Raw genomic sequence first — 922,746 nt, 5'->3', positions numbered from 1 at the left:
TTCTGGCTGCCACTAATCCCATATCTAAGAGAAAGAAGGTGAGAGCGCCGTAAAATAGCCCTTGTGTAAAGGGTTCTAAGACTTGCCAACCATGTTCTCCTGTTAAGAAGCCAATGAAGAGGCTACCAACTAACAAAAAGACGGAACTATTCAAAAATGCTTCTTGTAAAACCTCTGACCAGGCAAATTCTCGCTTTTCATCAACGGTGAAGAGATTGACCAAGATCAGACCAACAATAATGGCTGGAGATTCCATCAGGGCGAGGGCTGCGACCATGTAACCATCAAAAGCAATCCCCAACTCACTTAAAAAGGTGCTGGCGGTGATGAAGGTAACAGCACTTATAGATCCGTAAGTGGCAGCGATCGCCGCCGCATCGTAAGTATCCAGTTTCAGTTTTAAAATAAAGAACGTGTAAATGGGAACAAAGCAGGCCATTAACATCGCCGCCAGAAGCGTGAAGACCACTTCCTGAGTCACCCCACTTTTAATTAGTTCTACTCCTCCTTTAAAACCTATGGCGAATAGCAAATAAAGCGATAAGGCTTTAGGTATAGGCGCAGGAATTTCCAGATCCGACTTGACAAAAACAGCAAGCATTCCCAGAAAGAAAAAGAGTACTGGCGGATTCAGGATGTTTGACATGATCAAGCTGACATCCATTTCCCCCCCTCCACATACTGATGAAGTCGGTAATTCAAGAAATTTTTCATCTTTGAAATTTTCATGTTTGACTCATGATGTAGCGTGTATCGTTACCTGATGTCAATTAGGTGTCACATATCTCAGGAGTTGAGTCCCTTCTTCCTGCCTTCTTTTATAATTTTTTATGGTTAACCTCAGGATCTCTTCAACTAAAAGGCCTCTTGGCGCGAGAGAATCAGAAAGAGAAGATATTAAAAAATACAACAACAATGGATACAAAAACTTTTAAGCGTACACTACAACATTCTGAAAATTACAACCGTAAGGGTTTCGGTCATCAGGCGGAAGTAGCTACCCAATTGCAGTCTGAGTATCAGAGTAGCTTAATTCAGGAAATACGCGATCGCAATTACACTCTGCAAAGAGGCGATGTCACTATCCGACTAGCCCAAGCTTTTGGTTTTTGCTGGGGTGTGGAACGTGCTGTAGCTATGGCTTACGAAACTCGCAAGCATTTCCCCACAGAACGTATTTGGATTACCAATGAAATTATTCACAATCCCTCTGTAAATCAACGAATGCAGGAGATGCAGGTAGGATTTATCCCTGTTGAGGCTGGTAACAAAGACTTTTCTGTTGTAGGCAATAATGATGTGGTCATCCTCCCTGCTTTTGGCGCTAGTGTTCAAGAGATGCAGCTACTCAGCGAGAAAGGTTGCAAAATTGTTGACACTACTTGCCCTTGGGTGTCAAAAGTTTGGAATACGGTAGAAAAGCACAAAAAAGGCGATCACACCTCAATCATTCATGGCAAATACAAGCACGAAGAGACTATTGCTACTAGTTCTTTTGCTGGCAAATATTTAATCGTCTTAAATTTAAAAGAAGCTCAATATGTCGCTGACTACATTCTTCATGGTGGCAATCGAGAGGAATTCTTACAAAAATTTGCCAAAGCTTGTTCCGCAGGATTTGACCCTGATAGAGATTTAGAACGAGTCGGTATTGCTAACCAAACAACCATGCTTAAAGGCGAAACTGAGCAAATTGGTAAGCTGTTTGAGCATACCATGTTACAAAAGTATGGGCCTGTAGAATTAAATCAACATTTTCAAAGTTTTAATACCATCTGTGACGCTACCCAAGAACGTCAAGATGCAATGCTGGAATTAGTACAAGAAAATTTAGATTTAATGATTGTCATTGGCGGTTTTAATTCATCTAACACCACCCAATTGCAACAAATATCTCAAGAACGTGGACTGCCTTCTTATCACATCGATGTGGTGGAGCGAATTAAATCGATAAATTCCATCGAACATCGGCAATTAAATGGAGAATTAGTAACAACAGAAAACTGGTTACCCGCAGGAAAAATTGTTGTGGGTGTTACTTCGGGAGCTTCTACACCAGATAAAGTAGTGGAAGATGTGATTGAGAAAATTTTTGCGTTGAAAGCAACAGCAGCAGTATTTTAGACCTTAATAAGGTAGGACTTACGTACCCAGATTGTCTGTTGAGACTGGTTATAAGGGTATAGGGGTATAGGGGTGTAAGGATTTTAAACATTTACACCCTTCTTTGAACCCTTCAATTTTGCCTGGCTACAAAAAATATCGCTCAGACAAAATATTCAGATAACAACTGACACGCACTGCACAATAAAGTTGAGAGTTGCACTTTAACGCATATCTATACTTGCTCATTCTACTGTTATTTCTGATATAGCCGTGTCCAGATAGATTAGGACATCAAGCTAAGACAAAATCCTGACAATAAAAGGACTTTAATTCTGTCAACAGACAACCGTCATACAGCTATATATACAATTTATTCTAAAAATATTAACTCGATGAATTATTGGTTAATGAAATCAGAGCCAGAAGTTTATGGCATTACTCATCTACAAAAAGATAATCAGACTATTTGGGATGGTGTCCGTAATTATCAAGCTCGCAATTTTATGCGACAAATGCAACCAGGAGACTTAGTTTTTTTCTACCATTCTAATACCAATCCTCCGGGTATTGTTGGGTTAATGCGTGTGGTCAAAACAGATGTTGCCGATCCTACTCAGTTTGACTCCAGCAGTGAATACTACGACCCAAAATCAACTCCAGAAACCCCACGTTGGCAAACAGTATTAGTAGAATTTGTAGAAAATTTTTCTGATTCCATCTCATTAACAATTCTCAAAGAGAAGTTTAGTTCAGAGGAGTTGATGGTTGTAAAACAAGGAAACAGATTATCGGTGATGCCTGTTTCCGACTCCGTAGCACAGAAGATTTTGGCAATGAAAAATACCTAAATTATTAGAGGTTTTTGGAGAAGTCCCTAATTGGCATTAATGAAGTATATATACTTAGTTTTTACTAAATCTGTCAACGGTCAACGGTCAACAGCCATATCATTATTGCGTGGTAAATCATGCCTTATTTCTATAGTGGATGAACTCTAAGCTTTGCCATGCCTAAAAAATATCTGGTGTGAATACATAATATGCTTTATTTCTGAGTTTATTAACTATTAAGAAACTCAAAATATATGTATTTCCACATAATATTGTATCTGCGATCGCTCTTTAGAGGTACTGTTTACTTTTTATCAAGATATTGGAAAATAAAGATTAGAAACGGTTCATCAAACTATTAACCAGGGAATTGCCATCTACCTTATTTCCTCTCCTTTTTTAATGCTGAATTCTTTCAGGAGAATAGATTAGATGGCTAGAAATAAGAATAAATCATCTAGATTGAAATGTGATCATACACTCAATACTAGATGTCCTATTTGCTGTGTCATTCCACCACATATATTAGAAAATGTTGCCCTGAATGGTACACCACTGCAAAGAAATTGGGCTTTTCAAACATTAAATGTTTCAGCCCAATTGCGTGGACGAAGAAACATCATTGGCAACCTCTTTTTATCTCCTTCTCCTGGTGAGAAAAGTCGTACTATTTACGATGCTCAAAACAGTGAACAATTGCCAGGAAAAATAGTACGTGTTGAAGGTGATCCCCCTAGCAGCGATGTGGCAGTAAATGAAGCTTATGATGGGGCTGGAGCTACTTATGACCTGTTCTACGAAATATTTGAACGCAATTCCATCGATGACAAAGGACTACGTTTAGATTCTACAATCCATTTTGGTATTAAATACGAAAACGCCTTTTGGAATGGCGATCAGATGGTTTATGGTGATGGTGATGGTGAATTATTTGATCGCTTTACCAAGTCAATTGATGTTATTGCCCATGAACTAACTCATGGTATAACTCAATACGAGGCAGGATTGATATATTACGGCGAACCAGGGGCTTTGAATGAATCTTTTTCTGATGTGTTTGGTGCTTTGGTAAAACAAAGGGTAAACAATCAGAAGGCTGAAGAAGCTGATTGGCTGATTGGTGATGCTTTATTAATGCCCAAAGTCAAAGGTGTTGGTGTCCGTTCCATGAAAGAACCGGGGACAGCCTATGATGACCCCATTCTAGGAAAAGATCCCCAACCAGGTCATGTAAAAGACCAATATACAGGCTGGGCAGATAATGGTGGAGTACATATCAATTCAGGGATTCCCAATCGTGCTTTTTATCTAGCAGCAGTAGAGATTGGTGGTTATGCTTGGGAGAAAGCTGGTAAAATCTGGTATATTGCTTTGCGCGATCGCTTACGTGCTAAAGCTGATTTTATCAAGGCTGCTGATGTCACTATCCAAGTTGCTAGCGAACTCTATGGCGACGGTAGCCTAGAACATCAAGCCGTACAGAATGCTTGGAAACAGGTGGGAGTTTTGAGTTAATTCGTATGACATTAGTGAAGAGTTCTATGCAAAGTTTAATACCGACATTGCCACCCACACACCCTAATCATTTCACATCCTCATAAATTGTTAACCCCATTGCCCCCAGTCATAAACAAGGTGGTAAACTACATCCATGCTAGGGGTGCTTGCACTAACAGGCTGAGATTACACCCTTAACACCTGAGACTGGGTAATACCAGCGAAGGGAAGCTGTTTATTGAGGGAATTTCATATGCGGACAGAATGGGTTGCTAAACGACGTGGGCAAGGTAATGTAACTCAAATGCACTATGCACGTCAGGGGGTCATTACCGAAGAAATGCAGTATGTCGCCCGACGGGAAAATCTGCCGGCTGACCTCATTCGTGAGGAAGTAGCGCGGGGAAGAATGATTATCCCAGCTAATATTAATCACACTAATTTAGAGCCAATGGCAATTGGCATCGCCTCTAAATGTAAGGTAAATGCTAATATCGGTGCTTCCCCCAACTCTTCCAATCTTCAAGAGGAAGTTGATAAGCTGAACTTGGCAGTTAAGTACGGTGCGGATACCGTTATGGACTTATCCACAGGTGGGGGTAACTTAGATGAAATTCGTACCGCCATCATTAACGCTTCCCCCGTTCCCATCGGTACAGTACCAGTCTACCAAGCATTGGAGAGCGTCCACGGCACAATTGAAAACCTGACCCCAGACGATTTTCTGCACATCATCGAAAAACACGCCCAGCAAGGGGTAGACTATCAAACCATCCACGCGGGAATTTTGATAGAACATTTACCCTTAGTTAGAAGCCGTATCACTGGGATTGTTTCCCGTGGGGGTGGGATTTTGGCGCGGTGGATGCTCCATCACCACAAACAAAACCCACTTTACACCCACTTTGGCGACATCATTGAAATTTTCAAGAGATACGATGTTTCCTTCAGTTTAGGAGATTCCCTCCGCCCTGGCTGTACTCATGATGCTTCTGATGATGCCCAGTTAGCCGAACTCAAAACCCTGGGACAACTCACCCGCAAAGCTTGGGAACACGATGTACAGGTGATGGTAGAAGGGCCTGGACACGTCCCAATGGATCAAATTGAGTTCAACGTCAAAAAGCAGATGGAAGAGTGTTCTGAAGCACCATTCTATGTGTTAGGGCCATTGGTAACAGACATCGCCCCTGGTTACGACCACATCACTTCTGCCATTGGTGCGGCGATGGCTGGTTGGTACGGTACAGCTATGCTGTGCTACGTTACACCAAAAGAACACTTGGGACTACCCAACGCTGAAGATGTCCGCAATGGCTTGATTGCTTACAAGATAGCAGCCCATGCAGCCGACATTGCCAGACATCGCCCAGGTGCAAGAGACAGAGACGATGAACTCTCCAAAGCCCGTTATAACTTCGACTGGAACCGTCAGTTTGAATTATCACTCGACCCAGAAAGAGCGAAGGAATACCACGATGAAACTTTACCAGCAGATATTTACAAAACTGCTGAGTTCTGTTCTATGTGTGGGCCTAAGTTCTGTCCTATGCAAACCAAGGTTGATGCTGATGCGTTGACAGAACTTGAGAAGTTTTTGGCGAAGGAACCAGTAACTCAAGGGTAAACGCAGAGGGGCGCTGAGGTAAACGCAGCGAAAAGTTCTGTTCGCGTAGCGTCTCCGTCAGGAGAAGGAGGGTTTCCCTCTGTAGGAAACTTTTCAAGAGAGAGGAGCGGGGAGAAAACTTTGTGTTCTTCTGCGATGTCCTCCGCGTTCCTTTGCTTTAATGCAATTGCTTAAGTAATCATCCCCGACTTTATTGCTTTTGGCTGAATAATACTAGCTCGTCTAACTCTTGCTGCATCTTACTCACAACCAAGTTGTAGCATTCATCGACATATTGGCGATCGCTTGCGGCTTCTCTTCCATAACGTTCAAATACAATCGGCGGGCAAACCCGCGTGTGTATGGATACAGGAAAAGGAATATTAGGTAGTGGGCCAATAGATAATCCCCAAGGCCAGCCGAGATAAATGGGAAATACGACCGGGTCAACACCAAATAACCAAGGCATTCCCCTATCATGTAGCTGCTTGACAAGGTTATATATATCAGCCAGCACAATCAATGTATCGTGAGCGCCACAGGAAATTGCTGGAATAATGGGGACGTTTTCTCTAAGTGCTAACTTGATAAATCCTTGTCTTCCCGCAAAATAGATTTTATTACGTAAAGAATGGGGTCGGAAAACATCTTCTGCTCCTCCTGGATACACTAATAAACTAGCTCCAGAGCGCAAAGCTGTGTAAGCCATTTTGGGATGAGCAATAACAGCTCCCGTTTTCGCTACTACCTGCGCTAATGCTGGGGTAACTTGCCAAACGCTGGGGTGCATCAGACCATAGCTTGGTCGCTCTGCTCCAAATCGGCGAAACCAGTCATACATCATCATCAACATATCAGGGGCTGCCAGTCCACCATTGTGGGAACCGACAATTAAGACTTTTCCCTGTGGTGGGATGTGATGCCAGCCACTAGTTTGCACGCGAAAATAATAATGGTAGAAAAAGCCCAAGAGGGGCATAACAGATTTAATAAACTCTGGATCTCGCTCTTCTAGAGACCATCCAAGTTTTGTGTTTTGGGGATGTTGCTTTTGTGACATTCAGGCATATTAACAAACTGAGAATTAAAAAGGTACTAGTACCGCAAGGCGGAATTCAAAATTCAAAATTCAAAATGAATACAGCGTAAGCGTTTCGCTAGTTTAGAACGGTCTGCTTATTTACGCCGAGGTGTACTAGTAGTCAACAGTCAACATTCATCAGTCATCAGCGTCGTCCCTTAGTTTCAAAGCTTTGTTGTGAACGATCCTAAAACATTTTTTGCCACTGACCACGAACCACTAACAACTGACAAAATTACAGCAACTTGAACAGGTTGTGATACGCTATCAGCGTCGGGAGTGTAAAGGTACAGAAGATGAGTAAATTGAGGGTGGGATTGTTATTTGGCGGTCGTTCTGGAGAACATGAAGTTTCTATAAGTTCCGCACGGGCGATCGCTTCAGCCCTAAGTGCAGGAGAAAATGCTAGTAAGTATGAAATATTGCCGTTTTATATCCACAAGGATGGGCGTTGGCTAGCAGGAGAAGCCCCACAACAGGTTTTGAAATCGGGTGCGCCTCTATTAGAATCATCAAACTCCTCACCAGCAGAAAATAATCTCGTAAACTCCCAACAACAAACCCTCGAACGTTGGCAATCACCTTCCCAAGTTGCGGAAGTAGATGTGTGGTTTCCCATTCTCCACGGGCCTAATGGTGAAGATGGGACAATTCAGGGGTTACTCACCTTAATGCAAACTCCTTTCGTCGGTTCTGGCGTTTTGGGTTCAGCACTGGGGATGGATAAGATAGCCATGAAGATGGCTTTTGAGCAAGCTGGACTACCCCAAGTAAAATATAAGGCTGTCACCAGAGCGCAAATTTGGTCAAATCCTTGCGTATTTCCCAAATTATGCGATGAAATTGAGGCGAGTTTAGGTTATCCCTGTTTTGTCAAACCAGCTAACCTTGGTTCTTCTGTAGGAATTTCTAAAGTGCGATCGCGCCAAGAATTAGAAGATGCTTTAGATAATGCCGCTAATTATGACCGCCGAATTATTATCGAAGCTGGAGTAGCAGCCAGGGAAGTAGAATGTGCTGTTTTAGGTAACGACCAACCCCAAGCTTCCACAGTCGGCGAAATTACCTTTAATAGTGACTTTTATGATTACGAAACCAAATATACGGCAGGTAAAGCAGATTTACTGATTCCTGCCATTATTCCCGATGACATCAGCCGTCAAATTCAAAACATGGCTTTACAAGCCTTCGCAGCTGTTGACGCTGCCGGGTTAGCCAGAGTAGACTTTTTCTACGTGGAAGCTACAGGAGAAGTGTTGATTAATGAGATCAACACCCTACCAGGTTTCACCGCTACCAGTATGTATCCCCAACTCTGGGCCCATAGTGGCATCCCCTTTCCAGAATTGGTGGATAAGTTAGTTCAACTGGCTATAGAAAGACATAATCCTAGTCATTAGTCATTGGTCAACCGTCAACCGTCAACAGAAAAATAAATTTTGTAGCCTAAATGGCACAAAAAGACTACTAAAATAGCTAAATCGGCTACGGATACCTGATGGCTCTCCCTTTTAGTACAATCGTGAACTAGAGGGGAAACAATCTGAAAGTGATCATGGAAAACAATCAGAGCATAAAGCATGAGCTAAATCAGGAAACAAGACATACAGCAGTGCTAAAAAGTAGTAAGTCCGTAGCAATTAGTAGCTACAAAATTTTTATCTATCTGCTGACACGTCATCCCTTACTTTTATTGGCTGGGATCTTCACAACACTGATGGGAAGTGCTGGCATGGCCTTGTATAGCCTAGTCCATGTGGGTGATGTGGAACATTTAGAAGCAGAACCAGTGGCTGTGATTGAGCAGCCAATCATTGCTGACACAGAAAATGGCAATCCTCTACCTTTGTGGATGGTAGCAGCGATCGCCCTCAGTTGTGCTAGTGGCTGCTTAATTATTTTCCGTTTACTCAACCAGCCAATACAGCGTCCTAAAATTCAGAAACGAGAGGCTATTTCTCATCAAGCTTTATCGACATCATCCCGTACCCAACAGCAGCAACAGCCAATTCTCAAAACTCAACCAATGTTTGTCCCCAGACCAACATTGCAACCAATAAATTCCATGCAGGCTACCAAAAAACCTCTGTTGACAGTTTTACCAGCAGAACAGAGAAGTCCGTTTGATGACAGCAAAGAGTCTTTAGTTGAGTTGTTAGATTGGCGTAAACATAATTCTTTGACGGCAATTCTACAACAATATTCCTCATAAGTTGGTATGAGGCTGGAATACCGAAGATATATGGTTGCTCTTGTCAGTAATGGGTAATGGTGAAAACCCTTTATCCATTACTGATTACCAATTACCACGATTGCTTGTTGGCAAGTTCTGTTATGGTTCGTGATATTCTTGGTCATTGGGTGCGCCGCCAGCAGAAATATTACTAAGGCTTACGCATGAAAACGAAAAATCAAGGGTTTGGAGAAGGGTATAGGGGTGTCAATGTTTAAAACCCTTACACCTCTACACCCAGCCTTAATAGGAAACCTGGGTGCGTAAGTCCTAAGATACTTATCTTTGTGAATTAGAACAGTAAAGTTGCATTTGTTGGTTTCTTGTCAACATTAAGCAATTACTATGATTAATATTCATAATATCGCCTGTTTGATTCCTATTATTTCCCGTAAAAAAAGCTGCAAATATTAACGTTATAGATATACTAGCAATACATAATATATAAGGACTTGTCCTTGCTTTACTCTCAGAAGTATTTACTTGACTTGGTTTTTGCAGACAAACTGTTTTTGATGACCAGAAATGCTCGTTGAAGTTGTAATAACTCATTTATTATCCTCGTTGAAAATAGAAAATATTAAACAGTAAGGGTTATAACTAACAAAATTTGTAAAAGTATGAAAAGTTCACAAATCTATTTATTTGTAACCACAGAATGAGTAGCTATATTCGGCGATTCAGATAAAAATGTAGATTTTAATTCCATGTAGGAATTCAGTGTGATTTTTATTGGCTTAGTCTGTGATTGTTCAGAAAAATCCAAGTATGTTTAGGGTGGGCATTGCCGAGCAGTCATGATACAGTGCGATTAAGGATCAATAGCTTTTACTTCAATTAACGTAAATTCTACGGAACCTAGCCCTAACCCCTTGCTGACAAGGGAAGGGACTTAAGATATACAACTTACTACTAAGCAATAAGGCTTTTAATCCTCTCCCCCCGTCGGGGTTCGCGGTAGCGTCTCGTAAGAGAAGCAAGCTATGGGAAAGGGTTGTTCCGAATACATCAAACTCAAGTTCAATTACTCGCTTACTGAAGTCATTAAACCTGTTATTCCAGAAAAATACTTCTGACAAAAGTCATGGATTTAATTATGACAAAAGTCATATTTCTAAATGGAAATACCAAAAAGAAATCTATAGAAATCTACTTTAATTTATAAACTTATTGACGTATGCAGAAATCAGCAAAGAGGGTATATTTGACAAAATATCTAGAGGCAAGATTTACCCTTAGGTACAAAATGCCAGTCCATGACTAGCATAGCTGTGTGTTCGCAAAATGTAGAAGGAATAGACTTATTTTTACCTTACAGTTCTCAGTGTTTCTTAAAAATTCTATTCTGTAGAATCAGTTTTTCTGAAACACCAAAGTAGTCCATATAGTTGAAACTTTTTGGTAGCCAAAACCTCAGTCTTAAGGAAGATCCTGATTAGGGAGTAAGTCAGGTTGAATATAAGAAACCGTGTATGTATACGGGTGAATCTGCATGAAACGGGACACCACAGGTAAGTTTGTTAGTAATTGGGATTCGGAACCGAAACACAGATATAGTGTGTCTCTTACCAGTACAGCATGGCGATCGCTTGATGAGGAAGCACACAAGCAGGGAATTTCTCGTTCGGAACTGATTGAACATTTTGCCCGTAACTTGGGAAGTGAGCAGAGTCTCGCGGATGAAGCAATTAGCACAAATGCTGGAAATCCTGAACAGCAACTAATATTAGCTACAGTCTTTCATCAAGACATCACTAACAATCAACAACTCCAACTCATCACATCTCCAGAAACTGAGCGCCAAATAACAACGATTCTGGAAAGCATTACCGATGCTTTTGTTGCCTTTGATGAAAATTGGCACTACACCTATGTGAATCAGGCGGCGGTGAAAATTCTGCATAAAACGCCAGCAGAACTCATTGGTAAACACGTTTGGGATGAAGTTTTTCCAGAACTTGTAGGTGGTTTGGCTTACCAAGAACTACACCGGGCGGTAGTAGAACAAGTTGCTGTGTCTTGGGAAGAATTTGGGGAGCCTGTGCAATGTTACTTAGAGGCTAATGCTTATCCTTTTTCTCAGGGTGTGGCGGTTTATTTCCGCGATATCACAGAACGCAAACAAGCTGAAGCGGAGAGAGAAAGGTTACTCCATGAACTGGAAACTGAACGCGCTCGGTTTGAAGCGGTTTTGCGACAAATGCCTGCTGGGGTGATGATTGCTGATGCGGCTTCTGGTAAGTTAGTTCTTACTAATGAACAAGCCAAACAGATTCTGAGGTACCAATTTGAAGATTCATTAGAGCTAAAAGAATATGCACCAGTGACTCCCTTTGCAGCCTTTCGCTGTGATGGACAGCCATACGATCCTTATGAGTATCCACTGCCGCGATCGCTTTTGACTGGTGAAGTGATTTCTCAGGAGGAAATGCTGTTACGCTGGGAAGATAACAGCCATATTTTCATCAGCGTTAACTCCGCGCCTATTTTAGATAGTCAGGGACAAATTGCTGCAGCTGCGATCGTTTTTCAGGATGTTACTGAACGTAAACACTTAGAATCAGAACTGCAACAGCGTGAGCAAGAATTCAAGATGGTGGCGGAAAATGCCCCCGATATTATTAGCCGCATTGATAGAGAATTTCGTCATCTTTATGTCAGCCCTGCTGTAGAAGCAGCTACAGGTATTCCACCAGAGGAATTTATTGGGAAAACTAATACAGAATTGGGAATGCCGGAGGAAATCTGCAATTTTTGGTGTGAAAATCTACAGCGAGCCTTTGACACAGGTGAAAAACAAGTTGTGGAATTTAGTTTTCCCACCCCAACAGGTCTTCGCTGGTATCAATCCCTTATCGTCCCAGAATTTGCTAGTGATGGTTATGCGACAACTTTAATAAATGTTGCTCGTGATGTTACCGATTACAAACAAATCGAGCAGGCGCTACGAGACAATGAAGAACGCTTACGACTAGCGTTGACGGTAGCACAAGCCGCACAACGACAACTAGCAACAATTTTTGAAACCTCGCCGGTAGGAATTGCCCTGTTAGATAGCCAGCAGCGATATGTTGCCATTAATCAAGCCTTAGCTCAAATCAACGGACTGACCCGTGAACAACACTTGGGGCGTTCAATTGCCGAACTCTTTGGTCAATCAGATCCCCAATTAGTCCAAGTCTTTCATGACATTTACACTACAGGTGAGCCTTTCATCTCACCTAGTTTCGCTGTCAACGTACCCGGACGCAGCGATCGCCAACCTGGTTACTATAATGTCTACTATCTGCCCACAACCAACTCAAATCATCAAGTAGAGGATGTTTTAGTTTACGTGTTGGATGTGACAGAGCAAATAAGATTAGAGCGTGGTCAACGCTTTCTTTCAGAAACAAGTAAAGTTCTGGCTTCTTCTCTCGATTATCAAACCACCCTAGAACGCTTGGCACAACTGGCAGTGCCAGAGTTAGCTGATTGGTGTACAGTCCACATGATGGCAGAAGATGGTTTGATTGAGCAGATTGCGGTGGCTCATGTTGACCCGGCTAAACTGGAGTGGGCAGAGGAAATCCGACGCAAATATCCTTTGAACTTGAATGATCCCAGAGGCGCTGCATTAACATTACGAACTGGTCAATCAGATTTATTAATAGATATTTCTGATGAATTACTTGTGCAATCAGCCCGTGACCCAGAACACTTAGAAATTTTGCGGCGAGTTGGGTTTAAATCTGCAATGACAGTACCACTGAGAACCCAAACACGGACTCTCGGCGTGATTTCCTTTATCTCCGCCGAATCTGGTCATAAATATGACCAAGGCAGTATGCAGCTAGCAGAAGAATTGGCTTACCGTGCTTCCTTAGCAATTGATAATGCCCACTTGTATCGGTTAGCTCAAAGCGATCGCACCAAGGCAGAAGCAGCCAACCGCATCAAAGACGAATTTCTTGCTGTACTGTCCCACGAATTGCGATCGCCTCTCAATCCCATTCTGGGTTGGTCAAGAATCCTCAGAAGTAAGCAGCTATCCCCCACAAAAGTCGAACAAGCCCTAGAAACTATCGAACGCAACGCCAAGCTACAAGCCCAACTAATTGAGGATTTATTAGATGTTTCCCGCATCCTCCAAGGAAAAATGACCTTGAATGTTGCCTCAGTTAATCTAGCCGCCACCATTGCAGCCGCCTTGGAAACGGTACAATTGGCAGCAGAAGCCAAGAACATTCACATTCAGACCACACTTAAACCCATTTCTGCCACCGTTGTGGGCGATCAAAACCGCTTACAACAGGTCGTCTGGAACCTCCTTTCTAATGCTGTCAAATTCACGCCCTCTGGTGGACAAATTGAGGTGCAACTGGAACAGGTGAATCTTTATGCCCAAATTCAAGTCAAAGATAGCGGTAAAGGGATTGCACGGGAGTTTCTGCCTTATGTATTTGAATATTTCCGTCAAGAAGATGGGGCGACAACCAGACAATTTGGTGGGCTGGGGTTAGGGCTGGCCATTGTCCGCCATTTCACCGAACTGCATGGGGGAACAGTCCAGGTAAGCAGTCTGGGACAGGATTTAGGGGCAACATTTACCGTCCGACTACCCTTAAATCTGGTCGAGCAAGAGTTACCTGCTGATGACGAGCAGTTAAAAAATGTGACAGACCTCACAGGTACCCATATATTAGTTGTGGACGATGATGCAGATATGCGGGAATTAGCCGAATTTATCCTCATACAATTTGGCGCACAAGTAACAACAGCCGCCTCAGCAGTAGAAGCGTTAAATATTTTCAGCCAGTTCATCCCCGATTTGCTGTTATGCGATATCGGTATGCCAGAAATGGACGGCTATTCTCTAATGCGGCAAATTAGACAATGGCTGCCACAAGAAGGAGGTACAATACCAGCGATCGCACTAACTGCTTATGCAGGGGAAATCAACCAACAACAAGCCTTAGCCGCCGGATTTCACCAACATATTTCCAAACCCGTGGAACCAGAGGAGTTAGTGCAGGCAATTTTCCAACTACTCCACCCCTGCTTTTTTTCATGAGTAACAGCAATGCTTATCTACTCTTGCTCCTACCTTGCAAAACTCGACTGCAACAAAATTCCTATCTTCCTTCGGCTACTTGGATTATGCAAGGGCTTGGTGGTTGGTCTGGTTACAAGTCTCCAAAACCTCCCGGCATTACTACTTGGGTTCGCGGTCTTGAGCAGTTTGAATCTACTTTTTTTGGGTGGAAACTCGCTCTGGGCAAACTTGTGTGTACACCGTAGCCCAAAGAGAGAAGACCGCACTGGCTCACAACTAACAACTGACTAATGACTAATGACTAATACCGATTTAAAATCTGAGTCAAATCATTGGTAGATGTCGCTAGTCGTGTCAACTTCTGCAAAACACTTTCCGGCTTGGGCTTTTTTCTCACTGGTATCCAACGGCATACTGATGCTGGCTGTCATCTTGCTAATTTGGCAACAGCAGAAATTGTCTATCCTTTCCAGTAATGCGCCCCTCTCGGTTCCAGTTAGTCAACCCCAAGCTGTTGCACCAGAGTTAGGTCCCCGTCACCAACTCAATTACCAACAATGGGTAGATATTCTTAAACAAGAAGCCAACGTCGCTGCCGAAAAACGTCCCCAGCGCTTAAGCATAATGGCTGGGGATTCTCTAAGTCTGTGGTTTCCCGTCGAATTATTACCAGAAGATAGGAACTGGCTCAATCAAGGAATTTCTGGCGAAACCAGTCGTGGACTATTACAAAGATTGAATCTTTTTGACAAGACTCAACCAGAGACGATTTTTGTCATGATTGGCATTAATGACCTAATTCGTGGGGTAAATGATGAAGTCATTTTAGATAATCAGCGACAAATTCTCCGTTACCTACGAAAAACTCACCCCAAAACTAAAATCTTTGTCCAGTCAATTTTGCCTCATGGGGCAGAGGAGGCAACCTGGGAAGGAAGAGAAAAACTTTTAGCTATTCCCAACAGCCGTATTCAGAAGTTAAATCAGCAATTACAAAGTATAGCTACTAAACAAAGTGTTAAATATCTGGATTTGTATCCCTTGTTTACTAACCAAAAAGGAAATATACGCTCAGAGTTTACCACTGATGGCTTACACTTAAGCCCCGCAGGTTATGTGGTTTGGCGTACTGCGTTGCAAGTTTATCAACAGGGAGTAGACAGATAAATTTAAAATTTAAAATCTCTCTATTTTATTTAGGAATCAGAGTTGAATCTGGAAAAAGTCTAAGTATCTGTAGCATTGCCCACTGTGTTGTAGTTTTGGTGGGTGATGCTTATCCTTGAGCCTATTTCAAAAATCAAATACTAATCTTGTGTTTTACTTACGAATACAAAACCACGAGTTTTTTGAGAAACTGAATCAACTGTATTCATCGCTTTCCATAAATCTGTTGTTTTTACCCAAACTGGTGGGTATTTATAACGGGAAACATCCATAATTAAAAATCTATCGGTCTGCTCATTGTATGCAGCTAAAGGTGATATATGTCCTCCCCTTTCTTGCCCAATTTCCTTACGTAAATAATTAACTATGACAAAGTTTCCGTCCTGCTTTAAATTTTCTGCTACCTGTTTTCTAAAATCTTCTATATTTGTATCGCTAGCATGATTCACTTTGACTTTTACACCATAACTAGCTATTAATCTTCCCAATTCGTCGAGAGTCATACCTTGACGAGCTACTACTTCGGGCGCGATTACTGCTTTAGTTTTTTCGTTGCTGAAAAAGTTGTCTTGAGTAAATACACGATAGGGAGAATATTGGGCTGTTTCTGGTGCATTAATTCCCAAGCTATTCAGCACCATAATTATACTAGCTACACCACAGTAAGCTTGATTAACTTGTGTAACAAACTGCATACTCAGAGGAAAAAAGTCTTCTCTTGAGCGACTTGTAAGTAATAATTTTTCTCCTTCATTGGAATTGAAGCCAATTAAGTTAGGTGAAAGTGTCAAAGTTTGAGCCAGAACTTGGCTACTAGAAAGGCACAATCCGATAACTGTTACTGGGATAAAGAGTTTCATAACTATCACACAAAGATGCTGAAATTTCGCTTAGAGATTTTTGATGAGTCCTTTAGATTTACGGAACTCCCTTGCTACTTCTTTTACGTCCTGTAATTCGCCTTCAACTAAATAATTGAGTTGTCGCATTTCATCAGCAGAAATTCTACCAGTTAATTGAGCGATCGCTGTTTTTAATTGGGGATATTTTCTTAAAGTTTCTTGTCTGACAATTGGTGTTGCTTCGTAAGGGGGAAAGTATTGTTGATCATCTTTGAGAACTACTAAACCCAAACGAGCAATTTGTCCATCTGTTGAGTTACCTGCTACCATATCCACTTGTTTTTGCATTAAGGCACGATATATTAAACCCAAGTCCATAATTTGCGGTGGTTTAGTAAACTTTAAAGCATAAGTTTTTGCTAACCCAGGAAAACCATCCTCTCGTTCTAAAAATTCATAGCCAAAGCCACCGCGCCATTGGGGTGTATATTGAGCCGCATCTGTGAGAGTTTGGATTTTATAGCGCCTAGCATCTTCACCACGGACAATGATGGCAAATGTGTTTTCAAAACCTAAGCTAGGCATTACCTCCAGTTGAAACTGTTGATTATAAGCTTGTTTTAGCTTCTCGTAAACTACTTGAGGATTATTAATTACTGGTTGTTTTAATATACCAGTAAAAGCTGTGCCGGTATATTCAATATAAGCATCTATCTTGCCAGCAAGAATCGCATTATGACAAACAAAAGAGCCACCTAGTCGGGGACGACGAGCTACTTTTAAGTTAGTAGTTTCTTCAATTTGTTGAGATAAAATTTCACCTAGTATATCTTGTTCTGTAAAGTCTTTAGAGGCTACAATAATATCACCATTATTTGTATTCGTGCTGGGACTACAACTAGCGATCGCCAGCACCAAAGTCAAAGATAATAAGAAAAATATTAAAAATTTTTTCATAATAAATTAACTTAAACAAAGATAATACTTTTTCTAAAACTTAATTATGAATTAACTTTTAATTTTTGCTCTAGAAATCCAATTAATAAGTCAGCCAATAGAGCAATTGCAGCCGCAGGAACTGCCCCAGCTAAAATTAATTGATCATTGACCACAGCAATTCCTCGAAAAATAAACACGCCCAAACCACCAGCACCAATGGCAGCTGCAATAGTTGCAATTCCAATAGAGATAACTGTCGCTACTCGCACCCCAGCCAAAATAACTGACATTGCTAAGGGAATTTCTACCTGTAATAACAATTGTCTATCAGTCATGCCCATTCCCCGTCCAGCTTCTCTAATCGCCGGATCTACTCCAGAAATCCCTGTATAAGTATTACGAATTAGTGGCAGTAGAGAATATAAAGCCAGGGCAACAATTGCTGGGGTCGCGCCAATACCACCAATTACAGGGACGGGGATGAGTAAGCCAAATAATGCCAAACTGGGAATAGTTTGGAGAATATTAGCTATACCTAAAATCGGTTGCCGCAGTTGTTTTTGGCGCGTGATTAAAATTCCTAAAGGAATACCAATAATAATGGAAATACTAATAGCAATACCTACTAAAAATAAATGTTCTAGTGTGTGTTGTATGATTTCTGGAGCATACTTAATTAAGAATAAATCTTTCATGAATTGGGGTTTGGGGAGCTATTATCAATTTTGAGTTTTGAATTTTTTTTGAGTTTTGAATTTTGAATTGTTCAATTAGCTAGTTTGTAGAGAATGTAGACATTGTAGAAAAGCAAGACTTTCTGGATGCTGGGAAGCCATAAATTCATCTTTTGTTCCTAAGACTACCAACTCTCCTCCATACATTAACCCAATTCTTGACGCTAAAACGAAGGCTTCTTGGATATCGTGAGTAACGAAAACTACTGTCTTACCTAATTCCTGTTGTAATCGCCGAAACTCTCGTTGCAGTTCTAGGCGTGTAATGGGATCAAGTGCGCCAAAGGGTTCATCCATTAATAAAACTGGGGGGTCTGCGGCTAAAGCTCTAGCCACACCGACTCTTTGCCTCTGTCCTCCAGATAATTCATGAGGGTAACGTTGAGCGAAGTGTGCTGGATCTAAGCCTACCAAGTGTAGCAATTCATAAACTCGCGTTTTAATTTGTTTGGGTAGCCAGCCTTCTAAAGTTGGTACTAAACCCACGTTGCGTTCTACGGTGAAATGAGGAAATAAGCCAGTTTCTTGAATTACATAACCAATCTTGCGCCGCAGTTTAATTTCATCCCACTGATTTGTAGGTATTCCTTGAAATAAAACTTCGCCTTGGGTGGGCGTGAACAAGCGATTGATTAATTTCATGGTGGTAGTTTTGCCACTACCACTACGTCCAAGTAATATTAGTGCTTCTCCTTCGTAGATAGAAAAGTTGAGATGGGATACGAGAGGACGATGATTACGGCTAAATGTAACATCGCGGAATTCAATCGTTGCTGATTTGGTTTGCGGCATGAGATTGATTTGTAATTCGTAGTTCGTGATTCAACGAGAAATTATGAATTACTTAAGGTAAACATAGGCATCAAATTTGATTATTTTAAAAGATAACTATTTTTTACACTACTGTAATTCAAAAACTAAACAGTAGAAGTATATAGATTTTTATGTAGTCAGTATAGAAGAAATGAATCTAAAATTTACAAAATTATATATAGAACGATGGATTACGCTTCGTCAGAGATAATTGCTCTAATTATTCTACAAATAATTTTGTCTCTTTACTTAAAATCATTCCGGCAAACTAAAAACCCTGGTTTCCCTTATAAACCAGGGTTTTACTTGTCACACTAAATCATTTGGTTAATTCCCGGCTAACAGTGCTTTTGTTGCTGATTCTCCAGACTTTTTCAACTGACGCGTGATTTGAAACATTAATAAACCCAAAATTCCACCATGTCCCAACAGTGCTAAAAAAGCAGTCATTGGTGTTATATAGCCAGTTGATGGGTACAAAATAATTATTGGTGCAGCCACAGACAATAACCACAGAAAAGTTTGATAGTTAGGGTTAGAAAACAACATTGCTAAAACGATTGGTGGCAAAATAATAACAGTGCCTACCATCCCATTAGCCCAAAAGAGCCTCTGTTCATTTTTCATCAAGAGGAGTAGTTGAGCCAAGGCTGCATAAATGATGGCTAAACTACCTGCAAAAACTACAGATAGAAGGACAATAAGCTTATCAGATGTAGATCCTGGTACGACTAAAGTAAAGAAAATTAAACAGCTAATAGCAATTATGGCATTGATGGCGATCGCTAAGATGCCCGGACTTTTTTCACCCCAAATTAAATCGCTGATTAATTTGCTTTTGCCTAGCTGCTGGGACATATACATATGTCGATAACGTGACCAATCTTGTAGGGTTTGGCGGTTGGGAGTAAGTGCTGCAATCAGATACAAAAATAGCCACAAATCTAAAAACATTAAGGTAGCTAAATTTTCCTTTAATCCTAAATAAGAGTGAGATTTATCTAGGAATTGTGTTTGCCAATTGGCGAGTCCCAAAGTAAAAATAACAAAGCATGAGGTTAATAAATAACTTTGCTTTTTACTCAACATAGTGGCATTTTTATCTCTATAGCAACGGTTTAGAGATTGCCAAAAAAAGTAAATTCCAATTAAATAAACCAAGATATTGAAGCATACCATAATAGGAAAACTTCTTCCCAAGGGTATAGCGAACCAATGAAGCCTAGTAAATTCAAATTCACCAGTATAATCGGTTAGAAAATAATTAGGGCTAAATAACTGAAAGATGGTAAATGGATAATTACCTGTTCTGCCATCTCGCAAGGCTGCTTTAGCAAGTAAGAGAAACCCTAAAATTAACCCACTACCTAACCAAGATTGAAAGCCGCTTAACCAAGTACCTACTAAACCAAATAATAAGGCTCCACTATAATAGAAAATGCTAGATACTATCAAAATTCCATAGAAGAAAAAAATCTGAATTAAGGGAATTTGCGCGTTTATCCCTAAGGATAAATGAAACGGAACTGCTAGTAATAACCCAAAATACAAGAGAATGGGAACTCCTAACATCTTGCCATAGAGAATGCTTTCAGGCGATTGGGGGCTTAGTCGAATAAAATTGAGTGTAGCTCGCCGTTCTTCTGTTGCTAAATCGCTGATAAGTAAGTAAGCTCCTCCTACCAAGAGAGCCAAGATAGCAGTGAAACTTAGCAACATAAAGACATCTTGACTCCATAGTTGCCAGTTAATAATGACACGATCATATTTATCTAACAAACATGGTGGTAAATTAAAGTTCTGAGTAGCTCCTGTACAATATTTATGGGTATATTCATAGGAGGAATTGATATAGTTTGGTGGTAGTTGAGTTTGGCAATAGATAAAGAGTATGAATTGGCCTAGCAAAGATACGGCAACGGCCAATAAAATATTACGAAGTTGCCAACGTCCTTTAACTTCTCGTAACAGTTGAGGATTCCATTCGCTTAGTTTGTACATAAAATTTTGCATCATTGGAAGAACTCCAAAAATAGGCATTGGTAATATTGACTAATTAAGATGCTTGTTTGTGTCCTAATTTTAAGAAGATACTTTCTAAATCTTCTTGTGTACAATGAAAGTTAGTTATGGGAATACCAGAAATAATGAGCGATCGCAGTAATTCTGCACAATCATCTTGTGTACCAGCAAAATTCACCCTTATGCTGTTTTTTCCCGGTATTGTCTCACATTGCTCGACCAATGGATAATTTTTTAACTCACTCATAAGAGAATCTAAACTACCCAATGTAGATAACATAATCTGTTGCTGAGAAAGTCGTTGGTAAAGTGCTTGCAGTGAAGCGCTTTCTACTAAAAAACCTAACTCCATAATCCCTACAGATGTACAAAGTTCGGCTAAGTCACTCAAAACATGGGAAGAAATTACTATTGTCATCCCCGCTTCTTGCAACGCTTTAATGATTTGCCGGAACTGCATTCTCGCAATAGGATCAAGCCCAGAAACAGGCTCATCTAATAGTAGTAAAATGGGTTCGTGAATAATCGTCCGCGCTAAACTCAAACGCTGTTTCATCCCCCGCGATAGGGTAGAAATTTGGCTTTTACGTTTATTTTCCAGTTGTATTAGTTCTAAAACTTCATGTAGGCGTTGAGTGCGGCGTGGTTCTCGTAAGCGATACAGCCGCGCAAAATAATCTAAGTAATCCCAGACTGTTAAATCTTCGTACAGAGGATAGTCGTCAGGTAGGTAGCCAAGGTGACGCTTGAGAGTAGGGTTACTTTTATCAAGTCGGAGATGTTCCCCATTAATATAAATCTCCCCCGTAGTTGGTTCCTCAGCTGCTGCTAACATTCGGATGAGAGTTGTTTTTCCCGCACCATTCGGCCCAATTAACCCATATACTTCACCCATTTGGATTTCTAAATCAACGTCATTGACAGCAATGTGTCGTTCAAATTGCTTAGTTAATCCACGGGTACGAATTGCTAATTCTTTTACCATAGCTGCTAGAGTGCGGCTGTTGTTTAAACACTAACCTACCTTGTGTATACAGATTGTGCCAGTTCTGTTTCGGAAATTGAAACTGATTGTGGGTTTTCAGTGGTCTAGAGTTTCCGCTTATTTTTCCCTGTTACTTCACTTGTTCTCCCAAAATAAGCTTCCCTGGGATAGATGTAATTAAGAGACGTAATGATTAATGTGACTATTTAGCATGGTTGATAATGCAAATGAGAGAATAAGAAAGAAAGCACTTGCTTTATGGTGAAAATAGCATATTCGTGATGTATCACCCATTGGCAATTTCTATCCACTGTTGGGTTAGGGGTGAGTGGTTTTAATATTATTTAAGACCGCCGCGCCACTTGCTAAAAGTCTGGGAACCCTAATTAAGCCTTGGTTCGGAGGAAAGGCACATTAAACTAGATCAAGAACGACTGCAACTAACGACTGACACACACAGTTTGTTTGGACGAGGTAGGCAAGCGGATTATTTTCATGAAAAGGTTTTTGAAGTATCTGAGTTTAGGTTTATTGTCTACTTGTTTTGCTGCTAAACCAGGTTTAAGCGCTGAACGTATCAGTCTTTTTTACCCTCCTTTTGGTGAATTTTCTTTACCTGTTAGTTCGCTAGAAACCTTTGCTAAGGAAGGGAAGATTGATAGTGATTTACAGTTTTATGCTCAACGTGCAACTCCCGCACAGTTGGCGCAACTACGAGAATTTCTACAACAACGTTTTGATGTAACTCCTACCTTCATATCTCAAATTACTTACTCACCCATCGGTGAACAGGTTTTGCAACGCCTGGGAGACATAGTACAAACTGATTCCCGCCGCAATGGCTTTTATGCTTTGCGTTCTGCATTGATTCTATCCGCAGCTAAACCACAGGGTTTCTCAGTTATTAATGTTTTACGTAATTTTCCTAGTGATAATTTGCGGCTGAATTTCTCAGAGGGTGTGAGAATAGTTGATGACTTGTCACAATTGACTAAAAATAGGGATAGAGTCGTTGCTTCTCTGCAACAAAGCGCGGTAGCTCAAGCTATTGTTTCTAATCAAAATTTATCTCAATTGCCAGATTTACGATCGCCTGGAAAGTTTCGTTGGCAAATAGTCAATTTCACTTTAAATGATCCTCAACGCAATCGCCGTCTACCAGTAGATTTATATTTACCACAAGCAAATACAGATACTCAAGGACAACCACCTTTCCCCCTGGTTGTGATTTCTCACGGTATTGCCTCAGACCGCTATAGTTTTATTTACCTCGCTGAACATCTAGCATCTTACGGTTTTGCTGTTGCTGTATTGGAACATCCTGGTAGTAACGCTAAACGCTTCGAGCAATATTTTGCAGGTTTGGCCAGTCCGCCAGAACCTAGAGAATTTATTGACAGACCTTTAGATATTAAGGTGCTTCTAGATGAACTCCAGCGTTTGGAAAAGTCTGATCCCAGGCTCCAGGGTAAACTTAATTTTCAACAAATTGGGGCGATCGGTCAATCTTTTGGTGGTTATACGGTTTTGTCCTTGGGTGGGGCAAAAATAAATTTTAACCAACTCAACCAGGACTGTAACCCCGACAATTCTAGTTTGAATATATCGTTGTTGTTACAGTGTGAAGCTAATCAATTATTGCCACAAGATTATCAGTTGCAAGACAGCCGTATTAAAGCAGTCATTGCCATTAATCCCATTAGTAGCTCTATTTTTGGCGAAAGCGGTATCAGTAAGATTAAACTTCCTGTGATGGTGGTAGCAGGTAGCCAAGATATTTTCGCCCCACCAGTACCCGAACAAATTCGCCCTTTTACTTGGCTTCCTAACCCCTATAAATATTTAGTCTTAATTGATAACGCTACCCACTTCACTCTCATCGGCGATTCACCCCAAGGGAATAATGTCCTACCTGTACCAAGTGGACTGCTTGGCCCTGACAGAACTGCGGCTTATTCCTATCTCAGGGCTTTAAGTGTGGCTTTTTTAAAAGCCAATCTACTCAATAGTCCTGAATATCGCTCTTATTTGCAGCCGCCTTACGCTCAATCCATTAGCCAAGCTCCTCTAAATCTCAGTATTTTGCAGTCATTAACTGCTGAACAATTGATGGAAACTAGGGAGTAGGGATTGGGGATTGGGGGAAATAATTAATGTACAGATGTTGTATACAACTTATTTTCTAATGACAACTAACAACTGACAACTGACTAATAACAATTTCAGTAATATTGCTGACGACAAACTAGTTGAAATCATCCCTAAAAAATATCTCTTTTTTGTGTCTTCTTTGTGTCTTTCATATAACAAGTTTCTATTAATTCAAAACCTTTTATTTGATTGTCAGGGGATCACCACATTTATCACAAAGCATTCATAAAAACTTATATAAAAATATAGGAATCTGATTTGATTATTGAAAATATCTAAGTATCTGTAGAGTGGGCATTGCCTGCCGCATCATAGTTGTGGTGGGCGATGCCCACCCCACATAATATTCCAGAAATCAAAGACTAGTCCTATAGATTGTTTGTATATCTGATTGTTAACAAGTATTAAGAAATACTTATTAAAGAATATTGCAAGTCCTTGATTTAATTGCTAACGTGTGTAGAGGCAACGATGCTGATAAACGCTCTGATATTAGAAGAGGTAGAACCTATGAGCCATATCCATTCAGCCAAATATGTAAGAACTTGATTGCAATCTGCGAACTACAACCAATGCAGATTAGCCCATATATATCGTTGCTGGAGGCTAATTGCTGTTGTGACATTGAATGCAGCTAAAAATTTGTTTTACCTCATGGTGATTAGTTAACGATGAACTGAGGTAAAACGCAGACTCTGGAGGATAAAATCCATGAATATTCGAGGTAAAGTAGCCCTAGTTACTGGGGCTTCCCGTGGAATTGGGCGAGCGATCGCTTTAGAATTAGCACAACAAGGAATACACAGATTAATTTTAGTGGCACGCGATCGCCAAAAGTTAAGAGAAGTCGCCCAGGAAGTTGAGGCGATGGGAGTCGAAGCCACAACATTGGCAATTGATTTAACGCAAGCGACAGAAGTAAACATTGCCATAGCGCAACTATGGCGGAATTACGGCCCCATTCACTTACTTGTTAACTGTGCCGGCGTTGCATACCAAAGTTCATTCTTGCAATCAAAACTTCCCCAAGTACAAGAGGAACTTTCTGTGAACTTACTGGGAATGTATACCCTCACCAGCCTCATCGCCAAACGTATGGCGAGTCAAAGACAAGGAACTATTATCAATGTTTCCAGCTTAATGGGGAAAGTGGCTGCACCGACAATGGCGACTTATTCAGCCACAAAGTTTGCTATCTTAGGCTTTACTCAAGCCTTACGCCGTGAACTCGCTGAGTACAACATCCAGGTGAAGGCGTTATTACCATCCCTCACCGACACAGATATGGTGCGTGACTTAAAACTATTTCGCTGGGTGATTCCCATGACACCCCAGGAAGTAGCCAAAGCGCTAATTGCTGGACTAGAAAAAGATGCACCAGAAATTTTAGTAGGATGGCAAAGTCATTTAGCCGTGTGGTGTCAACGTTTAGCCCCTTGGTTACTGGAATTGGTTTTAACAATTGCCACACCACCAGCTATTAGACCACAAAAATCTGATGAAAACTTGAGCTTTTGGGCGAAAATACAGCGTTTCGGTGATTTCTTCTTTTCGGGAAACAAGTTTCCCTTTGTATTCGCCCGCAAAACTTGACGTTAATCTCTAATTAGTTCCCAAATTCCCTCAGTTACAAGCTGATGGAATTTTTTGGTGACATCACACCAACGCAAAATTAATTACGAATTACCAATTACCCATTACCAATTACCCATTACCAATTACCATAATCAATACTCATTGTTGCGGAGCAACTAAAATGCTGTCCTTACAAAATACTCCCTTGCCAGAAATGATTGATGGTTTACCAAATATATCTGGTTGGGAAGCTGAAGTTCTCTCTGTTGTCAACAATGATGCGCCAGTCTTTTTACCCACAACGAATATTAAGTTAGAAGATGTGAATGCAGTATTTGCGATCGCTCTACATATGCACCAACCAACTATACCAGCAGGTGATGGTGGTGAACTGATCAGCAATCTGCAATATATGTTTGCACACCCCCACCAAGGCGACAACCACAACGCCGGGGCTTTTGCCTATTGTTACAGCCGCATGGGAGAATTTATCCCCGAACTTGTCAGCCAAGGTTGCAATCCCCGCGTGATGTTGGATTACTCTGGTAATCTCCTGTGGGGACTCCGGCAAATGGGGCGCAATGATGTCTTAGATGGTCTCAAGCGGATCACTTGCGATTGCACATATCAACCTTATGTAGAATGGTTGGGTACAATGTGGGGTCATGCTGTCATTCCTTCTACACCAATTCAAGATATTAAATTACATATCTTGGCATGGCAACAACACTTTGCGGCAATTTTTGGACTGGAAGCATTAGCCAGAGTTAAAGGTTTTTCTCCGCCAGAAATGCACCTCCCAAATCACCCTGATACATTATTTCAATTTGTCAAAGCCCTTAAAGAATGCGGCTATCGCTGGTTACTTGTCCAAGAACATACTGTAGAAACAATTGATGGACAATCTTTAACTGATAGACATTTACCCCATCGTTTGATTGCCAGAAATTCCCAAGGTGAAACTATTAGTATCATTGCTTTAATTAAAACTCAAGGTTCTGATACTAAATTAGTTGCTCAAATGCAGCCATACTACGAAGCTAAAACTTTATCAAAGCGTCGATTAGGTAATGTAGAAATTCCCCCCATAGTTAGTCAAATTGGTGATGGTGAGAATGGCGGCGTAATGATGAATGAATTTCCCAGCGCCTTCAAACAAGCTTGGTGGGATATGGTAAATCATGGTGGTGGAAAATCCGGTATTGTGGGGGTGTGTGGCACCGAATATTTAGAATTAATTGCGGCGGCTGGTGTGAAAACTGAAGACTTTCCTCCTTGCCAGCCAGTGGGGCAACACCAAATCTGGCAGCGAGTTCCACCAGATAATAAACAACCGGAAGCTGTGGAGAATGCCATTCAAGAAATCAAGCAAGTTAATCCTAACTTTCACTTAGAAGGAGCTTCTTGGACAAATCATATCAGTTGGGTACAAGGATACGAAAATGTTTTATCTCCTATGTATGAATTGAGTAGTTTATTTCATCAAAAATTTGATCACCTATTACTCAATGATTCATCTTCATCTATTACTAAACAAGCTGATTATCGCCAAGCACTGTTATACAATCTTTTGTTACAAACAAGCTGTTTCCGCTATTGGGGGCAAGGTGCTTGGACTGATTACGCCCGTGAAATTTATCAACGTGGTAAGAGTTTGTTGACATCGTGATTTTATATTTAATGAGGTTGACTTACTTAGTAGGGTGGGCATTGCCCACCGTATCATGGTTTTGCTGGGCAATGCCCACCCTACTGATTGCTTGTCAACTAGAAAAAATTACACCAAGTTTAAGAAATCAGCCTTAAGAGAGTTGAAGTGATAGCGTATATGATTAGTTGCCCAGAAGGGCGCAAATTATGAAAAGCTTTTCATTTCTCTTTGGTAAGACTAAAAAAAATAAATTAGCTCGCTTTACAACTCCATTAATAGCTGCACTGGCGTTAGCTGGCGGGATTAATTCTGCTTATGCCAATAACATAAAAACATCCACGGCTACAGAAATTACTTCAGCGTCAGTTCCAGTAGAGCCGACAAAACCTTCTGTTGTTCAGTATCAGGCTGCGGGGGTTGATCCTTTTGTACTCATTCCCGTTGTGCTAGTTGGCGGTCTGGTGATATTTGTCCCTCTGTTTTTTGGTGGTTTAGTTGTTATTGGCGAGCGTGAAGTTGGTGTCGTCGTCAGAAAATTTACGTTTTCTGGAAAGGGTTTGCCGGCTGGGCAGTTGATTGCTCTCAATGGTGAAGCAGGTTTACAAGCAGATACCCTCGCGCCTGGTTGGCATTGGGGTTACTGGCCTTGGCAGTATTCTGTACGCAAAGAATCTGTAGTTGTTGTGCCTCAAGGTGAAATCGCCGTTATTGTGGCGGCTGATGGTGCATCAAACCCGCCAGAGAGGATTTTAGGTAAAATCGTAGATTGTGATAACTTCCAAGATGCCCGAAAATTCCTCATCAATGGTGGTGAAAAGGGACGGCAAATGGGATTTCTCACGGCAGGTACTTACCGTATAAATACTGCCTTGTTTAAAGTCATCATGGCAGCAAATGCTAGTAGCCATGGGATGAGTCCCGAACAGTTACAAGTGTATACTGTTGCCTCTGACAAGGTAGGTATTGTTACTACCTTGGATGGGATACCCATTACTGTGGGTGAAATTGCTGGGGCAGTGATTACTGGACATGATAATTTCCAAAATGGTCAGAAGTTTCTAGATGGGGGCGGGCGACGGGGTCTACAAGAGCAAATTCTGCTTTCGGGTTCTTGGAATCTCAATCCCTGGCTTGTCAATGTTGAGCAAGTGCCAATGACGGAAATTCCCATCGGTTATGTGGGTGTGGTGATTTCTTTTGTCGGTAAAGCTCAAGAAGATGTGAGCGGTGCTGCTTTCACCCACGGTAACTTGGTAAATCCTGGTCATAAGGGCGTATGGGTCGAGCCGTTGTATCCGGGTAAGCACCCACTCAACACGCGCATCATGAAAGTGGAGTTAGTGCCGACTACTAACATCGTTTTGAACTGGTCAGGACGGACTGAACGCCATAAATATGATGCAAATTTAGAAGCTTTGACAGTGCGTTCTAAAGATGGGTTTGCCTTTGATTTGGAAGTATCCCAAATCATCCACGTCGGGGCTTTGGATGCGCCTAAGGTAATTTCTCGTGTTGGTTCTATGCAAAATTTGGTTGATAATGTCTTAGAACCAAGTATTGGCAACTATTTCCGCAACTCGGCGCAAGATTACACAGTGCTGGACTTCTTGAATGCCCGGAGTGAACGGCAAGTAGAAGCATCGGAATATATCAAAGCAGCGTTGCGGACTTATGATGTGCAAGCGATTGATACCTTAATTGGGGATATTCAACCGCCAGCGTCGTTGATGCAGACACAAACAGACCGGAAAATTGCTGAGGAAGAACGCAAAACCTACGAAGTTCAGCAGATGGCGCAAACGCAACGTCAACAGCTTGTGCGGGAAACAGCCCTGGCTGATATCCAACGAGAAATGGTGACATCAGAACAGAGTGTGCAAATCGCTGAACTAAAAGCCCAAGCCCAAATTAAGCAAGCGAACGGTGAAGCAGAGGGAACAAAACTTCGAGCAATGGCTGAAGCTGAAGGTATCCGGGCAACAGGTAACGCGAAAGCGGAAACTTACAGTCATGGTGTGCAAGCATTGGGTATACAAGGCTATACCGCAATGCAGATGATGCAGATTATCGGCGATCGCAATGTCCGTTTAATTCCTGATATCCTGGTTGGTGGTACTAATGGCAGCACTAATGGCTTAGTTGATGGGTTGCTGTCGATGATTTTGTGGAATCAGACTAATAAAACAGGTGAAGTTGCACCACTACCAACTACAACCCCACCACTATCGCCAAATGGTAATTCTCAGTTGGTTGTAGAGTTGCCTCAAGATAAATAAGTCGGTATGAATATTTATTAGGTTTTTGTTAAAACAGTCTGAAAAACCCCTCTCCATAGCTTGCTACTCTACGAGTTCTCCGCCGGAGTACCCGTAGGGTACCTGACTTTTCCCGTTAAGTCTCTTTTCTGGACTTTAGACTGATTTACCCCACTATAGTTTAGGTTTAGTTTGCCAAGGTTTGAAGTGTCTGCCATCAGCTGCAAGTTTGGAAATGTTATTACGACAAGTACAACAGAGCCAAAATAGGGGATAGGGGAGAAAGGGTGTAAATGACTAGTTTCGCCATTTCGTTATTAACCAGCTTATGAACCAGCCTACGCCGCTAAAGAGTAAGACTGCGAGAAAACTGAGAATTAACGAGGCGAAAAAGGGATGGGGTTGGTTATCAGGAGATAATGCGGCTAAGGGTTGGTTGATTTTGTCGATGTGGGAAACGATGACACCGGAAGCTATTGCACCACCACCAAAGCCGATACCTATTATTTGGATTGTGGTTTCTAGAGTGCGATCGCGTTTTGCTTGTTCTACATCGCGCTCTGCTTGTTCTATTTCCACAATACCGCGAATTGTGTCTATGGCTTTACCTAACAATTCTGAGCCGTGACGAAAATAACCCAAGTCGCCATTAATTTGTTGTTGGAAATAAGCGCAGTTTTTTTGGCTAAATATTTCTAGAAAGCTGATATCTTCATTGGCGAAGATGCTTTTAATTTGTTGTAGTCTCTCGTTGTAATTATAAGTATTGATAGCGATTGTATTTTGATATTCTTCTAAGTTTCGTAGTAGGCGGGTGTATGTTAATGATATTTGGGGTAAAGCTTTTAACTGGTTTTTTAAGTTACTTAAGTTGATTTTATTATCATATTGGGTCTCATCTAATTTGGGAACTTTATCAATTGTATCTTCGACTTTTCTATAGGCTGAATCTAGTTCTTGATATATTTTACGACTATCTTTATAAGCTTTAACTGCTTTGGTACGGAAGAAAAATAAATCTAGTAATTCTTGATAGCATTGATTAAATTTACTGTCTGCTTGTTTGTCAGTAAATAACCATATTAGAACGTGTTGATAATTATTTAATTGGCTAAATAAACCGTATTCAAAAATTGGGCTACCAAATAACTCGCCTTGGCGGTTGAATGGTGGTAGGAGATAGTTATCAGGAAAGAAAGACTTTAAACACTCATTGGCTATTTGCTGGATAATTTGTCTGTCTTTTGCGCCTGTTAACCAGCCAGTAATTAGCAGAGTTTGACCGAGAAATAAAGGATTTGCGGGAACTGTGAAACAATTATTTTGATTTAATTGCCGTAAAAAAGTAATGTCTACATCATCTGTCTGATTGTTATTTTCCTTTTCTGGACGACGGAGATTTAGCCATAAACTGTAACTATCATATATTCTTAAGGGATGAGCAAAGCCTTTAATTAATAAGTCTTGGGTTTGGTTGAGAGAAATGTTACCCTGCAAATCGACAGCATAGTTATCATCGATTACTTCTGAGTCTTTTAGTAAATCGACACGGGGGTTATCTGGGTTTTTATTGACATCAAGACGCTGATGGAGTTGTAGATTTTGGTGTAAAGTTGCGCTAGCTATGGCGTTAGCCTGATACCAAAGGAAGTCTTTATCTGTCGATGAATTGTTTATGTCATTACTAGCACTTTTGTACAATTGAAAAGCGAATAAATGAATGTTTGGTGCATAAATTTTCATGGTTGCTTGGTTTGGTTGTTGCTTGTTTTTGTTTCTTGTAGTCTTTTGAGTTCATCTTGTACTACTCGATAGCGATTTTCTTGAGTATTTTCTTGGATTTCTGGCTTACTTTTGCTGACTTTCTCAATTTCTCTTTCTTCAATTAATACAGCGTCTCTCACATCTTCATAGTCGAGATACCATTGGCGAATGGCTTCTGCAAATAAATCTGGTGGTTGGGTTTCTAATTGAGCAAGTTCGTTTAGTAATTCGGGGATGGCTACAATAGCTTCTGGCGAGAAAACATAATCTTGGTTTCTCACAACTTGGGTAAATGCTTGAATGAGTTTATCTGGTTCCATAGCTTTTGTTTTTGAGTTGGTTAATTGTTGAATATACTTGACAATTCATTTCAATTTTATCTGAAATTACACATAATTATAAAATCCATTAATTTATCTGCGTCCATCTGCGTTCATCTGCGTTTAATTTGGTACTAATTTAATCTTTATTCTATTGAGAAGATAAAAACTAAACTGGAGAAATAGCAGAAAAAGCAGCCCAAAATTCTGGTCTTTTAAATGGTTGTTGTTCAGGTTTATATTGTTGTAAAAAGCCAATGATTTTTTGCTGTTGTGTGTTTTGCATATTGGTTTTACTTTGCACCCAGTCTATAATTTGTGATTGCGTTGCTCGGCGTAACCATGTTTGGGTATGGTTCAAGGCTAAGGACACATTATATTGATAAAGTGGTAAGTTTTCATAAAATTTAATCATTAGTAAAGCTGTGTGAAAGTCGCTAACTGCCCATAAACTACTAATAATGTTAGTTCCACCAGCACGCATAAAACCACTTGCCAAACCTATATATTCATCGCTGTTATTTGTATAGTCAATAAAACCAGTTTCGCAAGCGGAGAGACAGACGAGACGACAGTTATTTAAATTTAATTGAAAGATATCTTCCAGGGTGAGACATTTATCTAAATCAATAGCTTTTTCGTTGTCAATTCTCAGGTAGCGTGATGAGTTGATGGTGCTGGGAATGGTAGAGGTTACTGCATCGGCTAACTGTAAACCAGATTTTAAGGGGAAACGGAAGTTAAAGTAACCGTGACAAGAGAAATGCAGCCATTGGGAATTGCTGAGGGTTTCATCTGTTGGTGTTGCTGTTAAGGCGGCTTTGGTGGCTTGGTGATGTTTCAGGACTTGTTGGGGTTGAAAATCTGCGGCTATGGTTTCGACTTCGATATCGGTGAAGGCTAAATCGTTAGTGGGGTTTTGAATGGCAAATAAGTTACTGAAGGGATTTAATTCTAAGTTGGCTAATCTTCGCACTCGCCGTTGAGTAAATCGTAAAAGTTGATTACTTGGTGCATAACTTACGCCATGAGGAAATCTATCAAATAAATATTCTGGTTGTGATGAGTTGTTATTAGCTAGGGGTACAGCATGGAGTGGGAATAAATGTAAATAACGATGGGGAATGACAATCAGTTTTTTGTATTGGGAGGGAATGAGAGAAATTATCTGATTGAGGTGGAGGGTTTGAGTTAGTTGGGTTAGTTGCTCGTTTAGCTGATATCGCCACTTTTGTTTATCTTCACCGTAGATTTGCAGATAATTATCAGTCCAGTTTTTTAAATTGTCTAAATCTTCTGAGGCTGATTGCCAAATGATTGGTTGATGGTTTTTGCTGATGATGAAGGCACGAAAACAATCAGTAAATATATACCATTGAATAATAACTGTTTCATCGTCTAAAAGATTTTTAATTTCTGCAAAACGGATATTGCTGTCTATCTCAGGTAGATTCTCTAGATTGATTGAGTCTGCTTTGCTTAATAGTTCTACTAAATAGCGGGTTTTGCTGCGTTCAATATATTCTATCGCTTCAGTGTCTTTGCCCAATGCTAGGCAAACTTCTATCATGCGTCTATAAAGTTTATTCCATTCTTCTGCTTGTTTGCGCTTGCCTTCTTCACCTAAATTATCACCTGCATTAATTTCACCCCGTAAAGCTTCGACGGTTGGTATTGCTTGGGCAAAGGTATCGTAAGCTAAATTAAATTGTTTCTCTTCTTGGTATAAGATACCGAGATTTAACAAAGTTTCTGCATGATTTTGAGGAAAATCAGTGCGGGTATAAACTTCCAGAGCCGCAGAATAAGCAGCGATCGCCGCCTCCAGATTCTCCCCTCTGTTTCCTAATATTCTGTTACCGTAAGCATTCCCCAGATTATTTTGCGTCATTGCCCAATCTACAGGAAAATCAGTGCGGGTATAAACTTCCAGAGCCGCAGAATAAGCAGCGATCGCCGCCTCCAGATTCTCCCCTCTGTTTCCTAATATTCTTTCAGAGTAAGCAGTCCCCAGATTATTTTGCGTCGTTGCCCATTGTTCAGGAAAATCAGTGCGGGTTCTGACTTCCAGAGCCGCAGAATAAGCAGCGATCGCCGCCTCCAGATTCTCCCCTCTGTTTCCTAATATTCTTTCAGAGTAAGCATTTCCCAGATTATTTTGCGTTCCAGCCCATTGTTCAGGAAAATCAGTGCGGGTATAAACTTCCAGAGCCGCAGAATAAGCCGCGATCGCCTTCTCCAGATTCTCCCCTTTGTTTCCTAATATTCTGTTACGGTAAGCCTCTCCCAGATTATTTTGCGTTCCAGCCCATTGTTTAGGAAAATCAGTGCGGGTATAAACTTCCAGAGCCGCAGAAAAAGCAGCGATAGCATTTTCCAGATTCTCCCCTCTGTTTCCTAATATTCTGTATAAGTAAGCAGTCGCCAGATTATTTTGCGTCATTGCCCAATCTACAGGAAAATCAGTGCGGGTTCTGACTTCCAGAGCCGCAGAATAAGCAGCGATCGCCGCCTCCAGATTCTCCCCTTTGTTTCCTAATATTCTGTATAAGTGAGCATTCCCCAGATTATTTTGCGTCATTGCCCAATCTACAGGAAAATCAGTGCGGGTTCTGACTTCCAGAGCCGCAGAATAAGCAGCGATCGCCGCCTCCAGATTCTCCCCTCTGTTTCCTAATATTCTGTATAAGTAAGCATTCCCCAGATTATTTTGCGTCGTTGCCCATTGTTCAGGAAAATCAGTGCGGGTATATATAGTGAGGGCGATTTCATAACCAGCGATACCAATTTCCATGTTGTTGGCTTTGCTACCCAAAGGAAAATCGTTAATCAGATTGCTAAAATTACCAATAGTTGCGGCGATGAATGTTGCTCTATCTGGTTTTGCTTTCTCTAGGGTATTTGTTGCCCATCGGCGCAATAATTCTGCAAAGATACGATCCAGTTTATCGGTATTAGCTCTCAGCAACGGGTAAATTACTTGAGCATCGCCGTTGCTGTCTGCGGTTGTTCGCAATACCTCTAAAATAAATGGCAAGTAAGTCTCTATATCTGCTTCACTAATGGCGGGAGTTTCTGGGGTGGTGAGATATGCGGCTAAGTTTCTCAACCACTCGGCTCTATTTTCCTCTCCCTGCTGGGCAAAATGCTCTGCTGCTAATCCTACCACCTGCACAAAGTCAGCATCTAGCAATTCTGTATTCGCTGCTAATATCTCCGGTTCTTCCCCACTAGGGCAATCTAGCAGGGTTTGAATTAGCTGATAATAAGCTTGTAAACGCTGTTCGTTCATGAGCAGGTGCAAGTATCACATAACACAATCCCATTATGACGGAAAGATGAGGATTCTTGCTGAGTGTCAAGTCGCTTCGCTCCAATTCAAAATTAAAAATTCAAAATTCAAAATTAATGGTCACGAAACTAATTCGTGTGGTGGCAAATGCAATTGATTTGGTCACGAAACTAATTCGTGTGGTGGCAAATGCAATTGATTTGGTCACGAAACTGAATCGTGTGGTGGCAAATACAATTGATTTGGTCACGAAACTGAATCGTGTGGTGACGAATGCAATTGATTTGGTCACGAAACTAATTCGTGTGGTGACGAATGCAATTGATTTGGTCACGAAACTGAATCGTGTGGTGGCAAATGCAATTGATTTGGTCACGAAACTGAATCGTGTGGTGGCAAATGCAATTGATTTGGTCACGAAACTGAGTGTTTGATAATTAAAAAAATGAGTTTCGTCACTAATTTTATTTTTTTGATAACTAATACTAATATTTTATGATTGTGGTGGGCATTGCCCACCCTACAGTCAACAGTCAACAGTCAACAGTCAACAGTCAACAGTCAACGCCTATAGCGCGCATTAACCTGACTAACAAACGACTCAATTCATGAATAACTTAACTGCTATCGTCCTTGCAGGTGGTCAAAGTTCCCGCATGGGACAGGATAAAGCTTTGATAACTGTTCAAGGTGTGCCGTTGTTGCAATTTGTCTGTAACATTGCCGCCAGTTGTGCTGATACTGTTTATATTGTCACCCCTTGGCCGGAACGCTATGAGCATTTATTTTTACCAGGGTGCAAATTTCTTCCAGAAGCGGCGACTCAGGGGCCTTTGATTGGCTTTGCTCAAGGGTTAGCAGAGGTAAAATCTGAGTGGGTGTTACTTTTAGCTTGCGATTTACCTAAATTACGGGTTGAGGTTTTGCAAGAATGGGCTGCTAATCTTGATAGTGTACCAGAGGAAGCTATTGCTGCTTTACCCCATCACGCCAAAGGCTGGGAACCTTTATGTGGTTTCTATCGCCGTCGCTGTTTACCGCAATTATTAGAGTTTATCCATCAAGGTGGGCGATCTTTTCAGCAATGGCTACAACATCATTCTGTACAAGTTTTATCTCTACCAACCCCAGAGATATTATTCAATTGCAACACACCAGAAGATTTAGCTGTAATTCAAGGTGAGTTTGATGACCTCTCCCCAAACCCCTCTCCGACACGGAGAGGGGCTTAAATATCTTGAAAGCTCAAAGAAAAATGAAGGTTTTGAAGCCTCTCTCCTTGCAGGGGAGAGGTACCCTGCGGGAAGCAAGCTATGGAGAGGGGTTTTAAGAATAAGTCGCACATCGCGTTAACTACTTCGTTCGTTCACTATCACGTTTAAAATTTTTGTCAAAAGATACGCTACCAATACCTTGAATAATTCCGCGACCAATTAAGCCTAAACCTCTACCAATGATTTGGGTTAGCACAAAGACAATGCCACTACCTAAGACAGATAATAGCGATTGTAAACGAGGAGCGATCGCATCTCGAAATTCTAAACCTAATGTAACTACTAAAGGTACTCCAGACAATTGTGCTAGTTCGTCATTGCGGGGAGCATAAATTGAAATTTGGGCAATACCACGGGGCGCAAACACAAGTAGTTCGTAGCGGCTTTCAAAAATTGCTTTGGCTTCGTTCACATAGTTATTTAATCGATATTTCCATGATAAATCATTTCTAAAACGTTCCAGTTCTCGTGTAGACATTAAAGATTTAACATAGAAATCTTGTTTAATTTCTTCTATGTCTGCCAAATAATTTAATAGTGGTTGGACTACGCTGTTAGCTACCTGAATTATCAAGTTTTCTAGTAACATTTCTGCGTGGAAGTTGGCTTCAGAGCTACCTGCTTGGTAAGTATGATGCTCTACTCTTAAATCTGTTTGCAATAACAGATAAGAAAATAATTCTAATCCTAAAGGAATCTTATTCAGAATCGCTGTTTGTACAACTTCTGGATTCTGCAATAATACGGTGACAATTTCTAGATTACGCTTGCCTACTTGCACTCTAGAAAACTTACCGAAAAAGTCTGTAATTACTGCTTGCCATAAGTCATGTAAGATTACAGGCTGTAATTCTACTAACTGATTAGCTGTAATTTGGGCATTACGCAAAGCATCTAATTGTTGAGCCAGTTTTTGCAAAATTAGATATAGGAGTTCTCGTTTTTTATCTTCACGAAATATATCAATCTCTAAAACCGAATCTGAAACATTATTTAAAGGAAATTGTAGTTTATTAATACAAGCTGCAAATAAATTGGCTTGTAAAGCTCTGGGACTGAGTAGCGGGGGCGATGTGGATGTTGGTTGTGAGTCTGAGGTGTTAATTGTGGGTATTGGTGGGGGTACTATAGGCAGAGATTTGGCAACTGAGGAAGTTAATGTTGGCTGTTGTTTTTCTTGGGGTAGAATTAGTACCTGATTGAGCAACCAGCGACTTGCTAAAAGTTCTCTTCGCTTCCCGGCTAGAACTGCTCGATCTAATATTGGTAAACCAGGAGTTTGTAATTGTGCTGTGACTTCTTGCAGCGCATGATCAATATAATTCACACTTGATAAATGTAAATTTTGCCGCCACTTAGCCAAAGGTAAACGAGGCGCAACCGCAGCAACAGAGGGAGTAATTTCTGGGTTTACTGTTTCAGCCAACCAGTAAGAATTACCAGCCGCAACGGCTTCTATAACGGTAACTAATTGGGAAATGGGAGTGCCTTTAGGACAGTAACCCCGCACACCAGCAGCCCTCGCTGCCATGATTAGTCCTGCATCGGGAACCGCACTTAAGAGCAAAGTTGGGAGTGTGGGGTATGTAGCTTTGAGTTGCTGGCAGAGTTGTAATCCTTGCTGTTGACTATCAATTGAGCGACTATTCCCTAATTCTAAAATTACCAAGTCCACTTGATTGGGGTTAATCTGGGCAAGTTCCGCAAGTATTTGTAAAGCTGCTGTATCTGTTGGTGCTTCCGATACCACCTCTATGTTAGGCATGGCTTCCAACGCTACCCGTAGTCCCAGGCGGAAAATGGGGTCTTGATCAACTAATAATAATTTTAAAGGGCGATCGCTCATAGTCTGCTCAAATACACCAGCACTGTCTTGGCTGCAACTCGTAAAAAGTAAAATCCCTCCTCATTGTCACCTGTTTTCGTCCACTCATAAATGAAAGATAATTACCATAAGCATCAATTATTCATGTGATTAAATGAACCTCAGTCTCAGGCAGTGGTTGGCAGAACGCCAAATAGAAATCAGCCATATAAAAACATTTGCTGCTGGGCAACTGGCAGGTATTGCCTATCGTATTGTTCAGGATATGGAACTTAAAAGCCTGATGCCGTTGGATATTTGTACGTTAGCAGAAGTACTGCAATTACCATTAGGCACGGCTGAACAAGAAATTTCTGTGCTTGCTTCCTTAAGCGAACATCTTCTGCGTAACCTCAGTCAAAAAAAAGCCCTCAAACGCAATGAAGGTACTTGGTTAGCATTCCAAATTGCTTACCTATTAGCGTTAGAACAGATTTTACTCCAAGAAGAACAGTTAAAAAGACCTTGGTTAAATCGTGCCAAAATACCTTTACAAGCCACAATAATTATCTCAGATCCCCAACTCCAAGGATTATTAAAAACTCTCTCTCCTGGTAAATTAACTGATACTCAAGCCGAACAAGCACTTTCTTCTGTAGCCGATTCCTTACTAGTACAACAGATGAATCATGCTACTGTAGCTTGGTTAATGGCTAATGGTGCAGAAGAATTAGAAGCTAAATTATTAACTCAGCGTTTAGATAATTCCCTCCCTGGATACCTGCTAAAAATCATTGCTCAAAATTCCGCACCTTTAGCCCAACTACAAAAATTTTTCTGTATAGGAACTCCAGAAGATGTCTTAAATATTGACTTATATAAAGAGAATTATCGCGCTAGTTTGCTACAAACTCTCAGTACACCATTATTAATGGAACATTTTGCCCTGAAAAATATTTATGTTCCTTTATCTGGTATACCTCAAGAACCTAATAGTGAACAGTCAATTGATTTAAAAACATGGGTAGAGAAACAACTAAATGATTTAGAAACTATTGCTGTAATTGAGTCAGAACCTGGTTATGGGAAATCCAGTTTTTGTCAGATTTGGGCGGCGGAAGTAGCATTAAAACTTTATCCTCATTGGATGCCAATACTGATTCGATTGCAGGATATTAAATATGGCAAAAGTTTGCTAGAAACTCTCAACTCTGGTTTTACATTGAATGCTCATGTCAACTTGTCTACTTGGTTAGAGCAAACAAATAATCGGTGTGTTTTATTACTAGATGGGCTAGATGAACTTCCTGCTTCTCATCAGGGAAATAGGGCTAAGAAAATTTTTATCCAACAGTTACTACAATTACAGTCCCAAGAACAACATAAAATTGTGTTGACTAGTCGCTCTCAAACGGTGGAGGAAATTACTTCAGAAATCCCCCTACAATGGCGACGCATTAAAATTCAACCTTTAGAAATAAACCAGCTAAAACAATGGTTTCAACAATGGGCATTTGTCCAGTCTTTACCCACTTCCCAAAACTTTTTTTACATTCCTAAAACAAGCAGGATTATTTGCCAGTAACTCTCACTTATCAGCAATCTCTCATTTAGTACGGCAACCATTAATGCTATATGTATTAGGGGTTTTCCACCGCGACGGACTATTAGATGATGAGATATTGCAAAAAAATACTAGGGTTGCCCTAAATTGGGAAATTTACTCTCGCTTAAAACGATGGTTGCTGGGGTATCCGTTGACTGCGGGGATGAAGACAATGCTATTACGTCCGGGAACTGCTCATATTCACCGTACACCAGAAGCAATCACCAATCTACTAGGAGAATACCATCCTCAAGACCTGATTGAACAAATGCAGGCGATCGCTCTCAAAATTTTACATGGCGATCGTCATCAAGTTACCCTGACTGAAGAATTAAATACAAACATTCTCCCGGCCTTATATTTCCGTTATTGTCTTACCAGTAAGTCATCACAAGCTACTGACAAAGCACAATTAACAATTAAAGTAGAGTTTTCCCACTCACAAATAGGCGAATATCTTTGTGCTGAAGCTGTAGCAAACCAACTGCAAATGCTCACCCAGTGCCAAGAAGATGTTTACGGAACAGAAACATTTATTTTGAATGCTCCTAGCAGTGTTGCCCAGCATCTCTACCATTTACTAGGCTACGGCATGATCACGCCAGAAATTGAGGGATTAGTCATAACTGCTTTACAAACCCAACAAAAGCCCATTTTGTTACAACGACTAGAATCGTTTTGGCGCGGTTGGTGTCAAGGACGTTGGTTAGATGAAGGCATTGCCCATCAAGAACTACCTTATTTTCACAGCTTACAAAATTTTGTGAATGTTGAGCAAGTCAATACGAATGTGGGAATAAATGTATTTTTATTACTAGCCGCTATTAGTCGGGACATTCACGTTTCTTTTTATCCTTGTGGTAATCCAGCCAATGTCAGTGAGTTTTACCCGGAAACGATGATTATGTTGTTGGCTAAAGCCGCTTTTTCTGGAAGTAACGCTCTAATCAAGCGCATTTACTCCCAATCTTTAGCTAAAATCAACCTCTCAGGAGCATTTTTATCGCAAGTCGTCCTAACTGGCGCAAATCTTGAACAAGCAAATTTATGCGATGCTGTATTGGTGAATGCAAATTTAGCTGATGCTAACTTAAATAACGCAAATTTAGCTGGTGCTAACTTATCTGGCGCAAATCTCACTGGTGTCAGCTTGGAAACTGTCAATCTCACTAATGCTTGTTTATGTGATGTTATCCTCACCGAGGCTGAAAGAGAAATTGCCCAACTCCACGGTGCATTATTCTCTCTAGAACAATTTCAAGTAGTGAAAAGTTTGTTATCCAAGCAATCTTACTTTAGTGTTTCCAGCACTAGAGAGAAAACTAAGTTTTGGAATCAAAATAGTCTCGATATCGGCTTGATTGAAAGCTTGGAAGGTGAAGTAATTATGCCTACAATTCTAGACCACGAAACCTATGATGAAACGGTTTTTGGTAAAAGTGAGTTATGAGTAGTGCTGGATTTTTAGTCAGTTGTCAGAGACGCGATTAATCGCGTCTGTACAGTTTTCTTCTTCCCCTACTCCCAGCCTTTCTACTCTTCATCTTGAGGATGCCGATATCCATAGAAGTTGATACTATAATCTGTAATCTTCACTCCTGTTCTTTGTTCAACTTCTTGGATAAATGCCTCTGGAAGTTGAATATGCACATCCAAAATTTGGTTAGTGTCTAAGCAGTTAACATGACTGTGAGAGTCACTAATGTTGCCGTATAAACGCCCATCACAACGTTCGATACTCTCAATAATGCCTTGAGTTGATAATGCTTCTAAGTTTTGATATACAGATGTATGACCAATGTCTTTGCCTTGTTGGTTGAGGCGATCATAAATTTCTCTAGCAGAAAGATGCTCATTTGCTTGCCACAGCAGTTCTAAAATAAAGCGGCGCTGGCGACTGACGCGCATACCTAACAGCTGACAACGCTCAAGAGCATCTTCTAGAGAACGAATTGGTTTTGTCGATATTGCCTGTTGCTGCATATTTATGTCTATTTACTATTGGGGATCTTTCCCAGTTTGATGGTTATTGCTGTTGTATATATGTGAGGATATTAAATAACACTGCCTTACCTCTAACTGTGTTGTTGCTTGTGCGTGCTGCGGTAATCACAGTTTGAGATAATAATTTTTTTGCTTCTTGATAGGTTGTTCCGTCACACCTTAATCTAAAACAAACTCATTACAACTTTAGCTTAAAATTGCTATAAATGTCCATCTTGTAAAGGATGAAAGTACTGTAAAGCAGGGATAGGACTCAAAGGAGAACTTACTAACGCTAGAAGATGGGAACAGGTTGTAGGGTTTAGGTTAAGAGAGGGAGCAGAACTAATAACTATGGACAGAAGTTGCAGTGCAACGCCTCTAATGACCGATGACCAATGACAACTGACAATTGATCACTGTCATCATTGTGCAGTAAATCTTCCCAAAAAAGCGATCGCTACGGTTATGAAAGTTTAACTTAGCTATCCAAATATCTCACCCCAGGAAGAAGCCAGTGTAATTAGAAATGATTCAGGCGATCGCTCACATTGATGAACAAATATTAATTTTTTCTTTATAATTCAGCCAATATTGGCGTATATATCCTATCCAGTACATCAGAGGACGCATCTTGACTGTTGTCTATGCTACACCCATTTGTAAAGGTGAGTGCCGTTTATTTGCTCGGTTTCCTTTTAAGTTTCTTGCTAAACTACCAGGGTTTTTTATTAAATTAAGACCAGGTTGGTACTATCACCTGGGACAAAATGGTGTTTTAGAAGACGACCAAATTTTTCTCCATTATCAAGAAAGATAACTCCAAGCCAAAGGGGGTAATCCTAACTTTACAAAAGCGTTTTACCTACCGATGAAAGCTGACAGTTTTGTGTTTGAACTGCGCCAGTGGGTGAACAATTACAACGCTGAACCATTTACTGGAGAATGTTTTTCGCCAGCCATTCCTAAAGAACAACTCTTAGAAAGATACTATTCACACACAATAAAATGTGCAAGTTGTGGAAATGCGTTGGCTAAAATTCAAAAACTCCGATTATGGAGTGGAGTAATCACAGTTATCTCATACGTTATGGGAAGTTATGCAGAAATCCAGATTTTATTATTCCCTGGTGTAAAAGCTAATGAGAGCAAACATAACACGGAGCTAAAACAGTGCAAATCACTAAGCGCAATGTGGAATTGAGAGTAGATGACAGCTTAATGCGTGTTTATGTCGCATCTCCAAAACCAGTCGGAGTTTACCCAGGTATTGTATTTTATAGTGATATTTATCAGTTAGGTAGCCCGATAATTCGTCTTGCTAACTACTTAGCTGGATTTGGTTATGTAGTAGCAGCACCAGAAATTTTTCATCGCCTTGAGCCAATTGGACTAGTAATTGAGCCGGATGATCTTGGGAGAATGCGAGGTAACGACAATGCGCGACGAACAGCGATCGCTGAATATGATGCAGATTCTCGTGCTGTAATTGATTTTCTCAAAGCGGAAACCACTGTTAATGCCAATAAAATTGGTACTGTTGGTTTTTGTATAGGTGGACACTTAGCCTTTCGCGCAGCTTTTGAAAACGAAGTTAAAGCCTCTGCCTGCTGCTACCCTACAGGGATTCCCAGTGGTAAGTTGGGTAAAGGGGTAGCAGATACTATCCACAGAGTCAAGGAAATCAAAGGCGAAATGCTGCTAGTACTGGGTACACTTGATCCTCACATACCAGAAAGCGATCGCCAAATTTTAATTAAAGCCATTGAAGATGCTAAAGTACCTCACAAAGTAGTTTTATATGAAGCAGAACATACCTTCATGCGTGACGACGGTTATCGCTACGATTCTGCTGCTACTACCTTTGCTTGGGCAGAAATAGTAGAATTTTTAGGACGTGTATTTGCTGACTAAAATTTTAATAGTGGGAATTGGTAATGGGTAATGGGTAATAGGTAATCATTACAATCACTTAGCTATTACCTATCAACTATAGGACTCATACTTGATTTTTGAAATACACGTAGGGGAGCCACTGCGTTGGACGGGTTTCCCGGCTTGGAGCAAGTGGCGTTGGGCAATGCCCACCCTACAGATACTGAGAATTTTATGCGCTAGCGCAGGCTACGCCAACAGAAATCAAATCGGATTCCTATATTTCCAACCATATCTTAAATATTTGACCAGACTGGAAAAAAATCCAGCATGACTATTAGCGGTAATTTAGTAATAATACTAATATTTGCCGTTCTTGTGGCTACTTCCGATGAAATTTCAACTGAAGAGACTTGCAAAGAAACGACCAGATAGAGTCCAAATTAAAATTCAGGATGGACAATTTGAGATTATTGGCATGGGTGTATGGCATTCTTACTGGCGAGATCCTTATCATTTACTGCTAACTATTCCTTGGACTGGCTTTTTATTACTAATTTGTCTTTCTTATCTAGCAATTAATCTCATATTTGCCCTAGCTTATTGGCTGGGAGGAGATTGTATAGCCAATGCTAAACCTGGTAATTTTTTGGATCTATTCTTCTTTAGTGTACAGACACTTGCATCTATTGGCTATGGTGCGATGTATCCTAAAACACTATATGCCAATACTGTTGTTACCATCGAAGCAATGATTGGTTTGGTAGGAATTGCTGTGATGACAGGACTGGCATTTGCTCGCTTTTCCCGCCCTTCTGCCCGTGTTATATTTAGCCGTGTTGCAGTCATCACACCGTACAATGATGTACCAACGCTGATGTTTCGCACTGCTAACCAGCGACGCAATTTAATTCTAGAAGCCCAGATGCGCGTCTATTTAATGCGTGACGAAATCACAGCAGAAGGAGGATTTATTCGGCGTTTCCACGATTTAAAACTATTAAGAAATCAGACACCTAGTTTTACATTAAGCTGGCTAGCACTGCATCCTATAGATGAATTCAGCCCTTTATATGGAATGTCAGCAGAGTCGCTAATACAAACAAACACAAATATAATTATCTCGGTCAGTGGCATTGATGAAACAGTAGCCCAAGTAGTTCATGCCCGTTATACTTATACGGCTAGTAATATTTTATGGAACAGTCGCTTTGTTGATATTTTTCACCATACATCTGATGGACATCGCTACATCGACTATAAATATTTTCATGATGTCTTGCCTTTAGATAAAATAGGCTAAGAAATTCAAGATTTAAAACCCGATTACCTATTTTACCCCTTGATCAAAAACTGTCGCAATATCTCTCCTGGCTTGCGATCCCAAGTATCTATATGTTGATAAATTAAATTATTTTGCCTCAATTTATAAGTTGAGTAACCATTAAAAAGCATCTGCGATCGCCAGGGAACACGCAAAGTTCCTCGCACTGTCCACTTGGCTAAAATAGTATCTTTATCTAACTGCAATACTTCATGTAAATCAAAGTATATTTCTGGAAAAAATAACCGAGCGTGAAACCGTAAAGTCCAGAAGATAATCCTGTAGTTAAATTTGCCTTTAAATTTGTTTACTGGGTCTTGAAAGTAAATATCTTTCGTATAAATATCATAAGATATATCTTGCTCAAACAGTGTCGGTAAATCTTGTTGCAGAGTTTTAATGACCTGTTCTATTTGTATTTGAGATTCCATTTATCTAAATAATTAACAGCAAACCCTAAGAAAATATTACTCGTAGGCTCCAACGTTAGCAATAAAATCTCTGCATACCTCCGCGCTAACCACCCTGCGGGTTCGCCCTTAGCGTTCTCGTAGAGTAACCCAACACCAAAACCTCGATTTTGTTGGGTTTCACTGCGTTCTACCCAACCTTGTATATTGAGGGAAGTAGTATAAGTCTTGAAAAGATCACTGCACCAATAAAAAAACCCCCAGAGGGGGGCTAAAATCTATGTTGTCCGCGTGGAGTGAACAACTAAATAATTAATACTTACAGTAAGTACAGTAATCCGAACAGAATAATCCAGATTACGTCTACAAAGTGCCAGTATATTTCCGCAGCTTCAATACCAAAGTGTTTTTCACTACTATAGTGACCTTGAGTGCGCGATCGCCACAACACAGCTACAATTGCCAAAACGCCTATAGTTACGTGCAGTCCGTGAAAACCAGTCAACACGTAAAACGCACTAGCGAATAAATTAGTAGTCAGCCCAAATTCTAAATGGGTGTATTCGTAAACCTGCCCGACCAAGAAAATCGCACCCATTGCGGCAGTAATTGCCAACCACAGACGCATACCCTTGGTATCATTTTTCTTGATAGCAGTATCAGCATTGTGCATGACAAAGCTGCTGGCAATTAGATTGACAGTATTTACACCAGGAAGTAAAAGTTCTAACTCTGGTGTACCTGCCGGCGGCCATACAGGTAATGTTGAACGGAAGGCCAGATATGCTCCGAACAAACCTAAAAATATCATTCCCTCGGCAACTAGGAAGACAAATAACCCAAACAGCCGATGATCAGGATGTTCTTCGTGATGACCAACCGCCTCGGCTGCGTGGTGATGATTTAGTTCCGTTTGCGCTGGGTCAATAGTTTGACTTTGCATGAATCTTAAAAATTGGGGATTGGGGATTGGGGATTGGGGACTGGGGATTGGGGACTGGGGGTTGGGGAATGGGGATTGGGGAGTAGAAGCAATGTAAAACGAATAACTCAACTATAGTTTCATCAACCCCTACACCCTTACACCCTTACACCCTTACACCCCTATCCTCTACGACTCAATTGTTGGATATGGCTCATCAGGTTCAGCCCTGAGAACTGAGTTGGGGCCAGCCGATAAGACTGGGTTGGGGTCGGATAAAGGTACACCTTCGTTAGCCTTTTCCAAACCGTAGTCATAAGGCCCTGTAGCTAGGACTGGGAGTTTGTCAAAATTCTCAATGGCTGGTGGAGATGTTGTCATCCACTCTAAGGTGAGAGCGCGCCAGGGATTGTTACCAGCTTTCTCGCCGTATAACCAACTCCAAATCGCATTAAAGATGAAGGGGAAGGTGGAAACTGCGAGGATGTAAGAACCGTAAGTGCAGATTTCGTTTAATAAGGTGAATTTGGGGTCATATTGTGCAATCCGGCGGTTCATTCCCATCAAACCCAGCTTGTGCATGGGTAAGAAGGTCATATTTAAACCGACAATAGTTAAGGCAAAGTGAACCTTACCCCAAAATTCGTTGATCATTCGTCCCGTCATTTTCGGGAACCAATGATAAATGGCGGCGAAAATGCCCAGCACACTACCACCAAACAAAACGTAGTGGAGGTGAGCCACCACAAAATAAGTATCGTGGACGTGAATATCAAAAGGCACTGCTGCCAACATGACACCACTAATACCACCAATTACGAAGGTTCCGACAAAGCCGGCGGCAAACAACATGGCACTATTGAACTGGATTTTGCCGCCCCACATCGTAGCCAACCAGCTGAAAATTTTGATCCCTGTAGGTACGGCAATGATCATGGTGGTGATCATGAAGAACATCCGTAACCAACCGGGAATACCACTGGTAAACATATGGTGCGCCCAGACAATTAGCCCTAAAAAACTGATGGCTAAGGATGAATAGGCGATCGCTTTATAACCGAAAATTGGTTTACGCGAATGTACGGGGATAATCTCAGAAATTGCCCCAAAGAAGGGCAAAATCATGATGTATACCGCCGGGTGGGAGTAAAACCAGAACATATGCTGGTATACCACCGGATCACCACCACCTGTAGGGTTAAAAAATGTGGTACCTGGCGATGAGGTCAAAAGCCAGCAGAATCAACCCGGCTGCTAACACCGGCGTTGACAGTAAAACTAATGCTGAAGTGGCAAACATTGCCCAACAGAACAAAGGCATTTGATGGAAGCCCATACTAGGGATACGCATCTTCAGAAGGGTGACGAGGAAATTAATCGCCCCCAAAATCGAAGACGTACCCAACAGCAGGACACTGATAATCCAAATACCTTCTCCTACTTGTCCTGTTACTAAGCTCAAGGGAGGGTAGGAAGTCCAACCGGCATCAGGTGCATCACCCACGACCAAACTGGCAATGAGCAACAATCCAGCCGGGGGAATCATCCAAAAAGCCACAGCATTCAATCTGGGGAACGCCATATCTCTGGCCCCAATCATCAGGGGAATCAGATAGTTAGCAAATCCTGCACCTGCCGGCACAATCCACAAGAAAATCATGATTGTGGCGTGCAGTGTAAATAGACTGTTGTAGACTTCTGGACTGACAAAATCTACTTCAGGGGTGCGTAGTTCTGTCCGCACCAAGTCAGCCATCACGCCGCCAATGCAGTAAAAAATGAAGGAAGTGACTAAGTATTGCAGACCAATCACCTTATGGTCGGTATTAAAACTGAAGTAATCTCGCCAATGTCTTTCCCCTGGTTCTTCAATCAGCGCCGGGATATTGGCAGTTTCTTGCAACTGAGCTTGTGTCATGGTTAAGAGTCAATAGTCAATGGTCAATAGTCAATGGTCAATAGTCAATGTTCATGAGCTATAGCTTTGGAGTATGGACTAGTAGTCAATAGTCGTTTGTTATAACTATGGACTGTGGACTGTGGACTGTGGACTTTTGACTACTTGTGAATGTGATGTAACATCTCTGGTTGAATTCCCATTTCCTTAGTATAAGGAGCGAGAAATTCATCTGGGGTTAAGTCTGTAGGGTTGACAGCAACGGCTTGATTGAGCGTATCATTGTTGGCCGCTAGCTGTTCCTGTGTCCATTTTTTAAATGCTTCTTCCGGTTCAACTACTACCTGTGTACGCATTGCGCCGTGGTAGGGGCCGCAAAGTTCAGCACAGATGAGAGTATAGTCACCAGCTACTTTCGGTGTGAAGCGCATTTCGGTTTGTCTACCGGGGATCGCATCTTGTTTCAAGCGAAATTCGGGAACCCAAAAGGCATGAATGACATCGTTGGCTGTCATATTGATTTGCACTTCGCGCCCAATGGGAACGTGTAACTCACCAGTGGTGATACCTGACTCAGGATAGGTGAATATCCAAGCGTATTGTAGACCGGTGACATTAACTACTAATTCTGGTGGTTTTCCAGCTTTCTCTGGACTGGAGCCAATGCCTGGAGACACAATACCTAAACCTGGAGCATCCTTTTTTTGGGGAATTTGGTCGGCGTTGCGGACTGCGGCTGTAGCTGGGTCTTGCATCGCCTCATCAGATTTTTCTTGATTGAGGTTAGGAGTATCATTGAGCGTTGCGGCGATCGCCGCCCCAGGCATTGTCATGGAACTCTGAGTTATTGGCGCTTGATGACCCGCGTGGGGATCAAAACCACCGATGTCATTATAAACTTCAAAGCTATAGACAGAAATACCGATAACTATAATTGCGGGGATCGCTGTCCAAAGTATTTCTAATGGTACATTACCTTCAACTGGCGGGCCGTCTTCATGATCACCAGCACGCCGACGATATTTAACTACACAGTAAACTAATACACCTTCAACAATTAAAAATATACCTGCGGAAACGGTCATCATTGTATTGAAAAGACCATCCACTAAATCCGCTTCATCGGCGGCGGCAACTGGCATTAGTCCATGATTTTGACCGTACCAAAGGCTTGCCAGGGTTAGCCCGATGCCTATTAGTAATGTCCAGATTGAACTTGGAATTTTCACGGCTCACTTAATTGAATTGATTACGTTATTTTGAGGCAGCACACTTACTAAGGTAATCTAGCCTATTAAATATTGAGCCTAATGGTCTGAAATCTTTATTAATTTTTTCGACTACATTAATAATCTTGAGTAAAAGAGATTTATTAGATACGACTAAAAGTAGATGCCAAAAATTAGAAAAATTTAAGGAAAATTTAGCAATTGAAAATTCATGAACATTAATCAATTTCCCAGAACTTAAAAAATACCTAAAGCTTCGGGCTAGTAAGCCCTGGAGTAGTTCAAAGTAATAAGTAAAAGCTCATCAATAAACCCGGTTATATACGCTAGGGTGGAGATGGGTCGGTAATGAAAATAGAAAAATTTAAACAGCTCACCAAGGGCAGGCAGAAGGTATCGTTAATGAACGAATTTGTCCTAGAACAACAAAATGAAACGGCAACAGAGCAACAAAAGCCCAAGGACATGATTCGTCGCTTGGTGTGGAAAATGTCTATAGCCACCTTGATTTTGATGGCTATAGGCTCTGCTACCCGTGTGATGAATGCTGGCCTAGCTTGCCCAGACTGGCCTCTCTGCTATGGGGAATTAGTCCCAGCCAAGCAAATGAATCTCCAAGTGTTCTTGGAGTGGTTTCACCGATTAGATGCGAGTTTGATTGGCATGAGCGCGATCGCTCTGTTTGGTTTATCCTGGTGGCATCGCCGTGCTTTACCCTCCTGGCTACCTTGGGCATCAACTTTTGCCCTCTTGTTAATTGTCTTTCAGGGCATATTAGGAGGACTAACAGTCACCGAATTATTGCGGTTTGATATCGTCACCGCCCACATGGGAACCGCGCTGTTGTTTTTCACCAGCCTACTAATCATCGGCATAGCCCTCATCCCCTACCAGGGTACAGGCAACGTTGGTAAGCTGCCTTGGTTGGGCTTAATAGCCACGATTTTAGTTTACGCACAAAGTCTCTTAGGCGCTTTAGTCGGCTCTCGTTGGGCTTTACACCAATGCTTTGGTGGTTCTCAACTTTGCAATGTGATGTACAGCCATATTTTTGGTTTAGTTCCGCCAACAGTAGCAACCCTAGCCGTGGTTTTGATTTCCTGGCGGACACCAGCGTTACATCCTGCTTTGCGACGATTAGCTAATATGGCAGGAGGATTGTTAATTTTACAAATCCTCTTAGGATTTGCCACTTTCCGCCTACACCTCCAAGTCGAACCTCTAACAGTCTCTCACCAAGCGATAGGAGCTACTCTGCTCGGTACTTTAGTAGCTTTTACCGTCCTAGCATTACGCGACTGGGCTACGGTTGGTTTAACAGCAACTGCCACAAATACCCAAATGAGATGAGGGATTGGGGATTGGGGGCTGGGGACTGGGGATAAGAAAGTAAGAAATTCTTACTCATCCTCCTCATGGCCTAATGATGAATTAGCCCTAGCCCAATCTCCTCACGCAACACCATATCAACTGGGGCTGCAATTAAGTTGTTGAAAATAAGGAATTAAACTCAAAATGATTGAGACTAATGTCTCTCGTCGCCACCACGAAACTTTTATCCAGGTAATTCAAAGCTATTACCAACTAACTAAACCCCGCATTATTCCCTTGTTGTTAATTACTACAGCCGGGAGTATGTGGATTGCTGCACAGGGACAAGTAGACCCTGTGTTATTGTTAGTCACTATGGCTGGTGGTACTTTGGCAGCTGCTAGCGCCCAGACAATTAACTGCATTTATGACCGGGATATTGACTATGAAATGGAACGGACACGCCATCGTCCCATGCCATCGGGTAAGGTGCAAGTGCGTGATGCCCTGATTTTTGCGATCGCTCTCGCCGTACTTTCTTTTACCCTACTAACAGTATTCGCTAATCTCCTCGCCGCTTCATTAGCATTATCTGGTATTATTTTTTACGTTTTAATCTATACCCATTGGTTAAAACGTCATAGCACCCAAAATATTGTGATCGGTGGCGCGGCTGGGGCAATTCCTGCCTTGGTTGGTTGGGCAGCTGTTACAGGCACATTAAGCTGGAGTGCATGGTTAATCTTCGCTATCGTCTTTTTGTGGACACCCCCCCACTTCTGGGCGCTGGCTTTGATGATTCGTGACGACTATGCCAAAGTTGGCATCCCCATGCTACCCGTAGTTGAAGGCAATGCCGCAACAGTCAAGCAAATTTGGTATTACACCCTGATTACAGTCGCCGCTACCCTATTGCTGGTTTATCCTCTGCACGCTAGTGGTATTGTTTATGCAGCGATCGCTATATCTCTAGGAGCAGTATTCATCCGCAAATCCTGGCGCTTGCTGCATAATCCAGAGGATCGCCCTACAGCTAGAGAATTGTTCCTCTACTCCATTTCCTACATGATGCTGTTGTGTCTGGGAATGGTAGTTGATAGTCTTCCCCTCACTCATCATCTAGTCAACGCTGCTATCAATCAGTTGCATCTCATTAGTTAAAACATGGATCATTAAGCGATCGCGCTGGTACTATATTGTGGCGCGATCGCATTTTTACAAACTACACAAAATTCTATAAATTTTTTAAACGCAAAGAGGCGCGGGGTTATACAGAGTGTCCTCTTTTTTTAGTTAAAAAGGATACCCAGGAAAAGATATTTTGTCAGTTGCAAACCAAAGTATCAGGCTAGTTCCTAAAACACAGATAATCCCTGCTACCCCAGCTAGGGGTTTTTTGTTTTTCCCAGTCCAAAAATCAGAGACTTTACCTGTGTAAGTAACTAATTGGGCTGTATCTATAGTAGCGATCGCCCAGACTAAAGCCGAATGTAATCCCCAAGCTATACCCAAGTTACCGCGATCGCTTATCCTTGCCAACACCAACATCATTCCCAGTAACCATAACCCCGGTAGTTGGGGTAAAGTTTCCCGTTGCTCCCAAACTAAGTGTAAAAAGGCAAAAATCAGGCTAGAAATTATCCCTGCCGCCCATACTGAATAGTCTCTTTCTAATTCTGTTAACAGGAAACCACGAAAAACTAATTCTTCTATTCCTCCCACCAATAACGCTATCAATAAAATAGGTAATGAGATAGATGCTATTTGCTTGATATTTGATTCTTTAAAATAGCACCAACCCAACCACAATTGACAGGTAAACAAAATAACTATACTTAAAACTCCTAAGCTAAAGCCTAGTGCTAAGGAACTCAATAAGGCGAAATTACCAACAATCCCATAATTTGCAAAAGAACTATTAGTTAACCAAGTAGCTCCCCAAAGCACCAGAGGCGCTAATAAATAGAGCGATATCATTAATGGTAATTTTTGCTCTGGTTGCAACGGTTTTATCGGTTGCCAATTAAGTAATTTCAATGACACTGCTGCAATTGGTAACCAGCACACCAACCAAGCGATAAAAAACGCCATCACAACAGTGATTGCTGAGGCATCTTGCATAAATGCCAGCAGATTGTTGATGGATGGCGTAAGGGTGATTGTCAAATTAAACACAAAAATCACGGTAGACTATTTGCAGAATAAATTTTTGGCTTATAAATCAAGCCTCTACTAAGAGTAGTCACTTCTGCAAGGAATAAATCGTAGTTTTTGCGTTAGATAAAATTATTTAATCTCTGATACCAGATTGATATGGTAGTAGGGACACGTTAAAAGTAATCACTTTAACTTATCCCTTCCTCAGAGAATTTATTCTTCATCTTCCAAATCTTCATCAGATTCGTCGATATCTAAATCTGGGGAGAGCTTTTTATCGCTTTCACCGAGTTGAATCAAGTGAATATGCTTGTATCCCAATCTAATTTCAAATTCATCACCTGGTTTTAGTCCCATTGCTTTGGTGTAAGTAGCACCAATCACAATTTGACCATTTTGATGAACGCTAACTCGGTATGTCGGTTCACGACCACGACCATCTTTTGGTGCTTCTGGGCTAAGAGGAATACCTCTAGCCGATAGCAAAGCATCATAGAAATCTGTTAGATTAACCCGGACTTGGTTATTCTTAGTAACGGTATAGTAACCGCACTGTTTAGCTCTTTCTCGTCGTGGTAGAGTAGAAAGTTCTTTTACCTTAGCTAGCAGTGCTTTTCCAGTTAAAGGCGCGGTTGCAGTTTCAGTCATTACGCTCAAAATTTCCTTACTCTCTCCAAACTGATGAATTATGTTGTCTCATGCCAGTATTTGACTTTTTAGCATCTGCATAAAGTTACTGGAGACTTTAAAAATCAAGGGTGAATTCCTGCTGATATTAGCCTCAAATGCCTCTATTGCGTTTAACCACAACAGATTAGGAGGTCATGAGTTTCACAGGCACTAATTTCAGTGATTTTACGGCACTTTTAACCATGATTCGCCATTGGAAATGCAATTTTTTTCTCTTTTGGCACTACTGTAGTGGTGTAAATTTGCTCCACCTTAACAAATTGTGCAGGTTCTACTACAAACTAGTCGTAGACCAAAGAAATTGCAGGTTATCCACTTTTAGTGCTTGCCTTTATTGCTTTTGAGTTGTAAGGTTTTCCCTATGTTTCCTCTTCAGCTTCAGACAGCATGGTATTTGAATATGGTCTGGACATACACCCTTTTTTGCTGTGTCCTGCTTGTAGAGACGAGAAATTTCATGTCTCTACATTACGAAGAAACCAAGCAGTAGTAGCAGCAGTTATACAGCTGTTGATTCTGGTTTTGTGACTTCGTAATTTTATATTAAATACTAGCATGGACTAATAATAGCAAAATAGTTGTTTATTTTTAAATCTAACTTACAGATAAATTTTTAGCTAAAAGCCCAAGCTAATGAAAATAGAAAGCAGAGACGATTTTCTCTCTGCTTTATAAGCTAGAGTGATGATTGCACTATAGCTTTTATAAAAATTAATCTAAATTTAGATGAGTAGTTTTGACGAGTGAGTTATATCCTGAGATTCACTTGATTGAGATGAGACTAAAAGCTAAGAGAATGAAAGTCCTAGTTTATTCTCACCAGACAAAAATTATTGTGTTTTCTGTACGTCTGTCTATGGGAAGAATAAATCTCTTCACATCTATCTAGCATTTTCTTGCCACTACTAGATGTGTATTTTCAGCTTTAACGCTTATATACAAACAAAAAATGAACTTTTAGTGAGAATTATGAAAGTCGGTAGTAACCAGTGGGGAGTAAGCAAAAATTTTTCTGCTCTGTTGTACCAGCTAATCAAAATAGGGAGCTATGGGATTTACACTTGATTTTTGAAATTTACGCTGTGTGGGCATTGCCCACAGTAGCACGGTTTTGGTAGACATCGTCCACCCTACAGATACTTAAATCTTTTCACCAATCAAATCAGCTTCCTGTCGGTGGAAAAGAAGTTAAAGGTTAGGGTCGAGGGAAGAAGGATTTTGATCCTTAGCTATCTACTAAATTCATGGATGACTAAGTTGAAAACACTGGGTTAGGCTACTAGTGCTTAGTAAAAATCGCTAAATCGGGCAAGGAAACTTTAACTATTCTCGTGTAGGCACTTCATTATGGCTATTTTAAGTTAAAATTTTTTCATTTAACTCTCTTGCATATCTTGACATCAAGAATTATCAAGAATCATTAAAGCCTTAACCTTGGATATTTTATGGATAAAGCAGATGAAGCTGAAGCTCATTTGCAGTGAAACGGCCTTAGTGATTTCAAAGAATCAGCAAATTCAATCAGGGGTATATAATTAACTTTTTTTGCATTTAAGCCGCGACCACCTCACAAATCTCATCTATGGCGTTGCTGCAATTAAAATTTTAATGGTTATGCTGGAACTAGAATCAGTCACTCGTTGACTGACTAGCTCTTAACACTAGGCTGGCAATTAAGAGTAACAAGAGTATAGCCCAATTTTTGCAAACACCAGTCTCGACCCAAGATTTTCGAGGTTGGTGAGATAATTTTAAGACTTTGGTTGGTAGCAATGGAAGTTATATTTAAAATCATTCGTCAACAACAAAATTCTGCTCCTATTGTGCAGAATTACTTTATAGAGACAGACCCCGGTAATACTATCTTGGATTGTCTTAATCGTATTAAGTGGGAGCAAGACGGAACACTAGCATTTCGTAAAAATTGCCGCAATACTATTTGTGGTAGCTGTGCCATGCGAATTAATGGCCGTTCGGCTCTAGCTTGTAAGGAAAATGTAGGTAGTGAACTAGCTAGATTACAAAAAATATCATCTTCAGCTAATCAAGCAACTAACATTCCAGAAATTACGATCGCTCCTTTAGGCAATATGCCAGTCATTAAGGATTTAGTCGTAGATATGAATAGTTTCTGGAATAATCTAGAAGCAGTTGCGCCCTACGTAAGTACAGCAGCGCGACAAGTACCAGAACGGGAATTTTTACAAACACCAGATGAGCGATCGCGTCTCGATCAAACTGGTAATTGTATTATGTGCGGTGCTTGCTACTCAGAATGCAACGCCCGTGAAGTCAACCCCGATTTCGTTGGGCCCCACGCCTTAGCTAAAGCCTACCGCATGGTTGCAGATTCCCGCGATACTGACACAGCCCAGCGCTTAGAAAGTTACAACGAAGGAACGAAAGGTGTGTGGGGTTGTACCCGTTGTCTTTACTGCGATTCAGTCTGCCCAATGGAAGTAGCACCATTAGAGCAAATTACCAAAATCAAGCAGGAAATACTCACCCAAAAACAAGCCAGCGATAGCCGCTCAATTCGCCACCGCAAAGTATTAGTAGAGCTAGTCAAAGAAGGCGGCTGGATTGACGAAAGACAATTTGGCTTGCAAGTCGTCGGTAACTATTTAAAAGACCTCAGAGGATTACTCAGCCTTGCTCCCTTGGGTTTACGGATGATCGCCAAAGGTAAATTCCCCCTATCGTTTGAACCATCCGCAGGGACAGCACAAGTGCGATCGCTGATTGAATCAATACAAAAAGCGAATGAGGAGTAGTCAATTCAAAATTCAAAAATTTCTCCCCTAAACTCCTACACCAACTCCCTCACATCATCGCGGATCTTGCGGCACATTCACCGGTTGCCCAGAACGGTTATAGACTAAAACATCCCACTGCCCATTATTGCTAGACTCAAAAGCGATCGCATTCCCATCAGTGCTAATGGTGGGGTTGCGGACTTCTGCTTGTAGATTATTTGTCAAACTGCGTGATTGCCTTGTTTCTCTGTCATAGAGGAAAATAGCCGAGCGTCCTTGACGACTAGCAGCAAAAACCACATAACGACCATCCGCCGAAACACTAGGATGAGAAGCGATGGTATCTAAAGCATTTAGCCCAGGCAAATCCACCAAATTCCGCGTCAGAGTATCAAACATATACACATCCTGACTACCCCGGCGATCGCTTGTAAACACAATATATCTACCCGAACTCTGAGGATTAAGTTCTGAAGCAAGACTATTAATACTCCTTCCCCCTGGATCAAAAGGGTAACTTACCAACCGAGGATAGCCAAAACATCCGCTTAATCCTAAACAAGCAAATATAGGAATAAAAATACGTTTGGTCATTAGTTATTAGTCAACAGTCAACAGTTAACGGTCAACACTTCCCACCTACTGCTGCGGATTCACCGTAGCCCCATTGGGAATATCTAATTCAATATTTGGCCCCCTGTCTAGGACTTCGATATCCCATTGTCCACGGGCCGCGGTTTCAAAGACAACATAACGTCCATCTGGACTAATACCCGGATTTCGTACCCACCCGCGATAGGTGGGGGTAATGATTTGCGATTGCTGGATGGCGCGATCGTAAAGAGCCACAACAGGTCTACCTTGGTCGCTAGTCATGTAAACAATATACCGCCCGGTGTAGCTCAAACTGGGACTTTCGGTTATTGTCTCTGGTCGGTTTAATCCTGGTGTCCGAATAAAACTTTGTTGTTGTAAATCATACACAAGTAACTGATGCACACCATTCCTATTAGAAATAAACGCCAAAAAGCGACCATTACCACTTAAGGCTGGTTGCTCTTCTGCGAAGCGACTATTGAGGGAAGTTGGCCCAAGGGGGATATCACCAGAACCACAAGAGCCAAGCAAACTCGCCAAACCAAAAATTAGGCTCCAATGAATTGGTCTTTGGAGCCAGAACTGAGAAGTAAATTTTTTCACCTCAAATCTTTACTGGTTTCCGTCGCCTATAAGCTTACATCCATCCAGAGTGCTTTAGATATCATCAAAATTTGTCGAGTTCTCTGAATCATCATCTGACTGATCTATCGGTTTGTACGGTACGTAGTCAGTTGGGATAGCTTCATCATCTTGAGTTTCTCTACGGGAAGAACTTGTATCAGCAGGCGGACGACGCTTTCTTGGTCTGGGTTGCACATCCTCATCTACTTCTGGGCGAGGATTATTATTCCCCCGGCGAGGTTTTCTGACTTCACTACTAGAACTTTCCCAATCATCAACTTGCCTAGAAGCAGAACCCCAATCTTCTTGTTCATAGCTTTCTGAAGTTCTGGTTGTGGGGCGGTTGGTAGGACGGCGGCGTGGTTTATCCGTTGGTTCCTGTCTCTCAGTGGTGTTACGGCGCTCTTTGCGGGGTGGTTGTTCCTCATAATAGTTATCACGAGAGGAACGGTCTTCTCGACTTGGACGAATTCTGGCACGTACTGGACGTTCTTCCTCTTCCTCATCTTCGTAAGGTAAAGGAGCATAATCGTCTTCTACCTCAGCCTCATATTTCCGTCGGTTGTAAGAATAATTTTTGCTGACTGGTCGTTCATCATCCACAATCGGAGTGTTACGTTTCGCTTGTTGAGTAGCTATACTCCGCAGACGAATACTTTCAACCGCAAAAAATACAGTTGTACCCACTAAAAGCAGCTGACCAAATTGCAAAATCGGATCTAACCGCCATCCTTGGAAAATAAGAATGAAACCGCACAGTAAGCCCACTGCTGCAAAAAATATATCCTGATCTCTTGACAGTTCCGGACGCACAGTGCGGAGAAAATACAGCGCTGCCCCAGCCACAGCCAGGAAAATTCCTAGAATACTGGCTGAGTTCGTTCCAAAATTAACCTGAGCCAGAACACTGGCTGAGTTCAGCCCAAAATTTAGCATTGTTCTTTTCCCAATATCAAATCTATGTTAGCGAGTCACACTTAAAATCACTACTCTAAACAATCACAATATAATATTTAAGCTTCAAAGCATCTGACAAAGAAGCTCTGAAGCTATGTACCAAAAGCTAAAAAAGCTTGGGTCTGCCAGCTTAGTATACCTTGCTTCCAATAACAGGGATTTCTACCTACAGTGGAATGCAGGCTGCTGACAGACAAACAGTTGCGAGAGTCAAAACAACTCTCCAAACACTATGAACGCTGGATTTTATCTTTTTGGCTGATGAAAATCAAACCAACAGTAGCAGGGATAACGACAATTAAAGTACCCCAAGCCAAACTCCAAAGAAAATTTGATAAAGAAGGCGTCATGGATCTAAACCTTTTTTTACACTCTTCATCATAATTCTAATGGTGTATTACTTCCTTGAGAAGCCTATAGTTAATAGTCAATCGTCAATGGTCAGTTGCCAGTTGTCAGTAGCCAATAGTTCCCCTGCTTCCCCTGCCCCTCTGCCTTCCACTAACTATTATTCATATCCACCCACATAATTGCTTTCGATGCACAGCAATTATGTGGCCGCATTTAGTTAAAATTGGAGAGAGAATGCTTTACAAAGCTTAAAATTTTCAGCTTTTGCTTGCAGTTTTTTGTAAATTCACAAAATAGTAGCTTAGATCGATGACTGGTGTTAACCTGAGCGTTTGGATTCTTGGCCCTGTATTGGGAGTGATGACATTTCTGTTTATTTTCCGTATCATTCTGACCTGGTATCCGCAAGTCGATCTGAACCGTTTGCCCTTCAACTTAATTGCTTGGCCGACTGAACCATTTCTCATTCCCTTGCGAAAAATCATCCCACCAATAGGTGGTGTTGATATCACCCCCATTGTGTGTGTTGGTATTTTTAGCCTGTTGCGAGAAGTTCTTCTAGGCCAGCAAGGATTACTGACGATGTTGGCACGGATGAGTTAGGGAATTGGTAATTGGTGATTGAAACTCTATTACCCATTACCCATTACCCATTACCCTATTTATTCATCTCCTGCACAAAACTAGTAGACACATTACCTTGTAAAAATTGGGGATTTTCCATAATTCTTTGATGAAACCCAATGGTTGTAGGTAATCCAGTGATGGCGCATTCCCTGAGGGCGCGTTTCATGCGGTTAATAGCAGTAGCGCGATCAGGGCCCCAAACGATCAATTTACCAATTAAGGAATCGTAGTAGGGCGGAATTTGGTAATCCGTGTAAACGTGGGAGTCAATCCGCACGCCAGGGCCGCCAGGGGGAAGATAACCGCTAATGCGTCCGGGTGCTGGGCGGAAATCGTGGTCTGGGTCTTCGGCATTGATGCGACATTCGATCGCATGACCGCGTAAAACTACTTGGTCTTGAGTTAGTCTAAGTCTTTCCCCTTGGGCAATTCTGATTTGCTCAACCAATAAATCCACTCCAGTAACCATCTCAGTTACGGGATGTTCTACTTGAATCCGGGTGTTCATCTCCATAAAGTAAAACTGACCGGATCTATCTAGCAAAAACTCGATAGTACCTGCCCCGGTGTAATTGATAAACTGAGCCGCTTTCACCGCCGCTTGTCCCATTTTTTCCCTTAGGTCTGAGTCCAAGGCTGGGCTGGGGGCTTCTTCTAGTAACTTTTGGTTACGACGCTGAATTGAGCAATCCCTCTCACCCAAGTGAATCACATTGCCGTAATTATCAGCCAAAATTTGAAATTCAATGTGGCGCGGACGTTCAATAAATTTTTCTATATAAACGCCAGCATTACCAAAGGCTGCACCAGCTTCACCTTGGGCGGCTAAGAACAGTTTGACAAATTCATCTGGCGATCGCACCAGTCGCATACCCCGGCCGCCACCACCAGCCGTGGCTTTGATCATCACTGGGTAGCCAATATCTTTCGCCAGTTCTAATCCTTCTTGCTCTGTCTCTACCAAACCTTCACTACCCGGTACTGTCGGTACACCAGCTTTTTGCATGGTTTCCTTGGCAGTGGATTTGTCCCCCATGAGGCGGATAGCTTCTGGGGTGGGGCCAATGAATGCAATGTGATGGTCAGCACAGATTTCCGCAAATTTGGCATTTTCAGATAAAAAGCCATACCCAGGATGAATAGCACTGGCATTGCGCGTTAAAGCCGCAGCAATAATATTGGGAATATTCAAATAACTTTTAGCGCTAGCAGGTTCGCCAATACAAACCGCTTCGTCAGCAAGTTGGACATGAAGAGCATTCCGGTCAACAGTCGAATGAACTGCGATCGTCGCAATCCCCATTTCCTCACAGGCGCGGAGAATGCGCAGCGCTATTTCTCCCCGATTGGCAATTAATATTTTGTCAAACTTCATTTTCTAGTTTTCGATATCAGTATCAGTACCAGCAGATAGAAATTGTCTCCCATCCAAGTTGCTTTTAGCGCGTAGGCGTAGCCCGCCTTAGGCATCGCTTCATCTCAAATTATGACAGGAGATACCCCAGGCTCATCTTTAAATAAATTGCAGGAAACGGACTTACCAACAAGATTTTTCATGGAGGTGGGGTGTGAGGGTTTAAGGGTGTAAGGGAAGAAAACCCCCATACCCCCTTTAATATCACTTGTGGCGATACTACATTTCTGTTAGTCTCGTATCCTCCTTCGGGAAATTTGTATATTTAGCAAGATAAATTTTCCATAAAGTTTGGCAAATATAGTTTTACCTTGTTTTATGCAATTTTTTTGTGCTAGTATATCTTCTTGTACAACCCGTGCGGATGTGGCGGAATTGGTATACGCGCACGCTTGAGGTGCGTGTGGCTTTGCCTTGCGAGTTCGAGTCTCGCCATCCGCATTTTTTAGTGACTATAGTCAATTGTGAAAGGTCAGTGGTCAAAAGTGATAAGTTTTTGACTCCTGACCTTTCTAATTATTGGGCAGAGGAGGGAAGTAGGGGGCAGGGGGAGCAAAGAAGAATAACCAATGACAACTGACAACTAATTAATTTTTTATGCTTTGATATAAATAGGTGAACTTTTGTAAAGAACATTGACTGCCACTTTTACTCCAAGCAACAACTCAACACTGCCAGCCGGATGGCATCGCCTCACTCCTATTTGGCAAGGTGGGGAAGAAGTAATTAAACATAGTTTGCCTCACACTCAGCTGGCTCCAGCGTGGCAACTACTACTCTTAGGTGATGGCTCACCCACAAGGCATTTAGAATTACTTACTGGTGAGCCAACAGAAGTCGATGTCATTGATATGTCATTGATTGGTTTGGATTTAGATAGTGCGCCGGATTTAATCCAATCTGTTCCAGCGCCAAGACTGCGGCGACAGGTATGGCTACGTACAGCCTCTGGCCAACGACTCGCCTATGCAACCTCATGGTGGGAAGCCAGCCATGTAGACGAGTATTTGCAAAACCGTTCATTACCAATTTGGGCAAGTCTAGCTCGTCTTCGCACGGAGTTGTATCGGGATGTGCGGGGTATTTATTACGGAAATTCAGAGGCCTTGCAATTAGGTTTTGGCGTGGATGGGCCTTTCTGGGGTCGCCATTACCTGTTTTGGCATCACGGTCAACCTTTAACCTTGATTTATGAAGTCTTTTCGCCATATTTGACAAAATACTTGGGGCCGATGCAGCTAAGTTCTAGAAATGGCAAAATATAAAAGCTTTGACATTACTTGGGAATTTGTAGTTATTAAATTTAAAATTAATTAAAATTCAATACAATATATGATTTGTATCTGGTTATAGACATTAGATGTCAAACAAGATACTGGTAGCTTGTGGCTTTTGGTTGTTAGTTATATTCTAAGAGTGCCTAAAAAGACTAATTTCTCACTAAGAGCTTTACTAACATAAAAGAACATTTGAGAATAATTTTTGAAAAATTCTATACAAAGATGTTACAAGCGACGTGACACCGCCTATTTTGTCTGTTCCCATGAAGAAAACAAAGAAACCATCTTTAGTGCTGACACTTTCCGCAGCCGGGTTATTAGTTGGTGGTGGTGCAGCAGGATACTGGTTATTTAGCCAGAGAGAATCATTTTCGAGAAATTTGTTAGTAGGGGCAAATATTATCCCGCAAGATGCCTTATTTGCGGTTTCTCTGAGTACAGATCCTAAACAATGGCAGAAATTGCAGAAATTTGGCACGAAGGAAAGTCAAGCAATAGTCAATCAAAATTTATTACAATTACGCGATCGCTTTCTGACGAATCAAGGTTACAACTTCGAGCAAGATATTCAACCTTGGGTAGGGGATGAAGTGACCTTAGCAATTTTAGCTCCTGAGGTAAATAAATCAGCAATTAAACCAGTATCGACCAATACAGATGTAACAAGTAGCCAACAGTCGATGGTTATGGTTTTACCAGTAAGAAACCCACAAAAAGCCAAAAGTATTTTCGCTCAACCAAAAAACCCAAATCAAGCCAAGTGGAAAGATAGCACCTATCAGGGGATTACTATCAAACAAAGTGAGGGAAAAACGGGGGAAAACTTCTCCGCAGCTTTAATAGATGAGCGTTTTCTTGTCATTACCGACAATATTAAAGTCACAGAAAAAGCAATTGACGCTTATAGAAATAAGACAACCTTAGCAACAACAGGCGGTTTTGCAGAAAACTTCCCGAAGGTAGCTAGTTATCAGCCTTTGGCTCAGTTTTATGTGAATGTCCCCAACGTTGCAAGAATAGCCGCTATTGCTCCCAATCGTCGCTTACCAGCACAAGTTTTAGCGCAACTGCAAAACAACCAAGGTTTAGCCGGGACTGTAACTCTAGAGCCAGAAGGGATACGCATCAAAGGAGTTTCATGGCTCAATCCTCGTAGTCAGCGTGTATTGGCAGTAACAAACAAAGCTGGCAATATGCAAAATCGTGTACCAGCAGAAACTATTATGATGCTGTCTGGAGGAGATTTACAACGCCTATGGAGTGACTACGTTTTAACATCTCAAGGTAATCCTCTAGCGCCAGTGACACCAGAACAACTGCGGAGTGGAGTTAAATCACTCACAAATCTTGACTTAGAAAGAGATTTACTCAAGTGGATGAGAGGAGAGTTTGCTGTATCTTTAATTCAAGGTACTTCCAAGCCGGGTTCGCAGGAAGATTTTCGAGCGGCTTTGGTGTTAATGATCCAAGCAAATGATACCTCCGATGGTCAAAGCCGACGCAAACTAGCTGAAAAATCCATTAAACAGCTAGACGAGGTGATGAAAAATCAATACCAATTCCAAATTCAACCCGCAACCGTAGCAGGTAAACCCGTTATTAATTGGATTAGCCCCTATGGAACTCTCACGGCTACCCACGGTTGGTTGGATGGAGACGTTTTCTTTCTATCAATAGGCGCTCCCATTACCGATAAAATTGTTCCCAAACCCAATAACACCCTTGCCAACAGTTTGGCATTTCAACAAACAGTACCAGTAGAACCTAATCCTACAAACGGTCAGTTTTACTTGGATGTGGAACAGACAGCAAAAAACTTTCCCCTGCCAAGACTGATACCTAAGCAACAAACATTGTTAGCTGCAACCCGTTCCATCGGTGTGACAACTGCTGTTAGTGATAATCGCAGCACCCGCTACGACATTTTTCTCACACTCAAAAAAACTGATAACTCTACTGCTATACCTTTGCGGGGTTACTAGATACCAGACTTCTTAAAGAAGTCTGGTATCTGACCACTCAAGTAGGTTTGGTGAAAATTTCTAATTTTGAATGTTGAATTTTAAATTTTGAACTCCCTAGAGCAGATAGGATCAGAAAAGTCAGGATAAATGATTTTCAAAAATCCACTGCGGAGAACATTTTATGAATCTGGTTTCACTCCAGAACTGGTTAGATAACGCGTCCTTTGCCGTCTTATTCCTTACAATGCTGCTTTATTGGATAGGTGCAGCGTTTCCCGGTTTACCAGCGATTAATGCTTTAGGAACAGCTGGGATGGCGATCGCTAATTTGTCCATAGCAACCCTGCTGGGCGCACGCTGGATCGAAGCTGGTTATTTCCCTTTAAGTAATTTGTATGAGTCGCTGTTCTTCCTGTCTTGGGGAATTACAACCGTTCATCTGATTGCTGAAAATTCTAGCCGCAGTCGTTTAGTCGGTGTGTTTACTACCCCTGTGGCTATGGGAATTGTGGCTTTTGCTACCTTAACATTGCCATCAGATATGCAGGTATCAGAACCCTTAGTACCAGCATTAAAGTCAAACTGGCTGATGATGCACGTCAGCGTCATGATGTTGAGTTATTCGGCCTTGATGGTAGGTTCATTATTGGCGATCGCTTTCTTGGTGATCACTCGTGGTAACAATATACAGTTACAAGGCAGTTCTGTAGGTAATGGTGGCTATCGTACCAACGGCTATCGCTTGATGAAAGCTGGTGAACTAGTTTCTCAACCAGCAACACCACCAGTAGAAAATAATGGTTTTACTCGTTTGGAAAGCCAAAATAATGGCAACAGTAACACAGCCGTATTAAACTTAGCTACCACCCCTCAAACCCCAACCTTAACATCAACAGAAACCCTCTCACCCCAACGCCTCAGCCTAGCCGAAACCCTGGATAACATCAGCTATCGTATCATCGGTTTAGGATTTCCTCTATTGACAATTGGGATTATTGCCGGTGCAGTTTGGGCAAACGAAGCATGGGGTTCCTATTGGAGTTGGGACCCTAAAGAAACTTGGGCGCTGATTACTTGGTTAGTATTCGCCGCCTACCTCCACGCCAGAATTACCCGTGGTTGGCAAGGTCGTCGCCCAGCAATTTTAGCTGCTAGTGGCTTTGTTGTTGTCTGGATTTGTTACCTTGGTGTCAATCTTTTGGGCAAAGGTTTACATTCCTACGGGTGGTTTTTTTAAACAACTTATCCGTCGTTCTCCTCTTCGTTCTTGGAGAGGAGAATCTATCTCATTAAATAACTGAGTATAAATATTTATATTAGTTGTCACTAAATCTACAAAATCATGATTTATTGCGGATAAAGCATTATATCTGTGGAAAGAAACTATAGATTTAGCCACAGGAGTTTCTTATGGGAGATGGATTTGAAAGACTAAACCATGATGAAGTAGTATCTATAGAACCAGATACATTTAATAAGTTAGATATTGCTAAAACTTTTAAAGTTCGTGATTTAATTACAGCGATTAAAGAATATATTGGAGCAGACGGCACACCTGAAGCAAATTTATATACTTTAGGTATAAATTGTGAAGTATTAAAATTTACGGCTCAAGGATGGAAAAAAGGCAAAGTGAGACTGGCTTTAGAATTTTCTCCTGATGAACCCGAATCACCATTAGAAGAAATTAGCGAAAAATTAGCACACTTTGATATTTTATGATGGGTGGGTGGCTCACAGGTGTAAGTTTTTACTCTTTTATTCCCTGGTCATTTTTAACGGTGGCTCGTTGACATAGCCGCTTGATAAATGCTAATGGTGGTATGAAAAAAGTTTCGTTAGCGAAATGACATCTATTCCCTATTTGTCCACAAAAGAAGCAGCTTTAAAAATAGGTATTTCTGAGCAAAGAGTTCGTACTCTATTGCGTAGTGGTGATATCAAGGGACAGCAAGTAGGGAAAGTATGGGTTTTGGAGCCAGAGGCAGTTGAAAATTACCTCAACCGAACCAAAGAGAATTATCCTGTAGACAGGACAACCCAGGAAAATCATCACCAAGCAGTCAAAGCCATCTCTTTTTTCTCAGGAGCTATGGGGCTTGATCTTGGTTTCGAGAAAGCAGGTATCGAAATCCTCCTTGCGTGTGAGGTGGATAAGTATTGTCGACAGACAATAGTTGCAAACAAGCCAGATATTGCACTTTTGGGGGATATAGCGGCTTACAGCGCTCAGGACATCTTAGACCATGCCAATCTAGCCAAAGAAGATGTAGACATTATGTTAGGTGGACCTCCCTGCCAAGCTTTTTCTACAGCAGGGGCAAGGCGTGGTTTCAAAGACGAGAGGGGCAATATATTCCTGAAATACATTGAACTTATTTTACAAATACGCCCAAAATATGCTGTCATCGAGAATGTAAGAGGACTCCTTTCCGCTCCGTTGCTACACCGCCCGCACTTAGAAAGGGGTAAAGATAATGCCCCTTTATCGAGGGAAGAAATGCCAGGTGGTGCCTTGAAATATATTGTGGATGAACTTCGTAAAGGCGGATACAGTATCAGTTTCAACTTATATAACACGGCAAATTATGGCGTTCCCCAAATTAGGGAAAGAGTAGTCATGATCTGCCATCGTGGAAAGGACAAGGTTCCTTATCTATGCCCCACACATTCAGAAATGGGTGATTTTGGCCTTGATAAATGGAGAACCCTACGTGAGTCTATTACAAACCTGGATCAAAGTGACGCGGAGTATATTGAGTTCCCCGAAGGAAGGTTAAAGTATTACAGAATGTTAAAAGAAGGGCAGTATTGGAAACATCTCCCTGATGAATTGCAAAAGGAAGCATTAGGGAAATCCTATTATTCAGGGGGAGGAAAAACTGGTTTCCTTAGGCGTTTGTCTTGGGATAGGCCAAGCTGCACCCTAGTGACATCCCCTGCCATGCCAGCGACTGATATCTGTCACCCGGAATATCTTCGCCCATTAAGTATTCAGGAATATAAACGCATCCAGCAGTTTCCAGATAGTTGGGTCGTATGTGGTTCCCTCATGGATCAATATCGGCAGATAGGGAATGCTGTGCCTGTTGGTTTTGGAGAAGCAATTGGCAAAGCAATTCTTGCACACATGAGTGGCAAGATAGAACACCCGCCTTTGAACTTCCCATTTTCCCGCTACAAAGGTAACGATGATGTGTCATGGGAGGCTAAAATTACAAAATCCCTAGAAGAGGAAAAACCAGTCCAGGGTTCACCTTTTACGGTATGTGCTTTATAAGAGTTAGGCTTTGATAGCTCTTAAGGCAGAAAGGTATTTTTCCACATACAATTTGAAGCCTTTTTCTGAAAGATTCTCTTTCCCTTCCAATGAAGGGAATTTATCCCAATTATCTCCCCTTTTTTTAGAAAAAGTTCGGAACCATTTTTTAATTGGGGTGCCATGACGTATAGCGGCCGAAGAAGAATTTTCAGTATTATCCCTGTTTTTTACTTGCAGTGATTGCCAGACATTTTCGCTATCACAATATATAAAATCAACTGCTCTCACCATAGAACCTGAACACCAGATCCATCCATGCGGCTCGATGACTTCTGCAATATACCTTTCTAACAAATCCCCCACAATATTCTCAGCCCCCATCGATAGGCGGTGCCATTCTTCGGCTTTTTCCAGTTCCTCAGAGGGAACTTCAAAATACTTGTTCAGGATGACGCTTACCATTTCATCCGGGATTGTACTAGGTGGCAAAGGTGTTCTTGGGTCACGACCTTTTTTGAAATTTGTTGCACTGGCGATAATATATTCTTCCGTCCCTACGATTGACCGCTCTTTACCTTTTAGCGCCGAGGCCGCATCAGGGTTATCGGTAAGGAATCGTATAACAATTGTAAATTTCTCACTAAGTGATGGATCAACACTATCCATCGCCTTTTTTGCAATCTCTGCTGCATTTTGTATAAATTTCGACATCATTTCCTAGAAGCATTAAATGTTTCAGTTTTATAACATAAATTAATATGCTTCCAAGATTCTCATAATGAGAATTGCTGTAGTTTTACACTAAATTTCCGCTTAAACAGATGGGTCATATTTCCCCTATACACCTACACCCTAATCAGTACTCATGACTCTATGGTATGGACTCAGCTTCATGCAGAAATACATCGTACTATCCGATCGCGCCATTTATTTGAGGGCAATAAAAGGCTACTAGTCGCAGTCTCTGGTGGACAAGATTCTCTGTGTTTAATTAAATTATTGTTAGATTTACAACCGAAATGGGGATGGGAATTAGGTATTGCCCATTGTGATCATCGCTGGCGTGCTGACTCCCAAGCTAATGCTGATCATGTCAAAAATTTAGCTGAAAATTGGGGTGTGTCTTTTTACTTAGAAACAGCAACTAAACCTGTAAATAGTGAAGCTACGGCGCGTGAGTGGCGATATCAGGCTTTAAGTGCGATCGCTCAAGCACACAATTACCAATATATAGTCACAGGTCACACAGCCAGCGATCGCGCTGAAACTTTACTTTACAATTTAATGCGTGGTACTGGTGCAGATGGCTTACAAGCTTTGACTTGGCAGCGTCCACTCACTGAAAATATTTTGTTAGTACGTCCATTATTGGAAATTACTCGCAAACAAACAGAACAATTTTGTCAAGAGTTTCAGCTACCAATCTGGGAAGATTCCACCAATCAAGACTTAAAATATGCTCGTAATCGCATCCGTCAAGAATTAATTCCCTACTTACAAGCCAATTTTAATCCCCAAGCCGAATTAGCCATAGCCCAAACCGCCGAACTCCTACAAGCAGATGTTGAGTATCTAGAACGCACCGCCCAGCAGTTGAAGGAAGAGGCGATGGAATGGGAAGTAGGGGAAGAATTTTTATCTTCCTCATCTCCTTCATCCCTTCTATTACGGCTTAACCGTCAGGTATTGCAGAAAGCACCCTTAGCGCTGCAACGCCGAGTGATGCGGCAGATATTACAAGAAATACTTGCTGATGCGCCTAATTTTGAGCATATCGAGAAATTAACAGCCTTAATCACAGCACCCAACCGTTCGCAAACAGATCCTTTCCCTGGTGGTGCGATCGCTCAAGTCCAAGGCAATTGGATAATATTAAGGAACGGGGAAAGGCGCAGCAATTAATTCTGCTTCTCACCTCATTGCTGCTTTTTATCCTAAATCCAAGGGTTTAAATCCCCGACTCAAAATATCAGGACTTACTCACAGAGGTTATTTGTTCAGAAGGGGTGTAAGGGTATGAGGGTATAGGGGTATAAGGGTTTTGAACACCTATACCCTCGCCCAAACCCTTGATTCTTCCTATCACTGCGTAAGTCCTAAATATTTTGAATTTTGAATTTTGAATTGTTAAGATGCCAACAACTCAGGCTGAGATATAAAACTATTGATAGTCTGACGAATCTCGGCAATAGTTTGGAGTTGATAATCACCTGTTTCTTGGATTTGAGCCAAAGATTCTCCAATTCCTTGCAGCTTTTGCCTTAACTCATCTACACAATCCTGAATGGGTTGTAGAGCTTCTTGATAGAGATTTATTCGACCCCAGCATTCAGCAGTTGCTGTTTTTAATGACAGTAAATCTGACTCTATATTTTTCAGTTCCTGCTCCTTTTCTTGGAGGTCATGAGCTTGATTGTCAATCATCCCTTGGTCTAGCTCAATAGCAGAACGCATTTGTTCAATTTCTCGTTCCAGGTGCTGTAATTCTTGGGATTGTTTTTGCCTTTGGGTGTCGATTTGTTGCAGAATTGGGGAAAAATCGACGCTGTTATCTTCTTCTGTGGTGGTAACAGGTTGTCCTTGTCGCCGGAGTAGTACGTTTTGGTGTTGCTGAATCAACTTTTGCCTGGCTAACAAATTGCGTCTTTGTCCAACCAAAGTTTGATTAAGCATCTGATACAAGTCTCGTTCATCTGACAATTCCAGTTGCAAATTAACTAAATCTTGACCAGATGCTTGGTTAATTTTTTGTTGCAGTTCTTCTATGGTTTGTTGTTTATATGTCAGTTCTTGTTCTTGGTCGTGAACAAAACTAGAATCTATTCCCAATTTATCTATTAAATCCTGAACTATCTTTTGTAGTTCATCTAAAGGCATATTCTCCAGAGCCTGCACATCTAATTTCTGGCTGGGAACCGCATTACCAGAAGTAGCAGCCAAAAAATTAATCTGTTGATATAAAGTATCTTGAGATTGCAACTGCTCTCTCACAAAGCGAATATATTCTTCTTTGACTGCAAGTGAGGTCGTATTAACTTTTAATTGAGCAGTTTGCTGTTGTAAAGAATCCTGTGCTTGTTTGAATGAGTTTTGGCGATCGCTATATGTTTGCGCCAATTTATCAGCTTCTTCTTGCTTTTGATTAACTAACGTTTTTTGTTCTTCAAGATTTTGCCAGTGAGGATTCAGAGTAGCTTGCTGTTTTTCGATTAATTCCACAGCCACACGCAGGTGTTCCCTAACGGTTTCTGTGGGAGCAATGCGACTAGATAAGCGATCGAGTAATTCACTCATCGCCTGACTTTGAGTCGCATCCAAAACATTCCCCTCTTGCAAGCGTTCCTCTAAACGGCGCTGCTCACCCCGTAAATGCTCCCAAGCACCTTCTAATTCTTGGCGATTGCGTTCAACTTCAGATTGTAACTGCTCAATTTTTTCACGGGATGTGTCTACTTCCTGTTTATGCGCTTCCAGACGTTGGAACTCTTCTTCCATTTCGTGTAACTGTTCCAGTCGCGCTTCCATATCCATTTCTCGGCGATTTAACTCCTGCGCCTGAAATGTCAGCGACTCCTTCCACTGGTCGATTTCGTCTTCCTTCAGCTTATATTTTTCCAACTGTCGGGAAAAATTCTGCAAAATATTAACGAGCGGCCTACCAGCCTCCTGAATCCTTTGCACTTGGCGGTTTGGTGTGAGTTCTACCAAAACCAGTGCGCCATCATTTAACTTGCTGGCTTCCTCTGCTGCAATTACCTCTTCCGACACAGTACTCCAATTCTGGTCGGTTCGCTGACAAGCTAGCAGTTTTAATTCGGTTTTGGAACTACCACTTAGTAAGCCACCTTTCTGCTTTTGTACTTCTGCTAAATACAGCACACCGTTCTTCCTCTTGTGTACTTGATGCCAATGTTTTGAGATATACCTTATATAATTCTGCTAAATTGTCTTAATTTCACCTAAATTGAGGAGAATCAGACGAACAAAACTATTTATAGGAGCGAAATATAGCGTTTCGATATTGAGAACAGCGAATTGATTGTTGTCTTTAATATTTTGTACTGATGGCAGTTATGATGACTTCCGTGTTATCACTAACTTTATCTCAATTCTATTAAGAAAATTTACAGTTTATAAGTAAATGTATTACCTGATTAAGACTGGTTGTGAAAGAAATATCTGGGGAATGGAGAGTAGGAGGAAGGGAGCAGGAGAGAAAAGCGGAATACTAATGGTGAATGACAACTGACAACTGACAACTGACAACTGACTAATGACTCTGGACTAAACTAAATGCAGGGAAGTTTACATGAAATCGATATTCGCAGTATCCTGCAATTGATTGAACTGGGACAGCGAACTGGGCAACTTTTGATTGAAGCACCTAGCTTGTACAAAGGTAATCAAAATGCTAAAGAAGATGCAGAGGGAGCAGATTATTTTAGGAACTACCAGCAAAAATATTGGCTGATATTTTTTCTGAATGGGCAAATAATTTATTGCCAAGAAGGAGATAGTAATTTTTCGCGGATTGATGGCTATTTGCGTTACTATCGCGTAGAAATAGGCCTAAACGAACAATATCTGACTAGTTTAGGTAAACTTAATTCTTCAGAATATGACTATCTTTGGCTGTTATTAGAGCGGAATATTATTAATCCTCAAATAGCTGAAAATATTATCTACCGTTTGGTTGGTGAGACATTATTTGACTTGTTGAGTTTACACCAAGGGAGGTTTATTTTTTGTCAGGATACAGCGATCGCTCCCCGATTAACTACCTGGGAGATTTCGCCATTAGTCACTCAAGCCACCCAACAATTACAAGAATGGCACGAGCTATATCCCTATATTCATTCTCCAGAACAATTGCCAATATTAGCTGAAAGAGTTCACATAAACTCATCACTTCCAGAAGCCACAATGAATAAACTCGAACAATGGGCTGATGGAAAAACTACTTTACGTCAACTAGCACGTTATCTCAACCGGGACATTTTGACAGTTGCCAAGGTTATCTACCCGTATGTACAACAAGGTTGGTTAAAACTAACCTATCCAGAACCAAATAATTGTCAGATCAACATCCACATACCAGGGAACCACAAGAAAGCAAAAATCCTCTGTATTGACGATACAAAAAGTATTTGTGAAACTGTAGAGTCTATTCTGCAAGCGCGAGGATATGAAACGACGGGCTACACTATACCGGAAGTAATCGTGTTAACTAATCCCCTAGAAGCTTTAGGTCTAATTTTTCAACTCCGACCAAATTTAGTTTTCTGTGACATTTCCTCACCCGAACTAAATGGTTATGAGATTTGTGCCATGCTGCGTCAATCTCAAGTATTTCGGTATATACCGATGATTATGTTGAGTAGTAAAGATAAATTTATAGATCAAATCAGAGCTAGGATGGCCGGGGCAACAGATTACCTCATAAAACCTTTTAATGATGATGAATTACTCATGCTTGTAGAAAAATACTTAAAATCCTCGCCCACCAAGGGATGGGAATTTGGTAATGGGTAATGGGTAATAGGTAATAGGCCTATTACCCATTCGTAATTATCTATTACCAAAGTGGCGGGACACCTTTTCTCTCATCCCTAGCCCCTATTTAGACTTGTTGATTCCGTAAAATATGGGGTAAAAGATGTTATCACAGAATCAACCTACTCCGAGACAAAGTATTATCAAGACAATTAACCAAACAATAGAATTAATTTATACAGTAATTATTGTGGGGAGATCAGGGAATGTTCCAAACAGGAACGTCTACATCAGGAGGTAGATAGCCATTTATGAGTACAGTTCTGATTGTGGAAGACAGTCTTGCACAGAGGGAGATGATTACAGACCTCCTGAAAGCTAGTGGCTTAACAGTTACCCATGCAACTGACGGATTAGAAGCATTAGAGGCAATCAAAGAAGAACCTCCCGATCTCGTAGTCCTAGATATTGTCATGCCCAAAATGAATGGCTACGAAGTTTGCCGTCGATTAAAGTCAGATCCAAAAACCCAAAATGTCCCGGTAGTGATGTGTTCTTCTAAAGGAGAAGAATTTGACCGCTACTGGGGTATGAAACAAGGTGCGGATGCTTACATAGCAAAACCGTTTCAACCAACCGAATTGGTGGGAACAGTCAAACAACTACTGCGAGGATAAGGATGAAAACAATATGGTCAGCAAACCGGACTTTTTAAATGGCGGTGGTCAAGATCATTTCCGCCCAGAATTACAAGTAGAAAGTCCTGAAGGTGAGTTACATCTACGGTTTTATATTCCCTCGCATCAGGAGTTTGCACTACCCGCAACTGGTATCCGAGAGGTGATGGAACTAAGTCCTGATAGAATTACCCCGATTCCTAATGCTTCTCCTTTACTTTTGGGTACTCTAAATTTACGAGGTCGAGTAATTTGGGTGGCAGATTTGGGTCAATTTCTAGGGGAAGCAACTCCGTTAAACACAGACCGAGCAGAAATTCCGGTGATTGCAGTTCAGGAGCAAGACACAACTGTGGGTTTAGCTGTGGATGAAATCGGCGGTATGGACTGGCTGGATGTACAAAATCTCATGCCACCTACAAGCATACCGGATACTATGGCTCCATTTTTGCGGGGAGAGTGGTTATTAGAGCCTAAAAACAACCAATCTCTAAGACTACTCGACCAGATGGCAATTTTGCGGAGTGCGAGGTGGGCAGGATGAAATTGGGAGGGGAGCAAATGGCAGCAAGTATAGAAGAATACCTCGAAAAGTATCAGCAGGCTTGTACAGCCTACGCGGAACAAAAATATGAAGTTGCCGCCAGTTTAGTTGATCAGGTTGTGCAGAATGTACCAGATGACCCTAATTTTCATTTGTTGCGGGGTCACATTTACTATGTTTTGCAGCAGTACGATGTGGCAACAGCAGAATATGAACAGGTCATACAGTTAACTGATGACTTTGAACTTATTGGATTTGCTCAAAGTGGTCTGGAAAATATTAGCCATTATCAACAATCAATTGCTGAACAGTCTGCTAATCTTAACAGCAATGAATCCATAGATCTGGGTGTATTTGCCTTTAAAGAATCAGAGGAATTAGAATTAGAAGATTTGGGTTCAATTGGAGATTTTGACAGCAACAACTTCGATTTAAATGCTTTAGAAACACAAGAATCAGTAGTAAACACAGAAGATTTATCTTTAGATAATCCTTTTGAAACACCTACAGATAGTATTTCTTTTAATGAAAACCCAGAATCTATAGAGTCTATACCAGATTTTAGTGATGATCCTTTTGCGTTGAACCTTGAGCGAGAAGAAGAGCAAAAGACAGACTCAAATCAAGAACAAGCGGAATTAGAGTTACCGATGTTCTGGCAGGAAGAGAGCCTAGAAGAACCACAGACCGATAATTTATTGGATAGTGGCACAGAACCGCCAACCGATGACCTAAATTCGGTCGCCGGCTATCACCAAAGCAATATTGATTCACCTTTTGCCGAATTCGACACAACAAACAGTTTTATTGGGCAAGCTTCTGTAGCTGAATTCTTAATAGAAAACAATCAAGAAGATACCACAGACGAATTAGAGATAGATAAAAGCAAGCCAGAACCGGAAAATTTCTCACCGGGTAAAGAAGAAGTCATGAATGGCTTCATGCCCCTAGAGAATTTGCCTAATGATAGTCTAGGTGATATTGCTCATCCTGAATCAAATAATTGGTTACAGGAAATAGCTTCTCAAGAAGAGATATTAGAGTCACCAGCATCTGTTAATAGTGGTTTTACTATGAAATCACCATCTCCAGATATGCTCAAAGAGGAGATGAATAACTTTGATGCTGATGAGAGTTTTGATTTTGAAGCATTTGAATCGGCTTTCGGAACAGAAAGTATAACAAATGACGAAGATACAAGCATTATCTTCAATAAAGAAAACTCTAAAAGTAATATCGAATTTTTAGACGATTTTGATGAATTTGATGATTTAGGTAATATTCCTGGGTTTGATCTGGCAGAAGCAGATTCCAGCTTTAGTGATGTGATGCTTTCCAGTTCTACGGAAATTAATAGTATCCCAAGAGGTAAAGTTGCAGAAACTGCAAATAATGCTACAGAACGCGATGAGGAGCTATTTAGCATCACCGGTTCCCAAGAAGCTGTACCAATCTTTAGCCAAGCAGATGTCCCCAAGGTAGAAGCTAATGTCAATGTCGAGCAAGGTTGGTTAGCACCATTAGAAAACGCTTCCCTAGACACAAAACCTTGGTTGGTTGGTGGGGTTGTGGGTGTGTTCTCCGCCTTAGTTGTGGCAACAGTTAGCTTTACCGCTACTAACATTGCTCCTCCCCAACAACGGGAATCATTGCGGTACACAAGTTGGGCGATGTCTTTGGCAGCCGGGATGACAGGTTTTGCCGCAGCCGCCTTTATGGGGAGTGTCACTATCAAACAAGTCCGCCGCACCACTAAGGATTTGCAAGCGCAATTTGATGCTGTCCGTCAAGGCAGCTTAAATGTTCAAGCCACAGTATATTCCAACGATGAACTAGGACAGTTATCAGCCGGCTTCAACGAAATGGCACGGGTAATTTTTACCACTACCAATGAAGCCCAACGCAAAGCCGATGAACAAGAGGAAGCGAAAGAAAACCTCCAACGTCAAGTAATTCGCTTGCTGGATGATGTGGAAGGGGCGGCTAGAGGTGATTTGACAGTGCAAGCGGAAGTGACAGCCGACGTACTTGGAGCCGTCGCTGATGCCTTTAACCTGACAATTCAAAACTTGCGGGACATTGTGCAGCAGGTAAAAGTCGCGGCTAAGGAAGTAACCAAAGGTGCAACCAATTCGGAAACCTTTGCTAGAGCCTTATCAAGTGATGCTTTGCGCCAAGCCGAAGAGTTGGGAGTCACCTTAAATTCTGTACAGGTGATGACTGACTCGATTCAACGGGTAGCGGAAGCAGCGCGAGAAGCCGAGAAAGTGGCGCGTGATGCTAGTACGATCGCTCTCAAGGGTGGAGAAGCAGTAGAAAATACGGTGGCGGGGATTTTGGAAATTCGGGAAACTGTCGCGGAAACTACCCGGAAGGTAAAACGCTTGGCAGAATCTTCCCAAGAAATTTCTAAGATTGTCGCCTTGATTTCGCAAATTGCTTCCAGAACTAACTTACTAGCACTCAATGCCAGTATTGAGGCGGCGCGGGCGGGAGAAGCCGGGCGCGGATTTGCGATCGTAGCCGATGAAGTTCGCCAATTAGCGGATAAATCAGCCAAATCCCTCAAAGAAATTGAGCAAATTGTGATGCAAATCCAGAGCGAAACAGGCTCAGTTATGACTGCGATGGAAGAAGGCACACAACAGGTAATTAAAGGCACAAAATTGGCAGAAGAAGCCAAGCGATCGCTCGAAAATATTATTCAAGTAGCGAATCGCATCGATATTTTGGTGCGCTCAATCACCAGCGATACTGTGGAACAAACGGAAACATCCCGTGCTGTAGCTCAGGTAATGCAATCGGTGGAATTAACAGCTCAAGAAACTTCTCAAGAAGCACAAAGAGTTTCCGGCGCACTGCAAAACCTAGTGGGTGTGTCCCGCGATTTGATTTCTTCCGTGGAACGTTTCCGTGTAGAAACAATGGAAACAAGGTAATTAGTCATTAGTCCAAAGTCCAAAGTCCAAAGTTTACTTAATTGACTAATGACTAATGACTGTTGACTGTTGACTGTTGACTATTGACTATTGACTATTGACTAAAAAACTATGCTGCCGGAACAACAACAGAGGATTTTGGGTTACTTTATCGAAGAGGCGAGAGACCACCTGAATACAATCGAACAGGGGTTGCTCAATCTTGAAAGTACCTTAAACGACCCGGAAATGATCAACGAAGTTTTCCGGGCGGCTCACTCCATTAAAGGGGGAGCAGCAATGCTTGGTTTAACTAGCATTCAGCACACTTCCCATCGTTTAGAAGATTGTTTCAAAATTCTTAAAGACAATCCAATTCAGGTTGACCAAAAACTAGAGTCGTTATTTCTTGGTGTGTCTGATACCCTGAAAGCGCTATTAGAACAGCTAAGTGGGCCGTTTGGTTTATCAGAAGAAGTTGCTAATACTTTGATGTCGGAAACTGAGCCAGTTTTTCAATGGCTACATGAGCATTTGGAACAACTGGTACAAAAAGGTGGCACTGCTGAAATTGGTGACCATACAGTAAGTAAGCCAAACACAGCAGATAGTGTGGTTACATTCACAGGAATATTCTTTGGCCAAGATGTTGCAACTCCAGCAGAAGTAACCCCCAAAACCTCTCCAGTTTTACCAACCTATTCTCCCGTTGTTGCTACAGATAGCGATCAGTGGAGTGAGTTTCAATCCCAGGTTTTACAAACACTCAGGGAGATGTTGCAAATATTTAAGCAACCAGCAACATCAGCATCTCGGCAGAAGTTACAGGACTGCTGCAATCAGCTAGTCAAACTGGGAAAAACGTGGAATTTGCCTAACTGGTGTAATTTATGCAAAGCCGCAGCTAATGCGATCGCTAATCAAGAAAATACTTATCTGACTTTAGCTAAAATTGTCATTACAGAAATTAAACAGGCTCAAGAATTAGTTCTGCGAAGTAGGGAATCTGAGATCACAATTAGTCACCGACTAGAAGCACTCTGGGGTTTTCCAGAAATGCCCTTGTTAGAAGTAGCACAAAATTTACTTGGTGATGTTCCCACTGCTATTAGTCAATCATTCATAACACCAATAACCCCCACACCTGAACCTACAATTACTAATAAGGAAATTAGGGCGCCTTTAATTGAGTCACCAAAAGACAGTGTAACTAGTCTCACCGAAATCTCTGAGCAACTTGCGCCGCAAAGTGTAATAGCAGAAAATATTGCACACAAGGATATTCCATTTGATCATCACGACCAAACAACCTATACTACTAACAAAACTCACACCCACGGGCCAGAAGTAGGATTAGCTGAGTTAAATACTCTTGCTGACTTGTTTGAGGGTGAGACACCAGAATTCGATGAAACATGGCAACAAGAAGAAATTATTGATATTAACAATACTAGTAATTTAGGTGTGGATGCCAGCGAAAGTACAGGTGAAGAAGTTGATAGTGATATCGCCGATTTTCTATCACTGGAAGAAGATAAAGAAGAGACTGAGAACACTATAAATAATACAGAAGACTTAAGCTTATTGTTTGGGGAAAACTTCTTAGAAAAAAATAATTTAGAATCACTTGATTTATTTAAAGCCCCAGTTACTGCCGGTGAAATAATACAAGAAGCTAGAGATAATACTAACCAGTTACCAGATTCCAATGATGTCATAGACGATTTATTGGCATTGAAGATCAATGATAAAATACAGGCTGGCAATGAATTAGAGCAGACAAAAGTTTCAAGTAATTTTGATGATTTGTTTTTAGATACAGATATAAATGTGGTGGGTTTAGAAGACACTAAGCTACCTACTAATTCCGAGCCGCAGCTAATAACATTGTCAGAAGATTTATCATTAAATAACTTATTTAATGATTTAGAAGAAAATACGGAATTATCAACCGATAAATCAGAAATTAGTGATTTATTTGATTTACCACCAGCAACAACATTAGAATTTGCACCAACAGTAGATAACTTAGCGGATTTATGGAACTCGGAAACTGAAGTAGAACCGGAGCAAATATTAGAGTCTGCAATAGAGGAAGATATAGCTCAGGCTTTAGAAGAGAGTTTGTTTGAGGCTGCGGCTTCTGGAGATATTTTTGTTGAAAACCGACAATTTACATCACCATTGAATGAAAGTTTAGATCCAGATGATTTAAATATCACTTTCTTGCAGGACGAGCAGCAGTTAGATTTGCTATTTGCATCAGATACAGGTGATGATTTATTTGAGGAATTAACCGCAAATACGCATGATACTCATGGGATTAATATTATTAGTGATGACATCCAATTCTTAAGAGAAAGTAGTGAAGTTTCCTCACCAGAAATTCATGATTTTTCACAACAACCAGAAGTTTTAGATTTTATCCCCGAATTTACCACCCAAATTCAAGAATTATCTCCTGTTGACGAATCGGAAGTTGATTTATTTAGTGAAATAAATGAGAATAACCATTCTCTGGTTATAGAAAGTAGAGAAACTTCAGATAATAATGATTTATTCACAACTGCAAGCGTTTTAGATGTACAGCAATCAGTTGAAAAAACAAACGATTCCTCTGGTTTAGAAACAGGTATTGATTTTTCAGCACCAGCAGTTGCAGAAACTAATGAACTGGATTTAGATGATGATTTATCAGCCTTAACTAGTGATTTGACAGATATCACTTTTGATGAGACTGATGATTCCTCTCGTTTAGAAACAGTTGCAGAAACTAGTGAACTGGAGTTAGGTGATGATTTATCAGCCGCAACTAGTGATTTGACAGATATCACTTTTGATGAGACTGATGATTCCTCTCGTTTAGAAACAGTTGCAGAAACTAATGAACTGGAGTTAGGTGATGATTTATCAGCCTTAACTAGTGATTTGACAGATATCACTTTTGATGAGCCTGATGATTCCTCTCGTTTAGAAACAGTTGCAGAAACTAGTGAACTGGATTTAGATGATGATTTATCAGCCTTAACTAGTGATTTGACAGATATCACTTTTGATGAGCCTGATGATTCCTCTCGTTTAGAAACAGTTGCAGAAACTAGTGAACTGGATTTAGATGATGATTTATCAGTCTTAACTAGTGATTTGACAGATATCACTTTTGATGAGACTGATGATTCCTCTCGTTTAGAAACAGTTGCAGAAACTAGTGAACTGGATTTAGATGATGATTTATCAGCCTTAACTAGTGATTTGACAGATATCACTTTTGATGAGCCTGATGATTCCTCTCGTTTAGAAACAGTTGCAGAAACTAGTGAACTGGAGTTAGGTGATGATTTATCAGCCGCAACTAGTGATTTGACAGATATCACTTTTGATGAGACTGATGATTCCTCTCGTTTAGAAATAGTTGCAGAAACTAGTGAACTGGAGTTAGGTGATGATTTATCAGCCGCAACTAGTGATTTGACAGATATCACTTTTGATGAGACTGATGATTCCTCTCGTTTAGAAACAGTTGCAGAAACTAGTGAACTGGAGTTAGATGATGATTTATCGGAATTAACCTTAGATGAGTTAATCGCGGAAACTCACAACTTCACAGATATTCCGGTTGAGGATATTACTTTATCTACTTCAGAATCTAGCGAATTGGAGCTAGCTCTGACCAATGATGAAAATCCAGAAGACATTGCAGATTCATCAGGGCTTTTAGTAGATATAACTCCAGCCACGAAGGACGTAGCCGAGTTTGAAGTGGAAAATGTGGCTTCTACTGAAGTAGATATCCCAGAATCAGTCAAGTCAGATACTTATATTCAAGATGATTTTGCTGATTTAGAAGCATTGTTAGAAATAGAAGAAGCTACATCCAGTGCTGATAACGACTCCATAGCAGGAGATGATTTTGCAGCTTTAGAAGCACTTCTGGGTGAAGACAGTCCGGAAACAGTACTGGATGAACCACCTGCTGTAGCTAAAATCATCAAAACACCTCCTCCTGTTTCTGTAACACCAGCGCCATTAGGAGATGAATTTAGTGATCTGGAGAAACTGTTAGCAGAAGCAGACCAAACTATCTCCCACTCATCACCAGTCAAACCAACAGTAGGCAAAACTCCGCGTACTTCTAATCGACGGACGGCGAGATTTGAAGAAACGATGAAAGTGCCGGTCAAGCAGTTGGATGAAATGAGCAATTTGGTCGGTGAATTAGTAGTCAATCGCAACACCTTAGAGCAGGATCATGAACGACTGAGACAATCATTAGATAACTTGCTAGTCCAGGTGCAACAGCTCTCAGACGTAGGTGCAAGGATGCAGGAGTTGTATGAGCGATCGCTTTTAGAAGCATCTTTATTAGCTAGTCGCAAAACTAGAGAGCCTGTCTACGAAGTACCGGATGCAAATAGCGATCGCGGTTTTAGTGAATTAGAAATGGATCGCTTTACTCCCTTCCACACACTGTCTCAGGAAATGATTGAATTGATTGTCAGGGTGAGGGAGTCAGCGAGTGACATTGATTTCGTCACCGAAGAAACCGAACGAGTAGCCAGACAATTCCGCCAAGTTACAACTCAACTGCAAGAAGGGCTGACACGCGCCCGGATGGTGCCATTTTCTCAGACAATTGACCGTTTGCGGCGAGGAGTGCGCGACAATGCGATCAAGTTTGGTAAACAGGTGGAATTATTGATTGAAGGTGGCGATACCCTCATTGACAAGATGATTTTGGATCATCTCAATGACCCACTGACCCATATGCTCAACAATGCGATCGCTCATGGTATAGAAACCCCGGAAATCAGGGAAGCCGCAGGTAAACCACCCGTGGGAACTATTACCATCCGCGCCTTTCACCAAGGAAACCAAACTGTAATTTCTGTAGGGGATGACGGCGCAGGAATTGATCCAGAACGGATCAAGGCCAAAGCAGTGAAGTTGGGAATCATGACACTAGAACAGGCTAGAACTATTTCCCGCCTGGAAATTTATGACCTACTGTTCCAGTCTGGTTTTAGTACCAAAGATGAAGCTGATGAAATTGCTGGTCGTGGTGTGGGAATGGATGTGGTGCGTTCCGAAATTAGCGAAATTCGCGGGGCGGTAAATACAGATTCTACTGTTGGCAAAGGAACCACCTTCACAATTCGTCTACCATTAACCTTGAGTATTTGTAAGGCTCTGTGCTGTGTATCCGATAAAGCACGGATCGCCTTCTCGATGGATGGTGTGGAAGATACCTTAGATATACCAAGCAAAAACGTCCAACATAATCCTGATGGACAATCATTCATTTCTTGGCGGGATACAGTCTTACCCTTCCGACCGTTGAAAGACCTGTTAACTTTCAATCGCCAACTCGGTCGCGGTAACGTCTACGGAGGAACCAGGGATGATGATATGATTTCTGTCGTCGTCGTGCGATCGGGTAATACTTTAATCGCTCTCCAGATTGACCAAGTATTGAGTGAGCAAGAAATTGTTATTAAACAATTTGAAGGCCCAGCACCTAAGCCAATAGGTGTAGCAGGGGCTACAGTTTTGGGTGATGGTCGCATTATGCCCATTGCTGATGTACTGGAAATTATCGATATCTTCCAAGGAAGAATGTCTAAACACGCTGGTGGCGCACCTTGGCAACAGACACCACCAATTGCGATCGAAGTTCCGGCTGTGAAGATTGATCCGACTGTGCTGATTGTTGATGACTCCATCACCGTCCGAGAATTGCTATCCCTCACCTTTAATAAAGCGGGTTATCGCGTTGAACAAGCTCGTGATGGTCAGGAAGCCTGGGACAAGCTGCGTTCTGGTCTACCTTGTGATATCGTCTTCTGCGATATTGAAATGCCTCGTTGCGACGGTCTAGAGTTGCTCTCACGTATTCAAAAAGACTCCACCCTTAACCATTTACCCATTGCTATGCTCACCTCAAGAGGTGCAGATAAACACAGACAAATGGCAATTCAACTCGGTGCTAGTGGATACTTCACCAAACCTTACCTAGAAGAGGCTTTACTAGAAGCCGCAGTGCGGATGTTGAAAGGGGAAAAGTTAGTCAGTCACGGTAACGCTTAAATTTGGGGATGGGGTAGGGAAAAATTTCCTATACCCCATCTGTAAGTAAGAAAGCTAATTCAAAAAAAATCAAATTACTTACCTCAAAATCTTCATTTATAAGGCTTTCAGCCGCCCCAACTGTGCAATCTCCTTGCTCGACAATGGCTGTTTCTCCTAAACAGGTGTGAGTATCGGGTAGATTATTTAGAATCAAATTTACAATAATCAAAAACCTGAAATTCTTGGCTAATACCCCCACTACCTCGTCCGTCGTCTAAAAATTCTTGAACTTGTGTACGGTAAACGAGAGTACCACCTTGTTCTTTACAAGCTGTGATGAGAGCGTTATCTCGGTAACCACCGTACACAAATAAAACGATGATAAAAGCAAAAATAAGCACGAGCGTCAAGATCACCCTATTTGCTGATGATTGCAGTGGACTATGCTTCATTATCTTTCTCAACAATGAAGAAAGAGGATTTGCCATATTACCTTCCGTTTATGTATGCGAATCATAGCTAAACATACTGGTTGATACAGGTTTTGCTTTGTCAGTTCCAGAACAAACACCAGTATCATTAGTGCGGCCGAGCAATAGAAATGCACCGCATTGGCTCTTAAAATCATTCCTATGGCTTGCTTTTGGTGAATAAAGTAAGAAATTTTGTGCGCTTCTCATCTGACGTTGAGCTACAGATGTCATTTTCTACTATCTGCTGTAACAAGCATTAAGAGCATAACCTCATGTTTTCTGGTTGTGTACCCATAAGATTGATTGGTTGATAAAAGAATCAATATATTTTAAGCTTTAATCACAACAAAATTCAGCTATAACTGGTTGTAACTTAAACTCAAATTAGTAGTAAATGCCAAATTAATTAATAATTAGACAATCTTTCTCAATTAATTTCGTATATTTATTTCATCATTGCTCAACACATGAATTTATCCAATATCAAGCACGAAATTTTAGGAGAGCTAAGGTATGACACCAAATTTGATTGTTATGAAGGTCAAGTCGTTTTTTATGAAACACAACTTTCAATTAGCATTTCAATAGAAGATAACAATAAACTCGAATCAATATTGACTAGAGCTAGTAGTTTTGTAAGACATCTGAAGCATTATGCTAAAAATGCAGAAGAATATGCTGTAAAAAAATTGTTAGAACTTAAGAATGAAACATGGCTCGATGAAGACGAGATATTTTTAACACCTGAAGATTTCAAAAACCGAATGATGCTTGAAGGATTAGTCTTTTCTCCAGATGGTGAAGTGGCGTTCTACTATAACGATGGAAATCTATTTTTTGGACACTGTATTCTTATCACAATGGATAAAGATAATTGCTTTATAGATGCTGGTATTTCTGGATAACTCAGCATAAAGGTTTGCGAAGAGTGTTTTCTGGATGACGCTGTATTAAAGCTTTCCAATCCCGATTCACCCGATGATTTTTGGCTACCACTAACCAAGCACTTTCCATCTCAAATCATTCAGGAGCCGTCAGTTTGACTTCTGTCCACTCTAAATTCTCTACTATTTGCAGTAATTATTCAATTTTATGCACGTAAACGTCGCTTGCAAAAGCCAGGGGAACTAACTATTTCTTAGGTTTACATACTGCTGACTCAATCCTCAAAATCTTTATTAATCCATTCACGTCCGGCTTGTTCAGCTGCTTGGGCTGTGAAATATATTTTGCGTTCTCCAAATACAGCACCACCCAAACTGAGAAACCGGAACTGCCAGCAATCAGTTTCGGTGTAGAAAACCAATAAAGTCAACCCCCTGATACCAACAAGTAGGTGAATTTGGACTTGGTTATCTGTCATTATTCAGCTGCTATGCCTCATTAGCAATTTAGTTATTAATTATGGCAAAGTACATGAATAATGGCGACTGTATGAGTAATGATTAATATTTTACAGTTCAAACCAGCGTTTTTGCTGTTTGATGGTCTGAAACTAAAATTAACCGCTCAGTACAGCTATTTTTCGGCGTTGCATAATGGAGTATCAATTAGTAGGTACTTGAATATGAATTGTCCCAGTTGTGATTCAATCCATATCCGTAATAACGGGAGAAAAAGTGGTAAATAGAATTACATATGTGTTAGTTGTGGTCGCAAGTTTATTGATAACTGCTAACCTTCAAGAACTTACAGTAATGAGATGAAGGAAGAATGTTTAAAAATATATCTCAATTGTATGGGTTCAGGGGCATATAAAAAAACAGTGAGCTGATAACTAATTTCTTCGCTCACTGTTTCATCCGTCTTGCTATAGGTAGCTCATCATGATTATTTAACAGAATTAAGCTTGAATTGGCGACGGCGTAAGAAAGCAAGGGTTGCTACTGCGCCTAAACCCAGAACAGTTGTTGGTTCTGGTGTTGTTTTTCTGGCAATGAATTTGAAGTCAGGGCCATGATGGCCACTATGTGCTGTGAGTTTTAAACCACTCAAGCTAGTTACTCCCAATAAGTCGAGACTGATACCTACAGAACCAACAGGTTGAGCGCTAGCAATTTCTCTAGTGTTAATGTCGAAGTTAGCGTAAGTGAGATCATTTTTAGTAATAGTGATGAAATTACCGATGGTATTTCCCAAATGATCAATGGCCTGAATACCGATGGAGCTATTCTGTCCACGTTCCCAATAAAAGATATTATCCAGTCCGGTGTTATCTTTGATTATTTTATGCTCAAAGAAGATATCAATCTCAAAAGAACCTGTATCTTCAGTATCAATAATATTGTTCAGGTTATTGTTACCTAAGTATGCAGCAATCTCAGCACCTGTTGGCTCTTCGTTAGTTGCTAAGGGAGCATTGGCATTATCTCCTTTATCAGTACTAGCACCGCCCTCATTAAGTGGTGCAATGGTGACACTTCTGTCAGTATTGAACAATATATTGGCGCTGTTTACATAAGAGAAATTGCTGAAGGTTTTGCCATTTTGAGTAATAGAATTCAAGAAAACATTAGCCTTGGGATTAGTGTTCTGACTGACATTACTGGTGAAACTAGCCGCTTGAGCAGAATTAGCTGTAGCTAGTATTGTACTGAAAAGCAATCCAACAGTTATATATAAGTTTTTAGTTTTCATGGTTTTTACTTTGGTTTACTTGCTATGTCATCTATTATGTTCCATGAAAATACTGACAGTGACCCGTAAATATCCTGAAAGTGAGTTTATTTTTTGTGTGAATCTCACTAATGATTTATCCGATTGGGTTTCAATAAAATATGATGTAAATTATTCTATAGATATAGAGGTTATTTAAAGTTACTGTAAGATATAAGCTTTAATTCAGCTTCTTATTAAAAGAGTTTTATAAAGCAATTTATTGTATAAGGAAAATCTTTACGTATTCTTTGTTTTACTTGTGTTAAATAAAGAATGTGCAAATTTAAATACATCATAAATACATAAAAAACTATTAAATTTACTCGATTTATTGATAAGATTTCATGAAAATTATAGCTGTATCAATCGTTAAAGACTTAACCTTAGTTGCTCTTATCTACCCCTCATTACTATATACAGTCACAAACTTGTGAAATGATGTACTTAACAGGCTGATCGATAAGAGAGGTATCAATGAACTGGATTAAAGTTATTGGCCAGGATGAATTACCACCCAATGGGCGTAAAGTGGTCAAGGTTGAACAACGGAACATCTTGCTACTGAACCATAACAACCAAGTGTTTGCGGTGGAAAATTCCTGTCCCCACTTGAAGCTACCTTTACAAAAGGGCAAAATTACAGATGATGGAGCGATTGTTTGTCCTTTTCACCGGAGCGCCTTTGACCTGACTAGTGGTAATCCTACTGAGTGGACTCCCTTTCCTCCCGGTATTGGGAAAGTGATGGGTATGATTTCTAAAGAAAAGGGATTATCTGTCTTTCCTACCCGTGTGGAAGAAGGCAGTATTTGGGTAGGTGTGTAAGTCTAGCAAACTAGCGATCGCCATACTCCATCAAAGAATCAATCATGGGTAATTAGCCTATTACCCATTACCAAATCCCCACCCATAAAGGAGTGGGGATTTAAACGTTATAATCAGCGCCAGAACCGAATTTCCAAGCATCCATTAAACGATGCCAATAGTATTGTTGCGTAGGTGGAAAATTTTTGATCCAGGTTTCTAAGGTTGGACTTAGTGCGAACAACGCAGTATAAATGCCTAAGTTGGTGTAATGCACTAGCCAATCTAATAGATTGACTAAACCTACTTGAGGAATTATTTTGGCAACCAATGCTGGATGAGATAAGCCAGTCTTTGCTAGTGTTTGTGTCAATGCCGAAAATTGGACTATATCTTGTAAAAAAGGTTTTAATACGGGTGTTCCTAGTTGTTCCATTTCTTGAAACACCGTTGATAGCAGTTGGTTAATTTGCTCTGGAGCAATATTTTGATTGACACCAACGCTCATAGCTTTTTGAAATAACCAAGTAACACTAAGGCTTGGTTGATATGGTTGCAATAGTGCTAGTGCTGTGGCTGATAATTGCTCAGTTTGCAAGGCTTCCTGTGTACCTAATGTTAAACGCTTCAGGTGGCGTACCATTGCACCAAAACCGCCAAAACTTAGGGGTGATTGATTACCGCTACTGTCTCCTACTGGTAGGATACGGTTCCAGGGTGTTTTTAGTGGACTTTGGCGATCGCTAGGAAAAAATCCAAACAAGGCTCTTTGAAATTTTAACTGCTGTAATTCTACACCTTGGTATTCTGGTAATAGGCGCAAATATTCTCCAAACAAGTCTTCTAAGCTCAAGCGTTGGGGATGAGCATCCATGTAAGTGAATAGATATGTTGTCCTACCATCTCTAGCGGGGAAGGCTTCCCAAAAATACTGACATTGGTTCTGCAAAGATGTAAAAGATAAAATTAAATCTCCAGCAGGATTTTCACTAAAACCTTGAGCGCAACTACCCACCACTAAGCAAAGTGCATCTGGTTTTTTGCCTTGGCGTGCTTGTTTGGTGATGGGGGAAAGGTGTCCCATTGCATCTATCAATAATTTAGCGGTGAATTGCTGATTGACTATCACCCCATCAGAATGAACGACTACTTCTGTAAAAGGTGTATGTTCAAATAACTGACCACCAGCATCTAAAAATTTTTGTTTTAAGGTAGCTAGTAAATAAACTGGATCTACACCAATATTTAAGACATCCTTGACCCAAACCTCTGCACCATCCTTAAATTGGACTCTGGCTGGATTATATTCAGTGGCGATCGCTTTCTTTAACTCCTCTTGTGTCAGCAGATTCAACTCCACAAAGACTTCTAACTCTTTACGGGAGATATTCCACTCTTGTTCCCTACCCCGCAAAGTACCTCTCTCCAGTAACGCCACCCGCAACCCCCGCACCGCTAAGGCACAACCAATTAAAATGCCTAATGTACCACCACAAATAATTGCGTCCCAGTCTACAGTACCTAAGGTTGCTGGGCTTTCTTTAACTACTGAGGGTGTCAGTGCAGTATTTTCTCGAATAGATTTGAGTACATCATCAGCATGGCGTAAATTTCCTAAAACATCCCCTGGTAGTTGGGAGAGAATTTCTTCGGTTAGAGACATATAAATATTATCAAGTTTATCTTTCTTCCAGAAGTTCTTATCTATGCAATATAAACCAATACAGTGCAGTTAAGAATACATTATGAAATTAATACATTTTGGTTAAAAAAAGATTATAGATATCTTACCAATAAATCAGCAAGTTTAGCTAACACTGAATATCTACGTAATACGCTAGTAATTAATGTTCATCAAAAAAACTACATTATATGATTTTTCTACTGATATTTAAAAATCTATCTCCAGAGAGATTCTCTGTTTTTCTATTGAACAATCATAAATCATGATATATACTCATTCGTGTCGAATAAGAGCAATTAAATATTTTAAATTGGGTGCAACTTTTCAGGTTTACTTAGGTAAATTATTGCAAGCTTATGGTGATGAAGAGTTGAGATAAAAACATGAAGATTGCTGTTTTAGTTGACAAATTTCCAGTTATTTCAGAAACGTTCGTTGTCAATCAAATTGTTGGGCTGATGGTACGTGGACATAAAGTTGATATTTATAGTAGTAATAATATCAGCCCAAATGATTCCCACAAAATACATCCAGATGTAGAAAATTATCATTTACTTGATATCACACGCAATCATCCACAAATTCCTAAAAATTATTTTTTGCGTGTTTTACAAGCTATAAGATTAATAGCTATTAATTTTCATAGATCACCTTTAGTAATTCTGCGATCGCTAAATTTTTTCCAGTATGGTAGACGAGCAGTCTCCTTACGTTTACTATACCTAGCGCTCAATTTGATAAAAGCTCCAGCCTATGACATTATTCACTGTCAGTTTGGCACACTCGCAATTGATGGCATGATACTGCGTGATATTGGTGCGATCAAAGGTAAGTTGATTACGTCGTTTCGTGGCTATGATATCAGTTGGTTTGTGCAACAATATGGTAATAATGTTTACGACCAACTATTTGCTAAAGGAGATTTTTTCTTAACAAATTGTGAATATTTTAAAAGCAGGGCTATCCAATTAGGTTGCGACCCAAAAAAAATTGTCGTACATGGTTCAGGAATAGATTGCAGTCGCTTTCCTTTTAAAGATAGATATTTACATCCAGGTCAAAAAATTCGCATTGCCACCACTGGTCGTCTCATCGAAAAAAAAGGTATAGAATATGGCATTTGTGCTGTAGCTAAGGTTTTGCAATTTTATCCCAATATCGAATACCAAATTATTGGAGATGGAGAGTTAAAAGAAACTTTACAACAACTAATCCAGTCATTAGATATTACAGATAAAGTCAAATTAGTAGGCTGGAAAACACAGCCAGAAATCATTAAAATTCTGGATCAATCAGACATTTTTATAGCTCCCAGTGTGACAGCTAAAGATGGCAATCAAGATGCTCCAGTTAATACCCTAAAAGAAGCTATGATTATGGGTTTACCAGTCATAGCTACCACTCACGGTGGTATTCCCGAACTAGTTGAAGATGGGATTTCTGGTTTTCTCGTACCGGAACGAGATGCTGAGGCTATAGCTAAAAAACTCATTGATTTGATAGAGCATCCAGCAATTTGGTCATCAATGGGTCGTGCTGGTCGTGCTTATGTAGAATCACACTATGACATGAACAAGCTTAATGATGAGCTTGTAGAGATTTATCGCCAAGTAATGATGAATAATTTCCCTACTCAAGAGCCAGTTTTAGCTTCAGTCGTGGCTTTGCAATAAAGCTTACAAAACTTATCAGCCTTGATTTTCCACCCCATAATACCAAAGGATATTGATGGAGATGACAAACTCATCAGCCACTCCCGACGTAACAATCATTGTTTCTCCACGGGAACGTTTCAGTTGCACCCGTGAAGCCTTAGAAAGCATTTACGAAAATAGCGATTATCCATTCCAACTAATTTATATAGATGGTGCTTCCCCCAGACATATCCAGAAATATTTGGCAGAACAAGCACAGCAAAAGCAATTTCAGCTAATTCGCACAGATTACTATCTCTCACCAAACCATGCTCGCAACCTTGGTCTGGGTCAAGTAACTACCAAATATGTAGTCTTCATTGATAACGATGTGGTAGTAACCCCTGGCTGGCTCAAGCCTTTAGTGCATTGTGCCGAAGAAACAGGCGCAACTATAGTTAGTCCCTTGATTTGCCAAGGTTCTCCTCTACACACAGAAGTACATTGTGCAGGTGGGGAATCAAGAATTAAGGTAGAAACTAAAGGCGGCATCACCAGACGCAAGATGATTGAGAAGATTTATAAACAAGGTCGAAAGGTAGCTGATGTCCTTCCCCATCTACAACGCCAACAAACCGGACTAGCAGAGTTTCACTGCATGATGGTACGCACAGAAATATTTCAACAAATTGGTCTGTTAGATGAAGCCCTGCTAAACACCAAAGAACACGTTGATTTATGTATCTTAGTAGCTGACGCTGGTGGTACAGTCTATCTGGAACCAGAGTCTGTCATGACTTACATAACCAGCAAACCTCTAGAGCAGACAGACATCAATTACTATATGCTGCGTTGGAGTGATGCTTGGGAATTAGCCAGCCTCAAACGCTTGAGTGAAAAGTGGAACCTCACGGAAGACGAGTACTTTAAAAATAAGTACAAACGCTTGGGATGGCGGCGACAAATGGCACTTATCAGCCCTTTTGTCCGTAAATTACCTATAGGCAAATTTGGCTGGCGAGTAGTAGGTAAACTGCTGCTAACCATAGACAAGGTTGTTAACCGTTATATTACTACCCGTTACGCTCAAAAACACTTGCAAAATTTGTCATAATATTATCCTTTCGTGATTGATAAACGATAGGATACAACATCAAACTTTTATCAACTCCCATACCCCAAAACAAGTATTTTCAGAACAAAGGGTCAAAAACGATCTCTGAATTACTACTTAAATCATTACCTTACAAATCTTGAGGTTCCACAATCATGCTGCCTGAGATAGTTTATCAGCCTGAGAGTATGCTTAGGCATCCGATACAATTGTTCAAACTCATGTGGCGAGACTTGCTAGCTTCTCGTGAACTAGCTTGGCGATTGATGGTCAGGGATATCAGCGCTCAATATCGCCAATCGTTTTTAGGAATTGCTTGGGCTTTCTTACCACCAATTGTTATGGCTACTAGTTTTACCCTAGCTAATGAAGCCAAAGTAATTAATATTGGTGTCACGGATTTACCTTACCCAGCTTATGTCATGTTCAGCACTGCATTGTGGCAGACATTTGTTGAAGCTTTAAACGGGCCTGTACAAGCAGTATCAGCAGCCAGACCCATGTTAGCCAGAGTTAACTTTCCACGAGAAGCACTGATTTTAGCAAAGGTAGGCGAAGTATTTTTTAACTTTGCCATCAAGCTAATTTTAATTGTGGGATTGTTTATCTGGTTTCGCATTCCCACCAATTGGACTGTGATTTTAACTCCAGTTCCACTAATTCACTTAATTTTGTTGGGAACATTTATTGGTATTTTATTAGCCCCATTAGGAGTACTCTATCAAGATGTGTCCAAAGCACTATCCCTTGTTACGGGGTTTTGGCTGTTCCTCACTCCTGTAATTTATCCAGTTCCTAAAGCGGGAATCTTTGGGTGGTTGGTTAATTTCAACCCGGTCACTCCTTTATTAGTGACAATCAGAGAATTAGCTACAACAGGAGTAGTATCCCATCCTCATGGCTTTTGGGTGGTGAGTGCAATCACTCTTGTGGCATTATTCATAACTTGGGTTGGATTTCGTTTAGCTATGCCTTTTGTGGTTGAGAGAGTTAGTTCTTAATGATGATTAAGTTAATAGAGCCGAAAAATTACGTAAATTCTCAAGATACTGATTTATTAATTTCAGTTGATAATGTTTCTAAAAAATTCTGTAGAGACTTAAAAAAATCCTTATTATATGGTCTTCAAGATATTACCGCCGAATTATCCGGAGGTAATAGAAACAGTGATACGTTGCGTCGAAAAGAGTTTTGGGCGCTCAAAGATGTCAGCTTTCAGTTACGACGGGGAGAAGCATTAGGTTTAGTCGGCTCAAATGGTGCTGGTAAAAGTACACTCCTACGGATCATTAGTGGTCTAATTAAACCTGACACTGGTTCCGTGAAAGTGAGAGGTAGAGTCGCTCCACTAATCGCCTTGGGAGCAGGATTTAATCCTATTTTGACAGGGCGAGAAAATATTTATGCAAATATGGCAATTCTGGGTCTATCTACTAAAAAAATTGCCGAAAGATTTCAAGAGGTAATAGATTTTTCTGAGATTGGGGATGCTATTGATGCACCTGTACAAACCTATAGCTCTGGGATGGCTGCTAGATTAGGATTTGCTTGTGCAGTTCATGTAGAACCAGATATTTTATTAATTGACGAAGTTCTCGCAGTGGGAGATACCAAATTTAAAATTAAATGTCATCGTAAGTTAGCACAATTGCGGGAAAATGGCACAGCTTTTATATTAGTTTCTCATAACTCCCATAGTATCCTCAATGTTTGTGATTCATCAATTTATTTATCAAAAGGTCAATTGATTACATCTGGTGAGACGGAAGCCGTAATTCGTAAATATGAAGAAGACCTGTGTTTAAGTGGAACTGAAAGTGCGTTAGGAAAAATGATTTTACCTGAAAAGCCACAAGCAAAGAGTCTAGGTTTAAGTATTACTGCTGTCTTTTTTAGGGATGAACAGGGTAATTTATTAGAAGCGCCCTTTTCCGGTGAATCTGCTTATTTGTGTGTAGAATGCAAGTCTTACCAAAAAATCGAGCAAGCAAACTTAGGTATACTAGTAACGGCTTTGTCAGGAGAAAATGGGCTGGTTCAATACATAACCTCTCATAGCGATCGCCAAGATTTAACAATCCTCCCAGGAACATCAGAAATCCAAATGTATATGCCATACTGCTCCTTTGTTCCTGGTGTCTACAGTGCAAAAATATATATCAGACGAGGTGTAGAGTCTTTTGATATTGTTGAATCTTTTAGATTTACTGTGAAGAGTAACAAAACTATCAGTAGATGTTTATTTTACCAACCACGTACATGGCAAGTCATCAATCAATAAATTAAAACATGAAAAATGAGCAATCCCCTACTCAGCATTATCATTCCCACTCATAACCGACCTCATTTAGTGACTCATGCTGTTCAAAGTGCGCTTGAGCAAACTATGGAGGATTTGGAAGTGATTGTAGTTGATGATGCGTCTACACAGCCGATAGACTTACCTAGTCATCCCCGGTTGCGATTGATTCGTTTATTGCAGTCTCATGGTGGTGCAGGAGCGCGTAACGTCGGACTAGAAGCAGCTCTTGGTCGATGGGTAGCCTTTTTAGATGATGACGATCGCCTACTTCCCCAGATGGCAGAGGTATCATTAGAGGCATTATCGCAAACATCCTTACCCGCACCTGTAGCGGTGATATCGGGTTTAGAAGAAGTCAACGCTCAAGGAAAAGTCCTTGGTCAACGTTTACCGCCACCACTCCGACCCCGTGGTGTCCATTTCTTTCTCGAAGAAATCGAACCCGATCAATCTTACAATACTAAGCAAACCCTAGTGGTTGAGCGTGAAGTGCTGCAAAAAATCGGTGGTTGGGATGAGGAAATGCGATCGCGCGTTCACTCAGAACTCTTTTTACGACTCAACCCCGCTTGCTCAATTATCGGTCTACCCATCATTACCTACCAGTTATATAACCACGGAGGACAAAGAGTTTCACGTAATCCTATGCTTCGCCAGGAAAGCTTTTTACGGCTAGTGCATAAACATAAATCTCTTTTCCAAGCCCATCCACAAATGTTTGCTAAGTTGGTCTATGAACACGCTAACAAATGTTATGAAATTGGTCTAAAACGTGAAGCTTTTTACAATTTATTTTGGTCAATGCAACTAGATCCTCTGCAAATAGCGCCTCGCGTTGTCACTAGAGTTTATCAATCGAGACTAAAATTTGTAATTCGTAGTTATAAATTAAAACATTAATTAACTTGAGTTAGTCATTGAGAAAATATTGGCTTTAACCAAGGCATTTATGTACCGCTATTGTGTCCTATATAGGATTAGTATATATGCCCAAAAAAGTTTCGGTAATTATACCTTGTTTTAATGCTGAAAAATGGATAAGAGAAGCAATTGAAAGTTGCTTAACACAAACCTATGCTGATGTTGAAATAATTGTCATTGATGATGGTTCTACAGATAATTCTCTAGAAATCATCAAAACTTTTGGAAACGAAATTATTTGGCGGAGTTACCCCCAACAGGGAGGAAATCATGCTAGGAATCGTGGTTTTGAACTGTCTCAGGGAGAATATATTCAATACTTGGATGCAGATGATTATATTTTACCTGAAAAGATAGAAAAACAAGTTAATTTTCTCGAAACAACTGGTGCAGATGTTGTTTATGGTGATTGGAGACATCAGCGCCATTTACCTGACGATTCCAGTTTTCTAGATAAGATAGAAATTTCTGGGGTGCAAGCAGATATTTTAGCGGCTTTACTCGCTAATTGGTGGGTTGCTTTAGCTGCTTTAATGTATAAACGAAGTGTAGTAGAAAATAGTGATAGATGGGATGAAACTTTACCTGCCGCGCAAGATAGAGATTTTTTTCTGTCTGTGGTCATGAATGGAGCTAAAGTTGCTTATCAACCAGGTTGCTACGCTGTATACAGGCGATATGGTTCTGTCACAGTTTCTACCTCTTCTAAAGCTCGTTGGTTAAAAAGCCATCATCTAGTATTAAAGAAAGCTGAACAGCAATTATTACAGAAAAACCAACTTTCTATGAAGTATCGTCATGCTTTAGCAAAGTCATATTTTGATTTAGCTAGAGAAGCTTTGTTCTTTGACTATAAGCAATACTTAATGTTCTTAGAAGAGTCTTTGGTGATGTTTCCAGAGTTTAAAGCTAATAGTAAAAGAAGATTTTATCGGTTGTTACAAGATATTTTGGGCTTTCGCCAGACCGAACGAATTGCTTGTACTGTTTTGTTTGTCAAAAAGTTCATCTCTGCAAGAACCTGGGAAATGAGAAATCGTGGCTATACAGGATAAAGATGTTATAAACTCAGAGGGGCGCGGTGGTTCACGCGCAGGAAGGCTGAAAGAGGTTTAATGAAATAACGAGCTGGCAATGTGAATATAGGTATATACCCATAACTTGCATTGTAGGAACTAGTGATGAACCGCAAAAAAATTGTGGCAATTATTACAGGGGCTATTTCGATTCTGTTAGCGATCGCCTATCTAATCGTTGTCCAAATATTAGATTACCGCGATATGCAGCCAGCGCCCATCGGTCAGATCCAACCAGGAGCAGTCGTTGTTGCTGATGCTACGCCAACTATACTAAACCAGAACGTAGCGCCACAACAGCCGCTTGGACGCGATCGTCAACCGCTAATTTATTCATAATTCCCCGGACGTGAGTTTTCACAGTATTAGGACTGAGATAAAGTTTCTCGGCTATCTCTGGGTTACTCAGTCCTTCTACCATGAGTTTTAATACTTCTAACTCCCGTCCAGATAGATTGGCGGTATTTCCCTTTGCTGAGGGGGGTTTGAGATGATCAATTACTTGTCGCGCAATCTGGGGATCGAGGTAGGTTGCACCATCGACGGCGGCGGCGATCGCATTCAACAATCGCTCGATGCTTGCACCTTTGATACAATAAGCATCTGCACCGCTTGAAAGTGCGGCAATAATTTCTGTTTCTGTTTTATGGGATGTCAACATCACCACATGAGTTTCCGGTAGTGCGGCTTTGATTTGCTGTGTCGCTGCAATCCCATCAATTCGTGGTAAGCCAATATCCATGACTACCAAATCCGGTTTCAGTGCTAGTGCTGCTTGTACACCTAAATAGCCGTCTTCTGCTTGTCCTACAATCTCTAATTGGGGATGAGCCATTAACGACTGTTCCAACCCCAGTTGCATCATTGGATCATCTTCCACAATCAAAATTCGCAACCGGGGAGCATTACTTGGCAGATTAAGAAAATAGCCGGTATTGGGAGACATTTTTTATTTCGTCAGTAGTTAATAGTCCATAGTCCATAGTCTATAGTTCAGAGTCCAAAACTGTTTTGAATGTTGACTAAGCGCAAAGTCTGAGCGGAGGTTTCCTCCGAACAGAACTTTGTAAGAGATGACCAATGACTAACTTTCTATTCTTCCACGCGATAGCCTAACTCTGCTAGTCTGACGCGGGAGTGTCGCCATTTGGGTTGGACTTTGACGAATAGCTCTAGATAGACTTTACCAGCAATGAGCTTTTGAATTTGCTCGCGGGCTGCGCTACCGATGGATTTGAGCATTGAACCACCTTTCCCGATGAGAATACCTTTTTGGGAATCGCGCTCAACGTGGATGGTTGCGAGGACGCGGGTAATAGTTGGTGTTTCTTCGACTAAATCAATGGCGATCGCTACTGAATGAGGTACTTCTTCACGAGTCAACAGCAAAATCTGCTCTCGGATTAATTCCCCCATAATAAACCGTTCTGGCTGGTCTGTTACCAAGTCTGGGGGATAATAGTACGGCCCATGCTCTAAATGCTCTACTAATAATTCTTGTAGTTGGGGCAACTCTGCACCGGTCTTAGCCGAAAATTTTACCGTCGGCCATTGATAAGCACTTGCTAACTGCTGGTAGCTCTCATCAATCTTTTGGGAATCGGGGGGTTGTTGGTCTACTTTATTGATGCCCAAAATCACCGGGGTTTTGCTATGAATTAGTAAATCGGCAATAAAGCGATCGCCTGCACCACAAGCCACTGCACCATCGACAACAAACAGTACTACATCCACTGATTCAATAGCGAGTTTGGCATTTTTCACCAGTACTTCACCTAATTGATGATGGGGTTTGTGAATTCCTGGCGTATCAACAAAGATTAACTGCGCCTCTGGTGTAGTGACAATTCCTCTCAAACGATTGCGTGTTGTTTGCGCTACTGGTGAGGTAATGGCAATTTTTTGCCCTACTAATTGATTCATCAAAGTAGATTTACCGACATTAGGACGGCCGATAATGCCGATAAAGCCTGATTTAAATTCAGGTGGAGCTTGGGGGATTGATACTTCGCCTGATAAGGAGGAGATGTGATTATCAATACTAGCCACTTTTAGTTCCGCCGTCATATTTTCTAGCTGGGATAACTTAGTTTTTTCTTTAGACACATAACCCGCATAAATTCACCCTGGGATTTTCGGGGGAACTGCCTTGCTTTAGTTTAATCTACTAGTAAATATATTTAGCTTGAATCTCGAAAAATGAGATATGACTATACAAAAGTCTAAAATTATCTTTCCTTTAGGGGATTGCTCTAATTTAACTATTATGCTCTTGTCTGCTGTATATTTAGTTCTGAATTTCCTTAACTTAAAATATGATCAACATTTCTGCTTGCTGAATTTTTTACTATTTTTTTTAAATTTGAAAACTTTAAAACATGAATTTTGTTTCTACCGATAATATAGATAGTTTGTAATTATAAATTAAGTCTTTGAACTTAGATGTTAATTATCTTTAAAAAGACCCAATAAAATAAACAAACATTTTCTAAAGATTGAATTTCTAAACCATGCTTTATTTAAAAAAATTGATAAATTATTATAATTTTTACTCGATTGATTAGAAAAACCATAGGTGGTGAAGTCCTGATAAAATAGTAATATTTCCTTGTATTATTTCTTTTTTCTCCATAATTGTATATTTTAACTTTAAATTAACCATATCACTGAATTTTCTTAACCCTTAGTTATAATTAGCTCAGTTATCCTAGTTACGGATAGGCATTATTTCTCATAAATAAGCTCTACCCCGATCAAACATGGCGAGAATATACCGTGCCTTCCTGGCAGGTGGTCTGCTGCTTTAGCCCCTGCTGGGTTTATTTATTTTTGGACATCTGAATAATTAGATTCGCTCCTTTTCCGTAAGTACTGAAATTTTATGTATCATCGCTTCCATGAATTATGTCAAAAGTTTATTCAAAAACATAGAGGATAAAATTGCATAGTTTAAATATATCTTAACTTCTCGTTTACCTAGACTTAACTTGAATTAAAGGTAATAAATATAACCTTTTGATTGCTGTGATGAAAGTCGAAAGTAATCGCTACGTTACGAGGTAATATGAATTTTTCCACCACCGTTTTACAGCGTGTATTTACTACTGCTGTGGTAACATCTGCTGTTGTTGTTACTCCTATTTTTACAGCGATAGCTCAAGCTCAAACTCTCAACGGAGCAGGAGCTACTTTCCCTGCTCCACTATACGAACGGTATGCTCGTGAAGTTAGAAAGAAGCATCCAGAACTGAGAATTAACTACCAAGCAATTGGTAGTGGTGGTGGTATTCGGCAAACAATTGCTGGAACTGTTGACTTTGGTGGTAGTGATGCTGCGATGACGGATGCTGAAATTGCTAAAGTCAAAAATGGTGTCATCCTAGTGCCAACCGCAGGTGGGGCTGTTTCCGTTGTTTATAATGTTCCGGGTGTCAATAATCTCAGATTATCCCGTGCAACATTACCAGCAATTTTTTCTGGTCAAATTACGAACTGGAACGATGCCAAAATTAGAGCTGATAATCCTGGTGTAAATCTGCCAAACCAGCCTATTAGATTCGCTGTGCGTGCGGATAGTAGTGGTACAACCTTCATTTTCACAAACCACCTGAGTTCTATCAGTCCCTATTTTAAAGGCAGAGTTGGTGCTAACACAGCACCCAAATGGACTTTACCAAACGTCCTCAGAGGTAGAGGAAACCCTGGTGTAGCGGCTTTAATAGCCCGGACTCCTGGCTCTATTGGCTACGTAGAATATGCCTATGCTACCCAAAATAGACTTAGATCAGCCCAGATTCAAAACAGAAGAGGAGAATTTGTAGCGCCTTCTCTCCAATCTGCTAACGCTGCTTTATCAGCTGTCAGTTTCCCAGACAATTTCCGCGTTTTTGTAGGAGACCCAGGACAAGGATATCCCATTGTGGGACTCACCTGGATGATGGTTTATAGACAGTATGCTGATGCTGCTAAATCTCAAGCTATCAAAAAGTGGATCAACTGGGTTTTAAAAGAGGGTCAACAATTTAACGATGACCTTAATTACACCAGAATTCCTGATGCTGTGGCTAATCGTGTGTTGCAAACAGTCAATAGCAACGTCAAACCATAGTCAGAAATTTTGATGTTTTTCTAAGTTGGGTGGGCTATATGTCCACCCTCATGAGTCCCAAGATATTGATTAGTATAAATTCCGTAATTTACATGACAAATTTAGCTCCATCTAATAATGAAAATCTCGGATTAACAGCTAATGATGGCACAAATTTTTGGTTAGACAAAGGATTCACATGGTTAGTATATATCTTTGCCACGATCGCCGTTGCTGTATTATTCATGATGAGTTGGATTATCTTCCTCGAAGCTAAACCAGCCATTGATAACTTTGGGATTGGTTTTCTCTGGGGTCAAGATTGGGACACAGCTAATGAGATTTTCGGAGCATTACCTTATATTTACGGCACTTTGGTAAGTAGTGCGATCGCTATTTTTTTCGCAGTCCCTGTGAGTATAGCTGTTGCCTTAGTTACTAGTGAAAACTTCCTACCACCATCGATACAAACAACCTTAGCTTTTGTTGTAGAGTTAATTGCTGCTATCCCCAGCGTCATTATTGGTTTGTGGGGAATTTTTGTTTTTATTCCAGTTTTAGAACCTGTACAACAGTGGTTAGCCAATAATTTTAAATGGATACCATTATTTAATTCCGAATTCCCAGTTGGCACAAATATGTTAACGGCTGGGATTATTTTAGCCATTATGATTTTGCCAACAATGGCAGCAATTAGCCGCGATGTATTGCGAGCCATTCCTAAAGAATTACGCAGTGCTTCTATGGCCTTGGGTGGTACTCGTTGGGAAACAATTTTTCGAGTATTATTACCTGCCGGATTTTCGGGAATTGTCAGTGCAGCCATGCTGGCCTTAGGAAGAGCTTTAGGCGAAACAATGGCTGTAACTATGGTGATTGGCAACTCAGCGCAAATTAGTCTTTCCTTGCTCGATCCAGCTTATACAATTCCTTCAGTATTAGCTAATGAATTTGCCGAAGCTCAACCAGGACTGCACATTGGTGCTTTATGTTATTTAGGTTTAGTCTTGTTTGCTGTCACTCTAGCTGTAAATATTGGCGCTAGGTTATTGGTGCAGTGGGTTGGTAGCAAAAATAAATAGTCAAAAGTCATCAGTCATCAGTCAAAAATATGACCAATTCCCAACCATCAGAAACTGAACTTTTAGCATCAGAATTACGCAGTCCTCTACCACCAAGAAGACTTTTATTTACTTATGCCATGAATGCAATCGCTTTTGCATTCTCCGCTTTGGCATTAATTCCTTTATTTTCCATTCTTTGGGAAATTATTTCACGAGGAATCATCGGTTTAAAAACAGAAATGTTCGTCAAATCTGTCATCGATAACGGATTTGGTAACGCCATTTTAGGGACTATTACAGTTGTCGCTATTGGCTCTTTATTCAGTATTCCTGTAGGGTTATTCACAGGTATATTTTTAGCAGAATTTGGACAAACTAGTCCATTAGCTCGCTTTGTACGCTTTATCGTTAGTATCCTGACTGGTGTTCCCTCAATTGTTGTTGGGATATTCGCTTATGGTTTAATAGTTTTGGCTACTAAACAATTTAGCGCGATCGCTGGTGGATTTGCCTTAGCCACAATTATGTTACCTATTATCGCCTTGACTACCGAAGAAGCCCTCAAACTTATTCCCATAGACCAACGCCTCGCCTCAGCAGCTTTGGGAGGAACACGCTTTCAAACTACCATTCGTGTGGTTGTTACTGCTGCTATACCCGCAATTACCACAGGTATTTTACTAGCTGTAGCCCGTGCTGCTGGTGAAACAGCACCCCTAATTTTTACGGCCTTATTTAGTCTAGATTGGTCAGCCGGATTACTCGGCCCCACAGCTTCCTTACCAGTCTTAATTTACAACCTTTACAACGACCCTGACCCCCAGAAAAGTCAACTAGTCTGGACGACTTCTATCGTTTTACTCGGTTTAGTTTTAAGTGTTAGTTTGCTTTCCCGTTTAGTTACTCGTAAGAAAAAGATTAAATAAAAAAATATACCCCAAACTAAGACAAAAGCTTTTTCTTTACTTTATATAGAAATCTGAGTTGATTTTTCAAAAATCTAAGCATTTGTATGATGGGCAATGCCCATCAAAAATATAATATTTACTTTACTTATACCTAAAGTCAATTATCTACACCAAACTAATTCAATACTATGAATCAACAATTAGTCCCTGCAATTAAAGTTAAAGACCTAAGTTTTTATTACAATACATCAAAAGCCATTGAAGGGATTTCAATGGATATTTACAGAAATAAAGTCACAGCAATTATCGGCCCTAGTGGTTGTGGTAAATCAACTTTTATCAAAACCCTCAATCGTATTAGCGAATTGGAAGGCCCTGTCAAGGTAGAAGGAGTTGTTGATTTTTTTGGTCAAAATATTTATGACCCGCGTATCAACATCAATAGATTACGCCGCCAAATTGGGATGGTGTTTCAAAGACCCAACCCCTTCCCCATGAGCATTTATGAAAATGTGGCTTATGGTGTGAGAATATCTGCTAAATTACCACAAGCAGATTTAGATGAAATTGTTGAATCTGCCCTTAAAGGTGCAGCTTTATGGCAGGAAGTCAAAGATAAGCTCAACAAATCAGCTTTAGGGCTTTCTGGAGGTCAACAGCAACGGCTTTGTATTGCCCGTGCTTTAGCCATTAAGCCAAAAGTTCTGTTAATGGATGAGCCTTGTTCTGCACTTGACCCCATCGCTACGATGAAAGTGGAGGAACTGATTCATAGTTTACGCTCAGAATTGACCATTGCGATCGTCACGCATAATATGCAGCAAGCAACTCGTGTATCTGATTTCACAGCTTTTTTCAGTACAGATGAAAGTCGTATTGGTCAAATGGTGGAATTTGGTGTAACTACTCAAATCTTTAGCAACCCCCTCGATTCTCGCACCCGTGACTATGTTTCAGGTCGCTTTGGCTAAAGTAAAGTATTTAATAACATCTGATTCAGTACGCTTGAGAATGTATAAATGCAAAATATATCTACAGATAAATAAAAATATTATTCTCTAGCCGCTAACTTCTCAAAGGTTTTTCCGAATGACAGCAAAATTGTTTATGAAAATGCCCAATTAATTTCTTGGGTAAATTTCTTGCGTCTAAATAAATATTATGAAGTCTTGGTAAACTTTATCGCTTATGCGCTCACTAGTTCACCAAGATTTTTAACACATCTTATAAAATAGTAATTATTATATACTTTGTAAAATACAGAGATATAAATGATTAAACAAGTATTGTATTAGATATTTGCCTCATGAATTAATTATCACCATTTATCAGAGCGTCAAAATGAGATTTAGTCAGTGTATACACTAGTATTTCCAATCTTTAGGCAATAAAAGTAATATACTTCCTGATATTGGGGTGCAGGAATGAGATAATTTCAAACTATAAACAAAAAATTACCTCATCTTAAACTCATGAATAAGTATAAGTTTAGTTTTGGTTGCTAACTGCTTGATTTTAACTTGACCAAATCATACCACATATCTTTAGATAAGGGAAATAATTGTAATGCAAATATCTGTTTGATAAATACTGCTATCTAGCTATAAATGAATACTGGTCTTCCCAATCTGGAAGCATGACCATTCAATATTGGCTTCACAAATCGTGAAACAACAGCACTGATTTTTACTACTTTGTCGAGTCAATATTTATTGCCAGCCTTTTTATGAGTAAACTAATTCCAGTCATCAAAGTCAACAATCTCAGCTTTTATTATGACACCCAAAAAATACTTGAGGGGGTGTCTATGGAGATATACCAGAGCAAAGTAACTGCTATTATTGGACCTAGTGGTTGTGGAAAATCTACCTTTCTTAAATGTCTCAATCGGATGAATGAATTAGAGTCAGAAGTACGCGTAGAAGGCAGGGTAGAGTTTTTTAATCAAAATATTTATGAGCGTCGAGTTAACTTGAATCGGCTACGCCGACAAGTGAGTATGGTACATCCCAAACCCAATCTTTTCCCCATGAGTGTTTATGATAATGTGGCTTATGGGGTGAAAATAGTTGGATGGAGACCGAAATTAGAAATAGATGATATTGTAGAATCCGCACTAAAAGATGCTGATCTATGGGATGAAATAAAACACAAAATACACAAATCCGCGTTAGACCTTTCTGGTGGTCAACAACAGAGACTTTGTATTGCTCGTGCTTTAGCAGTTAAGCCAAAAGTTTTGTTAATGGATGAGCCTTGTTTTGGTCTTGACCCTATAGCTAGTATGAAAGTAGAAAGTTTAATTCAGAGTTTACGTCTTCGTTCTGAATTAACAATGGTGATAGTCAGCCATAATTTATCCCAGGTTAGTCGTGTATCGGATTTCACCGCATTTTTTAAAGGCAATGAAAATCGAATTGGTCAATTAGTTGAATTTGGTTTAACAAAGAAAATGTTTAACAGTCCTCATGATTCTCGCACTCGTGAATATGTTTTAAGCAGACTTGGTTAATTTGTAATAGCCAGCGACGAGTTTAAGAATAATGTAAGTAATTAGGCAGAATTAATATTATTAGTATTTCAGAATATTTGTGGCAGGTAAATTTGGCTAAACAGCGATTAGATAATTTATTAGTAGAGTTAAATTTATGTAATTCTCGCACTTTAGCACAGAGGCTAATTCAGGCGGGGGAAGTGACTGTTAATGAACAGATAATTGATAAGCCTGGGACAGAGGTTGATGTTGCGGCTCAGGTTAAAATTAAAGAGCGATCGCGCTTTGTTTCCCGTGGTGGTGAGAAACTGGCTAAGGGTTTGGAATTATTCGCCATCTCTGTAAATGGCCGTGTTTGCTTGGATGGAGGTATATCTACGGGTGGTTTTACTGATTGTTTACTCCAAGCTGGGGCAAAGCTAGTTTACGGTATTGATGTGGGTTACGGGCAAACTGATTGGGGTTTACGAAACAATCCTCAGGTGATTTTGCGCGAACGCACTAATTTACGGCAATTGCAACCTAAGGATTTATATGGTGATGGGGATGCTATTCCCGATTTGGCGGTGGTGGATGTTTCTTTTATTTCTTTAACTAAGATTTTGCCAGCCTTATGGCAATTAACTCAACCCCCACGAGAAGCAGTGCTATTGGTTAAGCCACAGTTTGAAGTGGGAAAATCTCGTGTGGGTAAAAAAGGCGTTGTTCGCGATCCCCATGACCAAGCTGATGCTATTTTTCAGGTGTGGCAAGCGGCTGAGAAATTAGGCTGGAAGTATAAGGGCTTAACTTGGTCACCTATTACTGGCCCGGCGGGAAATATCGAATATCTCTTATGGTTAAACATGGAAAGCGAAATGCCACCAACAGATTTAAATGCGATCCAACAAGTCACTAAATCAGCTATGACTGATTTGGGGAATTCGTAATTAAGAGACTGGTTACGCTTTTAAATTACATAGTCACTTATATAGCAATACAGTTCAGATAAGACTAACAACTTAGAATGGTGTAGGTTGGGTGGAGGAACGGAACCCAACATTCTCAAGACTTTGTTGGGTTACGCTATCGCTACACCCAACCTACTATTTTCTTAACTAAACCGTATTGACTTATATAGTTTGTTAGTAGTTGATGGTTAATTGTCAACCGTCAATCGTCAACAGCCAACACGAAATGTAGGGTAATTTTGAGATTGGCGATTTTGGATTGAATGACAATTTCAAATCCAAAATTTCCAATCTTTAGCATTAATTAAACATCATAAATCAGGCATTCTAAGGCTTCTGGATGCAGGTCACAGAAGCTTTCTAGAGAACTCTTACGTTTTTGTGCTTGCTGTTGATGAGACTTTTCAGCTTGTAATTCTTCCACAATATCCCAAGCTACGGCACAGTTGGGAGAACCATCACCGTTTTGTTCACAGGTAGTACGAGCTTCTGCGATCGCTGCGAGGATGGCTTTTTCTAAATTTGTAGTCCCGTTGTTGTCTGAGTTCGCGCCTGATGGGGCTACATTGAAGGTCATTGTCATGGTTTTTCGCCTTTTTATGACTACGCTGTGATTGTTAACAGTTAACAGTTAACTGATTTCAGAGCAGATATTTCCAGTTTAGATAGGCTTTCCCAAGATTGTAGTGGTGAACACCGCCATTTTGTGAGCCAATCTTATTGGGAATTGCTCTCTTTTCATCTTGAATGGAAACAGGTATAAGTGCTGTGCTAACTGGACTATTAGCAAATAACTGCCATATCTTTTATGTTGCCTCTGAAAATCGCATTTGAACACATTTATCAGAGGAATTTGATGGAAATTGACAATTTCTCAACAACAGTAATAATTAGGGCAATATTATTTATTTATTCTCAATATTTCATGCCTAATTCTTGTTGCAGCCGATACAGAATTGTATTTTGGTCAACTTGAGACAAGATTTCAGTAATCACAGTACTAGCGCCTAATTGACCCCAAGTGCAGCCTTTTTCCAGATATACTTGGGCAGCTTTGCCAACAGAATAGGCTCCATAACCGGCAATTCCAGCTTGAGCGATCGCACTCCCAGCAAAGGCAGTAACATTTGTCGGATTATCACCACTAGTTAAAGCAGCAGCACTTTTACCTAATCCTAATAAAAAGCTACTGCCTAATTCTCCCAGCAATAAGCCACCGGAACTGATGAAGATTGTTTTTAAAATTTTTCCGGCTTCGTAGCTAGTTATAGGCAGACCATATAACCGCGCCAGAGAGCGAATTAAAGCCAAATCAGCCACGGTTCCACCCAGGATATCAATAAAGGCAATGGGATTTAGTCCTACAGCTAGGGCTTTGTATTTAGTAAATTGCCAGATGATATCTTCCGCCTCTTGTTGGCGGATGTCAATAGTTTTTTGGGCGATCGCTGCTTCTGCGTCCCGTGCTTGAATCAGGGCATTTAAAGCTAGGAGCGATCGGCCTTCCCGGTTGAGAATATTTAAAATGGTCTGCTTAAGTTCGTCTACCTGGGGTGGCGGAGTTTCCCATTCATAACTCACCCGACCATCAGGCCACTCAACGCGTACCTCCATCGGTGCAGGTTCCGCCGCCACCATGACAATTTCGTCAGGTAACAAAGGCTTGGCTTGGGGGTTTCCTGCGCCTAGTTGTTGTAAATTTCGATAAATTGCCGCTTGGTCTGTATCTGGGTATAAGTCGATTTTGTTAAACACCAAAATTAGCGGTTTCTGCGCCTGCCGTAATTCCAGAAGTGCTTGATATTCAGTCCGGGTAATATCCCCAGATACCACAAATAAAATCAAATCAGCTTGACGCACCACATCCCGCGCCATCTGCGCCCGTGACTCGCCCTGAATTTCATCCAGTCCTGGGGTATCAATTAACTCCACTATCACCTTGCCCCCTGGCTGCCAGCGCACAGAACGCGGCCATTGAGTCACACCGTTGAGGGGGCCAGTTTGCAAAATCTTACTGCCCAATAAAGCATTTAACACCGCCGACTTACCGCGACTCACCAAACCAAAAGCCGCGATTCTAATCACATTTGAGTCCAGCTTGTTCAGAGTGGAGTTTAAAACTTCAATTTCTGGTTTCACCAAACCTGCCAACTCTGGGTTAGATGATAAATGCCCTGATTTGCGAAGATATCCATACCAAGACAGTGCTTGTCTCAAGCTGGCACGGGCGCGGTTTAAATGAGTTTCTTGGAGATTACGCACGGGGTTAGGATAAACAACAAGTTACATTTCTATTTTGATCTAATTCCGAGCCTGTCTGTATTGTTGGTCAACTTACAGTAAAGTGAGAGTTAGTCAGGTGACGAAAGTATTTATGGCAGATAATACACCTAAATTTTCACAAGGTAGTACATCTGATATTGTAGGTTACGAAGATTTTTTAGCTGATTTAAAGACGCGAATTTCCAACGCACAATTAAGGGCAGTAGTTGCAGTCTAAGGCTTACCTAGATTTATAGTCAACTTCTGTTATTTTGACTTCAAAGTGCAAATCAACTGGGCGCGATAATGCCCAATAGCACGATAACAGAAGTATGAAAGCGTGAATAAAAAATTCCTCATCACTCCTCAAGAACTCACGTCTTTATTAGCACTAAAGTCATTTAAAACCGTTATTATCGATACACGCGCTCCAGAAGATTATGCAGTTGCTCACATTCCTGAAGCTGTCAATATTCGAGATTTTTTCACTTATCTTTTAGAAGATTCTTCTCCTACCGGCTTAACAAACTTGCAAGAGTATTTTGCAAAAATTATGAGCAATTTAGGAATATCTGGGGGGGAGAGGATAATTGTCTATGAAGATGCTTTTAATAAAGGCTACGGACAATCTTGTCGAGCTGCTTTTTTGCTGAAGTATTTGGGTTGTCCTCAGGTATCTGTTTTACACGGAGGATATCAAGCTTGGCTGGCGGCTGGTTTACCTACCACCAATGAAGTTCCTGAAGGGGATAGCACTATCTTTAGATTACGTCCCCAAGCCGAGATGATAGTGACGACAAGCCAGATGTTAGAAGCGCTGGACAATCCAGCCATTATAAAATTAGATGTGCGCGATCGCCCCGAATGGCAAGGACTCAGTTCTTCTCCCTACGGTGCTGATTTTTGCCCCCGCAAAGGACGAATCCCCAACGCTATCTGGCTGGAATGGCATCTTTTCATGGAATCTACATCAGGAATCCCTATGTTCCGTTCCCCAGCAGAAATCTTAGACATTTGTCAATCTGTCGGTATTACTTCCGAGTCTACTGTATATGTCTACTGCTTTAAAGGCTCTAGGGCTGCTAATACAATTATGGCTCTGCATGAAGTAGGAATTGCTGCCAGAAATTATTTTGGCTCATGGAACGAATGGTCGCGCGACTTTTCTTTACCTATTGATAGTAAAGTGATTAATTTGTAATGATTTCTAACATTTTGCATTTTTGCAACAAGTCTATTATTTCGCACAATTCCAGGGAATACTAGGGACGTGTTGTTTTCTCCCAGATTTTTCTATGCGTCAATTATTTCAGTATCTACGTAATTGGGTGATATTCGGTTTATTGTGCCTAGTTTTAAGCTGGTCTTTTCCGGCACAAGCAGCCAGCCGCATCAGTCCCAAACTAGAAGAACAGGTTCTACAAATTCTCCGCGAACATCCAGACGTAATTATTGATTCTGTTCAAGTTTACCAACAGCAACAACAAGAGCAAGTCAATCAAATACGGCAGGCATTTCTTCAAGATTTAAAAACTAATCCACAAGCGGTAATTGGCGATTCTCCTACTACTAGTGCCACTCAATCAAAGGCAGTAGTCGTAGAATTTTCTGATTTTCAATGTCCTTACTGTGCGAAAGCCCATGACACATTGAAACAATTACTAGCCAAGCATCCGGGTGAAATAACCTTAGTTTATAAACATCTACCTCTGATACCCATTCATAATGAAGCTATGCCAGCAGCCAAGGCGGCTTGGGCAGCAACTCAGCAAGGTAAGTTCTGGGAATATCACGATGCTTTGTTTAGCAATCAAAAGCAACTTGGTGAAGCTTTGTATTTAGATATTGCCAAAAAACTCAATTTGGATTTAGAAAAGTTTAACAGCGATCGCCTACTTGCTGATGCCGCAATTAGTAAAGATATCCAAATAGCGCAAAAGTTAGCTATTGCTGGCACACCTTTCTTCATCATGAATAGTAAAACTTTCTCTGGTGGCATAGACTTATCAGAAATAGAAAACAAATTGGCTGGGGCTAGTTAATTAGGGGTGTAGGGGTGTGAATAAAACTCTAATCTTTGTTGAATGGCTGGGATATCGATTCCACTTGTTAGTTCTTTCACTTACACCCCTATACCCTCATCCCCTTACACCCCCAAAGTTACCAGAGATTTAGTTGATGAGGTGGATAGTCCAGATGATTCCAGGGTAGGGGTGGAACTGGTACACCGTTCTGTTCTAATAGTTTTTGGAAGTGACGGGCAGTGTTAGGCGATCGCTCTTCTATAGGACAATGTACAAAGAAATAGATTCGTGTCCCTGCTTGTAACCACTGTTGAATTTGTTGTACCCACTCTTCCATAAATACTTGATTCACCGCCAAATTAGGATGGGAAATAAACCTAATCAGGCTAAAAGGTGCAGTGACGCTGAATTGTAACGGTAATTTGGGTTTACGTCGTTCTGATTGTAACTGGGGGTCATCATCTCCCGTGTAGATAGGGCGTGAATCCAGTAGTACCCTTCCTACACCCAGCGTTTCTAAAAGCTGTGTCAAATTGCTTTTATGGGGTTCTCGAAACCAGTCAGGATGTCTGACTTCTAAGGCTAGTGGTGCTGTTGTGCGCGGCCAAGCTTCCAGAAAACTAGCCAAATCGTCAATTAATGTTGGTGCGTAACTTGGTGGTAACTGGGAAAATATAGGGCCGAGATGCTTACCCAAAGGCTGCATCCCCTCCAGAAATTTTAAAGCGGCGGGAATATAGGGTTTTAATAAACCTTGATGGGTAATATCCCGTGGTAATTTCAAACAAAACTCAAAGCCTGGTGGTGTTTCTTTTGCCCAACGGCTGACAGTTTCTTGATTTGGTGCTGCGTAGAAAGTAGTATTACCTTCTACGGTAGTGAAGCGACGACTGTAGAGATGGAGAAATTCCCCAGCACGACTTCCTTGGGGATAAAGTTCGCCTACCCAACCTTTATAAGCCCAAACAGCACAACCAATAGAGAAGTTCACAAGCTTTGACAAAACAGTCTACAGGAAAATTTTGAGTTCACATACTTAATATTAAAAGGGATTGGGGGTATTGAGTGAGAACCAACTTTGCAACACATCAAAAATCTACAGAGGTGCGATGTCTTGCATCCCCCGTGTATCTCATCCAAACGAAAAACACTATATTGAATATTTTGGGAATTGAAAGTCTCTAAGAGATTGGCAATGTTAATAAAAACTCAGTTCCTATACCTGGTTTAGAGTTAACCGCGATCGCGCCTCCATGTTTTTCTACGATAATTTGATGGGCGATGGCTAATCCTAAACCTGTGCCTTTACCTACTCCTTTGGTGGTGAACAGGTGATCGAAAATTTTGGCTTTTACTTCTTCTGGGATTCCGTGACCATTATCACTAATTGCAATCTTGATTTGTTCACCTGCGATAGTGGTGCGAATTGTAATTCGATTGGGGTTGGCTTCAATCTCCGCAAAACTATATCCTGGATTTGATTCATCTAAGGCATCAATGGCATTGGCTAAAATATTCATAAATACTTGATTTAATTGACCAGGGAAGCATTTTACCAGGGGAAGATCGCTGTATTCGGTGACAACTTCAATGGCTGGGCGATATTGGTTAGCTTTGAGGCGATGACGTAAAATCAGCAGGGTACTTTCAATACCCTCGTGCAGGTTAAAGGGCTGTTTTTGGTCGCTGTCGGCGCGGGAGAATGTACGTAAACTCTCACTGATAGCTTTAATGCGATCGCCTCCGTCTTTCATCGCCTTGATGAGTTTGGGCAAATCTTCCCGCAGATATTCTAAGTCAATCGTCTCTAGTTCATTTTCAATTGCCCTACCGGGTTGGGGAAATTGCTCACGGTAGAGGTCAATCACTCCCAACAGGTCGTTAATATATTCTTGGGCTGCACTAATATTACCGACAATGCAGCCGACGGGATTATTAATTTCGTGAGCCACCCCGGCCACTAAGTTACCCAATGCAGACATCTTTTCATTCTGCACCATTTGTACTTGTGCTTGTTGCAGATCCTCTAGGGTTTGTTGCACCTGGTGATAGAGACGAGCATTTTCCAGGGCGATGACGGCTTGGCTAGAGAGGAATCTGAGAACCAGGAGGCGATCGCTTGTAAACACATCACTGGTAACTTGATTTTCCAGGTATAAAATTCCGATTAAATTACCCTGATTAATTAACGGCAAACATAGCACGCTTTTGGGCTGATGCTGATCTAGGTAATTGCTCATCACACCCGGTATATTGGTTTTTAGATCATGGATGACAACTGTTTCTGAGGTATTTTTGACATACTGAATGAGCTTGATAGGAACGGTAGGATTGTTTTCCAGGGGAGTAGATTGTAAGGTGGTTTGTTGGGAGTTAGCTATTACTCTGACTTGGCATTCGCCCTCTTGACACAACATCAAAGCACAATAATCAGCCCCAGAATTTTCCAGCATCGTTTCAGTGATAGTTTCCAGTAACTTATCTAGTTGAATCGTGCTAGAAATTGCCTGGGATACTTGCAGTAGCGCCGCAAAATCCAGCATATAGTTAATGCTGGCGCTGGAAGAACTTTGGTGACGGGTAGAATGCACGGAATTAGTGAGGCTGGTGAAGGTTTCTAAAATGCTCAGGGGCTGAATAGCTTGTTGTAGGATGGGGCGCAACAGTTGAGGATAACGGCTTTCTAGATCATTGGTTTTGGCGGGACTACCCCAATGGGCGTAGCAGTAATAAGCCTCCTGCATATAGCCGGCGGCGACTTTTTCTTTACCCCAGTTGAGGTAGAATTTGGCCGCCAATTCGTTAGCTAGGGCAGCTTCTTGGATGTAACCGTTGGTTTTGGCTAGGGCGATCGCTTGGTCGTATAACTCTATAGCAGCTGTTTTCTCGTCTAAAACGCGATGTTTTTCGGCTGCCACTAAGTAAAATTTGTGTTGATAATTTATGGGCGCATGACCTGCCCATTTTTGCATTTTTTGTTGATTATTTGTAATCTTTTCTAAATAGCGAGATTGTTGCTCAGTATCCAATTGGGGATATAAGGAAAGTAGGCTCAGAGATTGATAAAAGTTCTTCAACGGCACAATTAATAAACCAGCCGCACCCTGCTCGTATTCTTCAAATAGACTGGCGTATTTAATAGCTTGCTCATCTGCTCCCAACAAATAAGCCAAGAATAATTTTGCCAGATAAACGTAACAAATGCCATTGGTATTGCGGCTAGCAATTAAAGCAGGGAGAGTGACGGTTTCATCAAAACATTTACCCACTAGCATTTGCGGATTATCAACTTTAGCTTGTAAATTCATGACAGTTTGTCGCCATGTATTGCCCCAAATTAAAGATATATCTTGTTTTATATCCTGCATGAGAGAACAATACTTATTAGCTTCTGCTTCGGCAAATTCTAGATTTTCTCCTGTCCAGAATAAAAACTGAGCATAACAATTGGCACAATAACCAACATATTCCAAATCACCAGTTTCTAGACCACATTTCAGACCTTCTAAAAATATATTTAAAGTGGAGCTAATGCTATCTTGCCAATGTTTAATAAACAGAGCAAATGTTAGATAAACTTTACTTTTTAGCTCTTGGGCGTTAAATTTATCCAACACTGTCATCGCTAACTGACCAAATTGATAGCCATCAGTAATGTCTTCCGATGCACATAAAAATAATCCATACAAACTGTAAGCGATCGCCGATTGGGGAGAGTTACCATATTGAGTACAGATTTTCACCATTGTGAATATCTTTAAAGGTAACAGCATCGGTTTGGCAAGATAAATCGGGGCAAATAAACTACATAAAATTCTTAAGGCTGCACCTTGTTGTAAGTCCGTCAGTTCTGGTAAATTTACTAAGTCTTGAATTGACCGTTTCCCTAGCAGCGACTTCAATTGACTATGTTCAGCCAAGATGGTTTCCATGTCGCCATCTTGGGGCAAATCAATACCCAGTAAACCTAAAACCTCTCTACCTATATTTATCGCTTCTATGAGTTTGTTTTGCGCTGTATAAGCTTGAATTTGAATTTCATAAGCTTTGATTTTATCTAAAGTATGTTTGGCGTGTACAAGTATCTCCTTAACTAGTAATTCAGAAGTAGGAAAATTCGTATTTAAATATTCCGCCTCCGCCACCAAATCATACAAACTCAGGGTAAGTTCATATTGATTTTGCCAACTATCTTCTTCCAGGAGTTTTATAGCTGTATTTAAATAATCGACAGCGACAACGTAAGCAGTAGCAACTTTTGCTTTACGTCCAGCCATTAAATTTAATTCCAGCAATCGCTGTTTCTGATGCTTATCTGTGACATAATCAACACCAACATTTAATTGATTAACAATATCAAAAATGCGATTTTCTAATTGTGTTTCTGGGGTGTGCTTTAAAAGTAGTTGACCTATTTTCAGGTGAGTTGCCGTTTTCTGCTCTTGGGGAATGAGGGAATAAGCCGCTTGTTGTACGCGGTCATGAAAAAATTTATAACTGAGTTTAATTTGGCGATCGCCTGTTGTTTGATGTGAGCTAGATTGAAAGAATTTATATGTTTCACTCAGGGGAAGAATTAACTCTTCTTGTAATGCCTTCCACAAGATTGTAGCTGTTGAGGCTGGAGATAATTCAGATACAATTGCCAGGGTATTTAAATCAAATTCATTGCCAATACAAGCTGCTAACTTTAAAATATTTTGGGTGACTGGTGGCAATTTTTGCAACTGCAACGCCATAAATTCCACCACATCATCAGTTAATGCTGCTGCCTTCACTTGGACAATATCACACTGCCAATATCCGGCAGCTAAATCAAAACAAATTAGTCCATCCTGATATAATGCCTTGAGAAATTGCGTAGCAAAAAAGGGATTACCTTTGGTTTTTTGGTTGACTAATTTAGTTAATGGTTGCGCTAAGGTTGCTGTACAATTGAGGGTATCGGCAATCAGTTGATTGAGACTAGTTAAACTCAATGGTTGTAGAGTAATTGTATTCGTCGTAGCACCTGTTTTCTGAATTGCTTCCAGAGTCAACATCAACGGATGAGCAGGGTATACTTCATGGTCACGATATGCGCCAAGCACCAGTAAATAACCTGTTTTTGACTCCCCTATTAATCCTTGCATCAAGTTGAGGGAAGCGGAATCTGCCCATTGTAAATCATCTAAAAATATAACTAAGGGATGCTCTGGTGTAGTAAAAACGTGAATAAAGTTCTGCAAGAGCAATTTAAAGCGATTTTGCGCCGCATTCCCAGATAATTCTATGGCTAGGGGTTGCTCGCCAATAATGCGTTCCAATTCGGGAATCACGTCAATAATGACTTGTCCATTCTCCCCTACAGCCTGTAAAAGCTGGGTTTTCCATGTCTGCAACTGCTCATCACTCTCACTCAACAATTGCCCCATTAAATCGCGGAATGCTTGCACAAAAGCCGAGAAGGGCGTACTGCGATTAAATTGGTCAAATTTACCTTTAATAAAATAGCCCCGCTTCTCCACAATGGGCTTATGAACTTCATGGACGACGGCAGTTTTACCAATTCCAGAGAAACCCGCCACTAGCATCAATTCAGATTTACCATGGCTGACACGAGCAAATGCTTTGAGTAGTGTGGCAACTTCCTCCTCCCGACCGTAAAGTTTTTCGGGAATCAGGAAGCGATCGCAAATATCTCGTGTAGCAATCTCAAATGTCTCAATTTTACCTGTATTTTGCAGTTGATCTAGACAATTTTGCAAATCATACTGCAAACCCAATGCACTTTGATAACGATCCTCGGCGTTCTTCGCCATTAATTTCCCGATAATTTCTCCAATTACTGCGGGAATTTCTGGTCGTAATGCACACACCGAGGGCGCAGGTTTAGCAATGTGACAATGCACCAACTCTAAAGGATCATCTGATATAAAAGGTAACTTTCCTGTTAACAGTTCAAACAACGTCACACCGAAAGCATAAAAATCGCTACGATAATCTATACCTCGGTTCATCCGTCCGGTTTGTTCTGGTGCGAGATAGGCGAGTGTCCCTTCTAAAACTTTGGGATGTTTAACGGCTTCGGTTTCCTTGGGTAATAAGGAAGCAATGCTAAAATCAATCAGCTTAATTTCTTTCGTCTCAGGATGAATCAGCAGGTTAGCGGGTTTGATATCTTTGTGGATGACACGATTTTGATAGAGATCATGTAGAATATTGGCCAGTTGAATGGCGATCGCTAATACATCTCCCAAAGACAAAGGGTGGGTTTGACTATATGATCCCAATGACACCCCGCCAAAATCTTCCATTACCAAAGCGTAGCTGTTGCCATAAGGTTCTAGAGAAGTAGGGTGGACAATACCCGGAATATTTAAATTTTTGGCGATGGTGTATTGATTGCGAAACTGTAGTAGTTCACTAAAGCTAGGATACTCGCGTTGCAGCAGCTTAATTACCACAGGTTGCGCTGCACTATCTGTCCGCCGTATTCCACGATAAACAAGCGTTTTAGAGCCGTGATAAAGCTGCTCAATCAACTGATATCCAGACAGCAAAACGGTTGTATCTACGGTTGCACTCATGGACAACGACCTCATCTGACAGGGCTAACCTGTGTAGTATATTTAGCCCTTAGTATGCCCATAATTTGGCTAACTCTAACTTTGTCTATTACCCACAGCTAAAACCCTATAATCGATTTGGGCAATATAAGCTGAGAACTCATCACTATTCTGATAATGAGATTTTTATTCAAGCTAATTGGTTTAGCACTACTACTTGCTGGTGTTTACTTTCTTGGTCAAAATATTTATTTCTCTACTAACGTGTATCCCTATTGGTGGCGAGGTATAGCGGCTGATGCTTCTATACTTTTTCTCACCTCTGGAATTCTCATGTTATTTGTCCTACCCCGTCAGGATAAAGCTTTAGGTTGGGTAGCACTGGGGTTAGGAATATTCCTGGTCTTTTTCAGCAGCCGCGCTATTCTCAACCCTACAAGTCTTTGGCAATTTTGCCTTTCAATGGCTTGTTTTGTTGGTGGGTATCAGTTATTGACCACAGGTCGCCTCAATATTTAGAATCTGTTGACACTAACCTCAGCCACCAGTGTGTATATTTTTCTTTCTTTGTCAATTCTCATCTCGGCCATGAACTTGTGCAGGCGGGCTAGTTGCTTCCACAGCAGTAAAAGGTTCTAGAATTTTGTAGGTGTGGCTTGCACCTTTGGGTACAGTCCAAGAACTTCCTGGTTCTAGTAAGATCATTTGCCCTTCAATGTGCAGTTCGGCGCGACCATTAATTACATAACCGACGGTTTCGTATTCGCGGCTAGTTGGTTGTTTATCATCTCCTGGTTGTTCGTCTTCCCAAAGACGCATAGAGATAGATTTGCCAGATGCTAAATATTTCTGACCGAGTTTACCTTTGGGGGAATGGTGAGAGTCTATTTTTTTGACGCTAGTGTCGCTCATATTTAATTACCTTAGGGTTTGAGTACAACTTTGATGCAGTTATCTTTTTTGTGTTTAAAAATTTCGTAGCCGTGGGGTGCTTGTTCTAGCGGGATGGTGTGGGTGATGACAAATGAGGGGTCAATTTCACCGTTTTGAATACGTTCTAGTAAGGGTTTTAAGTATTTATGGACATGGGTTTGTCCCATCTTGAAGGTTAAACCCTTATTCATCGCTGAACCCATCGGGATTTTGTCCAGGAAACCGCCATATACACCCGCCAGAGAAACATGACCACCTTTAGCCGCAGACACAATCACTTGTCGTAATGCTGTTGGTCTGTCTGTTTCTAGTCTTACAGCTTGCTTGACTTGGTCGTAGAAAGCCATTAAGTCTGTACCGTGGGCTTCCATGCCTACCGCATCAATACAAGCATCAGGGCCGCGTCCACCAGTCATCTCTTTGAGTGCTTCCCCGATATTTACCTCTTCGTAATTGAGGACTTCGGCATTACATTGTTCTTTAGCCATTTGTAGGCGTTCGGGGATGCGGTCAAAGGCGATAACTCTTTCCGCACCCAACATATATGCACTTTTGATAGCAAATTGTCCAACGGGGCCACAACCCCACACAGCCACAATATCGCCGGGTTTGATATTACAGTTCTCCGCCGCCATGTAGCCAGTGGGAAAAATATCAGTTAAAAATAATACCTGTTCATCTGGTAGATTATCAGGAATTTTAAGCAAGCCGACATCTGCAAAAGGTACACGGGCGTATTCTGCTTGACCCCCAGCATAGCCACCAAATAGGTGAGAGTAGCCAAATAGACCTGCTGGAGAATGACCCATTTGCAGTTCTACCAGCCAGGCGTTGGGGTTGGAGTTATCGCACAAAGACCATAAATCCCGTTGACAGAAGAAGCAAGAACCGCAGGAAATGGTAAAAGGAACAACGACGCGATCGCCTACTTTCACATTTTTTACAGCACTACCTAACTCGACAACTTCCCCCATGAATTCATGACCAAGGATATCGCCACTTTGCATTGTGGGAATATAGCCATTATATATATGTAAATCAGACCCACAAATAGCTGTAGAAGTAATTTTAATAATTGCGTCGCGCGGGTTAAGAATTTTTGGATCGGGTACAGTTTCTACCCTGACATCATTTGTCCCGTGCCAGCAAACTGCTTTCATATTTATTAGTCCTTGGGCATTAATTTTTTATCTCTAGATTCAGGTCATAGATCCCCGACTTTTTAAAAAATCGGGGATCTGAATACCCACAGTTTATTAATTATTAACTCCGGCTCCTAGCTTCTCTTACACGCTCCGGTTGTTGATAATAACCACCCTCATTCTGAGTATTTTGATTAACGGTTTCACCTATTTTCCGTTGTACAGATTTACCAAACTCTTTAGTAGCTCTGGGTGTATCTTCATCCAAGTTCAACTTTTCACGCACATTATCAGCCGTGTTTCTGAGGCGATTTTGGGCGTTTCTTACTTGATTATCGTTTCTAATACCTTCGCTATCGGGAGTACCTTTATAGTAAGTGCCTTCTGGTGTTTGCACCGTATTAGCTTGAGCCATCATCGCAGTACCGTAGGTAAAAGATTGACCTACGAAGAATGTTGCTGCTACTAAGAAAACAACCAAGATTTGACGAAGCAAAATATTTTGTATCCAAGAGATTACGCGATTCATAAAAATCCTCACTGAGATTATGTATATATTGTTGGTTTAATAAATGTAATTAAACATCTATCCGTAACTAGGTTTAGTAATCAGTAATTAGTAGTAGTTTCGATCTAAAACTGAGTACTAAGTGAAGAGTAAGAAGAAATTAGTAGGACTCACGTACCCAGGTTGTCTTTTGAGACTGGGTGTAAGGGTGTAAGAATTTTCAAAGTTGTCCAAACCCTTGATTTTTTCTTTTCATCCGTAAGTCATAATTAATCATTCTTCTTATCCCCACTTTTACGGTTTGAGTACAACTTTGATGCAGTTATCTTTTTTTTGCTGGAAAATGTGATAACCGAGAGGGGCTTGTTCTAGAGGTAATTGATGACTAACTACAAAAGACGGGTCGAGTTTGCCATCTAGGATGAGTTGTAATAACAAATTCATATATTTCTGTCCGTGCATTTGTCCCATCCTGAAGGTTAGACCCTTATTAAAAGCAGCACCAAAAGGTATTTTGTCTACAAACCCACCGTAGACACCCATGATTGAGAGAGTCCCGCCTTTACGACAAGCAACCATCATTTCCCGCAATACATGGGGGCGATCGCTTTCTAGCTTCAGCTTTTGCTTTGTTTGGTCGTAAAAGTCTTCTAAACCAACGCCATGCGCTTCTAACCCGACCGCATCAATACAAGCATCAGGGCCTCGTCCGCCGGTCATTTCTTTTAAAGCCTCACCTGCATTGACTTCTTCGTAATTGATGACTTCGGCTTTAGCATATTTTTTCGCCATCTCTAGACGTTCGGGAAAGCGATCTATAGCGATGACTTTTTCTGCACCCATCATATAGGCGCTAATCATGGCAAATTGACCAACAGCACCGCAACCCCAAACAGCGACAGTATCACCTGGTTGAATGTCACACATCTCTGCACCCATATAACCTGTGGGGATAGCATCAGAGATAAATAACAGCATTTCGTCTGGTAAATCTGGCGGGACTTTTACCACACCGACATCGGCGAAGGGGACGCGGATATATTCAGCTTGTGCGCCGGCGTAACCACCCAAGAGATGAGAATAACCGTAAATGGCTGAGGTGATATTACCGTAGAGTTTTTCTTCTAACCAACCATTGGGATTAGAGTTATCGCACAGCGACCACATATCATGCTCACAATAGTGGCATCTACCACAACCAATTGTAGAAGGAACAACAACGCGATCGCCTATTTTTAAATTATCAACTCTGCTCCCCACCTCAACGACTTCCCCCATAAACTCGTGACCAATAATGTCACCCTGCTGCACTGTCGGGATATAGCCGCCATAAATATGTAAATCAGAACCACAAATTGCGGTGGAAGTAATTTTAATAATCGCATCACGCGGATTGAGGATTTTCGGGTCTGGTACAGTCTCTACCCGTACCTCGTTAGCACCATACCAGCAGACTGCTTTCATAGTTATTTAGTTAGTTGTCTGTTGTCAGTTGACTGTTAAAAGTCGTCAGTCAACAGTTGTTGTTATCCTTCCACTCCCTATTTTCTTCCCGATGGTTGTCCCTCGGTGGTGGCGATTTCTCCGGCCTCCATGAGCATTTTGAAACGGCGTAGTTCGTCGCCAATTTGCTGTTCTGGTTCCTCGCCGAAAAGTTTGGCGACGACAGCAGCTAAAGCGCCTCCAGGGAGATTGTATTCTAATACCACTTTCACTTCAGTACCGCGTAGACGCGAAGCGGCTTGTCCTGGGACATCGCCTGGGGCTTTTTGGAAACGCACAAAACCGGAGTTTTCCACGTCTGCGCCTTCCGCAGAGGCCCAAGAAATAAACTCATTTTCTCGGTCTTCTAGAATGTCTGCATCCCATTCCACACTGTTACCTAAAGGTGCATTGGCTATCCAATGAGAACGTTTTTCGTTGTACACCTTCACAGACTTGAGATGCTTCATGAATGTGGGCAAATTCTCAAAGTTGTGCCAATAACGGTATAGCTCATCTGCTGGCTTATTGATTGTTACCGTCTTTTCAACTTTGATGGGTTTATTTATCCCTATCGCTTCTTGCGCTTGCTGAATTGTGCTTTGTTTCGTCGCACCTTGATAGATTAAACCGCCACCAGCTAAAGCCGTCAGCACTCCCCGCAACGAGGCTTGTCTTAAACCCAGCAACACTAACGCCCCACCGCCAATGAGAGAAGCCCAACGCTCTGTATCACTAGCTTGGCCTGGAGTATTTCCCTGTTTATCTCCTGATGTCAAAGTCACGCTATATATCTCCAATTCAATATGGGGAGTGATACCAATTCAAAATTCGTCTTGAAAAGTTTCCTACGGCGGGAAACCCCTCCGAGTTCACCATTTGCCTACAGAACTTTTCGCAAAATTCAAAATTAAAGAATCTCCTCCCCACTTTTTATTCCCTCTTTTACATCGATACAGCTGCCCCTGTTGTTGGCTTAGGTGGTTGGGCTGTAGCGTTTGTACGCGTCCGGTATAGTGAAACTAATCGCTGTTCGTATTTGACCAAATCTTTGTAAATCTCTTTGAAAATAGCGGTTGCTATGGGGTCAGTGTACATTGCACAAAGATTACCAATATCACCAATGCCTGTTTGTAAATCACCTAAAGCACTGCGTATTTGATGTATGTCATCGCTACCAGTTAAAGCGGTTTTCACTTTGGCGTATTGATTGGCGATATTTGCGCCCAGGGAGGGTTTCTCACCCAATCTAGTCAGATAAGTTTCTAGATATTCAATATGACGCTGTTTATTAGTGATCATTTCTTGGAACAGCGCTTTTGCTTGTGTGTCCGATTCCTTTTCTGTATACTTCTCCAATGCCTCTAGGGAATAACGTTCTCCACCTAAAGCAGTATTCAAACCTCTGACAATATCACCTTTAGTCGAACCGCCCCAAGCATCAGCCAGTTTCCACCACTCTGCGTTTCTATCTTTTTCATCTGGTAGGGCTGCATCTTTACCGCCATAACCTAGACGACTCAAAATAGCTGTGGTGAAAATCGCCAAATCTCCAGGTTCACGGGATGTAATCAAGTTACCATCAACAACTAGCGCCTCATCTACATAATCAGCACCAGCATTAATCATGTCTCGGCTGATAGCAATAAAACCTGTGGCTTGTTTACCTCGGAGTAAGTCGCTTTCAATTAAGACTTGTGGCCCATGACAAACCGCAGCTACCAATTTTCCTTGCTGCATCGCCTCTTGTACGAAGCGGACTGTATTGGGGTTGCGGCGCATTTTATCGGGAGCCATCCCACCAGGAATTACTACCGCATCAAATTCAGAGGCGATCGCTTCTGTCGTAGTACCATCAGCTTGGGTAGAAAGTCTGCCTCGTTTTCCCTTATATTTTTCGTTCGTCCGCGAACCGAGGACGACTACCTCAAATCCTGCTTGTTTTAGACCGTTGCAAGGAATAATGAATTCTGCATCTTCTACGGCTTGTTCAATCAGAATAGCTACTTTCTTCTTCCCAGAATTATTATGGTTGGTCATATTGTTTCCTATCTAACGATAAACTAAAAATTTGTCTTGGTGATTATGCTGGCACTTCGCCAGTGGGTGACGTGCCGAACATTTCTTCATAATCATGCGAGAAATGAGAATGTAGTTTGGCAAATTCTTCTGGTCTAATAGCATTTTGCAAAACGGCAAAAACAGCGCGGACATGAATTGCTGTTTTTGTGGGTTCTAGGTTCTCTTTTCGACTCACGCGCATGATGAAGTCTTGCAAATTAAAACTTTCATCTGGTTGCCCTTCTCTTCCCCGTAAACAGTCTGCCAATTCTTGTGGTAGTTGATTAGCTAAGGTTTGAGCTTCTTCACCAGAAATGCGTTCCTTAATAGTTTCCAAAGTGGCACAGGTAGCTCTTTGAGCCTCGTCAGGAGAATTGGATTGAGCAAGGCTTTGTACATGAGTAATAAATTCGTTGTATTCCACCTTCTACCTCCACTAATTAAAATCTATAGTCGAAAGTAAGATTCAAATAACAGTAAATATGTTTTGGATAAGTACAAAAAATAGTTATGAGTTAAAAATTATTGATCAGTTTTACTGGGCATGAAAAACTCCTAACTCATAACTAACGGATTCAACTACAAGTGGCTTAACCTTGATTTCATACTTTTTAGATTAGGTGTAAATAGCTAGCATTACTTCGTTCTCAGGAGATAGATCCCTTTATTTCTAAAGTTGTACATCTTTTGCAGTACAACTTAATGGAAATAAAAAGTTATTGTGAGAACATGGAAATGGCTAGAATTATGGCAGAAGAAACTAATAACCAAGAAATTAATACTGATGATTTGCCACAGGAAATTACCGAATCCTATGGTACTGGTGTCAAAGACCCACCAGGATACAACATTGGTATAGGGCATGAGTACACAGAGACTAGCCCAGAATTTGACCTGGGTGACGGCAATGACAATAATTATTGGGCAGATACCATAGGTGATGAGGCTATAGGCGGTACTGCTCCAACGCCTGAACAAGATATCACTGAGGAAATAGAGTCCGCCGTGGGGTTGGAAATGCCTGATCAAGCTTTTCTCCGCACCAATGAGATTTTAGAACAGCGTGATGATAGACGCTGGGAATTAGATCCCACTTCTTCTGAAGATTATGAAGATAGGGGATGAGGGATTGGGGGTGTTCAGATCCCCGACTTTTTAAAAAAGTCGGGGATCTATGACTTGTCACTGTTTCCTTTCCCACTTTCGCAAGACAATAACTAGATAGCACAAAAGTGCTGTTTGTGGGTGAATCCTGTTTAAAGAATTCACCCTTAAGTATTTAAAAATCGTGTGAACTATTCTCTGAACACGAATTTATAAGTATATACTTAGGTGGCTAATAGGTAGCTTGTTAGTAGCTACTTAATATAGCTCAGTTTTGATTTTGATTTTGCCAACAGCTCTACCAACTTTTTCCCAGGCTCTAGCTGTTTCTATGTCTTGCCAGTCAGAGCGGAGAATTTCTGCTTTTTCGTAACAAATTTGCGACATAATCTTGAGCATCTCTGACACATTCATGCTATCCAGCATGGCTTGGATGTCTTCTTTGCTGTACATATTGCCGTCTCCATCGCACGCGTCTAGTCCCATAGGTCGGAGAAAAGTTTTAGATTTTATATATATTTGGATGATACCCGCAATGTGGCTATCTTCATATATTGCAATAGAATGAGATAAATATTGCTTTCACAACAGCTAGATGTATATCTTATGATTAACTCAATTGTTTAATTAAGACAAATATCTTACTCTATTAGTAGTGATGTTTAAACTACTCCGACTAGTAGCTGGGGCGATTTATGCCTACATCATAGTTTTAATGGAGTGTAATAGCACGAAAAAATAGATGAATGCTGACTATTTTTTTAATCAGGGATTATCCGATAATTTATCGAGAGAATATCAAAGAACGGTCGTTGGTGGCACTAAGCCAACCAATCGCAGGATTGATGCGGAAACTTACTGTAAACGAGGGATTACTTTTAGCCGTGAACTGAAAGATTATCAGGGGGCGATCGCCTTTTTTAATCTAGCGGTAGAAATTAATCCTAATTATGCCCAGGCTTACTATCATCGGGCGAATGCGCGTTACTGTCTAGCAGACTTTACAGCAGCGATCGCTGATTATGATCAAGCATTACAAATAAATCCTACATTCGCAGAATATTATTATTGTCGAGGTAACGCTTACTTAGCTCAAGGTGACTACGATCAAGCAATTGCCAACTATATCAGCACCATTGAGTTTGATCCTCTGTTAGCCAGTAATATTAATGAAGATATTGCGAATGCCTATTATTACCGGGGCTTGAATAACAACGACCAAGGTAATTATCAGGAAGCAATTATAGATTTACAACAAGCGTTGCAATGGCATCCTTACTTTGCCGCAGCTTACAGCATTCGCGGGAACATTTACTATAAATTGGGAGAGTACCGACAAGCGATCGCCGACCATGAACGGGCGGTACAATTAGACCCCAACCTAGCCGAAGCTTACCAAAACAGAGGTAACGCTCACTACGCCTTAGGCGCCTATCAAAAAGCGATCGCCGATTACAACCGCACACTAGAAATTAATCCTCATCAAGTAGGAGCATATTATAATCGCGGTCTGATTAGTTTTTATCTACACGAATATCAACAAGCCTTCGCAGATTTCAACCAAGTCTTAAATTTCAACCCCAACGATGCACAAGCATATTACCAACGGGGATTAATTTATGAGGCTTGGCAAGACTATCAAAGTGCATTAGCAGACTACAACCAATCATTACAGCTAAATTCTGAATTAGCTGTAGTCTATGGTGTGCGCGCCAATATCTACCGCCATCTAGGAGACTACCCCAGCGCCTTAGCAGATGGTAATCGTTTACTAGAACTACAACCCAATTTCGCCGCCGGATATTGCGATCGCGCCACATCCCGCCGTTGCTTAGGCGATTATCGGGGAGCCATTGCTGATTACAATCAGGCATTACAAATTAATCCTAATATTGCTGAAGCATATTACGGTCGAGCCATTGCCCACGAAGCCTTACGGGACTTTATTGGCGCAATAGCAGACTATACACAATCCATTCGCATATCCCCAGATTTTGCCCCCGCTTACTGCAATCGAGGCAATGCCCGCCGTCAGTTGGGAGATACCAAGGGAGCCGTAACAGACTACAATCAAGCCCTAACAATCAATCCCCAACTTAGCGAAGCCTACTATAACCGAGGTTCGCTGCACTACGATCAACAAAATTATCGCAGTGCGATCGCCGATTATACCCAAGCCTTGGAACTACAGCCAGAATCTGCAAGATATTACAGCGATCGCGCCCATGCTCGTTACGCCTTACAAGATTATCAAGGGGCAGTTGCAGATTATACCCAATCAATCGCCATCAACCCCGGTTATGCCGAAGACTGGTACAATCGAGGCCGTAGCCATTTACTCTTGGGATACCTAGAAGAAGCACTAGCTGACTTAAATCAAGCCCTGAAGTTTCATCCTCATTGGGCTTCAGCTTACCTCCTCCGAGCCGACATTCTCCGCAATCGTGGCGACTATCAAGCAGCGATCGCTGACTTCCAAAAATCGGCTGACCTTTACTCCCAAGAGGGCAACACACAAAACTATCAACAAATTCTGGAAATCATAGCTGGATTGAAGTAGAGGCAGGGGGCAAGGGGCAGGAAGCAGGGGGAGCAGGGGGAGCAGAGGAGAATGACCAATGACAACTGACAACTAACAACAACCACAATTTCTTTAGCCAGATACACTTCGAGTTCCCGCGAATGTAGTATAGTCTGCTGTGATAGTGCCATCTGTTTAGTCGATAATTTCAGGAGTTTTGGGAATGACCGTTACAGCAGACCCCGTGACTTTGATGAAGCAAGAAGTAGGCAAAGCCGCCGCCGCCTTGGTAAAGTCCGGCTCAATTGTAGGCTTAGGTACAGGGTCAACTACAGCTTACACAATTCAATATTTAGGCGATCGCCTCAAGTCTGGTGAACTAACCGATATTGTTGGTATTCCGACCTCATTTCAGTCAGAAGTTTTGTCCAAGCAATATGGTGTTCCTCTCACAACCTTAGACGCTGTAGATCATATTGATATCGCTATTGATGGGGCTGATGAAGTTGACCCCCACAAAAACTTGATTAAAGGTGGTGGTGCAGCCCATACCCGTGAAAAAGTGGTTGATTACTTAGCCAATCAATTCATCGTCGTAGTAGATAGTGGTAAATTAGTAGACCGCTTAGGTTCGGTTTTTGCTGTACCAGTAGAAGTCATCCCAATGGCAATCACCCCCGTCACCAATGCCATTAAGCAACTAGGTGGCAAACCAGAACTGCGTATGGGTGTAAAAAAAGCCGGGCCAGTGATCACCGACCAAGGTAACTTTGTCTTAGATGTCCGATTTGACTCTATTGACGACCCAGTTAACCTCGAAAAAATATTGAATAATATTCCTGGGGTTCTAGAGAATGGTATCTTCGTCAACTGTGCAGACATAGTTTTAGTTGGTGAAGTCAAAGACGGTCAGCCACTAGTCAGACGACTATAGAACTCAGGGTGTAGGTGTTCAAATTCCCTACACTTTCCGGGATTCAAATTATCGCAGTTCCAATCCAATTTTGTAGGGTCTGTTATGCCGTAGGCTAATGTACCTGCCAGTACTGTTGGTGCGTTAGAATTTAACGTCAATAACCTACCCTACCCAGGTTTGTACCTTACCTGATAATTTGAAAGCAAGCATTTTCCCGCGAATGTGCAACACCAAAATATTAAGCCATAATAAGTAATTTCAGATTGCTGCGGGAATTATTCAAGATTATGGGTAATCTCAATAATAAATACCCACTTATTTGTTAATTTTCTGAGTTTATCTCATGATTGAAATCCTGGCAACACTTTCTGCTTCTGCGGCAGCCGGAATCAGAATAGGCGTACCTTTATTGATTATTGGATTGTTGCATGGAAGTAATTTTTGGTCACATATTCCAGTTTTATCTCATATTTCTTCGCCAGTTCTGTTAGGCTGTTTAATCACTTACTCATTAGTGGAATTGTTTGCCTCTAAAAAATTGTGGGGACAAAGAATTTTACAAGTTATTCAGTTATTATTATCTCCCCTTGCAGGAGCAATTATGGGTTTAGCAGTAGTTTCCGCAACAGCAACCCCAAATTGGCTAATTATTACTATAGGAAGTTCACTGGCTTTGGTCCTGCAACTAGTTCAAGTAGGTTGGTTTTATCGCTTGCGTGGTTTGCCACTGTGGGCGGTTTTTCTGCAAGATACTTTGTGTGTAGCTCTAGTGCTTTTTGCTTTTGATGCTCCTTGGCAAGGTGGAGTAATCGCTTTAATCTTGCTTTGGTTTGCTGTGCGTAGTGCTAAAGAATGGTACGAATGGTACCACAATAAGGCATAGGAGATTTGGGGCTGGAAAATTAGTAAATTCGGGCATCAAAGTACGGGGGTGTGAGGATGGAAAACAGTAAAGTTCTTACATTCTTAACTTTTATCCCCTTAGATAATTTAGTTCAATCTCAATAGTAAATTTTTGTGTATCAGTAATATACGAGTAATTACTGAAAAACATCTAATTAAATAATACGCAGGTGTTAAAGTTTTTGTTAAAGGCGAAAAATTACGTTTAAATACTCCTGCAAAAATGCAAAACTAGCCCTAGTCTCAAAAAGTATCTATATATCAAGTGACTATGCTTAGGTTAGTTGGCTATCAAAATTTGACGCAAATTTATGCTGGAACAAGAACTCTAGTTTATCGAGGTATTAGAGAAGAAGATCAAAAGCCAATAGTTATTAAAATGTTGCGGTATGAATATCCTAGCTTTAGTGAATTAGTACAATTCCGTAATCAATATACCATTACTAAGAATCTCCATATTTCTGGAATTATTAAAACTTATAGTCTAGAAAATTATGAAAATAGTTATGCTCTAGTAATGGAAGATTTTGGAGGAGTTTCTCTCAAAGATTGGTCAATTCAGAATAGTGAAATATCTTTAGATGAGTTTTTTCATATAGCTATTCAAATTGTCACCATCTTAGATGGACTGTATCGGAGTCGGGTGATTCACAAAGACATTAAACCCAGCAACATCCTCATTAATCCCATAACTAAAGAAATTAGATTAATTGACTTTGGAATTGCATCCCTTCTTCCCAGAGAAACCCAAACTCTGACTAGTCCCAATGTTTTGGAAGGAACCCTGGCTTACCTTTCACCAGAACAAACGGGACGCATGAACCGGGGAATTGACTATCGCAGCGATTTTTATTCTCTTGGGGTGACTTTCTTTGAACTCCTCACAGGACAGTTACCTTTTTACTGTGATGACCCCATGAAATTACTCCATTGTCATATTGCCAAACGTCCGCCACAAGTCCACGACATTAATTCTACTATTCCTTTAGCTGTGTCTAACATTGCCTTCAAGCTGATGGCTAAAAATGCTGAAGACAGATACCAAAGCGCTTTGGGGTTAAAACATGATTTGGAAACTTGCTGGAAACAATGGCAAACCCAAGGAGAAATTAGCGTTTTTGAATTGGGGAGTAGGGATATTTGCGATCGCTTCATTATCCCAGAAAAACTGTATGGTCGCCAAGCAGAAGTCCAACAATTACTCGCCGCCTTTGAGAGAGTATCCCAAGGAAATAGGGAAATGATATTAGTTGCGGGTTTCTCTGGTATCGGGAAAACCGCAATTGTTAACGAAATCCACAAACCAATTGTGAAACAAAGTGGGTATTTCATTAAGGGTAAATATGACCAATTCCAACGGAATATACCTTTATCTGCCATTGTCCAATCATTTCAGGATTTGATGGGACAATTATTGAGTGAAGCCAATACTCAAATTCAAGACTGGAAAACACAGATTTTAGCCGCATTGGGAGAACAAGGTCAGGTAATTATCGATGTTATCCCCGAACTCCAATCAATCATCGGTCAGCAACGTCAAGTTACAGAACTTGAACCTAGTGCAGCACAAAATCGCTTTAGTACACTCTTCTTGAAGTTTATTCAAGTTTTCACAACTAAGGAACATCCTCTAGTCATTTTTCTCGATGATTTACAATGGGCTGACTCCGCATCATTAAAGTTAATTCAGTTATTGATGAGCCAAATAGATAATCATTATCTACTACTGATAGGAGCCTATCGTGATAACGAAGTCTCTTCAGGACATCCACTAATCTTAACCCTACAAGATATCCAAAAACACGCAGAAAATATCGAGACTATTACTCTAAAACCTCTAAATACTTTAGATTTAAACTATCTTGTTGCTGACACTCTCAAATGCACTACAGAAGTGGCTTTACCATTAACACAATTAGTATATCAGAAAACACAAGGCAATCCTTTTTTTAGTAATCAGTTTCTGAAATATTTATATAATGAAAATTTAATTAGCTTTAATTTTGAAAAAGGTTTTTGGGAATGCAATATAGCCCAAGTTAAGACATTATCTCTAACAGATGATGTTGTTGATTTTATGTCATTACAACTGCAAAAGTTACCTGAAGTAACACAGAATGTTTTGAAATTAGCTGCTTGCATTAATAATCATTTTAATTTATCTGTCCTGGCAAATATTTATGAAAAGTCTCTTCCAGAAACAGCAGCAGCTTTATGGACGGCTTTAAGAGAGGGGTTAATAATTCCAACAAACAAGGTTTATAGATTCTTTCAAGAAGATTTATCCCTTGATGATTCTCAGAAATTAAATAATAATATTGAACCTATCACAGTTGAATATAAGTTTCTCCATGACCGTGTTCAACAAGCTGCATATACTTTAATTCCTGAAAATGACAAAAATTTTACCCACCTGAAAATTGGGCAGTTGATGTTAGTTAATAGCACCCCGGAAATCAGAGAAGAAAAGATTTTTGAAATAGTCAATCAATTTAATATTGGAGTAGATTTAATTACAGCAGCGCCAGCACGTCATGAATTAGCACAACTAAATTTACAGGCTGGAACTAAAGCTAAAAGTGCTACTGCTTACGGTGCAGCAGTGGAATATATAAATTCAGGCATAGAATTACTAACAGCTAGTTGCTGGGAAGATCAATATGAATTGACATTATCACTATATTTAGAAGCAGTGGAAGTAGCCTATCTCAGTACAGAATTTCATAGGATGGAAATCCTAGCTGAAACTGTGCTTGAAAACGCTAAAGCATTACTAGATAAAGTCAAGATATATAGCATTAAAATTCAAGCCTGTATTGCCCAAAATCAACTGTTACTAGGTATTGAAACTGCTTTGCCAGTCTTGCAAATGCTAGGTGTAAATTTACCTCCTAAACCTACACAAACAGACATTGTCAAGTCACTCCAAGCTGCAAATTCAGTACTAATGGGTAATAAAACTTCAGATTTAATTAATTTACCCAAAATGGATAATCCTGAAAAATTAGCAGCATTATCTATTCTTTCTAGTATGTTTGGTGCTGCTTATAATGGCTATCCAGCAATGTTTCCTCCATTGATTTGTGAGGAAATAATATTATCAGTTAAGTATGGTAATGCACCTGTTTCAGCCTTTGCTTACGCTAGTTATGGCGCAATTTTACTCACATTCATGGGAGATATTGATGCTGGCTACGAATTTGGCAACTTGGCTTTAAATTTGGTATCTAAGTTAGATGCTAAGGAAATAAAAGCAAAAACTTTTTGTGTAGTTAATTGTTTGATAAAACATTGGAAAAAACCTCTCAAGTCTACATTTCCACTATTTATTGAAGGGTATCATAGTGGTTGGGAAACTGGAGACTTGGAATGGTCGGCTTGGTGTGCTTTTTCCTATACTCTTTATTTATATTTATCTGGAACAGAACTATATAGCCTAGAACAAGAAATGTCTAGCTATGCTCAGGCGATCGCTCAATTTAAGCAAAAGACATCCCTCAATTATCTTAACATCTATTACCAGTCTGTTTACTGCTTGCTTGGTGATACAGAAAACCAGCTACAAATTAAGGGACATATATATGATGAAGAAGTGATGTTACCAATACATCAACAGGCAAGTGATCGCCCAGCTATTTATCATTTATATATCAACAAACTGATTCTTTGTTACTTGTTTTGTGACTATGAACAGGCAATTAAACACGCAGAAATTGCTGAACAGTATTTAGATGGTGTTCTGGGAATATATGTTGTTGTACTTTTACCATTTTATGATTCCCTGGCTCGTTTAGCATTATATCCCCATACAACAGTTGATATTCAACAGGAGATTCTGCATAAGGTTAGTGAGAATCAAGCTAAAATCAAACAATGGGCAGATTATGCCCCAATGAATCATCAGCATAAATTTTATTTGGTAGCAGCCGAGCAAAATCGTGTTCTTGGTAAATATTTAGAGGCGATGAATTATTATGATCTCGCTATTGCCGAGGCTAAAGAAAACAAATATTTACAAGAAGAAGCTTTAGCCAGTGAATTAGCAGCAAAATTTTACTGGGAATCAGGTAAAGAGAAAATAGCTCAAGTTTACTTTACTGATGCTTATTATGCTTATACACGCTGGGGAGCTATAGCTAAAGTCAAGGATTTAGAGCAACGCTATCCTCAGATGTTTGCTCTCTTATCTCGACGCTCAAATTTGATATTCAACCCCAATGATACAATTGTCAAAAATGATTCTACTTCCTCACATATTCATCAAACCCAACAAAATACTCATTATTACAGTACGACAATTTCTAATGTCTTAGATTTGTCTAGTGTCATTAAAGCTTCCCAAACCCTAGCTAGTGAAATTAAGCTGGAAAAATTACTTTCTACATTGATGGAATTGGTAATTGAAAATGCGGGAGCGAAAAAATGTGTATTAGTTTTACTCAAAAATGAAAGATTATTAATTGAAGCGATCGCTAAAATCAATCAAGTTCCCATATCAACTATTTTGGTATCAATCCCAATTGCAGAAAGTGACGAAATTCCCATCTCTTTAATTAACTATGTATCTCATACCTCTCAAACCTTAGTGATTGATGATGCGACAACTGAGGATTTGTTTATCTCAGATCCCTATATTCAACAAAAAGAACCTAAAAGTTTGTTATGTACTCCCATCATCAAGCAAGGTAAATTGATGGGCATACTATATCTAGAAAATCATTTAACCACAGGAGCATTTACTAGCGATCGCCTACAAGTTATTAACCTATTGATGGCGCAAGCTGCTATATCTCTAGAAAATGCCCAGCTTTACGGCCAACTAGCAGAATACTCTCAAAATCTAGAATTAAAAGTTGAGCAACGTACTCAGGAATTAAAAGAAAAAGCCAACCAATTAGAGTCTGCACTGCAAAAACTTTCCTCAACCCAATCGCAATTAGTTCAAGCCGAAAAAATGTCTAGTCTGGGTCAATTAGTTGCTGGTATTGCTCATGAAATTAACAACCCAGTTAGCTTTATTTACGGCAATTTGACCTATACATCCGAATACGTTAACTCCTTATTAGAGTTGATTAATTTATACCAAAAATTATATTCCCAACCCCTACCAGAAATTCAGCAAAAAATCTCAGATATGGAACTAGATTTCATTACTGAAGATTTGCCTAAAATGCTTAAATCTATGCGCTTTGGAGCGGAACGCATAGAAGAGATTGTTTCCTCTTTACGGATGTTTGCACGATTGGATGAAGCGGGAATTAAACGAGTAGATATTCACTCTGGTATTGATAGCACGTTGTTAATTTTGCAACATCGGCTCAAATTTAAACAAAATAGGCAATCCTTACCTATAGCCGTCAAACAAAACTACGGTAATATTCCACAAATTTACTGTTATGCTTCCGAGTTAAATCAAGTCTTTATCAGCATCCTCAGTAATGCCATAGACGCTTTGCAAGAAGATGTAAGTAATCAACCAGGGAGAGAGAAACAGCCGACAATTACCATTTCTACAGAGGTCAAAAATGCAGAATCAATACTAATTCGCATTGCGGATAATGGCCCTGGTATGAGCAATGCAGTACTCGGTAAAATATTTGACCCATTTTTTACAACTAAACCAGTGGGTAGCGGTACAGGTCTAGGACTATCGATCAGTTACGCGATCGTGGTAGAAAAGCATGGTGGTCAATTACTTTGCTCCTCTAGCCCAGGCATGGGTACAGAGTTCACCATCGAAATACCCATTCAGACTTTTGATACTGCAATAAGTCGAGAAACAACTAATACCAATGCAAAATTAAGAAAGTGTGAATCAGCATAGGTTTTAGAGTTTTCATCAGCATCATGTTTTTTGTTAATTGGTATGAGCAGAGGGTAATAATTACTAACTAATGACTGATGACCGAAGCATAAAAAAATACAAGTTGCTCTCTGAATGGCGCTAAATTTTGTAATTTTAAATTCCCCTAAGGCGTTGCCCAATCCATGTTAAGATACATCTCAATTATGAAAGCTGTGTTGGATTAGGTGGATTTAAACAAACATGGAAGCAGCACTATTATTAGCAAAACTGCCTGAAGCTTACCAAATCTTCGATCCTCTGGTCGATGTTCTCCCAATTATTCCTGTTTTCTTTTTATTGCTTGCTTTTGTATGGCAAGCAGCTGTCGGATTTAGGTAAGTTCAACTATCGTCAATTTCCAGGACAGGTAGTTTACCTGTCCTATTTTTTTGTAATTACTCTATGTTGATAATTCTTAATTTTTTGTAATAAATTGAGGTAGATTCAGTAATATAGGTGTAAAGCTTGACCCGCTTACAGTCAACGAGGAATTAGTCAGCTATGGGTAATATCAAATTTGTTAAAGAAGATAAAGAAGTAATTGCTGCGGATGGTGCAAATCTGCGGCTTAAGGCAATGGATAATGGCGTTGATATTTATAAGTTGTTTGGCAAACTCACAAATTGTGGTGGTGTCGGCCAATGCGGTACTTGTATTGTTGAGATAGTTGAAGGAATCGAAAATCTTTCTACTCCGACGGATGTAGAAAATCGGATGTTAAAGAAAAAGCCAGCTAATTACCGTTTGGCTTGTCAAACTTTAGTAAATGGCCCAGTAAGTGTAGTAACCAAACCTTGAAAGACAAGCAGTTGAGGAAGTAAAAAAAAAGAGCTAACACTGGCATCGTTGATGCTATTCTAAAATTGTTGACTGGAAATTAAAGAGAGGCGTTCTTGCCATGCAAGTTAATGACTTAGGGTTCGTAGCGAGCATTCTGTTCGTACTAGTACCCTCTGTGTTTTTAATAATTCTGTACATTCAAACAGCCAGCCGCGAAGGTAAAAAAGATAGTTGATTGATTTTTGTATAAAATAAGAAACCCCTGTACCTAATGGTGGAGGGGTTTTTCGTGTCGAAAGTTTAGGTGAGGAATGTAGGGGGGATAAGGGTATAAGGGGGTAGGGGTGTAAGGGAAAGACTTGAAAACTAAATCAGCATACGGGAAGGTAAATTACTTCACCACACCCCTACACCCCTAGTTAACCAGTTGTCCTCGCTAATAATACAGGACAGCTAGCATTAACTCGCACATAGTCTGACAGTGAAGCGCCGATGAGTCTGTCTATATCGACAAAATTCTTAGCCACGGATGGACGGCGATCGGGTGATCCGAGTAATAATAAATCTACGTTCAACTCGTCTGCTAGACGACAGATTTCTTCTCCTGGTTTGCCACTACTGGTAAAGCAACGAGTTTGAATACCATATCTTTGTGCTTCTGCTACGGCTGAAGCTAGAACAGGATTTTTGTCTGGGCTAATTTCCGAGACTTCTGAGGTTTTACCACGCAAATCGGTTGTCACATTAGCCAGAATTAATTGACTACCGACAATACCCCGCAACAAGAACAAAGCTAGATTTAAGCAATGTTTTGCTGCGTCAGAATTATCCATCGCTACCATTACGCGCTTAATTCTTTTGACATAAATGTCGTCTTTAACCAGCAACATTGGGCGAGAAGACAATTGAAAGACATACTGACTAACTGAGTTTGATAAAATCGATTGCAGACGCTTAAGTCCGCGTGAACCCATAATAATTAAGTCAGCGTCAATTTCATCGGCAACCTGACAAACAACATCTTTAGGATCTCCTTGGCGTAAAATCGAAGAAACCTGGCTAGGATCTAAGTTCAAAGCCTGAATTGCATTAGCCAGAATTTTGCCACCTTCTTCCCATTTATCTGTCATGGCAGAAGATGTTGCTTGAGAAGGAACTACGTGCAGGACTGTAACTTTTGCAGATTGGATTGATGGCACTTCTTTCAAAGTTTTGAGCATTTCTTCTGCGTGTCCCAATCCAGAAACAGCTAGCAAAATCTTTTCTATCATTGTTAGTTCTTGTTTTAAGGTTGCTTGGTGTTTAATTTTTCTTCTTGGTTCGGATGAAATGTTCACCACCTGGCTCAACAACTTAGTAGTTAAGTTAGCACAATGCCACTATATAGATATTAGCCATCAACACTCAAAAAATTAATTCCTTTGAAGAGACTAATGTTCCTTAAGTTTCATTGCACTTGAGTTACTTAACTTCTCATTGGGGTTGCAATCATTAAGCTTACTCTCAATATTGCCTGATAAAATTCACAATTTATGATGTTAGTTATTATTTTTAATCTATATTCAATATTTTTAATTAGAAGAACGTTAAATATTGCAAAGTTAATCCTCTTTTGATTGGCTGATATTATAGCTGATATAACCGATAAAATATGTAAAAAAAGCACCGGATTAATAGATTTATTTTATATTTCAGATAATGGAAAAGACTTATTATAATAATAAGTCTTTTTTTACTTTATTTTTGCTATTAATTAGCAAATATCAACAAAGAAATGCCCAAATATTTTACAAACTTTTATATATTTAAATGAGATTAATATATGTAATTTTGTAAAGTAGCGCTATGGGCAAAGATTTCTTTAGCAGTTAGTATCTTCCCGTGAATTATAATTGAGTAGGGAATGGGCAATGACAGCTAGCAATGGCGTTTCGCAGACGGTAGACCATCGCCCCTAGCCATTCGTTTGCATAGTCTACTAACCTAGAGCATTAACAAATTTTTAGGAATTTCTCGCCACATCCGGTTATTGTTGTCAATTTACAGAGGAAGTAATACTCTTTGCGTAATATTTCTTCATTAATCAATGCGTAAATCCCGAATCAACCTCTGATAACTCCCAAGTAAGCATAACGTTGGTGATTGCTGGAGGTAAAACAAACCCTTGTAATCATCAAGAGTTAATTTATTGATTCAGGAAGTAAAAACATGAAACTTTGCTATCGTGGTTTGAGTTACGAATCCGAACCCAATCAAGTGGAAAAATACCCAGTTTCCCACCTTCAACAATCTCATAAGTTCAAGTACCGGGGAATTGCTTATGATACTAACCCAGAGGTAGAAGTAGACCAAGTTAGTTTATCATTTGTCGCTCATAAATTAATTTACCGAGGAATTGCTTATTTTGTAAGTAGAACTCAGCCAGAAATTAGCCCAGTCGATGTGGCAGTAAAAATTCACGGGTTGGTATAATTTATATTTAAATAATCGGTGTGGCATATTTGCAAAATCATCTCAGGCAGAGGCGCAGAGAAGTATCAAGTTCTCCGCGTTCCTCGGTTTAACCCTTTGCGTCACTCTGCGTTTAAATTCCTTGCCTCACTTCTTAAGCAGCATTTGGCAGCAATCCATTATGCTTGAGCAAAGAAGTTGTACTCGGTTCCCGTCCTCGGAACGCTGCAAATACCTCCATCGGATGCTTGCTACCACCAAGAGCTAACACCGTATCCCGATAACGCCTACCTGTAGCTTTAATGGCGGCTTCATCTTCCAGCCCAGCATCTTCAAAAGCTGCGAAAGCATCAGCACTTAGTACCTCTGCCCACTTGTAACTGTAATAGCCAGCAGCATAACCACCTGCAAAGATATGTCCAAAAGCGCAGAGAAAAGCGTCTTCTGGTAGTGGTGGTAAGACAGTAGTCTTTTGGGCAACTCGATGACGCACATCGGCGGCGGTTTCCTGACCACCTGGGCGATAGCGGGAGTGTAATTCCAAATCAACGCTGCTAAAGTGGAGTTGGCGCAAGATACCGCTACCACTCATATAATTGCGGGCGGCTAGGAGTTTTTGATAATAATGTTCTGGTAGAGTTTCCCCAGTTTGGTAATGTTTAGCCAAGCTAAATAACGTGGTGCGTTCATAACACCAGTTTTCCATAAATTGACTTGGTAGTTCTACCGCATCCCACTCTACATTGTTGATGCCTGCGGCTCCAGTGTAGTTAACCTTGGTGAGCATATGATGTAGCCCATGACCAAATTCATGGAACAGGGTTTCTACTTCATAGAATGTCATCAAACTAGGTTTACCGTCCACTGGCGGAGTTTGGTTACATACCAAATAAGCCACAGGTAAACGCACAGTTGTTACACCATTTTCTGTGATGATGGCGCGATTGATGCAGGTATCCATCCATGCACCGCCACGCTTTTCGGCGGGACGACTGTAGGGGTCTAGGTAGAAATAGGCGATGGGGCTACCCGTTTCATCAGCTATTTGGAAATAACGGATATCTTTGTGCCAAACTGGGGCTTGGCCATCTGCCGGGGTAACAGTGATGCCAAACAACCGATGCACCAGTGCAAATAAGCCATCGAGGACTTGGGGTAGGGGAAAGTAAGGACGTAGTTCTTCGGCGGTGAAGGCAAATTTTTCTTCTCGTTGGCGTTCAGCCCAAAAACTAATATCCCAGTGTCGTAAGTCTGCGGCTTCTGGCGCTCCCTTGGAGGCTGCAAAGGCTTTCAAGGCTTCTAAGTCTTTAACGGCTGCATCGTAACTAGCGCTGCGTAATTCTTCTAATAGTGCTTCAACCGCTTCCACGTTGGGAGCCATTTTACTGGCTAGGCTCAACTCGGCATAATTTTGGAAACCCAATAAGTTTGCCAGTTCTTGGCGTAACTCTAAAGTCCGTTCAATGATGGGGTTGTTATCTAATTCATCAGATGAGGCGCGGGTAATATAAGTTTTGTAAAGCTTTTCGCGCAAATCACGTCTGGTGCTGTGCTGCATGAAGGGGCTATAACTGGGAATATCTAAAGTAATGCGCCAAGGGCCATTTTCTGGTGTGGCGTTTTCTGCACCAGCTGCCCGTGCTGCTTGTGCTGCTAAACTAAGTAAACTTTGGGGTAAACCGTCAACTTCCGCTTTAGTGGTGAGGGTGAGACTAAAGGCTGTAGTTGCATCGAGGACGTGGTTAGAGAACTTGGTAGCCAGTTCTGCTAATTCCATTTGAATGGCATTGAAACGTTCCCGCGCTTCTCCTTGCAAGCCCACACCGGATAGTTCAGCATCCCGAATAGCTGCTTCCACAATTCTTTGTTGGGCTGAGTCGAGCGTTTTCCAACTATCGCTGGCGCGGAGTTCTTTAAAAGCGTTGTAGATGGGTTGGCTTTGTCCCAACTTGTTGATAAATTGTACTACTTGTGGTTGTACAGCTTCATGGGCTACACGTAGTTTTGGGCTATTTTTCACACCCACTAGATGATTTACTATACCCCAACTCCAGGTCAGGCGATCGCTTAACTTTTCTAAAGGTTCGACCAAGCCATCCCAAGTAGGCTGTACATTTGCCTCTAAGGTAGTCAGTTCTTGTTCCAGTTCCGCCAATAGTTGTTGAAAGGCTGGTTGTACTTGTTCTGGTTGAATTTCCGTAAATGGAGGCAAGCCAGAACCTTTAAGTAAGGGATTATCAGTGATGGTAGTATTCGCACTCATGGTTTGATGTGAGCCGCAGATTATGGGTAACTATATTCTACTAATGTAGCGATCGCTGCTCCATTTCGCCCTGCCATAATGCCAAAATCGCCAATCTTGTAATACTAATTACAACTTTGCACCCTTAGTTATAGGACTAACAGGTAAGCATTTCATTACCATACAAATACCCACTCCTTACGCCCTGCTTATGCGCGCCATGATTTTAGACGCACCGCGTCAACCCTTACGCCTGACAGAGTTACCAGTACCAAAACCTAATTCTGAGCAAGTATTGATTCGTGTTCATGCTTGCGCTGTCTGTCGCACAGATTTACATATAGTTGATGGAGAATTGACACACCCAAAATTACCTTTGATATTGGGGCATCAAATTGTGGGGACGATTGAGGCGTTAGGTGAAAAAGTTGATCAATTTCATCTAGGTCAAAGGGTTGGTGTACCTTGGTTAGGTCATACTTGCGCTCATTGTCCTTACTGTCTTTCTGGGCGGGAAAACCTCTGCGATTATGCTGAGTTTACAGGTTACAATCTAGACGGAGGCTATGCAGACTATACAGTAGCTGACCACCGCTTTTGTTTTCCTTTAGACCCCAGTTATCCAGATTTACAAGCTGCACCTCTGTTATGTGGCGGCTTAATTGGCTACCGGGCTTACAACATGACTGGGAATGCTGAGAAACTAGGTTTTTACGGTTTCGGTTCCTCTGCTCATATCTTAATTCAATTAGCGCGTTATCAAGGGCGGAAAGTATTTGCTTTTACTCGTCCTGGGGATACTGTAGGTCAAGAATTTGCCCGTCAATTAGGTGCAAATTGGGCTGGTGACTCAGATGTATTACCGCCAGAACCTTTAGATGCAGCGATTATTTTTGCACCAGTCGGGAAACTAGTTCCTACCGCCTTGCGTGCGGTTGCTAAAGGTGGTGTAGTTGTTTGTGCTGGTATTCACATGAGCGATATTCCCTCCTTTCCCTACAGCATTCTGTGGGAAGAACGGGTGTTAAGGTCTGTAGCTAATTTAACACGCCAAGATGGGGAAGAGTTTCTGACTATAGCGCCGCAAATCCCCATTCGTACTGAAGTTAATTCTTTCCCCTTAACTCAAGCTAATGAGGCTTTAGATGCTCTACGTAGTGGCAAAATAGAGGGGTCTGCCGTTTTAGTGATGAAGTGAGAACGGTCAGGTAGCAGGGAGAATAACTTCATTACTCATTACCCAGCACTCACTCTGTAATAGGAGTTTTCCGGTGAACCAAATTTTAAAGGATTTATCCGCACCCAACTTAGTAACAGTCCTGGAAAACAATATGTTCGCATTTTTTACTAACTATGCACATGGTGCTGGTTGCGAACTCTACTCTGGCTCTAACTTGGTTCGTTTTGCCACTGGGGTAGTTTTTCCATTTTTTAATGGTGTTGTCCATACCCAACTGCAACCTGAACAAATAGATAACACTATTATTACCACCCTTGACTACTTTAGAACGAAGCAATTACCGATGTTGTGGTGGACGGGGACAGGAACTCAACCAGCTGATTTGGCAAAGCATTTAGCAGCTCACGGATTAAATAGCTTAGGGGTATTGCCCGTAATGGCAATTGATTTGTCGGCTTTACCAGAACAAAAGTCTTCGACGGATAATTTATCGATTATACCAGTCAGGGATCAACAAAGCTTAAGACATTGGGTAGAAATAGCGGCGATCGCTTTTCAAGTTCCCCGTACCCAATGGGATGCCTTTTTTAACCTAGAATTAAGTCTGGGCTGGGATTCTGAAAGATATATCCGGTTTATTGGTTATGCCAATAATTTACCTGTCGCCACATCAGCATTGTATCTAGATGGACAAGTAGCTGGGATTTATGTCGTCGCCACCGCCCCAGAAGCAAGGAAAAGGGGATTCGCTACAGCAATAACCCTAGCTGCACTAGAAAAAGCCCATGCCCTGGGATATCACGTAGGCACATTGCAAGCATCGCAAATGGGAGTAAACGTATATCGTCAGATGGGATTTCAAGAGTACTCTCAGGTAGATATGTACGTATTTATGCCTGTTGATAGTTGAAGAGAGTTTGTGATTAACATTTGTGCGATCGCTTCCCTAAGTCAATTACAATTAAACTTACTTCACCAACCGTTTCACTTCAAATCCCCGCAACCCTTCCGGCTCTTCATATTCAACCGCCACATCTTGAACCACAGCCGCCGGTGGGCCTGCGTGACACCACCTCACCATATCTTCTACAATGTCCCGCACCCCTTCAAATACCGCTTCTACACGACCATCAGGAAGATTCCGCACCCAACCAGTTAGACCCAATTGACTCGCTGTATCGACGGTAGAGTAACGAAAACCTACCCCCTGCACTCTACCAGTAACGAAGACATGGGCGCGAATTAGCTGCGACTGTGGTGTAGAATTTGGCATTGACCTATCTATTGTTTACGATCACCAGTCTACATTGTTTGTGAATCAGGAACGGATTTTTTAGATCGAAGTCTGCTAATTTAAAATTCTGAATTCTGCATTACTTATGTCTGAACTGCCACCATTGAATCCAGATACTATCTGGGGTATTCTCAACGATCAAATCGATGATGCCACGGTCATGCAATTAGTTTGGTATTACTTAGGCTATCGCTATAACGCAACAACAGATAAATGGGACAACAACATAGTTGCACCAGAATGGCGCGATGAGTATCCAGAACCACCAAACTTTCTAGAAAGTCGTCCAGCAACGATGAAATTAACTCGTTCTATTCCTAAACAATACAAACAAATTACCAAAGAGAAATTAGGCTTTAAAGGTTATAAAATTGGTACCTTTACACCACGGGAAACTCGCAGAGCTACTGCGGCTAACTGGTTGCTAAGTTATTTGCAGCAGCAGGTTGATCAAGGTAAATAATACATTTTGGCAAATATTCGGTTAATTAAGATCATTTTTCCCCGAATATTTGCTTTTAGGTAATAAAAAATATTATTTATGAATCTATAACCTATGGCAGTAGACAATATATTTTTGTCTAAATATCAGCATTTAAATATTTGAGTTACCAATAAATAATCCATTGATAGAGTAGACCATCCATCTGCTGATAGAGGAAGTATAAAACTAATTATTTCCTGCGACCGATTTGCAAATTGATTAATAATTTAGAAAATGCTTAATACTAGCATTTTATATTTTACTGATTTTTATGGCAAAGCCCATTGAATTTACCTTATTTGCACCCTATAACAAAGGCGCGGCATTAATCGCATCATTTTCTGATTGGCAAGAAATTCCCATGAAAAAAGGGGATGATGGTTATTTTCGCACAACTGTTGAATTAGAAGACGGTACGTATCAATATAAATTTCGTGTACAAACAAGATCATGGTTTTTTGAAGAAGACCAATGGGTAGATGTAACAGACCCTTATGCCACTGATATTGATGAATCAAGTGGTAAAGATAACAGCATCGCTAGAATCAAAGATGGCGAAAAAATTGTTGATACATACGTTTGGCAACATGATGATAAACCTTTACCTGCTGACCATGAATTAGTTATTTATGAATTACACGTAGGCGACTTTTCTGGTGGAGAAGATGACCCCTATGCGCGCGGTAAATACAAACACGTTATTGAAAAGTTAGATTATTTGTGTGAATTGGGTATCAATGCCATTGAGTTGTTACCAGTAAAAGAATATCCCGGCGATTATAGTTGGGGTTATAATCCTCGCTATTTTTTTGCTACTGAATCCAGCTATGGTTCTACGGCTGATTTGAAAAAATTGGTTGACGAGTGCCATCAACGAGGTATTCGTATCATTATGGACGGGATTTATAACCACTCAGAAGCATCTAGTCCATTGACACAAATAGACCATGACTACTGGTATCATCATGAACCCCGCGACCCTGATAATAACTGGGGGCCAGAGTTTAATTACGAACATTATGATGAAAATTTAGAGACTTACCCAGCAAGAAAATTTATTGGTGATACAGTCAGATATTGGGTCGGAGAATATCATCTAGATGGCATTCGCTACGATGCTGCAAGGCAAATAGCCAACTATGATTTCATGCACTGGATTGCTCAAGAAGCCAAGAAAACTGCGGGGGCAAAACCATTCTACAATGTTGCTGAACACATCCCAGAAACCACCAGCATTACTAATCTAGATGGGCCAATGGATGGATGTTGGCATGATAGTTTTTACCACACGATTAAAGCTCATATATGTGGTGACACCTTTGATTTAGAAAACCTCAAAGATGTCATTGACCCTAAACGCCAAGGTTTTTTGGGTGCAACTAATGTTGTCAACTATCTCACCAACCATGACCACGACCATATCATGGTGGAGCTAGGTAATCGAGAAATTTTTCACGACGAAGCTTTTAGAAGAGCTAAACTAGGAACTGCAATTTTAATGACAGCTGTTGGTGTACCTTTGATTTGGATGGGAGAAGAATTCGGCGAATATAAACCCAAACAACAAGACCAATCTAAAATTGATTGGACACTCTTAGGTAATGATCTTAATCGTAGTTTGTTTGATTACCATAAAGGTTTGATTGGTTTACGTAAGAATAATCACGCGTTGTATACAGAAAATATTGATTTCATCCACGAAAATCCCGAAGCCAAGGTATTAGCTTACAGCCGTTGGAATGATGAAGGTTCTCGTGTGGTAGTCGTGACGAATTTCTCCGAAGATTTCCTCGCTGGTTATCATGTACCTAATTTCCCCTCCGGTGGTACATGGCATGAGTGGACTGGCGACTATGATGTTGAAGCTGGTGATGATGGTATCATTACTGATATCGGGCCTTATGAAGCTAAGGTATTTGTTTGGCAGTAATAACTAGGAATCCGATTTGATTATTACTGGCGTATTCTACACTTGTGTATAAAAATCTAAGTATCTGTAGGGTGGGCAATGCCCACCAAAAGTATGATACGGTAGGCTTTGCCATACCAAGGTTTCAATAATCCAATGTTATAGCTGTTGACGGTTGACGGTTGACAGACTTGAAATTCTTGTGTTGTCAGGGTTTTATCTTGGCTTGATGTCCTAATCTATCTGGCTACAGCTGTAATCCTACACGGTGCAAGTGGGACGTTATACCAATTCCCAATTCACATGGTATAACCCCGACTTGTTTAAAAGTCGGGGTTATAAACCCTATCAGAACTGCATCACATTACTTACTTAGATTTGCTTTCTGAAGTTGTAGCAATCATTTTTGCAGCATTTTCTTCGCTTTCGAGAATACCGAACTCAATCAGCAACTCTTCTAATTCTTCCATTTCAATTGGGGTAGGAATCTTCAGATTTTCGTTGTTGATGATTTTGTTAGCTAAAATCCGGTATTCGTTACCTTGGTTGCTATCGGGTGCGTATTCGTTAACTGTCATCCGGCGCAACTCAGCGTGTTGAACAATGTTGTCGCGGGGTACGTAGTGAATCATTTGGGTGTTCAAACGTTTTGCCAGAGTTTCGATAAGTTCGATTTCTCTGTCAACGTTACGGCTGTTACAAATTAAACCGCCTAAACGTACACCACCAGTGTGGGCATATTTCAAAATACCACGAGCAATGTTGTTAGCAGCATACATTGCCATCATTTCACCTGATGTGACGATGTATATTTCTTGCGCTTTATTTTCGCGGATAGGCATTGCGAAACCGCCGCATACAACGTCGCCTAATACGTCATAAGATACGAAATCAACGTCTTGGTAAGCGCCGTTTTCTTCTAAGAAGTTGATGGCGGTGATAATACCACGACCAGCGCAACCTACACCGGGTTCTGGACCACCAGATTCCACGCACTTAACGCCACGGAAGCCGGTCAACATTACTTCTTCGAGTTCGAGGTCTTCTACTGCACCACGTTCAGCAGCCAAGTGAAGAACGGTGGTTTGAGCTTTGGAGTGCAGCATCAAACGGGTGGAGTCAGCTTTAGGGTCGCAACCTACGATAAGGATGCGTTGACCCATTTCTGCCATAGCTGCCAAGGTGTTTTGAGAAGTGGTAGACTTACCAATACCGCCTTTACCGTAGAAAGCAATTTGTCTAATTTTCTTGTCGATACTCATGATTTGTGTTTTCCTGCAATGAATGTAAATGCAATGTTCTAGAGTAAATATTGGTTAGAGGTTGCGTAGATAAGGATTTGTATTGAGGAAAGATTGCAAGTATCACCAAAAGCACAGTCAGATAGTTTCCTAAAATGAAGTCGGAGTTTTAGAGTGGCTTCTAGGACTTCCTATTCAGACAAAGTTGTATCTGCTCATGCAGAGCAAAGCTTCGTTAAGCTAGACATATATATTGCAGGTTATTGTGATAAATCACCATCGGTTGCTCAGGCCTTAAGAGTGGCTACAGTGGCAATTTAAATTTATCCAGGTTTTATTCCTGAACCCAACTAACCAAATTTGCCATCCACTCCGAATGGTTTTTACAAGTTTCCTGCACTTGTATATGTCATCAATGCTTAGTAATTCTAAGTCTGCTCTTTTTTGGGTAATTTCTAGCAAATATTCCTGCAAAATCACTCAGATGGTTTACTATCTATGCAGGTACATAAATATCTACCTACAGCAGTAAAGCCGTACATCAGCAACCCCTAAAACTACGATTTGGGCAATGTATTGGTGATTATTGTCAATATGCTGAAATTCCTAAATCTTGGAGAACGGTTATCTACTATTTATTGAAGTTTCCTTGGCAAAATAAGCAGTTGCCAGAACATAGTTGGCGGATCAAAATAGTTAGTATTTCTGGCGCTATGTTCAGTAACCGTTCTGATTTCTTTGGGATTGCCAGCTTTTACTAAGAGTCTTTCTTCCCAGGCTCCTAGAGTAATTTACACTGGCTTGTAATACTAGCAATGTGAGGCAATTTTCACTGGCTATTATTACCACAGCCAGTTATCATTGACTTCAAGTTTTTAGTGAGGCTTCTATCCTTTTTACCTGGATAATTTCTATCGCTATAAAAATCATAACGATATTGAAGTGGATTTACCAGAGCAAAAGGACTTTATTGAGTTGCCTCAATATTTATCTTGAAGTCTTTTCGCTTGCTTACTTTTTTGATTCCTATTGTCAGCTTAACACAGGTTTATTAATTTATTGAATGAATATCAAATTATTTTTTATAGCCATATATTACGGGAGGATGATTTGATTTTTGGTAAGTATAATAAACTTAAAATCCTATTGCATAAGGATTACAGCTTGATTTTTAATTAAAAACAAAGACAAAAATTTATATTTTTTTGAGAATTGAAGCTATCAATTAGTTCTAGGTTGACAGTTACCGGATTGCAGAAAATTTTGCAGAACTTTTGATATTTCTTTTTTGTGAGATTTGAACTTAATATATAAATTCCACTTCCCTGTTTTCCTACAGACGGCTTATTTATCAAGGATTATATAGTGACCACCCATATAGGAGATAATAATTTATATCTGCTTTTGTCATACTTATTAGCCTTGAGATTTACTTCTCAAGATTTACTTAATATTTGACTCTACGGATAGATAATAATAGAAATTTAAGTAAATATGATTAAAAGCGTAATTATATTCTTGGGAAAATTTAACAATGGAACTCTATCCTACCGATAAAACTGAAACCGCATATAATGGCAAAGATCGTAATGCTTTTGAGTTTGGATTTACTCCTCAGTCTGAACTTTGGAATGGTCGTTTAGCTATGCTTGGTTTTCTTGCGTATTTACTTTGGGATTTAAATGGCTATAGTGTAGTGCGGGATGTACTGCACTTGGTCGCCTACAATGCTGGCTAGGATAACACTATTCAAGTAAACCTAAAGTAGTTTTATTGCTTTAGCCTAATGCACCGTATTATGTAGCGGTGTGTTAGGTGCTTTAATTCTCTTCCTCATCAGCAATTATCTCGATATCTGCGCTTAATGCACTACAAATAGCGCATGATAAAGGGTGACTTCATTGTAGCAACTGGCGTTGTGCGATCGCCCGGAGTGAAAGTTACAAAACCACAGGGTTAACTAGGAAGCTTTAAAACCAGCTTAACTGAGTACAGTTCCACATCACATTTCTTCAATTATGCTGAAATCTACAACCATTCCCATAGTTGATAGCTATACTCGAAGTCTAAAGCTAGGCAAACACGGGTATGATATTAGATTTGTTAGCTGTTTGGGGCGTAACTCAAGCTGTCGGGTTTGCTTTTAAGTCGATTTTTGAGGACTTAGCAAAGGACGCAGCGAAGGACTGGGCTAAGGACTTATTAAAAGCGGTTCCCAATAATATTTTACAGAAACTGCAAAAGGAAGATATTGAAACTGCTGCGGGTAAAGCATTGAAGGAATTTTTACAATTAATGCAGCAGGAATTAGAAGATGCGGATTTAGAAGAAGCAGACTTGCAACGATACAATCAGCCATTAACTACATTTATTCATAATAAATCTCTGCAACATCTTCTTGGTCTTCCCTTTCAACCAGACTGTCAAGTTATAGATTATCAGAGTCTAGTAACCGCTTGGTATGCAGAAAATTTACTTCCTTTACCCCAAGCATTTGATTGGGAAAGATTAGCGAAACGCTATCTCAAGAAAGTGAAGGCGATTATTCGAGAATCAGATAAGTTACGCCCAATTTTCGATTCTCAAAATTTAGAAGAAGTGAGAGATAGCCTACAGCAAATGGCTGGTATCCCTACGGAGTTTGACTTGCTTGGTTATCAAGAAGGTCTGCGGGAACGATATAGTAACTTGAAATTAGATAGTTTAGATACAACTGGCTATGCTTATAATGAGTTGAAGCTATGGCGAATGTTTATCGCTCAAAATGTGCGAGAAGTTCATCAGGTTTTACCCCAAGTTCATGAACTACCAAAGGAACATTTAAAACGGCTGAGAGAAAGTAACCAAATAGAAGATATTTCCTTAGATGAACTGGCTTATTATAAACAAGTTTATATTGAACAACCAACATTTTCCATATTAGATGTGATTAATAACAGACAAAATTATCAATATATAGTTATCTTAGGAGACCCAGGTTCAGGGAAATCCACGTTATTACAATTTCTCGCCTTAAATTGGGCAGAAACACCTTTAGGAAATGCTATTTATCAGCCACTACCTTTATTAATTGAGCTACGCACTTATATGCGGAGGCGAGAAAATAATGAATGCAGTAATTTTATTGATTTCTTTCATAAAAGTAGCGGGATAGTACATCACCTCAATCAACATAAACTGCATGAACAGTTAAAGACTGGTAATGCTTTAGTCATGTTTGATGGCTTAGATGAAGTCTTTGAACAGGGAAAAAGAGAAGATATTATTACTGATATTCATCGTTTCACAAATCAGTATCCTGATGTGCGCGTGATTGTCACTTCTCGCGTGATTGGTTACAAGCCCCAAAGGTTGCGAGATGCAGAGTTTCGCCACTTTATGTTACAAGATTTAGAACCAGAACAAATTCAAGATTTTATCCATCGCTGGCATGAATTAACTTTTTGTGATGAGGGAGATAGAAGGCGGAAAAAAGAGCGCCTGCATAGGGCAATTGATACATCCCATGCGATCGCTGAACTGGCAGGTAATCCCTTATTATTAACGATGATGGCAATTCTCAACCGTAATCAAGAACTGCCCAGAGATAGAGCCACACTGTACGAACAAGCATCACGGGTACTACTGCATCAATGGGATGTGGAACGCGCTTTAGTGGAAGATTACCGCCTAGACCCGAAAACTATCGACTATAAGGATAAACAGGCGATGTTGCGTCAAGTCGCCTACCGTATGCAAACCAGCGAGAAAGGTTTGGCGGGAAATTTGATTAGTACGGGTGATTTAGAAAAAATTTTAATCCGCTATTTAAAAAATATTGAATTTGAACAACCTATCATAGTTGCCAGAGTCATGATTAATCAATTGCGGACTCGCAACTTTATGTTGTCTTACTTGGGTGCAGATTATTATGCTTTTGTCCACAGAACTTTTTTAGAATATTTCTGTGCTTGGGAATTTGTTTGGCAATTTAAAGAAACTCAAACGCTTTCAATTAAAGACCTGAATCATGAAGTATTTGGTAAACACTGGCAAGATGAAACATGGCATGAGGTATTACGCTTAATTACAGGCATGATTGAGCCAAGGTTTGTCTGTGAAATTCTCGATTATTTAATGGCTCAAAATGGTGAAACAGAAAAGTTTATCAATCTTTTTCTCGCTGCTAAATGTCTAGCAGAGGTGCGAAATCGTTTATTAGTAGCATCCACAGCCACTAAACTACTGCACCAAATCAAAGCATTAACTAAATATGACCTGGGCTACTATTATCAACCTTATTTAGATGAGGAAGAAACCCAGCTAGTACAAGAAATTCGTACCAAAGCAGTGACATCTGTCGCCACGACTTGGAAAGATGACCCAGAAACGCTGACTTGGTTAAAACAACTAGCCACGGCTGATGAACGGGAATATGTGCGGAGTGTGGCCTTGCAAGAACTAGCCAGGGGTTTCAAAGATGACCCTGATACCTTACCTTGGCTGAAAAAATGTGCGACTACCGATAGTGATGGGACTGTACGCCAAGCCGCAGTGCAAGAACTAGCAAAGGTTTTTAAAGATGACCCTGATACTTTACCCATTGTCAAACAACGGGGGACTATTGATGAAAATGAATATGTCCGCCAAGTAGCAGTGCAAGAATTAGCTAGGGTTTTTAAAGATAACCCAAATACTTTACCTTGGTTGAAACAACGCACCATAGAGGATAATTCGGGAGCTGTCAGACAAGTAGCAGTGCAAGAATTAGCCAGGGGTTTTAAAGATAGTCCCGATACTTTACCTTGGCTGAAACAATGCACCACGGCTCATGATTGGACTGTGCGTCAAGCTGCATTACAAGAATTAGCCAGAGTTTTTAAGGATGACTATGATACTTTATCTATTCTCAAACAGAGTGCGGCTCATGATGAAAATGAGTATGTGCGCCAAGCCGCAGTGCAGGAATTAGCGAGGGGTTTTAAAGATGACCCCGATACTATATCTATTCTCAAACAGAGTGCGATCGCTGACAAGTCTTTTGATGTCCGCCAAGTTGCAGTACAGGAATTAGCTAGGGGTTTTAAAGATGACTCGCAAACTCTCTCCTGGTTAAAACAATGCGCCACTATTGATGGTGATAAGTATGTCCGCCGGGCGGCTGTGCAAGAATTGGCTAGAGGCTTTAAAGATGACCCCGATATTCTGCCTCTGCTCAAACTGCGAGCTATTGTTGATACACACGCAGATGTCCGCCGGGCGGCTGTGCAAGAATTAGCCAGGGGTTTTAAAGATGACCCAGATACCCTCCCTATTCTCAAACAACGCGCCACCTCTGATGATAATGAATCTGTCCGCCGGGCGGCGGTGCAAGAATTAGCCAGAGGTTTTAAAGATGACTCAGATACCCTACCAATTTTGAAAAAACGTGCCACCTCTGATAAATATGCCAACGTCCGCCAAGCCGCATTACAAGAATTAGCCAGGGGTTTTCAGGATGACCCTGATACTTTACCAATTTTGAAAAAACGGGCTATGACAGACCAGCATTTAGATGTGCGCCATACCGCATTGCAAGAATTAACCCGCAGTTTCAAAGACGACCCTAGTATATTTGAGGTGTTCTATAACTGCGCCGTCAATGACCCCTTTACCCGTGAGTACAACTTTCAACTTAATCCCCGGCAATTAGCCCTAGAAACGATTATTGAACAATATCCCCACCATCCCCAGACTATAAAATTATTGCGCGATCGCGCCACCAATGACCCAGATGAGCAAGTAAGAGAATTTGCAAGTAAGAAATTGCAACAGGGTTTGTGATTGGGGATGGGAAAAGAAAATTATTAGCAATTACCAATTACTTATTAACATCAACCAAGCGTGATGTGACAAATCTATCCATCCACTTTTCAAAATAAATTTGATTGGCTTCCTGTTCTGATGGTTCCTTGGTATCCAAAGAATAAGGCATCAGTCCCAAAATGGCGGCTGTGGTGACGCAAAACATTGACTTTTGAAAAGTAATACAAATCTGCACTAGCAAATCATCCTCACCTCTGGGACTTTGGCGATAAATTTCATGCAAATACTCTGGCAAATAATGACGCATATCCTGCATGAGCAAGGTAGGCGGAATACCTGCGCCACCAATAGGTAGAGGGTCAGCGTATAATGCGCCATATTGAAATCGAGATTGGTCAGGAGGAATTTGATAAGCTTGAGCATTATAGGAAACTGTGCCTAAAAAGGGAGTCCCCCTAAAAAATACAGCCTCTACATAAGGTATTGCTGTATCTGCCAAGAAAGTCAAACCTAAACTGTTGGGGATAATCTCATAGACTTTATTTTGGATTTTCACTGCGTAGGTAATTGGCTTCATCGCGTCTGCAACCAACCCAGCTTTTATATGCTCTACGACTTCGGGAATAGTCTGAATTTTACCTTGGTCATAAAGGTCTGATAATTCCAGGAAAATATCAGCCATGACGCGCCAAAACTGACCCAAACCACTATAGTAAGCAGATACTCTTAAATTTTCTGTTAAAAAATCTGGAAACAGTTGATTGAGTCCTTTAACCAAAGGGTTTTTGGCAAATTTTGCTTGAATAACGGTTTCTGCTCGCCGTTGAAATTCCTTAGTCTCTAAATATGCGTCTAAGCCACCACCACCGTGCCACATCATGGCTTTCATACAATACTCGGCATATTCAAAATTAATTCTGTCATGCCACCAATGACGGAGTAATTTTCCCCAAGAAACCTCACCATTAAAATATTTAAAAAATGGGAAAAATACTAAAAATTGATTTTCGGCAATATAAATTAGATTTTTAGAATAAGCATCTAAAACAATTCCATAACTTTTGAGAATGCCCACCACTTCTAAAACATTTCGAGGACTATCTACAAGTAAAGCTTCTCCTGTTTGTAGGCGTTCGATATATTCAGCCAAAGGTTTATTAGCTGGTTTATTTTTAATATTTACCATGATAATTTCTCCGTCATCAATAAAAATATTTTTCTGTTTGTAGATGTATATTATTCTTGGAGGTTAGTAATAGGTAAAAGGTAAATAAACTTCAATTACCCATTACCCATTACCCACTATTAACTTTTCTCCTTTACTTTATTTAAAGAGACTGTTGCCACCGTACTTTCAACACTAAACATAGCTGTAATGGTAGGTTCAGTCCAACGGGCTAACCAAGAAGGTTGGATACCAAAAATCACAATTAGCACCGCTAAGATAAAGGCAGGAGCGCGATCGCTCCAATAAATCCGTGGTAAATTCATCACCTGGGCCGATAAGCGCCCAAAAAATGCTTTATTGACGAGAATTAAAAAGTAAACCGCCGTTAACCCAGTACCAATCATCGACAACAGGGTTTGCACCGGAAAAACCGCAAAAGAACCCCGAAATATAATAAATTCGGAGATAAATCCCACCATCCCCGGAGTCCCGGCGCTAGCCATCACGCCAACAATCATCAAAGTACCAATTACAGGCATACCCCGTTCTGGGTTCAATAAGCCTCGGATTACATCTAAATCGCGGCTACCTGCTTTTTTATACACAACCCCCACCAACAAAAACAACAGTGCCGAAATTAAACCGTGGCTAATCATCTGCATGACAGCGCCCAAGGTACTTAAAGGTGTAGCTGCCGCCGCCGCTAACAGCACATAGCCCATATGTCCTATTGAACTGTAGGCTACCATTTTTTTCATGTCTGTTTGCGCGATCGCACATGATGAACCATACAACACACTTACCACCGCCCAAGCCGCCAACCAAGGTGCTAAATAATTCCAGGCTGCTGGTAACAAGTTCATCCCAAATCGCAACAAGCCATAAGTTCCCAACTTCAACAGTACCCCAGCCAGCAACACAGAAATCGGTGTAGAGGCTTCAACGTGTGCATCTGGTAACCAAGTGTGAAAAGGAACTAAGGGCATTTTGATGCCAAAACCTACTAAAATCCCTGCTAGAAGTAATAGTTGAGTTGCTAAGGGTAGAGACTGAGCATTTAAGGTTGATAGTGCAAAACTACCAGACCCACTCAACCAAACCAAGCCCAAGAAACTGGCTAAAATCAAAATTCCCGAAAAAGCAGTGTAGATCAAAAATTTCGTAGCTGCATAGCCTCGTCTTGCACCACCCCAAATTGCAATTAAGAGATACAGAGGAATGAGTTCCAGCTCGTAAAACAGGAAGAATAGTAGTAAATCTTGTGCCAGAAAGGCTCCTGATACCCCAGCACTCAACACCAATATCAAGGAGTAATAAAACTTGGGACGTTGCAAGGATTCATCGCTGCTGTAAATGGCAATGCCAGTTAATAATCCATTCAACACCAGCAATGGCAAAGATAGACCATCCACACCAAGATTATAACTCAATCCCAAGGTATCTATCCAAGGTAGAAACTCACTAAACTGTTGGTTAACTTCTCCTGGTTGAAACTGGCTAGCCAGTATCACCGACCACAGAAAAGTCACACTGGCAAAAATCAATGCCACATTACGGGAACTTCTCCCATTAATACCAGATGGGAGTAGACCAATTAGCAGCGCACCCAACAATGGGGCAAAGATCAATACACTAAGCATAGATAATCATGGGGAAATGAGGAAGTTTAGGCAGGGGGAAGAATTAATGTACAGACGTTGTATGCACGTCTCTTCTATTGACAACTGACTAAAAAGGCAATTTATCCAGTAAGCCTAATGACCAGCTAATGAAAAAGCCTAAAGCACCAACTACGGCGAGGATAGTCAACATATATCCTTGGGATTGACCGGAAATGCTATATTTCAAACCTTGCCCGCCGAAAATTGTGGCAAAGCCCACTAAGTTCACTAAACCATCAACTAAATAGCGATCGCTCCAAGCAGAAATCCTCGACAATAAAGCTACTGCACTCACAACTGTCAAGCGATAAATGCGGTCAATGTAGAAGTCATAACCCAATAAATCCTGTATGAATCTCCAAGCCAAAACTGTGGAACGAGACCAAGCTTTGTGTAAATGAATCGTTGACCCAATCACTACACCAGCCACCGTAGAGGAAACCAAAACTAAAACAACGTACCAGTCAATACTTTCCCAAGCTGGTAATAAGTACCACTGCTGTAACATCAGGGGTAATAATAAAGTCAATATTATCAATGTCACCATCGGGAAAGCCATTGTCCAGCCAACCTCTGGCGCACGGCGGGTCTTTTGTTGCGGTTGACCCCAAAATGCCAGTCTAAATACTCGCGTCAAGTTCAAAGCCGTCAAACCATTGACTAAAATTAAAACTCCAATTACCCAAGGGCTAACTCTTACCAAACCGTCAGCCCAAGACAACATCGCCCAAAAGCTACCTAGTGGTAACAGTGTCACCATCCCGGCAGAACCAACCACAAAGGCAGTCGTAGTAGCTGGCATCCGTGACCATAAACCACCCATCTCTGTCAAGTCTTGACTATGAGTCGTGAATATGACAGAACCCGAACTCATAAATAGTAACGCTTTGGCGATCGCATGGGTCAACAACAGCATCAAAGCTACACCACCCTGTTCTAAGCCCACCGCCAGAAAAACCAAACCCATATATGCACTGGTGGAATGAGACAAAGCCCGCTTAATATCAGTCTGAGCAATGGAAACCAAACTAGCACCAATTGCTGTCACCCCACCAATGATAATCAGCACATTCAACGCCACTGGCGACAGAATTAAAATTGGTTGTAGTTTGTATAATAGATAAGCACCACCAGCAACCACCAGTGAGTTCCGCATCACAGATGCTGGGTTGGGCCCTTCCATAGCCTCATCCAACCACAGATGCAAGGGGAACTGAGCGCATTTACCAGCCGGGCCCGCAATCAACCCTAAACACAACAATGTTGCAGTTACGGGGTCTAAATTCGCAGTTTGTACCCACTCATATAAATCTGAAAAGTTCAAACTACCCGCTAAGGTGGAAAGTGTGACTACAGCCATCAACAGCAACAAGTCACCCACGCGCTTTGTCCAAAAAGCATCCCGTGCAGCTGTTACCACTAGCGGTTGAGCGTACCAAAAACCTACAAGTAAGTAAGTGGAAAGCGTCAATATTTCCAATAGTCCATAGCTGAGAAATAAAGAGTCGCTAATAGCTAAACCGCTCAGTGCTGCTTCAAAAAAGCCGAGCAGACCGAAAAAACGCGCCAATGACCAGTCTTTCTCCATGTAACCCAAGGCATAAATTTGCGCTAACAAACTTAACCCTGTGATTAATACTGTCGCTCCCATGCTGACAGGTGAGAGTTCCAACGCAAAGGATAAGTTTAAATCCGCAGCTTGAAACCAAGTAATCACTAAATTTTCTTGTTCTCTGCTCCAAATATCCTTAAATACCCATAGGCTATGAGCAAAGCCCACAATGGTAGTCAACAAGTTAAAATACGCCGCAGGCCTAGGCCCAGTGCGTCGAACTATTCCTATTCCCCAAGGTAATGTCAACAGTGCGCCTAGCAAGCTGTAAAAAGGCACACACCAACTTGTTGCAAATAGAAACTGATTCATTTAGATTTCCCTTGAAGACTCAGCCTTAACTTTTCTAAAACTCTTAAAACAATCATTTACTAAAAAAAATAAAATTTGCCAAAAAATATGCTTTTTTTAACTTTCTTTTCACTAAACTTAAACGATTATTTTGTAATTATGCTCCCTTACTAAGGTTTAATTGACTATAGGTTTCTTTCTGAAAAAATGTTCGCTTTTATTAAATCTTTCTTTCTGCTCCCAAGGCACTGTTTCTGTCTTAAGTAAATTAATTTATCTAACATATTAATAAAACTTATACATTTTTTAGGCAACATTGAACTGCCCTAAAAAATAGAGGAAAGACAGAAACAGTAAAACATACAGCCTCTGAACACTCCTCGCAAGATAGAGTTAGTCCTGATTATCAATGTCTTTTTATGAATGACATAAAAAAATTATAAAGCATAAGCGGTTGCTCTAGGAATCAATGAACTTTCATTGCTAACAACCACGCCATAAATATTTATTAAGTTTTTTTAAACTTTTTTATCATAAACTATTATACTAATTTATATTGCCAGAAACGCCAAGCTTTTCTATGCTTATTTTGGAAGTGTTTTGACAGCTCAAGATGAGCTTCCCCGTCCAAAATTTCAAATCACAGTACTGATTGGATTCATTTTTTAGGAGTTCTGCGATGCCAATTGCAGTTGGAATGATTGAGACTAAAGGCTTTCCCGCAGTAGTAGAAGCTGCTGACGCGATGGTGAAAGCTGCCCGCGTAACTTTGGTAGGATATGAAAAAATTGGGAGTGCTAGAGTCACCGTAATTGTGCGGGGGGATGTCTCTGAGGTACAAGCCTCCGTAGCTGCTGGCATAGAAGCCGCAAGAAGAGTAAATGGTGGTGAAGTAGTATCTACCCACATCATTGCTCGCCCCCATGAAAACCTGGAATATGTCTTACCGATTCGTTATACAGAAGCCGTAGAACAGTTCCGCACCTAACAACACTACAGGAGAAGATAAAAAGCTGAGTTAGTAGGCAAGCTTTTTATCAATCTTGAATGGTAGTTTTCTTTACACTGCGCTGTGCCAAAAGCCGAGTAAAAAAACACATTGATGGGGTTGCCGTCTTGAGCATGACTGGAATCCAAGGCTAGAAACTTTATTTGGGAATCAAAAAGAAATGTCTATTGCAGTGGGAATGGTAGAAACGCTAGGCTTTCCAGCAGTGGTAGAAGCAGCAGACGCGATGGTGAAAGCCGCTCGTGTCACTCTAGTAGGCTACGAGAAAATTGGTAGCGGTCGGGTAACAGTAATCGTTAGAGGCGACGTATCTGAAGTACAAGCATCTGTAGCCGCAGGTGTTGAATCAGTTAAACGCGTCAACGGCGGACAAGTATTGTCTACACACATCATTGCTCGTCCTCACGAAAACTTAGAATACGTCTTGCCAATTCGTTATACCGAAGACGTAGAGCAGTTTCGGGAAAATGTGAACGCAATTCGTCCTTTCGGCAGAAGACCATAATTAGTAATGCAAATTGCTAAAGTTCGTGGCACAGTAGTTAGCACCCAAAAAGATCCAAGTCTTAGGGGTGTGAAACTACTGTTGTTGCAATTAGTAGATGAAGAAGGAAACCTCCTCCAAAAATACGAGGTAGCCGCAGATAATAGCGTAGGTGCAGGATTTGACGAATGGGTATTGATTAGCCGTGGTAGTGCGGCGCGTCAATTACTTGGTAATGAGCAACGTCCTGTAGATGCGGCAGTAGTGGCGATAATTGATACTATTCACGTCGAAGATCGTCTGATTTACAGCAAAAAAGACCAATATAGATAGTCATGAGTCATTAGTCGTTAGTCATTGGTCAGTGGCAAAACAACTGAAGATTAGACAACCGACAACTGACAACTGACAACCGACAAAATTCAGGAGGAATCTCGCAATGGCAGTCCGCAGCACGGCGGCACCCCCAACCCCGTGGTCGAGGAGTTTAGCTGAAGCCCAAATCCATGAAAGCGCCTTTGTACATCCGTTTTCTAACATTATTGGGGATGTCCATATCGGTGCAAATGTCATCATTGCCCCAGGGACTTCAATTAGAGCCGATGAAGGCACACCCTTTCATATTGGTGAAAATACCAATATTCAAGATGGTGTAGTGATTCACGGTTTAGAGCAAGGTAGAGTCGTTGGCGATGACAACAAAGAATACTCAGTTTGGGTGGGTAGCAGCGCGTCCTTGACACATATGGCGCTGATTCATGGCCCTGCTTACGTTGGGGATAACTCGTTTATTGGTTTTCGCTCTACGGTATTTAATGCCAAGGTAGGAGCAGGTTGCATCGTTATGATGCACGCTTTAATTAAGGACGTAGAAGTTCCCCCTGGTAAGTATGTTCCGTCAGGAGCGATCATCACTAACCAAAAGCAGGCCGATCGCTTGCCAGATGTGCAACCCCAAGACAGGGATTTTGCTCATCACGTAATTGGGATTAATCAAGCATTGCGGGCTGGATATCTTTGTGCTGCGGATAGCAAGTGTATTGCCCCCCTTCGCAATGATCAAGTTAAATCTTATACAAGTACTACAGTTATTGGGTTAGAAAGGAGTAGTGAAGTGGCAAGCAACAGCTTGGGTGCAGAAACCATAGAGCAGGTACGCTATTTATTAGAGCAAGGCTATAAAATTGGTTCAGAACACGTAGATCAAAGAAGATTTCGTACAGGTTCTTGGACTAGTTGCCAGCCGATTGAAGCTAGATCCGTAGGTGATGCTTTAGCAGCTTTAGAAGCTTGTTTAGCTGACCATAGTGGCGAGTATGTGCGTTTGTTTGGCATTGATCCCAAAGGTAAACGACGAGTTTTAGAAACAATTATCCAACGTCCCGATGGTGTGGTGGCAGGTTCTACCAGCTTCAAAGCACCTGCTAGTAACACCAATGGCAATGGTAGTTACCACAGCAACGGCAATGGCAACGGTTATAGCAACGGTGCAACTAGTGGCAAAGTCAGCGCTGAAACCGTAGACCAAATTCGCCAGTTATTGGCTGGTGGTTACAAGATTGGCACAGAACACGTAGATGAGCGCCGCTTCCGTACAGGTTCTTGGAATAGCTGTAAGCCAATTGAAGCAACTTCCGCAGGCGAAGTAGTGGCGGCCTTAGAAGAATGTATCGACAGTCATCAAGGTGAGTACATCCGCCTAATCGGCATTGATCCGAAAGCTAAACGGCGTGTACTGGAAAGTATTATCCAACGTCCCAACGGTCAAGTAGCTCCATCGAGTAGTCCCAGAACCGTAGTGAGTGCCTCCTCTGCCTCATCCGGAACAGCTACCGCAACAGCTACTCGGTTAAGTACAGAAGTAGTAGATCAGGTGCGGCAAATACTGGGTGGCGGGTATAAACTCAGTATTGAACACGTAGATCAAAGAAGATTCCGTACTGGTTCTTGGAGTAGTACCGGAGCAATTTCAGCTACTTCCGAAAGAGAAGCGATCGCAGTCATAGAAGCCTCCTTATCCGAATTTGCTGGAGAATATGTGCGCTTGATTGGTATCGACCCCAAAGCCAAGCGGCGAGTGTTGGAAACAATCATTCAGCGTCCATAGTAGAAGGGACAAGGAGCGAGGAATGAGAGACTAGGGAAACAAGGATTATGGCCACCAGGGAGAAAATTCCCCCCATTTCCCCCTTCCCAGTCCCCAGTCCCCAGTCCTCAGTCCCCAAGTGATATTCGGCTTCCGAGGTTAAAATTTCCATGTCTGTGCCGCCACTACGCCTCCACAACAACTTTGATTCATACATTAGTGGCGAGGTGACAATTCATCCGAGTGCAGTAATTGCACCAGGGGTGATACTCCAAGCGGCTGCAAACAGCAAAATCATCATCGGGGCAGGGGTCTGTATTGGCATGGGGTCTATTCTCCAAGTGGATGAGGGAACCATAGAAGTAGAAGCAGGAGCCAGCTTAGGAGCAGGTTTTTTGATGGTTGGTCAAGGCAAAATTGGCATCAATGCTTGCATCGGTGCAGCCACAACATTATTTAACTCTTCTATTCCTCCAGCCTTAGTAGTGCCACCAGGTTCGATTTTAGGTGATACCACGCGGCAAGTTGCTGCTACCCAATCACCATCAACATCTAAGAATCAGGTTGGTGAGACTACCCAAAAGCCTAAAGAAAATGAAAGTAAGGTGATTACCTCAACTACCCTTTCAGCATCAGCTTTTGTGGAATTTAAACAGCATTCGGTTTCTGTAACAGAACCCCCGCCATCATCAGAGAATCAGTCTGCTACCGTAGAAGAAAATACTACTAATGGGACTGACCCTAATGTGACAGAACTTAGCCCAGAAGATTCAGCATCGGATCAACCTGCCACTGAATCCCCTAATAGTTTCGGGACTCAAATTTATGGGCAAGGGAGCATCCAAAGACTTTTGGTAACATTGTTTCCTCATAGACAAGCCCTAAATAACCCTGTCTCTGACGATAGCTCTGAGTAAGTGTTAAGTTGTGAGTATCTCGGAGAATTTACGATGTATAATCAGCGATCTACTAGCACAAACCAGACATATCGTCGTCAAGACGACCTCAGGGACACAGCCTTGGGGTTAGTCTCTACTCTTAGTTTTCCGGCGATCGTGGGGACAGCTGACATGATGTTGAAATCAGCTGGGGTTCACCTGGTTGGTTATGAAAAAATTGGCAGTGGTCACTGTACGGCGATCGTCAGAGGTGGGATTGCTGATGTTCGCCTGGCTGTAGAATCCGGTGTGCAAACTGCTGAACAGTTTGGACAACTGGTTTCTAGCCTAGTGATTCCCCGCCCTTTTCCCAATCTTGATGTCGTCTTGCCCATTACTAACCGCTTGAGCCAGTTAATGGAAGAAGGTACATACAGCCGATTGAGCAACCAAGCAATTGGTTTAGTAGAAACGCGGGGCTTTCCAGCAATGGTAGGTGCTTGTGATGCCATGCTCAAATCGGCCGATGTGCAGTTGGCATCCTATGAAAAAATTGGTGCGGGCTTGTGTACAGCCATTATTCGTGGCTCTGTTGCTAACGTCGCAGTCGCGGTAGAAGCAGGAATGTTTGAGGCGGAACGAATTGGGGAACTGAACGCAGTTATGGTAATTCCTCGACCATTAGATGAATTGGAGCAAACCCTGCCGATCGCCAGTTGCTGGATCGAGCATCAGCAACCTTTGAGATTGCCGGTAAACATCAGAGAACAAGTTGCCGAAAGGGAAGTGTTACAGTTACCAGACTTAGCCGCTTTACCTATGAAAATCACAGAAGAAGTATGGAACGATGAATGATGAATGATGAAGTACTAACTAAAATAAAAGTGAATTTGGAAATATCCTGATTCAACATTACTGTATCTAGTATTCAACATTCATCTTGCAGCTGGAAGGCATCTTACGCTTTGCTTGTTTTTTTGATAATAACTTTTCTACACTATAAGTGGAAGAAGTTTGTTCTGATAGCGAGAATAGATTTTTATCTATATAAAAGAGTTTTCAAAACTACAAACAGTCAGAAAATCTTATAGTTTTCGAGGTTTAATCATACTTATAACGAGAATGAATTTCTTTATCTATAAGCAAATTCATCTCCTTCTGATAGCAAAGATAGATTTTTATCTATGATAAACTCATGACTTTCGTATGGGTGAATTAATATCATGTGCAAGTATTCAGTGATACTAGTCTTATATCTATAAAATCGCTATTAGAGGAGAATTACCTTGAACCAAGCAACGCTACACCAGTTGAAGGTGTTCGAGGCTGCGGCACGGCACGGTAGCTTTACTCGTGCTGCTGAGGAGTTATTTCTCACCCAACCTACCGTCTCCATGCAAATCAAGCAGCTGACAAAATCTGTAGGTTTACCACTATTTGAGCAGGTGGGAAAGCGCTTATATTTGACCGAAGCGGGACGAGAATTATTCGCAACCTGTCGGCAGATCTTTGAGACAATAGCCCAGTTTGAGATGAAAGTAGCTGATTTAAAAGGGCTAAAACAAGGGCAATTAAGATTAGCAGTAATTACCACTGCTAAATATTTTATTCCCCGCTTATTGGGGCCTTTTTGCCAACTTTATCCAGGCATTGACATTTCCTTGCAAGTCACAAACCACGAACGCATCCTAGAGCGGATGATGAGTAACATGGATGACTTGTATATTATGAGTCAAGTCCCAGAGCATTTGGATGTAACTAGTCAGCCATTTTTAGATAATCCTTTAGTAGTATTTGCTCCTGCAAATCATCCACTAGCACAAGAAAAAAATATTCCCATACAACGGTTGTCCAGTGAACCCTTTATTATGCGGGAACCGGGTTCGGGAACACGCCGTGCTGTACAAAATCTACTGGAAGAACAAGGTGTTTCCGTCAAAGTGAAGCTGGAATTAGGTAGTAATGAGGCAATCAAACAAGCGATCGCCGGTGGACTAGGAATTTCTGTTTTATCTCGACATACCCTATTATCTGATGCCGCCGAATTCAGCATTCTGGACGTGCAGCACTTCCCCATTAAGCGGACTTGGTACATGGTTTACCCATCGGGTAAACAGTTATCGATTGTGGCTCGTACCTACTATGAGTATCTGCTAGATGCAGCCAAAAAGTTTGTAGAGCAAACAGAGCAACTAAATATCCCTGTTGCTGTGCCTGAGTATAGTGTGGTTGAGTAACAGTAGAAGGCCGGGGGAGAATCAGAAATATATTTTTACTCCTAACTCAGCACCGACTACACATTCCGCAGCTATGTCCACGAGGCTTTACATATCTCATGACTCTCAATACTGACAATTCATTTCAAATTACTTGACGGGTAGACCTGGAAAATTTCACAATTAACCAGCAGCGTCATTTAACATAGGGAAAAACTGGCAGTGGTTAACCCGGAAGAAACACCATCTTGGCGAACAACAGTACACAGTCAGATTGTAGCGGTGACAGTTTACAGTGACAAAGCCTTAGTTACACGAAAGGGTAAGGTTTCCTTATCAGGAACGGAACGAGAATTGGTGATTAATTCACTGCCAGTAACTCTAGAAACTGATTCTGTTCGGGTTAGTGGTGCAGGTACAGTAGGGGTGCGCTTGTTGGGAGTAAACTGCGATCGCATCTATACCACTGAACCTGTGGCCGAACGAGCCGCCCATTTAAATCGGCAAATTCAGCAATTAGAAACGGAAAAACGCCATCTGCAAGCCCAGGTAGATGCTTTATCTTTACAAGCTAAGTTTATTGAAGGTTTACGGGAAAAGACAGAAGAACCGTTTGCTCAAAGCCTATCGCGGAAAAATCTCAGCCTCAGCGAAACTCTAGATTTTCTCAACTTTTTAGGCAGCCAGTACAGCGAATATGCGATCGCCTCTGGGGAATGTAAAAGCCAACAACAAGAATTAGACAAGCAAATACAAGCACTCCGCGCCTCTTTGCAGATGATCCAAACACCCCATCCCCAAGAAAGTGTGAGTTTGATTGCACTAATTGAAGCTATGGGGGAAGGTGAATTTGATCTGGAAGTGTCTTACGTGGTGAATCATGCCAGTTGGACTCCCTTATATGACTTACGGTTAAATAGTACAAATAAGACCGTAAATTTGAGTTACCTTGCTGAAGTCAACCAAAATACAGGGGAAGATTGGCTAGATGTGGCACTTACCTTATCTACAGCCAAACCAGGATTAGGTACACTACCACCCAAACTCAAACCTTGGTATATTGACGCACCAACTCCTCAAGTATGGCGATCGCGACGACAATTAGCCGCCAGCCCTTCTTTGCCCACCATATCAACTACGACTGTTCCATCTGGGGCAGGAATTCCCGCAGAAGATGAAGCAGAAACAGCCGATGATAGTTTGATTTCAGCAGAAAATATCGCGGCGGAGGTCTCCAAAGAAGGAAGTATCGTCACATTTAAACTTCATGGTGGTGGTAATATTCCTAGTGATGGCACACCTCATAAAATCACAATTTTTCATGATGATTACCCTTGTAATTTTAATTATGTAGCAATGCCACGCTTGGTTAGTTTTGCGTATCTGGAAGCTAATGTAAAAAACAGTTCTGATGGCGTGACTTTATTACCTGGTAAAGCCAATATTTTCCGTGATGAAATGTATGTTGGAATCACTCAATTAGAAAATGTTGCCCCAGGACAAGAATTTAAACTCAACTTAGGAATTGATGAAGGTTTAAAAATTGAACGGGATCTAGTTGAGCGTCAAGTAGATAAAAAACTTATCGGTAATCAACGCCGCACCACTTATGGTTATCGTCTGATAATTACTAACTTACTCAATCAAGAAACTCAGTTGCAATTAACTGAACAATTACCCGTAAGCCGCAATGAACAAATTAAAGTCCGCCTCAACCGCAGCAACCCTCCAACTCAACTAGGTGAAATGGGTATTTTAGAATGGAAACTAACTATCCCACCCCAAGTAAAACAAGAAGTATCTTATCAGTTTACTGTTGAGCATCCACCAGAGTTAACAGTTGTTGGATTAAATATTTAATACTAAGTAATGTGCCAAGGTAAAGGGTTATTTGTCTTGAATTGTCTATTGGTTATGATTAACACAATGATAGCCAAATATGCAGCAACAAAACAAACACCAATAAGTAGAAATTTGCTGTGATCAAAATTGGCTAATTTTAGCTTTTTTATGGTAATTATTTTTGCTAGTTGAATGGGCTTTTTTTGAGAATGAAAAATTTCCTTAATTGCCCCTCAACTCAATACATAGAAATCTTTTGAGAAAACTTCACTATAAAATTTGTTTTTCAAAATCAAATTCGTTTTTTATTGAAAATTAAACAATAGTAACTAACTCAGTTTAAACAAGATATATAGCGAGATCCTATAGATAACCTATCTCGGCAGACACAGGGAATATTGTGTTAGAATTGTATCAAAATATGGCAACTATTCAAAAGAAATTTTGCATAACTTGGCGCTATGTCAAGCGCTAAGGCTAAAATCTAAGTTTTTTGGAGTTATTTAAGTTATGACAACCTCACAGGAGAGGATTATCCCGACGGATCTGCGGAACGAAATGTCCCGGTCTTATCTGGAATACGCCATGAGTGTGATAGTGGGTAGGGCGCTACCAGATGCCAGGGATGGTCTAAAACCTGTGCATCGTCGCATCCTCTACGCCATGCACGAATTGGGTTTAACCCACGATCGCCCTTTTAAGAAATGCGCCCGTGTGGTCGGGGAAGTGTTGGGTAAATATCACCCCCACGGCGACACAGCAGTATATGATGCCTTGGTGCGGATGGCGCAGGATTTTTCCATGCGATCGCCCTTAGTCAACGGACATGGTAACTTCGGTTCTGTAGATAACGATCCCCCGGCGGCAATGCGTTATACAGAATGTCGCCTACAAGCCCTAACCAGTTCCGCCCTCCTCCAAGACATCGAATCAGAAACAGTAGATTTTGCTGATAACTTCGATGGTTCCCAACAAGAACCCACAGTTTTGCCATCTCGTATTCCCCAGTTACTACTAAATGGTTCTTCGGGGATCGCAGTGGGGATGGCGACCAATATTCCTCCTCATAACTTAGGAGAATTAATTGATGGGGTGGTAGCAGTGATTCACAATCCAGAAATCACTGACCTGCAATTAATGCAATACATCCACGGGCCAGACTTTCCTACGGGGGCGCAAATTCTGGGGGTGGGAGCGATTAAAGAAGCCTACACCACAGGGCGCGGTTCCATCACCATGCGTGGTGTGGCCAATATCGAAACCATTGAACACAGGGGAAGACCAGACCGAGAAGCAATCATCATTACTGAGTTGCCATATCAAACCAACAAAGCCGCACTAATTGAGAAAATAGCGGAGTTGGTGAACGACAAACGGATTGAAGGCATTGCAGATATCCGAGATGAAAGCGATCGCGACGGAATGCGAATTGTCATCGAACTCAAGCGTGATGCCTATCCCCGCGTAGTCCTTAATAACCTTTATAAGCAAACGCCTCTACAAGCCAACTTCGGGGCCAATATGCTGGCCTTGGTGAATGGTGAACCCCAAATTCTCAACCTCAAACAATTCTTAAACGTCTTCCTCGATTTCCGCATCGAATCCATTACCAGACGCACCCGCTACGAACTGCGAAAAGCGGAAGAACGGGATCATCTTTTACAAGGGTTATTAATTGCCCTATCTCATTTAGATGCAATTATTAACTTGATTCGTGGTGCTTCCGATACACCCACAGCTAAAGGGGAGTTAATCACCACCTATATGCTTTCGGAAGTCCAAGCCGACGCAATTTTACAGATGCAGTTGCGCCGTTTGACTGCCTTAGAAGCCGACAAAATCCGCCTAGAACACGAAGATTTACAAACCCAAATTGCCGATTTACAAGATATTTTGGCACGGCGGGAACGGATACTGGAAATCATCGAAACCGAAATCACCCAAATCAAAACCAGCTTTGCCACACCTAGACGTACCGTAATTACCCACGCCGAGGGTGAAATAGATGAGCGTGACCTCATCGCCAACGAAAAAGCAATTATCCTCCTGACACAACAAGGTTACATCAAACGGATGCCAGTCAACACCTTTGAAGCACAAAGCCGTGCTACCAGAGGTAAAGCCGCCGCTAAGGTAAAAGATGATGACACCATTGAGCATTTCTTGACTTGTTGTGACCATGACAGCGTGCTATTTTTTAGCGATCGCGGTGTCGTCTATTGCCTCAAAGCCTATCAAATACCCTTGGGTTCCCGCACCAGTAGGGGTACGCCCATTGTCCAATTATTACCCATTCCCAAAGAAGAAAAAATCACCTCCATTGTCCCTGTGGATGAGTTTACCAGTGAAGAATATCTGGTCATGCTCACCAAAGGCGGCAACATCAAGAAAACCGAATTGGCAGCATTTAGTAATATCCGCGCCAATGGGTTGATTGCTATTTCCTTAGAAGAAGGCGACCAACTGCGATGGGTACGCCGCGCTAGAGTTGAGGACAGCATTATTGTTGGCTCTCGTTTAGGTATGGCAATTCACTTTAGATGTACCCACGAACAACTCCGTCCTCTAGGTAGGGCAACCCGTGGAGTGAAATCCATGAAACTGAAAAAAGGCGATGAACTGGTAGGGATGGATATTCTACCGGCAGCAATTCTCGATACGTTAAACACTGAAGAACCAGACATCGACGATATCGAAACAGAAGACATCGAAACCGCCGTAGAAACAACAGAAGTCTTAGAAACTTTAGAAAACCTAGAAGCTGTAGAAGTATCTAGCACTGCCAGTGTCGGGCCTTGGGTGTTAGTCATCACAATGGGAGGCTATGGCAAGCGCGTACCAGTCAGCCAATTCCGCCTGCAAAATCGTGCTGGACAAGGTTTAATGGCGACTAAATTCAAAAATCGCAAAACCAAAGACAAATTAGCCACCCTTGGTATTGTCAACAGCGATAACGAAATCATGATGGTGACAAATCGCGGGATCATTATACGCCAAGCTGTCAACGCAATTTCCATTCAATCGCGATCGGCAACAGGTGTTAGAGTCCAACGCCTAGATGAAGATGACGCAATTACTGGAGTAGCTATAGTTCCCCCCGACACTGGTGATGAGGAAGAAGCTGAGTAAACAGCAGGGAGAGAGACTTATTTCCCTGCTCCCTCCCCTAATTACCCTAACTAGTGGCATATTCATGGGGCTAACGGTAGCCCCTTTTGCTGCATGGTTTCTAGCTTGGATTGCCCTAGCCCCTCTATGGATATTCGTAGTTTCTAGTAAAAGAAAAAACTATCCCCCCTCATCTCTTCTCCTCCTGGGATTGACCTGGGGTATCGGCTATCACGGTGTAGCCCTCTTTTGGATTACCGGTATTCATCCTATGGATTGGTTGGGTGTTCCCTGGTGGCCGAGTTTGGCAATCACCATATTTTGCTGGTCATTTATTAGCTTCTATGGTGGTTTATTTGGCGCTATTTGGGCAGCTTGCTTAACTCATATTTCTGAACAAAAATCCTGGCTGCGTATCCTTATTGGTACAGCTATGTGGTGTGTTTTAGAAAGCCTATGGAGTGCCGGGCCTTTGTGGTGGAGTTCCCTAGCTTATACCCAATCACCCCATAACCTGGCAATTCTGCACTTGGGGCAAATCTCCGGGCCGAATCTCGTCACAGCAGCAATTGTCAGCGTCAATGGTATAGTTGCTGAGGCGTGGCTCAATCGCAAACAGGGCTTGCTAGGTAGATATTTAGCAATAGCCACCGGATTATTAATTACCCTACATCTAATTGGTTTCGGCTTATATACCGCCCCTATTGCCAAATCATCAGACACAGCATTAAAGGTAGGAATTGTTCAGGGGAATATTCCCAATAAAATTAAGTTGCTTCCCCAGGGATTGAGCCGTGCCATTACAGGCTACACCGATGGATATTTAACTCTAGTAAACCAAGGTGTAGAAGCAGTTCTCACTCCAGAAGGCGCATTACCATTTTTCCAACGAAATCTGCCCACAACACCCCTAGTTTCAGCCGTGCGGGAAAAAGGTGTAGTTGCTTGGATAGGTGCTTTTGGCGATCGCGGGCGCAGTTATACTAATAGTCTATTTACCGTCAACAGCCAAGGCGAAATTACCAGCCGCTACGATAAATCCAAGTTAGTACCTTTAGGTGAATATATTCCCTTTGAGGGCATTATTGGCGGTTTGGTACAACGTTTGTCACCCCTGGATGAACACCAAGTTCATGGTTCACCCAACCAAATTTTTGATACTCCATTCGGTCGGGCGATCGTCGGTATTTGTTATGAGTCAGCCTTCCCGGAAGTATTTCGTAGTCAAGCGGCGGCGGGTGGACAATTTATCCTCAGTTCTTCCAACGATGCCCATTACAGTGCTGCTATGCCATTCCAGCATCATGCACAAGATATCATGAGGGCGATTGAAACAGATAGATGGTCAGCACGGGCAACAAATACAGGATATTCAGCTTTTGTTGATCCCCACGGTAGAACCTTGTGGATATCTGGATACAACACCTACGAAACTCATGCAGAAACTATCTATCGTCGCCAGACACAAAATTTATACGTGCGCTGGGGTGATTGGTTCACACCTTTATTAGTAGGGTTAAGTTTTTTAGGCTGGAGTCTAAATATCTTCTGGCGGAATGATGCCAACGCTAATTCTAAACTAAGATGATGAAGACAATTTAGAGGGGTGATGCTATGGAAAGCTTCGAGCAACGCAAATTGTTATCTGCTCTGAGTCACGGAGCAATATTTTTTAGTTCTACGATAGTCTCTATTGGTATACCCATTGCAATTTTATTGCTCAATGAAGACCCTGTGGTGAAAGAAAATGCCAAGGAATCTCTGAATTTCCACATTAACCTTTACATATACGGCATTATATTTGGATTACTAATTTTTATCGGCATTGGCATTGTATTGCTTATAGGTTTATGGGCAGTCAGTATCATCATGCCCATCATTGCCATTATTAAGGTTGTCAATACGCCAAATGTACCTTATCGCTATCCATTTATGTTTCGTTTAGTGTAATAAATGCTGAGTTATTAGTGGATGTTACTCATAACTCAGAACTAACCTTTCTTATTCGCTCATCACAGAAGCACAGGCTTGAGCTGCGTGCCAGAGTTTATGTAGAAAAAATTCGGTGCGATCGCTCATGTGAGTCACAAACACGCCATCAGCATCTTCAGAACCATCTGACAACCAAGAACCCCGCAAAGTTATTTCCAGATACTCAGGATCACAAGTCACCAAGTCAATGATTTCACTGTCAGCCCTTATGGCTTCTGCTTTTAGCGCTTCAATTCCCGGTAAATCTACAGGTAACAAAAAGGAAGCGGTGCTGGGTTGGACGCACAAGTTTTGACCTAGCCGGAGTGTAAAAATTACTCGTTGCGCTACCCATTCCTCCAAAGACAATGTGAAACATTCCAAATAAAAGCTGTTCTCTGTGTAAGTTAATTTCAGCATTCCTTCTGCTCTCCTGTTACTCCAGGTTTGCCTGCATATCTATCCAAAACTGTGTGGCGCTATCACGCCAAGCGTCGCTGACTGCAAAAGCTACTGCCGGGTGGACTGGTGGTTTTGGCTTAGTACGCAACTGCATACCAACTTCTGCCGGTGTTCGGTCTCCCTTACGCGAGTTACATCTTTCACAAGCCGCAACCACGTTATCCCAAGTGTGAGAACCACCTCTAGACCGGGGAATCACATGATCTAAGGTGAGATGCTTCCTGCTACCGCAATATTGACAACTGTGATGATCTCGCCGCAAAATTTCTCGCCGATTCACAGGCGGAACTTTCCATGTCCTCTCAACAGAGGTGATTTTTAAGCGGATATGTTTTGGTACATCAATTATCAAACTAGGTGAATGGACTCGCCACCCATTTTCTGTATAACCAACTAATGGTTCAGCTTTGTTTGTTAATAACAGGACGATCGCCCGTTTGATATTGACCCGACACAGTGGCAAGTAATTTTGCGAAAATACCACCACAGATTGCTCTAACACTGGTATTGTGATAGCCACAGCTTCACTCCTTAATAAAAAACCCCCGCTTCTGGTTTGGGTGAAGCGGGGGTGAGAAATAGACCGTCAGATTTTTGGTCTTATTTTGGTACAGCATATCTCTGTCTGTACCTCCCGCTTCTGGTATCTAGTTGTGGTTTGCTATTCAGCCCATTAATGCTGACATCAATAATAAAGTCATAATTTCCCTTTGTGATTTGCGCGCCATCACGGCTACCATCGCCCATAAATGAATACTCCACTCCCACAACGCCAAATTCCCAACTAAATGGGGATTTGGTCGCAGTTAAGGAAGTGGAAATGGGGTAAATGGATTTCACAGAAAATTTCACCTATTGAACATTTCTTTAAACATACTACACTTGTATTACTATCCTGTCCATACTTTAAGGAGAAAAATCATGCACACAATCGCTCGCACCCCAACCACCGATATGGAAGTTACCAGCATCCGTTTAGAGCGAGAACTGAAAGAGAAACTCAAAGAAATAGCTGGAAATCAAGGATATCAAGCACTTATCCGCGATATCCTCTGGAACTATGTGCAGCAAAAATCGGGCGAGTGGAAACCGCGATTTTCACGAGCCGATATTCGCGCCAGTATAGCCGCCACAGCTCAACAAGAAGAACGTTGTGTACTCACAGGTCAACTCATCCAAGCCCAACAGCCCATGTTATTAGGATTAACCAGAAACGGCGATATGGTTCCGCTCAGTGTCGAGAGTTTAGTCGGCTAGTTTTACATTTGTCCGAATACAGCCTAGTTGCCCTGATAAGTAACTAGGCTGTATTCGCTATTAGGTTATGGGTTAGTATGCTTTACTCACTACTCAGCGCTGATCTTGACATACTCACACTATTAATGTAATAAGTAAAAAACTATAGAATATTATAGAGGGAAATCAAAAAACCATAAATTTTTCTCATATGATACTTGATTTAGTTCTCAAAAATTTTTCTATAACCTGAATATCAGAGCATTCCCCAATTCTTCAGAGCCATCAACAATAAAACGACACTGGTTAAAATTTTCCTAAACATCTTCATTTGTGATTTGAGTCACAACAGTACTAATGCGGTTAATCACAATGAAGTTATGGTTGCCAATCTAGAGAAATTACGGTTTATGTATAGTAATAAACAAGGTATCCTGAGTCCAAGTTATTATTTGGACTGGCAACACGAAACCAAATAGTAGCTTGATCAGGCATTTAGTCATCTTAGACGGCTGTCACAATACTGTATAAATTAGTTTATTTTACTGATAACTTGATCATCTGCAATAGAAAGGGGCTATAACAGATGAGAGAAATTTTTCATCAAACATTTCCCATCCATCAGGTGCAGCAACACAACTCAAGGTGAATAATATGCCAAACAGTTTGGTGCATAAACAATGGGGTAAAAATCTCAGAGCATATTAGGAATGAAAAAGCGTTTATTATTGCCGCCACAGTACCCCGATGGACCAGAGCGACTACAACCCTACCCAGTCAAACTGATGCAACATCAGGAAGAAACAGCCCAGGAGTTGGCACACAAGATCAATCACATCGTTGCCAGTCGTCCAGCAACAGCAGCAATGCTGCAAGAGATAGCCCACTTGGTGGGGACTGCCACAAATGTAGATTGTTGCTGCTTGGTGACAGTTACCAATGAGGAATCCACGGAAACAACAACAGCTAACTGGTGTTCTGATGAATTTCTAGGAGTACCTCTGTCTAATGAGATGTTCTCTACAGAACGTTTCTTGATGGAATTACCGGTTTTGCAATGTGCAGTAGAACCACGCAATATTGATGAGATTTCCATCATCCGCAATAGTTTGGTGGTGGGATGTCAACATTTGCCATTACCAATCAAAGCCGTGTTGGCAATTTCTACCCGCTTTGGTGGCAAAACTAATGGGGTAATTAGTCTGATTAAATTCCAATCTCATGATTGGGATGATTCAGCAAAAAACATTTTGAAGACGATAGAAGCATCTTGTGCGATCGCTTTTTCTCAATTAACCCAAGCACAGTTGATTTCCTCTCAGCAGCAACACCTACAAAAGAGTAATCAACATCAGAGCTTAATTAAACAATTAACTATACTAAGTCGTAGCAATTTGGAGTTAAATCAAATGCTCCAACTGGCCATAGCATCTACTGCCGAATGTTTACAAGCAGATCGAGGTTTGCTGATTCTACTGAAATATACAGATCCACTATTTAGAACTCCCATTAAAAAACAAATTCCTCAAGCTAAAGCTGATGTTGTTGGTGAATGGCGCAAGGAAAATGCCAATCAAACAGATTCCTTTTCTGGATCTTTCTCTTTGGCTGATTGCGGGTTATGTCAAAGGGTGTTCCAAGATGCGGGTAAGCCAGTCATCATTAATGATTACTCGGAAATACAGGATACCTATACCGTTGCTCCTTTATTTGCCATTACAGAACTGCCAGCAGTCCTATTAATGCCATTAGAGAACCAAGGCAAAATATTAGGATTTTTAGTCTTACAGCAGGGTGTGGCGCGTAACTGGCAACAGTCTGAGTTAAATTTGGTGGAAATGGTTTGCGCTCAAGTGAGCAATGCCATTATTCAATCAAAAACACTGCGGCAAGTCCAGACTTTAGTAGATGAGCGCACGGCAAAGCTCCAAAGTAGCTTGGAACTGCAAGCAAAACTTCATGAGAGAACGCGGCAATATGTGGAGCAGTTGCGGGAACTGAACCAGCTCAAAGACGAATTTATGAGCAACATCAGCGATCGCCTGCGCTACCCGTTGACGAATATGATGATGTCAATCAAAAATCTGCGTCTCCCAGGAATCCCCGCAGAGCGTCAGGTGAAATACTTAGAGATTCTAGAGAACGAATGCGCTAAGGAAATCAACTTAATTAATGACTTGCTGACTCTCCAGAAATTAGAGTCTGAGCAAGAACCACCAAGGGTGGAAAATATCAATTTAAACGCCAAAATTCAAGACTTAAGGGATTCTTTAGCCAGCAAAATGGCAGGTAAAGGATTGAGTATAGATTTAGACATACCGGATGAACCGTTAAAACTCCAAACCGAATTGGAAAGTTTTGATCGCATCCTGCATGAGCTACTAAATAATGCCTATACATACTCGGAGCGTGACACTATCGTTCACCTGCACGCCAGTCATCAAGTTGATCAGCTTGTTGATCAAGTTATGATTAAAGTGACTAACACAGGACGTGGCATCTCCGAACAAGAGGCTACCTATATATTTGATAGGTTCCGTCGCGGTAGAGGAGGTCGCTGGACTCCAGGGACTGGCTTGGGACTCGCTTTAGTTAAGTCCTTAGTACAGCATTTAAACGGGGCGATCGCAGTTGAGAGCAACCCTATTCCCGGTTCTCAACTCAGCGAAATTTGTTTTACCCTAACTTTGCCCCAGTTTTCTGATGAAAGCACACCATATTCTGAAAGTGACTAAACAATACAACCCTACAGAAGACTTGGAATTTAACCCCGATTTAGATGGCGAATTGGTTGCAGGTGCAGACAACCTACCATCTGTAGAAATCCAAGTTGAGAAAATCGCTGATCGACAACGGCAAATTACGGCTAGAGTCCAAATTCCCCAACCAGTGGAACAAGTTTGGCAGGTACTCACAAATTATGAAGCCTTAGCTGACTTCATTCCCAACCTCGCTAAAAGTTCCCTACTTGAGCATCCCAATGGTGGTATTCGACTTGAACAAGTAGGCTCTCAACGCTTACTCAATTTCAAATTTTGCGCCCGTGTGGTTCTAGATTTGGAAGAATACTTCCCCAAGGAAATAAATTTCCAAATGGTTGAGGGAGATTTTAAAGGCTTTTCAGGTAATTGGTGTTTACAGCCTTATGCTCTCGGTAATGTAATTGGTACTGATCTGTGCTACACAATCCAAGTTTGGCCTAAGTTGACTATGCCAATCACTATTATTGAGCGTCGTCTGAGTCAGGATCTTAGGTCTAACCTGCTGGCAATTTACCAAAGGGTAGAGTGTTTAGCTAACCAGAGTCTCTAGGTGCAAATCTAAATCCCTTCAAGGTTATTCCTGAAGGGATTTAAGTTAGTATAGGTCTTTAAACTTATAAAGTTTAAATTTAATTTTTTAGTACCCCCAGGGGAATTCGAATCCCCGTTACCTCCGTGAAAGGGAGGTGTCCTAGGCCTCTAGACGATGGGGGCATCAACCTCAGACCTTTTATAAATTAACGGATTTTTCAGGTGATGTCAATAGGTCGGGAAAAAAATTTTCGGGCTTGGGACAGAAGAAGGGAATTCTCACTAAGAAATATCCAATCGCCTTGGGAAGCAGGGGAAGCAGGGGAAGCATTTATGGCAAATGATTTTCTAGCCAATTTTCTATGTCAGCTAGGACTTGTTGGTAGTTGAGGTCTGCTTGTAGGTCATGATAGGCTTCCGGGTATTCGATACGAAACTTATCTGAACAACCTACGTTTTTGTAAAAAATTTCTCCGCCTTCAGGTGAGGCGATGCGATCGCTGCTACCGTGAAGAATCAGCAAGGGGATTTGCCAGTCAGGTGCATGAGCATGAATCCAGGCGACGGTGGTAAAGTATTCTGTGGCTAAACGGGCGCTACCAAGATTATGGCGTAGGGTGTCTTGAGCATAAGCGGCTACAACTTTCTCGTCTCGTGAACCTGCACTCAGGTCAAGTCCAGTAGTTAAGGAGAAGCGCGGCCATATTTGCGAAAGCAATTTACCTACAAGTAAGCGGAATTTCGACACGCCGACTTTGCCTATGGCTGGTGCTAAGGCGATCGCACCTTGCAATTTTGCGGCTTCTTTGGGACAGCGTAAAATATAGTCGCAGACAACTACTGCACCTAAACTATGCCCTAATAAGAAAATCGGGGATTGTGGCTGCTGGGTCTGAATTAGCTCTAAGAAAGCACTTAAATCTCCCCGAAAATCAGCCCAGGCGTTGATGTGACCACGCTGTCCAGGCGATCGCCCATGACCGCGTAAATCTAAGCCATAAACGGCATAATCTTTGGCTGTTAGATGGTTGACGATATTACTATATTTATCACTGTGTCCTCCCAGTCCATGCACAATCACCAAGATGGCTTTTGCTTTAACTTCTGGATACCAATTCTGATAATAAAGCTCAAGTCCATCGACACTTTTAAATACGCCTTCGTTATGGTAGACCATGAATTAATTAAAAATACCCTACGGGAAGCTAAAGCTACAAAATTCGTCTTGGAAAGTTGGGCGGGACGGAAACCGACACCGCCCACTTTCCGCAAACTTCAAAATTAAGAAATACAAGCTAAACAAACATTTTCTTTACTAGCTCTATACAATTTAAATAATTATTAGCTGTTCAAACGTTTTTTTCACAAATCTGCTCAGTCAGGCTTAAATGAAGTGAAATCCAACGACCAGCCAGAAATTAGTACGCGAACAGAAGTCTTACCATCCTTAACGACCGCAACTATTAAGCGGGTGCGGGAAGGTGTGGCGGCAGCAAGCGATCGCGCGGTGCGTGAGATAATTGCTAAAACTCTGGTTGGATTGGAAGCTAGGCATCAAGGGCAGATGGAACCGAGAGTTAATGCGGGGATACGTCGTTTTGTCTTGCGATCGCTCATTCATGCTATCTTTCGGGTACGCGTCGAAAACTCGGAAAAAATCCCCCAAACATCGGCAATTATCGCAGCTAACCATCTCCACCATCTCGACCCTCTGGTGCTGCTAGCGGAAATACCCACCCAACCCCACTATTACATTGTGGGCGATGCTCGTACCCTCTATAACAAATGGTGGAAGCGTTTTATCTTGGGTTTTGCTGGAGGGGTGATTCCCTTAGCCCGGATATGGAAAGAAGAAATCGCTGTTATTCAAGCCGCTAAGGCGGGAAGACAAGACCTCATAGAGTTAGCCCAAATCATTGAAGAAACTGTACCCACTGGGGGAGATATACCTACACTGCGACAGATAGACCGCATTGTTTTAGGGATTTTAGCCCAAGGGGACGGGATGATTCTTTTTCCCGAAGGACGACTGGGAAATGTGGAGGGTCAGTTACATTTACCTCTGAAACGAGGGACGGTGATTTACGCCTTAAGGGCTGGTGTACCCATAGTACCAATAGCTTTAATCGGCACTCATGACCTGTATTGGCGCAAACAATTAACTGTTCGCATTGGTGAACCGTTGTATTTCGTCCAAACTAACAGACCAAACCGCCAAGAAGTAGATGTAGCGTTAGAGAAGTTGCAGGAAGCAATGCAGGATGTGTTACCTACAGATTATCAGGAACCAACAGGCTTCAAACTACTGCAACATTTTCTTAACCATATGCTGTGGTGAAAGAATACATCTTGTGCGGTTAAATTTGTGGGGGTTAGTAATCGCTCATTAGTAATAGCTAATAGTAGAAATTAACGACCCATTACCAATTACCAAAAAATCATAAATTCACTAAGTAATTAAGTTTCACTTACCCCGCAACAAACCTTGCAAAAAGTAAAAAATATTTGTCAATATTTGTTCTATCCAGAGAATAGCACGGTCTAACCATTCCAGAATATATTCCAAGAGGTGCTTTTCATAGCCTAGTACGGTCGCTGTCGTTTCTATCCAATCTGGTTGGGCTTCTGCTTGGTTTTCGGTATAAGGTTGCTGTTGGGCAAGATAAGCTGGGATTTGTTTTGTAGAGGAAATTTTTCTAGATGTATGTTTTTTCTTTGGTGACACACTAGAGGTTGATTTTTGTTGTGGTGTAGGTTGTTTTTTCTGCCCAGATAAACCAGCCGATTTATGCGGAGGAAGACTGGATTTGATTCTTGATGATTGCATAATCTTTGCTGTAAGATTTTCAACATCATCATACAAATCAGCCCACTCTAGCCAAGGGTCGTTTGTGAAATATTCATGTGGTGACTGATAACTATCAGGTAATTTTTGCTCAAAAAAACTAGACTTTAGTACTTTATATTTAGGTACACCAAAGAAGTAATTCAGGGCTGCTTCAATTAAAGCCGAAACATTTTGTTTTTGGGTAACTCCACTCTCGGAATTAGCTACTATTTCTTTTCTAGAGTTTAGCTGTTCTTGGCCATAAAGAAAAATATTGACTTGAGTTTGGGCAACTCGCATTATTTCTAGACTGCGTTGTTGTGTCGGTACAATCGCAGTTTGTTCTAGTTTAGCGATCGCTGCATCTAGTAGAGCTACTATTTTACCTGTGTTGAGGACATTTTTAGTGATTCCCTCGGTGATAACAGGCGTTTTGCTCATATTTTCGCCTGTCAACTTTGCTAATATCCGATTAATTTCTGGTAGTAAATGGGCTTGCTGTTGCGCTTCAGTTAATTGCCAAGAATGCCAATATTCAGCTACTTCGCTGAGAATTCTGTCTGTTAATTTTGCTTGTTGTTGCGGTGTCAAAATATCTAGAATCTGGTTCTCAGTGCTGACTAGTACCAACTGACGATTAACTACATCTGAGGCTACTCCTCTAACCATTGGTAGATGGCGTTGGAGTGGGTTTTCTGGAAGGGAGGGGTTAACAGTTGCTAACTTTGCGTCTGAAATAGTTAAAGAGTGTGAAAGTTTAGGCTTATTTGGGCGATGGGTGAGAAATTTCCCTTGCAATAACTCCAGAATATTGGCAAATCTGGATGTGGTGGAAGCCGTGATATCGGTTTCTTCTGGTGATAAATATTGGACAGACTCTAATACGCGCTGAATAGGTCTATCGGTCGCTAGGGGAGTTGGGGAAAATAAGTCAGTATCATGAGGCTGTAACCTTTTCCGCAATTCTGGTTCTTTGGTGTATAAACTTTTCACCGATGAATCAGATGATTGCAAAAACATCAACACAGGATAAAGTAGTGCTGACACACCCGACTTAGTAGCAACTTGTAAATTCCGCAAGGTACTTCCCCAATTTTCCGTCAACCGCCGAGATTGCTGGTTGACAAAGTTAAATAATCTGCTTTGATAACGACCAGAAGAACCAGATGACATGGTAGTAACTAATTAGTGTGAGCCTTGTTGATTTTTGAGACTCCCGCCCAACAATATAAATGTATTCAAAATTTAGAATACAGGATTCAGCATAGACATAAATAAGCGCCAGAGATGGAAAAGCCAAAAATTCTCAGCTTTACTTTTCTCGTCAAGGATAAAGTAGAAAAATCTAGCCTGCCAACAGTTTTACACAACTTTATTCCCAATTCTGACTTCTGACTACTATCTCAATAATTCTTGTAAGTGCTTTGATTTTAGCGAATATATGACCCCTACCGGATCTCAATCTCAGACAAATTTAATCTCAGACACAATTGAACAATTACGCAGTTGTTGTCAAGTTAATGTTCAATCTACTTGGTTATACCAGGACTCGACCAGGGAAATTAATGGCGTTGCTACATCTAGTGTATCCAATTGGCAATCTGTAGAGTTAGACACCAAGGGTAACATTGCTTGGAGTGGTGGACAGCAAGTACTTTGGCTAGAACAGAAATTCGTAGTTCCCCAAAATTTACATGATTATCCTTTAGCGGGGTTATCTTTGCGGCTGTCCCTGCTTTGGTGGGCGGACTCTGCCAAAATCTACGTGAATGGGGAATTAGTGCTAGAGGGAGATTTATTTGATTGTTCACCCAGGGTTTTACTCAGTCGGGAAGTATCACCAGGGCAAGAATTTGTAGTGGCTTTGCGGCTAGCAAGTCCCGGACATTGTGATGGTGCTTTAGTGCGATCGCTCCTTGTCTACGAGTCCACAGATTATAATTATCCTGACCCAGGTTTTATTGCCGATGAGTTAGCGATATTACAACTGTATTTAGAAAAGTCCGCACCAGAAAAGTTAAATATCCTCACAGCAGCAATCCCAGAAATTAATCCCTCCAATCCAGAATCTCTAATTACCATCCGCCAAAATCTGATAAATCATCTCTCTATCAGCGACCCAAAATTTAAAATCTATTTATTAGGTCACGCCCACTTAGATTTAGCATGGCTATGGCCAGTCAGTGAAACTTGGAATGCAGCCCAAAACACTTTTGCATCAGTCCTCAAACTACAACAGGATTTTCCAGAGTTAATCTTTTGTCATTCCACCCCAGCCCTGTATGCTTGGATTGAAGAACATCGCCCAGATTTATTTACAGCAATTCAACAAGCTGTAGCTGCAAAAACATGGGAAATTATCGGCGGTTTTTGGGTAGAACCTGACCTCAATTTAATCGCTGGGGAGTCCATAGTCCGTCAGTTACTATACGGTCAACGCTACTTTCAAGAAAAATTCGACAAACTCACGACTGTAGTTTGGGTTCCCGACACCTTTGGTTTTTGTGCAACCCTACCGCAATTTTTGGCGAATGCAGGTATTGAGTATTTCGTCACCCAAAAATTACGATGGAACGACACTACTAAATTTGATTATGGCGCTTTTTGGTGGCGATCGCCTGACGGTAGTCAAGTATTCAGTGTTATGTCTGCACCCATAGGCGAAGGTATTGACCCCATCAAAATGGCAGCCTATTCTCTAGAATGGCAAACCCAAACCAACTTAACTGAATCCCTCTGGCTTCCTGGTGTCGGCGACCACGGCGGCGGCCCCACCCGTGATATGTTAGAAACCGCCCAACGCTGGCAAACCTCACCATTTTTCCCAGACTTAGAATTTATCACCGCCGAAAAGTATCTCCAGCAAATTCAGTCAACAGTCAACAGTCAACAATCAATAGTTCCCACATGGAACGACGAACTATACTTAGAATTCCATCGTGGCTGCTACACTACCCACGCAGACCAAAAACGCTGGAATCGGCATTCAGAAAATTTACTATACCAAGCAGAACTATTTGCTACCTTGGCAACTTTTATCTGTGGCGTGACATATCCCAAAACAGCGATAGAAACGGCTTGGAAACAAGTATTATTTAACCAATTCCACGATATTTTACCTGGTTCTTCCATTACCCAAGTATATATAGATGCCTTACACGAATGGCAGCAAGTAGAACAAACAGGAACCAGGATATTAAAGGAATCATTACAGGCGATTGCTTCTCACTTTACCTTACCAGAGCCACCAAAAGCCGATAGTTTCCCCATTTTCGTTTTCAATTCTCTCAACTGGCAACGCTCTGAGGTAGTATCAGTTACCTTACCCCCGCCACCAACTAACCAACAATGGCAAGTCTACGATACGACTGGCGAACAAATAATTTCCCAATTAACTGAACCATCAACCTTACTATTTCTCGCCAAGGATATTCCATCTGTAGGCTATCGCCTCTTTTGGCTTTCCCCTACATCGCCCCCATCGCCCACATCACCCACATCCCTAGACTATGTTCTCGAAAATGAACACCTGCGCGTTATCGTAGATCCTGATACTGGAGATTTATCAAGCATCTATGACAAAACTCATCAACGAGAAATATTGTCTGGTGCGGGTAATCAACTACAGGCTTTTAAAGACAGTGGTCAATATTGGGACGCTTGGAACATCGACCCCAGTTATAGTCAGCATCCCCTACCAGCAACCAACCTCAAATCTATCCAGTGGTTAGAACAAGGCGCTGTACAGAATCGCCTCCGCGTAGTGCGTCAATTAGGCGAGTCGGAATTTTGCCAGGATTATATCTTGCAAGTCGGTTCACCCCAATTAAAAATAGCTTCTAGAGTCAATTGGCGAGAAAAGCAGGTTTTAGTAAAAGCAGCGTTTCCTCTCAACCTGACAGCCGACTTTGCCACCTACGAAATTCCCTGCGGTGCAATTCGTCGCCCGACTCAACCCCAAAACCCACAAGATAAAGCAAAATGGGAAGTCCCAGCTTTACGTTGGGCTGATTTAACCGCAGACACAGACAAGGGTATTTACGGTGTTAGTTTACTGAATGATTGTAAATATGGTTACGATAGCCAACCCCAGCTATTAAGGCTAACCTTACTTCGTAGCCCTACCTGGCCTGACCCAGAAGCTGACACAGGCATACACGAATTTACTTATACTGTGTATCCTCACGCTGATAGCTGGGAATCAGCCCACACAGTACAAAAGGGATATGAATTAAACATCCCCCTGCAAGTAATATTAAACCCGGTTCCCAACTCCCAACTCTTAACCTCTCACTACCCGCCCAACATGAGAGACAGAGTAAGTTTTGTAAATTTACCAGCCGAAAATTTAGTCTTAATGGCTATAAAACCATCGGAAGACGACCAGCAACAATTAATTCTGCGCTTTTATGAATCTCATGGTGTGACTACAGAGTTATCTTTGCAGAGCGATTTAAACTTAACTTTGGGTACTCCAGTAGATTTACTGGAACGCCCCACTAGCCAATTCTCATTTCAGCAACAAATCTCCACAATTGAACCTTGGAAAATTGCGACTTTTAAAATTTTAGAAGTCAAAGGCTAGAGCTTGGGTACGAGAAAGGAAACGAGAGATTTGAGGAGGGAGCGTTACTATTCCCTCATTCCTCACTCCCAATTTCTCACACACTGTTTAGTCTTCATGATCTTCAAAAGGGTCGGATAATTCTCTGCTAGGAGGGCCAAAAGCAGTATAAATCCCATACCCAGTCACAGCGACGAGAGCAGCACCGACAGAAATGATAAGAACTATTGCGGGTTCCATAAGTGAGTTATAGATGATGAATGTTATTCTTATAGAATATTACAGAAGATTAAAAAAAGCTTTGGCAACTAATCTTAGGTGAACTATGGCACAACGCACTAGGTTGGGAGATATCCTGCGACCTTTAAATTCTGAGTATGGTAAAGTGGCTCCAGGCTGGGGAACTACCCCTGTAATGGGTGTTTTTATGGCCCTGTTTCTTGTGTTTCTGCTAATTATTCTGCAACTCTACAACAAATCAATCTTGATTCAAGATGTCAGAGTTGGCTGGTAGCTATCAACACACAATAACCAAGCTAACTAATTAGTTAGTCTACACCCGGCCTGTCCGGGTTTTTTTGTAGTTAGGACTTACTCACCCAGATTTTCTGTTGAGACTGGGTTTAGGGGTATAAGGGTGTAAGGGTGTGAGGGTGTAAAACATTTATTTTGAATTTTGAATTGTTAATTTTTGGTGTTCCCTTGGTCGTGAGTCCTAAAATCCATTTTTTTCTCGTACTTAAACGTTGACAATAATCACCGATTGAATTACTTCTCTTGTCTAATTTCTATTTGTGGTTGGTATACCGGAAACGTTACTCTTGAATAAGAATAATGATAACTTTTTGAATATAGTCTCTAAAAAAGGGTGGTCAGGAGTAGGGTGAAAAATTCTACCTAGTCCCCCATACCCAATCACCAGTCCCCAAGCCCAAACACTTAACAGGAGAACCCGCGTGAATATATTTGGTATTGGTTTACCGGAAATGGGTCTAATTATGGTAGTAGCGCTACTCATCTTTGGCCCAAAAAAATTACCAGAAATTGGCCGGAGTATGGGAAAAGCAATTCGCGGTTTTCAAGAAGCTTCTAATGAGTTTCAGAGCGAGTTCAAGCGCGAAGCTGAACAATTGGAACAGGCTGTAAAGACGACTGCTGAACTTGAACCCAAGCAAATCGAATCGGTGAAATCTGAGCAAGATAGTGCTGGTTCTTCCCCCGCTATTTGAGGAAGTGCAGCAAGCGGTTGATTGTAAACAAGATAGATGACAGAACCTGTAACGCAACCTGCTTTGGTGATTCCCCAGCTAATTGTTGGGTTGGGGAACCCAGAGCCTAAATATGACCAAACTCGCCACAATATCGGCTTTGCAGCTGTGGATGCTCTTGCTCGTGCTTGGAATATTTCCTTGGCTGAAAATCGCAAATTTCAGGGTCAATACGGTGAAGGTACTGCCCCTGGAGGTGTAAAAATTCGCTTGCTTAAGCCACTAACTTATATGAATCGCTCAGGACAGGCGATACAAGCAGTAACAAGCTGGTATAAATTGTCAGGTGAATCTGTGTTAGTGATTTATGATGATCTAGACTTGCCTTTGGGTAAGACTCGTCTGCGTTTGTCTGGGTCGGCTGGGGGACATAATGGCATGAAGAGTGCGATCGCTCATCTTAGCACGCAAAATTTCCCCCGCTTACGTATTGGTATAGGTAAGCCGAAAAATGCAGTGAATGGCGATAACTCAGAAACAGTTTCTCATGTGTTAGGAAAATTTTCCGCCACCGAGACTCAACTTATGTCCCTTGTCTTACAGTTCGTAGTTGAATGTGTAGAATTGAGCCTCAAACAAGGCGTAGAAAAGGCGATGAATCGCTGCAATAGTTGTACTGTCGAGGCTCCTAAATCTTAAAGCTCTCGCCAGTTTTTAGGTGTTGAACATTGGTTGGTGGTTAACGACGATGGCTTGTCCAATCCAACCAAAGTCACACCTTATATAAGACTTATTTATCAGTCAGATGATTTACTTACACCCCACATTGGGGTGCGGCACATCTCACTTTGTGATTGTCACAATAGTGGCAACTTACTGTTATTTGTTATTAGTCTATTTCCTCAAGCAACACCGCTTATCCAAACCAACAAAATAGGTTTATTTAAAAACGGCGCTTGCGTCTCGCTGCCACTGCTTTGCGTTTGCGTCTTTCTAACGGTGTTTCAAAATGCCGATGATACTTAACATCAGCTAATATACCAGCCTTAGAAACTTGACGTTTGAACCGACGTAGTGCTGAATCTATGCCTTCATGTTCTCCTAAAACCACTTGGGTCATGGGTTTTCCTCACTGATCAATAGTTTCCATTGTAATAGTAGCCTCAAACTAAGCCAAACTTATTGAGACGAAAAACAGAATAGTAATTTATTTAATTGAGTCTGGTTATGGGGAGTTGTTCAGCATAGGATAAGCTACTGTCTAAACCTCATGAATTTGATGATTGTGTTTCGGTTTCCACGTTAAGAATCAGATAACATAAAATTGTCAAAGCTCCTTGACCCGTTGCTTGTATAAAATTTAATCGGCATTACTCATAATGCTGGGTGTAGTCTCATATTACCTATTGGCCTCATAAGTTAATCCTGGGATTTTTGACTACTCCGATGTCCTATTTTCAGTCTCAAGAAAGTAGGTTCATGAGTCCCAGGATAGTGTGTACTTATCGTACAGACCCTTAAGCTGGTATGTATATATTTGGGGCAATAATCATGAATAAAGAAACTGTTCCGAGCCAAGCTGAAAAGAGCAATCCAGAAGGTGATTCCTCTCAATTAAGTCCAGAAGTGTTGGACATGATTAAACATCCGCCAAAAATGGATGACGTAATTCGACAACAATCAGCAGAGGAAAAAAGAGGAAACCAGGCTTTAGTTCCAGAAATGCTAGACGAACCCACCGATGAAATGACCGGTTTTTCAAAAGAGTAAACTAAAAGCGGCTCGTACTGTGTGGCTAGAGTCGCTGACCATTAACTAGCGCCGATACTTATTCTTCTTCTAGCAGATATTCGACAAATTTCTGTACTAAAGGCACTTGAAAAGCATTACCTTCTGGAGTCAAGATTTCCTTGCGGGCTAGTTTTTTGACTACCTTGCTGTCTTGTGGTGTGGGAGTTTCGCCATCAATGAGACGACGCAGTAAACTTTGATCTTTATTTTCTAAACTTGTCCATAATTCCCGAAAATACTGATCACCTCGTTCTAGGACGGTGGGGATGATATCTTGCACATCCGCGACTGTGGCTTTTGCCGTATTTGGTTGTCGTCTGTTTGCCCTAATATCACGATTTAGCAATTCTACCAACTCGTAACACACCAACTGCACCAAATAAGGCTGACAGCGAGTAATTTGGATAATCATATCTACTGCTTCTGGCTCATAGATGTTGGTAAAATCTTCTACTGGCTTGAGAATTAACTCACGGGCTTCGGACTCTTGCAGATAAGTCATGCGTAAGGCGCGAGTGTTAATTAAATAATCACTCCAGTAAGCATCAAGTTCAGATAATTGGTGAGAACCACTGAATAGCAAAATCCATTGTTTTTGGTGTTGCAGGAGGTGACGAATAAAGTTGAGTGGCGCACGGCTATTTGTGGCGTTAACTACTTCACTCAAGCGTTCAAACTCGTCTAAACATAAAAGAAATCGCTTACCCGAATTGCTGCGTTCTATTTCTCCTAACCAAGTTTGCAGCGCGGGAAATGGATCTTCCGCTAGTTTATAGGCATCTGGATTAGGCAAATTTATTGTTCGGGGTAAGCGTCGTGCAGTATCGATAATTTGTCGGGCTAGATTTTCAGCGAACCCCTTTAAAGTTGTGGCTGATGCGGTTCCTTGTAAATCTACCAGCAAAGGAATGATATCTGGGGCAATTCTGTAAGGTAGATATTTAAGTGCTGAAGTTTTGCCAGTTCTTCGCCCACCGTAAAGTAGCAATACTTGTGATTGGTCGGAAAGGGTCAAAGTTTCGATTTCTCGAAATATATCAATTCGCCCTTTAAAACGATACTTGGCTGTTTGCGGTTCTAGTGAATTACCGGCGATGTAAACTTGGCGGATTTCTTGTGATTGCTTTGCTGTTTCTTCTAAAATGCGCTGTGCTGTCTGTAAAATTCTTAGCCAGCGTTCGGCTATGCTGCCGAATTTAGTAGCTAATGAAGCATTTTTCCCAAAAGCCAGATTGTTTTTTAGTTCTTGTAAAGCATTTATAGGAGGATTGAGTAACTCATATCGGCGATAGGATGTAGTTGCTGCTTGGGATGCTCTTACACTTTGGCTAATGTCTAAAAATTGCGGTAGGACAAGGCCAAGTTCTTTTGGTGGTGGGGAGGGAATCCAGGTTAATTGATTAGCAATGTCTAAAATATCTTCTAACCGTTGACAGCCATTGAGAATATCGGCAGTAATACCAATAGTTGCCCGTACTGCAACTTTTTGTTGATTTGTAGAAGTCGTCAGGTAATCTATTGTCTCACGGGCAGATGAAGGATTTTCTCGATAAGCCTCGACAATCATCTGATCCAAGAAAGGTAGAGGCAAAATAATTAATTCATCAAAACGGGGGGGGTATGTATCTTAAGCAATTTACCTGCTTCCCATTTGGGGAAAAAAAGAAAAGGAAGAGTGTCCACAACAATTCCACCAACCAGAAGTAAAACCGTAACACGCCCAGAATCAACGCCAAGCCGAACGCCACGCCGAACGCCACGCCGAACACCACTCCTATCGCCACGCTTATCACTACGCCTAGCGCCACGCTTATCACCACGCCGAACACCACGCCTATCGCCACGTCTACCGCCACGCCTATCACCAAGCCGAACGCCAAGCCGAACGCCAAGCCTAGCGCTACTCCTCGCACCACGCCTAGCGCCAAGCCGAACGCCATGTCTCCCACTACGCCTACCGCCAAGCCTCCCGCCACGCCTAGCGCCACGCCTAGCGCCAAGTCGAACGCCACGCCGAACACCACGCCTACCGCCAAGCCAAACACCACGCCTACCGCCAAGCCAAACACCACGCCTACCGCCAAGCCTGATAAAAATATAGATCTTAAAATCGTGGTAAGGAAGGCAAGAAAGAAAATAGCAAGTTTATATTTATCCCTAACAGGTTCTAGACACATTCCTATTACCCAGCCCAAGAAAAAAATAAAGCTGAAGAACCATCTAGACGACTCACCACTAACCAAAGTGTAAACAGGTGCTATCAGCAATACAACAAAAAACGGAACTAACAGAGTTACCCACCAAACCTGCCCAGCATAGCGACGCAATCGGGGGTTAGCGCGAAACTCAGCTTTTTTATCAAAGGGGTTATTTCTGGGCTGTAGTTCTGGATGTATATCACGCAGCCAGCGTTCATAGGTGTAAGGCTTAAAATAAGCCCAATATAAAAGGCGAACACATTCAGCTACATAAATCCAAAAGCCTGATGTTGGAGACTTATTACTCATAGCTACTTAATCCCCAACTTGTCACGGACAAAATCCCACACATCATGCCAATGCAAGACACCAGCAAACACCAAAACCACCATCACCAAAATTCCGATTCCCATCACCCAATTAGTTACTTCCCCCACACCCGCGCCAATAAATTTAGATATCTGACCTATTCGCACGGGCAAATCCCAAACTAGCCAAAGCATCCATCGCCACCATTTACGTGAACCTAGTCGAGACTTTGGTAAACGTCGAGATGCTTGATGAAAACGAACTTTCACCCAGCTTGCATCATGCCCTTGTTGGCGCGCCTCACACACCAAACCCCCGGCAATTTGCAATAGAAAAGGATGATTCCCAGCCAATTGCTGACTCAGACGCTGTTCATCCATACTCAAGGCTGGTGCTGCCCCATTGACAGTACTAGCAGGCAAACGCAGTAAATCTGTTACCTCTTCTTCCTGGAGTTCACCCAGTGGAATCACATGACCCAAATTGAAAAAAGATGATGTCAATTGATGCTTGTTACTGTAAAAATCAAGTTTCTTCTCTGAAGCAATGACCAGCATCACAGCATTATGATTCATTAAAGAGCGCAGATTATTGTAAAAATCATTGTTAAATTCGCTCTTGTTTTCAAATAATGTTTTGAAGTCATCCAAACAAAGAACTGGCAATACACCTTGCCTTTTCCACTCTCTCACCGCATCGGCAAAAGCAGCACGGTTAAGGGGTCTAACTTTCAACGGGTCACTTAAAGCCGGGTTTGTTGCCACACTGGAGTACTTCAGCAACTCTTGCACCACAGCGACATAAAAATCTTCCTCCCGTTGACAAGACACATTTTGCAAGGAGAGGTAAACCACTACATAACGACTGGGGTCTTGGACTCGTTGCTGCCAAGTCAGGAAGAAATGATACAGCAGGGAAGATTTACCAATGCGCTTCTCACCGAAAATATTGATACTTGTCGGCTGTGCGCCACTCATGCGAGAGGCGATCGCATATAATTCATCTTTCCGACCAACAAATAATCTGGGGTCTTCTATCATCCCCGCAGCCACAAAGGGATTAGTAGGCAGTGAGCCAGAGGTCATGTAACAATTTTGTTGTTATTTCAGGGATTTTGGTGCAATTACCCAAAACAATAACATCATACTTAGAATAATTTTGTGATCTCTTGCTTTCGAGGTGGTCTAATACCAATTCGCAATTCGCAGTTCGCAATTGCGAAATCCTGGATTGACAAAGTTAGTGGGGTGCGTCAGTATGAATAATTTCTTGGTGTAGCTAGGTTTTATCGCACTGACGCACCCTACACTTGGGATATTTTTTTATCTGGAAGTCCCTCAGGAGTTCAAAAAACAGGGAGTAAGAAGTAAAGCAATCCCCAGTCCTTAACAGACGATACAATGGCTTCAGTATCCTGCTGTCCATCTCCCGCCATGTTTCCAGTCATATATTCTGATGAGTTCCTAGATCACAAAACTGGCAAATATCACCCAGAAAGCCCAGAACGTTTGACAGCGATTGTTAACGCACTAAAACAGGCTGCGTTTGCGGAAAAGATCAGATGGATTGAACCTACACCAGCCCTAGAAAACTCATCTGTAATGCCGCTTCTAGTAAAGGTTCATAGCCCAGGTTATGTGAATAAAGTCAGGGAAATTGCTACTACTGGCGGCGGTTATTTGGATGGCGATACACCAGTCTCACCCCGTAGTTATGATGTAGCTTTATTGGCGGTGAGTGCTTGGTTAAACGGCATCGATACTGTGTTAGAGACAGCCAATCCGGCTTTTGTATTGGCACGTCCACCAGGACACCATGCAGAAGGCGACGCAGGGATGGGATTTTGTCTATTTTCTAATGCAGCGATCGCAGCTCATTATGCCTTAGAACAGCCAGGAATTAAGCGTGTCGCCATTATTGATTGGGATGTACATCATGGTAATGGTACACAGGCGATCGTGGAAATTAATCCCCAAATTGCTTACTGTTCTCTCCATCAGTACCCCTGTTATCCTGGAACAGGTAGAGCCACAGAAAAGGGTTTTCATAATAATGTGTTAAATCTGCCCGTACCACCTGGTAGTGATATGGCTGTATATCAGCCATTATGGGAAAAAAAGATAATGCCGTTTTTAGAAGACTTTCAGCCAGATTTACTGATTGTTAGTGCTGGTTATGATGGTAATGCTGACGATCCTCTAGCTAGCGTCAATCTGCAACCAAAAGACTATGGTTTATTCACTAATTATTGTTTGGAAATAACCCGTAAAATGTTATTTGGTTTAGAAGGTGGCTATGATTTGCCTACGCTTTCTCAGTCTGTTTTAGCAACAATTGCTAGTTGTTTAGCTTGATATATTATCAATAATTACTCCTATTCTAGTAACCGTTCAAGGAATTTTTAGACTTAAGCCACGAGAATATTGTTGATAAACGTTAACTCAACACATCCGGTGAGAACATATCCCACAATACCTGAAAATATGGCATTAAAGTTTTACATTGTTCAGGAGTTAGGCAATGTTGTATTTCCTGTCCCAGTAAGTGCAACATTTGCCGCACTAATTCCCAATGCACTTTCAATCTGGGATACAGCATTACACATAGGGGAAATAATTCTTGTTGAATAGATGCAACACTTTCCTCTAAAGCACATACCCACAGATATACCTGGAACATTTCTACATCTCTAACACTAGATACTTTGACAATAGGGTCACTCAAAATACCGGACATAGAACTGTAACTTGGATAGATTTCAATCACCCTGTGACAAATCTTTTTGGCAATTTGGCTACTCATCGGTAATAATCGTTGCACTGCGGACATAGCTGGGGAATTATAGTCATGATTTGCAGCCGCTTCGTAAGCACGTTGTAACGGCATATAGAGATGATCATCAATGACTTTAAAGTATGCACTAACAAGCGATCGCTCCAGAGGTTCGAGCGGTTGTATCAACATTTGACTAGTATAATGAAACTGCATACTAACAAAACCAATCACTCTCGGATCAACACTGGTGTACTTATTTCTCATAGCTCCTATATCTGCACCAATGACTGTAGCTAATTTATTAGGGGCTATTTGTTCTGTATAGATATCTGGCGCTGTTCCGTCCAGTGAATTGCTTTCAACCAGTTGATTCATCACTAGAGAGAGTGGTCTGTGCGTAGTTTGTTGAGTGTATACATCTAAAGTTTTTTGATAAATTTTGAAGGAATCTCCTGCTACTTCCCAGGGATTAATCAGATTAGGATTTATATTGTGCTGTTTGATTTGTGTCGATAAGAGAGCTTCTGTTTTATTCCAGGCTTTAGCACTAACAGTCCGCAAAGATTCCATGATTTTGTTTGCAGTTCTTTGTCGCCCAGTTGATGATACAACTTCTGACAAAGACAAGACATCGTTACGCTCTTCAGATCCGTCATCAATTTGGATATTCTGTAAATACTTTTTCGCCCATTGTTGTGCTAGAGAATTAACTGAATTTTTATTTTCTCGATCCACAATTGGCATGGATTCATTGCCTAAGACTTCTACATTCAGCGACATTAATCTACTACCCACTTACTCTTAGTAATTCCCAATACCAACATAATTCTTCAGTAAATTAGTCGCAATATCGTAATTACTTAAATAGTTTAAAGTTCTTAATAATTAAGTCCAAGGTTATTCCAGTGCTTGCGTAGGCTAATCTGCGGCTTTGTCTTGTCCTGATGCTTATGCAGTGGCTATTTTAATCTTCAATGCAAGAGATGAACAGAACAATTCCTCAGTGTAAAATTTGAACTACGGTTTATCTATCAAGATTTAGTTGAATACTGAGGATGAATGTAGTATAACTCTGATAGTACCATACACTTCCAGGGATAAATGAGCCATCAAAGCACGCGCCCGTATCATACTTGGGTGCAATCTCATCATCCTGTACACTTAGAGACGAAATCGCTACATCAGTCCCATAAAGAGCCGATGTTTTATTATTTTGCTTATGGAAGTTGTATGTGTCCGGTGGATTTGAAGCGATCGCTTGGTGAGAACACACACCCTTATATTATCGGCCCCGGAGTATTGAAAGGTTATCGTCTGGGATTTTATCTCTATTTACCAAGCCGTAAATGTGGTGTTTTAGATATAGTTCAAGACCCCAAAGCCAGTGTTAAAGGCGTACTTTACCAATTACCTTTACGCTTAAGTGAATACTTAGATCAACGTGAAGGTGTATCCCAAAACCTCTATCGTCATGAATCAGTAGAAATTCACAGCCACAGTCGAGTGTATCAAGATGTCCGCACATACGTAGTGGTGAATAAATCAGAGGAAGAAGTTGCACCTAATGACTGGTACTTCAATGTTGTTCTTAGGGGTGCAGTCACCTGCGGATTACCGGAAGAATATTGCTGGCATTTATTCAATCATATGCACAAGTTACAGCAGCGCCATCAAGAGGAGAAATTTAGGCGATCGGCATGAAAAGTAACAATAAGACGAAATACTAAAATTTATCATGTTATTTATGGTGTTTATTTTTATTAGTAATATTTTAAGCAATTAGAAAGAATAAAAAGAACATTATTGAGAGTTTTATGTCTATTTCTATGACGCTTTAATGTCTAATTAAATGCCTTTCTTCACATACATAAAATTATCTAGTTCACATATATTTGTTATTAGTTCATCTTTAATTTGATTCTTGTAAAAGGAATATCCCAATATCTAACAAATCAAGCTCAAACCCTAAAAACATAGGACTTATATGAAATTATTTTCTGGCGCTACTAACTTGATCTTGAAAGCTAGTCTGGCTCTCACAGGTTTTATGGCTTGCTTAAGCTTTGCATCAACTCCAGCATCAGCCCAAGCAATAATAGAAGACCCCATCGCTGATTTCAGTTCTGGAGAGCCTGCTGTCTTTGCAGGTGCAGCAGTGTATCTTACTCCTGGTGCTTATCTATCAACTATTGCGGCTGAGGTGGTTGCACCTAAAGGAACTTATTTTGCAGGATTCAACGGTGCGTATACAGTTACTGCATTCTCGTATATAGATCCTATTACTCATGCAGCATATCCAGCCCTAACACTACATACTGGTGGACTGTCCAAACTTCCATACGACACAGGCGGGTCTATTAGGGGTGCTGTAGTGGAAAGACTCAGATATGGCAATCTCACATTAGATGAATTTACATCACTAGTTAGGGCTGCTGTTGGTAATGATGGTTTGGAATAGGGTTAGGGATTGGGGGCTGGGGACTGGGAATTGAGCGCAGAGGGTAAAAGGCAATTATTACCAATTACCAATTACCAATTACCTATTTTTGATTTCCCATAAAAAAGACGCAAAGAATTACTTTGCGTCTTTTTGGTGAGTTTGGAGAAATTAGAAACTAAATGTGGTTCTCAACGCACCAATAACAACATCATCATTATTGTCATTGTGGTCTGGTGATGTTAGCCAGATAATGCCTGGTGTGATGGTGATATTATCACTGACTTTGTATTGATAAAATGCTTCCACATGATAGGAAGTATCTCTATCTCTATTTAGTCCAGCGATGCTAGAACTTGTGACTTTTGGTTCCATCCCAGCAATGATACCGGCTAAGTTACCTTTTTTCCCAAGGTCGGGGAAACCAAGAGTAACCGCATAGTTCCAGATATCAACGTCTCCACGATCGCCTGTCAAGATGCGGCTATTAGTGTAACCAGCCCATCCACCCAAGACTAATTTTTCACTCAGACCGATAGAAGCTTGGAGACCGTAGGAATTGCTGGAAAATCTTTCGCCTAAACCTTGGAAGGTGGTTGCAGCGTTACTACCAGTGGCTAGGGGTTGCCGGTAAGAATTGATATATGTTAGGCCAACACTGACGCGATCGCTTGGTCTAACTGTCAGTTGTGCTAATGCACCGTAAGCGCCGTCAAATAAACCATTCTGGGGTGATGGGTCATTTGCTGTACCACTCAAATAACCCAAGCTTAAGGCTAATTTATCACTAAACTGGTGAGTGACACCCAAACCAGTACCACCTATCTGCCCATAAATCGGGTTACGTGTACCAAAGGTAGTTAAAGCACCAAAAGCACCATCTCCATCAAATATGTTTACGGTGCTGGTGAGGTCGTCTGCTGCACCTCCAACGGCAATTAGCTTGGCTTGTGTATTTTTGCCCACGGGGAACCCATACCACAAAGTACCAATAGCAGCGTTAGTACTGGGTTCAACGCTAGCGAAGAACAGGTTACCTTCTGGAGTATTAATGTCGGGGCTAGTAATGTTGTTAGCTTCAATTCTGGTGAACAAGGTATCTCGCCCAGTAAAGCTGGAGACAAGTTCTAATCGCGCCCGTACTCCCAGAGTAGTATTTGTATCGACGATATCTGCATTATTGACGCGATCGCCTGATAAGACATCGCTGATAACTGATACTACTTGTCCTTGCAGCTTTGTTGTGGTTGAGAATTGATTGGCTTCTAATTCCGAGGTACGTGCTTCTAAAGCATCAACTCGACCTCTTAATGTTGCTAGTTCCGCAGAAAACTCTTCTTGTAGCCTTTGTAGTGTAGCTAAGTCTTCTTTTGTGACTAACTCCGCCGTGGCAGTAGCGATCAATTCGTTGACTCGATCCAGACAAGCGTTCAAGCCTGCGGCAAATTCATATCTTGTGAGGGCGCGATTACCACGGTATGTCCCATTGGGATATCCTGCAATACAACCATAACGCTCTACCAGTGATTGCAATGCTTGGAAAGCCCAGTCTGTGGGTTGTACGTCAGAAAACTGAGAAACTGAGGTAACTTGTGACATTACCTCTTGTTGAGTAGCTAGGTCTGCATTAGCTATTTTTGAGGTTTCATTTGTTTCTGTTATGGCAGGGGTTTCTCCTGCAAAGGCAGCAGCGCCAGAAAATAGCATTGTGCTGCAAATTACTGGGTTAACCAGCCAATACTTCCATATTTTCTGCATTTTTCTCCTCACAATTTACTCACACACATCTTATTTCTTGGCAATAGATTTACCAAGTTTATTTGAAGTAATATTTACTTCAAAAGTATTCTCAAGATATTAACAGCACTTAGCAATTTTTGTCACATTAAAAGTCAAGAATTCGTAATTCATCCAGATTTATGTAAAGAGGATATCTCTCAACCAGCACATTCAGTGGAGTGAGAGATATTTAACACAACACCCGCAAAACACTCCGGTGGTTGCTGGCAATAAATTTATTGTCTTCAGTATATGAGAATGAGAATTATTATAATATAACAATGTACAATAAGTATCATTGTCAAAATCTATGTTGATTGTGGCAACAACCGCGTCGGCATCCTTATGGAGGGGAAAATACCGTGATTTGGACTCACATCAGAAGTAAGATAGGTAGACAGCAAAATGGCATCATGTCCTTAATAGCCTTGCTAATGTTGTCCATGACGGTTGGTTGTGGCCAATCGAATAGTAATCAGGGAACAACTGCCCAACAGTTGCCCACAGCACAGGAAGCTGCCTCTAGTCCGTCAGTGCAGCAGCCAAAAACGAAAGTAGTAGCAACAATTTTACCAACATATTTATTTACCAAAGCTGTAGCTGGAGAAGCCGCAGATGTATCGCTTTTAATCCCACCTAACACGGAAGTACATGATTACCAAGCAACACCGAGTAATGTGAAAGCGATCGCCACAGCTAATGTTTTAGTCAAAAATGGGTTAGGTCTGGAAGAATTTCTCGACAATACGGTAAAAAATGCCCAAAATCCTCAATTAACCCAAATAGATGCCAGTAAAAACATCAAAGTTTTAAATGAAATTTCACCTGTCGTAAAAACAGGAGCCAAAGACCACGATCATGACCATGAACATTCTGAAGGTAACCCCCACGTTTGGCTAGATCCAGTGTTAGCAAAACAGCAAGTAGCGAATATTCGGGATGGCTTAATTGCGGCTGACCCGGCAAATAAAGCTACCTATCAAGCTAATGCTGAGGCTTATATGAAAGAGTTAGATAATTTACATAATGAGTTTCAGCAAACTTTGGAGAAAACTCCTAATTGCACATTTATTACCTTCCATGATGCCTTTCCTTATTTGGCTCAACGCTATAATTTGCGGCAAGTTGCAGTGGTGCAAGTTCCCGAAGATCAACTTTCACCAACAGATGTACAAAAAACAGTTAACACCGTTAAAAAATACAACGTGAAAGCTTTGTTCAGTGAACCAGGTGTGGATAACAAATTACTTACCAGTTTATCCAAGGATTTGAATTTAACTTTGCGTTCTCTCAACTCTTTAGAAAGTGGTGATACAAATCCCCAATATTACTTCCAAGCAATGAAAGATAATTTGCAAACTCTAGAAGCGGGTTGTAAGTAAACATCATAACTTGGGTATATCAGAGTTATGTTATCGGTAGCTGGGATTTGATCTGATGCTCAGTCTTCATCACTTTTTCCCAGTCATCTACTCATGATAATCACCCACAAAAGACGATGAAATGCTCTTGAATTTTTACCTATTTTCCAGCTAGGACTAATGAACTCGCCCATTTTAAAAGTAGAAAATTTGACAGTATATCAAGGTAATTATTTAGCTATTCGGGATGTTTCTTTTAATTTATTACCAGGAACAGATACAGCGATAGTCGGGCCTAACGGTGCTGGTAAAAGCACTTTGGTAAAAGCGATTTTAGATTTGATTCCCCGCAGAGTTGGTCAAATTGAGATATTTGGTCGTCCCATAACTAAGTTAGGAAATTTACGCCATCTTTTAGGCTATATGCCACAAAATTTTATTTTTGACCGGAGCTTTCCTATCTCTGTTGAAGAATTGGTGGGACTAGGATGGGTGGCTGAAGCTCGCCATCAGAAATCTTCATTTTTATCCAAGCTAAGGATTCAAAGCAGGGAAAAATCAGCAGCGATCGCCACAGCTCTTAAAAGAACCGATACTTACCATCTGCGAAATCAAGCTATCGGGACTCTTAGTGGTGGTCAACTAAAGCGGATTTTGCTGGCTTACTGCTTGGTGATACCTCGAAAAATCTTGGTTTTAGATGAAGCCTTTGCGGGAGTTGATATGCAGGGTGCAGCCGATTTTTATGCCATGCTGAACGAATTAAAGCAGCAGGAAGGCTGGACTGTTTTGCAAGTTTCCCATGATATTGATATGGTCAGCCGCCACTGCGATCGCGTGCTTTGTCTTAACCAAACCGTTGTTTGTACTGGTCAACCCGAAATAGCGCTTTCACCCCAAAACTTATTAGCAACTTATGGGCCTGGCTTTAGTCGCTACGAACATCACCATTAGGAACAATTACAATCTTCGATTAGACAAAACTCTTTTATCTATTTGCTAATTTAGAGCTAATCTTTTTCGTCCAAATGTTCTGCTACAGCCTGGTAAAGCTCCAAAATATGGTTATCATGTAGACGATAAAATACATGACGGCCTTGCTTGCGGTAACTGACTAAACGCATGGCACGTAAGTTTCTTAATTGATGAGAAACAGCAGATTCACTCATTTCTAGTAGTGTAGCTATATCACTGACACATAGCTCTTTTGTCGCTAAAAAAGAGAGAATTCGTAATCGATTAGCATCGCCTAAAAAGCTGAAAAATTCAGCCATGCGCTGTGATTTTTCAGTACTCAAAACTTCGTTTATTAGAGGTGTAATACTACTTACATTTATTTCCTCTACAGTACAATTTGTGTGATTTTTAATCATGTGAATTTGTCAACTACAATTATTTAATTGAGGAATAGTTAAATTTGAGATCGATGTTTAAAACGATTTATTAACAAGAGTAGATTATAAATACAATTATATACTTTAATCACATTAAAAAGTTTAGAAATTCAGAGATACTTTGTAGTAATGTGTGGTAAAAGTACCCACTAGCTTGAATATGGATGCAATGAATTCTGATAATAAAAATAAACACGTGATTGTATGCTAACTACAACCTTTTACCTCCTACCTCCTAACTCTTGCTGTTTAATCGGTGTGGCTAGTGTTCAAGATTTGGCGAGTTTGCTGCAATTCCCTTTTATGCAACGGGCGATCGCAGGCGCTGTTTTAATGGGAGTACTAGGGGGTTTACTGGGCAGTTTTGTCACCTTACGCCAGCTATCGTTTTTTAGTCATGCCGTTGGTCACGCAGCATTGGTAGGTGTAGTGTTGGGTGTGCTGTTGCAAGTTAACCCTACTTCTATGCTATTGCCCTTTACTTTAGCTTTTGGTGTTGTCGTCCTTTATTTAATCGACCAGACGGATTTAGGTAGTGATAGCGTACTCAGTATAGTTCTCTCTGGTGCTTTAGCGATCGGTGTTATTCTCACTAACCTAATTCAAGGATATCGCGGTAACTTAATAGGAGTCTTGTTTGGCGATATTCTAGCGATCGATACCACAGATTTAATTTTGACCTTTCTCGTACTGGTAACCAGCAGTATATTTTTACTGTCAACCCTACGACAACAAATTTTATTGACCCTGAACTTAGATGTAGCAAAAGTTCAGGGTGTTCCTGTTCAACTGTACCGTTATGGGTTCGTAGTCTTACTCTCATTAGCAGTAGCTGTGGCCATTAAAGCTGTTGGTGTCCTGCTAGTAAACGCCTTTTTAGTGATTCCGGCTGCTACCGCTAAGTTGATGAGTCACCACTTTCAGCACTATCTGGTAATGTCAATGCTAGTTGGTGCTGCCAGTAGCATCATTGGCATGGTGCTATCAGGTGCTTTCAACCTCGCATCTGGCCCTAGCATTGTTCTTATCCAGGTGTTCCTATTTGTGGCTGTATTTATTTGGGTAAAGTTGTACTTCAAGGCAGCATAAATCTTTTTTTTACGAAAACTATTGCCAAATCGTTTTATGTTTGCTACATTGATTAATCGTGGTCAAGAAAAAAACAAGCCGGGATAGCTCAGTTGGTAGAGCAGAGGACTGAAAATCCTCGTGTCACGAGTTCAAGTCTCGTTCCTGGCATTCCTTTCAGCAAAATACAACCCCTTGCATAACCGCTAAACACATTATCGTTTGCTTTTAGAGCTATTGGTACGCACTGTAATATTCCTTGCTGGGGTAAAAAATATTTACACCAATTCTGGGATATCTCTACGCGGTTATTTTTATTCAAGTCATACAAGATTACCTTACACACCACCCAAGCAAGCACAAAAAAAGCAACCGCTAAGGACAAAACTTAGGAGTGGAGACGCTAATCAGTGATGCTCAAGCATAAATTATAACCATCACCTTTAATTTTCCTATACCACCTGGGCAAATCGTGACAATTGGTCTGCGGACTAATCGCAATCCTTTCTATGATGGGGTATATTTATTTGATGTAATAGCTTTTCATTCTGGAAAGCAAACTGCCGGGCAGTGTCTCGGCGTTGGTCGGTTACGGTTTTATACAGAAACGACCACAGAAAGTTAATGTCATCAGGAGCATCTGACGTATTTGACACACCATTTGCTATTTTTATGATTTAGGACAAGAGTTACTCTTGTCCTTTATTTTTGGCCAATTTTTGTCGTCAAAATCACCAAATATTAATATCCCCTTGTGTTTTTCCTTAATCTATGCAAATCTCATACTTATCTAATACGGCAAGTCTATAGATTTAATGTACTATACTGATATTGAATTGCTAAATAGATATCCGGCTGATCATGGGACTTGATATTGAACCCGTTATGAGACCAACGTTTTACTTATGACTGATTAACTATAGAGGAATTTGGCAACTTGGAGTTCAGGTAATTTTAGTCAATAATGGAAAACTACTTTACCTCTGGTGTCTTTGTAGGAAAATTTTTAAACACAAAGATAATAAGATATATAGTATTTTAGATGGATAAAATAAGTGGTAATCGCTTGTGATGCTAGTTTAAATTACTAAGTATTGACCTTGAAAATATGGCATACAATGAGCAATCTTACCTAAAAAAATATTTACTAATAATAACTAATATTATTGGCCAGTTAAAATAGATAAAAAGGATGTAGCATAGGGTTTATACAAAATAAGTCCCTTGTCCAAGCCTATTTTATTTTTTTATTTATGAATATATTGTTTCAGCTATTGGTATTAATTAAATATTAATTTAAAGACCATATAAATAGTAAATAATTGCAGAAATATTTAAGTTTTTTGTAGTAAAGGAGACAGCAATCATGTTTTTTGGACAAGTTGAAAGAGAACTATTATGGGTAGAAGTTAATTCAAATTGGCAAAATACAAAGTTACCAGATAATTTACAGTTAAAAATTGATCAAGGACAAGGCCAACAAGATATTTGGGAATGTTGTGGTGAAGATATACAGGAAGCATTAACAAAGCAGCAGCCGTTCTCAATGAAAAAATTCTACAGCCAAGGATGAAGGCGGGATTGGGGGAAGAAAGCAGAGGGAAGAATATCTTACTCAGGATGTTGCTCATAGCTTTGGCTATGTAACTTGCTTCCCAAAAGGTATCCCCCAAGAAAAAGCCTTCTATCTCCTCCCACCTTGAATATTTCCAAATTTCTTTCACCTAGCAAGAGAAGGAATTAATAACTAATGACTCATCTATTTGAACCACTAAGAATTCGTGAAGTTACTTTTCGTAACCGCATTGCCTTATCGCCGATGTGTCAATATTCCAGTACCAATGGCTTTGCTAATGACTGGCACTTGGTTCATTTAGGTTCTCGTGCAGTTGGTGGAGCGGGTTTGGTAATGACCGAGGCGGCGGCTGTGGAAGCTCGCGGACGAATTAGCCCCCAAGATTTGGGAATTTGGTCTGATGCACATATAGAAGCTTTGGCGAGAACCGTCGGCTTAATTCATAACTTTGGTGCAGTTGCGGCTATTCAACTAGCCCATGCAGGGAGAAAAGCCAGCACCTCTAAACCCAGCAAAGGGGGGAAATTTTTAGATGAGTCTCATGAAGGTTGGCGACCTGTAGTTTCCAGTAGTGCGATCGCTTTTAGTAAAGAAAGCCCAGTACCTGAAGCCTTAAGTATTGAAGGTATCCAGCAAGTTATTCAAGCTTTTGTTCAAGCCACCAAACGTTCTCTGCAAGCTGGATTCAAAGTTATAGAAATTCATGCAGCCCACGGCTATTTATTACACCAATTTCTTTCTCCCCTAGTTAACCAACGCCAAGATGATTACGGTGGTAGCTTTGAAAACCGTACCCGTCTATTACGAGAAGTAGTTGAGGCAGTGCGAGAGGTATGGCCGGAATCATACCCTTTATTTGTACGCCTCTCTGCTACGGATTGGGTGGATAAAGGATGGGATATTGAACAAAGTATTGCCATTAGTGACAAACTAAAATCTCTAGGCGTAGACTTAATAGATTGTTCTTCCGGTGGGGTTATACCAGGTATTAATATACCGGTGAAACCTGGATATCAATCTCAGTTTGCCGAACGTATCCGTAAAGAAGCCCATATTCCTACAGGGGCAGTAGGTTTAATTACATCCCCAGAACAAGCCGACCAAATTATTCGATCTGGTGTCGCCGATATAGTCCTATTAGGACGTGAACTCCTTCGCAATCCCTACTGGCCTCACCTAGCAGCTAAAGAACTAGGACACGAGAAACACTGGCCAGTTCAATATGACCGAGCTTGGTTGTAATTTTAATGCTGAGAGTATCTTTACTCTTACACCCTTACACCCCTAAACCCTTATTTAAAGCAGCTTAACTTTACCGTTATGCTGCCATTTTTTTTGGGAAGACTAATCTTAATAGTAAATTCATATATTTCTTTAAATGTTATGGCAATAACTCTTTTGTGGGGAGGTGCTAGGCACATTAGACAGAAGGCAAAACAGCAACTAACGGAAAGTGATGTTGTTCCGTGCTGGGGTGAAATTAATCACTGTGTTGGTTTGACAGTAGCTAATTTGCAAGGCGCTTTAGGTGAGGTGTTGTATGTCCGCGATTAACCTCAAAAAGATTTTTAGCAAAAAAGAGTTACCTTTACTTCTGCAAAACTTAGTTGAGCAAATCAAGGTAGCGATTGATGTGGAGCTAGTAGACGGTACAAAACTGTTGAGTATTGGGGAACAAACTTCACAATACCGACATTCAATTGAGGTGTCGGGAGAAATCATCGGTTGGGTTGTTGGTGAAGAACAGTCCAGCATAGTAGCTAGTTTGCTGTCCTTTTTGGCAAAACAGGAAGCAGAGAAGAAGGAACTGGCTAAAGAATTGTTGGAGCGATACCAAGAAATTGATTTGTTTGAGGATATATCCACTCAACTAACTAGAAGTTTGGATACTCGACAGATTGCTCAACTGGTTCTCGAAGAATTGAGTCAACTGATGGAATCGTCTGCGGGGATAATTCTACTCCTCAGCCCAGATAAAACTGCTTTTGAAACTATTGGAGAATTTGGTAAGTTTTTTCAGCAAAATCAACCACAACCAGGCAAGGGAATTATTGGCAGCATTGTACAATCTGGTCGAGCAGAGCTAATCAATAACTTACCAGCCGATCCGCGAATAGATGAGCAAAAGAACGTCAACGCACTGATTTGCGTACCCTTGCGGGCAAAAGATCGGATATTGGGAGCGATCGCCATTGGTACGACCAAAACCGAAGCCTATAAAGCTGAACACCTCAAGCTTGTGAGTATTTTTGCCTCACAAACTGCGATCGCCATTGAAAAAGCCTTGCTTTATGAACAAAGCACTCAAGCCACCGCCCAAGCAAAAGCTCAAACAGAAAAACTTCAGCAAGCTCTCCATGAATTGCAATTAGCACAAACGAAGTTAATCCAAAGCGAAAAAATGTCGAGTTTGGGGCAACTTATGGCCGGAGTTGCCCACGAAATCAACAATCCAGTTAACTTCATCTGTGGGAATTTGAGGTACGTTGCCGAATACGCTAAGGATCTACTACACCTGCTGCATGAGTATCAGAAATTCTTACCTGTGGCTCCGTCAGAGATGGAATTAGATTTAGACAATATTGATCTGGAATTTATCAGAGATGATTTGCCCAAATTGCTGGATTCAATGAAAGTTGGCACAGATCGCATTGTAGAAATTGTCAAATCCCTGAAAAATTTCTCCCGCCATGACGAAGCCGAAATGAAGACCGTTAACATTCAAGATGGTATCGACGGGACGCTAATGATTCTCCGTCATCGTCTGAAAGCTGGCCCTAATTATTTAGAAATTGAAGTTGTTAAAGACTATGCCCAACTTCCTGTAATTGAGTGCTACCCAGGACAGTTGAATCAGGTATTTATGAACATCTTGGCCAATGCCATTGATGCTTTAGAAGAGTCAAGAGTCAGTTGTCAGTTGCCATTGGTTAATAGCAAAACCACTCACAACGCACAAACGACCACTAACAATCCTCAAATCACCATTCGCACCGAAGCCCTAGATGATCAATGGGTGGTGATTCGCATTGCCGACAATGGCTCAGGTATCAATGAAGATATCATGGGACGCATTTATGATCCCTTCTTCACCACGAAAGAAGTTGGTAAAGGAACTGGGTTAGGCATGGCCATCAGCCACCAAATTATTGTAGAGAGACATCATGGAATTCTCAAATGTCGTTCTCAACCAGGTCAAGGTACAGAATTTTGGATTCAAATCCCAGTCAATTGTTCAGCAATGGAAATTGCTAAAGAGCAAAATCGCCTGATTGTTGACCTGAAGACTGCAACCCTACCAACCCCTACAAGCGAATTATCCCCAACTGCTGATGCAGATGGTTTCATTCCCTCCACAACTCCCACCTTCCAACCAACAGAATTGCTGCTCCGCCATACTCAACTGATCCGTCAACTTTCCGAACAGAACCCAGGCGTTGATACTGCATCCTCTGAGCAAATTTACCAAATTTTTCAACGTAATCCAATTTCGTTAAAACTTTACGCCACCTTGTTGTCCTGGTTCTGTTGTTCTAACCCTACACCAATCAATCACCAAGGAAACCACAACCATGTCTAGCCAACTTGATGAATGTAATCGCCTTCTTTGGGAAAAATGTCCCGTTGGTCTAGTATTGTGGCGAAAAAATGGCGCGCTGATAGATGCTAATTCCACTTATGCCGCCATTTTAGGGAGTACTGTCCCAGAAACCCTCAACTTCAACTACTGGCAAATTACTCCTGAAAATTATCTCGCCTCTGAGCGAACCATACTAGAGCAACTAGAACAGACTGGTTGTCACCAAGCCTATGAGAAGGAGTATCTTCACCAGGATGGACACTTAGTTCCGGTTAAAGTTTCCACGGTGATAATTGAGAAGGATGGCGAGAAGCTGATGTGGTCGAGTGTAGAAGACATTAGCAACATCAGACAAGCCCAAAAAGAACGCCAACAATCGGAAAAAATCTTGAAACAGAGCGAAGCACGATACCGCTCTCTAGTAACAACTAATACACAAATTATTTGGGTCAGTTCACCAGAAGGAATTTGCTTTGAACTCAAAGACTGGATTGCTTACACAGGACAAACTTTAGCGGAAGCTGAGAACGGAGGCTGGATTGATGCTGTTCATCCTGATGATCGGGGCTACACCGGAGAAGCCTGGGGTATTGCCGTAGCCAACCGCAGTCAATACCAAATTGAATACCGGATTCGTGGCAAGGATGGCAATTATCGCTACTTTTGGGTCTGGGGCGCTCCCGTTATCGAAGAAGATGGTGATGTCCGGGAGTGGATTGGCACCTGTACAGATATTCACGATCGCAAGTTAGCCGAAGCCGAAAATCAGCGTTTGAAGGAACGATATCGCTCTTTGGTAACTGCTAGTTCCCAAATTGTTTGGGGAACAACCCCAGAAGGATGGGGAATCAGTAGCGAAATGCTGACTTGGATAGCTTATACAGGACAGAGTGAAGCGGAGGTTGAGGGTTGGGGTTGGCTTGATCCTATTCACCCCGATGACCGTACTCGTTCCTTTGAAGCCTGGAATGCGTCTGTAGTAAAGCGGAGTATTTACCAAACCGAATATCGGCTACGTGGCAAAGATGGCACTTACCGTTACTTCTCGGTTTGTGGTGTCCCTGTCTTAAAACAAGATGGCAGTATTCAAGAATGGATTGGCACCTGTACTGACATTCACGACCGCAAGCTGGCAGAAATGGCTCTAAGACAACTCAATCACCAACTAGAAGCCAGAGTAGCAGAACGGACTGCGGCACTGCAAAATACCCTAGCTGAAGCCCAAGGATTAAATGCCATTTTAGATAACTTGGCAGATGGTTTGTTGGTAGTGGATACCACAGGACAAATTACCCATTACAATCCTGCCTTTTTAGCTATGCACGGATTAACAGCTACTACCCTAAATGGACATTATCAAGAACTACCCATATTTGGTTTAGCAGATTTGATTGAACGCACTCGCTCCCATCCTGGAGAGGTGTTTGCTGCTGATGTCGCACTGGCGAAAGACCGCATTGGGCAAGCCGTAGGGACAGCCATTTTTAAGCGGACAGACACCAAAGAAGCCGCCGCTTGCTTTGGTTCAGCGCTGTTGATTCGGGATGTCACGGCGGAAAAAGAAATCGACAAAATGAAAACTGATTTTATATCCACAGTTTCCCACGAACTCAGGACACCACTAACTTCTGTCCTTGGTTTTGCCTCCATCATTCAAGAAAAACTGCAAACCGATGTATTCCCCGTCCTGTCTACCGAAGACCGCAAACTGCAAAAAACAATCAAGCGGGTGGGTGACAATCTCAATATTATTGTGTCGGAAGCAGAAAGACTGACATCTTTGATTAACGATGTTTTAGACATTGCCAAGATGGAAGCAGGTAAGGTGGAATGGCAAATGCAGCCGATTAATCCGGGTGAGTTATTGGATTGGGCGGCTAATTCCACAGCCGCATTATTTGAAACTAATGGTCTACAGTTGCTCACAGAAATTGAATCTGGGTTGCCACAAATAATAGGCGATCGCAATCGTCTATTACAAGTGCTGATCAATTTAATTTCTAATGCCGTTAAGTTTACTGAATTCGGCTCTGTTACCTGTCGTGTTAAACAAGACAAAGATGGTGTATGTATCAGTGTCATTGATACAGGGGTTGGCATTGCCCCAGAAGACCAGCCTAAAGTATTTGAGAAATTCCGCCAAGTTGGTGACACCCTCACCGACAAACCCAAAGGTACAGGGTTAGGACTACCCATCTGTAAACAAATTGTCGAACATCATGGCGGCAGAATCTGGGTGGAAAGTGAACCAGGTCATGGTAGCGTCTTCTCTTTCCAGATTCCCATCTACGCTAGTAATCACAAAATCAATGCTAATCTCAATCTGGATGCCCTAGTCAGACAACTGAAAGAACACGTCATCACTGCCAACAAAGTATGCAGCGAAAATCGCAAAACCATTCTCGTTGTCGATGATGATGCCAACATTCGAGAACTACTCCGTCAACAATTAGAAAACGAAGGCTACAACGTTCGGGAAGCCAAAGATGGTATGGATGCGATTCATCAAATCAAAATATCCTCTCCTGATTTGATTGTTCTAGATGTGATGATGCCCCAAATTAACGGTTTTGATGTAGCGGCTGTCTTGAAAAACGATCCTCTAACCGCAGACATTCCGATCATCATTCTCTCAATTGTGGAAAATAAAGAACGCGGCCACCACATAGGGATCGATCGCTATCTTACCAAGCCCATCAACACAGAAGAACTTCTTAATGAAATTGGCTCTCTCCTTTCCCAGGGTACTTCTAGTAAAAAGGTTTTGGTTGTCGATCAAAACGCATCAACTTTAAAAACCATATCGGATGTCTTGCAAACTCAGGGATACAACGTGATTGAAGCCTCAGATCGCCAAGAATGTATCCATAAGGCTCTATCAGCTAAACCGGACATGATCATCATCGATTCTATTTTCTCTCAAGAAGCCGACTTGGTGAAAACTCTCAAGTTTGAAAAGGAGTTAGAAAATGTATTCTTCATCATGCTGTCAGATCGCTAATCAGTTCGGGACGAGGGAATACGAACAAGCTGTTTTGAATTTTGAATTTTGAATTTTGAATTGATTTATATGACCCAAAAAATTCTCATTGTTGACGATGAACCCAATATCGTGATTCTGCTGGAACAAGCCCTAGAAGCATTAGAAGACGAAGGGGTAGAACTTTTAACTGCCAGAAACGGTGAAGAAGCCCTGGAGACCATCAAAAAGGAACAACCAAACCTGGTGTTTCTCGATGTGATGATGCCGAAAATGAGTGGTTTGGAAGTTTGTCAACTTGTTAAACATGAACTACAAATGACTAATGTCTATATTGTGATGTTGACAGCCAAGGGACAGGAGTTTGATAAACAAAGAGGAATGGATGTTGGTGCTGATTTGTATTTAACCAAACCATTCCGCCCTAAAGAAGTTCTGGAAAAATCAATGCAGATTTTAGGCTTTTAAGAAAATTCTCTACCTCTAATCCTTCTTTCCTATTCCCTAATCCCCGTTGTCTGCCCCATGTAATAGCAAATGTTTCAAACTAGGGGGGGATGTAGATGTTACACTTTTTTTATACTCTGTTAAGAAGTGTTGCGTAAATTAGGAACATATTAGTTATGCGTATATTGATGCAGGCAGCAAATGCGATCGCTACGGGTGGAAATCACTTCCCCACAGCTTTTACGTTGGTGTATGTAGTTGGCTTTATTGCGGCTGTCACCATTGGCTCCATTGCTTGGTACAACTCGAAACGTCCTGTTGGTTGGGAAAGCAAAGATCGTCCAGATTTCGTCCCTAAGGTGGAAAAAGAAGAAACTCCGGGTCTGGGCGAACCGAAGTCTTAATTAGTTATTAGTCATTAGTCGTTTAGTCAATCAAGTCTGGACTATGGACTTTTGACTATAGTTAATTTTGAACTTCTACCCAACGCCGATACAGTTGTTGGATCTGCTTTAACAGTACAGTATGAGCTGATTGGTTTGATTCGTTTGATTTTGCTAGATCCTGTAGTTTTGTCAGGAGCTTTGCTTCTTCAATCGCTACTTCCCCATCACTATAAATCAGACCACTAATGGCTTCGATCAAATGTTCGCAATCTTCGAGACTAGGGCGATCGCCTAGATATTCTTTCACCCACTTGTAGCATTCATTGGGTTTGACAGCAACTAACTCATACAGCCAAGGCTTAATCTCTGGATCGCTAGCCAAACCTTTAGCTTGGGCTATCTCGCGCAGATATTGCCGTTCTTCTGGTTGAATTTTGCCATCAATCCAAGCAGCACCTATCAAGATTTTAACTAAATTTTTTACATTGGAATCTGTCACCATCGCTGCCTCCTCTGGGAGATTCAGGCTTCAATCAAATCGTACTATCCCTGATAGTAATCATTCGGAAACGTTGGTTTTTCTTAAGCGCACCATGAAAAAGCCGTCCATATCTTGATTGTGAGGCCAAACTTTCAGCCAGCCTTGTGGTGTAGTGTAGGCAGAATAAGGCGAATCGGGTCTAGGCGGCTCAATTTGCCAATCAGAATTCCCCGCCACAAATTCCGTAATTACTTCTTCATTTTCTGCTGGATGTAACGTGCAAGTGGCATAAACCAGCACACCCCCAACTTTGACAAATTTTGATGTATGTGCTAATAGTTCCTTTTGCAGCATCGAGAGTTCTTGGACAGATTCTGGTGTTTGTCGCCAGCGCGCATCAGCATGGCGGTGCAAAGTCCCCAAGCCAGAACATGGGGCATCCAGTAAAACACGGTCAGCAACATCATAAAATTGTGGTAAGTTGCGACTGTCACCGATGCAAATCTCAATCGAGTGTAAATTCAGGCGTTGGGCATTCTCTTTCAGTTTACGCAAACGTGAAGCAGTGCGATCGCCTGCCCAAACTTTTCCCTCATCTTTCATTAACTCAGCAATGTGAGTCGTCTTCCCCCCCGGTGCAGCACAAGCATCAATGATCACTTCACCAGGTTGGGGATCAAGCAAATGACCAACTAACTGAGCGCTAGCATCCTGTACAATCCACCAACCTTGGCTAAACCCTGGAAGCTTTTGGATAGAACCATTATTGCCAATGAGTCGTAAAGCTTGGGGTAAATGAGGAATAGGTCTAGCCAAAACCCCAGCCGATTTTAAAGCTGTTTCCACTTCTGCAACGGAAGCAAGTAAGGGGTTGACTCTCAAATCAAGGGTTGGTGTTTGATTCATCCATTCACAGAGTTTTTCTGTCTCCGTCAAACCCAACTGTTCCCACCATACTTTAATAATCCAGTCAGGAAAGCTATGTAAAATTCCCAACCTTTCCACCGGATTTTCTGGGAGTTCGAGAAAGTCTGGTGATGCTTCAGCCAACCGGATATATTGCCGTAATAAACCATTAACAAAACCTGTCAACCCAGCAAAACCATTATCTTTCGCTAATTCCACAGTAGTATTCACAGCCGCAGAAGCAGGGATACGCTCTTGATAACGCAGTTGATATAAACCTAAATGTAAGATACTGCGGAGTTCTGTTGGCTGTTGGTGTGATTTCTTTTTGGCGAGTTGGTCAATAATAAAATCAAGAGTCCGTTGTCTTCTCACACTGCCATAAAGTAATTCTGTCACCAACCGGCGGTCAATATCTGATAAATTTGCTTTTTGCAATGCTCTATCTAAAGCAACATCTGTATAAGCCCCTTTATGCACATCTCTCAAGGCGATAAAAGCTATTTGACGGGAATTTGTCATGGAAAATTTTCGAGTATAGAATTTGCCCTATCCCAACATTCTGGGAGATGAAAAATAAAAAACCCCTGGCAATTACAAGGGGTTACGCAATAAAATTTTAGAGCATATAAGTGTAAATAAAAATTTATCGAGATATAGAAGCATCTACACTGCCAATTTCAAATTCACACGCTCTGGAAACCAATTCTGATGGTAGTTTATCAAAACTAATTAATGACAAAAGGGAAGGATTTTTCATCAATTCCGCCGCTAATAAAAAGCCAGCTATTGTCCAGGTTTGATATTTTCTGGCTTGTTTACCAATGAGTCTTCCTTTCTTGCCGTCGTAATACTCTGGCCACTCATCTTCTAAAAGGCGTGCTTGAGCAATTTCAATAGCTTTACCTGCTATATAAGGTTTACCAGCTTTTACAGATGCTGCTGCTAGCATCCACATCAAAACTGGCCAACTTCCTGCATTATGATACGACCAAGGTATATTTTTTGGGTCGCACCCTGTGACAATTCTATATTCTTCATTTTCTAAAGCTGGGTAGCAAATTTTCATTGGCATATCTCCTACCAAATCTTCCCATCTATCTTCGATGAGAGTCATAATGGCTTGTGACTGTTCCTCTGTGGCTAAGTCAGAAATAATCGCCATCAAATTACCCAGGGCAAAAAAGCGAGTATCCAACTGGGAAGGGCCAACATTACCAGCTAAATAACCACCTTTTTTAGGCAACCATTTATCTAATTCGTAATAGGGAATTGAGTCTACATAAATGTTAAATAAGTTGACGGCTGCTTTACCGTATTCTTCACTCTTGAAGCGATAAATTGCATTTAAGCGATTAATATCTATCCAATAATGTTGGCGGATGTGGGCGCACAAAAGCGGTAGGCGGTTATCAATTGCTTCCACAACATCTTGATTTCCTTGGCAAATTAACATTTCACGGGCTGCACGTAACGCCGCATAAAATAAAACTTGTAGTTCCAAAGGATGACCATAAATACCTAAACGGCGGTCAATCATGCAGGCACCATCAGGAACCAATAATGTTGGATACATATCAAAACGATTTGCCAAGCATATTTCCATAATTAGCCGAATACCTGTTTGGAATTCTGGCTGATATGCTAAAGAAAAATCTTTGCTGGCTACTACATAGGCACGCAATAAAAGAATCCACCATAAACAAGAATCAACTGGTGTAACGCGTGCGATCGCGTGTTCACCAAAATCTGCCTCTAAATATTCTTCACCATTATCTGAGACTACTTTAAAGCTAGCTGGAATTAATCCCCGCCCTGGCTTATAAGCATCTAACTGTCTATCTTTAGGCTGTAATTTTAATGTTTCTTCTAGAAAGTTGCGGACAATATCTGTTTTACCCTTAATCAAGAAAATTAGGGCTGATGAAACAAAATCCCTCACAAAACATTGGTCATAATTTAATGCTTCTACAGAAGCATCAAAGGCTGCAACCGTCCCTACTGGACGACCTTTATAATATAAAATCGATTTTTCTAGAGCTTCCCATGCTGATTCTTCTATGATGTCATTTGTTAGCAGTCCGTTTAGCTTCTGCATCGCCAGATTAACTCCATTGGGGGTGTGAATTTTTGGTAGATGCGCTTTGGTAGTATTACCTTCGCATAAATAGCAAAGATAATTGTTTAAATAGCCTACATTAATTGAGATAACAGCCGACTATAAATTTTAAAAGCCGTTGATTTTTAGAATTCTGAATGCACAATTAATTTACTAGCAATCACTGATGTTTGTGATAAGTTACAGCTATAACTGCAATTAATTACCTCAACTTATCGAGTAATTACTAAAAACCGTACTATAAAGATATATTTTTAGATTATCTGTCGTTCCATTATTGTTTCTGGAACTATGCTTTACCAAATAAAAACATATCCCTGGGGCTATTTAAGGTTTAGATGAAGTCTTAGTGGCTCCTCATATCCTTAATGAATTAGGATTTAGTTTTAAAGACTCATTTTCCCCTACAAATTAATAATTTATAACTTTTTGTGAAAATATGCAATATGAATAATTACAATCTCCAAAAAGTCAATACTTCGCAAGGATCATATATTGTACACCACTGAAAGATTAAATGCTGTGCTTTAGAAAGCCAATTACCTATAAATTAATCACAGCAATACATTCAGCTATAAATTAATGCAAGATAAGATAGGAAAACGGAGACTAGCAAGTAATATTTGAAACGATAGCATAAACTCAACAGCTTAGTTTAAATAAGGGTGATTTTACTGAAAATAAATTGAGTATTTTTGCTAATTTCACCAATAATTAGTGATTAACAGCATTTGCTCCTGTTATCCGCCATTTAATCAGCTATGAATGCAAGTTTCCCAGCCATTATAATGGGGTTTTTATGAAAATTTCAGGCTAACTAGTATTAGAGTGAGCATTGCCCACCACAACCATGATACGGTGGACAATGCCCACCCTACTTATATTTCATAAATCAAATACTAGTCCTATAGTTATAGGGCGTAGCAAATAGTATGACGTAGCAATATCTACGGTAGGTAAGTAGGTATTGTTAGTGTGAGACGTAAAGACGAGAAAAAAGTTGCACAGAGGCTAAGACTTACCCATGAGAACGAACAATCAAGGGTTCGGACACTTACACCCTTACACCCAATCTCAACAGATAACCTGGGTGCATAAGTCCTGATTATATCCAAGGGAAGAGAATAAATAACTGGAATATATTTCTGGGGTTTCAATTAGAACAATCTACAAGTATGAGGCTTTTACTAAATTGTTCATCCAGAATCAATATAGAATGTTGAATCTATTTTTAAAAGTTGTAATACTGTTATGTTCTCCACAGGAGATTATGTACTTAACCAACAAACTGGGCATTGGGGAAAAGTTGTTGGTTACGGAAACTACCTAATTAACAATATAGATACGGTGACACTGAAAGTGCTGGTGGCGGAAACCGCTAATTCGCAAAAACGAGTGTTTGTAGTGGAAGACAAAGTTTCAGCTTGGATTAGGTGGTCAGTAGCATCATAATTCCACCTTATGAGGAGATGATAATGTTGCAAGATTGTATTTTTTGCCTACATGAAGCCGCCTTACAATTTCTATGCAAAAAGCATTTATTCCCCACAAATCCAAATGATTGTTTTGTTAATCCTCCTTGTGGATGTGCTAACCCTGGTAAAGAAATTCAGTGCGAAGACTGTCCACACCTAGAAGCTTGTCTGTCTAGTTTTAAAAGCAAGCACTAATCTTTGTCCAAACCCTTGATGTTTCGTTTTCATGGGTAAGCTCTATTGTTCAGAGTTTTTTGCTTCCCTGCCTTTTCCCAATCCCCAATTTACCGAGACTGGATACTTTTGCTGCTGTTTGGCAGCTTTTCTTGCGAAATTGAGAGGTTGTAATTATGCTGTCCTGGTAATAGATTCCCTACTTTTAGCGAGTACCTTCCTGGCTGCCAATAACCTGATAGTTCAGCTTTACTGCCTGAGTAAGTATCTGCCATAACACAGAAACGTCCACCAGGCCCATCAATCCATAATGTGGGTTTGCCTTGACCTTCAACGGTCAATCGTAGATAAGGTAGTGCTTCTGTAACTTGGAGAATTTGATTGGCTGTAGCCGCAACATTGCCACAATTGCTTTTGACTGTTCCACCAGACTGACCACTCAAGACCAATGGCTCTGAAGGCAATTTCCTATCGATCTGAATTGATGGTACTTGTGCTAAATTAGCTTGACTTGATGCTAAAATCATCGCTAAAGCTGCGGGAACAACTTTAAATAGGCTAAACTTCTTCATATGAATTAATGCTCCCGACTATTTTTAGAGCGATATATATAATAAATAGTCTGAGTTAAAAGACGTTGCTATTACGTCTATGTTCCAAAATGGATTGTATAAAATTTTATCTACTAATTTAATGACTATATGGCTAAATGTTAAAGATTAGATAAAGTGTCTAATTAATAGGATAGCTGTATTGAAAAGAGGGAATGGGGACTGGAGATTGGGAAGAATTAGGAATTGGGGCAAAGGGAAAATCTTCCAGTAAGTTCTCCCTTCTGCTACCTGTTACCCTGCTTTCTGCTCCTGGCTTCTTACATTTCTCTCATCCCAAATTCCGTTTGTTAAATATCTTAACTGAGGTAAAAAAGATTCATGAGTCCTCAACCAGAAGATGATTTAGAGCGTCGTCTCCAACAACTAGAGGCGGATATGAATGCCCAGTCTCCAGCACCAGAAAAAAATTCGCCGTTGAATTGGCTAAATCAGAACGCTAGTTTTCGGAAATTACAACTCTGGTTTAATGGCTTATCTGGGGCAAAAAAGCTAATAGTTGTGGGTGTGTCGGTAGTATTAGGCATAGCGATCGCCCAGATGGTGTTAAAAGTCGTTGTATCGGCAATATCTTTGGCGCTGTTAGCTGGGTTAGTGTATCTTGGATACAAATTTTTTGTATCTGGCAATTCTCAAAATAAGCAATAGTCTTATGTTAACGATGCCGGAATGCGGCAAAGAATAAACTTAAAGGGAATTATCTAAAAATGACGACTCCAATTGTTAAAAAAAGTAATAATGCACCAAGCAAAAATTTAGTAAAACCAAATTCTCTACCCCTAGCCACAAGACGCTTGGCCGCTTGGGCAACAGAAATTACCTTATTAGCTACCACTGGTTTGGTTCCTTTTGGTCTAGGGGTATATATCAATTCTAGAAGTGATATTAATCGAGAACCCCTCAACCCAGCACTAGTAGTTACAGAAAGAGCGATCGCTAGACCTTTGGCATTACCGGCAGACTATGGTATACGGAATGTAGCTTGGCCGACTAACTACTTATGGATGTTAGCTTTGTTAGCACCCACAGCTCTTTCCTGGTGGCAATTATACTTACTAGCAAAAACAGGTAGTACTCTGCCCAAGCGTTGGTTTGGTGTGAAGGTACTCAACGAAGAAGGCACTCCCCCAGGTTTAGCCACCGTTGTCGTCCGCGAAGGTATTGGTCGTTGGACTGTACCCATGTCCGTTGCTTACATTCTCTGGCGCTACAGTTTTGCCTTTCCCAACTTGGGCTTGTTTACATCATTGGCAGTGTTGATGGTCATAGGCGAAGCTTTGGCCTTACCCGCACGTCGGGGACGGAAAGCCTTACATGATTGGTTGGCGGGTACTTATGTAGTCGATGCCAATCGCCCTGTACCATCCCCAGATGTAGCCCTAAATGGACGAGGTTTATCTGGTGTCAGTCCTCAACCGGAGGAAGGAAATGCCACCTTAGCCACAACTGCAATGGCTATGAGCTACCCCCAAGGAGAAGTCATCACCACAGACAACAGTAGCTTGATTTCCTTGTGGCGACGGATGCAGCAAAACCCCAGTCTCACCTTATTTGGTGTTGCCCTTACCAGTATGACGGCTGTACTGGCTACTTTAATTGGGACTCAAGTTTATATCCAAACTCAGCAAGGGAATCGGGAATCGCAGAAAATTAACAGTCAGCAATTCTTGGAATTTGTGAAACAATTAAGTCCTGAGTCTGGAGCCAGTATCGAAGACCGTCAAAGGACAATTTTGGCTTTGGGTAGTCTGAAAGATTTCCAATCTATCCAGTTTTTGACGGACATGATGGTGAAGGAAACTAACCCCATCCTCATAGATACCATCCAACAGGCACTTACAAGTGTAGGCACCGCCGCCATCCCCGAATTACAAAACAAAAATCAGTTTTTGGCGACAGAATTAGACTCTGTTGGTAGCGCATCTCCAGAACGGGAGGCTCGACAAAAACGCTTACAAATTAACCAGCAGACAATTAATAAAATTCTCAATGTTTATAGTGGTAAAACCTTAGGGCTTGATCTCAGCCGGACTCAACTAGGCCAAAGTGGGACTGTGGGTGGTTCCTTTTTTAACTTGATTTTAGACAACATTGATTTATCAGGCATTAAGTTCAAATCTGCCAATCTTAACCAAGCTAGTTTTAAGGGTAGCCGTTTTCGGAGCGTTGGTGACGATGGACGCTGGGACACCTATGATGATGCGATCGCTGATTTAAGTCAAGCCCAGATGAAACAAGCCAATTTCACTGATGCTAACCTCAGCCGCGTCCTCATGACTCGTAGCGATTTAAGCCGCGCCACCCTCAATAGAGCCAATTTATCCAATGCACGCTTAATTGGTGCTAACCTCAGCAGCGCCCAATTAGTAGGAGCTGATTTGCGGGGTACAGTTTTAGAAAATGCCAGCTTGACAGGGGCTGATTTAGGTGATGCTAAATTACAAGAAGCCAATCTCTACGGCGCGCGTCTTAGTCGAGTCATCGCTATAGGCGCTCAATTATCGTTTGCCAACTTAACTAAAACCGATTGGCAAAGTTCTGACCTCTCCGGCGCTGATTTAGAACGGGCAAATCTCAGCAATGCTGACCTCAGCGCCACTCGCATGACAGGCGCAATTTTACGCTCCGCTCAACTGGAAAATGCTAACTTGCGAAATGCTGATTTAAGTCTGGTCGATTTGCGGGGAGCTAATGTCGCCGGTGCTGATTTTAAAGACACAATTCTCACCCCCAGCAGACAAGACCCAGCAGACCAATTCGTACAAACACCAGAACTAGGTTCAGTATCTGCGGTAGTTAAAGGGGTAGATTTTTCTCAAGCTAAAAATCTAGATGGCAAGCAACTAGCTTATATTTGCACTCAAGGCGGCGTTCATCCACGTTGTCCGTAGATCTGTAATATATCTGGGGATTGGGGATTGGGCGAAAATCTTGCGGTCAGTTCTTCCCCCGCTTCCCCTGCTTCTCCTACTCACCAAAACGAGTAAGTCCCTTAAGCCTCTATCAGGGGGTGATAGTCGTCTGGGTTACTAAAACCAGCCACCCAGGCTGCTGCTTGATGGCAACTCTGCATCTGGGGAGGGACGCGCAGGATGTGAATGTGTCCTGTTGAGGGACAAGTGACCTTTAAGACCATGAGAGCTTCATCATCTTCAAAGGGGATGTACACTAGTTGGCGTTCCCCGCCAGCATCTTTGTCGCGATCGCGTACTAATCCCCCCACTTGCTGCAAAAATGTTTCGTATCCCAGACGCTCAATCAATACTCGTCGCAGCTCAACGTTCTCGATTTTAAGGATATCTTGCCCGGTGATGGACTGAGATTCAAAGGCTATGTAATCGCTGACCTCTACACCTCGCCAGCGCAACACGAAACCATGTCCCACCCCTAAACTTGTAATTCCACTTCCAGCCAACTCAATCCAACGGGTGACATGAAGACCTGGGGGGAGATTGACTAAGTTCACACAGCCACTAATATCTAGACTTTCACAGGTAAGATTTTCTGGTAAATTGCAAAGCTCTGTCGCACCGCTTAAATCCAGATGTCCTAAAACGCGTATCCCCTCCCATGCACGGTGTTCAAGGATGAGTTTTCGCGCCATTTGAGGCGATACAGGCTGATGATTTTCCTTGGGGTGTTGTTGCGATCGCTTCTTCGGGACACGCCCCCCTGACATCATGTTCAGCATTAATCCTCTACCTCCACGTAAGCATCAGGACGGTATTCCCGTTGTCGCCAAACGCGGTACAGCCCTTGGGGTAATTCAATCGGTCGATGTTCTTCATGAATTAAGGTAGCACTGGCTTGTTTAACTTCTAGAAACATCTCGCTACCATGTACCCATAACTGCACACCATGAGATTCCTGTATGCGATGACTGTGACCTGTGACTTCACCATGAGCCAGAGTTGTACCTACTCGTTTTTGGGCAGCATTGGGAATACTATCAATACGCCTAAGCAAAACGTCGCCATGTCTATAAAGCATATTGGCTGTTGTATTTCAGCTTTTGATATCAGTATAGTGTAGTACGCTTTTACTAAAAAGCTCTTTTTCACCAAAAGATAAGGTTTAAAGCCGAGTGGAATTGTGGTCGTGAACTTCCCTTACCCCCCTAATTTTTTACTCAGCACAGTTAATAATTAGGTGTGTTAGGGCATCAATTAGGCGATCGCTCTCCATTGGCATAATATCTTTACCGTGCATAATCTCTTGTGTCATCACAAAATGCACTAATGAACCAATCAAAATTCTGGCTGTAGCTTCTGGATCGGGGATGTTGAGTTCAGGACGAGAAGCTATATATTTACTAATGGTTTCGATGGCTGGCTTGGCAATGCTACCGATAAAAATCTGCGCCAACCCTGGAAAACGTGCTGACTCACCAATCAACAAGCGCTCAAATGACTGATATTCTGGATCGTCTATCATCTGATGTAAGGCTGTTTTCGCTAACCTTCTCAGCACTATATAAGGGTCCCCTTGCAAGGCTTGAGTTCCCAAAATTGTCTGGAAGCGTTTTTTGGCCAGTTTCTCTATTAATGCTTTAAATAAACCTTCTTTATCTTGAAAGTGACTATATACTGTTGCTTTGGAAACCCCAGCCGCTTCCGCTACTTTATCCATACTAGTGGCAGCATAGCCGTTGGCTAAAAATTCCTGCATCGCACCTTGCAGAATCTTCTCAACTTTATCGGTAGAATTTGAACGATCTGTTTCCCCAATTTTTGGGCGTGCCATTTTTCAATAATCCTGAAACGTTATCAATAGAGTCCATAGCCTACAGTCAATAGTTTATAGCCCAAAGCAATAAATAACTATTGACTAAACTAGTCGGTTTAGTATAATCATATTATATAACTACACAGTTTAGTTTTGTATATCTCAGTTCAGATATGGAGTAGATGTACCAGTTATGAAATTGAAGAAAGACAGGGTGTAGGGGTATAGAAGAAAATAACTATGGACTATTGACCAATGACAACTGACAACTGACAACTGACAACTGACAAACTTAATAAAATTCGATTTGAGTTAGCGAAGTTGAAATTGCTACAAAGGTATGGGATTGTGCAGAATTCAAAGCTCGACCGTTCAATTTCTCCTCAATCGATTTTACGTCCAGCGATTTTTTTAGCTTGTTTTGCATCGTTTGTTGCCATAGGAATCAGTTTTTATATAGGGTTAAATTTTCGGGAAGCATCTAATCAAAAGGTACAAGCACCGGGGGCATTGTTACCAGAGCTAAAAACGGTTACAGCTTTAGGACGAATTGAACCAAAGGGGAAAGTAATTAAACTCTCGGCGACTACATCTAGTGAAGGTAGTCGGGTAGAACAACTGTTAGTTAAAGAGGGGGATAGGGTAAAACCGGGACAATTAATTGCGATTTTAGATAGCCGCGATCGCTTAAAAGCTGCTTTAAAAGAAGCCCAAGAACAAGTAAAAGTAGCCCAAGCCAACCTCAACCGTACCCAAGCTGGAGCGAAAGGAGGAGAAATTGCGGCTCAAATGGCCACAATTGCCAAGTTAGAGGCGGAAGGTAGAGGTAATATTGCGGCTCAACTAGCTACTGTAGCGCGATTACAAGCCGAAGTCAGAAACGCCACAGCCGAAAACCAACGCTATCAAACCCTATATCAACAAGGCGCTGTTTCCGCTTCCGAGGGCGATCGCCAGCGCTTAAACTTAGAAACTGCCCAAAAAACCCTCCAAGAAGCCCAAGCCGACTTGCAGCGCATCCAAACCACCAGCCAACAACAACTGCAACAAGCCAAAGCCACATTAGCACAAATCACCGAAGTTCGTGGCGTAGATGTAGAAGCTGCTAAAGCCGAAGTTAATCGCGCCATAGCCGCCATGAACCAAGCAAAAGTGCATTTACAACAAGCCTACGTGCGATGGCCGAAAGAGTTGAGAGGGTCATCACCTCAAGATGCTCAAGTGTTTGAGATTCACACCCATCCAGGGGAATTAGTCTCTACTGATGGCATTGTTGATATTGGACAAACAAACCAAATGTACGTAGTCGCCGAAGTCTACGAAAGCGATATCAGCAGAGTCAAACCAGGGCAAAAAGTAAGAATTATCGGTGATTATTTACCTGTAGAAATGCAGGGAACCGTCGAACGCAAAGGCTTACAGATACGGCGGCAAAATGTAGTCAACACCGACCCTGCAAGCAATATTGATAACCGAGTAGTAGAAGTCCACATTCGTTTAGATCCTACTTCTAGCCAAAAAGCTGCTGATTTAACAAATATGCAGGTTAAAGCAGTTATTGAACTGTGATATCAATTCAAAATTCACAATTAAGAATTAAGAATTAAGACTCACTACTCAGCACTCACTACTCATTCCTAATTTCTTATGTTTCAACAATTGCGGCGACGAACTCCTTTAGGATGGCTGCAACTGAGCCATGAAAGAAGTCGGCTTTTAGTAGCATTGTCAGGTATTGCTTTTGCTGACTTGCTAATGTTTATGCAGCTTGGGTTTCAAGCTGCGCTGTATGACAGTAACACTACATTACATCGCAGTTTGCAGGCTGATATTATCGTCATCGGTTCTCAAACGCGGAACTTACAACGCATTTCTACGTTTTCACGTCGGCGACTTTACCAAGCAATGGATGTCCCAGGAGTGAAGTCAGCAGAGGCGATGTATGTGAGTAATATGCTGTGGAAAAATCCTCAGACACGCCGTGATACGGAAATTTTGGTCATTGGGATTAATCCCGATAGACCAGCTGTGGACTTTCCTGAAGTTAATCAAAAACTATCAGAAATTAAGTTACCGGATACCGTTATATTTGACCGTGCGTCTAGAGGTGATTACCAACAAACCATCGCCCAACTAGAACAAGGACAAACAGTTAAAACCGAACTAGAACGGCGTACAGTGACTATTACTGGTTTATTTAAACTAGGGGCTTCTTTCAGCGCTGACGGTACTTTGATTACCAGTGATCAAAACTTCTTGCGCTTGTTTCCGCGACAGCCAGCTTCTAGCGTCAGTGTGGGTTTGATTCAGTTGGAATCTAAGGCGAATCGCCAACAGGTAGCAGCAGCCTTAAAATCTCGTCTCTCGCAAGATGTGAAAGTGCTGACACACGACGAATTTATCGAATTTGAAAATAACTTTTGGCGCACTAACTCCCCCATAGGATTTATTTTCAGCATCGGGGTGTCAATGGGCTTTGTAGTTGGTGTGATTATTGTGTATCAAGTCTTGTCTACTGATGTTAATACTCACTTGCGAGAGTACGCCACCTTCAAAGCCATCGGCTATCGCCATTATTATCTACTAGGTGTGATCTTTGAAGAAGCCGTAATTTTAGCATTACTGGGCTTTCTTCCCGGCTTATCAGTCTCCTTGGGACTTTACCACCTCACTCGCACTGCCACAAACTTACCCATGTACATGACAGTCATCCGGGCATTGCAAGTATTAATCCTCACAATCATTATGTGTGCAATTTCAGGAGCGATCGCCACCCGTAAACTTCAAGCCGCCGATCCAGCCGAAATGTTTTAAATTCTGGTGGTGGTAGCAGTGCGTTTAACCTACGTTGAGTGCTGAGTAGTAAGTAAGTGGCAGAAGCCCAATCCTTGTAACAATTTGAAAACAGAATGCGACAGATACATACGGATATACCCTTATGCTGTTTGACTTTCCTAATTTTGAATTTTGTTGGCGCAGCCTTGCCGTAGGCTATTTTGAATTTTGAATTGGTATTAGTACCCAATCCCCAGTACCCAATTTATGCTGAAAGTCATTTCCGTTCGGAATCTTGACCACTACTTTGGTAATGGTTCACTGCGTAAGCAAGTTTTATTTAATATCAACTTAGAAATTAATGCTGGTGAAATCGTCATTTTGACTGGGCCTTCTGGTTCCGGTAAAACTACCTTACTTAACTTAGTGGGGGGATTGAGATCACCCCAGTCAGGTAGTTTACGAGTGCTGGGACAAGAATTGTATGGTGCTAGTGCAGAAAGATTGGTGCAGGCACGACGGCGTAACGGTTATATTTTTCAAGGGCATAACCTGCATGGTAGTTTAACCGCACTGCAAAATGTCAAAATGGGGTTAGAACTACACCAATACATTGAATCAGCAGAATTAGAAATTTGTGCAATCCAAATTTTGGAACAGGTGGGATTAGGAAACCATCTGCATTACTACCCTGATCAACTGTCTGGGGGACAAAAACAAAGGGTAGCGATCGCCCGTGCTTTAGTCAGCCATCCACAACTTGTGTTAGCAGATGAACCGACAGCATCCCTAGACAGTCAATCGGGACGAGATGTAGTTAACTTAATGCAAAAACTCGCTCACGAAAAAGGCAGTACAATCCTTATGGTTACTCATGATCACCGTATTTTAAATATTGCTGATCGAATTGTCCAGATGGAAGATGGTAAACTCTTGAGTCCCACTCCTGCCGTAATTAGCTAAAATTGTTCATCACTTCGTCGTAGTTTTGTAATATAACTGCCACAACTGTGTGTAATATTTATTCTTGTATTTGGTTACAAAATGCTTTTTTTGGGTTTAAAGGTAGGGCTTCCTGCCTTTTTTTATGGCGCTGCGCGTGCCAGTACTCTATACCGAATGGCACTAAGATAAGCGCAAATCTTTAAGGTATAAGGCTTTTGGGGTGTAAGGGTGTAAGGGTGTAGGGGAAACAACTAATAATTAAGTGAAGATATCTCATCAATACTGTTCTTCTCCTAACCCCTACACAGCAAGAGTTTCACCTTTTCTTAGTGACATTCTACTCTATACCCTTGAACCCTTACACCTTGTAATAACCTTTGTGCGTAAGTCCTAAAAAACCCGGCTTGTCCAAGAAACCGGGTTTTTTATGATAGTTTTAATCCAAATTTAAAAGACTAAATTAATCCTGGGCCTCTACCACGGCTATCACCTTTTTCTGTTAACTCACCTTCCTTATCTTCGTTAACTTCTGCCAACTCTTGAACCCGTGATGCTGTATCCTCTTCCGCTTCTTTCCTAGCATCACCTGGTACTTCATAGTACATTTCTGGTTCAACCGCGTAGTTGTTTAATAAACCCTCTTTATCTACTGTGTAACCATCTGTGGTGCGAATACTTTGGGCATCTGTTTGGTCATCTGTGGGCGCGTCGGCTTCCCTTTCTTCTGTAGGAAGTGTTTTATATAATTCCCCTTCTCTTTCTTTGCGTGCGGCGGTTTCAGCAGGTACGATGCCTCTATCGTACATATCGGCCTCTGCTCGTTCGGATGAATCGGTTGCTCTTTTAACTGGTTCATTAGTCATAAAATCTGTCCTCGTTAAAAAATCTGTTAAAACTTCGAGAACTAGATTATGCTTTTTAAAGATCACAAATCGACTATCTTTAGAAGTGATTTAATAAATTGTTCAAAAAAATCCTCTTTCTTTAGATATATACAATTCCTAAAAATACCAAATACCCGACTTAATTTAATAAATCGGGTTTCTATTCGGTTACAGATGATTTCTGATAGCTATTTGGGTAAAACTTATTCCCCAAAAACTTGAGATTTCAGTGTCCTAATTTCGGCGGTTAATTCTTGGCGAGTCGAGGACTTGATGAGATAACGGAAAGTAAACCATGTTGAGTAACTAAGGCCAATCAACTCAAAGAAGGGGGCTAGCAAGGGGATACCATTGATTGCACCTAATAAAGCTAGTACCACTTTTAAGGTGACAAGTGCCGCTAAGATAAGCAAAACGGTGAGAATAGAGCGGCTGTATTGTTGATAGAAACTGCCTAAATATTCGGGAAGTTCTGCCAAAAAATCCGTTACTTGATTAGTAATTTGCTGCCACTCAGGAGTAGTTGCTGTAGCTGGTGGTAATTGAGGTAGGTTGCTTTGTCCTGCACTAGACAGTGCTATTGTTCCCTGAGATACTTCGGTATTTAAGGATTCCGGTTGCTTTTGTTCGGTTTCCATAGTTTTTATATGTTGGTAATTACAACAGCTTTTTTAGTTCACTAGACGTAAATAAACATAAACATTCCCGTCGCCAGTTGTCAACGAAAATTCTCAGTAGTTAGTACAACTAACTACTGATACAAAAACAAATTATCTACTGTTAATGGCAAAGACGATGAGAAGACTCTTTCTCCCTCTGCACCTCCGGCTTCCCCTGCTACCAAAGTAATTAGATATTTTTTAGCTGGAAGTCCCTTAACTGTTTGGGGGAGCAACAACTGCTTTGACAACTACGTTGGTGACACCTTTAATTTCTTTGGCTAAAGGTTCAATTTTAGACAACTGGTCTTGGTTGTTGACAGTTCCGCCAACAGTGACAGTACCATTATCTTCTGCTTGGACTGTTAATGCACCATTAGGTATATTCGCCTCTAATTTGGAACGAACTTCGCTAGCTAAATCACCTTCAGCTCTTTGTGCATCGCCGCCAGTAATATTGTTGCGTTGTTCGCGGGCGCGGATATCGGCATTGAGTTGATCTCTACGAACCTCGCTCTGAGCGTCTTGTTGAGCAGCTTGGGTTGCTTCCGCAGAAGGTGCTTGTACATTTTCTGCTGTAGTATCGGGTGCAGATTGACTGGTTCTTGCACCATCTTGACAAGCCGCAGCACCAAACACTAGTAAAGAACTAATTAGAAGAGGAGTTAGCTTTTTCATTTCTTTATTTCCAGGTATCAATAATTTAGTGAGGATAGATTTTGTTTAGTTTCTTGAGAGACGCGTTACATCACGTCCCTCAGTTAATCAATGGGATTAGATTCTTTCTTCGCGGTGATCAACAATCACTACGCTTGGTTCTGTGTCGTGACCTACGTTAGAGGAAACACGATCGCCTACAGTAGAGGAAACGCGATCGCCTGTGATTGTGCTATCAACATCTCGGCGGTGTGTATCATGTAAATCAGTGGCATCAAAAACAGAGTATTCTTGAATACCGCGACGTTTGAGGATAGCCTCAGCGTGTTGAATTTCGCTTTCTGTACCATCAACAATGATGAGGTAGTCACCTCTTTGGAAGCGATCGCTATAAACTCGCGCTTTGTCTTCCGGGATTCCCAAGCCCACGAGTCCGCCAACAATTCCACCTGCGGCTGCACCGAGAGCGCCACCTGCTAAAGTTGTGGCGATCGCGGTAGCGGCTGCACCACCCGCAATTACTGGCCCAACGCCGGGAATTGCCAAAGCACCCAATCCTACTAATAGGCCGCCTAAAGCGCCTAAACCTCCGCCTGTAGCGGCTCCAGCCTTGGCTCCTTCGTCGGCTTTATTGCCTTGATCAAGGTTCGCACCTGCACCTGTGGTTTTGTTACCACTGTTATCTTTAGCGATGAGGGAAACTTGATTCATGGAGAAGCCTGCATCCCGCAATTCTGTTAATGCTGCTTCGGCATCTCGACGGTGAGGAAATACGCCAATTGCTCTTCTGCTTCTTTGTCTGGTTGTTGTGGGAGCCACATCTCGATGAGTAACACCAGTGGCTGCTGCTGCGGTTCCAGGAGCATCATAAATATCGTAGTCTTCTATGCCACGACGGCGCAGGATTGCTTCTGCTTGGGCGATTTCTGCATCAGTTCCGTCTACTATGACTAAATAGTGACCACGGCGTACACGGTCTTCATAACCTCTAGCTCGTTCTTCTGGAATTCCTAAACCAATCAATCCACCCAATAGACCACCAGCCACGGCACCAATTCCAGCACCAGCAAGGGTTGTAGCCAAGGTTGTTGCCGTTGCACCTGCTAACATGATCGGCCCAATTCCTGGAATTGCTAGAGTGCCAAGACCAACTAATAAACCACCCAATCCGCCTAAAGCACCGCCAGTAATAGCCCCTGTTTTAGCACCCTCGTCAGACTTATCACCTACTTTCTCTCGCACAGGGCTACCAGCAATTTCTTCATTCCGGTCTGCATCCTGAGCAATGATGGAAATTCTATCCATCGCAAAACCAGATTGTTTCAATTCGTGGAGGGCTTGTTCAGCATCTCGACGATGAGAGAATACGCCTACAGCGCGTCTATGTACACCTACTACCATTGTTTAAATTCTCCAAACAACAAAAGACAAAATTAGGTAATTAATTTTTTAGAAAATAATTGATTTCATTACTTCCTATTTATCTCTTGGTTCTAACTTCTTTTCATCAATCTGTTGGATGAATTTATAGGTCTGCCATTAGATATAGATATTTTTTGTAAAGTCAAAATAATACATAAATAAAGAATAAATGGTTTGTAAAACTCGCCATGTCGTAGACAAAAATATTATTTAAGCTATTTTCATATAATCCTTATATATTATGCTTGTAAATCCCTAAATAATTTTTAAAAATAATTATTTTTATTAGGGCATTTCCTAATCGGCTAAAGTACTGAATACAATACTAATAAAATTGTCCAATCTCCGCACATCTCCGAGTTTAAAAACATTAGGTATGTACTTCCCTTAATTAATAATTGCTATATTTAAATAGCTCAACAAAAGATATAACTTTTGATGAATGTGGTTATTACCTGAGAAAGTGTAGAGCATTACAAACAATAACTAAGCTAAGAGATAAGCCCTTTATAAAGTAATGGGTCTTTCATCTATCGGACGTAAGGTATAAGAATCCTATGTTCTACAATTTGGATAGTTTTTTAATTTATTCCTGGTTCTCCTTGGGAATAGCAGGCACAAATAAATTGCCGGAAGTAATAGCTCCTAGCACAGTCCCTATAAGTTTTTCTGGGACAAAAATCCTAGTGGCTTTATTAGCTGGTACTTTGATGGCGATCGCCTTCCATTTACTACTAACTAATCTTTCTGTCGCCGTTGGTATCTCTACTTACGGCAAAAATCCCTATAGTGATGATGATGACGAATCAGAAAGTCTTGGTAAGCAAGTTCGAGAAGTAGAAGCAAAAGTTGGTGGTTGGGCAATAGTCACAGCAAGTATTGCTTTATTTGCTGCTACTTTCTTAGCAGTAAAATTGACCTTGATCGAAAATACAACATTAGGGGTAATTAGTGGTGTAGTCATTTGGTCTACCTATTTCTTTTTAATAATTTGGTTGGGTTCTTCTGCTGTGGGTTCTTTTCTAGGTTCAATTATCAGCACAGTTAGCTCCGGGTTACAAGCTCTAACAGGCACGGCTACTAGTGCTATTGGTGCAGCAACCACTAAAAACCAAATGGTATCCACAGCAGAAGATATCACAGCCGCAGTCCGGCGCGAATTAACCTCAGGTTTTGACCAGGATACTATTAGAAATACCCTGCAAAGTTCTTTATCAGCACTACAAGTCCCACAACTAAATTTAAACGAAATTCGCAGTCAGTTTGACAAAATATTGGGTGATGTAGATTGGCAATCCCTTGGTGATGGTGATTTACTACAAAATGTGAATCGCCAAACATTTATCGATTTAATTAGCGATCGCACCAATTTATCTCCAGCTAATATCAACCAAATTGCAGACCAACTACAAGCAGCTTGGCAGCAAGTTTCTAACCGCAAAAATCCCACCGAACAAGTAATTAATTTACTGCAATCTGCTACACCAGAAGAGTTAAAGGCGGAAGATTTGGGTGAACGTTTACAACAACTAGTTACATCTAGGAAAAACGGTAATGGTAGAAATGGAATGATGCAGCAAGCGGTGAAATTTGGCATCAGCGCCGCCGTACCAGCAGTACTAGATCGGGTAGATATTTCTGATATCGATGTAGACAGAATTACCAATCAACTGCAACAGTTACGAGACAAAGTTCAAGATATTGATGTCGAGAGAATCACCAAACAATTGCAACAGATTCGAGAGAAAACTACTGAGCAAATTAGTCACAGATTCTCACCCCCAAGTGATAACACTATCAAAACAGACGTAGAAGACTACATCCGCAATTCTTTTCCTTGGCATTTTAACCGCATCACCATTAGAAATGAATTTCAAGATGTCATCTACGACCCAGAGGCAGATCCTACAGATGTCCGCCAGCAAATTGAACAATTAAACCCAGATGATTTTACTAACTGGCTGACACAACGAGGCGACCTGACGGAAGCTAAGGTGAAAGAAATTGCTCAAGAAATGGAGAGTATTCGTCAGCAAGTTTTAGAAACAGTCCAGCAATCGGAGAAAATCGAAAAAGGTTACGAAATTCGCAACCGCATCGAAAATTACCTCCGTGCTACTGGTAAGCAAGAACTGAATCCTGAGACAATTGACCGAGATTTTGGTAATTTGTTAACGGAAGCAACGCAGGAGTTTGCAGATATCAGTACTCGCTTGCAAGGTTTTGACCGAGAAGCCTTTGTACAAGTATTGTTGCAACGTCAAGACTTCAGCGAAGAAGAGGCTAATAATATTGTTAGTCAACTCGAAAGCATCCGCGATAATTTTCTCAATCAAGCCAGAGAAACCCAAGAACAGGCGACCACCAAAGCCAATGAACTATGGCAAAGGGTAGAAGAATATCTGCGTCACACCAACAAAGAAGAGTTGAATCCTGACGCAATTAAGCGGGATTTGCGAGTGTTATTAGAAGACCCCCAAGTGGGAATTAACCTGTTACAGTCGCGCTTATCTCAATTTGACCGTGATACTTTAGTACAGTTGCTCAATCAGCGTCAAGACTTAAGCGAGGAGCAAATTAATCAAATTATTGATCAGGTAGAAGCCGTCAGAGATAGCGTTTTACAAGCACCCCAAGCCGTGGTAGACCAAGCAAAAGCACAGTATGAAAAAACTACCACAGCGATCGCCAACTATCTCCGCAATACTAACCTAGAAGAACTCAACCCTGAAGGTATCAGGCAAGATTTGGCGACTGTACTCAGCGACCCCAAAGAAGGTGCGGTGGCGTTGAGACATCGGTTATCTCAAATTGACCGAGAAACCTTAGTCAAAATCCTCAGCCAACAGCAAAACTTGAGCGAAGACCAAGTTAATCGGACGATTGATCAACTACAAGACGCTATTGGGGATATTATCAGAGCGCCCCGCCGTTTTGCTAAACGCACTACTCAAAGGGTTGTAGAGTTTGAAGCCGGTCTAGAAGATTATCTGCGTCAAACCAACAAAGAAGAACTAAACCCAGAAGGAATCAAACGCGATTTACAATTACTCTTGCGAGATCCACGCTTGGGAATTGGTAGTTTAGGCGATCGCGTTTCTCAGTTTGACCGTGGAACAATTGTGGCTTTACTATCCCAACGGGAAGACATCTCAGAGGAAGAAGCCAACCGCATCGCCGATCAAATTGAGTCAGTCCGCAGCAGCATTACCGAGCAAGTGCAGCAGATTCAGCATAAGTTACAGTCAGCAATTGACCAAGTTTTTGACAGGATTCGCAACTATCTCAACTCCCTGGATCGTCCAGAACTCAACTATGAAAGCATCCGTCAAGACTTCGCTAAATTATTTGATGACCCACAAGCCGGATTAGAGGCCTTAGGCGATCGCCTCAGTCAATTTGACCGTGATACCCTAGTTGCGGTTCTCAGTTCCCGTGAAGATATCGCCAAGGAAGATGTTAACCGCATCATCGACCAAATCGAAGCCGCACGGGATAGCGTCCTACATCGCGCCGGACGCATCCAACAAGAAGCCCAAAAGCGTATCAAAGCTGTGAGACAGCAAGCTAGAAAACAAGTAGAAGAAACCAGAAAAACCGTCGCTAGCGCTGCTTGGTGGCTATTCGGTGCAGCTTTCTCCTCTCTGGTCGCTAGTGCGATCGCTGGTGCATTAGCCGTCACAAGTTAGGGGTTTAGGGGTGTAAGGGTTTAGGGGTGTAGGGGTTTTTCACCCAATCCCCATTACCCCTTATCCCCAGAGGGGGCCCCACCTTCCCCAATCCCAAGTCTTTTGAGTTCTAAATGATGAGAGAATATTAAATTGGCATCATAAAACTTTAAATACTTACATCATGGCAAAAATCCAGTTTTCTAGAGGACTCGATGAAGAAGTAATTCCAGAAGTACGTTTGACGCGATCGCGCACAGGTGACACTGGTACAGCAACATTTATTTTTACAAACCCTAAAATTTTAGACCAAGGCACTACTGAAGATATTACCGGGATGTATTTAATTGACGAAGAAGGAGAAATCATCACCCGTGAGGTTAAGGGTAAATTTATCAATGGTAGACCTGAGGGATTAGAGGCTGTTTATGTGATGAAATCAGCCCAAGAATGGGAGCGTTTCATCAGATTTATGGAACGTTACGCCCAAGAAAACGATTTGGGATTCAGTAAATCTTAAGCGTCAACGGTCAACAGTCAACAGTCAAGAGAGTTTTGGACTACGGACTATTGGCTATTGACTTATCCCCCTATACATGATGAAAAAACCTCATCCAGATGCACCAGGAATAACGGTAAATTGTGCAGTTGTTACTGTAAGCGATACACGTACCCCAGAGACAGATAAAAGCGGTCATCTCATCCAGCAGCTATTAATTGATGCAAATTATACTGTAGATGATTACGTAATTATTCCCGATGAACCAGCGCAAATCCAATTACAGTTAGCATTATTGAGTCAGAATTCTAATTTAGATGCGGTAATTTTTAATGGTGGTACAGGTATTGCACCGAGAGATACTACTTATGATGCTATTGAAAAACTATTAGAGAAAACCCTACCCGGATTTGGGGAAATATTTAGATATTTGAGTTATCAGGAAATTGGTTCACGAGCGATCGCCTCTCGTGCAGTTGCAGGCGTATATAAAAATCAATTAATCTTCTCTCTTCCCGGTTCCAGCAACGCCGTGCGCTTAGGTATGGAAAAACTGATATTACCGGAACTCACTCACCTAGTTAGCCAAGTACGTAAATAGAACTATTCAGTGGGTAGGGTGTGTTGTCCCGCAGAGAAGGCTGCTCAAAATCTATCACTAAGTACCAAATAATCAAAGGTTTTAAGCCTCTCCCCGCGTCGGGGAGAGGTATGGAGAGGGGTTATTTCAAATTTATTGAACTCCCACTACATTTGAGCATGATTAGGGTTTTGAATCCCTTTTTCCCACAATACTAAGAAGCTAAAGCAACTTCCACTAATTGCTGTAACTCACCTTTTTGGTAAAGTTCAATCAGAATATCGGAACCACCAATAAACTCCCCATTGATATAAACTTGGGGAATTGTCGGCCAGTTGGAATATTCTTTAATACCCTGGCGAATTTCTTGGTCTTCTAAAACGTTGATAGTCTCAAAAGGAACACCCAAAGTATTGAGAATCTGCACAACATTGTTAGAGAAGCCACACTGAGGCATCAATTTGGTTCCCTTCATGAAAACCATAATTTTATTTTGTGTTATTAAATTATTAATTTTTTCGCTGGTTTCCTGTGTCATGGCTTTTGTATGTCCTAGTTTTGTGATTAGTTATTAGTCATTAGTCATTAGTTATTAGCCATTAGTCATTGATTTCTTAATGTTGACTATGAACTATTGACTGTGGACTATTTACTAGTTTCGGGAGTGTATGTTTTCAATGCTAAGGCGTGGATGGCTTCAGTTGACATAGCTTGCCGCAATGCACCATAAACTAACTGATGCTGTTGCACAAGTCTCTTACCTGCAAACTGCGATGAGACTACTGTCACCTGATAATGGTCGCCGCCACCGGTCAAGTCTTGCACCTGAACCTGCGCGTCTGGCAGTTCCGCCTTGATCATTTCCTCAACCTGCTGCGGAGTAATCATCGCAATTCCTGAAAAAACTTACTTTTCTATTATTAACAGATATACAGCAGATGCTTATGGTTTGAAAATAGGGACTGGGGATTGGGGACTGGGGATTGGGGACTGGGGATTGGGGACTGGGAATAGTTACTTCTTAATTTTACTCCTGATGACCATGCTTCCTTCGTGTTTCCCATCACCAAAATATATAGATAACATAAATGTCAAGAAACTTCTTTGCTCAATATTACGAAAAAAAGTACAAGCACAAAGATTAATTTTTACGGAAACTCTAGGTACAATACATAAGCCGCTTCCTTTTTCCTCAAGATCATGGGCAATACTTTTGGACATCTGTTTCGGATCACTACTTTTGGCGAGTCACACGGTGGAGGCGTGGGGGTTGTGATTGACGGCTGTCCTCCGCTACTCGAAATTTCTCCTGAGGAAATTCAACTGGAGTTAGACCGCAGACGACCCGGACAGAGTAAGATTACAACGCCTCGTAAGGAAGCAGACACCTGTGAGATTTTGTCTGGGGTATATGAAGGCAAAACTCTGGGAACGCCAATATCAATTTTGGTGCGAAATAAAGATACTCGTCCCCAAGATTATGATGAGATGGCGCAAAAGTATCGTCCTTCCCATGCTGATGCAACTTATGATGCTAAATATGGGATTCGTAATTGGCAAGGTGGCGGTAGATCCTCAGCGCGGGAGACAATTGGTAGAGTAGCCGCAGGTGCGATCGCTAAAAAAATTCTCCGGCAAGTTGCTAATGTAGAAGTTATAGGCTACGTCAAACGTATCAAAGACTTGGAAGGTGTTGTAGATCCCAATACCGTCACCCTAGACCAAGTGGAAAGCAATATCGTTCGCTGTCCTGATGGCGAATTGGCAGACCGCATGATTGAATTAATCGAACAAACAGGTAGACAAGGTGATTCTATCGGCGGTGTAGTGGAATGCGTAGCGCGGAATGTTCCTAAAGGCTTGGGTGAACCTGTATTCGATAAGTTGGAAGCAGATATCGCCAAAGCTGTGATGTCTTTACCTGCTAGCAAAGGTTTTGAAATCGGTTCAGGTTTTGCCGGGACTCTGCTAACAGGATTTGAGCATAACGACGAATATTATATTGATGAAAACGGTGAGATTCGCACAGTAACTAACCGTTCCGGTGGGATTCAAGGCGGTATTGCCAACGGAGAGAATATCATTTTGCGAGTTGCATTTAAACCCACAGCCACGATTAGAAAAGAGCAAAAAACAGTTACTCGTGAAGGCGAAGAAACCCTATTAGCCGCCAAAGGTAGACATGATCCCTGTGTTCTACCCCGTGCAGTCCCGATGGTAGAAGCAATGGTGGCGTTGGTACTGTGCGATCATTTGTTACGCCATCATGGACAGTGTAAGGTGCTATAAAAATTCCTTGGCAATTTTCAATAGTACTTTTTTACTGGGTGGGTGTTTGACTCGCCCTTTTTTCTGGGTAAGTTTATGGTAGCGAAAAACACATTTTACTGAGTAAGCTACCATTGACTAGCAACATGGATAAAGAGTTTCAAAATCGCTTAGAACACTTTGCTGTACTAAAGTCTAAATATAAAGTAACTAGTTTTCAAGATTTATCACCGTCCAGTTTACTTTATCTCATTTTAAGAAAATTTGACTTAGGACTTGAAGTAACTGAACTAGAGTTTAATTGGTTAAGATGTCAAGAACTTTTTGAAACTGCTGAGATTATTTTTAAACAGCAGGAGTATAAATCAGTAGAATTAAGAACCTTGCGAAATGAGTTTGACTCCCTCAAATCTCAATATCAAATACCTAAAATAAGGACAGACTTTAAAGATTCTTCTAATACTCTTTTCCCTATCCTTTGGAAACTTAATTCAGAAAAATCACTGACTAATTCAGAGATTGAATGGCTAAAAAATAATCAGCTTAATGCAACGATAGCACTTGTCCATAAAATGCAATTAGAAAAGGCTTTTTTTGCTTTGAAGACAAAGTATCAAGCCACTAAATACCAAGGTTTATCACCTAATAGCCCACTATATAAGATTCTCAAGAAACTGGATGATCGAGAAAGACTGAACTATCCAGAATTGGAGTGGCTAAAGAAAAGAGAGTTATTTGAAACAATAAAGGTTTTTGAACAACAAGAAATAGAAAAACAGGCAAATTTTATTCAACTAAAAATTAAATATCATGCCAATCAATACCCAGACATATCGATATCTAGTCCATTATACTCAATATTACAAAAGCTTGACAATCATGAAAAATTAATTGAAACAGAATTTAAATGGCTAGAGAAGCAAGAACTTACCGAGACAATTGCCATTGTTAGAGATTTGGAACAAGCACAAGAATTTGCTATCTTGAAACTTAAATATAAAGCAAATCAATATGTCGATTCATCGCTTAAAAGTCATCTGTATAAAGTCTTAAAAATAATTGAGGGAGGGAACTATCTATCTGATCAGGATATCAACTTCCTGAAAAAACGCAAGCTGACTGAGACTATACAAATTGCAGATGAAAGATATATCTCTGCTCTAAAATTCAAGATAAATTTGGGAGAGTTACTTAATGATTCAGAAATTATCTGGCTGAAGAATCACGGACATGAGGATATCATTAATTTGGCTCAACAACAACACTTTAGAGTACTAAAAAGGAAATACGGATTAGTAGATCCATTGCTGCCAATTGAGCCATTTTATACAATTATGCTAAAGTTAGAGAAAGGAGAAAGATTAGATCCTATATTAGTTATTCCTCTGATACAAGAGAAGATGTTATCTTATGATGGAAAAATAGCCCTTGCACATCATAAACTTGAAGCAGAGTTTTATGAAAAAGAATTACAACGCACCGGAAATAAATGGCATATTCCCACAGCTAGTAGTTATTGGCGCAAAGCAGATGAGCCAGAAAAGTCTTTAAAGGTGACTGATTTGAATTTAGGAAAAATCAAGGAAAGTAAACTAAAATCAGCAATTTTAGTTACTAGGGGTGGTGCGTTTAGAGATATGATCAAATTGGATGAGGCTGAAAATTGTGCCAGAAAAGCTATAGAGTATCACCCTGATAGTTATCAACCCTATACTTTAATGGGAGCGATTTTTTATGATCGTGGTAGTTATGCTGAAGGTGATTATTGGTTTGAACAAGCCATACAACGTGGCGCTAAAACTGAGGATATAGATGATGAAATAAAACGAGTATTACGCAGTACAAGAGATGAGATAAAACGGCACGAAGCCGCAGAATATTTACTACGGAAAGACGCAAAACGCTATTCTTGGGCTAAATCTCATCTCATGACAGTATCAAGGTAATTGTCAAGAATTTGGGTGGCATGGCTATACCGTCTATCTACATAGTTTACTAGATTTATTCACAGCGTTTTGAGAGTTTCCATTGTACAGAGTTTTTGGTGGGCAATGCCCACCCTACAAATGCTACAAATGCTAGACGCGCTACCACTTTAGCGGGGGTTTGTCTTGCCTTATTCCCCAGGTTATATGAGGCGATTCGCCTGCAATAATTTTAAATTTGTGGTCTACTAAGGTACTATGGTTGAGAATAAGGGCAAATTTGCCTAAAATAAAGCATTATTTTAGCGAGTTATATTACATGGATTTTGTGACAGTTCTAGGTTTCGCTGCCGCTTTATTAACTACTTTTTCATTTTTGCCACAGATGATTAAAACATGGCAAAGTAAATCAGCTAAAGATGTATCTTTTATTATGCTGATATTCTTTAATACTGGTATTTTCTTATGGCTAATCTATGGAATTATTCTGCAACAATTACCTGTTATCTTTGCTAATGCTACTACATTAGTTTTTAACATGATAATTCTATGGCTTAAAATTAAATATAGATAGATATACTTTGATAAAACTCCTGTGACATCTTCTTTCTTTAGCGCTGAACGCCTGTTATTTACTCCTACTACACCAGAAACCAACGCCATACCACTGATATTTGCTTTTCCCAATGAGTACACGGTGGGTATCACTAGTTTGGGCTATCAGGTAGTATGGGCGACTTTGGCAATGCGTAGCGATGTGCAGGTGAGTCGTTTATTTACTGATACTTACGAACCACTTCCTAGAGAACCAGAAATTGTCGGCTTTTCTATTTCTTGGGAGTTGGATTATGTCAACATTTTAAATCTATTGGAATCTTTACAAATTCCCATTCGCGCCAGTTTGCGTGATGATTCCCATCCCATAGTTTTTGGTGGTGGCCCTGTTCTCACGGCGAACCCCGAACCTTTTGCCGAATTTTTTGATGTAATTTTGCTGGGTGATGGGGAAAATCTGCTGGGTAATTTGATTGAGGCTTATAAAGAAGTCAGGAATGCTTCTAGGCAAACTCAACTGCAAGCACTTGCACAAATACCAGGAATTTATGTTCCGAGTTTGTATGTAGTCGAGTATGAAGCAGTAGATGGGGGTATAAGTTCGATTAAGCCAATTTCCTTGGAAGTTCCCCCAGTAGTGCAGAAGCAGACTTATCGAGGAAACACCCTGTCAGCTTCGACTGTAGTCACAGAAAAAGCCGCCTGGGAAAATATTTTCATGGTGGAGGTGGTGCGGAGTTGTCCAGAAATGTGCCGCTTCTGTATGGCAAGTTATCTAACTTTACCTTTTAGGACTGCTAGTTTGGAAGGCTCCTTAATTCCAGCGATTGAGAAAGGTTTACAAGTGACAAATCGGTTGGGGTTATTGGGTGCATCTGTAACTCAGCATCCAGAATTTGAGACGTTGCTAGATTATATTAGTCAGCCAAAGTATGAAGATGTCCGGCTGAGTATCGCTTCGGTGCGGACGAATACGGTAACAGAACAGTTAGCTAAAACTTTAGCCAAACGAGACACGCGATCGCTTACTATTGCAGTAGAAAGTGGTTCGGAAAAAGTCCGCCAAATCATCAACAAAAAGCTACACAACGACGAAATCATCCAAGCCGCCATCAATGCTAAAGCCGGCGGTTTGACAGCCTTGAAACTCTACGGCATGGTGGGACTACCAGGAGAAACACCAGAAGATTTAGACGCAACGGTGGCCATGATGCGTAGTATCAAAAAAGCTGCCCCAGGACTGCGTTTAACATTGGGTTGTAGTACCTTCGTGCCGAAAGCCCATACACCATTTCAATGGTATGGGGTCAATAAGCAAGCAGAAAAGCGGTTACAGTCTTTGCAGAAACAGTTAAAACCCCAAGGGATAGATTTTCGCCCAGAAAGCTATAATTGGTCTATCATACAGGCTTTGATCTCCAGAGGCGATCGCCGCATCTCTCAACTTCTGGAACTTACCCGCGACTTTGGCGACTCCTTGGGTAGTTACAAACGTGCATTTAAGCAACTCAAAGGGCAAATCCCCGACCTAGAATTTTACGTCCATAGTGATTGGTCAACTGAGCAAATATTACCTTGGAGCCACTTGCAAGGGCCTTTGCCACAGTCTACACTACTAAAGCATTTGGCTGAAGCAACTAGTCATTTTCACAAAGAACTACAGCCATTAAATTAGTGTTTGTCAGTGGTCGGTAGTTAGTAGTAAGAATATGTAACTTCACAAGCAAGGAATTAAACCAAGTCCCAAAACCACTGACAACTGACAACTGACAACTGACAAGCGACTGATAAATTAATGCAAAATACAGCTGAATTTTACTGTGCTTATTGTGGTGAACCAAACTTAACCTTTATTGACTTGAGTGCTGGTGGACAGCAATCTTATATTGAAGATTGTCAGGTTTGTTGTCGCCCCAATATCTTATATGTGCGGGTTGATGAAGATACCCTAGACATCGAAATTGATACAGAATATGAAGGTTGAATATTAGGTTTTTCTTTCCATGCTGCACTTTCAACATACCTCAATCATTAATGCGCCACCAGAAGTAGTTTGGAAATTCCATGAAAGACCGGATATTTTGCAACTGCTGACTCCACCTTGGCAACCAGTACGAGTCGTTCGCCGAGAGGGAGGATTAGAAGTAGGAGCAATCACAGAATTTAAATTATTTCTAGGCCCTGTACCGTTAACTTGGTTAGCCCGTCACACTGAGTGCGACAAATATCGCTTGTTTACCGATACCCAAATATCCGGGCCTTTTGAATCTTGGATACATCGCCATCAATTTCAGCCAGAAAATGGTAAAACCAAGCTGATTGATGATGTTTCCTACGTTATGCCTGGTGGCGAGACAATAGAATTTATCGGCGGTTGGCTAATACAAGCACAACTGGAAGCTATGTTTCGCTACCGTCACTATGTCACAAAACGCGAGTGTGAATAGAGAAATTCGCCAAAATTAGGAAGTTTGTTAACTCCTCCTTTGGTAATCAGCAACAATAGAGGATTCTGACAAACACTGACTTCATCTAACCTGAGTCTCCAAAGGAGGCGCACGTTAATTGACTCAATTACCAGACTAAAAAATCACGAAATTATTAGCAGTGAGAGTGGGAGCGCCGGAGAGTGTAGCAAAGTGAGCGCCAGAACCCAAACCATCAGCACTACCATTTTGGTTATAGAACAAGCGACCACTACCTAAACTGTAAACAATCAACCCATTGCTAATTGCCGCCAATGTATCGTTACTGACACTGGCAAACTCACCACCTACACTAAAACCATTGCCAACCACACTAGTTAGAGCGGAGAAGCTGACCTTATCTAACTTAATGTCATCCACACCAACTGCAAAATCAGCAACAGTATCTATACCAAAATCACTATTGTTGAAGGGATTACCCGGATTACCAAAACTGAAGGAATCAGCACCAGTACCACCATTCAGGATGTCATTACCAGCACCACCAAACAACTCATCGTTGCCAGCACCACCATTCAGGATGTCATTACCATCACTACCAAACAACTCATCGTTGCCAGCACCGCCATTCAGGATGTCATTACCATCACTACCAAACAACTCATCGTTACCAGCACCACCATTCAGGATGTCATTACCAGCTTCACCAAACAAGACATTATCAGCATTATTACCAGTAATGCGGTTATCCAGATCATTGCCTATGCCTAATGTGGCTTGATTACCCACCAAAGTCAAGTTTTCCAGATTCACCCCTAAAGTCCAATCTACCGATGAGATGACTGTATCTATTCCTGCATCTGCGGCTTCAATAATTACGTCGCCTACACTATCAATTTCATAAACGTCGTTACCTAAACCACCTTCTAATGTATCCTCACCAGTCTCGCCATTGAGTCGGTCATTACCATTACCGCCAATCAGGATATCGTTACCATCTTTACCGATTAACCAGTCATTGCCGTCACCGCCTTCTAAGCGATTGACGGCATTGTTACCAATAATGTGATTATCTAGTTCATTGCCTGTGCCATCAATGATAGTGTTACCCAAGAGGGTAAGATTTTCTAAGTTAGCTCCCAATGTCCAACTGATGTAAGAGTTGACTTTATCTGTGCCTTCATTGGGGTTTTCTTCGATTACATCACCTACAGTATCTACTGTGTAGATATCGTTACCTGTACCACCCCTTAAGATGTCATCACCTGTGCCGCCATCGAGGTTGTCGTTGCCTACTCCACCATTAATGATGTCGTTATCTTCGTTGCCGTAGAGGAGGTCTGAACCTTCGCCACCATCTAAGGTGTCGTTGCCTGTGCCACCAAATAGGTAATCGTTACCTTCGCCACCATCTAAGGTATCGTTACCCGCTCGTCCAAATAGGTAGTCGTTACCTTCGTTGCCGTTAATGATATCTTCGTTGGCTGTGCCGTAGAGTTTGTCTAGTCCTGTTGTACCTTGGATAGGATTGTTGATGGGGCTAACTGTGATGCTGGCAGTTAGAGTATTACTACTAAAGGCTGTGGCATTGCCATTAACCGCAGCGTTTACTCCTGTAGTGCCACCAGCTACTCCATTGGAACCATCCCAAGCACGGAAGGTCAGATTAGCTTGGCCATTGTAGTCAGCATTGGGGACAAACCTGACTCTAGTATTTGTTTGCAGTTCCACCTGTGTAAGGTTGCTAGAAGCTTGAGCAGAGGTTGTATTGTCACCGAGGAAAAGGAAATTGGGTGTTTCGTAAGGGTCAAAAGGTAAAGAAGTGATTGGGGAAGGTGCAGCAGTGGAGTGGTTGAATGCGCTGTAATCACGGAGATTCCCACTTAAAATAGGCGTAGATGAATCTGGAGCAAACAGCTTGTAAGTGTTATTTTCAACTACCAGATGATAACGGGTGACTGCTGTGGTTGTGTTTCTAAATGCTCGTTCTGTGGTGCTATGAGTAAACAATGGACTAGCTGTCTGCGCCCAAATTTCATCTGTCCAGAAGCCTAGTTCAATTGCTTTGGTTTTGTCACTAGTGACAACAATGACACTAAATCCCGCACGGTCTTGAATGCCATCACCATTATCATCACTGGTGTGAGTTTCACCGTTAATTTTCACATCAAAACTAATAGTGAAGCCTTTCACAGGATCAAGCTCAGGAAAAGCCTGGTTAAATAGAATTGGGGCGTAACTATTGTAATTACTGTAGCCAGATGACCCAATTGACGAACTGTTTAATTGAATTCCACCAGTAATTAGAGACTGAGTACCACCCACGGGGAACAACGGAAAAACAGGAGGCGAAGCGCCAAACTTGAGCCAACCTTGGGAAGTGGGTAAACTACCTAACGAGCCATCATAGAGTCTGATACTAGGAAGTAGTAATGTAGCTGAGTTATCAGAAGCATTACCAAAATTGAGCCAATTGACACCGCCATCAAGAGAATATTGCCAACTACCGTTGTTGTTATCTGCTCCGGTGACTGCAATTCCTTGGTAGTCTGGGTCACTGTCGCTAATTAAGCCTCTTACTAGGTCAGCAAGTAAGCTACCCTTGTTACTGATAAGGGGTGCATCCTCATTAATAGTTGGTAGAGTGGGACTCCCAGCGTTAAGGGTTGGTGCTGTGTCGTTAACAGGGGTAACGGTAATAGAGGCTCCTTCATAGTTTGTACTGAAGGCAGTTGTTCCACCTTTACCAGCCAAAATATTTGCTGTGCTACCCGATGTACCTGTTGTTTGATCCCAAGCGTAGAAGTTAATATCGGCAGTACCGCTAAAGTTAGCATTGGGGTGAAAGCGGATTTTAGTATTGGCATTTGACGGTAGTAACCGTGCTGCGGTTAAAGATGGTGTTCCAAAGGTAGTCCAGCTAGTTCCATTATTCAGGGTATATTCCCAAGTACCGTTACTGTTATCGACAAAGGTAACAGCGATGCCTTTTAACGCACTAGCATCTGGGTCACTGATAGCGTTGCCAATAATATCAGAAACTAGAGTGCCAACGTTGGTAGTAGGAATTAGGTCTTCGATAATAGAAAATAATGTGAGATTACCTGTATTGTTCAGTAGAGGTGCGGTGTTAGCCATAATTTTGGTGGTTAGATGCTATGAGGACAATAAAAATTTGAGCCAACACAGATATTTGTTGACTAAATGGCAACTATAGGAGTCCGACTTTATTCTTGTTGGTGTAGGCTGTAATTGTGCAGACAAATTTAAGTATTTGCCAATCTACAAATACTCATATATGTATATTTCAAGAGTCAGTTAGTAGCTTTGCCTATATTGGGAGAATGATGTCTGCTAGGATTGGGTGAAAGTATACTTCATACCAACTTAAAAAAAGAATGCAACAGATACACAACCCCAAATCCTCGTTAAATCTGGCTTTCTTAATTTTGAATTGGTATCATGTATCGGAAATTAGTTGTTAAGATAGGACAAACCTACTGATTCTATTGCCAATATCTATGGAATTGATATCATCTCCATGTATAGGTAATTCAGTATATCTAAGTTAATTTATTGCTTTGGCAAGCAAGTATTTCTACTTTAAATAATCTATTCTTTATAGTTAAGGTCAGCCACAGTATTCTTGCGTAAATGTATAGAATTGCCCGAATAACTATTCCTCAACACCCAAATTTTTATTCAATAATTGATTCACGCGAAATTGTAATCGTTGTTGAAATTCTTTAGTACGTTGATAAACTAACTTACGTTCCTGACTAGAATCACAATCAAATACCTTGTCATTTAATGTTTCCACAGGCTCAAAAAAGTAATGTAAGCGAGTTCTCATTGCCCAAACACCCATTGAAGGGAAGACAATTAAAGCAAATATTAAAGGTGATAGTGGTAAAAATGGTAATTTAAACAATTTGCGTAATTTTTTTAAATTAATAGTCCAAGGATGTAAAGATTCGCTACCGATACAGATAACCGGGAGAATGGGGATATGATAGCGATCGCTCAACTGTACAAAACTTAAATCAAATTTCTGTAGTTGGTAACGTTGTCGCCAGCCTTTACGAGGCCCCCGTATTCCTTCTGGTGCATATAACAGAATTTTATCTTGTGCTACGGCTGCCTCAAAATCACTCAAATCAGCCCGGACTGCACCCAAAACCTGCGACCATTTGGGAGGTAGCCACCACACCATCCAAGGATGTTCAAATAATGAACCCTCTGCTATTGGTTGGGCTATCCAACCTTTTGTTTGACCTAATAAATAACCCAAACTAATAAAATCCCAAGGAAAACACATTCCTGCATGATTCATCGCCACAATCATCGGGCCTGTTGATGGTAAATTCTCAACTTGATGCAATTCACTACGGAAATAATGCTGCACAATTGGGGCTAAAATCTCTTCCCGAAAAGCTTGTTGATAATTTGGGTTAAATTCCTCAGTCTCTGTTCTGGGAGAACGACAACCCAGACGCAACCATCTACTCAACAATGCTAAATAAAATCCACCAGGAATTAAAAATAGTACATATTCTAACCAATTCCATCCATCTGGGTCTTGATGATAATGTTGCCAGTGACGGTTAAATAAAATCAACCAGCCAGGGGGATACCACAAACAAAACCAATCAAACCAGCTAAATTTATACCCCTGGTTGATATTTTGCTCTAAGTGAGTATTTATCAAACTTTCAGATGGTTGATTAATCACAAATACTTAATATTCAAAGATAAAAGTTTTATTAGGAAAACATCGTAGCCTGAAAAATTTATCATTTGTATCTGACTGTAGACGTAAAATTTACTACATTTTCTAGGAAATCAGAGGTTATGGACTATAAAATACTCCAATTACCAATTACCAATCATCCATTACCCATTACCCAACTTATGCTTCCTCTTCCCAAGTACGCAATTGCAAATACACAAGAACCAAAGCCATAGCTAATAGTACCGTTGCGGCGGCGGCGGCGTAACCAAAATCAAATTGTCCGAAAGCTTCCTGATAGATGTAGTAAACCAGTAAGTTAGTTGTATTTAAAGGGCCTCCACCAGTCATTACATAAACTTGCTCAAAACTCCGCAATGTAAAAATAGCCGTGGTGACAGTGGCAAAGATTAAAGTGGGTCTTAATCCTGGTAGGGTGATATGCCAAAACTGTCGCCAACCATTGGCACCATCTAATTCTGCGGCTTCGTAGCGACTGGGGGGAATGGCTTGCAACCCTGCCAAGAACACCACCATATTAAACCCTAGTTGTTTCCAAATGCTTAAAATGATTAGTACAGGCATTGCCCAAAAGGTATCGCCTAACCAAGAAATTGCTGGGATGCCAAATATATTTAAAAATGCGTTTACCGGGCCAGAGGTTTGAAACAACCAACGAAAGCCTAACCCAGCAGCAACCAGAGAAATAATTGATGGTAGAAAATATGCACTACGTAGCACCCCCCGCAAGGCCATAGAACGGTTCAATAAAACTGCTAGCCCCAAAGGAATCACTAAGCTGGGGATTACAGAAGCTACCGTAAAATAAACGGTGTTACCAATAACTTGCCAAAAATCAGGGTTAAGTAACAATCGCCAGTAATTCTTGAAACCTACCCAATATGTACCTGTGGAAGTGAAACTGCCAGCAGTAAAACTTAGATAAAACAAATAGGCAATAGGCCACAGGACAAATAAACCCAACAAAATTACAGCCGGGGCGAGAAAAGCCCAAGCGGCGAATGTATCATTGTCTAACCATGACTTAGTGGATATTTTCGGCATTATAATTTTCCTCTCAACTGTCTTGAAAATGGGTGTAAGGGTGTAGGTAAAAGAAATTTTCTCATGAGTAATTAACTTGAAAGTGCTGAGTGTATATTCTTTCCCAGCCCCCAGTCCCCAGTCCCCAGCCCCTAATTTTGAATTGTTTATGACCCTCCGCCCTGATTCTACCTTTAGCCTTGTTTCTCCCAGCATTAATACATATCAATTTTCTCATGGCGCTCCTGTGAAACTGGGGGTGATGGCTTCTGGTAGTGGTAGCAATTTTGAGGCAGTTGCTCAAGCTATTGAAGACCAGCAACTCAATGCCCAAATCCAAGTTTTAATTTACAATAATCCCACCGCTAAGGCAGCAACTAGAGCAGCTAACAGAGGAATAAAAACGGTTTTGTTAAACCACCGCGAATACAAAAATCGGGAAATTCTTGATCAAAAAATTGTGGAAACTCTACGCCAATATGATGTGGAATGGATAATTTTAGCTGGTTGGATGCGTGTGGTGACATCGGTTTTAATTGATGCCTTTCCCCGGAGGATTATTAATATTCACCCTAGTTTGTTACCTAGCTTTAAGGGTATTCATGCTGTAGAACAAGCTTTAGAGGCTCAGGTGAAAATTACAGGCTGCACGGTGCATTTGGTTTCTTTAGAAGTGGATAGCGGGCCGATTTTGATGCAGGCGGCCGTGCCAATATTACCCGATGACACAGCAGAGACACTCCACGCCAGGATTCAGATTCAGGAACACCGTATATTACCACAGGCGATCGCTCTGGCGACTCAAACTAATAGGACTTACGCATAAAAACGAAAGATCAAGGGTTTGGAGAAGGGTATAGGGGTATGGGGGTGTAGGGGTATAAATGCTTGAAACCCTTACACCCTTACATCCTTACACCCGGTCTCAACAGACAACCTGTATGCGTAAGTCCTAGCTAATTTAACGGAAGTGTTGTGTTCTACGACTGGCGCAGTTTCCACAAACAACTAGAAACCAAATTGGTCATGATATGAGCCACAATTGGCACTAGCAAGTTACCAGTCCACAAGGCGCTATACCCCAGTATTACCCCAACAATGGTTGCCCAAATGACGTAAGGCCATTGTTGGGAACCACTCAGGTGCAGAATACCAAAGCATAAACTAGAACCAATAACGGCAAAATGGTCTAAGCCTAAAGCGGGTAACATAACACCGCGAAATAACAATTCTTCACTTAGTCCTGGTAGTAACCCCAACCAAATTAAGTCCGGCCAAGCTAAGGGTTTCAGCACTAATTCTAAGTAATAGTCGGCGCTTCTGCGGTATGCCTTCCAGAAGCTATAAGCTAGCCCACTTAAAATAGTAATAATTAACCCTACACCAAGCCCCAGCAAAAAATCTCTTGGGTACCAATGCCATTCAAATAACAAAAAGTTCCCAAAGCGCAACCATAACTTAGCAATTGTCCACAACAAGACGGCAGTTACACCCATCGCCACTAGCACTTGGGTACGTGTTAAGTATGGAATTTCTGGTTCTTGTTTTTGTTGTTCAACCACGGGAGTTTTAGGGGAGTAGGGATTGAAGATTGGGGATTGGGGAAGGTGGGGCCCCCTCTGGGGATAAGGGGTAATGGGGATTGGGGGAAGAAGATGGACTATGGACTATGGACTATTGACAACTGACTAATGACAAAGGGACTTTGGATTAATGCCTGCTTTGTGGGCTACTATTAAGCCGACTGCTTCCAAATAAGATTTTACTTGTATGGATTTAATTCCTAAGGCTTGGGCAGTGACTTGAATTTGAGTTTGATTTTCCTCTACAGTGATAATTTGGCATTGCTTTTGACTTAGGCTGAGTAAGGCGCTGCTACCGCAGGCTGTTGCTGGCATGATAATAGCATCCACTTGCTCTGCCCAAATGTCTTCTAGGTGAGATTGGCTTGACTCTTTCTCTAATATAAATTGTGGTGCGCGGCTTAAACCTACGAGTACGCTCGGTAAGAAAGTATAACCTAGTTCTTCTGCCGCAGAACGGGGTGATAAGTCTGGATATGGGGGTTCTGGTGCTAAAGCGGGGGAATGGGCGCAAGGAATCTGAAAGTTTCTAACTACTAAATGGCTAATGACTGCTTCTGCCCCGGCAATGGGGTCTACACCTTGACCGTGACGGTAATTTTGCGCTGCTACCTCATCCATATCATCAGGGAAACGGGCAACAATTGCGATCGCTTCTGCCCCACTTTTGTTAATTAATATTTCGGCAGCTCGTAATAAACTATCGGGGTTGCCAATTGTCCCCCAACTTGCGCCTGATGGTGCAGTCCGTAATTCTACGTTCAAGGGCGCATCAGTAATTACATGATCTGTGATAGTTAAACCCAAAGTCGCCCGCGCTGCATCGGCTGCTTGTAAGTGTCGTAGTCTTAAATCTGGCTCAATACCCTGGTCTAAAAGTAAACCAATTTTGTTATTGCGTACAGGCCTTAGTCCCCAACATCCGGCAGCAAATTTATCAAGCCCATAACCTTCCACATAGAAAGAGTTGGGGATGTTCCAGTATAAACTAGCACCATTAAGGACGTTGGGGTGAGTTATCAGGCGATCGCAAACCTGTGCTATTAATCTAGCAACAGGTAAAGCATCCCCCGCATATCCCCCAATCGCTGCACCAACACCAGTAGGTACAATCAAGATAGCAGTGTAAGGACGATTCATATTCAGTGCTGAGTTAATGTAGCTTCAAAATTATTGCGGATAGATGGGTTAACCCCCAGTATTGATCAATACTCAGCACTTGGAAGTCACTACTTGGCACTAACTGTAGTCACCACAGCTTCTACTGTCGCCTTTTGCCGTTCATCATCTACAGCAGTAATCGCCCAACGGAGAGGTTCACCTTGCTTTTTCAACTCTGCCTCAATGGCTGCTTGTAATTCTGTTGGTGTTTCTTGGATGTCAATTTCTGCACTAATAAAATGGGTTGTCATCGCTGTCAATCCGGTTGATTTGTAGCTTCTAGAATAACCGATTTCAGCCTTAGTGAAATACTGATTTTATGTATATTGTGGATCATGGATAGTAATTGGTAATGATAAATATCAGTAATTGGGATTGACCCACAAATTACTGACAACAAAAAATTACCAATTACCGACATCAAGCTATTTATCTTACTTACCGAATTGCATTTGATAAACAGTATCTTCTTTTTCGGTTTCAATTTTCAAATCGGAACGAGGATAGGCTACACAAAGCAATGCGTAACCTTGTTGTTGTAGTTCTGGGCTAACCCCCATACCATCACTTTGATCTACAGTTCCGGTAATAATTTGACCAGCGCAAGTTGTACAAACACCAGCATGGCAAGAACTAGGTAAATCTAACCCTTGTTCATCTGCAACTGATAAAATAGTTTTATCTTCAGGAACCTGTAAAGTGTGGGTTTTACCTTGGTGGAGAATCTCAACGGTGTAAGTCTTAGACATATTCTAAAAAACAAAAGCAATAGACAAACTTATTATTATATCTGAATTGTTTAACAATATTGCAGATATAGTCAACTACTAAAGAAAGCGCGATCGCGTTCATCTAAGTGAAGTAACTTAATTAGAATTGATCAATCTAGGGCGTGATGGTCTACGGCCGAACGCAGGTGATTGCTTAGTATAACGCTCTTCTATTACTTCCCTCAATATACAAGGTTGGGTTTCGTTCCTCAACCCAACACGAAAAATCCTTGGTTTTGTTGGGTTTCACTAAGGTTCAACCCAACCTATATTTTTTTCTTTCATCAGAGTCATAAAAGAGCGATAATCAATGTTATCAAGGCTCGTGGCTTTCAATGTCTCCTGGCGGAAATATTATATCTGCTGCTGGTTCTAATTCTTGAGCGACTGACATGACTTAATTGGGGCTAGGTATTTTGTAGGCTGGACTTCCCACTCCCTTGTTCTTTCAGGTGTAATTCGTTATACCCTTAAAAAGAACAAACATAATCACGTTATGGACGATAACCATAGCTATACTGCTTTGAATTATTTCAGTAAAGCCGCGCAAGCGGGGGAATTTTTAGTTACCGCCGAGGTAGCACCACCGAAAGGGGGAAATCCCACTCATATGATTGAAATGGCGGCGACTCTTAAGGGGAGAGTTCATGCTGTCAATATTACCGATGGTAGCCGTGCGGTGTTGCGGATGTCTTCATTGGTAGCATCGGCAATTTTGTTGCAACAGGGTATTGAACCAATTTGTCAGATGGCTTGCCGCGATCGCAACCGTATTGCATTACAAGCCGACCTCATGGGCGCTCACGCCTTGGGTATTCGTAATATTTTAGCTTTGACTGGCGACCCAGTAAAAGCAGGCGATCATCCTGAAGCCAAAGCCGTCTTTGATTTGGAAGCAGTACGACTATTGCAACTAATTCGGAAAATGAATCAAGGTGTTGATTGCAACGATAAACCCTTGACCGATGGCGCAACCGATTTATTTGTCGGTGCAGCCGTAGACCCCCAATGTGCGAGTTGGTCTGGTTTGCAAAGTCGCTTTGAACGCAAAATCGAAGCAGGGGCGCAGTTTTTTCAAAGTCAATTAATCACTGATTTTGAAAAACTAGAAAAGTTTATGGATAAGATAGCTTCAACCCATAAAAAACCAATTTTGGCTGGAATTTTTCTGTTGAAATCCGCAAAAAATGCCCAATTTATTAATAGGTGCGTTCCCGGTGTAAATATACCAGAACACATTATTGATAGATTAGCCAAAGCCAAAGACCCGCTAGAAGAAGGTGTAAAAATTGCTGCCGAACAAGTACAAACAGCGCGGCAATTGTGTCATGGTGTCCACATGATGGCAGTCAAGCGGGAAGATTTGATTCCCAAAATTCTGGACTTGGCTGGTGTTGCACCAGTTAATCAGCTAGTAGCGAAGTAAGCCAGTAACAGACTAGCTAGGTAGAGACGTAAAACTCTGCGTCTCTATCATTTGAAGAAACAGTATGATTAAAATAGTTCATTCAATAATCTTTTTGATTGATGTAATAGCACTAAGCATTACTAAACTGAGTTGATATTCCTGAACCTATAACCACCTTGGGGTTATTAGCGTTTGGCACTTCAAGTCTAATATTTTCCCGCAAATATCATAAAGTTAAGGGTGATAAATGAACTATCACCCTTAACTTTATGATTATTCTCTATCTATTCAGTCAGCCTAGACCTTCGCCAATTCTGGTGTAGGACGCTTGCTGTTGCGAATATTAGTAATCGCCTCTGCATAATCCTTAGCATTAAATACAGCAGAACCGGCCACAATTGCATTCGCGCCTGCTTCTAAAACTTGCCAAGTATTGTTAGCTTTTAGCCCGCCGTCTACTTCAATCCAAGGGTCTAAACCGCGTTCGTCACACATTTGACGCAACTGGCGGATTTTGGGTACTACCCCAGGAATAAAGCTTTGACCACCAAAGCCGGGGTTAACACTCATAATTAGTATGAGGTCGCACAGTTCTAGAACATATTCGATTAGTTCTAAAGGTGTACCAGGATTGAGTACGACACCTGCTTGTTTACCTAATTCTTTGATTTGTCCCAGGGTGCGGTGCAGATGTGGTGAAGCGTTATGTTCACAATGAACAGAAATGATGTCAGCGCCTGCTTTAGCAAAATCTTCTACATACTTTTCTGGCTCCACTATCATCAAGTGGACATCCAGAGGTTTCTTTGTAACTGGACGAATCGCCTCCACTACCAGAGGACCTATCGTAATATTAGGTACAAAACGACCGTCCATTACATCAACATGAATCCAATCGGCTCCAGCTGCATCTACAGCGCGAATTTCGTCACCTAAGCGGCTAAAGTCGGCTGATAGGATAGATGGAGAGATTACTATGGGTTTTTCAGATCGGTTTTGGGTCATGGCTGGTGGGTTTTTAAGCGTCCTCGTCTGTAAGCATTGTAACAAAATACTGTAACAAAATATTGAGAATTTTAGAAAAAGGCAGGGGTAGGAGACAGGAGGCAAGGGAGTAAAAAACTATTGGCAACTGACAACTGACAACTTACTAATAACTATGAAAAAACTAACTTGGATAATTTGCGGATTAAGTGCTTCCTGTTTAAGTGTGCCTGTGTTGGCTGCGGCTTTACAAAGTTCATTGGGAACTAACGGTATTGATGCTTTGAAGTTACACCAACCTCCTTATAATTTGCTTGGTAGAAAGATTGCTATCGGTCAGGTGGAAATCGGTCGTCCGGGGATGTTTGGTTGGGATAAGGCTGTGTCTAAAAATCGTGCTGTTTCACTGGCGGCTGTTTTTTTACGCAATGGCCCAGCTAAATCGAATAACGGTGTTGACCCCCATGCTTATAATGTGGCTGGTGTAATGGTCAGTAGGGACAAAGGTTTACCTGGGGTTGCGCCGGCAGCGAAATTATATTCGTCGGCGGTAGGTTCTACAAAAAATATGGGTCAACCAGAAGAGTGTTTATCGGCCCAGCACATAGCATCACAAAATGGTGGTGATGTCCGTGCTATTAACTTTAGCTTTGGTGAACCTCTTAACCGTGACCCTCGACCAGAGGCTGTTTTAGATGGGAATGCTTTACTGACTTTGTGTGTTGACTGGTCGAGTCGTGTTCATGATGTCGTGTATGCGATCGCAGGCAATCAGGGTAAAGGTGGTATTCCTATCCCTACAGACAATTTTAACGGAATAAACGTGGCTTTTTCATCCCGAAGAGAGGGAATTTTCAATAAAGTTGACGTTTCTAACCTAGCAGGCGTTAACCAAGGTGTTAGCGGTCGTCTGGCTGGTAAGGAATTTAATATAGATGGCCGTCGCGCCGTTAGTATAGTAGCGCCTGGTAGTAATATTAACTTGCTCAATCCTGATGGCAAGTTGAACAAGGTCACAGGGACAAGTTTTGCTGCACCTCATCTCACCGCTACGGTGGCTTTACTACAAGAATTTGGTGATAGACAGCTACGCACCAAAAAACCAAACTGGAGCATTGATAGCCGCCGTCAGCAAGTGATGAAAGCAGTACTACTCAATTCAGCCGAAAAGATTCAAGATAGTGGTGATGGTTTACGCTTGGGCATGACTCGCACACTTATTGATAAACAAAGCCAAGACTGGCTAGCTTCTGATGCCTACCAAGACCCCAAAATTCCTTTAAATGCCCAAATGGGAACGGGTCATTTAAATGCGTTTCGTGCTTATCAGCAATTTAGCGCTGGTCAATGGCAACCAACAGCACCAGTTCCAGGGATTGGTTGGGATTATCGACAAGTAGATATAGGCAAGTCTGTTGATTATGCGTTAACAAGACCACTCAAGAAAGATAGTTTTGTAGCTATTACTCTTAGTTGGAACCGTTTGGTAGAATTAAATGATACTAATAAAAATCAGCAATTTGATGTAGGTGAAAATTTCCGCGATCGCAAGCTGAATAACCTCGATCTTTATCTAGTAAAAGCTGATACCAATAATATAGATTCTGGTGTTGCTTGTTCTTCTATTAGTGAAGTTGATAGTGTAGAACATATTTTCTGCCCTGTTCCTGCTCATGGAAACTACAAAATCCGTGTCCAGTTCCAGAAGCAGCTTAATGAAGCCACTCAGCCCTATGCCTTAGCTTGGTGGACAGTCCCGAATTAATTTAAAAGTTGGGAATTTCACCCTTGAGACTTATTGGTTTGAAAATTGCCAGATTGAATTACCGACTTATTTGAGAAGTTGGCAAATTTGTTTACCATAAATGATTCTAGGGCTACTGTGGGAAAACCGAAATTTAGTAGTCTAAAATACAAATATTCAGCCTTAAGATAAACCACCGATATTAGAGACTGTAAAATCAATATACTGATTCATATTGAGGGAATTTTTGCAATAGTTATATTTACCTTTCTTGCCAAAGTTACTGTTACTAAAACTGTAACCGTCGAGTGTTTCAGGTATGTTAATGCAATAGTAAATAAGCAATACGGCATTAACGTCAAGTTTGGTAGATAGCTAAAAACTTTGGCACACGAGGTAGTAACATGAATCGGCAGAAGTTCAGTGGTGTGAAAGACAGTTTTTTACAAAGACGTTACGCTGTTAGTCTGGGAAGACGTTATGTTCTGGCAGCAGCTAGCGTAGTTCTATTCAGTGTACTAGGTTGTTCTCAAGTTAATCCTGACACAAGTGCGCTAGCCCAGACTGGGGTATCTCCAGCAGAATCTTCATTGCAAAAAAAAACAGTAGTGCCTGATACTAAAATTGTCGATGCTAATAATAAGTTTGGCTTTAAGCTGTTTTCGGAAATTGCCAAACAAGATGGTAACGCCAAAAATATTTCTGTGTCGCCCACGAGTGTAGCGATCGCCCTAGCTATGACCTACAATGGCGCTAGCGGCTCTACGCAAAAAGCAATGGCCAAAACCCTAGAGTTACAGGGTATCAGTCTACCAGAACTCAACTCTGGTTACGCTTCATTAAACAAGCTGCTACAAAATCCTGGTGAAAATGTCCAACTGACTATAGCTAACTCCCTGTGGGTTAATCAGGATGTTAGTTTGCGTCCCGATTTTGTGCAAACCACCCGCGATTTCTATCAAGCTAAGGTGACCAATTTAGACTTTCAAAATGTCACGGCTGTAAATACAATTAATTCCTGGGTACAGGAAAATACCAAAGGTAAAATTGACAAAATTGTCGATAATATTGAACCAAATCAGGCGCTATTTCTTATCAACGCCATATATTTTAATGGCAAATGGAGTAACGCCTTCGACAAATCTCAAACAACACCACAGACCTTTTACACTGCATCTGGTCAGCAGAAACAACACCCGATGATGTCACAAACGGGTGAATATAGATATTATGAAACCCCACAATTTCAGTCTGTAAGTTTACCTTATGGTCAAGATGGCAAGGTGAGTCTGTATATCTTTTTGCCCACAAAAAACTCTAACCTCAAAGCCTTTTCTCAAAACTTAAATGCAGAGAACTGGGAAAAATGGATGCCTCAGTTTAGAAACCGTGAAGGCTCTATTCGGTTACCGCGCTTTCAAACAGACTATGATATTACCCTGAATGATGCCCTGAAGTCTTTAGGCATGGCAGAAGCTTTTAGTAATAAAGCCAACTTTTCTGGTATCGGCGACAATTTAACTATTAGCCAAGTGAGACATAAAACTGTGATTGAGGTGAATGAAGAAGGTACAGAAGCTAGTGCAGCAACTTCTGTAGGCATGGTAGCGACATCTTTGAGAGAGCCACAACAGCCATTTAAAATGATTGTTGACCGTCCCTTTTTCTATGCAATTCGTGATAATCAAAGCAAAAATATCTTGTTTATGGGTGCGGTTGTAGAACCAAATTAAATCAATTCGCAATAGCCTTCGGCAAGGCTAACTGTGATTTTACCTCCAGCATGACCAACTTTTGAACCATAACGTGACCAAGAGTTAACGTAATTTCATGCTGTTAAGCCAATCAACAAACGCTATAAATTCATGCTGCAATCATTGAAAAAATGGCTCTCTATTTTCCTGAAAACAGGGGCGATTGTTACAGGTGGATTAGCGGCAATTGTGGGGGTTGGGACACTTTTCAACCTAGTATCCTACAAAAGTAAGCTACCTGGCCCGATCATATTACCATTACCTAGTGCTGAGGGTATTGGTCGAGAATATCTACAGGCGGTTATTCAGAAGAATGGCAATTATATTGATGACAATCAGGAGTGTGTCTATAGTTTGCTAATCGAACATATTACTCAGTATGGTGGTACAGAGGTGCGAAATCCCTCTATTCGTGTCCAGTGGGATTCAGGTAATGGTGATCATCAATTTGAAGTGACTGCGATTAAATTTGAATATCTTGACTCAACAACAAAAACTTGGCAAATGGGCGAAATTAGACTCTTAACGGCTACAAATTTAGAACGGAGTAATTCCTTGACTGATGCTTTGCCATTTCGGCGGATTCACTGTGTAGGAGCAGGTATTTGAGCATTTTTGACTACCTCACTTGACATTGCAATCACAATTCAAAATCAATGATTAGCGATCGCCCTGTGTGCAATTTTTTGAGCTAGATTACTTGCTGTAGCTAAATTTCAGGTTTTTTAAACTCGAATCATAGGTTTGAAGCATATCTTGGTTCTTGGCAACTTTTGGGTAAAACCACACTAACGCCAACGCAATTCGCAATAATCTACGCGTTGCAAATCAACAAAACCCTTATGCTGTATTCATTTTGAATTTTGTAGCTTTAGCTTCCCGTAGGGTATTTTGAATTCCGCCTTGCGATACTAGCCTGGGTATACTCTACCTTTCCACGCACCACCGCGCCCTTGCCAATGACGGAATGCAGAGTCAATGGTCATGAGGGTATAGAGAAAGGCGATCGCTGGTAAACTAAAGGCTAATAAGGGAGAACGTTTATAAAAGCGAATCGTGGGTAAATAAGCCAAGGACATCAGCAACCATACGCCTAAACCTGTCAGCGTAATTCTCCAATCTCCCATCAATACACCGATAATAGTAGCTACAGGTGGGAGCAAATAAATCAACGTCATCCCTACAACAGTTCCCAAAAGTAACCAGGGGGAATAATTTAACTGAGTGTATGCAGTCCGCGCTACCATAGCCCAAATTGTTTGCAAAGATTCATATGGTCGTAGACTGCGAGTTGATGAACTTAGGCCTAGCCAGATTTTTCTGGCAATAGCATTGTTTAATTTGTCTCCTAGCCTACCAGACTTGACGACTTGTGCGAGGGTGCAGTCATCAATTAAGGCCTGGCGAATGACTTGAATACCACCAATTTGTTCTAGGACTTCTCGACGAATTAAAATAGACCCACCAGCAGCAGCCGCCATTTTGTTTTTGGGGTTATTTACCCAGCGAAAGGGGTAGAGTTTTTGAAAGAAAAAGACGAAGGCGGGAATTAATAATTTTTCCCAAAAGCTTTCACACCTGAGTTTTACCATTACAGATGCCAGGTCTAAATCTTCTTGTAGGGCTTTGGCGACTAATCGCCGCAGGTTGCTGACATCATGTTCAATGTCTGCATCGGTGAGAAAAAAATAATCTGGTGCAAGGGTTTTGGCTTTTTGAATACCTTGTTCAACTGCCCAGAGTTTACCAGACCAAGCGGGGGGTAAGGATTCGCCAGAAACAATGTGTAATTGTTGGGCTTTGTCTACAGCGTGGGCTACCCCTTCAGCAAAAGCGGCTGTACCATCTGTACTTTGGTCATCAACTAAAAAGATGTGTAAGTCTCCAGGATAATCTTGAAGAAGGAGCGATCGCAAGCTAATCGGTATGAACTCAGCTTCGTTACGTGCAGGGATAACCGCACAAATTTTCGGTAAAGATTGTAACGGAATCTCTTCACCTTCTAATCTCTGGTCTAATCGCCAAAACTGTCCCCAAAAAAATAGTAATCCCAACCAAATGACCAAAGATAACAATATTAACCCTAAAAAGAACGCACCCATCTGTTTGTTACCGCTTCAATACTATGGGGACTAATTATTTTTGAATTTTGAATTGATTAGCCTCAAACACAATACAATATTTGCTGAGTGTGGTAAAAATTTTTTGTAGTATTTGATGCGAACACAAGACAGGGTACAAGTCAATTCTATTGCAGAGGCGATCGCAGCTAGTCAAAAATATCTGCTATCACTACAAAATCCGGCTGGTTACTGGTGGGCGGAGTTGGAATCGAACGTCACCATCACGGCTGAAGTTGTCTTACTCCACAAAATTTGGGGAACAGATAAAACTCGACCTCTACATAAAGTAGAAGCTTATCTGCGATCGCAACAAAAGCAGCATGGCGGTTGGGAATTATTTTATGGGGATGGGGGCGAACTCAGTACATCGGTTGAGGCGTACATGGCGCTGAAGTTGCTTGGTGTACCTGCAACCGACCCCGCCATGATTCAGGCGCGAGATTTTATTCTCCAGCGTGGTGGTATCAGCAAAACCCGCATTTTTACCAAGTTTCACCTCGCACTCATCGGCTGCTACAACTGGCGTGGTCTTCCTTCTCTCCCAGCTTGGGTGATGCTGTTACCCAATCAGTTCCCTGTGAATATTTACGAAATGTCCAGTTGGGCGCGTTCCAGCACTGTCCCACTGTTGATTGTCTTTGACCAAAAACCTGTCTACCAAGTCAACCCAACTATTACCCTGGATGAGTTATACGCGGAAGGTGTGGAGAATGTCCGCTATGAATTACCCCGCAGTGGTGACTGGACTGATTTATTCCTCACTTTAGATGAAGGCTTCAAGCTGGCAGAAAGTTTCAATTTTATTCCCTTTCGAGAAGAAGGTATCAAAGCCGCCGAGAAGTGGATTATAGAACGCCAAGAAGCCACAGGCGACTGGGGGGGAATCATTCCCGCTATGTTAAATTCCATGCTGGCTTTGCGCTCTTTGGGTTATGACACCAACGACCCAATTGTAGAACGAGGTTTACAAGCCCTTGATAACTTTGCCATCGAAACAGTAGATTGTTATCGAGTCCAGCCTTGTGTGTCACCTGTGTGGGATACAGCTTGGGTTATCCGGGCGTTGATTGACTCTGGTATAGCACCAGACCATCCGGCTATAGTCAAGGCGGGAGAATGGCTATTACAAAAGCAAATTCTTGACTATGGTGACTGGAATGTCAAAAATCGCCAAGGTAAGCCAGGGGCTTGGGCGTTTGAGTTTGAGAATCGCTTTTACCCAGATGTGGATGATACGGCTGTTGTCGTTATGGCACTCCACGCCGCTAAACTCCCTAATGAACAATTAAAGCAGAAGGCGTGCGATCGCGCCCTGCAATGGGTAGCATCAATGCAATGCAAACCCGGCGGCTGGGCAGCTTTTGATCTTGATAATGACCAGGATTGGCTCAATTCCGTACCCTATGGCGACTTAAAGGCCATGATTGACCCCAACACAGCAGATGTTACCGCCAGGGTAATCGAAATGTTGGGTGCTTGTAATTTATCTATCGATTCCCACAATCTGGAACGGGCGCTGACCTATCTGTTAAATGAACAGGAAGCAGAAGGCTGTTGGTTTGGGCGTTGGGGTGTAAATTACATTTATGGAACTAGCGGTGTTCTCTCCGCCTTAGCTTTAATCAATCCGCAAAAATATCAACGCCATATTCAACAGGGTGCTACTTGGTTAGTTGGTTGTCAAAACCCCGATGGCGGTTGGGGTGAAACTTGCTTTAGCTACAACGACCCCAGCCTGAAAGGTCAAGGTGACAGTACACCATCCCAAACAGCCTGGGCGTTAATTGGGTTGATAGCAGCTGGTGAAGCCACTGGTAATTTTGCTCATGATGCTATTGAACGGGGAATTAATCATCTGGTATCCACACAACAACCAGACGGTAGTTGGTTTGAGGCATACTTTACCGGAACAGGCTTCCCTTGTCACTTTTACTTGAAGTATCACTACTATCAACAGTACTTTCCTTTAATTGCCCTTGGACGTTATCAAGCAATTAAGTCTCTTTAACTTCCTCCCTACTTATCGGCTGCATCTGCTTGTTGCGTTTTTCGTAAATGAGTGCAGACTTTAGCTAATAATTCCTCAATATTAAAGGGTTTGACTACATAATCGGCAGTACTAGCATCTAAACCAGCAATGCGAGAGGTGACTTCATCTTTAGCCGTTAACAATATTATCGGTATATTTTTGGCACTATTCCCCAAGCGGTGGCAAATTTCCCACGCCGATAAACCAGGAATTTTCCCATCTAAAATTATCAAATCTAGCTGCAATTGCCGGGCTGCAATCATTGCAGTTAATCCATCGTAGGCGACACTAACCTGATACCCTTGATAGTTTAGTTCCAATTCCAGAAATCGTGCTAGTTTGACTTCATCTTCAACCAGTAAGATGTGCGTCATGATCGAGCAAAAGTAAAAAGGTAAGGTAACAATTGTAAGATACCGATACTGTAGGCATTTAGGCGATGGTCTTCGACCGACCGTAGGTCGTCGCATATAGTCTTGTTATGGCTAATATGCTGTAACAGCCAATAATGACACCAATAATATGGGCATCTAATTAGTTCTAGGCTAGCTTATTATACTTTTGCTTAAGTAACAACCGTAAGTTTGCACAGTAATAAATACTGTTAGCGGTAGTAGGGCGTTGAGCAGTGTCTTGTGTGAGAAGTACAACATCTTATCTCTAGCCTCTCATCTCTCAATCTTAGCTTCTTTTGCCTAGCAATAAACTGTGATATCTTCTCCACATTCATCAGCTAGGTAACACAAGGCTTTGAAACGTAAGCCCACAACTTCCTCATATAAAGGATTTAACTTACACATTGGCGGGATATGAAACAATATACGGCCAAATAGGTTCACGTCTCTTTCAAATGGACATTGAGCAGGGATAAGTTTGCATAACAGATGAGCTAGTTTAGAGTTATGAATTTCGATTCCTCCTAACCATTGGCGGATAGGATATAGTAAGTCTTTGTGAGAGTAAGTTTGTAAAAAGACTGTCATAATAATTCACCTCTGTTGTTGATTTTGAACCTCTATAAGTAAATACGGTTGGAGTATCTGTTTTTATGCAGCAATTATTCGTGTTTTAATTCCCAGCAGAGTTAACTTATATATCTGAGAATATTCTTAACTACACCTGCCAATACTAGGATTACGGAAGATTGATTACCATACCTTCCATAAATGTGTGGCTAAATGCTAGTCTAGGCATAGGATGAATATTTGATTGTTGAACTATAGATAGGGTGGGAATTTCTCACAAAAAATCTAATATGATTGGCGATACTTACACTACAGATACTAATAGTTTCAATCATTAAATTGGATTGCTATATTGTTAAATGCAGAGCAAAATTCTTTCAACCTAGCTTAAGCATCAATACTGCACAATAAAATGATGACTAATGATTTCCTCAAGAACAAAAAGTTTATTTTTGACCGTTGGGCTAATAGTTATGACTGGCTATTTCCCTCGATTTTTTACCAAGCCATTCACAAGCGGTTGCTGGAATTTGTCGATTTATCGCAGCCAGCCAACATACTTGATTTAGGTTGTGGAACCGGGCGCTTATTAGAACGCCTCGCTAATAAATTTCCTGAACTGCGAGGTACAGGTTTAGATTTATCTTCTAATATGTTACGCCAAGCAAGGCTCAGTAATCGTCATCATCCTCGGTTAATTTTTCTGGAAGGTAAAGCAGAGTCTCTTCCTTTCGGTGATGGTCAATTTGATGCTGTGTTCAACACCATCAGTTTCTTGCATTATCGTGAACCGGAAAAGGTGCTGCAAGAGGTGTCGCGGGTGCTTTCTCCTGGTGGACGTTTCTATTTGGTGGACTTTACCACCACAAGGGAAAAATTACCAGAAATATTGCCAATATCTTCTCAGGGAATTAGATTCTATAGCCCCCACCAACGTGAAGTTCTTGGCTCATCTACGGGGTTATTGTGTGTGAATCATCATTATTTATTAGGGCCGGTTTTGCTGACCATTTTTGCTAAACCAAGCTGATTTTCATTGATAAATGTTCACGCCGATCTATCTTATAACGCAACAACACCCAAACATCTACTAGTTGTTAGAATTTCCTCTCCTTGTTTATTCTATTCAGGGATATAATCACCATTTACAATTACATTTAAGTAACAGTAATAGATTACAGCGCCCCCATTTTAGGATATATGAGGAAATATCAACTTTCGTGTTGGGTGTTGTCGGTTTTAAACGAGACAGACCTTAAATTAAACAGCGTTTTTACCTCTTTATCTTGTTGTACACACTAGCTGTTACATCTGCCAGGGAAGCTTTATCTGTAGCTTCAATTACTAGATTAGCACCCACTATAAAAGTTGGGAATTACTTGCAAATAAACTTTACCTTTTCCCACTGTTCATTTTATGCTCTAGCTTGCTATTTATCTAGATAAAATTGATGGAAATATCTAGCAAGATAGTCATTGTTAATTGAGCGATCGCTTCATTAATTCTTAAGTAATATTGCTCGTTTAAGAAATGACGCTTTTAAATTACCTAGTCACTTGTATAGTTTGTTAACTATCAAAGGTCAACACGCAAAGATGTGCAAGTTATATGATTGACAGCGATCAAATACTCATCCTAATATCAGCGATCGCATTTCTTCCCATCAGGCTCATCCCTTTTGTTTCGTCTCTACACCCTCTTTCCACCCGTAATTGAGTATTATGTAATGTGTAAAGAAATGTAAATAAAATAATGCAGAATATAGTTGTCGGTGGGGTTACTGGTTTTTCTGGAATTAAAGTAGCTCTTATGCGTTTATATAATTCTTGCTTAGGCGGGAAGCGAAAATCTGGCTAAAAAGACAAAATTTACAGTTAGATAAGCTGTGGTGCTGGATTTTCAAGATTTATGAAAATTGATCATGTTCATTTCTATGTCGAAGATGCCAAGGTGTGGCGAGATTGGTTCCTCAACTATCTGGGTTTTACCGGAGTAAGTAGTAATATCGGTTCTCTACATACTTGTACGGAGGTGGTGCAAAGTGGAGATGTCTGCTTTTTGCTGTCTTCTCCATTATTATCTACTAGTCCTGTGGCTGAATTTCTGCGTCAACATCCGCCTGGAGTGTCAGATGTGGCGTTTGCGGTAGAAGATGTAGAGGTAGCGATCGCTCATGCCCAGGCTCATGGTGCTACAATCCTACAACCTATAGGAGAACGTCAAATTGGTAATATCTCTCGCCAGTGTGGCAAAATAGCCGCTTGGGGTGGCTTAACTCATACGTTAATTGAAAAATTAAATTCCGATAACCAGATAACTTCATCACCTAATTTTATTACCGCCATAGACCATATAGTCTTAAATGTCGCCGTAGGTGAGTTAGAAGCGGCTGTGGCTTGGTATGAAAAAATTCTCGATTTGCAACCCCGACAGGCTTTTAAGATTCAAACCGATCGCTCTGCCTTGCATAGCCAAGTTATGGTTTCTCGTGATGGTAGTGTACAATTGCCAATTAACGAGCCAGCATCCAGCAATTCGCAAATACAAGAATTTCTCAACTTTAATCGAGGAGCAGGCATTCAGCATATCGCCTTGCAAACACAAAATATTGTAGATGCGATCGCCCAATTTCGTAACCGTGGTTTACCACTGCTTTCAGTTCCCCAAACTTATTACACACAACTCAAACAGCGTCTAGAGATTCCTCTATCATCAGCAGAATTAGAGGCGATCGCTCAACAAGAAATTTTGGTAGACTGGCGAAAGGATAATCAAAATGGGGTACTATTGCAAATTTTCACCCAACCCATATTTGCAGAACCAACTTTTTTCTTAGAATTTATTGAACGTCGTTCCCAAGCCCAAGGTTTTGGGGAAGGTAACTTTCGCGCCTTATTTGAAGCTATCGAAAGCGAACAAATGAAGCGGGGAACGTTGCAGTAATAATGCTTGATGGTTGACGGTTGACAGTTAACTGTTAACAGTTAACAGTTAACAGCCCTCATTAGTAGTTATGTAATTTAGACACGTATTAGCTTAAAGTCTTTTCCCTATGTGCTTTCGGCTAGATTTCCCAGAAATCTTTGTTTCCTCACGACTTCCTCAAATTTTTCTCTTACGTTAAAAGCGGGACGATAGAAAAAACCTCCCAAAAGCGTCAACTGATGATATAGCTGAAATTTGCACAAGAGCCAAAAATCATGAAGAAGACCGTAATGGTGATTGGATATGGTAATGATTTGCGGAGTGATGACGGTATAGGACAACGGATAGCGAATGAAGTAGCGTCTTGGCGTTTACCATCTGTTGAATCTCTTGCAGTCCATCAACTTACACCTGATTTAGCGGACTCACTAGCGAGTGTTGACTTGGCTATTTTTATTGATGCTTGTTTACCAGTACATGGTTTTGATGTCAAAGTGCAGCCACTCTTCGCTGCTGGCGATATTGATAGTAATGTACATACAGGTGATCCACGATCGCTTTTAGCCTTAACCAAAGCCATCTACGGTAATTGTCCAACAGCTTGGTGGGTAACGATTCCAGGCGCTAACTTTGAAATAGGCGATCGCTTTTCACGCACTGCGGAAACCGGGAAGGCGATCGCTTTAGTTAAAATTATTCAAATACTTGACAAAGTAAATAATTTATGGTTTGAAGTTGGAGCAGTAGCGTAATACCAATTCAAAATTCAAAATTCAAAATTCAAAATTAAGAATAAAAATTTAAATTTTATCTAAATTTATCAGTTGGGAAATATTGTTAAACTTGAGAAAAGAAGCAAAAGATAGGTAAAAACATCAAGCAAACGTAATTCTTAATTGAGAATGCCCTACAAGATAGTTGCGTCCTCATAATTCGTAACTACCAACTTAATTACGAATTACGTAGCTTGCCTTGCTACGCAACGCTACCGCGAACCGCGTAGCGGTATTACGAACTACGAATTACGAATTACGAATTATGCAAAAATCTCTCAAGCCAAGCAGTGACCGTACCTCTGATATATTGCAGGCAGAGAAATCAAATCCCCTGGATGCCATCTTTGCTCCCCAAAGTGTCGCCATTATTGGTGCGAGTGAAAAGGTGGGTAGTGTAGGACGCACCATCCTATGGAACTTGATTAGTAACCCCTTTGGTGGGACTGTTTTCCCCGTCAATCCTAAACGTCATAGTGTTTTGGGAATTAAAGCCTACCCTTCAATTGCGGCGATTCCCGAAACCGTAGATTTGGCAATTATCGCTACCCCAGCCTCCACAGTACCGGGGATTATTTCTGAGTGTGTAGATGCGGGTGTACAAGGGGTAATTATTATTTCTGCCGGCTTTAAAGAAGCTGGTGCTGAAGGTATAGCTTTAGAAAGGCAGATTCTAGAAGAGGCGCGACGGGGTAACATTCGCATCATAGGCCCCAACTGCTTGGGTGTGATGAGTCCCCGCACTGGACTAAATGCAACCTTCGCCAGTTCAATGGCGCGTTCTGGAAACGTGGGTTTTCTTAGTCAAAGTGGCGCACTGTGTACCGCTATTCTTGATTGGAGTGTGCGGGAAAATGTGGGTTTTAGTGCCTTTGTTTCTATCGGTTCTATGCTAGATGTGGGTTGGGGCGACCTGATTTATTATCTGGGTGATGACCCCCAGACTAAAAGTATAGTCATATATATGGAATCAATTGGTGATGCGCGATCGTTTATTTCTGCGGCGCGAGAAGTAGCACTCACCAAACCGATAATTGTGATTAAAGCCGGACGTACAGAAGCAGCCGCCAAAGCCGCCGCATCTCATACAGGTGCATTGGCGGGGAGTGATGCTGTCTTAGATGCAGCTTTCCGGCGTTGTGGGGTGTTGCGGGTAAATAGTATTTCTGATTTGTTCGATATGGCGGAAGTATTAGCAAAACAACCCCGTCCCAAAGGCCCACGACTGACGATTTTGACCAATGCCGGCGGGCCTGGAGTCCTGGCTACAGATGCTTTAATTGAGACTGGCGGCGAAATTGCCCCCATTTCCCCAGAAACAATCACCTCCCTTGACCAAATCTTACCTACACACTGGAGTCACGCCAACCCAATAGATATTCTTGGTGATGCTGACCCCCAACGTTACACCCAAGCTTTAGAAATTGCAGCCAAAGACACCAATAGTGATGGTTTATTGGTGATTCTCACTCCCCAAGCCATGACAGACCCCACCCAAACGGCGGAACAGTTGAAACCCTACGCCCAAATTGCTGGTAAACCCATCCTGGCGAGTTGGATGGGGGGTGCAGATGTGGCTACTGGGGAAGTGATTCTCAATCGTCAACGTATCCCTACTTATGCTTATCCAGATACGGCGGCGCGGGTGTTTAGTTATATGTGGCAATCCAGCTACAACCTGCGCGGTATCTACGAAACGCCTGTATTACCCGTAGAGACTACATCTGGTTTACCAGACCGCAATTTAGTAGAGAAGATTATCTCTACAGCTCGTCAGGCAAAACGCACAATTTTAACTGAATATGAGTCCAAGCAAATTTTAGCAGCCTATGGCATCCCGATTGTGGCTACTTGTGTCGCTAAAACTGAGGATGAGGCTATTAAATGTGCTGAGAGTATTGGTTATCCAGTTGTTGTCAAACTCTATTCCCACACAATTACCCATAAAACTGATGTGGGTGGTGTCCAGTTAAACCTCCCAGATGCAGACGCAGTACGCCGCGCTTATCGGATGATTGCTGAATCGGTGGAACAGAAAGCGGGTAGTGAGCATTTCTTGGGTGTGACTATCCAGCCAATGGTAAAAACGGATGGCTACGAATTGATTATTGGTAGTAGCCTTGACCCGCAATTTGGGCCAGTGTTGTTGTTTGGTGCTGGCGGACAATTAGTCGAAGTGTTTCAAGATGGAGCGATCGCACTTCCTCCCCTTAATAGTACATTGGCACGGCGCATGATGGAACACACCAAGATTTACAAAGCCCTCAAAGGTGTGCGGGGACGGCAAAGTGTCGATATGGAAGGACTTGAACAACTACTAGTAGCGTTTAGTCAGTTGGTAGTCGAACAGCATTGGATTAAAGAAATTGATATTAATCCCTTGCTGGCTTCACCTATGGGTGAAAATTCTTCACTGATTGCGCTAGATGCGCGGGTGGTACTACATGAACCAAACGTGACAGAAGACCAACTACCAAAATTAGCAATTCGACCATACCCCACCCAATATGTAGACGAGTGGACAATGAAAAACGGGACTCCTGTAACAATCCGTCCCATTCGTCCCGAAGATGAGCCATTATTAGTACAATTCCACAAGACACTTTCCGAAGAAAGCGTTTATTTCCGTTACTTCCACCTGATGAAACTGAGTCATCGCATCACCCACGAACGACTGACCCGCATCTGCTTTATTGACTATGACCGAGAAATGGCTTTGGTAATAGAATCTCAAGGGGAAATTTTGGCAGTTGGTAGGTTAAGCAAACTGCATGGTACAAAGACAGCCGAGTTTGCTATGTTAGTAAGCGATCGCTATCAATCTCAAGGCTTAGGTGGAGAATTGTTGCAGCGCTTGGTGCAAATTGGACGCGATGAGCAAATCGAACGCATCACGGCTGACATCCTCGCTGATAATTATGGGATGCAGCGAGTTTGTGAAAAGTTGGGTTTTAAACTAGAACGCACCGCCGAAGCAAGTGTTATGAAAGCGGAATTGGTAATTGGGATTTTGTGAACAATTGTTGATTATTGGTAGCAGATTATATGTAGTATTTGTAGTATAAAACTGCTGTAGCTAGTTGATACTACAAATATGTTTCAATATCGATTTAAACGCTCATTCTCAAGTGATCCTAACTTAAGCGACACCATAGGCGATCGCCTTTTTGACTTGATGGAAGCCACATTCCCTGGACTTAATGATTTAGCGGAATGTGGCAGAAAATTAGGTGCGCCCTGGGAAAAGGCTTCAACTCCGTTCATTCGCTTTCATGATGATGTAGCTATTACCCATGTAGGTGTATTAGAAATTCCGATGGTAATTTTGGGACAAAGGGTAACAGTTGGTGGAATCCACGGAGTCGCTACCCGTGAGGAATTTCGGAGACGAGGCTATTATCGGGAGGTGATGGAGGAAGCACTGGAATATTGCGACCAAATTTATGAAACTTTAGTATTAACAACACCAGAACCAGAATATTATTTACCTTTTGGTTTTCGGGTTGTAGAAGAATATATTTTTCATGTGCAGTGTAGTTCCAAAGGTAATGTAGATGGCTGGAGAATCCTTGATTTTTCAGACAACCAAGATTTAACATTACTCCATAGACTTTTGGAAACACGCGCACCAGTTTCTCATGTAGTTGGGGTAGTGAATGAAAAGCCCGTGTTTTTTGTTAACGAAGGCAGTAGAAACTTATATTATGCAGAAGATTTAGACTTAATTGCCTGTATAGAAATAGAAAGTGAAAAATTACATATTTTTGATTTAGTATCACCCAAGATATGCTCATTAAAAGATATATTGCCTAGAATACCTCAATTAATTACAGAAGTAATCATTTACTTTCATCCAGAACTACTTGATGTCGAGAATGTGCAAGTATTACCGCATAAATTAGAGGACACCGTGTTAATGGTGCGTGGGAAATTCGCGGCTGAAGGTGAGAAATTTATGCTACCCCCGTTCTGCAAGGTGTTAGGAAGAGGCGATTGCGTAAGTGTCCTGAAACCAATATATTTGTTAGTGCTTTTTTACTCCAACCAGAAAGATAATATAACTAGGTATGAGAAAAACAAACAACTCATATTTAAGGAGTTTTAATGACTGAACGTTTTACCAGTGCAGTAAATTCACTAAGAGCAAAGCTATCACGACGAAATACGCTTTTGTGGCTTGGAGGTAGTGGACTAGGTACTGGTTTTCTTCTCGGAACACAAAAGGGAGTAATAGCTACATCCCAACAGAAAAAAGAGGTGCAATTGGTGAACCCACCAACTTTATATGATGCAACCCGAAATGGTTATAGTCATATAGCTGTGACACCAGCAAGGACGAGAACTGTCTATATTTCTGGTCAATTTGGTTCCGATTTGTACGGAAGGCTTGTCTCCACGGAGTTTGAACCACAGTTAGTCAGGGCTTTTCAAAACCTCCGCTTTGCTTTAGACGCAGTTGGTGCAAAACCCAGTGATGTGGTAAAAACCACTGTACTTATAGTTGATCACACTGAAGATAAATTGATTCCCTTAGGGAGAGAAATTCAAAATTTATGGCCGTTTCGACCACCAGCCAACACCCTAATTCCTGTTCCTAGACTTGCACTTAATGGGATGTTGTTTGAAATTGATGCTTATGCGGTGATTCCAGAAAATCGTTAATTAATATACAAGGGTGTAGGGGTGTGAGGGTTTTGAAAACTTAACTTCTACATTCCCATACCCCTATACCCTTAATTTTTTACTCTCGCCAAACTTGATTAACAATATTTCCATCTGCTGCGACTAATTGAATGTGCAATGGCATTTGTCCGGCTGCATGGGTGGAACAACTTAAACAGGGGTCAAAAGCCCGGATTCCTGCTTCTACACGATTGAGCATTCCTTCAAGAATTTCTGTACCTTGAATGAAATGTCGAGCAATTTGGGCTACCGTGCGATTCATTGCTAGATTGTTTTGACCAGTAGCGATAATTAAATTCACTTTTTGCAGTAAGCCATTTTCATCGACTTGATAATGATGAAATAATGTACCCCTTGGTGCTTCACTCACACCAACACCTTCTAATTGGTTAACACCGGCTTCGGAACGCAATCGAGTTGACAGAATATCTGGGTCGTTAAGTAAGATTTCAATGTGTTCTATACAAGCCAAAATTTCGATTAAACGCGCATAGTGGTAGAAAAACGATGATTTGGCTGTACCTGAAGTCAGTTCGCGGAATTCTCGCAATTCACGGTCTGCTAAAGTTGTCCCAATATGACTGCAAATATTGAGACGCGCTAGTGGCCCTACTCGATACATTCCGCTATCTATGCGACATTGGTCATGTTGGTCAGGATAACCCAAAGGTCGATAATAAGGCGATTTTAAATAAGAGTCTGGTTGGACGGCTTCGCCAATAAATTCTTGATAACGTGTGGGGTCTAGTTTATCAGCAATAATATTACCTGCACTATCCACAAAACGAATATATCCGTCGTAAGTTTCCCACAAGCCATCAGGTGTTACTAAACCCATAAACAAGCTGGGGAAGTTACCAAAAGTCTGCGCCTCCTTTTCATAATCTTTGAGCAGTTTCTTGAATCTATCCAAAGCATCCAAGGCAATAGTCCGGGCTTCAGGGATGCGTTCTTGTATGTGAGTGCGTCCTTCAGCAGAAAGGGGTTCTCGCACACCGCCAGGAACAGCCCAAGCCGGGTGAATCTTTGCTCCTCCCAACACTTCAATTATTTCTTGCCCAAATTGGCGCAGACGAATACCACCACGGGCGAGTTCTGGTTGAGCTGCAATTAATCCGAAAATATTGCGCTTTTGGGGGTCACTATCCATTCCCAGCAAAAAATCTGGGGCGCTGAGGTGAAAGAAACTGAGTGCATGGGATTGGAGGATTTGTCCCAAATTCATCAGCCGGCGGAGTTTAGTGGCTGTTGGGGGTATGGTAACAGATAAAATGCGATCGCCTGCTTTTGCAGAAGCCAACAAGTGACTCACCGGACAAATACCACAAATCCGCGCTGTAATCCCCGGCATTTCCCACAAAGGACGACCTTCGCAAAACTTTTCAAACCCACGAAATTCTGTGACATGAAAGCGCGCATCGTTTACCTGTCCAGTATCGTCCAAGTAGATACTAATCTTGGCGTGACCTTCAATGCGGGTAACGGGGTCGATGACGATTCGTTTAGACATAGGGCGCAGGGGGTGCAAGGGAAGCAGGGGAGGCAAAGAAGAATAACTAACGCCGTGTGCAACTTTCTCTCAAACCTAACCCCCAACCCCTTCCCTGCGAGGGAAGGGGAGCAAGATTCAAAGCCTCTCTCCGCTTCGGGGAGAGGTTTGGAGAGGGGTTTCAAAAATAAGTTGCACATCGCGTTAACTAATGACCAACGACAACTGACAACTGACCAATGACTTCTACAATTCATAAAGCCGAGCTTCTAACGCCTCTGGGTACTCGTCGCAGTAATCTTCAAAAGCGGTTTTGCTAACTTTTTCGGCTCGTTGGTGTGCTATTTCTGCCTGCATTTCTTCCACTGCATCCCAGGCGGCGGCGCATTCTTCGGAGTTAATCCCTGTTTGAGTACACACAGCACGAGCTTTTTTAATTTCGTCTTGTAATTGTTGTTCTAATAGAATGGTGTAGGGCTGTTCCAGAAAGTCACTCTGAGCCAAAATATCAGTCAGAGAGATAATACCTCGCAAATCGCCTTGAATCACAGGCGCTCTGTGGAGACCGTAATCAGCAAATAATCGAGCTACGTACTCTAAACCAAGGTCGGGATTGATAGCGATACAAGGCTTGCTCATGACTTCGTAAACTCGTATTTTATTAGGGTCTTTACCATAGGCAATGACTTTATAAACAATATCGCTCTCACTAATAATGCCGTAAGCATCTTGTTCGTGGCGACGGTCTACAATTAGCGCCCGCCAATCTCTAGCGCGCATTAATTTCACGGCTTCAGCTACAGTTGCGGAACTACGAATAGTAGCCACATCTTTTGTCATAACGTCTGATGCTTTTAACATAATTACCCTGTTAACCCCTTTGGGGAATTCAAAATAGCCTACGGCAAGGCTGCGCCAACAAAATTCAAAATCAATATATTAGCCAAATTTGATAAATTCCCGCCCTGCTAAATGTGGTGTTTCGCCTTGTAACAGTGGTTCTAAAGCTGCTCTAATCCGGGTTGCAGAGGGTGGACAACCTGGTAAATAAATATCTACGGGGACTATGGAGTGTACAGGTGTGACTCTATCCAATAAAGACGGTACGATTCCTGGCTCGTGAGGAATTTGAGGGTTGATATCGGCTGCTTGGATGTAACAACGTTGTAAGACTGATTCAGCACTACCCAAGGGATTACGTAAGGCGGTGACGTTACCAGTTACTGCACAGTCACCAAAGGAAATCAATATTTGAGAACGTTCCCTGACAATCTTGATTGTAGTCAGATGTTCTTCATTGGCGATCGCTCCTTCCACCAATACCACATCTACACCCTCTGGATATTCTTTAATATCTGCAAAGGGACTAAAGACTATATCTGCCTGTGCAGCTAAATCAATCAGCCATTCGTCCAAATCAAGAAAGGACATATGACAGCCAGAACATCCACCTAACCATACTGTTGCTAACTTCAGGCGAGACATAATAATTCAAAATTCAAAATTCAAAATTCAAAAAAGGTCATTAGTCCATAGTCCATAGTCATTCTTCTTTACTTCCCCTGCCTCCCCACTCAGCACTCATGACTCCCCATTGATGACTTTCTGCCAATCTTGGACTACCCGTTGGGGGACTGAAATATTGATGGTATCGCCGGGTAAAGGGATACTTAAAACTAACGGTTCTATGGATAGTTGGGGCAATATATCTTTAAAGTCATACTGACCGATAGTTGGTGCTGGTGCTTCATCTAGGAACACATCGGCAGCAGTCAAAACTTTGCCTGTGGCAGTGGTAATCTTTAAGGGTTGGGGATGAGGTAACTCGGCAGAACCGGGAAAGCCTACGAGCCGCAGATTTACAGTTTGGGCTTGACCAGGATAAACTTGCTTGAATAGTACAACCTGCCAAACGTGTCCTAATTGATCATCTAATTTTGTGAGTGAGCGATAAAGAATTTCTTTTGATGCTGCTTCTGACTGATTGACAGCAGCAATTACTGTTTGCGAGGTTAGGCTTCCTAAACCCAGGAATATATATAGTGTCATTATCCCCAACAATAGCAGCCACCAAAACAGAGCTTTTAAAGAAGTGGGAGATAAGCACATCGACAATGGGAATCGAGTCTTCTTGTAGCTTCTGGTTGTTGCTTGTCTGGTAGTTTTGCTCATCAGTTTCACCTCCTGGTTTTCTTAGGGACGAGGGAAGAGAAGGGACTTTAAGTAACGTCTCCCCTCCGCTCCCCGCCCCCTGCTCCCTTGCCTCTTCTCCTTCCCCATCTCTCTCTAAAGGTTCCATTGCTGTTTTTCCCGTGCTGTGACTAAAAAATCGAGTTTGGCGCGATCGCGTTTCATTTCTCCAACGCTGGAACCCTGGTAGAATATAGCTCCTGTGGGGCAAGCATTGACGCATTTACCGCAGGAAGTACAAGTGTCAGAGGTTCCCCAAGGTTGGCTGAGGTCGGTAATTACGTGAGAGTTTGTTCCCCTACCTGCCATATCCCAAGTGTGTGCGCCTTCGATTTCATCACAAACACGGATGCAGCGAGTACAAAGTACACAACGGTTATGGTCAACACCAAAGCGATCGTGAGAAATATCAACTTTGCGATTTGGGAAATGGTATTCTAGACGCACATGATCCATGCCCATTTCAATGGCTAGGTCTTGCAGTTCGCAATTATTATTAGCCACGCAAACAGAACAAATGTGATTGCCCTCAGCAAAAAGCATTTCGACAATTGTACGACGGTATTTTTGTAGGCGATCGCTATTTGTGCGAACTTCCATCCCTTCGGCAACTTTCGTGACACAAGCCGGTAACAATTTGTTACTACCAGTAATTTCCACCAAACACAGCCGACAAGCACCCACATCACCAACCCCTTCTAAATGGCACAGTGTCGGAATATGAATCCCCGCCTCTTGCGCCGCCTGTAGTAAGGTTTCCTCCTCTTGAGCGCTAATGAGTTGGTCGTTAATTGTTAAAGTTTTGACTGACATTGCTCTTAGCCCTGGTTGAGAATTAGCCTTTGGTTGGTGTCATAATTCATCACTCACACCTTGAGTTATAGGTGAAGAGTTTGAGGAACTTGTGAAGGTTGATCAAATTTTTAGTGATACCTTCAGTGGGGGTAGCGATCGCCAAACTTTTCCGTCTACTGAATTTTGGCTTATTGACCAAATACACCCACGCCGTAGTAACAAGTATTAGCATTACAATTAGCCATATCAACTTGGATTTGATATCTACCGCTTCGAGAGGGATTGAAGCTAATCATGGGAATGTCATCATCTTGTAAATCTGAAGCAATCAAGTTTCCTCGGTGATCATAGAGAGAAATGTCTAAATCTTGACAATCGCTGTCACAAACTCCCACAATCCCATAGGAAATACCTGCACGCAGATTTACGTTTATATAGTGGGAGCGACCTTCACGGAGGGTATCAATGGTAGGTTCGTGAGTTAAAGTGTAACCATTTAAACCAGATGCAAATGCTGCTCTGAATAACTGGTTTTTGACTTGATCAATATATGGGCCATCGTTTGCACGAACTACGGTTGATGTGAGGGAGAGAACAGCGAAGACTGCGCTTGCTGTGAGGTTTTTGATTTGTTTGTTGCTGAATGCTTGTAACATGAAATTGTCTGTTGAACTCGACAATTTCATAGAACAATGGAATGATAGGTGTTTCGCTCTGAAACTGGTCTAAATTTCTTTTGAATATAAATAGAATATTTTCACCTTCAGTTCATGCTGAATTCATAACAAACAGGGAATTAAAAATTTTGAAAATATTGTCGATATAATTCACAACTGGGTATCACACCATCATTTGTGATTTTGACTAATCCCATTGCTTGTAATTTGAATTTGATTTCGGCGCTTAACTGTACAGGATGATTTGCTTTTGCAACTTCTCGCATTGCTGCTAATAGTTCTGGTTGTTGTTCGAGGGCGGACATGAGACGATATAACTGTTTTGAGTAAATCCCTGAGTCGGTGGCTGCTGTTTGGAGAAACTTATCTAAACTGACATCTTGACGGGCGATATGATATAAAGCAAGACGAACTAAAAACGGGTGTCCACCTATCATTGAGGTGAGTTGAGTAACTTCTTTTTCACCCCAATTTAATTGATGTTTTTCGGCTAATTCGGTTATCTGTTGTGAATTAAATTCTGGTAAATCGACAGGAAAACCCGCATTAAATGGAGAACGATTGATATCTAAAGGGACATAAATTTCGGTGGAATGGGCGAGGACTAAGCGAAATTTTTGCCAAATATTCTCTCGTCTAGCTTCTTCGTGGAGATATCGCAGTAAGCCAAAAAAATCACCGTAAATATCGGGGTATGCAAACAATCTATCAACTTCATCTAAGCCGAGGGTTAATGGTTGACCTATTTCTGGTAAGATGTATTCTTCAAAATAGGTTTCGCAGCGCATATTGCAACTAATATCATCTTCCCAATATTCATCTAAGCGATTTTCTAATTTTAATTTCCGGCTAACGGTTGCACAAAACCAACGCAGAAATTTATCTAAGTTGATAAAACATTGATTGTCTGCTTCCTTTAAACTGATATAAACAGTGCGATCGCCTTTTGTTTGTGCTTGGTGCAGAATCCGAATTAGTAATGAAGTTTTTCCAGTTTGTTCGGCGGATTTGATGCGAATTAATGCGCCATGTTTGCTAATTTCTCGGTAACAATCCTGTTCTGTGGGGGGACGTTCAATATAAAAAGGGGAATCTAATGCAACTGGCCCTTCTGGATATTTGATGGACATATCAGGGGAGAGGATTGGTGATGATGTCGCGGAAGATTGGAGAACTGGAAGGGTAATTGAGTTATCTGCTCTATCTGCGATGTCTTCCCAGTTTAAATCTAAGCTTTGACAAATTTGCTGGAAAGTTCCCAGAGCGACATTTTTACCATTGAGAAAACTACTTAATGTTGATGGAGCGATTTGAATTGCATAGGCAAAAGTTTCCTGATTCTTCTTACCCATTTTCATCATAGCTGTCTTCATGGCAGCTTTAACTTTGTTGATATAGTCCTGACGCACCCTAAAACCTAATACCCTAATGGGTTCTGGATTCACAGTCATAACGACATAGATAATAACTATACAAACAGATTAGAGGATTTCTCGCTATAGATAAACCCCTAAAAATCAGACTCACAAAACTCAAATCAAACTCAAATCAAATTCAAATCAAATTCAAATCAAATTCAAAGTTTTTACAATCCCACTTCGGCTAAACTTATATAACAATACAGTTCAGTTAAGAAAATAGTAGGTTGGGTGTAGCGATAGCGTAACCCAACAAAGTCTTGATAATGTTGGGTTCCGTTCCTTCACCCAACCTACATTAGTCTAAGTTGTTAGCTTTAACTGAACTGTATTGACTTACATAACAAAAGCTTTTGAGGTTGTTTCGTAATTATTTTTTTTCAGAAGAAATAATTAGATAACCGAAATTGGAGAAATTGAAAAAGTAATGGTTGACAATTACGAATACCAAGTTGGAGCAAGTCTCCCCCCGGATGCGCCTAGTTATGTGGTGAGGAAAGCCGACTCTGATTTTTATCAAGCTTTGAAAGCGGGTAAATATTGTTACGTCTTTAACTCACGCCAAATGGGTAAATCGAGCTTGAAAGTTCGCGTGATGCAAAGACTTGTCAACGAAGGGGTGGCTTGTTCCAGTATTGATGTTTCTGGGCAGGGTAGCAAAGATAACGTCACCCAGGAACAATGGTATACAGGTATTGTTTCCAAAATTGTCAAGGATTTGCAAATTGCCAAACCCATCGAATTTCGTCGGACTTGGTGGCGCGATCGCCATGATATTTCTCCCGTGCAGAGGTTTGACGAATTTATTGAGGATGTACTTCTGTCATCTATCCAAAGACATATTATTATCTTTGTTGATGAAATTGATAGTACCCTGAGTTTAGGATTTGCGAGCGAAGATTTTTTTGCTCTGATTAGAAGTTGTTATAACAAACGTGCTGAAAATCCAGCTTATAAACGGTTGACCTTTGCTTTATTAGGAGTAGCAACCCCCGGTGATTTAATCCAAGATAAAACCCGAACCCCCTTTAATATTGGCGAAGCAATTGAGTTAGATGGATTTAAGATTCACGACATTGAACCTTTAGCCAAGGGATTAGCAGGAAAAGTAGAAAATCCCCAAGCTGTGATGCAAGAGGTTTTAGCTTGGACGGGGGGACAGCCATTTTTAACTCAGAGAGTTTGTGAATTATTGGGGAAAGCTTTAAGTATTGAAAAGCGAGATTTTAGGTCTGTTGATGAAAATCAGATTATTGAATTAGTTAAAGAAATTATTCACAATCAAATTATTGATAATTGGGAAGCAAACGATAAACAAGAGCATTTAAAAACGATTCGAGACAGGTTACTAATTAGCGAGGAAATTTCTGTTGCTTTGCTGGGGTTATATCAGCAGATTTTACAACAGGTAGAAATGACTGCTGATAGTAGCTTTGAGCAGATGCGCTTGCGTTTGACTGGTTTGGTAGTACAGCAGCAAGGTAAATTAAGGGTTTATAACCAGATTTATAGGAATGTTTTTGATTTAAGTTGGGTTGAGAATGAGTTAGGTAAGTTACGCTTTTATGCTGATAAATTAAGGGCTTGGGTAGAGAGTAATTATCAGGATAATACTTGCTTATTGTGGGGAGAAGATTTAGAAAAAGCTCGTGTTTGGGCGGATGGAAGAAAGTTAAGCGATGTTGATTATCGGTTTTTATCTGCGAGTGTGGAAGCTGAGTTAAATCAGAAGGTTGTGAAGGCGGAAACTAGACAAAATCAAGCTTTACAGGAAGAAGAAAAGGCAAAGCAGCGATTAACAGAAGTCGAGAGAAAAATAAACATTGGTGGAGGTATTTTAGCTTTATTTGTTGTTGGGGCAATAGTAGCAGCAATTGGGGCGATTAGTGCAAACATAGAACGACAACAAGCCCAAGTTGTCACAGATTTAGAGCGGTCATCGGCTGATTTATTGCGCTTGCGTGGGAATGTGGGATTGGATAATTTAGTTGAGGCGATGAGGTCTGTAAAGCAATTAAAACAGTTAGTTAAAAATGGTAATCAACTAAAAGATTACCCAACTGTTAGCCCTATATTAGCCTTGCACAATACTTTAGAATATAACCGCGAGATAAATCAATTAAAAGATGACCGTCGAGTTCAGAAGCAAGTATTTAGTCCTGATACTAAAATTGTTGCGAATATTTCAGATGACGGTACTACCAAGCTGTTGAACTTGCAAACAGGGACAATTACTACTCTCAAACATGACAAAAAGGTCAACAACGTAGCATTTAGTCCCAATGGTCAAATTGTTGCTACTGCTTCGGATGACGGTACTGCTAAGTTGTGGAATCTACAAGGTGGAAAAATAGCTACTTTCAAACATAACAAGGAGGTTAACGATGTAGCATTTAGCCCCGATGGTAAAACTGTTGGTACTGCTTCATGGGATACTGCCAAGTTGTGGAACCTCCAAGGAGGGGAGATAGCTACTCTTCAATATGACTCATTAGTACAAAATATAGTATTTAGTCCTGACGGTAAAAATGTTGCCATTGCTTCATACGACAGCGATGTCAAGCTGTGGAATCTGCAAGGAAAGGAAATTGCCACTATCATACATAACAAAATGACAAAATATCTTTCCGTTGTTAATAATCTATTTTTTAGTCCTGATGGTAAAGTTGTTGCGACTACTTCGCGGAGGGATGCAACTACTAAGCTGTGGAACTTGCAGGGAAAAGAAATTGCCACTTTCAAATATTATCCTGATATAGGAATCAAGAACTCAGTATTTAGCCCTAATGGTAAAGTTGTTGCCATTTATTCAGATGATAAAACAGTTAATTTGTACAACCTCCAAGGAAATACCATCGCAACTCTTAAACATAACGATAAGGTCGAGGATATAGTATTTAGTCCTGACGGTAACACTGTTGCAACTGTTTCATCCTATGTACATGACGGAACAGTCAATTTGTGGAACCTTAAAGGAAATATCATCGGAACTTTCAAGCATCAGGGTCTATTTCAAGATATTAGCCGTTTAGAGTTTAGTCCTGACGGTCAGACTATTGCAACTGCTTTACTTGATAATACTGCCCATTTGTGGAACCTCCAAGGGAAAAAAATAGCAATTTTCACGCATTATAGCCAAGTCTTAAACTTAGCATTTAGCCCTGATGGTAGAACTATCACCACTGCTTCATCGGACGGTACAGCCAAGTTATGGAACCTGCAAGGTGGGAACATTCGTATCCTCAAACATAACGATCAGATTAACAATATAGTATTTAGCCCTGACGGAAAAACTGTTGCTACTACTTCATACGATGGTACTGCAAAGCTGTGGAACCTTCAAAAAGGCGAAATTGTCACTCTCAAACATGATGGCGTAGTCAACGATGCAGTATTTAGCCCTGATGGTAAAACTATTGCTACTACTACTTCAAGTGATAAAACAGTTAAGTTGTGGAACCTACAAGGTCAGTTAATTGCTACTCTCAAACACAAGTATGAGCCTGACAAAGAAGTAGTATTTAGCCCTGACAGTAATATCATTGCCACATCTGATGACACAGCCAAACTGTGGAATCTTCAAGGTCAATTAATTGCTACTCTCACAAATGAGGGTGGAGTTCGTGAAGTAATATTTAACCCTGATGGCAAGTCTGTTTTAACTACTTCTTATGAGAATGCAAAGTTGTGGAATCTAGAAGGACAAGAAATTGCGACTTTCAAACACAAGCATCTAGGGGAAGTAGTATTTAGCCCTGATGGTCATACAGTTGCTACTGCTTCAGTGTATCGTGATTCAGATATTAGCGGATCTGTGAAGTTGTGGAACCTTAAAGGTGAGGAAATTATCACTCTCCAGCATGGTAGTTTTAGCGATGTATTATTTAGTCCTGATGGTAAGACTATTGCCACGGTTTCAACGTTGAGTAATACTGCCAAATTATGGAATCTGCAAGGAAGGGAAATAGCTACTCTCACACATGATGGTTGGATCAACCATATATCATTTAGTCCAGACGGCAAGACTATTGGTATTCGTTCAGGGGATAAAACAGTCAAGTTATGGAATTTACGAGGGCAGGAGATTGCCACTCTCAAGCATAACAGTTCAACTATAGTCAGCGATCCAATATTTAGCCCTGATGGTAAGACTATTGCCACTGTTTCACTAGATCGTACTGTGCGTCTGTGGACTGAGGTAAGAGATGGTTCTTGGCAGCAGTTTGCTGAATATCAAAGTAGGCGTGTAGTATTCAGCCCGGATAATAAATTAATTGCCATTGAAGGTAATTATTTTGTGCAGTTGCGTCGGGTTCAAAGTTTAGATAGCTTACTAGCGCGAGGTTGCAACGATTTAAAAGAATACCTCGCTTCCCGTCCTGATTTGCGAAAAGAAATTTGCCCTGATAATAAATAGCCACGCTACGCCTGAGTGATGTAGGAGAAGTGCGATCGCAAAGGTGATCGAATTTATGAGGCTTTGGTTTGATATGCGATCGCCTTAGTGATGTTGAGAAGTGCGATCGCATCTAGCCGCCCAAAATAATCTGTAAAAGATTATGTAACGCTTGAGTGTCAACTTCCTGGAGTTCTCCTAACTTCTTAATTACCAGCATCTTATCAATGGTAGTTAAAACTGGTTTGATAATAGAAGGTTTTAACAAACCTGCTGCTTTCCACTCAGTAATTGTCATTTCAGCAAAAGAAGTTACGGGATTAGTAGTACTTGTGACAGCTATTAATATTAAATCAGAACGCTGACGTTGATAATCGGTAGAACTGACAACAACAGATGGACGTTTTTTAGTAGTTGTTTGGTCGGTGAAGGGAAAGGGTACTAAGATAACATCCCCGAATTTATAATTTGTCATATTCTGCGTCGTCGGGGTTGTCCCAAATTCTTTGCAGAACTGGTTCAGAAAGCTTTGTTGCAGCTAAAGTCAAATTGTATTCCTCATTTTTCTGGGATAAAGAATCAATGAATCTTTCAACTAATACCACTTGTTCCGGAACTAGCTGACGGATTTTACCGATTAATCTTTGTTGTGGTATGTTATCAGTCTGCATTATTTACACCACCTTTGCTCACTTATTATGCCTTTATGATAGCTGAACGCAGTTTTTACTAGACCATGAGTTTATGCGTTAGCGTTCGCGCAGCGTTCCGCAGGAAAGCTGAACGAAGTTCTAGCTGGCGCGACGTAAGTCTTTCGTTTATTTTTAGCCTATTTTCTCCAATAGTGCTTCATTGATAACCGTTTGATAGCCTATCCCTCGCTTTTCTGCTTCTTCCTTTGCCCAGGCTATGATTTTAGGATGAAATCTGATTGAAATCGGCTCATACTTTTCCTCTTCATCCTTAGCCGGTCGTCCGCGCTTCCTGAGTGTAACCCCAAACTGATCTGCGATCGCATCTCTGAATTTTTGATTTTCTTCTGGTGTAACTCGTCTTGCTTTGTCAAAAGGAAACTCAGATTCCTGATTCATATTGTTGACACTCCCTTTTGGTCGCTTTTCTTGCGCTAATTATCCTGATTCGCTCACCTCGCATGGTAAAAACAACCACAACAATTGACCCATCTTCCGCTTCACCAATTGCCCATTCCCTTTCTTCTCCCTGAGAATGAATAGAGTCTTCCGTAAACATGAGATACGGGTCGGCAAAAACTGTTACAGCTTCCTCGAATTTGATACCGTGTTTCAAAAAATTTGATTCGGCTTTGTTGTCGTCCCACTCAAAGCCCATTTATAGTATATACCAAAAATATTGTCTTTGCCATCCTACAACGACTGGGACTTTGGGATGAAGTGCATAGATGCGATCGCATTTGGTTTTTGGAGAGTGCGATCGCGTTATGTGTCATCGGACAGATTGGAGAGTTCCGCTAAAATAAATAACACAGTCATTAGGGGCAAAGCTATGAGCAATCAAGAACTAGAGCAACAACTTCTCAGCCTCGACTTAGCAGAAAGGATTCGCATCTTTCAAATTTTAGCTCAAAGTCTTACAGTGCAATCATCACCCCCATCTCCAACCCCTGATGCAATTGATTTAAAGAGCGATAGCGAAGCGCTGCTGCTTTCAGCAGATCGCTCTCCTCAGCATCCCCTACGCAAAATCCCCTTGACAATTCCTCCAGATTTTGACGAACCCATGCCTGAATTATGGGATGCTTTGGGACAATGATTTTGCTAGACACCCACATTTGGCTGTGGTGGCTCCATTCCCCAGAACAACTTTCTGAGAGTGGACGTACCCTATTAACCATAGGCGAAAACCAAAATGCCCTTATTGTTTCTGCTATTTCTGTTTGGGAAATTGCAATCAAGCATAGTAATGGGAAACTACCACTCCCCCTTCCCATCAATGAATGGTTTGCGCTGGCAAAAACTCGACCTGGAATTACTATAGAACCACTCGATCCACTTGATGCAATTACTAGTACCCAATTACCTGGCGACTTCCACAAAGACCCAGCTGATCGTATTATTGTTGCGATCGCCTACCGCCGCAATATAGAACTCATGACCTGCGATCAAAAAGTTCTCAACTATCCACACATCAAAACAATTTGCTGAGTGCGATCGCGTGTGTGATGTTGGGAAAGCGCGATCGCTTTTTGGTTTTTGGAGAGTGCGTTAGCGCAGCTTAACGAAGTTATCGCCTGTGTAATGTTGGGAAAGCGCGATCGCTTTTTGGTAGTTTTGAGGAGTGCGATGTCTAATTAATCTGTTGAATTTAGAGAAACGGCTCCTACAGCTATCAACGCCAAATATTCATCGCGGAAATAGTGCAATGTACTAAATACCGGATTAGGCGCAGACTGACCTAGACCGCACAAGCTGGTATTTTTTACCATATCGCACAGTTCTTCTAACAGTTCTAAGTCAGCAAGTGAAGCCTTACCTTCCCGAATCTTGCTCAATAATCCATGTAGTTGTACCGTCCCCACCCGGCAAGGAATACACTTACCGCAGGATTCATCCATACAAAATTCCATAAAAAATCGGGCAACATCTACCATGTTGGTGGTGTCATCCATGACAATCATCCCACCAGAACCCATCATGGAACCCAAGTTAGTTAAAGATTCGTAGTCTACAGGAGTATCAAAAGCCGAAGCGGGAATACATCCCCCAGAAGGGCCACCTGTTTGTACAGCTTTGGCAACACCACCATCGGGAATACCACCACCCATTTCTGCCACTATTTGCCGCAAGGATGTACCCATTGGCACTTCAATTAAGCCTGTGTTGCGGATTTTGCCAGCGAGAGCAAATACTTTTGTCCCTTTACTTTTAGCCGTGCCGATACTAGCAAACCAGTCCGCACCTTTACGAATAATGGGGGCAATATTGGCGAATGTTTCGACGTTATTAATTAAAGTAGGATAACCCCATAAACCAGATTCAGCCGGGTAGGGAGGACGGGGATGAGGGACACCGCGTTTACCTTCAATGGAAGCCATCAAGGCTGTTTCTTCGCCGCATACATAAGCCCCTGCACCGATGCGGATATCGATTTTAAAATCAAAGGGAGACTCAAATATATTACTACCTAACAAACCGAGCCTTTGGGCTTGATGAATGGCAGTGTGTAGGCGTTTGATGGCAATGGGATATTCTGCCCTGACATAAATATAACCTTGACTAGCACCGACAGCATAGGCAGCGATCGCCATTCCTTCCAATACCCGATGCGGATCACTTTCCAACACACTCCTATCCATGAAAGCCCCTGGATCTCCCTCATCTGCGTTACAGATGACAAATTTGCGCTCTCCCTTCGCCTTAGCCACCGTCGCCCATTTCAAGCCCGTGGGATAACCAGCACCACCACGCCCCCGCAAACCACTACGACTAACACTGTCTACAACTGCCGCCGGTGTCATCTCCCGCAACACTTGGTAAAGCCCCTGATAACCCTGAGCCGCAATATAAGCTTGAATCCTTTCTGGGTCAATTTTGCCACTATTCTCTAAAACAATTGGTGCTTGATAAGTAAAAAATGGCTGTTCTAAGTTAACAACTGACAATTGTGCCTCTTTCCCCTTCAAAGCACCAATAATTGCTGACGCATCTTCAGGCGTAACCTTCTCATAAAGCCTTTGTTTTGTTTTTTCTTCCCCACTCCCCTCTACCTCAACCAAAGGCCCCTGACAACACAAGCGCATACAACCAACACCAGAGACTTGTACCTCTCCCTCTAAACCTTCAGCCTTGACGGCCTGCTCTAACTGTTGTTGAACCGCTTGCGAATTCGCAGACAGACAACCAGCCGCCGTACAGCAGCGAATCTGCACAGGTTTCTGTTGAGAGCGTTCTTGTCTGCCAATGTCTAGTAATTCAGTCAGTTCCATGTTTTCTCTCAACTCTCCACAACAAGGCAACAAATTTAACAATTCAAAATTCAAAATTCAAAATTAAAGACAGTTGGATTTGGGGATTTAAACCCTTGAATTTACGATCAACTTGAAAACCCCTAGAAAACCAGGCTTTCTTAATTAGAACTTACGCATGAAAACGAAAGATCAAAAGTTTGGACAAGGGTATAGGAGTGTAGGGGTATCAGGGTATAAATTCTTGAACCCCTTACACCCAGTCTCAACAGATAACCTGTTTGCGTAAGTACTATTAATTTTGAATTTTGAATTTTGAATTTTGAATTTTTTATAGCCATCCTTGCACGCGCTCATTCACTGATTCTGGGGTTTGATTACCTAAGACTTTGCCATCAAAAACCACAGCCGGAGCAATCCCACAAGCACCCAAACACCGTGCCGTTAGCAGTGATAATTGACCATCAGCAGTAGTTTCCCCAGCGTGAATACGAGTAGCTTTTTCCAAATCTGCCAAAATTGCTGATGAGCCTTTCACATAACAAGCCGTACCTGTACACACCACACAACTATGGACTCCCTGGGGCGCTAGGGAAAATAAATGATAGAAAGTTGCTACCCCATACACTCGGCTAGGCGGTAGCTTCAAGCTATGGGCAATATAAAGTAATAAGTCGTTTTCTAAGTAACCAAACAGTTCTTGGGCTTTGTGAAGAATTTCAATTAATGCGTCTTGCTGATACTGGTGACGCTTGATAGCTGCATCTAGCATCTTCAAGCGTTTGTCACCACTGGGATGGGGATGAGGTGGCGTTGTGGTAGTCATGGGAAATTGGAAGTCGTTACTGGGTGTAAGGGTGTGAGGGTGTAAGGAAAAGAAAGATTTACCCCTATACCCTTACACCCCTATTTCTAACTATGCAGGTATTACCTGCGGTTGTTGAGTTGAATCCTGCGCTGATTCTGTATCCTTAACTCTGCCCAAATCATGCACTATATGCACTGAACAAGGGGTATGGTGCAGGACGTAATTACTGACACTGCCAAGGAAAAATTCTTTGACCCCTGATAAGCCCCGATGTCCCATCACAATTAAATCAGCATCCCAATTAGTGGCTAATTTACAGATGGTGCGACCAGGGTTGCCCAGGGTTTGGGAAAATTCAGTGGAAACTCCTTGGGTATTTGCTTTGGCACACAGAGTTTGCAACATCCGCACACCTTCATCTTTAAAGCTGTCCCATTGTTTTTGGTATATCTCAAAACTTTGACCGCTTAAACCAGGGTAGTAGTCATAACCAGAAACCATCGGTATATGCGGACTACCTTCTTCTTCTGGAGATAGGACGTGCAGCAGTAATAATTTGGCTTGTGTTGCTTTTGCTAAAACCAGTGCTTGTTCAAAAACTTGCTGCCCCATATCGGAGCGATCCAATGCAACTAAAATTTTTTTTAACATATCTACCTCTGAGGCGTGGAGAGTAATTTTTTACTCAGCACTCATAACTCAAGTTTTGACCTTATATCTATTGTTTATAGGAGAATAATTTGAGGAACTTGTGAGGGGAAATCATCCCAAATGCTTGACGAACCAGAGTACCCTCAACTCCTAGCCCCTATATTTCTGCAAAACACCACACAAATTAAGGGCTGTGATATGATGGGAGACTGCTGCATACATTTAGAATGAATATAAATTGAATCAATCATGGCTCTGACGCAACAGCGCAAACAAGAAATAATTAATAACTACCAAGTTCACGGAACTGACACCGGTTCTACCGATGTCCAAATCGCTATGCTGACTGAACGGATTAACCGCCTCAGTGAGCATCTACAAGCCAATAAAAAAGACCATTCTTCTCGTCGGGGATTACTAAAACTGATTGGTCATCGCAAGCGCCTTCTAGCTTACTTGCAACAAGAAAGTCGGGAAAAATATCAGGCTTTGATTGGTCGTCTTGGTATTCGTGGATAAGGAATACTCTTTATGCCTGCTGAAGAATCTGAACGCGGTCGTTTGCCTTTTGAACCAAAAAAAAAGCGCCAAAAACCTGCAAAAGCTCCCAGTAAGCCACAAGTACAGCTAAAAGAAGCCGACAAGCAGGACAAAAAGCAGCTACCTTACACTAAAGAAGAGATGGCAATTCCCCAAGTGGTAAGCCAAAGGATGATCCGCCGTGTAGCGGCATTCTGCGGTATACCAACAGCTTTGGGTATCACTACTTTGGTTTCTAGTTACCTGCTGACCATTTATTCTGATATCCAACTAGCTCCCATCGCTGTTTTATTGGTGAATATGGGATTTTTTGGTTTGGGGGTTTTGGGGATCACCTATGGTGTTCTATCTGCCTCTTGGGATGAAGAAAGAACTGGTAGTCTCTTGGGTTTAGGTGAATTTGGCACCAACTGGGGGCGAATGGTGGAAGGTTGGCGCGAAACGCGGCAAAAAAAGGTGTGAAAAACGGCGCTCAAGTGTTCAGATAACTGTCTTGTTGGGTAAGTTTTCCAGTCGATGTTGAAGTTTACACTTGAATAACTTCAACATTACTAAGTAAACATTAATAATCATCAACTAAACCCAATAGACGGTCATAAAAGCACTGAGCGCTTGTGTTTTTTATATTTATTAAACCTATATTTAAATCGTTGAGGAAGTCACCAATTAATATATAAGAACCAAGGTGACTGAGAACTGATCACTATATAAATAGGGATTTTTATATGATAGTAGTCATGAAAGTCGGTTCCCCAGAAGTGGAAATCAACCGGATTAATGATGAATTAACCAGTTGGGGGCTGACACCAGAAAAAATTATCGGCAAACACAAAGTAGTAATTGGCTTAGTAGGTGAAACCGCCGACTTAGACCCCTTACAAATTCAAGAAGTTAGCCCTTGGATTGAGCAAGTATTACGGGTAGAACTGCCTTATAAACGCGCTAGCCGCCAATATCGTCACGGTGAAGCCTCGGAAGTAGTGGTTAATACTCCAGATGGTTCCGTGGTATTTGGTGAAAACCAAGCCTTGGTGGTGGTTGCTGGCCCCTGCTCTGTGGAAAATGAGGAAATGATTATTGAGACGGCGCAACGTGTCAAGGCAGCCGGCGCTAAGTTTTTACGCGGTGGTGCATACAAGCCCCGTACTTCACCTTACGCTTTTCAAGGTCACGGCGAAAGTGCTTTGGAATTGTTGGCAAAGGCGCGGGATGTTAGCGGTTTGGGTATCATCACTGAAGTAATGGACGCGTCAGAACTGGATATTATTGCAGAAGTGGCTGATGTCATCCAGGTAGGTGCAAGAAATATGCAGAATTTCTCCCTACTGAAAAAAGTAGGGGCGCAACCAAAACCAGTATTACTGAAGCGAGGAATGGCAGCTACTATCGAAGATTGGTTGATGGCAGCCGAGTACGTTCTAGCAGCAGGTAACCCTAATGTAATTTTGTGCGAACGAGGTATTCGTACTTTTGACCGTCAATATACACGTAATACTTTAGATTTGTCGGTAGTTCCAGTATTGAGGAAATTAACTCACCTACCAATTATGATTGATCCCAGTCATGGTACGGGTTGGGCTGAGTATGTGCCATCAATGGCAATGGCAGCGATCGCAGCTGGTACTGATTCTTTGATGATTGAAGTACACCCCAATCCTAAAAAAGCCCTATCCGACGGGCCACAATCCCTCACACCAGAACATTTCGACCGCTTAATGCAGGAATTAGCCGTTATTGGTAAAGCTGTAGGACGCTGGCCACAACCAGCAGTTGTAACTGCATAAACTGAATTAATAAGTTAATAGGACTTACGCATGAAAACGAAAGATCAAGGGTTGGGAGAAGGGTATAGGGGTGTAGGGGTATAAATGTTTGAAGCCCTTACACCCTTACACCCGGTCTCAACAGACAACCTGTCTGCGTAAGTCCTAGTTAATCAAAGTGCGAAAATCAACAGGAGTATTGAGCATAATTGATACTTCTGTGACAATTTATACTCTAGCGACTCAACAGCAGACGCTATATTCATCAATAATTATGGGTTTTCACTACACAAATGCACTAATCACTCTCGCAACACTCAATATTAATCAATTGATGACCTTTTACACTAACTTCTTAGAACAACAACCAATAACTTCCATACCCAATGTGTATGCCGAGTTTCATGTCGCTGGAATGCGATTAGGTATTTTTAAACCTAAACAGACTCACGAGTCAGAATTTCAAAATTCAACTAAAAGTAAGGTGAGTTTGTGTTTAGAAGTTAGTAATTTAGAAGCAGCGATCGCACATATCACCGATTTAGGTTATCCACCGCCAGGAGAAATTGCGATCGCTTCCCACGGTAGAGAAATTTACGCCTACGACCCAGATGGCAACCGTCTGATTTTACATCAAGGCATCACAGGTAATAATTAGAAGTGAGGTTCAAAACCGCGTCCCTTGTGCGCGGCTGTCTTTAATTTTGAATTTTGAATTGATTCATACTCCCCACTCCCTCAAATTATGGGCTTAACTGATAACTACAAATTAAATTTAATCCAATGGTATCCGGGGCATATTGCCAAGGCGGAAAAGAATCTTAAAGAACAGCTATCGCGGGTAGATGTGGTATTTGAGGTTAGAGACGCGCGGATTCCCTTGGCTACCCATCATCCACAAATAGATGAGTGGGTAGGAAATAAGGCGCGAATTTTGGTATTGAATCGATTAGATATGATACCTCCACAGGTGCGATCGCTGTGGATAGATTATTTCCAAAATCGCGGTGAAGTCCCTTATTGTACCAATGCCCAACATGGTCAAGGTGTAGTTGGTGTGGCAAAAGCAGCCCAAGCCGCAGGGGTAGAACTGAATCAAAGAAGACGCGATAGAGGAATGCTACCTCGTGCAGTGCGAGCAGTGGTAATCGGCTTTCCTAACGTTGGTAAATCAGCCTTAATCAACCGTTTATTAGGAAAACGCGTTGTAGAAAGTGCTGCTCGTCCTGGGGTAACGCGTCAACTACGCTGGGTGCGAATTTCTGACCAGTTGGAACTGTTGGATGCTCCTGGAGTCATCCCCGTTAAATTGGGTAATCAAGAAGCAGCAGTGAAACTAGCAATTTGTGACGATATTGGTCAAGCATCTTACGACAATCAGCTAGTAGCTGCGGCCTTGATTGATCTAGTCAATTCACTCCAAGAACAAGCCGGTGAGTTATTACCAAAATCACCCCTATACACACGGTACGAACTCGACCCTACACCCCACACAGGAGAAGGGTATTTACACGCGCTAGCAGAATATCGCCACAAGGGGGATGTGGAAAGAACGGCAAGGCAATTGTTAACTGACTATCGCAAAGGCTTATTAGGAACCCTACCTTTAGAGTTACCACCAATGTAAATCGCAGGAAGTGAACCACTGCTGACCTTTTTTGAATTTTGTTGGCGTAGCCTACTCTAGGAGTTCTCCGCAGGAATAGCCGTAGGGTATGAGTGAATTTTGAATTCCCGAAGGGATTGGCTGACCACTAACTGATCATTTTTAATCTAGCTGCCCGGATTCTCAAAAATATCATAGTCACTGCTGTAAAAGAGATACCAAGCAGTAAGTGTTTGATGCTGAAATCTTTGCCACTTTCACTAACTAAAATACCTTCTAACATCAAAGAAGGTATCAAGATTCCACTATAAAATAAAATTCTATAAAATATTAATTTTTTTCTAGCTAGGAAAGTGATTATTCCTAAACCTATTCCTAAAGGCATGAAAGTGAGTGCATAATAGAAAATTCGCTGCTCTTTGGGAATTAAATCCAGCAAGTTAAAAGAGTGAAAATTTTCTAGTTTGTCTATATATACTTGGATGTTTCCTCTGGAATAGGTGATAACAAGATGATGAAGATAAGTGTCTGTAAATACATTAGGTATATTTAGTTTCAATTCTGTGCCATTTTCTCCCGTAAGGGGTGTACGTAAGCGGAAATCTAGACTATTTCCCTGCTGTCCTAGCGTCCAATTGCGGCGTTGAGAACTACCAGAAACAGAAATAATTCGTGCCGGGCCTTTCTGGTCTACATTGGTAGTGGCGATCGCTGTACTAATAGTAAACTCCGATGTCTGACTCATTCTTTGGCTAAGATGGCTGACAGGAGTCGATGTTTTTAACCAATGATGAGCATCTAAAAATGCACCTTGGCTTTTTGGTGTACTGGCAGACCTTCCTTGCCATAATAGTTCTGGCTGATTACCTGTTTGGTCTTGATAGCAACATTCACCATTCAGTTTATAGTGAGCTACTAAAGAATTACCGAGCTTATGCAAGTAATTGGCATCAGCCAAAGTTTGTGATGCCTCATTTTTGGATATAGCTCTATCAACAATAGAGATTTCCGATACATATCCTGCCCATGCTTTATTACCTGTAATTTCATTACCAACACTTAAGTAATAGTTTCTATCCCAATTACTTAAATTAGTTGTACCTTGCCAGAGTAGCGAGATCAACAATGTCAAAATTAAATATCCACAGAAAAAACAAATAATTAGTTTAGATGATTTACTTACTCGACTTGAGTCTAATTTTTCTACTGTACTACTGAAACTTTTTGCATTCCAAATAGAAAAACAAATAAACCCAAATAAGCCCCCTAAACTATTATTCAATAAATCAGCAGGCGTGGGACTTCTAGAGGGTAAGAATATCTGGAGAAATTCAACTGTTAATGACAAGCCAAAGCTTACCAAAATTACAAAGAGAATTTGTAATGTAATTTTTCTGATTGACTTTTGGCATAAATTACCGAAACTCCAACCCACAGGTAGAAATAATAAAATATTATTAACCTGGTCTTGGAAAGAACTTGAGTTATTAAAGCTGGCAATAAGTTCAGTAATTGAAAATTTTACTATTTTTGAAAAATCAAATGGATAAAGAGTAGCTATTAATACAATAAAAACACTAATAAAGAAAAATAGCCAATTATGTTTTTGTGGGTTTTGTTGGCTTCTCACCATAAGGAATAACTGTTAATAATTACTGGTTAATACTCAGTATCTAAATTTAGATAATGCTCATGCTTATCTAATATTATTTGCTCAAATAAAATTTTGCTTTAGCAAATGTATTTTTTCTGTAAAGATATTATGAATTAAAGATAAAGATATTTACTGATACTTAAAATATGAATTCTATTTTGGTTATTAATAAACATTGTATAACCCAAGACAAAATGAGATTAATTTATATATATACAGGTGATATTTAGAGAAGATTAAGTAATTTCTCTGAGTCACCCCTCATAGAGCTTTAAAAAGTTTTCAATATAATAGATGCGTAATAATTACTACATATAGTTGTCGATCTTCATTAAGAATGCCATAAAGAAAAGGTAAAGACTATCCTTCTATTCTTTGCCTTAGACAACTTTGTGTTCCCATCTGCCAGGATACATATATTACACCCATGACTGAACTGACTTTACGCTTACAACAAGGAGATACGGAAACAACTGTTACCGTGAATCGAGATGTGTTCACAATTGGTCGGTTGCCGGAATGTAATTTATACTTACCGTTCGCTGGTGTTTCTCGTAAGCACGCTCAATTGGTAAAAAAAGCCGATGGTAAATGGATAATTGAGGATCTGGGTAGTAAAAACGGAACACAAGTTAATCAAAGCATTGTTAGCCATCCACGACAGTTGCAGCATGGTGATGTCATTTGGTTGGGGAATGTGAATTTAGTCGTGCTGCTTCAAACACCTCTGACAGTAGTCTCGATTAAGCCAGTACAGCCTTCTGATGTTGGCGAACAAAGAACCATTTTTCGCAGTGCCAAGCAATTACAACAGCAATGGATAGAAGCTAATAGTGATGATGGTGACATCAGCAATAAGAATAAAACAATTGCCCGGCTCAAGGACTTAGTAGACATCGCCAAAAATCTGTGTGCAGCTGCATCCATTGAGGAAATCTTTTTTCAGGTGCAACAGGTTGTATTTCGTTACCTCGGTAGTATTGACCGTTTAGCATTATTAATTGATGTCAATGGTTGCGGTCATTTAGAGCTAGTCAATGCTGGTACTAGAAGTAAAACTCAGCAGCAATACTTATTAGCTGATGCTAGTTGGATTAGTCGTAGTATTTGTCAAAAGGTATTTGAAGAAAAAATCGTCATCCAAACTGCTGACACGCACAAAGATGAGCGGTTTTCTAGTGAACACAGCATTTTACTCAAAGGCATTCGTAGCGCGATGGCTGTACCGTTATGGGATGAAAATAAAGTTGTAGGCGTGCTTTATGCTGATGCTCATTTATCTTCTTATCACTGGGAGAGAGATGGTGAAGAAGAACTCAGCTTTTTTTCCGCTTTGGCAAATCTTGTGGCTTCTAGCGTCCAGCGTTGGTTATTAGCAGAGAAACTGAAAACAGAAGAAGTCATTCGCCATCGCCTAGAACGCTATCATTCCCCGGCTGTCGTCCAACAATTGATTTCTATTGGTGGTTTACCAGATGGTCGCTTACCCCCGGCGGAAAGCGAAATCAGTATTTTGTTTGCTGATTTAGTGGGTTTTACAGCTATTTCCGAAAGGTTAACACCAACAGCGATCGCTCAATTATTAAATAATTTATTTGAAGAGATGTTGCAAGAAGTGTTTGCCTGTGGCGGCACTTTAGATAAATATATCGGTGATTGTATCATGGCATTTTTTGGCGCGCCCGAACCCCAAGCAGACCACGCCGATCGCGCCACGGCTGCGGCTAAAGCTATGCTCATTCGGATGGAACATCTCAACGCCAATGGTTTCTGGCAAGAACCCCTACAGTTGCGTATAGCCATTAACAGTGGTAAGGCTGTTGTTGGGGATGTTGGTAGTTCTCAACGGGTAGAGTACACAGCCTTAGGCGGAACAATTAATTTAGCTGCGCGTATGGAAGCAATCTGTCCACCTAGCGAATGCGTCATTAGTGAAGCCACTTATGAATTACTTTCACAACGTTATGATTTTCAAAAAATGGGAGATTATCGTTTTAAAGGAATTGATAGATTAGTCAAGGTTTATCAAACAAAACTACAACAGGTAACAACAATTATTAATCATTAGTTACGTGTCATTCCTGATTTTTCTACCTTTTTCCTCTTCTGAGCTAAATCGCCAAAAGAAAACCCTCATAAGCACTATGAGGGTTTTCTTTTGTCTCTATGTCATCCTTTAGGTGCGGAAACGTCTTTTGCTCTGCTTGTGCAAGGCAAGTTTTTTGCGCTTGCTTTTTTCAATAGGCGTTTCAAAGTGACGGTGCTTCCTCATGTCTTGAAAAATTCCCGCTTTGGAAACTTCTCGCTTGAATCGGCGTAAGGCTGACTCTATGTGTTCATTCTCACCCACTACTATTTGGGTCATTATCTCTCCTGCTAAATTAGCTTAATTAATGGCTCATAATGGTAAGCCGTCCAGTTGACTCAAGTTTAAAAAAAAGGCGTACTCTTTGTCTAATCTGAAAATCGGCCACAAAAATTTCAGCTTTAAAAGCTTAGTAGCGGTTGCGTCCACCGCCTCCACCATATCCTCCCCGATTACCACCAGAAGGACCTCGGTCTTCTCTGGGCTTGGCTTTGTTAACTTTTAGGTCACGTCCCATCCATTCAGCACCATCAAGAGCTTCGATAGCGGCTGCTTCTTCAGCTTCACTGCCCATTTCCACAAAACCAAAGCCCCGTGGTTGTCCTGTTTCGCGGTCAGTAGGTAGTTGAACACGTTTTACAGTACCGTATTCTGCAAAAACAGCGCTCAAGGTGTCTTGAGTAACTTCGTACGAGAGGTTGCCTACGTAAATTGACATTGATGGTCTCCAAAATTGTTACTGTCTAGAGATGTAAATTTCGGAGAAAAGCCTGTAAATACTAAAAGGGAAAAGCCCGTCAATACTAAAAACAAAGATACTCACCGAATTAACTCTCCTTTTCTAGGATGACATAGAAGCCAATTCTCTGCATCTATCTTAGATAATTAGTTACGTAGGATTGTAAATTATCGAAAATAGAGCTTTTAATTGGGATTAATCCGAATTAATTCCGTCAAGATGCTGTCCAAGCTGCCATTTACTTGGATTTTCTCAATTTTCTCAGCAATTCGCTCTAGCACCTCCAACTCCTTCAAACGCAAGGCTACGGGGTTATCTTCCATGACCCTGGCGGTATTCAACATACTGCGAGTGGCAGCAGTTTCTTCACGACGACGAACTACGTTAGCTTGGGCAGCTTTTTCGGCTTCCACTACTTTGCTCAAAATCGTTTTAATTTCGCCAGGGAGAATAATATCTTTGACTCCAACCGAATCTACCTCAATTCCATAGTCAGCAGTTTTCTGACGAATATATTCAAAAATACTTCTATCAATTGTGCCTTTATCCTCCAGTAAAGCATCCAAACTCCTCTCTCCCACAGCACCACGTAAGGCAAACTGCAATTCTTTATATAAATAATTAAGAATATCTGATAAGCCGTTTCTGGCTCTCAAGGGGTCAAGAAGGCGGTAGCCAGCAGTTAAGTTCAAACGTAAGGGTACTTTATCTTTAGAGAGGATATCTTGCCCGGATACTTCCAAAGTTTGTTGACGTAGGTCAAAGACTTCCGTTTGCCAAGAACGTCCAAACAACCACCAGGCGTGTTTCCCTGAGGGGAGTTGTGCTTGAAATTCTTGATTAATGTATAGCAAGCCAATGTGTTGTGGTGGAACTTCGCAAAGGTGTAAATAATTGTGGCTCAAGGCTACAACCTCTCGTGAACCAGAAACTAATTCAGCAATAAGGGAGGTTGGCAATTTAGCATCAGTACTGATGTCAATCACTTCTACTTCCACACCTTGCCAGAATAGCTTGCGGGTGGTTGGTGGTAGGATGGCGATGACTTTACCTTGATAACGAGCGATCGCTACTTGTTGACTCTGTAACTGTACCGTTTCGCAATAAGTAGCCACAAAATCAGGGTGTTGCTCAATCAAAATTTCTTCTAAGGGAAAGTCTGGATTAGGGATAAGACGACTGATAGTCCGTACCGAAACATCTCGATCAACCGACCAGAAAGCGTACTCTCCTGTGGAGAGCGATCGCACAAAGTTGTTCTGCACGTACAGCAAACCAAGCTCATACTCAGAAACGGGGAACTTCTTAATTCCACTCAAAATAATTCCCCGTAGTTGCTGTACAAACTCAGCAGGTAATTCCAAATTTGTTTCCAAATTGAAAAAATGAGCTTGTACCTCAATAAAACCGCGCCAAAACACCCGCAGTTGATTAGGTAAAACACTAAGCCAAGTTTGCCCACATCTAACTAAAGCAGCTTGATTAAATGCTGTCCTGACTATTAGTAAATGTTCCTGTAATTCTGCACTGTGATTTCGCAGCAATAATTCCAAATTCTCAATCTTAGCTTCAGGTTGATTGAGGTCATAAGTTTTAACTTGCCAATGCCTACCAAAATAAATGTAAGTCCCTGGCTGTAAAATTTTTTTGAAATCACTCCGATGATATAAAATCCCGATTTCGTTAGGTTTAATATAAAATGTTTTCCACATATAAATTTATATAGATAACTGGGAAATGACGAAACAAATACATTTATAACTTAGGAAGTTTATTTTGTGCTGTTGAATTGATAGTTTGCTCAATTCGCTTCAATCTTGTTTCTGGACGTTTAGCGCTAGCAATCCAGGAGAGAATATTTTTTTTCGATGAGTTACTTAATCCCAAAAAATATTGATTAGCCGTTTCATTTGCTGCTAAGGCTTGTTGTAAATCCTCTGGAATAATTAATGCTTCTATGTCATCTAACTTAGTCCATGAACCATCTTGTTTTGCGGCTGCAATCTTCGCTAAACCAGCCTCAATCATCAAACCTTGCTCACTCAGTTCTTGGATATATTGTTTATTTAATTTTGACCATACACTTTTCGGTTTCCGAGGAGTAAATATCTGCATATAACGTTCTTCATCTAAAGATTTAACTTTACTGTCAATCCAACCAAAACATAAGGCTTCTTTGACTGCTTCATTATATTTAATACTTGGTTTACCACTTTTGACTTTGTAATAAATTAGCCATACACCAATAGATGTTTGATAGTTTTTCTCTAACCATTCCCGCCATTCTTGGCGATCGCTGGCTTGGAACGTTTGTAATTGATTATCAAAGTTGGGCATAGCAGTAACTTATGAATAAAGAAGTTGATATCCTATCAAGCTCGTTTATACTACACATACTACACTATATTTTAAAACTCTGCAAATGTAGGTGTTTACAGTTCAGTTGCGGGCGAATATGTCTCCAAAACTGGATTAAGATTGCTGCTGCTTGCGTCTAGAATACCCAAGGGTCATCTAAAAATAGACAACAGCATCAAATATGTCGTTCAGTCTGCCTAAATAGGAAACCGAAGGAACATACTCAAGTTAGAGAGAGAAAATCCGCTCTAGCTCCTTCACTGCTACTACTGAACATCACCAAGTGATGGCCAATAGTAAACCTACATCACAGAGTTTTTCTAAAGTTAAATGGGCTACTTTTGCAGAGTAGTGTCTTTTGACCCGGACAGGGTTGGGAGAAAGTATAGGAGTTGAACCTACAACATATCGATTAACAGTCGATCGCTCTACCACTGAGCTAACTTTCGGTGTGTTTGATGTAGCATAAGCTTTATCGGCTCTGCCACTGACCTTATCAAACGGGGTAAAATAGTAACTTATTACTTTGCGGTATACGCTCAATCCAGAGGTTGGCGCACCAGTCGGGTATACAGAACCCAAACCATAGCTCGGCAAATGTATTACTATCTTGTAACCCAATGTAGCATAGGAAAATTTAAGGCGGTAGTCTAAGTATTAAACTAGACCGTCTCCCCCTGGTGGACTAATCACTAACCGCAACACTGATAAAGCCAAAATTATCAAAAATAGTACGAGTCCAATGGTGCAGGCGTAGCTGATTTCTAAATTACTGAAGGCTTGCTCATATAGATAATAAACAATGGTTTTCGAGCTATTGAGTGGCCCGCCTTGAGTCATGATATACACTTCCTCAAACACCTTAGTAGCGGAAATCGCGGAAATTACTGCTACTAGTGCTAAATAAGGTTTCATTAAAGGGATGGTAATATCCCAATGTTTACTAATCCCATCTGAGCCATCAATGGCGGCGGCTTCATACACATCTGCGGGAATTGATTGCAACCCAGCTAGATAAATCACCATGTAATAGCCTAGTCCTTTCCATATCGTCACAGCCATGACGCTGGCTAGAGAAATTGGTACAATCCCGAAAATTTTAGCGGAAGTTGTGAGCCAGGGAATTCCTTCTGGGAAAAGACCGATGGTTTTTAGCAACTGATTAAGTAAGCCATTTTCGGCGTATAGCCATTTCCAAGCGATACCAGCAACCACCATAGAAATTACTACTGGCGTGTAGTATGCGGCTCTAAACCAATTAATTCCGCGTAGTTTTTGATTAACTAAAATTGCCAACCCTAGAGGCGCAATCACCAAAATCGGCACTACAGCAACAAGATAAAGAAATGTATTTTCTAAAGTTTTCCAAAAAACGGCATCTTTCCACAACCGAAGAAAGTTTTTAAAACCTATCCACTGCGGCGGTTGGCTTAAGTCTTCGTAGCTAGTAAAACTCAGGTAAAAGGCTTGCAATGCTGGCCAAAAGACAGTTAACCCCAACAAAACCAAAGCAGGTAGCAAGAACAGATAAGGAGTCAGCTGCCGCTTGATGACTGTCCAATCTTTAACTGTCAATTGATTCATAAAAGCGTTTTATATCTGCTACATAGAAAAGCTAATTCATATTACACGAACAGTTGCCACTGATTCCGCAGGAAGATGGGCGAAAAGCCAATAGCTATCTTGAAGTGGCTCAAGCTAGTAGATGTTTTCTTGTCACTCCCCTTGCCGATCTGATATGTTATGCTATATTAAACGTAGTCGTTATGAGTTCGTTATAAATATTATGTCTAACCCAACTGTAGAAAACTTAGTCATTATTGGTTCTGGGCCAGCAGGGTATACAGCTGCTATCTATGCGGCGAGAGCTAACCTAAAACCCGTTGTATTTGAAGGTTTTCAAGCTGGGGGTTTGCCTGGTGGGCAACTCATGACAACGACGGAGGTAGAGAACTTTCCGGGGTTTCCCCAAGGGATTACGGGGCCGGAATTAATGGATAGGATGAAGGCTCAGGCAGAGCGCTGGGGGGCTGAGTTATATACTGAAGATGTTATATCAGTTGATTTGAGCCAACGTCCATTTACTGTGCGCTCAGAGGAAAGAGAAGTTAAGGCACACACTATTATTATTGCTACTGGTGCAACTGCCAAGCGTTTGGGTTTACCTAGTGAGCATGAATTTTGGAGTCGGGGAATTTCGGCTTGTGCAATCTGTGATGGTGCAACCCCGATTTTCCACGGTGCAGAGTTGGCTGTGATTGGTGCTGGCGACTCGGCGGCGGAAGAATCAATATATCTCACCAAGTACGGTTCGAAGGTTAATTTGTTGGTGCGTTCTGAAAAGATGCGGGCTTCTAAAGCGATGCAAGACCGCGTTTTGAGTAACCCCAAAATCCAAGTGCATTGGAACACAGAAGTTGTGGATGTGTTTGGTAATGGTCACATGGATGGGGTGAAAGTCCGCAATAATCAGACTGGGGAAGAAACCAACGTACACGCCAAAGGTTTATTCTACGCTATTGGTCACAAGCCCAACACTTCCTTATTTCAGGGACAACTAGAACTGGATGAAATTGGTTATGTTGTCACCAAACATGGTTCACCAGAAACCAGTGTAGAGGGTGTCTTCGCGGCGGGTGACGTACAAGACCATGAGTATCGCCAAGCAATTACGGCGGCTGGTAGTGGCTGCGCGGCAGCGCTATTAGCAGAGCGCTGGTTGTCTGCGAATGCGTTGATTCAAGAGTTCCATCAAGAAGCAACAATCAATAATGAGTTAGAAACTCAGCCAGTAGCGCAGAAAACCGAAGCGGAACAAGAAGCGGGATTTGATGTGAATGCAACTCGTCATGCTGGTGGTTATGCTTTAAGGAAATTATTCCATGAAAGCGATCGCCTACTCATTGTCAAATATGTCTCCCCTGGTTGTGGGCCTTGCCATACCCTCAAGCCAATCTTAAATAAAGTGGTTGATGAATTTGACAGCAAAATCCACTTTGTGGAAATCGATATCGACCAAGACCGCGATATTGCCGAAAATGCTGGGGTAACCGGCACACCAACTGTTCAGTTCTTTAAGGATAAAGAACTGGTGAAAGAAGTTAAAGGTGTTAAGCAAAAGAGTGAGTATCGCCTGTTGATTGAAGGTAATCTTTAGGGAATAGGAATTGGGGATTGGGTAAGATTATCTCTACTACTTAGTACCCAATACCCATCATCCTTTTACGTGGTAAATAAAGCTATGCCATATCCACTAGCACCTTGGACACTTAAAGGTTTTGCTATCGAAACTTTGCATTTGGTGAATATTGACCAAGTGCGCTCACTAATTCCCACCGGGTTAAACCTGTTCTCTGTCTGGCCGGGTAAAACCATCGCCACAGTATATCTATCATCTTACGGTTCTGGCTCGGTGCTGGAGTATAGCGAGTTAATTGTAGCTTTAGCTGTGGTGGCTGATAAGGGAAAAATCGGTGGTTGGATTTCTCATATATATGTAGATAATGCTGACTCTGTAGCTGGCGGTCGAGAAATTTGGGGATTACCAAAGGAATTTGCCGAATTTACTTGGCAGGAAAAATCCGTTACAGTCCATCAGGGAAACCAACAATTGTGTACTCTTAACTACGACCAACAAAGTTTGGCATGGCGGCAAAAGTTAGCTGTACCGGGTTTTAGTAGGCTGGCTAACGATTTACTGACATTTACTGCTAAATTTGAAGCTTTAGTTGGTTTTATAGGCTCTAGCTTGGATGTTCCTACTACCAGCCCTTTTTCTAGTATGGGCTTAGGTAATTCTTTTTTAACCGTGCGTTCTGAGCAGATGACCTTACAGGTGGACGCACCGAAAGTCCTGGGAGTAGGGAATGGTAAATGTTAGAAATTGGGGCAGAAGGAAGGGGGGGAAATATTTGAGTAAGTTCCCCTGCTTCTGCTTACCTCTACACAGGACAGATATGATTACAAACAAATTCAATTACATCGTTGAGTCCTTGTTGAGTTTTTAAATTAGTAAAAATAAAGGGTTTATCGCCGCGCATTTTTTTTGCGTCTCTTTCCATAACGCTTAAATCTGCGCCAACGTATGGGGCTAGGTCAGTTTTATTAATTACTAATAAGTCAGATTTGGTAATTCCTGGCCCACCTTTGCGGGGGATTTTGTCACCGGCAGCTACATCAATTACGTAAATTGTTAAATCTACTAATTCAGGACTAAAGGTAGCAGCTAAATTATCTCCACCGCTTTCTAAAAAGACTAAATCTAAATCGGTGAAACGCTGTTCTAGCTGTTCAATTGCTGCCAAATTCATGGAAGCATCTTCCCGAATCGCTGTGTGTGGACAACCGCCTGTCTCTACGCCTAAAATGCGATCGCTTGTCAAAGCTTGAGAACGTACCAAAAATTGGGCATCTTCTTGAGTATATATATCATTTGTCACCACTGCCAGCTTATAGCGATCGCGCAATGCTTTACACAAAGCATCAACTAAAGCCGTCTTCCCCGAACCCACTGGGCCTGCTACCCCAACACGAAAAGCATTCATAAGTCAATAGTAAACTGTTAACTGTTAACTGTTAACTGTTAACTGTTAACTGTCAACCGTCAACTCCTAAACAACCTTGTATATTGGGTTTCGTGCTGCATACTGGCTAAAGATAGACCCCAACTACAACAACTGAGTTCGTCATCTTTTAAAGACATAATTTCCACTGTTGCATGACTAATTAACGGTTGCAACTGGAGTAATAATTCTTGTCCTGCTGTTTGTCCGAGGGGGATGAGTTTGACACCAGCCGTAATTAAATTAGTTGCCCAACTATGCAGATATGCTAATAAGGCGGCTTGAATATTAATTTGCCAATGTGCAGAGGCAATTCCAAAAGCGATCGCATAATTACAAGGATTACCTACAGCATTGGCTAAAGGTAGAATTTCTGGTTGTATTTTACCAAGTAACTGCATGAGCGATCGCCCCATTTGCCAGCTAGAATTGCGTAATTCTTGGGTTTCCCTCGCCGCAGATAACCACAGATTCCAATAGCATAAGGTTTCCATATCATCCATTGTGGCAGCTTGATAGGCTCTCACCATCACCGCAGCTTCTAGACGAATCGCCCCATAACTTAGTTCAGCCTCTAACCATTGTTGCAGAGTTGATTGACTAGTAATTGTCCCATTTTCTACAAGCGTTTCTAGTCCCTCCGAATAGCTATAGGCTCCCACAGGTAAAGCAGAACTAGCTAGTTGTAAAATATGTAAAAAATGGTGATCAGTGAGGGTGGTGGTGTCCATAAGCTCCCAATTCTGGCTGAAAGGGGAGAATTTCTGCGGTAATTTCTAACCCCATGTGTTCCAACATTGTCCGCAAAACGGTATCTGGCGATAAGCGTAAATAAGTCGGGGTAATCTCTACAGGTACATGACGATTACCTAAATGATAGGCTGCTCGCATTAATAAAAGTTGAGTTTGAGCAACCGCCGTTAATACTGGTTCTGGTTTAGCCGCGATTCTGATTAAATTGCCATTGGTTTCATCTTGGAGAATATCCCCATCCTGCAAAAGTGTACCTCTAGGTAAACGCAAAAACACAACCTGACCATCTTCTGTCTCAAAGCGGTGACGACTACGACAGCGTTCTTCTGCTGTGAGAAACAAAGTTAAAGTGATTGCTACATCAGGATTGGGTGTTACAAGTTGCGTCAAAGTCAACATTATTAGTCGTTAGTTTGGTAGGGTGCGTCAGTATGAATAATTTCTGAGTATAGTTAGGTTCTATCACACTGACGCACCCTTGTATATTAAAAGAAGTGGTAGACCGTCGCACCCTAGGTCATTAAAGACCGCTTTGTAGCATGGGTCACCACAACAATCTCTTTGACAGAACTCGAACAGTCGCCGGGGTCAAAGCTTTAAACTACTGACATTTAAAGTATACAGTCCGCATCGGGCAAGGATGAGTGAAATCAAGGGGATGAATTAAAAACTTCTTGACAAAATAGTTGAGATTCAAAAATGGAAAACATCTCTGTGTGGGTAGGCATTGACGTGAGCAAAGCGACCCTCGATGTTTATATCCGTCCCATCGGTAAAGCATTGAAGTTTGCTAATACAGAACTAGAAATATTTAATTTAGTTGAACAATTAAAATTTTATGATTTGAACCTCATCGTACTAGAAGCAACCGGAGGATTAGAAACAGAACTGGTCATTCAACTACAGGCAGCAATGCTACCAGTAGCATTAATCAATCCACGTCAAGGACGAAATTTTGCCAAAGCCACTGGTAAACTCGCCAAAACAGATGCTATCGATGCACAAATATTGGCACACTTTGGGGAAGCAATGAAACCTCAAGTGTTAAACATTGAGTCACAAGCATCTCGTCAATTAGGAGAATTAATTAGTCGTCGAAGACAATTAGTTGAGATGCAAACTGCTGAAAAAAATCGACGCTCACGCGCCCGTGGTAAAGCATTGGCAGATATTGAAGCACACATTGAATATCTTGACGAACGTCTCAAACAACTCAATCAAGAAATTGAGCAATTAACTCAAAACAATCAACAATGGATTGAAAAAGTTAATTTACTCAAAACTACTCCTGGTATTGGCCAAGTTATTTCGACAACTCTGGTTTCTGATTTGCCAGAACTCGGTCAACTCACTGCCAAACAAATTTCTCGCTTAGTTGGTGTTGCACCTATCAATCATGATAGTGGTCAACACAAAGGTAAGCGCATGATTAATGGCGGTCGCGCTCATGTTCGTGCCACTCTTTATATGGGTGCTGTTGTTGCTATGCGTCATAATCCGGTTATCAAGGCCTTTTATGAGCGTCTTGTCGAACGTGGTAAATCGAAAAAATTAGCTCTCACTGCTTGCGTTCATAAAATGTTAGTCATTTTAAATGCAATGGTTCGGGATAATTTACCTTGGCGTGTTACTGACAACTTACAACCCATTCCCAACGCTTAATCACAATTGACCGTTTTTATACTTGGAAATACTCTCCCTGATGATCCTATTGCCGCATTTGGGTCAATTTTTGATGCTCTTTTTTATCTTCACGGGAAATCCAGCAACTGGGGAAGATTCTGCGGCGAAGCGGAGTGGCTGGTGCGGGCTGCTACCATCTTAGCCAAGAGCCACAAGTCTTTTTGCCCGTACCAGCCACCGCAGAATCTAGCGCAGCGTTCCCCAGTTGCGTCAATGTTCAGAGTCCCGGTTTTTGTTAACGATCGCTTGACTTTCAAGACAGTCGCTACATTAAGATCACTTAGAGCATTTGAGTTCGTCAGTTCTATATTCAACAGCCAACAGTCAACAATCAACAATCAACCATCAACTATTGTCAAGTCAATTCCAACCAACCTTGATAACCAGTAACAATGCGGTTTCCATCTTTGAGAATGTGAACTTCTATTTGATCACTAGCCCAGGTAACTTTATCTACAAAGGCGGGGTTAAAAACATGAACTTTTTGATTTTTGGAAGAAACAGGAGAATCGGGAGAATTAATCGCTAGAGACTCCACAAATGGCCCATCAATTAAAATATCGAGTTGTTCTAATAATGCTTGAGAACCAGGAGGCGCTGATTCAGATTGTAATTGTTTCAGGGTGAAGCCTGTAAAAGACATGACACTTAAACCAGCAGCTTTCAGCTTACGAGCTAATTCCGCCAATGCTATTGCTTGATGAAAAGGTTCTCCACCAGAAAATGTCACACCTTGATTTTGCGGTTTGCTGAGAATTTGCTCAACAAGAGAATCTACAGAAACTAGTTGATTGATTTCAAACGTCCACGAATCAGGATTAAAACATCCTGGACATTCACGGGGACAACCTTGTACCCAAACCACTGCTCGACAGCCAGGGCCATTTACCTCTGACTCATCGATGTAACCCATAATGTTGAGATAGCCAGGGGGAATTTCTGGAAGTGTAATTGGTGGGTTGGTTGACTGAGTTTCCATTGGTTTCTCCTTGGAAGCGTTAGTTGTTAACTAGTTGAACGACACAGAAATATTGTTGGCGGTGGGTGTAAGGGAAAGACAGATTTACCCCCACACCCCTAGTTTATCGGAGCGCAACGTACGGGAATTTTTGTGGCATAGTGGATTGTGTCAGCCAGTGGCTTGAGGATATTCGCACTGAGACATTTAAGTTGACGTATACTATCTGAGACGGATTCAATCGCATTATTTCCCCTAGCATCTAATTGTCGAACTAAAACACGGGGGCGAGTAGGAACGTTCAGTTGAATTTCCTGAGGATTTAGACGTTCTATTTTTTGGATGTAAATCTCTATCATTTCCGTTGTCCAGGGAGATAACACCATAGTTTGAATAGCGAGATTCCCTTGATATTCCTCTCGAAATTGCTCAATACCTGCCATGATGTGCGGTAGCTTAATTGTCGCTACAGGTTGATTGATGCGCTGCAATTGATTTGACGAAATAGCATCTAATTTAACAGCCACAATATCTGCTGATTGCAAAGCATGACGGACTTTAATGTCACTCAGCAAAGTACTGTTGGTTAAGACTACTGTTGGCCTTTGTGTTACCTGTTTTGCGATCGCCAAAATTTCCTCTAAATTTAGTGCTAAAGTAGGTTCGCCACTGCCACTGAGGGTGACGACATCTACCTGGTCATAAGGTGCAAGTGCTTGCAAATCCTCCCATAATTGGCTTGTGGGTACAAAAATCTGACGCTGACTGGTATGTGTTTGAATTTGCCCTAACTGACAGTAGACGCAGTTAAATGAGCAAGTAGACACAACCCCAATGGGATCGATACCAAGAGAATTTCCAAATCGCCAAGATTTGACAGGCCCATACACAGAGGAACAACTAAAATTTTTGGGGGATTGCATAGCACTCATATTTGTTCTATCACCGTAATGGCGATCGCCTAAGAGTCATTAGCAAAAATTTATAGCTATAACATGAGGAACTTGTGAGGCTGGTCATACACCGCAACAGTTAAAAGTTCTCATTCTTTCTCTGTTCTCCATACTCACTAGTCTTTTGTCATTTATGTAACAAATGTGCGTTATAGTTGTGAATAATTATGGGGACAATCATTATTAATTGAGTTGTTTTGGCGAAAATATCGCCAAATTGATGATTTTGATAAAATTTTAATTTTTTAGTTCGTTTATCTCTTTTAAAATTTGCTGCTTAATTTGATAGTATGCTCATAGATTATCAACGAACAAAAGTTTTATTAATTGATAATTCTTTGGAAAATTGGCACTGTTTGTCGGGGTTTTTAGCAGAAACAAAGTACTTATTACAAAGGGTTGGCACTGCTAAAATATCAATCAGTAGTGTTAGTGAATTAATGCCCGATATCATTTTAATAGATAGTTCCATTGATAAAATAGACGGACATTATTTTTGCCAAAATTTAAAAGCTGAAGAAACCCTCCAAAATATATCTATTCTCTTACTAACCTATATTGACCAGCTTTCCGAATATAGTAGTTATTTCCAAATAGGCGTATCTGACTTTATTAGTAAGCCATTATGCCAAGAAGAATTGTTTTTACGGATGAGAAATCAATTAAAAATTTCCAGCCAACAGAAAAACCAATTAGAAGAATATCATGAGCCGTTTCCAATTGGGAACGGTTTAATATCGTTGAATAACGCAGTGAATCATAATGTCATAAGTAATAAAAAAGAATGTTGTTTTCAACTATCAGACTTAAATAACGAAGAAAGTATTAATCAATCATTAAACTCCCAGTCGCTAGTAAGTAGTAATAACAAGATTACAAGATCAAAAAACAATACGCAGGAATACCAGATTAATGCTGTCAAGCTGTACAAACATAATTTAGTATTAACGAAACTGGCAAAAAATCAAGTCCTATATCAAGGTAATTTAAAAACAGCCCTGGCGGAAATTACAAATGTTGCTGCTCATAATTTAGGTATAGAGCGAGCAAGCATTTGGTTATATGACGAAACACTTACGAAAATTCAATGTGCTGATCTATTTGAATATAGTCGCAATCAACACAGTGCAGGACTGTCTTTATCAGCAAAAGAGTATCCCACTTATTTTCAAGCCTTACATCAAGATGAAGCGATCGCCGTAGATGATGCTTATACAGATCCTAGAACCAAAGAATTTGCTCAATCTTACCTCACTCCTTTGAATATCACAGCCATGCTAGATACACCCATTCGTCTAGCAGGTAAAACTGTGGGGGTTTTATGTTTGGAAGCAGTAAAATTACCTCATCACTGGACACCCGAAGACCAAAATTTTGCTCGTTCTTTAACTAATTTGGTGTCCTTAGCCTTAGAAGCACGGGAACGCCAGCGTGCAGAAGCAGCACATCGCATTTCAGAACAAAAACTAGCATCAGCCTTCAGAGCATCCCCTGACCCCATCGCTCTGTGTACTTATCCAGAAACACGTTATATCGAAGTTAACGACAGTTTTTGTCGCTTATTTGGTTATTCTCGTTCTCAAGTCATTGGTAACACCGATAAAGAATTAAATATTTGGGTAAATCTAGAAGAGTGCCATTTTCTGTCCCAAATTCTCGAAAAAGCCAAAGCCATCCGCAATCATGAAGTCGATTTTCGCACTAGCAATGGAGAAATTAAAACGACGCTGTTTAGTGCGGAAATGATTGAAATTGATGGACAAAAGTACATCCTGGGTACAGCAAAAGATATTACAGAACGCAAGCAAGCCGAAGCGGAAAGCCGTTTATTACTATTAACAACCCAAGCGATCGCCCGTGCAGTTGACGTGAAAAGTGCATTAACCCTAGTATTGCGGGTAATTTGCCAAACCATTGGCTGGGATTTTGGGGAAGCATGGACACCCAATCGAGAATCTCATGTTTTAGAACATAGTTTGGTTTGTTACTGCGAGGAAGCAAGTTTAGAAGAATTTTGTCATCAAAGTCAAAATCTGAGAATTGCACCAGGTGAAGGACTACCAGGACGAGTTTGGCAAACCAAACAATCCGAATGGATTGAAGATGTTTCTCTGGTCAAGCAAGGACAATTTTTGCGATCGCCACAAGCAGCCAAAGTAGGTTTAAAAGCAGGTTTTGGTATTCCAATTATTGCTGGAAAAGAAGTTTTGGCAGTTTTAATATTTTTCAAGCGCAGTTCTATCCCAGTAGATAAACGTTTACTCATGCTACTGGGTGCTGTAGCTACCCAATTAGGTAGCTTGATTGAACGCAAGTTAATAGAGTCTGCTCACCGAAACAGCGAAGAACGTTTACAACTAGCCTTAGAAGCCAGCGATTTAGGGTTATGGGATTGGAATATTACCACTGGTAAAATTTATCGGGACTGGCAGTGGCAAAAGATGTTAGGTTACACACAAGAGGATATAGAAGATGATGAACGAGTCATCGAGCAATTGTTGCATCCTGAAGATTTAGCCACAGTCAAATCAGCAATCACCGCTCATTTGCAAGGTGTTACCCCCGTTTATGAAATGGAATTTCGGATGCGTTGCGCCGCCGGGGGTTGGAAATGGGTACAGTCTCGTGGCCAGATTGTGGAACGCAACGAGCAGGGTCAGCCTTTACGGATGACAGGCACGACCAAAGATATAACAGAGCGAAAAATTTTAGAAAAAGAACTAGAATTGCGAGAAGCTCGTCTCAATGCCTTTTTCAGTGGCGCTCCTGTGGGTATGAGCATTTTAGATAATCAACTACGGTTTGTGCAAATTAATGAGTTAATAGCACATATTCACGGTAAACCTGCTCAAGAACATATTGGCAAGACTCTGGAAGAGATAGCACCCCGAATCGCGCCTCTAGTCACACCATTGTGCCAAAAAGTACTCTTAACTGGTCAACCAATTCTGAATGTAGAATTGAGTCTTCCCGCAGTCAACCAAGCAGATAGCCTACGCCACTTTTTAGTTTCTTATTTTCCCATTCCTGGGGAGGGTAATCAGCTTTCTGGTGTGGGTAAAGTGATAGTAGAAATTAGCGATGTCTACGACGAGCTGCGCTTACGCAAGCGAGCAGAAGAAGCGCTCAAAGAAAGCATCGAGAGGGAAAGAGCGATCGCCCAAGTTATTCAACGAATGCGCCAAACCCTAGATTTAGATACCATATTTGCTGCCACCACCGAAGAACTAAGACAAGTCCTCAACTGCGATCGCGCCGTGGTTTATCGTTTCGACTCCCAGGGGAGTGGTGAATTTGTCGCCGAATCTTGGGGGAAAGGTTGGATTTCCCTCATCGAAAAACAAAAAAATGTACCCCATCTGACGGAAAATACAGCGAAAGACCAAAGTTGTCTGGCCAAGTTGTTAGAATATACGCCACAAGCTACCCCAGACAAAAATTTTCTCTGCGTTGCAGACATTTATCAAGCTGGATTTGGTTCCTGCTACATTGAATTTTTAGAGCGCTTGCAAGCAAAGGCTTATATTATCGTCCCTATTCTATCTGGTGACCAAGTTTGGGGATTATTAGCAACTTACCAAAACTCTGGCCCTCGTCAATGGAAAACTGGCGAAATTAACATCGTCATTCAAATCGGCAATCAGTTAGAAGTTGCATTGCAGCAAGCACAACTGCTGACACAAACCCAAAGACAATCACAAGCCCTAGAAGCAGCTGCGATCGCCGCAGATGCAGCAAACCGAGCCAAAAGCGAATTCCTCGCCAACATGAGCCACGAATTGCGGACACCACTCAACGCAATTTTAGGCTTCACACAAATCATGAGCCATGACAAAACACTGTCGAAAGACAACCAACAGAACCTAACGATTATTAACCGTGCAGGAGAACATTTACTAGACTTGATCAACGACGTTCTAGAAATGTCCAAAATCGAAGCAGGTAGAACCACCTTAAACATTAATAGCTTTGATTTAATTCACCTGTTGGATAACTTGCAAGAAATGATGCAAGGCCGAGCCACAGCCAAAGGTTTACACCTCAAATTTGAATACGCCCCTAACATAGCCCAACATATCCAAGCTGACGAAAGTAAACTACGTCAAGTCTTACTCAATATCTTAGGTAATGCCATCAAGTTCACCGAAACGGGCAGTATCATCTTACGGGTAAAGATGGGGACTGGGGACTGGGGACTGGGGACTGAGGAAGATACCAAAACTCATCTCTCCATACCTAACACCCAATCCCCAATCACTAATCCCCAGTCCCTAATATTTGAAATACAAGATACTGGCATCGGCATCTGTGATGATGAAGTATGTGTATTGTTTGAAGCATTTGGACAAACGGAAGCCGGACGAAAATCCCAACAAGGTACAGGATTGGGTTTGGCTATTAGCCGCAAATACGTACAACTGATGGGGGGTGATATTAGCGTCAGTAGTGCTGTGGGGGTGGGGAGTACATTTAGTTTTCAGATACAAGTGGGCTTGGTTTCTGCCCATGAAATTCCCTATCAGCCCACTACACGCTCAGTCATTGGTTTAGCACCACAACAACGAGAATGTCGCATCTTGGTAGTAGATGATGTAGCAGACAGTCGATTGTTATTAGTGAAACTCCTGTCATCTGTTGGTTTTGTGGTGCAAGAAGCCGCCAATGGTCAAGAAGCTCTGGCTATATGGCAACAGTGGCATCCACAGTTAATCTTGATGGATATGCGGATGCCAATAATGGATGGTTACGAAGCCACTCACTTCATTCGTTCTGCTGAAATAGAAAATCACACCACCATACCCAACCCCCACACAATTATCATTGCTTTGACTGCTCACGCTTTTGAAGAACAACGCCAGGCAATGCTGCAAGTGGGCTGTGATGATTTAATTAACAAGCCGTTCTCCGAAAAAGAAATTCTCGAAAAGCTCAATAAATATTTAGGAATAAAATACCTTTATCAAGAAGACAGTTCTCAAACCCTAAAAGCTAGGACAAAAATATTTACACATGATAATTTGTTACCTTTGTTATCTACACTACCAAGGGATTGGCTAATAAATTTATATAATGCCGCCGCCCAATGTAGCGATGATTTGATTTTAAAGTTAGTTGGAGAAATATCTGCCGAAAATACCGCTTTGAAAGAGTATTTTGTAGATTTAGCCCATAATTTCCAGTTTGAAAAAATTATGGAGATAGTTAGTACTATAAAAGATATTTCGTAATCCTACCCTTACACCCAGTCTTAACAAACATCCTGGGTGTAAGTCCTCATTGAATTGGTATAACCATCACGTACTACGAATTAAATCTGGCTCAATTAATGAGTTTAGTAACGTCCACAAATGTAAATCTGTAAAATCAGGAATCGCCATAAATGAGCCAACCTCCAGCAAAATATCAGGGTCGTGAGTGGAGGCAATCCCAATAGTACGAATACCTGCGCCAACTGCTGCGCGAATCCCAGAGGGGGAATCTTCCAAAGCGATCGCCTTCTCTGCTGGAATCCCCAACTTACTCAAAGCAACTTGATAAGGTGCTGGATCTGGTTTACCCGCTACGCAATCATCAGCCAAGACAATTTGATGGAAACTATCTGTTATTCCCAATACCTCCAACATAAACTCTGCGTTTAATCTCGGAGCATTTGTTACTAAAGCACGTTTTAACTGATGTACTTCTGTCCAAGCTATGAGTTCAGCAAATCCGTTTAATGGTTGAAGATGGGAGGCTAGTTCCCGAAACAAGGCTTCTTTTTCATCGGCAAATTCTCTACCTGCGGCTGATGATAATTCTGGCAGAATGTCCTTAACAATTTCTGGGTTTAAACGACCACTAATTCGAGATTTATAAAATGTTTCATCAATTTCTATGTTGCATTTCCACAACATTTGTCGCCAAGCTTGGTAATGTATAGGATCAGTATTGACGATAGTACCGTCTAAATCAAAGAGAATCGCAGTTAGCATGATGTTTGGATGTAATGTAAATAATTATTAACTTAATTTACATAGTCTACATTGTTTTATGTTCCTAAGTCATCTCGGACTGCCATGAAGCTTAAAGGTTAGATTAAAGGTATTACCCAGTCCTCAGTTTTCGATATGGTAGCCGCTACAAACTTTTTTCGTGTTGATCATCTGTCAGTCCAAATTTACAAATCTGAAGCCGACATGGCCCAGGATGTGGCAGCGATTGTACGCAAGTATCTACAATCTTTACTAGAAGAAAAAAAGACTGCTGCTGTGTTGTTAGCAACAGGAAATTCTCAACTAAAATTTTTGGATGCGTTGATAGCCTTGGGTGGTGTAGATTGGTCAAGAATTACCTTATTTCATTTGGATGAATATTTGGGAATTACGGCTGATCATCCGGCAAGTTTTCGTCGTTATCTGCGGGAACGTGTAGAAAAGCGAGTTTTTCCCCAGCAATTTCACTATATTGAGGGTGATACATTAGAACCCTTAGCAGAATGCGATCGCTATACTAAATTACTACAAGCACAACCAATAGACCTGTGTTGTCTTGGCGTTGGTGAAAACGGACACTTAGCTTTTAATGATCCATCTGTAGCGAATTTCCAAGACCCTTACAGCGTCAAGCTGGTAAAGCTAGATCCGGTAAACCGTCAACAGCAGGTCAATACAGGTCAATTTCCTCATCTTGATAGTGTTCCTCAGTACGCTTTTACTGTCACCTTGCCATTAATCTGTTCAGCTAAAAAAATATTCTGTCTAGCACCAGAACAACGTAAAGCACAGATTGTCAAACAAATGCTACAAGGGTCAATTAGGACAACTTGCCCGGCTTCTGTGTTACGCCAACAACCACAAGCAACTTTATTTTTGGATATCAATTCGGCTAACTTATTAGCCTCTTAACTTTTCACGTTGTGTGTGATCTAATTTTTCCGGTGTTCATGTCCAGAGTTTTGCACCAGTTGGTGGTTAAAACCTTGGGCATTTAAATATAGATTGATTTTCATCCTGAGTACAAATATGTATATAAATGCGTATATTATTTAACATTAAAAATATAGCTGTAGTCAGATATATCAGGACATCAAGCTAAGATAAAACCCTGACGATAAAAGGCTTTTAAGTCTGTTAAAAGTCAGCAGCTATATATAAAAGTCTGATTATATATTCGCCTAAGTTTTTAAGAACTTTATTATGGCAATTGATTTATAAAGAATTGGTATAGCTTGTATCGGATATTTTTAATACAACCATTCTTTATATTACTATGACATTGATAATTTTCTGAAAAAATCAGGTTAATTCAAAAACCATGCTACAGCATATAAGTCTTAAAAAAGTGAGCTATATCATGATGTTTTTATCTTTGATATGGGGAATTTATATTTTAAGTTTTGTTGTCATAAACTTCAGTGATTATAGTGGCGATCAAATCAACGATGCCTACAGAATTATGGCAACATGGGACGGAAAGTGGCCTACATTAGGTTCAGGCCCTACCGCTTGGTCTGGTCTGGTCGGCGAATTTTATCTCCCACCTTTATATTACTATTTAGTATTTCCTTTCACCGCCTTGACTGCTGATTTATCTGCTCAGGCAATGCCGAATGCGCTCCTTACTTTTTTTTCTATTCCTTTACTTATTTTAACAACTTATAAGCTGCTGGAAAATGTTGAGTATGATAAAAGGTTATTCCTATCAGCATTAGCAGGATTTTGGTATATCTGTCTATTTCAAAATATTGTCATGAGTACAGGCAATAGTATTGCAGGAAATCCCGTATCAATTACGTTTTTCCTGCTTTGTTTTGTATTGCTATACACTTATCAAATGGAAGGTAAACTATCTCCAAATCTAGAGGTATTGTCTTGGATAGCTTATGGTTTTGTACTAGCAATAATATCAAATTTACATTTCTCTACTCTCTATGTAATGCCAGTAGTTTTTATCATTACGATTATTTTTTATATTTCTAAAAATTTCCGACAAAAGAGAAGATGGATGTTATCTGGTGTAGCTGCTTTATCTGCCATCATTGCGATGACACCGTACTGGGTCGGTGAAATTGGTAGAAACTGGATAAACACCGCCAGAATTATCGCTGTAGCGACAAAATCTAGTGGCAGTAAAGAATATGGCATTGCCATATTATCAAGATTCAAGGCTATATTCAACGGTTATTTTGGATTAGGACAAGAAGTATATTTTGCTGGTGAATCTTGGAAAAGTGGATTCATTTCTCTAATCTTCCTCTCTTTGATATTAGGATTAGGGATTATGAAATTTCGAGGCAATCGTATACTGTTAAATTTATTATTCTTAATCTGGCTGGTCTTCCTCGCTGCTTATTCGTCCACAGATATGGAAAATACTTACAATCCTACATTTTATAAATTGTTAATTTATTTGGCTCCTATATTTTTTACAATTTGTAGTTTAGCTTATCTAAAGCTATCTAAAAATTTTAATAGTTTTTTATCAGTTTTTATCATCGCCTGTATTACTATTTCTATAACAATTAATTTAAACTTACATCTTAATTATATAAACAGTAGGTCAGGAATTACCCGGATTCTTAGTACCCGTGATATAGCAGATAGCCTGAGAAATTTGCCAGAACAATCTACTCTTTGTCACCCTAATGGCAATTATCGCAATCTGAGAAATGATGAGTACATTGACCGTTATATTACTAAACGAAGTCTAAATTTTATAGCTGAGTGTCAAGCAGGCTTTTACATTATTCATGCAAAATATGAATCATTAGGAAACTATAAACTTCGCAAAACCGAGAATTTTCCTCAAGAATTGGCAAAATATCAAGAAAAATCTCAACTCATTGCTGAAACTCCTTTATATTATGTTTATCGTCTATCGGATAGTTAAATGCTCTGGATAATTATTGTTTCTTGATGGTGCCTTTATCCATTGAAAAGCCACGAAATTTAATAGTAATCCAATTAAAAATAACAGCACCATTAATGTGATTTGATACCAAATAATTTGTGGCAGTAGCAAGTCTAATACTAGATGAATGAAATTTAAAAGGCTATAAATTATGGTCAATCCAAAATGTACTAATCTATAGCGTTTATTATCCGTGAACATGGTGCTAACGATTGCTAACATCGGCAGCGCAAAAAAGCCCAGCATCAACCACATAATTCCTGATATCTCATTGATGTTTGTGGCTTTTTGCGATTCAATTACACTCAAACCGTGAAAAAGTGGCATTAAAGCCAGTTGAGTATGAAATACGGTTCCTAAAAGGAACACTATCCACAAAATGGCAATTTTCGTTGGATAATTTGTTGGCATATTATCTAGCTAGCTCCTTTCGCTAGAAACTTGCTCTATAAAGATTTACTTATTAGTATACTGAGCAGGATTAAATGAGGATTCCTACATAGTTGTGAATTATCAAAGGGTTTAGGTATAGTCATTTAGGGGGATGTCAACAATTCAAGTTGTCATCTAGCTTGGGAAAGTCCAATGATTTAGATTTAGCATGATTTATCCCACAGCTATTTCCATTCCTGAACCACAAATTCCCAACCCTGAACCAAACCCGTTACCTGGTTCTGAACCTACACCAGAGCCAAGGATTCCCCAACCGATACCGGAGCCTGTACCGGAACCTGTACCTGCTCCCATTCCCCAAACAGTTCCAGGGACTATTCCCCAAACTGTACCAGAACCTATCCCCCAAACCATACCGGGGCCTGTATAAACTCAAAATCCCACATCTAAAATGCTAAGAGCCGGAATTGTCGGACTTCCCAACGTTGGAAAATCTACTTTATTTAATGCTGTAGTCGCTAATGCCAAAGCAGAAGCGGCTAACTTCCCATTCTGCACAATTGAACCGAATGTCGGTGTAGTTGCAGTCCCAGATGAGCGGCTAAATGTGCTTTCACAAATTTCCGGTTCGGCACAAATTATTCCCGCACGAGTTGAGTTTGTGGATATTGCCGGCTTAGTGAAAGGCGCAAGCCAAGGTGAAGGATTAGGTAATCAATTTTTATCTCATATCCGAGAAGTTGATGCGATCGTTCATGTAGTACGTTGTTTTGAAAATGATGATATCATCCACGTTGCTGGTTCAGTTGACCCAGCCAGAGATATTGAAATTATTAGTATCGAATTGGGTTTATCAGATTTAGCCCAGATTGAACGCCGGATTGAACGCACACGTAAGCAAGCGCGCACCAGCAAAGATGCACAATTTGAGGTAACAGTCTTAGAAAAGTTAGCTGCTGCCTTAAATGAAGGTAAATCAGTGCGGCAAATAAGTTTAACTGAAGAAGAAGCCGAAATTATTAAGGGACTGGGACTATTGACAAATAAGCCGATTATTTACGCGGCTAATGTTTCTGAAGAAGAATTAGCAACTGGTAATGAATTTGTGGAAAGAGTCCGCCAAGTTGCAGCCCAGGAAAATGCTCAAGTTGTGGTTGTTTCTGCTCAAGTAGAAGCAGAACTGGTGGAATTACCGGAAGAAGACAAGGCTGATTTTTTGGAATCTTTAGGGGTAAAAGAAGGCGGATTAAAATCTCTGATTCGTGCTACTTATGAGCTATTGGGATTACGGACTTATTTCACCAGTGGCCCAAAAGAAACCCGTGCTTGGACAATCAATGCAGGAATGTCAGCACCTCAAGCCGCAGGTGTAATTCACTCTGATTTTGAGCGAGGATTTATTCGTGCGGAAACCGTTGCATACAATGATTTAGTCGCAAATGGTTCTCTGAGTGCTGCGAAAGAAAAAGGGTTAGTTCGTAGTGAAGGTAAAGAATATATTGTGCAGGAAGGCGATGTGATGTTATTCCGATTTAACGTCTAATTATCAAGACGCGATTCGTCGCGTCTCTACAAAACGTTATCACCCAAACTATAAACGTAAGCACCAAAGTTTTCATCGTCTGTACCCACGATTAAGCCACCATCTGCACCAGGAATAAGTTCTATCCCTTCAATTTTATGGTGATTAAAGCGGTAGAGGGGGATTAATTGGGGACTTTGCCGCCAGATAACTTGCCCAGAACTATTGTTTAAGGTTAAGTAACCAGCAGCGTAAATAGCTGATTGAAAAGGGCCATTATCTCCTGCATCACTGGCGGCAGAAATATACACAATTCCACCTGAGTCTATTTTTATATCGGAAATATGCCGCACATTTCCAGTGGGAAATGGTACTTTTATCTTGGCAAAATTTCTAGATGTAATTTGATATTTATTTAAATCTAAGACTCCCCAATACACAGTAGAAGGTTTTTCTCCTTCTCCTCTGTGGGCCCACATAGCAACTAACTTACCTTCTATATTTTGCAAGGCAAATCCTTCAAAATTACTACCCGGAGGTATTGCTGGTAATTCAAACTCTTTCAATACAGATATAGTTTTCTTATCAGAATCTAGTCTAAATTTGTAAGCTTTGCCACTGCTGCTTAAAGCAATAAAACTATCTTTTGTGTTGGGAATAGAAGTTAAAGCTTCTAAATCAATAGGTAATTCAAGATTACTTTGCCAACTCACACTCAAATATTCGGGTTGATTTTTACCCTTAATTGTGATGACTCCTAAACGTTCTTGGTCGGCTTGTTTATTGTCGTGGACGACGAGAAAGTCTAGAGACGAGTTTTGTTGGCTAATCAGCGCCATCCCACTGATACCAAAAAGAATACTACCGCGAACTGGTCGCCAACTTTGTGCCAAAACCTGTTGAGCTATGAGTAACAATGATCCCAAAATCAATATTTTGAGAATTAACTTTGATTTTATATATTTCATCGATAGTACTCTTGTGTAGAGAGAGCGCAGGTCATCTCATAATCTGTGCAAATTAAAACAGATACATTTGCTAAACCGCAACAGTACTATTTGGGGTAAGATGGTTTTGTAAAATTATTGAGAATTTTTTCTATTAGATTGTATGGTATTCTCATTTGGCATCGAACATGAAGTCGCTTTTCTCAACAGAGAAGGGAAGTTAGCAGATTTTGACTGTACAACATTTGCAGAATTCAATCAAATCGTGGAAAGACTACCCACATACCCTAATGATCATTTGCAATTACGCGTGGGTGATGCAGGTATTAGGAAGAAGCGATGGTATATTGAGGGGTTTGAAAGATTTGCTGATTCAGATGAGGTAATTGATTGTCTGTCAAAGGGGATAGAAATTAGAACAACCATTCATTCTAGTATTCAAAATGCGATCACAGAACTATCAGATAGCTTTAATTTATTATGTGGTGTTGCGGCTGAATTTGGCTTTTCACCAGTATTAACTAGCTTTCATCCTTACAAAACATCTTTTGCGCCCAATCCACCATTAAATGAATATGAACTTAAACAGTTACAAGCTGATCCCGATGATCAAACCGCTAACATTTACATGGTTACATACGGGCCAGATTTAAATATTTCCGTTGCCGATTTACCGCATGAACGTGTAATTGATATTGGCAAAAAGTTAACGTATTATAGTCCTTACATTGTGCCTTTTAGTTACAGTTCACCTTTTTACAATGGTACTTTGTGGGAAGGATTATCGGTAAGAACTTTCATCAGAACAGGCAAAAGACCAGCAACTTTAATATTTGTTCAGGAAAAAGAACAACTAATTAATAGTGTGCCATCATTAACCAAAATTGCCCGCCTACCTGCTGAAGTAGGTCGTATAGAATTTAAAGCTTTTGATAGTTGTGATGACTTCTCTATTTATGCGGCATTGCTGGCGCTATTAAAAGGTTTAGTCATAGATAAATCTTTGCCAGGTAGAGCTACTGTCCCTGATGCCGAATTACATAAACTGTCTGCAAAATTTGGCTTCGGTGATGAAAATATTTTTACGAATGCTACAAATATTTTGCAAGCTGCTGAGTTCGCATTGAAAGATGATCCAGATGTTGATCTATTAGCACCATTAAAAGTAATGTTGACAAAAAGGAGAACAAAATCTCATACATTAATAGAATTATTTAAACATTTAGGTTCAATAGAAGAAACATTAAAGTGTACTTATCAGACAGAGAGGAATCCAATTTGATACTCAGAAATCTATAAGTGTTTGTAGGGTGGGCAATGCCCACCTTATGATGATTAAGGGGCATTAATCACCCAAACTAAGGATATTTCAAATATTATGGATAAATCCCATAAATTACAAACTCGTCATTACTTGGGTTAACTCCTTAGATAAATCAACCACAGATGCTTTTTTCTGAAATAACACGCCAGCCAAAAAATAATATTCTCCAGAATAAAACGCCATATTATTTTTTCGCAGTTTTTCTATATGATTTTTAACTTTAGCTTCTGAGCTATAGTAACCAAATTTTAATGGTAGAATCACGAAGTTACTAATATTATATCCATTATTTTGTGCCTGCTTAATTGTACTGATAGGATTAGAAAAGCTAGACACTAAAAGTAAAACATTTTCATAACCTAAACACAAAAGATCATTGGTAACTGTCGCCCCATCTTCACCGCCAAATAATAAGGGCATATAAATATCATCATCTGGTGCTGGTAAATATGGTGGATTGGCGATTAGATAGTTAGCTTCAGGTTTATTAGCTTCAAATAAGCTAGAGTTGTTAACTACATATTTATCAGTAAGATTATATTCATCAATCGTTAAATTTGCGGCTTTCCACGCAGAGGTATTTAACTCAAACCCGTGTATAATACCATTGAACTGATTTCTTAGTAATGAGTTAATTACAGGGCTACCATCACCAGAACCAAATTCAATAATGGAATCAGATTGATCACTATTCCTGAGAATGAAATTTTCTAGACAATTTGAGTAGAAATTAGACTCTTCAGGACAGAAGAAAACATCTTTCATGAGATTTCGCCTCAACATTAATGTCAGTGAAATTAAACAAAAATTTAGACACAAAATTACTCCTTTAGTGATAGATTGTTCACTAAAGAAATTCTGCTATTAGCAGAAAATACCTAAGCTATTAATTAATTGATTCAGTTTGGTGAATAGACCTGACAACAGCTTCACCCGCGCGATCGCCCATTAATTTTTCCTGGTCATATCCCAGCACCAACTCCCACGCGTCATCGGGATAACGTTCCACTAAAGGCAAAGCCACATCATCCAACATCCAGCGTCCGTGGCGTTCATCTTCCTTGATGTGCAGTTCCCAATAACCCATCGCTGCATTTGATAATCCCAATCTTTGTGCTGCTGCAAGATAATTGCGATAAGCCGCAGGCCCAGCCACTTCAAAATAGGTCAATCCGCCACTGTAACGCAGGTAATAACGTCTGCGTTCAGTCAGTAAAAAATTGTGATTGGCACAAGCTAAAACTTCCCAGGGAACTAAATCAAAGTATGCCTCTGGTGTGGTGTTCATGCCAAACTCAGCTAGCATTTGGGCAAAAAAAGTCGAATGCTTGCGAGATAAACGTCCGTTGCCGTACTCTTCCAGTAGCACCCGCACGAGGGTACACTGCACCTCATTAGCCGCGCCGCCTAAAATTCGGGAAAGACGACTACCTTCAACCAAACCATCGAAAGAACCGATCGCCAACAAATGACGATAGCCAGCTTCGCTCATCTCTTCACGAATATAGCGACTAGCTGCTGATAGTGGTGGGTTTAAATCAGCATCAGCACGATCTATTAATGCCTGTTTGACATCTAATTTTTGTATTGCAGCGACATCTACTTGTGCAAGTTCCCACTTCTGCCAAGCAGCCTCAATTTGGTTACGACATGAGGATAAATAGAGCGATCGCTCATTAGTGTACTGTCGCAAATCATCAAACCAAAACAGATTCAGCCGATTAATCCGATAAAGAATCCGTTGCAAAAACCGATGTGCTAACTCATCTTGGCACTCATGTTTATAAGCCCCATTAATTGCCCTGGAAACTGCCTGTTCAAAATCACTGACAATTGCAGCTTGTCTATCTAAGTTATCGTCTAAGTCCTCAGTTACCAAAAGTAATAAAAATTGCTGCTCGGCACGTTCGTAATCAGTAGCATCTCTTTCCTTGACTTGCGTACCTGGCCTTACAACCTCAACAATTGGGAACATAACTAAATTGCTTTGCATGGAATCTTCAGTGACTTGGTACAGGTGTGAAATTAATTTCACCCTGTAATATCTAAGATTCCACACGAGTAACATTGTCTACCTCTTTCTCCGGTAATAAAGAAAAAAGTCATTGGTTGTTAGTCAGTTGTCAGTTGTTAGTTGGCACTAATTTGATTTTCCCCTTCTTCCTACTTAAGGTTTTCCTTCAATCGGCTGGCTGGGTGCAAGGCGTTCAATGGGAATTAGTGCTTCCATAACGGATTTGACAATTGGGGCTGCGACAGTTGAACCGTAGGCGTTGGCTCCTTTTGGCTCATCAACTAAGGCCAAAACTACATAACGGGGTGATTCAACGGGTAAAATAGCAACAAAGCTGGTAATCCGAGCGCCCACGATGTAACCGCCGTTAGGACTGGCTTTTTGGGCTGTACCTGTTTTGCCTGCGATGCGATAGCCAGGGATTTGAGCAGCCTTGCCAGTACCTTCTGTAACTACCGTTTCCATCATTTCCACAACTTTTTGGGTCGTTGCGGCTGAGAAAATTTGCCTTGGTGCTGGGTGATTGGGTGTGTAGTGGATTTGCCCTTTAGTATCAAGTAGTCCCCGGACAACGTGAGGTGTGACCAATTTACCACCATTAGCTAAGGCTCCTTGCATCTGCACTAATTGTAAGGGTGTCAAAGAAAAGCCTTGTCCAAAGGAAGTGGTTGCTGGTTCAATGGGGGAGCGAATAAATTTTTCCTGACTTTTGAGCGTCCCACTCACGGCAAAAGGTAAATCTGTATCTACCGGTTGACCTAGTCCTAAACGTTCTAGCCAATTGTAGTAAATCGAAGGTTTTAGGCGTTGGATCATCTGCACCATGCCAATATTGCTGGAGTTTTGGAGAATTTGAGCAATATTGATGCGTCCGTAACCGTTGCGTTGAGCGTTTCTAATAGTATGAGAACCGATGCGAATTGCACCGGAATCATTAAATACATCATCTGCTTTGATGACACCATTTTCCAGAGCGATCGCCACATTCAATGGTTTAAATGTGGAACCTGGCTCATAGAGATCAGCCACCGTCCAGTTTTTGAACAATGAAATATCCGCTTTCGAGTATTCATTCGGGTTATAAGTAGGTTGAGATGCCAAAGCGAGGATAGAGCCATCCATCGCATCCATCACAATCACTGCTCCTCGTTTCCCGCCAAACTTTTCTAGCTGTTCCTTCAATGCTGTTCGGGTAGCCCTTTGCAAACGACTGTCGATAGTCAATTGCATCCGCAAATCATCAGAATTTAAAAAACCTTCAGGAGCATAATCAGGCATCAAAGCCCCATTACCCGCCCTACTTAAGCGTACTGTTTTCACAGAACGTTCTAGCCATTTCTCTTGGCTACGTTCCACACCCGCCTGACCACGACGGTCAACGTCTACATATCCCACTACATCCGCCACTAAATCATCCTGAGGATAATAGCGGGAATATTTGGGAATCATTTCCAAGCCATCTAATCTTAATTTCCTGACGCGCTCGGCCAGTTCCTCTGGTAAAGAGGAGGTCAAAGTAATACCACTTTTTTGACCTTGAAAAATCTTGACTAAATCAGCAGGGTTTCTATCAATAATGGGAGCTAGGCGATCGCTTATTTCTTCATTTGTCTTTTTAAATAGCTTAGGGTGGGCATATAAAGTATAGACAGGGCGGTCAACAGCCAACACATTATCATTGCGATCCACCACCAAGCGGCGAGGCATATAGGGGCGCAAGCTTACCATTTGTTGGTTTCGCGCTCTTTGTGTTAGTTTTGCTCCCTGCAAAATTTGCAAGTTATACGCATTAATTGCCAATCCCAGTCCAGCCGTCATTAATATACCCCAGACAGTCAAAAGTCTGGTTTTGGCATTTGTTAATGGCTCTTGGGGATTGGGGGCAATTGTTTTCATTGCCACCTTTTGTAATACCCTTTTGCGCCTGGTGAACTCCGGCTTTTGAAACTTTCTAAACTTCAATCTACTTGGTGACTTTTGCATTACTCTGCTCAGTTAGTCAGTTGTGAGTTATTCAGTTTTCAGCTATCAGTCTCATCGCAGGTGTGAACTACAATACCACATACTCGATAGCTGTTTACATGGAAAGTCCACCCCTATGAACTTCGTTCATCGCCAAGCATAAAAGTGGTTTTTCCCACTCCCCATATTATTAATATCCCAGTCGTGGAGAATTTAATGGTTGCGCTTGTTGATTTGCTGTGGAACTAGGGGATACTACCTCTGGTTTGTGAGGTAGTGGAGATAAGAAAATAGTCCTAGCTGGAGTCGGTGATATAAATCCCGCCGATGGCGTTTCTGCTTCCTCCGCCATTTTGTGAGTTAATGTCGCGTTAGTTGTGGTGATTTGTCGCTCATCGCGTTGTAGTTTTTGTAGTCGGCTGTAACCTTGACTCCACAATTCTTGGGTATATACTGTCAACCCATAAACCGTTAAAGTTCCTGCTACTAATAAAAATGCGGCAATTGAAGAATAACGATGTATGCTGTGTAGTCTCAGTAACCATAAAGGTAATGCTTTAGCGGTAGGTACTACAGGCAGGTGCTGTGAATTTGATTGAAGACCTCTTTGTCTTCGATTGGACTTTGCTGTGAGATGAGAGTTTTTTTGTGTTGCCGGACTTTGTACCCTTGTTTTAGCAGAGGAAGATACATTGTTCGAGGAACGCTGTTGTCTTTTTGGGGGAACTAATGAGGGTTCAGTAGCAAGTGTAGAATCATTGCTCATCATTGACCCCTGACTAGTCCGCCTCTCTCTTAAAGATGAGGTTGAACCTCGCCGAAACCAACCACCAGTTACAGAAACATCCGATTTGCGAACAGCAGCCATAATTTTTACAGATATAAAATAATGTATTCTAGACCCTTTATCTGATTTTGCTAAGGTTGAACTCGCCTTCTGTGTGATAAGTATACTTAATAGTTTTTATGTAAGTATTTGAGCAAGATGAGCTATGACGCTTTTAAATTACATAGTCACTTGTATGGTTTGTTGACTGCTGGCGGTTCACTGTCAACCGTCAACTGTCGACGGCCAACACGAAAAGAATTGCAAGTTCAATGCCTGACAGCTTATAAAAAAGGCAAAGGTCAAGAAAAATGGCAATGACAAGAATTGCTTTTCTATACCTGTACTAAGTGCTTCCCAATACCTAGCCCCTAATCCCCAGCGTCTTTTTCAATCCAGAGCATACTAATCAGTCTTGTACATAATAACTAAATCAAATAAATATGTAATATGTGCGGTTTTAAAAACTTGCAATAAATAGGTTATCGTATTCAACAGGCGAAAAATTTTATTGCCACAATTGGTGAAAGAGGAGTTATATGAGAACTAAAATCTTTGGTTTTGCTCTAATGTTAAGTCTGGCTGCATTTCTCGGAGCCTGCGGTGAGACACAAACACCCCCCCCCTGCTGCTACAGGTGAGCCAACTGACACTGGAGCGGCAACCCCTGCGGCAACAACCCCTGCTGCTACTCCTACGACTACCCCTTAGATAATTGATAACGTTTCCAAGAAAGATTTCTGGCAAGTCTTTCTTTCATTGGTGGAGGTCATGAGTTTGAACAAAAGTACTAGCCTCATCAAGTAGCAAAAAGTTGTCTATTGGAAAGGCAGAAGGCAAAAGGAGAGAAAAGCAGCAACAAGGGGTGGAAGTCAAAAACCTCTTGGCAAAGGGCAAAGTTATTTTCTCAAGCCTTCTCCTCTCTGTCTTTCTTCTGTGCAAATTTACTTGGAACTTACTCAAATAAAAATTTTAAGTAGGGTTGTAATTTAAGACACTTGTAATAAAGTTTTATTCCTCAGCTAAGTATCAAATATTCTATAAAACTAAAAAACTAACACGCCGGCATAATGTGGCATTAAATATAAGAAAATTAAATATGCTACAGAAATACTACTATCGTCTGTTTTTCTGTCTTGCTGCTGAAGCTTTTGATTAATTTATTCATCTCATAAGAATTAGTAATTACTTAAACACATAATCAAAAATCACCTCTATTCCTGAAAGAATACCAGAGTCAGACTAGCGCTCTTTTATGACTCTGATGAAAAAAAATTTAGGTTGGGTTGAACTTGAGTGAAACCCAACTAAACCAAGGATTTTTCGTGTTGGGTTACTCTACGAGAAGGCTGCGCCTACGTTCCTCAACCCAACCTACTCGTAAATTTATCAAAGCCTTAACCATCAAGGATTATGAATTTTTATTTAACGAGAGTAATAGAAGAGCGCTAGATCGATATGAAGTTAACTACATTTGATCTGTAGTTCAGTGTTTTAGTTTCTTGGCGATTGACGAACAACATAAGTACAGCATAGAGGTGTTTGATGTCATTAATGCAGAATTTCACGAAACACCCAATGAAGTGGCTAAAACTATCTATTGTCGCTCTCAGCAGCAGTATTCTGGTTTGGTTGAGTGGTAATTGGGGAAACTTAGTCTTAGCTTTACCACCAGTCAAGGATATCCCAGAAGAAATATTACGAACAGAAATTATTATAGATGCGCGATCGCCTATAGATGGCCAGCCTCTGACTGCGGCTGAGTATGCACAATTACAAGCACAACTACAAATTAGCCCTCCGCCAAAACTTAGCACCAACATACGACAAACTATTTTCCTGACCCGTATGCGTAAATTTCTGCTCCAGTTTTTCCCCTTCTTAAATTTGTGAGAATTGGTCAGTTGTCAGTTGTTTTTGCAATGGTTTAATACCTGATCCCTTTTGGGTAGTTTAGGACTTACCCATAAATGCTTGAAACCCTTACACTTCCATACCCTTACACCCAGTCTCAGCAGAAAATCTGGGTGCTTAAGTCCTATGGTTTTTACGTATCTTGTCCCAAGGGAACACGCTGCGGGAATGCTACTGACTACTGACCACCGACCACTGGCAAAAACTCCATCCCAATGACGCATTGTGCGATACGATAACGGTGGCGACAAAATTGCAAATAAATGTAAAGAATATATATATACAAAACTCAATTTAGTCAACCAGTTTATTCTACGTAGGTAGCTTAATGTCCATGACCACGATCGCTCCTGAACAGGTTAACCGCATCGTCTGGAACCAGCATCATGATCCTTTTGAAATCCTTGGTTCTCATCCCATAGAGCAAAACGGCAAAACCGTTTGGGTTGTGAGAGCCTACCTACCAAATGCTAGTGCAGCATGGGTAGTTCTTCCAGAACAACGGCAAGAATACCCCATGCAGACGGTGCATGATCCACATTTTTTTGAATGTATTATTGAAACTTCTGAACTATCAAACTACCAGTTAAAAACTAAAGAAGGAGAGCATGAGCGTGTCTCCTACGATCCTTACGCTTTTCGTTCCCCTCGTTTAACAGACTTTGATTTACATTTGTTTGCTGAAGGTAATCACCATCGCATTTACGAAAAACTGGGAGCGCATTTCACAGAAGTGGGTGGCGTTAAAGGTGTTTACTTTGCAGTTTGGGCCCCCAATGCTCGCAATGTCTCTGTTTTGGGAGATTTCAACCTCTGGGACGGACGTAAACATCAGATGCGTAAAGGCGCTACTGGCGTTTGGGAATTATTCATTCCCGAAATCGGGGTAGGAGAGCATTACAAATATGAAATCAAAAATTTTGCAGGGCATATTTACGAAAAATCAGACCCCTTCGGTTTTCAACAAGAACCCCGCCCCAAAACAGCCTCAATTGTTAGCAATTTAAATTCATACAACTGGAGTGATGAAGACTGGTTAGAACAACGCCGTCATACAGATCCTTTAACCCAGCCGATTTCAGTTTATGAAGTACACTTAGGTTCTTGGTTACACGCTGCTAGTGCAGAACCAGCTCAACTACCTAATGGCGAAACGGAGCCTGTAGTTATTGCTTCAGAACTGAATCCGGGCGCACGTTTTTTAACATATCGGGAACTAGCCAGCAGACTTATTCCCTATGTAAAAGAACTGGGATACACCCACATAGAATTATTACCGATCGCCGAACATCCTTTTGATGGATCTTGGGGTTATCAGGTAACAGGATACTACGCCCCTACTTCACGTTTTGGTACTCCTGAAGACTTTATGTATTTTGTTGACCAGTGTCACCAAAACAACATTGGCGTACTTGTCGATTGGGTTCCCGGTCACTTCCCCAAGGATGGACATGGTTTAGCCTTCTTCGATGGTACTCATCTTTACGAACACGCCGACCCCCGCAAAGGTGAACATAAAGAGTGGGGGACTCTGGTTTTCAATTATAGCCGGAACGAAGTCCGCAACTTTTTGGTAGCAAATGCCCTGTTCTGGTTTGACAAATACCACATAGACGGTATTCGTGTTGATGCGGTGGCTTCCATGCTTTATCTCGACTACTGTCGCAAAGAGGGTGAATGGTTGCCTAACCAGTACGGTGGTAGAGAAAATCTAGAAGCAGCAGATTTTCTGCGTCAGGTAAATCACTTGCTTTTTAGCTATTTTCCTGGTGTGCTTTCCATTGCGGAAGAATCGACAGATTGGCCGATGGTGTCTTGGCCTACCTACACAGGCGGTTTGGGATTTAACCTCAAGTGGAACATGGGCTGGATGCACGATATGCTGGATTATTTCAGCATGGACCCTTGGTTTAGGCAATTCCACCAAAACAACATCACTTTTAGTATGTGGTATAACCACAGTGAAAACTTCATGCTGGCGCTCTCCCATGATGAAGTCGTACATGGTAAGAGCAATATCATTGGCAAAATGCCAGGCGATAAGTGGCAGAAGTTGGCAAATGTGCGTTGTTTGTTTGCCTATATGTTTGCTCACCCAGGGAAGAAAACCATGTTTATGAGCATGGAATTTGGGCAATGGAGCGAGTGGAATGTTTGGGCTGACTTGGAGTGGCCTTTGTTGCAGTTTGAACCACACCAACAGTTGAAAAAATTCTTCACGGAACTGAATAAACTTTACCGTTCTGAACCTGCTTTATACACTTTAGATTTTGCCAGGGAAGGGTTTGATTGGATTGATTGTAGCGATAATCGCCACAGCGTAGTCTCGTTTATTCGCCGTGAAAAAGATACCGAGAATTTCGTTGTGGTGATTTGTAACTTCACACCCCAGCCTCATTCTCATTACCGTATTGGCGTCCCAGAAAAAGGTTTTTACACCGAGTTATTCAATAGTGATGCTCGTCAGTATGGCGGTAGCAACATGGGTAACTTAGGTGGTAAGTGGACTGATGATTGGTCGATGCACAATCGCCCCTACTCACTGGATTTATGTTTACCACCTCTGGGAGTTTTGATTCTGAAGATGGATAAGGAAAAAACAGCTAAAGCATTAGGTTCTTAATTGCGCGTTCAATAGACGCAGAATCAAGCGCTTCGACGTTGCGGTATACATACAAGCAAGCCGAAGAAAACCTGAACGAGTCAACAGTCTAACGTAACTAAGAATAACTATGGACTGTTGACTATGTTCATACAATACATCACATTGTTTTTATCTTAGGGATGGGTTAGACGCTCATCCTTTACTTTTGTCAAGCATTCCCAATAATCACTCTAGAATAGATATACTGCACACAAGCATAAAATGATCCGGTAAAACTTTAATTTTTAAGCAGCGCAATGAAAACGATAACTTCACTTTTTAGCGAAGAAAGTAATCAACTTCAGACAGAGATTAATAACTTAAGTAATATTGAAGATGTAGTGAAACTAGTTCAAAATAAACTAGACAATATAGAAAGAATTTATATTAGCGAACTCAATATAACTCAAGTACGTTTGGCTGCATTTTTCTTAGATGTGTTACGTCAGTCAATACCCATTCTTGGGGCAGTTGAAATTGATCAGATTGAGACGGTAGAACATAAACAAATTACTAATCTAGCGCTTACGTCTTCCCCCCATAGATTAATTTTGAAGGTGCTAAAAGTACTACTTTATGTAGGTATTTTAGGTTGGTTATTTTATCTAACAAATACGACTCCAGGCGCATGGATGGGGATTTTACTCGCTTCTGTGCTGCTAGGATTGGAAGTAGTGCTGCAACTTGAGAAAAATGATGCAAACTTACCAGAGGTCAAAGAAGTAGCTCGACCTACCCCCACAGTAGAAAGCACAATTCTTTTAGCCCAATTGGCTGATGCACTCAACACTATCGATTTAGTAGTTGCTAGATTTGCTGAATCTGACAAAGCCAAAGATGAACGGAATATGGAAGAATTGCCGGAACTCTTGAATTTCTTGCAAAGACTCATGGGTGCATCGTCTTTGAATAAACCCCAGATGGTGATGGAACTCACGAAACTTTTACCACAAATTTTGATGTCTCAGGGGATTCGCGCTCAAATTTACCAAGCAAAAGCACCTTATGGCGATCGCACTTACTTCGACTTTGAGCCAAGTATCGACCCTGATAACCAAGATTATGTCACAATTACGCCAGCTTTGTTGAAAGGCGATCGCTTGCTGAGGCGCGGTAGGGTAATTGAACCAGCATACTCCCAAGCCAGAGAATCATAGACAATATATAGTATGGAAATTTTAGAAACAGTCGGTTTTGATTTGGGACACGGTGAAACAGCAGTAGCTAAGGCAATTGTGGAGAGCATCGAACCGCCCCAAATGTTGGAAATTAATCATAAAAAAAACCAAGTTACTGCACTGGGTTGGCATCCTCAACTAGGTTATCTAGTCGGGGAACAAGCCTTAATTCAAGCTGGGGTGACTCAGTTGGCAATTACTTTCAAGCAAAAACCCAATAATGATCCTAAATATCGCAAAACTATTAGTACTTTTATTGCTACCTACTACCACTTATTAAAAGAAAGTAGACAAATTGAAACTCAAGACACTACTTACTTTTATGTTGGTTGTCCTTCAGGATGGTCAGTTAAAGAACGTTCAGAATATCAACAATTACTGCAAGAAGCTGGTATTCCTTTACTAAATGTTGTCCCCGAATCAAGGGCAGCTTTTATGCAGGCCAAGGAAGCCGGTAAACTAGAATATGAAAAACTTATTTCGTCAGTACTAATTGTTGATATTGGTTCTTCAACTACAGATTTTACTTTAGTTAAAAGCTTACAAGAAATACCTTTAGATTTTGGTAATAACGCTTTAGGCGCATCTTTAATTGATAAAGCTATTTTTGCTAAAACTCTCGCCAAGCATGAACAAAAACCATTACTAGAAAAAGTATTTAAAGAATATCCCCATCATCAAGCGCGTTGTGAATTAGCCTGCCGCAAAGCTAAGGAAGATTACTTTTCTAACGAACAGCTTTATAGCGATTCTCAATCCTTCGCCCGTGGTTTTGAATCTATCAACGAACAGATTTATTTTATCCCCCAAGTCAACAAATTAATGATGGAAGAAATATTGAACCAACCTTTATCCGAACTAGGGGAAAAAAGTTGGTTGCAATCATTTCACGCAGCATTAAACGAAGCAAAACAAAAGTTAGACCAGCAAGGTATCACACCGAAACTAGTGTTAATGACTGGTGGCGCATCGCGGATGAAATTCACCCACCAACTTTGTCAGGAATTTTTCCCTGAACCACAAACCTTACTGCGTCCAGACCCAGAGCCAGAAAGATGTATTGCTTTAGGTTTAGCGCGGGTGGGACGTTGGGACTTACGAGCTAATGCTTTCAAACAAGAAGTCAATAAACTGTTGGAATCAAACCAGCTCAAAGAATTAATTGGTAAGCATATTCCAGAGTTAATAAAATCTTTGACTCAGCCATTAGCTGAGGGGTTAATTGAGAACGCAGTTAGACATGGAGTGAAAGATTGGCAAAAAAACCAAATCCGTACTTTAGCTGATTTGGAAACCTCCATGAAGCAGCGAGCAGAAGAGTGGCTGCAAAGTGATATAGCTCAAAAGATAGTTAACAACCAATGTATCAGTTGGTTTAATCAGAAAATTCAACCAGATTTAGCCGCAGAAACTGACCCGATATGTCGCCAGTTCCATATACCCAGAAGCAGTTTGAGGTTTGAAGATAGTATTGAGCCTGCTTTAGTTAACCCAGAATTGCGTATTGGAGACGCTATTTTAGGCGAAACAGTAGCATTCATCGTTAATGTATTAATTGGTGGTGGTACTCTTGCCAGTATCATTACTCTCATACTGACTGGACATTTAACCTGGCCTATTGCATTAGTTTACGGGGCTTCGGTAATAGCAGCAGGCATGGAGCTAAATCGAGAGACGGTAAAAGAGGCAATTAAAACAAATGTCAATATTCCTAGTTGGATTCGCTCTAGTTTTGTGAATGACCGAAAAATTGACGATATATGTAAACAAGTCAATCCTGAGTTAGAGAAGGTTATTCAAGAACAACTAACAGCTAATCAAGATGCTTTTGACAAACTAATTAGTAAGGTAGAGGAAGGACTACAAAAGGCTCTTTCTACAAAGGTACAAGAGGCAATAATTTTGATTCAATAAAAAACTCCACCTACAGGGGGATTAAGTTTTTGTTTGTGGTCAGTAGCAAAAATGACTAAAAACCACCCACAAGGGGATGGGGTATTAAACCAGTTCCTTTCAACCACTGACACGCGTTTGCAATGCGTCTCGTAGGGAAAGTGCAATAATGTATTATGTAACTTTCTTAGGGCTTAAGAGTCGATTCATCAAGAAAATCTCAGGAGAATGTGGATGAGTGGGAATGGATTTTAAGCTAGATCGATTTGCAGAGTTGTACTAAAAATGAATCTTCTAAATGGGAAGATAAATTGTAAACTCTGTCCCCTCGCCCAGAACAGAATTAACTGTGATTTTACCACCATGTTTTTCTGCAACAATTTGACGGGCGATCGCTAATCCTAAACCTGTACCTTTACCTACTGACTTAGTAGTAAATAAATGGTCAAAAATCTTGTTTTTAACTTCTTCACTCATCCCTTTACCATTATCAGCAATTGATATTTTTACTGATTGATGATCAATGATTGATGTTGTGATTGTGATGCGGTTAGGATGCGCTGTAATCTCTGCAAAACTTTTACCAATATTTGCTTCTTCTAGTGCATCAATAGCATTGGCAAGAATATTCATAAACACCTGATTCAATTGCCCAGGAAAACAATTGACTAAAGGTAAATCACCATAGTTAGTAATTACTTCAATTGCTGGGTGTTGTTGATTTGCTTTCAGGCGATGCTTGAGAATTAAAATTGTGCTGTCAATGCCTTCATGGAGATTAAATTTTACCTTGTAATCTTTGTCAGCGCGAGAAAATGTCCGCAAGCTAGTGCTAATGTTTTCTAACCTGTTGCAGGCCATGATCATTGCATCGATTGTTTTAGGTAAGTCCTCTAACAGAAAATCTAAGTCCATTTCTTTCGCATGGTCTTGAATCTCACGATTAGGATTTTCTAAGTTTTCTTGATAGAGTTTCAAGTGTTCTGTGATATCGGCAAAATTGGGTTTAGTTTGTTGGAGCGTAGCAGAAATAAAGCCCAACGGATTATTCATTTCATGGGCGACACCTGCAACTAAATTACCCAACGCAGACATTTTTTCACTTTGGACTATATGCAATTGAGCATTTTGTAAATCAGTGAATGCTTGCTCTAACTTTTGGGCATATTCCTGAGCAGATTCATAAAGTCGGGCATTTTCTAGAGAAATGGCAGCTTGAGCGCAAATGAGATTGAGTATTTCTATGCGATCGCTTGTGAATGCCCCTGTGGTTAAACTATTCTCTAGATATAAAATACCTATCAACTTGCCTTGATGTAAAATTGGGCTGCACAAAATACTCTGAGGCTGCTGATGGATAATATAGGGGTCATTGGCTAAGGTTGTATCTGTGGTTATATCCAAAAATACTACAGTCTGTTGACTGTGCTTGACTTTATAAATGAGCTTGTGGGGAATATCCTGACTGTCTTCAACAGGTATTCTCTGCAACACTATTGGCTGTGTTCCTTGGGACATCGATCCTTGAACTAACAGGTAATCGTCTTGTAACAGCATTAATACACATTTATCAGCCCCCGCATTTTCAATGACTATTCTCAGTAACGATGCAAGCAATTTTTCCAGTTCAATTTCACTGGAGATAGTGCAGGAAGCTTTGAGAATCGTTTTAAAATCTAGGGTATCTGAGACACTGGTGCTAGAAGTGGCTCCACTGCTGGAGGTGACAGTCCCCACGGCAACGATAGTTTCATGAGTGGAAAGTGTCGAACGAGTTTGCTGTAATATAGGAGCAAGTAATTGGGAATAGCGTTTTTCTAAATCAGCGACTTTGGCTTTTGCACTCCAACGGGTATAACTATAGTAAGCTTCAATCATGTATTCTCCGGCTATGCGCTGTTTACCCCAATCTAGGTAAAACTTTGCTGCCAGTTCGTTACTGAGGGCTTCATCCTGAAAATATTCGTTGACTTTGGCAAGAGAAATTGCCTTGTCATATAGCTCACTTGCTTCGGTTTTTTGTCCTAAAACTCGGCATTTTTCTGCCTTTATTAAGTCAACTTTATGTTGGTAATTCATGGGGGCATGGTGCGCCCATTGAGCCAGAATAGTTTGATGAGTCTCTGCCAGGGCGAGAGTGTTAGCTTGCTCGCTTTCTGAGTGCGTAGAGTAGAGTGTCAAGTAGGTTAATCCGGCATAAAAATGAAAAACCGGAATTTGAAGCATTCCTGTAGCTGCCATCAAATAGCGGTTAGCTTGGGTAATGTAGTCTAGAGCATTGGTATAGTTGCCAAAAATATAGGCAAGCATCAGTTTATAGGTATAGGCAACAGCAAGGATAGTGAATTCATTATTTTGATGGTGTTTAGGAAACATCACCATTTCATTGTAGGCGGTACCACTTAGTAAATCTGGTTGATTGACAATTTCCCTCAAGTTTTGCGCCGTCTGTTGTGTCACCCTTAGGTAAGTTAGAGGAGAATCTTGCTTCACAGTCGCCAAGATAACACAGTAGTTTTCTATTTCTAGTTCCCAATCATCCAGAGCCACTCCAGTGAATAAACGATTGTAAAAATAAATAGATAAATGGTAACCAGCAGTGAGGAAATTACCAGTTTCCATTCCAGCCAGATACCCCGCTTTTAGCGTTGGGATTATTTCTCTGAGTGCTTCTTGACGATGCTGGAGAAAAGCGCCAAACACCAGTAAAGTTTGAGACTTAAATTCTTGTGCATTCAACTGATTGAGTAAGCTCAATGCCAATCGCCCAAAATCATAACCTGTTTTAACTTCTCCTAAAAAAGAAGACAGCACCTTGCCATAACCTATATATCCAAGGGTTGATGCAGTTGTATTCCCAAATTGAAGGGATAGACTCACCATTGTGGAGCAAAGCGAAGGAAATAAGGTAGGATTTGCCAAAAAAATGGGAGCAAACAACATTGCTAACAGTTGCATTGCCGCAATTATTCGAGGATTGCTCATCACAGGGAGGTGAATCAGTTCTGAAATCTGTTTGCCCTGAAGTTGGTCTGCAAGGGTTTGGAGTGCTTTGCTTATCAGGGCTTCGTTGGGTTCAGAAACAAACTCAACTCCTAATTGTTCAAGGGCATTTCTGCCTACAGCGATCGCTTTTAACATCTGACTCTGGGCTGTCAGTGCGCTAATTTGGATTTCATAAATCTTCACTTTGTCTAGTATGTTTTGGGCTGATTGCAACACCTCGGTTGCCATTTCTATCATCCCCTCAAAATCGGCATTCAAGTAAGCAGTTTCCGCCGCAGCTACATAAAGATTCAGAGTTAATTCGTACTGATGTTGCCAACAGTCCACAGCAAGCAATTCTAGCCCTGTTTGCAAAAAACTTCTGGCGTTTGCATAAGCTGTAGAATTTCTGGCTTTCTGTCCAGCAGCTAAATTCAGTCTGGCTAAAGCTTCCAGTTCTCTTGGTTGAGTTATTAGCTCAATTGCTAGATTTAAATGCCCGACAATATCAAATAGCTTTTCCTCTTTTTCTATCTCTGGTAAGTTTTGTTGGAGTAATTGTCCGATTTTGAGATGAGTTGCCTGTTTTTGGTTGTCGGGAATTAGGGAATAGGCGGCTTGCTGGATACGATCGTGTAAAAATCGATAGGTTGGATTAACTGTATCCTCTAAGTCAGATTGTTGTGTACCCTGAAAAAACTTATAAGTCTGGCTGGTGGGCAAAATCAAGCCTGATTGCAAAGCTTTCCACAATGCTGTTGCGGCATCGGTTGCAGAAAATTCTGAAACTATAGCTAATATCTCTAAATCAAATTGTGCGCCAATACAGGCAGCAAGTTTGAGGACATTTTGGGTTGCATCGGGCAACTTTTGCAGTTCCAGTGCCATGAATTGTACTACATCATCAGTGAGCGAGAGCAATTTCACTGCTGCAATATCGCACTGCCAATGTCCTACATTAAAGTCATAAGCAATGTAGCCATCTTGATGCAAAGCTTTGAGAAATTGGGTTGCAAAGAAGGGGTTGCCTTTGGTTTTTTGATAAACTAACTCGCTCAAAGGTTGCGCTAGAACTTTTGTACAACTGAGGGTGTCAGCCACCAGATGATTGACATGAGATTGACTTAATGGAGCTAGAGTCAGGGTACTGATGATTGCCAAGTCTTTCTTCATCTCCTCAAGTATTAACATTAAGGGATGAGCCGCAAAGACTTCGTTATCCCGATAGGCTCCAATTATCAGCAGATAGCCCATCTCGCTTTGACTCATCAACACTTGCATCAAGCTTAGTGAAGCGGAATCTGCCCACTGCAAGTCATCGAGAAACATTACCAAAGGATGCTGCTGTGTCGCGAACAAGGCTATGAACTTGCCAAATAACAAGTTGAAGCGGTTTAAAGCAGCACTACCACTGAGTTCTAGGACTGCTGGCTGTTTGCCGATAATTTGCTCCAGTTCGGGAATGACTTCTATTAAAACTTGCCCATTTTCACCTAAAGCAGACAAGATTTTCTCTTTCCACTGCAACAATTTAGTATCGCTTTCACTCAGCAATTGCCCCATCAAGTCACGAAAAGCCTGGACAAAAGCACTCAAAGGAATATTGCGTTTTAATTGGTCGTATTTGCCTTTGATGAAGTAGCCGCACTGTCGCACAATCGGTTTATGCACTTCGTTGACGACGGCGGTTTTGCCAATTCCAGAAAACCCTGCAACCATCATCATTTCTGTTGCGCCATTACTGACTCTTTCAAAGGCTTGTAGTAAAGTTGCGGCTTCGGTTTCTCGTCCGTAGAGTTTGTCAGGGATGATGAAGCGATCGCACACATCCCTACTAGCAATCTCAAAACTTTGGATTTCACCAGTTTCTCTTAACTGAGTTAGACATTTTTCTAAATCAAATTTTAATCCCAACGCACTCTGATATCTGTCTTCAGCATTTTTTGCTACTAATTTCCTGATGATTTCTGAGATAACTGATGGGATATCTAGATTAATTTCATGTGCTAAAGGTACTGTTTTAGCAATATGAGAATGTACCAATTCCATCGCATCATTAGATGCAAAGGGTAATTCTCCTGTCAGTAACTCATAAAAAGTTATACCCAGGGAATAAAAATCTGTGCGATAATCAACAACCCGATTCATTCTCCCTGTTTGTTCTGGAGATATATAAGCGAGTGTACCTTCTAAAACATTGGGATTGACTAGGGTTTGGGTTTCTCTGGGTAATAATGATGCAATACTAAAGTCGATTAATTTAACTTGTTGAGTTTCAGGATTAATTAATATATTGCTGGGTTTAATATCTTTATGAATAATCCGTTCGTGGTAGAGTAAGTTGAAGATGTCGCAGAGTGCGATCGCTATCACTAAAAATTCTTCTAAAGATTGTTGAGTTTGTCTAGTTCCCCACTTTTTCAGAGAAATTCCACCAAAGTCTTCCATCACTAGTGCATAACCATTTTGGTAAGGTTCTAGACTGTAATTTTGGACTATCAGGGGGGAGTTGAGATTTTTGGCAATTGTGTATTGATTGCGAAACAGCAACAGTTCGTTAAAGCTGGGATAAGGATTTTTCAGTAATTTGATGACTACTGGTTGTTGATCAACTTCTCGATAACCTCCATAAACTTGGGTTCGGGAGCCATTATAGAGTTCTTCGCTGATGCTATATCCGGGAATATTCTCAACAAGAGTCCTAGTCATACTCTAAATCTTTAAAATGTTTAGATTTAGTATTCCCAAATGATCAACTGCACTCGATAATGACGTAAAAATTTACACTGGTAATTGAATGCTCAATTCAGTTCCTTCACCCAGAACAGAATTAACTGTGATTTTACCACCGTGTTTTTCTTCGATAATTTGTCTGGCGATCGCTAATCCTAATCCCGTACCTTTACCTACTGACTTAGTAGTAAATAAATGGTCAAAAATCTTGTTTTTAACTTCTGCACTCATACCTTTACCATTATCAGCAATTGATATTTTTACTGATTGATGATCAATGATTGATGTTGTGATTGTGATGCGGTTAGGATGTGCTGTAATCTCTGTAAAACTCTTACCAATATTTGCTTCTTCTAACGCATCAATAGCATTGGCAAGAATATTCATAAACACCTGATTCAATTGCCCAGGAAAACAATTAACTAAAGGTAAATCACCATAGTTAGTAATTACGTCAATGGCTGGGCGTTGGTCATTGGCTTTCAGGCGATGCTTGAGAATTAAAATTGTACTGTCAATGCCTTCATGGAGATTAAATGGTACTTTATAATCTCGATCAGCGCGAGAAAATGTCCGTAAGCTAGTGCTAATATTTTTCAGCCTATCCCACGCCATGACCATTGCATCGATTGTTTTAGGTAAGTCTTCTAACATAAAATCTAAGTCAATTTCCTCCGCATGGTCTTGAATTTCATCACCAGGATTTTCTAAGTTTTCTTGATAGAGTCTCAAGTGTTCTGTGATATCGGCAAAATTGGGTTTAGTTTGTTGGAGCGTAGCAGAAATAAAGCCCAACGGATTATTCATTTCATGGGCGACACCTGCAACTAAATTACCCAACGCAGACATTTTTTCACTTTGGACTATATGCAATTGAGCATTTTGTAAATCAGTGAATGCTTGCTCTAACTTTTGGGCATATTCCTGAGCAGATTCATAAAGTCGGGCATTTTCTAGAGAAATGGCAGCTTGAGCGCAAATTAAATTGAGTATTTCAATGCGATCGCTTGTGAATGCTCCCTTTGTTAAGTTATTTTCTAGATATAAAATGCCCAGTAATTTGCCTTGATGCAAAATCGGACTACACAAGATACTTTGAGGCTGTTGACGCAAAATATACGAATCATTGGCTAAAATCGGCTCTGCTGTCGCATCCACCAAGACAACAGTTTGATTACTGTGCTTGACTTTGTAAATTAGTTTGTGGGGAATATCTTGACTTTCTTCAACCCGAAGGTTCTGCAACACAACTGGCTGTGTTTCCTGGGTAATTGAGCCTTTAATTAGCAAGTGACTGTCTTGCAACAGCATTAATACACATTTATCAGCCCCAGCATTTTCAATGACGATTCTCAGTAAAGATGCAAGCAGTTTTTCGAGTTCAATTTCACCGGAGATAGTTTGAGAAGCTTTGAGAATCGCTGTTAAATCTAAGGTATCTGAAACACTGCTGTTAGAAGTGCTTCCACTCTTAGAGGTGACAGTCCCCAAGGTGATGATAGTTTCGTTAATAGAGAGAGTCGAAAGAGTTGGCTGTAATATAGGAGTCAGTAGTTGGGGATAGCGTTTTTCTAAATCGACAACTTTGGCTTTTGCACCCCATTTTTCGTAACAATAGTAGGCTTCTTGTATATAGCCTGCGGCGAATTTTTGTTTGCCCCATTCAAGGCAGAATTTACCTGCAAGTTCGTTTGCTAAGGCTTTTTCTTGAAGATAGCTATTGACTTCAGCCCCAGAAATAGCACTATCGAACAGTTCAATTGCTTCTGTTTTCTGTCCTGATAAAACGCTTAAAACTGCATTCACGAGATCATACTTATGAGCAAAGTTTTCCGGACAACTAGCAGCCCATAAACTCAGTTGCGCTTGGTTTGATTTAACTTTTTGGATGTAACTATTATCTAAACCTAGAGCATGAACCCGGCAGTATTCAGCTATAGCAATAGATTGATAGAAATTGATAGCTGCAACCTGATATTTTCCAGTAATTGTACCAACGAGGTCTTCAGCCCCTTGAGCCGATTCTAATGCCTCGTCATAGCGTCCGTACAAACATAGAATTTTAGTTTTTAGGAGCAAATAGTGACAAATTGCATAATCACTGTTGTTGATCCTACATACTTCAAGATGCTGCTGCTCAGTTGGGATATTCTCTGCACCACTAGCTGTCAGTTCAGCCAGGGCAATTTTTAATCCAGAGAGTACATCAACAGGCAGCTGATAGTTAAGTTTTTTGGCACAAAATTCTAAATATTCAGGAAGATTTTGCTGAATTTCTAATAGGCTTTCTCCGGCATAAAATGAATTGAGCAGCTTGTACATCAAAAGATTACCTGAGAAAACCATCTCCCCAGACTGTAGCCCAGCCACTAATCCTTGGTCGAAAATAGGCAGCGAGCAACGCAAGGGACGCACCCAGGAAAGCAAATTATTCCCCAGCATATAGCAAGCTTTACAAAGATTTTCTGCTTGCTTAAATCGTTTGGCTAAACTTTCTGCCAGGACTCCAAATTCATAGCCAGATTGATAATTTCTCTGATAAAATCCGAGATACATTCCGTATGCTGAAAATCCGTTTCCTGATTCAGCTACTACGCCAAAATTGAGAGATACTGAAACCATTGATAAGGCGACGACAAAGTATAGCTCTCCCTTTTGGAGAACATAAACGGGTACGATTAAATTATTTAAGATTTTGATAATCAGGCGTTTTTCCGGATCTGTGGCCTCTGGTTCATCGACTAACTGATCTATTGGGCGATCGCCTAATTTCAATTCAATCTCACGTTGATAAGATTCAAGTTTCTCTGGTAAGTCTATTTCTGATAAATCAAAATTCAAGCAAGACAATGCCTTTTGTCCATACTCAAGTGCTTGGAGGTACTGACCTTGCAATGTGAACATCAAAATCGCTAGGTTAAAGGCTTCAGCCCGATCAATTTGTTGTTTGGCAAAACTAGAAATCGTTTCCACAATGGCTAGAGAAGATTGAAAATCTCCAGACAAATACTTAACTTCTGCGAGATTAAAATAAACATCTAAGGTCTTCTCATAACATTGCTGCCAACTATCTGGAGGTAACAAGCTTTGAGCTACTGTAAAATAGTTAACAGCAACTCCATAGGCAGTAGATTCTTTAGCCCTTCTCCCGGCAATTAAGTTTAGCTGTAAAAGTTCTGAACGTTCTTCTTGGCTTTGATGCAGTATCAAGCCCTCATTTAAGTGATTAACGATCGCAAAAATTTTGCTACCTTGTTCTTCTGGTGAAACATTAGCAAGCAGAAGTTTGCCAATTTGGAAGTGCGTTGCTTGTCTCAAAGTCTCAGGAATGAGAGAGTAAGCGGCTTGCTGTACTCGGTCGTGGAGAAACAGATAACTAACACTAATGTTATCAACTGTTTCTACATCATGTCCCTTTCCCTGGAAAAACTTGTAGGTTGAGTTTTCTGGAATCACTAACCCTTCTTGAAGCGATCGCCACAAGTCTGCTGCTACACTCTCTGGAGTAGCTTCACAGACTACCGCTAATGTTTCTAAATCAAATCTATTGCCAATGCAGGCCGCTAGTTTTAATACTTGCTGTGTTGCTTCTGGTAGCCTCTGCAATCGTCGGATCGTAAATTCCACAACATCATCCGTCAGTGCCAACTGTGTCACCTGGGTTAAATCACACTGCCAATAGCCGGAGGCAGGATTAAAAATAATACATTCTTCCTCGTGCAGTCCGTACAAAAACTGAATGGTGAAAAATGGATTTCCCTGAGTTTTTTGGTAGACTAAATGCGAAAGCGGTGCAGCAATATTATTTGCACACTGCAATGTATCGGCAACTAAACAGGTAACATCTAATTCATTCAAAGCAGCCAACATGAGAGTATTGAGATTGACACCTGTTTGTCTAATCTCATTCAGGGTTAGCATCAACGGGTGGGCTGGAAAAACTTCATTATCCCGATAAGCTCCGAGTACGAGTAGATAGCCTGTTTCTGACTCGCTCATCAACAATTTTAAAAGATGCAAAGAAGCGGAATCAGCCCACTGTAAATCATCGAGAAAAATCACTAAGGGATGTTCTTTTTTCGTAAATACCCGAATAAATTTGCCAAACAACAGATTAAATCGATTCTGAGAAGCACTACCAACTAACTCAATCACCGGCGGTTGAGAGCCAATGATGTATTCTAGTTCGGGAATGACTTCAATCAGAACTTGTCCGTTTTCACCAACAGTAGCCAGGATTTGCTCTTTCCAGTGAGCTAGTTCTATATCGGATGCACTGAGGATTTGTCCCATCAAGCTGCGAAAAGCTTGCACAAAGGCTGAAAAAGGAATATTGCGATTGAATTGATCGTACTTCCCTTTGATGAAATAGCCGCACTGTCGGGTGATGGGTTTGTGGACTTCATTCACCACCGCAGTTTTGCCAATACCAGAGAAACCAGCCACCAGCATCAGTTCAGAACTACCGCCAGCAACACGCTCGAAGGCTTGGAGTAAAGACTGAACTTCATTTTCCCGTCCGTAGAGTTTATCAGGAATGATAAAGCGATCGCACACATCCCGACTAGCAATATCAAAGCTCTCAATCTTACCAGTTTCTTTTAGCTGAATTAAACATTTTTCTAAATCAAATTTCAATCCCAAGGCACTTTGATATCTATCTTCGGCATTTTTTTCCATCAATTTACTAACAATTTTTGATAGTACAGATGGAATTTCTGAATTAATTTCGTGTGCTAATGGTGCGATTTTGGCAATATGAGAATGTACCAACTCTATTGGATCGTTGGAGGCAAAAGGTAACCCACCTGTAAGTAATTCGTAGAAAGTTACGCCGAGTGAGTAGAAGTCTGTGCGATAGTCAATCCCTCGATTCATTCTGCCTGTTTGTTCGGGGGAAATGTAACCTAGTGTTCCTTCTAACACATTAGGATTAACGAGGGTTTGGGTTTCCCTTGGTAATAAAGATGCAATACTAAAGTCGATTAATTTAACTTGTTTGGTTTGAGGGTTGATTAAGATATTGCTGGGTTTGATATCTTTATGAATAATGCGCTGATGATAGAGTAAATCTAATATATTGCACAGGGCGATCGCTATCATTAAAAATTCTTCTAAAGATTGTTGAGTTTCTCTAGTTCCCCATTCCTTAAGAGAAATCCCCCCAAAGTCTTCCATAACTAGTGCATAACCATTTTTGCAAGGTTCTAGACTGTAGGTTTGGACTATCAAAGGGGAGTTGAGATTTTTGGCAATTGTATACTGGTTGCGAAACAACAAAAGTTCGTTAAAGCTGGGATAAGGGTTTTTTAATAATTTAACGACTACTGCTTGTTGATCAACTTCTCGATAACCTCGATAAACTAGTGTACGGGAGCCATGATAGAGTTCTTCGTTGATGTTATAGCCGGGAATCTTCTCAACAAGAGTGCTAGTCATATCCTAAATCTTTAAAATGCTTGGACTTAGTGTTCCCAAATGATTAACTGAATCTTCTATACAAATGTAAAAATTTATACCATTTTTGCGTATCTTATGTGACCACTTACAAGCAATGCAGGATTATACAAAATGGCTATTTCGAGAAATGCAGACTCAGTTTTAAAACCATTTAAAGACTCAAATCATTTTCGTCTTGTTGCTGCTGTTGTTGCCGTAACTGCCGCTAATAATCCAGTAGCTGCTGATTTCAATCACTAGCTGGGGTTTTTGTACAAACCCTCGAAAACGGGGATTTAAGGAATTTCATCAAGAATGGCATCACAACCATAGCCAGTGCCATTCGGTATTAGCCTAAGTTGATGTGAGTTTTGCAGATGATCAGGGAAAACTAAACTTAGTCGAATGTCAATAGCACTTAAGGAATAAATTTTGAGGCTTCGCTGACTTTCCTTTCACCAAATGCTATTGATTTAGCTTCTATGTCAATTTTCAGGAACTTCATCATGATTCAAACATCTCCGCTCGACCACCAAGTACAGTCTTTAGAATTACCAATTGAGCGTGATCAATTTCTCCGCACAATCATTCGTGAATTGGCTGGAACTTTACAAGATGTTGTTGGTATTGAAGAGGCAGCAGGATTTTTGAATGTAGTCGGCTATCGAACAGGACAGCAAGTTAATCAGATATATCATAACGGTTTGCAACTATCTAATCTTTCGCGTGAGCAGGTAACTGCTGTCCTGGTAGATTGGAAACGCCGGATTCAAGGTGACTTTTACGTAATTGAAGAAAGTGATGAAAAGATAGTTTTAGGCAATCGCAAATGTCCTTTTGCAGAACAGGTAGAAGGGCGCGAAGCTATGTGTGTCATGACATCTAATATTTTTGGTGCGATCGCAGCAGATAATCTGGGCTATGCCAGAGTTGAGTTACAAGACACCATCGCCAGAGGTGGAAAAGAATGTACAGTCGTCATTCATCTCAAACCTAGCGAATCATTAGATGGGTTTGCCGGACAAGAATACTTCAAAGCATAGTAGTAGTCTTAAATAAGATATATACAGGATAAGTAAGTGGAAAGACTTACACCCCATACCCTACCCTCAACACTATTGCCTATTCTCTGTTCCCTGCTGTATGTCTTAGCTGAAGTTGATTCCCGAAAACATGGCTGAGTCTGTTAACTATTACTCCTTTAGTGTTTTTGACAACGGTAAAAATCCTGCTGCCATACTTCAATCTCATGACACCCGATCAATTTTTAACCTTTGCTCAGGTTTTGCCAGAACCTCTGGTGCTTATAACTAGCACAGGGGAAATTTTGGCAGTCAATCAAGCTGCTACTAAACTGTTTAGCAAAACCAGTAAAGCACTGATTGGTCAGCAGTTGAGTGAGTTTGTCACTGATTCACCCCAAAAAGTGAGCGACTATCTGCGAGTTTGCGCCCAAAGTCGGCAAATGATTTTGGGTGCTTTTACTATTCACCAAGCTGTAGGAGAAGGAATTGCTTGTCGTAGTCAAGGAGCAGTTATCCAACCGCGATCGCACGATAGTCCAGCTATTAATTTACTGCGGTTAGAAAAGCGAAAAGGTAATGAATTTGTTGTGCTAAACCAGAAAATTCATGCCCTGAGTCAGGAAATTCAACAGCGTCAGCGCATTCAGCTAGAATTGGCGCAATCAAATGAAACCTTAAAACATACTTTAATTAAATTACAAAATGCTCTTGAATCTGTCCAAAAAGAAAAGATGTCCGGCTTAGGACAGTTAGTTGCCGGAATTGCCCATGAAATTAATAATCCAATTACCTTTATTCATGGGAATTTGACTTATGCCAGTGAATACTATGATGATTTGCTAAACCTAATTCATCTTTATCAGCAAGAATATCCCCATCCAAGCAAAGTTATTCAAGAGACAATTGAAACACTGGAGCTTGATTTTCTTCAAAAAGATATCGAAAATTTACTCTCTTCCATGATGATGGGTTCCCAGCGTATTGCTGAGATTGTAAAATCTTTGCGAAACTTTTCTCGATTAGACGAAGCAACCTTCAAACTAGTTGATATTCATGAGGGTTTAGAGGCTACATTGATGATTTTACAAAGCCGCTTCAACCCTAGCACTCAGTATTCTAAGATTGAAGTTATTAAAGAATATGGTGAATTGCCTTTGGTGTTTTGTTCTCCTGGGCAAATCAATCAAGTATTTATGAATATTTTGAATAATGCGATTGATGCTTTAGAAGAAGCTGAACAATTGCGATCAGGGGGTAGCCCATCGCCAGAATCAACACAAAATTATTCTAGTCGAATCTGGATTCGCACAGAAAAACTCAGCGATCGCTACATTGCCATTCGCATCAAGGATAATGGTAACGGTATTCCTGCCCAGATTCATCATCAAATATTTAATCCCTTCTTTACTACTAAGCCAATTGGTCAAGGGACAGGATTAGGGTTATCCATTAGTTACCAAATTATCGAAAGCCATCATGGGCGAATTAATATGATGTCCGATTCCGCTTGGGGAACGGAATTTAGTATTGAGTTGCCTATTGTGGAAGAATCAGACCGAAATTATGGGAATCCGTTTTGATTATTGAAAATATCTAATAATTAGCATAGCGGCGATGACTCACCACATCTTAAAAGCCACCAAATCAACCGTCCATTTAGGCGGTTTCTCTCATCTATTAGAACCAGCACTAAAAGTTGATTCTAGCGACACCATTGATGTAGAAACTTACACTGGTTATTACATTTATGACAAAGCACCACCAGAGTTTCTGACACCAGAATTTTTGGACATCTGCCAAAATCTGCCACCGGAACGCAAAATTGCCGCCGGTCCGCATTTACTCACGGGGCCAATTTATGTCAAGGATGCTGAACCAGGGGATGTTTTAGAAGTAAAATTAGAGGCGATCGCACCTAGTCTACCAGTTGGGTTTAATGCCATTCGTTCCGGTTGGGGAGCCTTACCCAATCAGTTTACTCAACCAGCTTTAAGATTTATTCCCTTAAATTTAGCCAACAACACAGCTGAATTTCCTCCAAATAGTGGTATCAAAATTCCCCTCACCCCCTTTTTTGGTATCCTTGGTGTCGCCACTCCTGAAAATGCTCGCTCATCTGTTCCCCCTGGCTATTATGGCGGTAACATTGACAACCGGGAACTCCAAGCAGGTTCTCGCATATTTTTGCCGATATTTGTCCCTGGTGGCTTATTTTCTCTTGGTGATGGACATTCAGCTCAAGGGGATGGCGAGGTTAATGTGACTGCGATTGAAACTTCGATGAATGGTCGTATCCAGCTAACACTACGCAAAGATTTGCACTTCACCGCACCCATTGCAGAAACACCGACTGATATTATCACAATGGGGTTTGCACCAACTTTAGATGCAGCATTAGAACAAGCCCTCAAAAATATGATTGATTTTCTGGAACGTTTCGTCAATTTATCTCCAGAAGATGCCTATGTTTTGTGTAGTTTAGCCGTGAATTTTCGCATAACTCAAGTTGTCAACAGTCCCAATAAAGGTGTGCATGGTTTACTACCGAAAAAATTGTTTGAGGAAGCCGTGAGCATAAAGCCTTTTATCAGGAGAAGTTAGGTTTAAAACCTCGCCCCTTGTGGGCGATAGCTCCCCTGCTCTCTTGCTCCCTTGGTTGAAGCCGAACTACGTTCCGCTTCGCTAACACCCCTTGTGGGTGGTTTTTCTCCCCTGCTCCCTGCTCCCCTGCTCCCCTGCTTTTTTACTCCGCCTCCTGCCACCCATCGATTGAAGCCAAGAGAATATTTACCAGGGGATGATCTATCATCTCTTTAAAAGCTTCTATTCCTCCCGCCTTCAATGCGCCAACTACTCGCGCTTTTAAAGTGGGATTGCTTTCAATTTCATCCACAACCTTAGCCACAACTGTCATCTTTTCCGATGTGGTTGTTGTGGGGTGTGTTTGGCTGAGTTGATTGAGTAACTGTTGAATTTCTGTAGCGGCTGCGGCCAAATTCTGCTTTTGCTGTGGGCTATTATTAGTCATGTTTCCAGTGGCAATTTGCTGCCCGGTTACAGTATCAGCATTTACCAGACCACCCCCGAATTGGGCATTTGGTAGGCTGTTATGAAAAACTTGTTTTGAGCTTTCGGACATAACGGTATCCCCCTGATTTTGATAGGTTTGGGCATAAAAACTAGGACGCTGTAATGCTGTCATCACCATAGTTTGTAAATCAGAAATTCTGCTATCTTTCTCGGCTATGAGCGCTTGTAATTCTTGCTGTGCTAAAGTGTGTAGTTGATTATATGTAGTGAAATATTCAGCACTAAGTTCGGATTTATCAGCCTGAGTTGCGGTTTTGGCTCGTAACAGAATTTTGTCTTGTCCGCGTTTCTCCATTGCGACTATTTCTAGTTCAGCCTCTGGGTGATTTTCTGCTAGTTCCTTAAAAGAAATGGCGATCGCACGAGGATCAACACCCTGATTATGGTATAAGTCAAGTGTGTCAAAAATTGGTTGAATAAAATCGCCAAACTCTCCATCGGCAAAGACTTCTTGGCGATTATCAGGTTTACGATGGGGGTCTGGATTATCTTGAGTAGGCAATCGCATATAAACATACTCACACCGCACGCCATCAAATTTGGTATCGGTAGTAATCCCCCAGTCTTCAATGTAGGCTCCGGTGAGAATTGCACCGGTGAAATCTGTACCGTCCAGTTGGGTTTGTACCAGCTTTGCTCTAGATAAATCTGCGTCTTGTAAGTTGGCTTGGCTCAAGTCTGCACCGATAAAATTAGCATCTGCTAAGTTTGCACCCTGTAAGTTAACTCCGCGTAAATCTTGACGCTCAAGCTGCTGCTCTTGTCCTTGTCCTGTGATTAATAGTTGGTGTATTTTCGTGTTTTGTAGGTAAGTGAAACCAGGAAGTACACGGTCAAGTTGATTAACTTTGTGGAAACTAGTACGTGTCAGGTTCGCTTTTCTCAAATCTGTACTTTTAAGTATAGATCCCGTAAAGTTAGCATCAGTCAAATTAGCATTACGAAAGTTTGTCCCTCCTATCGTTGCTAGAAAAATCAAAATAGTACGCATCCACCCATCTATTTCATGATTTTTTAATATCCGGTGACCAATATAAGTGGAAAATCCGATAAATATCAATGCAAATACCAACGCTAGAAATCTCGCCTCAACTACCGCACCTCTTCCCATCGTTGAATAAATCAACGCACCGAATATTGTGGACAGCAAAACACCAAGCACGGTGAAAGTCCCAAACAAATCCCAGGCTTCCGCAATAGCTATAGCTCCAAGCATGACACCTGTGAGCATACCAATCATGGAAAAGGCAAAATATCCCGCACCACTGCCAGTTCCAGACCCCGATGTTAATACACCGCCTGTAAACGCCAAAATCAATAAAAGCCCTGAAACATAAAAAGCGTCCGTTAAACTTTTGCTAACACCAACTGTAAAAAAGATGGCAAATCCCACCATCAGTAATAGACCAGTTGCTTTATTTAACCAATTCGGATTTACCAGTAAAAATCCCAGATAACCACCTGCAAATGCACAAATCACCCCTGATATTAGTGCTAGCAATAAACATATAACGGCTAAACAAGTTCTCCACGTGCTTTGCAGTCCCGTTTTGGTGCAGCTAAAATTTGCCCCTCGCAGATTGGCTCCACTAAAATCTACGCCTTGAATATCTGCGTAACTAAAATTGACTCCTACAAGATTTTGACCTTTAAAAGAGCGACCTCTAAGATTTTGGTGAGAAAAATCTTGGGGCATAGCAATGACAATAGATGTTAAAGTTGATACAGAATACATCTAGAGTATGCGCTTTTAGCCGATTTGGCACGATATTTATATTGTTGACTGTTGATGGTTGACTGTTGATGGTTGACTGTTAACAGACTTGAAAGCCTTTGATTGTTGGGGTTTTATCTTAGATGGGTGTCCGAATTTTGTAGATAAAAGGAATTGTTAGCGATCTCAGATCCAGACTACCCTAAGACGAACCTACATATTTTTTTGTCAACAGTCAACAAACCTCATCACTGAAAACAGCCTCTAAACCAATCTTGTCACCTAAAATTATTTGTAATTCACAGAGAAATTACACGTTTGTATGTCTAATTTACTTGTACAACTATTGCTAATTGGACTGGCTGCTGGTGTTGCTGGGGGAATGTTTGGCATTGGTGGCGGTGCAATTATGGTTCCTGCAATGGTTCTATTAATGGGGCTTGATCAAAAATTTGCCACGGGTACATCTATTGCAGCCCAAATCTTACCCATTGGACTTTTAGGAGCAGCAGTCTATCATCGTAGCGGCAATATTAATTTTAAATATGCTGTGATTATTGCAGTCGGCTTATTAGTTGGCAATTTGTTTGGTGCGATGTTTGCCAATCAGCCATTTATTACCAGCGAAACCATGAAAAAATTGTACGGTGTATTTTTGTTAGCCATTGGTTTCAGGTATTTGTTAGTACGTTAATTGAGGGAGTAGGGAGTGGGTAGTAATGAGTGCTGAGTAAGAATTTTTTCTTCTTCTACACCCCTACACCCCTACATCCCTACTTACACCCTTATTTCACCTGTTGTTGGGTCGGGAAAGCGCCTGCTTGTACGGCTAAGTTGAGATTTCGACCATTGCGCCATAATTCTAGCTGCAATTGTCCACCAACTTGAGCGTTCTCAACGGCTCTCTGTACATTGCTAGCATCTGTAACAGCTTGGCCATTCAGCTTTTGAATGACATCACCAGCGCGTAGCCCTGCTCTTGCGGCTGGCGAGTTTGGCAGGACTCTGACCACTAAAACACCCTTGTCTCTATCTACAGTTAAACCGCTATTGGGGTCAGAGTTAATGTTTTGCTTGATTTGCGGTGTTAACCCTACCATTTGAATACCAAGGTAAGGATGCTGTACTTTACCGGTAGCTATAAGTTGATTAGAAATACGTTGTGCTGTTTTGATAGGGATGGCAAAACCTAGACCCTGTGCGCCTTGAATAATGGCGGTATTCATCCCAATCACTTCACCACGATAATTCAGCAAGGGGCCACCAGAGTTACCTGGATTAATTGCCGCGTCAGTTTGAATATATTCTACGCGCTTATCAGGTGCGCCAATTTGATTGCTGGTACGTCCAGTCGCACTAATTATACCTGTGGTGACGGTGTTATCTAAACCTAAAGGATTACCAATAGCGATCGCCCATTGTCCTGGTTGTAATTGGTCAGAATTACCCACCGTTAAGGTTGGCAAGTTATTTGCCTGAATTTTGACAACAGCTACATCTGTTAAATTATCTGTACCTAATACTTTACCCTGAAAACTGCGCCCATCTTTGAGGATGACCCGCACTGTATCTGCACCATCAACAACGTGAGCATTGGTAAGAATACTGCCATCAGCACTAATAAGAAAGCCGGAACCAGTACCCCGTTGTACTCTTTCTTGTTGTTGAGGTAGTTGAGAACCGAAGAAGCGGCGGAAAAATGGGTCGTTAAACTCGGCTGGTAATCGAGATGTGACAGTCCGAGACGCTTCAATCCGCACCACAGCCGGCCCAACTCTTTGCACCACTTGAGTCACAAAGTTGGGGTCTGTGTTATTTCCTAATGGTGGTGCTGCATCTACTCGGCTCACCGCCAAGTCAGATGCTTTTTGTGCCAATTGCTGCTGGTTTCCTGCTAAATATCCACCAGCTAAAGTCATACCAGATCCCAGCAGTACTAGTGATAGAGATGCAGCCGCTTTTTTCCAAGGTGCATGATTATGGTTTTTAGGATTTAACGGTTGAGATTCATCGTGTACTTGGTTTTGCATGGCCGTGAGCAAGGAAACTATGTTTATTACTACTTTAGATAGCATTTATGACAGTTTTGTTGCTTTGTTATTGCTTTTTTGTGAAGAGTTGCAATATTTCTCGGTTTGGCGACGCTCAACTTACATGATAAAGGCTAGGGGCTAAGGATTCGCGTTGTATTAATTGGAACTCAATGTTGCGAGTACAACAAATCTATTGTTTCTTACGTTTCAATCCCTGATAGGGATTTTAGTTAATTGCAATGATGCAATAGCAAGGCTGAATAACCTGTGGGATGTTTCAATCCCTGATAGGGATTTTAGTTAATTGCAATGGCTCAGGCTGGGAAAGCTTGATATATTTGGTTTTCAAGGTGCGGTTGCGTGAACTTGTGACTAAGGTAGCTTTTGAGCGATCGCTTTGTCAAGAGTAGCACCTCAAAAAATGCGTGAAAACCAATCACAGCAAGAATTTGATGTAATAGCGTCAACCTCATTTTGAGGAAAAACCGTCCAAAGACATAGAGTATAAGCTTTTCAGTCAGAAATGTTCATCGTGGCTAAAAAACATCTACAGGTTGACGCAAAATTACTAGATTAAGGAAAAACTGGTACTGATGAATTAGCTACTTTATTCGTTAACCATTTATACCAAGTATCCAACCCTAAACCCGTAGTTGCAGAAACTTGAAAAATCTGGATGTTCGGGTTTACCTGCTTTGCATATTCTACACAACGCTGCACATCGAAATTCACATAGGGCAACAAATCAATTTTAGTGAGAATCATAATCTCACTGGCGCGGAAGATGTGGGGGTATTTGATTGGTTTATCCTCTCCCTCTGTCACCGAAAGAATCACGACTTTCGCTTGTTCACCCAAATCAAATAAAGCCGGACAAACTAAATTACCGACATTTTCAATCATCAAAACAGAGTTTATCGGTGGGTTTAATTGTTGTAAACCCCTTTCAATCATGGAAGCATCCAAATGACAACCTGTTCCCGTGTTAATTTGGACTACTTTACAGCCAGTTTCTTTAATTTTTTCGGCATCGTTAATTGTTTCTTGGTCGCCTTCAATCACAGTTATGGGTAATTGATGCTTCAGGTCGTTGATAGTCTGAGTCAAAAGAGTTGTTTTACCTGCGCCAGGAGAACTCATTAGATTTAAGGACAGAATATTTCGACCTTTAAACCATCCCCGATTTTGGGCAGCTAATAGGTTATTTTTCCCTAAAATTTCTTGTTCTAAAGATATCGTAGTGTTATGAATTTTGGCATGAATTTGTGATGGTTCCTGCTCATGACTATGAGAGTGAGTAATGACAGTACCATCAGCTAAGGTGTGAGTATGATGATGGTGATTATGTACCATTTCGCCTGTTTCTAAATTAGTAATTTTATCTTCAGACTCATCAGAACAACCACAGGTTACACACATACTTCTTCGACCTCTATTTCTTTGATTTTCAGTTCTTCACCAGTAATTACATCTAAATGCACACTACCACAACCACAAATACCAAATGGTTTTTCTAAAGCAATTTCTGCACCACATTGGCGACATTTAGCTAAACCCGGAATTTCTCTAATTTCTAAGACTGCACCTTCTAAAGACGTACCTTTACTACAAATATCAAAACAAAATTGCACAGCATCAGGCATAATAGCCGAAAGTTTACCGATTTCTAATAAAATTCGGTTTACTTTTGAGCCTTGAGCATATTCACTAACAATAGCTACGATATTTTGTGTAATTCCTAGTTCGTGCATGAAACGCTCTACTTATAATTAACAAATACGCGGTAATTGCTCACCGACTAGCATATCAACAATCCGTTCTGTACCAAAAGTAGTTTTTAGAAAAACTACTCCCGGAGGCGTAGCCATAACTTCACCCACAATACACGCATCTCGTCCTTTTGGATGAGATTTCATCGCAGATAAAACAGCTTGTGCTTGTTCACTATCTACCACTACTACTAATTTGCCTTCATTCGCTAAATATAAAGGGTCTAAACCTAAAATCTCACACATTCCCTTGACTTCCTCACGCACTGGTAGAGATTCTTCGTACAGGCGTATTCCGACATGAGAACTGGTAGCAAATTCATTTAAAACTGTAGCTAATCCTCCCCTTGTAGCATCTCGCATAGCATGAACTTGAGGGCAAACATTAAGGATAGTAGCCACTAAATCATGTAAGGCTTGACAGTCACTTTCTATATTAGTTTCTAAGGCTAATTCACCACGGGCAATTAAAATTGCTGCCCCATGATTACCTAATTCACCATTAATAATTATAGAATCTCCTGGTTGAATATTATGTGCAGAAATATCAATTCCCGATGGAATAATACCAATACCAGCCGTGTTAATAAAGAGTTTATCAGCACATCCGCGAGGAACAACTTTGGTGTCACCAGTCACAATTTGCACTCCGGCTTTTTGGGCAGCTACTTTCATGCTGGTAGCAACACGACGCAAAGTTTCTATCGGTAAACCTTCTTCTAAAATGACGCTACAGGTAAAATATAAGGGTTTAGCACCACTAACAGCTAAGTCATTTATTGTGCCATTAATTGCTAATTCTCCTATATCACTACCGGGAAAAAATAACGGGTCTACCACATAGGAATCTGTGGTAAAAGCCAGCCTCTCCCCCTGTTGTAAAAGAGTAGATAAATTGATAGTGGCTTGGTCTTCTAGTTGAGAGAGGATGGGATTATCAAAATTGTTGACAAAAATATCATCTATTAAGTCGCGCATGGCTTTACCACCACTACCATGTGCCAAAGTAATGTGAGTATCTCTTACTTTACCTGGGCGACGGCGGACTTGTTCAATTTTCTGAAATAAAGGATTTGGTACTGAGTTAGTTTTTGAAAAATCCATTTTTTATAATTCGTAGTTGGTAATTAAAAAAGTGTTTATCAAGTAAATTTTAAGTGGGGTGTGTTAAGTCGTTAGCCCAACATACTATATTATTTAGCGGTGTGTTAGGCACTTAATTTATCTTTTTAGTGATAAATCATATCGAAATATGCGCCTAACACACCCTACTATTTATTTAGCAATTTTATCTACCTGTTTCATCGTGTCTTCCCCGATGCCTATCACAATGCAAAATACCATTCACAGCCCAATTTTCGCGTTCAAATTCATCAATGTGAATAGTTATCCATTCCGGTTTAGTATCTAAAGCAGTTACTAAAGCGTCAGTAATAGCTTCTACTAAATGCCGTTTTTTTTCGATGGAGTGTCCTCTGGCAATTTTAACGGTGACAAATGGCATATAAATATCCTCGCAGTGTTGTTGTGTGGAGTGTGTTGCTGCTTTTTTGGAGGTTATGACGAGATAGTCACTTTTGGCTTTTCGGCTGCTTGTTTTTGCAACGTTGTCGAAAATCTGCCATATTTATAGTATGCTGCACAAGCTCCTTCTGAGGACACCATGCAAGTACCTATTGGTGTTTCTGGTGTGCAAGCTGTACCAAATACTTTACACTGCCAAGGTTTGAGGACTCCTTTAAGAATTTCGCCGCACTTACAGGCTTTATGGTCGGCTACTTTTAGGTTAGGAATAGTAAATTTTAATTCTGCATCAAATTGGGCATATTCTTCTCTAATTTTTAACCCAGAATCCGGGATTTCATCTAAGCCACGCCATGCAAATTTTTCCCGAACTGCAAATACTTTGTGCATGGCTGCTAGTGCTATTTGATTCCCACCTTTTTGAACTAATCTATTATATTGATTTTCTACTTCACAGCGATTTTCTACTAGTTGTTGTAACAACATCCAAATGGATTGGAAAATATCTAACGGTTCAAAACCGGAAACAACAATTGGCTTATGATATTGTTGGGCAATAAATTCATAAGGTTCAGTACCAATTACCATACTCACATGACCAGGGCCAATAAAGCCATCTAGCTGCAAATCAGGATTATTTAATAAAGCTTGCAAGGCGGGAATTACGAGGACGTGATTAGAAAACATACTAAAGTTAGTAATATTTTCCGAAGCAGCTTGGAGGATGGTAAGGGCGGTGCTGGGGGCTGTGGTTTCAAAGCCCAAAGCGAAGAATACAATTTCTTTATCAGGGTGATTTCTGGCAATTTGCAGACTATCTAGGGGAGAGTAAACCATGCGGATATCTGCGCCTTGGGCTTTGGCTTGCAGCAAGGTGGTTTTGGAACCAGGGACGCGCATGGTGTCGCCAAATGTTGTTAAAATGACATTGGGATTTTGGGAGATAGCGATCGCATCATCTAATCTCCCCTTAGGCATAACACAAACTGGACAACCAGGCCCGTGAATCAGTTCTATGTTGGCTGGTAAGATTTCTTCAATACCGTATTTAAAAATAGAGTGAGTATGCCCGCCGCATACTTCCATAATTTTGATATGTTTATCTAATTGCTGGCTGAGTTTTTCTATCTCACGGCGTAAGGCTTCAGCTTTTTCTGGTTCCCGAAATTCATCGACATATTTCATAGTTCTTAATTCGTAATTATTAGAAAATATTTATGCTTGTAGGGCGGCGATTTCTTGTAATAATTTTAGGGTTTCGGCTGCTTCTTGTTCGTTGATTCTATTCATAGCAAAGCCTACATGAACTAACACCCAATCTCCTAAACACGCTTCTGGGGGATGTTGTTCGTCTACTATACAAGCGATATTGACTTGGCGTTTTACTCCACCCACATCGACAATAGCTAGTTTGTGGTTAATGTCGGTGATTTCGGTAATTTGTCCGGGGATTCCTAAACACATTTTTATTGTTCCTTATTGGAGAGATAAAACCAATTCGCAATTCGCAATAAATATTTTTTCACGCAGAGGCGTAGGGAGGTGTTTTTAAGAGATACTGAAAAATATTGAATATCTATTGTTTAATTAATCTTGCGGCCGTAATTATTGCTTGACCTAGTGATAAACCACCGTCGTTTGTAGGAACTACACTATGGGCGAGTACCTTGATTCCTAAATTTTGTAACTGCTTAGTGACTAGTTGTAATAAGATACTATTTTGAAAAACTCCTCCTGTTAAGGCGACTTGATTAAATAAGTTTTGTTGACCGAGATACTTGACTGTCTCCACAATGACATTAGATAAACTTAAATGAAATTTGGCAGCGATAACTGATTGAGGAGTATGCTGCTGTAAGTCATCAAGCAATAATGGCCACATGAGGCATGAGTCTATACAATAAATATTATCGGAAAAGGTAAACTTAAAGGGATAAATTGCTGTTTCTTTAGGATTATTTAATGTGTGAATGTCGGCTATAGCTTCTAGTGCGATCGCTGCTTGTCCTTCATAGCTACATTTTTCTGAACAAATGCCGATAGCCCCAGCCACAGCATCAAATAGCCTTCCTACAGAAGAAGCTAAAGGAGTATTAATACCTTTTTCTACAAGTTGATTGAGGAGATTTATCGGCTGTTGTTGTAAAAATTTAATAATTTCCCAATTATTGTAATTTTGTTGGCAATCATCCCAAATATTGGCACTTAGTAAATGAGAGTATGTATTACGCCAAGGCTGATAAATTGCTTGTTTGCCACCAATCATTGCCACTGGTTTAAATGTAGCCAGGCGTTGAAATTGAGTATAATCAGCTAAAAGAAATTCTCCCCCCCAAAGTTTACCATCTGTACCATAACCCAATCCGTCAAAAGCAATACCTAAAACTGGTGACGAATCTAAAGGAATACCATTTTCTGCCATACAAGCAGCAATATGGGCATGATGATGTTGAATAAATTGCAGTTGAATTTGGTTAGCTGTGGCTAATTCTTTACCAAGTTTTGTTGAGAGATATTCAGGATGTAAATCAACCGCAATTACTTCTGGTTGATGTTGAAATAAATTTAGATATAAATTCAATGTATCTTGATAACAATCAAACGCCAAAGCATTTTCTAAATCACCCAAATGTTGAGATAGAATTGCCTCGCCTTCCCTCAATAAACAAAAGGTATTTTTTAACTCACTACCCATCGCTAGAATTTGGGGAATATTATCAAATCCTGGTGGTAATTTTATCGGTGCTGGCGCATAGCCCCTAGCACGACGCATGATTTGAATTTTATTATCAATCACCCGCACAACTGAATCATCAACTCTATTCACAATCTCCCGATTATGTAAAAGAAAATAATCAGCTATATGACTTAATTTTTCTTTTGCTTCATCATTAGCAACACATTGTGGTTCATCAGCAATATTGCCACTTGTCAAAACAATCGGGCGATTCATCCGCTTGAGAATCAAATGATGCAAAGGCGTATAAGGTAGCATGAAACCGAGGGTATTTTGCCCAGGTGCGACAGTGGAAGCGATAGGGAAAGAACTTATTTCCTCTGTCCTTTTTTCTAACAAAACAATTGGTGCAGCAGGACTAACTAATAACTCCCGTTCCCTATCATTAACAAAGCAATATTTTTCAATAACATTAATATCCCGTGCCATCAAAGCAAAAGGCTTATCATATCTTCGCTTACGTTGACGCAATTTCTCCACAGCCGCTTCTTGCGTTGCATCACAAGCTAAATGAAAACCACCAATTCCCTTAATAGCAACAATTTCACCCTTCTGTAACAAAGTACAAACAGCATCCACATCATCCAACATAGAAAACATAGAAGCCGTCACAGGTTTACCATCAGCCCTTTCTAGCCAAGCCTTGGGGCCGCAGGTGTGACAGGCTACAGGTTGGGCGTGAAAGCGGCGATTTTCCACATCGTGGTATGAGTCCTCACATTCGGGACACATGACAAACGCAGACATACTGGTATTACATCTGTCATAAGGAATGGCGCGAATAATACTCAACCGGGGGCCGCAATGAGTACAGTTAGTAAAGGGATAACGGTAAAAACGGCTAAAGGGGTCAAAAATTTCTCGCTGACATTCCGGACAAGTAGCCGCATCAGGAGTAATTTCCGTTCTTACCACGCCACTAACACTATGAGAAATGACAAAATCATGGAAGTTTAACTCACCTTGATATGGTGTCCTGATGAGTTCATTAATTTTCGCCAGTGGTGGACATTCCTGCTGCAATCTAGCGACAAACTCCGTCAAAGCCCCTTCATCACCACATACCCGAATTAACACCCCTTCCCCATCATTACAAACATCCCCCCGCAACCCGCAAGCTTTCGCCAGACGATACACAGTGGGACGAAACCCCACTCCCTGCACAGTTCCCCGCACTCGAATTTCCTCAGTCGCCATAAAAACTCCTCTCCGCGCCCCTCCGCGCCTACCTCAGCGCCCCTCTGTCTTGAAAAGTTTCCTACGGAGGGAAACCCTCCTTCAGAACTTTTCGCTGCGTTACAAAAAGCGCCACAACAAAACCCGATTATTCCCAGAATCAGATATTACCGCCGTACTACCGCAAACCTTCACCCCATAACACCAATTCAAACTATCCCTTGTAGGTAAACCAAAATGCCGATTTTCACTTTTGCTTTGAAAAGAATTTTGGCCGATGATGCCATCAGCGATCGCACCCTGCAATAATAATATTGACTCTCGTTTCCTCCATCCTAACAACCGAGAATTAGCAGTATCCGCCACCATTAACCAATCCTCAGTCGCCCCCACCCCATAAGGCATACTCAAACTACCAGCACTGGGAAAATAAACCCCTTGGTTCATCTCCACTAAATCAAAACTTTTCTGCCCCAACACCACCGCACAAGGCGCATTATTTTCCGTAGGTATCCCCTGCCAAATCATCACCCGATTATTACCCGCATCGGTGACAACTAAATTATCATCCCAAAAAGCAATATCATGACACCAGCGCATACTCCCAGCCGTGGGGGAACCGCCACCATTCTCATTCCGAGATATCATATCTGGCTGTCCCAAAACTATATCAGCCGGTTGTCCATTTTCTGTTGGTAACTGCTGCCAAATCAACAACCGACGATTACCAGTGTCAGCCACAAATAATTTTCCCTGATGATATGCAACCCCATAAGGCCAGTGCATAGTATTTGCATCTGGTGATTGCTTACCCCGATTTGGTTCATTCTCCGAAAAATTCCTTTGTCCCAACACCAAATCCGCCGGCACATTGCTATCTTCCGGTATCTTGTGCCAAATTAAAACCCGGTGATTCCAAGCATCAGCAATTGCCAAACCTCCACCACAGACACAAATCCCCGTCGGTACACTCACCGTAGTCCTACCCGGCGTACCCTTAGCATTCTGTCCCTCATGATAAAAATCTGGTTGTCCAATTACCCAGTCAGCCGGTTGACTATCTGTTGTAGGTAACTTACGCCAACCCAACAACCGATGATGTCCCGTATCTGACACCCATAACGCCCCTGTTTCCGCCACCAAACAAGCACCACGGGGGCCGAACATTGTGCTGGGAGTAGGCGCTAAGGGAATCGCTAATAATTCTGGATTGGGAATATCACCTAAAATTACTACCGCGCCTAGAGGTGAAAGGGGGAAATTTGCAGGAGTTTTTGTTAATTCTGGTTGCAAAGTCTTATAGTAATTTGTTAATTTTTTTACTTCACCGCAATCACCGTCACAATTTCTGGACACAGCGCCTTAATCGCCTGTTCCACCCCTTGGGATAACGTCAAAGTAGAAGCCGGACAACTACTACAAGTCCCGATAAACCTCACCTCTACCGTATCCGGTGGTTTAATCGCCACTAACTCCACATCCCCATGATGGTCTTTCAACCCTGGACGCACCTCTTCCAAAGCAGCTTGCACACGTTGTAAAAGCGGCGGTTGGGGCTGTTTCACCAACCCATGATAAAGTAGAACTCCGTAAACCACCTCATCCTGCACCGCATTTTGTAAAGCTGGCAAACATTCCTGTTTCACACTCTTAATCAACCGCTTCAAAGCTTCCTGATGTAAATCCTCAATCGCCCTTTTCAACCCAACCACCACCCCGCGCTGAGTTTCATCCCACTGTGAGATAATCGCCTCATAGCGGCTAATTTCCGTCACCAAATCTTCTAAATTTGTCATTTGTTAGCAACATATCTTTGGGTGAAGAAGACGCGATGAATCGCGTCTCTACAAATGGTTTATTTGTCGCCATTACTCATGCTTATCCTAATTTCTGCTGCTACTTCATGCAACGCCTGGGCTACCGCCTCCGCCTGTTCCATTTGCTGACATTGACTAAATATTTCCCAAGCCTCTTGATAATAAGCACGGGCTTGTAAAAGATTTTGGGAATTACCTAACTCTGGCTTTTCCGGGTCATCAGGTAAATTAAATAAAGCATTAGCCTTGTTGGCAATCGTGTTTGCATACTCCACAGGCGTACCTTGACAAGTACGTACCTTTAATGCTTCATTATAGGCTGCGATCGCCCGTAAATTATTTTCCACAGGATGAGAACTGGGTAAATATTGCAAAGCATTACCCAAGTTATTTTGCAACATGGCATATTCCCTGGGGTGGTCAATCAAGTTAATTTGCTTGAGTGCTGACTCAAAGGTCTGTACAGCCAAACCTGCATAGAGATTTTGCTGTTCTCCACCCCCCGACATAGAAAGGTAGGCGATCGCAACATTATTCGCCAAAATCGCGTATTCTTGAGGATAATCCTGACTTGTAAATACCCCCATCGCCTCCTGATAAGCAGCAATACTATCGGTTATCCTCGCCAAATTAAAAGGCACTAAAGACTGCAACACCAACCCGAAATTCATCTGGGCTTCTGCAACTTCCACCGCCGCAGCCAACTGTCGCAGAACTGGTAACGCTTCCTCATAACCAGCTTTAGCTTGTAGCAGCAATTCCGCCCCCACATCAGGAATTGACTTCAACGCCCCAGCCATTCCCGCCTGAGAACGGGCTTTCCATAAAGAATAATCCCCACCGCACATTTTAATTGCTTGCTGATATAACTCAACAGCATTCCATAAATCCCCAGGCGTTTTAGGTTTTTTCTGCAAACCTTGTGCCAATTCAATCAACATCTGAATTTTCTCTTCAGTTGTCGCTGACTCCGATGCAATGGCGGCCAATGCAGCTTTTACTGTTGAATCTGTAATGCTGGGTGTCATTTAAAGTCAATTGTGAGGTAGTAAAACTAGGATTTTCTTTCAGGAAATATCACCATTTTTCAGGTAAATATACAGCTTGTTTGCAGACAAAAAGGGATGAAAAATCAATATTTTTCAGCCCCTAATCTCTAGGCAACAGTTTCTATTTTTCAGTTTGGTGATTAATCAATACTAAGCTGACAATCAAACCTACTTTGACAAGTAAACAACAAATCACTTCATTTTGAAATCTTTGAGAAGAAATGGCATGATTATACCTGTAGTTAAACTAGAGATAGTTACTGGCAAACAAAAAGGAATTTCCGCCTGAGCAAGTAACACTAGCACTAACAAACCGATAGTACTACCTATCAGAGTTTGCCTCATAAAATATATCGGGTCACGTAGTAGCTTACCCTTCAAAAATAACCTCGCCGACAACCAACCTAATTCCAACATATTACCTCCTAATAATTACTCAAGAAACTTAGTAAACCCAGACCCAAAACAATAGCAGGAATTACCCCCGCCGGCGCAAACAATGCTCCAATTGTGGCTGAAAAACCATAGCCAATATCTTTCCCAGCCAATACCATCCCACCAATAGCGCCGCCAATCATTGATATAAGCGTGGCTACAACTAACCAAGACAATCCCGTGATGAAAGTGACATCACTTGTTACCATATTGATCAGAAATTCACGAAGATGAGAGTTACTAAAAAATTCATTCATTCGCTATTACGTTCCTCTCTTGACTGGCAGTATAGAAAAAGCCTCATTAACTTTTAAATATAAAACACCACATATATAAATTCTAGAGTGTGATTGTCAATCAAATTAGCTCATCTAATAACCCAGTATTTTTGCCTAAAAATCGAGTTATAAAAACCGCAGATTTATCAATTAAAATCTGTCTAAAAAACTACTATTAAAACAAATATAATTTTGATTTAACGATTCTCAAAAATTAAATTCATTTAATGATATTCAATCAGATAAAAAATACTGTATTCTGAAAAGTAAACCTTTATAAACAGGTGAACCTCTACAAGCGTCAACACCTGCATCACACCTGATAAAACTCCACTCACAAGAGGATAGAGTTTTGTCAGTAGTCAGTGGCAAAACAACTAACAACTGATAACTGACAACTGGCAACTAACAACTAACAACTAACAACTAACAACTGACAACTGACAACTGACAACTAACAATATACAAACTAATAGCCAATGACTAACGTACTCTGGCTGCAAGGTGGTGCTTGTTCAGGCAACACCATGTCTTTTCTCAACGCCGAAGAACCGACAGTATGCGATTTAATTGCTGATTTTGGGATCAAGGTACTTTGGCATCCTTCCTTAGGACTGGAACTAGGCGACAACTTACAAACCTTACTTTGGGATTGCATCTTAGGCAAAATCCCTCTAGACATTTTGGTCTTTGAAGGCACTGTAGTTAACGCCCCCAACGGTACAGGCGAATGGAACCGTTTTGCCGATCGCCCCATGAAAGATTGGCTAACCGACCTCGCCCAAGCCGCTAGTTTTGTCGTCGCCGTGGGAGACTGCGCCACCTGGGGAGGAATCCCCGCAATGGAACCAAACCCCAGCGAATCCCAAGGCTTGCAATTCCTCAAACGCAAAGGTGGCGGTTTCTTGGGTCAAGATTTCCGCACCAAATCAGGGCTACCAGTCATCAATATTCCCGGTTGTCCAGCCCATCCCGATTGGATTACGCAGATATTAGTGGCGATCGCTACCGGACGCATCGGCGACATCGCCCTCGATGAACTCAATCGCCCCCAAACCTTCTTTAACACCTTCACCCAAACAGGCTGTACTCGTAACGTCCACTTCGCCTACAAAGCCACCACCGCCGAATTTGGACAACGCAAAGGCTGTTTATTCTACGACTTGGGTTGTCGCGGCCCCATGACTCATTCCTCCTGCAACCGCATCCTCTGGAATCGCGTCTCCTCCAAAACCCGCGCCGGAATGCCCTGTTTAGGTTGCACAGAACCAGAGTTCCCCTTCTTCGACCTCAAACCCGGAACCGTATTTAAAACCCAAACCATCATGGGAGTACCCAAAGAACTACCGCCAGGAGTAAGCAATAAAAACTACGCTGTCCTCACAATGGTGGCTAAAGACACAGCCCCCAAATGGGCAGAAGAAGACTTTTTCACAGTTTAGTCAGTGGTCAGTAGTCAATGGTCAGTTGCTACTGACAACCGACAACCGACAACCAACAACTAACAAATATGACAATCAAAACATTAGATATATCACCCGTCGGTAGAGTCGAGGGTGATTTAGATGTCCGTGTGGAAATAGAAGACGGAAGGGTAGTTAACGCCTGGACACACGCCGAACTATTTCGCGGCTTTGAAATCATTCTTCGTGGTAAAGACCCCCAAGCTGGATTAATTGTTACGCCTCGTATCTGCGGTATCTGCGGTGCTTCTCACTTAACCTCTGCATCATGGGCATTAGATACAGCATGGAATACAACCGTTCCCCGCAACGCCATCTTAGCCAGAAACCTCGGTCAAATTGTCGAAACCATCCAAAGCATCCCCCGCTACTTTTATGGATTGTTCGCCATTGACCTAACAAATAAAAAATACCGTAGTAGCCGCTTCTACGATGAAGCCGTCCGCCGCTTTTCTGCCTACACAGGTAAATCTTATGAACTCGGCGTGACCATTTCCAGCAAACCCGTAGAAATTTACGCCCTGTTTGGCGGACAATGGCCGCACAGCAGTTATATGGAAATAAATTAGGAAATTGCTTATGTAGTCAGGATTTACCAGGATAGGTGCAATGATTCCCTGATTTTTCCTTAAATTAGGCAATAAAGCCACTCCAGAAATATCATCAATCCATTTATTTTTATCTACTAAAAGTTATTTGCTTTTCTCAGGCGTTACCTAACTTTTCCCTACATTGCCTCACTCCAACCCCAAAATCGTCTAAACTCAAAGTGTCCGCCAACTGCCAAAATCCCATGCCTCGCTGGTTCAATATTGCAGGTCCATGTGAAGACGATATCCACTATATGCTATCTCCAACAACACGATTACCAGATTTGGAGGAGCTAATCCAACAGCGTAGTTATTTTGTCCTTCATGCACCATGACAAACAGGGAAAACCACCACAATGTTAGCTTTAGCACAGCAACTTACTGATACAGGACGTTATGCAGCAGTAATGGTATCGGTCGAGGTGGGAAGTGCATTCAATCATGATCCAGGTGCGGCAGAATTGGCAATTTTGGGAACTTGGTATGATACGATTGAGGATAGATTACCTCCAGAATTACAACCATCAGCTAAACAATCGCAACAGCAAGAAGCAGGAAATAGAATTAAGGCTTTTTTAAGAGCTTGGTCAAGAGCTATAAATCTTCCAATAGTATTATTTATAGATGAAATTGATTCCTTACAAGACCAAACATTAATTTCAGTTTTACGACAATTACGAGATGGTTTTCCTAATCGTCCAGAAAATTTTCCCTCATCGGTGGGATTAATCGGTTTAAGAGATGTGCGAGATTATAAAGTAGCATCCGGTGGGAGTGACAGATTAAACACATCCAGTCCTTTTAATATTAAAGTCACTTCCATTACCCTGAGAAATTTCAATGCCGAGGAAGTGGCAGAACTATATCAACAACATACACAAGAAACAGGACAAATTTTCACACCAGAAGCCACAGCAACAGCCTTTGATTTAACCCAAGGACAACCTTGGTTAGTGAATGCTCTGGCTAAAGAAGTTGTGGAAAAAATGGTGAAAGATAGAAGTATTGCTATTACTAAAGAACATATTTTACAAGCTAAAGAAATATTAATTGCTCGTCAAGATACTCATCTTGATAGTTTAGCTGAACGCTTACGAGAACCAAGAATCAAAGCAATTATCGAGCCGATGTTAGCGGGTTTGGAATTGGGGGATATACCCAATGATGACATTCAATTTGTGATTGATTTAGGTTTATGTAAAATGCACCCCCAAGGTGGATTAACCATTGCTAATCCCATTTATCGAGAAGTTTTGCCCAGGGTGTTAACGGTGACACCAATGGCTTCTTTACCAGTGATTGCACCCACTTGGTTAACCCCAGAAGGAGAGTTAAATATAGATGGGCTACTGGCAGCATTTCTCAAGTTTTGGCGACAGCATGGAGAACCGTTATTAGGTAGCACTGGCTATCATGAAATCGCCCCTCACATCGTATTAATGGCTTTCTTACATCGTGTTGTTAATGGTGGTGGAACCCTAGAACGGGAATATGCAATTGGTAGTGACAGAATGGATTTATGTCTGCGTTACAAAGATGTCATGTTAGGTATCGAGTTAAAGGTATGGCGGGAGAAAAAGCGTGACCCCCAAGCTGAGGGAATTGAGCAGTTAGAATCCTACTTAGCTCGTTTGGGGTTGGATTTTGGTTGGTTATTTGTGTTTGACAGGCGTAAAAATGCCCTCCCAATGGAAGAACGTTTGTCAACTCAGGTTGTGCTGACGGAAAATCAGCGTCGGATTACTGTGATTCGGGCGTGAGTATTTTTTACGATTGATTTCTTTGTTTGGATATTGCGCGATGGTCGGAGACCGGGCTTTGCCCATCGCTTTTTTCAAAGATGTTTAACGCGCCTCTTCATCCGCCGCTAGTAAACTTTCGTTCTTAATCAAGCATTTCAATACAGTCAGTGTGCAAGCAGATTGTTCGACCGGTTAACGCAGCAACTGCTTTTCATGAATGGAAAATTACTTTATTCTCTTAATTGAGATAATATCTCAATAATTTGAGGCTTTACCATATTCCAAGCTAATTGACATCGACATCTCTGAATTATAAGAAATATAATTCCAAAAGTTCCAACAATTATTCCAAAAATCGCCCACTCTGAAGAGACAACTAGAGAGATAGCAATGACTGCTAGAAAAAATGCAATCCACCAATCTGATAACAATACAAATATTTCAAGCTTCCTAAAAAATGAATAAGGTGTATCTACCCAATACCATTTGTTACTATCATGGTTGATAAAGATTAGCCAGTAGCTAGTTTTACTTTCGGTATAGCCAAAAACTGCTGATACCCTCTGACCGTCTCGAACTCGAATGTCTTCTCTTCTAAATTTCATCTCAATTTCATTTCCACTCTCTTGTTGAAGAGAAAACTCTATAATCGTCTCAATTTGAGAGGATGGAGCTGAATCTCCATAGCCACCAGTCACATGAGTTTTTGTATATTTCTGTACTCCTACGGCAACTCCAGAACGCACTGCCCAGTAAATTGTCTGTTCATTCACACTAATCGACTCAAGCCCTTGATTTGTCATGGCAATTAATCAAATCAGTATCTTATCTATTGAAAACATCATCAAAACCTGAAATATATTTAGTTTATCACCTCATTATTATATAAAATTATACAAAAAATCTCTTTTTCATATCCTTCTTCGGATATTAAACAGAATTTTTCACAAAACTCTTGATAAAATAAAGTATAAAAAAATACTCAAATAGGTGCAGAATGTGATCCGGGTTAAGTACTATTCCTACCAAACAGAGAGGACTTAATAGGAAGTTTTTATTTATACTGGTTGACTCCCACAGAGTTTAAACAGAAAAAAATACCCAACTCCAAAATCGTCTAAACTCAAAGTGTCCGCCAACTGCCAAAATCCCATGTCTCGCTGGTTCAACATTGCAGGCCCTTGTAACCCTGAAAAGCACTACACCATCTCAGCCACAAGTCGTCTCCCCGACTTATCATTGCTGATTGAACAAGAAAGTTATTTTGTCCTTCATGCACCGCGACAAACAGGGAAAACCACAGCAATGTTAGCTCTAGCACAGCAACTTACCGATACAGGACTTTATGCAGCAGTAATGGTATCGGTAGAGGTAGGAAGTGCATTTAATCATGACCCCAGTGCAGCAGAATTAGCAATTTTGGGAACTTGGCAGAATACAATTGAAGATAACTTACCCCCAGAACTACAACCCCCAAATTGGGTTTATAATGCGCCTGGACAGAGAATTGGCGAAAATTTAAGAGCTTGGTCAAGAGCTATCAAGCGTCCGTTAGTATTACTTATAGATGAAATTGATTCCTTACAAGACCAAACATTAATTTCAGTTTTACGACAGTTACGTGAAGGCTATCGCAGTCGTCCAGAAAATTTCCCCTCATCAGTAGGATTAATTGGTTTACGGGATGTGCGAGATTATAAAGTAGCATCCGGTGGTAGTGACAGGTTAAACACATCCAGTCCTTTTAATATTAAAGTCACTTCCATTACTCTGAGAAATTTTAATGCCGAAGAAGTTGTAGAACTATATCAACAACATACAGCAGCAACAGGACAAATTTTCACACCAGAAGCAACTGCAACAGCCTTTGATTTAACCCAAGGACAACCTTGGTTAGTGAATGCTCTGGCTAAAGAAGTTGTGGAAAAAATGGTGAAAGATAGAAGTATTGCTATTACTAAAGAACATATTTTACAAGCTAAAGAAATATTAATTGCTCGTCAAGATACTCATCTTGATAGTTTAGCTGAACGCTTACGAGAACCAAGAATCAAAGCAATTATCGAGCCGATGTTAGCGGGTTTGGAATTGGGGGATATACCCAATGATGACATTCAATTTGTGATTGATTTAGGTTTATGTAAAATGCACCCCCAAGGTGGATTAACCATTGCTAATCCCATTTATCGAGAAGTTTTGCCCAGGGTGTTAACGGTGACACCAATGGCTTCTTTACCAGTGATTGCACCAACTTGGTTAACCCCAGAAGGAGAGTTAAATATAGATGCGTTACTTGCAGCATTTCTCAAGTTTTGGCGACAGCATGGAGAACCGTTATTAGGTAGCACTGGCTATCATGAAATTGCACCGCATATCGTATTAATGGCTTTCTTGCATCGTGTTGTTAATGGTGGTGGAACCCTAGAACGGGAATATGCAATTGGTAGCGACAGAATGGATTTATGTCTGCGTTACAAAGATGTCACGTTAGGTATTGAGTTAAAGGTATGGCGGGAGAAAAAGCGTGACCCCCAAGCTGAGGGGATTGAGCAGTTAGAATCCTATTTAGGGCGTTTGGGGTTGGATTTTGGTTGGTTATTTGTGTTTGATAGGCGGAAAAATGCTTTGCCAATGGAAGAACGTTTGTCAACTCAGGTTGTGGTGACAGAAAATCAGCGTAGGATTACTGTGATTCGGGCGTAAGTATTTTGTATGATTGATTTCTTTGTTTGAGCGATCGCACTCAAATATGTTTAACAGTAAATCTAACACTTCTAGACTGCGATCGCTTGATTAAATTCTATAATCCTGCTACATTCCCAGGAATTTATAGTCGCACTACGTCATAAAAATTCCTGAAAGAGGTTATCAAAAGGTTCTGTATTTTTCCAGCGATAGGTGTTGAAGTCTCGATAATCAACCGATAAAATTTGACCATGACCTAATTCTTCTGCCAAAATAACGAGAGAGGCATCGGCTAAATCCATCGGTAAGTCTTTATATTTTTCCATCAGTTCTTCAATACGCTGGCAATGATGTTGTTTCAGATCAAAGATTTGTAGCTTTCCTGTAGAAATTTTATGAATAAAGATTTTTGGAGCATCTACTCCTACTCTTTTTTGTAATAGATAGCACGTTTCCGTGACGACACACCAAGTCGTAATAAATTGCTGATTAGCTAAATCTTGAAATCGTTTTTTGGCGGATATATGAACTGTATCTTTTTTATTGGCAAGAGCTAACCAAAAGCCTGTATCAACTATGATCATATTTTTGGTTAAGTTCATGGTCTAAGTAGTTTTTATAGTTTTTTGAGAGGTCTGTTTCAGCTTCTATGCAACCGATAAAGTCTGACCAGTCTTGTAAGGAATTTGCTGAAGATTCGTGTTGATTCAGAAGGTAGCGTTTTTTCAGAACTTCTACGAGATCCACTATGATTTGTTGTGCATCGGGAGGAAGAGACTCAATATCTTGTTGAATTGTATCTAAGTTCATAATCTCATCTTGCTGTTTCCCTGATTATAATTTAGCGAAAAAGCGTATCGCAGAAATAATAAGCATCCAAAAGGTGCATTACATTTCATTAATGCATCCTACAAGATCGGCGATCGCACTTTGTTTGGATATTGAGCGATCGCAGTTACATAGTAGTTAAGGAAGCACAAGAAAATGAATATTGAGCGATCGCACTCAAATATGTTTAACAGTAAATCTAACACTTCTAGACTGCGATCGCTTGATTAAAGTCCACAATCTTGGTACGTTAAGAGGAATTTATCGGCGGAGTAAGCACCCCACAAGATAGGCGATGGCTACGCCCGCCGCAGGCATCGCACTAAGCATATCAAAGTTAAGAGATGGGAATTTAAACCAGAACTCTTGCCATCTGTTTAATTCGATTTGCCCAGGTTTGAGACAAAGTTGAAATTTCCAGACGACTAGAATCACTTGCCCAAGTTGACCACCAATGAATATGCCATCGAGACAATTGACGTTGCATTTGAGCCAGTTCAAAGGCACTGTCCACATCTAAATCAATCGCTGTCAGTTCTAAAAATACTTTACTTTCTCTAACAATCCCAAGTACAGCTTCCCCATTAACCCCATCCAAACTGAGAGATGCCATTTGCAGAAAGTTCTGTGCTAATCGTTCAAGACGTACAGAAAGGCGATCGCACCGAAATGCAGTTTGTTCTAAAGTCCAGTTATTCATACGCCTCCTAATAACTTGTGGATGATTTGTTTGACCTCTTCCCGAATCGCTGGATCTAAAATTTCCATCGCTCTATTTTGACGTGGTCGGAGATTTACCATTGATTCATAGAAAATTTCTTGAGAAATAGGATTCCAACTCGCGCCCCAAATATCCTGCTGTTGACTTCCATTCTCCAGTAAAATTGTTTCGCAGTCCGAGTGCATTTCACCTCCACCTGCCAAAATTTGATGACGTATATCTACGGCTGTTTTAATATAGAAACGATTAGCTTGAAGCATCTCGTTGATTTGGCTAGGTGTTGCAGGTTCTCGTAAAATATGAATTATCAAAGGTAAAATACGAGTTAATTTATTAAAACATTCTCTTCATATTACATTAAACTATATTAACGTGATCCTATTTCAATCCCTTGATAATCTAAGCTAAGATTCTCTACTTGATAGGGATCGCAGTTAATAGTAGTTACGGAAGCACAAGATAATGGAAATTGAGCGATCGCACTCAAATATGTTTAACGGCAAATCTAACACCTCTAGACTGCGATCGCTTGCTTAAAGTCTACAATCTTGGTGTGTTCCCATGAATTTATCGGCGGAGTAAGCACCCGACAAGATAGGCAATGGCTACGCCCGCCGCAGGCATCGCACTTAAAATCCAATGAACTTTTGTAAGTCAATAACTATTTCACTCACTTTATTCTGCCTGACCTCCCAATTACTCACTCTAAAAATATTCCATCCCTCTACTTGTAATTTTCGATCTTCCTCTAGGCGTTTTGAGTAGGTTTCCTCATCAGCTATCCACTGATTACCATGCTTTATCGCGTAATGGCTAATGTCGTCAATCAATATCGCATATCTATGATTATTCCAAAATGCGACAAAATCTACACGATACAGTTCTTTTGCTAGTGAACTTCCTGAAGCTTGCAAAACCTTTTTTGATGACGAATGCCATTGTATCCAGGCTTGTGGAATTAACATTGGTATATGATTATCCGCCATGCCGAAATGTTTGGCATATGACTGAAAAAATATTTTTTCAGATTCAGTTTGATTCATGGCAAGAAGAGCTTTTTTTAGTGCTAGGTTTGTTTCCGAGTTAATTCCACAAGCAGTTTGAAAAGTTGGAAAATCAAAATTTGGATATACACCCCGCCAAATAATACCTATGCCAGACTTCAATTCAAATTTCAGTGATTGCTTGCCTTCTTTGGCAGTTACAGCAAACTCAGGTTTCACCAATCCAAAAGGAAGTCCCCCAGGAAATTGATGCATAAATAAATCATCAGGTTCATTAGGAGATGTTATTTGCGGCAGTTGGATTTGTTCCCCCTCAACAATCAAGCCTTCTTTTATACATATATTTCGTATAAACTCTTTTCTCTCATCAGAAATATAGGATTGCGATAACACCAATCCTATAACTTTTAAGAATTTTTGAGTATCCGTTAAGTTAGTCCAGTCTATAGATGCATAGTATTCCTCAACACGTGAACGTCTCGCACCACTAACAACACGCTCAGGTTGGCCTGGTTGAATACCAGCCATTTGGAACATATCATCAATCTGACGCAGAACTAGCTCGACACAGAATTCACGAAATTCCAAACGCAAAGCTGATGAAATATATTCCATATTAGGAGATTAGACAGAATTTTCAGGATGTTTTTATTATGGAACACGCCCAAAAAAATTGATGGAACAGGTGCAAGATGCGAGCTACCCATTTACTGCAAAATTCTTATGACATTCGCACTTTTCAGGAATTACTCGGACACAAGGATGTCAAAATCACCATGATTTATACGCACATTCTTAACCTTGATGGTAAAGCTGTTCACAGTCCTCTGGATTTTTAGTTGTCGAAAATTTCAACTTTTCCACCTCCAACCTTAACCTTTCATTCTCCATCCGTAACGCCAATATTTCATTCTTCTGCAACTCAATTAATGACTTTTGACTAATTACCTCACCAAAGGCTTTTTTCCTATTTTCAATACCAAACCATCTTTGATAGGTTTTTGTATGTTCATCAACAGTATGACCTAAATTATCTGCTGCTGCTTTAATAGGTATTCCTTGAAGATGCGCTCGAATTGCACAAGCATGACGCAAATCGTAGGGTTGAAACTCAATTCCCACTTTTCTAAACCATCTGGATATATCTCTCCGCATCCAATTAATATTTTGTACAGATGCAATTTTTGTCACCTTTTTTTCTAAAATCTTTAATGGTTTGGGATTTTTTAAATCAAATAATTCTATCCATTCAGGAACAAAAGGAATAACTTCTCGATATCCAGTTTTTGTATTTTTATTGACTTTCCAAGTATGGTCTAGATTTTGGGGAGACATCCACCAATTAATATCTGGTTGTACAAATAGTTCCCTTGGTCTTAACCCAAATGTCGCCAACATTCCATATACCCAACGCCACATTTCCCAGGTGTCGATTTCATCACTAATATTTGTATTTTTGCGATTGAGGGCGAATTTTTCAAAGAGGTCAAAAGAATATATTATTTTGTCATCTTCAGGTATTTCTCGATGAGCAGGGGTGACATTATCACGTTTAACATCGAGTTGAAATCCTAAATTAAAGGTTTTAATAAAAACAGAAGTTACGGCAATTAGTTCATTTTTTTTATTCCCCTGAACTGAATTAATAATTTCCTCAAAATTTTCTTTTGTGGCTAAATGGGTGAGAGGAAAGTTTCTTTTAATTACAGATATATAGTTAGGAAAAGTATTTTGACTGGTTATAGTTTTCTGACGGGTTTGATAATATTTTTCCTCAAATTTATCTAATAATTCCCCAATAGTTTTTATTTCTTGCTTCTCTCTAGATTTAATTCCTAAATACTTCTCATTCCACTCGAAAGTATGACGAGCGATTAATTTACCCAACTCGTAACTTTCTTCAATTGCAGTTTTCAGTCCTTCTAAATTTGCTGGTATCCCTAGAGACAAATCATACTGTTTTTTTGTCTTACCTAAACTACCATCCCCTGGTTTTAAGGGTAGGGTAGCTCGTAATTGGAGAGAATTACCAGTCTGTTTAATGCTAACTCTTATTCTCTCCCTTTTTAAATTAGTATTGGCTTCGACTAACTTCTGTTCAAAAACTGCTTGATACTGTAATTCCGTTGCTTTTATTTTCGCCATTGTTCCCCTATAGCTGCCGTCTGTGGTGTTCTGCGGCTCAAAATCTGCAAACATATCTGCGAACCAGTCGGTTGAGTCTGCATTTGCATATTCATGTGTAGATGTGGAATATGTCTCCTCGCAATTCCCCTGATTTTGTCCGCTCATTCCCTAAATATTCCCTTATTTATAAACTGAAATGGTGAAAATAAAATGTTCTTACCGAGCAAAATTGCCTTACTAAAACGTTACTCAGTAACATTTTCAATATATCACCAGTTGCCACAGCAGTTATATGGTGCCTGGTGGTGTGATGTGCGCCCCCACCTTAACCGACATTACCCGCGCTTGGGCAATTCTCGAATACTTCCGCACCAACTGGTTAGAACCTGTGTGGTTGGGTTGTTCTTTGGAACGCTACGAAGAAATTCAAACTTACGATGACTTCATGGACTGGTTAGAAGCAGACATCAAGCATCGTGAGTCAGACTTGGGTTTCTATTGGCGTATGGGTTTAGATATCGGTTTGGATAGATACGGGGCTGGTGTGGGTAAATACGTCTCCTGGGGATACCTACCCCATGAAGATAAATACCAAAAGCCCACCATCGAAGGACGCAACGCCGCCATGATTATGAAAAGTGGTGTGTATGACAGCTTCGAGAATACACACACTTTGATGGATCACACCTTCGCCCGTGAGAATACCACCCACGCCTGGTATGATGAAGGTAACGCAGATGTTCACCCCTTTGACCGTACCACCAAACCCACCCAGAAAAATACTAAAGACTTCAAAAATGCCTACTCTTGGTCAACAGCCGTACTACACCAAGACTTCGGACGCTTGGAAGTCGGCCCCCTAGCCCGCCAGCTAGTTGCAGGTGGTCAGCATGGCGAATCTTGGCAACATTACGACGGTTTTATCTTGGATGCTTTCCAAAAAATGGGTGGTGCTAGTATTCATTTGCGTCAACTTGCACGAGTTCACGAAATTGTCAAGTTATATCGCCAAGCAGAAAGATGTCTGCGTGAGTTTGTCTTAAATGATCCTTGGTATATCAAACCCAAAGAAAAAGACGGACGTGGTTGGGGTGCAACGGAAGCCTCACGGGGTTCTTTGTGTCACTGGATAGATATAGAAGGTGGCAAGATTAAGAATTATCAGGTGATTGCTGCGACTACTTGGAACGTCGGCCCCCGTGATAGTGAAGGGGTACGCGGCCCTATTGAGGAAGCTTTAATCGGGACTCCTATTGAAGATTCTAGAGATCCTGTGGAAGTGGGACACGTTGCGCGATCGTTTGACTCTTGTCTGGTGTGTACTGTCCACGCCCATGATGCGAAGACAGGCGAGGAGTTGGCGCGTTTTCGGACTGCTTAAGTTTAAACGCAGAGGGGCGCGGAGGTCAGCGCGGAGGTACGCGGAGAGTGTGCTGTTAATTAATGAGTGGCTAATGGCTAGTTATGATTTAGTTAGTCATTAGCTCATTAATATTTCATGGTTGAGAATTGCTGAGTGCTGTTGCTACGATGTGCTTGCCCTAAACTACAATACAATAACAACTCTCCAAGTAAACAAAGAACATGAAACTTTCAAAGCTCTACGTACTGCCACTTGCAAGTGTAATTGTTCTGATTGGTATTTTATTTGTAAAAACTCCTACCGCCCAGTCTTCAGATTGTCATCAAGCAAGTTATGCACTGAATAACTCAAAAGCTGCTGATGATATTGTTCACACAGACGTTATAGAAGAAGGGCAGGTCTTTGTAGTTCAGACAAGAAGTAAAGGAGTCAAAATTATAGAAGCAGGCAAGGTAATGACTACAACGAAAAGTTTCCTTGTCACTATAAAAGATGAGAAAGGTAAAATTATTAGAGTATTTCAAGGTTTGGGTAGAGGGTCAGACCTCATCGCCACTGCTAAAATGTCCAAGGCTGAAGCTGTGCAATTATTAGAATCAGGTGGGTTGATTGTAGAAGAAATTGAAGGACAGTAGCGATTACAAAAAACCACCACAACAAGCGATTGCTGTCTCTATCATAACCATAATATTTACTAAAAGCGTAGGCGTAGCCCACCGGAGGTATCGCCTTCAAAATACCAACAAGTGCGATCGCATCCCTCACCAAAATCAAATAATTTGATAGTTTTGGGTAGGAGTAGTAAGCGTTCGTTAGCCATGCCGTTATACTTATCGCACAAAATAACCGCAAGGGGTACAACCGGGATACGGATACTGAATACTGACTTGCGCCGCGATGAGATTGTCAACTTAAATAGTAGTCTGTGGGGCGCATATCTATAAGGAGAGTGCTGATAAAAACCGAGAGAGATACCTGTGCGCGGTTGGGGATTGAGGGGGTAAGTACGCACAGGTTCAAGGGGGCTGCGTTAATCAGGATGAAAGATGCCGGGATACCTTTGCGCCACATACAAAAGATATCAGGGCATCGGATGTTGGCAGCGTTGGAGCGTTATCTGGGTGTAACTGAGAAGCAGAACGCTATCTCTGCTTTGGATTTTTGAATAGTTAAGTTCATACCTCTGCTTTTCCCAAATTGCCAGCATAATTTCTAATTAACAAAAGTAAGATTGTCTTAACATCTCACCGATGGTGTCAATAAGTTTTCCGATACAAAATCTGCCAATTTTGTGCCAGAGACATAAGCTGCATCTGCATCCCATTGATAATGCACACCGAGATAAACACGGCTGCGGCCATTTTCTAAAGCTGCTGCGGAGAAGCTATTGAATGTGCGTGTGACCCTGATGCCATTAGCTCCTCTAGCAGATGGATCTTCAGATGTGGCTGTGAAAGTCACATTGTCTGTGCCGAAGAAGTTGCGTAGGATGCCAGCATGGATCGCTCCGAAAGTTGCGTGACCAGAGATATAGGCTGGGAACGGAGGTGAAAAACGAGTGCCATCAGGATTGGGTGATAGAGGTCTCCAAGTTGGGTCGGCGACTGTTCCAGGGTTTCCATCTGTATGTGCCAATTGAATGGCACTTTCTGGTCTCCACAAGTCTAAATCGGTGTTATATTTGGCATCCCAAGCTAAGATTCCGGCATCCCCTAAACCTAAACCTACTAGGGCAAACAGTCGAGCATTCTCATAAAAGCTCAGTCCCTTCAATTTAGAGACAATCTGGGTGATGCTGAACAAGTGTCCTGGTGGCTTATAAGTCCCATCCAGATCGTTTGCCCAGAAAAGAGCAATATCAGTTTGTTCTTGGGTGCGTTCAGTGGAGTTATCAGCACCAAGGCGTTTGACTTCATTGACTTGAGCAGCGTATTCGAGGCTGGCAAGCAGAGCCTTTTTTGTCTTGAACCCAGCTGGTCGAGTCGGACGGAATTGCTTTATTGGTGCTTTTGAGAAAGTTTTCACTTTGCCCCAATTGGGGGTAACTGGCGCGCTAGAACCTGTTGGTCGCCAATCACCAGGCTGATTACCAGGAGTATAAGGGGTGTTGTCGTTATACCCGTCTGCTTGGCGATTTTGCAGGATTGCTTGAGCTGCTGCGATCCCCAGTTCCTTACCATCTCCGATGCTTTGTACCGATACACCACTGCTTACTAGTTCTTCAATGGCTTTGTCGCGTTCTGTCTCAAAAAAGCTATTATTTTTAGCTTTGGATTTGGGAAAATTCGCATTAGGATAAACGATGTCACTAGTTAAGACAGTATATGCAGCGTAAATTGCCGCAGCTTCTGGGGAAGCACCAGGATTGGCCGGGATGATTTCTAAATAAGGGTTGTATTTTTTCTCAATGGAATTAACCGCGTCATAGATTGCAGAATGTAATATTGCACCTGTACGGGAGATCCATGTAGGAGCGCCACCATTTGACCGGATTGTTTGCAAGTATACATTGTTCCAATTGATAACTTGATCTGGCATAAAAATCCTTTGTACTTTTTTTTGTTGCTTGATTGTGGGGAAAATTAAGTTCAACTGAATTGAAAGAGGGAACTTTATCTACTTAGGTGGTTAAATTTCACTTTTGTAGATATACATTGATCTACAACTTGAGATTGATCCTTTTCATAACTTTTATGATTTTTTTTGCTCCTGCAAAAACATAGGTAATAAGTGACAGGTAACAGGTGAAAGGGAAGAAGAAATGAGAGCGTTTTTTAAATTAACATTAAATAGGACACTCTCAACAATTTTGGATTGATAGTGGCGGGCTTCTTCCATTTAGTTTCAACGTCCATCGACCACTATTAAATGTGTGATTTGCGATTAAATATTTTTGGCTATATTTCATCATCGTATTTGCTTCAGATATTTGGATTTGGTCTGGGAAAGAGTATTACTTTGAGTATGAGTTTGAGAACTTGTGTCACTCTTAATAGACCAAAGTTTGATGGTTTGATCTCCACTACCACTAGCTAGGGTCTGCCCATCTGGACTGAAGGTAACTGACCAAACGGGGTTGGTATGCCCGACAAAGTTATCTATGAGTTGACCTGTAGCTATATCCCACCGTTTGATTGTTCTGTCGTTACTACCACTGGCTAAGGTTTGACCGTTGGGACTGAAGGCTACAGACCACACTGCTCCAGAATGTCCTGTGAGTGTGCGTAAGAGATTGCGATCGCGCCAACTCCAAAGTTTAATGGTTTGATCGACACTACCACTAGCTAGGGTTTGTCCATCTGGACTAATGACAACAGACCTGACGGCTTGAGAATGCCCGATGATGGTATAGAGAGGTATTGGACGGGGGGTAGTTAACTGCCAAATTTTGATTGAGCCGTTGGTACTACCGCTAACTAAGGTCTGATTATCGGGGCTAAAAGCAATAGACCTCGCCCAGTCTGCATTCTGGAGTGTCAAGAGTTGTTTGTGGGTATCCAGATTCCAAAGCTTAATCGTGTTGTCGGCACTACCACTGGCGACTAACTTGCCGTTGGGGCTGATAGCAACTGTCTGTACATCGTCCTTATGTCCATCAAGGGTACTGATTAAAGTATTTGTTTCCAGATTCCAGAGCTTAATCCGGTTATCCCAACTACCACTAACCAGGATACGACCATCAACACTCATAGCTAGGGATGACACGGCATCAGTATGACTTTTAAAAGTGTGGAGTAATTTGCCAGTATGCAGATTCCAAGTTTTAATCGTGCCATCGTAGTTGCCATTGACTAGAGTCTTACCATCGGGAGTAATGGCGATCGCATAAATCCACGCTGAATGGTCTTTGATGGTGCGATCGGGTTGAATTATGGGGACAGATGTAACGTTATGTGTAAACGTCTCAAATGGCAACTTTAATCTAGACAAACTGATTCCAAACAAGGCTACTGTGGTGCTAATTGCCAACGCTGCTGTACTTTTCTTGGAAATTAGTTTTAATGGCATCGATAGGCTCTCTCATTTCACAATATACTTGACTAATATTGACGTTATCTAGTGACATTATCTGGCAACCTTTCTGGATTTATCTTTGCATCAAATTTCTTTCTTTTCACTTGGTGTTCCATCCACATTCTCAGCATAAATAGAACAGTGATTCCGGCAATGATCACAATACTAATAGGAGTTAAATATGTCCAATGCCCAGACATCTTATCCCAGATATGCCAGGTTAGAATAAACATGGCTAAATAAGTGAGTTTATGTAATTGTTTCCAGTTAGATTTAAGCTTTTTGACACTCCAATCATTAGAAGTAACAGCGAGAATTGTAAAAATCGTGAAAATGCTAATTCCCTGGATGTAAATCACAAATGTCTTGAAGTCAAAAAAATCAAAATTTCTCTTTTGTATCATCATAAATCCGTGAGCCAAAGCCAAAAAGAAAGAGATAAGCCCAATCATGCGGCGGCGTTTTAACAACCATTTAGGAATACCAGTCTCTTTTGTTTGTGGGAAGACAATTCTCAAAATTGTGGGCAATAATGTAATGCAATAGGTAACTAATGCCATCATTCCTAGAACATTAGCTAAAGATGGATCATCTATTGTGAACATGACTCTGTTGATTATCTCAAGATAATTGACGTTTGAAGTGTATTTCGCAAAATACTCAAAATACTAGTGATATGCTCATTAGATAGGTATTGCTGACATGAAATAACCCATTTATAGTAAAAAAGCTGATTTTTACCATTAAATCTGGGAATTTTACTCGGTTACAACTTCAGGTGCTGACGTATATTAATCTTAGAGGATGTTTTAAAAGTAGTTGGCTGTATCCGAAGATGCCGACATACTTAGGGGGAGATAAAAGTATTTAATACATCATCAATTACTTTTAAAATATCCTCTTATTCACTTATCAGTTACTAATTTAGCTTTTATGCAATTTCGTTTATAATTTTCCCCTGCGGAGAGAAACTCAGAGGGGATTTCACTCTATTGTTTTATCCCCTTTTTACTAAGTAGTAACTTGGTTTTTTTAGCATAAATGGACAAAACACACTGAATTGACTTCCCCAAAAACGAGCGTTTTTTGAATTCGTCAACAGCATCAGTTGCTCATTTATCCCTTACCATGCCACGGCCAATTGGTTCTGCAAGTTAATTTCAAGCAGGGACAGTTTTGGCTAAATCATCACCAGGAATAATGGTTGACATGAAAGTATATTTGTTATTCAACTGGTAGCGACGGTCTTGTTTAATGGTCTGCATAAATTCTTTATGTTCCTGACGAGATTGTCCTACCAAACAACCAGCGCTGGCTTTATCAACGAATTTATTGTCATAACCCCAATGTTGATTAATTCCGAAACGACCAGTATCTTCAGGATCTCCAGTCCGAAATCCATCTTTATTGCGATCGCGATGTACTTTAACTACACCAGTTTGAACCAGTGCTTCATGCGGATCAGAGTTCCCATGTGTTCCTACTTGCCAAGATTGATATTGCCCAAACGCAATTCTCGCTGCACCTTGGGGATTCTTGATCTCGACGACTGTGTAATAATATCCTGGTTCTGTGGTAGCTAGCCAGTTACCTACAATTTGCGGAGTTCCCGTAGCGATTTCAATCACAATCCGGCGATCGTTCCATTCATTGAATTTATCAGCATTGGGTACACCATCAGCGTTAGCACCTTCAATATACACAATGTTGTATCTCTGTTTACCTCTGGCAACAAAGTAATCTTTACTTTGCATATACTTAATAATTCTGCTAGCTAAATTATTACTCAACTGAAAAGGAATAACTTCTTTAACTTCCATTAAAGCTTGGATAGTTGATTTACCTAGAACCGCCTCTTCTATTTTCATGAGTGATTGGAAATCCTTAAGTGCCTGAGTAGAAAAACGTCCAAATTTACCATCAGCAGGTGGATCTAATAAACCTAAGTCAATTAATTGTTTTTGCACTTCTTTTGCTAGTCCAGAGTTATTTTCTAAATTCTCTAAACTAATACTTTCTTGTGTACCTATTATTTCTGCTAATTGCATGGATGTAATCCTCTAGTTGAATTTCCTTGATATCGCCAAACAATATTTTGTAATGGCTGTTATTTTTTAATAGTTGTCTTGTTAAATGACTTATGCACTTGTAACTAGTTAATCAAAAAATACCAGGACAAAAAGTCCTGGTATCTTTAAAGATTTAAACTAAAGCTATAGGATAGTTATTTAATTTCAGGTAACAATAGTTTTAAGATAGCGGCTGCTCCCACTTGCTCAGAAATAGCATCAGAACTCCACTTATTATCGGCAACATATTTACCTTTGGTGTAGTGATGCGTACCACTCCAAAGATAAGGCGTTAGCACATCTGGATGATGCAGCCTATAACCAAAACCATTGTAAAGTTCGAGCCGCCATAACTGAGCAGGAATACTCCAATCTTGAGCTTTATGGAAATCTTTCATAATCAGTGCATCTGCTGCACTTTCTTCCCAGGAATAGCCAATATCCCAACCATTTTTAGGGGGATTTAATGGCCTATCTTTTGGAACACGATGAGTCCTAGCTTTAAGCGAATCACCATTATGAAGATGACTGTTAAAGTTTAAAGATGCTTCCATGTTATGGATACAGCCGATAAAATACCAAGGAATGTTAGTTTGTGTGCCTACGCTTTCATAGCGATCGCGTTTCGCTTGAATGTTCAAGACAACTTTTTTAGTACGTTCTAGCCACTCAGGTCTAATCTGACAGCTATTCCACAGGTTGTCATACTCTGGCTTGAGGACAGAAAGTCTTGTAATGTTAATGGATTGCATGGTATCAGTTGATTAACTTTTCACTGATTTCATAGGTGTTATCAAAATCAGCTTATGCAGTATTTTTCTGAGAGGTTGTTTTATAGCGATTCTCAGTTGTGTGCTATATACTCTGCAAGCGAAAAGAAAGTGGCAGCTAGAGTGATGAATGCTATTAAAGCTGCAAAGTTACCTTGACTCATTACTAATCTCTAACCTCTGACATCAACCAGATGTACCTGACTAAAATGAGAAACGTTATATGACACTGCATAAGCTGAAACATCTTGTTTGTATTTATGACTGAGCCAAAAATTCATATTGTCAAAAACTATGCAAGCTAATTTGATCCAAGCTTTTAGCCGCTATTGGTGGAGCGATTGGGATCGCGGTTCTCTTTTTACCTAAAGATGCTGACCCCGTGAAATGGTCGGCGGGAATGGGATTAGCAGGAATAGATATAGCTGGCGCACCCGATCTAGCTCAACCCAGCAGCAATAAATCCGCCGAATAAACCCTCCGTAACAAAAATAACTAGCCAAATAACTGCGATTTAGCTGCATATGTTCAAAATGCTGACATTTAGTTATTTAATGCAAGTATGTGACTTAACATCTCAGCTAATGTGAGGCAAAGCAGTAAATAAATATGAATGCTGCATCAATATCAAGGTACTGGACAATTTGGCGTATTAATCTTGCTAATCAACAAGTAGGATACAAACAGTCTGATCTGTCTCAAGCACGGGATTTTTTTCAGCAACAAGTTCATGATTTCCAAAATGATGACATCCAATCTACCCTGCTAGGTAATTTTTATGCCAATCATCTGGCTGAAAAGGATTTGCTCAATCGTGGCCTTGCTGGTTTGTGTCTACGGTGCTATGTTTCCTACCCGATTCTGAAAGCCTGTCAAAAAATTGATAGTCTCTTCAGTGGTGAAAAATCTTTCAGCTATCAAGATTTATTAAGTTGTGTGCTAGATGATGATGGCAACAGGTTAGTGATTTTGGATAGCGATCGCAAAAATCAATTAGTCTTAGATGAGCATGGCGTTCCTCACACAACAACTTATAAATTGTTTACGGTGGAAGTCTTACGCAAATTTAAGCATGGGTCTCAATCAAGTATGAGTCTAGATAATTGGACTTACTTGCAAACTAAGCAAAATCCAGAACTAAGAAAGTTTTTAGCAGAATTTGGTTTTCAACATCATAGTGATTGGTCATTATTAAACCGAGTTAGAGCCAAACAACTAGAACTTTTAGTCAAGCGATCGCGCCAACTAATAACGGTATTTCATGCAGTCTACCGACGAGATAGACGTGAAAGAAAACAGATGGAAGTGGGAAAATGTCCAGACCCCACGATTTCACAGTTGCAGGAAATGCTGGCTTGCTTGCAAGAACATAACATCATCATCAAAACTACAGATGAGTTGAAACGAGAACTCAAACAAGTAGCAAGTCAACTGCGACAATATGATATTTGGAGTTATCGAGAACCTCTAGAAGTTCCAGATCATGATACTGGCATATATAAACCCAGAAAAGACTTACCCACGGTTTCTTACGATGAATCACATTTAGAACAACAAGAAATTATTGAATTTCTACATCAACAATTACAATTGATTTTGTCTGAGGCGATCGCCCAAGAAATTAGTCAGACAATTGCCAAGTTACAAAACAGTAAAAGTTACGCTCCGCTAGCGCAAAAATATCTTCCTGGGTTACAACTATATTACTGTGATTGTAAGTCTTTAAAGGAAGTTCAACTTCTTTTGGATATGACAAGTTGGGATCAAACACGACGAATATTAAACCCTGGTGAACTTTTGAGTAAAGTACGTATATTAACGGTACAGAAACTACTCGATACTATGTTACAAAAAGCTCATACCAAAGGTTTAACCTCAATTCCTCCTGAACCCGAATATCTGAAAACCTTGGCTGAACAAATAGAAAATTTTGTTGATGTAGAAGTTTTTATAGAAGCAGGAGAAGAAATTAGAGCCGGCAGAAACCGTTCGTTTAATAGTGTATATGCTCAAAAACTTCAGAATTACTTGGAAAACCAACTAATTGCTATTTAGCCAAAATCACAGCAGTTTATGATTAAATGATGCACAAAATTGAGGACTTAACAAATACATTTTCTGACAAATTCTGTACTTCGATAAGGCTCAATCACGACCTCATGTATTTACTCTGATAATTTTGTATTTCATGCGTAAAGACTGCTGGATTTTACATGGATATTTGAATTTAATTGAAATCAAGGATAAAAATAATGATTAAGAACCATGAAAAAAACAATAAATTGAGATTATTGTTATCAGAATCAATTTGGTTAGAACCAGAATGTTTTGACTCAGCAAGAAAACTTAGTCAGCAGGTAGTTGGTGAATTCAAACAGTGGCAAACATATTTAAATGTACTGGCATCATTAGGATTTGCTAAATGGCTCAAAGAAAACCTACCAGAACAACTTATTAAACAAAACAATCAAATTATTGATAATTTTACTCATATCCAATTAGGTGAATTTAAATTTTGTTTAATCGTTACGGAACATCTACTAGATGAATTAGTAAATATACCTGAAGATACTATTATTAAGCCAGAAGCGATAGCTCATTTATATGTTGTAGTTGAAGTATTAGAAGAGCAAGCAGAATTAGTTCTTCGAGGTATTTTACGTTACGACCAACTAGTTAGTTATAGAGATAAGATGAATTTACAACCAAGGAATGGTTGTTATCAACTACCACTAGCAGAATTTGATCCAGAACCAAATCACATTTTATTTTACTGCCGTTTTTTAGATGCTCATACCATTCCTTTACCTGTGTTAACGACAGTCAACAACGAAGATAATTTAATACAATTGTTGCCTCAAAATAAAACTAAATTGAGCCAATGGTTACGGGGGATTTTTCTCGATGAATGGCAGTCAATTGCTGCATTGATTAATCCAGATATTAATTTAGCTTTAAATATCAGAAATAATGCTGAGAGCATCAAGCGGGGTAAAATTATTAACTTAGAAATGCAACTTGGCAACTATCCTGTTGTCATGTTGGTCAATATTAAAGAAGAGGCTGAAGAAAAATTACGTGTATTAATCCAGTTGCATCCAAGCGGAGAAACAAAGTTTTTACAGCCTAATCTCAAGCTAACTTTACTATCAAAGGCAGGAAAATCGCTGTGTGAAGTTATATCTAGAAGTCAAGATAGTTATATTCAACTGAATCCTTTTCAGGGAGAAATAGGAAAACAGTTTAGTATTGAGGTCAGCTTAGACAATATTACTATTAAAGAAAATTTTGAATTATAGGAAAAATTAATATTATCTTGCAGAATTCAAATAATTAAATTAATAATTTAATATTCATTAACGCTTGGAATTATAAAGTATTAGCACTGTCACAAGCAGCAAAAAAATAATTATTTTCTTTGTATTGAGAATGTTAATTTTCTTTTGTTTTTGTCTACGGTGTACACATAAATGATTACATCACTGTCAATCATTTTTTCTAGTAGCGTGGCAAGGCTAAAATGTTGCAAAAAATTGTAGGTTGGGTTGACATTAGGAAACCCAACTTTGATCGTGGTGTTGGGTTACCCTGCGGGAAGGCTTCGCCTACGCAAAGCTTCAACTCAACCTACCCCTATATTTTTGCACTACTTTAGCTTTGACACGCCAGTAGGTTCTTTTGCCAGAGGCTGCGCCAACAAGAAGTTACCTGAATAGAATCAAGACTTTAGCACTGACGAATAAATTACAATATTTTGTAACAAGTAAAATATTATTTCTTTAAAGATAAAAAACCTATAAATATTCATAGGAGAAAAGTATCATTTTTGCAAAGATATCTAGCAAAAATATACAAAAAGCTATAAATTCAGGTTGTATATAAAAATGGCTTTACTCAATCTATATAATCATCATGAGCAAGACAATTGTCATAAATTTGGGTAATGGTGATTTGTATACTGGATTTCCCAGCGTGACGACTCAACTTTGGTCAGCAAGTCATCATGCGCCAGAGCAGTTTCTTGGTAGCTTACCAGCTGCACCAAATTTACTAGAACTCTATAGACATTGGCGTACCAATTATCAAGCTTTATGTACTCGTCAACCAATGCGTTCTGCATTGTTAGAGGAAGATGACCAACTGGAAATAGAATTAGGCGCGATAACAAACGTGTCTCTACTCGATTTTGATGAATTATGTAAACAGCTACGAGATAATATTAATACTTGGCTTAAGTCAGTAGAGTTTCTAGAAATTGAAAGACAATTGCGATCGCAACTTAACCGCAATGAAGAAATTCGAGTCATTCTAGAAACCAACGATGACAGTTTACGGCGGCTACCCTGGCATTGCTGGGACTTTTTTCGAGATTATCCTCAAGCAGAACTAGGACTTTCCCGGACAGAGTATCAACGAAGAGATGCGACACAATCCCTATGCAACAGAAACAAAGTCAGAATTTTAGCTATTTTGGGCAATAGCCAAGGTATTGACTTGCAAAGAGAAGCCACTTTTCTGAAAGAATTAGAGAATATTGCCGAAGTTGTGCAGCTAAATCAGCCCTCGCGTCAAGAATTTAACAAACAGCTTTGGGACTCTTTAGGTTGGGACATCTTATTTTTTGCAGGTCATAGTCAAAGCAAAGGTGACACAGGCATAATTTATATCAATGACAATCCCACAAACAATAGCCTGACAATTGGAGAATTAGAGGAAGCTCTCACCGCAGCCATTGATAGAGGTTTAAAGTTAGCTATTTTCAACTCCTGTGATGGACTGGGATTGGCGAATGCTTTGGGAAAACTGCATATTCCCCAAGTGATTATCATGCGAGAACCAGTGCCAAATTGTGTCGCCCAGCAGTTTTTCCAAAATTTTCTGGAAGCTTTCGCTATCAAGCGTCAAACTTTATATTTAGCAGTACAACAGGCACGCAGACAGTTACAAGGATTAGAAGATGACTTTCCCTGTGCTTCTTGGTTGCCCGTAATTTTTCAAAACCCATCTGTAGAACCACCAACTTGGTTGCAATTGGGCGGCATACCCCCTTGTCCATATCGTGGTTTATTTGCTTTCCGAGAAGAAGATGCACACTTATTTTTTGGCAGAGAAGAATTCACGGCTGATTTAGTCAAGGCGGTGAAAAGAAAGCGGTTTGTGGCTGTAGTGGGGGCTAGTGGCAGTGGTAAGTCTAGTTTAGTGTTTGCTGGGTTGACTCCCCAGTTACGACAAGACCCGAATGTGCAATGGCAAATCATTTCTTTTCGTCCAGGGAAAAATCCCTTTGAAGCTTTGGCGACTGCATTAGTGAGTTTACGACAGTGTTGTCCCTCTTTTTCCCTAGAAAACATCCTAGAGTTGCCAGAAGATAGTACCACTACTCGCTTACTAGAATTAGATTTAGCGATCGCATTACAACAAAACCATCAATTACTACACACCATCCTAGAAAAGGTTGTGCAGCAAAAATTTGGCACTCGTTTACTACTCATAGCAGATCAGTTTGAGGAACTTTACACCCTTTGTCCAGAACCACAACGTCAGCCTTTTTTAGATTTATTACTCAATGCTTATAGTTTCACTCCCGCCTTCACCATCGTTTTAACCCTGCGGGCTGACTTTTACAGCTATGCTCTTTCTTACCGTCCCTTTAGTGATGCCTTGCAAGGAGCAGTGCAGAACCTTGGCCCCATGAATATGAAGGAATTGCGTCGGGTGATAGAAGAACCTGCTAAAAAAATGCAGATAGGACTAGAAGCAGGATTAACCAATCAATTAATCGACGAGATAGACCAACAGCCAGGACATTTACCTTTACTTGAGTTTGCCCTTACCCAATTATGGTCAAAACAGCAAAATAGGCTCTTAACTCATCAAGCTTATCAAGAAATTGGTGGTGTAGAAGAAGCCTTGGCTAACCATGCTGAGGCTGTATATGCCCAGCTAACCGAAGCAGATAGGCAAAGGGCGCAACAAATATTTATCCAATTGGTACGTTTAGGAGATGACACAGAAGCTACCCGACGGTTGACAACTCGTGAGGAAGTCAGGCTAGAAAACTGGGATTTAGTCACACGTTTAGCTTCTTCACGTCTAGTAGTGACCAACCGTAATGAGTCCACGGCAGAAGAAACAGTAGAAATCGTCCATGAAGCCTTAATTAGAAGCTGGGGACGACTGGAACAGTGGCTAATTGTGGATGGTGATTTTCTACGCTGGCGCGAACAATTACGGTTAGCAATTCGCCTATGGGAAAATAGCGGACATGATCAAGGGGTGCTATTACGAGGTAAGGCCTTGATAGATGCCCAAGAATGGCAGTTACAACGCGCACAAGAACTCAATACAAATGAAATCAGGTTCATTAATAAGAGTGGGGAACTGAGAGAACTTGAGGTCAAACAGCAGCAGCGCATACGTAAAATCGGGATTTCATCCCTAGTCACAGGCTTAATCTTAGCCCTTGGTCTGGCTGGGGTTGCTTGGTTGCAAGGACAAAAGGCACGGATGAGCGAAACTAAAGCAATCAGCTCATCAGCCGAAAGCTTCCTTAATGCAAATCTAGAGTTTGATGGGTTAATTGCCAGTATTAGAGCTGGTAGGCGCATCAAAGGCACTGATGGAATTGATGCTAACACTCGCACTCAAATTACCGAGACTCTACAACAGTCCATCAACTTCGTCAGAGAGAAAAATCGTTTAGCAGAACATGATGGAATGCTAGAGAGTGTGAGTTTTAGCCCTGATAGTAAATTTATTGCCACCGCCAGCAGAGATAAAACAGTCAAAATTTGGAGTCTTGACGGTAAAAAACAGTTAGTCGTACTGCGAGAAGAGAAAGGAGAGGGTTTTAATAGCGTTGCCTTCAGCCCCGATGGTACACTGATGGCTACCGGCAGTTGGGACAACACGGCAAAAATTTGGAGTCGAGAAGGTAAACGCCTCCACACTCTTGACGGACATAAAGAAGCAGTTTTGGAAGTCGCCTTTAGTCCTGATAGTCAGCTACTTGCTACGGCTAGTTGGGACAACACAGTTAAACTCTGGAGTCGAGAAGGTAAACTCCTGCACACCCTGGAAGGACATAAAGATAAGGTCAACAGCATCACCTTTAGCCCAGACGGTCAGCTAATTGCCACTGTCGGTTGGGACAACACCATGAAACTCTGGAATCTTGATGGCAAGGAATTGCGAACTTTTAGAGGACATCAAGATATGATTTGGAGCGTCAGCTTTAGCCCAGATGGTAAACAAATTGCTACAGCCAGTGGTGACAGAACTGTCAAACTTTGGAGTTTAGACGGAAAAGAACTGCAAACCCTCAGAGGTCATCAAAATGGGGTGAACAGTGTGACATTCAGTCCCGACGGCAAACTGATTGCTACAGCTAGTGGTGACAGAACTGTCAAACTTTGGAACAGCAAAGGTCAAGAACTAGAAACCCTCTACGGACACACTGATGCAGTTAATAGCGTCGCGTTTAGTCCTGATGGCACATCCATCGCTACAGCTGGTAATGACAAAACGGCTAAAATCTGGAAACTCAACAGTCCTAACAGCATTATTGTTCGGGGTCATGAAGATGAGGTCTTCGACCTAGTATTTAGCCCAAATGGTAAGTACATTGCTACGGCTAGTTGGGATAAAACCGCCAAACTCTGGAGTATTGTAGGGGATAAACTTCAAGAACTGCGAACCTTCAACGGGCATCAAGGCAGGGTAAATAAGCTGAGTTTTAGCCCAGATGGTAAGTACATTGCTACGACGAGTTGGGATAAAACCGCCAAACTCTGGAATCTTAGATGGTACATTACAGAAAACTCTTACAGGACACAAAGATACAGTTTGGAGTGTCAATTTCAGCCCGGATGGTCAGTTAATTGCTACGGCTAGTGAAGACAAAACTGTCAAACTCTGGAATCGAGACGGTGAATTGCTTAAAACTCTCCCACGTCAGAGTAGTGTAGTTAATAGCGCAGTGTTCAGCCCAGATGGTAAATTAATTGCTACGGCTGGTTGGGACAAAACAGTGAAAATCTGGAGTATTGATGGTCGATTACAGAAGACTTTAACGGGACATACAAGTGGTATTAACAGCGTCACCTTCAGCCCAGATGGTAAGCTGATTGCTAGTGCTAGTTGGGATAATACTGTAAAAATCTGGAATCTTGATGGCAAAGAATTGCGAACTCTGCGAGGACATAAAAATGTAGTTCATAATGTTACCTTCAGCCCAGATGGTAAACTCATTGCCACTGCCAGTGGTGATAATACTGTAAAAATCTGGAACATTAACGGTCAAGAACTGCGTACCCTGCGAGGCTATAAAGATGCAGTTTGGAGTTTGCGGTTTAGTCTTGATGGTAAGACTCTAGCCACTGGTAGCAGGTATGATATCGTGGTTTGGCATTTATATCTAGATGATTTAGATCAATTACTAGTGCGTGGTTGTGATTGGGCGCGAGATTATTTGCAAAATAATCCCAATGTGAACCCTGATGAAAAAAGTTTATGCGACGGGATACGCCCCATCGCCCAACAATGATGAAGTAACATATTTGAGACTTTCACGAATTGAGAGTCTCAAATATGTTATTCCTATTTCACTAAAATTTGTACTTCCATCGGTTGGAGAGTTACTTTCATCACTCGTACTGGCCCATAATTCTTGTGACCATTAACTTCGGTGATATTGACACCGTGATGTTCTTCAACTTTTTCCGGTTGAATACTGTTATCCCTAGATTTATTGCTAAATAAAATCTTGAAAGTAGGGTTTTCAGAATGGAGATTGTCATCAACTATTACATAAACAGACTGAGTAAATTCTGTGTTCGTATTTGCTACCACAACCACTTCTGTCTCATTCAAGATGCGAGAGAACGCCAGGACACCAGACGGGTAGGGAGAAATGGCATAATTAATGCGATCGCCAGATATAGGACGAAAATACTGCCTTCCATAACGCAGTGCCGGATGGCTATTGCGGTATTCTGATAACTTTGCAATTGTTTTATAGAACGGGTGGTCTTGCTTAAAGCCGCCGCCTGGTTTACCCCATAAAGCTTCACGAACTACAAGATCCCCAAAATCGCGATTTTCGGTAAGATAACCATTGAGTCCCTGTTCTGTGCCGTAGTATATGCAGGGTATCCCTTGTAAGGCAAACAAACAGGTAATCCCTAAAGTTAGTTGGTCATCAAACTTTTGAGGATTTGCTGGGTTACTGTAGTAAAAGCGTCTCTTCCAATCATGATTATCAAGGAATGTCACCAGAAATTTGCTAACTTCACCATGAGAACTGATAATACCGCGCAGACTTTCCTTACGCTTTTCATAGACCTCAGCTAGTTCTTTTATTGGTTGTAATCCTTTCAACACATAACGGAGTTTGAAGAATAAGGGGAAATCAAGTGCTGCATCAATACCTAATAAATCACCTGGTTCCGTCGCTTTACGACCAATAAATTGGCTAATTTTCTTCTCTGTCTTGTCTTCGTCAGCCCATACCTCACCAAAGCTAAAGAAATTTTTCTTACCAATGCTTAAAGCAAATTCATGCATGGAATTACCAAAAATTCTGGCGAACTCTGGCTCAATAAATCGCAAAGTATCAATCCGAAATCCGTCAATATCAAACTTGGCAATTAAATATTGATGAATCCGAATTAAGATATTACGTACTTCTTCTTTCTCAGTCAATAGCTCTCGCAAATCAGTAAAATCTCCGCCTTCCCCAGTATCACCTTTTCGAGTGCCTCTCCTGCGAAAATACTCATTTTTACAAAGTTCTCTAGGCCATACTGCTGCATTAGGATGAAGGTCAGGATCTTGATCATCTGGTGCATTTATCCACTGTGGCTCGCCTGTTTTATTATGCCATTTAATATCATATGGGAGTAGTGGCAGATCTCTGTCGGTCTCAGTTGATTTGACATTTTTGCCCTCAATAAAATAACTGAAAACGTTACCTGTATGGTTAAGTACAATATCAAAAATCACATAAATACCGCGTGCATGAGCCTCATCAATTAGTGCTTGTAATTCTGCTTCTGGATTATCTTTGTTACTAGCAAATCGTGGATCAATTTGTAAAAAATCTTGAATTCCATAGCCGTGGTATGTAGGTTCATACTGGCAATTTTTGAAAGGAGGAGTGATCCAAATCGCTCCTACTCCTAATTTTTCTAAGTATCCTAATTGTTGACGGATACCTTCAAAAGTACCACCTTGAAAACCCAAAGCTTTTTTACCTAAAAAATCATTACCATCAAAAGCATTCCAAGACATTGTAGGTGGCGCAGATGGATTATTAAAGCGGTCTGTCATAATAAAGTAAATCCATAGATCGCGCCAATCGGCTGGTGATGGAAAAGGCGAAGGAATTTCTTTCACCTCATCGCCAACTTGGACACTTTTCGTGGCTTTGTTCAGAGCATTACATTTAGCCTGATTGAAGATATCATAAACTTCTCTGGAGTAAATTGAGTTAAGCATTCTCTCTCCTTAGATATGTAAGATATTATTTCTGTAACTAAATAGAGACCTGTATTGTGAGCTTATGCAGTTGCTAAAAAGATACACTTAGTAAACTCACAAGTTTTAATCGTGAGCGCCTATAGTCGTGTGTATCTTTTTACTCTGCGGTAATAAATTAAGTGCATTCATAATGGGCGGAGAACAAAATCATTGGCTCTTATTTACCGTCGTAAAAGTATGTATATATTTTTACATTATTTATTTTCAGGACAGATCAATTATTCCAACTGCATAAGCTAATTTCGGCGACACTTATAAATAATCAGAAGAAAGATAAACGAAATCAACTCATTACTCAATTTAGTTAAGTTGAGAGTTTAGTTCCTAGTTATATTTTTTATATCTATAAATTTATAGCTAGATTATCTATAATCTTCTACTTACTTTATCCATGTCATGAGAGAAAACAGATGAATACAAACTTCAGTTTGGTAAACTTTTTTAGTTTTATCAAAGACAACAATAAAGACCTCAACCCAGACCATTATCAGATTGCCTTTCGCCAAAATGGATTGGGTGTAAAGATTGTGTTGAAGTATATTCAAGGAAATCCTGATAAAGAAACGGTAGTAGGTGAAATTGGACTCTAACAATAAATATGTAGAGTTAAAAATTGTTTATTGTTGAGATGAAACTAGTAAATCAGTTTAACTAGGTAGTTCAGTTAATTTGTTCAATTTAACTCATTTGCACTGAATATGACTATGGCATAGAGCCAGTTATCTCGGCTCTATGCCATTTCTTAATGATAATGTTCTTGTAAGAATGTAATTTATTAATTTATGAAAAATTTCAAAATTTGGAAATACCAAGTTTTATCCCTAAAATAAAAATTTAAAAATGCACAAAATCCCTAAATTAAAGATTTTATTTATTATAATAAGTTAAAAATTATAGCTAGAAATTGACCATTTTTTTACAGTCTTTGTATCTCAGTAATCGTGCGAACTGTGAGAAAGAGCGTTCGCTTACGTTTCTTCTTTGAAAATGCTTGTCGGCTATCGCTTTCACTGGCATCACCGTGCCGAAACGAGAAAATTGTACACTAAGGCTGTAATCTTCGTATAGCAATACTTTCGGCGAGTTACTTCTTGGGTGATATTTCATCAGATATAGATAAAGGCTGTCGAAGCGATAGCTCGTCTTGGCGGCTACCTAAAACATCGAAGCCGAACACCAATTGGTATCCAGGTACTGTGGCAAGGTTGGTTAAAATTGCACACTTTTGTGAGGGTTGGCAGCTTGCAAAACAGACTTAACGGGAAAAGTCAGGTCGTCTAGCCCTCTAAATATTTACTTTATAAATGGTCTCTTATCAAAATAGGACTTTATGCTTGGGTCTTTTGGTGGTTGTTCGGACTAACGGGGAATCATAAAAGCACAAATGCTTAATTTTTCTAGTAATTTTTAACTATGGAGAAACAGCCCTCGTCTTCAAACTCCACTCGCCATTTGACGGTTTTTTATACTGTATCGCTAAGTTTGTTGGCGTGTTTATCGATTACAGGACAAGTAATTATTCAAGGGATGCTATCGCAGCAAGAGAAAAATTTAGAAGTTGTCAGTTTAATTGAAAAAAGGCGAACCATTTGCCAAGAAGTCGTCAAATTTGTGGCATTTCTGGGATTAGAGCCAAATAGAAACAATTCTCAACCAAATTTACAGCAGCTGCGACAACTAATCGAAGATTGGCAAGAATCAGGAGAAAAACTTGCGATCGCAACTCAAGATATTCCCAGTTTTTCCCAATCTCAAAAGACTATCTTAGGCAAGAAGTTAGGAAAAATTCAACCTTCGGGCAAGGGTTTTCGTGAAGCAGCAGGCAGATTTCTCCTAGAAGGTGGAGTGCCAAATAATACGAATCCCCTACTAATAAGACGGGTTAATGTCTCTGAAAAACCGACTCTTGCTCAGTTATTAGCCGAAGAAAGAGTCTTAATGCAAGGATTGGAAGAAATTGGTGATTGGTTTACCAAAGAAACAATTGCTGGTGTAAATCGCCTCAAGCAAGTGGAATATACTTTACTGGCAATTACGCTATTCGTTTTATTTTTGGAAGGAATATTAATATTTCGACCGGCGGTGCAAAAAATACAGGACAGTGTCACAAAGTTGACAACTGCGTTACAAGAAACCCAAATGACAGCCAAAAGATTAGCCGTCGAACAAGCCCAATCAGAGAAACTTTTGTTGAATATTTTACCCCAAGCTATTGCCGAAAGACTCAAACAATCTCAACCGAGTCCCCAGACTTCCCAAATGATGATTGCGGATGGTTTTAGCGATGCAACTGTAATGTTTGCAGATATTGTCGGGTTTACCGATTTATCGGGTCGCATACCTCCCCAACGGTTAGTTGATTTACTCAATCAAATCTTTTCCCGGTTTGATTTACTGGCAGAATCTTACAACTTAGAAAAAATCAAAACCATTGGTGATGCCTATATGGTGGTTGGAGGATTACCCAATCCCCGTCCTGACCATGCAATTGCGATCGCGCATATGGGTTTGGATATACTAGATGCGATCGCTCAATTTAATCTTGATACCGGCGAACAATTTAAAATTCGCATCGGTATTAATAGTGGACCGGTGGTTGCGGGAGTCATTGGCATCAAGAAATTCATTTACGACCTGTGGGGAGATACCGTCAATATTGCCAGTCGAATGGAATCCCACGGAACCCCCAATCGCATCCATGTTAGTGCTGCATCCCACGAACTTCTCAAAGACAGCTTTTTGTTCGAGGACAGGGGGGTAACTGCAATCAAAGGTAAGGGTGATATGCAAACCTACTGGCTCAAAGGTAAAATTAATGCAATCGTTGGTTAATTTATTCGCAGCCCGGAATGATGTAAAATTTCACATGGAAAAAGATAAATTACAGGCAAGCGGTAATATAAATACCAATCAAGAAACAGAGGACGAAAAAGTTCTCTGTCCTCATTGTCAGCGCACTGCTACGAACGGTATTAAATGTAAAGGTATTTGTGTGGCTGATAGCGACTATTGATAGAATGAAAACTAATGCGGCTCGACTACTGGATAAACTAGGCATTACCTATGAAATTCTCAACTATGAGGTAGATCCTGATGATTTGGCGGCTGAAAGTACAGCCCAAAAAGTTGGACTTCCTCCAGAACAAGTTTTTAAAACCCTAGTAGTCAGGGGTGACCAAACAGGTATCTGTTTTGCTGTCTTACCTGGAAATGCTCATTTAGATTTAAAAGCCTTAGCTCGGATTTCTGGAAATCGCAAAATTGAAACGGTTCCACTGAAGGAAGTGCAGCCGCTAACAGGTTATATTCGTGGTGGTGTCACAGCTTTAGCTAGCAAAAAAAGCTATCCCACTTATGTTGACGAGACAGCAACCCTGTTTGAGAAAATAACGGTTTCTGGTGGGATGCGAGGAATGTTAATTCTGCTTAACCCATCTGATTATTTATCTGCGCTCAATGGCGTTGTGGGGGCTATTGCACAAGATTAGTCGCAAAATTAAATACCGCCTAGAAATACTAAGCGGTATTGAGAGTTATTTAATCACTCAAACTTCTTGTGCAAATAAGATACTTACCTATCTGCCAACGCCTACGTACTGGAATCCAGCCCGTACCAGAGTCTCAGGGTCAAGGAAGTTACGACCGTCAATAACGACGGGGTTATTCATTAGTTTGGCCATTTTGGCGTAGTCAAGACCGCTAAATTGCTGCCATTCTGTCACAAGTACCAACGCATCACAGCCATCAGCCAAACGTTCAGCATCGGTTTCTACTAATACGCCAGAAAGACCATGACGCATACCTGTTTGGGACACTATGGGGTCGTAGGCTTTAACTTTAGCGCCTAAGCGGTTCAGTTGCTCAATTAAGTTCAATGCTGGTGCATCACGTAAGTCGTCGGTGTCGGGCTTAAAGGTTAAACCGAGTAACCCAACAGTTTTGCCTTTGAGGATTTTCAGGACTTGTTGCAGTTTTTCTAAAGCAATCAAGCGTTGACGCTCGTTGACGCTAACAGCAGATTTTAATAGCTGGGCTTCATAACCGTAGTCGTCGGCGGTGTGAATCAGTGCAGCTACGTCTTTGGGGAAACAGGAACCACCCCAACCAATACCAGCTTGTAAGAATTTGTTACCAATACGGGAGTCTAAACCGATACCTTTGGCAACTTGGGTAACATCTGCACCGACACGATCGCAAATATTAGCTACTTCGTTAATAAAACTAATCTTAGTGGCTAAGAAAGCGTTCGCCGCATATTTAATCATTTCTGCGGAACTGAGGTCTGTAGCCAGAATGGGTACTGGTGGTAAAGATTGGTTTTCTGCAAATTTGCGCTCGACAATTGGGGCGTATAATTCTTGCATTGCCGCGATCGCTCTGGAGCTATTACCTCCCAAAACAATGCGGTCTGGGTTAAATGTGTCGTATACTGCTGAACCTTCTCGCAAGAATTCTGGGTTACTAACTACATCAAACTGAGGTAATTCGGGTAATTTATCCTCAACACTACCACCTGCGGTTACGAGGGTTTTTTGACGTTCTGCAATCCCATCCAGAACGATCATTCTTACCCAGTCGCCGGAACCGATGGGTACTGTAGATTTATTAACAATTACTTTATAACCACCGTTGAGGTTAGCACCGATACCACGGGCTACAGCTTCTACATAGCGGGTGTCGCTTTCACCGGTGGGTAATGGTGGAGTACCAACAGCAATAAATAAGATTTCTCCGTGGGCTACACCTGCTGCCAAATCGGTAGAAAATTGAATCTTGCCGGATTGGATCGCCGACTGCATAATTTCTGAAAGTCCAGGCTCAAAAATTGGTGATTGCCCGGCCTTCATGATCTTGACTTTTTCTTCGTTGTTATCTATGCAAATCACATCATGTCCGATGTGAGCCAAGCAAGCTCCTGTTACCAAGCCAACATAACCAGTACCAATTACACAAACACGCATTTTGTTGAACTCCTCACTAGGGGGTTACTTTTAAAACAAAGATTTGTCAAGATGACATTTACACTTTTTCATGCTGTACTGTTGCCGAAATACCTGCTCAAATAAAGTTAGCTAGCATTTGAGAACAGTACCCCAGGCTCCTAAGTAGCCTGTATCCTAGACGGCACTCTTGATGCGATCGCGGAAATCTTCTATCGTCAGCTTTAACCCTTCTTCTAGAGGAATGGTTGGTTCCCAATTGAGCAAGGTTCTGGCTTTTGTAATATCTGGTTGGCGACGACGTGGATCATCAGCAGGCAATGGTTCAAACTTGATCTGTGCATCTGGATTGATCAAATTTTGCACAGCTTGCGCTAATTCTAGAATGGTGTATTCACCAGGATTTCCTAAATTGACTGGCCCGACGTAATCGCTATTCATCAAGCGGATAAAGCCTTCCACCAGGTCTGAGACATAGCAAAAACTCCGAGTTTGTGAGCCATCACCGTACACCGTTAAAGGTGTGCCTCGTAAAGCTTGAACTATAAAATTACTCACCACCCGCCCGTCGTTTTCTAACATCCTGGGGCCGTAGGTGTTGAATATACGGACAACTCGAATATCAACTTTATTTTGTCTGTAATAATCAAATGCCAGGGTTTCCGCAATTCTTTTGCCTTCGTCGTAGCAAGAACGGATACCGATAGGGTTAACATTACCTCGGTACTCCTCTGTTTGGGGATGGATCTCAGGGTCACCGTATACTTCACTAGTGGACGCTAGGAAAAATCTCGCCTTGACACGTTTGGCTAACCCTAACATATTTAGTGTACCCATCACGTTAGTTTTAACGGTTTTGACTGGGTTGTACTGATAGTGTACTGGGGAAGCTGGACAAGCTAAATGATAAATCTGATCGACTTCTAACCTAATTGGTTCGGTTATATCATGGCGGATAAGTTCAAAATTGGGATGGTTCGCCCATTTATGGATATTGCGTTTGTCGCCGGTGTAGAAGTTATCTAAACAAATAACTTCATGGCCTTGAGGTATCAGCCGATCAATAAGATGAGAACCAATAAATCCTGCACCGCCAGTCACCAAAATTCTCATATTTTCCCAGTTACTTAATAGATATTGTTAGTAGCTTTTGATATTGGTTCTAAACCATCTAGCCCAAATATGACAATACAGCAGGAACAATACTCATTCCAGATTTTTGCTTGGGGTGTTTACATTTTCTTTAGATTTTTGTTAATTCACTTAGCAAAATAACAAACATCATGAAGTATTTGTGTCTTTTGATCAATAATTCATCAAATCTTCAACAAAATAAAGTCTTGTTAGAGTACGTTGTCAGGAATTAAGGGTATGGGGGTGTAAGGGTGTAGGGGTGTTTATACTGCTGTCGTAGTGTTAGGAGCTACAGAGGTGATATTACCTGTTTGCAGGCGTTGCGGTTCTCCTAACATGACGATGGAGCAGGTGAGTTGACTGGCTAACTGAGTGGTGACATCGCTGAGAGCTAATCCTCCAGGACTTGTTCGGTTACGGATAAAGGGTAAAACTACTAGGTCATATAATCGCGCTGCTTGCAAAATGGCTTGAGCAGCATTTTCATGAGCAATAATTTGCACTTCGGGTGAGTTGGGCAAAGCTAATTTAGATACTAATAAAGCAAGTTGCGATCGCCTAGAAGCAATTTTACTGGAACTTGTGCGGCGATCGCACACATTCAACACTGTCACTTGGGCTTGATTGGCTTCTGCTAACATCTGGGCAAATTGTACAGGCTGTAATGTTGGTGTGATTAAGTTTTCCACCGGTACTAGGATACGTTGAATTTTCTTGGGTGATTCTACAAGACGTGTTACCGCCACTGGACAATGGGACGACCACAAAACATTATCAATGACATTGCCAAATAACCGCGCTCTTAAACCAGTCCGTTTACCCCAACCCATAACAATTAAATTGGCTTTTTGCTCACGCGCTGCTCTACTAATTCCCGGCGCAGAAGCATCGTCAATGCGGAGTAATGGCGAGGCTGCTACACCCAAGGCTTGACTTTGGCTGGTGGCTTTGGCTAATAATCGCTCACTTCTTTGCAATGTTGATTCTAGTTGGGGTGCATCCATATGAGCCGCAGCTGTGGCGATCGTTAATGGTATGATTCGCCCTTGAGCTTGATGTGCTAGCAATGCTGCCATTTCCACCAAATATTGTTGAGTATGGGGATTATAAATCGGTACAACGATAGTAAAGTTACCATTTTGGGTTTCTATTACCTGTGGCTCAGGCAGATTTGCATCCACCGATTCTGTAATTGATACGGTAGTTAAAGCTCTGGCGGTGCGACTAGTAATCAATGGGCCTAAGGTTGCAGTGATTAACATTAAGATCACAACACTAGTTAAAACTGCCGATGAAAGTAAACCTGTGTGATACCCTACGAAGGTAGCAGCTAATGTTGTACCAACCTGGGGAATAGATAGCGACCACATAGTCAACATTTCCTGCCAACTGTAGCCATAAAACACCTTAGCTAACCAAGCGGCGATAAATTTGCTAGCAACCAAGCTGATAACAATCAAACTGGTTAACTGGAGAGTAAACAGACTATTAACTAAACCAGGCAAGTCAATCAGCAAGCCGAGGTTAATAAAAAAAATCGGAATAAATAAGACACTACCAACAAAAACTATTTTTTCTTTAACAGGCCCCTCACCAACAGCCTCATTTACTGCTAAACCTGCTAAAAAAGCTCCCAGAATTTTTTCTATCCCAATCAGTTGAGCTACTACAACTGCTAGAAATACGGTGAGTAAGACAAATAAAAATTTGTTACCTTCATCGTCTCCCGAACGCCGAAAAAATTCTCTCCCAGCCCAATCAAATCCCACTAAAATCACGATCGAGTAAATAATTAACCAACCTAAGAGGGAGAGTATCTGGTAAATATTTGACATTCCCATTTGAAAAGCTGGAATGCAAATAGCTAATACTATAAGTGCGCTAATATCTGTAAAAACTGTAGCCCCAATTGTAATTGTGACTGCTTGGTTACTGATGACACCTAATCGGTTGATAATAGGATAAGCTAACAGACTATAAGAAGTTAAAAGTGAGCCGATTAATACGGAAGTATTCCAACCAAAGTGAAAAAATCTTCCTACTAAAGTGCCAATCAACAACGGTATAGTAAAACTAACGCAGCCAAACCCTAAAGCACGTCTTTGCCGCCGCCGCCACAATTCTAAATCTACCTCTAGACCTGCGACAAACATCAAATAAACTAAGCCAATATCTGATAGCAGGCTAATCATCGGTGATTTTGTATGGAATAGGTTCCACCCCGATGGACCTAAGACTAATCCAGAGAGGACTAAACCCACTATTCCTGGTAATCTTAGCCTTTCAAAGAGGATGGGTACAACTAAGAGGACTACCAGTAAAATTGCGAAAGGAACAATTGGTTCTTTGCCAAGAACTTCAGAAGTTTGTTCTAGAGCAAGAACTAGTGATGAGGGTTCCATAAGTGGAATGTGAAAGGGCGACGGGAAGGCGGGGATTACCCTGAGGTAATCGTCCGATCAATCATACATAACTATGAAAGCTACCCTGTAAAAAATAAAAAAGCCTTAATCTAAATTACTTAGGTAAGATGTTTAAACTAACTACCTATGGGTGTATTTGGCTGAGAATGAACCGTAGGCGATCGTAGTCGTCTTTTAGCAATATACTTAAATTCCGCCCGGCTTTGATGAGCCAGTCTCGATCAGCTTTTCGTAATTGGTAGATATCCCGAATAACTGCGGCGGTTAATGATTCCACTGGTGCGCCATTGATAGATAGCAAAGTCCGCAGAAATTCTAATTCTTCGGTAAATCTAACTATAACTTCTGACTCGCACCGATGTACAGCCTGATGAATTTGCGGTGGACGTGGTGGTAGATACTGATACACTCTACCATTAGTGTTGGGTACAGGCGATGACTGAGCGAATCCCACGATCGCCGCTTTAAATTCAGTCTTCAGCATAGCAAATATCTGGGGTTGTTCCTCGCGTAAGTCTTGCAGTGACATCCCCATGGCCACGGCTCTGTGGACGGAATCTACAGGCATAGTTGTAGCATGATATACCACTGCATAGACCTGATTACCTGATTCTTCATCCACGGCACACACCCAACTACCAAACGGTGGCATTGATGGAAAGGTCAAGTCTTCTGGTTCCAGACACTGTGCCAAAAATTCAGTGGTAGCAGTTTCCACTACCTCAGCAATGTGGCTAGGTTGGCGATCGCTTTTATCAAACTGTGGTAGAGGGAGGCGCATAATATTTAAGAGTCAACAGTCAACAGCCAACAGTCAACAGTCCAGAGTTTTTGACTATTGACTATTGACTTTGTCCTAAATTATTTTCCTTTTTTCTTACCGGCGGTGATTTCTACTAATTCCAGTTCCGATAGACGAAAGGTAATTATCTTGTCCCAGTTACCACCTTCAAATATAACGGCTACTTTGCCATCAGTGACTCGTTGTACCAGACCTTCGTAGCGATAATAAGTATCGTTGGGATTTTTGACTCTAACAGTTGCTCCAGGTAGGATCATGGTTTCTTTTCTCGCTTACTTCCTGTTCTTAGCTTAATACTTGTGAGATGACAGTTGTTAGTGGTTGGTGGTCAGTTGTTTTCCACTAACTACTAACCCTTAACTCAAAAATAATATTTCTGTCGTTGTCGAAAGTTTGCCACCGATTCTACTATTCCTAAAGCAATAAAATTGGTCAGCATGGCAGAACGTCCATAACTCATCCACGGTAAGGGAATACCCGCTACAGGTGCTAAACCTACGTTCATGCCCACATTCACCACTAACTGAAATATAATCATCGATAAAACGCCGATCGCTAACAAAGAACCAAAATTATCTTTGGCTGTTTGCGCTACGTGCAGCAGTCGCCAGCAAATCAAGCAGAAAACAAACAAAACAATTAAACAGCCGAAAAGACCAAACTCTTCACCGATGGCGGAGAAAATAAAATCAGTGTGTTGTTCAGGCACAAAATTTAGTTGAGTCATTGGCCCCTTAAACAGACCCCAACCCCACATTTCCCCAGCACCAATGGCAATGCGTGATTGAATGAGGTGATATCCAGAACCAAGGGGGTCTTGTTCGGGATTGATAAATGCGGTCAATCTATTCTTTTGATACTCTTTTAGTACATGATTCCAAGCAAAAATACCTAATTCACCACCGAGCAAATTCAGGCTAAATGCGCCGATAGTACCCATATTGAAGCGTCGCCAGGGAAGAGTCAGCCAACCTAAAATAGCCATGCCTATTGCCCAAGCAACACCAAAAGGAGTAATAAAAATTTCTTTAAATAAAATTATTGGTGTCGATAAAGGCCAAGACATCGTAAACAGTATGGCAGCGATGATTGGTGAAATCATTAATAACAACCAACCAGGGTTAGCGTTTGCCCAGTAAAGCATTCCTAAAACGATCGCCCCAAACACTAAAGATGTGGCTAAATCTGGCTGGACAAATACTAATAGCCAAGGTATAGCCGTAATCGCCAGAGCGCGAAAAACATCTTCAATTCTGGTGGCTGTGTGTTTATGCAGCAAAGCTGCTAGGGTGATGATTACACCAATTTTGGCGAACTCTGAAGGTTGTACGTTAAAACCACCAATCGTCAGCCAACGTTGTGCGCCTTTGGCACTTGTACCCGCAGCCATCACAGTAATCAGACTGATATTAGTCAATACGTAGGTGATCCAATGCCATTGCAACAGGTTGTCGTAACGGCAACGAGCCAGAAATAAGGCAATAAAAACACCAATACCAGCAATTAGCCAGTGCCACCACCAATCTGTTACTGGCTGCTTGAGTTCTGTGCTGAGGATCATCAGACCGCCAAAGATGCTGACCCCTACAGGCAAGCAAAATAATGGCCAGTCTAATTGTTGCCACGGCTTAACCCAAGATTTCCAACGCATTTTGGGAAGCGATCGTTTTAATAACATCGTATGAGTTGAGGGTTTAGCTATGAGATTTATTGACTATTAATAACTTTGTCTGACTGGGTTTTGGTCTAGAAATTAGACAAAAATTTAAAATTAGGACTTACTCACCCAGATTTTCTGTTTAGACCGGGTGTAAGGGTTCAGGGGTGTAAGGTTTTCAAACATTTATACCCCTATACCCCTATACCCTTCTCCAAACCCTTGATCTTTCGTTTTCATCCGTAAGTCCTAAAAATAATAGCCTGGAGTGTTGAGTAAAACTATTGACTCAACACTCACCACCTAAGACTTACTAACGTGCTACACAGCCTTCATAACTTTTAATTATGTGAGGGCTGCGACTGATACTTTACCAGCAATTGTTAAAGCGATCGCTTTTAATGCCTTGGCAGAGGCTGAATCTGGGTCAGCAACAACAATGGGTACACCATTATCACCGCCAATTCTAGTGGAAATTTCCAAGGGTATGCAGCCTAGTAAGGGTACACCTAATTCTGCTGCTGTTTTGGAACCGCCACCGGAACCAAAAATATCGTAATGCTTATCTGGCATATCAGGGGGAATGAAGTAGCTCATGTTTTCTACTATTCCCAAAACAGCCACGTTCATTTGCTGGAACATACGTAAACCTTTACGAGAATCTAACAAGGCTACGTTTTGGGGTGTAGTCACAATTACTGCTCCAGACATTGGTACAGCCTGAGTTAAAGTTAACTGGGCATCTCCTGTTCCTGGGGGCATATCCACAATTAAATAGTCCAACTCGCCCCACTCTACTTGATAGAGAAACTGGCGAATTACCCCATTCAGCATCGGCCCCCGCCAAATTACAGGCTGATCCCGGTCAATCAGAAAACCCATCGAGACCAATTTGACACCATGATTAAAAGCGGGTTCCAATACTTCGCCTTTTTCTGTGGAACGCACGACAATTTGGGCATCACCCAGCCCTAACATCGTAGGATCATTGGGACCGTAGATATCCGCATCTAGTAAGCCAACTTTTGCCCCCGTCTGCGCTAAAGCTACGGCGACATTTACCGCCACAGTACTTTTACCGACACCACCTTTACCACTAGAGATGGCGATAATATTTTTCACACCGGGAACACCATTGCGGTCTGGCAAGCTTTTTTGTTGGGGTGTTTCTGCTGTAACTTCTACACTGACATCTGTTACCCCAGGTAGCTTTTTCACAGCCCTTTGGCAATCTTCAACAATAAATTCCCGCAATGGACAAGCAGGCGTAGTCAAAACTAAGGTGAAGCTTACTTGACCCCCATCAATTTTGACGTTGCGAATCATATTCAGTTCTACCAGACTCTTACGCAGTTCTGGGTCTTGCACTGGTCGCAACACTTCTAAGACAGATTGTGAATCGAGGACATCGTACATATACAATTCAAAACTCAAAATTAAAAATTCAAAATGCAAGCTAGAGATAGATGCGACCTGGTTTTTGACCAGCTGCAAAATCAATCAGCAGAAACTGCTGAGTATTTCCTCATGGATCGGCGTAATAAAATTTAAAATTTTTTTATTATCGCCTAATAAAATCTTAACTTTCTTTAGGTGTTAAAAATTAGGGACTGAGAACCGGGGACGCTGTGAGCTATTTTGCTTTTAAGTTGCGCTATCCATCGTCAGGGATGTCAACAGTCAACAGCAGTCCCTATTCCCCCATCCCCGACCTAAAAATCAAAACAATTATTGTTCAGACTTTTTGCCTTCCCTGATACTGCCTGTAATGTGGCTTTTTCTACAGATTCAACTAAGGAACGTGCCACACGATCTACATAAGGGCGAGAAAATGACCAAATTAGCGGTGATAGCCATCCGCGTAGTGTTACTGAATAAGATAAACAAGTGCCACAAACTGTGGACTCTACTTGGTAAGTAACTCTTTCCTCGACACCAGGGATGGCCATGATCCGGATACATAGTAGTTCCCTGGGATTAACACGCTCTACAAAAATCTGGATGGGAATTGGAGAAAAGCGTGTCACAGCTTGGTAAATCAAGCCCGGTTTGGGTACTAATCCGTATGGCACATTGGTGCTTTTAAGTAATGGATGCCAAGAAACATCTGTTAAATCAACTACTTTCTGCCACAGTTCGTCTACGGAAGCAGAACTAATTTCTCGATATGTTTGTGCCAGAGAAACGCGAAACCGACGGCGTTTGCGGTGGACGAATTTGGATAACCACGTTCCCATTTGCCTAATCCTCCTACCTAGACACTTGCTGGTAACTCTGGAATAGTTGGCTACTGTGATTCAACCCTAAAACATATTTGCTCACAATTGCCCTCAGCATGATAAACCTCGATTAGGCATAAAGAACAAGAAGATTGCTCTTGGGTTGAAACTCAAACTCGTGGGGTATCACCATCATCCGTACACTAGAGAATTTGTACACAGTTCGTTGAGAACTTGAAAACGTGACCTCACGGCCAAGGTATTTGTAGACTAGTTCACCAGAGTCTGGTGTTAACACCAGAATGTTTCCATCAAGAAGTACAACAAAAACTTAGTCAATATACAAGCCTATACGCATTTGAGGGAAAATAACTCTAGTCATGTCCATTAATCGTGTAAACGTTTAACAAGCAAAAAAGTTGCTTGGGCAAAATTGAGCCTAATTTTTGGCTCGTTTGACCCACAAGTTTTTAAACTAGAGATTTGTGGCTTTTTTAGAAAATTGTAATTTAGGTTCGGGAATCTATGGTGACCAACTCGCAAACCCCAACGGTAAAGGCAAAACTATCCCCGTCTCTACCAGCAACTGACGCTAAAGCTAGAGTCAGTAATTTTATGAAACAGTTGCAAGATGAAATTACACAAGCCTTAACAAAACTTGATGGTGGGAGTGAGTTTCACGAAGATAGTTGGGAACGTCCTGAAGGGGGTGGCGGGCGATCGCGTGTGCTACGTGATGGTGCAATATTTGAACAAGCTGGGGTAAATTTTTCTGAAGTTTGGGGTTCTCATCTCCCTCCTTCCATTTTAGCCCAGCGTCCAGAAGCGGAAGGACATGGCTTTTATGCCACAGGTACATCCTTGGTGTTACATCCACGCAATCCCTATGTCCCCACAGTTCACCTAAATTACCGTTATTTTGAAGCCGGCCCAGTTTGGTGGTTTGGTGGCGGTGCTGACCTCACACCTTATTACCCCTTTGCAGAAGATGCGGCTCATTTCCATCAGACCCTGAAACTCGCTTGCGATGAACATCACCCAGAGTATTACCCCGTATTTAAACGTTGGTGTGATGAATATTTCTATCTCAAACACCGGGATGAAACCAGGGGTGTAGGTGGTCTATTTTTCGATTATCAAGATGGACAAGGTGTTTTATATCGCGGCCCCAACCCCAAAGGCGAAGCAGCCAATTATAGTAATCAAGTAGGAGAACCCGCATCACGGGATTGGGAAGATTTGTTTAGTTTTATCCAAGGTTCTGGTAAAGCTTTCTTACCCGCCTACGTCCCTATTGTAGAGCGCCGTCATGGGATGGAGTATGGCGATCGCCAACGGAATTTCCAACTTTATCGTCGCGGTCGGTATGTCGAATTTAACTTGGTTTATGACCGAGGCACAATTTTTGGTTTGCAAACCAATGGCCGTACTGAATCTATTTTGATGTCTTTACCACCTTTGGTTCGTTGGGAATACGGTTATCAACCCGAACCCAATTCTCCAGAAGCGGAGTTATATGATACATTCCTCAAGCCCCAAGATTGGAGCAACTGGACAGCAAACCAGTAATTCTGTAAATGTGGGGTTATTGATGTCTCTGCCAGGGTAAGTATTATCCCCTCTTCCGTGAGAAAAAATGGCTTTGCTCAAGGATAACGAACTCATCAATACAGGGTAAGAAAATTTTGTTTTCTCTATTTCAGCACTTGTGACTGGGTACTCACCTCAGTTTTGGTGAGTTAAACTACTAAATGTAAGCACTTAGTAAAAAAAGTGATGAATTTAGCTGGAGCTTGTTAATATTGAGTTTCAGCACTTAAATACAGTCCTGTGATTGGTGGGTTAAATAAATTACTGCTTTTCTAAAATCTTTTTGGTGGAGAATCAGTAAACATTGTTGCCAAAGATTTAGGCTTTGGCTCATCAATTTCAGGACTAACCCAGCTACAGTCAATCTTGAGATCAGTGCCAAGGGGAGGCCTAGTGATTCAAATAGAACAAAATTCATATACAACCCAAGACGGTAATACGGTTATTGTCTTAAAACCAGCAGGTCGCCTAGACATCACCACAGCTTGGCAATTTCGCTTGAAATTACAAGAGTGTATATCTAAACTCAGTCATCACGTAGTGGTGAATCTTGGTCAGGTAAATTTTATAGATAGTTCTGGACTTACGTCTTTAGTCGCTGGAATGCGTGATGCTGATAAGGTCAATGGCAGTTTTCGTATCTGTAATGTTCACCCAGAAGCTAAACTCGTGTTTGAAGTGACAATGATGGATACAGTCTTTGAAATCTTTGAGACTGAGGAGGAAGCGTTAGAAGGTGTACCTCGTAGCATGGCTAGCTAGAAAGTTATGAGTGCTGAATGATACGAATTTGTAATTCGTAATTAAGAAAGTCATATTTTAGCTAAGTTTCCCAGCTTGTATCCGTCTCGTTCTTTTTATCAATTGGTATAGAAACAATTGAGGCCACTGTTCAAGCTGAAAACTATTTAACACAAGTCATTTCTCTTAACTCAGCACTCTGTACTCAATACTGTTCTCGCTTAGTGTAGCGATAGGGGCCGACAATTGCTCCCCAAGTTGCCTTGCCTGTCTCTTGGTCAATTCCTTTATCATAGGTGTGCAGTTCTGTCTCTGTGACTGCAAAACCTAAAGAAACTTGTACAGTGTTCTCCAAATAACTGAAAGTACAGCAAGTATTTGGCAGTGGGGACGCAGTAAACTGATAGCTGTTAGGTGCAACTGTTTGCTGGCTAACTGAGAGAACACAGCCAGGAAGTAGTTCTAGTTGCTGGGGGGTTAAAGTCTTGAGTAAGTCTGGGTGACGACCTGCACCAATTAAAGCACTGGGATTTTTAGGCATATAGTACTGTACATATAGCCCAGTTTCCGAGTCAGGAGCAGGCATCAACCGCAGAATACGTTGACGATAAGGACGGTCTAGATTGACAATGTTGGCTTGTTCGGCAAACAGAGTAATGCTATCGTCGGAAAACAAATCAACAGGTCTTTGCCATAGACGTAAGTGAACAAACCAAATCGGCTCGCCTAAGGCTTGTTCTCTGTTGTCAAATTCTCCAGCTAGGTAATTACCTAAGTTAACTAATTGGGGCGAAAAGCTCATAAGTGTGAGGCACAATAGCAAATATGCTCACAGAATATAATAAAGATTACTAGGCCGAAACCCCAACTTAGCAAAGTAGTCTTTAGGGGTAGAAAATAATCATTGCACCTTGGCTGGATAAAGAGTCAACAGAAGATACAGCTAATGGTGGTGACAGAGTTATCGGCAAAGGGAAAATTCAATATTTAAAACCTTACTCAAATCGCCATAGATTCATTAGTATTCAAGCTAATAATGGCGCTGACCTGACATTATTAGCTGATAGTTGTGGCAATAGTGTAGATATCATTATTCAGCATTATCTAGACAAGAATAGGGACTCTAAATTAATTGATATTTAGAATCAAATAACTCACAAATTAATCGTAGTACAGCTTAAGCGGTTATATGTAATATGGGGAAATGATAAAATAGAGAATCACTAGACTAGAAGTGTAGTACATTTGTACGTAAGCAGGCGTTTTTAAGCAGTAAAAACCAAGTTTTACTATATAGTTACTAGAAATACTAGAGTCAAAGTCTACAATCCTTGTAAATATGGAATTATTGCGTACTGTCTCTGATACAAAGCGAACTTTCTACGCCCTCCACACCCGACCGATTAACACAATTTATCGTCGGGTAGTAGAAGAGTTGATGGTGGAAATGCACCTGCTGTCCGTAAATGTCGATTTTAGCTACAATCCCATTTATGCTTTGGGTGTTGTCACTACCTTTGACCGCTTCATGGAAGGCTATCAACCAGAACGGGATAAGGAATCTATTTTTAGTGCTATATGTCAGGCTGTAGAGCAAGAACCGCAGCGCTATAGGCAGGATGCTGAACGGTTACAAGCTGTAGCTCAAAGCTTACCTGTAAATGATTTAGTAGCGTGGCTTAGTCAAGCTAATCATTTACAGCAGGATGCTGACTTACAAGCGCAACTACAAGCGATCGCTAATAATTCTAACTTTAAATACAGTCGTTTATTTGCGATCGGTTTATTTACATTGCTCGAACAGTCCAACCCAGATTTAGTCAAGGACGAAAAGCAACGCACTGAGGCACTAAAAAGCATTGCCGCAGGCTTACATCTTTCTGACGATAAATTCAGCAAGGATTTAGAGTTATATCGCTCTAATCTGGACAAGATGACGCAAGCTCTAGCGGTAATGGCTGATATGTTGACAGCAGACCGCAAAAAACGCGAACAGCGTCAGCAACAAGCTAGTACCCCAGTGGCTCCACCAAATGAGTAGTCATTAGTCAGTTGTTAGTAGCTAGTGGTCAGTTGTCAGTAGTAAGAACTAGCAACTGACAACTGACGAATTTATTCTTATAATCCCAACAATTTGTAGATTAAGCTGTTAATAATAGTCAGGGCAAACGCGCCTAGCACAGCACTCCAGATTCCGAAGCGCAAACGGAAACCCTCGACTAACCAAGCTGCAATACTAAAACAAACCACGGCAATCATAAAGGTGAAAAAACCCGATAACAAGTTAAATGTGAGGATATCGGGAACTACAAATATTAGCCGTAAAATGGGTCTGATGATTGCCGTCACAATACCCAGAATAGCAGCAGAAATAAATGCTTTTTGTGGAGAGTCAACTTCAACACCTAAAGGTAACTTACTGATAATCAATAAGCTGACAGATGTAACTACCCAAACAATTAGCAGCGTCACAATTTCGTTCATTGCCTCAACCCCTGAAACGTATATGGTGCTTGGCGATAAATAACCCAGTCTATCGATGGAAAAATACAGCAGAAGCCAGAAGTCAGAGGTCAGAAGTGAAAGACTCTAAACATCTAAGGCGTGTTATGGATTCCATAACTTCCCTGAATTGCAAACTGCTGTATTTGAATTTGAAGCTTAACCAATTATTTGTAAGTTACCAGAAATATTTTCTCCAAAGAAAAAATATTCTACATATCTTTAGGTTTCAGGGGAGATGAGGGAGTAGGGGGAAAAGAGAATGTTGACTGTATTCCCCATTACCAATTACCAATTACCCACCTCATTGTTGCGGTGCAGGATTAGTGCCTGGTGCTACGGGAACCTGAGGAACGACTGGAGAAAAGTCAGGATTTAGAGGAATAGTACCTTGTCCGCTTGGAGGTTGATTAGGGTCTGTAGGTAATTGGGGGGTAAGTTCACTGGGTGGGGGATTAATTCCTGGGATTGGTGCGGTGTTGGGTATGGGTGCTACACCGGGATTAATGGGGAAATTGGAAAAATTGGGTTGGGTTTGGGCAGAAGTAGGAATAATTCCTAAGGATACGCGATCGCCTCCCACTTGCCGCAACAAATCTAAAACCTCCACGACATCGTTATAGGTAGCTGTGCGTGAAGCGTTGAGGACTAAAACACCACTAGGGTTTGCTTGTACGTATTGTCTTAATCTTTGTGCTAACTCGTCTCTTCTTACCAGTTCTTTTTCTATATAAGTATTACCAACAGCATCTACACTAACAATTTGGCTACCTCCTGTGGAATTTATGCCGGCGGCTGTACTTGTACTGGCTTTTGGCAAGTCAACATTGATAGCTTGCTGTCGAGTAAATTGCAAAGCTGCCAATAAAAAGAAGGTCAGAATACAAAAAACAACGTCAATTAAGGGAATAATTTGGATTTGTACGTCTTCAACTGGGGTATGTAAATTAACTTTCATCGTTTCATGCTTATGCCTAATATTGGGTTTGCTTTTTTGTCTCTTAGGAAGGGGTGTAAGGGTATAAGGGTGTAAGGGAACTAATAATTAAATGACGAATTTTGAATTGATACATACCCCTATCCCCATCCTTACAAAATGAAGAGTTTTGTGGCGCAAGTCCTGACTAAGGTAGATTTGGTGGTTCAGGTGGTTGCGGAAACTTACCCCTACCAGTTTTGCTCGGTAAAGCATCACGGACAATTGCTGGTGTGGGGTTGCTCAAATCAGGCGGAGACTGGCGATATAACAATTCCATTTCATTCCCCGCTTTACGGAAAACTTTGAGTTGATTGACTACAAAACTTTGAAATAATCGGTAAAATACCAAACTAACAATGGCAACTATTAGCCCGGCTGCCGTACTAATTAAGGATTCACCAATACCCGTCGTTACTCCAGCCGCCGATTCAGTTCCCAAATCACCAATGCGAATTGAGCGTAAAGACTGGATTAAACCTAAAACTGTACCCAACAATCCTAGTAAGGGAGCGAGGGCAATGACAGCTTCTAATAACTTTTCGCCCCGACGCATTCCGGCTAGTTCGTCCTCTGCTGTGGACTCCAGTGCTAATCGAAAGGTTTCCGCGTCAGTTTTTTGTAAATGTAAGGGAGCATAGAGAAATCGACCAATTGGTTGGTCTGTAGCCTGTCTAGCAATATCCCCCGCTATTTCCCAGTTATCATGAGCTGCATCTAGAACTCGGTCAACGATCGCTTTTTCTTGTGAGAAAAGTCGCAGCCAGAACCAAAGGCGCTCAAAAATCACACTCAAGGATAAAATCGACAGAGCCAGCAAAGGCCACATTGCCGGCCCACCCTTGTAAAACAAATCTATAATATCCACTATTTGAGTTTCCTCCCTCCGTCACTCAAGCAACTATCCCAAAGCATTTTAATTTTAAAGATTAATGGACAACTCAGGACTGACAAAAATAAATTTCCAGACTAATTAGAGATAATCTGGAATGTAAAGTTAGGGTTCTTGAATTGAACACTCGAATTTTACAACTTGAGAATTAGCTTAACGCGGGAGTATGACGAAAAAACTTTCTGCTTGGGAAACCTACCTAAACTAATAGAGAATTTTTTTGTCGAATAGGTACTTGAATTCTAAATTCAGATCCCTGGCCAACAGTTGAGAAGCATTCTAATTTGCCACTATGCTTTTCTGTAATGATTTGATAGCTGATGGCCATACCCATACCTGTGCCTTTGCCTACGGGTTTGGTGGTAAAGAAGGGGTCAAAGATGCGGTTTTTCAATTGTTCTGGTATTCCTGGGCCATTATCAGCGATCGCAATTTCCATCCATTGAGCATCGTTAACCGAAGTACGGATAGTAATTTGACTAGGATTTGCCTTGATTTCCTCATAAGTACGCTTGATGTTGAGTTCATCTAAGGCATCAATAGCGTTGACTAGAATATTCATCAAAACTTGATTTAGTTGTCCAGCATAGCACTCTATAAGTGGTAGGTTGCCATAGTCGCGGATGACTTCAATAGCTGGTTTGTCGGGCTGATCTTTGAGGCGATGTTGCAAAATTAACAGCGTACTTTCGATTCCTTCATGAATGTCCACTGCTTTAAATTCCGCTTCGTCTATCCGGGAAAAGTTCCGCAGCGATAACACAATGCTGCGAATACGTTCAGTCCCCATGTTCATCGAGGATAACATCTTCTGCAAATCTTCGACCAAAAAGTCTAAATCAATTTCTGTTGCTAGGGCTTGCACCTCAGGGTCATCGCTGGGATGACGTTCTTGGTAGAGATGAATCATTCTCAGCAAATCTTGAGTATATGCGTTGAGATGGGTAATATTGCCGTAAATGAAATTTACAGGATTATTTATTTCATGGGCAACACCTGCAACTAGTTGACCCAAACTCGACATTTTTTCACCTTGAATGACCTGGGCTTGGGTACGTTGCAACTCAGTTAAAGCGGTTTTGAGGTCAGCAGTACGTTGTTCTACCCGGTCTTCCAATTCTGCTTTACTAGTTTCTAAAGCGGTAAAAAATTCACTTAATTTTCCCGCCATATAATTAAACGATTGAGTCAGGATGTTGAGTTCCTGAATATGACTAAAATTTATTTTTTGGTCTAGTTTACCTGAAGCGATCGCCTGACTGGCTAAATTCATTCGCAAAATCGGGCGAGTAATCCAGACTGATGTGAAATAACCGATTAAAACTGCTATTGCTAATGCTCCTAAACACAGAGCTATAGTAATTTGGGTGTGAGCCTTAATTTTGGACATGAAAACTTTTTCTGGCACACTCACCACTACTAGCCAATCTAGTCCATATTGATCACGCCAAGGGTTGACATAAACATAATTACGTTCTCCTTGCCATTCGAGTTGTAATTTTTTCGCTTCAGTAATCGACTCAAACCCTTGTGAATTTTGCTGAATCTGTTTGGCGATTTCTTGAATTACCGGATCTGGGCTGTGGGTTGCTTTCAGGCGATGAATTTGATGATTAATTACAGAGAAAGGTGTCTGAGTACTGGAGTTAGCAATTAACATTCCGTTGCGTTCTACAATAAAGACCTGTCCCGAACGACTAACTTCCAATCGTCGTAAAAATTGGCTGAGTTTTAAAAGATGAATATCTGCACCCACCATCCCTAGCAATCGCTTTTGAGCATCATAGATAGGACGACCAGTAGCAGCTGTGATATATAAATCATTATCCTTATTCCAACTGTAGATGCGCGACCAGATGGGTTTGCCTGCTTTGATTGGTTCTGTATACCAACTTTGATTAAAGTTATTGTAATTAAATGTATTCTTTACACGGATACGATTACCTTGGTTATCAGTGGCGTAATTTTTGCCGTTGTTTGGTAACTTAGCTCCCCAATCTTCAATTGTTACCGTTTTCCCATCGTAGCGAGCCGCGCCCGCGCCTTCGCCTGTTGTCAGCCCAATGCCGATGTAACTAACGTCATAAGCCTGCATGAGGTGCCAAAAATACTTGCTGATGGCTTGGCGATCGCGCACATCCAATAATCCCATCTCAATTGCACCAGCATTAATTTGGTTCACCCTGTGAGGAATAGATAGATAAGCATCCAGATGTTGCTCTACTTTATTGTTAGTTTGATCCATTAATCGCTCTGCCAACTCTTGCACTGTTTTCTGTCCATTTTTAAAGGACAAGTAGCCAACCAAACCCACAGCCCCAAAAATTTGCAGAACAAATGGAACAATTAAAACCATCTGTAATGGGAAAGCTTGCACTTTGCTAAAGTTACGCCTTTTCATATTCATTTTTATCCTGCATCAATGTCTGCCTTTGTAAGTACAGGTAATTAACAACCATGAGCAAAGCTTGGTCTTACATGGCTAGTATTCCCACGTCAGAAATCACATCAACATTGATGCTTCATCACGAGAGAGTTTCGGAATTTTTGCGGTAGGTATTTTGACTTTTGACCTCAGCTTGATCTTATTTCGGAGTAGAGTCTTCCTGACTAACGAGGGCGGTTATTTCTACCGGAATTTCTTGGGTCAATTTGCCAAAATTAAAAGTAAATAGAGGGTTAAAATAATGAATTTCTCAATCCAATCACTGTATAATTGGTATCGTGGGTTACTACAAAATCCTAAATACCGTTGGTGGGTAATTCTAGGAACAATTGTTTATATCGTCAGCCCAATTGATATTGCTCCAGATTTCCTTCCCGTGGTGGGACAGATTGATGATTTTTTAGTTTTGTCAATCTTAGTTACTGAGGTATCCGGGCTGGTGCTTGAAGGTTGGAAAGCGCGGAAGGGTGATTCTAACGCCGCAACAGATTCTCCCGCTACAGAAGAAACTGTTGATGTCGATGCTGTCTCTGTCAAGTAGTTTTGTTAGTGGTCAGTTGTCAGTGGTTAGCAGTCAGATAAATCCCAGCCTAAACATAGGGAATCAGGATTTTTCATAAACTGAAACTACACAAAAGCTGGTAGCGTCAAACAAAGAACAATATTTTTGTGGATGTGAGAGCTTGAAAACCCGTTCTAATTACTGGCAACTGCTGCCCTATATTAGACCCCAGTGGCAGAATATCACGAAAGGACTTGTCGGCATTGTGGGATACGTGCTGGCTACCTTAACCTTAATTAATTTTGCAGGCAAGTTAGCTAATCCTTTTGGACAAGGTAATGTAGTGGCGATCGCTCAATTAGCCGCTATCTTGGGCTTGGTGTTTCTTGTCCGGGGCTTTTTTCAGTCTGTGCAAGATATCTATATGTCTAAGGCTGCTTTGCGGATAGCTTTTTATCTCCGCAAGCAGGTATATGGGCATTTGCAAAAGCTAGATTTAAGCTATTTTGAAACAGCCAAAGCAGGTGATTTATCTTACCGCCTCACAGAAGATATTGACCGCATTGGTGAAGTTGTCAATAAACTGTTTCACGACTTTATTCCCTGCGTGTTGCAGTTAATAGCCATTCCCATCTACATGATTTACCTGAATTGGCAACTCACCTTAGCAACGGTGATTGTTGCCCCATTCATGGGAATTTTAATTGGTTGGTTTGGGGAACGTTTGCGTAAATACTCCCTGAGGAGCCAAAATCGTGTGTCTGATTTGTCGGCAATCCTCACAGAAGTTTTCAGTGGGATTCGGCTGATTAGGGCATTTGCCGCAGAGAATTACGAGGTGACTAGATTTAGCCGAGAAGCTGAACGCAGTTTTCAAGCCAAATACTCTGCCGAACGCTTGAAGGCCGTGCAAATTCCCATTGTGGGATTTTTGGAAGCTTTGAGTGCCTTATCCTTGCTTTTGGTGGGCGCGTGGCAAATTCAGCAAAATAATTTAACGGTGGGAGAATTTTTCAGTTATCTAGCCGCCGCCGGGTTGTTAATTGATCCCATCGGTCATGTGACGAATAATTACAACGAATTTAAGCAAGGGGAAGCCTCTGTTGACCGGATTTTTGAATTAATGGCGATACAGCCGACAGTTTTAGAAAAGCCTAATGCTGTTACCTTACCTCCAGTTAAGGGGAAAGTAGAATACAGTGGTGTCACCTTTGCCTATAAACCAGGGGAAACTGTCTTAAAAGATATTAATTTGTTAGCTATGCCAGGGGAAGCGATCGCCTTTGTAGGTGCTTCTGGGGCTGGTAAAACTACCTTTGTTAATCTCCTCCCCCGTTTTTATGACCCTTCAGCCGGACAAATCTTGATTGACGGCGTAGATATTCGGGATGTCAGACTACAGAGTTTGCGGCGACAAATTGGCATTGTTCCCCAAGAAACTATTATGTTTTCTGGGACAGTTGCTCAAAATATCGCCTTTGGACAGGACATATTTGATTTAGAAGCAGTCGCCGCCGCCGCCAAAATTGCTAACGCCCATCAATTTATTAGCCAACTGCCAGAAGGTTACAATACTTGGGTGGGCGAACGGGGTGTAAATTTATCTGGTGGACAACGCCAAAGAATAGCTATTGCCCGTGCTGTGCTGCTGAACCCACAAATTTTGATTTTAGATGAGGCGACATCAGCCTTAGATTCTGAGTCGGAGGCGTTAGTACAGGAAGCCTTGGAAAGATTAATGCAGAATCGTACAGTATTTATTATTGCTCACCGCTTAAGTACAGTGAGAAGATGCGATCGCATTTTAGTTTTAGAGCGAGGACAAATTGTCGAATCAGGCACTCACGAGGAACTGTTAGCCCTGGAAAATCGTTATGCCAGGTTTTACACTCAACAATTTTCCTAAGAGACATTATTTCCGGGATGGGTTGCACTATCGCCCTACCCATCTCACTATAAATGTTGGGTTCCGTTCCTTTACTCAACCTATATTTAAGCTTTATCTTAAGCTATAATTCTTGAGGATATCTTTTTTAAAAGCTTCTATCTTAGGGAATAAAAATCAATAAAGTCCATGTATTTTAATATTATAAATATTCAAAATTTCCTCACATTTTTTTGATAAATTTAAATTGGAGTCGAAGGTATTTATTACTGTGACTCTCTATTCCTTGATTAAGAACAAAGGAAAAAGCTATGGATACTGCTGTCAAATATGATATTGAGGTGATCAAAGATGAAACTCGTCTCCTCATTGCCAAGGGTCTGGTGAATCGTCAACAGCCAATTTATACTTTGTGTAAATATATTCCAGACCGCGACTGGCCATTTTTTGAACTAGAGTTGGAAAAAAATGAATTTTTGCTCAGAGATAGAATTATTGACTTGTTGAGCCAAGAAGAATGGGAAGAAGACTAAAGCGATAATATTCCGCTTTGATTTTTGTTAGCGCAGTGTAACATAGCCATTACTTCCTTTCACAGGCTTTCTAAGTTAACAACATCTCTGATCAATACTGAACTCAAAATTACCGATATTTATGAAAAACCCTCGTAGGGATCGAGGGTTTGAAAATATAGATAGGACTTACGCATGGAAACGAAAGATCAAGGGTTTAGACAAGGGTGTATTAGAGGGTGTTTTAAAAGTAGTTAGCTGTGATTTTAAGCACTTATTAGTACCCATCAAGCCCCCTAAACCCCTTCGGGGATGCGCCTTCGGCGTAGAAAAAAGTGGGAAAATGAATTTAAGTCCCCCTGCAAAAAGAGGATTTAAAAGTATTTGATATATTGCCGGGGACTTTTCAAACATTCTCTTAAACAAGTTTCTTTAAATAACGTTTATAATTGCTTTACCTACTCCTGTGACTGTACTTTACAAAACTGAAAAACGCTATATACTACCAAAACATTTTGTCAGAATACGGGTTGAGGATTGGCGATCCCTCGGCAAATTGTTATAGGAAAACATGGAGATAGAATCTAGGTAGACTCTCAGTTAGGAGATTACACAATTTTCACAATTCAACTTCCGATGAGAGAATACAGCTATTTGATAAAAGCCCTCAATGCAACCATTTTGGTAATATTCTTGAGCAGATGGGCATCATAAATTATCAATCTTGAATCTATCATAGATGCCTATGTCCACCCTTTCGTTCTGGCAATTTTTCCCATCAGCTAAAAAACCTGTCTGCGATTCGCCCTCATCTCTCCAGACGAACCCTGTTAGACATTCGCGCAGCCTATTAGCTAAGGTAATTGTCGGTGGTACTACTTTATTTGTAGTTGTAGGTGCTTATTTCAGCTATCAGACCGTGCGAAGTATCATGCTAACCAATCTCAAGGGGCAAGTTCTATCAGAAGTGGAACAGAGCCGAGATGAGATTGATCACTGGTTAGCAATGCTCAAAGTCAGAGTTGAAATGTTGGCAAATACAGATTTAGTGCGCTCAGTAGATTGGGCGATCGCCAGTAAATATTTAAAAGCAGAAGACCAGCGAATTGAAGATTTTTCCCTCTTTGGTTTAACCACACCAGAAGGATGGCGCGAGAGTACAGTCCCGAACAGTAAACGGGCAAATGTCACAGATCGACGCTGGTTTCAAAGGTCAATTGCCGGATATGTCCATGTAGGTGATCCGATGATTGCCAGAGCGAATGGCATATCATCAGTACCAATATCGTCTCCTATTCGCAGAGATGGAAATTTATCGAGTTCTCCCATCGGTGTCGTGCATGGAAGTGTTTCTGTTGATCGCATCAAGTATGTCACAGAGACACTAAAATACGGCGAAAATAGCTATGCTTTTACGCTCAACTCTGCCGGACAAGCGATTATACATCCTAACCCCGCCTTCATGACCACAATCGAAAAGCCGGGGATCAAATTGGTTGAGGCCGCAGATTCAGGTTTAGCGGCGATCGCCCAAAAGATGGTAAATCAGCAACAGGGTATTGAATTAGTCACCCTTGACAAAACTAAAAAATATGTGGCGTTTCTCCCTCTCAAAGAAGCTAACTGGTCAGTAGCACTTGTTATTCCCCGTGAAAATATTGAATCTCAACTCAAGCTTCTAGATATAATTGCTCTGGCAATCTTAGCCTTGGCGGGAACACTAATAGGGGTGTTGGTCTATGTCCAATCTGCGGAACAAACCCAACTCAAACAATCAAAAGCCTTAGCGGATGCAGCTAAAGAAAGTGCTGACAGTGCCAACAATGCCAAGAGTGAATTTCTCGCCAACATGAGCCACGAACTCCGCACACCGTTGAATGGGATTCTCGGCTATGCCCAAATTCTGGGACGCTCGAAAGTCTTACCCGACAAAGAACGTCAGGGAGTCAACATCATTCACCAGTGTGGCTCTCATCTGCTCACACTGATCAACGACATACTGGATTTGTCCAAAATTGAAGCTCGTAAACTGGAACTTGCCTCTCAAGCTTTTCACTTGCCGTCTTTCATGCAAGGCGTTGTCGAAATTTGCCATATTCGGGTGCAGCAGAAAGGCATTGAGTTTCATTACGAACCTGATGCCGATTTACCCGCAGGTATCAGTGCCGATGAAAAACGTCTACGCCAAGTATTAATTAACCTACTCGGTAACGCCATTAAGTTTACTGATCGCGGTAGTGTTGCCCTACGTGTTCAAAGAACTGGGCTGGAGGAGTCCGATCCCCGCACCAAACTGCGCTTTAGCATCGTCGATACTGGTGTGGGGATTGCGTCAGCAGATATCAACAAACTCTTCCAAACATTTGAACAAGTGGGGGAGCAGAAGCGGAAAGTAGAAGGAACGGGGCTAGGATTAGCCATTAGCCAACAGCTTGTGCAGTTAATGGGTGGACAGATTCAGGTCAAGAGTCAGCTTGGTGTGGGTAGCGAGTTCTTTTTCGAGATCATCCTGCCCTTAGCAAGTGACTGGAGTCAACAGCAGACCGCATCTGTGGGTAATATTATTGGCTATGAAGGAGTAAAACGCCATATTTTAGTCGTAGACGATCGCTGGGAAAATCGCGCCGTCTTGCTGAATCTGCTAGAGCCGCTAGGGTTCATCATCACCGAAGCCGAAAACGGACAAGCAGGCTTAGACCAACTCCAGCAACATCTTCCTGATTTAGTCATTACTGACTTAGTTATGCCTGTGATGGATGGTTTTGAGATGCTGCGAAAGATTCGGGAACAGGAACAACTGCGATCGCTCAAAATTCTGGTCTCTTCTGCTTCCGTCGCTCAAATTGATCAACAAATGAGTATTGATGCCGGCGGCGATGATTTTCTCGCCAAACCTGTGCAAGTGAATGATTTGTTCACACTTCTCGAAAAACATCTCGAACTCACTTGGAAAACTGAAGACATCACCCATAAATCCGCAGATCAGCAGCAACTAACAGAACTAATTCCACCCCCCTTAGCCGATCTCCAGTCTTGGTTAGAACTCGTGCAAGAGGGGCGATTGAAGAAACTCATAGCCGCCGCAGAACAACTGGCGCAAGAGAGCGATCGCTACCAACCGTTCACTCAGCAGATTATTCAACTTGCTAAACAATTCCAAAGTGAACAACTTGAACAGTTCATTCAGCAGTATCTTTCTTAAGAAATACAGGGAGTGGGTGACGCACTGTCTGTGCTGCTTCTAACCATCTTCTAATACACTTTGATAGCACAGTGCTGTTAGCGGTAGCGGGGCGTTTAGCCCGTATAAACCCAGTAGCTATCAGTCTTTGAGCAATCAACACTGTCATCACCTAAGTGACTACAGTTATATTTATCTCCACAGTGCCAATTATGCTACACACACCACCAATATCTACCATCACAGGTTTAGTTTTAATTGTTGATGATACGCCCACCAATCTAGAGGTAGTTTCAGAGACATTGGGCGATGCAGGCTTTGATGTGGCGATCGCGACTAGTGGCGATCGCGCATTACAACAAGTTGAACGCCGCCTCCCCGACCTGATTTTACTAGATGTGATGATGCCTGGAATCGATGGATTTGAAACTTGCCGACGGCTCAAAGCCAATGACCGCACCTGCCATATTCCCATTATTTTTATGACTGCCCTTTGCGATAGTGAGAGCAAAGTCAAGGCATTGGAACTAGGAGCAGTAGACTATATAGTCAAACCCTTCTATGAAAAAGAGGTTTTGGCACGAGTCAGTACCCATTTACAACTGTCTCAACTTACCCAAAACCTCGCAGCCCAAGTTGCTCAAAAAGCAGCAGAACTAGAAGCATCCCAACTGCAACTAATTCAAAACGAAAAAATGTCTGCCCTCGGTAATCTGGTAGCTGGGGTTGCCCACGAAATCAATAATCCCATTGGCGCAATTGTCGGCAATGTCAATGTGGCACAGGATTATATTAATGACTTGCTCGGCATCATCGATCTCTATGGACGGAAATTCCCTCAACCTGATGCGGAAATTGAAGATCAACTGGAAGCCGTTGATCTAGATTACATCCGAGAAGATTTACCTAAACTAATTCGCGCCATGAAAGATGGCGGCGATCGCATTACATCTATCAGTAAAAGTCTATGTACTTTCTCTCGTGCAGATAGTGACACCAAGCAAATTTTTAATCTGCATGAAGGGATTGATAGTACAATTTTAATTCTCAAACATCGGCTCAAAGCTAACGAACGACGTCCAGCAATTGAAATTATCACCCATTACAGTGATTTACCTGAAATAGAATGTTTTCCTGGTCAGCTAAATCAGGTATTTATGAATATTTTAGCTAATGCTATTGATGCTTTAGATGAATCAAACAATGGCCGTAGTTTTACAGAAATTCAAGCCGACCCCAATAAAATCCTAGTGAAAACATTTGTCGAAAATCATCATGTCAAAATATCAATTGCTGATAATGCTAAGGGGATCGGTCAAGAAGTTAAACAAAAAATATTTGACCGTTTATTTACCACAAAACCCGTGGGGAAAGGCACGGGTTTAGGTTTAGCTATAGCTAGACAAATAGTCGAGCAAACCCACGGTGGCAAGTTGAGTTGTAATTCTATCCTTGGTCAAGGTACTGAGTTTGTCATTGAGTTTTCACTATAAAAATGGTCAAGGACGGAACAAAGGAATTGATTAGCTGTTTTGAACCCAAGCGATCGCCTTAAGCTGGAAAATCCTGTAACTCTAACCATCCATTCATAGTTTGACGTTGACTGATGTAGTCGGCGGTTTTTGTTTGTTCTCTGTTGGGAAAACTGCGAGAAAACCTTTTGACCATGATTTCCCTGAGGGAAGCAGGAGTTGTGAACAAAAATACTGGCATATCTTGCCAACAGTGGCGACAAAACCAGTGTATTTCCGAATCACCACGTATATGGGGCAAAAGTAACCCAGAACAGCAAGGGCAGTTAATCATAATCTCAAATCCTTTTTTAAAAATGTGTTGATTAAATATCAGTGTGGTCAATTTACAACCGTACTGATACCCAAATATTCTGTATCTATCTTAAGAATAGTTATTGGATATGAGGAATTTGTGAAGAAAATTATAACTATAAATATGTTGTAATATTTCTACATAAAGTTGCAGTAATTACTATTAGGCAAATAAGGTATATATGCAGGTGTTTAGAGCTTAAATCCTCACAACTTCCTCAAAATAACTCCCTATAAACATAAGTGTGAAGCTTAAAGACAGATAACTTGACTACACATCTATTAAGTACCTCTTTGAGTTATAGGAAAATCAATCATGGTAGAAATAATAATAGATCCACACACATCTGATTCAGTCTTTAAAGAACAAGCTCTAGTTTTACCTTTGAACCAAGTGGGAATTGCAGATATCCCTTTAGTAGGAGGAAAGAACGCTTCTTTAGGTGAAATGATTCAACAGTTGCGGCGCAAAGGTGTAAAAGTTCCCACTGGGTTTGCGACAACTGCTCATGCTTATAGATATTTCATTACTTCCGCAGGTTTGGAAGCAAAATTAAGAGAAATTTTTGCTGATTTAGATGTAGAGGATGTGCAGAATTTGCGGCAGCGTGGTAAACAAGCAAGGTTGCTGATGCTGCAAACTCCTTTTCCGCAGGAATTACAAACAGCGATCGCCCAAGCTTATGCCACTCTCTGTCAAGAGTATGGTGATGATACTGATGTTGCTGTCCGTTCTAGCGCCACAGCTGAAGACTTACCGGATGCTAGCTTTGCCGGTCAACAAGAAACCTATTTAAATGTCCACGGTTTGCAAGCTGTTCTGGAATCTTGCCATAAATGTTTTGCCTCAATTTTCACTGACCGCGCCATCTCTTATCGCCAAATCAAAGGCTTTGATCACTTCAACATAGCCTTATCAGTCGGCGTGCAGAAAATGGTACGTTCTGATTTGGCTACTTCTGGTGTCATGTTCTCTATTGATACCGAAACAGGTTTCAAAGATGCAGTTTTGATTACCGCCGCCTATGGTTTAGGGGAAAACGTTGTCCAAGGTGCAGTTAACCCCGATGAATATTTAGTATTTAAACCAACCCTGAAACAGGGTTACCGTTCAATTATTGAAAAACGCCTGGGTACTAAAGAAATTAAGATGATTTATGACTTAGGTGGCTCAAAATTGACTAAAAACATCTCTGTGACACCATCAGAACGCAGCGTCTTCGCCCTCAACGATGAAGATATTCTGCAACTAGCACATTGGGGCTGCATCATTGAAGAACACTATTCCCAAGTGCGTGGTGTTTACACACCAATGGATATTGAATGGGCTAAAGATGGCTTGACTAATGAATTGTTCATCGTCCAAGCACGGCCGGAAACCGTGCAGTCGCAAAAGGTGAACAATGTCTTGCGGAATTACAGGTTATCCCCATCCCTAATCCCTAATCCCCAACCCCTAATTCCTCTTATTACCGGTCGCAGTGTCGGGGAAATGATTGGACAAGGTAAAGCCAGAGTGATTTTGGATGTGCATCAAATTAGCCAGTTTCAAGCGGGGGAAGTGCTGGTAACTAATCGTACTGACCCTGATTGGGAACCAATTATGAAACGTGCTAGCGCCATTGTGACTAACTCTGGTGGTAGAACTTGTCATGCGGCGATTATTGCTAGGGAAATGGGAATACCGGCGATCGTCGGTTGTGGTAATGCGACTACTGTTTTAAAAACTGGGCAAGAAATTACTGTTAGTTGTGCGGAAGGGGAAACAGGGAAAGTCTATTCAGGTTTGTTACCCTACGAAGTCCAAGAAATTCCTTTGGAGAAACTACCTTGCACACACACCCAAATTATGATGAATGTGGGCAATCCCGAAGAAGCTTTTGGCTTAACTAGTATTCCTAATGATGGGGTGGGATTGGCAAGGATGGAATTTATTATTAACAACCACATCAAAGCACACCCCTTAGCATTGATTCACTTTGATGAGTTAGAAGACGAACTAGCTAAATACAAAATTGCTGAGTTAACGGCTCAATACGAGGATAAAACCCTATTCTTTGTGGATAAACTAGCTCAAGGAATTGCCACCATCGCAGCTGCTTTTTATCCCAAACCCGTTATTGTCCGTCTCTCTGACTTCAAAAGCAACGAATACGCCAATCTTTTAGGTGGTAAACAGTTTGAACCCAAAGAAGAAAACCCGATGATTGGCTGGCGTGGTGCTTCTCGCTACTATGACCCCCGCTACCGTGAAGGTTTTGCCCTAGAGTGTCAGGCAATGAAACGAGTACGGGAAGAGATGGGTTTAACCAACGTCATTTTAATGGTTCCCTTCTGCCGCACTCCCAATGAAGGACGGCGCGTGTTGGACGAAATGGCAAAACATGGCTTGGTGCAAGGTGAAAACGGCTTACAAGTTTACGTTATGTGTGAACTACCCAGTAACGTGCAGCTAGCAGACGAATTTAGTCAAGTATTTGATGGTTTCTCCATCGGTTCCAATGACCTCACACAGTTAACACTGGGGTTAGACAGAGATTCGGAGTTAGTTGCCCATTTATTTGATGAACGGGACGAAGCCGTTAAGCGCATGATTGCTAAAGCGATCGCCACAGTTAAACAACATGGACGTAAAATTGGTATCTGTGGTCAAGCGCCAAGCGATTACCCAGACTTTGCCCGCTTCCTCGTCGAACAAGGAATTGATTCCATCAGCCTCAACCCCGATTCAGTCCTCAAGACGCTGCTGGAAATCGCCGCCGCAGAGGGGAAAAAAGTGTAGGGGTGTAGGGGTATAGGGGTGTGAGGGTGTAAATGTTTAAAAACCTGACACTCAGTCTCAACTGACAACTAACAACTGACAACTAACTAATATGTTTAAAAAAATTTTGGTTGCTGTTGAAAATACTGAAATGGGTAAGCAAGTATTTGAGAGAGGTTTATCATTAGCAACAGCAACTAACGCCGAATTATTGTTGTTACACGTTATCTCACCTTTCGATGAAGATTACTTGACGGCTGGAGCGATGGAAACACAAAGTTTTTATGGAACCTCCCAAATTCATAGTGTTGAGTATTACATAGGAAAGTGGAACGCTCTCAAGCAAGAGGGTATAGATTTTTTGACCTTGTTAACTAATCAAGCGATCGCTAAAGGTGTAACAGCTGATTTTACCCAAGAATTAGGTGATCCTAGTCGCTTAATTTGTGAAATTGCCCGTGGTTGGAACGCCGATCTAATTGTTTTAGGTCGTCGGGGTTTACATGGCTTGAGTGAATTTTTCCTCGGTAGCGTTAGTAATTATGTTTTGCATCACGCTCCCTGTTCAGTGTTGACGGTACAGGGCATCATTCCCGCTACGCCAGAAACACCAGTGATAGCATCATCCATCTGAGGTTTTCAGGACTTACGCAATTGGCACAATATTAGGGTGCGTCAGACGCAATAATTTCGTACAAATTCGGGAATTTTCCACATCTGACGCACCCTACACTTAGTTTGATTAAAACAAGAAGTGCATAAACCTAAAAAGTACAACGTGTAATTCTGTGAAGGCTTGATTGAGTTACTTCCAACAAAAAACTCCCCCTACAAAGGGATATATAGCACTTACCGTTTGTATGCAATACACTTGGACTTCTCTCCTACAAGGGGTTTTATTCCCCTTAAGGGGCTGGGGGTTAGGTCTATATTTGACTCAATTGCAAACCGCTATAGTTTTTGTCGGTAATCAGTTTGCTCAACAGCCAACAGAAAACATCGAAGTATTTATACAGGAGCTTTAATTATGTTTACTACACAAAATTCTCAGTCTCGCCGCAAATACTTACTGTCAGTTCTTACCCTCTTTAGCCTCAGTTTTCCCTTAGTAACTTTCTCATCGACACAGCCTGCAAAAGCCGAATCCGATTTCCTACAGTGCATCTCTGCGATGGATGTGAATATCTGTGTGGAAGCAGATGTAACTCATTATCATCTCTACACTCGCTCTGGGTCGTTGACTAGTCAAAAAGTCTCCATTGGATCTGCAAGCGAACCAAGTTGTCCAGTTTTTGGCGCAATGGATACACCAAAGGGTAGGGTTCGGGTTGAAGGATGCCTCTCAAACTCAAGACTAATACAATTACAAGGGGCGATTAAACTCTGCAATTCGGGAACGTGTCGAACAGAACCTATTACCCTGAAATTCCCCAGTCGCGCAATGTTACCTGATGAAAGTCACCTGAATTCCCAGGGATACCAGTTATTTTTGGATGATGTGTTCGTTGGCAAGATAGAGAAGGTAACGCGCGCTGAGGCGATCGCTCATTTAGAATTGACTAAAAAGACCTATCCTAAGAGGAAAATAGAAGGCTATTTCAACGGTCAGAAAATAGGTTATGAGTTGTTCTGGGATGGCGTGCGTGTAGGATTTGAGCCAAGTTGGAACCGGGAAGCGGCGATCGCCAATTTGCAATTGAATCACAAAACCTATCCAAATAAACGGGTTGAAGGCGTATTAGATGGTCAGAAAATAGGTTACGAGTTGTTCTGGGATGGCGTGCGTGTAGGATTTGAGCCAGGTTGGAAACGGGAAGCAGCGATCGCTAATTTGCAATGGAATTACAAAACCTATCCGAACAAGAAAGTCAAAGGATTATTTAATGGTGAGAATGTTAACTTACCTACCATGCCTAACACTCGAAGGTAGTAATATTTTCAGCGATCGCTTCTTACTTGTTTACTTGTTTGCTTTGAAAGGGATTGGTGTGTTATGGTTTTCACCTAATGCGCCATTCTCTGTAACGATGTATTATGTGGTTGGAGATTTTTTTCACACTACTTATCTCAAGCCATAGGTTCAATCTAACTTGCAATATTCTTACTTAATATATAATTCCTGATAAGAAATTCACCAAATTTATTACCAATTCTGTGATGGAAGAAAATTTTGACCTCAGTAATTGTAGTAATGATGATGCTTTGTCTGTTAAAGATAAAGTGTTTAAAATTTTTCATATCAAGGAAGCAATCAAAAAAGCCTTCCGCAGTAAATTATCAGAAGAATTATATATTTTATTAAATTCCTATGGAATATCTATAGATCCCGGTGGCTATTTGGTTGGCAATAAATTTTATAGATATACTCATAAATGGTTTGATGAAGGTGTAGATTGTGAAGTGTTAAAGCCTGCAACTAAAGGCTGGCAAAAGGGGCGCTTAAGAATCAAAGTGACTCTAGAATTTATTCCTGATGAACCGCCCACTCATGAATCAGAATCCCCTCTTGATGATTTACGCCGGATGATTGATGAGGAAACATCATGAACTTCAGTATCTGTAGGGTGGGTAATGCACACCATATCTTGATTTTAGGGAATTTATAATTCACTTTTTGTCAACTAGGTTTTTATTGTCTCACGCAGAGGCGTAGAGACGCAAATAAGAGAGAGGAAGAGAGTTTTTTAAGTTGAGGTTGAGATGGAAGATAGATTTAAACAAGCAGAATGTAATGATAATGATGTTTTGGAAATTGGAGATTATACTTACAAAATTTCTAAATTTTTAGAAGCTTTTCATAAAGCGAATCGTTCTGATTTAGCGTGTGAATTACAGCAGCAATTTAATGCGAATGGAATAATTATACAACAGCCATATTCTAAAATTTGGTTTAATGAAGGTCTGTATTGTCAGATATTAAATATTGGTTCACAAGGTTGGAAAAAAGGGAAAGTAAAGTTTAATATTAGTGTTGAGTTTTACATTGAAGAAGAATCAGAAACGGATAACAACGTGCATTCAGAAATTAGTGAAACTGAATCCCCTCTCGATGATTTACGCCGCATGATTAATGAGGAAACATCATGAGCAAAACTCCTCGGATTCGTATACCACCAGAAGTTAGACAATATGTATTTCAACGAGATAAGTTTCAATGTCAAAGTTGTGGTAAAACGGGTTTAGAAACTAACTTAACTATTGACCATATTATCCCTTTGGCTCGTGGTGGTCAAAATGATATAAGTAATCTGCATACTTTATGTTTTGACTGCAACCGATGCAAGACTGACAAACTTGATTCACGCTTCCGGCGACATTTTGAAATTTGAGCTAACATGGAGCTTGGATTAACTGTCAGTTATAGAATTATGCCTCTAAACCGTAACAGCAACTCCCGTAAATTTCACAACTTTAAAACCAAAGCTTTTCATTCTGTTGCTATTGTCGCCGTTTTAGTAGCAGCTTTTCCTTGGTTATATGAAATTAAAACAAAAGCAGGCATAAATATATCCAAGAGTCGTCATGCTGGGACATTTTTTGAGCAAAAATCCGGCGGACTTTTTAAGTGTGAATGGCTTTATCCTTACCATTGCGAAGATCGTCCGAATGTGCATTAGTTTTGAGAATAAGATCCCCGACTTCTTTAAGAAGTCAGGGATCTTTAGTTAACCCATTTTACTACTTGAATTGATTCAGAATTGCACTGACATCAACTGCCAACTTCTGTCCCAATTTCAGCAATTGTAGACATTGACTCGTTTCTTCTTTATCAGCAAGGGTAGTCAAACACAAAGGTAGTATTTGATTTTGTAGACAACTAAAGTACAGTTCTTGAGACTGATGTAAGGAAATGCCAATATTTAGCTGATAGCTAACGTTAATTAACCGTTCTAAGCATTGCATCTCTATGGCAAAACTGCCATTGGTATCATGCAGTAATCTCCAGAGCAAGCGCAGAATGAGCTGTTCTAACATCTGCTTACCTTCCGGAATATTTAATTGGCAACGCAGATGTTTAGCTTCAGTGACGATCGCTTCTAATTCTACTATGTGATTCCAACTCAGTTGGGGTTCTGTAATATCTTGGTCTAGCGATCGCAATGTTGTCATACAGCGATAACCCAAAGCAATCTCCGCCGCCACTTGTAATTCTTGCGGTACGGCTAGTTCATCGCGGTGAAATGCCATCAACACACCATAATTATCCCGGTATGCCTGAGTATATAACTGGTCTAACCTTGTCAGGGTTTCTTGACTCAATAAGCGCATGATCCGATGGCGTTCTTCCGCAAACAGATTTTGCAAGTTGAAGGTTTCATCACCAAATACCTGCGTCATCGCCAAAATAGTTTGGGCGGCGCTAGCCTGTTGCAGTGATGTAAACAGCTTTTCTTTCAATTGGCTGTAATCACGTCGTCCGGTAAATAGTTGAATGCAGGAATGGAAATCCCAACCGCCTAAATGCAGGACAGCAAAGACTAAATTTTCGCTTTCCCAGGTAATCTCCGACACGAGTTTTAAGTTACCGACTGCTAGGGTTAATGATCCCATGCGTTGCAGTTGGTAATCTATCTCATTGACGGTGTAGCAATAAACCCGTTTTTGGTGAGGATGGGGTTGTTTTGTCCCAGGTAGAGACTTAGTATGCAGGGTTTCTACCTGTTTGTGATTGTTGAACAGGGAAGAAATGGCGTAATGGGCGGCTACTTGTTTAAAACTAATCTGGGCAGTTTGTACAAGTTGGCGGTAAACTTCACCACCATGTTTAAACGACTCCACATTACTAGGAGCTAAACCCAAACGTTTGAGGAAGCCTTTTTCCAACTGCACACCAGCCACATCTCCCCCCAGTTCCAAAGCGCGGGCGGCGTAACGCAGAATCTGGGTTCCTTCGGGGCGAGAAAGTTCTTCAAAAAACCAACCGCAACTGGTGAACATGAATAAAGTGTGACGCTGCATTTCTAATAAGCGCAAAGCGTCTACTTGTTCGGCGGCGGTGAGTTTGTGGGTTTGATGGCGTGAGAGAAAACGGCTAATATTGGCAGGAGAGCGATCGCGGATGACTTGAATATACTCATCTCGTGCTTGCCAGGGATCACGGAATAATTGATTACCATATTCCTCAAACACCTCAATTAACTGATCCCGCAGCCAATTTAAGGCATTCCGCAACGGCCGCCGCCATTTTTGATGCCAAATACCACCTTCACCGCCGCAACCACAATCTTCTTGCCATCTATCTACGCCGTGGGCGCAACTCCAAGCTGTTACTGGCTTGATTTCTACTTCCCAGGTAGGAGAACATAAGCTGAGGTAATGGGCAAAGTTGGTTACAGTCCAACCTTGACTAGGAAACTCCTTGATAAAGGCATAGGCGAGAGTTTTTTCTGTGCCTTTTTTGTGGTGTCCGAAGGTTTCCCCATCTGTACCAACAGAAATCAGTTGTGATTGACGATGATCCCCGCGCACTGCTGAACCAATACGTCCGGCAAAGTGGTGAGAGTTATAGACAACATCACTAAAGCCCATGTCCCGTGATATGGGGCCATCGTAGAAGAAGATATCTATATAAGGTAAATCTTGCAGAGATTGAGGATTGGTGTCTGCAATTGCCCTATCTTTTACTGAACTTAAAACAGAGGATTTATTGCTAAGTCTAGATTTCAGATAGCAACGATAAGGACGGGTGGGATCAATTTGATTACCACCAACTTCATACCATTCTGGTTGGGGATCATTTTCTGTGGGGAAAGGACGACATCTTTGCGCTTGGGATGGTGCTAAGACAATAAACCGAATACCTTCAGCCACTAAAGCTTCTAAGGTTGCGTAATCTACTGCTGTTTCTGCCAACCACATTCCTTCGGGATCACGGCCAAAGCGGGTGCGGAAGTCTTCTTTACCCCAGCGAATTTGGGTGCGTTTATCCCGTTCGTTCGCCAAGGGCATGATGATGTGATTATATACTTGCGCGATCGCATTCCCATGACCTTGCAGACGTTGGCAGCTTTTTGCGTCCGCCTCCAAAATCCGTTGATAAACCTCGACATCATACCGTTCTAGCCATGACATCAGCGTGGGGCCGATGTTAAAGCTCATATATTCGTAATTATTGACGATCCCCGTCACTTCGCCTTGGTCATTCAACACCCTGGCAAAAGCATTGGGACGGTAACATTCCCAGTGGATGCGCTCATTCCAATCGTGGAAAGGCGCAGCGCTGGGTTGGCGCTCAATTGAGTCTAGATAAGGGTTTTCGCGCGGTGGCTGGTAAAAGTGACCATGCACCGTCACATACACACCTACAGCTTGATTCCTGGGATCGCTGTGGTGCGTATCTTTGTTGGTTATATGGGATGTTGATATTGAGCCAGGGTTAGCCGGCATTTCAGCAGATGTCATGTATATTTATTCCAACTCAAAAAACTTATACGTATGCCGGAGGTACTTGAGTCAAATCCTTCTACAACGATTTGCACCCAAAATCCGGTATAGAGAAAACTAATGGATACAGGATACAGCTTAATTCCGAAAAAAACTGTCTCACTATGGTAATAAATCTGCGTTATCGTCAAGCTGTTTGATCAAGGTAACAAAAATATCAGCAATTGAACAACGCCTTGTACCATTTTAGATTTTGAATTTTAGATTTTGATTGGTAATTAGTTCCTATATCTGGGTTGTGGGAATCAACCTGTCGGATTGTTTGTTCAACTGGGTATTTAGTTAAGAATTTTTTTCTTGGCAATGCCAATCGAAAAATTTAATTGTCTTTTAATATATTAAACCGAATTTCGGGTGTAAAATTTCGCCTCCATCTAATAGTTTTGCAACGAAAGATTGCAAATGCTTTATAAATTGCAATTATCAGTTACAAATCTCATTCTCTGGTATGGACAGTATAATTTCTGAGCTATTTTGTTCACAGTTGAGAGTATCCTAGAGTCTGATTGTCAACTCTTTATACATTTTGATTTATCACAGGCAACTGTGAGTAATCACTCAACTAAAAGTAACAAATGTCAGGCAAAAATATTGTTTTTCTCGTCCTATTGCTATTTATCCCCGTTTCCTTGGCAGCACACTATTTAGAGTGGGGAGACCTGATTGTTTTTATCACAGCAGGCTTGGCAATTCTGCCCTTAGCTGCCTGGATGGGTGCAGCAACCGAAGAAATCGCTGTAGTTGTCGGGCCGACCTTAGGAGGCTTGTTAAACGCTACCTTTGGTAACGCTACAGAATTAATCATCGCTTTAGTGGCCTTAAACGCTGGGTTGGTGAATGTTGTCAAAGCCAGCATCACTGGCTCAATTATCGGTAACTTATTGCTGGTGATGGGTCTTTCCATGCTGTTGGGTGGACTACGCCACAAAGAACAGACCTTTCAGCCAATTGTGGCCAGGGTCAACGCCTCAGCGATGAATTTGGCTGTCATTGCCATTTTGCTCCCCACAGCGATGAACTACACCGCCCAGGGAATTGGGGAAGAAACCCTGCAATATTTATCTGTAGCGGTGGCTGTAGTCTTGATTTTGGTTTACATCCTCACCCTGATATTTTCCATGAAAACCCACGCCTATTTATATGATGTGGGTGTGGCAGAAATAGAAACAGAGGAAAATCCTCACCCGAAGCCAAATATTCTCTTATGGTCTGGTGTGCTGCTAGTCTGTACCCTACTGGTAGCGGTGGAATCGGAATTGCTAGTTGATGCGTTGGAAGTCGCCACCTCCCAATTAGGTTTAACCGCATTATTTACCGGGGTGATACTCGTTCCCATCGTGGGTAACGCCGCCGAACACGCCACAGCCGTCACCGTCGCCATGAAAGATAAAATGGATCTCTCCGTTTCCGTGGCGGTGGGTTCCAGTATGCAGATTGCCTTATTTGTCGCCCCGGTGTTAGTCATTGCTGGCTGGATACTAGGTCAGCCTATGGATTTGGATTTCCAGCCCTTTGAACTAGTGGCTGTAGTCGTATCTGTACTCATTGCCAACAGCATCAGTTCTGATGGTAAGTCCAATTGGTTAGAAGGCACTTTACTTTTAGCCGCCTATACAGTATTAGGATTCGCTTTTTACTTTCACCCAGATGTCGGGGGACTTGGGTAGCATTTCTACCAAGGTAAGTTTCACAGCGATCGCTTATATCTGTTAGTAGTTAATAGAGAGCGATCGCTTTTTATTTGAACATAAGTGAAAATCCCATCAGTTTTTATGCTAGAGCAACAAAAAGCAAGTTTACAACTTCATGTTAAACAGTTAGCGAACGAAGCCATACAAAAATCAGCACCATCGGCATGGTTTGAAGTTTTATATGCTGAAGCTCAAGGAGATACAACACAAATTCCTTGGGCAAAATTAACCCCTCACCCTTATCTACAAGAATGGTTGACAAATCATCAACCATTCCCATCTGGACAAAAAGCCTTAGTAATTGGTTGTGGCTTGGGAGATGATGCAGAAGCTTTAGCCAAACTGGGATTTGCGGTAACTGCCTTTGATATTTCGCCTACAGCGATCGCTTGGTGTGGTCAAAGATTCCCCAATTCAAATGTAAACTATATAGTTGCTGATTTATTAGCGATCCCCCCACAATGGCATCTTGCCTTTGACTTTGTTTTTGAATGTCGTAATATTCAAGCTTTACCATTAAATATCCGCGCTGAAGTTATCACCTCAATTGCCTCTGTTGTTGCTCCTGATGGGACACTTTTATTAATTAATCGTGTGCGGGAAACGGAAGCTGAACCCTCTGGCCCGCCTTGGCCATTATCAGAATCGGAACTCAAACAATTGGAAAATTTGGGATTACAACCAATAGAACAACTTGTATTTTTAGAGTCTGAGCAAGTTGATGTTAAGCAAGTGCGAATTGAATATCGCAGACGTAATATGCAGTCTTAGCAATATGCTTATGTGTTTTTATTGCGAATTGCGAATTGGTTTGATCGAATAGCACACATCAGCCGCGCTTTTGGTAACTGCTGTGGGCTATTTTGTGTCATCATCACAGACAATGGGATGTAGGGACTCAAAAATAAACTGATGACCGTGATGTCTAACGACAAGCCGCCAAGCGTCTACGCTACTACTTTTGCATCTATCGTAGGTGAAGAAAACACCGTTTACCAGGAAAAAAATCTCGAACTTAGTCAAGCAATTGCTGGTGGAAATCTCCCCAGTTGTGTTGTCTATCCCCAAAGCCAAGAACAACTAGCCGCAGTTATCGCCACAGCTTACAGTAATAACTGGCGCGTTCTACCTTGTGGTTGTGGGAGTAAACTTCGTTGGGGTGGTTTAGCAAAAGATGTTGATGTGGTAGTGAGTACAGAACGCCTCAATCGACTCATTGAACACGCCGTTGGTGATTTGACTGTCACAGTCGAAGCGGGAATGAAATTTTCCCATCTCCAGAAGATTTTGGCAGATGCTCGGCAATTTCTCGCCCTTGACCCCTCCACACCAGCATCAGCCACAATCGGGGGTATTGTCGCCACAGCTGATACCAACTCCCTCCGACAACGTTATGGCAGCGTGCGCGACCAGCTTTTAGGCATCACCTTTGTACGTGCTGATGGTCAAATCGCCAAAGCTGGGGGAAGGGTGGTCAAAAACGTGGCTGGTTATGACTTGATGAAGTTATTTACTGGCTCATACGGTACATTAGGAATTATTACTCAAGTAACTTTTCGCGTGTATCCGATTCAGGAGACATCGGGAACAGTAGTCTTGACTGGTGCAGCAGAGGCAATATCTGAAGCAGCTACAACCTTGCGCGGTTCAGCATTAACCCCCACCCAAGCTGATTTAATCTCTACTCAATTAGTATCTAGTCTAGAATTAGGTCAGGGTCTAGGATTGATTGCCCGTTTTCAAAGTATTAGTGAAAGTGTGCAGGAACAATCAAATCGGTTGTTAGAAGTAGGGGAAAAATTAGGTTTAACAGGAGTAGTTGTTTCTGGTGCAGATGAGAGTCATCTATGGGAGAGATTGCAAGAACAAATACATTCTCCCGTCACAGAATCTGCAATTACCTGCAAAATAGGAGTGTTACCTAATGCTGCTGTGGAGATTTTACATCAAGTAAAAATTGGTTTAATTCACATTGGTAGCGGTTTAGGTGTGTTACAAGTTGAGGATAAGAATCAAGTTTCGCCAGTGCGATCGCTTTGTCAATCTCACCAGGGTTTTTTAACAGTTCTGCAAGCCCCTGTACCAGTAAAACAACAAATAGATGTATGGGGATACACTGGCAATGCTTTACCATTGATGAAACGCATTAAAGAACAGTTTGATAGTAAGAATATCTTAAGTCCGGGTCGGTTTGTAGGTGGGATTTAAGCTACTCACCAAAGATATACAGGGGAACAGAAGAAGATGCAGGTTTCAGAAAATTCTACTAATAATACCGCCAGTATAAAGAATTTAAAAGGATTTGATGCTAGCCATCCACCAGACCCAAAATTAATTGATAGTTGTGTACATTGTGGTTTTTGTCTTTCCACTTGTCCTAGTTATCGGGTGATTGGGAAGGAAATGGATTCTCCTAGAGGACGCATCTATTTAATGGATGCCATCAATGAGGGGGAAATTGCTCTGAATACAGCTACAGTAGAGCATTTCGACTCTTGTTTAGGTTGTCTTGCTTGTGTGTCAACCTGCCCTTCTGGTGTGCAGTATGACAAGTTAATTTCTGCAACTCGCCATCAAGTAGAACGTAATTATCCTCGGACTTTATCTGATAAGTTAGTACGTCAATTAATATTTTCTTTATTCCCCAACCCAGATATTTTACGCATTCTATTAATCCCCCTATTCTTTTATCAAAAGTCGGGAATTTCCCAAGTTATTCGTGCTACAGGCTTACTCAAAAAAATATCTCCAAGATTGGCAGCAATGGAATCGATTCTGCCAAAAATTACTATCAAAACTTTCCAAGACAATCTACCAACTATTATTCCTGCACAGGGTAAGAAACGCTATCGAGTCGGCATGATTTTAGGATGCGTACAACGGTTATTTTTCTCCCCAGTTAATGAAGCAACGGTACGGGTTTTAACCGCGAATGGTTGTGAAGTGGTTATTCCTAAATCTCAAGGTTGTTGTGCAGCACTTCCCGAACACCAAGGACAAACAGAACAAGCCAAAGCTTTAGCTAAACAGATGATTGATAGCTTTGCTGATACTGATGTTGATTATGTGATTATCAATGCGGCTGGGTGTGGTCATACTTTAAAAGAATATGGTCATATATTAGAAGATGATGCCGAATATCGAGAGAAAGCCAAAAATTTCGCTGCTAAAGTTAAAGATGCACAAGAGTTTTTAGCTACTGTAGGATTAACCGCTAAACTTTCACCATTGAAAGATAAACCTTTGAATTTGGTTTATCAAGATGCTTGTCATTTATTACATGGACAAAAAATTAGTGTGCAACCTCGTCAGATATTAAAACAAATACCAGGGGTGCAAATTAAAGAACCATTAGATGCAGCTTTGTGTTGTGGTAGTGCTGGTGTTTATAATATGTTGCAACCGGAAGTTGCTGAAGAATTAGGCAAGCAAAAAGTCACAAATTTATTGAATACTGGTGCTGAATTGATTGCTTCTCCTAATCCTGGCTGTGCTTTGCAAATTACTAAACATTTAGAATTGCAAGGTAAGAAAATGGGTGTTATGCACCCGATGGAGTTGTTAGATTATTCAATCAGGGGAATTAAGTTGACGTAATTTAATGGGTAACTGATATAGCTGTTGACTGTTAACCGTTGACTGTTAACAGTTAACAGCTTGTTAGTAGTTATGCAATTTAGACGCGCATTAGCTTATCACTCATTTTACTGGCTGATATTTTGAATTTAAAAATTTAAAATATCAATTGATTCTTCTATTTCCAATTCTACAACTCTTTCTGTTGTATCTTTGAGTTCTGCTAATTTACCTTCTTTACGATATATATCTGCCGCTTTTTGAAAGTCAGCGATCGCTCCTTGTTTATCTTTGATGCCTGCACGCACATTACCACGGTTATAATAAGCATCAGCATAGCTGGGATTAATTTGGATTGCTTGGGTGTAATCAGCGATCGCTCCTTCTTCATCCCCTAAATCATAACGGGCGTTACCACGGTTATAATAAGCATCAGCCGCCTTGGGATTAATTTGGATTGCCTGATTATAATCTTCAATCGCTCCTAGATAATCACCAATATCAGCACGCGCATTACCACGATTTTTGTAAGCATTAGCATCATTGGGATTAATCTTAATTGCTTGGGTAAATCCTGGTTGTGTTGCTAATAAATAACGAGATATGCCTCTATTTTTATATGTATCTGCATATTGGGGATTAATCTTGATCGCTTGGGTATAATCTTCAATCGCTCCTTGATTATCTCCTAGATGAGAGCGTGCTTCTGCTCGGTTTTTATAAATAGAAGCAGCATGGGGATTAATTCTAATTGCTTGATTATAATCATCGATTGCCGCTTCATAAGCTGCTAGTTGTGATAAAGCTAACCCACGTTTATGATAGGATTTAGCATCGTGAAGGTTGATATTTATGGCTTGAGAATAATCGGCGATCGCCGCCTCATAATCACCCAATTGATAATAGCTTAAACCTCGTTTATAGTATAATTCACAATTATCACTACTTGCTTGTAAAGCTTGGCTATAATTTTTAATAGATGCGGTATATTCTCCCTGAGCAAAGCACTCATCACCAATTTTGATATAATCTATATTTATCGCTTCTTGTTGTCTATAGGGTAGAATATTTTTGATACCAGTAAATAAAGCTGGTTTGATTGATTGAGTTTGATTGATCTTAGATAATAATTCTGGCTGGGGTTTGTATTGATAAATTGGCGGAGATTGCTGGAACTGATGGTAATTTGCGGAAGCTTGCAACTGTTCCAAATAACCCCATAAGCCGCCACCGTAAAGTAACTGCTCTATTCCAAATGAGATATTACCTGTCTTTAATTTAATCATTTGAGTAGGCAAAAAGCCTGCTAATAACAGATGATATGATGATTGTGCTTCGTTAACATCTTCTTTAATAAAAATGCAAACTACAACTGCATTTTTTTCCACTTCTTCGGCACTAACTGACCATCTCACTCTATCAATGTTGCCATGACGAGATTTAACTTCAATGCCAATTGCAGGGTTAGCAGTTAAAGTAAAATCTATCTTACCGTCGCCACCAAGTCGCTTTTCATAATCTACTTCGGTAATCAAATCAGCTAAACGTTCTTTAACAACTTCCTCCCCCAATTTACCCTTGAGGTAGCTGATAAAAACATCACGAACTGGCGAAACCCGCTTATATTTTTCAGCCATCAGCCAGCAAAAGTCTCGTAGGGTTTTTAATCTTTCGCCAGAGATAACCGTTAACTCACTATATTGACCTTCGATTTCGCAATGCAGCAGACAACCAGATGATAACCTTTTAATAAAATCAGACTGTAGCGATCGCAGTAGCGTAATCCAGTCCATTTATAGTTCTGCGAGTTTTTTGATGATTTTACCTTATTTTATCTCCTTCTTTGAGCTACCTCAAAGACACCATCATAAATTTCTGGCAAATTGAGGGTATCACAAATTCAGAGGGTCAAAGAGATGACCAACACAACCCTCAATTTCCAAAACGCTTCTGGACATGAAGTTCTCGCAGCAGTCGGTAAAAAATATCTGCGTCCCGGTGGACGCATAGCTACAGAACAATTATGTCAGTGGGCGAATTTTCAGCCTAACGAAACAGTTTTAGAGTTAGCTTCTAGCTTTGGATACAGTGCAATATCCCTTGCTCAACGCTATGGTGTGAAAGTAGTCGGAGTAGAAAAAAATCCTGAGAGCGTAGTTCTGGCGCGTGAAAATGTCCGCGTGGCTGGTTTAGAAAATCAAATTGAAATTATCGAAGGCGATATTTTTCATCTGGATGCAATACCAGGAAAGTTTGATTATGTTTTAGCTGAAGCCATTCTCACAATGCAATCCCCATCAGGGAAAGCTAAACTTTTAGCTGGAATTTACAACCGACTCAAAGCAGGGGGGAAGTTTCTCTCCCATGAATTATTAGCTAATGACAAAGAAGAACAAATCCGTGCTGATTTAGCCAGAGTAATTCGGGTAAATTCTACACCACTGTCAGAAGCTAACTGGATTGCAGCTTGTGAAACAGCAGGATTAAAAGTAGAGAAACATCAAATCGGCTCGATGAATTTATTGAACTTATGGCGGATGTTTCAAGATGAAGGTATTTTCCCAACCATCCAGATTTTAGTTAATGTTTTGACGCATAAATCCATCCGCGAAAGAGTTTTAGCAATGCGCCATATCTTTAACAAATACCGCCACGAGTTAGGCTATATCATTCTCTATGCTGTAGCTGAAGAGCATAATTGATAGCACAATAAATGTCACACAATCATCAGAGTTTATCAACCATGACTAACCAAAAAATAACTCACGAATCTCTTGTTATCCAACTACAAGAACAAGTTGAATATCCCCGTTCGGGAATTAAAAGCCAAGTCATATTTCAAGATACAGCCTGCCAATATACTCTGTTTTGTCTGGCAGCTACAACAGAGATTTCTGAGCATACTTCCACTCGCAACGCCGCCATTCATGTTTTAGAAGGTAAAGGACTCCTGAATTTATCAGGTCAAGATATTACTCTCATTCCTGGTGTTTTTATCTTGATTCCTGCTAATGCGCCTCATGCTCTAAAGTCTGAAGAAAATCTAGCTTTTCTGCTCACACTTTCTGAAAAATCTACAGATAAATAATCAATAATTTTTGGGGTTTTTGTACAATGTCGTCCTTATTTTCTACCTTCACTCAACACTTAGATATTACCTCTATTCAATTAGAAGTTATCCTCTCGAAATCGCTGCATGAGGTTCTCAATTCACCCAAATTGCAACAAGAACTAAATAGTTTAGATATCGTTTTACTCAGAGAGACATTACCCACAGCAGGAGCAGTTTTAGCTAAAGAACTCCCACCTTTTTACAACTGGTTGAAAAATGAGTTAGGAGTCAAGCGGGTTCCTGATAGTCCAGACCATACAACAAAATGGGTCGTGGGTTTTGTGAATAACCAGGAAAGTCTCACTCATTTAGTTGAATTACACCGTCCCGTCCCGCGTCCAGCGTTAGAAGCTTCTGTTCCTCCCTTAGTGGGGGTGTTCGCAGGTGTGGAAGACGAGCAAATCAGGCAAGAATGGCAAAAAGCTGTTGCAGCGCTGTGTTTAGTTTTAGTTGTCGCGGCTCGTGAACAAGATAAATTAAACTTAGGAGCTTTAGCAGCCTCCTAAAGACTGTCAAATCTCTTCGATATTCCCCGACGCGATGGGCTGCGCCCCACCGTAGGCGATCGCATTCAATTTCTCGGCATCCAATATAATGATTTTGCCGCCTCGACTATAGGCAACAACTGAATTGAGTGTTTTAATTAACCGCACGCATTCTTCATAAGTAATACCAATGCTGCGAGCCATCCGATAGTAAGATAACTTGATTTTTAAAATTTGACCTTGTGGACTTGGTTCAGTTCCCGATTCCGTGGCGAAATATTGGATTAACCTAGCTAGGCGAACAATTGCCCTTTCCGAAACTAACCCATGAACTGTTTCATGTAGTTGCTGAATCCGAGTATTAAACACCATCAACATTCGTAAAGCAATTTCTGGATTACTTTGGATGGCTTGTAATAAAGCATCCCGTTGGACAGTGAGAATTTCGCAATCAGATTCAGCAGTCACAGTTGCAGGCGCAATGCTATCTCCTAACAATGCAGGGGCGGCGAACATTTCCCCAGCATTCAGTCCCCGTAAAATAGTTTCTTTTCCTGTGGTTGCTGTTTTGGTGACTTGAATGGAGCCACTAACTACAGCATATAACTTAGCAGCCAGGCGATCGCCTTCATGGAGAATAATCTCTCCTTTCTTGTAGCCTTGCACCTGAGTGTAAGGTTGCAAACTTTCCTTGTCTGAGGTTTCTATACCCACAAACACAATAATTCGTGAAATTTGTTCCAGGGAGGCCTGCATAATTAGCCTGATTTAAGGGGGCAGGAGGCAGGAGGAGCCATGATGAAGGAAGTTTCACAAGCCTTACCACTCCCCATCTCCTGCCTCCTTTTAACTTGATGCAGAATTAGCCGCTTCCTCAGCTTTCGCCGCAGCCGGACTTCCGCCCATCCGAATCTCAGAAGTAAAGGAAGCCATACTAAAGCCCCCAAAACGCTTTAAGACACTGACGCGCATCCGTAAATTAGGGCTAGCAAACCATAAGCGTTCTTCTGACCACATGGTTTCGTACTCTGTCGTCAGAGTCAAAGCGCCATCGTCGCCCATCTTGTAACGTCCAGCTACAGGGGCTTTCTCGGCATAACCCATTTCCCGCAGTAATCTACCTTCGTTGGGATTATCCACATCTGGTACAGTAGCTAACACTGTAGATCCAGTATGTTTTTCTTCATCCCATTCCATAGTACCGTTCCAGCTAACCCTCGCACCGCATGAAGCAGCACTAGCAGGAACTTCGTACAATTCGCACAACTTGATGACTTCTGGATGATCTGCGGCTAGTGACTCAATTACCAGATCAGACTTGCCATCTTCCGATTGCTTAAAAGCTAAATGATGACTGGTACGATGAGAAAACCATTTACCTGCACTCAATTCAAAAAATTCTTCAATATTCATGAATTAAATTCCCTGAGTCTTAATTTAAAAATCCCACTTATTATTATTAAAAGCTAGTATGGGACGTGATATTAAGCTTGATTACCCATTTCCTCAAGTCTTTTTAGACCAATCCTCGCAGCTTCGGCAACATTAGGATGACTGTCTTTTTCTAAGTATTTTAAAGCTGATACACTCTTGGGAGTGGGAAGATTACCCAAGGATTCTGCCAGACGTTGGCGCACCAACCAATCATCTGACTGAGCAAAGCGCAGGATACTATCAACCGACTCAATATCTTGTATTTCACCTAAGGCAGAGATAGCAGCTTGCTGGATGACTCCTTCTTTGCTATCTAACGCCTGCATCAAGACTTCATGGGCGCGTGGGTCTTTGAGATTACCAAGAGAAACTGCCGCACTAAAACGGACTAACCAGTCTGTGTCTTCGTAAAATGCTCGTGACAGCACTTCAAAGGCTCTAATATCACCCAAGTATCCCAATGCGCCAGCCGCATCAGCGCGAATGCCATAATCTGGGTCATTTTGGAGAATGGTTGCCAAGATTGGGTAACATTCTGCTGTTTGTTTGATGCCTAGAGCAAAGATTGCCATCGATCGCAGCTGTAAAGATTCGTCGTCCAATACCTTTTTAATTAAAGGTACAGCATCCTCAGCAGCTATATTTCGCAAATTAGCAAGAGCTACCATGCGATCGCGCAAATCTGGACTTTCTAACTGAGCAGAAATTTCCTGCAATTGTGAAACAGTCATTTAATTCTCAGCGCATTCTTAATGTATCTTTACTTTACCTGATGTCTCATGTGGCTTGGTCGGGAGTTCAGGAATGAGAGTAGAGTGTTTTCCGCCTTCTTAGAGTTTTTTGTATCTGTCTTAGCATTGAGAATTAACAGTATTTAACGTCTGTTGTGTCTTAGGTAAGACGAGAAGCCTTGAGGGACAAACGTAGTTTAGAGGGGTCAACCGAAGTTCAGGAGAAGAACAATGGTTCAACTAAGCGAACGTCCAGGAACTGCCAGAATCAACAACTTCCAAGAAAAGTTTATCTACGAAGTTGGTGCTATGTATGACGCGGAACATCGCTTCTGGGAAGCCCAACAGACAATGTTGCAGTGTTGCCAAAATAGTCAACTCAGGTCTTTGATTGAAACTCACATCCGCGAAACAGAACAGCAAATTCGCAATCTAGAACAGGTGTTCAACGCTTTGGGACAGCAACCAAGGCGGGTTACTTGTGATGCTGCTGCTGGTCTTGTCAGTGATGGTCAAAAGTTAATGCTCCTAGCTTCTGAAAATCAACAAATTCTTAATCTAGGGCTAGCTGGTGGTCAAGCCAAAGTGGAACAGCTAGAAATTGCCTGTTACCGTGGTTTAATTCGAGCCGCCGAACAGATGGGACAAGATCAAGTCGTACAACTGTTACGGCAAAACTTGCAGCAGGAAGAGCAAACATCTCAAAAAATAGAGCAACATCTGCCGCAGTTAATTCAAGAAGCCCAATCAGCAGGCGGTTCCAAGACTAGTAAGTCTCGCTAGTGCGATCGCCAAAAGTAAACTAATACCATTTCCCGAAAAAAATGCAACAGATGCGTATCAACCAACGTAGCGACTGTCTTAAATATTTTGTGAATTGGTATAACTTAAAAGCAAAGTGATAAAAGCAAAGGGAAAAGATACCTACAACATCTTTTCCCCTTGATCAAATCCTTAAAACTCAGCCGATTGATAGATATTCATATCTTTATAAAGATATAAAAGATACCTTGATATATGCCATAAAATTTTATTTGAATCAAGATAATTGCTGTGCCTTAAAAATTTCATACAGTGGCAGCACTACAAAATTGCCACAGATAAAACCCCGTTGAATAAACGGGGTTTTATTTTTCAAAGCCCGTATATAAGTTTGACTAGACTGTAGCTACTTCGGGATGCTCAAATTTAGTACCCGACACCTTTTACCAATTACCAATTAAACTAAGAAAACGACTAAAAAAAACTAACTATGTTAAATCATGTAAAAACAATGGGATTGAGTTAGTAGTAAGGACTTTAGTCTTTTTTTGTTCGCGGAGCGTCTCGCAGAGAAAACTAAATTCCTCACTACAAACCTTTAATTACCTACCCTATTCTACTTATATTAAACTCGGCGATCGCCTTGGGAAAATTTTTGTTTTCATGTCCTGAACGGCTGAGTTTAATTAAAGCAAAACGTTGTAAGGGCGTTAAATTTACCCACTGTGACAAAGTTAAAGTCACGCCTATTTCTTGAGCTTTATCTTCAATGCTATCTGGTATGCTGCTAGAGTCTAGCCAAGCTGGCTTAGAGTCAATCGGTAAATTTCCAGGTGGTGTACCAGTTCGATTGATAATTAAATGTTGGATATATTCTTGGTAAGATTGAATTTCTGCTGCTGTCGTGCAAGGTAATTCAACTAAAGCCTCTCTTTCGGCTTGAGTCATCTGGTTCCAGTCAGCTAATTTTAGCTTAATGCCGCAGGTATCAAGTTTATAGCGCACCTGCATAGGTATGCAGCGCAGGGAATCAACAAAATCTGATTCAAATTCAAAGAATTCTGCCATAAATGAGCGATTGAAATTATAATTTCAATACCAAAATTGCTTCTATTAAATTAGAATGATAACAAAAAATGGAGTATTTTAAAATATATTTAAAACAAGTTAATGTCTGTTGTTGGAATTACTAAAACGAATGATTAAATAACTAATTGACAGAGCTAAAATTGCCACGCCCAAGCCAATAATATCAATCCCTTTCACTTTTTCTAAATCAAGAATAATAATTTTTCTAGCTACAGCGATCAAAGAAGTAACAATTACTAACTCAACCTGGAAAACGTGTCTCTTGAGATAAGCTGTAATATTTTCTAAAATTTCTAAAGCAATGAGGATATTTAAAAATAAACCAAAGACTTTAAATAGTGTTGTGTTAATTGAGCCGTAGGGTGTAGTAAATACTTCCTTAATAATGAAAATTGCTAAATCAGCGATCGCCACTAAAATTACTACTACCATAAAAATAGATAGAACTTTAGAAACCAGCACTTCTATATGTTCAATAGCGTGCATGAAGTTCTCATCTTTCGTGATTCCCAAAATTTGCCTAATTATTTTCCTCATTGGCTGCACCCCAATTCTCAGTCAGTCTTTGTAAGCCAAGATAAACATACCATTTCAAATGGTGTAAAAGCCCGGAATACGGTTTTTTCGACTTTTGACTTTTGACTTCTGCCTTACGCTACTAAGCTGATACGCGCCTAAATCAACTATTCTTGCCTCATATCTGTCCACAGTCAAGAGTACAGGGTCAAAGGCTAGCTTGGACTTTTGACTTTTGACTTTTGACAACCTGAGTGCGAAATATACAATTTAAATGCGTAACAGCTTACCACTGAGATGACTGGAGTTGATAATTTTGGGCTGTGTTTTCTACGGAGATTGGTATTAATTGGACTGCACAGGCTTTTAATTCTGGTTGCAGTGAATCGGGGCAAGATTCTGAATGGGTGAGGGCGTTAGCTTCTGCGTCATCTGCCCAGAGTTTACCCCAGTGCATAGGCACAAAAACTGTACCTGGGGAAATAGCTTTTGTCACCTTGGCGGGAAACTTGGCGCTACCTCGACGCGATCGCACTTCCACCACCACATTATCAGTAATGCCTAACTTCGCCGCATCACGAGGATGAATTTCGATAAATGGTTCGGGGTGCATGGCGCGGATTTTTTCAATGCGACCAGTACGGGTTTGGGTGTGCCAATGTCCGTATAATCGTCCAGTAGTCAACACAAAAGGATAACTAGGGTCTGGTGGTTCTGCTAATCCCTTAGAATAATATGCGCCAAATCGAGCGCGACCATCAGGGGTATGAAAACGTAAATCAGTGTAGAGTCTTTTTGACTGTTGACTGGTGACTGTTGACTGTTGACTGTTGACTGTTGGGTGTTGAGTTGGTTTTTGTGTTTCGATATTTATAGAGGAGTGGGGCCATTGAGTGGGGCCTTGGGCTTGCAATTGTTGATGGCTGATACCAGACATATCACAAGGGCGACCCTTGGTCAGTTGGGTAAACTCGGCGTATACTTGGGCTGAGTTAGTAAAGGCGAACTTGTCCTCAAAACCTAATCTGCGTCCCACTTCTGCGAAGATTTCCCAATCTGGTTTAGCTTCTCGTGGTGGTTGGCGGAAGGCTTGACATAGGGTAACTCGACGTTCTGAGTTAGTCATGATACCAGTTTTTTCACCCCACTGGGCTGCTGGTAACAAGACATGGGCATAAGCTGTAGTTTCTGTGGGGTGGTAAGCATCTTGGTAGATGGTGAAAGGCGATCGCAATAATGCCTTTTTCGTCCGTTCCAAATCTGGCATACTTACAGCTGGGTTAGTAGCCGCAATCCACAGTAAACCCACGTTACCGTCTTCCAAGCCAGTGATCATGTCCCATGCAGTTAAACCAGGATGGGGTGAAATTTGCCCTGGCTGGAATCCCCAAAATGCTTCTAATTCTGCCCGGTGTTGGGGATTTTTCACCAATCGATAACCCGGTAATAAATGAGCTAAACCGCCTGCTTCCCTTCCTCCCATTGCATTCGGTTGACCAGTGAGAGAGAAAGGCCCAGCCCCTGGTTTTCCGACTTGTCCCGTCATCAAATGCAGGTTAATAATCGTTCTGACTTTGGCTGTACCTTCACTTGATTGATTTACACCCATCGACCATAAGGACAACACACGCTGCGATTCACCCCAATAACGGGAGGCGGTTTCTAAATCTTCGATGGTGATACCACATTGACGAGCTACTACCTCCGGCGAATAGTGGCGAATTACCTCAGCGTAAGCCGAAAAGTTTCTGGTACAGTCATCGATGAAACCGACATCTATCATGTTCCAACGCATTAACAAATGAGCAATTCCATTTAACAAGTCAATATCTGTACCCGGTTTAATCGCCAAATGTAAATCAGCTGCTTCGGCTGTGGGTGTGCGTCGAGGATCAACCACAATCATTTTTACCTTATGGTTTTTTCTGTGGTACTTCTCCAGGCGGTTAAAAACAATCGGGTGACATTCGGCGGTATTTGTCCCAATTAAAAATGCACAGTCAGTTAACTCCAAATCTTCATAGCAGCAGGGAGGCCCATCAGCCCCAAAACTTTGAATATACCCAGAGACCGCACTAGACATACATAGCCGAGAGTTAGCATCAAAATTATTGCTACCCAAACAACCTTTCATCAGTTTTTGGGCTATGTAGTAATCCTCCGTTTGGAATTGACCGGAACCATACATACATATAGCTTCCGCCCCCTGGGTAAAGCGCACAGATTGAATACGCTTGGTGATGAGGTCAAAAGCTTCATCCCAACTGACACGGCGGAACTCTTGATCAAGTGATTCCCGTACCATTGGGTAATGTAATCTATTTTTATCCAAAGATTCGGCGATCGTTGCCCCTTTGACACAAACCATACCCTGGCTAGATGGATGGGCTTTATCACCCCGCACCCGCCAAGTTGGATTTCCTTGGCTATCTCGATTTGTGGCTTTGTTGAGTTGGGCGGGTGGTGTTACTTCTAGTCCACAGCCGACACCACAATAAGGACATAGGGTTTTGGTAGATTCAGTCACGTCGCTTCGCTCCGAATTCAAAATTCAAAATTCAAAATTCAAAAAAAGAGTGGGGTAGTGAGCAGGGGGAAGAAAATAGACTGATGACTGTTGACTGTTGACTAATGACTACTCATTATGAGCAAAGCGGTTAAACAAGAAATCTAGGGCGTAGTTCCGCAAGTCGTAGTATTTTGGATCTTCCATGATGCGGCGACGGTTGCGGGGGCGATCGAAGGGAATATCGAGGATTTCGCCGATTTGGGCGGCTGGGCCGTTGGTCATCATCACAACTCTGTCGGCTAGGAATAGGGCTTCATCAATGTCATGGGTAATCATGAGGACGGTGACTTGATGGTCACTCCAAATTTGTAGTAGTTCTTCTTGTAATTCTTCCTTGGTGATTGCGTCTAATGCGCCGAAAGGTTCATCGAGAATCAATACTTGGGGGCGGATGGATAGGGCGCGAGCGATCGCCACTCGTTGTTTCATCCCCCCGGAAATCTGGCTAGGCTTCTTCTCGGCGGCTTCTGTCAGTCCCACCATTGCTAAGTGTTCTCTGACGATGGCGCGTTTTTCGGCTTGGGGTTTGTTGGGAAATACTGCATCTACGGCTAGGTAAACGTTTTCAAAAACATTCAGCCAAGGTAATAAACAGTAGTTTTGGAAGACCATCATCCGGTCGGGGCCTGGTTCGGTGATGGGTTTGTCTTGCAGGAGAACTACGCCTTCGCTGGGTGTATTGAAGCCGGAAATCATGTTAAGTAAGGTTGATTTACCGCAGCCGGAGTGACCGATTAAGCAAACAAATTCACCTTCACGGACTTTTAGGTCAATTCCATCGAGGACGGTGTAGGGGCCTTCGGGGGTAGGGTAGATTTTGCTTACGCCTTCAACTACTAGGAAGTTATCTGTTTTTTGAGGTTTTAGGTTAGTTTGATTATTTCTATTGATTATTTGCATATTATTTTCGGTGTTGGATGGATTTATGATTGGCTCACGCAGAGGCGCAAAGGCGCAAAGGAGGAGAGATGACTGTTGACTAAATAAACACTTCTTCAATACGTATTTGTCGTCTAATTTCTAAGCTTTTGAGGTATTCGATTGGTTCTGATGGGTTAAAAAGTTTACCGTCGAATAAGTGGATGGGGTCGTCTTCACCGATATCTAGTAAGCCGAGGTCGCGGGCTGCTGCACCGAATATGTCTGTGCGACAAACTCTTTCAGTGATTTCTACCCAGTTTTTGGGGAATGGTGTTAAGCCCCAACGTGCCATTTGTGTTATCATCCACAAGATTTCGGTGCGGTTGGGATAGTTGGTTTTGTTGAGGTAAAACTGGTTGTAGGCTGTGAGTTGTTGGGGTGGTGTACCGTCGCCGCGATCGTAGGGGTCGATGAAGCCAGAGCGGACGTAGGCGGGATTCACATCTAGATATTCGGGACGACAAAGTATTTCGAGGATTTCTTCGCGGTTGCGGAGGTCGTCACAATATTTGCAGGCTTCTATTAGTGCTTTGACCAGGTTAAGATAGGTTTCTGGGTATTTTTGCGCCCAATCTTCTCTGACTCCCAAGACTTTTTTCGGCTGTCCTGACCAGATTTCTAAAGCTGTAGCTGCAACAAAGCCTAAATCATCGTGGACAGCTTGGTAGTTCCAAGGTTCTCCTGCACAGTAACCGTCAATGTTGCCGGCTTTGAGTTGAGACACCATTTGGGTTGGGGGAATGACTGTCAAGCTAACATCTCTATCGGGATCTATACCGCCAGCCGCTAACCAGTAACGCAGAATTAGGTTTTGCATGGAGGCGGAATGAACTACCCCCAAGGTGAGGATTTGGTCTGGAGAACTATCAATTACTGCTTTTAAGTCAGCTAGGCTTCTCACTCCTTGGTTATAGAGTCTTTTGCTAAAGGTGATGGCGTTAGCGTTGCGAGAAAGATTTAAGGCGTTGATCACAGGAGTAGGTGTTTGACTCCCAGCGCCTAAAGTCAACGCAATCGGCATTCCTGCAACCATTTGGGCTGCATCTAATTTGCCAGTTACCACACCAGTAGCGATCGCCTGCCAGTTGTTTGCCCGGTTGAGGATAACATTATCTAAGCCATACTTGGCAAAGAAGCCTTTCTCTTTAGCGACAATTAAAGGTGCAGAGTCAGTCAAAGGCATAAAACCGATTTCGATCACGGCTTTGGCTGTTCCCAATGGTGCAGAAGCCTGCTGAGTCTGGCGTTTCTTTGCTAGCTTTTGTTGGTTGAGGAAGTAAATTATCTCATTCCGCAGATTGTAATAACTAGGATGTTTGACGACCTCCAAACGTTGACGGGGACGGGAAATAGGGACTTCAAGAATCTGCCCAATGTGGGCTTCTGGGCCGTTGGTAAGCATAACGACGCGATCGCTCAACAACAGCGCCTCATCCACATCATGTGTCACCATCACACAAGTAATCTGATGTTCATTGCAGATTTTCATCAACTGTTCCTGCAAACTCCCCCGTGTCAAAGCATCCAAAGCCCCAAAAGGTTCGTCTAACAGCAACAACTTAGGCCGAGTAGCTAAAGCGCGGGCGATCGCTACCCGTTGTTTCATTCCCCCCGATAACTCACTAGGACGTTTATTCGCCGCTAGGCGCAGTCCCACCATATCAATATGTTCTTCAATAATTGCCCGACGCTCACCCTTAGACTTACCTTGATAAACCTCATCCACAGCCAGAGCAACATTTTCCCGCACAGTTAACCAAGGAAGCAGGGAATAATTTTGAAAAACCACCATCCTATCTGGACTCGGTTCTCGAATTTCCCGCCCTTCCAAAGTCACACCGCCAATACTAGCTCGATCCAACCCAGCAATAATATTGAGCAAAGTAGACTTACCACAACCAGAATGTCCAATTAAAGAAACAAACTCCCCCTGCTTAATTTTCAACTCAATATTTTTCAGAGCGATATATCTACCACCATTAGGTAAATCAAATATCCGATCAACGTGATCAATTTCAACAAAAGTAGGCATTAGTGATTAGTCCTTAGTCATTGGTCATTAGTCAACGGTCAACAGTCAACGGTCAACAGTCAACAATTAACTACTTCTGATCCGCCACAACTTTACTAGCAACAAACCCAACCAATCTATCTAACAACAAACCCACCAAACCAACATAAATAAGCGCCAAAATAATCTCACTCAAATTAGTTTCAGTAGTTGTGTTGTAAGCATCCCAAATAAATGAACCAATCCCCACACCACCAACCAACATTTCCGCCGCCACAATTGCTAACCAAGATAAACCAATACCAATTCTTAACCCTGTAAAGATATAGGGAACAGTGGCAGGAAAGACAATTTTAAAAAAGTACTTTACCCCCTTCAGCCGTAACACCTTAGCTACATTAATGTAGTCCTGGGGAATTTGTTGTACACCTACCGTAGTATTCAGGAGAATCGGCCAAATTGAGGTAATGAAAATAACGAAAATTGCTGAGGGATTAGCTTGCTGAAATGCTGCCAATGAAATCGGTAGCCATGCCAGAGGTGGGACTGTTCGCAAGACTTGAAATATAGGATCTACCGCATTATAAACTAATGGATTTACACCAATTAAAATGCCTAGTATAATTCCGGCGATCGCCGCTAGAGAAAAACCTAAACCAACCCGTCCCAAACTACTCAATATTTGCCAGCCTAAGCCCTTATCACTTTCACCGTTATCAAAAAATGGATTGATAATAAAAGGGTCCCAAGTTTCCGAAAAGGTTTCTATCGGCCCCGGCAATTTAAAGTTAGGATTCAAACAAAGTAGTTGCCAAATAACCAGGAAAATTCCCAATGCTACTAAGGGTGGTACAACTTTTTTCCACAAGAAATTATTGATAGCTTTTTGAGATTTCCTTACCCTAGCGCGATTCCCTAAAACAGCAGTCATTTTTTACTTTCTCCCGTGGCATTTTAGTTATTTTTCAAGAAGCCATTACAGCCCAATTAGACTTTTTTGATTTTCAAACTATTTAAGTATTCTTCTGGCTTTTCTGGGTCGAATTTCACGCCATCAAAGAAAGTTTCCACCCCACGGGAACTGCTAGCAGGAATTTCCGCATCAGCCACACCAATCGCTTTCGCCGCTTTTTTCCACAAGTCTTCTTTATTGACTTGATTAACAATGTCTTGAACTTTGGTATCTTTTGGTAAATAACCCCAGCGAATATCTTCAGTTAAAAACCAAATATCGTGACTCTTATAAGGATAGGAAGCATTATCTGCCCAGAATTTCATCCGATGGGCGAAGTTTTGCTCCTTACGACCATCACCATAATCGATATTGCCTTTAGCTCTCTCGATAATATCTGCGGCAGCAACATTAAAGTATTTACGATCAGAGCAGATTTTACACATTTCTTCTTTGTTTTCTGCCTTGTCGCACCATTGTTGTGCTTCCAAGATTGCCATCAAAATTGCCTGGGCTGCATTGGGATTTTGCTCAATCCAATCTTGCCGCATACTAAAGGCTTTTTCTGGATGATCTTTCCACAATTCGCCTGTAACTAGAGCAGAATAACCTATTTTTTGGTTGACCAACTGAGCATTCCAAGGTTCTCCTACACAGAAACCATCAACAGTATTGACTTTCATATTTGCCACCATTTGCGGTGGTGGTACAGCTTCCAAAACCACATCTTGATCAGGATTAATACCACCAGCCGCTAACCAATAGCGCATCCACAAATCGTGTGTACCACCGGGAAAGGTAATACCCATTTTCAAGGCTTTCTTGTCAGCTTTGGCTTTAATCGCTGCGTCTTTAAGGGATTTACTTTCTAGGTTGACATTAAGTTCTTTAAATTTCTCCGCCACAGAAATAGCCTGACCATTAGTGTTTAACCTAGCCAAAATATACATTGGCACTTTATCATTGATGGTCATGAGGTAAGGCATGGGACTAAGGATATGTGCGCCATCGATGCCACCACCAGATGAGCCAATTTTTAAGTTATCGCGGGTGACAGGCCAAGATTTTTGCTTGATGACTTCGATATCTGTCATGCCATATTTAGCAAAGAAGCCCTTTTCTTTAGCAATGATGAGGGGCGCCGCATCAGTAAGAGGGATAAATCCTAACTTGGCTTTAGTCGTTTCTACCTTGGGTGCGTTAGCGGCTGAGACATTAGCGGCTGGTGCTGCTGAAGGCGCTTGTTCTCCTGTGGTAGCTGATTGAGAACCATTGGAAGTACAGCCATGTACCAAAATAGAAGCCGCCGCCGCCGCGCCTGTGGTGAAAAGAAATTTTCTTCTGGAAACGTGTGTCATTTTTTGTATGTTGTTAATTCGTCAGTTGTCAGTTGTCATTAGTCAACAGTCAATAGTCAATTTTCTTCCCCATGCTCACTACCCCACTCTTTTTTTGAATTTTGAATTTTGAATTGTTTTCTCCCCTGCTCCCTTATTGGCTGGTAACTAAGGCTTCCTGTCTGGGTTTGGCTCCAAAATTAGTAATGAGTAAGTCTCGTAATACTAGGTGCAAGTCTTCGCAGGGGATGCCTTTTTGTACACAGCTACCTAAATGTGCATCTTTGCCGACTTTGCCACCCATATAGATGTCAACACCTTCCACGGCTTTACCGTTTTTACGAGCTTTTGTTCCCATTAAGCCAATGTCTGCAACTTGGGGCTGTCCGCAGGAGTTGGGGCAACCTGTCCAATGGATTCGCACTGGACGAGTAAAGGTCAATTCTGCTTCTAAGCCTTTAATCATTTCTAGGGCGCGGTTTTTGGTTTCGATGAGGGCGAAGTTGCAAAATTGTGCGCCCGTGCAGGAAACTAGCGATCGCGTCAATGCTCCAGGATCAAGAGAAAATCTCTCTAGTAAGGGATCTGTCAACAAAGTCCTTAACCGCGAGTCGGTAATGTTGGGAATGATGATGTTTTGTTCAACAGTCATGCGGATTTCACCGCTACCGTATACATCGGCTATCCGAGCCAATTCAAACATATCCTCGGCATACAATCTACCTACAGGGATGTGTAACCCTACATAGTTCAATCCCTCTTGCTTTTGCTTATAGACTCCGATATGGTCGCGTTTTTCCCAATCAATTTCGTCTTTGGGGGCTGCGGGGAGTAAGGATTTACCCAAACGCTGTTCGACTTCTGCCCGAAACTTATCTATACCCCATTCATCAATTAGCCACATCAAGCGAGACTTGAGCCGATTAGCCCTGAGTCCATTGTCACGATAGACCTCTAAAATTGCTCTACATAAGGGTAAGACTTCTTCCGGAGTTACCCAAGCATTCAAAGGAATCGCCGCCTCACAGCGTTTAGCAGAAAAGAAACCACCAACTAACACGTTAAATCCAAAGACTTTTTGGTAAGTAGATGATTCTTCCCCATTCCCCAATACCCAATCTCCAATCCCTTCTTTAAATGCTGGAACAAAGGCTAAATCGTTGATTTCCGCATGAACTGAATTATCCCGTCCACCGGCGATCGCAATATTAAATTTACGAGGCAAATTACTAAACTCTCGATTGCCTTCTCCTTTGTTGGTGAGCATATCCTGAATTTGCTGCACTAACTCACGGGTGTCATACAACTCATCCGCATCTAACCCCGCTATCGGGTCGCCTGTGATGTTACGGATGTTGTCCATCCCTGACTGCACACTGGTTAAACCTACTGCATGAAATTTATTGAATATGTGCGGTAAGTCTTCTATTCTGATACCTCGTAGTTGAATATTCTGCCTAGTTGTAATATCAGCGTTGCCGTCATCTCCGTAACGCTGCACCACTTCGGCTAAAACACGCATCTGATCGCTGGTGAGGATACCATTCGGCATCCGCATCCGCATCATAAATTTACCAGGGGTGACTGGGCGAAAGAATACACCCACCCATTTGAGGCGATGATCTCGGTCTGTTGCGTCCATTGCTTCCCATCCCAAAGAGGCAATTTTTTCGATCTCTGACTTGATGGCAAGTCCATCTTTTTCGGCTTTGAATTTCTCAAACTTATTGAGGCTGGCTTTGGGGGTAGTTACTGTATCTGTCATGAGCTGGTTCTCATAAAGTTTTTTTGCTCAAGATCAATCCACCCGTAGTCTTTGCTAGTTCTACGAGGTCTAGTGATAGCAATTTAGTAATCTTGAAAGAACCTCTCCCCCAACCCCTCTCTCTTTAAAAGTTCTGTTCGGAGGAAACCTCCGCTCAGACTTTTCGCTCCGACGCGGAGAGGGGAGTTTGGCTCCCACTTCCCTACAAGGGAAGGGGGCTGGGGGGTAAGGTTTTTGATTAATGAATCGATGCTCTAATAGTGAAAAACCAAATATTTAATTTTGTTGGCGCAGCCTTCCCGCAGGGTATTTTGAATTGATTTATGCTACTTCAATGACTGACACGCCGCCGATGTTTCACTGAAGGTAACTCTAGAACTAAACCGGGGAGAAACTGTAGTCTTTTACATTGGCTAAATTTGTCAAGTGGTTTGTGTGAATGTTTATGTAACGATTTCGATACTTCTAAGGTTATGTCGGGATCTCAGGTAAAATAGTATAAGTAGCTACAAAATTCTCGTATTAATGCGTAAGTTTAATAGAGAATATGCGTTTTCTGCATTACACTTAACTAATGAGTAGCTAAAAATGTTGGTAAAACAAGGCTAGACTTTTGTTTACAACTAATACATAACTTCAGTGGCTATGAAACGTCGGGATTTCATCAATTGGGTAGGTTTGGGTTGGATAGCAAGTAGCTTACCTGTAGCGATCGCTGCTTGTTCTTCCCAGCCCACAACATCTACAGAGGGGCAAGCGATCGGGACTGTTGCTGAACTAGATAAAACTGGTCAATTACTCAACGAAAATTCACCAATTGGCCCGGTGTTGGTCGTGGGTACATCTAAGGACGCAAATCTGATTGCTGTCAATCCTACTTGTAGCCACAAAGGCTGTACCGTAGCATGGCAAGCCCAAGCGAAGAAATTTGTCTGCCCATGTCATGGCGCAGAATATGGAGTTGATGGTAAAGTGCAGAAAGACCCAGCTACAAAACCACTCAAAACTTACGCCGCCAAGATTGAGGGTGATTCAGTTGTAGTCAAGCAAAGCTAGTGTGAGCAAGTAGGAAGCAGGGAGCAGGGGAAAGATTTATTACTCAGCACTCAGCACTGGCTAAACGCCGCACTACTGCTCTCAGCGCAGCTATTGCCCGTAGGGCTTTACAGCACTCAAAACTTCGCTATTCCAAAGGTATTGTGAATAATATCGGTCAAATTTTAGTGCAAGCGCAGGCGGCGCATAGTGCAGATGATTTGTCATTGGTGATTAATAATCTGCAACAGCTGATTTTAGTAGATACACATGACACGGCTAATTCAGAACAACTGCTGGAATTAGCACTCTCTATTTTTGAGTTGGGAGATTTTCAGCAACGTTGGGATATTGCCAAAGTGTTAGTTAATTTGGGCAATGTGACCATCAACCCATTAATTGACATCCTAGAAGATGAAGACGCAGAGGATGAATTGCGCTGGTTTGCTGCCCGAATTTTAGGTGAATTGCAGCACCCAGAGGCGATTATGCCTCTGGTGGAATTGTTGAAAACTAGTGATGATGAGGAAATTAAAGCGATCGCCTCATCAGCAATAGCGCAAATGGGTACAATCGCCATTCCGGTAATTGTTGAACTCTTAGCACAAGAAAATACAAGACTTTTGGCAGTGCGATCGCTTGCTTATATCCGACATACACAAACCATCGCCCCTCTGTTGAGTGTGGTACAAGATACCCAAGCATCTATCCGCGCCGCAGCTATCGAAGCTCTCAGCAGTTTTCATGATCAACGTGTACCACCTATACTGTTGAACGCTTTAAATGATCTATCTGCCACAGTTAGACGTACAGCGATTCAGGGTTTAAGTTTTCGCTCTGATTTATCTTCAGAATTAAATTTGGTAGCTCAAATTCAACCCAAACTCTACGATTTTAATATAGAGGTTTGCTGTGCAGCCGCCAATGCTCTGGCGCGTATGGGTGGTGATGATGCAGCTCAGCATTTATATAAGGCTCTAATATCAGCTCATACACCCATTACCTTACAACTAGAAATCATCCGCGCTTTAGTTTGGTTAGAATCGCTTATTAGCCTGGAATATTTACAACAAGCATTTAATCAAGTCACAACAGAAACACTATGGCAAGAAATTGTCACAGTTCTAGGAAGAATACAAAAGCCTGAGTTAAAAACACCAGCCACAGCCATTCTATTAGAGATACTGAACTCGCCACATCCAGCTACAAAAATTCATAGTATGAAAAGTGCGATCGCCTTATCTTTGGGTCAGCTAGGTAATGCAGAAGCAACGGAAAGCTTAACTATGCTGTCAACAGATACAGATGAACTTGTTCGAGTCCATGCGATCGCTGCACTGACAAAATTAGCGTATCTTTGAAAACCGACACTGGGGATCAAATCAGAAATAACAGCAGTGCATATGCGGAGCATTGTCTTAGAGATAGCTGAAGAAGATTCTTTCTTTACTTGTCTCTGTACAGATATAACCATAATATGAGTTCAAGGTGATATTTCCGGTAAAATATTTGTAAATAACAATGACCTGGGAGGTAGAGTTTACAGACGAGTTTGAAATGTGGTGGGTTGAGTTAGAGGAAAGTACCCAGGTTGCTATCGATGTAGTAGTGCGACTAATTGAAGCGCGGGGAGCAAAGCTTCCTTTTCCCTACAGTTCAAAAATAAACAGCTCACGTCATTCCCACATGAGAGAGTTGAGGGTGCAGCACAAAGGAGAACCGTACCGAATACTCTATGCCTTTGATCCAAGGAGAGTCGCTATTCTTCTCCTTGGAGGCAACAAGGGAGGAGATGATCGCTGGTATGAGGAGAATGTGCCAAAAGCAGATACGTTGTATGACGAACATTTAGAAGAATTAAAAACAGAGGGGTTCCTATGAAAACGAAGCCATTTGATGAACTTCGTAAAAAAATGACTCCAGAACAACAGGCAGAAAGTGAGATGCAGGCAAACCTTGTATTGCTCAAATTAACACTTTCCGAACTTCGAGAGTCACTTGGACAGACACAAGGTGATGTGGCAAAGAATATGGGAGTAGTACAATCGGCACTTTCAAAGATTGAGCATCAGGATGATATTCAAATATCCACCCTCTCTCGATACATTAAATCTCTTGGTGGAAGTCTGACAATAATTGCCTGTTTTCCTGATCAGGAGGTTGTGATTTCTCAGTTCGATTGATATGCGAGTTGCGTAGAATGATCAACCTTGTAGATATCGCTTACTTTAAACCTATCATCAGCACTGCTCATACTACTGTAGATGTACTTCACCCTAACTCTTACCTTTTAAGAGATTAGGCAGGGGAAAATAATTAATGAAATTTGTGTTAATTGCCAAAGCTGTAACAAAATCTACCAAATTGGGGAGCAAAATCAGCTAACTTAATTGAATGCCGTAAATGTAATTAAGGCTACATACAAATGCGACTAGAGCAGTTGCAAGCTTTTTTGGCGATCGCGGAAACTGGTAGCTTTCAAAAAGCTGCCAGTAAATGTGGTGTCACCCAATCGACAATCAGTCGGCAAATCCAGTCTTTAGAAGCTGATTTGGGTTTAGAACTGTTTCATAGAACAAATCATTCCAAGCTGACCTTGGGTGGTGAACGCCTGCTACCGCGCGCCCGCAAAATTTGTCTGGAGTGGGAAACTGCTACACAAGAGTTAGGAGATTTAATCGCCGGGAAGCAGCCAGAATTGTGTATTGCTGCCATTCATTCCCTATGTGGTTCATACTTGCCACCAGTGTTACAAAAGTTTTGCCGTGATTATCCAGAAGTACAATTACGGGTAACATCGTTAGGTAGCGATCGCGCACTCAAAGTTCTCAAAGATGGCTTGGTAGATTTGGCGATTGTGATGAATAATCGCTTTCTCACCACTGGTAGAGATATGGTGGTGGAAGTCCTTTATGATGAGCCGATAGAACTCTTAACAGCAGCCAATCATCCCTTAGCTGCATACGAGCGTGTCCCTTGGTCGGAGTTGGTACGTTATCCCCAGGTGGTTTTTAAAGATGGTTATGGGATGCAACGTTTAGTCCAAGAGAAATTTGAGCGATTGGAAGCTACGCTACAAGCGGCTTTAGAAGTCAATACCCTAGATGCCTTCCGGGGAGTTGTACGCCAAGGGGAATTAATTGCTTTGCTTCCTTCCTCCGCATTAGTAGAAGCGCGCCTTGACCCCACCTTAGCCGTGCGTCCCTTAGCTAATAGTGCATTACCGGAAAATTCTGGCTTAACACGTCGAGTAGTCATGGTCACAACTCAAGACCGTCTGCAAATTCCTCCCATCAAACATTTTTGGCAACTAGTGAGAGAAAATATTCCGCCAATAGTTGAGCGACAGCGATCGGCATCGTAATATCAATTCAAAATTCAAAATTCAAAAAGCCAGACATTACAAAGGTTTGAGAGTATGTGTCTGTCGCATTATTTTTTGAAATTGCTATAAGGTATACGATTAGTCAATAGTTCATAGTTCAGAGTCAAAAGTCCACAGTCCAAAGCAACAATACGACTAATGACTAATGACTAATGACTAATGACCATTGACCGTTGACTAATAACTTTTATGAGTATTGTATTCAGGGATCTGCTGAAAAAAGTAGGGAGTGGGAACCATACGGGAGAAAGTTTAAACCGTGTTGAAGCCGCCACCGCCACTAAGATGATGTTCTTGGGTGAAGCTACACCAGCCCAGATAGGCGCATTTTTGATCGCCCACCGGATTAAGCGCCCAACGGGAGAAGAGTTAGCGGGAATGTTAGATGCTTTCGATGAATTGGGGCCAAAACTGCAACCAATCTCTTCTAAACGCCCAGTTATAGTTTTCGGCATACCTTATGATGGCAGAACACGCACTGCACCAATCAGTCCGGTAACAGCGTTACTCATGGCCACAGTCGAACAACCAGTGGTAATACACGGAGGAGATCGCCTACCGACGAAATATGGATTACCTTTAACCGAGATTTGGCAAGGATTAGGCGTAAATTGGACTACCTTATCACTAGAAAAAACCCAAGAAGTATTTGCACAAACAGGAATCGGCTTTGTTTATACACCAAAGCATTTTCCCTTAACTAATAGTATTTGGGAATACCGCGACCAATTAGGTAAGCGTCCACCATTGGCAACGATGGAATTAATTTGGTGTCCCTATGCTGGGGATGCTCATGTAATTGCTGGGTATGTTCATCCACCAACAGAAGGGATGTTCCAGGTAGCATTGGAACTGCGGGGAGTAAGTAAATTTACTCTTGTGAAGGGATTAGAAGGCAGTTGTGATTTACCACGCGATCGCACAGCCATTATCAGCTTATCTTCAGCATCACCAGAGCTAGAAAGAGTCTTCCTTTCAACCCATGAATATGGTTTTACTACCAAGAATGTACCTTTGGGTAGCACCGAAGAATTACTAACTCAAATACAGGATGTACTTGCTGGTAAATCCTGTGAATTGCAACAAACAGCCTTGTGGAATGGCGGCTTTTACCTCTGGCGGAGTGGAATTTGCGCGGATATGCGATCGGGTATTGCTAAGGCAGAAGAATTATTAAATAGTGGGTTAGTAGCTGCCAAATTGCAAGAATTAATTCAAGTAGTTAATTCAGTTACGGAAAATTTGCTTTCTATTACCTAAACCCAAAAATCATAGAATCAGGGTAATGGTTGATGGAAACAGTCTCCGGGAAAAACTCAAAAAACAAGATACCCGATTTTAAAGAAATCGGGTATCTGCACCCTTGATGTTTCTTTTCTAATTATTGGTGAAAGCACCTTTGATATTATCGATAGTACGCTCAACAGCATTTAGATTGTTGTCTACTGCTGTTTCTGTACGAGCTGCATCTTCTTCTGCTCTTTTCTGAATCCGAGACGCATCTTTGTTAGCTTTGCGCTCGGCTGTGCTACCATTATCGGTTGCATCATCGACACGGCTAGCATTTGTTCTGGCTGCATCTTTAACGTTATCTTTGGTGTCGCGGATGAATTCTTTGGATTTGTTACGTAGACTATCGGTTGCGTCCGAAGTTGCGATTAAATATGTAGAGTTATCAGCCATTGCTGAGGTGTCGGCGAAAAATGCACCTTGCCAAACGAAAGCGATCGCTGATAAACAAAATACAGTTGTAGCTATCCAACGTCCTAAATTTGAGAGCTTTTTCATAGAAAAATTCAGTTTCATAGAATGTAACTTGCTTAAGATGAAGCATTCTATTTTTACTTTATCTAGCTCATCAGCCATATCGTTCTCTAGGTGGAGGTTTTATCGTCGTAAGTTATTAGATAAAATCGCTCTTTTAATAGATTGCTGGAATGAACGTAATACCAATATAAAAAAGGTGGGCAATACCCACCTGAATATAAATAGGACTTACGCAACTGGCATATTATTTTAAGTTTGTAGTGAGGACTTTAGTCCTCAAAATAAGAGCTAAAGCCCTTACTACAAGCAAAAAATAAGACTTTTTGTGACACTTGCGTAATCCCCGGATAAATTATGGCTTGGAACCTCGTACAAGTGAAACAGAAACTTAGCTTACAGGAGATGGTTGCTTTTGAAAGTAAGCCTGTAGAACTCTTTCCGCAATTTGACGGCTAGTTAAACCTAATTCCGCCTTAGACTCATCTGGAGTAGCGTGTTCTACCAATACATCAGGAATACCAATGCGCTTGACAGGAACCACCACATCTGCATCTAACAATGCTTCTGCTACAGCTGAACCAAAGCCACCCATCACACAGCCTTCTTCCAGGGTGACAACCCGCCCAATTTTCTGAGCCAAAGGCACGATTAATTCCGTATCTAAGGGTTTAACAAATCGGGCATTAATCACAGTCGCTTCAATCCCGTGTTCGCTGAGAATTTCCGCCGCCTGCATACTGGGGTAAACCATTGTGCCGTAGCCGATAATTAATACATCATCACCGTTGCGGAGAATTTCACCTTTACCGATTTCCAAAGGTTCCCAGCCTTCTTCCATCAGGGGTACGCCATAGCCATTGCCACGAGGGAAACGCATAGCGATGGGCCCGGTGGTATGTTCAATACCAGTAACTACCATGCGTTGCATTTCGGCTTCATCTTTCGGTGCCATCATTACAATGTTGGGAATGCACCGTAGATAGGCAATGTCATACATACCTTGGTGGGTAGGGCCATCAGAACCAACAATTCCCGCCCGATCCAAACAGAAGAATACTGGTAAATTTTGGATACAGACATCGTGAATAATCTGGTCGTATGCCCTTTGTAAGAAAGTAGAGTAGATGGCTGCTACAGGACGCATACCTTCAGTTGCCAAACCAGCTGCGAGGGTGACTGCGTGTTGTTCCGCAATGCCAACATCAATATATTGATTGGGCAGTTTTGCTTGTAGCTTATCTAAACCTGTTCCTGTCGCCATAGCCGCAGTAATCCCAATAATTTTGGGGTTTTGTTCTGCTAATTTAACTAGGGTATGGGAGAAGACTTTGGCATAAGCAGGGGGTTTGGGTTTGTTGGAGGGAATTGCTTTGCCAGTTGTCAGGTTAAAAGGAGTTTGGGCATGGTAGCCTACTTGGTCTTTTTCCGCGAGTTCGTAGCCCTTACCTTTGATAGTGGCTACATGAACTAACACTGGCCCAGCTATTTGGTGTGCTTGTTGGAAGGTAGCAATCAATTCCTCTAAATTATGCCCATCAACTGGCCCCATGTAGGTAAAGCCCAGTTCTTCAAATACTGCACCTACCTTGGGAACGGCTAAACGTTTCATCCCTTCTTTAATTCTTCCTAATTCGGGAGATAGGGATTCGCCGACAAAGGGAATGTGTTTGAACTGTTCTTCAAAATTATCCTTGATGAACTGCACCGGGGGACTGAGGCGCATTTTGTTGAGGTAGCGAGGAATCGCGCCGACGTTGGGAGAAATAGACATCTCATTGTCGTTGAGAACAACCAATAAGTTGGTTTTCGGCAAGTGTCCAGCATGGTTGATAGCTTCCAACGCCATACCACCTGTTAATGCACCATCGCCAATCACGGCCACGGCTTTAAACTTTTCCCCGTTCATGTCTCGTGCTAAAGCCATACCCAATGCTGCGGAGATGCTGGTTGAAGCGTGGCCTGCACCAAAATGATCGAATTTATTTTCACCACGTTTGAGATAACCGGCAATTCCATCTTTTTGTCTGAGGGTATGGAAGTCGCTGTAGCGTCCTGTAATCAATTTGTGGGGATAAGCTTGGTGTCCTACATCCCATATAACTTTATCCCGGTCTAAATCTAGAGTCTGGTAAAGCCCTAGTGTTAACTCTACAACACCCAAGCCAGGCCCCAGATGTCCACCAAATTCAGCTACTGTTTGCAGGTGTTTATCTCGAATCTGACGGGCAATTTGTTGCAGTTGACGGATGGATAGACCGTGCAGCTGATTGGGATGGGTGATTTCACTCAGATGCATATTATAGGGTTTTCCTCTCTAATCTCTACTTTTGGTATTCTGATTTTCCCACGGTCGGGTAGCCCGGAGAATTAGACTGTTACTAAGTAGCAGTCTAAGAAGTGTTCACTAAGGATGGGTAATTAAGCACTAGGCTATCAGCATTTTTTACTAGTAATCATGCTTTATAACCTACACCGCAAAATTACTTGAAAAAGTGTAATTAGATTCATTTTTGCAAAATTAGCAAAGTAGAAGAATATCCTGCTGATAGGTTGTTAACAACACACTATGCAAGGATGATTAAGAGTCTAGAGGCTAGGGAATAGAGCCTATATTTAGTCTATTCTATCCAAATGTACTATGATACGGTGCAGCAAAAATAGACATACTACTCTTAAGCAAAAATAGCACCGTATAGATATGTTGTAATTTTATTTTTATCTGCTGATTTTTACGTAGTTTGGGTATTAAGGTAGTTGTGGACTATCTGTAGTCGTGGGAACTACTGGGGTGTCTGGTTGCTTTTGCTGTCTTTGCAAATATTTACTCAGCAAGTAAGCCATATCCCCACGGGTCATAGGTCTTAATGGGGTGATGTTATTCTGAGCATCAGTATTAATAAATCCTTCTGTAATGACTGTGGCGATCGCTCTTCTCGCCCAATTTGGTATAGAATTCGCATCTGGATAGGGTGCGAGTATCTCGTTGACAACATCATCAGAGAATTGAAATACTCCATAAGCTTGGGCAAAAATTGCTAAGGCTTCTGCCCTTGTCACCCGTTGATTAGGAAAGAACAAATTCCCCCGATAGCCTTTCATCACATCTGTTTTCAAAACTGTTTGAATATCTTGATACGCCCAGTGAGAACGAGGTACATCGGCTACTGTGATTGATTTTGGTTGGTTAGCGGCTTCTTGTTTATTGAGACGGAATGCTTTTACCAAAATCGAGGCTAGTTCGGCACGATTCATTAACCTTTCTGGATAAAAGTTTCCATCTGCTGAATTAGTCATCAAATTGGCAGCAATTACCTGTTGAATTGCTGTGGATGCCACATCCCCAGTATTTTCGCTTCCTTGGGCTTGAACAATTACTGGGAAGCCTTGGAGTAGTAGTACTAATGAAAGGGTACTGAGTAAAGGCCGCATAGTTCTTACCATCTTGAATTTGCTTCGATGTAGTTTTTAATACTGAGTGGTGAGTAAGCCATTCTTTAATTTTGAATTCCCCCTCAGGGGGTTGATTCTTAACTATGGTGACGCATTTTTACTAGCCAGGTGTCCCATCTTCGATATCGACGAATCAACCTGAGTTTGGGGATCAAAAAAATTGTTGAGAATTTTTTGCTAAACTAACTGAGAATTGTTTGCACTTAAGATATGCTAATAAAAGAAACTGTACTCCTAAAGATTCTCAATATTGGGGAGTAAAAGTTCGATAATTACTGCAAGTTAGTTGCACTTGAGGGCTAGTCGCTTGAAACAGTTCAGTTCCGAAGTAGAAGAAAAGTCCGTTGTAGAAGTAGATTGGGCAGATCGTTGGCAGGTATATCAGCGCTTACAGGAATTAGAAATTCCTTGTTGGTGTGAAGCTAACCAGCCACTGAAGGTTGAACTTGTCACCCCTATGACAGTTGTTCAGCTTTGGAGTGTGATGCGACAATTCACATCTTCTCGCCAAGATTTAATTTACTCTCTTGAAATTAATTGGCAAAGCCGTTATCCGTATTCTTAACGGATGGCTGCAATATGTCTCACTTAATTACTCAGACTTACTTTAGTTAATCAAAGGTGGAACAATATGGGTGTATGCCACAGTAAAGATGTATCAGAGTTTTGCCTTGAAGGCAGATTTATGGAATTTGTTATTAAAGATGGCTATAAGCTTAAAGGTTTATTACTACTAACTGCTGACGGTGAATGTTATGTTAAACTGTCCAAGCAATTAAGGTTTACTTTTGACTGGCGTTTACCTACTGGTACTTTGTTACAAGTGGTTGGTGAAAAAAAGTATGATGCTAAAACTGGCAAAGTTACTCTCAAGGCTGAAGCTGTGATGGCAGCTAGAACAGAGACATCATCGGCAGTTAAACAAGTCCCAGCAATGGAAAACACAAAACCAAAACCAGAGAAGGCTAAAGCTACAATTTTGGTGTGCCAGAAGTCCGACTGCATGAAACGAGGCGGTAAAGCACTTTGTCAAGCACTAGAAGCGACTTTAAGCGATCGCGGTCTAGAAGACCAAGTTACCATTAAAGGTACTGGCTGTATGAAAAACTGCAAAGCTGGGCCTAATTTAGTGATGCCAGATAAAACTCGCTACACCCGTATTCAAGCAGACCAGGTTCCTAAGCTGATGAATAAGCATTTTGCTGACAGTCAGCAATCAGATCATTCCCATCAAGCGGTAATATCAAACACCAATAAATTTGAACCATTTACCAGAGTTTCAGCTTTTTAAGCATCAGGTATTTCGAGAGTGTTTGTCCTGTGTTTTTTTCATAGTTGATTCGATATTTCGTTATAAAAAATTAAATTATGCAATTTGTGGGGTGAGGCATTGTGTCCACCCCATATTACTGAGTCTTCCTTTATATAAAATCATCATTATTTTAAATATACAGTGGAAACCAAGCGATCGCCCCCACATGGTAGGTTTAATTTACTACGCTTTCCGGGTGATGATTGCGATCGGTTTTTTCCTTGCAGGTTTAATGCTCGTGAGTACATTGTTTTTCGAGGTAAGGTAACTGGCGGTAGCTATGGGGAGTAGGGGAGTAGGGGTTTCAAACATTTATATCCCTGTACCCTAGACACTTTTAATTGCTAAATTTGGGAAATCTACCAAAGAGCGTTATTTTTGGAGAATATACTCAGTTAAAATCTTCAAAATAAAAAGGCCAGTTAGCATCAATGCCACACTCTTATTCTTTTGACCAAGATAGTAACGCACATAAATCATTTGAACTACCCGGAGCTAGGCCACACTATAACCCCGATCGCCCCGGCCAAGTAGAGCATATTTTTCTCGATTTGAACTTAGATATTCCTCAGCAAAGTTACGAAGGTAGTTGCAGTATTCGTTTATTGCCTATCCGCAACGGTATAGATCGCTTAACTTTGGATGCGGTTAACTTGCAAATTCGATCTGTGCAGGTGGATGAGGTAGGGCAGGACTTTGATTATGATGGCGAACAGTTGGTAATTCAACTATCCCAACCCACCGAGATTGGCAAGCGGATATTAATTGCGATCGCCTATGCTGTGGAAAAGCCCCAGCGCGGTATCTACTTTATTCAACCAGATTCACACTACCCTAATAAAACCGTTCAAGTTTGGACTCAAGGCGAAGATGAAGACTCGCGCTTCTGGTTCCCCTGTTTCGACTACCCAGGACAACTTTCTACTTCAGAAATTCGGGTGCGAGTTCCTAAATCTCTCATGGCGATTTCTAACGGTGAACTGATTGACACTCAAGAAGATGGCAAACATAAAATCTATCACTGGTCACAACAACAGATTCATCCTACTTACTTGATGACCCTCGCCGTTGCCGATTTTGCAGAAATTCGGGATGAATGGCGCGGTAAACCAGTCACCTACTATGTAGAAAAAGGACGAGAGGCGGATGCTAAACGTAGCATGGGCAAAACTCCGAGGATGATTGAGTTTTTGAGTGAAAAGTATGGTTACGCCTATGCTTTTCCCAAATATGCCCAAGTCTGTGTCAGCGACTTTATCTTTGGGGGTATGGAAAATACTTCTACTACCTTATTAACTGACAGATGTTTGCTAGACGAACGCGCCGCCTTAGATAACCGCAACACTGAAAGTTTGGTGGTTCACGAACTAGCCCACCAATGGTTTGGTGATTTGCTAGTTATTAAACATTGGTCTCATGCTTGGATTAAGGAAGGTATGGCTTCCTACTCTGAGGTGATGTGGACTGAACAGGAATATAGCGCCGAAGAAGCCGCATATTACCGTTTATTAGAAGCGCGGAGTTATTTGAGTGAAGATAGCGGACGCTACCGCCGACCGATGGTAACCCACGTTTACCGAGAAGCCATTGAACTCTATGACCGCCACACCTACGAAAAAGGATCTTGTGTTTATCACATGATTCGGGCGGAATTGGGAGAGGACTTATTTTGGCAGGCAATACAAACCTTTGTCCGGGATAATGCCCACAAAACTGTAGAAACAATAGATTTACTCCGGGCAATTGAAAAGGCTACCGGACGCAATCTCGCTTTCCTGTTTGACCAATACGTTTATCGCGGTGGTCATCCTGATTTTAAAGTTGCTTATTCTTGGGACGGGGAAGCGAAGTTAGCCAAGGTAACAGTCACCCAAACTCAAGTACCCGCAGATAAGGATAAAGATGTATTTGACCTGAGAATCCCCATTGGTTTTGGCTATAACCAAACAGAAGCAGCAGCAAAACTGCAAACTTTCACCGTGCGGGTACATGAACGGGAACAAAGTTTTTATTTCCCACTCACAGAGAAGCCAGACTTTATCAGCTTTGATGTGGGTAATCATTGGCTGAAAACTGTGTCTTTAGAATATCCCATCCCAGAGTTAAAAGCACAGTTAGCATCTGACCCAGATCCAATTTCGCGTATATATGCGGCGGCAGCTTTGGCGAAAAAAGGCGGATTAGAAGCTACTAAAGCCTTAGCAGCATCTCTGAAAAATGAACCATTCTGGGGTGTGCGGGTGGAAGTGGCGAAACAGTTGGCAGAAATTAAGCTAGACCAAGCTTTTGATGGATTAGTTGAGGGTTTAGCAGATAAAAATGCTTATGTACGGCGGGCTGTGGTGCAAGCACTAGCAAAAATTAAAACCCTCGCTAGTTATAAGGCTGTCAAAGGTGTAGTCAAAGATGGTGATGCTAGTTACTACGTAGAGTCGGCAGCTTGTTTGGCCTTAGGAGCGATCGCCGCCATTAATTTCGATGACAAATCCAAAGAAGAAAAAGCGATCAAGCTCCTGCAATCAGTTTTAGAAGAAAGGGCTGGGTGGAATGAAGTAGTTCGCAGTGGGGCGATCGGTGGTTTAGCTGAACTCAAAACCTCGGAAGCAGCGTTAGATTTGATACTTGAGTATACAAAACTCGGTGTACCCCAACCATTACGCTTGGCAGCAATTCGGGCATTAGGCAAAATTTCCCCTGGTCAAAGCCCAGTCAATTTAGAACGGATTATTGCCCGGCTAGGCGAACTATCTAAAGAAAACTTCTTTTTAACCCTGATGGCAGTTGTCGCCGCATTAGGGCAAATGGAGACACCAAAGGCAATGGGAGTATTGCGATCGCTCGCAGATCAAACAGCCGATGGGCGTGTGCGCCGTTTCGCCGAAGAAGAACTGGCGAATGTGCAGAAAAACATCGGCACAGACAACGCTTTACGAAAATTACGCGAGGAATTTGACCAACTCAAACAACAAAACCAAGAACTTAAAAGCCGTCTAGAAAATCTAGAAGCTAAATCCCAGACTGTTAAACAGTAATCAGATGTCTTTGGTTTAAATTGCACATTTTTTCGTGTTGGCTGTTGACAGTTGACAGTTAACAGTCAGCAGTCAACAAACCATAAAAGGGTCATAGCTTATCTAGCTTGGTAATGGTGGAGCTAGAGGTGCGCGTCTTGTAGCACCACCTCCACCTATGCTAGTTGGGCTGTTGTTATCCACGATGTAAACTGCCTGATATAGCTTCATGATGTCGTTGTAAAAAGTACCAGATGAAGCTTCAAAACTATAACCATATTTTGTTTTAAACTCTTCTGGAACTCCTTTTTCTACTGCTATATAGTGACCATCCCATCCAGCATCATCAACAACATAAGCACCGTAATTTTGTAATGCACGAAAAAGCTTCTTGCCAACTGGAGTTTGTAATTGCAGACTAGACTCGGTGACAGATGGTGGAATTGCTAGTAGGGTTCCTTGTACAAAAGCAGGGTTTTTTCCACCATAATTAGTGGCGGCGGCGTTGTCAGCTCGGTCTGCTGGCCAGCGATACCCAGGAAGACTACTGGAATAATAGAAGTATTTTTTCCCCCACAGGACAAACTTGATAGCGTGGCGGATTGGTTGATCATTAGTCAGTTCGCCTCTACGAATTGAACCGCCAATAGAAGAAAGTCCAGATCCGAAATGCGCTCCACCTATGCCTTGACCAGATAAACTCAAATCAGGGTAATAGCGCCAACCGTAAATTGGCCCACCCTTTTGACAACGAGCTAACGGCTCAAGTTGTACTAAGGTTTTACCATCTGGCATCAAAAAAGCGGAGGCATTGTTCGGCGTACTGTAGGGAGTTAAGGTAGCATCGGGAATGATTAAACTATTGGGAACAGGTAGAGATATGTTCATATAGTTGGTACCAGAACACCTTTTAGTCCAGCTACCAGGAGAATAGACTGGGCGTAAAGGATCACTAGCTTTTAACTTGTAAAAATACTCTCGATCCGGCCCAAACCAACCAGCCTTTTGAATATTTGCCGGTATATATTTAGCGTTTGAGCCTATGGGCATATTCCAAATTGACGTGGTGGAAAATGGCCATAACCAAGGATCTCTCGTAACTGTTTGACTATTAGTAGCTGAAGTTGTAGAGATAATAGTCAATCCAATACTAACTATTACCGCAAATACACGTAATTGATGCTTGCGGTATTTCCAGAAGGAAAACAATTTCATCAGAATCTAGCCTAGAGAAGTTGATCAAGGGAACTAAGCTATAACTTACGCACTAAGCATCAAAATTCAGGTGACAGTCGTCCTTTTTAACTTTTTAGCTAACACATTGCTATCTATTCATAACTTGATTTAGAAAGTTAGAATTAGCGATTTATCTGCACACCCATGATGAAATTTTGCTGCGAAGTGCGTAAAAAATATAACTTGAAGATAGTCTTCCCAGACTGAGGTTGTAAATAACAGTGAAGAAGTTGTAGTTTTATAAAGTATAATTAATAAAAAGATAGAAATATCTGGGCAGTTCAATAAGCTAGCATAGCTGCGAACAAGCCCAAAAATCAAGATTAATAGTTTTTTTTCACAGAAAACTACCCTTAGCTTCGACTAGCAAACAAATTGCGGGTCAACACACAAAAGGACACTGTAAATTTCCCAGAAGAAGAGGCAGACAAAGGCGTGGGTCAGTATCAACCTGGTCAGCTAAAGCGCTACAATCCCGATGCGATTGCTCGTTACTATCGTTTTCGTCCCTGGCTAGCATGGGGACGGCTATTCAAAATAACTTGGTCTTTTGCCATGTTTGTTTTGGGTTTGAAGTGGGATGAATGGCAAAATCAAGTAGAGCAGAACAAGGGAAAACGAGCTACCCAGTTGCGAGAACTACTTACCCGTTTGGGCCCTACATTTATTAAGGTCGGTCAGGCTCTCTCCACTAGACCAGACCTAATACGTAAGGACTTCCTAGAAGAACTCATCAAGCTGCAAGACCAATTGCCAGCTTTTGATAATGCGATCGCTTATCACATTATTGAATCAGAGTTGGATAGACCCATATCAGATATATATAGTGAGCTTTCCCCAACTCCAGTTGCAGCAGCTAGTTTAGGTCAAGTCTACCGAGGACGCTTACTTAGTGGTGAGGAAGTGGCGGTGAAGGTGCAACGCCCTCATCTGCGCCCCACTCTCACTCTTGATCTTTATCTCATGCGTTGGACTGCTAGTTGGTTAGCACCTTGGCTACCACTCAATCTTGGTCATGATTTAACTTTGATTGTGGATGAGTTCGGCACTAAGTTATTTGAGGAGATTGACTACCTCAATGAAGGTCGTAACGCGGAAAAATTTGCTCACAACTTCCGCAATGATACCCAAGTAAAAGTCCCAAGTATTTATTGGCGTTTTACCAGTAGTCGGGTTCTAACTCTAGAGTGGATTAACGGCTTTAAGCTCACAGATACTGACAGTATTCGCAAAGCTGGTTTAGACCCAGAAGCGATTATCAGTATTGGTGTCACCTCAGGCTTGCAGCAGTTGTTGGAATATGGCTTTTTCCACGCCGATCCTCATCCAGGTAATTTGTTTGCCATGCCTGACGGTCGTATGGCTTACATCGACTTTGGCATGATGGATCAGTTGGAAGAAAACAGTAAAGAACGTTTGGTAGATGCACTAGTGCATCTAGTCAACAAAGACTATAGTGATTTAGCCTTAGATTTTGTTAATTTAGGCTTTCTGACTGCCGATACCAATATTGCCCCCATTATTCCGGCATTGGAAACAGTGCTAGGAAATGCCATTGGTAAAAATGTCAGCGATTTTAACTTTAAAACCATCACAGATCAGTTCTCGGAACTGATGTATGAGTATCCATTTCGAGTCCCGGCGAAGTTTGCCTTAATTATTCGTTCTCTGGTGACACAAGAAGGGATTGCACTGAGTCTCAATCGCAATTTTAAAATTGTGGATGTGGGTTATCCTTACGTAGCCAGACGGTTACTAACTGGAGAATCACCGGAATTGAGAAGGCGGTTGCTGAATGTGCTGTTCAAAGATGGTAGATTTCAGTGGCAACGCTTGGAAAATTTGATTGCGATCGCTCGCAGTGATAACAATTTTGATGTATTACCCACAGCCAGAATGGGTTTGCAATTTCTCTTGTCTGATGAAGGTCAATTTCTCCGCCGCCAGTTGGTGCTAGCGCTTACAGAAGATGATCGCTTGCACACAGAAGAAGTTCAACGCTTGTGGTCTTTGGTGAAAGATGACCTCCAACCAAATCGCATATTCAATGTGGCGATCGGTTTGCTGACAGATTTATCTAGGGAAGGGGTTGCCGCTATTTTACCTCAAGCAACATCTTTTGGATTTTTTGATGAATCCCAGGCAAAAAATTAAAAATCAACTTTTCTCATCTTTTTAAAAAATCTCATTAATTCTCATGGGGAGTTTTCATGTACTATTATCCTTTGCAACCGCCCTATTTCTTGCTACTTCTAGGTCTATTTGTAGCAGTAACCTCCGGCATTGCCTTATCTGGGACACTAAAATTAGTAGTACAGAAGTGGCAAATCAATAGCGACGAAAATTCTCAAGCTAGTTCATCATTAAAGAAACTTTTGTCCGTACCCTTTTTAGGAATAACTAGTGGTACTTGTTTATTTTTATCTTCTGGTTTAGAAATATTTGGCTTTCCTGATTCTCTAGCTTTAGGAATCGGTTTACCGCTCAGTTTGCTGACTTGCTTATTAGTTTGGTTGCAATTAGGTAGTATGTTAACTTTTGCAGAACGCCAAGGAATGAAATCACTAGACTTAGATACTTGAAGGGGCGACTAGCAAAAATCAACATCCGTACTTAACAAATTGATGAAGATTTAGTAATACGTAAGTAAGTATGCGTATTTAAATGTAAGATGTAATTGCGTTATCTACGGGACTCAATGGTAGAACACATTATATTTTTTTAAGTCTACCTACTTAATAGGGAAATTACTTATTACCGAAGTGACTGTTTGAATCTCTCTATTTAGTGAATTATTTTGGGTTCCCGTACCTCGCAAGTAATATTTCTTACAAGTCAATTTTATGCTTGTATTTGTAATTCCTCTAAAAAGCCAACAAGTTGCCAAATCCTGGAGTAATGTTTCTCAACTATTTGAGAGATGCCTCCGCTCAATTTGTGAACAAACTGATACTAACTTTAACGTGAGTTCGACGAACTAAAAAACAGCAGTAAGTAGAGCAGGTAAGCCTTTGGGATAAATATCAAGCGAGGGTTTCTGAGGCAAATAAGTGTAGGCAGCTAAACCAGCCATTAAGTTGACCAAAAAGTTGAAAACGCTGCGATGGCGAGAATGTTCAATTTGACACAGGTTTTTCAGGTGGTCATTAACCGACTCAATGACTGCACGCTTGCGTAACAGAATTTTATCAATGAGTTTAACCAAGCGGTTTTTCATGTTCTTTTTAGATTTGGTAACTAACTCTAACCCCCGCTCATATAACTCCTCAAAAAGTTTTTGTGAAATATATCCTCTGTCACCAAACAGTTTACCAATCAAATCTTGAGTCATATCTGGAACTGGTTTTCGGTCATCGGTATTTGCACTCGTTAGTTTGAATGCCAGTAATTCTCCTTTGTCATTAATAACTAAATGCAGTTTAAATCCATAGTGCCACCCTACAGAATTCTTCCCCCATTCCACTAATCCTTTAAATACCTTATTTGCGTGGGCGCTACATCTATGACAAACTTCGATTGGCGTAGAATCGATGAAGCTTATGCCTGTAATTTCTCCTGTACGTGTAGGACATAGCTGAGACATCCTTTAATTTTTCTTCTTATTTCAGTCTCAGCTTTTTTCTTCACCTAAATTAACCCGTCGAACTCACGTTAACCTCTAACTGAAGTTTTGAAAATAAACTGAATATCTACTATTGAAGATCGGGATTTCTTGAAATTTAGTTTTGACTAGCTATAACAATATTTAACAACTATGAAAACCATTTACTTTTATGCTCCCAAAGGAAGTTTGAAACAGTTAAAATTACAAAATGACCTATGCTGGGATCAAATTTCAGTAGCTCGGAAATTATTATCTGGTAATTTTACGTCTTGGATTTTAACGACGTATCTTCAGCTTAAGAGAAGTGGTTTTTCTTGTGAACTGATAGACTATGTACCAGAAGGAGGAATATTAATTGCTGATAGAGATACTCTCAGTAATAAATATCCCTATTTGGGTAAAACAATGTTAATTTGCGCACAGGGGGATCGAGAATTTCATCCATCAGCATATTTACATATTGTTCATAATCCTGTTCGATTTCAAGATCAGCAAAACAAACTTTGGAATCCTTATTATATTCCTCATTGGCCCCAAATAGGTTTAATCCCAAGGTCAAAAGAGCGAGGTTCTACTGTAAAAAATATTGCTTTTATGGGTTCAAGAAGTAACTTGGCACATGAATTCAACTCTGACCAATGGATTAAGGTAATAGAGGAATTAGACTGTCAATGGTATCCAATTTTTGATCAAAGCAAATGGAATGACTATAGCAGTATAGATATTATTATTGCAGTGCGTAGTTTTGATAAACAGACTCACACACACAAGCCAGCCAGCAAGTTAGTAAACTGTTGGAATGCTGGAGTTGTAGGTATTTTAGCACCAGAATCCGCTTTTGTGGCTATCAAAAAGTCAGAATTAGATTTTTTGAGCGTAAATTCATTGAGTGAAATAATTGAGGCTGTAAAGCAATTAAAAAGTAATTCAGAAATATATTTGTCAATGGTTCAAAATGGAAAAGAACGAGGACAAGAATTTAGTGAAGCAAAAGTTACTCAGCACTGGATTAACTTTTTTAACAACTATGTTTTTCCTGAATATGAAAATTGGTTAGGAATGACTGAGATTCAAAAAACTGCATTATTTATCAGAAGATATATTAGACTAAAGAGTCAGCGTATGTTTAAAATAATCAACTCAATACTACCTAAGTAACTTTAACGTGAGTCTCCAACGGCGGCGCACCTGTGGGAAGGGCGAAAGAAACTATTCTGTTTTCTTAGGAGTTCGACAGGTTGATGATAAAACTGATTGATAAAATTCTTTCACGCAAACGTGCCGTGATTGAGTCAGTTAATGACCATCTCAAAAACCTGTGTAAAATTGAACATTCTAGACATCGAAGTGTTTTCAACTTTTTGGTAAACTTGATGCCTGATTTGGCTGCTTATACTTAATTTACCTCATAAATCATCTCTCGATATTTATGCCCAAGGCTTAACTGCTCTACCTCCTGCTGTTTTTTGATTCGTCGAACTCACGTTAACTTTAGAGTAGTTGTTGTTTGCCATGAAAAGCCGGATATAAAGTTTAACCATCCTCATGTTAACTATGTTGAAGTTGACTTTCCCATACCTGCTCGTAATATCCTTCAACAAAGGCAAGATAAAGGAAAAAAATCATTAAAGGGTTGATGTATGCCCGGCATTTTTCACCAACTCATGTCATGATTGTTTCAATTCATCTATTAGAAAAGAGTTCGGTGTTTATCAATTGTCATAGATTGTTAAAGCCAGAAAGCCTCTAAAATCAGGATTTTTGGCTTTAATTTCAACTACTTTGTAAGCTGTCGTAATTGAGTTTTGATGCGGTTTAAGGTTTTTTCCCACTGGCTTTGTTTTGCTGGTATAGGTATTGTTAATGCAGGTAAATGGGGATTCAGATTTCGATAATGTTCCCATATTTCCCAATAGGGACAGCCTGGTTGAATGCGAATACCAGCCCAATGCAGATATTGCAGGGGTTGATTAATATGAGGATCAAATACTAAGTTACCCTGAGTTTGGAAATGAGAAGAACCAGCCCAATTACCTGGTGCTTTACCTTCCCGGCGCACAATATTGAAGCGGCGCTGAATGCGCTTGAGCAACATATAATTAATGATTGGTTGATCAGAAGTCTTTTCTGAAAAGTCAAAATATTCGGGATGTGCTGCACACTCGCTAAAAGTGGCAAATAAATCATCTGCCGAGATTAAGTTTTTCTTAGAACCCCAAAAACCGCCATTAAATATATCTTTAACTTCTGCCTCAGTAAAAACTTTATCCTCTAGAACTTTAGAAGTAAAAACGTTTTTTATACCGCCAGAATGTTGATAATCGCAGCAAATAAAATCTGCTTCTGCAAGGTAGTTGAGATTATCAATGATTTTTTCAAAGACAACAATATCAGTATCAATATATAAAAATTCGTCGAAAGGTCCAAACCAACAGGCTTGCTTACGAAATTGATTGGGACGGGCAAAAAAGCGCCCACCGAAAGTTTCGTGTAATCTTTGAGAAAGTTGGTCTATAAAAGCTAAATCATCATAAAGTTGAACTCCATAGTTTAGCTTAAGGATGTCTGCTATCTTGTGATAATTATCATCATAGGGAATCATCACAACTGGCGTATCTGCGTCATGTAATCGGATACTATTTAGTAGTGCGATCGCCTGATCAATAACTTTATCATTGGCTATAATATATATTCCCCGACTCATATCTTTCACCTCATACTGTTAAACCTAATTTTTTTAAAATTCTTTTACCTAGACTCGGATAAGTCTCGATAACTTTTGGCTTTGTTGTGAACTGTGGGCATTGGTTTGGTTCATGCAGATAGCGGTAATACAAAAACACATCCCGATAAGGAAAGTCAATATTTTCTCCAGCACAAACTTGTCTAAATAAAGCTGATCTTAGCCCAATATAATGAATATATGTGAGTCGATTACCTTTGTCATATAAAATGTTATCTCGCACTTCAAAATGGGGAGAAGTTACACAACAACCAGTTTTTTCTTGATGGGATAAACTGCGAGCGAAATTATAATTAGAAATGCCTAACCGCATAACCATATAATTAAGTACAGTTTGGTCAGGAGCCATATCATAAAGAACCTCAGCCTCTCCCTGACCCAGTTTATTTATAATAGTTTCTCGATTTTTAGCAGTGAATAAATCTTTTTTAGCAGCGTAAAATCCCGAACAAAATATCTCTGTTTGTAATTTTTCTTTGGTAAATAACTCTTTTAATTTGGGAGAATTAACATTATAAACATGAGATAAATCCTTATATTGGAAGTCATGAACTACCCAATCATAGTGATTTAATTGCTGAAAAATCGCATCTAAGGGACTCATTAATAATGTGTCTGCATCCATATAGACAAAGCGATCAAAAGGCCCATCAAAGGCACAGAAACGGCGATGAGTACCAACTCGAAAATATTTTTCCTCACTAATTTTCTGCCAATGTGCTTTAGCTGTAGGATGAGTATCCCAAACACGACAAACAAATTCATCCCATTGCTTGATTGAATCTTGATGATCATAAAGCTGTACATTAGGACGACGGGCAATTTCCGCAGCAATTTCTGTTGTCTCGTCGTCATAGGGATAAATGCAAACAGGCATTTGCGTCCCGTAAATTGCTTCAATACTATTAAGTAGAGCAATTAACTGGTCGTAAACTCGATCATTTGCAAGGGTACAAATACCATCCATATATTACTCACCATTGATTAATAAGATTTATCAAACACTGTCTAGGAAAATTGAGTAACGAATTCTGACAACCAGTTGAGTAAATTTAACTTGTGTAAGATAAGTTGTCTAGCTTCGGCGATCGCATCCTTGGCAGCATACCAAGCATCAGGGGTAGCCGTCACTTCTTGAATGTAAGCAATACCTTTTTCATCCAAACTGGGTAAACGTAAAAAACTGCCTGGGGGTAATAGCTTATCTGCGGCTGGCCCACCATAATAAATCGGCAAACACCACGCCAACAGAGCATCCCATAATTTTTCACTCACATACCAATCATTGTCGGCATAATTTTCAATTGATAAGTTGTAATAATATGGAGCCATTCCATACCACTTGTTACCCAGTTCTCCTAATGATTTTGCCCATATAGGTAAGTCGCGTCCATATACATCACACTTAACTTCGCTAGCTTGTATTAATTCCACAAATTTTAATCGGCGACGATGGTTAACAGTCCGGCTAATACCAGAAGTTATCCAACTGCAAGGAAAGACTTTTTCGGGAACAGGCATTTCATTTAGTTCCCGAAATGAGTTGTTGTGATACCAAATTGCCGGCATATAATCAGGCTTAGGGGCAAAATCATCAGGGCCAGAAATATAACCGCAATACTTTTTTGCTTCTTGATAATAGCGTTTATTTTTCTCTACAATCTCATCTAGGGGAGGTTCACGTAATAGATAAATAATTTTTTCTTTGGGAACATCTCTGAGTAGGGATTCAACATTGACTTGTGGATTTTGTAGTTTTTGCCTTAGCTTATCTATCAAAGATGTTTGCTGATTATCTTTAGGAAAATCAAATTGATACATTAACAGAAAATCTGGTTTTCCTGACAGTGCTTGTATCTGAATATTTTGCCAAATACCAAATTGTTGGGGTGTTTGTTGCCACAACCAATCTGCTCTTTTTGCCAGATTGCGGTAGCTGGTAATCATGCCAATTTTCTGTATATCCATAGAGCCAATATTCATTATTTATAATTTAATTTTAAATTTAAGTTATGAGTTGTGGACGGAAAGATTCATCAACGTAACTGAGAATTTTTTCGGCTCTATTTTCCCAAGAAAATGGCTTCGCCAATTCAACATTATTTGTGTAACCTTCTATTTTTCTCGGATAAATTTCTAATGCTTGCTTCAGTGCTTTAGCCAGTTGGTAAGGATTATCCGGTTCACACCATACAGCAGCTAAAGGCATATCTTTAAAAGGCATTAACGGAGGAATTTCTGTAATCACTATGGGAGTTCCAGAAGCCATATATTGGAAGAATTTCACAGGATTAGTGAAATTAGCAGACTTGCCAGAGCAGTGGGGATGAACCAAAATATCAGCAGCTTGAAATAGGCTGACTAAGCGTTGGCGTGGCAATATCCAACCTAGAAACTTGACATTTTCTACTTGTTTATCTTTAGCCAATTGTTGATAAGCTGTTACTTGTTCTGTCTTACCCCCTGTAATGGCAAACTGAACTTGTGGTAATTCTTTGGCTGCATCAATTAAAACATCAATGCCCTTAAAGGGGTATAAAGCACCAGAATAAACTACTAGCGACTGAAGTTCATCTTTGAGTAATTCTTTGCGCCATGCTGTAGCTTGTTCCGATTGTCGTAATAAAAATGATTGATCAAATCCGTTATGTACCCAAACAACTTTTTCTGGGGGAAATCCCTGTTCAATCAAACTTTGTCTTATAATTTCTGATTGGGTGACAGCAACTTGTAGAAATGGACTTTCAGCAATGGCTTTGGGAACTTTTTCCTTTTGAAAATAGTGGCGTTCGTAGATAGTAGGAATGCAGTTTTTGATTGCTGCTTGGACAAAATTCCAGTCTCTAGTGTGAACAATTTTTGTATATTTTAGGAGATGGAATGGTAGATAATATCGGGTTACAACTGTACTAGATGCTGTAAACTTACCCCCTACACAATCAATCGGCCAGGGCATTGGTAAAGATGCCACTTTTAGCTTATCTTGCACATCGTAAAAATCTACAAAACTCTGATCTGGCTGTTTCGGTTGGAAAGGGTAAAGTAAATCTAATGTATTCCCAGAACCTCGTTTAGTTTCTGGATATACTAAAACAGAGGCATATCCTAAATTAGCTGCGCCGTTAGCACAAAGAACGTCATGAATTTCGTGAGCTGTATCTGGTTTCTGGGAAATGATTCTGCTATAGAAAATATATTTATTTTTCATTGTTTACTTTAGGGCAAATAATTCTGTGAGCATTTTAGAAGATGCCTGTTTCAACATTTTCTAAACAATCGAGTAAATTCATCGATACATTTAGAGATTCTTTTAACAATAAATACTCACTTTGTTCTAACTCTCCTGTGCTATCAGTCAATGACCGCAGAGAGACTAATATATTGTTGAACTGTATCCGAAATTCATTGATATTTTTCAGGTGTTCGAGTAGGGTATTGTTATTTTGATTATCCTCCAATAGTGACGTAGATAAATAATAGACTTGCTGTTGTAGACTATCTTCAAAAATGTCTAGAGTATTGATAATTTTAAATGCTGACTTGTATGAGTCTTCAATCAATTCTTGGTGTTCTTGGTTATTGTTTGTAACATCATCCAATAACAGCCGTAAGACACCAATCATGGAGTGGAGGCGTGTACGGATTTCATGGGAAATTCGCAATAAGCTTTGATTGGTTCTATTTGTGGTTTCAGCATTATTGCTAAACTGCATTCCATAAAGGCGTGAGTAGTAACCACCCTTTTGTAATAGCTCTTCATGGGTTCCCACCTCTACGACTTTTCCTTGCTCCAAGACAGCGATTTGGTCGGCTTTGCGGACTGTAGACAGACGGTGAGCAATAACTAGAGTTGTCCTGTCGCGGCTGAGTTCTTCTAGCGCTCCTTGTACCAAACGTTCCGAAACGGTGTCTAAAGCGCTAGTTGCTTCGTCGAGAATCAGAATATCAGGGTTTTGTAAGAGAGCGCGAGCGATCGCTAATCTTTGTCTTTGTCCTCCCGATAACATGACACCGCGATCGCCAATCATAGTATCAAATTGTTGGGGCAGTTTACTAATAAATTCGTAGGCATTTGCCCGTTTAGCAGCTGCTACAACCTCTTCTTCTGTGGCTTCTTGTTTACCATAGGCAATATTATTCCGCACTGAATTATTGAAGAGAAAAGTATCCTGGCTAACGATACCCATACACTTACGGATAGAGGTGATATCAAACTCACGCAAATCGGTATCATCTAAAATAATACAGCCACCAGTTGGGTCATAAAATCTGGGTAATAAGTCTGCCAAGGTAGATTTACCTGCTCCTGAGCCTCCTACCAATGCCAATGTTGTGCCACGGGGTAGTTTTAAAGTTACATCTTTGAGTACTTGTTTATCATGACCAGGGTAAGTGAAGGAAACAGATTTAAACGTAATCCCTGTTTTTAAGCCGTTGTAGGCAATTTTTCCATTTATTAAGAATGGTTTATCATCTAATCTGAGTAGTTCAGTTACCGAGTCTACACTAGCATTCATGCTAGCAAAGCTACTACGGAGACTATTGAGTTGAGAAACTAGGGGTAGTAGACGTAATAATATTAGTAAATATGTTAACAGAACAGCCGAAAGTGTACTAATTTGATCAGCGAAAAAAGTTTTACTTAACAGCACAATTATTAACAAAGATGTAACTCCCAAAAATTCACTTAAGGGAGTGATGGCGTTGGAGTTCATCTGAGCTTTAAAATCTGCGGATTCGCGCTCACGAATTAGTCGTTTAATTCTATTAAATTCTTTCCTTTCGTTCGCTGTAGTCTTGACAAGACGAATGCCATTGAGAGTTTCTAGCACAGCTATGGAGTAGGCTTTCGACATTTCACTCAATATCTTGCCAAACTGACGAGAACGACTAATTGCAAATTGATTGACTAATGTTACTAGCGACAGCAAGATTGTCGCCATGATAGTTAATTGCCAAGAAATTGATAGTAATAGACAGACAAAAACGGAAATTGTAACGCTGACAATAACTAATCTGATGATATTGCCTACATAACTAGCGGCACGGCCAATTTCACCTCCCAAACGATTGATTAAATCACCAACTTTGGTTTTGGCATAATAATCTATATCAATATTTAGTAATAAATCGATGCCTGCCTCTCGCATATCCGCAGTAAGTCTGCGAGTTAGAGAACTTGATGATAGCGTGCTGGTATATGTGGCTAAGTTTTTTAAGGCAATTGTCAGGATGATTGCTCCTGCCATTGCGGCAATCCGATAATTTTCTGGCACATTATCGAATGGGGTCATAATGGCTTTGAGCAACCCCGGAGCGCCTTTTAAGTCTACTGGTTGTCCTACTATTCTTAAAATTACTGGTACAATCAGTGCTGTACTAATCCCATTAAATAAAGCTCCAGAGAATCCTAATATTATCGTCAGTAGAATTAATCCTGGATAGGGTTTCGCAAATTTTAGTAAGATGCGTCTGGTAAGCATTTAGTTTATGAGGGTAACACTAGAGTCATTTTTAACATAAAGTATCAAGGTATTCATTAATTTCTCATTATATTTGCTAGCAATTATCCTCTTTTATCTATTTATACTTACAAATTAGCAATAACTGACTGTAGGGTAGTCGCCATAGCCGATATACTGTACTTTTCTATACATCTTATTCTAGCTTGGCGACCGCGATCGCTCGCTCCATCCAAATCTGCAAATATCAACTTAATTTGCCTGGCTATTTCATCAGGACAAGCCGGCTCAACTAAATAAGCCGTTTCTCCAACGATTTCGGGAATATCCCCCACTCTTGTGGCTAGAATTGGCTTGGCCATCGCCATCCCATCTGTTAGTTTCAAGGGGAACTGTGCCAAAGCTGCTGGTGTATTCCTTTGGGGAACAACGATAATGTGAGCAGCTGCCACAATTTTGGGCATTTCCGTTGGTGGAGATTTTGGTAACTGGATAATCCAACGTCCCCATTTTTCTCTAAGTTGAGCATCATAGTCATCATAAGGGCTACCGCCAACAATCACTAGTCTCAAATCAGGCTGATTGAGAATATCTAACGCCATTAACACATCTTCCACACCTTTATATGGTCTGGGTGCGCCAGGAAACATTAAAATTCTGTAGTCGGATAACCCATAACAAGCTCGGCTTTCTTCTGCATCGTAGTTAATAGGATTAAATAAATCCGTATCTTTACCATTAGGTATGTATACACCACCAAAGCGTTCTTGTAAAAATTTAGTATGAATCGTAACTACATTAGCTTTTGGCGCAATTCCTTCTAGAAATTTTAAATACAAAGGATGATCCGGATTGCGTAATGCTCCATCCGGCTTGAAAATATCTCGATAAAGTTGTTTTAATGAAGGGCGATATTGCCAGTTTTCTCCACCATGCCAACCTAGTTCCCAATCATCTATATCTAAAATTACTGGCTGACGAGTACTGATTTTTTTCCATAAAGATAGACCTAAGGTTGTAGGTTTAGGCCGCATTGCATAAATAATATCACCATCAATTCTTTTTAAGAGTTGATTGGCTGAAACTAAAAATTTTGGATAATTATAACCGATGAATTGATTTATCTGAATTTCTGATTGGGGAAACACTGCTGCTTCACCAAAGACAAATCCTAAAATTTCGACTTGATAGTTTAGCCTTTGCAGTGCTTGAGCTAACAGAAAGGAACGTACAGAACCGCCTCCCCATCTTCCTGCTCCAGCACTGGATAAATCGCTGACAACTATGGAAACTTTTAGCCTGGATTTGTTAGCCTGTAGATTCACGATTCAATTTTGTTGTGATAATTTAACTAAGCCTGATACTACTGATAAATCTTGATGTGGTATTTATGCTTTATTTTTGAAATATATCTAGGGTGGGCTGGGCAATAGCCATAAAAACAATGATATGGGAAAACATCGCCTCACCTGATGAAGATACTACTAATAAATTTTTATACTACCAGTTAATCAGCTTTAATTGCCCTGTCTGAATATGGTCAAAAATCCGATTAATTTGGCGACGTTCTTGTTCATCAATATCATGATGATTAAAAACGGCAGATGTTAGCAAAGCATGGTCTTGAGGACTCATTTTGCCAGAACGGAGGATCCTATCTACGATTTGCTTAACTGTAGTTTCTGTTTGACGATAAACACTGGTGTAAGTGTATCTGTAGTGAGTAGTCATATATTCTCCTATCGTGGTGGTCTGAGGTAGAAATGAGACTCTACTCCTCTGGCTAGGAAGTAGATACGTAGAAAATATTGCAACTTTATCAAAACTTATAAAATTTATAGTTAAAGATAGAAGTTAATATCTGTATATTTATAGATTTTCGGCATTTTACGAGCAAAAAAGAACACATTTAATCTAACTTTACAGTTATACTTCCTCCCAGAGAATTATCACTGATCAATAATAAGTATATTTGTAATTTTTAAATACATTTCCAGTGTAATTACGGTTGTATAATATCATGGTTTCTAGACAGTGAAACAGCAAAAATAAAATCTTGGTACTTTATATAGCTTTTCTCAAGCTGAAGTTAATGACCAGAATTGGCGATCGCTAATAGACTAAAAATATTGACTGGCTAGGGAGATAACGATTATGCAGGTGATTCGCTTGGCAGCACTTTCAGACAATTACATCTTCTTATTACACGACAGCCACAAAAATATCGCCGCCGTTGTTGACCCCGCAGAAGCCGAGCCAGTACTTAAGCAACTTGCACAGCTAAAAGCAGAATTAGTGGCAATTTTTAACACACACCACCACAATGATCATGTAGGTGGCAACCAGAAATTAATCCAGAAGTTTCCCCAAGTGAAAGTTTATGGTGGCGCTAAGGATCAAGGCAGAATCCCTGGACAACAGGTATTTTTACAACCAGGCGATCGCGTGCAATTTGCTGATAGAGTAGCTGAAGTTATCTTTGTACCCGGACACACCCGCGCTCACATTGCTTACTACTTTCCTCCCCAAACAGACGATACACCAGGAGAATTATTCTGTGGCGATACCCTGTTTGCTGGTGGTTGTGGTCGTTTATTTGAAGGCACACCCGCACAAATGGTGGAATCTTTAACTAAGCTGCGTTCTTTACCAGAAAATACCCGTGTCTGGTGCGCTCACGAATACACTTTAAAAAATTTACAATTTGCACTTAGTGTAGATAGTAAGAACACCGAATTGCAAAAACGCCTTGACGAAGTTAAGACAAAGCGCAGTCAAGGAATAGCCACAGTCCCTTCGTTGTTGGGAGTAGAAAAGCTGACCAATCCCTTCCTCCGTTGGGAGCAACCCTCATTACAGTTAGCAGTTAATAGTAATGACCCCGTGCAAACCTTTGCCCGCATTCGAGGATTAAAGGATAAGTTTTAGTAATTGGTAATGGGTAATTGGTAATGGGTAATTGGTTAAAAGTTTTTCTCCTCTGCTTCCCCAATCCCCAGTCCGGCTAAAAAATTTATAGTAAAGAGTTGCGATCGCCCCCGGCAGTTCGCTAGGATCTGTAAGCTTTAGGGTATGGAAATGCTGGGAATAAAGCTACACTAACGTGAGCGCTCCTGCTGCAACCCAAGTTAATGAGATTTTACAGGAAAAATAGAAAACATGGTGAAACGCGTACAATTAGTTTTAACTAAGGATGTCAGCAAGCTAGGCAGATCCGGCGACTTAGTAGACGTAGCTCCTGGTTATGCTCGGAATTATTTAATTCCTCAGAGTTTGGCAACTCATGCCACCCCTGGTATTCTCAAGCAAGTAGAACGCCGCCGCGAACAAGAACGGCAGCGTCAATTAGAACTCAGACAACAAGCATTAGAGCAGAAAGAGTCTTTAGAAAAAGTTGGCAGCTTGAAAATTGCCAAGCAAGTTGGTGAAAACGAAGCGATTTTTGGTACAGTGACCAGCCAAGATGTTGCAGATGCTATCCAAGCAGCTACTAGTCAAGAAGTAGACCGCCGTGGTATTACTATTCCCGACATTGGCAAACTAGGTACTTACAAAGCCGAAATCAAGCTATTCTCAGACGTTACAGCACAAATTGATATTGAAGTTGTAGCTAGCTAAAGGAAGCAGGGGAGCAGGGGAGCAGAGGAGCAGAGGAGACTTAAACTTACTACACCCCTACACCCCTACACCCCAAGCCTGGTTTTTCTGCTCAAAGTGTAAAAAACCTACACCCTGAGACTCCCCACCCTTATGGCTGAAGAATTGAGTTTTCAAGGCGACGGTAGTAATCGCCTCCCACCCCAAAATATCGAGGCAGAAGAAGCAATTTTGGGGGGTATTCTACTAGATCCAGAAGCGATTGGTCGAGTAAGCGAAGTCCTTATTACAGAAGCTTTTTATATTAGCGCCCACAGAGATATCTATCAAGCTGCGCTGCGTCTCCACGCCCAAGGTAAACCTACAGATTTGCTGTCAGTCACAAGTTGGCTAACTGATAATGAGTTGCTGACCCGCATTGGTGGTAGAAACAAATTAGCCACCTTGGTAGACCGTACAGTCTCAGCTGTGAATATCGATGCCTTAGCAGGGTTGGTGATGGAAAAATACCTGCGACGGCAATTAATTAAAGCTGGCAATGAAATTGTCCATCTCGGTTACGAGACAGAAAAAGAATTACCCATAGTACTAGACCAAGCAGAACAGAAAGTTTTTGGCGTTACTCAAGAACGTCCCCAATCAGGTTTAGTTCACATTGCAGACACCTTAATTAACAACTTCCAAGAAATTGAGGAGCGCAATCAAGGTATTGCCTTGCCTGGTATTCCCTGCGGCTTTTATGATTTAGACGCTATGACTAGTGGATTTCAGCGTTCTGATTTAATCATCGTCGCTGGAAGACCGTCAATGGGAAAAACCGCATTTTGCCTAAACCTAGCTAATAATATCGCGGCTACGATGAAGCTACCTGTTGCTGTTTTCAGTTTAGAAATGTCCAAAGAGCAACTGGTACAACGTTTACTTGCTAGTGAAGCCCAAATTGAAAGCGGCTATCTGCGGAGTGGTCGCCTCAGTCAAACACAATGGGAACCATTAAGCCGGGCGATTAGTATGCTGTCCGAAATGCCCATTTTTATTGATGACACGCCGAATATTACCGTCACCCAAATGCGCTCTCAAGCTAGAAGATTACAAGCCGAACAGGGTGTAGAACTAGGCTTGATAGTGATAGATTATCTGCAATTAATGGAAGGAGGCGGAGATAACCGCGTACAGGAGTTATCTAAAATTACCCGTTCTCTCAAAGGTTTAGCTAGAGAATTATCTGTACCTGTAATAGCTCTATCTCAGCTGAGTCGTGGCGTAGAAGCGCGTACCAACAAGCGTCCTATGTTGTCTGACTTAAGAGAATCAGGTTGTCTAACTGGTGATAGTTTAGTAACTTTAGCGCCGGGCGGTTTACAGATACCAATTAGGGAGTTAGTCGGTAAGTCTGGTTTTGCTATTTGGGCTTTAAATCAAGCAACATTAAAATTAGAAAAAGCAATAGTCAGCAATGCCTTTTCTACAGGTGTAAAGCCTGTATTTACATTAACAACTCGTAAGGGGTGCAAAATTCGTGCTACAGCTAATCACAAATTCCTGACAATTCATGGCTGGCGTAGATTAGATGAGTTAAGTATTAGACAACATCTATGTTTACCACGGCATATACCCAGTTTTGATAAACAAACCATGACTTATGCTGAAGTGGCATTATTAGGGCATTTAATTGGTGATGGTTGTACATTGCCACGTCATGCCATACAGTACACTACCAGAGAGATAGATTTAGCTGAGAATGTTTTTTTCTTAGCAAAAGAAGTTTTTGGGGATGCAATTACTCCAAGAATTTCCCCTGAACGCAGCTGGTATCAAGTTTATTTGTCTGCAACACAACGCTTAACTCGTAATCTCAGAAATCCTGTAGCAAAATGGCTAGACTCTCTTGGTGTTTTTGGTTTAAGGTCTTACGAAAAATTTGTCCCTCAAGAATTGTTCTCACAACCAATAGAGTTAATATCTTGCTTTCTTAGACATCTGTGGAGTACAGATGGTTCAATTAAATTAGTCGGAGGGAAAAAACCAAGACCTATTGCATATTATGCAACTAGTAGTTACAGATTAGCTGTTGATGTACAAACTCTTTTGTTAAAGCTTGGTATTAATGCGACACTCAAGCTAGTGCCTCAAGTGGGGAAGGGGAGAAATCAGTATCATGTAAAAATAACTGGTAAGCCTGACCTTGATTTATTTATTAAAAAGGTTGGAGCAGTAGGAGAATACAAACTAAATTCACTACAACAAATTTTTGAATATCTAGAAAATTGCATTCACAATACTAATAGAGATATAATCCCCAAAGATGTTTGGAAAAAAATTGTTGTACCTGCAATGCAATCTGTGCAATTAACAACAAGAGAATTGCATTCAAACATTGGCACATCTTATTGTGGCTTGGCGCTTTACAAAGCAAATTTGAGTCGAGAAAGAGCTTTGAAAGTTGCTGAAGTTGTTCAATCTAGTGAATTGCTTACTCTTGCCAAGAGTGATGTTTATTGGGATGAAATAGTTTCAATTGAATATAGTGGCGAGGAAGAAGTGTTTGATTTGACAGTTCCTGGGCTACATAATTTTATTGCTAATAACATTGTTGTTCACAACTCCATTGAGCAGGATGCGGATTTAGTTATTATGTTATACCGTGACGATTACTATAACAGTGATACACCAGATCGCGGCCTGGCAGAAGTCATTGTAGCGAAACACCGCAACGGCCCAACAGGTACAGTAAAACTCCTATTTGACCCACAGTTTACCAAATTTAAAAACTTAGCCAGATCAGGCTATTAAATGATGATTAAGACAGTCAACAGTCAACAGTCATGAGTTTTTACCTTTGACTGTGGACTATTGACTATGGACTATTCCCCTACTTCACTTCCAACAATTCCACATCAAACAGCAGGGTTGCGTAAGGTGGAATCACCCCACCAGCACCACGAGCGCCATAACCCAATTCTGAAGGGATGATTAATTGACGACGACCACCTACTTTCATAGTGCTAAGTCCTTCATCCCAACCTTTAATTACTTGTCCAACGCCGATGGTAAAGCTGAAGGGACGATTGCGATCGCGTGAGCTATCAAACTTGGTACCATCTTCTAGAGTACCTGTGTAGTGAACTACGACGGTTTGTCCACTTTTAGGAGTCGCGCCAGTTCCCTCTTCTATTTCCACATATTTGAGTCCAGAATCGGTAGTAACAGGCGGCTTAGAGGCTTCAGACATGATATTTTTCTTGATTGGAGTATTGTTTTCAGTAACGCTAATGGTGGCTAGTGGAGTTTGAGGTAAATTAGCAGCAATAGCAGAGTCCTGTTTATTCCCCACTTGTGCCAATACCAAAACCACAACACAGGCCAGCATCAAACCTATGCTGAGTAAAATTGCTTTCAAAATTAGCCCTCCCCACTGAGGTAGTTTGGCAATGAAAATTACCAATAGGACACAATTAGTTTAAATCAGAAGCACATCCTAACGCCAAAGCTTATTTTCTAAATCGCGCACTTGACGTTCTAAACGGTCAATTCTCCCCCGTAATTCATCCACTTCCGACTGACGCGCCACGCCTAAATCCTGCATCATATTTCGCATTTGTCGTTGCATTTGGGCATCCCATGTTCCCTGCTCAGTCTTTAACTGCTGTACAATGTCATCCATGACAGCTTTGGCTTGCTCTGGATTAAGCTTACCGTCTTTGACCAATTCATCACTAACCTCCTTGAGTTTTTCCGCCACCAAAGAAGTTGTACCAATACCAAGCATCATTATTTGTTGCAACCAATTGTTGCTGTCCATACTCTTTACCTTATTCCTTATTTCAAACCAGCCGACCCTTGCTCCTGAGTGTATGCAATCAAGCTATGCTGGAAGCGTAGTTATTCTAGCCTACAGTTCTATTTTGGCAGATTGGCAAACACAAGGGATAAATGGGTGTGGTTATAGAATTTCTGAGGTTTAAAGTTGAAGCTAGCCTGCGAGAGAGTTATATCCAAAAGGATGCAGAGATTTGGACAGCAGCATTGGCCAAGTATCCAGGATTTTTGGGTAAAGAAGTTTGGATTAATCCCCTAGAATCCACAGAAGTTATTTTCATCATTCGTTGGGAAACTAAAGAACACTGGAAAACCATGCCAGCAGCAGATTTAGAGGCTATTGAACAAAGGTTTAGGCAAGCTGTGGGGGATAATTATGAATTAGTGGAATCTGGGGAGTATCAAGTACGGAAATTTCTCCATAACTAGCAATTGCCCCACAGAGCTAGAAATAAGCAACTAAGCAGACATTATATTATGTCTAGTATTTTTGACTTTACTAGCATAAATGATGAATTTGTGTTGTACATTTCATCTACAATATGTATACCCAATCTGCCTAAAATCCTACCCAGACAATTCAGAGCAATCCTCCATGCACAATAAATTAACTAACGCAAATATTGAAAATTATCACGTTCTCTTAACTCCAAACGCAGTAAAAGAAAAATTACCGTTAACAGAAACTGCGGCAGAAATAGTTTTACAGTTTAGATGTGAAATAGAGAAAATCTTAGATTTTCAAGATAGACGCAAATTTATAGTAGTTGGGCCTTGTTCCATTCATGACCCTAATGCAGCATTGGAATACGCCCATAAGTTAAAAAAATTAGCTGAACGTGTCCAGGATAAACTACTGTTGATTATGCGGGTGTATTTTGAAAAGCCCCGCACAACTGTAGGCTGGAAAGGATTAATTAATGATCCAGAAATGGATGATTCTTTTCATGTGGAAAATGGTTTATTGCTAGCCAGAGATTTACTGATCAAGCTAACAGAGTTAGGGCTACCCACCGCTACAGAAGCTCTAGACCCTATCGTACCCCAATATATTGGTGAATTGATCACATGGGCGGCGATCGGCGCACGCACAACAGAATCCCAGACTCACAGGGAAATGGCTAGTGGTCTGTCTATGCCCGTGGGCTTTAAAAATGGCACTGATGGTAATATTCAAGTAGCTTTAAATGCTTTACATTCTGCCAGAATGACTCATAATTTTTTGGGCATTAATCCTGAGGGACAGGTCAGTGTATTTGAAACGAAAGGTAATGCTTACGGTCATGTGATTTTGCGTGGGGGAAATCAACCTAATTTTGATGTTGCAAGTGTTAAACAAGTAGAAGAAAAATTAAAACAGGCTCAGTTACCTCCGAGAATTGTCATTGATTGTAGTCATGGTAATACTAATAAGAATTACAGGTTGCAATCTGATGTTTTAGAAAACGTTGTACAACAAATAGTTGATGGTAATACATCGATTGTGGGGATGATGCTGGAATCAAATTTATATGAAGGTAATCAACCCATTAACTGCAAACGGGAAGAATTGAAATATGGGGTTTCTGTAACTGACCCCTGTATCGGTTGGGAGCAAACGGAAAAAATTATCTTGGCTGCTTACGAAAAACTTAATTGATGTAATTTTTGGGAGACGTTGCAATGCAACGTCTCTACGATGGTTTTATAGGATGGTGCCAATTTCTTTGAGATAAACCCGTGTGAATGGTTCATCTTCACCTAATGTGTAGTCTTCTATTAGGCCTTTGCGCCGAATGGAAACATCTTTTTCTTTTTTAATGACGATGGTAGAACCATCGAACACATCCCGCGCCAACATCATTTCTGTTTCGCTGGGATTATCTAAAACTACCAAATTACTCCCTTGATAAAACATTCCGTCTTCTTCTAGGGTATCTTCTGGATATTCGGCAATTAATAAATCGAGCTTGGGATTACGTAGCAAACTTTGGATGTTGCTATTGTAATCGTCACGCAGTACCTTTTGCGATCGGTTGACAAAAACGGCATCACGACAAACAGCCCCTATTGTCCATTCTGGATGTTGCAACAAAATGTGGTCTATTGTGGTTTGCAATTCCTCCACAGAGATTTTATTAAAGGTCATAATCGGGATTCTGGCATCTAAACCAGACTCAAAAAATGTTTCTAAAATGTGGGAAGGTACGTCAACACTTTCACCTACTGCTGGGTTAAGGTGCATCATTACACCTGGTGCAGCGTTGATTTCGATGATGGCAAAGTTACCAACTTTCCAAGACTCAGAAAGGTCTTCAGCTATGACATCAATTCCCAGACAAGTCAAACGGAAATATTGAGCAATATCTTGCGCCAAGATAATGTTGTCATCATGGATAGCATGAGTAGCATTGATGCTCATCCCTCCGGCTGAAAGATTAGCAACTTTCCGTAAGTGAACAGTTTCACCTTTGTCAAGTACTGTTTTTAATGACAAGCGCTGTTCTTCTAGATAGTGTTCCATTGCGTCATCAACGATAATCTTACTCATCGGTGAAGTTGGAGTGTCTAAACGCACTGCTTTGCGGTTTTCTTTCTGAATTAATTCCCAAATTGTTGAGTCACCATCACCAACTACCGATGCGGGATGACGTTCTGTGGCGGCGACAAATCGACCATTAACACATAGCAAGCGAAAATCTTTGCCTTTGATGCTTTTTTCAACAATTATGCGTGCGGGTTCATTTTCAGGAATCGCTTCTAATGCTCTATCATAAGCAACTTCAAGTTCGTCTACATCTTTGACATCTGCGGTGACACCAATTCCTTTGTGACCTACCACTGGCTTAACTGCTACTGGATAGCCGATGTCTTTGGCTACTTGTCGAGCTTCTTTTGGCGAATAGACGATTTCACCTTGTGGTACTGGAAAACCCAAAGTGTGGAGAAAGGCTTTGCAGTCATCTTTACGAGTGGTGAAATCAGAATCAATATGGCTGTCGCAATTAAAGGTTGTGGCTACACCCCGGATATGTTTTTTTCCCCAGCCGTATTGCATTAATCCTTCGTCCCACAGATAAAAGGTGGGAATACCTTTTTCGTAGGCTGTTCGCAATAAGGCGTAAACTGTGGGGCCTCCGTATACAGATTGGCGAAACCGATTTTGCAAGGTGACAAGCTGGTCATCCCAGAAAAAGTCATCATCTTGGTTAATGGCTTCAAACCAGTCCCATACTAGGTAAACAACTGATCTGATTGTGCGTTCGTGCAGTGATTGAACAGCAATTTTTGTATATTTGCTGTACGGTTTTACACTCCAGCGATGGAAGTGTAAATTCATGTCTAGTTTACCCACTTCTGACACAGTTTGGGCAAATAAATGGGCATAGGATTCGTAGTTTTGCTCCCGTAGATGGGGATAGCGATCGCCTACTCTAGTAATATAATCTTCAATAGGCAAAAGCTTTCTATCTTCCACCACAGCAAAATCAAAGACTAGCGCCCCTGTATCTAGATAGGGATTTGAACCAACATAATACAGACAGTTGAAGAGATCAAATACATCTGTCTTTCTGGCATTAATGCGGACTAAATCGGTGCTTGTTTCCTGAACCATTGATGCTAAACCTCTGGCTAAACACCTAATAAATGTAACGTTTAATTTCCAGTAAGGAGTCTTAACAATTTAAGATTATCTTACATAAAAATCTTGAATAATTTAAAGCTACAGTTGCTCTGGCTGAATTTAACTCTACTTATAAGCATTTACAACTATCCCAAGGCATATTTAAATTAAGACTTATCTCAGTATATAGCCGTTCTATGTGATTTATAAATAGTAGAGTTAAGTAATGAGTAATGGGTGATTAGCTATTGGCTGACCAAGCATGAAAAAATACCTATTACTCATAAAAAATATAACTTTTGAAGGGTGTAATATCATCGAAAAATTTGTAAAAAGGAAGGGATGGTTACGCGAGACAATCAAGATATGAATAGCACACAAGCTGATCTAAGGGACGAAGTTAGACAACTTGCAGAGGAAGCTTTTCACCTAAAACTGATTTCTGGACATGGAGACGGGCCAGATATTGAAGAGTATCAAATTGTCTATCAAGGTAAACCCAGACATTTGCCATTAGAACAAGCAAGGCTGTTTCTAGCAAACTTACTCTACAGGAATCGTATTCACTAAAAGTCTTTAATTAAATAAGCACTTTGTGCAAATTTTAAATCATTGTTGACAGAGTTTTAACCCAATAAAAAACTTTAGTAAAATCTCATTACTAAACAACTATTCAGATATACAACATCCCCAAGTTCTATAATGAGTTGGGGATGTTGCATATTTAGCTTCTCACTTAGATTTAAATTCTTACATAATAGGAAATATTATCCATTAATAATGATGATTTTAGTAATAGTTCCTAAGAGATAATTAAGTTATTTTTTAAAGTACTTTAATCAGTCTTATGGGCGATTTTATACATACGAATGTCATGCTTTATTGATATTACATAAATAAATCTATGGTAGGAGATATTATGGCTGCAAGTGAAGACAAACGGCAGTTGGTAATTATTGGTGGTGCAGAAGATAAAGATGGTGATTCGCAAATATTGCGGGAATTTGTGCGGCGTTCTGGTGGTACAAAAGCCTACATTGTAATTATGACGGCAGCGACAGAACTACCCAGAGATGTGGGAGAGAATTATATTAGAGTGTTTGAACGTTTGGGTGCGGAAAATGTTCGCATAATTGATACAGAAACCCGTGAAGATGCGTCTTCATCAACTGCACTGGAAGCGATCGCCAAAGCGACTGGTATATTTTTTACTGGGGGAGACCAAGCCAGGATTACCAGCATCATCAAAGACACCGAAATTGATGCAGCAATTCACAAACGCTTCTCTGAAGGTATCGTTGTTGGTGGCACAAGTGCCGGTGCGGCAGTCATGCCAGATAAAATGATTGTGGAAGGTGACTCAGAAACCAATCCTCGTTTAGAGATTGTAGAAATGGGGCCAGGTTTAGGTTTTCTCCCTGGGGTAGTCATTGACCAGCATTTTTCTGAACGCGGACGCTTGGGACGCTTAATTACAGCTTTGATTAGAGAACCAGCCGTACTAGGATTTGGGATTGATGAGAATACTGCTATGGTCGTGACTGACAGCCAAATTGAAATCATTGGCCAAGGTTCAGTCACAATTGTGGATGAATCAGAGTCTACATACAACAATATGGATAAAATCCTCAGGGATGAAGCTTTAGCAATTTGTGGCGCAAAACTACACATTTTGCCACATGGCTACAAATTTGATCTGAAAACTCGCCAGCCTATTTTAACTAATGGTGCTGCGGTGGATGCTTCTGTACCAGTTGGTTCTGCAATTATTTCTGCGGCTGTTTAACTAGCCATCATCAGCTACGCCCATTAAGACAGATTAAATAGGGGTTAGGGAAGAATCAATTCCAGATCAAAGCATCTCTTTCCCCTATACCTTACTCCCCGTATCCTAATTCACCACTTGACTACCATGACTGCGAGGATCGTCTTGACTACCGATAGGTGCAACTGGTGTAGAGACTTGAGAAACTTGTCCACTAGTTTGAGCATGGGGTAAAGCGGAACCAGTCACCAAGGCTTCTAAATTACTTGCCATAATTGTATGGGGTTGATCGCCGATCGCCTGGGCTAGACTTTCCCCAGTTTTGTTTAAAAATACAAAGTGAGGAATACCGTCTACCCGATATTTCAGCATTTCCGGCAACCACTTGGTATTATCTACATTGAGCATGACAAAATTCATCTTGTCAGCATACTGTTGTTCAAATTCGGCAATATCTGGAGCCATTTTTTGACAGACAGTACACCAGTTAGCGTAAAATTCCACCATTGAAGGCTTACCGTTGCTGATAGCCACTTCTAAAGGAGTGGAAGCTGCATATAATTTATCCAGAGATACAGCAGCCGTTTCTGTCCGCAGTCCTAAGACTAAGGCAACAGTAAGAGCGATCGCTACAATTGCAACTAAAAAGTTTCTCAACCTCTCTCCCGCAGTAGTTTCCGGCTTAATTGGTGAATCAGTACTCATAACACAATTTATTAAATCTTATTAAGTAATCTCATTTTTAGTGTAACTGACTGTTGACTGTTGATTATGGACTGATGATGATGTTCCCCCTACAGCCTTACCCCCTTACACCCCTAATTTCTTACGCTAGAACAGAACAAGAAAAGACTCTGCTAAATCTGTGAAAAAACGAGTTACCCTGACTTTCCCTAAACGTGCTATACAAATGCCTGTGACTTATGTGCTGGCGAAAGAGTTCAATGTGGCTGCGAATATCATCCGCGCTCAAGTTGCGCCTAATCAAATTGGCAAACTGGTAGTAGAACTATCGGGGGATATTGATCAGTTAGATGCAGCTATTGAATGGATGCGATCGCGCCATATTAATGTTTCCCTAACTCTAGGGGAAATTGTCGTTGATGAAGATGTATGTGTCCACTGTGGTTTATGCACTGGGGTTTGTCCTACAGAAGCCCTGACCTTGCACCCAGAAACATATAAACTAACATTCACGCGATCGCGCTGCATTGTCTGTGAGCAGTGTATTCCTACTTGTCCTGTACAAGCAATATCTACGAATCTTTAACCTAGTGGGAACACATCAGCGATAACGCTATCATTACCCACCAGTCTACTCTTGGCTGGAGAGTCATACACTACCAATATGGAAGGTACACCGGATACATCCTCAAATAATGTTATACCTTCAGCATGATCATTGCGATCGCCATAGGGAATTTCTTGGACTAATTCTGGTCTGTTGAGAATATTTTCTTGTAAATTTACACCATTTTCTATTCGATAAACTTGTACAGGCCCATCTAAATCCATCGTTGGCCCAGCTAAAATTAACAAGTCTTTTCCAGCCAGACATAAATCACGAATTCCTAAGCCATTCAACCAAACAAAATGTTTTTTGTACGTCTTTCCACCTTTTCCAGACTCCCATAGTCTCATCAAACCTGGCTGGGAATCTTGTAGCTCAATTTCCAAAATAATCGCCCAACCTCGCAACACAGGGCCACGTAAACCCAAGAAAATTTTGTTTTCGTACACAGCTAAACCTTCAACATCAAAGCCATTATCTTTACCAGGTATTGCAGCTTTGACAAAGAAACCTAAGTGCGGATCATCAGCCAAAGCTGACATCAAAACATTTCCTTGCTTGATTAACTCTAATTTTGCAGCAACTAACTGCTTATTTGCATCTTGCGGATCAGGGCAAGACTGCAATAATTTACCATTTACAAGGGGAATTCTTCCTAAGATGTAGCGATTATCTTCCGATGTAACTTTGGCTAATCGAGAAATATTTTTTTCATCCGTATTGTCTGATTTAATATTTTTACGCTTATAGCTATGAGAACCTGTAAACCACAGGTAATTATCAGCATAAGCTAATCCTTCAATATCAATTTCTTCATCTTCTGGTGCTGGTAAATCAATAAATTCAGCTACCCGAAATTGTTTGTGATCACTAAATTTATTGCCATCAACCAAATATAAACGCTCAATGGTGGCAGTTTCATCCGACCCCAGCCATAAATGCTTTTCTTGAGTAAGTAATATAGCTGAAATATCTTCCCTGTGTTGCTGAAAAGTTTTATCAAATGTCAGACTGATTTGTTGAAGCAGATGGAAGTTTACCATGTCGCCTAGCCTCCCAGGTTAAGGATAAGTTAATAAGTTATTTTCCGGACTGATTCCATACACAGCAAGAAACAAGTTCCAAAATATTTTCCCTATTTTGCTTGGATTCCAGTCAATATGCAGTGTAATTTTATCCATCCGGCAATTCATGGATTTTATACACAAACTATGTAAAAACCCCTCTTTCTTAACTCTGAATCTTTAATATCTCTACCTTTACATCTATAAGGAAGCACAATAATACTCACAAAGAAATAACTTTCTTAAAAAGACATATCAAAGGTTAGATATAAATTTTTCACAAATCCTATCATTTGCTATCATTCAATAATCTGTTTAAATAAGTAAAGAATTACTATCAGCGATGACATTAGCTACAGAAACAACAGTCAAAACTCTAGGAAATTACGCTTACGAAGCTATCCAAAAACATTTTAAGAAAACCTTGAAGTGGGAAAAAGCTGTTAAGAAAGATGAAGATCCAGAAGCATTACACCAAATGCGAGTAGGCATGAGACGCTTACGTACAGCTATTAGTAGATTTGACATAGCATTAAATTTATCAAAGCCCGCCAGTGATAAAAATATTGGTAAAATTGCCCGTAAGCTGGGTAATCTCAGAGACTTAGACGTATTAAAACAAACCTTAGAAACCCTTTATCAACCACATTTACCAGAAAAAGAGCAAAAAACTTTGCAAAAAGCTTTTGATGCTTTAACTAAACAACGAGTAAGTGTACTTGATAAAACCCAAGAAACATTGAAAGATGAGTCTTATAAGTCCTTAAAACATTCATTAGAGGAATGGTTAGAAAAACCTAGTTATCAACCATTAGCCTCTCTACCAATAAAGCAAGTATTACCAGATTTATTGTTACCTGAAGTAAGCAGTTTCTTGCTGCATCCTGGGTTGTTAGTAGGAACCGATATTGTAGATTGTGAAGTTAAAATTATCACTGATTGGCCAGCCGACAAGATAGAACAACAACTGACCACAAAAGGCGAAACAATTCATAGCTTAAGAAAACAAGCCAAACGCCTGCGCTATCAAATGGAATTATTTACTGAGTTATATGGTGATTCTTATGCCGCCTACATTACAAAGGTCAAAAGTATCCAAGATATTTTAGGTAACATTCAAGACAGTGTAGTCATGGGTGAGTGGCTGGTAGATGTATTCAAGTCAGATATCCACAATCAATTACCAACACTTGCTAATCTACTAGCAGAAAATCGCTACCAGTGGTGGCAACAGTGGCAACCTTTACAAGAGCAGTACCTCAAAGCCGAAAATAGGCATAACTTTCATTTAACAATACTCCACCCTAGTGATGAGTCAATAGTCATTAGTCAATAGTTGACTTTCCCTCTGGCTCCTGACACTAGCGTGAAGAGAAAGTGATAGGAGCTTCCAGGGATAAAACATAAATACTACTCTGGGGAATTTGGACAACACGGGTGTTTTCTGCGGAACGTAAACCCGAAAGCAAACCCATAGCACCACCTAACATTGTGCCTCGATCAAATTGCTCAGGATTACCGTTGCTTAAGAAACCCAGGGTGCTGCCCCCAATCTTACTCCAAATAGATGCACTCTCCACTGCTACGTCATTAGCTCCTTTATGGGTAATCGTAGTACCAGGTATTGTTTGACTGGATGCTTTGATTGCAACAATGCGCCCATTGATTACTAAAGACTGTGCCACAATTCTGGCACCGCCCTCTGTTGGTTTGAGAACTATGGTTACAGGCGTATTTTCCGCCGCTATAGTATTACCTTGAGCATCTTTAATGGCACTTGCCAAAGATACAGTCAGAGGATAATCCTTTTTTTGCCCTACATCTACTGTAATGGGTGCGGGAAAAGAAACGACAATTGCTGTATCTTGTGGAATACTAACTTCTAGAGTAGCTGCCTCTGTTTGTGTTGGCTGGGTAGGAAGTTGTGCTGCAACAGGTAATGTTAGTGAACCTAAAAAAGAAAGAGAACAGGCTAGGCTCATTAATATTTGCGTTCTCATGGTTTTGTTTCCCTTGGATGTGAGTTATTGGGTTCGATTCCCTTCACTCAGTTCATAGGTAGACGATTTTGGCTTTATGCAGCCTGTTGTCTGCCAAAAACCGCGAATTGATTGACTTGTCTACAAAAATCCTTTGCAACGCAAATTCATTAACAGGTGGAAATTCACTGAAAATAATCTGTGAGTTTTCCTGAAAAGTTTAACTGCTGAAACATTTATTAATAATCCAGATTTGAGTGAGCCAAATTGATGATGGTTCACTATTCACCCATTTCTAGTATTTATCATCTAGAAAATGCAGTTAAATGCTTGCAAAATTCTTTGATGAAACTCATGATTTTTTGACTTTTGTCACCTGCTCCGTTTTGAGCGATTTCAAAAAGAGTCATAATAGTTTCTGTGATCCTTATCTGATGACACCTGATTAAAGATTATTGGCTAAAATAGGGGGTAATACCCCTCTTTGCAAAACACCAGTAATGTGTTCATAAATTCGAGCATTAACTAGTAGAAATGCGTTAATTGCTAATGCGAATTTGTTGCGTGCTTGTTGTCTAAGCAGTTATACCAAAGGAGGTTCAGATGAGTCGTCTTCTTTATGAAAATTCAGTTTCATATCAAGGATATCTCATCATTCCATTTGTTTTTGGCAAAGCAGATAGGTATGAAATCTATTCCTATAAACTTTTGTCAGAAATTGGGCAAAAGAGTAAGCTGCATAAAGCAGAAAATCCAGCAAAAATATATGGCAATAGCATTAGTAATATCATCGAGATAGCTAAAGAGCATATTGACCAAAACGCCGATTTTGTTAGTCAAAAAGATAGTTTTCAATCTCGCTATATCTACCGCAACAATTTGATTATTGTCTTTCATGAGAATGATCGATACTTTTATGACCATTACCCACCAGACTTATTGAATAATATTGCTGCACCCAAATTATTCAAATCTGAGTATGAATGCCTCAGTTGGATTAAGCAGGGGTTAGATGGCAGATATATGCGGCAACAAGCAAGGTAAAGCTAGTAATTCGTCATAGGACTTACGCACCCAGGTTGTCTGTTGAGATCGGGTGTAAGGGTATAGGGGTTTAAGGGTTTCAAACATTTATACCCTTTCCTATACCCTTGTTCAAACCCTTAATCTTTCGTTTTCATTGGTAAGTCCTACGTAATTAAACACTTAATTACGAATTAGGAATTACAAATTAGAAATTACTTTAGTAGTAGGTAATATATAGAGCCAGTAGTAACGGTAATACCAGCGCGATCGCCTGCTAAGTCACCATAGCCAAGGAAATAATCTACTCTGCCTGGGCCTTTAATGGCGCTACCTGTATCTTGATCAAGGACAAAACGGCTGACTCTGCGGTTAATCAACTGGTTACGTTGACCAGGATAAGGAAATGTCGCGTTAATTACAGCCAATGCTCCTGGTGGCATGAGAGATTTATCTGTGGCAATGGAACGTTCTGGTACAAGAGGTACGCTGATACTGCCTGTAGCTGGTTCACCTTTAGTTTCCTTGAAGAAAATAAAGCGTTCCCAACGTGGTAAATAATTACTCATAGACTGGGGATTTTTGCGGAAATAGCGAATAATTCCCGGCATATTTAATTCTTCTTTAGATAATTTACCGTCTTGAAACAGCAGTCGCCCTACAGCTGTCCAAGGGTAATCTGTTCCGCCTGCAAAACCCACACTGGTTTGAGTTCCATCAGTTAAGTTGAGTTTAGCAGAACCTTGGATATGGATCATGTACGCTTGAAAGCGATCGCGCAACCAAAACATTTCTAAACCCCGTAGCTGGCTTTTTTCTCCCAACAAACCGTCTACCCCTTCTAAATCAGCTCTTTTAGGATGGGGTTTAGTCCATTGCTCAAAATCCGGTGGTACTCGATAAATTGGATACTTATATTGTGCCGTGCGTACACGACTGGCTTGATAAATTGGCGCGTAGTAGGCTGTAAACTTCACTCTACCCTGTCCATCATCACCAACAGACTTGTAAAAAGCGAACTCCCTCCGCACAGCCGCTTGTAATTGTGCTGGAGATTTAGCAGTAGCCACCAACTGACGAAAACGGCGCAAACTCCGACGCACTCTGTCGCGGGTAATTTCTTTAATTGGGTAATTATCGTAAGCTGTAACTGCTTTTGGGGTTTCTAAATAACGCAAACTGTTATCTATTGAGTTTAATAGACCTTGGCGATCGCTTTTTAAACCCCCATGTCCTGAAAAAAGTTGCTCATCCCAACCCAAGCAAGCACGCACTGGTGTGCAGTTAGTACCAATCTCAACAAGTTTTAAAGGTGGTGCTGTGGGTGGTACCTGACTCACAGCAAGTTGCAGTGGGTTAAAAAAGGTGATTCCTAAACTCAGGGAAAACAAAGCCAGCGTTTTTCTCATGTTCGTATCTCTATATATTCAGACTTTAGGACATTAACCCACGGCTTAAGTTTCCGCTAGTAATATACTGTAGCGATCGTAGGGTACATGGCGTTGAATCAACACAAGAGTATTTCCGCCTGTGTTACGTCATTTATCGTTACAAATTTAGAGCAGCCTTGAATTAAAGCATTAAGTATAAATCAGGGGATAAGCCCTATTTCTCTATCCACTATCTTAGGTTTGCTGGTGAATATACGTAAATAGTAATTCTGTAAGAAAGTTTTTTTACTAGGGTGATAGATCACAAATTACAACTGGGTAAGTTTGTTGTAGAACGGAGCGAGTCGCATTCTACTAACCCCAAACTTCAGGAGAAACCCATGCTTAAGCCAGAATTGCAAGCTAAATTCCTCAGCCACCTCAGCAACCGTAAGAACAGAGAAGAAGAAGGTTTTACCTTAATTGAATTGCTAGTTGTAGTAATTATCATCGGTGTACTTGCTGCGATCGCGTTACCTTCGCTACTTGGTCAGGTCAACAAAGCCAAACAATCAGAAGCGAGAAACTACGTAGGTACAGCTAACCGCTCTCAACAAGCTTTCTTCTTGGAATATCAAAGATTCGCTACTGACCTTTCTGAATTGCAAGTAGGGATTAGAACACCATCTGAGAACTACAGCTACGATATTCAGGTTAACGGTAGTGCGCCTAATGCTGCTCAATTTAGAGGAGTAGCTATTAAACCAGCGCTGAAATCTTACTATGGGTTAGTAGGTACACAACTCGGAAGTAGTGCCACTTCTGAGGCACTCACAGTAGCAATAGCTTGTGAGTCAGCAGCACCTTCTCAGGGCGTAGATGCCATTACTACATTTAGTACTGGATGTGCTACTACTTACGTCTCTTTATCTAGATAGAAGAATAAAAGAGTTTTCCTGTTGGCTTTTTCAGCAGCGTCACATAAAAGATTTGTTTGATTGGGTAGTGTTTTTATACATTACCCAATTTTTGCAATTTGCTCACTGTGATATTGCTTATCTGATAGAAATTCCACCATTTTCTAAAATTCATTATCGCTATGCTCTCTTTAACTACTCCCAACGAATGGCATCATCGTGCTGAAAAATGTTTCCTCGCAAATAACTATTACCAGGCGGCTAATCTCTATGAAGAAGCAATCTCCATAGAACCTGAAATTAAATCCTACTATTGGTATTTGGGCTTAATGCTGTTGTTGCAAGGACAAGATGTAGAAGCCCAAACCACTTGGTTTATGGCCATGATGGAAGGTGAAACAGAAGAAATTGAAGTTTGGAATAGTGAATTAGTCAACATTCTACAAACAGAAGCTGAACGTCGAGAAGAACTAGAGGAATATTCAATTGCTGAAAAAATTCGCCAAAGTATTAAAGAATTTTCTCCTCAAGATATTCACAACTTATTACATTTATTACAACTAGCTATCAAGTTAGAGATATACACAGGTGAAAATTTACAGGAATTAGGGATAATTAAACTTCTCCAATCTGAACCCATAGTAGATGTCAATTTAGAATTTTTACTAGAAACTCTCAAGCTTGTTTTATATTATGCACCTACACACCCATCAACCCTGGAGTTTGTTGAAATCTGTTTGCCATATTGTAAAGATAATAACCAAGCTTTATTAGTTACTCTATTACCAACAGCTTTAGAGCTTGGTTATTCTCAAAGACAATTTGATATAGCAATAAATTTATGTGAACTTTATTTAAAAATTAGCCCTAAAAATACAGAAGTCATGGGTCATCTGTCTAGCCTTTATCAAAATGCTGGTCAATATAAAAAAGGTATAGAAACTGCTGAATTATTCTTTTCTTTAGTACACGATTTAGTTGACAAAGTTTTTGCCAATCGCCAAATTCTGAGGGGATTAATTACCGCAGGGGGATATTGGGAAGAATCTTGCTCTGTCAATGATAAACAAGAATTATTAATAAAATCTCTCATAGAAGATAATCCTACAAATCTTAATGCTGCTAGAATATCTAGATTATTTAATGCTAATTATTTTGCTTTTTATATTGAAGATAATCCCAGTAAAAATAGAAAAATCCAAAATCAATTGTTACAAATTTGTCAAAACAATATATCTCATTTGGATAGAGAAATAATAGAAAAATACTCTCATGGTCATCTGGTAAGAAAAAAACAAAAGCAAATTAATAAAAAACTCACAATAGGATACGTATCACATTGTATGAGGAGTCATTCTGTAGGCTGGTTAGCAAGATGGTTAGTGCAACATCATGACCGAGATAAATTTCAACTTAATGCTTATTTTTTAAATACTAATCCAGCCTTAGATGCTTTACATGAATGGTATCTTATCAAAGTTGACAAAACTTACAAATCAAATGAGTATTTACAAATTGCTGAAGAAATCTACAATGATGAAATCGATATCTTAATCGATTTGGATAGTATTACTTTAGATACTACCTGCGACATCATAGCCTTAAAACCAGCACCGATTCAAATTACTTGGTTGGGTTGGGATGCTTCAGGAAGTCCATCAATTGATTATTTTATTGCTGACCCCTACGTTTTACCAGAATCAGCCCAGGAATACTACACTGAAAGAATTTGGCGTTTACCTCAAACCTATATAGGTGTAGATGGTTTTGAAGTTGGTGTTCCTACAGTTCGTCGTGATCAATTAGATATTCCTGATGATGCAGTAGTTTATTTCTGTGGACAGAGAGGCTTTAAGCGACATCCAGATATAACTAGACTTCAATTGCAAATTATTAAAGAAGTCCCTAATAGCTATTTTCTCATTAAAGGCATATCTGACGAAGAATCTATCAAAAACTTTTTTGAAGAATTAGCAGAAGAAGAAGGTGTAGATTACTCAAGATTACGTTTTCTTCCAATAGTGGCGACCGAATCAGTTCACCGCGCTAATTTAGGCATTGCCGATATAGTGTTAGATACCTATCCCTATAATGGCGCTACTACTACCTTAGAAACATTGTGGATGTGTATCCCTATGGTGACGAAAGTAGGTGAACAATTTGCAGCACGTAACAGCTACACCATGATGATGAATGCTGGAATCACAGAAGGTATTGCTTGGACTGATGAAGAATATGTAGAGTGGGGTGTGCGTTTAGGTAAAGATGAAGCCTTAAGACAACAAATAGCGTGGAAGTTGAAACAATCAAGAAAAACATCACCGCTATGGAATGGTAAGCAATTCACCCGTGAAATGGAGAAAGCTTACACCCAAATGTGGGAAATATACATGAGTTCGTAGTGAGGACTTTAGTCCTCCCAGTCTAAGGGCTAAAGCCCTTACTACAAATTTTTTCAACCAAGTATTAACTTTATTTTTAAAAATAAAGTTAATGTGAGTTCGACGACTGGAAAAAACCCCTCTCCAAACCTCTCCCCTGCAAGGAGAGAGGCTTCAGAATCTGAATTTTTCGTTGAGCGTTAAAGATATTTAAGCCCCTCTCCGCGTCGGAGAGGGGTTGGGGAGAGGTCATAGAATTCATGTTAAAGTTAATACTTTTTTATATGGTATTATTTCCCCATCAACTATCCGATAAATGACCAAGCATCGTAATATAAAAATAAGACATGGAAAAATTAGCTAAATATCGCAAAATTATACAACAAATATTACAAGATTATAGCCAACAAAAACCTGATAATGGGAATATAGAAGTTGAAAGTATTTTTGATATGGAACGTGATCATTACTAAATAGTTCATGTGGGTTGGGAAGGGCAGGATTGGATACATAGTTGTATCATCCATATTGATATTAAAAATGGAAAAATTTGGCTTCAATGGAATGGTACAGAGGATGATATTGCAGCAGATTTAGTGACTATGGGAGTCCCAAAAGAAGATATTGTGTTAGGTTTTCAGTCTCCTTTTATGAGGAAATTTACAGAATATGCAGTTGGTTAAGTCCAGATAATCTGCAAGTCTAAAGTAAAACCAATTAATATGTCTTCTCCAGATAAACTAGTGGGAGAGTCTAATACTTCTTTTGGTTGTCCTTGACGATAAATTTCTACACGACGGGTTTTTCTATCTATTAACCAGCCTAGCTTAACTCCCGCATTCATATATTCTTCCATTTTGGCTTGGGTTTGATTCAAGCTATCAGATGGAGACATTAGCTCTAAAACAAAATCGGGAGTAATGGGAGGAAATTTTTCCCGTTGTGCTAATGAAAGCTCATTCCATCGGCTGATTTCTATCCAAGAAACATCGGGTGAGCGCTCTGCACCATTGGGTAGTCTAAAACAGGTCGAGGAGTCGAAAACTTCACCTAGTTTTGTTTGCTCATTCCACAAAACAAATCTTGTTGTAAGTTTAGCGTTATATCTTCCAGTCTCTCCCCCTGTGGGTGGCATAATGATTAATTGTCCGTTGACATTGCGCTCAAATTTTATATCGGGATTATCCCGACAAAGCTGATAAAATTGGTCTTCGCTGAGTCTAACTACATTGTTCAAGTTAATAGTAATAGCAGTCACGGCGATATTTTAAGATATGGGTATAGTCTTGAGATATAGAACTTCTAGCCTTAATCTTAGTTTATCAGTACAGACATTGAAATAATGAACTTTGTTTTGGATTGTTCTGTAGCATTTTAACGATTTTCAGAGCAAAAATATTCAAGTGAGTAAGGTGCGTCAGTATGGATACTTGTATAAGTATTGCTAGATAGTTTCACACTGACGCACCCTACTAACTCAGTCCACTACAAACCTTACTCAGACAAGCAAAAAGGCTCTTTCTCTTGCGCTTGGCTTAAACCTTCTAAGTTGCAAGTTAGTAAAGTATCTGCTTTCGTTTGTATTACTACATCTTGATTTTCATGTTCTAAAACAATTCGTGCATGAATACGAGGTAATAAAGCCTTCCACTGAATATCACTCAAACTTTCTACTAAAGAAATTTCCAATCCCTCACTCACATCTAAATCCTCTTGCATCAGCAGATTCATTGCCACAGCCGATAACAACATTTCCACATCATCAATACCAATATTATCGATATTGATTAATAATATAATTTTTTCACTGTCAGGATGAGTTGCAACAGTTTTAATTACCTGTTCCAGTTCTGAACTAATCAACTCTTCTGATTCTGACCAATCAGGAAAAATAATTAAGTTGATATCTTTTAAGCATAAATTCTGACTGAGAGTATCTGCAATATAATCACTAAAAAGTTCTTGAAATAAACTTCCCATTTTAGCTGAATAAGAGCGACTATCCAAAAAACTAGGATTACTTTGCATTTTTTCCTTGATTTCGGCGCTTTTTTGTTGTCTTAATGCAGAATTATTACCTAATGCAACAGCTAATTCAATGTAAGAGTCTTCACTATCAGCAACTAAATCAGGAATATTCAATGTTTGTATAATTGCTGCTCCCATTGCAGAACGGAAGCAGCTTCCTTGTCTAGCAATGACGGGTAAATTAACCTGTAGTGGTTCTATTAATGAAGTTGTCCCTGCAAATGGATAGGAATCTAAATAGACATCGGCAATTTTATAATATTCCTTCATGTCCTCACGGTCTGGAACTGGTTGAGGATCTAAAACTCTTAAGCGTTCAGTCCCTAACCCATGCCTAGAAAATATTGAATTCAGGTGATTGATAAATTCTGCTTTTGGATAATTACTTGACCAATTTGGACCAAATGGTAAAAGCACTAAAACTGAATTTGGTACTATAGAAATAATTTTCGCCCAAGTATCCATTAGTTCTGGGACTGTTTTAAAATAATTAGCACCAGAGATGAAAACAACCGCATTTCCGGGAATTCCTAAACTATTTCTTTCAACCGGAGTTGTTAATTTACCTTCCTCAGTGCCATAACTAAAACAGTGAGCAGTTCCTTCTAATTTAATTAGTTTTTCTTGATATTGCTCTTGTGCCGTGGGTGAAGGATCAGTTAATGTACCAGAAATATAGTAATCCATATTTCTCATTCCAGTTGTTGCCACGGAAGCGCCACTAGTTATTTGTATTCTTGCTAATCTATGGATTGCTAACTGGCAGATTTGGCTGGTTACTACAGTTACGTTAGTAGCAACGAATAATATATCCAAATCATCAGTACGAATAGCATTTACCTGATCTGATAAACCTTTTGGTAGAACTTTAAATAAGTTCGCAGAAATTCGGCAATATTGTTCTAATCTATGACTCGTTTCTGTGAGGGAATACAATATCACCTCAAAATCTCGACTGAGGTATTCATAAACGGGAAGGTATGCAAATGTTTCTGCTGAGGGTGTGAAATGTGCAGATAGAATACCAAGTCTGATTTTTTTTCTATTTCTATCTCTATCTTGAAATTCATAATCAATTTTATGTCCGTTTATTTTCAAACATTGTTCTATTATATCGGCACGTTTGACATATACATCTTTCAAATTGATTTCATTAAAATAAATATGGATAAAATTAGCAATCTGAGTAAAATAATTAGTAGCTTTATAAGACGAATAAGAATCTAATTCTTGGAAAATATATTTATGTAATAAATAAACACTTTTTTCTATATATTGATAGTATTCAACTGTATTTCCTAACAGTTTAAAATAATCTTGAACCGGAAATAGGAACTGAATATAGTCATACAATAACCATTCAGGTATTTGTGAAAAGTCAGACAGTAAAAGAACTCGATTAAAATCACCTAACATCATAGCCGCTAGTAAATTCTGAATAGATTTGCAGTTGGTGAATTCTTGAGAAATAACTATATCTTTAACGAGAATGCTATCTTTACTAGCGAAATTTTTATCATTAATACTATTCGCAAGGAGTACTTTATGTGTTTTTCCCAACAAACCTGCATATATTTCAGCTAATTTTTCATCTGGAATATTAAGCCATTGTTGTGCTATTTGGTTTCGTAATCGGTTTAATTCAGTATGGTCATTGCTCAAAATAGCATATCTAACAGCAGCCATTTGTCTGGTTATATCAGGATAACGGCTGTCATCAGCAATATACTGAAAAAGTTTTTGATAATCTAATAAAATAGCATCTTTTAAATCTATATTCCGGCGAGTCTGTTGTTGGGGATGTATACGAAAGTGTGATAAAACTTGATCAATAAACCCGATTTTGTATTGGCTCATAATTCTGAGCCACATTTCTAAATCTACTAGTTGACAAAGTTCATTATTAAATAATCCTACTTTATCAAATACTTCTTTTCTGATTAAAACAGTACTTGGTTCACCAATTTTGTTAATAGGATTATCAAATATATTGGTGTCTTGTAAAAGCTTGCTCCCTGATTGAATTGTTTCTAAAATTGACCAATATTTATGTACGTCTTTGGCCTCATGATGTTCTAAATATCTTGGACTATAGTTAGCATCTTTAGAGTCAGAAAATAATTGACGAGGTGAGAATACTAAACCTATTTCCTCGTCTTCTTCCGCCAATGCAACCATTTTTTTAATAGCATCAGGCTCTAAAATATCATCTTGGAATAGAAATTTAATGTATTTACCTTGAGCTTGAGAAATACAGAAATTCCAATTATTCGCCAACCCATATCTTTCATGAGCTATAACATTAACTTTTAAGTTTTCTTTTGCATGGAAAAAATTTATCTTATCTATTGTTGCATCGGTTGAGTTATCATCAGAAATAATAACTTCTATATTATTATATATCTGAGATTTAATGCTTTTCATCGCCATATCAATGAAGGATTCACCATTGTATGTCGGAATGCAAATACTAACTAATGGCTCATCATTAGCAATTCTTGTTTTCATCGTGCTTTTTAGTTATTGTATATTTAGCTAAGTTTTCGATAGCCTATTTATAGAATCATTTCAGTGCCTGTGATTCACATATTAGTATTGAATCAACTCTGGTCTCACGATTTCTTAAATCTGGTGTATTACTCTTACCCCATGCAAAGTTTTGAACATTTATATATCCGGATTCGGTTAATCTGCGGTGTAACTCTTCTGTATCATAGAGCCACTGATGACCCCACCAACGCATAGCAATATTTAACATCTCAGCACGAGTTTTGATAAACTGGTACTCTGGATAATTTAGCCACTCTTGATTGCGCCAATCATCAGACATATATTTTTGCACAACATATTCTAAGGATGGCATCGCTATGCGTAAAATTCCCTCAGGCTTTAGGATACGATGGCATTCCTTCAAAAAAAATAATCCTTCCTCCAGAGTTAAGTGTTCTAGAAAATGCTCATTATATATTAAGTCACAAGAGTTATCATTGAATGGTAGTTTTTGTCTAGCATCGCAGACTAAATCTACTGTCTTATAATTTTGCTCTATGTCTATATTTATCCACCCATGAAACCTGACATTTCCACAGCCAATATTTAGTTTATAAGGTTTTGCAGATTCAATAAATGTTAAATCAAATTCAATCAGTTGTTCTACTGTAAGGCATGGAATAATTGCTGTCCCAGAAGCAAGAATTGCATCTAAATTCTCTGATGGTAAGACAATCCTAGCCTTCAGAAAAGATAAAAGAGTTTGCCATTGTATTTGGTCTAGCTCACCAATCAAAAATACGTTAATTTTGTGACTTTCCTCTAATTCCTCTTCTAGCATCAAATTCATTAAAGTGCTAGATATATATATATCAGCATCCTCTTCGCTAATATCAGTAGTGTCTATGAATAAAGCAATTTTATTATTTTCAGGATGTGTTAAGAATAGTTTAATAGCATAATATAAACTTTGATATAATAATTCTTCTGGCTGATTCCAGTCAGGAAACGCTATAAAGTTTATATCTTTTATTTGTAAATAATTTGGTAAACTTGTATTTAATACAGGCGTAACTTCTTGACTTTCAGGAACCAAGTATAATAACTGTTCTGAATAGAATTGAACTGCTCTGTCTATAATTTCTGCATACCGCACATTTACATTAGATTTTATAGTATCTAACATTCTAATCGTTTCTTTTAGTTGCCAATCTCTACTTTTACTTGACCAAACTCCTTGTACATGAATTCTATAAGCTGACATTACTTCATCAATGTACCCAATTTTTCCATATTGTGCGTTAAGAATATGGAAAATCCAATCTCCCATACCTTGTTCATAAAACCAAGTAGGTATACTTTCTACCAATCCATTACGATACATTACAGAGGGTGTAGAAATAAAGTTGCGTATTAATAAATCTTCTATGTAAGATACGGTAGGTTGATTATGAAGAAATATATAAGGTTGATATTGATTATCCTCATGAAAAACCATAACATTATGGAAACATATTGTAAAATCTGGATTTTCATCTAAAAATTCTACTTGTTTTTGTAGTTTATCGTCCGCAATCCAGTAGTCATCTCCTTCTAAAATTGCTATGTATTCACCGCGACAGGCTTGCAATGTATTGACAAAATTTCTGTGCATACCTAAGTTTTTTTCAGGTAGCAACAACCGGATTTTATCCGAGTATTGTTTTTGATAGTCAAGTAAAATTTGGCGTGTATTATCTGTAGAGCTATCTTCTCCTATAACGATTTCATACTCAAACTTAACTTTTTGCATTAATACGCTTTCTATTGCTTGTGCTATAAAATGACTATGATTATATGTGATAATTAAAATACTAACTTTCATGATTGTTTCCTTTTAAATAACGTTTGATATTTGTTGTAAATTTCTTAATTTATCTTGTAAAAAATTGTTGTTTTCTACAACTAGTTTTATGATTTCTACAATTTTAGTAATATCTTCAAGACTGACCGATGTTCCCGTAGGTAAAGACATTATTCTTTTAGTAAGATTTTCTGTTTCTGGTAACAATAATTTAGAATATGGAAAATAAGAACGATATGGCTCCATGTTATGACAACCAGGATAAAAATATCTTCGTGCCATCACATTTTCGGCTTGTAGTATTTCTAATAATTTATCCCTACTAATGCCCATCAATACCTCATCAATCTCCAAAATAATATATTGGTAATTAGATTTTTCAACCTCGTCATAATTAATCAATTTAATACCGGGAATATCTTTTAATGCCCTCTCATAATACTTATAATTACGACAATTAATAAAAATAAATTCATCTAAATTATCGAGTCCTGTTAAACCCATTGCTGCCGAAACTTCATTCATTTTGCCATTGGTACCGATATATATAACTCGGTCATAACCAGCAAACCCAAAGTTAGTCATTAAGCGAATTTTCTCTGCCAATTCATCACTATTTGTAACGATCGCTCCTCCTTCAAATGTGTTTAAAAATTTAGTAGCATGAAAGCTAAAAACTTCAGCATCACCAAAGCTACCTATCATACGCCCTTGATGTGAACAGCCAAAAGCATGAGCAGCATCAAACATTAATTTCAAATTATGAGTATCAGCAATTTCACTTAAAGCCTCTACATTACAAGGGCGACCCCACAAATGAACGCCGATAATACCAGTAGTGCGAGGGGTTATGCTTTGAACTATTTTGTTGGGATCTATATTATGAGTATGGGGGTCAATATCACAGAAAACAGGTATGATTTCTTGCCATTTGAGAGCGTGTGCAGTAGCAATAAATGTGAAAGAAGGAATAATTACTTCACCAGTGAAACCTACAGCACGAATGGCTATTTCTAAGGCTACTGTTGCATTACACGTAGCGATACAGTGTTTTACTCCAACAAATTCAGCAATTTGTCGCTCAAATTCCTGTACATAAATACCATTGTTGGTTAGCCATTTTCTATCCAAAATATCATTGATGCGTGATAATAAATTTTCACGGTTGCCAATGTTCGGACGACCAACGTGTAATTTATCAACAAATGTTGGCGTTCCACCAAATATAGCTAAATCATTCAATTTTTTTTTCATTTGAGATAATGTTTTGATTTTGTATATAAGTAAAAATGAATTACACACAACTAACGAATAAATTCACCACAAAGAACACAAACAAAACGAAGAAAAGAAAGCTTGAAAAATATTTTGCGTAAATCCTTGTAAATTTATAATATATCTGGAATTCTAAACTGGAAAAGAAGTTTAAAAGACTAGAGAGGTAAGAATGGAAGATACTTATTCGTTTTTTCAGATATTAAAAAAATACGTGAACATCAATCAGTATCAGCATACTTAAAAATATTCCGCGAAAATTATATCCAATTTAATTAACAGTAAATCTCCTTGGATGGGTTATTTTCTAATAAAAAGTTATTGTAATTTTTAAGCACACCTGACTTATCTCTGTCACCTATTTTGCGATTTCCTAGATATATTCCCCAAGGAGCTAAGTCTTTAGTAACAACTGAACCTGCTCCAATCGTAGCGCCTTCACCTACATTCACACCTGGTAAAATTACGCTATTTGCTCCAATTATGCAGAACTTACCTATATGTACTGGCTTTCTTTTTGTATTTCTATATTTTTCCCTAATAGTTGAATTTCCAAAACCCCACTCTTTAAAGTCATCTGTGCCTGTTAAAATTCTTGATCCTGAAGATAAGGCTGTGAAATCTTCCATAACCAATCTTTCACCTCCTGTGATTGAAGCAAAAGATGCAATATGTACATAGTTACCTATTTTTATAGGCTTTTTAGCATAAATAAAAACAAAATCATCAATTATGATGTTATTGCCAAATTCAATATTTTCTAATCCCAATATTTTGGTATATTCAAAAGTTGTCACACCTGAGATACCATATTTATCATCATTTCCCATATCTTTACACCTTTAATTTGAATAATTAAGCTAGATATCATTATGATGATTCAACATAGATAGTTACTACTTAGCAATTACTTACTGAACATTTTTCTTCTTCATATCTGCCAACACAGTTTTATAATCTTGTCGAGCAGGATGCTGCTGTACTAACTTCTCCATCAGCGCGATCGCTCCCTTTTTATCCTTCAAACGTAACCGGATGATAGACAACTTCTCCAATGCTGTTTGATTATTTGGTTCTCGCTGTAAAACTAATTCATAACCCTTGGCTTCTTCTTGCAATGAAGACTCAGCAGATACAGTTGGAGTTACTGGCTGCGGATTTTGGGTCGCCCGTTGAATAGCTGGAACAATTGCAAAAACTGACGAACCAACGAAACCCACAAAAGAAATTATCGTTAAAATCCTTTTTTTCCTTGCAATCTGCTTTTGACGAGTAGTTATGTAGTCTTCACCTGAACTAGCCATGTTTGCATCCGGACTGTGGTAAATACTTAGTTACAGTAATCTCCTAAATAAGAGATTACCCATTACCTCACAGAAACTAACATCTCAACTAAAAATTTTTTATGCTTGAATTCGGATTAAAGTAAAGATATGTTAACCCCGTAGTAGCATTCTCAATCAAGAACGATTTGCTACCTTTTATCTAATGCACATGAAGAAGAAATGATAATACTTAAGTATATTCTCAGTAAAATACTGAATATTTAGTATAGGAATCCTATTTGATTTTTGAATAAGTTCCGTACATCTGTAGAGTGTCAAAATCAAAGGTAGTGTGTCTAATAAACCACTCAAATATCCACTTTAAATGTGAAAATGAAGGAATTAAAGCACAAAAACGTCTAACCCATGTTTTGGCTTGTAACCAAATATCCTCTATCGGATTTTGTACTGGGCAATTAGGGGCAAAACGGACACAGTGTATTTTCCATTGCTCGGTTGGTAAGCTTTGATTAACAGAGTCCAAGAAACCTCTAATTTCCTTGGAACGGTGGTAGCTAGCCCCATCCCAAAAAATTAGTAATCGCTGGTCGGGAGAGTTAGCTAGTAAGTATTCTAGGTAGTTGATAGTATTTTTTGAGTTTCCAGCATCATAAGCTTTGAGAACTAATTCTCCAAGGAGATAGTCAACTGCCCCATAGTATGTCTGCTTATCTCGCTCGTTGACAACTGGGACTGCGATTTCTTGGTCACTTTTTCCCCATACATAACCACTTAAATCTCCCCACATTAAATGACACTCATCAATTAACAATACTCTTAACTTTCCTGTTTCGATTTCTTCTCGGTTATTTGCCAGCAATGTTTCAATCTCTTTTTTTTTTCTGCAACAGCATTCTCATCGGCTTTCGGATTTACCTTTGTGGTTTTCTTCCAACTGATTCCTGCTTCGGAGAACAAGTCGTAGTAGCTTTGCTTTGACTCATAAACTACGTCATACTCAAAAGCTGGTTGATACTCTAGTTCCCCAAGCTCCCAACAATCTTTTGTTTGTAGCCAGCTCAACACCTCTTGGAGTTGTTTAGCATTCAGATAGCTCTTTCTCCCTTTGTAGTTTAGTCGCAGTCCGTCAATTCCAGTTTCTTCATAGGCTTGCTTCCAGCCTGTGATTGACCCTCGCGATACGTCTAAAATTTTTTGGATTTCATCATACAAGTAACCTTGATAAACTAGCTTGACTGCCAATGCTTTCCTTACTTCACGCGCATCTGGACACATATCTATAAAATCTTGTAATTCAGCAATCGCATTCAGTGCAGTTTCCTCTTTTAAATATTGCTGCGATACTTCCCCCGCAAGTGTAGTAGCTTGTAAATGCTGACTTTTCATTGTTTACTATTAGACTTTTATCCCTCTCCGTATTATCTCTTGGTCTTGTTCACAAATCAAATAGGATTCCTATATTATATACAACTATCATTTTACGTAAAAGCAAATATATCTAAAAATATGGGCTTGGTGCTAGCGTTATCCTAACAAAGCGATCGCCACCCACAACCAACAGCCTAAAAGTTCTGGTATGGTGGTTGAAATGATTTCCATTAGCGATCGCCATATAGTCTTTTTGATAAATGCACAGATTATAATGGGTACAGAAAATACAGTTTTTACCTTTTTGTAGTGTTTCAGCAATCTTTAACTGGTCTTTACCTATGTCTGCTGGATGAAATCTCAGTACGTTGGTGTAATTACCGTACAAACCCGAATCATGCCACAACTTAATAGAGTTTGTTATGGTATAGTAAGAAAGTTAAGACTAGCTTTGCCAATTACAACACTCTACGGATTGGTGACAATTGCAAAATGGAAAGCAGTTTTGATTAAGTATTTACCCAACAAAATTTTTAACTGAATCGAGAGTTATGACTCAGCAAGTACTTCACCCAATGGTGAAATTGCAGCGTAACGTGCAATCACTCGTTGAATCGAATATTATCAAGCCGACTGATAGCATTTGGAAGATTGCGCTGCTTTATGGTAATGACTGGCAGCACTGGAAACAGGAGCTGCTAGATTTTGGATTTACGATGCAAGACCCAATTGGCGATTTACTCGCAGTTGAATCTTGGGATGAAGATTAGGGATTGGGGATTGGGGACTGGGGACTGGGAAAATTTCTACTTGTGTTTAGTTAGTGATTTCTATTTGCTCCTCAGTTTTTATACTCAATCCCTGAACCTAGTTCCGAATTCTTCTTTGCCTTGTTGCTGGGAACGCATGAAGCGACAGTAACCGTTAAGACTTTTTTCGATTTGGTCTTTTAGTTGAGTTACCCAGTTTAGTTGGTCTGTGTTGCAATAACCTAAGCTTTCAGCAATAACGAAGGCGCTTTTAGTCTCAGCTAATGAGCCACGAGCAATATACATAAAGCGCAATCTATCTAGATAGTGATAGCGCCCGTAGCCTTCCGCTATGTTTAGCAAGATACTAGATGCTGCTCTACGTAACTGATCGCTCAAATTGTAACGCTCACAATCCGGCAAGCTATCTGCAAGTCTATAAGCAGCTTTCAGTAACCTAAGACTATCTTGATAGAAGTCTAAAGACTCAAAACCCCTATCCCCCATATCATCCCAATCAAAAGTCCTTCAATCAATTTTACGAAGGACTTTTACTAAATGCCCAATCCCTAATCCCCAATCCCTAATCCCCAATCCCTAATCCCCAATCCCTAATCCCCAATCCCCAATCCCTAATCCCCAATCCCCAATCCCTAATCCCCAATCCCCAATCCCCAGTCCCCAATCCCCTCACTTACAAGCCGCCAAAGCCGCAGCTAATTCCTTGGCAGACTGAAAGCGATCGCGCGGCAAAGGTTCAGTGGTACGCTCAATCACATCTCTTAACTTAGGGGTGATAGTGGGAATTTTACTCACATCAAAGCGGAAACCGCGTCCTTTTTGGCGATAAAACTTGAAAGGATTTTCCCCTGTGAGGAGAAAGATGATTGTGGGGCCTATGGCATATAAATCAGATTGGGTTAAAGGCTGTCCCCGTTCTTGTTCTGGGGCGCAGTAACCCTCTGCACCGATGCGTGTGCCTGGAGTAGTACCAATTTCCTTAACTGCGCCAAAATCTAGCACCGCTATTTGATTATTCGCTGTCCTTACCATCAGGTTCGCCGGTTTAATGTCGCGGTGGATGAGTGGCTGTTCTTGCCTATGGAGATAATCTAGAATATCGCAAGTTTGGATCATCCAGGCGATCGCCAGGCTAGGTATAACTGGCCCCGTGGCATAGATGCGTTTTTCCAAATCTTGCCCATGCACTAATTCCATCGCCAAGTACTTTTTGCCACCTTCTACAAAAAAATCATAATACCTGGGGATACCCGGATGGTCTAGGGATTTGAGAGTATAGGCTTCCCTCTCAAATAGTTCTTGGGCTTTAGCAATCCTCGCCATATCGGCATTCATTTGCTTCAACACCAACAGTTTTGGATGTCCAACAATCACCCCAGCCGCATCCCAAGCTAAATAGGTAGTTCCCATTCCTCCCTGTCCCAAAGTTCGTAACACTTGGTAATGGCGAATGGTTTGGATTACCGAAAGTGGTTGTCCACAGTGGATACAAAATAAGTTCTGGGGAGAATTACCTTCGTGGGTGCAAGTCAAACTACCAGGATTGTTAGACAATTCTGGAGAGCTTTTTTCTGCCAAACTGCCCCTTCCAGACAAAGGACTATCGCTTCCAGAAATTGATTGCCACTCTGGTGGTATTATCCCCTGAACTTGGAATTGCAGAATCGGCCCCCCTTGGGCAAGTTGCAGGAGGGCATTATTGGGTAGCGCATCTTGAATTACCAAAACGCCATTTAAGAAAGTTCCATTTGTCCCCTTACTAACCACCTGCCACGAACCACCACCACCGGAACTAACTTGCCGAATTTCCAGATGATGGCGAGAAACCAAATTGTCGGACAAAATCACATGATTATCCGCCGCGCGACCGATGCGAATCACGGAGGAGTTTTCAAAGCACCACTGCTTGAGTGGTGTTTTTTGTTGCGGTTCTAGCAGTGTCAAAGTAACCACAATACGACCTGTGTAAGAGATGGGGATTGGGGAAGGTGGGGCTCCCTCTGGGGATAAGGGGTAATGGGGATTAGGGATTGGGTACTAGGGATTGGGGATTGGGATTAGGGATGAGGTCAATGTTTTCTCCCCTGTACCCTATCTCTTTGCTTCTTCATAACCCTTAGTATTTAATCCCCAGTCTCTTCCCCCAGATTTGGGCGTACTTTTGCCCGGACAAGTATAGCAGTAATGTTGTCATGACCATTGTATTGGTTGGCCAGATCAATTAATTCTGCCACTCCCTGCTCTAAATTAGCGCTAGAACTTAATAATGGCAGTAGGTGAGTTTGCCAGTTAGTTTCGAGTAAATCGTTATCAGATAACCCATCGGAAGCGAGAACGAGTAGGCTATCTTCATTGATATCAAAGAACTCCACACTGGGATTAATGGCGGTTTCATCACGAGGGCCTAAAGCCTGGGTGAGTTGGTAAGCATCTGGACGGGCATAAGCGATGCTTGCTTCTACTCCTCGATCAATTTCTCTTTGACCAACTTCATGATCTACAGTCACTTGTTCCAACCCCCGCTTACGAGTCACACGGTAGAGGCGGCTATCACCCACATGGGCAACTGCTGCTTGACTACCTTGAACTAATAGCATTACCAAAGTAGTACCCATGCGTCCTACGCCAGAACGGGCTTCTTGTTGGTTTTTTTCGTAGATTGCTTGATTAGCCAGATAAACTGACTCACGAATTATCTCTTCTGCTGGTAATTGGTTATCAGTCCAGTGTTGCTGAAAGTATTGGCGTAAGGTGATCACGGCTAACTCGCTAGCCACTTCACCGCCAGCGTGTCCGCCCATACCATCACAAAGAATATACAAACCACGAGCTTGTAGAATGCGGTTTTTCGGCAGTTCTAATTTTTCTGTTTTAGTTTCAATCCCAAAGTAGTCCTCATTGTGATGGCGTTGACGACCAACATCAGTGCGACCAGCATCTTCTAAACTGCTTAACTGCACGGACAGCACTACTGTGGGCATATCATCACCCTTGCCAGAGGGATCTTCTACATCATCTGCTTGTAAGACTGTGGGTGCATTCGTTTGTTCTGCTTCCATTGGCTCAAATATTGGGGTCGTAGTTGCTTCTAGTTCCGTGGCGACTTCTTGTAAACGCGATCGCAACTGAGCGATCGAGTAAATCTTACCCTGCTGCAAATCTCCTAAAATCTGGATGATGGAACCAAATTGAGTGCGTTGAGACTCTCTAAATAGCGCCTGCCAAACTTCTCCCAAGGCTTTAATACTTGAGGGCTGCACAAATATAGGCAATGTTACATCCTCTTGTTGTGCTGTTTCAGGATTAAAATCCAGTGGTAAGTAGTCAATCGCTAACTCGCTTTTAGGTGGTTTTACGTACAGTTTTCGTAAGCTAATTGTCTGGTCTTCATCTAAACACAAATTCGCCAAATCCCACAAACTGTAGTGACACTTTAATGGTTCTAGTAATACCCAAAGTTGGGTCATTTGATAAAACCAGTGTAAAATTTCTAGCGAACTAGTGGTTTCCTTTTGCCATAAATCCAGCAAAGACTGGTAGTGAGAACGGTCTTCAATAAGTAATATCTGGTTATCGCCGTCCTCCCAAGCATCATGAATCTGGGGAATTTCCGTGTGATTTTGGGATTGTAAAACCATATAAGCCCTAGCCAAACTGGGAATACCATTGGCTTCCACTGCTGGAGTCACCAACCCCTGTTGCTGATTAGCTAATATTGCTTCAATTGGTGATAATTGGTATGGTTGACAGTCCAAAACCCTAAGGCTAACCTCATCATGTGCGGCTGATAGCACTTGCAAAATCTGATAGCGTTGTTCTTTATCCAAATATGAGCCAACAGAGAATAATGATGGAGACAGCATCATCTTCTCTTCTTCATCTTCCTCAAACCCTAATTCTGTTTGCTCTTCCTTGTGGGAGGCTACATCAACAGAGTTGGCGCTCAGTAAAGTGCTGACACTTACGTCAGAAGCCCAATCCTTCGTCTCGATAATCGCCCGCCATACTGTGCCGGTTTCTGCACCACAGTTATGGCAATTTTCAGCATTCACTGGTACTTCAGTGCTGCATTGAGAACAAACCTTGTGGGACAAAGAAGCACCACATTTTTGACAAAACTTGTTAGCATTAGGGTTTTCAAATTCACACTGAGGGCAAATCAGCATAGTGGAAGTTCCTTAATTCCCGTTCCGAGGTGCTTCTAGCCACTAATATCCAAAGTGCCACAACTGGCCGCCCTTGCCTATAGTAGACATAATAAGTTGTGGTTTCATCAGTGAATCTTGGTGGCAGTATTAATTGTGACGCATATTAGCCAAAGATTGCAGATATCTGCAAGTTTATTTTGGAAAGTAGGGAGTTCTGAGTCATAAGTGCTGTGAGCTGTAACGGGGGTTAGTCGGTGCTGAGTCTTGAATCAGATATTTTCCCTCTGCTCCCTGCCCCTACTTCCTTCACTCAACTATTTTGGGTTGTGGAAGCACCAGTTGGATACTAAAACAGGTACGATTTGATCCGCTTTCTACTTCTATTGTTCCTCCTAATTGTTTGATGAGTTTTTGTACTAGTGCCAACCCTAGTCCTGTGCCTCCCTGCTTTCCGGGGTCATTGCTGGGAATACGATAAAATTTATCAAAAATGTGGGGTAATTCAGATTGAGGGATTTCTACACCAGAATTAATCACTTGCAAAAGAATATTTTGAGATTTTATTTGGGCTGTAACTGTAATTTCTCCCTCTGGCGGGCTAAATTTACACGCATTGGTGAGCAGTTCTATCAAAATGCGTTCCAAGCTGCACGGATTGGACGTTAATGTTGCCAGAGCAGGGCTGATGCTGATGTGTAATTTCTGCTTACAAATATCGAAATTGCGGCTTTTAAATTCCTCCACTACACGCCATAGCCATTGCGGTATGTGAATTGTCTCTAGTACCCAAGGTTTAGCGTTAGTATCGAGGCGCTGTAATTCTAGGAAGTTATTAATAAGATTTATTTGGCGATCGCACTCATTTTCTAAAATATTAAAATAACAAGCAGCTTTTGAGCCTTCATTTGTTGGTTTTGTTGTTGCCGAGAACAAATTATGCTCCCGATGCAGCGTAATTCCCAGCATTTGAATCGCCATCTTCATATTAGTTAGCGGTGTTCGCAGTTCGTGGGAAACAGTGCTAAAAAATTCTTCTTGCAAGTGGTTAAGGCTTTCTAGTTCCTTTAACTGAGCTGGATGTGATTGCAGTTGTGGTAAGTTTTGAACTAAATTATTCCCATCTTCTTGACTTGCTACGCCTGGTTCTAGAGAGGTGATGGCCTCGCAAAGCATCAAAATCGTCAAATTTTTGGCGAGAGACTTTCCTTCATTAGGTATTAGTCGCAATGTGACCTTAACAGATTTTATACCGTCGATAATTTTTTTTAACTGAAAATTGCCATAGTTAACAGCATCATGAGGCGCAGTCTTGCAAAGACTTATGACAGCATTAGACAGTCTTGCTTGGTCTGATTGAGCAAATAATTGAGCAATGGGCTGTTGTAACAATTGTTCTGGTGTGTATCCTAGAAAATTCGCTCCGAAATGATTGACAGTTAAAATTAGCCCAGCCGCATCCAAACTGAAATATATAGTAGGTATATTATCGTACATCATGCGATACCATCGCAATTCTTCTTCCGTGCGATGGAGTTTCGCTGCTGTGTCAAACTCTTGATGAGAAGCTAATTCCGTCGCTGTTTCCAAGTACACAGGAGTTTTGGGCAAAATAGTTTGTGGTGTGTGAGTTTGATGCCAGAGCGATGGCGTTCCGCCCACCGTAGGTGATCGCTGATTCAGGCTCATAAGGTTTAAACTGACGCTCAAGGGCTGAAGTGAATGGGAAACAACAAATTTTAAATTCTTTTTTTGCCAAATAAAAAGTCTTGTGCCTTTTGTTCAACTTCAAATGATTACTAGCTTATTCCTGCAACTGTTTACAAAGTTTAACTAGGAAATTTGCCTATCCCTCGACTCTGAGACGAATCATGCAGTAACTTAAGTTCCAAGGAAGTGAGATCACGCCACTCACCTAAAGCCAGACCATCCAAGCGTAAATGACCTATACTGACCCGTACTAACCGCAAAGTCGGAAACCCCACAGCCGCAGTCATGCGCCGGACTTGACGATTTTTCCCTTCAGTCAAAGTCATTTCTAACCAAGCAGTGGGAACATTTTTGCGAAATCTTATAGGTGGTTGGCGATCGCCCACAGGCGGATATTCTGGTAATAATCCAACTTTTGCTGGCCGCGTGCGATAATCTCGAATCTCCACCCCTGTTTGTAGCTTGCTGATAGCCTCCTCATCAGGAATACGCTCTACCTGTACCCAGTAAGTCCGCTCATGACCAAAACGCGGATCAGAAAGCCGATGTTGCAACCTGCCATTATTGGTTAATAATAGTAACCCTTCACTATCCCAATCCAATCTCCCCACAGGATAAACATCGGGTACATCAATATAATCTTTAAGAGTTATATGCTTAGGCGATTCCTGAGTAAACTGGCTCAGGACACCGTAGGGTTTATGAAAAATAATATAGCGATCGTCATTAGTCATTGGTCATTGGTCATTGGTCAATTGATCCTGATCAATTGTAGAAAGAAGGCGATCGCTTTCAGCATGAATATAAATTTTCTCTTTTCTTTACTCTAATTCGCTGGCATCCCTTCCCTACCTATCTGTTGAGGAAGGGAAATTACGCGAAACTGTTAAACTGGGAGGTGAAAATATTATCTTCCGGTCTGATTTAAATGCGGGTATTATTGGAACGCACAGGCGGCTTTGCGGGGATTAGTAAGAGAATTAATATTGATACAAGTCAACTATCGCAGCAAAAGGCTGAGGAACTATGCCGACTGGTGACAGCAGCAAATTTATTTCAACTACCAACACTTCAAGGTGATGGGGTTCGACCCACAGTCAGCTATGAGCTAAACCCCACGCCAAGCGATCGCTTTCAGTATCAGATAACTTTAGAAGATAATGGTAAAACGCACACGATAATTGTTGGTGAAGCAGCATTACCTCATAGCTTAAAAATGCTGATTGAATGGCTAAATCAAGCAGCTTCTTTATAAAGGTTCCCAAGCAGTACCTTTGTAACCATAATCAAAAATTTCTGGATGTAAAATCTCGGACAATATTTCTAGAGAATCTACCAGTCGGGGCCCTGGACGGTTGAAATAGGAATTACCATCAGCAATGTAAACTCTACCAGTTTGGCTGGCGTGGAGTTTTTTCCATTCTGGGTTTTGAGTGAATAATTGGGCTTCTTGACGAGTTCGTTGTAGGTTAAAGCCACAAGGCATGAAAATTATAATATCTGGATTACTAACTAACAAATTATCCCATTCCAGATGTGGAGAAGGCTGACCGATAAGGGAAAATAGTGTTTGTCCCCCAGCTAAGTTGACTAATTCAGGAATCCAATTCGCTGCGGCCATAAGTGGGTCTGTCCACTCGATACAAGCCACCGTAGGTACTTCTTCTAGAGAAAGGCCTTGAATTTTTTGTTGACAAATTTTGACACGGGCCTCTAAGTTATCTAATATTTTTACTGAGTCTACACCAAAGATATGAGCTACGCGCTCAATATCCTGCCATACATCCTCAAGCAAATTAGGTTGTAATGAAATGATTTGGGGAGAACTTTGGGTAAGTTCCTTAACGGCTTTTTCTACATCTTTAAGGCTGACTGCACAGACATCACACTGGTCTTGTGTCAAAATATGGGTAGGTTGTAATTGCTCCAAAACCTCTAACTTTACCTGATAAATACTCAGCGCAGATTGCAGTAAATTATTCACTTCATGATGAATCTCGCTGCTGGCAGCCTGACTATTTAACCGTGCTTGCGTACAAATTGGACGATTTTGGATTTCTGGGGGATAATCACATTCATGCGATCGCCCAACAATAGCATCACTCAAACCCAAGTTTGCTAAAATCTCTGTTGCACTAGGAATCAGAGATACAATTCTCACACTACTATTTTCCATTAGACACCTCTACAACAGCATCTGTGTTCTTAATTCAATTGTTACAGACTTCTACTTCTGGGGTATCTTTCTTCAGGGGAGATTATGTGGCGAAAATCAAAATAGTGAAATCGCAAGCATTACATATTTGTTTGAATTGCCTTAGCTACCTCAGTAATAAATTTACTTATGTTAAATTTATTATGATCAAGTTATAAAAACTTTAAACTTTTTGTTTCAGTATGATCGCTTACTCCCATTGTGGCGATTATAGTTATAAATGATGAAACTGCGGAACAGATGATACCAAATCTTGTTCAATTTTTTATCTTATAAAATATCACCTTTAAGAAAAAAAGATTTTCCAGATATGTAAAACGTTATCTCGTAATTGTATCTATAAAAACAGTTCTATTTTATATAAAGAACTGCAAGGCAAAGTGATTTCTTTCCAGGAATAACACATGCAGGTGGTAGTGGTTAAAGATATTACAGCAAGCCAGGCAAATCAAGAGGGTATGCGAATCACAGAAAGCGTGCGCCGCAAACAAAACCAGACCCTAGTGCAATTGGCAAGAAGCAAAACATTCCAGCAAGGGCCTCTCAATGCTGTGTTACAGGAAATCACAGAAGCTGCTGCTCAGACGCTTTTAGTTGCACGAGTTAGCGTGTGGTTATACAACCAAGATGCTTCAGCCATTGAGTGTATCGATTTATATGATGTCAACCAGCAAATTCATAGTTCTGGCCAGTCTCTATTAAAGGAGAGTTATCCAGTTTACTTCCAAACATTGGAAGAAGAACGCAGCATTGCTGTATATGATGCCATTAACGATAAAAGAACTCAGGAGTTATCTGCAACTTATCTGTCTGTTTCTGGAGTTGTATCTTTGCTTGATGCCCCCATTTGGGTAGGTGGTCGTTTAGTAGGAGTAGTGTTTCACGAACACTGTGGTGAATTACGCCAGTGGACTGTAGATGAAGAAAATTTTGCAGGCTCAATTGCTGATTTTGTCTCTTTAGCGATGGAGACCAAAGAGCGTAATATCGCTCAAGAAGCACTACGAAAGAGCGAAGCACAATTCCGAGCCATTTTTGAACTTTCCTCTATTGGTATTGGACTTGTTGATATGAAAGCTCAGATAGTGGATGCGAATCCTGCTTTGTGCCAAATATTGGGATACCAACGAGAAGAATTATGTGGTAAAAGTTTTACAGATTATATTTCCCAGCAAAGGGGGGATGTAGAACGTTATAAGCAACTGATGACCGAAATTTGTATAGATGCTCAACAACGCCATGAAAAACCACACCTGGAAATCGAAAGAGCTTTTTTGCATCGAGATGGTAGGTTAGTTTGGGCTAGGTTGTCTGTTTCTGTAATTCCAGGTTCTTCCGGTGAACCAGAATATTTTTTGGCAATTATTGATGATATTACTGAGCGGAAACAAACAGAAATGAAACTGCGCGCTTCCCAAGCAGCAGCCGAAGCTGGTAGCCGTGCCAAAAGTGAATTTTTAGCGACGATGAGTCATGAACTGCGGACACCACTTAATGCCATTATGGGATTGTCACAGTTATTACAACAAGAAATAGTCGGCTCTCTCAATGAAAAACAACAAGAATATATAAATTGTATTTACAGCAGTGGCGAACACCTGCTGGCGCTGATTAATGATATTTTAGATTTATCAAAGGTGGAAGCAGGTAAAGAGGAGTTATTCCTCATTCCTTTGCTAGTAATAGATGTGTGTAATGATGTTTTATTAACAGTACGCGATCGCGCTATCTCCAAAGGCTTAAAACTTACTCAAGAGATTGATCCAGAGGCTAATATTTGCATAGCCGATGACCGCCGGATTAAGCAAATGCTCCTTAATCTACTCACGAATGCAATTAAATTCACTTCGGTAGGCGAAGTATCTTTAATTGTCAAAAGAGTGCCTGAAGGGATTAATTTTATTATCTCGGATACAGGAATTGGCATTGATTCAAATCAATTTCCATTATTATTTGAACCATTTAAACAACTAGATAGTCGGTTAAATCGTCAGTATGAAGGCACTGGGTTAGGTTTAGCTTTGACGCGGAAATTAGCACGGCTGCATGGTGGTGATGTGACGGTAACCTCTACTGTCGGTGTGGGGAGTCAATTCACTTTATTTCTGCCAGATCAAGAAATTTGATCCGGAATAGTTATAGCTGTCGCCCGTAGTGTTAAGGACATTAATAGATGATACAACCTAGACACAAAAAGACTTTTCACCCAGTCCCTAGTCCCCAGCTATAAATATGCAGATGGAATTTATCGGGCAATAGTTCAGTTTCCCATCAGGATAAGCTCATTCTCATCTCTATATGGGGAATGCCTGCTTCTAAAAATATTTCTCCAACTTCAATAAAATTTAATTTTTGATACAAAGATTTTATATACAATTGGGCATAAACTACAACTTCAGTCATATTTTTATGAACGATAAATTCTAATGCTTCCTCCATAATTTTCTGACCGATTCCCTGCCTTCTAGCTATGGATAAAACAGCCAATCTTTCTATTTTTACAGTTTTATCATCTAAATATCTAAGTCTGGCAGTACCTACCGCTTGATTATCTAAGTAGGCGATTAAATGCTCACAAATATCGTCTTTACCATCAAATTCTAAAGCGGTATCTACTCCTTGTTCTTCCTGAAACACGATTTTCCTAATTGTTGCAACTACCGGAAATTCTTCAGGTAATTTCGCAACTCTAATTATGACATCTGACATTACAAATTTATCTATAAATAAATACAGGTAGGGCATTTGCCCCACCTATTTTTATAGCTTATTCTGCACCTTCAATGGGTGCAAAACCTTGGCGCTGAATGTTTTCTGTGATTGTCCTTGGTTCGAGGAATTGCAACAGATAATCAGGGCCGCCTGCTTTGGAACCGACACCGGAAAGCTTAAAGCCACCGAAAGGCTGTCTCGCAACGATCGCCCCTGTGATGTTACGGTTGATATATAAGTTACCCACTTCAAACTCTTCCTGGGCTTGTTGAATATGGGAAGGTGTGCGGGAATAAAGCCCTCCAGTCAAGGCGTAGTCGGTATCATTAGCAATAGCTAAAGCTTGGGCAAAATCTTTGGCTTTGATTACCGCCAGCACAGGGCCGAAAATTTCCTGCTGGGCTATTGTGCCATGAGGTGGAACTTCCCCAAAGATGACAGGCCCGACAAAATAGCCGTGGTTGGGTGCGCTTAATTCCAACGCCACCTGAGATTCTGCCTTACCCTTCTCAATATACTCGCGGATGCGATCGCGCGCATTAGCATCAATCACAGGGCCGACTTGGGTACTTGGTAACTCCGCCTCGCCAATATTTAAGGATTTTGTCGCTTCCACCACCCGGTGGATAAAAGCATCATAAATTGCTTCTACTACCACCACCCGCGAACAAGCAGAACATTTTTGTCCACTGTAACCAAAGGCTGACTGCACTACCCCAACAACAGCTTGGTCTAAATCAGCACTTTCATCCACAATGATGGCATTCTTCCCGCCCATTTCCGCAATTACCCGCTTCATGTGCCTTTGTTGGGGTTTCAGGGTAGCGGCTTCGGCGTAAATCCGACAACCAACTTCCTGAGAACCTGTAAAAGCAATCAGATGAGTATCAGGATGACTTACCAAGTAAGCACCGACTTGAGAACCCTTACCAGGGACGTATTGAAAGACACCTTTAGGAATGCCAGCCTCTACCAAAATTTCCGTTAGTTTGGCAGTAATGACAGAAGAAGTTTCCGCAGGCTTTAGCAGAGTACAATTGCCTGTAACTAAGGCTGCAACAGTCATTCCACAGGCGATCGCTAAAGGAAAATTCCAAGGAGAAATCACTACCACAATACCCCGTGGCTGGTAAATATAACGATTCGTTTCCCCATCTACATCATAATTTATACCTTGATGCAACCGTTCCATCTCATCAGCATAATAGCGGCAAAAATCTATCGCCTCCGAAACCTCCCCATCTGCTTCTTTAACAGGTTTCCCCACCTCTAAAACTATCCAAGCCGACAATTCCGCCCGGCGCTGTTCCATCAAATCACCAGCCCGACGCAAAATCCCCGCCCGTTCCTTCACCGACGTGCGCCGCCAACCAGGAAAAGCCGCCTTCGCCGCCTGCATCGCCTGTTCTGCCTGTTCCACACTAATCAATCCAACCTTGCCAATCACCTCACTAAAATTAGAAGGATTAACAGAATCAATCACCTCAGCAGTCTGCACATACTCCCCATTAATTAGAGGTAAGTAAGTCTTGCCTAACTCCCCACGTACCACAGCAAAAGCCCGCGCCGCCTTTGTTCTGTCCTCCTCCTCTGCATAATCTGTATCCGCAGCCCCCACAAAGTGTTTACCCTGTGGGAATGCCTCCGGCGAATGCACCTTTGCCTGGGCTAAATCAACTTTCGGCGCTGCCAGCAACTCCTCAACCGGCCGATTCTCCAAATTCTGCCGTAAAAACGAACTATTCGCCGTATTTTCCAACAATCGCCGAATCAGGTAAGCCATCCCCGGTAATAAGTCACCATAAGGACAATAAACCCGCACCCGATAACCCCGATCAACCAAAGCCTTCGCTAACTTATCCCCCATCCCGTACAGCACCTGCATCTCAAACCGCCGCCGGGGGACATTCAAAGTTTCCGCAATTGCCATAGCTAAAGCTTGCGATCGCACATTATGGCTACCAATGGCAGAATAAACATATTGGTGATTTTCCAGTAATAACTGAGTTATCGCCTCAAAATTGGCATCTGTCGCTGCTTTATCATTAAAAACAGGCTGCGGCCAATGTTTTTGTGCAGCTTTAATAGTTTCTTGATCCCAATACGCCCCTTTTACCAGCCTAATAGTTAAAGGATAACCGCGCTGTTTCAACCAAGCGATCGCATTTCTGGCATCTTGCTCACTATCTCTTAGGTATGCTTGAATTGTGATGCCAATATCTGTGCGTTGACGAAACTCATCTTCTAATAAGATTTTTTGCAAAATATTTAAAGTTAAGTCTTTATAAGCATACTGTTCCATATCAAAATGGATAGCTGCCCCTAACTCCTTAGCACGACGTAATAAAATACGAATGCGATCGCTAACTTTCTCCTCACTACCTTTAGCATCCAATGGGTCAAATTGGGAATAAAACGCTGTTAGTTTGACAGAAACCTGGACTTTTGCTAGCTGTTCGCCATCTGCTTCATCAATAGCCGCAATAGTTCCCCAATTCTTCGATGCTTCTGTTAATTGAGCAATTAATTCTAGATACCGTTCTAGATAAGATTGCGCCTCTGTTTCTGTAATTACCGCCTCACCAAGTAAATCAATGGTGAAGGCCATTTTTTCTTTCCGTAGTCGTTCAACTGTCTTGATGACTTGTTTAATATTTTCACCAGAAATATATTTATGAGCTAAAGTCTCAACTGCTGTAGAGACGGTAGTTGCAGCCACTTGTCCCGGCACAGAGTCAGGGTTAGCAAAATTGAGCATTCCCTTTAAAGCGGCGGGAAGTTCGACAGATTCATCCCCTAAATATTCTTGTAAATGTGCAGCAATTTCCGCTTTACTATGCAATGCGGGTAAAGTATCAATAAACCGAAATAATTGCACCCGTAAACCGGGATTACTCATCGCCCAAGCCAGTAATTTGTCATCCCAACGCATTTGATCACGTAAAGAAGCAAAAAACGAGCGATTTTCTTGAGTTGCTCCTAATAATTGTCTAGCAATTTCTTGAGTTTTCGCTTCGTAGGTGCTGGTTTGTACTTGTAATACCACTGATAGGAACTCCTGAGTTAATTTCAGACTTTATATATAAAGTCCGTGTTTTCTATTGTGACTCGTCAATTTTATCGTCACCACCCATAAGCGATTTAAAATTGCAGTTTGCAACAGTCCTATACTTATTCAAGTAGGACAACGATGATAAAAATTAGTATTACGAGACCTGAAGCTTAAAAGCCAGGTTTTCTAAATGGGGGAGTTTTAACGACTAACTATCTCTAATGCCGACAGCAGAAAATTTCCTAGATTACCAATGGCAGCAAACACTACAAAACTTTGGAGTGGACAAGACATCTGCCACCCAGGTATTTACCCACTTGATTCAAGCTTATTCTTCCCCTAGTCGCCACTACCACACCCTAAAGCATATTAGTTGTGTCCTCCAGACAATCCAGACTTTAGGAACTTACGCTCAAGACTTACCTGGGGTGGAACTTGCGGCTTGGTTTCACGATGTAATTTATGATACTCAAGCTCAAGACAATGAGGAAAAAAGCTCTGACTATGCTGGTGCAGCACTCCAGAGTTTAGGTATTCCCCTCAGCTGCATAACCAAAGTGAAGCGCCTCATCCTCAGCACCAAGCATCACCAAGCTGATGATATTGATAGTCAAGTTTTATTAGATGCTGATTTGGCAATTTTGGCGACTAACCGAGTTGATTATCAAGAATATGCTCACGCTATCCGCCAAGAATATGCTTGGGTATCAGAAATTGATTATATTCAAGGGCGCACACGAGTTTTAGAAAAATTTTTGCAAAGACAGCGTATATATTTCACGCCTTTGATGTATGAAGTTGGTGAAGAATCTGCTAGAGCTAATTTACAAGCAGAAATTAGACATTTAACAAGTAATTAGATTTATGGATAACAGAGAATACGAGCAAAAATATAAGACTGACGTAATCAACTTTTTCGACAGTAGAACCAGTTACGACAACGATTATACAATTCGTCGCGCTCTGCCTTTATTAGAACTGATTCCCCTAAAAACTGGGCAAAAAGTCTTGGATTTGGCGACGGGGACGGGTATTATGGCGATCGCTGCTGCTGAAATTGTTGGTTCTACTGGCAAGGTAATTGGCGTAGATTTTTCCTCAGGAATGCTGGCTCAAGCACAAGAGAAGATTAAAACATTAGGGTGGCAAAATATCGAATTAATAGAAGCAGATGCCGAATACATCAATTTTGAAGATGAAAGTTTTGATGTTATTCTTTGTTCTACAGCCATAGTCTATTTCCAAGATATTCCAGCAGCTTTAGGTAAGTGGTATCGGTTTCTCAAAAAAGGTGGAATAGTAGGATTTTCTTGTTGTTCTCAAGAGTCATGCGAAGCACCAACTCTGATTAAAGCTTGTGCAGAAAATGACATTTTACTCATTAATATCAATGAACCAACAGGCACTATCGAAAAGTGTCATCATCTCATACAGGCAGCTGGTTTTAAAAATATTGAAGTGAAAACTCAGCAACTCGGTTTCTACCGCACCCTAGAGCAAGCTAGAGGATGGAATGGCGGATGGTTCCACCCCAGAGAAAATCCTCTTTTAAATCTGTCATTAGAACAGATGGAAAAGTTGCAAGCAGAATATTGTCGAGAAATTGAGGCGAAAGCAACAGAGCAAGGTGTGTGGTACGAAAATTTAACTTTTTTCGTCAGTGGTCAAAAAATATAGTGAACGAAGCTAGAACTTACGCAACCCTACACCCCTAAAAACAACTGGGTCTAGTCTCCACCCAATGTTACGCCCAGCCAACAGAGAAACTGCAAACTTTTCGTCACATCAACGCAAAAACTAGACCCAGTATCAAACTTAGACACTCAGATTTTAAATCTTAGCGTCTGCTACGGTTTGGCACTGCATTTAGATAGTCAATATCAAAAGCAGAGATTCTTTGAGCGTAGTTACCTTGGTTACCAACTGACGCTGCCAAATCTGCAAACTTCCGAGGGTCGCCTTCGCGCAGTTGTTTTTCTTGGGACTTGCGGCTGTAGAATTTGTCCAAGGTGAAGCGCCAGTCGGTTTGAACTGTGCCTGCTTTTTCTTGGAAGTCTTCGCCGTAGCGTGGTGTTACCAAGTTGTGGGGACGACCTTCCATCCGTTTGCGTTGGTAAGGTACAATATTTTCGCCAAAGTTCTTGGTGTACTCTTCACTGTCGATGAGTGCATCAACAAAACCGCTAAAACCTTTAGTACCGATAACAATAGACCAAGCGATTTGCTCGTCTTTGTTGTAAGAAGAACGACCCAACAGGCGCTTGAGGGTGATGTCAACTAGGCGGTAGTTGTTGTTAACGGAGACTACTAAACGGTAGAAGGCTTCAGACTTAGCTAAACCACGAATGAAATCTCTGACAGAAATAGAACCGTTCTTTACCTGGGATTCCAGGGTTTTTTGGCGGTTGAATTTGAGGATTTCATGTTCGCTGAAGACTTGGCGATAGGAAGCCCAAATGATGTTTTGAATATCAGTGTATGAGCTGACATCTTCTATACGATAGATGTATGGTGTATCTTCATTTTGGTCAGCTGCACCGAAGCTGGTAACCCGGTGATTTTGAGAGCTTGGTTTGTATTGGAGTAATGGCAGTGCCATGCTGAGTTATTCCCCTTATTAAAAAGTTAAACAGCTAGCTTTGTTAAGTGAAAGAGGTTTGATTTCTCAAAATCCTCCTTCATGCTTTACTTATTTTCCCGCATTAGGTTCAGAAGCTAGAACTGATTCCCAACCAATTTAGGACGAATAGAAAAGTCATTCCGGCGCTGATGGCTAGCAATACGCCTAATATTGCCACCCCATCATAATTTTGGTTGGCGCTGTTATTCCAGTTGCTCATACGTCCTGGTCTAACAATACCAGCGCGATCGCGGTAATCTGCACCATAACGGGGTGTAAAGCTGAATGGTCGGTCTGTTGTCAACCGTTTGCGTTGGTAGGGTACGGTATTATCACCGAAGGCTTGTTCATACTCTGTACTATCAATCAGAGCATCAACAAATCCTCCCCAACCTTTGCTGGCAATTTGAATTGACCAAGCAATTTTTTCTTCTTCGTTATAGGGAGATCGTCCCAATAGCCGCTTGAGGCTCATTTCCACCAGCCGATAGTTGTTGTTAGGTGTGACAACTAGCTGATAAAAGCGTTCTGATTTGGCTAAACCCCGAATAAAATCCTTAACTGTGATTGACCGATTTTTGAGTTGAGTTTCTAAGCCGATTTGTCTGTTGAACTTGAGAATCTCTTGTTCGTTAAAGACTTGGCGATAGGCAGCCCAAATCAGTTCTTCAATTTCACTGGGAGAGTTGGCATTTTCTAGACGGTAGATATAAGGGGTGTCCTCATTGACATCAGCCGTCCCAAAACTCTGAACTCGTTGATTTTGAGTTGTGGGTTTGTATTCCAGTAAAGGTAATGCCATTGTGAAAATCTCCGGTTTTAAAGAAGTAGGTCGGCAACTTACCGCACGGGGAAATTGGCGCTAGGATTTACGGAGATGGGAATCCCTGTTGGTGTGGTGTTCCGAGTTGTATCGGGAATCTTAATATTGGCAGTGCTGACTGGTGTAAAGGTGACGGTCTTAATTTCTATGGATTTAGCTAATTCCAAGAAATTCTTAATATCACCTTCTATGTAGCGCTCACTTTCCAACTTATCGCGCCAGTAGTTGCCGTAGCGTGGGGTGACTAGATTGAAGGGTCTATCTTTGTAGCGTCGCCGTTGGTAGGGGACTATGTTCTCACCAAAGTTGCTTTGATATTCTTCCGAATCTAGCAGCGCATCAACAAAGCCATCCCAACCATTGGTTGCTATCTTGATTGACCATGCAATTTCTTCATCCTTATTATAAGGCGCACGACCCAAAAGGCGTTTCAGTGCCAATTCTACAAGGCGGTAATTAGAATTACTCTTGATGACTAAGGTCTTAAAAGCCTCTGATTTTGCTAGACCCCGCACGAAGTCACGGACGCTGATTGCCCGATTCTTCAGTTGAGATTCTAGGTTGCCTTGGCGGAAGAACTTCAAAATGACGTGTTCGCTAAATACCTGGCGATAAGTAGCCCAAATCAGTTCTTTGAGTTCGCTATCGTAGGCGGCATCTTCGATGCGGTAAATTCTGGGGGTATCTTCGTTAGGAACTTCGTACCCAGGAACACGCTGGTTTTGAGAACTGGGTTTGTATTCAAGTAATGGGATTGACATAATTTGGTTAGTTGTCAGTTGTCAGTTGTCAGTCAACAGTTATCGCCTCAAGTGGTCTTGTTACCAGGAATATAACGATATGGCAAAGCCACGGCCACGGGTTTAACAGTGACTTCCGGGGTTGTAACTTCGCGGCTGGTGTCGGGAATTTTTATATCTTTAATTTGAGAAGTTACGGAAGCGATTGTACGCTGGTAGTTCCGTTCTGGGGTGAGGATTTTTCCTGCCAATGCCATGAAGTTGGCGGGGATGGCGCGACGGATATCGTCTTTTGTTAAAGTGCCAGAAGTACGGGCGCTGTAGAAGGAACGTCCTCCCAGGGCGTTGAGGGTTTGGCGATCGCGCCAATATGCGTTATATCGGGGGTTAACTAGGTTAAAGGGTCTGTCTTTATAGCGGCGGCGTTGGTAGGGTACGATGTCATCACCGAAGTTTTCTCTATACTCGTCGCTGTCTAACAGAGCATCAATAAAACCATGTAAACCTTGGCTGCCAATGACAATTGACCAAGCGATTTCTTCATCTTGGTTATAAGCGGCACGTCCCAAAAACCGCTTTAAGGTAATGTCAACTAAACGGTAGTTGGAATTGAGGTCTGCTACCTGGGTACGATAAACTTCTGATTTACCCAATCCCCGGATAAAATCGCGGACGTTGATTGCCCGGTTCCGGAGTTGAGATTCTAAGAAGGATTGACGATTGCTTTTAATAATCAGGTGTTCGCTGAAAATTTGCCGATATCCTGCCCAAATGATGGCATCAACATCGGCATCATCGATCGCCGCAGCTAACCGATAAATAGTTGGGGTATCTTCGTTTGGTACTTCGTAACCTTCTACACGTTGGTTTTGTGAAGAAGGTGCATATTCCAGCAGAGGTATTGACATTTTTACTTTCACCTTTTCTTATGAAACTCAATTTCAACTATTGACTTTGAGCCAATAGAATGCGGGCGCGGACTGCCTTTTCGGCATCACTAGCCAGCATTTCTTTGAGTCTAGTATGGATGGGCTGTTGTAAATCGGGTATGTTTACTAAACCTTGCAGACCGACGATCGCTGCATAACGAATCGACCATTCTGCATCTTGAGAAATAAACAGCAGTGTTTCCAAAGCTTTTTTTGGTGCTGTTTGGTTGTCAGGAAACTCTAGCTTGTGCCAATGTAAGTTTCCTAATCCTTTAGCCGCAGCCCGGCGCACACTGGGAGCAAAGTCTGTAGCAGCAGCATCGATTAATACATCTAAAGCACGGGGGTCAGCGATCGCCGCGAGAGTGCGAATCGAATAAGCCCGTGCGCCATAGTTGTAGTCATCTATTTGTGTGAGTAACTGGGGAACTGCTACTTCTCCTAACTGCACTAAGGCAGTAGAGGCAATTGCGGCTGCTGTTGGGTTGTTATAACCAAACACAGCTATTAGGGTGGGAATTGCAGCTACATCTTTGGCTAATGCCAATTCTTGTACTGCTTTTACCAGTTTCTCTGGTGTATCAGCCAGAGCAACGCCATTAATTAGTTCATTAGTCATTAGTAGAGACGTTGTATACAACGTCTGTACACAATCAAATCAATAGTCAGTCGCCAGTGGTCAGTTGTCAGTTGCTACTGACTACTAACTACTGACCACTGACTACAACAATGAATCCATAAGGTTCATGACCCGGATAGCTTGATCAGATATTGAGAGGGCGTTTGACTCTGCTGACATCTGATGTTCTAGCAATCCTTTGAGGGCAATGAGTTTGAAGCTGTTTTCGGCTTTGGCGTTAGCGATCGCTTCTGCTGCTGCCAAGTACCCAATTGCACCCAAGTCACCTAAAGCAACGCGTCGTAGGTTGAGGTCGTTACCTGCTAACACTTTTACCAGCAGCTCTCCATATACTGGTTCTTGTGTCAGTTGGTACATTGCCCTAGCGGCGGCGCACTGCACTCGTGAGACTGGATGCTCTAGAAATGGCTGAATCAGAGGGATGGCATCAGTAGCACCAATAGCTCCTAACGCTTCTAATACTGCTTCGTAGGGTTGGACTAAATGAGGTCGCCCTGTTACTTGCACGGCCTGTGCGACTCCCCCATCGAGTAATTTGATGAGTGCTGGTGCTGCTGTTTTGTCTTTGAGCATTTCCAGCGATTGGGCTGCTGCTTCACGCACGTAAAAGTCAGGACACTCCAAGCAGTTAATTAAGCCTGGCACGGCTTTACGATTGCCCAATTTCCCTAATGCTCTGGCTGCGTTACGCCGCAAAGGATAACCACCAAGTTCAGTTCTATCGGCTTCATCCTCTAACGCCGCAATTAAAGCATCAACAGCAGCACTTTCTTTCACCCGATACTTACCTAACCACCAAGCAGCATAATAGCGGAGACTTAAGTCTGATGATTGCAGATTAGCTATGGCTAGTTCTGGTGTTAGCTGTGGCCCGTTCTCTGCGGGAAATTCTTCCACACTGGGTTCTATCATTACCAGGGCGCTATTATGCCTCTGCGGAAACTAATTGCTCAATCTTGACGATTTTGCCACCCAAGCGGGTAATCCGTTGGTATTCTTCGTTCATCCGGCTGTATGGTACTGTGATAAACACACTACCGCTATTCCGGATGTTGTATTTGTTTTTGTCTGTTTCTGAGCTTTGCCGCAAGCCTACGACTTCGTAGCGAAATACTCGACTAGCAGAAGAAGAAACGCTACCAGCCCCAAGTGTGGTTTGACCGAACATTACTTCTCTATCTCCTATTGTTGTAAGTTTTATAGCGCTGTCGCGTGTTAGTTGTCAGTTGCTAGTTGTCAGTTGTTTGAATCCTGACTACTAACTAATGACCCACTGACCACTGACAAAATCCGCTTATCTTACGCAGAGGTGACGCTAACGATTTTGCCACCTTGCTTGTGAACTTGCTGGATCTTGTCAGAGAGCCGCTCGTAAGGTACTATAAATACCGTGCTGCTCCGCCGTACACTGGGGTAGCCAGGGCTACGGATTCCGGTAACTTCTAGTCGATAGACGCGATCGCCTTCACCAACGGCATTACCCAAGTTTTTCTTGGGAGCGACATCTGCTGAAGCCCGGAAACCCCAACTATCATTAGTTCCAGATGGCCCAACAATTGTAGAAGCTTTATTGCTAGCTAATTCCCGCGCCAATCGAGATTTTGTACCTTCTACTTGAGCGCGATCGCTGTTAGCATAACCACGGTATAAACGGAATATCCGGTTGAAACCTGCGGTTTTTTGTCCTACTTGAGTCTCAAAACCACGGTAGTAAGGAACGACGTTATCACCGAAATTGCTTTGATACTCCCATGAATCTATATAGGAGTCTATTTCGGCATCGTAACCTTTGTTTTGGTACAAGTCCAAGTGGTAAACAACTTCTGACTCATCGTAAGGCGCGCGACCTAACAGGTGTTTATAGTTAAGTTCGATTAGCCGAGTTTGGAAGCTGTTGTAGAAAAATTTCTTTTTGTAGAGTTCTGATTTAGCAACGCTACGCACAAATTCACGCACTGTCAGATTGCCATCTCTCAATAGAGACTCTGCACTTACAAGGCGTTCTGATGCCAGTATGTAATCATTGCCCAAAACGTGCCGATAAACGGCGCGAATCACTGATTCTACTTCTTCTCTGCTAGCTTTGGGGCGTAATTCTACTTTAGGTGCGTCGCTAAAAGGCTCTGTCCCCAGCCTAGATGCTGCTGTTGTAATTGCCATTTTAAGTTTCCCCTATTTTTTTTGCCGATTATAACTACCGACAGCTATTCCTAGATAAAACTATGCCCGGAACGAGATTCAACTGCTAGATGATGACTACATCCAGCACTTGCACCCCTTTCCGGGCAGGAAGCTATCTAGCTGAGAGCGTTGATAGCGTAGTCGATGTAGGTGTTAGCTTCGTTAGCAGCTTGACCACTTAAACCATGATTAGCTTTGATGTGCTTTAGAGCTTCAACATACCAGCTAGGAGATAGGTCAAAGGTGCTGTTGATTTCAGCCAAACCAGCAATTAGGTATTCATCCAAGGGGCCAGTACCACCAGCAACTAAGCTATAGGTGATGATGCGTAGGTAGTGACCAACGTCACGAGCGCACTTGGATTTACCACGGCTGTCAGCAGCGAACTGAGGACCGGGGGTTTGGGTTGTGTAAGGGAATTTTTGGTAAACAGCTTGGGTTGCACCATCGATCAAGCGTTGAGCGTTGGAAGTCAAACCACGAGCAGCTTCTAAACTAGCAGCAGCGCGCTCATAACGACCACGAGCTGATTGGAGTTCGGTGTTGCCTAAGAAACGACCTTGGGTGTCAGCAGCTGCAATTGCTTCGGTAATGGGGGTTTTAACCATGATGTAAAATTCTCCTTAGTAATTTCGTAGTTTTTACCTGTTACCTAAGATAGTTAGGTTTCAGTGGGTGCTGGACTTGTTAGTTAAAATTAACCAACAGCAGCAGCAGCGCGATCAAAGTAGCTAGCAACTTCAGAGATCAATTGGCTGCAATCACCTTTGGTGATTCCGTTGGGGTCGTTAGCGATGCCAACAGCAGCATCTTTCATTTTTTGAACGCCAACAGCTACGGAAGAACCAGGAGTTCCCAAAGCTTGGTATGTTTCGCGCAAGCCGTTCAAGCAGCGATCGTCTAGAACGCTAGCATCGCCTGCGAGGATAGCGTAGGTGACGTAACGCAAGATGATTTCCATGTCGCGTAAACAAGCAGCCATGCGACGGTTGGTGTAAGCGTTACCACCAGGAGCAATCAACTGGGGTTGTTCTTCAAACAACGCACGAGCAGCGTTGGTAACGATCGCAGAAGCGTTGCTGGTGATGCGGTTAACAACATCCAAGCGTTTGTTGCCTTCTTTAACAACATTTGCCAATGCGTCTAGTTGTTCGTTGCTCAGGAACTCGCCTCTGGAGTCAGCTTGAGAAACCACCTTGGTAAATACGTCTAATGTCATGGACTTTAATCTCCTAATTCTGGTTTGAGAGATGTCTGAATTAAAACTGGCTATGTTTTATTTCTTGGAAACGGTTGTAAACAGACCAGGGATCAAACTACTTCTCAGGTTAGTCTCAAAATTTCTTGCCACTTCCATGAATGAGAAAAATGAGAAACTGGGGTGATTTTATGAGAAGCAGGCAAACTTTGTGAATCGATTGCCTCGTTTAACTTTTGTCTGTCGTTTAACCCCTCCAGCTTATGTTTATACAATGCTATAGATCCTTATTTTGTTACAAATTGTGAATAAATAAGTTGCATGAATAAGAACCCCCTCAAATGCTTTACATACAAGGGCTAGAACTGAGAAAAACGCCGTTCTCCCGTAACATAACTTCATGAATTAGTGATTTTAGGCAAAATATTGGTGTCTTAATTATTTTTTAATAGTTGCAAAAACCTAGTGGTGACAATCTATTGCTGTTTTACGCCATTTTTTTCCACAGGATGGTTTTTGTGAATAAACGTAAAATTAATCTTTCGCAACATTTCCAGGGATGAGAGATGAGGAATTGGGATTGGGGAAATCTTTAAGTTTCTCCCCCTTGCTCTCTGTTCCCTAACTCAAGGCGATCGCCATACGTGAGCGAACAACTGGATCGGTTTCTTGGGCGATCGCTTGTTGTAAAGCAGCTTTAGCTTTTGGCGTGGCAATTTCTTGTAAAGAGACAGCAGCAGCGTAACGTAGACCCCAATCTTCGGGGGTAAGTAATGCCCAAATTAACTTTTCTTGAGCATTGTTGATTATTTCTGTATTACTAGTGGTGCTGGCGATTTTTCCTAACCCTCGTGCAGCAATGCGGCGGACATTACCTTGACAGTGATTGGCTACACTTGTCCCCACCACCTCGGCTAATAATTTTAGTGCCTTTGCATCACCAATTTGAGCTAAAACCTGAATGATCTGGGCTTGAAAACCTTGATCTTGAGAATCATCATAAGCAGCAATTAACAAATTAACTGTGATGCTTCCCAATTTGATTAATTCATCTACAGCCGCACTTCTAACAGCAGGATGGTGATGATGAAATGCTTCGATTAAATTGGTAATAGCGTCTACGCTCAATGAAGCTTGATTCATAATTTATTTCTGGATAAAACAATGCTACGAATTACGCACCCAGATTTTCTGTTGAGACCGGGTGTAGGGGTTTCAAACATTTATAGTCAATAGTTAAAATCAAGTTTTTTGGACTGTGGACTATTGACTATTGACCATCTTCAGAAGTTTTTTTTGGTTCAGTGCGTAAGTCCTAAATTCAACACAAAAAGGACTGGAGATATTAATAACAAACCAATCCCCAATCCCCAATCCCCAATCCCCAATCCCCAATCCCCAATCCCCAATCCCCAATCCCCAATCCCCAATCCCCAATCCCCAATCCCCAATCCCCAATCCCCAATCCCCAATCCCCAATCCCCAATCCCCAATCCCCAATCCCCAATCCCCAATCCCCAATCCCCAATCCCCAATCCCCAATATTCAGTTATGAGTTTTAAAGTTGAATTAATAAATCATCAATTGCTCCAAATAATAAAGCTGCTTTTTCATGATTAACACTATTATTATTCAACATAGCTTCAAGAATACGCTTTAAATTTAAGAGCTTTAAGCTATTAGGAACCTGAGCCGTTAAGATTGCCTGTACGGCTTGTTGATGAGCAACTGCACCCAAATCAAATACCGCCGCCCAACGTAAATACATATTGTCATGATTGAGATTTTTGACAATACGTTCAATGTATTCAGATTCTTGGGTGAGAAGATACATATATCTAGCGGCTGCACATTGCACACGCTCAGAATAATGCTGAAGAAAAGGTTCAATTTGTGGACGGGCTGACCAAACTTGTAGAGTAGCTAAAGCTTCGATTAAAGCTTCATAAGGTTGTGCTTGACTTGATTGCAAAAGATTGAGTAAAGGAGTCACAGCACGTTTGTCACCGATCGCCGCTAAAGAGCAAATTACTGCTTCCCTCAGACGCAAATCCTCATCACATTCCAATGCTGCAATTAAGGCTGGTACAGCTTGGGGATTTTTCAACAATCCTAAAGCCCGTGCAGCCTGACGACGCAGAGGATACCCTCCTGATGGGATGCGATAGCGTTCATCAAATAAGGCTACACATAGCGCCGTAAAACCAGCCTGTACGTTATGTTTACCCAACCACCAAGCAGCATAATAACGAATTTGGTTATCCTCACCAGATAAAGCTGCGATCGCTGTTTCTGGAGAAAGAATTGGTTCAGCAGTCACGTTGCTTTGCTCCGAAATTCAAAATTTACTCAGATACCCCACTTCTTCAAGAAGTTGGGTATCTAGCAACCATTTCTACACTTGGGAAATCTTGACTATCTTTCCACCACGCTTATGAATTTCTTGGTAAGTGGCGGAGAGTCTTTCATAGGAAACGGTGTAAACCTGGCGGCTGCGACGGACTGCTACGTTTGTATTCAATCCACCGGCGATCGCTTCAATCACAAACATCCGATTATCACCCTTCGTCGCAGAACTGATTAACGTCGGTGCTGCGGAAACAAAGTTTGTCCCGGCGGAAGTTGGTGGCAAAATTCCATTAGGCAAATTCAGGGAAACTTTTGTTCGTAAACGAGAATTTGTCCGTCCCATTTGTGCGTTATCGCTATTACCCCGACCACGATAAAGCTCACATATACGATTAAATCCTACTGTTTTCATTCCAGGGATTGATTGGAATCCTCGGTAATAAGGAACAATAGAATTACCAAAAGCATTTTCGTATTCTGAACTGTAAATGTAAGCATCAATGTCAGCATCGTAGCCACGAGCAGCATAAATGTCTACATGATCAGCAATCTCTGATTGATCGTACGGTGCGCGTCCCAGTAAGTGCTTATAGTTTAATTCAATCAAACGCACTTGAGAGTTTTTATAAAAAAAGCATTCTTTGTAAAATTCAGATTTGGCTAAAATCTCTACAAATTGCCGCACACTGATTTTGCCATTTCTTAACAAAGCTTCCGCACTCGTAAATTTTTGGCTAGCATATATTCCTTGCCGTCCAAATATTTGTTCATAAGCAGCCCGGAATACTTTTTGTAAATCATCTTCGCTCCAATTTTGGCGCAGTTCAACTTTATTGCCGATGGCATCTCTAATTGCTAGCCTTTCTGCGACTGAACTACTCATTTTGATAAACGCTCCTTCCGCAATTTTTTTGATTATAAATTTGGGTCTTAGGAATTAGAAAATGCTGCAATTATGTTCAAAGCAGTTACAAAGTAACTCACTTAAATTGAGCAATTACCTATTTCCCAAGACCCACAAGCTTTGTCTTAACTTAAAGCGTTAATTGCATAGTTCAGGTAGATATTAGCTTCACCTGCAACATCACCATTTAAACCGTGATTATCGCGGACAAATTCTAGTGCAGCTACATACCAGCTAGGAGATAAACCAAGGGCGCTGTTGAGTTCGCTTAAACCAGATACTACATATTCATCTAAGGGGCCAGTACCACCGACTACGCAGCAATAGCTAATAGTACGAAGATAGTGGTCAATATCACGAACACACTTGGATTTACCTTCTGGAGTGGAAGCATATTGAGGCCCACTCATTTGAGTGGTGTAAGGGAATTTTTGATAAACATGATTTGCTGCTGCTTCTGCCCATTTTTTGCCATTATTAGAAAATGCTTGAGCAGCCGCTAAACCAGCGCGAGCGCGGTTAAAACGACCAAAAACTGCTTGCATTTCAGTGTTGCTGAGGTAGGAACCACGAACATCAGCAGCAGAGATCGCTTCGGTCAAAGGTGTTTTCATACTTCTCCTAATCTCCTTGATTTGCGATTAATTACTAACAGTCAGTTTGAAAAAAGTTTTGGAAAAAACATCTATTTAAACAACCGCAGAAGCAGCGCGATCAAAATAGCTAGCTAATTCAGCAATTAACTGACTACAATCACCTTTAGTAATGCCTTTGGAGTCATTAGCAATTGCAATTGCTGCATCTTTCATTTTTTGGATTCCAGATGCTACTGCATCGCCAGGAGTACCTAAAGCTTGATATGTTTCCCTCAGACCATTTAAGCAGCGATCGTCCATGACACTACCATCACCTGCTAATACAGAATAGGTGACATAACGCAGAATAAATCCTAAATCACGGATACAAGCAGCTTGGTTACGATTGTGGAAACAAGCACCACCAGCATTAAATATTTGTGGACGTTCAGCAACTAAAGCACGATAAGCATTAGCCACAATGGAGGAAGCATTACTTGTTAGTCTGTTAACTATATCTAACCGCTTATTACTATCAGCAACTAATGCCGATAACGCATTGATTTCATCTCCACTAAGATAATTACCTTTTCTATCTGCCTGTTCAACTACTTTGGAAAAAGCATCGAGCATCTTTCTTTCCTCCTAAAGGTCATTGCAGCTTTTTATAAGGTCGATTGCAATTATTCTTACTATTTAGAAAACAAATATTCAAGCAGAATTAACTCCCATATATTATCTTGGGGGACTGCAATCATGTGCGATTTCTTATTAGGAAAACAGCAATTTGTTTTCTGTTTTTTAATTGCTTTGAAAACCTTAGTTCGTATTTTATATATGGCTTGAGTGAATTTATTATTAAGTTTTGTAAGATAGTGTTAATCCATACAGACTTCTCTAAAAATTATTGTTTTATAAAGGTTGTAATGCCTTTAGGTGAAAAACCGTTTAACAATTAAATAATATTGTTTACTTTACTTAATAAATGCTTGAGTATAATTTCTACGGCGGTAGCAAATCTAGCTTATATATACTTTCATGCTGACAGTAGAAATTGATAAACAAAGCTAAAGCAGGATTTTTATCAAAAAAAATCTGTGTTTTAGATAACAATCTTCGGTTTTTATTTTGTGGCTAAAAATGATAATAATTTTCAAGACTAATATTCATCATAATTATTAATAGCCTGTTAACTGCTGTTTATAAGCGATTCGCGCATTATTACTAGCAATTATTTGATTTATCAGGAAAAACCTATATGTAATGTTTTGTGAATTTGAGTAACAAAACATCGAAAATTTTTTTTGATTCTCATTTTTTAGAGACACGGAGGTTAAAGCAACGTGCGCCTCCGTTGGAGACTCACGTTAAAGCAGAATTCCATAATTTTTCATTTAAAAACTCAGTCCCCAGTCCCCAATCCAAGACAAAAGATTTTTTCTTTTACCTTTTACTTTTTTGTCCCCAATCCCTTTGACAGGTCTAAGCACGGTTAAGAAGAAATAGATGCTCTGCGCCGGAGAATTTCTAAGAGCGTTGTAAAGCTTTGTGGAGGCGTTGCTGTGGCTTCAACCCAATCTCCAGTAATTGGATGTTGCAATCTCAATCGCCAAGCGTGGAGAGCTTGACCAGGTAAATTTACGCCTACAGAACGACCGGAACCATAAACAGGGTCACCGACTATAGGATGACCCATTTTGGCGCTGTGAACTCGAATTTGGTGAGTGCGTCCGGTTTCCAGTTGGAAATGAATTAGGGTGAAGTTTCCCAAACGTTCCTGTATTTGCCAATGGGTGATGGCTGACCTTCCTCCTTCTTCAATGGGGACAACAGCCATTTTCTTGCGGTCTTGGGGATGGCGACCGATGGGTAAATCTACTTTGCCACTTGCAGTTTTAGGCGCACCGTACACTACACCTAAATATTCTCGTCGTGCGGTTTTGGCTTGGAGTTGTGCTTGGATGTGTTTATAAGCGATGTCGGTTTTAGCGATCGCAATTGCCCCTGTTGTATCTTTATCTAAACGATGGACAATTCCCGGCCTCTGCACACCACCAATACCAGGAAGATCAGGACAATGTGCCAACAAAGCATTTACCAATGTGCCATGAGAATGTCCTGGTGCAGGGTGGACGACTAAACCAGCCGGCTTGTTGAGAATGAGTAACTGGTCATCTTCGTAGAGAATATCTAGGGGAATATCTTCGGCTTGTATTTCTAGGGGTTGCGCTTCGGGAACCTCTAAAGTGATGCGATCGCCTACTTTCAGGTTAATCTTTTTAGATGTACAAACTTTGCCATTAACTTGGACTTTCCCCTGTTCAATTAACTGCTGAATCCGAGAACGGGATAAATCTGGTAATTCTTCTGCAAGGTAACGGTCGATGCGTGCGCTGTCTTCTTCAACTTCTAAGTAAAATTCGTTCAACATTCAGGATTGGGGACAAGTGAATCAATTCAATGCTAAATAATTATAAAAATTTGGTTTCTCCTGTACGGTTTTTAAACCTCAGGATAACTAATGAGTCAATACGTTTTCAAATATCATTCTGATTCTACCGTCATTCACATTTCCTTTAAGCATTAGCCATAAAGTTTATATATTATTTTTATTTGCCTAGATAAATTGGAGTAACCTAGCTTTTAGTGAGCCATTACTTGCGTATCTACCGTTGGGAAAAAATAGAATTTTTATAGTGAAAATCTGCTATTGACATTTTGCAAGTGATGGTCATAAAAAATCTGGCAAACAACATCTCTAAAATCTCAAACCTGGGTAACTACTAAATCAATACTTACGTAGTGAGCAAAAGAACTAGTGTTTTTTAATTTCACCGTATTTAAGTTTGATATACCTTAATTTTACGTTATGCGGTAAAAACACAGATAATACTTTTGCTACTGATGGGTTTGAGCCAATAACTATACGTGTAGTACTTAAGGTACTGTTAGATTAGCCAAGTTAATGAAAGATACAGAAAAGCAACCTGATTTTTGAAAGAATGTTTTCTAGTAATCGGTTGAACAATTTTTCTGTTTGACATCATGAAACTATTCCACTCAGGAGAGTAGCACTGACGGTGTAGAACTCTCCTGAGTGGAAAGATTGGCGTGAAAATAAAAAATAAAGACTAACTGTGTTGACTTAACTGTAAATTGCTGAACTTAGGTAAATATATTCTCAGAAATACATTTACCTACAGGAAAAGCCTTTTCCCTAATTTTTATTTTAAATCTTGATTTAATAACAGAGCGATCGCCATGAAAACACTTCCGATTACTAGATACAGATTTTTTCAGAAAATACAACCCCTATCGTTATTAAAAAAAATAACTGGGAAGACAATCACTGGTTGTCTACAAGTATTTAGTACTTCAGGTACCTGGTCTATATACGTAGAAGAGGGTAAGCTAATTTATGCCTGTTATTCAGAGAGGATGTTTGAACCTCTTTATAGACATTTGGGAAATTTAAGCCCACAAATTGCAACCCTACCTAAAGAAATTAACGAGCAGTTAAGAGCAATCTTTGAAACAGGAATTGAAAATCAAGCAATACCCAATCCTGATTATTTAGCTATTTGTTGGTTAGTCAATCAGAAATATATTAGTTCTTCACAAGCAGCTGTTCTTATAGAACAATTAGCATTAGAAGTAGTAGAATCATTTCTCATGCTGGAAGAAGGAAGTTATGAATTTATTCCTGAAAGTTTTTTAGATGATTTGCCTAAATTTTGCTATCTGAATGTTCGGTTATTAGTAGAACAGTGTCAACAGCATGGGCGTGTTCCGGAAGCATTCCGCAGAGAAGCTTCCAGTCAAGAGATATCTTCATCTACAGAACATAACCAGATACCAGTTAACAACAGACGTAGCACCAAATTTACATCTCCTCCTCATACTCAGCCTAAGCCTGAGCCACGCTTACCGCAAATAAATACTAATAAATCTACAGAATATTCAAAGCGTTACGCATCTCAACCTAATACTGTCAATCATGGATACTCACAGACATCTGCCACATCTACTGATAAAAAAATCTATACAATCTTTTGTATTGATGAGAATCCAATTGTGCTAAATAATATTAAAAACTTTTTAGATGATCAAATATTTGCAGTAATTGGTGTTACAGATTCTCTAAAAGCATTAATGGAAATTCTCTGTACAAAGCCAGATATCATTTTGATCAATGTTGATATGCCTGATTTAGACGGCTATGAGTTATGTTCTTTATTACGCAAACATTCATATTTTAAAAACACACCTGTGATTATGGTGACAGAAAAAGCTGGACTAGTTGATAGAGCGAGAGCAAAGATAGTCAGAGCATCAGGTCACTTAACTAAACCTTTTAATCAAGGTGATTTGCTAAAAGTAATTTTTAAACACATTACGTAATATCAACTATTACCAATTACCCATTACCTTCTTAGATGTAGATACATTAGCAAGTCAATTAACACGGGCTGCTACAGATAAAATACTGTGCATATTGACTACAGAGCCAATGACTGCGATCGCTGGCGCTTCAAATCCTGTTTTCTCCACTAGTTCTACAATTGTCCCTAATTCGCCAATTAATTCTTCCTGTTCGGGACGTGTACCCCAGCGCACTAGAGCGATTGGTGTTGCTAAACTCAAACCAGCCATTTTCAACTGTTCCACAATATAAGGTAGATTGTGGATACCCATATAAATGACAATCGTTTCTGAACCGTGGGCGATCGCTTGCCAATTGACTTTCGGTCGATACTTACCTGCCGACTCATGCCCAGTTACAAAAGTTACAGATGAACTATATAAGCGATGAGTCAGGGGAATCCCTGCATAGGCTGGCGCTGCAATTCCTGATGTAATCCCTGGCACAACCTCCACCGGAACCCCAGCCGCAATTAAATCAGCCATCTCTTCCCCGCCACGACCGAAAATAAAGGGGTCACCACCTTTTAACCGCACAACAACAGCGTGATTTTGGGCTTGTTCAATTAGTAGTTGAGTTGTTTCGTCCTGCAATAGAGAATGTCGCCCCATGCGCTTACCAGCATTAATCTGCTCTGCTTGGGGATTAATCATTGCCAAAATTGCTGGACTGACTAAAGCATCATATATGACCACATCGGCACATTCTAATATACCTTTGCCCTTCACCGTCATCAGTCCTGGATCGCCTGGCCCCGCACCTACTAAATAGACCTTACCCAAACCCTTTTGCCCCTGATTGTCTGTGCGGTTCATGTGTAAATCAAATCCCCAATTAAATCGGCTAATTCTCCACTAACTCCCAAAGGTTCAGCCAAGTATAAACTTACCCCAGGAAATTGTAATTTTAGCGCTTCAACTGCTTGAGCGATCGCATCAGTTATGCCGCCGGAGAATAGAAAGTATGGCAAAATTGCAATTTCTCTGTAACCAATAGCAATTAATTCTTGAACTCTTGACTCTAAACTAGGAGCCACAGACCAGTAAGCAGCCACTCCGCCTATATACGCCGCCATTGTTTCCACTGGTTGTTGAGAACCTGGGCGACGGCTACCATGAGATAACAGAATCCACGCTTCTGCTTTTATAGTAGCGATTTGCTTTTGGAGAAATGTTTGTAAACCCAGATGACTGCCCAAGTATGGCTGTAATTCAATCAGAATATCTTTACCTACAGCTTGTTGCGCCTGTGTTACTTCACTAGGAATGTCCGTCATCACATGAACACCCGGAAGCAGAAACAAAGGTATGATCTTCAGATGATGACACCCAAAAGTTACAGCAATTTGAGCAAAATTTCTGATCTGCTCATGCAAAGGTTCAGAAACCACCTCCAAATATCCTGTTCCCACTAACTTTTCTGGAAGATGTAATTTTTCAGCTACCAGTCCTGCTATTTGCTGCATAGCGATTTCTGGACGTGGATCTCGGCTGCCGTGGGATACAAGCAGATAAGCGGATGTCATGGGCAGGGGTGAAACTTTTCGTAACTATTTTTATTATGTTACAAAAAGTCAACAGTCATGAGTTTTTCTCCTTTACCTATCACTGTTCCTCTGCTGTATAAGTGTAGAAATTATTAAAAGCTCCCACCGTTTCAAACTTGTAAGACGGCATCCAAGTACTTAATTTTAGTTCTGTACGGTAAATGCTAAACACAGCAAAGTCTTGTCTTTCGGTGGTAGCTGAGAGGAGTTGCCGGAGTTGGGGGTTAGCGGAATCTATTAATTTGTCACAGTTGTAATTAATTAAACGTTCTAAGAGCTTTGTTGTTTTATTGCAGACATCATTCTTTAGGTATTCTGTCAACCGTTGCACAGCATACTCTTCATATTCAGTCTGATTAGGGTTAGTTTTCGCCATTGTTACTCCCAGCACAGCCGCTAATCCTAAGGCTCCTACCGATGCCGTAATGGTCAGGGGTTTCATATTTCCTAACTTTAATTCGCTAAATCAATTTGCATTCCCAAGACTCTCAATCAGTAAAGTCCGTTCCTCACAAAAAAAATTCTGGATAAGTTTACTAAACAGGTGCTATAATAAAGAATGTGTGTGGCGGGCGTAGCCAAGTGGTTAAGGCAGTGGATTGTGGTTCCACCATTCGGGGGTTCAAGTCCCCTCGTTCGCCCTTTTTTATAAAAGCAAGATAACACAGTAATGTATACTGTGGCTCGATTTGCGATAAAATAACTGAAATGCCCTGGTAGGCAAAACTCTCGGATATCTTCTAGCTAGGAAAGAGATAACAGAGCAGCCAACTTGAGTTCTACAACTATCACTATTACTACTTTAGCTTGAACCGACAAAAGCCCCACATCTGACCCGATAGGTCAGTGTGGGTAGTTCAACTAAATTTTATTGGAGGCTAAAAAAGTTTCCACTTCCATCGCGGTAGGTTGAGAAGCGATCGCACCTGCTTTAGTAGTAGTCAACGCCCCTACAGCACTAGCATAAGTAATAATGCGTTTTGCTGTCTCTGCATCATTCAAGTTGTGAATGCCATGTTCACTCAGTTGATGGATAAACCCTGCCAGAAAGCTATCTCCTGCGCCCGTGGTATCTACTACAGAAACAGCAAAAGCAGGTATTTTACCTTCATTCTCACCCAAGCAATAACCACAGCCGTTTTCGCCATCAGTTACTAATACCCCCTCAATAGAGCCTAAACGGTAAGTAATAGCGCCTGGATCAGAGGTGTCGAATAGCCATTCAGCTTCTTCTTTAGCAAGCTTGAGGAAATCAACGCGTTTGAAAATTTCCTGAATTTTTTGCCTAGCAATATTTTCATCATGCCAAAATACCGGCCGCCAGTTAACATCCAGCACAATCTTCAGGTCATACTGTTCAGCCAGTTCCAAAGCTCGGTGAATAGCTTTTTCACTGTCGGGATAGGCTAATTCCAATGTACCCAAAATCAGGAAATCCGCTTCTTGAAACACTGACTCTGGTAATTGCTTGGCTTGCAAATGCGTATCAGCAAATTCAGATGTATCATACTGACCGAAGCCAGCGAAAGTGCGATCGCCTGCTAGATCCCTGACCACATAGACTTGCCTAGTTGGGGCAGTAGAATGACGTTGTACACCCGTTGTATCTACACCTACTTCTTGTAATAGCTTAACCAGCACATTTCCTGGCTCATCCTCACCGACAGCACCAATAAATCCGGCGGGAGTTCCCAACTTCACTAAAGCACAAGCCACATTAGCTGGCGCTCCTCCTGGATAAGCAGTCCAAGACTTTACCTGTTCCAGCTTTAGCCCTAATTGATCAGCTAAACAATCGAATAGAACTTCGCCGAGGCACAAAACACGGGGATTACTCATTTCATTTTAGTTTTTCACGGGGATTGCTCATCCCATTTTAGTTTTTTGGCTTTAGATTAGTGATCTCATATTTATCTATTAGCATTCGCACTCCGCACAACAAAAAACCCCGGCGAAACTAACCGAGGTTTATCAAAGAAGTACGAATGACAATTTAGATACAGCGATATTGAAATTTAAAAATCTTAGCTAATGCCCAAAGCAACCAAAACTAAAGTTGTGATGAGCAATGTAGCAAACGCACCCTGTAAAGCATATTGGCGTTTTTGCTCTTGGTTGGGGTAGGTAGCGTAATACATTTTGGGTTCGGTAGCGTAGTTATTTAAAATGCCTGCTTCGTTAACGGTGGTATACATAGTTTTTTATGTGCGTTGTTACTTTATGTAAACTAATTTAACAATATTGTTACAAAATGTCAATGGGACTTGACAAAAAATAATTGATTCGAGTAAACAGAAGAACTTATGTTTGGGTATTGTCTGGAAGAATTGATCTCTAGTAGCGAGGGAAATAGGGATGAATTGTAACGAAAAACCCTCGGCTAGCCGAGGGTCGATAACATTACACCTATAAGTGGAAAGCGGTCTGAATTATGGTGATAGTCTGGCTCTACCTAGACGGGCTTTTTCATACCATTGAGCGATCGCCGGAGACCACTCTGCAAAATGAGGCCACATCAGTTCACACAACTTTTGAATTTCTAGTTGTGCATCTTTCTTATTGCGTAAATCACAAAAGTGCAAAAATGAACGAAGATTAAAGCTGACGACAAAATGCTGGCGATAATCAAAAGGTACTTTACCCCGTGCGTGTTCTTCAGACATTCCCCCTTCAAAATCAGCTTTGTAACGTTTAGCTGCTTCTAAACACCACTGCAAATCTGCGGCTCTTTGTTCTGGAGAATAGTAATATTTTTTGCCCTGTCTATCTGTGTAATAACCAACAGGACGGAGGTAAAAAACATCTTCAATGTCTTTTATACCTTCGACTACATCAATAAACTGGTTACCCGTATACCTAAAAGATTGCACATCAAATGATACTGAAACTCTATGCGTACGCGCCTGCTGCATAACGCTGTGGGGAAAATAGCCGCAGTTGAAAACAATCTGGGGATGCTCTAACGGGCCATAGTGTCCTCTTTCCCCAGCTAACAGGCGTTTAATAATAATGTCGCCACATTCGGACTCCGAGGGCCAGGAGTCGCGCTCATCAAACACGAACCCATCCGTATAATCTTGGTGCATTGCGGCGTAAATTACCTGCTGGGGGTTTGGTGTTTTAGCTATAACTTCTACTCGGAATCGATCCATTGGCTTCTGGGAGTTTTATGTGTAACTAGGATTGTCTAAAAGCTAGGGGTGTTCTTTAGACGTATTTGTGAACTCGATTCACCATGATATATCTTCAGATGGACTCAGATACTTTACAATAGTTAATATATTTGTTACAGTTCTTAATAACAGACCGAACTGGGGAAAATAAAATGCGTACAAATAATGCCATCGTTGACGACCAAGGTTTGATGAACAACTTTGCGATTGAGCCAAAAGTATATGTAGATGAGCAAGGTGATCGCACTGGGTTCACACCCTATGCAGAAATACTCAACGGTCGTTTGGCGATGATTGGTTTCATCTCATTAATCGCATTAGAAGTATTTACAGGAAAAGGAATTTTCGGTCTTTTGACCAACCTGCAATAGATAAATTTTAATTTTTCTAAAAAAATAACTTAACAAAAACAGAGGCGGGAATTTTCCCGCCTCTAAATTTATGAGGTATTTCATGTTATTTTGACTGTGACAAACAGCAAGAGCCGTTGTCAAAATCAAGATACCGGGTGAACTATGGCTTTAACCGCTTCTACAATGGTGCCTATCGGCACACAAGCGCCAGATTTTCATCTACCAGACGTAGTATCTGGCAAAACCATCTCTCTTTCTACCTTTGCCGATAAAAAAGCTTTATTAGTAATGTTTATTTGTCGGCATTGTCCGTTTGTGAAGCACATTCAAGATGAATTAACACGCATAGGCCAGGATTATTCCACAAGCGATTTAGGAATCGTCGCCATCAGTGCCAACGATGCAAAAAATTACCCAGATGATGCGCCCGAATCTCTCAAAGCATTGGCAATAGAACTAGGTTGGCAATTTCCCTTTTGTTATGACGAAACACAGGAGACAGCCAAGGCTTATACTGCGGCTTGTACCCCTGATTTCTTTGTCTTTGATAGCGATCGCCAGCTTGCATACAGAGGACAATTAGATGATAGCCGTCCTAGCAATGGTAAACCTGTAACGGGTGCAGATTTACGCGCCGCCATTGATGCGGTACTGGCGGGTAAACCTGTCATTGGCGAACAAAAACCGAGTATTGGTTGCAATATTAAATGGAAGCCTACTCCTTAGCAAGTTGGGCTTTAGCCTGTTGCCAGAGAGTTTCTAACTCATCCAAACTGTAATCAAAAAGGGGGCGATCAACTACCGCCTCCATTTTTTGTAACCGTTGGACGAATCGCTGATTTGTCCCTTGTAATCCTTCGCTAGGGTCAAGATTATGCCAACGGGCTAACTGAATCACGGCAAATAGTAAATCGCCTAATTCGGCTTGTTGGCGTTCTGGCGTTTCCTCGGCTAAAGCTTGTTGAAATTCCTGTAACTCTTCATGGAATTTTGCCCACACACCATCAATATTTTCCCACTCAAAACCCACAGCCGCAGCCTTTTGGGAAATTTTCATCGCGGCTGTGAGTGGGGGTAGGGTACGTCCATAACGACTAAGTTTTGTACTCAGTTTTTGACTTTCCTCTGATGGTTCGCCCTTTTCCTCTGCCTTGATTTGTTCCCAGTTTTGCCGTACCTCATCTACACTATTGACCGACACATCACCAAATACATGAGGGTGGCGGCGGATTAACTTTTGGGTGATACCTTGGGCAACCTCTTGGAGAGAAAATTGTCCGGATTCACTAGCAATTTGGGCTTGTAAAACTACCTGTAATAATAAATCACCCAACTCCTCCGCGATCGCCTCCTGGTCTCCACCCTTAATGGCATCTACAACCTCGTAAGCCTCCTCAATTACATAAGGTGTCAGGGTTTGGGGAGTTTGTGCCAAATCCCAGGGACAACCCCCATCAGGCGATCGCAACTTCGCTACCACCTCAATTAACTCTTGCAAAGCTGCCAAATGATTCGCTTCCATAACTCCTTGTACCTGTGCATTTCCCAGTATTACCGTTTTTGATTTTTTCTCCCGCCAGTAGACCGACGACTTGTCACCTTACGTTTCTTAATTTTGCTACTAGGAAGTATTCCCCGAACCCCCTGCTTACGGAAACGCTTGTAAGCCGAACCGCCCCAATCACTGAGAGAATGACTCATCGCCCCCAGTTCCAGACCCAAAAATAAAGCGAAGAATTCCATACTGTAACTAGTGAGCGATCGCCCCACTGTCACTTCTACATCCTGCCATGTCACAGTCACATTCCAGAGCTTATCAACAACTGCCAAAATCACAACCGTCAATATAGCCAGCAAGCTACTGAGATAGACAACCCTTAGAGTTGTCCCAATCAGAGGCCCGTGGGATAGAAAAGAACGATGCCGAAGACTTTTTTGATAAGGTAACCAAATCCAGCGCAAAACACCCCAACGTTGATATTGACGCGAGTAAATATCTAAATCAGGGCCGAACATCAACCCACCAAACATAAACCCACCAGCCACCAACAAAGTGACATTGCCAGAGCGAGTCTGCCAGAAAGTCAGACCAGCCACCAACGGCAACGACCATAAAGTAATGCGATCGTGCGTCCTACCAGAGGGCATTTACAAGCTTCTCAAAAATACTTAAAAAAAATTTCCTCAAAATACTAGCGCGATTCAAAATATTTTGCTATATTGATTGTTAGTGAAATGAACGGGCGGTTAGCTCAGTTGGTAGAGCGCCTGCCTTACAAGCAGGATGTCATCAGTTCGAGTCTGGTACTGCCCATATATAAGAAAGCCGTCCCCGTGGCGGCTTTTTTGTAATCTTACCCATAACTTTGCCACAACAGCAAGCTTATTCTTCCTCCCCAAGCTCACCAAGAGCGTCATCAAATTTGTTGATGATGTCGAGTAATTTTGCGACAACGCGCCCAAAAATTTTTTTACGCTCTAATAATTTGGGTTTTTCGTTACAAGCACTCAGCATGGTTTCCCTTAATGGTTCTTTCCCAGAGAATTTATAGTCAGCAATCATTTGATTAACAGTTGTAACCTGGAGATTTTCCTCTAGACAAAGTTGTTCAATTGCTTCAATACGTTCTTGAGTCCAAAAGTCTTGGAAGACGGTTTCCAGTTTTTCTTGGGGTTCAAGGGTGGGTAGTCGCTGTTCGATAAATTTCTCCAGTAAATCCCGCTTGCTGCGTAGTTGAGCTTCTTTCCCAATTAGCTCAAGGATAGAGGCTTTTTGATTTTGGTAATCTTCCTGGGTAGCATCATCCTTGATGTCGCGCTGGAGGTTCGCCAGCAGCTTGAGAATATAGGTGACATTGATTTCGTCGCGGTGGATTAATTCCAGTTCAAAATCGACTTCCTCAACTAAAGATTCTTTTTCATCATCAGGTTTCGAGCGCGTTTTATCGTAGATGTCCAGATATTTACTTTTATAATCTTCAAAAGTTTGTTCATCCAGATTTAAGTCAGAAAAGCTAAATTCAGTAAATGATTTACTAACATCCTGTAAACGGATCAGATTACGAAAGGCTTTAACGAAATTAACTTGGTCATCTTCACTAATTAGTTTATTCACATCATTAGGGATAGTGGCGATCGCTCTCAGTTCTTCCACACCTTGATTAAATTTCTCAATATAGTATTCGTAGGGTTCAATAAAAATTTGTTCGTTGGCGTTGGGATCGGAAAATAGCGAAACCGCTTGATCGGTATTCTCCTTAAGATTGCGAAAGCAAACAATATTACCCTGAGATTTCAGTTCGCCTAAAATGCGATTTGTCCGGGAGTAGGCTTGAATTAACCCGTGGTACTTGAGATTTTTATCGACATAGAGGGTATTGAGTTTTTTCACATCAAAACCCGTGATAAACATATTCACGACTAACAGAATATCGGCGCGTTCTGCGTCCTGAAAGTTTTCTCTATCTCTGTCCTTCATCCGTTTTGAGATGTCTTTGTAGTAGGCATAAAAAGCCTGACCATCTTTAGCGGAATGCTGGGTTTTATACATTTGGTTATAGTCGGCGATAAATTCATTCAATTTGTCGCGGCTATGGCTGCGGCTGCTCGTATCGTTGCTGATATTAAAATCCGGTTCTCCAATTAAGCCGTTTGCGTCTTCGTCTTCTTCGTTATCGCTGGGGGTAAAAATAGTAATTATTCGCAGGTTATGTAATCCCTGTTGCTGTTGATTTTTAAAGATTTCGTAATAAGTAATTAGAGTATCTACATTACTGACGCAGAGCATAGCAGAGAATTTTTTGCCGTGGGTTTTACGGTGATGGTTGGCAATAATCCAATCGACAATTCCAGAAATTCGCTCAGGGGTTTCAAAGCGATCGCTCTTTGGTTCTGTAATTAATGTGCCGTCTTTGCGTTTCATTCCGCCCCAATACTCAACGGAAAATTTTAAAACATTTTCATCAGCGATCGCATTTGTGATTACATATTTATGCAAACATTCCTGGAATAAGTCCCTAGTGGTGCGTTTACCGTGCTGGTTGCTGGTGGCGTTATCAGCAAAGATGGGAGTCCCGGTAAAGCCAAACATTTGGGCTTGGGTAAAGAATTTAAGGATATTTTTGTGGGTTTCGCCAAATTGGGAACGGTGACACTCGTCAAAGATAAACACAATGGGCTGATCCTTCAAGCCTGACATTGCAGCTTCATGGCGTGGGGATTTGATCGCCCGGTTGAGTTTTTGAATCGTCGTCACAATCAGGCGACTATCCCCAGCCATTTGTGTTACCAGTTGTCCGGTGTTGTCGGTGGTGTCCACACACTCAGGACTAAAATAATTAAATTCCTTACTGGTTTGGTAGTCAAGGTCAGCGCGATCGACCACAAACAGCACTTTATGGACTTTGGGCAGTTCTTTGAGGATTTGGGCAGCTTTGAAGCTGGTGAGGGTTTTCCCTGAGCCGGTAGTGTGCCAGATATAGCCGTTTTTATCGGTGTTTTTGACACGCTCAATGATGGCTTCTACCGCATAATAATTGGTAGGGACGCAACACCATCAGCACTTTGTCAGATTCGTGCAGAACAATGTATTTACAGATCATTTTGGAAACGTGGCATTTTTCCAAAAAGCGATCGGCGAAGTCTTCTAGTTGGGTGATCAGGTTGTTTTCTTCATCTGCCCAGTAGAATGTTTGTTTATATTCTTGTTTGCGGTTGTTGGCGTAGTAGCGGGTATTTACGCCGTTGGAGATGACGAATATTTGCACATATTGAAATAGTCCAATGTCTGCGCCGTAGGAATGGCGTTGGTAGCGGTTGATTTGGTTGAAGGCTTCTTTTAGTTCCAGTCCTCGGCGTTTGAGTTCAATTTGCACGAGGGGTAAACCATTAATCAGCAGGGTTACGTCGTAGCGGTTTTTGTAATTGCCTTGCTGGGTGATTTGGTTGGTGACTTGATATTGATTTTGACACCAATGTTCGATATTGAGAAATTCTAGGTAAAAGGTTGTGCCATCGTCGCGGCTGAGTTCCATTTTATCGCGGAGGCGTTTGGCGCGGTCAAAGACGTTACCTTTATCCAGGTGATTGAGGATGGTTTTAAATTCGGTATCGCTGAGTTGGATGTGGTTATGTTTTTCTAGTTGGGTTTTCAGGTTGGTTTTGAGGTCTTCAGCGTTGCGAAGGGTGACGAAGGGTGACAGGTTCGTAGCCTAATCCTGTGAGGCGTTCTATTAGCTGTCGTTCTAGTTCAGCTTCGGTTTGGGGCATATTACTCTAATTGATAATTTTATTGATGCCATCGAGAAAAACTTGAAAACTACGAGATTTGTTTTCAGTCAAGGATAAATAGGGCGCGATCATCCTAGAATGAGTACCGGGGTAATATTCTGGAACTAACTTTCTGAGTTCTTCTTTCGCAGAGTTGAGTTGATCGGGGTTACGAAACTTGGTTTTATTTTGTTTTTGACTCAAACTTTCGGGTTTTAGTCCATAGGCTTTTTCGACTGCAACTAAATCACCCAAAAACCAAGATTCTAGTTCATGACAGATTATTCGGATCAGTATGTTTTTGTTTCCTGCATTTTGACAAATTTCTAAAAGTTCTGATTTGAGGTTTTTACAGTCGTGGGAGTCTTGATCGTGAACAATAACAAATTTTGTGTCAGGGTTAAATTGAAAAGCTCTAATTTTTTTTGGTATAGATTTAGCTAAGTCCTGTTTACCTTGGTGAGGAATACAAATAAAAGAAATTTCATCAGGAATTATTTTGGGTAAGATTTCCTTTAAAACATTTTCTATAGAAGGTTCTTCTAGTAAAAAAATCAAGTCATAGCTCATCAGGGGGCGACTCCTTCAAACCAGCCTTGATTCCAGAGATAGCCAGGTAAATCTCCTGCTTTCACTAAGTTGTTCAGGGTTTCATTATCGCTGGCTCGGAAAATTTTTGTAGTGCCTTGTTCTTTTGTCAACCAGAAAATACTTTCTAGGGGAACAGCATTCAGAAAGTCGGGGGAGTGGGTAGACACAAAGACTTGTCCGCCTCTGTGGGCATAACTGGCAAATTCTTCGGCGAGTTCGTGAAGCAAACTAGGATAAAGTTGGTTTTCGGGTTCTTCGACGCAAAGTAAAGGATGGGGTTTAGGATCGAAGAGCAGAATTAAATAGGCAAACATTTTCATTGTGCCATCAGAAACATAGCGATCAATGAAGGGATCTTTAAAAGCTTGGTCTTGAAATTTCAGGATTAATCTGCCGTCTTCTGTTTCCTTTGCTTCTACTTTAGAAATACCGGGGACTCTTTCCTGCATTTTTGTGAGGATGGTTTGGAATATATCGGGATGGTTTTGATAAATGTATTGGGCGACAAGTGCCATATTATCGCCTGTGGGGGAGAGATGTTCGGCATAGAGTGCGTCTTTGCTGCCTCTAGCATCGCTGATATGGAAGTCGGAAACGTGCCAATTTTCAATTAGTGAACGGAAGGCACTGGCGGCTTTGAAGCGTTGAAATTGCCCCAGTCCTTTAATTGCTAAAATATCATTGGATTCGAGTTGTTGTTCTTCACGTTGTAGTTCTTCGTCGGTTTGTTCAAAGTTTTCTTCGTTGGTGATGGCATATCCTTTACCGTTTTGGAAGTCGAGAAAGTGATAGGGAGAACCATATTCGCCACGCTTGTACCGGAGTATTTCTCTTTTAACTAAGGGTCGTCTTTCTTCTTGTCCAACATTTAAAATATAGGTAACGAGACGTTCTGTCTCCAGAATATTCATGCGGAATTTTAGTTCTATTTCGATATCTTCTTGTTCTTTGCCTCTAGTGACGACTTCATTAAATCCACCCCGGATCTGAAGGGCTTGACGAATGTTATTTTTTAGGGCATCGCGGAGAAAGCCAAAAATATCGAATAGGGTAGATTTACCTGTACCATTTGCTCCGATGATGACGCAAAAGGTGGGAATTTCTTTGATTTCTAGAGATTCAAAGGCTCGATAATTTTTAATTTTTATAGAAACAATTTTCATAACTAAATTTACCTTAATAGGTAATACTTTGATTCTATTCCCCATTCTCTGGTTCAAGGGTTAAACCGCGATAGACTTGTTCAATGGGGAAACTTAGGTTAATGCTTTTGAGTTCAATTGTATCGCCTGGTTTGTAGTTGATAATTAACCAGTCGCCTGCGTCGTTTTTGTGATAAAGGTCAATTTCGATGCTGGTGGAACTGACTAGGAGGTAATCTATTAAGGCTGGGTTTTGGCGGTACATTCTAAATTTTCCGCCTCTGTCATAAGCTTCGGTAGTTTTTGAGAGGACTTCGACGATTAAGCAGGGGTAGGTAATATATCGGGTTGTGGTTTTGTCGCGATCGTCGCAAGTAACGCTGGCATCTGGGTAGGTATAATTATTACTGCCAAAAATATTGAGCTTGACATCAGAGTTGCCAGTGATGCAGCCTGTATTTTCTAAGTGGCTGTCGAACATGGCGGTGAAGCGGATACCGATACGCCCATGATTGATGCTACCGCCAGTCATGGCGTAAACTTCGCCGTTGATATATTCGTGTTTTTCTAGTTGCTGTTCTTCCCAAGCAAAGTATTCTTCAGGGGTAAGGTGTGGGGTATTATCTTTTGCCACAATCATCGCTCGTTACCTCCTAAGTTTGTAGTTGTTTGGGACAGGTATGGATCTGGGTTGTTGGTTTGATTTTAACAATCTACACAAACATCTTTTAATCATTAATAATATCTAAAACGTTTATAAATTTATATCCTTTACCATACTGTGATTTATCTGCATTGATACCATTTTTGAAGTCTAATATTTCACCAAGATATGTAAGTTTGAGAACTTCCACAAACTCAGGAAACCGCAACTGAGGCACATTTTTCTTTACCTTCTTACCCATTACCTATTTCCCGATCCTACAAACGGATTGATAATTGTTAATTGATTTTCAATCAATAATCCATTTTGCATATCTTCCGAATATAGAACCTTAGCCTGAGACTTTAGAGCAGTAGCAATAACAAGACTATCCCAATACGAAAAAGAATATTTATCTCTTAATCGACAAGCTTCTTTGATCTCACTTGTTGTCAGGTTGACAATTTCACACTGTTCTTCAAACTCCTCTACTAACTCTAAAATATTCTGTTCAGAAATTCCTGTTTTCCGTTTGAGTACAGCACAAGTTTCAGTGATAACCTGAGTGCTAACTACAATACTGCGATCAACAGCTTGAGTTAAATTAATAGCCATACTTCTTTTTAATTGCTGCACTTGAGGATCTACTTTTGGATCATGAAGAAACCGATACAGCCAAATATTAGAGTCAATAAACTTTTTATCTATAAAATTATTCATGAATATCATCTCTTGACAAATCACGCCAACCCACAGCCGTTAAAGGATTTTCTGCAAGACGATCCATCAAACGAGAAGGCTTAGGCTTAATAATTACCTCAATTAAATTGTCACCAACCATACTAATATATTCATCAGGAATAATAATTTTACCTTGCTCCACCTTGGCAGTAAATTGAATCCTTGTATTCATTGATTACATCTCCCTAACTTAGTGCAATTAATTTTACAGCAATACCTATTACCTATTTACCCACATTTTTATCAATAAAATCAATAATTTCCTGATAAAAAACCTGCCCCTTTTCCCTACTACTACTAGCAGTTACCAATAACCTTAAAGTTTCCACCAAGGAACTGATAACCGCATCACAAACCAAATCAAAAAGCCCACTTAAATCATCTTGGTTTTGTTGTCCATAAGCCAAAGCATTAATATAATCATTGCGGACTTGATTATTAATCACCACAATGGGATACCCCGCACGAATTAACAATAAATTCATAATTAATCTAGCGGTTCTCCCATTCCCATCTCGAAAAGGATGGATAGAAACAAAACGATAATGTGCCATTGTCGCATATTCTACCGGATGGAGTGTTAAAGCAGCATTTGAATTGAGCCAGATAACAAAATCTGCCATTAATTGAGACAGTAAATAATGGGGAGGATAAATATAATTTGTTCCTGCTGCCATCACATCTAAATTCCGATAACAACCCGCTTCATTCGGGTTAATTTTCCTTAGAATTAGATTATGAATTTGTTTAATTTACCATTCATTAATTTCCGTATCTTTTTGTGATAAACTCTCAATATAGTCTATCGCTTCCTTATGTCCAATCACCTCTAAATGTTCATTGAGAGTTTTACCGCCAATGGTAATCCCTTTAGTTAACACTAATTCAGTTTCACTTTGAGTTAAAGTATTCCCTTCAATAGCATTAGAATTATAAGTAAAGCGGACATCATAGAGCTTTTTCAGTTCAGCGAGCATTGTTTGATCAAAAGGTCTAAACCCATCTAACCAAGCCTTTAACTTGTCTATTTGCTCTAATTTCAGTTGATAATTCATCCTCACATAGTTACTAATTAAAGCAGTTAATGAAAAGTCTTTTTTTTGACTTAAACCAATTACCTGTTCAATAAATCGCTCGTAAAGTTGAGAGGAAGATACTATCATAAGGTAATGGGTAACGGGTGAGATCAATTATTGCTTGAACAATGAGAACAAAATATTAGTATCAATGAGATAACCTAGCTTTATTCCACTCACTCCTAACTTGCTCTTGCCAATTTCTATGAGAAATTGTTTCAATTGATTTCATTTAAGACAACTTCATTAAGATTATCATCAGGATTAGATTGACTATCAACTGGTTGGCTATGGAGTTTTTGACTGAGATATTGCAAAATCTCCTGTTGTTCTGTGTAAGATAATTGTTCAAGTAAACTAAATAATTGCTCTTTTGTAATTTGCAAAGTCAGCATAGCCGAAACTCTATATTTTCTATTAGATAATCAGTCAGAGGTAATGCTTTTATTCTATTACCTATTGCCTAAGAGGTTGTTTGAAAAGTCAAAATATATACCCAAAAACCTCTCTCCAAACCTCTCCCCTGCGAGGCTACGGTGTACACACAAGTCTTATAACCTTGTCCCACATCGTTTTGATCCCCCCTAACCCCCCTTAAAAAAGGGGGAACTAGAATCAAAGTCACCCTTTTTAAGGGGGATTTAGGGGGATCGAACCACATTATGCACCTAGCTCAGAGATGTGTGTACACCGTAGCCCCTGCGTTCGCGTAGCGGCACGAAGTGCGGGGAGAGGCTTTGAATTTCCCCCCTTCCCTACAAGGGAATGGGGGTAGGGGGGTTAGGTTTTTGGAAATTATGGGTTTCATATAATACTTTTCAAACAACCCCTAAAACGGTGACTCAATCCCCAATTCCTCACAAAACCCGCGAATTAATTGATCCGTCTCCACCATCTCCCGATCAATCTCCCGAATTTCCCGCGCCACCGCATCTAAATCAATCTCCTCCTCTTCCTCAAAAGTATCCACATACCGGGGAATATTTAAATTAAAATCATTCTCCGCAATTTCCGTTAATGGGGCGCGATAACTATACTTTTCTGACTGTATCCTTTGCCGATAGGTAGAAACAATTTTCTCTACATCCTCATCCCGCAAATAATTCTGATTCTTTGCCTTTTCAAAATAGGCACTAGCATCAATAAATAAAATATCGTCAGGATTTTCTCGGCACTTTTTAAACACTAAAATACAAGTCGGGATACTCGTCCCATAAAATATATTCGCAGGCAATCCAATCACCGCATCTAACCAATTGCGTTCCTTGATCACATACTTGCGAATATGTCCCTCCGCCGCACCACGAAACAAAACCCCATGAGGCAACACCACCGCCATAATCCCATTATCATCTAGGTGATGGATCATGTGTTGTACAAAGGCAAAATCAGCCTTAGAAGCCGGGGCTAACTTGCCATACTGACTAAAGCGATCATCCGACTCAAATAGTTTATTAGCACTCCACTGTGCCGAAAACGGCGGATTTGCCACCACCGCCTCAAACCGCATACCCTCATGCTGGGGATTCTCTAGGGTATCTTCCTGGCGCAAATCGAAATTACGATAATGCACCCCATGCAAAATCATATTCATTCGCGCCAGGTTGTAGGTTGTGCGGTTCATTTCTTGCCCGTAAAAATCCCCGACTGATTCCACCTCCCGCGCCACCCGCAACAGCAACGAACCCGAACCACAGGTGGGATCATAAACCGACTTCAGGCGACTTTTCCCCGTGGTGACAATCTTCGCCAACACCTTAGAAACCTGCTGCGGCGTGTAAAACTCCCCGGCTTTTTTCCCTGCACCACTAGCAAACTGCCCAATTAAATATTCGTAAGCATCGCCCAATACATCGCTTTCCGTATCCTCTAGGCGAAAGTCAATTTTATTGAGATGCACTAAAATCTTAGCAATTAAAGCATTCTTCGCTTTGGGAGTCCGCCCCAACTTAGTGGAAGTGAGATCCAGATCCTCAAACAAGTGATCAAAATCCTCTTCGCTTTCCTTCCCCATTGTCGAGCGTTCAATACTACTCAGCACTTGGGTCAAGTCATCTAAAATAAAGTTAGATGCTTCAAAATCCTCATCTGCCAGATTTTCCTCACTGGCTGTTTTCGCCCCTAAAGCCCGTTCTGCTAAGGAACTAAACAACTCTGACGGCTTGAGAAAATACCCCAGGGTGGCGATTGACTCCTCTTTAATCGCCTCTAAATATTCTTGTCCTTCTTTGGAAGATTCATCAATATTGATAAAATCAATGCCATCCTCTGCTAACACCTCATTAGCATAAAGATGCTGACGCTCAGACAGGTACTTGTAAAAAATAAACCCTAAGCAATAATCCCGAAACTCATCAGCATTCATTTTGCCCCGCAGCGAGTCGGCAATATTCCAAAGCTGGGTTTCTAATTTTTTCTTTTGTCCGTTTTGTCCGTTCGTCATTTATCTCTTGTACTGGGCGATCGCTAGCACCGCTAAGAATCGGTATCTAAGCAACGTAAGATTAACACATAAGCAGAATTCATGAAAAATTGATGAATTTGGAGTGATATAGTTTTTTCTCCATTGGCTGTTATGTAATAAATACATCATATTAGAACTAGATAAATTACTGGTATTTATTCTTGAGGCTAACTAGCAATGAGTAAAATGACTATAAAAATTCCTTTTGTCGATTTGCAGTTACAACACCAGCCAATCGAAAATCAGATACAGCAGGCGATTCAGAAAGTATTGCAACAGGGAGACTTTATATTAGGCAAAGCAGTTTCCGAATTTGAATCCGCCTTTGCCGCCACCTCAGGAGTGGGTTATGGGGTGGGTGTAGCTTCGGGAACTGATGCGATCGCCTTGGGTTTAAAAGCTTGTAATATAGGCCCTGGTGATGAAGTAATTTTACCTGCTAATACTTTTGTCGCCACACTAATTGGTGTTCTCCAAGTTGGAGCTAAACCCATTCTCGTAGACTGCGACCCCCTAACGGCCTTAATTGACTTAGAAGCAGCAGCCAAAGCAGTCACCACAAATACTAAAGCGATTATTCCGGTGCATCTGTATGGACAGATGGTATCACCCCAACAGTTAATAGATTTTGCTCAAACTCACAAGGTTTTAATCTTTGAAGACGCAGCCCAGGCGCACCTAGCCCATAGGGAAGGATATAAAGCTGGTTCTGTAGGCACAGCAGCCGCTTTTAGCTTTTATCCCAGTAAGAATTTAGGTGCATTGGGTGATGGGGGAATATTACTAACTAGCGATGCAGATATAGCCAGTAAAGTTGCCAGCATACGCAATTATGGTTCATCCCAGAAGTATGTTCATGTCGAACTGGGTACAAACAGCCGTCTAGACACCTTACAAGCAGCAGTATTACTAGAAAAACTACCTCATTTACCGCAATGGAATAGCGATCGCCTCACCATCGCCCAAACATACGATCTAGAATTAGCACCACTAGCATCTGCTGGCATTATCCCTATGCAAAACCAAAGTGGCACAGGTCATGTTTATCATCTTTACGTAATTAAAATTGATGATTCCTGTCCAGTAGAACGCCAGCATATCCAAGAACAACTGACAGCCGTAGGGATTCAAACCGGCATCCACTACCCGATTCCTTGTCATTTACAGCCAGCATTTACCGATTTAGGCTATAAACCAGGAGATTTTCCCCAATCAGAAAAACTAGCCAAGCAAATATTATCCTTACCGATGTATCCCGGTTTGAACCAAAGCCAAATTAGAGAAGTTGTAGCAGCCATAGCCAAAGCAGTAGGAGATTTTCCTGCAAAACCAGCATCCACTACCCAGGAAAGTAAAGTAGCATAAGTTTCAGTGCTGCATTTCTTTAAATACCCACAAGGTTATATCGTAATAGGTAATTGGTGTTTTCATAATTACCTATTACCAATGGTACCCTTAATTTTGAACTCCCTCAAAGAGAGTTGATCAACTTATATATTCTGATTTTTTGAACACTTAAAATTTGAATTGCTTACGCTTATGGCACTTCAGCAACAGATTAGAACCCGAAACACGGATCAATTACTAGGCATAGGCATTTTAGGTCTTTTAGCGCTGCTGTATGCTCCTGTTTTACTGCACTGGTTAAACGGTTGGCTGTATAAAACCATCAGCACAGAACACGAATATTTCAGTCATGGCATTATCGGTATCCCATTTGCAGCTTATCTGAGTTGGGGTAACCGCAAAAAGTGGCAACGTCTACCAAATAAAACTCATCCCTTAGGAGCAACTTTACTCGTCATTGGGGCAGTGTTTTATTTGACTGGTGTTACCGAATGGGTGAATCTCTCCTTACCCACAATCTTGGCAGGATTGTGCTTGTGGTTCAAGGGTTTTCCCGGATTGAGATTACAAGGCTTTCCCTTACTACTGCTATTTTTAGCTACCCCAACAGCCATACCTTACCTCATCGCTCCTTATACTTTTCCTTTGCAAAGCTTTATTGCAGGTACAGCTGGTTTCATACTCAATCAGTTTGGTATGGATGCAGTTGTCGATGGTATCAATATTTACGTATCGGGCAGAATAGTTGAAGTAGCTCCCTACTGTGCGGGTTTAAAGATGTTATTCACAACTATCTACGTTTGTTTGATGCTGCTTTATTGGACGGATAATTTATCTTCTCGTCGCACAACTGTTTGGTTTTTATCGGCTGCTGTTCTTATTAGTGTCATTGCTAATATCATCCGTAACACCATACTCAGCTTTTTTCATGGCACAGGCCAAGATGCAGCTTTTAAATGGCTACATGATAGCTGGGGAGGCGACCTCTACTCTGCTTTGATGCTGTTATCTTTAATACCCATCTTGAATCGGATGAGTGATTATTTCTCAGCACCTCTGGAGAGTGAAATAGAGGGAGAAAGCCAGCTACTTTCCCCTGAGATTACTGATTAAACCATCATTGCATGAGTATTATTGCGTAGAAAAAAGTGGACTGAGGAAGCATCTTAGTAAAAATATTTCCTCAGTCCTCACCATGTTTTAAATTGAGCGAATTTGAATTTATAAGTAGCTTCTGGGTATCTAGCAGAGAAAATTTACCAATACTTCACATACTTGGACAGAGTGAATAAATTTACTGTACAGATTCTAGGGTATAAACGTAGATAGATTGACAATTTTACTGAACCTATAGTGTCATTTTTTCCAGTAAAATTTTGCGTAAATATAGCAATTTTTACTAATGATCCCTTTATCTAAATTTCTCAAACAAAAGCACTTAACTACTTTAGTAGTGTTGTTGTTATTCCTACTACTATTGACAGTGGGAGCAGTACCTGGTTATCTAAGCGGACGTTGGCAATGGAAACAACCACCATCTATTGCCAACCTCAAAGAATTGAGAGAAATACGGAATAAAGGCTTAAATCTTCCTGGCTGGCAAACTGTTAATCAAATAGAGCAAGTTATCGGCCAACATAAATGGTCTTTGCAGATTATTAAGCAAACAGGCTCCAAGAATCAGGCGCTATTGCTGTTACTGCCGCAAAACGGCCCCAAAAATCAACCAGAAGTAGAGTGGACAGATGTTAGTGGTTGGGGAAAAATACGTTGGGGAAAATGGGACGTAGCACAATCACGTTCTGCTGAATTTACAGTCACACAACCTGCCAATTCCGCAGAAAATGGAAAAATTCCAGTTGAGGCGATGTTTTTTCGTGCCTCAACAGATCAGGAAACCTTTGCAGTTTTGCAATGGTATGCCTTACCCAATGGTGGCTATTCATCCCCATTTCGCTGGTTTCTGGCGGATCAGTTAGCACAATTGCAAAAAACTCGCGCTCCGTGGGTAGCCGTGAGTATTCTGATTCCGATGGAACCTTTAGGTCAGGTGGAAACTACTTGGCCATTAGCCAAGTCTATAGGTGAAACAGTACAATCCACATTGATGGACGGGCCATTTAAAAATTAGTTCATAATGGCAGCTACTCCTTGCGGTATATTCTGAATTCAACGATGTTAATAGTTCTCCATGATTATATGCGTGCATTCTGCGCTTTATCACTTGTAAGTGTACATGTAGGGGTTTTCTTAGCTACGCCCTTTCAGCCTGTAATTGCTCAAACTTTACCTCCTTCTGGGCAAATATTTCCTACGCCTCCACCAGAGACGGAAGGCGCACCCCAGAATCCCAATAACGAAACTTCTCCCCAATTTAACCGTTACTTATTGGGGCCAGGTGATGTAATCAACGTCACATTTCAACGCCCACCTGGTGCTTACCGCTTGGGGCCGGGAGATGCAGTTAGCGTCATTGTCCAACGCTTTCCAGATTTGAGTTTTCAAGCAGCAATTAATCCAGAAGGCAATATCATAGTACCGCTACTGGAGACTGTTCCTCTACAAGGTTTAACCTTGCTAGAAGCACAAGAAAAGATTCGCTCTTTGCTGAATCGTTTTGTGATTAATCCCGTAGTAGTTTTGTCTTTGTCTTCACAGCGTCCAGATGCAAGTTTTCAAGCCCAAGTGAATGCAGAAGGCAATATTGTCGTTCCCCAAGTAGGAATTATATCTGTACAAGGCTTGAGTTTGGAAGAAGCGCAAGAAAAAATCCGCTTGAGTTTGAGCCAGATTCTCAACGATCCGCTTTTTGTCGTCACCCTAGCTAACCCACGACCAGTACAAGTTAGTATTAGTGGGGAAGTTTTCAGACCAGGTATTTATAACCTAAATGCTGCACTACCCCGAATTGGCGATGCTTTGCAGGTGGCAGGTGGTTCCACCATTGCCGCCGATTTGCGCCAAGTGCAAGTACGTCGGCGATTAGTAGATGGTTCGGCAATTTCGCAAACCATAGATTTATATGCCGCATTGCAAAATGATGGCTCGATACCTAGTTTACGCTTGCAAGATGGCGATACGCTAATTATTCCCCGCCGTGAAATCGGCACAGACGATGGCTATGACCGCAATTTAGTAGCCCGTTCCACCTTGGCAACACCACAAATTAGAGTCCGCGTATTGAACTATGCTGCTGGTGGTCTTGTAACTCAAGCTTTGCCTAATGGCAGTACTTTTATAGATGCACTAGGTGGAATTAATCTTGATACTGCTAACGTTAGGGATATCGCTTTAGTCCGCTTTGACCCGGAACGTGGCAAGGCAGTTACACAAAGACTAGATGGGAAAAAGGCTTTAGAAGGCGATGTGTCTCAGAATGTGCCACTACAAGATAATGATGTTATTGTAGTTGGACGAAACTTGGTTGGCAGGATTACAAATTTCCTCAGTACTATTACTCAACCCTTCTTTAATGTCCGCTCATTTCTCAACTTTTTTGATACCTTTAGTAGGTAGTAAGAGAATGTTAAAAAATAATCAATTGCTGGGGAAATTGGGGAACCAGAAATTTCATCTTTGTACTGGATACATGAACTAAGTAACTAAATTTCTCAATTCCACAAAAGTAGAGTGTTTTTTGCACGCGATCGCATTGATACTGATGGCAGAAAATAAAGAATTAAGTAATTCAGGTGACTTATGAATCATAAATGATGAATAATAGCTACTAAATGTGACAATATCTTGTTGATTGACCGCATAAATTTTCATTAATTTTATATGTCTCTTTTATGACCCCACCAATTGTTAAGAGCTATATTATTGCTTTTGAAAAATATAAATGGATTGGATTAGCCAGCTTTGCTTTAGTTGTAGCGGGGTCAACAGTGGTGGCTATCCAACCAGAACCAGCGCCTACGTATACAGCAAGCGGCACATTGACATATTCTCGACCCCCGGTATCATTTTCTACGACAGGTAGCGAAATTCAGCAACAAGGTCAGGAATTAAACCAGGAAGTGCTGCTATCAGATCAAGTAATTGATAATGTGTCGGCAAAGGTGAAAATTCCGTCAAGAAGGATTGCTTCCAGCGTAGCAATTACACCACCTAGAAGAAACTCACGCACCGGAGAATTAGAATCTAATGTTATTTCTCTGGCATATAAAGATAGTGATCCCAAGCGGGCGCAGGAAGTATTGCTGGAGCTGATGCAGGCAATGGTCAAGCTCAGTAGTGATATTAATACTGGGCGACTAAAAGCTATTATTGGCAAAATTAATGAACGCATACCACAAGCACGGTCTGAGCTACAAGCAGCTGAAAAAAGACTGGAACAGTACGATCGCATAGAACGACCTGCTATATTAGCCGCAGAAAATGGTAGTTTACTTGGTGCTGTTACTGGTAGCCAAAATCAGCAACGGGTGATTCGCCAAACTATTACGGGAATTGAGGCGCAGATTTTCAGTCTGCAAGATAAGTTGGGTTTAGATGTCGGTCAATCTTATGTTTCTTCTGCGTTGAGTGCCGACCCAATTATCGCCAACTTGCGATCGCAAATTTATCAGACAGAATCACAAATCGCTTTACTGCGTAAAGATTTACGCCCAGAACACCCGAATATGATTCAGTTGCAGCGTCAAAAACAAGCATCTGAAGAATTACTCCAACAAAGGGCGGCGGAAGTAATTGGCGGTGGTGGTACAGCAGCACCCTTAGCAACAAATATTAGTGGTATCCGCACCCAAAGTAGTCTAGATCCAGCCCGACAGCAGCTAGCTAACCAGATGGTAGCTTTGCAAACGCAAAAAGAAACCCTACAACAACAATTAGCCCAGCAAATACGAGATGAAATTCGATTGCGGCAAGAATATTCCCAAATACCCAATAAACAATTAGAGCGATCGCGCTTGGAACAAGCAGTAGGACTGAAGAAAGCAGTTTATGATCAAATGCAAGCCAAGCTAACTGATGCTCAAACAGCAGAAGCAGAGACGGTGAGCAGCTTTAGCATTGCTCAGGTTCCTGTGGTGGGGGCTGATGCCAAACCAGCCAAAAGTGTCCCTTTAACCTTGGGTGTAGGTGGTTTCTTAGGATTGATAGTTGGTGGTGGGGTGATTTTCTTACTAGGTTCCTTAGAAGGGACACTCCGCACCAGAGAAGCTATCAGAGATAGCCTCAAACAACGGGATGTGGCAATGTTGGGAGAAATACCTGTATTGCCAGTGGATGACTTACCGCCAGAAGCCCTACCTGTGATCCTGTCCCTCGATTCTTTGTATTTAGAGTTTTACGAGAAATTACGCAGTAACTTAAGGCGGATTGGTGGCAGAAACTTAAAAGTGGTTTTGGTGACTAGTACTAGTAGCCAGGAAGGTAAAACAACCAGCGCCTATAACCTGGGTATAGCCTCCGCCCGCGCTGGCAAAAGAACCTTGATCATCGAAACAGATTTGAGATCGCCTTCACGTTGTTCCTCTTTGAGGGTTTCTTCTGACGAGGATGCCACACTTGAACCCCTGCGTTATTATGGCAGCTTAAGCGAATGTATCCGCTTAGTCCCTGAAGTCGAAAATTTATACATCATACCCAGTCCTGGGCCTGTGCGTCAATCTGCTGCTATTTTAGAATCCAGCGAAATGCGGCGGCTGATGGAAGATGTGAGAGAACGTTATGACTTAGTTATTTTAGATACTAGCCCATTAAGTGTATCTAACGATCCCTTGTTAATTCAACCCTACAGTGATGGCATAGTACTCGTATCACGAGTTAACTACACCCAGGACAGCATGATGGCTGAAGCTATTGATCAACTAGTGGAAGCAGAACTAGGACTAGTGGGAGTTATTATCAACGGGGCTGATATTACTGTTTCTTTACCACCCTCGGCTGAATTCTCCGATTCAGTACCTGGGGAAGAACGGACAAGAGATGAAGAATCAGAAATTTCCGTTGGTGTCAGCAATAACTAGCCTTGACGTAAAAGTCATGACTCGAAAACTGCTGGAGTGTAAACTATAGACCATAGACTATCAATTCTGGTGAATCGGTTATGGGCTTTTGGTTGAGTTTATGCGGTGCAGTAGTGTTAGTGGCTTACCTGTTGGGTTCTTTTCCTACGGGGTATATTGCTGTCAAACAATTGAAGGGTATTGATATCCGTGAGGTAGGTTCGGGTTCCACGGGAGCAACTAATGTTTTGAGAACCTTGGGTAAAGGGCCTGGAGCATTTGTTTTAGGACTTGACTGCTTAAAAGGCGTATTGGCGATCGCTCTAGTTTACTATTTGTTCACCTTTGCCAGTAATCAAAATTTGATTCCTACAACAGTAAATATTGAACTTTGGCAACCTTGGTTAGTGACTCTAGCAGGTATCGCCGCCATCTTAGGACATAGTAAATCAATTTTCTTAGGCTTTACAGGTGGTAAATCTGTCGCTACCAGCTTAGGGATTTTATTAGCCATGAATTGGCAGGTAGGTTTGGCTACCTTTGGTGTCTTTGCTGTTGTGGTAGCAATATCAAGGATTGTATCACTCAGTTCCATCATGGGGGCGATCGCTGTCTCTATTGTGATGGTGTTTTTACAGCAACCCTTGCCCTACATTTTATTTGGTATTGCTGGTGGCTTGTATGTTATTTTGCGTCACCGGAGTAATATTGAGCGTTTGCTCGCAGGTACAGAACCAAAAATTGGGCAGAAACTAGTAACAGAAACAGAACAGAGTGCTTAAATATGGCTTTTTCCCATTCTCAATATTATGAAACTACCAGAACTAGATACCGAAACTATAGATCGCATTATTGAAATGGCTTGGGAAGACAGAACTCCTTTTGAAGCAATTAAAGCTCAATTTGGGCTGTTGGAGAAACAGGTAATTGCCCTCATGAAACGCGAAATGAAAGAATCAAGTTTTCGGATGTGGCGAGAGCGAGTTAATAAGCGTCAAACCAAGCACTTAGGTAAACGAGATTTTCTTGCGGGTAGATTTAAGTCAGATAATCAAAAAAACCCGTAAGCAGTTAGAGCGATCGCCCATTTTTCCATCAGGTGCGGGAAAATGGGATGAATTGCATCACTGAGCGAGTGATTAAGGTATTGATTCAGTTTTATTAATTGGGATTGAGAATCACAATTACCTGTGATACCTTCATTCCTAAAGGTTTCCAGTGGCGATCGCCAGAAGAAAAAGTACCATCGCCTGAAACTGCACGATAATCATTGGGATATTTTTCACCAGCATTGGTAGCAGCTTCTACCCGTACAATCAATTTTCCTTGGTAGCGTGATAACTTGCTACTTTCTAACAAAATAGTGCCGCCGTAGTCCCAACCCAGCCCAAATAGTTTAAAATTACCTAATTTATTGCGTAACTCGCTCCAAGGAGTTCCGACTCCAATACCTTCACGAGTTTTCCATGCACTACCTAATTCGCGCACATCTGAGGGTTTCGTCCGAGTCTTATCACTCCAGACTACCAAAAATGAACGCCCACGACTGAGATTTACTTGGGTAGCGGCAAAACTACCTATACCTTCAGCACCGGCAATAGTTTTATCAACCAAACGGGATGCACCGAAAGTTTTGGCTAAATCTCTCCGAGTAGTTTTGCGTGTCACTGGGCCGACCCTTTCCCCTGGGACAATTAAGGTATCTGTTAACTGTGGCGCTTGAGCAACGGTCAGGTTTTGATAACTGTTATTTGGTAGTGCAGCTACTGGGTTGACTGAGTACCCTACTAGTAAAGCTAAGGTAGCAGCTGCAATGGATTGAATAGATGGGTTCACCATTTACCTTGATGTAGAAAAATAAGTACACTCTTACTGTCTACAATTCCCTCTTCCTCATTTCCCATTGTTCACTAATAAATAACTTTTGTTACAAATCCCTCTTCCCTACTCCACAACCTCATTCACCGGGAATCGATCAATCAGTTGCATGGCACGGTAGGCATTACGCTGTAAAACATCGGGTAAATTAGGAACGTGGGGTATCTGGGATAATAAGTCTAAAGAACGGCGTAAAATTCGCACTACATCACCTTCATCTAAGGTGGTGTTTTGGCAAAGTTCAACCCATTCGATCCCTAAAGCCCACTGTTCCACAAGGGCAATCAAGCCAATATAGCGATTTTCCAAGCCTACAGGTAAGGCTACACCATGTCGGTACTGCACCTTTAAGACAGCCCGACGGGTCTTTTGTAATCTCGACCAAGCGTCGTCTATTTCTGGGGAAAGGTTGAAGTTAACTCTGCTATCTGGACGGGGAGTTTCTGTAACTAAAGCGGCGATAGTTGCTGCTAGATGGTGGGGGTCTAAGTTATTTAACTCTCCACTAGCTAAAGCTAGACCTAACCACAGTTCATTTTCCCCGCGAATAGCGGCAGCAATTTGACCGAGTGCAGTAGGAACTAAGTTATCTAAGCAATCGAATTGCTGCAAGATGGTAATTAAATTGAGAAATTCTTCCCAATAGCGCTGAGATTGCTGTTCTACTTGCGCCTGTATCTCTTCGAGTTCGGCTTCCAGTTCGACATAGCGGGCGCGAGCTTTGAAGACCATGGATACATTACCCGATTGATGCAGGGGATTAGCTTCTAATTGAGCTTGGATAGCGGCGGTGCGGCTGAGTTGTTCGGCTACCTCTGGGGACAGATGCAGAGATTGTTGAGGATCGGGGATACTTTGTGCGATCGCCATTGTTTCTTTTGCACCACGACTGGATTGCCCTGGTTTGAGCATCAATTCTGGTGGTGGTAAGATATCTGGCGGTACATCTACTCGCGGAAGTTCGGCATATAAATCAACTACATCCGCAGTAGCAGCAACATACCATCGGTTATCTTGTCCCAAGCAGACCAAGCAAGCAGATTGAGTAGAACCGGAAGTTTTGCCAACTAAAACTGCGGTTATGGGTGTGGAAACTTTAAAGTTTTGACCCTTCAAACTCAACAGCGTTCCCAAAACAGCAAAATCCAAGAGCATTTTAATTTGTTCTTGTCGCTCCTCCTGGGCTTGCTCTTGTAGAGTCTTTAGTAGCTGACGCTCTACTTTCAACCGTTGCCGTAATTTTTCATAAATCAGGATATCATTTTCGTCAACGGCGTTGATTTGCTCTTGTAGTTTGGCTAATTCGCCTTCTAGAGCCGCAATTTCTTCGTAATCTGGTCTTAAATGCAAAGTCGCCATGTACTGCCCAAAACTACGTTCGATCAGTTCCTTGGCTTCATCTATGGTGTGGGTTTGCAGTAAGTTCAAAACCATGCCATAGCTAGGGGTAAACTGACTGACTAGTGGGTCTGGTTTGGATGTGGCTAAATATGCCGCTTCTTTTGAGCCTTCAAAAGGAGTCTGCACCGTCACCACATGACCTTGCTTATCCATCCCCCGACGGCCCGCCCTACCCGCCATTTGTAAGAATTCCGATGCGTTTAAGAGGCGGTGTCCGGTGTCGGTGCGTTTGGATAGGGTGGAAATAACCGTTGTCCGGGCAGGCATATTAATTCCTGCTGCCAAGGTTTCTGTGGCAAATACGACTTTAATCAGTCCTTGTTGAAATAGTTCTTCTACCAAAACTTTCCAGGCTGGTAAAATCCCGGCGTGGTGAGCAGCAACCCCTCGATAAAGGGGGGCTATTTGTCCAGAACGACCGGCTTCGGGGTTACGGGCTAAAAAATCATCAATTTGCCGTCGTAGTATCTGGGACTCTTCATTATTAACTAGCCATAAATCCCCCACTTCTGCCACGGCTTTATCGCATCCCCGACGGCTGAAGATGAAATAAATCGCCGGCAGCATATCTCTTTGTTGGAGGTGGTTCAAAGTGTAGATAAGGCTGGGGGCTTCTGGTCTGCCATTTTTCCCTCTATCCCCTTGCCGTTTTTTACCTCTATTGGCTAAACGAGGATTAATTTTAGTTTTGCTATCATTCAACAGGGGAAACAGTCCCTTGGGATTACAGTAGTGAAACTCTAAGGGTACAGGGCGAAAATCAGAGTAAATCAGATCAGTGGGGCCGTGGACACGACTTAGCCAGTCGGTAAGTTGATCACTGTTGGCGACAGTGGCAGATAAAGCTACTAACTGTACTCCACGGGGACAATAAATGATTGACTCTTCCCAGACTGTACCCCTTTGGCGATCGTTCATGTAGTGGCACTCGTCTAGTACCACCGCTTCCACATCTACAAGAGAGATGCCGACTTGCCCGATTGGTGTACCGTAGAGCATATTCCGAAAAATCTCGGTAGTCATCACCAAAATTGGCGCGTCTCTGTTGATGGAAGCATCACCAGTTAACAGCCCAACTTGCTCAAACCCAAATTTCTCACGAAAATCACGTAATTTTTGATTAGATAACGCCTTTAAGGGAGTGGTGTAAAACACTCGTTTCCCCCGTGTTAAAGCACGATAAATGGCGTATTCTCCTACTAAAGTTTTGCCCGAACCTGTGGGCGCACACACGACAACAGAGCGTCCCGCGTTAAGGGACGCGATCGCATCTTTTTGAAACTGATCCAGATCAAAGGGAAATATCAACCCTAAGTCTAGTTCGGGAGACGGCGCGGGATAATTCACTCAATTAATTTTTCAACCAGACTGTTTACTATATTAACGAGTCTTTTGTCAACTTCGACATTAGTCATTATTTAACTGTCAACAGTCAACAGGCAAAACATCGATTAATAACTATTTTCCTAGTTCTTGCGATCGCCATGTAGCTGCTTTGACGGCTTCGATTAAGGCTGAACGGAATCCCGCTTTTTCTAGTTGGGCAATCCCCGCGATGGTAGTACCGCCAGGGCTAGTAACTCGGTCTTTGAGTTCGGCTGGGTGGAGTTTACTTTCGTGTAATAGTTGGGCTGTTCCTAGCACAGTTTGTAATGCTAGTTGATTGGCTATTCCTCTGGGTAAACCCGATGCCACTCCCCCATCAGCGAGGGCTTCTACCAATAAAGCTACGTAAGCCGGGCCACTGCCAGAAAGCCCGGTGACTGCATCCATCAAACTTTCGGAAACTTCGACTACTTCCCCTACTGCGGAAAAAATTTGTTGCGCCAATTTTTGGTGTTGGGCATAAGTGTAGGCACCAGAGCAGATAGCGGTCATCCCTGAGCCTACAGTGGCTGGGGTATTGGGCATGGCTCTAATGACTGGTGATTGGGGAAACGCCGCTTCTAGCTGGCTTAGAGACACCCCTGCAAGAATGGAGACGACAAGGGGGGAATGGTCTGTGAATACTGTATCTGCTAATTCTTGAGCGATCGCACTAAACACTTGTGGTTTCACCGCCAAGAATACAACGTCTTGAGCTTGTGTGAATACCAAACTGTTATCTGTGGTCACACCCACATGATATTTTTGTTGTAAAAAAGCTTGTCGCGCTGTTTGCGGTTCGCTGACTATGACTTCTGATGGTTGATAAATTCCCCGCGCAATAAGGCGGGATAAGAGCGCTTCTCCCATTACCCCGCCACCAATTAAACCAAATTTTATAGTCATTAGTCGTTAGTCGTTAGTCGTTATTCGTTAATCAATAGTCAATAGTCAAAAATTTTCTCTTTTGGACTCTTGACTATGGACTAATGACTAATTTAACTTTATTGTGCCATCCGGTTGGTTTCGTTGCCCCAAGCTGGCGGATTAGTTGAAGCTGGTCGTGCTGGACGTGCTGGGGGTTGGGGTACTTCATGAATAACTCCACCTTGGGTGCTGACTTGCACACAGCTGGGGGTAAACAAAAAGATACTTTCGCCAATCCGTTCTTGATGTCCATCTAGCGCGTAGGTTCCACCTGCAACAAAATCAACAGCTCTTTGTGCTTGATCTGGGTCCATGATGGTCAAGTTCAGCACTACTGATTTACGTTCACGCAATGCTTGAATTGCCTGGGGCATTTCTTCAAATGTACGAGGTTCAAGCACCAATACTTCAGAAATTCCGTTAATTGCTCCTGGCATACCAATCACATTCCCCATCGCCGATTTTGTTCCTGCTGCTACGTCATCACCCATTGTAGTCATGGGTTCGCGCCAACGTCGATTGTTTGGGGCAGCCTCTGCTGGTGCTGGTTGGGGATTTTCTTGTTGATACAGGTTTTGGTAGTTATCTGTATCTGCCTCTTCTTCGTAGTACTCGTATTCTACCTGCTCGTTGAGACCAACAAAGTCTCGCAGTTTAGAAAATATATTGTTCATTTAGTTGCACTCCTTCTGCAAATTGCCTCTAATTATCCGGTTAATCGTTAATGTAGCTGTTTAACTAGCTACTAAGGGCAAATAGCCTATTAATTTTATCGCTATTTGTAGCATCTACTACTGCTATTGGCAATGGACTAACGCTATTGGGAACGCCTGTACATTAACCTAGATACAATAATTGAGTCAAGATTATATCCCAACAATTATCCGAAAGAAAGTTGACTAAAGTTATTTTTAGTGCGTTCTCGTGATTATTTACTTTTATTTACAGTGGAAATCTTGTAACTTATTGCACTATTATGGAAAATAATTGTCCGTATTCCATACCCATGGCTATTTGATACTAGAAAAAAATCCGAGTAATATTGCTTAAGTACGCTGCCCAAATAATATAGTCCCCAATCTTACCATCGTCGCCCCAGCTTGTACTGCAAGTTGGTAGTCCCCTGACATACCCATCGACAACTGACCCATGTGAATATGATCCCAGTTTTGTTCAGCAATATCTTTGGCTAATTTGTAAGTAGTATTAAATACATAAAAAATTTCCGCATCATTTAAGCCAAAAGGCGGAATTGTCATTAAACCCTGAATTTGTAAAGTTTTACAGTGGTTGAGTGCAGGTAAATCTGTCAGCAGTTCTGGTACAGTCCAACCAGACTTATTCGGATCTGGGAGGATTTTCACCTGTAGACAAACTTGAGGATTGACTCCTAGCTGTTGCGCTAGTTGGTCTAAACGCTGTGCTAGTTTCAAATTATCTACAGAGTGAATCCATTGAAATTGTTCTAGAGCTTTTTTGGCTTTGTTCGCTTGCAAATGTCCAATAAAGTGCCAAGTAATATCCGGTAAGTCATGTAACTGGGCTTTTTTACTAGCAGCTTCTTGGATACGATTTTCGCCAAAATCGCGGATACCAGCAGCATAAGCAGCACGAATAACTTCAGTCGGCATTTGCTTTGTGACAGCAATTAGCCTGACTGAAGGCGGTAGGGAAGCCCGAATTTGAGTAATACGTTCGTTGATCGAACTAATCATTGGAAGGTGCGTTGGAAAACACTCTGAAGCTGATCGTACTCCTGTGATTGACCATTGCGACGCAAATTACGCAAGCGATTTTCTAACAACATTCTCGCCTCAGTGCGTCCTATCGGTTGAAACTTTATAGCTTTAATGTCATTCCCTACTAGAAAGAATAAGCGTTGAGCGTAAAGTGTTGTGAACAAATCCTGGCTTTCATCAACCATGCAGATCCGATATAGCAAACCCCAAGTAGGGTGATTTATGTAAGTTTCCGAGTTTTCTGGATTCATCTATCAATCGAGTAGGAGAATCTATAATTTTTTTCGCAGTGAAAGACAAATATTCGGACAATAATACCTCTTGTGCCAGAATATTTGCATAAAGTCAGGTGAGAATCAGCAAATTTTACCCTTAAATGGAGCTTGTAAAGACCTTGATCTCATCCTTGTAGGTAGACGATGCTAAGAGAAGAGGTAGGGGAGCAATGCGGTATTCTCTACGAAAGGCTGCGCCAAGGGCTTTGCCCAAGTGGAGCAATTGCCCAGGAGCAGGGAGATAAGAAAATTATTGACAACGCTGAAAATCCCTGATGCGTTTATTTGCGGTGTCCAGTGACATGGGGATGCGCCCTCTGAAGTTGTAGGCACAGACTCTCATACTGCTGTTTACTCTAACTTCTCTCCATGTTGCCATAATTATCCTTCGTTGGAGCAAAATAGCCCACAGGCGCATTCTCCTAATAACTGTTCCTAACAACAGTCTGCATTGCTACAGTTTTAGAGGAAATTGGTAATTGGTCATTAGTTTAGTTGTCAGTTGTCATGAGTTCTTTCCTCTGTTCTGGGGCAATTGCTCTCCTGCTTCTTCTAGCTTGTAAGTTCATATAGCTATTAAATTTGATTGCCAAAGACTACTCTTATTCCCCAGAATATAGTCAAAGAGGCGATCGCTAACCAATCCCGTAATTTTAAGCGTAGGTCGTGCCAGGGGACTCGATGTTCGTTGGGACTGGTAAAACCGCGTACCATCATGGCACTGGCCATTTGTGATGCCCTTAATAGCAAATTTTCTAATAGTCTCTCGGCGACAATCATCCAAACTTTGACCGCGCCTTTTAAGCCCAGTTTTTTCCAGTTAATCGCCCTAGTCATGACAGAACGGACTAAATTCTGCACTTCTTCTAAGACTAAGGGAATAAAACGCAAGGATAAAGTTAAAGTCAAGGTAATTTCGGTTACAGGTATTTTAAACCGTCGTAGAGGCTGCATGAGGCTTTCTACGCCAGCTGTAATTTCCTCTGGTGCAGTTGTCAAAAGATATAAATTGGTGCTGTAAATAACAGTGAATATAATTGTACTTATGCGTACCGCTAAATCTAAAGAACGGCGAGTTACTTTCACCGGGCCTTTGTGAAACAGTACGTAAGTATAGCTTTTACTGCTCTTTAATTGTTCTGTGGCTGTGGCAGAATTATTTGTATTGGCTGACTGGGTTAAAACTTGTGGGTTAGTTGGTAAACGTGATTGATAGTCTACACCCAATCCATCAGGACTAATGGCCGCGATCGCCAACACAAAAAATGATAATGTTAACAACCAGCCCATCTGTTGTTGCCACACTCGCCGAGGTATTCTGGCAATGAGAGTAAAAAGGATTAATAATGCTACCAGTAGTATCCGCCAGAGGTTATTAGCAAAACTATAGCTGGTAAGGAAACTCATTAACCAAATAAACTTGACTCGCGGGTCTAATTTATGTAGCCAAGTTTGTGGTTGTTCTAAGTATAATCCTAAGGGTAGCGATCGCAGTAAGTCCATAGTCAATAGTCCATAGTCAATAGTCCATAATCAATAATCCATAGTCAATAGTCAACAGTTCATAGCTAAACACTAACGACCAATGACTATTAAGCTCATCTCACCCCTAAAAGGGAATGGGATTTTACGTTGACGGTTGACGGTTAACGGTTAACCGTCAACCGTGGCGGGGCAGCTATCCCTCCCACCCCTTGAAGGGAGTGGGTTTCCCGCCGCCTTCTATGACTAATGACCATTGACAAATATTAAACGCGAGTTGCCCGGTTAGCGCTACCACTTTCCACATCCCTAACTTTTTTACTCCGCCACAGTAAGCGAATTGGAGTCCCCTTAAAACCTAATTGTTGGCGGAATTGTCTTTCGATGTAACGACGGTAGTTGTCGTTAAAGCGTTTAGCCTCGTTGACAAATAGAGCAATGGTGGGTGGTTGGGTGCTGACTTGTGTACCGTAGTAAATCCTCCCTTGGCGACCACCGCGAGAGGTTGGGGGAGAGTGCCAACGAACAGCGTCTTCGAGGACTTCGTTAATTACTGATGTACTAACGCGGCGTTTGTGTTCTTCATTGGCTTTAGTCACCAACTCTAAAATCTTTTCTACCCGTTGTCCTGTTACCGCACTAACGTAGATAGTGTCTGCCCATTCTGTAAAATGTAGCCGCGCTTCCAGATTTTTCTCGTAGTCGTAGATAGTATAGGAGTCTTTCTCGACGGCATCCCATTTATTGACGACGACGACACAAGCCTTACCTTCATCGAGAATTCTGCCAGCTAATTTTTGGTCTTGTTCGGTGACACCATCCAAGGCATCTATAACCAACAAAACTACATCGGCGCGGCGAATCGCTTTAAAAGCACGGTTAATACTAAAAAATTCAGTACCATAGTCAATGCTTTTCTTTTTGCGAATCCCGGCTGTGTCAATTAGGCGGTAGTTCTGCCCATCCCGTTCGATAAAAGTATCGATCGCATCACGGGTTGTACCAGAAATGGGGCTAACTATGACCCGTTCCTCGCCAGCAAAAGCGTTTAATAAACTTGATTTGCCAACATTTGGTCTGCCAATAATGGCAATTTTGATTTCGTTATTCTCTTCTAATTCTGTAACAGGAGGAAGGTGTTTAATCAGTTCATCGAGTAATTCGCCTGTACCGTTGCCATGAATTGCAGAGATTGGGTAGGGTTCTCCTAGTCCCAGTTCCCAAAATTCGGAGGCTTGAATCGATCCCTGGTCTGGGGATTCACATTTGTTAACTGCAAGAAAGACTGGTACTGGTTGTTGGCGTAACCACTCGGCAATTTCTTCATCTGCCGAATTGGGGCCTGTTTGACCATTAACAACGAAGATAGCAGCACTGGCTTCGTGAAGCGCAGCTAATGCTTGTTGGCGAATCAGGGGCAAGAATTCTGTGTCATCGTTAAAGACTAAGCCGCCTGTATCTACCACTTGAAATTCACGATCGCTCCAGTAGGCTGGTAAGTAAGTGCGATCGCGTGTCACACCCGGTTCATCGTGGACAATCGCCGTTTGTTCCCCGGCGAGACGATTAACCAGGGTTGATTTGCCCACATTTGGGCGACCGATAATTGCAACAATTGGCAGTCCCATAAACCAAGGGTAAGTAAGAGAGATACTATATCACATCTCTACATTTTAGCTACTTTAAGTTTTGATTTAGCTAGGACTTGGGTGTGAGGGTGTAAGGCTGTGAGGGTGTAAGGGTGTAGAGGAAACAATTAATAATTAAGTCAAGATACCTTATCAATACTGTTCTTCTCCTATACCCCTACAACCCCTATACCCCTACAACCCCTACAACCCCTATACCCTTTTTCATCCGTAAGTCTTATTAGCTATTAAAACCGCCACCAAGTTTTTTGAGCATAAGCAATTAGACCGATAGCGATCGCACCCAGAAAAAATAATAAAATCACTCCACCAGGAATAAAGGTGAGAATACCAAAGCCTCTTAGCAGCCAGATAGCTATACCAATGCCTAGAATCACGCCTAGAAGCTGGATTAATCTGCGGTTTAAGGAAGATTGGCTCACTACTTTTTCCTTTGATTTTCAAGTTTGCTCTATATTGTCAAGGTAGCAGGGATTTTCATAATTCGAGGTGTTCATATCCTTGACTTCTTCAAGAAGTGGGCGATCTGGTTTCTATTTCTCCTATTGTGTCATTAAGCCCTGAATAGTTTGACAAAGTAACTTTAAACAAAATTCATATAGTAGTTAGATATACGGTTTTTTACGTAAATTTTCTGAAAAATAACCTAAAAATATTTAGTTCCGGAAAACTTGTGTGTTGAACTGGAACTAAAATTGGGTATGTTGAATTTGATGCCAGAGAATGGTTTTTGATTCAACCCAAAAGGTGGATAAGTTGAGGAGTGAAATCTAAATTATGTCTGCATCTTATATTTCAGACCCAGTTATTGCAGGTACAAATATGACTTGGAGTCAAGAAAAGCAAAGCTTGTTGATGCAGGGTGAAATCTTAGTAGAAACGCGATCGCACACGGCTTGGGGTGGCGCTGTGTCTGCTTGTATGTATTTGCCCTTGAGGCGATCGCAGGTCTGGCAGCAAATCACTGATTACCCTCGCTGGGTACAATACTTTCCAGACATTACCAAGAGCGAAGTTTTACAGCGTGGTGAAGTTAAACGCCTGTATCAAGCAGCACAAAAAGCCTTTTTCTTTTTCACTGCTCAAGTCGAAATTTATCTCAATGTTGTCGAAGTCATAGGTCATAAAATTCAATTCCGTATGGAAAAAGGGACTTTCGTTGACTTCACAGCCAATTTGGAACTGAAAGATTGTGGCGACGGAACCCTGCTAATTTATGGTGTTCAAGCTACCCCTAATATTCCTGTACCCTCAATTTTCATCCAACAAGCGATGAACTTTGAACTACCTACCAATATGCGGAAAATGCGACAAGTTATCTCCAATTCTGTTAATTCCTAAGGGCTGTTAGCAATTAATTGGGTGTTCAATCTGTCCTGAGTAAAATATTGTTCTGCCAATCCCCAATCCTAAAAAACCGTATATGGCTGAATCAATTGATATCCAGCTTCTTTGATTTTGCGATTGGAAACTTTGACATTATAGGGGCGATTACTTTTTGCTGTATTATCCCAAATTACCTGAGGGAGATTATATTTACTCAATAGAGTATCTAGCAATTTTCTACTAGGTAAATGTGCGTCATCTACTAGATTATAAACGCCTTGTAATGGATTGTTGCGGACAAATTCTATAGCTCCAACAATATCATCTAAATGAATCCAGTTTGTGACATCACTGCCATCACCAGGACGAGTTGTACCGGGAACTCTACTAAATATTTTCATTAGTTCCCGTCTGGGGCCATAAATGCCTCCTAAACGTAGGATACAAACACGGAGATTGACGCTAGAAGCTGATAGTAAAATATCTTCTGTTTCCTGAAGAATTTCTCCGTTACGACTGCCGGGTATAGTAGGTGTTTCTTCATCTACCCACTCACCATTTTTATTACCGTAAACTGAATAGCTGCTTGTATATATCAGTTGTTTAACATGAGAATTTTGTTGTAAAGCGGAGACTAAAGTTTTGGCTGTGTTGAGGTATGCTGCTTCATATAAGTCGCCGCCTTTTGCTCCCACACTCAACAAGACAATATCTTGATTTTGGAGAATATCTGTTAGTTTATCTAGGTCATCTCCTTGAGTTACTACAACCTTGTGTGCCACTTTTTGTAGTGATGTCACACGTTCAGGTGTAGTTGTTGTAGCAGTTACAAGCAGATGAGGGTTTTGTTGCCAATGTTGAGCGATCGCACAACCAACATAGCCACAGCCAATAATTGCAATATTCATAGTTAATTTAGATTTATTAGTCAATTGTCAGTTGTCATTAGTTCTTCCCCTGCTCCCCAGTCCCCAATCCCTACTCCCCATTCTTAGGGAATTTGTACTGATTTACAGCATAAATTTCTCAAAATTAATATATTTATTCAATAGGATTGATATTGCCCATTCCTCAGCAAATTTAATTAGTTATGCCCCTAGATTTAGAAAGATTTTATCAAGCTTGCAATCCTAGCAGACCTTTGATGATGGGTAATGCTAGCGATCGCCGCTATTATATCGATTTTGCGGCGGTACGGGGTGGTAAAATCATTGAGGCTTTACTACGTACAATTACTAGAATATCACCGGATGCTCCGACTTGTCAGTTATTTACGGGGCATCTTGGTTGTGGAAAATCCACAGAGTTGTTGCGACTCAAAGCCGAGTTAGAAGAACAGCAATTTCATGTAGTTTATTTTGAGTCTACCCACGTCTTAGAAATGGCGGATGTGGATGTGACTGATATTTTACTAGCGATCGCAGGTCAAGTGAGCGAGAGTTTAGAAGCCATAAAAATTCACATCAAACCCAACTACTTTACTAAGTTGTTTGGGGAAGTTGTAGATTTTCTGCAAACACCGATTGAACTAGGGGTGGAAGGTGAGTTATCTGTGGGTATTGCCAAGATTACCGCCAAGACTAAAGAAAGTCCCCAGTTACGGCGGAGATTGCGAGATTACTTAGAACCGCGCACTCAAAATATACTGCAATCGATTAATTTAGAATTACTTGAACGTGGTAATAAAGACCTTAAAGCCTTAGGCAAAAAGGGATTGGTGGTTATTGTTGATAATTTAGACCGAGTAGCAATTCGACCTTTACCATCCGGGCGATCGCTACCAGAATACTTGTTTATTGAAAGAGGCGAGCAGTTACGCAAGCTTAATTGTCATGTAGTTTACACCATTCCTTTGGCTTTAACTTTTTCCAACTACAGTGCGGAACTGCAACAACGCTTGGGGGGAGGGGTAGCACCAAAAGTTTTGCCCATGATACCTGTACGCCTGCGGTCTGGGGAAATTTTCACCCAGGGATTAACACTGATGCGACAAATGATCCTCGCCAGGAGCTTCCCTGACATTAATCCTAGCGATCGGTTAGGCTTAATTACAGATGTGTTTGATAATTTAGAAACATTAGATCGCTTGTGCTTGATCAGTGGTGGTCATGTACGGGATTTATTAGGATTGCTGTTTGACTGTCTGCGTGAACAAGACCCACCTTTTGGGAGGGAATGTGTCGAATTGGTGATTCAAAGACAACGAGACTACCGTGCTAACGCCATTGACCCCCACGAATGGGAGTTAATTTTTCAGGTGGTGCAGCAGCAGAGGGTGAGAGGTGATATTGAATACCATACATTATTGCGGAGTCTGTTTGTTTTTGAATACCGCGACCATCAAGGAGCTTGGTTTGCTGTCAACCCAGTTATAGCGGAGACACACAAATTCAAATTATGGTTGAAGGACACCCACCAGTAGATATCAAAGTAGCGAATGAGCGGGCTTTTACAAGTTTATGGAGAGCGATCGCTCTTTCTCATGGTAGTTTTTCTGTTGCGTTGGTTTACTGTAATTATCGAGTCTTGCAAGAGAAGATACTGCAACGACTGGATGAAATATCTGTTGAGAATCCCATTCAAAAAGTTGTCTTACCTCCTAATACCAGAAGTCTTTATACAACCCTCCATTTAAATTCACTCCCCCAACAGCAACAGCCATCAGCCTTGATGGTTTTGGGTTTAGAATCAGTCGAAGAAATTGACGATTTACTCAGAGCCATTAATCATATCCGAGATGAGTTTCCCAAACGTCATTCATTTCCGATGATATTTTGGGTGAATGAAGAAGTTTTACAAAAAGTCATCCGTTTAGCACCGGATTTTGCCAGTTGGGCGGCGACACCAATTCGGTTTGAGATGACAACACCAGAGTTGTTGCAATTTCTCCGACAGGAAACCGACTCTTTATTTGCCAGAGTATTACCCAAGGATATAGGACAACACCAGCAGCCTCAATTCGGTGATGATTACTCTACCTTAGAGCAGGTCTGGGAACATAGTAATGAACTGCACTACGCGATTGCGGAACTGCATGAGCGCGGTATCACCTTAGAGCCAGAATTAAACGCCAGTTTAAAATTTGTGTTTGGCTTAGATGATTATGTCAGCGATCGCATTCATCATGCCTTAAATCATTTTCAACAAAGTCTGCAAATTTGGCAACGATTGGGGATTGGGGAACCGGGATTGGGGACTGGGGAACGGGGTATATCTTTTCCTGTTCGCCCTACTCCTTTATCTTCCCCAATTCTCAGACAGGGGGTTTTGCAATTATATATAGGACTATGTTATTGCCGTCTAGCGGAGCAGAATCAGCTAGATAATCGTCGTCATTGGGAAACAGCAAAATTCTATTTTCAAGAATGTTTGGAGATTTTGCAGGTAGCGGGAAGACCAGATATTGCATCAGAATTTATTGGTCAATTGGCAGAAGTTTTAGAACATCTCCAAGCATGGGATGAACTGCAAATCGTTGCAGAGAAAGCACTGGAGTTGCATCATACCTACGGTAGTCAAATTCAACTGGCTTGTGATTATGGTTTTCTGGCGCAGGTGGCGTTACAGCAGTCGCGCTGGGTACAGGCGAGTATTTTGGCACACGTATCACTATTAAAATTAACTGAGGCACAAAACCATAACGATAGTGACCGCCATCATTGCCTATTTCCCTTACTATTAGCACAAATATATTATTTAGTTTTAGCCAAAGCCCAACAAAACTTAGGTGAACAGTTAGTTGCACAGGAATATTTAGATAAAGCCGCCAAAGAATTACCAGCCGCTTTAGAAAATAGCGCCCATCAATATGATGCCCATCGTTATATTAGAATGTTGCGGACATTGCGATCGCTCTATTTTGAAGCAGGTAGATATCTGGAAGCCTACCGCATCCGTCAAAAACGGCGTTCTGTAGAACAGCAATATGGCTTTCGGGCTTTTATTGGTGCGGGAAGACTACAACCCCAAAGACAAGCAACCAACCCAGCTTTGATGTCACCTTCTGGAAGCAGTAGCGTTGCTTTAGAAATCGCCGCTTCCGGTCGAGAACAGGATATTAATAACTTAATTGGCAGAATTAGCCGGGCTGACCAAAAATTGATTGTGATTCACGGTCCCTCAGGGGTGGGGAAGAGTTCCACTGTGACGGCTGGTTTAGTCCCAGCGTTACAAAATCGGGCGATCGGTGATCAAATTGCCATGCCTGTAGTATTGCAAGTATACACCGATTGGGTGCGGGAATTAGGGAAGGCTTTAACTGAGGCTGTGACTCATATTTCCGGAGATGTCAGCATTGCGCCGGAGATTTTATCAACACCGACACCGCCGATGGATATAGGCTATGCTCGACCGATGGCGATCGCTGATATATTAGGACAATTACGCCAAAATGCCAACAACCACCTGATCACGGTGCTGATTTTCGACCAGTTTGAAGAATTCTTCTTTGGTTATAGCGATCGTCAACAGAAAAAAGAATTTGATCAATTTCTTAGTCAATGTCTGAATATATCCTTTGTCAAAATCATTCTTTCCATTAGAGAAGATTATTTACATCGCTTATTAGAATTTAAACATCTTTCCTACCTGGAAGCGATTAATAATAATATTCTCGATAAACAAATTCGTTATCAATTAAATAATTTTTCGCCAGAATATGCCAAAGTCATAATTCAAAAATTAACAGCACGTTCTCAAGTCAATTTGGAACCAGCTTTAATTGATGCGGTGGTGGAAGATTTATCAACCGAACTAGGAGAAGTCCGCCCCATTGAATTGCAGGTGGTTGGCGCACAAATCCAAGATGAGCGCATTAATACCTTAAAACAATATCAGCAATATCGACCAAACAAACTCATAGAAAGATATATCAAAGAACTAATCAAAGAGTGTGGCCCTGAAAATGAGCGTGCAGCTTTACTTGTTTTATATTTGTTAACAGATGAAAGCAACAAACGACCTTTTAAAACCCGTGCCGAATTAGCTACTGAATTGGCAGAGTTAGAAGACCCTGAAAAATTAGATTTGGTCTTAGATATTTTAGTTAATTCTGGCTTAGTTGTGTTGTTTCCTGATATTCCCGAACGTTATCAACTAATTCATGATTATTTAGTCGATTTAATTCGTTATCTCCAACAACAGGAATCCAGCTTACAAGCACAACTTGACCAATTACGCCGTAAAGTCCAACAAAGTCAAAGTGAAATTGCCCGCCTCAAAAGCGAACTCAGCCAAAAAAAGCAATCTAAACTCACAGATACTCATCCCCAACAGGGTTTAGATTTAGTCACGGAATTGCGGGAATTACGCAAGCGAGAGGAACTAACTCAACTAGAAATTGAACAATTACGTGGGGAACTGAAAGAAAAGGAATTAACCGCCCAACTAGCCGAAAGCCAGAAACAACAAAGGCTAAGTGAAGCCAAGCTGAATCGTTCACTGAAAATTGCCCTGACTGCCTCATGTCTCGCCATTCTGGGGTTAAGTGTTTCTATTATTACGGCAGTAGACAGCGAAATTAAAACCCTCAGCGTCTCCAGTGAAGCCCTGTTTGCTTCCCAAAAAGGGCTTGATGCGGTGAAAGAAGGTGTCAAAGCCGCCAGAAAACTGCAACGGGCTATTTGGGTAGACCCTTACACCAGAGAACAGGTACAGACAGCACTCTATCAAGCCGTTGTGGGAGTGAGGGAATACAACCGCTTAGAGGGGCATACCGCAGGAGTAAACAGTGCGGTCTTCAGCCCCGATGGTTCCCTGATTGCTTCCGCCAGCGCCGATAATACTATCAATCTCTGGCGTAGTGATGGCAGCTTAATTAACACCTTGTCTAAACATACCAATGTAGTCAATAGCGTCAACTTCAGCCCTGATGCCTTGTTAATTGCGTCCGCTAGCCAAGACAAAACAGTCAAACTATGGAACCGAGTTGGTCAATTAGTGACTACTCTACAAGGGCATGGGGATGTAGTAAATAATGCTAGTTTTAGCCCCGATGGTTCCCTGATTGCTTCTGGGAGTAGCGACAAGACGGTAAAACTATGGAGTCGAGAAGGGAAATTACTCAACACTTTATCAGGTCATAATGATGCAGTTTTGGGCATAGCTTGGACACCTGATGGTCAAACTCTCGCTTCCGTAGGTGCTGACAAAAACATCAAGCTTTGGAATCGGGACGGTAAACTACTCAAAACCTGGCAAGGTCATGATGATGCAATCTTGGGTGTAGCATGGTCGCCCAAGGGTGAAACAATTGCCACCGCCAGTTTTGATCAGACTATTAAACTGTGGAATCGCCAAGGTAATTTATTAAAAACCTTATCAGGACACACGGCGGGAGTCACAGCCGTTACCTTCAGCCCTAACGGTGAAACTATTGGTTCCGCCAGTATTGATGCAACTTTGAAACTTTGGAGTCCTCAAGGCCTGCTGTTGGGAACCTTAAAGGGTCATAACAGTTGGGTAAATAGTGTGAGTTTTAGCCCTGACGGTCGCATCTTTGCCTCTGGTAGCCGAGATAAAACGGTGACACTCTGGCGCTGGGATGAAGTGCTATTACGAAATCCCAAAGGTGATGGTAATGACTGGGTGACAAGTATTAGCTTTAGTTCTGATGGTGAAACTTTGGCGGCGGCGAGTCGAGACCAAACTGTCAAAATTTTATCTCGGCATGGGAAACTATTAAACACCTTCAAGGGGCATACAGGATCAATTTGGGGCGTAGCATGGTCGCCAAATCGGCAGATGATAGCCTCAGCCAGTAAAGATCAAACGGTGAAATTATGGCATCAAGATGGCAAAATATTACATACCTTACAAGGTCATCAAGATGCAGTTTTAGCTGTAGCCTGGTCGTCAGATAGTCAAGTTATAGCTTCAGCTGGTAAAGATAAAATAGTGAAAATCTGGAGCCAGGGAGGGCAACTACTCCACACCTTACAAGGTCATACCGATGCAGTTAATTGGGTCAGTTTTAGCCCTGACGGTAAGTTGTTAGCCTCCGTCAGCGATGATACCACCGTGAAGTTATGGAGTCGAGACGGTCAACTACTCCACACCCTCAAGGAACATAGCCGCCGGGTAAACGGGGTAGCATGGTCGCCAGATGGGCAAATTTTAGCTTCTGCAAGTATCGACGGGACAGTTAAGCTGTGGAATCGAGATGGTAGCCTGTCAAGAAATCTACCGGGTGATGGTGATAGTTTTATTAGTGTCAGTTTTAGCCCTGACGGTAAGATGTTAGCTGCTAATAGTGATGATCAAATCAGGCTGTGGAACCAGAAAGGGACATTGCTCATGGTTTTAAAAGGCGACAAAGATGAATTAACCAGTGTTACCTTCAGTCCTGACAGTCAAATTTTGGCAGTAGGCGGCGGGAATGGTAAAGTGATTTTCCTGAATTTAGCTGAAATTAAACTAGAAAATTTACTAGTACGAGGGTGTAATTTACTACAAGATTACTTAAAAACTAATTTGGATGTGGCAAAGAGCGATCGCACCTTATGCCCTGATACTAGTAACAGGTGAGACGTTGACAGTTGACTCTTTGTTTCGAATTTTGTTGGCGTAGCCTACTCTTCTCCTTCTCCTGTCGGAGACGCTGCGCGAACGGAGACGCTAACGCGAACGAGGACACTACGCGAACCCGTAGGGTATTTTGAATTTTGAATTTTGAATTGATTCATCTCTCCACAACTTCCCGTACTAGAGTCGCCAACTTATCAGCGCTATCGGGAACAGCGATCGCCTTGGCATTTTCCCCCATTTTGGCTAACTCTGTGGGGGATTGTAATAAATTTAAAACTTGAGTTTGCAATAACTCTGCTGTCAAATCAGATTGCTTAAAGGTTAACGCTGCGCCAGCTTTGGTAAATACCTCGGCGTTGTAAGATTGATGGTCTTCCGCCGCAAAGGGGTAGGGAATCAAAATTGCCGGTGTGCCACATACTGTCAATTCTGTTAAGCTACCAGCACCAGAACGGCTAATTGCTAAATTAGCCCGTTGCAGCAAGGCGGCCATATTGTCGTAGAAGGGTAATTCTATATATTGGGGATGCTTGAGACTATCAACATCGGGATCGCGATCGCCTGTCAAATGTACCACGTAAGCCCCAGCCTCAAACCAAGCTGGAGCCGCTTGACGCACCAACTGATTTACCGCCACCGCGCCTTGGCTACCACCAAACACCACAATTACAGGGACATCTCCAGGAATGGCTAAATCTAGTTGCGAATTATTACCTAGATTTAAGAATTGCGATCGCACTGGAGTACCCACACAAACACTTGTAGCGCGGGGTAGATACTTGGTAGCCACGTCAAATCCTAAGGCGACTACACTACACCAAGGGCCAAAAAAGCGGGTTACTTTGCCAGGTAAGGCGTTAGATTCATGAAAAATTACAGGTAAACCCAGAGAACGCGCCGCAATCACTGCTGGCCCGGCGATATATCCACCTGTAGTCACGACTCCTTGAAAATTACCTTGTTTCAACAGTCGGCGGACTTTCAGGATTGAACCGATCAGTTTACCTAATATGACTAAAGATGAAATTCCCAAGCCTTGCTGAAACCCTTCGACTGCAATAGTATTCAAAGGATATTGTTTAGGGACTAGCTGAGTCTCTAGGCGATTGGGAACACCAAGCCATTCAATCTCATAGTCTGGTAGTTTTTCTGCCAGTGCGATCGCCGGAAACAAGTGTCCACCAGTCCCACTGGCAGCTATTAGTAATTTTATTGGTGCGTTTACCATGCAAACTCTACCGTTTAGCGCCTAGCTTAACTAAGATAAAACAATTTCCTGTCCTTCTCCACTCCCATCAGTAAACTCTTCGCTATGACAAAGATGATTTTTTTGTTACTGAAACGCCAAAGTAGATTTCCTCGTAGCATTTGGCTGATTTTGTGTATTTTATCCTTGGGTCTTGTCAACATTTGGCAACCTACCCAAGCAATCGAAGTAGCTCAGACTAGAACTACCCAAAACGCCCCTACTGAATTAAAAAGTCTGTTGACGCAAATTGATGCTGCGGCTAGTAAAGGGGATATTAAAGGAGTATTGCAGTTTTATACCCCCACTTTCACTCATGGGGATGGGTTAAACCGCCAAACTCTGGAACAAGCCTTAGTAAAATTTTGGCAGCGTTACCCCAAATTGCAATACACCACACAACTACAGTCATGGAAGTCTGAAGGTAACGCCATTATCGCAGAAACTGTTACTAACATTACTGGTTCAGCGTCAGGAAATAATAACTTGGCTCTCAATGCCACTATTAGATCCCGTCAGCGTATTACAGGCGGAAAAATTTCTCGCCAAGAAATTCTAGCGGAACGTACCTTAATTACTTCTGGTAACAAGCCTCCCCAAGTAGATGTTAAATTACCACAACAGGTAAAAGTTGGACAGCAGTATAATTTTGATGCGATCGTCCAAGAACCTTTAGGGGAAGATTTGCTATTGGGAACAGCATTAGAAGAAGCAATTCAACCTGCTAAATATCTCAACCCCACATCTGTAGATTTGCAATTACTCAATTCCGGTGGTCTCTTTAAAGTTGGACGCGCCCCATCCACCCCAGGTAATCGCTGGATTTCCGCCGTTATCCTTCGTGGAGATGGTATGACAATGGTGACGCAGCGTTTACAAGTGGTGAGATAGTAGTAGTTGAGTCAATAGTCAATAGTCCATAGTCTGTAGTTGATTGTTGACTGTTGACTGTGGTAACAAAGCTTGTCAAAGTTTTGACTAATGACCATTGACTCTTAACCTATGATTTCCCTGAAGAATCAAATTGTTTTGATTACCGGCGCAAGTAGTGGGATTGGTAATGCTTGCGCTAGGATTTTTGCTGGTGCGGGTGCAAAACTGATCTTGGCGGCGCGACGGTTGGCAAGGTTGCAGCAGTTGGCTGATGAACTAAATCAAGATTTTGGTGTAGAGATTCACTTATTACAGTTAGATGTGCGCGATCGCCCTAGTGTTGAATCTGCTATTGCTAGTTTACCCCCTGCTTGGTCGGCAATCGATATTCTTATTAATAACGCTGGTCTCAGTCGCGGTTTAGATAAGCTCCATGAAGGCGACCTTCAAGACTGGGAAGAGATGATTGATACCAATGTTAAAGGTCTGCTTTATCTGACTCGTTATGTGGTTCCAGGGATGGTAAATCGTGGCCGTGGTCATGTCATCAACCTTGGTTCCATCGCCGGACATCAAACCTATCCTGGTGGTAATGTTTACTGTGGAACAAAAGCTGCCGTCAAGGCAATTTCCGAAGGCTTAAAACAAGATTTGTTAGGTACTCCAGTACGGGTGACTTCTGTTGACCCTGGTATGGTAGAAACGGAATTTAGTGAAGTCCGCTTTCATGGTGATACAGAACGGGCGAAAAAAGTTTACCAAGGAGTCAACCCACTGACACCAGAGGATGTTGCTGATGTCATCTTTTTTTGTGCCACGCGATCGCCTCATGTCAATATTAATGAAGTCATCCTCATGCCTGTTGACCAGGCCAGCGCCACTCTAGTTCATCGGCAAACCTAAATCAGTCAACAGTAAACAGTGCTGTGGTAACTGTTTACTGTTAATATCTCAGCCAAAACCAATTAAGGAATAATAAAGTTTTGACGAGCAATATTATCGATAATAGTGCGATGTTCTGCATTGGCACCATTACGATAGATAGTTGCAAAATCTGCCATGCTAGATTTCATCCCAGCACGCAAATAAATTCCTGGAACTGCACCCGGATGATTAAACCATAAATTGTCCTGACCATCGGCGCGGGTGTCATGAAAATCCCAGAATGTAGCCGCAGTCCAAGACTCGTTTCTATTAATGGGATTCTGACAAGCAAAAGCTGGATTTTCTACCGCAAAATCAAAGCCACCATCAGGAGATGCACCACGCGCAGCTTGTGTCCAGAAAACCATAAAGTTGGCGAAGCCTTCCATCATGGCTAAACCAGGTGTATAACAATCGCCTAAAGTGTGGCTACCACCAGAACCCGCAGGTCTTTTATTATCCCAATACTCATAATTGATTTGGTGAGCCAATTCATGCTGCATCACCCCGTTACGACTGGCATGAGAAGGAATTAGCCAAATATTACCGCCAGTGTTAGCGCAACTCCAAGGTACTCCACTACCATTACCACAGTCATAAGCCGTATTGGGAAAAATTACCTTGATTGATTCTTTACGTACTGGATTAATCCCACCATCCCAATATAGTTTAGACCAAAGATCCATCCCTTCTTTATAAACTTCACCCAATCCCCGGACTGCACCACCAGATGTATCTGCTATCCAGCCACCTTCGTTATGGGTCAAACTTACACTGCTTCTTTCTGGGCCTACCCAGCGATAAGTGTCTCCTGAAGAGGTTTGAGGGGTAAAAAAGCGATTAAACGCCACATACTGAAACTTAACTTTACCCGCTTGTTGAGGAAACGAAAGGTTCCAAGAACCATTACTTTCAATCCAATCTTCTGCTACTTTTACCCAATTACCACCCTGTAGCCGCCATGCGCGTACACGCCAGCCAAATGCAGGATGTAACAGATTATCCATTCCCTTCCAAGAAAACACTCCCTTAGCTTGTACAGTCCCAGAAGCTAACAAAGTTTTATTTGATGCCAGAGACTTCAAAATAGGAGTAGGAGATAAAATCGGTTGGCGAATATTAGGTTGGCGAATAGTCGGATTAGTGATATTAACAGTAGGTCTTTCGGCTTTACCTGAAGATTCTGTAGGAATTTTCAAGATGGACTCTCGCTGCATATTCAGCAAGTCTTTCATTGCCGGATATCGAATATCTCCTAAAGGTGCGCGAGGAATTGATCCATCATCTTGATTGACAGAAAATGAGTCTCCCAATACCGAATCTCGTACATCAGGTACTAAAAATAGTTTTTCATAAGTAGATGCTTGATACTTACCTTTTTCTACTAAGAAATAAACATCTACAGTATGACGACCAGCAAGAATACCTTGTTCACTCAGTAGTCTTAATTGAAAGTTAATTTGCCACTTACCGTCTTGAAAAATCCCTCCTATATAAGCTATTTCCTTCGATTCACCAGGCTTGAGAATAATTCTGCGTTCCCCTACATTAAATAAGTATGATTCTGTTCTCACAGGAGAAAATTCGATGATCAAAGGATATTTCGTGACATTTTCTAATTGAAAAGTTCCTCTAATTTCACGCGCTACACCTTCCGGAGCAACTTCACTTTTACGGGTAATTACACCAAGAGGTTGTTCAGCATTTGCCTTGAGTGTAATACCTGCAATTAAGGTAGTAGCAAGGGTTAAAGCACAAGCGATTTTTCTAATTTTCATAATCAATGATTTTCTATTAAATATTTTAGCTAATACTCCGAATACAGAGTGCATGAATTAAACTATGTACCTCAATTAACTTATTTGTTTGGGATCTTTCTTTTATGTAATATCCTGAGATAAAAATCCTAGAAATTAAGATTGTTTTAAGAGATTTACTGTATAAAAATTTATATAAAATTTTGTGTATATTTAAGTATTTTCACTAAGCAGTGATTTTTTGCTTAAACTAATCCTTAGTCACACGACACACTCATATCCAGCATTGATTGAAAGTCATAGTCATTTCAACTATGCTTTATTAAAATAACTCAACAAACAATCTCAACTATGAACAGCCTTGTAATTGGTGCATTTGTCAGTTTAGGAGTAGGACTTGCCACTTTCCTTGGTGCTTTGCCAGTATTATTACCAATAAAGTTTACGCAGCGATCGCAAGGAATTATGCTAGGGTTTGGTGGTGGAGTGATGTTAGCAGCGACATCATTTTCCTTAATAGTCCCTGGTACTGAATCCGCAATTACTCAGGGTCAGTCTCCCATCAATGCCGCTTTAATTATGGTCGGTGGTGTATTATTGGGTGGACTATTCCTGCAACTAGCCCATCGGTTTTTACCCCACGAACATTTTTTCAAGGGAAAAGAAAACTGTCGTGGTCAGAAACTCAAGCGCATTTGGTTATTTATCGCCGCTATAACTATTCATAACTTCCCTGAAGGATTAGCTGTTGGTGTTAACTTTGGCAATAATGATATCAATAATGGTATTCCCATCGCTTTAGGAATTGCCCTGCAAAATATTCCTGAAGGTTTAGTAGTTGCTTTATCTTTAGTTACAGAGAAATATTCGCCTATTTATGCAATATGGATTTCCCTACTTACGGGTTTAGTGGAACCCATCGGGGCTTTAGTGGGCGTAGCTGTAGTAAGTGTAGCGAATCATATCTTACCGTGGGCGATGGCATTTGCCGCAGGAGCAATGTTGTTTGTAATTAGTGATGAAATTATTCCTGAATCTCATCGCCAAGGTTTAGAGAAAGAAGGAACCATTGGCGTAATGGTTGGCTTTGTAATAATGATTTTTCTAGACATTACTTTAGGATAAGCTAATGGGGAGAAGAAAAACAATCATATTAACCCCTAAGTTCTATTAGTTTGTTCTATTTGTTCGTTATTTAATCTAGTTTTTCTTATATTAGATTGGTGCTGGAAATAATGCACAAGTTATTTCTAAAAATCAAGTATGAGTCCTATATCATAGGTTTACTAAGCAAGCTCATGATTTCTCATCTATGTGTCAAGTGTTAAATTAATCAGCTAACCGTAGACAAGGACACATTGATAAAAAATTGGCTGCTTTATTGTGAGCATCTGGATTATGAACGTGGGTTGGTGTCGGTCGAATAATACCAGCGAATAAATCATCTAAACCGTAGGGTGTAAAAAATTCCCACTGCCCTTGTAAATTTAATCGTACACCTACAGCCGTAGCCGTATGTAGCCAATTTTCTATTCCCTCTTCTGTGCTGGTGTAGGGACGTTCACTCGTGCGCCATCGAGCAAAACTAGCTTGATTTTTTACATCAAACAGATAATTAGGGCATTTTTCTGTAAGGTAATTCTCGGCTGCTAATTCCTGCTCTCGGTTTCCGGCTTCATCAAAAAAGGCAATATCAAAATCTTTAATAAATAACTTACAGTTGTTTCCAAAGATGGAACGCCAAACAGTGTTTCGCACTGCACCCCCAGCTAACCACCAGTTGGGTAGATTCACCTGGCTGATAGTCTCTAACCGACTAGAAGTCATTGCAGATAATACTTGACTCACAGGCGTATCAGCCAAAATCATCTGTAAACGGTTCTGATTGTTCATCATTGATGAGAATAGACAAATTTTTGAATCGACTAGCCAATACAACTATACGGACAACAGCCAGCGAATTGGAGAGTTTTACGCTGGACATTTACCTACCTATCTATTAACCTAGTGCAAAGGTTGTTAAACAGGCGATCATTTGTGGTTTAATAACTAGCTATTGATGACAAAATTTTTGATGTGCATTTGAGAGATGGAGTCACTCACGTCTACTAGGCTTTATTTATCAGGGGCGTGGCAAATGATAGTTGCTTAACCCATAGTCAAAACACCATAGGAGCTATTATTATAGCTAAAATCACTTTTAAGTGGAGTAATAAGTTCAATTGAAGATTTTAAAAAATTAAATAATTTCTTTGGTTAAGCATAGCATTTTTCGCCAATTCTTCAAAATGTTATTGAAAATTGCTGGATATCTACAACAAAATTAAGTTCTCTTTATGGAGATTAAGCAAGCTTTAAGTAAACATCTTTGAAACCTTGTCTATCAATACCTTTAAGCGAATATGACAACCCTACAGCCATGCGATATGTGCAGTTGCCAATCTTGATTTAACATAATGTTAAGATTGCATTAACTCAATTTTAACAATATGTAATATCATGGATAGGTATTGTAATTAGAATCAATAACTTGTTGAACAAAGGGCGTTATTGCATGATAAATTATCAAAGTTTAAACAATATTACCAACAAAAAATTTTAATAAATAGCAAGGAAATTGGTAAATGCCTAGACAGAGTGTTAACGTCCAAAAAGAAGGTCAAAGTTTAGCAAGAAAGGTAACACAACCTGGGGATAAATTCAAATCGACTTTAAAAGCAGTGTGGATAAACTTGGTTGAATCAGCCCCATTTTTATTAGCTTGTGCAGTATTTTTAAGCGTTATCAGCTTAAAAAGCCCCTTACTCCTTTTTTGCTTACTGTTTGGTAGTTTAACCGCTATAATAATTCAACAGATTGGACAACAATTGCATTTACCAAAACGGTGGCTTATTGTATGCCAAATATCAGCAGTAGCAGTCATTTTCAGTTTATTTTGGTTAGATTATTTCGCCTTTCCGGCACAGGCACAATTCTTTGGCAAGGCAGAAAGTTTTTTCAAAAATACATTAACCCAAGGAACTACAAATAATACTAATACGCAACCAGCAGTAAGTTTAATTTTTAACGTATTACGGGGAATATTCTTACTGTATATTGCAGTATCTCTCATTGGCGTAATCAATGCAGTACGTAAAGATGAGGATTGGCAAAGTATTGCCAGGACTCCTCTGTTAGTTGTAATTGCTGTCACTATTGCAGATGTTTTAACAGGATTTGTCATAGGTGATACTAGTAAGTAGATGATGGCTTAAATATTTACGGATTGTTTATGTCTGAGGAACGGCAACAAGAATTTCGCCCAGTCAATCAAATTTTAGGCTCTCAGCCCTCACTAGGGCCAATTCCTGCCGATCAAATATTTCCTTGGACAATTATTTGTCTATCTGCTTACTTCATCATCAATGGAATTTTTGGGGGTGTTTTCCCAGATGACTTTCAACGATGGTTGTGGACTTTTCTCATTGCTGGTTGGGGAATGGCCACTTGGTGGATATTATCGGGTGGTAGAAGCTGGCGCTTTTTAAGTAAGTTTATGGGGGTTCCCACTTGGACAAGAGGCTTTGCTCGTTATTACAGCTTGCTAGAAGTTAACTATGAAGCAAAAAATCGGAAAACAAAGCATCGGTCTCGCCGGACAAGAAAGTAGATTAACGCCATTTGAAGATGCGTTACATTTGTCAACCATGCTACGCATTGCGTTGGATGGTCGTGATGTTGGCGCTTATATTTTAACAAAAGGAACTCAAAAGGATAAATTTTGCTTTGTTTTTGGGTTTGAATGCAAAGGCATCCACACCACTTTAAGAAAAGAACAAATAGACACAATCTTTAATAACATTGAATCTGGATTAAAGGACATTCCCGAAGGGGAAAGAATGACACTGCACATGGGGTCTTTTAGTTCAGACCAACAACGGCAAATAGAATTAACAGACCTGATTAGGCGCACTCCCTCAAGAGATATTAAATATTTGTTGATGGCGGAGAGAGCTAGGGCGCAAGAACTCACTGCTGCGGGAATTCGTAAGCCAAAATTTCTGAAAATATACGTTACTTATACAATTGAACCGAGTTCCACCAACGCCAACGATTGGATTGAAAAGCTGTTAGGAAAAGCAGAAGGATGGTGGTTAAAGTTCAAAGGTGATATTGCAGAAGTTGAAAACCAACGAATCGAAAGTGTGATTGCTAAGGCTTACCAACAGGGATTTTGTCGTTGGGAGCAACTTTTATCTAACAAAATGGGTTTAGATATTAAACCTTTAAATGCGGTGGAACTTTGGGAAAACGTTTGGAGAAGGTTTAATGATACCCAACCAATCGAAATTCCCCAATTAGTAACCCTAGATGAAAATGGACTGTATGAACAAGCTCATTCTGACTTATCTAGTACGCAACTATTAATAGAAAATGTTCATAGTACGACACTGTTGATGGAGTCTGGTGTACCTTGTGCCGATCGCCGTTGGGTCAATGTGAATAATAATTACATTGGGGCGATGACTTTTCTAGAAAAACCAGGGGGTTGGCCGAATAAATTTGCCCAACTGCGTTATCTATGGGAACTCCTAGCGAGGGAATCGATAGTAGATACAGAAATTGTGTGTCAACTGACGGCGGCGAATCCAGCTTTGGTAAAGACTACTCTGCAAAGAGTGTTGAAACAGTCGAACATGACGGCTATGTTAGCCCAGGAAAAGAGCAAAACGATTGATGTTAACGCTCAATTGAAATTAAGAAAATCCGTCGCAGCCCAAGAACAATTATTTGAAGGAGCCGTACCAATTTACACAGGGTTGGCTATTTTTGTCCATCGTCCCACCGTTGAAAAATTAGATGAAGCCACACGGTATATTGAAAACTGCTTTCAACGTCCGGCGCGGGTGGTGAGAGAAACTGAATATGCTTGGAAGATTTGGCTACAATCTTTACCCATAGTTTGGGAAGGTTTATTAGTCAAACCCTTCAACCGTCGCCAGTTATATTTAACTAGTGAAGTACCTGGTTTAATGCCTTTAGTGATTACCAAAGCTGGTGATAAACACGGCTTTGAATTAATCGCCGAAGAAGGCGGTACACCAGTACAGTTAGATTTATTCAACCAACACAAGAATTTAGCCTTGTTTGCGACTACCCGCGCAGGTAAATCAGTGTTGGTGTCAGGAATTTTAACCCAGGCTTTGGCGCATGGGATTCCCGTAGTCGCCTTAGATTTTCCTAAACCTGATGGGACATCTACCTTTACCGACTATGCCCATTTTATGGAAGGGAATGGGGCATATTTCGATATTTCTAGACAATCAAATAACTTATTTGAGCAACCAGATTTACGATCGCTCGATCCTGAACAACAACGCGATCGCTTACTCGATTATACGGGCTTTTTGGAATCAGCCCTCATGACAATGGTGTTAGGCTCATCCAACGACAACCAACTATTAACACAAACCGTCCGTTCCCTACTCAATTTGGCTTTAAGCGCCTTCTTCGCTGATCAAGGGATACAAGAAAGATATAAAATGGCGATCGCTGGTGGATTTGGTACTCCAGCCTGGCAAAAAACCCCTACTCTCCACGACTTTCTACATTTTTGTTCCCCAGAACATCTGCAACTAGATTCCGTCAGTGGCCGAGTTGAAGACGCACTCAGTCAAATTCATCTACGCTTACGCTTTTGGCTTTCCAGTCGGGTAGGACAAGCCATATCTGCACCCTCTAGCTTTCCTACAGACGCACAACTTTTGGTATTTGCACTACGCAACCTCTCCGATAACGAAGATGCAGCCGTACTATCCTTAAGTGCTTATTCAGCCGCCTTACGCCGCGCCTTAAGTAGTCCAGCCTCCATATTCTTTATTGATGAAGCACCGATTTTATTTGAATTTGATCAAATATCTGATTTAGTGGGTAGGATGTGTGCAAACGGCGCTAAAGCAGGGATTAGGGTTATTTTATCCGCACAAGACCCAGACACCATCGCCAAATCTAAAGCCTCATCCAAAATTTTACAAAACTTGACCACAAGATTAATTGGTCGTATCCAACCAGTTGCCGTAGATAGTTTCGTTAGCATCCTCAAATATCCCAGAGAAATTATTGCACGTAACGCCTCAGAAAGTTTTTTCCCCCGCAAAGAAGGTGTTTATAGCCAATGGCTATTAGATGATAACGGCATTCATACCTTCTGTCGTTATTATCCAGGCTATGAACAATTGGCAGTAGTTGCTAATAATCCCAACGAGCAAACAGCACGTCAACAAGCAATGCAAGATTACAGGAATAAATATGAAGCAATATCAGTATTTGCCCGTCAATTAGTAGCTAGTTTGCGTAGTAGTTAATCAAAAAATACGAACGGTGATGGCAATGAAAAAAACTATTTTATTCACATTGGGATTACTGGGATTGTTGATAGCGCCAGCTACAGCACAACTAGGAAGAGTTTGGACTGAATTTCAATTCTACTCCACAGATTTGCAAAACTATTTGAAATATAACTTGAGTGAAACTTTAAAACCTCTAGAAACTAGCAGTCAAAATGCTCTCAATGGTGCAACAGGTGATTTGAATATACCCAATCCTATTGCAGCTGGTGAGCAGGTTCGCAAAGACATCATCTTTTTTAATTCTCGACCTGACAAATTTGAAAATAATCAAGCGATACGTTCCAACTCAGTGACAAATGAAATTAATCGTTACCTCACCCGGAGTTCGGTAGAAGGAACACTGGGTAAAAATGGACAAAGAAGAATGAAAGCAAAATTGGAAGATACAGAAACAAGTATCACCAAAATTGAGGAATATTCTGCTTTAACTGATCAAATCCAATCAGGTTTAGCTAGCATTCTCCAGGCAGCCGTTAAGACTGCTGAGGCTGCTGCAAATCCAGCACTGAATGCGGCTCAAAGTCAAGCTGACTTACAAGTGCAAAGTATTAAAATTCAAACTGAACAATCAAAAATTATCAGTGAAAACTTATATCAAACTGTGTTAGCAAATCAGTCTTTACAATACTCTAATTTAAATCTGGCAAATATTTCTCAGCAGATGGAAGAAGCAAATCGGGCGCGGCGAGTAGACACATCCACAGAAGCAGCGAGGCTGTTGAGAACTACCGCTCAAATCGATTTATTTGGGCGAAAAAATGAAAATTAAACTACTACTTTATCTATTTTTCTCTTGTCATTATTTTCTGCCATAAAGACATAGAGAATATAGTTGTATAAATATTATGATTAAACTCCCGATTTACACGCTCCTAGCTGATATTGGCGTTACTGATACCTTGAATAGCGGTATGGCAACGGCTCGTAGTATCACAGAAGGTTGGGACAATCAATGGCTAGATTTATTACAAAATAATACCAATGATAACTTATATGGAGCCTTAACAAAACTAGGAATATTCTTTGCTGTCGGAACCTTATTATTCTTTGTCCTCCAGTGGTTTAATGATATGATTCACAGCGAATACTCCCGTCCAATATCGGCTCTTGTTTGGCCTTTTATTGTAGTTGTGCTGTTAAGCAATTCAGGTAATGGTAGTCTTCTTTCTACTTTGACATTAGGTGTCAGAAATTTTATCAATACTGTCAATCAGCAAGTGGTTACCACCGCAGATGCTGACCTAGTTTATCAGCAAGCATTAAACATGAGTATTGCTGAAGAAGTAGCTGGTTCACTACTTCGTCCTTGTCAATCTTTAACTGGTGAACAACAAACTCAATGCTTTACTAAAGCTAGTGAAAAAATAGATAATCTCTGGAGAGAATATAGAAATTTATATGGGAATAAACCTTGGATAGTTAGGCTAGAAACTCAAGTTAACCAAATCAGATTTGGTACAGGCAATATATCGGAAACTAACTTTAGTGCTTTGATAGGCAATACAGTCCAAACTAGTATTAAAAACTTTCTGGTTTCCTTGCAATATGCTTTTCAAAATCTCATAGAAGCAACTATGTTACTCATAGCAGTCTTAGGGCCGCTAGCGGTAGGTAGTTCCTTACTTCCTGTAGCTGGTAAACCGATTTTTCTATGGTTAACTGGGTTTTTATCAGCAGGAATTGCCAAACTTTCCTTCAATATTATTGCTATTATCACCGCCTCTGTAATTGTCAACGGCCCCGCACAAGACCCGAATGCTAATCCAGATTTGATGTGGTTTATGATTTTCTTAGGAGTTTTAGCACCACTATTATCTTTAGTTTTGGCAGGGTTGGGGGCTGTAGCAGTATTTAATGGTATTAGTAATGCAGCAACTATCGTTAGAGACAGAATCTAGAATTGGTAATGGGTAATGGGTAATTGGGAATAGTAGGGTTTAAGCTTCTAACATTAAATAGAATTTTTATATAAATTGGGTGGGGAAAATGGTCAATTTTTTGCAACAGAAAAAACAAACAGTTAGTATTCTGACGACATTTGCGATCGCCACCTTTAGTTTGCACTTATTAGTATTAGTTATATTTCTCATCCAAGGCTTAAATATTCGCCAATTGAGTATCCGCAAACCCCCCAATTTTGTGCAGACAATTGATGGTAAGCCAGCAGGCGTTACGGACGATTTAGCCAGAGATCCCTTTGTGATTCGCCAATTTGTTAGTAAAACGATGATATCCATGTTTAATTGGTCGGGAACTCTACCACCACAAAACGCGGAAGACATCGCCAAACCCCAACCAGACCCAGGAATATTGATTAGAACGGCGCAAGGAGGTAGCCAGCGAGTCAGCACTAGTAGTTGGGTAGCGAGTTTCGCCTTATCAGAGGATTTTCGCAAAGGTTTCTTAAGTGCGATCGCTGATATGACTCCACCAGAAGTTTTTGCCAGCAATCCTACTCAAGCTATGTCAGCACAATTAACCATTAAACGAGTTTACCCCCCAGTGGCGATCGCACCCGGAACCTGGCGGGTGGGGATGGTAGCTGACCTGATTCAAACCAAAGGTAGCGATAACAGAAAAAACAATTACTCCTTTCAATAAAGATTTATTAGTACGTGCAGTAGACTATTTTCCTTATCCCTTAGCCGAAAATAGCACCGACCTACAAAAAGCAATTTATAGTAGTCGCACTGACAAATTAGAAATTTATGAAATCCGCAATTTATGTTTATTAGATGACTATAAAAACACAAATCCAAGCGCAGCCTATCCCTGCGAAGCTGGCAGCTTTATTAGATAATTTACCCAGAGGTACGTAGGACATAGGCTAGAGGCTATTGATTTTTTCCTCACCATCTCAAAGTCACTATAATTTTGAATTTTGAATTTTGCGAAAAGTTCTGTAGGCGGGTTTCCCGCCGTAGGAAACTTTTCAAGACGAATTTTGAATTGATTAGTCCCCAACTTTATGCAGCTACTTAAACCAGAAAATAAAAAAACTAGTATTTTACCCCTGTTCGCTGTGGGGACATTTGGGTTAAACCTGTTTACTTTACTGTTGCTGATGTTCCACGGGTCGATGTTACAGCAATTAAATCGTCAATTAACACCCCAAAGCTTGGTACAACTTATTGATGGAAATGCCATTACAGCAGACCCCAAACCAAGTTCAGAGCGACATCCAGAAACAGTCCGCCGCTTTGTGGGTGAAACTATGAGCCTCATGCTTACTTGGTCACGCAAACAACCACCAGCAGCTATCTGGGAAGCTAGTTCACAGTTATTAGTTAATAATTTACAAGCAAGATTTTTATCAGAAATTAATCAGTTAAATTCTCCGAGCCAATTTGGTAATACTAATAGAGGTGATGATCATGTATTGGTAATCCAGAAAATCTCGCAACCAAAACTAGTGAGCGAGGGTCAATGGAAAGTAGAAATGTTTGCCAATCAATTAATTTTTAATGGTTCTGACAATTTAGGTAAGTCAATTCCTTTTAATAAACAAATTGTAGTTCGATCTATAGATGAACCGTCTATTTCTCTACCATCTCAACCCCAGCCTTGGCATTTAGCCGCTTTCCGCTTAGGGGAATCTCGCTTAGAAATCTACAATATCTGCAATATCGAAGATACAAATTGCGCTGGAACTGCTAACTAAATCCCCACTCCCCAATTAATACACCATGACTCCTTACTCCACCACTCCCGAAACTCAACCAAAACCCCTAACCCACCCCGAAGTAGATGCCTTTGATTGGGAATCCCACATGGCTAGATTAGTGGGATTGGCAGCAGAACCCACCCAAGAGGTGGCAGATACAGCACCAAACCAGCCATCCCCAGCGCTACCACAAGAGGTACAAACAGAGCAACCCCTCGCATCTAACCCCTTTGCTAAATTAGCCTTGGTGGGTACGGGTACTTTAGTCTTAGTTGTCATAGCTGGTGGGTTTTTATCCCAGCTGATGAGTGCTAACAATCAAAAGCCAACACAGAATCCAGCATCTGTATCTCAGCCTGAAGCCGCAGCTACCAACTTCAACCCAAAGCCAAACCTGGAACAAGAAGTAGAAACTTTAAAAACTAAATTAGCACTGGCTGAACAAACCCAGGCGGTAAAAGTCGCACAGCAAAATCTCAGAAATGCTGCCAGGGTTTCCGTTCCCCCAACTAACGCTCCTGTGACACGAGTAGCACCGCCAACAACCTCTACATCAGCACCCCGCACTGTGATTATTGAGCGTCCTGCTCAAAATCCCTATCCACCTGCACCGATGCCAGTAGCCAGTTCTACAATTCCCCAACTACCGCCACCACCTTTAGCACAGCCAAATTCTGTACCCACCCCTCCCAATCCTTGGGAAGAATGGTCGAGGATGGCTAAGTTAGGTAGTTATGGTCAAGCAAGTGCTGTAGATCAACCAAGTATGACTGTCTCTAGTCCGCCGCCACTTAATGTCCCACGGCCGACCGCGAATTCTAATGGAGAACAACCGCCACAACCATCAAGTTCGCTGATCAGTCAAAGGCAATCCCGCAGCCCACAATCATTGAAGGTGGGAACTAGTGCAAAAGCTGTGTTGGCAACAGCTGTCTTTGGAGAAACAACCAGAGGGAGAGGTAACAATGACGACAACAACGAAAATAAAAATTTGTTTGTTGTTCGCTTAAGAGAACCCCTCAAAGGCGTGGATGGAACGATCGCCTTACCTGCCAATACGGAGTTATTAACTGAAGTGCGATCGGTTTCCGAACAAGGGGTGATGCAACTCAACATCGCCAAAATGATTGTGGAGAATAATGGCGAACTCTCGGAAAGAGATATACCCAACAATGCGCTGGCAATTCGGGGGTCTCAAGGTTCTCCTTTATTAGCACGCCAATATCCTGATCGCGGTTCATCTATTGCCGGCATGGATGCAGGTTTGTTTATTTTAGGTGGTGTGGCTAAAGCCGCAGAGTTATTTAACCGCACAGAATCCCAAGTAACAACTTCTACTAGTGCTGGAACCACAATTAGCAGCAGTAACCCCCAACGCAACTTAGCGGCCGGGATTGTGGAAGGTGGTTTAAACTCCGTCGTCCCGCAAATTTCCCAGCGTAATCAACAGGCGATCGCCCAAATGATGCAGCAAACGAATGTTTGGCTTCTTGGCGCTGGAACCGAAGTAGAAATATATGTCAATCAACCAATACAACTTTAAGTAATTTTTCATTCGTTTCATGAAGGCTAAAAATAATTTTTCTCCTTTGTCTTTAGCTACTTGGATTTTTTCTGGTGCGATCGTTTTACTGGGAAGTCGTGCTGTAGCTGAAAATTCTGTTCTGCGTTCTATTTTTTCCTGCCAAGCACAAGGTTTAGGTGGATTAGTCCCGACTATCAAAGTCTGGTACGAACAAGGGACAAACCTAAGCTTTATTCCCGCAGGCGAAAAAATTCGCAAAGTTTGGTTAAATGATCCTTCTCAGGTAACACTAGACTTTGACGGCCCCATGTGTATGCAGTTTGGCCCAGAAAGCGGTGCTAATTGTCAAAACTCAGCCGCTAATGTTATTCAACTGCGACGGATTCCTAAACTCAATCTTCCGGGTGTGCGGAGTACCGACAATACACTTTTAACAGTAATTACTGAAGCTCAAGGTCAAAGCAAACTTTATACTTTTAAAGTTCTTTATAAAGATACCCCGCCAGAATATCACACCCTGGCTGTTTTCGCTGATCCAGGAGGTGCTGGGGCATCTTGCGCCAGAGTTTCTAATTAAAGTTGTAAGTGTTGACTAATAACCAATTGTCAATCCTCATTAGAGGGAAATACTAACTCTATCTTTCAAGAGTTGTTCCCAAAGCGTAAAACCACTATTTTATTGTGGGGTAATAAATCATTTGTTACTCAATAACAATATTTAGTAACGGAAATGACGCGCTCTCCAAATCACCGCCGTTTATCTCTAATTCTTGCCAGACGAGCCAGTCTGGTATTAGGAGTCATGGCGCTAGGAGGAATCGCTACTGGTGCTTGGTGGGCGAGAAATTACATATATAACGATTTAGCACCTTTAGTTGAGACAAATTTAGAGCAATTGCTCGGACGTTCTATAAAATTAGGGCAAGTCGAAGGTTTTACCCTCTCCAGCCTCAGATTTAGCTCTCTATCAATACCAGCAACCCCTACCGATCCTGATACAGTAACAGCACAAGCTGTAGATGTGCAGTTTTCCCCGTGGCAAATTCTTGTCACTCGGACGCTAGTATTAGATGTCACCTTAGTTAAACCAAATGTCTATATTCAACAGGAGCAAGATGGTCGTTGGGTGATGGCTGAAGTAAAGACAGGTGAAGGAAGTGGAGCAATCCAGACTCAGTTGCAAACCCTAAATATTGTTGATGGAAATATTGAATTATTATCAGCCTCCGCACCAACTAAACCGCAAGGCTCGGTTGTACTAACGCAGGTCGGTGGTGTTGCCCGATTTTCGCCTGATAACGAGAGAATAGGTTATCAAATTAATGGTCAACTCACCAGGGGAGGAACAGTTCAAATCTCCGGTGAAACGCAACCAAAAACACAACTTACTAATGTTCAGGTTGTAGCGCAAAGCTTACTAGCATCAGATGTCAGTCGTTTAGTTCAGTTGCCAATTGTCTTTCAATCTGGGCGGATTGACGCGGACTTAGCAGCCCAGATTCCCGCCAATCAATCAGAAATATCGATTACGGGAACGGCCACCGCCAATCAAGTTACAGCTAAAGTTCAAAATCTTCCGCAACCTTTTTCTAAAGCCAATGGCAGATTAATATTTCAAGGACAGACTATTGCTTTAGAGAATTTGAGGACAAACTTTGGTCAAGTTCCCTTGTTCGCAAATGGCACAGTTAATACTCAAACAGGTTTTAATCTGGCGGCTCAAGTAAAGTCGGTTAGTGTCAAACAACTCTTAGACACCCTCAAGGTAAATTCCCCAATCCCCGCAGCAGGGGAAGTAACAGCAGATATTAAAGTCCAAGGTGCATTAGAGCAACCTATTCTGAGTGGTACAGCCAGCAGTATCAAACCGATTCAAGTTGACCGCGTTCTATTTACAGGCGTAAAAACTAATTTCCGCTTGAGTGTATCTGAAACTGCAACTCAAATTGCTGTACCTAATTTAATATTAATTCCCGCCGCAGGTGGTCAAATTACAGGAAGTGGTCAAGGTCAACTGGGCGGCAATGTAAATTTTGATATTCAGGCTGATGGTATTTCAGGGGATATACTGTCACGTAGTTATGGCATAACTCCACCTATTCAGGTGGGAAATATCTCCGCTAGGGCAAAAATCACTGGTTCTTTGGGACAACAGCCTTTAGCACTGAATATTTCTAGTGTTCAAGTACAACCACCAGCCGGGGGGCAAATTGTCGGGAGTGGTCAAGTCCAACTTGCGCCCCAAGGTAACGTTTCGTTGAATATTCAAGCCCAAAATTTACCGGGGGATGAACTGACGAAGACAAACGCAGCCGTCAAAGTTGGTAATGTATCGGCAAATGCTAGAGTTTCTGGCACTCTGGGCAATTTGCGGGCGGTGACACAAGTGCAAGCACCAACGGCTACCTATCCCACTACAGGAGAAATTGTTGTTGCTCAACAAGGAAATAATCTGCTTTTACCCAGTGCTGTTTTGAATGTGGCAGGCGGTACAATTAGGGCTACAGGTCGGGTTGCTCAACAACGCTGGCAAGCGGTGGCGAATGTTTCCCAAATTCAACTCGACCGATTTGAGCAGATACCAACCCAGTTTCAGGGAGTGTTAAGCAATGCGGTATTTAATTTGTCAGGTAGCACGGCTTCTTTCCAACCCTCAACCATCCAAGCTACAGGACGAGCAAACCTAAATGTGGCAGGTGGTACAGTCAACCTGAGGAATGTCAACCTCAATGCTGGGCGTTGGCAAGCGGTGGCGAATGTTTCCCAAATTCAACTCGACCGATTTGAGCAGATACCGCCCCAGTTTCAGGGAGTGTTAAGCAATGCGGTATTTAATTTGTCAGGTAGCACGGCTTCTTTCCAACCCTCAACTATCCAAGCTAACGGTCAAGCAAATTTGAAGGTGGCTGGGGGTGCAGTTAACCTGAGGAATGTCAGTTTAAATGATGGTCGCTGGCAAGCCGTGGCTAATGCTGACCAAATTCAACTCAACCGCTTTTCTCCCCAACTGCAAGGACGACTCAGCAGTAACATTCAATTGGCAGGGACGACAGCATCTTTCCAACTAGCAGATATTCGCGCCGCAGGACAAATCAACGCTTCTCAAGGGTTGGCACAGTTAGCGCAACCAATTACCGCCCAATTTCAATGGAATGGCAAGCAGATTATAGTACAACGTGCCACAACTCCGGGATTAACTGCGAGTGGTGCGATCGCTGTACAATTACCTCAAACGGGTACACCCCAAATCGCAGGCTTGAATTTGAATGTCCGCGCGCAGAATTTTGACCTCAGTAAAACTGGTTTTCAAACCCCTGGAGATGTAGCAATAGCTGGGTTACTGGATTTTAATGGACAAGTGACCGGCACTCTCAATACTCCTGCGGCTAGGGGCAATATCCGGCTACGCAATTTCAATGTGGGTAGTTTGGCATTTGACCCGGTTTTAACTGGTAATGTGAATTTTCAAGGAGGACAAGGGGCGAGTTTGCGACTCGCCGGGACGCAAGACAAGATAGCCCTAAACCTGGATGCCAATTATCGCCCCAGTTCGTTTTTAGTCCAACGTGCTGGCGCTGTCACGACAGGTAGAACCGAGGGAGATAACTTAATCATCAACGCTCAACAGTTCCCCATCGCTCTGGTGAGTGGTTTTCTACCTAATAATCAATTCAGACCTTTGGGCGGAGAGTTATCGGGGAATTTAGTTGTTAATTTAAATACTTATGCCGTAGCTGGAGATGTGGCAATTGCTAATCCCCGGATTGCCAGAGCCTCAGCCGACGAATTTCGCGGTAATATTAACTACGCTGATGGTACTGCTAGTTTAGCTAACGGGTTATTAAGGTTAGGTGATAGTAACATCGCTGTTAGTGGCAGTTTGCAAGCAGGCAATGACCCCAGCTTTCAACTACAAGCTAACTTAAATCAAACGAGAGTTGAAAATCTATTACAAGCGTTTAGTATATTTGATTTTGGAGATTTTGGTGGGGGTTTAGAATCACCGACTTTAGCGGGTGCGGAAGCACTCAACACTACGCCTGTGCGTTTACCTAATGCAGATTTGCAAACCCAGTTAGAATATTTCGCCAAAATTCAAGCATCCATCAGACAACAACAACAAGCAGATAGACAACAAACACCAGCTTTACCTAGCCTATCAGAATTAACGGGTGCTTTAAGTGGGGCAATTACAGCCAGTGGTTCGTTGCGGACTGGGTTAAATGTCGGCTTTGATTTTCAAGGCGCTGATTGGCGATGGGGTGATTACTCAATTAATGAAGTCGTCGCTAATGGTAATTTTGCTGATGGTGTTGTCACCCTCTCACCATTACGTATAGGCATAAATCAGGGATTGGTGGCTTTTGCAGGACAGTTAGGAACTGAGGAGTTATCGGGACAGTTGAGGGTAGACAGTCTACCTCTATCACTCTTCGATCCGTTTATCACCCGATATCCTATAGATATTACAGGACAAGTAAATGCGATCGCTAATTTAGCCGGTAGTTTACAACAACCCAGGGTGACTGGGGAAGTAGCCTTAGCTAACGCAACTTTTAACCAGCAACCTATACAAACAGGGCAACTAAATTTTGACTATAACAATGCTCGTGTGAATTTTGACAGTACTTTACTGTTAACAGGAACCCAACCCATTGCAATTGCAGGTAGCATACCAGCCGAGTTACCTTTCGTTGCCGAGCCACCAGATAATAATCACATTAGTGTTAACGCCAGCGTGAACAATGAAGGCTTGGCGCTGTTAAATGTCTTGACTAATAATCAAGTCACTTGGGTAGATGGTCAAGGACAGGTAAATCTCAACATTCAAGGGACTTTCGAGCAGCCAATAATTAATGGTAATGCCACAATCACCAATGCAACGATTGGCGCTCAAGCTTTAGCCAATCCCCTCACCAACGTTACAGGCACATTACAGTTTAATGGCGATACGTTGAATGTCCAGGGGATTCAAGCCACGTATAATCAAGGTTTAGTTTCTGCATCGGGAAACCTACCAATTTTTGCAACTGGAGAAACTGTAACTAATCCCCTAACAGTAGCAATCCAAAATCAACTCAATTTCCAGGTTGCAGGCTTATATACAGGAGATGTCAGTGGTAATGCTGTGATTAGGGGAACAGCACTCAGACCTAGAATTGGTGGTGAGATTACACTTAGCAATGGTCAAGTGACTATTGGCAACACTACAGCTAACTCAAAACAAACAACGACAACAGAAACTAACACTCGTGCCACAACTATAGAATTAAATAGCAATATTCCCGAAGCAACAGTCACACAGCAACCACCAACTCGACCGAATTTGCCCGTAGAGTTTGCAGATTTGCGGTTGAATCTGGGTGATGATGTGCGTGTCACCAGTCAGTCTCTACTAGGTTTTTTACCAGGGGGAGAGGTTTTTAGTCAGCCGATACTTAGTTTCGATGCCGAAGGCGATTTAATAATCAATGGTACCTTAGCAAGTCCTCTCCCTGAAGGAGTCATCCGTTTAACGGGGGGAAGAATCAGCCTGTTTACAACCGAGTTTACCTTGGCGCGGGGCTATGAACAAACCGCACGATTTACCCCAAATCAAGGACTAGACCCTATTTTAGACGTGCGACTGGTAGCAATTGTACCAGAAGCATCGACTAGGAGCGATCGCATCTTAGAATCACCTTTCTCTGCGGAAATCAGTGATGTTTCTGCTAACAACTTCGGAACTTTACGCACCGTTCGCGTACAAGCAAGGGCGACAGGTCCAGCCAGTGAATTAACAAATAATCTGGAACTAACAAGCGAACCACGCCGTAGCCGAGGCGAAATTATTAGTCTGCTGGGTGGCTCGATTTTGAGTGACTTTGCTCAAGGCGATGCGACACAAGGGCTGACTAATTTTGCCAGTTCTACTATTTTAGGTGGTTTGCAAGGCACAATTACGGCAATTGGACAGGCTATTGGTTTTAGTGAATTTCGCATCTTTCCTACCCCTACCACTAATCAGGAATCTAGAAGAGCTTCAGTTCTCGATTTATCAGCAGAGGGTGTGTTTAACCTTAATCCCAATCTATCCGTCTCTTTATCACGAGCTTTTTCTACTACTGAACCTTTGCGCTATAACCTGCTCTATCGTCTTAGTGATGAAATTCTGGTGCGCGGCTCCACTAATTTAGGAAACGAAAGTCAATTCTTATTTGAGTATGAAACTCGATTTTGATGATTGTTCATGTAGCTATACTGACTTGGATAGTTTGGGACACAAGCTCAGTAATCTTTAATTTTGAATGTAGGTTTTTTACAATAATGCTGAACAAGTCAGAGAAGAGATAAATAGAGAATCTATCGTAGGAGGTGACTAGCTCTGATGTGAAAAACCTACACCTGTAAAGCTTTAGTTATAATCAAAATTTGTCAACGGTTTCCTGAACAACAAGGGATTTTTACGCCTATTTTTATGTTTAGCGCTAGTCAAATAATTATCAGCATAGCGGAAAGCGGATGCACCATCATAGGCAGCGATCGCTACAGCTTGAAAAAATACCTGGGTCGGGACGAACTGATTAGATAACTTTTGAGTCAAAATTAACAAATCATCATCCGTTGCTGGTACAGTTACCGTCTCTGCCCATTCTGAAGCATAGAAATTATCTTCAAAATTATCTTCAATTAGCAGTTTGGACATTTTCTACCTCCCCAAAAGCATAAGATGCAAAGCCTGCGATTAAGTTAAGTTGCTGTTCGCGTGTTTGTAGGTTTTCTGGGAGTTCAGTATAACTACAACCAATCTCTTGCAAGATATGTAAACAGTAGGCACTGATTTCACTACATGAGGCTCGCTCCCACTCATGAGCAACTTCTTTTGCCATTGCCTGATTGACGCGAATGACGTTCGTTACAGGGTTAATCATCAACTCACCCTCATAAACTGGATAATCGAAGTTTTGATCAAAAGCACAAATTTACGTAACCGTGATTCTGCTGAATTTATCAAGGTGGGCAAGGGAATCGTCAGCGCATTTGCGGAACGATAGCTCAGGCGATCGCTTCTTCTTCTGAAATTTGATACTACATAAAAACCATTTTTATGAACTATACCAGGGATTCTTACGCAGAAAATCACTACAAAATCACATAATTATAAAAACAAACTGAAAATCTTATATCCGTATACTATAGAGTTTTTACTCATTACCAGCCCTGGGGAATTTTTGCCGTATTACTACGTAGTTTTAAACCTTTATTTTTTATCATCAGTAATTATAATTCAACCTTTAAAGATCACTGTTTTAAGTAACAGATTATTTGGTTTCTATATTTTGAAGAATAAATAATTTTGATATAATAATTAAATAGATAATTCATTTGTAATTCGATCTATCTAAAGAATGATTTTATTGTAAATAATAACAAAGATAAATTCACTCCACGGGTCGATGTATTAGTTTATTTTTTTAGGATATAAAATCATCATGCAAGCCTTTAAGCGGAATAACTAAAACCGATTGAATACTTGAATTTTCCAATTCAATACAGGTATATCAGAAATAATTATTCGCCAAGCTTGTAACTTAACAACTTCAAAAGAAGCAGTCTATTTATTTAATTTGCTTAAATAAAAATATGTGCTTCTTTCTCAAAGTAAAAGTTAAGAGTAGTTGATGCTAACGATGAGGGTTACAAATGAAGATTTTTAGTGTTGCTTTATCTATGTTACGCCCAGTCCGCTTTTTAATTGTTGCTTTTACTTGTGCATTGCTATTTCTATCTAGCACAGTTCCTGCTTTTGCCATTAGTAGCTACCAAAGTGAGCCTACAGAAGCTACAGACCAACTTTTAGAAACCCAGAAAGCGACTGATGAAGTTGCTAGATCCGCACCTCTTGGGCTAAAAGAAGTTCAAAAGAAATCGAATGAAGGACTAAACGAAGTTCAAGGAGCCGCAGATATCAATAAGCAGAAGCGTCCTGCAAATTCCCAAGACTCAAGCTCAGTAGAAGGTGATATCCAAAACTTCCTGGAAAAAGTCACCGGTAAAAATTAAGCATAAAGAATCTTGAAATCTCCACCTATCAAAGGATAAGGTTTCAATAATAGGTAATAGGTAATAGGTAATCGCCCAAAATACCTACTGCCTATTATTTAGTATGTGGGAGCAATTTCACGAATCAGCCAATAAGTCTTGTAAAAATACTCTGGAATTTTTGAATTACGAGTAGTGTGGTTATTGCCAGTCATGAACGGGTTTTGTTAGGTATTACCCACCTTAATAATATTTGGATTTTTTCATAATCAAATCTCGAAGTAATCCTTTAGTTGTAATTACGCATAAAGGACAATCTTTCCAGTGACCGATGTAAATATAACCGATATTTTGAGAACTTAATCTATAGGTTCACCGGAGAATGAAAAGCAATGCCTAGAATAAACATTGGTTTAACAGACGAACAGCGTCAAGGAGTAATTAATCTGTTGAATCAAGATTTAGCAGATTCTTATTTACTTTTGGTGAAAACAAAAAAATACCATTGGGATGTGGTTGGGCCACAGTTCCGCAGTCTACATCAACTATGGGAAGAACACTACGAAAAACTGACAGAGAATATTGATGCGATCGCTGAACGAGTCCGGACTTTAGGTGGTTATCCTATAGGTTCAATGGAAGGATTTTTGCAACTTGCCACCCTCAAAGAACACGCTGGAGATGTTCCTAGCGCTACGGGAATGGTCGCTAATCTTGTGCAGGATCATGAGCAATTGATTCGCAACCTTAGAGACCATGTAGACCGCAGTGGTGATGAGTTCCAAGATCAAGGAACTGCCGACTTCCTCACCGGACTCATGGAAGAACATGAAGAGATTGCTTGGATGTTGCGCTCATTTATTGAAGGGCAACCAATTGAGCCAAATGGTACACAACCAGCAACAGAAACTAAAACACCTGTTGGTGTGTAATGCTTTTTTCTCTGTGCCTTTGTAATTCAGGAAAGACTTTTCCACCACAAAGGCCCAGAGATATGGAGAAATCAAAAATTTCCCTGGGGAAATCATGGAAAGACTACTCACAGGGAAAGTATTACACCGGATATAAAAACAACTGACAACTAACACACGCAGTACAAATAAAATTAGGGAGTATAGAAGTGCCAGAAGTTTATCAAGCAGAACGTACTATATCTGCCGTATTTAAAGAGCAGAAACAAGTTGATGATGTAATTCGCCGTTTGTTAGATAGAGGTGTACCCAGAGACCATATCTCCGTCATGGGCAGAAACTTCCAATCTGAAACTCGGATTGCAGGTTTTATCACCAAAAGAGATGTGATTTTGGGTGGTTTGCGAACAGGAGCAATTTTTGGTTCCCTGTTTGGTTCCTTCCTCAGTTTGTTAACAGGTGTAGGCGTACTGTTTATTCCCTTCGTCGGGCCGATTGTGGCAGCAGGCCCCATCAGTGCTTTACTATTGGGGGCAGCTAGTGGGGCGATCGCCGGTAGTGCTGGCGCTGGTTTAGTTTCCGTTCTGACCACATTGGGGATGCCAGAGGAGAAAGCTGCAATCTACCAAACCCGCCTACAAGCTGGCGAATTTTTGTTATTAACCGAAGTACCAAGCGATCGCGCCGGCGAATTCCAGCTCCTCTTGGAAAGTGCTGGTGCAGAAGAACTCAGCACAATTGATAAAACCTTGGCTCGTCCTTGTCCTGGGCCTTGCAAGAGTCCAGAAGATTTATCTCCTGAAGTCCGTTCTCACCTTTCCTCAGAAGCTCAAAGCACCTTTATTGAACGTTATAACGGTGTGTTAAATGAGACAACTGACGAGTTTACAGCTGAACAAGCAGCTTGGGAAGCTGTTCATCAAAAATTTGACGAAGATGAAAACGGTGTTTGGTCAAAGGCTAAAGTCGGAGTTTAGCAATAATATTGTTGTCATTTGTTAATAGTTTAAGAGCTAAAATTTGAGATAACCGATTTACTTAATAAATCGGTTATCTTTTTTATAATTAGTACTGAATACAACTATAGGAATCAGATTTAATTTTTGCAAAATATCAGTATGTGTTTACTGGGCATTGCCCGCCATGTACATTTTAGAAATTAAGTATGAATCGTATATTAATTTCTGTTTATTTAATATTTATTCTAATTAACAAAGACTATCGAGTTAATGAAAAATATGAAGCAGTCAATATGATGAGTGGCAACTCATGGTAGATTACTAGAACTTGGTGTTGGGAAACTCCGGTGCGATTCCGGGGCTGTGCCGCAGCTGTGATGAAAAGTCCCAAGAATTTCTCTTGTAACTTTCCGAGTCAGAATGCCAATTCCAAGAGTTAGCTGTCTAATCTCTGCGTCGCACAGGGAAGGAGTGATTGTCTTGTTGTCTGGTTTAACACCTTGTCCTGGCTTGTTTTATGCCACGCCTGCCCAAGATGGGATCTTGTCTCGCATCAGAATACCGGGTGGAATTATTAATAGTACACAATGTCAGGCGATCGCAGATATTGCTGACCAATATGGTGGCGGCTATGTCGATGTGACAAATCGTGCTAACGTCCAAATCCGGGAAATACGCGCCAGCATAGATTCTACAGTCCTCAAGTATTTGCAAGATTTGGGTTTGGGTTCTAGCAATGCAGGCGTAGACCAAATCCGCAATATTATGACCAGTCCCACGGCTGGTATTGATCCTCAAGAATTAATCGATACCCGCCCCTTCGTTAGAAGCTGGGATAATTACATTACTGAAAATTCTGTCTTCTCAGGACTATCGGCAAAGTTTAGCGTGTGTTTTGATGGTGGGGGACTAGTTTCGGTAAGCGATCGCCTCAACGATATCACCTTTACTGCCACTTTAGTAGAGAACAAAGTTTGCTTCCGTCTGTGTTTAAGTATCGGTGCAAAAGGAAAACCGCCTGTTGACATCGGAATTTTGTTGTTACCAGAGGAATGCTTACCAGTCTTAACAGCCTTGGCGGATGTTTACTTATTGCATACTGACGCTAGCAGTAAACGCAAGCCCCGTCTGCGAGAAGTAGTGAACAGTTTGGGGTTAAATAATTATCTTCAAGAAGCTGAAAAACGTTTAACGATTCCCCTTGGGGGAAAGAACCTAACCCCCCTACCCCCTTCCCTACGAGGGAAGGGGGAGAAGACAAGGCATTTCTCCCCTATCCTTGTAGAAGAGGGGTTGGGGGGGAGGTCAAATAGTAAATACCACCACATCGGCATTCATCCCCAACACCAACAAAACTTATATTACATTGGTCTTGTTTTACCCCTTGGTCGTTTGGAAACTTGGCAAGTCAGGGGTTTAGCTGATTTATCTACCAAATATGGGAATGGAACTCTCAGGCTGACACCTTGGCAGAACTTGTTGTTAACAGACATTCCTCAACAATCGCTGACTGACGTTCAGAGTCAAGTTTTGGGGTTAGGATTAGATTTCTCACTCGCAAATATCAAGAGTGGATTAGTAGCTTGTTCTGGTATTCAAGGTTGTGCGGCGGCTGCTACAGATACTAAAAGTCATGCCCTCGCGCTAGCAAATTATCTAGATTCTCACATCAGTCTAGAACACCCAGTAACTATCCACTTTAGCGGTTGTGATAAATCCTGCGCCCACCACGGCAATAGTGATATTACTCTACTCGGTGTTAATAATGAAATGGGAGAGGGGTATCAAGTTTATGTGGGTGACGGTGATAGTAATGAAAAATTCGGTCGAGAAATTCACCCCTATATAACTGTTGCTGAATTGCCGACAACGATAGAGCGAATACTAAAAGTGTATAAAAACGAATGCACAAAAACAAACGAATCTTTTGGGCAATTCGCTAATCACTATGAGACACCCCAACTAAAACAGTTATTTTCTCAACCAAATCCTATGTCTGACTACATCCACGATGCTAATGAAATCTACCGCAATTCCTTTGCTATCATCCGGTCAGAAGCCAACCTAGATATACTCCCGCCAGACATAGCAAAAGTTGCAGTACGCCTGATTCATGCCTGTGGAATGACGGATATTGTCACAGACTTAGGATATTCAGCCACGGCGGCACAGTCAGGCAGGGCAGCACTAGCAGCCGGCGCACCGATTTTGTGCGATTGCCGTATGGTAGCCGACGGGGTGACAAGACGGCGCTTAGGAGCCAATAATCAAGTTATCTGCACCTTGAATGAACCAGAAGTACCAGAACTAGCAAAAAAATTGGGTAATACGCGGTCGGCGGCGGCTTTGGAATTGTGGAGACCACATCTAGAAGGGGCAGTTGTCGCCATTGGGAACGCACCTACAGCCCTATTTCGCTTACTAGAAATGCTAGATGCCGGATGCCCCAAACCTGCCTTAATCTTGGGCTTTCCAGTCGGGTTTGTGGGTGCAGCTGAATCAAAAGCAGCATTGGCAGCAGATAGCCGTAATATCCCATATATGACTTTACACGGTCGGCGGGGTGGGAGTGCGATCGCCGCCGCCGCAGTTAACGCCCTGGCCACGGAGGAAGAATAATCATGACAGCTAAAGGTCGTCTCTACGGGGTGGGTGTAGGGCCAGGAGACCCCGAACTATTGACCATCAAAGCATTGAGGTTACTACGTGCTGCTCCTGTCATTGCCTATCAATCAGCCACAGATAAAGAAAGTATAGCGCGAGCGATCGTTTCCCAATATCTTACAGGTGAACAAATCGAAGTAGCCTATCACCTCCCCCGCGCCTTAGAACCGGAAAAAGCCCAGGAAATCTACGACCAAGAAGTTGCACCCATAGCCGAACACCTAGCAGCCGGCAGAGATGTAGTCGTACTGTGTGAAGGCGACCCGTTTTTTTACGGTTCATTTATGTATGTGTTCACACGCCTATCTGAAAAGTATCAAACTGAGGTCGTCCCCGGCGTTTCCTCACTGATGGCTTGTCCCGTTTCCTTGGGTGTACCCTTCACCTACTACAACGATATTCTCACCGTACTACCCGCACCCCTCCCAGCAGAAGAACTCACTTCCAAATTGCTAACAACCGATGCAGCAGCCATTATGAAACTAGGTCGCCACTTCACCAAAGTGCGCGATGTCCTACATCAATTAGGACTAGCATCACGGGCATTATATATCGAACGGGCAACAACAACACAGCAGAGAATTATACCTTTAGATGAAGTTGATCCGGCTGAAGTACCTTATTTTGCCATGATTGTGATACCTACTAAGAGTAGGTTGTAGAAGTTTTGTACCAACCAATGCTCATATTATTTTTTAATTAGTGTTGGACTAACTGTTCTTATATTTTGAAAATTGGAAAATTATCTTTTTGTTATACTGTCTCTTCTAATGTTTTGTTTATAGGTTTAGACACATAACATCTTTTGACTGCCACATTAAATTAGAATAAAGAAATAATGCTATGAAAGAACCTTGGGATTGGGAAGAGGAAGATATTGAATTACTCATACAAGAAGGAGTTCAAGAAAGCCTTGAGCTTGACTATAAAGCGTGTGAGGCTCTCCAAAAAACAGATTCTAAGCGAAGGGAAATGAGTAAAGATGTATCTGCTTTTGCTAACTCAGCAGGAGGGGTAATCATATATGGCGTAATTGAGGATAATCATCTTCCAATTAAAATTGATGTTGGTTATGATCCCGCAGACATAACAAAAGAATGGCTTGAACAAGTAATTAATTCAAAGATTAAACGTCGTATTGATGGTATTAGGATCAAGCAAATTGAACTGAAGAAGAATAATCCTGGACGCGTTATTTATGTGGTTGACATTCCACAAAGCAAACGTGCGCCTCACATGGCAGATAATCATATTTTCTACAAAAGGTTTAATTATCAGTCGGTTCCGATGGAGGAGTACGAAGTTCGAGATACTGCTAATCGTGCTGATGCTCCTGACTTAGCACTACAATTTTGCATTGAGAACAACTCAGTTAGACTTGATTTTGAAGAAGATGAGAAGTTTTCAAAGCCGATAGCATTGAATGCGATTATCACAAATACATCTGTAGTCCCAGCAATGTATTATATAGTGCATTTTTATATAGATCAAAGACTTTCAGTTGTGATTTGTAGTGATTTCACAATACGTCAACAACAGGATATAAACGTATATAACCAAAATTTTAAAGTAAATTCGTATTTACGGAACTATACAGTACATACAGGCACAATGCCTGTATGGCAAGAAGTTAAAACTCAGATTTGTTTCCCAGATTTTAAAATATCTATTCCAAAAACAAATAATGATATTGATTATGCTTTAGCCTGGTCAGTCGAATCTCTAAGAATGCCGCAGAAGCTAGGAGGTGCTTTTCTCTCTGTAAGGAACAATCAAGTCACCATTGTAAATGTTGGATAAGCATAGTCCAACACTTCACAATCTTTTGATTTGAAAAATATCGACCAAAATATGAATTCTAACGCTCAAGAACTCCCATGAAAAAGGTTGCACCTGCTGTTGTAGTATTGGGTCAAAATAGTGTCGCACTAGCCCGTAAAATAATGACTGTCTTACCAGGGGCGACACTATACGGTTTAGCAGGACGCACCTCTGGGGTGGATGTTAGCTTGACGAATTTTGGTGAAACCCTGCGGGAGTTGTTTGCTGGGGGAACGCCGATAATTGGGATTTGTGCGGCTGGTATTCTCATCAGAACATTAGCACCCTTGATTTCCGATAAACGTCAAGAACCGCCAGTGGTGGCTGTGGCGGAGGATGGTAGCGCGGTTGTACCTTTGTTGGGTGGACTCAATGGGGTAAATGACTTGGCGCGGCGCATTGGTGAGGCGCTAGAGGTTAAGGCTGCAATTACAACAACGGGCGATATTCGTTTCCGCACGGCGTTGTTATCTCCTCCCCCTGGATATCATTTAGCAAACCCAGACGATGCAAAAAAGTTTATCTCAGATTTATTAGCAGGGGCGCAGGTAAGATTAGAAGGAACTGCACCTTGGTTAAGTAATAGTCAGTTACCTATCGACCCTAAGGGTGATTTAACTATCTTGATAACTGAACGCCTGGTGACTCCCACAGCTAATTGTTTGGTGTATCATCCCAAAACTGTAGCGATCGCTATCACTCACTCCTCTGTTACTGTAGAATCTATACAGCAGTTACTCGCTGACGCGGAACTCGCACCCCCATCTATCGCCGCAGTATTTGCACCCATCACCATCGCCGCGAGTCCAGTAATTGACGCTGTAGCCAATACCTATGGTGTCCCAACCAGATTTTTCTCTTCCAGCCAACTAGAAACCTTACTCACAGAAGGTTATAACCTCGCTGAAGCCACTGCACTAACCGCCACAGATAAATCTGGTCAACTAATTGCTTCATCTTCTCATATTGCGATCGCCATTTCCCCCCAACCCATCGACCCCGATACCATCGGTCAACCACGGGGGAGGTTAGCTATTATTGGGACTGGCCCTGGTGGTTCACAATGGATGTCTCCAGAGGTGAAAGAAATCCTCCAGTCAGCAACAGACTTAGTTGGTTACAAAACCTATCTAGATTTAGTTGGTTCTCTGGCTGATGGTAAGCAACGTCATGAATCAGACAACCGCGAAGAAATTGCCCGTGCAACGATGGCGCTTGATTTAGCCGCTACTGGGCGATATGTGGCTGTAGTTTCTTCTGGCGACCCTGGTATCTATGCAATGGCTGCGGCTGTGTTTGAAGTACTGGATTATCATTTTAAACCAGAATGGGAAAGCATTAATATTCATGTTGCGCCAGGGATTTCCGCCATGCAGGCCGCCGCAGCCACCATTGGCGCACCTTTGGGGCATGACTTTTGTGCTATTTCCCTATCTGACATCTTAAAACCTTGGTCAATCATTGAACAACGCATTGCCGCAGCAGCCAAGGCTGATTTCGTTATAGCCTTTTACAATCCTGTTTCTAAAGAACGTACTTGGCAATTAACAGCAGCCAAAAATATATTACTGCAATATAGAAAACCTTCTACTCCCATAGTATTGGCGCGGAATATTGGCAGACCAGGACAAACTGTTAAAGTAATTACTCTTGACCAGCTAGCAGCAGATAGCGCCGATATGCGAACCGTGATTCTGGTAGGTTCCACACGAACCCGGTCTATTCAGCGTAGTGATGGTAGTATATCGGTTTATACACCCCGGCGATACACTACAGACTGATGTGATTTTTAACATATAGTTATAGGGTGGGTGATTGGTAATTGTTTTACCCATTACCGACCCCCACAAGCATTATTAGTTTTTAAATCGGTAGGATAGTACTTGTCTTTGTGGATAAAGTAAAACCCCAGAACTGGGAAGTTTCTGGGGCTATTAACCTGACCACCTCTACTTTTATAATTTAAAATCTGGGGCGAAATATAAAATTTTGCAGACGTAAATACCCCATTTTTGTCTAACCAAAAACCAGAAAAAATGAGTATTCTTAATTATTTAGAAACAGCATATAATCTGAACTTTCTGAAAAAATATCTAAATATCCCTTTCATAATGAATATAGTGAATTCATATCTAATATAGGAATTCGAGTTGATTATTGAAATGATCTAAGTATCTGTAGGGTGGGCAATGCCCACCGTATCATGGTTGTGTTAGGCATTGCCCACTACTTATATTTCAGAAATCAAATACTAGTTTTATAGTATGTTAATAAAAATGCAAAATTCAAGATATAATTCAGTGATTTATGTCTGAAATTATAATTTTGTGGGATTGATTTATGATTTTGGATCAGCAAAAATAAAAGCATCATGATTCAAACATGATTGTAGCCGATTACAGTGACAGAAAGCCTCATAAATGTCTGCATATGCAGGCATTTTTTATTGCCGAAAACTGTAGATTAACTGATCCAATACTAAGCACTTCTCAAAGCCACAATAGGATCAAGTTTAGCTGCACGACGGGCAGGAACCACGCCAAAAAATAAACCGATCGCCCCAGAAATACCCACGGCTGTGGCAATGGCTACAGGAGAAATGGCGGCTTCTAGGGGTGTTAAGGCTGCCACTAACATAATGCCACCAACACCAACACCAGTCCCCACTAAGCCACCAATGGCAGACACAATCACAGATTCAATAATAAATTGCAATAAAATATCTTGTTCTGTCGCGCCAATGGCTTTGCGGAGTCCAATTTCTTGGGTGCGCTCAGTGACGGAAACAAGCATAATATTCATGATGCCAATGCCACCAACAAACAATGATATACCAGCGATCGCCGCTAACATAATTGTCAATGCACTGGAGATTTGTCCAACTGTCTGCAAGGCATCTTTTTGGGTGCGGATGGTGAAGTCATCTTCATCGGTGATTTTGTGCCGTTGTCGTAGCAAGTTGGTAATTTGGAATACTGCTGCGTCTACACTCTCGGCATTTTTCGCTGAGGCGACAATAAAGGTTACCTCTAATCCATAAGGAGAAGTACGCCCCACAATCCGGTTAGCTGTGGTAATGATTGGTACCATTGCCGCATCATCATAATCGACACCAAGATTTGAGCCTTTGGCTTCCAATACACCAATAACTTGAAAGCTGGCATTTTTGATGCGTAATTGTTGCCCCACTGGGTTTGTATTACCAAAAAGTCTTTCGGCTAATTTTGCACCGAGTACCGCAACTTGATTGCTGCGTTTCATATCTATATCGGTAAAAAATCGCCCTCTATCAACATCAAAATCTCGCACTCTTAAGAAGTTGGGATTTGTACCAATAATATTGACGTTGGTATTTCTGTTACTGTAGGTGACTACTTGCCGACTATTTAACTCTACCGTCACGGCGGCGATGGTTGGTACTTGGGTGGCGATCGCTTCTGCGTCTGCTAATACCAAAGTTTTGGGTAATTCGTTAGAGATGCGTTGAGTGGCTTGGTTCCCTGGAATCACAAACAGCACGTTTGGGCCTAGTGACTCTAACTGTTGCTGAACAAACCTCTGTCCTCCTTCCCCAATCCCAATCATGGCAATGACTGAGGCATTACCAATAACAATGCCCAACATAGTTAGGGCGCTACGCAGCTTATTGGACAGCAGGGTTTTCCCTGCCATTTGCATACTTTCTAAGAAGTTCATTGATTTGCTTTTTCTTTGGCCTGTTGGATTCTGTAATCTTGGGGTAAGTCAACAAACACGCGATCGCCTGTTTTCAAGCCAGATAAAACTTGAGTTTGGTCTTGGATTTGTGCGCCAATGGTCACTTCTCGAAACTGGGGTTTATTTTGGCCATCTGGTACTAAGACACCTGTTTTCCCGTCTTCCGTGACGATGGAAACTGTCGGTAATACCAGAGCATTATTGACGCGATCGCCCAAGAAAGTTAAATCTACATTTAAGCCAGACCGTAGTTTATCTACTCCCGTATCAATAGCTACCCGCACTTGAAAGGATGTCACACCCTGTTCTATGACCGCCTCCGGGGCAATTAAACGTACACGCCCTTGAAAAACTTCGTCAGGATAGGCATCTGCCACAATTTCTACTTGTTGCCCTTGTTTAATGCGTCCAATGTCAGCTTCTGGAACCTGCGCCAAGATTTCTACACCCCTGGCTAACGCCACAATGGAACTAGAAGTTGCAGAAGCACTAGTGGAAGCGGAGGTTGTAGGAGTGACGAAAGCACCCACGTTGGCGTACTTCTGAGTCACTATGCCAGAGAAGGGGGCGCGAATAATTGTATCTGCTAATCTAACTTGGGCGGCTGCTAGCTGTGCTTGGGCTGCTTTCACAGCTGCTTGACGTTGGGCAATTTCTTCGGGGCGGCTACCTTCTTGTGAAAGTACTAATGCTGCCCGTGCTTCGGTGACAGCAGCTTCCTTTGCAGAGATCACCTCACTCCGCGTCCCACTTTGCAATAGGGATAATTGCTTTTGTGCTTCTGCTAAATTAGCTCTAGCACTTTTGTCTTCACTGACGGCTTGATCAAATAATTGTTTTCTCTCTGCCCCTTGGTTAAAGAGATATTGATAACGTTTTACCTGTTCCGATGTGTAATTTACCCTGGCTTGGGCTGCATCAACTTGAGATTGGGCTTTAGCAACTTCTTGGGGACGATTCCCCGCCACCGACTCAGCTAATTGAGCTTGGGCTTGGGCTAGACGCGCTTGAGACTGAGCAATTTCTTGAGGACGATTCCCCGCCCTAGCTTCATCTAACTGGGCTTGGGCTTGGGCTACATTGGCACGATGTTGAGCAATTTGTGCTTCGATCTCACCTACATCCATCCGGGCAATGATCTGTCCCTGCTCCACGCGATCGCCTTGTTCTACATATAACTGCGCCAGCACACCAGGGTTTTTTGGGCTAAGATTCACACTCTGCACCGGCACAACTTTACCACTGGCGGTAATTCTGATAGTCACATTCTTGGATTCTACCGGAACCGTTAGTTGCGTTACATCTTGCTTACTATTTCCCTGTTGGACTATCTTGTAGGTTGTGGTCGAGCCAACTACTAAAACACCAATAGCTGCTAGTCCCACCAGCCAGCGCGCCGGATATTTAACTTTACCAATCATCGGAACTTCTATGTACGCAGTCATAAGTAGCGGCCTATTAACCTTGTTTCGGGGGGTGGTCAGAAATAAAGAGTTTCAGAAATATAGAAGTAAATATTTATTTAAATTCAGTATTTGGACGTGAAATAAGTGATATGGTTCCTTGTTTTACCCTAATCTTAGTCCTGAGTACAGTTGTATGCCTTCACCTAAATGGGTGAACTGAGGTATTAAAACAATTCCCATAGCCAAATATCTTTGCCAGCTATCCATAGTTGCGGTTTACTGGGTAAAAGCTTCAGTAAGCAATATCCAAAGTTGGCAACTAGCTAGATTAATGGCACGCAGAAGAATCTCAGCCTATAATGGTAAGAGGAAACCAGCGACGACGCTACACATAGTGAGGCAACCAGTATGGATGCCAACGAAGTTTTACAGCGATATGCAGTCGGGGAAAAAATTTTAGGTAGGCAGACTTCGGAAAAATCAGCCTCATCAAACCAGATTTTACTAGAGTAGGTTTTGACAGATCAGACTTTAAATGACTCTGACATAGATAGTGCAGACCTGGATTGTTAAAACCCAGATTTGCAGACGTAAACTTATTTTTTGAAGGCTATTCTATAATAATGAGTCTGATTATAAAGTCGATTCTCAATGCAGATGCTGAAGCCCGCTATTTCAGACCTGGTGAGCTTGCACAGATCAAAGGATTCAACGCCAGTGCGGCCAGTCGTCTCCGCCTCGTTCAGGCTTTAACTGAGAACAGAGAACGCATTGTTAAGCAATCCGCAAATCAACTATTTCAAAAACGTCCAGATATTGTCTCGCCTGGCGGCAATGCCTACGGTCAAGACATGACGGCAACTTGCTTACGGGATATGGATTACTACCTACGCCTGATTACTTACAGTATTGTGGCTGGTGACTCTACACCAATTCAAGAGATTGGGGTCATTGGTGTCCGCGAAATGTATAGATCCCTGGGGACTCCAATTGAGGCTGTAGCTGAGAGTATCCGTGCCATGAAGTATGTTGCTACGTCCATGATGTCAGTTGAAGATAGAGCAGAAGTTGATACTTACTTTGATTATTTAATAGGTGCTATGCAGTAAGGCAGTCACCTTGAAAATTTTGACAGATTAATTATATCGGACACTACAAAAGGTACTCAATTGATTGTCAGTAAACGTAATGCTTGGTTCATGGGCTTTAATCATCAATCTGAAAGCTGGAACGGTCGTCTAGCAATGATCGGCTTTTTGGCTGCCATTGCGATTGAATTCTTTTCCGGCCAAGGCTTTCTCCATTTTTGGAATATTTTGTAGATTGAAGAGAAATTCTTTGGTAAAAGAATCTTGCTTCAAACAGAAATTATCAGCATTGTAGTTAATTTACCTATCCTCATATCGGAGAGTAATTATGTCGAAAAAAAGTGGTAATAGAGAAACTAAAAAACCGAAAAAAGATCCTGGAAAAAAAAAGGAAAAGAAAGACCCTAATAGACATGACGGGGTTAGTTAATGATTTAGCTAGGAAACAGATAAAAGCGATATAGCTATTTCCAGTTAAGTGAGGTACATAAATAACGTCAGTTCGGGTTAAGGCTATTTTCTTATTCTTTCCACGAAAGCATAGGTGTTCTAGTCAAGGTGAGAATAAGCTTTTCAGCTTATCTCGAACTCAGGTTATTTCGTGAATTTTGTAATGGCGCAAATATTTGGGTATTTGCGGCTATGAAAGAATTAGAGATAAGAATGGCGATCGCTACGAAAATCCACTGGGAATACGCACTACAAAAGTTAAAATTAATAACATATATTTCCACAAATAACTAACTAAATAAAAACGTTATTATGTTGATACTATTAAACCATCTTGAACTCGAATTACTCTTTTAGTTTGAGCCGCAATATCTGGTTCATGGGTAACAATGACAATCGTAATTCCTTGTTGATTCAATTCAGTCAATAAACTCATCACTTCATAAGATGTTTCGGTGTCTAAAGCTCCTGTAGGCTCATCAGCTAAAACTAAAGCTGGTCGATTTACTAAAGCACGAGCAATAGCCACTCGTTGTTGTTGTCCCCCAGAAAGTTGGCTGGGACGATTGAGAATCCGTTCTCCCAATCCTACTTTTTTTAATGCTTCTAATGCTCTTTCACGACGTTTGCGTTTAGGTAAGTTAGCGTAAACCATCGGTAGCATCACATTTTCTAAAGCTGTCGCCCGTGATAGTAAATTAAACTGTTGAAATACAAAACCTATGCGTTGATTGCGTATATAGGCTAATTCATCATCATCATAAGTAGTTAGATTTCTACCTTCAAAAATATAATGTCCGGCACTAGGACGATCCAAACATCCCATAATATTCATGAGTGTAGATTTACCAGAACCTGACGCACCCATAATCGAAACATATTCTCCTTCTTCAATACCAAGTTGAATACCTTTAAGTATAGGAACGCTGACTTCTCCTAATTGGTAGGTTTTAGTAATAGATTCCATCCAAATCATTGTTGTCATATTAGTAATACTCAATAATTTTATTTTTAAGGGGCTTCCAGATAAAAAATATCCACAATGTAGGGTGCGTCAGTGCGAGGATACTTAGCTTTACCACAAATTATTCATACTGATGCTACTAACCGTCAATTTGGGATAATTTATTTTTTGGTGTTTCCTAATCACTACGTAATGCAGTAATAGGGTCTAGTTTAGAGGCATTTCTAGCGGGAATCACTCCGGCAATTAAGCCAACGGTGAGTGAGAGTCCAAAGCCAACAATAATGGAAATAATAGATATTACAAAGGGAAATTTGAATATAGTAGCAGAAGCAAAAGCAATTAAAATTCCCCCGCCTATACCTATGCCGCCGCCAACAATAGAAATGACGATCGCCTCGGCTAAAAACTGATTAAGAATAGCTGAATTTGTGGCTCCTACGGCTTTACGAATGCCGATTTCCCGTGTTCGTTCCACAACGGAGACTAGCATAATATTGGCAATGCCTATACCACCAACAACTAGGGAAATGCCGGCGATCGCCACTACCATAATCGTAAATAAACCCACTACGTTTGTGAAGGTACTCACAATGTCGGCTTGGTTAGTCAGGCGGAAATCATCGGCTTGTGGCGGATAGATATTATGACGCAAACGTAAGATATTTGTAACTTGAAATTGTGCCGCCTCTAACTGTTCCTGATTACTAGATTTTACTAAAATGCCACTTACCGAAACGCCAGTCAGGGCATTGTTTCCCACCAGCCGCTTTGACATACTTGTCAGAGGAATAAATATTTGGTCATCTCTATCCATCGGGCCTTGAGAACCCTTTGGTTCCGTAATTCCAATCACATCATAAGCCTCTCCTTGAATACGAATTTTCTCACCTATGGGTGTACCACCCTGGCCAAACAGTGTTCTCTGGACTGTCGGCCCAATCACTGCAACTTGTGCGGATGAATCCAATTCTTGTTGAGTAAAATATCTTCCTTCTTGGGGGTGAGTATTTCTCGCTTCTGGGTAGTTTAAATCTGTGCCGTAAATTGTGGTAGAAGTGTTCTCCCCACCATAAACAACTTGAGCGTTGCGCTGGAGGTAAGCAGAAACAATCTCAGCTGAGGGTGCTTGTTGGGCGATCGCTTTTGCATCTTCCCAAGTTAATGTACTGGTAGAACCTAAACCCTGTCGGACATTGCCACTTCTAGGCGCACCCGCCAAAATTTGTATAACATCTGTTCCCAAAGCTTGAATTTGCTGCTCCACACTCTTCTGCACCCCCTGACCTACGGAAGTGATAGCAATAACTGAAGCAATACCGATAATTACACCCAACATAGTTAACCCTGTGCGTAATTTATTACTCCACAGGGTCTCAGCCGCCATTAACAATATTTCTAAAAATGGAACGGTACGAGTATTATTTTTTTTATAAAAACCCTTAAACATAAATGGGGATTGGCGATTGGGGACTGGGGAAGGAATAATTTACGGACGTTGTATACAACGTCTCTCATGAATTGCCTTAAGGCGCAGCATTACGGGAACGACCACCGGAAGAACGACCACCAGCACCACCGCCTACCCCTGGAAAAACTCCTCCTCTTGGTGTTGATTGGGGTCGCATTCCTGGAGGGAAACTGAGCAGCACTCTCTCGTTACCTTTCAAGCCAGATTTAACTTCAGTAAAACTATTAACAGTTGCTCCAGTTTTAATCGGAGTAAACACTGGTTGGTTGTTTGCTCCTGAAACAAAAACACCTGTGGCATTTTCCCGGCGCACAACTGCGGCTGTGGGTACCACTAAAGCATTATCTAATTGACCAGCTTGGAATTCTGCTGACACATTCATCCCCGATCGCAATAATCTTTGCGGATCTGTCAATGATACTTTGACTTGAAAACTGGTGACATTCTGCTCTACTGTGGCTTGAGCAGCAATCTGACTAACTTTACCTTCAAAGGTTCTACCTGGATAGGCATCTGCGGTAATTGTAACTTTTTGACCTAAGCGAATTTTGGCAATATTCGATTCAGATAAATTGGCTACAACTTCATTACGTGAAGCTAACGCCAAAATTGAAGAAGAAGTGGCGGAAGAAACAGCACTTCCTGAGGTTGTGGGTGTGACGAAAGCACCTGGATCAGCGTACTTTTGGGTCACAATACCATCAAATGGCGCACGAAGTACGGTGTCGTTGATTTGAGCTTGGGTATTTTGTAGGGAACCACGAGCTGATGTTACCTGCGCTCTAGCTGCGTCAATATCTTCTCGGCGGTTCCCCGCTTTTAGCAGCGCCAAAGCTTCCTGTCTCTGTCTGACTGTAGCCCTTGCTTGCTCGATGTCTTCTTGGCGTGAACCGGCTTGTTGTAAAGCCAATGCTTGCTGGGCTTCATTGACTTGGGCTTGAGCGCTGTCCCGTTCTGTACGTTTTTGATTGACCACTTGTAGAGCGATCGCCCCATCATTATAAAGTTGCTGATTACGGCGTAAATCGTCTTCTGTTTGAGTTAAGCTAGCTTGCGCGCTTTTTAAACGTGCTTGGGCTTGAGCAATATCCTGCGGCCTATTGCCTGCTTCTAGCTTGCGTAAATTCGCCAATGCTTCATCTAACTGAGCCTGAGATTGTCCGATATCTTGAGGGCGATTCCCCGCTTGTACCTTTTGCAAGTTTGCCTGTGCTTGTGCTAACTGCCCCTGTGCAGAGATCAGTTGTCCTCGCAAGTTGGAATCATCCATGTAGGCTAAGACTTGCCCTTGTTTGACAACATCACCTTCCTTCACTAGCAGTTGTTTGAGTATGCCAGAATTCTTCGGGCTGAGGTTGACTGACCGTTCAGGTTTAACGGTTCCATTTGCAGAAACTGTAATTGGTAGAGTCTGCCTTTCTACGGCCTGTGTAAGTACCCTGCTTCTAGCTTGCTGACGAGGAACTACTGTGATTTGATAATAAATCGCGTAGCCGATACCACCCACAATCCCCAAGACAATCAGCCAAGAAAGCCAATTAATTTTGGCTTTTTTCTTGGTCTGTGGCAGCAATAATGGTGAATCTACGGGGTGGGTTGTCTCAGTTGTCATTTGCACTCCGTGGTTAAAAATTTACTACAGAACCAGTAACTCAATACTAGTTCTGTAGGTTGGTAGCCCTGTATTTATTATGTCTAGTTATATAAAGAAGATACAAAATCATTGATTTATATATCTTCTGCAACTCATTGTGATGCAAACTGTTAAATGAGTAAATTGTCAAGCTGTTTTTGGCAGTTTCTAGGCTTTGACTAAAGTCTTACTAGGACTCCGTTAGGTAACCTAACCCTACCATCTCTTAGTCTGACGACGCTTCTGACAGGAACAATTTCTTGACTAGGAAGAATGATATCGCCGTTGGGTAGTCTCCAATAACCTTGATTACGTAGCCTGACTAATCTGTTACCAGGAATAACTTGCCCATTAGGAAGTCTATAAGCACCATTGCGGAGTCTGACTACTCGCTGATAAACTGGTCTTTGGTAAACTGGTCTTTGGTAAACTGCTCTTCTTTGGTTTACTTCTCTATTGTTATATCTGCTTCCAGCACTGGCAGGAGTAGCCAAAAGCATAGGAGCAAACATAACGACAGCAGCTAAAAAGATAGTTACACGATTTTTTTTCAACATGATATTTTCTTCTTGTTTGTGCTGATGTTGCTTTTTGTTGAGGTTCAGGCGTTGGGAATTTGCCAACCTATATGAGCAATTATCAGCCAAGAAGGCTGGATTTCATAAGTGACAAAAGTCACTAATATTTGCTTATTTATATATGACTATAGTCACAATAATTATTGGTTTTTAACCTACTCATGAAACTAAAATAAATTATTTTTCTCCTCTTAATAAGTTAAGAATTGCCTAAAAAACAAGAAATTAAACAGGTGCAAAGTTTTGCCGCTATTTCTTAATAATTATTAATTATCCGTAATTTGAGGTTATCAGATTGACCAGAATTATGAGGAGAATGAGCAAAATTGTGTAGCTTGTTTGTAAGCAATTGGCGTTGCTTGGGGGTTAATAATTCTCTAATGCCTAACATAGTTTCAAAGTGGATATAGGAATCCGATTTGATGATTGAAAATATCTAAGTATATGTAGGCAATGCCATTTGCCCCAAACGGGGAAACCCTTGTTCGCGCAAACGACTGTAACATTTACCTGCCGCCTTAGGCGGAGATCGTTTAAGCTAGCTGAGAGATTATTTGATTTATGGCTCAAGAGGCGGTAGTGTGCCTAAACACGTTAGTTTAATTTCTCTTCTGGTTGTCTGTGGTTTATGGAGTATGCCCCAAGCAGCTCATGCACAGGCATTGATACCTCATACATTGCAACTAGATCCTGCAAAGTTGGAAAAGCAAGGGTTGAGTTTAGCCCAAGAAGCGGCTCAACTGGGACAGTTCCAGCAGTATGAGTTGGCTTTAGCAAGAGCAAGACTGGCTAGCCAGTTAGCTCCTGGGAATGATAAAGTGTGGTTTCTCTTGGGTGGTTTGCAGTTGCAAACTAAAAATTTTGATGGAGCGATCGCATCTCTCAATAGGTCAAAAACAATCAATCCCAAGAATGCTGATGTCTTGTTTGCTTTAGGCTCGGCTAATTTTCAACAAAAAAAATATCAAGCAGCTATTGAACATTACCAAGCAGGTTTGGCATTAAAACCCAATGAAGCAGATGGATTGTTTGATTTAGGAAACGCCTATTACATGATAGGACGACTGCCAGACGCGATCGCTCAATACAACAAAGCTGTAGCTCAAGATAGAAAATTCTGGCCAGCAATTAACAACATCGGCTTAATCAACTACGAACAAGGTAACGTAAGCGAAGCAATTAAGCGATGGCAAACTGCTGTTTCCATTGATAAACAAGCCGCAGAACCATTACTAGCCCTAGCAGTGGCGCTGTACACCAAAGGCGATCGCCAACAGGGTATATCTTTAGGAGAAGCCGCACTCCGGATTGATCCGCGCTATGCCAACATAGATTTTCTCAAAGAGAATTTGTGGGGCGATCGCTTATTGTCTGATACGAAACAATTCTTGGAATTACCGCGCATTCAAGCAGCTCTAGGGCAGCGAGAAAGCGCGCCTACTCCTAGACGGTGAAAATAAGGGTGTAGGGGTATGGGGGTCTAGGGGTGTAGGGAATTGGTGAAACTAATAACTTATAACTTAGTTCACTCACTGAATATACTGAGTTGTACAAATAGTTATCAAGAAAGGCAGAGGCTAGTACCCGGAGCCGTAAAACTAGGCAGAAGAGATTTATTTCTCTTCAACCCTTACACCCCTAAACCCTTACACCCCTATTTTCCCTAACCACTTGCTTATTACTCATACTTCGTAGTACGTTTATACTATAAAATTGGGAACCATCACCCAAAAAAAGACTAGATGATGGTTCCTGAAAAAATTTATGAAGCGTTCAGTGGTTGTCACTGGGGAGGAGAGCTATGATTTGGTCAACGAATTGCTGGTGGTCTACAACAGGCTTAGATATGTAGCCATCAGCACCACTCAGCCGGAGAAAATTCTCGCGATCGCCTTCCATAGCGTGTGCTGTGACGAGAATTACTGGTAAGTTGGCTGTTTGGGGGTCAGATTTTAACATTTGTGTAATCTTGATCCCATCCACAGATTTACCTTGATAAACACTCCTAGATAGAGAAACATCCATCAAAATCAGGTCTGCCTCTCCTAACTGAGCAATTTTCATCACCTCATCTACATTTTCAGTATGTTTCACGCCTAAGCCACCGCGCTTGGTCAAAATTTTGGAAAAAACACGAGCATTAATTAGATCGTCTTCGACAATCAAAACAGTTTTCATGAGAATTTTATTTATAGAGGTAATGGGATGACAATCTGAATAAACACAGTTGTCTAGCTTCTTTTTAGTATCAATATGCTTTGCTGTCATCAAGGATAATACTACGGCTTTTTATCCGGTGATCATCAATATTGTGTTATGAATCCCATTTCATCCGTTATGCTGTGTTTGCTGCCGTGTTTAGTGCAAGCGACTTTTATGTAATTCAATCTCAGGGAAAAAACTCATGGCAAAACAGTTAAACCTTCTCTCCACGGGACAGGTAATCACAACAGCCCTGCACACAGAGATGCAACGGTCTTATCTTGAATATGCCATGAGTGTGATTGTTGGCCGAGCATTACCAGATGTTCGTGATGGCTTAAAGCCAGTTCATCGGCGGATTTTATATGCCATGCACGAACTTGGTTTGACCCCCGATAGACCATACCGGAAATGCGCCCGTGTGGTGGGGGATGTGCTGGGTAAATACCACCCTCATGGCGATCAAGCTGTTTATGATGCTTTGGTGAGGCTGGTGCAGGATTTTTCCAGCCGTTACCCTTTACTGGGTGGACATGGCAATTTTGGCAGCGTCGATAATGACCCACCGGCGGCGATGCGTTACACAGAAACGCGCCTAGCTCCCATTAGTCATGAGGGAATGCTGACAGAAATTGGTGAAGAAACTGTGGAATTTGTGGGTAACTTTGATAACTCCCAACAAGAGCCGACAGTATTACCTGCTCAGTTACCGTTTTTATTGCTGAATGGTTGTTCCGGAATTGCGGTGGGGATGGCGACAAATATTCCCCCCCATAATTTAGGAGAAATAGTTGATGGTTTAATTGCGCTCATCGACCAACCAGATTTAGCCGATGAAAAATTATTAGAGTTAATACCGGGGCCAGACTTTCCGACAGGTGGGGAAATAGTTGGTGAGGCTGGGATTCGGGAAGCTTATATCACGGGTAAAGGCAGTATTGTTCTCAGAGGTGTGGCTACCGTTGAAGAAGTTCCTGGCGGTAGGGGAAGTAAACGCCGAATGGCAATTATCGTGACTGAATTGCCGTATCAGGTGAATAAGGCTGGCTGGATTGAAAAAGTCGCGGAATTAGTCAATCAAGGCCGCCTGCAAGGAATTTCTGATCTGCGGGATGAAAGCGATCGCGAAGGAATGCGGGTGGTGATTGAACTCAAACGTGATACAAATCCCCAAGAAGTTCTCCAGCATTTGTATCATCAAACAGCTTTGCAAACTAACTTTGGGGCAATTCTTTTGGCTATTGTTGAGGGACAACCCAGGCAGTTAAGTTTGCGGCAATTGTTACAGGAGTTTTTGAATTTCCGAGAAAACACCCTCAATCGTCGCTACAGTTACGAGTTGGGTAAAGCAGCCAGCAGATTAAATACAGTTGAAGGATTGCTCAAAGCCTTATCTAAATTAGATGAGGTCATCGGAATTTTGCGACAAGCACCCGATGGAAGTACGGCGAAAGTTACCCTGTGTAGCCGACTAGATTTGAGTGAAGACCAAGCAGATGCAATTTTGTCCATGCCATTGCGTCGCCTCACCAGTTTAGAACAGCAGAACTTACAGCGTGAGTTTGGCGAACTGAGCGAACAGATAACTTTGTTAGATAGGTTATTAAGCGATCGCAAAGAATTACTCAAGGCGCTGAAAAAAGATTTGCGATCGCTCAAACGAAAATACGGCGATCCTCGACGCACCAAGTTAGGCGCTAAAAGTTTGGAGGAACTACCCAAAAATAAAAAGGCCGACAAACAAAACAGTTCTGCCAAAACAGATGAAGATACAGAAAATCTTTCACCTTTAGAGCCTGCGGAAGAAGCGATTTTAGAGATCACCCATCGGGGATACTTACGCCGGATTCAGCCAGGGAAAAAATCTAAGGTGGAAAATGGTCTGCTAGAGCATGACTTCATTATCCAAACCAACATCACCGATACCCACAAAGAATTATTAATACTTACCAACGGCGGTAAACTCTACCCTGTAAAAGTGGGAGATATTCCCCCCACCACTGGACGTTCACCCAGGGGAACACCATTGATTACCATGCTAACCAGCACAGCCCAAGGTAATCAAGAACCAGTAGTCAGCCGCCTTTTACTGCCCGAAAATTTGGCGGCTCAACAATTAATTCTTTTAACTAAGCAGGGGAGAATTAAACGTTTATCTTTGGAAGAATTAACTAACTTGACTCGTCGCGGGGTGACGATTTTAAAACTCAAAGATGATGATGAATTGCTCTTAACTCAGTTTAGTAAACCAGGACAGCAACTAATTTTGGCTAGTTCCGGGGGACGATTGTTGAGATTCTCCACCAATGATGAACAACTACCGATTATGGGTAGGACGGCGATGGGTTTACAAGCATTCCGGCTGCTGAGAAATCAGCGTATGGTTGGTTGCGTGAACGCAGCACAAGCAGAGCATTTATTATTAGTCACCGAAGAAGGATACGCTAAACGCTTGCCAGTCAATCAAATCAAGTCAGCAAATCGGGGTGACTTAGGTACACAATCCATGAAATTTGTCAACAAAACCGACAATCTCGCGGCTATGGTAGGGGCAAATACCTCTGGTGAAATGGCACTACTTACCAATAGAGAGCGAGTAGTACGGATACCCACAGACACAGTACCGATTTTGCCCAGGGATGGTAAAGGTGAAAGTATCCTCCAACTTAACCGCGACGAAAAAGTGATTGCTGTTGTGGAAGTGAGGTAGGTTTAGGGATTAGGGACTGGGTACTGGTAGAAGGAACAGTGTCCCACCTTCCCCAATCCCACAAACTAGGCATTACACGCCCGTTCGTCGCGCCACAATTTATATAGCTGATTAGCTGGCATTGTTAAATATAAAACATCACCTTCGCTCAGGTATGTTGCTAATAAGTTCCAGCCGTGAACCCTTTGACCATTAGCTTCTACGTATAAAGGCACGAACTCAGCCGACATGGCTATATCTTTAACCACATGACCACAAAAAGGATGTGACGGTGTAATTAAAGTGGCAAATGCTACCCAAAGTTTATCTGCTGTGATGCCGTTACCAAGGATGCGTCCGCCCAAAGCCGCCGCCGCAAAGGCCGGCGCTGCCAATTCTGCTGAACTTAATACCGCCTCAAAGTCAAATACTTGTTGTGCTATACCTGCAAAATCAGGGTCGGCATAGTGGACAATTACGGGAATTTTCGGGGCTAAACCTTTAGCTTTCAGGGCAATCTCTAGGTTAGTAGCATCATTATTAGTTACAGCCAGCACGGCGGACGCAGAGTTTATATTGCTGGTTTTGAGGGTGGTACGGAAACTGGCATCGCCTTGAATTACGGGAATACCTAACCCACGTACAGAGTTGACGTATTTATTGTTGGAGTCAGTTTCAATCACTACCACATCATAACCACTGGTGTGGAGTTGCTGAACAATTTTGCTACCAACACCGCTTAAACCACAGACAATATAGTGATGACGCTGGGGAATCCGGGCTGCATCCCAAAATTGCTTGAAGCGTGTACCCAGAATAAAATCTGTGATCATGGCATACCAAATACCAATCACCACAGCGCCAACCAGCATCATAACCACAGTGAATAATTTGATACTGTTAGGAGCATTTTCTGCTACCTTGTCATTACCACCTGCACCAGTAATCATACCTACAGAAAAATAGAGCGCATCAACCATAGATAAGCTCAATTCAGTAGACATATAGGTGAGGGTGGCAATCATAACGATCGCCAGTAAAACGATCGCCCCTACAATTATTGATTGTCCATGTTGTTGAAATTGCCGCAAACTAGTGAGAACTTTCAGGCATTTTTTGATTAAGGATCGTCTAGTAGAACGGACACGGGGTTGGATACCCACGATTAAGCGATCGCCTATTCTTAAATGTTGTCCAGACAGTACCGCCGATACCAAACTCATCTCCCCTTCCACAGGTAAGTAATAAATTGGCATCCGTGTCGGACACTCCCACAGCTCACTTAACTTACGACCAAGCCAGGGATGATTTTCATCAATATATTCTTCTTGGACAGGCCAAGTCTGCTCATATAACTTGATCTGCCCAATTGCTTGATTTCCCAAAGCAGCGAAAGTAAATAACGGTGCGGCTAATCCAATCACACTCATACTCAGGTGTTCTGGCAGAGTTTGATCTAGGCGATCGCCTAAATTAATATTGTAAAAGCGGTTAATAATCCGAATATGCGGATTCAGCACCCTTGCCTGCATCATAATTGACAAATTTACAGCATCATCCGAGCTAGCAATCACCAAAGTTTGTGCTTGATGAATCCCTGCTGCTGCTAGGGTAGCAGCTGTTTGTAAATTGCCAATAATTACATCTCCCCCAGCTTCGCCAGGGATGGGTTTGTGATGAATACCTACTACAAACGCACCCTGCTGTCTCAGCAAACGGAAGATTTTATATCCAGTTCGTCCTAAGCCACAAACAATAATTCGAGGTTTCATGTGACAGCAGCATCGTTTATAGGTAGGGCTGCACTTCTATTGATTAATCAACATTGTGGCTTAATTGCATCTGGCATAACTGTAACTGAAAACACGTTATGTTGGGGATTGGGGATTGGGGATTAGGGATTGGGGAGAAATTTGTGGAGGTTATTTGAAAAGTATTATTGCTAACATAAAAGTCTTACACATATAAATACCCCTTCCCAATAGGAAGAGTTAATTTACCAAATATTAATTACCAATTAACCATGTCAAACACAATTTCTCTTACCGATTCCCTCGTTCCTAATCCTGTACCACAGTCAGCAATTATTCGCCTAGAAAGCATTTTTAAGGTTTATGGTATTGGGGAAACTGAAGTTAAAGCTCTCAATGATGTGAATTTGGTAATTAATGAGGGTGAGTATTGTTCCATTATGGGGCCTTCGGGTTCTGGTAAATCCACAGCGATGAATATTATTGGCTGTTTGGATCGTCCTACAGAAGGACATTATTATTTAGATGGTTTGGATGTGGCGCAAATGAATGATAAAGATTTGGCACATATCCGCAACAGAAAACTGGGGTTTGTGTTTCAACAATTCCATTTGTTGCCCCAACTATCGGCTTTAGAAAACGTTATGCTACCGATGGTTTATGCTGATGTTACCCCCAACGAAAGACGCGATCGCGCGACAGAAGCTTTGATTCGTGTAGGCTTAGAAAAACGTCTCAACAACAAACCTACTCAATTATCAGGTGGACAACAACAAAGAGTAGCGATCGCCCGTGCCATTGTCAATCGTCCCGTTGTCCTCTTAGCAGATGAACCAACAGGCGCACTTGATTCCCGCACTACCCAAGAAGTATTAGATATTTTTACCGAGTTAAATAGCGGAGGAATTACTGTAGTTATGGTGACGCATGAACCAGAAGTTGCTCGTCAAACCAAACGCATTGTATGGTTTAAAGACGGTCAAGTAGTTCATGCCCACATGACACCTACTGATTTAACAGATGGCTTTTAAATTCTCAAGTCATGGGTTAGTATATCTTTCCCCCCTGCTCCCGAAGTTCGCCCGGAGGGAAACCCTCCTTGCGACTTCTCTTCCTGCTCCCCTGCCTCTTCCCAATCCCCAATTCAATTCGGAATATTCTATAATCTGGAGAATAATAAATTATCTAGCTCTCCCAGTTTTGCTGTACAAAGCAAGACTGTTTAGCATTTACCAGGATTTACGATATAAAAGCGCCCCAAATTCCTCAGCCAGCGTCGTCTACCAAACGTATGTGAGAGCTACTCTTCACCAAGGGAATTTCGGGACAAAGTTCATATACATTTTCATGCAGCCGCGCCTGTCAGAACATGATCTGCTGCTTAAATCCAGATTGCCTAAATCCATTAAATCCTGATGGAAAAAAGTCGTGTCAAAGTTGTGGTACTACCTTAGTACCGCTTTTGAGAAATCGTTTTCGTGTTGTTCGAGTACTTTCTGATGAGGGGGGATTTGGCAGAACTTATTTATCAGAAGATAAAGATAAATTAAATGAACCTTGTGTTATTAAGCAACTAGCACCGAAATTTCAAGGTACTTGGTCGCAAAAAAAAGCTGTGGAGTTATTTGCTGAGGAAGCCAAGCGCTTACAAGAACTTGGTGAACACCCCCAAATTCCCACATTGATGGCTTATTTTGAGCAAGATAACTGCCTATATTTGGTGCAGCAGTTTATTAATGGGCAAAATCTCCTCAAGGAGTTGCAGCAGCGTAAGAATTATCGACCAGGAGAAATTCAAGCAATTTTGCTAGATTTACTGCCTGTTCTTAAGTTTATCCACGATCGCGGTGTGATTCATCGAGATATCAAACCCGAAAATATTATCCGGTGTCGCACCGATGGGCGTTTAAATCTCATTGACTTTGGTTCATCTAAACAATTAACCGCCAAGGTACAGAATTTCGGCACATCAATTGGTTCACATGGTTACTCACCACTAGAACAAATTCGGGATGGTAAGGCTTATGCTGCTAGTGATTTGTTTGCCTTGGGGGCTACCTGCTTTCACCTTATAACTAGCGTTTCGCCATTCCAATTGTGGATGGAACACGGTTATAGCTGGGTGTCCAATTGGCGGCAATATTTACACAGTCCCTTAACGCCTGAATTAGATTTTGTGCTGGACAAGCTGTTGCAAAAAGACCTCAAACACCGCTACACATCGGCTGATGAAGTCATTAAAGATATCACTCCCAAACAGCCCCTCGCCTTACCAGCCGCCGGCCAGACTTCTGGAAAAATCCCTGTACCTCAGACAACATATTTATCTAAGCTACCTAAGAAATATTCCCTGCTAAGAAGTGTAGTCTTGCTTAGTGCTTTAGTCTTGCTATTTGGTTTTAGCGAATCTTGGTTTAGCCAGTATCTACAGATTTACAGCAGTTTATCCGCCAGATTAACTCAAAATAAGTCTGGTCAAGTGGTTTTAGCACAGCCCCAAAAAACAACCTTGAGAACTATTTCTCTGGCTAATACTCTTCCTGACGATGAAAACGCGTTTGTTTCCCTGGCTATTAGTCCTAATGGTCAGATCATAGCTAGCTGTGGTAGCGATCGCACCATTAAAATTTGGCAGTTGGCTACAGGTGAAGATATTTCCAGCTTGAAGGGACACTCAAGAAAAGTAAATGCTGTAGTTTTTAGCCCAGATGGGAAAACCTTAGTTAGTGGTGGTGACGATAACACTATCAAAATCTGGAATCTGAAAACCGGGAAAGTAATTCGCACCATAACAGGACATAGCGATGCAGTTCATACCCTCGCCATCAGTCCCAACGGCAAAACCTTAGTTAGTGGTAGTGATGATAACACCGTTAAGGTCTGGAATTTAAACACAGGAAGATTGATTAATACCCTCACCGGACATACATTTTGGGTACGTTCCGTTGCTATTAGTCCCGATGGTGTGAATATTGCTAGTGGCAGTTTTGATAAAACTGTGAAAATTTGGAACTTAGAAACTGGAACTTTAACTCACACACTGGCGGGAAATGGCGAAACAGTCACATCAATTGCCTTTAATCCAGATGGTAACACTCTGGCCAGTGCCAGCCGCGATCGCACCATTAAAATTTGGAAGGTAGGCGCAGGTACTAGAGTCCGTACATTAAAAGGTAGTACAGAAACAATTACATCAATTGCCTTTAGCCCCGATGGTAACACCCTCGCCAGTGCCAGCCGCGACCAGACTATCAAGTTGTGGAATTTAGAAACTGGTAAGGAAATTCGCACCCTAGAAGGACATGAAAATACTGTGACAACTGTGGCTTTTACTCCCGACGGCGCAAACCTAGTTAGTGGTAGTGGAGATAACACTATGAGAATTTGGCGTATTGGTAATTGATTAGGGCTTATGCACTCAGGTTGTCTGTTGAGTTTGGGTGTGGGGGTTTTAAATATTACGCGATGTGCAACTTATTTTTGAAACCCCTCTCCAAACCTCTCCCCGAAGCGGAGAGAGGCTTTGAATCTTGCTCCCCTTCCCTCGCAGGGAAGGGGTTGGGGGTTAGGTTTGAGAGAAAGTTGCACACGGCGTAATATTGCTGTTTCAGCTAAAAATCTGGGGATCTAATTGACTGGTAAAATATACCTATAAAATTAGAATAAATTATCATGACTGCTGAAACTAACGTAGCCAATTCTGATACGAAAGGTGCTGATGCTATTGATGAAGCGATCGCTAAAGGTATCGATTTTGATGGTACACCTATTCCCCCTGTAAAACTAGACCTATATCACAAAGTTATGGCATTGGAAGCCAATAGACAGCGTAGTGGTGTATCTAATACTATGCGATCGCGCATTATCCGTATTGGCGCAAAACATATTCCTCAAGCAGAACTTGATCAATTGCTCATAGAAGCAGGCTTTGCACCCCTGAAAGAAAAAGACATTGCCTTTTTCTACGGCGGTAAGTAAGTTTGCGCGTAGGCCTAGCCTACGCATAATTTTGAGATATATTTCCAACCCCATCTTTCATGCGCCGAGATTCGATGTGGCTGATTTACAGGCTTGGTTGCAGGGGCGAATTGATTCAGCTAACTAAATGGGTAGAAGTTGTGCTTCTTGTCTCCAGACATCATTTGCAATGATGAGAAGTATTCTTTACTCAATATTAGGCAGTATCAATCAATAAAAATAGCAAATTGTGCTTTGTCTCTAGCTTAAATTGCTTTTAAATTTCTCATCCTACAAAGTTCTCACAGTCAAAATCTGGGGTGGTGTGGAATCTGGTGGATAAATTACATCTACCTGCACATTGCGTCTAGTTGATGGTGGCATAACAAACTGTACTAATGGTTCTAAAACCTGTCCGGTTCTGTGCCATAAATGTACGTAACGCGTCTTTTGTTTTCCCTGGTCATCAAAGTAACGTAGCCTGACTGTACCTCGGAAAAAGGGAAAGTCTAGGGAAGGTTTACGAAAGCGTACACCACCTTGAGATAACTTATCTTCCTTTAACGGTGTTGCTAAAGTAACAGTCACCTTTTGGGTTTGGTTAGTGTTATTCTTCAAGGGCAAGTTGAGATTATATTCCACACCGTAATTACCATGCGCTTCATAAGCTGTATCAGGATAACGCGCCAGCATCTTAGCGGTTTGGCTTTGTCCTGTACCTAATCGACCACCACGCAGAGTCACTATAGGATAAGAAATAGCCTTGCCGACTTGAGGTATGGTGAGAGTAGTTGCCTGGGGATTATCAGTGAGAATGGCTTGCCATTGGGAACCTTGAGAAACACCAGCTACGCGCCCATAAATCAACGCCCCACTGGTAGCATTGGGTGGGGTAGGCGTTTTATCCCGTGGCCCTGCAAAGTTACCATTGTTGAGTAAAGCTTGCCATTCAGCCATAGTAGGCGCACGGTCAGAACCATCAGTATTCTTCTTGGCAAACATAGCCAAACTGGCTGTATAAATTTTATCACTACTCCGTAAACGCAAAAAACTTGATCGACCATTGACAGGTCTTGCCAAATTCCGCACAGGAATAGGATGATTTAGCAACATCCGGCTTTGTCCAGGGGGAATCACCAACTTAGCAGGAAAATCAGCCTGTCGCACACCCCGCAGCACATCAGCAACAGCCCTAGCCCCTGGCCCTGAGTAGGCTTTACCATCGTTATTTTCTATGTAGGGGGGTAAGGTGACAAAAGGTGCATCCTGCATGAGATAACTGGCTGCTTGCAAGACATCGACCGTCACAGGTTTTTTCCCAGGATTATTGACAATGACCCCCAAGTAAAGCGTTTGTAAATCCTTGGGAGTATGGGTGTAATGGTGAGCGAATAAATCAAACCGTCCCTGAAAAGGAAAATTGAGGTGTGCTGCTGGTGTTTTTTTACCATTTGTGGGGAAAGTAGACAGCAAAATTCCCTCAGTTTTTACCCACTCTGGGCTATTACTGTTAAATACAGGGATGTTATCTAACTTTCCTGGTAAAGCCCTGATTTCTCCTGGTTCTACAACAATTTGAGGTTCTGCTTTAGGTGAAGTTTGGGCAACGGCGGAATCATCTGGATTATTTGTGCAGCCGATAGTTTGAGTAAGAGTAAGTCCTAATGCAAGTATAAATAAAGGGGAAAATAGCGTATTTGGCATAGGAGATGTGGTGTTAAAGACAACTTATTTTAACTACAACTTTATGTATGCTAATTTCTGAGAGCGATCGCTGTTTTTATGCAGGTATAATTAACGTAGTGAATCACATATAGTTATAGCTCTATCTATATCATTGATTTTTTAGATAAATATCTTAGGAATACTCAATTTTTTATAGTTATAGGTTAAATTTGAAGTTAGTTTAGTGTTTCAGGTCTGGAATCAGTTAAATGGAAATACTTATTGAGTCCACAAAAGAATTTGAACACGATTTAAACAAGTTTAATAATAAAGAAAAATTTAAAATAATTAAAAAGCTCAATCGCTACGTTGAGTTGTTATCAAAAAATAAAAAGTTATTAGAAAATCAAGCTTTTAGATTGAAAGATATCAAGCTTGATGCAGATTATGAATCTTCTCTTTACGCTTTGATTATCGATAAAGATGTCAGATTAATAATTACTATTGACGACGATCCAATTTTTGACGTGACGGTGATAACGTTATTTAGAGTAGTCCATACGGAAGATGCTTCAAAAGCTTACAATTCAATAGCTGAATCTCTCTATCACGATTTCAGTATTAAAAATCAAGAACTTGAGGTTCGCTCTAACTGATGTCACGGATTAAGCCACTTTTAGATGAGCATGGTGTTATTCATGAGGCTATGGATATCTTACCTGATCATCTAAAAATTGATTTTCTAGAAGCTTTGGCAGAACTAGAAGATCATGAATGTCATAGAACTAGAACTTTTCCCAAAACTAGACTCCGTAAAGTCAAAGGTATCAAACAGGCAATATATCGTGCTGATATCGATAAATTATCAGGATGGCGACTTCATCTTCAGTATATTGAAGGCAAGATTCATTTAAAAGATATTATCGATGGTCAACGTCATGATGATGTTATTGAAGTAATTAAATCCAAAAAACATAGGTATGATTAGTCATTATATTTAATTCAATAAATTATTGTTAGAGGGTGGTAATTGGTAATTGGTAAACTGCTAATAAAATTAACGTGCGCCTCCGTTAGAGACTCGCGTTAATTTTAGGCAATCTTTCTACCCAGTTAATTTTGACAGATTGCGGGTGTTCATATCCCCGACTTTTCCAAAAAGTAGGATATCTATGACCCCTCATAGTGTGTTTGGTGAACTACTAGAGCGGTTAAAAGTCACGAATGCAGTTGTGATTAAAGTCATGATTTTCTAGTTTTATCTAGAATAACCACTGTATAACGCACCGAATAAGATAGCTCCTCTTAAATCAGCATTAGCCAGAACAGCGCCTTCTAAATCAGCATTGTAGAGTTCGGCATTGATGAGTTTAACATTTGTCAAATTAGTAGCGCTTAAACTAGCATCGCTAGCAAAAACTTGGCTCAAATTAGCTCCTTTAAGGTTTGCACCAGTTAAATCAGCGCCTTCTAGGTTGGCAAGTTTGAGGTTGGCTCCTGCTAAATTGGCGTTTCTTAAGTCAGCACCGATTAAGTGAGCTTGCTGTAAGTTTGCTCCTGTCAGGTTACATCCCGGACAACTCTTAGTAGTTAATAATTGTTGGATGTGTTGGGGATTTGCCGCTTGTGCTGGAGCAGTTAGAGCAATTGTACTTAGTAGTGCTGTTGTGGCTAAAATCTCTAGTTTCATCTTTATCACCTCATATAGTCATTAGCTAAGAACCACGTCTTTGAGAAAACTTTGGTACAGAACTAATAAAGTGTTCTATAAATAGGTTCCTTTAAATGAGTAGCTTTTGCCCTCATACGTATGGGGTATAAAAAGTGTGAGATTTATTAGGTTGACGCTGAAGTAATTTGATGGAGCCACTACCAGAAGGGTGGTTTATACCAGTATATTGATGATAATTTTTTACTGAAAAATATTATAGCGATCGCTCTCCTCGGTTGCAGACTCTCTCTACGTTTCTTATTCAACAGCTTTTCAACGTAGCATCTATTACATTTTTTCAGATTCAATGCAGATATACTTCCGTTACATCTATCTTGAGACTTATAAAATATCTGTCTTAAGAAATAAATATTGCTAAATCAATAATTTTATTTTATAAATGAAAAATCGCAGAATAACGCTCACGGCATTCAAATCACACACTGCTTTTGGGTTAGCAGTGTTGTTTGACTCAAGTAAATTTATGTACCTGTAAGTTCTGAACATCACCTAAGTGTTTGTACAGATTACAGACGATGAATTAATCTACATTTTTTCTACAGGAAAACCGCTTCAGGCAGAAAAATAAAGGATGAGATACTGGTTAATTAGATTAGTAATATTTGTAGCCTTTCTGTATAGTTTCTTACTCAATACTAATTATGTAAGAGCCGAGCAACTAACACGCCTTGATATAGAGCAATTCAACACATACCCGGTAATGGAAAACTTAGCTGTTGCCGAAAATAATCGTGGGGAGAAACCACAGGAAGATTTTTGGCGATTTCGTGAGTTGGTTAAAGGAACAAAGAAACTACAAGGGCTATTTACTCTTTATAGTCGGGAAAATTTTGGTGATGTTTTTTTAGAAATTAAGCCAGAACAATTAAATAAAAATTACTTAGCTACGGTGACATTAGAGTCGGGTGTGGGGGAAAGCGGTATTTATAGCGGTTCACCCCTGGCTGATTATCTGTTCTATTTTCAGCGAGTCAATAATAATTTGCACTTTGTCGTGCGTAATGTTAAATTCCGTACAGAAGCAAGTCAACCAGAAGAGCGATCGCTTGCTCGTTCATTTAGCGATTCAGTTCTTTACTCACTACCCATTAATAGCATTGATTCACGTAGTAAAAATATTCTCATAAACTTAGACGACCTGCTGATGCAGGACTTTCCCGGCTTAACACCTCTATTGAAATACTCTTTGCAGGCAGACTATCGCCTAGAAGCAAGTAAATCCTATTTTGGTAATGTCAACAGCTTGCCAGAAAATCTAGAAATTGATGCAGTTTATGGTTTTTTCTCACCAGAAGGAGCAAATTTAGTTACCTTACCCGATAGCCGAGCGCTTACCCTCAAGGTACACTACAGTTTTTCCCAACTTCAAGAAAACAATGGCTATATTCCCCGGCTAGCAGATGACCGAGTTGGATATTTCATTACAGCTTTTCAGGACTTCTCGAATCACAACACGCAAGAATCCTTTGTACGTTATATCAATCGGTGGCATCTAGAACCATCTGACCCGAATGCACCTTCATCTGTACCCAAACAACCGATAGTGTTTTGGATTGAAAATGCTGTACCCCAGCAGTACCGCCAAGCGATTCGGGAAGGTGTACTGATGTGGAATAAAGCATTTGCTAAAGCCGGATTTGCCAACGCTATTGAAGTGCGACAAATGCCAGATGATGCCGACTGGCAACCAGCCGATGTCCGCTACAATACTATTCGCTGGTTCAATTCTCTAGATGCAGGTTTTGCCAAAGGACCAGTCCGTGTCAACCCCCTCACGGGAGAAATTTTGGATGCAGATATCATCATCGATGCCAATATGGTGCTGTCAGTTCAGCATGAGTACCGAGCGTTGATGAATGATGGTTTGTCTTTGGGGGATATGTGCAGAGAGGTAGGAAGCAGGGGGGCAGGGGGCAGGGGGGCAGGGAGCAGGGAGCAGGAGGATATTAACCAATATTCTTCCCCCACACCCCCACACCCCTACACCCCCACACCCCTCCATTCCTCCGAACTTTGCTATAGCCAAAATACTTCTGAGCAAGCCGCTATGGGGGCTTTGGCGTTATCACTTTTGCAAAATACTCAACCTAGTAATGAAGCGATGCAGGAATATGTGCATCAATATTTGCGCTATCTTGTGGCTCATGAAGTCGGTCATACTCTGGGTTTGCGCCACAACTTTCACGGTAGTACTATGTTAGCGCCCCAAGAATTAAATAATAGAGAAATCACTCGCGCCAAAGGTTTAGTGGGTTCGGTGATGGACTATCTACCTGTGAACATTGCACCCCAGGGGGTAGAACAAGGGGATTATTTTCCCGGAGTGATTGGCCCCTATGATGAATGGGCGATTGAGTACGGTTATAGATACAGCCCTCATAGAGTAGATGAGGTAGTTACCCCGGAAGTAGAAAGGAGTTTTTTACAGCAAATTGCCTTAGCATCGCCGCAACCAGAATTATCTTACGCTACAGATGAGGATATTTGGGATATCAATCCTTTGGCAAATGTCTGGGATATGAGTAGTGATGTGCTGGTTTATTCGCAATGGCAAATGGATAACGCCCGCGCCATGTGGCAACGCCTGGACGAGCATTATCTACCCAAAGGAGAAAGCTATAGTCATTTGCGTGTTTTATTTAATAAAGTATTGAAATATTATTTTCGTAACGCTGCTTTACTTTCTAAATATATTGGTGGGCAATCTTTTCGCCGGACTCACGTTAGTGATGATAGTTCCTGGGCATTTGTGCCAGTTCCCCTAAGCAAACAACGTCAAGCTTTAGCAGAATTACAAGAGTATGTATTTGCTGAAGATGCTTTTAGTTTTTCACCAAAATTACTTAATCAGTTAGCTCCGTCCCGTTGGCAACATTGGGGCAGTTCTGTACCCAACAACCGCCTTGACTATCCCATTCACGAACGTGTTTTGAATTTTCAACGCTTTATTTTGCGATCGCTCTTAGATAGTGAGCGTCTGCATCGTTTACAAGATATAGAACTTAAAAGCCCTTCTGAGCAAGCCCTTTCTATACCAGAATTATTCGACACCTTGCAACAAGGTATTTGGACGGAGGTTTTCAGCACAGCAGAACCAAAGCCAATTTCTAGCATCCGCCGTTCGTTACAACGAGAATATCTAGATATTTTGCTGGAAATGGTCTTACATCATCTTGATATACCCGAAGATGGCAGCACACTAGCTTGGTATGAATTACGCCAACTGCAAAACGCTATTGACACCCAACTCAAGCAATGGGGTAAACAAGGGGATATTTACACCTTAGCCCACTTGCAATTTTCTAGCGATCGCATCACCAAAGCATTGAATGCAGGTTTACTTTCTCAATAAAACAAAAATATATATGTATCCACATTCAAAAACAAATGTGGATACTTGTCACCTACTTTGCAGCTATGATGCCCTATCTCTAACTATTTGTGGTACTGCGTTACGTCCAAACACATCACAGCCTCTAGCACCTCGGAACCAATACTTACCATCGTGGTTGGTTACATATCTGTCTTGAGGACAGCCATAGAACACAAGGGGGCCTTGTTGTCCTCCACTGAAGACTTCAGCCAGTTTATTATCCAATTCTGTGAGTAAATTAGAGCTATATCTAAAACTTTGATTTGACATGATTGTTAGCCTCACTTACGCAATTAGGCGATCGCTCACCTTAGTAACCAACAATAAACGTGGCTCACTGAGTATTCATAAATCTAAAGATAGAACTTGATCATTGACTTGTTAAAGATATATGTAAGTACAGAAATCAAGGCTATTTCCATCCAAAATCTAGAATGATTTTTCTATTCAATTGCGCTTAAGAGCTTGGGCTGTGAGTAAAGCTAATACTGTACCGGCAGCGATCGCACCCCATTGTAATGGTGGATTCTGTTCTAGAAAATCGGAAATGCTGGGGATGACTAAGTTGCTGTAGTCGCCATCTACTCTGTCGTGTTCTGGGACTGGTTGGTAAAAGTTATTTGCCCCAGCTTCAGATTTGGGTTCGCCAGAAATATGTTGAGATTGGAAGCCAACCAAGAGTAACAATGAATCTGTTAACGCTGGCGAGATGCGATGTAATAAATCCAGTATCTTAGCTACATCTCCAACTAATAAATCACGAGTTGGATGTTCGGCTGCATAGAGAATGGCGTTAGCTACTAACCTGGGATCATAGTATGGCGGTGTTCCTGAAGGTTTGACTCCTAACTTTGTTAAACCATTATTCCAGAAAGGGGTGTTGATGACGGCTGGTTTAATACTAGTGACGCTAATCGGCCATTTATCATGGATCAATTCCAGGCGCATAGCATCAATAAACCCATCTACCCCATGTTTTGATGAGGAATAAGCACTTTGGTATGGTAGAGATCGCCTAGCTTCCATTGAAGATATGTGAATCAATGCACCCCGTCCCTCACGCTTCAAATGGGGGAGTGCAGCCATCGCACCGTATACTTGCCCCATCAGGTTGACATCGATGACGTGTTTAAATTCTTCTGGTGTAATATCATCGAAATTGGCAAACAGTCCAATAGCTGAAACGTGTACCCAAGTATCAAGTCTGCCATATACCTCTACAGTTTTATCAGCGATCGCCTTAACTTGCTCAAATTTTTCCACGTTAGCGACTACAGCAATTGCTTCACCACCAAAGTCTGTAATCTCTCTCACCAAAGACTCTAGCCCTGATTGGCTACGGGCAGAAACAACAACCTTAGCCCCACGTTGAGCAAAGCGAATAGCCGCTTCTCGTCCAATCCCACTAGCAGCCCCAACGACGGAAACAACCTGCTGATTGATTGGTTTTAGTTGCATAAATATTACTCCTTTTAGTGAGTCTAAAGTTCGTTGTCATTGAGCAGTTAAAAACCAATTTTTCAGCACATATAGCTGGGGACTGGGTGAAAAGTCTTGTTGTGTCTAGGTTGTATCATCTATTAATGTCCTAAAACTACTGGCGACAGCTATACTAGGAAGTGCATAAATACTGCTGTTACAAATTTCATCAATGAAAGTTGCTCAGAAAATGCTTCAGGAGTTAACTTGAATATAAAAAAGTTAACAAATCCAATCTAATGGTAATAATTTGTTAATTACTCTATCAACAGATGGGGATGAATTTAATTCTTACTCTACTTTAGAAGTAAGTTAACAAATTTAAATTTATTCCCCTAATCTGTAATTCATAACATATGGAATAATTTAGCACTTGCCTTGATTTAACAGCACTATAGGCATTATATGAAATTTTTACGTCGTACTATCGTGGCGGCTTTAAACTTTTACTAATTCTTCCTTATTTTTAGAACATAATCGCCAAGCATGGGGAGGTAACCCGTGATGTTGACGAAATTGACGGGAGAAATGACAAACGTGTTGATATCCCAATAATCTAGAAATTTGCTCTACAGTCTCATCGCTATTTTGAAGTAAACGACGAGCTTCCGCCATCCGACGTTTGACAATCCAGTTATTGATAGTATCTCCTGTCTGCTTGGCTACGCGATTAGTCAAATAAGCAGGGGAATAACCCACCGCAGCCGCTACGTCACAGAGAGTAATCCCTTGGTGAAAATAAGCTTCAATAAAGTCGAAAACCTCTTTTAACTGAGGAACAGCCGGAAAAATGGATTGAGAATCAGGAGGAGTTTTTTGTACAGCACTAGCTGTAGAGGCTGGTTTTGCAGTTTTCTGGAGGAGATTATTACACCAGTTTTTCACAGATGCTTGCTTGCGTAAACGGGTGGCGATCGCTTTGAGTAATTCGTCTAGGGTAGATGGTTTGGTAATATAATCATCAGCACCCAACTCCATACCCTTACGAAGATCTCCCCTCATATCGCTAGCAGTCAGAAAAATGAAGGGAATACCTGCTGTTAAAGAGTCTTGGCGTAGGATGGTGAGAACACTATAACCATCCATCTGAGGCATCATAATATCGCAAATAATTATATCTGGCAGATGTTCTTGTGCCTTTTGAACACCCACCACACCATTTTCAGCACCTATGACATTAAACCCTTCAATTTTCAGTCCCTTTAAGTAGAGATTGCGGGTAACTGTATCATCTTCAATGACCAGAATTGTATTTAATGATTCCTGCATTGTTTTTCCGTGAATATAAGTTTGGTTCTTACCAATCTCTGCGTTCAGAATTCAGCAGAGTCTATTTATTCCAACTGATAAACGTTAAGTTACAGAAATTTAACATTTATAACTTGGAGCAAATGAGGTTCTATATCTTGTGTGGCAGCACTACAGTAAATGTCGTACCTACGCCAACTTTACTTTCTACTGCAACCTGACCACCATGTAAATCTACCAGGGTTTTCACAATCGACAACCCCAGTCCAGTCCCAGGAATATTATCAACATTCTTGCCTCGGTAAAACGGTTCAAAAAGTCGTTTCTGGTCTAATGTTGAAATCCCAATTCCATCATCTTTGACCTGAAAAATTATCTTTTCATTGTTACCTAAAAGCCTCAGTTCTACCATACTCCCTAAGGGAGAATACTTAATTGCATTATCAATCAAATTCTTGAGAATCGAATCTAATATATTTTTATCCATCCAAACTGTTAGATATTCAGTCTGGCTAATAAAATTAATATAATTAGGAAAGTGTGCCATCTGCATTTGTGAAATCACATCGTTGCAAAACTCCACTATTTCAAATCGACTAGGCTCAAATTTAAGTTTGGCTGCTTCTGTTTTAGCAAAGAGCAACATATCGTCCAACATCTGGTTAAGTTGTTGAATAGATAATTGCACTTGATCGAGTAATGGTTGTATAGTCTCTTCTGTCTGTGCATTAAGATATCGCTTAAGCAAGCTATTGGAAAAAGAGACAATATTTAACGGATTACGGAATTGATGACACACCATAGAAAGGAAACTTGCTCTTAATTCACCGAGATGTTTTGCCTGTTCTAAAGCCTGGGTAAGCTCTGATTCTGCCTGTTTATAATCGGTAATATCAATAGCCGTAATCATTTCTACAGATTTACCTTGAAAATCTATCGTGCTATCAAGTATTGTGACTGCACAAGATAACCAACGCTCTGCACCGTTTTTGGTTAAAATACTGATTTCTTGATATTCAAAGTTAGTAGCTGTAGCCGAATTACGTATCTGTCTACCTTTTCGATATTTGATCAGCCGCCGAATATCGAACCCATTGAGCAGTTCGGTTCTCGTGTAGCCTGTAAGCACCTCTACAGCAGGATTAACATAACAAAACTGTGTATCTTGAACCAGAAAAGTGCTAGCGTCGCTAGTCTCCGCTAAAGCTCGAAACCTAGCCTCATTTAGTCTTAATGCTTCCTCTGTTTGCTTAGATTCAGTAATGTCCCAAATACTCCAGACTCTACCAATTATTTTTTGTCCCAGCCACTGCGGTTGCGAATAGTGAGCAAAAACCCTACCATCTTTCAATTCCAAAACATCATAACTCTCAATATTGGATGTACTAGAAACTGCCCAAATTAGTCTATTAAATGTTTCAGGGTCTTTCATTTGACCCTCAAAAAAAGCTTTACAGCGAGGGCATTTTTTAGACAATATTAGTTGCTGTGGGAGCTTCCACATCTCAGCAAACTTTTGATTATAATTGAGAATATCGCCTTCAAAATTAATCGCCACAATGCCGATAGCAGTAGATTCGAGAGTTGAGCTAAGTAAAGATAGGGAACTTTCTAGATTAACCTCCTTTTTCTTGAGTTCAGAAACTTCTTGCTGCAATTTATTATTGGCATCTCTTAATTCATTAATCCACTTTTGTACACTTAATTCTACGATCTCATTACTTTTCTCTCGCACAAAAACACAGCTAAATCGCCTCTCTTGGTCTTCTAAAAATGTTAAAGACATTTCTACTAAAAATATTCTTCCACTCTGAGAACGATATCTAGTTTTAAATGTGTAGTTATTCTTTTGTCTGATTTCCTCCCAATCATGTAACGCAAAATCTACATCTATATCTTGCAAATTCATCGATAACAACTGTTCACGAGAATACTCAGTCATACGACAAGTTGCATCATTGACGTAGAGAAATTGCCAGTTGTCTCCCAAACAAAAGGATGCTTCTACGGCATTGTTGATCAGGTAATGGGCAAATTTAAACTCCAATTCTGACTGTATATTCATTACTTGCTGTAACTCCAAGAAAAATCTCCTACTTTCACCTATTTACATAACAACAAACTGATACTTAATTGAATTTGGCGTGAAATTATCTATAGGTTTATAAAACTCATCTTTGACTTTTAACCTAAAAACAGGAGTCCACTATGATGCGTGGGTTTCCACTTAGAAACGTCCCAAGAGTTTTTTTGATCTAGTCAAAATCCTATATATAAGTTTTTATGCCTATAAAAACCTAATAATTTACGTATTATTCACTTCTCTACAATCTATAAACCACGACTTGCTTATACGAGTAAATAAACTACTAAAATTGCATATTTCTATTTCGCCTCAATTTATAAGTCTTTACTCATTAATTCATCCTCTTAATTATTCTTAAATTACTCACTCAGGAATCTAATATGGATGTACCACTTCCTTCATCTGTCGTTAGAGATACATTACCGACCAGTATTTCTCAGTCTTTTAAAAAACCATCTATCAGAAGATATACATTGTATTTTTAGCTTGTTTACAATCATTACTTACTCCTTAAGAGAGATGAACTCAATTTTTAGAGTTACTTTATCTATCAACAAAAGTTAGCTGTTCTCGTAGAGTTGTATAAACAACAAGTTCGATTTATATCAAAATAGATTGATAATACTACGGAGAGTTGACAACAAACATTTGTGCTTGATGTTGATCAGTAATTAATTATTTCCTTAACGTTAATGTGACATAACTTAACAAATAGCGCAAGACATCCATAATACTTGCTGGATTTCGGAGCAAAAGATGGTTATTTACAGGAGTGCGAAAGAATTGGTAAGTGCAATCAAAAGATTTTTCATTGCAAACAGTTATTGATTTCCCGTACTCTAGTCTCCATAAGTACAGATTTGTGTTTTAAAAAGTTTTTCTACTGGGCAATTCAAGCTGCACTATAACCTCTACTACTGATTTGTCCCAACTTTGTCAATATTATATGCAACAAGTTTCTTAAGGTTAGATAGCTAAGTGTAGTCTAGAGAGCCTTGTGCAAGTTTCTGGAATTAAGTGAAAGCAATGAGTCAAAAATATACTGATTCCGACTCCCAGATTATGACTGGTGAGCTTTACCAAGAATTACCTACCAACGGCAGCCAATATGTAGAATCTTTGTCTCACGATTCCCGTGAGTTGAACGATATAGAAATTCAGCCGTTTTTCCCTAACCAGGCACACCCCTCACTGTCAGTGGCAGATGCCATTGTTCTGATGCTGACTAAGTTGGGAGTATCTAGTGCCTTTGGTGTGGCTGGGGGAGCTATGGCCAGCCTGTGGAATGCCCTATCAAACAGTACCGTGCAAGTCCTAAACTTTCGCCACGAAGCGGGAGCAGCCTTTGCCGCGATTGAAGCCCATTTTGCTAGTAATCACCCTACTGTAGTATTTACTACAGCCGGGCCAGGGATGACCAACGCTCTCACAGGCTTATTTGCTGCCCGTGGTGAAGGTGCGAAGGTGATTTTGTTATCAGCTTGTACCTCAGCACCGCAACGTGGACGCTGGGCAATTCAAGAAACTAGCACTTACACCTTACCCAGTGGGGGAATGTTCACCCCTGGGGCATTATTCAACTACGCCATCACCGTAGAATCAGCAGCCCAATTGCCGCAGGTTTTCCGTAAGTTAGCTTTGGGTTTAGCTCAACCAGGTGGTTTTGTTGCTCACTTGAGTATTCCTACAGGTGTACAAACTAGTCTTGTTGAGGATATATCTTGGCCTCAGCTAAATGTAGCTGCTTACCGGGTGACTGCTCACAAAGAAAAGATTGCCAAATCTGCAAAGTTATTATTCTCTGAACCTTTTGCCATCTGGGTTGGCTTTGGGGCGCGGGATGCTGCCGAAGAAATCCGTCTATTGGCAGAGAAAACAGGTGCAGCCGTCATCTGTTCACCTCGTGGTAAAGGGATATTTCCTGAAGATCATCCTCTGTTTGTGGGTGTCACAGGTTTGGGAGGTGATGCTTCTGTGATTACTTATATGGAAGAACAACCGCCATCCCGTATCTTGGTCTTAGGAACCCGTTTAGGTGAACCGACTTCTTTCTGGAGTCCGACAATGGTTCCAGTAAAAGGTTTCGTCCATGTAGATATTGATCCGGAAGTCCCAGGTGTAGCTTATCCCCACGCCAACACCTTATCGATTCAGTCTGACATTAAGACTTATTTACAGGAGCTTGGGCAACATCTCCCAGACACTCCTTGTTCTAGTATTGTGTCTTTACCTCGTCCTCAAATCGAAGCAATTACTACCGGAGTGGGTGAGTCAGTACGGCCAGAAGTTCTGATGGCAGCAATTCAGAAGATTATTGTTGAAGGTAGTGATGCGATAGTTTTGGCGGAGTGTGGTAACTCATTTACTTGGTCAACTCATTATCTGCGATTCACTGAACCTAATCGTTACCGAGTCAGCACTGGAGTGGGCGCAATGGGTCATGCGGCGACAGGTGTTGTGGGTGCAGCCCAAGCGCGCAAGGGTACAGCTGTGGCGATTGTTGGCGATGGGGCAATGCTGATGAATAACGAAATCAACACAGCCGTCAAGTATAAGATTCCGGCGATTTGGATTGTCCTTAACGATGCTCGATATAATATGTGCTACCAAGGCATGAAAATATTGGGCTTAAAAGGTGCAGATGCAGAGATTCCCCCAACAAACTTTGTGATGGTTGCTCGTGGGATGGGCGCAGACGGTATTGTAGTGCAGAGAGAGTCTGATTTGGAGGATGCTTTAAAAGAAGCGATCGCCTCACAAGCTCCCTTTGTTGTCGATGTAATTATTGATGGCGATCGCCCCGCCCCTTCTGGCGCACGAAATAAAAGTTTGGCAGCCCAAGGAGTGAAATCAAATGGCAATGGTAAATCAACAGCCACCAAACACGTTTCTTTTCCCTTGGTGTGATTTTATGTCTGAGGCGATCGTTTAAAAACATGGTATGAAAAGAAATCTTCTCTCTTCATACCAATAACCAAAACAATGAAGTTAGAAATACAAAGCTTTGTTAGACAAACATCAAGCTTTTAATTTCCGAACCACCTAATTATTGCAGAGTGACAAAATTAGCTAGTCTTCTTGTAAATATTCTTCACATTTCCCTGATTATTTCCAATTCGACTAATAGCTGTTCTCAAAAAGAATGGCTTGAGCGAAGTTTTGTCTCTTTATCAATACCAATTCTGCCAAATATAGCAATTTTGATGATATCTATTGCTCCTAAAGTTGAATTGGTATTACTTCCCCTTCATCAATCCACAAACAAGATTGAGAAACTAAAATGCAGCTATTTGAAACTGTTAGAGAAATGGGACATGAGCAAGTACTCTACTGTCATGGAAAAAATCCAGATATTAGAGCAATAATTGCCATCCATGACACCACATTAGGCCCAGCAATGGGAGCCACAAGGCTTTATCCTTATATCAATGAAGAAGCCGCCTTAAGAGATGCTTTGCGTTTGAGTCGGGGGATGACTTATAAAGCAGCTTGCGCTAACATTCCCGCAGGCGGAGGCAAAGCCGTTATTATTGCCAATCCCGAAGATAAAACAGATGAAATGTTGAGAGCTTATGGACGCTTTGTGGAAAGTCTCAAAGGTAGATTTATTACCGGGCAAGATGTGAATATCACTCCACAAGATGTCCGCACAATTAAACAAGAAACCAATTATGTAGTTGGTGTGGAAGAAAAATCTGGTGGGCCTGCTCCTATCACAGCTTTAGGCGTATTTTTAGGTATTAAAGCTGCTGTAGAATTTCGCTGGCAAACTAAAAATATTGAAGGGATGACAGTTGCCGTTCAAGGTTTAGGAAATGTTGGTCAGAATCTCTGCCGACACTTACATGAAAATGGTATAAAGCTTATAGTTGCTGATTTTAGTTCTGAAAAAACAGCAGAAATAAAACACCTTTTTGGTGCTACAGTAGTAGAGCCAGATGAAATTTACTCACAAAATGTAGACATATTTTCTCCCTGTGCTATGGGAGGAATTATTAACAGTCAAACAATTCCCCAACTACAAGCCAAAATTATTGCTGGTGCTGCCAATAACCAGTTAGATAATGAGCGTCTGCATGGTCAAAGATTAGTAGAAAAAGATATCCTCTACTGTCCTGATTATGTAATCAATGCTGGTGGTATCATCAACGTTTATAACGAAATGATTGGCTATGAAGAAGATAAGGCCTTCAAGCAAGTTAATAATATTTACGACACATTATTAGCAATTTTCAATATTGCTCAACAACAAAGCATTACTACTAATGATGCTTCAAAACGGCTTGCAGATGAAAGGATTATGAAGGCGAGAATCAATAAAAATCAACTAATTGCTGCCTAACACTGAGCAATTAATTATTAATTTGAGGAGTGAACAGTGGAAACAAATACATTTGCAACGTCAGCTTATATTGCCACATCACCGGAAACAGCATTCGAGTATCTTTGCAGTTTAAAAAACTTAGATGACTGGACATTGTTCAGTCGGATGCAAGAGAAAATTGACGAAGATACTTGGCTAGGAACCGCACCTGGTTATCAAAGGAATTTATATTATCACGTTAAAAAACTTGAAAATCCGCTATTCTATGGCATTGAATGGCACTGCGGATTTGAGTACAATAAATACTTCCAAGTTTACCCCGTGTTACTATTTCCGCCAAACTATATAGAGCCGGGAACAGACGAAGAAGGCGTATATTTCCATTGGTTGAGCTTTGTTGATCCTGGGCGACAAACGCCAATGATTATGCAAGGTATTCATACAGTACATACTTCCGAGTGTCGCTCTCTTAAAGCTAATCTAGAACGGAAACTTGGTCGGACTACAGCAGCAAAAGGACGCTACTTTATTGATACCGATACTATCTATGTTGATGCTCCAGTTGAACTTGGAGTTGAGTATTTAAAAGAAGTTAAAAATATCAACGAGTGGGCGCATTTAGTCAGACCAATAGGTGAAGTTGGCGGTCAGTCTGGTGAATTTTTGGACGAATATGACCAGAAAGTCAAAATTTCAGCACGGGTTCATAGTCTGAGCAAATATTACTTACTGGAACAAGAATATTTTTATCCAGAACATGACTTTTACCAACGTTCTGTAGCCCTGATGATTCCCGCAGCTTATTCATTTGCAGACCCTGATGCTTCTGGTTTCATCCTCCATCGCATTACCTTCTGGAAAGATGGTGAACAATTCGCTCACGGCAAACTCCAGATAGAAGACTTCGGCGCTGAGAGCATGAATATCAAACGCTTCTTAGAAGCCAAAGCAGGTAATCTCAAATCCTTCGACAGAGGTATGAGTTATGTACCAGTACATAAAACTCAACAGCAAGAATTGTCGTTAGTTAGGGGTGTAGGGGTATAGGGGTGTAAGGGTGTGGATTATAAACTGATTATTACTTTATTTACTTTTTGTGTTGCCGCTTTTTCAGGAATGAAAGCTGCCGAAGCTGCATCTTTTTCTGTAGTGGCCGATGGTCTGAATAATGCCAGAGGTTTAAGCTTCGGCCTTGATGGTGCGTTATATGTGACCGAAGCCGGAACCGGAGGCAATGGAGCTTGTATTCCCTCTGTTACTGGTCAAGGTGGTTCTTTGTGCTACGGCACAAGTAGTACAGTCCTGAAAATTGAGAATGGTGTGACATCACCTGTACTCACTGGGTTACCTTCCATCGCCCTAGCTGATGGTACTGGTGCTGGGGGAGCGCGAGACATCCAATTTGATACGACAGGTAAGCCTTATATTTTGATGGGATATGGGGCTAATCCTACCTTTCGTAACAATCTTGGCAACATTGACTTAGGGAAAATCATTGCTCCCGACTTTCAAACCAACTCATGGACGAGTATTGCCGATTTAGCTAACTACGAGCTTGTCAATAACCCTGATGGTGGCGATATCAATAGTAATCCCTTGGGCTTTTTTATTGATGGTAATAACCTTATAGCCGTCGATGCAGGTGCAAACAACTTGCTGAGTGTGCAAACCAATGGCACTAACTTGCAAACACTGTCCGTCTTCCCCCAAGAGATATTAACCAATCCAGTTTTCCCACCCTCCGGTACTCCATCCACCGAACCAGGACAAGTACCAACTCCCACCGCACCACCACCACCACAATTACCTATTCAAGTAGTCCCTTCCAGTGTTGTTAGAGGCCCTGATGGTGCTTACTACGTTAGTCAATTTACTGGTTTTCCCTTCCCTGAAGGTGGAGCCAAAATCTATCGAGTTGGTACTGATGGGGAAACAACAATCTATGCAGATGGGTTTACGCAGTTAACAGACCTGGAATTTGATAGTGCTGGTAATTTGTATGCCTTGCAGTATGCCAATCAGTCAGCTTGGAAAGGCAACTTCGATGGTTCATTAATCAAAATTGCTGCCGATGGTACTCGTACCACCATCCTCAGTGGTAATGGACTGGAGTCACCCAATGCTTTAGCGATCGCCCCTAATGGAGAAATTTATATCACAAATCGGAGCGATCGCCCAGGGCTAGGACAAATCATCAGAGTTGAAAATTCCCAAGCTGTTCCTGAACCTAATTCTGCTTTTAGTGTGTTCCTACTCGGCGCTTTTGGCGTTGCTTGGTTACGAAAGTCAACAAGCAGAGTTTGTCTCAACCAAAAGCCTTGAAATCGCGTTGTCTTCTCCCACAAACACCCAATCCAAATTATTAATCCTCCCACCAATTACTAACTCTCATTCTTAATCAAGTATGAAACTCAAGCTATTTGCTCTAACACTGCTTACTGTTAGTATTGCAACTGTTTCCACAACAAACACAGCCGAAGCAGCAAGCCTAACAACAATCGCCACCGGACTCAATAATGCACGGGGTATTACCTTCGGCCCTGACGGTAATATTTACGTAGGAGAAACAGGACTTGGTGGAACTGGAAATTGCCAAGGCTCTCCCAGTACAGCTGGTCAGTTAATCTGTGCAGGAAAAACAGGTTCAGTTACTAGAATTACTCCCAATGGTCAGCAAAGCCGCATATTCGATGGTTTTGACTCACTAGCATTACAACCATCTCAACAACAAGGTGCTGGGCCTCAGGATTTAAAATTTGATGCCTTCGGCAATGCCTATCTTTTAGCTGGATATGCTGGTAATCCCGGAAACCGGGACAGAGAACTAAATGCTGTGGCAACTAATGTGACATTCCCACCCTTACAAAACTTCATTGCACCTTTAGTTCCTCCCGACCAAGTATTAGATACTCCCACGTTGGCTAAATTATACAAAGCCGACCTGAACACCCAGGAATTAACAGAAATCTTTGATTTTGGGGAATATGAACTATTCAATAATCCCGACGGTGGCGATGTCATCACTAACCCCTATGCTTTAGCAATTAGAGGTAATACCGCTTATGTAGCTGATGGTGGTGGCAACGTTGTTTATGGTGTAAACCTTGATGGTAGTGGAGTTAAAGCCCTTCCTGTACCTACACAATTAGTAAGCAATCCTGAATATCCACCCCTCTCACCAGACCTACCCCCTGGTGTCATACCTGATGGCCCACCACCAGAATTTATCGAACTGCAATCAGTACCCACAGGGATTGCACTTGGCCCCGATGGTAGGATTTATTTTGGTGAATATACTGGTTTCCCCTATCCAGAAGGTCAAGCAAGAATTTTCCGCCTGAATGAGGATGATGAAATAGAAGTCTTTGCCGAAGGATTTACACACATCACCGACCTTACATTTGATCAAACTGGCAATTTGTTAGTCTTACAATTCAGTGATGAAGCTGAGTGGAAAGGTAGAGACTTAAGTCAATTACCGGGTTCGTTAATTCAAGTATCTCCTAATGGAACTCGGACAACTTTAGTAGCAGCAGGCGCAGGACTGGAATCATCTACAGGTATCACTGTTAGTCCTGACAACACAATTTACATTACAAAACGTGGTGTCGGCCCATCGGGAGAAGTCGTGCGAGTCAATGTCACATCTGTTCCCGAACCTACAACTGTATTAGGTTCATTAACTGCGGCGGCGTTGGGTGCATCTTCAATGTTGAAGAAGCGCAAACGTAGCAGAGAGTTAGTTGTTGTGTCAACAAAATAAGTAGGGAGTAGGGAGTGAGAACTTATTTCTCATCTCCCTCATCCTGATGAAAAACCTGTATAAATCTGACCAAATTACATTCAATCCCGGAGCTTAATTGTGATGGCACTATTAACAAAATTTTCAATCACACTTGTGGGTGCTGGATTGATGACACTAGCAGCCGTAAGCGAAGCCAAAGCTGTCACCTTAAAATACGAAAGTAGTATTGGTAGACCTGCTACTTTTGTGAACGGTGACTTTCCTGGTGTCCCTGGAACATTGGCGGTTCCCCAAGGTATAGGGGTACAAGACTCTACTAAGAATATTTTTATTAGTAACGGTCGTGGTATTGACCGTGTGGATGTATTTGATAGTCAAGGTAACTTTCTGAGAGCAATTGGTAGCACAGGTAGCGGCCCTGGACAGTTCGACGAGCCAGCAGACCTCAGATTTAATCCCATCACAGGTGATTTACACGTTGGTGATGTTTTCAACAGTCGGATTAATGTTTTCGATGCCCAAGGTAATTTTAAGACATCTTATGGTTCATTTAGTGGGGCTGTAGAGGATAGATTATTCTTCGGCCCTGGAGGAATGGATTTTGATAAAGCTGGTAATTTGTATGTAACTGACTTTAGTGCAGATATCATCAAAGTATATAACCCAGATGGGGTAGAAATTAGAACTATTGGCAGTCCTGGAAGTGGAGATGGGCAATTTTCCGGGCCTGGAGGCTTAATCATCTCTGACAACACTGGCAGAATTTATATCAATGACCAATACAATGGTCGCGTCCAAGTTCTTGACCCAGATGGTAACTTCTTATTTGCCTTTGGTTCTACAGGTTCCGCACCCGGTCAATTTAGAGAACCAATCGGTATTGATGTAGATGAATACGAAAATATCTATGTCGCAGATTCTCAAAATAGTCGTGTGCAAGTATTTGATAAAGACGGTAACTTCCTAACTACCTTTGGCGAACCAACCCGCAATGCTGCTGGTGAAATTGTCCCACCACCTACACCTCCAGCACTTGGCGGAACTACTCCTTATGGTACTCCTATTGATTTAACACCAGGCAGATTTAACTGGTCTGCTGGGTTACATTACGATGATGGCAAAGTGTATGTAGGCGATTTCTTCCAAGGTCGTGTTCAAGTGTTAGCGGTAGAAGGCAGAACTCAAGTACCTGAGCCTACTTCAATGTTGGGTTTAGGCTTGTTGGGATTAGGTTTTACTGTGACAAAATTACGGAAAAATAGACAGCGCAAGTCAAGCATTAGTTTAGATAGAAGATTACAAAAGTCTATCATCTAGGCTTATCAAGATTATTTCTCTGTGTCTCTGTGGTTTAAAAATTGATTTATCCACAGAGACAAATAAATAAATGGAAATTAAAATTATGTCTGCTTTAATTACTATAAAAACAACTAGTATTAGTAGTTTATTACGTTACTGGATTTCACAAGTGGTAGATAAAAAAACTATTATCTGGCTTGATGAAAAAAAGGAACAAATTAAAAATAGTGTCACTGGACGAGAATTTTTCACTGCGTTTAGTATGGTGTCTCGTTATGTGACTAAAGACCAATTGCAACTAACACCAGAGGATTTAAAAGCAGCTTCAGCACTACATACAGGTTGGTTTCCTGGTCATTGGAGTGTAGAGCAAGCTGCACGGACAATATTAGTTTTAGCGTTGCCACAAGATAATACAGAAAAATATTTACACACTTTAGAGCAAGTATTCATATCGGCAGATGTTAGCGAATTAGTTGCACTTTATCAAGCCTTACCTCTATTAGCTTATCCAGAACGATGGCAAAAACGGGCGGCGGAAGGTGTGCGTAGCAATATGACAGCAGTATTTAACGCTGTGGCTTTACGTAATCCTTATGCAGCAGAGTATTTTGATACTTTGGCATGGAATCAGATGGTGTTGAAAGCGTTATTTGTGGGTAGTCCTCTGCATTTAATTCAGGGTTTAGATGTGCGTGCTAACAGTGAGTTAGCGAGGATGTTAGTTGATTATGCTCAGGAACGCCAGAGTGCAAACCGTCCAGTTTCGTCTGAACTGTGGCAATTGGTGGAGTGTGTCAAGTCGCTTTGCTCCAATTCAAAATTCAAAATTCAAAATTCAAAAAAAGTCAATAGTCAATAGTTATTTTCCTGCAATTCTCCAAAAAAATCAAAGTTATGAACAACTTTATTACTAAAGATATGATGTTTATTGATCCTCACATTCACATGAGTTCGCGTACCACTGATGATTATGAAAAGATGCGTCAGTCGGGAATTGTGGCGGTGATTGAGCCTGCTTTTTGGTTTGGACAACCGCGTACTAATGTTGGTTCGTTTCAAGATTATTTCAGCAGTTTGGTTGGGTGGGAAAGGTTTAGAGCTTCACAGTTTGGTATTAAACATTACTGCACAATTGGACTAAATTCTAAGGAAGCTAACAACGAAGTCTTAGCCGAGCAAGTCATGGAACTTTTGCCTTTATATGCTTGTAAAGAAGGTGTAGTGGCTATTGGGGAAATTGGCTATGACGATATGACACCTGCCGAAGATAAGTATTTTCGCCTGCAACTAGAACTGGCGAGAGAATTAGATATCTTGGTGATGATTCATACACCACACCGAGATAAAAAAGCGGGTACAAGCCGGAGTATGGATGTCTGCATTGAGCATGGGTTAAAACCTTCCCAGGTGATTGTAGACCACAATAACGAAGAAACAGTCAAAGAAGTTCTAGACAGAGGTTTTTGGGCAGCGTTTACCATTTACCCAAATACCAAAATGGGCAATGCTCGCATGGTAGAAATTGTCCGTCAATATGGGAGCAATAGGATCATTGTAGACAGTAGTGCAGACTGGGGAGTGAGTGACCCCTTAGCTGTACCTAAAACAGCTTTACTGATGCTGGAACGAGGTATTTCTGAAGCGGATGTGGAAAAAGTCTGTTATGAGAATGCACTTTCAGCCTATGGCCAAAGCGGTCAAATGCGAGAATCCGACTGGCTAAACCTCCCACCAATCGACCAAAGACAAAAATTTAGTGATAATTCCGTCCTCAGAGGACAAGAACCATTGGTAGAGTCGCGTCATGAATATGCACTGATTGAATAACTCATTATCTAAAAATCTCTCTAATACCATTTCACTAAAATTCTGATACAGAGCTAAACCCAGAAACATTTGCAAAATCTAGATTTTTGAATTTTGTACTCCTGCGGAGAACCCGTAGGGTATTTTGAATTTTGAATTGGTATCACTTCTGTTTCTGCGTGAGTAAAATCATGAACACCGCAACCCTAAACACCCGTTCCTTGTGGGCATATCTGCAATTATTGCGACCTGCCAATATTATCACCGCCTGGGCAGACATCATGGCTGGCTTTGCTGCTTCGGGATATTTTATACAAGTTGACATAGTACCATTACTATGGTTACTACTAGCTACCACAGGCTTGTATGGCGGCGGTATTGTATTTAACGATGTCTTTGATGCTGAACTAGATGCCCAAGAACGTCCAGAAAGACCGATTCCTAGTGGTAGGGTATCTCGGACTGGGGCAAGTTTATTGGGAAGTTCGCTGTTGATTTTGGGTGTGGTGGGGGCGGTGCAGGTTTCGTGGGTGAGTATGGTATTGGCTCTGGCGATCGCTACCTCCGCATTATTGTATGATGCTTTTGGGAAACACCAACCAATTTTCGGCCCCATTAACATGGGATTTTGTCGGGGTGGTAACTTGTTGTTGGGGGTGAGTGTTGTCCCAAGCTTGATAGGTGAATATTGGTTTCTCGCGTTGATTCCCATAGTTTACATTGCTGCCATCACCGCTTTGAGTAGGGGTGAAGTACATGGCGGAAAACTGAGTACGGGGATAACAGCATTGTTATTGATAGTAGCAGTTATTTTCGGGCTTTTGGGTTTAGGATTACTGACAAATTATCAAGTCCTCACGGCTTTACCATTCCTCATATTGTTGACTATCCGAGTATTAATTCCATTTATCAAAGCTGCGCGTCAACCTACGCCAGAACAAATCAGGATTGCTGTTAAAACAGGGGTGCTATTTTTAATCGTTTTAGATAGTACCATAGCTGCGGGTTTTGCTGGTTTACCTTATGGGTTACTAGTTCTAGGTCTTTTACCAATTTCTATGATCTTGTCTCGAATTTTTGCTGTGACTTAACCCTAGCTTATGCAAATTTAATATATAAAATTAGAGACTGGGAAAATGACTTTACAATCTTCACTTGACCGGAAGTTTCCATCAATAAATTATGTCAAAGCTCGACATATCACTATTATTGGTGGACGTGGAAGAATGGGCAAGTTATTCGCTGAGAAACTTGTGGCTGTGGGTCATAAAGTTAGTGCTTTAGGACAACAAGATTGGGACGATGCAGAGGAATTATTAAGTCAGGCAGATTTAGTGATAGTTTCTGTTCCTATTGAATATACATTGGATGTCATCAAACGTACAGCAAAATACCTCTCTGTAAATACGGCTTTGTGTGATATTACAAGTATTAAAACTCAGCCAACTCAAGCTATGTTGACACATCACAATGGTGCTGTGATGGGTTTACATCCTATGTTTGGGCCTAGTGTCACCTCTTTTTCTGGACAAAAGGTAGTGGTGTGTCCTGGTCGGAATGATGAAGCATTTCAATGGTTATTAGATTTTATTGAAACTCAAGGTGGTGAGTTAATTACTTGCACACCAGAAGAACATGACGAAATGATGGTGTTTATTCAAGCTACGCAGCATTTTTGTAGGTTTAGCCTTGGGGTTTTCTTGGCTCAAGCGAATGTTGATTTAGAACGTAGTTTGTTAATGTCATCTCCGAGTTATCGTCAAGAAATTGAAATTATCAAACGCTTATTTCGTCAGAGTCCTAGTTTATGTGTTGACATTATGTTAGCTACTGAGGAAAGATGTCAGACAATTAATGATTTAGCTGATACTTATGGTCGTTTGGCTAAGTTGGTGGTGCAGAAAGATAGGGAGGGTTTAATTAGGGAATTTGAGGAAAATAAGGTTATTTTTTCTTATCCAATTGCTGAGGTTAAGGGATGAGTTTTTAACGCGGAGGGGCGCTAAGGTTAACGCGGTGAACCAGCGCTGCGGGAGGGTTTCCCTCCGCAGGCGACTGGTGAACCCGAAGGGAGGGGCGCTGAGGGTTGATGAGGATATTTGCTTGTTTATATGGAATTTTGGAAGTGATTATATATGATGTTTGATGTTCAACGAAAAGCTCAGTTTGATGTACAGTCTATTAGTCAAAATTTTGCGGTGAGTTTTAATTATGAAATTTATTTTACTGATAGTTTGTTTAGTTTAAAAAATGCTACTTTAGCACAGGTTATTGCTTTCGATGGGGAAAGGAAACCAAAGAAAATCATAGCGGTGGTAGATGGGGGATTGTTGGAGTTCTGGCCGGATTTACTCCAGCAAATTACGAACTATGCAAAGTTCTATGCTGAGGTGTTAACTCTGGCTGTCGAACCAATAGTTGTTCCTGGTGGAGAAGCGGTGAAGAATGACCCTCTGTTGTTAAATAAAATTCATCAATTGGTGGAAGCGGCGGGGATATGTCGTCACTCCTATGTGTTGGGAATTGGGGGTGGTGCTGTGTTGGATTTGATAGGATATGCAGCCGCTACAGCACATAGGGGAGTGAGATTGATTCGGATTCCGACAACGGTTTTAGCGCAGAATGATTCCGGTATCGGGGTGAAAAATGGTGTTAATGCTTTTGGTAAGAAGAACTTTTTAGGTACATTTGCCCCACCTTATGCGGTAATCAATGATTCTGCATTCTTGAGTACATTATGCGATCGCGATTGGCGTTGTGGAATTGCTGAAGCTATAAAAGTTGCATTAATTAAGGATGTGGGTTTCTTTGATTTTATCCATGAACACACTACAGCCCTTGTCCGCCGCGATATGGATACTATGCAACAGCTAATCTATCGTTGCGCCCAGCTACATTTGGAACATATTGCTGGTGGCGACCCTTTTGAAAAAGGTTCATCCCGTCCTCTAGATTTTGGACATTGGGCAGCTCATAAACTAGAGCAGTTGACAGATTATAATCTACGTCATGGTGAAGCTGTAGCTATTGGTATTGCTTTAGATAGTACCTATTCTTACCTGCTGGGATGGTTAACTTATGCAGAGTGGCAACAAATATTAAATACATTAGCAGGGCTGGGCTTCAAGCTGTATGTACCAGAACTAGCTGCAACATCATCTCTATTTGCAGGTTTAACTGAATTTCGTGAACACTTGGGCGGTGAATTAACCTTGACTCTCTTACAACATATCGGGAAAGGAGTCGAAGTCCACGAAGTCAATATGTCTTTGTACCAACAAGCAATTTCTCTTGTACATCAGTTTGGGAAATACTTGTAGACATCGGTAACAGTGAGTCAAATACGTAAACGTCTTTCCCTTACACCCCTACACCCATTATCAGTAAAGATGCAAATCGAAAGCAATAACAACCTCCATCTAACCTACTGTACTAACATTCACCCCGGCGAAGAATGGGAAAAAGTCTTTGCTAACCTCAAGCAATATCTTCCCCCCCTAAAAGCACGATTAGCACCAGAAAAAAAGTTTGGTGTGGGTTTACGTTTAGCAGAGGTAGCTGCTAGGGAATTACTCCAAGGGAATACCTTGACTGGGTTTAAGTCATGGTTGGCTGAACAAGACCTATATGTATTTACCTTAAATGGCTTTCCTTATGGACAATTTCACTGGCAAGTAGTCAAAGACTTAGTTTATGCGCCAGATTGGTCTGAGCAGAAACGCTTGGACTATACATTGCAATTAATGCAGATTTTAGCAGAATTATTACCGCCGGGGATGGAAGGCAGTATTTCTACACTACCGTTATCTTATAAGCCTTGGTTCGAGGGAAATCAACTTGCTCAAGCATCGGTGATGCTGAATGCGAGTCAGCAGATAGCACAAGTAGTAGAACAGATGGTACGCATCCGAGTTGAACAGGGAAAAATCTTACACCTGAATTTAGAACCGGAACCAGATGGATTACTCGAAAATGCGGCTGAAGTAGTTGATTTTTTCCAGATGTATCTACTACCAGTTGCTGGCGCTTATTTAATCAAGCAATTGGGAATTACACAAGAACTAGCAGAAAATTACATATTAGATCATCTGCGTATTTGTTACGATACCTGCCATTTTGCTGTGGAATATGAAGACCCCCTTTCTGTGCTACTGCAATTTAAAGCGGCGGGAATTAAAATTGGCAAAATCCAGATTAGTGCAGCATTACAGGTAAAGATACCCACAGCAATAGAAAAGCGTCGTCTACTAATAGAGAGATTACATCCCTTTGCTGAGTCTACATATTTACATCAGGTAATAGGACGCACAAGCAACAACAGACTAATTCACTATCAAGACCTAGAAACCGCCTTACCTAACCTAGAAAACACCACAGATAAAGAGTGGCGGATACACTTTCACGTCCCGATTTTCATGAGTGACTACCAACTATTGCAGTCAACTCAACATGACATTGTAAATGTACTGGATTTGCTGCAACATCACCACTTTTGCAACCATCTCGAAATTGAAACCTACACCTGGGAAGTCCTACCCGATGAAATGAAACTAAACTTACCCGCCTCAATCCAACGTGAATATGAGTGGGTAATGAACAAATTATTACTAAAGCAACTAGTGGCTTTCCCTTAGCGTTACTTTGCGCTTTCCAGCCTGCGGCAAGCCGCAAAAGCGTCTACAGCGTTACTTTGCCTTTCAGATTTAAAAATTAGAAGTTTCCATGCAAAAAACTGTTATTCTCAACGTTGTCGGATTAACACCGAAACTTATATGTGAACATACACCCTTTCTTTCACGGTGGTCATCTACAGGAAAAATTGCCACTGTTACACCCGTGTTACCTGCTGTAACTTGTACAGCGCAAGCAACCTATCTCACAGGTAAATCACCTGATGAACATGGAATCGTTGCTAACGGTTGGTATTTTCGTGATGAGTGTGAAATTAAATTTTGGCGACAGTCTAACAAACTCATTCAAGCACCCAAAGTATGGGAAATTGCCAAAGAGATAGATTCTGATTTTACCTGTGCCAACTTATTCTGGTGGTACAATATGTATTCCTCAGTGGATTATTCGGTGACTCCCCGACCGATGTATCCGGCTGATGGCAGAAAATTACCTGATATATATAGTCAACCAGAAAACTTGCGATCGCGTCTACAAATTGATCTAGGTCAGTTTCCTCTGTTCAACTTCTGGGGGCCAAATACCTCAATTCGTTCCACCCAATGGATTGCAGACTCAGCAAAATTTCTTGATGGACGTTGCGACCCCACGCTGACACTAGTTTATTTACCCCATCTGGACTACTGTCTACAAAAGTATGGGACTGATATCACCAAAATAGCCAAGGATTTACAGGAAATTGACGCTATTTGTAGCGATTTAATCCAATTCTATGAAAATCGAGGCGCTCAAGTCATTGTTTTATCTGAATATGGGATTACCTCAGTCTCCCAACCCATACATATTAACCGTGTCTTGCGAGAACATGGCTTACTCACAATCAGGGAAGAATTGGGACGAGAATTACTAGATGCTGGCGCTAGTAAAGCCTTTGCTGTGGCTGACCATCAAGTAGCTCATGTGTATGTCAATGATCCCTATTATATTCCCCAGGTGCGATCGCTCCTCGAAAATATAGATGGGATTGCTGATGTTTTAGATGAGACGCAAAAATCTTACTATCATCTCAATCACTCCCGCGCCGGAGAGTTAATTGCAGTATCTCAACCAGATGCTTGGTTTACCTATTATTACTGGCTTGATGACCGTCGCGCTCCCGATTTTGCCAAAACTGTAGATATTCACCGTAAACCCGGTTACGACCCTGTAGAACTTTTCCTCGACCCAGAAATCAAATTACCTCAAGTTAAAATTGCTACTAAGCTTTTGCAGAAAAAACTCGGTTTTCGTTACTTGATGGATATCATTCCTTTAGATGCTGAACTGGTCAAAGGTTCTCACGGCTGTCTTCCTCCTTCTCCATCTCAAAGCCCATTATTAATTACTCAACAATCTCACTTGTTTGATTCTACGGCAATTTCCGCCACTGATGTTTACCAGTTAATTCTCAAACATCTCATGGTAAATAGTAATCAGATGTCGTGCATTTAACTTGTACATCTTTTCGTATTGGCTGTTGACAGTTAACTGCTTATAAATATATCTTGCTTTAGTTAGATGCGGAAAAGAGCAAGAAGCTATTCAGTAAATATGGAAATTAAATTGTATAAAAGCTAATAAATTGCCATCCCAATCTAAAGATATTTCATTTAAATAATGATTGATGTTTAGTAGGCTATAACAAGAAGTCACAAAATATTTGTATTTTCATAAGCTCGGAAAATAATCCTGTATTAGTAGAACTTTCATAGCACCTAATTATTACAACTTATCTACTGCAAAAAGTTATTTTTTAGCAGTGACAGATTTCTTGAATAATTGAATAGTAAATATTCTAGAGAGATAATTTATGATTGCCGATTCCCACAGCTACAGAACTAATGGTAACGTGCGTGTCTCTCGCTCCATCACACAAGTTAAAATGGAGACAGCTTTAGAAGAGATTCTTTTCTACTTAAACTCTCAGCGTGGTGGATTGCTGACTAGTAGCTATGAATATCCAGGAAGATATAAAAGATGGGCAATTGGTTTTGTTAATCCACCTGTAGAATTATCCACAAGCGGAAATACTTTTACTCTCACAGCATTAAATGAGCGTGGCTATGTACTTTTACCAGTGATCTTTGAGTGTTTATCAAAATCAGAACAACTCCAGAAACTCACTGAACATCATCATAAAATTACTGGATTAGTTAAATCTACACCAGAATTTTTTGCCGAAGAAGAACGTAGTAAACAACCTTCTACATTTACGGTTATTCGGGAAATACTACATATCTTCTCTAGTCAAGAAGACGAACATTTAGGATTATATGGTGCGTTTGGTTATGACTTAGTTTTCCAATTTGAGCAAATAACCCAATGCTTAGAACGTCCACAAGACCAACGAGATTTAGTTCTATATTTACCCGACGAATTGATAGTTGTAGACTACTATCAACAACAAGCATTTCGGCTAGAGTATGACTTCATCACAGCGCATGGTAGTACTTATGATTTGCCCCGCACGGGAGAATCTGTTGATTATCGAGGTCAATGTTTAACACCTCCTCAAAATGCTGACCATAAAATAGGTGAGTATGCCAAACTAGTAGAATTTGCCCTTGATTATTTCCGTCGGGGTGACTTATTTGAAGTGGTTCCCAGTCAGAATTTTTTCACAGCTTGCGAAGCACCACCAAGCCAACTATTTGAAACTTTAAAACAAATAAATCCTAGTCCCTATGGATTTATTTTTAATCTTGGTGGAGAATACATCATTGGCGCTTCACCAGAAATGTTTGTACGGGTGGAAGGTAGGCGTGTAGAAACTTGTCCTATTAGTGGCACTATTACTAGAGGGCATGATGCTATAGATGATGCTGTGCAGATTCGTCAGTTACTCAACTCCCACAAAGACGAAGCAGAGTTGACTATGTGTACTGACGTAGACCGTAACGATAAGTCTCGCATCTGTGAACCCGGTTCAGTCAAGGTGATTGGTCGCCGGCAAATTGAATTATATAGCCACTTAATTCATACGGTAGACCATGTAGAAGGCATTCTCCGACCAGAGTTTGATGCTTTAGATGCTTTCCTCAGTCACACTTGGGCTGTTACAGTCACAGGCGCACCGAAAAGGGCTGCTATTCAATTCATCGAAAAGAACGAACGCAGCGTCAGACGTTGGTATGGTGGCGCGGTTGGGTATTTGAATTTTAACGGGAATTTAAATACTGGGTTAATTTTAAGGACAATCAGATTGCAAGACTCAATTGCTGAAGTGCGAGTTGGTGCTACTCTACTGTATGACTCCATACCCCAAGCAGAAGAACAAGAAACCATCACTAAAGCTGCGGCTGCTTTTGAAACGATTCGGCGTGCTAAACAAATAGACCCACAGATTGAAGAATCTAGTACTAGAAAGTTAAGCAAATATCTTCCCGATGGACAATCAGGTAAACACATCTTACTAATTGACCATGAAGACTCATTTGTTCATACCCTAGCTAACTACATCCGTTCCACTGGTGCAACTGTCACCACACTGCGTCACGGCTTCTCAGAATCCCTATTTGATACAGAACGCCCAGACTTAGTAGTATTATCTCCTGGCCCCGGTAGACCGAGTGAATTTAAAGTACAGGAAACCGTCGCCGCCTGCGTCCGTCGCCAAATACCTCTGTTTGGTGTCTGTTTAGGACTGCAAGGTATTGTGGAAGCTTTCGGTGGAGAATTGGGAGTATTGAATTATCCCCAACATGGTAAATCTTCGCGGATTTTTGTTACAGCACCCGATTCTGTGATGTTTCAAGATTTGCCCGAATCTTTTACAGTCGGGAGATATCATTCATTATTTGCACTATCACAACGCTTACCAAAAGAACTGAAGGTGACAGCGATTTCTGATGATGAGGTGATTATGGCGATTGAACATCAGACACTACCTATCGCCGCCGTCCAGTTTCATCCAGAATCAATCATGACTCTAGCTGGAGAAGTTGGTTTAATGATGATCAAAAATGTGGTGCAAAAATATACACAAAGTCAACAGTCAACAGTTCCCATCTATGACTAACCAAATTGCCCCGCCTCGCCACATTCTTCAAGAGATTGTGTTGCATAAACAACAAGAAGTTACGCAATTACAACAGGAATTACCTTTAGTTACACTGCAACAGCAGTTAACTATTGCGCCGCCCGTGCGAGATTTTTTGAAGGCTTTGCAAGATAATTCTCATAAGCCTAGTTTAATAGCTGAAGTAAAAAAAGCATCACCGAGTCGCGGGATTATTCGGTTAGATTTTGATCCAGTGGCGATCGCTCAATCTTACCAAAAAGGTGGTGCAGCTTGTCTGTCTGTTCTTACTGATGAGAAGTTCTTTCAAGGTAGTTTTGATAATCTGCGCTTGGTGCGTCAGCAAGTCTCGTTACCCTTATTGTGTAAGGAGTTTATCATTGACTCTTACCAAATATATCTCGCACGGACTTTCGGTGCAGATGCGGTATTGTTGATTGCAGCTATCCTTTCAGATGAAGAACTCCAAGAGTTTTTAAAATTGATTCATGAGTTGGGGATGACTGCACTAGTAGAAGTCCATACCTTAGCCGAACTGGATAGAGTGTTAAAACTGAAAGACTTACGTTTGTTGGGAATTAACAACCGCAATCTGGAAGATTTTACAGTTGATTTAAAAATCACACAACAGCTTTTAAGCCAGCGACAGCAAGAAATAGAAAACTTGAATCTCACAATTGCTAGTGAGTCGGGAATTTATACACCTGCTGATTTATCCTTCGTTGCTGGAGTTGGGGCGCGTGCGGTGTTGGTGGGAGAGTCTTTAGTTAAACAAACTGATGTTGAAGAAGCAACACGTAGTTTGTTAGTAGCTTAAATATTTTGTGTCTTTTTGAACCACAAAGACATAGTAGAGACTTCTTGCAGAGGTTAGGTCAAGGGGAAGGATAAGCGAAATACATTATGCTTTCCCCCTTAACCCTTTTCTGACGAGAGTAGAAAGCAGCCTTTAGCGGGAGACATTAATGAACAAGAGATGAGAATAATGATGTTTTAGTTGCTTTAAGGTAATTATATGAGAGCAATGGCGATCGCTAACTTCGGCAGCCCAGAAGTTTTTACAGAAGTTGAAGTTAATAAACCAACACCAGCTAACAACGAAGTTTTAGTCAAGGTTTATGCAACTTCGGTTAACCCAGCAGACTGTGGAATGCGTCGAGGATTTTTTGGCCCCAGGGTTCAGTTACCAGCAATTCTCGGTTTTGACGTTTCTGGTGTTGTTGAAGCAGTTGGCGAAAACGTCAGAGATTTTCAAGTCGGTGATGAAGTTTATTATGCCATCCCCCATGAATTAGGCGGCGGTGCTAATGCAGAATACCACGCTTTTCCGTCGTCGATGATTGCCAAAAAGCCCAACAACATATCTCATCTAGAAGCAGCTACCGTACCCGTAGCCGGGGGTACAGCATGGGCTGCACTCATCACCAGAGCCAATCTTCAAGTCGGTGAAACGGTATTAATTCATGGCGGTGCAGGAGGTGTAGGTACATTCGCCATCCAAATAGCCAAGGCGGCTGGTGCTTATGTTTATACGACCTGTGGCGGTTATGATATCGATTTTGTTAAGTCCATTGGTGCAGATAGAGCCATTGATTACCGCAACGAAGATTTTACAAACATCATTATGCAGGAAACAGGTGGCGCAGGCGTTGATATAACTTTTACTACTGTTGCTGGTGAAACCCTAGCCAAAAGTTTACTAGTAACAAAGGAAAACGGTCGGGCTGTCACCATAACGGGCGTTACAGGCGACCTGAACACCGCCATTTTTAAAAATATTACTATCCATTTTGTACACCTAGACGACACTCATTCCAAGCTGAATGCTTTAAGAAGCTTAATTGAACGTCGTCAAATCAAACCCATCTTTGGCATCACTTATCCCCTCAATCAATTAGCAGCAGCACATAAAAAACTTGAGGAAGGAGGCCAAGGTATACGCGGCAAAATAGCCATTGAGGTCAATAGTTAACTGTTATTCTTCTTTCCACTCCTACACCCTTATACCCCTATACCCCTACCTAAATGCCTACCATTTCTGACCATTTTCAATCTTTACGCCAACGTCAACAGTGTGCGTTGATTCCTTTTATCACTGCTGGCGACCCTGATTTACAAACTACTGCCGAGGCTTTACGCATTTTAGATCGTCATGGGGCTGATTTTATCGAATTGGGTGTTCCCTATTCTGACCCTTTGGCAGATGGGCCTGTGATTCAAGCAGCAGCAACCCGCGCCTTGCAGCGAGGAACGAAATTAGAGCAAGTTTTGGAGATGCTGGAAACAGTTATTCCCAGTCTGCAAGCACCGATAATTTTATTCACTTACTACAACCCAATTTTACATCGTGGGATTCAGTCGTTTTTGGAAACAATTGCGGCGGTTGGGGTGCGGGGTCTAGTAGTGCCAGATTTACCTTTAGAAGAGGCGGAAGAATTAATTAAAACTGCTGCTAATTTTGGTATTGAGGTGATTTTGCTGGTTGCTCCTACTAGTTCTCAGAATAGGATTGAAGCGATCGCACGTCAATCACAAGGATTCATTTATTTAGTAAGTGTCACAGGCGTTACAGGTATCCGTTCCCAAATCCAAGACCGCGTACAACACTTAATTACCGACTTACGCCACGTCACAGATAAACCCATCGGCGTAGGCTTTGGTATCTCCGCACCAGAACAAGCCCGTCAAGTTAAAGAATGGGGTGCAGATGCGGTCATCGTTGGTAGTGCTTTTGTCAAACGCCTCGCAGAAGGTAGCCCAAGCCAAGGATTACAAGCGGTAGAAAAACTCTGCCAAGAACTCAAGACAGCTATTACCCGTGTAGAGGCTAGAGTTTAGACTCTCCCCATCTCTGCGTGAAAAATCATCATCATGTAAAAGGACTTTAACCAGTGGTAAGCACTCCAGAAATTAAAAACCAACTTGCACGCCCAGATGCACTAGGCAGATTCGGTAAATTCGGCGGTAAGTATGTACCTGAAACCCTGATGCCAGCTTTAGGCGAATTAGAAACCGCTTATCAAAAATACCGTGACGATGCCAGCTATCAAACCGAATTACAAAACTTACTGCGTGATTATGTAGGCAGACCTAGCCCATTGTACTTTGCTGAACGCCTAACAGAATATTACGCCAGACCAGACGGAACTGGTGCGCAAATTTACTTAAAGCGTGAAGATTTAAATCATACAGGCGCACACAAAATTAATAACGCTTTGGCTCAAGTATTACTCGCCAAACGCATAGGTAAACAGCGTGTCATTGCCGAAACAGGGGCAGGTCAACACGGTGTAGCAACTGCAACTGTATGTGCGCGTTTTGGGTTGGATTGTGTGATTTACATGGGCATCCACGATATGGAACGACAAGCCCTAAATGTTTTCCGCATGAAGTTGATGGGGGCGGAAGTTCGCCCAGTGGAAGCGGGTACAGGAACCCTCAAAGATGCAACATCAGAAGCAATTCGAGATTGGGTAACAAATGTAGAAACCACACATTACATCCTTGGTTCTGTGGCTGGCCCCCATCCCTACCCGATGATTGTCCGCGACTTCCACGCCATTATCGGTAAAGAAACCCGCGTCCAGTGTCAAGAAAAATGGGGAGGACTCCCAGATATTCTACTGGCTTGTGTGGGTGGTGGTTCCAATGCCATTGGCTTGTTCCACGAGTTTATAGATGAGCCTTCCATCCGTCTGATTGGTGTGGAAGCCGCCGGCGAAGGTGTAGACACAGATAAACACGCTGCCACCTTGACACTAGGTAGAGTTGGAGTTTTGCATGGTGCAATGAGTTACTTATTGCAAGATGAGGATGGTCAAGTCATTGAAGCTCACTCAATTAGTGCTGGACTAGACTATCCGGGTGTAGGGCCTGAGCATAGTTATTTGAAAGATATAAGACGCGCTGAATATTACAGCGTGACTGATAAACAAGCTTTAGATGGATTTCAACAACTCTCCCGACTAGAAGGGATTATACCCGCATTAGAAACATCTCATGCGATCGCTTACCTAGAAACTCTCTGTCCCCAACTCAATGGTAGCCCTCGCATTGTCATCAACTGTTCTGGCAGAGGTGATAAAGATGTGCAAACCGTCGCCAAAGTCCTTAATTATTAACCATTAACTAATATGGTAGCTGTAACTCAAACTCCACTTGATAACATCTCAGTTACTCCCGACTCCAACGACTGGTCAGCCATACTCCAACAATTGCTCAAACGCCAATCCTTAACAGTTGCCCAAGCGACAGATTTAATGCAAGGCTGGCTCACAGATACCATTCCCCCAGTCCTCTCAGGCGCAATCTTAGCCGCAATCCAAGCTAAAGGCGTATCATCTGAAGAGTTAGTGGGCATGGCCAGGGTTCTGCAATCCCAGTCCTCTTACTCCCCTCCTCATTCCCCATTCCCCACTCCCCTTATTGATACTTGCGGAACTGGTGGTGATGGTGCATCTACTTTCAATATCTCCACTGCTGTGGCTTTTGTGGCTGCGGCAGCCGGGGTAAAAGTTGCCAAACATGGGAATCGTTCTGCTTCTAGCAAGACTGGTTCGGCTGATGTGTTGGAAGCTTTGGGAATTAATCTCAATGCCAATGCAGATAAGGTACAAGCCGCAGTAAGTGAGGTGGGAATTACCTTTTTATTCGCCCCTGGTTGGCATCCAGCACTGAAGACAGTGGCGACTTTACGCAAAACTCTGAAGGTGCGGACTATTTTTAATTTGTTGGGGCCTTTAGTTAATCCCCTGCGTCCCACTGGACAGATTATTGGTGTAAATGACCCTTTATTAATCGAAGAGATCGCCCTAGCATTATCTCATTTGGGATGTCGAAAAGCGATCGCTCTCCACGGAAGGGAACGCTTAGATGAGGCTGGACTAGCAGATGTGACCGATTTAGCCATACTCCAAGATGGAAAAGTCAGTTGTCTTGCACTTAATCCTCAAGAACTAGGCTTAAATCACGCCCCAACTGAAGTATTACGCGGTGGAGATGTGGCGGAAAATGCCGAAATTTTGAAGGCAATCCTCCAAGGTAAAGGGACTCAAGCCCAACAAGATGTAGTCGCTTTAAATACAGCCTTAGCATTGCAAGTTGGTGAGGCGATTACCACGACAGATATTGTAGAAGGTTGTGTCAAAGGTATAGCTATTGCCAGAGAAGTGCTGCAAAGTGGCGCGGCTTGGACAAAGTTAGAACAACTTGCTGAATTTCTACGCTAAACACATATACAAGGTAACAACAATGATTGTCATACTTAAAAATGGTACACCTGCTGAAGAAATTACTCGCATCAGCGAAGGTCTAAGTGAAGTTTGGGAAGTCAAAGTAGAAAAGAGCATCGGCAAACATAAAGTGATTCTGGGAATCATCGGTGACACCGCCACTATCGACACATTGCAGATTCAAGAGTTCAGCCCTTGGATTCAACAAGTCATGCGAGTGCAGAAACCTTTCAAGCGGGTGAGTCGAGAATTTCGTTATGGAGAAGCCAGCGAGGTAATTGTCAATACACCAAACGAGCGTGTTTACTTTGGTGAACATCATCCAATAGTTGTAGTGGCTGGGCCTTGTTCCGTGGAGAATGAGGAAATGATTGTGGAGACAGCCAAGTGTGTAAAAGCAGCTGGCGCTAAGTTTCTCAGAGGTGGAGCCTATAAACCCCGGACTTCTCCCTATGCTTTCCAAGGACATGGCGAAAGTGCATTAGGTTTGTTAGCGGCGGCGCGTGAGGCGACAGGTTTAGGTATCATCACTGAAGTTATGGATACTGCCGACTTAGCAGCCGTGGCAAGGGTAGCCGATGTGATTCAAGTCGGTGCGCGGAATATGCAGAACTTCGCCTTGTTGAAAAAAGTCGGCGCTCAAGATAAACCAGTGCTACTCAAGCGGGGGATGGCTGCAACTATTGACGAGTGGTTAATGGCTGCTGAATATATCATGGCTTCGGGCAATTCTAACGTGATTTTGTGTGAACGGGGAATTAGAACTTTTGATAGTAAATATGCGCGGAATACCTTGGATTTATCTGTGATTCCCGTATTGCGATCGCTCACTCATTTACCCATTATGATAGACCCTAGTCATGGTACAGGTAAATCTGAATATGTGCCACCAATGGCAGCAGCTGCGATCGCAGCCGGTACAGATGCTTTAATGATAGAAGTTCATCCCAATCCTGCCAGAGCTTTATCTGATGGTCCCCAATCTTTAACTTTCGAGAGATTTGACCGATTAGCTCAAGAAATGTCAGTCATTGGTAAAGTAGTTGGACGCTGGCCTCAACCTGTTTTAGCTAGTGTTATTTAGCGGTAAGTTAATCAATTAATTTTGAACCTCAAAAGGATAGAGGGACATATCAGCGCATGATTTATACTGAACAATTATGCGCTAATTCATGTACATAGATAATCATTTTTAATTCCCTAAAAATAGGATATTCATAAAGTAATAAAACTAAATATTATTCATTGCTTAATTCAAGAAAAATACATACATTAATAATGGTTAATCATTGAAGAGCTTGATTAATTAGGCAAAAGTTATTGATTATCAAGCTAATAAATATAGCTGTCAAAACTTAATAAACCTAATAGGACAGTATCAAGCTTTGGCAAGAAAAAACACAAGATGAGTCTGTAACTTATACCAATTCACGAAAATCTTGAAACAGATTCAAATCCAAAAACCCTTGTCAAGTCAGGATTTCTCAATTGCGAATTGCGAATTGGTATTAGTTGGATTTTGCCTACTAAATTTTCATAACTCACAAAACTTTGATCCGAACTCTAGGAGGATGTTTTCTCATGCCTGATTCAAATAATAGTGGTGGTAATTCCTCTACTAACGAACTCGGTAGTTTACTTCGACAATCACCTTTTGGTGCTTTATTAAATATCCCAGGTGTCACCGAAGAAACAATCATCCAGGCTTTTGGTAGAGCTGTTGGTGGTAGCGGTAACAACCCATTCGGTGGTAGTGGCGCACCAACTGGCGGTGGCGCACCAGCCGGCGGTAATCCTTTCTCTAACTTTGGCAATCCCAATGCTCCCGCTAGTCCATTGACTGGTGGCGTTAACCCTTGGACTGCTATCAATCAGGGTAATAACAGTGACCCCTTAACCGGTGGTGGTAATCCCTTTGCAGGCGGTAGCAATCCTTTTGCAGGTGGTAGCGACCCCTTAACAGGCGGTAGCAATCCTTTCGCAGGCGGTAGCAATCCCTTTGCAGGCGGTAGCAATCCTTTCGCAGGCGGTGGTGAAAATCCCTTCGCAGGCGGTAGCAATCCCTTAACCGGTGGTGGTAATCCCTTTGCAGGCGGTAGCAATCCCTTCGCAGGCGGTGGAGAAAATCCTTTCGCAGGCGGTAGCAATCCTTTCGCAGGCGGTAGCAATCCTTTTGCAGGCGGTAGCAATCCTTTTGCAGGCGGTAGCAATCCTTTTGCAGGTGGTAGCAATCCCTTTGCGGGCGGTAGCAATCCTTTTGCGGGCGGTAGCAATCCTTTTGCAGGCGGTAGCAATCCTTTCGCAGGTGGAGAAAATCCTTTCGCGGGCGGTAGCAATCCCTTTGCCTAGTCTTTAGTAGTAGCAATTATTAAACTTATCCAAAAAAACTTTATAGATGGACGCAGAATAACAGCAAAAAGATATCTGTGTTCATCTGTATTTTTCCGTAAATGTTGAAATTAAAAATAAGAGAATATTTCTAATGGAAGATTCTATTTTTAACTTAGTTGATAGCTCTAGTAGTGATAATTCATCTCAACAATTATCTCCGAGCGTTGGCGAAGCCACTCCAAGGGAATATCCCACTACATCACCCTTTCAATACCTATTCAGAATTATCAGCCAAAATACACAAAATAGTAATAGCAACCTTCCCGGAAATGGTATCAATCCCTTTGCTGGTGATGGCGGAATTGAGCTTCAAAAATTAATTTTTGACCGCTTGCAATTAATTCTCGGTGATGAATCTAATAATCCATTTACAGGGGGTAGTAATCCTTTTGTAATTGGCGATTCACCTATTGGTAATGGTAATAGAAACTTTGGTAATAGTAACGCAACTATTGGTAATTTTAATTCTGATTTTGGTAGTGACAACGCCACTATCGGTAACGGCAACTGGAATTTTAACACTAATAATACAACTGTTGGTAACGGTAACTGGCTTTTCGGGAGTAGTAACACTACCATTGGTAATGGCAACTGGTACTGGGATGATGGCAGTAATAACGCAACTTTAGGTAATGGTAATTGGCACTTTGGTAGTGATAATAGAACCATTGGCAATGGTAACTGGTATTTAGATAGTGGAAATAATAACGCAACTTTAGGTAATGGTAACTGGCATTATGGCAGTGATAATACAACAATTGGTAATGGTAACTGGTATTTAGATAGTGGAAATAATAACGCAACTTTAGGTAATGGTAACTGGTATTTCGGTACTGATAATACAACCATTGGTAATGGTAACTGGGACTTCGGTACTAACAATACAATTCTTGGTAATGGCAACTGGATTTTTACCAATAATAACACAGTTGTTGGTAATGGTAACTGGCTAATAGATAGCGATAATACAAATATTGGTTTTGGTAATAATTTTGAAAATTCAGATTTTTTTGTCCAAGGGACTAGAGATGGAATTGATAATATAATTAACTCTGTGGTGGGAAGAATAGGTCAAGATTTCATTGGGTTAACAGGCAATTTGGAGATAGAAGAAACCCAAACATTTAACCGACTTATTCTTGCGAGAGATAATGGTACAGATAATAATAGTTTGTCCAGTAATATTGAGCAGCTTGTAAATTTACTCAGTAGTATTCCTATAAATCAGTCGCCTTATGAGCCTGTACCAAATCCTCAGTCTGTACCGGAACCGACTTATTCATTGTCATTAATAGTGGTTGGTTTTGTCTGTTTGCTATTGTCAAAGTTTAAAAAGGTACTAGAAATTAGATAGGGTGTATGCAAATGTCACAATCAAACTAAATCTGTAGAGTGGGCATTGCCCACCAAAACCATGAGCCGGTGGGCAATGCCCAACGCCACTTGCTCCAAGCCGGGAAACCCGTCCAACGCAGTGGCTCCCCTACGTGTATTCCAAGAATTAAGTATAAGTTCTGTATATTATTTAACATATTTGGTTTTTTCAGGTCGTTCTACTTAAGTCAGTGTAATAAAACCAAACTGCGTGAATGAAAGTAAAGAAGGCTGAAAATCTTTCTCCCCCTGCTCTCTGCTCCCTACCCCGTCTTGTAGAGAACCTTTAGAAGATGGTAACGTCTACAAGTTCGCACAAGAGTAGAAAGAGTCCTCATATCATGAAGCGCAGACATAAAGTAGCCTGTCTCCAGACATCACTCATCAGTCTCAGCTTAATCTCTGGCTACCTGATACCTAATTCTGCAATTGTCGCTGCTCCACCGAGAAACCCAGATAAAACTGTCAACTGTGACATTTTAGTGGTGGGTGGCGGACTTTCTGGGGTTGCTACAGCTTATGAAGGTTTATTGGCTGGTAGAAGAGTTTGCCTAACAGAAATTACTGATTGGTTGGGTGGACAGATTTCCTCTCAAGGAACCTCGGCTTTAGATGAACGACCTACCCAAAGCCAACGTCAATTCTATTCTCGCGGCTATTTGGAATTGCGTAATCGCATTCAGAAAAAATACGGTAAGCTCAATCCCGGAGACTGCTGGGTGAGTGATTCCTGTTTTTTGCCCCGTGATGCCCATACGGTGATGGTGGAATTGCTCAAAGATGCAGAAAGGCGGGGTAAGGGTAAGTTAGAGTGGTTCCCCAACACAGTAATTAAAGATTTAGAAATTTCTCAGGGTAAATTAATTAATAGCGCGATCGCTATTCAACATCAACCAGTCAAAGGCTCACCACCTCTCAACACCTTTACCCTATCACAAACCATTGACGATGCCTATCGTTATAGCAACTCATCCCGGTTTACCAAAAATATTATTCGCCTAGTTCCCCAACAAACTAAGGAAAATAGTCCTAAATGGTACATCGTAGATGCCAGTGAAACCGGGGAAATTATCGCCCTGGCTGATGTCCCTTACCGCTTAGGTATTGATGCCCGTTCCTTTCTGGAACCTTCTTCCTCCAGCGCCAAAAATGACCCCTATTGTACCCAAGGCTTTACTTACACCTTTGCAATGGAGGCTACCAAGGAAGCACAACCCCAGAAAATGCCGCCATATTATTTACAATATTCGCCCTATTTCAGCTACGAATTACCAAGATTAGCTGACTTTGGCTTAGTTTTTACCTACCGCCGCATTTGGAGTCCAACGAAGGGAGAACCTGTAAATTTCAACGGCGTGAGATTTTCTGCCCCCACACCAGGGGATATCTCCATGCAGAACTGGACTTGGGGTAACGACTATCGCCCCGGTACTGCCAAAGATAACCTAGTTTACACCCGCCAACAGCTACAAGGAACAGGACAGTTAAAACCAGGTGGTTGGATGGGGGGACTGCGAACCGAAAGCCTCCGCAAAGCTGAAGAAAAAGCCTTTTCTTACTATTACTGGTTAGTAGCGGGAACCACAGATTCCCAATTAGGTCAAGGTGTGAAGCGTCCCCAAACTAATAATCGCTTTTTAGCCGGGTTAGACTCCCCTATGGGGACAGCACATGGCTTATCGAAATATCCTTATATGCGGGAAGGAAGGCGCATCATCGGCCGCCCCAGTTGGGGACAACCCACAGGTTTCACTATTTGGGAAGTTGATATTTCTCGCCGTAACTATAACGATGAATACTACCGCAAAACCTTGCCAGCCGATATGTATCGCCAGTTGAGAGCGACATTAGCAGGGTTAGAGGCAACTTCAGTGATTTCTGGTCAAGTTTCCCCCGATAAAGCGATGCGGCGGACTCGTTCCACCATTTTCCCTGATGCTGTCGGTATTGGTCACTACGCCATTGATTTTCATCCCTGTATGGAGAAAAGTCCACCAGAAGCACCCGGAAATAGAGAACGTCCGGGGGAACGACGGGGTGCAGGACAAGCCTATCCCTTCCAAATTGCCTTAAGAGCCATGATTCCTCAAAAAATCGATAATTTGATAGTCGGGGGTAAAAGTATTGCCACTAGCCACATTGCAGCCGCAGCTTATCGAGTACATTCCTTTGAATGGTCTGCTGGTGCGGCGGCGGGAACTGTAGCCGCTTTCTCTTTAAAAAATGAAGTTGCACCTTACCAATTAGTAGACGATTTACCCAAATCAGAACCTCAACTGCAAGCCCTCAAACGTTTATTAGAAAAAAACGGCAATCCCACAGCTTTCCCAGATACTTCCATTTTTAATCAAAATTGGGAGAATTGGCGGTAAGATTCCACCCCGTCAACTGTCAACTGTCAACTATCAACCGACAACTAACCCTTACGGATGACGCTCGTTCCTCTCTACGAGACGCTGCGCGAACGCTAACGCTGCGCTACAGGCAGTTGCTACAAGTCGGGGAACCCTCCCAACGCACTGCCTCACCACTGACCACTAACAATGGACTAAACTATTTAGTTGTAGTTTAGTTTTGTAAAATTTCTCTGGTTAACTGTTCTATGGTTACAAAACTTTCGATAGATGTTTACGCCATGAGTACAGCACCAACTGTAACTCCTGAACGGTCTAATCAAACTGTCCGCAAGACTTATCCCAATTACAAGGTGATTGTGTTAAATGATGATTTTAATACTTTTCAACACGTTGCGGAGTGTTTGGTGAAGTATATTCCGGGTATGACTGGCGATTTAGCTTGGGATTTGACTAATCAAGTACATTATGAGGGACAAGCGATCGTTTGGGTAGGGCCGCAAGAACCCGCAGAATTGTATCACCAACAATTGCGCCGGGCTGGGCTAACAATGGCTCCCCTAGAGGCGGCTTAACTATCATGGGTAAATCCTCCTCCGACCACCAAAAGCCTGTCTCTCGTAAAAAGGATGGTAGATTAGTTTGGAATCATTCTACCCACATTCCCGGCCTGATACCTATTTTAGAACGCCTGTGTCAACAAGATGGCATTCAAACCATCACACCAGGGGTTATTGGTAGAGTTAAAGGCCACTCCCCCAAAATGCAACTGCGTATATCTGTACCTATTCGTGGTGGCTATAAAATTATTGCCCGACAGGGTAAAACAGTGCAAGAGGTGTTTATTTTAACGCCTCTTGCTCAGGATACACTGGAAGCGATGATTGCGATCGCCTGCGGTAGGGCGTAGCCCATCGCCATCAAAAAGTAAATTCCCTTCATAGTCCATAGTCAATAGTCCACATGACTAGTGACTAATGACTAATCCTGAACTTCTTGGCGTACTGCAAATCTATGTAGTGGCAGACTCAATATACAAGAAAAAGTTAAAAAATATGACAAAGCCGTAGTTATTTTCAATGTCATGATCATTGGCTCATAGTTAGGGAAAACCAACTTTTCCAAACCAAATGCCACACAATAAACTAGCCAATAACTAAAGCTCATTCTAAATAGAATTTTCTCGGTTTCTTCCCGTTCATCATCTTTTGTACCTTTGCTATCCCACAGCAACATCAAGCCAGCAATGCAAGCCACAAAGGATACAGCAACTACAAACCCATGACACAAGAAATTAACTCCGTGCATCTGCATTCATCCCAATTTTTGCCATTGAGATTCAGTCTAAAGGAATATTCCTCAAGTCCATACAAGATGGTAACAAACTGCAATATAAAGCCACGGTTTGTGTTAACAAATGCAAAGATAAATGTATTAGTTTGATTAAGCAAAAAATTCTTTAATTATGATTAATTTTATATTTGTTTATATGAATTTTTGTTTAACCAAATTTATAGGACTTACGCACCCAGATTTTTTGTTGAGACCGGGTTTAGGGGTGTAGGGGTTTCAAACATTTATACCCCTATATTTGCTTATGTTTAATTTATACAGTACTTTTGTACTCTAAACTTAGATTCTAACTCTATAGAACCTATTTGAGAAGAACAAGAAGATGCGTTGATGCGAAGCGGCTTGTCGCCAGACATCGCTCGTTACAACGATATTATGAAACAGTTCTACACCGAACAAAACATGAACGTCGCTGGTGATTGGTCAGAACACTCCGCCGAGATAATCGCCACCCTAGACTATCTCAAAGGCTGCAAAAATTTGCGTGAAACTCTCAATAACTTCGGCTTCAAGCTATTTTAAATTCATCCAATAAGAAAAACTCGGTTTTGAAAAGTCTTGAGCGCAGGAAACCCACGCTCAACTTTTCGCTATGTGTTTCTGCTTGGGCAATAAATCAGGTGGAATGACACTTATGTAACAATGAGTTAAGCGATCGCCAACCATAACGAATCAATTGTGTTCACAATCATTGTACTTCGGAAGAGGAAGTTGAAAGGAAAAGTGAGGATTATCTATAGGGAAAACTTTGAAAGAAAAACAAGTAATTATATTTAGCTTATGTTTAGTTTCCTTAAAATAAATCTGACTGTTGTTATACTGTAAAATTCAGTCAATTTACCTGTAAAAAATTATGGATTCTTGGTTAACAGATGAGGTCAAACAGTTGCTTTCCCAACCTTGTCTCACTATTTCATCTGTAATAGCGAGAAGATTAAACAACCGGATCAAAGGTTCAAAACAAAATATAGATGAACGTGCCTTTACAGAGTATTTGGTAGATGCCTTGGATACTTCATCATTAGAAAATGTTTGGGGAAGTGTTATTGGGTTGTTACGAGATCAGAACATCTATCTAAACACTAATATCCGAAAGTCTACAAAAGAAAATAAAACAGGAGCAGATATTGGTCTAATCATTAAACGTCGGATAAATCAAAATAATAGTCGGTCGGAAATAGAATATAGTTGCCTCATTCAATGCAAGAGAGTTGATGTGAATGGTCAAATAGATGACTTTTATCATGAAGTTGGTTTGGAGAAGAAAACTCAAAGCAGTTTAATGCTTGATATTACTCCTAGCTCATTCTATTTTATTTTTACTCCCTCGTGCTTGCTTGATATTGATTATTCATTAATACCTACTGCATTTATTGATACTGGGAAAGAGTGTTCGTCTCCAATATGGGATATGGGACACTTTGGATGTGATGAAATCTGGTTTCCACTTCTATCAGATAGTCAAATAGATTCTATCAGTGGAGTTTTAGTTGTGCCAGCCCTAGCTGTAGAAGCTCAGATAAACAAAAGTAAAGATGCAAAATTAGAGGACATTCTGCCTAATTGTATGCCGCTTTGGTATTGGTTCTCAGAAATATTAGTAGCTGGTTTTGCTGGAGACCGCAGACAAGATGTAATAAATATAGCAGCGAATAGTGTGAAATTTTCTATTGAAATTAATATTGGAAATGGCTAATTATTGCGATCGCTTATCGCAATAGGCTAGGTTAACGACAAGAAACCCAGCACGGAGCAAAAGTACGATCGCATTTAAGACTCTGACTGTGGAAGCGATGGCGTAACCGCCCAGCGTAGCTGATCGCCCAGATTAAAATGAAAGGGTGATCTTTAAGTTAGTTTTCTTATGAGCGTTGTCATCTCAGATGAAATCCTGCAAGCCTCACAACTGACACCAAGTGAGTTTCGCCAAGAAATTGCCATATATCTGTTTCAAAGTGGTCGTTTAACCCTTGGCTATACCAGCCGTTTAGCAGATATGCCCCTCAATGCGTTTCGCCAACTGCTGAAACAGCGAAAAATTGCGCTGTATTCCTATGATGTTGAAGATTTTGAGTTGGATTTGAAAAACTTACAGGAGTTGGGGCGATTGTGATTGTCATTAGCGACACTGACCGTGGAGGCGATCGCTATTCACAATCTCATAAAAATACTGTTTATGCAAAATGTTACTGGGATAAAATAGAGGCTATACCTTTTAAACTCTGTGGTATGTCACTCCAAGAAATTTTACCTACCATTAATCAGCTGTCTCATCAGGATAAATTACGCTTGATTCATTTTCTTCTGCTTGAGCTAGCCAGAGAAGATGGGTGTACCTTGGAGCTTAATAATGATGATGAAGCAACCAAACAAGACCTTCTCAAGCAACTTGCATCAACCCAAGCAGTTGTGTGGTCTCCACAAGCCGATTCTACCTCAGTTCAAGCCTTATCAGACCTTTTAGCTGAGTCTCAGTCAATAGCTAATGCTTGATGGTCAACGTTTTTCATTTACAGAACGTACTGATAGCTTGGGACGCTCAGTAATGAGGAGCGAAAATTTTCAAAGTTGCACTGTAATGTATGAGATTTGAATATTGGTATTTTGAATTTTGAATTGATTCATTTGGGAGTGCGGATGATCAAGCTTTCCGCCTCCCTCAGTTACTTCATCAAGAAAAGAATTTACCAATCAAAAGAATACTTAATACTCAAAGTCCTTCCTCTAGCAGCAGCATAGGCGCTATCATTTGCTTGCAATTGGGAAACTACGGGGAAATATTGACTATTAAATAGGTTTTCTAATCCCAGTTGTAATGTTCCGGCACCGAGTTTAATACTACTGATGTAGTCTACTGTTAAATAACTTTCTACAGGTCTCCTACCAAAGGCCGTATTGTTATTACCAAAGACTTCTCTATTACCAGAGTACAAAGCTTGTAGACGATTTCGCCAACCGGGTAAAGTCTCATTTTCTACATAGGCTGTAAGTTTCAACGGGGGAATCCTAAACCCATCTAATGATTCGTAATCGCCATCATTATTGCTGTCAATTTCACCACCAATGAGAGTGAATGTCCCGCCAACTTGCCATGTAGAACTAGGTTGTGCGTCAATGGCTGCTTCTAGACCATAAATTCTCTCTGGGGCGCGGATGACAGTCCCCGGCGCGGTGAAAGTTGTACCCAAGTCGGACTCGTTATAAAAAGCTGAGAGTGATGCTTGTACAGTATCCCATTGTCCGCGAATGCCAATTTCATAGTTATCTACTTTTTGCGGTTCGGGATTGAGAGATTCTACAGAAAATCCTGGTGGGGCGTTGCGGAGTGCTAAACCAATATCTGATAGTGAGAAACCTTGAGCATAGTTAGCAAATACACTCAGTTGGGGATTGAGGGCGTATACTGCTCCTACATTAAACAGTGTGGCGTTAAAGTTCAAATCACCGCCGCCAATAGTGACGTTGGGATTGGCTAAGGTGCGGAAATCATTGACACTTACATCAGCGTTTTCGTAGCGTACACCACCATTGAAGACGAAGCGATCGCTTATTTCCCAATTCAACTGAGCGAATAATCCCAGACTCCTTAATTCTAAAGGAGGAGTCCAAGAGCGATCGCCTGTTTTACGAAATGCTAACCCCCCACTGGCGACAAAGGCAGCTTGGTCGAATACAGAGACAGGTTGGGAGGTATCTTCCTGGGAGTAATCTACACCCCAAAGTAGTTTGGCCGCACCTTGATTAAATAAAGGTGTTTCTATCTGCAAGCGTCCGCCATACTTTTCTGACTCCACCCGCGATTGAAAGATTTCGTTACCCAAACTAGCAAAGCTACGACCATCAAAGGGAAAGAAGCGTGTCAGGTAATCCCGGTAATATAACTGGGCTTGTAGTTTGCTATTGAATAAATCGTCATGGGTGTATTGCAGGTTGATGAATGTGTTCTCATTCCCTGGCCTTTCATCCAAACTCAACCCTTCTAAAGCACGAGCCTTTTGTCTTCCAGGGATAGTATTGACCCTGGGGTCACTAGCGATATCTGTATCTTGTTTTTCGTCGAAGCGATTAAAGGTGAGTTGTAGACGTTGATTTGCGTCTATATCAATACCAAACTTACCAAACAAGTTAATACTAGAAGCATCAGCAAAGCCACCTTGGGCATTAGGATCAGAGGGAATGCGATCGCCTTGAGCATCAAAGAATCCGCCATTTTTAGCCACTGCAAAGTTAAAGGTAAAATCAAAGTTCCCTTGTTTCGCGGAGATAAAATGCTGTAGGTTAGTGCTAAAACTGTCCCCTTCCAAATTACCTAAAGCTGCACTTACACCAACTTCTGTCCGGGAAGTTAATTTTTCTTCAGTCGGTCGCCTGGTGATGATATTAATCACACCCCCTGTTGCACCATCACCATAAATTGCACTGGGGCCGCGTACTACTTCAATTCGTTCAATCGCCGCCGCGTCAATTGTTCGCAAATCCCGCGACGCATTTCTGGTTGTCGATTGGGGAACCCCATCAATCAACACTTGGGGATTCCTGCCCCTGAGAGTTAGACCAAAATTACTAGCGCCTTGGGCTGGCGGTGCTAAACCGGGAACTGTTTTCCCCAGAATTTCTATGAGGTTGCGGGAAGTGCTGGCTTGTGCGGCGATTTGTTCGCGGTCAATGACAGTGATGGAACGCGGAACATTTTGTATAGGTGTTTCGGTACGCGTTGCTGTCACCACCAGTTCAATTGGTTCATCTACTTCTGCGGGGGAATCTTGAGCTACTTCAGTAGCCGTGAATGCCAAAATCAAACCTGTATCACTATCGAATAGCTCAAATTTGGGAAGGCTTTTCTCTCCCGTCACAGTCACCCGGATTGTATTGTCATTGTGATTAACCACAGTCACATTAGTTACACCTGTGGCTGGATTATTTTGGCTGAATGTATTTCCCTCAGACAAGTTGAGTTGAGCGTTAGTGATATCAGCAATCAAACTATTGCCTTGATTTTGCGTTGATACCTGCAATTTTTCGGCGGCTGTACTATCTAATATCACCTCTAGACCTTGAACTGTAGGAACAACTCTCACGCCAGTTACTTGTGTCAATTCCTGAGCGTTAGGTGCTGGTGATTGTGTATTTAGTTGTGTTGGGGATGGGGCTTCCTGAGTTTTGCCAGGATGGCTGATTAATGACCAAACAGAACCTGTGAGCAAGAGAAGAAAAAGGATTTTTCCGGGTTTCATTTTCACTTCGCACCTAAAAGTTGCGACTGGATTATGGCTAGTGACACAATCCATCGCCTATTATTATTGACTTGCATTAGCAATAGTTTTTGATTTTATTAAAATATATCTATTTCAGTACTTATACAAGTATTTTCTTGAAGAAGTATCTCAAAAAGGTATGAATTAACTACGAAAAAACCAATGATAAAAGCCGATAAAGCTCTTCCTACATAGTCTCTAGATATTTTGCTTTTTGTCTATTTACTGTTAGGAATTATTCTTGCTGACATTATCATTAATAACGCACACATACCTTTATAAGCGTGTTTTCGGTATCAGTTTCATTAGTATGATGATGCAACTAGCTTTAGATAAGAAGAATTAATGAATCAAAAATTTCTTATCTTTTTGTCAAGTTATTAGTAGACTTTTTCATTAATCTTCATGTAGGATGTTTAGCAGGTAGGAAATTAATGCAAGTAATTCTCAAATATTCTGTTCCCACTTACCATTAAGGCTCAACGCCTAGAGGATTTTCACAATGCAACTCAATCACAATGGCGTACACTCTGAAGGCCACTCTTTCGTGCTGCCGCAGATATGTCCATCGCAGAGTAGTGTAGAGTCTGATTTTCCCAGTAATCGCGTGCGTTCTGTACCTGGTGCGGCATCAAGCCACTATTTAGAGCGTCAGCAAGCACGAGAGTCCAACGCTAGAAGCTATCCCCGGCGGATTCGGATTGCCATTAGTGAGGCTCAGGGTATTTATCTCAAAGATGCTGATGGCAATGTATATATTGATTGTTTGGCTGGTGCAGGTACTTTAGCATTAGGACACAATCACCCAGTAGCAATAGAAGCGATGCGCCGGGTGCTAGATACGGGTTTACCTTTGCATACTCTAGATTTGACTACACCAGTTAAAGATCAGTTTGTCGAAGAAATTTTTGCTAGTTTACCTGCGGAATTTGCTCAGAATGCCAAGATTCAGTTTTGTGGGCCTTCGGGAGCAGATGCTGTAGAGGCGGCGATTAAACTGGTGAAAACTGCTACTGGCCACCGCAGTGTGTTGTCATTTCATGGTGGTTATCATGGGATGACTCATGGAGCATTGAGTTTAACAGGCAATCTCAATCCTAAACAAGCGGTGACAGGGTTAATGCCAGATGTCCACTTTTTGCCTTATCCCTATCATTATCGTTGTCCCTTTGGTTTGGGTGGAGAAGCTGGACAAATTACCAGCAGCCGTTATATAGAATCGATTTTGGATGATCCTGAAAGTGGGATTGTCACACCGGCGGCGATGATTTTGGAAGTTGTGCAAGGGGAAGGTGGGGTGATTCCTGCACCTGATGATTGGTTGCGAGAGATGCGCCGGATTACCCGCGATCGCCATATTCCCCTCATTGTTGATGAGATTCAAACAGGCTTAGGACGGACTGGTAAACTCTACGCTTTTGAGCATTCAGGGATTGTGCCAGATGTGTTGTTACTCTCCAAAGCTATTGGTGGGAGTTTACCTTTATCGGTGGTTTTGTACAACAAGGCACTAGATAAATGGAGTCCAGGCGCACACGCAGGGACATTCCGGGGTAATCAAATGGCAATGGCAGCCGGAACAGCGACACTACAGTATATTTTAGAAAATTCCTTGACTGAACACGCGGCAGCGATGGGCGATCGCTTGTTGAAACATCTGCACCAAATTCAAGGGGAAACTTACTGTATTGGAGAAGTGCGGGGACGCGGTTTGATGGTTGGTGTGGAGATTATTAATCCCCAAGCATCGGCTGATCGGCGTGGGAAGTATCCTGTACATCCGCAGTTGGCTAGTTGTATTCAGGCTGAGTGTTTGCGTCGGGGTTTGATTGTGGAATTAGGGGGTAGATTTGGTAGCGTGGTGCGCTTTTTGCCGCCTTTGATTGTGACTCCAGCGCAGATTGATAGTATTAGTGAGATTTTTTCGTCGGCGGTACAGGCGGCGGAGAAGCAGGTTTTATCGGTTCTTTCGCAGGTTTCTTGATGGTGATTATTTCGCGCAGTTCGGCTTTGCCGTTCCCGCAGGGTGGCGCAAAGGAGGACACTTGCGTGGGCGGGTCTCCCGACTTGAGCAAAGTGTCCGTCACGCAAAGAAAGAAGTTTGATGAGTTTTTTGTTGCAGGAGAGGGTTTGCGGGAGGCGATCGCTGCTGCTGGAGAGGTGTTGATTGATTATTTTGCTACTCAAGAAAAACCCTATAGTGGTAGGAGTCCCCAGGATTTAACTAGGACTATTGCAGATATCGCTGTGTGTCCTGATGAGGGGGTGGCTTTGAGTCAGGTTTTGGCTGAGGTGGGGGAGAATATCATCAAGCATTCGGTGGTGGTAACTCATCCTACTTGTATGGCTCATTTGCATTGTCCACCGTTATTACCTGCTGTGGCGGCTGAGGTGTTGATTAGTGGGACTAATCAATCTCTGGATTCTTGGGATCAAAGTCCGGCTGCTACTGTTTTGGAACAGCAGGTGGTAAATTGGCTGTGTGCAAGTTTTGGTTATGATGCTGATGCTGATGGTATATTTACCAGTGGCGGTACGCAATCGAATTTTATGGGGTTGCTCCTAGCGCGTGATGCTTACGCACGTCATCAGTTAAACTGGTCTGTGCAGCAGCAAGGATTACCACCAGAAGCTCAACGTTTTCGGATTCTCTGTTCTCAAGCTGCTCATTTCACCATTAGTCAAGCTGCTTCTTTACTCGGTTTGGGACAGCAAGCTGTGGTAACGGTGGAGACTGATAGTGATTATCAGCTTTGTGCGGCGGCGGTAGAACAGAAGTTAGAAGAATTGCAGCAACAGAATTTATTACCCATTGCTTTAGTTGCAACTGCGGGAACTACGGATTTTGCTAGTATTGACAAATTACCAGAATTAGCCGCCTGTGCTGAGAAATATGGCCTGTGGTTTCATGTGGATGCGGCTTTTGGTGGTGCATTGGTGATGAGCGATCGCCATCGAGATAAACTAGATGGTATTGCTTTGGCTGACTCGATTACAGTCGATTTCCATAAACTGTTTTACCAGCCAATTAGCTGTGGTGCTTTTTTAGTTAAACAGCGTCAAAACTTTGATTTAATAAAGCTACACGCTGATTATCTCAACCCTGAAACCAACGAAGTAGCCAGCATTCCCGACTTAGTAACTAAGTCCATACAAACCACCAAGCGATTCGACGCGCTCAAATTGTTTGTTTCTCTCCGCACTCTGGGGAGGAAACAATTTGCACAGATGATTGATACAACAATTGAACTAGCCAAGGAAACCGCTAGTTTAATTGACGCTGAACCTGCATTGGAGTTGGCAAACAATCCTACCATTAACGCTGTTGTTTTTCGCTATCTTCCTAGTGAAACACCAGCACACATAGATAGTACAACTTGGGCAAATCAAATCAATAGCCATATTCGCATGAGTTTACTGCAACAAGGTATCGCAGTCATCGCACAGACCAAAATTGGTCAACTTACCTATCTAAAGTTTACCTTGCTGAATCCTCAGACGGCGATCGCTGATATTCAAGAGGTTCTCAACTCTATCACAACGATAGGTGAGAAGTATTTATTTCACGCACAAGAGAGTAAAGAAGGGTTAAGCCTCTAAGCTCGACACTCTCATTCTCTCCGCGTCTCTGCGTGAGCAAAAAATAGGAGAGAGGGAGAGCGAACAACTCTCCTCACTCCCAACATTAAATAACTTTCACCCAAACAATACACTAGACATGACACCATACACAATTGCCAAACCAACCTCGGTGCTGGTGGAATATCGCACTGATAAACAAATTGCAGAACAAGCAACTATTCACAGCTTTTTGAATTGCTATCTGCGCGAAACCAACACGGGTAAACTCATCACCACCGCGACAAAAGACGCTGATATTTTAGAAGTTTTCCAAAACACAAATACAAAATCGCTCATCTGCTGTGAGTTAAAGCAACAAAATCTGAGATTATTAATCGGTTTAAGATATTACTCACCCACAGGTAGACATTTATTTGCTTTTCCCCTTTATTATCAAGTAGATAAAGGTAATTTACTTGAACTGGATTATCTCACCTTAGCAACGCTCATTACTAAAGAATTATCCTTAGCTGGTGGTAGCAATAGCCATCAAGATGAACTGATTTTGCGAGTGATTCAAAGCTGCAATCACATTGAATATTTCGTTCAGAAACGGCGACAAGATATAGAAAAGCTCTATACTTTTAACAGTAATTTCATCGCATCTGAACAAGCTTTAGTTTTTGGACACCATTTACACCCCACCCCAAAAAGTCGGCAAGGTTTTGCTGACCATGAATTGTCAATTTATTCGCCAGAATTAAAAGGTAGTTTTCCTCTGCATTACTTCCGCATTCATCAGTCAATGGTACTGGAAGGTTCGCAGCTATCACAGACAGCAACAACGCTGATTAAATCAGAATTATTGGCTGATCCAAAGGTTGATAATCAATTCAAAAATACTTACTGTAATGAAGATGAATATGCTTTATTACCGATACACCCTTGGCAAGCTAATTATTTACTGCAACAGCCACAAATTCAACAATTAATTAAGCAAGAAATATTGCAAGATTTAGGTTTAGTCGGTCGAGCATATCAACCTACATCTTCAATTCGCACTGTCTATCATCCAGATGCGGCATTTATGTTAAAATTGTCGCTGAATATCAAAATTACCAACTCTGTCCGCACTAATTTATATAAAGAATTAGAACGGAGTTTAGAAGTTCATCAAATTTTAACAAGTGAAATTGGGCAACAACTTTATCAGCGTTTTCCTGAGTTCCAAATCATCACTGATCCTGCTTATATCACCTTAAAAATTGATGGTGTTGCTGTTGATGGTTTCTCAACAATTCTGCGAGAAAATCCGTTTTTAAATAATCCCCAGACGGATGCAACTTGTGTAGTAGCTTTATGTCAAGACTCTATTTTGGGTAACGGTTCACGATTAGCACGGATTATTGAAGAACTAGCACAACAAGAAAACCGTTCGACTGAGGCGGTGAGTTTGGATTGGTTCAACCGTTATTTACAGATTTACTTAGAGCCAATTCTCTGGTTATATTTCACTTACGGGATAGGACTAGAAGCCCATCAGCAAAATAGTGTTGTACAGTTAAAAAATGGCTATCCTGAGAAGTTCTTTTATCGTGACAACCAAGGTTATTATTACCGTCGTTCTTGTCATCAATTGTTAGATAATATTTTGCCGGGGATTAGTCAAAAGAGTGAGACAATATGTGATGATGAGGTTATTGATGAACGATTGACTTACTACTTGTTTTTTAATAATTTGTTCGGGTTAATTAATGCTTTTGGTGTAGCTGGACTTGTAGATGAGGAATTACTCTTAGGGGAGTTGCGAAACATCTTAGGCAAATATTCTGAACATTCTTTAGTGAATAATTTACTTTTTCAATCACAGTTACTTTGTAAGGCTAATCTTCTCACCCGGTTTCATAATCTGGATGAACTGGTGGGGCCAGTTTCTACACAGTCTGTCTATGTTGCTGTTGATAATCCTTTGATGTAAACGCAGAGGGACGCAGGGGTTTACGCAAAGTAACGCAGAGAGTTTATGAGAGGAATTTGAGGCTGAAGTTTATGTCGGTTAGTATGATTAATTACAGTTACGCAAGGTTTGATGCTGCAATCAATAAAACTATTGCTTTTCGTCCGGTGGTTTTGGAGGAGGATTTAAACCTGATTCATAACTGGATGAATCAACCTCATGTAATTCCTTTTTGGAATTTAGCCTTTGATTTGGAACGGATGCGGGAGCATTTACAAAGGACTTTAGCAGATAAACATCAAACTCTTTATATTGGTTGTTTAGATGATGAACCGATGAGTTATTGGGAGTCATACTGGACAATTGATGATATTGTGGCTCGACATTATTCAGCAGAAGCGACAGATCAAGGTATTCATTTGTTAATTGGGGAAACCAAATTTTTAGGTAAAGGTTATGCTTTGCCACTGTTACGGGCAATGGTATTTTTTCAATTTGAAAATACAGCAACTCAAAAGATTATTGCTGAACCAGATATTCGCAATCAAAAGATGATTCATGTTTTTGAAAAGTGTGGTTTTGAGTTTCAGAAAGAGATTGAATTACCGGATAAATTTGGGGCGTTGATGTTTTGCGATCGCCAGCTATTTTTTCAGAGGTGGAAAGCATGGTAAATTGTGTTTATGACTTGATTGGTATTGGTCTTGGGCCTTTTAATTTAGGTTTAGCGGCGCTGTTAGAACCAATAACAGAGATTAAGTCTTTATTCCTCGAACAAAAGCCTCAATTTCAATGGCATCCAGGGTTGTTACTTGAGGGGACGACAATTCAAGTACCATTTTTGGCAGACTTGGTGACAATGGCTGAACCTAGTAGTAAATTCAGCTTTCTTAGTTACCTGAAAGCTAAGTCTCGTCTCTATAATTTTTACTTCTGGGAAGAGTTTCATATTCCCAGGCGAGAATATAACGATTACTGTCAATGGGTAGCAAAGCAATTACCAAATTGTTACTTTGGTGAACAGGTAAAAAGTATTGATTGGGATGAAAAAGCGCAGGAATTTATAGTGTCTGGTACTAATTTCATCTACCGTTGTCGCAATTTGGTTTTAGGCGTTGGGACTGTTCCCTACATACCGCCTTGTTTCCGTGATTTAGTATCAGAAAATGTTTTTCACTCGTCCAAATTTCTCCATCAAAAAGTAAGCTGTCGTCAAGCGAAATCAATCACAGTTATCGGTTCTGGACAAAGTGCAGCCGAGGTTTTTTATGAACTATTGCAAGAGCAAGAAAACTATGATTATCACCTAGAATGGCATACTCGTTCTTCCGGCTTTTTCCCAATGGAATATTCCAAATTGGGGTTAGAACATTTTTCACCCGATTACATCCATTATTTCTACCATCTGCAACCAGAACAGCGAGACGAACTATTAACTAAACAAGGGTTGCTGTATAAGGGAATTAGCTTTAACACCATAGCCAAAATATATGATTTGCTTTACGAGCGTTCCGTTGCTGATAATTACCCTGATGTTAAATTACTCTCTGGAGTAGAAGTTAAAGACATAGAACCCACTGCTGAAGGTTATCGTCTCACCTATCGCCATTCTCATCAGCATCAACCATTTATTCATGAAAGCGATCGCATTATCTTAGCTACAGGCTATCATCACGCCACCCCTAATTTTATGGCAGATATCCGCGATTTGCTGCAATGGGATGAAAAAGGGCGTTACAAGGTAAATTTTGACTATCATCTCTCCCTGACTCAAGACATCCCCAACCGGATTTTTGTCCAAAACGCTGAGTTACATACCCACGGGATTGGTGCGCCAGATTTGGGTTTAGGTTGTTACCGCAATTCTGTCATTATCAACTCCTTAACGGGACGCAATACGTACCCAGTACAACAGCGCAACGTCTTTCAGCAATTTGGTCTAGTCCCATGAAGCATCGGCTACCCCTCATCTCAGGTGCATTATTTTTATGTGTGTTCTTGAGTATTTTCAACGAGGTTTTACTGTCACCCTTTTATCCCCAGTTTTTCCGTAAAGTCTTTGGCGTGACAGATTTAGCCTACACCGGTTACTACATCTTTGTGTGTCGGTTAACCGTGGTGCTGTGTGCGCCTGTGTGGGGAGTGTTGTCACGCCGCTTTGAAGTCAAACACCTACTCTTTGTTGGACAATTGGGTGCAGCCTTCATGACAGCCTTGATGGGTACAAGCAGCAGTGTAGAGCAATTTCTGATGTACACAATTTTGCTGTTACTGTGCAAAAGCAGTTATTTGCTAGTGTATCCCCTCATTATCCAACTAGGAGGTGAAGAAAAACGAGCTGCGATCGCCGGCACATACCAAGCTGTATTTCATGGTGCAATTATCATCGCTACCATCGTCGGCGCATTTATGGTCAATATTGACACACCCTTAATTATTTTTTACGGGATTGCCGCAGCCGATCTTTTACAACTTGCCATCTGTGCTTATATGTTGCGGGGTGTATCTACCGCAGGGGGGCAGGGAGCAGGGGGCAGGGGAGAAAATCAGCCAGTAGCACCAAACCAACTGGGTTACATCATCGCTATCGGGGTAGTAATTCTCACCTTCCAACTAGCCAATAACTTAGTCCGTCCCTACTTCACAGCCTATGTTACCGCCGAACCACTAAAAGTTGACCTGCTCACAAGTAGCTTGTTATTTCTGATACCCAGTGTAATGGCGATCGCTGCCTTACCCTATATTCGTCAAGCCTGTCGTCCCGAACGCCTCCATACCATCTACTTAGGAAGTTTAAGCCTACTCATCGTCAGCTTAGGCATACAAGGATTATCATCCAACCTACCCTTACTCATCCTAGCGAGGATAGTTTACGGCTTCTTCCTAGCAGTCACCCAAGCCGCCTTAGAACTGCAAATATTCAACAAAAGCACAGCCAAACACCTCCACTTCAACTACAGCCTTGCCACCTCCTTCGCCAACATCGGACACTTAGGCGCACCCCTTTTAGCCTCCTGGCTAGTCAACACCCACAGCCTAGCCTCCCCATTCATCGCCGCCACCATAATTTGCTGTCTAAACCTCCTATTCTTTCGCTATGTTCCGAAGGCAGGCGGCAGGCGGCAGGCGGCAGAAGGATTTTAACTCTGTTTCTCTTAAATCTGATTTTTCACGTTATGTGGAAAAATCTACGCTTAACCTAACCCCCTAACCCCCTTCCCTAGTAGGGAAGGGGGAAAATTCAAAGCCTCTCTCCGTGTCGGGGAGAGGTTTGGAGAGGGGTTATCCAGAACCCGTGAAAATTCCCAAACAAAAATATGCAAAACCTAACCAAAATCCTCCAATACCCACGCTGGCAAACAGTTAGCCAAAAACTCCTAGCCAAAATGCTCTCCGAATTCATGTATGAAGAAATCATCAAACCGGAGACAATAGAACAAACAGCAGAATATACCCTCTACCACCTCGCCCTCCCCGAAGGCATCGCCTACAACTTCCAAGCCAAAAAACGCCTATTCGACAGCTACCGCGTCATCCCCGCATCTATCCAACGACGAGAAGCGGGAGAATTTTCCCCAGCATTCAACCCCCTGCAATTCGTCCTCGATATTCACACATTTGTAGGAATGACGGCTGAAACCACAGCTCATTTAATCAAAGAACTCAGCAACACCCTACTAGCCGACGCACATATTCAAACCAAAAAAGAAACCCAAGATATAGACTTACTCAATTTAGATTACCCCTCATTAGAAGGGGAAATGGAAGGACACCCCTGGATAACCTTCAATAAAGGACGCATTGGTTTTGGCTATGACGATTACCTAGCCCACGCACCCGAAAGTAAACAGCCAGTTTCCCTCTTTTGGATTGCTGTTAGCAGTGAACGCGCCCAATTTAACGCCATCCCAGGACTAGATTATGTCACCCTCATTCAAGAAGAATTAGGCGCAGAAAGTCTTGCGGAATTTACGGCTATTTTAGAACAACGTCATTTCAGCCCCGCAGATTATTATTTTCTTCCCGTCCATGATTGGCAATGGAAAAATATCATCACCCTTTTGTTTGTGGAAGAAATAGCCACAGGTGGAATTATTCCCCTCGGCTACAGCCAAGATAAATATTTACCCCAACAATCGATTCGCACCTTTGCTAATATCAGCTATCCGCAGAAACGGTACGTTAAATTACCCCTGAGCATTTTAAATACTCTCGTTTACCGTGGTTTACCAGGCGATCGCACACAGGTTGCCCCACTGGTTACAGAATATGTAAAATCGATTTGTGATCATGACCCTTTCCTCAAAGATGAGTGTCGCTTAATTCTTCCTGGGGAAATTGCCAGCATCAACTACGATCATCCATACTACAGCCAGCTTTCAGGCGCACCTTACCAATATAAGGAAATGTTGGGTTGTCTATGGCGCGAGAGTGTTTTAGCTTACACCAAAGCCGATGAACGTCCAATTACTTTAGCGTCTTTATTACATATCGATGGTAACGGTCAACCCTTTATTTCTCAACTGGTAGAACGTTCTGGACTCAGTTTAGATGAATGGTTATCTCGACTATTCAACACGATTTTACCGCCATTACTACATTACCTCTACCGCTACGGCGTGGTTTTCTCCCCCCACGGTGAAAACACAATTTTGGTGCTGAAGGATTTTGCCCCCCATCGGTTAGCGATGAAAGATTTTGTCGATGATGTAAATATCAGTCGTCATCCCCTACCGGAATTAGAGACTTTAACACCACAACTCAAAGCCGTTTTGTTGACTGAACCACCAGAAGGATTATGTCAATTTATCTTTGCTGGCTTGTTTATCTGTCACCATCGTTATCTGTCTGATTTATTGGCAGACTACCACAACTACCCAGAACAGACCTTCTGGACAAAAGTCAGAGAGACGATTTTAAGCTATCAAAGTCGTTTCCCCGAAATGCAAGACAGATTTGAGTTATTCAACTTGCTAGCACCCCAATTTACCAAGCTGTGCTTGAATCGCAATCGCCTGATTACTTACGGTTACGCCGATGATGGCGATCGCCCCCATGCGGCCGCCTTCGGTAAAGTGAATAATGCTTTGTATACAGTAGCCCAATTAATGCCAATGGAGCGCTAATAATTCTCAATATTGAGGAAAACACTTGACAAAGATACTCATAATTAGGTTAGCTATATAGTTGTTATAGGCAACAGAAAGCAATCTTCAAGGGCAGTAATAGTTAACTATTACTGCCATTAACTATCAGGAGGTCAGGAATTGCCAGCGATGGACTACGCCCCACCTACGGTGATCGCATCTCAAAATCTGCAAATTGCCTATGATGGCAAAATTATCGTTCCTGACCTCTCAGTCGCGTTTTCTCTGGGAGAAATCACCGCCTTACTAGGGCCGAATGGTTCTGGCAAAAGTACCGTTCTCCGCACCCTTGCCAGACTTATGCAACCAAGCAAGGGTACTATCTATCTGCATGGGCGTGATATTAGCCACATACCCACAAAAGAGTTAGCCAAACAACTGACGATATTACCCCAATCTTCAGAAGCACCTCCAGGTGTAACTGTGTGGGAATTGATTGGTTATGGACGCTATCCCCATCAGAATTTATTAGGGGGTTTTTCTCAAAAAGATATCGCTGCGATGGAATGGGCGTTGGCTGTGACTGGCTTAGAACCTCTAGCAAACAGAATAGTCGATACCCTCTCCGGTGGGGAACGCCAAAGGGCTTGGATTGCAATGGCCTTAGCACAGCAAACCCAAGTGTTATTACTCGATGAACCCACAACGTTTTTAGATATCCGCCATCAAATAGAAGTTTTAGCCTTAGTACGACGACTCAACCAAGAACACGGAATTACCGTCGGTTGGGTGTTACATGACTTGAATCAAGCCGCAGCCTATAGCGATCGCCTGATCATGCTCCAACAAGGAAAAATAGTCACCGTAGGTACTCCCCAAGAAGTAATGACAGCCAGTAATATTCAGCAGGTGTTCGGCGTAGAAATGACCGTGATTCCCCACCCCATCAATGGCTATCCTACTTGTTTACCTTGCCATCTAGGTATTCCACAAGGAGAGTTAAGCAGATGAGCAAATTCACTAGACGCGCTTTTTTAACTACAGCGACTGCTTCCGCCTTAACTGTGGCTTGTGGACAGAGAGAACAACCACAAACTTCTAATCAAACTGCAACGAGAGTAATCGCCCTGGAATGGGTGTATGCGGAAAATCTTTTAGCTTTGGGAATCCAACCTGTGGGGGTTGCAGATATCCAAGGCTATAAACAATATGTGAATGTGCAACCATCTTTAACTGAGAGTGTAGTTGATGTAGGGACACGCCAAGAACCGAATTTAGAAGCGATCGCCCAATTAAAACCTGATTTAATTTTAGGTGTAGAGTTAAGACATAAGACTATTTACGATACCTTATCTGCGATCGCCCCCACCCTCATATTTAACCCCTATCCCTCTGCGGAAAACTCAAATCAACTTGATGAGATGCAGCAAACATTCCGCAAAATTGCGGAACGCGTCAACCGTCAAGATGTAGGGGAAAAAGTTCTTCAGCAAATGCAAACCCAATTTCAAACAGCAGCCACCCGCATCAAAAATACTCAAAAACCCGATTTCGTCCTCGGACAATTTAGCGACAACGCCCCCCAAATCCGCCTTTTCACCGATAACTCAATGGCTACACAAATCCTTACAGCCATCGGTTTGAAAAACGCCTGGAAAGGAGAATTTGACCGTTTTGGATTCAATACAGTGTGGATAGAAGCACTACCAACAGTAGAAACCGCCAACTTCATCTATATTTCCGCCCCCAATAGCCCCTACAAACAACAACTAGAAACTAACCCCGTCTGGCAAAGACTACAATTCGTCCAGCAAAAAAGATTGTATGCGATCGCCCCAGACACCTGGCTATTCGGCGGCCCCCTATCAGCCCAAGTTCTACTACAAAAAGTCATCGATACCCTCACATAATACCCCTCCGCGCAACCTCCGCGTTAACCTCTGCGCCCCTCCGCGTTTAAAATCCTCATGCTCAAACCCCGCCCCCTGCTCGCCGGAATCCTCCTCCTCCTCCCCCTTCTTCTCCTCCACAGCCACCTTTTCACCGCCCCAGAAGACATCCTCCGCTACATCAAACTACCCCGCACAACCATCGGGATATTAGCAGGCGCATCTCTAGGAATCGCCGGCGCATTATTCCAAACGGTCACCCGTAATCCCCTAGCCTCACCCGCCACATTAGGAGTAAACGCAGGTGCATATTTAGCCGTCACCGCCACAACCATCTTTGCACCAGAGATATTTGCTTGGTCGCCTTTATTGGTAGCATTCACAGGTGGTTTATTAGCAGCCTTATTGGTATACGCCATCGCCGGGAAAGAAATTACCCCCATCCGCCTCACCCTTTCAGGAATGGCTGTTTCCCTCGCCTTAGCCGCCTTCACTTCCGCCCTACAACTACTCTACGAAAACCAAACCCGTGATTTATTTTTTTGGGGTGCGGGTTCTTTATTACAAACCAATTGGCAGGGAAGTATTTACGCTGCACCTAGAGTATTATTAGGCGCGATCGCAGTTTTCACCATTGCCAAACCCCTAGATGTCCTCCTCATGGGTGAAGATGTCGCCCGTTCCCTCGGTTCAAAAGTCCAGTGGACACGTTTATCTAGCACCCTACTAGGTATATTTTTAGCATCCGTTGCGGTGAGTGTAGTCGGGCCGATTGGCTTTGTAGGTTTAGTTGCACCCCACATAGGCAAATTGATGGGATGTCGTCAACACCAAATTTTATTACCATCAGCAGCGATTTGGGGCGCAGTCATATTATTAGGGGCTGACTTAGTAGCACAACAGATATCTAGTGAATTACCTGCGGGTGGTATCACAGCTTTATTAGGCGCACCGTTTTTAGTCTGGTTGGTGCGTTCATCGCCGCGTCTGTTGAGTAAGACAGAGGGGAATAATGCTTTACCAATACAAATAAAATCCCGCCTCCAGTATCCTGCTTTACTTCTGTTGGGGTTATGTTGCTTATTACTAGTGCTTTTATTGGGATTATCCCTGGGCAATATTCATTTAGATATTCATCAACTAACTCAAGTCATTAGTGGTAATAGTGACGCACTCACCGAAAGAATAGTCTTATACTTACGCCTACCCCGGTTACTAGTAGCATTATTAGCAGGAGCAGCCTTAGCCATCAGTGGCTTATTGTTACAGGGAGTAGTCCGCAATCCCCTAGCTGGCCCGGAAATTATGGGGATTACTTCAGGTGCAGGTTTTGGGGCTTTATTGGTATTAGTATTGATACCTAATGCACCCGTAACATTTATACCGATTGCCGCGTTTATTGGTGCAGTTGTCGCCTTTGGTGTAGTTTACCTAGCAGCTTGGCAAAACGGCGTAGCACCAGGGAGGCTAGCTTTGGTAGGAATAGCTGTGTCTGCGTTTTGTGCGGCGGGAATTAACTTGTTGGTAGTTAAGTCAAAATTACAAGTAGCTCAGGCCTTGGTGTGGTTAGCTGGGAGTACCTACGCTCGCCAGTGGGATGAAGTATGGCAATTGTTGGCTTTTCCCTTAATTTTATTGCCTTTGGGCTGGTTATTTGCCCGTAAATTAGATGTGATGGCCTTAGGGGAAGACTTACCATTCATTTTAGGTATGCGTTTACAGCAAGCTCGTGGTGTAATATTAGCGATCGCAGTTGCTTTAGCTGCTGCTGCTGTCTCTACGGTGGGAACTATTAGCTTTGTCGGGTTAATTGCTCCCCATGCTGCACGTTTATTAGTCGGTTCTCGACACCGCCAACTAGTACCAATCGCGGCAATTTTCGGTGCTATTTTAGTCACTTTAGCTGATACCATCGGGCGCGTTGTTTTAGCTCCCAAAGAAATTCCCTCTGGGTTAGTCACCGCCCTTATCGGTACACCTTATTTCCTCTGGTTACTAGGAGGAAACCAAAAGCATTAATTAACAATTCAAAATACCCTGCGGGAAGGCTGCGCCAACAAAATTCAAAATAAACCACCTGCTGTAGAGACGCGATTCATCGCGTCTTCTTCTTCACCCAATCCCCAGTCCCTAATCAATCAAATTTTCTAAAGCCACCTGTAAATCTTGAGTTAAATTATTCACAGCCCTTTTAGCCGCTTGGCGGTTATCATGCACCTTTTCCCAGCGTTCCGTGACAGAAATTGGCTCACCTACCTTAATTACCGCCTCCCGTAAACCTAACCTTGGTCGTCCTGGTAGAGTGGATTCTTGTATGCGAGAAAGCATATCAAACATTAGTAAAGCCGTCTCGGCAAATCTGTCTGCACTATATTTTTCCTGTATATAGGTAGCATTCACAGCCACAAAACTTTCTACCAGACGCATATGCTGTATTCGTAAGTCTGCTTCTTGGGCTACCCAGTCGGCGAGTCCCCGTTTGAAGGAAGGTAAATTATCCATATCTGGTAAATCTTCTCTATATATGCGATTCCAACTGGCTTCTTCTAAACGGCGACAACGGTCTATAAAATTACCTTGGGCTGGAATACCAAAATACTGCTCGGAAACTTGTAACGCTTTATCTAATAAATGATGCAGTCTGGCAATTAACACCTGATTGGGCGTGGTAGATTCTTCTGTGGCTACGGTGTTGGGGATATCTTGATGATAGAAGCGGCGATAAAACTCTTCCATCTCTGTAATTAAATATTCACCCAGGCGGCAGATGCGTTGAGCATAAATTTCTGGTTGATTGATTGCAGACTCCCCAACTGATTGCACTGGTAAACCGCTATCAACTTCTAACTTACTCAACAACTCATCCAATTTAGACCAAGGCGGCGTAACATAATGATATTGGATAGATACCGGCACAATCACCACAGTTTCAGTCCGGTTAGCTTTTTTCAAGTCTTCCACACACCAAAACCCCAATTGGGAAACACCGGGTTCCAGAGGGCTGACTATGCCACTGTGACCATTATTCCCGCCTTCAGGGGCAACAGCAATGGGGAATGGAGCGTTAGCGAATAAATCCCTTGCTGTTTGAATAGCTTGCCTATCTAACCGTCTTCCGCGCCGAATTGGCACACCTCCCAACTGAGAAAACAACCAACCCAACCAATTTCCAGCCCATATAGTCATTCCTCTGTCATAGACAAAATGACTGTGAACTGGGTATTGCAACTTAATACCTTTTTGACGCGCCACCTGTGGAACAATGCGAGAAATTAAGTACAACATACACAGAGGGTCTTCTACCTCTGGGTGGCGAAATGCCATTAAAAAGCGAATTTTCCCACTTTGGAATTGTTGATAAAGTTCTGCTAATATCTCGGAATTTTCTGCTTCAATTTTGACGATACCAGCCGGGAGCCAAGGGCGCGTACGAAAGCGCAACACCAGGGGTAGTAACCACTGCATTAACCTGAGGATGAGGGGGTTAAAACTATGGGGGATAAATTTTAGGGGTGGTTGGGTAGAGTTGATTAATTTCGGCAAGTGATACTCCCGACTATATTATCCAAAATGAATGCCTAAGCTAATGCGGGTCTAAATTGCATAACTAACGCGATGTGCAACTTATTTTTGAAACCCCTCTCCAAACCTCTCCCCGAAGCGGAGAGAGGCTTTGAATCTTGCTCCCCTTCCCTCGCAGGGAAGGGGTTGGGGGTTAGGTTTGAGAGAAAGTTGCACACGGCGTTAACTACTAATAAGGGCTGTTGACTGTTAACTGTTAACGGTCAACTGTCAACAGTCTTCACGATGAATTATGCAACTTAAAAGCAGAATAGCCTAATTGATTTTGCCACTTTTAAAAGCAGGCGGTCAGCTAGGCTGGGCGGAACACCAACGATTATGGTGGAGGGTAGCCCATCGCTGCTAGTTTAATAATGAATTACTCTACACAGCCAGATGAACACACCACAAGACCCCCGCAAATATGCACCAGCAACACAACGCAACCGCGAACCCATCTTAGAAGTGCTTTTACAAGTGTTGCCTGCCAGTGGCACTATTCTAGAAATTGCCAGTGGTACAGGTGAACACGCCATTTTCTTTGCCCCCCGCCTCAAACCACGTAAATGGCTACCCTCTGACCCCAATCCGGAATTACGGGCTAGTATCACCGCCTGGATTGCACAATTTCCCAGCGATAATCTTTACCCACCTGTAGAACTTGATGCGAGTCAGCCAATTTGGTCAGTAGAAAGGGACGCAATTCTACAGGATGCCCCCATTGCTGCCATAGTTAATATCAATATGATTCACATTTCCCCTTGGTCAGCTTGTTTGGGACTGTTGGCTGGTGCGGGGCGGATTTTGCCACCAGGTGGGATTCTTTATCTTTACGGGCCTTATAAACAAGGGGGAGAACATACCGCCCCAAGTAACGCCGCCTTCGATGAATCCTTACGTTCCCAAAATCCAGAGTGGGGAGTACGCAACCTGGAAGATGTGATTGCAGCAGCTAAACAACAAAATCTCCAACTGCACAAAACCTACCAAATGCCTGCTAATAACCTTTCGGTGGTCTTTCAACGTTAATTATGTAAGGGTGTAGGGGTATAAGGGTATAAGGGTATGAGGGTATAAGGGTATGAGGGTGTAAGGGTATGAGGGTGTAAGGGTATGAGGGTGTAAGGGTATGAGGGTGTAAGGGTATGAGGGTGTAAGGGTATGAGGGTGTAAGGGAAGAATCTGGTTTTACTCTTTCCCCTAAACCCCTATACCTTTTAACAGCAAGCGCTTAATGCGAGCTGCATATTCACTTTTCTTTCCCCCATACCCCTATACCCTAATTTACGTCAATGGAGGTTAGCGGACTCGAACCGCTGACATCCTGCTTGCAAAGCAGGCGCTCTACCAACTGAGCTAAACCCCCGTAAAATTGAATTTATTAGTCTCCGCTATCATAACCGAAAACTCTGTTTTTTACAAAGGGATGAACCAAGAAAATACGCAAATCGTTGCTGCATTTTATAAATTTGTCAGTTTGCCGGATTTTGCCGAGAAACAAGAACCCTTATTGGCTTATTGTTTAGCCCAAAATATCAAGGGTACGATTCTCTTAGCTAAGGAAGGAATCAACGGCACAATTGCAGGTTCGCGTCTAAGCATTGACAATGTTTTATCTTATCTACGTTCTGACTTGCGCCTACAAGACCTAGAACATAAAGAATCTACCGCAGACACCCCGCCATTTGAACGGATGAAAGTGCGGCTGAAAAAAGAAATTGTCACCTTGGGTTTACCAGAAGTAGACCCTAATGAACAGGTGGGTGCTTATGTGACCCCTGAAGAATGGAATGAGTTGATTTCTGACCCGGAAGTGATTGTTATTGATACACGCAATGATTACGAGGTACATATCGGTACTTTCCAGGGGGCGCAAAATCCCCAAACAAACTCATTTCGAGACTTCCCCGAATATGTCCGCCAAAACCTCGACCCGAATCAGCACAAAAAAGTTGCTATGTTTTGTACTGGGGGTATTCGCTGCGAAAAGGCTTCATCTTTCATGCTTTCTCAAGGTTTTGCAGAGGTGTATCATCTCAAGGGTGGTATACTCAAATACCTAGAGCAAATCCCGCCAGAGGAGAGTTTATGGCAAGGGGAATGTTTTGTTTTTGATGAACGTATCGCCGTAGTTCATGGGTTAGAGCCGGGAACTCATGAGTTATGTTTCTGTTGTGGACACCCCTTGGCTGAAGAAGATAAGGCATCTCTTCAGTATGAGGAAGGTATTTCTTGCCCCCACTGTTTTGATAGTCTTACGGAAGATAAAAGAATGCGTCAGCAGGAGAAGTGGCGACAGTATCAGTTAAAAAATTCCCACTCTTTGGGTAATTCAAAATTAGGCGTTGCTGATTAGTGGGATGATTTTTGTCTCACGCATTCGCCGCCAGGCGTTCCGCTTGCGGTAGGCGCAAAGACGCATTCGCCGCAAGGCGTTCCCGCAGTGGAATTTAGCGGGGAGATTTCCTTAAAGTATGTCTGCAAAGGCGCAAAGACGCATTCGCCGCAAGGCGTTCCCGCAGGGTAGAATCAATATTCTGCTTTACAAAAAAGTCTCAATTCATCCCGCATTTATGCAACGCCCAAAATTATAGTCCCGTCAATTATTTTATCCAAATTCTGGCGATCGCTCAATCATATAGCTGGGGATTGGGGATTGGGGACTGGGTACTGGGTGAAAAGTCTTGTTGTGTCTAGGTTGTATCATCTATTGATGTTCTAACACTACTGGTAACAGCTATATCTTTTAATTTCCGCCCCCTTGTGGGTAAGTAAGCTTGGCTTGCCTACTGACTTGGCTATGCCTAGAGTCGCACCCATCCCCTTGCGGGGAAGTGATGGTAAGTAACTAATTGTAGATAATACTCTGCGTCATTTAAAAGAACGGTTTCCATCCCCTTGCGGGGAAGTGATGGTAAGTAACTCTTCAGTTTCCGCGAAGCCTGGGCAGATGTTGTAAAAGAGGTGTTTCCATCCCCTTGCGGGGAAGTGATGGTAAGTAACTGACTATGTGGCGATTGTGAAACACCGTGAATGTGTTGTGTTTCCATCCCCTTGCGGGGAAGTGATGGTAAGTAACTGAAGTTATTGGACTGGCAATTAGATCTGACTCAGCCAAGTTTCCATCCCCTTGCGGGGAAGTGATGGTAAGTAACATCGTTAGTGGACTAACTAAATTAACATCTAAAGCACTTGAGGTTTCCATCCCCTTGCGGGGAAGTGATGGTAAGTAACAAATTTAACTTTGCCTACTTCATAGCTTGGCCTTACGGTTTCCATCCCCTTGCGGGGAAGTGATGGTAAGTAACCCTTATAAAAAAGGAGTATTTTGGATAGGGACAGTTTCCATCCCCTTGCGGGGAAGTGATGGTAAGTAACTCCACAATTTCTTGTGGAGTAATTTGGTAAATTAGTTTGTGTTTCCATCCCCTTGCGGGGAAGTGATGGTAAGTAACCTACAGCAAACGGAGGTATGGATTGCAAGGATAAAGTTTCCATCCCCTTGCGGGGAAGTGATGGTAAGTAACTTCCATCGGCGATCTGTATGGCCGTCCATACAAACGTTTCCATCCCCTTGCGGGGAAGTGATGGTAAGTAACCTCTGTGTTTGCCTGGTGCTACCGACGTATGGGCGAATGGAGTTTCCATCCCCTTGCGGGGAAGTGATGGTAAGTAACCAGCCACGCCGCGGCGATCGTTGATCCCGCCATACTGCACCTCCGAGGTTTCCATCCCCTTGCGGGGAAGTGATGGTAAGTAACGCCAAAAAACACCTCGGCCTGGGCCTGGAGTTCACCCAGGACGTTTCCATCCCCTTGCGGGGAAGTGATGGTAAGTAACCTCAGAAGGGTGAGTTTCTTCAAGATACATACGAGTTGCTATTACGTTTCCATCCCCTTGCGGGGAAGTGATGGTAAGTAACCATAGGATAGCTTTGCTGTGTTTATATAAGTTTGATAGTTTCCATCCCCTTGCGGGGAAGTGATGGTAAGTAACTCGGCGCAGCTGCCGCACTCGTCGCAGCTCGCCGGGTACTTCACGTTTCCATCCCCTTGCGGGGAAGTGATGGTAAGTAACTTGTAAAAGTGGAAGATATCACAATGAATATGAATTATACAGGTCGTTTCCATCCCCTTGCGGGGAAGTGATGGTAAGTAACAGATATAGCATCAGGATTACCTTTGGCTACCTCTTCAGCTAGACGTTTCCATCCCCTTGCGGGGAAGTGATGGTAAGTAACTCTATTCCCAGATCATCGAACATCAGATCCGCCAACGTTTCCATCCCCTTGCGGGGAAGTGATGGTAAGTAACCCATTTGAAGGCATCCTGCCGCCCGCCCAGGCCGAGGAGGTTTCCATCCCCTTGCGGGGAAGTGATGGTAAGTAACTTTCTTCTATTCTCTCTTCTGGAGTTCTAGGAATACATCCTTCCCAGTTTCCATCCCCTTGCGGGGAAGTGATGGTAAGTAACCTGCGCGCGCGAGGATGGCAGGTGCGCATCCTGTCCGGCGAGTTTCCATCCCCTTGCGGGGAAGTGATGGTAAGTAACTTGATGGAAACTTTTAGTCCGCGACTAGATCATCGCAGTCGTTAGTTTCCATCCCCTTGCGGGGAAGTGATGGTAAGTAACCATTCCGTCGCCAGGGTGTCCGGTGCCGCGCCTTTGCCAATGGGTTTCCATCCCCTTGCGGGGAAGTGATGGTAAGTAACCTGCGGCGGCACCGCGGCCTGTCGCGCACGGCGGCGCGGCAGCGCGCGTTTCCATCCCCTTGCGGGGAAGTGATGGTAAGTAACCGAGCTCCCACGGGCCTGTGCTTCCGCTCCGATGCAGCACGAGAGTGGGTTTCCATCCCCTTGCGGGGAAGTGATGGTAAGTAACTCGCCTCTTCTGGTAAATCCTTCAGCCTTTTAGATGCTTTTTGTTTCCATCCCCTTGCGGGGAAGTGATGGTAAGTAACGGGACGCGCGGGTCAGCGGGGAGAGGTTCATGGAGTTTCCATCCCCTTGCGGGGAAGTGATGGTAAGTAACCCTACCCTTTGGAAACTATTACTATATTTAGATTTCAAGGTTCAGTTGCGCCGAGGTACGCAAAAGCTATTGTAGTTTATACACTCAGTAGTGATAAATCAAAAGCTTTTTTACCAAAATTCAGCTTTATAGACAATTTAACCGAATAAACTCCAGTAGTCAAGGTTAAATTACTAACTTTACTTTTATTTACACATATTTATTCTTCCTAGCTTGTCATATCTCCCTGCGACGAATTAGCAGTGACATTTACAATCCGTTACAAACTGCCAAGCCCTAGTAAAAATTTGCGTTTCAGCCTTTAAAAACATCATTTTCACCAGAGTATAGACGTTACAAAATTAAATAATCTGGTGGTTCATAAGGAGGCTCACCACCATAGACCCTTGTTTGCTGCTTGGCTGTAGCATCAAGAGGATAAACCCTGAGACTGTCCTCACTTAATTTCAGTATGGGTAGCCAACGCTTCTCTAACTGATAATTCAAAACAGACTCCTCTAAAGGACATTCAAATACGGAATACTGTACTCGTTGACAGCGCTGTTCTATTAACTTAGCCAGTTTAGTCCGACGCTTATCGTCAGGTATGTCATAACACACTAAATAAAGTTTGGTCATTAGTTATTGGTTTTTAGTCATTAGTCAACAGTCAACAGTCAACAGTCAACAGTCAACGGTCAACAGTCAACAGTCATCAGTCAACAGTCATCAGTCATCAGTCATCTTCATTTGATAACAAATGCTTCATAGTCTAACTTTGACTGTAATAAACAGCGTCCCAAACTGCGGGCTTGTTCCAGTAAAATTTGATTCAAACTCAATTGGCGATTTTGTGGGGGATAAAGTACAGAGGTGCGGAAGCGACGTTCTAATTCTCCTAGTAATAGCTTTTTTCCCATAGTTCCCAACCAAATACCCACACCATCAGGGGAAGGCTGAAAATCTTCTTGGGTTAATAAGTCTGACTGAATTAGAGAAATCACGGCTTGGTCTACCACCACGGGTCGAAACTCTTCCATCAAATCCAGCACTAAATTCGGGCGATAGGGTTCAATAGCGTGGAAAAATCCTAAATATGGGTCAAGTCCAGCTTGGACACAAGCAGAAAACACCCGTGCTAACAATACGCCATATCCCCAACTCAATAACGCATTAATTGGGTCTAATGGTGGACGGCGATTGCGTCCGTTAAAATTCCACTGCGTCGGAAACCAATGTTTAAGCGCTTGATAATAAGTCCGAGCGCAAATTCCCTCAACTCCCATAAGTTCGTTACGATTTAACGGCGTAGTAGTGTTGTTCAACTGGGAAGCATAGACGCTAATTAAATCAATTGCTTCGGTTAATTCACTAATCTGTCCATTCGTAGCGCGGTTACGCCGTTGTAGCAGAACTCGTTGGTTACGCACTTTACCAATCACCAATTTTTGTGCTAGCGCCATCCCAAATGTAGTTTCTACAGTGCGGTACTGAGCTAGACGAATAGTCATGTTAGTTGCAAAGTGTCCCTGGAGACGACCGCGAAATTGTCCATCTTGACGAAGAAATATCGTTTCAATACCCCGGTCAAGTAATTGGGAAATCACCACATCGGTCAACTGAACACCTGGTAAAACAACTATAAGCGTGATTTCTGCTAGGCGACAATTGTGAGATTTTTCCTGCTTCATGATAATTAACGACTCGTTGCGATAACGGAGTATAGTTCCTGGTTCGGTTAGATAAAGTGTCGTCATGTGGATAAACAGTAAAGACGCGATTATACTCTTATAAGAAAAGACACTACGAGTCTTTACAGATACGTGTAACAGTGGGGAAGTTAATTCTCTTAGTTTGTCTACATTCTCCACCCCTAATGGAAAATCCCACTTCCACAGGGATGTCAGAATAAATCCACTTTCATCAACAAGCAAGGACAAAGATTATGTCTGCATCTGTCACAAAAAAATTAGTCCGATATCGTAGCTGGATTGTAGCTATAGTCAATGCGGCGGTGACTTGGGTGATTTTAATTATTGCGCCCTTGGGTTTGTTTGCGGTGATTATTTGTACAGTGGGGGTATTTTTAGCTAGTTTACTAGTTGGTGAGATATCCGACAGGCTGTTATTCAAACTGCTGCGAAACATCCAGCGCGATGTTATTCAAGCCAACCGAGAAACTGATAGCCTGGATGTGGGGCTATCCAGTTATCTAGATTTACCCACAGAGCAGAAAACTGAAAAACAGGAATGAACGCATTATGTTTGTGCTGATGAGTAAACTGGGATGAAATTAAACGCAGATGCACGCAGATAAACACAGATAGAATTATTGCCTACATGGTAAGTTATGTGAGTATGGTGAGTACGCAGAGAAATAAAGCCTCTGTCCACTCGACGACTGCGCCGTAGGTGTCGCCGGTGTGTCCGCCTAATTTGTGATTAAACCATGCAGCTGTTAAAGTAGCGATCGCACTCCCGGCAATTAACACCACTACTGATATCAATAGATGATGGTTATTTACTAGCCAAAATAAGCCACTGATTGCAAACATCAAGCATAATCCGGGTAATAAATCTTTGTATGAGCGAATAGCTTGTTTATGGAATGCGCCTTTACCAGTGGCTTTTAAATAAGGATAACAGGCGATCGCCACTTGTTGTCCCCAACGTCCCCAACCACAAGCAGCCATTAATACTAGCCAACGGTATTCCCCAATCTCTGTGAGGGCAGAGGTTTTTAGTAATAATATAGCGATCGCACTCATAGCTCCAAATGCACCTGTAGCACTATCCGCCATCACTTCCAACCGCCGTTCTGGGTCACCCACAGCCAAACCATCAGCCGTATCCATCGCCCCATCTAAATGTAACCCCCCAGTGATAAAAATCCACAGTACCACCACCAAGGCACTACGAGTTAATACGGGCATACCCAGATAATTCATGCCTCCATCGAATAACCCTAAAATCCCCCCAATAATTAACCCCACCGTAGGGACTAGCCGCGCCACTCGTTGAAAATCCAAGCCATTAATATAAGGCAGAGGGATATTTGTGTAAAATATAATACTTGCCAATAAATTCAATAACAACAGCTTCACCATCTCATTCCCACTTCATCACCCATAACCAATCCTCCGCGTTTCAATTTCCCCCAAAACTGAACAAAAAAGCAAATTCTTATGTATACTTTTTGACCATGTTTGTATAAAAGCAAAATTACATGGAACGTGCCATATCTGCTTTAGGAATTTTAGTTTTCATTGGTATATCCTACGCTATGTCTATTCGCCGTGACGCAGTACGTTGGCGAACTATAGCCTGGGGTTTAGGTTTGGAATTTGTATTGGCGCTAGTGATTCTCAAAACACCTTGGGGATTAAATGTGTTTAGGTCTTTGGGTGATACAGTCAGCCATTTTTTATCATTCTCAGATGTGGGGGCAAAATTCGTCTTTGGCGATAATTTTAAGGATCATTTTTTTGCCTTTCAAGTACTACCGACAATTATCTTTTTTTCTGCCTTCATTAACGTCTTGTATTATTACGGCATTTTACCAAGGGTGGTCAATGGGTTGGCATGGGTGATGATGAAGACAATGAAAACTTCTGGTTCCGAATCTCTATCTTGTGCTGGTAACATTTTTCTAGGGCCGACAGAATCAGCACTGATGGTAAAACCCTATGTGGCAAAAATGACCCAATCAGAACTCCATGCGGTGATGACTGGAGGCTTTGCCACAATTGCTGGTGGTGTGCTGGGTGCTTATTTGTCTTTTGGAATACCTCCAGAACATTTAATTGCTGCTTTTTTTATGACGGCTCCTACCTCGTTAGTAGTATCAAAATTACTTTATCCAGAAACGGAAGTATCGGAAACTGCTAGTCAGGCAAAGATGGAAGGCGAGACTGGTTATGTCAATGTAATTGATGCGGCTGCTAGCGGCGCAATTGACGGTGTAAAGCTAGCAGTGAATGTGGGGGTAATGATTATTGCCTTTTTGGGGTTGTTGGCTGTTGTTAATGCCCTAATTGGATGGTTGGGGTCTTATATTGGTTTACCACAATTATCTTTAGAGTGGATTTTGTCTTTTATTATGGCTCCTGTAGCGTTTTTTATGGGTGTACCTTGGAGCGATTGCGCGCAAGTGGGGGCGCTACTGGGTAAGAAAACAATTTTGAATGAGTTTCTGGCTTATGTAGATTTGGGAAACTTAATCAAAAGTGGAAAAATCTCTGAGAGGGCAGTGATTATTGCTACCTATGCTTTGTGTAACTTTGCCAATATCGGTTCAATTGGGATTACGATAGGCGGTATTACTGGAATGGCTCCTCAACGTCAACATGATTTAGCCCGGATGGGTGTTAGAAGCATGATTGGTGGATTGTTGGCAGGTTTTATTACCGCTTGTATTGCCGGAATGTTAATTTAACAACCGTATTTCATAATTAAATTTTTCTCAGGGTGTTAATTTCTTTGTAAAAGATGAGTGATTTATGCCACATTATACTAGTTATTTTTAACATAACCAAGCTGCCAGTTTTGTGGTTGCTTTAACTGATTGAGCTTACCTTGGATCATCAGATTTAGAGCAATGCGAGTATTTAAATATCCTCGAACTGGATAGTAACCTTGCTTGCGGGGAATGCTAGCAAGAACATTTTTATCAAGAGGCATTAATCCCCCACATTGAGTAGGTTCTCCTGGGATTTTTAGCCGAAATAAATACTCATGTTGGTAGCCGTCGGGAATCTGAAATAAAGCGTATACATGATGCTGACCGCGCCAAGGTTGAACAACTATCTCTTCAGCAAATGTATAGGATTTAGCCTCTTTTGTCTGAATAAAACCATAGGGGATATTACAACTTGCCACAGGCGATCGCTCGAAAAAATCTGAGATGTAATATACTCCCATCACAAAAACTAAACTAAGTGCAAATAATAAATGAAAACGAAATTTTTTCAGCACTTATATAGAACCTAAATCATCTTTCTGTGTTATTTTAGCGAGGAAAAATGGGGGTATAGAGGAAGGAGTAAAAATAAATTTCTTTTCCCTCACACCCTACACCCTACACCCTTACACCCTACACCCTCACACCCTTACACCCTCACACCCTTACACCCTTACACCCCTACACCCTCACACTCCTACACTGGTGAGAATACATAAGAACCAAAATCTGGTAAATTAGCTCGGAATGCTTGACCTATGAATTTGGGAACAAAATAATGAAGCCATTTCTTTTTGTCACCGATTTGGATCATACTCTGGTAGGTAATGATGCAGCCCTGGCAGAACTCAGCCAGATACTCACTCACCATCGTCAAGAATATGGCACAAAGATAGTTTATGCCACTGGGCGATCGCCTATTCTTTACAAAGAACTGCAAGTAGAAAAAAACCTGATAGAACCTGATGGGTTAGTTTTGTCTGTGGGTACGGAAATCTATCTTGATGGTAGTGGTAATCCTGATTCTGACTGGTCAGAAATTCTTAACGATGGCTGGAATCGAGAACTAGTATTGTCCGTAACTAAAAAATTTCCTGAATTAATGCTGCAACCAGACTCGGAACAACGTCCTTTTAAAGTCAGTTTTTTTCTGCATCAAGAAGCCTCATTTAAGGTCATACCACAACTTGAGACAGAGTTAGCGAAATGTAAACTAAATATAAAGTTAATTTATAGTAGCGGTATAGACCTTGACATTGTACCATTAAACAGCGATAAAGGTCAGGCAATGCAGTTTCTTCGTCAAAAGTGGAAATTTGCAGCAGAAAGAACAGTTGTCTGTGGTGATTCAGGTAATGATATTGCTTTGTTCGCTGTGGGCAACGAAAGGGGAATCATCGTCGGGAATGCCCGACCGGAGTTGCTTCAGTGGCACAGTGAGTATCCCGCAGACCATCGCTACCTGGCAAAAAACTTTTGTGCAGGTGGAATTATTGAAGGTTTACAATTCTTTGGTTTCCTCGAATGATTAGCTATCTCAAAGGTATAGTCGCCGGTATTCAAAACGTAGGCAGCAATCGTGTCATTCTCACTCTCGAAGTGAATGGTATGGGCTATGATTTGCAAATTCCCCAACGGTTAGCCAAGCAATTACCCACAACCGGAGATTTGGTACAAATATTTACCCATTACCAAGTCCGGGAAGAAATTCCCTTGCTTTATGGTTTCTCTTCCCCAGCCGAACGGGATTTATTCCGCCACCTATTGTCTGTGAGTGGTGTAGGTGCAGCCAGCGCGATCGCTCTCTTAGACACCTTGGAACTACCCGATTTAGTCCAAGCCATCATTGCTGCTAACGTCCAAATCTTAATTCAAGCCCCAGGTGTGGGCAAAAAAATCGCCGAGCGTGTTTGTTTGGAACTCAAAGCCAAATTAATCGAGTGGCGCAAATCAGCAGGCTTCTTCGTCGCTACCGAAGGCCCAGCCCCCGGCATTCTCGAAGAAGTGCAAATGACTCTATTCGCCCTGGGTTACACCGCCCATGAAGTTAGCCACGCTTTACACGTAGTCAGTGAAGACATCGGATTACCCAAGGATGCCTATGTAGAAGACTGGATCAAACAAGCGATCGCCCACCTCAGCAGTAGTGAGCAAGTTAGTCATTAGTCATCAGCTACTCCCCCACTCCCTAAGAGTTCTTTAATTTTGAATTTTGAATTTTGAATTTTGAATTTTGAATTGCTATGCCCGATCCCTATGCTTGGTTACAAAACTCACTCCTAACCATCCATCGGGCAGATTGGTATCGTTCAGTGCAAGCAATACAGGGTCGTGCTGGCGCAAGCGTAGTTTTAGGGGGTCAGGAGGTAATTAATTTTGCTAGTAATGATTATTTGGGGTTGGCTGGGGATGAACGCTTAATAGCTGCGGCTGTAGCTGCTACTCAAGAATTTGGCACTGGGAGTACTGGTTCGAGATTATTGAGTGGACATCGAGAACTGCATGGGCAATTAGAAAAGGCGATCGCCTCTTGGAAACAAACAGAAGACGCGTTAGTGTTTAGCTCAGGCTATCTGGCTAATATAGGAGCGATCGCAGCTCTTGTCGGCAAGCGTGATTTAATCTTATCTGACCAATACAATCATTCCAGTCTGAAAAATGGAGCTATTCTCAGTGGGGCGACAGTTAGGGAATATTCCCACTGTCAGGTAGGGGAACTGAAAACCCAATTACTTGAGCAACGGCAAAACTACCGACGTTGTTTAATTTTGACGGATAGCGTCTTCAGCATGGATGGGGATTTATGCCCTTTACCAGATCTATTAGATTTGGCTGAAGAATTTAGTTGTATGCTCCTAGTTGATGAAGCTCATGCTACTGGAGTGATGGGTGAAACTGGTGCTGGGTGTGTAGAACATTTTGGGTGTACAGGTAGGCAATTAATCCAAATTGGTACATTGAGTAAAGCCTTAGGTAGTCTAGGCGGTTATGTAACAGGAAGCCACAACCTGATTGACTATTTGCGAAACCGCGCCCCTAGTTGGATATATACCACAGGGTTATCACCCGCAGATACAGCAGCAGCCCTAGCAGCAATCAATATAGCTCAACAAGAACCACAACACCGAATGCAGTTATGGCACAACGTTAATTACTTGAGAGAATTATTACAGAAAATACCAAACCTCAAATTACTACCATCAGCATCGCCCATACTATGTTTTCAGTTGTCAAGTCCCAGCGAAGCGCTACAAGTGGGTAAGCAACTAAAACAAGCAGGAATCTTCGCCCCAGCAATTCGTCCCCCCACAGTCCCCACAAGTCGCATCAGAATATCCTTAATGGCAACTCATAAAGCATCACATATAGAAAAATTAGTGGCCGTATTGCAAGGCTTAAATTAGGGAACACCAAAAAATGAATAAACCATCCGTAGAGACGCGATGAGTCGCGTCTTCACTTACTCCCCTATACCCCTACACCCTTTTCCAAACCCTTGATTTTTCGTTTTCATGCGTAAGTCCTAATTTAATTCAAATCCCCTATTAAACTTAAGTTATTTGATCTAACTGAGACTATGCGAACAATCATAGTTGGTGATATTCATGGTTGTTATGAAGAACTGCTTCAACTACTAACTAAAGCGCAAATTACAAAAGAAGACTGTTTAATCTCATTAGGTGATATCGTCGATCGCGGGGTTGATTCTGTCAGGGTGTATGATTTTCTCAAAAATCGCCCCAACACTATCGTTTTGATGGGTAATCATGAACGCAAACATCTACGCCAAACGCTTTCCTATTCCCAGGAAATTGTGAAATTACAGTTTGGCGATCGCTACCCAGAATTTTTAGAATGGGTTAGTCACAGGCCTTATTATCACGAAACTGACGCAGCAATTTTAGTTCATGCGGCCGTGGAAGATGGTATACCTATAGGGGAACAGAGACCAGAGGTTTTGTGTGGTTGCACTGCGGGAGAAAAGCATCTAGAAAAACGCTATGGAAATACATACTGGAGCCAGTTATATACTGGTGTCAAGCCTATTATCTTTGGTCATCATGTTGTAGGTGATATTCCACTGATCATTGCGGGAAAGATTTATGGGATTGATACTGGAGCCTGTCACGGTGGTAAATTAACTGGGTTAATTTTACCTAGTTTTGAGGTTGTGCAGGTACAAGCACCTCAAGACTATTGGCGTGAAGAGATGGTCAAATGGCAGTTACCTGTGATGATGGCTAAACCCTGGGGTAGTTATAAATGGGCAAAAATCCAGGCAGTTTGTGATGAATATAGAGATTCCCCGCATCCAGAATTGTCCGCCTTCATTGTGGAGAAGGAACAGTGGATGAATGATTTACTTGCCCTTGCTCCCACAGCAATCCTCAAGGTAGAAGATAAACTAGCAGAACTGATTTCTGTTTACGGTGCTGACGATTTCAAGAAACAAGCTCGTTGTTTTACCTACGCAACTCTTTTATACAAAGCCAACGCTAGCAATCTTACCCCCGAATTTCTCCAGGAAAGTTTGCCAACACCAGATAAATGGTTACAGGTAATGTCCGAATTGGGCGTGTAGGATTGAGGAGCGGGTGAGAATGATTGTTGCAAGGTTCAAGCGTATATGGCTTTGGTCTGGATTGTACAATTCTCTTATTAGCATTAATAGGTTTAAACCTCATCTGTGGCAAACTTTATCCACTGGTGATGATGTAATTAGGAGAATTACGATACTCATGAAGCTCGATAAACCCTCTCAAGAAGGTGCAAATTCTGTAGAATGTGCCGCCAAAGTAATGGAAACAGTACCCTCAGTGATGCGGTTTATCCGAGCGAAAATGCGAGCGCACAAAGCCACTTTTTTATCGATACCACAATTGCGATCGCTAGCATTCCTCAATCGTAACCCCGGAGCGTCCTTATCTGATCTAGCAGAGCATTTAGGTGTCACCTCTGCTACAGCATCAGCCACAATCGAACGGCTAGTACAACGGGAATTAGTGCAACGGATTCACCATCCACAAGAGCGCAGACGTATTGTCCTCACTCTGACTGATGAGGGGAAATCTATTTTGCAACAATCTTTAGATGAAACACGCGCCCAAATTGCTGATCTTTTGGAAGGTCTGACAGCCGAGGAAATATCCCAAGTTGAAAAAGGATTGGCTTTACTCAAAAATGTCTTTGATCAAACGGAATTCACCCCCCCCCAAGCGCTGAAGCTAACCAGCACGACCCCTTTGCCGCTTTGAGGTTTCGAGACTATCGCCTATTTACATTAGGACGTGTGCTGCTATCTGTGGGATCACAGATGCAGACTGTAGCTATTGGTTGGGAACTCTACGAACGCACTAACTCAGCTATGGTGTTAGGTGGCGTGGGGTTAGCCCAAGTCTTACCGATGATTGCCCTCACCTTAGTTGCTGGAGATATTGCCGATCGCCGTTCACGCAAACTGACTATATTATTGTCAGTAATGTTATTAGCGCTCTGCTCCCTGGGTTTAGCAGTACTGTCTTATACTAGAGGCGCAGTATTTTTAATTTATGGCTGCTTGGCGCTTATTGGTGTGGGTAGAGCATTTCTCAAGCCTGCCAGTGATGCAATTATGTGGCAGTTAATACCAGTGAATGTGTTTACCAATGCAGCCACTTGGAATAGTAGTAGCTTTCAGTTAGCATCTGTGGCTGGCCCGGCTTTGGGTGGTTTGGGGATTGCAGTACTAGGAAGCGCCACAGGAGTGTATATCTTAGCAGCGATCGCTGGTTTTTTGTGTTTTCTCTTCATGGCAGCAATCAAAGAGAAAACAGTTGAGCGTGTCACTGAACCTATATCCTTACAAGTACTAGCCGCCGGTGCTAAGTTCATTTGGGAAAATCAATTAATTCTGGCAGCTATTACCTTAGATATGTTTGCTGTCTTATTAGGAGGCGCAGTTGCACTGTTACCAGTCTTTGCCAAAGATATTTTGCAGGTGGGGCCAGTAGAACTGGGATACTTACAAGCAGCGCCTTCCATCGGCGCTTTAATTATGGCTGTGACCTTAGCCTATCTCCCACCACTACGTAAAGCTGGGACAGCTTTATTGTGGTCTGTGATTGGCTTTGGTGTGGTGACAATTATCTTTGGTCTTTCCCGGTGGTTTTGGCTATCCCTAATCATGCTTACCCTGAGTGGCGCACTAGATACTATCAGCGTAGTGATTCGCCATACATTGGTGCAAATCAGAACCCCCGACCAATTACGCGGTCGAGTTGCAGCGATTAATAGCGTATTTATTAGCGCTTCCAATGAGTTGGGAGGTTTTGAATCTGGTCTAACGGCAGCTTTATTCGGCCCTGTGCTTTCCGTAGTTGGTGGCGGTATTGGCACGATTTTAGTCGTGGTTGCTACGGCTGCGATTTGGCCGGGAATTGTCAAGTTAGGGTCACTGCAAGAATATGAATGAATCAATTCAAAAATTACGAAAGTTCCGTTACTTCTAATGTCTCTCAATTGTGAATTGGTATAAACCTGGTTAAGTTAACGTGCGCCTCCGTTGGAGGCGCACCTACGGGAAGGGCGGAAGAAACAAAGTGAAGCCAGGGATAAGAGAAGTTGTAATCTAGAATTCAAGGCAATTCCTAGACAAAAAAACCGAAAGAACACTGGTGCGAATTCACCCGTCGTGAGTCTGGTTTGGGAATCGGAAGCGAAAGACACTGGTGAAAAGGAAGTGTTTGACAGGGAGCAGTAAACAAACTTTAAAAAACTCCAGACTAATTAGAAAACAGTACGAAATAAAACGCAGATATATTTCCAGCAAAACAGATTTGCTATGCCTGCAATTTTCTCAACTTTTAGTTATAAAACCCCTATAACCCTTAAAAGTCATAGAGGTTTTACAAGGTTAATCAGAATAAACGCTTAATAAAAGCCCTTATTAAGCGTTTATTTTTACTTTCTTTTTCTTAACCACGTTGTTTGTAAAAAGCGCACCTATTCCTAAAGCAGCAAGTGCGCCTGCGGTTGCAGGTTCTGGTACTGGTTGGCCTATTCCAACCTCAACAGCAGACAGAGTCAAGGAGAAACTGCCATTGATACCAGTTCCACTGATTTGATTTGCTGTGAGGATTCCTTCGCTTAAGAAGTCGCCAGTGTTACTGAAGAATGTTCCTCGTAATTGAGGCAACGTGTATCCTACGATATTCTCATCATCGCCAGGAGTAAAGTTTCGACCAGCAATGGAGGGATCATCAACCACAAAGTTGGAACCATCCACAAAACTAATGAATGGAGCGGTAGTTGTGGCTGAGTAGGGTGTTACAGTTGTTCCCAAAACCTCTACTCCAGCACCTGTAAGCACTAGATTGATAGTAGATATAGAGCTAGCAACCAAACCAGAAAATGGGCCACTGGACGATACGGTCGTAAAAGGCGCAGTGAATGAAATAGTGTCATTGTCTGGTGAGATATCAATAACGTTACCGATAATAGCCCCACCAGTAATATTGATTGCACCAAGAGATGCAGCCTGAGCAGAGGAGATGCTTGAGGAAATAGCCAAGGCAGAGCCTAAAGCCAATGTACTACTTGCTAATGCTACGCTGCGACCCCAGTTCTGAAAATTTCTCATTTTATTCACCATGTCAGTAGTTTACGGTTCTCTAATTTCAAGATGATTCCAAATTAGCTAAGTACAAACCCTGTAATTAACTATAGGCATCGGTAACATAAAAATCATATATGTACGCGAATTTCCCTTAACCAAGTAGTATAAACAAAGTTAAGTTAATGCCTATAGATTAATTATGTACTTTACTTAATCAGTATCATTACACATTAATTTCATGTTGTTATTTAGTCTTTTATAAAGAAACCGCTAAGTTTAAATGGTTAATTAAAGATTTATATTTTTTAAATTAATTTGCTATTTTAATTTCTATTACTTTAGATGGATGCTTTGATAATTTAGTATTTATTGTCAATTTAAGGAGAAAGAATTTAATATAAAAAACATTAGTCTTATACGGACTTAAATATTACTTTTGAAATTTTTATTTTTGCTGTAGTACTTGCAATATAAAGAACACAGGCTTGTCAGGCATATGGGTAGGTACATAGACTCCCTTTATCACGCTGAATAACTTTTAAGTAGATTAAATAGAATCTACTTGCAAAAAGTATATTTTTAGAAGAACCATTCTACTCGGTATAACCTTTGATAGATATTTTTATAATCAAGAATTGTAACTATTGATATATGCAAATAAAATAACTTCATCTAATAATATTTATGTTGTACAAAATTCTCGGAGCTACATTATTTTAGATAAGGTAGTCAATATAGTTAAAAATTAACTGTTTTATAATTGTTTATACTTTGACGTTTTTATAAGCTGTTTTGTCTGTGCAGAATAAAGGTAGTATTTTTAACTCGATGATAAATACGCAAAACCTATTTTGCTCATCAAAGCGTTTTGCATTAGTAAAGTATATTTTTTTACTAAAAATTTAGTTTCTTTAATAACGAGTCTTCTTGAGTGCATGACTTACATCTGAAAACTAAAAATTAAGGGTTGGGAGAAGGAGGGGTGTTGATGTTCAAAACCTTTACACCCCCCATACGCTTACACCAAGTTTGAACAGACAACGTAGTGCATCAGTTCGGAGTAGATGCTTGAGAACTTGTGTACGAGATACTCTTTGTTGATCTATTTCTACTAGGAGACGCTAACCCCTAGATTGAAAGAGTTGATAAACTCTTGATAGGATAAGTTGATAAACCCATCATTAGCGCCACTTTTAGCTTTGCCGTCTACTCCCCAAGGGTTGCGAACTACAACACGTTGCTCCCCACTAGCACTAATGTAAGCGTTGCTCACTGAATAGGCATGGGAACCTAAAATAAACGAAGTATCTTTGCCTGAACGGGATGTAGTTATAGCCTTGCCAGCTTTCAAAGCATCTTCCAGCAGCGAAAAGCTGATTCTACTCTTACTATAGTTATTGGTCTTGCGTCCTGTAATGAAGCTAAGAGGAGGAGCAAGAGCGCCGCCATTACCAATGATGTTATAGCCAGGGCGACCATCTGTCCATTCGCGCCATTGAGCATAAGCTTTTTCTACTAACGCTACCCAAAGAACACCATCATTTCTTTGAGCAGCTATGTTGGTGGCAATACGACGGTCTACTGTTACATATTGTGCTTCACCAGGTGCATAATATTTACCTGAGTAAAAGCGTACAGTATAAGTATTGTCTCCGTTGTCTTTAATCATGTTCTTGATCACAGAACTGGAAGCATTACCTGAATCATCAGACTGACGGCTAAAGGTTGCACCCAAAGCAGCTAAGAATGTACAGTCATTGATTATTCCTTGATGAATATCGCCGATTTCCGCCTTATTAGTACTACCAAAAAGATTACCCTTGACCTCAGTGTAAGTAAGCTTTTTACCATTAAACTCAGGTGTCGGTGCTACAGTTCCTAAAAACCAGCGACCGACTAATTTAGACTCAAAATTACTAGCACTCATGCCTGATGAGGCCCCATTAGCAACCTGTGCTGAGAGCCATTTAACATGGTCTTCGATATTAAAGTTGTTCCCAGCAGCAACTATTGTTTTCAGGTCTTTTACCTCGTTGCTGTCAACCACAGAATTATCTTGGACATTTCTGAAAATATCCAACATATCCTGACGGCTTAATTTCCCATCAGATGCTAAGTTGCGTGCTAGAGAAACAATTTTTTGGTCGTTTAAATTTTGACTAAACCAATCTGCACTGGTAGCGGCCAATGTGCTATTTCCTGCATTGCTACTAACGCTACTCTCTTTGTAGACTTCTTCTGGAGAAGTTGAAGAAGTTTGAAAAAATTTCAACTCATATTCAGTGTTACCACGTTTTGAATAGACTCTAATAAAGTAATTCCCAGCGTTTAAAGTTTTGCTAATTGATTCACTGAGAGTTCCACCTTTACTAGAACTAGCAATCACATCACCTTTATCAATTGAGTTATTGCTATTCTTGTCCTTAAGCAGTTGTAAATCTGCATTAGCGCTTAAGCCATCTATAGCAATACTCACACTACTATGAGAACTTAAACTAAAGCTATAGAAATCATTGATATCTGAGGAGCCTACCCAGTCAGAAATAGTCTGAGTTTTAGTATTGAAAGTTATTTTTTGACTGTTACTGAGGGTGTTACCTACTTTATCAAGAGCCATACTTTTCCTTACTGAATCTAGTCGAAACCACTTGAAAAATTACACACTGTAAATGCTTAAAGCTTTAAACAAAAAGATATGGTGAAATTTGTTTAATGTTGCGCTTTAAGTTTGTTAATGATCTAGGGTAGAAATACGCAATATAGCAGGCAAAAAGGGAAGTTCTTAAAATCCCTTTAGTGTATAGGTTTGATCATTATTCATTGATTTATTTCCTCAACTATGATTCGACTGCTATGTGCGATTTGAGTATAACTACTTAATCGAGGAACCAGTATACAGCTCAATCAGAATAATTTGTTTAAATAAACAAGTATTACTGAAAAAATTAATTTAAGCCTGAATAAGTGTAATTTGATGTGATATGACTAGCTTGTTGAAATAACTTGTACGCGCTTTGAACTTCTTCTGTGAAATTAGTTAAACTGCCATCTGCTCTGCAAGCTTGAAAACCAATTGACACACACGTAGGCGTAACATTTAGCGAGTATTCTGGCATTGCAACCATCACTCATCCATTGATATCTGCGGATAATCTCTTGTCTATCCGATTGTGTGTTGGCTTTTGCCATGCCACCATTGATGAATATTGATGCTGTTAATAAGGTTATGAGTAAAATATTGCCTTTCTTCATCATGTAACCTTACCAATAATTACTTTATTGAACAGATTAAAGGAGATTAATGATAGAGTGTATTCACTTTCTATGCTGGTTGATATGCAGGAACTATCATCAAAAATTGCAGAAAAATGTATTGACTATATATTTTAGTAATAGTAAAAAAGAAAATTAACTACACTCACGACTCATCACCATATCCCCATTTGCCAGTCGATATACTCCTTGTGGTTCAACTATAGCGTTGCCTTTTTTCCACGCACTAGCTACATTATTATTACTAACGCTCTGCACATCTCCTGTGGGATAATTAGAAGCCTTAAGCTCACCAGGACGAGTTGGTAAACCACCAGTCCCCGTAATAATAAAAGTTCCTTCTTGTCTAGGACTACGAGCAATACAACTATTAGCAATCAGTACTGTAGTATCAATAGGATTAGCTTGTAAATCGGTGAGTCCGTTTTGGATAGAGCTAATATCAGGTACACCAATGATATTGCCAGAGATTGTCCCTGTGGCGTTAATGTCAGGGCGACTATTATTAACTATTGACTGAAGACTATTGCTATCAGGTATTGTTTCCCTAGCAGTGTAGAGAGCATCACTAAACACAGCACGGGTATTAAAGTTAATATCGCCGCCTTGTCCCTCCGGTGCAAAGGCGAGAATATCACTATCTTCTAAGGCAATGATAATATCTGCGGTGAGGGAAATTCCTCCACCCTTACCGCTACCACTAAATAAATCTGTACGAATGTCGCTGTTATTCCGTAGGTTGATATTTCTAGCATTGACACTGATATTTCCACCACCGGCTTGTTCAGATCGTGCGCTGATTAAGCCATTATTGGCATTGTAATTACCTGTGGCAACAATATTAATATTCCCGGCTATTCCGCTTCCTTGACTTAATGTGGCCACAAGGACGGGAGCTGGCAAGTTAGAATTAGGGGCTAATAAGTTAAGTTCAGTTGTAAATAGGTATATATTCCCCGCATCTCCACTAGAAGTAGTGCTAGCCAGTAAACCAGTATTACCATGTAAGTCGGTGTTGCTCAAGATGTTAATTTTATCTGTAGCATTAATGGTAATGTCACCAGCTTTACCAATAGACTCAGTTCCTGTAACTACTGCTGCACCATTCAACACCTCCATTACACGGGTATTGATCAGAATATTACCTGCATCACTACTATTTCCTGTTAATGTCGATACACTACCGTTGTCTACGACACGGAAATAATCCGTATTAATGATGATATCGCCAGATTGACCAAAGGCTCCTCCTTGGGTTTCAGTCAAGATTGCACTCTCAAACCCATTAGCATTAGTTCCTGAAATAGTGACTGCATCTGTAGCATTGATACGAATAGTTCCGCCTTTACCCTGTCCGCCAGGTAAATTTCCTTCTGGTGGGGAGACTACAGTATCAATCCCACCACCATTAGTTAAAGTTAGCCTCTGTGTCTGGATGTCAATATCACCACCATTTCCAACTGCGCCAGCACCAATTCGGCTATTGATCACACTATTATCAATTACCACCCCATCATTGCTGAAGATATTAATATTGCCTGCATTACCTTGACCGAAAGTCCCGGCTGATATAGCGGCGTTTGTTAGCTGTAAATTTTGAGTACTAATTTTTAAGTCACCACCGTTACCCACAGCGATCGCATTATCATTAAAGTCTGAAACACCAGTAAAAATTATACTAGGACGGTTGCCAATGGAGCTAGTTAACTCAACAGAATTTGATGCGTTGATAGTAATATTACCAGCATTTCCCCCTAAATTATTAGCAGCTTCTACGCTGATATAACCGCCATCTCTAACAATCAGATTTTTGGTATTCAGGTTTATGTCACCAGCACGACTGCCACTAAAAGTTCTGGCAACTAAACCCGTAATTACACCTGTTGTACCTTTTGTATCTATTTCTATTAATTCATTAGCTGTAATATTAATATTTCCGCCATAACCGATTGTTTTTTCCGGTGCTGGTTCGTCAGAAATAGATGTAATCAAACCACGATTTGTGAGACTAATTCTTTCTGTTTGGATATTGATAGTCCCAGCATTACCTATATTTGTGATATCTGTTCGGAAAGACGATGCACCTCCGCTAATAAAAGACTTATCTATACTAATGTCATGAGCATTAATATTAATATCACCTCCATTTCCATTGCTAAATGTAGTAGTTGCTATTTGAGAATTATTTCTTATATCCAAACGATTAGTAATAATAGATAAATTGCCCGCATTTCCTTGTCCAAAAACACTTGAGAAGATAGTTGCTCTATTATTCAAAATAACGGAATTATTAGCTTGAATTTTAATATCTCCAGAATCATCCGCCAAAATGTTGCTGGCACTTATTATACTATTATCAACCACTGAAAGATTTCGCGTTTGGATATTAATACCACCGCTTTTTCCACGAGTTGGCGTTCCTAAAAAATTTGACTGTAAAGAGGAATCTTTGGGTCGAACAATACTGCTAATCTGACTTTCTGACAGGGAAACTGTATCACCAACTTTGATATTAACTGTTCCTGAATTGCCTTGTAGAGAAAATGCCTGAACACTACCATTTATTATGTGCAGCGATTGACTAACAATGTTGATATTCCCACTATCTCCAATTCCTAAAGACGAATTTCCTATGATACTATTTTCAGCAACGGTGACAATGCCAGTAGCATTAATGGCAATATCACCTGCTTGAGTTTGAGAGCTTCCTTGATTATCAAGTATACCTGCAAAAAAATCACTACTATTTAGTAAACTCAAACTATTAGCATGAACTACAATATCACCACCGCCAACACCAGAAGCAAGAATCAAAGCATTATTTATTAATGAAGTATTTGCTCTTGCTACGCTATCAGGAAAGCTTAGGCTTAAACTGTTGCCATTAGTATTTATTCCCACAGAGCCAGGTGCAGCTAATCCACCAATTTCCACCCTACCACCTAATGCTCCAAGTCTTCCGCCATCCATTAAAATTTCCCCAGTGGCGTTAGATGTGGGTGCAATATTACCACCAAGTAAGATTAAACTCTTGTTATTAGGAACTATTAAAGAACCGCGATTTTCAATGGAGTTTGTGCCTTGATTGGCGATTTGATTAAATAAAAATGCTGTAGGGTTGACACTTAGTAGTGTGTTTGTTGATGTAACTGGTGAAGTTAAAGAAAATTCAGTACTACTAGGAAATTGAATGGCGTTAGCTGTGGTAGCGACGAAAGAACCACCGATATTTAACCTAGCACTTGTGCCAAAAATAATGCCATTAGGATTGATTAAATATAAATTAGCAGTACCTTGAGTTCCTATTCTGCCTTGAATATCGGAAGCTGTGCCACCAGTTACTCGTGCAAAGATATTAGTTAAACTGGGGTCGTTGATAAAAATTGCTGCACCACCACTAGGAACATTGAAACTACCAAAACTGTGAAATAAATTAGTGTTATCAACTGTTGCACCACCTAAAATAAAGGAGTTTAAATTAATATCTACAACTTGTGTTCCTAATGTTTGGTCGGCTGTGACTTGTGCCAAGGTTTGGTTATTTGTTGTTACACCTACGCTGAATAATAAACCTAAGTAAAAAACCCAATTAAAATTTTTTTGTTTAATCATAAGCTTTGCTTTTAAACATTTGTTCAATGACACTCACGACTCATCACCACATCTCCATTCGCCAGCTTATACACTCCTTGCGGTTCAATAATCAGGTCACCTTTTTTCCACAAACTAGCCGTACTCTGATGAGTGACACTCTGCACATCACCTGTGGGGTAGCTGGAATTCACGGCCTCACCAGGACGAGTTGGTAAACCACCAGTCCCCGTAATAATAAAAGTCCCTTCTTGTCTACGACTACGAGCAATGCAACTATTAGCAATAAGTACTGTAGTATCAATGGGATTAGCTTGTAATTCTGTGAGTCCGTTTTGGATAGAGCTAATATCAGGTACACCAATAATCTTGCCAGAGATTGTCCCTGTAGCGTTAATATCGGAACTACTATTACTCACTAGTGACTGAAGACTATTTCTATCAGATGCTGTTTGTCTGGAGTTGTAGAGCGAATCGCTAAATACAGCGCGGGTATTAAATTTAATATCCCCACCTTGTCCCTCCGGTGCAAAGGCGAGAATATCGCTATCTTCTAAGGCAATGATGATATCTGCTGTGAGGGAAATATTACCACCTCTACCTTCACCTATAGATAAATCTGTGCGGATATCACTGTGATTGCGTAGGTTAACATTTTTAGTGATGATATCGATATTTCCACCACCAGCCTGTTCAGCTCGTGCGCTGATAAAAGCATTATTAACATTCAAATTGCCTCTAGCAGTGATGTTGATGTCCCCTGCAATGCCTCGTCCCTGACTGCGTGTGAAAACTCCAGCCTCGTTACTTAAATTAAAATTAGTAGTGGATAAGGATATTTTTCCTCCATTACCAGTGGAGTCTATAAGTGTTCCTGCAACGATCGCAGCATTATTTCTAGTTTCTGGACTTACCCCAGAGACGGTTATACTATCTGTAGCATTAATAATAATGTCGCCTGCTTTGCCACTACTACTAGTGCTGGAAAAAATTCGTCCACCAGTCAAAGCCTCAAAGATACGAGTATTAATGGTAACACTACCTCCGTTACTGGAGTTAAAGGTTCCTGTATTCAGGAAAGCATCTTTTTCTATGAGAAAATAATCTGTATTAGCAATAATGTCTCCTGGTTGACCAATACTTCCTCCTTCATTGCCAGCTGCTAATAAGCTAGCAAAACCGTCTGCATCCCGTCCGGAAATAATTACAGAATCGGCTGCATCAATGCGAATAGTTCCACCTTTGCCTATTCCTCCACGCCGAATACTAGCATCAACTTGACTACCATTAGTTAAAGTTAGTCTTGGTGTCTGAATATTAATATCTCCCCCATTCCCAACTGCACCAGCATCAACTTGACTAAATATTAACCCACTATCAAGAACTATCTCATCATTACTAGATATAGTAATATTACCTGCATGACCTTGACCTAATGTTGCTGCTGATATAACGCCATTTGTTAGCTGTAATTTTCCAGTGGTAATATTTAACTCCCCACCATTACCCGCATTCATCACATTATTATCAGAAGATACAACACCCGTAAAAATTCTACTATAAGAATTTCCTAGAGAGCTAATGAGCTTAACAGTATCGGAGGCATTGATATTAATGTTTCCCGCGTTTCCTCCTAAATTATTAGCAGCATCTGCCATGATAACACCGCCATTTCTCACAATCAAATTTTTGGTATTTAGCGTTATGTCACCAGCACGGCTACCACTAAAAGTTCTGGTACTAAAACCTGTGATTATATCTGTCGCACCTTTTGGATCTATTTCTATTAATTCAGTGGCTGTAATATTAATATTACCACCAAAACCACTTGTTTCTTTCTGTTCTGGTCTGCCAGAAGTAGATATAATGAAGCCACTATTAGTTAGATTAATTCGTGCCGTTTGAATATTAATATTTCCAGCATTCCCTAAATTAACGATAGTGTTTAAAAAAGAGGATGTACTTCCGGTAATCAAAGATTTATCTATATTAATATCAAGAGCAATGATATTAATATCACCAGCATTTCCAGTTCCTAAGGTATTAGCTGTTATTTGAGAATTATTGATTATATTTAACCAATTAGTATTAATGGATAAATTACCTGATTTCCCTTGGCCAAAAGCACTTGAAGATATAGTTGATCTGTTATTCAAAATAACCGCATCAGTAGCTTGAATTTTAATATCTCCAGAATCATCTGCCAAAAAGTTGCTTGCACTTATCGCACTACTATCTACTGCTAAAAGACTGCGCGCCTGGATATTAATACCACCACTTTTCCCCCTAGTCGGTGTACCTAATAAATTTGACTGTAAAGAAGAGGCAGAGGCACCTCTTGGCCGAACACTACTGCTAATTTGGCCGCTTAATAGGGAAACCGTATCATCCACTTTAACATTAACTGTTCCTGAATTACCTTGTAATGAAAATGATTGAACTGAGCTATTATCAATGATTTGCAGTGATTGAGCAACAATGTTGATTTTTCCACTATCTCCAATTCCCAAAGAGGAATTGGAGATAATACTATTTTGAGCAACAGTGACAATGCCTGTAGCATTAATTGAGATATCACCTGCTTGAGTTTCCGCGTTTCCTTGGTTATTAAGTATGCCTGTAAAAAAAGCACCATAATTTAGTAAGCTCAAGTTATCAGCATTAACTACAATATCACCACCACCAGCACCAGAAGTAAAAACGGTACCATTATTAATCGATGAAATATCTGTTTTTGCTACACTATCAGGAAAAGTTAGGCTTAATTGGTTGCCATCAACATTAATTCCTATAAAACCAGGTTCAACTAATCCACCAATTTCTACCCTACCATTTAATGCCTGAACCACTCCACCATCGATTAAAATTTTTCCAGTGGCGTTAGATGTGGGTGCAATATTACCACCAAGTAAGATTAAACTCTTATTATTAGGAACTGCTAAATAACCGCGATTTTCAATGGAGTTTGTACCCTGATTCGCAATTTGATTAAATAAAAATGCTGTAGGGTTGACACTTAGTAGTGTGTTTGTTGATGTAACTGGTGAAGTTAGAGAAAATTCAGCACCACCAGGAAATTGAATAGTATTAGCAGTGGTAGCAACAAAAGAACCACCGATATTTAAACTAGCATTTGTACCAAAAATAATGCCATTAGGATTGATTAAATATAAATTAGCAGTACCTTGAGTTCCTATTCTGCCTTGAATATCGGAAACTGTGCCACCAGTTACTCGTGCAAAGATATTAGTTAAACTGGGGTCGTTGATAAAAATTGCTGCACCATCATTAGGAACATTGAAACTACCAAAACTGTGGAATAAATTAGTGTTACCAACTGTTGTACCACCTTGAACAAAATAACTTAAGCCAATATCTGTAACTTGTGTTCCTAATGTTTGGTCGGCGGTGACTTGTGCCAAGGTTTTCGCATTTGTTGTTAAAGTCAGGCTGACTAATAAGCTTAAGGTGAAATACCAGTTTAAATAATCTTGTTTAATCACAATTTTGCTCTCAGGCAAATCTTATATAAGGTTTGTTAAGTGAAAATTCCTGAGCGATCGCCGAGGAAATATTACCGCTCCAGTCTAAGTTTAGGCGATCGCTATGATTTGGCTGAAGCAGTTGTAAAGGAGCGTTACAAATATTGTATGTCCAGGTGTAGCAACCTGATGAATCCATTTACGCTCATAAAGAATGCAGTTTTCTGCAACTCTGCATACATGATGTTGCATACATCGATACTCAATCCTGCATTTAAGACTGCATAAAGCATAAACGACTAATTCTTGTTCATTTCGTACTCTGTAAAATTATGCAGGGTTAAATGGTCAAAATAAAAACATAAGATTATGCCTACTTTTCCTTCTGATCCTTTATTTCAGTATCAATGGCATTTATACAACTACGATTGGTTTACTGGTACTCGTGGTCTTGACCTCAATGTAGTCGATGTTTGGGATGACTATACCGGGAGGGGTGTGACGGTTGGTGTATTTGAAGGGGGTGGTGTTGAATACACTCATCCTGATTTAGCTCCCAATTACAATACTGCTATTGATTATGATGGCGTTACCAACGGTGGTAATCCTTACCCTCTAGCTGGAGAAAGCGGTCATGCTACTTCTGTTGCGGGTGTGATTGGTGCAGCTGCGGGAAATGGTATTGGTGGGGTGGGTGTAGCTTATGGTTCAACCTTAGCTTCCTTCCGATTTAGTTACAACAATTCTGATAGTATGATTCGGGCATTGCAGCGCCTACGCAATGTGGATGTCGCTAATAATAGTTGGGGTAGCACATCAATTTTTGGGGCTGATTTTCTTAATCCTGGATATGCTCCAGTAGTTCAAGCTATTCGGGATGCTGTCCAGTTTGGACGCAATGGATTAGGGACTGCAATTGTCTGGTCAGCTGGAAATTCCAGAGAAGAGGGTTTAAATACCAATTATTCCAACTTTTCCAACTCTCGCCACGTCATTTCGGTAGCAGCGCTTGAATATGATGGTACAGCTTCCTTTTATAGCACTCCAGGGGCTTCTATTCTAGTTTCAGCTTTTGGCAGTGGGGTTCCTGGTAGTATTGTGACTACAGACCGTAGAGGATCAGAAGGTTCTAGTTTAGGAGACTATAACTACGAGTTTAACGGCACTTCAGCAGCAGCACCTGAAGTTTCTGGGGTAGTCGCCTTAATGCTGGAAGCCAATCGGAATTTAGGTTATCGAGACATACAAGAAATTCTCGCCTATTCCGCCCGCCAGAATGATTTCTATAACGTAGGGGGAAATTACATTTGGCAAATTAACGGTGCTAACAATTTTAATGGTGGGGGTTTACACGTCAGCCATGATTATGGGTTCGGTTTGGTAGATGCGCTTGCTGCTGTGCGTTTGGCTGAGACTTGGCAAAAACAGAGCCGATTCAACAACGAGCAGTCTCTTTCTTACAGTTCAGGTAATCTAGGTTTGACTGTTCCTGATAACGATGAGGCAGGAATTAGTCACACTTTTACGGTGGCGGCTGGCTTAGAAATTGACTGGGTAGAAGTAGAACTTAATCTGACTCATCCTTATCGGGGTGATATAGTTGTTTACCTGACTTCTCCGAGTGGGGTTCAGAGTGTTTTGGTTCATCAACCTGGTAATAAGGAAGATGAGGGAGACAATATTGTGTTTAAACTCTCCAGTACGCAACACTGGGGAGAAACCAGCGCTGGCAATTGGACACTGACAATACAAGATTTAGGCCCCTCAGATATCGGCATTTTTAATAGTTGGAAATTAAATTTATACGGCGATGCTGATACTATCAATGACACTTATTTCTACACCAATGAGTATGGTTTTTATGGCTCAACGACACTAACCGATAGTTCAGGTACTGACACGATTAATGCGGCGGCGATTACTGCTGACTCTTACCTCAACCTAAATCCAGGGTCTACAAGTATCCTCAATGGAACCGTCTTAACTATCAGTACGGGAACTACAATCGAAAATGCTTTTGGTGGTGATGGTAATGACACAATTATCGGTAATAGTGCTGCTAACGTTTTGCATGGTGGTAGGGGTAATGATACTCTCGATGGCGGAGTAGGTAACGATACGCTCAGGGGTGGTAGAGGTAACGACACATATATAGTCAATAGCACTGGGGATATCGTTACGGAAAACGCTAACGAAGGTATAGACACAGTTCAGTCATCTGTTACTTATACTCTGGGCGCGAATGTAGAAAATTTGACTCTGACTGGTACGGGTGCAATCAACGGTACAGGTAACAGTCTCAACAATACGATCACTGGCAACAGTGGCAATAATACCCTCAATGGCGATGCTGGTAATGATTTCCTGATTGCTGGCAATGGTAATGACATTCTCAATGGTGGTACAGGCAATGATACGATGCTTGGTGGCGGAGGTAACGACACCTACATTGTTGATAGTATAGGCGACTACGTTTTGGAAAATGCCAACCAAGGTACAGACTTAGTTCAGTCATCTATCAGCTATACATTAGGCAATAGTTTAGAGAATTTGACTCTCACAGGTACATCTGCAATCAATGGTACAGGTAACCGTCTTAACAACGTCATTACAGGTAACAGTGGCAACAATACCCTAAATGGTGGAGATGGCAATGATACTCTTAATGGTAGTGCAGGTGTTGATACTCTCCTTGGTGGTAACGGTAATGACATCCTCGTTGGTGGTACTGGTAACGATACACTAACAGGGGGTGTAGGACGCGATCGCTTTACATTCAATTCTCGTAGTGAAGGTATCGACAGAATTACCGATTTTAACGTGGTTGATGACACTATTGTTGTCTCTGCGGCTGGCTTTGGTGGCGGGTTGGTTGTAGGTGCGGCGATCGCATCTAGTCAGTTTTTACTAGGTTCAGCCGCCACTACTGCTAGCCACCGATTCCTCTACGACCGAAACAACGGCGCTCTCTTCTTTGATCAGGATGGCACGGGTGCGATCGCTAAAGTTCAATTTGCTACCCTCAATACTGGACTGTCCTTGACCAATGCAGATATTCTCGTTGTTGCTTAGGGATTTATGGCAAGTAAATCACTAACATAAGGGGAAAATTACCAGCTTCTATGTTAGTGATTACAGCACTTTGTCTAACGGTTTGGTACAGTAGTTGAGAAGATAAAAGTAAAAAATCAGATGAAACCCTACTCAGTAGACCTGCGCTCAAAAATTATTAGCGTTTACGAAGCGGGAAATACATCTATTCGCAAAGTAGCAGAAAGATTCAAGGTAAGTAAAAATACAGTACAAAACCTCGTGAAGCGAAAACGAGAAAAAGGGACGCTAGAGCCAAGTGTAGCGACAGGAGGAAAACCAAGCCAAGTATCTGGTTATGAACAACAGATAGAGCAAATGGTAGCAGAACATCTAGACTATACCCTAGCCGAATACTGTGAGTATTGGGAAGAAAAGACAGGGGTAAGGTTAAGTGAGAGTGCAATGTGCAGATTTCTTCAGAAACAGAAGCTCACCCTCAAAAAAAACAGTACGAAGTAGTCAAGCAGGAACAGAAATTACACAAAATAAAAGGCTTTCTTACTGGGAAAGCGTCCGAGATATTGTTGCAGATGACCTAGTTTTTGTAGATGAAATGGGCGTATTACTCGGATTAACGAGAGGAATGGGCAGAAGTAAAAAGGGAGACAGAGTTTATGATGTCAAACCATTTTACCGTGGAAGCAGAGTTACCGTAGTGGGGGCTATTACTAACAAATCAATCCTCTCCCTCAAAACATTAGGGCCATCAATGAATGGAGAAGACTTCAAAAAATTTGTGGAACAAGAGCTATTACCGAAATTGTGGAAAGGGGCAGTAGTGGTCATGGATAATCTCAAAGCACATAAAATGAAGGGGATTATTGAAATGATCGAGTCCGTAGGCGCAAGGGTAGTTTATTTATCACCTTATTCACCTGAATTTAACCCCATAGAACATCTCTGGTGGCAACTCAAAGCATTTATCCGCAAGTTTTCACCAAAAAATATTTTGGCAGTAGTACAACTGTTGTCACTAGGAGTTCTCTTATGCTCAAGTCAGCAACTCCAAAACTACTTTTCTCACTGTTGCTACTGTACCAGTTAGTCGCGCAAAGTGCTGTATCTATTTTTCCATTAAAATAAATAGCAAACGAATCCTACATCTATCAATAAACATACGTGTTTAGTAAAATTTTTAAATCATTTTTTTATTCTTGGCTAGCAACCCTATTTAGTACCAGCCTCATACTCTGTATATGTTTCGGTAATTCTCATCCAGTAGCTATAGTAAATGCTCAAACTCCTGATGCTTATAAACTTGTTAATCAGGGTATTGAAAGCTATAAAAAAGGAGATTTTCATGCAGCGATTAAACCTTGGGAAGCTGCTTTAGATTCTTATCAAAAAAACAATGACTTTCGTAATATAGCAATCATTAACGAAAATTTAGCTAGAACTTATCAGCAGTTAGGTAATAAAAGCTTAACCTTGAGTTATTGGGAAAAGGTAAAAGATTATTATCACTCTCAAAAAAATTTGCAAAAAGTCGGAAGGATTCTCACTGAAATAGCACAAATTTATAGTAATTCAGGACAAACAAAAAAAAGCTATCAGTCTTTTATGTGGTGTAAATACATTAACTTGTCAAACAGGGAGTGCATTACAAATTGCCCAGGAACAACAAGATAAATCAGGAGAGATTGCAGCCTTAGGAAGTTTAGGAGAAGCCCACCGTCTGCAAGGTAATTATGATTTATCAATTAAATATCTAGAGACTGTCAGCAATAGCCAAAATCAAACCGACAACTTTGCTATCCTCAACAGTTTAGCTAATGCTTACGCTAGCCGCGCCCAACTTTGGAATTTACGCGCTAAATCTGCTCAAAATCATAACTCTTCTAAAGAGAATGAGTTTGTACAACGTTCTAAAGATGATTATATAACAGCCATAAATTCTTTGCAAAAAAGTATTGGGGTAGCAGCTAAAGAAAATAATCAAATTGCTGAACTACGTAGCCATATAAATTTAATCAAACTTGCTTATCGAACTATAGACATTAATATTTTCAATCCAAAGCAAATTGAGACAAATATCCAACAAGCTTTAGCTCTCATTGAGCAACTACCAGATTCAATTAACAAAGTATATGCTGAAATTGAATTGGCTAACTTACCTAGTATTAATGATGAATTCACTGCATCCATAAATCAATGCTACCAACAAACAAGATTGCCGGAAGTACAAGTTAAGCAGCTTTTTAATCAAGCCATTAAAACTGCCCAAAAGTTACAAGATGCCCGATCTACATCTTATGCTCTGGGAGAATTAGGACATTTATATGAATGCCAGAAAGCGTATAAATCTGCTTGGGAATTAACTAATCAGGCTATTTGGTTCGCTGATCAAAATTTGCAAGCAAAAGACAGTTTATATTTGTGGGAGTGGCAAGCGGGCAGGATTCTAGCAGCACAAAAGCAATTTAATCAAGCACTCTCTTTTTATGAAAGAGCTTATAAAACACTAGAAGAACTACGCAGTGATATTTTAACTACAAACCGTGATTTTCAATTTGATTTCCGCGATGTTGTTGAGCCTGTCTACCGACAACTAGCACAACTTCAGCTAGAACTAGCTACATCTAATAATCAAGATAGTGTAAGGCGAAATCAACAACTAAATAGTGCGTTGACTACTATCAATTCCCTCCGACAAGCAGAAATCCAAAATTATTTTGGTAATGATTGTATTTTAGCAGCTTTGAACAATAACTCACTGCATCAAGTCATAGAAAAAGATACTGCGGTGATTAGTTCAATTATTTTTAAAGATAAAATAGGAATTTTACTCAGTCTACCCAATCAACAAGAGTATTTACATTGGGTAGAGAATAAAAATCAAGAAATGTTGCGTCAGGAAATATTTCAATTCCGTAATAGTTTACTAGCGCAACAGACTATCAACTACAGTACGAAAGATGCCGAAAATATTTATGATGCAATCATTAGTCCAATTGAAAAATATTTAACCGAACAAAGAATTAAAACTTTAGTTTTTATTCAAGATGGTTTCTTGCGTGATGTCCCAATGGCTGCACTTTACGACAAAAAAGAAAGCAGGTATTTAACTGAAAAATATGCTGTTGCCACAACTTCTAGTTTACAATTGACCGACTTAAAACCGTTAAGCTCACAAGTCAATCGTGCTTTAGTTTTAGCTTTGAGTCAAGAAAGTAAAATTGATAACAAGGTTTTTCCTGAACTTGCATATTTCCCTATAGAATATACGGCTATTAAAAAAATATTTCCTGAAAGTAAAAAATTAGAAAATGAAGAGTTTGCTATCCACAACTTAAAAAAGGAAATTCAAGAAAAAACTTATCCCATTATTCATATTGCGACCCATGCACAGTTCGGTATTATCCCAGAAGATACGTTTCTGGTAATAGGTAATAATGAAAAGCTCACCATTGACAAACTAGAAACCATACTGCGCCAAGCTGGTAATATTTCTAATGCTGTGGAACTATTAACATTAACGGCTTGTGAAACAGCTACAGGTGACGATCGCGCTACACTAGGTTTAGCTGGTGTAGCATTGCAAGCTGGGACAAAAAGCGCCTTAGCTTCACTATGGCCTGTAGACGATGACTCTACAGCCAACTTAATTGCCGAGTTTTATGATAAGTTACGCAATGCAGGAATGAGTAAAGCACAAGCCTTACAAGCAGCACAGTTAAAACTAATCAATGCCAAACAAATACCAGAAATTAATGACAAATATGACCATCCATACTATTGGTCAGCATTTATCCTCATAGGAAATTGGCTTTGAGCAGGAATAGTCAAAACTAAGTGTAGTCTTTCATAGTTTATTTACCTCTAGCTTGAAAGATTGTGTAGGGGTGTAAGGGTCTAGGGGAAAGATATCTTTCATCTATGACTGTGAAATTTTTCATTGGGACTGCTGAGAAGTTCTCATTCAACTAGTACCGCCAACTCCTCTCAAAAGCAAGGTATTTCAACACAGAATTTAACTCAATTTTTTTCTTGATCTGCGATTTTATGTAGAAATTGTATTCTCTTTTGGACTAATTTTTCAATCTCTGTAGGCTTTGGGGATTCATGTTTAGCAAAGCTTTTAACTATGTTTGCACCTAAATCGCCTAGTTTGCCATTATTGGCTAACTTTAAAGCCTCATTCAATGCGTCATACCACAAATCTTCTTCAGCAAAGATATTAGCTTTTTGTAAACCATTTGCTGCACTGGGTAATTTACTTTTGAGTGTAGATGACATTTCTACAACAATAAATTCTGCTGCTTCGACTATGTTCACCCCAGAACATCTCATCGATAACTGCCAAAGGTATTTCTTACCTATAGTTAAATCAGGATTGTCTTCAGGTAAGGGTATTGGAAATATACCTGATTTGACATCTTTGTGTACGGCATTACCTAGCTGTTTAACTTCCTTGTCTGAAGTAAATTCAAAAATCCGCAACTCTACTTTCTGAGGACTAGAGACAAACCCTACAAAAGTAGGACGTAACTCTGTTGTGTATCCAACATAAGTCTGTGGTGCAAGTACTGTCAGAGGTATGGTTTCACTGGAGTCATTGGGACAACCTCGTTTACCCGCGCTTCTGCTATAGTCGCTTGCAGGTTGGCGGCGATTAGATGATGGAGAAGCTGTCACTGCAACTGGTGTCAGAAACAGCAATAAGCCAAGACTAGCACTAGTTACTAGTCTGGGGTTGATAGTGAAGCTAAAATTTTTTGACATTTGCCTTCTCTAAGTTATCAATTTGATCAACAGGGAGAAATTTCTGTCTATAAGAAGTGAAATCTTACCATATTTATGTGAATTTTACTAATTTAATAGCAATTTCTGTTATTTGTTGATTTATAGAAAGTGAGTATTGCTTACCAAAATCATAATGATATAGGATTTATACTTGAGTGCCAAAATATACGTATGGTGGCAATGCCCAACCTACAGATACCTAAATATTTTCAATAATCAAATCTAATTCAGATAGTTTTTCTTATTGTTTGTTAATTTCCATGTAACTTCACAGATTGTCCCCTTGGGATCAAGGGATTCACACCTAAAATTTCCTCCCAGTTTTTTAGCAATATTTCTAAGTTGCTTCATCCCTTTATTTTCAGACAATGAAGTGAATCCACAACCATTGTCTTTAATCATCAAAGTATATAAACTTCGTTCTGTCTTGCCAATAGCTTCGATTCTCTTAACACCTTTGGCGTGTTTTCCCACATTACATAAAGCTTCTTCTAAAAATAGACATAACTCTTGTTTTTTTTCTATATTTAAGTACTTTTCATCTATAGGCTCAAATGTGCGGACTTTGACGTTAATATTATAGAAATATTCTAAATCGTCTCTGGCAATAGTACTTGTATATACTTCGTAAAATAATTCATGGATTGGTCTTTTTAAATCAATTTTGACACGGCTACCTAAGCGCAAGCTTTCATTAGGAGTTAATGCTTCGATTCTTAAATACTCACCGATAGAGCGAATTTCAGAATTAAGTTTTTCTAACTGCAATATTAATTGATCATTTTGTAAGTTGTCTGTACCTACCTGCCTCAATATATTAGCTAAAGTCTGTAATGGGCCATTATGAATAAGTGTAAACGTATGCTCTATAGTGTGTTGACTTAGCTGTATTTTTATTTGACCTTGTCTATATTCATGAAAAGCGAAGACACTGATTCCCAAACCGTTAATTCCTAAAATTAGTAAAGTCGGTACTAGGGGAATCCACCAACCTAATAAGATGAGTAAGTAGCTGATACTTATTAAGCCAAATATTATTAGTGTAATAGCTAATAAATTTCTGCGAAAAGTCTTTGTCACTCTGGCAATAGCTATTGCTATCACTCCCCAATTCATTATCCATAAATATTCCCAACCATCAGACCAAACTTGTAATAACGGTCTACCATTGAGAACTGCATTAATTATTTGTGAAGCAACATGAGCATGAAATTCGACTCCATAAATTTGTTCATAAATTTTTGAGCTAGCAGTTGCTGAAGTATTAAATAAATCATTACTACTAGCAGCAGTTACACCAATGATGATTATTTTTTGCTTGAGCCAATTTGAGTTGAATTTATTATTTTTAATATCATTTAGAGAAATAAATCGAAATGGTTGTTTACCACTGCGAAAATTCACTAGCATTTTTAAGCCAGTATCATTTTCTCCTACATATCCACCAGTATTTGCAGAAAATATAGGCAGTTCTGTATTAGCAAATCGAATATAAGAATTATATTTACCTGTGTCTATAATGATATTCTTAGTAGCTAGATAAGCTTGTGCTAATCTCAGGGCTAGGGAATATTTGTCATCTTGGGGATTTTGGGGATTTTGGAGTGAGGCGGTCAAAAGTAAATAGCGACGATAGTTACCATCTCTATCTGCTATTACATCAGAAAAACCTATTTGTGTTGGTGGTAGGTTTGGTGGTGGAGAAAATTCGTCAGGTGGTAAAACTTTTTCAATACCAATCAGGTTTTGATATTGTTGGAATACTTGAGTAAGTTCTTGATGTCCTGGTTCTGTTGGGACATTTTTGACAATATCAAGCCCAATCACTGCGGGTTTGTAATTCTGTATTTTTTGAATCAGTGAAGCAATTTCTAAATCTGGAATTGGGTAAGTTCCTAAACTACGAATGTCATTTTCATTAATTCCGACAATTACTATTTCTGGGTCAGACACTTCGGCTGGACGCAACCGCAGAAAAGTATCGAATAATATCAATTCTAAGCCCTGCAATAATCCAGATAATCTGGCAATTATTATAATAAATAAAACGGTCATTCCAGGTATTGCTACCTGTCGCAAAATGATAATTTCTTGCTTAATTTTTCTTGTATTAAGCCGGAACATAAGTCAGCAATAACTAATGACTAATCAATTAATCCTTCTTGTCGAGCGCGGATTTCAGTTTGAATACGCATATTTTTTCCTGGTTCTGGATAAATACCAAGTACATCTTGAATCTTCGTCCAGTAGGTACGCACAGCGCGCTCGGATCTGTGAATCCGTTTGCAGATTGCTATATCTGTCAAGCCTTCTTCAAAAGCTAATTTCAGCACTTCTAACCATTCTGGCTTCAGTTCCAGTCCGGTTTTGATGTCTTTGGTGTGGGTTGCACCTTGTAGTGCTAAATTAGCACGAACTATCATCTCAGATTCGCATAGTCCTTTATCAGCGATCGCAAATCCACCTTGATGCTCATCAATTTCGTGTTTAATCCTGACCAAAGCTTTGACATAACTACTTTGTACCAAAAAATTCTGTTGGGGATATTCCTTGATTAACTGTTGTAGCAAATTGATACCTGTATCAATATAGGCGATCGCCCCAGATTTTTCGGGTATCGATAAATCCATGACAATCAAATCAAAGGCAGAATTTCTCATCTGTGTCAGCGCCTCAACTACTGTTTTGGCTGTGGCGATCGCTGCTTCTGGATATTGTTGCTGTAGTACATTCAGCGTTCCGCTTAAAATTAACTGGTGGTCATCAACAACTAAAATTTCCAGTGTGGATGATTCTTGGGTCATTATCAATTGATCAACACTAACCATACTTATCTCTTTATCGGTAATCAACTGTTTGATTATCTGTGTATATTCAAAATTAGGCTCACTGGTATTAGTTGTTAAAGTTTGGAGTTTTATATAGTTAAAGTCTCTATTTGGAGCTTGTAAGTCGTTCGTGTTTAAACCTTGTATCCATGTAAGTGCTTTTACTAATAGTTTCATTGCAAATAGTATATATGGTACTCAATACACAAAATGTTAAGAATATATTTATTCAAAAACAATGACTCGTCTCATCACACACCTATTTGATCTTTGTTAGGGTAACTTGATGTGTGCCAGAAAATTCCCCCCACTCGTATTCCTTGCTCTCTTTCCCTTTCCACGTCTTAACTACGCAAGTAAGTATGGCTACGCTACGCTGTGCGAACAGAAATCCAAATAGGCAAGGTATCCACTTAATTCTATAAAAACCAGAATTCGATGCCTATGCAGAAAAATGCACTTCTTTTGAAGTTTGAACATCGCCACTAACTTCCTTTGAAAGTTGTAGGATAGAGATTCAGAATTAATTTGTGATTTCTTATGTCTGCTACGCCTGTCACCCAGCTAACTCCATCATCTCAGCCACAACAACCTTGTTCCCCTCTGCTCGGCGCTTCAGTCACGGAGTTAACTAGTTGGGTGCAGCAGCAAGGACAACCTGCTTATAGGGGTAAGCAGCTGCATGATTGGATTTATCACAAGGGAGTGCGATCGCTCACTGATATCTCTGTATTCTCTAAACAATGGCGGGCTGCTGTTGCAGATGTCCCCATTGGACGTTCTACCATTCACCATCGGTCTGTAGCATCGGATGGGACTGTAAAATATCTCCTACAACTAAGCGATGGTGAAATTGTGGAAGCTGTGGGTATCCCTACAGACAAGCGGTTGACTGTCTGCGTCTCTACCCAAGTGGGTTGTCCGATGGCTTGCGATTTCTGCGCTACTGGTAAGGGTGGCTACAAACGCAACCTAGAAAGACATGAAATTGTTGATCAAGTTCTTACTGTCCAAGAAGATTTTCAGCAACGGGTGAGTCATGTTGTCTTCATGGGGATGGGTGAACCGTTGTTAAATACTGAGAATGTTTTGGCTGGACTGAGAAGCTTAAATCAAGATGTGGGTATTGGACAGCGATCGCTCACTTTATCTACTGTAGGGATACGCGATCGCATTAGTGAATTAGCCGAACACCATTTACAAGTGACTCTGGCGGTGAGTCTCCACGCCCCTAACCAAGCACTGCGGGAACAACTCATTCCCAGCGCTCGCTCTTATCACATCGAGGATTTGCTGGCTGAATGTCGAGAATATGTAGCTATCACAGGAAGACGGATTTCTTTTGAATATATCCTGCTGGCTGGTGTTAACGATTTGCCAGAACACGCTTTAGAACTATCAAAGCATCTGCGGGGCTTTCAAAATCACGTCAACTTGATTCCTTATAATCCTATTGATGAAGTTGATTATAAACGCCCTAGTGGCGATCGTATTCAAGCTTTCCTCACAGTGCTTCAGCAACAACATATTGCGGTGAGTGTCCGCTATTCTCGTGGTTTAGAGGCTGATGCTGCTTGTGGACAACTACGCACCAAAGCATCAAGGTAATACCAATAAAAAAAAGAATGCGACAAATAAACCATCTGTAGAGACGCGATGAATCGCGTCTTCACCCAAGGATGTATAGCAATCATTTATAAAGAGTAAAAGCAGAGGAAAGTTTGGTAGGGTGCGTCAGTATGAATAATTTCTGAGTACAGTTAGGTTTTTTTGCACTGACGCACCCTACATTTGGAATTGATTCATCTAGAAGTCCCTAATTTTGAGCCTCATCCAGAATTGGTAAGGTGATGACAAATTCAGTTCCTTTACCAAGGGTAGAATTTACTCCCAGTGTTCCGCTATGTTTTTCTACCACAATAGACTGAGCTATAGCCAGTCCTAATCCCGTTCCTTTTCCTACCATTTTGGTAGTAAATAAGTGGTCAAATATCTTGGCTTTAACTTCTTCGCTCATGCCCTTACCATTATCAGCAATGATAATTTGTACTTGGTTATCTTCTAGCAAGGTTCTAATTGTTATCTTGTTGGGATTTGCTTGAATTTCTGCAAAACTATGTCCCATATTTGCCTCATCTAAGGCATCAATAGCATTGGCTATAATATTCATAAATACCTGATTTATTTGCCCTGGAAAGCATTCAATCATGGGTGAATCAGCATATTCTTTTACTACTTCAATCGCTGGACGTTGTTCGTTAGCTTTGAGACGATGCTTTAAAATTAGAATTGTACTATCAATACCTTCATGAATATTGAATGGTACTTTATAATCTCTATCGGCACGGGAGAAAGTGCAAAGACTAGTACTAATATTTTGGAGTCTTTCACAAGCCATTGTCATCGACTCAATCATTTTTGGCAAATCTTCTAAACTATATTCCAAGTCAATTTCTTCAGCATGGTCTTTGATTTCCTTAGTCTTGCTGGGTAAAGTCTCTTGATAGAGCTTTAAGTGTTCGGTAATATCAGCTATGATTGGTTGGGCTTGTATCAGACTAGCAGCAATAAAACCCAAGGGATTATTCATTTCATGGGCTACCCCAGCGACTAAATTACCCAGTGCTGACATTTTTTCACTTTGGACAATTTGTAATTGGGCTTGTTGTAAATCTTGTAATGCTTGTTGGGCTTTTTGATAAAGTCTGGCATTTTCTAGTGATATTGCTGCTTGGGAAGAAAGTAGATTAACTACTTGCAGATGTTCGCTATTAAATACTTCACTTGTGAGTTCATTTTCTAAGTAGAGAATCCCCACTAAATGCCCTTGATTAATAATTGGTGTGCATAATACACTTTTTGGCTGATGCTGTAGCATATATTCCCCAATTACCCCAGGAATATCTGTTTGGCAATTGTCTATAATCAGGATTTTCTGGGTATTTTTCACGTAATTGATAATTTTTTCGGGAATATCTTGACAATCGTCTATTGATTGTGAGGACAGGATAGTTTGTATATTAGTGTGAGAACTTGACTCTTGATTAATCGAGGTAATTGCCTTAACTTGCCAAGTGTCTTCTTGGGGAAGAATGAGTACAGATTTTTTTGCGCCGGAGTTTTCGAGGATAATTCTGGTGAGGTTGGCAATGAGTTCGTCTAATTCAATACAGCTAGAGATAGCTTGAGCGCCTTTGAGGACAGAGGTAAAGTCCAGAATCTCGGAAATATTTGTGCTACTAGTAGTAGAAGTGTGAGTGGATGAAGTAGCTGCACGAAAGGTAATAGTTTCTAAGGGGTTGAAGTTGATCCGTTGCTGTTGCAGAATAGGTTTGAGGAGTTGGGGATAGGTTTTTTCTAGGTAATTAACTTTGGCTTTGGCTCCCCAACGGGCGTAGCCGTAGCAGGCTTCCTGCATATATACTTGGGCAATTTTTACTTTACCCCAGTCGAGATAGAATTTAGCTGCAAGTTCGTTAGCTAAGGCTTCTTCGTAGCCATACTGATTTGCTTGAGCTTGGCTAATTGCTTGCTCATAAAGTTCAATGGCCTTGGTTTTTTGTTTTTTAATCCGGGCTTTTTCGGCTTGAATGAGGAGAAACTTGTGCCGGATATTTTCTGGACAAGCTTTTGCCCAACGCTTTAAGCTTGCTTCTAGGGGGAGGAGTGCTTGCCAATGGTGTTGACGCTGAGATTCTTCGGTAGCAGTTTCACCTAGAGCTAGGTGCATTAATGCCACATAAAAAACGCTGGAAGGGACTTTTGCATGGCTGGAAATAGTGTTTTCAATCATGCTCAGTTGGGGAATTAAATCAGAGTAGGTGGATTTTTGGTCAAATAAATAAGCATGGCGAATTTTAACGGAATATAACCAAGACAAGTGATAGGGAGCATTGGCATATTTTTGCAAATATTCAGCTTCACTAAAACTGTCATCATCAAAGGTGAAGGGTGTTTTTGTTAACCCCAAAAGATGGCGAATTGGTTGAATAACTCCTGCTGTTAAAGCATCTAGGTTATCTAAGCTTTTGATATGATGAAGAAAAGCTGCATGGTTTTGAGCGATCGCATACAGATCATCTAAATGTTTACCATAGGTTAGGCGATCAGAACCACTCTGCATCATCATGAAGCCCACTGTTAGCCAGTTTCCCGCTTCCATCCCATATTGGTAGGCGTTGTTATAGTATGTATCTGCCTCTTGTATGGGACGACTCCAACTATGCACATCAGCTGCAAAAAGGAAATTCGTCATCCCTCGCACATCAGCATTATCAAATTGTTCACAAAGTTGTACTGCCATTTCCCCAAACCGATAAGCAGTAGCGCAGTCTTTGAATACACCATTAGCAATTAAGCCATAGCCGGCATAACCAAAGGGAGACATATCGCTATTACCATACTCTAATGACAGTGTGGTCATCTTGGCGATTGCTAGGAGGGCTAAGGTGCTTTGACCATCGAGCCAGGCGGCGTAGAACAGAATTTGTAAAATCCGCAGCATTTCTGCAATGCTGGGGTCTGTCATTTTGGGGACTGCAAGGATGGATTCAATGGTATGCTGCTCTAGAAATTGTTGGACTGTGGCGATTTCGTCATCTAGGCCAGCTTGTATCATCTCCGGTTGTGTGGGCATCGTCCATCCCAACATCTGTAAACTTTGACATTGAATAGCGATCGCCTCAGCATTTCGTCCCTGAAGCTGATATTGTGTCATCTGTATGCGATAAATTATGGCTTGGTCAAGGGGAGCTTGAGCATAGGTGAGTGTTTCTGCATACAAGGCTTCGGCTTGGTCAAATTTACCACAAAGATAAGCGGCTTCTGAAGCATCACGGTGCAAACTGTAGATGAGTGGATAGTCTTGCTGCCAAGCATCTGGGGATAATAGACTCATCCCAATGGTACAATACTCGTAAGCAGCTTGATAGGCGGCTGAGAGTTTGGCTTTTTGTCCAGCTTTTAAATTGAGATGCGCCAGTTCTTGTTTCTGCTCATTGCTGGTGATGACATCTAGCCCCATATTCAACTGGTTGACAATGTCAAAAATCCGTTCTTCTTGTTCCCCTTGAGATAACCCTTGCAACAGCAATTGACCAATCTGGAAATGGGTATACTGCTTTTGTTCTACGGGAATCAATGAGTATGCTGCTTGCTGGACGCGATCATGTAGAAATTTGTAGGTAACTGTCTGGGAACCTTTGACTTCATCCTGTATTTCCCTATCGACATAAAATTTATAAACTTCACTCTGGGGTAAAATCAGTCCTTCTTGTAATGCTTTCCATAAGGCTGTAGCGGTTTCAGTTAATGATTTTTCCCAAATAATCGCCAATATTCCTAAATCAAATTTATTTCCTATACACGCTGCAAATTTTAAAATATTCTGTGTTGTCTGTGGCAATTTCCGTAACTGCAATGCCATGAATTCAACAACATCATCGGCAAGGGATGACTGTTTAACTCCCACAATATCGCACTGCCAATTTCCCTCATCCCCATTAAATGTAATCAGTCCATCTTCATATATTGCTTTAATAAATTGGGTGCTGAAAAATGGGTTTCCCTTGGTTTTTTGATATACCAATTGAGTTAATGGTTGGGCAATTGCCGATGAACAACTCAGGGTATCTGCCACCAGTTGATTTAAACTAGAGTGACTGAGGGGCGCAAGGGTAATAGTATTGATGGTGGCTTGGGCTTTTCTAATTTCTGCCAAACTGAACATCAATGGATGGGCATCGGTAACTTCATTATCTCGATAAGCCCCAATTAATAATAAATATCCCCCTCCTGATTCACTCATCAACAACTGCATCAAGTTGAGAGATGCGGAATCTGCCCATTGCAAATCATCTAAAAACATCACTAAGGGATGTTCCTGAGTTTTGAATACCTGGACAAATTTCTGAAATAATAGATTAAACCGATTTTGGGCAGCCGTTCCTGATAGTTCTATGATTGGAGGTTGTTGACCAATAATTCCTGCTAATTCGGGGATGACTTCAATAATTACCTGTCCGTTCTCACCAACGGCTGCTAATATCTGACTTTTCCATTGCTGGATTTGAGCGTCGCTTTCTGTCAACAACTGCCCCATTAAATCCCGGAATGCTTGTACAAAGGCACTGAAGGGAATATTACGCTGAAATTGGTCATATTTGCCTTTAATGAAATAACCCCGTTGCCGAACAATGGGTTTATGAACTTCGTTAACTACAGCAGTTTTCCCAATACCCGAAAACCCAGCTACCAGCATCATTTCGGTTTTCCCCGTACTGACGCGCTCAAATGCTTGGAGTAGGGTTTCTACTTCGGCTTCTCGTCCATATAATTTATCAGGAATCATGAAGCGATCGCAAACATCCCTCTGAGCAATTGGGAAACTCTCGATTTTACCTGTTTCTTGCAGTTGGAGTAAGCATTTTTCTAAATCATACTTCAGACCTAATGCACTTTGATAGCGGTCTTCAGCATTTTTCGCCATGAGTTTATTAACAATGTCTGAGAGTACAGATGGAATTGTTGTATTAGTTTCATGTACTAAGGTTGCGGCTTTTGCCAGATGACAATGTACCAACTCCATCGCATCCTCTGACGGGAATGGTAATGTTCCTGTCAATAGTTCGTAAAAAGTTGCCCCCAAGGAATAAAAATCAGTGCGATAGTCAATCCCCCGATTCATCCTTCCAGTTTGTTCGGGAGAAATATAACCTAATGTCCCTTCCAAAACGTTGGGATTGATTAAAGTTTGAGTTTCCCGTGGGAGTAAGGAGGCAATACTAAAGTCAATTAATTTAACCTGTGTCGTTTTCGGGTTAATGAGAATATTGGCAGGTTTAATATCTTTATGAATAATGCGCTCACGATATAGTATGTCTAAGATGTCGCATAGTGCGATCGCTATTTGTAAAAATTTCTCTAAAGACGCAACATTATTATTGGCGAAATAATCCTTCACAGAAATTCCGCCAAAGTCTTCCATCACTAACTGATAGCCATTCTGTAAGGGTTCTAGGCTATAGGTTTTGATGATTCCGGGATAGTCGAGATTTTTGGCAATGGTGTATTGATTGCGAAATTGTACCAGTTCGGAAAAGCTGGGATAATGATTCTTCAGCAGTTTAATTACCACTGGTAAGCAGTCTACTTCTCTAACGGCTCGATAAACTAGGGTTCTCGAACCATTATAAAGTTCTTCGCTAATCGCATAACCGGGAACACTAAGCATATTATCAAATCTTGAATATCAGATTTAGGATTCCCGTACCAGCGAAATATTGTAATAAACAAAGTAGAAGTTCATAATATCTTGTTAGAAAAATAATCCTCATATCCCAAATTTACTGGAAATCCTCAATTTAAATTTCCCCTATATGGCAAGTGTTACAAAGCAGATAAAATTCGCATGGTTTGCGTCGCACCTTTTTTGTCGCTGATTCAATGGCAGAATTAGAAGGCTGGAATGTATCTGGAGATATGATGTTTGGTCGTCCCCCTACCTAAAGTGAGTTTGCCAAAACAGTTGCTTTCCTGATTTCCGATAATGCCAAATTCATTACAGGGACAACATTGAAAGTAGATGAAGCTTATTCTGCGGAGATTTAGATTAAATTCCCTCACAAACACTTTTGAGCATCTGCCGTAACCAAATACTCGCTTGATCCTGATCTGTAAGTTTACTCCACAACATAGAAATCATCCAAGGTTCAGTTTTTACAGGAAGTTCAAAAATTTCTAGTGTATCTTTATAAGCAAATGGTGTCAGCAGTCGTGAAGGAATGACAGTCACCAAGTCGCTAGATGAAATGACAGTTGGCAAGATGAGCAAATGGGGGGTAGTCAACACGACTCGACGCTGAAGATTGTATTGAGCAAGCACCTTATCAATTTCACCAATGTCATCTCTTCGGAGAGTAAAAAGAGCTTGAGGGAGACGAGCAAAGGTTTCCGGTGTCATACTCTCCTGAGTAACAACAGGATGTCCACGCCGACAAAGACCAACAAAGTGTTCTTCAAATAATGGCATTTGTCTTGTTTGTCGGGGTGGATTTTGAAACAAACCCAACGCAACATGAATTTCTCGTTGTTCTAACAGGTCTCCTACACTATCTTTCTCAAAACCAATTAGTCGAAAATCAATGCTTGGTGCAACCTGGCGACAAACCTCTAACAACTTGGGTAGAACAACATAGCTGGTGTAGTCCGAACTACCAATGGCAAAGGTATGTTTAGAAGTTGTTGGGTCAAAGGTTTGACTAGATTCTAATGTCTGTCGAATCTGCTGGAGCGCAACTGATATACCTGGAGAAATTTCTAGAGCTTTTGCTGTCGGCTGCATTTCCCGACCAATACGGATGAATAATTCATCCTGAAATAGTATTCGTAGCCTTGCAAGAGCCGCACTCATAGCTGGTTGTCCTAAATACAAGCGTTGGGCTGCTGCTGTCACACTTCGCTCTTCAAAAAGCACCTCAAACGTAACCAGTAGGTTGAGGTCAATGGAAGATAAATCTATTAATCCCATTAATAAAATATATCGCTGCAATCAATTTGCTTAATTTATAACATCTCAGTACAGTAAACCTAAAAGCATTCTTTAGGTCACAAAAATGACGGAACAAAAGAGAATTGCGGTGGTAACTGGCAGTAATCGAGGTCTAGGATATGCTATTTCCCGTAAATTAGCCCAAATTGGTATCCATGTCATTCTGACGAGTCGTAATGAAGCTGATGGTTTAGCAGCCAAGCAGCAATTATCTAGTGAAGGACTGGATGCAGATTATTGTGTTCTAGATGTGACTAATGATGTGAGTGTTCAGAAGTTTACTAAATGGTTGCATGAGACCTATAGCAAAGTAGATATTTTAGTCAACAATGCAGGCATAAATCCCACAACTAAGCCAGAAGAATCTAGCTTGCTGACTGTGCAACTGGAAACAATGCGTTTCACTTGGGAAACTAATGTTTTAGCTGTAGTGAGAATTACTCAAGCATTAATTCCCTTAATGCAGGCGCAGAATTACGGTCGCATCGTCAATATTTCCACAGAAATGGCTTCTCTGTCCTCAATTTCTGATGATTATTACCCTTTAGCGCCATCGTACAGACTTTCTAAAGTAGGTGTGAATGGCATCACAGCTATTTTGGCGAAGGAACTCCAAGGTACGAATATTCTGGTGAACGCCTATTCTCCTGGTTGGATGAAAACAGATATGGGGGGTGATAATGCTCCGTTTACAGCAGAAGAGGGAGCAGAAACAGCCGTCTATTTGGCAACACTACCGGATAGAGGAGTGCAAGGCCAGTTTTTTGCAGAGATGCGGAAGTTTGGTGGACCCGTTCAATTACAGTGGTAGGTTAATATGACGAATTTACCTCCGATTTATGCAGAGACTCCAGTTGATTTGGCTCCAGCCAAAGTGATTACCTCATTCCCTGTGAATACTTTTCTGGAAAATTTGGCGATCGCTCCCGATGGTACAATCTTCGTAACCAATCATGAAATCGGTCAAATTGTCCGCATCACCCCAGATGGCAATCAACAGATTCATGCCAGCGTTCCAGGCAAGGTAAGTGGTATAGCTTTTACTAACAATAGTGGTTTAGTCGTCACAGGATGGAATGCTGATTCTGTACCCGTGGTTTCTTTAGTTGATCAAAATGGTACAGTAGAAACCTTATTGACCTTGCCAGATGCCATATTTCTCAACGGTGTCACTCCTCTATCCAATAACCGTTATTTGGCAGCAGATTCCTATCGTGGTGCCATCTGGCTAATTGATATTGCTCAACCCAGTGCATCAATTTGGTTAGAACATTCTTTACTGGCTCGTAGCAATGCAGATAACCCCATCCCCGCCGCCAATGGCATCAAACGTTTTGCTAATACACTATATGTTTCCAATACAGAAAAAATGTTGTTGCTGCGGATTCCCCTTGGTATAGCAGATGTCCCAGGTGAGCCAGAAATCTTTGTTGAGAAAACAAATATCGATGACTTTGCATTTGACGTGGAAGGCAATCTTTACGGAGCAACACACATTTACAACAGTGTAGTACGAATAGGTACTGATGGCAGTACAACCATTATTGCTCAAGCCGAGCAAGGTGTAATTGGTAGTACATCTGTGGCCTTTGGTCAAAGTCCAGATGACTGCACTGCCATCTATGTCGTCACCAACGGTGGGATGTTTTTACCTCCTCCTACGGGAGTTGTCCCTGCAAACGTTGTGCGCTTGGAAGTCAATAAAACTGGGTATATTTTTGTTTAAAAATTACCAGAAACAAGTCCTATTTATACCTATTCACAAAATCTTTGCTACACCTCAATAATCTATAGGGACGTACACAGTGCGTCCTTACTTCCACTCTGATTAGTACCAATAGAAATGCAACAAGACGATCAAATTATTACAGTGGTCATTTCACAACTTGTCAAACCAGGATGTGAAGCCGCTTACGAAGCTTGGTTAAAAGATATTACCACCGTTGCTAGAACCTACCCTGGTCACATGGGAACCAACGTGATTCGCCCTCAACTCGGAGTGCGAACAGAATACGTGATTATCTTCCGGTTTGACGGCTATGAAAATCTTAAGGCATGGATGACATCGCGCGATCGCGCATATTGGCTAACTCAAGCCGAAACTTTGGTAGAATCTGACCCCCAAGTTCAGCAAATCAATGGCTTAGAAGCTTGGTTTTCTCTTCCCGGCCAACCACTGAAGACACCACCGCGCTATAAAACAGCTTTACTAACTTGGGCATCTGTATATATTTTGATTAATCTATTGAACACATTTATAACACCCCTATTACGCGGCTTACCCCCCTTCCTCATTTCCTTGATTATTACAGTTATTATGGTTTTGCTATTAACCTATGTCGTTATCCCCAGAGTGAACCTTTTATTCAGCTTCTGGCTGTATCCTCAATCACGAAAAGTCTAAAAATTAAAATTAATTTGATTCGCTCGATATATCTATATTTGTGTTTTCAATTACTGCATGGGTTATTTTTTCAGATATAAAATATGAATCTTAGCTGTTCATAACAACGGGTAAATATATTTTTAATTGTTTTGTCGCTAAAGTTTCCAAATCAACTTTTGCCCAGCTATTTTTTCACCTTCTTAGGTATTTACATGACCAAAAATGAAAAGGATACAAGCCCCTCTCTTACGCAGTTCAGATGACTGTGGCAAGCCGCTTGCGCGTCTACGGAGGAAACCTCCGCTATGACTTGGCGCTAAATTTATTTATGGGGTCATTAATTTTGAATTTTGAATTCGGAGCGAAGCGACGTGACTTACAATTCAGAACAAATGCAACAGATTCTCCAAAAAGCTTTTGCTCGTCAGCAACAGGGGGAAATTTCACGGCAGCAAATTATAGAAATTGCATCAGAACTAGGAGTTTCATCGGCATCTTTGCAAGCTGCTGAACAAGAATGGTTGAGCCAAGAAATAGGAGAGAAAAAGCGGCAGAGATTTCATGCCCAACGACGAGAGGAATTTAAAACACACCTGATTACTTTTATTGGTGTCAACGGATTTTTGGTTGTTTTGAATCTGTTAACAAGCCCTGGCTATTTTTGGGCGATTTTCCCCCTATTGGGTTGGGGGTTAGGTTTATTCTTCTCTGGTATAAAGGCTTATAAAACTAGCGGAGAATCCTATGAACACGATTTTCAGGAATGGTCTAAAAAATTTCCAAAATAAATAAAAACCCCATCCCTTTATTGGTGGAGTTTTGTCAGTAGTCAGTAATCGATAGTGAGTGCTAAAGACACCTAAAAACCACCCACTAGGGGATGGGATATTAAACCAGATTCAAAACAACTAACAACTAACAACTGACACACGCAGTGCAATAAAATTTTAGGGGTAGTTTTGCAACCACCCCTAATTTCCGTCATATTTAGGATTTACTTTCAGCACCCTTGCTGAGAGATATATTTACTTAGAGATATTAACTAAACTTTCAACTTGAGCATTAGCCAGTGTTGGTGCAGTGAAAATCTGGGAGTACAGACTTGATGGCTGTTGTCCTGCAACCACTGGTAAAACTTGACGAGCGTGAGCGGCAATTTCTACAGTCTTCGCATCATAAGTTTGGGTAATCAACTTGGGATACAAACCGATACCGATGATGGGAAGCAATAAAGAAGCAGTGATGAACAATTCACGAGGTTTCACATCAGGGACGAAAGCATCAAGATGTAACTCGTCACTTTGTTTGCCGTAGAAGACTTGGCGCAACATAGACAATAAGTAAATTGGAGTCAGAATCACACCCACTGCTGACAGTAGGACGACTACAACTTTGAAACTGGAACTGTAGACATCGCTGGTAGCGATACCGATGAACACCATCAATTCACCTACGAAACCACTCATTCCGGGTAATGCTAGAGAAGCCATTGCGCCGGCTGTGTAGAGAGCGAAGGTTTTGGGCATTATTTTACCGATACCACCCATTTTGTCCATCAATAAGGTGTGGGTACGTTCGTAAGTCACACCAGTTAAGAAGAACAAGCTAGCCGCAACCAAACCGTGGGAAACCATCTGTAGTACTGCTCCACTAACACCAATTTCTGTGTAGGAAGCTAGACCAATTAACACAAAACCCATGTGGGCGATTGAAGAGTAAGCTAGACGGCGTTTGAGGTTGGTTTGAGCAAAGGCACAGCAAGCACCATAAACAATGTTTACTACACCCAATATTGCTAAGACTGGTGCAAAGTAAACATGGGCATCAGGCAACATTTCCATGTTGAAGCGAATGAGGGCATAACCACCCATTTTCAGCAACACACCAGCCAGAATCATCGAACCAGGGGCAGATGCTTCACCGTGAGCATCGGGTAGCCAAGTGTGGAGAGGGAAAATTGGCAGTTTGACACCAAAGGCAATCAAGAATCCTGCATAAGCTAATAATTCAATCGCTTTGGGATATTCTTTCATTCCCAGGGCTGCGATGTCGAAAGTAACTGTATCTCCAGAGAATGCGAGTGCAAATCCGGCTACGAGAATAAATATAGAAGCAGCAGCAGTATAAAGGATGAACTTGGTCGCTGCATAACGGCGTTTGGGACCTCCCCAGATGGAAATCAGCAGGTAGACAGGAACTAGCTCGATTTCCCACATGAGGAAGAATAATAGCAAGTCTTGGGCAACAAACACGCCTAACTGGGCGCTGTACATCACCAACATCAACCCATAAAATAATCGCGGCTTGTTGGTTACTTTCCAAGCCGCGAAGATTGCGAGTGTGTTAATTAAGCCTGTTAACAACAGTAAGGGCATTGATAAGCCGTCAACTGCTACAGACCAATTCAAACCTATTTGAGGAACCCAAGCGTATTTTTCAACAAATTGGTAACTCGAACTTTGGAAGTCGTAATAATGCCAGAAAGCGGCAATCATTAAGGCAAAGTCTGCAAAGGCGACACCCAATCCATACCAACGAACCGTTTTTCCTTCTTTGTCGGGAATGATGGGGATGGCTAGGGCTGCCACCAGGGGTAAGGCAATTATGGCTGTTAGCCAGGGAAACTCAATGAGATTCATCACTTCTGACAATCGTTTTTTCTTTTCGCTTTTAATTACATTATATTAAGGAATTGTTACTTTTGTAAACTTTATTTATCTCTGAAAAATTAAATTTTGGTTATAGATAGGAATTTATACTCAATAATTCTGCAATTCTCGTGATGAGCAGGAATAAATACTCATGGGAATTGCCTGCCAGCCCATTCTAGGCATAAATTTTTGTAACGTCAACAAAAAACGGTGGCTCCAACCACCGTTATAAATTGTCATATTGCCTCTATTTTGGGGGAGGATTTTTTAGAATTCTCTAAACAATGCGATTGACAATTGTCCAAACTGCCCCATCTGAGCGGACATAGGGAACTGAAATGGTTTTGAACCCGGTAATAAAGGGTTTGTAATAAACCTGCCAATATAGAGGACTGAGTTGATCAGCACAAGCTTTGAGCAAGCGAATTTCTGTTGCCAGTTCTCCGGCTATTTCATTAATTCGTTCCGCATGGACTTGAGCCACTTCTTTGGCTGCTTCTAATTGTTGCTCTTGGTCAATTTGTTGCTGTCTTCTTGGTAAACGAGCTAATTCAGCTTTTTTGTGCTGTAGCTGTGTGTCTAAAGCAGCGATCGCATCTTCTATGCCTTTGATTTCAGCAAATAGTTGGGCATTTTCCCTAGCTTGGCGGCGATAAGCTTCCACAATGGCGAACGGGGAATCATCCTCATGAGTAATTGCATCATTATTAATAGTCAGCGCCGCACGTTCTTGCTCCAGCACTTGAATTTGCGACTTGAGTGCTGTCATCTCCGACTGAATTTGCTTTAAAGGCAAGCTGGGATTAAGTTCTTTCATGTTGAATTTTGAATTGTTAAGTTGCGCCATGAGTATCGAGAGCAAGCGATCGCACTACAGCCGTAATTCCTGCTTCTTGCCAAGCTGTGGACATTGCCGCCTCAACAGCTGCCGCATGAGACACATCCGCTAAAGCCAACAAAGTCGGCCCCGCGCCACTAATCACCATACCGTAAGCACCAGCAGCTACAGCCGCAGTATTCACAGCATCGTAACCAGGAATTAAAGCTTGGCGATAAGGCTGATGTAACTTATCTTGTAAAGCTGCCCTTAACCATTCTCCCTTACCTGTTTCCAAGCCGCGCAACAATAACCCCAAATGGGCAGTATTAAAAATCGCATCTGCACGACTATATTCTGTTGGTAAAACTCGCCGCGCCTCTGAGGTGGACAATTCAAAATCGGGAATTGCCAGTACTGGGACAATATGACTATGCCAGGGAACATCACAAATTTCCCAACCACTAGCACCAGTAGCCGCCAGACGACATCCCCCCAACAAAGCGGGTACGACATTATCAGGATGTCCTTCGATGGCGATCGCTAATGCCATCACCTGCGCCTGAGACAAAGGCTCACCAGCCAATCGATTCGCCGCCACCAAACCCCCAACAATCGCCGTGGCTGAACTACCCAAACCCCTCGCCAGTGGTACACCCAACTCAATTTCGATTTTTACCCCTGGCGCTGGCTGATCTATATATTGATATAACTTGGCAAACGCCTGATAAATTAAATTACTCTCATCTGTTGGTACGCGTTCCGCTTCCGCGCCTGTGGCTTGAATAATTAACCCACTTTCTTCCAGGCGGGTGAACTGGAATTGATTATATATAGTCAACGCTGCACCGATGCAGTCAAAACCAGGCCCTAAATTAGCAGTTGTGCCAGGAACCTTAACTGTGACAGAAGAAACAACAGACATTTATAAATACTCACTTAACAGTCAATAATCAATAGTCATTATCTTTTGGACTATTGACTCACCTTACCAATCAACCAGCATCCCACGTAACCGGTCAATTAGTCATTAGTTAATGATGAAAATGACACGGTAGTCGCTGTTTGTGAGAAAGTCGTTTGTCTTCAACAGTCCTACTGCTGAGGTTATCACTATGCTGCCCAGTAATATTTCTAGGCTCAGAGCAATCATAAGTCTTTTCCTCACACCTTATGTAGCTGTTGATGGTTGACTGTTGTCTGTTGACAGACTTGAAAGCCTTTTATGGTCAGAGTTTTGTCTTAGCTTGATGTCCTAATCTATCTGACTATGGCTATATATCAAAAATACTCAAAAAAGACTCTTGACTCTACCCTTAGGGCAGGGTGTGTACTGTAGACAGTTGGATAGATTAAGTAATCCATATCACCTACAGCGCAGTAAAAAGATGCTGAAAATAGGAGACTTTTCTAAACTTAGCCAAGTGAGTGTGAAAGCATTACGTCTCTACGATCAAATGGGACTGCTCAAACCAATAAAAGTAGACAACTTTACCAGCTATCGCTACTACTCGGCTGAACAACTACCGCGACTGAATCGCATTTTAGCCTTCAAGGATTTGGGGTTTTCCCTAGAGCAAATTGCCAAGTTATTAGATGAGAATTTACCACCGGAGCAAATTCGTGGAATGCTGCGCCTCAAGCAAGGAGAAATTCAGCGATTGGTGGAGGCGGAACAAGCACGACTCATTCGAGTGGAAGCAAGACTCAAGCAAATTGAACAGGAGGACAGTATGCCTAACTATGAAGTTGTGATCAAAAAGGTTGCCCCGATACAAGTAGCATCAATACGGCAGATATTACCGGATAATCCAAGTATAGGGCAACTCTACGGTGAAATATCAGAATATTTGGCACAAAATGGCGTTAAAGCTGGTGATTACTATGCTGGTATTTGGCACGATCCAGGTTACAAAGATACTGATATAGATGCTGAAGCTGTCATCTCAATTGAAGGCTCCATCAAAGGTAATGAGAGAATAAAAATCTATGAGTTACCTGGATCAGAAACAACTGCTTGCTTAATTCATCACGGCAGTTATGAAACCCTCGCTCAAGCCTATGCCACTTTAGTATCTTGGATTGAAGCTAATGGCTACAATATTACTGCTCCTAACCGCGAAGTTTATATCATTGGTGGCAATGAGCAGAATAATGATTCCTATGTAACAGAACTACAGTTTCCAGTAGCTCAAGCTTGATATACCAACTACTGGCATTGTAAAGAGCGATCGCTAGGAATAAAGAAAAAACCATTATCATCACAATTACGCTGGACTCTTACCATCGTAATTTTTCCATTTTGGCGATCGCTTCCGGCAAATTGAATTACTCCTGTTGCACCTGTAACGGAAAATTGAGGTTGGCTGAGTGTTTTTTTAATGCCGAGGCGAGTAGGATTTTGGGTGATGGCTTGACTCAAAACTAATGTTGCATCGTAGCTAGTTGCTGTTCGCCATGTAATGTTTGTGTTGCTGAGGATTGACAGTATATCAATTTTCCAGAGGTTTTGGACTTCCTTGACAAACGTTGAATTTATCTCATTGAGGGGATGCCAAAAAACTGCCCAAGCTGTGTATTTGATTTCGGGTGAAGAGAAAGCTTTCTCTGATGTGAACGAATCAGAACTATAGAGGCTGTCACCTGCAACAATCCAAACTTGATTGATATTCGACTGAATCACTCGTAAGGCATTGGGAATTGCATTATACAACCCTACTCCGGCATCGGGGATCAGGACAATTGCCTTTGCACCTTGGGTTTGAGCTTGATTTAGCGCTGTTATGGCGTTGAAGCGATCGCTGGCTAAATTAAAAGCTGCTTGATGATCAATCACCTTTAGAGGAAGTGATTTTGTGCTTTCTCGAACAGCCTGGGAAAGAGATTCAGCATACTCACTACCTCGACTATAAAAGATAGCTACTTGATTCTGTTTCAATGCAGACAACAAGTAAGTTACCATTTTTTGGGCTGCGATGCGATCGCTAGGGACAGTACGAAAGAAAAAAGGGTCTTTGAGATTTTGAGAAGTGCTAGTAGCAGAAATTAAGACTACTCTGGCTTGGCTATAAATTGGTAAAGAATTTTTGGTGGCTTCGCTGCTATAGTGACCCAAAACAGCCAGTAAATCACGATATTTTACTAAATGCTGGGCAATTTTACGGGCATTATTACCCGTTTTGCTATCTTCCCGATTACTATCATCAGCAATGATAATGCGTAAAGCTCGACCTTTTTTTAGTGCTTCAGTTTGAGCTTGCGCTACACCTCTGAGTATTTCCCGACCTATATCTGTGCGTCGTTCCAGGGGGACTGCAACGGCGATAGTATAAATTTGATTTGCGGGAAATTGCTGGTGAATTTTGGCATTGTTGAGGTAAATTAACGTTTCTGGGTCTGATTCTTGCTGGAAAGCAGTTTCTAGGAAATTCACGGCTGCGCCGAAATTTCGATTACGATACTGTTCCATTCCTAATTGCTTTGCTGGTGGCGGCTGACTATTACCCCAAAAGCTACTGGGAGTGAGGCTTTCTTCTCCACAACTAAGATAATCGTTGAGTATGTTGTCACAAGTCCGAGGTAATGTAATTTCCTGGTATAAGGATTTTCCCGCGAACAGCAATAACACACCACAAGTAGCACTCAGCAATAATTTTGGCCATTGGTGCGAATGCTGGTCAATTTTTTCAATCTTTTCGAGAATTGCTTGTGCTGTAGGCGGACGGTGGTAGGGATGAGAATCTGTCATTACCTGAAGCAAAGAGATGAATTTTTTGGGAGTTTTTGGGTCTTGAATATATTTAGACCAATTGAGTAAATCTTGAGCGCGATCGCCTGTTGGGTCAATGCCTGTGAGTAAATAGATCAAAGTCCGACCCAGTGCATAAAAATCTGACTGCACAACGGCGTGACCATCACGTTGTTCGGGTGCAGTATAACCAAGGGAATGAACTATGGTGACGGACTCACGGTTGATGATTGTCTGTGTCACTTTACGCGCCGCACCAAAATCAATTAACACCAGTTTTCCATCAGGACAAACCATAATATTTGCTGGCTTGATATCCCGATGGAAAAACTTTTCCTCATGTACGAATTGGAGAATCTGCGTTAGTTGTTTTAGCCAATCTAATGCTGTTTTATAAGATGTTACATATTGATGGTGAGATAACCAAGTCTGTAAATCTTCACCAGGAATTTTCTCCATCACAAAACACCACAATTGACGACCTGTGTTTAAAACCAGGGGAAATAGTGCTTCGCCAATAGGTAACCCAGGATGTCGCAACGTGTTCAATATTGATGCTTCTTGCTGAAAAAGTCGTTCTAGTTGTGGCGTTACCTCTTTCAGAGACTTGAGAACTTTAGGTTGATCTCGGTTAACTAAATCTTCGATTGCAAATACTTCTGTATAGCTACCTCTATCAGTTCGTAGGAAATGCCTAAGTCGGTAGCGATTTTGAAGTATGAGTGGCGTTCCACAGTTTTGACATACTGCACTAGTATCAGGATTTTCTCGCTGCGAACAATCGGGATTGATGCAGTACGCCATAAAGTAAAGACAAAAAGCCAACAAACAATATACGTATTCTAAAACCACAACCTGTTAAAAAAAGCCTTTTCCAACACTTTATTTCAGAGTTTTTACTAATGGCAGGGAATGGGGAAGGGGAAGAGGCAGAGGAGCAGGAGAGAAGAGAACTATTAAGTGTTGAGCAATGACTAATTTGTCAAGCTCAATTTTATATCAGTTATGGGGTGAGCTAAAACTTGACTAGTATACAGCAACTAATTCAACGATATTACTAACATACCCAAGCATGATCGAGAAAATCATGAAGCGTTTACTCTCAACTACTGCTGCTACTGTTACGTTAGTGTTTTCGTTGTCCACCCAAACAATGTCTGCGGTGGCACAGAGGCATCCTCAAACTCCAATTTCCACTATTACAGCCTCAAATAGACAATCATCATTACATTTCAAAATTAATTCTAACAATCCTGAAGCCCATGCTCAGATGCGATCGGGAGACGAAAAAGGGGCGATCGCCTCCATTACTATTGAGTTTCAATCTGTAGAGCAATTACACCTCCATCTAGGTATTATGCACCTGTTGTCAGGAGACATGAAAGGAGCAATTGAAGATTTTAACCAAGCCATACTTATTAATCCTAACTATGCCGAAGCCTACAAAGGCCGAGGTGTTGCCAAGGTGCAATTGGGAGACGAAAAAGAGGCAATTGAAGATTTACAGAAAGCTGCTGACATCTTTCAAGAACAAGAAGAAACAGCCAAATACCAAGAGGTTATCAACATAATTAGGCAGATTAATGACAAGTGAAGGTAATCCGCCATTTATCCACAAGTAATAACACTGGAAATTATGAGTGACTCCAAAGGCTTTGTGTTCTCGAAGACCTTTCCTCTTTCATTGCAGATTGCGATCGCTCTCATTCTAGCCGTAGTTGTAGGAATCCTATTTGGTGCAGGTAATCCAAATCCCAACTTCATCGACTTAATCAATCATCTCACCATCCCCTGCAATTTAATCCTCAAAGCCCTACGTGCCTTAGCCACACCGTTGATTTTGCTCGCCATTCTCCACGCCTTTCTTACAGTACATATTCCGGGGCGTTCAGGACGAAAACTAGCAATATTGTTGTTGACCAATACCCTCATGGCAATTGTCATCGGACTGTTGGTTGCCAATTTATTACAACCTGGGCGTTGGTGGTCGGTTGCATCCTTTGGCGCTGCACCTACAAATAAAACCCTTGACCCTTGGGGATTACTGCAAGATATAGTTCCACCTTCTATATTACAGCCCTTAGTTGATAACAATGTGATTCAACTAGTGTTCGTGGCTTTGGCTTTTGGGGTAGTTTTACGTGCCATCAAAACTGAGCAGGTTGCCCAAAAAAAGAACGATTATCAACCAGTTGAGCAACTAATTGGCTTATTGTTTGAGGCTGTGATGGCAGTGTTGAAATGGGTAATTGCCCTAGTTCCCATCGCCGTATTTGGGATTGTCGCCAAAACCATCGCTTTACAAGGTTTTAAACCATTCATCTCATTAGCTGCCTTTATTGTCGCCGTATTAATTGGGCTATTTCTCCAAGGAATTTACTATACACTCCGAGTTAAATTTGGTTCTTGGGTAAGTCCCCAAAGGTTTCTCCGTGGTGGTAGCGATGCACTGTTAACAGCTTTTTCTACCGCCTCATCCACAGCCGCCATGCCTGTAACCTTCCAAGCTTTGATGCAGAAAATCGGTGTGCGGGAATCTTCCGCATCTCTGGGGGCTTTGGTAGGTAGCAATTTCAACAATGATGGGACGGCCTTGTATGAAGCCATGTCTGCTTTATTTGTTGGTCAGTTGTTGGGACTGCATTTAAATCTACCCCAACAATTGATGGTAGTGTTCACCTCAATCATCGCTTCTGTGGGCGCTGCGGGGATTCCTGAAGCTGGACTGGTGACAATGACGCTGGTGTTTACGGCGGTAGGATTGCCGACTCAATATATTGCCCTCTTGATTACGGTGGATTGGTTTCTCGATCGCTGTCGGACTGCAATCAATGTCATGGGAGATATGACTATTAGTTGTTTGCTGGATGGTAAAACACAGCAGGTTGAGCAGGTGGATGTTGTGTATTTGGAGGGTGATTTATCTCACGCAGAGGTGCAAAGCGAATGAGCGTTTTTAGCTAACCAACGCTAGGAATTAATCAATTCAAAATTCAAAATTCAAAATTAACTAATAGTAATCAATGATTCAAACTATGTGGAATAAAACCATCCAAAGATTGTGTCTATTTTGCGTTGCTCTCTTTTGTAGTCTTGGGCTTTCTCTCAATCATGTCCAAGCTCAATCAGTGCCTTTCTATTGGGAATTTATGAATGTTGATATCGCCGTACAAACTAACGGTGATATGTATGTTACCGAAACTCAGAAATATACATTTACCGGAGACTATAAAAATCAACGCTATCGTTACATTCCCCTTGATAAAGTAGACAAAATTACCGATGTATCAGTAGCAGAAAATGGTCAATTATTACCCAGCGAAACAGGTACGGAAAATAACCAACTTTGGATTCGTTGGGAACATCAACTTAAAGCGCCTGAAAGCCATACTTTCGTCTTGAAATATCGCGTTGTTGGTGGATTACACGTCAACGATAATGATGCTCAAGTCTACTGGAAAGCCATTTTTGCTGACCGTCAAGCCCCTATTAAACAGGCACGAGTCAGAGTAAAATTTCCTGAACAATTGGCTAATAATATCAAAGATTTCCAAAGCTTTGGTGTAGCTGCCAACGTCCGTAAAGTAGATGCAAATACAGTTGAGGCTGTTGCCCAAACATCTCTGGAACCAGGGGAAGAATTAGAAATTCAGGTGAAATTTGATCCCACAGGAACTGAGATAAAAGCTCCAATTTGGCAAAGTTCACAATCTTTTACTGATGGGAGTCAGTTGATATTGTGGGGATTTTTACTGTTCTTATTCTTTATTTTCTTTTTCCGTGGAAGTGGTGGTGTTAGTGTTAGTTACGGAAGTGATGGAAGCAGTGATGGTGGCGGTGGTGGTGGAGGAGGAGGCGGTGGTGGCGGCGGTGGTGGCGGCGGTGGTGGTGGTTAAAATAAACGCTGCACGCACTTGAGAATGACTGGCTGTAAATAAAAGCGTTCTAGTTCACTATCTTTCATCGTTTCTATCAACCCCCTCCGCTTTAAGGATAAGAGCGCTGCTAAAATATCCCCATTGGCAGCATCACTAGCTAATTGCAATAGGATCTCTTGGCGAGTCAATCCTTGCACCTTTGTCGCCAAAGACTTGATCAGGATTTGTTCTAAAGTAGAAATCTGCTTCAGCCATTGCGTTACTAGGGGGGCAAATTCTCCAGCCACTAAGGTTCCAGAGGCTAAAAACTCTCCCACATCCCCAGCAAATAATTCATGAATGAAATTAGCCGCCATATTCAGAAACAAGGGATTACCACCATATTGATTAACTAGAGTAATCCACTGTTGAGCATCAAAAGTCAGTTGATGATGTTGCAACAGTTCAATTGCACCTTCCATCAGTCCACCAAGGGGGAAAATAACTGCGCCTCCAGCACTTAAAATATTTAACCCCTCTGGTTGTTCTCGGCTAGTGATAATCACACAACTATTATGAGTAGTCTGTACTACAGTGCGGAGAAAGTCGGCGTATGGTTCATATTCTGGGCGATACTGTCCCCCACGTTTACCCCCTAAAATGCTATCCCAACCATCAAAAACCATTAGGTTGTGCGGTACCAAAGTTGGTACTTTATCCTTAGCAGGTGGGTTGTGGTGAAACGAAAACCATAGAGTTTGAGAAAAATGAGATGACCTGCTTTCTACTAACTTTGTGGCTAAAGCCGTTTTCCCCATACCCCCAATCCCTGTAATAGCAATTAGGCGTGTTCCTTGTTCAATTGCTTGGCTGAGTGTTGTCAGTTCATAACGTCGTCCAAAAAATAAGGGAATATTGGGGATTTGGGTTGTCTCAATGATGAATGAGTTGGAGGGACGTTCCACTAAGTCTTGCCAATTCAATCCCAAAACCTGACAAAAAGCTTTAAATACCGACGCATCAATTGCATCACCTTTGAGGAAGCGTTTCCAGGTGGCTAAAGATACTCCGGCTGCAAAAACTTCCGCATTTTCCCAGTTACGCCCAGGCTCAAGAATTTGGCTTGCTTGTTCTAACCAACATGGATTATCAATTGTCCAACCTTTTTCGCTTCGAGCTTGTTTGATGATTTGCAATCCAGTCAGCGAGAGTTTGAGGCTAGGCATTGGATATGAGTAGGAAGGTGTAGCAAATTCATCCAGTTTAATTCTAGATTAGTCTGGAAAATTATGGGGGCGATCGCCTGAGATATTTTTTATGTCTAAGTCATTTAGAAGCTAATTTGAGTTGAGATAGGATTTATTAGTTAGTGTTATTCTTTTATTCTTTTGATTGACAACAGATGACAGACTCTTCAAAAAAGTTAAAAATAACTCTCAATTAATCAACGTTAAGATCAATAATCCCGTACAATGGCTAGCTGAAGTAATACAAGCTGAAGAAAGCAATGATGAAAACCCAAAGTGAAATTATTAAACAAGGATATGATGCCTTAATCAATTCCTTGGGAGTTGCGGATACTATTCGGTTTATCCAATATTTCAGTCCCGGTAAAGGAGACTACACCAAAGAATGTCATCAATGGTTAGATGAAAAAACTTTGTCTGATGTATTGGAGGATATGGAAAAATTATCTGAAGATGATAGCAATCAATATGATGAAATTATTGAGTAACGATTTACATAATATTTGAATTAGGATATAGAATCAAAATAGTATTTTTTGTGAAAACTTGACATGGATGCCCTCATTCAAGAACTAGATACCAAGATGCGCCAATGGCAGCCAGAGATTGTTAAACAGGTGCGGCAGAGCCTTGCAGAAATTATTGAACTAGCAGACCAAGATGCGTTAGATATTCTTCGTTCTAGGATAGTCGAGCAGGAAGTTTTGGATCTGATTGATGAACCCGAAACCCGGTGAAGTATGGCTAGTTGATTTAGGACTTGCAGCTAAAGCACGCCCTGTCGTTATTGTGTCTCGCTATGATTTGACTCCGCCACGCGCTTTGGTTATCTATATACCTATAACGACACAAAATAGAGGTAGTGCATACGAGGTTGAACTTCCTGTTCTATCGTTTTTACGGCAAGGTTCTGTTGCCAATGTGCAAGGACTAGGTTCCATCCCATCTGTAAGGCTGGAGCGCAAATTGGGTGAACTTTCAAAGGAAACAATGCTCGAAATTAAACAAGCTTTGATGTTTACTTTGGATTTAGTGGTTGACACGCAGGATGATGGAGCATTCAATACAGACGAAATAGGTTAGTTAATTTAATTTTTTCGACTGTAAATTGCCCAGCGAAAAAATGACTATGATTATTTAAAAATTGCCTGCAAATGTGTTCTCAAACTTTCGATGTTTTTCCAGTGAGACATCAGGTTTTCGCTATTTAGTGATTTTTCTTGCGTATTGAACCAACCCCAATTTGCTTGCAATACTTCTTGATCAAGAGGAATGTTACTAGGATTGTTGAAATCGGCGACCCAATGAACTTTGACCCATCTAAAAATACCCCAAGTATCTGATTCATCCCATTGGGGTCGATCCTCGCTTCCTTCATTCACCAGTTCAACTATGTGTGTCAAATAACGCTTGTGATCAAAGTGTTTTTGGGACAGGATGATAAATGCTCCTTTGGGTAAATTTAAGGCATGGCTATCTACTCCTACACTTCCTTCACTCTTTTTAAAGTTTAATGGGAAGTAAGCTCCAATAGGGTAGTCTTTATATGCCCATTTGTCATCATCATTGACGTTCTTGATATATTCCAGACGAGAAAAATCCATTGTTCTGCCTATGAATATTTGCGATCGCAACTATAACTTTACTGAGTTATGATCGTCAATTTAGATACACTAAATCTCATCTAGTAATTGCGGCAAAAGATATGGGACTTTATAGATTGAGTTTTTCTAGCTGGGTCATACCCAGCTAAGTAATTACTAGAAGTTTTCGTAGTTAGCGATCGCATCCTTCATCTTCTGCACCACTTCATCCACAGGTATAGCTCCCAACTCTCCAGAAGCGCGGGTACGGATACTTAAGGAGTTGGTTTCTACTTCCTTGGCTCCTACTACGGCCATCACTGGTATTTTATCTTTCTCTGCATTGCGGATGAGTTTACCTAAGCGATCGCCACTGGTATCAACTTCAGCACGAATACCAAGCGATCGCAATTTTGCTACTACATCTTTGGTAAAGTCTAGCTGGGCTTCTCCTACAGGTAGCAATCTAGCTTGCACCGGTGCTAACCATAGAGGGAAATCTCCCGCATACTCTTCAATTAAAATCCCAATCAACCGTTCTAAGGAACCGAAAGGCGCACGGTGAATCATCACGGGACGTTTGCGAGTTCCATCTTCCGCTACGTATTCCAAATCAAACCGTTCTGGTAAGTTGTAATCTACCTGTACAGTTCCTAATTGCCACTCTCTTTCTAAAGCATCGCTGAAAATAAAGTCTAACTTCGGGCCATAAAATGCCGCTTCCCCAATCCCTTCAAAGTGTTCCATCCCCAACTGTTCCACCGCACGACGGATTGCACCTTCGGCTTTGTTCCAAACTTCATCAGAACCGATGTACTTATCGCTAGCTGGGTCACGGAAACTGAGTCTAGCTTTAAAGTTTTTCAATTGCAGACTTTTGAACACTGACAAAATCAAATCCACTACATTCAGGAATTCGTTGTCTAACTGTTCTGGGGTCACGAATAAGTGAGAATCATCAACAGTAAAACCGCGCACTCTGGTTAAACCACCTAATTCCCCTGACTGTTCGTAACGGTAAACAGTCCCAAACTCAGCCAAGCGCATTGGTAGTTCCCGATAAGAACGCAATTCACTCTTATATATTTGGATGTGGAAGGGGCAATTCATTGGCTTGAGGACAAAGCCTTGCTCAATTGCTGCGGCTGCTTCATCCTCAGCCATCAGGGGAAACATATCTTCCTTATATTTTTGCCAGTGTCCTGAAGTCTTAAATAAATCTACTCTGGCAATGTGGGGGGTAACTACAGGCAAATAACCACGCTTGAGCTGTTCCTGCTGGAGAAATTGTTCTAAGGTGCTGCGTAACAAAGTGCCTTTTGGTGTCCACAAAGGTAAACCAGGCCCCACTTGTTCCGAAAAGATAAATAATCCTAGTTCTTTACCCAGTTTACGGTGGTCACGGCGTAGGGCTTCTTCTTTGCGGCGCTTGTATTCGGCTAGTTGTTCTGGGGTTTCCCAAGCCGTAGCATAGATTCGTTGTAATTGGGCTTTGGTTTCATCTCCCCGCCAATAAGCACCCGCCACACTTTCTAATTCAATTGCTTTGGGATTTAAATCTTTGGTATTTTCCACATGAGGCCCGGCGCACAAATCCCACCATTCATTTCCCAGGTGGTAAATTGTGATCGGTTCTGATTTAATATCTGCCAGAATTTCTAATTTATAAGGTTCCTTGATTTCCTGAATGCGCCGTTCCGCTTCTTCTCGGCTCACTTCTTCCCGCACCACTGGCAATTTACGATTAATAATCTTCACCATCTCTTTTTGAATGGCTTTGAGATCCTTATCAGTAAACGGCTCTGGACTATCAAAGTCGTAATAAAACCCATTCTCAATCCAGGGGCCAATTGTCACTTGCGCCTTAGGGAACAGCTTCTGTACTGCCATTGCCATTACATGGGAAGCCGTATGGCGAATCTTTTTCAATGTTTCTGATTCGCTGGTACGCGGTAAATAGATTTTTTCTGGTTGTTCTGGCTGGTTGTTGGGGTCTTGATTAGGCGACATTAGCTGCTGAACCATTAGCGAAGTGACTGCAAGAGTAAATGATCAATTGAAGTTTTCAAAATCTACCCAAATATAACATGAGCTTATGTTCCTGCTGTGTAAGCTTTCCCTCGTCATCAAGGTACTTTTACATCAGAGGAATATGACAATGACTATCTTTAAATTCTAAAGATTATCCGAGGTTTTTTCATTCAACATAATCAAAACAGTCAACGGTCAACCATCAACAGTCACCAAGCTACTGAGTATAATTTTTTATTTATATCCACCAATAAGCCTGAGATATTTCTTGAGAGATAGCGTATAGTAATGTTAAGAAACGTAAATAGAGTTAATATTGATAAAGAAATTAGAAGTATCTCTCTCATTTATGTCAGACTCGAACTTATCGGGAACTGATCTGCTAAAGACAGTACTAGAACCGTTGTTAGACGATTTCCAGTATTGGTTTACGCGATCGCGTAAATTTTTGGAAACAGAACGGCTCTCATTTATGGATGAACAAGCGCAATTAGACTTACTGTTGCGAGTTAAGCAAGCCCAAGAAGAACTCAACACAGCAAAAATGCTGTTTAACGCGACTGAGGGACAAGTTGGAATTGATATGGCAACGATGACACCTTGGCATCAATTAGTAACTGAATGTTGGAATGTGGCAGCACGCTTTCGTTCTCAGCAAGCAACCTAAAAGATGCCAAAAAATCATATAGCTTGCAGTGGTGCGACAAAATCCTTAACATTATTTTAATTAAAAAATAATGTATTCTATGTTACCATTATTGAAATAATGTTGACAAATTTACATACATAGACATAAATGCACTTCAATTGTGTCAAGTATTTATCCTCGCCAATGGTAATCAAGAGGCGAAAAAAAGAGTTTAAAGTATAGATTTTTTAAAAATTGCTGTCCCTGGAGGAAAATCTGATGTTACACCTGCTTTACATTCTAGCTTTTACAATTCTTGCTGTTATAGCTGTTGCAAATTTAATTCGCAACTTAATCATGTTTAGTTTTGATCGGGATGGGTCACGCTCTGGCGTGGGTGGGAATTACTCAACCAGAAACTCACAACTCTCAAATCAGGGAGGCTACGGTTATTTATCGTCTAACAGACGGGTAGCTCCACACCCAGAATTATTAGATAGTGCAGGTAAATTTATCAAAGAACCTCTGTTGGTCATGCGTTCAATTAATGTGGAAGATGCGCGTCAACAATTGGATGCACTTTATGAATCTTCCCCAGGACATAAGAGCGAGAACTCAGAGGAAGCATAAATAAAAAATTAGCATCGAATTTAATATTTTTTCGGTTAAAAAAGGTTGTTACAAATTGCATCCTGAACTTGTTCTCGTAACCGTTCAGGTTTTTTGTTGAGACTGGGTTTAGGGGTGTAAGAGTGTAGGGGTTTTAAAAATTTACACCCTTATACTAGTGGCGTGTCTAGACTAAAATAGTGTATTAAATATAGGTTGGGTTGAGCAAGGCCTTCGCCCTTGGCGTTCCCGTAGGGTAACCCAACATGGATAGATGCAATTTTAATTGCTAATGCTAATCCGAATACTGAGTATGAAATTCAGTTAACTGGCGGTGTAAATTTAGGTACTACAGCCACCCAGACCATCAACAGTAACTTAAAGTTGACCCTATCTGCTAATAATGTAATTGAAAACGTCATTGGTGGAAATGGTAGCGATCGCCTCATTGGCAATAGCCTCAATAATATCCTGACTGGTGGCAATGGCAATGATATCTTAACAGCTAGAGGCGGCGCAGATACTTTGATTGGCGGGCCTGGCAATGACTGGTGGAACTGAGAGCGATCGCTTTTTATACAGTAGTGGACGAGCTTTTACTAGTAACGATTTTGGTATAGATATCCTGACTGACTTTACCTCTGGAATTGATAAGCTGGTGTTGAGTAAAAATACATTTAGGGCTTTAACTAGTGTTGTCGGTGATGGATTGAGTCAAGTTTCTGATTTTACGACTGTAGAGGATGATGATTTAGCTGCAACTAGTACAGCATTCCTCGTTTACAGCATTGGTAGTGGTAGCCTTTACTATAACCAAAATGGCAGTGCTGCTGGGTTTGGTACTGGTGCAGAGTTAGCGAACTTAATCAATTTACCTAGTTTAACTGCTGCCGATTTGGCGATCGTTGCTTGATCAGCAATTAGAATAGGGCTGTTGATCGTCAAGAGTCAACAGCCCTTATTAGTAGTTATGCAATTTAGGCGCGCATTAGCTTACATCCCCTTTTTTAAGCCTCAATTACTACCCGTAGATTGCCGCGTTTTCTGGCGACTCGACAAGCAGTAGTACCACCGGAACGCTCGAATTCTAGATCCAAGACTGTAGTACCAACTTGGAGATTGTGCAATGACAATCTACTAATTGACTCTGGTAAAGCCGGGTCGATAATGCGTAAGCAGTTATTAGGCGCGTCAGGTACGAGATTGACAATCATTTGAATTAATTGAAAAATACTACCAGTAGCCCAGGCTTGGGGTGTACAAGCAACAGGATATTGTACAGGAGAGCGATCGCCGTTACGCTCATAACCGCAAAATAATTCTGGGGGACGCTGGTAAGGTTGTTGGCTCGTCATATCCAACAAACCTTGGAAGATTTCTAAAGCTTGGTCAATTAAACCGAGCGATCGCAATCCCATAGCAATCAAAGAATTATCATGAGGCCACACCGAACCAATGTGATAGCCCATCGGATTGTAAGCAGGTGACAAACTACTTAAGGTGCGAATCCCCCAACCGTTAAACATATCTGGGGCGCGTAAACGTTCTGCCACGCTGTAGGCTCTCTCTGGTGTAAAAATCCCCAAAAGTAGGCAATGACCAGGATTAGATGTAATACTGTCTACCTGCTTACCTGCACCATCTAAAGCCAAAGCGCAGAAATCTTGGTCTTCGATCCAAAAATCTTGGTTAAAACGCTCCTTCAAGCTTCTGGCTTCTTCTTGCCACCGTTCAAATAAGTCTAGGCGCTTCTTCATCCTAGCGATTTCTGCTAGACGAGTTTTGGCGGCGTAAACGTAAGCTTGTACCTCACTCAAGGCTATGGAACCGTTAGCTAAATCGCCCTTACGGTCTACGATGCAATCACCAGAATCTTTCCAGCCTTGGTTATCTAGACCACGTTTAGATTTGCGATGGTAGGTAAGATAACCGCTTGGCTGCATATTCCGGTCAATCCAATCCATTGCAGCTAGGGCATGAGGCCATAGTTGCTCTAAAGTTTCTCGGTCATGAGTCCAAGAATAGTATTCAGAATACAACATCAACCACAGGGGAGTGGCATCAACTGTACCGTAGTATGGTGTATGGGGAATTTCCTGACATCTGGCCATTTCTCCCAAACGTAACTCGTGTAGAATTTTTCCCGGTGCTTCTTCCCGCCACTCATCCTCATGTTTGCCTTGGTAAGCTGCCAGCAACATCAAGGTTTCCTTGGCGATTTCGGGGTTAAGCATCAAGGTTTGGGAAGCTGTGATCAAGGAATCTCGCCCAAACAAAGCCGAAAACCAAGGTACACCGGCGGAAACAGTTTTGTATTTGTCAAAAGATTGGCGTAACAAATACATATCCTGTTCAGCGCGTTCAATTACCAGATTGAAGATACTTTTATCGGCACGAATATTAGTAATTTTCTGTACCCAGTTTTGTTCTTCCATCATCTCGGATGCTTTGGCTTGTACTAAAGTTACAGCCGCACTCACCCTAGAACTAGAGTTGTTATTGGTGAACATATTCACCCGATAGCCGAGCTTTTGGGTGGAGTGAGAAGGCAACTCTAAGCGCCAAATCGCTGTGTAACCTTTAAAATCATCTGGTTGGCGATGCTGGAATTGGATACGAGATTCCATCACCGAACCATCTAGACCTTGATAGGCTAGGGTTAAAGACTGTTCTTTGTGGGCAAAATGCTGGGTGTGTACAGCAGCACCGTCACCATCAACCAATCCATCCTCAGCAATTGGTTCTACTAGGCGTAAAAGCTTACCCCGTTTGTCTCTGTTGTAACCCCGGACTTCAAATAAATCCACAAAATCGGCATCAAAACTGATACTGAGTTCAAAGGCAACAGTCGTTGTGCTGTAGTTAGCCACCTCGATTTCTTCAAATAAAGCACCGTTAAGTACCAACTCCCGGCGAATACTCACGCTATCAGCCTTCATGCGTTCGTCGATTCTGGGATTAGTACACAAAACCGACAGGGCAAAACCTTTTTCCGCAGTACTACTGAGCAGCACAGGCGATCGCCCATCAATTTGTAACTCCAACCGATTGAGAAATCGCGTGTCACAACAAAATAAACCCATACTAGGGTTGCCCTCACTTAGAGAACAACCAGAGATATTCCCAATTGTGTCTGTAACTAAAAATAAATCATCATCCTTAACCGTCAGCGTTGGTTGTGGTCTTTCGCTCACCACACAAGGCCATTCGGGAATCGGTAATTGATCGGCGGGGATAAAAGTTTTGCCATCCAAGAAGATTTTATCCGGGTTAGTCAGAGTATCCGGTGTCATTAGCAAAAATTCCGTGTACAGGTCTAAATTTTAGTGATCGTATCAGCGTTAGTTGGGAGAATATGCTTGAGCGAGAATTAAACCAATAGACTCCTAGCTTGGGGAAACAGGGGTGGTGAGTGTGGGAATTGTCAGGTTTTGCAAAACCTAGACCCCTATACCCCTAAATTCCTTGTCCAAAACTTTGTATTTTTACCTTCATGGGTAAGTTCTATCTAGAAAACTCTGGCGAGGCATTGGAGCTAAATTATCTTGATCTTTACATCATGCTGGTAGATGATCAGACCTCAAACCACATTACAAATCTTTATAAATTTATATTGTTTGCATCTTAAGTCAAGGCTGAAAAATCAGAGTTTTTACTTGACTTATCCCCAAATCAAACAAAAAAGCTAGCAGAATAGCGAATATTCAACTACGATACAACATTATTTTATTTAAGGCTGAGGATGCCCAGTAATTTTTGGAGTTGGGGCTGAGTCAGAAGTACTCAAGTTTTCTCCTTACTCCCAGCCTCTTCCCAATCCGACTGAGCCAAGAAACTTGCCAACAGTGTAATAGGAGAGATGTTCGAGAATGTATATTGGGCTTAGTAGCCTATTTTAGGAAAAATTACGATGCGAATAATTGGATAAACAAAACTTGAATGATGACTAAACTAGCTATGATCTGTCTATACCTTAGATCACCCAAGGTTTAGACGGAAAATTCATTGCTGTCAATAGTCTATTAGTGATTTTATGTTCTTTAATGTGTACACAAAGTTTTCAGCACTTTTATCAGGAATCAGCCAAGTGTTGCAAATGCCTTGATAGAAGTGTGATTTAAAATTATTTACAAATTGCAACACTCTAGTTTACTTGAGAATCCGTTGTAATTTGTACAATGCAGCTGTGACGTGGATCTAGTTCAGATTGGGCTTCCTTAAAGATATTCATGAGCATTTCAACTTCCGTGCTGAGTGATCTGCTACAGTCCCTACCTTACCTGCGGCCTCAGCTATATTTCAAAGCTTCATTGACGGCCCTTTCCCACGCGATGGAAGATCAGGTGTTGGCTGCGACTTTAGACCAGCCTTTAGTAATTGCTAGCTTTCAAAGAGAGAGATTCTATCGCCAAGAAGCTCATCGCTATCAGCGATTGGCACAACGTAGTAGTCAAATATACGTTCTATCTGCACCGGAAACTGATTTTGCCAATAGCTCGGAATACTACGAAAAGGTAGCATTTGAGCCTGATGATGCTTTGAGTCAAGAGTGGCATTTGGTCGTAGTAGCTGACAATTATGCTACTTGCTTGGTATGTAGAGAAAGCCTGGGTTCGATCGCCAAAAATCGACAAATACCAGAGTTTAGTCCTGGCCTTGATATGGATGCAGGGCGACGCTTTGAAGGTATTTGGACATCTGAACGGGGAGTAAGTATCAAAGCTGCCCAATTGCTACTAGATAGAATTTTGGTTTATCGACCAGACTTGGCAAAAAAAGTGACAAAAGCTTGTCAGCGATTCGGCATTGGTGAAACGAAAATTTACTCCAATGCTAGTAGTTTTGTAACTGAATATGCTTGTGATATTGATACTGATCCCTTTGTGCAGCGCTTAGTTACCTACCTGCAAGCTAGTCAGTATAAATTACATAAAGCTTACCGTTCAATTGCGGCTCAAGCACGAAAAGAACGTTTAGTCAACTCAATTAGTACAGCAATTCGGCGATCGCTTGATCCGCACCAAGTATTACAAATTGCTGCTCAAGAACTAGGACAACATTTAGGAGCTAGTCGTTGTCTAATTTATCGCGCCCAAGCCAGTGATGCCCAGGCGGTGATCGAACATGAATTTTTAACTCCTGGTACGGTCTCCATTAGCGGTCAAACCAGGGAATTAAAGAACAATTCCCTGTTTAAAGAAGTGGTAGATCATGGCGAAGGTGTTTGTGTCACCGATACCTTAAATGACTTTCGGATTACAAATTCTCCCACATTGTCCTTGATTGCCAAAAAACTGGCGATTCGTTCGTGGTTAATCGAACCAGTTGTATTTCAAGGGAGATTATTAGGTATTGTAGAACTGCATTATTGCTCCCTTCCGCCCCACCAATGGCAGCCAGGAGAATTGGACTTAGTAGAAGCGATCGCCACCCAAATTGGAGCCGCCTTAATTCAAGCAGAAGCTTACGCCAACCTAGAAGAACTCAACCAGCAATTAGAAGCTCTAGACCGTACCCGCAGCAACCTGATAGCTATCACTGGGCATGAACTCCGCACACCTTTATCAACAATTCAAGTGTGCTTAGAAAGTTTGGCTACCGAACCCGATATGCCCGTGGAATTGCAACAGGTAATGCTAAATACTGCTTTGTCAGACTCGGAACGGATGCGAAAACTAGTGCAGGATTTCTTGACTCTTTCTAATTTAGAAAGCGGTCGAGTGGAATGGCATCCAGAATCCTTAACCCTACAAGAATGTATTGATTTAGCCCTTAGTCGTCTCCGCATCCGTCCTGGAGTAGAGAAACCGCCAGCGATTAAAACCCAAATAGACGGAAACTTACCCTTAGTCAGAGCAGACGGTGATTGGCTAGTAGAAGTGTTGGCAAAACTCGTAGACAACGCTTGTAAATTCACACCAACACAAGGGGAGATCAAGATTAGTGCCACTCACAATGGTAGTCAAATGGTAGAAGTCACCGTAGCCGATACGGGACGGGGTATAGAGCCAAATCGTTTAGAAATAGTTTTTGACCGTTTCTACCAAGAAGAAGGGGCATTACGCCGCACAGCAGGCGGTACAGGGCTAGGTTTAGCAATTTGCCGCCAAATCGTCAACGGTTGGGGCGGTGCAATTTGGGCAGCTTCCACAGGTAAAGACCAAGGTAGCCAATTTCATTTCACCATTCCCGTCGCTCAAAATAGTCAAGAGGAAAGTTGGTCAAAAGTTAAAAGTCGGTAGTCATTAGCTTTTGGACTGTTAATTGTTGACTGTTGACTGTTGACTGTTGACCAATGACTAAAAACTGTTACAGACTATAACGCGATCGCAATATGATGGTGATGGCGGTGTTACGATGCCCTAAAAACGTTGAGAGAATACCTTATGGCAGAAACACTTTCTGGTAAAACTCCCCTATTTGCTGGCAGCACCGGCGGCTTGCTCACAAAAGCAGTAGAAGAAGAAAAGTATGCTATCACCTGGACTAGCCCCAAGGCGCAAGTTTTTGAATTGCCCACAGGTGGTGCAGCTACTATGCACGAAGGTGAAAACCTCCTGTACATCGCTCGGAAGGAATATGGTATCGCGCTAGGCGGTCAACTCCGGAAATTCAAGATCACAAATTACAAAATTTACCGGATTTTACCAAGCGGCGAAACCACTTTTATCCACCCAGCTGATGGCGTATTCCCAGAAAAAGTCAACGCAGGTCGTGAGAAAGTCCGCTTTAACGCCCGCAGCATTGGGGAAAATCCCAATCCTTCACAAGTGAAGTTCTCTGGTAAAGCTACCTACGATGCTTAGAAACTAGGGTCTGGGGACTGGGGACTAGGGAAAGCAGGGTGCAGGGTGTAGGGTGCAGGGGAGAAGAAACTTCTCTAATACCTGATACCCAATCCCCAATCCCCAATCCCCAGCACCCAATCCCCAATCCCCAATCCCCAAATTGCCGATGATTTTCCCCAATTTCTCCGAATTTTCTCAGCTAGCTTTGCAAGGTAATTTTGTGCCGGTGTATCAGGAATGGGTGGCAGACCTAGATACACCTGTTTCCGCTTGGTACAAAGTTTGCGCTGGAGAGCCTTATAGCTTTTTGCTGGAATCGGTAGAAGGTGGGGAAAAGATTGGGCGTTATAGTTTACTGGGGTGTGATCCTTTATGGGTTTTGGAAGCTAGGGGTGAGACGACCACTCAGACAAACCGTGATGGCTCCCAAGTTGTATTTACAGGCGATCCATTTACAGCTCTAGCCGATTGCCTAGCACCGTATAAACCAGTCAAGTTACCCCAACTACCACCAGGAATTGGCGGTTTGTTTGGTTTTTGGGGTTATGAATTAATTCGCTGGATTGAACCGCGTGTACCAGTGCATCCCCAAGATGAGCGCAACATTCCTGATGGATTGTGGATGCAGGTAGACCATTTGTTAATATTTGACCAGGTAAAGCGGAAAATATGGGCGATCGCCTATGCTGATTTACGTGATCCAAATGTAGATTTAAAAGCGGCGTATCAGCAAGCGTGCGATCGCGTCACCCAAATGGTGAGCAAACTATCCTTGCCCCTATCGCCCCAAAAAACCATATTAGAATGGACACCCCCAGGCAGCCAAAAAGTGGGGGAAATACAAGAATATACCAGCAACTTCACTCGACCGGAATTTTGCGCCAGTGTCCAAAAAGCCAAAGAGTACATCAAAGCGGGTGATATCTTTCAAGTAGTTATTTCTCAACGCCTTTCTACCCAATACACCGGCGATCCCTTCTCCCTGTACCGTTCCCTGCGTCAGATAAATCCCTCGCCTTACATGGCGTACTTTAACTTCCAAGACTGGCAAATCATCGGTTCTAGTCCTGAAGTGATGGTGAAAGCGGAACTGGATGCAGATGGTGAAGCAATAGCCACAGTTCGTCCTATTGCCGGGACTCGTCCACGGGGTAAGACAACCAAAGAAGATGCAGAATTAGCCGCAGATTTACTCCAAGACCCCAAAGAAATCGCTGAACACGTCATGCTGGTGGATTTAGGACGCAACGATTTAGGCCGTGTTTGTGCCAGTGGGACTGTAAAAGTTGATGAATTAATGGTGGTGGAACGCTACTCTCATGTAATGCACATTGTGAGTAATGTTGTGGGGAAATTAGCCGCAAATAAAAACGCCTGGGATTTATTAAAAGCCTGTTTTCCCGCCGGCACAGTTAGCGGCGCACCGAAAATTAGGGCGATGGAAATTATTAATGAGTTAGAACCCAGCCGCCGGGGTGTGTATTCTGGGGTGTATGGATATTATGATTTTGAAGGACAATTAAATAGTGCGATCGCTATTCGGACGATGGTAGTCAGAGATCAAACCGTAACAGTGCAAGCTGGTGCGGGTTTGGTGGCTGATTCTGAGCCAGAGAAAGAATATGAGGAAACTTTAAATAAAGCTAGAGGACTTCTCTTGGCGATTCGCTGTTTACGGTAGATACTCATTTACAAGCAGCAGTAGGTAAGCTGGCACAATTAGTCGTTGCGCCATCGGACGTACGTCGATACGATGTTTTAGCTTAGTCGATTTATCTAAAAATTTTCAGATTGAAGCGATCGCACCAAAACTGTAGCAGCATTCTGAAGTATCTTGTTTCTCAGGCATGAGTCAAAAATTCAGAAGCTGCAATATTAATGTGTCAACTACTGGGAATGAATTGCAATGTGCCAACGGATATCTGTTTTTCCTTTGAAGGATTTTCTGCACGGGGAGGAAAAACAGATAATCACAGTGATGGTTGGGGAATTGCTTTTTTTGAAGGAAAGGGATGTCGAATATTTTTAGATGCTAAACCCTCTATAGATTCTCCGATAGCAGATTTTGTGCGATGCTATCCCATCCACTCTACCCATGTCATCGCCCATATTCGCAAAGCAACCCAAGGTGAAGTCGCTTTAGAAAACTGCCATCCTTTTCGCCGAGAACTTTGGGGAAGATATTGGGTGTTTGCTCACAATGGTAATTTGCCTGACTTTCAACCACCAATTCAAGATTTTTATCAAGCTGTCGGTCATACTGACAGTGAGAAAGCATTCTGCTTGATATTAGAAACACTGCGGCAAAGTTTTCCCGAAGGTAAACCCTCCCTAGAAAAACTGTACCCTGTACTGCAACGAGTTACAGAAAGATTAGCTGCAATCGGTGTTTTCAACTATCTACTATCCGATGGAGAACATTTCTTTACGCACTGTTCCACAAACCTCAGTTACATAGTACGTCAAGCGCCTTTTGCGGCCGCACACCTGATTGATCAGGATATGACAGTAGATTTTAATGAATTGACAACACCAAGCGATCGCGTCGCTGTTATTGCCACTACGCCGCTCACAGATAACGAAGTTTGGACACCAATTCAACCAGGAGAACTGTTAGTCTTTCAGGACGGTTTACCATTAAGGCATATATTCAATTAGGCATCTTATTAATTACACATTGATTCTTTGATACCGTTAAATCAAAGTATAAATTTATGCTGACCAAGACAGAATAAATAACAATTAACCACTATACCTCAGCATCTCCTTAATTTCGGAAATAAATCAATCATGAATACATCGATTATATGTGTGGGCTTATATTATCAGCCCATACCCAATCATTAACTATTCTTTCATCAACTAATCTGTTCAAATTTCAAGAGTATAAAAAATAGCACAATAATCATGATTTTATTTCCCTGTATCCAGTCCAGATTATTGATTTAAATATTAGTAAAAGTTTTACAAAGGCACTGTAGTCATTACCTAAGTAAGTACTACGTGCATACTAATTTAATAGTAATTTTTTTTTAAAAAAATCAGATAATTTTTCTTTTAAAGCTCGGTGTTACCACTCATGATTGCTAATTGTAAAGAAAGCTATCTTGTATTCAAGTAGGTAATCATAAAAACACCATGAAAGCCATACAAGAATATCTGGAATTCAAACAAAAACTGTTAATTGAACACAGTTTATTTCAGGGTTTAAAAGTGGGTGAATCTAAATTAGAAGACTTTGCCAGAATGGCTTCTAATATTGGCTTTTGGGTGATGTCTTTTCAAGATTTATTGAGAATGAATCTATCATTCATTACCGATGAAGAGTACTATGAATTTGTCAAAAAACACCTCATGGAAGATATCGGTCATGAAAAATGGTTCTTATATGACTTGAAAATGTTAAATGCAGAACAGCCAAATTTGCAGGTTCTCTACAGTAAATCTCATGCTCCTGTACGTGATGCAACATTTTCACTGATGTCAGAAGTCTTTCGTGCTAACAATGACTATGAAAGAATAACTTTAATACTCGCACTAGAATCAGCAGGTCACGTTTTTTTTGAATGTGTTACAGACTTTATCGAAAAAAATAATTGTAACACCTGTCTTAAATACTTCTCAAGTCATCATCTTGGCGTTGAAAAAGAACATGAGATTTTCGAGATAGGAATGCAGGATTTAATCGGAAATATACAGTTGAATCATGATCAAAGAATATACCATTTCAAGATGATTGATCGTATATATGAAGCTTTTGATCTTATGTTTGACGGGCTAGCCGCCGCTTTATATCCTTCCCCAAAATATTGACGGTCGCCACTTTGTAGAGCGTAAAAACAACAAATTAAAAAACTAAGAGGACTTATGGAAAAGCTAAGTGCTAGAGAAAAACCTGACATTAACGTTGCTGAAGCTTGGGAGCAATATTGGAACAAAACTTTAGTTAATGCCACTCCAGTTTTGTGGGATGCTAATGTGGAAAGAGCTGTAGTCGTTGATTTACCTCGTTTTCAATCATTCTTTGATACCGAATTACCACTCATTGATTTCGCTTGTGGTAATGGTACACAAACTAAATTTCTCTCCCAATTTTTCCCTAGAGTTATCGGATTTGATGTCTCTAAGACTGCTCTGGAAATGGCCTCCAAGGAAAACACGGCTGCAAACATTTCATATCGCCTTCTTGATGGTTTAGTACCCGAACAAGCCGCACAAATACATTCGGAAATCGGTGATGCTAATATTTATATGAGAACAGGATTTCACCACATTCCCGTAGAAAAAAGGGAATTACTTGCTCAATCTTTACGCACACTTCTTGGTAAACAAGGAGTAATGTATTTAATTGAATTAGGTACTGGCTGTATTGAATTCTTTAACTCACTCTTGGAAAAGTATGGAAAATTACCATACGAACTATCTTTAGTCATGGAACATGGCATTCGACCAGGGATTTTCACGACAGAAGATATTGAATTATATTTTCCAGATTTTGAAATTCTCAGTCAAGGTGAAAGCTTATTCCAAAGTATTCATAAACTACCTGATGGCAACTACGCAACACCACCAGCATTTTGGGCAGTAATTAAACGCCACTAATACATCTACCATGAGTAAACCAAAAAACAATTCTCCAGTGGTAAATGTAATCCAGGATCAGAGTGTTATATCGAGCGTTATTACTGACTTCGGCAGTCTAATTAAAGGTAATACCCTTGGTATTATCCGACCTCACAATCTTGAGGAACTCAGTTCAGCACTACGATTTGCCAAACAGCAAAATTTACGACTCAAAGCTCGTGGTAAAGGTTACACTCAAGGCGGACAGTCTGTGGCTCAAGATGCTTTCACCCTTGACCTAACGCGACTAAACCATGTATCTAAAGTAGATACCGTAGCGCAGGCGATCGCCACTGAAGCTGGAGCAACATGGCAAGATATAGTTACCACAACTGTGAAATACGGTATGCTTCCCTGTGTTCTCCCCCTCAACTTGGAACAAACAGTAGGAGGATTGCTTTCCACAGGCGGTATTGGCAGCACTTCCAAAACTTATGGTCCCGTCGTTGCCAATGTAATTGATTTGCATATCATCACGGGGAATGGTGAATATATCCAATGTAGCCGCACACAAACACCAGAACTATACCATGCAGTTTTAGGTGGTTTAGGAGGATGTGGTGTTATTGCCAGCGCCACATTAGCACTACGGAAAACTAAAAAATACATTCGGACTTTTCATCTACTTTATGATTCCCTGAAACCCTGGATGGATGACCATATATTTTTAGGTAGAAATCACCAAATAGAACATTTGGAAGGATTTTGTTGGACTTCGGCTAAAGGTATTCGTCACACTACTAGTGGTAAAAAATTCTTCGCCCATTGGCTTTATGGATTGCAAGTTGGTATTGAGTATGATGAGGTAGCACCATCGGCAAGTGATGTATTACACGACTTAAATTACTGGCGGCTTTTCCATACAGAAGATGAAGAAACCGTGAGCCATGTTTTTCGCTACCAACCCCGATTTGAAGTCATGCGGACAAGTGGTGCATGGAACCAAGCTCACCCTTGGATAGAATGTTTCATTAGTGCTGAAGCTTTGGCAGAAGTTTTGCCAGAAATTCTTGATATGTTACCACTAAGCTTGGGCGATGGACACAGAGCCATCATGGTTGCACCTGATAACCTACCTAACCTATTTATGATGCCACCAGCCAAAAATATCCTTTGTTTTGCAATTCTCCCTATGGCTGTTCCCGTTGAAGATACCAAAACTTTTGACGTGTTAGAAAAAGTTAATCAACTACTTCTTCGTGCAGGAGGAAAACGCTATCTCTCCGGTTGGCTTGGCAAATCAAATTTTGATTGGCGACAGCATTATGGTACCAGTTATAAGACTTGGGAAACTATGAAACAACAGTATGATCCGAGCCATGTTCTGAGCTAGTAGGGTTATCCTGAATCTGCTGTAAGTTTGTTAGTAACTGAAATTAATGGGAACCCTAGATATATAGCAATCCTAAATTAGGCAATGTACAACTTATTTTTAAAATCTGTTTCCATAGCTTGCTTTTCGGGGTTGACACAAGACCTACAAGGGAAGAAGTTAGGGGTTAGATTTGAGATAACGTTGTACATTGCATTAAATCATTATTGAGCATTAGAGATTAATTTCTCAAAACTCATTGAGGATAAGCTATTACGCTTTTAAATTACATAGTCACTTGTATGGTTTTTTGACATTTGACGGTTGACAGCCAACCGTCAAATGTCAATATCCAATGCGAAAAGACGTGCAAGTTAAAGCAAGAGCAGCTTAAGCATAACAGTAATTTGAATCTAGGAAGAAGACCGTGGTAATTTCCCATAATGTTCAAGTTTCTGGTTACAGAATTTTAGAACTTACCCATTCTGGAACCAACACTAACATCTACCGCGCTACAAAAGTGGATGGTAACACTCCCACGATTCTTAAAGTTTTAATAGATAATTACTTTTCTCTAGAAGCAATTGTCAGATTTAAACACGAATATTCTATCTCTACTAACCTTGACCATCCAAATATTGTCAAGGTTATCAGTTTGGAAACTCATCACAAACGATTAGTACTAGTATTTGAAGATTTTGGTGGTATTAGCCTCAAACAGTATCTTTATACCCATCAGCCTTCTTTGCAGCTAACTCTCCAAGTTGCCATCGCCATCACCCGTGCTTTAGTCCACATTCACGACAATAAAATTATTCATAAAGATATTAAACCTGGCAATATCATTATTAAAAATTTAGACAACGAGTTACAAAAAACGCCAGAAGTAGAGCCTAGCTTAATTATTAAACTCACTGATTTCAGCATTGCTTCCCGTTTAAAAAAGGAAACGCCACAACTTATCAACCCCAACCAGCTAGAAGGAACACTAGCTTATATGTCGCCAGAACAAACAGGACGGATGAACCGTAACCTAGATTACCGTAGCGACTTCTATTCATTGGGAATTACACTTTACGAAATGCTGACGGGACAATTACCGTTTAACAGCAGTGAACCCTTGGAATTAGTACACGCTCATATTGCCAAGGAAGCAACACCCATACAGCAGCTAGCAGCAAACATACCCAATGCTGTTGTTGGTATCGTCCATAAGCTAATGGCTAAAAATGCAGAAGATAGATACTACTCTGCACAGGGATTATTGGTTGATTTAGAACAATGTTTAGAACAGCTTAATCATACAGGAGCGATCGCCGATTTTACTCCAGGTCGTCTAGATGTTTTCTCTCAGCTCATTATTCCCCAAAAGTTATACGGCAGAGAAACCCAAGTTGAACAACTACTCCTTTCATTCGCACGAGTTAGCCGTGGTAACAGTGAGTTAACATTAGTATCCGGTTACTCCGGTATTGGTAAAACTTCCGTTATCAATGAAGTTAACAAGCCCATTACTCAAGTTAAGGGATATTTTATTAGTGGTAAGTTTGATCAGTTCAAGCGAGATATACCTTATTTATCCCTCGTTCAAGCTTTTTCTTCCTTAATGCGCCAACTTTTAACAGAATCCACAGAAAGACTAGAAATGTGGCGCAGCAGCATACTGCAAGCCGTTGGTAGTAATGGAAAAGTCATTATTGATGTTATCCCAGAAGCCGAATTAATTATTGGTAAGCAACCAGAAATTCCTCAACTAAGTTCTCATGAATCACAGAATAGATTTAATCAAATTTTTCAAAGATTTATTCAAGTCTTTTGCTGTTGCGAACATCCATTAGTTATATTTTTAGACGATTTACAATGGGCAGATTCGGCAACATTAAACTTGATGGAGTCTTTGATTTGTGACCAGACAATTAAATATTTACTAATAATTGGAGCATATCGTAATAATGAAGTTAATAAACTTCATCCTCTGATTAACACTATTGAGGAAATTAAAAAATCTGGAACTGTTGTTAATAATATTGAGCTACAACCGTTAGATATAGCTAATGTAGTTCATTTTGTTCAAGACACCTTAAATGATAATACTACCCGATGCTATCCTTTAACTACACTCATTTTTAACAAAACTGCGGGAAATCCTTTCTTTATCAATCAGCTACTCAAAGCATTGTATCAAGAATCACTACTTATATTCGATTTTACTACACAGAAATGGCAGTGGGAAATTGAGAAAATTATTACTGTTGGTGTTTCTGATAAGAGTGTAGTTGAATTAGTCTCCAGTCGTATTCAGTTATTGCCAGAAAAAACCCAAAAAATATTGCAGCTAGCAGCTTGTATTGGCGATAAATTCAACCTTCATGTACTGTCATTAGTAAATCAAAAATCAGTATTTGATACTGCAAATGAGCTTGATGATGCTCTGCAATCTAGTCTAATTTTACCGTTAAATGAAACATACCGTATACCGCTACTATTTCACTCTCAAGATGATATTTCATTTGATAGTAAACAAATACTCTATAAATTTTTACATGATAGAGTACAACAAGCTGCATATTCGTTAATTCCTCAAAATCAAAAGAAAGATACTCACATCAAAATAGGTCGCTTACTGCTTCAAAATACGCAACCCAAAGATATAGAAAGCAATGTTTTTGATATTGTGAATCAGTTCAATAAGAGTGTTGATCTTGTTATTGAAGATTCAGAAAAAAATAAACTCGTAGAATTAAATTTAATCGCTGGACGTAAATCACAACAAGCAACGGCCTATGAACCTGCTCTTAGTTATTTCATGGTGGCTATAAAACTTATAGGTGAATCATCATGGTTAACTAAATACGAAACTGTCTTGAATCTATACCAAGAAGCAGCAGAAGCAGCTTATCTCTGTGGACAGTTTAATAAAATGCAGAATTTAGCAAATGTTGTGATTGGCAATGCTCATAACTTACAAGATAAAATCAAAGTTTATAATCTCAAAATTCTAACAGCTATAGCTCAAAAACAGTTGCAAGAAGCCTTGAGCCTTGGCTTGAATTTACTCAATCAGCTAGAAATTGATTTTCCGGAAGAGCCGACTGATGATTTTGTTAATCAAGTACTATTAGAAACTAATTCCTTAATTCCTAGAAATAACATTCAAGGTTTGCTGCACCTACCTGAGATGACTGATGTCAACTCGTTGGCTGCTATGGAAATTTTAGATACAATTTCCACTGCTGCTTATTCAGTCTCTCCCAAGCTGATGCTGCTGATTAACTTGTCACGAGTAAAATTATCTTTACTCTATGGAAACTCTGCTTCTTCTCCCATAGCTTATGCAGCTTATGCACTGATTTTGTGCGGTGTAATTAATGATAGCGAATTAGGTTATGAATTAGGCAAAGTAGCACTAAATTTAACAGCAGATTTAAGCCCATTTATCAAGGGCAAGATTTTATTTTATGTGAGCAACTTTATTTTTCATTGGAAAACCCATCTTAGAGAAACTCTACAATTTTCTAAAATGGGAGCAAAATACAGTCTTGAGGGTGGAGATTTAGAATATACAGCATGGTTTTACCAATTTGGGTGTTGTTCTTTATATTGGCAAGGTGAGGAACTAAATAATCTCAAGCAGAAAATAGAAAATGCTAACTGTGCTATTCGTCAAACAAAACAAGAACAGCCACTGAGTCATCAATATATGCTTTATCAAGTTGTTTCAAACTTGATGGATAACTCTCAAGATGCTTGTTCTTTAATGAGTGAAAATTATAATGAACAGGAATTTCTTGCACAATATGAAATTGTTAATGACTACTTAGGAATTTACTATTTTCATTTATACAAAACTATTCTGAATTATCTATTTGGTCAGCATGAGCAAGCCAGGATTCATTCAGGTATAGCGGCTCAAAATATTAGTAGTGCTACGGCACAATTTGTGGTTCCTATCTTCTACTTTTATGATTCGCTGACACAATTAGCAATTTATCCTTGTGAAGCAGAATCTGGTCAAAAACATATACTTGCACAAGTACAAGATAACCAAGAAAAGATGCGAAAATGGGCGGAATTTGCTCCAATGAATTTTTTACATAAATTCTATTTAGTAGAAGCAGAAATATGTAAAATTCAGGGCAAAAAATACCAAGCTATGGATTATTATGACCGTGCTATTATTCTTGCCCAAGAACAGGGTTATATCCAAGAGATGGCGATCGCTAATGAACTAGCTGCTATATTTTACTCACAATTGGGTAGGACAAAGCTAGCTAAAAGCTATATGGATGAAGCTCATTATAATTATATAAGTTGGGGGGCGATCGCCAAAGCCAAAGACTTAGAAAAACGTTATTCTGATTTACTCACAAGAACTGGGACACTAATCCAATCACATATTACTCTTACTAGAGGAGCTACAACTTCCACAAGAAATCTATCTCTAGATATTTCCACAGTAATCAAAGCGTCTCAAGCACTAAGTAGCGAAATAGTATTAGAAAAATTACTAGAAAAACTTATGTGTTTAGCCAAGGAAAATGCAGGGGCGCAGAAGGTGTTTTTTATCGCTCAAAAAGATGAAACCTTAGTTATTGAAGGCTCATTAATAGAGGAAGGCATTATTACAACATTACAAGCTATACCCATTACCAATAGTCAAGTATTACCAGCGTCTGTAATTAATTATGTAAAAAGAACTCAGACACCTCTGGTTTTGGATGATGTGTCTCATGCTGAAGATTTCAATAAAGATCCTTATATTATCAATTATCGACCAAAATCAATACTTGCATCACCAATTATTTCGCAAGGAAAGCTGACGGGAATTCTATATTTAGAAAATAATCTCACTAGTCATGCTTTTACTGAGGATAGACTAGAAGTATTACAAATTTTATCAGCACAGGCCGCTATTTCTCTAGAAAATACGCGGTTATATTTAACATTAGAAGCGCGGGTTCAAGAACGAACCCAAGAACTAGAGGACAAAAATTATCAACTACAAAATATTCTTGGGGAGCTACAACGCACACAAGCTCAATTAATTCATAATGAAAAAATGTCTTCACTAGGACAATTAGTAGCAGGTGTAGCTCATGAAATTAATAATCCTATCAATTTCATTTATGGTAATGTAACTCACATCAAAGATTATAGTAAATCCCTACTAGATATTATCGATTTTTATCAAGCAGAGTACCCAGACTCTCAAGAAACAATTTTGGAAATAGCGGATGAATATGATATAGACTTTATCAAAGACGATATGCCCAAGCTGCTCACTTCGATGAAAAACGGAGCAGAACGTATTCGTGATATAGTTATATCCTTGCGTAACTTCTCACGCTTAGATGAGTCAGCAATTAAAGAAGTTGATATTCATGAAGGTATCGATAATACACTCATGATTTTGCAGCAAAGGCTACCAGATATTGAAATTATCAAACAATACGGTGACTTACCTAAAATTACCTGTGATGCTAGTCAAATAAATCAAGTTTTCCTGCATCTGCTTACTAACTCTATTGATGCCCTATCAGAAAGAAAAAATAAGTCTAAATCATATCACGGTCAAGCAATAAGTTTTAGTCCAAAAATTCGGATTAGTACAATTGTAGATGATACTCAACAAGCAGTTATTCGCGTGACTGATAATGGGATTGGCATAGATAGTAATATTATAAGCAAAATATTTGACCCGTTTTTTACTACTAAGCCAGTTGGTAAAGGTACTGGTTTGGGTTTATCAATAAGTTACCAGATTGTAGAAAAACATCAAGGAAGTTTGGAGTGTCTGTCATCATTAACAGATGAGACAACTTTTATTGTGAAACTGCCAATCTCTTCGAGATAATTTTCAGTAATAGAGCTTTTGTCTGACTGTTTCTGGATTTGGTAACTGGTAATTGGGGTAAAAATTTATGATTTATCAAAGCCTTCACAATCAAGGATTATGAATTTTTATTTAGCGAGAGTAATAGAATATCGCTACTTAGGTTGATAGATATTTTGCCATCATCAGCTATCTACTATCGGGCTACCTGCATCATAAAGTAGCTAGATGTGATTAAAAGTTTGTCAAGCAAACTGGTAAAATTTCTCTATTCTCCATATTCTCGATAGAGAATATGAAGTTCCCTTATTGTTTATTTGCCTAAATACCCTTAAACTGTAATAACAGTATTCCTACCAATTAACTGTAGATTTGTGCTGAGGAGATCCAAATGAGTGAGTGGCAGCGTTCCCCGAAAAAATTGTGGTTGCTAGCGGAGCAGAGGAAACATAGGTTCAGATTTAACTCCTTGAAAAGCTTTGTGTCGCTGGTATTAGTTGGGGCTGTTTTGAGTGTGGCGCTTGCCGCCTGCACAGGTGGTAATGACAATAATACTTCCACCGAAAACCCCATTGCTAGCCCTGTTGCGGCTAACAAACCAAATGTGGAATTAACTCTGGTGTCCTTTGCTGTTACCAAGGCAGCACACGAGGCAATTATTCCTAAATTTGTAGAAAAATGGAAGCAAGAACATAACCAAACTGTCACATTTAGACAGAGTTATGGCGGTTCTGGTTCTCAAACCCGTGCTGTTATCGATGGTTTAGACGCAGATGTTGTCCACTTGGCACTGGCTTTAGATACGCAAAAAATTGAGAAAGCAGGGTTAATTCAGCCAGGATGGGAAAAAGAACTTCCTAATAATGGAATTGTGTCCAAATCCGTAGCAGCAATCATTATCCGTCCAGGTAACCCCAAAGATATCAAAACATGGGCAGATTTGGCTAAGGACGATGTTAAAGTAATTACTGCCGATCCTAAAACATCAGGTATTGCTCGCTGGAACTTCTTAGCTTTGTGGAACTCCGTGATCAAAACTGGTGGTGATGAAGCTAAGGCAACAGAATTTGTGACTAAGGTTTATGGAAACGTGCCAATTTTAACAAAAGATGCACGGGAAGCAACTGATGCATTTGCCAAACAAGGCCAAGGAGACGCTCTTATCAATTACGAAAATGAAGTCATTTTGGCACAGCAAAAAGGTGAAAAGTTGGATTATGTAATTCCTAGTGTGAATATTTCTATTGATAATCCTATCGCTGTCGTAGATAAGAATGTTGATAAGCATGGTAATAGAGAAGTAGCCGAAGGGTTTGTCAAATTCTTATATACTCCAGAAGCACAAGAAGAGTTTGTGAAATTAGGTTTTCGACCAGTAGATGAAAAAGTTGCTCAAACGAAAGAAGTAACAGATAAGTTTCCCAAAGTAAATACTCTGGGTACTGTTCAAGACTTAGGTGGCTGGGCAACAATTGAGACAAAATTCTTTACTGATGGTGGTGTTTTTGACCAAATTCAAGCTAAAAATAATCGGTAAATAGGTAATGGGTAATAGAGGAATTTAATGTGATGATTATAGATACTTAAGTATTTGTGGTGGGCGATGCCCACCAACAGTCTGATACTTTTGGCAATGATCCTCTGACACATAGCTCAAAAATCAAATAGTAATGCTATAGGTAAAATTTTTGAGCAATTACCAATTAACAGCACATCAGGCTGAATATTCTGTGTTTTTTTCATTTTGAATTTTTTATGACTTTATCTCCTACTACGGAAGTTGACATTAAAACTTCTAGCTGGAAAGTGTTTATTCATAAAGTGGTGAATTTGCCTTGGACATGGCGAATTACTATTGGGTATCTAACGGTAATGTTATTTGTGCCGATAATTGCCATGTTTCTTAAAGCCAGTACAGAACCACCTGCTAGGTTTTGGGAAATAGCTACTAGTGAACTGGCATTAGCAACATATAATGTTACTTTTGTGACTTCGTTACTTGCCGCTTTACTCAACGGCGTATTTGGTACATTGATTGCGTGGGTGTTGGTACGCTATGACTTCCCGCTTAAAAGAATAATAGACGCTACCGTAGATTTACCCTTTGCGTTGCCAACTTCGGTAGCGGGCTTAACATTGGCAACAGTTTACAGTGATAATGGCTGGATTGGTTCTTTGTTAGCGCCACTGGGGATTAAGGTATCATTCACCCGTTTGGGTGTCTGGGTAGCGATGGTATTTATTTCCTTACCGTTTGTAGTCAGGACAGTGCAACCTGTACTGCAAGAGATGGAGCATGATGTTGAAGAAGCAGCTTGGTCTTTGGGTGCTTCTCAGTGGCAAACTTTCTCGAAAGTGATACTACCACCTTTGTTGCCCTCGATTTTAACTGGTGTGGCTTTGGGCTTCTCTCGTGCTGTTGGTGAGTATGGCTCGACTGTAATTATTGCTTCTAACACGCCCTTTCAAGATTTGATTGCGCCTGTATTGATTTTCCAGAGATTGGAGCAGTACGACTATTCAGGCGCAACAGTAATTGGTGTAGTCTTACTGACGATTTCTTTGGTATTGCTATTAGGAATTAATCTGTTACAAGGGTGGGCGAGAAGATATGACAATAAGTGAGCCGAAACCGCACTCATCTGGGACTGATACGGGTAAAATTAAACCGCCACAAAAGAAGAGTTGGGTTCCCACAATTTTAATTTTTGTAGCGATCGCCTATTTAGCGTTAATTCAATATATCCCGGCAATCAACGTTTTTGTCCAAGCTTTCAGTAAAGGAGTGGGGCCATTTTTGGAGAACCTCACCCATAGCGACTTTCTTAGTGCTGCCAGATTAACTGTATTGTTGGCATTAATTGCCGTACCTTTAAATACAGTATTTGGTTTATGTGCAGCTTGGGCGATCGCTCGTCATAAATTCCCTGGACGTGCTTTAGTTTTAAGTATTATTGACTTACCCTTCTCTATTTCGCCCGTAGTTGCTGGCTTGATGCTGGTGCTGCTTTATGGACGCAATGGCTGGTTTGGGACTTTACTTGAGGCCAATGACATCAGAATTATCTTTGCCTTTCCGGGGATGGTTTTAGCCACAGCATTTGTGAGTATGCCTTTTGTCGCCCGTGAAGTAATTCCTGTTTTAGAGGAATTTGGTAAAGACCAGGAAGAAGCCGCTAAAACTTTGGGTGCAAATGAATGGCAGACATTTTGGCGCGTTACCCTACCGGGGATTCGCTGGGGCTTGCTATATGGTGTAATTTTGACCAATGCTAGAGCAATGGGTGAATTTGGTGCAGTCTCCGTAGTCTCAGGAAATATCGCTAATAAAACCCAGAGTTTGCCATTGTTTGTAGAGGAAGCTTATAAACAGTATGAAACAGAAGCAGCTTTTTCTGCGGCGGTACTTTTAGCACTACTAGCAGTAGTTACCCTAGTATTGAAAGAAATTGTAGAACGCAAAACTCGCATTAAAGATGTGGATTAATTGGGAATTGGTGATACTTATTATTAGCCAACACCCTAATCTTCAGTAAAAATCAACCAATGGTTTATATATGGCTAGTGACAACACACTTACCAATAAAAGGATTCGCTTACGGATTCCTAAAGACTATCACCAGGAACCCGTGATTTCTCGGCTAGTTTCGGAATATGGTCTGACAGTAAACATCGCTGCGGCAATTTTAGGAGCCAATGCTGTTGGAGATGGCTGGTTTGATTTGGATTTACAAGGTACAAATACACAAATCCAAAGTGGACTGAACTATCTACAGGAATTGGAACTAGAAGTCTGGGATGAGACTAAAGTTGGTGGTTGGTAAAAATAATGTTCAATCTAAAAACCCCGATTTCGTTGAGAAACCGGGGTTTTGCTTTAATTTTGAATTCGTATTATTTATCGTCTGTTGGATGAACGGATAATGGGATTTTCTACAGAATCTCGATATTGTTGAACAGCATCTGTATAACCTATGGGTAGGACTGCTTCAACGTTTTCATGAGGGCGAGGAATAATCACCCAGGACTCTAATGTACCACCATAAACATTTTGTGCCGCTTCCACACCAGCCGCCATCGCTGTCTTAACTTCCGAAACATCCCCACGGATATTGACTGTAAAACGAGCGCTACCAACTCGGATATAACCCACAAGGGTGACACGGCCAGCTTTGACCATAGCATCTGCTGCTGCTAACACAGCCGGAAATCCCTTAGTCTCTAATGCTCCTATTGCCTGTAGTGACGACATTTAATAATCTCCTGTATGAATAATAAATTTATGGAGCGCACCAGTTCATTGTATGAAGCTTTGCTACATATTTTGATGACACAATTGCTTAGAACATCCGAAAAGGTTCTGATTCTTCAGTAAAGTGAATGGGGAGAATATCTACCACATTTTCGGGAGGATTGGGAACTATATAGTGGGTGATGACTTCACCACCGTATGCTTGCTCACCAGCCTCAATTCCCGCCTCAACAGCTCGTCTTACTTCTGCAACGTGTCCCCTCACAGCAACTAACAAGCGGGCGCTCTCCGCTTGACCATAATAAACAATGGTGACTGCGGCAGATTTTACCATTGCATCTGCTGCCGCTAGCACAGCCGGAAATCCTAAAGTTTCGATTACGCCAACCGCCATTGGCATGGCATTAGCTCCTGATAAAAAAAGTTAAGTGATATTAATTGTACGTGGCTTTAGACACCATTGTGATGATGAGGGGGAAATTTCTTTTGTGGGGGTTGGGAATTGGGGATTGACCAATTCCTCATACCCCTGCTTCTGGTAAACTAAAATTCATGTTTCCAAGTTTTTTACCTGCCGCAGTCGGGCAACTTACCGAATCTGAATCGATCGCCTTAGCTAAGAGTATTCACACTCAAGCGATCGCTACTCCCCTGAGTAATCAACCAATCACCACAGCCTATGTACGTCAAGGTGGCGGTGGTACGCCAATTTTATTAATTCATGGCTTCGATAGTTCGGTGCTGGAATTTCGTCGTCTTTTGCCACTGTTAGGGAAAGAGAATGAAACTTGGGCTGTGGATTTGTTGGGTTTTGGATTTACGCAAAGGCTACCAGGGATAAAATTTAGCCCTATTGCCATTAGAACTCACCTACATTCCTTTTGGAAAACCCTGATTAACCAACCTGTGATTTTAGTTGGTGCATCAATGGGGGGTGCAGCCGCGATTGATTTTACCCTGACTTATCCAGAAGCGGTGCAGAAACTAGTGTTAATTGACAGCGCTGGCTTACGGGGGGGTTCACCGCTAAGTAAATTCATGTTTCCCCCGTTGGATTATTTAGCCGCGCAATTTTTGCGTAGTCCAAAAGTGCGCGATCGCGTTTCTCGTGCTGCTTACAAAAATCAGAACCTTGCCACTGTCGATGCTTTATATTGTGGTGCATTACATTTAGAAATGCCTAGCTGGCCTGAAGCTTTAATTGCTTTTACCAAAAGTGGTGGATACACAGCTTTCAGATTTAAGCAACTGGCAGAAATTATGTCGCCGACCCTCATTTTGTGGGGTGATACTGATAAGATTTTGGGTACGGAAGACGGTAAAAGATTTAAAAGAGCAATTCCCCATAGTCAACTAATTTGGATTGAAGATTGTGGACATATTCCCCATTTAGAACAACCAGAAATTACGGCTCAACATATACTAAATTTTTGTAGTTAAACGCAGATGGACACAGATATTGACGTTCGCGGTAGCGTCTCGTAGAGAAGTCTTCCCGCAGGGTACGCGGATAAATTTTTACCAAGAAACTGGGTCTAAAGCCCCGTCCTTGAAGGACGGCTTTGATTATGGTATAATATTTGCGTAGGATTTGTCCACGTAAAATGATTGTTTTAGAGTTTAAAGCTAAAGGCAAAACAACTCAATATGTAGCCATTGATGAGGCGATTAGAACCTGTCAATTCGTTCGCAACAAAGCTATTCGTTTTTGGATGGATAACCGAGGTGTAGGGCAGAAAGACTTATATCGTCTTAGTAAGGTTCTCAGACATGAGTTTTCTTTTGTCAAGGCTTTGAACTCTAGTGCTTGCCAAGCTTCTATCGAACGGGCTTATAGTTCTATTGCTCGTTTTTACGACAACTGTAAAAAGTCTGTTCCAGGTAAGAAAGGTTATCCACAGTTTAAAAAAAACAACCGTTCAGTTGAATATAAAACCTCTGGATGGTCACTTTCTGAAACTAGAAAGCAAATCACTTTTACTGACAAAAAAGGTATTGGCAAACTCAATCTAAAGGGAACGTGGAATTTAAACTTCTACCAATTGGAGCAGATAAAACGAGTTAGGTTAGTCCGTCGTGCCGATGGGTATTATGTTCAATTCCTGATTAGCGCAGATAACAAAGTAGAAACACAACCGACTGGTAAAACCATTGGTTTAGATGTTGGTTTAAAAGAGTTCTACACCGATAGCAACGGACATACAGAACCTAACCCTAAGTTTTATCGCACAGGAGAGAAGCGTCTAAAGTTTAGACAAAGGCGCGTTTCAAGGCATCAGAAAGGCTCTACCAATCGCAAAAAAGCCCTTAATAAATTAGGGCGAGTACACCTCAAAATAAGTAGGCAACGTGAAGAACACGCTAAGAGAGTAGCGCGTTGCGTAATCCAATCTCACGATTTGGTCGCCTATGAAGATTTGAGGGTTAAAAACTTAGTTAAGAATCACTGTCTCGCTAAATCTATTAATGATGCTGGTTGGTATCAATTCAGAAAATGGTTGGAGTATTTCGGTGTGAAATTTGGCCGGATAACTGTAGCTGTTAATCCTGCGTACACAACAAGCCAATGCTCTAATTGTGGCGCAGTAGTCAAAAAATCTCTATCCACAAGAACTCATGTTTGTGAATGCGGATTTGTGATGGATAGAGATTGGAACGCAGCGATTAACATTCTGAAACTAGCCTTGGGTACTACGGGTCACGTAGGAACCTGGATCTATGATCCGAACGCTTCAGGAGATTCGTCCTCTACTCATGCTGGAGAAATCTTGTGTGAGCAAGTTGGGTCTATGAATGAAGAATCTCCGCACTTATAGGGCGGAGAGTGTCAACTCAGTAGACTAGGAAACGCTATAAGATAAAACCAGATTTTCAAGCCTGTCAACAGTCAACCATCAACAGTCAACAGCTATATTTGAAATTTACGCCATTTCAACAATAAAAATTTCCGGATGAGCCTGCATAAAGTTGAATATCTACCATACAGTAAATATATCTTTTCAACTTATGGAAATGCCTCAACGGGTATCAGTTCGCTATAAAGATACCTCCTACAACATCAATGAGATCAGGTTAAAAACCTTCTGTCTAGGAATGAAAATTTGGGAAGAACAAACCAAGCCCAGAAAAACAGAGTTGTACGAGTTCATATTAGCTTGCTTAAAACAGGTTGATCGGCAAGATCGCTTTATTTTCTCTCTATTATTTATAGAGTTAGCCGATATGATCCGTGATACCTCTTTAAATAGAAATATGAAAGAGGACTTGATTAAAACAGCTTTTCGAGAGTTTGCTTTTGCACTAGCAGACTTTGAGGATATTGCTGTTAAATCAAATTAAAATTGGGTAATTGGTAATTGAAAAGTAAATTATACCAATTCTCTCATATCCAGAAAACCATACAAAAGCGGCAACTGTTACGCCTTGTGATTAATGGCTTAGTTAGATAATATTATCCGCCGCAAAATTGCTTAAATTATCACGTCGCCATTGAGCATCTATTTTTCTATTTGTGCGTAATTCTAAAACTCGAATCCCTGTATTTGGTAGTGGGTTTAATCTCTGCTGTAAATGCACCCAGGAATGAATTAATTCATGCTGGACATTATAAGTGGTGCATAACTGAGCAAAATCAATATCTTGGGGCGTACCAAAAAATTCTTCAAATGGCGGTTCAAATTTAGCGATGGGTAACATTTCAAAAATTCCCCCGCCATTATTGTTGATTAAGATAATTGTCAAATGTCCAACAAACTTATTTCTAATTAAAAAACCGTTGGTGTCATGTAATAAAGCTAAATCCCCTGTGATTAGCACACTACTTTGCTGACGGTGGGAGATTCCTAAAGCGGTGGATAATGTACCATCGATACCGTTCGCGCCTCGGTTAAAATGCGATCGCACTCTTAAATTATTCGGCTTCCAGAAAAACTCTACATCCCTTACCGGCATACTGTTGGCGATAAATAAGGGCGTTTCTGGCGGTAGCATTTGAGAAAGTAACCAGGCGGCTTTACACTCTACCAAGTCTTCCATCTTGTCCAAAGTCTCATCTACATTGACCCTAACTTTGGTTTCAGCATTACACCACAATTGTAGATACTCTGAGACAGAAGATTTGTCTTCCTCTACCCCCTGATATCCCAACTCTTCCACCCTAATTCTTAAATGGGTCGTCCTTCCATGCAAAGGGTCGAGGTTTTGGTCACTGGGATCAATTACCCAGCGTCGGGGTTGGTGAGTGTCTATCCAATTACGCAGTTCTTTACTCGTTGGCATATCACCTATTTGAATTACCATATCTGGTGCTAGCCGTGTTGCTAATTGTTGATTGCGTAAAATCAAGTCGTAGGTGGAAATTAAATAGGGGTTGAAGTCAGCGTAATTTCTGACTGGGGAAAGTCCCTCAGCTAACACAGGCCATTGTAGAGTTTGGGAAAGTCGGGCGATCGCTCTACAATATTCTTGTGGTTGCTGTGGTTGAGCGACACCAGCAATGATGATTCCTCGCTGTGATTGTAACCATTCTGGAGGAATGGAGAGTGGGGAATGATGAGGGAGTGGGGTAGTATCTGTTATTCCCGCAAAAAATTCTTCTGGGTGAAACTTAGCCAGTAAATAGCTCAAATCTGTGCCATCAGGAATCGGTGCAAGGGGGTCACGAAAGGGGATATTTAAATGTACTGGCCCCGGTGTTGGCGCTTGCATCCTGTACCAACTATGAACTAGCGTTTGTCGCAGATAAGCTAGCATTCCCATATCTGATACTGGTAAAGCTAACTCTGCTTGCCAATTTGGGTAACTACCATAGAGTTTCATTTGATCTATAGTTTGTCCAGAGTGACAATCTCTTAGTTCTGGGGGTCTATCGGCGGTTAATAATAACAGTGGTACACGACTTTCTTGAGCCTCAATGACTGCTGGATAAAAATTTGCCCCCGCAGTTCCCGAAGTGCAGACAATCGCTACAGGACGATTAGTTGCTTTAGCTATACCCAAGGCGAAAAAAGCGGCAGAACGCTCATCTAGTATGGAAATTGCTTCAATATTGGGTGCTTGTTGGGCAAAGGCCACAGCTAAGGGTGTGGAACGAGAACCAGGGCAAATTACGGCATAAGCCAATCCCAACCGCTTGAGTGTTTCGGTGAAAATATAAGCCCAAAGTTGATTAATATTTTTATAGGCGATCGGCATCAAATTAGACATAGCAGTAATACTATTACTAGTGGCAACTCATAAGTACAGAAATTTTACCCAGTGGGGTAGGTATTACCCACCAAAACCTAGATATGCTGTGTATCGCCTTATTGGCTTCTTTCCAATTACCGATCACCTATTACCCCCTACCACATCCACAGACTATCTAGCAACTGGAATTAATCGTTAAAATCAGATTATTTGCTTAGATGATTGATATTTAATTCGTGGCTAATATTTCTTGTCCTAACTGCCATCAGCAAGTTGATAGTCAGGCTCTTGTCTGTCCTTACTGTCGTACAACACTCAAAGCTTACGGTCATCCTGGCGTTACCTTACATCGTGCGGCTAAAGACACCTATCTATGCCACACCTGTACCTACCATGCTGACGATACTTGTACGTTTCCCAAGCGTCCCTATGCTAAAGACTGTACCCTTTACCAAGATATAGCCGAGAGAAACGCCCAATTAGAAGAACAGCAAGCCGCTAATACTCCTAGTGCATCTATCAAAAGTTGGATGCAACGCAATCAAGCTTTACTACTTCTACTAGGTTTATTACTCATCTGTTTTTTGATAGTCTTGTCAACGTCATGAAAGCTGATAGTGATGAACAAGGGTATATAGGACTCATACTTGATTTTTGCAATATACGTAGGGGAGCTACTGGGTTGGAAGGGTTTCCCGGCTTGGAGCAAGTGGCGTTGGGTAATGCCCACCCCACAGACACTGAGAATTTTATGCGCTTATCTAAAATATCTGAATTTTGACTTGGTAAATAAGCGCCTTTGGAGTAAGTACACACTCCCCGCTCCCCTGCTTTTTCACCGCCTTACAACCCTTAATTTTGGCTTTATTTCAAATATGAACCGTCAACAGTCATAGATTGCAACATTTTCTCTCGTTTTTTGCGGGCTATTTCTTGCAAATCAATATTTCTATCAGTTTCATCAACAATCTCACCAGTTATCAGTTCCAACACATCTTCCAAAGTAACTACACCGGCGACGCTACCATATTCATCTACCACCACGGCTAAATGTTCACGAGCTTCTATGAAGTTTTTCAACAGTCTATCTGCATGAATGACTTCAGGAACGAAGCGGACTTTACGAACCAGTTTAGCGACTTGGTAATTTTGATTTCCTTCCACGATCGCCGTGAGTAATTCCTGCTTTAAACTGAAGCCTATGACTTGATCAATTGAATTATCCGTCACAATAATTCGGGTATGTTGGGAAGCGATGATCTCGGACTGTGCCTCAGCGATCGTCCAATTACCGTTAATATGTGTCACCATAATTCGGGGAGTCATGAGGTCAGCAGCTACTACATCATTGAGCTTAAACACCCTCTGAATCATTTCTGCTTCATCACTTTCAATGATCCCTTCTTGTTGACCAATATTTGCCAACAGCTTAATTTCTGCCTCATTAGTTGTGGGTCTTTTCTTCCCTTTAGAAAACGGTGCAGTAACGTTTTCTAAAATCCATACTAGAGGTGTAAAGACAATAGAAAGTCCAGTAATAGGTATGGCTGCTAACAGGGAAATTGGCTCACAATACCGTTCCCCCAGGGTTTTGGGAATGATTTCACCAAAGATGATGATTAAGAATGTTAATACAGCCGAAAAGATTCCCAACCATTGCGATCCCAAAGCCTGAGTAGCAACGCCACCTGTAACGATACTGCCAATAATATTAAAGATGTTATTGAGAATAACAATGGTTGCAATTGGCCGATTCATCTTTTCTCGAATTGCCAAAAGTGCAACAGCTGAAGGGTTATTCGATTGTGCTAATTGTCTGACTCTGAGGGTAGAAACAGAAAACAGCGCCGTTTCTATACTAGAACACAACGCTGAACCTAGAATTACAACAAAGATGGTAGTTATTAGCTGTAGCATAAGGTTTCCCAAGATTGGGAATGGATAATCTCCTCATGAATGATTATTTTTATTATGAGTTATTATTCCTCAGACTGATCAAAAAAGAGAAGAAAGGGTTGACAAGTGTAGGTTCTTCATATAACAGTGACAGATATTTTTGACCAAATTCTCCTCCTCATACATTTATGGGGTAGACACAGGAGGAGGAGAAAACTGGGATTACGCGGTGAAGTACTTAGCTACTGGGTGATAAGTAATAATCGCCGTCGTAGACTGTTCTGGATAAAGTTGCTCACTTTCATCCATGTATAAGTTAATTCTGCTAGTCTCCAACAAATCCAGCTGCTTAAACTGGTCTTGAATATTGGGACAAGCTGGGTAGCCAAAACTATACCGGGAACCCTGATAGCGTTGTGCCAAAATATCCCGGATATTATCCGGTTCTTCAGCACCGAACCCTAACTCACGGCGGATTCTGGCGTGTGTCCACTCGGCCAAGGCTTCTGCTACTTGCACCGCCAAACCGTGAAAATACAGATAATCAGTGTATTGATTGTTTGCAAACAATTTTTGCGCGAACTCTGTAGCAATTTCGCCTACAGTCACCGCCTGCATGGGGAAGACATCAATGATTCCTGAATCTTTCGGTGCAAAGAAATCGGCAATACATAATCGTTTTGATGACTTTTGTCGGGGGAATTCAAACTGAGTGATTTCTGTGGCATTTGGGCTGTTTGTTTCGTAAACATATAAAGTATTACCCTCAGATTGACAAGGAAAATACCCATAAATTACCTGGGGATGTAACAAGTTTTCTGCAATGATGCGCTGTTTCCAAGTTTCTAGAACTGGATACACTTTCTCATTCAAGAAAGCTTGATATTCTTCCTTTGATTGTTCTTTGGGTTTGCGGAATTGCCATTGTCCCGCAATCAAGGCTTGCAAATCCATGTGCCAGAATATTTCCTCTAAGGAAATATCGCTAGGCTGTAATAATTGCGTTCCCCAGAATGGTGGTGTGGGACGGGGAATGTCTATGGCTACAGCTTCGGAACGTCGGGTGTCTATAGGGACTGGGGACTGGGGACTGGGGACTGGGGATTGGGGACTGGGGATTGGGGATTTGTGATTGGTAGGTTCTGTTTCCTCGGTTTCTACTTCATCCAAGAATCCTAAGGAATTGTCCCATTTGCCAGTGGCTTTGGCTGGCATTAATTTATCCATGAAATGCAGGTCTGAGAAAGCATCTTTGCCATAAATGACTTTACCTTTGTAGGTATTTTGGCAATCTTTATGCACGAATTTCGGGGTTAATGCCGCACCACCTAAAATTACAGGAACATTAATGCCTTTTTCGTTGAAGACCTCCAAATTTTCTTTCATGAATGCGGTGGATTTTACCAGCAAGCCACTCATGGCAATACAATCAGCTTTGTGTTGGTTGTAAGCCTCGATGATATTTTCCACCGGCTGTTTAATTCCCAGGTTAATTACCTTGTAGCCGTTGTTGGACAAGATAATGTCTACTAGGTTTTTACCAATGTCGTGAACATCGCCTTTCACGGTGGCAATAATTACTTTACCTTTGGCATTGTTGCCACTTTCCGATTTTTCCATGAACGGTTCTAGGTAGGCTACCGCCGCTTTCATGGTTTCGGCTGACTGTAAAACGAAAGGTAGCTGCATTTGTCCTGAACCGAACAATTCCCCGACTACTTTCATCCCATCTAGTAGGAAAGTGTTGATAATTTCTAGGGGTGGATATTGTTCTAAGGCTTTTGTCAGTTGCGCTTCTAAACCAATGCGTTCGCCGTCGATAATGTGACGCTTGAGTCGTTCTTCGATGGGTAAGCTTTCATCAACGCCTTTGTTACGTTTGGTGGTGACTCCCTCAAACAATTTAGTTAGTTCTGTTAAGGGGTCATAGATGCAGATATCACCCTCAAATTTACGCTGGTCATAAATTAACTGGCGGCAGACTTCTTGATGACGCTCTTCAATCTTCGACAGTGGTAGAATCTTGCTAGCACTGACGATCGCCGCATCCATGCCAGCAGTCATTGCTTCATGGAGAAACACGGAGTTTAAGACCATCCGCGAGGCTGAATTTAAGCCAAAGGATATATTTGACACGCCTAAAATAACATGACACCCTGGCAATTCTTTACGGATACGGCTAATTGATTCAATTGTCGCCTTGCCATTTTCCCGGTCTTCTTCAATCCCGGTAGAAATTGGTAAAGCTAAGGTATCAAAGAATATTTCTGTGGGGGGAATCCCATATTCTACCGATTGACGATAGGCACGCTGGGCAATTTGAAACTTTTTCTCGGCTGTCCGCGCCATCCCTTCTTCGTCAATTGTGCCAATAACAACACCCGCGCCATATTTCTTCGCCAACTCCAACACTTTTAAGAAACGTGGTTCCCCATCTTCGTAGTTGGTGGAGTTCAGCAAACACTTACCACCAGCCACCTTTAAACCCGCCTCCATCTTTTCCCATTCGGTGGAGTCGAGCATTAAGGGGAGTGTAACATTATTCACAATGCGGGAAACTAGTTCGTGCATATCCCGCACACCGTCCCGTCCCACATAATCAACGTTGACATCAAGGATATGTGCGCCTTCCTTGACTTGCGATCGCGCCATTGATACCAATCCGTCCCAATCTTCCGCATTCAGCAAATCACGGCATTTCTTGGAACCACTGGCGTTGAGGCGTTCACCCACAATCAAGAAAGAATTATCTTGTTCGTAGGGTTGAGTACTATATATTGATGCAGCCGCAGGTTCTAAACTTGGCTGTCTCACCTTTGGCTTTAAATCCTTGGCAATTTCTGCTAATTGTTGAATGTGTTCTGGACGTGTCCCACAGCAACCCCCGATCACTTGGACACCCAAATCTTCAACAAAGTGCATCAACGCCATGCGTAATTCCATTGGTGTTAAGCGATAATGTGCTTGACCACCAACGTTTTCTGGTAAACCCGCGTTAGGAATACAAGAAACCACAAACGGCGAATGTTCAGCCAAATATTTAATATGTGGTTTCATCAAGTCTGGGCCTGTGGCACAGTTCAGACCGAGAATGTCAATTGGGAAAGGTTCTAAAATTGTCAGGACGGCGTTGATTTCGGAACCGACCAACATTGTCCCCATGCTTTCCATTGTCACGGACACCATCAAGGGTATGCGTTCCCCTCTCTTGCCAAAGACTTCTTCTATCCCATTCAGCGCCGCTTTGATTTGCAGCACATCTTGACAAGTCTCCACCAAAAGTAAATCCACGCCACCATCTAACAGCGCTTCTGCTTGTTCAGCAAAGCAAGTTTTGAGAGTGTCAAAGTCGATATGTCCCAAGGTGGGAAGTTTGGTTGTGGGGCCGATGGAACCAGCAACAAACCGGGGTTTATCTGGTGTGGAAAATTCAGCAGCGACACTTTTCGCCAGTTCGGCGGCTTTCTTGTTCAGGTAATATGTTTGGTCTGCTAAGTCATATTCCGCCAAAACAATGGATGTCGCACCGAAAGTGTCGGTTTCGATGACATCTGCACCCACAGCGAGAAAGTCGCGGTGAACCTTGGCGACAGCTTCGGGTTTGGTGTGGACTAGGTATTCGTTACAACCTTCATACTGCACACCGCCGAAATCCTCAGCCGTGAGGTTTTGGGTTTGTAGGTTAGTTCCCATTGCACCGTCGAAGACGATAACCGGAAGTTCCGGACTGTGCAGGCGTTTCAGGAAAGGATGAGTCATATTTTCCTAGAGGAAATGAGGAAATCAAGTGAGTCTTACGATACTCGACTTACATATATTATTTTCCATAATTGCCAGAGTTTCGTATGCTGAGTATTGGCATTAACGCAGCCTCCGTCTGCTACCGACCGGAAATCATCGCCTACAGTCGAACATAAAACAAAGTTTCTCTGAGTAAAAGTTTCTATGGGATGGCGATGAAAACGTCATATAGTGATAGCCATCTAAAAATACACCACAAGGGGATAGAGCATTAAACCAGGTCAAAAACCACTGACATGACAACTCCCGACAGATACGCACGACGCAGTAAATGAGAACAAGAAACACTTAACCCCAGATGGACGCAGATAAATTGGCACGCCAGCAGACTAGAAAACACTATAAACGTGATTTTGGTGTTGCAAAATTAAAGTAGTTGTAGCCAACGATAGACAACACTCATAGGATTTTTCACTCTTTGTGTAAGGATTACAGTTCATGAAAGTTCTCAAAAGGTCAATTAAACCAGAAACCTACATATCATTTCTCTACATTTACCAAACTACTTGGGGTACTGCTGGTGATATTTGTTTAATCCGTGAATCTGTGGCTAATTCTGGTATGTCAAAATTTATCGGTCGTAAAGTCCAGCTAGCGCTACCCAAAGGATTAGAGCGCGATCGCGTGGCGAATTTTCCAGTCATCAAAGTTGCAGGTAACGTCGGCGAAGGACACCCCAAAGAACACCCCCATGAATGGGAACTTTATGAAGGCGTAGATCGAGAAATAGCGATCGCAGCTCTCAAGCCTTGGGGTTTCAAGTTAATTGAGTCTACCGATTAAAGGCGTTAAAGGCGATCGCGACAACGGAGTTACACTTGTTTCTCTTCCCGCTTCTAGGAACTGGTAAATGAGTGTTTAAACTCCGTGAGCGAGTCATAAGGGAATTCCAGATAAAAAAATATCCCAAATGTAGGGTGCGTCAGTGCGAGAAAACTTAGCTGTACCAAAATAATTATTCATACTGACGCACCCTTGTATATTAAAAGAAGTGGTAGACCGTCGCACCCTAGGTCATTAAAGACCGCTTTGTAGCATGGGTCACCACAACAATCTCTTTGACAGAACTCGAACAGTCGCCGGGGTCAAAGCTTTAAACTACTGACATTTAAAGTATACAGTCCGCATCGGGCAAGGATGAGTGAAATCAAGGGGATGAATTAAAAACTTCTTGACAAAATAGTTGAGATTCAAAAATGGAAAACATCTCTGTGTGGGTAGGCATTGACGTGAGCAAAGCGACCCTCGATGTTTATATCCGTCCCATCGGTAAAGCATTGAAGTTTGCTAATACAGAACTAGAAATATTTAATTTAGTTGAACAATTAAAATTTTATGATTTGAACCTCATCGTACTAGAAGCAACCGGAGGATTAGAAACAGAACTGGTCATTCAACTACAGGCAGCAATGCTACCAGTAGCATTAATCAATCCACGTCAAGGACGAAATTTTGCCAAAGCCACTGGTAAACTCGCCAAAACAGATGCTATCGATGCACAAATATTGGCACACTTTGGGGAAGCAATGAAACCTCAAGTGTTAAACATTGAGTCACAAGCATCTCGTCAATTAGGAGAATTAATTAGTCGTCGAAGACAATTAGTTGAGATGCAAACTGCTGAAAAAAATCGACGCTCACGCGCCCGTGGTAAAGCATTGGCAGATATTGAAGCACACATTGAATATCTTGACGAACGTCTCAAACAACTCAATCAAGAAATTGAGCAATTAACTCAAAACAATCAACAATGGATTGAAAAAGTTAATTTACTCAAAACTACTCCTGGTATTGGCCAAGTTATTTCGACAACTCTGGTTTCTGATTTGCCAGAACTCGGTCAACTCACTGCCAAACAAATTTCTCGCTTAGTTGGTGTTGCACCTATCAATCATGATAGTGGTCAACACAAAGGTAAGCGCATGATTAATGGCGGTCGCGCTCATGTTCGTGCCACTCTTTATATGGGTGCTGTTGTTGCTATGCGTCATAATCCGGTTATCAAGGCCTTTTATGAGCGTCTTGTCGAACGTGGTAAATCGAAAAAATTAGCTCTCACTGCTTGCGTTCATAAAATGTTAGTCATTTTAAATGCAATGGTTCGGGATAATTTACCTTGGCGTGTTACTGACAACTTACAACCCATTCCCAACGCTTAATCACAATTGACCGTTTTTATACTTGGAAATACTCTCCCTGATGATCCTATTGCCGCATTTGGGTCAATTTTTGATGCTCTTTTTTATCTTCACGGGAAATCCAGCAACTGGGGAAGATTCTGCGGCGAAGCGGAGTGGCTGGTGCGGGCTGCTACCATCTTAGCCAAGAGCCACAAGTCTTTTTGCCCGTACCAGCCACCGCAGAATCTAGCGCAGCGTTCCCCAGTTGCGTCAATGTTCAGAGTCCCGGTTTTTGTTAACGATCGCTTGACTTTCAAGACAGTCGCTACTAACCGTCAATTTGGAATAATTTATTTTTTGGTGTTCCCTAAATATTCGCAAACGAGTCTTTGATACTCATGAACAAGTCATAAATACTCCCAGACAAGTCTTTGATACTCATGAACAAGTCATAAATACTCCCAGACAAGTCTTTGATACTCATGAACAAGTCATAAATACTCCCGGACGAGTCTTTGATACTCATGAGCGAGTCATAAATACTCGCGGACAAGTCTTTGATACTCATGAGCAAGTCATAAATACTCACGGATGAGTCTTTTATACTCGTTAAGGTTTTAAGCCTATCCCCGCGTCGGGGAGAGGTTTGGAGAGGGGTTCTTCCAAATCTATCAAACTCACACCAACCGAACCCTATTGCTCGTAAATAAGTCAGAACAAAATTTAGAAATTCTGTTTTAAAGCTTGCAAAACTTCATCAGCATCAACGCGACCCCAATAATAGCCCATCTCATCACTCATTAAACGCGCCTTTTTTGCCTCCGCCGTCGCTGCTGAGTAATTGTGGTTTGCCAGGTGCATCCACCCCAAAGCAACCCGGATATCTGCTTCATAAATGCGATAACCACCAGTACAGGCATAATTCAGCGCTTCTTCTAAATCACCACGCGCCGCCGCAACTTCACCCCGTCGCGCTGCCCAGCGTCCCCGCGCTAGTAGCGCTTCAATCAGGACGGGTCGATGAGAAATGCTACGAGCAATCTTGAGGGCTTCGTTATAGTGTTCGCGGGCATTTTCGTTTTGTCCAGCATCTGCATCTAGGTCGCCCAACACACGGTGACATCTGCTGATACTATTAACCCAGTTATTGCGTTGACAACTCTCTAGGTTTGCCTCTGTCATCTGTCGTGCATCGTTTCTACTTCCTACTCGCAGTAGGTAATCAGCGTGCCAGATACCCCTTAAGCCGTATAGATAAAGCTCACTTGAGTCAATTTTTTGTTCCAATGCCTCTGCTTGTAGAAAGGCTTTATCTGCTGTCTTATTATCACCCTGCAAGTTTACAGCCCACCCTTTAAGAGCCAATGAATTACACTCATGTCTCTTATTTGGAGAGCGATGAGCAAGATTTAATGCTTCTTTGGCAGCATCAGTACTAGCTGAAAGGTTGCCGAGATATATGTGTTGCTCTGCTAGATTTTGATAGCCAGCACTGGCGTTTTCCCAGTCTTGTCTGTTAAGAGCAATCGCATTAGCACGCTCATAAAAAGTTGGAGCTTTCTCGATACGTCCCACATACATCAAAGATAAACCAACTGCGTTGAGGATGAAACGTTTATGGTTATAGTTACTCACCTGTGGTTCTTGGGATGTATCGCCTTTGGGAAAAAACTCTTGTATTAAGGTTAAGTTAGTTTCGTATGCTCCAAGTTTGTGGGTAATTATAGAGTGATCATCTTGGTAAATGCGCTTCCAAAATAAGCTAATCGCTTCATCATAATTTTGTCCTTGGCAGAGGTGATGCACAGCTTCAATCAGTGGTGCTAAATCATCCAAGGTTGGGTTTTCTGGTGTTTCCCCAGCCGTTTCAAGATAGTAATCTGCAATTTGTTGATGAACTACCACTGCTTCCTCACGATCATTGTGCAGTATTGCCAAATAGTGAGCGCGGATGAGGGGATGAATAGTGTAGTAATATTCTTGCTGATTGTGTCGCAAAATCCGATAGTTTACCAATCGCTGCACCATTGTCAGCAAGGAGTCGCTATTTAATGACGATATATGTTCTGATGGGGTGAAAGTTGACAAACTAGCGCCAAATTGTGGAAATATCTGCTGTAATGCTGATTCTGGTACTGGTAGACGAAAGGCACTAAACCACTTCATTAATTCCTTTTCTGCTAGTGTTAGATTTTCGTCATAGCGTCGCAACACTCGCCGCACTCGCTCATATCGAGGTTCATCAGCCGTTGGTGCTGGAATTCCGACGATATGTTCAATTTTGCCTCCATAATTATCTACTAGATAAGACCCTAACAGACTCAAAACCAAGGCATAACCATCCCACTGCTGCACCACTCGGTTTAACTGATCATGTGTACCTTTGACTCCAAATTTTTTTAGTAATTCTCTTCCCTCATAGACTGTTAGCCGGTCTACATCTCGATGGGTGTAGGTGGTGAAATCAATTAAGTCTACCAGTGGCGCACGGCTGTTAATTAAACAAAATGATTCATGTCTCCCAGCCGCAAACTCTCGTAAAAACTCCCGCAAGTCTACGCTAGTTAACTCGCCGTAATTATCTCCTTCTTGCTGTTGCAGCACTTCCAATCCATCCAAGATAAAGAGATAGCGACCACTGTTGAGCATTGCCAATATCACTTGGACTTTAATAGTAGTTGAGGTCAATATACGGGGGTCAATTTTGTTATTAAGAAACCTTAGCGCCGCCTCAAAAAATTCATCTGCACTAGCTTTTTCATAAAAACCCCACCAAAACACGCCAGTAGGTTGAGGTAAAGATGAGTCGTGTAGCAAATCTTCCAGCCAGCGACGAGTGAGGGAACTTTTACCTTCCCCTCCAAAACCAATAAGTCCCACAATTGAGCAATTAGAGTCAACCCAATCCTGATTTAGTGTTTTGAGAAAATCTACTCTACCCACCCATTCTTCTAAAGGTGCTGGTGCATTATTCAGGTTCGAGATTATCCCTGGTTGAGACACTGGTTGCTCTCCTGTAGGGTTTGAGTTAATTGTAGGCTGGGGTGTAGGTGGTGCATCTGCTAATGGTAAACACATGGGGTCAAAAGTGAGGACTCGACAATCAACTGCAAAACTTGTGTCCCGGTCTTTTTCACTTTCCCCAGAGTCCCAAGTTTCCGCAATTACACCCACTACTAAGTTGCGTTCGATATCCAGAACGGCGGAACCACTCATACCACTGTCGATATGCTGGCTATTCAACATTACAGGGTCGCTATGCAAAATCAGCGTCTCTGGTGATTCGGCAAAGTCTACTATTTCACCATGAGCTGGTAGTCCTTGGTAATTTTGTAGTCGGCGGTAGCCAAAACTCCGAAATTTGTGACCTGCTGAACCTTCAGCCATCCCCATAATTGCAGGTTCTATCCCATCTGGGAGTGTAGTCGTGTCCAGTTGCAACACAACCACATCATCATCATGGTCTAAAAAACAAGCTGTAACTTTAGCTGTATGTGCTTTCTGTTCTGGCTTTATCGCTTTCGGGAAGTAGACATTAATTTCTACTCCCTCAGCAACTTGTCCCCCTGCATCCCGCACCACATGACAACAGGTGACGATTTTTCCTGTAGGGGAAACTACAAAACCGGTGCCAACAATCACATTGTTGACATCACGAATCTGCACGGTAAAGTTACGCAGATTTTGAATCTGGCTCATTATTGGAATCTTTGCGCTCCCAGAGTAACTTTACCTTGAGGCTGGCTTCTCCCGAAGTTTTGGCAATAATTGCACCTGCTTCAGTATTTAATTTGATGCCAAATTCTAATTCCACTTCTGAGGGCTTGTTAGATAATGTATCGATTGTTGCCATTGTCTTTTGTGCCATTTGCCGGATAGTCAGCATGGCTTTATCCAATGCTTTCGCCGATTCTTTGGCGATATCTGCTGGAGTCAAGCTAACTGACCTCATCCCAGCACTAGGAGCAAATTCTACAATGATCACTGGCTCATCGATGAGGGAATCTTGATTATCCATTGTGTAATATTTTTTACTATATTTTTGGAAATCATAGCAGACGATACCAGTATTTTCAATACTGGCGTGAAGAGATTTCAATAAATAGTAAAAAAAGCAATTAGAACTAAGAGACTATCAAATAATCAAATCATTTAACCTAATCCCATACCGTCGGTTTCCGATATTAATAACTTACCTTGACCTTCATACATCCAAACAAAACCTTCTCCGCCACCTTTACCAAAGTGTCCTAATTTTCTGTAATCTTCTTGAATTCCATTAGTAAATCCTTTCACCAAATCATAGTCAGCAATGACGGTTTCACCTCTATGAATTTCAATAATCCTAGCAGGCGTATTTGTACCTGTGACAACTTTAGCTGTTTGCCCGGCTAAGGCTTTAATGGCAATTCTCCATCTACCATCACTGGAACCAGACATCTGGCGAAATTTCAGTTTTTTAGTGCCTAAAATTACATTATCAGAACAAAATTGGAAGATCCCATCATCAAATTCCCATTGTTCTTGCTCTGATATTTCAATATCTGTGTAATGTAAAAATTGACCTTTGCCTCTAGGTTCAAGATAGACGTTACCACTACCTTTATAAACAGGGGCGTTGTAATCTATCTCCGTCATTAAAGCTACCCAAACATCTTTTAATCGATTATCGGTTTTATAAACACCATGAGTTAATTTACCTAAACATCTATGCAAAGCACCTTTTTGAATGACAACCCCAGAGTTTTCGATTTTTATTTCAACTTGCTGAACAAAAGGGATATTTTTAGTAGGGTGATAATATTTGTTTGTGTCTTTATTAATGTTATTTTGTAAGTACCACAAATCTGTCGGTTCTATAATTTTGACTTCGTATTGCATAAATTTATTCTTATGGAGTCGGATATTTAACTATACTTTATAAAGTATAAAATAAGACTATTCAGTAGTCATTGACTTAAATAATTAATATTTATTGCTTTTAGATTTGCTTTATGTCAATGTGTAAATTTTTTAAACGCAGAGGAAGACTAAGTAAACGCGGAGGAACGCAGGGTGTTAGTCTAGTTAATTCGCTATGAATTAGAGACTTCCAAATAAAAAAATGTCCACAATGTAGAATGCGTCAGTGCGATAGAACCTAACTATACTCAGAAATTATTCATACTGACGCACCCTACTAAAGCATCAATTTCGGATAATTTACTTTTTGGCGTTCCCTAAGTCAAATATTGTAGTTGATGTATGAGTTACACCAATTTAAAAAAAGAATGCGACAGATATACAGCCCCAAAAGCTTGTCCTGTCTTGATTCTTAATTTTGTTGGCGTAGCCTTGCCGTAGGCTATTTTGAATTTTGAATTTTGAATTGGTATTACACCTGCTCTTTGGGTGGCGGGACAATTCCACTTTGAGATAAACCATTATCAATTTGTTGCAAAACTTGGAAATCTTTTTCTGGTAAAGGATAGCTGTTGCTAGTAAATAAACCTGCACTGACAGCAGGCTGTTTTTCTAAAAAGGAGAAAGCTTGGCGAAATTGATGGGGTTCTGCTTTAATTGGTGCATCAAAATGACACGGAATAATCCACTGAAAATCCCAACTTGCTACTTTATTTGCCCAGTTAATAGTTTCTTTTGGTGCGCGATTAAGAATCAACTTCTGTAGAACTGGCGCGACAAATAAACGCCTATCCCCTCGTAAAGCCTCAAACGATCGCCTCCAATCATCTTGCCATTTGAAAGGAAACAAGCCAAAATAAGCTCTATATGAGCGTTCTGGCGCTTTTAGTGCTTCAATCCATACCTCAGACCATTTGGGAACATCTACCGCACTGGGACGGAAATACAAAGCAAATAAGCTGATGCGTTCCCATCCTTTACGGCGATTGGCTTGATTGTCTACAACGATATCCGAGGCTTTATCTTTGGCGTGGAATAGTAAGGGATAGGGGTCTAATTGGACGATCGCCGGCGGATCTGCTGGTACAGAAACAACTGAATCTGTTACAAGTAAAGTATGCGATCGCTTGTGCAAAAATACCACCTCTGCAAACTTCCCAGGGCCAAGGTCAATTGTATCTAAGATTGCATAGTCAAACTCGTTAGCAAAGGGAGTTTGGCTACTATCTTCTGGGAGTACATGAGTGCGTTTATTTGGTAAACCCAACCAACTGAGGGGAAGATTAAGGGGGAAACTCCACTGATTCGGCGCGACAAATACCTGTGCTTGGGGAAAATATCTGGCGAAGGGGCCGACAAATACCTTATGTTCTAGTCCCGAAATAGTTGGCAGGATGATATACTTCACATCCCCATATTCGGCTACCAATTCATTGACTAATCTGATACATTCAGGGGTAGGCGCGACAGGTGCATATACTAGTAACCCTCCCTCATCCAGTTTGACTACAGTCATCCGAATGGGGACAACGACGTAAAAGATACCCTGCATCTGGTCAAAAGTCCAGATAGTATCTTTAATAACCTCATGCCGGAGCGTCCGCCGCTTACCGTATGGATACAGTGGCAACGTGAACCAGTAAGACCATGACCAATCTCTGGGATTAATTTGTTCTACATTTTCATCATGCACCACTCCGCAACCCCCTAACTTCGCCATGTTCAAACTATTTTGATTTGAACCCCAAGAATTGGAGTTTAGCAAATTGTGGCAGCAACAAACTAGGAATTTGCGGGGAATATCTGGAGGAAGGCGATCGCCTTTTTTGTAGTAATTTTGTACTAAATATTATTCAATTTTATTTAGTTCATCATGATGAATTTTATTTAGTCTGAAAAATATTTTGCACCATTTTTTTATCAGAACTAGCAGCCGCTTTATCTAACTCGGCTATTTCGCCAGAGTTTAATTGCCAACCTAACGCACCGATATTCTCCTGGGCTTGTTTGACAGACCTTGCACCAGGGATGGGCATGGTTCCTTTAGCAATACACCAGTTAAGCGCTACTTGAGACATGGTTTTATTTCTGGATTGTGCCACATCTTGTAAACATTGGAGAAGCGATCGCACTCCTGGCAACAACTGTCTCAACAGTAAACCCCGGACACCTCTTGGAAACGGGCCTTTTTCTGAATATTTCCCTGTTAATATTCCCAAAGCTAAAGGGCTGTATGCAATCAGCTTAATCCCCAGTTCATCACAAACGTCTTTTAACCCCAACTCAGTCACAGGATAGGTAGACAATAAGGAATATTGGACTTGCAGTGTCTTAATTGGTACTCCTCGCTCTGCAAACTTCTGATGTACACGTTGCAGTCTTTTTGTTCCGTAATTAGATAGTCCCACACCCTTCACTAAACCCTGCTCATACAAATCCGCTAAACCATCTAATAGCCCTACTTCTTGCCAAGGCGCATAATTGGCAGTTGACCAGTGCATCTGTACTAAGTCAACATTTCTACCCAAGCGTTGAGCAGAAGACTTGCAAGCATTTATCATTGATTGGCGTGTCCATCGCCAGGGGTAAGCCGCCAATTTAGTAGCAATACAAATATTTTCTTGATTGACACCTTGATATTCTTGAGAAAATTTCCCCAGCAGCAACTCACTACGCCCATTTAATCTTCCCGTGCCGTAAGAATCTCCCGTATCAAACAAGGTAACACCATTACTTACACAGAGGTTAAAGACAGCTTGTAATTGCGCGTCCATGCTTTCGTTATATCCCCAAAGCAATTGGTTTCCCCACGCCCAAGTTCCACAACCCATGCCAGGAAGGGATAGTTCTTGGTGAATTTGCATTGTTAACCTCTGTCGATCTCTTGTATGCACTCTTCAGTTCATTATCAGATAATTGTGGTTTAGCGGGGAATATAGGGTGGGGGAAGTTTACTGATGACCAATGACCAATGACAAATTAACCTTTGATTTTGGCAAACAAAGCTTCATATTGTTTTGTCGCTTCTGGCGATAGGGGAAGCAAAAATTCACCTTTAGCAAATACTTCTTGACTATTTAGGAATAAACCACCTAATGATTCCTGAATATCAGCAGTACCAATATTAGTGGCAACTGGGGAATTAGTTTTAGTGAGTAAAGCAATTTGCCTAGCAATATTGGGTTGTAAACAAAAATCAATCCATTGGGATGATAGACCATCCTTAGCGGTTTCTTTAGGGCTTACCCATAAGTCTGCCCAGATAGAGGTTCCGGAACGGGGAATCACAACGCTAAGTTGGGGATAACGTGCCAAAACTGGGATTAAATCACTTGACCAACCAACTGCTAGCCAAGTATCTCCAAGAATCAGAGGTTCTAAATAGGTATTGGAACTGTAGATTTTTACCTGCTGGTTGAAGGTTTGCAGTTCTTTTTCTAAATCTGGAACTGTTGCTAGGTTTTCTGTGTTGTATGATTTTCCTAGTTTCTTTAAGACTAAACCTATAATTTCTCTTGGTTGATCTAGTACAGAAATACGCGATCGCAATTCACTACGCCACAAATCACTCCAATCTTGGGGTATCCATCCCAATTTTTTAAACTTCTCACGATCATAAACAATTACCGTACTACCCCAGCGATAAGGCGCAGCCCAAACTTTTCCTTGTGGGTCTGGAACACCTTGCTCATTACGCGTTACCAATTCTCGCCATCTTGAATCTAAGCCAGACCATTGCTTTAATTGCTCTGTTTCTATGGCTTGAATCAGTTTTCTCTCAATTGCTGTGGTTAACCAATAATCTCCTAATGTCACCAAATCAGCCACGGGAAAAGTTTGAGATTGCCTAAATGGGATGAAGCGCGTCCATTCTTGCTCATCATGAGCTTTTGGGTTATGCTGCCAGTTTACCAATCGTTTATATAACTCTTCTAGTTGTTCAACTGGTGCAAACTTTAACTGCGCCTGTTGCTTTAGACTTTGGCGAAATTTATTAACTACTTGACCAGGGATAGAACCTTTTAATAACTGAACGTTTAGTTGTGTCTGGTTATTCCCCGTACAGCCTACGAGTAGTTGTGATAAAGTCAGCCCACCCAGGCTCACTAAAAAAGTCCTTCTATCCATAGATTTAGGAATATACATATATATAAATTAAACAGAGATAACAAAGATTGAAGGTTTGAAGCAGCTAGTATTTTGAATAATTAGAGAAAATGCAAGCGAATTATTAATTTACTCAACTATTTCTCATACTGGAGATTTTTTCTACAAATTTAATAGCTAGCAGATGGAGAATTGTCATAGTTTCCTCATAGCTCAACTCTAATGCTTATAGCATAAAGTATTTATTAATACAATTTCGCTCAAAAACTTCTATAAAAGGGCATAAAGTCAGATGATATATTACATTCTGGCATCTTATGATTGTTAGTTTATCAAGCCCTAAATCTTTATCCAGTAACGTTTTACATCTCTCAGCATCCTATTACTTAATTTTTCTTAATCAAAAAATGAGCATAATATTTATAGAATATTTATTTTTTTTGATAAATGAATAAATATGTTTCTTTCTTCAAAGGAAAATTTGAAACATTAAATAATTCATAAGTATATTTAACATTGTCAGTAAATTGAATAACATAGAGAAAATGTGCGGACGAGGGTATTAAATGGAGTCATTACAACAACAAATCCTGGCTATGAGTCATAAGCTGGATGCCCTCTACCAGGTTATTGAGCAGCTTGATGTGAAAGTCGCTCAAGCTTTTTCGGAATGTTCTTTAGCAAGAACCGAAGCAAAAGATAATTATCTGGAGAATAATGAGGCTGGTAACTACCAGTTCAAAGGACAGATTGGTTTTAATCAGGAGCTAGAACATAAGGACGTATTGATAGACGGCGTTTATCTAGACATGAGCCGTCAAAGTGGGGAAAAAATCATATCACCAGAAATTCAAATACAACGACTGACAGCACAATTAACCGCAGCTTACAATCGGATTGCAGCTTTAGAAGAACAACTACTTAGAGAAAGAATACACTAAACTAATTAATCAAAAGTCAATCTATCAGGCTTTACCGGTAACTTTATTGAGTCCGGTATTTTTGTTTTTGGTAATTGGTGATTGGTAATTCCTTTTTCCCTACTCCCTATCTATCTATCAAGAAGACGCTGGATCTGGTTTTCGATTGCTTGTAAAAGTTGATGTTGCTGCCAATTCTTGTAGAGATTGGCAGCTATGCAGGCAGCGCCAGCACCTACGCCTTCCTTGACGAATCCTTGCTCATAGGCTTGGAGTTGCGGGTATTGAGAGTTAGCAAAACTCAGTTTAGTAGCTAAAAGTGGCGGAGTCATTATCTGAGGATATTGACTATTTTTACCTATGTTTAGGGCTAATTCCACCGTACCACCTGTTGAGTCTTCTGCTACCCAACGGGTTGTAGCTACTACCACGGCTGTAGGTTGCCAAGATAAATTGTAAGTCTCGGCGATCGCACTCGCCAGAGCATAAACCGCTAACATTTGCGTACCACCAGCTAACATTACACCACAACCGCGACTAGCAGCGATCGCCATTCCCGCCACTACAACCTGCATGGGATCACCAACTGCGGCGACTAGTTTGAGGGGATCGATTGGGGATTTGTCCCCCCTGCACCCCACCCCCTGCCCCCCTGCTTCTTTCCCCGCCTCCAAGCCTTGCTGTACCAATTGCCATTTCTGCTCATGGTTACAAACTGGGTGACTGCTGTTAACTTTGCCTGCTGCATTTATGCCCAGACCAGTTAACATTGCCAGCGCAGTGGTAGTACCACCAACAACACATTCGCTGAGAATTACATATCCTTCTGGAACTTCAGCCGCTAGGCGTTCCCCCCAAAGTAAACCTTGCTTAAATAGATGTTCTACGGTGGTTAATTCCATCGCCGCGCCTGTACTCAAACATTTAGCAGGACAACCACCTAAATCAATTGCTGGTATGGCAGGGGACTGAGGTAAACCCGCGTTAAATAAATAAACTGGCATATTGAATGCTTCTACCACAGCGCGGGATATGAGGACAGGGGATGCACCGGCTGTTAGTGGTGGTAGAGGATATTGGGGCTGATGTTCGGCACCGTAGTATAAAAACTCAGCATCAGCACAGGCAGTGTACTTCCGATCCTCTGGAGTACGACCAGCCGCCGAAATGCCCGGAATTAGTCCAGTTTCCGTAAAACCAAGAATACAAGTAAACAAGGGTAGGCGATCGCTATATCGTCGCAACCAAGCCTCACCCTGTTCAAGTTGAGTATAAATGCGAATCATAATTGTTAGCTGTCAGTTGTCGGTTGTTAATTATTTTTTGCCACTGACCACCGACTACTGACTAATTTCTAATAATCCATCAGGACTTGTACCCAACGAGGGGGACGGGGAATGGGATTTCCTAAGCGATCTAAGAGTAGCCATGCTGCCAAGTGTACAACAAACAGATAAATAAAGTTATTAATGATAATCAATGCTACCGCCCCAAGCTGAATCAAAAATACACTAGGACTATTTAATAATCCCAGCTTCAAGAATATCCACTCTATGAGTTCTGTTACTTGGGTAATTAAATAAATCCACAGGTCTTCCCCCGACAACACAGACAACAACCACAACCGAAAAAAGACCCCTAAAGTACCCAGCAGCGTACCCAGCGTAATCGAAACAATCCAGGGAGCGCGGCGGTACCATGTTGCGCCTAGCACCACACCCATAAACGCAAAAGGCATAACGAACAACAGACTACGGACTGGCCCCATCAGTACAGACAATAATAAACCAGAGGTAACAGCCGCCATCCATGCTGCTCGTTTACCCCAACGCAGATAAACTAAGGCGATGGGTACAGGAAAAAATATCCGCAACACCGGGCCAAGGGGAAAGTAAAAATTGATGAACCAAATCAGGCTAGCGGTGCTTGCTAAAAAAGCTGTCTCTACCATTCTTAAGGGCGCATCAACTTTCAACTGGGGAGATAGTAAAGCGTGTTGTCCTCCGCCGTTGGTCTGAGCATTGTGTTTCTCAGGTTCTTGCTGATCTGATTGTGGATTTTGGGGATTTGGAGATTCAGGGGATGTCTCTTCCTCTGGCTCATCTGGCAGAGAATCTAAAATACTCATCTGGAAAATTAGTTAAATTAACATTTTTTCTAAGGCTGACAAATCTGGAATACAAATAGTGTCTTGATCTCGCTTAATCAAGCCTTTTTTTTCTAACCTTGTCAATACCCTGGTAACAGTTTCTCGTGCCAAACCACTCAAACTACTTAGCTCTCGATGAGGTAAATTAGGAAGTTCCGTTCCTGTCTGGCCCCGTTTTCCTTGACCTTCCGCTAAAAACAGCAGAGTATCTGCTACCCGCGACTGACTATCAGATTCCCGTAGCCGCAAGCGCCGATTTACTTGTCGCAAGCGCCGAGCCATTAACTGAGATAAACGAACTCCTGCCAAAGGTTCTGTATTTAGTAACTTGACAAAATCTTGAGAAGGCATACTACCAATCATTGTGGTAGTCAAAGTAATTACATCTGTAGACCGAGGTACTTCATCTAGTGCTGCCATTTCACCAAACAATTCTCCCGTACCCAGAATATTCAGGGTCACCTCTTTCCCTTCGAGATTATAAGTACGGATTTTTACCCAGCCTTCGACTATAAAATATACAGAGCCGCCCCAGTCGTTTTCTAGTAGTATGACCTGATTAGCTGGGTGTGTACGGGTGACAAGGTGATTGAGGGCTAATTCTACAGCAGTTTCTGGTAGTCCTTGAAAAAAGGGAGCCGAGATCATCCAAGGATGAGCGGGCGACTGCAAGCTATATCGGTCTTCCATTACGACATTATGATAATTAAGCGGCTATATGTAAAAAATTAAAACGCTATATTTAGCCTAATCTATTGAGTAATAGTTATTACACAAAGGTCTTATTTAAAATCTATCCTGCACCCTCATGCTCATTTCCCAGTTAATTTTCTAGTACCTACCTAATTGACCAAAAATTGTCGAACAACCTTAATGATACTCAAAGTAGTTAATTTTTGCTAATAAATCTATACCAGGGGTTGCCATTCAGGAACTTTTGCGTCAGAAAATAATTACTGTTGTCACCAAAGAGCGGAGCAAGAAGCATCTCATCAGGGCGTGATTTTAAGATTTGTGACAGCACAACTCTTCATTGGCGAGGATTTTAAGTGTATCTGCCTCGTTTTAGCAGCAAAGTACCGCTATATAATAGGCAATTTGCTTGGCGGTTTGGTTTTTTTTATGTTTTCATACTATGAAGTCCAAGAGACTGTAACATCGTCTGAGAAACTGACTGGAAAAAGTGTTGAGTGCTGTTAGCGGTAGCACGGCATTAAGCAGCGTCTTGAATCACAATCCTAAAACCCGATCTAAGCGCCCCTTTTTCACTTTTGATAGTTACCAATTGACGGTATCGGCGGCAACCCCAGGGAATGCCACAAATATCGGTCATAAATAAAACAAATGCACTAACTAACTCTCAGTACTTTAATTGATTGTAAATTAACTTTCTAATCCAGTTAACCTAACATTTGTAGCTAAGGTAATTTAAAGTGACTTCCCGCACTGATGAAATTCAAAAACTGATTGCAGATATTGACAATTTGCTCAACAGCAATGGCAAGCGCCTGTCTAGGCTTTTGTCTAGTCAGGCGCAAGAGCCAAAAGAGGTTTTAGAAAGAGTTCGTAATTTTTTGGTCAGTCTCCAAGGAAGTGAAACCTTAGAGAATGAACCAAATCATAATTCGCTGCTGTTGACAAAATTTGTTGAGCAAGGTCAAAATCAGTCTGCACCACAACCCCATCAGCCACATCAAGAAGATAATAATATTCCATTCCAACAATTAAAAAATGAATTGTCAGAATTAATACAGCCGTTGCAAGGGGAAATTACGGCGCTGTTGCAAGAGCGAACAATTCTGGCACAAGAAATTAGACAACTAGAACAGAAACGGTTACAAAATTACTCCTTAAGTCAGCAGTTAGCCAACCAAGAGCAGATTATCACAGACTTTTTACAAGTACTCATGAGTCGCTTACTGCCAGTTTTAACACCACAGATGACAGAAGGAGGAGTAAACCCCACTAGTTATAACAGCAGTAACAGTGCCAGATTGGACTTACCTCCTGCAATGGCTCAAACTTTTTGGGAATCATCGGAACAGGGAGACAGGCTAACACAACTGACAAAAGAGTTAGATCAACGCTTACTATCACTGGATGGTACTGTTAACGTTGTTTTTGAGGCGCTACAACGCAATATTAATACCTATCATGAATCTCTGTCTCAAGCGCTGGCAAGAATGCACAGTACGGGATTACAAAGCGAACAGTTGATGGGTGGCTTCATCAATAATTGGACACAATCTCTACAACAATTGTCCAATTTCCAGCCATCTGCTCCCAAAGAAGAAAATTCTTCACCCACAGCCCCACCATCATTATCAATCCCAGTTCATACTGTGATCGAAGTTTCAACACCAGCTGATTCCAGTAGCCCTGTAGCTCTTGAAGAATCAACTTCTACGGTCGAATTTGACCAAGAATTGGTAACACAGACAGATACAGATGAGCTAGATGCAGTACTTTTGCAGCTTGGTGTTGATGCACCTTTATCTTTAGAGAATCCTGACAATCTCACCACACTGTTACCCAACAGTTGGGAATTTGCTAATGATGAAGTTGATCTGATTTATGCCAGTTTGTTTGGTAATGATAATTTTGCAGGTGAAAGTCTGGAAGTCAGCCCAGATTTAATTACTCCCGATTTACTGGAGTTGAATGTTGATGATAGCCCCCCTGTAATGGAAAGTAATTTTCTAGCTGAGGAGGATACTGCGGCAATTATGCCAGATGTATGGTTTGACCAATCAGATACTGATTTGTTTGATTTCAGTGATACTCCAGAGACGGAATCTACCGAAGTACCAGCAGAGGCATTAATAACGTCGTTGTTATTAGATCAACCAGAGGCTGATCTGTTTGATTTCAATGATACTCCAACGCCAGAAAACCCGGTTGTACTAACACAATCAACTGATCTACCCATAGAGCCGGAAGTTCCGTTGAATATTCCTGTCTTGCCAGAAATTGAACCCGTACAACCAAACAGTACTGATACGATTACATCTCTGGTAGATATTGAGTTTGCCGAAGATTTGGCGGATGTGTCTGTGCTTTTAGAGCAGACAAATGTTCTCCAGATTGCTCAAGACATAGAAGTTATTACACCTCATGAGCAGCCTGAGCATCAGGCAGATAATTATATTCCCGCTTCGCCGCAGGAAAATTTACTATCTTCCGAAGTAACTCAGTTGGTTACCGCACCAGATATTTCTCTGAATGAGGAGCAGTGGCTACAATTACATCAGGATTTGGCGAAGTTAGATGATTATGCGTCATCCGAGTCAGCACCAGTAACTGAGTTAAAGGTTGCTGATACTGTAGCTGACCACCAAGAAAAGCCACCCCAACCACCGATTACCGAAAAAAGTAATGTTGTTGCTTTCTCCGTTCCTGAGGTTAACCAGACTTCTGTTACGCCTCCAGCAGCCAATGTCTTAAACTTTACTACAACTACTGAAAAAGCAACGGAAATTCCCTCTGCTGGTCAAGAGGACATAGCAGATTCGGTTAATCATGCAGTTAATAAAAATACCGATACTAAGTCTCGTAGTGACGATTCCGTCTGGTATTTAGGCATTGATTTGGGAACCACAGGAATTTCTGCTGCTTTGTTAAATCGCTCCACTGGTGTTGTGCATCCTATTTACTGGTCGACGGAGGCTCAACCAGGCGCAAATTCTTTCCAGCAATCGTTCCGGCTACCAGCAGAAGTTTATTTGCCGACTGCTTCTGTACCCCAAGCTACTTCTGAGCAAGAGGTTACTGACATCAAAAACCATCTGTATTCAGTGCAGTTGAAGCCCTATTTACAAGTAGCTATTCCCTACAAAAATGAACAGCAGAGATGGGAACCTGTACTGCAATTTAATGAATCGTCTGCTGGTCCTTTGATTTGGGTGGTGCGATCGCTCTCCAAATTACTCTTGACCCTCAAAGCAGACCGCTACAGCACAACTCAAGGGTTAATCGCTACGGCTGTCGGTCTGAATCAACGCACTTTTCATGGTATTGTCAGTAATATTGCGGGGATTATTTGTAATTGTCCTTCCAGTTGGTCAGAACAATATCGCTTTAATGTCCGAGAAGCTTTACTCACAAGTAAGTTAGTTCAACATCCCCAACAAGTATTTTTTGTAGAAGAGGCGATCGCTAGTCTCCTCAGTTTTATCGATGGTGGTAATGGTCAGGTAGTGCAATTAAGCACTCACCAAGGTTTATCCCCAGCCAAAAATAGTGATCATTCTCTGGTGGGTAACACCTTAATCATGAATATCGGAGGAACAGCCACAGAAATGGCGCTGGTGGATATTCCTGATAATCTATCCCAACTGACACATAATAATTTCATGCTTCACAGTTTTGCCTATGCCAGCAAAGGAATAGAGCAGGATATTATCTGTCAATTACTCGCATCACCAAAATACCGGAAAGCTCGCTGGGAAAGCCCAGAAGATACTCAGAAAATTACCAGTAATCCTTGGCAATGGCAACCCTCTATGCCTGGTTTAGACCGGATGCAATGGGAAAGTTTGGGATTGGAAGCATTAGAATTGCCCCGCTTGGGAGAACCTGATGTTCCAGCACGAATTCGCCTCCAGCAACATTTGGAAAGTTCTCTGTTAGGACAAGCAGTTTTAGATGCAGCCCTAGCATTAAAGCTAATTTTGCAACATCAAGAATCTTTTACCCTAGAATTAGCCGACCAACGATGGGTTTTACAGCGTCGAGAATTAGAAAGTCAGGTTTTTGTTCCCTTTGCCCGTCGCCTAAATCGTGAACTCAACAAATTATTAGTAGCCCGTGGTATCCCCACAGAAGCAATTAATCAAGCAATTCTCACCGGTGGGGTAGCTAATTTAGGGGTTGTCAACCTGTGGTTGCGGCAAAAACTCCCCAATGCCAAGATTATTCAAGACTCATACCTGGGAGAAAATGGCGCACCTAATTGTAGTCGTGTTGCTTGTGGTTTAGCTTTACTACCCCTACATTCCCAAGTCTTGGAAGAATCTAGACATCAATACACAGACTACTTCCTATTTACAGAATTACTGCGACTTTTGCCCAATCGGACTTTATCTTTTAATGAAGTTCTCCAGTTATTTGAAGGACGTGGAATCAATACTAATATTTGTCAGCAACGACTATTAGCATTCCTCGAAGGAGAACTACCAGCCGGCTTAATACCCGCCTCCCCAGAATCTACATGGCTTACCAAACATTCTCTCAGCAATATTGACTATCAAGCGATGTCTACGACGGGCTACGCCAACGCCAACACACAACTGTTTGAAAAACAAGGCAATCTCACCTACCGCCCCAATTTCCAACAATTGCAGGCGCTCCACCGTTATCTTGATACGATAAAAGCCAGCACTCAACAATCACTAGAGGAACCTTATACCGTCGATTTTGCTTATGTCTGAGGAGTGGGAAAAGTTAGGAATTGGGGCAGAGGGAAAGGGAGACAACCTTTGAGTAATTTCTCCCCTCTGCTCTCTAACTCCTGCCCCTATATTTTCATTTTTGAACTAAAGACGGAATTATTGATAAATTAAGGATGCAGATTGATCAACTGAAAGCTATTGAAGGTATAGAACCAGAATTATTATGAAATCCCTGCACCGTCCTGATCTATATAGCTGGTCTACTTTCAACCCCGCAAGAAATATTGATTTCAATGGGTTTGCCTGGATTCGCCCTGAAGGCAATATCTTGATTGATCCAGTAGCTTTATCAAATCATGATTGGAAGCACTTGGAGTCTCTTGGTGGAGTGACTTGGATTGTCCTGACAAACTCCGATCATGTAAGGTCAGCGAAGGAAATTGCCGACCAAACCTATGCCAAAATAGCCGGGCCAGTCGCAGAGAAAGAGCATTTTCCTATATATTGCGATCGCTGGCTATCTGATGGTGATGAACTTGTACCGGGGCTAAAGGTACTGGAACTCGAAGGTTCTAAAACTCCCGGAGAGTTAGCATTGCTGTTGGAAGAAACCACCTTAATTACAGGGGATTTAGTCCGGGCATATCGAGCCGGGGGTTTGGAGGTATTACCTGATGAAAAGCTGGTGAATAAGCAAAAAGTTGTAGCTTCAGTTCGCAGATTAGCCGCATTGGAGAAGGTGGAAGCTGTGTTAGTAGGAGATGGTTGGTCTGTGTTTCGGGATGGACGCGATCGCCTCAAAGAACTTGTAGCAACTTTATAGAGAAAGCCACTCACTCATTTTTTTGCTCACCATTGCATAAATTACTGCGTCAGCCATGAGAAGTAATTAAGGCAATTGTGTAAATATCCAACTGCAATAAAAATGAAGTTTATTAGCCCTATAACGACAGGGCGAGAGGTAATATTATGATTCACCACATATCTATTTCTGTTGAAAATCCCCATCACGTTGCTCAAGTGCTAGCAGAAGTTATGAATGGAGAAGCCGTTCCCTTTTTCCCCCATCCAGGTAGCTACATGGTTTTTCCTTTGGATGAATACGGTACAGGAATTGAAGTTTATCCTTTAGAAACATATATAAAACCGGGTGAAGGTGAGCAAGGAGGCATTTTTGCAGAAGCTGCTAATGTTTCCGGCTTTACCGCCACTCATGCAGCTATTTCAGTTTCTGCTACAGAAGAAAAAATTGCAGAAATTGGCAAACGGGAAGGTTGGAGAACAGTACGCTGTAACCGTGATTCCTTCTTTGATGTTATTGAGTTCTGGTTAGAAAACAAAATCATGATAGAGCTGTTAACACCAGAAATGGCAAACCAATATTTACAAGTAACAAAGCCAGAAAATTTGCAGCAAATGTTCGCTGCTGCATAATTTCGTTTTGACTAGTTTCTTGCTATATCTGGGTTTCCAGCATTTTTGAGCCTGTGATGTATTTTCCTCACCCTGTATGGGTTTGAGGCTTATTTCTGCCTCAAAAATGTTGATGTCCCGTTAGGATATCAAGCTGAGACCAAACCCCAAACAAACAAGGCTTTCAAGTCTGTCAACCGTCAACAGTCAACAGCCATACTTCCTATCAGATTAATGGTGCTTGGATGGGTTGAACATAATTAGACAAACCATTGAGGTGAATGACTGTATCACCAAGATCAAGAATTAGCTGATTTTGATTCTTAATAGTGTATGCTCCAAAACTACCTCCCAAATTGTTAAGAACTCCGGTTAAATCAGCTAGCTCTTTTAGATTGGTAACTCGAAGCGCACCTAGATGACCATAACGATTAGCCTTATCAAGCCCGGTATCAGTCCAAGCTTGGGCAATTTCCATAATATTGTTTATGTAAAGTGCATCATTTTGTGGGTTAAAGTCTGTGATTATATCCTTACCGACATCTCTGCCGTCGATATAAAAAATATCATTACCTGAACCACCTGTTAGTTCATCATTGCCTTTACCGCCCACTAGTAAATCGTTACCATTCTGACCTGATAGTTTGTCAGAACCATCTCCACCAATCAGTACATCATCTTGATCTCCACCGTCAAATTTATTGTTGCCATTATCACCTGAGATGAAGATGCTAGATTGAAGTTTATTGGGGAAGTTTTTATTACCAGAAATGTCCCTAATTACGATGTCATAAACTCCTTGCTCAGATGCTTCAGAAGCTTTATCAGGGCTAGTAAAGCGTGTCCAAAAATTGTGATCTGCATAACCTAAATTCTCGCTTCGCTGCAAATCTTGCCATGTCAGACGACCCAAATCAGTCAAAATCTCTGTGTTATTACCATCGAAATAATAAGCGTGTCCTCCTTTTCCATAAGTTAAATCATTGTTATCGTTAGCTTTTCCCACCCAAGCAATTCGTCCAATCTCTCGTGGCTGCGCTGCCAACATCATATTGACGCTCGCTTGCGTAACATCTAGTCCTATATTTTCAGAGCCGTATTCTCCGACGATGATGGGAATATCCTGAGCTTGGAGGCGATCAAAATAAGCCCCAATATCCTTGTTAAGCCACTGGTCGTAAACATGGAGCGAAAATAATATATTTTCGTTACCTGCCATAATATTGTGAGCATGACTAGCAATTGTCTGAGTGAGATAGTCTTGTCCCCACGCTTCTCCATCAACCACGATGACATTGTTAGCACCTTCGGCTCGGATTATGTCAATTAATTGACGGTGATAATTTACCCATTTTTCAGGTTGTGCTTGACTGTTGCCAGGTTCATTATGTAAGTTAAACCAAACATAAGGATTATCTTTAAACTGCTTCGCCATTTCGCGCCAATAGTCTTTGAGGATTTCCCATTGATCTCCTTGGTAATATCCACCAATGCGATCGTGAGCATCAAAAATAACTACTGCGTTTTGACTTGTGTAAACATTGACAATATTTTTGTTTGTTTGATAATTGTCCTGTGCAGGGTGAGGTTGATTATAACTTCCTAATAAATAATTAGGAACTCTAATAGTGTTAAATCCCCAATTATCTAAATAAATATTGTAGTCCTTATCCCATGTGAACGTATTGATGCCTTTGGCAATAAATTCTTGCCCATTGGGGTCATAAATCTTATCGCCAATTATCTTAAAATTTGAGAATTTTGAGGCTGCCGATGTAACATCTAGTCCTATATCCTCAGAGCCGTAATCCCCAAAACTAATGTTAATACCATGAGTATAAAATTGATTTCTGGGATTACTAATATTCTTGTATGCACCAATGCCGTCATGAATTTCAAACATGACCACCGCATCTTGAATAGTATAGATATCTACAGTCTTTTTGTCTATTTCATGATTGTCATACCCAGAGTAAGCTTGATGATTATTTTCTAATAAAAAATCAGCATATCTAATATGGTCTAATCCCCAAATATTTAAATAAATATCATAAATGTCATCCCATGCAAAAGGATGGATTACTTCAGTAATAAATGCTTGTCCATTAAGGTCGTAAATTTTATTTTTGATAATCTGGACATTTGAAAAATTTGGGTTAGTAGGCTGCATTTTTATAAAAGTAATATGAATTACCATTCAATACTTGCAGTTTTTAAAACTTGAAACAACGTCAAATGTACTTACTACTAGTTATCAATAAAACTCATGATATTTGCTTACGTGTTCATGTAAATAATTTGATGTAATCTTTAAAAAGATATCTACTTTTTGATGAGTAAATTTTCGTCAAGATATATTCATAATGCTTGAGTTATGCCTCAAATTTATTTAACCCTGGTGGAATTTCAAAGCTATCAGAAATACCAGCAGCAACGGTTTCAGGCATAATTTTCGTGATAAAAACGCTGAATTTTTACAAATTTGGCATTGTCTTATAGATGGGATTAAACTTTTTTTGGAATAACTTCTCGAATGGCATCTAAATCCTTCAAGTGATGTTATTCAATGTAAGCTGAACCAAAGTAAAAATAGCGTCAGGTAGAACGGGTAAGTCTTTGAGGTAAACTTCGAGTGATGATTTTTGATGTAAATAGTTATAAGCAGCTAAACCTACCGAATTCTTGCCTCATTTCATTAATTCTTTAAACACCTTGTGTGTGCGTGCGTGACATCGGTGGCATACTTCATACCAGAGTGGAATTAATGGAAATAATTTAACGTGAGTCTCCAACAAAGATGCACTTATGGGAAGGGCGAAAGAAACAAAGTGATAGCAGAGGGATAATTCTGAATTTTTGGCTAGCATAGGACATGGAAAAGCAATTAATTTTCTATGCTTTATGCCCGCAATTTGTTATTAACTTTTTTTTGAGAACGTCGCGTCATCATACCAGCACTGACTGTAGCTAGAACTAAGATTCCTGGGATTAATGTTGGTTCCGGAACCGACTGGATTTGTAGGTAAGAGAAGACTTGGCCAGGTTGGAAGGGCAAATTATTAAAACTGGGGTTGAGGGAAACTAGAACATTGGGAGGCAAATTAGGAATAGCACGAGTTTGCCCTTGAGTATTTCCAGGATCTGAGGTCGTATCAACTTCCAGGTATAAGGAAGTTTCTACTGAGAAATCTGGTTCACTCAGGTTAATGGCTGCAACTAGATCCCAAGCTGGGTTGGGGTCATTGTTACTTTGAATTACTGTCAAGGCAAAGTCTAAAAATTCTGCTGCTAACTTACTTTCTGGTGTTGCAGTAGCTAGCCATGCTTGTTGATCGGCACGAGAGAAGGCAATCTGGTTTGTAGCATCAAGGGGGGTCAACTGAATTTTTAATCCTTGCCCTCCGGCTGCAAATACTTCTTGTGCTGCTAAGGGGTCAGCCCAGATGTTAAATTCAGCTGTAGTGTTGGTGGAAAATGGGGGATATGGCAGGACTGGGAGATTTCCGGGTACGAAAACTGCACCTCCCATGATTTCGATGACGGCAATGTTGTTGATAATTGTGGGGTCAAGGCGTAATGCTTCAGCAATATTGGTTAGGGGGCCAGTTGCCAAGATTGCCACAGGTGTTAATGACCGCTTCACTTTTTCCACAATCAGTTCTGCGGCTGGTCGAGTTATCACCAGTGGTGCTGTATTAGGTAGTTGGACGAAGGGAGACCAAAAAGTGTCTGCACCAGCACGAATAGGTTCTGGAAAAGTATTGTTTCCTGCCAGGGGAGTTGATCTGCCAATGCCAATAGGGATACCAGAGATATCTAGTCTGCCTAGCATTCGTTCCAGGTTGTTCGCAAAACTTTGTGGGCGGGCAATACCTTGGGCGATGGTAATTGCCTGAATGTCAAATTTGGGATTGGCTAGCATATAAGCCAATGCAGTCATGCCGTCTTGGCTGCCATCGTCGTCAATAATTAGGGGTGTTGGCTTAAAAGAGGCTGCAAGTGCAGGTTGGCTACAAAAAATCGTTGTGATCGATACTAAAAATGTAGCAGCAGAAAATAACTTCTGCACATTAGGAATTTTGAGCATAAGAATATCGTTCCTAGCCTTTTAATTCAGGAAGTGGCTGATATCTAGCTATTTAGAGAATGATACCTTAATTGCTGCGTAAATTACATAATTAAAATAACGTTAATTATACTAATTCATTACTTAATATTTTCTTTAATGACTGTTAATAGAGTTGCAAAAATTACAAGAGAATTAAGCCTAGTCGGACACCAACGATAACGGCTTCGGTGCGAGTGGAGACAGCTAGTTTTTAAATAAGTTTTTCAAGCCTCTAGCCTCTGTTCTAAAAATTCACTGGCTTGTTCTAAAGAGTCTAAAATTTTGTAAGTCAAGCATCTAATTTCCGGTGATGGTTGTTCTATGTCGGGAACCATAATCGGATACATACCAGCGCTAAAGGCTGCTTCTACCCCTACGCATGAGTCTTCAAAAACTACGCACTGCACAGGTGCAACATGAATTCTGCGACTAACTTCTAAATATATATCTGGTGCGGGTTTACCTTGTGGTACATCTTCGCTGGTGACAATTGTTGTAAAGTAAGGCAAGATGCCAGCATTGCTTAAACGGCGGATAGTGCGGCTGCGGGATGTGCCTGTTCCTAAAGCAATGATTATTCCTAAACTATTTAGTTGACACAATAAGTTTAACGCACCGACTTTCATTGGCAAACCTTCTTGCAGTTCTCGGCGATCGCCAATTTCAATTCGGTGTCTTTTTATGGCATCAAAAGGAAAATCATTGCCATACCTTTGTTTGAGAATTTTTTCTCGCCATGACAAATCACGCCCGACAAATTCACTATAAAAATTATCACTCATTATATATCCATGACTGGCTAGGGCCTGCTGCCATGCCCAGCGAGCAATGCTTTCTGTATCAAAAAGCAACCCATCCATATCAAAGATTGCGGCGCGGATATCTGCTAACACACTTAATCCCTTATTTTAAGCTTGACAACAACACACTATACAATTACGCTGCTGATTCGATATTTGCCAATGTCTAACTTACTAACTGCATCTCACCAATTGCCTTTATACGGAAAACGGATTTTAGTGACAGCACCAAGAAACTACGCTTCTAGGTTGTCTGCACAAATTATCTGCAAGGGTGGTTTACCGATTCTTATGCCCACGATAGAAACCTGCTATTTATCTAACTTTTCTAAATTAGATGCTGTTATCAGCAGTATAAATGAATTTGATTGGATTGCATTTACTAGCAGAAACGGCATTATAGCATTTTTTGAGCGTCTACATAATTTAGATATTTCTATAACTAAATTGCAAAATTGTCAATTATGTGCGTTAGGAAAAGATATAGATATTTTATTATCTTTGTTTGGTAAGGTTGATTTGATTCCTGATGAATCTAGCCCGGCGGGGATTGTAGCTGAATTTTCGCAAATATGTGGAATTAGGGAACAAAAAATACTAGTGCCTGTGCCAGAAGTTATAGGCATACCTGAGCCTAATATTGTGCCTAATTTTATCAAGGATTTAGAAGAATTGGGTATGCAGGTGATTCGTGTACCTGCATATATCACTCAATCTTTAGACAAAGATATTTACTCTGTAGAGATAAATTTAATCCAGCAAGGCTTAATTGATATTATCGCCTTTAGTAGTACGGCAGAAATAGAAAGTTTTCTCGCAATGTTTAACTCCAAGAGTGAGTTTCAGCATTGTGTTGTTGCTTGTTTTGGCCCTTACACAGCCGCAAACGCCGAACAGTTAGGTCTAAATGTTTCTATTGTGTCAACAGACTTTAGTTCTTTTGAAGGTTTCGTAGAAGCAATAGTAAAATTTTATATTGACAGTCCAAAGTAAATGCGATCGCCTACGTAATATTGTAAGCGATCGCAGTTCATAAAATATTTTATAGGATGAGCAAATATGCCCATCCTATAAGTTAATTAGCCAGCAGCAGATTCAATGTTAATCTTCACGACTTTATTCTTTTCTACTTCGGCTTTAGGTAATGTCAAATTCAAGATACCATCTTTATATTCTGCCGTGACGTTGGTATTTTGAATACGAGCAGGTAAAGGAATTACTCGTTGAAATTTGCCATATTGGAATTCGCTTTTAAAAACACCTTTATCTTCCGTCTTAGTTTCAGATTTACGTTCGCCACTAATATAAACTGCTTTGTCAGTGACTTGTAAATCTACATCTTTAGCATCAATCCCAGGAAGTTCTAGTTTTAGATAAATTACCTCTGCTGTTTCATGTAGTTCAGCAGCCGGAACTCTCGTTAGGGTTCTTTCTAATAGTGTGGAGGGTAGCATATCTTCTTCAAACAAATGATTTAATTGACGTTGTAAAGTGTTTAAATCTTGCCAAGGGTTCCAACGGATAAGTGTCATAGTTTTGACTCCTCTAAGGTTTTCCCTGGGGATTGCTTCCAGGCTTTAATCTTTCATTTGTTCTCATCATATTTAGAAAACAGGTGAGTGTAAATTCGGTTTTTATCACTTAATAGATGATGATGACCGAACTAAAAAACTTAGTATCATTAGGTACGGAAAATACACATTTGCTTAGTTCGGTAAACTCTACTTTAGATATTAAATTGATTCAATAAGTCTGAAATATAAGATTTTCAAAATAGCTGTTCTCCAGATAGCAGAAGTGTGAAGCTTAAATTTATAAAATATTTAGGCAGCAGAATGATTTATTTCTGCTGATAATACATTTTGTTTTTGTCAAAAAATACATCACAATATGTCTACAAGTTTAGTTTACCTGCTGATTGCAATCATATTTGAAGTTTCTGGCACAACCTGCATGAAATTGTCAGATGGTTTTAATAAATTGACACCTTCTATTTTGATATTTGTATTTTATGGACTCTGTTTTACTTTCCAGACACTGTCACTCAAAAATATTGACATTAGTATTGCTTACTCTGTTTGGGCAGGTTTAGGAACTGCTTTGATTGCTGGTGTTGGTCTGATTTGGTTTCGTGAATCCATGACAATGGTTAAGTTTATCTCTATGACTTTAATTATTGTGGGAGTAGTTGGGATAAATTCAGGGAAATAATAGGTAATTGGTAATTGGACTATAGGATTACTATTTGATTTGTGAATCATATGTAGGGAAGCCACTGCGTTGGACGGGTTTCCCGGCTTGAAGCAAGTGGCGTTGGGCATTGCACACCAAAACCCGGATATTGTGGGCAATGCCCACCCTACAGATACTTTTGATAACTGACACACGCAGTGCAATAAAAATACCTCATACATAATTTGTATGAGGTAAAAACAGAGGAAATCAACAAAGGATGATAATGTAATTTTGCTTTGTCAAACTAGGAGAATGTGTTGTGGTAAAGTATTACCAACTCAGTTGATAGCGTCAACGCCCACCATAGGCGATCGCTATCGTCAATCTAACAATATTGTTAGAAAAAGTAGCAGACTAATCAACATCAGTCTGCTTGAAATGCTCTTGAAAATAGTAAAGATAGAACGAGTAAGCCCGTAGTTCCTTTACTGTGCATACTCTATCAAAAGCGAGTGGTTTTTTGTAGCCAGTTTGGCTAATTTTTACTGTCTTTATTCAAGATAAAAGTTACATAATAACTTCGCCAAACTCTTATATAAGAATCAGATTTGATTATTTTTGGCATAGCCTGCACTTGCACATAAAAATCTCAGCATCTGTAGGGTAGGAGATGCCCACCAAAATCATGATACGCTGGGCAATGTCCAACACTAGGTGTATTTAAGAAATTAAGTATGACTCCTATATTACTGATGATTATTCAGAAATGTATTTTATTGTTAACATTTTGAAGAATTTATGGGTACATACTTGTATAAAACAACATTAAACCTAACTTATAGCCGAAATTAATCAATTGAACTCTAGCTTATGTCAATATAGTATCCGGGAGAAAATCACGGTTATATAAGATATCGAGTCTGTTCACCCCCCATACCTACGGCACGAGTTATCGTGTCCAAGCAAAATAGTACAAATATATTAATATCGGATTCTTATATTTAGTTTTCCGTAGGAAATTTTGAATTAAAAAAATGTCTCCACTCGGTGTTGCTACCAGTCATTCAACTCATACCCTAGCGACAGGGAAAGCAAAACTTTGGCTGTTGTTAGTGGGAGTTAACCAATACCAAGATGAAAGACTACCAACATTGCGTTATTCGGCTGTTGACTGTCAAGGTTTAGCAACAGCTTTAGCCGATGCAACTTGGAGGTTTCCCGATAAATCAGAGTGGGTACATCATGATTTTGCTACCCAACTACCCACACTTGCCATTGTCAGGGATAGCTTCAACAAAGTTACTCACCAGGCTCAACCAGAAGACACGATTTTATTTTACTTTTCTGGTCACGGAATCTTAGAACCTAGTTCTCAACAGGCAATTTTGTGTTTAGCAGATACTCAAACAGATGATTTATTGAATACAGGTTTAGGTTTACCAGAACTTTTGCAAGGTTTAGAAAATAGCCAAGCACAAACCCAGCTAGTTTGGCTAGATGCTTGTCATAGTGGTAGTCTCACATTTAGAGGTGCAAGGAATAACCACACACTAGCATCTTTGCCCAATCCTACGCCCCAAATAGTGGAATTATTACGCCAACGGGCAAAACAAAGTAAAGGATTCTACGCTTTACTTTCCTGTGATACCAATCAACAATCTTGGGAATTTCCCGAATTAGGACATGGTGTATTTACTTATTATCTAATGCGGGGGTTGCGGGGTGAAGCAGCAGATAGACAAGGTTTGATTGATGCTGATGGACTTTACCGCTACGTTTATCACCAGACACGCCAATATATTGAACAAACCAACCAGCAATTACGACTAATTAATCAACAAAATCGCAGTCGGGGAAATACTCAGGTTTATTCAGAATATCCATTGCAAACACCAAAGCGTATTGTCGAAGGTGTGGGGGAAGTGATTTTGGGAGTAAAACCTGCATTAGTTGTGTCTCCCGACTCTCGAAAGGCCTTGATTGTGGAAGGGTTAGCAACTAATCAAACAACTCTGGCTTTTAGTCAACTTTTAGGGACTGTAGGGGGCTTTGAGATTGAGTATTGGCCTCTGGCTCGTACCAATCAAGATTTACAGTCTACGATTGGCAATTGTTTACAAAGTAGAGAACTGGAGACAGAAAACCAGCAAAATAATCTTGCCACAACACTATTATATTTGCGGGGAAAATTGGCAGAAAGCCCAACTGGTGAACCTGTGTTAGTGCTGGGAGAAAATATCCAGTTGAATCGTTCTTGGTTAAGGCAACAATTGAGGCGATCGCTATACTCTCAACAAATTATCATCTTCGATTGTCCTTTAGACAAACATAGTTACATATCCTTACAAGATTGGGTAGAAGACTTACAATTGGGGTTCGAGCAAGGACAATGTATCATAGCGGCTGCTTCATCACCAGAAAATCCTCAACAATTCTTGCAAACGCTACACTCTACTTTACAGGCGCATCAGGAACAACCAAACCTATCAGCCGCCGCTTGGATTAATCAATTGCAACTATCCTCCCCATTACCTTTACACATTTGGCTATCAGGCGCAAAAGGGGTAATTGAAATTATCCCTGCAAGTACAGATGCTAAAGGTAAGCGGCCAAACGCCATCGTTGATTTAGGTATTTGTCCCTACAGAGGGTTACAAGCTTTCCAAGAAGAAGATGTCCAATATTTTTACGGTAGAGAAACCCTCACCCAACAACTTATAGCAGACTTAGCAAATAAGTCATTTATGGCTGTGGTTGGTGCATCGGGAAGCGGTAAATCTTCCGTCGTCCAGGCGGGTTTAATTGCCCAACTCCGCCGGGGTCAGCAATTACCAGGGAGTCAAGAATGGTGGATGAAAAGCTTTCGTCCTGGGGAATATCCTCTAGTCAGCTTATCCCATTGCTTAGTGGATAGTGGTACTGAAAAAGAAAAAGCGTATCAACAAATGCAGCTAGAGGGGATGTTATATCAAGGGGCGCAAGGATTTGTCCATTGGCTACATCATCGCCGCGAACCAATGGTAGTGTTGGTATTAGACCAGTTTGAAGAATTATTTACCCTGGCGGCTAGTGAAGATAGGCAGAGATTTCTAGACACTGTTTTGGGTGCGTTGGAGTTATCACCAGACAAGTTTAAATTAATTGTTACTCTCCGGGCAGATTTTATTGCTCCTTGTTTAGAAATACCTACTTTAGCGAAGCTTTTACAGCAGTCAAGTATTTTGCTACCGCCTTGCTTAACTCAAGAAGAGTACCGCCGAATTATTATTCACCCCGCCGAAAAAGTAGGATTAACAGTAGACCCGGAATTAGTCGAGGTGCTGTTACAAGAGTTACATAACTCCCCTGGAGATTTACCATTACTAGAATTTGTTCTCGAACAATTGTGGGAATATCGAGACAAAGGTGTAATTACCTTACAAGCTTACCAGCAATACTTGGGCGGAATTAAAGGCGCATTGGAGAAGAAAGCCCAAGGCGTTTACGATACTTTAGATTCAGAAGCCCAAGAATGCACCCGGTGGATTTTCTTATCACTGACACAGTTAGGTGAAGGAACAGAGGATACCAGACGGCGGGTACTCAAGTCTGAGTTAATTGTCAAAAAATACCCTGTTGCTTTAGTAGAAAGAACATTACAAGTTTTGACTGTGGCTAAGTTAGTGGTAGTGAATGGGGAGTGGGAAGAGGGAAGAGGGAAGAGGCAGGGGGCAGGGGGCAGGGGGCAGGGGGAAAATATCTTGCTCACAACTCCCTCCGTGACGATAGAAGTAGCCCATGAGGTGATAATTCGTTACTGGTCAACTCTACGGTGGTGGTTAGAGGAAAATCGTAGTAGATTGCGATCGCATCGACAAATTGAACAATCGGCGGCTTTATGGCAGCAAAACAACCAACAGCCTGATTTTTTATTACAAGGTGTCCGACTAGCAGAAGCTGAGGAAATTTATCTTAATTACACTGATGAATTATCTTGGGATGTCCAGCATTTCATTGAAGCTTGTCTCCATGAAAGGCGACGTAAACAAAACCAAGAACAAAGCCGACTCAGACAAGCACAAAGGGCCGTCAGTATTATCAGTACTTTGGGTTTAACGGCGTTTGGTTTAGCGGTTTTTGCTTATCAACAAACCCAAAACGCCCAACTCAAAGAAATTCAAGCTTTAAATTCTCTGTCGGAAAACTTTCTTCTCTCCCACAAACAATTAGAAGCACTCATGACTAGTGTGCAAGCTGGGAAGGAAGTACAAAACATTAGTTTGGGAATCCCCCCAGATACCCGCACGCAAACGGCAACAATTTTACAACAAGCAGTCTACAACACTCAGGAACGCAACCGTTTACTGCATAATGCTTGGGTAACTAGCGTCAGTTACTCACCAGATGGTGAAGTCATTGCTTCTGGTAGTGTAGATAACACCATCCATCTTTGGCGTAGAGATGGCAAATTGCTTACCACTCTCACTGGTCATAATGATGGGGTAAATAGCGTCAGTTTTTCCCCCGATGGTGAGATTTTGGCTTCTGCCAGTGCAGACAGTACCATCAAACTTTGGCAACGCAATGGTCAACTAATTACCACACTCAAAGGACATGACCAAGGTGTCAAGAGTGTTAGTTTTTCCCCCAATGGTGAAATTATCGCCTCTGGTAGTAGTGACCATACCATTAATCTTTGGAGTCGTGCAGGTAAATTACTACTTAGTCTCAATGGACATAGCCAAGGTGTCAATAGCATCAAATTCTCCCCAGAAGGTGATACCATTGCCTCTGCCAGTGACGATGGGACAATTAGACTGTGGAGTTTAGACGGTCGCCCTTTAATCACCATCCCCTCCCACACAAAACAAGTGTTGGCTGTCACATTTAGCCCCGATGGGCAAACCATTGTTTCGGCTGGTGCAGACAATACCGTCAAACTCTGGAGTCGTAACGGTACTTTGCTGACAACTCTAGAGGGACATAATGAAGCTGTTTGGCAAGTAATTTTCTCCCCCGATGGACGGTTAATTGCTACCGCCAGCGCTGATAAAACTATTACCCTTTGGTCGCGTGATGGCAATATCTTAGGAACTTTTGCTGGACATAACCATGAAGTCAATAGTCTCAGTTTTAGTCCCGATGGCAATATATTAGCTTCCGGTAGCGATGATAATACTGTCAGACTGTGGACTGTGAACAGAACACTACCCAAAACCTTTTATGGACATAAAGGTAGCGTCAGTTACGTCAGATTTAGCAATGATGGTAAGAAAATTACCTCACTCAGCACCGACAGCACAATGAAAACCTGGAGTCTGGATGGGAAATTATTGCAAACCTTGTCGTCTCCTCTACCTGATGTCACCAGTATCAGTTTCACACCAGACAATAAAATCGTCGCCTTAGCTAGTCCTGACCATACTATCCACCTTTACAACCGGCAAGGCGGTTTGCTGCGTAGCTTACCAGGTCACAACCATTGGATAACGAGCTTAAGTTTCAGTCCCAACAAGCAAATATTAGCTTCTGGTAGTGCTGACAAAACCATCAAACTTTGGAGTGTAAACGGTCGCTTGTTGAAGACTCTGTTAGGACATAATGGTTGGGTGACAGATATCAAATTTAGCGCTGATGGCAAAAACATTGTCTCCGCTAGTGCTGACAAAACTATCAAAATTTGGAGCTTAGATGGTAGGCTAATCAGGACTTTACAAGGTCATAGTGCTAGTGTGTGGAGTGTCAACCTTTCACCCGACGGTCAAACTCTAGCCTCAACTAGTCAAGATGAAACTATCAAACTCTGGAATTTAAATGGGGAATTAATCTACACCCTCCGGGGTCATAGTGATGTAGTTTACAATTTAAGTTTTTCACCTGATGGTAAAACAATAGCCTCAGCTAGTGATGACGGCACAATTAAGCTATGGAATGTCCCTAATGGCACATTACTAAAAACCTTCCAAGGACATCGCGGCGGTGTCAGAAGCGTGAGTTTTAGTCCCGACGGTAAAATTTTGGCTTCCGGTGGACATGATACTACAGTCAAAGTCTGGAACCTGGAGGGGATAGAACTACAAACCCTCAATCTAGATGAGTTACTCAACCGTGCTTGCGATCGCCTGCATAATTATCTCACAACCAACCCTAATATAACTACAGAAGAGTATCAGCTTTGTTTTGGGGATTAGGGAGCTGGGAGCAGGGGGAACTGGGGAAGCAAAGAAGAATAACTATGGACTGTTGACCAATGACTAATGACCAATTAAAAATATGCCTCGTGCTGTTGCTACTAGTAGTTTAAACCAAAGCAGACAAACAGTTGCTCCGAAATTATGGTTACTGTTGGTGGGAGTTAATGAATACCAGGATAAGCAACTACCATCCTTACGTTATTCAGCAGTTGATTGTCAGGTATTGGCAGAAGCTTTAACTAGTGCAACTAAAGAGCAATTTTCTCAAAAAGAAATTAACATTTACCATGATTTTGCTGCGGAATTACCGTTGTTAAATCATGTGCGCGCCAGTTTAAAACAAATTACTGCATCTGCTCAACCTACAGACACTATCTTATTCTACTTTTCAGGTCATGGAATGCTGCAACCAAACACGCAGCAAGCATACTTATGTTTGGCAGATACGCAAAAAGATGACTTAGAAAATACAGGTTTAGCTGTTCAAGAATTATTACAATTTTTCAGTCATAGTGGCGTTCAAAATCAGTTAGTTTGGCTTGATGCTTGTCATAGTGGCGGAATGACACTGCGCGGCTTGAATCCTACGCCCCAACTAGTCGCAGTTCTACAACAACGGGCTGCTAAAAGTCAGGGATTTTATGCTTTATTATCTTGCGATACAGACCAGCAATCATGGGAGTTTCCCGAACTAGGACATGGAGTATTTACATATTATTTAATGCGGGGTTTACGTGGTGATGCGGCTGATAATCAAGGGATAATTTCGGCTGATGGATTGTACCGTTATGTTTATCACCAAACATTACAATATATAGATAAAACCAATCAACAATTAAGGTTAATTAACCAACAGAAAAGAGGTAAAGGAGATACCGAACTTTATAGCGAATATCCCCTACAGACACCAAAGCGAATTGTCGAAGGAGTTGGGGAATTAATTATTGGCAGAATCCAGGGAAGTCTCGAATCACTTCCTGCAAGAAAAGCCTTAGCAATTGAGGGTGTTATTGGCTCACAAACAGCATTAGATTTTAGTAAGGTTTTGGGTAAAGCCGGAGCATTTGACTTAGAATATCTAACGCATTACGCAACAACAACTGCTCAAAATATCCGTGAAACTATTAAAGATTGCCTGCGTTCTCAAAATCAACTACAGCCATACACAACTGAAGCACCAATCACCGTCTTGTTATATCTGCGTGGACGACTGGAAGAAACCCCCGCAGGAGAACCATCATTAGTTTTATTCGATGATATTTGGTTAAGCCGTTCTTGGTTAAGGCAACAATTACGCCGTTCTTGTGTCACCCAACAAATTATCATTTTAGATTGTCCAGCCGGAACCCACAGTCTATCTCTGCAAGACTGGGTAGAAGATTTACAACTTAGCTCAGACACAGGACAATGTATCATTGCTGCGACTTGTCCCAAAAACAACCCAGAAATTTTTGCCCAAGCACTCATCACCACCTTAAAAGCTGCGTCTCCCCCTGTTGGTTTATCAATAGCCGCCTGGATAACCCAATTACAAATCCATCTAGCAGCACAAACACCAATTACCCCATCTCCCCCACTGCATATATGGCTATCAGGTACACAAGGCGTAATAGAAATCATCCCACCAAGCGCTAACGCAAACAACCATGAAAAATCACCAGCCTTAGATTTAAAAATTTGCCCCTATCGCGGTTTAAAAGCCTTTAGCGAAGAAGATACGCAATATTTCTACGGTAGAGAATCCTTAACTCAACAGTTAATTTCCCAACTAGCCCACAAATCATTCTTAGCTGTCGTCGGTGCATCCGGTAGCGGTAAATCTTCCGTCGTCCAAGCAGGGTTAATTGCTCAACTCCGTCCCGGTAAACAACTACCTGGTAGTGATTCCTGGCTAATTAAAAGCATCCGCCCAGGCGCACGTCCCCTAGAAGCTTTGGCACGAAGCTTGGGAGTGGGGGAAGTGGGGGAGCAAACAATTCAAAATTCAAAATTCAAAATTCAAAAAAAAGAGTGGGGAGCAGGGGAGCAGCACTCGCCGGGAGAAAAAATTGACCCAACTCCTCACCTCCACCTAGAAGCCATGCTCTACCAAGGTGTAGAAGGCTTTGTCTACTGGCTGCGTAGCCGACCAGAACCGATGGTGGTGTTGGTGGTTGACCAATTTGAAGAATTATTCACCCTTGCACCCAGTGAAGATAGACAGCGATTTTTAGAACTGCTACTGGGGGCAGTGGAATATGCCTCTGATAAGTTTAAAGTAGTGATAACTGTGCGAGCCGATTTTATTAGCCCTTGCTTGGAAGTACCAGCACTAGCTAGCTTATTGCAGCAATCCAGTATATTAGTTCCCCCCAACTTGAGTGATGACGACTACCGCCGTGTCATCGTCAACCCAGCCGAACAAGTGGGTTTAAAAGTAGAACCGGGATTAGTAGAAGTTCTTTTACAGGAGTTAAACCACTCTGCCGGCGATTTACCCCTGTTAGAGTTTGTCTTAGAACAATTGTGGGAACACCGCCAAGCTGGTGAGTTAACGCTGACAGCCTATCAACAGCAAATCGGTGGTATCAAAGGCGCTTTAGAACGCAAAGCCCAGGAAGTTTATGAAAGCTTAGACTCACAAGCCCAAGAATGCGCCCGATGGATTTTTCTCTCACTCACACAGTTAGGTGAAGGAACAGAAGACACCAGACGTAGAGTATTGAAATCTGAGTTAGTAGTGAAAAAATATGCTGATGACTTAATTGACAGAACCCTCTTAGCGTTAACGGCTGCGAAGTTGGTAGTAATAAATTCAGAAGAAGAAAGCAAGGTAGACGCAGGACAAAGTAGAACTTCCCCGTCTCTCCCCACTCCCCATTACCCCTTATCCCTAGAGGGAACCCCACCTTCCCCAATCACAATAGAAGTCGCCCACGAAATCCTTATCCGCCACTGGTCAACCTTGCGCTGGTGGTTGGAGGAAAATCGTAGTAGACTGCGATCGCAGCGTCAAATTGAACAAGCTGCCGCACTGTGGAAACACCATCAAGCCCAACCTGATTTTTTATTACAAGGTATTCGCCTAGCGGAAGCCGAAGAAATTTACATCAAATACACCGATGAATTATCTCAAGATGTCCAAAACTTCATCGCCGCTTGTTTAGCCGCCAGACAACAACAACAGCGAGAACAAAAAAAGCGACTCCGCCAAGCCCAAAGGGCTGTAGTCATCATCAGTGTTTTAGCCATCGCCGCTACTGGTTTCGGTGGTTTCGCCTATTTTCAAAAACGCTCCGCCCAGTTGCGCGAAATAACCGCTTTAAATGCTTCATCAGAGGCGCTGCTATTATCCAATCAGCAGCTAGAAGCTATCATCGCTAGCGTGAAAGCGGGAAAAGAACTAAAACAAGTTTTTGCGCCAGAAAGAGATATACAAATAGCAACAGTTGCCACTTTTCAACAAGCTATTGCTAACACTCAAGAAATTAACCGCTTGCAAGGTCACGCTCAACAAGTCAACGCCGTGAGTTTTAGTCCAGACGGCAAAGTTTTAGCATCCGCTAGTGACGACAGGACAGTAAAACTCTGGGATATACATGGTCAATTAATCACGACTATCACAGCATCTCAGAAAAGAGTAACAGCGATCGCCTTTAGCCATAACGGAAAATATCTTGCTACTGCTAACGCCGATTATACCATTAAACTTTATGCCCTTGATACTTCATGTTTAATTGTAAATAACCTACAAAAATGTATACAATTAATCAAAACTTTCCCCGGACACACAGATATTGTTACCGATGTAGTCTTCAGTCCAGATAGTAAGACCATAGTTTCTAGTAGCTTAGACAAAACTATAAAATTATGGCGTATTGATGGCAGCATCATCAATACATGGAATGCTCATAATGGCTGGGTAAACTCTATCAGCTTTAGCCCTGATGGTAAAATGATAGCCTCCGGTGGCGAAGATAATTTAGTTAAACTTTGGCAAGCAACAAACGGTCATTTAATTAAAACTCTGACAGGACATAAAGAACGTATTACCAGTGTTAAATTTAGTCCTGATGGTAAAATTCTTGCTTCAGCCAGTGGCGATAAAACTATCAAATTCTGGAACACAGACGGTAAGTTTTTAAAAACGATAGCAGCACACAATCAACAAGTTAACAGCATAAACTTTAGTTCTGATAGTAAAACTCTAGTTTCGGCTGGTGCTGATAGCACTATGAAAGTTTGGAAAATAGACGGTACACTAATTAAAACAATTTCCGGACGTGGCGAACAAATCAGAGATGTGACATTTAGCCCTGATAATAAAGTTATAGCCTCAGCTAGTAGTGATAAAACCGTGAGAATCCGGCAATTGAATTATCAGAAATCACAAAAATCTAATGTTAATAGTGTTAGCTTTAATCCTGATGGGAAAACATTCGCCTCGGCGGGTTGGGATGGCAATATAACAATTTGGCAGAGAGAAACATTAGCTCATTCATCACTGTCTACAATTCAAAAAAATCAAAATATTATTACTACCGTTAGTTATAGTCCTGATGGTAAAACTATAGCCACAGCTAGCGCTGATAACACTATTAAACTTTGGGATAGTCAAACTCAGCAGTTAATTAAAACATTAACTGGTCACAAAGATAGAATTACAACCCTTAGTTTCCATCCCGATAATCAAACAATTGCCTCTGGAAGTGCTGATAAAACTATTAAAATATGGCGAGTAAATGACGGTCAATTATTACGCACCCTCACAGGACATAATGACGAAGTGACAAGCGTCAATTTTAGTCCTGATGGTCAATTCCTCGCATCAGGTAGCACTGATAATACAGTGAAAATTTGGCAGACAGACGGCAGATTAATCAAAAATATCACAGGTCACGGTTTAGCGATCGCCTCAGTAAAATTTAGCCCAGATAGCCACACCCTCGCCTCTGCCAGTTGGGATAATACCATCAAACTGTGGCAAGTAACAGACGGAAAACTCATCAATAACCTAAACGGACACATCGACGGCGTAACTAGCCTCAGCTTCAGTCCCGACGGTGAAATTTTAGCCTCCGGTAGTGCAGACAACACCATCAAACTGTGGAATCTTCCCAACGCCACATTACTCAAAACCCTCTTAGGACATCCCGGTAAAATCAACACCCTTGCTTTCAGTCCCGACGGTAAAACGTTGCTAAGTGGCGGTGAAGACGCAGGGGTAATGGTGTGGAATCTAGATTTAGATGACTTAATGCAGCAAGGATGCGATCGCATCACCGATTATCTCCAGCATAATAGCAATGTGAGTGCAGGCGATCACCCTATATGTCAGAATTAATTTGGAATCATGTCAACAATTTTTTGATGGTGAGTAATGGCGCGATCGCTTCGAGTAGCACCAGAGTATATTAATAAAGTAAAGTCAGCACTTCAGCGTCATGGCTATCCCCGCCAGCAGTCATTAGCTACTGACTCAGGACTTGGCTTATTCACAGTCAAAAGCTTTCTGAGTGGTAGACCAATTGACTATCTGAATTTTCTAGAACTCTGCACTAAATTGGTTTTAGACTGGCAAGAAATAGCATATAAAGAACTAGAAACTCAGCCAACAGGAGAAGCGTCACCCTTCATCACTGGCGCACCCATTACCCAACCGCGTTACTTTTTCGGACGGGAGAAAGAATTAAAACGCCTGTTTAACCTACTCAAATGCCAACCACTAATATTACAAATTCTGTGTCGAGAAAGATTATTTACTCTAGAAGAAGGCGAAAATGATGATAACTGGTGTGAGGAAAGTTTACGACAGATGAAACCGTTTGCTGATTTATTTATTAGATTAGAAAAAATAGACTCACTATGAAAGCGCATCGAGTTGAAACAACATTAACCGAAGACGGAATCTTAGTGCTGACAAATTTACCATTTCAGGCAGGCGAAGCCGTAGAAATCATTATCTTAGAACCATAAGTCATCTAATTGATAATCCGTACATTGTTGGCATACCGCTAAACGAGCGACTGGAAATCTTCTCTGGACGTTAATTGAGTTTATTTAGTGACTTCCAGATAAAAAAATATCAAAAATGTAGGGTGGGCATTGCCCTCCAAAACCCGCTATCAAGAGTAACGAAATACGGATTAAGGTATTCTTGACAGCATCATGATAAATATATCTTGTAGGTATGTTCGAGTATATTCATGGTAATAATTCTTGCTTATTCAAATTAGCTAAAGCATTTTCGGCTGCTGCTTTCTCAGCATCTTTTTTATTTTTACCTATACCTTCACCATATTCTTTTTCTCCTACTAAAACCGTAGCCTTAAACTCTGGGGCATGAGAAAAACCACCTATTTGTTCTGTTAAGTATTTGGGAGGAGTTGGGCCGATGTTTCGTTGTACCCATTCCTGAAACCGATTTTTTGAGTCTACATTAGAGCGAACAACTACAATTTGTTCGGGTACAGATTCAAATAAAGGTTCTATAATTGCGCGTACAGCTTCAATATTGGAATTATTATCTAGATAATAAGCACCAATCACCGCTTCAAAGGTGCTGCTAAGTAAATTAGGATTTTGATAACCGCCATCTCGAATAGCACCTTTCCCCAGGCGCATTTTAAAATCTAAACCTACCTCAATAGCAAATTTTGCTAGTTGCTTTTCGTCTACCAACGCCGAACGCCGTCGCGTTAATTCATCTTCTCCCCTGTCAGGGTGACTGCGATAGAGATACTCACCACTTAAAAAATTCAATATCGCATCACCAAGAAATTCTAAGCGTTCATTATGTTCGCCTTCTTCTGGATTTTCATTTACATAAGAACGATGGGTAAGGGCGCGGCGTAAAAGTTTATCATCACGAAACATTAAAAGTTTGTACATCTTTATCTTTATATTATTGCCGAGAAGGTGGAAATATTTTATTTAAATCCAGAGACAAATCGGGGAAACATGGTAGGGATATCACCTGATTAGGTAAGACAATTCTCTTATTAAGATATCCGTGTTTTCCTTGGCTGTCTTGATAAGGTTGGCTGTAAGATTCCAAATAATTATCAAATAAATTGAATATCCAATAATCCGCAATACCTGCTTTAGCATAGAGAGATATTTTAATATCTTGGTCATAACTCAAAGAAGAATCAGCAACTTCTATCACTAGCAACACATCATCAGGGCTAGGGTGAGCAGATAGATAATTGTCATCTCGGTTTTTAACAATGGCAAAATCCGGTTCTGGTTCGCTGTTAGGCGGTAAAGTAATCGGGGCTTGGGACTGTAAAGTAGCCCTATCACCGACTAACTTAGGTAGTTCTCGTAATAACTTGCGTAAGCAAGTCTCATGGGCTTTACCCTTGGATACCATTTGTATCAGCTCCCCGTTAATTAACTCAATGTGGTCATCTTCGTGGAAAAAGCCCAATTCCGTGAGTTTTTGGTACTCATCGAGGGTGAAGCGTTTAGCTTGAGCGATACTCATAGATTTTTCTCCCAAGGGTAATACAAAGCCTTTATCCTCATCACCCTTATTCTAAATGTGCCAGAAATTGATATGCTAAAAGCCGAGACTAGCTATTTTGCAAACCAATGCCTGCGCCTACTATTAATCCCACAATTACTGCTTTTCCCTTGACAGCCGTAGTCGGTCAAGAAGCCATCAAACTAGCGTTGCTGTTAGCAGCAGTCGATCCTGGTTTGGGGGGAGTAGCGATCGCAGGTCGTCGTGGTACGGCAAAATCTGTAATGGCTCGTGCTATCCACGCCCTACTCCCACCCATCGAAGTTGTTAAAGGCTCATTGAGCAATTGCGACCCCAACCACCCAGAAGAATGGGATGATTATCTATTGGCGGAGTACGCTGACAAGAATATTCAAGATGTCCCCACGGAAATTATCCCCTCGCCTTTTGTGCAGATTCCCCTTGGTGTGACAGAAGACCGACTCCTGGGTTCTGTGGATGTGGAACAGTCGGTCAAGCAAGGAGACACCATATTTCAGCCAGGTTTACTCGCCACAGCTAACCGGGGTGTGCTGTATGTGGATGAAATCAATTTATTAGATGACCAAATATCCAACCAACTATTAACAGTCCTCTCGGAAGGTCGTAACCAAATTGAGCGCGAGGGGATTAGTTTTCAGCATCCTTGCAAATCGCTATTTATCGCCACCTACAACCCCGAAGAAGGCGCATTACGGGAACACTTATTAGATAGAATTGCGATCGCTCTTTCGGCTGACGGTGTTCTCGGACTAGACCAAAGAGTAGAAGCAGTAGAACAAGCGATCGCCTATTCCAAATCCCCCCAAGATTTTCTCCAGCAATACAACGAAGATTTAGACTCACTCAAAACCCAAATTATCTTGGCGCGGGAATGGTTGAAGGAAGTCACCATCACTCAAGAACAAATAACCTACTTAGTAGACGAAGCCATTCGCGGCGTTGTCCAAGGTCATCGTGCTGAGTTATTTGCTGTGCGGGTTGCCAAAGCGGCGGCGGCTTTAGAAGGGCGGACAACCGTCAACGCTGAAGATTTGCGGCGAGCGGTGGAGTTGGTAATTGTACCACGAGCAACAGTTATCCAGACACCACCACCAGACCAGCCACCGCCACCACCCCCGCCACCACCACCACAAAGTCAGGACGAGTCAGAGGAAGAACAAGAAGAAGAACAGGAAAACAACGAAGATAAACCAGAGGAACAAGAACAGCAAGAACCCCCTGATATTCCCGAAGAATTTATCTTCGACCCAGAAGGGGTAATTCTGGATAACAGCGTCCTGTATTTTGCTCAGATGGCACAACGCCAAGGTAAATCTGGTAGTCGGAGTATCATCTTTTCCGACGACCGGGGGCGCTATATTAAGCCTATGTTGCCTAAGGGGAAAGTGCGACGCATTGCTGTAGATGCCACCCTCAGGGCAGCTGCACCCTATCAAAAAGCACGACGAGAAAGACAGCCTGATAAAAAAGTTATTGTTGAGCAAGGTGACATTCGCTCAAAACGCTTGGTACGCAAAGCCGGGGCGTTGGTTGTTTTTGTGGTAGATGCTTCTGGCTCAATGGCCTTAAATCGGATGCAGTCCGCGAAAGGTGCGGTGATGCAACTACTCACCGAAGCTTATCAAAACCGTGACCAAGTAGCTTTGATTCCCTTCCGGGGAGAACAAGCAGAGGTATTACTACCACCAACTCGTTCTATTGCCTTAGCACGGAACCGACTGGAAAGATTACCCTGTGGTGGTGGTTCGCCCCTAGCTCATGGCTTAACCCAAGCTGTACGCGTCGGTGTCAATGCCCAAATGGGTGGAGATATTGGGCAAGTTGTCATTGTAGCTATCACCGACGGCCGGGGTAATATTCCTCTATCACGTTCTTTGGGTGAACCACAAGAATCCGGAGAAAAACCAGATATCAAAGCGGAACTATTAGACATCGCCGCCAGAATCCGGGCTTTGGGGATGCAGTTACTAGTTATCGATACCGAAAGTAAATTTGTCTCTACCGGCTTTGCTAAAGAATTAGCGAAAACCTCAGGAGGCAAATATTATCATCTACCTAAAGCCACCGATAAAGCCATTGCTGCTATGACTAAAGGGGCGATCGCTGATTTAAAATCTCGGTAGATAGTGACTGGTCAATAGTCATTAGTCGTGAGTCAATAAACTCTGGACTATGGGCTTTTGACTATGAACCAGTAGGCATTACTTGTGGTTGTAAATAACAAATTAAATCTTGAATACCCTTTTGCAAATACCTCGTTACCGTCATAGGACTAGTACCGATGTTTTTAGCAGCATCTTTGCGAGAAAGTTCTTTCAAGAAGACCATTTCCACGGCTTGGCGGGGCTTTTCCTCTAGCATACTAATTGCCCCTTGCAGTTGTTGCCGTTCTTCATCCTGTTGTTGTTGGGCAATTGTTCGAGGACAAGGAAGGGCTTCACCTAAGGTAATTTGGCAATCTACATAGTGTACTGCCGTAGCATCTAAACTTAAAGGCATCCGATTTTGGGCAGCCAACTTAGTTTCTTGCCATTCTTGCACAGATACCTTGAGGTACTTGGCAATTTCAGCATCCTTGGGCGGACGACCTAGAGATATTGATAATTCTTTACGGACTTTTTGTCCTTCGTTATATAATTCTTGCCAACGACGAGGAATTTTTAATAGCGTACTGCGATCGCGGAGAAAATGCAGCATTTCACCTCTAATATATGGCACAGCAAAGGAACTAAAAGCATACCCTTGACTGGGATCAAAACGTTCTATAGCTCTGATTAAACCAAAATAACCAATTTGTTCCAAATCTTCATAAGGTTCATTACATTGATGGCTAAATTTATGAGCCATTTTTCTTACTAAGCCGGTGTGTAATTGAACCAGTCTGTTACGAAGTTTAATAGAAGGATTATGGTGGTATGAGCGCAATAACTCCATACCATCAGTTTGCATAGAGGACTCACTTGCTGCCATATAAAAATTCCCTTGTGGTAACTCCTTTTTTCACCAAATTGGAGTTGCGTAATATGTTCTTCAAAGCTGTCATTATTTTCCTTAGTAGCGCCTGAATAAACCATCGTCGTTTCACTGAACTTACCAGGGGGCTGACTCTGCCGTTCAGTGTTTGTACGCATGATTTATAAGTTATCTCTGTTATAAGTATTTTTATTTATTCAATGAAAAATATTCTCTGTATAATATTTATTCCTGATAACAAACTCAGTTATTTCTGCTGGGAAATACATACATAAACTAAAACCCCAGTTTGTTAAAAAAAACTGGGGTTGTTTAAACGGAAAGTTTACGAGAAAAAGTTAGGTTAAAAAACCGGACTTGCATCCCGTTAGGCTAACGCCCCTTGTGGGTGGCTGTCTTTAATTTTGTAGCGCTTGCGCTTCCCGTAGGGTATTTTGAATTGATTCATGCAGCTATAGTAATACTGCTACTAATGATTGTCGGTTTATTAGACAAAAAACCTATTTGAATTTTGGCTGTGCTGCCAATGCCATCTTCATCAAAAAACAGTTGACCTGTAATATTGTTGTAAATGAAGCGATCGCTTGCTGTTGTCGCATGACTACCGAGGCGGAAGAGTGCAGGATCAAGTGTACCTAAAGCTTGGCTGAGTCCAAATTCTGCCCTGGGAATCAAGATTGTGTCTTGCCCGACTTTAAAATCAGTGATTATATCAAACTCTCCAGTTCTAGTATCACTTAAATAGAAGCGATCGCGGCCGTTACCGCCAATTAATAAGTCATTTCCCTTACCACCAACTAACAGATCATCTCCATTACCACCGATTAAGGTATCATTGTCGTCACCACCATACAGGGTGTCGTTACCGTTACCACCTAGTAAGATATCTTTGCCTCTGTCACCATATAGGGTATCGTTACCGTTACCACCTATTAATAAATCGTTACCACCCAAACCCCGGATGAGATCATTCCTATTAGTACCTGTGAGAATATCGTTATCTGGAGTACCAATAATGCCGCCACTAGCATTGATAGTCAGACTCACAGTTGCTGTTGCTGTGCCACCTTTACCATCACTGATACTATAAGTGAAACTGTCATTGCCAAGGTAGCCAGTATTGGGAGTGTAGGTAATAAAGTCATCAGCAAAGTTACCTGGTGTACCATTGTCATTGACAACAGCAACACCGTTGACAGGGTTAGATACCAAACTCAGTTGTAAAGAATCACCATTCACATCACTGTCATTAGTTAGGACGTTAATGTTGACAGCAGTGTTTTCATTGGTCGTGGCTATATCATTCACAGCTATGGGTGCAGTGTTTAAATTCAGCCCTACAATCACTGGGTCATGGTCTGAGGAACGGAAAGCATCAGGACTGTATAAGCTGGTTTGTTGTCCTACTGACTTGAAGTTGGTGTTGTAGTCGAGAACATTGGGTTCATCAGCATTAATATGCCACTTGACAGCAGTACTTACTTGTGAAGCCAGTGAGGCATTAGCTAAAGCATGGTCTAAAGCACCCCATTGACCATCAAAAACATAGGAATAGGTGGTATTTGGCAACAGGTTGTTATATCCGGCATTTTCCAAAGCCCTGATTGGGTCTTCCTGGGCGTAGGCGTTGAGGTCGCCGAGAATGAGGTAATCTGTGTCAGTAGTCCCTGTGGGATTTGTCGCTAACCATGCTGCCAAATCTTGGGATGCGCGAGTCCGAGTCCCATTAGATAAACCTTGACCATCACCAGCGTCAGCATCACCAGGATTTCCAGAACTTGAACCCTTAGATTTAAAGTGATTGATGACGGCTGTGAACTGTTCACCTGTGGAGTTTTGTCGGAAAGTTTGGGCTAGGGGTTTACGGTTATTGTTATCAAACGCACCTTGACCAAAGCCATCGGCGACCGTGGCGGCTACACCCACAGGAGTGACACTATTAGGTTTATAGATAAAACCAACGGCGATCGCATCCGTACCGAGTTGAGACAGTCCTGGATTAATAAACGCATAAGTACCCGCACCGGCAACAGCATTGAGTCCATTAATTAAATCTTGAATGGCACTATTAGCACCGTAACCATCATTTTCGATTTCAATCAGACCTACAACATCGGCATTTAACCCCAGAATAGCCGCAATTGTCTTTTCACGCTGGCGGTTGAACTCAGTCAGGTTTTCTGCACCCCTTTGTTCAGGACTGGTGAAGCCGCTACCAGTACCATCACCGTTGAAGTAATTCAGAACGTTAAAGCTGGCAACCTTGAGTGTACCGCCTACATCTGGTGTGGTTGCTGGACGAGGATTGGCTGGTGTAAAGTCTACGCCAGTTGAGGTTTGAACGCGGTATCCTTCAAAGCGTTGGTCTAAAACGCCGGTGATACTAGCAACGGTATCACCACCCCGTAAGGTGTTGGTAGCACTTAAGGGTTCACCACCACGACCAAAGATAATGGTTGCAGGGTTTTGTGTGCTGCTACCGTCATCTAAGATAATCCGTCGTTTGGCAATCTCATCTAAATAAGCAGCGTAGCCAGCAACACTGGGGTCATTAAATTGGGTGTATTGTTCCAGCCTGCCATCCGTACCTGGTTGGTTACTAGTACCAGTTGCGGAGAGAACTACCTGACCGAAGCGACCGAGTTGAAAATGTTCGGTAACAGTTAAATCCCCATTACCAGCACTGATATTTACCCGCATCCCTTCGTAGCGTTCCAAATCTGCGACAGTCGTCACAGGTAACTGGATATTACTCATTTTCGGTAGTATGTCTGCACCCAAGTTGATGATGCTGCTGACGCTAGAAAGTTGGGTAAGGCTGCTGACACCGTTGTTAGTGCTAAATTCGCTCACACTGCCAGTCACCCGGACTTTATCACCGACGCTACCAGAGAACTGGCCGGTGGGGTCGAAAACAAAGATACCTTCAGAAGTTGTAGAGTCATTATCGGTATCTGCATCTTCTTCTTGGACGAAAAAGCCATTCAAACCTGAACCACCAGGGAATGCAGCAACCACAACACCTTCAATTGTGCGAATGCCACCAAAAGCAGAGTTAAAGGCTGTACCACTACCTTGAATTTGGTGAATTTTGGTAATGGTGAGGGCAACATCATTATCGGTAATTGTGGCAGTGACTGAGCCAATGTTAATACCGTTGTAGTTGCTATCAGTGCTGGTAACACTGTGGTTAATAATACTAGTGTGTGTGCCTTCTACTAGGTCATCATTAACTGCGGTTATCGTTACAGTTTGGGGCGTATTCCAGTTAGCAGGGGTAAAGGTGAGAGTATTGACACTAGTAGTAGTTTGAGAATCAGGGTTAATGGTGACAGTAACGTTGGCTGTGGGCTGGGTATTTAGGACGATGGTGTAGGTATCCGTTGCCCCACCTTCAGTAACGTTGGTGCTACTACCAGACTCAATTAAGGTGATGCTAGGTAATGGGGCAGTGGAAACTTTTACATCATCAATACTCAAACCATGATCAGTACCTGGATGGTCAATATCGACCCAACGTAACCAAATTTCTTCACCAGGATTGAGAGATAAACCGCTAATTGTGCCGGAGATTAGATTGCGGTTGGCACTTGCATTACCATTGAGTGCGCCAGCAGTCGTATTGTTGATCAGACTAGTAAAATCTAGATTGTTGACATCTACCCAAGTACCACCAGTTAAGCTTGTTGCACCGGTTTGATATTGGAAATCAACGGTTTGAGGATTAGAAGTAGTACCACCACTACGCCATTGTTCACCGTAATAGTTAACATACAGCTGATTAACTACATTACCTGTGTCGTTAAAAAACCTGCTACCCCAATAAAATGTACCTGCGGCTGCGTTACCTGAACCGATAGAACCTAAAGCACGGTCTGAACTATCCAAACCGAAGCTGTAGAGATTACCTGCGGTGTTGCTTCCTGTTGAGGCGACAATGGTTGTGCCGGTTCCGGTTCTAGCAGTATACCAACCAGCGATTGTAGAGCTATCAGTCCAGGTTTCTGAACCCGAACTAATCAGACTATTAAACTCTTGAGAGTAGGGAGTATTGAGGGAAATTGCCCCGGCTGGTAGAGTGAGGATTGGAGAACCAAGGGTTATGACTTCACTACGGAATTTTTGCAAGTTATCTTGAGCTAAGTCTTTGGAAATTGTGCCGTTGTTGTACCAAACGGTATCACCGTTATCTACCAGCAATTGAATCTGGGTATTGTTGGTGAGGGAATCTGGCACTTCCACAATGGATTCAAAACTGCCGTTAGTATTCAATGCTGTTAAATCAGAAATACGTAATACAGGCGCATCAGTAGCATTACCAGTCCAAGTGTAGAGACGGAAATCATTGGGGGCTATTCCTGTAGAACCACCAGGGGGGCCAGCAATAATTAAGTATTGATTACTAGAGTTACGCTCAATACTGCGGACACCACGACCACCTAAGTCTAAGAAGATGGGCGCACCAAAGCTAGCAGCACCAGATGTGCCGCCTGTGGTATTCAGGATATTGGTAAAATTAGTGACAGGAATAATTAGGGCATTAGTGCGATCGCTTGTTGGTTGATTGGGCGCACGAAAGGAAACATAAGCAGTATTGCCATCGGGTGCAACTGTCAAGCCTTCAATGTTGAAACCGTTGCGAATTTCAGGCGATACACCATTTGCAGCACTCTCAGCCAGCCCTAAAAAGCCAGCACCCAAACCGTGACCGTTGTTATTATCCCAAGCAATTAAATCATCTTCGAGGAATTGATAGTAACCTTGGAATGTCAGGGTAGCACTTGCCCCTGTACCAGAAATCTGGGTGGCAAAAATCCGTTCCCGGTTGGGTGAATCGTTACCATTACTGTTGTTGCTGTGGGAACCTGACCAGTAAATTGTGTTACCAATGCGGGTAGAGGCTTCGATATCTACTTCACTGGAACCGGATAAGCCCAGTAATGAGGTAAAGTCAAAGCTGGCTAGTGGTAAACCAGAATTACGGCGATCGTACAGCCGAATTGTTTGGTCTTCGTCGTCGGCAACGAACATATAATTAGCATCAATAGCGATCGCACTAGAAGCGTCACTTGTCCCTGTCAGGAAACGGGTATCGGGACTAACGGATCCGGCTGAGGCGGCGTAGTTAATGATGTAGGAACTGCTGAGTGTACCGTCACTCACGGTAAGAGTAATATTTGCTAAACCAACACCAGCAGGATTAATTTTTAGATTACGTTCTGCACCAGTACCAGTTAAGGTCAGGTTGGCATCAGGGACAACCGCCTGATTGCTGCTGGTGACTGTGATTGTCAGGTTTTCAACTGGGGTGTCAGTATCACTCAAGGTGAAGTTAATACCCAATGTCCTTGCTGGGTCGGTAGGATCATTAATGACACCACTAATAGCACCAGCACCAATTTGGGGTAAGGGAACAGGTAGGTTTTGCCCATCCAGGAAGTCCGTTGTACTGGGATTAACTGTAATTTTCGGCGCGCCCACAGTGGATACGGGGTTAGGAATGTAAGTCCCTGGGTTACCCACATCATTACCTGTAGACAAGCGGGAATTCTGACCATCATTGATGGCAGAAAGCTGCCAGTTGGTAGTAATCTCGAAAGCATCAAGATTCGCTGCTGTCGTCCAACCACTAGCGTTTTGGGTGCGAATAGTCCCGGTGAATACTTCATCGTTGTAGGCGAGGCGGTCTATTAGCTGGCCGGTGCTGTCATACAGGTTAATTTCATCAGCGCGTCCCAAACCTTGGTTAGAGTTACCGATAATTTTTACCGAGGTGGGTAGGTTCCACGCAGTACGGAATGTCTCCGCCGCAGTTTCCGTTAAAATTACCGACTCCCCAGGCTGGACGATACCAAATGCACTGAGATTGAAGGAACCAGCAATGCGAGTATTGTCATCAAAACTCCAGCCAGTAAAGTCTACTGGGGTAGTACCAAGGTTGGTAAACTCTACAAATTCGCCATTAGCACCAGTGTACATATACTCGGTGATTTGGACATTGACATTGGTGTTGGGTGGTGCGTCGTTGTCGGTAATATTTATATTGATGTTAGCGATCGCAATCCCGTTGTAATTGGTATCGCTACTACTAACATTGTGGGCGATCGTACTGGTGTGTGTACCCTCAATTACATCATCATTGACAGCAGTCACCGTTACAGTTTGGGCTATATTCCAGTTTTGGGGAGTGAAAATTAATGTGGGTGAACTGGTTGTCACCTGATTATCAACAGTGATGTTAATTGTGACATCTGCTGTAGGCTGAGTTTTCAGAACTATGGTGTAACTATCTGTCACACCACCTTCAGTTACATCTGTACTAGTACCAGATTGAGTAATGGTTATACCTGGTAGGGGTGTGTTGTTAATGTTATAAAAGCCTGGGTTGCCAATATCACCACCTGTAGAGGTGCGAGAATTCTGAGCATCATCGACAGTGGAAAGCTGCCAATCAGTATTAATAGTAACAGCACCTAAATTCCCTGGCTCAGTCCAACCACTTCTAGTCTGGGTGCGAATCGTCCCCGGAAAGGTTTCATCTCCATAGGTGAGGCGGTCTATGAGTTGACCATTGTTATTGTTATCGTACAGGTTAATTTCGTCACTCCGCCCCAGATTTCTTGTCAATCCGCCAATGACCTTGACATTAGCAGACAATCCCCAGGCTGCGCGGAAGTCTGCTTCAGTCGCTTCTGTGAGGATGACTGATTCTCCAGGCTGCACAATTCCAAAAGCACTCAAACTAACAGTACCAGCTGTGCGACCGCTATCATCGTAACTCCAGCCAGTAAAGTCTACTGCCGTAGTGCCAAGGTTGGTAAACTCCATGAATTCACCGTTAGTACCTTGGTACATATATTCGGTGATTTGGATGTTGGGTAAAGGCTGAGAAAGTGTGAATGATGATGGCCAATTAGCAATGTCGGTGATAGTGGAACTAGCTGTCCAATTTGCTGGGTTGGAGATAGCCGCTAGTAGTTCTACCTGAGTTCCCGCAGTAGCACCGCTATAGTAGCCATTTGTACCATTGGTCGTGATGGCGACTGTTGTCTTGCCAGTTTCCAATGTGCCACCGTTTGCCCCACTTGGTTCAGCAGATGTGGACGCGCTAGTTGCATTAGTCCAGTTACCAGAACTTAGCGCATAAATTAAAGTTGGACTGGCTAATGTTCCTGTATAGATAATCAGCGAGTCACCACTAGCATTGAGAGCAAAATTACTAGGGTTATTGGAGTTAAACCCTGGTGAATTACTACTACTGCCATTTGTCCAAGTGATAACTGTACCCGCAGAGATATTTTGAGGCGCGGTATAAGTGAGAATTCCTTCTCCCGTGCGGAAGCTACCACTAGATTGCCAACCGTTATCTGTAATGTTGAAGGTTGTACCAGCACCAATGTCCACAAGTACCACTAAACGGATGCTATCAGGATTAGTGGTGTTATAACCAGCGATCGCAATATCTCCAGGCTTCAATGTTGTGGCTGTCATAATTATTAATAGGTAAGTAAGATGGTAAAAATCTGCAAAACCAACCCAAAGTAGCGCCCTACGCTTGAATAGGGCTGGCTAGCTTGTGATATTTTCTTGGGCTACGAAAAATTAATTTTTAGTAATTTTGTCCGTGTAAATAGGCACTGGAACTTTACTGAAGTCAGATTAAGAGAATAATAGGAGAAGGTAAAATAATTAACTTTTTTGGAAAAACAGTATTTTAACCATTAGTTCTTGTGAACTTATTTTTTTCTTAATCTTCAAATTCCCATAATTCCTTGAATAGTCAAGTTCTCTGATTGTGATGAGTGCAGAGTTCCCCACCCCCAGCGTCTCTTGCACCATTCATGATGTGTACCTAAAAATTTGAGGATTAAAGATTGTGGTAAATGTTCAGTTAGTGGGCTTCGCTTCTCTCGCGGCTGATACCTATGCTGATGGGCCAGCTTCTGGTAATGGTATTTCCGGAAATGGTAGGACAGGCCCTTTCCCTGGACAGCCAGTGCAGGGCTTTAGTGCAGTACAATTCGCCAATAGTGGCTCATTTTACTTCTTGTCCGATAATGGCTACGGCAGTAAAGATAATAGTGCTGACTACCTACTACGTATCTATCGTTTAGACCCGAATTTTCGAGGCGTAGAGAATGGTGATGGCAGCGTTAAGATTTTAGACTACATCCAACTATCTGACCCCAATAACAAAATTCCTTTCCAGATAGTGAATGAGGCTAGTGCTGACAGATTACTAACAGGTGCAGATTTAGACATTGAGTCTTTTGTCATTGATAAAGATGGTTCTATCTGGGTAGGTGACGAATTTGGCCCTTACTTACTACATTTTGATGCTACGGGTAAATTGTTAGATGCACCCATCGCCACACCAGACCGCTTCAAGACTTTAGATGGTACAGCACCCGAAGTTATCGGACACCGGGGTGCAAGCGGCTTTCGTCCAGAACATACCCTAGAGTCCTACAAACTGGCTATTGAACAAGGTGCAGACTTTATCGAACCAGACTTGGCTGTGACAAAAGATGGTGTGTTAATTGCTCGCCATGAACCTGCTTTAGCGGTGTTGAACGCTGATGGTAGTGTTAATTTCAGCAATACAACCACGAACGTTTACCAAATTGCCAAGTTTAGCGATCGCCTAAAAACGGTAAATTTAGATGGAACTGAAATTACTGGTTGGTTTGCTGAAGATTTTACTTTAGCGGAAATCAAGGAATTACGAGCCATAGAGCGTCTACCTTTCCGTGACCAATCATTCAACGGTCAATTTACCATTCCTACCCTGGCAGAAATCATTGACCTGGTGAAACAGGTAGAAGCCGAAACTGGGAAAAAGATTGGTATTTATCCAGAAACAAAGCATCCTACTTATTTTGCTCAAGAAGCCACCTATGTAGGGACAACAGAGAAGATTAACCGCAATATCAGTCAGATTCTCATCGATACCCTCAAGGCTAATAACTTTACTGATCCTAGCCGGATTTTCATCCAGTCCTTTGAAGTTGGCAATCTCAAAGAACTGCATGATACGATCATGCCTAATGCTGGGGTCGATATTCCCCTTGTGCAACTGTTTGATGCCATTGACGTTGATATTAACGGTAGGCTCATAGAAACCAGACCCTATGACTTTATCGTTAGTGGTGACACTCGCACCTACGGCGATTTACGCACTCCAGCAGGCTTGGCGGAGATTGCTGAATATGCTGATGGTATCGGCCCCTGGAAGCGGATGATTGTTAGTGTCAGAGGTACTGATGCTAATAATGATGGACAAGCAGATGATGTCAATGGAGACGGTGCGGTCAATGATGCCGATAAGACGCTGTTACCGCCAACTACCTTAGTTCAAGATGCTCACAATGTTGGTTTACAGGTTCACCCATACACCTTCCGTGATGAAGAACGTTACCTAGCAGCGAATTATCAAGGAAATCCAGAACTAGAGTATCAGCAGTTATTTCAATTAGGCGTAGATGCTTTATTTACCGACTTTCCCATTACAGCAGATAGAGTCCGCGACCGATTGAGCCTCCCTGGAAACAACATAGTCCGTTCTCCCCAAAACCCTGATGTGCTTTCAGGAGATGCTTTCGCAAATTTGGGTGGTTCTAGAGGTTTTGAAGGTGGTGCAATTAACGCCAGCAAGACCAAGCTCTATATGCTTCTGGAAGGAACAGTCCAAGGTGATCCTGTAGGTGCATTACGGCTGAATGAATTTGACCTAGCAACCCGTAGCTACACTAATAATTTACGCTATTACAGGCTGGAAAATCCTGCTCACGCGATCGGTGAAATCACTGTCATTAATGATAACGAGTATTTAGTCATTGAACGAGATGGAGGTCAAGGCGCTTCAGCTAGATTCAAGAAGATTTACAAAATAAACCTGTCTCAAACAGACGCTAATGGCTTTGTAGCTAAACAAGAAATTGCCGATTTATTAAATATCCAAGATCCCAACGACCTGAATAGGGACGGTAAGACAACCTTCGACTTCCCCTTTGTCACAATTGAATCTGTTGTAGTTGTTGATTCAAACACTATTTTGGTCGCTAATGACAACAACTATCCATTTTCCGTTGGTCGTCCTCCAGCTATAGATAATAACGAAATTATCTTATTGAGGTTAGAGCAACCTCTAAATCTTGCACCTGGTGTAGGACAGCCACAAGCTACAGAAATTAAATTTGGCTCTCCTAGTAGTGATGAGATTACGGCGGAACCCGGTCAAATATTATTCACAGGTGATGGTGCAGATACGGTAGATTCTCCTGGGAATAACACCATTTCCACGGGCAACGGTGATGATACGGTATTTGTAGGCAGTAATGCTTCCGTCTCTACTGGCAATGGTAACGATCAAGTCTTCATTGGTGTGGATAGTCCCGCCAGCAATACTACAGCTAATGGTGGTCATGGTGACGACGAAATCACCGTGATTGAAGCAGGTGGAAGTAATAACCTTTTTGGCGCAGCAGGTAATGATACTCTGCAAGTCATTGAAGGTTCTCGTCAATTCGCCTTTGGTGGTTCTGGTAACGACACCCTCACAAGTAACGGTAGTTATAACCGTCTCAACGGTGGTTCAGGAGATGACAAATTATTCTCCAGTGTGAATGACTCTTTGTTTGGTGGTGATGGTGATGATGTGCTATTTGCGGGTCAAGCTGGTAGTAACCGCCTCACTGGTGGCGCTGGTGCTGACCAGTTCTGGATTGCTAATGGTAGTTTACCAACTAGTAAGAATACTGTGACGGACTTCGCTGTCGGTGTTGACAAAATTGGACTGGGTGGAGTTGGTGTGACACAATTTAGTGCTTTAAGTCTGGTACAGCAAGGCGCTGATACTTTGGTGAAGCTAGGCGCGACTGATTTAGTGATATTACAAGGAATTACTTCAACTAGTCTGACTGTGACTGACTTTGTGTTTGCTGTCAGTGTGGTGGGTTAGTGATGGTTCCATAAAAGATTGAGTCTTAGTGAATTTGCGAGGGAATATAATCCCCTCGCTTTTCATATAAAGTTGTTTTTTTTACGCAGAGGAACGCTAAGTTATCTAAAAAGTAAGATATTTTGTAATACTCATTGGCATATTTTTTGATGTCTCTATAATGCTTTGGGTGTAATTTAATCTTTTGATAATCTTTTGATAAATATTTTTTAATTGTTATATGGGTTCATATTTATTGGTGATTAATTATTGATTAATGCCGCAATAATTGAGCTATTTATATACAAAAAATAGGTAAAAAATATAGTATATGATTATTAACGGTACTTCTGGTATAGATGAGTTATATGCCAACAAAGATAACCAAGTTTTTGGTTGGGAAGGCGATGATATTCTAGATGCTTCTAACGGTGAAGGGAATAATTTATTAGCGGGTGGTGCTGGTAGCGATCGCCTCTTTGCCAACAATAATGATACCCTCAAAGGTGACGCTGGAGAAGATTATCTATATGCGTTGGGTAGTCTAGGCTTCAATACACTAGAAGGTGGCGATGATAACGATCAGCTTTTTATAGTCGAGGGTGGAAATAACACCCTGGATGGAGGACAAGGAAGCGATCGCCTGATAGTTTTAGATGGCAGTGGTTACAATACCCTCTCTGGGGTACTTGGGAATGATTTATTAGATGTCTCTAACGGTACAGGGAATAACATTCTCTACGGTAATGAGGGCGATGATGTCCTGATTGGTGGAGTCAATACTGACCAATTATTTGGCGGTGCTGGAGATGATTTACTCTTCGGTGGTAGGAGAGGTAGCCAATTAACTGGAGGTACGGGTGCAGACAGATTTTTCCTCACCAGTGCAGCAGTTCCCGAAATACCAATCGAAGTATTAGATTTTACTAAAAATGACGATAAAGTCTTAGTTGCTGGCATCCCTGAAGTGCGGACATTTCAAGATTTGCAATTGCAGCAGACCGGTGCTGATACAGTTGTTAAAGCTAGGATAAATAATATTGTGCGAGAGTTAGGCATTTTGAGAAACATCCAAGCCAACACTCTGACACCAGATGATTTTGACTATACAACCGCTATTTTCTCCATTACCAACTCTTCCGCCACAGAAGGCAATAGCATTACCTTCACCATTAACCGTACAGCAGATACCCAAACTCAGCAAACTGTAACGGTATCTACATCTATAACCACAGGAGACACGGCTAGTAATACTGACTTTGTAGCCAAAACCCAAACCCTGACTTTTCAACAGGGAGAAATCCAGAAAACTTTTACTGTAGAAACCACTCAAGATTTCTTAGTTGAAGAAAACGAAAGCTTTACCGTCAGCTTGAGCAATCCTACTAATGGTGCAATTCTCAGTCCTACAGCAGCCACAGCTAAAGGCACTATCAACGATGATGATAATGCAGGTGTCATAATTACCCAAACTGGTAATAACACTATAGTTACAGAGGATGGGACAACTGATAGTTATGCCATAGTACTTACTAGTCAACCTGTATCTGATGTCATTATCAATATACGTAATGGTCAACAAATTCGTACTAATCCCAGAACTTTGACCTTCACTACCGAAAATTGGAATGTAGCGCAAAATGTAACAGTAAGAGCAGTAGATGATTTCTTAGTAGAAGGTGACGGGAATGAAACTATTAGCCATACTTCCACAAGTAACGATATTAATTACAATGGCATTATTATAGATCCCGTAGCAGTTGCCATCACTGATAACGATATCCCACTATTTCAGAACCCTAACAGTGATATTTTTACAATTAAAGGCAACAGTGACAAAGTAAATCTCCAAGTCACTCTTACAAAACGCAATTCCAATTTCACCAATGAATTAAGCGTATTTACAGTAGATGATGCTAATGGCACCATTAATGGTATTGCTCCTGGTGCAGCAGGTTATACTGAAGCAGCGCTACAACGTGCCAGAGTAATTTTCTCAGCTATAGCTAAAAACCCTAATGGATTTAACCCCAATAATCTAGCCAGTTTGTTGGAATTTGATTCTGGTGATAATTTGAGGTTTTATGTAGTCAGAAACAGTAGTACGGATGCCGTACTAGCAGGAGTCACACCTATCTCAAATGTAGTATTGGCTAATTCCTCAACCCAAAAAATTACCAACTTAGGAACAGATGGGTTTTCTTTAGGATGGGAAGACGGATTTGGTAATAGTAGTGGATTTGAAGATTTAGTAGTCAAGATTCAGACGACAAACCAAATTTTACCTTTAGGTGTAAATTTACAAAGTCAAGCACAAGGAGAATTGATTGATTTACGAGGCGTGACACAACTAGTAAAAGCTGATTTTGTTGTTAATAGAGATGCGGCTTTCAACAACTTCATCGGCTTCTATCAGGTGACTGATGAGAATGGTGGTATTGACACTAATGGTGATGGTTCCGCAGATATTCTCCCTGGACAATCTGGTTATACTCAAGCGGCTATTCGTGGTCGTGTTCCGGGGATTGATTTGGTCGTGAATAACCGAGGAACTGCAACCTATACTGGCACGTTCCAACCCGGTTCTTTATTTGCACCATTCATCATTATTAATAGTAGACCAGAGCGAATTTTAGATAACAATCCCAATAACGACCCAGCCGTATATTTTCCATTCTTAGGCGCTAACCGTAATAGGGTTGATCATATTCGTCTATTGGCAAACAATGTCTTTGGCTTTGAGGATTTACCAAATGGTGGTGATCAAGACTTCAATGATATGATTGTACGAGTCAATTTAAGTATCGCTTGAGATATTAGGGCTGATACTTGATTTTTGAAATATACGTAGTGGCGTGTCAAGCCTTAAAAGTTGCATTAAAACTCTCTTGTGGGGCGGGCTTCTAGCCCCTCCAGTGCTGGCAAGATGCCTACACTACAAAAACTCTTTTTTTATACACTATTTTAGACAGGTCACGCTTCCCGTAGGGTATTTTGAATTTTGAATTTTGAATTCGGAGCGAAGCGACGTGACCAATTACCGCTAAAATCAAAAAATCAAATACAATATCATCCAAAGCGCTGTATTTTGAGCGAGCTTTATGGAAGTTTTAGAACTGAAACGCGAAATCGAAACGTTGTCTAGCCGCCTGGGTAAAACCCAGGACTATCTTTGACGTACCTGCACTCAAAGCCAAAATTCAAGACCTAGAACAAATCGCAGCACAGCCGGAATTTTGGGATGACCAAAACCAAGCCCAGAAAACGCTGCAAGAACTTAATGACCTCAAAGCCCATCTGGAAAGATATCATCAGTGGCACGCCAATCTAGATGATACTAGGGCAGTGGTGGAGTTGTTAGAGTTAGAAACCGACGAAGCACTATTGCAAGAAGCGGAATCTACCATCACTAAGCTCAATCGTGACCTTGACCAGTGGGAATTACAACAGTTACTTTCTGGCCCCTACGATGCGGAAGGGGCAGTATTAACGATTAACGCTGGTGCTGGTGGGACAGATGCCCAAGATTGGGCATTTATGCTGCTGAGAATGTACACCCGTTGGGCTGAAGACCAAGGCTATAAGGTAGCTTTAGCAGAAGAGTCAGAAGGTGATGAGGCGGGAATTAAATCAGCCACCTTGGAAATTACTGGTCGCTATGCCTATGGTTACTTGCGGTCAGAAACCGGCACTCATCGCTTAGTGAGAATTTCACCTTTCAACGCCAACGGCAAGCGGCAAACTAGTTTTGCTGGGGTGGAAGTCATGCCGCAATTAGATAACACGGTGCAATTGGATATTCCAGACAAGGATTTGGAAATTACTACAACTCGTTCTGGCGGTAAAGGTGGGCAGAACGTCAACAAAGTAGAAACAGCAGTGCGCGTGGTTCACCTTCCCACAGGCATTGCTGTGCGCTGTACCGAAGAACGTTCCCAGCTACAAAACAAGGAAAAAGCTCTCGCCCGGCTTAAAGCCAAGTTGTTAGTTATTGCTCAAGAGCAAAAAGCTCAAGAAATTGCCCAAATTCGCGGCGATATGGTAGAAGCTTCTTGGGGCAACCAAATTCGTAACTACGTATTCCATCCTTACCAGATGGTAAAGGATTTACGTACTAATGTGGAAACAACTGCGATCGCTGACGTGATGAACGGTGAACTGGATATGTTCATCCAATCCTATCTACGTCAAGAGAATCAAATAGTAGAAGGTGAAGCAAGTTAGAAATTAGGGGTGTAAGGGTGTAGGGGTTTAGGGAAGAAAAATTTACCCAGTCCCCAATCCCCAGTCCCCAATCCCCAATCCCCACTCCTAACCATCACCTGTTACATTTATATATAAAAGCATTTGCGATTTATTCATTATGAGTAATTCTCCTTCCACAGAGTCCCAACCCAGCTACGTCAAGCTTGCCATGAGAAATATGGTGCGTAAGGGTGGTACTTCTGCAAAACATTTTTTGCTGACAGCCGTAGGCCTTTTATCTGTCCTCATAGGGCTTGCTTACTTAACTCGCTAATCATAAGCAAAAACCTAAAGTGCTGAGTGAGGAGAGTGGGTATTTGGTACAAGTTGAACTAGATGTACAAGACTGTTTCTTTGAGTCTTTCCCAGAAGCTGCTCAAGCTTCTGGATATATGGATAGCCAGGTTTCCCCTGCAACTTGGCAAGACTGGTTTCATCGCTGGTTAGAAATTCTGGATTCTTCTCTTCCGCCTGCACCAAGCTACGAAATCGGACTGCGGCTAACAGATGATACGGAAATCCAAGCGATTAATGCCCAATATCGTCAGCAAAACAAACCTACAGATGTTTTAGCCTTTGCGGCTTTAGAAGTAGATTTGCCGCAAAATCCGGAAATGGTGGCAGAACCTTTGTATCTAGGTGATATTGTTGTTTCCATCAATACGGCACAGCGCCAAGCTGGTCAACAAGAGCATAGTTTGTCAACTGAGTTAGCTTGGTTAACGGCTCATGGCTTATTACACCTCTTGGGCTGGGATCACCCTGATGAAGAAAGTTTAATAGCAATGCTACAACAACAAGTAGTATTACTAGAGGCTATTGGTATCAATATAAACGTTAATTATTAAAATTTCGTCATTTTCTGAGTATTTATCCTTAACCATGCTTTTATAATACTTTAAAAGAAAATTGCCTAAAACCACATAGCAGATTAAAATCGGCGAAGATTTCTCACAGAACCTATCCCAAGTTTGTATTTTTAAGCCTATGTCCCAACAAATCTCCCCGCCACCAACGCAAAACAGCCTACCATCACTAGTAATGAAAGAACGGGAACTTTCTTGGCAAGTTGCCACTAATTTATTGATTAGCTTTAAATATGCCTGGGCTGGAATTACCTACAGTTTTCAAACTCAGCGAAATTTTCGCATTCATGTGAGTGTTTGTACTTTAGCGATCGCTTTAAGCATTTTCTTACATCTGCAAGCTGTAGAAATAGCCATTATTAGTATCACTAGCGGCTTAGTCTTGGTAATGGAATTGTTAAATACAGCCATCGAGTCTCTTGTAGACTTGACTGTAAAACAGACATACCACGAGTTAGCCAAAATTGCTAAGGACTGTGCCGCAGGTGCAGTACTCGTTTCTGCTTTGGTAGCAGTACTGGTTGCGGCAACCCTTTTGCTTCCACCCTTGGTAGTTTTAATTATCTCAGCTTTGTAGCACTGACACCCAACTAATTCCCTATTATTAATCTAGGTAAACCCACTCGAAAGCCAAAAAAGAGCGGGTAAAATTCCATCGTCTTCATCCTCATTTGCCAATCCCCAGTCCCTAATTTGTAACGATGACGCTTATAGCAGCGCAAATCTGGTAAAAACTAAACATGGTGAGATTAGTAACCAGGAGCTATGAGCATTGATTATAGTCATCGATAATTACGACAGCTTTACTTATAATTTGGTGCAGTACTTGGGAGAACTAGCATCTGAGTTTCCCGTGGCATCAGATATTCAAGTTTTTCGCAACGATAAGATAACTTTAGATGAGATCCGAGGATTAAATCCTGATGCGATCGTCATTTCTCCTGGGCCTGGTCGTCCAGAAGATGCAGGTATATCTCTGAATTTAATTCAAGAACTTGGTACTAACCTGCCAATTTTAGGCGTATGTTTAGGACATCAAAGCATTGGTCAGGTATTTGGTGGTAATATTGTCTCTGCTCCAGAGTTAATGCACGGCAAAACTTCTCAGGTAACTCACACTGGGGTCGGGGTTTTTCAAGGATTAGAGAATCCTATGATTGCTACCAGATATCATAGTCTGGTAATTGACCGCCCAACTTGCCCCGAAGTGTTAGAAATTACTGCTTGGGTAGATGATGGTACGATTATGGGAGTGAGACACCGGAACTATCCTCACATTCAAGGAGTCCAATTTCACCCAGAGAGTGTTTTAACATCTTTAGGAAAGCAGTTACTACGGAATTTTCTGGAACAGTTACAGTTACGAGAATAATTAATGAAAAGACGACAGTTGCTAGGCTATGCTGGGGCGGGATTAGCCACAGCTTTTGTCTCTACCCTTGGTTCAAACTTCCAAGCCGATGCACAATCTAGCGGTTTATCGGTGCAGTGGTTGGGTCATACCAGTTTTCTGTTTACTGGTGGTGGGGCGAGGATTCTGGTCAATCCATTTCGGACGATTGGCTGTACAGCACGTTATCGTCCACCAAAAGTGACAGCAGATTTAGTATTAATTAGTAGTCAATTATTAGATGAAGGGGCAGTAGATGGGTTACCAGGTAATCCTAAACTCGTATATGAACCTGGAGTTTATGACTTTAAAGGTATAAAATTTCAAGGCATCTCCATAGCCCACGATCGCAAAAATGGTAGACAATTTGGGATGAATACCGCTTGGAAATGGACACAGGGTGGAGTTAATATCTTACATTTGGGCGGGGCGGCTGCACCCATTTCCATTGAGCAAAAAATCCTTATGGGACGACCTGACGTTTTGTTAGTCCCCGTAGGTGGTAGTGACAAAGCTTACAATGCTCAAGAAGCAAAGCAAGCAATTGAGGTATTAAATCCCAAACTGGTAATTCCTACTCATTACCGTACACAAGCAGCTGATCCGGCTGCCTGCGATATTGCCCCACTTGATGAATTTCTCACACTAATGCAGGGCGTAACTGTGCGTCGTAGTAATAGCGACAGTATTAATATTAGTTCTGGTAATTTACCTGAAACTAGTACAGTTCAGGTTTTGAGTTACAAGTTTTAATGAGGGGACTGGGGACTGGGGATTGGGGACTGGGGATTGGGGATTGGGTAAATCTTTATTGGAAAAAGTTAGGTTTAAAACCTCGCCTCTTGTGGGTGGTTTTTCTCCCCTGCTCCCCTGCTCCCCTGCTTTTTCACTCCCTTACACCCCTACACCCCTACCCCTCTACACCCCTAAGCTGTGTACCACTCTGGAGTCAGAGCATCTGTAACAGGAGTTTCAGTAGCCAAGGTACCATCCATGGTCCAAATGGCATCTGTACCGGTTGCCTGATCGCGCCAGTAAATATCAGACTTACCATCGCTGTTATAATCGCCAATATATGCCTTAGAACCTGGAGTTCTACTTGGAAGAAAGGCTTCACTGGTAACGGATGTACCATTCATCAACCAAGCAGTGTTCTCGCCTGTTGTAGTGTTGTTCCAGAAGATATCGGTGCGGCCATCACCATTGAAATCACCAATGCTGGCTGTCCAATCAGAACCGAGGGTGTTTAAAGTACCTTCAGTGACAAAAATGCCATTCATTGTCCAAATTTTGTTTTCGCCGGTGACGGTATTACGCCAGAGAAGATCGGTAGTGAAGTCACCGTTGAAATCGCCAAGGCTGTAAGTCCAAGATGCGTCTTGTGCTTGTAGATCGTACTTGGTAGCTTGGATACCATCCATAAACCAAACGGAGTTTGCACCCGTGGTTGTATCTCGCCAGAAGACATCACTCTTACCGTTTCCGTCGAAGTCAACAATAGTGGCAGTCAACCCTGGGGTTGTGGTATCCAGAACATTGGCACTGACAACGGTTGTGCCATCCATCAGCCAAATCGCATTTTCACCTGTTTGAGTATTATTCCAGTGGATGTCGGTTTTGCGATCGCCGTTAAAATCACCGATGCTAGCATTCCAACCTGGATCAACTTTGTCTAGATAAACAAAGTTAGCAACTCTAGCTCCATCCATGATCGCGATCGCATTCTCACCTGTTGCATTGTTCCGTAACAGGAAGTCAGTCTTGCCATCACTGTTAAAGTCAGCGATTTTATAAGTCCAGACGCTCAGGTCAAATGTTCCTAGAGAAGCTTCTTCTTGAGTGACTGTTCCGTTCATCAACCTCACTCTAATCTCACCTGTTTGAGTATTAACCCAAATTTTATCTGCCTTACCATCGCCGTTGAAATCAGGTGAAATCGCTGCGCTAGTTAAGTAAGGATTAGGATTTGGGTTAGCACTCAAACCAGGAATGGAAATTGGCAAGTCTACTTGTGTTGTTGCAGAACTACTAGATGATGGTAGATCCGTATTTAAATCACTTACATAAGCACTTGATACCAAAGATGCTGATCTTGCAAAAGATGTATTAAGCGAATTATCTATTCTCTTGGAAAAGCTTTGCGTTTCTGGCATGGTGGTTTCTTAAACTTGTTGTCTTAAAAGTTTTAGCTGATAATTCATGTTGGCTTCTGTTAGCTAATAACATTATTTTAAGTTTAGAAATTACTGTATCCACACTCCTATTTTTGAGAAAATATCAAATTTTACATATAATTTTTACGGTTAATTTTAAACATATTTCCGAAAAAATCAATGTTGTTTTGAACAATACCTAAATCCTCAAATCATGATTTTTCATGTCAAGATATCTAGATATACATATTGCTTCGTATCTCTTTGATAATGATGCCAATTCACTTGATGGAATGGGATATAGTGATTAGAAGTTAGGTTTTACCAGATGTAATTTGAGACTGCTATGTTAAGCAAACCGTCTTCAATGCAACAGACATAAAATTAATTCGTGAAAAAATTGGCTAAAAAAATCCTTTTCTTAATTTGTGCAAAGGATAAAAACTAATAGTTATATCAGCAATTTTTAATAAAACTGCACAAAGCAGCATAAATCACAAAATATATAGTTAAATAATGCAAAATCCAAACACAAAAATTAGACGGATTAAAAATTACTTAGAAAAATTATTTTGTGTCATAGCAAATAAATATTTCAACTGTCGAAACTAATTTATGCTAGGAATACCATCCTCAAAAGATGTCTGATTTCTTGTACTAACACTTGAGTTGAAATAAATATTGGTTAAAATACTTAAATTAGCAACTACTGCAAGATAGTAACTTTCAGACATAATAGTTGCCAAAAGTGTAAAATTATACAAAAAATTTCAAGATTAACGGTTATGCAAGCAGAATATCGGCAGCGTCGTGAGCAATTAATGGCGAAGATTGGTAGTGGTACAGGGATTTTTCGCAGTGCGCCGATGGCGGTGATGCACAACGATGTCGAATACACTTATCGCCAAGATAGTGATTTTTTCTATTTGACAGGTTTTAACGAACCGCAAGCAGTAGCAGTATTAACGCCCCATCATCCAGAACATCGGTTTATATTATTTGTCCAACCCAAGGATCGAGAAAAAGAAGTTTGGACTGGTTATCTGTGTGGGGTAGATGCAGCCAAGGAAATTTATGGTGCAGATGAGGCTTACCCCATATCTGAGTTAGATGAGAAATTGCCCCAATATCTAGAAAAAGCCGAACGCATCTACTATCATTTAGGACGCGATCGCAATTTTAATGACAAAATTCTCGGCCATTACCAACAATTACTGCGGACTTATCCTAAACGGGGTACAGGGCCTATAGGAATAGAAGATACAGGCCCCATCCTGCACAGCATGAGACTAATCAAAAGTGAATCAGAGTTGGTTCAGATGCGTCAAGCTGCGGCGATCGCCACAGAATCCCATAATAAAGCCCTAGAATCCTCTGCACCAGGGCTTTATGAGTACGAAATTCAAGCAGAAATAGAACATATATTTCGCCTGCGGGGTGCAATGGGGCCTGCTTACCCGTCAATTGTGGCTTCTGGTGCAAATGCTTGTGTCCTCCACTACATCGAAAATAACCGTCAGATGCAGGATGGAGACTTGCTATTAATTGACGCTGGTTGTGCCTATGGTTATTACAACTCAGATATTACCCGCACATTTCCAGTCAACGGCAAGTTTACACCAGAACAAAAAATCCTCTATGAAATTGTACTAGAAGCGCAAAAACAAGCGATCGCTCAAGTCCAACCAGGGAACTCATTTAAATCAGTCCACGATACCGCCGTGCGCGTCCTCACAGAAGGCTTGGTAGAAATTGGTATCCTCAAGGGTGAGGTTGACAAATTAATTGAAGAAGAAAAATATAAACCTTACTATATGCACCGTACTAGCCATTGGTTAGGATTGGATGTCCATGATGTAGGCGTTTACCAACACGGTGACGATAAACCGCAGATTTTACAACCAGGTCAAGTATTGACGGTGGAACCAGGACTATATATTGTCCCAGATACAAAATTAGCCGAAGACCAGCCAGAAACAGACCCGCGCTGGGTGGGGATTGGGATTCGCATTGAGGATGATGTTTTGGTAACAGCTACAGGACATGAGGTTTTAACTGCTGGAGTACCGAAGGAAGTACATGAAATAGAACGTTAAGCGAGTAGCCGATAAACCATCTGTAGAAGACGCGATGAATCGCGTCTTCACCTAACTAATGATGTGTTGCAATCATTAATTGAATTGGTATAAGAAATCCGTTGTTAGATTGGGTAATGAATAAGTCAATTAAAAAAGCGCTGATTTTACTGAGCGCAGGGGTTATTTTGTTATCTTTGATGGGTTGCGATCGCTTTTTTGGTGCGAGTGGGGACTCGGTGGAAAGAGTGAGCGATGGTGATACATTAGTTGTGAAAGATGCCCAAGGGAAAAAAGTTACTGTGCGATTTGCTTGTATGGATGCGCCAGAAATTGCCCACTCTAATAAAGAAAAGCAAAGTAAACGTGCTAGAGATCGCAATCAATTTGCTTGGGGTGTAAAAGCACAGGAACGGGTGCAGCAATTGGTGAAACAAGGAGGCGATCACGTTACCTTGAATATTACAGATAGCGATGGTTATGGGCGTAAAGTTGCCGAAGTCAGATTAACAGATGGCACTTTTGTACAGCAAGTACTCATACAAGAAGGTTTAGCTAAAGTGTATCGCCCTTATTTAAGCAAATGTCCCAGCAAAGCGATCGTGCAGCAAGCCGAAACCACAGCCCAACAACAACAAATAGGAATTTGGGGAGATCCTAAATTTGTCAATCCCTGGGAATATCGCAGTTTAAGGTAAGTAGCTAATAAAATATTCTTACTTCTGCCTTCGGCCTCCTGCCTCTACTCTTGACACAGTTGATAGGCTGAACGTGGATAAAACTTACCGCACAACATTCTGTGTATAACTGTTTCTAAGTCTTCAATCATGTATGGTTTGCAGATGTATTCATCAAAACCTGCCTGCATAATTTTGTTTTGATCTTCCTTTGTAGCTAACGCTGTCACAGCGATTACGGGGATTTCCTGAGTTAGAGGTTCTTCTTTCAGATGACGTACAACCTCCAGCCCATTTAAACCTGGTAATAAAATATCTAACATAATTAAATCAGGCTGATACTCTTTTGCCACCAATACAGTTGCAGAACTGTCTTTTTGGCAAATGAATCTACAACCAATTGACTCAAGGGCATAACTAATCAGCAAACGACTGTCATCGTGATCTTCAACTGCCAAAACTAAAGGCTGCTGAGAGTAGTGCTTCTTATTATCACTTATGAATGAATTGGTTAGATACATTTCTTCTCCATGAAGATGCCATTGGGTTTTATCGTCGATTATTGTGGAAACAAACAAAATATACCGTAAAGAGCAGATTAGGCTAAATTTTTGATATTGGCTTATATTTTGCTGTTGCCTGTTTATACTTTTCGTTGAGACCGATAACTCGCAGGTGTAAGAGCTTTAGTTTTATCAGTTGAGCAGACATCTATCGATTGATTATACGCAATCCTAGAGGAATATTTCTTCGTAACTTCATGATAACTTGTTATACAAAATTCGGTTTTACTATGTCATCCTTAGTGTTATTGATTTCAGTACAACTAAAGTTACCTTTGCCTAAAGATAAATACTTAAACTACTGTAGCGAAATTAACGCTTTTGTTTGGTCTCATTCTGGAGTCAGCAGCAACTTCTGGAATATGTTCTTGCTATTGCCTTTATGTAGTATATATACTACAATATTACTTGTATATAACAAAAGGTAGCTAATATGCCATAGCTAAAAATAATAGACTATTGAGTATTAGTGAAATTTTCATAGTATAAAATGTTGTTATTCCTTATATTTTTTAATTGTTAAACCACCACATTCCTAATGAGAAAAAGGCTCACATTAAGAGAAATAAATTTTATTCACTCCTACTATAATTATAATCCTAAAAATCAGTATCGCTCATCTTTAATCATTGCCAATTTTCTATGAAAAATAAACAATGGCAGAAGAAAATAGGCATTAACCAACAATTAGTGGGATAGGAAAGCTGAGTAATGATTTTAATAACCTTACTTTACCTCTTTGCCTCTGGGATCACTACGCAAATTAACTGTTGCACTTTGCTATCTTATTCATTACAATCAACCAAAAGCCATCAAACTTATTTATGAACGGATACATTAGTAGAACTATATATAGAACATGAATCAAAGTAAATATCAATTTTAAACCTGTCTAACAAATGTAAAATCTCTTGGTGAATATGGAATTTGATTACTTTGGGAATACCGACAATAGTAATAATAATCAAAACAAACAAAACTTACTAGCTAGTGGTTGGCGACCATTAAATCGAGACCTAGATTTAGGGTTTTTATGGCATTTAATACAGAGCGATACGCGAGAATTAACTCAAAAATCCTTAAGTGTAGCCAGTAATTTTGCTGAAGTTTTAGGCAGAAAGAATTTCACATGGTGGGCTAATCTATTAAGCTTAGTATCTGAAAATACCCGCTACGAAATTGAAAAATATTGGAATTACATCACCCCAGATCCTCAATCACCAGACCACCGCTACAAAGATGTTTTGAGTACAGAAACACCTATACATCAATTTGTTAGCCGTAATAGTATTCCTATTGATTATGTTCTCAACCGACTGCAAGAAATTACGGTATTGCGACTTGTGGAATTATTAGGTCGTCCTGATGTCATAACTCAATATTACTCAGAAAGAGATTTTTATTATCCTGTAGAAAAGTTTATTAATTGGGAACGTATAGACGTTGTTAATACTGTTTATGCTTATTGGTCAAGGCATGATATTTGGCTACAAATTGAAGCCTATGATCGCGGCCGGCGACAATACACTTTAATGTCCAAAAATATCTCACCATTAGTTAACAAAGCCACTCAGGATTTAGCTGTTATGCTGAGTGGTTATCAAACCCGTGTCGGAAAAGTTCATAGCCAATTTCCCATTAGAACTTTTCCTACAGATATTCAAAGTTTTACTGATACAGTACAACAGGCTATTCTCAATCAAAATCAGTTAGCCGTTGTAGTCCACGGAGAACCAGGAACGGGAAAAACTGCATGGACACAAGCTGTAGCTAAAGAAATTCTTGTACCTTTAGGGTATGTAATTTTTATTTTGGATCATGATGCTATTACCAACTTTGTTCCGCCAACTTATTTAGAAAGGATTTGCATCATCATCAACGAAGCAGATAACCTAGCTCAAAATCGTGCCTCCGAAGTTGCTCAATATAACAACAAAACAGAGCATATTTTAAGTTTATTAGATGGGACTTTATACCAGAGTGTCATTGATGAAGCGGGGATGCATCTCAAGCAGCGTTTAGTTATCTTGATGACTTGTAACACTACAGAAAGGTTAGACCCGGCAATGTTGCGTAAGGGAAGGGTAGATTTGATGTATGAATTTAATCAGCGATATGTTTAGGAATTGGGAAATATTTCTCTAGGCTTGTTTTCTGTGTTTCCCTCTCTCCTTGTTCTTGATTTCCCTTGTTTCTTCTGCTTAAGGAATGATTGGCAGTCATACTCTTTCGTTTGAGAATAAAGAGTAAATCTCTTAAAAAACTGCTATAGATGTCACAGCTTAACTCTGTAACTATAACTGATGTGCAGGCAGCACAGCAGCGTCTTGCTGGTATTGCCCATCGCACACCTGTGTTAACTTCTACAACTGTTAACGATCGCACTCATAATACTGCTACCAAAAGTTACGGGGCAGAGGTGATTTTATATAATCGGCAAGAAACAAATCGGGAGGAATTAGCGCAAAATCTGGCAAGCGATCGCGGTTTAACTTTGATTCCCCCATACGATCATCCCCATGTGATTGCGGGACAAGGTACAGCAGCGTTAGAACTGGTGCAAGAAGTTAGTGAGATGGATTTGCTGTTAGTTTGTTGTGGCGGTGGGGGACTAATTTCCGATTGTGCGATCGCTGCTAAAGCTCTTTTACCTAATTTGCGCGTAATTGGTGTAGAACCAACACTTGCTGATGATGCTACTCGTTCCTTTTACACCAGAACCTTACAAACCGTCAAAAATCCCCATACTATCGCCGATGGTGCGCGTACTCCTAGCCTGGGACAGATTACATTTCCCCTAGTTTTACAATACGTTGATGATATGGTGACGGTATCAGAGGAAGCCATTATTCGCGCCATGTTTTTCCTTTGGGAACGGCTGAAAATCGTCGTTGAACCCACAGGAGCATTAGCCGCAGCCGCTTTACTTGAAGGCATAGTCACAGCACAAGGAATGAGAATTGGTGTGATTATCAGTGGCGGCAATGTAGATTTAAGCAAAGTGGCTAGTTATTTAGACTTGGGTGCTAAATTTGGTAATCCGTAAATAAATTAGTAAGTTTTTATACTGTGGCAGTACTCAGATAGACCAGGACATCAAGCTAAGACAAAACCCTGAAAAGCCATTCAACTGTCAACCGTCAACAGCTATATCTATGCTTCGTTCTTTACCGTTGGCTAAAGTACTACTATATGTGTTGTTAACTACCTATGCAGTTATCACCTTAGTTCCTTTCCTATGGGCGCTTTCTGCATCTTTCAAACCCTTATCAGAAATTGTTAGTGGTACGCCAAATTTCTTGCCTCAAAATTTCACCCTGGATAATTACAGACAAATTTTTCTACAAGAACCTTTATTTTTACGTTGGCTGTTTAACAGTGTGGTAATTGCTGTCAGCGTCACTTTACTCAATTTACTGTTCAACTCAATGGCGGGTTACGCCTTAGCCAGACTCAGCTTTGTAGGTAAAAATTTTTGGTTCTTTTTAATTTTGGCAGTGCTAGCCGTACCAGCCCAAATTACGTTAATTCCTACATTTTTGATTTTAAAAGCGATCGGTTGGCTGAATTCTTACCAGGGCATGATTGTACCTAGTATGGTTAATGCCACCTTTATTTTTATGATGCGACAGTTTTTTATCAATTTTCCTCAAGAGCTAGAAGAAGCAGCACAATTAGATGGCTTAAACACCATAGGAATTTTTCGTTACATTATTTTACCTCTAGCAAAACCAGCACTCGCAGCACAGGCAGTTTTTGTCTTCATGGGCAGTTGGAATAATTTTCTGCTCCCAGTGGTGATCTTATTTGAACCTGAAATGTTTACCCTGCCCTTAGGTTTGAACACGTTTAAAGGTCAATATATCAGCTACTGGAACTACATTATGGCTGCTTCTATGGTGTTTACCTTACCAGCTTTAAGTATTTATGCCTTTTTTAATCGCTACTTTATCCAAAGCGCCACTTTTACAGGCGGTAAAGGATAGACATTAGTTATTAGTCCATAGTCAAAAGTCATTCTCCAGTGTTTCCCCAGTCCCCACCTTCCCAATCCCCGATCCCCAGTCCCCAATTTTAGGCGACAAATTGCACTCCTAACATGATATTGGTATTACAGCGACTTAATCTCTATATGTCAGTTAACGAACATTATGGGTTTTGTAAACCTAGCGATTACCTACAATGGGACGTAGCCAACTGCCTCTGGCTGGCGGATACGTCATCGCAGAGATAGCCAACTACAGTAACTCTGTAGCCAAAGTGTTGTCTCGATTGAGATTGAGTTTTGTTTTATTAGCTGTGTTGAGCGTCAAAAACTTTAAGGGGAAACATGTTTAGAAGACTTATTGGCGTTGTTGTGGCTACTGCTTTACTGACGTTTCAGTTGATTGTCGGTAGCGCAACTGCTCTGGAACTGGACGAAGCTACCCGGACAGTTCCACTAAATGCTCAGGGTGATACCGTAACTCTTAGCCTTAAACAAGTAAAAGAAGGAAAACGTCTATTTCAATACGCTTGCGCCCAATGTCATGTTGGCGGTGTTACCAAAACAAACCAGAACGTGGGACTTGAACCAGAAGCTCTGGCATTAGCTACACCCAACCGTAACAATATTGAAGGTTTGGTGGACTATATGAAGAATCCCACCACCTACGACGGGGTAGAGGAAATTTCCGAAATACACCCCAGTCTCAAGAGTGCAGATATTTTCACCGCAATGCGAAATCTGACAGATAAAGACCTAGAGTCTATCGCAGGCCATATCCTCCTACAACCAAAAATTCTTGGCGACAAGTGGGGCGGCGGCAAAATCTACTACTAAAGCCTGTGAAATTAACTGAGTGCTGAGTACTGAGTACTGGGTGCTGAGACTAATGGGAGTGGTAAGTTTTTAAACTGGCATTCCTCACTCCCAGACAACACAGGACTCAGAACACAGTACTCAGAATTTTTTGCTGAGGTACTGAGTACACAGCTAATAAAATTGGGCAATCTCCGCGCCTCTATGACTTGAAGGAGAGTGTAGGGGTATAGGGGAAAGATATCTTTTATCTACATCACATAAATAAAAAATTTAATTTGTCGCTCTGGCTGCATATATTGATGTATTTTTAGCCATAAGTTTTTTAGTGCCATGTAATTATAGTGATTTTTAGCGATCGCAGAGCATTTTTCCCTGGATTTATCGCGATCTCAAAAAAAATTTGCCCGAAGTATGACAGATTGTCATATTTGGTGTCGATTTTATTTAAAATGAAATAAGAAAAATAAAACTACAGGTTAGGAGAACGCCATGAAATTGATTGCGGCAAGCTTGCGACGCTTAAGTTTAGCTGTGTTAACTGTTCTTTTAGTTGTTAGCAGCTTTGCTGTGTTCACACCTTCTGCATCGGCTGAAACATACACAGTAAAACTAGGTAGCGATAAAGGACTGTTAGTATTTGAACCAGCAAAATTAACAATCAAGCCAGGTGACACGGTTGAATTTTTAAACAACAAAGTTCCTCCCCATAATGTTGTGTTTGATGCTGCTCTAAACCCGGCTAAGAGTGCTGATTTAGCTAAGTCTTTATCTCACAAACAGTTGTTAATGAGTCCTGGCCAAAGCACCAGCACTACTTTCCCAGCAGATGCACCCGCAGGTGAGTACACCTTCTACTGCGAACCTCACCGTGGTGCTGGTATGGTTGGTAAAATCACTGTCGCCGGCTAGAAATAACGCTGACGCAAGTAGATGATTTTCTCGGCTCCCCTGCAAAACTAGCTAAGAGCCAGAACCCATAATTAATAGTGGTGGCGAGTCCTATCCAGCCAAGAGTTACAAATGCGAATTAGCGCAGTCAGGAATGGACTTGTCACCGTAAATTTTGGGTAAATTTTCCTCAAATCGTTAATCTCTGAGATTAAAGTATATACTCACCATAGAGTCCCTAATTCCCGGAATCGATTACCCATAAGGGCGTAGGTGATTTTGGTATTTCTGGCATAAGTTGCTAGAGACTGATTGAGAGGAAAATGCTTTGAGAATAATTTTATTACTATTATTTTTGGCGATCGCTATATTTAAACTTACATTTATCAGTCCAGCCCTAGCCGCCGAACTACCAACTGGAGCAAAAATTTTTAATAATAACTGCGCTTCCTGCCACATAGGCGGTGGTAATATACTTATTTCTGAAAAAACACTCAAAAAAGAAGCATTATTAAAGTACCTGGAAGATTATGAGACGAACTCAATCCAGGCCATTATCCATCAGATACAGTATGGCAAAAACGCCATGCCTGCTTTTAAAGACAAATTAAGTACTGAAGAAATTCTAGAAGTGGCTGCTTATATTTTTCAAAAAGCAGAAAAAGACTGGTCAAATCTGGAAAAAGAGGGTTAGCTGACACCTTGCACCATTTCTGAAAGACTCTAATTCGGGCTGAGAAGCAAGCTTAATTCGTGTAGCCGCGATTTTCATAGTCTGGTGCATGATGTCAGTTAGTGGGAGATCGGAGAGTAATTATTACTCATCACTCCCTGGCCTTATCTGTCTGAAGAATTAGGCTCTTGTCTTTGCTGTTGCTGTTGTCTAGCTTCACGCAGCTTTTCTAGAAGTGTTTGACTAGATTCTACCGTTGAAGATAGCTGATTTTTGCCAGATGTCGTCTCAGGTGAAGCCTCAACAGTTGGTGTTTGGGTGGGTTGGTCTTTTTTGATTTGTATTTGTGTTGAAGGTTTAGGATTAGCTTCCCTCAGTTGTAGTTGTGGTAAAGGTTTAGGAGCAGTGATTGGTGCTGTTGCTGGTTGAGTACGATTGACTAACGGAGTCGAAGGAGGTTGCGGAATAACCACACCAGGATTTTTATCTTCAGTCACCGCAGTATTATTGCTGTTGTTTTGGATACTCAAGCTGAAAGGATAACGACTAATTTGTCTGTCTCCCTTAGGGGCATTTTTTGTAAAATATTCCCTTGCTTTTAATTGCAAGTCAGGAGACACAGTTTTGTCTTGAAACTTGATATCTAAAACTTTGCCTTCTGTATCAACTACCAAGAAACCTAAAACAGTACCTTCAATACCTGGTTTATCTGTCGCAACTGTGCTGCGAATAACCGCTTTTTCTTGGGAGTTTGGATACGCTTGCTGAAGAGCTTTACGTAGGTCTTCGTATGAGTTTACCTGAGCAATTAGTCCGGGTTCTGATCTTTGTTGAGGATTTTGCCAGGGTAATTCAGGTGTTTTGAGCGTAGAGCCTTGCTGCCATTTGGGAATACTTTCGTTAGCAAAAGCTAAATCATCACTCACTTTGGGCGCTTGGACAATAGGAGCTACCTGGGGTTCTATGGGAGCCACAGTCGCTGCATCATTACTAGAATCAGCCACTGGTGGAGTTGTATTACTGGGGAGATTCGGCGGTAAATCATCGGGGAGTTTTGCCGCGTTTAATTCCGGTAATCTATCTACAGGTAGAGTCCTAGATGTTTCTGGTATTACTTCCCTCTCATTAAAACTGGGAGGGGTTGTTGGGGTAAATTTTTCTCCAACAGCTCTAAAGCCAGAGTTATCAAATCGCAAATCCCTTCTGGATAATTGGCGCAGAGGTTGACTTCTGGGTAAGGAGGAAATCCGATAATTATCAGGGGTTGTATAAACGGGTGGTAGTGAAATCGGTGGGGTAATCGGTGGCGGTAAAGGAGGTAAAATAGCTGTCTGGTTGTTAAAACTAGGAATATTACCTAGTTGTGGTTGTTGGGGAAATTGTGATTGTAGAGGTAGTTGTGCTTGCAGACCAACTTGATTTGGATCTACGCTTTGTGGTAAACGGCTTTGGTCTGCTTGACTGAGTTCTAAAACACCAACTGATTTTGGTGATGATTCATTAGATTTATTAGCATCAACTGGCATCAATGGCACAATCAACGCAATAGCACCGTGGATGCCAAGAGAGGCTATTGCAGCTATCCCAGTTGGCTGTCCTAAGATGTCTGGTATATTTTTTAACAGGGAGACGTAAGACATAACTGTTATCGTTCACTCGGCTCGGTTGCGGTTGACTAGCAGAAAAATATTATCTTGAATGCAATAAATGCGCCCTTTTAAAAATGATAACTGTCCATGTTGGCACTAAACAGGCGAGAATAGCCACTTTGTTAATTTTTTATTGTTTACTACGCTGTGGGTATTAGTTGTGATTTGTCTTCTGGTTGCGCTGGCCAAGGAAGCGATGGAAAATATTTGATCTGCACTATCCAAAGCTTACACATAGGGTAATTAGCTGTTGGGGCGATCGCATCCACCGAAATGAATATATCCGCAAGAAGATACCCTAGCCCCTAGTCCCTGTAATATTTTGGCAAGCCGCGATATATTACCACCTCTGGTTATCTGGAAACTGTGGCCGAATTGGCTATTTTCCTGACCATAATTCTCGTTACTCTAAAAATCTGTTGCTGCCCTATTTGAAAACCCAAAATTATCGCTCTCAGATGCCATTACCTACCGTTATTGTCCCTGGATATTTAGAAAGCGCGATCGCTTATCAGCAACTAGCAACCTCATTACAAGAATTAGGTTTTCCTACAGTTACAGTACCTCTGAGACGGCGGGATTGGTTGCCTTTGATTGGTGGTAGATCGGTCGCGCCAATTATACAACAACTCGACAATACAGTCAAACAAGCTTTACAAGAACATAACGCTACTCAAGTTAACTTGATTGGTCACTCTGCTGGCGGTTGGATTTCTCGGATCTATTTGGGTGAAAAGGCCTATGCTGCAAGGGGTAAGGCGCAAACTTCTCTCTGGAATGCCCATTCCTTAGTTGCTACTCTCGTCACCCTTGGTACACCCCACATCAGCCAAGAACGCTGGACGAGGTGGAATCTAGATTTCGTTAACAACAATTACCCCGGAGCTTTTTACCAAAATGTCCGTTACGTTTGCGTGGCGGGAAAGACTATTTTGGGAGAGAGAAGGCGAGGCGGCTGGTTAGCTTATAGCAGTTATCAGTTAACTTGCGGTACTGGTAACACCTGGGGTGATGGAATTACGCCGATTGCGGCTGCTCACTTGATAGGGGCAGAAAATCTGATTATTGAAGGTGTTAGACATTCCCCCAGAAATCCAGGGATCTGGTATGGCTCTCCAGAACCGTTGAAGGCTTGGACAAAGTATTTGGGTTAATCATGAATGTCGTGTTTGTAAACGTGAAACTCTCGCTGTAATTGGGTGTAGGGGTGTAGGCAATACGGTTCGGAGAAGTAGGGGAGGAAAGGAGGTTATTTTCATAATTTTTCTCTTCCCCTGCCTGCCTTAACCAAGAAATCCCTTAACCGAACCGTATTGGGGGTGTAGGGATTTTTATTTAGACGGGTGCTTTGTTTGGAAAAGTAAATTATTTTTATGAGAAATACAAATATATTAATATTTCTTAAGCTAAAATTTAAGAAAATACATACTATGCAAATAACCAGGAGGGGTGAACTATGCAAAACACCCAGTTTGATAGGATTTTGCGGCGAATAGCAACGATATTATCGGTCGTGATTCTTTCCCTGTGCCTGATTTATGTATCTACGGGAATTTTATTGTCTTTTAATTACGAGCCGACAGCAGGCGGAGCTTATAGATCTTTGAGAATGATTGATACGCAAGTGGCTTATGGCTGGTTGTTCCATCGGGCCCATGATATTGCTGGTAATGCCATGATTGCGATCGCCTTAGTCCAAATTGTCATCATGTTTTTAGGACGACAATTCCGCAAGAGTTGGCTGATTGCTTGGATAAGTGGTATTTTCTTTACCTTGAGTGCGATCGGTCTGGATTGGACGGCGATGATTTTAGATTGGACTCAAGAAGGATATTGGCGTTTTAATATCGAGTTGGGCAATATTGAAGCGATTCCCGCCATTGGTACACTGTTGAGAGATATACTCACTGGTGGAGGAGCTATTAGCAGCTTGACAGTCCTGCACCTATACACACTCCACAATTATTTTGTTTCCGTTGCAGCAATAATTTTTGCTGTGGTACATTTGTCAGCCTTATTGTGGCAAGAACGAGAAATGTACGCAGAAACGAGAGAGGAAATTATTCAACTCACACAAGCAAGCGTCACTAGCTGAAGTTTAAAGCACCTTTGCTAAAGGTACTTCTTCCACCTCTGGTAACGTCTCTAAAACTAGAGGTGTGGATTGACTAGCACCGGATAAGCGTTTTAATAAGTTCGGTCTGGGGTCATGTAATAGGTAGATAATGCGATCGCCTACTTCCCATTCTTGGTTAGCTGGGATAATTTGTAAGCGTTCTTCCCTTTCTACTAACAACGGTACTAACACCCCATTCCGAATTTTCTCTTGAATATGTTCCTGTTGGCTAGCAAACTCCGATTCGCTCAAGGTAGTTGTGCCTAACTTCACCCGTCCATCATTGAGATATTCGTTCCAAGTCTTAATGGGCAAATCAGAAACAAAAGCTTGTTGGACTTTATTATTGGCCGAACCATTCGCCTGAGGATCGCGGGGAAAAACAGCCAAAACACGGGGCGGATTAAATTCCTCGGCTGCCCTTTCGGCTAAAACGAAGTTTACTTCACCATTACTCGTCATCGCCAAAAAAGTTCCCATCGATGCCAGTCCCGCCTCTTCTAATACCTCTCCATCCAGCGCACTGCTAGCAATCACCCGCAGATTTTGCGTTTCTGCTTGAGCAATATAATCTGGATCAGTATCAATTAAGACGACATTTTCCCCCCGTTCTTGAAAGAACCGGGCGATTAACAAACTCAAAGGATTACAACCGACAATTACTGCACCTGTAGCTTCTTGGGAAGTGATGCCCAAAAATTTCGCCACCCAACCAGCTGTTAATCCTTGACAAACTACCGTCATGATAATAGTGAGGAAAACCAAAGCTTTGATAGAATCACCGCCATTGACCCCACGCTGAGTTAGCAAAATTGCAAACAAGGGCGCAACAGAGGCAGAAACAATCCCTCTAGGTGCAACCCAGCTTAAAAATAGTTTCTGTCGCCAGTTTAAGTTACTGTTCCAAGTGCAGAACAAGATATTTACAGGGCGAACAACAAACATCAAGACCAATACAGTAAACAAGCTGCCCCAACCCAAAGCAAACACGCTGGCAATGGATAAATCAGCTGCTAACAGAATGAACAGTACAGAAACGCTCAAAATTGTCAGTTGACCTTTGAAGCTGCGTAAGGAACGTTCCTCTGGTACTGAAGAGTTAGCGAATACTGCCCCAGCGATGACAGTTGTCATCACACCCGATTCACTGCGAATCATCTGCGCTAGAGTAAATAAACTCCATAGCACAGCCAAAACCACTAGATTTTTTAACTCAGACGAAAGGAAATTGGCGCGCTTGAAAATCAAACTCATGAAATACCCGCCAGCAGCACCTATGGCTGCACCAATACCCAACCGCATTATTAAACCGATAATGGCTTTTACTGGGTCTGCATCACCGTTAACGATAGTGTCTAGCACCACAAAAGCTAAAATAGCTCCCACTGGGTCGATAAGAACTCCCTCACCTTCTAACAACGTCGCCACTTGCCGGTCTACGTTGATTTGTTTGAGCAGGGGACTGATGACAGTCGGCCCTGTGACCACAACAATAGAAGCGTAGAGAAAAGCTATATTCCAAGGAAATTCACCCAGCCAATGGGCGGCCATACTACCCCCAATGAGGGTGATTAGCGTCCCTAAGGTGACAAGCCGTTGCAAGCTGAGGGAAACTCTACCTAATTCGCGTAAATCTAAATTCAATCCACCTTCAAACAGAATGATTGCCGTTGCTAGGGCAACAATCACTTCCAGCCCTGTACCGAGTAATTGGGGATGTAATAACCCAACCCCATCACCACCTAGCAAAATGCCCAACAACAGCAATATGACGATGCTGGGTACACGCAAATAAGCCGCTAGGACTTGAGCGCCGATACCTGCAAAAACAGCGATCGCCATCTGTAGGGTGACTTCAAATGATGCTTCCATGTTTTAGATTTTGAGCGATTTCTTTCAAAATCCTTTGTAAAGAAAAGTAAATATCATCTTTACAGGTTACAACATCAGACAGTTTATACCTCAATGAATTTAGAGATTTTTTCATAGGTAGTTACTTGCACTACTCCATTTGTAGCTGATTAGCTATAAAACCGGAAGATTAGTATTAGACACAGGAGGAAAAATCATAACGATTCAATGCTACTGAAAATATAACTGAGAATGTCCAATATGTACTCAAAAGTAAGTGCTGAGTAACAAATCCTCACCTCCCATCTCCAGGCAATTTTGGATTTGCGATTTTAAATTTTAGATTTTTCATCCCAAAACGGAAATCTAAAATTACCCAGTTCTCCAGTCTCCAGTACCAATTCCCTATTCCCAATCCTATGCACCGTTTTTTATCTGGCCCGTTGAGTGTAGAACAATTGACGGTGAATATTGCAGGCTTGTCTGCATCGCTACAAGGTAAGAAGTTGGTGCATCTATCAGATTTTCATTACGATGGGTTACGTCTGTCGGAAGAAATGTTAGCAGAAGCGATCGCAGTTAGCAATCAAGTACAACCAGATTTAGTCTTACTCACCGGTGATTACGTCACTACTACCCCACAACCTATTCACCAACTCGCAAAGAGGCTGCAAAAACTCCAAAGTCATGCAGGTATCTACGCCATTCTGGGTAACCACGACCTTTATCAAAAAAATTCAAAAACAGAAATCACCCAAGCATTGACGAAAGCTGGTATTCAGGTTCTGTGGAATGAAATCGCCTATCCCTTGGGAGAAGAATTACCCATAGTGGGAATCGTTGATTATTACTATCGGGAATTTAATCCGCAGTTGCTTTTTAACCAACTAGAACCCACCACACCGCGCATTGTTTTATGCCATAACCCAGACACCGCAGCTATGTTACAAGGTTGGCGAGTAGATTTGCAATTATCCGGCCATACTCACGGAGGGCAAATTGTCATTCCTGGCCTTGGGGCTGTGTTACCTTATCACAAGAAAATTGTCCGCAGAGTACCAATAAAAATACGGCGACTTTTTCCATTGTTTTTCAAAGATTATTTTATAGTACGTCATGCGGAATGGTTACAAGGCTTACATCGCATTGGCAAAAACCAGCTATATGTAAATCGTGGTTTAGGAACATATCTCCCAGGACGCTTATTTTGTCCTCCAGAGTTAACTGTAATTACACTGGAAGCTGAGTAATTCTGATGATAGAAACCTGATTCTTCTCAGATATCGGGTGTCATTTCATCGGCGGGTAAATAAGCTAGTATTTATGCACTTAGGTTGTCTGTCGAGACTAGGTGTAAGGGTTTTAAACATTTACACCCCTACACCCTATACCCCTGTCCAAACCCTTGATTTTTCGTTTTCATATATAAATCAGCCACCCCTTGAAAACAAAGACAATTACAGCAAAAATCTGATTGTAAATTAAAAATTCTGCCCTGCGGTACTAGTTTTTGATACTAAATGAGAGTTATTGTAAGCTTCTTTAAGTTTTAAGTTATTAGTTTTATTTTTGATAAGCTGTAGGCGCTGGTATGAGGAGTTCTAGCAAATTATGCACTGGTTGTTTACAGGACGTTTAAGCGTAGATAAAATAACGGTTAAGATTGCTAATCTTTCACCAAGTTTACAAGGTATAAAGTTAGTACAGTTGTCGGATTTTCATTATGATGGTTTGCGGCTATCAGAAGAAATGTTAGAAGAGGCGATCGCCGTTACTAACGAAGCTGAACCAGACTTAATACTATTAACTGGTGACTATGTAACTGATGATCCTGCACCAATTAACCAACTCGCACTAAGACTTAAATATCTACAAAGTCGTTATGGTATTTTTGCTGTACTAGGCAACCATGATATTCACTACAGTCACTCTAAGACCTCAATAACGAAGGCTTTAACAGGTATTGGTGTTAATGTTCTGTGGAATGAAATTGCTTATCCTTTAGGAAATGAATTACCAATAGTAGGACTGGCTGACTATTGGTCAAAAGAATTTCATCCTGCATCGGTTATGAACAAACTCGATCCAAATACACCCCGGATTGTTTTATCTCATAACCCAGATACTGCGAAAATATTGGAACAATGGCGAGTAGATTTGCAACTATCTGGCCATACTCACGGTGGACATATAGTTCTTCCTGGTATTGGCCCTGTTGTCTATCATTATAAAAAGCTTCTAAAAAAAGCTCCCAAAAAACTGCGGCGTTGGGTGCCATTTTTACTAGGAGACTGCTCAAAAGTTGTACGCTATTGGGAATGGGCGCAGGGACTTCATCAAGTAACAAACAACCAGCTATATGTTAATCGTGGACTAGGAACTTATCGACCTGGGCGCTTATTTTGTCCGCCAGAAGTGACTGTAATTACCTTAATTTAGCCAGGCACAGACTGATAAAAATAGTTTTGCAATCAACTTTTTTACTTTCTACCTCTTGCTTTCTTCTATCAACTCAAATTTTTATTACTAATAAGATTAACCGCCATTAGCTAAGATAGGAAATCTCATTAGCAAATGGCGGTTTGGTAAATATATGATTGTCAGAGAAGATAGGAAAAAACAGAATCAAACAACTCAACTAAGGTGGACATTATCCGCAATCAAATATCCCTAAAACCGTGCATCCTTGATTCCAATAGGCAGGCATTTCTGGCTGTAAGTTCAACACCTCCATAAAAAGTAATACACTCAAGGAGAAAACACTTTCAATGAGGATGCGACTAACGAGTTTAGGATTGCGAATACTTAAAACATTAGAGCGAGGAGGTACAGACTCTAAGTCCAAGATTTTTTAATGAACTTTTAACCTTTTTGTACCTTGCTCTTAATGTAGCACCATTTTTTTCTAGTGGTTTAGTTGTTTACTAAACTTCAATACCATTGATTTACTGTAATAATTTAGAAATCTTTCTTAAAATTTCTGCCTTATCTCAGTACTTTCCCAGTTTTAGGGAACACCAAAAAATAAATTATCCGAAATTGATGGTTTGGTAGCGACTGTCTTGAAAGTCAAGCGATCGTTAACAAAAACCGGGACTCTGAACATTGACGCAACTGGGGAACGCTGCGCTAGATTCTGCGGTGGCTGGTACGGGCAAAAAGACTTGTGGCTCTTGGCTAAGATGGTAGCAGCCCGCACCAGCCACTCCGCTTCGCCGCAGAATCTTCCCCAGTTGCTGGATTTCCCGTGAAGATAAAAAAGAGCATCAAAAATTGACCCAAATGCGGCAATAGGATCATCAGGGAGAGTATTTCCAAGTATAAAAACGGTCAATTGTGATTAAGCGTTGGGAATGGGTTGTAAGTTGTCAGTAACACGCCAAGGTAAATTATCCCGAACCATTGCATTTAAAATGACTAACATTTTATGAACGCAAGCAGTGAGAGCTAATTTTTTCGATTTACCACGTTCGACAAGACGCTCATAAAAGGCCTTGATAACCGGATTATGACGCATAGCAACAACAGCACCCATATAAAGAGTGGCACGAACATGAGCGCGACCGCCATTAATCATGCGCTTACCTTTGTGTTGACCACTATCATGATTGATAGGTGCAACACCAACTAAGCGAGAAATTTGTTTGGCAGTGAGTTGACCGAGTTCTGGCAAATCAGAAACCAGAGTTGTCGAAATAACTTGGCCAATACCAGGAGTAGTTTTGAGTAAATTAACTTTTTCAATCCATTGTTGATTGTTTTGAGTTAATTGCTCAATTTCTTGATTGAGTTGTTTGAGACGTTCGTCAAGATATTCAATGTGTGCTTCAATATCTGCCAATGCTTTACCACGGGCGCGTGAGCGTCGATTTTTTTCAGCAGTTTGCATCTCAACTAATTGTCTTCGACGACTAATTAATTCTCCTAATTGACGAGATGCTTGTGACTCAATGTTTAACACTTGAGGTTTCATTGCTTCCCCAAAGTGTGCCAATATTTGTGCATCGATAGCATCTGTTTTGGCGAGTTTACCAGTGGCTTTGGCAAAATTTCGTCCTTGACGTGGATTGATTAATGCTACTGGTAGCATTGCTGCCTGTAGTTGAATGACCAGTTCTGTTTCTAATCCTCCGGTTGCTTCTAGTACGATGAGGTTCAAATCATAAAATTTTAATTGTTCAACTAAATTAAATATTTCTAGTTCTGTATTAGCAAACTTCAATGCTTTACCGATGGGACGGATATAAACATCGAGGGTCGCTTTGCTCACGTCAATGCCTACCCACACAGAGATGTTTTCCATTTTTGAATCTCAACTATTTTGTCAAGAAGTTTTTAATTCATCCCCTTGATTTCACTCATCCTTGCCCGATGCGGACTGTATACTTTAAATGTCAGTAGTTTAAAGCTTTGACCCCGGCGACTGTTCGAGTTCTGTCAAAGAGATTGTTGTGGTGACCCATGCTACAAAGCGGTCTTTAATGACCTAGGGTGCGACGGTCTACCACTTCTTTTAATATACAAGGGTGCGTCAGTGCGATAGAACCTAGCTATAGTCGGAAGTTATTCATACTGACGCACCCTTGTATATTAGGAAAGGGATACAGCCAGCGTTACTGTGTCCCTCTAAATACCGATAATCGAGTTGTTATTGACTAGGATTACTGTTTTGATTAACATCATCAGCAGTAGAAGAACCACTATTCACCCCGCTTTGTGACTGGTCTCTAGCTTCAGGTGTAATCGTTGGAGAGGGACTAGGTTGTGTATTCGTAGTAGGCGTACTAGTTTGAGTTGGCTGAGGAGTAATAGCAGGTGCTGTCTCTCTTGCAGAAGGCTGGGGTGGAATAGTCACATTAACCTGTGGCTGAGAATTTGTTGTTGAAGGTGGGACTTGTTGTTGGGGAATGACAACAGGAACTTCTCTGGTTCTTTCAATAATTGTTGTTTGTTGTGGTTGAGGCGATAGGCTAGGACTAGCGCTAGCAGGTAAAGAAGTCTCCACTGGTGTGGTAGTTTCAACGGCTGCGTCGTTTTGATTAAAGTACCAAAATGCGCCAGCAATCAAACCGACTAAGGAGGTCAATAAGATACCAAGAATCAGCCCATTGGCAGCATTTTCATTATCACGTTCTACTTGATAGTTACGTTCAATATTACGTCCATTGACATAACCATTACGGTAAGAATTATTTGGTGTTTCAGTCGTTCTTGTTACGTTAGTGTGAGTATTACCATTACTATCAGTGTAAACATCACGGTTAACACTTTTGTTATAAGTTTCACGCTCGTTAGGATTAGTCATAGTTTTCGATTACGCTCCTTCTTTTCATATTGGCAAGATCAAGTTTCAGTAAATATGAAATAACTTACTAATGCTTGATATATTTCGTGTTTGATTTGTAACTCTGTTTTAAATATCCTCAGAATAACTTCTCAGCTTTGACTAACGGATCTACCTTGAGGTGAAAGCTCAATACATCGGAAGAATGAATATAGGTGGGGTTTTGCTAGATTTTTCTACTTATTGAAATAAATATCTAGTAATTTTCCCGCATTAGCGATTTTTTTATCAGATAATATATTGATTGATGCTGGAATTAGTTGTTATGGATTTGTAATATTAACTACTGATATTATAAGTGCGATAGATAATTACTAATAATCAATAAAAAACTCACCAGTGTTAAATTCTGGTATCTGTCTAAACCAATAATATCTGTGCATTCGGAATTTTCATCGTATGGAACTTACGTATAAAACGAGAAGCAGTTACTTGCTTGACGTAGTAATCAACCCCTAAGGACAAGGTAAAATCCTGATAATCTTATCTCCGCTACTACTGGCTAAAGTCTGTCCATCTGGGCTAAATGCGAGAGAATAAACTGACTCTTCATGTACTATGAAACTACTTATTATACTTCTAGTATCTACTTGCCACAACTTAATACTCTTATCCTTGCTGGCACTAGCTAAAATATTACCATTTGGACTAAAAGATACACAACAAACGTGATCAGAATGACCTGTTAGGGTACAGATTTCTTCACTATTTTGCCATTGCCATAGCTTGATATTTTTGTCCCAACTACCGCTAGCTAAAATATTACCATCGGGACTAAATGCAAGAGAATTAATACCTCCAAACCATTCGGAATGCCCAGTGATAGTCTGAACTTTTTGTTTAGCTAGATGCCAAATTTTAATTGTTTTATCATTACCAGCACCGCCACTAGCTACAACCTGACCATCTGGACTAAAAGCAACAGATAAAACATCATCTAAATGTCCTTTAAGTGAATATAGTTCTCTTCCTGTTGCTAGTGACCAAAGTTTGACACTTTTATCTTTACTACCACTAACTAAAGTTTTACCGTCTGGACTAAAGCTAACAGAGTAAACTGCTTCTTCATGTCCTGTAAAAGCAATGATTTCTGCTCCTGTATTGACATCCCATAATTTAATAGTTTTGTCATCGCTAGCACTAGCTAAGGTCTTGCCGTTGGGGCTAAAAGCAATAGAATTAACTCCTCCAGACCAAGACGATTTACCATGTCCTTTAAGAATGAGGGTTTCTTCATTAGCTAAATTCCAAACTCTTACAGTTTTGTCAGCACTACCGCTAGCTAATCTCTGCCCATCGGGACTGAACATAACGGACATAACCTTATCTGAATGACCCTTGAGGGTTCGTACAAATATTAAGTCCTGCATGAATAGGTCGTTAAAAATAAATTATTTGGCTTAATCCAGTATTGCTCATCATGAGCAGTAATTGTCACAGGAGGACAAACTTAAATTTTAGTAACTTTATAAAAATACCTACTGTTGTTTTATGAATCCTGAATTATTACTCAATATCTATTTAGCTTTAGTAGCCTTTTAATTTTCTGGCATAATCTTGCGAGCCAAGATTTAGGCTTGGTTTTATATCTTGGCGATGAGACGTAAGCAGCTTTGGGAATTTTCCCTTCTAACTGTGCGGCTTTATTTAAATCGGAAGTAGCTCTATATTCATATCCCAATTCAGAGCAAATGAATCCTCGGTATTTGTAAGCTGCAATGTAGCTGGGATTGAGGCGAATTGCTTGGGTAAAATAGGCGATCGCTTCTTCATATTCTTTTTTGTCTACACTTTCTACACCCCAGTTGTAGAAAGTTTCTGCACCCCAACGATTAACAGATGCTTTTACAGGCTTTTTCGGTGAAGGCGTAGCTGAAGCTGGCTTCTCAACAGTTGGTGTCACCGACTTAACTCTGTTGTAAGCGGCGTTGATTCGTTTAATTTTTGTCTCGGCTTGCTGTTTTTGCTCGTTATCAACAAAGCGATCGGGATGCCAAATTTTAACTAGCTTCCGATAAGCTTGCTTTACTTCCACCTGCGATGCACCAGGTTTTAAACCGAGAATTTCATAAGCATGACTGATATCAAGTTGTAAACCATCTCGCGGCTTGTCGTTAGACATCGCGCACACTAAAAAATATAACTACGTAAATCTATCTTAACTAAACTCTTAAAAGGTTTTATGAGATAGAATCTCTAAAATCGCTTGTGAATTACCAGATTCCCGACTTTTTCAAAAATTCGTTAATCAAAACCTAAGTGCGATCGCCTACAATGTTCAAAACTCTGCAAACTCCCCATAGCGGATACCATTGGGACGGTAGTAGTCGCCGTTTCTTTGAAGGTTGGTATTATCGTGTAACTTTACCAGACTGTGGTCAAACCTTTGCTTTCATGTATTCCATCGAAGACCCCATTGGTGGTAAAGCCTACAGTGGTGGTGCAGCTCAAGTCCTTGGTGCTGATGATGAATATATTTGTCGGACTTTTCCCGATGTCAACAAATTTTGGGCTAGTCCAGATGTTCTGGCTTTGGGTCATTGGGGCGAAACAAACCTCAACACCAAACCTATTTACCTGTTACCAGCAGAGTTTGAACGCCATGTACAGCAAGGATACCAAGCTACAGCCACCATCAATCAAGGCATAATTGCTGACCCTGCAACAGGTAATTATTGCCGTTGGCGTTACGAAATTCAACCGATATACGGTTGGGGAAATCAAGATGGTATCCAGCAATCAACGGCTGGGTGGCTGTCCTTTTTACAGATTTTTGAACCAGGATGGCAAATTTTGATGGCTCATGGCTTGGCTACCGGCTGGATTGATTGGAATGGCAAAATCTATCAATTCCAGAATGCGCCAGCTTACGGGGAAAAAAATTGGGGTGGTGCTTTTCCTGAAAAATGGTTTTGGCTTAACTGCAACAGCTTTGATGGCGAACCTGACTTAGCTTTAACTGCTGGTGGTGGTAGACGCGGTGTACTGTGGTGGATGGAATCTGTAGCCATGATTGGGTTACATTATCAAGGCAAATTCTACGAATTCGTTCCTTGGAACTCAAAAGTAGAGTGGAATATTCAGCCTTGGGGTAGATGGCAAATGAAAGCGAAAAACTTAGATTATGAGGTTGAATTAACTGGAACTACCCATCTACCCGGTACAGACCTACGTGCGCCAACAGTCCAGGGTTTACAATACTGCTGTCGAGACACTATGCAAGGAAAACTAGATGTAGAGTTACGACAGATCCGAGGGAAAAATCCTCTAGTCATCCTGAAAGCACACAGTTATCTTTGTGGTTTAGAAATAGGTGGTGATTCTTGGAGCAATTCTTGGCAGTCTAGTTAGAACTACTGCTATCATTGTATATGCTTCACAGTTGGGGCTGTAGCTCAGTTGGATAGAGCGAGCGCCTCCTAAGCGCTAGGTCGTGCGTTCAAGTCGCACCAGTCCCGTCACCACAAAATAGTTAAATCAAATAATTAGTCAGAAATCCTGTATATAGGATTATGACCAATTATGTGGAAAAATTGTGCTAATACACATTAAATGATGAATTAGCTTGACGGTAGCCCTGCCAGGGTAAATTTCGCTAAAGTCTGCTAAATTACATAGATATTTTTCTTATTTTGAGAGAAAATAACGCCCTCAACAAACAAAGTTATAGAGCCTTGAAGAATAATCTATTGTTTAGAGGTAAATCATTTTCATTTGCGGTGCTATTTTTACCGCTATTAATGTGGTTTGGATACCAAGAAGCTAAAAACGCCTACACACAACCCCAAGCCGTAATAGTTTTAGGTGGTTCGACTAGAAATCTAGAAAGAGAAAAGTTTACTGCTAGTTTTGCCCGTAAGCACCCAAATTTGCCAATTTGGATTTCTGGAGGTAGTCCACCTGTCTACACTAAACGGGTATTTAAGAAAGCTGGTATTGATACCAAGCGATTACACTTAGACTATGAAGCGGTAGATACTGTAACAAATTTTACTACATTAATTGACGAGTTACAATCTCGTGGTATTAAAAGCGTTTATTTAATTACCTCTGATTTCCATATGCGCCGCGCCTGTATCATTGGCGAAATAGTTTTAGGTAGTCGCGGAATTACCTTTAAACCAATCTCAGTCCCTTCTGAAAACTCTCCTGAACCAATTGAAAAATCTTTGCGTGATGGGGCTAGGGCTTTATTATGGGTGGCTACTGGTTATACAGGTGCAGATGAAAAACATAAGCGTTAATAGTTCCCTTTTCTCCCACCTACCTTTTTTATGGCGTTAGCAGTGGGAGTTACTTAACCTATGCTGCTATTTCTTGCACCAGAACATAGGGCTGTATGATCAAGGTGTTAAATCTCTTTTGCTGATTAGTGTTCCATTCTCCCAGTTGCTGAGGAGAAGGTTTACTAATTAATTGCTCATCAATCCATCGTTGAACTGAAGGTATATTATCACTAGCGATCGCCTCTCCCACATCTAGCAAGTTCAAGTCTAGTGATATTAAAATCACTGCGTCTCTCTGTGCATGGGGAATTAGCCATTCCCACTCTGATTCATCTATAGTTTCTGATAACTCTGTTCTTAAATCTGACATGATTCTCTATTCTTATCCTCATCTTTCGATTTTACATTAAATGGAAGATGAGAATAAAGGGTATGGCGTAGGAGAAGGAAAAATCAATAACTAATGACCTTTTTTGAATTTTTAATTGGAGCAAAGCGACTTGACTATTGGCTAAACTTCAGACTTCATCTCATCAATTTCAAATAAAGATACAATTACTCCCGTGATTGGGATAGAGATAAAAACACCCAATAAACCTGCGACTCTAGCACCTACTAATAAAGCAAAAAATACTACTACTGGATTGAGATTTAGTGATCCTTGCATAATACGAGGGGAAATCAAATTATCTTGAATTTGCTGGAGAACTACGCAAGCGGCTAAGACTTTTAATGCTAACCAAACATCTTGAGATAAGACAATTAAAGTAATTGTTCCCACACCTAAGGTAGCTCCAATACCAGGAATTATATCTAGTATTCCTACTATTACAGACAGTATTAAAGCAAAAGGCACTTGTAATAATAAGAAAATAATAAATGTTGAACTTGTCAGGAACAAGCACAATAATAACTGACCGCGAAAAAATCCTAGAAAACTACGCCGCATAATATTTGTAAATCTAATGCGGCGTTTTTGGGGAACTATTTTGAGAATAAAATTCCAAAGTTTTTCACCATCTAGTAGCATGAAAAAAGCTACGACGGCAATTAAGATAAATGTCACAAAATTAGTGAGAAATTGTTGCACAATTGCTAAACTGGTAACTAGTGTTGATACAGCTTGGGTTCGCAATTGTTCTTGAATTACACTTAAATCTATTTGTAGATTGCGGTTACTTAACAATCTCTCTATTCTTTCCAAAAAAGGTAACAAAGAAGTTAAGAAAGCCGATATACTGTCAATTAATTGTTGACCCTGAGATAAAAGTGCTACACCAACTGTAATGAGTAATCCTCCTAAAATCACTATGCTGATTAGGAAAACTACGACAACTGCAACACTGTGGGGTAGAAAACGGCGTAGCCATTGCACTGGATAGCTCAGTAAAAAAGCCAAAATAGCTGCAAAAGTAAAAATTATAATTACTGTCTCAAAGTAAGCTAGAAGCTGTACGATCGCCCAACCAGCCGCAACTAACAGCAAAAAGCGGACTAGTGCCAAATTATTTAATCGATGCCACAGATTTTTGGCTTCAATACCGCTCATATACTGTATCAAAAAATTTGATTAATTGATTTTCAACATACAACAATCAAATAGCGATCGCTACCTACTTACAGCAGATTTTCTCCAATTGGATAATCAGCGCCCTAAATCGTGCATTTGATTAATGGCGGCGGCACACTTTTGGGTTATTGACTCTAACTCGTCTTTATTAGTAGAACTGGGAGTATCAATTAAATTCCCAATTCTCACTGTTAGAGGCACAGCACGAGGCACAGAGGAACCTTTTTGTAAAATATTCTCCGAACCCCACAAACATACAGGTAATATCGGCGCTTTCGCTTTAGCTGCTAGTAGGGCTGCGCCTCTTTTGGGGTCACTAATGCGACCATCTGGGGTGCGAGTACCTTCCATGAACACACCTACAGCCCAGCCATTTTCCAGATATTCTAGAGCTGCACGAATGGCATTGCGATCGGCACTTCCTCTACTAACTGGGTAAGCACCATATAATTTAATCGCCTGTGCTAAAACAGGAATTTCAAATAATTCTTGCTTTGCCATGTATGCCACTGGACGACGCACACAATTAGAGACAATGGGCGGGTCAAAGTAACTAGCATGATTACTTACAACTACTACAGGGCCTGATTGGGGGACATTTTCCACACCATAAATCCGACCCCGAAAGTAAGTGTGCAACATCGGGCTGACAACTGACCACTTAAAGGCATGGTACAGTGCCAGACTAATCAATGGTTCGCGGGTTCGGGACATAAGAGTTTGGGGGTTGGGGATAAAAAAGTAAAAAGTAAAAAGGCAAAAGATTTTTTCTTTTGACTTTTGTCTTGAACTGGGGATTGAAGCAGGCTTCCCTGCTAGAGGTTGCGCCAAAGCGTAGCGTCCCGCAGGGAAGTCCGAACGGGGGCAAGGATGGAAAGGGAAACATTTTTGAGTAACGTCTTGTAGATAGGGAAACCCTCTCGCAGCGTTATCGAACTAATCCCCAGTCGCTAATTTGGTAATTCCGCAGCGTTGCGGATGTTTTTTAAAATTAAATCAGCAGTAGTGCGTTTAATCAAACCTGTTAGTACATTACCAGGGCCGATTTCCACGACTTTCTCAATGCCGTTGGCTGGTAATGTTAAAGAAATTTCTCGCCAGCGCACTGAACCAGTCATCTGTTGGCTAAGGCGTTGTTTTAAAATAGCGGCATCAACAGCCGGCGCTGGCTCGACGTTTGATAATACGGGTACACTAGCCTGTTGAAATTCTACAGTTTCCAGAATTTCTTGGAACTCTACAGCAGCCGTATTCATGAGGTGTGAATGAAATGCTCCCGAAACTTTCAACGGGACAGCACGCTTGGCTTTGACTTGAGACATAACTGTCTGCACAGCTTCTGGAGTACCGGATATAACAACTTGCGCCGGACTATTATCGTTTGCTAGCACCACATCAGGAGTCTGGGAAATTACTGTTTCCAACTGTTCGCGGTCAAAATTCATCATAGCCGCCATCATGCCGCCTGCGGCGCTATCCATGAGTTCAGCTCGTCGCTTGACTAGTTTTAAACCAGCTGACCACTCAAAAACGCCGGCAACGTAAAGGGCGATGTATTCTCCTAAACTATGACCAGCAACTAAATCTGGCTGGTGTCCCCGTTCTTTTGTCAGGTCTGCAAGGATACTCTCTACTACATAAAGACTGGGTTGGGTGTAGAGTGTCTGTGATAATTTTTCTTCGTTTTGGCAGATTTCGCTTACAGACCAGCCTAAGATTGCTTCAGCTTGAGCAAATTTTTCTTTGGCAGTTGGTATATCTAGTAAGTCTGTTCCCATCCCCAGTGCTTGAGAACCTTGTCCGGGGAACACCCATGCGGTTTTTGTCATTTGTCAGTCGCTTCGCTCTAATTCAAAATTCAAAATTAAAAATTCAAAATGAACAATCCAATTTTTGAATTTTGCATTTTGAATTTTTAATTGATTATCTTCCCCATTGGAAAATTGCTGCACCCCATGTTAGACCCGCTCCAAAGCCGGATGTAGCAATGATATCGTTTGGTTTTATTTTACCTTCTCGCACGGCTTCATCTAGGGCTAGGGGGATGGAAGCGGCGGAGGTATTGCCGTAATTAGCGAGATTACTAATTACTTTGTGTGCAGGAATATTTAGGCGTTGAGCTACAGTATCAAGAATGCGTTGATTTGCTTGATGTAGTAGTAGCCAATCGATTTGGTCAACAGTTAGTTGAGCCTCAAATAGAGCTTTATCAATGATTTCTGGGACTTTTTGAGCGGCAAAGCGGTAAACTTCTTTGCCGTTCATGGTTACGGGTTGATATGTGCCTTGAGTAATCTTGACATTGGGGAGAATTTCTTTGGCAGTGCCTTGATAAGCTAGGTTGAGATAATGGTTTTGTGTCCCATCACTTTTGAGGGCAAATCCCAATAAGCGATCGCTTGAGTTCGCCTGCAAGACAACTGCCCCAGCACCATCACCAAACAACACGCAAGTACGTCTGTCTTGCCAATCTACCCAACGGGAGAGAATATCAGCCCCGATCAACAGTACATTCTGATATACGCCAGTTCTGATAAATTGAGCTGCTGTGACTAGACCGAAGACAAAGCCGGAACAGGCGGCGGTTAAATCAAAGGCTACGGCTTTATTAGCTCCCAATTCAGCCTGGATTTTAGTAGCAGTACCAAACAAATCATCAGGTGTGGAAGTTGCCAGTAAAATCAAATCTATATCAGATGCTGTAATGCCAGCCGAGGCGATCGCCTGTCTACTAGCCGCCGCCGCCAGACTGCTTAATGATTCAGTCGGTAGGGCTAAACGCCGTTGGCGGATTCCGGTTCTGGTGCTGATCCACTCGTCTGATGTCTCTACCAGTTGGCTTAATTCTTCGTTGTGAAGGGAAGTTTCAGGTACTGCTGAACCACTCCCGGTAATTGCGATGCCTAAGTTTTGCACTCCTAGTCTCCCAAGCTATCAGTTATTAGTCATTAGTCATTAGTCATTAGTCATTAGTCATTTACTTTTGACTAATAACCCGCAGAACTAATGCTAATCGCTGGTGCTGTGTAGAATTTCATACTGGGATTGCAGTTGTTGCATCACTTGATTATCTACAGCTTCTTTGGCCATGCGAATGGCATTAAATACTGAAGGAGCTTGAGAGCTACCGTGACCGATTAGACAAACACCTGATACCCCTAACAGCAAAGCACCACCGTGTTCTGCGTGATCCATGCGCTGCTTAATGCGCTTCAGGTTGGGTTTTAAGATGGCTGTACCGATTTGACCGTGTAAACCTTGGGGCAATTCTTCCCGGAGGATTTGCAGAATTACACCGCCGATCGCCTCCGCAAATTTGAGTAAAATATTGCCGACAAAGCCATCACACACAATCACGTCAAATTCGCCGGAAAGTACATCTCTCCCTTCGGCATTCCCAATAAAATTGATATTGGAATTGTCCTTTAATAGTTGGTGAGTACGTAAGGCTAATTCATTGCCTTTGGTATCTTCCTCGCCAATATTCAACAAACCCACCTTGGGTTCCCCTGTCCCTAAGACATACTGGCTGTAAATTGACCCAATCACAGCAAACTGCTCTAAAAACTTAGGGCGGCAGTCTACATTGGCTCCCACATCTAATATCAATACAGGTTTGCCAGCTTTGATTGTGGGAAACACTGTACCAATCGCCGGGCGGTCAACTCCAGGTAATCGTCCCAAGCGTAGTAAAGCTGATGCCATAGCTGCACCAGAATGGCCAGCCGAAAATATGGCATCCGCCTGCTCTCGCTTGACTAAATCCATCGCCACATTAATAGAAGCCTTGCGCTTGCGTCTTACCGCGTTCAAAGGCTCCTCATCCATTGCGATCGCTTCCTCAGCAGGAACGATCTCCACCCTCTCCAAATTAGTTTTTGGTGGCAAGGCAGATGCAATTTGTTGGGGATCACCTACCAACAGTACTTTCACACCCAATTCTTCGCTTGCTCGCACAGCGCCAGCTACGATTTCATTGGGTGCGTGATCCCCTCCCATTGCGTCAATTGCTATCCGTACGCAAGTCGATCCCATTGCTCAAAGCTTCTAGAAACCTTACAAATTTTACCAGATGGCTTGGCTGAAAAATCTTAACTTTCTCACCACCGCATCTCTCTTGTGACAATTGCAACAAGTTTTAGCGGCAAGCCCAAGATAGCACATTGTGTATGAGGGTGTGAGGGTGTAAGGGTGTAAGGGTGTGAGGGAAAAGAAATTTATTATTCCTTCCCCTATACCCCTACACCCCTATACCCCTACCCCCCCTACTCACTCAATACCCAATCTACTAACAGCCTGACACCATAACCAGTAGCACCTGGGCCGTTGTAGCCGTTTTCTTTGTCCGCCCAAACTGGCCCGGCAATATCTAAGTGCGCCCACGCGGTATCTTTGACAAACTGCTTGAGAAACAAAGCAGCAGTGATGGAACCACCAGGACGAGGCCCGGTGTTTTTCATGTCGGCAATGCCAGATTTTAGTCCTTCAAAATATTTTTCTTCTAATGGCATCCGCCAAATCTTTTCCCCTGATTCACTAGCGGCTTGCTCTAGTTGCCCTGCTAAGGCATCATCGGGAGTATACAAACCAGCAATGTCATCACCTAAAGCAATGACATTGGCACCGGTGAGGGTTGCTAGATCTACGATCGCATCTAATCCCAATTTATCGGTATAGACTAGGGCATCTGCTAGGGTTAAACGCCCTTCGGCATCGGTGTTGTTTACTTCGATGGTTTTGCCATTGGATGCAGTCAGGATGTCTCCTGGGTGCATAGCCTTACCGCTAATCATGTTTTCGGTCACGGCTGAGATGAAGTGAACTTCTACATTTGGTTTGATTTGGGCAATGGCTTTGGCTGCGCCTAAGGTAGCTGCTGCACCTCCCATATCAATTTTCATGGTTTCGATACCACTACCAGCGCCTTTAATGTTGAGTCCACCGGAATCGAAGGTTAGACCTTTACCCACAATTGCTAGTTTGCGCTTGGGTGTGCCTTCTGGTTTGTAAGTTAAGTGAATAAATTTAGGTGGTAAATCTGAGGCGAGGGCAACTCCTAAAAATGCACCCATGCCTAGTTTTTCGCAATCTTCCTGCTCTAAAATTTCTATTTGTAAACCATAATCTTGGGCAATCTGTTGAGCCGTTTCTGCCATTGTAATTGGTGTGACACTATTTGCTGGTGCTGCTACCAACTGGCGAGCCAAGATTACCCCAGAAACGATTTGATTTGCTCGGTTAATTGCCGCTTCTTGTCCGGCAAAACCAAGTAATTCTACTGTTTCGACTTGAGAACCTTTGTCTTCTGGGTCTGATTTAAAGCGATTATCTTGATAGAGTGCTAACTGCAAGCCTTCAGCAATTGCTTGAGCTGAGGCCGTAGGGTCATTATTCCACAAAGGAAAACTCAGTCCGATAACTTTGCTTTTTTGTTTTTTGCCTACTTTACCTACAGCCGCCGCCGCACGTCTTAAGGTTTCTATTTTGAAGGCTTCAGTTTTGCCTAAACCCACCAAAATTATTTTCCGTACTGGGATATTAGAACTCACACGAGTAAAAACCGTGCTGTTGGCTTTGCCTGTAAACTCTTCTTCAGTAATTAGCTCTTTTAAGATGCCGGCAAACTTTTCATCTAAACTTCCTAGTTCACCAGTTAACTCGACTGCATCTTCAAATAATGCGATCGCCAAAGTATCGCCTGCCCATTCTAGCAGAGGCTTATCACTCAGTTGAATTGCCATGTTGGGGTCTTGTCTATGTATATATGCCTTCCTGTACCAGTATTGCTCAAAATTTTTGTTTCAGGATAGGGGGGATTGGGGACTGGGGACTGGGGAAGGTGGGGCCCCCTCTGGGGATAAGGGGTAATGGGGATTAGGAAGAGATAAGGAATCAGAAAAACAAGGATCAAGGGGAAGAATTAATTACTATTGATGGGATTCCCTACACCCTTACACCCCTAATTCGTGACTAATATCAAATTTCTTGGCGATCGCATTGATTATTTCTAGCTCTCTTGGTTCACTCTGATGGTCTAGTTCGGCAATTTTGCGACAACGAGCTAGTAAGGGGACGGCAAAATCACGATTTAACTGGTTCAGCAGTTGCTCGAATGGTTGGGGTGATTTGATATTTTGCTTGATGGCTGCTAAGGATGTGGGGCTGAGGTTGGCAACTTGCAAGTCTGGTAAGATTTCTTCCCAAGTTTTCTCTGGATGGCTGGCGAGGATCATGTGAACTAATATCTGATCCATGATGGCTTCTTGAGCGATCGCTTTTTCTAAATATTTCTCGCTCTCGGCTTTTAAGTTTGACAATGTTTCTGGAGAATTGATGGATGTTGCAGCGTCTAACTTGGCTTCGTAAAATCGACAAGCTGCATATCCTAAAGAATAGCTGAGTGTGGCATTGGAACTGGCAGCGATCGCCGCACCAGCAAAGGGTATATTACGTAGTAGGGCTAATCCGGCTGCTTTCAGGAGGCGATTTCCACCCAGTCCTAAACCAAAAATTGTCAAAAGCTCCCCTTTTCGAGCAGGATCTTTCAAATCAAGTCCGTAAGCAGCAGCAATCTGATAAAGCATTTCTGTCTGCAATTTCATTGTTGCAGCTAAATCCACTGCAAATAAGGCGGCGGCTACTCCAGGTAAAATGCTACTCGCTAGACCTACTCCACCAGATTTAGCTGCTTTGTCCATCATGATGCGGTGGGCAATTTGGCTTGGTGATTCCTGGGGATACTTTTGTTTGAGTTTGTTAACTGAGGTAGCAACTTTTTCTATGTCTACGTTGTCACTTGCCCCAATTAGCCAATTAAGATTCAAAAATCCTGAAATTCTTCTAATCAACCAATTCTCACTAATATGGTTGATGACGTTACCCGTTATTTGAGTACCTTGCTCAAATAAATTTTGTGTCTGCTTAACCGTTGCTTTCCCAATTTGAGCAACAGCATCTATTACAGATGGTTTAGTATTTTTTTCTATGTTTGCGGGTGGTTTGTCTGGCATTGCTTGTCATCATCCTTATCAGACCCTCTGTTTTGGTTTTAGTCGATAATTGCAAGCCTTGACATCTATCAACCAGGACAATTCTCTGTATCTCTAGGGTTTAATATTTCCACCACGGAGACACAGAGAAAAAACATTATACATATCAAATTTTTTGTTGGGGAATTTTGAGATGAGAAATTTTGGGGCTTTTAATTTCTAGAAAGTTATGAACTTGGAGAATTTCATAGAGATTTACATCTTCCTCTAATAAGCAGGCGTGTCCACTATTAGGTAGAACGACTTTCTGAGAGTTAGAGATAATATTTGCTAGGCGCGCAGCTTCACTAACGGATGGTAACAGGCGATCGCTTCCACCGGCAATTAATAAGGTTGCTTGAGTCAGAGAACGCAATTTCTCATCACTGATATCAAATTCTCGCAATAAAGATAACCGCCAAAGCACCGTCTCTGGTGGAACATAACGCATGGTTTTTAGCAGTTCTTGGCGAATATTCCGAGATATACGCTGCAATGATGCCAAAAATGGTAATAAACCTAGTGCGCCCGCATCATAAAGGCATTCAGGGACTAATTGCACCATTTGAGACAGCCCATCCAACCAAGGACGGAGTTTAAAAGCTGAGGCGGAATTAATCAGAATTAGACGCTTAAATAAGTGGGGCGATTTAGTGGCTACTTTCATCGCCAAACACCCCCCGAAAGACTCACCACACAAGTAGACTGCTCTTTGGGAACTTTTTTCTAATTCTGCATGAATTAAGTCTAGGACATTATTGGTGAGGACATCCCAGCTAGTGAGGTCTTGGCGGGGGATCGCCAAACAACGGACATCAAAGCCAATTTCTAACCCCGCCGTTTGCGATCGCAACAATTGACCAGTTCCATCCATTCCTGGCAAATAGACGAACAACGGATACTCAGGTCGTACTCGTCTAGGAGTTAGGAAACACGGCTTTAGTTCAACGTCTGGCATTGTAAAATTTAAATTCTATTTGCTGTTTTTATAAACTTTACCCTATGTCAACCTCATACTTTGTATCAATAGGACAATACAAGGGTGAAGCTTCATAGTCCAGTTAAAATCATAGCTTGTACTGTATAAATCTTCCTTGAAGATACTTTGATTAATTAATGATGATCCTAGAGATTAATCTAGGCATAAAAAAAGATTTGCTATATCGATTATGATCCTATTTACTAGTAAATTAAAGAACTGGCTGATTATTCTTAAACCCCTATACCCTTAAACCCCTATACCCTTGCTTTTTCCTTTTCCTGCGTAAGTTGTACTTAATAACAACCTTGAGCGAGTAAAGTAGCGATTTCATCATGGCAATGTGTGGTTAGTTCAGCCACAACATTTTTCGCCTGTTTACCGTGATATTGGTTGTGATGTTGGGCTGTAATCCAATAAGGACGACCGACTAAGACAGCCACTCGATGATAGATTACCAGGGGATGCCAACCATATTGATTGAATAATGGTTCGGAAGGGTCGAACAAACTTAATAATTTTAGGGGAAAAGCCGAAGTGTTACTCTCTTCTAAGGAAGCGATCGCTACTGGTAACACTGCTAAGTTCTTGACTTGAGAACGTAACGCTAGATGAGCAAAGCCCCGGCGAAATTCCCCTACTTCATTGGCTGGAGTATATTTCACCATCGGATCAGCACCTTCAGGAAATACTCCCACCATTTGTTTTGTTTGTAGTAGCTTTTGTGACTGCACAAAAAAGCTTTGCTGACGATGTTGATTTTCTTCTAAAGGAAAGCAACCCAATTGTCCTGTAACAATCTCCCGCAATATTGGCACTTGTCCCATATAGTGATGACAAGCAAAACGAATCGGATTCGATAAAGCCGCCATTAAAGTTAGTGCATCCATAAAACTGCGATGATTGCTCACTATTAACAAACTAGCATCTTGGGGAATGCGATCCTCGTAATAGCGGAACATTTTAGTAGAGAGTGTTGTTAAGAATATCCGAGAAATATCTAGGGGGTTATTTGCACTCATGCCTGATCAATGTGTTTTTTTGGGAAAATATCGCAGTTTATCTTGATTTAATTTTTACATTTCTTCACCCTTGCGTTGACCGTCTTAAGGTAGAAATGTTTTATCCACAAAAGCCGCAAAATTCTCTAGTTTGGGAGATTTGTGTTCTTCATCACCATAAATGTAATGAAAGCATTCTCCAAAATTATTAATAGTTGATTTCAGTCTTTTGTTTAGGATTATTTGGATTCATAGGTATTACAAAATAATACTTTGGATGGTAAATTTGCTAATATTAAAGTGTTATTTCAGCAAAAGGAGCTATTATCGTATAATTGCGTGAATTTGTTGATAGAAGTTAAGATATAAAACGTTTTTATAAGTTAATTTTTTATTTTCCATGAATCTAGTGAATAAAGCAGAAAAAACATTTGCACTGACAACACCTCTGTATTATGTAAACGATGTTCCTCACATTGGTAGTGCCTACACAACAATGGCCGCAGACGCAGTGGCGAGGTTTCAGAAGTTATTAGGGCGTGATGTGCTGCTGATAACAGGTACAGATGAGCATGGGCAGAAAATTCAGCGTTCAGCCGAGAGTTTAGGAAAAGCCCCGCAAGAGTTTTGTGACGAAATTGTCCCCAGCTTTATGAGTTTGTGGCGGTTGTTGAATATTCAATACGATCGCTTTAGTCGAACTACGGCTGTGCGTCACAAAGCCATTGTAGACGAATTTTTTGCACGGGTGTGGGAGGCTGGCGACATCTACCAAGGACAGCAAAAAGGCTGGTACTGTGTATCTTGTGAGGAATTTAAAGAAGAAAGGGAATTATTAGAAGGAAATCGCTGCCCTATCCATGTTAATAAAGAAGTTGAGTGGAGAGACGAACAAAACTACTTTTTCCGTCTCTCGAAATATCAAACTCAATTAGAAGAGTTTTACCAGTCTCACCCAGATTTTATCCAGCCTGAAAGCCGTCGTAATGAAGTCCTCAACTTTGTTAGCCAAGGGTTGCAAGACTTTTCCATTTCGCGGGTAAATCTAGATTGGGGTTTTCCAGTACCCAATGATCCAAAGCATACCTTATATGTTTGGTTCGATGCCTTGCTAGCTTACGTCACAGCATTGTTAGATCCAGAGGATGAACCAACCTTAGAAAATGCCTTAGGAAAATGGTGGCCGATTAACTTGCACCTGATTGGTAAGGATATCTTACGTTTCCATGCTGTTTACTGGCCGGCGATGCTTTTATCTGCTGGCTTACCTTTACCAGATAGAGTTTTTGGACACGGCTTTTTGACCAAAGATGGTCAAAAAATGGGTAAAAGTCTAGGTAATACCGTAGATCCTGTAGGACTAGTCCAGCAGTATGGTAGTGATGCAGTTCGTTATTACTTCCTTAAGGAAATCGAATTTGGCAAAGATGGCGACTTTAATGAAGTTAGATTCATCCATGTGCTAAATGCAGATTTGGCAAATGACTTAGGTAATTTGCTCAATCGCACCCTGAACATGGTGAAAAAATACTGCGCTAATTATGCTTTATCGATTACCAATGAAGATATTCCTGCGGAAAATACATTGAAAGCATTGGGTGTAGATTTAGGAGCAAAGGTCAAACAAGCCTACGAAGTGTTAGCTTTTAATCAAGCTTGTGGGGTCGTGCTTTCACTGGTGCAAGCCAGTAATAAGTTTATTGATGATCAAGCCCCTTGGTCGTTATATAAACAAGAACGACAACAGGAAGTAGAAACAGTACTGTACACTGTTTTAGAATCTGTGAGACTAGCCGCCTATCTTCTTTCTCCCGTGATTCCCAATATCAGTAGCAATATCTATCAGCAACTGGGCTTTGGGATCAACTTTAACGAACAAACTGATATTACTCCTTTTGCGATTCATGCACAATGGGGTTTGCTATCTAATAAACAGCAGTTGGGTCAACCCCAACCCATTTTTAAGCGCATAGAACAAACAAAAAACGTTTAATTGCTTTTAATTTTTGCTTAAAGCTAATTCAGTTCGATTTCTTAATTGTTTTCCCAGAAAATCAACGGGGCTGAACTGTATATTCGCCCCGAAAAATTATCATAAGTCGATCTAAAAAATCAAAGTTGATAATTAGTATCAGAAATAACAAGAATAAAATTGAGGTATGACATCAATGTTGAATAACTTGGAAAATGATTCAATATTTACACCAGAACAAGTTTTAGAAAATCGAGGACGGGTCGCCATTTTTATTGATGGGTCAAATCTATTCTACGCTGCTTTGCAATTAGGAATTGAAATAGATTACACGAAATTGCTATGTCGTCTGACTGGTGGTTCTCGATTGTTGCGGGCTTTTTTCTATACCGGTGTAGACAGAACTAATGAAAAGCAGCAAGGGTTTTTGTTGTGGATGCGCCGTAATGGCTACCGCGTCATTGCTAAAGATTTGGTGCAGTTGCCAGATGGCTCCAAAAAAGCCAACCTAGATGTAGAAATAGCTGTAGATATGATGGCTTTGGTCGATTCTTACGATACAGCTGTGCTAGTTAGTGGCGATGGGGATCTGGCTTATGCGGTCAATTCTGTTAGTTATCGCGGCGTGCGGGTAGAAGTTGTGAGCTTACGCTCTATGACTAGTGATAGCTTAATTAATGTGAGCGATCGCTACATTGATTTAGAGGCTATCAAAGAAGATATCCAGAAAACTCCCCGTCAAAGCTATCCTTATCGACCTTTATCTAGCATGGGTTTTTTAGATGATCCCAGAGATAGCGACGGACACCTAGAAATGCAGGATTAATGACCTTTTCACAAGCTAGAAAACAAAAAAGTATAAACTTTAACCAACGGGGGGAATCAAAAAAACTTCCCCCCGCTTCTGTTTTTGATAGCAGTTAGCTTTGATTTTAAATAGGACTTACGCATGAACACGAAAGATCAAGAGCTTGGAGAAGGGTATAGGGGTGTAAGGGTTTCAAACATTTATACCCCTACACCCCTATACCCTTACACCCTTATACCAACTTCAACAGACCATACAATTATTTAAATAGACATGATATTCAAGAAAATAAATTGGTATCACCTGCCTTTGACTATTTTTTTAATTATTACTTTAGTAGCTTGTGGGGTTAAAGCTCCCAATAATACTCAATCAAATAATTCTGATCCGGCTAACCGAGATAGTAATTTGACCTTCTTTGATGTCATCTTAGAACAAGCAGATGAAGTTGGTAGACCCGTCTGGAGAGTTAAAGCAAAACAGGCGCAATATACCAAAGAAAAACAAATAGGTGAAGCGGAAAGTCCCTATGGAGAACTTTATCAAGATGGCAAAGTAGTTTATCAAGTCAAAGCTGAGAAAGCTGACATCGAACAAGATGGTAAGCAATTGTTTCTCAAAGGGAAAATAGTGGCTACAGATCCCAAAAATGGTATTGTTTTATATGGCAATGAATTGGAATGGCGACCTCAAGAAGATTTATTGATTGTCCGCAATAAAATTAATGGTACTCACAAACAAGTACAAGCAGTAGCTCAAGAAGCTAGAGTAAAAACCCGCGAACAACGAATGGAATTTTCTGGCCAAGTGGTTGCTAACTCTGCTGATCCCCAAATGCAAATGCGTACTGAACATTTGATTTGGCAGATTCAAGAGCAAAAATTAATAGGCGATCGCCCAATTCAAATTGACCGCTACAAAAACAACCAAATTAGCGATCGCGGCCGGGGTAACTCTGCGGAAATAAACTTAAAAACCAAGATTGCCACAATTAATAAAAATGCCCAAATAGATTTACTAGAACCCCCAGCCCAAATAACTAGTAACTCGATGAATTGGAATATGAATACGGAAATAGTCACGACCAAATCCCCCATCCGCATATTCCAACGTGTGGAAAACCTAACGGTGACCGCTAATCAGGGAGAAATGAGAATACCGCAAAAAACAGCTTATTTAACAGGTAATGTGAATGCCGTAGGGAAACGTCGTCAGACTCTCAACTCTCAAAAACTAACATGGTATCTTGACAGAAAACTCGTAGAAGCCCAAGGTAATGTAGTTTATCGACAAGTTGATCCAGCCCTAACATTTAAAGGTGAAACTGCTGTTGGTAATCTGGATACGGAAAATATAGTAGTTAAAGGTGGAAATTCTGGCGATCGCGTAGTTACAGAGATTATTCCACAAGAACCAAGCACGAGGAATTAGTACTAGAAGGTGTAATTTAAAAATTCCTGTCTGAAGGAGGTTGAACTAATTTCCAAACTAAATAATAGTCATTTACATACACAATATTTGGCTTCAACTGATACTTTCTAGCTATTTGTAATCGCCAAGCATTTGTGGGGTTGAGCAGGAAAATATCACTAAAATCATTAGGTATGATCGGCACAGTTTGATCCTGTACTAATTGAAATCTTGCCTTCGGTTGTAAAAGATAACTTAAAGAAACAACATTTCCATAATTAATCTCAGAAAAATTAGTAATTAATAATGGACGATATTTTTGATTAATAAATCTAGCAATTTGAGGATTACCGTCACTTACGCCCTTACTCCACCAAGTGTCTGCTTGGTAATACACTCTAGACGAAATTAAACTACAAATAATTAAAAGTCCAATAATTACTTGCCAGATTCTTCGATGTGATACATTACCGTTATACATTTGTGTGGCGAGTAAGTAGGCAACAATAATTTGCACACCTAAATAAGACGGTAGTAAATATGGTTCGTAACCCGAACTAATGCGACCAGAAGCTAAACTTGGTATGATTAATGGCAAAGCAGGCACTACAATTAAAGTAATCATAAATAACCAAACTTGGTATTTAGTTGTGCGACATAAAAAATAAATAGCGTATGCAGTTAGAATTAAAAAAATAGCTGATATTAAATAATTAATTGGATTGTCTAAACTAATATTTAAATCAAAAAAACTTCTACTCATCTGTATGAGTAAGAAAGGAATTAGGGGTATGATATTCGGGTCTTGACTATTTGTGCCATCTGATGAGAGGACAAATTGGAAAAACTTAGCAAAAACTACCAATAACCAAGGAAAAAATGCTAAAAAAGCAAAAATCGTGGCTATCAAATAATATCTGACAGTTTCGGTCAAGCGTAGTTTAGCAATTAATACTACATAAATACCATGAGCGATCGCCACAAAGATAGTCCACAAGCAAGTATACAAACTCAATGCCAGTGTAATTACATAAACCCCCCAGGTTGTGAAGGGATCTGATTTTTGTGTGGATTGCAGACGTATCGCTCTTAGTAATGCAGTGCTAGCAAGTATGATAGTGACTAACCAAAGGATATATTCTCTGCCTTCTTGGGCGTATACTAGGTGCATGGGTGAGTTAGCCATGAGAGCGATCGCTAAACTAGGAAGCGATAAAGTCACATTAAATAACTCTCGGCAAAACCAATAAAGGCACGGAAAAACTAATAAACTAATTAGTGCTGATAAATATCTAATTACAGTTACAGAATTGCCAAATGTTTCTACCCAAAACCTAGCTATTATAAAATATAACGGTGATTTTTCTGGGCTTTCAATCACGAGAGACATCACAGTATCACTAATATTTTTATTCCCATTAGGGCTTTGAAATTCTGTAAACTGTTCGCTAGAGATTACCTGACCGTTAAATAACTGCTGTTTTACCTCAGCTAAAGTATAGCCAGAAATTCTTAACGAAGTATAGGTTTCATCTAAAGAATATACTTTCCTATCAACATATACAAATCGAAATAATATACACATTACTAAGAGTAAAATCATTAAAAATCGTAACCAACTCGGCACGAGTGTTATATGCCGCATACATACTTTTCTCAAGAATTATTTATTTCACAAGCACCCAATCAATAGAAGCCTCTGCATAGTGTACTCAATTATTTATAGGATCACTACATAATTTGGGAAAAATAAGTACTAATTCCCACCCAAACACATTATCTATGGTAATAGCAGCCCTATAATTACTTTGATTTTCAATTATTAACTCTAATTCTGATATAGGCAAATTTATGTACAGGTTAATACTGTCAACATCATAATTTTCTGCCTCGGCAATAATTGTTTTATCATTATTAACAGTTAAAGGAACTGCCACAGTTTGTTTAGATACGATAATTAAGTGTTAAAAAAACATATACTACGTAAAAACTGAGAAACAAGCTATTTTAAGATATTAATGACTTAATCACAAATTCTAATTACTACGCAAATTAAACATACTTTTTCTAGAGCAATTTGGGTAACTCATGTGGGTTACTAGTTTTACTAGTGTTTGAGACCTACTTATCTAGACAATTTGGATAATGCCACCGGGTAAATTCTTTAATATTCGCTATAGTCAAAAAATCAATGGTTTTAAATTCACGGTCTATTGCAGGTAAACTACAAATCTTAGCTCCGACATTTAAATATGCTTGTAAAATATTAGGAATATCCACACGGCAAACATCATTAGACTTGTCTGGAATATCTATATAAAATTGTGAATGAGGAAATACTAGAATATCCTTGTGTATAAATTTATGTTGTTCAAAATAATGATAAGCACAAGCAGCTTCCCAAGAGCATTGTGTTAATAATGAAGCACATCCAAAAAAATATTTGCTACAGTTCAAAATAAGATAGTCAGCCAAACCTTTCCATAGCAATAAAAGAGATTGAAAGCTACGATATTCTTTAGCAATACAAGCACGCCCAACCTCTACAGAAACCTTTAATACAGATTCCGGTATAGTTTTCAGTTCAAATATATCAGCAGCATCAAATCCTAATCCTTGAGAAGCCATTTTATAGGTTTGCATTCTATAAGTACCTATAGTTTTTCCCGTAAGCTTAGAAATTAGCATCAAATGATGGCAAATTTCATCAAACTCGTCTTGATCCATTTTAGTTAAGTTAGAATCAGCCAATCCCAAACCTAATTCCACATTAAAAACTTCAAACCTTAAGCGAAAAATCGATGCTAATTCTTCTTCATTCTCAGCAAGTTTAAGAATATATTTATCAGTTTCTAGGATAGGGAAATCTTTGATAATAGTAGGAGGACGAAGTGGGTACTTGATGTGGTGATATGAAATTTCCATCTGTCTTCCAACTTAAAGATGTGAAGATATACTAGCTTTTGGGATTTACTTGCTACACAAACAGAGCATTTTATGTGTTAGCGTGTCAAAGCGACACTCATGCAGTTTTTGAAAACAACCTGATCCAAAAAGTTAAAAGTTGTAATGTCGTTTTATTATGCACCTAACTGATCATCAAAATCTGGCACTAGGATACAGAATTTTCTGAATATCAAGTTTAGATAACTGTTGACTCAACATCTACTCATATTCAGTAAAATTCGTAACTCGTAATCTCATGATTAATTACGAATTACGAATTAAAAATTACAAAATAAATTACTCAATTGTGTTGAGTACTAGTGTAGCGAACCCTAGTACCAGCCCACAGTAATTTCTCTCGCAACGTTTGATAGTAGGAATTATTTTCCCGTAACACAATAAATTTTGCCCGACAATCAGCCATGCGGATATCAACGCGATGTGCAGGCCAAATTGAAGTAGCTAAAACCCCATCCATCCACAATTTGGTACTCAAATCATAGTCTCCTAACGGCCAGATACTGACAACAGAACCTGCGGGAAGTATGAGAGGACGGCTAGAAAGACTCATAGGGCAAATAGGCGTGATGGTAATTGCCTCCATACCATCGTGCATAATTGGGCCACTTGCAGAGACTGTATAACCAGTTGAACCTGTGGGTGTGGAAATAATCAATCCATCGCCTACATATTGATCTACTACCTCACCATCAATTTCCATTTCTAGAATAGAGGTAATCATGCGATCGGCTGAGGCTGGTTTGACGCAAAATTCATTTAACCCAAGATATCGTTCTGTTACCGGTTCCAGATTCGTTCGGTGTCCTTCATAAACTGCCGCTTGCAACATCATCCGCCGTTGAATAGCGTAGCGGTCTTCAAATAGACGATCCCAAACTTTCTCTGTGTCTTGAAATTCATCAACTGACTCGGTTAAAAAGCCCAGGTGACCCCCCACATTTACGCCGAGAATGGGGATACCAGCTGGGGCTAAATGTCTGGCACTAGTTAAGACTGTGCCATCACCACCTAAGACAATTGCCAGGTCGATTGGTTGACTAGCTGAAGCCAAAAACACCGGATAAGGGTTATCTTTTGGCCCGCTAGGTCCCATTAAGACCTGACAATTGCGATTTTCTAGCTGCTTGGCGCAGAGTTCTGCCCAACGTTTGCTTTGGGAATCTCGCGCCTTATAAGCAATGATTACCTGCTTGAGTTGCACACGCAATTACCATTTCAGGAGATTAAACTGCTCCATATCGACGGTATCGCGGTTGCGATAAATGGCCAGCACGATCGCTAGACCAACCGCCGCTTCAGCAGCTGCCACGGTAATCACAAACACTGTGAAAACCTGACCCTTAATTAATGTTGAGTCAAGATAGTTGGAAAATGCCATTAAATTCAGATTAACAGCATTCAGCAATAATTCAATTGACATCAACACGCGTACAGCGTTACGGCTGGTAATCAAACCATAAATGCCAATGCAAAATAAAGCTGCTGCAAGTAATAAAAAGTACCGAAGTTGCATGAATCTTTGTCTTCCTTGTGAAAAATCTGGCTTGTTGTTACTCTTGAGTTTCGCTACCAGCACCTACTAATTCTCTGGGGCGTTCTGGTAATGTCAACACGGTTTGAGGTAAGCCAGATGGTGTTACTTCAGGCAAGTACTCACGACGTGCCAAAATAATTGCTCCTACCATCGCCATTAACAACAAAACAGAAGCCAGTTCAAAAGGTAGCAAGAAGTCGCTAAAGAAATGCTCCCCAATCACAATTATCGAACCATCTCCTACTTTAGGAGTGGTCGAGTAAGCCCAAGGTGTAGCTAACACCATAGTGCTTAACAACGCAAATAATCCGACGCTGACGATCGCTGTCAAAACTTTCCGTATCCCAGCGCTAGGATAAGGTGTAAAATCCTGCCGCTTGTTCACCAACATAATAGCGAACAAAATCAACACGTTTACCGCCCCAACATAAACTAGAACTTGGGCGGCGGCGACAAAATCACCATTTAGCAACAGGTACATTCCAGCAATACTGATGAATACACCTCCCAGTAAAAAGGCAGAATAGACGATGCTGGTTGCTAGAACCACACCAAGGGCGGTTCCGATCAACATCGTAGCTAGTATGCCAAAGGAAACAACCTGTACTCCTTCTGCTAGATTCACTTTTTTTTCCTCTGTCAGTTGTTGGTTGTCAGTTGTCAGTTGTCAGTCGCTATTTCATATTTTTTGCCACTGACTACTGACTACCGACTATTGACTACTATCATGCTTCTGTTTTTTCTACCAAGTCTTCTGGACGTGCGCCAGGGCGCGGTGCATTGGCGGGTAGGTCGTGGGGGTCAAGTACACCTTTGGGTAGGTAAACTAGTTCCCGGAGTGGTGTCACCATTGGGTCGTCGGTAACTTTGTAGGGGAGACGACCTAAAGCCACACTATCATAGTTGAGTTCGTGGCGATCGTAAGTTGCCAATTCGTACTCTTCTGTCATTGATAGACAGTTTGTCGGGCAGTACTCAACACAGTTACCGCAGAAAATACAGACCCCAAAATCGATACTATAGTGGTTAAGCTTTTTCTTCTTGGTAGCTTTGTCGAATTCCCAATCAACTACAGGTAAATTGATAGGACAAACCCTTACACAGACTTCACAAGCGATACACTTATCAAATTCGTAGTGAATCCGACCACGAAAGCGTTCACCAGGAATGAGTTTCTCATAAGGGTACTGTACGGTGACAGGACGGCGGCGCATATGGTCAAAAGTTACAGATAGCCCTTGACCAATATAACGACCTGCTTGTACTGCTTCTTTGGCGTAATCACCAACTTGCTTGAGGAACTTTAGCATTTTGTGTCTCTCTACTCTTTTGAGGTAATTGGTAATTGGTAACAGGTAATTGGTAATGATTTTTCCATTACCGATTACCGATTACCGATTACCCGCCGAAGGCGACGGGAAAAGCCAGTTTCAGGGCTGCGGTTAAAAGTAGGTTCACTAAACCAACTGGTAACAAAAACTTCCATCCTAAATCTAACAACTGGTCAATCCTTACCCTTGGTACTGTCCAACGCAAGAGGATGGCAATAAATACTAAAAAGTAAGCCTTGACTAAGGTCATGGTGATACCTAAGGCAGCGCTGACCACCTGTAATACAGGATTTGCTTCACTGACTCCCACCAAATTAGCTAAGACATTGATGGGAATGGGAAAATCCCAACCACCCAAGTACAATACTGCCACCAAAAGAGCCGACAGGATTAGGTTAACGTAGGAACTGAGGTAGAACAGCGCAAATTTCATCCCTGAGTATTCAGTTTGATAGCCTGCTACTAGTTCTTCTTCCGCTTCCGGTAAGTCGAAGGGCAAACGTTCGCATTCTGCAAGGGCGGCTATCCAAAAGATCATAAAACCAAGGGGTTGTCGCCAAATGTTCCAGCCCAGAATACCGTAGCCAGATTGTTGGTTAACAATATCTACAGTACTGAGGCTGTTAGACATCATAACGATCGCCAACACACTCAGCGCCAAGGGAATTTCGTAACTAATTGATTGTGCTGCTGCTCGCAAACCCCCTAGTAGGGAATACTTGTTATTGGAAGAGTAGCCAGCCATCAACAAGCCAATGGGTTGGATGCTAGATAAAGCAATCCACAGAAATATCCCTGTACCTACATTAGTAATGACAATATTCTGTCCGAAAGGAACAATCAAATAAGACAAAAATACTGGCAAGACTACAAGAATCGGGCCGAGAGTAAATAGCCAAGGGTCAGCCTGAGCCGGTACAATATCTTCTTTAAATACCAGCTTGAGACCATCGGCTACCGGAGCTAGCAAGCCCAAAGGCCCAATGTATTCAGGGCCAATCCGTTGCTGTGCGGCTGCCGAAATCTTCCGTTCTAGCCAAACACAAACCAGCACGCCCACCGTCGCCCCAATCAGCATCAGGATCATGGGCAGAGGCATCCAAATCGCTTTAGCCGTTCCGGGTGGGATTCCTAAATCGATTAGGGATTTAATAAACGTTCCTTGGAGGTCAATTCCTGAATTCATGTTTTCGCTCTTTAAGTCATCAAGTCATGGTGAAGCTCAAACATTAGTTAAACTAATACCTGCAACCACACCCATTAATATCTCTGCTGAGATGACACCTGATTGAAGATTTGTTGCCATTTCCCATGCCTAGTATATCGCCGGATGGTTTTAGGCTTTTGTAACTCTATGAGAACTTCTACTTATAGATAAGATTGAGTGGGACTATGGGGCTGGAGGAAGCATAGGGAGAAGAGAGGCAGAGAAGACCGAGGGTAATTGATTGTTGAACCTTCCTCCTCTGCTGCCTCTGAATCCTAATTTTTATCCCCGATTCCCAGGACTTCACAAAAGCATCAGAAAAACACCGCTTCCATTTTGGTAACGGTTATCAGATGGCTATTGATTGACTGATTCCCGACACTGGGGGCAAGTTAAGAAAAATCACAACTCTTTCCCTACTTGATACCTCTTATTCCCCAGCTTTTAACGTTGGTCAATGGGGGTGTAGGTAACACTGTGTTTGCCGTTGTAAACCTGGGTAGGACGGAAAATGCGGTTCTCTTCGAGTTGTTCTTTCCAGTGGGCTAACCAACCAGCAACACGAGCGATCGCAAAGATTGGTGTAAACAAGTCTGTAGGAATACCCATCTTCCGATACACTAAACCAGAGTAGAAGTCAACATTGGGATAAATCCCTTTATGACCAAGTTTCTCTTCGACTACCCGTTCCATTTCTTGGGCGATGTCGTAATACTTATCTGCGCCGAACTTGGCAAACAACTGTTCTGCGAGGCCTTGCAAAATTGTCGCCCGTGGGTCTTTAACTTTGTAGACACGATGTCCAAAGCCCATGAGCTTGTCTTTACGTTGCAACCTCTCCTCGACATAAGAACGCACATTCTCCACGGAACCAATCTCTTCCAACATCTGGATTACTTCTTCATTGGCTCCACCGTGTAAAGGCCCTCCTAAAGTCCCCACAGCGCTAGCAACCACCGCATACGGGTCAGTCAAGGTGGAAGCTGTTACCCTAGCACTAAAGGTGGAAGCATTCATCGTATGCTCGACATGGAGAATCAAGCAGATATCAAAGATTTTTGCCGCCAAAGCATCCGGTTCTTTCTCGTTGAGCATGTAGAGAAAATTGGCGGAATAATCTAAATCATCACGGGGCTTAACGGGGTCATTACCTTTCCGCATCAACTGGAATGCAGCTACCATCGTCGGAATAGTAGCTATTAGCCGCACTACAGCATCCCGAATATAGGCAGGATTGTGCAAATCTCGACGGGAGTAAAACAAGCCTAAAGCCGCCGCAGAGGCTTGGAGTGCATCCATTGGATGACCAGATTCGGGAAAGCACTTCATCATATCCCGAATCCGGTATTTAATCCGCCGATGAAGACGGACTTCCTCCTCAAATACTTGCAATTCTTCTTTTGTTGGCAACTCACCCCAGATTAAAAGATAAGCAGTCTCCAGAAAAGTACTTTGCTGGGCTAAATCCTCAATCCGGATGCCACGATATTCTAGTATTCCCTTTTGCCCATCTACATAACTGATACTCGATTGGGCGGCGGGAATGCCTTCTAAACCAGGCTTGTATTCGCACACCATCATGGCAACACCATTTGCTTAGTGAAATATCTGATCAAGCTAACTTACCAGAAATTATTGCCGCCATAACACTAGCCTAGCTCACAACAATTCTTGGCCGAACTAACGCAACGAGACTCTCCGCCTTAGGGGGGTAGAAGGGATTAAGAGTGCGGGAGTGTGAGGGTTGTGAATCCTGCACCTCTACAGCCCCAAACCCCAAACCCTCCAAAACCCTCGATTTTTCGTTTTCATGCGTCAGTCCTACTTAGGGTAAAAGTTGGAGAACAGTTATAGCAAGTACCTGGGTGGTGTCAACCAGAACATCTGACTACGACCCACAGGTGAACCTATTTCTGGTAGTTTTAATCCGATCATACCTGCTTTTTTCAGGACTAAGCTGTCTTTGGCTTCCCCCCATAGGAGAATTTCTGTCCAGTTACTTAAACAAGGCTCATGTCCCACGATCGCAATTTGGGCATTTTCAGGAAAATTTTTGGGTTTTAACCAATAATCCAGCCAATTAAAGATATTGCCATTGGGTGCAAGATGATTTGATTCTTCTAGCTGACAACTGAGTCCAGACGCTAAAAGAATTTCTGCTGTTTGGCGAGCGCGTATTAACGGGCTAGTGACAATTAAATCAAATTGCCGTCCCAATTTTACGAGACGGTAAGCAACTTTTTCAGTTTTTTGTTTTCCTTCCTGGGTAAGCTCACGCTCCTCATCTTTTATACCAGTTTTTTGTGCTTCAGCGATGCCATGACGAATTAGGTAAAGTTCCATATTTTTAGGTGTGAGCCATCGCCATAAATATCTTGTAATTCCTGATAAATACTAGTAGTTATATTTTACCTCAGCATACGTAATTACAACACCTGTGACTTTACTAATCTCTATCATGTATCATTTAAAATTTTATTTTTATTTCAGTATTAATACTAGATTTTCTGATATGTGAAGTAAAATTACCGTAAATATGTCATGTTCATAGCCAGTTTCTTCCCTTAAGCTCATGGCACAAAAATTCACAAAATTAAGTATAAACCCTCATGCGATTGCATATAATTCTTGGCCCAACTAGCGTAGGTAAGACAGATCGCTCCGTTGTTTTAGCCAAACAAACCAAAGCTCCAGTGATTGTACTAGATCGCATCCAGATTTATCAGGAAATAGCAACTGGTAGCGGTAGGCCACTGATTGATGAACTTGAGGGAACGACTCGAATATATCTTGAAGAACGTCAACTAGCTGACGGTAATTTGAATACACTTGAGTCGTTATCTTTGGCCTTGCAGCACATCGACCGGCTCTCGTCACAGCATAAATTGCTGATTCTGGAGGGAGGATCGATATCACTCTGCACAGCTTTATGGAAAAGTCGGATTCTAGAAAATTATCAAACCACTATTGAGTACGTGAAGGTCGAGAACGAGGAACTTTATCAAAGTCGATTGTGGAGGCGGATGCAGAATGCACTGATATCGAATCCCCGACGACCATCACTGATAGAAGAGCTGTCCAGGGTATGGCAAGATCCTCACAAACTGGCACTGGTACGAACAGTGGTTGGTTATGACGTATTGATACACTGGTGCCAAAAATATGGTCTCTCACCAGATCAGATGTGGAAGAGTTTTCAAGATAATTCGTTCTACATTAATCTGATGCAGGAAATGTTTTTAGCTTATATGCAGTACTCGCAAAACCAACGTCAAGCCTTTGATCAGCTTGCAGTCGAATATAAACAACAACAAGCCTTGCTTGCTAGCACTGTGACGCTTTAAATGGTGCTAAGACTTCCGTTTGCCCAAAGAACACAAATAAAAGAACAAAATTTTTATCGATTGCTAGTCAAAACCAATCAGACCCAAATTTTAACAATCAAAAATCAGAATTAAGGATTTCAGTCAGCCTTTCAGGGGTATAAAGGAGTAAGAGTTTTCAATATTGATACTCTTACTCCCTTACAGTTTCACTGCCTGTGCTATTCTTTGTCCTAGAGCTTGGCAGACTGTTGTTATCATTTCATTACAGAGACGAAAGTTTTGAGTGACCTGATATTGGATATGGGGAGGCAACACGGAGCGTCATCTGCATGACAAGCATCAGCGAAGATATTACTGACGGCAATCAAGCTGAAGCGGCACTGCGTGAAAGTGAAGCTAAATTCCGTTCGCTGATTCAAAATAGCTCTGACATCATTGGTATTTTTGAACCAGATGGAACTATTCGCTACGAAAGTCCATCTATTGAGCGAATTTTAGGATATAAACCAGAAGAACTAGTCGGGAAAAACGCTTTTGACTTTATTCATCCTGACGATATTACTAGTAATTCTCAGAGCTTTAATTACTTAATACAAAATTTAGGCGCAACTGTACTAGTAGAGTCACGTTTTCGGCGCAAAGATGGTTCATGGTGTTTTCTCGAATCAACTGGTAGTAATCTTCTGGCGGAGCCATCTGTGAAGGGTATAGTGATTAATTCTCGTGATATTACCGATCGCAAGTTAGCAGAAGAGCGATTAGTTCATGATGCCCTACATGATGTACTAACAGGGTTGCCAAATAGAGTCTTATTCATAGACCGCTTAAGACGTGCAGTTGAGTATGCAAAACGATATTCGGATCATCTGTTTGCTGTACTGTTTCTCGACTTGGATCGCTTCAAGTTTATCAACGACAGCTTGGGACACACAATTGGCGACCAATTACTGGTGATTATTGCTCAAAGGCTGATAGAGTGTCTGCGACCTACAGATATAGCTGCGCGTTTTGGCGGAGATGAGTTCATCATTCTGCTGGAAGGTATTCAAGACATTAGTGACACAGTGCGTGTCGTTGAGCGCATACAGGAGAAATTGTTAGTTCCGGTGGTTCTAAGTGGCCATGAAATTTTCACCACAGCTAGTATCGGCATTAGCTTGAGCGCCACTGGTTATGAGCAACCAGAAGACCTTTTACGTAACGCCGACATTGCTATGTACCGAGCTAAGGCGCGGGGTAAGGCGTGTTACGAAATATTTAATAGTGATATGCACGTTCAGATAGTGGAACGTTTGCAGTTAGAAAACGACTTACGCAGAGCAATTGAACGTCATGAGTTCCTAGTTTACTATCAGCCTATTGTGTCACTGACAACCGGGAGAATTACTGGTTTTGAAGCACTGGTACGTTGGCTACATCCAGAACAGGGAATTGTTTTCCCAGAGGAGTTTATGCCAATTGCCCAAGAAACCGGACTGATTATCCCGATTGATGCCTGGGTATTACGTGAGGCGTGTCGTCAGACAAGGCAGTGGCAGGAACAGATCCCCTCTCTATCAACGGATTTACATAAGCAGCCTCTGAGCATCAGTATCAATCTTTGTAGTTCCCGATTCAGCCAAAAAAAGCTGCTGGAGGACATTAATCAGGTACTACAAGACACTGGTTTAGATGCACAGAGTTTGAAATTGGAAATTACAGAAAGTGTAATTATGGAAAATGGGGAAAATGCTACTACTATGCTTAATCAACTGAGAAATTTAGGCATCGAATTAGCAATTGATGATTTCGGTACAGGATATTCCTCACTAGGTCGTCTCCATAATTTTCCGATTAATGGGTTGAAAATTGATCAGTCCTTTGTCAGTGGGAGAGGTGTAGAAGCAGGCAATTTACACATTGTGGAGACTATAGTTACCCTCTCTAGCAAACTGGGTGTGGATGTAACAGCCGAGGGGGTGGAAACACCAGCGCAATTACAAAGGCTCAGAGAGTTGAAATGTGAATATGGTCAGGGATACTTTTTCTCGGAACCATTGGATAGCGATTCAGCAAAGGCATTAATTATTAGCAATCCCCAATGGTAGGCGTGATTTTTAGGCGATCGCACTAAAACCATTATGCTAATGGGTTCTCTATTTGGTAAAAAGCTTCTACCGTTAGCACTCATCCAAATTATACGATTTATAGACAATTCTCAGGTAAGATCAATACTCTGATGACTGTGGATAGGGAGATATTCGCCTTGGCTACTCTTGGGGTAAACATAGACCATATCGCTACCATTCGACAAGCGCGGCGGACGGTGGAACCAGACCCTGTGGCGGCGGCGGTGCTGGCAGAATTAGGTGGTGCTGATGGCATCACAGTACATCTACGGGAAGACCGTAGGCATATCCAAGACCGGGATGTACAACTGTTGCGCCACACTGTGCGTACTCACCTGAATTTGGAAATGGCGGCTACAGATGAAATGGTGGGAATAGCCCTTGACATTAAACCCGATTATGTAACTCTCGTTCCCGAAAAACGGGAAGAAGTCACTACAGAAGGTGGTTTAGATATTGTTGGGCAAATTGCTAGAATAGGTGAGGTCGTCAGTAAATTGCAGAATGCTGCCATTCCTGTGAGCTTGTTTATTGATGCTGAACCATCACAAATAGAGGCATCTGTCAAGGTACAAGCAAAGTTTATTGAACTACACACTGGCAGGTATGCTGAGGCGACCGACGAGACTAGCCGTCAGCAAGAGCTAGCATTTTTAGCCGCAGGGTGTGAACAAGCGATTAAAGCCGGACTACGAGTCAACGCTGGTCATGGACTCACCTACTGGAACGTTTACCCCGTGGCTGCACTTCCAGGGATGGAAGAACTCAATATTGGTCACACCATTATCAGCCGAGCGGCTTTAGTCGGAATAGAAAGAGCTGTTCGGGAAATGAAACAGGCGATAAGAGGGGAGTAGGGATTAGGGAAGATATCAATAATTTAGCCTCTAATGCCTAATCTTTAGTTTCTAGGCTCTTGAGGGGATAGCTGCGTAATCTGGAAAATCTGTGGTAATTTAAGAGACTTCTATGAGCGCAACACAATCTAATGACCTTCCACTTTGGGTGCAGGACAGAGACCTGGTAATTGCTGAAAGTACTGATGTTCAATGGCGGTATCAGACTCCTCCAGACTATTCTCGCTCTAAAGAAAATCTTGCCAATGAAAGTACACGCAATCATCTAGAGGGTACACTGGAGGCGATCGTACAGAACTTAGTCAGAACCTTCGAGATGGAGGTATCTTTTAAGACTGATCCACAGCAATGGCTGTCAATTGTCAACGACCAGTTTCGCGTTAGTACTAATGGGGGAGCAGAATTCACAGCAGAAGATGTATCTGCCCAAGGTACTTACAATTTATTTATGGCGGATTCTGAACATTACAAAGCATCACAAGAAAGTTTTGAATCATCGGCTAAACTCTTCCATACAACATTTCCTCAAGGCTTTCCTTGGGAAGTACTGGAAGTCTACTCAGGGCCACCAACTGTAACATTCAAATGGCGACACTGGGGACATTTTCAAGGTGCTTACAAAGATTATGCACCAACTGGAGAGACAATCGAGATCATCGGCTTGAGCGTTGCTCATGTCACAGATGACTTAAAAATTATTTCTTTGGAACACTATTTCGACAACACGCTGTTCTTAGACAAGTTAACAGGTGGTGGTAAACAGGCAAATAGCAAACCCGCAGGAAAAGGTTGTCCTTTTGGTTCTTGGTTTAAAAAATCTCCCAAGAGTTAGGGTGTGAGGGTGTAAGGGTGTGAGGACAAGAAGGGTTGACCCCCATACCCCTACACCCCTATACCCCCAATACGGTAACCTAAAATTATTAGTAACCAGAGGATGAAAATGCAAACATATTATTACGTTTTGGCTAGCCGCCGCTTTTTGTTGCAAGAAGAACCTATAGAAGAAGTGCTGAAAGAACGCACTCGCCATTACCACGAACAAGAAAAAGAAATTGATTTTTGGTTAGTTCCCCAACCAGCATTTTTAGAAGCGCCAGAATTCGCAGATATTAAAGCAAAGTGTCCTCAGCCAGCAGCAGCTATTATCTCTACTAATTCCCAATTTATTACTTGGCTGAAACTGCGGCTAGAGTATGTTGTTACAGGTGAGTTTTCGGCTCCTTCGGAAACAATTCCTAATCCTTTGGCATCTTTAGCCACAGCATCTTAGTTATTAGTCAAAAGTCAACGGTCAAAAGTGAGATAGTGCGATTCTGTTGTCTTGGCTCCTCGTTTGCGGTAGCGTCTCGGCAGGAGAAAGGTTTCTGGTAGAGTACTCTTAAGGGTCAACAGTTTTGAAATATGGACTTTTGACTTTTGACTATGGACTATTGACTAATAACTACATAGAATCTTTTAAAGAATTGATTTATTTATATATTCGTAATTCTGTGCAGAAATTTGCAACTTTACCTAGTGTATTAGGATTGGCGATCGCTGGTGCGGGATTGATGGGTAGCATAACTTCTGCAAACGCCCAATCTATCCCTGTTTGCCAACCCCCTAGCGCCGGCGAGTATCTATTACTGGTAGTCAGTCCGACGGTGGAAAATCGCACACAGTTACGGAATGCTTTACCGAACGAAATTAAAACTACTACCTGCCAATATCTGAATGATACGGTAACGCGGATAGGCGGGTTTAAAAAAATCGATGATGCTAACCGTTGGGCTAGATATATCAACACCATAGTTGGACTATCTGCCATTATTACTACACGACCAGGACAAGCACCAACTCCTCAACAGCCCACACCTCCCAGGATTACTTATAATCCCCAAGCCTTAGGTCAAGGATATGCTGTATTGGTGGACTATTTCAACCGTCCAGAATTAGTCAGTAGTGTACAACAGGCTGTAGGCGGTAATGTAGGTTTGGTCTCCTATGGACAACGCCCTTTCCTCTTGGCAGTTTATACCACTAACCAACAAGAAGCCTACAACACATTGCAAAGGCTGAATGAGCGTGGTTTCTTTGCTGTGTTGGTAGATAGTCGTAATGTAGTGTTACTGCGATCGGTTGTGAGGTGATAGCCATTTAACCGTTGACTATGGACTATTAACTATAAATAAAGCCCTCGCTAGCCAGGAAATAGTTACACCCAAAGCTGAACCTGCTATCACTTGCACGGGTGTGTGTCCTAACAATTCTTTAAGCCTGTCTTGGCTAAAGTCTGGCTTTTCATGAAATAACTCATCAATCATTTGATTGAGAATACGAGCTTGCTTACCCGCAGCTTGGCGCACTCCTGCTGCATCGTACATGACAATGATGGCGAAAACAGTAGCCAAAGCAAAGTCAGGTGACGCCCAGCCAAGAGTTTGTCCGACACCTGCGGCTAGAGATGTTACCAACGCTGAGTGGGCGCTTGGCATACCGCCTGTGGTCACTAAAACGCGCACATTCAATTTACGATTTTTAATTAGCTCAACAAATAGCTTTAAAGCTTGAGCGACAAAACAAGCTACCAGAGCAACCAGCAGCACCCGGTTGTCTAAAATTTCGCCTATGTCCTGCATGGTGTTTTGGTTTGGTTGGTCAATATTAGCAGTAGTTATTAGTTGTTAGTTGTCGGTTGTCAGTGGTAATTATTTTTACTGTATTCCGCCTGTATATACTTGGGAGTCAACACAACAACTGGATGTTTGATTAGTGATTACGACTAGTGATGAAGTGA

At 41.3% G+C, this 922,746-nt stretch carries 748 protein-coding genes, 8 tRNA genes, 12 pseudogenes, 1 CRISPR repeat array and 2 riboswitches (2 of these 771 cut by a window edge); of the genes and pseudogenes, 408 read left to right on the top strand and 360 right to left on the bottom strand.

Features of this window, described 5'->3' with window-relative positions:
• A protein-coding gene (locus ACN222_RS04905) for a sodium-dependent bicarbonate transport family permease (protein WP_010995160.1) crosses the window boundary here: on the bottom strand, positions 1–664 show its 5' portion. 305 nt of this gene lie to the left of the window's left edge; 664 of the gene's 969 nt are visible here — the first part of the coding sequence; it begins with the start codon at positions 662–664; the stop codon falls past the left edge of the window.
• Positions 665–915: 251 nt separating this feature from the next.
• On the opposite strand from ACN222_RS04905, the gene ACN222_RS04900 reads away from it, so the two are divergent.
• From ACN222_RS04900 to thiC, 4 genes are all read left to right on the top strand, one after another.
• Positions 916–2,124, top strand: coding sequence for a 4-hydroxy-3-methylbut-2-enyl diphosphate reductase (locus ACN222_RS04900; protein WP_010995159.1), 1,209 nt, complete (start codon positions 916–918; stop codon positions 2,122–2,124).
• Positions 2,125–2,498: 374 nt separating this feature from the next.
• Positions 2,499–2,954: an EVE domain-containing protein gene (locus ACN222_RS04895; RefSeq protein ID WP_010995158.1), complete on the top strand. Its 456-nt coding sequence runs from the start codon at positions 2,499–2,501 to the stop codon at positions 2,952–2,954.
• 414 nt (positions 2,955–3,368) lie between these two features.
• Positions 3,369–4,451 (top strand): M4 family metallopeptidase, encoded by a 1,083-nt coding sequence (locus tag ACN222_RS04890; protein WP_010995157.1) that lies wholly within the window; start codon positions 3,369–3,371, stop codon positions 4,449–4,451.
• A 131-nt stretch (positions 4,452–4,582) separates the two neighbouring features.
• Positions 4,583–4,679, top strand: a riboswitch (TPP riboswitch).
• 7 nt (positions 4,680–4,686) lie between these two features.
• The gene (thiC, locus tag ACN222_RS04885) at positions 4,687–6,060 is read left to right on the top strand and encodes a phosphomethylpyrimidine synthase (protein ID WP_010995156.1); all 1,374 of its coding nucleotides are present in this window, start codon (positions 4,687–4,689) and stop codon (positions 6,058–6,060) included.
• 190 nt (positions 6,061–6,250) lie between these two features.
• Here thiC and ACN222_RS04880 read toward each other — a convergent pair whose 3' ends face one another.
• Positions 6,251–7,099: a lysophospholipid acyltransferase family protein gene (locus ACN222_RS04880; protein WP_010995155.1), complete on the bottom strand. Its 849-nt coding sequence runs from the start codon at positions 7,097–7,099 to the stop codon at positions 6,251–6,253.
• A gap of 317 nt (positions 7,100–7,416) precedes the next feature.
• On the opposite strand from ACN222_RS04880, the gene ACN222_RS04875 reads away from it, so the two are divergent.
• The 5 genes and pseudogenes from ACN222_RS04875 to ACN222_RS04855 all read left to right on the top strand — a co-directional run bounded on the left by ACN222_RS04875 (position 7,417) and on the right by ACN222_RS04855 (position 15,555).
• Positions 7,417–8,520, top strand: coding sequence for a D-alanine--D-alanine ligase family protein (locus ACN222_RS04875; RefSeq protein WP_044520792.1), 1,104 nt, complete (start codon positions 7,417–7,419; stop codon positions 8,518–8,520).
• Between the two features lie 155 nt (positions 8,521–8,675).
• Positions 8,676–9,332: a hypothetical protein gene (locus tag ACN222_RS04870; protein ID WP_044520791.1), complete on the top strand. Its 657-nt coding sequence runs from the start codon at positions 8,676–8,678 to the stop codon at positions 9,330–9,332.
• A 1,513-nt stretch (positions 9,333–10,845) separates the two neighbouring features.
• Positions 10,846–14,406 (top strand): PAS domain-containing protein, encoded by a 3,561-nt coding sequence (locus ACN222_RS04865; RefSeq protein WP_010995152.1) that lies wholly within the window; start codon positions 10,846–10,848, stop codon positions 14,404–14,406.
• A 4-nt stretch (positions 14,407–14,410) separates the two neighbouring features.
• Positions 14,411–14,633: pseudogene (locus ACN222_RS04860) on the top strand (IS4 family transposase); the annotation flags it as partial.
• A gap of 106 nt (positions 14,634–14,739) precedes the next feature.
• On the top strand, positions 14,740–15,555 hold the full coding sequence (locus ACN222_RS04855) for an SGNH/GDSL hydrolase family protein (RefSeq protein WP_084789130.1): 816 nt from the start codon (positions 14,740–14,742) through the stop codon (positions 15,553–15,555).
• 140 nt (positions 15,556–15,695) lie between these two features.
• On the opposite strand, the gene ACN222_RS04850 is transcribed toward ACN222_RS04855, so the two are convergent.
• The 6 genes from ACN222_RS04850 to ACN222_RS04825 all read right to left on the bottom strand — a co-directional run bounded on the left by ACN222_RS04850 (position 15,696) and on the right by ACN222_RS04825 (position 21,890).
• Positions 15,696–16,415 carry a phytochelatin synthase family protein gene (locus ACN222_RS04850; protein ID WP_044520790.1) on the bottom strand — a complete coding sequence of 240 codons (720 nt, stop codon included), beginning with the start codon at positions 16,413–16,415 and terminating at the stop codon, positions 15,696–15,698.
• 30 nt (positions 16,416–16,445) lie between these two features.
• Positions 16,446–17,354: a glycine betaine ABC transporter substrate-binding protein gene (locus tag ACN222_RS04845; protein ID WP_010995148.1), complete on the bottom strand. Its 909-nt coding sequence runs from the start codon at positions 17,352–17,354 to the stop codon at positions 16,446–16,448.
• Positions 17,355–17,398: 44 nt separating this feature from the next.
• Entirely contained in the window at positions 17,399–18,031 is a 633-nt protein-coding gene (locus ACN222_RS04840) for an ABC transporter permease (RefSeq protein WP_010995147.1), read from the bottom strand.
• A 75-nt stretch (positions 18,032–18,106) separates the two neighbouring features.
• Positions 18,107–18,862, bottom strand: coding sequence for an ATP-binding cassette domain-containing protein (locus ACN222_RS04835; protein WP_010995146.1), 756 nt, complete (start codon positions 18,860–18,862; stop codon positions 18,107–18,109).
• 348 nt (positions 18,863–19,210) lie between these two features.
• Positions 19,211–20,899 carry a hypothetical protein gene (locus ACN222_RS04830; protein WP_044520788.1) on the bottom strand — a complete coding sequence of 563 codons (1,689 nt, stop codon included), beginning with the start codon at positions 20,897–20,899 and terminating at the stop codon, positions 19,211–19,213.
• 40 nt (positions 20,900–20,939) lie between these two features.
• Positions 20,940–21,890 carry an ABC transporter ATP-binding protein gene (locus ACN222_RS04825; RefSeq protein WP_010995144.1) on the bottom strand — a complete coding sequence of 317 codons (951 nt, stop codon included), beginning with the start codon at positions 21,888–21,890 and terminating at the stop codon, positions 20,940–20,942.
• Between the two features lie 495 nt (positions 21,891–22,385).
• Between ACN222_RS04825 and ACN222_RS04820 the strand changes: the two genes are divergently transcribed.
• From ACN222_RS04820 to ACN222_RS04805, 4 genes are all read left to right on the top strand, one after another.
• A complete protein-coding gene (locus tag ACN222_RS04820) occupies positions 22,386–24,017 on the top strand; it encodes an alpha/beta hydrolase (protein ID WP_010995143.1) in 1,632 nt (543 codons plus the stop codon).
• Between the two features lie 735 nt (positions 24,018–24,752).
• Positions 24,753–25,634 (top strand): SDR family NAD(P)-dependent oxidoreductase, encoded by an 882-nt coding sequence (locus tag ACN222_RS04815; protein ID WP_010995142.1) that lies wholly within the window; start codon positions 24,753–24,755, stop codon positions 25,632–25,634.
• A gap of 163 nt (positions 25,635–25,797) precedes the next feature.
• A complete protein-coding gene (locus tag ACN222_RS04810; RefSeq protein WP_010995141.1) occupies positions 25,798–27,285 on the top strand; it encodes a hypothetical protein in 1,488 nt (495 codons plus the stop codon).
• A gap of 188 nt (positions 27,286–27,473) precedes the next feature.
• Positions 27,474–29,543 (top strand): SPFH domain-containing protein, encoded by a 2,070-nt coding sequence (locus tag ACN222_RS04805; protein ID WP_010995140.1) that lies wholly within the window; start codon positions 27,474–27,476, stop codon positions 29,541–29,543.
• A 276-nt stretch (positions 29,544–29,819) separates the two neighbouring features.
• Here ACN222_RS04805 and ACN222_RS04800 read toward each other — a convergent pair whose 3' ends face one another.
• The 3 genes from ACN222_RS04800 to ACN222_RS04790 all read right to left on the bottom strand — a co-directional run bounded on the left by ACN222_RS04800 (position 29,820) and on the right by ACN222_RS04790 (position 34,898).
• Positions 29,820–31,265, bottom strand: a complete 1,446-nt coding sequence (locus ACN222_RS04800; protein WP_010995139.1) for a hypothetical protein — start codon at positions 31,263–31,265, stop codon at positions 29,820–29,822.
• A complete protein-coding gene (locus ACN222_RS04795; RefSeq protein ID WP_010995138.1) occupies positions 31,262–31,606 on the bottom strand; it encodes a hypothetical protein in 345 nt (114 codons plus the stop codon). Before ACN222_RS04795 ends, ACN222_RS04800 begins: the two co-directional genes overlap by 4 nt.
• Before the next feature lie 169 nt (positions 31,607–31,775).
• Positions 31,776–34,898 carry a CHAT domain-containing protein gene (locus tag ACN222_RS04790; protein WP_010995137.1) on the bottom strand — a complete coding sequence of 1,041 codons (3,123 nt, stop codon included), beginning with the start codon at positions 34,896–34,898 and terminating at the stop codon, positions 31,776–31,778.
• 56 nt (positions 34,899–34,954) lie between these two features.
• On the opposite strand from ACN222_RS04790, the gene ACN222_RS04785 reads away from it, so the two are divergent.
• Together ACN222_RS04785 and ACN222_RS04780 are read left to right on the top strand one after the other, a co-directional pair.
• Complete coding sequence (locus ACN222_RS04785) at positions 34,955–35,332, top strand: hypothetical protein (RefSeq protein ID WP_126987417.1); 378 nt, start codon at positions 34,955–34,957, stop codon at positions 35,330–35,332.
• 174 nt (positions 35,333–35,506) lie between these two features.
• Entirely contained in the window at positions 35,507–36,130 is a 624-nt protein-coding gene (locus ACN222_RS04780) for a molybdenum cofactor guanylyltransferase (protein ID WP_010995135.1), read from the top strand.
• Between the two features lie 121 nt (positions 36,131–36,251).
• On the opposite strand, the gene ACN222_RS04775 is transcribed toward ACN222_RS04780, so the two are convergent.
• The gene (locus ACN222_RS04775) at positions 36,252–38,018 is read right to left on the bottom strand and encodes a DUF3685 domain-containing protein (RefSeq protein WP_010995134.1); all 1,767 of its coding nucleotides are present in this window, start codon (positions 38,016–38,018) and stop codon (positions 36,252–36,254) included.
• A 133-nt stretch (positions 38,019–38,151) separates the two neighbouring features.
• Between ACN222_RS04775 and ACN222_RS04770 the strand changes: the two genes are divergently transcribed.
• Positions 38,152–39,561 (top strand): NACHT domain-containing protein, encoded by a 1,410-nt coding sequence (locus ACN222_RS04770; RefSeq protein ID WP_010995133.1) that lies wholly within the window; start codon positions 38,152–38,154, stop codon positions 39,559–39,561.
• Between the two features lie 43 nt (positions 39,562–39,604).
• Positions 39,605–41,032 (top strand): pentapeptide repeat-containing protein, encoded by a 1,428-nt coding sequence (locus ACN222_RS04765; RefSeq protein WP_010995132.1) that lies wholly within the window; start codon positions 39,605–39,607, stop codon positions 41,030–41,032.
• A gap of 83 nt (positions 41,033–41,115) precedes the next feature.
• On the opposite strand, the gene ACN222_RS04760 is transcribed toward ACN222_RS04765, so the two are convergent.
• Complete coding sequence (locus ACN222_RS04760) at positions 41,116–41,565, bottom strand: Fur family transcriptional regulator (protein ID WP_010995131.1); 450 nt, start codon at positions 41,563–41,565, stop codon at positions 41,116–41,118.
• Positions 41,566–42,199: 634 nt separating this feature from the next.
• On the opposite strand from ACN222_RS04760, the gene ACN222_RS04755 reads away from it, so the two are divergent.
• The 3 genes from ACN222_RS04755 (at position 42,200) to ACN222_RS04745 (ending at position 44,743) form a co-directional block, all read left to right on the top strand.
• Positions 42,200–42,385 (top strand): PaO family protein, encoded by a 186-nt coding sequence (locus ACN222_RS04755; protein WP_049942356.1) that lies wholly within the window; start codon positions 42,200–42,202, stop codon positions 42,383–42,385.
• 353 nt (positions 42,386–42,738) lie between these two features.
• Entirely contained in the window at positions 42,739–43,479 is a 741-nt protein-coding gene (locus ACN222_RS04750) for a dienelactone hydrolase family protein (protein WP_010995129.1), read from the top strand.
• Positions 43,480–43,831: 352 nt separating this feature from the next.
• A complete protein-coding gene (locus tag ACN222_RS04745; protein ID WP_010995128.1) occupies positions 43,832–44,743 on the top strand; it encodes an ion channel in 912 nt (303 codons plus the stop codon).
• A gap of 32 nt (positions 44,744–44,775) precedes the next feature.
• On the opposite strand, the gene ACN222_RS04740 is transcribed toward ACN222_RS04745, so the two are convergent.
• The 4 genes and pseudogenes from ACN222_RS04740 to ACN222_RS04725 form a co-directional block, all read right to left on the bottom strand.
• Positions 44,776–45,195 (bottom strand): DUF2358 domain-containing protein, encoded by a 420-nt coding sequence (locus ACN222_RS04740; protein ID WP_010995127.1) that lies wholly within the window; start codon positions 45,193–45,195, stop codon positions 44,776–44,778.
• A gap of 298 nt (positions 45,196–45,493) precedes the next feature.
• The gene (locus ACN222_RS04735) at positions 45,494–46,117 is read right to left on the bottom strand and encodes a cytochrome c oxidase subunit 3 (protein ID WP_010995126.1); all 624 of its coding nucleotides are present in this window, start codon (positions 46,115–46,117) and stop codon (positions 45,494–45,496) included.
• A gap of 168 nt (positions 46,118–46,285) precedes the next feature.
• Positions 46,286–48,014: pseudogene (ctaD, locus tag ACN222_RS04730) on the bottom strand (cytochrome c oxidase subunit I).
• A gap of 140 nt (positions 48,015–48,154) precedes the next feature.
• Complete coding sequence (locus tag ACN222_RS04725; protein WP_010995124.1) at positions 48,155–49,222, bottom strand: cytochrome c oxidase subunit II; 1,068 nt, start codon at positions 49,220–49,222, stop codon at positions 48,155–48,157.
• 402 nt (positions 49,223–49,624) lie between these two features.
• Between ACN222_RS04725 and ACN222_RS04720 the strand changes: the two genes are divergently transcribed.
• Positions 49,625–50,572 (top strand): COX15/CtaA family protein, encoded by a 948-nt coding sequence (locus ACN222_RS04720; RefSeq protein ID WP_044520784.1) that lies wholly within the window; start codon positions 49,625–49,627, stop codon positions 50,570–50,572.
• A gap of 165 nt (positions 50,573–50,737) precedes the next feature.
• Positions 50,738–51,694: a heme o synthase gene (locus tag ACN222_RS04715; RefSeq protein ID WP_010995122.1), complete on the top strand. Its 957-nt coding sequence runs from the start codon at positions 50,738–50,740 to the stop codon at positions 51,692–51,694.
• 132 nt (positions 51,695–51,826) lie between these two features.
• Here the strand turns inward: ACN222_RS04715 and ACN222_RS04710 are convergent, their stop codons facing one another.
• Entirely contained in the window at positions 51,827–52,654 is an 828-nt protein-coding gene (locus ACN222_RS04710; RefSeq protein WP_010995121.1) for a CPBP family intramembrane glutamic endopeptidase, read from the bottom strand.
• A gap of 249 nt (positions 52,655–52,903) precedes the next feature.
• Positions 52,904–53,338 (bottom strand): AbrB family transcriptional regulator, encoded by a 435-nt coding sequence (locus tag ACN222_RS04705; protein ID WP_010995120.1) that lies wholly within the window; start codon positions 53,336–53,338, stop codon positions 52,904–52,906.
• A 1,814-nt stretch (positions 53,339–55,152) separates the two neighbouring features.
• Here ACN222_RS04705 and ACN222_RS04700 point away from each other — a divergent pair.
• Positions 55,153–56,154, top strand: a complete 1,002-nt coding sequence (locus ACN222_RS04700) for a succinate dehydrogenase/fumarate reductase iron-sulfur subunit (protein ID WP_010995119.1) — start codon at positions 55,153–55,155, stop codon at positions 56,152–56,154.
• 54 nt (positions 56,155–56,208) lie between these two features.
• Here ACN222_RS04700 and ACN222_RS04695 read toward each other — a convergent pair whose 3' ends face one another.
• The 4 genes from ACN222_RS04695 to psbX all read right to left on the bottom strand — a co-directional run bounded on the left by ACN222_RS04695 (position 56,209) and on the right by psbX (position 58,664).
• Positions 56,209–56,730: a TolB family protein gene (locus ACN222_RS04695; RefSeq protein WP_010995118.1), complete on the bottom strand. Its 522-nt coding sequence runs from the start codon at positions 56,728–56,730 to the stop codon at positions 56,209–56,211.
• 45 nt (positions 56,731–56,775) lie between these two features.
• Positions 56,776–57,336, bottom strand: a complete 561-nt coding sequence (locus ACN222_RS04690) for a TolB family protein (protein ID WP_010995117.1) — start codon at positions 57,334–57,336, stop codon at positions 56,776–56,778.
• Positions 57,337–57,390: 54 nt separating this feature from the next.
• Positions 57,391–58,293, bottom strand: a complete 903-nt coding sequence (locus ACN222_RS04685) for a Ycf66 family protein (RefSeq protein WP_010995116.1) — start codon at positions 58,291–58,293, stop codon at positions 57,391–57,393.
• A gap of 251 nt (positions 58,294–58,544) precedes the next feature.
• Positions 58,545–58,664 carry a photosystem II reaction center X protein gene (gene psbX / locus ACN222_RS04680; RefSeq protein ID WP_010995115.1) on the bottom strand — a complete coding sequence of 40 codons (120 nt, stop codon included), beginning with the start codon at positions 58,662–58,664 and terminating at the stop codon, positions 58,545–58,547.
• 310 nt (positions 58,665–58,974) lie between these two features.
• Between psbX and ACN222_RS04675 the strand changes: the two genes are divergently transcribed.
• Positions 58,975–59,268 (top strand): YggT family protein, encoded by a 294-nt coding sequence (locus ACN222_RS04675; protein WP_010995114.1) that lies wholly within the window; start codon positions 58,975–58,977, stop codon positions 59,266–59,268.
• Positions 59,269–59,323: 55 nt separating this feature from the next.
• Here ACN222_RS04675 and accC read toward each other — a convergent pair whose 3' ends face one another.
• Complete coding sequence (gene accC, locus ACN222_RS04670) at positions 59,324–60,667, bottom strand: acetyl-CoA carboxylase biotin carboxylase subunit (protein ID WP_010995113.1); 1,344 nt, start codon at positions 60,665–60,667, stop codon at positions 59,324–59,326.
• Positions 60,668–61,066: 399 nt separating this feature from the next.
• Here accC and ACN222_RS04665 point away from each other — a divergent pair.
• The 6 genes from ACN222_RS04665 to ACN222_RS04640 all read left to right on the top strand — a co-directional run bounded on the left by ACN222_RS04665 (position 61,067) and on the right by ACN222_RS04640 (position 67,230).
• Positions 61,067–61,147 (top strand) — tRNA-Leu (locus ACN222_RS04665).
• A 194-nt stretch (positions 61,148–61,341) separates the two neighbouring features.
• Positions 61,342–61,971, top strand: a complete 630-nt coding sequence (locus ACN222_RS04660; RefSeq protein WP_044520780.1) for a chorismate lyase — start codon at positions 61,342–61,344, stop codon at positions 61,969–61,971.
• A gap of 278 nt (positions 61,972–62,249) precedes the next feature.
• Positions 62,250–63,968 carry a DUF3352 domain-containing protein gene (locus tag ACN222_RS04655; protein ID WP_044520779.1) on the top strand — a complete coding sequence of 573 codons (1,719 nt, stop codon included), beginning with the start codon at positions 62,250–62,252 and terminating at the stop codon, positions 63,966–63,968.
• Positions 63,969–64,131: 163 nt separating this feature from the next.
• On the top strand, positions 64,132–65,187 hold the full coding sequence (ccsB, locus tag ACN222_RS04650) for a c-type cytochrome biogenesis protein CcsB (protein WP_010995110.1): 1,056 nt from the start codon (positions 64,132–64,134) through the stop codon (positions 65,185–65,187).
• Positions 65,188–65,360: 173 nt separating this feature from the next.
• Positions 65,361–65,672, top strand: coding sequence for a KGK domain-containing protein (locus ACN222_RS04645; protein ID WP_010995109.1), 312 nt, complete (start codon positions 65,361–65,363; stop codon positions 65,670–65,672).
• 124 nt (positions 65,673–65,796) lie between these two features.
• Positions 65,797–67,230: a DNA cytosine methyltransferase gene (locus ACN222_RS04640; RefSeq protein ID WP_010995108.1), complete on the top strand. Its 1,434-nt coding sequence runs from the start codon at positions 65,797–65,799 to the stop codon at positions 67,228–67,230.
• 3 nt (positions 67,231–67,233) lie between these two features.
• On the opposite strand, the gene ACN222_RS04635 is transcribed toward ACN222_RS04640, so the two are convergent.
• Positions 67,234–67,926: a SinI family restriction endonuclease gene (locus tag ACN222_RS04635; RefSeq protein WP_010995107.1), complete on the bottom strand. Its 693-nt coding sequence runs from the start codon at positions 67,924–67,926 to the stop codon at positions 67,234–67,236.
• A gap of 159 nt (positions 67,927–68,085) precedes the next feature.
• On the opposite strand from ACN222_RS04635, the gene tilS reads away from it, so the two are divergent.
• Positions 68,086–69,114, top strand: coding sequence for a tRNA lysidine(34) synthetase TilS (tilS, locus tag ACN222_RS04630; RefSeq protein ID WP_010995106.1), 1,029 nt, complete (start codon positions 68,086–68,088; stop codon positions 69,112–69,114).
• Between the two features lie 225 nt (positions 69,115–69,339).
• Here the strand turns inward: tilS and hmpF are convergent, their stop codons facing one another.
• Positions 69,340–71,091 (bottom strand): pilus motility taxis protein HmpF, encoded by a 1,752-nt coding sequence (gene hmpF / locus ACN222_RS04625; RefSeq protein ID WP_010995105.1) that lies wholly within the window; start codon positions 71,089–71,091, stop codon positions 69,340–69,342.
• 414 nt (positions 71,092–71,505) lie between these two features.
• On the opposite strand from hmpF, the gene ACN222_RS04620 reads away from it, so the two are divergent.
• The 5 genes from ACN222_RS04620 (at position 71,506) to ACN222_RS04600 (ending at position 82,928) form a co-directional block, all read left to right on the top strand.
• Positions 71,506–72,744 carry a response regulator gene (locus ACN222_RS04620; RefSeq protein ID WP_010995104.1) on the top strand — a complete coding sequence of 413 codons (1,239 nt, stop codon included), beginning with the start codon at positions 71,506–71,508 and terminating at the stop codon, positions 72,742–72,744.
• Positions 72,745–73,016: 272 nt separating this feature from the next.
• A complete protein-coding gene (locus ACN222_RS04615) occupies positions 73,017–73,382 on the top strand; it encodes a response regulator transcription factor (protein ID WP_010995103.1) in 366 nt (121 codons plus the stop codon).
• Positions 73,383–73,395: 13 nt separating this feature from the next.
• Positions 73,396–73,926 carry a chemotaxis protein CheW gene (locus ACN222_RS04610; RefSeq protein ID WP_010995102.1) on the top strand — a complete coding sequence of 177 codons (531 nt, stop codon included), beginning with the start codon at positions 73,396–73,398 and terminating at the stop codon, positions 73,924–73,926.
• A 17-nt stretch (positions 73,927–73,943) separates the two neighbouring features.
• The gene (locus ACN222_RS04605) at positions 73,944–76,865 is read left to right on the top strand and encodes a methyl-accepting chemotaxis protein (protein WP_044522768.1); all 2,922 of its coding nucleotides are present in this window, start codon (positions 73,944–73,946) and stop codon (positions 76,863–76,865) included.
• Positions 76,866–76,976: 111 nt separating this feature from the next.
• Positions 76,977–82,928: a response regulator gene (locus tag ACN222_RS04600; protein ID WP_010995100.1), complete on the top strand. Its 5,952-nt coding sequence runs from the start codon at positions 76,977–76,979 to the stop codon at positions 82,926–82,928.
• Between the two features lie 182 nt (positions 82,929–83,110).
• On the opposite strand, the gene ACN222_RS04595 is transcribed toward ACN222_RS04600, so the two are convergent.
• Positions 83,111–83,362: a hypothetical protein gene (locus ACN222_RS04595; protein WP_044520772.1), complete on the bottom strand. Its 252-nt coding sequence runs from the start codon at positions 83,360–83,362 to the stop codon at positions 83,111–83,113.
• 488 nt (positions 83,363–83,850) lie between these two features.
• On the opposite strand from ACN222_RS04595, the gene ACN222_RS04590 reads away from it, so the two are divergent.
• Positions 83,851–84,288 (top strand): DUF2262 domain-containing protein, encoded by a 438-nt coding sequence (locus tag ACN222_RS04590; protein WP_010995098.1) that lies wholly within the window; start codon positions 83,851–83,853, stop codon positions 84,286–84,288.
• A 254-nt stretch (positions 84,289–84,542) separates the two neighbouring features.
• Here ACN222_RS04590 and ACN222_RS04585 read toward each other — a convergent pair whose 3' ends face one another.
• Positions 84,543–84,746, bottom strand: coding sequence for a hypothetical protein (locus tag ACN222_RS04585; protein ID WP_010995097.1), 204 nt, complete (start codon positions 84,744–84,746; stop codon positions 84,543–84,545).
• Positions 84,747–85,213: 467 nt separating this feature from the next.
• A complete protein-coding gene (locus ACN222_RS04580; RefSeq protein ID WP_010995096.1) occupies positions 85,214–86,020 on the bottom strand; it encodes an exosortase-dependent surface protein XDP2 in 807 nt (268 codons plus the stop codon).
• A 495-nt stretch (positions 86,021–86,515) separates the two neighbouring features.
• On the opposite strand from ACN222_RS04580, the gene ACN222_RS04575 reads away from it, so the two are divergent.
• A complete protein-coding gene (locus tag ACN222_RS04575) occupies positions 86,516–86,866 on the top strand; it encodes a Rieske (2Fe-2S) protein (RefSeq protein ID WP_010995095.1) in 351 nt (116 codons plus the stop codon).
• A gap of 100 nt (positions 86,867–86,966) precedes the next feature.
• Here ACN222_RS04575 and ACN222_RS04570 read toward each other — a convergent pair whose 3' ends face one another.
• Positions 86,967–88,508 (bottom strand): NAD(P)/FAD-dependent oxidoreductase, encoded by a 1,542-nt coding sequence (locus tag ACN222_RS04570; protein ID WP_010995094.1) that lies wholly within the window; start codon positions 88,506–88,508, stop codon positions 86,967–86,969.
• Between the two features lie 404 nt (positions 88,509–88,912).
• On the opposite strand from ACN222_RS04570, the gene ACN222_RS04565 reads away from it, so the two are divergent.
• The 7 genes from ACN222_RS04565 (at position 88,913) to ACN222_RS04535 (ending at position 95,915) form a co-directional block, all read left to right on the top strand.
• Positions 88,913–90,202, top strand: coding sequence for a colanic acid biosynthesis glycosyltransferase WcaL (locus tag ACN222_RS04565; RefSeq protein WP_010995093.1), 1,290 nt, complete (start codon positions 88,913–88,915; stop codon positions 90,200–90,202).
• Positions 90,203–90,263: 61 nt separating this feature from the next.
• Positions 90,264–91,277 carry a glycosyltransferase family 2 protein gene (locus ACN222_RS04560; protein WP_044522763.1) on the top strand — a complete coding sequence of 338 codons (1,014 nt, stop codon included), beginning with the start codon at positions 90,264–90,266 and terminating at the stop codon, positions 91,275–91,277.
• Positions 91,278–91,432: 155 nt separating this feature from the next.
• Positions 91,433–92,278: an ABC transporter permease gene (locus ACN222_RS04555; RefSeq protein WP_010995091.1), complete on the top strand. Its 846-nt coding sequence runs from the start codon at positions 91,433–91,435 to the stop codon at positions 92,276–92,278.
• Between the two features lie 2 nt (positions 92,279–92,280).
• The gene (locus ACN222_RS04550; RefSeq protein ID WP_044522761.1) at positions 92,281–93,558 is read left to right on the top strand and encodes an ABC transporter ATP-binding protein; all 1,278 of its coding nucleotides are present in this window, start codon (positions 92,281–92,283) and stop codon (positions 93,556–93,558) included.
• 15 nt (positions 93,559–93,573) lie between these two features.
• A complete protein-coding gene (locus tag ACN222_RS04545) occupies positions 93,574–94,479 on the top strand; it encodes a glycosyltransferase family 2 protein (RefSeq protein ID WP_010995089.1) in 906 nt (301 codons plus the stop codon).
• Between the two features lie 86 nt (positions 94,480–94,565).
• A complete protein-coding gene (locus tag ACN222_RS04540) occupies positions 94,566–95,555 on the top strand; it encodes a glycosyltransferase family 2 protein (RefSeq protein WP_044520769.1) in 990 nt (329 codons plus the stop codon).
• Between the two features lie 126 nt (positions 95,556–95,681).
• Entirely contained in the window at positions 95,682–95,915 is a 234-nt protein-coding gene (locus ACN222_RS04535; RefSeq protein WP_084789074.1) for a hypothetical protein, read from the top strand.
• Here ACN222_RS04535 and ACN222_RS04530 read toward each other — a convergent pair.
• Together ACN222_RS04530 and era are read right to left on the bottom strand one after the other, a co-directional pair.
• A complete protein-coding gene (locus ACN222_RS04530; protein WP_010995087.1) occupies positions 95,845–96,522 on the bottom strand; it encodes a response regulator in 678 nt (225 codons plus the stop codon). The two genes, ACN222_RS04535 and ACN222_RS04530, sit on opposite strands and share 71 nt — an antisense overlap.
• A gap of 146 nt (positions 96,523–96,668) precedes the next feature.
• On the bottom strand, positions 96,669–97,643 hold the full coding sequence (gene era / locus ACN222_RS04525) for a GTPase Era (protein WP_044522758.1): 975 nt from the start codon (positions 97,641–97,643) through the stop codon (positions 96,669–96,671).
• 997 nt (positions 97,644–98,640) lie between these two features.
• On the opposite strand from era, the gene pstS reads away from it, so the two are divergent.
• The 6 genes from pstS (at position 98,641) to ACN222_RS04495 (ending at position 105,058) form a co-directional block, all read left to right on the top strand.
• Positions 98,641–99,684 carry a phosphate ABC transporter substrate-binding protein PstS gene (gene pstS, locus ACN222_RS04520; RefSeq protein ID WP_010995085.1) on the top strand — a complete coding sequence of 348 codons (1,044 nt, stop codon included), beginning with the start codon at positions 98,641–98,643 and terminating at the stop codon, positions 99,682–99,684.
• Positions 99,685–99,776: 92 nt separating this feature from the next.
• The gene (pstC, locus tag ACN222_RS04515) at positions 99,777–100,745 is read left to right on the top strand and encodes a phosphate ABC transporter permease subunit PstC (RefSeq protein ID WP_190449631.1); all 969 of its coding nucleotides are present in this window, start codon (positions 99,777–99,779) and stop codon (positions 100,743–100,745) included.
• 29 nt (positions 100,746–100,774) lie between these two features.
• Entirely contained in the window at positions 100,775–101,653 is an 879-nt protein-coding gene (pstA, locus tag ACN222_RS04510) for a phosphate ABC transporter permease PstA (protein WP_010995083.1), read from the top strand.
• Between the two features lie 170 nt (positions 101,654–101,823).
• Entirely contained in the window at positions 101,824–102,606 is a 783-nt protein-coding gene (gene pstB / locus ACN222_RS04505) for a phosphate ABC transporter ATP-binding protein PstB (RefSeq protein ID WP_010995082.1), read from the top strand.
• A 755-nt stretch (positions 102,607–103,361) separates the two neighbouring features.
• A complete protein-coding gene (locus ACN222_RS04500) occupies positions 103,362–104,147 on the top strand; it encodes a phosphate ABC transporter ATP-binding protein (RefSeq protein ID WP_010995081.1) in 786 nt (261 codons plus the stop codon).
• Positions 104,148–104,239: 92 nt separating this feature from the next.
• A complete protein-coding gene (locus tag ACN222_RS04495) occupies positions 104,240–105,058 on the top strand; it encodes a TlyA family RNA methyltransferase (RefSeq protein WP_044522754.1) in 819 nt (272 codons plus the stop codon).
• A gap of 325 nt (positions 105,059–105,383) precedes the next feature.
• Here the strand turns inward: ACN222_RS04495 and ACN222_RS04490 are convergent, their stop codons facing one another.
• Positions 105,384–105,662: a Calvin cycle protein CP12 gene (locus tag ACN222_RS04490; protein ID WP_010995079.1), complete on the bottom strand. Its 279-nt coding sequence runs from the start codon at positions 105,660–105,662 to the stop codon at positions 105,384–105,386.
• Positions 105,663–105,994: 332 nt separating this feature from the next.
• Positions 105,995–107,341, bottom strand: a complete 1,347-nt coding sequence (locus tag ACN222_RS04485) for a GTP-binding protein (RefSeq protein ID WP_010995078.1) — start codon at positions 107,339–107,341, stop codon at positions 105,995–105,997.
• 97 nt (positions 107,342–107,438) lie between these two features.
• Here ACN222_RS04485 and ACN222_RS04480 point away from each other — a divergent pair, with 97 nt between their 5' ends.
• From ACN222_RS04480 to ACN222_RS04470, 3 genes are all read left to right on the top strand, one after another.
• Positions 107,439–107,579 (top strand): hypothetical protein, encoded by a 141-nt coding sequence (locus tag ACN222_RS04480; protein WP_190449634.1) that lies wholly within the window; start codon positions 107,439–107,441, stop codon positions 107,577–107,579.
• Between the two features lie 102 nt (positions 107,580–107,681).
• Complete coding sequence (locus tag ACN222_RS04475; protein ID WP_010995077.1) at positions 107,682–108,542, top strand: sulfurtransferase; 861 nt, start codon at positions 107,682–107,684, stop codon at positions 108,540–108,542.
• Positions 108,543–108,636: 94 nt separating this feature from the next.
• A complete protein-coding gene (locus ACN222_RS04470) occupies positions 108,637–109,383 on the top strand; it encodes a DsbA family protein (RefSeq protein ID WP_010995076.1) in 747 nt (248 codons plus the stop codon).
• A gap of 118 nt (positions 109,384–109,501) precedes the next feature.
• Here ACN222_RS04470 and ACN222_RS04465 read toward each other — a convergent pair whose 3' ends face one another.
• Together ACN222_RS04465 and ACN222_RS04460 are read right to left on the bottom strand one after the other, a co-directional pair.
• Positions 109,502–110,356, bottom strand: a complete 855-nt coding sequence (locus ACN222_RS04465) for a DUF72 domain-containing protein (protein WP_010995075.1) — start codon at positions 110,354–110,356, stop codon at positions 109,502–109,504.
• Positions 110,357–110,546: 190 nt separating this feature from the next.
• The gene (locus ACN222_RS04460) at positions 110,547–115,934 is read right to left on the bottom strand and encodes a trifunctional serine/threonine-protein kinase/ATP-binding protein/sensor histidine kinase (protein ID WP_044520765.1); all 5,388 of its coding nucleotides are present in this window, start codon (positions 115,932–115,934) and stop codon (positions 110,547–110,549) included.
• Between the two features lie 156 nt (positions 115,935–116,090).
• Here ACN222_RS04460 and ACN222_RS04455 point away from each other — a divergent pair, with 156 nt between their 5' ends.
• Entirely contained in the window at positions 116,091–116,432 is a 342-nt protein-coding gene (locus tag ACN222_RS04455; RefSeq protein WP_010995073.1) for a hypothetical protein, read from the top strand.
• A 51-nt stretch (positions 116,433–116,483) separates the two neighbouring features.
• Here the strand turns inward: ACN222_RS04455 and ACN222_RS04450 are convergent, their stop codons facing one another.
• The 7 genes from ACN222_RS04450 to ACN222_RS04420 all read right to left on the bottom strand — a co-directional run bounded on the left by ACN222_RS04450 (position 116,484) and on the right by ACN222_RS04420 (position 122,463).
• On the bottom strand, positions 116,484–116,825 hold the full coding sequence (locus ACN222_RS04450) for a cupin domain-containing protein (RefSeq protein ID WP_010995072.1): 342 nt from the start codon (positions 116,823–116,825) through the stop codon (positions 116,484–116,486).
• 11 nt (positions 116,826–116,836) lie between these two features.
• Complete coding sequence (locus ACN222_RS04445; protein ID WP_010995071.1) at positions 116,837–118,006, bottom strand: zinc-dependent alcohol dehydrogenase; 1,170 nt, start codon at positions 118,004–118,006, stop codon at positions 116,837–116,839.
• Between the two features lie 103 nt (positions 118,007–118,109).
• Positions 118,110–118,517 (bottom strand): hypothetical protein, encoded by a 408-nt coding sequence (locus ACN222_RS04440; protein WP_044520764.1) that lies wholly within the window; start codon positions 118,515–118,517, stop codon positions 118,110–118,112.
• A gap of 273 nt (positions 118,518–118,790) precedes the next feature.
• On the bottom strand, positions 118,791–119,960 hold the full coding sequence (locus ACN222_RS04435; RefSeq protein ID WP_010995069.1) for a zinc-dependent alcohol dehydrogenase: 1,170 nt from the start codon (positions 119,958–119,960) through the stop codon (positions 118,791–118,793).
• Between the two features lie 77 nt (positions 119,961–120,037).
• On the bottom strand, positions 120,038–120,763 hold the full coding sequence (locus ACN222_RS04430) for an SRPBCC family protein (RefSeq protein WP_010995068.1): 726 nt from the start codon (positions 120,761–120,763) through the stop codon (positions 120,038–120,040).
• Positions 120,764–120,923: 160 nt separating this feature from the next.
• Positions 120,924–122,018, bottom strand: coding sequence for a DJ-1/PfpI/YhbO family deglycase/protease (locus ACN222_RS04425; RefSeq protein ID WP_010995067.1), 1,095 nt, complete (start codon positions 122,016–122,018; stop codon positions 120,924–120,926).
• Between the two features lie 43 nt (positions 122,019–122,061).
• On the bottom strand, positions 122,062–122,463 hold the full coding sequence (locus ACN222_RS04420) for a DUF2267 domain-containing protein (protein WP_010995066.1): 402 nt from the start codon (positions 122,461–122,463) through the stop codon (positions 122,062–122,064).
• Between the two features lie 311 nt (positions 122,464–122,774).
• Here ACN222_RS04420 and ACN222_RS04415 point away from each other — a divergent pair, with 311 nt between their 5' ends.
• The gene (locus tag ACN222_RS04415) at positions 122,775–123,164 is read left to right on the top strand and encodes a DUF6335 family protein (protein WP_231865510.1); all 390 of its coding nucleotides are present in this window, start codon (positions 122,775–122,777) and stop codon (positions 123,162–123,164) included.
• A 237-nt stretch (positions 123,165–123,401) separates the two neighbouring features.
• Here the strand turns inward: ACN222_RS04415 and ACN222_RS04410 are convergent, their stop codons facing one another.
• The gene (locus ACN222_RS04410) at positions 123,402–123,596 is read right to left on the bottom strand and encodes a hypothetical protein (RefSeq protein ID WP_044520761.1); all 195 of its coding nucleotides are present in this window, start codon (positions 123,594–123,596) and stop codon (positions 123,402–123,404) included.
• A 289-nt stretch (positions 123,597–123,885) separates the two neighbouring features.
• On the opposite strand from ACN222_RS04410, the gene ACN222_RS04405 reads away from it, so the two are divergent.
• The 7 genes from ACN222_RS04405 to psbM all read left to right on the top strand — a co-directional run bounded on the left by ACN222_RS04405 (position 123,886) and on the right by psbM (position 134,343).
• A complete protein-coding gene (locus tag ACN222_RS04405; protein WP_010995063.1) occupies positions 123,886–125,703 on the top strand; it encodes a tetratricopeptide repeat protein in 1,818 nt (605 codons plus the stop codon).
• Positions 125,704–125,887: 184 nt separating this feature from the next.
• A complete protein-coding gene (gene rpiA / locus ACN222_RS04400) occupies positions 125,888–126,598 on the top strand; it encodes a ribose-5-phosphate isomerase RpiA (protein ID WP_010995062.1) in 711 nt (236 codons plus the stop codon).
• A 325-nt stretch (positions 126,599–126,923) separates the two neighbouring features.
• Positions 126,924–127,463: a DUF4126 domain-containing protein gene (locus ACN222_RS04395; protein WP_010995061.1), complete on the top strand. Its 540-nt coding sequence runs from the start codon at positions 126,924–126,926 to the stop codon at positions 127,461–127,463.
• A 291-nt stretch (positions 127,464–127,754) separates the two neighbouring features.
• Positions 127,755–133,307, top strand: a complete 5,553-nt coding sequence (locus ACN222_RS04390; RefSeq protein ID WP_010995060.1) for a trifunctional serine/threonine-protein kinase/ATP-binding protein/sensor histidine kinase — start codon at positions 127,755–127,757, stop codon at positions 133,305–133,307.
• Positions 133,308–133,529: 222 nt separating this feature from the next.
• Complete coding sequence (locus tag ACN222_RS04385; protein WP_010995059.1) at positions 133,530–133,667, top strand: photosystem II reaction center protein K; 138 nt, start codon at positions 133,530–133,532, stop codon at positions 133,665–133,667.
• A gap of 162 nt (positions 133,668–133,829) precedes the next feature.
• Positions 133,830–134,126, top strand: coding sequence for a 2Fe-2S iron-sulfur cluster-binding protein (locus ACN222_RS04380; RefSeq protein WP_010995058.1), 297 nt, complete (start codon positions 133,830–133,832; stop codon positions 134,124–134,126).
• Between the two features lie 100 nt (positions 134,127–134,226).
• Positions 134,227–134,343 (top strand): photosystem II reaction center protein PsbM, encoded by a 117-nt coding sequence (gene psbM / locus ACN222_RS04375; RefSeq protein WP_010995057.1) that lies wholly within the window; start codon positions 134,227–134,229, stop codon positions 134,341–134,343.
• A gap of 184 nt (positions 134,344–134,527) precedes the next feature.
• On the opposite strand, the gene ACN222_RS04370 is transcribed toward psbM, so the two are convergent.
• Positions 134,528–135,379 (bottom strand): universal stress protein, encoded by an 852-nt coding sequence (locus ACN222_RS04370; RefSeq protein WP_010995056.1) that lies wholly within the window; start codon positions 135,377–135,379, stop codon positions 134,528–134,530.
• Between the two features lie 937 nt (positions 135,380–136,316).
• Here ACN222_RS04370 and ACN222_RS04365 point away from each other — a divergent pair.
• Positions 136,317–136,580, top strand: coding sequence for a DUF4278 domain-containing protein (locus ACN222_RS04365; RefSeq protein WP_010995055.1), 264 nt, complete (start codon positions 136,317–136,319; stop codon positions 136,578–136,580).
• Between the two features lie 133 nt (positions 136,581–136,713).
• Here ACN222_RS04365 and ACN222_RS04360 read toward each other — a convergent pair whose 3' ends face one another.
• Positions 136,714–138,822 carry a M3 family metallopeptidase gene (locus ACN222_RS04360; protein WP_010995054.1) on the bottom strand — a complete coding sequence of 703 codons (2,109 nt, stop codon included), beginning with the start codon at positions 138,820–138,822 and terminating at the stop codon, positions 136,714–136,716.
• Positions 138,823–139,012: 190 nt separating this feature from the next.
• Between ACN222_RS04360 and ACN222_RS04355 the strand changes: the two genes are divergently transcribed.
• Together ACN222_RS04355 and ACN222_RS04350 are read left to right on the top strand one after the other, a co-directional pair.
• On the top strand, positions 139,013–139,999 hold the full coding sequence (locus tag ACN222_RS04355) for a zinc-dependent alcohol dehydrogenase family protein (protein WP_010995053.1): 987 nt from the start codon (positions 139,013–139,015) through the stop codon (positions 139,997–139,999).
• A gap of 73 nt (positions 140,000–140,072) precedes the next feature.
• Positions 140,073–140,891 carry a GNAT family N-acetyltransferase gene (locus tag ACN222_RS04350; RefSeq protein ID WP_010995052.1) on the top strand — a complete coding sequence of 273 codons (819 nt, stop codon included), beginning with the start codon at positions 140,073–140,075 and terminating at the stop codon, positions 140,889–140,891.
• A 57-nt stretch (positions 140,892–140,948) separates the two neighbouring features.
• Here the strand turns inward: ACN222_RS04350 and ACN222_RS04345 are convergent, their stop codons facing one another.
• The gene (locus ACN222_RS04345; RefSeq protein WP_010995051.1) at positions 140,949–141,254 is read right to left on the bottom strand and encodes an acylphosphatase; all 306 of its coding nucleotides are present in this window, start codon (positions 141,252–141,254) and stop codon (positions 140,949–140,951) included.
• Positions 141,255–141,360: 106 nt separating this feature from the next.
• Here ACN222_RS04345 and ACN222_RS04340 point away from each other — a divergent pair, with 106 nt between their 5' ends.
• The gene (locus ACN222_RS04340; RefSeq protein WP_010995050.1) at positions 141,361–141,738 is read left to right on the top strand and encodes a DUF1823 family protein; all 378 of its coding nucleotides are present in this window, start codon (positions 141,361–141,363) and stop codon (positions 141,736–141,738) included.
• Between the two features lie 292 nt (positions 141,739–142,030).
• Entirely contained in the window at positions 142,031–143,689 is a 1,659-nt protein-coding gene (locus ACN222_RS04335) for an alpha-amylase family glycosyl hydrolase (RefSeq protein WP_010995049.1), read from the top strand.
• A gap of 347 nt (positions 143,690–144,036) precedes the next feature.
• Here the strand turns inward: ACN222_RS04335 and nifH are convergent, their stop codons facing one another.
• Positions 144,037–144,930 carry a nitrogenase iron protein gene (gene nifH / locus ACN222_RS04330; protein WP_010995048.1) on the bottom strand — a complete coding sequence of 298 codons (894 nt, stop codon included), beginning with the start codon at positions 144,928–144,930 and terminating at the stop codon, positions 144,037–144,039.
• 1,513 nt (positions 144,931–146,443) lie between these two features.
• Between nifH and ACN222_RS04325 the strand changes: the two genes are divergently transcribed.
• Together ACN222_RS04325 and ACN222_RS04320 are read left to right on the top strand one after the other, a co-directional pair.
• Positions 146,444–146,647 carry a chlorophyll a/b-binding protein gene (locus ACN222_RS04325; RefSeq protein ID WP_010995047.1) on the top strand — a complete coding sequence of 68 codons (204 nt, stop codon included), beginning with the start codon at positions 146,444–146,446 and terminating at the stop codon, positions 146,645–146,647.
• A 350-nt stretch (positions 146,648–146,997) separates the two neighbouring features.
• Complete coding sequence (locus ACN222_RS04320; protein WP_010995046.1) at positions 146,998–150,711, top strand: HEAT repeat domain-containing protein; 3,714 nt, start codon at positions 146,998–147,000, stop codon at positions 150,709–150,711.
• A gap of 37 nt (positions 150,712–150,748) precedes the next feature.
• Here ACN222_RS04320 and ACN222_RS04315 read toward each other — a convergent pair whose 3' ends face one another.
• The 3 genes from ACN222_RS04315 to ACN222_RS04305 all read right to left on the bottom strand — a co-directional run bounded on the left by ACN222_RS04315 (position 150,749) and on the right by ACN222_RS04305 (position 155,446).
• Positions 150,749–151,879, bottom strand: a complete 1,131-nt coding sequence (locus ACN222_RS04315; RefSeq protein ID WP_010995045.1) for a CO2 hydration protein — start codon at positions 151,877–151,879, stop codon at positions 150,749–150,751.
• 119 nt (positions 151,880–151,998) lie between these two features.
• Positions 151,999–153,501: an NADH-quinone oxidoreductase subunit M gene (locus tag ACN222_RS04310; protein WP_010995044.1), complete on the bottom strand. Its 1,503-nt coding sequence runs from the start codon at positions 153,499–153,501 to the stop codon at positions 151,999–152,001.
• Between the two features lie 88 nt (positions 153,502–153,589).
• Complete coding sequence (locus tag ACN222_RS04305) at positions 153,590–155,446, bottom strand: NAD(P)H-quinone oxidoreductase subunit F (RefSeq protein ID WP_010995043.1); 1,857 nt, start codon at positions 155,444–155,446, stop codon at positions 153,590–153,592.
• A gap of 658 nt (positions 155,447–156,104) precedes the next feature.
• Here ACN222_RS04305 and ACN222_RS04300 point away from each other — a divergent pair.
• The 11 genes from ACN222_RS04300 (at position 156,105) to ACN222_RS04250 (ending at position 168,998) form a co-directional block, all read left to right on the top strand.
• Positions 156,105–156,413, top strand: coding sequence for a carbon dioxide-concentrating mechanism protein CcmK (locus ACN222_RS04300; protein ID WP_010995042.1), 309 nt, complete (start codon positions 156,105–156,107; stop codon positions 156,411–156,413).
• Between the two features lie 181 nt (positions 156,414–156,594).
• A complete protein-coding gene (locus ACN222_RS04295) occupies positions 156,595–156,939 on the top strand; it encodes a carbon dioxide-concentrating mechanism protein CcmK (protein ID WP_010995041.1) in 345 nt (114 codons plus the stop codon).
• 6 nt (positions 156,940–156,945) lie between these two features.
• Positions 156,946–157,251, top strand: a complete 306-nt coding sequence (locus ACN222_RS04290; RefSeq protein WP_010995040.1) for a EutN/CcmL family microcompartment protein — start codon at positions 156,946–156,948, stop codon at positions 157,249–157,251.
• Between the two features lie 106 nt (positions 157,252–157,357).
• Positions 157,358–159,025, top strand: coding sequence for a ribulose bisphosphate carboxylase small subunit (locus ACN222_RS04285; protein ID WP_010995039.1), 1,668 nt, complete (start codon positions 157,358–157,360; stop codon positions 159,023–159,025).
• 149 nt (positions 159,026–159,174) lie between these two features.
• Positions 159,175–159,921: a transferase gene (locus tag ACN222_RS04280; protein WP_010995038.1), complete on the top strand. Its 747-nt coding sequence runs from the start codon at positions 159,175–159,177 to the stop codon at positions 159,919–159,921.
• Between the two features lie 33 nt (positions 159,922–159,954).
• Entirely contained in the window at positions 159,955–160,737 is a 783-nt protein-coding gene (locus ACN222_RS04275) for a carbon dioxide-concentrating mechanism protein CcmK (protein WP_044520749.1), read from the top strand.
• 431 nt (positions 160,738–161,168) lie between these two features.
• Positions 161,169–162,119: a LysR family transcriptional regulator gene (locus ACN222_RS04270; RefSeq protein WP_044520747.1), complete on the top strand. Its 951-nt coding sequence runs from the start codon at positions 161,169–161,171 to the stop codon at positions 162,117–162,119.
• 201 nt (positions 162,120–162,320) lie between these two features.
• Complete coding sequence (locus tag ACN222_RS04265; protein WP_010995035.1) at positions 162,321–163,958, top strand: mucoidy inhibitor MuiA family protein; 1,638 nt, start codon at positions 162,321–162,323, stop codon at positions 163,956–163,958.
• A 492-nt stretch (positions 163,959–164,450) separates the two neighbouring features.
• Positions 164,451–167,069 carry a DNA topoisomerase (ATP-hydrolyzing) subunit A gene (gene gyrA / locus ACN222_RS04260; RefSeq protein WP_010995034.1) on the top strand — a complete coding sequence of 873 codons (2,619 nt, stop codon included), beginning with the start codon at positions 164,451–164,453 and terminating at the stop codon, positions 167,067–167,069.
• Positions 167,050–168,636: an apolipoprotein N-acyltransferase gene (lnt, locus tag ACN222_RS04255; RefSeq protein ID WP_010995033.1), complete on the top strand. Its 1,587-nt coding sequence runs from the start codon at positions 167,050–167,052 to the stop codon at positions 168,634–168,636. The genes gyrA (ACN222_RS04260) and lnt overlap by 20 nt, the downstream gene beginning before the upstream one ends.
• Before the next feature lie 26 nt (positions 168,637–168,662).
• Positions 168,663–168,998, top strand: a complete 336-nt coding sequence (locus tag ACN222_RS04250; protein ID WP_010995032.1) for a DUF4870 domain-containing protein — start codon at positions 168,663–168,665, stop codon at positions 168,996–168,998.
• Between the two features lie 51 nt (positions 168,999–169,049).
• On the opposite strand, the gene ACN222_RS04245 is transcribed toward ACN222_RS04250, so the two are convergent.
• The 3 genes from ACN222_RS04245 to ACN222_RS04235 form a co-directional block, all read right to left on the bottom strand.
• Positions 169,050–169,439, bottom strand: coding sequence for an alr0857 family protein (locus ACN222_RS04245; RefSeq protein WP_010995031.1), 390 nt, complete (start codon positions 169,437–169,439; stop codon positions 169,050–169,052).
• A 16-nt stretch (positions 169,440–169,455) separates the two neighbouring features.
• Positions 169,456–170,001 (bottom strand): HNH endonuclease, encoded by a 546-nt coding sequence (locus ACN222_RS04240; RefSeq protein WP_010995030.1) that lies wholly within the window; start codon positions 169,999–170,001, stop codon positions 169,456–169,458.
• A gap of 80 nt (positions 170,002–170,081) precedes the next feature.
• Positions 170,082–170,333, bottom strand: coding sequence for a hypothetical protein (locus tag ACN222_RS04235; RefSeq protein WP_010995029.1), 252 nt, complete (start codon positions 170,331–170,333; stop codon positions 170,082–170,084).
• 69 nt (positions 170,334–170,402) lie between these two features.
• Between ACN222_RS04235 and ACN222_RS04230 the strand changes: the two genes are divergently transcribed.
• The 3 genes from ACN222_RS04230 (at position 170,403) to ACN222_RS04220 (ending at position 174,029) form a co-directional block, all read left to right on the top strand.
• On the top strand, positions 170,403–170,738 hold the full coding sequence (locus ACN222_RS04230; RefSeq protein WP_010995028.1) for a hypothetical protein: 336 nt from the start codon (positions 170,403–170,405) through the stop codon (positions 170,736–170,738).
• 689 nt (positions 170,739–171,427) lie between these two features.
• A complete protein-coding gene (locus ACN222_RS04225; protein ID WP_010995027.1) occupies positions 171,428–173,452 on the top strand; it encodes a GAF domain-containing sensor histidine kinase in 2,025 nt (674 codons plus the stop codon).
• On the top strand, positions 173,421–174,029 hold the full coding sequence (locus tag ACN222_RS04220; RefSeq protein ID WP_010995026.1) for an SRPBCC family protein: 609 nt from the start codon (positions 173,421–173,423) through the stop codon (positions 174,027–174,029). Before ACN222_RS04225 ends, ACN222_RS04220 begins: the two co-directional genes overlap by 32 nt.
• Positions 174,030–174,120: 91 nt before the next feature.
• On the opposite strand, the gene ACN222_RS04215 is transcribed toward ACN222_RS04220, so the two are convergent.
• Together ACN222_RS04215 and ACN222_RS04210 are read right to left on the bottom strand one after the other, a co-directional pair.
• Positions 174,121–174,193 (bottom strand) — tRNA-Glu (locus tag ACN222_RS04215).
• 148 nt (positions 174,194–174,341) lie between these two features.
• Positions 174,342–175,187: an alpha/beta hydrolase gene (locus ACN222_RS04210; RefSeq protein ID WP_010995025.1), complete on the bottom strand. Its 846-nt coding sequence runs from the start codon at positions 175,185–175,187 to the stop codon at positions 174,342–174,344.
• Between the two features lie 216 nt (positions 175,188–175,403).
• On the opposite strand from ACN222_RS04210, the gene ACN222_RS04205 reads away from it, so the two are divergent.
• Positions 175,404–176,348: a lysophospholipid acyltransferase family protein gene (locus tag ACN222_RS04205; protein WP_010995024.1), complete on the top strand. Its 945-nt coding sequence runs from the start codon at positions 175,404–175,406 to the stop codon at positions 176,346–176,348.
• Positions 176,349–176,474: 126 nt separating this feature from the next.
• Here the strand turns inward: ACN222_RS04205 and ACN222_RS04200 are convergent, their stop codons facing one another.
• Positions 176,475–178,010 (bottom strand): hypothetical protein, encoded by a 1,536-nt coding sequence (locus tag ACN222_RS04200; RefSeq protein WP_010995023.1) that lies wholly within the window; start codon positions 178,008–178,010, stop codon positions 176,475–176,477.
• A 268-nt stretch (positions 178,011–178,278) separates the two neighbouring features.
• Here ACN222_RS04200 and ACN222_RS04195 point away from each other — a divergent pair, with 268 nt between their 5' ends.
• Positions 178,279–181,422: an alpha-mannosidase gene (locus tag ACN222_RS04195; protein ID WP_010995022.1), complete on the top strand. Its 3,144-nt coding sequence runs from the start codon at positions 178,279–178,281 to the stop codon at positions 181,420–181,422.
• Between the two features lie 87 nt (positions 181,423–181,509).
• On the opposite strand, the gene psbN is transcribed toward ACN222_RS04195, so the two are convergent.
• Entirely contained in the window at positions 181,510–181,641 is a 132-nt protein-coding gene (gene psbN, locus ACN222_RS04190) for a photosystem II reaction center protein PsbN (protein WP_010995021.1), read from the bottom strand.
• An 85-nt stretch (positions 181,642–181,726) separates the two neighbouring features.
• Between psbN and psbH the strand changes: the two genes are divergently transcribed.
• From psbH to pth, 3 genes are all read left to right on the top strand, one after another.
• Positions 181,727–181,915: a photosystem II reaction center phosphoprotein PsbH gene (psbH, locus tag ACN222_RS04185; protein ID WP_010995020.1), complete on the top strand. Its 189-nt coding sequence runs from the start codon at positions 181,727–181,729 to the stop codon at positions 181,913–181,915.
• A 442-nt stretch (positions 181,916–182,357) separates the two neighbouring features.
• Positions 182,358–182,630: a TatA/E family twin arginine-targeting protein translocase gene (locus ACN222_RS04180; protein WP_010995019.1), complete on the top strand. Its 273-nt coding sequence runs from the start codon at positions 182,358–182,360 to the stop codon at positions 182,628–182,630.
• Positions 182,631–182,666: 36 nt separating this feature from the next.
• Positions 182,667–183,308, top strand: coding sequence for an aminoacyl-tRNA hydrolase (pth, locus tag ACN222_RS04175; RefSeq protein WP_044520743.1), 642 nt, complete (start codon positions 182,667–182,669; stop codon positions 183,306–183,308).
• A 244-nt stretch (positions 183,309–183,552) separates the two neighbouring features.
• Here the strand turns inward: pth and rpsU (ACN222_RS04170) are convergent, their stop codons facing one another.
• Positions 183,553–183,729 carry a 30S ribosomal protein S21 gene (rpsU, locus tag ACN222_RS04170; RefSeq protein ID WP_010995017.1) on the bottom strand — a complete coding sequence of 59 codons (177 nt, stop codon included), beginning with the start codon at positions 183,727–183,729 and terminating at the stop codon, positions 183,553–183,555.
• Between the two features lie 431 nt (positions 183,730–184,160).
• Here rpsU (ACN222_RS04170) and ACN222_RS04165 point away from each other — a divergent pair, with 431 nt between their 5' ends.
• Positions 184,161–184,379: a hypothetical protein gene (locus tag ACN222_RS04165; protein WP_044520741.1), complete on the top strand. Its 219-nt coding sequence runs from the start codon at positions 184,161–184,163 to the stop codon at positions 184,377–184,379.
• 58 nt (positions 184,380–184,437) lie between these two features.
• Here ACN222_RS04165 and ACN222_RS04160 read toward each other — a convergent pair whose 3' ends face one another.
• From ACN222_RS04160 to ACN222_RS04150, 3 genes are read right to left on the bottom strand one after another with little or no spacing between them, the layout of a single operon-like run.
• Complete coding sequence (locus ACN222_RS04160; RefSeq protein WP_419756890.1) at positions 184,438–185,991, bottom strand: AAA family ATPase; 1,554 nt, start codon at positions 185,989–185,991, stop codon at positions 184,438–184,440.
• A 13-nt stretch (positions 185,992–186,004) separates the two neighbouring features.
• On the bottom strand, positions 186,005–186,907 hold the full coding sequence (locus ACN222_RS04155; protein WP_419756889.1) for a hypothetical protein: 903 nt from the start codon (positions 186,905–186,907) through the stop codon (positions 186,005–186,007).
• 2 nt (positions 186,908–186,909) lie between these two features.
• Positions 186,910–187,992, bottom strand: coding sequence for an ATP-binding protein (locus tag ACN222_RS04150; protein WP_010995014.1), 1,083 nt, complete (start codon positions 187,990–187,992; stop codon positions 186,910–186,912).
• 348 nt (positions 187,993–188,340) lie between these two features.
• Here ACN222_RS04150 and ACN222_RS04145 point away from each other — a divergent pair, with 348 nt between their 5' ends.
• On the top strand, positions 188,341–189,261 hold the full coding sequence (locus ACN222_RS04145) for a histone deacetylase (protein ID WP_010995013.1): 921 nt from the start codon (positions 188,341–188,343) through the stop codon (positions 189,259–189,261).
• Between the two features lie 82 nt (positions 189,262–189,343).
• Here the strand turns inward: ACN222_RS04145 and ACN222_RS04140 are convergent, their stop codons facing one another.
• Positions 189,344–190,462, bottom strand: a complete 1,119-nt coding sequence (locus tag ACN222_RS04140) for a hypothetical protein (RefSeq protein ID WP_044520740.1) — start codon at positions 190,460–190,462, stop codon at positions 189,344–189,346.
• Positions 190,463–190,783: 321 nt separating this feature from the next.
• Here ACN222_RS04140 and ACN222_RS04135 point away from each other — a divergent pair, with 321 nt between their 5' ends.
• Complete coding sequence (locus tag ACN222_RS04135) at positions 190,784–191,383, top strand: gamma-glutamylcyclotransferase (protein WP_044520739.1); 600 nt, start codon at positions 190,784–190,786, stop codon at positions 191,381–191,383.
• A gap of 283 nt (positions 191,384–191,666) precedes the next feature.
• Positions 191,667–192,140 (top strand): hypothetical protein, encoded by a 474-nt coding sequence (locus ACN222_RS04130; RefSeq protein WP_010995009.1) that lies wholly within the window; start codon positions 191,667–191,669, stop codon positions 192,138–192,140.
• Positions 192,141–192,290: 150 nt separating this feature from the next.
• Here ACN222_RS04130 and ACN222_RS04125 read toward each other — a convergent pair whose 3' ends face one another.
• Positions 192,291–193,877, bottom strand: coding sequence for an iron uptake porin (locus tag ACN222_RS04125; RefSeq protein ID WP_044520737.1), 1,587 nt, complete (start codon positions 193,875–193,877; stop codon positions 192,291–192,293).
• 383 nt (positions 193,878–194,260) lie between these two features.
• On the opposite strand from ACN222_RS04125, the gene ACN222_RS04120 reads away from it, so the two are divergent.
• Together ACN222_RS04120 and ACN222_RS04115 are read left to right on the top strand one after the other, a co-directional pair.
• Positions 194,261–195,280, top strand: coding sequence for a metal ABC transporter substrate-binding protein (locus tag ACN222_RS04120; RefSeq protein WP_010995007.1), 1,020 nt, complete (start codon positions 194,261–194,263; stop codon positions 195,278–195,280).
• A gap of 159 nt (positions 195,281–195,439) precedes the next feature.
• Positions 195,440–196,213: a metal ABC transporter ATP-binding protein gene (locus tag ACN222_RS04115; RefSeq protein WP_010995006.1), complete on the top strand. Its 774-nt coding sequence runs from the start codon at positions 195,440–195,442 to the stop codon at positions 196,211–196,213.
• A 56-nt stretch (positions 196,214–196,269) separates the two neighbouring features.
• On the opposite strand, the gene ACN222_RS04110 is transcribed toward ACN222_RS04115, so the two are convergent.
• Positions 196,270–196,632: an ArsR/SmtB family transcription factor gene (locus ACN222_RS04110; RefSeq protein WP_010995005.1), complete on the bottom strand. Its 363-nt coding sequence runs from the start codon at positions 196,630–196,632 to the stop codon at positions 196,270–196,272.
• A gap of 225 nt (positions 196,633–196,857) precedes the next feature.
• Here ACN222_RS04110 and ACN222_RS04105 point away from each other — a divergent pair, with 225 nt between their 5' ends.
• From ACN222_RS04105 to psb35, 10 genes are all read left to right on the top strand, one after another.
• Positions 196,858–197,742 carry a metal ABC transporter permease gene (locus ACN222_RS04105; protein ID WP_010995004.1) on the top strand — a complete coding sequence of 295 codons (885 nt, stop codon included), beginning with the start codon at positions 196,858–196,860 and terminating at the stop codon, positions 197,740–197,742.
• A gap of 77 nt (positions 197,743–197,819) precedes the next feature.
• A tRNA-Phe gene (locus ACN222_RS04100) sits at positions 197,820–197,892 on the top strand.
• Positions 197,893–198,148: 256 nt separating this feature from the next.
• Positions 198,149–198,346, top strand: coding sequence for a DUF2808 domain-containing protein (locus ACN222_RS04095; protein WP_084789073.1), 198 nt, complete (start codon positions 198,149–198,151; stop codon positions 198,344–198,346).
• A gap of 741 nt (positions 198,347–199,087) precedes the next feature.
• Positions 199,088–199,294 (top strand): hypothetical protein, encoded by a 207-nt coding sequence (locus ACN222_RS04090; protein ID WP_044520733.1) that lies wholly within the window; start codon positions 199,088–199,090, stop codon positions 199,292–199,294.
• Positions 199,295–199,471: 177 nt separating this feature from the next.
• A complete protein-coding gene (gene namA, locus ACN222_RS04085; RefSeq protein ID WP_010995001.1) occupies positions 199,472–200,539 on the top strand; it encodes an NADPH dehydrogenase NamA in 1,068 nt (355 codons plus the stop codon).
• Positions 200,540–200,680: 141 nt separating this feature from the next.
• Complete coding sequence (locus ACN222_RS04080; RefSeq protein WP_168370994.1) at positions 200,681–200,851, top strand: hypothetical protein; 171 nt, start codon at positions 200,681–200,683, stop codon at positions 200,849–200,851.
• A complete protein-coding gene (locus ACN222_RS04075) occupies positions 200,838–202,877 on the top strand; it encodes an ATP-binding protein (protein WP_044520731.1) in 2,040 nt (679 codons plus the stop codon). Before ACN222_RS04080 ends, ACN222_RS04075 begins: the two co-directional genes overlap by 14 nt.
• Positions 202,870–205,878, top strand: coding sequence for a PAS domain S-box protein (locus tag ACN222_RS04070; protein ID WP_010994998.1), 3,009 nt, complete (start codon positions 202,870–202,872; stop codon positions 205,876–205,878). Before ACN222_RS04075 ends, ACN222_RS04070 begins: the two co-directional genes overlap by 8 nt.
• Positions 205,879–205,947: 69 nt before the next feature.
• Positions 205,948–206,325, top strand: a complete 378-nt coding sequence (locus tag ACN222_RS04065) for a response regulator transcription factor (RefSeq protein ID WP_010994997.1) — start codon at positions 205,948–205,950, stop codon at positions 206,323–206,325.
• 155 nt (positions 206,326–206,480) lie between these two features.
• Positions 206,481–206,708, top strand: coding sequence for a photosystem II assembly protein Psb35 (gene psb35, locus ACN222_RS04060; protein WP_044520728.1), 228 nt, complete (start codon positions 206,481–206,483; stop codon positions 206,706–206,708).
• A 61-nt stretch (positions 206,709–206,769) separates the two neighbouring features.
• On the opposite strand, the gene ACN222_RS04055 is transcribed toward psb35, so the two are convergent.
• From ACN222_RS04055 to ACN222_RS04045, 3 genes are all read right to left on the bottom strand, one after another.
• The gene (locus tag ACN222_RS04055; RefSeq protein ID WP_010994995.1) at positions 206,770–207,192 is read right to left on the bottom strand and encodes a TerB family tellurite resistance protein; all 423 of its coding nucleotides are present in this window, start codon (positions 207,190–207,192) and stop codon (positions 206,770–206,772) included.
• 57 nt (positions 207,193–207,249) lie between these two features.
• Positions 207,250–208,599 (bottom strand): 16S rRNA (cytosine(967)-C(5))-methyltransferase, encoded by a 1,350-nt coding sequence (locus ACN222_RS04050; protein WP_010994994.1) that lies wholly within the window; start codon positions 208,597–208,599, stop codon positions 207,250–207,252.
• Positions 208,600–208,723: 124 nt separating this feature from the next.
• The gene (locus ACN222_RS04045) at positions 208,724–210,175 is read right to left on the bottom strand and encodes a glycoside hydrolase 100 family protein (protein WP_010994993.1); all 1,452 of its coding nucleotides are present in this window, start codon (positions 210,173–210,175) and stop codon (positions 208,724–208,726) included.
• Positions 210,176–211,447: 1,272 nt separating this feature from the next.
• Between ACN222_RS04045 and ACN222_RS04040 the strand changes: the two genes are divergently transcribed.
• Positions 211,448–211,648, top strand: a complete 201-nt coding sequence (locus tag ACN222_RS04040; protein ID WP_010994992.1) for a hypothetical protein — start codon at positions 211,448–211,450, stop codon at positions 211,646–211,648.
• A gap of 307 nt (positions 211,649–211,955) precedes the next feature.
• Here ACN222_RS04040 and ACN222_RS04035 read toward each other — a convergent pair whose 3' ends face one another.
• Positions 211,956–212,417 (bottom strand): hypothetical protein, encoded by a 462-nt coding sequence (locus ACN222_RS04035; RefSeq protein WP_010994990.1) that lies wholly within the window; start codon positions 212,415–212,417, stop codon positions 211,956–211,958.
• A 360-nt stretch (positions 212,418–212,777) separates the two neighbouring features.
• Between ACN222_RS04035 and ACN222_RS04030 the strand changes: the two genes are divergently transcribed.
• Together ACN222_RS04030 and hglK are read left to right on the top strand one after the other, a co-directional pair.
• The gene (locus tag ACN222_RS04030; protein ID WP_096637238.1) at positions 212,778–213,104 is read left to right on the top strand and encodes a hypothetical protein; all 327 of its coding nucleotides are present in this window, start codon (positions 212,778–212,780) and stop codon (positions 213,102–213,104) included.
• Between the two features lie 59 nt (positions 213,105–213,163).
• Positions 213,164–215,347: a heterocyst-specific glycolipids-directing protein HglK gene (hglK, locus tag ACN222_RS04025; RefSeq protein WP_010994987.1), complete on the top strand. Its 2,184-nt coding sequence runs from the start codon at positions 213,164–213,166 to the stop codon at positions 215,345–215,347.
• Between the two features lie 101 nt (positions 215,348–215,448).
• On the opposite strand, the gene ACN222_RS04020 is transcribed toward hglK, so the two are convergent.
• The 3 genes from ACN222_RS04020 to ACN222_RS04010 all read right to left on the bottom strand — a co-directional run bounded on the left by ACN222_RS04020 (position 215,449) and on the right by ACN222_RS04010 (position 217,199).
• A complete protein-coding gene (locus tag ACN222_RS04020) occupies positions 215,449–216,147 on the bottom strand; it encodes a DUF6745 domain-containing protein (protein WP_010994986.1) in 699 nt (232 codons plus the stop codon).
• Complete coding sequence (locus ACN222_RS04015; RefSeq protein WP_010994985.1) at positions 216,147–216,446, bottom strand: hypothetical protein; 300 nt, start codon at positions 216,444–216,446, stop codon at positions 216,147–216,149. Before ACN222_RS04015 ends, ACN222_RS04020 begins: the two co-directional genes overlap by 1 nt.
• A gap of 135 nt (positions 216,447–216,581) precedes the next feature.
• Complete coding sequence (locus tag ACN222_RS04010; protein WP_010994984.1) at positions 216,582–217,199, bottom strand: TetR/AcrR family transcriptional regulator; 618 nt, start codon at positions 217,197–217,199, stop codon at positions 216,582–216,584.
• Between the two features lie 330 nt (positions 217,200–217,529).
• On the opposite strand from ACN222_RS04010, the gene ACN222_RS04005 reads away from it, so the two are divergent.
• The 3 genes from ACN222_RS04005 (at position 217,530) to ACN222_RS03995 (ending at position 220,919) form a co-directional block, all read left to right on the top strand.
• Complete coding sequence (locus tag ACN222_RS04005; RefSeq protein WP_010994983.1) at positions 217,530–218,750, top strand: ABC exporter membrane fusion protein; 1,221 nt, start codon at positions 217,530–217,532, stop codon at positions 218,748–218,750.
• Between the two features lie 78 nt (positions 218,751–218,828).
• On the top strand, positions 218,829–219,995 hold the full coding sequence (devC, locus tag ACN222_RS04000) for an ABC transporter permease DevC (RefSeq protein ID WP_010994982.1): 1,167 nt from the start codon (positions 218,829–218,831) through the stop codon (positions 219,993–219,995).
• 228 nt (positions 219,996–220,223) lie between these two features.
• On the top strand, positions 220,224–220,919 hold the full coding sequence (locus tag ACN222_RS03995) for a DevA family ABC transporter ATP-binding protein (RefSeq protein WP_010994981.1): 696 nt from the start codon (positions 220,224–220,226) through the stop codon (positions 220,917–220,919).
• 437 nt (positions 220,920–221,356) lie between these two features.
• Here ACN222_RS03995 and ACN222_RS03990 read toward each other — a convergent pair whose 3' ends face one another.
• The 4 genes from ACN222_RS03990 to ACN222_RS03975 form a co-directional block, all read right to left on the bottom strand.
• Positions 221,357–221,764, bottom strand: a complete 408-nt coding sequence (locus tag ACN222_RS03990) for a hypothetical protein (protein WP_044520727.1) — start codon at positions 221,762–221,764, stop codon at positions 221,357–221,359.
• A gap of 224 nt (positions 221,765–221,988) precedes the next feature.
• Positions 221,989–222,423, bottom strand: coding sequence for a CAAD domain-containing protein (locus tag ACN222_RS03985; protein WP_010994979.1), 435 nt, complete (start codon positions 222,421–222,423; stop codon positions 221,989–221,991).
• A gap of 237 nt (positions 222,424–222,660) precedes the next feature.
• Complete coding sequence (locus ACN222_RS03980; RefSeq protein WP_010994978.1) at positions 222,661–223,122, bottom strand: BON domain-containing protein; 462 nt, start codon at positions 223,120–223,122, stop codon at positions 222,661–222,663.
• Between the two features lie 96 nt (positions 223,123–223,218).
• The gene (locus ACN222_RS03975) at positions 223,219–224,502 is read right to left on the bottom strand and encodes a general stress protein (RefSeq protein ID WP_010994977.1); all 1,284 of its coding nucleotides are present in this window, start codon (positions 224,500–224,502) and stop codon (positions 223,219–223,221) included.
• A gap of 578 nt (positions 224,503–225,080) precedes the next feature.
• Between ACN222_RS03975 and ACN222_RS03970 the strand changes: the two genes are divergently transcribed.
• The 3 genes from ACN222_RS03970 (at position 225,081) to ACN222_RS03960 (ending at position 229,291) form a co-directional block, all read left to right on the top strand.
• Positions 225,081–228,212 carry a hypothetical protein gene (locus ACN222_RS03970; protein ID WP_010994976.1) on the top strand — a complete coding sequence of 1,044 codons (3,132 nt, stop codon included), beginning with the start codon at positions 225,081–225,083 and terminating at the stop codon, positions 228,210–228,212.
• A 163-nt stretch (positions 228,213–228,375) separates the two neighbouring features.
• Positions 228,376–228,711 carry a photosystem II reaction center protein Psb28 gene (gene psb28 / locus ACN222_RS03965; RefSeq protein WP_010994975.1) on the top strand — a complete coding sequence of 112 codons (336 nt, stop codon included), beginning with the start codon at positions 228,376–228,378 and terminating at the stop codon, positions 228,709–228,711.
• Positions 228,712–228,787: 76 nt separating this feature from the next.
• Positions 228,788–229,291, top strand: coding sequence for a MogA/MoaB family molybdenum cofactor biosynthesis protein (locus tag ACN222_RS03960; RefSeq protein ID WP_010994974.1), 504 nt, complete (start codon positions 228,788–228,790; stop codon positions 229,289–229,291).
• Between the two features lie 193 nt (positions 229,292–229,484).
• Here ACN222_RS03960 and grxD read toward each other — a convergent pair whose 3' ends face one another.
• Together grxD and ACN222_RS03950 are read right to left on the bottom strand one after the other, a co-directional pair.
• Positions 229,485–229,808, bottom strand: a complete 324-nt coding sequence (grxD, locus tag ACN222_RS03955) for a Grx4 family monothiol glutaredoxin (protein WP_010994973.1) — start codon at positions 229,806–229,808, stop codon at positions 229,485–229,487.
• A 107-nt stretch (positions 229,809–229,915) separates the two neighbouring features.
• Positions 229,916–230,158, bottom strand: a complete 243-nt coding sequence (locus tag ACN222_RS03950) for a BolA family protein (protein ID WP_010994972.1) — start codon at positions 230,156–230,158, stop codon at positions 229,916–229,918.
• Positions 230,159–230,470: 312 nt separating this feature from the next.
• Here ACN222_RS03950 and aroC point away from each other — a divergent pair, with 312 nt between their 5' ends.
• From aroC to ACN222_RS03920, 6 genes are all read left to right on the top strand, one after another.
• Positions 230,471–231,559, top strand: coding sequence for a chorismate synthase (aroC, locus tag ACN222_RS03945; RefSeq protein WP_010994971.1), 1,089 nt, complete (start codon positions 230,471–230,473; stop codon positions 231,557–231,559).
• A 125-nt stretch (positions 231,560–231,684) separates the two neighbouring features.
• The gene (locus ACN222_RS03940; RefSeq protein ID WP_010994970.1) at positions 231,685–233,484 is read left to right on the top strand and encodes a hypothetical protein; all 1,800 of its coding nucleotides are present in this window, start codon (positions 231,685–231,687) and stop codon (positions 233,482–233,484) included.
• A 298-nt stretch (positions 233,485–233,782) separates the two neighbouring features.
• Positions 233,783–234,037, top strand: a complete 255-nt coding sequence (locus ACN222_RS03935) for a SemiSWEET family sugar transporter (RefSeq protein WP_010994969.1) — start codon at positions 233,783–233,785, stop codon at positions 234,035–234,037.
• Positions 234,038–234,058: 21 nt separating this feature from the next.
• On the top strand, positions 234,059–235,693 hold the full coding sequence (locus tag ACN222_RS03930; protein WP_010994968.1) for a B12-binding domain-containing radical SAM protein: 1,635 nt from the start codon (positions 234,059–234,061) through the stop codon (positions 235,691–235,693).
• A gap of 120 nt (positions 235,694–235,813) precedes the next feature.
• Positions 235,814–236,002, top strand: coding sequence for a CPXCG motif-containing cysteine-rich protein (locus ACN222_RS03925; RefSeq protein WP_010994967.1), 189 nt, complete (start codon positions 235,814–235,816; stop codon positions 236,000–236,002).
• Positions 236,003–236,021: 19 nt separating this feature from the next.
• Entirely contained in the window at positions 236,022–236,465 is a 444-nt protein-coding gene (locus ACN222_RS03920; protein ID WP_010994966.1) for an SRPBCC family protein, read from the top strand.
• 135 nt (positions 236,466–236,600) lie between these two features.
• Here ACN222_RS03920 and ACN222_RS03915 read toward each other — a convergent pair whose 3' ends face one another.
• The 3 genes from ACN222_RS03915 to ACN222_RS03905 form a co-directional block, all read right to left on the bottom strand.
• Entirely contained in the window at positions 236,601–239,582 is a 2,982-nt protein-coding gene (locus tag ACN222_RS03915; RefSeq protein WP_010994965.1) for a calcium-binding protein, read from the bottom strand.
• A 538-nt stretch (positions 239,583–240,120) separates the two neighbouring features.
• Positions 240,121–241,176: a lysophospholipid acyltransferase family protein gene (locus ACN222_RS03910; RefSeq protein WP_010994964.1), complete on the bottom strand. Its 1,056-nt coding sequence runs from the start codon at positions 241,174–241,176 to the stop codon at positions 240,121–240,123.
• Positions 241,177–241,353: 177 nt separating this feature from the next.
• A complete protein-coding gene (locus ACN222_RS03905; protein WP_010994963.1) occupies positions 241,354–242,238 on the bottom strand; it encodes a carbohydrate ABC transporter permease in 885 nt (294 codons plus the stop codon).
• Positions 242,239–242,386: 148 nt separating this feature from the next.
• Between ACN222_RS03905 and purN the strand changes: the two genes are divergently transcribed.
• Positions 242,387–243,043 carry a phosphoribosylglycinamide formyltransferase gene (gene purN / locus ACN222_RS03900; protein WP_044522749.1) on the top strand — a complete coding sequence of 219 codons (657 nt, stop codon included), beginning with the start codon at positions 242,387–242,389 and terminating at the stop codon, positions 243,041–243,043.
• Between the two features lie 154 nt (positions 243,044–243,197).
• On the opposite strand, the gene ACN222_RS03895 is transcribed toward purN, so the two are convergent.
• The 4 genes from ACN222_RS03895 to ACN222_RS03880 form a co-directional block, all read right to left on the bottom strand.
• Positions 243,198–243,779 (bottom strand): CPBP family intramembrane glutamic endopeptidase, encoded by a 582-nt coding sequence (locus tag ACN222_RS03895; protein WP_010994961.1) that lies wholly within the window; start codon positions 243,777–243,779, stop codon positions 243,198–243,200.
• A gap of 126 nt (positions 243,780–243,905) precedes the next feature.
• Positions 243,906–244,940 carry a DUF3326 domain-containing protein gene (locus ACN222_RS03890; RefSeq protein WP_010994960.1) on the bottom strand — a complete coding sequence of 345 codons (1,035 nt, stop codon included), beginning with the start codon at positions 244,938–244,940 and terminating at the stop codon, positions 243,906–243,908.
• Between the two features lie 89 nt (positions 244,941–245,029).
• Positions 245,030–245,212 (bottom strand): hypothetical protein, encoded by a 183-nt coding sequence (locus ACN222_RS03885; RefSeq protein ID WP_010994959.1) that lies wholly within the window; start codon positions 245,210–245,212, stop codon positions 245,030–245,032.
• 183 nt (positions 245,213–245,395) lie between these two features.
• Positions 245,396–245,710, bottom strand: a complete 315-nt coding sequence (locus ACN222_RS03880) for a 2Fe-2S iron-sulfur cluster-binding protein (RefSeq protein ID WP_010994958.1) — start codon at positions 245,708–245,710, stop codon at positions 245,396–245,398.
• 517 nt (positions 245,711–246,227) lie between these two features.
• On the opposite strand from ACN222_RS03880, the gene ACN222_RS03875 reads away from it, so the two are divergent.
• Positions 246,228–247,157, top strand: a complete 930-nt coding sequence (locus ACN222_RS03875) for a methylenetetrahydrofolate reductase (RefSeq protein ID WP_010994957.1) — start codon at positions 246,228–246,230, stop codon at positions 247,155–247,157.
• Positions 247,158–247,436: 279 nt separating this feature from the next.
• On the opposite strand, the gene rpe is transcribed toward ACN222_RS03875, so the two are convergent.
• Positions 247,437–248,144 (bottom strand): ribulose-phosphate 3-epimerase, encoded by a 708-nt coding sequence (rpe, locus tag ACN222_RS03870; protein WP_010994956.1) that lies wholly within the window; start codon positions 248,142–248,144, stop codon positions 247,437–247,439.
• Between the two features lie 154 nt (positions 248,145–248,298).
• On the opposite strand from rpe, the gene ACN222_RS03865 reads away from it, so the two are divergent.
• The 3 genes from ACN222_RS03865 (at position 248,299) to ACN222_RS03855 (ending at position 252,230) form a co-directional block, all read left to right on the top strand.
• Positions 248,299–249,888: a S8 family serine peptidase gene (locus tag ACN222_RS03865; RefSeq protein WP_044520723.1), complete on the top strand. Its 1,590-nt coding sequence runs from the start codon at positions 248,299–248,301 to the stop codon at positions 249,886–249,888.
• Positions 249,889–250,271: 383 nt separating this feature from the next.
• Complete coding sequence (locus tag ACN222_RS03860; protein ID WP_096637237.1) at positions 250,272–251,600, top strand: serpin family protein; 1,329 nt, start codon at positions 250,272–250,274, stop codon at positions 251,598–251,600.
• A gap of 132 nt (positions 251,601–251,732) precedes the next feature.
• On the top strand, positions 251,733–252,230 hold the full coding sequence (locus ACN222_RS03855) for a hypothetical protein (RefSeq protein ID WP_010994951.1): 498 nt from the start codon (positions 251,733–251,735) through the stop codon (positions 252,228–252,230).
• A gap of 302 nt (positions 252,231–252,532) precedes the next feature.
• Here the strand turns inward: ACN222_RS03855 and ACN222_RS03850 are convergent, their stop codons facing one another.
• Positions 252,533–253,723 carry a glycosyltransferase gene (locus tag ACN222_RS03850; RefSeq protein WP_010994950.1) on the bottom strand — a complete coding sequence of 397 codons (1,191 nt, stop codon included), beginning with the start codon at positions 253,721–253,723 and terminating at the stop codon, positions 252,533–252,535.
• 115 nt (positions 253,724–253,838) lie between these two features.
• Here ACN222_RS03850 and shc point away from each other — a divergent pair, with 115 nt between their 5' ends.
• On the top strand, positions 253,839–255,752 hold the full coding sequence (gene shc, locus ACN222_RS03845) for a squalene--hopene cyclase (protein ID WP_010994949.1): 1,914 nt from the start codon (positions 253,839–253,841) through the stop codon (positions 255,750–255,752).
• Positions 255,753–255,760: 8 nt separating this feature from the next.
• Here the strand turns inward: shc and ACN222_RS03840 are convergent, their stop codons facing one another.
• Together ACN222_RS03840 and ACN222_RS03835 are read right to left on the bottom strand one after the other, a co-directional pair.
• Positions 255,761–256,147, bottom strand: a complete 387-nt coding sequence (locus ACN222_RS03840) for a response regulator transcription factor (protein WP_010994948.1) — start codon at positions 256,145–256,147, stop codon at positions 255,761–255,763.
• Positions 256,148–256,468: 321 nt separating this feature from the next.
• A complete protein-coding gene (locus ACN222_RS03835) occupies positions 256,469–256,756 on the bottom strand; it encodes a Mo-dependent nitrogenase C-terminal domain-containing protein (protein ID WP_010994947.1) in 288 nt (95 codons plus the stop codon).
• A gap of 397 nt (positions 256,757–257,153) precedes the next feature.
• On the opposite strand from ACN222_RS03835, the gene ACN222_RS03830 reads away from it, so the two are divergent.
• From ACN222_RS03830 to ACN222_RS03805, 6 genes are all read left to right on the top strand, one after another.
• Positions 257,154–257,768: a class I SAM-dependent methyltransferase gene (locus ACN222_RS03830; protein WP_044520721.1), complete on the top strand. Its 615-nt coding sequence runs from the start codon at positions 257,154–257,156 to the stop codon at positions 257,766–257,768.
• An 878-nt stretch (positions 257,769–258,646) separates the two neighbouring features.
• On the top strand, positions 258,647–259,681 hold the full coding sequence (gene hppD, locus ACN222_RS03825) for a 4-hydroxyphenylpyruvate dioxygenase (RefSeq protein WP_010994945.1): 1,035 nt from the start codon (positions 258,647–258,649) through the stop codon (positions 259,679–259,681).
• A gap of 257 nt (positions 259,682–259,938) precedes the next feature.
• Positions 259,939–260,415, top strand: a complete 477-nt coding sequence (locus tag ACN222_RS03820) for a hydrogenase maturation protease (protein WP_010994944.1) — start codon at positions 259,939–259,941, stop codon at positions 260,413–260,415.
• Positions 260,416–260,701: 286 nt separating this feature from the next.
• Complete coding sequence (locus tag ACN222_RS03815; RefSeq protein ID WP_010994943.1) at positions 260,702–263,452, top strand: bifunctional acetate--CoA ligase family protein/GNAT family N-acetyltransferase; 2,751 nt, start codon at positions 260,702–260,704, stop codon at positions 263,450–263,452.
• Between the two features lie 78 nt (positions 263,453–263,530).
• Positions 263,531–264,541 carry a GNAT family N-acetyltransferase gene (locus ACN222_RS03810; protein WP_419756888.1) on the top strand — a complete coding sequence of 337 codons (1,011 nt, stop codon included), beginning with the start codon at positions 263,531–263,533 and terminating at the stop codon, positions 264,539–264,541.
• Positions 264,541–265,098: a RidA family protein gene (locus tag ACN222_RS03805; RefSeq protein ID WP_010994941.1), complete on the top strand. Its 558-nt coding sequence runs from the start codon at positions 264,541–264,543 to the stop codon at positions 265,096–265,098. The genes ACN222_RS03810 and ACN222_RS03805 overlap by 1 nt, the downstream gene beginning before the upstream one ends.
• A gap of 79 nt (positions 265,099–265,177) precedes the next feature.
• On the opposite strand, the gene ACN222_RS03800 is transcribed toward ACN222_RS03805, so the two are convergent.
• From ACN222_RS03800 to ACN222_RS03770, 7 genes are all read right to left on the bottom strand, one after another.
• Positions 265,178–266,629 carry a Ni/Fe hydrogenase subunit alpha gene (locus ACN222_RS03800; protein WP_010994940.1) on the bottom strand — a complete coding sequence of 484 codons (1,452 nt, stop codon included), beginning with the start codon at positions 266,627–266,629 and terminating at the stop codon, positions 265,178–265,180.
• A gap of 225 nt (positions 266,630–266,854) precedes the next feature.
• Positions 266,855–267,469 carry a CP12 domain-containing protein gene (locus ACN222_RS03795; RefSeq protein WP_010994939.1) on the bottom strand — a complete coding sequence of 205 codons (615 nt, stop codon included), beginning with the start codon at positions 267,467–267,469 and terminating at the stop codon, positions 266,855–266,857.
• Between the two features lie 78 nt (positions 267,470–267,547).
• Positions 267,548–268,093: an oxidoreductase gene (locus ACN222_RS03790; protein ID WP_010994938.1), complete on the bottom strand. Its 546-nt coding sequence runs from the start codon at positions 268,091–268,093 to the stop codon at positions 267,548–267,550.
• A gap of 96 nt (positions 268,094–268,189) precedes the next feature.
• Positions 268,190–268,780, bottom strand: coding sequence for a DUF3122 domain-containing protein (locus ACN222_RS03785; RefSeq protein ID WP_010994937.1), 591 nt, complete (start codon positions 268,778–268,780; stop codon positions 268,190–268,192).
• Positions 268,781–268,894: 114 nt separating this feature from the next.
• The gene (gene hoxU, locus ACN222_RS03780; protein ID WP_010994936.1) at positions 268,895–269,611 is read right to left on the bottom strand and encodes a bidirectional hydrogenase complex protein HoxU; all 717 of its coding nucleotides are present in this window, start codon (positions 269,609–269,611) and stop codon (positions 268,895–268,897) included.
• A 170-nt stretch (positions 269,612–269,781) separates the two neighbouring features.
• On the bottom strand, positions 269,782–270,249 hold the full coding sequence (locus tag ACN222_RS03775) for a hypothetical protein (protein WP_044520719.1): 468 nt from the start codon (positions 270,247–270,249) through the stop codon (positions 269,782–269,784).
• Positions 270,250–270,389: 140 nt separating this feature from the next.
• Entirely contained in the window at positions 270,390–271,721 is a 1,332-nt protein-coding gene (locus ACN222_RS03770) for an AAA-like domain-containing protein (RefSeq protein WP_010994934.1), read from the bottom strand.
• A 394-nt stretch (positions 271,722–272,115) separates the two neighbouring features.
• Between ACN222_RS03770 and ACN222_RS03765 the strand changes: the two genes are divergently transcribed.
• Positions 272,116–276,105 (top strand): eIF2A-related protein, encoded by a 3,990-nt coding sequence (locus ACN222_RS03765; RefSeq protein WP_010994933.1) that lies wholly within the window; start codon positions 272,116–272,118, stop codon positions 276,103–276,105.
• Positions 276,106–276,217: 112 nt separating this feature from the next.
• Here ACN222_RS03765 and ACN222_RS03760 read toward each other — a convergent pair whose 3' ends face one another.
• The 4 genes from ACN222_RS03760 to ACN222_RS03745 all read right to left on the bottom strand — a co-directional run bounded on the left by ACN222_RS03760 (position 276,218) and on the right by ACN222_RS03745 (position 277,434).
• A complete protein-coding gene (locus ACN222_RS03760) occupies positions 276,218–276,559 on the bottom strand; it encodes a type II toxin-antitoxin system PemK/MazF family toxin (RefSeq protein ID WP_010994932.1) in 342 nt (113 codons plus the stop codon).
• A complete protein-coding gene (locus ACN222_RS03755; protein ID WP_010994931.1) occupies positions 276,546–276,755 on the bottom strand; it encodes a hypothetical protein in 210 nt (69 codons plus the stop codon). The genes ACN222_RS03760 and ACN222_RS03755 overlap by 14 nt, the downstream gene beginning before the upstream one ends.
• 153 nt (positions 276,756–276,908) lie before the next feature.
• Positions 276,909–277,175 carry a BrnA antitoxin family protein gene (locus ACN222_RS03750; RefSeq protein ID WP_010994930.1) on the bottom strand — a complete coding sequence of 89 codons (267 nt, stop codon included), beginning with the start codon at positions 277,173–277,175 and terminating at the stop codon, positions 276,909–276,911.
• Positions 277,159–277,434 (bottom strand): BrnT family toxin, encoded by a 276-nt coding sequence (locus ACN222_RS03745; protein ID WP_010994929.1) that lies wholly within the window; start codon positions 277,432–277,434, stop codon positions 277,159–277,161. The genes ACN222_RS03750 and ACN222_RS03745 overlap by 17 nt, the downstream gene beginning before the upstream one ends.
• A gap of 57 nt (positions 277,435–277,491) precedes the next feature.
• Between ACN222_RS03745 and ACN222_RS03740 the strand changes: the two genes are divergently transcribed.
• Both ACN222_RS03740 and ACN222_RS03735 read left to right on the top strand, forming a co-directional pair.
• Positions 277,492–277,875, top strand: coding sequence for a hypothetical protein (locus tag ACN222_RS03740; protein WP_010994928.1), 384 nt, complete (start codon positions 277,492–277,494; stop codon positions 277,873–277,875).
• Positions 277,872–278,267 (top strand): type II toxin-antitoxin system VapC family toxin, encoded by a 396-nt coding sequence (locus tag ACN222_RS03735; RefSeq protein WP_010994927.1) that lies wholly within the window; start codon positions 277,872–277,874, stop codon positions 278,265–278,267. Before ACN222_RS03740 ends, ACN222_RS03735 begins: the two co-directional genes overlap by 4 nt.
• Positions 278,268–278,413: 146 nt before the next feature.
• On the opposite strand, the gene ACN222_RS03730 is transcribed toward ACN222_RS03735, so the two are convergent.
• From ACN222_RS03730 to ACN222_RS03720, 3 genes are all read right to left on the bottom strand, one after another.
• Positions 278,414–280,048 (bottom strand): NuoF family protein, encoded by a 1,635-nt coding sequence (locus ACN222_RS03730; RefSeq protein WP_010994926.1) that lies wholly within the window; start codon positions 280,046–280,048, stop codon positions 278,414–278,416.
• 310 nt (positions 280,049–280,358) lie between these two features.
• On the bottom strand, positions 280,359–280,853 hold the full coding sequence (gene hoxE, locus ACN222_RS03725; RefSeq protein ID WP_010994925.1) for a bidirectional hydrogenase complex protein HoxE: 495 nt from the start codon (positions 280,851–280,853) through the stop codon (positions 280,359–280,361).
• Positions 280,854–280,943: 90 nt separating this feature from the next.
• Positions 280,944–281,486 carry a universal stress protein gene (locus ACN222_RS03720; protein ID WP_010994924.1) on the bottom strand — a complete coding sequence of 181 codons (543 nt, stop codon included), beginning with the start codon at positions 281,484–281,486 and terminating at the stop codon, positions 280,944–280,946.
• A 249-nt stretch (positions 281,487–281,735) separates the two neighbouring features.
• On the opposite strand from ACN222_RS03720, the gene rpsO reads away from it, so the two are divergent.
• The 5 genes from rpsO (at position 281,736) to ylqF (ending at position 285,416) form a co-directional block, all read left to right on the top strand.
• Entirely contained in the window at positions 281,736–282,005 is a 270-nt protein-coding gene (gene rpsO / locus ACN222_RS03715; protein WP_010994923.1) for a 30S ribosomal protein S15, read from the top strand.
• Positions 282,006–282,017: 12 nt separating this feature from the next.
• Complete coding sequence (locus ACN222_RS03710) at positions 282,018–282,488, top strand: PAM68 family protein (protein WP_010994922.1); 471 nt, start codon at positions 282,018–282,020, stop codon at positions 282,486–282,488.
• A gap of 263 nt (positions 282,489–282,751) precedes the next feature.
• Positions 282,752–283,810, top strand: coding sequence for a 3-deoxy-7-phosphoheptulonate synthase (gene aroF / locus ACN222_RS03705; RefSeq protein WP_010994921.1), 1,059 nt, complete (start codon positions 282,752–282,754; stop codon positions 283,808–283,810).
• A 253-nt stretch (positions 283,811–284,063) separates the two neighbouring features.
• Positions 284,064–284,447, top strand: coding sequence for a VOC family protein (locus ACN222_RS03700; RefSeq protein WP_044520716.1), 384 nt, complete (start codon positions 284,064–284,066; stop codon positions 284,445–284,447).
• Positions 284,448–284,534: 87 nt separating this feature from the next.
• Entirely contained in the window at positions 284,535–285,416 is an 882-nt protein-coding gene (gene ylqF / locus ACN222_RS03695; protein ID WP_010994919.1) for a ribosome biogenesis GTPase YlqF, read from the top strand.
• 127 nt (positions 285,417–285,543) lie between these two features.
• On the opposite strand, the gene ACN222_RS03690 is transcribed toward ylqF, so the two are convergent.
• Together ACN222_RS03690 and ACN222_RS03685 are read right to left on the bottom strand one after the other, a co-directional pair.
• Positions 285,544–286,527, bottom strand: coding sequence for a LamG domain-containing protein (locus tag ACN222_RS03690; protein WP_231865551.1), 984 nt, complete (start codon positions 286,525–286,527; stop codon positions 285,544–285,546).
• 159 nt (positions 286,528–286,686) lie between these two features.
• A pseudogene (locus ACN222_RS03685) lies at positions 286,687–287,028 on the bottom strand (VanZ family protein); the annotation flags it as partial.
• Positions 287,029–287,476: 448 nt separating this feature from the next.
• Between ACN222_RS03685 and ACN222_RS03680 the strand changes: the two are divergent.
• Positions 287,477–289,117, top strand: coding sequence for an adenylate/guanylate cyclase domain-containing protein (locus ACN222_RS03680; protein ID WP_010994917.1), 1,641 nt, complete (start codon positions 287,477–287,479; stop codon positions 289,115–289,117).
• Between the two features lie 108 nt (positions 289,118–289,225).
• Here ACN222_RS03680 and rpsU (ACN222_RS03675) read toward each other — a convergent pair whose 3' ends face one another.
• The 6 genes from rpsU (ACN222_RS03675) to ACN222_RS03650 form a co-directional block, all read right to left on the bottom strand.
• Positions 289,226–289,414 carry a 30S ribosomal protein S21 gene (gene rpsU / locus ACN222_RS03675; protein WP_010994916.1) on the bottom strand — a complete coding sequence of 63 codons (189 nt, stop codon included), beginning with the start codon at positions 289,412–289,414 and terminating at the stop codon, positions 289,226–289,228.
• Positions 289,415–289,544: 130 nt separating this feature from the next.
• On the bottom strand, positions 289,545–289,853 hold the full coding sequence (locus ACN222_RS03670) for an RNA recognition motif domain-containing protein (protein ID WP_010994915.1): 309 nt from the start codon (positions 289,851–289,853) through the stop codon (positions 289,545–289,547).
• Positions 289,854–290,059: 206 nt separating this feature from the next.
• Entirely contained in the window at positions 290,060–291,586 is a 1,527-nt protein-coding gene (locus ACN222_RS03665) for a slipin family protein (RefSeq protein WP_010994914.1), read from the bottom strand.
• A 43-nt stretch (positions 291,587–291,629) separates the two neighbouring features.
• Complete coding sequence (locus tag ACN222_RS03660) at positions 291,630–292,211, bottom strand: YdeI/OmpD-associated family protein (RefSeq protein WP_010994913.1); 582 nt, start codon at positions 292,209–292,211, stop codon at positions 291,630–291,632.
• 395 nt (positions 292,212–292,606) lie between these two features.
• Positions 292,607–292,681, bottom strand: a tRNA-Asn gene (locus tag ACN222_RS03655).
• 208 nt (positions 292,682–292,889) lie between these two features.
• The gene (locus ACN222_RS03650; RefSeq protein WP_010994912.1) at positions 292,890–293,816 is read right to left on the bottom strand and encodes a carbohydrate ABC transporter permease; all 927 of its coding nucleotides are present in this window, start codon (positions 293,814–293,816) and stop codon (positions 292,890–292,892) included.
• 202 nt (positions 293,817–294,018) lie between these two features.
• Here ACN222_RS03650 and trxB point away from each other — a divergent pair, with 202 nt between their 5' ends.
• A complete protein-coding gene (gene trxB, locus ACN222_RS03645; RefSeq protein ID WP_044520713.1) occupies positions 294,019–295,389 on the top strand; it encodes a thioredoxin-disulfide reductase in 1,371 nt (456 codons plus the stop codon).
• A gap of 84 nt (positions 295,390–295,473) precedes the next feature.
• Positions 295,474–296,112 carry an acetoacetate decarboxylase family protein gene (locus tag ACN222_RS03640; protein ID WP_044520712.1) on the top strand — a complete coding sequence of 213 codons (639 nt, stop codon included), beginning with the start codon at positions 295,474–295,476 and terminating at the stop codon, positions 296,110–296,112.
• A 61-nt stretch (positions 296,113–296,173) separates the two neighbouring features.
• On the opposite strand, the gene ureG is transcribed toward ACN222_RS03640, so the two are convergent.
• Genes ureG through ureE form a run of 3 tightly spaced genes read right to left on the bottom strand, consistent with a single transcriptional unit; the run spans position 296,174 to position 297,946 of the window.
• Complete coding sequence (gene ureG, locus ACN222_RS03635; RefSeq protein ID WP_010994909.1) at positions 296,174–296,776, bottom strand: urease accessory protein UreG; 603 nt, start codon at positions 296,774–296,776, stop codon at positions 296,174–296,176.
• Positions 296,777–296,835: 59 nt separating this feature from the next.
• Positions 296,836–297,525 carry an urease accessory protein UreF gene (locus ACN222_RS03630; protein ID WP_044520711.1) on the bottom strand — a complete coding sequence of 230 codons (690 nt, stop codon included), beginning with the start codon at positions 297,523–297,525 and terminating at the stop codon, positions 296,836–296,838.
• The gene (gene ureE, locus ACN222_RS03625) at positions 297,503–297,946 is read right to left on the bottom strand and encodes an urease accessory protein UreE (protein ID WP_010994907.1); all 444 of its coding nucleotides are present in this window, start codon (positions 297,944–297,946) and stop codon (positions 297,503–297,505) included. Before ureE ends, ACN222_RS03630 begins: the two co-directional genes overlap by 23 nt.
• 300 nt (positions 297,947–298,246) lie before the next feature.
• On the opposite strand from ureE, the gene ACN222_RS03620 reads away from it, so the two are divergent.
• Positions 298,247–299,209 carry an IS110 family transposase gene (locus ACN222_RS03620; RefSeq protein ID WP_010994426.1) on the top strand — a complete coding sequence of 321 codons (963 nt, stop codon included), beginning with the start codon at positions 298,247–298,249 and terminating at the stop codon, positions 299,207–299,209.
• Positions 299,210–299,298: 89 nt separating this feature from the next.
• Here ACN222_RS03620 and ACN222_RS03615 read toward each other — a convergent pair whose 3' ends face one another.
• The 3 genes from ACN222_RS03615 to ACN222_RS03605 all read right to left on the bottom strand — a co-directional run bounded on the left by ACN222_RS03615 (position 299,299) and on the right by ACN222_RS03605 (position 301,120).
• Positions 299,299–299,565 carry a hypothetical protein gene (locus tag ACN222_RS03615; protein WP_193371832.1) on the bottom strand — a complete coding sequence of 89 codons (267 nt, stop codon included), beginning with the start codon at positions 299,563–299,565 and terminating at the stop codon, positions 299,299–299,301.
• Between the two features lie 20 nt (positions 299,566–299,585).
• The gene (locus tag ACN222_RS03610) at positions 299,586–300,209 is read right to left on the bottom strand and encodes a 4Fe-4S single cluster domain-containing protein (protein WP_010994906.1); all 624 of its coding nucleotides are present in this window, start codon (positions 300,207–300,209) and stop codon (positions 299,586–299,588) included.
• A 98-nt stretch (positions 300,210–300,307) separates the two neighbouring features.
• Positions 300,308–301,120, bottom strand: coding sequence for a radical SAM protein (locus tag ACN222_RS03605; protein WP_010994905.1), 813 nt, complete (start codon positions 301,118–301,120; stop codon positions 300,308–300,310).
• Positions 301,121–301,431: 311 nt separating this feature from the next.
• On the opposite strand from ACN222_RS03605, the gene ACN222_RS03600 reads away from it, so the two are divergent.
• Positions 301,432–306,369, top strand: coding sequence for a GAF domain-containing protein (locus tag ACN222_RS03600; RefSeq protein WP_010994904.1), 4,938 nt, complete (start codon positions 301,432–301,434; stop codon positions 306,367–306,369).
• 66 nt (positions 306,370–306,435) lie between these two features.
• On the opposite strand, the gene ACN222_RS03595 is transcribed toward ACN222_RS03600, so the two are convergent.
• The gene (locus ACN222_RS03595) at positions 306,436–307,113 is read right to left on the bottom strand and encodes an HAD family hydrolase (RefSeq protein WP_010994903.1); all 678 of its coding nucleotides are present in this window, start codon (positions 307,111–307,113) and stop codon (positions 306,436–306,438) included.
• Between the two features lie 135 nt (positions 307,114–307,248).
• Between ACN222_RS03595 and ACN222_RS03590 the strand changes: the two genes are divergently transcribed.
• On the top strand, positions 307,249–308,025 hold the full coding sequence (locus ACN222_RS03590) for a glucosamine-6-phosphate deaminase (RefSeq protein WP_010994902.1): 777 nt from the start codon (positions 307,249–307,251) through the stop codon (positions 308,023–308,025).
• Between the two features lie 448 nt (positions 308,026–308,473).
• Entirely contained in the window at positions 308,474–310,009 is a 1,536-nt protein-coding gene (locus tag ACN222_RS03585) for a hypothetical protein (protein WP_231865509.1), read from the top strand.
• On the opposite strand, the gene ACN222_RS03580 is transcribed toward ACN222_RS03585, so the two are convergent.
• Entirely contained in the window at positions 309,995–310,441 is a 447-nt protein-coding gene (locus ACN222_RS03580) for a hypothetical protein (RefSeq protein WP_010994900.1), read from the bottom strand. The two genes, ACN222_RS03585 and ACN222_RS03580, sit on opposite strands and share 15 nt — an antisense overlap.
• Positions 310,442–310,631: 190 nt before the next feature.
• On the opposite strand from ACN222_RS03580, the gene ACN222_RS03575 reads away from it, so the two are divergent.
• Together ACN222_RS03575 and ychF are read left to right on the top strand one after the other, a co-directional pair.
• Complete coding sequence (locus ACN222_RS03575; RefSeq protein ID WP_010994899.1) at positions 310,632–310,853, top strand: hypothetical protein; 222 nt, start codon at positions 310,632–310,634, stop codon at positions 310,851–310,853.
• A gap of 21 nt (positions 310,854–310,874) precedes the next feature.
• On the top strand, positions 310,875–311,966 hold the full coding sequence (gene ychF, locus ACN222_RS03570; RefSeq protein WP_010994898.1) for a redox-regulated ATPase YchF: 1,092 nt from the start codon (positions 310,875–310,877) through the stop codon (positions 311,964–311,966).
• A gap of 26 nt (positions 311,967–311,992) precedes the next feature.
• Here the strand turns inward: ychF and ACN222_RS03565 are convergent, their stop codons facing one another.
• Positions 311,993–312,913, bottom strand: a complete 921-nt coding sequence (locus ACN222_RS03565) for a hypothetical protein (protein WP_010994897.1) — start codon at positions 312,911–312,913, stop codon at positions 311,993–311,995.
• Positions 312,914–313,055: 142 nt separating this feature from the next.
• Here ACN222_RS03565 and ACN222_RS03560 point away from each other — a divergent pair, with 142 nt between their 5' ends.
• Positions 313,056–314,174, top strand: a complete 1,119-nt coding sequence (locus ACN222_RS03560; RefSeq protein WP_010994896.1) for a hypothetical protein — start codon at positions 313,056–313,058, stop codon at positions 314,172–314,174.
• 114 nt (positions 314,175–314,288) lie between these two features.
• On the opposite strand, the gene ACN222_RS03555 is transcribed toward ACN222_RS03560, so the two are convergent.
• The 4 genes from ACN222_RS03555 to ACN222_RS03540 form a co-directional block, all read right to left on the bottom strand.
• Positions 314,289–314,981, bottom strand: coding sequence for a class I SAM-dependent methyltransferase (locus ACN222_RS03555; protein WP_044520709.1), 693 nt, complete (start codon positions 314,979–314,981; stop codon positions 314,289–314,291).
• 121 nt (positions 314,982–315,102) lie between these two features.
• The gene (locus ACN222_RS03550; RefSeq protein ID WP_044522739.1) at positions 315,103–316,209 is read right to left on the bottom strand and encodes an iron-containing redox enzyme family protein; all 1,107 of its coding nucleotides are present in this window, start codon (positions 316,207–316,209) and stop codon (positions 315,103–315,105) included.
• 174 nt (positions 316,210–316,383) lie between these two features.
• Complete coding sequence (locus ACN222_RS03545) at positions 316,384–318,213, bottom strand: peptidoglycan D,D-transpeptidase FtsI family protein (RefSeq protein ID WP_010994893.1); 1,830 nt, start codon at positions 318,211–318,213, stop codon at positions 316,384–316,386.
• A 169-nt stretch (positions 318,214–318,382) separates the two neighbouring features.
• Complete coding sequence (locus ACN222_RS03540; protein ID WP_010994892.1) at positions 318,383–319,060, bottom strand: hypothetical protein; 678 nt, start codon at positions 319,058–319,060, stop codon at positions 318,383–318,385.
• Positions 319,061–320,596: 1,536 nt separating this feature from the next.
• Between ACN222_RS03540 and ACN222_RS03535 the strand changes: the two genes are divergently transcribed.
• From ACN222_RS03535 to ACN222_RS03520, 4 genes are all read left to right on the top strand, one after another.
• Complete coding sequence (locus tag ACN222_RS03535) at positions 320,597–320,911, top strand: hypothetical protein (protein WP_044520708.1); 315 nt, start codon at positions 320,597–320,599, stop codon at positions 320,909–320,911.
• Between the two features lie 349 nt (positions 320,912–321,260).
• Entirely contained in the window at positions 321,261–323,555 is a 2,295-nt protein-coding gene (gene glgB, locus ACN222_RS03530) for a 1,4-alpha-glucan branching enzyme (RefSeq protein ID WP_010994888.1), read from the top strand.
• A gap of 278 nt (positions 323,556–323,833) precedes the next feature.
• Positions 323,834–324,733, top strand: a complete 900-nt coding sequence (locus tag ACN222_RS03525) for a hypothetical protein (protein ID WP_010994887.1) — start codon at positions 323,834–323,836, stop codon at positions 324,731–324,733.
• Between the two features lie 12 nt (positions 324,734–324,745).
• Positions 324,746–326,668 (top strand): Hsp70 family protein, encoded by a 1,923-nt coding sequence (locus ACN222_RS03520; RefSeq protein WP_010994886.1) that lies wholly within the window; start codon positions 324,746–324,748, stop codon positions 326,666–326,668.
• 273 nt (positions 326,669–326,941) lie between these two features.
• Here the strand turns inward: ACN222_RS03520 and ACN222_RS03515 are convergent, their stop codons facing one another.
• Together ACN222_RS03515 and ACN222_RS03510 are read right to left on the bottom strand one after the other, a co-directional pair.
• On the bottom strand, positions 326,942–332,341 hold the full coding sequence (locus ACN222_RS03515) for a trifunctional serine/threonine-protein kinase/ATP-binding protein/sensor histidine kinase (protein ID WP_010994885.1): 5,400 nt from the start codon (positions 332,339–332,341) through the stop codon (positions 326,942–326,944).
• 72 nt (positions 332,342–332,413) lie between these two features.
• Positions 332,414–337,804, bottom strand: coding sequence for a trifunctional serine/threonine-protein kinase/ATP-binding protein/sensor histidine kinase (locus tag ACN222_RS03510; protein ID WP_010994884.1), 5,391 nt, complete (start codon positions 337,802–337,804; stop codon positions 332,414–332,416).
• Between the two features lie 132 nt (positions 337,805–337,936).
• Between ACN222_RS03510 and ACN222_RS03505 the strand changes: the two genes are divergently transcribed.
• The 4 genes from ACN222_RS03505 to ACN222_RS03490 all read left to right on the top strand — a co-directional run bounded on the left by ACN222_RS03505 (position 337,937) and on the right by ACN222_RS03490 (position 341,430).
• The gene (locus ACN222_RS03505; protein WP_269083589.1) at positions 337,937–338,065 is read left to right on the top strand and encodes a hypothetical protein; all 129 of its coding nucleotides are present in this window, start codon (positions 337,937–337,939) and stop codon (positions 338,063–338,065) included.
• Positions 338,066–338,310: 245 nt separating this feature from the next.
• Positions 338,311–338,847 carry a methanogen output domain 1-containing protein gene (locus ACN222_RS03500; protein WP_044520705.1) on the top strand — a complete coding sequence of 179 codons (537 nt, stop codon included), beginning with the start codon at positions 338,311–338,313 and terminating at the stop codon, positions 338,845–338,847.
• 206 nt (positions 338,848–339,053) lie between these two features.
• Positions 339,054–340,409, top strand: coding sequence for an ATP-binding protein (locus tag ACN222_RS03495; RefSeq protein WP_044520703.1), 1,356 nt, complete (start codon positions 339,054–339,056; stop codon positions 340,407–340,409).
• A gap of 34 nt (positions 340,410–340,443) precedes the next feature.
• Positions 340,444–341,430: an acetamidase/formamidase family protein gene (locus tag ACN222_RS03490; RefSeq protein WP_010994881.1), complete on the top strand. Its 987-nt coding sequence runs from the start codon at positions 340,444–340,446 to the stop codon at positions 341,428–341,430.
• Between the two features lie 142 nt (positions 341,431–341,572).
• Here ACN222_RS03490 and ACN222_RS03485 read toward each other — a convergent pair whose 3' ends face one another.
• Positions 341,573–343,654 carry a pentapeptide repeat-containing protein gene (locus ACN222_RS03485; protein WP_010994879.1) on the bottom strand — a complete coding sequence of 694 codons (2,082 nt, stop codon included), beginning with the start codon at positions 343,652–343,654 and terminating at the stop codon, positions 341,573–341,575.
• A gap of 301 nt (positions 343,655–343,955) precedes the next feature.
• Here ACN222_RS03485 and ACN222_RS03480 point away from each other — a divergent pair, with 301 nt between their 5' ends.
• The gene (locus ACN222_RS03480; RefSeq protein WP_010994878.1) at positions 343,956–344,327 is read left to right on the top strand and encodes a sulfite exporter TauE/SafE family protein; all 372 of its coding nucleotides are present in this window, start codon (positions 343,956–343,958) and stop codon (positions 344,325–344,327) included.
• A 91-nt stretch (positions 344,328–344,418) separates the two neighbouring features.
• Here ACN222_RS03480 and ACN222_RS03475 read toward each other — a convergent pair whose 3' ends face one another.
• The 13 genes from ACN222_RS03475 to ACN222_RS03415 all read right to left on the bottom strand — a co-directional run bounded on the left by ACN222_RS03475 (position 344,419) and on the right by ACN222_RS03415 (position 356,430).
• Positions 344,419–345,663: an HhoA/HhoB/HtrA family serine endopeptidase gene (locus ACN222_RS03475; RefSeq protein WP_044522734.1), complete on the bottom strand. Its 1,245-nt coding sequence runs from the start codon at positions 345,661–345,663 to the stop codon at positions 344,419–344,421.
• Positions 345,664–346,239: 576 nt separating this feature from the next.
• Complete coding sequence (gene hypB, locus ACN222_RS03470) at positions 346,240–347,085, bottom strand: hydrogenase nickel incorporation protein HypB (RefSeq protein ID WP_010994875.1); 846 nt, start codon at positions 347,083–347,085, stop codon at positions 346,240–346,242.
• Positions 347,076–347,417, bottom strand: coding sequence for a hydrogenase maturation nickel metallochaperone HypA (locus ACN222_RS03465; RefSeq protein ID WP_010994874.1), 342 nt, complete (start codon positions 347,415–347,417; stop codon positions 347,076–347,078). Before ACN222_RS03465 ends, hypB begins: the two co-directional genes overlap by 10 nt.
• A gap of 18 nt (positions 347,418–347,435) precedes the next feature.
• The gene (gene hypE, locus ACN222_RS03460; protein ID WP_010994873.1) at positions 347,436–348,539 is read right to left on the bottom strand and encodes a hydrogenase expression/formation protein HypE; all 1,104 of its coding nucleotides are present in this window, start codon (positions 348,537–348,539) and stop codon (positions 347,436–347,438) included.
• A 184-nt stretch (positions 348,540–348,723) separates the two neighbouring features.
• Positions 348,724–348,939, bottom strand: a complete 216-nt coding sequence (locus ACN222_RS03455; protein ID WP_190449713.1) for a tautomerase family protein — start codon at positions 348,937–348,939, stop codon at positions 348,724–348,726.
• A gap of 53 nt (positions 348,940–348,992) precedes the next feature.
• Positions 348,993–350,144: a hydrogenase formation protein HypD gene (gene hypD, locus ACN222_RS03450; protein WP_010994871.1), complete on the bottom strand. Its 1,152-nt coding sequence runs from the start codon at positions 350,142–350,144 to the stop codon at positions 348,993–348,995.
• A gap of 30 nt (positions 350,145–350,174) precedes the next feature.
• Positions 350,175–350,423, bottom strand: a complete 249-nt coding sequence (locus tag ACN222_RS03445) for a HypC/HybG/HupF family hydrogenase formation chaperone (RefSeq protein WP_010994870.1) — start codon at positions 350,421–350,423, stop codon at positions 350,175–350,177.
• Between the two features lie 112 nt (positions 350,424–350,535).
• Positions 350,536–352,893: a carbamoyltransferase HypF gene (gene hypF, locus ACN222_RS03440; protein ID WP_010994869.1), complete on the bottom strand. Its 2,358-nt coding sequence runs from the start codon at positions 352,891–352,893 to the stop codon at positions 350,536–350,538.
• A gap of 99 nt (positions 352,894–352,992) precedes the next feature.
• Positions 352,993–354,165, bottom strand: a complete 1,173-nt coding sequence (locus tag ACN222_RS03435) for a hypothetical protein (RefSeq protein ID WP_010994868.1) — start codon at positions 354,163–354,165, stop codon at positions 352,993–352,995.
• Between the two features lie 26 nt (positions 354,166–354,191).
• Positions 354,192–354,668, bottom strand: a complete 477-nt coding sequence (locus ACN222_RS03430; protein WP_010994867.1) for a NifU family protein — start codon at positions 354,666–354,668, stop codon at positions 354,192–354,194.
• Positions 354,669–354,727: 59 nt separating this feature from the next.
• Complete coding sequence (locus ACN222_RS03425; protein ID WP_010994866.1) at positions 354,728–355,717, bottom strand: hypothetical protein; 990 nt, start codon at positions 355,715–355,717, stop codon at positions 354,728–354,730.
• A gap of 213 nt (positions 355,718–355,930) precedes the next feature.
• Positions 355,931–356,155, bottom strand: a complete 225-nt coding sequence (locus ACN222_RS03420; protein WP_010994865.1) for a hypothetical protein — start codon at positions 356,153–356,155, stop codon at positions 355,931–355,933.
• Between the two features lie 8 nt (positions 356,156–356,163).
• Positions 356,164–356,430 carry a hypothetical protein gene (locus ACN222_RS03415; protein ID WP_419756887.1) on the bottom strand — a complete coding sequence of 89 codons (267 nt, stop codon included), beginning with the start codon at positions 356,428–356,430 and terminating at the stop codon, positions 356,164–356,166.
• Positions 356,431–356,930: 500 nt separating this feature from the next.
• Between ACN222_RS03415 and ACN222_RS03410 the strand changes: the two genes are divergently transcribed.
• The 3 genes and pseudogenes from ACN222_RS03410 (at position 356,931) to ACN222_RS03400 (ending at position 360,264) form a co-directional block, all read left to right on the top strand.
• Complete coding sequence (locus tag ACN222_RS03410; protein WP_010994863.1) at positions 356,931–357,893, top strand: hydrogenase small subunit; 963 nt, start codon at positions 356,931–356,933, stop codon at positions 357,891–357,893.
• A gap of 68 nt (positions 357,894–357,961) precedes the next feature.
• Positions 357,962–358,471: pseudogene (locus ACN222_RS03405) on the top strand (nickel-dependent hydrogenase large subunit); the annotation flags it as partial.
• A 236-nt stretch (positions 358,472–358,707) separates the two neighbouring features.
• Positions 358,708–360,264 (top strand): annotated as a pseudogene (locus ACN222_RS03400) (AAA family ATPase).
• Positions 360,265–360,476: 212 nt separating this feature from the next.
• On the opposite strand, the gene ACN222_RS03395 reads toward ACN222_RS03400, so the two are convergent.
• Complete coding sequence (locus ACN222_RS03395) at positions 360,477–361,049, bottom strand: hypothetical protein (RefSeq protein WP_010994861.1); 573 nt, start codon at positions 361,047–361,049, stop codon at positions 360,477–360,479.
• A gap of 349 nt (positions 361,050–361,398) precedes the next feature.
• Here ACN222_RS03395 and ACN222_RS03390 point away from each other — a divergent pair, with 349 nt between their 5' ends.
• Complete coding sequence (locus ACN222_RS03390; protein ID WP_010994860.1) at positions 361,399–362,949, top strand: ATP-binding protein; 1,551 nt, start codon at positions 361,399–361,401, stop codon at positions 362,947–362,949.
• A gap of 140 nt (positions 362,950–363,089) precedes the next feature.
• On the opposite strand, the gene ACN222_RS03385 is transcribed toward ACN222_RS03390, so the two are convergent.
• The 5 genes from ACN222_RS03385 to ACN222_RS03365 form a co-directional block, all read right to left on the bottom strand.
• On the bottom strand, positions 363,090–363,515 hold the full coding sequence (locus tag ACN222_RS03385) for a type II toxin-antitoxin system VapC family toxin (RefSeq protein WP_010994859.1): 426 nt from the start codon (positions 363,513–363,515) through the stop codon (positions 363,090–363,092).
• Positions 363,502–363,741: a hypothetical protein gene (locus tag ACN222_RS03380; RefSeq protein WP_010994858.1), complete on the bottom strand. Its 240-nt coding sequence runs from the start codon at positions 363,739–363,741 to the stop codon at positions 363,502–363,504. Before ACN222_RS03380 ends, ACN222_RS03385 begins: the two co-directional genes overlap by 14 nt.
• A 370-nt stretch (positions 363,742–364,111) precedes the next feature.
• Positions 364,112–364,459 carry a hypothetical protein gene (locus tag ACN222_RS03375; protein WP_010994857.1) on the bottom strand — a complete coding sequence of 116 codons (348 nt, stop codon included), beginning with the start codon at positions 364,457–364,459 and terminating at the stop codon, positions 364,112–364,114.
• Complete coding sequence (locus ACN222_RS03370; RefSeq protein WP_269083595.1) at positions 364,456–364,788, bottom strand: DUF5674 family protein; 333 nt, start codon at positions 364,786–364,788, stop codon at positions 364,456–364,458. The genes ACN222_RS03375 and ACN222_RS03370 overlap by 4 nt, the downstream gene beginning before the upstream one ends.
• A 321-nt stretch (positions 364,789–365,109) precedes the next feature.
• Entirely contained in the window at positions 365,110–366,099 is a 990-nt protein-coding gene (locus tag ACN222_RS03365) for a hypothetical protein (protein WP_010994855.1), read from the bottom strand.
• 77 nt (positions 366,100–366,176) lie between these two features.
• Here ACN222_RS03365 and ACN222_RS03360 point away from each other — a divergent pair, with 77 nt between their 5' ends.
• Positions 366,177–366,323: a tyrosine-type recombinase/integrase gene (locus ACN222_RS03360; RefSeq protein WP_010994854.1), complete on the top strand. Its 147-nt coding sequence runs from the start codon at positions 366,177–366,179 to the stop codon at positions 366,321–366,323.
• Here the strand turns inward: ACN222_RS03360 and ACN222_RS03355 are convergent.
• Positions 366,280–367,776, bottom strand: coding sequence for a site-specific integrase (locus ACN222_RS03355; RefSeq protein WP_010994853.1), 1,497 nt, complete (start codon positions 367,774–367,776; stop codon positions 366,280–366,282). The two genes, ACN222_RS03360 and ACN222_RS03355, sit on opposite strands and share 44 nt — an antisense overlap.
• A gap of 115 nt (positions 367,777–367,891) precedes the next feature.
• On the opposite strand from ACN222_RS03355, the pseudogene ACN222_RS03350 reads away from it, so the two are divergent.
• Together ACN222_RS03350 and ACN222_RS03345 are read left to right on the top strand one after the other, a co-directional pair.
• Positions 367,892–368,992 (top strand): annotated as a pseudogene (locus ACN222_RS03350) (nickel-dependent hydrogenase large subunit); the annotation flags it as partial.
• Between the two features lie 203 nt (positions 368,993–369,195).
• Positions 369,196–369,609, top strand: coding sequence for a hypothetical protein (locus ACN222_RS03345; protein ID WP_010994851.1), 414 nt, complete (start codon positions 369,196–369,198; stop codon positions 369,607–369,609).
• Between the two features lie 59 nt (positions 369,610–369,668).
• Here ACN222_RS03345 and ACN222_RS03340 read toward each other — a convergent pair whose 3' ends face one another.
• Positions 369,669–369,986 carry a hypothetical protein gene (locus ACN222_RS03340; protein WP_168370991.1) on the bottom strand — a complete coding sequence of 106 codons (318 nt, stop codon included), beginning with the start codon at positions 369,984–369,986 and terminating at the stop codon, positions 369,669–369,671.
• A gap of 27 nt (positions 369,987–370,013) precedes the next feature.
• Between ACN222_RS03340 and ACN222_RS03335 the strand changes: the two genes are divergently transcribed.
• Positions 370,014–370,139 (top strand): integrase, encoded by a 126-nt coding sequence (locus ACN222_RS03335; protein ID WP_010994849.1) that lies wholly within the window; start codon positions 370,014–370,016, stop codon positions 370,137–370,139.
• A 71-nt stretch (positions 370,140–370,210) separates the two neighbouring features.
• Here the strand turns inward: ACN222_RS03335 and ACN222_RS03330 are convergent, their stop codons facing one another.
• From ACN222_RS03330 to ACN222_RS03310, 5 genes are all read right to left on the bottom strand, one after another.
• A complete protein-coding gene (locus ACN222_RS03330; RefSeq protein WP_010994848.1) occupies positions 370,211–371,512 on the bottom strand; it encodes a vanadium-dependent haloperoxidase in 1,302 nt (433 codons plus the stop codon).
• A gap of 369 nt (positions 371,513–371,881) precedes the next feature.
• Positions 371,882–372,982 (bottom strand): WD40 repeat domain-containing protein, encoded by a 1,101-nt coding sequence (locus ACN222_RS03325; protein WP_044520699.1) that lies wholly within the window; start codon positions 372,980–372,982, stop codon positions 371,882–371,884.
• A 44-nt stretch (positions 372,983–373,026) separates the two neighbouring features.
• On the bottom strand, positions 373,027–373,593 hold the full coding sequence (locus tag ACN222_RS03320; protein WP_044520698.1) for a ferric reductase-like transmembrane domain-containing protein: 567 nt from the start codon (positions 373,591–373,593) through the stop codon (positions 373,027–373,029).
• A 555-nt stretch (positions 373,594–374,148) separates the two neighbouring features.
• Positions 374,149–375,036 carry a peptidoglycan-binding domain-containing protein gene (locus tag ACN222_RS03315; RefSeq protein WP_010994845.1) on the bottom strand — a complete coding sequence of 296 codons (888 nt, stop codon included), beginning with the start codon at positions 375,034–375,036 and terminating at the stop codon, positions 374,149–374,151.
• A 176-nt stretch (positions 375,037–375,212) separates the two neighbouring features.
• Positions 375,213–375,809, bottom strand: coding sequence for a hypothetical protein (locus tag ACN222_RS03310; protein ID WP_010994844.1), 597 nt, complete (start codon positions 375,807–375,809; stop codon positions 375,213–375,215).
• 627 nt (positions 375,810–376,436) lie between these two features.
• On the opposite strand from ACN222_RS03310, the gene ACN222_RS03305 reads away from it, so the two are divergent.
• From ACN222_RS03305 to ACN222_RS03290, 4 genes are all read left to right on the top strand, one after another.
• Complete coding sequence (locus tag ACN222_RS03305) at positions 376,437–377,882, top strand: hypothetical protein (protein ID WP_010994843.1); 1,446 nt, start codon at positions 376,437–376,439, stop codon at positions 377,880–377,882.
• A 176-nt stretch (positions 377,883–378,058) separates the two neighbouring features.
• The gene (locus tag ACN222_RS03300; RefSeq protein ID WP_231865508.1) at positions 378,059–379,126 is read left to right on the top strand and encodes a DUF1822 family protein; all 1,068 of its coding nucleotides are present in this window, start codon (positions 378,059–378,061) and stop codon (positions 379,124–379,126) included.
• Positions 379,127–379,739: 613 nt separating this feature from the next.
• The gene (locus ACN222_RS03295; protein WP_419756886.1) at positions 379,740–383,720 is read left to right on the top strand and encodes an eIF2A-related protein; all 3,981 of its coding nucleotides are present in this window, start codon (positions 379,740–379,742) and stop codon (positions 383,718–383,720) included.
• Entirely contained in the window at positions 383,602–384,372 is a 771-nt protein-coding gene (locus ACN222_RS03290) for a WD40 repeat domain-containing protein (RefSeq protein WP_419756906.1), read from the top strand. The genes ACN222_RS03295 and ACN222_RS03290 overlap by 119 nt, the downstream gene beginning before the upstream one ends.
• A 53-nt stretch (positions 384,373–384,425) precedes the next feature.
• Here ACN222_RS03290 and ACN222_RS03285 read toward each other — a convergent pair whose 3' ends face one another.
• Positions 384,426–386,324 (bottom strand): alpha-amylase family glycosyl hydrolase, encoded by a 1,899-nt coding sequence (locus ACN222_RS03285; protein ID WP_010994839.1) that lies wholly within the window; start codon positions 386,322–386,324, stop codon positions 384,426–384,428.
• Positions 386,325–386,776: 452 nt separating this feature from the next.
• Here ACN222_RS03285 and ACN222_RS03280 point away from each other — a divergent pair, with 452 nt between their 5' ends.
• From ACN222_RS03280 to ybaK, 5 genes and pseudogenes are all read left to right on the top strand, one after another.
• Entirely contained in the window at positions 386,777–386,956 is a 180-nt protein-coding gene (locus ACN222_RS03280) for a hypothetical protein (protein ID WP_010994838.1), read from the top strand.
• A 532-nt stretch (positions 386,957–387,488) separates the two neighbouring features.
• Positions 387,489–387,625 (top strand): annotated as a pseudogene (locus tag ACN222_RS03275) (IS4 family transposase); the annotation flags it as partial.
• Positions 387,626–387,779: 154 nt separating this feature from the next.
• Entirely contained in the window at positions 387,780–389,198 is a 1,419-nt protein-coding gene (locus ACN222_RS03270; protein ID WP_010994837.1) for an adenylate/guanylate cyclase domain-containing protein, read from the top strand.
• Positions 389,182–389,379, top strand: coding sequence for a hypothetical protein (locus ACN222_RS03265; RefSeq protein WP_044520696.1), 198 nt, complete (start codon positions 389,182–389,184; stop codon positions 389,377–389,379). Before ACN222_RS03270 ends, ACN222_RS03265 begins: the two co-directional genes overlap by 17 nt.
• Before the next feature lie 4 nt (positions 389,380–389,383).
• Positions 389,384–389,854 (top strand): Cys-tRNA(Pro) deacylase, encoded by a 471-nt coding sequence (gene ybaK / locus ACN222_RS03260; protein WP_010994835.1) that lies wholly within the window; start codon positions 389,384–389,386, stop codon positions 389,852–389,854.
• 87 nt (positions 389,855–389,941) lie between these two features.
• Here ybaK and ACN222_RS03255 read toward each other — a convergent pair whose 3' ends face one another.
• From ACN222_RS03255 to ACN222_RS03220, 8 genes are all read right to left on the bottom strand, one after another.
• Positions 389,942–391,327, bottom strand: a complete 1,386-nt coding sequence (locus tag ACN222_RS03255; protein WP_010994834.1) for a UDP-glucose dehydrogenase family protein — start codon at positions 391,325–391,327, stop codon at positions 389,942–389,944.
• Positions 391,328–391,483: 156 nt separating this feature from the next.
• The gene (locus ACN222_RS03250; RefSeq protein ID WP_010994833.1) at positions 391,484–392,419 is read right to left on the bottom strand and encodes a UDP-glucuronic acid decarboxylase family protein; all 936 of its coding nucleotides are present in this window, start codon (positions 392,417–392,419) and stop codon (positions 391,484–391,486) included.
• Positions 392,420–392,703: 284 nt separating this feature from the next.
• Positions 392,704–394,842: a cation:proton antiporter gene (locus ACN222_RS03245; RefSeq protein ID WP_010994832.1), complete on the bottom strand. Its 2,139-nt coding sequence runs from the start codon at positions 394,840–394,842 to the stop codon at positions 392,704–392,706.
• Positions 394,843–394,987: 145 nt separating this feature from the next.
• Complete coding sequence (locus tag ACN222_RS03240; RefSeq protein ID WP_044520694.1) at positions 394,988–395,644, bottom strand: ATP synthase; 657 nt, start codon at positions 395,642–395,644, stop codon at positions 394,988–394,990.
• Between the two features lie 80 nt (positions 395,645–395,724).
• A complete protein-coding gene (locus tag ACN222_RS03235; protein WP_010994830.1) occupies positions 395,725–395,922 on the bottom strand; it encodes an NAD(P)H dehydrogenase subunit NdhS in 198 nt (65 codons plus the stop codon).
• Between the two features lie 104 nt (positions 395,923–396,026).
• Complete coding sequence (gene rodA, locus ACN222_RS03230; RefSeq protein WP_010994829.1) at positions 396,027–397,343, bottom strand: rod shape-determining protein RodA; 1,317 nt, start codon at positions 397,341–397,343, stop codon at positions 396,027–396,029.
• Positions 397,344–397,667: 324 nt separating this feature from the next.
• Positions 397,668–398,738: an Mrp/NBP35 family ATP-binding protein gene (locus ACN222_RS03225; protein WP_010994828.1), complete on the bottom strand. Its 1,071-nt coding sequence runs from the start codon at positions 398,736–398,738 to the stop codon at positions 397,668–397,670.
• Positions 398,739–399,034: 296 nt separating this feature from the next.
• Entirely contained in the window at positions 399,035–399,559 is a 525-nt protein-coding gene (locus tag ACN222_RS03220; protein WP_010994827.1) for a hypothetical protein, read from the bottom strand.
• Between the two features lie 507 nt (positions 399,560–400,066).
• Here ACN222_RS03220 and hemF point away from each other — a divergent pair.
• On the top strand, positions 400,067–401,110 hold the full coding sequence (gene hemF, locus ACN222_RS03215) for an oxygen-dependent coproporphyrinogen oxidase (protein WP_044520692.1): 1,044 nt from the start codon (positions 400,067–400,069) through the stop codon (positions 401,108–401,110).
• A gap of 414 nt (positions 401,111–401,524) precedes the next feature.
• The gene (locus tag ACN222_RS03210) at positions 401,525–401,893 is read left to right on the top strand and encodes an STAS domain-containing protein (protein WP_010994824.1); all 369 of its coding nucleotides are present in this window, start codon (positions 401,525–401,527) and stop codon (positions 401,891–401,893) included.
• Positions 401,894–402,077: 184 nt separating this feature from the next.
• Here ACN222_RS03210 and ACN222_RS03205 read toward each other — a convergent pair whose 3' ends face one another.
• Entirely contained in the window at positions 402,078–402,674 is a 597-nt protein-coding gene (locus ACN222_RS03205) for a chromophore lyase CpcT/CpeT (protein ID WP_010994823.1), read from the bottom strand.
• A gap of 537 nt (positions 402,675–403,211) precedes the next feature.
• On the opposite strand from ACN222_RS03205, the gene psb29 reads away from it, so the two are divergent.
• Positions 403,212–403,913, top strand: coding sequence for a photosystem II biogenesis protein Psp29 (gene psb29, locus ACN222_RS03200; RefSeq protein ID WP_010994822.1), 702 nt, complete (start codon positions 403,212–403,214; stop codon positions 403,911–403,913).
• Positions 403,914–403,990: 77 nt separating this feature from the next.
• Here the strand turns inward: psb29 and ACN222_RS03195 are convergent, their stop codons facing one another.
• The 4 genes from ACN222_RS03195 to ACN222_RS03180 form a co-directional block, all read right to left on the bottom strand.
• On the bottom strand, positions 403,991–404,356 hold the full coding sequence (locus tag ACN222_RS03195) for a phage holin family protein (protein WP_011321243.1): 366 nt from the start codon (positions 404,354–404,356) through the stop codon (positions 403,991–403,993).
• Between the two features lie 322 nt (positions 404,357–404,678).
• A complete protein-coding gene (locus ACN222_RS03190; protein WP_010994820.1) occupies positions 404,679–405,332 on the bottom strand; it encodes an ExbD/TolR family protein in 654 nt (217 codons plus the stop codon).
• 166 nt (positions 405,333–405,498) lie between these two features.
• Positions 405,499–406,218 (bottom strand): MotA/TolQ/ExbB proton channel family protein, encoded by a 720-nt coding sequence (locus ACN222_RS03185; RefSeq protein ID WP_010994819.1) that lies wholly within the window; start codon positions 406,216–406,218, stop codon positions 405,499–405,501.
• A gap of 223 nt (positions 406,219–406,441) precedes the next feature.
• On the bottom strand, positions 406,442–408,643 hold the full coding sequence (locus ACN222_RS03180) for a sensor histidine kinase (protein WP_044520690.1): 2,202 nt from the start codon (positions 408,641–408,643) through the stop codon (positions 406,442–406,444).
• A 286-nt stretch (positions 408,644–408,929) separates the two neighbouring features.
• On the opposite strand from ACN222_RS03180, the gene ACN222_RS03175 reads away from it, so the two are divergent.
• From ACN222_RS03175 to ACN222_RS03155, 5 genes are all read left to right on the top strand, one after another.
• Entirely contained in the window at positions 408,930–409,229 is a 300-nt protein-coding gene (locus ACN222_RS03175) for a YkvA family protein (RefSeq protein WP_010994817.1), read from the top strand.
• A 142-nt stretch (positions 409,230–409,371) separates the two neighbouring features.
• A complete protein-coding gene (locus ACN222_RS03170; protein WP_044520689.1) occupies positions 409,372–411,096 on the top strand; it encodes an ABC transporter ATP-binding protein in 1,725 nt (574 codons plus the stop codon).
• Positions 411,097–411,386: 290 nt separating this feature from the next.
• The gene (locus ACN222_RS03165) at positions 411,387–411,608 is read left to right on the top strand and encodes a DUF4327 family protein (RefSeq protein ID WP_010994815.1); all 222 of its coding nucleotides are present in this window, start codon (positions 411,387–411,389) and stop codon (positions 411,606–411,608) included.
• A gap of 718 nt (positions 411,609–412,326) precedes the next feature.
• Positions 412,327–414,789, top strand: coding sequence for a hybrid sensor histidine kinase/response regulator (locus ACN222_RS03160; RefSeq protein WP_010994814.1), 2,463 nt, complete (start codon positions 412,327–412,329; stop codon positions 414,787–414,789).
• 191 nt (positions 414,790–414,980) lie between these two features.
• Positions 414,981–416,261, top strand: a complete 1,281-nt coding sequence (locus ACN222_RS03155; RefSeq protein WP_044520686.1) for a sensor histidine kinase — start codon at positions 414,981–414,983, stop codon at positions 416,259–416,261.
• 58 nt (positions 416,262–416,319) lie between these two features.
• Here the strand turns inward: ACN222_RS03155 and ACN222_RS03150 are convergent, their stop codons facing one another.
• Entirely contained in the window at positions 416,320–416,574 is a 255-nt protein-coding gene (locus ACN222_RS03150) for a hypothetical protein (RefSeq protein WP_010994812.1), read from the bottom strand.
• Between the two features lie 336 nt (positions 416,575–416,910).
• Between ACN222_RS03150 and ppsA the strand changes: the two genes are divergently transcribed.
• The 7 genes from ppsA to ACN222_RS03115 all read left to right on the top strand — a co-directional run bounded on the left by ppsA (position 416,911) and on the right by ACN222_RS03115 (position 422,972).
• Positions 416,911–419,376, top strand: a complete 2,466-nt coding sequence (gene ppsA / locus ACN222_RS03145) for a phosphoenolpyruvate synthase (RefSeq protein ID WP_010994811.1) — start codon at positions 416,911–416,913, stop codon at positions 419,374–419,376.
• Positions 419,377–419,467: 91 nt separating this feature from the next.
• Complete coding sequence (locus tag ACN222_RS03140) at positions 419,468–419,989, top strand: universal stress protein (protein WP_010994810.1); 522 nt, start codon at positions 419,468–419,470, stop codon at positions 419,987–419,989.
• Between the two features lie 393 nt (positions 419,990–420,382).
• Complete coding sequence (locus tag ACN222_RS03135) at positions 420,383–421,285, top strand: hypothetical protein (protein WP_010994808.1); 903 nt, start codon at positions 420,383–420,385, stop codon at positions 421,283–421,285.
• 227 nt (positions 421,286–421,512) lie between these two features.
• Positions 421,513–421,902: a KGK domain-containing protein gene (locus tag ACN222_RS03130; RefSeq protein WP_044520683.1), complete on the top strand. Its 390-nt coding sequence runs from the start codon at positions 421,513–421,515 to the stop codon at positions 421,900–421,902.
• 153 nt (positions 421,903–422,055) lie between these two features.
• Positions 422,056–422,442: a KGK domain-containing protein gene (locus tag ACN222_RS03125; RefSeq protein WP_010994806.1), complete on the top strand. Its 387-nt coding sequence runs from the start codon at positions 422,056–422,058 to the stop codon at positions 422,440–422,442.
• Positions 422,439–422,684 (top strand): HNH endonuclease, encoded by a 246-nt coding sequence (locus ACN222_RS03120; RefSeq protein WP_010994805.1) that lies wholly within the window; start codon positions 422,439–422,441, stop codon positions 422,682–422,684. Before ACN222_RS03125 ends, ACN222_RS03120 begins: the two co-directional genes overlap by 4 nt.
• A 39-nt stretch (positions 422,685–422,723) precedes the next feature.
• On the top strand, positions 422,724–422,972 hold the full coding sequence (locus ACN222_RS03115; protein ID WP_044522726.1) for a hypothetical protein: 249 nt from the start codon (positions 422,724–422,726) through the stop codon (positions 422,970–422,972).
• A 61-nt stretch (positions 422,973–423,033) separates the two neighbouring features.
• Here ACN222_RS03115 and ACN222_RS03110 read toward each other — a convergent pair whose 3' ends face one another.
• The gene (locus tag ACN222_RS03110; protein ID WP_010994803.1) at positions 423,034–425,757 is read right to left on the bottom strand and encodes a DUF3536 domain-containing protein; all 2,724 of its coding nucleotides are present in this window, start codon (positions 425,755–425,757) and stop codon (positions 423,034–423,036) included.
• A gap of 617 nt (positions 425,758–426,374) precedes the next feature.
• Between ACN222_RS03110 and cax the strand changes: the two genes are divergently transcribed.
• From cax to ACN222_RS03090, 4 genes are all read left to right on the top strand, one after another.
• Positions 426,375–427,466, top strand: coding sequence for a calcium/proton exchanger (gene cax, locus ACN222_RS03105; protein ID WP_010994802.1), 1,092 nt, complete (start codon positions 426,375–426,377; stop codon positions 427,464–427,466).
• Between the two features lie 105 nt (positions 427,467–427,571).
• Positions 427,572–428,261, top strand: coding sequence for a class I SAM-dependent methyltransferase (locus ACN222_RS03100; RefSeq protein ID WP_044520681.1), 690 nt, complete (start codon positions 427,572–427,574; stop codon positions 428,259–428,261).
• 141 nt (positions 428,262–428,402) lie between these two features.
• Positions 428,403–429,698 carry an FAD-binding oxidoreductase gene (locus ACN222_RS03095; protein WP_010994800.1) on the top strand — a complete coding sequence of 432 codons (1,296 nt, stop codon included), beginning with the start codon at positions 428,403–428,405 and terminating at the stop codon, positions 429,696–429,698.
• Positions 429,699–429,734: 36 nt separating this feature from the next.
• Positions 429,735–431,087, top strand: coding sequence for a (Fe-S)-binding protein (locus tag ACN222_RS03090; protein WP_010994799.1), 1,353 nt, complete (start codon positions 429,735–429,737; stop codon positions 431,085–431,087).
• Between the two features lie 128 nt (positions 431,088–431,215).
• On the opposite strand, the gene ACN222_RS03085 is transcribed toward ACN222_RS03090, so the two are convergent.
• The gene (locus ACN222_RS03085; RefSeq protein WP_010994798.1) at positions 431,216–432,859 is read right to left on the bottom strand and encodes a tetratricopeptide repeat protein; all 1,644 of its coding nucleotides are present in this window, start codon (positions 432,857–432,859) and stop codon (positions 431,216–431,218) included.
• 123 nt (positions 432,860–432,982) lie between these two features.
• Here ACN222_RS03085 and ACN222_RS03080 point away from each other — a divergent pair, with 123 nt between their 5' ends.
• The 3 genes from ACN222_RS03080 to ACN222_RS03070 are packed head-to-tail and all read left to right on the top strand — an operon-like array spanning position 432,983 to position 434,684.
• The gene (locus ACN222_RS03080) at positions 432,983–433,768 is read left to right on the top strand and encodes an SAM-dependent methyltransferase (protein ID WP_010994797.1); all 786 of its coding nucleotides are present in this window, start codon (positions 432,983–432,985) and stop codon (positions 433,766–433,768) included.
• A gap of 41 nt (positions 433,769–433,809) precedes the next feature.
• Entirely contained in the window at positions 433,810–434,154 is a 345-nt protein-coding gene (locus ACN222_RS03075; RefSeq protein ID WP_044522723.1) for a cupin domain-containing protein, read from the top strand.
• Positions 434,155–434,180: 26 nt separating this feature from the next.
• Positions 434,181–434,684 carry a hypothetical protein gene (locus ACN222_RS03070; RefSeq protein WP_010994795.1) on the top strand — a complete coding sequence of 168 codons (504 nt, stop codon included), beginning with the start codon at positions 434,181–434,183 and terminating at the stop codon, positions 434,682–434,684.
• A 6-nt stretch (positions 434,685–434,690) separates the two neighbouring features.
• Here the strand turns inward: ACN222_RS03070 and ACN222_RS03065 are convergent, their stop codons facing one another.
• The 3 genes from ACN222_RS03065 to ACN222_RS03055 form a co-directional block, all read right to left on the bottom strand.
• Positions 434,691–435,419, bottom strand: a complete 729-nt coding sequence (locus tag ACN222_RS03065) for a Crp/Fnr family transcriptional regulator (RefSeq protein WP_010994794.1) — start codon at positions 435,417–435,419, stop codon at positions 434,691–434,693.
• 90 nt (positions 435,420–435,509) lie between these two features.
• Complete coding sequence (locus ACN222_RS03060) at positions 435,510–436,076, bottom strand: phycobiliprotein lyase (protein WP_010994793.1); 567 nt, start codon at positions 436,074–436,076, stop codon at positions 435,510–435,512.
• Positions 436,077–436,147: 71 nt separating this feature from the next.
• Positions 436,148–436,828 (bottom strand): HEAT repeat domain-containing protein, encoded by a 681-nt coding sequence (locus tag ACN222_RS03055; RefSeq protein ID WP_010994792.1) that lies wholly within the window; start codon positions 436,826–436,828, stop codon positions 436,148–436,150.
• Between the two features lie 231 nt (positions 436,829–437,059).
• Between ACN222_RS03055 and ACN222_RS03050 the strand changes: the two genes are divergently transcribed.
• Positions 437,060–437,611 (top strand): ferritin-like domain-containing protein, encoded by a 552-nt coding sequence (locus tag ACN222_RS03050; protein WP_010994791.1) that lies wholly within the window; start codon positions 437,060–437,062, stop codon positions 437,609–437,611.
• Positions 437,612–438,196: 585 nt separating this feature from the next.
• On the opposite strand, the gene ACN222_RS03045 is transcribed toward ACN222_RS03050, so the two are convergent.
• The 8 genes from ACN222_RS03045 to ACN222_RS03010 form a co-directional block, all read right to left on the bottom strand.
• Positions 438,197–438,658, bottom strand: a complete 462-nt coding sequence (locus ACN222_RS03045) for a nitrate reductase associated protein (protein ID WP_010994790.1) — start codon at positions 438,656–438,658, stop codon at positions 438,197–438,199.
• A gap of 99 nt (positions 438,659–438,757) precedes the next feature.
• Positions 438,758–439,216: a phosphate-starvation-inducible PsiE family protein gene (locus tag ACN222_RS03040; protein WP_044520679.1), complete on the bottom strand. Its 459-nt coding sequence runs from the start codon at positions 439,214–439,216 to the stop codon at positions 438,758–438,760.
• A gap of 265 nt (positions 439,217–439,481) precedes the next feature.
• Complete coding sequence (locus ACN222_RS03035) at positions 439,482–441,722, bottom strand: molybdopterin oxidoreductase family protein (RefSeq protein WP_010994788.1); 2,241 nt, start codon at positions 441,720–441,722, stop codon at positions 439,482–439,484.
• A gap of 108 nt (positions 441,723–441,830) precedes the next feature.
• Positions 441,831–442,664 (bottom strand): nitrate ABC transporter ATP-binding protein, encoded by an 834-nt coding sequence (locus ACN222_RS03030; RefSeq protein WP_010994787.1) that lies wholly within the window; start codon positions 442,662–442,664, stop codon positions 441,831–441,833.
• A 79-nt stretch (positions 442,665–442,743) separates the two neighbouring features.
• A complete protein-coding gene (locus ACN222_RS03025) occupies positions 442,744–444,717 on the bottom strand; it encodes a nitrate ABC transporter ATP-binding protein (protein ID WP_010994786.1) in 1,974 nt (657 codons plus the stop codon).
• 70 nt (positions 444,718–444,787) lie between these two features.
• Positions 444,788–445,627, bottom strand: coding sequence for a nitrate ABC transporter permease (ntrB, locus tag ACN222_RS03020; RefSeq protein WP_010994785.1), 840 nt, complete (start codon positions 445,625–445,627; stop codon positions 444,788–444,790).
• Between the two features lie 56 nt (positions 445,628–445,683).
• On the bottom strand, positions 445,684–447,006 hold the full coding sequence (locus ACN222_RS03015; RefSeq protein ID WP_010994784.1) for a CmpA/NrtA family ABC transporter substrate-binding protein: 1,323 nt from the start codon (positions 447,004–447,006) through the stop codon (positions 445,684–445,686).
• A gap of 133 nt (positions 447,007–447,139) precedes the next feature.
• Positions 447,140–448,750, bottom strand: a complete 1,611-nt coding sequence (locus ACN222_RS03010) for a ferredoxin--nitrite reductase (RefSeq protein WP_010994783.1) — start codon at positions 448,748–448,750, stop codon at positions 447,140–447,142.
• Between the two features lie 645 nt (positions 448,751–449,395).
• Between ACN222_RS03010 and ACN222_RS03005 the strand changes: the two genes are divergently transcribed.
• The 6 genes from ACN222_RS03005 to ACN222_RS02980 all read left to right on the top strand — a co-directional run bounded on the left by ACN222_RS03005 (position 449,396) and on the right by ACN222_RS02980 (position 454,430).
• The gene (locus ACN222_RS03005; protein ID WP_010994782.1) at positions 449,396–449,806 is read left to right on the top strand and encodes a ubiquinol-cytochrome c reductase iron-sulfur subunit; all 411 of its coding nucleotides are present in this window, start codon (positions 449,396–449,398) and stop codon (positions 449,804–449,806) included.
• 143 nt (positions 449,807–449,949) lie between these two features.
• Positions 449,950–451,146 (top strand): HEAT repeat domain-containing protein, encoded by a 1,197-nt coding sequence (locus ACN222_RS03000; protein ID WP_010994781.1) that lies wholly within the window; start codon positions 449,950–449,952, stop codon positions 451,144–451,146.
• Between the two features lie 160 nt (positions 451,147–451,306).
• Positions 451,307–451,666, top strand: coding sequence for a type II toxin-antitoxin system RelE/ParE family toxin (locus ACN222_RS02995; RefSeq protein WP_010994780.1), 360 nt, complete (start codon positions 451,307–451,309; stop codon positions 451,664–451,666).
• Positions 451,663–451,968: a helix-turn-helix domain-containing protein gene (locus tag ACN222_RS02990; RefSeq protein WP_010994779.1), complete on the top strand. Its 306-nt coding sequence runs from the start codon at positions 451,663–451,665 to the stop codon at positions 451,966–451,968. The genes ACN222_RS02995 and ACN222_RS02990 overlap by 4 nt, the downstream gene beginning before the upstream one ends.
• A gap of 242 nt (positions 451,969–452,210) precedes the next feature.
• Positions 452,211–453,149, top strand: coding sequence for a LysR family transcriptional regulator (locus tag ACN222_RS02985; protein WP_010994778.1), 939 nt, complete (start codon positions 452,211–452,213; stop codon positions 453,147–453,149).
• A 210-nt stretch (positions 453,150–453,359) separates the two neighbouring features.
• A complete protein-coding gene (locus ACN222_RS02980; protein WP_010994777.1) occupies positions 453,360–454,430 on the top strand; it encodes an anthranilate phosphoribosyltransferase family protein in 1,071 nt (356 codons plus the stop codon).
• Positions 454,431–454,547: 117 nt separating this feature from the next.
• Here ACN222_RS02980 and ACN222_RS02975 read toward each other — a convergent pair whose 3' ends face one another.
• From ACN222_RS02975 to ACN222_RS02965, 3 genes are all read right to left on the bottom strand, one after another.
• Complete coding sequence (locus ACN222_RS02975; protein WP_010994776.1) at positions 454,548–455,036, bottom strand: hypothetical protein; 489 nt, start codon at positions 455,034–455,036, stop codon at positions 454,548–454,550.
• A gap of 289 nt (positions 455,037–455,325) precedes the next feature.
• A complete protein-coding gene (dxs, locus tag ACN222_RS02970; protein WP_010994775.1) occupies positions 455,326–457,233 on the bottom strand; it encodes a 1-deoxy-D-xylulose-5-phosphate synthase in 1,908 nt (635 codons plus the stop codon).
• Between the two features lie 449 nt (positions 457,234–457,682).
• On the bottom strand, positions 457,683–458,378 hold the full coding sequence (locus ACN222_RS02965; RefSeq protein ID WP_010994774.1) for an S-layer homology domain-containing protein: 696 nt from the start codon (positions 458,376–458,378) through the stop codon (positions 457,683–457,685).
• Between the two features lie 316 nt (positions 458,379–458,694).
• Here ACN222_RS02965 and ACN222_RS02960 point away from each other — a divergent pair, with 316 nt between their 5' ends.
• The 3 genes from ACN222_RS02960 to ACN222_RS02950 all read left to right on the top strand — a co-directional run bounded on the left by ACN222_RS02960 (position 458,695) and on the right by ACN222_RS02950 (position 462,731).
• Entirely contained in the window at positions 458,695–458,952 is a 258-nt protein-coding gene (locus tag ACN222_RS02960) for an Asr1405/Asl0597 family protein (RefSeq protein WP_010994773.1), read from the top strand.
• 66 nt (positions 458,953–459,018) lie between these two features.
• On the top strand, positions 459,019–459,678 hold the full coding sequence (locus tag ACN222_RS02955; RefSeq protein WP_010994772.1) for a (2Fe-2S) ferredoxin domain-containing protein: 660 nt from the start codon (positions 459,019–459,021) through the stop codon (positions 459,676–459,678).
• A gap of 452 nt (positions 459,679–460,130) precedes the next feature.
• On the top strand, positions 460,131–462,731 hold the full coding sequence (locus ACN222_RS02950; protein WP_010994770.1) for a M1 family metallopeptidase: 2,601 nt from the start codon (positions 460,131–460,133) through the stop codon (positions 462,729–462,731).
• Positions 462,732–462,833: 102 nt separating this feature from the next.
• Here the strand turns inward: ACN222_RS02950 and ACN222_RS02945 are convergent, their stop codons facing one another.
• Positions 462,834–463,925 (bottom strand): hypothetical protein, encoded by a 1,092-nt coding sequence (locus tag ACN222_RS02945; RefSeq protein WP_010994769.1) that lies wholly within the window; start codon positions 463,923–463,925, stop codon positions 462,834–462,836.
• 456 nt (positions 463,926–464,381) lie between these two features.
• Here ACN222_RS02945 and ACN222_RS02940 point away from each other — a divergent pair, with 456 nt between their 5' ends.
• Together ACN222_RS02940 and ACN222_RS02935 are read left to right on the top strand one after the other, a co-directional pair.
• Positions 464,382–466,100, top strand: coding sequence for an ABC1 kinase family protein (locus ACN222_RS02940; RefSeq protein ID WP_010994768.1), 1,719 nt, complete (start codon positions 464,382–464,384; stop codon positions 466,098–466,100).
• 56 nt (positions 466,101–466,156) lie between these two features.
• Positions 466,157–466,528, top strand: a complete 372-nt coding sequence (locus tag ACN222_RS02935) for a hypothetical protein (RefSeq protein ID WP_010994767.1) — start codon at positions 466,157–466,159, stop codon at positions 466,526–466,528.
• A gap of 395 nt (positions 466,529–466,923) precedes the next feature.
• On the opposite strand, the pseudogene ACN222_RS02930 reads toward ACN222_RS02935, so the two are convergent.
• Positions 466,924–467,511: pseudogene (locus ACN222_RS02930) on the bottom strand (IS982 family transposase); the annotation flags it as partial.
• A 189-nt stretch (positions 467,512–467,700) separates the two neighbouring features.
• On the opposite strand from ACN222_RS02930, the gene ACN222_RS02925 reads away from it, so the two are divergent.
• Together ACN222_RS02925 and ACN222_RS02920 are read left to right on the top strand one after the other, a co-directional pair.
• On the top strand, positions 467,701–468,708 hold the full coding sequence (locus ACN222_RS02925; protein WP_010994765.1) for a hypothetical protein: 1,008 nt from the start codon (positions 467,701–467,703) through the stop codon (positions 468,706–468,708).
• 98 nt (positions 468,709–468,806) lie between these two features.
• A pseudogene (locus ACN222_RS02920) lies at positions 468,807–469,020 on the top strand (transposase); the annotation flags it as partial.
• Between the two features lie 307 nt (positions 469,021–469,327).
• On the opposite strand, the gene ACN222_RS02915 reads toward ACN222_RS02920, so the two are convergent.
• The 7 genes from ACN222_RS02915 to ACN222_RS02885 form a co-directional block, all read right to left on the bottom strand.
• Positions 469,328–470,254 (bottom strand): Npun_R2821/Npun_R2822 family protein, encoded by a 927-nt coding sequence (locus ACN222_RS02915; protein ID WP_044520674.1) that lies wholly within the window; start codon positions 470,252–470,254, stop codon positions 469,328–469,330.
• A gap of 10 nt (positions 470,255–470,264) precedes the next feature.
• On the bottom strand, positions 470,265–471,260 hold the full coding sequence (locus tag ACN222_RS02910) for an Npun_R2821/Npun_R2822 family protein (protein ID WP_010994762.1): 996 nt from the start codon (positions 471,258–471,260) through the stop codon (positions 470,265–470,267).
• Between the two features lie 41 nt (positions 471,261–471,301).
• Positions 471,302–472,261 (bottom strand): glycosyltransferase family 10 domain-containing protein, encoded by a 960-nt coding sequence (locus ACN222_RS02905; RefSeq protein WP_190449715.1) that lies wholly within the window; start codon positions 472,259–472,261, stop codon positions 471,302–471,304.
• A gap of 37 nt (positions 472,262–472,298) precedes the next feature.
• Complete coding sequence (locus ACN222_RS02900) at positions 472,299–473,501, bottom strand: glycosyltransferase (protein WP_010994760.1); 1,203 nt, start codon at positions 473,499–473,501, stop codon at positions 472,299–472,301.
• A gap of 34 nt (positions 473,502–473,535) precedes the next feature.
• Positions 473,536–475,776, bottom strand: coding sequence for an ATP-binding cassette domain-containing protein (locus ACN222_RS02895; protein WP_010994759.1), 2,241 nt, complete (start codon positions 475,774–475,776; stop codon positions 473,536–473,538).
• Positions 475,777–475,883: 107 nt separating this feature from the next.
• Positions 475,884–477,080: a glycosyltransferase family 4 protein gene (locus ACN222_RS02890; RefSeq protein WP_010994758.1), complete on the bottom strand. Its 1,197-nt coding sequence runs from the start codon at positions 477,078–477,080 to the stop codon at positions 475,884–475,886.
• A 175-nt stretch (positions 477,081–477,255) separates the two neighbouring features.
• A complete protein-coding gene (locus ACN222_RS02885) occupies positions 477,256–477,486 on the bottom strand; it encodes a hypothetical protein (RefSeq protein WP_010994757.1) in 231 nt (76 codons plus the stop codon).
• Between the two features lie 423 nt (positions 477,487–477,909).
• Here ACN222_RS02885 and gloB point away from each other — a divergent pair, with 423 nt between their 5' ends.
• From gloB to ACN222_RS02870, 3 genes are all read left to right on the top strand, one after another.
• Positions 477,910–478,683 carry a hydroxyacylglutathione hydrolase gene (gene gloB, locus ACN222_RS02880; protein ID WP_010994756.1) on the top strand — a complete coding sequence of 258 codons (774 nt, stop codon included), beginning with the start codon at positions 477,910–477,912 and terminating at the stop codon, positions 478,681–478,683.
• 231 nt (positions 478,684–478,914) lie between these two features.
• The gene (gene rplI, locus ACN222_RS02875) at positions 478,915–479,373 is read left to right on the top strand and encodes a 50S ribosomal protein L9 (RefSeq protein WP_010994755.1); all 459 of its coding nucleotides are present in this window, start codon (positions 478,915–478,917) and stop codon (positions 479,371–479,373) included.
• A 132-nt stretch (positions 479,374–479,505) separates the two neighbouring features.
• Entirely contained in the window at positions 479,506–482,145 is a 2,640-nt protein-coding gene (locus ACN222_RS02870; RefSeq protein ID WP_010994754.1) for a replicative DNA helicase, read from the top strand.
• A gap of 79 nt (positions 482,146–482,224) precedes the next feature.
• Here the strand turns inward: ACN222_RS02870 and ACN222_RS02865 are convergent, their stop codons facing one another.
• Positions 482,225–482,722, bottom strand: coding sequence for an FKBP-type peptidyl-prolyl cis-trans isomerase (locus ACN222_RS02865; RefSeq protein ID WP_010994753.1), 498 nt, complete (start codon positions 482,720–482,722; stop codon positions 482,225–482,227).
• A gap of 108 nt (positions 482,723–482,830) precedes the next feature.
• Positions 482,831–483,154, bottom strand: coding sequence for a phasin family protein (locus ACN222_RS02860; protein ID WP_010994752.1), 324 nt, complete (start codon positions 483,152–483,154; stop codon positions 482,831–482,833).
• 131 nt (positions 483,155–483,285) lie between these two features.
• On the opposite strand from ACN222_RS02860, the gene ACN222_RS02855 reads away from it, so the two are divergent.
• Both ACN222_RS02855 and ACN222_RS02850 read left to right on the top strand, forming a co-directional pair.
• The gene (locus ACN222_RS02855) at positions 483,286–483,600 is read left to right on the top strand and encodes a TIGR03792 family protein (RefSeq protein WP_010994751.1); all 315 of its coding nucleotides are present in this window, start codon (positions 483,286–483,288) and stop codon (positions 483,598–483,600) included.
• Between the two features lie 166 nt (positions 483,601–483,766).
• Positions 483,767–484,810: a 3-deoxy-7-phosphoheptulonate synthase gene (locus ACN222_RS02850; protein ID WP_168370993.1), complete on the top strand. Its 1,044-nt coding sequence runs from the start codon at positions 483,767–483,769 to the stop codon at positions 484,808–484,810.
• A 45-nt stretch (positions 484,811–484,855) separates the two neighbouring features.
• Here the strand turns inward: ACN222_RS02850 and ACN222_RS02845 are convergent, their stop codons facing one another.
• Complete coding sequence (locus ACN222_RS02845; protein ID WP_010994749.1) at positions 484,856–486,766, bottom strand: acetate--CoA ligase family protein; 1,911 nt, start codon at positions 486,764–486,766, stop codon at positions 484,856–484,858.
• A 375-nt stretch (positions 486,767–487,141) separates the two neighbouring features.
• Between ACN222_RS02845 and ACN222_RS02840 the strand changes: the two genes are divergently transcribed.
• Complete coding sequence (locus tag ACN222_RS02840) at positions 487,142–487,345, top strand: hypothetical protein (protein WP_044520673.1); 204 nt, start codon at positions 487,142–487,144, stop codon at positions 487,343–487,345.
• A gap of 349 nt (positions 487,346–487,694) precedes the next feature.
• On the top strand, positions 487,695–488,561 hold the full coding sequence (locus tag ACN222_RS02835) for a cyanophycinase (protein WP_044520672.1): 867 nt from the start codon (positions 487,695–487,697) through the stop codon (positions 488,559–488,561).
• 105 nt (positions 488,562–488,666) lie between these two features.
• Here ACN222_RS02835 and ACN222_RS02830 read toward each other — a convergent pair whose 3' ends face one another.
• Positions 488,667–489,245 (bottom strand): thioredoxin family protein, encoded by a 579-nt coding sequence (locus ACN222_RS02830; RefSeq protein ID WP_010994746.1) that lies wholly within the window; start codon positions 489,243–489,245, stop codon positions 488,667–488,669.
• Between the two features lie 160 nt (positions 489,246–489,405).
• Between ACN222_RS02830 and ACN222_RS02825 the strand changes: the two genes are divergently transcribed.
• Positions 489,406–489,810, top strand: coding sequence for an NIL domain-containing protein (locus ACN222_RS02825; protein ID WP_010994745.1), 405 nt, complete (start codon positions 489,406–489,408; stop codon positions 489,808–489,810).
• Here ACN222_RS02825 and ACN222_RS02820 read toward each other — a convergent pair.
• A complete protein-coding gene (locus tag ACN222_RS02820) occupies positions 489,807–490,874 on the bottom strand; it encodes a DUF3616 domain-containing protein (RefSeq protein ID WP_096637235.1) in 1,068 nt (355 codons plus the stop codon). The genes ACN222_RS02825 and ACN222_RS02820 overlap by 4 nt on opposite strands.
• A 364-nt stretch (positions 490,875–491,238) precedes the next feature.
• Between ACN222_RS02820 and ACN222_RS02815 the strand changes: the two genes are divergently transcribed.
• Positions 491,239–492,231 carry a CHAD domain-containing protein gene (locus ACN222_RS02815; RefSeq protein ID WP_010994743.1) on the top strand — a complete coding sequence of 331 codons (993 nt, stop codon included), beginning with the start codon at positions 491,239–491,241 and terminating at the stop codon, positions 492,229–492,231.
• A 25-nt stretch (positions 492,232–492,256) separates the two neighbouring features.
• On the opposite strand, the gene ACN222_RS02810 is transcribed toward ACN222_RS02815, so the two are convergent.
• Positions 492,257–492,895: a hypothetical protein gene (locus ACN222_RS02810; protein ID WP_010994742.1), complete on the bottom strand. Its 639-nt coding sequence runs from the start codon at positions 492,893–492,895 to the stop codon at positions 492,257–492,259.
• A 582-nt stretch (positions 492,896–493,477) separates the two neighbouring features.
• Between ACN222_RS02810 and ACN222_RS02805 the strand changes: the two genes are divergently transcribed.
• The gene (locus ACN222_RS02805; RefSeq protein ID WP_010994741.1) at positions 493,478–493,918 is read left to right on the top strand and encodes a hypothetical protein; all 441 of its coding nucleotides are present in this window, start codon (positions 493,478–493,480) and stop codon (positions 493,916–493,918) included.
• A 194-nt stretch (positions 493,919–494,112) separates the two neighbouring features.
• On the opposite strand, the gene ACN222_RS02800 is transcribed toward ACN222_RS02805, so the two are convergent.
• Entirely contained in the window at positions 494,113–495,306 is a 1,194-nt protein-coding gene (locus ACN222_RS02800) for a murein transglycosylase A (protein WP_010994740.1), read from the bottom strand.
• A gap of 362 nt (positions 495,307–495,668) precedes the next feature.
• Here ACN222_RS02800 and ACN222_RS02795 point away from each other — a divergent pair, with 362 nt between their 5' ends.
• The 3 genes and pseudogenes from ACN222_RS02795 to ACN222_RS02785 all read left to right on the top strand — a co-directional run bounded on the left by ACN222_RS02795 (position 495,669) and on the right by ACN222_RS02785 (position 499,248).
• Positions 495,669–496,205 (top strand): type IV pilin-like G/H family protein, encoded by a 537-nt coding sequence (locus ACN222_RS02795; RefSeq protein ID WP_044520670.1) that lies wholly within the window; start codon positions 495,669–495,671, stop codon positions 496,203–496,205.
• Between the two features lie 161 nt (positions 496,206–496,366).
• Positions 496,367–498,586: a hypothetical protein gene (locus ACN222_RS02790; protein ID WP_010994738.1), complete on the top strand. Its 2,220-nt coding sequence runs from the start codon at positions 496,367–496,369 to the stop codon at positions 498,584–498,586.
• A gap of 326 nt (positions 498,587–498,912) precedes the next feature.
• Positions 498,913–499,248, top strand: a pseudogene (locus tag ACN222_RS02785) (XisI protein).
• Here the strand turns inward: ACN222_RS02785 and ACN222_RS02780 are convergent.
• The 8 genes from ACN222_RS02780 to ACN222_RS02745 all read right to left on the bottom strand — a co-directional run bounded on the left by ACN222_RS02780 (position 499,245) and on the right by ACN222_RS02745 (position 509,261).
• Positions 499,245–499,823: a Uma2 family endonuclease gene (locus tag ACN222_RS02780; protein ID WP_010994735.1), complete on the bottom strand. Its 579-nt coding sequence runs from the start codon at positions 499,821–499,823 to the stop codon at positions 499,245–499,247. The pseudogene ACN222_RS02785 and the gene ACN222_RS02780 sit on opposite strands and share 4 nt — an antisense overlap.
• A gap of 236 nt (positions 499,824–500,059) precedes the next feature.
• Positions 500,060–503,101, bottom strand: a complete 3,042-nt coding sequence (locus tag ACN222_RS02775; RefSeq protein WP_010994734.1) for a glycosyltransferase — start codon at positions 503,099–503,101, stop codon at positions 500,060–500,062.
• A 55-nt stretch (positions 503,102–503,156) separates the two neighbouring features.
• Positions 503,157–504,947, bottom strand: coding sequence for a glycosyltransferase (locus ACN222_RS02770; RefSeq protein WP_010994733.1), 1,791 nt, complete (start codon positions 504,945–504,947; stop codon positions 503,157–503,159).
• A gap of 12 nt (positions 504,948–504,959) precedes the next feature.
• Positions 504,960–506,180, bottom strand: coding sequence for a DegT/DnrJ/EryC1/StrS family aminotransferase (locus ACN222_RS02765; protein ID WP_010994732.1), 1,221 nt, complete (start codon positions 506,178–506,180; stop codon positions 504,960–504,962).
• A gap of 296 nt (positions 506,181–506,476) precedes the next feature.
• On the bottom strand, positions 506,477–507,031 hold the full coding sequence (locus ACN222_RS02760; protein ID WP_010994731.1) for an acyltransferase: 555 nt from the start codon (positions 507,029–507,031) through the stop codon (positions 506,477–506,479).
• Between the two features lie 81 nt (positions 507,032–507,112).
• Positions 507,113–507,505: a tetratricopeptide repeat protein gene (locus ACN222_RS02755; RefSeq protein WP_010994730.1), complete on the bottom strand. Its 393-nt coding sequence runs from the start codon at positions 507,503–507,505 to the stop codon at positions 507,113–507,115.
• 256 nt (positions 507,506–507,761) lie between these two features.
• Positions 507,762–508,873, bottom strand: a protein-coding gene (locus tag ACN222_RS02750; RefSeq protein ID WP_419756885.1) for an IS630-like element IS895 family transposase whose coding sequence is annotated in 2 segments (ribosomal slippage) — positions 507,762–508,369 and positions 508,369–508,873 — 1,113 coding nt in all. Because the reading frame shifts where the segments join, the coding sequence is not laid out codon by codon here.
• Positions 508,874–508,985: 112 nt separating this feature from the next.
• Positions 508,986–509,261, bottom strand: coding sequence for a hypothetical protein (locus ACN222_RS02745; protein ID WP_126987834.1), 276 nt, complete (start codon positions 509,259–509,261; stop codon positions 508,986–508,988).
• Between the two features lie 145 nt (positions 509,262–509,406).
• Between ACN222_RS02745 and ACN222_RS02740 the strand changes: the two genes are divergently transcribed.
• A complete protein-coding gene (locus tag ACN222_RS02740; RefSeq protein WP_010994726.1) occupies positions 509,407–509,625 on the top strand; it encodes a DUF4327 family protein in 219 nt (72 codons plus the stop codon).
• Between the two features lie 84 nt (positions 509,626–509,709).
• On the opposite strand, the gene ACN222_RS02735 is transcribed toward ACN222_RS02740, so the two are convergent.
• From ACN222_RS02735 to ACN222_RS02715, 5 genes are all read right to left on the bottom strand, one after another.
• Entirely contained in the window at positions 509,710–510,111 is a 402-nt protein-coding gene (locus ACN222_RS02735; RefSeq protein WP_010994725.1) for a four helix bundle protein, read from the bottom strand.
• 183 nt (positions 510,112–510,294) lie between these two features.
• On the bottom strand, positions 510,295–511,578 hold the full coding sequence (locus ACN222_RS02730) for an FHA domain-containing serine/threonine-protein kinase (protein WP_010994724.1): 1,284 nt from the start codon (positions 511,576–511,578) through the stop codon (positions 510,295–510,297).
• 170 nt (positions 511,579–511,748) lie between these two features.
• Positions 511,749–513,791, bottom strand: coding sequence for a serine/threonine phosphatase (locus ACN222_RS02725; protein WP_010994723.1), 2,043 nt, complete (start codon positions 513,789–513,791; stop codon positions 511,749–511,751).
• 288 nt (positions 513,792–514,079) lie between these two features.
• Positions 514,080–515,459 (bottom strand): PAS domain-containing sensor histidine kinase, encoded by a 1,380-nt coding sequence (locus tag ACN222_RS02720; protein WP_010994722.1) that lies wholly within the window; start codon positions 515,457–515,459, stop codon positions 514,080–514,082.
• A gap of 140 nt (positions 515,460–515,599) precedes the next feature.
• Positions 515,600–516,214: an rRNA large subunit pseudouridine synthase E gene (locus ACN222_RS02715; protein ID WP_010994721.1), complete on the bottom strand. Its 615-nt coding sequence runs from the start codon at positions 516,212–516,214 to the stop codon at positions 515,600–515,602.
• A gap of 194 nt (positions 516,215–516,408) precedes the next feature.
• On the opposite strand from ACN222_RS02715, the gene ACN222_RS02710 reads away from it, so the two are divergent.
• On the top strand, positions 516,409–516,735 hold the full coding sequence (locus tag ACN222_RS02710; RefSeq protein ID WP_010994720.1) for a protealysin inhibitor emfourin: 327 nt from the start codon (positions 516,409–516,411) through the stop codon (positions 516,733–516,735).
• Here the strand turns inward: ACN222_RS02710 and ACN222_RS02705 are convergent.
• Positions 516,730–517,656, bottom strand: a complete 927-nt coding sequence (locus ACN222_RS02705; protein WP_010994719.1) for a cobalamin-binding protein — start codon at positions 517,654–517,656, stop codon at positions 516,730–516,732. The genes ACN222_RS02710 and ACN222_RS02705 overlap by 6 nt on opposite strands.
• Positions 517,657–518,099: 443 nt before the next feature.
• Here ACN222_RS02705 and ACN222_RS02700 point away from each other — a divergent pair, with 443 nt between their 5' ends.
• Positions 518,100–519,821, top strand: coding sequence for a PAS domain S-box protein (locus tag ACN222_RS02700; protein ID WP_010994718.1), 1,722 nt, complete (start codon positions 518,100–518,102; stop codon positions 519,819–519,821).
• Positions 519,822–519,966: 145 nt separating this feature from the next.
• Here ACN222_RS02700 and ACN222_RS02695 read toward each other — a convergent pair whose 3' ends face one another.
• Positions 519,967–520,404 carry a GNAT family N-acetyltransferase gene (locus tag ACN222_RS02695; RefSeq protein ID WP_044522713.1) on the bottom strand — a complete coding sequence of 146 codons (438 nt, stop codon included), beginning with the start codon at positions 520,402–520,404 and terminating at the stop codon, positions 519,967–519,969.
• A gap of 58 nt (positions 520,405–520,462) precedes the next feature.
• Positions 520,463–523,453 carry an L-glutamate gamma-semialdehyde dehydrogenase gene (gene pruA / locus ACN222_RS02690; RefSeq protein ID WP_010994716.1) on the bottom strand — a complete coding sequence of 997 codons (2,991 nt, stop codon included), beginning with the start codon at positions 523,451–523,453 and terminating at the stop codon, positions 520,463–520,465.
• Positions 523,454–523,680: 227 nt separating this feature from the next.
• Between pruA and ACN222_RS02685 the strand changes: the two genes are divergently transcribed.
• On the top strand, positions 523,681–524,319 hold the full coding sequence (locus tag ACN222_RS02685; RefSeq protein ID WP_010994715.1) for a hypothetical protein: 639 nt from the start codon (positions 523,681–523,683) through the stop codon (positions 524,317–524,319).
• Between the two features lie 4 nt (positions 524,320–524,323).
• Positions 524,324–525,136 carry a class I SAM-dependent methyltransferase gene (locus tag ACN222_RS02680; RefSeq protein ID WP_010994714.1) on the top strand — a complete coding sequence of 271 codons (813 nt, stop codon included), beginning with the start codon at positions 524,324–524,326 and terminating at the stop codon, positions 525,134–525,136.
• A gap of 160 nt (positions 525,137–525,296) precedes the next feature.
• Here ACN222_RS02680 and ACN222_RS02675 read toward each other — a convergent pair whose 3' ends face one another.
• The 16 genes from ACN222_RS02675 to ACN222_RS02600 all read right to left on the bottom strand — a co-directional run bounded on the left by ACN222_RS02675 (position 525,297) and on the right by ACN222_RS02600 (position 538,849).
• Positions 525,297–526,058: a phycobilisome rod-core linker polypeptide gene (locus ACN222_RS02675; RefSeq protein WP_010994713.1), complete on the bottom strand. Its 762-nt coding sequence runs from the start codon at positions 526,056–526,058 to the stop codon at positions 525,297–525,299.
• 109 nt (positions 526,059–526,167) lie between these two features.
• Positions 526,168–526,881 (bottom strand): phycobilisome rod-core linker polypeptide, encoded by a 714-nt coding sequence (locus ACN222_RS02670; RefSeq protein WP_010994712.1) that lies wholly within the window; start codon positions 526,879–526,881, stop codon positions 526,168–526,170.
• A gap of 38 nt (positions 526,882–526,919) precedes the next feature.
• Positions 526,920–527,663: a phycobilisome rod-core linker polypeptide gene (locus ACN222_RS02665; protein WP_010994711.1), complete on the bottom strand. Its 744-nt coding sequence runs from the start codon at positions 527,661–527,663 to the stop codon at positions 526,920–526,922.
• A gap of 47 nt (positions 527,664–527,710) precedes the next feature.
• Positions 527,711–528,550 carry a phycobilisome rod-core linker polypeptide gene (locus ACN222_RS02660; protein WP_010994710.1) on the bottom strand — a complete coding sequence of 280 codons (840 nt, stop codon included), beginning with the start codon at positions 528,548–528,550 and terminating at the stop codon, positions 527,711–527,713.
• Positions 528,551–528,587: 37 nt separating this feature from the next.
• Positions 528,588–529,190 (bottom strand): HEAT repeat domain-containing protein, encoded by a 603-nt coding sequence (locus tag ACN222_RS02655; RefSeq protein WP_010994709.1) that lies wholly within the window; start codon positions 529,188–529,190, stop codon positions 528,588–528,590.
• A gap of 102 nt (positions 529,191–529,292) precedes the next feature.
• On the bottom strand, positions 529,293–530,123 hold the full coding sequence (locus ACN222_RS02650) for a HEAT repeat domain-containing protein (RefSeq protein WP_010994708.1): 831 nt from the start codon (positions 530,121–530,123) through the stop codon (positions 529,293–529,295).
• 13 nt (positions 530,124–530,136) lie between these two features.
• Positions 530,137–530,379: a phycobilisome linker polypeptide gene (locus tag ACN222_RS02645; protein WP_010994707.1), complete on the bottom strand. Its 243-nt coding sequence runs from the start codon at positions 530,377–530,379 to the stop codon at positions 530,137–530,139.
• Between the two features lie 131 nt (positions 530,380–530,510).
• On the bottom strand, positions 530,511–531,371 hold the full coding sequence (locus ACN222_RS02640; RefSeq protein WP_010994706.1) for a phycobilisome linker polypeptide: 861 nt from the start codon (positions 531,369–531,371) through the stop codon (positions 530,511–530,513).
• 137 nt (positions 531,372–531,508) lie between these two features.
• Positions 531,509–532,000, bottom strand: coding sequence for a phycocyanin subunit alpha (cpcA, locus tag ACN222_RS02635; protein ID WP_010994705.1), 492 nt, complete (start codon positions 531,998–532,000; stop codon positions 531,509–531,511).
• An 89-nt stretch (positions 532,001–532,089) separates the two neighbouring features.
• Complete coding sequence (locus ACN222_RS02630; protein ID WP_010994704.1) at positions 532,090–532,611, bottom strand: phycocyanin subunit beta; 522 nt, start codon at positions 532,609–532,611, stop codon at positions 532,090–532,092.
• A gap of 600 nt (positions 532,612–533,211) precedes the next feature.
• On the bottom strand, positions 533,212–533,733 hold the full coding sequence (locus ACN222_RS02625; protein ID WP_010994703.1) for a HEAT repeat domain-containing protein: 522 nt from the start codon (positions 533,731–533,733) through the stop codon (positions 533,212–533,214).
• Between the two features lie 415 nt (positions 533,734–534,148).
• Entirely contained in the window at positions 534,149–534,910 is a 762-nt protein-coding gene (locus tag ACN222_RS02620; RefSeq protein ID WP_010994702.1) for a HEAT repeat domain-containing protein, read from the bottom strand.
• Between the two features lie 75 nt (positions 534,911–534,985).
• Entirely contained in the window at positions 534,986–535,822 is an 837-nt protein-coding gene (locus ACN222_RS02615; RefSeq protein WP_010994701.1) for a phycobilisome rod-core linker polypeptide, read from the bottom strand.
• 146 nt (positions 535,823–535,968) lie between these two features.
• The gene (locus ACN222_RS02610) at positions 535,969–536,457 is read right to left on the bottom strand and encodes a phycoerythrocyanin alpha chain (RefSeq protein ID WP_010994700.1); all 489 of its coding nucleotides are present in this window, start codon (positions 536,455–536,457) and stop codon (positions 535,969–535,971) included.
• Between the two features lie 75 nt (positions 536,458–536,532).
• Positions 536,533–537,051 (bottom strand): phycoerythrocyanin subunit beta, encoded by a 519-nt coding sequence (locus ACN222_RS02605; RefSeq protein ID WP_010994699.1) that lies wholly within the window; start codon positions 537,049–537,051, stop codon positions 536,533–536,535.
• A gap of 859 nt (positions 537,052–537,910) precedes the next feature.
• Positions 537,911–538,849 carry an RluA family pseudouridine synthase gene (locus ACN222_RS02600; protein WP_010994698.1) on the bottom strand — a complete coding sequence of 313 codons (939 nt, stop codon included), beginning with the start codon at positions 538,847–538,849 and terminating at the stop codon, positions 537,911–537,913.
• An 830-nt stretch (positions 538,850–539,679) separates the two neighbouring features.
• Between ACN222_RS02600 and ACN222_RS02595 the strand changes: the two genes are divergently transcribed.
• The gene (locus tag ACN222_RS02595; RefSeq protein ID WP_010994697.1) at positions 539,680–540,819 is read left to right on the top strand and encodes a response regulator; all 1,140 of its coding nucleotides are present in this window, start codon (positions 539,680–539,682) and stop codon (positions 540,817–540,819) included.
• 54 nt (positions 540,820–540,873) lie between these two features.
• On the opposite strand, the gene cobA is transcribed toward ACN222_RS02595, so the two are convergent.
• The 3 genes from cobA to ACN222_RS02580 form a co-directional block, all read right to left on the bottom strand.
• Positions 540,874–541,656: a uroporphyrinogen-III C-methyltransferase gene (cobA, locus tag ACN222_RS02590; RefSeq protein ID WP_010994696.1), complete on the bottom strand. Its 783-nt coding sequence runs from the start codon at positions 541,654–541,656 to the stop codon at positions 540,874–540,876.
• Entirely contained in the window at positions 541,653–542,366 is a 714-nt protein-coding gene (locus ACN222_RS02585) for a sirohydrochlorin chelatase (RefSeq protein ID WP_044520663.1), read from the bottom strand. The genes cobA and ACN222_RS02585 overlap by 4 nt, the downstream gene beginning before the upstream one ends.
• Positions 542,367–542,445: 79 nt before the next feature.
• Positions 542,446–542,829, bottom strand: coding sequence for a DUF4359 domain-containing protein (locus ACN222_RS02580; RefSeq protein ID WP_010994694.1), 384 nt, complete (start codon positions 542,827–542,829; stop codon positions 542,446–542,448).
• A gap of 126 nt (positions 542,830–542,955) precedes the next feature.
• Between ACN222_RS02580 and ACN222_RS02575 the strand changes: the two genes are divergently transcribed.
• A tRNA-His gene (locus ACN222_RS02575) sits at positions 542,956–543,028 on the top strand.
• A 220-nt stretch (positions 543,029–543,248) separates the two neighbouring features.
• Here ACN222_RS02575 and ACN222_RS02570 read toward each other — a convergent pair.
• The 3 genes from ACN222_RS02570 to thyX form a co-directional block, all read right to left on the bottom strand.
• Positions 543,249–544,226, bottom strand: a complete 978-nt coding sequence (locus ACN222_RS02570) for a carbohydrate kinase family protein (protein WP_010994693.1) — start codon at positions 544,224–544,226, stop codon at positions 543,249–543,251.
• Between the two features lie 185 nt (positions 544,227–544,411).
• A complete protein-coding gene (gene psb34, locus ACN222_RS02565; protein WP_010994692.1) occupies positions 544,412–544,582 on the bottom strand; it encodes a photosystem II assembly protein Psb34 in 171 nt (56 codons plus the stop codon).
• Between the two features lie 234 nt (positions 544,583–544,816).
• A complete protein-coding gene (thyX, locus tag ACN222_RS02560; RefSeq protein ID WP_010994691.1) occupies positions 544,817–545,539 on the bottom strand; it encodes an FAD-dependent thymidylate synthase in 723 nt (240 codons plus the stop codon).
• A 173-nt stretch (positions 545,540–545,712) separates the two neighbouring features.
• Here thyX and ACN222_RS02555 point away from each other — a divergent pair, with 173 nt between their 5' ends.
• Together ACN222_RS02555 and ACN222_RS02550 are read left to right on the top strand one after the other, a co-directional pair.
• Positions 545,713–545,931: a chlorophyll a/b-binding protein gene (locus ACN222_RS02555; protein ID WP_010994690.1), complete on the top strand. Its 219-nt coding sequence runs from the start codon at positions 545,713–545,715 to the stop codon at positions 545,929–545,931.
• Positions 545,932–546,075: 144 nt separating this feature from the next.
• Positions 546,076–546,639 (top strand): thioredoxin family protein, encoded by a 564-nt coding sequence (locus ACN222_RS02550; protein WP_010994689.1) that lies wholly within the window; start codon positions 546,076–546,078, stop codon positions 546,637–546,639.
• Here the strand turns inward: ACN222_RS02550 and mazG are convergent.
• Positions 546,629–547,435, bottom strand: a complete 807-nt coding sequence (mazG, locus tag ACN222_RS02545) for a nucleoside triphosphate pyrophosphohydrolase (RefSeq protein ID WP_010994688.1) — start codon at positions 547,433–547,435, stop codon at positions 546,629–546,631. The two genes, ACN222_RS02550 and mazG, sit on opposite strands and share 11 nt — an antisense overlap.
• Before the next feature lie 29 nt (positions 547,436–547,464).
• The gene (locus tag ACN222_RS02540) at positions 547,465–548,061 is read right to left on the bottom strand and encodes a metal-binding protein (protein ID WP_010994687.1); all 597 of its coding nucleotides are present in this window, start codon (positions 548,059–548,061) and stop codon (positions 547,465–547,467) included.
• Positions 548,062–548,154: 93 nt separating this feature from the next.
• Between ACN222_RS02540 and ACN222_RS02535 the strand changes: the two genes are divergently transcribed.
• Positions 548,155–548,227, top strand: a tRNA-Val gene (locus ACN222_RS02535).
• Positions 548,228–548,296: 69 nt separating this feature from the next.
• Here ACN222_RS02535 and ACN222_RS02530 read toward each other — a convergent pair.
• From ACN222_RS02530 to ACN222_RS02475, 12 genes are all read right to left on the bottom strand, one after another.
• A complete protein-coding gene (locus tag ACN222_RS02530) occupies positions 548,297–550,426 on the bottom strand; it encodes a type I restriction endonuclease subunit R (RefSeq protein WP_231865550.1) in 2,130 nt (709 codons plus the stop codon).
• Entirely contained in the window at positions 550,422–551,036 is a 615-nt protein-coding gene (locus ACN222_RS02525; RefSeq protein ID WP_231865549.1) for a type I restriction endonuclease, read from the bottom strand. Before ACN222_RS02525 ends, ACN222_RS02530 begins: the two co-directional genes overlap by 5 nt.
• Positions 551,037–551,187: 151 nt before the next feature.
• A complete protein-coding gene (locus ACN222_RS02520; RefSeq protein ID WP_010994684.1) occupies positions 551,188–551,751 on the bottom strand; it encodes a DUF4276 family protein in 564 nt (187 codons plus the stop codon).
• Complete coding sequence (locus ACN222_RS02515) at positions 551,751–552,935, bottom strand: AAA family ATPase (protein WP_010994683.1); 1,185 nt, start codon at positions 552,933–552,935, stop codon at positions 551,751–551,753. The genes ACN222_RS02520 and ACN222_RS02515 overlap by 1 nt, the downstream gene beginning before the upstream one ends.
• A gap of 34 nt (positions 552,936–552,969) precedes the next feature.
• The gene (locus tag ACN222_RS02510; RefSeq protein WP_010994682.1) at positions 552,970–553,554 is read right to left on the bottom strand and encodes a Uma2 family endonuclease; all 585 of its coding nucleotides are present in this window, start codon (positions 553,552–553,554) and stop codon (positions 552,970–552,972) included.
• An 88-nt stretch (positions 553,555–553,642) separates the two neighbouring features.
• The gene (locus ACN222_RS02505) at positions 553,643–553,819 is read right to left on the bottom strand and encodes a hypothetical protein (protein ID WP_010994681.1); all 177 of its coding nucleotides are present in this window, start codon (positions 553,817–553,819) and stop codon (positions 553,643–553,645) included.
• A complete protein-coding gene (locus tag ACN222_RS02500; protein ID WP_044520661.1) occupies positions 553,819–554,277 on the bottom strand; it encodes a PIN domain-containing protein in 459 nt (152 codons plus the stop codon). The genes ACN222_RS02505 and ACN222_RS02500 overlap by 1 nt, the downstream gene beginning before the upstream one ends.
• The gene (locus ACN222_RS02495; protein WP_010994679.1) at positions 554,270–554,470 is read right to left on the bottom strand and encodes a hypothetical protein; all 201 of its coding nucleotides are present in this window, start codon (positions 554,468–554,470) and stop codon (positions 554,270–554,272) included. The genes ACN222_RS02500 and ACN222_RS02495 overlap by 8 nt, the downstream gene beginning before the upstream one ends.
• A 52-nt stretch (positions 554,471–554,522) precedes the next feature.
• Positions 554,523–555,041 (bottom strand): Fic family protein, encoded by a 519-nt coding sequence (locus tag ACN222_RS02490; protein ID WP_269083594.1) that lies wholly within the window; start codon positions 555,039–555,041, stop codon positions 554,523–554,525.
• Between the two features lie 9 nt (positions 555,042–555,050).
• The gene (locus ACN222_RS02485; RefSeq protein ID WP_010994677.1) at positions 555,051–555,461 is read right to left on the bottom strand and encodes a Fic family protein; all 411 of its coding nucleotides are present in this window, start codon (positions 555,459–555,461) and stop codon (positions 555,051–555,053) included.
• A gap of 131 nt (positions 555,462–555,592) precedes the next feature.
• Positions 555,593–555,769, bottom strand: a complete 177-nt coding sequence (locus ACN222_RS02480; protein WP_010994676.1) for a hypothetical protein — start codon at positions 555,767–555,769, stop codon at positions 555,593–555,595.
• Positions 555,770–556,203: 434 nt separating this feature from the next.
• Positions 556,204–557,817 (bottom strand): type I restriction-modification system subunit M, encoded by a 1,614-nt coding sequence (locus ACN222_RS02475; RefSeq protein ID WP_010994675.1) that lies wholly within the window; start codon positions 557,815–557,817, stop codon positions 556,204–556,206.
• A gap of 207 nt (positions 557,818–558,024) precedes the next feature.
• Here ACN222_RS02475 and ACN222_RS02470 point away from each other — a divergent pair, with 207 nt between their 5' ends.
• The 7 genes from ACN222_RS02470 to ACN222_RS02440 all read left to right on the top strand — a co-directional run bounded on the left by ACN222_RS02470 (position 558,025) and on the right by ACN222_RS02440 (position 566,206).
• Positions 558,025–559,203 (top strand): DegT/DnrJ/EryC1/StrS family aminotransferase, encoded by a 1,179-nt coding sequence (locus ACN222_RS02470; protein WP_416365166.1) that lies wholly within the window; start codon positions 558,025–558,027, stop codon positions 559,201–559,203.
• Positions 559,204–559,377: 174 nt separating this feature from the next.
• On the top strand, positions 559,378–560,298 hold the full coding sequence (gene crtB / locus ACN222_RS02465; protein ID WP_010994673.1) for a cyanoexosortase B: 921 nt from the start codon (positions 559,378–559,380) through the stop codon (positions 560,296–560,298).
• A 289-nt stretch (positions 560,299–560,587) separates the two neighbouring features.
• Positions 560,588–561,316 (top strand): cyanoexosortase B system-associated protein, encoded by a 729-nt coding sequence (locus ACN222_RS02460; RefSeq protein ID WP_010994672.1) that lies wholly within the window; start codon positions 560,588–560,590, stop codon positions 561,314–561,316.
• 44 nt (positions 561,317–561,360) lie between these two features.
• Positions 561,361–562,701, top strand: a complete 1,341-nt coding sequence (locus tag ACN222_RS02455) for a polysaccharide biosynthesis/export family protein (RefSeq protein WP_010994671.1) — start codon at positions 561,361–561,363, stop codon at positions 562,699–562,701.
• A 275-nt stretch (positions 562,702–562,976) separates the two neighbouring features.
• Entirely contained in the window at positions 562,977–565,160 is a 2,184-nt protein-coding gene (locus ACN222_RS02450; RefSeq protein ID WP_010994669.1) for a GumC family protein, read from the top strand.
• An 80-nt stretch (positions 565,161–565,240) separates the two neighbouring features.
• The gene (gene plsY / locus ACN222_RS02445; RefSeq protein WP_010994668.1) at positions 565,241–565,921 is read left to right on the top strand and encodes a glycerol-3-phosphate 1-O-acyltransferase PlsY; all 681 of its coding nucleotides are present in this window, start codon (positions 565,241–565,243) and stop codon (positions 565,919–565,921) included.
• A gap of 27 nt (positions 565,922–565,948) precedes the next feature.
• Complete coding sequence (locus ACN222_RS02440) at positions 565,949–566,206, top strand: TIGR03643 family protein (protein WP_010994667.1); 258 nt, start codon at positions 565,949–565,951, stop codon at positions 566,204–566,206.
• Positions 566,207–566,300: 94 nt separating this feature from the next.
• Here ACN222_RS02440 and ACN222_RS02435 read toward each other — a convergent pair whose 3' ends face one another.
• The 6 genes from ACN222_RS02435 to pipX all read right to left on the bottom strand — a co-directional run bounded on the left by ACN222_RS02435 (position 566,301) and on the right by pipX (position 572,700).
• Complete coding sequence (locus ACN222_RS02435) at positions 566,301–566,978, bottom strand: hypothetical protein (protein WP_010994666.1); 678 nt, start codon at positions 566,976–566,978, stop codon at positions 566,301–566,303.
• A gap of 105 nt (positions 566,979–567,083) precedes the next feature.
• The gene (locus ACN222_RS02430) at positions 567,084–569,765 is read right to left on the bottom strand and encodes a DEAD/DEAH box helicase (protein ID WP_010994665.1); all 2,682 of its coding nucleotides are present in this window, start codon (positions 569,763–569,765) and stop codon (positions 567,084–567,086) included.
• 111 nt (positions 569,766–569,876) lie between these two features.
• A complete protein-coding gene (gene proC / locus ACN222_RS02425; RefSeq protein ID WP_010994664.1) occupies positions 569,877–570,689 on the bottom strand; it encodes a pyrroline-5-carboxylate reductase in 813 nt (270 codons plus the stop codon).
• 98 nt (positions 570,690–570,787) lie between these two features.
• On the bottom strand, positions 570,788–571,384 hold the full coding sequence (locus ACN222_RS02420; protein ID WP_010994663.1) for a cell division protein SepF: 597 nt from the start codon (positions 571,382–571,384) through the stop codon (positions 570,788–570,790).
• A 372-nt stretch (positions 571,385–571,756) separates the two neighbouring features.
• On the bottom strand, positions 571,757–572,425 hold the full coding sequence (locus ACN222_RS02415; protein WP_010994662.1) for a YggS family pyridoxal phosphate-dependent enzyme: 669 nt from the start codon (positions 572,423–572,425) through the stop codon (positions 571,757–571,759).
• Positions 572,422–572,700 (bottom strand): transcriptional coactivator PipX, encoded by a 279-nt coding sequence (gene pipX, locus ACN222_RS02410; protein WP_010994661.1) that lies wholly within the window; start codon positions 572,698–572,700, stop codon positions 572,422–572,424. The genes ACN222_RS02415 and pipX overlap by 4 nt, the downstream gene beginning before the upstream one ends.
• 168 nt (positions 572,701–572,868) lie before the next feature.
• On the opposite strand from pipX, the gene ACN222_RS02405 reads away from it, so the two are divergent.
• Entirely contained in the window at positions 572,869–573,000 is a 132-nt protein-coding gene (locus ACN222_RS02405) for a hypothetical protein (RefSeq protein ID WP_269083588.1), read from the top strand.
• 300 nt (positions 573,001–573,300) lie between these two features.
• On the opposite strand, the gene ACN222_RS02400 is transcribed toward ACN222_RS02405, so the two are convergent.
• From ACN222_RS02400 to ACN222_RS02390, 3 genes are all read right to left on the bottom strand, one after another.
• On the bottom strand, positions 573,301–574,227 hold the full coding sequence (locus ACN222_RS02400; protein ID WP_010994660.1) for an energy-coupling factor transporter transmembrane component T family protein: 927 nt from the start codon (positions 574,225–574,227) through the stop codon (positions 573,301–573,303).
• 245 nt (positions 574,228–574,472) lie between these two features.
• Entirely contained in the window at positions 574,473–575,834 is a 1,362-nt protein-coding gene (gene der, locus ACN222_RS02395) for a ribosome biogenesis GTPase Der (protein WP_010994659.1), read from the bottom strand.
• Positions 575,835–576,082: 248 nt separating this feature from the next.
• The gene (locus tag ACN222_RS02390) at positions 576,083–576,277 is read right to left on the bottom strand and encodes a hypothetical protein (protein ID WP_010994658.1); all 195 of its coding nucleotides are present in this window, start codon (positions 576,275–576,277) and stop codon (positions 576,083–576,085) included.
• Positions 576,278–576,632: 355 nt separating this feature from the next.
• On the opposite strand from ACN222_RS02390, the gene ACN222_RS02385 reads away from it, so the two are divergent.
• Complete coding sequence (locus tag ACN222_RS02385) at positions 576,633–577,196, top strand: SRPBCC family protein (protein ID WP_010994657.1); 564 nt, start codon at positions 576,633–576,635, stop codon at positions 577,194–577,196.
• 68 nt (positions 577,197–577,264) lie between these two features.
• On the opposite strand, the gene ACN222_RS02380 is transcribed toward ACN222_RS02385, so the two are convergent.
• Positions 577,265–578,089: an SDR family oxidoreductase gene (locus tag ACN222_RS02380; RefSeq protein ID WP_010994656.1), complete on the bottom strand. Its 825-nt coding sequence runs from the start codon at positions 578,087–578,089 to the stop codon at positions 577,265–577,267.
• A gap of 182 nt (positions 578,090–578,271) precedes the next feature.
• Here ACN222_RS02380 and ACN222_RS02375 point away from each other — a divergent pair, with 182 nt between their 5' ends.
• Both ACN222_RS02375 and ACN222_RS02370 read left to right on the top strand, forming a co-directional pair.
• Positions 578,272–579,603, top strand: a complete 1,332-nt coding sequence (locus ACN222_RS02375) for a P-loop NTPase fold protein (RefSeq protein ID WP_010994655.1) — start codon at positions 578,272–578,274, stop codon at positions 579,601–579,603.
• Positions 579,579–584,705, top strand: a complete 5,127-nt coding sequence (locus ACN222_RS02370) for a hypothetical protein (protein WP_010994654.1) — start codon at positions 579,579–579,581, stop codon at positions 584,703–584,705. The genes ACN222_RS02375 and ACN222_RS02370 overlap by 25 nt, the downstream gene beginning before the upstream one ends.
• Positions 584,706–584,859: 154 nt before the next feature.
• Here the strand turns inward: ACN222_RS02370 and murG are convergent, their stop codons facing one another.
• Positions 584,860–585,933 (bottom strand): undecaprenyldiphospho-muramoylpentapeptide beta-N-acetylglucosaminyltransferase, encoded by a 1,074-nt coding sequence (gene murG, locus ACN222_RS02365; protein ID WP_044520653.1) that lies wholly within the window; start codon positions 585,931–585,933, stop codon positions 584,860–584,862.
• A gap of 84 nt (positions 585,934–586,017) precedes the next feature.
• Here murG and ACN222_RS02360 point away from each other — a divergent pair, with 84 nt between their 5' ends.
• Both ACN222_RS02360 and ACN222_RS02355 read left to right on the top strand, forming a co-directional pair.
• Positions 586,018–586,842 (top strand): nuclear transport factor 2 family protein, encoded by an 825-nt coding sequence (locus tag ACN222_RS02360; RefSeq protein ID WP_010994652.1) that lies wholly within the window; start codon positions 586,018–586,020, stop codon positions 586,840–586,842.
• Between the two features lie 111 nt (positions 586,843–586,953).
• Entirely contained in the window at positions 586,954–587,727 is a 774-nt protein-coding gene (locus ACN222_RS02355; RefSeq protein WP_010994651.1) for an SDR family oxidoreductase, read from the top strand.
• A gap of 62 nt (positions 587,728–587,789) precedes the next feature.
• Here the strand turns inward: ACN222_RS02355 and ACN222_RS02350 are convergent, their stop codons facing one another.
• Positions 587,790–589,526: a hypothetical protein gene (locus ACN222_RS02350; protein WP_044520651.1), complete on the bottom strand. Its 1,737-nt coding sequence runs from the start codon at positions 589,524–589,526 to the stop codon at positions 587,790–587,792.
• Positions 589,527–589,856: 330 nt separating this feature from the next.
• Between ACN222_RS02350 and ACN222_RS02345 the strand changes: the two genes are divergently transcribed.
• Positions 589,857–590,630, top strand: coding sequence for a ZIP family metal transporter (locus tag ACN222_RS02345; RefSeq protein ID WP_010994649.1), 774 nt, complete (start codon positions 589,857–589,859; stop codon positions 590,628–590,630).
• Between the two features lie 204 nt (positions 590,631–590,834).
• Here the strand turns inward: ACN222_RS02345 and ACN222_RS02340 are convergent, their stop codons facing one another.
• Positions 590,835–591,398, bottom strand: a complete 564-nt coding sequence (locus ACN222_RS02340; RefSeq protein WP_044520649.1) for a nucleotidyltransferase family protein — start codon at positions 591,396–591,398, stop codon at positions 590,835–590,837.
• Between the two features lie 731 nt (positions 591,399–592,129).
• Here ACN222_RS02340 and ACN222_RS02335 point away from each other — a divergent pair.
• The 10 genes and pseudogenes from ACN222_RS02335 (at position 592,130) to ACN222_RS02290 (ending at position 607,303) form a co-directional block, all read left to right on the top strand.
• On the top strand, positions 592,130–592,747 hold the full coding sequence (locus ACN222_RS02335) for a hypothetical protein (protein ID WP_010994647.1): 618 nt from the start codon (positions 592,130–592,132) through the stop codon (positions 592,745–592,747).
• A gap of 29 nt (positions 592,748–592,776) precedes the next feature.
• Positions 592,777–593,154, top strand: a complete 378-nt coding sequence (locus ACN222_RS02330; RefSeq protein WP_010994646.1) for a hypothetical protein — start codon at positions 592,777–592,779, stop codon at positions 593,152–593,154.
• On the top strand, positions 593,102–595,849 hold the full coding sequence (locus ACN222_RS02325) for a hypothetical protein (protein WP_044520648.1): 2,748 nt from the start codon (positions 593,102–593,104) through the stop codon (positions 595,847–595,849). The genes ACN222_RS02330 and ACN222_RS02325 overlap by 53 nt, the downstream gene beginning before the upstream one ends.
• Before the next feature lie 25 nt (positions 595,850–595,874).
• On the top strand, positions 595,875–596,663 hold the full coding sequence (locus tag ACN222_RS02320) for a hypothetical protein (protein ID WP_044520647.1): 789 nt from the start codon (positions 595,875–595,877) through the stop codon (positions 596,661–596,663).
• A 76-nt stretch (positions 596,664–596,739) separates the two neighbouring features.
• Positions 596,740–597,792 (top strand): hypothetical protein, encoded by a 1,053-nt coding sequence (locus tag ACN222_RS02315; RefSeq protein ID WP_010994643.1) that lies wholly within the window; start codon positions 596,740–596,742, stop codon positions 597,790–597,792.
• Between the two features lie 88 nt (positions 597,793–597,880).
• Positions 597,881–598,694 (top strand): annotated as a pseudogene (locus ACN222_RS02310) (hypothetical protein).
• 168 nt (positions 598,695–598,862) lie between these two features.
• A complete protein-coding gene (locus ACN222_RS02305; protein ID WP_010994641.1) occupies positions 598,863–599,555 on the top strand; it encodes a hypothetical protein in 693 nt (230 codons plus the stop codon).
• Between the two features lie 25 nt (positions 599,556–599,580).
• Positions 599,581–601,101: a TrbI/VirB10 family protein gene (locus ACN222_RS02300; protein WP_419756884.1), complete on the top strand. Its 1,521-nt coding sequence runs from the start codon at positions 599,581–599,583 to the stop codon at positions 601,099–601,101.
• A gap of 19 nt (positions 601,102–601,120) precedes the next feature.
• Complete coding sequence (locus tag ACN222_RS02295) at positions 601,121–601,660, top strand: hypothetical protein (protein WP_010994639.1); 540 nt, start codon at positions 601,121–601,123, stop codon at positions 601,658–601,660.
• 153 nt (positions 601,661–601,813) lie between these two features.
• On the top strand, positions 601,814–607,303 hold the full coding sequence (locus ACN222_RS02290) for a translocation/assembly module TamB domain-containing protein (RefSeq protein ID WP_010994638.1): 5,490 nt from the start codon (positions 601,814–601,816) through the stop codon (positions 607,301–607,303).
• Positions 607,304–607,477: 174 nt separating this feature from the next.
• On the opposite strand, the gene ACN222_RS02285 is transcribed toward ACN222_RS02290, so the two are convergent.
• Both ACN222_RS02285 and ACN222_RS02280 read right to left on the bottom strand, forming a co-directional pair.
• Entirely contained in the window at positions 607,478–607,768 is a 291-nt protein-coding gene (locus tag ACN222_RS02285; RefSeq protein ID WP_010994637.1) for a hypothetical protein, read from the bottom strand.
• A complete protein-coding gene (locus ACN222_RS02280) occupies positions 607,749–607,994 on the bottom strand; it encodes a hypothetical protein (protein WP_010994636.1) in 246 nt (81 codons plus the stop codon). The genes ACN222_RS02285 and ACN222_RS02280 overlap by 20 nt, the downstream gene beginning before the upstream one ends.
• A 772-nt stretch (positions 607,995–608,766) precedes the next feature.
• Here ACN222_RS02280 and ACN222_RS02275 point away from each other — a divergent pair.
• From ACN222_RS02275 to cobJ, 8 genes and pseudogenes are all read left to right on the top strand, one after another.
• Positions 608,767–609,126: a hypothetical protein gene (locus tag ACN222_RS02275; protein WP_010994635.1), complete on the top strand. Its 360-nt coding sequence runs from the start codon at positions 608,767–608,769 to the stop codon at positions 609,124–609,126.
• A 371-nt stretch (positions 609,127–609,497) separates the two neighbouring features.
• Positions 609,498–610,037, top strand: a complete 540-nt coding sequence (locus ACN222_RS02270; RefSeq protein ID WP_010994634.1) for a Dps family protein — start codon at positions 609,498–609,500, stop codon at positions 610,035–610,037.
• 188 nt (positions 610,038–610,225) lie between these two features.
• Entirely contained in the window at positions 610,226–610,993 is a 768-nt protein-coding gene (locus ACN222_RS02265; protein WP_044520642.1) for a ChaB family protein, read from the top strand.
• Positions 610,994–611,287: 294 nt separating this feature from the next.
• Positions 611,288–611,418: riboswitch (cobalamin riboswitch) on the top strand.
• Positions 611,396–612,868: pseudogene (gene cobG / locus ACN222_RS02260) on the top strand (precorrin-3B synthase); the annotation flags it as partial. (Overlaps the previous riboswitch by 23 nt.)
• 99 nt (positions 612,869–612,967) lie before the next feature.
• Positions 612,968–613,594 carry a precorrin-8X methylmutase gene (locus tag ACN222_RS02255; protein ID WP_044522708.1) on the top strand — a complete coding sequence of 209 codons (627 nt, stop codon included), beginning with the start codon at positions 612,968–612,970 and terminating at the stop codon, positions 613,592–613,594.
• A 2-nt stretch (positions 613,595–613,596) separates the two neighbouring features.
• On the top strand, positions 613,597–614,301 hold the full coding sequence (locus ACN222_RS02250) for a precorrin-2 C(20)-methyltransferase (protein WP_010994631.1): 705 nt from the start codon (positions 613,597–613,599) through the stop codon (positions 614,299–614,301).
• Between the two features lie 181 nt (positions 614,302–614,482).
• A complete protein-coding gene (locus ACN222_RS02245; protein ID WP_010994630.1) occupies positions 614,483–615,439 on the top strand; it encodes a helix-turn-helix domain-containing protein in 957 nt (318 codons plus the stop codon).
• A gap of 77 nt (positions 615,440–615,516) precedes the next feature.
• Positions 615,517–617,241 carry a precorrin-3B C(17)-methyltransferase gene (gene cobJ / locus ACN222_RS02240; RefSeq protein ID WP_010994629.1) on the top strand — a complete coding sequence of 575 codons (1,725 nt, stop codon included), beginning with the start codon at positions 615,517–615,519 and terminating at the stop codon, positions 617,239–617,241.
• Positions 617,242–617,938: 697 nt separating this feature from the next.
• Here the strand turns inward: cobJ and ACN222_RS02235 are convergent.
• Together ACN222_RS02235 and ACN222_RS02230 are read right to left on the bottom strand one after the other, a co-directional pair.
• Positions 617,939–619,156, bottom strand: coding sequence for an ABC transporter permease (locus ACN222_RS02235; protein WP_010994628.1), 1,218 nt, complete (start codon positions 619,154–619,156; stop codon positions 617,939–617,941).
• Positions 619,153–620,622, bottom strand: a complete 1,470-nt coding sequence (locus ACN222_RS02230; RefSeq protein WP_010994627.1) for an efflux RND transporter periplasmic adaptor subunit — start codon at positions 620,620–620,622, stop codon at positions 619,153–619,155. Before ACN222_RS02230 ends, ACN222_RS02235 begins: the two co-directional genes overlap by 4 nt.
• Before the next feature lie 584 nt (positions 620,623–621,206).
• Between ACN222_RS02230 and ACN222_RS02225 the strand changes: the two genes are divergently transcribed.
• Both ACN222_RS02225 and ACN222_RS02220 read left to right on the top strand, forming a co-directional pair.
• On the top strand, positions 621,207–621,692 hold the full coding sequence (locus tag ACN222_RS02225) for an allophycocyanin subunit alpha (RefSeq protein WP_010994626.1): 486 nt from the start codon (positions 621,207–621,209) through the stop codon (positions 621,690–621,692).
• Between the two features lie 33 nt (positions 621,693–621,725).
• Positions 621,726–621,905 (top strand): chlorophyll a/b-binding protein, encoded by a 180-nt coding sequence (locus ACN222_RS02220; protein ID WP_044520638.1) that lies wholly within the window; start codon positions 621,726–621,728, stop codon positions 621,903–621,905.
• A gap of 526 nt (positions 621,906–622,431) precedes the next feature.
• Here the strand turns inward: ACN222_RS02220 and ACN222_RS02215 are convergent.
• The 4 genes from ACN222_RS02215 to ACN222_RS02200 all read right to left on the bottom strand — a co-directional run bounded on the left by ACN222_RS02215 (position 622,432) and on the right by ACN222_RS02200 (position 626,746).
• Positions 622,432–623,106, bottom strand: a complete 675-nt coding sequence (locus ACN222_RS02215; protein ID WP_044520633.1) for an ABC transporter ATP-binding protein — start codon at positions 623,104–623,106, stop codon at positions 622,432–622,434.
• A gap of 157 nt (positions 623,107–623,263) precedes the next feature.
• A complete protein-coding gene (locus tag ACN222_RS02210; RefSeq protein WP_010994622.1) occupies positions 623,264–624,535 on the bottom strand; it encodes an ABC transporter permease in 1,272 nt (423 codons plus the stop codon).
• A gap of 76 nt (positions 624,536–624,611) precedes the next feature.
• Positions 624,612–626,168: an efflux RND transporter periplasmic adaptor subunit gene (locus tag ACN222_RS02205; protein WP_044520631.1), complete on the bottom strand. Its 1,557-nt coding sequence runs from the start codon at positions 626,166–626,168 to the stop codon at positions 624,612–624,614.
• 200 nt (positions 626,169–626,368) lie between these two features.
• Positions 626,369–626,746 carry a hypothetical protein gene (locus tag ACN222_RS02200; protein WP_010994620.1) on the bottom strand — a complete coding sequence of 126 codons (378 nt, stop codon included), beginning with the start codon at positions 626,744–626,746 and terminating at the stop codon, positions 626,369–626,371.
• Between the two features lie 602 nt (positions 626,747–627,348).
• Between ACN222_RS02200 and ACN222_RS02195 the strand changes: the two genes are divergently transcribed.
• Complete coding sequence (locus ACN222_RS02195; protein ID WP_010994619.1) at positions 627,349–628,221, top strand: tetratricopeptide repeat protein; 873 nt, start codon at positions 627,349–627,351, stop codon at positions 628,219–628,221.
• Between the two features lie 319 nt (positions 628,222–628,540).
• Here ACN222_RS02195 and ACN222_RS02190 read toward each other — a convergent pair whose 3' ends face one another.
• On the bottom strand, positions 628,541–628,945 hold the full coding sequence (locus ACN222_RS02190) for a response regulator (protein ID WP_010994618.1): 405 nt from the start codon (positions 628,943–628,945) through the stop codon (positions 628,541–628,543).
• A 226-nt stretch (positions 628,946–629,171) separates the two neighbouring features.
• Here ACN222_RS02190 and gyrA (ACN222_RS02185) point away from each other — a divergent pair, with 226 nt between their 5' ends.
• Positions 629,172–631,679, top strand: a complete 2,508-nt coding sequence (gene gyrA / locus ACN222_RS02185) for a DNA gyrase subunit A (protein ID WP_010994617.1) — start codon at positions 629,172–629,174, stop codon at positions 631,677–631,679.
• 65 nt (positions 631,680–631,744) lie between these two features.
• Here gyrA (ACN222_RS02185) and ACN222_RS02180 read toward each other — a convergent pair whose 3' ends face one another.
• Positions 631,745–633,430, bottom strand: coding sequence for an NAD-binding protein (locus ACN222_RS02180; RefSeq protein WP_010994616.1), 1,686 nt, complete (start codon positions 633,428–633,430; stop codon positions 631,745–631,747).
• A gap of 251 nt (positions 633,431–633,681) precedes the next feature.
• Between ACN222_RS02180 and ACN222_RS02175 the strand changes: the two genes are divergently transcribed.
• The 3 genes from ACN222_RS02175 to ACN222_RS02165 all read left to right on the top strand — a co-directional run bounded on the left by ACN222_RS02175 (position 633,682) and on the right by ACN222_RS02165 (position 637,387).
• A complete protein-coding gene (locus ACN222_RS02175) occupies positions 633,682–634,440 on the top strand; it encodes an ABC transporter ATP-binding protein (protein WP_010994615.1) in 759 nt (252 codons plus the stop codon).
• A 338-nt stretch (positions 634,441–634,778) separates the two neighbouring features.
• A complete protein-coding gene (locus tag ACN222_RS02170) occupies positions 634,779–636,812 on the top strand; it encodes a serine/threonine-protein kinase (protein WP_010994614.1) in 2,034 nt (677 codons plus the stop codon).
• 269 nt (positions 636,813–637,081) lie between these two features.
• Entirely contained in the window at positions 637,082–637,387 is a 306-nt protein-coding gene (locus tag ACN222_RS02165) for a DUF4090 family protein (RefSeq protein WP_010994613.1), read from the top strand.
• 270 nt (positions 637,388–637,657) lie between these two features.
• Here ACN222_RS02165 and ACN222_RS02160 read toward each other — a convergent pair whose 3' ends face one another.
• Positions 637,658–639,070, bottom strand: a complete 1,413-nt coding sequence (locus ACN222_RS02160) for a DUF3370 domain-containing protein (RefSeq protein ID WP_010994612.1) — start codon at positions 639,068–639,070, stop codon at positions 637,658–637,660.
• A 230-nt stretch (positions 639,071–639,300) separates the two neighbouring features.
• Here ACN222_RS02160 and ACN222_RS02155 point away from each other — a divergent pair, with 230 nt between their 5' ends.
• Positions 639,301–639,687: a hypothetical protein gene (locus ACN222_RS02155; RefSeq protein ID WP_010994611.1), complete on the top strand. Its 387-nt coding sequence runs from the start codon at positions 639,301–639,303 to the stop codon at positions 639,685–639,687.
• On the top strand, positions 639,687–640,019 hold the full coding sequence (locus ACN222_RS02150; RefSeq protein ID WP_010994610.1) for a hypothetical protein: 333 nt from the start codon (positions 639,687–639,689) through the stop codon (positions 640,017–640,019). The genes ACN222_RS02155 and ACN222_RS02150 overlap by 1 nt, the downstream gene beginning before the upstream one ends.
• Positions 640,020–640,289: 270 nt before the next feature.
• On the opposite strand, the gene ACN222_RS02145 is transcribed toward ACN222_RS02150, so the two are convergent.
• Positions 640,290–640,721: a pentapeptide repeat-containing protein gene (locus tag ACN222_RS02145; RefSeq protein WP_010994609.1), complete on the bottom strand. Its 432-nt coding sequence runs from the start codon at positions 640,719–640,721 to the stop codon at positions 640,290–640,292.
• Between the two features lie 613 nt (positions 640,722–641,334).
• Here ACN222_RS02145 and ACN222_RS02140 point away from each other — a divergent pair.
• Positions 641,335–644,115: a zinc-dependent metalloprotease gene (locus ACN222_RS02140; protein WP_010994608.1), complete on the top strand. Its 2,781-nt coding sequence runs from the start codon at positions 641,335–641,337 to the stop codon at positions 644,113–644,115.
• Between the two features lie 63 nt (positions 644,116–644,178).
• Here ACN222_RS02140 and ACN222_RS02135 read toward each other — a convergent pair whose 3' ends face one another.
• From ACN222_RS02135 to ACN222_RS02120, 4 genes are all read right to left on the bottom strand, one after another.
• A complete protein-coding gene (locus ACN222_RS02135) occupies positions 644,179–644,406 on the bottom strand; it encodes a hypothetical protein (protein ID WP_126987330.1) in 228 nt (75 codons plus the stop codon).
• Positions 644,407–644,583: 177 nt separating this feature from the next.
• Entirely contained in the window at positions 644,584–645,594 is a 1,011-nt protein-coding gene (locus ACN222_RS02130) for an SDR family oxidoreductase (RefSeq protein ID WP_044520621.1), read from the bottom strand.
• A 459-nt stretch (positions 645,595–646,053) separates the two neighbouring features.
• A complete protein-coding gene (locus ACN222_RS02125; RefSeq protein WP_010994605.1) occupies positions 646,054–646,884 on the bottom strand; it encodes a response regulator in 831 nt (276 codons plus the stop codon).
• A 130-nt stretch (positions 646,885–647,014) separates the two neighbouring features.
• The gene (locus tag ACN222_RS02120) at positions 647,015–648,928 is read right to left on the bottom strand and encodes a scytonemin biosynthesis sensor histidine kinase (protein ID WP_010994604.1); all 1,914 of its coding nucleotides are present in this window, start codon (positions 648,926–648,928) and stop codon (positions 647,015–647,017) included.
• Between the two features lie 1,047 nt (positions 648,929–649,975).
• On the opposite strand from ACN222_RS02120, the gene scyA reads away from it, so the two are divergent.
• The 25 genes from scyA (at position 649,976) to ACN222_RS01995 (ending at position 681,072) form a co-directional block, all read left to right on the top strand.
• Positions 649,976–651,856 carry a scytonemin biosynthesis protein ScyA gene (scyA, locus tag ACN222_RS02115; protein WP_044520618.1) on the top strand — a complete coding sequence of 627 codons (1,881 nt, stop codon included), beginning with the start codon at positions 649,976–649,978 and terminating at the stop codon, positions 651,854–651,856.
• Positions 651,857–652,229: 373 nt separating this feature from the next.
• Positions 652,230–653,291 carry a tryptophan dehydrogenase ScyB gene (scyB, locus tag ACN222_RS02110; protein WP_010994602.1) on the top strand — a complete coding sequence of 354 codons (1,062 nt, stop codon included), beginning with the start codon at positions 652,230–652,232 and terminating at the stop codon, positions 653,289–653,291.
• 36 nt (positions 653,292–653,327) lie between these two features.
• Positions 653,328–654,320, top strand: coding sequence for a scytonemin biosynthesis cyclase/decarboxylase ScyC (scyC, locus tag ACN222_RS02105; RefSeq protein WP_010994601.1), 993 nt, complete (start codon positions 653,328–653,330; stop codon positions 654,318–654,320).
• A gap of 12 nt (positions 654,321–654,332) precedes the next feature.
• Positions 654,333–655,595, top strand: coding sequence for a ScyD/ScyE family protein (locus tag ACN222_RS02100; protein WP_010994600.1), 1,263 nt, complete (start codon positions 654,333–654,335; stop codon positions 655,593–655,595).
• A gap of 82 nt (positions 655,596–655,677) precedes the next feature.
• Positions 655,678–657,036, top strand: coding sequence for a ScyD/ScyE family protein (locus ACN222_RS02095; protein ID WP_010994599.1), 1,359 nt, complete (start codon positions 655,678–655,680; stop codon positions 657,034–657,036).
• Positions 657,037–657,138: 102 nt separating this feature from the next.
• A complete protein-coding gene (gene scyF, locus ACN222_RS02090) occupies positions 657,139–658,335 on the top strand; it encodes a scytonemin biosynthesis PEP-CTERM protein ScyF (protein ID WP_044520616.1) in 1,197 nt (398 codons plus the stop codon).
• Positions 658,336–658,420: 85 nt separating this feature from the next.
• Positions 658,421–659,179 carry an EboA family metabolite traffic protein gene (locus ACN222_RS02085; protein ID WP_044522701.1) on the top strand — a complete coding sequence of 253 codons (759 nt, stop codon included), beginning with the start codon at positions 658,421–658,423 and terminating at the stop codon, positions 659,177–659,179.
• A gap of 35 nt (positions 659,180–659,214) precedes the next feature.
• Positions 659,215–660,147 (top strand): TatD family hydrolase, encoded by a 933-nt coding sequence (locus ACN222_RS02080; RefSeq protein WP_010994596.1) that lies wholly within the window; start codon positions 659,215–659,217, stop codon positions 660,145–660,147.
• 170 nt (positions 660,148–660,317) lie between these two features.
• The gene (gene eboC / locus ACN222_RS02075; protein WP_044520615.1) at positions 660,318–661,217 is read left to right on the top strand and encodes a UbiA-like protein EboC; all 900 of its coding nucleotides are present in this window, start codon (positions 660,318–660,320) and stop codon (positions 661,215–661,217) included.
• Positions 661,218–661,262: 45 nt separating this feature from the next.
• The gene (gene tyrA, locus ACN222_RS02070; protein WP_010994594.1) at positions 661,263–662,108 is read left to right on the top strand and encodes a bifunctional chorismate mutase/prephenate dehydrogenase; all 846 of its coding nucleotides are present in this window, start codon (positions 661,263–661,265) and stop codon (positions 662,106–662,108) included.
• A 153-nt stretch (positions 662,109–662,261) separates the two neighbouring features.
• Positions 662,262–663,446, top strand: coding sequence for a 3-dehydroquinate synthase (locus ACN222_RS02065; protein ID WP_010994593.1), 1,185 nt, complete (start codon positions 662,262–662,264; stop codon positions 663,444–663,446).
• Positions 663,447–663,515: 69 nt separating this feature from the next.
• Positions 663,516–664,760 carry a metabolite traffic protein EboE gene (eboE, locus tag ACN222_RS02060; protein WP_044520613.1) on the top strand — a complete coding sequence of 415 codons (1,245 nt, stop codon included), beginning with the start codon at positions 663,516–663,518 and terminating at the stop codon, positions 664,758–664,760.
• A gap of 88 nt (positions 664,761–664,848) precedes the next feature.
• Positions 664,849–666,246, top strand: coding sequence for an alkaline phosphatase family protein (locus ACN222_RS02055; RefSeq protein WP_010994591.1), 1,398 nt, complete (start codon positions 664,849–664,851; stop codon positions 666,244–666,246).
• 358 nt (positions 666,247–666,604) lie between these two features.
• Entirely contained in the window at positions 666,605–668,812 is a 2,208-nt protein-coding gene (locus tag ACN222_RS02050; RefSeq protein ID WP_010994590.1) for an anthranilate synthase, read from the top strand.
• Positions 668,805–669,629, top strand: a complete 825-nt coding sequence (trpC, locus tag ACN222_RS02045) for an indole-3-glycerol phosphate synthase TrpC (RefSeq protein WP_044520611.1) — start codon at positions 668,805–668,807, stop codon at positions 669,627–669,629. The genes ACN222_RS02050 and trpC overlap by 8 nt, the downstream gene beginning before the upstream one ends.
• A 198-nt stretch (positions 669,630–669,827) precedes the next feature.
• Positions 669,828–670,784 (top strand): zinc-dependent alcohol dehydrogenase family protein, encoded by a 957-nt coding sequence (locus ACN222_RS02040; RefSeq protein WP_010994588.1) that lies wholly within the window; start codon positions 669,828–669,830, stop codon positions 670,782–670,784.
• A 53-nt stretch (positions 670,785–670,837) separates the two neighbouring features.
• On the top strand, positions 670,838–671,650 hold the full coding sequence (gene trpA, locus ACN222_RS02035) for a tryptophan synthase subunit alpha (RefSeq protein ID WP_010994587.1): 813 nt from the start codon (positions 670,838–670,840) through the stop codon (positions 671,648–671,650).
• A gap of 53 nt (positions 671,651–671,703) precedes the next feature.
• Positions 671,704–672,933, top strand: coding sequence for a tryptophan synthase subunit beta (trpB, locus tag ACN222_RS02030; RefSeq protein WP_010994586.1), 1,230 nt, complete (start codon positions 671,704–671,706; stop codon positions 672,931–672,933).
• Between the two features lie 12 nt (positions 672,934–672,945).
• Positions 672,946–674,040, top strand: coding sequence for an anthranilate phosphoribosyltransferase (gene trpD, locus ACN222_RS02025; protein WP_010994585.1), 1,095 nt, complete (start codon positions 672,946–672,948; stop codon positions 674,038–674,040).
• A gap of 22 nt (positions 674,041–674,062) precedes the next feature.
• Complete coding sequence (gene aroF / locus ACN222_RS02020) at positions 674,063–675,127, top strand: 3-deoxy-7-phosphoheptulonate synthase (protein WP_010994584.1); 1,065 nt, start codon at positions 674,063–674,065, stop codon at positions 675,125–675,127.
• A 497-nt stretch (positions 675,128–675,624) separates the two neighbouring features.
• Positions 675,625–676,392: a hypothetical protein gene (locus ACN222_RS02015; protein WP_010994583.1), complete on the top strand. Its 768-nt coding sequence runs from the start codon at positions 675,625–675,627 to the stop codon at positions 676,390–676,392.
• 133 nt (positions 676,393–676,525) lie between these two features.
• Positions 676,526–677,788, top strand: a complete 1,263-nt coding sequence (locus tag ACN222_RS02010) for a hypothetical protein (RefSeq protein ID WP_010994582.1) — start codon at positions 676,526–676,528, stop codon at positions 677,786–677,788.
• A gap of 361 nt (positions 677,789–678,149) precedes the next feature.
• Positions 678,150–680,180, top strand: a complete 2,031-nt coding sequence (locus ACN222_RS02005; RefSeq protein ID WP_044520608.1) for an FAD-dependent oxidoreductase — start codon at positions 678,150–678,152, stop codon at positions 680,178–680,180.
• Between the two features lie 230 nt (positions 680,181–680,410).
• The gene (clpS, locus tag ACN222_RS02000) at positions 680,411–680,737 is read left to right on the top strand and encodes an ATP-dependent Clp protease adapter ClpS (RefSeq protein ID WP_010994580.1); all 327 of its coding nucleotides are present in this window, start codon (positions 680,411–680,413) and stop codon (positions 680,735–680,737) included.
• Between the two features lie 5 nt (positions 680,738–680,742).
• Positions 680,743–681,072 (top strand): DUF2103 domain-containing protein, encoded by a 330-nt coding sequence (locus tag ACN222_RS01995; RefSeq protein WP_010994579.1) that lies wholly within the window; start codon positions 680,743–680,745, stop codon positions 681,070–681,072.
• A 71-nt stretch (positions 681,073–681,143) separates the two neighbouring features.
• Here the strand turns inward: ACN222_RS01995 and ACN222_RS01990 are convergent, their stop codons facing one another.
• Positions 681,144–681,476 carry a hypothetical protein gene (locus ACN222_RS01990; RefSeq protein WP_010994578.1) on the bottom strand — a complete coding sequence of 111 codons (333 nt, stop codon included), beginning with the start codon at positions 681,474–681,476 and terminating at the stop codon, positions 681,144–681,146.
• Positions 681,477–681,845: 369 nt separating this feature from the next.
• Here ACN222_RS01990 and ACN222_RS01985 point away from each other — a divergent pair, with 369 nt between their 5' ends.
• The 4 genes from ACN222_RS01985 (at position 681,846) to ACN222_RS01970 (ending at position 684,008) form a co-directional block, all read left to right on the top strand.
• Positions 681,846–682,037 (top strand): hypothetical protein, encoded by a 192-nt coding sequence (locus tag ACN222_RS01985; protein ID WP_010994577.1) that lies wholly within the window; start codon positions 681,846–681,848, stop codon positions 682,035–682,037.
• Between the two features lie 331 nt (positions 682,038–682,368).
• Positions 682,369–683,211: a hypothetical protein gene (locus ACN222_RS01980; protein ID WP_010994576.1), complete on the top strand. Its 843-nt coding sequence runs from the start codon at positions 682,369–682,371 to the stop codon at positions 683,209–683,211.
• A gap of 168 nt (positions 683,212–683,379) precedes the next feature.
• Positions 683,380–683,628 (top strand): UPF0175 family protein, encoded by a 249-nt coding sequence (locus ACN222_RS01975; protein ID WP_010994575.1) that lies wholly within the window; start codon positions 683,380–683,382, stop codon positions 683,626–683,628.
• On the top strand, positions 683,625–684,008 hold the full coding sequence (locus ACN222_RS01970; protein WP_010994574.1) for a hypothetical protein: 384 nt from the start codon (positions 683,625–683,627) through the stop codon (positions 684,006–684,008). The genes ACN222_RS01975 and ACN222_RS01970 overlap by 4 nt, the downstream gene beginning before the upstream one ends.
• Positions 684,009–684,199: 191 nt before the next feature.
• Here the strand turns inward: ACN222_RS01970 and ACN222_RS01965 are convergent, their stop codons facing one another.
• On the bottom strand, positions 684,200–686,749 hold the full coding sequence (locus ACN222_RS01965; RefSeq protein WP_044520605.1) for a TonB-dependent siderophore receptor: 2,550 nt from the start codon (positions 686,747–686,749) through the stop codon (positions 684,200–684,202).
• Between the two features lie 523 nt (positions 686,750–687,272).
• Here ACN222_RS01965 and ACN222_RS01960 point away from each other — a divergent pair.
• From ACN222_RS01960 to fhuB, 10 genes are all read left to right on the top strand, one after another.
• Positions 687,273–688,754, top strand: a complete 1,482-nt coding sequence (locus ACN222_RS01960; RefSeq protein WP_010994572.1) for an aspartate aminotransferase family protein — start codon at positions 687,273–687,275, stop codon at positions 688,752–688,754.
• On the top strand, positions 688,754–690,370 hold the full coding sequence (locus ACN222_RS01955) for a pyridoxal phosphate-dependent decarboxylase family protein (RefSeq protein WP_010994571.1): 1,617 nt from the start codon (positions 688,754–688,756) through the stop codon (positions 690,368–690,370). Before ACN222_RS01960 ends, ACN222_RS01955 begins: the two co-directional genes overlap by 1 nt.
• 118 nt (positions 690,371–690,488) lie before the next feature.
• The gene (locus ACN222_RS01950) at positions 690,489–692,309 is read left to right on the top strand and encodes an IucA/IucC family protein (RefSeq protein ID WP_010994570.1); all 1,821 of its coding nucleotides are present in this window, start codon (positions 690,489–690,491) and stop codon (positions 692,307–692,309) included.
• A gap of 71 nt (positions 692,310–692,380) precedes the next feature.
• Positions 692,381–692,962 (top strand): GNAT family N-acetyltransferase, encoded by a 582-nt coding sequence (locus tag ACN222_RS01945; protein ID WP_010994569.1) that lies wholly within the window; start codon positions 692,381–692,383, stop codon positions 692,960–692,962.
• The gene (locus ACN222_RS01940) at positions 692,956–694,239 is read left to right on the top strand and encodes a lysine N(6)-hydroxylase/L-ornithine N(5)-oxygenase family protein (RefSeq protein WP_010994568.1); all 1,284 of its coding nucleotides are present in this window, start codon (positions 692,956–692,958) and stop codon (positions 694,237–694,239) included. The genes ACN222_RS01945 and ACN222_RS01940 overlap by 7 nt, the downstream gene beginning before the upstream one ends.
• Positions 694,236–695,432: an MFS transporter gene (locus ACN222_RS01935; protein WP_010994567.1), complete on the top strand. Its 1,197-nt coding sequence runs from the start codon at positions 694,236–694,238 to the stop codon at positions 695,430–695,432. The genes ACN222_RS01940 and ACN222_RS01935 overlap by 4 nt, the downstream gene beginning before the upstream one ends.
• A gap of 173 nt (positions 695,433–695,605) precedes the next feature.
• Entirely contained in the window at positions 695,606–697,414 is a 1,809-nt protein-coding gene (locus ACN222_RS01930; protein WP_044520601.1) for an IucA/IucC family protein, read from the top strand.
• A gap of 150 nt (positions 697,415–697,564) precedes the next feature.
• Positions 697,565–698,386 carry an ABC transporter ATP-binding protein gene (locus ACN222_RS01925; protein ID WP_010994565.1) on the top strand — a complete coding sequence of 274 codons (822 nt, stop codon included), beginning with the start codon at positions 697,565–697,567 and terminating at the stop codon, positions 698,384–698,386.
• Positions 698,383–699,285 (top strand): ABC transporter substrate-binding protein, encoded by a 903-nt coding sequence (locus tag ACN222_RS01920; RefSeq protein ID WP_010994564.1) that lies wholly within the window; start codon positions 698,383–698,385, stop codon positions 699,283–699,285. The genes ACN222_RS01925 and ACN222_RS01920 overlap by 4 nt, the downstream gene beginning before the upstream one ends.
• 57 nt (positions 699,286–699,342) lie before the next feature.
• The gene (fhuB, locus tag ACN222_RS01915; protein WP_010994563.1) at positions 699,343–701,283 is read left to right on the top strand and encodes a Fe(3+)-hydroxamate ABC transporter permease FhuB; all 1,941 of its coding nucleotides are present in this window, start codon (positions 699,343–699,345) and stop codon (positions 701,281–701,283) included.
• Between the two features lie 111 nt (positions 701,284–701,394).
• On the opposite strand, the gene ACN222_RS01910 is transcribed toward fhuB, so the two are convergent.
• The gene (locus ACN222_RS01910) at positions 701,395–702,807 is read right to left on the bottom strand and encodes a 1-acyl-sn-glycerol-3-phosphate acyltransferase (protein ID WP_044520599.1); all 1,413 of its coding nucleotides are present in this window, start codon (positions 702,805–702,807) and stop codon (positions 701,395–701,397) included.
• Between the two features lie 414 nt (positions 702,808–703,221).
• On the opposite strand from ACN222_RS01910, the gene ACN222_RS01905 reads away from it, so the two are divergent.
• Complete coding sequence (locus tag ACN222_RS01905; protein ID WP_010994561.1) at positions 703,222–703,854, top strand: class I SAM-dependent methyltransferase; 633 nt, start codon at positions 703,222–703,224, stop codon at positions 703,852–703,854.
• 264 nt (positions 703,855–704,118) lie between these two features.
• On the opposite strand, the gene ACN222_RS01900 is transcribed toward ACN222_RS01905, so the two are convergent.
• Positions 704,119–704,191 (bottom strand) — tRNA-Ala (locus ACN222_RS01900).
• Between the two features lie 60 nt (positions 704,192–704,251).
• On the opposite strand from ACN222_RS01900, the gene ACN222_RS01895 reads away from it, so the two are divergent.
• Positions 704,252–705,181 (top strand): rhodanese-related sulfurtransferase, encoded by a 930-nt coding sequence (locus tag ACN222_RS01895; protein WP_010994560.1) that lies wholly within the window; start codon positions 704,252–704,254, stop codon positions 705,179–705,181.
• A 456-nt stretch (positions 705,182–705,637) separates the two neighbouring features.
• Positions 705,638–707,855: direct repeats of the CRISPR family, unit length 37 nt; unit sequence GTTTCCATCCCCTTGCGGGGAAGTGATGGTAAGTAAC.
• 333 nt (positions 707,856–708,188) lie between these two features.
• On the opposite strand, the gene cas2 is transcribed toward ACN222_RS01895, so the two are convergent.
• Both cas2 and cas1 read right to left on the bottom strand, forming a co-directional pair.
• A complete protein-coding gene (gene cas2, locus ACN222_RS01890) occupies positions 708,189–708,473 on the bottom strand; it encodes a CRISPR-associated endonuclease Cas2 (RefSeq protein WP_010994558.1) in 285 nt (94 codons plus the stop codon).
• 107 nt (positions 708,474–708,580) lie between these two features.
• Entirely contained in the window at positions 708,581–709,774 is a 1,194-nt protein-coding gene (cas1, locus tag ACN222_RS01885) for a CRISPR-associated endonuclease Cas1 (RefSeq protein ID WP_231865506.1), read from the bottom strand.
• A gap of 5 nt (positions 709,775–709,779) precedes the next feature.
• Between cas1 and csx18 the strand changes: the two genes are divergently transcribed.
• Complete coding sequence (gene csx18 / locus ACN222_RS01880) at positions 709,780–710,088, top strand: CRISPR-associated protein Csx18 (RefSeq protein WP_010994556.1); 309 nt, start codon at positions 709,780–709,782, stop codon at positions 710,086–710,088.
• Positions 710,089–710,182: 94 nt separating this feature from the next.
• Here the strand turns inward: csx18 and cobS are convergent, their stop codons facing one another.
• Positions 710,183–710,941, bottom strand: a complete 759-nt coding sequence (gene cobS / locus ACN222_RS01875) for an adenosylcobinamide-GDP ribazoletransferase (RefSeq protein WP_010994555.1) — start codon at positions 710,939–710,941, stop codon at positions 710,183–710,185.
• A gap of 119 nt (positions 710,942–711,060) precedes the next feature.
• On the opposite strand from cobS, the gene ACN222_RS01870 reads away from it, so the two are divergent.
• Positions 711,061–712,269 carry a NupC/NupG family nucleoside CNT transporter gene (locus ACN222_RS01870; RefSeq protein WP_010994554.1) on the top strand — a complete coding sequence of 403 codons (1,209 nt, stop codon included), beginning with the start codon at positions 711,061–711,063 and terminating at the stop codon, positions 712,267–712,269.
• Positions 712,270–712,346: 77 nt separating this feature from the next.
• Here ACN222_RS01870 and ACN222_RS01865 read toward each other — a convergent pair whose 3' ends face one another.
• Entirely contained in the window at positions 712,347–712,808 is a 462-nt protein-coding gene (locus tag ACN222_RS01865; RefSeq protein WP_010994553.1) for a hypothetical protein, read from the bottom strand.
• A gap of 263 nt (positions 712,809–713,071) precedes the next feature.
• On the opposite strand from ACN222_RS01865, the gene ACN222_RS01860 reads away from it, so the two are divergent.
• The 6 genes from ACN222_RS01860 (at position 713,072) to ACN222_RS01835 (ending at position 718,744) form a co-directional block, all read left to right on the top strand.
• Positions 713,072–713,821: a sucrose-phosphate phosphatase gene (locus ACN222_RS01860; RefSeq protein WP_044520597.1), complete on the top strand. Its 750-nt coding sequence runs from the start codon at positions 713,072–713,074 to the stop codon at positions 713,819–713,821.
• Positions 713,818–714,459, top strand: a complete 642-nt coding sequence (gene ruvA / locus ACN222_RS01855) for a Holliday junction branch migration protein RuvA (RefSeq protein WP_010994551.1) — start codon at positions 713,818–713,820, stop codon at positions 714,457–714,459. Before ACN222_RS01860 ends, ruvA begins: the two co-directional genes overlap by 4 nt.
• Before the next feature lie 77 nt (positions 714,460–714,536).
• On the top strand, positions 714,537–715,697 hold the full coding sequence (gene bioF / locus ACN222_RS01850; protein ID WP_010994550.1) for an 8-amino-7-oxononanoate synthase: 1,161 nt from the start codon (positions 714,537–714,539) through the stop codon (positions 715,695–715,697).
• Between the two features lie 173 nt (positions 715,698–715,870).
• Positions 715,871–716,875 (top strand): metallophosphoesterase, encoded by a 1,005-nt coding sequence (locus ACN222_RS01845; protein WP_010994549.1) that lies wholly within the window; start codon positions 715,871–715,873, stop codon positions 716,873–716,875.
• Positions 716,876–717,032: 157 nt separating this feature from the next.
• On the top strand, positions 717,033–717,548 hold the full coding sequence (locus tag ACN222_RS01840) for a MarR family winged helix-turn-helix transcriptional regulator (protein WP_190984424.1): 516 nt from the start codon (positions 717,033–717,035) through the stop codon (positions 717,546–717,548).
• Positions 717,545–718,744 (top strand): MFS transporter, encoded by a 1,200-nt coding sequence (locus tag ACN222_RS01835; RefSeq protein WP_199319685.1) that lies wholly within the window; start codon positions 717,545–717,547, stop codon positions 718,742–718,744. The genes ACN222_RS01840 and ACN222_RS01835 overlap by 4 nt, the downstream gene beginning before the upstream one ends.
• A 474-nt stretch (positions 718,745–719,218) precedes the next feature.
• On the opposite strand, the gene ACN222_RS01830 is transcribed toward ACN222_RS01835, so the two are convergent.
• The 6 genes from ACN222_RS01830 to ACN222_RS01805 all read right to left on the bottom strand — a co-directional run bounded on the left by ACN222_RS01830 (position 719,219) and on the right by ACN222_RS01805 (position 730,432).
• Positions 719,219–719,911: a hypothetical protein gene (locus ACN222_RS01830; protein ID WP_044520591.1), complete on the bottom strand. Its 693-nt coding sequence runs from the start codon at positions 719,909–719,911 to the stop codon at positions 719,219–719,221.
• Positions 719,912–720,998: 1,087 nt separating this feature from the next.
• Positions 720,999–722,504, bottom strand: a complete 1,506-nt coding sequence (locus ACN222_RS01825) for a C2 family cysteine protease (protein ID WP_010994545.1) — start codon at positions 722,502–722,504, stop codon at positions 720,999–721,001.
• Between the two features lie 416 nt (positions 722,505–722,920).
• Positions 722,921–723,142 (bottom strand): hypothetical protein, encoded by a 222-nt coding sequence (locus ACN222_RS01820; RefSeq protein ID WP_010994544.1) that lies wholly within the window; start codon positions 723,140–723,142, stop codon positions 722,921–722,923.
• Between the two features lie 153 nt (positions 723,143–723,295).
• A complete protein-coding gene (locus tag ACN222_RS01815) occupies positions 723,296–726,772 on the bottom strand; it encodes a filamentous hemagglutinin N-terminal domain-containing protein (RefSeq protein ID WP_010994543.1) in 3,477 nt (1,158 codons plus the stop codon).
• Positions 726,773–726,795: 23 nt separating this feature from the next.
• Complete coding sequence (locus tag ACN222_RS01810) at positions 726,796–730,254, bottom strand: filamentous hemagglutinin N-terminal domain-containing protein (protein ID WP_010994542.1); 3,459 nt, start codon at positions 730,252–730,254, stop codon at positions 726,796–726,798.
• Between the two features lie 10 nt (positions 730,255–730,264).
• Complete coding sequence (locus ACN222_RS01805) at positions 730,265–730,432, bottom strand: hypothetical protein (protein WP_010994541.1); 168 nt, start codon at positions 730,430–730,432, stop codon at positions 730,265–730,267.
• 170 nt (positions 730,433–730,602) lie between these two features.
• On the opposite strand from ACN222_RS01805, the gene ACN222_RS01800 reads away from it, so the two are divergent.
• The 5 genes from ACN222_RS01800 to ACN222_RS01780 all read left to right on the top strand — a co-directional run bounded on the left by ACN222_RS01800 (position 730,603) and on the right by ACN222_RS01780 (position 737,098).
• Positions 730,603–733,305 (top strand): S8 family serine peptidase, encoded by a 2,703-nt coding sequence (locus ACN222_RS01800; protein ID WP_010994540.1) that lies wholly within the window; start codon positions 730,603–730,605, stop codon positions 733,303–733,305.
• A 120-nt stretch (positions 733,306–733,425) separates the two neighbouring features.
• A complete protein-coding gene (locus ACN222_RS01795; RefSeq protein ID WP_010994539.1) occupies positions 733,426–733,785 on the top strand; it encodes a helix-turn-helix domain-containing protein in 360 nt (119 codons plus the stop codon).
• Positions 733,718–734,371, top strand: a complete 654-nt coding sequence (locus ACN222_RS01790) for an IS630 family transposase (RefSeq protein WP_149028798.1) — start codon at positions 733,718–733,720, stop codon at positions 734,369–734,371. The genes ACN222_RS01795 and ACN222_RS01790 overlap by 68 nt, the downstream gene beginning before the upstream one ends.
• A gap of 74 nt (positions 734,372–734,445) precedes the next feature.
• Positions 734,446–734,955, top strand: a complete 510-nt coding sequence (locus ACN222_RS01785) for a hypothetical protein (protein ID WP_010994537.1) — start codon at positions 734,446–734,448, stop codon at positions 734,953–734,955.
• Between the two features lie 268 nt (positions 734,956–735,223).
• A complete protein-coding gene (locus ACN222_RS01780) occupies positions 735,224–737,098 on the top strand; it encodes a CHAT domain-containing protein (RefSeq protein WP_049942316.1) in 1,875 nt (624 codons plus the stop codon).
• Between the two features lie 203 nt (positions 737,099–737,301).
• Here the strand turns inward: ACN222_RS01780 and ACN222_RS01775 are convergent, their stop codons facing one another.
• The 3 genes from ACN222_RS01775 to ACN222_RS01765 form a co-directional block, all read right to left on the bottom strand.
• A complete protein-coding gene (locus tag ACN222_RS01775) occupies positions 737,302–738,048 on the bottom strand; it encodes a DUF928 domain-containing protein (protein ID WP_010994535.1) in 747 nt (248 codons plus the stop codon).
• 243 nt (positions 738,049–738,291) lie between these two features.
• Positions 738,292–740,124 carry a CHASE2 domain-containing protein gene (locus ACN222_RS01770; RefSeq protein ID WP_419756883.1) on the bottom strand — a complete coding sequence of 611 codons (1,833 nt, stop codon included), beginning with the start codon at positions 740,122–740,124 and terminating at the stop codon, positions 738,292–738,294.
• An 89-nt stretch (positions 740,125–740,213) separates the two neighbouring features.
• Positions 740,214–741,074, bottom strand: a complete 861-nt coding sequence (locus ACN222_RS01765; protein ID WP_010994532.1) for a response regulator transcription factor — start codon at positions 741,072–741,074, stop codon at positions 740,214–740,216.
• A 363-nt stretch (positions 741,075–741,437) separates the two neighbouring features.
• On the opposite strand from ACN222_RS01765, the gene rlmN reads away from it, so the two are divergent.
• Entirely contained in the window at positions 741,438–742,505 is a 1,068-nt protein-coding gene (gene rlmN / locus ACN222_RS01760; RefSeq protein WP_096637229.1) for a 23S rRNA (adenine(2503)-C(2))-methyltransferase RlmN, read from the top strand.
• A gap of 208 nt (positions 742,506–742,713) precedes the next feature.
• On the opposite strand, the gene ACN222_RS01755 is transcribed toward rlmN, so the two are convergent.
• The gene (locus tag ACN222_RS01755) at positions 742,714–748,128 is read right to left on the bottom strand and encodes a trifunctional serine/threonine-protein kinase/ATP-binding protein/sensor histidine kinase (protein WP_419756882.1); all 5,415 of its coding nucleotides are present in this window, start codon (positions 748,126–748,128) and stop codon (positions 742,714–742,716) included.
• Positions 748,129–748,506: 378 nt separating this feature from the next.
• A complete protein-coding gene (locus ACN222_RS01750) occupies positions 748,507–749,424 on the bottom strand; it encodes a LysR family transcriptional regulator (RefSeq protein ID WP_010994529.1) in 918 nt (305 codons plus the stop codon).
• A gap of 85 nt (positions 749,425–749,509) precedes the next feature.
• Between ACN222_RS01750 and ACN222_RS01745 the strand changes: the two genes are divergently transcribed.
• The 4 genes from ACN222_RS01745 to ACN222_RS01730 all read left to right on the top strand — a co-directional run bounded on the left by ACN222_RS01745 (position 749,510) and on the right by ACN222_RS01730 (position 752,619).
• Positions 749,510–750,256 (top strand): SDR family oxidoreductase, encoded by a 747-nt coding sequence (locus ACN222_RS01745; protein WP_010994528.1) that lies wholly within the window; start codon positions 749,510–749,512, stop codon positions 750,254–750,256.
• 6 nt (positions 750,257–750,262) lie between these two features.
• Entirely contained in the window at positions 750,263–751,171 is a 909-nt protein-coding gene (locus ACN222_RS01740) for an SMP-30/gluconolactonase/LRE family protein (RefSeq protein ID WP_010994527.1), read from the top strand.
• A gap of 117 nt (positions 751,172–751,288) precedes the next feature.
• Positions 751,289–751,849: an antibiotic biosynthesis monooxygenase gene (locus ACN222_RS01735; RefSeq protein WP_010994526.1), complete on the top strand. Its 561-nt coding sequence runs from the start codon at positions 751,289–751,291 to the stop codon at positions 751,847–751,849.
• Positions 751,850–752,202: 353 nt separating this feature from the next.
• Positions 752,203–752,619 carry a 2TM domain-containing protein gene (locus ACN222_RS01730; protein WP_010994525.1) on the top strand — a complete coding sequence of 139 codons (417 nt, stop codon included), beginning with the start codon at positions 752,203–752,205 and terminating at the stop codon, positions 752,617–752,619.
• Positions 752,620–752,856: 237 nt separating this feature from the next.
• Here the strand turns inward: ACN222_RS01730 and ACN222_RS01725 are convergent, their stop codons facing one another.
• From ACN222_RS01725 to thrB, 3 genes are all read right to left on the bottom strand, one after another.
• The gene (locus tag ACN222_RS01725; RefSeq protein WP_044520586.1) at positions 752,857–754,470 is read right to left on the bottom strand and encodes an NAD(P)H-quinone oxidoreductase subunit 4; all 1,614 of its coding nucleotides are present in this window, start codon (positions 754,468–754,470) and stop codon (positions 752,857–752,859) included.
• A gap of 289 nt (positions 754,471–754,759) precedes the next feature.
• Positions 754,760–755,299: a hypothetical protein gene (locus ACN222_RS01720; RefSeq protein WP_010994523.1), complete on the bottom strand. Its 540-nt coding sequence runs from the start codon at positions 755,297–755,299 to the stop codon at positions 754,760–754,762.
• Between the two features lie 16 nt (positions 755,300–755,315).
• Positions 755,316–756,224, bottom strand: a complete 909-nt coding sequence (gene thrB / locus ACN222_RS01715) for a homoserine kinase (RefSeq protein WP_044520585.1) — start codon at positions 756,222–756,224, stop codon at positions 755,316–755,318.
• Between the two features lie 463 nt (positions 756,225–756,687).
• Between thrB and ACN222_RS01710 the strand changes: the two genes are divergently transcribed.
• Positions 756,688–757,500 carry a MerR family transcriptional regulator gene (locus ACN222_RS01710; protein WP_044520584.1) on the top strand — a complete coding sequence of 271 codons (813 nt, stop codon included), beginning with the start codon at positions 756,688–756,690 and terminating at the stop codon, positions 757,498–757,500.
• 8 nt (positions 757,501–757,508) lie between these two features.
• On the opposite strand, the gene ACN222_RS01705 is transcribed toward ACN222_RS01710, so the two are convergent.
• Positions 757,509–759,851, bottom strand: a complete 2,343-nt coding sequence (locus ACN222_RS01705; protein ID WP_044520583.1) for a bifunctional serine/threonine-protein kinase/ABC transporter substrate-binding protein — start codon at positions 759,849–759,851, stop codon at positions 757,509–757,511.
• Between the two features lie 283 nt (positions 759,852–760,134).
• Between ACN222_RS01705 and ACN222_RS01700 the strand changes: the two genes are divergently transcribed.
• From ACN222_RS01700 to ACN222_RS01690, 3 genes are all read left to right on the top strand, one after another.
• Entirely contained in the window at positions 760,135–760,641 is a 507-nt protein-coding gene (locus ACN222_RS01700) for a tetratricopeptide repeat protein (protein WP_049942315.1), read from the top strand.
• 42 nt (positions 760,642–760,683) lie between these two features.
• Complete coding sequence (locus ACN222_RS01695; RefSeq protein WP_010994518.1) at positions 760,684–761,997, top strand: dicarboxylate/amino acid:cation symporter; 1,314 nt, start codon at positions 760,684–760,686, stop codon at positions 761,995–761,997.
• Positions 761,998–762,196: 199 nt separating this feature from the next.
• Complete coding sequence (locus ACN222_RS01690; RefSeq protein ID WP_269083587.1) at positions 762,197–762,943, top strand: DUF2207 domain-containing protein; 747 nt, start codon at positions 762,197–762,199, stop codon at positions 762,941–762,943.
• Here the strand turns inward: ACN222_RS01690 and ACN222_RS01685 are convergent.
• Positions 762,940–764,130: an ATP-binding protein gene (locus ACN222_RS01685; protein ID WP_010994516.1), complete on the bottom strand. Its 1,191-nt coding sequence runs from the start codon at positions 764,128–764,130 to the stop codon at positions 762,940–762,942. The two genes, ACN222_RS01690 and ACN222_RS01685, sit on opposite strands and share 4 nt — an antisense overlap.
• A gap of 284 nt (positions 764,131–764,414) precedes the next feature.
• Between ACN222_RS01685 and ACN222_RS01680 the strand changes: the two genes are divergently transcribed.
• The 3 genes from ACN222_RS01680 (at position 764,415) to ACN222_RS01670 (ending at position 765,234) form a co-directional block, all read left to right on the top strand.
• Positions 764,415–764,639 carry a hypothetical protein gene (locus ACN222_RS01680; RefSeq protein ID WP_044522672.1) on the top strand — a complete coding sequence of 75 codons (225 nt, stop codon included), beginning with the start codon at positions 764,415–764,417 and terminating at the stop codon, positions 764,637–764,639.
• A gap of 63 nt (positions 764,640–764,702) precedes the next feature.
• A complete protein-coding gene (locus ACN222_RS01675) occupies positions 764,703–764,888 on the top strand; it encodes a hypothetical protein (protein WP_010994514.1) in 186 nt (61 codons plus the stop codon).
• Positions 764,869–765,234, top strand: a complete 366-nt coding sequence (locus tag ACN222_RS01670; RefSeq protein ID WP_010994513.1) for a type II toxin-antitoxin system PemK/MazF family toxin — start codon at positions 764,869–764,871, stop codon at positions 765,232–765,234. Before ACN222_RS01675 ends, ACN222_RS01670 begins: the two co-directional genes overlap by 20 nt.
• Positions 765,235–765,284: 50 nt before the next feature.
• Here ACN222_RS01670 and ACN222_RS01665 read toward each other — a convergent pair whose 3' ends face one another.
• On the bottom strand, positions 765,285–765,755 hold the full coding sequence (locus tag ACN222_RS01665) for a hypothetical protein (RefSeq protein WP_096637228.1): 471 nt from the start codon (positions 765,753–765,755) through the stop codon (positions 765,285–765,287).
• Between the two features lie 156 nt (positions 765,756–765,911).
• Entirely contained in the window at positions 765,912–767,759 is a 1,848-nt protein-coding gene (gene thrS, locus ACN222_RS01660) for a threonine--tRNA ligase (RefSeq protein ID WP_010994511.1), read from the bottom strand.
• Between the two features lie 355 nt (positions 767,760–768,114).
• Here thrS and ACN222_RS01655 point away from each other — a divergent pair, with 355 nt between their 5' ends.
• The 4 genes from ACN222_RS01655 to ACN222_RS01640 all read left to right on the top strand — a co-directional run bounded on the left by ACN222_RS01655 (position 768,115) and on the right by ACN222_RS01640 (position 769,915).
• Complete coding sequence (locus ACN222_RS01655) at positions 768,115–768,432, top strand: DUF2605 domain-containing protein (protein WP_010994510.1); 318 nt, start codon at positions 768,115–768,117, stop codon at positions 768,430–768,432.
• A 240-nt stretch (positions 768,433–768,672) separates the two neighbouring features.
• A complete protein-coding gene (locus ACN222_RS01650; protein ID WP_010994509.1) occupies positions 768,673–769,023 on the top strand; it encodes a DUF2973 domain-containing protein in 351 nt (116 codons plus the stop codon).
• 363 nt (positions 769,024–769,386) lie between these two features.
• Positions 769,387–769,563, top strand: a complete 177-nt coding sequence (locus tag ACN222_RS01645; protein ID WP_197535805.1) for a hypothetical protein — start codon at positions 769,387–769,389, stop codon at positions 769,561–769,563.
• Complete coding sequence (locus tag ACN222_RS01640; protein ID WP_010994508.1) at positions 769,547–769,915, top strand: hypothetical protein; 369 nt, start codon at positions 769,547–769,549, stop codon at positions 769,913–769,915. Before ACN222_RS01645 ends, ACN222_RS01640 begins: the two co-directional genes overlap by 17 nt.
• A gap of 94 nt (positions 769,916–770,009) precedes the next feature.
• Here ACN222_RS01640 and ACN222_RS01635 read toward each other — a convergent pair whose 3' ends face one another.
• The gene (locus ACN222_RS01635) at positions 770,010–772,295 is read right to left on the bottom strand and encodes an amylo-alpha-1,6-glucosidase (protein WP_010994507.1); all 2,286 of its coding nucleotides are present in this window, start codon (positions 772,293–772,295) and stop codon (positions 770,010–770,012) included.
• Positions 772,296–773,231: 936 nt separating this feature from the next.
• Between ACN222_RS01635 and ACN222_RS01630 the strand changes: the two genes are divergently transcribed.
• From ACN222_RS01630 to ACN222_RS01575, 12 genes are all read left to right on the top strand, one after another.
• Entirely contained in the window at positions 773,232–775,244 is a 2,013-nt protein-coding gene (locus tag ACN222_RS01630) for a DICT sensory domain-containing protein (protein ID WP_010994506.1), read from the top strand.
• A 144-nt stretch (positions 775,245–775,388) separates the two neighbouring features.
• Entirely contained in the window at positions 775,389–775,808 is a 420-nt protein-coding gene (locus ACN222_RS01625; protein WP_010994505.1) for a photosystem I reaction center subunit II PsaD, read from the top strand.
• Positions 775,809–775,956: 148 nt separating this feature from the next.
• On the top strand, positions 775,957–777,471 hold the full coding sequence (gene trpE / locus ACN222_RS01620; RefSeq protein WP_010994504.1) for an anthranilate synthase component I: 1,515 nt from the start codon (positions 775,957–775,959) through the stop codon (positions 777,469–777,471).
• 197 nt (positions 777,472–777,668) lie between these two features.
• Entirely contained in the window at positions 777,669–778,448 is a 780-nt protein-coding gene (locus ACN222_RS01615) for a class II glutamine amidotransferase (protein ID WP_010994503.1), read from the top strand.
• 480 nt (positions 778,449–778,928) lie between these two features.
• On the top strand, positions 778,929–779,603 hold the full coding sequence (locus tag ACN222_RS01610; protein ID WP_010994502.1) for a hypothetical protein: 675 nt from the start codon (positions 778,929–778,931) through the stop codon (positions 779,601–779,603).
• A 54-nt stretch (positions 779,604–779,657) separates the two neighbouring features.
• Positions 779,658–780,392: a class I SAM-dependent methyltransferase gene (locus ACN222_RS01605; protein ID WP_010994501.1), complete on the top strand. Its 735-nt coding sequence runs from the start codon at positions 779,658–779,660 to the stop codon at positions 780,390–780,392.
• Positions 780,393–780,402: 10 nt separating this feature from the next.
• The gene (locus ACN222_RS01600) at positions 780,403–781,746 is read left to right on the top strand and encodes an FAD-binding oxidoreductase (RefSeq protein ID WP_010994500.1); all 1,344 of its coding nucleotides are present in this window, start codon (positions 780,403–780,405) and stop codon (positions 781,744–781,746) included.
• A gap of 406 nt (positions 781,747–782,152) precedes the next feature.
• Positions 782,153–787,579, top strand: a complete 5,427-nt coding sequence (locus tag ACN222_RS01595) for a trifunctional serine/threonine-protein kinase/ATP-binding protein/sensor histidine kinase (protein WP_010994499.1) — start codon at positions 782,153–782,155, stop codon at positions 787,577–787,579.
• A 370-nt stretch (positions 787,580–787,949) separates the two neighbouring features.
• Positions 787,950–789,095: a sulfate ABC transporter substrate-binding protein gene (locus ACN222_RS01590; RefSeq protein ID WP_010994498.1), complete on the top strand. Its 1,146-nt coding sequence runs from the start codon at positions 787,950–787,952 to the stop codon at positions 789,093–789,095.
• Between the two features lie 218 nt (positions 789,096–789,313).
• Positions 789,314–790,183, top strand: coding sequence for a sulfate ABC transporter permease subunit CysT (gene cysT / locus ACN222_RS01585; RefSeq protein ID WP_010994497.1), 870 nt, complete (start codon positions 789,314–789,316; stop codon positions 790,181–790,183).
• A complete protein-coding gene (gene cysW, locus ACN222_RS01580; RefSeq protein ID WP_010994496.1) occupies positions 790,170–791,045 on the top strand; it encodes a sulfate ABC transporter permease subunit CysW in 876 nt (291 codons plus the stop codon). The genes cysT and cysW overlap by 14 nt, the downstream gene beginning before the upstream one ends.
• Positions 791,046–791,115: 70 nt before the next feature.
• The gene (locus ACN222_RS01575; RefSeq protein ID WP_010994495.1) at positions 791,116–791,382 is read left to right on the top strand and encodes an NIL domain-containing protein; all 267 of its coding nucleotides are present in this window, start codon (positions 791,116–791,118) and stop codon (positions 791,380–791,382) included.
• A gap of 74 nt (positions 791,383–791,456) precedes the next feature.
• Here the strand turns inward: ACN222_RS01575 and ACN222_RS01570 are convergent, their stop codons facing one another.
• Entirely contained in the window at positions 791,457–791,810 is a 354-nt protein-coding gene (locus ACN222_RS01570; protein WP_010994494.1) for a carbon dioxide-concentrating mechanism protein CcmK, read from the bottom strand.
• 88 nt (positions 791,811–791,898) lie between these two features.
• Positions 791,899–792,210 carry a carbon dioxide-concentrating mechanism protein CcmK gene (locus ACN222_RS01565; RefSeq protein WP_010994493.1) on the bottom strand — a complete coding sequence of 104 codons (312 nt, stop codon included), beginning with the start codon at positions 792,208–792,210 and terminating at the stop codon, positions 791,899–791,901.
• 152 nt (positions 792,211–792,362) lie between these two features.
• On the opposite strand from ACN222_RS01565, the gene ACN222_RS01560 reads away from it, so the two are divergent.
• The 3 genes from ACN222_RS01560 to ACN222_RS01550 all read left to right on the top strand — a co-directional run bounded on the left by ACN222_RS01560 (position 792,363) and on the right by ACN222_RS01550 (position 795,149).
• Positions 792,363–793,250, top strand: coding sequence for an alpha/beta fold hydrolase (locus tag ACN222_RS01560; protein ID WP_010994492.1), 888 nt, complete (start codon positions 792,363–792,365; stop codon positions 793,248–793,250).
• A 164-nt stretch (positions 793,251–793,414) separates the two neighbouring features.
• Entirely contained in the window at positions 793,415–794,626 is a 1,212-nt protein-coding gene (locus ACN222_RS01555) for an RNA-guided endonuclease InsQ/TnpB family protein (protein ID WP_010998598.1), read from the top strand.
• Positions 794,627–794,816: 190 nt separating this feature from the next.
• Positions 794,817–795,149, top strand: a complete 333-nt coding sequence (locus ACN222_RS01550) for a hypothetical protein (RefSeq protein ID WP_010994489.1) — start codon at positions 794,817–794,819, stop codon at positions 795,147–795,149.
• Between the two features lie 102 nt (positions 795,150–795,251).
• Here ACN222_RS01550 and menD read toward each other — a convergent pair whose 3' ends face one another.
• Positions 795,252–797,015 (bottom strand): 2-succinyl-5-enolpyruvyl-6-hydroxy-3-cyclohexene-1-carboxylic-acid synthase, encoded by a 1,764-nt coding sequence (menD, locus tag ACN222_RS01545; RefSeq protein ID WP_010994488.1) that lies wholly within the window; start codon positions 797,013–797,015, stop codon positions 795,252–795,254.
• Positions 797,016–797,233: 218 nt separating this feature from the next.
• Between menD and ACN222_RS01540 the strand changes: the two genes are divergently transcribed.
• Positions 797,234–797,605, top strand: coding sequence for a zinc ribbon domain-containing protein (locus ACN222_RS01540; protein WP_010994487.1), 372 nt, complete (start codon positions 797,234–797,236; stop codon positions 797,603–797,605).
• Between the two features lie 256 nt (positions 797,606–797,861).
• Here ACN222_RS01540 and ACN222_RS01535 read toward each other — a convergent pair whose 3' ends face one another.
• Entirely contained in the window at positions 797,862–798,914 is a 1,053-nt protein-coding gene (locus tag ACN222_RS01535) for a hemolysin family protein (RefSeq protein ID WP_010994485.1), read from the bottom strand.
• Between the two features lie 201 nt (positions 798,915–799,115).
• Positions 799,116–802,652 carry a methionine synthase gene (gene metH / locus ACN222_RS01530; RefSeq protein WP_010994484.1) on the bottom strand — a complete coding sequence of 1,179 codons (3,537 nt, stop codon included), beginning with the start codon at positions 802,650–802,652 and terminating at the stop codon, positions 799,116–799,118.
• A gap of 480 nt (positions 802,653–803,132) precedes the next feature.
• Here metH and ACN222_RS01525 point away from each other — a divergent pair, with 480 nt between their 5' ends.
• Both ACN222_RS01525 and ACN222_RS01520 read left to right on the top strand, forming a co-directional pair.
• Positions 803,133–803,477, top strand: coding sequence for a hypothetical protein (locus ACN222_RS01525; protein ID WP_010994483.1), 345 nt, complete (start codon positions 803,133–803,135; stop codon positions 803,475–803,477).
• Positions 803,478–803,890: 413 nt separating this feature from the next.
• Positions 803,891–804,853 (top strand): IS110 family transposase, encoded by a 963-nt coding sequence (locus tag ACN222_RS01520; protein WP_010994426.1) that lies wholly within the window; start codon positions 803,891–803,893, stop codon positions 804,851–804,853.
• A 684-nt stretch (positions 804,854–805,537) separates the two neighbouring features.
• Here ACN222_RS01520 and ACN222_RS01515 read toward each other — a convergent pair.
• From ACN222_RS01515 to ACN222_RS01490, 6 genes are all read right to left on the bottom strand, one after another.
• Positions 805,538–808,513 (bottom strand): trypsin-like peptidase domain-containing protein, encoded by a 2,976-nt coding sequence (locus ACN222_RS01515; protein WP_126987755.1) that lies wholly within the window; start codon positions 808,511–808,513, stop codon positions 805,538–805,540.
• A complete protein-coding gene (locus ACN222_RS01510) occupies positions 808,488–808,832 on the bottom strand; it encodes a CU044_2847 family protein (RefSeq protein ID WP_010994480.1) in 345 nt (114 codons plus the stop codon). The genes ACN222_RS01515 and ACN222_RS01510 overlap by 26 nt, the downstream gene beginning before the upstream one ends.
• 134 nt (positions 808,833–808,966) lie before the next feature.
• Complete coding sequence (locus tag ACN222_RS01505; protein WP_010994479.1) at positions 808,967–809,695, bottom strand: AIM24 family protein; 729 nt, start codon at positions 809,693–809,695, stop codon at positions 808,967–808,969.
• Between the two features lie 493 nt (positions 809,696–810,188).
• On the bottom strand, positions 810,189–811,436 hold the full coding sequence (locus ACN222_RS01500) for a DUF4336 domain-containing protein (RefSeq protein WP_010994478.1): 1,248 nt from the start codon (positions 811,434–811,436) through the stop codon (positions 810,189–810,191).
• Between the two features lie 163 nt (positions 811,437–811,599).
• A complete protein-coding gene (locus ACN222_RS01495; protein ID WP_044520562.1) occupies positions 811,600–812,580 on the bottom strand; it encodes an aldo/keto reductase in 981 nt (326 codons plus the stop codon).
• A gap of 115 nt (positions 812,581–812,695) precedes the next feature.
• Entirely contained in the window at positions 812,696–813,844 is a 1,149-nt protein-coding gene (locus ACN222_RS01490) for an extracellular solute-binding protein (protein WP_231865504.1), read from the bottom strand.
• 545 nt (positions 813,845–814,389) lie between these two features.
• Between ACN222_RS01490 and ACN222_RS01485 the strand changes: the two genes are divergently transcribed.
• Positions 814,390–814,764, top strand: coding sequence for a hypothetical protein (locus tag ACN222_RS01485; protein WP_010994475.1), 375 nt, complete (start codon positions 814,390–814,392; stop codon positions 814,762–814,764).
• Between the two features lie 110 nt (positions 814,765–814,874).
• On the opposite strand, the gene cobT is transcribed toward ACN222_RS01485, so the two are convergent.
• The 3 genes from cobT to ACN222_RS01470 form a co-directional block, all read right to left on the bottom strand.
• Positions 814,875–816,029 (bottom strand): nicotinate mononucleotide-dependent phosphoribosyltransferase CobT, encoded by a 1,155-nt coding sequence (gene cobT, locus ACN222_RS01480; RefSeq protein ID WP_010994474.1) that lies wholly within the window; start codon positions 816,027–816,029, stop codon positions 814,875–814,877.
• A 68-nt stretch (positions 816,030–816,097) separates the two neighbouring features.
• Positions 816,098–816,871, bottom strand: a complete 774-nt coding sequence (locus ACN222_RS01475; protein ID WP_010994473.1) for a DUF2232 domain-containing protein — start codon at positions 816,869–816,871, stop codon at positions 816,098–816,100.
• Between the two features lie 12 nt (positions 816,872–816,883).
• Positions 816,884–817,582, bottom strand: a complete 699-nt coding sequence (locus ACN222_RS01470) for a Crp/Fnr family transcriptional regulator (protein WP_010994472.1) — start codon at positions 817,580–817,582, stop codon at positions 816,884–816,886.
• Between the two features lie 743 nt (positions 817,583–818,325).
• On the opposite strand from ACN222_RS01470, the gene ACN222_RS01465 reads away from it, so the two are divergent.
• From ACN222_RS01465 to ACN222_RS01455, 3 genes are all read left to right on the top strand, one after another.
• On the top strand, positions 818,326–822,321 hold the full coding sequence (locus ACN222_RS01465) for a hypothetical protein (protein ID WP_010994470.1): 3,996 nt from the start codon (positions 818,326–818,328) through the stop codon (positions 822,319–822,321).
• Positions 822,322–822,505: 184 nt separating this feature from the next.
• Positions 822,506–823,105 carry a hypothetical protein gene (locus ACN222_RS01460; protein WP_010994469.1) on the top strand — a complete coding sequence of 200 codons (600 nt, stop codon included), beginning with the start codon at positions 822,506–822,508 and terminating at the stop codon, positions 823,103–823,105.
• A gap of 146 nt (positions 823,106–823,251) precedes the next feature.
• Positions 823,252–823,716 (top strand): hypothetical protein, encoded by a 465-nt coding sequence (locus ACN222_RS01455; RefSeq protein ID WP_010994468.1) that lies wholly within the window; start codon positions 823,252–823,254, stop codon positions 823,714–823,716.
• Positions 823,717–823,921: 205 nt separating this feature from the next.
• On the opposite strand, the gene ACN222_RS01450 is transcribed toward ACN222_RS01455, so the two are convergent.
• The 3 genes from ACN222_RS01450 to ACN222_RS01440 form a co-directional block, all read right to left on the bottom strand.
• On the bottom strand, positions 823,922–825,865 hold the full coding sequence (locus ACN222_RS01450) for a cellulase family glycosylhydrolase (RefSeq protein ID WP_272867766.1): 1,944 nt from the start codon (positions 825,863–825,865) through the stop codon (positions 823,922–823,924).
• A 729-nt stretch (positions 825,866–826,594) separates the two neighbouring features.
• Positions 826,595–827,782, bottom strand: a complete 1,188-nt coding sequence (locus ACN222_RS01445; RefSeq protein ID WP_010994466.1) for a nucleoside hydrolase — start codon at positions 827,780–827,782, stop codon at positions 826,595–826,597.
• Between the two features lie 245 nt (positions 827,783–828,027).
• Positions 828,028–828,696 (bottom strand): HAD family hydrolase, encoded by a 669-nt coding sequence (locus ACN222_RS01440; RefSeq protein WP_010994465.1) that lies wholly within the window; start codon positions 828,694–828,696, stop codon positions 828,028–828,030.
• A gap of 69 nt (positions 828,697–828,765) precedes the next feature.
• Here ACN222_RS01440 and ACN222_RS01435 point away from each other — a divergent pair, with 69 nt between their 5' ends.
• A complete protein-coding gene (locus tag ACN222_RS01435; RefSeq protein ID WP_010994464.1) occupies positions 828,766–829,596 on the top strand; it encodes a uroporphyrinogen-III synthase in 831 nt (276 codons plus the stop codon).
• An 86-nt stretch (positions 829,597–829,682) separates the two neighbouring features.
• On the opposite strand, the gene ACN222_RS01430 is transcribed toward ACN222_RS01435, so the two are convergent.
• On the bottom strand, positions 829,683–830,135 hold the full coding sequence (locus ACN222_RS01430) for an Hsp20/alpha crystallin family protein (protein ID WP_010994463.1): 453 nt from the start codon (positions 830,133–830,135) through the stop codon (positions 829,683–829,685).
• Positions 830,136–830,493: 358 nt separating this feature from the next.
• Between ACN222_RS01430 and ACN222_RS01425 the strand changes: the two genes are divergently transcribed.
• The 4 genes from ACN222_RS01425 to ACN222_RS01410 all read left to right on the top strand — a co-directional run bounded on the left by ACN222_RS01425 (position 830,494) and on the right by ACN222_RS01410 (position 842,799).
• Positions 830,494–830,814, top strand: a complete 321-nt coding sequence (locus ACN222_RS01425; protein WP_010994462.1) for a DMT family transporter — start codon at positions 830,494–830,496, stop codon at positions 830,812–830,814.
• A gap of 998 nt (positions 830,815–831,812) precedes the next feature.
• Complete coding sequence (locus tag ACN222_RS01420; protein ID WP_010994461.1) at positions 831,813–836,948, top strand: eIF2A-related protein; 5,136 nt, start codon at positions 831,813–831,815, stop codon at positions 836,946–836,948.
• A gap of 82 nt (positions 836,949–837,030) precedes the next feature.
• Positions 837,031–842,274: an eIF2A-related protein gene (locus tag ACN222_RS01415; protein WP_010994460.1), complete on the top strand. Its 5,244-nt coding sequence runs from the start codon at positions 837,031–837,033 to the stop codon at positions 842,272–842,274.
• A gap of 36 nt (positions 842,275–842,310) precedes the next feature.
• Complete coding sequence (locus ACN222_RS01410) at positions 842,311–842,799, top strand: hypothetical protein (protein ID WP_010994459.1); 489 nt, start codon at positions 842,311–842,313, stop codon at positions 842,797–842,799.
• Between the two features lie 335 nt (positions 842,800–843,134).
• On the opposite strand, the gene rnc is transcribed toward ACN222_RS01410, so the two are convergent.
• Together rnc and ACN222_RS01400 are read right to left on the bottom strand one after the other, a co-directional pair.
• Entirely contained in the window at positions 843,135–843,821 is a 687-nt protein-coding gene (gene rnc, locus ACN222_RS01405; RefSeq protein WP_010994457.1) for a ribonuclease III, read from the bottom strand.
• 13 nt (positions 843,822–843,834) lie between these two features.
• Positions 843,835–844,419 (bottom strand): Uma2 family endonuclease, encoded by a 585-nt coding sequence (locus ACN222_RS01400; RefSeq protein WP_010994456.1) that lies wholly within the window; start codon positions 844,417–844,419, stop codon positions 843,835–843,837.
• Positions 844,420–844,526: 107 nt separating this feature from the next.
• Here ACN222_RS01400 and bchD point away from each other — a divergent pair, with 107 nt between their 5' ends.
• On the top strand, positions 844,527–846,563 hold the full coding sequence (gene bchD, locus ACN222_RS01395) for a magnesium chelatase ATPase subunit D (RefSeq protein ID WP_010994455.1): 2,037 nt from the start codon (positions 844,527–844,529) through the stop codon (positions 846,561–846,563).
• Between the two features lie 61 nt (positions 846,564–846,624).
• On the opposite strand, the gene ACN222_RS01390 is transcribed toward bchD, so the two are convergent.
• Both ACN222_RS01390 and ACN222_RS01385 read right to left on the bottom strand, forming a co-directional pair.
• Positions 846,625–847,410 carry an RNA polymerase sigma factor SigF gene (locus tag ACN222_RS01390; RefSeq protein ID WP_010994454.1) on the bottom strand — a complete coding sequence of 262 codons (786 nt, stop codon included), beginning with the start codon at positions 847,408–847,410 and terminating at the stop codon, positions 846,625–846,627.
• Between the two features lie 447 nt (positions 847,411–847,857).
• Positions 847,858–854,904, bottom strand: coding sequence for an ExeM/NucH family extracellular endonuclease (locus tag ACN222_RS01385; protein WP_010994453.1), 7,047 nt, complete (start codon positions 854,902–854,904; stop codon positions 847,858–847,860).
• 385 nt (positions 854,905–855,289) lie between these two features.
• Between ACN222_RS01385 and ACN222_RS01380 the strand changes: the two genes are divergently transcribed.
• The 8 genes from ACN222_RS01380 (at position 855,290) to ACN222_RS01345 (ending at position 865,606) form a co-directional block, all read left to right on the top strand.
• Positions 855,290–858,373, top strand: a complete 3,084-nt coding sequence (locus ACN222_RS01380; RefSeq protein ID WP_010994452.1) for an esterase-like activity of phytase family protein — start codon at positions 855,290–855,292, stop codon at positions 858,371–858,373.
• A 310-nt stretch (positions 858,374–858,683) separates the two neighbouring features.
• On the top strand, positions 858,684–861,164 hold the full coding sequence (locus ACN222_RS01375) for a DUF4114 domain-containing protein (RefSeq protein WP_010994451.1): 2,481 nt from the start codon (positions 858,684–858,686) through the stop codon (positions 861,162–861,164).
• 289 nt (positions 861,165–861,453) lie between these two features.
• Positions 861,454–862,576 (top strand): peptide chain release factor 2 gene (prfB, locus tag ACN222_RS01370; protein ID WP_096637227.1). Its coding sequence is split into 2 segments (ribosomal slippage): positions 861,454–861,525 and positions 861,527–862,576, totalling 1,122 coding nucleotides; the frame shifts between segments, so codons are not numbered across the junction.
• A gap of 139 nt (positions 862,577–862,715) precedes the next feature.
• Positions 862,716–862,871, top strand: a complete 156-nt coding sequence (locus tag ACN222_RS01365) for a DUF3285 domain-containing protein (protein ID WP_010994449.1) — start codon at positions 862,716–862,718, stop codon at positions 862,869–862,871.
• A gap of 43 nt (positions 862,872–862,914) precedes the next feature.
• Positions 862,915–863,445 carry an rRNA maturation RNase YbeY gene (gene ybeY, locus ACN222_RS01360; RefSeq protein WP_044522663.1) on the top strand — a complete coding sequence of 177 codons (531 nt, stop codon included), beginning with the start codon at positions 862,915–862,917 and terminating at the stop codon, positions 863,443–863,445.
• 139 nt (positions 863,446–863,584) lie between these two features.
• Entirely contained in the window at positions 863,585–864,040 is a 456-nt protein-coding gene (locus tag ACN222_RS01355) for a diacylglycerol kinase family protein (protein ID WP_010994447.1), read from the top strand.
• A gap of 195 nt (positions 864,041–864,235) precedes the next feature.
• Positions 864,236–864,835, top strand: a complete 600-nt coding sequence (locus ACN222_RS01350; RefSeq protein WP_044520553.1) for an anthranilate synthase component II — start codon at positions 864,236–864,238, stop codon at positions 864,833–864,835.
• A gap of 3 nt (positions 864,836–864,838) precedes the next feature.
• Entirely contained in the window at positions 864,839–865,606 is a 768-nt protein-coding gene (locus ACN222_RS01345; protein ID WP_010994445.1) for an MBL fold metallo-hydrolase, read from the top strand.
• 173 nt (positions 865,607–865,779) lie between these two features.
• On the opposite strand, the gene ACN222_RS01340 is transcribed toward ACN222_RS01345, so the two are convergent.
• The gene (locus ACN222_RS01340; RefSeq protein ID WP_010994444.1) at positions 865,780–867,006 is read right to left on the bottom strand and encodes an FG-GAP repeat domain-containing protein; all 1,227 of its coding nucleotides are present in this window, start codon (positions 867,004–867,006) and stop codon (positions 865,780–865,782) included.
• Positions 867,007–867,791: 785 nt separating this feature from the next.
• Here ACN222_RS01340 and pepP point away from each other — a divergent pair.
• Positions 867,792–869,102: a Xaa-Pro aminopeptidase gene (gene pepP, locus ACN222_RS01335; RefSeq protein ID WP_010994443.1), complete on the top strand. Its 1,311-nt coding sequence runs from the start codon at positions 867,792–867,794 to the stop codon at positions 869,100–869,102.
• Between the two features lie 116 nt (positions 869,103–869,218).
• Positions 869,219–869,779, top strand: a complete 561-nt coding sequence (locus tag ACN222_RS01330) for a thermonuclease family protein (protein ID WP_010994442.1) — start codon at positions 869,219–869,221, stop codon at positions 869,777–869,779.
• 44 nt (positions 869,780–869,823) lie between these two features.
• Here the strand turns inward: ACN222_RS01330 and ACN222_RS01325 are convergent, their stop codons facing one another.
• Positions 869,824–870,279 carry a response regulator gene (locus tag ACN222_RS01325; RefSeq protein WP_010994441.1) on the bottom strand — a complete coding sequence of 152 codons (456 nt, stop codon included), beginning with the start codon at positions 870,277–870,279 and terminating at the stop codon, positions 869,824–869,826.
• Positions 870,280–871,241: 962 nt separating this feature from the next.
• On the opposite strand from ACN222_RS01325, the gene ACN222_RS01320 reads away from it, so the two are divergent.
• The 6 genes from ACN222_RS01320 (at position 871,242) to petJ (ending at position 876,707) form a co-directional block, all read left to right on the top strand.
• Positions 871,242–872,444, top strand: a complete 1,203-nt coding sequence (locus ACN222_RS01320; RefSeq protein WP_044520549.1) for an AAA family ATPase — start codon at positions 871,242–871,244, stop codon at positions 872,442–872,444.
• 149 nt (positions 872,445–872,593) lie between these two features.
• Positions 872,594–873,367 (top strand): pyridoxal-phosphate dependent enzyme, encoded by a 774-nt coding sequence (locus ACN222_RS01315; protein ID WP_010994439.1) that lies wholly within the window; start codon positions 872,594–872,596, stop codon positions 873,365–873,367.
• 109 nt (positions 873,368–873,476) lie between these two features.
• Positions 873,477–874,307, top strand: coding sequence for a carbohydrate ABC transporter permease (locus tag ACN222_RS01310; protein WP_010994438.1), 831 nt, complete (start codon positions 873,477–873,479; stop codon positions 874,305–874,307).
• Between the two features lie 344 nt (positions 874,308–874,651).
• Entirely contained in the window at positions 874,652–875,143 is a 492-nt protein-coding gene (gene psbV / locus ACN222_RS01305; RefSeq protein ID WP_010994436.1) for a photosystem II cytochrome c-550, read from the top strand.
• Positions 875,144–875,614: 471 nt separating this feature from the next.
• Complete coding sequence (gene petE / locus ACN222_RS01300) at positions 875,615–876,034, top strand: plastocyanin (RefSeq protein WP_010994435.1); 420 nt, start codon at positions 875,615–875,617, stop codon at positions 876,032–876,034.
• 307 nt (positions 876,035–876,341) lie between these two features.
• A complete protein-coding gene (gene petJ, locus ACN222_RS01295) occupies positions 876,342–876,707 on the top strand; it encodes a cytochrome c6 PetJ (protein ID WP_044520543.1) in 366 nt (121 codons plus the stop codon).
• Positions 876,708–876,850: 143 nt separating this feature from the next.
• Here petJ and ACN222_RS01290 read toward each other — a convergent pair whose 3' ends face one another.
• Positions 876,851–878,326: a hypothetical protein gene (locus ACN222_RS01290; RefSeq protein ID WP_010994432.1), complete on the bottom strand. Its 1,476-nt coding sequence runs from the start codon at positions 878,324–878,326 to the stop codon at positions 876,851–876,853.
• Between the two features lie 467 nt (positions 878,327–878,793).
• Between ACN222_RS01290 and ACN222_RS01285 the strand changes: the two genes are divergently transcribed.
• Both ACN222_RS01285 and ACN222_RS01280 read left to right on the top strand, forming a co-directional pair.
• On the top strand, positions 878,794–879,489 hold the full coding sequence (locus ACN222_RS01285) for an esterase/lipase family protein (protein WP_010994431.1): 696 nt from the start codon (positions 878,794–878,796) through the stop codon (positions 879,487–879,489).
• Between the two features lie 302 nt (positions 879,490–879,791).
• Positions 879,792–880,430 carry a cytochrome b N-terminal domain-containing protein gene (locus tag ACN222_RS01280; protein ID WP_010994430.1) on the top strand — a complete coding sequence of 213 codons (639 nt, stop codon included), beginning with the start codon at positions 879,792–879,794 and terminating at the stop codon, positions 880,428–880,430.
• 3 nt (positions 880,431–880,433) lie between these two features.
• Here ACN222_RS01280 and ACN222_RS01275 read toward each other — a convergent pair whose 3' ends face one another.
• Complete coding sequence (locus ACN222_RS01275; RefSeq protein WP_010994429.1) at positions 880,434–882,323, bottom strand: cation:proton antiporter; 1,890 nt, start codon at positions 882,321–882,323, stop codon at positions 880,434–880,436.
• 398 nt (positions 882,324–882,721) lie between these two features.
• On the opposite strand from ACN222_RS01275, the gene ACN222_RS01270 reads away from it, so the two are divergent.
• The 3 genes from ACN222_RS01270 (at position 882,722) to ACN222_RS01260 (ending at position 885,553) form a co-directional block, all read left to right on the top strand.
• Positions 882,722–883,552: a metallophosphoesterase gene (locus ACN222_RS01270; protein ID WP_010994428.1), complete on the top strand. Its 831-nt coding sequence runs from the start codon at positions 882,722–882,724 to the stop codon at positions 883,550–883,552.
• A 361-nt stretch (positions 883,553–883,913) separates the two neighbouring features.
• On the top strand, positions 883,914–884,741 hold the full coding sequence (locus ACN222_RS01265) for a metallophosphoesterase (RefSeq protein ID WP_010994427.1): 828 nt from the start codon (positions 883,914–883,916) through the stop codon (positions 884,739–884,741).
• A gap of 608 nt (positions 884,742–885,349) precedes the next feature.
• Positions 885,350–885,553 (top strand): hypothetical protein, encoded by a 204-nt coding sequence (locus ACN222_RS01260; RefSeq protein WP_231865503.1) that lies wholly within the window; start codon positions 885,350–885,352, stop codon positions 885,551–885,553.
• 89 nt (positions 885,554–885,642) lie between these two features.
• On the opposite strand, the gene ACN222_RS01255 is transcribed toward ACN222_RS01260, so the two are convergent.
• From ACN222_RS01255 to ACN222_RS01240, 4 genes are all read right to left on the bottom strand, one after another.
• Positions 885,643–886,605 (bottom strand): IS110 family transposase, encoded by a 963-nt coding sequence (locus tag ACN222_RS01255; RefSeq protein WP_010994426.1) that lies wholly within the window; start codon positions 886,603–886,605, stop codon positions 885,643–885,645.
• A gap of 345 nt (positions 886,606–886,950) precedes the next feature.
• The gene (locus ACN222_RS01250; RefSeq protein WP_010994425.1) at positions 886,951–887,607 is read right to left on the bottom strand and encodes a hypothetical protein; all 657 of its coding nucleotides are present in this window, start codon (positions 887,605–887,607) and stop codon (positions 886,951–886,953) included.
• A gap of 494 nt (positions 887,608–888,101) precedes the next feature.
• The gene (locus ACN222_RS01245) at positions 888,102–889,016 is read right to left on the bottom strand and encodes a WD40 repeat domain-containing protein (RefSeq protein ID WP_010994424.1); all 915 of its coding nucleotides are present in this window, start codon (positions 889,014–889,016) and stop codon (positions 888,102–888,104) included.
• Between the two features lie 140 nt (positions 889,017–889,156).
• Complete coding sequence (locus ACN222_RS01240; protein WP_044520540.1) at positions 889,157–889,768, bottom strand: J domain-containing protein; 612 nt, start codon at positions 889,766–889,768, stop codon at positions 889,157–889,159.
• Positions 889,769–889,920: 152 nt separating this feature from the next.
• Between ACN222_RS01240 and ACN222_RS01235 the strand changes: the two genes are divergently transcribed.
• The 3 genes from ACN222_RS01235 to ACN222_RS01225 all read left to right on the top strand — a co-directional run bounded on the left by ACN222_RS01235 (position 889,921) and on the right by ACN222_RS01225 (position 891,890).
• The gene (locus tag ACN222_RS01235; RefSeq protein WP_044520539.1) at positions 889,921–890,997 is read left to right on the top strand and encodes a tocopherol cyclase family protein; all 1,077 of its coding nucleotides are present in this window, start codon (positions 889,921–889,923) and stop codon (positions 890,995–890,997) included.
• Positions 890,998–891,030: 33 nt separating this feature from the next.
• Positions 891,031–891,104 (top strand) — tRNA-Arg (locus ACN222_RS01230).
• 282 nt (positions 891,105–891,386) lie between these two features.
• Positions 891,387–891,890, top strand: coding sequence for a YdcF family protein (locus ACN222_RS01225; protein WP_044520538.1), 504 nt, complete (start codon positions 891,387–891,389; stop codon positions 891,888–891,890).
• A 58-nt stretch (positions 891,891–891,948) separates the two neighbouring features.
• Here ACN222_RS01225 and ACN222_RS01220 read toward each other — a convergent pair whose 3' ends face one another.
• The 10 genes from ACN222_RS01220 to ACN222_RS01175 form a co-directional block, all read right to left on the bottom strand.
• Positions 891,949–892,242, bottom strand: coding sequence for a DUF2288 domain-containing protein (locus ACN222_RS01220; RefSeq protein WP_010994420.1), 294 nt, complete (start codon positions 892,240–892,242; stop codon positions 891,949–891,951).
• Between the two features lie 141 nt (positions 892,243–892,383).
• A complete protein-coding gene (locus tag ACN222_RS01215; protein ID WP_010994419.1) occupies positions 892,384–893,421 on the bottom strand; it encodes an AI-2E family transporter in 1,038 nt (345 codons plus the stop codon).
• Positions 893,422–893,517: 96 nt separating this feature from the next.
• Positions 893,518–894,156 (bottom strand): lysophospholipid acyltransferase family protein, encoded by a 639-nt coding sequence (locus ACN222_RS01210; protein ID WP_010994418.1) that lies wholly within the window; start codon positions 894,154–894,156, stop codon positions 893,518–893,520.
• Between the two features lie 236 nt (positions 894,157–894,392).
• Positions 894,393–895,271 carry an ACP S-malonyltransferase gene (fabD, locus tag ACN222_RS01205; RefSeq protein WP_010994417.1) on the bottom strand — a complete coding sequence of 293 codons (879 nt, stop codon included), beginning with the start codon at positions 895,269–895,271 and terminating at the stop codon, positions 894,393–894,395.
• A gap of 94 nt (positions 895,272–895,365) precedes the next feature.
• Complete coding sequence (locus ACN222_RS01200; RefSeq protein WP_010994416.1) at positions 895,366–896,358, bottom strand: beta-ketoacyl-ACP synthase 3; 993 nt, start codon at positions 896,356–896,358, stop codon at positions 895,366–895,368.
• Between the two features lie 93 nt (positions 896,359–896,451).
• The gene (plsX, locus tag ACN222_RS01195; protein WP_010994415.1) at positions 896,452–897,477 is read right to left on the bottom strand and encodes a phosphate acyltransferase PlsX; all 1,026 of its coding nucleotides are present in this window, start codon (positions 897,475–897,477) and stop codon (positions 896,452–896,454) included.
• Positions 897,478–897,707: 230 nt separating this feature from the next.
• Positions 897,708–899,183: a leucyl aminopeptidase gene (locus tag ACN222_RS01190; protein ID WP_010994414.1), complete on the bottom strand. Its 1,476-nt coding sequence runs from the start codon at positions 899,181–899,183 to the stop codon at positions 897,708–897,710.
• 210 nt (positions 899,184–899,393) lie between these two features.
• Positions 899,394–900,452 carry a hypothetical protein gene (locus ACN222_RS01185; RefSeq protein WP_010994413.1) on the bottom strand — a complete coding sequence of 353 codons (1,059 nt, stop codon included), beginning with the start codon at positions 900,450–900,452 and terminating at the stop codon, positions 899,394–899,396.
• Between the two features lie 145 nt (positions 900,453–900,597).
• Positions 900,598–901,428, bottom strand: coding sequence for an alpha/beta fold hydrolase (locus ACN222_RS01180; RefSeq protein ID WP_010994412.1), 831 nt, complete (start codon positions 901,426–901,428; stop codon positions 900,598–900,600).
• A gap of 317 nt (positions 901,429–901,745) precedes the next feature.
• Positions 901,746–902,471, bottom strand: a complete 726-nt coding sequence (locus ACN222_RS01175) for a lysophospholipid acyltransferase family protein (protein WP_010994411.1) — start codon at positions 902,469–902,471, stop codon at positions 901,746–901,748.
• 379 nt (positions 902,472–902,850) lie between these two features.
• On the opposite strand from ACN222_RS01175, the gene metG reads away from it, so the two are divergent.
• From metG to lptC, 3 genes are all read left to right on the top strand, one after another.
• Positions 902,851–904,443, top strand: a complete 1,593-nt coding sequence (metG, locus tag ACN222_RS01170) for a methionine--tRNA ligase (protein WP_010994410.1) — start codon at positions 902,851–902,853, stop codon at positions 904,441–904,443.
• Positions 904,444–904,618: 175 nt separating this feature from the next.
• Positions 904,619–905,248, top strand: coding sequence for an NYN domain-containing protein (locus tag ACN222_RS01165; RefSeq protein ID WP_010994409.1), 630 nt, complete (start codon positions 904,619–904,621; stop codon positions 905,246–905,248).
• Between the two features lie 255 nt (positions 905,249–905,503).
• Complete coding sequence (gene lptC / locus ACN222_RS01160; protein WP_010994408.1) at positions 905,504–906,661, top strand: LPS export ABC transporter periplasmic protein LptC; 1,158 nt, start codon at positions 905,504–905,506, stop codon at positions 906,659–906,661.
• 16 nt (positions 906,662–906,677) lie between these two features.
• Here lptC and ACN222_RS01155 read toward each other — a convergent pair whose 3' ends face one another.
• From ACN222_RS01155 to sixA, 10 genes are all read right to left on the bottom strand, one after another.
• The gene (locus ACN222_RS01155; RefSeq protein WP_010994407.1) at positions 906,678–908,285 is read right to left on the bottom strand and encodes a glycosyltransferase family 39 protein; all 1,608 of its coding nucleotides are present in this window, start codon (positions 908,283–908,285) and stop codon (positions 906,678–906,680) included.
• Between the two features lie 67 nt (positions 908,286–908,352).
• Positions 908,353–908,577, bottom strand: coding sequence for a hypothetical protein (locus tag ACN222_RS01150; RefSeq protein WP_010994406.1), 225 nt, complete (start codon positions 908,575–908,577; stop codon positions 908,353–908,355).
• A gap of 184 nt (positions 908,578–908,761) precedes the next feature.
• Positions 908,762–909,565, bottom strand: coding sequence for a GNAT family N-acetyltransferase (locus ACN222_RS01145; protein ID WP_010994405.1), 804 nt, complete (start codon positions 909,563–909,565; stop codon positions 908,762–908,764).
• Between the two features lie 322 nt (positions 909,566–909,887).
• Positions 909,888–910,808 carry an NAD(+) kinase gene (locus tag ACN222_RS01140; RefSeq protein ID WP_010994404.1) on the bottom strand — a complete coding sequence of 307 codons (921 nt, stop codon included), beginning with the start codon at positions 910,806–910,808 and terminating at the stop codon, positions 909,888–909,890.
• Positions 910,809–910,814: 6 nt separating this feature from the next.
• The gene (nuoK, locus tag ACN222_RS01135) at positions 910,815–911,120 is read right to left on the bottom strand and encodes an NADH-quinone oxidoreductase subunit NuoK (RefSeq protein ID WP_010994403.1); all 306 of its coding nucleotides are present in this window, start codon (positions 911,118–911,120) and stop codon (positions 910,815–910,817) included.
• Positions 911,121–911,157: 37 nt separating this feature from the next.
• Positions 911,158–911,766 (bottom strand): NADH-quinone oxidoreductase subunit J, encoded by a 609-nt coding sequence (locus tag ACN222_RS01130; RefSeq protein WP_010994402.1) that lies wholly within the window; start codon positions 911,764–911,766, stop codon positions 911,158–911,160.
• Between the two features lie 100 nt (positions 911,767–911,866).
• Entirely contained in the window at positions 911,867–912,451 is a 585-nt protein-coding gene (gene ndhI, locus ACN222_RS01125; RefSeq protein WP_010994401.1) for an NAD(P)H-quinone oxidoreductase subunit I, read from the bottom strand.
• Between the two features lie 88 nt (positions 912,452–912,539).
• Entirely contained in the window at positions 912,540–913,658 is a 1,119-nt protein-coding gene (gene nuoH, locus ACN222_RS01120; RefSeq protein WP_096637225.1) for an NADH-quinone oxidoreductase subunit NuoH, read from the bottom strand.
• A gap of 465 nt (positions 913,659–914,123) precedes the next feature.
• Complete coding sequence (locus ACN222_RS01115) at positions 914,124–915,260, bottom strand: citrate synthase (RefSeq protein WP_010994399.1); 1,137 nt, start codon at positions 915,258–915,260, stop codon at positions 914,124–914,126.
• A gap of 267 nt (positions 915,261–915,527) precedes the next feature.
• Positions 915,528–916,022, bottom strand: coding sequence for a phosphohistidine phosphatase SixA (gene sixA, locus ACN222_RS01110; RefSeq protein WP_010994398.1), 495 nt, complete (start codon positions 916,020–916,022; stop codon positions 915,528–915,530).
• A gap of 266 nt (positions 916,023–916,288) precedes the next feature.
• Here sixA and ACN222_RS01105 point away from each other — a divergent pair, with 266 nt between their 5' ends.
• The 6 genes from ACN222_RS01105 to ACN222_RS01080 all read left to right on the top strand — a co-directional run bounded on the left by ACN222_RS01105 (position 916,289) and on the right by ACN222_RS01080 (position 922,099).
• Positions 916,289–917,023, top strand: coding sequence for an isopentenyl transferase family protein (locus ACN222_RS01105; RefSeq protein WP_010994397.1), 735 nt, complete (start codon positions 916,289–916,291; stop codon positions 917,021–917,023).
• A 311-nt stretch (positions 917,024–917,334) separates the two neighbouring features.
• Complete coding sequence (locus ACN222_RS01100; RefSeq protein ID WP_010994396.1) at positions 917,335–919,092, top strand: putative bifunctional diguanylate cyclase/phosphodiesterase; 1,758 nt, start codon at positions 917,335–917,337, stop codon at positions 919,090–919,092.
• Positions 919,093–919,250: 158 nt separating this feature from the next.
• Entirely contained in the window at positions 919,251–919,970 is a 720-nt protein-coding gene (locus ACN222_RS01095) for a pyridoxine 5'-phosphate synthase (RefSeq protein WP_010994395.1), read from the top strand.
• 112 nt (positions 919,971–920,082) lie between these two features.
• Positions 920,083–920,802, top strand: a complete 720-nt coding sequence (locus ACN222_RS01090; protein WP_010994394.1) for a hypothetical protein — start codon at positions 920,083–920,085, stop codon at positions 920,800–920,802.
• A 108-nt stretch (positions 920,803–920,910) separates the two neighbouring features.
• Positions 920,911–921,240, top strand: a complete 330-nt coding sequence (locus ACN222_RS01085; RefSeq protein WP_044522660.1) for an MgPME-cyclase complex family protein — start codon at positions 920,911–920,913, stop codon at positions 921,238–921,240.
• Between the two features lie 220 nt (positions 921,241–921,460).
• Complete coding sequence (locus tag ACN222_RS01080) at positions 921,461–922,099, top strand: hypothetical protein (RefSeq protein ID WP_010994392.1); 639 nt, start codon at positions 921,461–921,463, stop codon at positions 922,097–922,099.
• An 18-nt stretch (positions 922,100–922,117) separates the two neighbouring features.
• Here ACN222_RS01080 and ACN222_RS01075 read toward each other — a convergent pair whose 3' ends face one another.
• Positions 922,118–922,588, bottom strand: coding sequence for a divergent PAP2 family protein (locus ACN222_RS01075; protein WP_010994391.1), 471 nt, complete (start codon positions 922,586–922,588; stop codon positions 922,118–922,120).
• 130 nt (positions 922,589–922,718) lie between these two features.
• Positions 922,719–922,746, bottom strand: the final stretch of a protein-coding gene (crtE, locus tag ACN222_RS01070; RefSeq protein WP_010994390.1) for a geranylgeranyl diphosphate synthase CrtE. 902 nt of this gene lie beyond the right edge of the window; 28 of the gene's 930 nt are visible here — the last part of the coding sequence; its start codon lies off the right edge, out of view; it ends in the stop codon at positions 922,719–922,721.

The organism is Anabaena sp. FACHB-595 (assembly GCF_048568275.1).
Lineage (GTDB): Bacteria > Cyanobacteriota > Cyanobacteriia > Cyanobacteriales > Nostocaceae > Trichormus.
Note: the sequence above shows the minus strand (reverse complement) of the source record. Positions and strands in the feature narration are given on the sequence as shown.

Excerpts from the sequence above, each read along its gene's own strand:
- ACN222_RS04900 (WP_010995159.1), top strand. The coding sequence starts at position 916 with ATGGATACAAAAACTTTTAAGCGTACACTACAACATTCTGAAAATTAC.
- ACN222_RS04895 (WP_010995158.1), top strand. The coding sequence starts at position 2,499 with ATGAATTATTGGTTAATGAAATCAGAGCCAGAAGTTTATGGCATTACT.
- ACN222_RS04890 (WP_010995157.1), top strand. The coding sequence starts at position 3,369 with ATGGCTAGAAATAAGAATAAATCATCTAGATTGAAATGTGATCATACA.
- thiC (WP_010995156.1), top strand. The coding sequence starts at position 4,687 with ATGCGGACAGAATGGGTTGCTAAACGACGTGGGCAAGGTAATGTAACT.
- ACN222_RS04880 (WP_010995155.1), bottom strand. The coding sequence starts at position 7,099 with ATGTCACAAAAGCAACATCCCCAAAACACAAAACTTGGATGGTCTCTA.
- ACN222_RS04875 (WP_044520792.1), top strand. The coding sequence starts at position 7,417 with ATGAGTAAATTGAGGGTGGGATTGTTATTTGGCGGTCGTTCTGGAGAA.
- ACN222_RS04870 (WP_044520791.1), top strand. The coding sequence starts at position 8,676 with ATGGAAAACAATCAGAGCATAAAGCATGAGCTAAATCAGGAAACAAGA.
- ACN222_RS04865 (WP_010995152.1), top strand. The coding sequence starts at position 10,846 with ATGAAACGGGACACCACAGGTAAGTTTGTTAGTAATTGGGATTCGGAA.
- ACN222_RS04850 (WP_044520790.1), bottom strand. The coding sequence starts at position 16,415 with ATGAAACTCTTTATCCCAGTAACAGTTATCGGATTGTGCCTTTCTAGT.
- ACN222_RS04845 (WP_010995148.1), bottom strand. The coding sequence starts at position 17,354 with ATGAAAAAATTTTTAATATTTTTCTTATTATCTTTGACTTTGGTGCTG.
- ACN222_RS04840 (WP_010995147.1), bottom strand. The coding sequence starts at position 18,031 with ATGAAAGATTTATTCTTAATTAAGTATGCTCCAGAAATCATACAACAC.
- ACN222_RS04835 (WP_010995146.1), bottom strand. The coding sequence starts at position 18,862 with ATGCCGCAAACCAAATCAGCAACGATTGAATTCCGCGATGTTACATTT.
- ACN222_RS04830 (WP_044520788.1), bottom strand. The coding sequence starts at position 20,899 with ATGATGCAAAATTTTATGTACAAACTAAGCGAATGGAATCCTCAACTG.
- ACN222_RS04825 (WP_010995144.1), bottom strand. The coding sequence starts at position 21,890 with ATGGTAAAAGAATTAGCAATTCGTACCCGTGGATTAACTAAGCAATTT.
- ACN222_RS04820 (WP_010995143.1), top strand. The coding sequence starts at position 22,386 with ATGAAAAGGTTTTTGAAGTATCTGAGTTTAGGTTTATTGTCTACTTGT.
- ACN222_RS04815 (WP_010995142.1), top strand. The coding sequence starts at position 24,753 with ATGAATATTCGAGGTAAAGTAGCCCTAGTTACTGGGGCTTCCCGTGGA.
- ACN222_RS04810 (WP_010995141.1), top strand. The coding sequence starts at position 25,798 with ATGCTGTCCTTACAAAATACTCCCTTGCCAGAAATGATTGATGGTTTA.
- ACN222_RS04805 (WP_010995140.1), top strand. The coding sequence starts at position 27,474 with ATGAAAAGCTTTTCATTTCTCTTTGGTAAGACTAAAAAAAATAAATTA.
- ACN222_RS04800 (WP_010995139.1), bottom strand. The coding sequence starts at position 31,265 with ATGAAAATTTATGCACCAAACATTCATTTATTCGCTTTTCAATTGTAC.
- ACN222_RS04795 (WP_010995138.1), bottom strand. The coding sequence starts at position 31,606 with ATGGAACCAGATAAACTCATTCAAGCATTTACCCAAGTTGTGAGAAAC.
- ACN222_RS04790 (WP_010995137.1), bottom strand. The coding sequence starts at position 34,898 with ATGAACGAACAGCGTTTACAAGCTTATTATCAGCTAATTCAAACCCTG.
- ACN222_RS04780 (WP_010995135.1), top strand. The coding sequence starts at position 35,507 with ATGAATAACTTAACTGCTATCGTCCTTGCAGGTGGTCAAAGTTCCCGC.
- ACN222_RS04775 (WP_010995134.1), bottom strand. The coding sequence starts at position 38,018 with ATGAGCGATCGCCCTTTAAAATTATTATTAGTTGATCAAGACCCCATT.
- ACN222_RS04770 (WP_010995133.1), top strand. The coding sequence starts at position 38,152 with ATGAACCTCAGTCTCAGGCAGTGGTTGGCAGAACGCCAAATAGAAATC.
- ACN222_RS04765 (WP_010995132.1), top strand. The coding sequence starts at position 39,605 with ATGCTATATGTATTAGGGGTTTTCCACCGCGACGGACTATTAGATGAT.
- ACN222_RS04760 (WP_010995131.1), bottom strand. The coding sequence starts at position 41,565 with ATGCAGCAACAGGCAATATCGACAAAACCAATTCGTTCTCTAGAAGAT.
- ACN222_RS04745 (WP_010995128.1), top strand. The coding sequence starts at position 43,832 with ATGAAATTTCAACTGAAGAGACTTGCAAAGAAACGACCAGATAGAGTC.
- ACN222_RS04740 (WP_010995127.1), bottom strand. The coding sequence starts at position 45,195 with ATGGAATCTCAAATACAAATAGAACAGGTCATTAAAACTCTGCAACAA.
- ACN222_RS04735 (WP_010995126.1), bottom strand. The coding sequence starts at position 46,117 with ATGCAAAGTCAAACTATTGACCCAGCGCAAACGGAACTAAATCATCAC.
- ACN222_RS04720 (WP_044520784.1), top strand. The coding sequence starts at position 49,625 with ATGAACGAATTTGTCCTAGAACAACAAAATGAAACGGCAACAGAGCAA.
- ACN222_RS04715 (WP_010995122.1), top strand. The coding sequence starts at position 50,738 with ATGATTGAGACTAATGTCTCTCGTCGCCACCACGAAACTTTTATCCAG.
- ACN222_RS04710 (WP_010995121.1), bottom strand. The coding sequence starts at position 52,654 with ATGCAAGATGCCTCAGCAATCACTGTTGTGATGGCGTTTTTTATCGCT.
- ACN222_RS04705 (WP_010995120.1), bottom strand. The coding sequence starts at position 53,338 with ATGACTGAAACTGCAACCGCGCCTTTAACTGGAAAAGCACTGCTAGCT.
- ACN222_RS04700 (WP_010995119.1), top strand. The coding sequence starts at position 55,153 with ATGGAAGTTATATTTAAAATCATTCGTCAACAACAAAATTCTGCTCCT.
- ACN222_RS04695 (WP_010995118.1), bottom strand. The coding sequence starts at position 56,730 with ATGACCAAACGTATTTTTATTCCTATATTTGCTTGTTTAGGATTAAGC.
- ACN222_RS04685 (WP_010995116.1), bottom strand. The coding sequence starts at position 58,293 with ATGCTAAATTTTGGGCTGAACTCAGCCAGTGTTCTGGCTCAGGTTAAT.
- psbX (WP_010995115.1), bottom strand. The coding sequence starts at position 58,664 with ATGACGCCTTCTTTATCAAATTTTCTTTGGAGTTTGGCTTGGGGTACT.
- ACN222_RS04675 (WP_010995114.1), top strand. The coding sequence starts at position 58,975 with ATGACTGGTGTTAACCTGAGCGTTTGGATTCTTGGCCCTGTATTGGGA.
- accC (WP_010995113.1), bottom strand. The coding sequence starts at position 60,667 with ATGAAGTTTGACAAAATATTAATTGCCAATCGGGGAGAAATAGCGCTG.
- ACN222_RS04655 (WP_044520779.1), top strand. The coding sequence starts at position 62,250 with ATGAAGAAAACAAAGAAACCATCTTTAGTGCTGACACTTTCCGCAGCC.
- ccsB (WP_010995110.1), top strand. The coding sequence starts at position 64,132 with ATGAATCTGGTTTCACTCCAGAACTGGTTAGATAACGCGTCCTTTGCC.
- ACN222_RS04645 (WP_010995109.1), top strand. The coding sequence starts at position 65,361 with ATGGGAGATGGATTTGAAAGACTAAACCATGATGAAGTAGTATCTATA.
- ACN222_RS04640 (WP_010995108.1), top strand. The coding sequence starts at position 65,797 with ATGACATCTATTCCCTATTTGTCCACAAAAGAAGCAGCTTTAAAAATA.
- ACN222_RS04635 (WP_010995107.1), bottom strand. The coding sequence starts at position 67,926 with ATGATGTCGAAATTTATACAAAATGCAGCAGAGATTGCAAAAAAGGCG.
- tilS (WP_010995106.1), top strand. The coding sequence starts at position 68,086 with ATGGTATGGACTCAGCTTCATGCAGAAATACATCGTACTATCCGATCG.
- ACN222_RS04620 (WP_010995104.1), top strand. The coding sequence starts at position 71,506 with ATGCAGGGAAGTTTACATGAAATCGATATTCGCAGTATCCTGCAATTG.
- ACN222_RS04615 (WP_010995103.1), top strand. The coding sequence starts at position 73,017 with ATGAGTACAGTTCTGATTGTGGAAGACAGTCTTGCACAGAGGGAGATG.
- ACN222_RS04610 (WP_010995102.1), top strand. The coding sequence starts at position 73,396 with ATGGTCAGCAAACCGGACTTTTTAAATGGCGGTGGTCAAGATCATTTC.
- ACN222_RS04605 (WP_044522768.1), top strand. The coding sequence starts at position 73,944 with ATGGCAGCAAGTATAGAAGAATACCTCGAAAAGTATCAGCAGGCTTGT.
- ACN222_RS04600 (WP_010995100.1), top strand. The coding sequence starts at position 76,977 with ATGCTGCCGGAACAACAACAGAGGATTTTGGGTTACTTTATCGAAGAG.
- ACN222_RS04595 (WP_044520772.1), bottom strand. The coding sequence starts at position 83,362 with ATGAAGCATAGTCCACTGCAATCATCAGCAAATAGGGTGATCTTGACG.
- ACN222_RS04590 (WP_010995098.1), top strand. The coding sequence starts at position 83,851 with ATGAATTTATCCAATATCAAGCACGAAATTTTAGGAGAGCTAAGGTAT.
- ACN222_RS04585 (WP_010995097.1), bottom strand. The coding sequence starts at position 84,746 with ATGACAGATAACCAAGTCCAAATTCACCTACTTGTTGGTATCAGGGGG.
- ACN222_RS04580 (WP_010995096.1), bottom strand. The coding sequence starts at position 86,020 with ATGAAAACTAAAAACTTATATATAACTGTTGGATTGCTTTTCAGTACA.
- ACN222_RS04575 (WP_010995095.1), top strand. The coding sequence starts at position 86,516 with ATGAACTGGATTAAAGTTATTGGCCAGGATGAATTACCACCCAATGGG.
- ACN222_RS04570 (WP_010995094.1), bottom strand. The coding sequence starts at position 88,508 with ATGTCTCTAACCGAAGAAATTCTCTCCCAACTACCAGGGGATGTTTTA.
- ACN222_RS04565 (WP_010995093.1), top strand. The coding sequence starts at position 88,913 with ATGAAGATTGCTGTTTTAGTTGACAAATTTCCAGTTATTTCAGAAACG.
- ACN222_RS04560 (WP_044522763.1), top strand. The coding sequence starts at position 90,264 with ATGACAAACTCATCAGCCACTCCCGACGTAACAATCATTGTTTCTCCA.
- ACN222_RS04555 (WP_010995091.1), top strand. The coding sequence starts at position 91,433 with ATGCTGCCTGAGATAGTTTATCAGCCTGAGAGTATGCTTAGGCATCCG.
- ACN222_RS04550 (WP_044522761.1), top strand. The coding sequence starts at position 92,281 with ATGATTAAGTTAATAGAGCCGAAAAATTACGTAAATTCTCAAGATACT.
- ACN222_RS04545 (WP_010995089.1), top strand. The coding sequence starts at position 93,574 with ATGAGCAATCCCCTACTCAGCATTATCATTCCCACTCATAACCGACCT.
- ACN222_RS04540 (WP_044520769.1), top strand. The coding sequence starts at position 94,566 with ATGCCCAAAAAAGTTTCGGTAATTATACCTTGTTTTAATGCTGAAAAA.
- ACN222_RS04535 (WP_084789074.1), top strand. The coding sequence starts at position 95,682 with ATGAACCGCAAAAAAATTGTGGCAATTATTACAGGGGCTATTTCGATT.
- ACN222_RS04530 (WP_010995087.1), bottom strand. The coding sequence starts at position 96,522 with ATGTCTCCCAATACCGGCTATTTTCTTAATCTGCCAAGTAATGCTCCC.
- era (WP_044522758.1), bottom strand. The coding sequence starts at position 97,643 with ATGACGGCGGAACTAAAAGTGGCTAGTATTGATAATCACATCTCCTCC.
- pstS (WP_010995085.1), top strand. The coding sequence starts at position 98,641 with ATGAATTTTTCCACCACCGTTTTACAGCGTGTATTTACTACTGCTGTG.
- pstC (WP_190449631.1), top strand. The coding sequence starts at position 99,777 with ATGACAAATTTAGCTCCATCTAATAATGAAAATCTCGGATTAACAGCT.
- pstA (WP_010995083.1), top strand. The coding sequence starts at position 100,775 with ATGACCAATTCCCAACCATCAGAAACTGAACTTTTAGCATCAGAATTA.
- pstB (WP_010995082.1), top strand. The coding sequence starts at position 101,824 with ATGAATCAACAATTAGTCCCTGCAATTAAAGTTAAAGACCTAAGTTTT.
- ACN222_RS04500 (WP_010995081.1), top strand. The coding sequence starts at position 103,362 with ATGAGTAAACTAATTCCAGTCATCAAAGTCAACAATCTCAGCTTTTAT.
- ACN222_RS04490 (WP_010995079.1), bottom strand. The coding sequence starts at position 105,662 with ATGACAATGACCTTCAATGTAGCCCCATCAGGCGCGAACTCAGACAAC.
- ACN222_RS04470 (WP_010995076.1), top strand. The coding sequence starts at position 108,637 with ATGCGTCAATTATTTCAGTATCTACGTAATTGGGTGATATTCGGTTTA.
- ACN222_RS04460 (WP_044520765.1), bottom strand. The coding sequence starts at position 115,934 with ATGAGTGCAACCGTAGATACAACCGTTTTGCTGTCTGGATATCAGTTG.
- ACN222_RS04455 (WP_010995073.1), top strand. The coding sequence starts at position 116,091 with ATGAGATTTTTATTCAAGCTAATTGGTTTAGCACTACTACTTGCTGGT.
- ACN222_RS04450 (WP_010995072.1), bottom strand. The coding sequence starts at position 116,825 with ATGAGCGACACTAGCGTCAAAAAAATAGACTCTCACCATTCCCCCAAA.
- ACN222_RS04445 (WP_010995071.1), bottom strand. The coding sequence starts at position 118,006 with ATGAAAGCAGTTTGCTGGCACGGGACAAATGATGTCAGGGTAGAAACT.
- ACN222_RS04440 (WP_044520764.1), bottom strand. The coding sequence starts at position 118,517 with ATGAATCGCGTAATCTCTTGGATACAAAATATTTTGCTTCGTCAAATC.
- ACN222_RS04435 (WP_010995069.1), bottom strand. The coding sequence starts at position 119,960 with ATGAAAGCAGTCTGCTGGTATGGTGCTAACGAGGTACGGGTAGAGACT.
- ACN222_RS04425 (WP_010995067.1), bottom strand. The coding sequence starts at position 122,018 with ATGACCAACCATAATAATTCTGGGAAGAAGAAAGTAGCTATTCTGATT.
- ACN222_RS04415 (WP_231865510.1), top strand. The coding sequence starts at position 122,775 with ATGGCTAGAATTATGGCAGAAGAAACTAATAACCAAGAAATTAATACT.
- ACN222_RS04410 (WP_044520761.1), bottom strand. The coding sequence starts at position 123,596 with ATGTACAGCAAAGAAGACATCCAAGCCATGCTGGATAGCATGAATGTG.
- ACN222_RS04405 (WP_010995063.1), top strand. The coding sequence starts at position 123,886 with ATGAATGCTGACTATTTTTTTAATCAGGGATTATCCGATAATTTATCG.
- rpiA (WP_010995062.1), top strand. The coding sequence starts at position 125,888 with ATGACCGTTACAGCAGACCCCGTGACTTTGATGAAGCAAGAAGTAGGC.
- ACN222_RS04395 (WP_010995061.1), top strand. The coding sequence starts at position 126,924 with ATGATTGAAATCCTGGCAACACTTTCTGCTTCTGCGGCAGCCGGAATC.
- ACN222_RS04390 (WP_010995060.1), top strand. The coding sequence starts at position 127,755 with ATGCTTAGGTTAGTTGGCTATCAAAATTTGACGCAAATTTATGCTGGA.
- ACN222_RS04385 (WP_010995059.1), top strand. The coding sequence starts at position 133,530 with ATGGAAGCAGCACTATTATTAGCAAAACTGCCTGAAGCTTACCAAATC.
- ACN222_RS04380 (WP_010995058.1), top strand. The coding sequence starts at position 133,830 with ATGGGTAATATCAAATTTGTTAAAGAAGATAAAGAAGTAATTGCTGCG.
- psbM (WP_010995057.1), top strand. The coding sequence starts at position 134,227 with ATGCAAGTTAATGACTTAGGGTTCGTAGCGAGCATTCTGTTCGTACTA.
- ACN222_RS04370 (WP_010995056.1), bottom strand. The coding sequence starts at position 135,379 with ATGATAGAAAAGATTTTGCTAGCTGTTTCTGGATTGGGACACGCAGAA.
- ACN222_RS04365 (WP_010995055.1), top strand. The coding sequence starts at position 136,317 with ATGAAACTTTGCTATCGTGGTTTGAGTTACGAATCCGAACCCAATCAA.
- ACN222_RS04360 (WP_010995054.1), bottom strand. The coding sequence starts at position 138,822 with ATGAGTGCGAATACTACCATCACTGATAATCCCTTACTTAAAGGTTCT.
- ACN222_RS04355 (WP_010995053.1), top strand. The coding sequence starts at position 139,013 with ATGCGCGCCATGATTTTAGACGCACCGCGTCAACCCTTACGCCTGACA.
- ACN222_RS04345 (WP_010995051.1), bottom strand. The coding sequence starts at position 141,254 with ATGCCAAATTCTACACCACAGTCGCAGCTAATTCGCGCCCATGTCTTC.
- ACN222_RS04340 (WP_010995050.1), top strand. The coding sequence starts at position 141,361 with ATGTCTGAACTGCCACCATTGAATCCAGATACTATCTGGGGTATTCTC.
- ACN222_RS04335 (WP_010995049.1), top strand. The coding sequence starts at position 142,031 with ATGGCAAAGCCCATTGAATTTACCTTATTTGCACCCTATAACAAAGGC.
- nifH (WP_010995048.1), bottom strand. The coding sequence starts at position 144,930 with ATGAGTATCGACAAGAAAATTAGACAAATTGCTTTCTACGGTAAAGGC.
- ACN222_RS04325 (WP_010995047.1), top strand. The coding sequence starts at position 146,444 with ATGGAACTCTATCCTACCGATAAAACTGAAACCGCATATAATGGCAAA.
- ACN222_RS04320 (WP_010995046.1), top strand. The coding sequence starts at position 146,998 with ATGATATTAGATTTGTTAGCTGTTTGGGGCGTAACTCAAGCTGTCGGG.
- ACN222_RS04315 (WP_010995045.1), bottom strand. The coding sequence starts at position 151,879 with ATGGTAAATATTAAAAATAAACCAGCTAATAAACCTTTGGCTGAATAT.
- ACN222_RS04310 (WP_010995044.1), bottom strand. The coding sequence starts at position 153,501 with ATGCTTAGTGTATTGATCTTTGCCCCATTGTTGGGTGCGCTGCTAATT.
- ACN222_RS04305 (WP_010995043.1), bottom strand. The coding sequence starts at position 155,446 with ATGAATCAGTTTCTATTTGCAACAAGTTGGTGTGTGCCTTTTTACAGC.
- ACN222_RS04300 (WP_010995042.1), top strand. The coding sequence starts at position 156,105 with ATGCCAATTGCAGTTGGAATGATTGAGACTAAAGGCTTTCCCGCAGTA.
- ACN222_RS04295 (WP_010995041.1), top strand. The coding sequence starts at position 156,595 with ATGTCTATTGCAGTGGGAATGGTAGAAACGCTAGGCTTTCCAGCAGTG.
- ACN222_RS04290 (WP_010995040.1), top strand. The coding sequence starts at position 156,946 with ATGCAAATTGCTAAAGTTCGTGGCACAGTAGTTAGCACCCAAAAAGAT.
- ACN222_RS04285 (WP_010995039.1), top strand. The coding sequence starts at position 157,358 with ATGGCAGTCCGCAGCACGGCGGCACCCCCAACCCCGTGGTCGAGGAGT.
- ACN222_RS04280 (WP_010995038.1), top strand. The coding sequence starts at position 159,175 with ATGTCTGTGCCGCCACTACGCCTCCACAACAACTTTGATTCATACATT.
- ACN222_RS04275 (WP_044520749.1), top strand. The coding sequence starts at position 159,955 with ATGTATAATCAGCGATCTACTAGCACAAACCAGACATATCGTCGTCAA.
- gyrA (WP_010995034.1), top strand. The coding sequence starts at position 164,451 with ATGACAACCTCACAGGAGAGGATTATCCCGACGGATCTGCGGAACGAA.
- lnt (WP_010995033.1), top strand. The coding sequence starts at position 167,050 with ATGAGGAAGAAGCTGAGTAAACAGCAGGGAGAGAGACTTATTTCCCTG.
- ACN222_RS04250 (WP_010995032.1), top strand. The coding sequence starts at position 168,663 with ATGGAAAGCTTCGAGCAACGCAAATTGTTATCTGCTCTGAGTCACGGA.
- ACN222_RS04245 (WP_010995031.1), bottom strand. The coding sequence starts at position 169,439 with ATGCTGAAATTAACTTACACAGAGAACAGCTTTTATTTGGAATGTTTC.
- ACN222_RS04230 (WP_010995028.1), top strand. The coding sequence starts at position 170,403 with ATGCACACAATCGCTCGCACCCCAACCACCGATATGGAAGTTACCAGC.
- ACN222_RS04225 (WP_010995027.1), top strand. The coding sequence starts at position 171,428 with ATGAAAAAGCGTTTATTATTGCCGCCACAGTACCCCGATGGACCAGAG.
- ACN222_RS04220 (WP_010995026.1), top strand. The coding sequence starts at position 173,421 with ATGAAAGCACACCATATTCTGAAAGTGACTAAACAATACAACCCTACA.
- ACN222_RS04210 (WP_010995025.1), bottom strand. The coding sequence starts at position 175,187 with ATGGTCTACCATAACGAAGGCGTATTTAAAAGTGTCGATGGACTTGAG.
- ACN222_RS04200 (WP_010995023.1), bottom strand. The coding sequence starts at position 178,010 with ATGTCATCTGGTTCTTCTGGTCGTTATCAAAGCAGATTATTTAACTTT.
- ACN222_RS04195 (WP_010995022.1), top strand. The coding sequence starts at position 178,279 with ATGACCCCTACCGGATCTCAATCTCAGACAAATTTAATCTCAGACACA.
- psbN (WP_010995021.1), bottom strand. The coding sequence starts at position 181,641 with ATGGAACCCGCAATAGTTCTTATCATTTCTGTCGGTGCTGCTCTCGTC.
- psbH (WP_010995020.1), top strand. The coding sequence starts at position 181,727 with ATGGCACAACGCACTAGGTTGGGAGATATCCTGCGACCTTTAAATTCT.
- pth (WP_044520743.1), top strand. The coding sequence starts at position 182,667 with ATGACAGAACCTGTAACGCAACCTGCTTTGGTGATTCCCCAGCTAATT.
- rpsU (WP_010995017.1), bottom strand. The coding sequence starts at position 183,729 with ATGACCCAAGTGGTTTTAGGAGAACATGAAGGCATAGATTCAGCACTA.
- ACN222_RS04165 (WP_044520741.1), top strand. The coding sequence starts at position 184,161 with ATGAATAAAGAAACTGTTCCGAGCCAAGCTGAAAAGAGCAATCCAGAA.
- ACN222_RS04155 (WP_419756889.1), bottom strand. The coding sequence starts at position 186,907 with ATGAGTAATAAGTCTCCAACATCAGGCTTTTGGATTTATGTAGCTGAA.
- ACN222_RS04150 (WP_010995014.1), bottom strand. The coding sequence starts at position 187,992 with ATGACCTCTGGCTCACTGCCTACTAATCCCTTTGTGGCTGCGGGGATG.
- ACN222_RS04145 (WP_010995013.1), top strand. The coding sequence starts at position 188,341 with ATGTTTCCAGTCATATATTCTGATGAGTTCCTAGATCACAAAACTGGC.
- ACN222_RS04140 (WP_044520740.1), bottom strand. The coding sequence starts at position 190,462 with ATGTCGCTGAATGTAGAAGTCTTAGGCAATGAATCCATGCCAATTGTG.
- ACN222_RS04135 (WP_044520739.1), top strand. The coding sequence starts at position 190,784 with ATGAGCCATCAAAGCACGCGCCCGTATCATACTTGGGTGCAATCTCAT.
- ACN222_RS04130 (WP_010995009.1), top strand. The coding sequence starts at position 191,667 with ATGAAATTATTTTCTGGCGCTACTAACTTGATCTTGAAAGCTAGTCTG.
- ACN222_RS04125 (WP_044520737.1), bottom strand. The coding sequence starts at position 193,877 with ATGCAGAAAATATGGAAGTATTGGCTGGTTAACCCAGTAATTTGCAGC.
- ACN222_RS04115 (WP_010995006.1), top strand. The coding sequence starts at position 195,440 with ATGAACTCGCCCATTTTAAAAGTAGAAAATTTGACAGTATATCAAGGT.
- ACN222_RS04110 (WP_010995005.1), bottom strand. The coding sequence starts at position 196,632 with ATGATTAAAAATCACACAAATTGTACTGTAGAGGAAATAAATGTAAGT.
- ACN222_RS04105 (WP_010995004.1), top strand. The coding sequence starts at position 196,858 with ATGCTAACTACAACCTTTTACCTCCTACCTCCTAACTCTTGCTGTTTA.
- ACN222_RS04090 (WP_044520733.1), top strand. The coding sequence starts at position 199,088 with ATGTTTTTTGGACAAGTTGAAAGAGAACTATTATGGGTAGAAGTTAAT.
- namA (WP_010995001.1), top strand. The coding sequence starts at position 199,472 with ATGACTCATCTATTTGAACCACTAAGAATTCGTGAAGTTACTTTTCGT.
- ACN222_RS04080 (WP_168370994.1), top strand. The coding sequence starts at position 200,681 with ATGGCAATAACTCTTTTGTGGGGAGGTGCTAGGCACATTAGACAGAAG.
- ACN222_RS04075 (WP_044520731.1), top strand. The coding sequence starts at position 200,838 with ATGTCCGCGATTAACCTCAAAAAGATTTTTAGCAAAAAAGAGTTACCT.
- ACN222_RS04070 (WP_010994998.1), top strand. The coding sequence starts at position 202,870 with ATGTCTAGCCAACTTGATGAATGTAATCGCCTTCTTTGGGAAAAATGT.
- ACN222_RS04065 (WP_010994997.1), top strand. The coding sequence starts at position 205,948 with ATGACCCAAAAAATTCTCATTGTTGACGATGAACCCAATATCGTGATT.
- psb35 (WP_044520728.1), top strand. The coding sequence starts at position 206,481 with ATGCGTATATTGATGCAGGCAGCAAATGCGATCGCTACGGGTGGAAAT.
- ACN222_RS04055 (WP_010994995.1), bottom strand. The coding sequence starts at position 207,192 with ATGGTGACAGATTCCAATGTAAAAAATTTAGTTAAAATCTTGATAGGT.
- ACN222_RS04050 (WP_010994994.1), bottom strand. The coding sequence starts at position 208,599 with ATGACAAATTCCCGTCAAATAGCTTTTATCGCCTTGAGAGATGTGCAT.
- ACN222_RS04045 (WP_010994993.1), bottom strand. The coding sequence starts at position 210,175 with ATGCAGAAGCTAAACGGACTGCTAACAAATGACATCATAGAAGAATCA.
- ACN222_RS04040 (WP_010994992.1), top strand. The coding sequence starts at position 211,448 with ATGTTCTCCACAGGAGATTATGTACTTAACCAACAAACTGGGCATTGG.
- ACN222_RS04035 (WP_010994990.1), bottom strand. The coding sequence starts at position 212,417 with ATGAAGAAGTTTAGCCTATTTAAAGTTGTTCCCGCAGCTTTAGCGATG.
- ACN222_RS04030 (WP_096637238.1), top strand. The coding sequence starts at position 212,778 with ATGAGTCCTCAACCAGAAGATGATTTAGAGCGTCGTCTCCAACAACTA.
- hglK (WP_010994987.1), top strand. The coding sequence starts at position 213,164 with ATGACGACTCCAATTGTTAAAAAAAGTAATAATGCACCAAGCAAAAAT.
- ACN222_RS04020 (WP_010994986.1), bottom strand. The coding sequence starts at position 216,147 with ATGCTGAACATGATGTCAGGGGGGCGTGTCCCGAAGAAGCGATCGCAA.
- ACN222_RS04015 (WP_010994985.1), bottom strand. The coding sequence starts at position 216,446 with ATGCTTTATAGACATGGCGACGTTTTGCTTAGGCGTATTGATAGTATT.
- ACN222_RS04010 (WP_010994984.1), bottom strand. The coding sequence starts at position 217,199 with ATGGCACGCCCAAAAATTGGGGAAACAGATCGTTCAAATTCTACCGAT.
- devC (WP_010994982.1), top strand. The coding sequence starts at position 218,829 with ATGTTTCAACAATTGCGGCGACGAACTCCTTTAGGATGGCTGCAACTG.
- ACN222_RS03995 (WP_010994981.1), top strand. The coding sequence starts at position 220,224 with ATGCTGAAAGTCATTTCCGTTCGGAATCTTGACCACTACTTTGGTAAT.
- ACN222_RS03990 (WP_044520727.1), bottom strand. The coding sequence starts at position 221,764 with ATGACTAATGAACCAGTTAAAAGAGCAACCGATTCATCCGAACGAGCA.
- ACN222_RS03985 (WP_010994979.1), bottom strand. The coding sequence starts at position 222,423 with ATGGAAACCGAACAAAAGCAACCGGAATCCTTAAATACCGAAGTATCT.
- ACN222_RS03980 (WP_010994978.1), bottom strand. The coding sequence starts at position 223,122 with ATGAAAAAGCTAACTCCTCTTCTAATTAGTTCTTTACTAGTGTTTGGT.
- ACN222_RS03975 (WP_010994977.1), bottom strand. The coding sequence starts at position 224,502 with ATGGTAGTAGGTGTACATAGACGCGCTGTAGGCGTATTCTCTCATCGT.
- ACN222_RS03970 (WP_010994976.1), top strand. The coding sequence starts at position 225,081 with ATGTTCTACAATTTGGATAGTTTTTTAATTTATTCCTGGTTCTCCTTG.
- psb28 (WP_010994975.1), top strand. The coding sequence starts at position 228,376 with ATGGCAAAAATCCAGTTTTCTAGAGGACTCGATGAAGAAGTAATTCCA.
- ACN222_RS03960 (WP_010994974.1), top strand. The coding sequence starts at position 228,788 with ATGATGAAAAAACCTCATCCAGATGCACCAGGAATAACGGTAAATTGT.
- grxD (WP_010994973.1), bottom strand. The coding sequence starts at position 229,808 with ATGACACAGGAAACCAGCGAAAAAATTAATAATTTAATAACACAAAAT.
- ACN222_RS03950 (WP_010994972.1), bottom strand. The coding sequence starts at position 230,158 with ATGATTACTCCGCAGCAGGTTGAGGAAATGATCAAGGCGGAACTGCCA.
- aroC (WP_010994971.1), top strand. The coding sequence starts at position 230,471 with ATGGGCAATACTTTTGGACATCTGTTTCGGATCACTACTTTTGGCGAG.
- ACN222_RS03940 (WP_010994970.1), top strand. The coding sequence starts at position 231,685 with ATGGATAAAGAGTTTCAAAATCGCTTAGAACACTTTGCTGTACTAAAG.
- ACN222_RS03935 (WP_010994969.1), top strand. The coding sequence starts at position 233,783 with ATGGATTTTGTGACAGTTCTAGGTTTCGCTGCCGCTTTATTAACTACT.
- ACN222_RS03925 (WP_010994967.1), top strand. The coding sequence starts at position 235,814 with ATGCAAAATACAGCTGAATTTTACTGTGCTTATTGTGGTGAACCAAAC.
- ACN222_RS03920 (WP_010994966.1), top strand. The coding sequence starts at position 236,022 with ATGCTGCACTTTCAACATACCTCAATCATTAATGCGCCACCAGAAGTA.
- ACN222_RS03915 (WP_010994965.1), bottom strand. The coding sequence starts at position 239,582 with ATGGCTAACACCGCACCTCTACTGAACAATACAGGTAATCTCACATTA.
- ACN222_RS03905 (WP_010994963.1), bottom strand. The coding sequence starts at position 242,238 with ATGCCGAAAATATCCACTAAGTCATGGTTAGACAATGATACATTCGCC.
- purN (WP_044522749.1), top strand. The coding sequence starts at position 242,387 with ATGACCCTCCGCCCTGATTCTACCTTTAGCCTTGTTTCTCCCAGCATT.
- ACN222_RS03890 (WP_010994960.1), bottom strand. The coding sequence starts at position 244,940 with ATGAATCGTCCTTACACTGCTATCTTGATTGTACCTACTGGTGTTGGT.
- ACN222_RS03885 (WP_010994959.1), bottom strand. The coding sequence starts at position 245,212 with ATGACAACCCATTTTATTAGTGCAGAAATTGACATCCAAGAAACACCA.
- ACN222_RS03880 (WP_010994958.1), bottom strand. The coding sequence starts at position 245,710 with ATGTCTAAGACTTACACCGTTGAGATTCTCCACCAAGGTAAAACCCAC.
- ACN222_RS03875 (WP_010994957.1), top strand. The coding sequence starts at position 246,228 with ATGGACGATAACCATAGCTATACTGCTTTGAATTATTTCAGTAAAGCC.
- rpe (WP_010994956.1), bottom strand. The coding sequence starts at position 248,144 with ATGACCCAAAACCGATCTGAAAAACCCATAGTAATCTCTCCATCTATC.
- ACN222_RS03865 (WP_044520723.1), top strand. The coding sequence starts at position 248,299 with ATGAAAAAACTAACTTGGATAATTTGCGGATTAAGTGCTTCCTGTTTA.
- ACN222_RS03860 (WP_096637237.1), top strand. The coding sequence starts at position 250,272 with ATGAATCGGCAGAAGTTCAGTGGTGTGAAAGACAGTTTTTTACAAAGA.
- ACN222_RS03855 (WP_010994951.1), top strand. The coding sequence starts at position 251,733 with ATGCTGCAATCATTGAAAAAATGGCTCTCTATTTTCCTGAAAACAGGG.
- ACN222_RS03850 (WP_010994950.1), bottom strand. The coding sequence starts at position 253,723 with ATGGGTGCGTTCTTTTTAGGGTTAATATTGTTATCTTTGGTCATTTGG.
- shc (WP_010994949.1), top strand. The coding sequence starts at position 253,839 with ATGCGAACACAAGACAGGGTACAAGTCAATTCTATTGCAGAGGCGATC.
- ACN222_RS03840 (WP_010994948.1), bottom strand. The coding sequence starts at position 256,147 with ATGACGCACATCTTACTGGTTGAAGATGAAGTCAAACTAGCACGATTT.
- ACN222_RS03835 (WP_010994947.1), bottom strand. The coding sequence starts at position 256,756 with ATGACAGTCTTTTTACAAACTTACTCTCACAAAGACTTACTATATCCT.
- ACN222_RS03830 (WP_044520721.1), top strand. The coding sequence starts at position 257,154 with ATGACTAATGATTTCCTCAAGAACAAAAAGTTTATTTTTGACCGTTGG.
- hppD (WP_010994945.1), top strand. The coding sequence starts at position 258,647 with ATGAAAATTGATCATGTTCATTTCTATGTCGAAGATGCCAAGGTGTGG.
- ACN222_RS03820 (WP_010994944.1), top strand. The coding sequence starts at position 259,939 with ATGAAGAAGACCGTAATGGTGATTGGATATGGTAATGATTTGCGGAGT.
- ACN222_RS03815 (WP_010994943.1), top strand. The coding sequence starts at position 260,702 with ATGCAAAAATCTCTCAAGCCAAGCAGTGACCGTACCTCTGATATATTG.
- ACN222_RS03810 (WP_419756888.1), top strand. The coding sequence starts at position 263,531 with ATGTTTCAATATCGATTTAAACGCTCATTCTCAAGTGATCCTAACTTA.
- ACN222_RS03805 (WP_010994941.1), top strand. The coding sequence starts at position 264,541 with ATGACTGAACGTTTTACCAGTGCAGTAAATTCACTAAGAGCAAAGCTA.
- ACN222_RS03800 (WP_010994940.1), bottom strand. The coding sequence starts at position 266,629 with ATGTCTAAACGAATCGTCATCGACCCCGTTACCCGCATTGAAGGTCAC.
- ACN222_RS03795 (WP_010994939.1), bottom strand. The coding sequence starts at position 267,469 with ATGTTAAAAGCATCAGACGTTATGACAAAAGATGTGGCTACTATTCGT.
- ACN222_RS03790 (WP_010994938.1), bottom strand. The coding sequence starts at position 268,093 with ATGTCTCGCCTGAAGTTAGCAACAGTATGGTTAGGTGGATGTTCTGGC.
- ACN222_RS03785 (WP_010994937.1), bottom strand. The coding sequence starts at position 268,780 with ATGAGCAAAACTACCAGACAAGCAACAACCAGAAGCTACAAGAAGACT.
- hoxU (WP_010994936.1), bottom strand. The coding sequence starts at position 269,611 with ATGTCAGTCAAAACTTTAACAATTAACGACCAACTCATTAGCGCTCAA.
- ACN222_RS03775 (WP_044520719.1), bottom strand. The coding sequence starts at position 270,249 with ATGTTACAAGCATTCAGCAACAAACAAATCAAAAACCTCACAGCAAGC.
- ACN222_RS03770 (WP_010994934.1), bottom strand. The coding sequence starts at position 271,721 with ATGACTGTGAATCCAGAACCCATTAGGGTATTAGGTTTTAGGGTGCGT.
- ACN222_RS03765 (WP_010994933.1), top strand. The coding sequence starts at position 272,116 with ATGGTTGACAATTACGAATACCAAGTTGGAGCAAGTCTCCCCCCGGAT.
- ACN222_RS03760 (WP_010994932.1), bottom strand. The coding sequence starts at position 276,559 with ATGACAAATTATAAATTCGGGGATGTTATCTTAGTACCCTTTCCCTTC.
- ACN222_RS03755 (WP_010994931.1), bottom strand. The coding sequence starts at position 276,755 with ATGCAGACTGATAACATACCACAACAAAGATTAATCGGTAAAATCCGT.
- ACN222_RS03750 (WP_010994930.1), bottom strand. The coding sequence starts at position 277,175 with ATGAATCAGGAATCTGAGTTTCCTTTTGACAAAGCAAGACGAGTTACA.
- ACN222_RS03745 (WP_010994929.1), bottom strand. The coding sequence starts at position 277,434 with ATGGGCTTTGAGTGGGACGACAACAAAGCCGAATCAAATTTTTTGAAA.
- ACN222_RS03740 (WP_010994928.1), top strand. The coding sequence starts at position 277,492 with ATGAAGTGCATAGATGCGATCGCATTTGGTTTTTGGAGAGTGCGATCG.
- ACN222_RS03735 (WP_010994927.1), top strand. The coding sequence starts at position 277,872 with ATGATTTTGCTAGACACCCACATTTGGCTGTGGTGGCTCCATTCCCCA.
- ACN222_RS03730 (WP_010994926.1), bottom strand. The coding sequence starts at position 280,048 with ATGGAACTGACTGAATTACTAGACATTGGCAGACAAGAACGCTCTCAA.
- hoxE (WP_010994925.1), bottom strand. The coding sequence starts at position 280,853 with ATGACTACCACAACGCCACCTCATCCCCATCCCAGTGGTGACAAACGC.
- ACN222_RS03720 (WP_010994924.1), bottom strand. The coding sequence starts at position 281,486 with ATGTTAAAAAAAATTTTAGTTGCATTGGATCGCTCCGATATGGGGCAG.
- rpsO (WP_010994923.1), top strand. The coding sequence starts at position 281,736 with ATGGCTCTGACGCAACAGCGCAAACAAGAAATAATTAATAACTACCAA.
- ACN222_RS03710 (WP_010994922.1), top strand. The coding sequence starts at position 282,018 with ATGCCTGCTGAAGAATCTGAACGCGGTCGTTTGCCTTTTGAACCAAAA.
- aroF (WP_010994921.1), top strand. The coding sequence starts at position 282,752 with ATGATAGTAGTCATGAAAGTCGGTTCCCCAGAAGTGGAAATCAACCGG.
- ACN222_RS03700 (WP_044520716.1), top strand. The coding sequence starts at position 284,064 with ATGGGTTTTCACTACACAAATGCACTAATCACTCTCGCAACACTCAAT.
- ylqF (WP_010994919.1), top strand. The coding sequence starts at position 284,535 with ATGGGCTTAACTGATAACTACAAATTAAATTTAATCCAATGGTATCCG.
- ACN222_RS03680 (WP_010994917.1), top strand. The coding sequence starts at position 287,477 with ATGACTGAACTGACTTTACGCTTACAACAAGGAGATACGGAAACAACT.
- rpsU (WP_010994916.1), bottom strand. The coding sequence starts at position 289,414 with ATGACCCAAATAGTAGTGGGTGAGAATGAACACATAGAGTCAGCCTTA.
- ACN222_RS03670 (WP_010994915.1), bottom strand. The coding sequence starts at position 289,853 with ATGTCAATTTACGTAGGCAACCTCTCGTACGAAGTTACTCAAGACACC.
- ACN222_RS03665 (WP_010994914.1), bottom strand. The coding sequence starts at position 291,586 with ATGTGGAAAACATTTTATATTAAACCTAACGAAATCGGGATTTTATAT.
- ACN222_RS03660 (WP_010994913.1), bottom strand. The coding sequence starts at position 292,211 with ATGCCCAACTTTGATAATCAATTACAAACGTTCCAAGCCAGCGATCGC.
- ACN222_RS03650 (WP_010994912.1), bottom strand. The coding sequence starts at position 293,816 with ATGAATCAATTGACAGTTAAAGATTGGACAGTCATCAAGCGGCAGCTG.
- trxB (WP_044520713.1), top strand. The coding sequence starts at position 294,019 with ATGTCTAACCCAACTGTAGAAAACTTAGTCATTATTGGTTCTGGGCCA.
- ACN222_RS03640 (WP_044520712.1), top strand. The coding sequence starts at position 295,474 with ATGCCATATCCACTAGCACCTTGGACACTTAAAGGTTTTGCTATCGAA.
- ureG (WP_010994909.1), bottom strand. The coding sequence starts at position 296,776 with ATGAATGCTTTTCGTGTTGGGGTAGCAGGCCCAGTGGGTTCGGGGAAG.
- ACN222_RS03630 (WP_044520711.1), bottom strand. The coding sequence starts at position 297,525 with ATGGACACCACCACCCTCACTGATCACCATTTTTTACATATTTTACAA.
- ureE (WP_010994907.1), bottom strand. The coding sequence starts at position 297,946 with ATGTTGACTTTGACGCAACTTGTAACACCCAATCCTGATGTAGCAATC.
- ACN222_RS03620 (WP_010994426.1), top strand. The coding sequence starts at position 298,247 with ATGGAAAACATCTCTGTGTGGGTAGGCATTGACGTGAGCAAAGCGACC.
- ACN222_RS03610 (WP_010994906.1), bottom strand. The coding sequence starts at position 300,209 with ATGGAAACTCAGTCAACCAACCCACCAATTACACTTCCAGAAATTCCC.
- ACN222_RS03605 (WP_010994905.1), bottom strand. The coding sequence starts at position 301,120 with ATGAGTGCTATGCAATCCCCCAAAAATTTTAGTTGTTCCTCTGTGTAT.
- ACN222_RS03600 (WP_010994904.1), top strand. The coding sequence starts at position 301,432 with ATGCTCATAGATTATCAACGAACAAAAGTTTTATTAATTGATAATTCT.
- ACN222_RS03595 (WP_010994903.1), bottom strand. The coding sequence starts at position 307,113 with ATGCTAACTGCGATTCTCTTTGATTTAGACGGTACTATCGTCAATACT.
- ACN222_RS03590 (WP_010994902.1), top strand. The coding sequence starts at position 307,249 with ATGGTAGCCGCTACAAACTTTTTTCGTGTTGATCATCTGTCAGTCCAA.
- ACN222_RS03585 (WP_231865509.1), top strand. The coding sequence starts at position 308,474 with ATGATGTTTTTATCTTTGATATGGGGAATTTATATTTTAAGTTTTGTT.
- ACN222_RS03580 (WP_010994900.1), bottom strand. The coding sequence starts at position 310,441 with ATGCCAACAAATTATCCAACGAAAATTGCCATTTTGTGGATAGTGTTC.
- ACN222_RS03575 (WP_010994899.1), top strand. The coding sequence starts at position 310,632 with ATGATTTATCCCACAGCTATTTCCATTCCTGAACCACAAATTCCCAAC.
- ychF (WP_010994898.1), top strand. The coding sequence starts at position 310,875 with ATGCTAAGAGCCGGAATTGTCGGACTTCCCAACGTTGGAAAATCTACT.
- ACN222_RS03565 (WP_010994897.1), bottom strand. The coding sequence starts at position 312,913 with ATGAAATATATAAAATCAAAGTTAATTCTCAAAATATTGATTTTGGGA.
- ACN222_RS03560 (WP_010994896.1), top strand. The coding sequence starts at position 313,056 with ATGGTATTCTCATTTGGCATCGAACATGAAGTCGCTTTTCTCAACAGA.
- ACN222_RS03555 (WP_044520709.1), bottom strand. The coding sequence starts at position 314,981 with ATGAAAGATGTTTTCTTCTGTCCTGAAGAGTCTAATTTCTACTCAAAT.
- ACN222_RS03550 (WP_044522739.1), bottom strand. The coding sequence starts at position 316,209 with ATGCAAAGCAATTTAGTTATGTTCCCAATTGTTGAGGTTGTAAGGCCA.
- ACN222_RS03545 (WP_010994893.1), bottom strand. The coding sequence starts at position 318,213 with ATGCAAAAGTCACCAAGTAGATTGAAGTTTAGAAAGTTTCAAAAGCCG.
- ACN222_RS03540 (WP_010994892.1), bottom strand. The coding sequence starts at position 319,060 with ATGGCTGCTGTTCGCAAATCGGATGTTTCTGTAACTGGTGGTTGGTTT.
- ACN222_RS03535 (WP_044520708.1), top strand. The coding sequence starts at position 320,597 with ATGAAGTGGCTAAAACTATCTATTGTCGCTCTCAGCAGCAGTATTCTG.
- glgB (WP_010994888.1), top strand. The coding sequence starts at position 321,261 with ATGTCCATGACCACGATCGCTCCTGAACAGGTTAACCGCATCGTCTGG.
- ACN222_RS03525 (WP_010994887.1), top strand. The coding sequence starts at position 323,834 with ATGAAAACGATAACTTCACTTTTTAGCGAAGAAAGTAATCAACTTCAG.
- ACN222_RS03520 (WP_010994886.1), top strand. The coding sequence starts at position 324,746 with ATGGAAATTTTAGAAACAGTCGGTTTTGATTTGGGACACGGTGAAACA.
- ACN222_RS03515 (WP_010994885.1), bottom strand. The coding sequence starts at position 332,341 with ATGACTAGGACTCTTGTTGAGAATATTCCCGGATATAGCATCAGCGAA.
- ACN222_RS03510 (WP_010994884.1), bottom strand. The coding sequence starts at position 337,804 with ATGACTAGCACTCTTGTTGAGAAGATTCCCGGCTATAACATCAACGAA.
- ACN222_RS03505 (WP_269083589.1), top strand. The coding sequence starts at position 337,937 with ATGGCTATTTCGAGAAATGCAGACTCAGTTTTAAAACCATTTAAAGAC.
- ACN222_RS03500 (WP_044520705.1), top strand. The coding sequence starts at position 338,311 with ATGATTCAAACATCTCCGCTCGACCACCAAGTACAGTCTTTAGAATTA.
- ACN222_RS03495 (WP_044520703.1), top strand. The coding sequence starts at position 339,054 with ATGACACCCGATCAATTTTTAACCTTTGCTCAGGTTTTGCCAGAACCT.
- ACN222_RS03490 (WP_010994881.1), top strand. The coding sequence starts at position 340,444 with ATGACTCACCACATCTTAAAAGCCACCAAATCAACCGTCCATTTAGGC.
- ACN222_RS03485 (WP_010994879.1), bottom strand. The coding sequence starts at position 343,654 with ATGTATTCTGTATCAACTTTAACATCTATTGTCATTGCTATGCCCCAA.
- ACN222_RS03480 (WP_010994878.1), top strand. The coding sequence starts at position 343,956 with ATGTCTAATTTACTTGTACAACTATTGCTAATTGGACTGGCTGCTGGT.
- ACN222_RS03475 (WP_044522734.1), bottom strand. The coding sequence starts at position 345,663 with ATGCAAAACCAAGTACACGATGAATCTCAACCGTTAAATCCTAAAAAC.
- hypB (WP_010994875.1), bottom strand. The coding sequence starts at position 347,085 with ATGTGTGTAACCTGTGGTTGTTCTGATGAGTCTGAAGATAAAATTACT.
- ACN222_RS03465 (WP_010994874.1), bottom strand. The coding sequence starts at position 347,417 with ATGCACGAACTAGGAATTACACAAAATATCGTAGCTATTGTTAGTGAA.
- hypE (WP_010994873.1), bottom strand. The coding sequence starts at position 348,539 with ATGGATTTTTCAAAAACTAACTCAGTACCAAATCCTTTATTTCAGAAA.
- ACN222_RS03455 (WP_190449713.1), bottom strand. The coding sequence starts at position 348,939 with ATGCCATTTGTCACCGTTAAAATTGCCAGAGGACACTCCATCGAAAAA.
- hypD (WP_010994871.1), bottom strand. The coding sequence starts at position 350,144 with ATGAAATATGTCGATGAATTTCGGGAACCAGAAAAAGCTGAAGCCTTA.
- ACN222_RS03445 (WP_010994870.1), bottom strand. The coding sequence starts at position 350,423 with ATGTGTTTAGGAATCCCCGGACAAATTACCGAAATCACCGACATTAAC.
- hypF (WP_010994869.1), bottom strand. The coding sequence starts at position 352,893 with ATGGCGACTGAGGAAATTCGAGTGCGGGGAACTGTGCAGGGAGTGGGG.
- ACN222_RS03430 (WP_010994867.1), bottom strand. The coding sequence starts at position 354,668 with ATGACAAATTTAGAAGATTTGGTGACGGAAATTAGCCGCTATGAGGCG.
- ACN222_RS03425 (WP_010994866.1), bottom strand. The coding sequence starts at position 355,717 with ATGACACCCAGCATTACAGATTCAACAGTAAAAGCTGCATTGGCCGCC.
- ACN222_RS03420 (WP_010994865.1), bottom strand. The coding sequence starts at position 356,155 with ATGTTGGAATTAGGTTGGTTGTCGGCGAGGTTATTTTTGAAGGGTAAG.
- ACN222_RS03415 (WP_419756887.1), bottom strand. The coding sequence starts at position 356,430 with ATGAATGAATTTTTTAGTAACTCTCATCTTCGTGAATTTCTGATCAAT.
- ACN222_RS03410 (WP_010994863.1), top strand. The coding sequence starts at position 356,931 with ATGACTAACGTACTCTGGCTGCAAGGTGGTGCTTGTTCAGGCAACACC.
- ACN222_RS03395 (WP_010994861.1), bottom strand. The coding sequence starts at position 361,049 with ATGACAAATCAAGGGCTTGAGTCGATTAGTGTGAATGAACAGACAATT.
- ACN222_RS03390 (WP_010994860.1), top strand. The coding sequence starts at position 361,399 with ATGTCTCGCTGGTTCAACATTGCAGGCCCTTGTAACCCTGAAAAGCAC.
- ACN222_RS03385 (WP_010994859.1), bottom strand. The coding sequence starts at position 363,515 with ATGATCATAGTTGATACAGGCTTTTGGTTAGCTCTTGCCAATAAAAAA.
- ACN222_RS03380 (WP_010994858.1), bottom strand. The coding sequence starts at position 363,741 with ATGAACTTAGATACAATTCAACAAGATATTGAGTCTCTTCCTCCCGAT.
- ACN222_RS03375 (WP_010994857.1), bottom strand. The coding sequence starts at position 364,459 with ATGAATAACTGGACTTTAGAACAAACTGCATTTCGGTGCGATCGCCTT.
- ACN222_RS03365 (WP_010994855.1), bottom strand. The coding sequence starts at position 366,099 with ATGGAATATATTTCATCAGCTTTGCGTTTGGAATTTCGTGAATTCTGT.
- ACN222_RS03360 (WP_010994854.1), top strand. The coding sequence starts at position 366,177 with ATGCGAGCTACCCATTTACTGCAAAATTCTTATGACATTCGCACTTTT.
- ACN222_RS03355 (WP_010994853.1), bottom strand. The coding sequence starts at position 367,776 with ATGAGCGGACAAAATCAGGGGAATTGCGAGGAGACATATTCCACATCT.
- ACN222_RS03345 (WP_010994851.1), top strand. The coding sequence starts at position 369,196 with ATGAAACTTTCAAAGCTCTACGTACTGCCACTTGCAAGTGTAATTGTT.
- ACN222_RS03335 (WP_010994849.1), top strand. The coding sequence starts at position 370,014 with ATGAAAGATGCCGGGATACCTTTGCGCCACATACAAAAGATATCAGGG.
- ACN222_RS03330 (WP_010994848.1), bottom strand. The coding sequence starts at position 371,512 with ATGCCAGATCAAGTTATCAATTGGAACAATGTATACTTGCAAACAATC.
- ACN222_RS03325 (WP_044520699.1), bottom strand. The coding sequence starts at position 372,982 with ATGCCATTAAAACTAATTTCCAAGAAAAGTACAGCAGCGTTGGCAATT.
- ACN222_RS03320 (WP_044520698.1), bottom strand. The coding sequence starts at position 373,593 with ATGTTCACAATAGATGATCCATCTTTAGCTAATGTTCTAGGAATGATG.
- ACN222_RS03315 (WP_010994845.1), bottom strand. The coding sequence starts at position 375,036 with ATGCAATTAGCAGAAATAATAGGTACACAAGAAAGTATTAGTTTAGAG.
- ACN222_RS03310 (WP_010994844.1), bottom strand. The coding sequence starts at position 375,809 with ATGCAATCCATTAACATTACAAGACTTTCTGTCCTCAAGCCAGAGTAT.
- ACN222_RS03305 (WP_010994843.1), top strand. The coding sequence starts at position 376,437 with ATGAATGCTGCATCAATATCAAGGTACTGGACAATTTGGCGTATTAAT.
- ACN222_RS03295 (WP_419756886.1), top strand. The coding sequence starts at position 379,740 with ATGAGCAAGACAATTGTCATAAATTTGGGTAATGGTGATTTGTATACT.
- ACN222_RS03285 (WP_010994839.1), bottom strand. The coding sequence starts at position 386,324 with ATGCTTAACTCAATTTACTCCAGAGAAGTTTATGATATCTTCAATCAG.
- ACN222_RS03280 (WP_010994838.1), top strand. The coding sequence starts at position 386,777 with ATGAATACAAACTTCAGTTTGGTAAACTTTTTTAGTTTTATCAAAGAC.
- ACN222_RS03270 (WP_010994837.1), top strand. The coding sequence starts at position 387,780 with ATGGAGAAACAGCCCTCGTCTTCAAACTCCACTCGCCATTTGACGGTT.
- ACN222_RS03265 (WP_044520696.1), top strand. The coding sequence starts at position 389,182 with ATGCAATCGTTGGTTAATTTATTCGCAGCCCGGAATGATGTAAAATTT.
- ybaK (WP_010994835.1), top strand. The coding sequence starts at position 389,384 with ATGAAAACTAATGCGGCTCGACTACTGGATAAACTAGGCATTACCTAT.
- ACN222_RS03255 (WP_010994834.1), bottom strand. The coding sequence starts at position 391,327 with ATGCGTGTTTGTGTAATTGGTACTGGTTATGTTGGCTTGGTAACAGGA.
- ACN222_RS03250 (WP_010994833.1), bottom strand. The coding sequence starts at position 392,419 with ATGAGAATTTTGGTGACTGGCGGTGCAGGATTTATTGGTTCTCATCTT.
- ACN222_RS03245 (WP_010994832.1), bottom strand. The coding sequence starts at position 394,842 with ATGGAACCCTCATCACTAGTTCTTGCTCTAGAACAAACTTCTGAAGTT.
- ACN222_RS03240 (WP_044520694.1), bottom strand. The coding sequence starts at position 395,644 with ATGCGCCTCCCTCTACCACAGTTTGATAAAAGCGATCGCCAACCTAGC.
- ACN222_RS03235 (WP_010994830.1), bottom strand. The coding sequence starts at position 395,922 with ATGATCCTACCTGGAGCAACTGTTAGAGTCAAAAATCCCAACGATACT.
- rodA (WP_010994829.1), bottom strand. The coding sequence starts at position 397,343 with ATGTTATTAAAACGATCGCTTCCCAAAATGCGTTGGAAATCTTGGGTT.
- ACN222_RS03225 (WP_010994828.1), bottom strand. The coding sequence starts at position 398,738 with ATGTACGATGTCCTCGATTCACAATCTGTCTTAGAAGTGTTGCGACCA.
- ACN222_RS03220 (WP_010994827.1), bottom strand. The coding sequence starts at position 399,559 with ATGGGAACGTGGTTATCCAAATTCGTCCACCGCAAACGCCGTCGGTTT.
- hemF (WP_044520692.1), top strand. The coding sequence starts at position 400,067 with ATGGTGACCAACTCGCAAACCCCAACGGTAAAGGCAAAACTATCCCCG.
- ACN222_RS03205 (WP_010994823.1), bottom strand. The coding sequence starts at position 402,674 with ATGAGCTTTTCGCCCCAATTAGTTAACTTAGGTAATTACCTAGCTGGA.
- psb29 (WP_010994822.1), top strand. The coding sequence starts at position 403,212 with ATGGAATTATTGCGTACTGTCTCTGATACAAAGCGAACTTTCTACGCC.
- ACN222_RS03195 (WP_011321243.1), bottom strand. The coding sequence starts at position 404,356 with ATGAACGAAATTGTGACGCTGCTAATTGTTTGGGTAGTTACATCTGTC.
- ACN222_RS03190 (WP_010994820.1), bottom strand. The coding sequence starts at position 405,332 with ATGAAAGTTAATTTACATACCCCAGTTGAAGACGTACAAATCCAAATT.
- ACN222_RS03180 (WP_044520690.1), bottom strand. The coding sequence starts at position 408,643 with ATGAAAAGGCGTAACTTTAGCAAAGTGCAAGCTTTCCCATTACAGATG.
- ACN222_RS03175 (WP_010994817.1), top strand. The coding sequence starts at position 408,930 with ATGAATTTCTCAATCCAATCACTGTATAATTGGTATCGTGGGTTACTA.
- ACN222_RS03165 (WP_010994815.1), top strand. The coding sequence starts at position 411,387 with ATGGATACTGCTGTCAAATATGATATTGAGGTGATCAAAGATGAAACT.
- ACN222_RS03160 (WP_010994814.1), top strand. The coding sequence starts at position 412,327 with ATGCCTATGTCCACCCTTTCGTTCTGGCAATTTTTCCCATCAGCTAAA.
- ACN222_RS03155 (WP_044520686.1), top strand. The coding sequence starts at position 414,981 with ATGCTACACACACCACCAATATCTACCATCACAGGTTTAGTTTTAATT.
- ACN222_RS03150 (WP_010994812.1), bottom strand. The coding sequence starts at position 416,574 with ATGATTAACTGCCCTTGCTGTTCTGGGTTACTTTTGCCCCATATACGT.
- ppsA (WP_010994811.1), top strand. The coding sequence starts at position 416,911 with ATGGTAGAAATAATAATAGATCCACACACATCTGATTCAGTCTTTAAA.
- ACN222_RS03140 (WP_010994810.1), top strand. The coding sequence starts at position 419,468 with ATGTTTAAAAAAATTTTGGTTGCTGTTGAAAATACTGAAATGGGTAAG.
- ACN222_RS03135 (WP_010994808.1), top strand. The coding sequence starts at position 420,383 with ATGTTTACTACACAAAATTCTCAGTCTCGCCGCAAATACTTACTGTCA.
- ACN222_RS03130 (WP_044520683.1), top strand. The coding sequence starts at position 421,513 with ATGGAAGAAAATTTTGACCTCAGTAATTGTAGTAATGATGATGCTTTG.
- ACN222_RS03125 (WP_010994806.1), top strand. The coding sequence starts at position 422,056 with ATGGAAGATAGATTTAAACAAGCAGAATGTAATGATAATGATGTTTTG.
- ACN222_RS03120 (WP_010994805.1), top strand. The coding sequence starts at position 422,439 with ATGAGCAAAACTCCTCGGATTCGTATACCACCAGAAGTTAGACAATAT.
- ACN222_RS03115 (WP_044522726.1), top strand. The coding sequence starts at position 422,724 with ATGCCTCTAAACCGTAACAGCAACTCCCGTAAATTTCACAACTTTAAA.
- ACN222_RS03110 (WP_010994803.1), bottom strand. The coding sequence starts at position 425,757 with ATGACATCTGCTGAAATGCCGGCTAACCCTGGCTCAATATCAACATCC.
- cax (WP_010994802.1), top strand. The coding sequence starts at position 426,375 with ATGTCAGGCAAAAATATTGTTTTTCTCGTCCTATTGCTATTTATCCCC.
- ACN222_RS03100 (WP_044520681.1), top strand. The coding sequence starts at position 427,572 with ATGCTAGAGCAACAAAAAGCAAGTTTACAACTTCATGTTAAACAGTTA.
- ACN222_RS03095 (WP_010994800.1), top strand. The coding sequence starts at position 428,403 with ATGACCGTGATGTCTAACGACAAGCCGCCAAGCGTCTACGCTACTACT.
- ACN222_RS03090 (WP_010994799.1), top strand. The coding sequence starts at position 429,735 with ATGCAGGTTTCAGAAAATTCTACTAATAATACCGCCAGTATAAAGAAT.
- ACN222_RS03085 (WP_010994798.1), bottom strand. The coding sequence starts at position 432,859 with ATGGACTGGATTACGCTACTGCGATCGCTACAGTCTGATTTTATTAAA.
- ACN222_RS03080 (WP_010994797.1), top strand. The coding sequence starts at position 432,983 with ATGACCAACACAACCCTCAATTTCCAAAACGCTTCTGGACATGAAGTT.
- ACN222_RS03075 (WP_044522723.1), top strand. The coding sequence starts at position 433,810 with ATGACTAACCAAAAAATAACTCACGAATCTCTTGTTATCCAACTACAA.
- ACN222_RS03070 (WP_010994795.1), top strand. The coding sequence starts at position 434,181 with ATGTCGTCCTTATTTTCTACCTTCACTCAACACTTAGATATTACCTCT.
- ACN222_RS03065 (WP_010994794.1), bottom strand. The coding sequence starts at position 435,419 with ATGCAGGCCTCCCTGGAACAAATTTCACGAATTATTGTGTTTGTGGGT.
- ACN222_RS03060 (WP_010994793.1), bottom strand. The coding sequence starts at position 436,076 with ATGAATATTGAAGAATTTTTTGAATTGAGTGCAGGTAAATGGTTTTCT.
- ACN222_RS03055 (WP_010994792.1), bottom strand. The coding sequence starts at position 436,828 with ATGACTGTTTCACAATTGCAGGAAATTTCTGCTCAGTTAGAAAGTCCA.
- ACN222_RS03050 (WP_010994791.1), top strand. The coding sequence starts at position 437,060 with ATGGTTCAACTAAGCGAACGTCCAGGAACTGCCAGAATCAACAACTTC.
- ACN222_RS03045 (WP_010994790.1), bottom strand. The coding sequence starts at position 438,658 with ATGGCAGAATTCTTTGAATTTGAATCAGATTTTGTTGATTCCCTGCGC.
- ACN222_RS03040 (WP_044520679.1), bottom strand. The coding sequence starts at position 439,216 with ATGAGGAAAATAATTAGGCAAATTTTGGGAATCACGAAAGATGAGAAC.
- ACN222_RS03030 (WP_010994787.1), bottom strand. The coding sequence starts at position 442,664 with ATGCAAATAATCAATAGAAATAATCAAACTAACCTAAAACCTCAAAAA.
- ACN222_RS03025 (WP_010994786.1), bottom strand. The coding sequence starts at position 444,717 with ATGCCTACTTTTGTTGAAATTGATCACGTTGATCGGATATTTGATTTA.
- ntrB (WP_010994785.1), bottom strand. The coding sequence starts at position 445,627 with ATGACTGCTGTTTTAGGGAATCGCGCTAGGGTAAGGAAATCTCAAAAA.
- ACN222_RS03015 (WP_010994784.1), bottom strand. The coding sequence starts at position 447,006 with ATGACACACGTTTCCAGAAGAAAATTTCTTTTCACCACAGGCGCGGCG.
- ACN222_RS03010 (WP_010994783.1), bottom strand. The coding sequence starts at position 448,750 with ATGACAGATACAGTAACTACCCCCAAAGCCAGCCTCAATAAGTTTGAG.
- ACN222_RS03005 (WP_010994782.1), top strand. The coding sequence starts at position 449,396 with ATGAAACGTCGGGATTTCATCAATTGGGTAGGTTTGGGTTGGATAGCA.
- ACN222_RS02995 (WP_010994780.1), top strand. The coding sequence starts at position 451,307 with ATGACCTGGGAGGTAGAGTTTACAGACGAGTTTGAAATGTGGTGGGTT.
- ACN222_RS02990 (WP_010994779.1), top strand. The coding sequence starts at position 451,663 with ATGAAAACGAAGCCATTTGATGAACTTCGTAAAAAAATGACTCCAGAA.
- ACN222_RS02985 (WP_010994778.1), top strand. The coding sequence starts at position 452,211 with ATGCGACTAGAGCAGTTGCAAGCTTTTTTGGCGATCGCGGAAACTGGT.
- ACN222_RS02980 (WP_010994777.1), top strand. The coding sequence starts at position 453,360 with ATGAGTATTGTATTCAGGGATCTGCTGAAAAAAGTAGGGAGTGGGAAC.
- ACN222_RS02975 (WP_010994776.1), bottom strand. The coding sequence starts at position 455,036 with ATGGCTGATGAGCTAGATAAAGTAAAAATAGAATGCTTCATCTTAAGC.
- dxs (WP_010994775.1), bottom strand. The coding sequence starts at position 457,233 with ATGCATCTGAGTGAAATCACCCATCCCAATCAGCTGCACGGTCTATCC.
- ACN222_RS02965 (WP_010994774.1), bottom strand. The coding sequence starts at position 458,378 with ATGGTAAGAACTATGCGGCCTTTACTCAGTACCCTTTCATTAGTACTA.
- ACN222_RS02955 (WP_010994772.1), top strand. The coding sequence starts at position 459,019 with ATGGGTGTATGCCACAGTAAAGATGTATCAGAGTTTTGCCTTGAAGGC.
- ACN222_RS02950 (WP_010994770.1), top strand. The coding sequence starts at position 460,131 with ATGCCACACTCTTATTCTTTTGACCAAGATAGTAACGCACATAAATCA.
- ACN222_RS02945 (WP_010994769.1), bottom strand. The coding sequence starts at position 463,925 with ATGAAATTGTTTTCCTTCTGGAAATACCGCAAGCATCAATTACGTGTA.
- ACN222_RS02935 (WP_010994767.1), top strand. The coding sequence starts at position 466,157 with ATGTACTATTATCCTTTGCAACCGCCCTATTTCTTGCTACTTCTAGGT.
- ACN222_RS02925 (WP_010994765.1), top strand. The coding sequence starts at position 467,701 with ATGAAAACCATTTACTTTTATGCTCCCAAAGGAAGTTTGAAACAGTTA.
- ACN222_RS02915 (WP_044520674.1), bottom strand. The coding sequence starts at position 470,254 with ATGAGTCGGGGAATATATATTATAGCCAATGATAAAGTTATTGATCAG.
- ACN222_RS02910 (WP_010994762.1), bottom strand. The coding sequence starts at position 471,260 with ATGGATGGTATTTGTACCCTTGCAAATGATCGAGTTTACGACCAGTTA.
- ACN222_RS02905 (WP_190449715.1), bottom strand. The coding sequence starts at position 472,261 with ATGGATATACAGAAAATTGGCATGATTACCAGCTACCGCAATCTGGCA.
- ACN222_RS02900 (WP_010994760.1), bottom strand. The coding sequence starts at position 473,501 with ATGAAAAATAAATATATTTTCTATAGCAGAATCATTTCCCAGAAACCA.
- ACN222_RS02895 (WP_010994759.1), bottom strand. The coding sequence starts at position 475,776 with ATGCTTACCAGACGCATCTTACTAAAATTTGCGAAACCCTATCCAGGA.
- ACN222_RS02885 (WP_010994757.1), bottom strand. The coding sequence starts at position 477,486 with ATGACTACTCACTACAGATACACTTACACCAGTGTTTATCGTCAAACA.
- gloB (WP_010994756.1), top strand. The coding sequence starts at position 477,910 with ATGCAGGTGATTCGCTTGGCAGCACTTTCAGACAATTACATCTTCTTA.
- rplI (WP_010994755.1), top strand. The coding sequence starts at position 478,915 with ATGGTGAAACGCGTACAATTAGTTTTAACTAAGGATGTCAGCAAGCTA.
- ACN222_RS02870 (WP_010994754.1), top strand. The coding sequence starts at position 479,506 with ATGGCTGAAGAATTGAGTTTTCAAGGCGACGGTAGTAATCGCCTCCCA.
- ACN222_RS02865 (WP_010994753.1), bottom strand. The coding sequence starts at position 482,722 with ATGCTGGCCTGTGTTGTGGTTTTGGTATTGGCACAAGTGGGGAATAAA.
- ACN222_RS02860 (WP_010994752.1), bottom strand. The coding sequence starts at position 483,154 with ATGGACAGCAACAATTGGTTGCAACAAATAATGATGCTTGGTATTGGT.
- ACN222_RS02855 (WP_010994751.1), top strand. The coding sequence starts at position 483,286 with ATGGGTGTGGTTATAGAATTTCTGAGGTTTAAAGTTGAAGCTAGCCTG.
- ACN222_RS02850 (WP_168370993.1), top strand. The coding sequence starts at position 483,767 with ATGCACAATAAATTAACTAACGCAAATATTGAAAATTATCACGTTCTC.
- ACN222_RS02845 (WP_010994749.1), bottom strand. The coding sequence starts at position 486,766 with ATGGTTCAGGAAACAAGCACCGATTTAGTCCGCATTAATGCCAGAAAG.
- ACN222_RS02840 (WP_044520673.1), top strand. The coding sequence starts at position 487,142 with ATGAATAGCACACAAGCTGATCTAAGGGACGAAGTTAGACAACTTGCA.
- ACN222_RS02835 (WP_044520672.1), top strand. The coding sequence starts at position 487,695 with ATGGCTGCAAGTGAAGACAAACGGCAGTTGGTAATTATTGGTGGTGCA.
- ACN222_RS02830 (WP_010994746.1), bottom strand. The coding sequence starts at position 489,245 with ATGAGTACTGATTCACCAATTAAGCCGGAAACTACTGCGGGAGAGAGG.
- ACN222_RS02820 (WP_096637235.1), bottom strand. The coding sequence starts at position 490,874 with ATGGTAAACTTCCATCTGCTTCAACAAATCAGTCTGACATTTGATAAA.
- ACN222_RS02815 (WP_010994743.1), top strand. The coding sequence starts at position 491,239 with ATGACATTAGCTACAGAAACAACAGTCAAAACTCTAGGAAATTACGCT.
- ACN222_RS02810 (WP_010994742.1), bottom strand. The coding sequence starts at position 492,895 with ATGAGAACGCAAATATTAATGAGCCTAGCCTGTTCTCTTTCTTTTTTA.
- ACN222_RS02805 (WP_010994741.1), top strand. The coding sequence starts at position 493,478 with ATGAGTCGTCTTCTTTATGAAAATTCAGTTTCATATCAAGGATATCTC.
- ACN222_RS02800 (WP_010994740.1), bottom strand. The coding sequence starts at position 495,306 with ATGAGAAAAACGCTGGCTTTGTTTTCCCTGAGTTTAGGAATCACCTTT.
- ACN222_RS02795 (WP_044520670.1), top strand. The coding sequence starts at position 495,669 with ATGCTTAAGCCAGAATTGCAAGCTAAATTCCTCAGCCACCTCAGCAAC.
- ACN222_RS02790 (WP_010994738.1), top strand. The coding sequence starts at position 496,367 with ATGCTCTCTTTAACTACTCCCAACGAATGGCATCATCGTGCTGAAAAA.
- ACN222_RS02775 (WP_010994734.1), bottom strand. The coding sequence starts at position 503,101 with ATGAAAACAAGAATTGCTAATGATGAGCCATTAGTTAGTATTTGCATT.
- ACN222_RS02770 (WP_010994733.1), bottom strand. The coding sequence starts at position 504,947 with ATGAAAGTTAGTATTTTAATTATCACATATAATCATAGTCATTTTATA.
- ACN222_RS02765 (WP_010994732.1), bottom strand. The coding sequence starts at position 506,180 with ATGAAAAAAAAATTGAATGATTTAGCTATATTTGGTGGAACGCCAACA.
- ACN222_RS02760 (WP_010994731.1), bottom strand. The coding sequence starts at position 507,031 with ATGGGAAATGATGATAAATATGGTATCTCAGGTGTGACAACTTTTGAA.
- ACN222_RS02755 (WP_010994730.1), bottom strand. The coding sequence starts at position 507,505 with ATGGCTAGTTCAGGTGAAGACTACATAACTACTCGTCAAAAGCAGATT.
- ACN222_RS02740 (WP_010994726.1), top strand. The coding sequence starts at position 509,407 with ATGACTCAGCAAGTACTTCACCCAATGGTGAAATTGCAGCGTAACGTG.
- ACN222_RS02735 (WP_010994725.1), bottom strand. The coding sequence starts at position 510,111 with ATGGGGGATAGGGGTTTTGAGTCTTTAGACTTCTATCAAGATAGTCTT.
- ACN222_RS02725 (WP_010994723.1), bottom strand. The coding sequence starts at position 513,791 with ATGCTGATTTGCCCTCAGTGTGAATTTGAAAACCCTAATGCTAACAAG.
- ACN222_RS02720 (WP_010994722.1), bottom strand. The coding sequence starts at position 515,459 with ATGAGCCTGAATCAGCGATCACCTACGGTGGGCGGAACGCCATCGCTC.
- ACN222_RS02715 (WP_010994721.1), bottom strand. The coding sequence starts at position 516,214 with ATGACTAATGACGATCGCTATATTATTTTTCATAAACCCTACGGTGTC.
- ACN222_RS02710 (WP_010994720.1), top strand. The coding sequence starts at position 516,409 with ATGCGGGTATTATTGGAACGCACAGGCGGCTTTGCGGGGATTAGTAAG.
- ACN222_RS02705 (WP_010994719.1), bottom strand. The coding sequence starts at position 517,656 with ATGGAAAATAGTAGTGTGAGAATTGTATCTCTGATTCCTAGTGCAACA.
- ACN222_RS02700 (WP_010994718.1), top strand. The coding sequence starts at position 518,100 with ATGCAGGTGGTAGTGGTTAAAGATATTACAGCAAGCCAGGCAAATCAA.
- ACN222_RS02695 (WP_044522713.1), bottom strand. The coding sequence starts at position 520,404 with ATGTCAGATGTCATAATTAGAGTTGCGAAATTACCTGAAGAATTTCCG.
- ACN222_RS02685 (WP_010994715.1), top strand. The coding sequence starts at position 523,681 with ATGCCGACAGCAGAAAATTTCCTAGATTACCAATGGCAGCAAACACTA.
- ACN222_RS02680 (WP_010994714.1), top strand. The coding sequence starts at position 524,324 with ATGGATAACAGAGAATACGAGCAAAAATATAAGACTGACGTAATCAAC.
- ACN222_RS02675 (WP_010994713.1), bottom strand. The coding sequence starts at position 526,058 with ATGGCACTGCCATTACTCCAATACAAACCAAGCTCTCAAAATCACCGG.
- ACN222_RS02670 (WP_010994712.1), bottom strand. The coding sequence starts at position 526,881 with ATGGCATTACCTTTACTGGAATACAAACCCACAACTCAAAATCAACGA.
- ACN222_RS02665 (WP_010994711.1), bottom strand. The coding sequence starts at position 527,663 with ATGTCAATCCCATTACTTGAATACAAACCCAGTTCTCAAAACCAGCGT.
- ACN222_RS02660 (WP_010994710.1), bottom strand. The coding sequence starts at position 528,550 with ATGTCAATACCTCTGCTGGAATATGCACCTTCTTCACAAAACCAACGT.
- ACN222_RS02655 (WP_010994709.1), bottom strand. The coding sequence starts at position 529,190 with ATGACTAATGAACTAATTAATGGCGTTGCTCTGGCTGATACACCAGAG.
- ACN222_RS02650 (WP_010994708.1), bottom strand. The coding sequence starts at position 530,123 with ATGATAGAACCCAGTGTGGAAGAATTTCCCGCAGAGAACGGGCCACAG.
- ACN222_RS02645 (WP_010994707.1), bottom strand. The coding sequence starts at position 530,379 with ATGTTCGGTCAAACCACACTTGGGGCTGGTAGCGTTTCTTCTTCTGCT.
- ACN222_RS02640 (WP_010994706.1), bottom strand. The coding sequence starts at position 531,371 with ATGGCAATTACAACAGCAGCATCTAGGCTGGGGACAGAGCCTTTTAGC.
- cpcA (WP_010994705.1), bottom strand. The coding sequence starts at position 532,000 with ATGGTTAAAACCCCCATTACCGAAGCAATTGCAGCTGCTGACACCCAA.
- ACN222_RS02630 (WP_010994704.1), bottom strand. The coding sequence starts at position 532,611 with ATGACATTAGACGTATTTACCAAGGTGGTTTCTCAAGCTGACTCCAGA.
- ACN222_RS02625 (WP_010994703.1), bottom strand. The coding sequence starts at position 533,733 with ATGAATCAAGCTTCATTGAGCGTAGACGCTATTACCAATTTAATCGAA.
- ACN222_RS02615 (WP_010994701.1), bottom strand. The coding sequence starts at position 535,822 with ATGAGTAGTTCAGTCGCAGAAAGGCTAGCAATTAGAGATGCCATCGGC.
- ACN222_RS02610 (WP_010994700.1), bottom strand. The coding sequence starts at position 536,457 with ATGAAAACACCTTTGACCGAAGCGATCTCTGCTGCTGATGTTCGTGGT.
- ACN222_RS02605 (WP_010994699.1), bottom strand. The coding sequence starts at position 537,051 with ATGCTCGATGCTTTTTCCAAAGTAGTTGAACAGGCAGATAGAAAAGGT.
- ACN222_RS02600 (WP_010994698.1), bottom strand. The coding sequence starts at position 538,849 with ATGTTGAACGAATTTTACTTAGAAGTTGAAGAAGACAGCGCACGCATC.
- ACN222_RS02595 (WP_010994697.1), top strand. The coding sequence starts at position 539,680 with ATGAAAACACTTCCGATTACTAGATACAGATTTTTTCAGAAAATACAA.
- cobA (WP_010994696.1), bottom strand. The coding sequence starts at position 541,656 with ATGAACCGCACAGACAATCAGGGGCAAAAGGGTTTGGGTAAGGTCTAT.
- ACN222_RS02585 (WP_044520663.1), bottom strand. The coding sequence starts at position 542,366 with ATGACATCCGCTTATCTGCTTGTATCCCACGGCAGCCGAGATCCACGT.
- ACN222_RS02580 (WP_010994694.1), bottom strand. The coding sequence starts at position 542,829 with ATGAAACCCCTGACCATTACGGCATCGGTAGGAGCCTTAGGATTAGCG.
- ACN222_RS02570 (WP_010994693.1), bottom strand. The coding sequence starts at position 544,226 with ATGAGTAATCCCCGTGTTTTGTGCCTCGGCGAAGTTCTATTCGATTGT.
- psb34 (WP_010994692.1), bottom strand. The coding sequence starts at position 544,582 with ATGTATACCACCGTTAACGAAGCAGGCATTTTAAATAACTACGCTACC.
- thyX (WP_010994691.1), bottom strand. The coding sequence starts at position 545,539 with ATGGATCGATTCCGAGTAGAAGTTATAGCTAAAACACCAAACCCCCAG.
- ACN222_RS02555 (WP_010994690.1), top strand. The coding sequence starts at position 545,713 with ATGCGTACAAATAATGCCATCGTTGACGACCAAGGTTTGATGAACAAC.
- ACN222_RS02550 (WP_010994689.1), top strand. The coding sequence starts at position 546,076 with ATGGCTTTAACCGCTTCTACAATGGTGCCTATCGGCACACAAGCGCCA.
- mazG (WP_010994688.1), bottom strand. The coding sequence starts at position 547,435 with ATGGAAGCGAATCATTTGGCAGCTTTGCAAGAGTTAATTGAGGTGGTA.
- ACN222_RS02540 (WP_010994687.1), bottom strand. The coding sequence starts at position 548,061 with ATGCCCTCTGGTAGGACGCACGATCGCATTACTTTATGGTCGTTGCCG.
- ACN222_RS02520 (WP_010994684.1), bottom strand. The coding sequence starts at position 551,751 with ATGAGCTATGACTTGATTTTTTTACTAGAAGAACCTTCTATAGAAAAT.
- ACN222_RS02515 (WP_010994683.1), bottom strand. The coding sequence starts at position 552,935 with ATGAAAATTGTTTCTATAAAAATTAAAAATTATCGAGCCTTTGAATCT.
- ACN222_RS02510 (WP_010994682.1), bottom strand. The coding sequence starts at position 553,554 with ATGATTGTGGCAAAAGATAATACCCCACACCTTACCCCTGAAGAATAC.
- ACN222_RS02505 (WP_010994681.1), bottom strand. The coding sequence starts at position 553,819 with ATGGGTAAGAAGGTAAAGAAAAATGTGCCTCAGTTGCGGTTTCCTGAG.
- ACN222_RS02500 (WP_044520661.1), bottom strand. The coding sequence starts at position 554,277 with ATGAATAATTTTATAGATAAAAAGTTTATTGACTCTAATATTTGGCTG.
- ACN222_RS02495 (WP_010994679.1), bottom strand. The coding sequence starts at position 554,470 with ATGAATACAAGGATTCAATTTACTGCCAAGGTGGAGCAAGGTAAAATT.
- ACN222_RS02485 (WP_010994677.1), bottom strand. The coding sequence starts at position 555,461 with ATGATAGTATCTTCCTCTCAACTTTACGAGCGATTTATTGAACAGGTA.
- ACN222_RS02480 (WP_010994676.1), bottom strand. The coding sequence starts at position 555,769 with ATGCTGACTTTGCAAATTACAAAAGAGCAATTATTTAGTTTACTTGAA.
- ACN222_RS02475 (WP_010994675.1), bottom strand. The coding sequence starts at position 557,817 with ATGACGAACGGACAAAACGGACAAAAGAAAAAATTAGAAACCCAGCTT.
- ACN222_RS02470 (WP_416365166.1), top strand. The coding sequence starts at position 558,025 with ATGACTATAAAAATTCCTTTTGTCGATTTGCAGTTACAACACCAGCCA.
- crtB (WP_010994673.1), top strand. The coding sequence starts at position 559,378 with ATGGCACTTCAGCAACAGATTAGAACCCGAAACACGGATCAATTACTA.
- ACN222_RS02460 (WP_010994672.1), top strand. The coding sequence starts at position 560,588 with ATGATCCCTTTATCTAAATTTCTCAAACAAAAGCACTTAACTACTTTA.
- ACN222_RS02455 (WP_010994671.1), top strand. The coding sequence starts at position 561,361 with ATGTTAATAGTTCTCCATGATTATATGCGTGCATTCTGCGCTTTATCA.
- ACN222_RS02450 (WP_010994669.1), top strand. The coding sequence starts at position 562,977 with ATGACCCCACCAATTGTTAAGAGCTATATTATTGCTTTTGAAAAATAT.
- plsY (WP_010994668.1), top strand. The coding sequence starts at position 565,241 with ATGGGCTTTTGGTTGAGTTTATGCGGTGCAGTAGTGTTAGTGGCTTAC.
- ACN222_RS02440 (WP_010994667.1), top strand. The coding sequence starts at position 565,949 with ATGAAACTACCAGAACTAGATACCGAAACTATAGATCGCATTATTGAA.
- ACN222_RS02435 (WP_010994666.1), bottom strand. The coding sequence starts at position 566,978 with ATGGTGAACCCATCTATTCAATCCATTGCAGCTGCTACCTTAGCTTTA.
- proC (WP_010994664.1), bottom strand. The coding sequence starts at position 570,689 with ATGACTATAAAATTTGGTTTAATTGGTGGCGGGGTAATGGGAGAAGCG.
- ACN222_RS02420 (WP_010994663.1), bottom strand. The coding sequence starts at position 571,384 with ATGAACAATATATTTTCTAAACTGCGAGACTTTGTTGGTCTCAACGAG.
- ACN222_RS02415 (WP_010994662.1), bottom strand. The coding sequence starts at position 572,425 with ATGATTAGTTCGATCAACGAACGTATTACTCAAATTCGGGCTTCCCTA.
- pipX (WP_010994661.1), bottom strand. The coding sequence starts at position 572,700 with ATGAATCCAGAAAACTCGGAAACTTACATAAATCACCCTACTTGGGGT.
- ACN222_RS02405 (WP_269083588.1), top strand. The coding sequence starts at position 572,869 with ATGCTAAGAGAAGAGGTAGGGGAGCAATGCGGTATTCTCTACGAAAGG.
- ACN222_RS02400 (WP_010994660.1), bottom strand. The coding sequence starts at position 574,227 with ATGGACTTACTGCGATCGCTACCCTTAGGATTATACTTAGAACAACCA.
- der (WP_010994659.1), bottom strand. The coding sequence starts at position 575,834 with ATGGGACTGCCAATTGTTGCAATTATCGGTCGCCCAAATGTGGGCAAA.
- ACN222_RS02385 (WP_010994657.1), top strand. The coding sequence starts at position 576,633 with ATGTCTGCATCTTATATTTCAGACCCAGTTATTGCAGGTACAAATATG.
- ACN222_RS02380 (WP_010994656.1), bottom strand. The coding sequence starts at position 578,089 with ATGAATATTGCAATTATTGGCTGTGGCTATGTTGGTTGTGCGATCGCT.
- ACN222_RS02375 (WP_010994655.1), top strand. The coding sequence starts at position 578,272 with ATGCCCCTAGATTTAGAAAGATTTTATCAAGCTTGCAATCCTAGCAGA.
- ACN222_RS02370 (WP_010994654.1), top strand. The coding sequence starts at position 579,579 with ATGGTTGAAGGACACCCACCAGTAGATATCAAAGTAGCGAATGAGCGG.
- murG (WP_044520653.1), bottom strand. The coding sequence starts at position 585,933 with ATGGTAAACGCACCAATAAAATTACTAATAGCTGCCAGTGGGACTGGT.
- ACN222_RS02360 (WP_010994652.1), top strand. The coding sequence starts at position 586,018 with ATGACAAAGATGATTTTTTTGTTACTGAAACGCCAAAGTAGATTTCCT.
- ACN222_RS02355 (WP_010994651.1), top strand. The coding sequence starts at position 586,954 with ATGATTTCCCTGAAGAATCAAATTGTTTTGATTACCGGCGCAAGTAGT.
- ACN222_RS02350 (WP_044520651.1), bottom strand. The coding sequence starts at position 589,526 with ATGAAAATTAGAAAAATCGCTTGTGCTTTAACCCTTGCTACTACCTTA.
- ACN222_RS02345 (WP_010994649.1), top strand. The coding sequence starts at position 589,857 with ATGAACAGCCTTGTAATTGGTGCATTTGTCAGTTTAGGAGTAGGACTT.
- ACN222_RS02340 (WP_044520649.1), bottom strand. The coding sequence starts at position 591,398 with ATGAACAATCAGAACCGTTTACAGATGATTTTGGCTGATACGCCTGTG.
- ACN222_RS02335 (WP_010994647.1), top strand. The coding sequence starts at position 592,130 with ATGCCTAGACAGAGTGTTAACGTCCAAAAAGAAGGTCAAAGTTTAGCA.
- ACN222_RS02330 (WP_010994646.1), top strand. The coding sequence starts at position 592,777 with ATGTCTGAGGAACGGCAACAAGAATTTCGCCCAGTCAATCAAATTTTA.
- ACN222_RS02325 (WP_044520648.1), top strand. The coding sequence starts at position 593,102 with ATGAAGCAAAAAATCGGAAAACAAAGCATCGGTCTCGCCGGACAAGAA.
- ACN222_RS02320 (WP_044520647.1), top strand. The coding sequence starts at position 595,875 with ATGAAAAAAACTATTTTATTCACATTGGGATTACTGGGATTGTTGATA.
- ACN222_RS02315 (WP_010994643.1), top strand. The coding sequence starts at position 596,740 with ATGATTAAACTCCCGATTTACACGCTCCTAGCTGATATTGGCGTTACT.
- ACN222_RS02305 (WP_010994641.1), top strand. The coding sequence starts at position 598,863 with ATGCAGCTACTTAAACCAGAAAATAAAAAAACTAGTATTTTACCCCTG.
- ACN222_RS02300 (WP_419756884.1), top strand. The coding sequence starts at position 599,581 with ATGACTCCTTACTCCACCACTCCCGAAACTCAACCAAAACCCCTAACC.
- ACN222_RS02295 (WP_010994639.1), top strand. The coding sequence starts at position 601,121 with ATGAAGGCTAAAAATAATTTTTCTCCTTTGTCTTTAGCTACTTGGATT.
- ACN222_RS02290 (WP_010994638.1), top strand. The coding sequence starts at position 601,814 with ATGACGCGCTCTCCAAATCACCGCCGTTTATCTCTAATTCTTGCCAGA.
- ACN222_RS02285 (WP_010994637.1), bottom strand. The coding sequence starts at position 607,768 with ATGTCCAAACTGCTAATTGAAGATAATTTTGAAGATAATTTCTATGCT.
- ACN222_RS02280 (WP_010994636.1), bottom strand. The coding sequence starts at position 607,994 with ATGATTAACCCTGTAACGAACGTCATTCGCGTCAATCAGGCAATGGCA.
- ACN222_RS02275 (WP_010994635.1), top strand. The coding sequence starts at position 608,767 with ATGAAGATTTTTAGTGTTGCTTTATCTATGTTACGCCCAGTCCGCTTT.
- ACN222_RS02270 (WP_010994634.1), top strand. The coding sequence starts at position 609,498 with ATGCCTAGAATAAACATTGGTTTAACAGACGAACAGCGTCAAGGAGTA.
- ACN222_RS02255 (WP_044522708.1), top strand. The coding sequence starts at position 612,968 with ATGTCTGACTACATCCACGATGCTAATGAAATCTACCGCAATTCCTTT.
- ACN222_RS02250 (WP_010994631.1), top strand. The coding sequence starts at position 613,597 with ATGACAGCTAAAGGTCGTCTCTACGGGGTGGGTGTAGGGCCAGGAGAC.
- ACN222_RS02245 (WP_010994630.1), top strand. The coding sequence starts at position 614,483 with ATGAAAGAACCTTGGGATTGGGAAGAGGAAGATATTGAATTACTCATA.
- cobJ (WP_010994629.1), top strand. The coding sequence starts at position 615,517 with ATGAAAAAGGTTGCACCTGCTGTTGTAGTATTGGGTCAAAATAGTGTC.
- ACN222_RS02235 (WP_010994628.1), bottom strand. The coding sequence starts at position 619,156 with ATGAACTTCTTAGAAAGTATGCAAATGGCAGGGAAAACCCTGCTGTCC.
- ACN222_RS02230 (WP_010994627.1), bottom strand. The coding sequence starts at position 620,622 with ATGACTGCGTACATAGAAGTTCCGATGATTGGTAAAGTTAAATATCCG.
- ACN222_RS02225 (WP_010994626.1), top strand. The coding sequence starts at position 621,207 with ATGAGTCTGATTATAAAGTCGATTCTCAATGCAGATGCTGAAGCCCGC.
- ACN222_RS02215 (WP_044520633.1), bottom strand. The coding sequence starts at position 623,106 with ATGACAACAATGATTTGGATGGAATCTATTACTAAAACCTACCAATTA.
- ACN222_RS02210 (WP_010994622.1), bottom strand. The coding sequence starts at position 624,535 with ATGTTTAAGGGTTTTTATAAAAAAAATAATACTCGTACCGTTCCATTT.
- ACN222_RS02205 (WP_044520631.1), bottom strand. The coding sequence starts at position 626,168 with ATGACAACTGAGACAACCCACCCCGTAGATTCACCATTATTGCTGCCA.
- ACN222_RS02200 (WP_010994620.1), bottom strand. The coding sequence starts at position 626,746 with ATGTTGAAAAAAAATCGTGTAACTATCTTTTTAGCTGCTGTCGTTATG.
- ACN222_RS02190 (WP_010994618.1), bottom strand. The coding sequence starts at position 628,945 with ATGAAAACTGTTTTGATTGTCGAAGACGATCTAATTAATGCTCGTGTT.
- gyrA (WP_010994617.1), top strand. The coding sequence starts at position 629,172 with ATGGCAAAACAGTTAAACCTTCTCTCCACGGGACAGGTAATCACAACA.
- ACN222_RS02180 (WP_010994616.1), bottom strand. The coding sequence starts at position 633,430 with ATGAAACCTCGAATTATTGTTTGTGGCTTAGGACGAACTGGATATAAA.
- ACN222_RS02175 (WP_010994615.1), top strand. The coding sequence starts at position 633,682 with ATGTCAAACACAATTTCTCTTACCGATTCCCTCGTTCCTAATCCTGTA.
- ACN222_RS02170 (WP_010994614.1), top strand. The coding sequence starts at position 634,779 with ATGATCTGCTGCTTAAATCCAGATTGCCTAAATCCATTAAATCCTGAT.
- ACN222_RS02165 (WP_010994613.1), top strand. The coding sequence starts at position 637,082 with ATGACTGCTGAAACTAACGTAGCCAATTCTGATACGAAAGGTGCTGAT.
- ACN222_RS02160 (WP_010994612.1), bottom strand. The coding sequence starts at position 639,070 with ATGCCAAATACGCTATTTTCCCCTTTATTTATACTTGCATTAGGACTT.
- ACN222_RS02155 (WP_010994611.1), top strand. The coding sequence starts at position 639,301 with ATGGAAATACTTATTGAGTCCACAAAAGAATTTGAACACGATTTAAAC.
- ACN222_RS02150 (WP_010994610.1), top strand. The coding sequence starts at position 639,687 with ATGTCACGGATTAAGCCACTTTTAGATGAGCATGGTGTTATTCATGAG.
- ACN222_RS02145 (WP_010994609.1), bottom strand. The coding sequence starts at position 640,721 with ATGAAACTAGAGATTTTAGCCACAACAGCACTACTAAGTACAATTGCT.
- ACN222_RS02140 (WP_010994608.1), top strand. The coding sequence starts at position 641,335 with ATGAGATACTGGTTAATTAGATTAGTAATATTTGTAGCCTTTCTGTAT.
- ACN222_RS02135 (WP_126987330.1), bottom strand. The coding sequence starts at position 644,406 with ATGTCAAATCAAAGTTTTAGATATAGCTCTAATTTACTCACAGAATTG.
- ACN222_RS02130 (WP_044520621.1), bottom strand. The coding sequence starts at position 645,594 with ATGCAACTAAAACCAATCAATCAGCAGGTTGTTTCCGTCGTTGGGGCT.
- ACN222_RS02125 (WP_010994605.1), bottom strand. The coding sequence starts at position 646,884 with ATGCAGGAATCATTAAATACAATTCTGGTCATTGAAGATGATACAGTT.
- ACN222_RS02120 (WP_010994604.1), bottom strand. The coding sequence starts at position 648,928 with ATGAATATACAGTCAGAATTGGAGTTTAAATTTGCCCATTACCTGATC.
- scyA (WP_044520618.1), top strand. The coding sequence starts at position 649,976 with ATGAGTCAAAAATATACTGATTCCGACTCCCAGATTATGACTGGTGAG.
- scyB (WP_010994602.1), top strand. The coding sequence starts at position 652,230 with ATGCAGCTATTTGAAACTGTTAGAGAAATGGGACATGAGCAAGTACTC.
- ACN222_RS02095 (WP_010994599.1), top strand. The coding sequence starts at position 655,678 with ATGAAACTCAAGCTATTTGCTCTAACACTGCTTACTGTTAGTATTGCA.
- scyF (WP_044520616.1), top strand. The coding sequence starts at position 657,139 with ATGGCACTATTAACAAAATTTTCAATCACACTTGTGGGTGCTGGATTG.
- ACN222_RS02085 (WP_044522701.1), top strand. The coding sequence starts at position 658,421 with ATGTCTGCTTTAATTACTATAAAAACAACTAGTATTAGTAGTTTATTA.
- ACN222_RS02080 (WP_010994596.1), top strand. The coding sequence starts at position 659,215 with ATGAACAACTTTATTACTAAAGATATGATGTTTATTGATCCTCACATT.
- eboC (WP_044520615.1), top strand. The coding sequence starts at position 660,318 with ATGAACACCGCAACCCTAAACACCCGTTCCTTGTGGGCATATCTGCAA.
- tyrA (WP_010994594.1), top strand. The coding sequence starts at position 661,263 with ATGACTTTACAATCTTCACTTGACCGGAAGTTTCCATCAATAAATTAT.
- ACN222_RS02065 (WP_010994593.1), top strand. The coding sequence starts at position 662,262 with ATGATGTTTGATGTTCAACGAAAAGCTCAGTTTGATGTACAGTCTATT.
- eboE (WP_044520613.1), top strand. The coding sequence starts at position 663,516 with ATGCAAATCGAAAGCAATAACAACCTCCATCTAACCTACTGTACTAAC.
- ACN222_RS02055 (WP_010994591.1), top strand. The coding sequence starts at position 664,849 with ATGCAAAAAACTGTTATTCTCAACGTTGTCGGATTAACACCGAAACTT.
- ACN222_RS02050 (WP_010994590.1), top strand. The coding sequence starts at position 666,605 with ATGATTGCCGATTCCCACAGCTACAGAACTAATGGTAACGTGCGTGTC.
- trpC (WP_044520611.1), top strand. The coding sequence starts at position 668,805 with ATGACTAACCAAATTGCCCCGCCTCGCCACATTCTTCAAGAGATTGTG.
- ACN222_RS02040 (WP_010994588.1), top strand. The coding sequence starts at position 669,828 with ATGAGAGCAATGGCGATCGCTAACTTCGGCAGCCCAGAAGTTTTTACA.
- trpA (WP_010994587.1), top strand. The coding sequence starts at position 670,838 with ATGCCTACCATTTCTGACCATTTTCAATCTTTACGCCAACGTCAACAG.
- trpD (WP_010994585.1), top strand. The coding sequence starts at position 672,946 with ATGGTAGCTGTAACTCAAACTCCACTTGATAACATCTCAGTTACTCCC.
- aroF (WP_010994584.1), top strand. The coding sequence starts at position 674,063 with ATGATTGTCATACTTAAAAATGGTACACCTGCTGAAGAAATTACTCGC.
- ACN222_RS02015 (WP_010994583.1), top strand. The coding sequence starts at position 675,625 with ATGCCTGATTCAAATAATAGTGGTGGTAATTCCTCTACTAACGAACTC.
- ACN222_RS02010 (WP_010994582.1), top strand. The coding sequence starts at position 676,526 with ATGGAAGATTCTATTTTTAACTTAGTTGATAGCTCTAGTAGTGATAAT.
- ACN222_RS02005 (WP_044520608.1), top strand. The coding sequence starts at position 678,150 with ATGAAGCGCAGACATAAAGTAGCCTGTCTCCAGACATCACTCATCAGT.
- clpS (WP_010994580.1), top strand. The coding sequence starts at position 680,411 with ATGGTTACAAAACTTTCGATAGATGTTTACGCCATGAGTACAGCACCA.
- ACN222_RS01995 (WP_010994579.1), top strand. The coding sequence starts at position 680,743 with ATGGGTAAATCCTCCTCCGACCACCAAAAGCCTGTCTCTCGTAAAAAG.
- ACN222_RS01990 (WP_010994578.1), bottom strand. The coding sequence starts at position 681,476 with ATGCAGATGCACGGAGTTAATTTCTTGTGTCATGGGTTTGTAGTTGCT.
- ACN222_RS01985 (WP_010994577.1), top strand. The coding sequence starts at position 681,846 with ATGCGAAGCGGCTTGTCGCCAGACATCGCTCGTTACAACGATATTATG.
- ACN222_RS01980 (WP_010994576.1), top strand. The coding sequence starts at position 682,369 with ATGGATTCTTGGTTAACAGATGAGGTCAAACAGTTGCTTTCCCAACCT.
- ACN222_RS01975 (WP_010994575.1), top strand. The coding sequence starts at position 683,380 with ATGAGCGTTGTCATCTCAGATGAAATCCTGCAAGCCTCACAACTGACA.
- ACN222_RS01965 (WP_044520605.1), bottom strand. The coding sequence starts at position 686,749 with ATGAAACCCGGAAAAATCCTTTTTCTTCTCTTGCTCACAGGTTCTGTT.
- ACN222_RS01960 (WP_010994572.1), top strand. The coding sequence starts at position 687,273 with ATGCAACTCAATCACAATGGCGTACACTCTGAAGGCCACTCTTTCGTG.
- ACN222_RS01955 (WP_010994571.1), top strand. The coding sequence starts at position 688,754 with ATGGTGATTATTTCGCGCAGTTCGGCTTTGCCGTTCCCGCAGGGTGGC.
- ACN222_RS01950 (WP_010994570.1), top strand. The coding sequence starts at position 690,489 with ATGACACCATACACAATTGCCAAACCAACCTCGGTGCTGGTGGAATAT.
- ACN222_RS01945 (WP_010994569.1), top strand. The coding sequence starts at position 692,381 with ATGTCGGTTAGTATGATTAATTACAGTTACGCAAGGTTTGATGCTGCA.
- ACN222_RS01940 (WP_010994568.1), top strand. The coding sequence starts at position 692,956 with ATGGTAAATTGTGTTTATGACTTGATTGGTATTGGTCTTGGGCCTTTT.
- ACN222_RS01935 (WP_010994567.1), top strand. The coding sequence starts at position 694,236 with ATGAAGCATCGGCTACCCCTCATCTCAGGTGCATTATTTTTATGTGTG.
- ACN222_RS01930 (WP_044520601.1), top strand. The coding sequence starts at position 695,606 with ATGCAAAACCTAACCAAAATCCTCCAATACCCACGCTGGCAAACAGTT.
- ACN222_RS01925 (WP_010994565.1), top strand. The coding sequence starts at position 697,565 with ATGGACTACGCCCCACCTACGGTGATCGCATCTCAAAATCTGCAAATT.
- ACN222_RS01920 (WP_010994564.1), top strand. The coding sequence starts at position 698,383 with ATGAGCAAATTCACTAGACGCGCTTTTTTAACTACAGCGACTGCTTCC.
- fhuB (WP_010994563.1), top strand. The coding sequence starts at position 699,343 with ATGCTCAAACCCCGCCCCCTGCTCGCCGGAATCCTCCTCCTCCTCCCC.
- ACN222_RS01905 (WP_010994561.1), top strand. The coding sequence starts at position 703,222 with ATGAACACACCACAAGACCCCCGCAAATATGCACCAGCAACACAACGC.
- ACN222_RS01895 (WP_010994560.1), top strand. The coding sequence starts at position 704,252 with ATGAACCAAGAAAATACGCAAATCGTTGCTGCATTTTATAAATTTGTC.
- cas2 (WP_010994558.1), bottom strand. The coding sequence starts at position 708,473 with ATGACCAAACTTTATTTAGTGTGTTATGACATACCTGACGATAAGCGT.
- csx18 (WP_010994556.1), top strand. The coding sequence starts at position 709,780 with ATGTCTGCATCTGTCACAAAAAAATTAGTCCGATATCGTAGCTGGATT.
- cobS (WP_010994555.1), bottom strand. The coding sequence starts at position 710,941 with ATGGTGAAGCTGTTGTTATTGAATTTATTGGCAAGTATTATATTTTAC.
- ACN222_RS01870 (WP_010994554.1), top strand. The coding sequence starts at position 711,061 with ATGGAACGTGCCATATCTGCTTTAGGAATTTTAGTTTTCATTGGTATA.
- ACN222_RS01860 (WP_044520597.1), top strand. The coding sequence starts at position 713,072 with ATGAAGCCATTTCTTTTTGTCACCGATTTGGATCATACTCTGGTAGGT.
- ruvA (WP_010994551.1), top strand. The coding sequence starts at position 713,818 with ATGATTAGCTATCTCAAAGGTATAGTCGCCGGTATTCAAAACGTAGGC.
- bioF (WP_010994550.1), top strand. The coding sequence starts at position 714,537 with ATGCCCGATCCCTATGCTTGGTTACAAAACTCACTCCTAACCATCCAT.
- ACN222_RS01845 (WP_010994549.1), top strand. The coding sequence starts at position 715,871 with ATGCGAACAATCATAGTTGGTGATATTCATGGTTGTTATGAAGAACTG.
- ACN222_RS01840 (WP_190984424.1), top strand. The coding sequence starts at position 717,033 with ATGAAGCTCGATAAACCCTCTCAAGAAGGTGCAAATTCTGTAGAATGT.
- ACN222_RS01830 (WP_044520591.1), bottom strand. The coding sequence starts at position 719,911 with ATGAGAAATTTTCAGAACTGGGGTCGCAGCGTAGCATTAGCAAGTAGT.
- ACN222_RS01825 (WP_010994545.1), bottom strand. The coding sequence starts at position 722,504 with ATGGCTCTTGATAAAGTAGGTAACACCCTCAGTAACAGTCAAAAAATA.
- ACN222_RS01820 (WP_010994544.1), bottom strand. The coding sequence starts at position 723,142 with ATGATGAAGAAAGGCAATATTTTACTCATAACCTTATTAACAGCATCA.
- ACN222_RS01815 (WP_010994543.1), bottom strand. The coding sequence starts at position 726,772 with ATGATTAAACAAAAAAATTTTAATTGGGTTTTTTACTTAGGTTTATTA.
- ACN222_RS01805 (WP_010994541.1), bottom strand. The coding sequence starts at position 730,432 with ATGGATTCATCAGGTTGCTACACCTGGACATACAATATTTGTAACGCT.
- ACN222_RS01800 (WP_010994540.1), top strand. The coding sequence starts at position 730,603 with ATGCCTACTTTTCCTTCTGATCCTTTATTTCAGTATCAATGGCATTTA.
- ACN222_RS01795 (WP_010994539.1), top strand. The coding sequence starts at position 733,426 with ATGAAACCCTACTCAGTAGACCTGCGCTCAAAAATTATTAGCGTTTAC.
- ACN222_RS01775 (WP_010994535.1), bottom strand. The coding sequence starts at position 738,048 with ATGTCAAAAAATTTTAGCTTCACTATCAACCCCAGACTAGTAACTAGT.
- ACN222_RS01770 (WP_419756883.1), bottom strand. The coding sequence starts at position 740,124 with ATGACCGTTTTATTTATTATAATAATTGCCAGATTATCTGGATTATTG.
- ACN222_RS01765 (WP_010994532.1), bottom strand. The coding sequence starts at position 741,074 with ATGAAACTATTAGTAAAAGCACTTACATGGATACAAGGTTTAAACACG.
- rlmN (WP_096637229.1), top strand. The coding sequence starts at position 741,438 with ATGTCTGCTACGCCTGTCACCCAGCTAACTCCATCATCTCAGCCACAA.
- ACN222_RS01755 (WP_419756882.1), bottom strand. The coding sequence starts at position 748,128 with ATGCTTAGTGTTCCCGGTTATGCGATTAGCGAAGAACTTTATAATGGT.
- ACN222_RS01750 (WP_010994529.1), bottom strand. The coding sequence starts at position 749,424 with ATGGGATTAATAGATTTATCTTCCATTGACCTCAACCTACTGGTTACG.
- ACN222_RS01745 (WP_010994528.1), top strand. The coding sequence starts at position 749,510 with ATGACGGAACAAAAGAGAATTGCGGTGGTAACTGGCAGTAATCGAGGT.
- ACN222_RS01740 (WP_010994527.1), top strand. The coding sequence starts at position 750,263 with ATGACGAATTTACCTCCGATTTATGCAGAGACTCCAGTTGATTTGGCT.
- ACN222_RS01735 (WP_010994526.1), top strand. The coding sequence starts at position 751,289 with ATGCAACAAGACGATCAAATTATTACAGTGGTCATTTCACAACTTGTC.
- ACN222_RS01725 (WP_044520586.1), bottom strand. The coding sequence starts at position 754,470 with ATGAATCTCATTGAGTTTCCCTGGCTAACAGCCATAATTGCCTTACCC.
- ACN222_RS01720 (WP_010994523.1), bottom strand. The coding sequence starts at position 755,299 with ATGAAAGAACTTAATCCCAGCTTGCCTTTAAAGCAAATTCAGTCGGAG.
- thrB (WP_044520585.1), bottom strand. The coding sequence starts at position 756,224 with ATGTCTGTTGTTTCTTCTGTCACAGTTAAGGTTCCTGGCACAACTGCT.
- ACN222_RS01710 (WP_044520584.1), top strand. The coding sequence starts at position 756,688 with ATGCTGAAAATAGGAGACTTTTCTAAACTTAGCCAAGTGAGTGTGAAA.
- ACN222_RS01705 (WP_044520583.1), bottom strand. The coding sequence starts at position 759,851 with ATGGCGTACTGCATCAATCCCGATTGTTCGCAGCGAGAAAATCCTGAT.
- ACN222_RS01700 (WP_049942315.1), top strand. The coding sequence starts at position 760,135 with ATGAAGCGTTTACTCTCAACTACTGCTGCTACTGTTACGTTAGTGTTT.
- ACN222_RS01695 (WP_010994518.1), top strand. The coding sequence starts at position 760,684 with ATGAGTGACTCCAAAGGCTTTGTGTTCTCGAAGACCTTTCCTCTTTCA.
- ACN222_RS01690 (WP_269083587.1), top strand. The coding sequence starts at position 762,197 with ATGAATGTTGATATCGCCGTACAAACTAACGGTGATATGTATGTTACC.
- ACN222_RS01685 (WP_010994516.1), bottom strand. The coding sequence starts at position 764,130 with ATGCCTAGCCTCAAACTCTCGCTGACTGGATTGCAAATCATCAAACAA.
- ACN222_RS01680 (WP_044522672.1), top strand. The coding sequence starts at position 764,415 with ATGAAAACCCAAAGTGAAATTATTAAACAAGGATATGATGCCTTAATC.
- ACN222_RS01675 (WP_010994514.1), top strand. The coding sequence starts at position 764,703 with ATGGATGCCCTCATTCAAGAACTAGATACCAAGATGCGCCAATGGCAG.
- ACN222_RS01670 (WP_010994513.1), top strand. The coding sequence starts at position 764,869 with ATGAACCCGAAACCCGGTGAAGTATGGCTAGTTGATTTAGGACTTGCA.
- ACN222_RS01665 (WP_096637228.1), bottom strand. The coding sequence starts at position 765,755 with ATGGATTTTTCTCGTCTGGAATATATCAAGAACGTCAATGATGATGAC.
- thrS (WP_010994511.1), bottom strand. The coding sequence starts at position 767,759 with ATGGTTCAGCAGCTAATGTCGCCTAATCAAGACCCCAACAACCAGCCA.
- ACN222_RS01655 (WP_010994510.1), top strand. The coding sequence starts at position 768,115 with ATGTCAGACTCGAACTTATCGGGAACTGATCTGCTAAAGACAGTACTA.
- ACN222_RS01650 (WP_010994509.1), top strand. The coding sequence starts at position 768,673 with ATGTTACACCTGCTTTACATTCTAGCTTTTACAATTCTTGCTGTTATA.
- ACN222_RS01640 (WP_010994508.1), top strand. The coding sequence starts at position 769,547 with ATGACTGGTGGAACTGAGAGCGATCGCTTTTTATACAGTAGTGGACGA.
- ACN222_RS01635 (WP_010994507.1), bottom strand. The coding sequence starts at position 772,295 with ATGACACCGGATACTCTGACTAACCCGGATAAAATCTTCTTGGATGGC.
- ACN222_RS01630 (WP_010994506.1), top strand. The coding sequence starts at position 773,232 with ATGAGCATTTCAACTTCCGTGCTGAGTGATCTGCTACAGTCCCTACCT.
- ACN222_RS01625 (WP_010994505.1), top strand. The coding sequence starts at position 775,389 with ATGGCAGAAACACTTTCTGGTAAAACTCCCCTATTTGCTGGCAGCACC.
- trpE (WP_010994504.1), top strand. The coding sequence starts at position 775,957 with ATGATTTTCCCCAATTTCTCCGAATTTTCTCAGCTAGCTTTGCAAGGT.
- ACN222_RS01615 (WP_010994503.1), top strand. The coding sequence starts at position 777,669 with ATGTGTCAACTACTGGGAATGAATTGCAATGTGCCAACGGATATCTGT.
- ACN222_RS01610 (WP_010994502.1), top strand. The coding sequence starts at position 778,929 with ATGAAAGCCATACAAGAATATCTGGAATTCAAACAAAAACTGTTAATT.
- ACN222_RS01605 (WP_010994501.1), top strand. The coding sequence starts at position 779,658 with ATGGAAAAGCTAAGTGCTAGAGAAAAACCTGACATTAACGTTGCTGAA.
- ACN222_RS01600 (WP_010994500.1), top strand. The coding sequence starts at position 780,403 with ATGAGTAAACCAAAAAACAATTCTCCAGTGGTAAATGTAATCCAGGAT.
- ACN222_RS01590 (WP_010994498.1), top strand. The coding sequence starts at position 787,950 with ATGAGTGAGTGGCAGCGTTCCCCGAAAAAATTGTGGTTGCTAGCGGAG.
- cysT (WP_010994497.1), top strand. The coding sequence starts at position 789,314 with ATGACTTTATCTCCTACTACGGAAGTTGACATTAAAACTTCTAGCTGG.
- cysW (WP_010994496.1), top strand. The coding sequence starts at position 790,170 with ATGACAATAAGTGAGCCGAAACCGCACTCATCTGGGACTGATACGGGT.
- ACN222_RS01575 (WP_010994495.1), top strand. The coding sequence starts at position 791,116 with ATGGCTAGTGACAACACACTTACCAATAAAAGGATTCGCTTACGGATT.
- ACN222_RS01570 (WP_010994494.1), bottom strand. The coding sequence starts at position 791,810 with ATGTCGTCACTACAGGCAATAGGAGCATTAGAGACTAAGGGATTTCCG.
- ACN222_RS01565 (WP_010994493.1), bottom strand. The coding sequence starts at position 792,210 with ATGCCAATGGCGGTTGGCGTAATCGAAACTTTAGGATTTCCGGCTGTG.
- ACN222_RS01560 (WP_010994492.1), top strand. The coding sequence starts at position 792,363 with ATGTTTCCAAGTTTTTTACCTGCCGCAGTCGGGCAACTTACCGAATCT.
- ACN222_RS01555 (WP_010998598.1), top strand. The coding sequence starts at position 793,415 with ATGATTGTTTTAGAGTTTAAAGCTAAAGGCAAAACAACTCAATATGTA.
- ACN222_RS01550 (WP_010994489.1), top strand. The coding sequence starts at position 794,817 with ATGGAAATGCCTCAACGGGTATCAGTTCGCTATAAAGATACCTCCTAC.
- menD (WP_010994488.1), bottom strand. The coding sequence starts at position 797,015 with ATGTCTAATTTGATGCCGATCGCCTATAAAAATATTAATCAACTTTGG.
- ACN222_RS01535 (WP_010994485.1), bottom strand. The coding sequence starts at position 798,914 with ATGCTACAGCTAATAACTACCATCTTTGTTGTAATTCTAGGTTCAGCG.
- metH (WP_010994484.1), bottom strand. The coding sequence starts at position 802,652 with ATGACTCATCCTTTCCTGAAACGCCTGCACAGTCCGGAACTTCCGGTT.
- ACN222_RS01525 (WP_010994483.1), top strand. The coding sequence starts at position 803,133 with ATGAAAGTTCTCAAAAGGTCAATTAAACCAGAAACCTACATATCATTT.
- ACN222_RS01520 (WP_010994426.1), top strand. The coding sequence starts at position 803,891 with ATGGAAAACATCTCTGTGTGGGTAGGCATTGACGTGAGCAAAGCGACC.
- ACN222_RS01515 (WP_126987755.1), bottom strand. The coding sequence starts at position 808,513 with ATGAGCCAGATTCAAAATCTGCGTAACTTTACCGTGCAGATTCGTGAT.
- ACN222_RS01510 (WP_010994480.1), bottom strand. The coding sequence starts at position 808,832 with ATGGATAATCAAGATTCCCTCATCGATGAGCCAGTGATCATTGTAGAA.
- ACN222_RS01505 (WP_010994479.1), bottom strand. The coding sequence starts at position 809,695 with ATGCAATACGAAGTCAAAATTATAGAACCGACAGATTTGTGGTACTTA.
- ACN222_RS01500 (WP_010994478.1), bottom strand. The coding sequence starts at position 811,436 with ATGGCGAAGTTAGGGGGTTGCGGAGTGGTGCATGATGAAAATGTAGAA.
- ACN222_RS01495 (WP_044520562.1), bottom strand. The coding sequence starts at position 812,580 with ATGCAAATTCACCAAGAACTATCCCTTCCTGGCATGGGTTGTGGAACT.
- ACN222_RS01490 (WP_231865504.1), bottom strand. The coding sequence starts at position 813,844 with ATGGATAGAAGGACTTTTTTAGTGAGCCTGGGTGGGCTGACTTTATCA.
- ACN222_RS01485 (WP_010994475.1), top strand. The coding sequence starts at position 814,390 with ATGGAGTCATTACAACAACAAATCCTGGCTATGAGTCATAAGCTGGAT.
- cobT (WP_010994474.1), bottom strand. The coding sequence starts at position 816,029 with ATGATTCGCATTTATACTCAACTTGAACAGGGTGAGGCTTGGTTGCGA.
- ACN222_RS01475 (WP_010994473.1), bottom strand. The coding sequence starts at position 816,871 with ATGAGTATTTTAGATTCTCTGCCAGATGAGCCAGAGGAAGAGACATCC.
- ACN222_RS01470 (WP_010994472.1), bottom strand. The coding sequence starts at position 817,582 with ATGGAAGACCGATATAGCTTGCAGTCGCCCGCTCATCCTTGGATGATC.
- ACN222_RS01460 (WP_010994469.1), top strand. The coding sequence starts at position 822,506 with ATGAAATCCCTGCACCGTCCTGATCTATATAGCTGGTCTACTTTCAAC.
- ACN222_RS01455 (WP_010994468.1), top strand. The coding sequence starts at position 823,252 with ATGATTCACCACATATCTATTTCTGTTGAAAATCCCCATCACGTTGCT.
- ACN222_RS01450 (WP_272867766.1), bottom strand. The coding sequence starts at position 825,865 with ATGCAGCCTACTAACCCAAATTTTTCAAATGTCCAGATTATCAAAAAT.
- ACN222_RS01445 (WP_010994466.1), bottom strand. The coding sequence starts at position 827,782 with ATGCTCAAAATTCCTAATGTGCAGAAGTTATTTTCTGCTGCTACATTT.
- ACN222_RS01435 (WP_010994464.1), top strand. The coding sequence starts at position 828,766 with ATGTCTAACTTACTAACTGCATCTCACCAATTGCCTTTATACGGAAAA.
- ACN222_RS01430 (WP_010994463.1), bottom strand. The coding sequence starts at position 830,135 with ATGACACTTATCCGTTGGAACCCTTGGCAAGATTTAAACACTTTACAA.
- ACN222_RS01425 (WP_010994462.1), top strand. The coding sequence starts at position 830,494 with ATGTCTACAAGTTTAGTTTACCTGCTGATTGCAATCATATTTGAAGTT.
- ACN222_RS01420 (WP_010994461.1), top strand. The coding sequence starts at position 831,813 with ATGTCTCCACTCGGTGTTGCTACCAGTCATTCAACTCATACCCTAGCG.
- ACN222_RS01415 (WP_010994460.1), top strand. The coding sequence starts at position 837,031 with ATGCCTCGTGCTGTTGCTACTAGTAGTTTAAACCAAAGCAGACAAACA.
- ACN222_RS01410 (WP_010994459.1), top strand. The coding sequence starts at position 842,311 with ATGGCGCGATCGCTTCGAGTAGCACCAGAGTATATTAATAAAGTAAAG.
- rnc (WP_010994457.1), bottom strand. The coding sequence starts at position 843,821 with ATGTACAAACTTTTAATGTTTCGTGATGATAAACTTTTACGCCGCGCC.
- ACN222_RS01400 (WP_010994456.1), bottom strand. The coding sequence starts at position 844,419 with ATGAGTATCGCTCAAGCTAAACGCTTCACCCTCGATGAGTACCAAAAA.
- bchD (WP_010994455.1), top strand. The coding sequence starts at position 844,527 with ATGCCTGCGCCTACTATTAATCCCACAATTACTGCTTTTCCCTTGACA.
- ACN222_RS01390 (WP_010994454.1), bottom strand. The coding sequence starts at position 847,410 with ATGGCAGCAAGTGAGTCCTCTATGCAAACTGATGGTATGGAGTTATTG.
- ACN222_RS01385 (WP_010994453.1), bottom strand. The coding sequence starts at position 854,904 with ATGACAGCCACAACATTGAAGCCTGGAGATATTGCGATCGCTGGTTAT.
- ACN222_RS01375 (WP_010994451.1), top strand. The coding sequence starts at position 858,684 with ATGATTATTAACGGTACTTCTGGTATAGATGAGTTATATGCCAACAAA.
- ACN222_RS01365 (WP_010994449.1), top strand. The coding sequence starts at position 862,716 with ATGAGTAATTCTCCTTCCACAGAGTCCCAACCCAGCTACGTCAAGCTT.
- ACN222_RS01355 (WP_010994447.1), top strand. The coding sequence starts at position 863,585 with ATGTCCCAACAAATCTCCCCGCCACCAACGCAAAACAGCCTACCATCA.
- ACN222_RS01345 (WP_010994445.1), top strand. The coding sequence starts at position 864,839 with ATGAAAAGACGACAGTTGCTAGGCTATGCTGGGGCGGGATTAGCCACA.
- ACN222_RS01340 (WP_010994444.1), bottom strand. The coding sequence starts at position 867,006 with ATGCCAGAAACGCAAAGCTTTTCCAAGAGAATAGATAATTCGCTTAAT.
- pepP (WP_010994443.1), top strand. The coding sequence starts at position 867,792 with ATGCAAGCAGAATATCGGCAGCGTCGTGAGCAATTAATGGCGAAGATT.
- ACN222_RS01330 (WP_010994442.1), top strand. The coding sequence starts at position 869,219 with ATGAATAAGTCAATTAAAAAAGCGCTGATTTTACTGAGCGCAGGGGTT.
- ACN222_RS01325 (WP_010994441.1), bottom strand. The coding sequence starts at position 870,279 with ATGTATCTAACCAATTCATTCATAAGTGATAATAAGAAGCACTACTCT.
- ACN222_RS01320 (WP_044520549.1), top strand. The coding sequence starts at position 871,242 with ATGGAATTTGATTACTTTGGGAATACCGACAATAGTAATAATAATCAA.
- ACN222_RS01315 (WP_010994439.1), top strand. The coding sequence starts at position 872,594 with ATGTCACAGCTTAACTCTGTAACTATAACTGATGTGCAGGCAGCACAG.
- ACN222_RS01310 (WP_010994438.1), top strand. The coding sequence starts at position 873,477 with ATGCTTCGTTCTTTACCGTTGGCTAAAGTACTACTATATGTGTTGTTA.
- psbV (WP_010994436.1), top strand. The coding sequence starts at position 874,652 with ATGTTTAGAAGACTTATTGGCGTTGTTGTGGCTACTGCTTTACTGACG.
- petE (WP_010994435.1), top strand. The coding sequence starts at position 875,615 with ATGAAATTGATTGCGGCAAGCTTGCGACGCTTAAGTTTAGCTGTGTTA.
- ACN222_RS01290 (WP_010994432.1), bottom strand. The coding sequence starts at position 878,326 with ATGTCTTACGTCTCCCTGTTAAAAAATATACCAGACATCTTAGGACAG.
- ACN222_RS01285 (WP_010994431.1), top strand. The coding sequence starts at position 878,794 with ATGCCATTACCTACCGTTATTGTCCCTGGATATTTAGAAAGCGCGATC.
- ACN222_RS01280 (WP_010994430.1), top strand. The coding sequence starts at position 879,792 with ATGCAAAACACCCAGTTTGATAGGATTTTGCGGCGAATAGCAACGATA.
- ACN222_RS01275 (WP_010994429.1), bottom strand. The coding sequence starts at position 882,323 with ATGGAAGCATCATTTGAAGTCACCCTACAGATGGCGATCGCTGTTTTT.
- ACN222_RS01270 (WP_010994428.1), top strand. The coding sequence starts at position 882,722 with ATGCACCGTTTTTTATCTGGCCCGTTGAGTGTAGAACAATTGACGGTG.
- ACN222_RS01265 (WP_010994427.1), top strand. The coding sequence starts at position 883,914 with ATGCACTGGTTGTTTACAGGACGTTTAAGCGTAGATAAAATAACGGTT.
- ACN222_RS01255 (WP_010994426.1), bottom strand. The coding sequence starts at position 886,605 with ATGGAAAACATCTCTGTGTGGGTAGGCATTGACGTGAGCAAAGCGACC.
- ACN222_RS01250 (WP_010994425.1), bottom strand. The coding sequence starts at position 887,607 with ATGACTAATCCTAACGAGCGTGAAACTTATAACAAAAGTGTTAACCGT.
- ACN222_RS01245 (WP_010994424.1), bottom strand. The coding sequence starts at position 889,016 with ATGCAGGACTTAATATTTGTACGAACCCTCAAGGGTCATTCAGATAAG.
- ACN222_RS01240 (WP_044520540.1), bottom strand. The coding sequence starts at position 889,768 with ATGTCTAACGACAAGCCGCGAGATGGTTTACAACTTGATATCAGTCAT.
- ACN222_RS01235 (WP_044520539.1), top strand. The coding sequence starts at position 889,921 with ATGTTCAAAACTCTGCAAACTCCCCATAGCGGATACCATTGGGACGGT.
- ACN222_RS01225 (WP_044520538.1), top strand. The coding sequence starts at position 891,387 with ATGTGGTTTGGATACCAAGAAGCTAAAAACGCCTACACACAACCCCAA.
- ACN222_RS01220 (WP_010994420.1), bottom strand. The coding sequence starts at position 892,242 with ATGTCAGATTTAAGAACAGAGTTATCAGAAACTATAGATGAATCAGAG.
- ACN222_RS01215 (WP_010994419.1), bottom strand. The coding sequence starts at position 893,421 with ATGAGCGGTATTGAAGCCAAAAATCTGTGGCATCGATTAAATAATTTG.
- ACN222_RS01210 (WP_010994418.1), bottom strand. The coding sequence starts at position 894,156 with ATGTCCCGAACCCGCGAACCATTGATTAGTCTGGCACTGTACCATGCC.
- fabD (WP_010994417.1), bottom strand. The coding sequence starts at position 895,271 with ATGACAAAAACCGCATGGGTGTTCCCCGGACAAGGTTCTCAAGCACTG.
- plsX (WP_010994415.1), bottom strand. The coding sequence starts at position 897,477 with ATGGGATCGACTTGCGTACGGATAGCAATTGACGCAATGGGAGGGGAT.
- ACN222_RS01190 (WP_010994414.1), bottom strand. The coding sequence starts at position 899,183 with ATGGCAATTCAACTGAGTGATAAGCCTCTGCTAGAATGGGCAGGCGAT.
- ACN222_RS01185 (WP_010994413.1), bottom strand. The coding sequence starts at position 900,452 with ATGCCAGACAAACCACCCGCAAACATAGAAAAAAATACTAAACCATCT.
- ACN222_RS01180 (WP_010994412.1), bottom strand. The coding sequence starts at position 901,428 with ATGCCAGACGTTGAACTAAAGCCGTGTTTCCTAACTCCTAGACGAGTA.
- ACN222_RS01175 (WP_010994411.1), bottom strand. The coding sequence starts at position 902,471 with ATGAGTGCAAATAACCCCCTAGATATTTCTCGGATATTCTTAACAACA.
- metG (WP_010994410.1), top strand. The coding sequence starts at position 902,851 with ATGAATCTAGTGAATAAAGCAGAAAAAACATTTGCACTGACAACACCT.
- ACN222_RS01165 (WP_010994409.1), top strand. The coding sequence starts at position 904,619 with ATGTTGAATAACTTGGAAAATGATTCAATATTTACACCAGAACAAGTT.
- lptC (WP_010994408.1), top strand. The coding sequence starts at position 905,504 with ATGATATTCAAGAAAATAAATTGGTATCACCTGCCTTTGACTATTTTT.
- ACN222_RS01155 (WP_010994407.1), bottom strand. The coding sequence starts at position 908,285 with ATGCGGCATATAACACTCGTGCCGAGTTGGTTACGATTTTTAATGATT.
- ACN222_RS01145 (WP_010994405.1), bottom strand. The coding sequence starts at position 909,565 with ATGGAAATTTCATATCACCACATCAAGTACCCACTTCGTCCTCCTACT.
- nuoK (WP_010994403.1), bottom strand. The coding sequence starts at position 911,120 with ATGCAACTTCGGTACTTTTTATTACTTGCAGCAGCTTTATTTTGCATT.
- ndhI (WP_010994401.1), bottom strand. The coding sequence starts at position 912,451 with ATGCTAAAGTTCCTCAAGCAAGTTGGTGATTACGCCAAAGAAGCAGTA.
- nuoH (WP_096637225.1), bottom strand. The coding sequence starts at position 913,658 with ATGAATTCAGGAATTGACCTCCAAGGAACGTTTATTAAATCCCTAATC.
- ACN222_RS01115 (WP_010994399.1), bottom strand. The coding sequence starts at position 915,260 with ATGATGGTGTGCGAATACAAGCCTGGTTTAGAAGGCATTCCCGCCGCC.
- sixA (WP_010994398.1), bottom strand. The coding sequence starts at position 916,022 with ATGGAACTTTACCTAATTCGTCATGGCATCGCTGAAGCACAAAAAACT.
- ACN222_RS01105 (WP_010994397.1), top strand. The coding sequence starts at position 916,289 with ATGCGATTGCATATAATTCTTGGCCCAACTAGCGTAGGTAAGACAGAT.
- ACN222_RS01100 (WP_010994396.1), top strand. The coding sequence starts at position 917,335 with ATGACAAGCATCAGCGAAGATATTACTGACGGCAATCAAGCTGAAGCG.
- ACN222_RS01090 (WP_010994394.1), top strand. The coding sequence starts at position 920,083 with ATGAGCGCAACACAATCTAATGACCTTCCACTTTGGGTGCAGGACAGA.
- ACN222_RS01085 (WP_044522660.1), top strand. The coding sequence starts at position 920,911 with ATGCAAACATATTATTACGTTTTGGCTAGCCGCCGCTTTTTGTTGCAA.
- ACN222_RS01075 (WP_010994391.1), bottom strand. The coding sequence starts at position 922,588 with ATGCAGGACATAGGCGAAATTTTAGACAACCGGGTGCTGCTGGTTGCT.